At 46.9% G+C, this 922,746-nt stretch carries 899 protein-coding genes, 29 tRNA genes, 9 rRNA genes, 2 pseudogenes, 11 riboswitches and 5 other annotated features (2 of these 955 running past the window's edge); of the genes and pseudogenes, 669 read left to right on the top strand and 270 right to left on the bottom strand.

Going from position 1 to position 922,746, the window contains the following annotated elements; translation table 11 throughout:
• The 63 genes from clpC to rpsI form a co-directional block, all read left to right on the top strand.
• Positions 1-1,841, top strand: partial view of an ATP-dependent protease ATP-binding subunit ClpC gene (gene clpC / locus ACP26N_RS00535; RefSeq protein WP_131504426.1) — the 3' portion only. Its footprint begins 607 nt before the window's first position; only the last 1,841 of its 2,448 coding nucleotides appear in the window; the start codon falls outside the window, past its left edge; it ends in the stop codon at positions 1,839-1,841.
• A 79-nt stretch (positions 1,842-1,920) separates the two neighbouring features.
• Positions 1,921-3,297 (top strand): DNA repair protein RadA, encoded by a 1,377-nt coding sequence (radA, locus tag ACP26N_RS00540; RefSeq protein WP_255508409.1) that lies wholly within the window; start codon positions 1,921-1,923, stop codon positions 3,295-3,297.
• Positions 3,298-3,428: 131 nt separating this feature from the next.
• On the top strand, positions 3,429-4,517 hold the full coding sequence (locus tag ACP26N_RS00545; protein WP_114597357.1) for a PIN/TRAM domain-containing protein: 1,089 nt from the start codon (positions 3,429-3,431) through the stop codon (positions 4,515-4,517).
• Between the two features lie 58 nt (positions 4,518-4,575).
• Positions 4,576-5,259 (top strand): 2-C-methyl-D-erythritol 4-phosphate cytidylyltransferase, encoded by a 684-nt coding sequence (ispD, locus tag ACP26N_RS00550; RefSeq protein WP_131973667.1) that lies wholly within the window; start codon positions 4,576-4,578, stop codon positions 5,257-5,259.
• 2 nt (positions 5,260-5,261) lie between these two features.
• Positions 5,262-5,744, top strand: coding sequence for a 2-C-methyl-D-erythritol 2,4-cyclodiphosphate synthase (gene ispF / locus ACP26N_RS00555; protein WP_041261398.1), 483 nt, complete (start codon positions 5,262-5,264; stop codon positions 5,742-5,744).
• A gap of 45 nt (positions 5,745-5,789) precedes the next feature.
• Complete coding sequence (gltX, locus tag ACP26N_RS00560) at positions 5,790-7,235, top strand: glutamate--tRNA ligase (RefSeq protein WP_026826903.1); 1,446 nt, start codon at positions 5,790-5,792, stop codon at positions 7,233-7,235.
• Positions 7,236-7,454: a binding site (T-box leader), on the top strand.
• 45 nt (positions 7,455-7,499) lie between these two features.
• Positions 7,500-8,183 carry a serine O-acetyltransferase gene (cysE, locus tag ACP26N_RS00565; protein WP_034769411.1) on the top strand — a complete coding sequence of 228 codons (684 nt, stop codon included), beginning with the start codon at positions 7,500-7,502 and terminating at the stop codon, positions 8,181-8,183.
• On the top strand, positions 8,137-9,534 hold the full coding sequence (gene cysS / locus ACP26N_RS00570; protein ID WP_426354429.1) for a cysteine--tRNA ligase: 1,398 nt from the start codon (positions 8,137-8,139) through the stop codon (positions 9,532-9,534). Before cysE ends, cysS begins: the two co-directional genes overlap by 47 nt.
• The gene (locus tag ACP26N_RS00575; protein ID WP_131504431.1) at positions 9,531-9,935 is read left to right on the top strand and encodes a Mini-ribonuclease 3; all 405 of its coding nucleotides are present in this window, start codon (positions 9,531-9,533) and stop codon (positions 9,933-9,935) included. Before cysS ends, ACP26N_RS00575 begins: the two co-directional genes overlap by 4 nt.
• Before the next feature lie 91 nt (positions 9,936-10,026).
• Positions 10,027-10,791 carry a 23S rRNA (guanosine(2251)-2'-O)-methyltransferase RlmB gene (gene rlmB, locus ACP26N_RS00580; RefSeq protein WP_026826906.1) on the top strand — a complete coding sequence of 255 codons (765 nt, stop codon included), beginning with the start codon at positions 10,027-10,029 and terminating at the stop codon, positions 10,789-10,791.
• On the top strand, positions 10,788-11,318 hold the full coding sequence (locus tag ACP26N_RS00585; RefSeq protein ID WP_131504432.1) for an NYN domain-containing protein: 531 nt from the start codon (positions 10,788-10,790) through the stop codon (positions 11,316-11,318). The genes rlmB and ACP26N_RS00585 overlap by 4 nt, the downstream gene beginning before the upstream one ends.
• A 191-nt stretch (positions 11,319-11,509) precedes the next feature.
• Positions 11,510-12,151: an RNA polymerase sporulation sigma factor SigH gene (sigH, locus tag ACP26N_RS00590; RefSeq protein WP_012368992.1), complete on the top strand. Its 642-nt coding sequence runs from the start codon at positions 11,510-11,512 to the stop codon at positions 12,149-12,151.
• A 155-nt stretch (positions 12,152-12,306) separates the two neighbouring features.
• Positions 12,307-12,453 (top strand): 50S ribosomal protein L33, encoded by a 147-nt coding sequence (rpmG, locus tag ACP26N_RS00595; protein ID WP_012368993.1) that lies wholly within the window; start codon positions 12,307-12,309, stop codon positions 12,451-12,453.
• Positions 12,454-12,497: 44 nt separating this feature from the next.
• Positions 12,498-12,668, top strand: coding sequence for a preprotein translocase subunit SecE (gene secE / locus ACP26N_RS00600; protein WP_014969138.1), 171 nt, complete (start codon positions 12,498-12,500; stop codon positions 12,666-12,668).
• Positions 12,669-12,687: 19 nt separating this feature from the next.
• Entirely contained in the window at positions 12,688-13,239 is a 552-nt protein-coding gene (gene nusG / locus ACP26N_RS00605; protein WP_026826909.1) for a transcription termination/antitermination protein NusG, read from the top strand.
• A gap of 149 nt (positions 13,240-13,388) precedes the next feature.
• Complete coding sequence (rplK, locus tag ACP26N_RS00610; RefSeq protein ID WP_012368996.1) at positions 13,389-13,814, top strand: 50S ribosomal protein L11; 426 nt, start codon at positions 13,389-13,391, stop codon at positions 13,812-13,814.
• Between the two features lie 116 nt (positions 13,815-13,930).
• Positions 13,931-14,617 carry a 50S ribosomal protein L1 gene (rplA, locus tag ACP26N_RS00615; RefSeq protein WP_034769418.1) on the top strand — a complete coding sequence of 229 codons (687 nt, stop codon included), beginning with the start codon at positions 13,931-13,933 and terminating at the stop codon, positions 14,615-14,617.
• A 54-nt stretch (positions 14,618-14,671) separates the two neighbouring features.
• Positions 14,672-14,826 (top strand) — a sequence feature (ribosomal protein L10 leader region).
• 50 nt (positions 14,827-14,876) lie between these two features.
• Positions 14,877-15,383 carry a 50S ribosomal protein L10 gene (gene rplJ / locus ACP26N_RS00620; RefSeq protein ID WP_131504434.1) on the top strand — a complete coding sequence of 169 codons (507 nt, stop codon included), beginning with the start codon at positions 14,877-14,879 and terminating at the stop codon, positions 15,381-15,383.
• A 76-nt stretch (positions 15,384-15,459) separates the two neighbouring features.
• Positions 15,460-15,825, top strand: a complete 366-nt coding sequence (gene rplL / locus ACP26N_RS00625; protein ID WP_012368999.1) for a 50S ribosomal protein L7/L12 — start codon at positions 15,460-15,462, stop codon at positions 15,823-15,825.
• Positions 15,826-15,908: 83 nt separating this feature from the next.
• Entirely contained in the window at positions 15,909-16,505 is a 597-nt protein-coding gene (locus ACP26N_RS00630) for a class I SAM-dependent methyltransferase (RefSeq protein WP_131504435.1), read from the top strand.
• Positions 16,506-16,735: 230 nt separating this feature from the next.
• On the top strand, positions 16,736-20,293 hold the full coding sequence (rpoB, locus tag ACP26N_RS00635; RefSeq protein ID WP_131504436.1) for a DNA-directed RNA polymerase subunit beta: 3,558 nt from the start codon (positions 16,736-16,738) through the stop codon (positions 20,291-20,293).
• A 20-nt stretch (positions 20,294-20,313) separates the two neighbouring features.
• Complete coding sequence (rpoC, locus tag ACP26N_RS00640) at positions 20,314-23,913, top strand: DNA-directed RNA polymerase subunit beta' (RefSeq protein ID WP_114597365.1); 3,600 nt, start codon at positions 20,314-20,316, stop codon at positions 23,911-23,913.
• Between the two features lie 80 nt (positions 23,914-23,993).
• Positions 23,994-24,245 (top strand): ribosomal L7Ae/L30e/S12e/Gadd45 family protein, encoded by a 252-nt coding sequence (locus tag ACP26N_RS00645; RefSeq protein WP_012369003.1) that lies wholly within the window; start codon positions 23,994-23,996, stop codon positions 24,243-24,245.
• Positions 24,246-24,370: 125 nt separating this feature from the next.
• The gene (gene rpsL / locus ACP26N_RS00650; protein ID WP_012369004.1) at positions 24,371-24,793 is read left to right on the top strand and encodes a 30S ribosomal protein S12; all 423 of its coding nucleotides are present in this window, start codon (positions 24,371-24,373) and stop codon (positions 24,791-24,793) included.
• Between the two features lie 49 nt (positions 24,794-24,842).
• Positions 24,843-25,313 (top strand): 30S ribosomal protein S7, encoded by a 471-nt coding sequence (gene rpsG, locus ACP26N_RS00655; protein WP_012369005.1) that lies wholly within the window; start codon positions 24,843-24,845, stop codon positions 25,311-25,313.
• Between the two features lie 124 nt (positions 25,314-25,437).
• Positions 25,438-27,516, top strand: coding sequence for an elongation factor G (gene fusA, locus ACP26N_RS00660; RefSeq protein ID WP_114597366.1), 2,079 nt, complete (start codon positions 25,438-25,440; stop codon positions 27,514-27,516).
• A gap of 117 nt (positions 27,517-27,633) precedes the next feature.
• Positions 27,634-28,821 (top strand): elongation factor Tu, encoded by a 1,188-nt coding sequence (gene tuf, locus ACP26N_RS00665; RefSeq protein WP_026834301.1) that lies wholly within the window; start codon positions 27,634-27,636, stop codon positions 28,819-28,821.
• Positions 28,822-29,138: 317 nt separating this feature from the next.
• Positions 29,139-29,447 (top strand): 30S ribosomal protein S10, encoded by a 309-nt coding sequence (rpsJ, locus tag ACP26N_RS00670; RefSeq protein WP_012369008.1) that lies wholly within the window; start codon positions 29,139-29,141, stop codon positions 29,445-29,447.
• 68 nt (positions 29,448-29,515) lie between these two features.
• Entirely contained in the window at positions 29,516-30,142 is a 627-nt protein-coding gene (gene rplC, locus ACP26N_RS00675; protein ID WP_012369009.1) for a 50S ribosomal protein L3, read from the top strand.
• Positions 30,143-30,171: 29 nt separating this feature from the next.
• A complete protein-coding gene (rplD, locus tag ACP26N_RS00680; RefSeq protein WP_012369010.1) occupies positions 30,172-30,795 on the top strand; it encodes a 50S ribosomal protein L4 in 624 nt (207 codons plus the stop codon).
• A complete protein-coding gene (gene rplW / locus ACP26N_RS00685) occupies positions 30,795-31,079 on the top strand; it encodes a 50S ribosomal protein L23 (RefSeq protein WP_014969151.1) in 285 nt (94 codons plus the stop codon). Before rplD ends, rplW begins: the two co-directional genes overlap by 1 nt.
• Positions 31,080-31,111: 32 nt before the next feature.
• Positions 31,112-31,942: a 50S ribosomal protein L2 gene (gene rplB, locus ACP26N_RS00690; RefSeq protein WP_012369012.1), complete on the top strand. Its 831-nt coding sequence runs from the start codon at positions 31,112-31,114 to the stop codon at positions 31,940-31,942.
• 63 nt (positions 31,943-32,005) lie between these two features.
• Positions 32,006-32,284 carry a 30S ribosomal protein S19 gene (gene rpsS / locus ACP26N_RS00695; protein ID WP_012369013.1) on the top strand — a complete coding sequence of 93 codons (279 nt, stop codon included), beginning with the start codon at positions 32,006-32,008 and terminating at the stop codon, positions 32,282-32,284.
• Positions 32,285-32,304: 20 nt separating this feature from the next.
• Positions 32,305-32,637: a 50S ribosomal protein L22 gene (gene rplV, locus ACP26N_RS00700; protein ID WP_012369014.1), complete on the top strand. Its 333-nt coding sequence runs from the start codon at positions 32,305-32,307 to the stop codon at positions 32,635-32,637.
• Between the two features lie 12 nt (positions 32,638-32,649).
• On the top strand, positions 32,650-33,306 hold the full coding sequence (gene rpsC / locus ACP26N_RS00705; RefSeq protein ID WP_012369015.1) for a 30S ribosomal protein S3: 657 nt from the start codon (positions 32,650-32,652) through the stop codon (positions 33,304-33,306).
• Positions 33,307-33,339: 33 nt separating this feature from the next.
• Complete coding sequence (gene rplP / locus ACP26N_RS00710) at positions 33,340-33,777, top strand: 50S ribosomal protein L16 (protein ID WP_012369016.1); 438 nt, start codon at positions 33,340-33,342, stop codon at positions 33,775-33,777.
• The gene (gene rpmC, locus ACP26N_RS00715; RefSeq protein ID WP_012369017.1) at positions 33,764-33,967 is read left to right on the top strand and encodes a 50S ribosomal protein L29; all 204 of its coding nucleotides are present in this window, start codon (positions 33,764-33,766) and stop codon (positions 33,965-33,967) included. The genes rplP and rpmC overlap by 14 nt, the downstream gene beginning before the upstream one ends.
• A gap of 31 nt (positions 33,968-33,998) precedes the next feature.
• Positions 33,999-34,262, top strand: coding sequence for a 30S ribosomal protein S17 (gene rpsQ, locus ACP26N_RS00720; protein WP_026826917.1), 264 nt, complete (start codon positions 33,999-34,001; stop codon positions 34,260-34,262).
• Positions 34,263-34,310: 48 nt separating this feature from the next.
• The gene (gene rplN / locus ACP26N_RS00725) at positions 34,311-34,679 is read left to right on the top strand and encodes a 50S ribosomal protein L14 (RefSeq protein WP_012369019.1); all 369 of its coding nucleotides are present in this window, start codon (positions 34,311-34,313) and stop codon (positions 34,677-34,679) included.
• Between the two features lie 34 nt (positions 34,680-34,713).
• A complete protein-coding gene (gene rplX / locus ACP26N_RS00730) occupies positions 34,714-35,025 on the top strand; it encodes a 50S ribosomal protein L24 (RefSeq protein ID WP_014969156.1) in 312 nt (103 codons plus the stop codon).
• Positions 35,026-35,056: 31 nt separating this feature from the next.
• A complete protein-coding gene (rplE, locus tag ACP26N_RS00735; protein ID WP_012369021.1) occupies positions 35,057-35,596 on the top strand; it encodes a 50S ribosomal protein L5 in 540 nt (179 codons plus the stop codon).
• A 14-nt stretch (positions 35,597-35,610) separates the two neighbouring features.
• Entirely contained in the window at positions 35,611-35,880 is a 270-nt protein-coding gene (gene rpsN / locus ACP26N_RS00740) for a 30S ribosomal protein S14 (RefSeq protein WP_012369022.1), read from the top strand.
• A gap of 31 nt (positions 35,881-35,911) precedes the next feature.
• Positions 35,912-36,310, top strand: coding sequence for a 30S ribosomal protein S8 (gene rpsH, locus ACP26N_RS00745; protein ID WP_012369023.1), 399 nt, complete (start codon positions 35,912-35,914; stop codon positions 36,308-36,310).
• 31 nt (positions 36,311-36,341) lie between these two features.
• Complete coding sequence (gene rplF / locus ACP26N_RS00750; RefSeq protein WP_026826919.1) at positions 36,342-36,878, top strand: 50S ribosomal protein L6; 537 nt, start codon at positions 36,342-36,344, stop codon at positions 36,876-36,878.
• Positions 36,879-36,915: 37 nt separating this feature from the next.
• On the top strand, positions 36,916-37,266 hold the full coding sequence (gene rplR, locus ACP26N_RS00755; protein WP_012369025.1) for a 50S ribosomal protein L18: 351 nt from the start codon (positions 36,916-36,918) through the stop codon (positions 37,264-37,266).
• Between the two features lie 22 nt (positions 37,267-37,288).
• Positions 37,289-37,789: a 30S ribosomal protein S5 gene (gene rpsE / locus ACP26N_RS00760; protein WP_012369026.1), complete on the top strand. Its 501-nt coding sequence runs from the start codon at positions 37,289-37,291 to the stop codon at positions 37,787-37,789.
• A gap of 18 nt (positions 37,790-37,807) precedes the next feature.
• Positions 37,808-37,993 carry a 50S ribosomal protein L30 gene (rpmD, locus tag ACP26N_RS00765; RefSeq protein ID WP_012369027.1) on the top strand — a complete coding sequence of 62 codons (186 nt, stop codon included), beginning with the start codon at positions 37,808-37,810 and terminating at the stop codon, positions 37,991-37,993.
• 36 nt (positions 37,994-38,029) lie between these two features.
• Positions 38,030-38,470 (top strand): 50S ribosomal protein L15, encoded by a 441-nt coding sequence (gene rplO / locus ACP26N_RS00770; RefSeq protein ID WP_012369028.1) that lies wholly within the window; start codon positions 38,030-38,032, stop codon positions 38,468-38,470.
• Positions 38,470-39,759: a preprotein translocase subunit SecY gene (gene secY, locus ACP26N_RS00775; RefSeq protein ID WP_012369029.1), complete on the top strand. Its 1,290-nt coding sequence runs from the start codon at positions 38,470-38,472 to the stop codon at positions 39,757-39,759. The genes rplO and secY overlap by 1 nt, the downstream gene beginning before the upstream one ends.
• A gap of 72 nt (positions 39,760-39,831) precedes the next feature.
• Entirely contained in the window at positions 39,832-40,479 is a 648-nt protein-coding gene (locus ACP26N_RS00780) for an adenylate kinase (protein WP_026826920.1), read from the top strand.
• A complete protein-coding gene (gene map / locus ACP26N_RS00785; RefSeq protein WP_114597367.1) occupies positions 40,479-41,231 on the top strand; it encodes a type I methionyl aminopeptidase in 753 nt (250 codons plus the stop codon). The genes ACP26N_RS00780 and map (ACP26N_RS00785) overlap by 1 nt, the downstream gene beginning before the upstream one ends.
• 150 nt (positions 41,232-41,381) lie before the next feature.
• Complete coding sequence (gene infA, locus ACP26N_RS00790; RefSeq protein ID WP_012369032.1) at positions 41,382-41,600, top strand: translation initiation factor IF-1; 219 nt, start codon at positions 41,382-41,384, stop codon at positions 41,598-41,600.
• A 33-nt stretch (positions 41,601-41,633) separates the two neighbouring features.
• The gene (gene rpmJ / locus ACP26N_RS00795; RefSeq protein WP_003156543.1) at positions 41,634-41,747 is read left to right on the top strand and encodes a 50S ribosomal protein L36; all 114 of its coding nucleotides are present in this window, start codon (positions 41,634-41,636) and stop codon (positions 41,745-41,747) included.
• A 19-nt stretch (positions 41,748-41,766) separates the two neighbouring features.
• A complete protein-coding gene (rpsM, locus tag ACP26N_RS00800) occupies positions 41,767-42,132 on the top strand; it encodes a 30S ribosomal protein S13 (protein ID WP_012369033.1) in 366 nt (121 codons plus the stop codon).
• Between the two features lie 16 nt (positions 42,133-42,148).
• Complete coding sequence (rpsK, locus tag ACP26N_RS00805) at positions 42,149-42,544, top strand: 30S ribosomal protein S11 (RefSeq protein ID WP_012369034.1); 396 nt, start codon at positions 42,149-42,151, stop codon at positions 42,542-42,544.
• 137 nt (positions 42,545-42,681) lie between these two features.
• Positions 42,682-43,626, top strand: a complete 945-nt coding sequence (locus tag ACP26N_RS00810) for a DNA-directed RNA polymerase subunit alpha (protein ID WP_012369035.1) — start codon at positions 42,682-42,684, stop codon at positions 43,624-43,626.
• A gap of 33 nt (positions 43,627-43,659) precedes the next feature.
• Positions 43,660-44,031, top strand: a complete 372-nt coding sequence (gene rplQ / locus ACP26N_RS00815) for a 50S ribosomal protein L17 (RefSeq protein WP_012369036.1) — start codon at positions 43,660-43,662, stop codon at positions 44,029-44,031.
• A 95-nt stretch (positions 44,032-44,126) separates the two neighbouring features.
• Entirely contained in the window at positions 44,127-44,957 is an 831-nt protein-coding gene (locus ACP26N_RS00820) for an energy-coupling factor ABC transporter ATP-binding protein (protein WP_026826922.1), read from the top strand.
• A complete protein-coding gene (locus tag ACP26N_RS00825; RefSeq protein WP_214855941.1) occupies positions 44,945-45,802 on the top strand; it encodes an energy-coupling factor transporter ATPase in 858 nt (285 codons plus the stop codon). Before ACP26N_RS00820 ends, ACP26N_RS00825 begins: the two co-directional genes overlap by 13 nt.
• Positions 45,799-46,590, top strand: a complete 792-nt coding sequence (locus tag ACP26N_RS00830; RefSeq protein WP_214855944.1) for an energy-coupling factor transporter transmembrane component T family protein — start codon at positions 45,799-45,801, stop codon at positions 46,588-46,590. Before ACP26N_RS00825 ends, ACP26N_RS00830 begins: the two co-directional genes overlap by 4 nt.
• Positions 46,590-47,339, top strand: a complete 750-nt coding sequence (gene truA, locus ACP26N_RS00835) for a tRNA pseudouridine(38-40) synthase TruA (RefSeq protein ID WP_214855947.1) — start codon at positions 46,590-46,592, stop codon at positions 47,337-47,339. Before ACP26N_RS00830 ends, truA begins: the two co-directional genes overlap by 1 nt.
• A gap of 155 nt (positions 47,340-47,494) precedes the next feature.
• The gene (gene rplM / locus ACP26N_RS00840; protein ID WP_012369041.1) at positions 47,495-47,932 is read left to right on the top strand and encodes a 50S ribosomal protein L13; all 438 of its coding nucleotides are present in this window, start codon (positions 47,495-47,497) and stop codon (positions 47,930-47,932) included.
• Between the two features lie 24 nt (positions 47,933-47,956).
• Positions 47,957-48,349 (top strand): 30S ribosomal protein S9, encoded by a 393-nt coding sequence (gene rpsI, locus ACP26N_RS00845; RefSeq protein ID WP_012369042.1) that lies wholly within the window; start codon positions 47,957-47,959, stop codon positions 48,347-48,349.
• Positions 48,350-48,437: 88 nt separating this feature from the next.
• Here rpsI and ACP26N_RS00850 read toward each other — a convergent pair whose 3' ends face one another.
• Entirely contained in the window at positions 48,438-48,728 is a 291-nt protein-coding gene (locus ACP26N_RS00850; RefSeq protein ID WP_131973664.1) for a hypothetical protein, read from the bottom strand.
• 98 nt (positions 48,729-48,826) lie between these two features.
• Between ACP26N_RS00850 and ACP26N_RS00855 the strand changes: the two genes are divergently transcribed.
• The 28 genes from ACP26N_RS00855 to ACP26N_RS00990 all read left to right on the top strand — a co-directional run bounded on the left by ACP26N_RS00855 (position 48,827) and on the right by ACP26N_RS00990 (position 70,501).
• Positions 48,827-49,459 (top strand): M15 family metallopeptidase, encoded by a 633-nt coding sequence (locus ACP26N_RS00855; RefSeq protein WP_426354443.1) that lies wholly within the window; start codon positions 48,827-48,829, stop codon positions 49,457-49,459.
• A gap of 181 nt (positions 49,460-49,640) precedes the next feature.
• Positions 49,641-50,672 (top strand): P-loop NTPase, encoded by a 1,032-nt coding sequence (locus ACP26N_RS00860; RefSeq protein WP_131504442.1) that lies wholly within the window; start codon positions 49,641-49,643, stop codon positions 50,670-50,672.
• 3 nt (positions 50,673-50,675) lie between these two features.
• Complete coding sequence (locus ACP26N_RS00865) at positions 50,676-51,281, top strand: KinB-signaling pathway activation protein (RefSeq protein WP_026826929.1); 606 nt, start codon at positions 50,676-50,678, stop codon at positions 51,279-51,281.
• 341 nt (positions 51,282-51,622) lie between these two features.
• Positions 51,623-53,184 (top strand): 16S ribosomal RNA (locus tag ACP26N_RS00870).
• Between the two features lie 82 nt (positions 53,185-53,266).
• Positions 53,267-53,343 (top strand) — tRNA-Ile (locus ACP26N_RS00875).
• A gap of 19 nt (positions 53,344-53,362) precedes the next feature.
• Positions 53,363-53,435: transfer RNA gene (locus ACP26N_RS00880), tRNA-Ala, on the top strand.
• Between the two features lie 117 nt (positions 53,436-53,552).
• Positions 53,553-56,467, top strand: a 23S ribosomal RNA gene (locus ACP26N_RS00885).
• 47 nt (positions 56,468-56,514) lie between these two features.
• A 5S ribosomal RNA gene (gene rrf, locus ACP26N_RS00890) occupies positions 56,515-56,630 on the top strand.
• The 16S, 23S and 5S rRNA genes sit together here with 9 tRNA genes alongside, the layout of an rRNA operon.
• A 16-nt stretch (positions 56,631-56,646) precedes the next feature.
• A tRNA-Asn gene (locus tag ACP26N_RS00895) sits at positions 56,647-56,721 on the top strand.
• A gap of 2 nt (positions 56,722-56,723) precedes the next feature.
• Positions 56,724-56,798 (top strand) — tRNA-Glu (locus ACP26N_RS00900).
• A gap of 13 nt (positions 56,799-56,811) precedes the next feature.
• Positions 56,812-56,884 (top strand) — tRNA-Thr (locus ACP26N_RS00905).
• 34 nt (positions 56,885-56,918) lie between these two features.
• Positions 56,919-57,002 (top strand) — tRNA-Tyr (locus ACP26N_RS00910).
• Positions 57,003-57,006: 4 nt separating this feature from the next.
• Positions 57,007-57,079 (top strand) — tRNA-Lys (locus tag ACP26N_RS00915).
• A gap of 6 nt (positions 57,080-57,085) precedes the next feature.
• Positions 57,086-57,157 (top strand) — tRNA-Gly (locus ACP26N_RS00920).
• Between the two features lie 12 nt (positions 57,158-57,169).
• Positions 57,170-57,245 (top strand) — tRNA-Ala (locus tag ACP26N_RS00925).
• A gap of 221 nt (positions 57,246-57,466) precedes the next feature.
• Positions 57,467-58,375, top strand: coding sequence for an arginase (gene rocF / locus ACP26N_RS00930; RefSeq protein WP_131503189.1), 909 nt, complete (start codon positions 57,467-57,469; stop codon positions 58,373-58,375).
• 125 nt (positions 58,376-58,500) lie between these two features.
• Positions 58,501-59,064 (top strand): RNA polymerase sigma factor SigW, encoded by a 564-nt coding sequence (sigW, locus tag ACP26N_RS00935; RefSeq protein WP_026829608.1) that lies wholly within the window; start codon positions 58,501-58,503, stop codon positions 59,062-59,064.
• Between the two features lie 21 nt (positions 59,065-59,085).
• Entirely contained in the window at positions 59,086-59,700 is a 615-nt protein-coding gene (locus tag ACP26N_RS00940; RefSeq protein ID WP_114597232.1) for an anti-sigma factor, read from the top strand.
• An 80-nt stretch (positions 59,701-59,780) separates the two neighbouring features.
• The gene (cdaA, locus tag ACP26N_RS00945) at positions 59,781-60,641 is read left to right on the top strand and encodes a diadenylate cyclase CdaA (RefSeq protein WP_119923844.1); all 861 of its coding nucleotides are present in this window, start codon (positions 59,781-59,783) and stop codon (positions 60,639-60,641) included.
• On the top strand, positions 60,641-61,927 hold the full coding sequence (locus ACP26N_RS00950) for a CdaR family protein (protein ID WP_426354448.1): 1,287 nt from the start codon (positions 60,641-60,643) through the stop codon (positions 61,925-61,927). The genes cdaA and ACP26N_RS00950 overlap by 1 nt, the downstream gene beginning before the upstream one ends.
• Positions 61,928-61,956: 29 nt before the next feature.
• On the top strand, positions 61,957-63,312 hold the full coding sequence (gene glmM, locus ACP26N_RS00955; RefSeq protein WP_131503192.1) for a phosphoglucosamine mutase: 1,356 nt from the start codon (positions 61,957-61,959) through the stop codon (positions 63,310-63,312).
• A gap of 670 nt (positions 63,313-63,982) precedes the next feature.
• The gene (gene glmS / locus ACP26N_RS00960) at positions 63,983-65,779 is read left to right on the top strand and encodes a glutamine--fructose-6-phosphate transaminase (isomerizing) (RefSeq protein WP_426354449.1); all 1,797 of its coding nucleotides are present in this window, start codon (positions 63,983-63,985) and stop codon (positions 65,777-65,779) included.
• 91 nt (positions 65,780-65,870) lie between these two features.
• Complete coding sequence (locus tag ACP26N_RS00965; protein ID WP_426354451.1) at positions 65,871-66,461, top strand: hypothetical protein; 591 nt, start codon at positions 65,871-65,873, stop codon at positions 66,459-66,461.
• Positions 66,462-66,521: 60 nt separating this feature from the next.
• Positions 66,522-67,121 carry a short chain dehydrogenase gene (locus tag ACP26N_RS00970; protein WP_426354453.1) on the top strand — a complete coding sequence of 200 codons (600 nt, stop codon included), beginning with the start codon at positions 66,522-66,524 and terminating at the stop codon, positions 67,119-67,121.
• A 372-nt stretch (positions 67,122-67,493) separates the two neighbouring features.
• Positions 67,494-68,054 (top strand): isochorismatase family protein, encoded by a 561-nt coding sequence (locus tag ACP26N_RS00975; RefSeq protein WP_426355376.1) that lies wholly within the window; start codon positions 67,494-67,496, stop codon positions 68,052-68,054.
• Positions 68,055-68,067: 13 nt separating this feature from the next.
• Positions 68,068-68,550 carry a GNAT family N-acetyltransferase gene (locus ACP26N_RS00980; RefSeq protein WP_426354455.1) on the top strand — a complete coding sequence of 161 codons (483 nt, stop codon included), beginning with the start codon at positions 68,068-68,070 and terminating at the stop codon, positions 68,548-68,550.
• Complete coding sequence (locus ACP26N_RS00985; RefSeq protein ID WP_426354456.1) at positions 68,547-69,443, top strand: phosphotransferase enzyme family protein; 897 nt, start codon at positions 68,547-68,549, stop codon at positions 69,441-69,443. The genes ACP26N_RS00980 and ACP26N_RS00985 overlap by 4 nt, the downstream gene beginning before the upstream one ends.
• A gap of 65 nt (positions 69,444-69,508) precedes the next feature.
• Positions 69,509-70,501 carry an NAD(P)/FAD-dependent oxidoreductase gene (locus ACP26N_RS00990; protein WP_426354457.1) on the top strand — a complete coding sequence of 331 codons (993 nt, stop codon included), beginning with the start codon at positions 69,509-69,511 and terminating at the stop codon, positions 70,499-70,501.
• 48 nt (positions 70,502-70,549) lie between these two features.
• On the opposite strand, the gene ACP26N_RS00995 is transcribed toward ACP26N_RS00990, so the two are convergent.
• Positions 70,550-70,903, bottom strand: a complete 354-nt coding sequence (locus ACP26N_RS00995; protein ID WP_426354459.1) for a winged helix-turn-helix transcriptional regulator — start codon at positions 70,901-70,903, stop codon at positions 70,550-70,552.
• A 125-nt stretch (positions 70,904-71,028) separates the two neighbouring features.
• On the opposite strand from ACP26N_RS00995, the gene ACP26N_RS01000 reads away from it, so the two are divergent.
• From ACP26N_RS01000 to ACP26N_RS01055, 12 genes are all read left to right on the top strand, one after another.
• A complete protein-coding gene (locus ACP26N_RS01000) occupies positions 71,029-71,886 on the top strand; it encodes an SDR family oxidoreductase (protein WP_426354461.1) in 858 nt (285 codons plus the stop codon).
• A 73-nt stretch (positions 71,887-71,959) separates the two neighbouring features.
• Positions 71,960-72,811, top strand: coding sequence for a PPK2 family polyphosphate kinase (locus tag ACP26N_RS01005; protein WP_131503198.1), 852 nt, complete (start codon positions 71,960-71,962; stop codon positions 72,809-72,811).
• Between the two features lie 149 nt (positions 72,812-72,960).
• On the top strand, positions 72,961-73,299 hold the full coding sequence (locus tag ACP26N_RS01010) for a zinc ribbon domain-containing protein YjdM (RefSeq protein WP_131973445.1): 339 nt from the start codon (positions 72,961-72,963) through the stop codon (positions 73,297-73,299).
• A gap of 139 nt (positions 73,300-73,438) precedes the next feature.
• A complete protein-coding gene (locus ACP26N_RS01015) occupies positions 73,439-73,864 on the top strand; it encodes a DMT family transporter (protein WP_131973444.1) in 426 nt (141 codons plus the stop codon).
• Positions 73,865-73,876: 12 nt separating this feature from the next.
• Positions 73,877-74,545, top strand: a complete 669-nt coding sequence (locus ACP26N_RS01020; RefSeq protein WP_188004993.1) for a Crp/Fnr family transcriptional regulator — start codon at positions 73,877-73,879, stop codon at positions 74,543-74,545.
• A gap of 12 nt (positions 74,546-74,557) precedes the next feature.
• Positions 74,558-75,028 (top strand): DMT family transporter, encoded by a 471-nt coding sequence (locus ACP26N_RS01025; RefSeq protein ID WP_131503202.1) that lies wholly within the window; start codon positions 74,558-74,560, stop codon positions 75,026-75,028.
• 3 nt (positions 75,029-75,031) lie between these two features.
• Positions 75,032-75,733 carry a YjjG family noncanonical pyrimidine nucleotidase gene (locus ACP26N_RS01030; protein WP_426354463.1) on the top strand — a complete coding sequence of 234 codons (702 nt, stop codon included), beginning with the start codon at positions 75,032-75,034 and terminating at the stop codon, positions 75,731-75,733.
• On the top strand, positions 75,730-76,701 hold the full coding sequence (locus ACP26N_RS01035) for a Gfo/Idh/MocA family protein (protein ID WP_426354465.1): 972 nt from the start codon (positions 75,730-75,732) through the stop codon (positions 76,699-76,701). Before ACP26N_RS01030 ends, ACP26N_RS01035 begins: the two co-directional genes overlap by 4 nt.
• A 109-nt stretch (positions 76,702-76,810) precedes the next feature.
• Complete coding sequence (locus ACP26N_RS01040) at positions 76,811-77,251, top strand: GNAT family N-acetyltransferase (RefSeq protein WP_131503204.1); 441 nt, start codon at positions 76,811-76,813, stop codon at positions 77,249-77,251.
• A gap of 104 nt (positions 77,252-77,355) precedes the next feature.
• Positions 77,356-77,895 (top strand): sigma-70 family RNA polymerase sigma factor, encoded by a 540-nt coding sequence (locus ACP26N_RS01045; protein ID WP_426354467.1) that lies wholly within the window; start codon positions 77,356-77,358, stop codon positions 77,893-77,895.
• A complete protein-coding gene (locus ACP26N_RS01050; protein ID WP_426354468.1) occupies positions 77,870-79,231 on the top strand; it encodes a DUF4179 domain-containing protein in 1,362 nt (453 codons plus the stop codon). The genes ACP26N_RS01045 and ACP26N_RS01050 overlap by 26 nt, the downstream gene beginning before the upstream one ends.
• Before the next feature lie 63 nt (positions 79,232-79,294).
• Positions 79,295-79,774 (top strand): GNAT family N-acetyltransferase, encoded by a 480-nt coding sequence (locus tag ACP26N_RS01055; RefSeq protein WP_426354470.1) that lies wholly within the window; start codon positions 79,295-79,297, stop codon positions 79,772-79,774.
• 115 nt (positions 79,775-79,889) lie between these two features.
• Here ACP26N_RS01055 and ACP26N_RS01060 read toward each other — a convergent pair whose 3' ends face one another.
• Positions 79,890-80,492, bottom strand: a complete 603-nt coding sequence (locus tag ACP26N_RS01060; RefSeq protein WP_426354472.1) for a hypothetical protein — start codon at positions 80,490-80,492, stop codon at positions 79,890-79,892.
• A gap of 124 nt (positions 80,493-80,616) precedes the next feature.
• Between ACP26N_RS01060 and ACP26N_RS01065 the strand changes: the two genes are divergently transcribed.
• Both ACP26N_RS01065 and ACP26N_RS01070 read left to right on the top strand, forming a co-directional pair.
• The gene (locus ACP26N_RS01065; RefSeq protein WP_131503209.1) at positions 80,617-81,669 is read left to right on the top strand and encodes a YcjF family protein; all 1,053 of its coding nucleotides are present in this window, start codon (positions 80,617-80,619) and stop codon (positions 81,667-81,669) included.
• A gap of 57 nt (positions 81,670-81,726) precedes the next feature.
• Complete coding sequence (locus ACP26N_RS01070; protein WP_131503210.1) at positions 81,727-82,362, top strand: peroxiredoxin-like family protein; 636 nt, start codon at positions 81,727-81,729, stop codon at positions 82,360-82,362.
• On the opposite strand, the gene ACP26N_RS01075 is transcribed toward ACP26N_RS01070, so the two are convergent.
• Both ACP26N_RS01075 and ACP26N_RS01080 read right to left on the bottom strand, forming a co-directional pair.
• Complete coding sequence (locus tag ACP26N_RS01075; RefSeq protein WP_426354474.1) at positions 82,346-83,383, bottom strand: glycosyltransferase family 4 protein; 1,038 nt, start codon at positions 83,381-83,383, stop codon at positions 82,346-82,348. The two genes, ACP26N_RS01070 and ACP26N_RS01075, sit on opposite strands and share 17 nt — an antisense overlap.
• Before the next feature lie 112 nt (positions 83,384-83,495).
• On the bottom strand, positions 83,496-85,022 hold the full coding sequence (locus ACP26N_RS01080; RefSeq protein WP_165871675.1) for a methyl-accepting chemotaxis protein: 1,527 nt from the start codon (positions 85,020-85,022) through the stop codon (positions 83,496-83,498).
• Between the two features lie 205 nt (positions 85,023-85,227).
• On the opposite strand from ACP26N_RS01080, the gene ypfJ reads away from it, so the two are divergent.
• A complete protein-coding gene (gene ypfJ / locus ACP26N_RS01085; protein ID WP_012369084.1) occupies positions 85,228-86,073 on the top strand; it encodes a KPN_02809 family neutral zinc metallopeptidase in 846 nt (281 codons plus the stop codon).
• A gap of 48 nt (positions 86,074-86,121) precedes the next feature.
• On the opposite strand, the gene ACP26N_RS01090 is transcribed toward ypfJ, so the two are convergent.
• Positions 86,122-86,514 carry a nuclear transport factor 2 family protein gene (locus ACP26N_RS01090; protein WP_131503213.1) on the bottom strand — a complete coding sequence of 131 codons (393 nt, stop codon included), beginning with the start codon at positions 86,512-86,514 and terminating at the stop codon, positions 86,122-86,124.
• An 11-nt stretch (positions 86,515-86,525) separates the two neighbouring features.
• Positions 86,526-87,008, bottom strand: a complete 483-nt coding sequence (locus ACP26N_RS01095; RefSeq protein WP_012369086.1) for an RrF2 family transcriptional regulator — start codon at positions 87,006-87,008, stop codon at positions 86,526-86,528.
• Positions 87,009-87,219: 211 nt separating this feature from the next.
• Between ACP26N_RS01095 and cydD the strand changes: the two genes are divergently transcribed.
• The 3 genes from cydD to ACP26N_RS01110 all read left to right on the top strand — a co-directional run bounded on the left by cydD (position 87,220) and on the right by ACP26N_RS01110 (position 91,481).
• Complete coding sequence (gene cydD / locus ACP26N_RS01100; protein WP_426354475.1) at positions 87,220-88,950, top strand: thiol reductant ABC exporter subunit CydD; 1,731 nt, start codon at positions 87,220-87,222, stop codon at positions 88,948-88,950.
• On the top strand, positions 88,947-90,665 hold the full coding sequence (gene cydC, locus ACP26N_RS01105; RefSeq protein ID WP_426354477.1) for a thiol reductant ABC exporter subunit CydC: 1,719 nt from the start codon (positions 88,947-88,949) through the stop codon (positions 90,663-90,665). Before cydD ends, cydC begins: the two co-directional genes overlap by 4 nt.
• A gap of 165 nt (positions 90,666-90,830) precedes the next feature.
• The gene (locus ACP26N_RS01110) at positions 90,831-91,481 is read left to right on the top strand and encodes a cyclase (RefSeq protein ID WP_426354479.1); all 651 of its coding nucleotides are present in this window, start codon (positions 90,831-90,833) and stop codon (positions 91,479-91,481) included.
• Between the two features lie 46 nt (positions 91,482-91,527).
• On the opposite strand, the gene kynB is transcribed toward ACP26N_RS01110, so the two are convergent.
• The 4 genes from kynB to kynU are packed head-to-tail and all read right to left on the bottom strand — an operon-like array spanning position 91,528 to position 95,694.
• Positions 91,528-92,151: an arylformamidase gene (gene kynB, locus ACP26N_RS01115; protein WP_131503217.1), complete on the bottom strand. Its 624-nt coding sequence runs from the start codon at positions 92,149-92,151 to the stop codon at positions 91,528-91,530.
• 13 nt (positions 92,152-92,164) lie between these two features.
• Positions 92,165-93,004, bottom strand: a complete 840-nt coding sequence (gene kynA, locus ACP26N_RS01120; RefSeq protein WP_426354481.1) for a tryptophan 2,3-dioxygenase — start codon at positions 93,002-93,004, stop codon at positions 92,165-92,167.
• 20 nt (positions 93,005-93,024) lie between these two features.
• Positions 93,025-94,407, bottom strand: a complete 1,383-nt coding sequence (locus ACP26N_RS01125; protein ID WP_426354483.1) for an amino acid permease — start codon at positions 94,405-94,407, stop codon at positions 93,025-93,027.
• Positions 94,408-94,416: 9 nt separating this feature from the next.
• Complete coding sequence (gene kynU / locus ACP26N_RS01130) at positions 94,417-95,694, bottom strand: kynureninase (protein ID WP_426354485.1); 1,278 nt, start codon at positions 95,692-95,694, stop codon at positions 94,417-94,419.
• Between the two features lie 111 nt (positions 95,695-95,805).
• On the opposite strand from kynU, the gene ACP26N_RS01135 reads away from it, so the two are divergent.
• From ACP26N_RS01135 to ACP26N_RS01145, 3 genes are all read left to right on the top strand, one after another.
• On the top strand, positions 95,806-96,429 hold the full coding sequence (locus tag ACP26N_RS01135) for a TetR/AcrR family transcriptional regulator (protein WP_426355377.1): 624 nt from the start codon (positions 95,806-95,808) through the stop codon (positions 96,427-96,429).
• Between the two features lie 45 nt (positions 96,430-96,474).
• Complete coding sequence (locus ACP26N_RS01140) at positions 96,475-96,927, top strand: DUF4385 domain-containing protein (RefSeq protein ID WP_131503221.1); 453 nt, start codon at positions 96,475-96,477, stop codon at positions 96,925-96,927.
• Between the two features lie 92 nt (positions 96,928-97,019).
• Complete coding sequence (locus ACP26N_RS01145) at positions 97,020-97,340, top strand: hypothetical protein (RefSeq protein ID WP_426354486.1); 321 nt, start codon at positions 97,020-97,022, stop codon at positions 97,338-97,340.
• Positions 97,341-97,422: 82 nt separating this feature from the next.
• On the opposite strand, the gene ACP26N_RS01150 is transcribed toward ACP26N_RS01145, so the two are convergent.
• The 3 genes from ACP26N_RS01150 to ACP26N_RS01160 all read right to left on the bottom strand — a co-directional run bounded on the left by ACP26N_RS01150 (position 97,423) and on the right by ACP26N_RS01160 (position 101,609).
• Positions 97,423-98,619: an MFS transporter gene (locus ACP26N_RS01150; RefSeq protein WP_131973428.1), complete on the bottom strand. Its 1,197-nt coding sequence runs from the start codon at positions 98,617-98,619 to the stop codon at positions 97,423-97,425.
• Between the two features lie 168 nt (positions 98,620-98,787).
• A complete protein-coding gene (locus tag ACP26N_RS01155) occupies positions 98,788-99,846 on the bottom strand; it encodes an acyltransferase family protein (RefSeq protein ID WP_426354488.1) in 1,059 nt (352 codons plus the stop codon).
• On the bottom strand, positions 99,843-101,609 hold the full coding sequence (locus tag ACP26N_RS01160; protein ID WP_426354490.1) for a CDP-glycerol glycerophosphotransferase family protein: 1,767 nt from the start codon (positions 101,607-101,609) through the stop codon (positions 99,843-99,845). The genes ACP26N_RS01155 and ACP26N_RS01160 overlap by 4 nt, the downstream gene beginning before the upstream one ends.
• Positions 101,610-101,917: 308 nt before the next feature.
• Between ACP26N_RS01160 and ACP26N_RS01165 the strand changes: the two genes are divergently transcribed.
• The 3 genes from ACP26N_RS01165 to ACP26N_RS01175 are packed head-to-tail and all read left to right on the top strand — an operon-like array spanning position 101,918 to position 104,890.
• The gene (locus ACP26N_RS01165) at positions 101,918-102,631 is read left to right on the top strand and encodes an IspD/TarI family cytidylyltransferase (protein ID WP_026829555.1); all 714 of its coding nucleotides are present in this window, start codon (positions 101,918-101,920) and stop codon (positions 102,629-102,631) included.
• Positions 102,628-103,653: a ribitol-5-phosphate dehydrogenase gene (locus ACP26N_RS01170; RefSeq protein ID WP_131503225.1), complete on the top strand. Its 1,026-nt coding sequence runs from the start codon at positions 102,628-102,630 to the stop codon at positions 103,651-103,653. The genes ACP26N_RS01165 and ACP26N_RS01170 overlap by 4 nt, the downstream gene beginning before the upstream one ends.
• 28 nt (positions 103,654-103,681) lie before the next feature.
• A complete protein-coding gene (locus ACP26N_RS01175; RefSeq protein ID WP_426354492.1) occupies positions 103,682-104,890 on the top strand; it encodes a CDP-glycerol glycerophosphotransferase family protein in 1,209 nt (402 codons plus the stop codon).
• Between the two features lie 205 nt (positions 104,891-105,095).
• Here ACP26N_RS01175 and ACP26N_RS01180 read toward each other — a convergent pair whose 3' ends face one another.
• From ACP26N_RS01180 to ACP26N_RS01195, 4 genes are all read right to left on the bottom strand, one after another.
• Positions 105,096-105,653, bottom strand: a complete 558-nt coding sequence (locus tag ACP26N_RS01180; protein ID WP_131503227.1) for a nitroreductase family protein — start codon at positions 105,651-105,653, stop codon at positions 105,096-105,098.
• A gap of 89 nt (positions 105,654-105,742) precedes the next feature.
• Entirely contained in the window at positions 105,743-106,279 is a 537-nt protein-coding gene (locus ACP26N_RS01185) for a hypothetical protein (RefSeq protein ID WP_131503228.1), read from the bottom strand.
• A 122-nt stretch (positions 106,280-106,401) separates the two neighbouring features.
• A complete protein-coding gene (locus ACP26N_RS01190; protein WP_131973424.1) occupies positions 106,402-108,084 on the bottom strand; it encodes a DHA2 family efflux MFS transporter permease subunit in 1,683 nt (560 codons plus the stop codon).
• A 12-nt stretch (positions 108,085-108,096) separates the two neighbouring features.
• Positions 108,097-108,753 (bottom strand): HlyD family secretion protein, encoded by a 657-nt coding sequence (locus tag ACP26N_RS01195; protein ID WP_131503230.1) that lies wholly within the window; start codon positions 108,751-108,753, stop codon positions 108,097-108,099.
• A gap of 195 nt (positions 108,754-108,948) precedes the next feature.
• Between ACP26N_RS01195 and ACP26N_RS01200 the strand changes: the two genes are divergently transcribed.
• Positions 108,949-109,578 carry a TetR/AcrR family transcriptional regulator gene (locus tag ACP26N_RS01200; RefSeq protein WP_426354495.1) on the top strand — a complete coding sequence of 210 codons (630 nt, stop codon included), beginning with the start codon at positions 108,949-108,951 and terminating at the stop codon, positions 109,576-109,578.
• Positions 109,579-109,619: 41 nt separating this feature from the next.
• On the opposite strand, the gene ACP26N_RS01205 is transcribed toward ACP26N_RS01200, so the two are convergent.
• Together ACP26N_RS01205 and ACP26N_RS01210 are read right to left on the bottom strand one after the other, a co-directional pair.
• The gene (locus ACP26N_RS01205) at positions 109,620-110,711 is read right to left on the bottom strand and encodes a GGDEF domain-containing protein (protein WP_255508411.1); all 1,092 of its coding nucleotides are present in this window, start codon (positions 110,709-110,711) and stop codon (positions 109,620-109,622) included.
• 189 nt (positions 110,712-110,900) lie between these two features.
• Entirely contained in the window at positions 110,901-111,350 is a 450-nt protein-coding gene (locus tag ACP26N_RS01210; protein ID WP_131973423.1) for a MarR family winged helix-turn-helix transcriptional regulator, read from the bottom strand.
• A gap of 174 nt (positions 111,351-111,524) precedes the next feature.
• Positions 111,525-111,709: riboswitch (Lysine riboswitch) on the top strand.
• Between the two features lie 134 nt (positions 111,710-111,843).
• Here ACP26N_RS01210 and ACP26N_RS01215 point away from each other — a divergent pair.
• The 5 genes from ACP26N_RS01215 to ACP26N_RS01235 all read left to right on the top strand — a co-directional run bounded on the left by ACP26N_RS01215 (position 111,844) and on the right by ACP26N_RS01235 (position 117,673).
• A complete protein-coding gene (locus tag ACP26N_RS01215) occupies positions 111,844-113,322 on the top strand; it encodes an amino acid permease (RefSeq protein WP_426354498.1) in 1,479 nt (492 codons plus the stop codon).
• A 128-nt stretch (positions 113,323-113,450) separates the two neighbouring features.
• Positions 113,451-113,633 (top strand): hypothetical protein, encoded by a 183-nt coding sequence (locus tag ACP26N_RS01220; RefSeq protein WP_131503235.1) that lies wholly within the window; start codon positions 113,451-113,453, stop codon positions 113,631-113,633.
• A gap of 69 nt (positions 113,634-113,702) precedes the next feature.
• Positions 113,703-114,650 (top strand): peptide-methionine (S)-S-oxide reductase MsrA, encoded by a 948-nt coding sequence (msrA, locus tag ACP26N_RS01225; protein ID WP_131503236.1) that lies wholly within the window; start codon positions 113,703-113,705, stop codon positions 114,648-114,650.
• Positions 114,651-114,717: 67 nt separating this feature from the next.
• Positions 114,718-116,007, top strand: a complete 1,290-nt coding sequence (locus tag ACP26N_RS01230; protein ID WP_131503237.1) for a DUF2252 domain-containing protein — start codon at positions 114,718-114,720, stop codon at positions 116,005-116,007.
• Positions 116,008-116,239: 232 nt separating this feature from the next.
• The gene (locus ACP26N_RS01235) at positions 116,240-117,673 is read left to right on the top strand and encodes an amino acid permease (RefSeq protein WP_131503238.1); all 1,434 of its coding nucleotides are present in this window, start codon (positions 116,240-116,242) and stop codon (positions 117,671-117,673) included.
• 59 nt (positions 117,674-117,732) lie between these two features.
• On the opposite strand, the gene ACP26N_RS01240 is transcribed toward ACP26N_RS01235, so the two are convergent.
• Both ACP26N_RS01240 and ACP26N_RS01245 read right to left on the bottom strand, forming a co-directional pair.
• The gene (locus ACP26N_RS01240; protein ID WP_131503239.1) at positions 117,733-119,391 is read right to left on the bottom strand and encodes a glycerol-3-phosphate dehydrogenase/oxidase; all 1,659 of its coding nucleotides are present in this window, start codon (positions 119,389-119,391) and stop codon (positions 117,733-117,735) included.
• Positions 119,392-119,425: 34 nt separating this feature from the next.
• Entirely contained in the window at positions 119,426-120,394 is a 969-nt protein-coding gene (locus tag ACP26N_RS01245) for a Gfo/Idh/MocA family oxidoreductase (protein WP_426354500.1), read from the bottom strand.
• Positions 120,395-120,449: 55 nt separating this feature from the next.
• Here ACP26N_RS01245 and ACP26N_RS01250 point away from each other — a divergent pair, with 55 nt between their 5' ends.
• From ACP26N_RS01250 to ACP26N_RS01260, 3 genes are all read left to right on the top strand, one after another.
• A complete protein-coding gene (locus ACP26N_RS01250) occupies positions 120,450-120,719 on the top strand; it encodes a DUF5327 family protein (RefSeq protein WP_131973421.1) in 270 nt (89 codons plus the stop codon).
• Positions 120,720-120,776: 57 nt separating this feature from the next.
• A complete protein-coding gene (locus tag ACP26N_RS01255; RefSeq protein WP_426354503.1) occupies positions 120,777-121,427 on the top strand; it encodes an SDR family NAD(P)-dependent oxidoreductase in 651 nt (216 codons plus the stop codon).
• 122 nt (positions 121,428-121,549) lie between these two features.
• Positions 121,550-122,287, top strand: a complete 738-nt coding sequence (locus ACP26N_RS01260; RefSeq protein WP_426354505.1) for a thermonuclease family protein — start codon at positions 121,550-121,552, stop codon at positions 122,285-122,287.
• 48 nt (positions 122,288-122,335) lie between these two features.
• Here the strand turns inward: ACP26N_RS01260 and ACP26N_RS01265 are convergent, their stop codons facing one another.
• The 4 genes from ACP26N_RS01265 to ACP26N_RS01280 form a co-directional block, all read right to left on the bottom strand.
• Positions 122,336-123,307 carry a cation diffusion facilitator family transporter gene (locus tag ACP26N_RS01265; protein WP_131503244.1) on the bottom strand — a complete coding sequence of 324 codons (972 nt, stop codon included), beginning with the start codon at positions 123,305-123,307 and terminating at the stop codon, positions 122,336-122,338.
• 36 nt (positions 123,308-123,343) lie between these two features.
• Entirely contained in the window at positions 123,344-124,129 is a 786-nt protein-coding gene (locus tag ACP26N_RS01270; protein ID WP_131503245.1) for an SDR family oxidoreductase, read from the bottom strand.
• 18 nt (positions 124,130-124,147) lie between these two features.
• A complete protein-coding gene (locus ACP26N_RS01275; protein WP_188005401.1) occupies positions 124,148-124,999 on the bottom strand; it encodes a GRP family sugar transporter in 852 nt (283 codons plus the stop codon).
• Positions 125,000-125,135: 136 nt separating this feature from the next.
• Positions 125,136-126,764 carry an AarF/UbiB family protein gene (locus ACP26N_RS01280; RefSeq protein WP_131503247.1) on the bottom strand — a complete coding sequence of 543 codons (1,629 nt, stop codon included), beginning with the start codon at positions 126,762-126,764 and terminating at the stop codon, positions 125,136-125,138.
• A 165-nt stretch (positions 126,765-126,929) separates the two neighbouring features.
• On the opposite strand from ACP26N_RS01280, the gene ACP26N_RS01285 reads away from it, so the two are divergent.
• Complete coding sequence (locus ACP26N_RS01285; RefSeq protein ID WP_012369125.1) at positions 126,930-127,541, top strand: trimeric intracellular cation channel family protein; 612 nt, start codon at positions 126,930-126,932, stop codon at positions 127,539-127,541.
• Entirely contained in the window at positions 127,538-127,906 is a 369-nt protein-coding gene (locus ACP26N_RS01290) for a DUF423 domain-containing protein (RefSeq protein WP_012369126.1), read from the top strand. Before ACP26N_RS01285 ends, ACP26N_RS01290 begins: the two co-directional genes overlap by 4 nt.
• Before the next feature lie 153 nt (positions 127,907-128,059).
• Here ACP26N_RS01290 and ACP26N_RS01295 read toward each other — a convergent pair whose 3' ends face one another.
• Positions 128,060-128,209, bottom strand: coding sequence for a hypothetical protein (locus tag ACP26N_RS01295; RefSeq protein WP_012369127.1), 150 nt, complete (start codon positions 128,207-128,209; stop codon positions 128,060-128,062).
• 93 nt (positions 128,210-128,302) lie between these two features.
• Complete coding sequence (gene hemQ / locus ACP26N_RS01300; RefSeq protein ID WP_131503248.1) at positions 128,303-129,079, bottom strand: hydrogen peroxide-dependent heme synthase; 777 nt, start codon at positions 129,077-129,079, stop codon at positions 128,303-128,305.
• A 344-nt stretch (positions 129,080-129,423) separates the two neighbouring features.
• Here hemQ and pta point away from each other — a divergent pair, with 344 nt between their 5' ends.
• The 8 genes from pta to ACP26N_RS01340 all read left to right on the top strand — a co-directional run bounded on the left by pta (position 129,424) and on the right by ACP26N_RS01340 (position 138,425).
• On the top strand, positions 129,424-130,410 hold the full coding sequence (gene pta, locus ACP26N_RS01305; protein WP_114597171.1) for a phosphate acetyltransferase: 987 nt from the start codon (positions 129,424-129,426) through the stop codon (positions 130,408-130,410).
• Positions 130,411-130,476: 66 nt separating this feature from the next.
• A riboswitch (purine riboswitch) is annotated at positions 130,477-130,576 on the top strand.
• Between the two features lie 74 nt (positions 130,577-130,650).
• On the top strand, positions 130,651-131,235 hold the full coding sequence (locus ACP26N_RS01310; protein WP_131973417.1) for a xanthine phosphoribosyltransferase: 585 nt from the start codon (positions 130,651-130,653) through the stop codon (positions 131,233-131,235).
• A complete protein-coding gene (locus tag ACP26N_RS01315) occupies positions 131,232-132,539 on the top strand; it encodes a nucleobase:cation symporter-2 family protein (protein WP_131973416.1) in 1,308 nt (435 codons plus the stop codon). Before ACP26N_RS01310 ends, ACP26N_RS01315 begins: the two co-directional genes overlap by 4 nt.
• 223 nt (positions 132,540-132,762) lie before the next feature.
• Positions 132,763-134,139, top strand: a complete 1,377-nt coding sequence (locus ACP26N_RS01320; RefSeq protein ID WP_131973415.1) for an amino acid permease — start codon at positions 132,763-132,765, stop codon at positions 134,137-134,139.
• Between the two features lie 92 nt (positions 134,140-134,231).
• Positions 134,232-134,531 (top strand): rhodanese-like domain-containing protein, encoded by a 300-nt coding sequence (locus ACP26N_RS01325; protein ID WP_131973414.1) that lies wholly within the window; start codon positions 134,232-134,234, stop codon positions 134,529-134,531.
• A 130-nt stretch (positions 134,532-134,661) separates the two neighbouring features.
• A complete protein-coding gene (locus ACP26N_RS01330; protein WP_426354509.1) occupies positions 134,662-136,641 on the top strand; it encodes a methyl-accepting chemotaxis protein in 1,980 nt (659 codons plus the stop codon).
• A gap of 150 nt (positions 136,642-136,791) precedes the next feature.
• Positions 136,792-137,985 carry a DUF2157 domain-containing protein gene (locus tag ACP26N_RS01335; RefSeq protein WP_426354511.1) on the top strand — a complete coding sequence of 398 codons (1,194 nt, stop codon included), beginning with the start codon at positions 136,792-136,794 and terminating at the stop codon, positions 137,983-137,985.
• A complete protein-coding gene (locus tag ACP26N_RS01340; RefSeq protein ID WP_426354513.1) occupies positions 137,982-138,425 on the top strand; it encodes a GDYXXLXY domain-containing protein in 444 nt (147 codons plus the stop codon). The genes ACP26N_RS01335 and ACP26N_RS01340 overlap by 4 nt, the downstream gene beginning before the upstream one ends.
• A gap of 53 nt (positions 138,426-138,478) precedes the next feature.
• Here the strand turns inward: ACP26N_RS01340 and ACP26N_RS01345 are convergent, their stop codons facing one another.
• The 4 genes from ACP26N_RS01345 to folE2 form a co-directional block, all read right to left on the bottom strand.
• Entirely contained in the window at positions 138,479-140,272 is a 1,794-nt protein-coding gene (locus tag ACP26N_RS01345; protein ID WP_131973410.1) for a carbon starvation CstA family protein, read from the bottom strand.
• Between the two features lie 135 nt (positions 140,273-140,407).
• Positions 140,408-141,103, bottom strand: a complete 696-nt coding sequence (locus ACP26N_RS01350) for a LytR/AlgR family response regulator transcription factor (RefSeq protein WP_131973409.1) — start codon at positions 141,101-141,103, stop codon at positions 140,408-140,410.
• On the bottom strand, positions 141,084-142,850 hold the full coding sequence (locus ACP26N_RS01355) for a LytS/YhcK type 5TM receptor domain-containing protein (protein ID WP_214855762.1): 1,767 nt from the start codon (positions 142,848-142,850) through the stop codon (positions 141,084-141,086). The genes ACP26N_RS01350 and ACP26N_RS01355 overlap by 20 nt, the downstream gene beginning before the upstream one ends.
• Positions 142,851-142,949: 99 nt before the next feature.
• On the bottom strand, positions 142,950-143,855 hold the full coding sequence (folE2, locus tag ACP26N_RS01360; protein ID WP_131503258.1) for a GTP cyclohydrolase FolE2: 906 nt from the start codon (positions 143,853-143,855) through the stop codon (positions 142,950-142,952).
• Positions 143,856-144,167: 312 nt separating this feature from the next.
• Here folE2 and ACP26N_RS01365 point away from each other — a divergent pair, with 312 nt between their 5' ends.
• The 8 genes from ACP26N_RS01365 to ACP26N_RS01400 all read left to right on the top strand — a co-directional run bounded on the left by ACP26N_RS01365 (position 144,168) and on the right by ACP26N_RS01400 (position 151,199).
• Complete coding sequence (locus tag ACP26N_RS01365; RefSeq protein WP_131503259.1) at positions 144,168-145,025, top strand: TerC family protein; 858 nt, start codon at positions 144,168-144,170, stop codon at positions 145,023-145,025.
• A 153-nt stretch (positions 145,026-145,178) separates the two neighbouring features.
• On the top strand, positions 145,179-145,934 hold the full coding sequence (locus ACP26N_RS01370; protein ID WP_131503260.1) for a TerC family protein: 756 nt from the start codon (positions 145,179-145,181) through the stop codon (positions 145,932-145,934).
• Positions 145,935-145,993: 59 nt separating this feature from the next.
• Entirely contained in the window at positions 145,994-147,127 is a 1,134-nt protein-coding gene (locus tag ACP26N_RS01375; RefSeq protein WP_131503261.1) for a YfbR-like 5'-deoxynucleotidase, read from the top strand.
• Positions 147,128-147,144: 17 nt separating this feature from the next.
• A complete protein-coding gene (locus ACP26N_RS01380; RefSeq protein ID WP_188005018.1) occupies positions 147,145-148,344 on the top strand; it encodes a Bcr/CflA family multidrug efflux MFS transporter in 1,200 nt (399 codons plus the stop codon).
• A 165-nt stretch (positions 148,345-148,509) separates the two neighbouring features.
• Positions 148,510-148,761 (top strand): hypothetical protein, encoded by a 252-nt coding sequence (locus tag ACP26N_RS01385; protein WP_131503263.1) that lies wholly within the window; start codon positions 148,510-148,512, stop codon positions 148,759-148,761.
• Positions 148,751-149,272 carry an NfeD family protein gene (locus tag ACP26N_RS01390; protein ID WP_131503264.1) on the top strand — a complete coding sequence of 174 codons (522 nt, stop codon included), beginning with the start codon at positions 148,751-148,753 and terminating at the stop codon, positions 149,270-149,272. The genes ACP26N_RS01385 and ACP26N_RS01390 overlap by 11 nt, the downstream gene beginning before the upstream one ends.
• Positions 149,269-150,792, top strand: a complete 1,524-nt coding sequence (locus ACP26N_RS01395; RefSeq protein ID WP_131973404.1) for a flotillin family protein — start codon at positions 149,269-149,271, stop codon at positions 150,790-150,792. Before ACP26N_RS01390 ends, ACP26N_RS01395 begins: the two co-directional genes overlap by 4 nt.
• On the top strand, positions 150,789-151,199 hold the full coding sequence (locus ACP26N_RS01400) for a hypothetical protein (protein ID WP_131973403.1): 411 nt from the start codon (positions 150,789-150,791) through the stop codon (positions 151,197-151,199). Before ACP26N_RS01395 ends, ACP26N_RS01400 begins: the two co-directional genes overlap by 4 nt.
• Positions 151,200-151,289: 90 nt before the next feature.
• Here the strand turns inward: ACP26N_RS01400 and ACP26N_RS01405 are convergent, their stop codons facing one another.
• Entirely contained in the window at positions 151,290-152,138 is an 849-nt protein-coding gene (locus tag ACP26N_RS01405) for a DegV family protein (RefSeq protein WP_426354519.1), read from the bottom strand.
• A gap of 17 nt (positions 152,139-152,155) precedes the next feature.
• A complete protein-coding gene (locus ACP26N_RS01410; RefSeq protein WP_426354521.1) occupies positions 152,156-152,977 on the bottom strand; it encodes a lipoate--protein ligase family protein in 822 nt (273 codons plus the stop codon).
• Between the two features lie 155 nt (positions 152,978-153,132).
• Between ACP26N_RS01410 and ACP26N_RS01415 the strand changes: the two genes are divergently transcribed.
• From ACP26N_RS01415 to ACP26N_RS01425, 3 genes are all read left to right on the top strand, one after another.
• The gene (locus tag ACP26N_RS01415) at positions 153,133-154,437 is read left to right on the top strand and encodes an HD domain-containing protein (protein WP_214855771.1); all 1,305 of its coding nucleotides are present in this window, start codon (positions 153,133-153,135) and stop codon (positions 154,435-154,437) included.
• A complete protein-coding gene (locus ACP26N_RS01420; RefSeq protein ID WP_426354523.1) occupies positions 154,434-155,285 on the top strand; it encodes an aminoglycoside phosphotransferase family protein in 852 nt (283 codons plus the stop codon). The genes ACP26N_RS01415 and ACP26N_RS01420 overlap by 4 nt, the downstream gene beginning before the upstream one ends.
• Before the next feature lie 124 nt (positions 155,286-155,409).
• Positions 155,410-156,588 carry a NupC/NupG family nucleoside CNT transporter gene (locus ACP26N_RS01425; protein ID WP_114597149.1) on the top strand — a complete coding sequence of 393 codons (1,179 nt, stop codon included), beginning with the start codon at positions 155,410-155,412 and terminating at the stop codon, positions 156,586-156,588.
• Positions 156,589-156,676: 88 nt separating this feature from the next.
• Here the strand turns inward: ACP26N_RS01425 and ACP26N_RS01430 are convergent, their stop codons facing one another.
• Positions 156,677-157,306, bottom strand: a complete 630-nt coding sequence (locus ACP26N_RS01430; protein WP_426354525.1) for an NAD(P)-dependent oxidoreductase — start codon at positions 157,304-157,306, stop codon at positions 156,677-156,679.
• 75 nt (positions 157,307-157,381) lie between these two features.
• Positions 157,382-157,567 (bottom strand): 2-hydroxymuconate tautomerase, encoded by a 186-nt coding sequence (locus tag ACP26N_RS01435; RefSeq protein ID WP_114597147.1) that lies wholly within the window; start codon positions 157,565-157,567, stop codon positions 157,382-157,384.
• A gap of 167 nt (positions 157,568-157,734) precedes the next feature.
• Here ACP26N_RS01435 and ACP26N_RS01440 point away from each other — a divergent pair, with 167 nt between their 5' ends.
• Complete coding sequence (locus tag ACP26N_RS01440; protein WP_114597146.1) at positions 157,735-158,262, top strand: hypothetical protein; 528 nt, start codon at positions 157,735-157,737, stop codon at positions 158,260-158,262.
• A gap of 70 nt (positions 158,263-158,332) precedes the next feature.
• Positions 158,333-158,827, top strand: a complete 495-nt coding sequence (locus ACP26N_RS01445) for a YwhD family protein (RefSeq protein WP_131503271.1) — start codon at positions 158,333-158,335, stop codon at positions 158,825-158,827.
• Between the two features lie 47 nt (positions 158,828-158,874).
• On the opposite strand, the gene ACP26N_RS01450 is transcribed toward ACP26N_RS01445, so the two are convergent.
• Positions 158,875-159,717 (bottom strand): metallophosphoesterase, encoded by an 843-nt coding sequence (locus ACP26N_RS01450; protein WP_131503272.1) that lies wholly within the window; start codon positions 159,715-159,717, stop codon positions 158,875-158,877.
• Positions 159,718-159,796: 79 nt separating this feature from the next.
• On the bottom strand, positions 159,797-161,353 hold the full coding sequence (locus ACP26N_RS01455; RefSeq protein WP_426354528.1) for a BCCT family transporter: 1,557 nt from the start codon (positions 161,351-161,353) through the stop codon (positions 159,797-159,799).
• A gap of 389 nt (positions 161,354-161,742) precedes the next feature.
• On the opposite strand from ACP26N_RS01455, the gene ACP26N_RS01460 reads away from it, so the two are divergent.
• The 5 genes from ACP26N_RS01460 (at position 161,743) to ACP26N_RS01480 (ending at position 166,026) form a co-directional block, all read left to right on the top strand.
• Positions 161,743-162,417, top strand: coding sequence for an NAD(P)H-dependent oxidoreductase (locus tag ACP26N_RS01460; RefSeq protein ID WP_131503274.1), 675 nt, complete (start codon positions 161,743-161,745; stop codon positions 162,415-162,417).
• A 143-nt stretch (positions 162,418-162,560) separates the two neighbouring features.
• Positions 162,561-163,400, top strand: coding sequence for a polyamine aminopropyltransferase (speE, locus tag ACP26N_RS01465; protein WP_026829494.1), 840 nt, complete (start codon positions 162,561-162,563; stop codon positions 163,398-163,400).
• Between the two features lie 60 nt (positions 163,401-163,460).
• Complete coding sequence (gene speB, locus ACP26N_RS01470) at positions 163,461-164,333, top strand: agmatinase (protein WP_012369162.1); 873 nt, start codon at positions 163,461-163,463, stop codon at positions 164,331-164,333.
• Positions 164,334-164,651: 318 nt separating this feature from the next.
• Positions 164,652-165,446 carry a DUF4397 domain-containing protein gene (locus ACP26N_RS01475; protein ID WP_131973399.1) on the top strand — a complete coding sequence of 265 codons (795 nt, stop codon included), beginning with the start codon at positions 164,652-164,654 and terminating at the stop codon, positions 165,444-165,446.
• Positions 165,406-166,026: a class F sortase gene (locus ACP26N_RS01480; RefSeq protein WP_426354532.1), complete on the top strand. Its 621-nt coding sequence runs from the start codon at positions 165,406-165,408 to the stop codon at positions 166,024-166,026. The genes ACP26N_RS01475 and ACP26N_RS01480 overlap by 41 nt, the downstream gene beginning before the upstream one ends.
• Before the next feature lie 51 nt (positions 166,027-166,077).
• Here ACP26N_RS01480 and ACP26N_RS01485 read toward each other — a convergent pair whose 3' ends face one another.
• From ACP26N_RS01485 to ACP26N_RS01525, 9 genes are all read right to left on the bottom strand, one after another.
• The gene (locus tag ACP26N_RS01485) at positions 166,078-167,385 is read right to left on the bottom strand and encodes a protoglobin domain-containing protein (protein WP_426354534.1); all 1,308 of its coding nucleotides are present in this window, start codon (positions 167,383-167,385) and stop codon (positions 166,078-166,080) included.
• Between the two features lie 207 nt (positions 167,386-167,592).
• Positions 167,593-167,817, bottom strand: a complete 225-nt coding sequence (locus ACP26N_RS01490; protein WP_131503277.1) for a hypothetical protein — start codon at positions 167,815-167,817, stop codon at positions 167,593-167,595.
• Positions 167,818-167,901: 84 nt separating this feature from the next.
• On the bottom strand, positions 167,902-168,108 hold the full coding sequence (locus ACP26N_RS01495) for a cation transporter (RefSeq protein ID WP_114597139.1): 207 nt from the start codon (positions 168,106-168,108) through the stop codon (positions 167,902-167,904).
• Complete coding sequence (locus ACP26N_RS01500) at positions 168,105-170,237, bottom strand: heavy metal translocating P-type ATPase (protein ID WP_426354537.1); 2,133 nt, start codon at positions 170,235-170,237, stop codon at positions 168,105-168,107. Before ACP26N_RS01500 ends, ACP26N_RS01495 begins: the two co-directional genes overlap by 4 nt.
• 12 nt (positions 170,238-170,249) lie before the next feature.
• Positions 170,250-170,546, bottom strand: coding sequence for a metal-sensitive transcriptional regulator (locus ACP26N_RS01505; RefSeq protein ID WP_131503279.1), 297 nt, complete (start codon positions 170,544-170,546; stop codon positions 170,250-170,252).
• A gap of 292 nt (positions 170,547-170,838) precedes the next feature.
• Entirely contained in the window at positions 170,839-172,371 is a 1,533-nt protein-coding gene (locus ACP26N_RS01510; RefSeq protein WP_131973395.1) for a DHA2 family efflux MFS transporter permease subunit, read from the bottom strand.
• Between the two features lie 230 nt (positions 172,372-172,601).
• Positions 172,602-172,928 carry a bacillithiol system redox-active protein YtxJ gene (ytxJ, locus tag ACP26N_RS01515; protein ID WP_131503281.1) on the bottom strand — a complete coding sequence of 109 codons (327 nt, stop codon included), beginning with the start codon at positions 172,926-172,928 and terminating at the stop codon, positions 172,602-172,604.
• A 5-nt stretch (positions 172,929-172,933) separates the two neighbouring features.
• Positions 172,934-174,559 carry an acetolactate synthase large subunit gene (locus tag ACP26N_RS01520; protein ID WP_131503282.1) on the bottom strand — a complete coding sequence of 542 codons (1,626 nt, stop codon included), beginning with the start codon at positions 174,557-174,559 and terminating at the stop codon, positions 172,934-172,936.
• Positions 174,556-175,995 (bottom strand): NAD-dependent succinate-semialdehyde dehydrogenase, encoded by a 1,440-nt coding sequence (locus ACP26N_RS01525; protein ID WP_426354540.1) that lies wholly within the window; start codon positions 175,993-175,995, stop codon positions 174,556-174,558. Before ACP26N_RS01525 ends, ACP26N_RS01520 begins: the two co-directional genes overlap by 4 nt.
• A 366-nt stretch (positions 175,996-176,361) precedes the next feature.
• On the opposite strand from ACP26N_RS01525, the gene ACP26N_RS01530 reads away from it, so the two are divergent.
• From ACP26N_RS01530 to ACP26N_RS01550, 5 genes are all read left to right on the top strand, one after another.
• On the top strand, positions 176,362-178,062 hold the full coding sequence (locus tag ACP26N_RS01530; RefSeq protein WP_012369176.1) for a glycoside hydrolase family 13 protein: 1,701 nt from the start codon (positions 176,362-176,364) through the stop codon (positions 178,060-178,062).
• Between the two features lie 113 nt (positions 178,063-178,175).
• Complete coding sequence (locus ACP26N_RS01535; protein WP_255508413.1) at positions 178,176-178,598, top strand: DUF1934 domain-containing protein; 423 nt, start codon at positions 178,176-178,178, stop codon at positions 178,596-178,598.
• Entirely contained in the window at positions 178,588-179,007 is a 420-nt protein-coding gene (locus ACP26N_RS01540; RefSeq protein WP_014969289.1) for a hypothetical protein, read from the top strand. Before ACP26N_RS01535 ends, ACP26N_RS01540 begins: the two co-directional genes overlap by 11 nt.
• Before the next feature lie 80 nt (positions 179,008-179,087).
• A complete protein-coding gene (locus tag ACP26N_RS01545; RefSeq protein WP_131503286.1) occupies positions 179,088-179,528 on the top strand; it encodes an NUDIX domain-containing protein in 441 nt (146 codons plus the stop codon).
• Between the two features lie 79 nt (positions 179,529-179,607).
• Complete coding sequence (locus ACP26N_RS01550) at positions 179,608-180,558, top strand: zinc-binding dehydrogenase (protein ID WP_426354543.1); 951 nt, start codon at positions 179,608-179,610, stop codon at positions 180,556-180,558.
• A 154-nt stretch (positions 180,559-180,712) separates the two neighbouring features.
• Here the strand turns inward: ACP26N_RS01550 and ACP26N_RS01555 are convergent, their stop codons facing one another.
• Positions 180,713-181,057, bottom strand: a complete 345-nt coding sequence (locus ACP26N_RS01555) for a hypothetical protein (RefSeq protein ID WP_012369181.1) — start codon at positions 181,055-181,057, stop codon at positions 180,713-180,715.
• A gap of 202 nt (positions 181,058-181,259) precedes the next feature.
• Between ACP26N_RS01555 and ACP26N_RS01560 the strand changes: the two genes are divergently transcribed.
• From ACP26N_RS01560 to ACP26N_RS01585, 6 genes are all read left to right on the top strand, one after another.
• Positions 181,260-183,392 (top strand): (Fe-S)-binding protein, encoded by a 2,133-nt coding sequence (locus ACP26N_RS01560; protein ID WP_426354545.1) that lies wholly within the window; start codon positions 181,260-181,262, stop codon positions 183,390-183,392.
• A gap of 137 nt (positions 183,393-183,529) precedes the next feature.
• Positions 183,530-183,928 (top strand): MerR family transcriptional regulator, encoded by a 399-nt coding sequence (locus tag ACP26N_RS01565; protein WP_012369183.1) that lies wholly within the window; start codon positions 183,530-183,532, stop codon positions 183,926-183,928.
• Between the two features lie 34 nt (positions 183,929-183,962).
• Positions 183,963-185,276 (top strand): hemolysin family protein, encoded by a 1,314-nt coding sequence (locus ACP26N_RS01570; RefSeq protein WP_131503289.1) that lies wholly within the window; start codon positions 183,963-183,965, stop codon positions 185,274-185,276.
• 176 nt (positions 185,277-185,452) lie between these two features.
• Positions 185,453-187,135 carry a LytS/YhcK type 5TM receptor domain-containing protein gene (locus ACP26N_RS01575; protein ID WP_426354547.1) on the top strand — a complete coding sequence of 561 codons (1,683 nt, stop codon included), beginning with the start codon at positions 185,453-185,455 and terminating at the stop codon, positions 187,133-187,135.
• A gap of 101 nt (positions 187,136-187,236) precedes the next feature.
• Positions 187,237-188,265, top strand: coding sequence for an aldose epimerase family protein (locus ACP26N_RS01580; protein WP_131503291.1), 1,029 nt, complete (start codon positions 187,237-187,239; stop codon positions 188,263-188,265).
• Between the two features lie 71 nt (positions 188,266-188,336).
• On the top strand, positions 188,337-189,191 hold the full coding sequence (locus ACP26N_RS01585; protein WP_131503292.1) for a DegV family protein: 855 nt from the start codon (positions 188,337-188,339) through the stop codon (positions 189,189-189,191).
• 62 nt (positions 189,192-189,253) lie between these two features.
• Here ACP26N_RS01585 and crcB (ACP26N_RS01590) read toward each other — a convergent pair whose 3' ends face one another.
• Both crcB (ACP26N_RS01590) and crcB (ACP26N_RS01595) read right to left on the bottom strand, forming a co-directional pair.
• Positions 189,254-189,610, bottom strand: a complete 357-nt coding sequence (crcB, locus tag ACP26N_RS01590) for a fluoride efflux transporter CrcB (RefSeq protein WP_131503293.1) — start codon at positions 189,608-189,610, stop codon at positions 189,254-189,256.
• Positions 189,607-190,008 carry a fluoride efflux transporter CrcB gene (crcB, locus tag ACP26N_RS01595; protein WP_131973387.1) on the bottom strand — a complete coding sequence of 134 codons (402 nt, stop codon included), beginning with the start codon at positions 190,006-190,008 and terminating at the stop codon, positions 189,607-189,609. The genes crcB (ACP26N_RS01590) and crcB (ACP26N_RS01595) overlap by 4 nt, the downstream gene beginning before the upstream one ends.
• 261 nt (positions 190,009-190,269) lie before the next feature.
• Between crcB (ACP26N_RS01595) and ACP26N_RS01600 the strand changes: the two genes are divergently transcribed.
• Both ACP26N_RS01600 and ACP26N_RS01605 read left to right on the top strand, forming a co-directional pair.
• Positions 190,270-191,628 carry a methyl-accepting chemotaxis protein gene (locus ACP26N_RS01600; RefSeq protein WP_426354549.1) on the top strand — a complete coding sequence of 453 codons (1,359 nt, stop codon included), beginning with the start codon at positions 190,270-190,272 and terminating at the stop codon, positions 191,626-191,628.
• 101 nt (positions 191,629-191,729) lie between these two features.
• On the top strand, positions 191,730-192,659 hold the full coding sequence (locus ACP26N_RS01605) for an NADP-dependent oxidoreductase (protein ID WP_131503296.1): 930 nt from the start codon (positions 191,730-191,732) through the stop codon (positions 192,657-192,659).
• A gap of 52 nt (positions 192,660-192,711) precedes the next feature.
• On the opposite strand, the gene ACP26N_RS01610 is transcribed toward ACP26N_RS01605, so the two are convergent.
• Both ACP26N_RS01610 and ACP26N_RS01615 read right to left on the bottom strand, forming a co-directional pair.
• On the bottom strand, positions 192,712-193,482 hold the full coding sequence (locus ACP26N_RS01610; RefSeq protein WP_131503297.1) for a nucleotidyltransferase domain-containing protein: 771 nt from the start codon (positions 193,480-193,482) through the stop codon (positions 192,712-192,714).
• Between the two features lie 80 nt (positions 193,483-193,562).
• Positions 193,563-193,934 (bottom strand): winged helix-turn-helix transcriptional regulator, encoded by a 372-nt coding sequence (locus tag ACP26N_RS01615; protein WP_188005033.1) that lies wholly within the window; start codon positions 193,932-193,934, stop codon positions 193,563-193,565.
• A 120-nt stretch (positions 193,935-194,054) separates the two neighbouring features.
• Between ACP26N_RS01615 and ACP26N_RS01620 the strand changes: the two genes are divergently transcribed.
• A complete protein-coding gene (locus ACP26N_RS01620) occupies positions 194,055-194,909 on the top strand; it encodes a VOC family protein (protein WP_426354550.1) in 855 nt (284 codons plus the stop codon).
• Between the two features lie 53 nt (positions 194,910-194,962).
• Here the strand turns inward: ACP26N_RS01620 and ACP26N_RS01625 are convergent, their stop codons facing one another.
• Positions 194,963-195,757 carry an NUDIX domain-containing protein gene (locus ACP26N_RS01625; protein WP_188005035.1) on the bottom strand — a complete coding sequence of 265 codons (795 nt, stop codon included), beginning with the start codon at positions 195,755-195,757 and terminating at the stop codon, positions 194,963-194,965.
• A gap of 251 nt (positions 195,758-196,008) precedes the next feature.
• On the opposite strand from ACP26N_RS01625, the gene ACP26N_RS01630 reads away from it, so the two are divergent.
• A complete protein-coding gene (locus tag ACP26N_RS01630; RefSeq protein ID WP_131973382.1) occupies positions 196,009-196,599 on the top strand; it encodes a VTT domain-containing protein in 591 nt (196 codons plus the stop codon).
• 58 nt (positions 196,600-196,657) lie between these two features.
• Here the strand turns inward: ACP26N_RS01630 and ACP26N_RS01635 are convergent, their stop codons facing one another.
• Positions 196,658-198,028 (bottom strand): copper amine oxidase, encoded by a 1,371-nt coding sequence (locus tag ACP26N_RS01635; protein ID WP_131972101.1) that lies wholly within the window; start codon positions 198,026-198,028, stop codon positions 196,658-196,660.
• A gap of 488 nt (positions 198,029-198,516) precedes the next feature.
• Between ACP26N_RS01635 and ACP26N_RS01640 the strand changes: the two genes are divergently transcribed.
• Both ACP26N_RS01640 and ACP26N_RS01645 read left to right on the top strand, forming a co-directional pair.
• Positions 198,517-199,896: a PepSY-associated TM helix domain-containing protein gene (locus tag ACP26N_RS01640; protein WP_426354552.1), complete on the top strand. Its 1,380-nt coding sequence runs from the start codon at positions 198,517-198,519 to the stop codon at positions 199,894-199,896.
• Positions 199,889-200,374: a FixH family protein gene (locus tag ACP26N_RS01645; RefSeq protein WP_131503303.1), complete on the top strand. Its 486-nt coding sequence runs from the start codon at positions 199,889-199,891 to the stop codon at positions 200,372-200,374. The genes ACP26N_RS01640 and ACP26N_RS01645 overlap by 8 nt, the downstream gene beginning before the upstream one ends.
• A 69-nt stretch (positions 200,375-200,443) precedes the next feature.
• Here the strand turns inward: ACP26N_RS01645 and ACP26N_RS01650 are convergent, their stop codons facing one another.
• Complete coding sequence (locus ACP26N_RS01650) at positions 200,444-201,454, bottom strand: hypothetical protein (protein WP_131503304.1); 1,011 nt, start codon at positions 201,452-201,454, stop codon at positions 200,444-200,446.
• 258 nt (positions 201,455-201,712) lie between these two features.
• Here ACP26N_RS01650 and ACP26N_RS01655 point away from each other — a divergent pair, with 258 nt between their 5' ends.
• The 6 genes from ACP26N_RS01655 (at position 201,713) to ACP26N_RS01680 (ending at position 207,341) form a co-directional block, all read left to right on the top strand.
• Positions 201,713-203,092 carry a copper amine oxidase gene (locus tag ACP26N_RS01655; protein ID WP_426354555.1) on the top strand — a complete coding sequence of 460 codons (1,380 nt, stop codon included), beginning with the start codon at positions 201,713-201,715 and terminating at the stop codon, positions 203,090-203,092.
• Between the two features lie 71 nt (positions 203,093-203,163).
• Positions 203,164-203,721, top strand: coding sequence for a copper resistance protein CopC (locus ACP26N_RS01660; protein WP_131973378.1), 558 nt, complete (start codon positions 203,164-203,166; stop codon positions 203,719-203,721).
• Complete coding sequence (locus ACP26N_RS01665) at positions 203,718-204,737, top strand: copper resistance D family protein (protein WP_426354556.1); 1,020 nt, start codon at positions 203,718-203,720, stop codon at positions 204,735-204,737. The genes ACP26N_RS01660 and ACP26N_RS01665 overlap by 4 nt, the downstream gene beginning before the upstream one ends.
• Positions 204,738-204,910: 173 nt before the next feature.
• Positions 204,911-205,966 (top strand): bifunctional transcriptional activator/DNA repair enzyme AdaA, encoded by a 1,056-nt coding sequence (locus ACP26N_RS01670; RefSeq protein WP_426354558.1) that lies wholly within the window; start codon positions 204,911-204,913, stop codon positions 205,964-205,966.
• Positions 205,963-207,018, top strand: a complete 1,056-nt coding sequence (locus ACP26N_RS01675; protein WP_426354560.1) for a DNA alkylation repair protein — start codon at positions 205,963-205,965, stop codon at positions 207,016-207,018. Before ACP26N_RS01670 ends, ACP26N_RS01675 begins: the two co-directional genes overlap by 4 nt.
• Positions 207,015-207,341, top strand: a complete 327-nt coding sequence (locus ACP26N_RS01680; protein ID WP_131973374.1) for a hypothetical protein — start codon at positions 207,015-207,017, stop codon at positions 207,339-207,341. Before ACP26N_RS01675 ends, ACP26N_RS01680 begins: the two co-directional genes overlap by 4 nt.
• Before the next feature lie 238 nt (positions 207,342-207,579).
• Here the strand turns inward: ACP26N_RS01680 and ACP26N_RS01685 are convergent, their stop codons facing one another.
• Both ACP26N_RS01685 and ACP26N_RS01690 read right to left on the bottom strand, forming a co-directional pair.
• Positions 207,580-207,915 (bottom strand): hypothetical protein, encoded by a 336-nt coding sequence (locus ACP26N_RS01685; protein WP_255508415.1) that lies wholly within the window; start codon positions 207,913-207,915, stop codon positions 207,580-207,582.
• On the bottom strand, positions 207,873-208,457 hold the full coding sequence (locus tag ACP26N_RS01690; RefSeq protein WP_214767194.1) for an AAA family ATPase: 585 nt from the start codon (positions 208,455-208,457) through the stop codon (positions 207,873-207,875). Before ACP26N_RS01690 ends, ACP26N_RS01685 begins: the two co-directional genes overlap by 43 nt.
• Before the next feature lie 138 nt (positions 208,458-208,595).
• On the opposite strand from ACP26N_RS01690, the gene ACP26N_RS01695 reads away from it, so the two are divergent.
• Entirely contained in the window at positions 208,596-209,120 is a 525-nt protein-coding gene (locus ACP26N_RS01695) for an NUMOD4 domain-containing protein (protein ID WP_188005045.1), read from the top strand.
• 44 nt (positions 209,121-209,164) lie between these two features.
• Here ACP26N_RS01695 and ACP26N_RS01700 read toward each other — a convergent pair whose 3' ends face one another.
• Both ACP26N_RS01700 and ACP26N_RS01705 read right to left on the bottom strand, forming a co-directional pair.
• A complete protein-coding gene (locus tag ACP26N_RS01700; protein WP_426354561.1) occupies positions 209,165-210,820 on the bottom strand; it encodes a methyl-accepting chemotaxis protein in 1,656 nt (551 codons plus the stop codon).
• A gap of 118 nt (positions 210,821-210,938) precedes the next feature.
• Positions 210,939-211,124 (bottom strand): hypothetical protein, encoded by a 186-nt coding sequence (locus tag ACP26N_RS01705; RefSeq protein WP_426354562.1) that lies wholly within the window; start codon positions 211,122-211,124, stop codon positions 210,939-210,941.
• A gap of 157 nt (positions 211,125-211,281) precedes the next feature.
• Between ACP26N_RS01705 and ACP26N_RS01710 the strand changes: the two genes are divergently transcribed.
• The gene (locus ACP26N_RS01710; protein ID WP_214767188.1) at positions 211,282-212,370 is read left to right on the top strand and encodes a GGDEF domain-containing protein; all 1,089 of its coding nucleotides are present in this window, start codon (positions 211,282-211,284) and stop codon (positions 212,368-212,370) included.
• Positions 212,371-212,419: 49 nt separating this feature from the next.
• Here ACP26N_RS01710 and ACP26N_RS01715 read toward each other — a convergent pair whose 3' ends face one another.
• The 6 genes from ACP26N_RS01715 to ACP26N_RS01740 all read right to left on the bottom strand — a co-directional run bounded on the left by ACP26N_RS01715 (position 212,420) and on the right by ACP26N_RS01740 (position 216,049).
• On the bottom strand, positions 212,420-213,412 hold the full coding sequence (locus tag ACP26N_RS01715; protein ID WP_426354563.1) for a DNA/RNA non-specific endonuclease: 993 nt from the start codon (positions 213,410-213,412) through the stop codon (positions 212,420-212,422).
• A 231-nt stretch (positions 213,413-213,643) separates the two neighbouring features.
• Positions 213,644-214,054 carry an NUDIX hydrolase gene (locus ACP26N_RS01720; protein ID WP_426354564.1) on the bottom strand — a complete coding sequence of 137 codons (411 nt, stop codon included), beginning with the start codon at positions 214,052-214,054 and terminating at the stop codon, positions 213,644-213,646.
• Positions 214,051-214,713: a Type 1 glutamine amidotransferase-like domain-containing protein gene (locus tag ACP26N_RS01725; RefSeq protein ID WP_426354565.1), complete on the bottom strand. Its 663-nt coding sequence runs from the start codon at positions 214,711-214,713 to the stop codon at positions 214,051-214,053. Before ACP26N_RS01725 ends, ACP26N_RS01720 begins: the two co-directional genes overlap by 4 nt.
• Before the next feature lie 16 nt (positions 214,714-214,729).
• Positions 214,730-215,239 (bottom strand): permease, encoded by a 510-nt coding sequence (locus ACP26N_RS01730; protein WP_426354566.1) that lies wholly within the window; start codon positions 215,237-215,239, stop codon positions 214,730-214,732.
• Positions 215,236-215,718, bottom strand: a complete 483-nt coding sequence (locus ACP26N_RS01735; protein WP_426354567.1) for a hypothetical protein — start codon at positions 215,716-215,718, stop codon at positions 215,236-215,238. The genes ACP26N_RS01730 and ACP26N_RS01735 overlap by 4 nt, the downstream gene beginning before the upstream one ends.
• Complete coding sequence (locus ACP26N_RS01740) at positions 215,711-216,049, bottom strand: PadR family transcriptional regulator (protein ID WP_426354568.1); 339 nt, start codon at positions 216,047-216,049, stop codon at positions 215,711-215,713. The genes ACP26N_RS01735 and ACP26N_RS01740 overlap by 8 nt, the downstream gene beginning before the upstream one ends.
• Positions 216,050-216,248: 199 nt before the next feature.
• Here ACP26N_RS01740 and ACP26N_RS01745 point away from each other — a divergent pair, with 199 nt between their 5' ends.
• On the top strand, positions 216,249-216,620 hold the full coding sequence (locus ACP26N_RS01745; protein ID WP_426354569.1) for a hypothetical protein: 372 nt from the start codon (positions 216,249-216,251) through the stop codon (positions 216,618-216,620).
• Positions 216,617-216,997, top strand: a complete 381-nt coding sequence (locus ACP26N_RS01750; RefSeq protein WP_426354570.1) for a hypothetical protein — start codon at positions 216,617-216,619, stop codon at positions 216,995-216,997. The genes ACP26N_RS01745 and ACP26N_RS01750 overlap by 4 nt, the downstream gene beginning before the upstream one ends.
• A gap of 38 nt (positions 216,998-217,035) precedes the next feature.
• Here ACP26N_RS01750 and ACP26N_RS01755 read toward each other — a convergent pair whose 3' ends face one another.
• A complete protein-coding gene (locus ACP26N_RS01755) occupies positions 217,036-217,425 on the bottom strand; it encodes a RidA family protein (RefSeq protein WP_426354571.1) in 390 nt (129 codons plus the stop codon).
• A 237-nt stretch (positions 217,426-217,662) separates the two neighbouring features.
• On the opposite strand from ACP26N_RS01755, the gene dndD (ACP26N_RS01760) reads away from it, so the two are divergent.
• The 7 genes from dndD (ACP26N_RS01760) to ACP26N_RS01790 all read left to right on the top strand — a co-directional run bounded on the left by dndD (ACP26N_RS01760) (position 217,663) and on the right by ACP26N_RS01790 (position 226,687).
• Entirely contained in the window at positions 217,663-219,918 is a 2,256-nt protein-coding gene (gene dndD, locus ACP26N_RS01760) for a DNA sulfur modification protein DndD (protein ID WP_426354572.1), read from the top strand.
• A complete protein-coding gene (locus ACP26N_RS01765) occupies positions 219,918-220,322 on the top strand; it encodes a hypothetical protein (RefSeq protein WP_426354573.1) in 405 nt (134 codons plus the stop codon). The genes dndD (ACP26N_RS01760) and ACP26N_RS01765 overlap by 1 nt, the downstream gene beginning before the upstream one ends.
• 126 nt (positions 220,323-220,448) lie before the next feature.
• On the top strand, positions 220,449-221,552 hold the full coding sequence (gene dndB / locus ACP26N_RS01770) for a DNA sulfur modification protein DndB (RefSeq protein ID WP_426354574.1): 1,104 nt from the start codon (positions 220,449-220,451) through the stop codon (positions 221,550-221,552).
• Positions 221,553-223,202: a DNA phosphorothioation system sulfurtransferase DndC gene (gene dndC / locus ACP26N_RS01775; protein WP_426354575.1), complete on the top strand. Its 1,650-nt coding sequence runs from the start codon at positions 221,553-221,555 to the stop codon at positions 223,200-223,202.
• The gene (gene dndD, locus ACP26N_RS01780) at positions 223,177-225,183 is read left to right on the top strand and encodes a DNA sulfur modification protein DndD (RefSeq protein ID WP_426354576.1); all 2,007 of its coding nucleotides are present in this window, start codon (positions 223,177-223,179) and stop codon (positions 225,181-225,183) included. Before dndC ends, dndD (ACP26N_RS01780) begins: the two co-directional genes overlap by 26 nt.
• On the top strand, positions 225,180-225,551 hold the full coding sequence (locus ACP26N_RS01785; protein ID WP_426354577.1) for a DndE family protein: 372 nt from the start codon (positions 225,180-225,182) through the stop codon (positions 225,549-225,551). Before dndD (ACP26N_RS01780) ends, ACP26N_RS01785 begins: the two co-directional genes overlap by 4 nt.
• A gap of 14 nt (positions 225,552-225,565) precedes the next feature.
• On the top strand, positions 225,566-226,687 hold the full coding sequence (locus tag ACP26N_RS01790; RefSeq protein ID WP_426354578.1) for a cysteine desulfurase family protein: 1,122 nt from the start codon (positions 225,566-225,568) through the stop codon (positions 226,685-226,687).
• A gap of 35 nt (positions 226,688-226,722) precedes the next feature.
• On the opposite strand, the gene dptH is transcribed toward ACP26N_RS01790, so the two are convergent.
• Genes dptH through dptF form a run of 3 tightly spaced genes read right to left on the bottom strand, consistent with a single transcriptional unit; the run spans position 226,723 to position 234,353 of the window.
• Positions 226,723-230,724: a DNA phosphorothioation-dependent restriction protein DptH gene (dptH, locus tag ACP26N_RS01795; RefSeq protein WP_426354579.1), complete on the bottom strand. Its 4,002-nt coding sequence runs from the start codon at positions 230,722-230,724 to the stop codon at positions 226,723-226,725.
• Complete coding sequence (gene dptG / locus ACP26N_RS01800) at positions 230,705-232,078, bottom strand: DNA phosphorothioation-dependent restriction protein DptG (protein ID WP_426354581.1); 1,374 nt, start codon at positions 232,076-232,078, stop codon at positions 230,705-230,707. The genes dptH and dptG overlap by 20 nt, the downstream gene beginning before the upstream one ends.
• Before the next feature lies 1 nt (position 232,079).
• The gene (dptF, locus tag ACP26N_RS01805; RefSeq protein ID WP_426354583.1) at positions 232,080-234,353 is read right to left on the bottom strand and encodes a DNA phosphorothioation-dependent restriction protein DptF; all 2,274 of its coding nucleotides are present in this window, start codon (positions 234,351-234,353) and stop codon (positions 232,080-232,082) included.
• A 136-nt stretch (positions 234,354-234,489) separates the two neighbouring features.
• Between dptF and ACP26N_RS01810 the strand changes: the two genes are divergently transcribed.
• The 5 genes from ACP26N_RS01810 to ACP26N_RS01830 are packed head-to-tail and all read left to right on the top strand — an operon-like array spanning position 234,490 to position 238,772.
• On the top strand, positions 234,490-235,869 hold the full coding sequence (locus ACP26N_RS01810; RefSeq protein ID WP_426354584.1) for a DEAD/DEAH box helicase family protein: 1,380 nt from the start codon (positions 234,490-234,492) through the stop codon (positions 235,867-235,869).
• 17 nt (positions 235,870-235,886) lie between these two features.
• A complete protein-coding gene (locus tag ACP26N_RS01815) occupies positions 235,887-236,069 on the top strand; it encodes a hypothetical protein (protein WP_426354586.1) in 183 nt (60 codons plus the stop codon).
• Positions 236,069-238,051, top strand: a complete 1,983-nt coding sequence (locus ACP26N_RS01820) for a hypothetical protein (RefSeq protein WP_426354588.1) — start codon at positions 236,069-236,071, stop codon at positions 238,049-238,051. The genes ACP26N_RS01815 and ACP26N_RS01820 overlap by 1 nt, the downstream gene beginning before the upstream one ends.
• A 1-nt stretch (position 238,052) precedes the next feature.
• Entirely contained in the window at positions 238,053-238,499 is a 447-nt protein-coding gene (locus ACP26N_RS01825) for a hypothetical protein (protein WP_426354590.1), read from the top strand.
• A gap of 30 nt (positions 238,500-238,529) precedes the next feature.
• Positions 238,530-238,772, top strand: a complete 243-nt coding sequence (locus ACP26N_RS01830) for a hypothetical protein (RefSeq protein WP_426354591.1) — start codon at positions 238,530-238,532, stop codon at positions 238,770-238,772.
• A gap of 87 nt (positions 238,773-238,859) precedes the next feature.
• Here the strand turns inward: ACP26N_RS01830 and ACP26N_RS01835 are convergent, their stop codons facing one another.
• The 5 genes from ACP26N_RS01835 to ACP26N_RS01855 all read right to left on the bottom strand — a co-directional run bounded on the left by ACP26N_RS01835 (position 238,860) and on the right by ACP26N_RS01855 (position 246,179).
• The gene (locus ACP26N_RS01835; protein WP_426354593.1) at positions 238,860-243,044 is read right to left on the bottom strand and encodes an AAA domain-containing protein; all 4,185 of its coding nucleotides are present in this window, start codon (positions 243,042-243,044) and stop codon (positions 238,860-238,862) included.
• 172 nt (positions 243,045-243,216) lie between these two features.
• The gene (locus ACP26N_RS01840; protein ID WP_426354594.1) at positions 243,217-244,431 is read right to left on the bottom strand and encodes a hypothetical protein; all 1,215 of its coding nucleotides are present in this window, start codon (positions 244,429-244,431) and stop codon (positions 243,217-243,219) included.
• A gap of 415 nt (positions 244,432-244,846) precedes the next feature.
• Complete coding sequence (gene hepT, locus ACP26N_RS01845) at positions 244,847-245,254, bottom strand: type VII toxin-antitoxin system HepT family RNase toxin (RefSeq protein ID WP_071499451.1); 408 nt, start codon at positions 245,252-245,254, stop codon at positions 244,847-244,849.
• Position 245,255: 1 nt separating this feature from the next.
• Positions 245,256-245,657: a type VII toxin-antitoxin system MntA family adenylyltransferase antitoxin gene (gene mntA / locus ACP26N_RS01850; protein WP_426354596.1), complete on the bottom strand. Its 402-nt coding sequence runs from the start codon at positions 245,655-245,657 to the stop codon at positions 245,256-245,258.
• Positions 245,658-245,750: 93 nt separating this feature from the next.
• Positions 245,751-246,179, bottom strand: coding sequence for a VOC family protein (locus ACP26N_RS01855; protein ID WP_426354597.1), 429 nt, complete (start codon positions 246,177-246,179; stop codon positions 245,751-245,753).
• Positions 246,180-246,391: 212 nt separating this feature from the next.
• Here ACP26N_RS01855 and ACP26N_RS01860 point away from each other — a divergent pair, with 212 nt between their 5' ends.
• The 3 genes from ACP26N_RS01860 (at position 246,392) to ACP26N_RS01870 (ending at position 247,962) form a co-directional block, all read left to right on the top strand.
• The gene (locus ACP26N_RS01860) at positions 246,392-247,405 is read left to right on the top strand and encodes a LacI family DNA-binding transcriptional regulator (protein WP_131973356.1); all 1,014 of its coding nucleotides are present in this window, start codon (positions 246,392-246,394) and stop codon (positions 247,403-247,405) included.
• A gap of 204 nt (positions 247,406-247,609) precedes the next feature.
• Positions 247,610-247,732 carry a hypothetical protein gene (locus tag ACP26N_RS01865; protein ID WP_426354599.1) on the top strand — a complete coding sequence of 41 codons (123 nt, stop codon included), beginning with the start codon at positions 247,610-247,612 and terminating at the stop codon, positions 247,730-247,732.
• A gap of 80 nt (positions 247,733-247,812) precedes the next feature.
• Entirely contained in the window at positions 247,813-247,962 is a 150-nt protein-coding gene (locus ACP26N_RS01870; protein WP_312846456.1) for a hypothetical protein, read from the top strand.
• 71 nt (positions 247,963-248,033) lie between these two features.
• Here the strand turns inward: ACP26N_RS01870 and tnpB are convergent, their stop codons facing one another.
• Positions 248,034-249,206, bottom strand: a complete 1,173-nt coding sequence (tnpB, locus tag ACP26N_RS01875) for an IS200/IS605 family element RNA-guided endonuclease TnpB (RefSeq protein WP_426354600.1) — start codon at positions 249,204-249,206, stop codon at positions 248,034-248,036.
• Positions 249,207-249,297: 91 nt separating this feature from the next.
• Here tnpB and ACP26N_RS01880 point away from each other — a divergent pair, with 91 nt between their 5' ends.
• The 4 genes from ACP26N_RS01880 to ACP26N_RS01895 all read left to right on the top strand — a co-directional run bounded on the left by ACP26N_RS01880 (position 249,298) and on the right by ACP26N_RS01895 (position 251,189).
• On the top strand, positions 249,298-249,624 hold the full coding sequence (locus ACP26N_RS01880) for a hypothetical protein (RefSeq protein ID WP_426354602.1): 327 nt from the start codon (positions 249,298-249,300) through the stop codon (positions 249,622-249,624).
• Positions 249,625-249,647: 23 nt separating this feature from the next.
• Entirely contained in the window at positions 249,648-250,049 is a 402-nt protein-coding gene (locus ACP26N_RS01885) for a carbohydrate binding domain-containing protein (RefSeq protein WP_426355380.1), read from the top strand.
• A 155-nt stretch (positions 250,050-250,204) separates the two neighbouring features.
• On the top strand, positions 250,205-250,678 hold the full coding sequence (locus ACP26N_RS01890; protein ID WP_426354604.1) for a hypothetical protein: 474 nt from the start codon (positions 250,205-250,207) through the stop codon (positions 250,676-250,678).
• Between the two features lie 211 nt (positions 250,679-250,889).
• Positions 250,890-251,189 carry an excalibur calcium-binding domain-containing protein gene (locus tag ACP26N_RS01895; RefSeq protein ID WP_114597016.1) on the top strand — a complete coding sequence of 100 codons (300 nt, stop codon included), beginning with the start codon at positions 250,890-250,892 and terminating at the stop codon, positions 251,187-251,189.
• A gap of 46 nt (positions 251,190-251,235) precedes the next feature.
• Here ACP26N_RS01895 and ACP26N_RS01900 read toward each other — a convergent pair whose 3' ends face one another.
• Positions 251,236-251,559 carry a thioredoxin family protein gene (locus tag ACP26N_RS01900; protein WP_012369239.1) on the bottom strand — a complete coding sequence of 108 codons (324 nt, stop codon included), beginning with the start codon at positions 251,557-251,559 and terminating at the stop codon, positions 251,236-251,238.
• Between the two features lie 301 nt (positions 251,560-251,860).
• Here ACP26N_RS01900 and ACP26N_RS01905 point away from each other — a divergent pair, with 301 nt between their 5' ends.
• Positions 251,861-252,730, top strand: coding sequence for a cation diffusion facilitator family transporter (locus ACP26N_RS01905; RefSeq protein WP_214855556.1), 870 nt, complete (start codon positions 251,861-251,863; stop codon positions 252,728-252,730).
• A 44-nt stretch (positions 252,731-252,774) separates the two neighbouring features.
• Here the strand turns inward: ACP26N_RS01905 and ACP26N_RS01910 are convergent, their stop codons facing one another.
• Complete coding sequence (locus ACP26N_RS01910) at positions 252,775-253,422, bottom strand: class I SAM-dependent methyltransferase (RefSeq protein WP_426354607.1); 648 nt, start codon at positions 253,420-253,422, stop codon at positions 252,775-252,777.
• A gap of 177 nt (positions 253,423-253,599) precedes the next feature.
• Between ACP26N_RS01910 and ACP26N_RS01915 the strand changes: the two genes are divergently transcribed.
• The 6 genes from ACP26N_RS01915 to ACP26N_RS01940 all read left to right on the top strand — a co-directional run bounded on the left by ACP26N_RS01915 (position 253,600) and on the right by ACP26N_RS01940 (position 262,209).
• Positions 253,600-254,088 carry a MarR family winged helix-turn-helix transcriptional regulator gene (locus tag ACP26N_RS01915; protein ID WP_426354609.1) on the top strand — a complete coding sequence of 163 codons (489 nt, stop codon included), beginning with the start codon at positions 253,600-253,602 and terminating at the stop codon, positions 254,086-254,088.
• Positions 254,081-255,805 (top strand): ABC transporter ATP-binding protein, encoded by a 1,725-nt coding sequence (locus ACP26N_RS01920; RefSeq protein ID WP_426354610.1) that lies wholly within the window; start codon positions 254,081-254,083, stop codon positions 255,803-255,805. Before ACP26N_RS01915 ends, ACP26N_RS01920 begins: the two co-directional genes overlap by 8 nt.
• Positions 255,802-257,673 (top strand): ABC transporter ATP-binding protein, encoded by a 1,872-nt coding sequence (locus ACP26N_RS01925; RefSeq protein ID WP_131973350.1) that lies wholly within the window; start codon positions 255,802-255,804, stop codon positions 257,671-257,673. Before ACP26N_RS01920 ends, ACP26N_RS01925 begins: the two co-directional genes overlap by 4 nt.
• A 229-nt stretch (positions 257,674-257,902) precedes the next feature.
• On the top strand, positions 257,903-259,708 hold the full coding sequence (locus tag ACP26N_RS01930; protein ID WP_426354611.1) for a mechanosensitive ion channel: 1,806 nt from the start codon (positions 257,903-257,905) through the stop codon (positions 259,706-259,708).
• Positions 259,709-259,931: 223 nt separating this feature from the next.
• Positions 259,932-261,317 (top strand): amino acid permease, encoded by a 1,386-nt coding sequence (locus ACP26N_RS01935; protein WP_426354612.1) that lies wholly within the window; start codon positions 259,932-259,934, stop codon positions 261,315-261,317.
• A 106-nt stretch (positions 261,318-261,423) separates the two neighbouring features.
• Positions 261,424-262,209, top strand: a complete 786-nt coding sequence (locus tag ACP26N_RS01940; RefSeq protein WP_214855564.1) for a GNAT family N-acetyltransferase — start codon at positions 261,424-261,426, stop codon at positions 262,207-262,209.
• Positions 262,210-262,483: 274 nt separating this feature from the next.
• Here the strand turns inward: ACP26N_RS01940 and ACP26N_RS01945 are convergent, their stop codons facing one another.
• Both ACP26N_RS01945 and ACP26N_RS01950 read right to left on the bottom strand, forming a co-directional pair.
• Positions 262,484-262,930 (bottom strand): NUDIX hydrolase, encoded by a 447-nt coding sequence (locus tag ACP26N_RS01945; RefSeq protein ID WP_214855567.1) that lies wholly within the window; start codon positions 262,928-262,930, stop codon positions 262,484-262,486.
• Complete coding sequence (locus tag ACP26N_RS01950) at positions 262,927-264,027, bottom strand: nitric oxide synthase oxygenase (RefSeq protein ID WP_426354614.1); 1,101 nt, start codon at positions 264,025-264,027, stop codon at positions 262,927-262,929. The genes ACP26N_RS01945 and ACP26N_RS01950 overlap by 4 nt, the downstream gene beginning before the upstream one ends.
• 183 nt (positions 264,028-264,210) lie before the next feature.
• Between ACP26N_RS01950 and ACP26N_RS01955 the strand changes: the two genes are divergently transcribed.
• Entirely contained in the window at positions 264,211-265,068 is an 858-nt protein-coding gene (locus tag ACP26N_RS01955) for a YihY/virulence factor BrkB family protein (RefSeq protein WP_114597028.1), read from the top strand.
• On the opposite strand, the gene ACP26N_RS01960 is transcribed toward ACP26N_RS01955, so the two are convergent.
• On the bottom strand, positions 265,065-265,931 hold the full coding sequence (locus tag ACP26N_RS01960) for a sulfite exporter TauE/SafE family protein (RefSeq protein WP_426354617.1): 867 nt from the start codon (positions 265,929-265,931) through the stop codon (positions 265,065-265,067). The genes ACP26N_RS01955 and ACP26N_RS01960 overlap by 4 nt on opposite strands.
• A 111-nt stretch (positions 265,932-266,042) precedes the next feature.
• Between ACP26N_RS01960 and ACP26N_RS01965 the strand changes: the two genes are divergently transcribed.
• From ACP26N_RS01965 to ACP26N_RS02005, 9 genes and pseudogenes are all read left to right on the top strand, one after another.
• Positions 266,043-266,891 carry a LysR family transcriptional regulator gene (locus ACP26N_RS01965; protein ID WP_131503354.1) on the top strand — a complete coding sequence of 283 codons (849 nt, stop codon included), beginning with the start codon at positions 266,043-266,045 and terminating at the stop codon, positions 266,889-266,891.
• Between the two features lie 99 nt (positions 266,892-266,990).
• Positions 266,991-267,254 (top strand): metal-sensitive transcriptional regulator, encoded by a 264-nt coding sequence (locus ACP26N_RS01970; protein ID WP_012369256.1) that lies wholly within the window; start codon positions 266,991-266,993, stop codon positions 267,252-267,254.
• Positions 267,255-267,310: 56 nt separating this feature from the next.
• Positions 267,311-267,790: a DsrE/DsrF/DrsH-like family protein gene (locus ACP26N_RS01975; protein WP_426354618.1), complete on the top strand. Its 480-nt coding sequence runs from the start codon at positions 267,311-267,313 to the stop codon at positions 267,788-267,790.
• A gap of 15 nt (positions 267,791-267,805) precedes the next feature.
• Positions 267,806-268,171 carry a rhodanese-like domain-containing protein gene (locus tag ACP26N_RS01980; RefSeq protein WP_131503356.1) on the top strand — a complete coding sequence of 122 codons (366 nt, stop codon included), beginning with the start codon at positions 267,806-267,808 and terminating at the stop codon, positions 268,169-268,171.
• A gap of 22 nt (positions 268,172-268,193) precedes the next feature.
• Positions 268,194-268,490, top strand: coding sequence for a rhodanese-like domain-containing protein (locus ACP26N_RS01985; protein ID WP_426354620.1), 297 nt, complete (start codon positions 268,194-268,196; stop codon positions 268,488-268,490).
• Positions 268,491-268,538: 48 nt separating this feature from the next.
• Positions 268,539-269,020 (top strand): annotated as a pseudogene (locus ACP26N_RS01990) (sulfurtransferase TusA family protein).
• Between the two features lie 32 nt (positions 269,021-269,052).
• On the top strand, positions 269,053-270,189 hold the full coding sequence (locus ACP26N_RS01995; protein WP_426354621.1) for an MBL fold metallo-hydrolase: 1,137 nt from the start codon (positions 269,053-269,055) through the stop codon (positions 270,187-270,189).
• Between the two features lie 33 nt (positions 270,190-270,222).
• Positions 270,223-270,450 (top strand): sulfurtransferase TusA family protein, encoded by a 228-nt coding sequence (locus tag ACP26N_RS02000; RefSeq protein WP_426354623.1) that lies wholly within the window; start codon positions 270,223-270,225, stop codon positions 270,448-270,450.
• 55 nt (positions 270,451-270,505) lie between these two features.
• The gene (locus tag ACP26N_RS02005; RefSeq protein WP_131503361.1) at positions 270,506-271,282 is read left to right on the top strand and encodes a sulfite exporter TauE/SafE family protein; all 777 of its coding nucleotides are present in this window, start codon (positions 270,506-270,508) and stop codon (positions 271,280-271,282) included.
• Between the two features lie 62 nt (positions 271,283-271,344).
• Here the strand turns inward: ACP26N_RS02005 and ACP26N_RS02010 are convergent, their stop codons facing one another.
• Entirely contained in the window at positions 271,345-271,731 is a 387-nt protein-coding gene (locus tag ACP26N_RS02010) for a DUF302 domain-containing protein (RefSeq protein ID WP_131973338.1), read from the bottom strand.
• Positions 271,732-271,918: 187 nt separating this feature from the next.
• Between ACP26N_RS02010 and msrB the strand changes: the two genes are divergently transcribed.
• The 4 genes from msrB to ACP26N_RS02030 all read left to right on the top strand — a co-directional run bounded on the left by msrB (position 271,919) and on the right by ACP26N_RS02030 (position 280,493).
• The gene (gene msrB / locus ACP26N_RS02015) at positions 271,919-273,019 is read left to right on the top strand and encodes a peptide-methionine (R)-S-oxide reductase MsrB (RefSeq protein ID WP_354020766.1); all 1,101 of its coding nucleotides are present in this window, start codon (positions 271,919-271,921) and stop codon (positions 273,017-273,019) included.
• A gap of 146 nt (positions 273,020-273,165) precedes the next feature.
• The gene (locus ACP26N_RS02020) at positions 273,166-276,081 is read left to right on the top strand and encodes a S8 family serine peptidase (protein ID WP_426354625.1); all 2,916 of its coding nucleotides are present in this window, start codon (positions 273,166-273,168) and stop codon (positions 276,079-276,081) included.
• Positions 276,082-276,243: 162 nt separating this feature from the next.
• Positions 276,244-278,781, top strand: a complete 2,538-nt coding sequence (locus ACP26N_RS02025) for an ATP-binding protein (protein WP_131973335.1) — start codon at positions 276,244-276,246, stop codon at positions 278,779-278,781.
• A 191-nt stretch (positions 278,782-278,972) separates the two neighbouring features.
• Positions 278,973-280,493 (top strand): diguanylate cyclase domain-containing protein, encoded by a 1,521-nt coding sequence (locus ACP26N_RS02030; RefSeq protein WP_426354627.1) that lies wholly within the window; start codon positions 278,973-278,975, stop codon positions 280,491-280,493.
• Positions 280,494-280,537: 44 nt separating this feature from the next.
• Here the strand turns inward: ACP26N_RS02030 and ACP26N_RS02035 are convergent, their stop codons facing one another.
• Positions 280,538-281,170 (bottom strand): FusB/FusC family EF-G-binding protein, encoded by a 633-nt coding sequence (locus ACP26N_RS02035; protein ID WP_426354629.1) that lies wholly within the window; start codon positions 281,168-281,170, stop codon positions 280,538-280,540.
• A gap of 115 nt (positions 281,171-281,285) precedes the next feature.
• On the opposite strand from ACP26N_RS02035, the gene ACP26N_RS02040 reads away from it, so the two are divergent.
• From ACP26N_RS02040 to ACP26N_RS02050, 3 genes are all read left to right on the top strand, one after another.
• The gene (locus ACP26N_RS02040) at positions 281,286-282,014 is read left to right on the top strand and encodes a hypothetical protein (RefSeq protein ID WP_214855591.1); all 729 of its coding nucleotides are present in this window, start codon (positions 281,286-281,288) and stop codon (positions 282,012-282,014) included.
• A 78-nt stretch (positions 282,015-282,092) separates the two neighbouring features.
• On the top strand, positions 282,093-282,542 hold the full coding sequence (locus ACP26N_RS02045; RefSeq protein ID WP_131503369.1) for a general stress protein: 450 nt from the start codon (positions 282,093-282,095) through the stop codon (positions 282,540-282,542).
• A 29-nt stretch (positions 282,543-282,571) separates the two neighbouring features.
• Positions 282,572-283,021, top strand: a complete 450-nt coding sequence (locus tag ACP26N_RS02050) for a universal stress protein (RefSeq protein WP_114597045.1) — start codon at positions 282,572-282,574, stop codon at positions 283,019-283,021.
• A 65-nt stretch (positions 283,022-283,086) separates the two neighbouring features.
• Here the strand turns inward: ACP26N_RS02050 and ACP26N_RS02055 are convergent, their stop codons facing one another.
• Positions 283,087-283,278, bottom strand: coding sequence for a hypothetical protein (locus ACP26N_RS02055; protein WP_012369273.1), 192 nt, complete (start codon positions 283,276-283,278; stop codon positions 283,087-283,089).
• Between the two features lie 147 nt (positions 283,279-283,425).
• Between ACP26N_RS02055 and ACP26N_RS02060 the strand changes: the two genes are divergently transcribed.
• The 16 genes from ACP26N_RS02060 (at position 283,426) to ACP26N_RS02135 (ending at position 302,602) form a co-directional block, all read left to right on the top strand.
• A complete protein-coding gene (locus tag ACP26N_RS02060) occupies positions 283,426-283,869 on the top strand; it encodes a MarR family winged helix-turn-helix transcriptional regulator (RefSeq protein ID WP_426354631.1) in 444 nt (147 codons plus the stop codon).
• A 35-nt stretch (positions 283,870-283,904) separates the two neighbouring features.
• The gene (locus ACP26N_RS02065) at positions 283,905-286,574 is read left to right on the top strand and encodes an MMPL family transporter (RefSeq protein WP_426354632.1); all 2,670 of its coding nucleotides are present in this window, start codon (positions 283,905-283,907) and stop codon (positions 286,572-286,574) included.
• 74 nt (positions 286,575-286,648) lie between these two features.
• Positions 286,649-287,500 carry an MBL fold metallo-hydrolase gene (locus ACP26N_RS02070; RefSeq protein WP_426354633.1) on the top strand — a complete coding sequence of 284 codons (852 nt, stop codon included), beginning with the start codon at positions 286,649-286,651 and terminating at the stop codon, positions 287,498-287,500.
• A gap of 88 nt (positions 287,501-287,588) precedes the next feature.
• Positions 287,589-287,717, top strand: coding sequence for a hypothetical protein (locus ACP26N_RS02075; RefSeq protein ID WP_426354634.1), 129 nt, complete (start codon positions 287,589-287,591; stop codon positions 287,715-287,717).
• A gap of 121 nt (positions 287,718-287,838) precedes the next feature.
• Positions 287,839-288,543, top strand: coding sequence for a hypothetical protein (locus tag ACP26N_RS02080; protein WP_426354635.1), 705 nt, complete (start codon positions 287,839-287,841; stop codon positions 288,541-288,543).
• Between the two features lie 132 nt (positions 288,544-288,675).
• Positions 288,676-289,836: an ROK family transcriptional regulator gene (locus ACP26N_RS02085; protein WP_131973329.1), complete on the top strand. Its 1,161-nt coding sequence runs from the start codon at positions 288,676-288,678 to the stop codon at positions 289,834-289,836.
• A gap of 235 nt (positions 289,837-290,071) precedes the next feature.
• Entirely contained in the window at positions 290,072-290,554 is a 483-nt protein-coding gene (locus ACP26N_RS02090; protein WP_131503375.1) for a hypothetical protein, read from the top strand.
• A 28-nt stretch (positions 290,555-290,582) separates the two neighbouring features.
• Entirely contained in the window at positions 290,583-291,893 is a 1,311-nt protein-coding gene (locus ACP26N_RS02095) for an ABC transporter substrate-binding protein (RefSeq protein WP_131503376.1), read from the top strand.
• Between the two features lie 74 nt (positions 291,894-291,967).
• Positions 291,968-292,933, top strand: coding sequence for a carbohydrate ABC transporter permease (locus ACP26N_RS02100; RefSeq protein ID WP_114597049.1), 966 nt, complete (start codon positions 291,968-291,970; stop codon positions 292,931-292,933).
• 13 nt (positions 292,934-292,946) lie between these two features.
• Positions 292,947-293,732 (top strand): carbohydrate ABC transporter permease, encoded by a 786-nt coding sequence (locus ACP26N_RS02105; RefSeq protein ID WP_026829378.1) that lies wholly within the window; start codon positions 292,947-292,949, stop codon positions 293,730-293,732.
• A gap of 25 nt (positions 293,733-293,757) precedes the next feature.
• Positions 293,758-295,752, top strand: coding sequence for a beta-galactosidase (locus ACP26N_RS02110; protein ID WP_426354637.1), 1,995 nt, complete (start codon positions 293,758-293,760; stop codon positions 295,750-295,752).
• A gap of 14 nt (positions 295,753-295,766) precedes the next feature.
• Positions 295,767-297,899 (top strand): alpha-galactosidase, encoded by a 2,133-nt coding sequence (locus ACP26N_RS02115; protein WP_426354638.1) that lies wholly within the window; start codon positions 295,767-295,769, stop codon positions 297,897-297,899.
• Positions 297,896-299,068, top strand: a complete 1,173-nt coding sequence (locus tag ACP26N_RS02120; protein ID WP_131503379.1) for a galactokinase — start codon at positions 297,896-297,898, stop codon at positions 299,066-299,068. Before ACP26N_RS02115 ends, ACP26N_RS02120 begins: the two co-directional genes overlap by 4 nt.
• Positions 299,069-300,067, top strand: coding sequence for a UDP-glucose 4-epimerase GalE (gene galE, locus ACP26N_RS02125; protein WP_114597053.1), 999 nt, complete (start codon positions 299,069-299,071; stop codon positions 300,065-300,067). It begins immediately after the preceding gene.
• Between the two features lie 25 nt (positions 300,068-300,092).
• Complete coding sequence (locus ACP26N_RS02130) at positions 300,093-301,586, top strand: UDP-glucose--hexose-1-phosphate uridylyltransferase (RefSeq protein WP_426354640.1); 1,494 nt, start codon at positions 300,093-300,095, stop codon at positions 301,584-301,586.
• Positions 301,583-302,602, top strand: coding sequence for an aldose epimerase family protein (locus tag ACP26N_RS02135; protein WP_426354641.1), 1,020 nt, complete (start codon positions 301,583-301,585; stop codon positions 302,600-302,602). The genes ACP26N_RS02130 and ACP26N_RS02135 overlap by 4 nt, the downstream gene beginning before the upstream one ends.
• Positions 302,603-302,651: 49 nt before the next feature.
• On the opposite strand, the gene ACP26N_RS02140 is transcribed toward ACP26N_RS02135, so the two are convergent.
• The 7 genes from ACP26N_RS02140 to ACP26N_RS02170 all read right to left on the bottom strand — a co-directional run bounded on the left by ACP26N_RS02140 (position 302,652) and on the right by ACP26N_RS02170 (position 309,528).
• Positions 302,652-303,167 (bottom strand): methylated-DNA--[protein]-cysteine S-methyltransferase, encoded by a 516-nt coding sequence (locus ACP26N_RS02140; RefSeq protein WP_426354643.1) that lies wholly within the window; start codon positions 303,165-303,167, stop codon positions 302,652-302,654.
• An 82-nt stretch (positions 303,168-303,249) separates the two neighbouring features.
• On the bottom strand, positions 303,250-304,650 hold the full coding sequence (locus ACP26N_RS02145) for a dihydrolipoyl dehydrogenase family protein (RefSeq protein ID WP_426354644.1): 1,401 nt from the start codon (positions 304,648-304,650) through the stop codon (positions 303,250-303,252).
• Positions 304,651-305,865, bottom strand: a complete 1,215-nt coding sequence (locus tag ACP26N_RS02150) for a dihydrolipoamide acetyltransferase family protein (protein WP_426354646.1) — start codon at positions 305,863-305,865, stop codon at positions 304,651-304,653. It lies immediately after the preceding gene.
• A gap of 12 nt (positions 305,866-305,877) precedes the next feature.
• Positions 305,878-306,876 carry an alpha-ketoacid dehydrogenase subunit beta gene (locus ACP26N_RS02155; RefSeq protein WP_426354647.1) on the bottom strand — a complete coding sequence of 333 codons (999 nt, stop codon included), beginning with the start codon at positions 306,874-306,876 and terminating at the stop codon, positions 305,878-305,880.
• 1 nt (position 306,877) lies between these two features.
• Complete coding sequence (pdhA, locus tag ACP26N_RS02160) at positions 306,878-307,930, bottom strand: pyruvate dehydrogenase (acetyl-transferring) E1 component subunit alpha (protein WP_131973319.1); 1,053 nt, start codon at positions 307,928-307,930, stop codon at positions 306,878-306,880.
• A 15-nt stretch (positions 307,931-307,945) separates the two neighbouring features.
• Positions 307,946-309,088 carry a Glu/Leu/Phe/Val family dehydrogenase gene (locus tag ACP26N_RS02165; protein WP_188005115.1) on the bottom strand — a complete coding sequence of 381 codons (1,143 nt, stop codon included), beginning with the start codon at positions 309,086-309,088 and terminating at the stop codon, positions 307,946-307,948.
• A 44-nt stretch (positions 309,089-309,132) separates the two neighbouring features.
• Positions 309,133-309,528 carry a thioesterase family protein gene (locus tag ACP26N_RS02170; protein ID WP_131503388.1) on the bottom strand — a complete coding sequence of 132 codons (396 nt, stop codon included), beginning with the start codon at positions 309,526-309,528 and terminating at the stop codon, positions 309,133-309,135.
• A gap of 325 nt (positions 309,529-309,853) precedes the next feature.
• Here ACP26N_RS02170 and ACP26N_RS02175 point away from each other — a divergent pair, with 325 nt between their 5' ends.
• From ACP26N_RS02175 to paaX, 12 genes are all read left to right on the top strand, one after another.
• Positions 309,854-311,149, top strand: coding sequence for a phenylacetate--CoA ligase family protein (locus ACP26N_RS02175; protein ID WP_426354650.1), 1,296 nt, complete (start codon positions 309,854-309,856; stop codon positions 311,147-311,149).
• A 17-nt stretch (positions 311,150-311,166) separates the two neighbouring features.
• On the top strand, positions 311,167-312,138 hold the full coding sequence (paaA, locus tag ACP26N_RS02180) for a 1,2-phenylacetyl-CoA epoxidase subunit PaaA (protein WP_071499513.1): 972 nt from the start codon (positions 311,167-311,169) through the stop codon (positions 312,136-312,138).
• A 13-nt stretch (positions 312,139-312,151) separates the two neighbouring features.
• On the top strand, positions 312,152-312,496 hold the full coding sequence (paaB, locus tag ACP26N_RS02185) for a 1,2-phenylacetyl-CoA epoxidase subunit PaaB (RefSeq protein WP_131503389.1): 345 nt from the start codon (positions 312,152-312,154) through the stop codon (positions 312,494-312,496).
• Positions 312,493-313,278: a 1,2-phenylacetyl-CoA epoxidase subunit PaaC gene (gene paaC, locus ACP26N_RS02190; RefSeq protein WP_131503390.1), complete on the top strand. Its 786-nt coding sequence runs from the start codon at positions 312,493-312,495 to the stop codon at positions 313,276-313,278. The genes paaB and paaC overlap by 4 nt, the downstream gene beginning before the upstream one ends.
• Before the next feature lie 14 nt (positions 313,279-313,292).
• Positions 313,293-313,787, top strand: a complete 495-nt coding sequence (gene paaD, locus ACP26N_RS02195; RefSeq protein ID WP_426354652.1) for a 1,2-phenylacetyl-CoA epoxidase subunit PaaD — start codon at positions 313,293-313,295, stop codon at positions 313,785-313,787.
• Between the two features lie 15 nt (positions 313,788-313,802).
• Positions 313,803-314,126, top strand: a complete 324-nt coding sequence (locus tag ACP26N_RS02200; RefSeq protein WP_012369301.1) for an EthD family reductase — start codon at positions 313,803-313,805, stop codon at positions 314,124-314,126.
• Positions 314,104-314,880: an enoyl-CoA hydratase/isomerase family protein gene (locus tag ACP26N_RS02205; protein ID WP_426354654.1), complete on the top strand. Its 777-nt coding sequence runs from the start codon at positions 314,104-314,106 to the stop codon at positions 314,878-314,880. The genes ACP26N_RS02200 and ACP26N_RS02205 overlap by 23 nt, the downstream gene beginning before the upstream one ends.
• Before the next feature lie 14 nt (positions 314,881-314,894).
• Positions 314,895-316,403 carry an aldehyde dehydrogenase family protein gene (locus tag ACP26N_RS02210; protein WP_426354655.1) on the top strand — a complete coding sequence of 503 codons (1,509 nt, stop codon included), beginning with the start codon at positions 314,895-314,897 and terminating at the stop codon, positions 316,401-316,403.
• Positions 316,404-316,457: 54 nt separating this feature from the next.
• The gene (locus tag ACP26N_RS02215; protein ID WP_426355381.1) at positions 316,458-317,327 is read left to right on the top strand and encodes a 3-hydroxyacyl-CoA dehydrogenase; all 870 of its coding nucleotides are present in this window, start codon (positions 316,458-316,460) and stop codon (positions 317,325-317,327) included.
• Positions 317,324-318,532: an acetyl-CoA C-acyltransferase gene (locus tag ACP26N_RS02220; RefSeq protein WP_426354656.1), complete on the top strand. Its 1,209-nt coding sequence runs from the start codon at positions 317,324-317,326 to the stop codon at positions 318,530-318,532. Before ACP26N_RS02215 ends, ACP26N_RS02220 begins: the two co-directional genes overlap by 4 nt.
• Entirely contained in the window at positions 318,529-319,299 is a 771-nt protein-coding gene (locus tag ACP26N_RS02225; RefSeq protein WP_131503396.1) for an enoyl-CoA hydratase-related protein, read from the top strand. Before ACP26N_RS02220 ends, ACP26N_RS02225 begins: the two co-directional genes overlap by 4 nt.
• 76 nt (positions 319,300-319,375) lie before the next feature.
• Positions 319,376-320,260, top strand: coding sequence for a phenylacetic acid degradation operon negative regulatory protein PaaX (gene paaX / locus ACP26N_RS02230; protein WP_026829354.1), 885 nt, complete (start codon positions 319,376-319,378; stop codon positions 320,258-320,260).
• Positions 320,261-320,311: 51 nt separating this feature from the next.
• Here the strand turns inward: paaX and ACP26N_RS02235 are convergent, their stop codons facing one another.
• Positions 320,312-320,830, bottom strand: a complete 519-nt coding sequence (locus tag ACP26N_RS02235) for a gamma carbonic anhydrase family protein (RefSeq protein WP_426354657.1) — start codon at positions 320,828-320,830, stop codon at positions 320,312-320,314.
• A gap of 82 nt (positions 320,831-320,912) precedes the next feature.
• On the opposite strand from ACP26N_RS02235, the gene ACP26N_RS02240 reads away from it, so the two are divergent.
• The 3 genes from ACP26N_RS02240 to ACP26N_RS02250 all read left to right on the top strand — a co-directional run bounded on the left by ACP26N_RS02240 (position 320,913) and on the right by ACP26N_RS02250 (position 322,891).
• Complete coding sequence (locus ACP26N_RS02240; RefSeq protein WP_426354659.1) at positions 320,913-321,848, top strand: NAD(P)H-dependent flavin oxidoreductase; 936 nt, start codon at positions 320,913-320,915, stop codon at positions 321,846-321,848.
• Positions 321,849-321,966: 118 nt separating this feature from the next.
• Positions 321,967-322,395, top strand: a complete 429-nt coding sequence (locus ACP26N_RS02245; protein WP_131503399.1) for a DMT family transporter — start codon at positions 321,967-321,969, stop codon at positions 322,393-322,395.
• 16 nt (positions 322,396-322,411) lie between these two features.
• Entirely contained in the window at positions 322,412-322,891 is a 480-nt protein-coding gene (locus tag ACP26N_RS02250) for a DMT family transporter (protein WP_131973311.1), read from the top strand.
• Positions 322,892-322,990: 99 nt separating this feature from the next.
• Here ACP26N_RS02250 and msrA (ACP26N_RS02255) read toward each other — a convergent pair whose 3' ends face one another.
• The gene (gene msrA / locus ACP26N_RS02255; protein WP_426354661.1) at positions 322,991-323,521 is read right to left on the bottom strand and encodes a peptide-methionine (S)-S-oxide reductase MsrA; all 531 of its coding nucleotides are present in this window, start codon (positions 323,519-323,521) and stop codon (positions 322,991-322,993) included.
• Between the two features lie 104 nt (positions 323,522-323,625).
• Positions 323,626-323,729, bottom strand: a riboswitch (SAM riboswitch).
• 71 nt (positions 323,730-323,800) lie between these two features.
• The gene (locus ACP26N_RS02260) at positions 323,801-324,973 is read right to left on the bottom strand and encodes an amidohydrolase (RefSeq protein WP_131503402.1); all 1,173 of its coding nucleotides are present in this window, start codon (positions 324,971-324,973) and stop codon (positions 323,801-323,803) included.
• Between the two features lie 77 nt (positions 324,974-325,050).
• Here ACP26N_RS02260 and ACP26N_RS02265 point away from each other — a divergent pair, with 77 nt between their 5' ends.
• The gene (locus tag ACP26N_RS02265; RefSeq protein WP_426354663.1) at positions 325,051-325,344 is read left to right on the top strand and encodes a putative quinol monooxygenase; all 294 of its coding nucleotides are present in this window, start codon (positions 325,051-325,053) and stop codon (positions 325,342-325,344) included.
• 54 nt (positions 325,345-325,398) lie between these two features.
• Here the strand turns inward: ACP26N_RS02265 and ACP26N_RS02270 are convergent, their stop codons facing one another.
• Both ACP26N_RS02270 and ACP26N_RS02275 read right to left on the bottom strand, forming a co-directional pair.
• Complete coding sequence (locus ACP26N_RS02270; RefSeq protein ID WP_426354665.1) at positions 325,399-327,951, bottom strand: NlpC/P60 family protein; 2,553 nt, start codon at positions 327,949-327,951, stop codon at positions 325,399-325,401.
• 179 nt (positions 327,952-328,130) lie between these two features.
• A complete protein-coding gene (locus tag ACP26N_RS02275) occupies positions 328,131-328,682 on the bottom strand; it encodes a GNAT family N-acetyltransferase (RefSeq protein WP_131503403.1) in 552 nt (183 codons plus the stop codon).
• A gap of 263 nt (positions 328,683-328,945) precedes the next feature.
• On the opposite strand from ACP26N_RS02275, the gene ACP26N_RS02280 reads away from it, so the two are divergent.
• The 3 genes from ACP26N_RS02280 (at position 328,946) to ACP26N_RS02290 (ending at position 330,471) form a co-directional block, all read left to right on the top strand.
• A complete protein-coding gene (locus tag ACP26N_RS02280) occupies positions 328,946-329,275 on the top strand; it encodes a DMT family transporter (protein WP_114597081.1) in 330 nt (109 codons plus the stop codon).
• A complete protein-coding gene (locus ACP26N_RS02285; protein ID WP_114597082.1) occupies positions 329,272-329,589 on the top strand; it encodes a DMT family transporter in 318 nt (105 codons plus the stop codon). The genes ACP26N_RS02280 and ACP26N_RS02285 overlap by 4 nt, the downstream gene beginning before the upstream one ends.
• A 123-nt stretch (positions 329,590-329,712) precedes the next feature.
• Positions 329,713-330,471, top strand: a complete 759-nt coding sequence (locus ACP26N_RS02290; protein ID WP_426354667.1) for a general stress protein — start codon at positions 329,713-329,715, stop codon at positions 330,469-330,471.
• 73 nt (positions 330,472-330,544) lie between these two features.
• On the opposite strand, the gene ACP26N_RS02295 is transcribed toward ACP26N_RS02290, so the two are convergent.
• Positions 330,545-331,369 (bottom strand): aldo/keto reductase, encoded by an 825-nt coding sequence (locus ACP26N_RS02295; RefSeq protein ID WP_426354668.1) that lies wholly within the window; start codon positions 331,367-331,369, stop codon positions 330,545-330,547.
• A gap of 138 nt (positions 331,370-331,507) precedes the next feature.
• On the opposite strand from ACP26N_RS02295, the gene ACP26N_RS02300 reads away from it, so the two are divergent.
• A complete protein-coding gene (locus ACP26N_RS02300; protein ID WP_131973309.1) occupies positions 331,508-332,533 on the top strand; it encodes an iron-containing alcohol dehydrogenase family protein in 1,026 nt (341 codons plus the stop codon).
• A gap of 54 nt (positions 332,534-332,587) precedes the next feature.
• Here the strand turns inward: ACP26N_RS02300 and ACP26N_RS02305 are convergent, their stop codons facing one another.
• The 5 genes from ACP26N_RS02305 to ACP26N_RS02325 form a co-directional block, all read right to left on the bottom strand.
• Positions 332,588-333,550 (bottom strand): EAL domain-containing protein, encoded by a 963-nt coding sequence (locus ACP26N_RS02305; RefSeq protein ID WP_131503407.1) that lies wholly within the window; start codon positions 333,548-333,550, stop codon positions 332,588-332,590.
• A gap of 213 nt (positions 333,551-333,763) precedes the next feature.
• Positions 333,764-334,036 (bottom strand): DUF1294 domain-containing protein, encoded by a 273-nt coding sequence (locus tag ACP26N_RS02310; protein WP_131503408.1) that lies wholly within the window; start codon positions 334,034-334,036, stop codon positions 333,764-333,766.
• A gap of 8 nt (positions 334,037-334,044) precedes the next feature.
• Positions 334,045-334,782 (bottom strand): TPM domain-containing protein, encoded by a 738-nt coding sequence (locus tag ACP26N_RS02315; protein WP_426354671.1) that lies wholly within the window; start codon positions 334,780-334,782, stop codon positions 334,045-334,047.
• Entirely contained in the window at positions 334,779-335,372 is a 594-nt protein-coding gene (locus tag ACP26N_RS02320; RefSeq protein WP_114597089.1) for a LemA family protein, read from the bottom strand. Before ACP26N_RS02320 ends, ACP26N_RS02315 begins: the two co-directional genes overlap by 4 nt.
• 108 nt (positions 335,373-335,480) lie before the next feature.
• Positions 335,481-336,317 (bottom strand): undecaprenyl-diphosphate phosphatase, encoded by an 837-nt coding sequence (locus ACP26N_RS02325; protein ID WP_426354673.1) that lies wholly within the window; start codon positions 336,315-336,317, stop codon positions 335,481-335,483.
• Positions 336,318-336,488: 171 nt separating this feature from the next.
• Here ACP26N_RS02325 and ACP26N_RS02330 point away from each other — a divergent pair, with 171 nt between their 5' ends.
• On the top strand, positions 336,489-338,612 hold the full coding sequence (locus ACP26N_RS02330; protein WP_426354675.1) for a heavy metal translocating P-type ATPase: 2,124 nt from the start codon (positions 336,489-336,491) through the stop codon (positions 338,610-338,612).
• A gap of 63 nt (positions 338,613-338,675) precedes the next feature.
• On the opposite strand, the gene ACP26N_RS02335 is transcribed toward ACP26N_RS02330, so the two are convergent.
• The 3 genes from ACP26N_RS02335 to ACP26N_RS02345 form a co-directional block, all read right to left on the bottom strand.
• Positions 338,676-339,488 (bottom strand): ZIP family metal transporter, encoded by an 813-nt coding sequence (locus ACP26N_RS02335; protein WP_012369327.1) that lies wholly within the window; start codon positions 339,486-339,488, stop codon positions 338,676-338,678.
• A 69-nt stretch (positions 339,489-339,557) separates the two neighbouring features.
• Positions 339,558-339,887, bottom strand: coding sequence for a YolD-like family protein (locus ACP26N_RS02340; RefSeq protein WP_131973304.1), 330 nt, complete (start codon positions 339,885-339,887; stop codon positions 339,558-339,560).
• Entirely contained in the window at positions 339,871-341,196 is a 1,326-nt protein-coding gene (locus ACP26N_RS02345) for a DNA polymerase thumb domain-containing protein (protein WP_426354677.1), read from the bottom strand. Before ACP26N_RS02345 ends, ACP26N_RS02340 begins: the two co-directional genes overlap by 17 nt.
• Positions 341,197-341,353: 157 nt before the next feature.
• Here ACP26N_RS02345 and ACP26N_RS02350 point away from each other — a divergent pair, with 157 nt between their 5' ends.
• Positions 341,354-342,001 carry a pentapeptide repeat-containing protein gene (locus ACP26N_RS02350; protein WP_131973302.1) on the top strand — a complete coding sequence of 216 codons (648 nt, stop codon included), beginning with the start codon at positions 341,354-341,356 and terminating at the stop codon, positions 341,999-342,001.
• Between the two features lie 60 nt (positions 342,002-342,061).
• Here the strand turns inward: ACP26N_RS02350 and ACP26N_RS02355 are convergent, their stop codons facing one another.
• The 6 genes from ACP26N_RS02355 to ACP26N_RS02380 form a co-directional block, all read right to left on the bottom strand.
• Complete coding sequence (locus ACP26N_RS02355; RefSeq protein WP_426354680.1) at positions 342,062-342,817, bottom strand: MBL fold metallo-hydrolase; 756 nt, start codon at positions 342,815-342,817, stop codon at positions 342,062-342,064.
• Between the two features lie 68 nt (positions 342,818-342,885).
• Positions 342,886-343,395 carry an arsinothricin resistance N-acetyltransferase ArsN1 family A gene (locus tag ACP26N_RS02360; RefSeq protein ID WP_131973300.1) on the bottom strand — a complete coding sequence of 170 codons (510 nt, stop codon included), beginning with the start codon at positions 343,393-343,395 and terminating at the stop codon, positions 342,886-342,888.
• 142 nt (positions 343,396-343,537) lie between these two features.
• Positions 343,538-344,077 carry a 1,2-dihydroxy-3-keto-5-methylthiopentene dioxygenase gene (locus tag ACP26N_RS02365; protein WP_214855636.1) on the bottom strand — a complete coding sequence of 180 codons (540 nt, stop codon included), beginning with the start codon at positions 344,075-344,077 and terminating at the stop codon, positions 343,538-343,540.
• Positions 344,078-344,092: 15 nt separating this feature from the next.
• Positions 344,093-344,713: a methylthioribulose 1-phosphate dehydratase gene (locus ACP26N_RS02370; protein WP_214855638.1), complete on the bottom strand. Its 621-nt coding sequence runs from the start codon at positions 344,711-344,713 to the stop codon at positions 344,093-344,095.
• Positions 344,710-345,369 (bottom strand): 2-hydroxy-3-keto-5-methylthiopentenyl-1-phosphate phosphatase, encoded by a 660-nt coding sequence (locus tag ACP26N_RS02375; RefSeq protein ID WP_131503419.1) that lies wholly within the window; start codon positions 345,367-345,369, stop codon positions 344,710-344,712. The genes ACP26N_RS02370 and ACP26N_RS02375 overlap by 4 nt, the downstream gene beginning before the upstream one ends.
• Entirely contained in the window at positions 345,366-346,556 is a 1,191-nt protein-coding gene (locus tag ACP26N_RS02380; RefSeq protein WP_426354683.1) for a 2,3-diketo-5-methylthiopentyl-1-phosphate enolase, read from the bottom strand. Before ACP26N_RS02380 ends, ACP26N_RS02375 begins: the two co-directional genes overlap by 4 nt.
• Positions 346,557-346,636: 80 nt before the next feature.
• Positions 346,637-346,738, bottom strand: a riboswitch (SAM riboswitch).
• 208 nt (positions 346,739-346,946) lie between these two features.
• A riboswitch (SAM riboswitch) is annotated at positions 346,947-347,049 on the top strand.
• A gap of 78 nt (positions 347,050-347,127) precedes the next feature.
• On the opposite strand from ACP26N_RS02380, the gene mtnK reads away from it, so the two are divergent.
• The 36 genes from mtnK to ligA all read left to right on the top strand — a co-directional run bounded on the left by mtnK (position 347,128) and on the right by ligA (position 391,787).
• Positions 347,128-348,297 carry an S-methyl-5-thioribose kinase gene (mtnK, locus tag ACP26N_RS02385; RefSeq protein ID WP_131503421.1) on the top strand — a complete coding sequence of 390 codons (1,170 nt, stop codon included), beginning with the start codon at positions 347,128-347,130 and terminating at the stop codon, positions 348,295-348,297.
• Positions 348,294-349,343 carry an S-methyl-5-thioribose-1-phosphate isomerase gene (gene mtnA / locus ACP26N_RS02390; RefSeq protein WP_188005122.1) on the top strand — a complete coding sequence of 350 codons (1,050 nt, stop codon included), beginning with the start codon at positions 348,294-348,296 and terminating at the stop codon, positions 349,341-349,343. Before mtnK ends, mtnA begins: the two co-directional genes overlap by 4 nt.
• A 19-nt stretch (positions 349,344-349,362) precedes the next feature.
• Positions 349,363-350,445, top strand: a complete 1,083-nt coding sequence (locus tag ACP26N_RS02395) for a sugar ABC transporter substrate-binding protein (RefSeq protein ID WP_426354686.1) — start codon at positions 349,363-349,365, stop codon at positions 350,443-350,445.
• Positions 350,442-351,965 (top strand): sugar ABC transporter ATP-binding protein, encoded by a 1,524-nt coding sequence (locus tag ACP26N_RS02400; RefSeq protein ID WP_426354688.1) that lies wholly within the window; start codon positions 350,442-350,444, stop codon positions 351,963-351,965. The genes ACP26N_RS02395 and ACP26N_RS02400 overlap by 4 nt, the downstream gene beginning before the upstream one ends.
• On the top strand, positions 351,958-352,977 hold the full coding sequence (locus ACP26N_RS02405; RefSeq protein WP_426354689.1) for an ABC transporter permease: 1,020 nt from the start codon (positions 351,958-351,960) through the stop codon (positions 352,975-352,977). Before ACP26N_RS02400 ends, ACP26N_RS02405 begins: the two co-directional genes overlap by 8 nt.
• A gap of 365 nt (positions 352,978-353,342) precedes the next feature.
• A complete protein-coding gene (locus tag ACP26N_RS02410; RefSeq protein ID WP_214855650.1) occupies positions 353,343-354,299 on the top strand; it encodes an AAA family ATPase in 957 nt (318 codons plus the stop codon).
• The gene (locus ACP26N_RS02415; RefSeq protein ID WP_131973291.1) at positions 354,296-355,378 is read left to right on the top strand and encodes a DUF58 domain-containing protein; all 1,083 of its coding nucleotides are present in this window, start codon (positions 354,296-354,298) and stop codon (positions 355,376-355,378) included. Before ACP26N_RS02410 ends, ACP26N_RS02415 begins: the two co-directional genes overlap by 4 nt.
• Complete coding sequence (locus tag ACP26N_RS02420; protein WP_426354692.1) at positions 355,375-357,447, top strand: transglutaminase TgpA family protein; 2,073 nt, start codon at positions 355,375-355,377, stop codon at positions 357,445-357,447. Before ACP26N_RS02415 ends, ACP26N_RS02420 begins: the two co-directional genes overlap by 4 nt.
• 37 nt (positions 357,448-357,484) lie before the next feature.
• Positions 357,485-357,586: riboswitch (purine riboswitch) on the top strand.
• A 129-nt stretch (positions 357,587-357,715) separates the two neighbouring features.
• Positions 357,716-359,236, top strand: coding sequence for a glutamine-hydrolyzing GMP synthase (gene guaA / locus ACP26N_RS02425; RefSeq protein WP_041261800.1), 1,521 nt, complete (start codon positions 357,716-357,718; stop codon positions 359,234-359,236).
• Between the two features lie 299 nt (positions 359,237-359,535).
• Entirely contained in the window at positions 359,536-360,075 is a 540-nt protein-coding gene (locus tag ACP26N_RS02430) for a hypothetical protein (protein ID WP_426354693.1), read from the top strand.
• Between the two features lie 312 nt (positions 360,076-360,387).
• Positions 360,388-361,356, top strand: a complete 969-nt coding sequence (locus tag ACP26N_RS02435) for a YsnF/AvaK domain-containing protein (protein WP_426354694.1) — start codon at positions 360,388-360,390, stop codon at positions 361,354-361,356.
• A gap of 411 nt (positions 361,357-361,767) precedes the next feature.
• Positions 361,768-361,869, top strand: a riboswitch (purine riboswitch).
• An 86-nt stretch (positions 361,870-361,955) separates the two neighbouring features.
• Positions 361,956-363,308 (top strand): NCS2 family permease, encoded by a 1,353-nt coding sequence (locus ACP26N_RS02440; protein ID WP_131503431.1) that lies wholly within the window; start codon positions 361,956-361,958, stop codon positions 363,306-363,308.
• Between the two features lie 91 nt (positions 363,309-363,399).
• Positions 363,400-364,311 carry a proline dehydrogenase family protein gene (locus tag ACP26N_RS02445; RefSeq protein WP_426354696.1) on the top strand — a complete coding sequence of 304 codons (912 nt, stop codon included), beginning with the start codon at positions 363,400-363,402 and terminating at the stop codon, positions 364,309-364,311.
• Positions 364,312-364,639: 328 nt separating this feature from the next.
• Positions 364,640-366,201: ribosomal RNA gene (locus ACP26N_RS02450) — 16S ribosomal RNA — on the top strand.
• 166 nt (positions 366,202-366,367) lie between these two features.
• Positions 366,368-369,283 (top strand): 23S ribosomal RNA (locus ACP26N_RS02455).
• 47 nt (positions 369,284-369,330) lie between these two features.
• A 5S ribosomal RNA gene (gene rrf / locus ACP26N_RS02460) occupies positions 369,331-369,446 on the top strand.
• 97 nt (positions 369,447-369,543) lie between these two features.
• Positions 369,544-369,750 carry an NETI motif-containing protein gene (locus ACP26N_RS02465; RefSeq protein WP_426354698.1) on the top strand — a complete coding sequence of 69 codons (207 nt, stop codon included), beginning with the start codon at positions 369,544-369,546 and terminating at the stop codon, positions 369,748-369,750.
• A 224-nt stretch (positions 369,751-369,974) separates the two neighbouring features.
• Positions 369,975-370,076: riboswitch (purine riboswitch) on the top strand.
• A 91-nt stretch (positions 370,077-370,167) separates the two neighbouring features.
• Positions 370,168-370,659, top strand: a complete 492-nt coding sequence (purE, locus tag ACP26N_RS02470; protein ID WP_114596963.1) for a 5-(carboxyamino)imidazole ribonucleotide mutase — start codon at positions 370,168-370,170, stop codon at positions 370,657-370,659.
• A complete protein-coding gene (purK, locus tag ACP26N_RS02475) occupies positions 370,656-371,759 on the top strand; it encodes a 5-(carboxyamino)imidazole ribonucleotide synthase (RefSeq protein ID WP_131504443.1) in 1,104 nt (367 codons plus the stop codon). Before purE ends, purK begins: the two co-directional genes overlap by 4 nt.
• The gene (gene purB / locus ACP26N_RS02480; protein WP_012369355.1) at positions 371,756-373,051 is read left to right on the top strand and encodes an adenylosuccinate lyase; all 1,296 of its coding nucleotides are present in this window, start codon (positions 371,756-371,758) and stop codon (positions 373,049-373,051) included. The genes purK and purB overlap by 4 nt, the downstream gene beginning before the upstream one ends.
• 60 nt (positions 373,052-373,111) lie before the next feature.
• Positions 373,112-373,819: a phosphoribosylaminoimidazolesuccinocarboxamide synthase gene (purC, locus tag ACP26N_RS02485; RefSeq protein ID WP_131504444.1), complete on the top strand. Its 708-nt coding sequence runs from the start codon at positions 373,112-373,114 to the stop codon at positions 373,817-373,819.
• Positions 373,816-374,064 (top strand): phosphoribosylformylglycinamidine synthase subunit PurS, encoded by a 249-nt coding sequence (gene purS, locus ACP26N_RS02490; RefSeq protein WP_131504445.1) that lies wholly within the window; start codon positions 373,816-373,818, stop codon positions 374,062-374,064. The genes purC and purS overlap by 4 nt, the downstream gene beginning before the upstream one ends.
• On the top strand, positions 374,061-374,744 hold the full coding sequence (gene purQ, locus ACP26N_RS02495) for a phosphoribosylformylglycinamidine synthase subunit PurQ (RefSeq protein ID WP_131504446.1): 684 nt from the start codon (positions 374,061-374,063) through the stop codon (positions 374,742-374,744). The genes purS and purQ overlap by 4 nt, the downstream gene beginning before the upstream one ends.
• Positions 374,725-376,944: a phosphoribosylformylglycinamidine synthase subunit PurL gene (purL, locus tag ACP26N_RS02500; RefSeq protein ID WP_426354699.1), complete on the top strand. Its 2,220-nt coding sequence runs from the start codon at positions 374,725-374,727 to the stop codon at positions 376,942-376,944. The genes purQ and purL overlap by 20 nt, the downstream gene beginning before the upstream one ends.
• Positions 376,920-378,329 carry an amidophosphoribosyltransferase gene (gene purF, locus ACP26N_RS02505; protein ID WP_131973685.1) on the top strand — a complete coding sequence of 470 codons (1,410 nt, stop codon included), beginning with the start codon at positions 376,920-376,922 and terminating at the stop codon, positions 378,327-378,329. Before purL ends, purF begins: the two co-directional genes overlap by 25 nt.
• Positions 378,330-378,348: 19 nt before the next feature.
• Positions 378,349-379,383, top strand: a complete 1,035-nt coding sequence (gene purM, locus ACP26N_RS02510) for a phosphoribosylformylglycinamidine cyclo-ligase (RefSeq protein WP_131504448.1) — start codon at positions 378,349-378,351, stop codon at positions 379,381-379,383.
• Positions 379,380-379,955: a phosphoribosylglycinamide formyltransferase gene (purN, locus tag ACP26N_RS02515; protein ID WP_131504449.1), complete on the top strand. Its 576-nt coding sequence runs from the start codon at positions 379,380-379,382 to the stop codon at positions 379,953-379,955. The genes purM and purN overlap by 4 nt, the downstream gene beginning before the upstream one ends.
• A complete protein-coding gene (gene purH, locus ACP26N_RS02520) occupies positions 379,952-381,472 on the top strand; it encodes a bifunctional phosphoribosylaminoimidazolecarboxamide formyltransferase/IMP cyclohydrolase (protein ID WP_426354701.1) in 1,521 nt (506 codons plus the stop codon). The genes purN and purH overlap by 4 nt, the downstream gene beginning before the upstream one ends.
• A 15-nt stretch (positions 381,473-381,487) precedes the next feature.
• Positions 381,488-382,744 carry a phosphoribosylamine--glycine ligase gene (gene purD, locus ACP26N_RS02525; protein ID WP_426354702.1) on the top strand — a complete coding sequence of 419 codons (1,257 nt, stop codon included), beginning with the start codon at positions 381,488-381,490 and terminating at the stop codon, positions 382,742-382,744.
• 218 nt (positions 382,745-382,962) lie between these two features.
• A complete protein-coding gene (locus ACP26N_RS02530; protein ID WP_426354703.1) occupies positions 382,963-384,702 on the top strand; it encodes an adenine deaminase C-terminal domain-containing protein in 1,740 nt (579 codons plus the stop codon).
• Between the two features lie 67 nt (positions 384,703-384,769).
• Positions 384,770-385,084, top strand: a complete 315-nt coding sequence (locus ACP26N_RS02535; RefSeq protein WP_012369366.1) for a YerC/YecD family TrpR-related protein — start codon at positions 384,770-384,772, stop codon at positions 385,082-385,084.
• 39 nt (positions 385,085-385,123) lie between these two features.
• Positions 385,124-386,503 carry a TrkH family potassium uptake protein gene (locus ACP26N_RS02540; protein WP_131504453.1) on the top strand — a complete coding sequence of 460 codons (1,380 nt, stop codon included), beginning with the start codon at positions 385,124-385,126 and terminating at the stop codon, positions 386,501-386,503.
• Between the two features lie 12 nt (positions 386,504-386,515).
• The gene (locus ACP26N_RS02545) at positions 386,516-386,740 is read left to right on the top strand and encodes a hypothetical protein (protein WP_131504454.1); all 225 of its coding nucleotides are present in this window, start codon (positions 386,516-386,518) and stop codon (positions 386,738-386,740) included.
• 84 nt (positions 386,741-386,824) lie between these two features.
• Positions 386,825-387,508, top strand: a complete 684-nt coding sequence (locus ACP26N_RS02550) for a heptaprenylglyceryl phosphate synthase (protein WP_426354706.1) — start codon at positions 386,825-386,827, stop codon at positions 387,506-387,508.
• A gap of 44 nt (positions 387,509-387,552) precedes the next feature.
• Entirely contained in the window at positions 387,553-389,778 is a 2,226-nt protein-coding gene (gene pcrA, locus ACP26N_RS02555) for a DNA helicase PcrA (protein ID WP_426354707.1), read from the top strand.
• Positions 389,779-389,792: 14 nt separating this feature from the next.
• Complete coding sequence (gene ligA / locus ACP26N_RS02560) at positions 389,793-391,787, top strand: NAD-dependent DNA ligase LigA (protein ID WP_131504457.1); 1,995 nt, start codon at positions 389,793-389,795, stop codon at positions 391,785-391,787.
• Positions 391,788-391,880: 93 nt separating this feature from the next.
• Here ligA and ACP26N_RS02565 read toward each other — a convergent pair whose 3' ends face one another.
• Positions 391,881-392,453: a class D sortase gene (locus ACP26N_RS02565; RefSeq protein ID WP_114596947.1), complete on the bottom strand. Its 573-nt coding sequence runs from the start codon at positions 392,451-392,453 to the stop codon at positions 391,881-391,883.
• A gap of 134 nt (positions 392,454-392,587) precedes the next feature.
• Here ACP26N_RS02565 and ACP26N_RS02570 point away from each other — a divergent pair, with 134 nt between their 5' ends.
• The 3 genes from ACP26N_RS02570 (at position 392,588) to ACP26N_RS02580 (ending at position 396,027) form a co-directional block, all read left to right on the top strand.
• On the top strand, positions 392,588-393,766 hold the full coding sequence (locus ACP26N_RS02570) for a CamS family sex pheromone protein (RefSeq protein ID WP_026829293.1): 1,179 nt from the start codon (positions 392,588-392,590) through the stop codon (positions 393,764-393,766).
• A 218-nt stretch (positions 393,767-393,984) separates the two neighbouring features.
• Entirely contained in the window at positions 393,985-394,839 is an 855-nt protein-coding gene (locus ACP26N_RS02575; protein WP_131504460.1) for a MurR/RpiR family transcriptional regulator, read from the top strand.
• Between the two features lie 12 nt (positions 394,840-394,851).
• Entirely contained in the window at positions 394,852-396,027 is a 1,176-nt protein-coding gene (locus tag ACP26N_RS02580; protein WP_131504461.1) for a M20 metallopeptidase family protein, read from the top strand.
• A 64-nt stretch (positions 396,028-396,091) separates the two neighbouring features.
• Here ACP26N_RS02580 and ACP26N_RS02585 read toward each other — a convergent pair whose 3' ends face one another.
• Positions 396,092-396,283 (bottom strand): YwbE family protein, encoded by a 192-nt coding sequence (locus tag ACP26N_RS02585; RefSeq protein ID WP_012369376.1) that lies wholly within the window; start codon positions 396,281-396,283, stop codon positions 396,092-396,094.
• Positions 396,284-396,475: 192 nt separating this feature from the next.
• Here ACP26N_RS02585 and ACP26N_RS02590 point away from each other — a divergent pair, with 192 nt between their 5' ends.
• The 3 genes from ACP26N_RS02590 to glsA all read left to right on the top strand — a co-directional run bounded on the left by ACP26N_RS02590 (position 396,476) and on the right by glsA (position 401,003).
• Positions 396,476-397,342 (top strand): DnaJ C-terminal domain-containing protein, encoded by an 867-nt coding sequence (locus tag ACP26N_RS02590; protein ID WP_012369377.1) that lies wholly within the window; start codon positions 396,476-396,478, stop codon positions 397,340-397,342.
• A 7-nt stretch (positions 397,343-397,349) separates the two neighbouring features.
• A complete protein-coding gene (clpB, locus tag ACP26N_RS02595; RefSeq protein WP_188005142.1) occupies positions 397,350-399,923 on the top strand; it encodes an ATP-dependent chaperone ClpB in 2,574 nt (857 codons plus the stop codon).
• Between the two features lie 147 nt (positions 399,924-400,070).
• Positions 400,071-401,003 (top strand): glutaminase A, encoded by a 933-nt coding sequence (glsA, locus tag ACP26N_RS02600; RefSeq protein WP_012369379.1) that lies wholly within the window; start codon positions 400,071-400,073, stop codon positions 401,001-401,003.
• On the opposite strand, the gene ACP26N_RS02605 is transcribed toward glsA, so the two are convergent.
• A complete protein-coding gene (locus tag ACP26N_RS02605) occupies positions 401,000-401,782 on the bottom strand; it encodes a CHAD domain-containing protein (RefSeq protein ID WP_426354711.1) in 783 nt (260 codons plus the stop codon). The two genes, glsA and ACP26N_RS02605, sit on opposite strands and share 4 nt — an antisense overlap.
• A 96-nt stretch (positions 401,783-401,878) precedes the next feature.
• Between ACP26N_RS02605 and ACP26N_RS02610 the strand changes: the two genes are divergently transcribed.
• From ACP26N_RS02610 to ACP26N_RS02630, 5 genes are all read left to right on the top strand, one after another.
• On the top strand, positions 401,879-403,234 hold the full coding sequence (locus tag ACP26N_RS02610) for an MATE family efflux transporter (RefSeq protein ID WP_426354713.1): 1,356 nt from the start codon (positions 401,879-401,881) through the stop codon (positions 403,232-403,234).
• Entirely contained in the window at positions 403,231-405,789 is a 2,559-nt protein-coding gene (mprF, locus tag ACP26N_RS02615; protein WP_131504465.1) for a bifunctional lysylphosphatidylglycerol flippase/synthetase MprF, read from the top strand. The genes ACP26N_RS02610 and mprF overlap by 4 nt, the downstream gene beginning before the upstream one ends.
• A 148-nt stretch (positions 405,790-405,937) precedes the next feature.
• Positions 405,938-407,083: an N-acetylglucosamine-6-phosphate deacetylase gene (gene nagA, locus ACP26N_RS02620; RefSeq protein WP_426354715.1), complete on the top strand. Its 1,146-nt coding sequence runs from the start codon at positions 405,938-405,940 to the stop codon at positions 407,081-407,083.
• A 6-nt stretch (positions 407,084-407,089) separates the two neighbouring features.
• Positions 407,090-407,848, top strand: coding sequence for a glucosamine-6-phosphate deaminase (gene nagB / locus ACP26N_RS02625; protein WP_131504467.1), 759 nt, complete (start codon positions 407,090-407,092; stop codon positions 407,846-407,848).
• Positions 407,849-408,060: 212 nt separating this feature from the next.
• Positions 408,061-409,158 carry an LCP family protein gene (locus ACP26N_RS02630; RefSeq protein ID WP_214855962.1) on the top strand — a complete coding sequence of 366 codons (1,098 nt, stop codon included), beginning with the start codon at positions 408,061-408,063 and terminating at the stop codon, positions 409,156-409,158.
• 123 nt (positions 409,159-409,281) lie between these two features.
• On the opposite strand, the gene phnF is transcribed toward ACP26N_RS02630, so the two are convergent.
• Positions 409,282-410,016 carry a phosphonate metabolism transcriptional regulator PhnF gene (phnF, locus tag ACP26N_RS02635; RefSeq protein ID WP_012369386.1) on the bottom strand — a complete coding sequence of 245 codons (735 nt, stop codon included), beginning with the start codon at positions 410,014-410,016 and terminating at the stop codon, positions 409,282-409,284.
• A 128-nt stretch (positions 410,017-410,144) separates the two neighbouring features.
• Here phnF and ACP26N_RS02640 point away from each other — a divergent pair, with 128 nt between their 5' ends.
• The 12 genes from ACP26N_RS02640 (at position 410,145) to lysA (ending at position 422,660) form a co-directional block, all read left to right on the top strand.
• Positions 410,145-411,296: an alanyl-tRNA editing protein gene (locus tag ACP26N_RS02640; RefSeq protein ID WP_214855960.1), complete on the top strand. Its 1,152-nt coding sequence runs from the start codon at positions 410,145-410,147 to the stop codon at positions 411,294-411,296.
• Positions 411,293-411,721 (top strand): GNAT family N-acetyltransferase, encoded by a 429-nt coding sequence (locus tag ACP26N_RS02645; protein ID WP_114596935.1) that lies wholly within the window; start codon positions 411,293-411,295, stop codon positions 411,719-411,721. Before ACP26N_RS02640 ends, ACP26N_RS02645 begins: the two co-directional genes overlap by 4 nt.
• Before the next feature lie 120 nt (positions 411,722-411,841).
• Positions 411,842-413,047 carry an argininosuccinate synthase gene (locus ACP26N_RS02650; protein WP_426354717.1) on the top strand — a complete coding sequence of 402 codons (1,206 nt, stop codon included), beginning with the start codon at positions 411,842-411,844 and terminating at the stop codon, positions 413,045-413,047.
• Entirely contained in the window at positions 413,044-414,414 is a 1,371-nt protein-coding gene (argH, locus tag ACP26N_RS02655) for an argininosuccinate lyase (protein WP_131504470.1), read from the top strand. Before ACP26N_RS02650 ends, argH begins: the two co-directional genes overlap by 4 nt.
• 70 nt (positions 414,415-414,484) lie before the next feature.
• Positions 414,485-414,662, top strand: a riboswitch (Lysine riboswitch).
• 113 nt (positions 414,663-414,775) lie between these two features.
• Entirely contained in the window at positions 414,776-415,975 is a 1,200-nt protein-coding gene (locus ACP26N_RS02660) for an aspartate kinase (protein ID WP_026829277.1), read from the top strand.
• Positions 415,976-415,987: 12 nt separating this feature from the next.
• Positions 415,988-416,980, top strand: a complete 993-nt coding sequence (locus tag ACP26N_RS02665; RefSeq protein ID WP_131973671.1) for an aspartate-semialdehyde dehydrogenase — start codon at positions 415,988-415,990, stop codon at positions 416,978-416,980.
• Positions 416,981-416,999: 19 nt separating this feature from the next.
• Positions 417,000-417,881 carry a 4-hydroxy-tetrahydrodipicolinate synthase gene (dapA, locus tag ACP26N_RS02670; RefSeq protein ID WP_131973670.1) on the top strand — a complete coding sequence of 294 codons (882 nt, stop codon included), beginning with the start codon at positions 417,000-417,002 and terminating at the stop codon, positions 417,879-417,881.
• Positions 417,878-418,624: a 4-hydroxy-tetrahydrodipicolinate reductase gene (gene dapB / locus ACP26N_RS02675; RefSeq protein WP_131973669.1), complete on the top strand. Its 747-nt coding sequence runs from the start codon at positions 417,878-417,880 to the stop codon at positions 418,622-418,624. The genes dapA and dapB overlap by 4 nt, the downstream gene beginning before the upstream one ends.
• Positions 418,611-419,318 carry a 2,3,4,5-tetrahydropyridine-2,6-dicarboxylate N-acetyltransferase gene (dapD, locus tag ACP26N_RS02680; protein WP_026829273.1) on the top strand — a complete coding sequence of 236 codons (708 nt, stop codon included), beginning with the start codon at positions 418,611-418,613 and terminating at the stop codon, positions 419,316-419,318. Before dapB ends, dapD begins: the two co-directional genes overlap by 14 nt.
• Positions 419,319-419,343: 25 nt before the next feature.
• Entirely contained in the window at positions 419,344-420,276 is a 933-nt protein-coding gene (locus ACP26N_RS02685) for a branched-chain amino acid transaminase (RefSeq protein WP_131504474.1), read from the top strand.
• Positions 420,276-421,334: an alanine racemase gene (gene alr / locus ACP26N_RS02690; RefSeq protein ID WP_131973668.1), complete on the top strand. Its 1,059-nt coding sequence runs from the start codon at positions 420,276-420,278 to the stop codon at positions 421,332-421,334. The genes ACP26N_RS02685 and alr overlap by 1 nt, the downstream gene beginning before the upstream one ends.
• Positions 421,335-421,346: 12 nt before the next feature.
• Positions 421,347-422,660, top strand: a complete 1,314-nt coding sequence (gene lysA / locus ACP26N_RS02695) for a diaminopimelate decarboxylase (protein ID WP_426354720.1) — start codon at positions 421,347-421,349, stop codon at positions 422,658-422,660.
• A 72-nt stretch (positions 422,661-422,732) separates the two neighbouring features.
• Here lysA and ACP26N_RS02700 read toward each other — a convergent pair whose 3' ends face one another.
• From ACP26N_RS02700 to ACP26N_RS02710, 3 genes are all read right to left on the bottom strand, one after another.
• Complete coding sequence (locus tag ACP26N_RS02700; protein WP_426354721.1) at positions 422,733-423,575, bottom strand: IS3 family transposase; 843 nt, start codon at positions 423,573-423,575, stop codon at positions 422,733-422,735.
• Positions 423,572-424,078: a helix-turn-helix domain-containing protein gene (locus tag ACP26N_RS02705; RefSeq protein WP_426354723.1), complete on the bottom strand. Its 507-nt coding sequence runs from the start codon at positions 424,076-424,078 to the stop codon at positions 423,572-423,574. The genes ACP26N_RS02700 and ACP26N_RS02705 overlap by 4 nt, the downstream gene beginning before the upstream one ends.
• Positions 424,079-424,155: 77 nt before the next feature.
• Positions 424,156-425,178, bottom strand: a complete 1,023-nt coding sequence (locus ACP26N_RS02710) for a LysM peptidoglycan-binding domain-containing protein (protein WP_214855487.1) — start codon at positions 425,176-425,178, stop codon at positions 424,156-424,158.
• A gap of 205 nt (positions 425,179-425,383) precedes the next feature.
• On the opposite strand from ACP26N_RS02710, the gene ACP26N_RS02715 reads away from it, so the two are divergent.
• On the top strand, positions 425,384-426,511 hold the full coding sequence (locus ACP26N_RS02715) for an ABC transporter ATP-binding protein (protein ID WP_114596923.1): 1,128 nt from the start codon (positions 425,384-425,386) through the stop codon (positions 426,509-426,511).
• Positions 426,508-428,091, top strand: a complete 1,584-nt coding sequence (locus ACP26N_RS02720) for a glycine betaine ABC transporter substrate-binding protein (RefSeq protein ID WP_131504300.1) — start codon at positions 426,508-426,510, stop codon at positions 428,089-428,091. The genes ACP26N_RS02715 and ACP26N_RS02720 overlap by 4 nt, the downstream gene beginning before the upstream one ends.
• Positions 428,092-428,240: 149 nt before the next feature.
• On the opposite strand, the gene ACP26N_RS02725 is transcribed toward ACP26N_RS02720, so the two are convergent.
• Positions 428,241-428,438 (bottom strand): hypothetical protein, encoded by a 198-nt coding sequence (locus tag ACP26N_RS02725; RefSeq protein WP_012369402.1) that lies wholly within the window; start codon positions 428,436-428,438, stop codon positions 428,241-428,243.
• Positions 428,439-428,546: 108 nt separating this feature from the next.
• Positions 428,547-429,086, bottom strand: a complete 540-nt coding sequence (locus ACP26N_RS02730; protein ID WP_426354725.1) for a gamma carbonic anhydrase family protein — start codon at positions 429,084-429,086, stop codon at positions 428,547-428,549.
• Positions 429,087-429,210: 124 nt separating this feature from the next.
• Here ACP26N_RS02730 and ade point away from each other — a divergent pair, with 124 nt between their 5' ends.
• Together ade and ACP26N_RS02740 are read left to right on the top strand one after the other, a co-directional pair.
• Positions 429,211-430,941, top strand: a complete 1,731-nt coding sequence (ade, locus tag ACP26N_RS02735; RefSeq protein ID WP_426354727.1) for an adenine deaminase — start codon at positions 429,211-429,213, stop codon at positions 430,939-430,941.
• 187 nt (positions 430,942-431,128) lie between these two features.
• Positions 431,129-431,386 (top strand): hypothetical protein, encoded by a 258-nt coding sequence (locus ACP26N_RS02740; RefSeq protein ID WP_131504297.1) that lies wholly within the window; start codon positions 431,129-431,131, stop codon positions 431,384-431,386.
• Positions 431,387-431,473: 87 nt separating this feature from the next.
• Here the strand turns inward: ACP26N_RS02740 and ACP26N_RS02745 are convergent, their stop codons facing one another.
• Together ACP26N_RS02745 and ACP26N_RS02750 are read right to left on the bottom strand one after the other, a co-directional pair.
• Positions 431,474-433,108, bottom strand: coding sequence for a peptide ABC transporter substrate-binding protein (locus tag ACP26N_RS02745; RefSeq protein WP_131504296.1), 1,635 nt, complete (start codon positions 433,106-433,108; stop codon positions 431,474-431,476).
• 108 nt (positions 433,109-433,216) lie between these two features.
• Positions 433,217-433,900 (bottom strand): MgtC/SapB family protein, encoded by a 684-nt coding sequence (locus ACP26N_RS02750; protein WP_131504295.1) that lies wholly within the window; start codon positions 433,898-433,900, stop codon positions 433,217-433,219.
• Positions 433,901-434,018: 118 nt separating this feature from the next.
• Here ACP26N_RS02750 and ACP26N_RS02755 point away from each other — a divergent pair, with 118 nt between their 5' ends.
• On the top strand, positions 434,019-435,413 hold the full coding sequence (locus tag ACP26N_RS02755) for a basic amino acid/polyamine antiporter (RefSeq protein WP_188005148.1): 1,395 nt from the start codon (positions 434,019-434,021) through the stop codon (positions 435,411-435,413).
• Positions 435,414-435,511: 98 nt separating this feature from the next.
• Here ACP26N_RS02755 and ACP26N_RS02760 read toward each other — a convergent pair whose 3' ends face one another.
• Positions 435,512-437,551, bottom strand: a complete 2,040-nt coding sequence (locus tag ACP26N_RS02760; protein ID WP_426354730.1) for an EAL domain-containing protein — start codon at positions 437,549-437,551, stop codon at positions 435,512-435,514.
• Between the two features lie 174 nt (positions 437,552-437,725).
• Between ACP26N_RS02760 and ACP26N_RS02765 the strand changes: the two genes are divergently transcribed.
• From ACP26N_RS02765 to nagE, 3 genes are all read left to right on the top strand, one after another.
• Entirely contained in the window at positions 437,726-438,928 is a 1,203-nt protein-coding gene (locus tag ACP26N_RS02765; RefSeq protein ID WP_131504292.1) for an ornithine--oxo-acid transaminase, read from the top strand.
• A gap of 144 nt (positions 438,929-439,072) precedes the next feature.
• Positions 439,073-439,270 (top strand): CsbD family protein, encoded by a 198-nt coding sequence (locus ACP26N_RS02770; protein WP_114596916.1) that lies wholly within the window; start codon positions 439,073-439,075, stop codon positions 439,268-439,270.
• Between the two features lie 160 nt (positions 439,271-439,430).
• Positions 439,431-440,939: an N-acetylglucosamine-specific PTS transporter subunit IIBC gene (gene nagE, locus ACP26N_RS02775; protein ID WP_131973660.1), complete on the top strand. Its 1,509-nt coding sequence runs from the start codon at positions 439,431-439,433 to the stop codon at positions 440,937-440,939.
• A gap of 28 nt (positions 440,940-440,967) precedes the next feature.
• Here nagE and ACP26N_RS02780 read toward each other — a convergent pair whose 3' ends face one another.
• From ACP26N_RS02780 to yhfH, 4 genes are all read right to left on the bottom strand, one after another.
• On the bottom strand, positions 440,968-441,873 hold the full coding sequence (locus ACP26N_RS02780; protein WP_131504290.1) for an EamA family transporter: 906 nt from the start codon (positions 441,871-441,873) through the stop codon (positions 440,968-440,970).
• A 93-nt stretch (positions 441,874-441,966) separates the two neighbouring features.
• Positions 441,967-442,617, bottom strand: coding sequence for a YkyA family protein (locus ACP26N_RS02785; RefSeq protein ID WP_214855477.1), 651 nt, complete (start codon positions 442,615-442,617; stop codon positions 441,967-441,969).
• A 12-nt stretch (positions 442,618-442,629) separates the two neighbouring features.
• Positions 442,630-443,478: a polysaccharide deacetylase family protein gene (locus tag ACP26N_RS02790; RefSeq protein WP_131973657.1), complete on the bottom strand. Its 849-nt coding sequence runs from the start codon at positions 443,476-443,478 to the stop codon at positions 442,630-442,632.
• Between the two features lie 204 nt (positions 443,479-443,682).
• Positions 443,683-443,829, bottom strand: coding sequence for a protein YhfH (gene yhfH / locus ACP26N_RS02795; protein WP_251135546.1), 147 nt, complete (start codon positions 443,827-443,829; stop codon positions 443,683-443,685).
• A 194-nt stretch (positions 443,830-444,023) separates the two neighbouring features.
• On the opposite strand from yhfH, the gene ACP26N_RS02800 reads away from it, so the two are divergent.
• Complete coding sequence (locus tag ACP26N_RS02800; RefSeq protein ID WP_426354732.1) at positions 444,024-444,650, top strand: nitroreductase family protein; 627 nt, start codon at positions 444,024-444,026, stop codon at positions 444,648-444,650.
• A 142-nt stretch (positions 444,651-444,792) separates the two neighbouring features.
• Positions 444,793-444,865: transfer RNA gene (locus tag ACP26N_RS02805), tRNA-Val, on the top strand.
• 43 nt (positions 444,866-444,908) lie between these two features.
• Here the strand turns inward: ACP26N_RS02805 and ACP26N_RS02810 are convergent.
• On the bottom strand, positions 444,909-445,475 hold the full coding sequence (locus tag ACP26N_RS02810) for a YdhK family protein (RefSeq protein WP_131973656.1): 567 nt from the start codon (positions 445,473-445,475) through the stop codon (positions 444,909-444,911).
• A gap of 152 nt (positions 445,476-445,627) precedes the next feature.
• Here ACP26N_RS02810 and ACP26N_RS02815 point away from each other — a divergent pair, with 152 nt between their 5' ends.
• Genes ACP26N_RS02815 through ACP26N_RS02825 form a run of 3 tightly spaced genes read left to right on the top strand, consistent with a single transcriptional unit; the run spans position 445,628 to position 448,248 of the window.
• A complete protein-coding gene (locus tag ACP26N_RS02815; RefSeq protein ID WP_131504285.1) occupies positions 445,628-446,989 on the top strand; it encodes a sensor histidine kinase in 1,362 nt (453 codons plus the stop codon).
• A 4-nt stretch (positions 446,990-446,993) separates the two neighbouring features.
• Positions 446,994-447,674 (top strand): response regulator transcription factor, encoded by a 681-nt coding sequence (locus ACP26N_RS02820; RefSeq protein ID WP_426354734.1) that lies wholly within the window; start codon positions 446,994-446,996, stop codon positions 447,672-447,674.
• A gap of 13 nt (positions 447,675-447,687) precedes the next feature.
• Positions 447,688-448,248: a histidine phosphatase family protein gene (locus ACP26N_RS02825; RefSeq protein ID WP_426354736.1), complete on the top strand. Its 561-nt coding sequence runs from the start codon at positions 447,688-447,690 to the stop codon at positions 448,246-448,248.
• 47 nt (positions 448,249-448,295) lie between these two features.
• Here ACP26N_RS02825 and ACP26N_RS02830 read toward each other — a convergent pair whose 3' ends face one another.
• Together ACP26N_RS02830 and ACP26N_RS02835 are read right to left on the bottom strand one after the other, a co-directional pair.
• Complete coding sequence (locus tag ACP26N_RS02830) at positions 448,296-449,780, bottom strand: phytoene desaturase family protein (protein WP_131504283.1); 1,485 nt, start codon at positions 449,778-449,780, stop codon at positions 448,296-448,298.
• 22 nt (positions 449,781-449,802) lie between these two features.
• Positions 449,803-450,348, bottom strand: a complete 546-nt coding sequence (locus ACP26N_RS02835; RefSeq protein ID WP_426354737.1) for a methyltransferase family protein — start codon at positions 450,346-450,348, stop codon at positions 449,803-449,805.
• Positions 450,349-450,583: 235 nt separating this feature from the next.
• On the opposite strand from ACP26N_RS02835, the gene ACP26N_RS02840 reads away from it, so the two are divergent.
• The 3 genes from ACP26N_RS02840 to ACP26N_RS02850 all read left to right on the top strand — a co-directional run bounded on the left by ACP26N_RS02840 (position 450,584) and on the right by ACP26N_RS02850 (position 453,389).
• Positions 450,584-451,396: a D-alanyl-D-alanine carboxypeptidase family protein gene (locus ACP26N_RS02840; RefSeq protein ID WP_131504281.1), complete on the top strand. Its 813-nt coding sequence runs from the start codon at positions 450,584-450,586 to the stop codon at positions 451,394-451,396.
• A 90-nt stretch (positions 451,397-451,486) separates the two neighbouring features.
• Positions 451,487-451,963 (top strand): DUF456 domain-containing protein, encoded by a 477-nt coding sequence (locus tag ACP26N_RS02845; protein ID WP_131973652.1) that lies wholly within the window; start codon positions 451,487-451,489, stop codon positions 451,961-451,963.
• Between the two features lie 77 nt (positions 451,964-452,040).
• Positions 452,041-453,389, top strand: a protein-coding gene (locus ACP26N_RS02850) for an IS3 family transposase (RefSeq protein WP_426353953.1) whose coding sequence is annotated in 2 segments (ribosomal slippage) — positions 452,041-452,500 and positions 452,500-453,389 — 1,350 coding nt in all. Because the reading frame shifts where the segments join, the coding sequence is not laid out codon by codon here.
• Positions 453,390-453,449: 60 nt separating this feature from the next.
• On the opposite strand, the gene ACP26N_RS02855 is transcribed toward ACP26N_RS02850, so the two are convergent.
• The gene (locus ACP26N_RS02855) at positions 453,450-456,563 is read right to left on the bottom strand and encodes an efflux RND transporter permease subunit (RefSeq protein ID WP_426354739.1); all 3,114 of its coding nucleotides are present in this window, start codon (positions 456,561-456,563) and stop codon (positions 453,450-453,452) included.
• 176 nt (positions 456,564-456,739) lie between these two features.
• On the opposite strand from ACP26N_RS02855, the gene ACP26N_RS02860 reads away from it, so the two are divergent.
• Positions 456,740-456,812: transfer RNA gene (locus ACP26N_RS02860), tRNA-Val, on the top strand.
• Between the two features lie 92 nt (positions 456,813-456,904).
• On the opposite strand, the gene ACP26N_RS02865 is transcribed toward ACP26N_RS02860, so the two are convergent.
• Positions 456,905-457,927 (bottom strand): PTS transporter subunit IIC, encoded by a 1,023-nt coding sequence (locus ACP26N_RS02865; protein WP_041261459.1) that lies wholly within the window; start codon positions 457,925-457,927, stop codon positions 456,905-456,907.
• Between the two features lie 337 nt (positions 457,928-458,264).
• Between ACP26N_RS02865 and ACP26N_RS02870 the strand changes: the two genes are divergently transcribed.
• The gene (locus ACP26N_RS02870) at positions 458,265-458,999 is read left to right on the top strand and encodes a metallophosphoesterase family protein (protein WP_426354741.1); all 735 of its coding nucleotides are present in this window, start codon (positions 458,265-458,267) and stop codon (positions 458,997-458,999) included.
• Positions 459,000-459,051: 52 nt separating this feature from the next.
• Here the strand turns inward: ACP26N_RS02870 and ACP26N_RS02875 are convergent, their stop codons facing one another.
• From ACP26N_RS02875 to ACP26N_RS02890, 4 genes are all read right to left on the bottom strand, one after another.
• Positions 459,052-459,330, bottom strand: a complete 279-nt coding sequence (locus ACP26N_RS02875; RefSeq protein ID WP_131973649.1) for a hypothetical protein — start codon at positions 459,328-459,330, stop codon at positions 459,052-459,054.
• Between the two features lie 78 nt (positions 459,331-459,408).
• Positions 459,409-459,969 (bottom strand): TetR/AcrR family transcriptional regulator, encoded by a 561-nt coding sequence (locus ACP26N_RS02880; protein WP_012369430.1) that lies wholly within the window; start codon positions 459,967-459,969, stop codon positions 459,409-459,411.
• Positions 459,956-462,313 carry a YhgE/Pip family protein gene (locus ACP26N_RS02885; RefSeq protein WP_426354742.1) on the bottom strand — a complete coding sequence of 786 codons (2,358 nt, stop codon included), beginning with the start codon at positions 462,311-462,313 and terminating at the stop codon, positions 459,956-459,958. The genes ACP26N_RS02880 and ACP26N_RS02885 overlap by 14 nt, the downstream gene beginning before the upstream one ends.
• Positions 462,314-462,503: 190 nt before the next feature.
• Positions 462,504-463,469 (bottom strand): quinone oxidoreductase family protein, encoded by a 966-nt coding sequence (locus ACP26N_RS02890; protein ID WP_426354744.1) that lies wholly within the window; start codon positions 463,467-463,469, stop codon positions 462,504-462,506.
• A gap of 105 nt (positions 463,470-463,574) precedes the next feature.
• On the opposite strand from ACP26N_RS02890, the gene yidD reads away from it, so the two are divergent.
• Positions 463,575-463,841, top strand: coding sequence for a membrane protein insertion efficiency factor YidD (yidD, locus tag ACP26N_RS02895; protein WP_131504273.1), 267 nt, complete (start codon positions 463,575-463,577; stop codon positions 463,839-463,841).
• Between the two features lie 68 nt (positions 463,842-463,909).
• On the opposite strand, the gene ACP26N_RS02900 is transcribed toward yidD, so the two are convergent.
• Together ACP26N_RS02900 and ACP26N_RS02905 are read right to left on the bottom strand one after the other, a co-directional pair.
• Positions 463,910-464,299: a tautomerase family protein gene (locus tag ACP26N_RS02900; protein ID WP_131504272.1), complete on the bottom strand. Its 390-nt coding sequence runs from the start codon at positions 464,297-464,299 to the stop codon at positions 463,910-463,912.
• A gap of 75 nt (positions 464,300-464,374) precedes the next feature.
• Entirely contained in the window at positions 464,375-465,859 is a 1,485-nt protein-coding gene (locus ACP26N_RS02905; protein ID WP_131504271.1) for an aldehyde dehydrogenase family protein, read from the bottom strand.
• Positions 465,860-466,053: 194 nt separating this feature from the next.
• On the opposite strand from ACP26N_RS02905, the gene ACP26N_RS02910 reads away from it, so the two are divergent.
• The 6 genes from ACP26N_RS02910 to ACP26N_RS02935 all read left to right on the top strand — a co-directional run bounded on the left by ACP26N_RS02910 (position 466,054) and on the right by ACP26N_RS02935 (position 470,662).
• Positions 466,054-467,259: a DUF2254 family protein gene (locus ACP26N_RS02910; protein ID WP_131504270.1), complete on the top strand. Its 1,206-nt coding sequence runs from the start codon at positions 466,054-466,056 to the stop codon at positions 467,257-467,259.
• A gap of 63 nt (positions 467,260-467,322) precedes the next feature.
• A complete protein-coding gene (locus ACP26N_RS02915) occupies positions 467,323-467,805 on the top strand; it encodes a DUF456 domain-containing protein (RefSeq protein ID WP_426354745.1) in 483 nt (160 codons plus the stop codon).
• Between the two features lie 165 nt (positions 467,806-467,970).
• Positions 467,971-469,335, top strand: a complete 1,365-nt coding sequence (locus tag ACP26N_RS02920) for a hemolysin family protein (protein ID WP_114596894.1) — start codon at positions 467,971-467,973, stop codon at positions 469,333-469,335.
• A 146-nt stretch (positions 469,336-469,481) separates the two neighbouring features.
• The gene (locus ACP26N_RS02925; protein WP_114596893.1) at positions 469,482-469,922 is read left to right on the top strand and encodes an Ohr family peroxiredoxin; all 441 of its coding nucleotides are present in this window, start codon (positions 469,482-469,484) and stop codon (positions 469,920-469,922) included.
• 27 nt (positions 469,923-469,949) lie between these two features.
• Positions 469,950-470,120 (top strand): hypothetical protein, encoded by a 171-nt coding sequence (locus ACP26N_RS02930; protein ID WP_165871683.1) that lies wholly within the window; start codon positions 469,950-469,952, stop codon positions 470,118-470,120.
• A 29-nt stretch (positions 470,121-470,149) separates the two neighbouring features.
• On the top strand, positions 470,150-470,662 hold the full coding sequence (locus ACP26N_RS02935) for a type 1 glutamine amidotransferase domain-containing protein (RefSeq protein WP_131973643.1): 513 nt from the start codon (positions 470,150-470,152) through the stop codon (positions 470,660-470,662).
• 53 nt (positions 470,663-470,715) lie between these two features.
• On the opposite strand, the gene ACP26N_RS02940 is transcribed toward ACP26N_RS02935, so the two are convergent.
• Positions 470,716-471,123: a VOC family protein gene (locus ACP26N_RS02940; protein ID WP_131504267.1), complete on the bottom strand. Its 408-nt coding sequence runs from the start codon at positions 471,121-471,123 to the stop codon at positions 470,716-470,718.
• Positions 471,124-471,379: 256 nt separating this feature from the next.
• On the opposite strand from ACP26N_RS02940, the gene ACP26N_RS02945 reads away from it, so the two are divergent.
• From ACP26N_RS02945 to ACP26N_RS02975, 7 genes are all read left to right on the top strand, one after another.
• Positions 471,380-472,822, top strand: a complete 1,443-nt coding sequence (locus ACP26N_RS02945) for a murein hydrolase activator EnvC family protein (RefSeq protein WP_426354746.1) — start codon at positions 471,380-471,382, stop codon at positions 472,820-472,822.
• A gap of 206 nt (positions 472,823-473,028) precedes the next feature.
• Entirely contained in the window at positions 473,029-474,306 is a 1,278-nt protein-coding gene (locus tag ACP26N_RS02950; protein ID WP_426354747.1) for a murein hydrolase activator EnvC family protein, read from the top strand.
• A 60-nt stretch (positions 474,307-474,366) separates the two neighbouring features.
• Positions 474,367-474,477: riboswitch (TPP riboswitch) on the top strand.
• A gap of 117 nt (positions 474,478-474,594) precedes the next feature.
• Positions 474,595-475,404, top strand: coding sequence for a bifunctional hydroxymethylpyrimidine kinase/phosphomethylpyrimidine kinase (gene thiD / locus ACP26N_RS02955; protein WP_426354748.1), 810 nt, complete (start codon positions 474,595-474,597; stop codon positions 475,402-475,404).
• Complete coding sequence (thiM, locus tag ACP26N_RS02960; protein ID WP_188005160.1) at positions 475,385-476,140, top strand: hydroxyethylthiazole kinase; 756 nt, start codon at positions 475,385-475,387, stop codon at positions 476,138-476,140. Before thiD ends, thiM begins: the two co-directional genes overlap by 20 nt.
• 4 nt (positions 476,141-476,144) lie before the next feature.
• The gene (gene thiE / locus ACP26N_RS02965; RefSeq protein WP_188005161.1) at positions 476,145-476,783 is read left to right on the top strand and encodes a thiamine phosphate synthase; all 639 of its coding nucleotides are present in this window, start codon (positions 476,145-476,147) and stop codon (positions 476,781-476,783) included.
• A 14-nt stretch (positions 476,784-476,797) separates the two neighbouring features.
• The gene (locus ACP26N_RS02970; protein WP_255508420.1) at positions 476,798-477,241 is read left to right on the top strand and encodes a hypothetical protein; all 444 of its coding nucleotides are present in this window, start codon (positions 476,798-476,800) and stop codon (positions 477,239-477,241) included.
• A gap of 178 nt (positions 477,242-477,419) precedes the next feature.
• A complete protein-coding gene (locus ACP26N_RS02975) occupies positions 477,420-477,785 on the top strand; it encodes an ArsR/SmtB family transcription factor (protein ID WP_114596966.1) in 366 nt (121 codons plus the stop codon).
• Positions 477,786-477,819: 34 nt separating this feature from the next.
• On the opposite strand, the gene ACP26N_RS02980 is transcribed toward ACP26N_RS02975, so the two are convergent.
• Complete coding sequence (locus ACP26N_RS02980; protein ID WP_131973637.1) at positions 477,820-478,452, bottom strand: CHASE3 domain-containing protein; 633 nt, start codon at positions 478,450-478,452, stop codon at positions 477,820-477,822.
• Positions 478,453-478,614: 162 nt separating this feature from the next.
• Positions 478,615-479,484, bottom strand: a complete 870-nt coding sequence (locus ACP26N_RS02985) for a YitT family protein (protein WP_114596883.1) — start codon at positions 479,482-479,484, stop codon at positions 478,615-478,617.
• A 139-nt stretch (positions 479,485-479,623) separates the two neighbouring features.
• On the opposite strand from ACP26N_RS02985, the gene ACP26N_RS02990 reads away from it, so the two are divergent.
• Positions 479,624-480,232, top strand: a complete 609-nt coding sequence (locus tag ACP26N_RS02990) for a hypothetical protein (protein ID WP_214855460.1) — start codon at positions 479,624-479,626, stop codon at positions 480,230-480,232.
• A gap of 183 nt (positions 480,233-480,415) precedes the next feature.
• Positions 480,416-481,252, top strand: coding sequence for a formate/nitrite transporter family protein (locus ACP26N_RS02995; protein WP_026829220.1), 837 nt, complete (start codon positions 480,416-480,418; stop codon positions 481,250-481,252).
• Positions 481,253-481,346: 94 nt separating this feature from the next.
• Here ACP26N_RS02995 and ACP26N_RS03000 read toward each other — a convergent pair whose 3' ends face one another.
• Positions 481,347-481,766 carry a DUF1232 domain-containing protein gene (locus ACP26N_RS03000; protein ID WP_233494596.1) on the bottom strand — a complete coding sequence of 140 codons (420 nt, stop codon included), beginning with the start codon at positions 481,764-481,766 and terminating at the stop codon, positions 481,347-481,349.
• Positions 481,767-481,864: 98 nt separating this feature from the next.
• On the opposite strand from ACP26N_RS03000, the gene ACP26N_RS03005 reads away from it, so the two are divergent.
• The gene (locus ACP26N_RS03005) at positions 481,865-483,088 is read left to right on the top strand and encodes an aminopeptidase (RefSeq protein WP_426354752.1); all 1,224 of its coding nucleotides are present in this window, start codon (positions 481,865-481,867) and stop codon (positions 483,086-483,088) included.
• Positions 483,089-483,185: 97 nt separating this feature from the next.
• Here ACP26N_RS03005 and murB read toward each other — a convergent pair whose 3' ends face one another.
• Entirely contained in the window at positions 483,186-484,100 is a 915-nt protein-coding gene (gene murB / locus ACP26N_RS03010; protein WP_114596878.1) for a UDP-N-acetylmuramate dehydrogenase, read from the bottom strand.
• Between the two features lie 261 nt (positions 484,101-484,361).
• Here murB and ACP26N_RS03015 point away from each other — a divergent pair, with 261 nt between their 5' ends.
• From ACP26N_RS03015 to ACP26N_RS03030, 4 genes are all read left to right on the top strand, one after another.
• Entirely contained in the window at positions 484,362-484,877 is a 516-nt protein-coding gene (locus tag ACP26N_RS03015) for a GNAT family N-acetyltransferase (protein WP_426354754.1), read from the top strand.
• Positions 484,878-484,908: 31 nt separating this feature from the next.
• Positions 484,909-485,376: a GNAT family N-acetyltransferase gene (locus ACP26N_RS03020; RefSeq protein WP_131973633.1), complete on the top strand. Its 468-nt coding sequence runs from the start codon at positions 484,909-484,911 to the stop codon at positions 485,374-485,376.
• 56 nt (positions 485,377-485,432) lie between these two features.
• Positions 485,433-485,792, top strand: coding sequence for a hypothetical protein (locus tag ACP26N_RS03025; protein ID WP_131504253.1), 360 nt, complete (start codon positions 485,433-485,435; stop codon positions 485,790-485,792).
• 115 nt (positions 485,793-485,907) lie between these two features.
• Positions 485,908-486,840 carry a hypothetical protein gene (locus ACP26N_RS03030; RefSeq protein ID WP_214855454.1) on the top strand — a complete coding sequence of 311 codons (933 nt, stop codon included), beginning with the start codon at positions 485,908-485,910 and terminating at the stop codon, positions 486,838-486,840.
• Here ACP26N_RS03030 and ACP26N_RS03035 read toward each other — a convergent pair.
• Positions 486,829-487,671: a GNAT family N-acetyltransferase gene (locus tag ACP26N_RS03035; RefSeq protein WP_131973631.1), complete on the bottom strand. Its 843-nt coding sequence runs from the start codon at positions 487,669-487,671 to the stop codon at positions 486,829-486,831. The two genes, ACP26N_RS03030 and ACP26N_RS03035, sit on opposite strands and share 12 nt — an antisense overlap.
• A 109-nt stretch (positions 487,672-487,780) precedes the next feature.
• On the opposite strand from ACP26N_RS03035, the gene ACP26N_RS03040 reads away from it, so the two are divergent.
• Entirely contained in the window at positions 487,781-488,044 is a 264-nt protein-coding gene (locus ACP26N_RS03040; protein ID WP_131973630.1) for a hypothetical protein, read from the top strand.
• Between the two features lie 70 nt (positions 488,045-488,114).
• Here ACP26N_RS03040 and ACP26N_RS03045 read toward each other — a convergent pair whose 3' ends face one another.
• Positions 488,115-489,026: a hypothetical protein gene (locus ACP26N_RS03045; protein ID WP_131504249.1), complete on the bottom strand. Its 912-nt coding sequence runs from the start codon at positions 489,024-489,026 to the stop codon at positions 488,115-488,117.
• A 185-nt stretch (positions 489,027-489,211) separates the two neighbouring features.
• Here ACP26N_RS03045 and nfsA point away from each other — a divergent pair, with 185 nt between their 5' ends.
• From nfsA to ACP26N_RS03070, 5 genes are all read left to right on the top strand, one after another.
• A complete protein-coding gene (gene nfsA, locus ACP26N_RS03050; RefSeq protein WP_131973629.1) occupies positions 489,212-489,958 on the top strand; it encodes an oxygen-insensitive NADPH nitroreductase in 747 nt (248 codons plus the stop codon).
• A 14-nt stretch (positions 489,959-489,972) separates the two neighbouring features.
• On the top strand, positions 489,973-491,196 hold the full coding sequence (locus ACP26N_RS03055) for an LCP family protein (protein ID WP_426354756.1): 1,224 nt from the start codon (positions 489,973-489,975) through the stop codon (positions 491,194-491,196).
• 79 nt (positions 491,197-491,275) lie between these two features.
• Positions 491,276-491,986: an NAD(P)-binding oxidoreductase gene (locus tag ACP26N_RS03060; RefSeq protein ID WP_131973628.1), complete on the top strand. Its 711-nt coding sequence runs from the start codon at positions 491,276-491,278 to the stop codon at positions 491,984-491,986.
• Between the two features lie 220 nt (positions 491,987-492,206).
• Complete coding sequence (locus tag ACP26N_RS03065) at positions 492,207-492,752, top strand: TlpA family protein disulfide reductase (protein WP_131504246.1); 546 nt, start codon at positions 492,207-492,209, stop codon at positions 492,750-492,752.
• Positions 492,753-492,756: 4 nt separating this feature from the next.
• Positions 492,757-493,206 carry a hypothetical protein gene (locus tag ACP26N_RS03070; RefSeq protein WP_131973627.1) on the top strand — a complete coding sequence of 150 codons (450 nt, stop codon included), beginning with the start codon at positions 492,757-492,759 and terminating at the stop codon, positions 493,204-493,206.
• Between the two features lie 88 nt (positions 493,207-493,294).
• Here ACP26N_RS03070 and ACP26N_RS03075 read toward each other — a convergent pair whose 3' ends face one another.
• Together ACP26N_RS03075 and nhaC are read right to left on the bottom strand one after the other, a co-directional pair.
• A complete protein-coding gene (locus ACP26N_RS03075; protein WP_026829204.1) occupies positions 493,295-493,504 on the bottom strand; it encodes a DUF3006 domain-containing protein in 210 nt (69 codons plus the stop codon).
• Between the two features lie 270 nt (positions 493,505-493,774).
• The gene (gene nhaC, locus ACP26N_RS03080) at positions 493,775-495,148 is read right to left on the bottom strand and encodes a Na+/H+ antiporter NhaC (RefSeq protein ID WP_426354758.1); all 1,374 of its coding nucleotides are present in this window, start codon (positions 495,146-495,148) and stop codon (positions 493,775-493,777) included.
• Positions 495,149-495,653: 505 nt separating this feature from the next.
• On the opposite strand from nhaC, the gene argC reads away from it, so the two are divergent.
• Genes argC through argF form a run of 7 tightly spaced genes read left to right on the top strand, consistent with a single transcriptional unit; the run spans position 495,654 to position 504,801 of the window.
• A complete protein-coding gene (gene argC, locus ACP26N_RS03085) occupies positions 495,654-496,685 on the top strand; it encodes an N-acetyl-gamma-glutamyl-phosphate reductase (protein WP_426354760.1) in 1,032 nt (343 codons plus the stop codon).
• 14 nt (positions 496,686-496,699) lie between these two features.
• Positions 496,700-497,917 carry a bifunctional glutamate N-acetyltransferase/amino-acid acetyltransferase ArgJ gene (gene argJ, locus ACP26N_RS03090; protein WP_426354762.1) on the top strand — a complete coding sequence of 406 codons (1,218 nt, stop codon included), beginning with the start codon at positions 496,700-496,702 and terminating at the stop codon, positions 497,915-497,917.
• On the top strand, positions 497,914-498,687 hold the full coding sequence (gene argB, locus ACP26N_RS03095; RefSeq protein WP_188005171.1) for an acetylglutamate kinase: 774 nt from the start codon (positions 497,914-497,916) through the stop codon (positions 498,685-498,687). The genes argJ and argB overlap by 4 nt, the downstream gene beginning before the upstream one ends.
• Positions 498,653-499,795: an acetylornithine transaminase gene (locus ACP26N_RS03100; RefSeq protein WP_426354764.1), complete on the top strand. Its 1,143-nt coding sequence runs from the start codon at positions 498,653-498,655 to the stop codon at positions 499,793-499,795. The genes argB and ACP26N_RS03100 overlap by 35 nt, the downstream gene beginning before the upstream one ends.
• Entirely contained in the window at positions 499,792-500,847 is a 1,056-nt protein-coding gene (locus tag ACP26N_RS03105) for a carbamoyl phosphate synthase small subunit (protein ID WP_131504238.1), read from the top strand. The genes ACP26N_RS03100 and ACP26N_RS03105 overlap by 4 nt, the downstream gene beginning before the upstream one ends.
• Positions 500,834-503,866 carry a carbamoyl-phosphate synthase (glutamine-hydrolyzing) large subunit gene (gene carB, locus ACP26N_RS03110; protein ID WP_426354765.1) on the top strand — a complete coding sequence of 1,011 codons (3,033 nt, stop codon included), beginning with the start codon at positions 500,834-500,836 and terminating at the stop codon, positions 503,864-503,866. Before ACP26N_RS03105 ends, carB begins: the two co-directional genes overlap by 14 nt.
• Positions 503,863-504,801, top strand: a complete 939-nt coding sequence (gene argF, locus ACP26N_RS03115; RefSeq protein WP_131504236.1) for an ornithine carbamoyltransferase — start codon at positions 503,863-503,865, stop codon at positions 504,799-504,801. The genes carB and argF overlap by 4 nt, the downstream gene beginning before the upstream one ends.
• A 51-nt stretch (positions 504,802-504,852) precedes the next feature.
• Here argF and ACP26N_RS03120 read toward each other — a convergent pair whose 3' ends face one another.
• Together ACP26N_RS03120 and ACP26N_RS03125 are read right to left on the bottom strand one after the other, a co-directional pair.
• Positions 504,853-505,662, bottom strand: a complete 810-nt coding sequence (locus tag ACP26N_RS03120; protein ID WP_131504235.1) for an MBL fold metallo-hydrolase — start codon at positions 505,660-505,662, stop codon at positions 504,853-504,855.
• Between the two features lie 171 nt (positions 505,663-505,833).
• A tRNA-Gly gene (locus ACP26N_RS03125) sits at positions 505,834-505,907 on the bottom strand.
• Between the two features lie 172 nt (positions 505,908-506,079).
• Between ACP26N_RS03125 and ACP26N_RS03130 the strand changes: the two genes are divergently transcribed.
• A complete protein-coding gene (locus tag ACP26N_RS03130) occupies positions 506,080-506,625 on the top strand; it encodes an imm11 family protein (RefSeq protein ID WP_247858179.1) in 546 nt (181 codons plus the stop codon).
• Positions 506,622-507,041, top strand: a complete 420-nt coding sequence (locus ACP26N_RS03135; protein ID WP_131504234.1) for a hypothetical protein — start codon at positions 506,622-506,624, stop codon at positions 507,039-507,041. Before ACP26N_RS03130 ends, ACP26N_RS03135 begins: the two co-directional genes overlap by 4 nt.
• Positions 507,042-507,087: 46 nt before the next feature.
• Here the strand turns inward: ACP26N_RS03135 and ACP26N_RS03140 are convergent, their stop codons facing one another.
• A complete protein-coding gene (locus ACP26N_RS03140; RefSeq protein ID WP_131504233.1) occupies positions 507,088-508,059 on the bottom strand; it encodes an alpha/beta fold hydrolase in 972 nt (323 codons plus the stop codon).
• A gap of 10 nt (positions 508,060-508,069) precedes the next feature.
• On the bottom strand, positions 508,070-509,749 hold the full coding sequence (locus ACP26N_RS03145; protein ID WP_131504232.1) for a formate--tetrahydrofolate ligase: 1,680 nt from the start codon (positions 509,747-509,749) through the stop codon (positions 508,070-508,072).
• Between the two features lie 167 nt (positions 509,750-509,916).
• Between ACP26N_RS03145 and ACP26N_RS03150 the strand changes: the two genes are divergently transcribed.
• The 5 genes from ACP26N_RS03150 to ACP26N_RS03170 all read left to right on the top strand — a co-directional run bounded on the left by ACP26N_RS03150 (position 509,917) and on the right by ACP26N_RS03170 (position 514,142).
• The gene (locus tag ACP26N_RS03150) at positions 509,917-510,807 is read left to right on the top strand and encodes a carbohydrate ABC transporter permease (protein ID WP_026829190.1); all 891 of its coding nucleotides are present in this window, start codon (positions 509,917-509,919) and stop codon (positions 510,805-510,807) included.
• Positions 510,804-511,691 (top strand): carbohydrate ABC transporter permease, encoded by an 888-nt coding sequence (locus tag ACP26N_RS03155; protein ID WP_131504231.1) that lies wholly within the window; start codon positions 510,804-510,806, stop codon positions 511,689-511,691. Before ACP26N_RS03150 ends, ACP26N_RS03155 begins: the two co-directional genes overlap by 4 nt.
• A gap of 143 nt (positions 511,692-511,834) precedes the next feature.
• Positions 511,835-512,094, top strand: a binding site (T-box leader).
• A 67-nt stretch (positions 512,095-512,161) separates the two neighbouring features.
• Positions 512,162-513,136 carry an aspartate--ammonia ligase gene (asnA, locus tag ACP26N_RS03160; protein ID WP_131973621.1) on the top strand — a complete coding sequence of 325 codons (975 nt, stop codon included), beginning with the start codon at positions 512,162-512,164 and terminating at the stop codon, positions 513,134-513,136.
• Positions 513,137-513,309: 173 nt separating this feature from the next.
• On the top strand, positions 513,310-513,531 hold the full coding sequence (locus ACP26N_RS03165; RefSeq protein WP_014969583.1) for a hypothetical protein: 222 nt from the start codon (positions 513,310-513,312) through the stop codon (positions 513,529-513,531).
• A gap of 17 nt (positions 513,532-513,548) precedes the next feature.
• Positions 513,549-514,142 carry a DedA family protein gene (locus ACP26N_RS03170; RefSeq protein WP_131504229.1) on the top strand — a complete coding sequence of 198 codons (594 nt, stop codon included), beginning with the start codon at positions 513,549-513,551 and terminating at the stop codon, positions 514,140-514,142.
• A 31-nt stretch (positions 514,143-514,173) separates the two neighbouring features.
• On the opposite strand, the gene ACP26N_RS03175 is transcribed toward ACP26N_RS03170, so the two are convergent.
• Positions 514,174-515,652, bottom strand: coding sequence for a potassium/proton antiporter (locus ACP26N_RS03175; protein ID WP_131504228.1), 1,479 nt, complete (start codon positions 515,650-515,652; stop codon positions 514,174-514,176).
• A 188-nt stretch (positions 515,653-515,840) separates the two neighbouring features.
• On the opposite strand from ACP26N_RS03175, the gene ACP26N_RS03180 reads away from it, so the two are divergent.
• Positions 515,841-517,127, top strand: coding sequence for an ABC transporter substrate-binding protein (locus ACP26N_RS03180; protein WP_114596851.1), 1,287 nt, complete (start codon positions 515,841-515,843; stop codon positions 517,125-517,127).
• A gap of 65 nt (positions 517,128-517,192) precedes the next feature.
• Here ACP26N_RS03180 and ACP26N_RS03185 read toward each other — a convergent pair whose 3' ends face one another.
• Positions 517,193-518,485, bottom strand: coding sequence for an NCS2 family permease (locus ACP26N_RS03185; RefSeq protein ID WP_131504227.1), 1,293 nt, complete (start codon positions 518,483-518,485; stop codon positions 517,193-517,195).
• Positions 518,486-518,693: 208 nt separating this feature from the next.
• On the opposite strand from ACP26N_RS03185, the gene ACP26N_RS03190 reads away from it, so the two are divergent.
• The 10 genes from ACP26N_RS03190 to ACP26N_RS03235 all read left to right on the top strand — a co-directional run bounded on the left by ACP26N_RS03190 (position 518,694) and on the right by ACP26N_RS03235 (position 529,605).
• The gene (locus tag ACP26N_RS03190) at positions 518,694-520,451 is read left to right on the top strand and encodes a sensor histidine kinase (protein ID WP_131504226.1); all 1,758 of its coding nucleotides are present in this window, start codon (positions 518,694-518,696) and stop codon (positions 520,449-520,451) included.
• On the top strand, positions 520,451-521,155 hold the full coding sequence (locus ACP26N_RS03195) for a response regulator transcription factor (RefSeq protein ID WP_251138797.1): 705 nt from the start codon (positions 520,451-520,453) through the stop codon (positions 521,153-521,155). The genes ACP26N_RS03190 and ACP26N_RS03195 overlap by 1 nt, the downstream gene beginning before the upstream one ends.
• A gap of 25 nt (positions 521,156-521,180) precedes the next feature.
• Positions 521,181-521,888 (top strand): purine-nucleoside phosphorylase, encoded by a 708-nt coding sequence (deoD, locus tag ACP26N_RS03200; RefSeq protein WP_026829180.1) that lies wholly within the window; start codon positions 521,181-521,183, stop codon positions 521,886-521,888.
• A gap of 101 nt (positions 521,889-521,989) precedes the next feature.
• Positions 521,990-523,372 carry an aldehyde dehydrogenase gene (locus ACP26N_RS03205; protein ID WP_426354769.1) on the top strand — a complete coding sequence of 461 codons (1,383 nt, stop codon included), beginning with the start codon at positions 521,990-521,992 and terminating at the stop codon, positions 523,370-523,372.
• Between the two features lie 68 nt (positions 523,373-523,440).
• Positions 523,441-524,658 carry a CDP-glycerol glycerophosphotransferase family protein gene (locus ACP26N_RS03210; protein ID WP_426354771.1) on the top strand — a complete coding sequence of 406 codons (1,218 nt, stop codon included), beginning with the start codon at positions 523,441-523,443 and terminating at the stop codon, positions 524,656-524,658.
• Positions 524,655-525,047 (top strand): glycerol-3-phosphate cytidylyltransferase, encoded by a 393-nt coding sequence (tagD, locus tag ACP26N_RS03215; RefSeq protein ID WP_131504222.1) that lies wholly within the window; start codon positions 524,655-524,657, stop codon positions 525,045-525,047. Before ACP26N_RS03210 ends, tagD begins: the two co-directional genes overlap by 4 nt.
• Positions 525,048-525,102: 55 nt before the next feature.
• On the top strand, positions 525,103-526,245 hold the full coding sequence (locus tag ACP26N_RS03220; protein ID WP_188005179.1) for a CDP-glycerol glycerophosphotransferase family protein: 1,143 nt from the start codon (positions 525,103-525,105) through the stop codon (positions 526,243-526,245).
• A 161-nt stretch (positions 526,246-526,406) separates the two neighbouring features.
• Positions 526,407-527,114 (top strand): Crp/Fnr family transcriptional regulator, encoded by a 708-nt coding sequence (locus ACP26N_RS03225; RefSeq protein ID WP_131504220.1) that lies wholly within the window; start codon positions 526,407-526,409, stop codon positions 527,112-527,114.
• Between the two features lie 328 nt (positions 527,115-527,442).
• Entirely contained in the window at positions 527,443-527,913 is a 471-nt protein-coding gene (locus ACP26N_RS03230) for a cytochrome c oxidase subunit II (protein WP_188005181.1), read from the top strand.
• Positions 527,914-529,605, top strand: coding sequence for a b(o/a)3-type cytochrome-c oxidase subunit 1 (locus tag ACP26N_RS03235; RefSeq protein ID WP_131504219.1), 1,692 nt, complete (start codon positions 527,914-527,916; stop codon positions 529,603-529,605).
• A 105-nt stretch (positions 529,606-529,710) separates the two neighbouring features.
• Here the strand turns inward: ACP26N_RS03235 and ACP26N_RS03240 are convergent, their stop codons facing one another.
• From ACP26N_RS03240 to ACP26N_RS03260, 5 genes are all read right to left on the bottom strand, one after another.
• Positions 529,711-530,340, bottom strand: a complete 630-nt coding sequence (locus ACP26N_RS03240; RefSeq protein WP_131504218.1) for a response regulator — start codon at positions 530,338-530,340, stop codon at positions 529,711-529,713.
• On the bottom strand, positions 530,337-531,362 hold the full coding sequence (locus ACP26N_RS03245; RefSeq protein WP_131504217.1) for a sensor histidine kinase: 1,026 nt from the start codon (positions 531,360-531,362) through the stop codon (positions 530,337-530,339). Before ACP26N_RS03245 ends, ACP26N_RS03240 begins: the two co-directional genes overlap by 4 nt.
• Entirely contained in the window at positions 531,359-532,078 is a 720-nt protein-coding gene (gene liaF / locus ACP26N_RS03250) for a cell wall-active antibiotics response protein LiaF (RefSeq protein WP_426354776.1), read from the bottom strand. Before liaF ends, ACP26N_RS03245 begins: the two co-directional genes overlap by 4 nt.
• A 59-nt stretch (positions 532,079-532,137) precedes the next feature.
• Complete coding sequence (locus tag ACP26N_RS03255) at positions 532,138-532,761, bottom strand: PspA/IM30 family protein (RefSeq protein WP_131504216.1); 624 nt, start codon at positions 532,759-532,761, stop codon at positions 532,138-532,140.
• A 62-nt stretch (positions 532,762-532,823) separates the two neighbouring features.
• The gene (locus tag ACP26N_RS03260) at positions 532,824-533,201 is read right to left on the bottom strand and encodes a hypothetical protein (protein ID WP_426354778.1); all 378 of its coding nucleotides are present in this window, start codon (positions 533,199-533,201) and stop codon (positions 532,824-532,826) included.
• Positions 533,202-533,472: 271 nt separating this feature from the next.
• On the opposite strand from ACP26N_RS03260, the gene rsgA reads away from it, so the two are divergent.
• The gene (rsgA, locus tag ACP26N_RS03265; RefSeq protein WP_131504214.1) at positions 533,473-534,522 is read left to right on the top strand and encodes a ribosome small subunit-dependent GTPase A; all 1,050 of its coding nucleotides are present in this window, start codon (positions 533,473-533,475) and stop codon (positions 534,520-534,522) included.
• 77 nt (positions 534,523-534,599) lie between these two features.
• Here the strand turns inward: rsgA and abc-f (ACP26N_RS03270) are convergent, their stop codons facing one another.
• The 3 genes from abc-f (ACP26N_RS03270) to pflB form a co-directional block, all read right to left on the bottom strand.
• Complete coding sequence (gene abc-f / locus ACP26N_RS03270; RefSeq protein WP_426354781.1) at positions 534,600-536,282, bottom strand: ribosomal protection-like ABC-F family protein; 1,683 nt, start codon at positions 536,280-536,282, stop codon at positions 534,600-534,602.
• 270 nt (positions 536,283-536,552) lie between these two features.
• Positions 536,553-537,275, bottom strand: a complete 723-nt coding sequence (pflA, locus tag ACP26N_RS03275) for a pyruvate formate-lyase-activating protein (protein ID WP_165871685.1) — start codon at positions 537,273-537,275, stop codon at positions 536,553-536,555.
• 24 nt (positions 537,276-537,299) lie between these two features.
• Positions 537,300-539,549 (bottom strand): formate C-acetyltransferase, encoded by a 2,250-nt coding sequence (pflB, locus tag ACP26N_RS03280; protein WP_131504211.1) that lies wholly within the window; start codon positions 539,547-539,549, stop codon positions 537,300-537,302.
• A 347-nt stretch (positions 539,550-539,896) separates the two neighbouring features.
• Here pflB and ACP26N_RS03285 point away from each other — a divergent pair, with 347 nt between their 5' ends.
• Genes ACP26N_RS03285 through ACP26N_RS03295 form a run of 3 tightly spaced genes read left to right on the top strand, consistent with a single transcriptional unit; the run spans position 539,897 to position 542,170 of the window.
• A complete protein-coding gene (locus ACP26N_RS03285; protein ID WP_131504210.1) occupies positions 539,897-540,328 on the top strand; it encodes a hypothetical protein in 432 nt (143 codons plus the stop codon).
• 28 nt (positions 540,329-540,356) lie between these two features.
• Positions 540,357-541,532: a DEAD/DEAH box helicase gene (locus ACP26N_RS03290; RefSeq protein ID WP_131504209.1), complete on the top strand. Its 1,176-nt coding sequence runs from the start codon at positions 540,357-540,359 to the stop codon at positions 541,530-541,532.
• The gene (locus tag ACP26N_RS03295) at positions 541,529-542,170 is read left to right on the top strand and encodes a hypothetical protein (protein WP_131504208.1); all 642 of its coding nucleotides are present in this window, start codon (positions 541,529-541,531) and stop codon (positions 542,168-542,170) included. Before ACP26N_RS03290 ends, ACP26N_RS03295 begins: the two co-directional genes overlap by 4 nt.
• Positions 542,171-542,227: 57 nt before the next feature.
• Here ACP26N_RS03295 and ACP26N_RS03300 read toward each other — a convergent pair whose 3' ends face one another.
• From ACP26N_RS03300 to ACP26N_RS03330, 7 genes are all read right to left on the bottom strand, one after another.
• Complete coding sequence (locus ACP26N_RS03300) at positions 542,228-543,154, bottom strand: diguanylate cyclase domain-containing protein (protein ID WP_426354783.1); 927 nt, start codon at positions 543,152-543,154, stop codon at positions 542,228-542,230.
• The gene (locus ACP26N_RS03305) at positions 543,145-544,020 is read right to left on the bottom strand and encodes a hypothetical protein (protein ID WP_426354784.1); all 876 of its coding nucleotides are present in this window, start codon (positions 544,018-544,020) and stop codon (positions 543,145-543,147) included. Before ACP26N_RS03305 ends, ACP26N_RS03300 begins: the two co-directional genes overlap by 10 nt.
• Before the next feature lie 136 nt (positions 544,021-544,156).
• Entirely contained in the window at positions 544,157-546,058 is a 1,902-nt protein-coding gene (locus ACP26N_RS03310; protein ID WP_426354785.1) for an ABC-F family ATP-binding cassette domain-containing protein, read from the bottom strand.
• 1 nt (position 546,059) lies between these two features.
• Entirely contained in the window at positions 546,060-546,758 is a 699-nt protein-coding gene (locus tag ACP26N_RS03315; protein WP_131504205.1) for a 1-acylglycerol-3-phosphate O-acyltransferase, read from the bottom strand.
• Positions 546,759-546,834: 76 nt separating this feature from the next.
• The gene (locus ACP26N_RS03320) at positions 546,835-547,092 is read right to left on the bottom strand and encodes a hypothetical protein (protein ID WP_131504204.1); all 258 of its coding nucleotides are present in this window, start codon (positions 547,090-547,092) and stop codon (positions 546,835-546,837) included.
• 43 nt (positions 547,093-547,135) lie between these two features.
• On the bottom strand, positions 547,136-547,441 hold the full coding sequence (locus tag ACP26N_RS03325) for a hypothetical protein (protein WP_131504203.1): 306 nt from the start codon (positions 547,439-547,441) through the stop codon (positions 547,136-547,138).
• A 123-nt stretch (positions 547,442-547,564) separates the two neighbouring features.
• Positions 547,565-547,732, bottom strand: a complete 168-nt coding sequence (locus ACP26N_RS03330; protein WP_012369521.1) for a hypothetical protein — start codon at positions 547,730-547,732, stop codon at positions 547,565-547,567.
• Positions 547,733-547,955: 223 nt separating this feature from the next.
• Here ACP26N_RS03330 and ACP26N_RS03335 point away from each other — a divergent pair, with 223 nt between their 5' ends.
• The 5 genes from ACP26N_RS03335 (at position 547,956) to map (ACP26N_RS03355) (ending at position 553,134) form a co-directional block, all read left to right on the top strand.
• Entirely contained in the window at positions 547,956-548,810 is an 855-nt protein-coding gene (locus ACP26N_RS03335) for a S1-like domain-containing RNA-binding protein (RefSeq protein WP_114596826.1), read from the top strand.
• A 338-nt stretch (positions 548,811-549,148) separates the two neighbouring features.
• Entirely contained in the window at positions 549,149-550,747 is a 1,599-nt protein-coding gene (locus tag ACP26N_RS03340; RefSeq protein ID WP_131504202.1) for a DEAD/DEAH box helicase, read from the top strand.
• A gap of 95 nt (positions 550,748-550,842) precedes the next feature.
• A complete protein-coding gene (locus ACP26N_RS03345; RefSeq protein ID WP_131504201.1) occupies positions 550,843-551,109 on the top strand; it encodes a hypothetical protein in 267 nt (88 codons plus the stop codon).
• A 73-nt stretch (positions 551,110-551,182) separates the two neighbouring features.
• Positions 551,183-552,373, top strand: a complete 1,191-nt coding sequence (locus ACP26N_RS03350; protein ID WP_131504200.1) for an EAL-associated domain-containing protein — start codon at positions 551,183-551,185, stop codon at positions 552,371-552,373.
• 14 nt (positions 552,374-552,387) lie between these two features.
• Positions 552,388-553,134: a type I methionyl aminopeptidase gene (gene map, locus ACP26N_RS03355; protein WP_188005415.1), complete on the top strand. Its 747-nt coding sequence runs from the start codon at positions 552,388-552,390 to the stop codon at positions 553,132-553,134.
• Positions 553,135-553,213: 79 nt separating this feature from the next.
• On the opposite strand, the gene menC is transcribed toward map (ACP26N_RS03355), so the two are convergent.
• From menC to ACP26N_RS03385, 6 genes are all read right to left on the bottom strand, one after another.
• Positions 553,214-554,293, bottom strand: a complete 1,080-nt coding sequence (gene menC / locus ACP26N_RS03360; protein ID WP_131504198.1) for an o-succinylbenzoate synthase — start codon at positions 554,291-554,293, stop codon at positions 553,214-553,216.
• A complete protein-coding gene (menE, locus tag ACP26N_RS03365) occupies positions 554,290-555,663 on the bottom strand; it encodes an o-succinylbenzoate--CoA ligase (RefSeq protein WP_131504197.1) in 1,374 nt (457 codons plus the stop codon). Before menE ends, menC begins: the two co-directional genes overlap by 4 nt.
• A 73-nt stretch (positions 555,664-555,736) precedes the next feature.
• Entirely contained in the window at positions 555,737-556,561 is an 825-nt protein-coding gene (menB, locus tag ACP26N_RS03370; protein WP_026829150.1) for a 1,4-dihydroxy-2-naphthoyl-CoA synthase, read from the bottom strand.
• Between the two features lie 14 nt (positions 556,562-556,575).
• Positions 556,576-557,355 carry a 2-succinyl-6-hydroxy-2,4-cyclohexadiene-1-carboxylate synthase gene (gene menH / locus ACP26N_RS03375; RefSeq protein ID WP_188005187.1) on the bottom strand — a complete coding sequence of 260 codons (780 nt, stop codon included), beginning with the start codon at positions 557,353-557,355 and terminating at the stop codon, positions 556,576-556,578.
• A complete protein-coding gene (gene menD, locus ACP26N_RS03380) occupies positions 557,352-558,998 on the bottom strand; it encodes a 2-succinyl-5-enolpyruvyl-6-hydroxy-3-cyclohexene-1-carboxylic-acid synthase (protein ID WP_188005188.1) in 1,647 nt (548 codons plus the stop codon). Before menD ends, menH begins: the two co-directional genes overlap by 4 nt.
• Positions 558,988-560,367, bottom strand: coding sequence for an isochorismate synthase (locus ACP26N_RS03385; RefSeq protein ID WP_131504194.1), 1,380 nt, complete (start codon positions 560,365-560,367; stop codon positions 558,988-558,990). The genes menD and ACP26N_RS03385 overlap by 11 nt, the downstream gene beginning before the upstream one ends.
• 160 nt (positions 560,368-560,527) lie before the next feature.
• Here ACP26N_RS03385 and ACP26N_RS03390 point away from each other — a divergent pair, with 160 nt between their 5' ends.
• The 4 genes from ACP26N_RS03390 (at position 560,528) to ACP26N_RS03405 (ending at position 563,984) form a co-directional block, all read left to right on the top strand.
• Positions 560,528-561,421, top strand: a complete 894-nt coding sequence (locus ACP26N_RS03390; protein ID WP_114596816.1) for a 1,4-dihydroxy-2-naphthoate polyprenyltransferase — start codon at positions 560,528-560,530, stop codon at positions 561,419-561,421.
• A gap of 198 nt (positions 561,422-561,619) precedes the next feature.
• On the top strand, positions 561,620-562,531 hold the full coding sequence (locus ACP26N_RS03395) for a PfkB family carbohydrate kinase (RefSeq protein ID WP_114596815.1): 912 nt from the start codon (positions 561,620-561,622) through the stop codon (positions 562,529-562,531).
• A 31-nt stretch (positions 562,532-562,562) separates the two neighbouring features.
• Positions 562,563-562,988, top strand: a complete 426-nt coding sequence (locus ACP26N_RS03400; protein WP_131504193.1) for an NUDIX hydrolase — start codon at positions 562,563-562,565, stop codon at positions 562,986-562,988.
• Between the two features lie 87 nt (positions 562,989-563,075).
• Entirely contained in the window at positions 563,076-563,984 is a 909-nt protein-coding gene (locus tag ACP26N_RS03405) for a YihY/virulence factor BrkB family protein (protein WP_131504192.1), read from the top strand.
• Positions 563,985-564,067: 83 nt separating this feature from the next.
• Here ACP26N_RS03405 and ACP26N_RS03410 read toward each other — a convergent pair whose 3' ends face one another.
• Entirely contained in the window at positions 564,068-566,017 is a 1,950-nt protein-coding gene (locus ACP26N_RS03410) for a heavy metal translocating P-type ATPase (RefSeq protein WP_426354791.1), read from the bottom strand.
• A gap of 187 nt (positions 566,018-566,204) precedes the next feature.
• Between ACP26N_RS03410 and ACP26N_RS03415 the strand changes: the two genes are divergently transcribed.
• Together ACP26N_RS03415 and ACP26N_RS03420 are read left to right on the top strand one after the other, a co-directional pair.
• Positions 566,205-567,134 (top strand): DMT family transporter, encoded by a 930-nt coding sequence (locus ACP26N_RS03415; RefSeq protein WP_131504190.1) that lies wholly within the window; start codon positions 566,205-566,207, stop codon positions 567,132-567,134.
• A 153-nt stretch (positions 567,135-567,287) separates the two neighbouring features.
• Complete coding sequence (locus tag ACP26N_RS03420) at positions 567,288-567,584, top strand: hypothetical protein (protein WP_426354793.1); 297 nt, start codon at positions 567,288-567,290, stop codon at positions 567,582-567,584.
• 40 nt (positions 567,585-567,624) lie between these two features.
• On the opposite strand, the gene ACP26N_RS03425 is transcribed toward ACP26N_RS03420, so the two are convergent.
• The 3 genes from ACP26N_RS03425 to yfkAB all read right to left on the bottom strand — a co-directional run bounded on the left by ACP26N_RS03425 (position 567,625) and on the right by yfkAB (position 570,234).
• Positions 567,625-568,941, bottom strand: coding sequence for an MFS transporter (locus tag ACP26N_RS03425; RefSeq protein ID WP_370528990.1), 1,317 nt, complete (start codon positions 568,939-568,941; stop codon positions 567,625-567,627).
• Positions 568,850-569,041 (bottom strand): hypothetical protein, encoded by a 192-nt coding sequence (locus ACP26N_RS03430; protein ID WP_114596808.1) that lies wholly within the window; start codon positions 569,039-569,041, stop codon positions 568,850-568,852. The genes ACP26N_RS03425 and ACP26N_RS03430 overlap by 92 nt, the downstream gene beginning before the upstream one ends.
• A gap of 80 nt (positions 569,042-569,121) precedes the next feature.
• Complete coding sequence (gene yfkAB, locus ACP26N_RS03435; protein WP_426354795.1) at positions 569,122-570,234, bottom strand: radical SAM/CxCxxxxC motif protein YfkAB; 1,113 nt, start codon at positions 570,232-570,234, stop codon at positions 569,122-569,124.
• An 87-nt stretch (positions 570,235-570,321) separates the two neighbouring features.
• Between yfkAB and ACP26N_RS03440 the strand changes: the two genes are divergently transcribed.
• Entirely contained in the window at positions 570,322-570,534 is a 213-nt protein-coding gene (locus ACP26N_RS03440; protein WP_012369544.1) for an SE1561 family protein, read from the top strand.
• A gap of 37 nt (positions 570,535-570,571) precedes the next feature.
• Complete coding sequence (gene rlmD / locus ACP26N_RS03445) at positions 570,572-571,957, top strand: 23S rRNA (uracil(1939)-C(5))-methyltransferase RlmD (protein ID WP_131504186.1); 1,386 nt, start codon at positions 570,572-570,574, stop codon at positions 571,955-571,957.
• A gap of 93 nt (positions 571,958-572,050) precedes the next feature.
• Here the strand turns inward: rlmD and ACP26N_RS03450 are convergent, their stop codons facing one another.
• The 7 genes from ACP26N_RS03450 to ACP26N_RS03480 form a co-directional block, all read right to left on the bottom strand.
• A complete protein-coding gene (locus tag ACP26N_RS03450) occupies positions 572,051-572,932 on the bottom strand; it encodes an aldo/keto reductase (RefSeq protein WP_426354796.1) in 882 nt (293 codons plus the stop codon).
• Between the two features lie 52 nt (positions 572,933-572,984).
• Positions 572,985-573,590, bottom strand: a complete 606-nt coding sequence (locus tag ACP26N_RS03455; RefSeq protein ID WP_426354797.1) for a TVP38/TMEM64 family protein — start codon at positions 573,588-573,590, stop codon at positions 572,985-572,987.
• Positions 573,591-573,623: 33 nt separating this feature from the next.
• On the bottom strand, positions 573,624-575,018 hold the full coding sequence (locus tag ACP26N_RS03460) for a sensor histidine kinase (RefSeq protein WP_426354799.1): 1,395 nt from the start codon (positions 575,016-575,018) through the stop codon (positions 573,624-573,626).
• Positions 575,015-575,701, bottom strand: coding sequence for a response regulator transcription factor (locus ACP26N_RS03465; RefSeq protein ID WP_114596803.1), 687 nt, complete (start codon positions 575,699-575,701; stop codon positions 575,015-575,017). Before ACP26N_RS03465 ends, ACP26N_RS03460 begins: the two co-directional genes overlap by 4 nt.
• A gap of 135 nt (positions 575,702-575,836) precedes the next feature.
• Complete coding sequence (locus ACP26N_RS03470) at positions 575,837-576,394, bottom strand: GNAT family N-acetyltransferase (protein WP_114596802.1); 558 nt, start codon at positions 576,392-576,394, stop codon at positions 575,837-575,839.
• 260 nt (positions 576,395-576,654) lie between these two features.
• Positions 576,655-577,800, bottom strand: a complete 1,146-nt coding sequence (locus tag ACP26N_RS03475) for an amidohydrolase family protein (RefSeq protein WP_131504182.1) — start codon at positions 577,798-577,800, stop codon at positions 576,655-576,657.
• 15 nt (positions 577,801-577,815) lie between these two features.
• A complete protein-coding gene (locus ACP26N_RS03480; RefSeq protein ID WP_426354801.1) occupies positions 577,816-578,724 on the bottom strand; it encodes a TIGR01777 family oxidoreductase in 909 nt (302 codons plus the stop codon).
• 125 nt (positions 578,725-578,849) lie between these two features.
• Between ACP26N_RS03480 and ACP26N_RS03485 the strand changes: the two genes are divergently transcribed.
• The 5 genes from ACP26N_RS03485 to ACP26N_RS03505 all read left to right on the top strand — a co-directional run bounded on the left by ACP26N_RS03485 (position 578,850) and on the right by ACP26N_RS03505 (position 584,484).
• Positions 578,850-579,671, top strand: coding sequence for a RecX family transcriptional regulator (locus ACP26N_RS03485; RefSeq protein WP_131504180.1), 822 nt, complete (start codon positions 578,850-578,852; stop codon positions 579,669-579,671).
• 346 nt (positions 579,672-580,017) lie between these two features.
• Complete coding sequence (locus ACP26N_RS03490) at positions 580,018-581,745, top strand: ABC transporter ATP-binding protein (protein WP_131504179.1); 1,728 nt, start codon at positions 580,018-580,020, stop codon at positions 581,743-581,745.
• A 17-nt stretch (positions 581,746-581,762) separates the two neighbouring features.
• Positions 581,763-583,823, top strand: a complete 2,061-nt coding sequence (locus ACP26N_RS03495) for an ABC transporter ATP-binding protein (protein ID WP_426354803.1) — start codon at positions 581,763-581,765, stop codon at positions 583,821-583,823.
• Positions 583,824-583,882: 59 nt separating this feature from the next.
• Positions 583,883-584,197, top strand: coding sequence for a DUF1811 family protein (locus tag ACP26N_RS03500; protein WP_214855392.1), 315 nt, complete (start codon positions 583,883-583,885; stop codon positions 584,195-584,197).
• 2 nt (positions 584,198-584,199) lie between these two features.
• Complete coding sequence (locus tag ACP26N_RS03505) at positions 584,200-584,484, top strand: YfhJ family protein (protein WP_131504176.1); 285 nt, start codon at positions 584,200-584,202, stop codon at positions 584,482-584,484.
• Between the two features lie 52 nt (positions 584,485-584,536).
• Here ACP26N_RS03505 and ACP26N_RS03510 read toward each other — a convergent pair whose 3' ends face one another.
• Positions 584,537-585,520: a metal-dependent hydrolase gene (locus tag ACP26N_RS03510; protein WP_131504175.1), complete on the bottom strand. Its 984-nt coding sequence runs from the start codon at positions 585,518-585,520 to the stop codon at positions 584,537-584,539.
• A gap of 107 nt (positions 585,521-585,627) precedes the next feature.
• Between ACP26N_RS03510 and mutY the strand changes: the two genes are divergently transcribed.
• The 4 genes from mutY (at position 585,628) to ACP26N_RS03530 (ending at position 589,559) form a co-directional block, all read left to right on the top strand.
• On the top strand, positions 585,628-586,644 hold the full coding sequence (gene mutY, locus ACP26N_RS03515) for an A/G-specific adenine glycosylase (protein ID WP_131973594.1): 1,017 nt from the start codon (positions 585,628-585,630) through the stop codon (positions 586,642-586,644).
• Positions 586,644-587,069 (top strand): hypothetical protein, encoded by a 426-nt coding sequence (locus ACP26N_RS03520; protein WP_214855390.1) that lies wholly within the window; start codon positions 586,644-586,646, stop codon positions 587,067-587,069. The genes mutY and ACP26N_RS03520 overlap by 1 nt, the downstream gene beginning before the upstream one ends.
• A 117-nt stretch (positions 587,070-587,186) precedes the next feature.
• Positions 587,187-587,729 (top strand): nucleoside tri-diphosphate phosphatase, encoded by a 543-nt coding sequence (gene ntdP, locus ACP26N_RS03525; protein ID WP_012369561.1) that lies wholly within the window; start codon positions 587,187-587,189, stop codon positions 587,727-587,729.
• A 42-nt stretch (positions 587,730-587,771) separates the two neighbouring features.
• Positions 587,772-589,559, top strand: coding sequence for an ABC transporter ATP-binding protein (locus ACP26N_RS03530; RefSeq protein ID WP_214855388.1), 1,788 nt, complete (start codon positions 587,772-587,774; stop codon positions 589,557-589,559).
• 52 nt (positions 589,560-589,611) lie between these two features.
• On the opposite strand, the gene ACP26N_RS03535 is transcribed toward ACP26N_RS03530, so the two are convergent.
• On the bottom strand, positions 589,612-590,910 hold the full coding sequence (locus ACP26N_RS03535) for a glutamate-1-semialdehyde 2,1-aminomutase (RefSeq protein ID WP_131504171.1): 1,299 nt from the start codon (positions 590,908-590,910) through the stop codon (positions 589,612-589,614).
• 174 nt (positions 590,911-591,084) lie between these two features.
• Here ACP26N_RS03535 and perR point away from each other — a divergent pair, with 174 nt between their 5' ends.
• Positions 591,085-591,507, top strand: a complete 423-nt coding sequence (gene perR / locus ACP26N_RS03540; RefSeq protein WP_251138800.1) for a peroxide-responsive transcriptional repressor PerR — start codon at positions 591,085-591,087, stop codon at positions 591,505-591,507.
• 14 nt (positions 591,508-591,521) lie between these two features.
• Here the strand turns inward: perR and ACP26N_RS03545 are convergent, their stop codons facing one another.
• Positions 591,522-591,884, bottom strand: a complete 363-nt coding sequence (locus ACP26N_RS03545; RefSeq protein WP_012369565.1) for a DUF2614 family zinc ribbon-containing protein — start codon at positions 591,882-591,884, stop codon at positions 591,522-591,524.
• A gap of 134 nt (positions 591,885-592,018) precedes the next feature.
• On the opposite strand from ACP26N_RS03545, the gene ACP26N_RS03550 reads away from it, so the two are divergent.
• From ACP26N_RS03550 to ACP26N_RS03660, 23 genes are all read left to right on the top strand, one after another.
• Positions 592,019-592,888: a nucleotidyltransferase-like protein gene (locus ACP26N_RS03550; RefSeq protein ID WP_131504170.1), complete on the top strand. Its 870-nt coding sequence runs from the start codon at positions 592,019-592,021 to the stop codon at positions 592,886-592,888.
• A 339-nt stretch (positions 592,889-593,227) separates the two neighbouring features.
• A 16S ribosomal RNA gene (locus ACP26N_RS03555) occupies positions 593,228-594,789 on the top strand.
• Between the two features lie 165 nt (positions 594,790-594,954).
• Positions 594,955-597,870: ribosomal RNA gene (locus tag ACP26N_RS03560) — 23S ribosomal RNA — on the top strand.
• A gap of 93 nt (positions 597,871-597,963) precedes the next feature.
• Positions 597,964-598,079 (top strand): 5S ribosomal RNA (rrf, locus tag ACP26N_RS03565).
• Positions 598,080-598,085: 6 nt separating this feature from the next.
• A tRNA-Asn gene (locus tag ACP26N_RS03570) sits at positions 598,086-598,160 on the top strand.
• Between the two features lie 26 nt (positions 598,161-598,186).
• Positions 598,187-598,277: transfer RNA gene (locus ACP26N_RS03575), tRNA-Ser, on the top strand.
• 21 nt (positions 598,278-598,298) lie between these two features.
• Positions 598,299-598,373: transfer RNA gene (locus ACP26N_RS03580), tRNA-Glu, on the top strand.
• Between the two features lie 11 nt (positions 598,374-598,384).
• Positions 598,385-598,458: transfer RNA gene (locus tag ACP26N_RS03585), tRNA-Met, on the top strand.
• 11 nt (positions 598,459-598,469) lie between these two features.
• Positions 598,470-598,545 (top strand) — tRNA-Asp (locus ACP26N_RS03590).
• A 7-nt stretch (positions 598,546-598,552) separates the two neighbouring features.
• Positions 598,553-598,628, top strand: a tRNA-Phe gene (locus ACP26N_RS03595).
• A 27-nt stretch (positions 598,629-598,655) separates the two neighbouring features.
• A tRNA-Tyr gene (locus ACP26N_RS03600) sits at positions 598,656-598,739 on the top strand.
• A gap of 4 nt (positions 598,740-598,743) precedes the next feature.
• A tRNA-Trp gene (locus ACP26N_RS03605) sits at positions 598,744-598,814 on the top strand.
• A 13-nt stretch (positions 598,815-598,827) separates the two neighbouring features.
• Positions 598,828-598,900 (top strand) — tRNA-His (locus ACP26N_RS03610).
• Positions 598,901-598,910: 10 nt separating this feature from the next.
• Positions 598,911-598,982: transfer RNA gene (locus ACP26N_RS03615), tRNA-Gln, on the top strand.
• A gap of 8 nt (positions 598,983-598,990) precedes the next feature.
• Positions 598,991-599,065: transfer RNA gene (locus ACP26N_RS03620), tRNA-Gly, on the top strand.
• Positions 599,066-599,071: 6 nt separating this feature from the next.
• Positions 599,072-599,145 (top strand) — tRNA-Cys (locus ACP26N_RS03625).
• Between the two features lie 35 nt (positions 599,146-599,180).
• A tRNA-Leu gene (locus ACP26N_RS03630) sits at positions 599,181-599,261 on the top strand.
• Between the two features lie 4 nt (positions 599,262-599,265).
• Positions 599,266-599,336: transfer RNA gene (locus tag ACP26N_RS03635), tRNA-Gly, on the top strand.
• Positions 599,337-599,376: 40 nt separating this feature from the next.
• Positions 599,377-599,447: transfer RNA gene (locus ACP26N_RS03640), tRNA-Gly, on the top strand.
• Between the two features lie 87 nt (positions 599,448-599,534).
• Positions 599,535-600,680 (top strand): tRNA epoxyqueuosine(34) reductase QueG, encoded by a 1,146-nt coding sequence (gene queG / locus ACP26N_RS03645; RefSeq protein WP_131973271.1) that lies wholly within the window; start codon positions 599,535-599,537, stop codon positions 600,678-600,680.
• Positions 600,670-601,155: a methylated-DNA--[protein]-cysteine S-methyltransferase gene (locus ACP26N_RS03650; protein WP_426354806.1), complete on the top strand. Its 486-nt coding sequence runs from the start codon at positions 600,670-600,672 to the stop codon at positions 601,153-601,155. Before queG ends, ACP26N_RS03650 begins: the two co-directional genes overlap by 11 nt.
• Positions 601,155-601,628 (top strand): tRNA (uridine(34)/cytosine(34)/5-carboxymethylaminomethyluridine(34)-2'-O)-methyltransferase TrmL, encoded by a 474-nt coding sequence (gene trmL / locus ACP26N_RS03655; protein WP_026829115.1) that lies wholly within the window; start codon positions 601,155-601,157, stop codon positions 601,626-601,628. Before ACP26N_RS03650 ends, trmL begins: the two co-directional genes overlap by 1 nt.
• 243 nt (positions 601,629-601,871) lie before the next feature.
• Positions 601,872-602,438, top strand: coding sequence for a DUF5366 family protein (locus ACP26N_RS03660; protein WP_426354808.1), 567 nt, complete (start codon positions 601,872-601,874; stop codon positions 602,436-602,438).
• A 1-nt stretch (position 602,439) separates the two neighbouring features.
• Here ACP26N_RS03660 and ACP26N_RS03665 read toward each other — a convergent pair whose 3' ends face one another.
• A complete protein-coding gene (locus ACP26N_RS03665; protein ID WP_426354809.1) occupies positions 602,440-604,215 on the bottom strand; it encodes a transglycosylase domain-containing protein in 1,776 nt (591 codons plus the stop codon).
• 205 nt (positions 604,216-604,420) lie between these two features.
• Here ACP26N_RS03665 and ACP26N_RS03670 point away from each other — a divergent pair, with 205 nt between their 5' ends.
• Genes ACP26N_RS03670 through ACP26N_RS03685 form a run of 4 tightly spaced genes read left to right on the top strand, consistent with a single transcriptional unit; the run spans position 604,421 to position 610,616 of the window.
• Positions 604,421-605,581, top strand: coding sequence for a glucose-1-phosphate adenylyltransferase (locus ACP26N_RS03670; protein WP_131503848.1), 1,161 nt, complete (start codon positions 604,421-604,423; stop codon positions 605,579-605,581).
• Positions 605,582-605,594: 13 nt separating this feature from the next.
• Complete coding sequence (gene glgD, locus ACP26N_RS03675; RefSeq protein WP_131973269.1) at positions 605,595-606,695, top strand: glucose-1-phosphate adenylyltransferase subunit GlgD; 1,101 nt, start codon at positions 605,595-605,597, stop codon at positions 606,693-606,695.
• Positions 606,696-606,709: 14 nt separating this feature from the next.
• Entirely contained in the window at positions 606,710-608,161 is a 1,452-nt protein-coding gene (glgA, locus tag ACP26N_RS03680) for a glycogen synthase GlgA (protein ID WP_188005196.1), read from the top strand.
• Between the two features lie 28 nt (positions 608,162-608,189).
• Positions 608,190-610,616: a glycogen/starch/alpha-glucan phosphorylase gene (locus ACP26N_RS03685; RefSeq protein ID WP_114596520.1), complete on the top strand. Its 2,427-nt coding sequence runs from the start codon at positions 608,190-608,192 to the stop codon at positions 610,614-610,616.
• A gap of 34 nt (positions 610,617-610,650) precedes the next feature.
• Here the strand turns inward: ACP26N_RS03685 and ACP26N_RS03690 are convergent, their stop codons facing one another.
• Complete coding sequence (locus ACP26N_RS03690; RefSeq protein WP_251138686.1) at positions 610,651-611,466, bottom strand: sulfurtransferase; 816 nt, start codon at positions 611,464-611,466, stop codon at positions 610,651-610,653.
• A gap of 105 nt (positions 611,467-611,571) precedes the next feature.
• On the opposite strand from ACP26N_RS03690, the gene ACP26N_RS03695 reads away from it, so the two are divergent.
• Both ACP26N_RS03695 and ACP26N_RS03700 read left to right on the top strand, forming a co-directional pair.
• Positions 611,572-613,308 (top strand): phospho-sugar mutase, encoded by a 1,737-nt coding sequence (locus ACP26N_RS03695; RefSeq protein ID WP_426354810.1) that lies wholly within the window; start codon positions 611,572-611,574, stop codon positions 613,306-613,308.
• Between the two features lie 141 nt (positions 613,309-613,449).
• On the top strand, positions 613,450-614,346 hold the full coding sequence (locus ACP26N_RS03700; RefSeq protein ID WP_165871667.1) for an aldo/keto reductase: 897 nt from the start codon (positions 613,450-613,452) through the stop codon (positions 614,344-614,346).
• A gap of 77 nt (positions 614,347-614,423) precedes the next feature.
• Here the strand turns inward: ACP26N_RS03700 and ACP26N_RS03705 are convergent, their stop codons facing one another.
• The 5 genes from ACP26N_RS03705 to ACP26N_RS03725 all read right to left on the bottom strand — a co-directional run bounded on the left by ACP26N_RS03705 (position 614,424) and on the right by ACP26N_RS03725 (position 618,388).
• Positions 614,424-614,612: a hypothetical protein gene (locus tag ACP26N_RS03705; RefSeq protein ID WP_012369580.1), complete on the bottom strand. Its 189-nt coding sequence runs from the start codon at positions 614,610-614,612 to the stop codon at positions 614,424-614,426.
• A 141-nt stretch (positions 614,613-614,753) separates the two neighbouring features.
• Positions 614,754-615,401, bottom strand: coding sequence for an amino acid ABC transporter permease (locus ACP26N_RS03710; protein ID WP_114596516.1), 648 nt, complete (start codon positions 615,399-615,401; stop codon positions 614,754-614,756).
• On the bottom strand, positions 615,401-616,162 hold the full coding sequence (locus tag ACP26N_RS03715) for a transporter substrate-binding domain-containing protein (RefSeq protein ID WP_131973266.1): 762 nt from the start codon (positions 616,160-616,162) through the stop codon (positions 615,401-615,403). Before ACP26N_RS03715 ends, ACP26N_RS03710 begins: the two co-directional genes overlap by 1 nt.
• Positions 616,163-616,325: 163 nt before the next feature.
• Complete coding sequence (locus tag ACP26N_RS03720; protein ID WP_026829104.1) at positions 616,326-617,432, bottom strand: ABC transporter ATP-binding protein; 1,107 nt, start codon at positions 617,430-617,432, stop codon at positions 616,326-616,328.
• A 122-nt stretch (positions 617,433-617,554) separates the two neighbouring features.
• Positions 617,555-618,388: a PucR family transcriptional regulator gene (locus tag ACP26N_RS03725; RefSeq protein ID WP_426354813.1), complete on the bottom strand. Its 834-nt coding sequence runs from the start codon at positions 618,386-618,388 to the stop codon at positions 617,555-617,557.
• A 70-nt stretch (positions 618,389-618,458) separates the two neighbouring features.
• Between ACP26N_RS03725 and ACP26N_RS03730 the strand changes: the two genes are divergently transcribed.
• Positions 618,459-619,595: a DUF445 family protein gene (locus tag ACP26N_RS03730; RefSeq protein ID WP_131503857.1), complete on the top strand. Its 1,137-nt coding sequence runs from the start codon at positions 618,459-618,461 to the stop codon at positions 619,593-619,595.
• Positions 619,596-619,615: 20 nt separating this feature from the next.
• Positions 619,616-619,993, top strand: coding sequence for a YlbF family regulator (locus tag ACP26N_RS03735; protein ID WP_012369586.1), 378 nt, complete (start codon positions 619,616-619,618; stop codon positions 619,991-619,993).
• Between the two features lie 46 nt (positions 619,994-620,039).
• Here the strand turns inward: ACP26N_RS03735 and ACP26N_RS03740 are convergent, their stop codons facing one another.
• The 3 genes from ACP26N_RS03740 to ACP26N_RS03750 form a co-directional block, all read right to left on the bottom strand.
• Entirely contained in the window at positions 620,040-620,258 is a 219-nt protein-coding gene (locus tag ACP26N_RS03740) for a YhzD family protein (RefSeq protein WP_131503858.1), read from the bottom strand.
• 57 nt (positions 620,259-620,315) lie between these two features.
• A complete protein-coding gene (gene dinB / locus ACP26N_RS03745) occupies positions 620,316-621,395 on the bottom strand; it encodes a DNA polymerase IV (protein WP_251135825.1) in 1,080 nt (359 codons plus the stop codon).
• Between the two features lie 69 nt (positions 621,396-621,464).
• Entirely contained in the window at positions 621,465-622,376 is a 912-nt protein-coding gene (locus ACP26N_RS03750) for a magnesium transporter CorA family protein (RefSeq protein WP_131503860.1), read from the bottom strand.
• Between the two features lie 111 nt (positions 622,377-622,487).
• Here ACP26N_RS03750 and ACP26N_RS03755 point away from each other — a divergent pair, with 111 nt between their 5' ends.
• Positions 622,488-623,408 (top strand): HD domain-containing protein, encoded by a 921-nt coding sequence (locus tag ACP26N_RS03755; RefSeq protein WP_131503861.1) that lies wholly within the window; start codon positions 622,488-622,490, stop codon positions 623,406-623,408.
• A gap of 56 nt (positions 623,409-623,464) precedes the next feature.
• A complete protein-coding gene (gene namA, locus ACP26N_RS03760) occupies positions 623,465-624,487 on the top strand; it encodes an NADPH dehydrogenase NamA (protein WP_131973264.1) in 1,023 nt (340 codons plus the stop codon).
• Positions 624,488-624,549: 62 nt separating this feature from the next.
• Here the strand turns inward: namA and ACP26N_RS03765 are convergent, their stop codons facing one another.
• From ACP26N_RS03765 to ACP26N_RS03780, 4 genes are all read right to left on the bottom strand, one after another.
• On the bottom strand, positions 624,550-625,464 hold the full coding sequence (locus ACP26N_RS03765) for a peptidylprolyl isomerase (RefSeq protein WP_131503863.1): 915 nt from the start codon (positions 625,462-625,464) through the stop codon (positions 624,550-624,552).
• A 269-nt stretch (positions 625,465-625,733) separates the two neighbouring features.
• Complete coding sequence (locus ACP26N_RS03770; protein WP_012369593.1) at positions 625,734-626,303, bottom strand: HTH-type transcriptional regulator Hpr; 570 nt, start codon at positions 626,301-626,303, stop codon at positions 625,734-625,736.
• Between the two features lie 84 nt (positions 626,304-626,387).
• The gene (locus ACP26N_RS03775; RefSeq protein WP_131503864.1) at positions 626,388-626,729 is read right to left on the bottom strand and encodes a hypothetical protein; all 342 of its coding nucleotides are present in this window, start codon (positions 626,727-626,729) and stop codon (positions 626,388-626,390) included.
• Positions 626,730-626,852: 123 nt separating this feature from the next.
• Positions 626,853-627,278 carry an HIT family protein gene (locus tag ACP26N_RS03780; protein ID WP_131503865.1) on the bottom strand — a complete coding sequence of 142 codons (426 nt, stop codon included), beginning with the start codon at positions 627,276-627,278 and terminating at the stop codon, positions 626,853-626,855.
• A gap of 129 nt (positions 627,279-627,407) precedes the next feature.
• Between ACP26N_RS03780 and ACP26N_RS03785 the strand changes: the two genes are divergently transcribed.
• A complete protein-coding gene (locus ACP26N_RS03785) occupies positions 627,408-628,478 on the top strand; it encodes a TcaA second domain-containing protein (RefSeq protein ID WP_131973263.1) in 1,071 nt (356 codons plus the stop codon).
• 74 nt (positions 628,479-628,552) lie between these two features.
• Here the strand turns inward: ACP26N_RS03785 and ACP26N_RS03790 are convergent, their stop codons facing one another.
• Genes ACP26N_RS03790 through ACP26N_RS03800 form a run of 3 tightly spaced genes read right to left on the bottom strand, consistent with a single transcriptional unit; the run spans position 628,553 to position 629,392 of the window.
• Positions 628,553-628,804 carry a GlsB/YeaQ/YmgE family stress response membrane protein gene (locus tag ACP26N_RS03790; RefSeq protein ID WP_012369597.1) on the bottom strand — a complete coding sequence of 84 codons (252 nt, stop codon included), beginning with the start codon at positions 628,802-628,804 and terminating at the stop codon, positions 628,553-628,555.
• A gap of 33 nt (positions 628,805-628,837) precedes the next feature.
• Entirely contained in the window at positions 628,838-629,089 is a 252-nt protein-coding gene (locus ACP26N_RS03795; protein ID WP_012369598.1) for a GlsB/YeaQ/YmgE family stress response membrane protein, read from the bottom strand.
• 51 nt (positions 629,090-629,140) lie between these two features.
• Positions 629,141-629,392, bottom strand: a complete 252-nt coding sequence (locus tag ACP26N_RS03800) for a GlsB/YeaQ/YmgE family stress response membrane protein (RefSeq protein WP_026829092.1) — start codon at positions 629,390-629,392, stop codon at positions 629,141-629,143.
• Positions 629,393-629,724: 332 nt separating this feature from the next.
• Here ACP26N_RS03800 and ACP26N_RS03805 point away from each other — a divergent pair, with 332 nt between their 5' ends.
• Entirely contained in the window at positions 629,725-630,465 is a 741-nt protein-coding gene (locus tag ACP26N_RS03805; RefSeq protein WP_114596501.1) for an ABC transporter ATP-binding protein, read from the top strand.
• On the top strand, positions 630,462-631,601 hold the full coding sequence (locus tag ACP26N_RS03810) for an ABC transporter permease (RefSeq protein WP_131503867.1): 1,140 nt from the start codon (positions 630,462-630,464) through the stop codon (positions 631,599-631,601). Before ACP26N_RS03805 ends, ACP26N_RS03810 begins: the two co-directional genes overlap by 4 nt.
• 63 nt (positions 631,602-631,664) lie before the next feature.
• Here the strand turns inward: ACP26N_RS03810 and ACP26N_RS03815 are convergent, their stop codons facing one another.
• On the bottom strand, positions 631,665-632,963 hold the full coding sequence (locus tag ACP26N_RS03815) for an ammonium transporter (RefSeq protein WP_165871663.1): 1,299 nt from the start codon (positions 632,961-632,963) through the stop codon (positions 631,665-631,667).
• 117 nt (positions 632,964-633,080) lie between these two features.
• On the opposite strand from ACP26N_RS03815, the gene ACP26N_RS03820 reads away from it, so the two are divergent.
• The 7 genes from ACP26N_RS03820 (at position 633,081) to mscL (ending at position 639,890) form a co-directional block, all read left to right on the top strand.
• A complete protein-coding gene (locus ACP26N_RS03820) occupies positions 633,081-633,383 on the top strand; it encodes a MerR family transcriptional regulator (protein ID WP_012369603.1) in 303 nt (100 codons plus the stop codon).
• Between the two features lie 143 nt (positions 633,384-633,526).
• Positions 633,527-634,573 carry a uroporphyrinogen decarboxylase gene (gene hemE, locus ACP26N_RS03825; RefSeq protein WP_131503869.1) on the top strand — a complete coding sequence of 349 codons (1,047 nt, stop codon included), beginning with the start codon at positions 633,527-633,529 and terminating at the stop codon, positions 634,571-634,573.
• On the top strand, positions 634,570-635,502 hold the full coding sequence (gene hemH / locus ACP26N_RS03830) for a ferrochelatase (RefSeq protein WP_131503870.1): 933 nt from the start codon (positions 634,570-634,572) through the stop codon (positions 635,500-635,502). Before hemE ends, hemH begins: the two co-directional genes overlap by 4 nt.
• On the top strand, positions 635,492-636,916 hold the full coding sequence (hemG, locus tag ACP26N_RS03835; protein ID WP_131503871.1) for a protoporphyrinogen oxidase: 1,425 nt from the start codon (positions 635,492-635,494) through the stop codon (positions 636,914-636,916). The genes hemH and hemG overlap by 11 nt, the downstream gene beginning before the upstream one ends.
• A gap of 136 nt (positions 636,917-637,052) precedes the next feature.
• Positions 637,053-638,513 (top strand): cardiolipin synthase, encoded by a 1,461-nt coding sequence (gene cls / locus ACP26N_RS03840; RefSeq protein ID WP_371819884.1) that lies wholly within the window; start codon positions 637,053-637,055, stop codon positions 638,511-638,513.
• Between the two features lie 73 nt (positions 638,514-638,586).
• The gene (locus ACP26N_RS03845; RefSeq protein WP_255508424.1) at positions 638,587-639,480 is read left to right on the top strand and encodes a Cof-type HAD-IIB family hydrolase; all 894 of its coding nucleotides are present in this window, start codon (positions 638,587-638,589) and stop codon (positions 639,478-639,480) included.
• Between the two features lie 20 nt (positions 639,481-639,500).
• The gene (gene mscL, locus ACP26N_RS03850; RefSeq protein WP_114596495.1) at positions 639,501-639,890 is read left to right on the top strand and encodes a large-conductance mechanosensitive channel protein MscL; all 390 of its coding nucleotides are present in this window, start codon (positions 639,501-639,503) and stop codon (positions 639,888-639,890) included.
• Between the two features lie 54 nt (positions 639,891-639,944).
• Here mscL and ACP26N_RS03855 read toward each other — a convergent pair whose 3' ends face one another.
• Positions 639,945-642,119 (bottom strand): ATP-dependent helicase, encoded by a 2,175-nt coding sequence (locus tag ACP26N_RS03855; protein ID WP_426354818.1) that lies wholly within the window; start codon positions 642,117-642,119, stop codon positions 639,945-639,947.
• A 226-nt stretch (positions 642,120-642,345) separates the two neighbouring features.
• On the opposite strand from ACP26N_RS03855, the gene ACP26N_RS03860 reads away from it, so the two are divergent.
• Entirely contained in the window at positions 642,346-642,840 is a 495-nt protein-coding gene (locus ACP26N_RS03860; protein ID WP_131503874.1) for a GNAT family N-acetyltransferase, read from the top strand.
• 68 nt (positions 642,841-642,908) lie between these two features.
• On the opposite strand, the gene ACP26N_RS03865 is transcribed toward ACP26N_RS03860, so the two are convergent.
• The 3 genes from ACP26N_RS03865 to ACP26N_RS03875 all read right to left on the bottom strand — a co-directional run bounded on the left by ACP26N_RS03865 (position 642,909) and on the right by ACP26N_RS03875 (position 646,587).
• A complete protein-coding gene (locus tag ACP26N_RS03865; RefSeq protein ID WP_426354819.1) occupies positions 642,909-644,369 on the bottom strand; it encodes a glycoside hydrolase family 32 protein in 1,461 nt (486 codons plus the stop codon).
• An 89-nt stretch (positions 644,370-644,458) separates the two neighbouring features.
• Complete coding sequence (locus ACP26N_RS03870; RefSeq protein ID WP_131503876.1) at positions 644,459-646,057, bottom strand: sensor domain-containing diguanylate cyclase; 1,599 nt, start codon at positions 646,055-646,057, stop codon at positions 644,459-644,461.
• A gap of 44 nt (positions 646,058-646,101) precedes the next feature.
• Complete coding sequence (locus ACP26N_RS03875; RefSeq protein ID WP_214854192.1) at positions 646,102-646,587, bottom strand: GNAT family N-acetyltransferase; 486 nt, start codon at positions 646,585-646,587, stop codon at positions 646,102-646,104.
• Positions 646,588-646,735: 148 nt separating this feature from the next.
• Between ACP26N_RS03875 and ACP26N_RS03880 the strand changes: the two genes are divergently transcribed.
• Together ACP26N_RS03880 and ACP26N_RS03885 are read left to right on the top strand one after the other, a co-directional pair.
• Positions 646,736-647,653, top strand: coding sequence for an ABC transporter ATP-binding protein (locus ACP26N_RS03880; RefSeq protein ID WP_131503878.1), 918 nt, complete (start codon positions 646,736-646,738; stop codon positions 647,651-647,653).
• Positions 647,631-648,374, top strand: coding sequence for an ABC transporter permease (locus tag ACP26N_RS03885; protein ID WP_131973256.1), 744 nt, complete (start codon positions 647,631-647,633; stop codon positions 648,372-648,374). Before ACP26N_RS03880 ends, ACP26N_RS03885 begins: the two co-directional genes overlap by 23 nt.
• A gap of 58 nt (positions 648,375-648,432) precedes the next feature.
• On the opposite strand, the gene ACP26N_RS03890 is transcribed toward ACP26N_RS03885, so the two are convergent.
• Positions 648,433-649,059 carry a YczE/YyaS/YitT family protein gene (locus tag ACP26N_RS03890; RefSeq protein ID WP_131503969.1) on the bottom strand — a complete coding sequence of 209 codons (627 nt, stop codon included), beginning with the start codon at positions 649,057-649,059 and terminating at the stop codon, positions 648,433-648,435.
• Between the two features lie 174 nt (positions 649,060-649,233).
• On the opposite strand from ACP26N_RS03890, the gene ACP26N_RS03895 reads away from it, so the two are divergent.
• From ACP26N_RS03895 to ACP26N_RS03960, 14 genes are all read left to right on the top strand, one after another.
• Positions 649,234-649,797, top strand: a complete 564-nt coding sequence (locus tag ACP26N_RS03895; RefSeq protein WP_026833733.1) for a glycerol-3-phosphate responsive antiterminator — start codon at positions 649,234-649,236, stop codon at positions 649,795-649,797.
• 191 nt (positions 649,798-649,988) lie between these two features.
• The gene (locus tag ACP26N_RS03900; protein ID WP_131503880.1) at positions 649,989-650,813 is read left to right on the top strand and encodes an MIP/aquaporin family protein; all 825 of its coding nucleotides are present in this window, start codon (positions 649,989-649,991) and stop codon (positions 650,811-650,813) included.
• Positions 650,814-650,847: 34 nt separating this feature from the next.
• Entirely contained in the window at positions 650,848-652,338 is a 1,491-nt protein-coding gene (gene glpK / locus ACP26N_RS03905) for a glycerol kinase GlpK (RefSeq protein ID WP_131503881.1), read from the top strand.
• A 133-nt stretch (positions 652,339-652,471) separates the two neighbouring features.
• A complete protein-coding gene (locus tag ACP26N_RS03910) occupies positions 652,472-654,127 on the top strand; it encodes a glycerol-3-phosphate dehydrogenase/oxidase (RefSeq protein ID WP_131503883.1) in 1,656 nt (551 codons plus the stop codon).
• 136 nt (positions 654,128-654,263) lie between these two features.
• Positions 654,264-654,947, top strand: a complete 684-nt coding sequence (locus ACP26N_RS03915) for a DsbA family oxidoreductase (protein ID WP_214854189.1) — start codon at positions 654,264-654,266, stop codon at positions 654,945-654,947.
• 30 nt (positions 654,948-654,977) lie between these two features.
• Positions 654,978-655,967 carry a lipoate--protein ligase gene (locus ACP26N_RS03920; protein WP_131973253.1) on the top strand — a complete coding sequence of 330 codons (990 nt, stop codon included), beginning with the start codon at positions 654,978-654,980 and terminating at the stop codon, positions 655,965-655,967.
• A gap of 51 nt (positions 655,968-656,018) precedes the next feature.
• On the top strand, positions 656,019-656,906 hold the full coding sequence (locus ACP26N_RS03925) for an SDR family oxidoreductase (protein WP_131503886.1): 888 nt from the start codon (positions 656,019-656,021) through the stop codon (positions 656,904-656,906).
• Positions 656,907-657,031: 125 nt separating this feature from the next.
• A complete protein-coding gene (locus ACP26N_RS03930) occupies positions 657,032-658,576 on the top strand; it encodes a fatty acid--CoA ligase family protein (RefSeq protein ID WP_131973285.1) in 1,545 nt (514 codons plus the stop codon).
• A 76-nt stretch (positions 658,577-658,652) separates the two neighbouring features.
• Positions 658,653-659,087, top strand: coding sequence for a methylglyoxal synthase (locus tag ACP26N_RS03935; protein WP_131503887.1), 435 nt, complete (start codon positions 658,653-658,655; stop codon positions 659,085-659,087).
• Between the two features lie 97 nt (positions 659,088-659,184).
• On the top strand, positions 659,185-659,340 hold the full coding sequence (locus tag ACP26N_RS03940) for a hypothetical protein (RefSeq protein WP_188005206.1): 156 nt from the start codon (positions 659,185-659,187) through the stop codon (positions 659,338-659,340).
• 128 nt (positions 659,341-659,468) lie between these two features.
• Positions 659,469-660,131, top strand: coding sequence for a response regulator transcription factor (locus tag ACP26N_RS03945; RefSeq protein ID WP_131503888.1), 663 nt, complete (start codon positions 659,469-659,471; stop codon positions 660,129-660,131).
• The gene (locus tag ACP26N_RS03950; RefSeq protein WP_214854186.1) at positions 660,128-661,501 is read left to right on the top strand and encodes a sensor histidine kinase; all 1,374 of its coding nucleotides are present in this window, start codon (positions 660,128-660,130) and stop codon (positions 661,499-661,501) included. The genes ACP26N_RS03945 and ACP26N_RS03950 overlap by 4 nt, the downstream gene beginning before the upstream one ends.
• Positions 661,502-661,620: 119 nt before the next feature.
• Positions 661,621-662,106, top strand: a complete 486-nt coding sequence (locus ACP26N_RS03955) for a competence protein ComK (protein WP_131503890.1) — start codon at positions 661,621-661,623, stop codon at positions 662,104-662,106.
• Positions 662,107-662,209: 103 nt separating this feature from the next.
• A complete protein-coding gene (locus ACP26N_RS03960; protein ID WP_026829065.1) occupies positions 662,210-662,620 on the top strand; it encodes a hypothetical protein in 411 nt (136 codons plus the stop codon).
• Positions 662,621-662,721: 101 nt separating this feature from the next.
• Here the strand turns inward: ACP26N_RS03960 and ACP26N_RS03965 are convergent, their stop codons facing one another.
• Positions 662,722-663,063, bottom strand: a complete 342-nt coding sequence (locus tag ACP26N_RS03965; protein ID WP_014969716.1) for a hypothetical protein — start codon at positions 663,061-663,063, stop codon at positions 662,722-662,724.
• Positions 663,064-663,122: 59 nt separating this feature from the next.
• Complete coding sequence (locus ACP26N_RS03970; RefSeq protein WP_188005207.1) at positions 663,123-663,503, bottom strand: truncated hemoglobin; 381 nt, start codon at positions 663,501-663,503, stop codon at positions 663,123-663,125.
• 340 nt (positions 663,504-663,843) lie between these two features.
• On the opposite strand from ACP26N_RS03970, the gene addB reads away from it, so the two are divergent.
• The 9 genes from addB (at position 663,844) to ACP26N_RS04015 (ending at position 679,343) form a co-directional block, all read left to right on the top strand.
• Positions 663,844-667,275 (top strand): helicase-exonuclease AddAB subunit AddB, encoded by a 3,432-nt coding sequence (gene addB / locus ACP26N_RS03975; RefSeq protein WP_214854183.1) that lies wholly within the window; start codon positions 663,844-663,846, stop codon positions 667,273-667,275.
• Positions 667,272-670,823: a helicase-exonuclease AddAB subunit AddA gene (gene addA, locus ACP26N_RS03980; protein WP_426354825.1), complete on the top strand. Its 3,552-nt coding sequence runs from the start codon at positions 667,272-667,274 to the stop codon at positions 670,821-670,823. The genes addB and addA overlap by 4 nt, the downstream gene beginning before the upstream one ends.
• Positions 670,824-670,971: 148 nt before the next feature.
• Positions 670,972-671,349 (top strand): response regulator, encoded by a 378-nt coding sequence (locus ACP26N_RS03985; RefSeq protein ID WP_012369636.1) that lies wholly within the window; start codon positions 670,972-670,974, stop codon positions 671,347-671,349.
• On the top strand, positions 671,330-673,894 hold the full coding sequence (locus ACP26N_RS03990) for an ATP-binding protein (RefSeq protein ID WP_426354827.1): 2,565 nt from the start codon (positions 671,330-671,332) through the stop codon (positions 673,892-673,894). The genes ACP26N_RS03985 and ACP26N_RS03990 overlap by 20 nt, the downstream gene beginning before the upstream one ends.
• A 62-nt stretch (positions 673,895-673,956) precedes the next feature.
• Positions 673,957-674,337: a DUF1516 family protein gene (locus ACP26N_RS03995; RefSeq protein WP_131503898.1), complete on the top strand. Its 381-nt coding sequence runs from the start codon at positions 673,957-673,959 to the stop codon at positions 674,335-674,337.
• 150 nt (positions 674,338-674,487) lie between these two features.
• Complete coding sequence (locus ACP26N_RS04000; protein WP_131503899.1) at positions 674,488-675,486, top strand: methyltransferase domain-containing protein; 999 nt, start codon at positions 674,488-674,490, stop codon at positions 675,484-675,486.
• A gap of 104 nt (positions 675,487-675,590) precedes the next feature.
• Positions 675,591-677,081, top strand: a complete 1,491-nt coding sequence (locus tag ACP26N_RS04005; protein WP_426354828.1) for a phytoene desaturase family protein — start codon at positions 675,591-675,593, stop codon at positions 677,079-677,081.
• Entirely contained in the window at positions 677,078-678,550 is a 1,473-nt protein-coding gene (locus tag ACP26N_RS04010; RefSeq protein ID WP_131503901.1) for a phytoene desaturase family protein, read from the top strand. The genes ACP26N_RS04005 and ACP26N_RS04010 overlap by 4 nt, the downstream gene beginning before the upstream one ends.
• Positions 678,516-679,343 carry a phytoene/squalene synthase family protein gene (locus ACP26N_RS04015; protein WP_131503902.1) on the top strand — a complete coding sequence of 276 codons (828 nt, stop codon included), beginning with the start codon at positions 678,516-678,518 and terminating at the stop codon, positions 679,341-679,343. The genes ACP26N_RS04010 and ACP26N_RS04015 overlap by 35 nt, the downstream gene beginning before the upstream one ends.
• Positions 679,344-679,777: 434 nt before the next feature.
• Here the strand turns inward: ACP26N_RS04015 and ACP26N_RS04020 are convergent, their stop codons facing one another.
• The 7 genes from ACP26N_RS04020 to ACP26N_RS04050 all read right to left on the bottom strand — a co-directional run bounded on the left by ACP26N_RS04020 (position 679,778) and on the right by ACP26N_RS04050 (position 686,460).
• Positions 679,778-681,250: a phytoene desaturase family protein gene (locus tag ACP26N_RS04020; RefSeq protein WP_131503903.1), complete on the bottom strand. Its 1,473-nt coding sequence runs from the start codon at positions 681,248-681,250 to the stop codon at positions 679,778-679,780.
• A 15-nt stretch (positions 681,251-681,265) separates the two neighbouring features.
• A complete protein-coding gene (locus tag ACP26N_RS04025; RefSeq protein WP_131973243.1) occupies positions 681,266-682,342 on the bottom strand; it encodes a glycosyltransferase in 1,077 nt (358 codons plus the stop codon).
• Positions 682,339-683,037 carry a lysophospholipid acyltransferase family protein gene (locus ACP26N_RS04030; RefSeq protein WP_426354829.1) on the bottom strand — a complete coding sequence of 233 codons (699 nt, stop codon included), beginning with the start codon at positions 683,035-683,037 and terminating at the stop codon, positions 682,339-682,341. Before ACP26N_RS04030 ends, ACP26N_RS04025 begins: the two co-directional genes overlap by 4 nt.
• On the bottom strand, positions 683,006-683,764 hold the full coding sequence (locus ACP26N_RS04035; RefSeq protein WP_251138685.1) for a carotenoid biosynthesis protein: 759 nt from the start codon (positions 683,762-683,764) through the stop codon (positions 683,006-683,008). Before ACP26N_RS04035 ends, ACP26N_RS04030 begins: the two co-directional genes overlap by 32 nt.
• Before the next feature lie 118 nt (positions 683,765-683,882).
• Positions 683,883-684,629 (bottom strand): CDP-diacylglycerol--serine O-phosphatidyltransferase, encoded by a 747-nt coding sequence (pssA, locus tag ACP26N_RS04040; RefSeq protein WP_012369649.1) that lies wholly within the window; start codon positions 684,627-684,629, stop codon positions 683,883-683,885.
• Positions 684,630-684,650: 21 nt separating this feature from the next.
• The gene (gene ybaK, locus ACP26N_RS04045) at positions 684,651-685,118 is read right to left on the bottom strand and encodes a Cys-tRNA(Pro) deacylase (RefSeq protein WP_426354830.1); all 468 of its coding nucleotides are present in this window, start codon (positions 685,116-685,118) and stop codon (positions 684,651-684,653) included.
• Entirely contained in the window at positions 685,078-686,460 is a 1,383-nt protein-coding gene (locus ACP26N_RS04050) for an MATE family efflux transporter (protein ID WP_131973241.1), read from the bottom strand. Before ACP26N_RS04050 ends, ybaK begins: the two co-directional genes overlap by 41 nt.
• Before the next feature lie 197 nt (positions 686,461-686,657).
• Here ACP26N_RS04050 and ACP26N_RS04055 point away from each other — a divergent pair, with 197 nt between their 5' ends.
• Entirely contained in the window at positions 686,658-687,431 is a 774-nt protein-coding gene (locus ACP26N_RS04055; protein ID WP_426354833.1) for an enoyl-CoA hydratase/isomerase family protein, read from the top strand.
• 59 nt (positions 687,432-687,490) lie between these two features.
• Here the strand turns inward: ACP26N_RS04055 and ACP26N_RS04060 are convergent, their stop codons facing one another.
• The gene (locus ACP26N_RS04060; RefSeq protein WP_131503909.1) at positions 687,491-688,642 is read right to left on the bottom strand and encodes a cation:proton antiporter; all 1,152 of its coding nucleotides are present in this window, start codon (positions 688,640-688,642) and stop codon (positions 687,491-687,493) included.
• 117 nt (positions 688,643-688,759) lie between these two features.
• Positions 688,760-690,547, bottom strand: coding sequence for a glycoside hydrolase family 13 protein (locus tag ACP26N_RS04065; RefSeq protein ID WP_426354835.1), 1,788 nt, complete (start codon positions 690,545-690,547; stop codon positions 688,760-688,762).
• Between the two features lie 457 nt (positions 690,548-691,004).
• Between ACP26N_RS04065 and ACP26N_RS04070 the strand changes: the two genes are divergently transcribed.
• The 7 genes from ACP26N_RS04070 to ACP26N_RS04100 all read left to right on the top strand — a co-directional run bounded on the left by ACP26N_RS04070 (position 691,005) and on the right by ACP26N_RS04100 (position 700,801).
• Positions 691,005-692,264 (top strand): extracellular solute-binding protein, encoded by a 1,260-nt coding sequence (locus ACP26N_RS04070; RefSeq protein WP_426355384.1) that lies wholly within the window; start codon positions 691,005-691,007, stop codon positions 692,262-692,264.
• A gap of 115 nt (positions 692,265-692,379) precedes the next feature.
• Positions 692,380-693,732 (top strand): carbohydrate ABC transporter permease, encoded by a 1,353-nt coding sequence (locus tag ACP26N_RS04075; protein WP_131503911.1) that lies wholly within the window; start codon positions 692,380-692,382, stop codon positions 693,730-693,732.
• The gene (locus ACP26N_RS04080) at positions 693,732-694,565 is read left to right on the top strand and encodes a sugar ABC transporter permease (RefSeq protein ID WP_012369657.1); all 834 of its coding nucleotides are present in this window, start codon (positions 693,732-693,734) and stop codon (positions 694,563-694,565) included. The genes ACP26N_RS04075 and ACP26N_RS04080 overlap by 1 nt, the downstream gene beginning before the upstream one ends.
• 23 nt (positions 694,566-694,588) lie before the next feature.
• A complete protein-coding gene (locus tag ACP26N_RS04085) occupies positions 694,589-696,118 on the top strand; it encodes an alpha-amylase family glycosyl hydrolase (RefSeq protein WP_426354838.1) in 1,530 nt (509 codons plus the stop codon).
• 34 nt (positions 696,119-696,152) lie between these two features.
• The gene (locus ACP26N_RS04090) at positions 696,153-697,181 is read left to right on the top strand and encodes a LacI family DNA-binding transcriptional regulator (RefSeq protein WP_131973239.1); all 1,029 of its coding nucleotides are present in this window, start codon (positions 696,153-696,155) and stop codon (positions 697,179-697,181) included.
• A gap of 246 nt (positions 697,182-697,427) precedes the next feature.
• Positions 697,428-699,728, top strand: coding sequence for a glycoside hydrolase family 65 protein (locus ACP26N_RS04095; protein ID WP_188005216.1), 2,301 nt, complete (start codon positions 697,428-697,430; stop codon positions 699,726-699,728).
• A gap of 221 nt (positions 699,729-699,949) precedes the next feature.
• Entirely contained in the window at positions 699,950-700,801 is an 852-nt protein-coding gene (locus ACP26N_RS04100; RefSeq protein ID WP_012369661.1) for a YitT family protein, read from the top strand.
• A gap of 77 nt (positions 700,802-700,878) precedes the next feature.
• Here ACP26N_RS04100 and ACP26N_RS04105 read toward each other — a convergent pair whose 3' ends face one another.
• Entirely contained in the window at positions 700,879-701,688 is an 810-nt protein-coding gene (locus ACP26N_RS04105; protein ID WP_214854136.1) for a Cof-type HAD-IIB family hydrolase, read from the bottom strand.
• Positions 701,689-701,881: 193 nt separating this feature from the next.
• Here ACP26N_RS04105 and ACP26N_RS04110 point away from each other — a divergent pair, with 193 nt between their 5' ends.
• The 15 genes from ACP26N_RS04110 to ACP26N_RS04180 all read left to right on the top strand — a co-directional run bounded on the left by ACP26N_RS04110 (position 701,882) and on the right by ACP26N_RS04180 (position 714,229).
• A complete protein-coding gene (locus ACP26N_RS04110) occupies positions 701,882-702,076 on the top strand; it encodes a YjzD family protein (protein WP_012369663.1) in 195 nt (64 codons plus the stop codon).
• Between the two features lie 107 nt (positions 702,077-702,183).
• The gene (gene iadA / locus ACP26N_RS04115; protein ID WP_426354841.1) at positions 702,184-703,317 is read left to right on the top strand and encodes a beta-aspartyl-peptidase; all 1,134 of its coding nucleotides are present in this window, start codon (positions 702,184-702,186) and stop codon (positions 703,315-703,317) included.
• A gap of 12 nt (positions 703,318-703,329) precedes the next feature.
• Positions 703,330-703,821 (top strand): thioredoxin family protein, encoded by a 492-nt coding sequence (locus tag ACP26N_RS04120; RefSeq protein WP_131973235.1) that lies wholly within the window; start codon positions 703,330-703,332, stop codon positions 703,819-703,821.
• Positions 703,814-704,593, top strand: a complete 780-nt coding sequence (locus tag ACP26N_RS04125) for a phosphatidylserine decarboxylase (protein WP_131973234.1) — start codon at positions 703,814-703,816, stop codon at positions 704,591-704,593. The genes ACP26N_RS04120 and ACP26N_RS04125 overlap by 8 nt, the downstream gene beginning before the upstream one ends.
• Positions 704,594-704,649: 56 nt before the next feature.
• Entirely contained in the window at positions 704,650-705,999 is a 1,350-nt protein-coding gene (locus ACP26N_RS04130; protein WP_426354843.1) for an ArsB/NhaD family transporter, read from the top strand.
• A gap of 151 nt (positions 706,000-706,150) precedes the next feature.
• Complete coding sequence (locus tag ACP26N_RS04135; RefSeq protein WP_012369668.1) at positions 706,151-706,735, top strand: YqeG family HAD IIIA-type phosphatase; 585 nt, start codon at positions 706,151-706,153, stop codon at positions 706,733-706,735.
• 138 nt (positions 706,736-706,873) lie between these two features.
• On the top strand, positions 706,874-707,980 hold the full coding sequence (gene yqeH, locus ACP26N_RS04140) for a ribosome biogenesis GTPase YqeH (RefSeq protein ID WP_026829033.1): 1,107 nt from the start codon (positions 706,874-706,876) through the stop codon (positions 707,978-707,980).
• The gene (gene aroE, locus ACP26N_RS04145; RefSeq protein ID WP_131973232.1) at positions 707,980-708,765 is read left to right on the top strand and encodes a shikimate dehydrogenase; all 786 of its coding nucleotides are present in this window, start codon (positions 707,980-707,982) and stop codon (positions 708,763-708,765) included. The genes yqeH and aroE overlap by 1 nt, the downstream gene beginning before the upstream one ends.
• 1 nt (position 708,766) lies before the next feature.
• On the top strand, positions 708,767-709,060 hold the full coding sequence (gene yhbY / locus ACP26N_RS04150) for a ribosome assembly RNA-binding protein YhbY (RefSeq protein WP_012369671.1): 294 nt from the start codon (positions 708,767-708,769) through the stop codon (positions 709,058-709,060).
• The gene (gene nadD, locus ACP26N_RS04155; protein ID WP_131503918.1) at positions 709,057-709,626 is read left to right on the top strand and encodes a nicotinate-nucleotide adenylyltransferase; all 570 of its coding nucleotides are present in this window, start codon (positions 709,057-709,059) and stop codon (positions 709,624-709,626) included. The genes yhbY and nadD overlap by 4 nt, the downstream gene beginning before the upstream one ends.
• Positions 709,616-710,191 carry a bis(5'-nucleosyl)-tetraphosphatase (symmetrical) YqeK gene (gene yqeK, locus ACP26N_RS04160; RefSeq protein ID WP_131503919.1) on the top strand — a complete coding sequence of 192 codons (576 nt, stop codon included), beginning with the start codon at positions 709,616-709,618 and terminating at the stop codon, positions 710,189-710,191. Before nadD ends, yqeK begins: the two co-directional genes overlap by 11 nt.
• Entirely contained in the window at positions 710,188-710,535 is a 348-nt protein-coding gene (gene rsfS, locus ACP26N_RS04165; protein WP_131503920.1) for a ribosome silencing factor, read from the top strand. Before yqeK ends, rsfS begins: the two co-directional genes overlap by 4 nt.
• Positions 710,535-711,263 (top strand): class I SAM-dependent DNA methyltransferase, encoded by a 729-nt coding sequence (locus ACP26N_RS04170; RefSeq protein WP_131503921.1) that lies wholly within the window; start codon positions 710,535-710,537, stop codon positions 711,261-711,263. The genes rsfS and ACP26N_RS04170 overlap by 1 nt, the downstream gene beginning before the upstream one ends.
• Before the next feature lie 189 nt (positions 711,264-711,452).
• Positions 711,453-712,070, top strand: coding sequence for a helix-hairpin-helix domain-containing protein (locus tag ACP26N_RS04175; protein ID WP_131503922.1), 618 nt, complete (start codon positions 711,453-711,455; stop codon positions 712,068-712,070).
• Positions 712,070-714,229, top strand: a complete 2,160-nt coding sequence (locus ACP26N_RS04180; protein WP_131973230.1) for a DNA internalization-related competence protein ComEC/Rec2 — start codon at positions 712,070-712,072, stop codon at positions 714,227-714,229. Before ACP26N_RS04175 ends, ACP26N_RS04180 begins: the two co-directional genes overlap by 1 nt.
• Before the next feature lie 35 nt (positions 714,230-714,264).
• Here ACP26N_RS04180 and ACP26N_RS04185 read toward each other — a convergent pair whose 3' ends face one another.
• Positions 714,265-714,426, bottom strand: a complete 162-nt coding sequence (locus ACP26N_RS04185) for a YqzM family protein (protein WP_012369678.1) — start codon at positions 714,424-714,426, stop codon at positions 714,265-714,267.
• Between the two features lie 102 nt (positions 714,427-714,528).
• Here ACP26N_RS04185 and holA point away from each other — a divergent pair, with 102 nt between their 5' ends.
• Complete coding sequence (gene holA, locus ACP26N_RS04190; RefSeq protein WP_131503924.1) at positions 714,529-715,530, top strand: DNA polymerase III subunit delta; 1,002 nt, start codon at positions 714,529-714,531, stop codon at positions 715,528-715,530.
• A gap of 12 nt (positions 715,531-715,542) precedes the next feature.
• Positions 715,543-715,974, top strand: coding sequence for a GNAT family N-acetyltransferase (locus ACP26N_RS04195; RefSeq protein ID WP_214854130.1), 432 nt, complete (start codon positions 715,543-715,545; stop codon positions 715,972-715,974).
• Between the two features lie 109 nt (positions 715,975-716,083).
• On the opposite strand, the gene rpsT is transcribed toward ACP26N_RS04195, so the two are convergent.
• Positions 716,084-716,344, bottom strand: coding sequence for a 30S ribosomal protein S20 (rpsT, locus tag ACP26N_RS04200; RefSeq protein ID WP_012369681.1), 261 nt, complete (start codon positions 716,342-716,344; stop codon positions 716,084-716,086).
• A gap of 233 nt (positions 716,345-716,577) precedes the next feature.
• Here rpsT and lepA point away from each other — a divergent pair, with 233 nt between their 5' ends.
• From lepA to ACP26N_RS04275, 15 genes are all read left to right on the top strand, one after another.
• A complete protein-coding gene (gene lepA / locus ACP26N_RS04205; protein WP_114596442.1) occupies positions 716,578-718,401 on the top strand; it encodes a translation elongation factor 4 in 1,824 nt (607 codons plus the stop codon).
• A gap of 67 nt (positions 718,402-718,468) precedes the next feature.
• Positions 718,469-719,617 (top strand): radical SAM family heme chaperone HemW, encoded by a 1,149-nt coding sequence (hemW, locus tag ACP26N_RS04210; RefSeq protein WP_214854127.1) that lies wholly within the window; start codon positions 718,469-718,471, stop codon positions 719,615-719,617.
• A gap of 317 nt (positions 719,618-719,934) precedes the next feature.
• Positions 719,935-720,972 (top strand): heat-inducible transcriptional repressor HrcA, encoded by a 1,038-nt coding sequence (gene hrcA / locus ACP26N_RS04215; protein WP_131973227.1) that lies wholly within the window; start codon positions 719,935-719,937, stop codon positions 720,970-720,972.
• Between the two features lie 24 nt (positions 720,973-720,996).
• Positions 720,997-721,563 (top strand): nucleotide exchange factor GrpE, encoded by a 567-nt coding sequence (grpE, locus tag ACP26N_RS04220; RefSeq protein WP_131503927.1) that lies wholly within the window; start codon positions 720,997-720,999, stop codon positions 721,561-721,563.
• A gap of 55 nt (positions 721,564-721,618) precedes the next feature.
• Entirely contained in the window at positions 721,619-723,445 is a 1,827-nt protein-coding gene (gene dnaK, locus ACP26N_RS04225; RefSeq protein ID WP_131503928.1) for a molecular chaperone DnaK, read from the top strand.
• A 133-nt stretch (positions 723,446-723,578) separates the two neighbouring features.
• The gene (dnaJ, locus tag ACP26N_RS04230; RefSeq protein ID WP_188005224.1) at positions 723,579-724,685 is read left to right on the top strand and encodes a molecular chaperone DnaJ; all 1,107 of its coding nucleotides are present in this window, start codon (positions 723,579-723,581) and stop codon (positions 724,683-724,685) included.
• Positions 724,686-724,709: 24 nt separating this feature from the next.
• Positions 724,710-725,657 (top strand): 50S ribosomal protein L11 methyltransferase, encoded by a 948-nt coding sequence (gene prmA / locus ACP26N_RS04235; RefSeq protein WP_131503929.1) that lies wholly within the window; start codon positions 724,710-724,712, stop codon positions 725,655-725,657.
• 4 nt (positions 725,658-725,661) lie between these two features.
• On the top strand, positions 725,662-726,408 hold the full coding sequence (locus ACP26N_RS04240; protein ID WP_426354848.1) for a 16S rRNA (uracil(1498)-N(3))-methyltransferase: 747 nt from the start codon (positions 725,662-725,664) through the stop codon (positions 726,406-726,408).
• A gap of 5 nt (positions 726,409-726,413) precedes the next feature.
• Positions 726,414-727,748 (top strand): tRNA (N(6)-L-threonylcarbamoyladenosine(37)-C(2))-methylthiotransferase MtaB, encoded by a 1,335-nt coding sequence (gene mtaB, locus ACP26N_RS04245; RefSeq protein ID WP_131973224.1) that lies wholly within the window; start codon positions 726,414-726,416, stop codon positions 727,746-727,748.
• 125 nt (positions 727,749-727,873) lie between these two features.
• A complete protein-coding gene (rluF, locus tag ACP26N_RS04250; protein WP_131503932.1) occupies positions 727,874-728,569 on the top strand; it encodes a 23S rRNA pseudouridine(2604) synthase RluF in 696 nt (231 codons plus the stop codon).
• Positions 728,570-728,627: 58 nt separating this feature from the next.
• Positions 728,628-729,503 (top strand): EamA family transporter RarD, encoded by an 876-nt coding sequence (gene rarD, locus ACP26N_RS04255; protein ID WP_131503933.1) that lies wholly within the window; start codon positions 728,628-728,630, stop codon positions 729,501-729,503.
• 22 nt (positions 729,504-729,525) lie between these two features.
• Entirely contained in the window at positions 729,526-730,410 is an 885-nt protein-coding gene (rarD, locus tag ACP26N_RS04260; RefSeq protein WP_131503934.1) for an EamA family transporter RarD, read from the top strand.
• Positions 730,411-730,486: 76 nt separating this feature from the next.
• Entirely contained in the window at positions 730,487-731,152 is a 666-nt protein-coding gene (deoC, locus tag ACP26N_RS04265) for a deoxyribose-phosphate aldolase (RefSeq protein ID WP_026829012.1), read from the top strand.
• A 156-nt stretch (positions 731,153-731,308) separates the two neighbouring features.
• Positions 731,309-732,286, top strand: coding sequence for a BMP family lipoprotein (locus ACP26N_RS04270; RefSeq protein ID WP_426354850.1), 978 nt, complete (start codon positions 731,309-731,311; stop codon positions 732,284-732,286).
• Entirely contained in the window at positions 732,283-733,932 is a 1,650-nt protein-coding gene (locus ACP26N_RS04275) for a methyl-accepting chemotaxis protein (protein ID WP_131973221.1), read from the top strand. The genes ACP26N_RS04270 and ACP26N_RS04275 overlap by 4 nt, the downstream gene beginning before the upstream one ends.
• Positions 733,933-733,997: 65 nt before the next feature.
• On the opposite strand, the gene ACP26N_RS04280 is transcribed toward ACP26N_RS04275, so the two are convergent.
• Entirely contained in the window at positions 733,998-735,254 is a 1,257-nt protein-coding gene (locus tag ACP26N_RS04280) for a murein hydrolase activator EnvC family protein (RefSeq protein ID WP_131973220.1), read from the bottom strand.
• Positions 735,255-735,574: 320 nt separating this feature from the next.
• Positions 735,575-736,324 (bottom strand): SDR family NAD(P)-dependent oxidoreductase, encoded by a 750-nt coding sequence (locus ACP26N_RS04285; RefSeq protein WP_131973219.1) that lies wholly within the window; start codon positions 736,322-736,324, stop codon positions 735,575-735,577.
• Between the two features lie 168 nt (positions 736,325-736,492).
• On the opposite strand from ACP26N_RS04285, the gene ACP26N_RS04290 reads away from it, so the two are divergent.
• The 3 genes from ACP26N_RS04290 (at position 736,493) to ACP26N_RS04300 (ending at position 738,295) form a co-directional block, all read left to right on the top strand.
• On the top strand, positions 736,493-736,927 hold the full coding sequence (locus tag ACP26N_RS04290; RefSeq protein ID WP_026829007.1) for a YkvA family protein: 435 nt from the start codon (positions 736,493-736,495) through the stop codon (positions 736,925-736,927).
• A 144-nt stretch (positions 736,928-737,071) separates the two neighbouring features.
• The gene (locus ACP26N_RS04295) at positions 737,072-737,656 is read left to right on the top strand and encodes a DedA family protein (RefSeq protein ID WP_131973218.1); all 585 of its coding nucleotides are present in this window, start codon (positions 737,072-737,074) and stop codon (positions 737,654-737,656) included.
• Positions 737,657-737,668: 12 nt separating this feature from the next.
• Entirely contained in the window at positions 737,669-738,295 is a 627-nt protein-coding gene (locus tag ACP26N_RS04300; RefSeq protein WP_188005230.1) for an HAD family hydrolase, read from the top strand.
• A gap of 49 nt (positions 738,296-738,344) precedes the next feature.
• Here the strand turns inward: ACP26N_RS04300 and ACP26N_RS04305 are convergent, their stop codons facing one another.
• Positions 738,345-739,406, bottom strand: coding sequence for a PTS transporter subunit IIC (locus ACP26N_RS04305; protein ID WP_426354853.1), 1,062 nt, complete (start codon positions 739,404-739,406; stop codon positions 738,345-738,347).
• Between the two features lie 190 nt (positions 739,407-739,596).
• Here ACP26N_RS04305 and ACP26N_RS04310 point away from each other — a divergent pair, with 190 nt between their 5' ends.
• A complete protein-coding gene (locus tag ACP26N_RS04310) occupies positions 739,597-740,589 on the top strand; it encodes an NADP-dependent oxidoreductase (protein WP_131973215.1) in 993 nt (330 codons plus the stop codon).
• Positions 740,590-740,657: 68 nt separating this feature from the next.
• On the opposite strand, the gene ACP26N_RS04315 is transcribed toward ACP26N_RS04310, so the two are convergent.
• On the bottom strand, positions 740,658-740,819 hold the full coding sequence (locus ACP26N_RS04315) for a hypothetical protein (protein ID WP_165871660.1): 162 nt from the start codon (positions 740,817-740,819) through the stop codon (positions 740,658-740,660).
• A gap of 274 nt (positions 740,820-741,093) precedes the next feature.
• On the opposite strand from ACP26N_RS04315, the gene ACP26N_RS04320 reads away from it, so the two are divergent.
• The 13 genes from ACP26N_RS04320 (at position 741,094) to pulA (ending at position 758,635) form a co-directional block, all read left to right on the top strand.
• A complete protein-coding gene (locus ACP26N_RS04320; RefSeq protein ID WP_131503939.1) occupies positions 741,094-743,736 on the top strand; it encodes a glycosyltransferase in 2,643 nt (880 codons plus the stop codon).
• Positions 743,736-744,740: a methyltransferase domain-containing protein gene (locus tag ACP26N_RS04325; protein WP_426354856.1), complete on the top strand. Its 1,005-nt coding sequence runs from the start codon at positions 743,736-743,738 to the stop codon at positions 744,738-744,740. Before ACP26N_RS04320 ends, ACP26N_RS04325 begins: the two co-directional genes overlap by 1 nt.
• Positions 744,632-745,954 (top strand): glycosyltransferase family 4 protein, encoded by a 1,323-nt coding sequence (locus ACP26N_RS04330; protein WP_426354857.1) that lies wholly within the window; start codon positions 744,632-744,634, stop codon positions 745,952-745,954. The genes ACP26N_RS04325 and ACP26N_RS04330 overlap by 109 nt, the downstream gene beginning before the upstream one ends.
• Positions 745,951-747,189 carry a glycosyltransferase gene (locus ACP26N_RS04335; RefSeq protein ID WP_426354859.1) on the top strand — a complete coding sequence of 413 codons (1,239 nt, stop codon included), beginning with the start codon at positions 745,951-745,953 and terminating at the stop codon, positions 747,187-747,189. Before ACP26N_RS04330 ends, ACP26N_RS04335 begins: the two co-directional genes overlap by 4 nt.
• 300 nt (positions 747,190-747,489) lie before the next feature.
• Complete coding sequence (locus tag ACP26N_RS04340; RefSeq protein ID WP_426354861.1) at positions 747,490-748,782, top strand: nucleotide sugar dehydrogenase; 1,293 nt, start codon at positions 747,490-747,492, stop codon at positions 748,780-748,782.
• Positions 748,779-749,579 carry an ABC transporter permease gene (locus ACP26N_RS04345; protein ID WP_214854085.1) on the top strand — a complete coding sequence of 267 codons (801 nt, stop codon included), beginning with the start codon at positions 748,779-748,781 and terminating at the stop codon, positions 749,577-749,579. The genes ACP26N_RS04340 and ACP26N_RS04345 overlap by 4 nt, the downstream gene beginning before the upstream one ends.
• An 11-nt stretch (positions 749,580-749,590) precedes the next feature.
• Positions 749,591-750,421 carry an ABC transporter ATP-binding protein gene (locus ACP26N_RS04350; RefSeq protein WP_214854082.1) on the top strand — a complete coding sequence of 277 codons (831 nt, stop codon included), beginning with the start codon at positions 749,591-749,593 and terminating at the stop codon, positions 750,419-750,421.
• A gap of 23 nt (positions 750,422-750,444) precedes the next feature.
• Positions 750,445-751,545: a non-hydrolyzing UDP-N-acetylglucosamine 2-epimerase gene (gene wecB, locus ACP26N_RS04355; RefSeq protein WP_131973213.1), complete on the top strand. Its 1,101-nt coding sequence runs from the start codon at positions 750,445-750,447 to the stop codon at positions 751,543-751,545.
• Complete coding sequence (locus tag ACP26N_RS04360) at positions 751,542-752,036, top strand: hypothetical protein (RefSeq protein WP_214854079.1); 495 nt, start codon at positions 751,542-751,544, stop codon at positions 752,034-752,036. Before wecB ends, ACP26N_RS04360 begins: the two co-directional genes overlap by 4 nt.
• Positions 752,026-753,414: an MBOAT family O-acyltransferase gene (locus ACP26N_RS04365; protein ID WP_131973211.1), complete on the top strand. Its 1,389-nt coding sequence runs from the start codon at positions 752,026-752,028 to the stop codon at positions 753,412-753,414. Before ACP26N_RS04360 ends, ACP26N_RS04365 begins: the two co-directional genes overlap by 11 nt.
• A gap of 15 nt (positions 753,415-753,429) precedes the next feature.
• Positions 753,430-754,611 (top strand): DHHW family protein, encoded by a 1,182-nt coding sequence (locus ACP26N_RS04370; RefSeq protein ID WP_131973210.1) that lies wholly within the window; start codon positions 753,430-753,432, stop codon positions 754,609-754,611.
• Between the two features lie 11 nt (positions 754,612-754,622).
• Positions 754,623-755,555 (top strand): LCP family protein, encoded by a 933-nt coding sequence (locus ACP26N_RS04375; RefSeq protein ID WP_131973209.1) that lies wholly within the window; start codon positions 754,623-754,625, stop codon positions 755,553-755,555.
• Between the two features lie 167 nt (positions 755,556-755,722).
• A complete protein-coding gene (gene pulA, locus ACP26N_RS04380; RefSeq protein WP_426354865.1) occupies positions 755,723-758,635 on the top strand; it encodes a type I pullulanase in 2,913 nt (970 codons plus the stop codon).
• 68 nt (positions 758,636-758,703) lie between these two features.
• Here pulA and ACP26N_RS04385 read toward each other — a convergent pair whose 3' ends face one another.
• Entirely contained in the window at positions 758,704-759,957 is a 1,254-nt protein-coding gene (locus ACP26N_RS04385; RefSeq protein WP_426354867.1) for a dicarboxylate/amino acid:cation symporter, read from the bottom strand.
• 308 nt (positions 759,958-760,265) lie between these two features.
• Between ACP26N_RS04385 and rpsU the strand changes: the two genes are divergently transcribed.
• The 21 genes from rpsU to ACP26N_RS04490 all read left to right on the top strand — a co-directional run bounded on the left by rpsU (position 760,266) and on the right by ACP26N_RS04490 (position 779,491).
• A complete protein-coding gene (gene rpsU / locus ACP26N_RS04390) occupies positions 760,266-760,439 on the top strand; it encodes a 30S ribosomal protein S21 (protein WP_012369719.1) in 174 nt (57 codons plus the stop codon).
• 21 nt (positions 760,440-760,460) lie between these two features.
• Positions 760,461-760,907, top strand: coding sequence for a GatB/YqeY domain-containing protein (locus ACP26N_RS04395; protein ID WP_026828988.1), 447 nt, complete (start codon positions 760,461-760,463; stop codon positions 760,905-760,907).
• Between the two features lie 189 nt (positions 760,908-761,096).
• On the top strand, positions 761,097-761,606 hold the full coding sequence (locus ACP26N_RS04400; RefSeq protein WP_131973206.1) for an NfeD family protein: 510 nt from the start codon (positions 761,097-761,099) through the stop codon (positions 761,604-761,606).
• Positions 761,603-762,586 carry a flotillin-like protein FloA gene (gene floA / locus ACP26N_RS04405; protein ID WP_131503952.1) on the top strand — a complete coding sequence of 328 codons (984 nt, stop codon included), beginning with the start codon at positions 761,603-761,605 and terminating at the stop codon, positions 762,584-762,586. Before ACP26N_RS04400 ends, floA begins: the two co-directional genes overlap by 4 nt.
• Before the next feature lie 13 nt (positions 762,587-762,599).
• A complete protein-coding gene (locus ACP26N_RS04410; RefSeq protein WP_131973205.1) occupies positions 762,600-763,067 on the top strand; it encodes a hypothetical protein in 468 nt (155 codons plus the stop codon).
• Between the two features lie 227 nt (positions 763,068-763,294).
• Complete coding sequence (locus ACP26N_RS04415; RefSeq protein ID WP_131503954.1) at positions 763,295-764,257, top strand: PhoH family protein; 963 nt, start codon at positions 763,295-763,297, stop codon at positions 764,255-764,257.
• 41 nt (positions 764,258-764,298) lie between these two features.
• Positions 764,299-766,356, top strand: coding sequence for an HD family phosphohydrolase (locus ACP26N_RS04420; RefSeq protein ID WP_131503955.1), 2,058 nt, complete (start codon positions 764,299-764,301; stop codon positions 766,354-766,356).
• Positions 766,353-766,829 (top strand): rRNA maturation RNase YbeY, encoded by a 477-nt coding sequence (ybeY, locus tag ACP26N_RS04425; RefSeq protein ID WP_131503956.1) that lies wholly within the window; start codon positions 766,353-766,355, stop codon positions 766,827-766,829. Before ACP26N_RS04420 ends, ybeY begins: the two co-directional genes overlap by 4 nt.
• A complete protein-coding gene (locus ACP26N_RS04430) occupies positions 766,826-767,176 on the top strand; it encodes a diacylglycerol kinase family protein (protein ID WP_131503957.1) in 351 nt (116 codons plus the stop codon). Before ybeY ends, ACP26N_RS04430 begins: the two co-directional genes overlap by 4 nt.
• 50 nt (positions 767,177-767,226) lie before the next feature.
• Positions 767,227-767,625: a cytidine deaminase gene (locus ACP26N_RS04435; protein ID WP_114596407.1), complete on the top strand. Its 399-nt coding sequence runs from the start codon at positions 767,227-767,229 to the stop codon at positions 767,623-767,625.
• The gene (era, locus tag ACP26N_RS04440) at positions 767,618-768,526 is read left to right on the top strand and encodes a GTPase Era (protein WP_012369729.1); all 909 of its coding nucleotides are present in this window, start codon (positions 767,618-767,620) and stop codon (positions 768,524-768,526) included. The genes ACP26N_RS04435 and era overlap by 8 nt, the downstream gene beginning before the upstream one ends.
• Positions 768,527-768,529: 3 nt before the next feature.
• On the top strand, positions 768,530-769,279 hold the full coding sequence (recO, locus tag ACP26N_RS04445; protein ID WP_131503958.1) for a DNA repair protein RecO: 750 nt from the start codon (positions 768,530-768,532) through the stop codon (positions 769,277-769,279).
• Positions 769,280-769,565: 286 nt separating this feature from the next.
• Positions 769,566-770,456 (top strand): glycine--tRNA ligase subunit alpha, encoded by an 891-nt coding sequence (glyQ, locus tag ACP26N_RS04450; RefSeq protein WP_131973283.1) that lies wholly within the window; start codon positions 769,566-769,568, stop codon positions 770,454-770,456.
• A complete protein-coding gene (gene glyS, locus ACP26N_RS04455; RefSeq protein ID WP_131973204.1) occupies positions 770,449-772,509 on the top strand; it encodes a glycine--tRNA ligase subunit beta in 2,061 nt (686 codons plus the stop codon). Before glyQ ends, glyS begins: the two co-directional genes overlap by 8 nt.
• A 19-nt stretch (positions 772,510-772,528) precedes the next feature.
• Positions 772,529-773,158 (top strand): helix-turn-helix transcriptional regulator, encoded by a 630-nt coding sequence (locus ACP26N_RS04460; protein ID WP_026828978.1) that lies wholly within the window; start codon positions 772,529-772,531, stop codon positions 773,156-773,158.
• Between the two features lie 15 nt (positions 773,159-773,173).
• A complete protein-coding gene (locus ACP26N_RS04465; RefSeq protein WP_026828977.1) occupies positions 773,174-773,983 on the top strand; it encodes a pyruvate, water dikinase regulatory protein in 810 nt (269 codons plus the stop codon).
• A gap of 137 nt (positions 773,984-774,120) precedes the next feature.
• Positions 774,121-775,914 (top strand): DNA primase, encoded by a 1,794-nt coding sequence (dnaG, locus tag ACP26N_RS04470; protein WP_131503960.1) that lies wholly within the window; start codon positions 774,121-774,123, stop codon positions 775,912-775,914.
• Between the two features lie 34 nt (positions 775,915-775,948).
• Positions 775,949-777,034, top strand: a complete 1,086-nt coding sequence (gene rpoD, locus ACP26N_RS04475) for an RNA polymerase sigma factor RpoD (protein WP_012369736.1) — start codon at positions 775,949-775,951, stop codon at positions 777,032-777,034.
• A 153-nt stretch (positions 777,035-777,187) separates the two neighbouring features.
• The gene (cccA, locus tag ACP26N_RS04480) at positions 777,188-777,529 is read left to right on the top strand and encodes a cytochrome c550 (RefSeq protein ID WP_026828975.1); all 342 of its coding nucleotides are present in this window, start codon (positions 777,188-777,190) and stop codon (positions 777,527-777,529) included.
• A 130-nt stretch (positions 777,530-777,659) separates the two neighbouring features.
• Positions 777,660-778,376, top strand: a complete 717-nt coding sequence (locus tag ACP26N_RS04485; RefSeq protein WP_131503961.1) for a tRNA (adenine(22)-N(1))-methyltransferase — start codon at positions 777,660-777,662, stop codon at positions 778,374-778,376.
• Positions 778,376-779,491, top strand: coding sequence for a Nif3-like dinuclear metal center hexameric protein (locus ACP26N_RS04490; protein WP_426354874.1), 1,116 nt, complete (start codon positions 778,376-778,378; stop codon positions 779,489-779,491). The genes ACP26N_RS04485 and ACP26N_RS04490 overlap by 1 nt, the downstream gene beginning before the upstream one ends.
• 43 nt (positions 779,492-779,534) lie before the next feature.
• Here ACP26N_RS04490 and ACP26N_RS04495 read toward each other — a convergent pair whose 3' ends face one another.
• Positions 779,535-780,482, bottom strand: coding sequence for a 4-hydroxy-3-methylbut-2-enyl diphosphate reductase (locus ACP26N_RS04495; RefSeq protein ID WP_114596400.1), 948 nt, complete (start codon positions 780,480-780,482; stop codon positions 779,535-779,537).
• 144 nt (positions 780,483-780,626) lie between these two features.
• Here ACP26N_RS04495 and ACP26N_RS04500 point away from each other — a divergent pair, with 144 nt between their 5' ends.
• The 5 genes from ACP26N_RS04500 (at position 780,627) to ACP26N_RS04520 (ending at position 786,449) form a co-directional block, all read left to right on the top strand.
• The gene (locus ACP26N_RS04500; protein ID WP_131973201.1) at positions 780,627-782,384 is read left to right on the top strand and encodes a sensor histidine kinase; all 1,758 of its coding nucleotides are present in this window, start codon (positions 780,627-780,629) and stop codon (positions 782,382-782,384) included.
• 2 nt (positions 782,385-782,386) lie between these two features.
• Positions 782,387-783,340 (top strand): sugar ABC transporter substrate-binding protein, encoded by a 954-nt coding sequence (locus ACP26N_RS04505; protein WP_188005240.1) that lies wholly within the window; start codon positions 782,387-782,389, stop codon positions 783,338-783,340.
• Between the two features lie 68 nt (positions 783,341-783,408).
• Positions 783,409-784,761, top strand: coding sequence for a DEAD/DEAH box helicase (locus ACP26N_RS04510; protein ID WP_026828969.1), 1,353 nt, complete (start codon positions 783,409-783,411; stop codon positions 784,759-784,761).
• A 141-nt stretch (positions 784,762-784,902) separates the two neighbouring features.
• Positions 784,903-785,802, top strand: coding sequence for a deoxyribonuclease IV (locus ACP26N_RS04515; RefSeq protein ID WP_114596397.1), 900 nt, complete (start codon positions 784,903-784,905; stop codon positions 785,800-785,802).
• 20 nt (positions 785,803-785,822) lie between these two features.
• Entirely contained in the window at positions 785,823-786,449 is a 627-nt protein-coding gene (locus ACP26N_RS04520; RefSeq protein WP_131973199.1) for a hypothetical protein, read from the top strand.
• 365 nt (positions 786,450-786,814) lie between these two features.
• On the opposite strand, the gene ACP26N_RS04525 is transcribed toward ACP26N_RS04520, so the two are convergent.
• The 3 genes from ACP26N_RS04525 to ACP26N_RS04535 form a co-directional block, all read right to left on the bottom strand.
• Positions 786,815-786,988 carry a XapX domain-containing protein gene (locus tag ACP26N_RS04525; protein ID WP_012369749.1) on the bottom strand — a complete coding sequence of 58 codons (174 nt, stop codon included), beginning with the start codon at positions 786,986-786,988 and terminating at the stop codon, positions 786,815-786,817.
• Positions 786,989-787,063: 75 nt separating this feature from the next.
• Positions 787,064-789,223, bottom strand: a complete 2,160-nt coding sequence (locus tag ACP26N_RS04530) for an RNA degradosome polyphosphate kinase (RefSeq protein WP_131973198.1) — start codon at positions 789,221-789,223, stop codon at positions 787,064-787,066.
• Entirely contained in the window at positions 789,220-790,764 is a 1,545-nt protein-coding gene (locus ACP26N_RS04535) for a Ppx/GppA family phosphatase (protein ID WP_426354876.1), read from the bottom strand. Before ACP26N_RS04535 ends, ACP26N_RS04530 begins: the two co-directional genes overlap by 4 nt.
• Before the next feature lie 222 nt (positions 790,765-790,986).
• Here ACP26N_RS04535 and ACP26N_RS04540 point away from each other — a divergent pair, with 222 nt between their 5' ends.
• From ACP26N_RS04540 to ACP26N_RS04560, 5 genes are all read left to right on the top strand, one after another.
• Complete coding sequence (locus tag ACP26N_RS04540; protein WP_131503173.1) at positions 790,987-791,754, top strand: metal ABC transporter ATP-binding protein; 768 nt, start codon at positions 790,987-790,989, stop codon at positions 791,752-791,754.
• A complete protein-coding gene (locus ACP26N_RS04545; RefSeq protein ID WP_131503172.1) occupies positions 791,751-792,620 on the top strand; it encodes a metal ABC transporter permease in 870 nt (289 codons plus the stop codon). The genes ACP26N_RS04540 and ACP26N_RS04545 overlap by 4 nt, the downstream gene beginning before the upstream one ends.
• Complete coding sequence (locus ACP26N_RS04550; RefSeq protein ID WP_114596389.1) at positions 792,592-793,014, top strand: Fur family transcriptional regulator; 423 nt, start codon at positions 792,592-792,594, stop codon at positions 793,012-793,014. Before ACP26N_RS04545 ends, ACP26N_RS04550 begins: the two co-directional genes overlap by 29 nt.
• 157 nt (positions 793,015-793,171) lie before the next feature.
• Entirely contained in the window at positions 793,172-794,614 is a 1,443-nt protein-coding gene (locus ACP26N_RS04555; RefSeq protein ID WP_131503188.1) for an NAD(P)H-hydrate dehydratase, read from the top strand.
• 147 nt (positions 794,615-794,761) lie between these two features.
• A complete protein-coding gene (locus ACP26N_RS04560; protein WP_426354877.1) occupies positions 794,762-796,606 on the top strand; it encodes an EAL domain-containing protein in 1,845 nt (614 codons plus the stop codon).
• 21 nt (positions 796,607-796,627) lie between these two features.
• On the opposite strand, the gene ACP26N_RS04565 is transcribed toward ACP26N_RS04560, so the two are convergent.
• From ACP26N_RS04565 to ACP26N_RS04575, 3 genes are all read right to left on the bottom strand, one after another.
• Complete coding sequence (locus ACP26N_RS04565; protein WP_131503170.1) at positions 796,628-797,197, bottom strand: 5' nucleotidase, NT5C type; 570 nt, start codon at positions 797,195-797,197, stop codon at positions 796,628-796,630.
• 99 nt (positions 797,198-797,296) lie between these two features.
• Positions 797,297-798,406: a flavodoxin-dependent (E)-4-hydroxy-3-methylbut-2-enyl-diphosphate synthase gene (gene ispG, locus ACP26N_RS04570; RefSeq protein WP_026833607.1), complete on the bottom strand. Its 1,110-nt coding sequence runs from the start codon at positions 798,404-798,406 to the stop codon at positions 797,297-797,299.
• 191 nt (positions 798,407-798,597) lie between these two features.
• Positions 798,598-798,951 (bottom strand): autophagy-related protein 27, encoded by a 354-nt coding sequence (locus tag ACP26N_RS04575; RefSeq protein ID WP_251138683.1) that lies wholly within the window; start codon positions 798,949-798,951, stop codon positions 798,598-798,600.
• A 340-nt stretch (positions 798,952-799,291) separates the two neighbouring features.
• Between ACP26N_RS04575 and ACP26N_RS04580 the strand changes: the two genes are divergently transcribed.
• The 22 genes from ACP26N_RS04580 to ACP26N_RS04685 all read left to right on the top strand — a co-directional run bounded on the left by ACP26N_RS04580 (position 799,292) and on the right by ACP26N_RS04685 (position 821,510).
• Positions 799,292-800,932, top strand: a complete 1,641-nt coding sequence (locus ACP26N_RS04580) for a Na/Pi cotransporter family protein (RefSeq protein WP_131503168.1) — start codon at positions 799,292-799,294, stop codon at positions 800,930-800,932.
• 119 nt (positions 800,933-801,051) lie between these two features.
• Positions 801,052-801,125 (top strand) — tRNA-Met (locus ACP26N_RS04585).
• An 11-nt stretch (positions 801,126-801,136) separates the two neighbouring features.
• Positions 801,137-801,210, top strand: a tRNA-Ile gene (locus ACP26N_RS04590).
• Positions 801,211-801,339: 129 nt separating this feature from the next.
• Complete coding sequence (locus tag ACP26N_RS04595) at positions 801,340-802,800, top strand: alpha-amylase (RefSeq protein WP_131503167.1); 1,461 nt, start codon at positions 801,340-801,342, stop codon at positions 802,798-802,800.
• Positions 802,801-802,893: 93 nt separating this feature from the next.
• The gene (locus ACP26N_RS04600) at positions 802,894-803,502 is read left to right on the top strand and encodes a superoxide dismutase (protein WP_131973194.1); all 609 of its coding nucleotides are present in this window, start codon (positions 802,894-802,896) and stop codon (positions 803,500-803,502) included.
• Between the two features lie 137 nt (positions 803,503-803,639).
• A complete protein-coding gene (locus tag ACP26N_RS04605) occupies positions 803,640-805,712 on the top strand; it encodes a peptidoglycan D,D-transpeptidase FtsI family protein (RefSeq protein ID WP_131503165.1) in 2,073 nt (690 codons plus the stop codon).
• A 225-nt stretch (positions 805,713-805,937) separates the two neighbouring features.
• Complete coding sequence (locus tag ACP26N_RS04610) at positions 805,938-806,882, top strand: PstS family phosphate ABC transporter substrate-binding protein (protein WP_131503164.1); 945 nt, start codon at positions 805,938-805,940, stop codon at positions 806,880-806,882.
• Positions 806,883-806,977: 95 nt separating this feature from the next.
• Positions 806,978-807,919, top strand: coding sequence for a phosphate ABC transporter permease subunit PstC (gene pstC, locus ACP26N_RS04615; RefSeq protein WP_131503163.1), 942 nt, complete (start codon positions 806,978-806,980; stop codon positions 807,917-807,919).
• 1 nt (position 807,920) lies between these two features.
• The gene (pstA, locus tag ACP26N_RS04620; RefSeq protein ID WP_426354881.1) at positions 807,921-808,829 is read left to right on the top strand and encodes a phosphate ABC transporter permease PstA; all 909 of its coding nucleotides are present in this window, start codon (positions 807,921-807,923) and stop codon (positions 808,827-808,829) included.
• Positions 808,830-808,929: 100 nt separating this feature from the next.
• The gene (pstB, locus tag ACP26N_RS04625) at positions 808,930-809,706 is read left to right on the top strand and encodes a phosphate ABC transporter ATP-binding protein PstB (protein WP_051524104.1); all 777 of its coding nucleotides are present in this window, start codon (positions 808,930-808,932) and stop codon (positions 809,704-809,706) included.
• A 17-nt stretch (positions 809,707-809,723) separates the two neighbouring features.
• Complete coding sequence (gene phoU, locus ACP26N_RS04630; RefSeq protein WP_114596376.1) at positions 809,724-810,386, top strand: phosphate signaling complex protein PhoU; 663 nt, start codon at positions 809,724-809,726, stop codon at positions 810,384-810,386.
• 107 nt (positions 810,387-810,493) lie between these two features.
• Positions 810,494-811,231, top strand: coding sequence for a DUF4912 domain-containing protein (locus ACP26N_RS04635; RefSeq protein ID WP_188005246.1), 738 nt, complete (start codon positions 810,494-810,496; stop codon positions 811,229-811,231).
• A gap of 39 nt (positions 811,232-811,270) precedes the next feature.
• Positions 811,271-813,454: a glycoside hydrolase family 57 protein gene (locus tag ACP26N_RS04640; protein WP_426354882.1), complete on the top strand. Its 2,184-nt coding sequence runs from the start codon at positions 811,271-811,273 to the stop codon at positions 813,452-813,454.
• Between the two features lie 104 nt (positions 813,455-813,558).
• Positions 813,559-813,708, top strand: coding sequence for a 50S ribosomal protein L33 (gene rpmG / locus ACP26N_RS04645; RefSeq protein ID WP_012369771.1), 150 nt, complete (start codon positions 813,559-813,561; stop codon positions 813,706-813,708).
• A 61-nt stretch (positions 813,709-813,769) separates the two neighbouring features.
• Complete coding sequence (locus tag ACP26N_RS04650; RefSeq protein WP_131973191.1) at positions 813,770-814,318, top strand: 5-formyltetrahydrofolate cyclo-ligase; 549 nt, start codon at positions 813,770-813,772, stop codon at positions 814,316-814,318.
• Entirely contained in the window at positions 814,309-815,088 is a 780-nt protein-coding gene (locus ACP26N_RS04655) for a DUF92 domain-containing protein (protein WP_426354884.1), read from the top strand. Before ACP26N_RS04650 ends, ACP26N_RS04655 begins: the two co-directional genes overlap by 10 nt.
• A 167-nt stretch (positions 815,089-815,255) precedes the next feature.
• The gene (locus ACP26N_RS04660) at positions 815,256-816,209 is read left to right on the top strand and encodes an L-lactate dehydrogenase (protein ID WP_426354886.1); all 954 of its coding nucleotides are present in this window, start codon (positions 815,256-815,258) and stop codon (positions 816,207-816,209) included.
• A 192-nt stretch (positions 816,210-816,401) separates the two neighbouring features.
• Entirely contained in the window at positions 816,402-816,911 is a 510-nt protein-coding gene (locus ACP26N_RS04665; protein ID WP_114596370.1) for a GNAT family N-acetyltransferase, read from the top strand.
• 199 nt (positions 816,912-817,110) lie between these two features.
• The gene (locus tag ACP26N_RS04670) at positions 817,111-818,148 is read left to right on the top strand and encodes a M42 family metallopeptidase (RefSeq protein ID WP_426354889.1); all 1,038 of its coding nucleotides are present in this window, start codon (positions 817,111-817,113) and stop codon (positions 818,146-818,148) included.
• Positions 818,132-818,329 carry a YqgQ family protein gene (locus tag ACP26N_RS04675; protein WP_131503155.1) on the top strand — a complete coding sequence of 66 codons (198 nt, stop codon included), beginning with the start codon at positions 818,132-818,134 and terminating at the stop codon, positions 818,327-818,329. The genes ACP26N_RS04670 and ACP26N_RS04675 overlap by 17 nt, the downstream gene beginning before the upstream one ends.
• Before the next feature lie 77 nt (positions 818,330-818,406).
• Complete coding sequence (locus ACP26N_RS04680; RefSeq protein WP_131503154.1) at positions 818,407-819,363, top strand: ROK family glucokinase; 957 nt, start codon at positions 818,407-818,409, stop codon at positions 819,361-819,363.
• 221 nt (positions 819,364-819,584) lie between these two features.
• Entirely contained in the window at positions 819,585-821,510 is a 1,926-nt protein-coding gene (locus ACP26N_RS04685; protein WP_131503153.1) for an LTA synthase family protein, read from the top strand.
• A gap of 109 nt (positions 821,511-821,619) precedes the next feature.
• Here the strand turns inward: ACP26N_RS04685 and ACP26N_RS04690 are convergent, their stop codons facing one another.
• Positions 821,620-821,799, bottom strand: coding sequence for a DUF2759 domain-containing protein (locus tag ACP26N_RS04690; RefSeq protein ID WP_012369780.1), 180 nt, complete (start codon positions 821,797-821,799; stop codon positions 821,620-821,622).
• A gap of 166 nt (positions 821,800-821,965) precedes the next feature.
• Here ACP26N_RS04690 and ACP26N_RS04695 point away from each other — a divergent pair, with 166 nt between their 5' ends.
• Complete coding sequence (locus ACP26N_RS04695; protein WP_131503152.1) at positions 821,966-822,583, top strand: MBL fold metallo-hydrolase; 618 nt, start codon at positions 821,966-821,968, stop codon at positions 822,581-822,583.
• Positions 822,584-822,636: 53 nt separating this feature from the next.
• Here the strand turns inward: ACP26N_RS04695 and ACP26N_RS04700 are convergent, their stop codons facing one another.
• Positions 822,637-822,900 carry a DUF2626 family protein gene (locus ACP26N_RS04700; RefSeq protein ID WP_012369782.1) on the bottom strand — a complete coding sequence of 88 codons (264 nt, stop codon included), beginning with the start codon at positions 822,898-822,900 and terminating at the stop codon, positions 822,637-822,639.
• A 225-nt stretch (positions 822,901-823,125) separates the two neighbouring features.
• On the opposite strand from ACP26N_RS04700, the gene ACP26N_RS04705 reads away from it, so the two are divergent.
• The 13 genes from ACP26N_RS04705 to gcvPB all read left to right on the top strand — a co-directional run bounded on the left by ACP26N_RS04705 (position 823,126) and on the right by gcvPB (position 831,950).
• Positions 823,126-823,512 carry a Spx/MgsR family RNA polymerase-binding regulatory protein gene (locus ACP26N_RS04705; protein ID WP_131503151.1) on the top strand — a complete coding sequence of 129 codons (387 nt, stop codon included), beginning with the start codon at positions 823,126-823,128 and terminating at the stop codon, positions 823,510-823,512.
• Positions 823,513-823,571: 59 nt separating this feature from the next.
• Positions 823,572-824,414 carry an ATPase, T2SS/T4P/T4SS family gene (locus tag ACP26N_RS04710; protein WP_131503150.1) on the top strand — a complete coding sequence of 281 codons (843 nt, stop codon included), beginning with the start codon at positions 823,572-823,574 and terminating at the stop codon, positions 824,412-824,414.
• Between the two features lie 29 nt (positions 824,415-824,443).
• Positions 824,444-825,370, top strand: coding sequence for a type II secretion system F family protein (locus tag ACP26N_RS04715; RefSeq protein WP_426355387.1), 927 nt, complete (start codon positions 824,444-824,446; stop codon positions 825,368-825,370).
• Between the two features lie 20 nt (positions 825,371-825,390).
• Positions 825,391-825,708 carry a competence type IV pilus major pilin ComGC gene (locus tag ACP26N_RS04720; protein WP_131503148.1) on the top strand — a complete coding sequence of 106 codons (318 nt, stop codon included), beginning with the start codon at positions 825,391-825,393 and terminating at the stop codon, positions 825,706-825,708.
• A complete protein-coding gene (locus tag ACP26N_RS04725; protein ID WP_131503147.1) occupies positions 825,671-826,138 on the top strand; it encodes a prepilin-type N-terminal cleavage/methylation domain-containing protein in 468 nt (155 codons plus the stop codon). The genes ACP26N_RS04720 and ACP26N_RS04725 overlap by 38 nt, the downstream gene beginning before the upstream one ends.
• Before the next feature lie 5 nt (positions 826,139-826,143).
• A complete protein-coding gene (locus ACP26N_RS04730) occupies positions 826,144-826,455 on the top strand; it encodes a PulJ/GspJ family protein (protein WP_131503146.1) in 312 nt (103 codons plus the stop codon).
• Positions 826,448-826,798: a hypothetical protein gene (locus ACP26N_RS04735; RefSeq protein ID WP_426354894.1), complete on the top strand. Its 351-nt coding sequence runs from the start codon at positions 826,448-826,450 to the stop codon at positions 826,796-826,798. The genes ACP26N_RS04730 and ACP26N_RS04735 overlap by 8 nt, the downstream gene beginning before the upstream one ends.
• A gap of 59 nt (positions 826,799-826,857) precedes the next feature.
• Positions 826,858-827,067: a hypothetical protein gene (locus tag ACP26N_RS04740; RefSeq protein ID WP_251138681.1), complete on the top strand. Its 210-nt coding sequence runs from the start codon at positions 826,858-826,860 to the stop codon at positions 827,065-827,067.
• Positions 827,060-827,542 (top strand): shikimate kinase, encoded by a 483-nt coding sequence (locus ACP26N_RS04745; RefSeq protein WP_426354896.1) that lies wholly within the window; start codon positions 827,060-827,062, stop codon positions 827,540-827,542. The genes ACP26N_RS04740 and ACP26N_RS04745 overlap by 8 nt, the downstream gene beginning before the upstream one ends.
• Entirely contained in the window at positions 827,539-827,853 is a 315-nt protein-coding gene (locus ACP26N_RS04750; RefSeq protein ID WP_114596360.1) for a hypothetical protein, read from the top strand. Before ACP26N_RS04745 ends, ACP26N_RS04750 begins: the two co-directional genes overlap by 4 nt.
• A gap of 182 nt (positions 827,854-828,035) precedes the next feature.
• Positions 828,036-829,118 carry a glycine cleavage system aminomethyltransferase GcvT gene (gcvT, locus tag ACP26N_RS04755; protein WP_214854020.1) on the top strand — a complete coding sequence of 361 codons (1,083 nt, stop codon included), beginning with the start codon at positions 828,036-828,038 and terminating at the stop codon, positions 829,116-829,118.
• Between the two features lie 14 nt (positions 829,119-829,132).
• Entirely contained in the window at positions 829,133-830,479 is a 1,347-nt protein-coding gene (gcvPA, locus tag ACP26N_RS04760; RefSeq protein WP_131503142.1) for an aminomethyl-transferring glycine dehydrogenase subunit GcvPA, read from the top strand.
• Positions 830,472-831,950, top strand: coding sequence for an aminomethyl-transferring glycine dehydrogenase subunit GcvPB (gene gcvPB / locus ACP26N_RS04765; RefSeq protein ID WP_131503141.1), 1,479 nt, complete (start codon positions 830,472-830,474; stop codon positions 831,948-831,950). Before gcvPA ends, gcvPB begins: the two co-directional genes overlap by 8 nt.
• A gap of 59 nt (positions 831,951-832,009) precedes the next feature.
• Here gcvPB and ACP26N_RS04770 read toward each other — a convergent pair whose 3' ends face one another.
• A complete protein-coding gene (locus tag ACP26N_RS04770; protein ID WP_114596356.1) occupies positions 832,010-832,390 on the bottom strand; it encodes a rhodanese-like domain-containing protein in 381 nt (126 codons plus the stop codon).
• A 139-nt stretch (positions 832,391-832,529) separates the two neighbouring features.
• Here ACP26N_RS04770 and ACP26N_RS04775 point away from each other — a divergent pair, with 139 nt between their 5' ends.
• The 3 genes from ACP26N_RS04775 to hpt all read left to right on the top strand — a co-directional run bounded on the left by ACP26N_RS04775 (position 832,530) and on the right by hpt (position 834,480).
• Positions 832,530-833,360 (top strand): lipoate--protein ligase family protein, encoded by an 831-nt coding sequence (locus tag ACP26N_RS04775; protein ID WP_131503140.1) that lies wholly within the window; start codon positions 832,530-832,532, stop codon positions 833,358-833,360.
• Positions 833,361-833,384: 24 nt separating this feature from the next.
• Positions 833,385-833,807, top strand: a complete 423-nt coding sequence (gene mntR, locus ACP26N_RS04780; protein WP_034770295.1) for a transcriptional regulator MntR — start codon at positions 833,385-833,387, stop codon at positions 833,805-833,807.
• A 145-nt stretch (positions 833,808-833,952) separates the two neighbouring features.
• Positions 833,953-834,480, top strand: a complete 528-nt coding sequence (hpt, locus tag ACP26N_RS04785) for a hypoxanthine phosphoribosyltransferase (protein WP_426355389.1) — start codon at positions 833,953-833,955, stop codon at positions 834,478-834,480.
• A 52-nt stretch (positions 834,481-834,532) separates the two neighbouring features.
• Here hpt and ACP26N_RS04790 read toward each other — a convergent pair whose 3' ends face one another.
• Both ACP26N_RS04790 and ACP26N_RS04795 read right to left on the bottom strand, forming a co-directional pair.
• Complete coding sequence (locus ACP26N_RS04790; RefSeq protein WP_114596354.1) at positions 834,533-834,934, bottom strand: SA1362 family protein; 402 nt, start codon at positions 834,932-834,934, stop codon at positions 834,533-834,535.
• Between the two features lie 20 nt (positions 834,935-834,954).
• Positions 834,955-835,887 (bottom strand): DUF1385 domain-containing protein, encoded by a 933-nt coding sequence (locus ACP26N_RS04795; RefSeq protein ID WP_131973183.1) that lies wholly within the window; start codon positions 835,885-835,887, stop codon positions 834,955-834,957.
• 157 nt (positions 835,888-836,044) lie between these two features.
• Here ACP26N_RS04795 and aroQ point away from each other — a divergent pair, with 157 nt between their 5' ends.
• From aroQ to spo0A, 15 genes are all read left to right on the top strand, one after another.
• Positions 836,045-836,467: a type II 3-dehydroquinate dehydratase gene (aroQ, locus tag ACP26N_RS04800; protein WP_131503138.1), complete on the top strand. Its 423-nt coding sequence runs from the start codon at positions 836,045-836,047 to the stop codon at positions 836,465-836,467.
• A gap of 18 nt (positions 836,468-836,485) precedes the next feature.
• Entirely contained in the window at positions 836,486-837,550 is a 1,065-nt protein-coding gene (locus ACP26N_RS04805; RefSeq protein WP_131973182.1) for a M24 family metallopeptidase, read from the top strand.
• A gap of 34 nt (positions 837,551-837,584) precedes the next feature.
• Positions 837,585-838,151: an elongation factor P gene (gene efp, locus ACP26N_RS04810; protein ID WP_012369804.1), complete on the top strand. Its 567-nt coding sequence runs from the start codon at positions 837,585-837,587 to the stop codon at positions 838,149-838,151.
• A gap of 179 nt (positions 838,152-838,330) precedes the next feature.
• Positions 838,331-838,786, top strand: coding sequence for an acetyl-CoA carboxylase biotin carboxyl carrier protein (gene accB / locus ACP26N_RS04815; protein WP_426354901.1), 456 nt, complete (start codon positions 838,331-838,333; stop codon positions 838,784-838,786).
• Between the two features lie 14 nt (positions 838,787-838,800).
• Complete coding sequence (gene accC, locus ACP26N_RS04820) at positions 838,801-840,153, top strand: acetyl-CoA carboxylase biotin carboxylase subunit (protein ID WP_131503135.1); 1,353 nt, start codon at positions 838,801-838,803, stop codon at positions 840,151-840,153.
• A gap of 119 nt (positions 840,154-840,272) precedes the next feature.
• Positions 840,273-840,698 (top strand): transcription antitermination factor NusB, encoded by a 426-nt coding sequence (gene nusB / locus ACP26N_RS04825; protein ID WP_131503134.1) that lies wholly within the window; start codon positions 840,273-840,275, stop codon positions 840,696-840,698.
• A gap of 65 nt (positions 840,699-840,763) precedes the next feature.
• Complete coding sequence (gene folD / locus ACP26N_RS04830; protein WP_131503133.1) at positions 840,764-841,597, top strand: bifunctional methylenetetrahydrofolate dehydrogenase/methenyltetrahydrofolate cyclohydrolase FolD; 834 nt, start codon at positions 840,764-840,766, stop codon at positions 841,595-841,597.
• Positions 841,594-842,937, top strand: a complete 1,344-nt coding sequence (xseA, locus tag ACP26N_RS04835; RefSeq protein ID WP_426354904.1) for an exodeoxyribonuclease VII large subunit — start codon at positions 841,594-841,596, stop codon at positions 842,935-842,937. Before folD ends, xseA begins: the two co-directional genes overlap by 4 nt.
• The gene (locus ACP26N_RS04840; protein ID WP_426354906.1) at positions 842,915-843,136 is read left to right on the top strand and encodes an exodeoxyribonuclease VII small subunit; all 222 of its coding nucleotides are present in this window, start codon (positions 842,915-842,917) and stop codon (positions 843,134-843,136) included. Before xseA ends, ACP26N_RS04840 begins: the two co-directional genes overlap by 23 nt.
• The gene (locus tag ACP26N_RS04845; RefSeq protein WP_131973181.1) at positions 843,133-844,002 is read left to right on the top strand and encodes a polyprenyl synthetase family protein; all 870 of its coding nucleotides are present in this window, start codon (positions 843,133-843,135) and stop codon (positions 844,000-844,002) included. Before ACP26N_RS04840 ends, ACP26N_RS04845 begins: the two co-directional genes overlap by 4 nt.
• 120 nt (positions 844,003-844,122) lie before the next feature.
• Complete coding sequence (gene dxs, locus ACP26N_RS04850; protein ID WP_131503130.1) at positions 844,123-846,009, top strand: 1-deoxy-D-xylulose-5-phosphate synthase; 1,887 nt, start codon at positions 844,123-844,125, stop codon at positions 846,007-846,009.
• Positions 846,010-846,015: 6 nt separating this feature from the next.
• Positions 846,016-846,822, top strand: coding sequence for a TlyA family RNA methyltransferase (locus ACP26N_RS04855; protein ID WP_131503129.1), 807 nt, complete (start codon positions 846,016-846,018; stop codon positions 846,820-846,822).
• A 142-nt stretch (positions 846,823-846,964) separates the two neighbouring features.
• On the top strand, positions 846,965-847,414 hold the full coding sequence (ahrC, locus tag ACP26N_RS04860) for a transcriptional regulator AhrC/ArgR (protein WP_131503128.1): 450 nt from the start codon (positions 846,965-846,967) through the stop codon (positions 847,412-847,414).
• Positions 847,415-847,426: 12 nt separating this feature from the next.
• Positions 847,427-849,133 carry a DNA repair protein RecN gene (gene recN / locus ACP26N_RS04865; protein WP_131503127.1) on the top strand — a complete coding sequence of 569 codons (1,707 nt, stop codon included), beginning with the start codon at positions 847,427-847,429 and terminating at the stop codon, positions 849,131-849,133.
• Positions 849,134-849,136: 3 nt separating this feature from the next.
• Positions 849,137-849,850: a sporulation transcription factor Spo0A gene (gene spo0A, locus ACP26N_RS04870; protein WP_131973180.1), complete on the top strand. Its 714-nt coding sequence runs from the start codon at positions 849,137-849,139 to the stop codon at positions 849,848-849,850.
• Between the two features lie 766 nt (positions 849,851-850,616).
• Here spo0A and ACP26N_RS04875 read toward each other — a convergent pair.
• Entirely contained in the window at positions 850,617-850,871 is a 255-nt protein-coding gene (locus ACP26N_RS04875) for a DUF2627 family protein (RefSeq protein ID WP_131503124.1), read from the bottom strand.
• A gap of 121 nt (positions 850,872-850,992) precedes the next feature.
• Here ACP26N_RS04875 and ACP26N_RS04880 point away from each other — a divergent pair, with 121 nt between their 5' ends.
• The 15 genes from ACP26N_RS04880 (at position 850,993) to trpA (ending at position 867,596) form a co-directional block, all read left to right on the top strand.
• Positions 850,993-852,648, top strand: a complete 1,656-nt coding sequence (locus ACP26N_RS04880; RefSeq protein WP_426354910.1) for a sigma 54-interacting transcriptional regulator — start codon at positions 850,993-850,995, stop codon at positions 852,646-852,648.
• Between the two features lie 145 nt (positions 852,649-852,793).
• Positions 852,794-853,714, top strand: coding sequence for a phosphate butyryltransferase (gene yqiS / locus ACP26N_RS04885; protein ID WP_131973178.1), 921 nt, complete (start codon positions 852,794-852,796; stop codon positions 853,712-853,714).
• A gap of 13 nt (positions 853,715-853,727) precedes the next feature.
• Positions 853,728-854,852, top strand: coding sequence for a Glu/Leu/Phe/Val family dehydrogenase (locus ACP26N_RS04890; RefSeq protein WP_114596335.1), 1,125 nt, complete (start codon positions 853,728-853,730; stop codon positions 854,850-854,852).
• 17 nt (positions 854,853-854,869) lie between these two features.
• Positions 854,870-855,973 carry a butyrate kinase gene (buk, locus tag ACP26N_RS04895; protein WP_188005255.1) on the top strand — a complete coding sequence of 368 codons (1,104 nt, stop codon included), beginning with the start codon at positions 854,870-854,872 and terminating at the stop codon, positions 855,971-855,973.
• The gene (lpdA, locus tag ACP26N_RS04900) at positions 855,943-857,364 is read left to right on the top strand and encodes a dihydrolipoyl dehydrogenase (RefSeq protein ID WP_131973176.1); all 1,422 of its coding nucleotides are present in this window, start codon (positions 855,943-855,945) and stop codon (positions 857,362-857,364) included. The genes buk and lpdA overlap by 31 nt, the downstream gene beginning before the upstream one ends.
• A gap of 13 nt (positions 857,365-857,377) precedes the next feature.
• Entirely contained in the window at positions 857,378-858,391 is a 1,014-nt protein-coding gene (locus ACP26N_RS04905) for a thiamine pyrophosphate-dependent dehydrogenase E1 component subunit alpha (protein WP_114596332.1), read from the top strand.
• On the top strand, positions 858,388-859,371 hold the full coding sequence (locus tag ACP26N_RS04910) for an alpha-ketoacid dehydrogenase subunit beta (RefSeq protein WP_131503119.1): 984 nt from the start codon (positions 858,388-858,390) through the stop codon (positions 859,369-859,371). Before ACP26N_RS04905 ends, ACP26N_RS04910 begins: the two co-directional genes overlap by 4 nt.
• Positions 859,372-859,384: 13 nt before the next feature.
• On the top strand, positions 859,385-860,668 hold the full coding sequence (locus ACP26N_RS04915; RefSeq protein WP_426354914.1) for a dihydrolipoamide acetyltransferase family protein: 1,284 nt from the start codon (positions 859,385-859,387) through the stop codon (positions 860,666-860,668).
• A 60-nt stretch (positions 860,669-860,728) separates the two neighbouring features.
• Positions 860,729-860,961, top strand: a binding site (T-box leader).
• A gap of 47 nt (positions 860,962-861,008) precedes the next feature.
• Positions 861,009-861,251 (top strand) — a binding site (T-box leader).
• Between the two features lie 49 nt (positions 861,252-861,300).
• A complete protein-coding gene (trpE, locus tag ACP26N_RS04920; protein ID WP_426354916.1) occupies positions 861,301-862,695 on the top strand; it encodes an anthranilate synthase component I in 1,395 nt (464 codons plus the stop codon).
• The gene (locus tag ACP26N_RS04925) at positions 862,692-863,258 is read left to right on the top strand and encodes an anthranilate synthase component II (protein WP_188005257.1); all 567 of its coding nucleotides are present in this window, start codon (positions 862,692-862,694) and stop codon (positions 863,256-863,258) included. The genes trpE and ACP26N_RS04925 overlap by 4 nt, the downstream gene beginning before the upstream one ends.
• A 5-nt stretch (positions 863,259-863,263) precedes the next feature.
• Complete coding sequence (trpD, locus tag ACP26N_RS04930; RefSeq protein ID WP_131503115.1) at positions 863,264-864,283, top strand: anthranilate phosphoribosyltransferase; 1,020 nt, start codon at positions 863,264-863,266, stop codon at positions 864,281-864,283.
• Entirely contained in the window at positions 864,280-865,056 is a 777-nt protein-coding gene (gene trpC / locus ACP26N_RS04935) for an indole-3-glycerol phosphate synthase TrpC (protein ID WP_131503114.1), read from the top strand. Before trpD ends, trpC begins: the two co-directional genes overlap by 4 nt.
• The gene (locus tag ACP26N_RS04940; RefSeq protein ID WP_426354918.1) at positions 865,043-865,621 is read left to right on the top strand and encodes a phosphoribosylanthranilate isomerase; all 579 of its coding nucleotides are present in this window, start codon (positions 865,043-865,045) and stop codon (positions 865,619-865,621) included. Before trpC ends, ACP26N_RS04940 begins: the two co-directional genes overlap by 14 nt.
• On the top strand, positions 865,618-866,817 hold the full coding sequence (trpB, locus tag ACP26N_RS04945) for a tryptophan synthase subunit beta (protein ID WP_426354920.1): 1,200 nt from the start codon (positions 865,618-865,620) through the stop codon (positions 866,815-866,817). The genes ACP26N_RS04940 and trpB overlap by 4 nt, the downstream gene beginning before the upstream one ends.
• On the top strand, positions 866,817-867,596 hold the full coding sequence (gene trpA / locus ACP26N_RS04950) for a tryptophan synthase subunit alpha (protein ID WP_426354922.1): 780 nt from the start codon (positions 866,817-866,819) through the stop codon (positions 867,594-867,596). Before trpB ends, trpA begins: the two co-directional genes overlap by 1 nt.
• 70 nt (positions 867,597-867,666) lie before the next feature.
• Here trpA and ACP26N_RS04955 read toward each other — a convergent pair whose 3' ends face one another.
• From ACP26N_RS04955 to ACP26N_RS04980, 6 genes and pseudogenes are all read right to left on the bottom strand, one after another.
• The gene (locus tag ACP26N_RS04955) at positions 867,667-869,655 is read right to left on the bottom strand and encodes a penicillin-binding transpeptidase domain-containing protein (protein WP_426354924.1); all 1,989 of its coding nucleotides are present in this window, start codon (positions 869,653-869,655) and stop codon (positions 867,667-867,669) included.
• Between the two features lie 125 nt (positions 869,656-869,780).
• Positions 869,781-870,497 carry a peptidoglycan DD-metalloendopeptidase family protein gene (locus tag ACP26N_RS04960; protein WP_131503109.1) on the bottom strand — a complete coding sequence of 239 codons (717 nt, stop codon included), beginning with the start codon at positions 870,495-870,497 and terminating at the stop codon, positions 869,781-869,783.
• A 326-nt stretch (positions 870,498-870,823) separates the two neighbouring features.
• Complete coding sequence (locus tag ACP26N_RS04965) at positions 870,824-871,714, bottom strand: diacylglycerol/lipid kinase family protein (RefSeq protein WP_426354926.1); 891 nt, start codon at positions 871,712-871,714, stop codon at positions 870,824-870,826.
• A gap of 120 nt (positions 871,715-871,834) precedes the next feature.
• Positions 871,835-873,306: pseudogene (locus ACP26N_RS04970) on the bottom strand (alanine/glycine:cation symporter family protein).
• Positions 873,307-873,522: 216 nt separating this feature from the next.
• The gene (abc-f, locus tag ACP26N_RS04975; RefSeq protein WP_426354928.1) at positions 873,523-875,382 is read right to left on the bottom strand and encodes a ribosomal protection-like ABC-F family protein; all 1,860 of its coding nucleotides are present in this window, start codon (positions 875,380-875,382) and stop codon (positions 873,523-873,525) included.
• Positions 875,383-875,660: 278 nt separating this feature from the next.
• On the bottom strand, positions 875,661-876,542 hold the full coding sequence (locus ACP26N_RS04980) for a DUF1002 domain-containing protein (RefSeq protein ID WP_426354930.1): 882 nt from the start codon (positions 876,540-876,542) through the stop codon (positions 875,661-875,663).
• A gap of 190 nt (positions 876,543-876,732) precedes the next feature.
• Positions 876,733-876,838, top strand: a riboswitch (TPP riboswitch).
• A gap of 73 nt (positions 876,839-876,911) precedes the next feature.
• On the opposite strand from ACP26N_RS04980, the gene tenA reads away from it, so the two are divergent.
• A complete protein-coding gene (tenA, locus tag ACP26N_RS04985) occupies positions 876,912-877,607 on the top strand; it encodes a thiaminase II (RefSeq protein WP_426354931.1) in 696 nt (231 codons plus the stop codon).
• Positions 877,608-877,674: 67 nt separating this feature from the next.
• Here the strand turns inward: tenA and ACP26N_RS04990 are convergent, their stop codons facing one another.
• Positions 877,675-878,448: a sporulation protein gene (locus tag ACP26N_RS04990; protein ID WP_426354932.1), complete on the bottom strand. Its 774-nt coding sequence runs from the start codon at positions 878,446-878,448 to the stop codon at positions 877,675-877,677.
• Positions 878,449-878,566: 118 nt separating this feature from the next.
• Between ACP26N_RS04990 and ACP26N_RS04995 the strand changes: the two genes are divergently transcribed.
• From ACP26N_RS04995 to ACP26N_RS05020, 6 genes are all read left to right on the top strand, one after another.
• Positions 878,567-879,751, top strand: coding sequence for a class I SAM-dependent methyltransferase (locus ACP26N_RS04995; RefSeq protein ID WP_188005264.1), 1,185 nt, complete (start codon positions 878,567-878,569; stop codon positions 879,749-879,751).
• Between the two features lie 34 nt (positions 879,752-879,785).
• The gene (locus ACP26N_RS05000; protein WP_026828877.1) at positions 879,786-880,211 is read left to right on the top strand and encodes a BrxA/BrxB family bacilliredoxin; all 426 of its coding nucleotides are present in this window, start codon (positions 879,786-879,788) and stop codon (positions 880,209-880,211) included.
• A 283-nt stretch (positions 880,212-880,494) separates the two neighbouring features.
• Positions 880,495-881,271 carry a transporter substrate-binding domain-containing protein gene (locus tag ACP26N_RS05005; RefSeq protein WP_131503099.1) on the top strand — a complete coding sequence of 259 codons (777 nt, stop codon included), beginning with the start codon at positions 880,495-880,497 and terminating at the stop codon, positions 881,269-881,271.
• A 60-nt stretch (positions 881,272-881,331) separates the two neighbouring features.
• On the top strand, positions 881,332-881,988 hold the full coding sequence (locus ACP26N_RS05010) for an amino acid ABC transporter permease (protein ID WP_131503098.1): 657 nt from the start codon (positions 881,332-881,334) through the stop codon (positions 881,986-881,988).
• Positions 881,989-882,001: 13 nt separating this feature from the next.
• On the top strand, positions 882,002-882,724 hold the full coding sequence (locus ACP26N_RS05015; protein WP_131503185.1) for an amino acid ABC transporter ATP-binding protein: 723 nt from the start codon (positions 882,002-882,004) through the stop codon (positions 882,722-882,724).
• 56 nt (positions 882,725-882,780) lie between these two features.
• Positions 882,781-883,383: an HD domain-containing protein gene (locus ACP26N_RS05020; RefSeq protein ID WP_188005265.1), complete on the top strand. Its 603-nt coding sequence runs from the start codon at positions 882,781-882,783 to the stop codon at positions 883,381-883,383.
• 47 nt (positions 883,384-883,430) lie between these two features.
• Here the strand turns inward: ACP26N_RS05020 and ACP26N_RS05025 are convergent, their stop codons facing one another.
• From ACP26N_RS05025 to ACP26N_RS05040, 4 genes are all read right to left on the bottom strand, one after another.
• The gene (locus ACP26N_RS05025) at positions 883,431-884,144 is read right to left on the bottom strand and encodes a ZIP family metal transporter (RefSeq protein WP_131503096.1); all 714 of its coding nucleotides are present in this window, start codon (positions 884,142-884,144) and stop codon (positions 883,431-883,433) included.
• A gap of 149 nt (positions 884,145-884,293) precedes the next feature.
• Positions 884,294-885,058 (bottom strand): 2,4-dienoyl-CoA reductase, encoded by a 765-nt coding sequence (fadH, locus tag ACP26N_RS05030; RefSeq protein WP_214853966.1) that lies wholly within the window; start codon positions 885,056-885,058, stop codon positions 884,294-884,296.
• Between the two features lie 88 nt (positions 885,059-885,146).
• Positions 885,147-886,082 carry a manganese-dependent inorganic pyrophosphatase gene (locus ACP26N_RS05035; RefSeq protein WP_131503094.1) on the bottom strand — a complete coding sequence of 312 codons (936 nt, stop codon included), beginning with the start codon at positions 886,080-886,082 and terminating at the stop codon, positions 885,147-885,149.
• 56 nt (positions 886,083-886,138) lie between these two features.
• A complete protein-coding gene (locus ACP26N_RS05040) occupies positions 886,139-887,224 on the bottom strand; it encodes an N-acetylglucosaminidase (protein WP_131973159.1) in 1,086 nt (361 codons plus the stop codon).
• Positions 887,225-887,302: 78 nt separating this feature from the next.
• On the opposite strand from ACP26N_RS05040, the gene ACP26N_RS05045 reads away from it, so the two are divergent.
• Together ACP26N_RS05045 and ACP26N_RS05050 are read left to right on the top strand one after the other, a co-directional pair.
• Positions 887,303-888,256, top strand: a complete 954-nt coding sequence (locus tag ACP26N_RS05045) for an aromatic acid exporter family protein (protein WP_131503092.1) — start codon at positions 887,303-887,305, stop codon at positions 888,254-888,256.
• 228 nt (positions 888,257-888,484) lie between these two features.
• Positions 888,485-889,609: a M20/M25/M40 family metallo-hydrolase gene (locus tag ACP26N_RS05050; RefSeq protein ID WP_131503091.1), complete on the top strand. Its 1,125-nt coding sequence runs from the start codon at positions 888,485-888,487 to the stop codon at positions 889,607-889,609.
• Positions 889,610-889,666: 57 nt separating this feature from the next.
• On the opposite strand, the gene ACP26N_RS05055 is transcribed toward ACP26N_RS05050, so the two are convergent.
• Positions 889,667-889,846: a hypothetical protein gene (locus ACP26N_RS05055; protein WP_131503090.1), complete on the bottom strand. Its 180-nt coding sequence runs from the start codon at positions 889,844-889,846 to the stop codon at positions 889,667-889,669.
• A gap of 107 nt (positions 889,847-889,953) precedes the next feature.
• On the opposite strand from ACP26N_RS05055, the gene rnz reads away from it, so the two are divergent.
• Genes rnz through ACP26N_RS05090 form a run of 7 tightly spaced genes read left to right on the top strand, consistent with a single transcriptional unit; the run spans position 889,954 to position 894,736 of the window.
• A complete protein-coding gene (gene rnz, locus ACP26N_RS05060) occupies positions 889,954-890,859 on the top strand; it encodes a ribonuclease Z (protein ID WP_188005268.1) in 906 nt (301 codons plus the stop codon).
• A gap of 5 nt (positions 890,860-890,864) precedes the next feature.
• A complete protein-coding gene (locus tag ACP26N_RS05065) occupies positions 890,865-891,761 on the top strand; it encodes a hypothetical protein (protein ID WP_131503088.1) in 897 nt (298 codons plus the stop codon).
• Positions 891,758-892,168 (top strand): DUF4430 domain-containing protein, encoded by a 411-nt coding sequence (locus ACP26N_RS05070; RefSeq protein WP_131503087.1) that lies wholly within the window; start codon positions 891,758-891,760, stop codon positions 892,166-892,168. Before ACP26N_RS05065 ends, ACP26N_RS05070 begins: the two co-directional genes overlap by 4 nt.
• Complete coding sequence (locus ACP26N_RS05075) at positions 892,146-892,844, top strand: hypothetical protein (RefSeq protein WP_131503086.1); 699 nt, start codon at positions 892,146-892,148, stop codon at positions 892,842-892,844. Before ACP26N_RS05070 ends, ACP26N_RS05075 begins: the two co-directional genes overlap by 23 nt.
• A complete protein-coding gene (locus tag ACP26N_RS05080) occupies positions 892,807-893,772 on the top strand; it encodes an ATP-binding cassette domain-containing protein (RefSeq protein ID WP_131973157.1) in 966 nt (321 codons plus the stop codon). The genes ACP26N_RS05075 and ACP26N_RS05080 overlap by 38 nt, the downstream gene beginning before the upstream one ends.
• On the top strand, positions 893,763-894,329 hold the full coding sequence (locus ACP26N_RS05085) for an ECF transporter S component (protein WP_131503084.1): 567 nt from the start codon (positions 893,763-893,765) through the stop codon (positions 894,327-894,329). The genes ACP26N_RS05080 and ACP26N_RS05085 overlap by 10 nt, the downstream gene beginning before the upstream one ends.
• A 32-nt stretch (positions 894,330-894,361) precedes the next feature.
• Positions 894,362-894,736: a hypothetical protein gene (locus tag ACP26N_RS05090; RefSeq protein ID WP_131973156.1), complete on the top strand. Its 375-nt coding sequence runs from the start codon at positions 894,362-894,364 to the stop codon at positions 894,734-894,736.
• Positions 894,737-894,798: 62 nt separating this feature from the next.
• On the opposite strand, the gene ACP26N_RS05095 is transcribed toward ACP26N_RS05090, so the two are convergent.
• Complete coding sequence (locus ACP26N_RS05095; RefSeq protein ID WP_114596296.1) at positions 894,799-895,611, bottom strand: SDR family NAD(P)-dependent oxidoreductase; 813 nt, start codon at positions 895,609-895,611, stop codon at positions 894,799-894,801.
• Positions 895,612-895,767: 156 nt separating this feature from the next.
• Between ACP26N_RS05095 and ACP26N_RS05100 the strand changes: the two genes are divergently transcribed.
• Positions 895,768-897,228, top strand: a complete 1,461-nt coding sequence (locus ACP26N_RS05100; protein ID WP_131503082.1) for an MDR family MFS transporter — start codon at positions 895,768-895,770, stop codon at positions 897,226-897,228.
• Positions 897,229-897,282: 54 nt separating this feature from the next.
• Here ACP26N_RS05100 and ACP26N_RS05105 read toward each other — a convergent pair whose 3' ends face one another.
• A complete protein-coding gene (locus ACP26N_RS05105; RefSeq protein WP_131503081.1) occupies positions 897,283-898,176 on the bottom strand; it encodes a DMT family transporter in 894 nt (297 codons plus the stop codon).
• A 43-nt stretch (positions 898,177-898,219) separates the two neighbouring features.
• On the opposite strand from ACP26N_RS05105, the gene ACP26N_RS05110 reads away from it, so the two are divergent.
• The 5 genes from ACP26N_RS05110 (at position 898,220) to ACP26N_RS05130 (ending at position 905,462) form a co-directional block, all read left to right on the top strand.
• Entirely contained in the window at positions 898,220-900,337 is a 2,118-nt protein-coding gene (locus ACP26N_RS05110; RefSeq protein WP_426354939.1) for a DNA topoisomerase III, read from the top strand.
• Positions 900,337-900,753 carry a hypothetical protein gene (locus ACP26N_RS05115; protein WP_131503079.1) on the top strand — a complete coding sequence of 139 codons (417 nt, stop codon included), beginning with the start codon at positions 900,337-900,339 and terminating at the stop codon, positions 900,751-900,753. Before ACP26N_RS05110 ends, ACP26N_RS05115 begins: the two co-directional genes overlap by 1 nt.
• Positions 900,754-900,822: 69 nt before the next feature.
• Positions 900,823-901,356 carry a hypothetical protein gene (locus tag ACP26N_RS05120; protein WP_426354941.1) on the top strand — a complete coding sequence of 178 codons (534 nt, stop codon included), beginning with the start codon at positions 900,823-900,825 and terminating at the stop codon, positions 901,354-901,356.
• 228 nt (positions 901,357-901,584) lie between these two features.
• Entirely contained in the window at positions 901,585-904,155 is a 2,571-nt protein-coding gene (locus tag ACP26N_RS05125; protein WP_131503077.1) for a HAMP domain-containing sensor histidine kinase, read from the top strand.
• 239 nt (positions 904,156-904,394) lie between these two features.
• Positions 904,395-905,462, top strand: coding sequence for an MFS transporter (locus ACP26N_RS05130; protein ID WP_426354944.1), 1,068 nt, complete (start codon positions 904,395-904,397; stop codon positions 905,460-905,462).
• A gap of 60 nt (positions 905,463-905,522) precedes the next feature.
• Here ACP26N_RS05130 and ACP26N_RS05135 read toward each other — a convergent pair whose 3' ends face one another.
• The 9 genes from ACP26N_RS05135 to ACP26N_RS05175 all read right to left on the bottom strand — a co-directional run bounded on the left by ACP26N_RS05135 (position 905,523) and on the right by ACP26N_RS05175 (position 914,639).
• Positions 905,523-906,701, bottom strand: a complete 1,179-nt coding sequence (locus tag ACP26N_RS05135; RefSeq protein WP_131503075.1) for an MFS transporter — start codon at positions 906,699-906,701, stop codon at positions 905,523-905,525.
• A gap of 146 nt (positions 906,702-906,847) precedes the next feature.
• Positions 906,848-907,978, bottom strand: a complete 1,131-nt coding sequence (locus ACP26N_RS05140) for an ABC transporter permease (protein WP_131503073.1) — start codon at positions 907,976-907,978, stop codon at positions 906,848-906,850.
• A complete protein-coding gene (locus ACP26N_RS05145) occupies positions 907,978-908,679 on the bottom strand; it encodes an ATP-binding cassette domain-containing protein (RefSeq protein ID WP_131503072.1) in 702 nt (233 codons plus the stop codon). Before ACP26N_RS05145 ends, ACP26N_RS05140 begins: the two co-directional genes overlap by 1 nt.
• Positions 908,680-908,694: 15 nt before the next feature.
• Positions 908,695-909,291, bottom strand: coding sequence for an MFS transporter (locus ACP26N_RS05150; protein ID WP_426354946.1), 597 nt, complete (start codon positions 909,289-909,291; stop codon positions 908,695-908,697).
• Positions 909,292-909,301: 10 nt separating this feature from the next.
• Positions 909,302-910,729, bottom strand: coding sequence for an FAD-binding protein (locus tag ACP26N_RS05155; protein WP_426354948.1), 1,428 nt, complete (start codon positions 910,727-910,729; stop codon positions 909,302-909,304).
• Positions 910,730-910,737: 8 nt separating this feature from the next.
• Positions 910,738-911,757 (bottom strand): ABC transporter permease, encoded by a 1,020-nt coding sequence (locus ACP26N_RS05160; RefSeq protein ID WP_426354950.1) that lies wholly within the window; start codon positions 911,755-911,757, stop codon positions 910,738-910,740.
• A complete protein-coding gene (locus tag ACP26N_RS05165) occupies positions 911,754-912,620 on the bottom strand; it encodes an ABC transporter permease subunit (RefSeq protein WP_426354951.1) in 867 nt (288 codons plus the stop codon). Before ACP26N_RS05165 ends, ACP26N_RS05160 begins: the two co-directional genes overlap by 4 nt.
• Positions 912,621-912,643: 23 nt before the next feature.
• A complete protein-coding gene (locus ACP26N_RS05170; protein ID WP_426354952.1) occupies positions 912,644-913,711 on the bottom strand; it encodes a DUF58 domain-containing protein in 1,068 nt (355 codons plus the stop codon).
• 4 nt (positions 913,712-913,715) lie between these two features.
• Positions 913,716-914,639 carry an AAA family ATPase gene (locus ACP26N_RS05175; protein WP_131503065.1) on the bottom strand — a complete coding sequence of 308 codons (924 nt, stop codon included), beginning with the start codon at positions 914,637-914,639 and terminating at the stop codon, positions 913,716-913,718.
• A gap of 224 nt (positions 914,640-914,863) precedes the next feature.
• Between ACP26N_RS05175 and ACP26N_RS05180 the strand changes: the two genes are divergently transcribed.
• Positions 914,864-915,478 (top strand): NAD(P)H-binding protein, encoded by a 615-nt coding sequence (locus ACP26N_RS05180; RefSeq protein WP_131503063.1) that lies wholly within the window; start codon positions 914,864-914,866, stop codon positions 915,476-915,478.
• Between the two features lie 60 nt (positions 915,479-915,538).
• Here ACP26N_RS05180 and amyS read toward each other — a convergent pair whose 3' ends face one another.
• Entirely contained in the window at positions 915,539-917,080 is a 1,542-nt protein-coding gene (gene amyS, locus ACP26N_RS05185) for an alpha-amylase (protein WP_131503062.1), read from the bottom strand.
• A 334-nt stretch (positions 917,081-917,414) separates the two neighbouring features.
• Between amyS and ACP26N_RS05190 the strand changes: the two genes are divergently transcribed.
• Together ACP26N_RS05190 and ACP26N_RS05195 are read left to right on the top strand one after the other, a co-directional pair.
• Positions 917,415-918,236, top strand: coding sequence for an endonuclease I family protein (locus ACP26N_RS05190; protein WP_426354954.1), 822 nt, complete (start codon positions 917,415-917,417; stop codon positions 918,234-918,236).
• A 152-nt stretch (positions 918,237-918,388) separates the two neighbouring features.
• Entirely contained in the window at positions 918,389-918,976 is a 588-nt protein-coding gene (locus ACP26N_RS05195; RefSeq protein ID WP_131503059.1) for a YdcF family protein, read from the top strand.
• Between the two features lie 42 nt (positions 918,977-919,018).
• On the opposite strand, the gene ACP26N_RS05200 is transcribed toward ACP26N_RS05195, so the two are convergent.
• Positions 919,019-919,561, bottom strand: a complete 543-nt coding sequence (locus ACP26N_RS05200) for a hypothetical protein (RefSeq protein WP_131973149.1) — start codon at positions 919,559-919,561, stop codon at positions 919,019-919,021.
• Positions 919,562-919,694: 133 nt separating this feature from the next.
• Complete coding sequence (gene ytzI / locus ACP26N_RS05205) at positions 919,695-919,865, bottom strand: YtzI protein (RefSeq protein ID WP_131503056.1); 171 nt, start codon at positions 919,863-919,865, stop codon at positions 919,695-919,697.
• Positions 919,866-919,986: 121 nt separating this feature from the next.
• Here ytzI and ACP26N_RS05210 point away from each other — a divergent pair, with 121 nt between their 5' ends.
• Positions 919,987-921,090 carry a PP2C family protein-serine/threonine phosphatase gene (locus ACP26N_RS05210; protein WP_131973148.1) on the top strand — a complete coding sequence of 368 codons (1,104 nt, stop codon included), beginning with the start codon at positions 919,987-919,989 and terminating at the stop codon, positions 921,088-921,090.
• A 127-nt stretch (positions 921,091-921,217) separates the two neighbouring features.
• Here ACP26N_RS05210 and ACP26N_RS05215 read toward each other — a convergent pair whose 3' ends face one another.
• Positions 921,218-922,153 (bottom strand): magnesium transporter CorA family protein, encoded by a 936-nt coding sequence (locus tag ACP26N_RS05215; RefSeq protein ID WP_131503054.1) that lies wholly within the window; start codon positions 922,151-922,153, stop codon positions 921,218-921,220.
• Between the two features lie 119 nt (positions 922,154-922,272).
• On the opposite strand from ACP26N_RS05215, the gene ACP26N_RS05220 reads away from it, so the two are divergent.
• On the top strand, positions 922,273-922,638 hold the full coding sequence (locus tag ACP26N_RS05220) for an Hpt domain-containing protein (protein WP_188005281.1): 366 nt from the start codon (positions 922,273-922,275) through the stop codon (positions 922,636-922,638).
• Positions 922,639-922,709: 71 nt separating this feature from the next.
• On the opposite strand, the gene ACP26N_RS05225 is transcribed toward ACP26N_RS05220, so the two are convergent.
• Positions 922,710-922,746: the 3' portion of a chemotaxis protein CheV gene (locus ACP26N_RS05225; protein ID WP_131503052.1), read on the bottom strand. Its footprint extends 842 nt past the window's final position; the window shows 37 of its 879 coding nt (coding positions 843-879); its start codon lies off the right edge, out of view — the gene reads right to left on this strand; the stop codon is at positions 922,710-922,712.

A 922,746-nucleotide genomic window follows, 5' to 3' on the forward strand; every position in this document is an offset into this window, starting at 1 on the left:
ATCCGGTCTTGATCGGAGAGCCGGGTGTTGGTAAAACAGCCGTCGTCGAAGGTCTTGCCCAACAAATCATTAACAATGAAGTGCCGGAGACGTTACGGAATAAACGCGTCATGGTTCTCGATATGGGAACACTCGTCGCCGGTACAAAATACCGTGGTGAGTTCGAAGACCGCTTGAAAAAAGTCATGGATGAGATTCGTCAGGCCGGTAATATCATTCTCTTCATCGACGAATTGCACACATTGATCGGTGCCGGCGGAGCAGAAGGGGCAATTGATGCCTCGAACATCCTCAAGCCGTCACTCGCCCGTGGTGAACTCCAGTGTATCGGAGCAACGACACTCGATGAGTACCGGAAATACATCGAAAAAGATGCGGCACTCGAACGTCGTTTCCAACCGATTCAAGTGGCTGAACCTACAACAGATGAAGCGACACAAATCTTGTTTGGTCTTCGTGACCGTTATGAAGCACATCACCGGGTGACGATCACGGATGAAGCAATCCAAGAAGCGGTAACACTCTCGGACCGCTACATCTCGGATCGTTTCCTACCGGATAAAGCGATTGACTTGATTGATGAAGCCGCTTCAAAAGTTCGTTTGCGCTCCTATACAGCACCACCGAACCTAAAAGAAGTCGAAGCGAAGCTTGAAGGTATTCGTAAAGACAAAGATGAAGCCGTTCAAAGTCAAGAATTCGAAAAAGCAGCCAGTCTCCGTGATACAGAACAAAAATTGCGTGATGAATTGGAACGTTTGAAAGAAGAATGGCAGAACAAGCAAGGCAACGAAAAATTAGAAGTGACGAAAGAGGATATCGCACAAGTCGTCGCCAACTGGACAGGTGTTCCGGTCACGAAGATTGCAGAAGAAGAAACCGACCGCTTATTGCGTCTTGAAGAAATCCTTCATGGACGTGTCATCGGTCAAAATGAAGCCGTTAAATCGATTTCCAAAGCAATCCGTCGTGCACGCGCCGGTTTAAAAGATCCAAAACGTCCAATTGGTTCATTTATCTTCCTCGGACCAACCGGTGTCGGTAAAACGGAACTGGCCCGGGCTGTCGCGGAAGCGATGTTCGGTGACGAAGATGCCATCATCCGGATCGATATGTCCGAATACATGGAGAAACATGCGACAAGTCGTCTTGTCGGTTCTCCTCCGGGATACGTCGGGTATGAAGAAGGCGGTCAGTTAACAGAAAAAGTACGCCGGAAACCATACTCTGTCATCTTGCTTGATGAAATCGAAAAAGCACACCCTGAAGTCTTCAACATCTTGCTTCAAGTGCTTGACGACGGTCGCTTGACGGATTCAAAAGGCCGGACAGTCGACTTCCGAAATACGATCATCGTCATGACGTCAAACGTCGGAGCAAGTGCACTCAAACGTAACAAATACGTTGGTTTCGCAGTCTCCGATGATACGGACCGCGAGTACAAAGACATGAAGGGGAAAGTCATGGATGAGCTGAAAAAAGCCTTCCGCCCTGAATTCTTGAACCGGATTGACGAAACAATCGTCTTCCACTCACTCGAGAAAAAACACATCGAAGAAATCGTGAAATTAATGGCGAAAACGCTTGAAAAACGTCTTGCGGAACAACAAGTGCATTTCGAGTTGACGCCAGCCGCGCTTTCGAAAATCGCGGATATCGGATACGATCCGGAATACGGAGCCCGTCCGATCCGTCGTGCTCTTCAACGGGAAGCAGAGGATCGTTTGTCAGAAGCCTTGCTTGCAGGTGATATTCAAAAAGGTGAGCGGGTGGCACTTGATGTCGAAGATGGTGAATTCATCGTCCGCCGTCATCAGGCTGAACCAGCAACGACCGAATAATTGATCAACAGGGTCCAGCTTTCGCAAGTATGTGGCGAAAGCTGGATTTTTTTCTTGATAAAAAGAAAGGATGAATCGCGTGGCTAAAATAAAGACGAAATTTGTCTGCCAGAGTTGTGGTACGGAATCTCCCAAATGGATGGGACGCTGTTCCGGCTGTGGCGAATGGAACACGATGGTCGAAGAAGTCGTTGAAGAGAAAAAAGCACGGCGCGGTTCTGCCTTCGTGCATACGACAACCAAACAATTAAAACCGGAACGCTTATCGAATATCTTGTCACAGGAAGAAAGCCGTGTCTTTACAGGCAGCGGTGAATTTGACCGGGTCCTCGGTGGTGGAATCGTACCGGGCTCGATGGTTCTTGTCGGCGGCGATCCCGGAATCGGGAAGTCGACGATCTTGCTTCAAACCAGTGCCCGTCTTGCGGCGCGTGGAGAAAAAGTCCTGTACATTTCAGGGGAAGAATCGCTGAAACAAACGAAACTGCGGGCGGAACGCCTCGGATTACCGACACAGGACCTGTTTGTCTTGAGTGAGACAGACATGAACATGATCGAACGGGTCGTCGATGAAGAAAACCCGGGCTTTTTGATCATTGACTCCATTCAAACCGTGTATATCGATGAGATTCAGTCGGCTCCGGGCAGTGTCACGCAAGTCCGGGAATGTACAGCGATGCTGATGAAAATCGCTAAGAGTCGTGGTATTGCAATCTTCATCGTCGGTCACGTAACCAAACAAGGATCGATTGCCGGACCGCGTTTACTTGAGCATATGGTAGATGCCGTTCTGTACTTTGAAGGAGAACGCCACCACACGTTCCGGATTTTACGGGCGGTCAAAAACCGGTTCGGTTCGACGAATGAAATCGGTATTTTTGAAATGCGTGAATCCGGTCTTGAAGAAGTCTTGAATCCATCGGAGATTTTCCTCGAAGAACGGACATCCGGTGTATCCGGTTCGACCATCGTCGCCTCGATGGAGGGAACTCGGACAGTTCTTGTGGAACTGCAAGCATTGATTTCTCCGACATCGTTTGGTAACCCGCGTCGTATGGCGACCGGGATTGATCAGAATAAAGTCGCTTTGCTGATGGCTGTTTTAGAAAAACGGTCGGGCTTGTTGCTCCAGACGCAAGATGCGTATCTTAAGGCGGCGGGTGGAGTCAAACTTGATGAACCGGCCATCGATTTAGCAATTTGTGTCGCGGTCGCATCCAGTTTCCGCGATAAGCCGACCCGACCAACAGATGTCGTCATCGGCGAAGTTGGCCTGACGGGCGAAGTCAGACGCGTCTCACGGATCGAACAACGGGTCGCGGAAGCGGCGAAGCTTGGTTTCACCCGTGCCATCATTCCGAAAAACAATCTGGGGGGCTGGACATATCCACCCGGTATCACGGTAATCGGAGTCGAGAGTGTGGATGAAGCATTACGGGAAACGATTCCGTTTTAAGCGGGTTCAACTACGGCAAAAGATGGGGAAGGTGTAACAGACCTGTAAACAGTTTCCCCATCTTAAGGCGTAGGTGATTCAAATAAATACATGTTACAATGAACTTAAAATAATAAAAGGAGGTGGGAAGATTGAAAATCGTCATCAGGATCTTTTTTGCGTTACTAGGTCTTGCGCTTGGTATCTTGTTGCTTCCTCAATTGTTTCAGCTGATTGAAGCGGCGACGAAGATGGCTTTCCCGGAATGGTTGATGACCACATACGTAACAGGAACGATTGGTGCACTCATATTTTTATTAATTGGATTATTCATTACGGATTCTGTGATTCGGCTTCTCCGGTTTTTAGAAGAAAAGTTAGTGAAAGCACCTGTCGCCGATCTATTTTTCGGCACATTCGGCTTATTGGTTGGTCTCGTCATGGCTTTTCTTGTCAGCATGCTGATTGAACTTGTCGGTATTCCTTTACTCAGTAATGTGTTAACCATGATAGTCGCAGTACTGTTCGGTTACCTCGGATTTACGGTCGGCTACCGGAAGCGTCACGAACTGACGAAAGTCTTCTTGCGCAACAGTAACAATCAGACGGAGAAAAAAGCGGCTGAGCCTGTTGTTGTCGCAAAATCAAACAGTAAAGTCCTCGATACGAGTGTCATCATCGATGGTCGGATTACGGATATCGCAAAAACAGGATTTGTCGAAGGCAAACTGATTGTTCCGCAATTCGTCATCGGCGAGTTGCAGTATATTGCGGATTCATCAGATACACTGAAGCGAAACCGCGGACGTCGCGGGCTCGATGTGCTGAAGGAATTGCAATCGATTCCCGGCATGGAAGTCGAGATTTATGACGGGGACTTTGAGGATGTTCCGGAAGTCGACATCAAGTTGATTAAGCTGGCAGAACTGATTAAAGGAATCGTCGTCACGAACGACTACAACTTAAATAAGGTCTGTGAAGTACGGAACGTACCGGTCTTGAACATCAACGATTTGGCGAATGCCGTCAAGCAAGTGGTCATCCCCGGTGAAGAGATGACGGTCCTCGTCATCAAAGAAGGAAAAGAGCAAAAACAAGGAATTGCCTACCTCGAGGATGGAACGATGGTCGTCGTTGAAGAAGGAAAACATTTGATTTCGAAAACGATTGGTGTTGTCGTGACCAGTGTTCTGCAGACGTCTGCCGGACGGATGATTTTCGCGAAACCCCAGGAAAAATAAACAGCAGACTGCCAAATCTCTTTTGGCAGTCTTTACTTATGGGAAAAGAGGGAACTAGATGAAAGAGCACACATACCGGATTGTCATTCCGGCCGCCGGAGCAGGGAAACGGATGGGGGCGGATCGAAACAAATTAATGCTGACGTTACGAAACCGGTCCATCATCGAATGGACACTGGATGTCTTTGAGCAGGACCCGGCTTGTCTTGAAATCATTTTGGCGATCAATCCGGTGGAGCAATCGTGGTTCGAACGTATCACGGCACCATACAAGACGTCGATCCGTCTCGTCCCGGGTGGACGCGAGCGTCAGGAAAGTGTGAAGCGTGGATTAGAAGCGGTGACAGCACCCGGTATCGTCCTGATTCATGACGGAGCCCGACCATTCGTGACCATCGAATCGATTCAGCAGGTCGTCAAAGCAGCTGAACAGACCGGAGCTGCGATTTTAGGTGTGCCGATCAAAGATACCGTCAAACGGATTGACGGCGACGCGATTGTCGAGACGGTTCCCCGGGATCAGCTGATGGCAGCCCAAACACCGCAAGCCTTTGAGTTAGAGCGGATTCGAACTGTTCATGCGAAGGCAGCGACGGAATTTTTAGGTACGGATGACGCAAGTTTGATAGAATGGGACGGAGGAACGGTGACTTGGGTCACCGGACAATACGAGAACATTAAAGTGACGACGCCGGACGATTTATTGTTTGGAGAAGCCATTCTAACGAAACGGGGGAAATGAAGATGATCCGAATTGGACAAGGATTTGATGTACATGCTTTTGCAGAGGACCGCAAACTGATTTTAGGCGGGATTGAGATTCCGCATACGAAAGGGTTGCTCGGTCACTCGGATGCTGACGTCCTGTTACATACGATTGCTGACGCGGCTCTTGGTGCGATCGCAGCGGGCGATATCGGGAAACACTTCCCCGATACGGACCCGGAATTTAAAGACGCCGACTCAGCAAAATTGTTGCAGCACGTTTATGCACTCGTCAAAGCACAAGGTTATGAACTGGGCAATTTAGACGCGACCGTCATTGCACAAGCTCCAAAGTTGCGTCCATACATCGATACGATGCGGGCACGGATCGCGGAACTTCTTGAAGCGGATATCGAACAGATCAACGTCAAGGCGACGACGACGGAATGGCTAGGCTTTACGGGACGTGAAGAAGGAATCGCATGTCAGGCTGTGATTTTGCTGAAACGAATCGAAGAATAAGGTATACTAGGTAAGCGAATTTTAGACTAAAGGAGTGGATCGGTAATGGCAGAAGTACGTGTACGTTATGCACCAAGTCCAACGGGACACCTTCATATTGGAAACGCACGAACAGCATTGTTTAACTACCTGTTTGCACGACACGCAGGCGGCAAGATGATTTTACGTATTGAGGATACGGATCAGAAACGAAACATCGATGGTGGTGTGGAAAGTCAGATGAAGTACCTCGAATGGCTCGGCATCGACTGGGATGAAGGTCCGGGTCGCGGTGGTGACTATGGTCCTTACTTCCAAATGGAACGGCTCGATCTGTACAAAAAATACACAGACGAGTTACTTGAAAAAGGACTGGCTTACCGCTGTTATATGACATCGGAAGAGCTCGAAGCAGAACGGGAAGCGCAAATCGCCCGTGGGGAAGCACCACGTTATTCAGGTGCACACCGCAACCTGACGCAAGAACAAGAAGAGGCGTTCGTTGCAGAAGGCCGGACACCGTCGATTCGGATCCGTGTTCCGGAAAGCGTCACCTACACATGGAACGATATCGTCAAAGAAGACGTCTCGTTCGAATCAAAAGACTTCGGCGATTGGGTCATCGTTAAAAAAGACGGGATTCCGACGTACAACTTTGCTGTCGTCGTTGATGATCACTTGATGGAAATCAGCCACGTCCTGCGTGGAGACGACCATATTTCGAACACACCGAAGCAGATGATGATTTATGATGCGTTCGGTTGGGACTATCCGACATTCGGTCACATGACATTGATTGTCAACGAAGAACACAAAAAACTCTCGAAACGTGATCAGTCGATCATCCAATACATCGAGCAGTATAAAGATCTCGGTTACTTGCCGGAAGCATTACTGAACTTCGTGACGTTACTTGGCTGGTCGCCGGTCGGTGAACAGGAAATCTTCACAAAAGAAGAGTTCATCGAGATTTTCGATGCGTCCCGTCTTTCGAAAAGTCCAGCTGTCTTTGACCAGCAAAAACTGGCTTGGATCAACGGTCAATACATGAAACACCAATCGTTCGAAGAAGTATTCGAAGCAAGTCTGCCGTTCCTGCAAGACGCGGGACGTGTTTCAAGCGAACCGACGGAAGAAGAGCTCGTCTGGGCACAAAACCTGGTCGGATTATACCGGGAACAGATGACACATGGCGCAGAAATCGTCGAGCTTTCAGAGATGTTCTTTGAGGATGAACTGGTGTATGATGAAGAGGCAAACACTGTCTTGGCAGGAGAAACCGTTCCTGCAGTCTTGAGTGAATTCGCGAACCAGTTGCGGACACTTGAAGAATGGACACCGGAAGCCATTAAAGGGGCAATCAAAGCAACCCAAAAAGCAACCGGACAAAAAGGGAAAAATCTGTTCATGCCAATCCGTGTCGCAACGACCGGACAAACACACGGACCGGAGCTTCCGAACACGATTCAATTATTAGGAAAAGACCGCGTACTTGCGCGTCTGGACGCATAAAATAAAGCGTAGATGAGGAAAGTAGGAACGATGTCCGTTGTACAGAGACAAGCTTGAGTGGTGAGAAAGCTTGAACGGACGCGCTTTCGAAATGCCCCTCTGAGTGCTGCCCGAAATCAGTGAGAGTAGGCGTAGACGTATCTCCGGCGTTAACGGACCGGAGAGGGATGATTCAGTTCATCCAAACAGAGTGGGACCGCGCTGATTGGCGTCTCTGTGCAGCGATGCACGGGGGCGCTTTTTCTTATGGAGAGGAGAACGAACATGACACGGATGCGTGAAGATATCCGCAATGTATTTAAACAGGATCCGGCAGCCCGGAGTACGATGGAAGTCGTCTTGACCTATCCGGGATTACATGCCGTCTGGATGCACCGGTTGGCTCATCGTATGTGGAAGATGAATTTGCATCTTGCCGCACGGCTGTTGTCGCAATTCAGCCGGTTCCTGACGGGAATTGAGATTCATCCCGGTGCGACAATCGGCCGGCGTCTCTTCATCGACCATGGTATGGGAGTCGTCATTGGGGAAACGGCGATTATCGGCGACGATGTCACCCTGTTCCAAGGTGTGACACTGGGGGGAACAGGGAAAGAAACGGGCAAACGGCATCCGACACTCGGAAATGGTGTCCTCGTATCAGCCGGAGCACGCGTACTCGGTGATATCACGATTGGTGATTCATCGAAGATTGGCGCAAGCTCCGTTGTTCTAAAAAATGTACCGTCAAATGCGACAGTTGTCGGAATTCCCGGACGTGTCGTGATACAAGACGGAATAAAAGTCGATGCACCGCTTGATCATCAATTACCCGATCCGGTTCGTGAATGCCAGGAACGGGTTGAACTGGAACTTGAACAATTAAAACGTGAGATTGAACGAATAAAAGGAGGACACCGCCATGATACAACTTTACAACAGCATGACCGGAAAAAAGGAACCGTTTAAACCGCTCGAAGAAGGAAAGGTCAAGATGTATGTTTGTGGACCAACCGTCTATAACTACATCCATATCGGGAATGCCCGTCCGGCCATCGTCTTTGATACGGTCCGCCGCTACTTTACGTACCGGGGCTATGACGTTAAATATGTCTCGAACTTCACGGATGTCGACGATAAAATCATCCGGACAGCGAATGAGCTCGGAGAAGATTACCATGCACTGACGAAACGATTCATCGAAGCCTATCACGCGGATACAGGTGCGTTGAATGTCCAAAAAGCGGATATTCATCCGCTCGTCACGGAAACGATGGACGATATCATCGCTTTCATCGAAGTGCTCGTCGAAAAAGGGAATGCCTATGCGTCAAGCGGAGATGTCTACTTCCGGACACGCAGCTTTAAAGATTACGGTCAGCTAAGTCAACAGTCGATTGATGAACTCCGCTCGGGTGCGCGGATCGAAGTCGGCGAGAAAAAAGAAGATCCGCTCGATTTCGTCCTATGGAAAGCAGCGAAACCGGGTGAACCGGCATGGACGAGTCCATGGGGAGAAGGCCGTCCCGGCTGGCACATCGAGTGCTCAGCGATGGCGAAAAAGTATCTCGGGGATACGATTGATATTCATGCAGGCGGACAAGACCTTAAATTCCCGCACCATGAAAATGAGATTGCCCAATCGGAAGCGTGCAACTCACAGAAGTTTGCAAACTACTGGATGCATAACGGGTTCCTTAACATCGAAAATGAAAAGATGTCAAAATCACTGGGCAACTTCCTGACGGTCCACGAAGCGATTCAAGCCGTCGATCCGATGGTCTTACGTTTCTTCATGCTGTCAGTCCAGTACCGTCATCCGATCAACTACAGCCGTGATCTGATCGATCAGGCAGCAAACGGGTTGGCACGGATCCGTGAATCGGTCGCAAACGTCGAACACCGTTTGACGATGACGGCTAATCTTGGAACGGCAACGGACAAATGGCTGAACCGGATCGAAGAAATCAAACAGCATTTCATCACATCGATGGATGATGATTTCAATACAGCGAACGCTGTGACCGATTTGTTTGATCTGTCGAAGGAAGCCAACCTCTATCTTGGGGAAGACCAGGTCGCAACAGAAGTGCTGGAACGATTCCTGGCAGTCTTTGATGAACTATCGACAGTCCTCGGAGTCACGTTGACAATCGAAAAAGGGTTACTCGATGAAGAAGTCGAACAGCTGATTAGTGATCGGGATACGGCACGGAAAGAACGGGACTTCGCCCGTGCGGACGCGATCCGTGATCAACTGCGTGACCAAGGCATCCTGCTTGAGGATACAGCGCAAGGGATGCGGTGGAAGCGCGGATGAAGAACTACAAACAATTAAATGCGCTGGCACTCGCCTACATGGGCGATGTTGTCTATGAAATGCATGTCCGGGAACGGTTGCTTGAAAAAGGATATGTCAAACCGGGTGAACTGCATCAAGCGGCCATCCGCTATGTCCGTGCTCAGGCGCAAGCCTTCGTCGTGACACACTGGTTAAATGAAAATACGTTGACAGAAGAAGAGCAGGCTGTCGTCCGGCGCGGGAAGAACGCTAAATCAGGTTCCGTTCCGAAAAGTACGGACGTCCATACGTACCGGTACGCAACGGCGTTTGAGGCATTGCTCGGATATGTCTATCTTGCAGAAGGAGGGGATCGTCTTGAAGAACTCATCGGACAAGCGCTCGAATTACTCGAAGCCGAAGCAACGGACGGAAAATAAATCGTTCCAATCGGCGCGTAAACAAAAAGACAAGCCGCATGGCGAAAAAACGAAACAGAAGAAAGTTGAGCCCAAACAAGAAGAGACCATCGTGATCGAACCGCTCGAGGAAGGACAGGATTTCTTATACGGACGGAATCCGGTTCTCGAAGCGTTACGGACGGGTCGTGAGATGAACAAGCTCTTCATCCAAGAAGGGCAACAGAAAGGACCGCTTGCCGTCATCCATGCGATGGCGAAAGAGGCAGGTGTCCAGACACAAATCGTTCCACGCTCGAAATTACACGGTTTGACGGGAAGCGACAATCACCAGGGTGTCGTTGCTGCCGTCGCTGCCTATGAGTATGCAGAACTCGACGATATCTTTGCACTGGCAGAAAAGAAAGACGAGACGCCATTGATGATTTTACTCGATGAACTCGAAGATCCGCATAATCTCGGATCGATTCTCCGGACGGCAGATGCCGTCGGTGCCCACGGGATCATTATTCCGAAACGCCGGTCTGTCGGATTGACACAGGTTGTCGCGAAAGCTTCAACGGGGGCGATCGAACATATCCCGGTCGTTCGTGTGACGAACTTGACGCGGACAATGGAAGATTTAAAGAAAAAAGGGATCTGGTTTGTCGGGACGGATGCCCGTGAGAGTGATGACTACCGGACGCTCGACGGAACGATGCCACTTGGAATCGTCATCGGCAGCGAAGGAAAAGGCATGAGCCGGCTTGTCCGTGAAAAATGCGATTTCCTTGTACATCTCCCGATGGCAGGACATGTCACGTCACTCAACGCATCGGTTGCTGCCTCGTTGTTGTTATATGAGGTCTACCGGACAAGAAAGCCGTATTCGCGATGAAATACGACCGTCTGATCGTTGATGGCTACAATATCATTGGCGCATGGCCGGAATTCCGGACATTGCGGGAGCAGGATTTTGAATTAGCACGGGAACGATTGGTCGATGCGATGGCCGAGTACCAGGCCGTGACAGGAATCAATGTGACGATTGTCTTCGATGCCTATCTCCAACCGGGGAGAGAATCCCGGATCAGGAAAAGCGGTATCGAAGTCATCTATACACGGGAAAACGAAACGGCGGATGAATGGATTGAGAAAACAGCGGCGGAATGGTTACAGGATATCCGGGTCAAGCTGACGGTTGCGACAAACGATTTCACCGAACAGTGGGTCATCTTCACGCTCGGTGCCCTTCGGATCTCGGCGCAGGAATTACGACGGGACTGGAAGGCGGCGGTTGCCGTCATCCGTGGACAGACGATTGCGTCGAAGACGAGCAAGAAACCACGTTCGACAATCGATATGCCGGCTGATGTCATTGAACGGCTTGAAGAGATCCGGCGGCGTAAAAATTCAGATTCATGAAGAAAATGAAAAAGCGGATTCACGATAAAGTCGTGAAATTCGCTTTTTTTGATTCTTCGGGTGTCACGTCTCCGCACGATCAACAGAGTAAAAAAAGAGGTCATGCCAATTTTCATTGTCGTAAGACAGGAAATTATTGTATAATTAGAAACAATCGATTAGTTTGTTAGAGAAGCTTGGAGGGATGACGGATGAGTTTGGTTTCGTTCGACCAGTTTGAGTGCATGACCGATGAGGCGCTTGTGGAACAAGCGAAGGTATTTGACAACAGTGATGCGCTCGAATTTCTGATCGAGCGGTATCGGAACTTCGTGCGCGCCAAGGCACGGTCTTACTTTTTAATCGGAGCGGACCGGGAAGACATCATCCAGGAAGGTATGATCGGCCTGTATAAGGCAGTCCGGGATTACCGTACGGATAAGCTGGCTTCGTTCAAAGGCTTTGCTGAGCTGTGTATTACCCGGCAAATGATTACAGCAATCAAAACCGCAACGCGTCAAAAACATATTCCGTTGAATTCCTACATTTCGCTCGATAAACCGATTTACGATGACGAATCGGAACGGACTTTACTCGATATCATCACATCGACAGCCCCGTCAGATCCGCAAGTGTTGATTGTGAACCGGGAAGAGTATGCGGATATTGAAAGTAAGATGGATGAGATCCTTAGTGATCTAGAGCGAAAAGTACTGGCGCTCTATCTCGACGGAAGAACCTATCAGGAAATCTCAGATGATCTCGATCGTCATGTCAAGTCAATCGATAATGCCCTTCAACGTGTGAAGAAAAAGCTGGAACGGTATCTTGAAGCACGAAAACTGACTGTCTGACCGAGAGGTGGATTGACCCCGTTAACCGGGTGTGCTACTGTATAAATAGCGCCTTACTAGCGAGACGCCGCTCATAGGCGTTTTTTTTTACGCTCTTTTTTAGAGAGGATTCTCTTCTTGAAGAGAAGGAGTGGCAAAGAAGGAGGTCGTTTGAGATGGCGAAGAAAGTAGGCCTTGCTTGTGATATTTGCGGTGCCCGCGACTACACGACGATGAAAAAAGAGGATGTCAGCATCCGCTTGGAACTGAAGAAGTTCTGTCGCCGTTGTAACGCGCATACGATTCATAAAGAAGCGAAATAAGGCTTCATCTATCCCCATTTACTACATCCTGGAGGGAAAGTACGATGAAATTTTTGCGTGACGTATGGAATGAACTGAAAAAGACGAGCTGGCCGAAACGAAAAGAACTGACGAAGTATACACTGACTGTAATCGGTATGGTCATTTTTATGGGTGTCTTCATCTTCGGTATCGATTCAGGGCTCAGCGCATTCATGAGTTGGTTGATTAAGTAAAAAGAAGAGGTGACGTACCATGGATAAGCAGTGGTTTGTTGTCCAAACGTACTCTGGATTCGAAAATAACGTCAAGGCAAATCTTGAGCGTCGGATTGAATCCATGAACATGGACGAGAAAATCTTCCGTGTACTCGTTCCAATCGAAACGGTACAGGAAGAAGTAACAAACAAAAAAGGTGAAACGAAAATCAAGGAACGTGAAATCAAGATTTTCCCGGGGTATGTCCTCGTGGAGATGGTCATGACGGATGATTCTTGGTATGTCGTCCGTAACACACCGAACGTCACGGGATTCCTCGGTTCGGTTGGCGGCGGTTCAAAACCGACACCACTTCTTCCAGAAGAAGCGGAAAACATTCTCGGATCAATGGGACTTGTTGACATGAAGAGTCGTTATGACTTTACAATGGGACAAATCGTACGGATCAAAGAAGGTGTCTTTGCGAACCTGGAAGGTACGATCGAAGAACTTGAAACAGAAACAGAGAAAATGAAGGTTTCTGTCGATATGTTCGGTCGTGAAACGAAAGTAGAGCTCGATTTCTCACAAGTTGAGAAAATAGATTAAGTTTCCTATTGCGAAACTTTTATTTTAATGGTACAATTTTTCCTGTTTGATGTTGTGCTTATTTCGATAAATTACTCGTCGAATAGAATGAGTGGGAGGACGCGCAACGTCCAATTAAACCACATTAAAGAATTAAGGAGGTGTGTCTCGTGGCGAAGAAGGTTATGAAACTAGTTAAACTTCAAATTCCTGCGGGCAAAGCAAACCCAGCTCCACCAGTTGGACCGGCACTCGGTCAAGCAGGTGTGAACATCATGGGCTTCTGTAAAGAGTTCAACGCTCGTACACAAGACCAAGCCGGCTTGATTATTCCTGTAGTCATCACGGTTTTTGAAGATCGTTCATTTACGTTTATTACTAAAACTCCACCAGCAGCAGTTCTCTTGAAGAAAGCAGCTGGAATCGAGAGCGGTTCAGGCGAGCCTAACCGTAAGAAAGTAGCGACTGTCAAACGTGACAAAGTTCGCGAAATCGCTGAAACGAAAATGCCAGACCTCAACGCAGCATCTGTTGAAACAGCGATGTTGATGGTTGAAGGTACTGCACGTTCTATGGGTATCGTAATCGAAGACTGAGTCTTTTGATTGCAATGAACAACGATGAGGGTCGCAGGCGGATAGTTACTTGAAGCCTTGCTACCCTTTCATTATGTGGGAGGATTTTCCGCACAACCACAAAGGAGGAACCTAAAATGGGTAAGAAGTATAAAGAAGCTGCTAAACTTATCGATCGTACGGTTTCATACGAACTCGCTGAAGCGGTAGACTTAACTAAAAAGTCTGCAACTGCGAAATTCGATGAAACAATCGAACTTGCTGTTCGTCTCGGAGTCGATCCGAAGAAAGCAGATCAACAAATCCGTGGAGCAGTCGTATTGCCACACGGTACTGGTAAAACACAAAAAGTTCTCGTCTTTGCTAAAGGTGAGAAATTAAAAGAAGCGGAAGCTGCTGGAGCAGACTTCGCTGGTGATTCTGAGTACATCACTAAAATCCAACAAGGATGGTTCGACTTCGATGTTATCGTTGCGACACCTGACATGATGGGTGAAGTTGGTAAACTCGGCCGTGTTCTCGGACCTAAAGGCCTCATGCCTAACCCGAAAACAGGAACAGTTACATTTGACGTCACGAAAGCAATCAACGATATCAAAGCTGGTAAAGTTGAGTACCGTGTCGACAAATCTGGTAACATCCACGTTCCAGTCGGTAAAAAATCATTTGATGACGCTAAATTGGTTGAGAACATCAACACAGTCATCGAAACTCTCGTTAAAGTTAAGCCTGCTACTGCTAAAGGTATCTACCTTAAAAACATCGCGATCGCTTCAACAATGGGTCCTGGTGTAAAAGTATCTTCAGCTGACTTTGCGAAATAATTTCGTCTAAAACGAACTTGACAACGTTCTAAGAACGCTGTTACAGTATAAAACGTTGATATATTCGACATACCGTAGACAGAAGGTGCTCATCGATTGAGCATAAACCCTTCCGAGGTGTTCTTGCTCAGAGAGCCTGTTTGTTCAGGTATCCTTTTTGACGATTACGCCTCCTCTGCCTTGCAGACGGAGGCTTTTTATTTGAAATCGAGCAGCCCCTCGCGCCGGTACATTCCATTTACCAGGAGGTGCAACAGAAATGGCAAACGAAAAAGTTATCGCTGTCAAAGCGGATCTCGTAACTGAGATCGCTGAGAAAATGCAAGCGAGCGCTGGAACAATCGTCGTCGACTACCGTGGTCTCACAGTAGACGAAGTAACAGAACTTCGTAAACAACTCCGCGAAGCGGGTGTTGAATTCAAAGTTTACAAAAACGGTCTCCTCCGCCGTGCTGCAGTTCAAAGCAATCTTGAGGGTCTTGACGAAGTCTTTACAGGTCCTACTGCGATCGCCTTCAGCAATGAAGACGTTATCGCTCCAGCTAAGATTTTAAACAACTTCTCGAAAGACCACAAAGCTCTTGAGCTTAAAGGTGGTATCATCGAAGGCAAAGTCACTTCAGTAGAAGATGTCAAAGCCCTTGCGGAACTTCCATCACGCGAAGGTCTCCTTTCGATGCTTCTCAGCGTGCTTCAAGCGCCAATCCGTGGTCTTGCGGTGGCAACGAACGCAATTGCAGAGCAAAAAGAAGAACAATCTGCTTAATGTCCGCTTAGCGGGATAGGCAAACACACAATTTTTCACACCCCAACGTGGGTTAAATCAAAGGAGGAAAACCATAATGGCTTTCAACAAAGAGCAATTTATCGAAGACCTCAAGGGCATGACTGTTCTTGAACTTAACGAACTCGTAAAAACAATCGAAGAAGAATTCGGCGTATCAGCAGCAGCTCCAGTAGCAGCAGCAGGTGCAGGCGCAGCAGCAGCTGAAGAGCAAACTGAATTCGACGTAATCCTTACTAGCGCAGGTTCTGGTAAAATCAACGTCATCAAAGCAGTTCGCGAATTGACAGGCCTCGGTCTTAAAGAAGCGAAAGCACTCGTTGACGGAACTCCGGCTCCAGTTAAAGAAGGCGTTTCGAAAGAAGACGCTGACGCAATCAAAGCTAAGCTTGAAGAAGCTGGCGCAAGCGTAGAAGTTAAGTAATTTTCTTCTTCACTTAAAACAAAAGAAGCTCGCTTTGCGGGCTTCTTTTGTTTTCAACTTTAATATAGAGAGGGGAAGGAAACATGGCAGATCATTATTACACAAATGATCCCTCCTCGAAACGGGATCCAAAGTCGTGGGAATTCGTCTTACGTGGTGAAACGTTCCGCTTCACTTCGGATCATGGAGTGTTTTCAAAAGGCGGCGTGGATTTCGGTTCGCGTTTACTGATTGAAGCCTTTGTGGAGCCGGATGTACCGGGAGCAATTTTGGATGTCGGGTGCGGATATGGTCCGATGGGCATTTCGCTTGCGAAAACAACCGGACGAGAAGCCGTTTTAGTAGATGTAAACGAGCGGGCTCTTGAGCTTGCGGCTGACAATGCACGTGCGAATGGTGTTTCCGTGACGACCGGTGTAAGTGACGGATATGCTGGCGTGGCTGAACAGACGTTTGCAGCGATCGTGACGAATCCACCGATTCGGGCGGGGAAGCCGGTTGTTCACCGGATTTTGCGGGAAGCGTATGATCATCTTGAAGTGGGCGGTGCCTTATGGGTCGTCATTCAAAAGAAACAAGGTGGTCCATCAGCGAAGAAGTTGATGGAAGAAGTGTTTGGTTCATGTGAGACGGTTACCCGCGATAAAGGGTATTCGATATTTAAATCAATTCGGTCTTGACAAATCGAGTGATTTGTCGTTGACCTTGTCTAATGTCTATGATAGTATTATAAAATGCCATTGGAGTGATTTTTGGATAAGCAGTTTGAAGCAGCTGGCGTTCTCGACTACAGATGATTGAGTAGACAAGACGTCGCTTTTTTGCGCTTATCGGTCAAAAAATGGCTTCAATGTTCGATATTACACCCGTCCTTCTCAAGAAGAAGAACTGGGTCTGAGAGGTGAATCAGTTGACTGGTCAACTTGTTCAGTACGGTCGTCACCGTCAGAGAAGAAGCTATGCACGTATCAGCGAAGTTTTAGAACTTCCAAACCTTATTGAGATTCAAACGAATTCATACGAATGGTTCCTACGGGAAGGTCTTCGTGAGATGTTTCATGATATCTCGCCGATTTCCGACTTCACAGGAAATCTCGTATTAGAATTCATCGACTACTCGCTCGGAGAGCCGAAGTATTCGATTGATGAATCAAAAGAGCGCGATGTGACCTATTCGGCACCACTACGCGTAAAAGTCCGTCTTCAAAACAAAGAGACGGGTGAATTGAAGGAACAAGAAGTCTTTATGGGTGACTTCCCGCTTATGACGGAGTCGGGAACATTCATTATTAATGGTGCGGAACGAGTTATCGTTTCCCAGCTTGTTCGTTCGCCAAGTGTGTATTACAACAATAAGTTAGATAAAAACGGTAAACGTGGATTTTCGGCAACGGTCATCCCGAACCGTGGAGCATGGCTCGAACTTGAGACAGATGCGAAGGATATCGTATACGTCCGAATCGACCGCACGCGTAAGATTCCAGTAACGGTTCTTTTACGTGCTCTTGGTTTCGGTACGGATCAGGAAATCATCGATCTCCTTGGAGATGATGAGTACCTCCGTAACTCCCTTGAAAAAGATAATACAGAAACAACGGAAAAAGCCCTCATTGAAATTTATGAGCGTCTGCGTCCGGGAGAGCCACCGACTGTCGAAAATGCGAAAGCACTTCTCGTGTCACGGTTCTTTGACCCGAAACGTTATGATTTGGCAAACGTTGGTCGTTATAAAATCAACAAAAAACTTCATCTGAAGAATCGTCTGTTCGGGCAGAAACTTGCGGAAACGCTTGTCGATCCGGAAACAGGGGAAGTGATCGCAGAAGAAGGAACGGTTCTTGACCGTCGCATGCTCGACAAAGTCTTGCCATTCCTTGAAGGATCTGTCGGTTACATCGAAGCGACGCCAACTGGCGGCGTAACGCAAGGCGAAGCCTTCAACTTACAGTCGATCAAGGTGTTCGCACCGGACGATGCTGAAGGTGAACGCATCATCAATATCATCGGTAACGGTAACATCGATCGTGACATCAAGCACATCACGCCTGCTGACATGATTGCTGCCATCAACTATTTCTTCAACTTGTTGCATGAAGTAGGAACGACAGACGATATCGACCACCTCGGTAACCGTCGTCTCCGTTCAGTCGGTGAATTGCTCCAAAACCAGTTCCGGATCGGGCTTTCCCGTATGGAACGTGTCGTCAAGGAGCGGATGTCGATTCAAGACCAGAATGCGATCACGCCACAGGCATTGATCAACATTCGTCCTGTTATCGCATCGATTAAAGAGTTCTTCGGTAGCTCGCAGTTATCACAGTTCATGGACCAAACGAACCCGCTTGCGGAATTGACGCACAAACGTCGTCTATCTGCACTTGGACCCGGTGGTCTCACACGTGAGCGTGCCGGCTTTGAAGTCCGAGATGTTCACTACTCGCATTATTCCCGTATGTGTCCGATTGAAACGCCTGAGGGTCCGAACATCGGGCTGATCAACTCACTGTCTTCGTTCGCGAAAGTCAATGAGTATGGTTTCATCGAAGCGCCATACCGTCGTGTCGATCCGGAAACGGGTGTCGTCACGAATGAAATTCACTACATGACGGCCGACGAAGAGGATCTCTACGTCGTCGCACAGGCAAACATGTTGTTGACGGAAGAGAAGACGTTCCAAGATACACACGTCTTGTCACGTTTCCGCGGACAAAACTTGTCTGTCGAACCAGCTCGTGTCGACTACATGGACGTTTCACCGAAACAGGTTGTTTCGGCAGCGACGGCATGTATCCCGTTCTTAGAGAACGATGACTCGAACCGTGCCCTCATGGGAGCGAACATGCAACGTCAGGCCGTACCTCTTCTTGATCCGGAATCACCGATTGTCGGTACCGGAATGGAGTACGTGTCTGCAAAAGACTCAGGTGCTGCTGTTGTTGCAAAACATTCAGGTATCGCTGAGCGTGTAACGGCCCGTGAAATCCTTGTCCGTCGTACGACGGAAGTCGATGGTAACATCGTTCAGGGAGAACTTGACCGTTACAAAATCCAGAAATTCATCCGTTCTAACCAAGGAACGTGCTATAACCAAAAACCAATTATCAAAGTAGGCGATCCTGTCGATAAAGGCGAGATCCTTGCAGATGGTCCATCGATGGACGGTGGGGAACTTGCGCTTGGTCGTAACGTACTCGTCGGTTTCATGACATGGGATGGTTACAACTACGAGGATGCTGTCATCATGAGCGAACGTCTCGTGAAAGACGACGTCTACACGTCGATCCACATTGAAGAATATGAGTGTGAATCACGTGATACAAAACTCGGACCGGAAGAGATCACGCGTGACATTCCAAACGTCGGTGACGACGCCCTGAAAAACCTCGACGACCGCGGAATCATCCGTGTCGGTGCTGAAGTTAAAGACGGGGATATCCTGGTCGGTAAAGTTACACCTAAGGGCGTAACGGAATTGACAGCTGAAGAACGCCTGCTTCATGCAATCTTCGGTGAAAAAGCACGTGAAGTTCGTGATACGTCACTTCGTGTTCCACACGGCGGAGACGGAATCATCCTTGACGTGAAAATCTTCGATCGTGATAACGGCGACGAACTGTCACCTGGTGTCAACCAGTTGATCCGTGCGTACATCGTTCAGAAGCGTAAGATTCACGAAGGAGATAAAATGGCGGGACGTCACGGTAACAAAGGTGTTATCTCACGTATCCTGCCTGAAGAAGACATGCCGTACATGCCAGACGGCACACCAATCGACATCATGTTGAATCCACTTGGTGTACCATCACGGATGAACATCGGGCAGTTGCTCGAACTTCACCTTGGTATGGCTGCACGCCAACTCGGAATCAAAGTTGCATCGCCGGTATTCGATGGTGCACGTGAGGAAGATGTTTGGGCAACGATTGAAGAGGCCGGTATGGACCGCGACGCTAAAACGATCCTTTATGATGGACGTTCTGGTGAAGCCTTCGATAACCGCATCTCGGTTGGTGTCATGTATATGATCAAACTCGCCCACATGGTCGATGATAAACTTCACGCACGTTCGACGGGTCCTTACTCGCTCGTTACGCAGCAGCCGCTCGGTGGTAAAGCCCAGTTCGGTGGACAGCGTTTCGGTGAGATGGAAGTATGGGCACTGGAAGCATACGGTGCCGCTTATACGCTCCAAGAGATCCTGACAATCAAGTCCGATGATACAATCGGTCGTGTTAAAGCATATGAAGCGATCGTTAAAGGCGAAAATGTACCACAACCGGGCGTGCCGGAATCGTTCCGAGTCCTCATTAAAGAGCTTCAATCCCTTGGTATGGATGTTAAGATGATGTCTGCCGAAGATGAAGAGATCGAAATGAAAGACGACGACGACGACAACATCCCGAACGCGACTCCAGCACTCGAAGAAGTTCAAGCGCCTGTCGCACCAGTTGTTACTGAAGAGGAATAAGCGAAAGGGAGGTCCACCCCTTGGTAGATGTTAATAGATTTGAATATATGAAAATCGGCCTCGCTTCCCCTGAAAAGATCCGTTCGTGGTCTTTCGGGGAAGTGAAGAAGCCGGAAACGATCAACTATCGTACGCTCAAGCCAGAGAAAGACGGCTTGTTCTGTGAACGGATTTTTGGTCCAACAAAAGACTGGGAATGTTACTGCGGGAAATACAAACGGATTCGTTATAAAGGAATCATTTGTGACCGTTGTGGTGTTGAAGTAACCAAGTCGAAAGTCCGTCGTGAGCGCATGGGTCACATTGAACTTGCAGCACCGGTTTCGCACATCTGGTACTTTAAAGGAATCCCAAGTCGTATGGGTCTCGTCCTTGATATGTCACCGCGTGCACTCGAAGAGATCATTTACTTCGCGTCGTACGTCGTAACGGATCCGGGCGAATCGACACTCGAGAAGAAACAACTTCTTTCAGAAAAAGAGTACCGCGCCTATCGCGAGAAATTCGGTAGTTCGTTTACCGCTGAAATGGGTGCGGAAGCAGTTCGTAAATTGCTCCGTGACGTTGAACTCGAAAAAGAAGTAGCCGGCTTACGTGAAGATCTTCGAATGATTCAAGGACAACGTCGTACACGTGCGATTAAACGTCTTGAAGTCCTCGATGCTTTCCGCAACTCAGGCAACAATCCGGAGTGGATGGTTCTTGAAGTATTACCGGTCATCCCGCCGGAACTCCGTCCGATGGTCCAGCTTGATGGTGGACGTTTCGCGACATCTGACTTAAACGACTTATACCGTCGTGTCATCAACCGTAACAACCGTCTCAAGCGTCTTCTTGACCTTGGCGCTCCGAACATCATCGTTCAGAATGAAAAACGGATGTTGCAAGAAGCGGTCGATGCCTTGATCGATAACGGTCGTCGCGGTCGTCCGGTTACTGGACCGGGTAACCGTCCATTAAAATCTCTTTCACACATGCTGAAAGGGAAACAAGGACGTTTCCGTCAAAACTTACTCGGTAAACGAGTCGACTATTCTGGTCGTTCGGTTATCGTCGTTGGTCCAAACCTGAAGATGTATCAATGTGGTCTTCCGAAAGAAATGGCCCTTGAACTCTTCAAACCGTTTGTCATGAAAGAGCTTGTCTCACGTGGCATCGCACCAAACATCAAGAGTGCAAAACGGAAAATCGAACGTGTTCAACCTGAAATTTGGGACGTCTTAGAAGAAGTCATCCGTGAGCATCCGGTTCTCTTGAACCGTGCCCCGACACTTCACCGTCTCGGTATCCAGGCGTTCGAACCGACACTCGTCGAAGGTCGCGCGATTCGTCTGCACCCACTCGTATGTACGGCTTACAACGCCGATTTCGATGGTGACCAAATGGCGGTTCACGTACCACTTTCAGCAGAAGCCCAAGCAGAAGCCCGTCTTCTCATGCTCGCTGCACAAAACATCTTGAACCCGAAAGACGGTAAGCCTGTTGTTACACCATCGCAGGATATGGTCCTCGGTAACTACTACCTGACGCTTGAGCGTGAAAACGCGATCGGCGAAGGGAAAACATTCTCGACGGTGAACGAAGCATTGATTGCCTACCAAAACGGGTATGTCCACTTCCACACACGTGTTGCGATTCCGGCCGGCGTTCTGAAGAACCCGACATTTACGGAAGCGCAAAACGAGAAGTTACTGGTTACGACGGTCGGTAAGTTGATCTTCAACGAGATCCTCCCAACGACGTTCCCATACTTGAATGAACCATCGATGAACAATCTGCAGGAAGCAACGCCTGATCAGTACTTCCTTGAAAAAGGAACGGATATCGCGGCTGAAATTAAGAGCCGTCCGATCATCGAACCATTCAAAAAAGGATTCCTCGGAAATGTCATCGCAGAAGTCTTCAAGCGTTTTGAAACGACTGAGACGAGCCGCATGCTTGACCGAATGAAAAACCTTGGTTTCAAACACTCGACACGTGCGGGTATTACGGTTGGTATCGCTGATATCATCGTACTTCCGGATAAACAGGAAATCCTGGTCGAGGCACAAGATAATGTTGACCGCGTTATGAAATCGTATCGCCGTGGTCTCATCACAGAAGAAGAGCGCTATGAGCGTGTCGTTAAATCGTGGAATGACGCGAAGGATGAAATTCAGTCTCGTCTGATGAAATCCCTCAACCGTTTGAACCCGATCTTCATGATGAGTGACTCTGGTGCCCGTGGTAACGCATCAAACTTTACGCAGCTTGCAGGGATGCGTGGACTCATGGCCGCTCCAAGTGGACGGATCATCGAGCTCCCGATCAAATCTTCGTTCCGTGAGGGTCTGACGGTTCAGGAATACTTCATCTCGACGCACGGTGCCCGTAAAGGTCTTGCCGATACAGCCTTGAAGACTGCCGATTCAGGTTACCTGACTCGTCGTCTCGTTGACGTCGCGCAAGATGTTATCATTCGCGAAGATGATTGTGGAACGGATCGTGGTATCCGTGTTACAGCACTCCGCGAAGGAACGGAAGAAATCGAAAACCTCTACGACCGACTCGTTGGCCGTACGGCGTTCGAAAAAGTCGTTCACCCAGAAACAGGAGCAGTCCTCGTTTCAACAAACGAACTCATCGACGAAGATATCGCGCGTGCCATCACGGACGCAGGCATTGACAATGTTGAGATTCGTACAGCCTTCACTTGTAATACAAGTCATGGTGTCTGTAAGAAATGTTACGGACGTAACCTTGCGACTGGTAACGACGTCGAAGTCGGCGAAGCAGTCGGAATCATCGCGGCACAATCAATCGGTGAGCCAGGAACGCAGCTTACAATGCGTACCTTCCACACAGGTGGGGTTGCCGGAGACGATATCACACAAGGTCTCCCGCGTATCCAGGAATTGTTCGAGGCCCGTAACCCGAAAGGTCAAGCGGTCATCTCGGAAATCGACGGACAAGTCATCGACTTTACGGAGTCGCGTGATAAGCGTGAGTTGACGATTCAAGGTCTGAGCGAAACACGGACATACACGATTCCTTTCGGATCACGTCTTCGTGTTCAACTCGGTGAAGAAGTTGTAGCCGGACAAGTGTTCACAGAGGGTTCAATCGACCCGAAAGAACTCTTGAACGTCAAAGGTGTATCAGGCGTACAGAACTATCTTCTTCAAGAAGTTCAAAAAGTATACCGGATGCAAGGGGTTGAGATCGGTGACAAGCACGTCGAGGTCATGGTACGTCAGATGATCCGTCGCGTCCGCGTCATCGAGTCTGGTGAGACATCACTCTTACCAGGTTCGCTAGTCGATATCAGCACATTTAAAGAAGCATGTAAAGAAGCGCTCCGTGCCGGTAAAGCACTCGCTTCGGCTAAACCAGTTCTCCTCGGTATCACTAAAGCGTCGCTTGAGACGGATTCGTTCCTATCAGCTGCTTCGTTCCAGGAAACTACTCGTGTCCTTACGGATGCGGCAATTAAAGGGAAGAGCGACTACCTTCGCGGCTTGAAAGAGAACGTTATTATCGGTAAACTTGTTCCAGCTGGTACAGGAATGACACGTTACCGTCAAATCGGTCTCGAGATTGCAGGCGAAGCACCTGTAGAAGCAGATTCTCCTGTAGAATAAAACGCCTTGACACGCCGGTATGGCGGTGCTACTATGATATAGTGTTGCCAACCGGCTGTGTTATTTTGGAGGATATCTTCATGTCTTACAAAAAAGTAGTCGGCGCAGATTTGAAGTTTGTCGGTCAAAAGCAAACGCTCAAAGCATTGCGATCTGGCAAGGCGTCGGAAGTGATCATCGCAGATGACGCAGATGAACACGTAAAGCAAGCATTGCTCGATGCGGCGAAACAAGCAAACGTTCCAGTCGTGAACGTTCCTTCTAAGCTTGAGCTTGGTAAGGCTTGTGGAATCGACGTTGCAGCAACTGCTGTTGCTATTAAGAAAGTTTGATAATACGTTTTGTGTGGCGATGGAATGCCTGAGCCACGCAAAACGTTTCATTATGACTTTCGATGAACCACCCGGCTCGGTGGTTTTGAAACTTGTCATGAATTCAGGAAGGGAGGATCTCAAAGATGCCTACTATCAACCAATTAGTCCGTAAAGGACGTCAATCAAAAGTTGTGAAATCAGATTCGCCAGCGCTGAACAAAGGGTACAACAGCTTTATCAAAGCTCGTACTGACATCAGCTCACCACAAAAACGTGGTGTTTGTACTCGTGTAGGTACAATGACTCCGAAGAAACCGAACTCGGCTCTTCGTAAGTACGCACGTGTACGTTTAACGAACACAATGGAAGTAACAGCTTACATCCCAGGTATCGGCCACAACTTGCAAGAACACAGTGTTGTTCTTATTCGCGGCGGTCGTGTAAAAGACTTACCAGGGGTACGTTACCACATCGTTCGTGGTGCACTCGATACAGCTGGAGTTGACGGCCGTATGCAAGGTCGTTCGAAATATGGTACTAAACGTCCAAAAGCAGCAAAAAAATAATCTAGATATCAGAAGATATCACCTCACTATATGAAAGGAGGGACTCGGAATGCCACGTAAAGGTCAAGTAGAACGCCGTGATGTAATGGCTGATCCGATCTACAACTCTAAACTCGTTACCCGCCTTATCAACCGTCTTATGTTAGATGGTAAAAAAGGTACTGCTCAACAAATCTTATACAAAGCTTTTGAAGCTATCGCTGAACGTTCAGGTCGCGATGCAATGGAAGTTTTTGAAGAGGCGATGAACAACATCATGCCAGTTCTTGAAGTTAAAGCACGCCGTGTAGGTGGAGCTAACTATCAAGTTCCTGTCGAAGTCCGCCCTGAGCGCCGTACGACACTTGCACTTCGTTACCTCGTGAACTACTCACGTCTCCGTAACGAAAAAACAATGGATGCTCGTCTTGCTAACGAAATCATGGACGCTGCAAACAACACTGGTGCTTCAGTTAAGAAGCGCGAAGATATGCACAAAATGGCGGAAGCGAACAAAGCGTTTGCTCACTACCGCTGGTAAATCCGGGATCAACCACCTCATCTATGCCATTTTGTATGGAAATATGAGGTGGCTTTCGGGTATAGTCATGACGTGTGGCAACACACGGACACTAAACTAAAATGCGAAAGGAGAATGTTTAAAGATGGCAAGAGAATTCTCCCTTAAGAACACCCGTAATATCGGAATCATGGCCCACATCGATGCTGGTAAAACAACAACGACTGAGCGTATCCTCTATTATACGGGTCGTATCCACAAGATTGGTGAAACGCACGAAGGTGCTTCACAGATGGACTGGATGGAGCAAGAGCAAGAACGTGGAATCACGATTACATCTGCAGCAACAACTGCACAATGGAAAGGTAACCGCGTAAACATCATCGATACACCTGGACACGTAGACTTCACTGTTGAAGTTGAACGTTCACTCCGTGTACTTGATGGTGCGGTAGCAGTACTTGATGCTCAGTCTGGTGTTGAGCCACAAACTGAGACAGTATGGCGCCAAGCTACAACTTACGGCGTACCACGTATCGTTTTCGTTAACAAAATGGATAAAATCGGTGCAGACTTCCTGTACTCGGTTGGAACGCTTCGCGACCGCCTTCAAGCTAACGCACACGCAATCCAAATCCCGATCGGCGCAGAAGATGAATTCAAAGGAATCATCGACCTCGTTGAAAAGAAAACATACATGTACGGTAACGACCTCGGTACTGATATCGAAGAAACTGACGGTTTCCCTGCAGAATTCGCAGAAGAAGCTGAAGAACTTCGTGCATCATTAATCGAAGCAGTTGCAGATTACGAAGAAGAAATGATGATGAAATACCTCGAGGGCGAGGAAATCACAATTGAAGAGCTTAAAGCGGGTATCCGTAAAGCGACTCTTACAGTAGATTTCTACCCAGTTCTCGTTGGTTCGGCATTCAAGAACAAAGGTGTTCAGCTTATGCTTGACGCAGTTCTTGATTACCTCCCATCACCAGTCGACGTAAAAGCAATCACAGGGATTAACATGGATACAGAAGAAGAGATCATTCGTGAGTCAACTGACGAAGCGCCATTCTCTGCACTTGCATTCAAAGTTATGACTGACCCGTATGTTGGTAAATTGACGTTCTTCCGTGTGTACTCTGGTACAGCTTCGGCAGGATCTTACGTCAAGAACTCAACAAAAGGGAAACGTGAGCGTCTTGGACGTATCCTTCAAATGCACGCGAACAGCCGTGAGGAGATCCCAATGGTCTTCGCTGGTGACATCGCAGCAGCTGTAGGTCTTAAAGATACTACTACTGGAGATACGCTTTGTGCAGAGAAAGACAACGTCGTTCTCGAATCAATGACATTCCCAGAACCAGTTATCTCGGTCGCAATCGAACCAAAAACGAAAGCTGACCAAGATAAAATGGGTCAAGCACTCGCTAAGCTTGCTGAAGAGGATCCAACATTCCGCACGGAAACAAACCCAGAGACTGGTCAAACGATCATCTCAGGTATGGGTGAGCTTCACCTCGACATCATCGTTGACCGTATGCGTCGCGAATTTAAAGTCGAAGCAAATGTTGGTGCTCCACAAGTAGCTTACCGTGAAACGATTCGCCAAGCGGCGAAAATCGATTCTAAGTTTGCTCGTCAATCAGGTGGTCGTGGTCAGTATGGTCACGTCGTCGTAGAATTCGAGCCAAACGAAGAAGGTGCTGGCTTTGAGTTCAACAACAAAATCGTCGGTGGTGTTGTTCCACGTGAATACATCCCAGCGGTTGAACACGGAATCGAAGAAGCGCTTCAAAACGGTATCCTTGCTGGTTATCCAGTAGTTGACGTTAAAGCGGCACTCGTTTTCGGATCGTACCACGATGTCGACTCAAACGAGATGGCATTTAAAATCGCGGCTTCAATGGCCGTCAAACAACTTAAAGATAAGAGCGGCGCTGTTATCCTTGAGCCAATGATGAAAGTTGAAATCGTTATCCCAGATGAATACATGGGAGATATCATGGGTGATGTTACATCACGCCGTGGACGCGTTGAAGGTATGGAAGCTCGCGGGAACGCTCAAGTCGTTCGTTCGATGATTCCACTTTCAGAGATGTTCGGTTACGCTACTGGTCTTCGTTCACGCACACAAGGTCGCGGAACGTACTCGATGCACTTCGATCACTATGAAGAAGTACCGAAATCAGTTGCTGAAGAAATCATCAAAAAAGCAAACGGCTAATCCTTCACAGGTTGTCACGCTTTTATGATTAGTGTAAGCTAAGGAAGGTGTACGTTATTCGACGATTCACCTTCCTAGTTATAAAATATTATTAGACACATAGAGGAGGAATTCAGAATGGGTAAAGAAAAATTCGACCGTTCTAAACCGCACGTTAACGTTGGTACAATTGGCCACGTCGACCACGGTAAAACAACTTTAACAGCAGCTATCTCAGCTGTACTTGCAAAAGCACAAGGTAAAGCTGCAACTAAGTTTGACCAAATCGATGGTGCTCCAGAAGAGCGCGAGCGCGGTATCACTATCGCAACAGCTCACATCGAGTACGAAACAGAAAAACGCCACTATGCACACGTTGACTGCCCAGGTCACGCTGACTATGTTAAAAACATGATCACTGGTGCTGCACAAATGGACGGCGCGATCCTCGTTGTTTCTGCAACTGATGGTCCAATGCCACAAACACGTGAGCACATCCTGCTTTCACGTCAAGTAGGTGTTCCTTTCATCGTAGTATTCATGAACAAAGTCGACATGGTTGACGACGAAGAGCTTCTTGAACTCGTTGAAATGGAAATCCGCGAACTTCTTTCTGAGTACGACTTCCCAGGCGATGACCTCCCAGTTATCCAAGGATCTGCTCTCGGCGCGCTTAACGGCGAAGCTAAATGGGAAGAAAAAATCATGGAACTCATGACAGCTGTTGATGAGTACATCCCTGAGCCAACTCGTGACACTGAAAAAGACTTCATGATGCCAGTTGAGGATGTTTTCTCAATCACTGGTCGTGGTACAGTAGCTACTGGCCGCGTTGAGCGTGGAGTTCTTAAAGTCAACGACGAAGTTGAAATCGTTGGTCTTCACGAAGAAACTAAAAAATCAGTATGTACTGGTGTAGAGATGTTCCGTAAGCTTCTTGACTATGCTGAAGCTGGCGACAACATCGGAGCACTTCTCCGTGGTGTATCACGTGATGACATCGAGCGTGGACAAGTTCTCGCGAAACCAAACACAATCACACCGCACAAAACTTTCAAAGCGCAAGTTTACATCCTTTCAAAAGAAGAGGGTGGCCGTCACACGCCATTCTTCGGTAACTACCGTCCACAGTTCTACTTCCGTACAACTGACGTAACTGGTATGTGCCAACTTCCTGAAGGAACTGAAATGGTAATGCCTGGGGACAACATCGAATTGACTGTTGAACTCATCGCGCCAATCGCTCTTGAAAAAGAAACTCGTTTCTCAATCCGTGAAGGTGGCCGTACAGTAGGCGCTGGATCAGTAACAGAAATCGTTGAGTAATTTTTAAGACAAAAAGGTCTTCCGTCTCCCGTGACGGAAGGCCTTTTTTCATTTCTTTCAAAACAGTCTTGCAACATGGTCAGACATCTTATATACTGAGGAAAGTGTTTGTGCGAGTGGTGAGAGACTTGAAAACAAATTCTATTTTATTTTACTTGCTTTCTAGCTTGGAATTAAGTAAACTAGTATATGTTGGTCACAAACACAACGCGATGAAGCGGGAGGTTATGACACACCAGGCGGCATTGCCATGGCTAGTGTGGAAATTTCCGCGGAGAATGTCTATTTACAAAATAGGCGAAAAGGAGGGAAACAACATGGCAAATGAAAAAATTCGGATCCGTTTGAAAGCATACGATCACCGCGTGCTTGATCAATCGGCTGAGAAAATTGTCGAAACAGCAAAACGTTCTGGTGCTACTGTATCTGGTCCGATCCCACTCCCAACGGAGAAAGCGATCTACACAGTACTTCGTGCCGTTCACAAGTACAAAGATGCTCGTGAGCAGTTCGAAATGCGTACACACAAACGTTTGATCGACATCGTTAACCCAACACCGAAAACAGTTGATGCGCTTATGCGTCTTGAACTTCCATCGGGCGTTGACATCGAAATCAAACTTTAATTTTTCTTCTATAAATAGTTGATACTAGCCAGAAGATCAAAATCATTCAATATTAGGAGGTGTATCTCATGGCTAAAGGAATCTTAGGAACTAAACTCGGTATGACACAAATCTTCAACGAGTCAGGCGAAGTAGTACCAGTTACTGTTGTTTCAGTAGAGGGTAACGTTGTTCTTCAATTGAAGACAATGGAAGTGGACGGTTACGAAGCAGTCCAACTCGGCTTTGGTGATATCAAAGAAGGTCGTCAAAACAAACCGCAAAAAGGTCACGCAGCGAAAGCTAGTGCGACACCTAAGCGCTTCATTAAAGAAATCCGTACATCTGTAACAGATTTCGAAATCGGTCAAGAGATTAAAGCAGATACTTTCGCTGCAGGCGAAATGGTTGATGTAACAGGTACGTCGAAAGGTAAAGGTTTCGCTGGAGCAATCAAGCGTCACAACCAATCACGTGGTCCAATGGCTCACGGTTCGCGTTACCACCGTCGCCCAGGTTCAATGGGTCCTGTCGCTCCAAACCGTGTATTCAAAGGGAAATTGCTCCCAGGACGCATGGGTGGAGAGCAAGTCACTGTTCAAAACCTTGAAATCGTAAAAGTTGATGTAGAACGCGGCTTACTCCTCGTCAAGGGTGCTATCCCAGGCGCACGTAAGAGCCAAGTTGTCGTCAAAACTGCGGTAAAAGGCAACTAATTTGTTTGCAAGGAAAGGAGGAATAACGAATGCCTAAAGTAGCTTTGCTTAACCAAACAGGTACACAAGTTGGAGACATCGAGTTGGCAGATGCCGTTTTCGGAATCGAGCCAAACGAAGCAGTCGTATACGATGCAATCGTCATGCAACAAGCTTCACGTCGCCAAGGTACACATGATACAAAAGGTCGCTCGGAAGTTCGCGGTGGCGGCCGTAAACCATGGAAACAAAAAGGTACTGGTCGTGCACGCCAAGGTTCGATCCGTTCGCCACAATGGGTTGGCGGTGGAACAGTCTTCGGTCCAACACCACGTTCGTACGCTTATAAACTTCCTAAAAAGGTTCGTCGTCTCGCATTACGTTCAGCACTTTCTTCGAAAGTCGCTAACAACGAGTTCATCGTTCTTGAAGGATTGACAATCGATGCTCCGAAAACGAAAGATATGATTTCGGTCTTCGCTGCTCTTTCAATCGAACGTAAAGTCCTCGTCGTTACTGCTGATTACAACGAGACAGTCGTTCTTTCAACACGCAACATTCCTGGTGTCACAGTCGTTGACGCTGCTGGAGTAAACGTCCTTGATCTTGTCGCACACGACAAAGTCATCTTCACGAAGGATGCTGTTGCGAGAGTAGAGGAGGTGCTTGCATAATGGCAAACGCACACGACATTATCAAACGTCCTGTAATTACTGAACGCTCAGTGAACCAAATGGCTGAGAAAAAGTACACGTTCGAAGTAGACGTAAAGGCATCTAAGCCACAAATCAAAGATGCAGTTGAAGCGATCTTCGGCGTTAAAGTTGAAAAAATCAACACACTTATCTCAAAACCAAAAGCAAAACGCGTAGGTCGTCACGCTGGTTACACAGCACGCCGCAAAAAAGCGGTCGTCACGCTTACTGCAGATAGCAAAGAACTCGATTACCTCGGTTAATCGGTACTCTGTAGAAAAGGAGGGAACTCTCGATGGGAATTAAAAAGTTTAAACCGACCACTAACGGTCGTCGTAATATGACTGCGCTTGACTTTGCTGAGATTACGGCTTCACGTCCTGAAAAATCGTTAACTGAAAAGCTTTCGAAAAAGGGCGGACGTAACAACCAAGGTCGCTTGACAGTACGTCACCAAGGTGGCGGACACAAACGTAAATACCGTATCATCGACTTCAAACGGAACAAGGATGGCATCGCTGGCCGTATCGCTACAATCGAGTACGATCCGAACCGCTCTGCAAACATCGCTCTTGTCCACTACATCGATGGTGAAAAACGCTACATCCTCGCACCTAAAGGATTGAAAGTTGACATGCAAGTCATGTCAGGAGTTGAGGCTGACATTAAAGTCGGTAACGCTCTTCCACTTTCAAACATCCCAGTTGGTACATTGATCCACAACATCGAACTTAAGCCAGGTAAAGGTGGTCAGCTCGTTCGTTCAGCTGGTACTTCTGCTCAGCTTCTCGGTAAAGATGGTAAATACGCGATCGTTCGTCTCCAATCAGGCGAAACACGTATGATCCTTGCTACTTGCCGTGCAACAGTCGGCGCTGTCGGTAATGAAGAGCACGAGCTCGTCAATATCGGTAAAGCTGGTCGTTCACGCTGGCTCGGAAAACGTCCTACAGTTCGTGGTTCTGTAATGAACCCAGTTGATCACCCACACGGTGGTGGTGAAGGACGTGCTCCAATCGGTCGTTCGGGCCCACTTACTCCTTGGGGTAAACCGGCACTCGGATACAAAACTCGTAAGAAAAACAAAGCGAGCGATAAATATATCGTCCGTCGTTCTAAAAAATAATTACGTGATTTTCGAACGGTTCGCAGGAACCGTTCCTGAATCATGCCAAAGGGAGGTACAACTATGGGTCGCAGCTTGAAAAAAGGTCCATTTGCAGATCACCATTTGCTCGCTAAGGTTGATAAAGCCAACGAAGCTGGTGACAAGCATGTTATCAAAACTTGGTCACGCCGTTCTACAATCTTCCCAGAGTTCATCGGTCACACGATCGCTGTCTACGATGGTCGTAAACACGTACCGGTTTACGTGACAGAAGATATGGTCGGTCACAAACTTGGTGAATTCGCGCCAACACGTTCTTACAAAGGACATGCTGGAAACGATAAGAAGACTAAACGTTAATCTGAGGGGAGGTACTCATTATGCAATCAAAAGCATCGGCTAATATGGTTCGCATTGCTCCTCGTAAGGCACGTCTAGTAGTAGACTTAATCCGCGGGAAGCAAATCGGTGAAGCACTTTCGATTCTTGCTTACACGAACAAGGCAGCAACGCCAATCGTTGAGAAAGTATTGAAATCGGCAATCGCGAACGCTGAGCACAACTTCGACATGAACATCGAAAACCTCGTAGTAACAGAGGCTTACGTCAACGAAGGTCCAACGCTCAAACGTTTCCGCCCACGTGCAATGGGTCGCGCAAGCCGCATCAACAAACGTACGAGCCACGTTCACATCGTGGTATCTGAAAAATAAGGAGGGATTACCGTGGGTCAGAAGATTAACCCAACTGGTCTTCGCGTAGGTATCATCAAAGACTGGGAATCACGTTGGTTCGCAGATAAAGACTATGCTGATCTCCTTCATGAAGACTACGTAGTTCGTGAATATATCGAAAAACGTCTTAAAGACGCTAGTGTCTCTAAAGTTGAAATCGAGCGCGCAGCAAACCGCTTGAACATCTCACTTCACACTGCTAAGCCGGGTATGGTTATCGGTAAAGGCGGTTCTGAAATCGAAACACTTCGTACAGACATCACTAACCTTGCAAAAGGCAAACGCGTTCACGTTAACGTCGTTGAAGTGAAAAACCCGGATGCAGTTGCTAAACTTGTCGCTGAGAACATCGCACGCCAACTTGAAGGCCGTGTATCGTTCCGTCGTGCAATGAAGCAATCAATCCAACGCTCGATGCGTTCAGGTATCAAAGGAATCAAGACTGAAGTTTCTGGTCGTCTTGGCGGCGCTGATATCGCTCGTTCAGAGAAGTATTCAGAAGGAACAGTTCCACTTCATACACTCCGTGCAGACATCGATTACGGTACTGCTGAAGCTGATACAACTTACGGCAAAATTGGCGTAAAAGTATGGCTCCACCACGGTGAAGTGCTTCCTACGAAAAAAGCAGCATCTAACGAACAATAATCCACATCCGTCTAGGGAAGGAGGCAACACAACATGTTGTTACCAAAACGTGTAAAATATCGTCGTGTTCACCGCGGCAACATGCGTGGTAAAGCGAAACGTGGTACTACAGTACACTTCGGCGAATTCGGTATCCAAGCTCAAGAAGCTAGCTGGATCACTAGCCGTCAAATCGAATCAGCGCGTATCGCGATGACTCGTTATATGAAACGTGGTGGTAAAGTGTGGATCAAGATTTTCCCACATAAACCATACACTAAAAAACCTCTTGAAGTCCGAATGGGTTCAGGTAAAGGTGCTCCGGAGGGCTGGGTTGCAGTCGTCAAACCGGGGAAAGTAATGTTCGAAATCGCAGGAGTATCGGAAGAGATCGCACGCGAAGCTCTCCGTCTTGCATCACACAAACTTCCAGTAAAATGTAAGTTCGTAAAACGTGAAGAAAATGGTGGTGATACGAATGAAAGCAACTGATCTCCGTCAGCAAACTACAGAAGAGCTCAACGGTAAAGTCGGTTCGTGGAAAGAAGAGTTGTTCAACCTTCGTTTCCAACTTGCGACTGGTCAGCTTGAGAACCCTGCTCGTATCCGTGAAGTGCGCAAGTCGATTGCACGCGCGAAAACCGTTCTTCGTGAACGCGAACTCGGCATCAACAACGCATAATTCACTCGGATTCTGAGAGGAGGAACACTCAATGGAACGCACAAACAACCGCAAAGTGTTAACTGGACGCGTCGTATCTGACAAAATGGATAAAACGATCGTAGTTACAGTTGAGACTAAAGTAAAGCATAAGCTCTACGGCAAACGCGTAAACTACTCTAAGAAGTACAAAACGCATGATGAAAACAACACAGCTAAAGTCGGTGACGTCGTACGCATTCAAGAAACACGTCCACTTTCTAAAGACAAACGTTTCCGTCTCGTAGAAGTCGTCGAAAAAGCAGTAATCATCTAAACTCTAATTAGTTCGGATGAATAAACATCCGGAGGGAGGTACAATCGTATGATTCAACAAGAATCTCGCTTGAAAGTAGCAGACAACTCAGGAGCTCGTGAAGTCTTGACGATCAAAGTCCTCGGTGGATCTGGTCGCAAAACTGCTAACATCGGTGACGTAATTGTTTGCACAGTTAAACAAGCAACACCAGGTGGCGTTGTCAAAAAAGGTGAAGTTGTACGCGCAGTAGTCGTTCGTACTAAACGTGGCGTTCGTCGTAAAGACGGTTCGTACATCCGTTTTGACGAAAATGCAGCAGTCATCATCAAAGATGATAAAAGCCCACGTGGCACACGTATCTTCGGACCAGTCGCACGCGAACTTCGTGAAAAAGACTTCATGAAGATCGTCTCGTTGGCACCGGAAGTACTTTAATTCCAAAGAATTCCTACAAGGAGGTGCTCTAACGATGCATGTCAAAAAAGGTGATAAAGTTCAGGTTATGACTGGTAAAGATAAAGGCAAACAAGGTGTTGTCCTTACTGCTATGCCTAAAAAAGATCGCATTATCGTCGAAGGCGTTAACATGATCAAAAAACACTCAAAACCTTCTCAACTCAACCCGCAAGGCGGAATTGTCGAGAAAGAAGCACCGATTCACGTATCGAACGTTATGCTCATCGACCCTAAGACAGGAAACCCAACACGCGTTGGTTTCACTGTGGTTGACGGCAAGAAAGTACGTATCGCTAAAAAATCGGGCGAAGCTTTAGATAAATAAGAAGATTTAAAGAAAGGAGGTCCACTTTCTGATGAACCGTTTAAAAGCTAAATACCAAGACGAAATCGTCAAAGTAATGATGGAGAAATTCAACTATACTTCTGTAATGCAAGCGCCGAAAGTCGATAAGATCGTAATCAACATGGGTGTTGGTGACGCTGTTACGAACACGAAAGCACTTGACATGGCAGTCGAAGAGCTTCAGCTCCTCACTGGTCAGAAGCCACTCATCACGAAAGCTAAGAAATCAATCGCTGGTTTCAAACTTCGTGAAGGTATGCCAATCGGCGCGAAGGTAACACTTCGTGGAGAGCGCATGTATGAGTTCCTCGACAAGTTGATCAACGTGTCACTTCCACGTGTACGTGACTTCCGTGGTGTATCGAAGAAATCATTCGATGGCCGTGGTAACTACACGCTAGGCGTGAAGGAACAATTGATCTTCCCAGAGATCGACTACGATCGCGTATCTAAAGTCCGTGGTATGGACATCGTTATCGTTACAACTGCTAATACGGATGAAGAGTCACGTGAGCTTCTCACAGCACTCGGCATGCCATTCCAAAAATAAGGGAGGCCGCACACATGGCTAAGAAATCAATGATAGCACGTGAAGTAAAACGCCAAGCACTCGTAGAGCGCTACGCTGAACAACGCGCAGAATTGAAAGCACAAGGCGACTACATCGGCTTGAGCAAACTCCCACGTAACTCTTCAGCGGTTCGTTTACACAACCGTTGCAGTATCACTGGCCGTCCACACGGTTACATTGGTAAATTCGGTATCAGCCGTATTAAGTTCCGTGATCTTGCTCATAAAGGTCAAATCCCTGGTGTTAAAAAAGCAAGCTGGTAATTCATTAAAGTTGTGAAAGGAGGTACATCGCATGGTTATGACAGATCCGATTGCAGATATGCTTACACGCATTCGTAATGCAAACATGGTTCGCCATGAGAAGTTGGAAATGCCAGCTTCTACAATCAAACGTGAAGTCGCTGAAATCCTCAAACGTGAAGGTTTCATCCGCGATGTTGAATATCTCGAGGACAGCAAACAAGGTACGCTCCGCGTATTCCTTAAGTACGGCGCAAGCAACGAACGCGTCATCACTGGACTCAAACGTATCTCGAAACCAGGTCTTCGCGTTTACGCGAAAGCTGATGAAATCCCGAAAGTACTCGGTGGTCTCGGAATCGCTATCGTTTCAACATCTAAAGGTGTTATGACAGACAAAGAAGCTCGCCAACAAAAAGTCGGCGGCGAAGTGATCGCATACATCTGGTAATTCACGCATAAAAAGAACGGAGGTGTCTTAAATGTCACGTATTGGTAAAAAGCCGGTCGTTATCCCAGCAGGCGTTACAGTAACAGTTGAAAACAGCACAGTTACGGTAAAAGGTCCTAAAGGTGAACTCACACGTGAGTTCAACCCGACTATGGCTATCAACGTAGAAGGTAATGAATTGACTGTCACTCGTCCAAACGACGAGAAAGCTAACCGTACAATCCACGGAACGACTCGTGCGCTTATCGCGAACATGGTCGAAGGTGTAAACAACGGTTTCGCTAAGACACTCGATATCCAAGGTGTTGGTTACCGTGCTCAAAAACAAGGTAACAAAATCGTACTCAACCTCGGTTATTCACACCCAATCGAGTACACTCCGGAACAAGGCATTGAAGTCGAAGTTCCTACGAATACGCAAATCATCGTCCGCGGAATCAACAAAGAGCGTGTTGGACACGTTGCTGCATTGATCCGTTCGTACCGTCAGCCTGAGCCGTACAAAGGTAAAGGGATTCGTTACAGTGATGAAGTCGTTCGTCGTAAAGAAGGTAAAACAGGTAAGTAATTCGTTGATACGAATTGACCGGAAAGGAGTGGCATAAATGATCTCAAAGGCAAACAAAAATGCTACGCGTAAAAAGCGTCATGGTCGTGTACGTCGTACAATCATCGGGACTGCAGCTCGTCCACGCTTGAATGTATTCCGTTCGAACAAGAACATTTACGTACAAGTCATTGACGATGCAACACATGCAACACTCGCATCTGCATCATCACTCGACCTTGAAAAAGGCAACACGACTGACGCTGCATCAGCAGTTGGTAAGCTTGCAGCTGAACGCGCTCTTGAAAAAGGTATTGAAACAGTCGTTTTCGACCGTGGAGGATATCTCTATCATGGACGTATCAAAGCAGTAGCTGAAGCAGCTCGTGAAGCTGGTCTCAAATTCTAAAAGAAAAGGAGGGAACCTCTACATGCGCCAGTTAGAAATTAACATGGATCAACTCGAAGAACGCGTTGTTACTGTAAACCGCGTCGCGAAAGTAGTAAAAGGTGGCCGTCGCTTCCGTTTTGCTGCACTCGTCGTCGTAGGTGACAAGAATGGTCACGTAGGTTTCGGTACGGGTAAAGCTCAGGAAGTGCCTGAAGCGATCCGTAAAGCAATCGAAGATGCAAAGAAAAACATGGTTAATGTTCCAATCGTTAACACTACAATTCCACACGAAATCAACGGAATTTTCGGTGCAGGTCACGTCTTCTTGAAACCTGCTTCTGAAGGTACTGGAGTCATCGCTGGTGGCCCAGTTCGTGCGGTTCTCGAATTAGCGGGAATCAACGACATTCTTTCGAAATCACTTGGATCAAGCACTCCAATCAACATGGTTCGTGCGACTGTTAAAGGTCTCACTTCACTTAAACGTGCTGAAGACGTTGCGAAACTCCGCGGTAAAACCGTCGAAGAACTTCGCGGTTAAGAAAGGGAGGGAATACAGATGGCGAAACTCGCAGTTACCCTCACACGCAGCATGATCGGTCGTCCGGAGAACCAACGCGTTACTACTCGTACGCTTGGTCTCCGTAAGATGCACCAAACTGTTGTCGTACCTGACAACGCTGCTATGCGTGGGATGATTAACCACGTGTCACACTTATTGACAGTTAAAGAAATTCAAGAGTAATACGTTTGATATAATTTTATGAGGAGGTGCCCCACTATGAAACTCCATGAATTGAAACCAGCTGCTGGTTCACGTTCAGAACGCAACCGTGTAGGTCGCGGTATGTCTTCTGGTAACGGTAAGACTTCTGGCCGTGGTCACAAAGGTCAAAAAGCTCGTTCAGGCGGTGGTGTTCGTCCAGGTTTCGAAGGTGGACAAAACCCACTTTTCCGTCGTTTACCAAAACGCGGCTTCAACAACCCGACTCGTAAAGAGTTCGCGGTTATCAACCTTGACACACTTAACCGTTTTGAAGATGGAACGGAAGTAACACCAGAACTTCTTATCGAGACTCGCGCAGTCAAAGGTATGAAGGATGGCGTGAAGATCCTTTCTAACGGTAAGATTGAAAAGAAACTGACAGTAAAAGCTCACAAGTTCTCCGAAGCTGCGAAGCAAGCGATCGAAGCTGCCGGCGGTACGGTTGAGGTGATCTAATGTTTCAAGCGATCTCCAATATGTGGCGCGTAGCCGACATTCGTCGGCGCATTCTCTTTACCCTGGCTCTGATTATCGTGTTCCGTATCGGAGCACATATCCCGGTCCCAATGGTAAACACTGAAGTATTCAAGATTGACCAGAATGGTATTCTTGGTTTCTTGAATTCCTTCGGCGGGAATGCTTTGCAGAATTTCTCACTCTTTGCGATGGGAATCATGCCGTATATCACGGCCTCGATCGTTGTCCAACTCTTACAGATGGACGTTGTTCCAAAGTTTGCCGAATGGGCAAAACAAGGAGAGGCGGGCCGTAAGAAGTTAGCAACGGTAACGCGCTATGGAACGATCGTACTCGGCTTAGTCCAAGCGTTTGGAATCGCGCTTGGATTTAACCGTATCTACCCAGGTCTTGTCGATGAGCAATACGGCACCTGGACGTACGTTATGATTGCACTTGTTTTGACGGCGGGTACCGCATTCTTGATGTTCCTCGGTGAACTCATCACGGAGAAGGGCATTGGTAACGGGATATCAATGATCATCTTCGCTGGGATTGTCGCAGGCTTCCCGAACGCGTTCCGTCAGATCTATGAAACAAAGCTCCAAAATGCAGGGGATGCTTTGTTTGTCAATGTGCTTTATATCGTACTGTTGCTTTTAATCATCATCGCGGTCATCGTCGGAGTCATCTATGTGCAGCAAGCTGCCCGTAAGATTCCGATCCAGTACGCTAAGCGTACGGTGAACCGTGCACCAGTAGGCGGTCAATCGACACACTTGCCGATTAAACTGAATGCTGCTGGTGTTATCCCAGTTATCTTCGCTGTATCGTTCATGGTGACGCCACCAACGGTTGCAAGTTTCTTTGCAAGTCCGGAAAATGCGACGAAGATCCGTGACATTTTCGACTATACGAGTCCAATCGGTATGTCGATCTATGTGGCACTGATCATCGCGTTTTCTTACTTCTATACATTTGTTCAGGTTAATCCGGAACAAATGGCAGAGAACCTTCAAAAGCAAGGCGGGTACATTCCTGGTATTCGTCCTGGTAAGCAAACGGAACAGTACATCACGAAGATCCTGTACCGTCTGACATTCTTCGGCTCACTCTTCCTCGCTGTCATCGCGGTGACGCCAACGTTCTTTATTAAGTTCGCTGGTTTACCGAACTCGGTGCAGATTGGTGGAACAAGCTTGTTGATCGTCATCGGTGTAGGTCTTGAGACGATGAAACAGATTGAAAGTCAACTGGTTAAACGACACTACAAAGGCTTTATCCGATAAGGCGGGAGGAAGGGGACCATCCCTTTCCTTTCTGTTGTGTCTATAGAGTCTATAGAAGTGGAGGCTACCGACATGAATCTTGTATTGATGGGCTTGCCGGGTGCTGGAAAAGGGACGCAGGCTGCGAAAATTATCGAAGACTACGCCATTCCACACATCTCGACAGGCGACATGTTCCGCGCGGCGATCAAAGATCAAACACCGCTCGGGCAGGAAGCGAAATCGTACATGGATAAAGGGGAACTCGTTCCGGATGAAGTCACAATCGGCATCGTACGTGAACGTCTCGCCAAAGAAGACTGTGCAAATGGTTTTCTTCTTGACGGTTTCCCACGCACAGTGAAACAAGCGGATGCTCTTGAAGTATTGCTTGCGGATCTAAATAAACAAATCGATCACGTCGTTCACATCGGTGTGAACCCGGAGAAACTTGTCCCTCGTTTGACAGGCCGCCGGATTTGCCCGACATGTGGAGCAACGTATCACGTCATCTATAACCCGCCAAAAGTGGAGGGTGTCTGTGATATCGACGGATCAGCACTTGTTCAACGTGAAGATGATCAAGAAGAAACGGTTCGCCGTCGTCTTGAAGTCAACGTCGCTCAAGCGCAACCTTTGATTGACTTTTACGCTGAAAAAGGGTATCTTCGTAATTTGGACGGTGATCGTCCGATTAATGAAGTTTATTCCGATGTTCAAGCACTTCTTGGTGATCAGTAATGATCATTACGAAAGCGCCGCGTGAAATCGACATCATGCGTCAGGCAGGACAAATCGTCGCCCGGACGCATAAGGAGCTGCAAGCTCATATTCGTCCAGGGATCACAACGGGGCAACTCGATGCGATTGCTGAACGTTATATTCGAAGTCAAGGGGCAACACCATCGTTTAAAGGTTATAATGGGTTTACTGGCAGCATCTGTGCTTCAGTAAATGAAGAACTTGTCCATGGTATTCCGGGTGACCGCGTACTCCACGATGGAGACATCATCTCGATTGATATCGGGGCGGAGTATAACGGATATCACGGAGATTCAGCCTGGACATATCCGGTAGGTACAATCTCTGAAGAGACGAAGCGGTTACTTGACGTAACTGAAGAATCTCTGTATAAAGGATTGGAGCGCGCCAAAGCTGGCGTGCACCTGACAGATATTTCGCATGCGATTCAGTCACATGTTGAAGCAGCGAATTTTTCTGTAGTCCGCGAATATGTGGGCCACGGCGTGGGACAAAATTTGCATGAAGATCCGCAAATTCCACATTATGGACCACCGGGGAAAGGGCCGCGCCTGAAAACCGGCATGACTTTGGCGATTGAGCCAATGGTCAATGTTGGAAAACGCTATGTTCGCACACTATCCGACAATTGGACGGTAGTGACAGTGGACGGTAGCATGTGCGCCCACTTTGAGCACACCATCGCCATCACAGACGAAGGCTACGAGATCTTAACGGTCGATGCAGAGTGAGCTGTGCGCGTTATTGGTGTCACCTTTCTATAAGCCGCTATCCACTCGTGTTTGTGACCGATGATTCTCTCACGGCTACTGTAGAAAGCCCCTAAGCGCTACAAATCGTCTGGGCTCCCAATCAACTTTATAGAGAAAGGGGTATAATTGATGGCGAAACAAGATGTAATCGAAGTGGAAGGTACGGTTATCGAACCGCTTCCAAACGCGATGTTTAAGGTGGAGTTAGAAAACGGCCACACGGTCCTCGCGCACGTCTCAGGAAAAATTCGGATGCACTTCATTCGGATCCTACCAGGAGATAAAGTAACGGTTGAGTTGTCACCATACGACTTGACTCGCGGACGGATCACATACCGTTTCAAATAAAAACTCCGATTTTTTCAGGAGGAGGTATTCACAATGAAAGTAAGACCTTCGGTTAAACCGATCTGTGAAAAATGTAAAGTTATCCGCCGTAAAGGCAAAGTAATGGTTATTTGCGAAAACCCTAAGCATAAACAAAAACAAGGGTAATAAACAAGGAGGTGCACACATGGCACGTATTGCTGGTGTAGATATTCCACGTGAGAAACGCATCGTTATCTCACTCACTTACATCTATGGTGTTGGTAAAACGACTGCTCAGAAAGTCTTGAAAGAAGCTGGTATCTCTGAAGATACTCGTACTCGTGAATTGACTGAAGAACAACTCAACCAACTCCGTGATGGATTAGATAAAGTAAAAGTTGAGGGTGACCTTCGTCGTGAAATCTCACTCAACATCAAACGTTTGATCGAAATCGGTTGCTACCGTGGTGTTCGTCACCGTCGTGGTCTTCCAGTTCGTGGTCAAAACACTAAAAACAACTCGCGTACTCGTAAAGGCCCACGCCGTACAGTAGCGAACAAGAAGAAGTAAGGGAGGGTAAACTAAGATGGCAAAACGTAAACAGAATGTTCGTAGTAAACGTAAAGTCAAAAAGAATATTGAATCTGGTATCGTGCATATCCGTTCAACATTCAACAACACAATCGTTACGATCACTGACATGCAAGGGAATGCAATCTCTTGGGCAACTGCAGGTAACATGGGCTTCAAAGGCTCACGTAAATCAACTCCATTTGCTGCGCAACTCGCTTCTGAAACTGCTGCGAAAACAGCAATGGATAACGGTATGCGTACTGTAGAAGTTAACGTTAAAGGTCCTGGTGCAGGTCGTGAAGCTGCAATCCGTGCGCTCCAAGCAATCGGTCTTGAAGTAACAGCGATCCGTGACGTAACTCCAGTTCCACACAACGGTTGCCGCCCTCCAAAACGTCGTCGCGTGTAACCCGTCTTGTACTGCAAAGCGGGAATTCGAGTAGACTTTCGTTGATCGTTTGACCAAGCAAGGCAGTAGAAACGTACACAAGACGGTTGGCGATTGAACGCGATGGCCAACATGACGATATTCAAGGAGGGGTTCAGATGATCGAAATCGAAAAGCCGAAGATTGAAACGGTCGAATTAAGCGATAACGCTACGTTTGGTAAATTCGTGGTAGAACCGCTTGAACGTGGATTCGGTACAACGCTTGGTAACTCATTGCGTCGTATCCTATTATCTTCACTTCCGGGTGCTGCAGTCACTGCAGTCCAAATCGATGGCGTTCTTCATGAGTTCTCGACGATTGATGGCGTTGTAGAAGACGTTACCCAAATCATCTTGAACCTTAAGAAACTCGCCCTCAAAGTTTACTCGGAAGAAGAGAAAACACTTGAGATCGATATTCAAGGCGCCGGCGTTGTTACTGCTGCGAACATTACGCATGACAGCGACGTCGAAATCCTCAACCCAGAACTCCACATTGCAACACTTGCAGAAGGTGCATCACTTCATATGCGTCTGACAGCTCGTCGTGGCCGTGGTTACGTTCAGGCTGAAGATAACAAACGGGACGATATGCCAATCGGCGTCATTCCAATTGATTCGATTTACACGCCAATTCAACGTGTAAACTATCAAGTTGAAAAAACACGTGTTGGTCAAGATGCGAGCTTCGATAAGTTGACGCTTGATGTTTGGACGGACGGTTCAATCCGCCCGGAAGAAGCAGTGTCACTCGGTGCAAAAATCATGACAGAACACTTAAACATCTTTGTTGGTCTTACAGACGAAGCGCTCCATGCCGAAATCATGGTCGAAAAGGAAGAAGATCAGAAAGAAAAAGTACTTGAAATGACGATCGAAGAACTCGATCTTTCAGTTCGTTCGTACAACTGTTTGAAACGTGCCGGCATCAATACGGTTCAAGAACTCGCGAACAAGAGCGAAGACGAGATGATGAAAGTTCGTAACCTCGGACGTAAATCACTCGAAGAAGTTCAAGCGAAGCTCGATGAACTCGGACTGGGCCTACGTAAAGAAGACTAAAACTATTAATTGCACGAAGGAGGGAATCCATCCATGGCATACTCGAAATTAGGCCGTACAAGCTCACAACGTAAGGCACTTTTGCGTGACCTTGCGACTGATCTCATCATCAATGAGCGTATCCAAACTACAGAACAAAAAGCGAAGGAACTTCGTCCAGTCGTTGAGAAACTCATCACTTTAGGTAAACGCGGTGATCTCCACGCTCGTCGTCAAGTTGCATCGTTCGTTCGTCGCGAAGCTGCTGGTCAAAACGAAGCTGGTAAAACACAAGATGCAATCCAAAAATTGTTTGCTGATGTTGCTCCACGTTTTGCTGAGCGTCAAGGTGGTTACACACGTATCATGAAAATGGGACCACGTCGTGGTGACGGCGCAGAAATGGTCATCATCGAACTCGTTTAATTTTTAAATGATTCGAATAAAAGGGCAGTGCGTAACTCGCTTCTGCCCTTTTGTTACAAATGAAATTATTTTGATTTGATGAAGGAGGAGCAGACATGACAAAGCTGATTGAGTTGGAACAGGTGACATACCGTTACCCGGAACAAGAACAACCAGCCTTACGGAATGTCTCTCTTTCGATTCATTCGCAGGAATGGGTCGCAATCGTTGGACACAACGGCTCCGGAAAATCAACGCTGACGAAGCTGTTTAACGGATTGTTGCTTCCTGAAGAAGGAACGGTCACTGTCAACGAGACATTCTCGAGTGCAGTGCCGGAGCAACTGTGGGAGATGCGCCGCGCAATCGGTATCGTCTTTCAGAATCCGGATAATCAATTCGTTGGCACGACCGTGCGCGACGACGTGGCATTTGCCCTGGAAAACTGGGGTGTGCCACGCGAGGAAATGGTTCGTCGTATCGACGACAGTCTAGCGCGCGTTGGCCTTACGGATTTTGTTGATCGGGAACCCCATCAACTATCCGGCGGACAGAAGCAGCGTGTCGCAATCGCCTCGGCGCTTGCGATGCGCCCTGATGTTCTCGTGCTCGATGAAGCGACATCGATGCTTGATCCGATTGCACGAACTGAGGTTATGTCGACCGTCCAGGAATTATATGAGCAACACCCGATGGCCGTCGTTGCCATTACACATGAACTCGATGAAGTCTTACGGGCCAGTCGTGTCATTGTTATGGATGCAGGGCAAATCGTTTTAGAAGGCACACCGCAAGAGGTGTTTGCACAATCCGCGTTTCTTGAGCAGATTGGACTAGATGTTCCATTTGTCGTCCGGGTGCAGGAGCAACTTTCGGCACGTGGTCTTACTTATGAGGACACGATACTAGATGAAAGAGACTTGGTGAACCGCTTATGCCAATCTTAATCCAGGAATTGAACTATACGTACCAACTCAATAGTCCGTTTGAACGAGTCGCGCTGCGTGATGTGAATCTTGAGATTCCGTCAGGGGCGCTTGTTGCGTTTGTGGGGCATACCGGTTCCGGGAAATCCACGCTCGTCCAACATATCAACGGCTTGTTGAAACCAACTGCCGGTAAGGTACAGGTCGATGACATCATCATCGAACCAAAACGAAAACAAGATTTAAAAGCGCTCCGTAAACGGGTTGGTCTTGTCTTTCAGTATCCGGAATATCAATTGTTCGAAGAAACCGTCTTGAAAGATGTCATGTTTGGTCCGATGAACTTTGGTCACGCACCGGCAGAGGCAGAACGGTTAGCGAAAGACGCCTTACGTACCGTCGGACTCGATGAAGTCTTTTGGTCACGTTCTCCGTTTGACCTGTCTGGTGGGCAAATGAGGCGTGTTGCGATTGCTGGCGTACTCGCTAGTCAACCAGACGTGTTGATCGTCGATGAACCAACAGCAGGACTCGATCCGCAAGGACGAAAGCAGATGCTTTCTCTCTTTGCTGAGTTGCATGCACAATCCGGGATGACCTTGTTGTTGATTACGCATGATATGGACCAGGTGCTTGAGTATACGAACCGGGTCGTCGTCATGGAAGAGGGACAAGTCGCATATGATGGAGAACCAATGGGTCTATTCCGTCAAGAAACGTTACTGCGTCAATTCCATCTCGATCTACCCCACGTTCTGGCGTTTGCCTGGAAGATGGCCGATCAATTAAAGCAACCACGTCCGTCGCTTCAGACGGAAGCGGAATTGATTGAATGGATTTTACGTGTACGGGGGGACGGACGATGATCGTAGGACAACATATACCAGGGACGTCGTATTTACATCGTTCGTCGGCCGTCGCGAAAATCATTTTTGCCTTTTGTTTCATTCCCCTTGTCTTTTTAGCCAATAATGCGGCAACGAATATTTTTTTACTGCTGTTTACGTTTTCGGCGTTAGCTAGTAGTAAATTACCGATCCGTTACGTCTTGAAGGGGCTGCGACCGATCTTATTCTTAATCGTCTTTACGTTTATCATTCAGCTGTTGTTTACGCGTGAAGGGGCCATTTTGTTTGAATTCGGCTGGTTCAAGATTTATGAAGAAGGATTGCGCCTTGCCATCATCGTATCGCTCCGGTTCTTTTATTTGGTATCGATTACGACACTCGTCACGTTGACGACGTCACCGATCGAACTGACGGATGCGATTGAGTTGTTACTAAAACCATTTAAAGTCGTCCGTGTCCCGACGCACGAGATTGCCTTGATGTTGTCCATTTCACTTCGTTTCCTGCCGACATTGGCAGAAGAGACGGAAAAGATCATGAAGGCACAGCAGGCACGCGGTGTCGATTTATCGGCGGGTCCGATCAAAGAACGCCTGCGGGCCATCATTCCTTTGCTGATTCCACTCTTCATCTCGGCGTTTAAACGGGCAGAAGATCTTGCGACGGCAATGGAAGCCCGGGGGTACCGGGGCGGCGAAGGACGGACACGACTCCGTGAGTCGAAATGGACAGGTCGCGATACGGGGCTGATCGTCCTTCTGATCGTCCTCGGACTGCTTCTGGTCTATTTACGGGGAGGCTTTTGATGCGACGCTTTAAATGTACGATTCAGTATGACGGGACGGACTATTCCGGGTATCAAGTACAACCGAACGGTCTGACGATTCAGGAAGTCCTCGAGAAGACGCTTGAACGGATGCATAAGCACCCGGTCAAGGTGATCGGTTCCGGACGTACAGATGCACGTGTGCACGCACAGGGGCAGGTCATTCATTTTGATACGGAGCTGGCGATTGCACCCGCAAGCATGGTGAAGGCCCTAAATACGTTATTACCGGACGATATTCGGGTTCGTGACTGTAAAGAGGTCGCTTCTGACTTCGAAGCAAGGTATGATGTAGTAGGGAAAGAGTATCGGTACTTCGTGCGCCGGACGGAAGATGCGTTTCGACGTCATCAATCCGTCTTGATTCCGTATTCACTCGATGTTGCGCAAATTCGTCTGGGATTAGCGCATTTAGTCGGGACTCATGACTTCAGTTCGTTCTGTGTCGCGAAGACAGAGACGGACAATCGTGTTCGGACGATTTATGAAGCGGAACTGATTGAACAAGGAGCAGAGTTGATTTTCCGTTTTCAGGGAAGCGGTTTTCTCTACAATCAGATTCGGATCATGGTCGGCACGTTGCTTGATGTCGGACGCGGTCGATTTACTCCGGAAGACATCAAACGAATGCTCGAAGCGAAGGATCGAAACGTCGCTGGTGTGACGGCACCACCGCACGGGTTATACCTTTGGGAAGTTTTCTACCCAGAGTCTAAAAAAGGCATTTGACATTAGCCGCTAAAAAACATACAATGTTTATTGGCATTTCATTTATTATGAAACCACAATCTTAGCCCCGTACACCTAAGATTCTGATAGATTCAAACAGTGAATAAATGAAAAATCAAAAAAGAAATTTTTAAATTCCTTAGGAGGTATTTTACATGCGCACAACTTTCATGGCGAAAGCTACTGATGTAGAACGCAAATGGCTCCTTATCGACGCAGAAGGCAAAACACTCGGTCGTCTTTCGAGCGAAGTGGCTTCACTTCTCCGCGGTAAGCACAAACCTACGTTCACACCACACGTTGACTGTGGGGATCACGTTATCCTCATCAACGTTGAGAAAATCGTTTTAACTGGTAACAAACTCGACAAAAAGGTCTACTACCGTCACTCTGGTCATCCAGGCGGCTTGAAGCAGACTGTCGCACGCGACTTACTCGCTAACAAACCTGAGCGTATGCTTGAACTCGCGATCAAAGGGATGCTTCCAAAAGGTAGCCTCGGTCGTCAAATGTTCAACAAACTCCACGTTTACGCTGGAGATACTCATAAGCAAGAAGCACAACAACCAGAAGTTTACGAACTTCGCGGTTAATACGAATTTAGGAGGAACTACACGATGGCAGATGTACGTTACTACGGCACTGGTCGCCGTAAACACGCGGCAGCTCGCGTTTTCCTCGTTGCTGGAGACGGTAAAGTCACAGTTAACGGGCGCGATATCAGCGAATACTTCGGTTATGAAACATTAATCATGACTGCAAAAGAACCACTTGTACTCACAGAAACAGAAGGCAAATACGATATCATGGTAACGGTTAAAGGCGGCGGCTTCACTGGTCAAGCAGGCGCAATCCGTCACGGTATCTCACGTGCTCTTCTTCAAGCGGATCCAGACTTCCGTGGCACACTTAAAGCTAAAGGTTTCCTCACACGCGATGCTCGTATGAAAGAACGTAAAAAATACGGTCTTAAAGCAGCACGTCGTGCACCTCAGTTCTCAAAACGTTAATCGTTTTATCTCTCATCCTTACGGGTGGGAGATTTTTTTTGTTAAAAAACCGCTTCTCGACCGGAAATGGTCAAAAGCGGTCTATTGTTCAAGATGTACGACGTTGTATGTTTTGAATGAAGAATAGAAGTACCATCAAACTAATGAAGGTCAGCGGGATGCTCCACAAGAACAGGTCCTGAAAAAAAGAGCTGGGATCGGACTCTGTTTGTGAACCGACTTTCCCGACGAAGGACGTATCCTGACTTAGCACGGTGCTATTTTTAGGAAGGGTGGGCTGATAAGTCGCGTTCGCTTCATGCACTGTATAAAAGTAGATCGCATAACCGATATGTAAGAGAACGGTCAAGCCGCCCGCGAAGACGAAATTTTTTTTCATCAAAAAACTCCTTTTTCCGAATAATGAGTGAAACAAGCCTTCGTCAAGTATACTGCAATCCGTTTTCGGGAACAGTCTACAAAGGAGTGTGGTGAACGATGACTGTATCAGTCAGTTGGTTAATAGAACGAGCCAACCAGAAACTGAATGTTCCGGGACTTTCACCGGAAGTTGCCCGAAAGACACGACAAGTCATCCGTGAACTTCATGTCAAAGGCATTTATGTCGGGGTGGCGCAAGGATTCCGGTCCTACGCCGAGCAGGAGAAGTTGTATGCACAAGGACGGACAACTCCGGGCGCGATTGTGACGAACGCCCGTGGGGGACAATCGAATCATAACCGGGGGATTGCCGTTGATCTGTTTCAATACTCCATGTACGGGACGGAAGCCATCTTTAATACCGATGCCAACTTTCAGCAAATCGTCCAGGCGATGAAGCGGCAAGGTTTCTCCTGGGGCGGAGACTGGAGTGGATTTAAAGACTACCCGCACTTTGAGCTGAATAAAACGACAACGGATGTCTTAGTACCTTATCCGGGACAACCGCTCTATAAAGGAGCGGTCAATATGAACAGTCGGGACATCGAACGGATTCAGCGGGCAGTCAAGGCAACTGTCACGAAACGTTTTGATGCGGAGACCGTCGATAAAGTACGTGCCTATCAAGCACGTCAAGGATTAGCGGTCGATGGTGTCGTCGGACCCGCAACATGGAATCGGATGTTTTAACCGTGTAGAGGTTCCCTTTTTGCAGTTGTGAAGAGGAGGATCTCTTTTTTTCATCTTTCGGGTATCTTCCTTACGAGTCTTCAAGGAAATGTCATGCTTTCCGAGTCGAAATGTGCAAGCGCTATCTTATTTTTGTTATACTGAAATGGATTAAATCGAACGTTCTCAGGGGGAAGGCACTATGTTGAATGAACAAGAAATTCGCGAGGTGGTCGGGCAATTGATCGATCCGACGATTGAACGCTCGCTTACAGATACGAACGGGATTCGTGATGTCCGAATCAAAGGAGACTATGTCAGTCTCAAAATCGCACTGGCGCAGGCAGGATCCGGCGAACAGCTTGCCTTACAGCAACAGATCGTCAAAGAGTTGAAAGAAAAAGGATTCAAGACGGTCGGCTTACGTTTCGAGGCGCTCGGTGACCACGGGATCCAGGCTGCGACGACACCATCGATTCTTAAACCGGAGTCGGGCACGACATTCATCGCGATTGCTTCCGGTAAAGGCGGCGTCGGAAAATCGACGGTTTCCGTCAACTTGGCAGTTGCGCTCGCCCGGGCAGGAAAAAAAGTCGGATTGATTGACGCGGATATCTACGGATTCAGTGTACCTGACATGATGGGGATCGAAACCCGTCCGACTGTCGTCAACGACCGGATTGTTCCACCTGAACGATTCGGTGTGAAAGTCATCTCGATGGGCTTCTTCGTCGAAGACAATGCACCTGTCATCTGGCGTGGTCCGATGCTCGGAAAGATGTTAAACAACTTCTTCTCTGACGTCGAGTGGGGCGAACTGGATTATTTACTGCTTGATTTACCGCCGGGCACAGGCGACGTAGCACTCGATATTCATTCGATGTTACCGAGCTGTCAGGAACTGATCGTCACGACACCGCATGCAACTGCGGCATTCGTTGCTGCACGTGCAGGGGCAATGGCAATCAAAACAAATCATCGTTTGCTCGGAATCATTGAGAATATGGCCTATTTCGAGAGCAAGGTAACCGGCGAAAAAGAGTATGTGTTTGGTTCAGGCGGCGGAGAGAAGTTGTCAGAAGCGTTAAAAACAGATATTCTAGCTAAGATTCCACTTGGACAGCCGTATGCAAATGACACGGACTTTGCACCGTCGATTTACCGTGACGACCATCCATTTGAAACACACTATAATGAACTCGCAGCGCGTGTCATCGAAAAAGTAGAGGGATAATGAATGAAGACTAGAGGATTTTTGAAGCTGTTTTGGATGACGCTCCTGATCGGAACGCTCGCCGGCTTCGTGTTTAACCTGGTCGCTGAACCAGGATATGTCCGTAACCAATCGATCAGCGGATATGTCACGGCCTTGGCCTACAGCAGTACATGGACAGCCATCAGTTTGATGGGATTCTTTTCGTATCTGATCCTCCACCGGGTCGGACTTGATATTTTCCGGGGAGCTAAGCTATGGGACCGGGTCCAAATCGTCTTAATCGCCTTTGCGTTATTCGACGGGATCTATCTTCGGGGACTTGCTTTCGGATTTGAAAAAACGAACCTCTATATTGGAGAGATGGTTGTCTTATTGCTCATCGCATTTTTTGTCGCTCGGACGAAAGCACGCGAGACAAACTTCACGGCATTCGTGCCGACACTCTTTTTGATGACAGTCATCACGTTGATTGAATGGGTGCCAGCTCTCCAGGCGACACAAGACAAGCGAATGTTGTGGGCAGCGCTTGCCACATTACTTGTTTGTAACGCCTATCAAATTCTGATGTTGCATCGACTGCAAGAAAAACCAAATTCAGCTAATGCTGCGTCTGGCAAAAGAGCGTAAAAGAAAGGGCGCCGTTCTACCGTTTGATCCGGTTAGAGCGGCGTCCGTCTTTTTTTAATATTTTTTTAGAAAAACAGTTGACGAAAAAAACAAGAGTTGATATATTAATACATGTCGCTGAGGCACACGCCACACGGACACGTCGAAAACGAAAAAAACTTACGAAAAAAGTTATTGACACCAGTTAATACTTTACTGTAAGATTTAAAAGTCGTCAAACGACATATCGGACTTTGAAAACTGAACGATGAGGCAAAAAAACGTATCTTCGGATACAAACAATGAATGAAGCGCAAGCTTCGTCAACGTGACTTCGGTCACACAACGAGCAAGTCAAACACTTTATGGAGAGTTTGATCCTGGCTCAGGACGAACGCTGGCGGCGTGCCTAATACATGCAAGTCGAGCGCAGGAAGCTCACGGAACTCTTCGGAGGGAAGTGAAGGGAATGAGCGGCGGACGGGTGAGTAACACGTAAGGAACCTGCCCCAAGGATTGGGATAACTCCGAGAAATCGGAGCTAATACCGAATAGTTCTTCAGACCGCATGGTCTGATGATGAAAGGCGCTCCGGCGTCACCTTGGGATGGCCTTGCGGTGCATTAGCTAGTTGGTGGGGTAATGGCCCACCAAGGCGACGATGCATAGCCGACCTGAGAGGGTGATCGGCCACACTGGGACTGAGACACGGCCCAGACTCCTACGGGAGGCAGCAGTAGGGAATCTTCCACAATGGACGAAAGTCTGATGGAGCAACGCCGCGTGAGTGATGAAGGTTTTCGGATCGTAAAACTCTGTTGTAAGGGAAGAACAAGTACGAGAGGTAATGCTCGTACCTTGACGGTACCTTGCGAGAAAGCCACGGCTAACTACGTGCCAGCAGCCGCGGTAATACGTAGGTGGCAAGCGTTGTCCGGAATTATTGGGCGTAAAGCGCGCGCAGGCGGCCTTTTAAGTCTGATGTGAAAGCCCCCGGCTCAACCGGGGAGGGTCATTGGAAACTGGAAGGCTTGAGTACAGAAGAGAAGAGTGGAATTCCATGTGTAGCGGTGAAATGCGTAGAGATGTGGAGGAACACCAGTGGCGAAGGCGACTCTTTGGTCTGTAACTGACGCTGAGGCGCGAAAGCGTGGGGAGCAAACAGGATTAGATACCCTGGTAGTCCACGCCGTAAACGATGAGTGCTAGGTGTTGGGGGGTTTCCGCCCCTCAGTGCTGAAGCTAACGCATTAAGCACTCCGCCTGGGGAGTACGGCCGCAAGGCTGAAACTCAAAGGAATTGACGGGGACCCGCACAAGCGGTGGAGCATGTGGTTTAATTCGAAGCAACGCGAAGAACCTTACCAACTCTTGACATCCCCTTGACCGCTTGAGAGATCAAGTTTTCCCTTCGGGGACAAGGGTGACAGGTGGTGCATGGTTGTCGTCAGCTCGTGTCGTGAGATGTTGGGTTAAGTCCCGCAACGAGCGCAACCCCTATCCTTAGTTGCCAGCATTTAGTTGGGCACTCTAGGGAGACTGCCGGTGACAAACCGGAGGAAGGTGGGGATGACGTCAAATCATCATGCCCCTTATGAGTTGGGCTACACACGTGCTACAATGGACGGTACAAAGGGCAGCGAGACCGCGAGGTGGAGCCAATCCCAGAAAGCCGTTCCCAGTTCGGATTGCAGGCTGCAACTCGCCTGCATGAAGTCGGAATCGCTAGTAATCGCAGGTCAGCATACTGCGGTGAATACGTTCCCGGGTCTTGTACACACCGCCCGTCACACCACGAGAGTTTGCAACACCCGAAGCCGGTGAGGTAACCGCAAGGAGCCAGCCGTCGAAGGTGGGGTAGATGATTGGGGTGAAGTCGTAACAAGGTAGCCGTATCGGAAGGTGCGGCTGGATCACCTCCTTTCTAAGGAAAACGTCCCTTACGGGACATGCCCATCGTTCAGTTTTGAGAGTCCGATCTCTCAATTGAACAACCCATTTTGAATGGGCCTATAGCTCAGCTGGTTAGAGCGCACGCCTGATAAGCGTGAGGTCGGTGGTTCGAGTCCACTTAGGCCCACCATTCAATTTTATAATCTCATGGGGCCTTAGCTCAGCTGGGAGAGCGCCTGCCTTGCACGCAGGAGGTCAGCGGTTCGATCCCGCTAGGCTCCATTTGTCTTTTCCTGACGGAGAAGGCACTCGCACCTTGAAAACTGAAGACATCAACAAGACATCAAATTTTTTATAACCATGTCATTAGACGTGTGTTCTTAGAATACCAAAATGCTAGATCAAGGTATGAAGGGCGTACGGTGGATGCCTTGGCACTAGGAGCCGATGAAGGACGCGACGAACAGCGATATGCTTCGGGGAGCAGTAAGTATGCTTTGATCCGAGGATTTCCGAATGGGGGAACCCACCATCCGTAATGGGATGGGACATGTTACATGAATACATAGTGTAGCGTGAGGCAGACCCGGGGAACTGAAACATCTAAGTACCCGGAGGAAGAGAAAGCAAATGCGATTCCCTGAGTAGCGGCGAGCGAAACGGGAACAGCCCAAACCGGAGAGCATGCTCTCCGGGGTTGTAGGACACTCTATACGGAGTCAAAAAGGAAGACAGTAGGTGAACGACCTGGAAAGGTCGGCCGAAGAAGGTGACAGCCCTGTAGCTGAAACTGTTTTCCCTCCAGAGTGGATCCTGAGTACGGCGGGACACGTGAAACCCCGTCGGAATCCGGGAGGACCATCTCCCAAGGCTAAATACTCCCTAGTGACCGATAGTGAACCAGTACCGTGAGGGAAAGGTGAAAAGCACCCCGGAAGGGGAGTGAAATAGATCCTGAAACCGTATGCCTACAAGTAGTCAGAGCCCGTTAATGGGTGATGGCGTGCCTTTTGTAGAATGAACCGGCGAGTTACGATAGCGCGCGAGGTTAAGCTGATGAGGCGGAGCCGTAGCGAAAGCGAGTCTGAATAGGGCGCCATAGTGCGTTGTCGTAGACCCGAAACCAGGTGATCTACCCATGTCCAGGATGAAGGTCAGGTAACACTGACTGGAGGTCCGAACCCACGCACGTTGAAAAGTGCGGGGATGAGGTGTGGGTAGCGGTGAAATGCCAATCGAACCTGGAGATAGCTGGTTCTCCCCGAAATAGCTTTAGGGCTAGCCTCGAGGTTGAGAGTTCCGGAGGTAGAGCACTGATTGGACTAGGGGCCCCCACAGGGTTACCGAATTCAGTTAAACTCCGAATGCCGGCAACTTATACTCGGGAGTCAGACTGCGAGTGATAAGATCCGTAGTCAAGAGGGAAACAGCCCAGACCGCCAGCTAAGGTCCCAAAGTGTATGTTAAGTGGAAAAGGATGTGGCGCTGCCTAGACAGCTAGGATGTTGGCTTAGAAGCAGCCACCATTCAAAGAGTGCGTAATAGCTCACTAGTCGAGTGGCGCCGCGCCGAAAATGTAACGGGGCTAAACATACCACCGAAGCTGCGGATTCCGTAAGGAATGGTAGGGGAGCGTTCCAAACCGCTGTGAAGCTGTACCGTAAGGAGCAGTGGAGCGTTTGGAAGTGAGAATGCCGGTGTGAGTAGCGAAAAGAGGGGTGAGAATCCCCTCCGTCGAAAGCCCAAGGTTTCCTGAGGAAGGCTCGTCCGCTCAGGGTTAGTCTGGACCTAAGCCGAGGCCGAAAGGCGTAGGCGATGGATAACAGGTTGATATTCCTGTACCACCGATCCACCGTTTGAACAATGGGGGGACGCAGGAGGATAGTGACGCATGCGGATGGAAGTGCATGTGTAAGTTTCGAGACCGTCTGATTGGCAAATCCGTCAGGCACCAAAGTCGAGGAACGATGCGGAGTCCCGTAGGGACGAAGGTCACGATTTCACACTGCCAAGAAAAGCCTCTAGTGAGGTGGAAGGTGCCAGTACCGTAAACCGACACAGGTAGGCGGGATGAGAATTCTAAGACGCGCGGGATAACTCTCGTTAAGGAACTCGGCAAAATGGTCCCGTAACTTCGGGAGAAGGGACGCTCTACATGAGTAGAGCCGCAGTGAATAGGCCCAAACGACTGTTTAGCAAAAACACAGGTCTCTGCTAAATCGCAAGATGACGTATAGGGGCTGACGCCTGCCCGGTGCTGGAAGGTTAAGGGGATGGGTTAGCGCAAGCGAAGCTTTGAACCGAAGCCCCAGTAAACGGCGGCCGTAACTATAACGGTCCTAAGGTAGCGAAATTCCTTGTCGGGTAAGTTCCGACCCGCACGAAAGGCGTAACGATTTGGGCACTGTCTCAACGAGAGACCCGGTGAAATCATAGTACCTGTGAAGATGCAGGTTACCCGCGACAGGACGGAAAGACCCCATGGAGCTTTACTACAGCCTGATATTGAGGCTTTGTGCATGATGTACAGGATAGGCGGGAGACGTCGAGACCGGAGCGCCAGCTTCGGAGGAGTCACCCTTGGGATACCGCCCTTCATGCATAGAGTCTCTAACTCGCAGCCGTCATCCGGCTGGAGGACCGTGTCAGGCGGGTAGTTTGACTGGGGCGGTCGCCTCCTAAACAGTAACGGAGGCGCCCAAAGGTTCCCTCAGAATGGTTGGAAATCATTCGTAGAGCGCAAAGGCAGAAGGGAGCTTGACTGCGAGACCTACAAGTCGAGCAGGGACGAAAGTCGGGCTTAGTGATCCGGTGGTTCCGCATGGAAGGGCCATCGCTCAACGGATAAAAGCTACCCTGGGGATAACAGGCTGATCTCCCCCAAGAGTCCACATCGACGGGGAGGTTTGGCACCTCGATGTCGGCTCATCGCATCCTGGGGCTGGAGTAGGTCCCAAGGGTTGGGCTGTTCGCCCATTAAAGCGGTACGCGAGCTGGGTTCAGAACGTCGTGAGACAGTTCGGTCCCTATCCGTCGTGGGCGCAGGAAATTTGAGGAGAGCTGTCCTTAGTACGAGAGGACCGGGATGGACGCACCGCTGGTGTACCAGTTGTTCCGCCAGGAGCATCGCTGGGTAGCTACGTGCGGACGGGATAAATGCTGAAAGCATCTAAGCATGAAGCCCCCTCCAAGATGAGATTTCCCTTTGAGTAATCAAGAAAGACCCCTCAGAGACGATGAGGTAGATAGGTCACGGGTGGAAGCATGGCGACATGCGGAGCTGAGTGATACTAATCGGTCGAGGCCTTGTTCTAGCAGATGCATTGTTGATGACTTCAGTTTTGAGGGCGCGAGCCCGTCGTCTGGTGACGATAGCCAAGTGGTCACACCCGTTCCCATGCCGAACACGGAAGTTAAGCACTTGAACGCCGAAAGTAGTTGGGGGCTTCCCCCTGTGAGGATAGGACGTTGCCAGGCAATTCTTTTTATTTATTCCGCAATAGCTCAGTGGTAGAGCAACCGGCTGTTAACCGGTAGGTCGTAGGTTCAAATCCTACTTGCGGAGCCAATGGCCCGTTGGTCAAGCGGTTAAGACACCGCCCTTTCACGGCGGTATCACGGGTTCGATTCCCGTACGGGTCACCATTTTTATTTTTTTGCCGGTGTAGCTCAGCTGGTAGAGCAACTGACTTGTAATCAGTAGGTCGCGGGTTCGACTCCTGTTGCCGGCACTGTTTTTTTAATTGTATAGTTCCTAGACAAACTGGGGGGGTAGCGAAGTGGCTAAACGCGGCGGACTGTAAATCCGCTCCCTCGGGTTCGGCGGTTCGAATCCGCCCCCCCCCACCATGTCGAGCCATTAGCTCAGTTGGTAGAGCATCTGACTTTTAATCAGAGGGTCGCAGGTTCGAATCCTGCATGGCTCATATTTTGCGGAAGTAGTTCAGTGGTAGAATACGACCTTGCCAAGGTCGGGGTCGCGGGTTCGAATCCCGTCTTCCGCTTTTTATGTTTTTGGGGCCTTAGCTCAGCTGGGAGAGCGCCTGCCTTGCACGCAGGAGGTCAGCGGTTCGATCCCGCTAGGCTCCACCAAATTTTGCTTAAAGATCTTAAGCGAGTTTCGTTCGTCTTAAGTTTTTTTATACTTGAAATGCCTGCAATTCATGTACGTACGCGAAAGCACTGTGAGAAACTCTCACAGTGCTTTTTTGTCGTCTGATCTTGTATAATCATGCGTCATCGTGTTGAGTTGAACCACCGTATTGTTACCGCTTACAATTAAGGCAACTTACTAAGTAAAGGGGAACACGTCGATGAACATTGCATATATCAGCGTACCGTATCGTTATGGTCAAGGAAAACCGGGGACAGAGCAAGGACCAGCTGCTGTTGAACAAGCAGGACTACTCGAAACATTGGCAGTACACGGACAAGAAGCAGTTCGCTATGGGGAAGCGGCTGTTTTGTCTGAAGATGCTGTCCGGGAAGAAGATCCGCAGCTGAAACGTCTGGAAGGCGTTGTCCATACGACAAACGATTTGCACTTACTTGTACGTGAGGCGCTGACAGAGCAACGTTTTCCGTTACTCGTCGGAGGGGATCACAGCATGGCAATCGGAACGATCGCCGGTCTGCGGCAAGTCGTACCGCGTCTCGGTGTCATCTGGTTTGATGCACACGGGGACTTGAATACACCTGAGACTTCTCCATCTGGTAACATTCATGGAATGCCGCTTGCTGTCGCGTTAGGGGAAGGACATCAGCGGTTAACGGAGATCGGCGGCAGTGAGGTCAAACTGCAACCGGAACACCTCGTCTTTATCGGTTTACGCGATGTGGATGCAGGAGAACAGGAACTGATTGACCGTCTTGGTATTCGTGTCTATGATATGGAAGCGATTCGGACACGCGGGATGGATGCCATCATGGAAGAAGCAGTTGCCTATTTAAAAGAAACCACGGATGCGTTTTATCTCAGTTTCGACATGGACGGGCTCGATCCAAGCCTTGTCGAAGGAACCGGGACACGGGTCGCAGACGGAATTATGCTCGACGATGCGCAGACGGTCCTACGTCATTGTGCAGAGCAGGACGAGTTCATCGCGGCAGAATTCGTAGAAGTGAATCCATTGCTCGAAGAAGGAAACGGGACAGCGATTCTTGCAAATGAGTTGATTGGAAACTTGCTCCAGTATATGCGGACCCATCGTTTAGTAAAATAATGGATAGAACTTGAACTCTTTTCGTCAGGGTTCAAGTTTTTTTTGTTACAATTCAAATTGAGATGAAACATTTGTTGGTCGACTCCGTATAAGAGATTGACCGCATAGAGCGGGGGGTATTTAAAGTGGAAGAAACAACACTACGCTTGATTGAGCGAGTGAAGCAGGGAGACCGTGATGCATTCGCGGCACTTGTTGATCTATATAAAGAAGGGGCTTTTTTAGTCGCCTTCCGTGTCTTACGGGATCGAATGGAAGCAGAAGATGCTACACAAGAAGCCTTCATCCGCGTCTTTACAAAAATTGAATCGTATAATGCCCAGTGGAAGTTCCGGACTTGGTTATATCGGATCGTGACGAATGTTTCGATTGACCGGCTCCGTAAGAAACGTCCGGATTATTCCCTTGACGCTGAGATGTCAGGGACTGAAGGACTAACGTTGTATTCCCAGCTCGAAAGCAAGGATCAGTTGCCGGAGGATCAAGTCATTGATTCGGAACAACGACAAGATGTGGGAGAGGCGATCGCCGGCTTGCCGGAAAAATACCGGGTTCCACTTGTTTTGAAATACATTGAAGATCTTTCACTCAAAGAAATCAGTGAGATGATCGATTTACCCGTCGCTACAGTTAAAACCAGAATTCATCGGGGACGCGAAGCGCTGAAAAAGCATTTCGGCAAACGATGAGATGAGAAGGAGGCACTCACCATGACACGAGAAAAAGTGTATGAACGGATACAGGATTATTTAGACCAAAACCAACCTCCAGAAGACTTCAAACGACTTGAAGCGGAGTTACGGGAAGCGAATGCGATGGACGAGTTCGAAGAGTATCGGCTCCTCGATGCAGAGTTACGCGCGCTTTCAGCACCCAAGCTTTCGGCGGATTTTACATCCCGCGTGCTGGCACAATTGCCCGAACAGGTGGACCAACCGAATGTGACTCCGCTTAGGAAAACATCCCGTTTTGGCGGGAAAATGAAGCAGTACCCGTTGCTTGCTGCAGCTTCGATTTTCATGTTACTGTCTGTCGGCAGTCTTGGCGGCTACCTGACACAGGAAGAACATGACTTATCGTATACGAATGTACCGGGAATCGTGGCAGAGAACGGCGAAGTCGTTGTACCGGAAGGCGTTACCGTCAACCAGGATCTTTATGTCGAAGGCGGAAATGTCCGGATTGAAGGCAAGGTCAACGGAGACGTGATGACCGTCGACGGAAAAGCATATACCGCGAGTGCCGGGAACGTCACAGGCGAAATCAAACAAATTGATCAACTCTTTGAACGGGTCTGGTACGGAATTAAACGAATCTTTGAATGAGTCAAGTGGGACGAGTCTAACTCGTCCCTTTGTGCTATAATGAAAGCTGTTTAAATCAGATGAGATAGGGGGCACGGTTGGTGAATTACTTCAACTGGCAACCACTTCAATTTCAATTGTTGAAACTGGGAGAAAACGTACATTGGTACGATTATATTAATGATGTGATTGATATCGCGGTCGTGACATTCGTCATTTACCGTCTGATGATCATTGTCAAAGGCACAAAAGCAGTTCAATTGATCAAAGGGATTTCGGTCATTTTGATCAGCTGGTTCTTAAGCGGATTCTTCGGACTGAAGACGTTACAATTTCTGCTGAACCAAATCATCACGTACGGTCTGCTCGGGATTATCATCATTTTCCAGCCAGAGTTACGCCGGGGGCTGGAACATCTCGGTCGAACGAGTAAATTCTTTTCGCGGAGTGCCATCAGTGACGAAGATGAACAAGTCCGGATCGTCGATGCGCTCGTGACATCTGCTCAATACATGTCCAAACGCCGGATTGGAGCACTCGTTACGATTGAGCGGGAAACGGGTCTCAGTGAATATGTTGAGACGGGCATTCCGCTCGGATCACAAATTACGAGCCAGTTATTGATCAATCTTTTTATTCCGAATACACCACTGCATGATGGAGCGGTCATCGTCCAACAAGGGAAACTGGCAGCTGCTGCTTGTTACCTGCCGCTTTCTGAGAGTGCACATATCTCAAAGGATCTCGGGACGCGTCACCGGGCAGCAATCGGTGTCAGCGAAGTGACGGACAGCGTCACACTGGTTGTATCGGAAGAAACAGGTGGTGTTTCCCTTGCCATCAATGGTCGTTTGTACCGGGAGCTTGATGAAGCATCACTCCGGACGAAGTTACTGGAGACGATTGTCAAAGCCGAACCGACGAATACTTCCTTCTTGAATTGGATGGGGGCGAAAAAATAATGTTCGAAAAATGGTTCAATGAACGCTGGTTTCTCCGCATCGTTGCGGTTTTGCTTGCCGTCATGCTCTACCTGATGGTGGCAGGAACCAATTCGACCGTCAAAAGTGATGCGGCGAGCCTGTTGCCGATTGCCGGTCAAGGCTCAGCAAAGTTTGACGTACCGGTATCAGTCAATTATGATGAAACGCAGTGGGTCGCCTATAATATTCCAAAAACCATCGAGACGACGGTTAAAGGACCATCGAGCAGTTTGACGATGCTTCGGCTCGTTAAAGACTTTGGTCTGTCGATTGACTTGACGGGGCTGGATCCAGGGTATCACCGCGTACGACTATCTGCCGACGGGTTTGGTAAAGATGTCGAAGTGACACCAAAACAGGAAACGATTGAAGTGTTCCTTGATAAAAAAGTCACGAAAGAAGTTCCTGTTCAAGTGGCGTTGCTGAACAAAAATAAAATCGCAGAAGGATATGTTGTCGGTGAAGCACAGCCGACCCGTCAAACGGTCTCCGTGACTGGCGGGGCAGAAAAACTTCAGGCGATCACAGCAATCCAAGTTCCGATTGATGTGACGGGCCGGGCTGAGACGTTTACGGAGTCCTTTAACGTCAAGGCAACGGATGCGAACGGAAATGCCATCAGTGCTACTTATGATCCGGAACAACTGGAAGTCACAGTTCCAGTCTATAAAGAAAGTAAAACCGTTCCGATTAACGTCGAAACCAAAGATACTGTCAAGAAAGGCTACAAAGTCGTCAAGATTGTTCCCGTTACGACAGAAGCCCGATTGTATGGAACAAAAGAAGAGTTGTCGCGGATCGGTTCCGTTTCGACGGAACCCGTTTCCTTAAAAGGATTAACGAAGACGGTCGATCGGACGATCAAACTGATTGAGCCTGACAACGTGACAGCAATGGAACCAACTTCGATTACAGTCAGCATCGTCGTCGAGAAGGAAAATGCCAAAGCGACGACAGAAACTGTCGAGGATCGGGCAGAAAAAACAATTTCCGGTGTGATGGTGACATTAAACGGATTCGATGAGTCGAAGTATACGATTGATTACGAACAGACGATTGATCTCGTCGTCCGTGGAAGTGAAGCGGATCTTGAATCGATTGATGCAACAGATATTAAAGCGGTCATTGATGTGACCGGCTTAAAAGAAGGTACACACGGCTTACCGATTTCATATCAGACGTCAAAAGCGTTCGACGTTCTTCGTCCGGATCATATGGATATCACGCTCAAAGCGATTCCCCGGACATCGGTTCAAGCCAATTAAATCAACTTTTTGAAATGAGGAAATAAAACATGGGTAAGTATTTTGGAACTGACGGCGTCCGCGGCGTCGCAAACGTAGAATTGACACCTGAATTGGCATATCGTCTTGGCCGTACAGGCGGTTATGTCTTAACGAAACACGAAAGTACACGTCCGAAAGTATTAATCGGCCGTGATACACGTGTCTCCGGACAAATGCTTGAGAATGCCTTGATTGCCGGACTCCTGTCAATCGGAGCGGAAGTCATGCGTCTTGGTGTCATCTCGACACCGGGTGTCGCGTACTTGACGAAAACAATGGATGCGACAGCGGGCGTCATGATTTCCGCGTCACACAACCCGGTCGAAGACAACGGAATCAAGTTCTTCGGTTCAGACGGCTTTAAGCTCGATGATGCGACAGAACTTGAAATCGAAGGGTTACTGGACGAAGCGGAAGATACGTTGCCGCGTCCGTCCGGCAAAGAACTCGGATTCGTCCACGATTACTATGAAGGTGCACAAAAGTACCTTCACATGTTACGCCAGACATCAGATGAAGATTTCTCAGGCATCCATGTCGCCATCGACGGTGCACACGGTGCAACCTCAAGCCTCGCACCACGACTGTTCGGTGACCTGGAAGCGGAAGTCTCGACAATCGGAACGACACCAAACGGTTTGAACATCAACGAAGGTGTCGGATCAACACACCCGGAACACCTCGCGGCATTCGTCCTTGAAAAGGGCGCACATGTCGGTCTGTCATTTGACGGTGACGGCGACCGCTTGATTGCAATCGATGAGAACGGCGAAATCGTCGACGGCGATAAAATCATGTTCATCTGCGGAAAATACCTCAATGAAATCGGCCGCTTGAAAGACAATACAATCGTTGCAACAGTCATGAGTAACCTCGGCTTCCATAAGACGGTCGCAGAACACGGCATGACAGCATTACAGACAGCAGTCGGTGATCGCTATGTCGTCGAAGAAATGCGTAAAAACAACTACACACTCGGCGGCGAGCAGTCGGGCCACATCATCTTCATGGATTATTCCACAACAGGAGACGGAATGCTTTCAGGCGTTCAACTTCTGCAAATCATGAAGGCGACAGGCAAAAAGTTGTCGGAACTTGCAGCCGAAATGCCGGTCTTCCCGCAACGTCTCGTCAACATCCGCGTGTCGGATAAAAACGGTGCGATGAACGGTCCGGCTGTTCAAGCAATCATTGCCGAAGTGGAAGCGGAAATGGCCGGCAACGGTCGGATCCTCGTCCGCGCGTCAGGGACAGAACCACTTGTCCGTGTCATGGCGGAAGCGCCGACGCAAGAAGCATGTGATATGTATGTAGAGCGGATTGCGAACGTTGTCCGTGAAAACTACGCGTTACAGGAAAACTGAGTGAACGGAAGGAGCAGATGAAAATCTGCTCCTTTTTTTATTGGTACGATTTTCAGGGAGAAGGTGACGAAGTGCTGTTTTCACGTGCTTTTCTCAGGCGGAACGCAAGCTAGCTGTCGTCTTTGACAACCGGGTCTTGCCTTCTCCTGACGGAAGCAGAGCTTCCTCTTCCTGTAGAAGTCGCATGAAAAATGCATTTCTATTGTCGTGTGATAACACAGCATCATCAAACAGACAAAAGACAAAAGACAAAAGACAAAAGACAAAAGACAAAAGACAAAAGACAAAAGATCAAAAAGTAAAGCAAAAAATAAAAAAAGAGTTTTTTACAAAATCTAGGTATTAGAGGTATCGTTTAGAAAAATATCGGGAATAGTTACAAATACGTTACCTTTCTTGCTTTTTCTAAATAAAGTTCGTATGATTGTAAAGTCGGACAGAAACGGGGTCGGACAGAAATGAAAGCGCCAGGGCTGACTATGTGATAGGCAGCTGACGAGGTGGGGGTTTATCGAATCATTCGGCGGATGCCTCCCGGTACCATGTCAGTACCGTAAACTCATCTGAAATCGTTTAAGTGATTAGACGGACAGGCAGATGCGTGATGACAACTCTCGACAAGAGCCGTTTCCTCTTCAGGGAAATACTTGTAAATGGGAGAGAATGTATTATGTGCGGTATCGTAGGTATGATTGGACAGGTTAACACAAAGGAAATTTTATTAAAGGGACTCGAAAAGCTCGAGTACCGCGGTTATGATTCGGCTGGTCTTGCGTTCGTCAACGACGGCGTTCAAGTCCATAAAGAAGTCGGCCGGATTGCTGCGCTACGAGAAGTCGTTCCTGCAGAAGCAGACGGTCTTGTCGGAATCGGTCACACACGTTGGGCGACACACGGTGTCCCGAGTGTACCGAATGCCCACCCGCACCAAAGTGCTTCATCACGTTTCACACTCGTGCATAACGGTGTCATCGAAAACGATGAGCAGTTAAAAGCAGAACTCAATGTTGATTTACTCAGCGACACAGATACAGAAGTCATCGTTCAGATGATTGAAAAGAACTTTGCTGAGACAAATGACGTCGTCGAAGCATTCCGTCAAACACTTCGTGTGCTTCACGGTTCATACGCACTTGCGTTGATCGATGCTGAAAACCCGGACGTCTTATATGTCGCTAAAAACAAATCACCGCTTCTCGTTGGTCTCGGTGACGGTACGTTCAACGTTGTCGCATCTGACGCAATGGCAATGCTTCAAGTAACGGATCAGTTCGTTGAGTTGCATGACGGCGAAATGATCATCTTGACGCGTGACAGTGTCACAATCCAGGACTTAGACGGAAACGTCAAAGAGCGTGAGGCGTATACAGCAGAAATCGATGCATCAGACATCGAAAAAGGCACGTACGCGCACTATATGCTCAAAGAAATGGACGAGCAGCCGGCAGTCATCCGGAACATCGTTCAGAAATACCAAAACGAGTCAGGCGAAATCACACTCGATCAATCGGTCCGTGATTTAGTCCTCGGACGTGACCGTGTCTACATCATCGGTTGCGGAACAAGCTACCATGCAGGATTGATCGGAAAACAATTGATCGAACAAATCGCGGGTATCCCGACAGAAGTGCACATCTCGTCTGAATTCGGCTACAACATGCCGCTTTTGACTGAGAAACCACTCTTCCTCTTCCTTTCACAATCAGGTGAAACAGCGGACAGCCGTGCGGTTCTCGTCGAAGCGAAAAAACTCGGTCACCCGGCACTGACAATCACGAACGTTGCAGGATCTACTCTGTCACGTGAAGCGAACGCAACACTCTTGTTGCATGCAGGTCCTGAAATCGCCGTAGCGTCAACAAAAGCGTATACAGCACAAATCGCTGTTCTCGCAGTCCTTGCGTTTGACCTTGCTCAAGCAAAAGGTGTCGAAGTTAACTTCGATCTCATGAAAGAACTCGGAAAAATCTCAAGCGCAATGGAGTCCGTCATGTCACAAAAAGAACGGTTCCAGGAAATCGCTTCAGAATACTTGTCTGAATCACGCAATGCGTTCTTCATCGGTCGTGGTCAAGATGCGTATGTCGGAATGGAAGGGGCTCTCAAGCTCAAAGAAATTTCGTACATCCAAGCAGAAGGTTATGCCGGCGGCGAATTGAAACACGGTCCAATCGCTTTGATCGAAGACAATACACCGGTCATCGCCCTCGTGACACAACCACACGTTCACCTCAACAACCGAGGCAACGTCAAGGAAGTCGTCGCACGTGGCGCGAACGCGTGTGTCATCGCAGCAGAAGGTCTCGAATTGCCGACGGATGCATTCGTCATCCCGGCAGTCGAGCCGCTCCTGTCACCACTCTTGTCTGTCTTACCGCTTCAGTTGATCTCGTACTATGCGGCACTTGGCCGTGATTGCGACGTCGACAAGCCACGTAACTTGGCAAAGTCAGTAACGGTTGAATAAATAAAACAGTTGATACCCTTTCAGATGTTCGAATCTGAGAGGGTATTTCTTTACATCCGATATTAAAGTTGAGCTAAGGGGAAGATGAATCGTGTTTAACCTCTGTCTACATCATAAGAAATCAATCTGGATTCAAGCCTTTCCAAAAGCCTGTACGAAAGACGTTCAGGCGGTCATCCGTCTTTTACCGCGCCGGTTTTTCAAACCGGTAACTTGGGGGACGATTGACGTCACGTTTTACGGGGAACCATTAACTCTCCCGTCCCGTCTCTATTTAGATGAAGTAACAGAAAAGAAAATCCAAAGACTGTCCGAAACCCAACGCTGGTTGCTGTACTGCATGTACACCCGTCATCACGATGGGTTCATCCGGGAAAAATATGTTCAACGACTAAAACAGGAACAGGCAAAAACCGATTGGGTACTGCTTTATTTAATTGAACTGACAGGCGAATACGTCCGTGAGATTCTCGAACGGATCGAACCGATGCTACAGACCTGGTCCGAAGAACAGCTGAGAACTTTTGCCGCAGCAAACGATCGTTATCTGCAACGAATTGAACGACGCATCATCAGCTATTGGGACCTGCATCAGCGGACAGTCTATCCCGTGTTATGGAATTCCGATTATGTCGGCTTCCGGCTTGCTCAGTTCTATCGCACATATCGTACTCATTCTTGAAAAAAACTGCTGATTTACGGTAGGCTGAACACATAGTTTAGATCAGAAGGGGATAAAGAAATGAGAATTTTAGTAGTCGGAGCGAGTGGAACAATCGGGCAAGCCGTCGTCTCGCAATTAGGGGAGCGGCATGAAATCATCCGGGCCGGACGGACAGGTGTGGATGTCCAAGTCGATATCACGTCGGAAGACAGTATTCGTTCAATGTATGAAACGGTCGGTCCGATTGATGCCGTCATCAGTGCAACCGGCGGAGCGCATTTCGGACCGTTGACGGATTTGACACCTGCATTAAACCAGATTGGAATCGACAGCAAACTGAAAGGGCAGGTTAATCTGGTGTTGCTTGGACTGGACGCAGTCCGCGACAGAGGCAGTTTCACGTTGACAACCGGTATCATGATGGACGATCCGATTCGGCAAGGCGCGTCCGCTGCTCTTGCGAACGGCGGGGTCAAAGCGTTTGTTCATGCCGCGGCGATTGAGATGCCACGGAGGATTCGAATCAACAGTGTCAGTCCAAACGTGTTGATTGAGTCACTCGAGAAGTATGGACCATTTTTCCGTGGTTTCGAAGCGGTTCCGGCATCGCGTGTCGCGACAGCATTTGAGAAAAGCATCGAAGGGTCACAGACCGGGCAAAACTACGAAGTCTATTGAATGAAACAAGACCGTTCACTTGAATCAAGTGGACGGTCTTGTTTTTCAGCTCATCAAAGATTGCAAATAAAAAATATTTATCAGGACCAGTGAAATCAAGAAGCAGATAAAGAGATTATTAAAAAAGACATGTCGTGTCATCTCACGGTTCATGATCATCTTGTCGAGAAATAGATTTACAGCCAAGACGATGGTGAAGGTTACAAAAAAGAGCGGCAACAATTCCATACATAACATCCTTTCCGTCGTCTTATTCAACGCATCAAGCCGATCAAAAGTTTCGTAAAGACTTGAAATTTCTTATGAAAAACAGGATTTTCCAGTAGGGAAGGGAAAGAAGAAAGTAAAGAAACCAAAAGGAGGTACATTCAGATTCGACAAGCGGTACTCGTCATCGATTTTCAACAGGATCTTGTCGAAGGGACACCCGAAGAGTCCGGTGTTTATGCGAAGGAATCTGTCATCGGAGTCATCAATCAAGTGGTGCAAGAAGCGCGCGATCATGATCATACGATTGTCTTCATCCGGGATCTTGATGTCGCGAATGGACAAGGAGCCGGCTTTGCGGTGCACTCCTCGATTCAGATTCCGGATCAGGCGGTCACGTTCGACAAAGCCGCAACCAATTCGTTTCATGGCACGCCATTGCTCAGTCATTTGAAAGAGCAACAGGTCGGACATGTCGTCATCCTCGGCTGTAAGACGGAGCACTGTATCGATACGGCTGTCCGCAGTGCAACCGTCAACGGATTTGATGTGACACTCGTTGCTGACGGACATACGACGAACGGTTCCGATGTCTTATCGGCAGAGCAGATGATTGCCCATCACAATCAAGTCTTGCACGGACACTACAATGTCGAACATTTTGCGGTTGTCCGTCCCTCGACGGAGAAGTTGTTTGAACCTATCCACGATCACTATAGAACGTAAAAGGAGCGACCTCATGATTGAACTACGAAAAATGGAAGAAACGGATTATCCCGCCTACGCGACACTCGTCACCGATGAGCGGGTCATGCGCTATATCACAGAACATCCCTTAATCGAAACAGAAGCCAAACGACGGTTCGCGTCGATCATCGAGCAACAGCGGCATGACCGTCTCGGATCATACCTCGTCTATCAGGACGGAACATGGATTGGCATCGGTCATGTCACGCGGGATACACGGCAACCGTTTGAAGCGGAACTCGGCTACATGTTATTGCCGGAACAGTGGGGTCACGGTTACGGATCATTGCTCGCCACACGGTTGCTCGAACTGGCAACGGAACACGAATTGACCGTCATCACGGCAACGATTGATCCGAATCATCTCGCGTCGCGAAAGATTTTGACGAATCTTGGATTTCACTCGACGTATGTTGGACCGATTGACGGGCTGCCTGGTGAAATTCTCGAAAAACGATTGGGGGAATCCTCATGACGCGGGAAGAGTGGATTCAATCGTTTGATCTCGACGTCGCGGATATCTTTTCCGTCACCGATTCATACAGTTCAGATGTCGACCGGTTAGTACTGAGCGACGGTCGGACCGTCTTTTTGAAACGGCCTTATACCGCTGACAAGTGGTATCGGGAACACGGATGGTTGACGTATTTAGCCGATCGTGTCGCCGTGCCGAAGATTCTTATGGAGGCGCGACCAACCAAACAGACGACGGGTGCATTTGTGCTCGAAGCACTTACCGGTTCGACGATTGAGACGGTCACATCGGCGCTCGCCTCGCAAATCGGACAATTGCATGCAAGACTCCACAACTGTACACGCGACGCGTACGGCGATTTTGAGGAGAACGGCTTCACTGCCTTTAGCTCACAGGACTGGCGTGTCTTCCGAAATGCGAAGATGACCTCATTCGAGCCGGCGATTCGTAAAGCCTTGTCACCCGTGTTGTATCAAGCTGCCTTTACGGAATTGAAGCGGCGTGAACGTGAGTTACCGGAGCCCTCTCGACCTGTCGCGGTCCACCTCGATTTCCGGCTCGGCAACCTGCTCGCGGACGATGGAAGACTGACCGGACTGATTGACTTTGAGACCTCACGTTTCGGGGCGACGGAAATTGATTTTACGAAACTTGACCGCGACGTGTTCCAGAGCGAATCCGGGTTACTTGACGCCTATCAACAAGGGTACGGACAAGTCAGGACACCGGAGCCGATTGAAGTCTACTTGCCGTATTATCGTCTGTTTGAAGCGCTGACGGGAATCGGTTGGTGTGTCCAGCGCGGACTGGAGCATCACCAACAGTTTTTCAATCACAACCATGCCCGTTTGTTGGTGGAACTGGAACGGACGAGCATATTCGAAGAACGTTAAAAGGCGTGGTTTGATAAGCGAACCGCTATACTTGTGGAAATGAAGCAAGTAGAGGGGGAAATTGGATGGAACAACAAAAACGGATTGGGATTATTGGTGGTGGGCTCGCCGGAATTTTTGCGGCACGTCAATTGGTGACGGAAGGTTATGCGGTCGAGGTCATCGAAAAAAGCCAAAGTGTCGGGGGACGGATGGCGACGAGACGGATCGACCAGGGAACAGCGGATCATGGGGCTGTCTTCTTTACGGTCCGGACGGACGAGTTGGCGCAGGAAGTCGACGAATGGCTGGAACAGGGACTAATCCGAAAATGGTTCGGGGATGACTTTCCCCGCTATATTGCGGTCAACGGGATGAATCAGCTCGTCCAATCGATTGCCCGTGGAATTCCGGTGCATCTAAATGAACAGGTCGAACGGATTGTGTCGGATGCACCCGTACTTCAAACCATCGCCTCTGAAGAAACACGGACGTATGATGCCATCCTGCTGACGGCACCGGTGCCACAAGCCTATGACTTACTGGAAGCATCTCCGTTGACGTTAGTTGAATCCGATCACGCCCGTCTCGGGAAAGTGACGTTTGAGCCGACGTTCGTCGGGTTGTTCGAGATTCAGGAAACACTCGAAATTGGTGAGGTCGGTCTACTTGACGAAGGTCTCGCAACCGGGATGTTGAAAATCGTCAACAATGCGCAAAAAGAAGTGTCGGCGACCCCGCTTCTGAGTGTCTATATGGCTGGGGACTGGAGTGAATCGTGGTATGACAAAGGGGAAGACGCGACGCTTGCGGAAATCGAACGGTTGTTGCAGGAGCAGCTCGGACCGGTCACGATTATCTCCCGCCAACTCAAACGTTGGCGGTATGCGCAGGCGCGCGACGTCTTCCGTACGCCTTATCTGAAGCTCGATCAACATCCGCTCTGGCTTGCGGGAGATGCCTTTCTCGATCCGAAAGATACGTCCGGACGGACACGGGTCGAGAGTGCTGTCATTTCCGGTCTGCGTGTTGCAGCGGCAATGGATGCGCACTTCAAAACGGTCGTAACAGAACAATAAGCCGTGAAAAAGGGTGATTTCCAACAACGGAAGTCGCCCTTTTTAGTATCACGATTCGAATTCGGGTGGAAAATGGCGGTTGCTCCAAGCCGCCATTTGATCGAGGATCGGCAGAAAACTGTGTCCGATATCCGTTAACGAGTATTCGACTTTCTGCGGGACTTCCCGATATACTTTTCGGTCGATCATGGAGTTGGCTTCAAGCTCCCGCAATTGGCGCGTCAAAATCCCTTTTGAAATCCCCGGCAACAGGTGTTCCAGTTCGTGAAACCGTTTTGTTCCGGTACTGAGATGCCAAAGCAGGACGATTTTCCACTTGCCGGCCATGATGGTCTGGGCTCGGGTAACGGGGCACGCCGTCCGTTGTGAAAGAGGGGAATCAGTTGTCGAAGCTGGATTCATCGGAAATTCCTCCTATAGTTCGGTTTGTATGACCTGGTATCGAAAAAGTGCCTACTCCTCACAGTGTACCACCTGTAATACAATTGGATACAGGTAGAAACTTATTAAAAAAGGAGCTTACGTCCATGAAATTACTTGTGACCGGTGCAACCGGAAAATTGGGAACTAAAATTGTCGAGCACATCTTAACGAAAATCGAAGCGGAGAATGTAATAATCAGCGTCCGCGATCCGAAAAAAGCATCGGATTTAGCATCGCGCGGTGTTGAAGTGCGTCATGGTGATTTTGATAAACCGGATACGCTGCAAGAAACTTTTGCGGGTGTCGACCGGATCTTGCTCATCTCGACCGACGGCGAAGAAACGACGCGGATCCGTCAACATACGGCAGCCGTCCGGGCAGCTGAAGCAGCCGGAGTCGGCTTGATTGCCTATACGAGTATCGCCAACGCGGAAGCCAGTCAAAATTTCCTGGCCCGGACGCATCAAGTGACGGAACAGTTAATTCGCGAAACAGGGATTCCGTTTTTGTTCTTCCGGAATAACTGGTATCTGGAAAACGAACAGTCGACGATTGATGCCGTTCGTGCCGGTCAGGATTGGTTGACGAGTGCCGGGGACGGCAAAGTCGGCTGGGCATTGCAGGAAGACTATGCGGAAGCAATCGCGACAGTGCTGGTCGATCCGAAACCGGAACAATCCATTTACGAACTGTCAGGTCCTCTGCACACGCAACAAGAGATTGCAGAAGCACTCGGACAGGTCCTCGGTCGTCCGGTGCAGGTGAAGCAAGTCGACAGCGTGACCTATACGGCAATCATGCAGCAAGCGGGAGTTCCAGAGTTTTTACTGCCGATGTTACAGGCGATTCAAGAAGGTATTGCGACCGGAACGCTGGCAGTTGAGAGTCAGGATTTTGAACATATCCTGGGCCGGCCACCGGTTTCACTCGAAGACGGCTTGCGGCAACTTGTCCAAAGATAAGTTCATCTGAACGTTTCTTCTTGAGGTACTTTGGGTAAATATTCCTTAAGTACTTAAAACGAGGGGGATTACTATGGACATAAAAAAATACCGTGTAACACCGGGCGAATCGATTCATTTGTCGGATTACCCGACGTCAGATGAAAACCGGATTGCAGAGGATGAGTTACTGGATCAGCACATCCCGAAAAGTGTCGAGGAACTAAAGGAACTCCACTGGCGTCTGCATGCCGAAGAGAAAAACGGCGTTCTTGTCATCCTGCAAGCGATTGATGCCGGCGGAAAAGATGAAGCCATCAGCTATATCTTCTCGAATCTCAACGCCCAAGGCCTGCGGACACTGTCCGTCAAAAAACCGTCAGATACGGAGAAAAAGCATGATTATCTCTGGCGGATTCACGAAGGCTTGCCGGAAAAAGGGGAAGTCGGTATCCTGAACCGCTCGTATTATGAAGAAGTCATCGCACCGCGGATCCATGATTTACTGGAAGAAGAGGAAGTCCCGGACGATCAGGATGTCTGGAAGATGCGTTACCGTCAAATCAATGATTTTGAACGTTATCTCGTCGAAAACGGCTTCCGCGTCGTCAAGTTTTTGTTTAATGTCTCAAAAGACGAGCAGAAAAAGCGCTTGCTCGAACGGATTAAAGATCCGAAGAAAAACTTTGAGTTTTCGTTCAGTGATGTCGAGGAACGGGAGCATTGGGATGAATATCAGGACATCTTTGCCGAGCTCGTCACGCATACGTCAACGGAGCACGCACCTTGGCATGTCTTACCGGCAGACGATGAATGGTTTACCCGTTACATCGTGACGGAGGTCATGAATGATGTTCTGCGTGAAATCGATCCGCAGTATCCGAAACTGACGGATGAGGATCAGGAAAAACTCGATGAAGCGATTAAAAAGCTGGAAAACGAATAAGAATAAGCGGCTGACAGAACTGTCAGTTCTCAAATGAAGGGGACAGATTTTACGATCTGTCTCCTTTATTGTGCTGAAAAATGGATTCCTTTTTAAACATCGCTGTTATAATCAAGTGGAAGAATCGATCAAGTACTGGAGGAATCAGCATGAATGAATACCCGAATTGTCCGAACTGCGGTTCAGCGTATACATATGAAGACGGGAATGTATTCGTGTGTCCGGAATGCGCCCATGAATGGACGGCGGATGACGCGGCAGCGGCAGAAGAATCCACTGTCATCCGGGATGCAAATGGGAATGTATTGAACGATGGTGATACAATTACGGTCATTAAAGACTTAAAAGTGAAGGGCACGTCGCTTGTCGTCAAACAAGGGACCCGTGTCAAAGGGATCCGTCTCGTCGACGGGGATCATGACATCGATTGCAAGATTGATGGACTCGGTGCGATGAAGTTGAAGTCGGAGTTCGTTAAGAAAATCTAAGCATGTACCGCCTGTCTGACGACGAGGCGGTTTTTTCATGGGAAAAGATATAAGTTTCCTTTCAGGACAAATGTCCTTTATCATTCAGGGAGGCTTCGTTTAAATGGAAGTATGAAAATCAAGAAGAGGAGGGACAACGATGCGTGGCATTCTTTTTGCAATCAGCGGCGGTTTTTTTCTGACCCTGCAAAGCGTCGCCAATGCCCGAATCAGCAACAGCATCGGCACATGGCAAGCAGCGACCCTGACGCAGATGACCGGTTTTGTCGTCGCGTTACTGATTACGTTGATCTTACGCGACCGGACGTTCCGGCAGATGAAAGACGTGAAAGTCCTGTATTTATCCGGCGGGACACTTGCAGCAGCGGTCTTATTCAGTAACATGACAGCTGTTCATTTGATGGGTGTGACGTTGACGATTTCGTTATTCCTGATTGCCCAGCTTGGTCTGGCGCTGGTGATCGATTGGAACGGCTGGTTCGGAATGATGAAACGGCGGTTGCAGTTGCCGCAAGTCATCGGCATTTTGATGATGATCGGCGGCGTGCTGATCTTGAAATGGTAAGGGGGCACTAACGTGGAACAAGCACAACTGGATGAATATTTGGACCGGTTTCAGTTGACGGACGTCTTTGCCGGCGGCTTGCGTGATCATTTACAACCGGTCGCCTTTCAGGCCGGCGACTGGCTGTGCCGTCAAGGCGACGCGGCGGATCGGATGTACTTGTTACTCGAGGGGAAACTGAAGATTACCCATATGTCGGCGACCGGAAAACGGCTTGTCTTATCGTTTAAGCATCCGTTTGATCTGGTCGGCGATATCGAATACGTCCGCCGGACCCCATTGATGAACACAGTCGAAGCGGTCACGCCGGTCAAAGCCGTCAGCATCTCCTATGCGGCACTCGAGCAAAAGGGTGCTGACAATCCGGCACTGCTCCGGTTTTTACTTGAGACGATTACGATGAAGTTTGAGCTGAAATCACACTCGATGAGCTTTAATCTGCTGTATCCGGTCGAGGTCCGGCTTGCCAGTTATCTCTTATCGATGACACCGGAAACACCGACGTTACCAGTCAGTGATTTGGTTGATGCGGCGGATTTAATCGGCACGAGTTATCGCCACCTGAACCGTGTCCTGCGGCAGTTCAGTCAGGACGGCTTGATTGAGCGGACGAACCGGATGATTACGATTATCGACCGGGCGGGTCTGACAGAACGGATCGGCGAAAGTATTTATGAGTGAGGAGGAAACAAGATGACACTTGGAATAGTTCTGGCTTTATTCGGCGGAATGATGGTCTGTATTCAGAATACGTTTAATGCCAAGGTCAAGGAACGGGTCGGGGCATGGGCGACGACGACGCTTGTCCTCGGACTCGGATTCCTGGCCTCGCTGACGATCGGACTGCTTGTTGAAGGCGGCGGTCTCTTTTCGACGAGCGGGATGGAACCGTGGTTTTGGTTCAGCGGCATCATCGGAGTCGGCGTTGTTTTGTGCGTAACGCAAGGGGTGCAGCAGCTTGGACCGAGTTATGCAATCTCAATCGTCATGGTTTCACAAATCCTGTTTGCCTTGCTGTGGGATACGCTCGGCTGGTTCGGTCTTGATCAAGTAGCGTTCACCTGGACGAAAGCTGTCGGCGTTGTTTTGATCGGCGGCGGTGTTTTATTGTTCCAACTCGGCGGCAAGTTAACCGAACGACGGATGTTACGAAAAGGAGCCTAATACATGAATTACACGACTTTATTATTTGATATCGATCATACCTTGCTTGATTTTGATGCGACGGAACGCTCTGCTTTACGACAATTGTTTGAAGACGAGCAGCTCGAGTGGACAGAAGAGCGGGAAGCCCGTTACCGGACAATCAACCGCTGCTTATGGCAGGCACTTGAACGGGGCGAGGTAACACGGCAGGAAGTGATCACGTCACGTTTTGTGGCGTTTTTTGCCGAGCAGGGCCGTACGGTCGACGGCAGTCGAATGGATACGCGCTACCGTGCGTACTTGAGTCAAGGGACGGAACTGATTGCAGGGGCAATCGAGTTGCTCGAATCACTCAAAGGCAAGTATCAGCTGTATGTCGTGACGAACGGTGTTGCGGCGACGCAACGGGATCGGCTCAAAGGATCCGGTTTGGCTCCTTATTTTGACGGAATTTTTGTCTCGGAAGAAACCGGTTATCAAAAACCGATGCCAGCCTTTTTTGATTACGTGTTTGAGCGGATGCCGGACACGACGCGCAATCAGGCGTTGATCATCGGCGACTCGTTGACGGCAGATATTCAGGGCGGCATCTTGGCAGGAATTGCGACATGTTGGTTTAATCCCGGTCATATCGCGGCATCGGCAGAACTGACGCCGACCTATACGATTGAGCGACTTGATCAGCTTGTGACCGTACTTGAAACAAAGGAGGAAGTCCGATGAGAGTAGCGTTGATCGGTGCCGGGTTCCATGCCCGGACGAACTTATTCCCGGCAATGAAGGAAGCCGATTTTGAGATTGTTGCGGTGACGACACGCCGTCTTGAAAGTGCTGAACGGGCGTTACGTGACATCGGCAGTACCGGCCGCGCCTATATAGACTACACGCAGATGCTTGCAGAGGAACAGATGGATGCAGTCCTCATTTGTCTTCAACCGGCGGATCAAGTCGAGGTCGTCCGGTCGTGTCTGGCAACAGGCTGTGCCGTCCACGTCGAAAAACCGCTCGGCTTATCGGTTGGACAGGCGGAAGAGCTGGCTGAACTCGTCACGGATCAGGTGACAAGCGTCGGCTTCATGAAACGGTATGCACCGGTTTATACGAAACTGAAGCAAGTGCTGGTCCAAAACACATACGGTGATCTTCGTTCGTTCGAATTACGGTTTGCATGTGATGCGTCCGGCTTCTGTCACGACCGAGCCGATTTTCTATCCCTCGCCGCGATTCATCAACTCGATTTGATCCGCTTCTTGGCGGGCGAGGTCGAGCAAATCACCGGTGTGTCGCTTGAAGCAGACGGTGAGTTGCACCTGCAGCTGTCACTTCGGATGACAAGCGGCGCAGTCGGACAGGTGACATTGATTAACTCTCCGCTCTATACAAGAGAAGTCGAGGAGCTGACGCTGCGCTTTGAACGGGCCGTGTGCCAAGTCGAGGAAATGGAGCATTTGATCATCGAGGAAAAACAAGCACCGACATCCTGGCAGGAGCTCGAAGAACGGCAGATGTATTACCGGTCCCCGATGTCGACGATGTCCGGTGGGATGAAAGATTTGTATTTGCGCGGATTCGTCGGCGAGATGAAACATTTTCAAGCAGCGGTTCAAGGCGATGTCGTATCCCACTCCGATTTTCGGGACAACGTCAAAACGATGCGATTGATTCAAGATATTCTCGATACCGTCCGATAATAAGTAAAAGATCACGAAAGGGGGCGATCATGGTGAACATGACGCAAACAAAACAGGAAACGGGGCGCGACGCGTAACCCGCTTTTCTTAAAAAAACGGGGGAATGGATATGCAGATTGAATTGCGCCCAGTCACGAACGAGAACTGGGAAGCCTGCTGTGCGCTTGAATTGACGGCGGAACAACAGGGATTTTTAGAACCGAACGTCTACTCGATTGCGCAGGCTGGTTTTGAGCCGACGCTCGTCATGCGGGCGATTTATGCAGCGGATGAGTTGGTCGGATTTTTGATGTACAATTCGGAACGGGAAGAACTGGACGGCTACTGGATTTACCGACTGATGGTCGACCAACGCCACCAAGGGGCAGGAGTCGGCCGGGAAGCGATGCGGTTGTTGCTCGGAGAGATGCAACAGCTTCCGGAAGCGACGTGCATCGTCGTCGGTTACCGTCCGGACAATCAAGCAGCACACCGTCTGTATGCACGACTCGGATTTATCGATCACGGTGACCGGTTCGGAAAAGAGATGGCAGTCCGGTACACGTTTTAAGGAGTAAGACCTTAGCCTCGCTAAGGTCTTTTTTGATGGAATGGATATTTCTTGAAACTTTTTGGACGACCGAGTGCTCTAATCAGTAAAAGGAGGGAACGGAATTGGACTTACGAACGGAGCACACGGAGCTTGTCCGGCGTGCCATCAAACAGGACGAGGAAGCATTTGAACAATTGATTCTTCTACATAGTGAACAGCTCTACCGGACGGCCTACGTCTATGTGGAAAACGAGCAGGATGCGCTCGACGTCGTCCAGGAAACGGTCTACAAAGCCTTCATTTCCATCGGACAGGTCAAAGAACCCAAATATTTCGTGACCTGGTTGACGAAAATTCTGATTCGGAACTGTTACCGTGTCCTGAACCAACAGACCGTGGTAGCGGATCTCATTGAACAGATTCCGGTGAAGGAATCTTCGCGGGAAGAACATCTGGACTTGATTGAAGCGTTGTCGCACCTGCGAAAAGAATACCGGGATGTTTTGGTACTCTTTTATTTTCACGATGTCCCGATGAAGGAGATTGCTTCTTTTATCGGCATCACCTTGAATACGGTCAAGACATATCTCAAACGGGGACGGGCAGAATTGAAGAAACAGTTGGGAGGACTTGATTATGTCGAAGCACGATCTTCAAAATGACTATAACCAGATTCCTGTACCGCAGGCCGCCTTACAGGAGCGGATTCGTCAAGGAATGGAGCAGGGAAAGCGGGAGCAGCAAATCAAACGGCCGAAACGTCTGCGACGCCTGGTTGTTTCGACGGGACTGGCGGCGTCACTGTTGATCACATCGACATTCGTCATCCCGTCCTTTGCGACGGCGATGGCAAAAGTTCCATTACTCGGTCAGATGTATCGACCGTTCCTCGAACAGGAAAACACCGGCACCGCCATTAGTCAGAAACAACTCGCAACGAAAATCGATCAAGTCGCAAGTGACAACGGAATCGACATCCAAGTCATCGATGCCTACTACGACGGGGCAACAATCGGCCTGAATTTGACGGCGACCGGCGTCCCGGATGTGAAGCCGGAAGCGCGGTCAGGATTATATGAACTGTTCAAAGGGGATAAACGGTTTGCCGGGACGGAGACCATGGAACTGGTTCAGTTCAAGCAGGTGAACGGTATTTGGCAAGGACTAATTGAATACACGCTCGGCGAAACCAAACTGCAAGATGCAATCAGGATTCCGATCGTGTTGACGGAGGTATTCGGCGTCAAAGGAAACTGGGCGTTTAACGTCCCGGTCAAACGGCTTCCGGCCGTCGAACAAGTCTACGGGACAACGATCAAAAATCCAATCTATCAAACGGAAGTCACATTGGATAAGTTGATTCAGGGCAAAGGGAGCACGTCGTTCGACTACACAACACGTTCACCGAAAAAAGAATGGGCCCGTGTCGAGATGACATTGCTTGATTCATCCGGCAAGGAAATCATTCACAACTGGACATGGTCGACTCAGTCCGTCAAGCGGACGAGAACCGAAACGGAAGCCATCGAGCAGTCGCGGTTAATCCTCGGGAACTATGTCATCCCAAAAGGGAACTATCTGTTGCAGCCTTCTTTACGTATTGATTTAGAGACACAACCGATTCCGTTAACCGAGCCGTTGCCGTACCGGCAACAGTCGGAAACGCATCCGCTCGAAATGATCATCACGTCAATTGAGACAACACCCGAGCAAGTCGTAGTCGAATTTTCGAGAAATTCCCGCTCATTACAAGTCTATGTGAAACCCGAAATCCGAGATTCCATGTATTTGTTGAAAGGAACAGAACCGCCGGACGGCCGGGAAATTAAACCTAAAGTCACCATTCTCGATGCGGATAAACAGACGTTCCGAGCGACGTTCCAGCTACCGGAACCATCCGAACACACGCGGGAAGAATATTATCTCGAAACCGGCTACAGCAATACCGTGATCAATACATCACTGGCCTTGCAACCGATCCCGTTTACAGTTAAATAAGAGGAAAACCAGACCGGACGTCGAACTCCAAACGGATATCGATTTAACAAGGAGTTGGAGATGATGAATTTACGAGTAATGACCGCAGCCGATTATCCCGAAGTTGGCCGGATTTACAAACAGGGGATAAAGACGCAAAATGCGACGTTTCGAACGGAAGTACCGTCGTTTGACTACTGGGACGCCCATCATCATATACACAGCCGGATTGTGGCGGAAGAAGACGGGAAGGTGCTCGGATGGGTCGCCATTAGTCCCTTTTCGTCGATCCCCGCCTATCAGGGAGTGGCGGAAGTCAGTCTTTATATTGACGAAGACGCTCGCGGCAAAGGCATCGGCACCGCATTGATGCATGCTGTCATTGAAGCGAGTGAAGCGGCGGGCATTTGGACGTTGCACTCACAAATCTTCCCGGAAAACGCTGCGAGTTTAAAGCTTCACCAACGGTTTGGTTTCCGGGAAGTCGGCCGGAGGGAACGGATCGGACAATTGGCGGGCGTCTGGCGGGATACGATTTTACTGGAGCGGAGAAGTCAGATTTAGAAAAAGAAGCATCTGAAAAGGGACGGCAGATTTTAATATCCGCTGTCCCTTTTTTATTTTAAGAAGTGGTTGACGTTAAGAGCGGCTTGTAAGCGAATCACCGATAAATGTTCATTTACTTGTGATTCGATAAGACGATCCCGAAAATCCGTTCACCCTTTTTAAGCGGCACATCAGCCGGACGGGTGACCTCGTTTAAATTAAAGCCGCGAATCCCGTTCTTTTTCGTCATGTGATAGACCATCAACAGATTATACGGGGTAGCGGCAGAAGGACCGGAGCGGAAATCAGCACCACGCACCATGTAATCATCAAGCTGTTTAAAAGTATGGTCCCCTTGGACTGTCGTGTCATCCACGTCGATGCCAAGGTGAATCTTATCGTCGGAGAAAGACTGGGCAAAGCGGACTTGTGTGTCATAGCTTTTGGGTTCGAGCTCGAGTGTAAAGAGAGACCGTTCTTTTTTATTCGGCAGGTATTCGACCCCTTTGAGCCAGTGTGTCTTCGTCAACTTTCCTTTTAACTGGACGCTGCCGATCTGTTGATTGCCAAGCGCCGCAAATTTTTCTTCGCCCTCGGTGATGGAGACGGGAGAAATCGTCAGACTCGATGTGTAGTCAGCCGATGCTGATTTTTTGGGAACGGATTCTTGTGCCTGTTCTTGATTACATCCGGTCAAGACAAGCGCCGCAAGTGGTATGTAAAGCCATTTCTTCATGAAAAACGCCTCATTTCATCTTTTTTTGGTAACATTATCCATAATTAATCGTATCGCTTTTGGGGGATGATTTCAATGGAGAACGGGAAAAGACCGACAGCAGGTATTTTCAGGAGGGATAAAGATGGATGATTTTTTTGGAGAAGGTCTTGAGACCAATGAGCAGAAACGAAAACGAAAACTGGAGGAAGTGTTTGACCAATCGTTTGAGTCGGAACGTCGCGACTTTAACCAGTCACTTGAACAGGAAGTGACCGTTGCGCTGATCGGGGACGTCAACGCGGGCAAGTCCTCGACATTGAATGCGATCCTTGGTCGGGAAGTCGCGACCGTCGGAGCAAAGCCGGGGGAGACGACACGCATTGATCAAATTCGGCAACATCCGGAAGACAAGGTCGTCTTCGTCGATACGCCGGGACTGAACGATGCAAACAGCCTGAACTCGGACACGACGTGGAAGTTTTATCAAAGTGCCGATGTTATTCTTTATTTCTTAAACGCCGCCGGGACCGTCTTATCGGAAACGGAGACCAAAAACTTCAAGAAGATTTATGCCCATAATAAAAATATCGTCATCGTCGTCACGAAAATCGATGCGACGAACGACCTCGCGACGATCCTGTCGCATATCGAGTCGAAGTTACCGGGACCAAAAGTCGTTCCGGTCTCAGCGATGGACGGGACGAACATTGACCGTCTGCGTCGTGAGGTGCTCGACATCCTAAAAAAGTTCAACAAGGATAATCTGTTTGTTCGCGAGATCGATCCGGCGTTGCGGGGGAAAATCGCGAACAACTGGATTGTCGGAGCCGGAACGGCCGCCGGGGCAATTGGAGCGGTACCATTTCCGGGAGCTGACATCATTCCGTTGACATCGATTCAAATCGGACTGATGCTGAAACTGTCGAATTTGTACGAACGGAATCTGTCGAAGGAAAGTGCGAAGGAGTTGCTGGTCGTGACGATTGTCGGGAACTCCGGCAAAACAGCGTTCCGCCAACTGGCGAAGATGGTTCCGGGATACGGAGCGGTCATCGGAGCCGGTGTCGCTTCAACGGCAACACTCGCACTCGGATACGGGACGAAATATGCTTATGAGAACAAATTGGAACTGACACCGGAAAGTCTGATGGGCTTTCTTAAGAAATTCCGCAAGAAGCCGGACGGAGCAAAATGACGGACAGATTATGAAGTCCCTGCTATGCTGTAAGACAAACATAAGGAGGGACACGTCATGTCTACATTGCTTGAAGAAATAAAAGCGTATCAAGAACAGTTTCGTCAAAAGGCACCGCAGGAAAAACAACGGTTGATGGCACAAGCGACAAACGAGTTAGCCGCATCAGACGGCGCCAAAGGATTGACCGTCGGAGACGAAGCACCCCGTTTTACGTTACCGAACGCATCTGGTCAATCCGTGTCTCTTGAAAAACTGTTGCAGGACGGTCCCGTCATCGTGACGTTTTACCGCGGCGGTTGGTGCCCGTACTGTAATCTGGAACTTCGGGCTTACCAACGGGAATTGGGAAAAATTGAGGCAAAAGGAGCGACGCTTGTGGCGATCAGTCCGGAAACACCGGATCACTCGCTCTCGACGCAGGAAAAAAACGACCTGGCATTTCCCGTGTTGAGTGATGTCGATAACGTCGTCGCCCGTCAGTTCGACCTTGTGTTCGATATGCCCGACTATTTAATTGACGTGTACAAGGCATCCGGTCTTGACGTTGCCGGCCATAACGGTAACGAGGACTGGCAGTTACCGAAACCGGCGACGTTCATCATTCAGCCGTCCGGACAGATTACTTTTGCGGACGTACCGGACGACTATACGAAACGGACGGACCCTTTGGCTGTCATCGATCTGCTGTAACATCAGATGTGTTGGTACGCAACCAGTCACGAAAAGTCGGTTCAAGATCATGGAGATGTTTTGTGGTCGAGAATTGCTGCGCGGCATAGCGCAACATATGATAGGTGGTCTCGTCGAGCATACAGGAGCGCATTTCTGCCGCCAAAGCACCGGGATGATTGGCTTTAGCCAAATAACCGGTCATGCCATACTGGACAGCGTCACACAGACCGGGGGTGTCATAGACAATCGCCGGTGTGCCGACGCGTGCTGCTTCATAGACAATCATTCCCCAGTTATCTTCATGGGATGGAACGAGTAAGGCTGTGGCTCGGCTGATATGACGGTTGCGCTCGACAGGTTCGATATCGCCGAGGTAGTGAATGCTTTGTTGTATGGCTGCTGGAATCGACGCATCGAATCGGATCGGACAATGTCCGATAATCCAGAGTTGAACCGCTTGAAATTCTTGTTTCGAGGCGATGAAGGCTTGGCAGACATCAAATAATTCTTTTGATTGAGAGGGACGGCTGACGTAAACAAACGTCGGTCGTTTTTCTTTTTCGAGCCAAGTCGACTCAGGGGAAAGCAAATCGAGTCCTTCCGGAAGACGAACTACTTGATGGTACCCTTGTTTGGTTAACGTCGTCAGGACGGACGGATGGAAAACAAGACATGGATCAGAAAATGACGATTTTGCCTGACAAGTCGGCATATTGACAAGGATTCGGGCAGATGGGATTGTGCTGCGTCGGCACATAAATTCAAGGAATGGAACATTGAACAGGAGAATCAACGCAATGGGATGGGACTTGATATAGTGCAAGGCATGCCAAGAGAAGCTGAGCGCATTACCACGCCGGATGTACGTTACACCGTCGATTGATTCGATGTCACGTCCGCCAAAAAATGCCGGAGCCAAGCATGTCACGTTGTATTCATCCGTGATTCGTTTAAAAAGTTCGTGTAAGAGGTGATGTGAAAAGTTAGCGTCAGGATGCTGAATATCAGATGAAGTCAGAAACAGTAAAGATTTACGCATATGACTCGTCTCCTTTACTGAATTTCTTTTGTATGTCTATTCGAGACGGGGGTAAAGAACTCCTCGGAAGAATCAAAAAAAGTTCCTGCCGATTAAGGGAGGAACTTTTAGTTTAGCGGTCCACATGTTGAGTTAATTCATCAACAAGCTGCTCAAGGGAAACGGTCATTGTACTGAGCGATTCCGTCATCGTTTCAAATTCATGCTGGACGGTCGTTTGTTGTTCGAGTGAAACGGCAGTCGATTCGATACCGTGGCGGACTTCGAGGGAAGCGGTTCGCGTCGTCTCCATCCGCTGTTCGATGTCAAGCATCTGGACACCGACCCCGTGACGGGCGGTTTGAATGGAGCTGATACTTTGTTCGACTTCCTGTACGAGTTGCGTGATATCAGAAAATGTCTGACGGACACGGCTCGTCATTTCCTGATTTTCAGCCAGTGTTTTCGTATAACCGGCGGCGGTCGTTTTGATTTGATCGGTATCGGCAATCAGGGCCTGCAGGACTTCCGTTACTTCGTTTGCATAGCTGCGGGACTGAACAGCGAGATGCCCGACTTCCGTTGCAACGACGGCAAACCCCCGTCCGGCATCCCCGGCACGTGCCGCTTCGATCGCAGCGTTTAATGCCAATAGATTCGTCTGGCCGGCAATGGCTTCCAGACTGGCGAGGATTTTTTGAATCTTATCCGACCGGCTGGCCATTGCCGTGACGGAAGTGTGCAGACCGTTCGTTGATTCGACCATCTCTTCGACGCGGCGGTCCATCAGGTTCATCTCCTCGTTTCCAGTCAACGCGCGTTTCGTCATATGTTCCGTCGTCGTGACGGTTTGTGCCATTTTCGATTGGATCGATGCGATGGACGTATTGACCTGATGCAACTGATCCGTTCCTTGTTGCATCGATTGATGCTGACCGTCAGCGGACTGAACAATCGGTGCAATCGCTGTCGCGATCTGGTTCGTTGCTTCGACGGACTGGACAGCTGCCTGTTGTAAGTGTTTCGTATTCGTTTTTAAATTACCGACAAGTGCTTCGATTTGGTGACTGACATTCGTAATCAGCGTCGTGGCTTCCGTTTCTCGTTTCAAGGAGACGGATCGTTCCTGATTTTGTACGGCAATCTGGATAATCAGAGCCACACTCGTCAAAATCAAGAAAACGGCATGAATCATCAGAATGCTGAACGGATAACCGGTCGTTCCGCAAATCAGGGACGGGGCAAAAAAGAAGCCGGCGAAATGTTGCAAGGCGAAAAGGATGGTGCTGACGAGAATCAAGTTAATCCGGCGGAAATAAGCAATCAACGCCAGGACCATGAAAATTGAAAAATGATACTCGACCAGTCCATTGCCGCCGGCGACGATCGACATACTGGAAAACGTCAGTGTCAACGTCAAGAGAAGCGCAACGATTATACTGTCTGGTCGAATCCGGTAGAGAACGGCAGAAGCAATCCAACAGACAAACGGTAACAAAGCAATCCAGGCAAGTGTCGTGGGTGAAGCGGCTGTTACGTTTCCCCGGATGAGTTGATAACCTTCCGCAAAGTCGGTGAACCGGTGTAAACCATGGACAATGAACGATAAAGTGACGACAAGAAAACTGATCCAAAGCATAAGTTGATTCCGACGTTTCATAAAATAAAATTCCCCCATTTTCTAATAGAAAGTGAAACAAATCACGAGTAAACATGTTAAACGTATACGACTATCGGTCGGGAAAATAAGATTGTTTAGCTTCAAGATACTTAAAACAAAATTAAATTTTAAAATAGAAATTCATGCCTAAACAGACAAGATATGGGGTATAGAAGGGCATTGAGACTTGTAGGAGGAACCGTGTATGAAATGGAAGGGCAGAGAAAGAAGTTCGAACGTCGAAGATCGACGGGGCATGGGTGGAAAAGGAGTCGCCGGGATCGGAGGCGGACTCGGGATCATCATTTTAATCGTCGTCACGTTGATGGGCGGGAATCCGGCCGACATCCTCGGAGGATTGTCCGATTCACAAGGCGACAGTCAAGGCGAGTACCAGGAAACGGCCAAAGAAAAAGAAGCGGCTGATTTTGTATCCGTTGTCTTAGCGGATACGGAAAAAGTCTGGACAAAGGAATTTAAACAGGACGGTATGACATATAAAGAACCGACGCTCGTTTTATATACCGATCAGGTCAGTTCAGCGTGTGGACAAGCTGGAAAGTCAGTCGGACCGTTTTATTGTCCGGGGGATCAGAAATTATACATTGATCTAAGTTTTTATGATGAGTTACAAAATAAATACGGGGCACCGGGAGACTTCGCGATGGCGTATGTCATTGCCCACGAAGTTGGGCACCATGTTCAGACGTTGCTTGGGACATCAGACGAAATCATGCCGCTTCGTCAAAAGATGAGCGAAGAGAAGTTCAACAAATACCTGGTCCGCTTTGAATTGCAGGCGGATTACTATGCGGGTGTCTGGGCCAACCATGCACAAGGACAAAATCTGCTTGAAGAAGGCGATTTGGAAGAGGCACTTGGAGCGGCGAATGCTGTCGGAGATGATACATTGCAGAAAAAAGGGCAAGGATATGTCGTACCGGAAAGCTTTACACACGGTACATCGGCTCAACGCGAACGATGGTTCCAAAAAGGATTTGATAACGGAACGATTGAAGGCGGCGATACCTTCAAAGCGAAGAATTTATAAGCATAATCAACAGGCACCACTTCATAACGAAGTGATGCCTGTTTTCGATTAATCGTTGTATTGGTTAAACATCGCCGTATCATCGGGAACGTTGGCGAGATAGACAATCTTTCCATCCGCATTGAGCCGGGCGATGTCGGTTCCATCCTGGGTGAAGACAGAGCCGTCCGCGCGTTTCCCGCAAACAGCCCAGCGTGTTTCCATCGTATCTCCTGTTTCTGATGGAACCCATCCGGCATACATGTGTTTAATATCCTGATTCGCCGTAAAGACCATCCGGACGAACTGTTTCCAGGCATCGATACCGTGCTGTTCCTGTCCGTTCAGGACGAATGTGATTTCGTCCGAGAACAGGGAAATCAAGTCATCAAAAGCTTTTTCATCGGTCCGGGAAGCATCAAATAAATCAAAATAGCGGTCAAGTGTAGTGGTGTTCATCATATATTCTCCTTTTAGTTACGAATCATTTTTTCTTCAATTAAACTCTGCAGTTTTGTCAGATGATCGGGCGGACAGTTCAAATAAATTTCACGGCGGATCGAGTCGATCGTCTCGCGTTTGAGTATCGATTGCCACGACTGTTCCGCTTCTGCCATCAGGTCGGACAATAAGCAGATGTTCTGATCCTGGATACCCATCAAGTCTTCGAAAACACCGCTTGAGGCATATAAGGATTGTTTGCCCTCGATTGCTTCATAGATATCAAACACACGAATCGTCTCCGGTGACGCTTTGAGCCGGAAGCCGCCTTTTGCACCGGGAACAGAAATCAGCAGATCCGCACTCACGAGCTTCCGGAGCAACTTTTGAAAGTAGGTTGGCGAAGCGCCAAGTTGCTGACTGATGAATTCGCCCGGCAACACACCTTTCTCCGGTAAAAACGTCAATAAGAGCATCGCATACACCGATTGTTCAACACCTGTCTTCATTTGCATGAAACATTCTCCTTTCTGTATAACGTGGATAACTATTGTCTATAATACATCCGGATAAATCAATTGTCCAACAAAAGGTCCCTCACAAAACCGTCACACCTTTTCGACAGCATACCCGTGGCATCAACAGAATGGATTCGGTATACTGAATGTACGATATGTGAAAATATTCACTAAAAGTCGTTCACACTTAGTGAAAGGACGTTTTCTTATGAATCCACTCAAAGGAATTATTACGATTCCGCGTACGATTTTTATACAACTGATGCTGGCCGCCGTCCTGATGGGAGTCGCCGTCATCGGACAATCCTATCTGATTGTCATCATCGTTGACCGGATTTTTCTGCAAGGGGATCCGTTCGCGGCAGTCATTCCGTTGCTCGGTGTCCTATTGGGGATGCTTGTCCTGCGCGTCGGCGTCACGTACTGGAACGGGCGCCTCGGAACGAGTCTTGCGGCACGCGTCAAACAAGATCTGCGTCAGGCGCTCGTCGCGAAATACACACGAAACTCTGTCGAGTCGATGCTTGAAGGACAATCCGGACAAAAGGTCAGTATCCTGATGGATTCCGTCGATGAGATGGACAGCTATTACAGCCAGTACCTGCCGAAGGTCATTCAGACATCGATTGTTCCGATGATGGTCTTGATTGCCGCCTTCAGCTATGACTGGGTCACGGGACTGGTCATGATGATTACCGCCCCGTTCATTCCGTTGTTTTACATCGTCATCGGGATCATGACGCAAAAGCGGGCCGATACGCAGCTTGAGAAGATGAATGCCTTTTCTGGTACGTTCCTCGATACGTTACAAGGATTGACGACGCTCAAGTTATTCGGGCGGGCGAAAGCTCAGCAGGACGTGATTGAACGAAGCAGTCTCGAATTTCGGGATGCGACGTTAACCGTCTTAAAACTCGCGTTCCTGTCGTCGTTGATGCTCGAATTCATCTCGATGCTCAGTATGGGGATGATTGCGCTTGAAGTCAGCTTACGGTTGATTTTGTTCCAAAGCATCACCTTTGTGCCGGCCTTCTTGATGTTGGTTCTGGCACCGGAATACTATCTGGCGTTAAAAGAGATGGGAGCTGCTTTCCATACCGGACGGGGCAGTGTCGCCGCCGCGAAACAGATTGCGGCCGAACTGACGGACGACGACCGGAATGTCGCTTTCGGACGAACGGAACTGCCGGCAGCCCGTCCGCCGCGAATTGAACTGAAAGACGTCGCGTTTTCGTACCGCGATGCCCGGTTTGCGATGGAACAGTTGAATTTGACGATTGAACCGTATCAAAAGGTTGCCTTGATCGGCCGCAGCGGTGCCGGAAAATCGACGGTCCTCCAATTGCTGGCTGGCCTTGCCGATCCGCAGGACGGACAGCTGTTGCTTGACGGTCAAGATCGTCAGACCATCACGGAATCCAGTTGGTTCAGCCAGCTCAGCTACATCTCGCAGCATCCGTATCTCTATGCCGGGACGCTGGCGGATAATATCGCCATCGGTGAATTGCGCGAAGCATCGCGGGCTGCGATTGAACAGGCGGCATCGGACGCCGGTCTGACCGAATTGATCGGACAGTTGCCGAACGGACTCGACACGATAATCGGAGAAGGCGGACGCGGCTTATCCGGCGGCGAAAAGCAGCGCGTTGCGTTAGCACGTGCCTTCCTGAAACGACCGAATGTCATCTTGTTTGATGAACCGACGACCGGTCTTGACGTGAAGACGGAACGGTTGTTGCAGGAAGCGATGACTGTTCTCGGACGTGAAGCGACCGTCATCACGGTCGCCCACCGTCTGCATACGATTGAACTGTCGGATCAAATCGTCGTGCTGGAAGCCGGACGGATCGTCGACCGGGGGACACACGAAGAATTACTTGGACGTGAATCGGAATATGCAATGATGCGTGCCGTTCAACGGGGGGAGGAGACACGATGAAAGAGTTAATGGGAATTTTTCGTTTGATGCTGCACCAGAAACGGGACATCGTGCTCTCGATCGTCTTCGGTGTTTTGGCCGGCATCACGGCAGTCGGCTTGTTCGCAGCAAGCGGTTTTTTGATTTCAAAAGCCGCCCTGTTGCCGCCGATTCAGACACTTGCCGTTTTGATTGCCTTACAGAAAATCTCCAGTCTGACGCGGGCTGTCAGCCGGTACGCCGAACGGTATTACTCACACCGGGCGACGTTTACGATCCTCAGTGACTTGCGGACGACGTTTTATAAACGGCTGGAACCACTCGCACCGGGTATCTTTGCCAAGTACCGGAGCGGGGATTTGCTCGCCCGGATTGTCGGGGACGTCGAAAGTCTGCAAAATACGTTTTTGCGCGTCGTCTATCCACCGATCATTTTAGTGCTCGTCTTTCTGTGTACAATCTTTTTCGTCAGTTTCTTTTCACTCAGTGTCGCGCTTGTCCTCGTGTTTGGTCTGATCTTGACGGGATTCGTCATTCCCGGCTGGTTTGCCTACCGGGAACAACGGTTTGCCCGGTCTGTCCGGGCCCGACGCGGGGAACTGTCGACGGAAGTGACGGAACTGTTCCAAGGTTATCGTGACTTAAAGATCTATCAGCAACTCGGGAACAAGGAAGCGGAGCTGAATGCCGTTGCCGCACGGTACGTGGCGGAAGAAAAACGCAACGGACTGCATGCGGTCTCGAACCTTGCATTGAATACACTGGCGACGTTGGTTATTTCCTGGATTGTCCTCGGACTCGGAGCATATCTGGTCGCTGACGGACAACTCGACGGCGTTTTCCTCGCATTGCTGGTCATGACCTCGTTGACGGTGTTTGAAAATGCCGCACCGATGGCGATTTTACCCGGATTTTTTGAAGACAGCCGTCATGCGGCACGTCGTCTTGATGACGTCGTCGAAGCCACAACGACACCGGAATACCGTCCGTTTGAATTGACGCAGGCTCCGGAACTGAGCACGGAACACGTCACTTTCACGTTTCCGGGTCAGGATCGTCCTGTCTTACGGGACGTCAGCGTGACGTTCCCTGCCGGCAGTAAAACGGCGATTGTCGGAGCGAGCGGTTCCGGAAAATCGACGCTGTTGCAACTGTTGTTGCGGATGTATCCGGTCGACGGGATCCGGATCGAAGGAACATCCGGTCAAGAAATTGATCCGGAAGCATTATGGCGACAGACGAATGTCGTCCTGCAACAAAATCATTTCTTTTACGGCACGATTCGTGACAATCTGAAGCTGGCAAGCGGGGAAGCGACGGATAAGCAGATGATGGAAGCACTCAAACACGTCGGTCTTTCTTTACTTGAACTCGACGACAGGGTGCTTGAAAAAGGGGAAAACCTGTCCGGCGGTGAAAAACAGCGGCTGGCGATTGCCCGGATCTTCTTGCGTCAGACACCACTCTATCTGCTGGATGAGCCGACCTCATCGGTCGATGCGTTGACGGAACAGATGATTTTACGCCACCTGTTTTCCCGTGCAGAGGATTCAACGCTGTTGCTTGTCAGCCACCGGCTGGCTGGTCTTGAGACGATGGACCAAATCGTCGTCATGGAACAGGGCCAAATCATCGAAGTCGGCACGTATGCTGATTTGATGGTCAACCAAGGTGCTTTTTATGCTTTAAAACAAGTCGAACAGTCGGTCTTTGCACCGGATCAACTGGTCCGCTGAACCAACAGCCACATCCACGCTAACAGAGTGTCGGATGTGGCTTTTTTTGAGGAATCACAAATTTTTAAACGGTGGTCTTAAGCTCCGATGACAAGGAAATGGAATTTTAATGGACGGTTTCGTTATCGGATGGTAAAGTAAGGAAAAAATAAAGGGGGAGCATTGATGGAGATTCGCCGTTGTCAGGTACAATTGGACGATCAAACGATTGCCTATAATCACTATTATTCCGAGTCAGATGAGGTCTGCTTTATGTTGTCCGGCGCAGGTTATGCGTATGACCATCCATACTTTTACTTTAGTCGGATGATGTTATTGAAGCGGGGCGTGAACGTGATTGAGATTCAGTATGTCTCGGACGACTTGTTCAGCTTGCCGGACGAACAGGGAGATGCGGAGGTGAGCAGGCGGATTGAAGCGGTCATCGAGGACGTGTTACATTCACGTACATATAAAACGATTCACTTTATTGCCAAATCGCTTGGAATGGTACCGCTTGTATCGATGATGCACCGCGGACTGTTTCCGGAAGCGCGTGTTGTCCTTCTGACGCCACTCTTAAAAGATCCTGCGATTGTCGAAGCGATTGCGAACAGTCAGCATCATGGATTACTCGTCATCGGTGACCACGATCGTCAGTTCAGTCCGGAAGCGTTGGAACGGTGCGGCAGCTCGAACCTCGTACTGAAACAAATAAAAGGGGCTAATCATTCCCTTGATCTCGATTTTGAGGTCGGTCCGTCCCTGCAAGTACTCGGACAGATCATGCAACGGACGGAAGAAGTGTTGTTCCCCGTACCGGTTAAGGAAAACTGAAAAAAACCGACAGAAAACTCTTGGAAGAGCGTTCTGTCGGTTTTTTTTAATACGGTCGCATCAGTGCACGGACGGGACTGCCGTCACCGTCGACGAGTGGAAGCGGAACAGCATTGAGATGATAATCACCCGGAGTGATCGTATCGAGGACTAACCCTTCGAGTATGTGAACTCCATGGGCGGCGAGCGCATGATGGGCCGCCATCTCTTTACTGTCGATCGCGTCAACAGACGGTAAATCGAGTCCGATTAATTCAATCCCGAGTGCTCCAAGGCGTTCGGCAAGACTCGGCGTCAGGACCGGAATCGTTTCCGGGAAAATCGACTTATCGACCCAACCGTCTGTTTTGATGATCAGCCGGCGCACATCGGTTAAATCAAATGCATCAAGGTCGCTTGCGACGAGTTCGGTCCGGCCGGGCAGATAAATGACGCGGACATGACCGATATAGAGATCCGGATCAAGATCGATGACTTTTTGACCGGCATCGTCAAAATGAAACGGAGCATCGATATGAGTACCGGTATGCAGACTCATCGTCACCTGGCCGACGTTGACGGAGCCGGTGTCGGCTTTACTCCAGTTAATCGTGTAGTTAAATTTCGTATCACCCGGCCATGTCGTAACAGACGAGGTTAACGGTTGTGAGACATCTATCCAACGGTTCATATCAGGTTCCCCCTCAAAGTTTTGTCCGGACCGACCAGAGTTCCGGGAAGAACCGGTGGTCGAGCACACGGCGCAGATAACTGACACCGGACGAACCGCCCGTTCCCGGTTTTTGACCGATGATCCGTTCGACGGTGCTCATATGGTTAAAGCGCCACATTTGTTGCTGGCTGCCGATATCGAGTAACTTTTCACCGAGCTCATATAGATCCCAGTACTGTTCGACATCCTGATAGACAGTCGCCCAAGCGGCTTCGACACTCGCGTTCGCTTCCCAGTCCTGGGTGACGTCCCGGTTGAGAATGGTCTCATCAATCTGTAAGCCGCGTCGATGCATCGCCCGGACAGTCTCGTCATAGATACTCGGTGTTTTTAAATCATCGTTCAATTGAGCGTACAACGCCGTTTCGTGTTCGTAGACCCGAAGCATTTGGGCGTTCTTGAAGCCGAGCGCAAACTCGATTTGCCGGTTTTGGTAGGATTGGAATCCGGACGAATGCCCAAGCGAGTCACGGAATTCAAGATACTCAGCCGGTGTCAGTGTCGAGAGGACACTCCATGACTGAATCAACTGTTGTTGGATTTTTGAGATACGGGCCAGCATCTTGAACGACCGTTCGAGCTGATCGTCAGCGACTGCCTGAATGGCAGCGGTCATCTCATGTAAAATCAATTTCATCCACAGTTCGCTTGTCTGATGAATGACGATGAACAGCATTTCGTCATGATGATTCGACAACCGTTGCTGGCTTGTCAAAATGGAGTCGAGCTGTAAATAATCTCCGTAAGACATGTCTTTTTTAAAGTCGGTTTGAATCGTTTCCTCAATCTTCGTCGCATCCGTCTGTTTCATTCCAATCGTTCCCCTTTACGTTAAAGTGATTGTGAACGTTTTGTCTGATCCGCTTGCGGCGGGTTGTTGCGTTTCCAGAACACATAGGCAATCGTCAGGAAAATCAACCACGGAATACCAAACTTCAAGACGATCTGGAAATCGGTAAACCAGGTCGTGATGACCAGTGCAAATAACAAGAGGGCACCGAGCGCCGTCAAATACGGATAGCCCATCATCCGGACCGGCAGTTTCCGTCCACCGTCCCGTTCCCAAGCTTTCCGGAAATAGAGATGAGAGATGAAAATCATGAACCAGGTGAAGATGGCCCCGAACATCGAAATTCCCATCATGAACGGATAGGAGACACTCGATTGACTGCTGATGACGGCAGCAAGGAATATGCCGAGTGTCGACACAGCGAGTGCAAAGAGCGGCACGCCTTTCGCATTCAGACGACTGAAGATCTGGGGGGCGTAAGTTGCTTTCGACAATGAATACATCATTCGCGTTGAAGCGTACAACTGACTGTTCATCGCCGATAACGCAGCTGTCAGGATGATGAAGTTCATGATGCCGGCCGCACCGGGAATCGACAACATTTCCATGACCTTAACGAACGGACTTTCATCGACACCGCCGGCCTGTTGCCACGGAACGATCATGAGCATCAAAGCAATCGTGATGACGTAAAACGTCGACAGCCGGAAGACCGTTGCCTTCAGTGCTTTCGGCACGGCAACATCCGGATCCTTTGCTTCGCCGGCTGTGACAGCGATTAATTCTGTTCCGAGGAAACTGAACAGCGAGATGAAGACGGCAATCCAAAGACCGGAAAAACCGAACGGCATGAAGCCGCCGTCATTCGTGAAGTTTTGGGGACCAATCTCAGGTGAATTGCTTCCGAAGACCAGGTACGCACCGAGAATCATGAACATCAGGATGGCACTGATTTTAATGACAGAAAACCAGTATTCGAACGTCGCAAACGTATTGACGGTCGTGGCATTGATATAAATCAACGCCGCTGCGAAGACGAAAATCCAGATGTAACCGGGGACGTCCGGGAACCAATATTTCATGTAGATGGCGATGGCACTGACTTCGACGCCGATGGCCAAGACATTGGCGACCCAGTAAGAATAGCGGACAAGGAAACCGGCATAGGGACTGATGTACATTTCAGCAATCGTGCCAAATGAGCCGGAGGTCGGATGGGCGACGGTCATTTCCGCAAGACAGCCCATCAACAGCAGGACGATGAAAGCGCCGATTGCATAGCTGACGAGAACACTCGGTCCGGCAAGACTGATCGCGAGACCGCTTCCGAGGAAAAGACCGGTTCCGATCGCACAGCCCATCGCAATCATCGTCAGTTGGCGTGTTTTTAAGTCACGCCGTAATTCAGTAGGATGTTCTTTCATAAAGCCTCCTTACGCGACGACTTCGCGTTCGTTCTTAAATTGTTCGTACTGTTTTTCGTCCATGATCGTTTTCAAAATCGAAACGACCTCATAGACGTCTTCAAAACTATTATACAAGGCAACAGGGGCCAGGCGGACAATATTCGGTGCCCGGAAATCAGGAATGACCTGATGGGCTTTCAGCGCTTTACAAATCCGTGCCGCTTCCGGATGTTCGAGACTCAGGTGAGCGCCGCGTCGTGTGTCGTCACGCGGATTTCCGATTACAAAGCCGTACGGCGTCAATTCCTGATCGACGAGCGCCATCATGTAGTCGGTCAGTGCCAGTGATTTTGTCCGAACGGCATCGATGCCGACTTCTGCAAACAACTCGAGCGCACCGATTTGCGGGGCGAGGCTTAAAACGTGTGGTGTGCCGATTTGGAAGGCAGCGGCGTTTTCGGCAGGTGTCATCGTATGATTCATATCAAATTGTTTGTCTTTACGGGAACCGAACCAACCGGTCAGACCGGGCAATGTTCCGAAATGACGTTCATGGACGAATAATCCACCGACCGCACCGGGACCGCCATTCAAATGTTTGTAGTTGCACCAGTACGCAAAGTCGACGCCCCAGTCATGAAAGGCATGGGGAATCGCGCCGACGGAATGACAGCCGTCAAAGCCGATCAGGATCCCGCGGGCATGGGCTTCGCGGGTCAGCCGTTCCATATCTAAAATTTGTCCGCTCCGGTAAAGAACGGTCGGCAGAACGATCAAGGCAATGTCATCAGTCATTGCGGCGATGATGTCCGCTTCATCAAGAAACCGTCCGTCGCGGCTTTCGACCTGAACGAGGTGTTCCGCCGGATCGAGTCCGCGCAACCGGAGCTGGCTTTGCAGCGCATAAATATCAGACGGGAACGTCAAACTGTCGGCTAAAACTTTCGTCCGTCGTCCGGACGGAGCAAAGAAGGTCGCGACCAGCTGGTGCAGATTGACCGTCGTCGAACCGGTCACCATGACTTCATCCGCACGTCCACCGACAAGCGGTGCGTTCAAGGCAGCCAGTTTTTCCGACAAGTCAAACCAGGGGTGCCGACCTTTCATCCATCCGTCAATCCCGAGTTCCCGCCAATCGGCGAGCGATTCGAGTAACGTGGCTTCCGCCCGTTTCGACAACAGGCCAAGCGAGTTGCCATCCATATAAATCGAACCTTCCTGCAGATAAAATTCGTTCCGGTAAGGGGCCAGTCGATCCTGTTCGTCTCGTTCGATTGCTTCTTCACGCTTAGCGGTCAATGCCATGTCCGTTCCTCCTTAAATGAATCAGTAATCAATTTTGACAAAAGCGTAGCAAACAAATTGACACTATGTCAATATTATCGGATAGAGAATCAGGAGAGGTGGTTGATTATGATGAAATCAAATGAATCCAAAATGGACAAACGGCATTTGCGGACAGTCCGGACCCGGGAAAAACTGCTTGTCGCAGCACGGGCTGTCTTTCTTGAAAATGACTTTCAGACAACGACGATTTCACAAATCATCAAACGGGCGGGTGTCGGCTATGGAACCGCATACGTTCATTTTGAAGGGAAGGATGAACTGCTGATTGTCCTGATGGAAGACGTCATGGATCGTTTTCACCTGGTGGCGGAACAGCCGTTTGAGCCCGGAACAGCTGAAGAGGCCAAAAAGCAAATCGAGCAGCAGGCAACGGCGTTTTTACAGCTTGCTGAACAGGAACGGGAGATGCTCCGGGTCGTCGAGCAGGCAATCGGGGTATCCTATGTCATCCGGACGAAGTGGAAACAGATTCGCGAGCGCTTCATTGAACGGATCAGTCGTGATATTCACTATGCGCAAGCGGCGGGACTGGCGCGTCCGGACTTGAATCCGACACTCGTCGCACGCGGCTGGTTTTTCGCCAATGAAATGTATTTGTTCGAAGTCGTCCGGGAAGAGACGACGGCGACGATTGAAGAAATCGCCGAGACATTGACGGCGGTCTATACGACCGGACTGTATCCACACGATTAAAGCCGGACGTTCCCGGGAATCTTTCAATAGAAGGAGGCGGTGAAAATGGCATTTGATTACGATTTGGACTTCAAGACGACGGATTTTCGGAAGGAACCGGAAAAATACCGGGTCGGGCGGGGCGAACAGGGTGTGTTGCTCGTCGAACCGTATAAAGGGGAAATCCTACCGCACTGGCGGTTCAAGACGCCGGAAATTGCCAAAGAATCTTCCGAAAAGATTTATCAGATGTACCTCGACTATAAAGAGGCCGGAGATTTCGTCGGAATGGACATGGCACGAAAGTTCATCCAAATGGGGCATACGCGGGCACGCCGTTATACGAATTACAAAGGCGGACGCAAATACAAAAATAAAGAGACCGGTGAATTAAACGAACGGGAAATTGATCCGGAAAAAGCAAAATCCGCGGAAATCTTTCAAGAAAAATGGGATTTGATCCGGGCGGATGAAGAGTACTTAAAATTAAAGAAAGCTCATCAAAAACAGTACGGATAAAAGGATTTTCAGTTTTCCGTTCGCCTGTTTCGAGATACTGAAAATCGAGGGTTCAGAATTTGCTATGATGTGATCAATAGGGAGGAACATCTATGCGATACACGTACTGGGTAGCTTTGATCGGATTGATTATAAGTATGTATCTGCTAGTCGATTATACAACGGAAACCGTCCCTGTCAGCATCTTGGTCGGCCTGTTGGTATACAGTATCGTCACGACGTTCGAGGTATCTTCAATTGAGCTGACACGACGTGTCTTCGTGACGACGCTCCTGTTAGGACTAGTCTTGAATCATGTCCTTGATTTACGATTCACGGCATTTTTACTTGTATTGCTCGTCGTCGAAACGTTTGTCAAAACCCTCCGCTTCCTGCAGGCGCTTTGGTGGGACCGGACGACGTTGCATGGCTGATGTTTCCATACCATATGAAAAAAGCAGGAGGTTCTCCGACAATCCAATCGGACGACCTCCTGCTTTTGTTATGACATCTGAATCAAGATGTCTGTTCAATCTTTTTAATCAAACGGGACTGACGGCGTTGCCAAATGACAGATCCGATCAGTGTCACGGCCAGGAAGACAAGTCCAAGCATGAACGGGTAAAGAATGTTGACATCATATAACAGTCCGGCCAGTGTCGGACCGAGGACGTTTCCGATGCTCATGTAGGCGTTGTTCATCCCCATCGCAAATCCTTGTTCGTTTCCGGCCAGTTTTGAAATCATCGTGTTCAAAACAGGACGCAGGATCGACGTCGCAAGGAAGATGACGAGTGTGACGGCGAAGAAGCCGCCGTAACTTGCTGTCAGGAGTGACAACAAGAAGCCAAGCGTCGCGATCAACAGGAAGATGTTCAGGACTTTGCCTTCCCCGAGACTGCGTGATAACTTATCGACGACGAAAATCTGAGCGATGACGCTGATGATGCCGGTCGACGTCACCATGATGGCGATGTCTTTTGGAGAGGCACCAAACTGGTTGTCGACGAACAGGCCGAGGACTGATTCATAGGCCATCAATCCGAAACTCATGACGAGTGTGATGACGAGCGGAACGAAGTACGGCTTATGGAACGATGCGCCAAGCTTTTTCCACATGGAGCCTTCGTCGGGCGCCATCGCCGTCGCGTCATGGACGTCACTTTCTTGAAGAAGAATGACACTGAATAAGACGGCTAGAAGTGAGACGAGTGCCGAAACAAGTAACGGCAACTTCAGATCGAACTCGGCGAGGAAGCCGCCAATCCCGGGACCGATGACGATCCCGAGTGACATCGCAGCAGAGACGAAGCTGTTGCCTTTCGCGCGCTGATCCATCGTCGTGATATCCGCAACATAGGCAAAGATTGCAGGAATCAGAAGCGCCGCACCGACACCGCCGATGGCCCGTGAGATGTAAAGAATCGTAACCGAGTTCGAGAAATAAAAGACGAACATCGATAACGTCAATCCGATCAAACCGTAAATGATCATCTTGCGGCGACCGTACTGGTCAGCCCATTTTCCGGCAACCGGTGACATGACGAGCTGGGCGCCGGCAAAAATCGCGATCATCAGACCGGCAGCTGTACCGCCTTGACCGATTGAAGCTAAGTAAGCGGGCAGAATCGGAATGATGATCCCGAAGCTCCCGACGGCGATGAACATGTTGATCATCAGGACCGTTAATTTTTTACGTTGATCCGCTTGCAAGGGGATCCCTTCTTTCTGCACGCTTGTGTAAGCGTTTATTATAGCAACCTCTACTATCTTAGTTTCAAGGCAAAGATCCTGTCAATTTTATCGTACCGATACAAAAAGGACCAAATCTCAAGAAGCGAGATCTGGTCCTGGCATCAGGTGCTTTTTTTGAAGAAAAGTTTACGATGTTTTCTTGAACAGCCAGTTGACATTTGGTGACAATAACGGTCGAAACAGTCGAACAACCGGACGACTCGATAAAATCCAAACGAAGAACAGGGCGAGCAAGAAGGATGAACCGATCAGGAGCACCGGCGACTCGGCAATCCATGGTGGAACCGAATCCCGAAACAGCCGGACGATGAACGAGTGTAACAGATAGATCACCAACGTCTGAATCCCGATTTGATCAAACCGACCACCGAAGGAACGGTGTGGAATCATCATTAATACAGAAAAAATCATTACGGTACTGACCGCGTACAAAAAGAGCTGAATTAATGCGCCTTTGAGTACCGGGACATCAAATTCACCGTACGTGTCCCGGTAGAACAACCAGACCGTATCGAATCCGTTTTTTGTCCAAATGGCCATAGCGATGGCGATGGAAACAGAAACGAGTAATCCGGTCAAACGACCGATGGGGGACGTCATCCGGTCACGAATCCGTCCGTCCGCGAGCCATCCCCGTTCTTTGACGAGATATCCCATCAAGAAGAACGGATAAAAACTGATGACCTTTTGTAAGGACAGGAAGTTCGTGATCGAACCCGGATTAGCATTAATCAGCAGAGCAAACGCAATGCTGATCAACAACGGATAACGTAAGGTCAGGAATCCCGGTGTCACGATTTGCCAAATAATGATTCCGAGCAGGTACCAGAGTGTCCAGCTCGGAACGAGCGGATGCAGGAGACCATCCACTAATCCATCGACTGTCTTTTCATTAACATAAGCGAGATAGACTTCATGAATCGATTGCCAGATGAAATAAAGGACGACAAACGAAAAGATTCGTTTTGGTCTGACTTCCTTGAAAAAATATCCGCTCATGAAGATGAAGGCCGGCATGTGCAGTAAATAAATGATGTTGTAGACGATTTGGACCGGATCGTTTCCATCAAGATTACGGAACGTTTCAATCAGGTGTCCGAACACGACCATGAAAATCAGTAGCACTTTGTAGTTCCCGAGCCAATGATCATAGGAAAAGGTCATTGGTTTTGGTGTTGGATTCATTTGTTTTCTCCAAGGATGATTTGATCGACGAAACGCTGGCTCGACTTTCCGTCCTGATGCTCGAAGAAGTATTCCGCGAAGGCTTTGACGTTTTGCATCTCGAAATCTTCGTTCTTAATCCGTTCAATCAACTCTTCCGAGGTACGGACGATTGGTCCCGGAACGAATTCTTCAAAGTCATAATAGAAGTCACGTTTTGAGATGTAATCTTCCAAATCATAGGCGAAGAATAACATCGGGCGGTCGAGCAGTGAAAATTCAAAACACGTCGATGAATAATCGGTAATCAAAATATCAGAGACGAACAGTAATTCGTTGATTTCCCGATGATCCGTCAAGTCGAGGAAGAAGTCAGCATAGACTTCCGGAATCTCCATCCGGCGGCGGACAAATGGATGCATCTTCAAAACGAAGACATAGTCTTCATGGAAAGCTTCATACAAAGCATCCAAATCGAGTTGACTGAAATCATAATGGGCACTTTTCGCGCCGTTCCCACGGAAAGTCGGTGCGAACATGATGACTTTTTTTGTTTTAAAGACAGGATATTCTTCGTAAATCCGTTCTTTTGCATCGGCGATGTAGGTTTGGTCAAAGAACATATCTGTCCGGGGAATTCCGGTTGCGATGACCTGATCCTCCCGTAATCCGAATCCTTCCGCATAGTGACGGGCGACGTTATGCGAACTGACGATGGCTTTCGTGTAGTTCCGGTGGCTGAGCGAGTTGGCACTTGGACCACCCGGCTTGCCAAGACGGCTGTATCCGAATGTCTTGAAGGCTCCGACTGCGTGCCAGACTTGAACAAGGTCGCTTCCTTTCCGGATGCTGAGCGGATAAATCATCGGATAAAAATCATCAACTAAAATCGTTTTGGCCGTCGCGAGATGATACGGCAATGTAAATTTGTCACGCCAATCGCGACGGGACTGCAAATTAGGTTTGAAGAACGTTTTAACGTCAAGGTTCAAATCCCGGCGTTCGATTTCGTTTAAGATATAGGCAAAATTCCCGCTGACATCACTTCGGGAATCCGAAGCAAATACCACTTTGTTGTCTTGGATCGGTTGCGTCCATTTCGTGACATTGTAAATACTCTTGAATGTAAAGCGACGGAATTTAAACGCGCGTTTCCGCCAATTCTTCTTCGCTTTGTTGAATTTTTCAATCAAGCGGATAAAACGTTTCGTCTCTCCTTGCTTAAGGGAATGAAAACCTAGGGTATTGCTGTATTCTGAATACTGGACGACCAGTTCATATTCGAGTTTGAGCAAGACATTACTATGTTTTGTTTCAACACGGTAAATGATCGGAATCAAGGAACGTGTATCACCGAATGGAGCTTCATGTAAAATTGATTTTCCTTGGACGATTCCGAAGAACGCATCGAAATAACCCATCGGCAACGGGCGCCCGGTCGGGGTCAGGTGATTGAGATCAAGCTCTCCGCTGAATGTTTCTTCTGTCCAGTCACCTTCAAACGGGAAACGAAGAATGAATGTCCGTTTATTTCGTTTGTTACGGAAAATGATAGCCCGTTCTAAAGGGATCGGTTCCGCCGGCGCCTCGGACTGGATGTATTCATCTTCCGGTTGTGTTTCTTCTGTGACTTCAGGGACAGCAGGATTCTCAAAAAGCAGCTGTTCGGCCTGAAGGAAATCAGTTAATCCGAAAAGACGAGCCTCGAAGCGGAATTTTGTTCCCGCCAGTTCTAGATAGTTAACGTGTGCCTGTAATATCGGCATCTGTGTTTCTTCTGTCAAAACAATCTCTCCTCGCTTAAATGATTACAATGCATTTACACAACAATGACAGATTTTTAAAATCATCACGAACATAGTATAGTGATATTAGAAATCACCCATCATTATATCGTGATGAAGCAAAAAAAATAGAACTTTATCTATTTTTTTTGCTTTAGGTGGATAGAATCGTCGAAAGAAGACATATTGTGAGACATACCCACATCGCTGGTAAGTGGAAACAACAAAAAACTTTTTTTACAAGGGAGGGAAGCGAAGTGACCCATGGCAGCGCCATTGTCTATTGGGTGGGTCCTTTGCGATACAAGATGATTTATGCAGCAATCTTAGCTGGCGGAAAAGGAACAAGAATGGGGAATGTCGATCGTCCTAAACAATTCCTGTCAATCGGAGAACGTCCGATCCTCGTGCATACCGTGGAAAAATTTCTGTTACACGAAGATTTTGATCAAATCATCATTGTGACTCCAACGGCGTGGATCAACTATACACGCGATATCTTGGAGAAATACATTGGGACCGATGAGCGGATCGTCATCACGGCAGGCGGAAGTGACCGCAACGAGTCCATCATGGCAGCTATCAACTGGATTGAAAATAAAAACGGTTTGTCAGACGAGGATGTCATCGTCACACATGATGCAGTCCGTCCGTTCTTGACACACCGGATCATTAAAGAAAACATTTCGACAGCACTCGAATACGGAGCGTGTGACACCGTCATCTCAGCCATTGATACGATTGTCGCTTCGACGGACGGAAAAACGATTTCCGATATTCCGGTCCGTGATCAAATGTATCAGGGACAAACGCCGCAAAGTTTCCAAATTACGAAACTGAAAAATCATTACGAAGCATTATCAACCGATGAGCGGGCAATTTTGACAGACGCATGTAAGATTCTCTTGCTTAAAGGTGAAGCGGTCGCTCTCGTCACAGGTGAATTGTTCAACATTAAAGTAACGACACCGTACGATCTCCGCATCGCCAATGCTATTCTGAAGGAGCGGATTCACCAATGATTAACCAAGTCTATCAACTCGTGGCACCACGCCAAATCGAGGTGACGTATGACGAACGGTCACTCAATTCAGACCGGGTCGTCGTTCGTCCGACTTTCCTATCGATTTGTCACGCGGATCAACGTTACTTCACGGGTAGCCGCAGTGCTGAAGTGTTAGCGAAAAAGTTACCGATGGCGATGATTCATGAAGGCATCGGTAAAGTAGTGCATGATCCGTCAGGCACGTTTAAGATCGGTACGTTGGTCGCGATGGTTCCGAACACACCGTCGGAAACGGATGACATTATCGGAGAAAACTACTTGCGGACAAGCCGTTTCCGCTCGAGCGGTTATGACGGCTACATGCAGGATTATGTCTTCATCAAACCGGATCGTCTCGTCGAAGTGCCGGCTGATCTCGATCCGGAAGTCGCGGCTTTCACGGAGCTTGTCAGTGTCTCCGTTCATGCCATGACACGCTTCGATCAGATTGCTCACAGCCGCCGTGAAACATTTGGCGTCTGGGGAGATGGAAATCTCGGATTCATCACAGCCTTGATGTTACGTAAATTGTATCCGGAAGCAAAATTGCTCGTTTTCGGAAAAACACAATCGAAGTTGGATTATTTCTCGTTTGCGGATGAAACGTATCATATCGATCAAATTCCGGATGATGTCTCGTTTAATCACGGATTCGAATGTGTGGGTGGAATCGGCAGTCAATATGCGATCAATCAGATGATTGATTACATTATTCCTGAAGGAACGATGGCATTGCTTGGCGTTTCGGAAGAACCGGTCGCCGTCAACACGCGGATGATTCTTGAAAAGGGATTACGTGTCTATGGATCAAGTCGGAGTACACCGGCTGATTTCGCACGGACGATGGAATTGTATCAGCAGTATCCAGATATTCCAGCTTATTTGTCCAACCTGGTTTCCGGTGTATTCCAGATTCGACAAATCGAAGATATCCATCAAGCATTTGAAAGTGATTTGACGAACCGTTTCGGTAAAACCGTCATGGAATGGTGCATGTAAGAATGAAAGTGGAAAGAGAAGGGATCTTATGAAACAGAAACTGCGTTTGATTCAGCGACGAACGGTCCATTATTTGCTTGTGGTGACGTATTGGATCTCGAAGTTCTTTCCGGTACAGACAAAAAAAGTCGTCTTCGCGACGTATCGTTCGGATAAGCTCGTCGATAACTTCCGCGCTGTTTATGATGAACTTGAAAGTCGTGAACTCGGATTTCAGTATGTGTTTTTATTGAAACGTTTCCCGCAAAATGTAGTGGGACAAATCAAGTACGTCTTCCACATGATGCGTGCGACATACGAACTGGCGACGGCCCGCTACTTCATTATTGATGACTATTATTATCCCGTCTATGTCTCGACGTTACGTAAAGGAACAGAAGTCATCCAGCTGTGGCACGCCTGTGGGGCATTCAAGAAATTTGGTTACAGTGTCCTCGATAAGTCCTATTCGCCGGATGACGATTATTTGAAAATGGTGGATATACACCGGAACTATTCGAAAGTCTATGTTTCGGGAGAGGCTTGCATCGCACCGTTTGCTGAAGCTTTTGGTATGGATTCAACCCGAATTCATCCGTTTGGCGTTCCCCGGACGGATCAGTTGTTAAACCGGGAGCGGCAAGTGCAGATTGAGCATAAACTGTATGATCAGTATCCCGAATGGCGGTCGAAAAAGCTGATTTTACTGGCGCCGACGTTCCGTGGAAATGGACAAACAACTGCGCATTACGATCAGGAACTCGATTTCCAGCAATTTCGTGAACAACTGGGACCGGATCATATTCTATTGTTACGGATGCATCCGTTTGTCTTGAACCGACCGGTCGTGCCGACAGAGTTTTCGAATCAAATCATCGATATGACGGATTATCCGGACATCAATGACTTGATGCAGGTGGCGGATATTTTAGTGACCGATTATTCTTCCGTTATTTTTGAATTTGCTTTACTGAAAAAACCAATCATCTTCCTCGTGAACGATTTGAATTCGTATAAGGAAGAACGTGATTTTTACTTTTCGTACGAATCATTTGTACCGGGACCGATTGTCTCGTCATTCAATGACGTCATTTCCTGGATCAAGGCGAATCAGTTTGAACCCGAACAGATTGAAAAGTTCGCGGGCCGGTTCTTCACATATCAAGATGGACAGGCGACGAAACGAATCGTCAATCATATTTTGACGGGAGCGCTCCCGGATGCATCGATGCGTCCGGAAGAACTGAAGACCGTTTGATTTATTGAATCGAAACAGATGAAACAGAACAGAGGTGGTGGATACTAAATCCGCCACCTTTATTTGTCGTTCAGAATCAGACATCAAAAAAAGCGTCCATCTTTCACGATTCCGTTTGGGGAGGGAATGAAAAGATGAACGCTTTAACTATTATGATGGGGCTTGATTGGCGCGAGCAGGGGTAGCTCGCAGAATGCGCACCGATTTAGAAGTGCGTTAACTTGTCACGTGCAGCCGTTCGTTTTTTCAGTGGTGGAATCAAGGCAGGCCAGCCGAATTGAATGACTCCTGCGACACGTTCGCTTTCTGAAGCACCGATCATTTCAGCATATTCCTCCGTGAACCAATGTTTTCCGCTTTTCCAACAACAGCCTAAACCCAGTTCAGTCGCGAGGAGTTGAACGTTTTGAATCATGGCGGCGGTCGCGAGCAAATCTTCCATCTGCTGATCTTCTGTTCCTTTTACTTCATACAAAACAGTCAAGTAAACGGGGACCTCAGCAAATTTTTGACGCATCATCTGACGCTGTTCATCTGTTTTTTGATCCAATTGCCCCCGCTGGGCAAGCAAACGCATCAATTGATCGACATACCGGACTTGGCTTTCTTCATTCGCAAGGACAAATCGCCAAGGTTCACGCAATTTATGAGTCGGGGCGTAGATGGCAGCCTCGAGAATTTCTTCAATCATTTCATTTGGAATCGGTTGATCGGTATAAGCACGGACGGACCGTCGTTCTAAAATCAGTTGTCGAGCGTTCATATTGATCATCTCCTGACGTAAGTACTCTTAGAATATAATTGATAACGATTATCATTGTCAACGGTTAATTAAAAAAACGCTGGTTTGAATCAGCGTTTTTCAGATGAAGAAGCTATTTTTTTCTTGAGTTGGCGAATCCGGAATAAAGCAAACAAGTAATGTGCAAAATAGAGTGTGAAGCCGAAGAAAACGGCCATCATCACGTTAATCTGTACGCCGGGTACGACTGTCAAATTCACGTACAGGAGCACACCCATCGAGCATGTATAAAGGGCGGCTTCCAGTAATTGCGGCATCATCCGGTTTTTTTTCAGGAAGAACGAACGGATAATCGGCAGGATGACGAAGCTGACGAGCCGATCGAGCAGACCGATGACAAGTATGCTGATGATGATGGACAAAGGTCCGGCGAAGTATAATAAGTTCGGAAATAAGACGTAAGAAACAAGCAATAACGGTCCAATTAACAGGAAGATGGACACGGACGCCCGGAAAAAGATAAATAGACTATTGATACTGATTAAAAAGGCACGTGTGACCTTTTGAGACCAGGATGAAGGGCGTCCGACTTGCCAGGCAAAACAGCAGGCAAAGATGAACGCATAAAATTGCAGAAAGGCAACCATACAGCATCTCCTTTTAGATATGAAACTCAATGACCCTAGTGTAGCGATTTTAGGAAAGAAGTGCAAAGGCAAACAACTAAAAACCCGTTGACGATGTGCCGTCAACGGGTCCTGGAAAAGTCTTAATCGAGATTCGGTTCTTTTTTTCCATGCATGAAAAGCGACAAAATCAGGGCAACAGCAGATAAGACGGTAGCCACCCAAAAGGCATCCGTGATTCCACTGATTGTGGCTTGTTTCGTCAACTGCGTCATCCAGCTGACAGATGCTGCTTGCGGACTACCGAGCTGTTGTCCAAGCTCATTCAAATGCTGTGAAAGAGTTGGATCAAGTGTCGTAAACTGATTGGCATCATCTGCGAGATGAGCCGTTGTTTGCCGCGTCATGACTGTGACGAGAATCGCTGTCCCGATTGACCCGGCAACCTGGCGCAACGTATTTTGTGTTGCATTCCCATGTGGAATCATCTTCATCGGCAAGGCGTTCATACCGGCGGTCATGATCGGCATCATGATGAAAGCCATTCCGAACGACCGAAGCATATAAATGCCCATGATCGAATTGTAAGAGGTATTCATATCGAGTTGTGTCAATTCCCACGTTCCGTAGGTCATTAACGTCAATCCGAAAATAGCGAGCGGTCGGATGCCGAACCGGTCAAATAGTCGACCGGCAATCGGACCCGTGATTCCCATGATCAATGATCCGGGTAATAACAGGAGACCGGAATCAACCGGTGAGAAACCGCGAATACTTTGCAAGTAAATCGGAAGCAGAAGCATCCCGCCGAACAACGCCATCGTGACGATGATATTGATGAATAGCGTGAACGAAAACTCCGGTACTTTCAACACACGGATATTCAACATCGGATCATCCATTGAAAGTTCGCGAAGGGCGAACGCTGCGATTCCTAAGATACCGATCAGAATCGTGCTGATGACAAGCGGGCTGTCCCACCCGTCATTACCGGCTTCACTGAAGCCGTACAATAGACTTCCAAAACCAATCGTGCTGAAGACAACACCAAGTGCATCGAATTTCGGTTTGGATAAAGGCTGAACGAGTTTAAACCAAGCGACACCCAGTAAGAGTGTCAGAAGACCGAAAAAGGCCATTCCGTAAAACATGACATGCCAATCGTAATTCTGAATGACATAGCCGGTAATCGTCGGACCGATTGCGGGAGCAAGAATCATCGCGATTCCGAGCATGCCCATCGCTGCTCCACGTTTATGCGGCGGAAACAACGTCATGAAGACGTTTGAGCCGAGTGGCATCAAAATACCGGCACCGGCTGCTTGTACGACTCGTCCGATCATCATGACCGGAAAGTTCATCGCCATCGAACAAATGATGGAGCCGAAGAAGAACAATGTCATCGAAACGAGGAACAGTTGACGAAACGTATAACTTCGCATCAAAAAGGCACTGATTGGAATCAAGATACCATTGACGAGCATGAATCCGGTCGTCAACCATTGTGCCGTCGAGGTCGAGACGTTAAAATCATTGATTAAGACAGGTAAAGCGACATTGATCAACGTTTGATTCAAAATCGCGATGAACATCCCGATCAAGAGAACCGTCAAGACTTTTGGAATACTGATATCTGCGGTCGCTAACGGCGTCCGCTCTTGCACTTGCGGTGCAGGCGTTACAGGAACGTTATCGAGATGGTCGGGCACGTCGTCAAGAGGAACATCACCGGCCACGGCTGGACGTGCACGCCGGACAATCAGGTTGACACCGATGATCGTGACAACCATAAAGGCAATGTATCCAAAGAGGAAGGTCGTAGACATAGACGTCCCTCCTTAATCCTTATGAATGCGGACGGTCACATTCATACCAGGTCGAATGTCGAGTGATTTTTCTTGTGAAAGCGAAACTTTTACAGGAATGACTTGCGCAACTTTTGTATAGTTGGCCGTTCCGTTTGAAGACGGCATCATCGAAAATGTTCCAGCCGTCGTCATACCGATTTGTTCGACTTCACCGGATAACGTCGTGTCTGGATAGCTGTCCACGTAAACATCGACGGTTTGTCCGACTTTAACTTCATCGATCTCTGTTTCTTCGACGTTTGCTGTTACCCAAAGCTCATTTAAGTTAAAACCATAAGCAAGTGGTGTTCCTGCACCAACGACGCCGTTTTCTGTCGCCATCGACTGAACGACCGTTGCTTTAGTTGGCATAGAGACAGCCGTGCTGACCGGTTTTTGACCAGCTTGTGCCATCATGACGTGACCTAACGTTGTGTCACTGTCGAGCGTTTGACCTGTTTTTGCTGTCCAGTCCGTCAGTTTACCGGCACCGGGACTTGCGATTGTAATCATTTTTCCGTCGATCTTGGCATTGTCTGTTTTCACATAACTTGTCGCCTGATCGTAGTAGTAATAGCCGATCGCGCCTCCACCGATTAAAACAACCAGTGTCAAAATGTTAATCAATAATACTTTTTTCATGTTCATGATATGAAATGCATCCTTTCTTTCGTGTACTCTGAGTTCCCCAGTCGTAACATAAAAACTACTCCTCTGGGGGAGGAGTAGTTAATATAGTTAATTATATGGAGAAGGAATCAACATACAACCGACAATTTCCGACAAAGTGTTGGAAAAGTCGATGAGAACGGATACAATATCAAAAAAAGGTGGTTCCAGTAGATGAATCCAGGGCAAGATCCACGACCAAAGCGGTCACGTGACCGTATTACAAAAGAATTGTTTCGTTTGCTTGACCATCATCCTTTTTCAACGATCACAGTCAAGATGTTGACGGATGGGGCGGCTGTCAATCGATCGACGTTCTATGCACACTTTACAGATAAATATGATTTGATGAATCAGATTGTAGACGATCATATGCGGCTTCTTGTGGAAGCGATCCGGATTCAAGGAATCACATCACCGGACTATCCATCGCTCGAACGGGTCAGCCGCTATTTCGAACGGCTTTTCATCCATATTGAGCAACATGAACAATTTTACCGGACGATGTTGTTGAATGGTCCGGTAAAAACGTTCATTTCGCGCTTTTTGGATACGTTAAAAGAAAACTATCAACGTGTGTTTGAAGCACATGCCGTCAATGAAACCCAATTGGTTGATCGTGATTTATTATTGAACTACGTGATCGGTGGACAGCTCGGACTATTGATTTCCTGGTTACGAAACGGTCGTCCTTATTCAGGGGCCTATATGGCGGACCAGCTCAGCCGGATGATTGTTTTCGGAACAGTCAAAAGTATCGGTTTTCCGGAACAATCGGCTGGAACAGTAGAAAAGAATACCTAAAAAAGACTGCCCTTTCACCGAGTGACGGGAAAGGGCAGTGATCAGGCTTGTTCGAGTTCCAGTTTTTTGGTGTAATTCGTACTCCGATTCCGTCCGCTGTCTTTCGAATGATACAATGCCTTATCCGCCTGCTGTAAAGCCTCAAGAGACGTATGCGAGCTGCTGGAATGTGCAATACCCAGCGAAATCGTAATCTGTAAGTCAGGGACCGCCGTCGTCGGGAACAGATTTCGTGCGACCGTCGTCCGGGCAAGCTCAGCAATGTTTTTCGCATCGACGAGTGATGTATTCGGGAGAATGATTAAAAATTCTTCGCCCCCGTAACGCCCGACTAAATCATCCGGCCGTGCCAGTGATGCTAATGTCGTACCGAGTTGCCGTAAAACATCGTCTCCGGCATCATGACCGTACGTATCGTTGACGTGCTTAAAGAAATCAATATCAATCAAGACAAGCGAATACCCGTCTTCTGCTGAACCGACAAGGGACAAGGAATCATCCAGCCGGCGCCGGTTAGCGAGGCCCGTCAAGGCATCCGTCATGGCGAGCTTTTGTTGATACTGGATGTTTTCAAAGTGGCGTCGCAACTCTGTCAACAGGTGATAGGTCACAAAACCGGCAATCAGGTTAAAAAATATGTAAGCCAGTGATATTTCGATGAAGGTCGTCCAACTGCTCGTCAATAGATAGATAGCCGGCAACGAATAGAGAATACCGATCCCGATCATCAGTTCGAAGTTCCAGAAGGTCATCCGGATGTAGCGCCGGACGATGGCAATCGTCAGGATGAACAGTGCGATGACGATTGTTGACAGGATGGCAGCATCGATTTGTTCGACAGGCGTCAGGGCAAAACGTGTTGCGATAATCATGGTGCCGGTGACGAGTGCACTAGGTAAGCCGCCGAACATCATGGCAATGACGATGGGGACAATTCGTAAATCAATCCGGGCGACATCGATCTGGATGCTGTTGAACATCAAGAGTACAGAAATCAATCCGGCGATGAAGCCTAACACGAGTCGGATGTTCAGATTCGTGTTCGGTGTAATCCGCGGGTGATTTCGAAAAGGTAGAAACAAAAGAGTGATCGTTGTAAACAGTAGACAAAAATTGATGATGAAATTATTCATGATGGACAACAAATCCTCCCAGCTCCTCGTAAACGCATTTCCAATAAGATAGTTCTAGTATACCCATTTTAATAACGGCAAGAAATGGAAAAATGTTTAGGGAAACATGGCAAGTCGAAAAAAAAGACAAAGTACACAGTCAAGTGAACTTTGTCAGCGAAAAAAATAAATATTTTTTTAAAACAATTTTTAGGAAGAAACAGCCTCTTCATCCATCGTTAAAAGGATCTTATCGAAGACCTGGACCATCGCATGAAGCTCTTCTTCGGTGAGTGTACCAAAACGGTCTTGGAGATATTTCCGGCGGACGATTTCAAGTTCGTGGAAAGCGGCTTCACCTTCGGCCGTCAATGCTAAAACAATCGATCTTCTGTCGTCCGTCGAACGCGTCCGCGTGACGAATCCGGCTTTATACAGACGATCAGTCAAAGCCGTTACCTGACTTGTCGCAAGCTCAAACTGTTCTGCGAGTAGAGTCGGACGTTGGGGACCATTTTCGGACAGGCTGCGCAAAATGAAAAATTCACTCCGCGTCGCGGTTCCTTCAAACAGTCGGTTGAGTTCGCGGCGTAATGTCCGGAGAATGACCCGCATTTGTTCCTCTAATCGATAGGTCAGTTGATCACGTTCTTGTGGCATTCAAGCAACATCCTTTCTCTCGGTTAACTTCTATAATTTAGTGTACTAAAAATTACGGAATTTTACCACGGATAGCGGGAATTTCAAAAAAAGAATTGACAATTTGAAGACGTTTTGTGTAAAATGACGAAGTAATAACGAAATTATAACTAACTTAATTAGTTCTCACTCAACCAGTGGGATGGAGGTTGCAGTTCTTATAAGTACAGTCACAGATGTCGTCAAGCGGCAGATGAGGTGACTGAAAAGGAAGAATTGCCGAAATCAATCATCGCTTTGAAGATGATCGATTGGGATTAGATCGAACAGGTCTAATACTGTCACAGGTCAGATCTGACTTGTGGGGAGCTATCTTTCACGACGGTAGAATGGGGCGCATCCTTTTTACTATGTTGCGTTCTCATCTTCCTTCTGGAAGGTGAGGGCGCTTTTTGTTTTTTTTCGATTCAAAAAGTGTCCTCTCAAAAATTTAAAAAAGAGAGAAGCGAATAAGATGAATACTTTACAACCCCAAAGAAAACTCGATTCAACTGAAGAAGGATTAAAACGCGGTCTGCAAGCCCGTCACATGTCGATGATTGCGATTGGCGGAGCCATCGGAACCGGTTTATTCATTGCCTCCGGTGCGTCCGTTGCAGCTGCCGGTCCGGGCGGTGCCCTGTTATCGTATGCGATCGTCGGATTGATGGTGTACTTTTTAATGACGAGCCTTGGTGAGATGGCCGCTTACATGCCGGTCGCCGGTTCCTTCTCGACCTACGGTGCGAAGTTCGTTGATCCATCGTTTGGTTTTGCACTCGGTTGGAACTACTGGTACAACTGGGCAGTCACGATTGCCGTTGAACTCGTTGCGGCCCAAATCGTCATGACATACTGGTTCCCGGATGTTCCAGGTTTTTATTTCAGTGCCATCTTCTTGTTACTGATGATTGGTTTAAATTACTTCTCCGTTAAAGGATTCGGTGAAGCCGAATACTGGTTCGCGATGATCAAGGTCGTCACAGTCATCATCTTCTTGATTGTCGGAGTCGCGATGATTTTTGGTGTCTTCACATCAGAAGCGCCGGTCGGCTTTAAAAACTTTGCATTAGGTGATGCACCGTTCGTCGGAGGCATTCCAGCCGTTATCGGTATCATCTTGGTCGCCGGTTTCAGCTTCCAGGGAACCGAACTTGTCGGAATCGCGGCAGGCGAATCCGAAGATCCGGAAAAAAACGTCCCGAAAGCTGTTAAACAAGTCTTTTGGCGGATTCTTCTCTTTTATGTATTTGCGATTTTTGTCATCGGCATGTTGATTCCGTATACAAGTCCGAACCTGGTTTCAAACGATATTACCGATGTAGCAGTCAGTCCGTTCACACTTGTTTTTGAAAAAGCCGGTCTCGCGTTCTCGGCAGCATTGATGAACGCCGTCATCCTGACGTCTGTTTTATCAGCCGGGAACTCCGGGATGTACGCATCGACACGGATGCTGTACACATTGGCACGCCAAGGTGACGCGCCGAAAATGTTCGCACAAGTCTCGAAAAACGGTGTTCCCCGTAATGCCTTGCTCGCAACTGGGGCAATCGGCGCACTTTGCTTCCTGACATCGATGTTTGGCGGACAGGTCTACCTCTGGTTGTTGAATGCTTCCGGGATGACCGGTTTCATCGCATGGCTCGGTATCGCGATCAGCCATTACCGTTTCCGTAAAGGATTCCTTGCGCAAGGTCATTCACTCAGTGACTTGCCGTACGTTGCACCTGCTTTCCCGTTTGGACCGCTCTTTGCCTTCGGACTTTGTTTCCTTGTCATCGTCGGTCAAAACTATGCCGCATTCCTCGCGGATCAAATTGATTGGGTTGGAATCGCCGCGACATATGTCGGTATTCCGTTATTCCTTGCTTTCTGGTTAGGTCATAAATTTAAAAACCGGACATCGGTCGTTCCTTATTCAGAAATGGAATTCCCGAAACATCCGCGTTCGTAAGGTAAAAGTCGATTCCGTTTCAAACGGAGTCGGCTTTTTTTGATGGATGTTGAAAAAGAAATAATCTAGAAAAGCATATCAAACAGTAAAAAATCGTATAAGATAAAAGAAAAATGGAGGCGACCTCAGTGAACTATTGGTATCACTTTAAACGGGCATTCATCCCGATTGCGATTTTGCTTGTGACGTTAGCCATCTATCAGATGCTGTACCGTATGAATAACATATGGTATTCACTCGGTGGATTGATTTTAGTATTTGCGGCGATTTATTTTGTCATGCGCCGTCTAAAAGCGAATCCTGAAGAGTGACTGAGCAAGATAGTAGGGTAGTGGCGCGGAACGCGTTAAAATAGACCTATACAGAGGAGGGGAAGCTAGATGGCAAAAGCAATATTCGCAGGTGGCTGTTTTTGGTGCATGGTCAAGCCATTTCATAAATATGATGGCGTCGAACAAGTCATTTCCGGTTATACAGGTGGTCATACAGAAAACCCGACTTATAAAGAGGTCTGTTCTGAAACGACAGGACATTTAGAAGCGGTGGAAGTGACGTATGATCCGTCTGTCATTTCATACGATGAGTTACTTGAAATTTTTTGGCGGCAAATCGATCCGACGGACGGCGGCGGACAGTTCAATGACCGTGGTCAATCGTACGAACCGGCAATTTTTTATGTCGATGAAGAACAAAAGCAAGCCGCAGAACGTTCGAAAGCGGCGCTGGACGCCTCTGGACGTTTTTCACGTCCTGTAGCAGTCGACATCCGTCCGGCAAACCCGTTTTGGCCGGCAGAAGAATACCATCAGGATTATTACAAAAAAAATCCGTTCCGTTATCAGATGTACAGTGTCGGATCGGGACGTGCCAAGTTCGTGAAGGAAGCCTGGAAGGATCAGGGAAAAGAACAGGAACTGAAACAACGTCTGACGCCGATTCAGTATAAAGTTACGCAGGAAAACGGGACGGAACCGGCTTTCCGTAATGAATATTGGGATGAGGAACGACCGGGACTTTATGTTGATATCGTCGACGGGACACCGCTCTTTACGTCAAAAGATAAGTTTAACTCGAACTGCGGATGGCCGAGCTTCGCCAAACCGATTTCCGAGGACAAGATGGAAGTGGAACTCGATACGACACACGGCATGACACGGACAGAAGTCCGTTCCGCGAATGCAGACAGTCATCTTGGTCACATCTTTGATGACGGTCCGACCGAGCTTGGTGGTCTCCGCTACTGCATCAATTCGGCAGCACTCCGGTTTATTCCGGTAGAAGAGCTTGATTCGGCAGGATATGGGGAATATAAAAAACACTTCGAATGAAGTCAACAGGCAGGCAGCAAAGCGGATTCGTTTTGCTGTCTTTTTTCTAGAAAAAGGAGGGTTTTGTATGTTTACACAAGTCTATGAAGAAATTCGACAGCTGACCATCGCGAAAGTACTGGATTTTTACGATCATGAAGTCCGTGGACTGGATGAAGCAGCACGGCAAACGAAGTATCAAAAGATGAGTACCAGCCCGTTTCTCTTTTTCCGCGGCAGTTCACATTTGTTTTATTATGATGTGACACGGATTCCGCTCGGATTTGATACGCCCCCTGAGACACCGACCTGGATTCAAGGTGATCTCCATTTTGAAAACTTCGGGGTTCATGGTAATGCCAAGGGTGAAATCATTTATGACGTCAATGACTTTGACGAAGGGTATCTCGGTTCTTATCTGTACGATTTGATTCGGATGGCGGTCTCCGTCCAATTGTTTGCGGAAGAAGCGGGGTATGATGCAGAGCCGGCCATTGCAGCCTACATTCAACATTACTTAGATGACTTACGCCAATATGCCAAAGGGAAAAATCCAAGCAAGGTCTGCTTTACGATCGACAACACGAAAGGTCCGATCCGTAAACTGATTAAAAAAGCAGAGAAAAAGAAGGCGGAATTACTGGGAGAACGGACGACTGTCGTCGATGGACAACGTCAGTTCACTGATTTACCGGATATGAAGCGGCTGGATGCCTCGACTTATGCAGCAATTGAAGCCGTTTGGCCGGAATATATCGCAACGATTGATCCTGAAGATCGGCAAGAGGACGGATTCTATGACATTAAGGATATCGTCTATAAACTCGACAGCGGAACGGCTTCGATCGGTCTTGAGCGGTATTATATTTTGGTCGAAGGAAAAGGGGGAGAGCATGAAGACTTGATTCTTGAGATGAAGCAAGCCCAGTCTTCTGTGCCGTCCTTGTTTGTCCCGGTGTATTTGCAGGAGGTTGAGACGGTTCACCAAGGTCGCCGGATTATCACGTCACAAAAGGCCATGCAGGCACATGAGGATCCGTATCTCGGTTATGTGACGATGCAAGAGAAAGAATATTATGTAAGGGAACGCTCTCCATACAAAAAAAAGTTGAAAGCAAAACACATTAAAAGCCAGGATGACCTCGAAAACGTCCTTTCGATTCAAGGTCAAATTACCGCCAAAATCCATGCACGGGCCGACATGGATGCAGGAATTGAGATTGATGTCTTAAACCATCATGCGGACGTCGTCATCATCGAATCGATTGGGGTATCGGATACAGAATTCACCCGTCAAATTCAACGGTGGTCGAGTGCCTATGCAGCACGGACAACGCTTGATTTCCAAGTGTTTTTAAGTTGGTTAGCTACTCGTTAAACACTATTTTCGAAGAGCTTTTTTTTAGACAAAGATTCCTTCTGAATACCAGTTCATACTGGGCTGAGAAGGGATTTTTTCATGCATTTAAAAACATGTAAGCGAAACACAATTTACAAATGGGTCTAATGACCTATATCAATTTATCTGAAAACTTCGTAAATTTTGGATTAAGTAATTGCAAAACATTTTTTGTAATTCGAACTAAACACACAACAGGGGGAGTATCATCATGAGTTTGACGCGGAAAAAAGATGTTTCCGCTATGATTGCTGCGAGTCAGCGTAACAATGGACTTGCTCGAAATCTTGGCGCAATGGATTTAACGTTTTTAGGAATTGGCGCCATCATTGGTACGGGAATTTTCGTCCTAACCGGAACAGGAGCATTGACAGCAGGACCTGGTCTTATCGTCTCATTCATTTTATCTGCCATTGCCTGTGGGTTAGCGGCACTCGCTTATGCGGAATTCGCTTCGACGATTCCGGTCAGTGGTTCCGTTTATACGTACACGTATGCAACGATGGGAGAAATCTTTGCCTGGATCATCGGTTGGAACTTAATTCTGGAATATGGACTCGCCTCGAGTGCCGTTGCGGCAGGTTGGTCAGGTTACTTCCAGTCCTTACTCGGTGGATTTGGCATTCATATCCCGACAGCACTCTCAGCAGCTCCCGGCGCGGTAGAAGGCGCAAAAACGTTCTTCAACTTACCGGCTTTCCTGATTTTACTTGCAATTACAGCCCTGTTATCGATGGGGATTAAAGAAACAAAACGTGTCAACAACATCATGGTTGTCATTAAACTGGCAGTTGTTGTCTTGTTCATCGTCGTCGGTGTCGGCTATGTTGAACCAACGAACTGGGCACCATTTACACCTTTCGGATGGGGCGGCGTCTTCTCTGGAGCAGCCATCGTCTTCTTTGCTTACATCGGTTTTGATGCCGTCACATCGGCAGCAGAAGAAGTACGTGAGCCACAAAAGAACTTACCACGTGGTATCATCGGTTCTCTTGCGGTCTGTACAGTCCTTTACGTCATCGTAGCGGCTATCATGACAGGAATCGTCCCGTACCAAAAATTTGCGGGCGTCGATCACCCGGTTTCACTCGCCATTCAAATGGCAGGACAAAACTGGGTCGCCGGTTTCATCGATTTAGGTGCCATCCTCGGGATCACAACCGTTATCCTCGTCATGACATACGGAATGGTACGTTTAGCGTTCGCCATCTCACGTGACGGAATGTTCCCGAAAGTATTCTCGGAAGTACATCCAAAATACAAAACACCGTTCAAAGCAACATGGATGATTGGTCTTGGTAGTGCGACAGTCGCAGGACTCGTTCCACTCGATGTCATCGCAAACCTCGTTAACATGGGGACACTCGCAGCATTCGTCTTAATCTCTGTTGCGGTCTTGATCCTTCGTAAAACACAACCGGATCTTCCTCGTGCATTCAAATGCCCGGGAATGCCTTATGTGCCGATCGCAGCGATCGCTTCTTGTCTCTTCTTAATGTTCAACTTGAAACTCGAAACATGGATTGCTTTCTTCATCTGGCTGGCGATTGGACTTGTCCTGTACTTCGCCTTTGCCCGGAAGAACTCGAATCTGGAACCAGGAAACATGCCGGCTACTGAAATCGCAGCTGCAGACGAAAAATAAAAAAATGCGATCCCGTGAAGGGGTCGCATTTTTTTGTTGTAAGTCAGAAGTATAGTGAATTAAGAAGGCAGAGAGGTCTTGATCCGAACCGCATCGAACTCACGTTGGATGCTGGCATTGGCTTTAGCTTCTTCTTCTGCCGACCATCCAAGTTCGCTTCGCATTAAAGCGAGAACACCGTCGGCATATTTTTCTGCATTCGGGAAATCGAAGAAGACGGCAGAGGCGCGTCGATTCAAGAAATCACCCGGTTGCATGACGAGTTCTGCTTCCATTCCGTATAACAGTCCTCCGAACCAGTGAAGGGGAAGCTGATAACGCTCCGCTTCACTGCCGCGCGAGCGAATTAATTCAAAGACACGTTCGACATCCGTTCCGTAACGTTGAATCAGCCATGTCGCTTCCTTCGGAGACAATCCGAGGGCTTCACCTTTAGGTTGCTGTTCTTTCAAGTAACGGGCAAATCCTTTACTGCCGTCAGGATGACCGCCGCCGAGTAAAATATCGTGTGTCCGGGACGCGAGATAAATCCGGTTCTCCTCCTCCTTGAACTGATCGGCGACCATATCGATGATTCGTTCTGCCATCTTCCGGTACCCCGTCAATTTTCCGCCGGCAATCGACATCAAGCCGGATTTCGAGACGAAGATTTCATCTTTACGCGACAGTTCACTCGGATCTTTGCCGTCTTCGTGAATCAACGGACGTAAGCCGGACCATGTCGATTCGACGTGGTCAGGGTGCAAATCAACGTTGAACATCTGATTTGTCGCATCCAAGATATAGTCCCGGTCTTCTTCTGTCACACCAGGTTCGAGAATGTCACCCTGATAATTCGTGTCCGTCGTGCCAACATACGTTTTTCCTTCGCGCGGAATCGCGAAAATCATCCGTCCGTCCGCCACATCAAAGTAGACGGCTTGTTGCAACGGGAAGTGAGCTTGGTCGATGACGAGATGAATGCCTTTCGTCAGATGAAGCGACTTCCCTGATTTCGAGCCGTCCTTTTCGCGTAATTCATCAACCCACGGACCGGTCGCATTGATGATTTTTTTCGCACGAATCGTATAAGTCTTGCCGGTTAAGACGTCCTGTACTTCAACACCGACGACTTTTCCGTTGTGGTAGACCAGTGACTCAGCCTTCGTATAGTTGACGGCACGTCCACCGTATCCGACCGCCGCTTTTAATACTTCGACCGTCAAGCGGGCGTCATCCGTTTTGTATTCGACATAACGTCCGCCTCCGACAAGGTGTTCCGATCGTAAAAGCGGTTCGTAGCGAAGCGTTTCTTCTTTAGATAACATCGTCCGTCGTTCATGGCGTCGGACGCCTGCCAGTTGATCGTAAACCCGCAGACCGATCGACGTCGAAAAATTGCCGAATGTCCCACCTTCGACAAGCGGTAACATCATCCACTCAGGTGTCGTGACGTGCGGTGCATTTTCATAAACAATCGCCCGTTCTTTCCCGACTTCTGCGACTAACTTGATTTCAAATTGCTTTAAATAACGTAAGCCTCCGTGAACAAGTTTCGTCGAGCGGCTTGATGTGCCTTCTGCGAAATCCTGCATCTCAATCAATCCGGTCCGCATACCCCGGCTTTGAGCATCGAGTAAAATCCCTGCACCTGTAATGCCGCCACCAATGACCAATACATCGAGCAATTCCTGTCCCATCTCTTCTAACCATGCGGTTCGTTCCGTACTTGAAAACATGCATTTTCCCCCTGTTCGTCTGAAGTGGATTATTTTATTCTACTTCTATCCATGTACCCTCTTTTACACTTTTTTGAGCACAATCAATAATTTTCATGACGAGCAGAGCTTGTTCCGTCGTGACGGCAAGAGGGGCCTCATAACGTAAGGCCTGCGCTAAATCATGATAGTAGTCGGCAAAACCAGAAGCGACGAAAGGACGTTCCTCGAGAGGCTGTTCAGGTCTTCCCCATGTGTACGTCGAGCGTTTCGTATCCACACTGTCGACGAAATAACTCGCTTTCGTCCCGTGGACGGCAAGCGAAGGACCGGGAGCCGGAACAAGTGAGCCGATATGCAAAACAGCGCGTCGTGTTCCGAAAGCCAGAATCAGGTGCGTATAGTCTTCGACCGGACCATCCGGCCGCTGAATCGTCTGATCACAAAAGACACGATCCGGTCGTTCGCCAAATAATATCAGGGCTTGATCAATTAAATGAGAGCCTAAATCATAAAGCAGACCGGCACCCGGGACGTCCTGTTCCCGCCAGCGTGCCCGGACGGTCGGACGATAGCGGTCATAGTGGGCTTCGAAGGTCTGAACGACGCCCAGTTCGTCGGCTTGCACCAGTCCGAGCAACGTTTGGAAGTCTTTTGTATAACGGCGGTTATGGTAAACTGTCAGTAATCGATTTTGCTGACGCGCAAGATCCGTCAGCTGTTCGGCTTCCGTCAAGGTGACGGTAAACGGCTTCTCGACAAGGACATGACAGCCGGCAAGTAACGCTGTCTTGGCGAGGGGATAATGTTCAGCATTCGGTGTCGCGATGACGACCAGTTCAATCGTTTCAGCAGCTAACAACGCTTCAAGCGAAGAATACACCGGCACATCCGGATAACGGGCGGCGACTGCTTCCGGACGACTGGACTGAACTGCAACAAGTTGATAATCAGGTGGTGTAAGATACGGGGCATGCAGGTGTTCGCCGGCAAGTCCAAAACCAATTAAAGCAGTACGAATCATGGAGGACACTTCCTTTTCGGTTAATACATTCAATCTATCATATGAGGTGAGCAAGATGATTACAGAACAACAAGTCATTGAAAAAATGCGACAGATGATGTCAAAAATTGAGCAATCGAACAGTTCGTTGCAAATCGAATACGTTGCGGCCATGAAAGCCTATTGTGAGTTGCTGCTCGAACAACCGGCGACAGAACAGACGATCCGCCCGGTCATGACTCCGGCAACCGAACAGCAAAAGCCGGAAGTCGATCCGATGTTGGCCCGTTTTATGGGAGTTGCCCAGGAAAAAGAAGAAAAAGGACCTTCCTTACTCGATTTTTGAGTAAATCAAATCAATTGTGGGAATAGGGTAAAAGGAAAAAATAAGGGGGAACAGATCATGAAAACAGTCATCGTCATTGGCGCCGGCCCAGGAAACGGAGCCGAAATCAGCAAGCGGTTCGGTAAAGAAGGCTTTCAAGTCGTTTGTGCCGCACGGACACAGGAAACATTGGCAGCCGTCATCACAGAACTGAAAGAACAAGGCATCGAAGCCGTTGGGGTTGAATGTGATGCCTCACGCCGCACAGATCTCGAATCACTCGTCGAATGGACAAAAGACCAATACGGACAAATTGATGTCCTTGTCTATAATGCCTCAATCCTGCATCAAGCGTCCGTACTCGAGGTATCGGCTGAACAGATTACAAAAGAATTTGAAATTGATGTCCTTGGAGCGTTGTATGCCGCGCAAGTCGTTGCACCGGATATGGTGGCACGAAAAGACGGAGCCATCTTGATTACCGGCGGCGGAGCAGCACTGAATGCGATTAAATCCTTACCGGGTTTATCGATTGGGAAGGCCGGTGTCCGTCAACTGACGCATATGTTGCACGACACGCTAAAAGACGACAATGTCTACGTCGGGACCGTGACGATTGCCGGAGAAGTCAAACGTGGAACGGCACTTGATCCGAAAAACGTTGCCGAAGCCTTCTATACGCTGTACACGAATCGCACCGATGTCGAAAAAGTGCTCGAAGCAGACTGATCAGCCGTCAGCCTCGGCAGAACGGCATAGGATGAAATGAACTTCAGGCAAGATGGGAATGGGCAAGCGTCGACGCTGATGTCGACGCTTTTTTGAATCGAATGAACGAGGGGGACGAGAATATGAAACGATGGTTCACCCAACTGCTTCTCATCGTCAGCATCATCAGTTTGACCGGATGTGCGCTGGATTCAGAGACAGATGAACAGATTGGCATCAAGCAACCGGATGAAACAAAAGTGACGGAAGCCACCGTCGAGCGTGTCATCGACGGGGATACGGTGAAAGTCCGGCTACAAAACGGTCAAACGGAAGATGTCCGTTTTTTATTGGTCGATACACCGGAAACCGTAAATCCGGAAAAGCCGGTTCAGCCGTATGGTCCGGAAGCCTCCCGTTTTACGAAAGAGGCATTACCGGTAGGGAGCGACATCCTGCTTGAACGGGATCAGTCAAAGACAGACCGCTATGGGCGATTGCTCGCTTATGTCTGGTCAGACGGCAAGATGATCAATCAGGAACTGTTGCGAAAAGGCTTGGCCCGGGTCGCGTATATCTATGAGCCGGATACCCGGTATGTCGAGACTTTTCAAGAAATTGAACAGGAAACAAAAGGGCAACAGGCAGGCATCTGGCAGACAAAAGGGTATGCCACTGATCGGGGATTTGATACCTCGGTCATGAATGGGACATCGGAAGAGTCAGCGGACTGTGCCGACATCAAAGGCAACATTAACCGCCAAGGGAAAAAAATCTACCACATCCAAGGGGGACGTTCATATGATGAGGTGAACCCGGAAGAGATGTTTTGCAGTGAACAGGAAGCAAAAGAGGCCGGATTCGTCCGGGCGGCGAATTGACTAAAAAAGCAGGAACATCCACAAAAGGACGTTCCTGCTTATTTTGTGTTAGGGCTGTGTCGGTGGCTGATAGTGTTGAATCTTATCATCTTCATCAAAAGAAATTGTAACATCCGTGATCCCTTTTAGAATCCGAATCTGCAATTCAAGGCGGTCTTTAATATCGTCTGCTTGAGCAATCGTCAGTTCAGGATCCACTTCAATCTCAATTTCGACGTGGAAGTGATCTCCTTCTTTGATGACTTCAAGTTTTTCGATATCACGTACGTCCGGATCACGCATCAGGATTTCCCCGATTTTTGCGGTTAAGACTTCATCAATCTCACCGAGCGCACCGGCAGCATTTTGAATGAAGACATTATAGACGACATAGAACATCATTAAACCGATCAATATCGAAGCGATTCCTTCTGCCTGATAAAACGACGTATAATGTGAAATCAAGACAGCGATAATGGCGATGACACCACCGAGCGTTGCGACCAAATCTTCCATGAAGACAAGCCGTGTCGCCGGTTTTGCCTGCGATAAGTTAGCAAAACTTTGACCGACCAGCGTCAGGCCACGGGATTTTAATCCGGTCTCATGGGCAATCTCAATCATTGCTTTGTAAAAGACACCGATTTCAAGTACGACACCGATTCCAAGCGCAGTCAGGATGATCCAAAGACCGCTTGTTTTCTCACCCGGTGCATGCAGGATGTGCAGGATACCTTCACGAATCGTTTCGTAGGCAAGAATGGCGACAACAAGAATGGCGGCAAGTAAAACAAGGTTGACGAGTCGACCGAATCCGTTCGGGAACCGTTTGGTCGGTGCTTTTTTACTTAATGCTGATCCGATATAAACAAAAAACTGATTGGCTGCGTCACCGATGGTATGCATCATTTCTGCAAACATGGCGATATTACCCGTCAAGATGTAAGCAACGAATTTTATAATGGCGATAATGGTATTGACGATTGCAGCAGCGAGAGCGGATTTATTTCCGCGCCTGAGCAGAGTAAAAAAATTCGACATGAGGGTTCCTCCCTTTAAAGAGCGGAAACGCGGGAATTACCCGCGTCCAGCTTGGAATGATGGATAAAGTGTCATACCGCCGTCAGCAAACAGAGTAATCCCCGTTACATAACTCGCTTCGTCCGAAGCAAGCCATGCTGCGACTGCAGAAATTTCTTCCGGCTTCCCGATATTACCCATCGGAATCATGCTTTCGACGTCAGCACGTTGTTTCGGATCCTCGAATTTCTCGGCATTGATGGGGGTATTGATTGCACCCGGTCCGATTGCATTGATGCGGATACCTTTTGGTGCATATTCCATTGCAAGCGTCTGAGTCATCAGTTTGACGCCACCTTTACTTGCTGCATAATGGACGAACGTCGGCCATGGAATGATTTCGTGGACGCTCGACATATTGATGATGTTTCCTTTGACGTTATGCTCAACAAAGTATTTGAGTGCTTCGCGGGCACCGAGGAAGGCACCGGTTAAATTGACATCGATGACTTTTTGCCAGTCTTCAAGTGACATTTCATGCGAGGGTGACGGCATTTCAACACCGGCATTGTTGACGAAAACATCGAGCTGTCCGAAGTGATCGACCGTTTCTTTGACGAGGTTGATCATGTCCTCCTCTTTTGATACATCCCCTTGAACGGTGATGGCTTCACCGCCGGCTTGGATGATGTCATCGGCAATTTTCTTGGCTTCTTCCGGATGACTCCGGTAGTTGATGACGACACGCATGCCTTCTTCCGCATAACGGCGAATGATGGCTTCACCGATTCCCATTGATCCACCTGTGACGATAGCGACTTTACCTTTTAGACTGTTATACATAACATGAATTCCTCCTTATTATTGCTTCGTAAATCCAATCATGATCCCACCGACGACGACTAAGATACAGCCGATAACGACGAAGGTCATTTCTTTTTTTGTTTTTGCTTCTTTTAGCAGGACGACACCACCGATTGTCGAGATGACGACACCGGTTTGTGACAGTGAAAAGCTGGTGGCGACACCGACCTTGGCAGTTGCAAACAACAGGGCGATGTTACCGACTGCCCACATGAGACCACCAATTGTATTACCGGCTGTTTTTTTCGTAAACAAGTTTCCTTTTCTTAAAGATAAAAGGATGGCACTGATGACCATACCGATGGCCTGCGGCAAGACCGCTTCCCAACCGTTGATGTTGAACCAACGGGCGATGACGACATAGCCGACGTAACCGACAGTTGAGATCAGGAGTAACAGTAAACCTTTTCCGATATGTTCATCCTGTTTGCTTTTATCTTCTTTATAAGAAGTGAAAGCGGCACCGGCAACGATCAAAACGAGTGCACTGATACCGAGGATCAAGGCGGTTCGGTTTGACCATTCGCCAAAAGCGAGGACACCGAACAATGACGTCCCGACGAGTTGCATCCCGGTTGAAATCGGCATCGTTTTTGAGACACCCATCTGTTTAAAGGCAGCAAACTGATTCATTTGACCAAGTGCCCAAAAAGCACCGGAGAAGAATCCAGCCACCCAGGCAGTCGTCGAAAGTTCAGGACTGACGAAAAAGAACGTAATGATGGCAAACGCTAACGCCCCAAGTGTTGTTCCGATAATTTGTTGTTCCGTCGAACCGCCGATTTTAGAGACGACTAATGGAAGTGTCCCCCACATCAAGGCAGGTACGAGCGCGATTAAGATATCAATCAAGTGTTTCACCTCTTCTAAATTTCTTTCTATCTACTTGAAGATGTACCCCGGGAACAGATCTGAAAAACATAGAAGAATGAAGAAACATTATTTTAAAATAAAAAAACGTCCTCTTACAAGGACGTTTTGGTGATTATTTAAACGGTTCATCAGCAATCCGGACGATTTGTCGTCCGATGCGTCGACCGTTCCATAAAGCAATGATGGCAATGGTCAGTGAAATTCCCATCAAATCGTAGTGGGCGAGAAAATAGCCGGTGTAGCTGACCGGCAGGCTGACGATTCCGACAAGAGAACTGGTCCACTGACGGATTTTCAACGACTCCATGTTAGCGACACGGGAAAACTTCTGTTGTTCAAACAGACGCCATCTTGTCGGTTCACTTAAGGCATCGTTGACGAGACGAGGGAAGGCAAGTAATCGTGCGCCGTAGGAAGCGGCGATTTGCAAGTAACGGTTTTGGTTTTTCCCTTCTTCGTCGAGCCATCTCCGGACCATCGGCTTAGCAAGATCGAGTAAATTGATTTTCGGTGATAAGATTTGTAAGATACCGAGAATCGTCGAGGCCGCACGACCGAAAAAGGCGAATTCTGCCGGAAGTTGGATTGGTTCGTTTCGGACCAGTAATTCAATATCGGATAATACTTTTTCAATCAACTTCGTATCAACGTTCTCCATGTCACTCTCAAGATAGAAGGTAACGGCTTTTTCGATCGCTTGACGGATGTTTTGTTTGTTGGCGTTTGGTAATAAAAAGCGTAAGTCTTCGAGTCCGTCGACAATGGCATCGTAATCGAGCGTCACGAAGGACTGGAGAATACGTTGAATGGCCCGCATATCGTCGGCTGTCGTCGCACCGATCATCCCGAAATCGAGTAAGACGATCCGACCGTCACTTTGGACAAGGACATTACCCGGATGGGGATCGGCATGGAATTTACCTCCGAACAATAACTGTTCTCCGGCATTCAGGAACAGGTTCTGGGCCAGTTCATCGCGGTCGATGTTATGTTCCGCTAAGTAATCAAGATCCGTGATGCGTGTGCCTTCGATCCATTCCATGACAAGAACGCGGTTGGTACAGTGTTCTTCAAAATAATCGGGAATATAGATGACAGGATTCGTTTCGTACATTTTCTTGAAGTACAAACCGTTTTTCAGCTCAGTCCGGTAGTTCAGCTCATCTCCGATGACGAACACCATCTGACGGTACAGACTTTGTAAATCGGTTGATTTATTGAGTGACGTCCGGCGGAGCATCGCAATGACGAGCCGCATCGCCCGGAAATCGGTTTTGATGATTTGATCAATGTTCGGCCGTTGAACTTTGATCGCTACTTTCCGGCCGTTTGATTTAAGAGTTGCGCTGTAGACTTCACCGATTGAAGCAGAGGCAATCGGCCGGGGGGAGATGTTATCGACGATGTCTTCGATCGTCGTTCCCCAGTCTTCTTCGATGATTTTCCGGGATTCGCCGAGTTTACTGGATGGAACTTTGTCGACGAGTTCCGTCAGCTCCATCAAGACGGACGGGGGAAACAGGTCGGCCCGAATCGACAGGAACTGCCCCAGCTTAATGAGGAGTCCTTCGAGACGAAGGGCTTTTTTCTTATAGTCACGCGCAATCGTAATCATGATGCGCTCAAATTCTTCATTATTCGTACCGGGTCGGTTCTTCCGGGTGAATCGATAAATCGTCCAAATGTAACGAGCGAACATCGTTACGATGATGAAAATCCGATAAAGCGCCCAACGTTTCATGCCTTCACCTAGCTTCCTGTACAGTTTGTTTCAGTATAGGTTACTTTACCTAAAAACGTCACTTACAAACGGTTGAATCGGTGACAGAAAAAATAAGCTTGCCGGAATCAAAAAAGAGCGTATAGTAAGTATTGGAATTTCTAATGGGAAAGGTGAAATGTGCGTATGTCCTGGGACTTATTAAATATCATTGGAACGGTTGCGTTTGCGATGAGTGGCGCGATTGTCGCGATGGAAGAAAAGTATGATTTGTTTGGTGTTTGGCTGCTCGCTTTAATCACGGCCTTCGGTGGTGGTGCCATCCGTAACCTGTTGATTGGTGTCCCGGTTTCTGCGCTCTGGTCGCAAGGCGGATTGTTTTTAATCGCGATTTTAGTCGCTTTGTTGATTTTCATTTTGCCGCAATTATTTTTACCGCACTGGACGCGATGGGGCGTGCTTGCTGATGCCCTCGGTTTATCCGCCTTTGCGATTCAAGGAGCTTTGATGGCTTCTGCGAAAGGTCTGCCGTTATCGGCAACCATCTCCGCAGCAGTTTTGACAGGTGTCGGTGGTGGTGTCATCCGCGATTTACTCGCCGGACGTAAACCGCTTGTCCTGCATAAAGAAATCTATGCGATGTGGGCCGTCATGGCAGCACTCGTCATCGATCGGTTCGAACTGACGAATCCACTCCATTTGTTCACATTACTCGGACTGATTACGATTTTACGTATGCTATCCTATTATTATGAATGGAATTTACCAGCACGACGTTTAGGGGGAGACAAAGAATGAAGATTTTCATCATGATTGGAGCATTATCGATGATGCTCGCCGTAGCACTTGGTGCGTTCGGTGCCCATGCCTTAAAAGATATGTTATCGGAGCGGATGCTCGCGAACTGGCAGACGGGTGTGTTATATCAAATGGTTCACTCGCTTGGAATCCTCGCACTTGGCGGGATGTTATTGAAAGTATCAATTTCCCAGTTCTCATTAGCCGGTTGGTTGATGCTTGCCGGAATCGTTTTCTTCTCAGGAAGCCTGTATGTGATGGCGCTGACAGGTGTGACGAAACTCGGTGCTGTGACGCCGATCGGCGGAGTCCTGTTCATCGCAGCATGGATTTTCGTTGCCATCGGGGCGTATAAAGGATTGTAAAGACAATAAGGATCTACTCGCTTCACGTGACTCACACAGAGAAACGTATGAAGCGAATAGGTCTTTTTTTGATATGTGAATGTCTACAAAAAACCGGTGAACAGACAGTAATTGTCTGTTCACCGGTACGATAGAGCGACAAAAGCAAATGCTTTAGCGCTTGGCAGGTTGTGTTTTGTTTAGCTTCGATAATGCTTGCTCATAGCGGTCCAGTACGCGTTCTGCGACTGGCTTTAGCTCTTTTGAAAGCACAGCGAATTGCAATTCACGCGATCGTGTTGATCGGTTCATAGCATTCCCCATGGTAATTCCTCCTTCAGGTACAAATCTGACAGTTTTTGTGGCCGCAAAGAGTATATTCCCGCAGGGTTTTCCTATGAAACGTGATTTAGCAGATTAAAGTGCGAAATGTGCTTCGATATCCGCTGTTTCGAGGCGGTTACCGATAAAGAACTCACCGAACTCACCGTATTTGGCACTGACTTCGTCAAAACGCATTTCGTAGACGATTTTCTTGAACTGCAGAATATCGTTTGCGAACAGCGTGACGCCCCATTCCCAGTCGTCGAATCCGGTTGATCCGCCGATGATTTGCTGGATCTTCCCGGCGTAGCTCCGACCGATCATCCCGTGGCGGTACATCAGTTCTTTTCGTTTCTCCATCGAAAGCGTATACCAGTTGTCCCCGTCGCGGCGTGACTTGCTCATCGGATAGAAACAGATATGCTTCGATTTTGGCAGGATTGGATAGAGACGGTCGCGGACGTATGGATTTTCGTACGGGTTACCTTCTCCGGATCCGCGGTATGTGCCGAGTTCGACAACAGAGACGTACGAATACGTCGGAATCAGGTAGTCATATAAATCAAGTTTTTGCATCTTCACTTCGACGTCTTGAATGTCTTCCATTGTCGGACGAAGGACCATCAGAACGAGATCCGCTTTTTGACCGATGATCGTATAGAGGGCGTGACTGCCTTCTTTTTGTTCTTCGACTTGTGCGAGTTCGCCTAGGAATGCCTGAAACTCCTGTACCATCTTCATCCGGACAGAAGCGTCGACCTGCTTTAGACGGGCCCAGTCAATCCGGCGGAAATCATGAAATGTATACCAGCCGTCGAGTGTTTCGGCGGCTTGTTGTGTAACGGTTGGTTCGGATGATTGATGTTGCATGAGAAAACCTCCTGAATCTGTAGTAGTAACGTGTTAATCCATGTTCAATCTTACCATATCTTTTTGTTTTTCCCGTAAGAAAACGGGTTCGATCTTCAGGCGTCACCGACATAGAAAAACAGAAAGCAGGGTATGAAGTAAAAGGGTGTGAGAAACAGTCTCTCTTTTTTTCTGTACTATATTAAAAAAGATACTGTAATAGTATTCGAAAAGTCAGGCGTCAGAATGAAAAACACACTTTTTTGCAAATTGTTTTAACAACGAAACAGAACTGTGTATAATGAACAATGGAATGGAATAACAACAGAAACCGACACTTATTCGCCACAAAAGGAGCTAATATCATGCAATTATTCGAAATGCTTGAGACAAAAGTCAAAGCCCATCAACCAACGATTGTTTTCCCTGAAGGAATCGATGCCCGTGTTCTTGGTGCAGCTGTACGTTTGAAAAAAGACGGTTTAGTCACACCGATCGTCATCGGACCACGCGGTCAAATCGAAGAGACGGCAGCAGCGAACAACATCGACGTTGCAGATCTCGAAACGATTGATCCTGCTTCATATGAAGGAATCGAAGAACTCGTCGCGTCATTCGTTGAGCGCCGTAAAGGAAAAGCGACGGAAGAGCAGGCACGTGCGCTTATCCTGAAAGACGTCAACACGTTCGGAACGATGCTCGTTCACACAGGAAAAGCAGAAGGTCTTGTTTCGGGTGCGATGCACGCAACAGGTGACACGGTTCGTCCGGCGCTGCAAATCATCAAAATGCAGGAAGGCTATAAAAAGACATCAGGTGTCTTCATCATGGTCCGTGACGATGAGCAGTACGTATTCGCCGACTGTGCAATCAACATCGCACCGGACGCAAACGATTTAGCGGAAAACGCGATTGCTTCTGCGAAAACGGCAAAAACATTCGGCATCGAGCCGAAAGTTGCGTTGCTCAGCTTCTCGACAAAAGGTTCTGCAAAATCACCGGAAACAGAGCGTGTCGTCGAAGCAACACGTCTTGCAAAAGAACGTGCACCGGAACTCGCAATCGACGGAGAATTACAATTTGATGCAGCGTTCGTCCCGAGTGTCGCGAAATCAAAAGCACCAGAATCAGACGTTGCCGGTCAAGCGAACGTCTTCATCTTCCCAAGCCTTGAGTCTGGAAACATCGGCTACAAAATCGCACAACGTCTTGGTGGTTTTGAAGCAATCGGACCGATCCTGCAAGGACTCAACAAACCGGTCAACGATCTGTCACGCGGATGTAACGAAGAAGACGTCTACAAATTGGCGATCATCACGGCAGCGCAAGCGGTTGAAGAACGCCAAGCGTAATCCATTTTCGAAAAAGACTTTACTTTTTCAGTGAACTCCGTAAAATGGAACACATCACGCATCAACGAATAAACGTATAGCAACGCTCGTATAATAGTGGGAATTGGCCCACGAGTCTCTACCGGATCGCCGTAACGATCCGACTACGGGTGGTGAGTTACTGCTCTCTTTTTAGCGTACAGTGGCTGCCCCCGGGTAGCTGGCTGTACGTTTTTTTCGTTCAAAAAGGAGAAATCAGTTATGAAACGTTTGGAAGAAATGATTCAACAAGAAGGGTTAGTCTTATCGGATCAGGTATTAAAAGTCGATTCCTTTTTAAACCACCAGGTCGATCCGACCTTAATGTGGGAAATTGCTTATGAATTCATGGATCGGTTCAAGGATGCCGGAATCACACGGATCTTGACGATTGAAGCGGGCGGAATCGCCCCGGCGATGATGACCGCTCTCCGATTAGGGGTTCCGATGGTCTATGCCCGGAAAACCAAGTCGTTGACGTTAAACGAAGGTACGATTTCAGCAGAAGTCTACTCGTTTACGAAACAGCAGACGAGTACGATTACGGTCGCGGAAAAGTATCTGCAGGCAGGAGAACGCGTTCTGATCATCGATGATTTCCTCGCGAACGGGGAAGCGGCATTTGGTTTAGCGAAACTCGTCGAACAGGCAGGAGCAGAAGTTGCAGGTTTCGGCATCGTCATTGAAAAATCATTCCAACCGGGACGTCAAAAGCTGCTGGATGCCGGATTCCGTGTCGAATCGCTTGCCCGGATTAAAAAGTTAGAAGCCGGAGAGGCGACGTTCGTTGACCCGGTGACGGTATGAAGACGTTATCCAACGCCAAAGCGGCGAGCCTTGGTCTGCAACATGTCCTCGCCATGTATACGGGAGCCGCGATTGTCCCGTTGATTGTCGGCAGCGCAATCGGTTTATCAGGGGAAGAACTGGCTTATCTCGTTGCAATTGATTTGTTCATGTGTGGTGTAGCGACGTTGCTGCAAGTTTTCGTGACGAAGTATACGGGTGTCGGTTTACCTGTCGTCCTCGGCTGTACGTTCACAGCTGTCGGTCCGATGATTGCGATTGGCAGTCTGCAAGGCATTACCGCGATTTATGGAGCGCTGATCGCCAGTGGATTAATCATCTTAGTCATTTCCGGTTGGTTCAGCCGGATTGCGATTTTATTTCCACCGGTCGTGCTCGGTTCTGTCGTGACGATCATCGGGATCTCGTTGATTCCGGCTGCCATTAACGATATCGGCGGCGGACAAGGAGCAAAGGATTTTGGTGACATGCGGTACTTGGCACTTGCCGGACTGACCATCGTTTTGATTTTAGTCTTTAACCGTTACGGAACGGTCTTTTCGAAAGCGGCAGCGGTCTTGATTGCCGTCCTGATCGGAACGCTCGTTGCATTCGGTATGGGGATGATTGATTTCAGCCCGGTTGCCGAGGCGTCGTGGTTCCAAATGGTGACACCGTTTTATTTTGGTGTCCCGACCTTTAATGCAACAGCGATTTTGACGATGACACTGGTCGGACTCGTTTCGATGGTCGAGTCGACCGGAGTCTTCTTGACGCTTGGAGAAATCACCGACAAGAAGTTGACGGATCAGGATTTAGCCCGCGGCTACCGCGCGGAAGGGGCAGCGACCATCATCGGCGGAATTTTCAACAGTTTCCCGTATACGACATACAGTCAGAATGTCGGTCTTGTTCAATTGACAGGTGTGAAAACACGAAAAGTCATCATCTTTGCCGGATTCTTTTTGATTGTGCTCGGTTTCCTGCCGAAAGTCGCAACCTTCACGACGCTGATTCCAAAGCCGGTTCTCGGCGGGGCGATGCTCGTCATGTTCGGAACGGTCGCAGCGAGCGGAATCCGGATTTTATCCCGCGTCGATTTTTCCAAAAATGATCATGTCATCACGGTGGCTCTTGCGCTTGGTGTCGGACTCGGTATCAGCATGAATCCGGCGATTGTCGCGTCACTTCCGGATCAAGTCCGTGTCTTGACGGACAGCCCGATCGTTGCCGGATCAGTAACCGCGTTGCTCTTAAACGGTTTATTCCGATTGACGGAAAAGAAAACCACAATGAAAAAATCATCTTTGGCAAAGGTTGAATAAGTTTTGTAACCCTTATGAAAGGAGCAGTCATGTATACTATTCGGTATAGGTGGTTGCTCCTTTTATGTACCGTTACATAAATCAGAATATTTCGAGTATGTGGGATTCGGAGAAAATATCTCTTGAAAACGTTTACAAAACGGACACAATTTCTTTATACTGACAACGTAGCGGTTAGGGGAACTGCTAAGAATCAAACACAGACGGGAAGGACGTCGTACAGATGAAACAACAGACAGAACTGAATCGGGGATTAGAGGAACGTCACATTACACTGATGTCGCTGGGGGCGGCAATCGGTGTCGGATTGTTCTTGGGATCCGCAAAAGCGATTCAATTAGCTGGACCAGGAATACTGATCGGGTACTTAATCGGTGGTCTTATTATCTTCATTATCATGCGGGCTCTTGGGGAACTCGCAGTCCGTGAACCGGTATCAGGCAGCTTTGCCGAGTATGCCCGAAAATATGTCAGCCCGCTCGCCGGTTTCCTGACAGGATGGAATTATTGGTTGCTCTGGATTTTCACATGTATGGCCGAAATTACGGCCGTCGGGATTTATATGCAGGAATGGTTCCCGAATTCGCCCACTTGGATGTGGGCGCTTGGTGCACTGATTTTGATGACAAGCATCAACTTCATTGCCGTTAAGTTTTACGGGGAATTCGAATTCTGGTTTGCATTGATCAAAATTGTTGCCATCGTCGCAATGATCATCCTCGGAACGCTGACGATCGTCATCGGGTTCGGGAACGGCGGTACGCCGGTCGGGATTTCAAATCTTTGGTCGCATGGCGGATTCCTGCCGAACGGGTTCGGCGGTGTTCTACTTGCGATGCAAATGGTCATGTTTGCCTTCTTAGGGATTGAAGTGATCGGGGTCACAGCAGGAGAAGCAAAAAATCCGAAGAAAACGATCCGTAAAGCGGTCAACAATGTCTTCTTACGAATTTTAGTCTTCTATATCGGTGCTCTGTTCGTCATTCTTTCGATTTATCCATGGGATCAAGTCGGACAGAATAACAGCAGTCCATTCGTTTTATTATTTGATTCACTAGGCATTCCGGCCGCTGCCGGAATCATTAACTTCGTGGTCCTGACGGCGGCTTTATCCTCATGTAACTCAGGGATTTTCTCAACAGCCCGGATGATGATGAACTTGTCACAAAATCAGGAAGCACCGAAGCGTTTTGCGAAGATTTCTAAAAACGGTGTGCCGGCACTTGCAACGATCCTTTCTGGCGTTGCGTTGCTGGTCGGTGTCGCACTCAATTACTTCTTGCCGGACGATGTCTTTGCGATCGTCACAAGCATTGCGACATTCGGAGCTGTCTGGACATGGGCGATGATTTTGATTGCTCAGATGCGGGCACGTAAAGTGCACGGATCAGCTGAATTCGCAGTTCCGTTCTTCCCGATTGCGAACTATCTTGCGTTAGCCGCACTCGCGGGTGTCATCGTCCTGATGGCATTTGATGCCGGAACACGGATTGCACTGATTGTCGGACCGCTCTGGTACGTGATTTTGATTGCTGTGTATTATGCACGGGGAATGCATAAGCAAAAGCGTCAACCACTGGATCAGGCATCCGGAGAATAAGAACTGGAGATCAGCTTTGGCTGGTCTCTTTTGTTCTGTTTCGACGTCAGTTTTGCTACACTGGACACAGATACGTCAAAGGAGGAATAATCATGAAAACGATTCATGTCGATGAACTGCAAGAAAAGCTTGAAGCGGGTGAATCTTTACACGTCGTAGATGTCCGGGAACAGGACGAATACGATGCCGGTCATATTCCGAATGTCCGTTTTCTGCCGATGTCTGAAATCGGTGAACGGTATACAGAGTTGCAGGAAGGCGAAACGTACTATCTGATTTGTAAAGCAGGCGGACGAAGTGAAAACGTCGGACGCTTCCTCGAACAGTACGGATATGACATCGTCAACGTCGAAGGCGGCATGATGAACTGGAAAGGCGATCAAGAAGCGTAAGTCATGAAAATTGGAAGCGGATTCCTAAACGGATCCGCTTCTTTTTTTTAATTTTCTGTGAAAAAGTATACATTTTAACCGATAAAGAAACTAGAACGGCGATTATGTAGCGCGAGAAGGGGAGTTGGATATGGAACAGAAGAAAAAACGCACGTTGAGTATTAAACAGAAGTTGATCCTGACATCGATGCTCTTATTATTGATTCCTTCTTTATTGATCGGTTTTGTTTCTTACAGCCAGGCCAAACAAAAAATCACGAATGAAATTCTGCAGTCGGCGCATGCCGGCGTCGACCGGATGAATGATGAAATCATGAATATCATCGATCCGATGCGCCGCGATGTCGCCTTTTTTGCGGACCGGATTGACGGAACATTATACCAATCAGGCAAACAGAATCTCAACTTAAAAGAAAAGATGACCGAATACTTAGATACGCATCCGCAAGCCACTAATATTTATTATGCAACGACATCCGGCGAGATGACGATTTATCCGGAGCAATCGATGCCGGAAGATTATGATCCGCGTGAACGCCCCTGGTACAAAGCAGCAGAAGGCGCCAGCGGAAAAGTCGTCATCACGGATCCATACGTCGATGCTGCATCGGGCAAGATGATGGTCACACTCTCGCAAACAGGTGGAAACGGACGGGGTGTCATCGCAATCGACGTCGATGTCGACCGGATTTCAGAAATCGCCCAAAAAATCAAAATCGGAAAAGAAGGTTATGTCACGATTTTGGATTCGAAGAAAAAATTCGTCACCCATCCGACACTCAAACCGGGTGAAACGGCATCCGGCAGTTGGGTTGGATCTCTTTATGCAGGAAAAGAAGGACGCTTCTCTTACTTATTTGAAGATGAAGACAAACAAATGGACTTCATGACGAACGGTCTGACCGGCTGGAAAGTTGCCGGGACATTGTACGATTACGAAATCACGGATGAAACAGCAGGTATTTTATGGACGACATTAGGTGTCATTGCCGGTACGTTCATCCTGGCTGCACTCCTGTTATTCTTTATCCTACGTTCGATCATCAGCCCCTTGAACCGATTGACGAAAAGTGCGGAACGAATCCAGGAAGGAGATTTGACGGAGGAAGTCGTCGTCGAGTCGGATGATGAGATCGGCCAAGTCGCCAAGAGCTTTAATACGATGATTCTGTCACTGCGTGGTATCATCTCAAATCTTGATCAATCCATCGGCCAAGTCGCGGCTTCTTCCGAAGAACTGATGGCGAATGCGGCGCAAACGACGGCAGCCTCAGAACAAATTGCCGGTTCGATTCAAGAAATGGCCGCCGGGGCAGGTCAATCGAAACGACAACTCGACGGTAATGCCGTTTCTCTGCAAGCCATCACATCAGGTGTCATGCGGATTGCCGAGAGCTCAACGAATGTCTCGGAACTGTCGCGCGCAACCGCTTCAGAAGCAGAAGACGGGACAGCAGCTGTCACGAAGAACGTGGAACAGATGAAAGCAATCGATGCATCGGTCGAGAACTTTGGTGAGGTCATCCAGTCGCTCGCGCATCGCTCAAATGAGATTGGCAAGATTGTGGATGTCATCAACGGCATTGCGACCCAAACGAATTTACTTGCCTTGAATGCTGCAATTGAAGCGGCACGGGCAGGGGAAAACGGCAAAGGATTTGCTGTCGTTGCCAGTGAAGTCCGGAAACTTGCAGAACAATCGCAGGAATCGACGAAACAAATTTCCCACCTGATTCAAAACATCAAACAGGAAACGGAACGTTCGGTTTTCTTGATGAAAGAAGTGTCGCATCATACGAAAGCAGGACTCGAAACGACGGAAGATTCAGCCGTTCGATTCAAACAAATCATGTTACGGACGCAAGAGATGACACCGCGGATCGAAGATGTCACGGCAACGGTCGAAGAGATTGCTGCCAACGTCCAGGAAGTCTCGGCATCGGCAACGGAAATCGCCCATATCGCAGATGAAAATTCTGCAGCATCAGAGCGCGTCGCAGCGACGACGGAAGAACAGCTCGGCTCGATGGAAGATATTTCGCAATCGGCAAAAACCTTGTCCGATATGGCGGAAGAATTGCAAGTCCTCGTATCGCGATTCAAAGTATAACCTGCAGACGACCGTCCTCTTTCAGGAACGGTCGTTTTTTTGAAAAAGACGTTATCTTCGACCTGATTACTGATGAATGTTGCTTGAATAGAATAAGAAACGGGAAAATACTTATATAGCCTGGCAGCTTGTAATCGGGAGGTGTTGGTGATGGCACGACAGACGAAATTAATGGAATGGCAACAGGCTGGTTTGATTGACGCAGAGACGATTCAACGGATTAAAGAGTATGAAGCCCACCGCCAAAAAAAGAAACGTGTTCCGCTGTTGTTGATTGTCGGATTGACATTTGTCGGTTTAGCACTACTCAGTTTTTTAGCCGCCAACTGGCAAGTGATTCCTGTCCTCATTAAAATCGGTTTAGTTTTGATCATCATGGTCAGTTGTTATGTTTTGGCAGATGTATCGGAACGGCGTACCATTTGGAATCCGGTCGCTTTTCGAATTCTTGGATTAATTGCCTTTGCCGGAGCACTCATCGTTACCGTTCAGAGCTTCCATATGTCCATGCAAGGTTCCTTTATTGGTTGGGCCGTCTTTCTCGCTGCACTGGCTCATTTCTTTACGTGGCGTCATCCGGTCTATGCCATTCTCGCATTCATCTCGGGTTTGAATATATTTACCGGAGTTGGCGGATTCGGAAGTGAGCACGCCACGTTCCTCGACTGGACATCGATTGTCTTCGTCGTGATCGTTTCGCTTGCCTGGTTTTATTTCAGCCAGTCCTTCCCGTCGCTCATTCTTAGTTGGTTATTTCTTTATGTATCGGGACTTGAGTTGTTTGCACTTGTCTCTTACGACGGTGTCCTTTGGCCGATTTGGACCTTGTTCGCGCTTGTCCCGATGTTACTCGTCGTCAAACAGGAAGAGGACCGTCATTTTTTATACAACCTCTATTTAATCGTCGCCGCAATCAATTCACTGATCTATTTAACAGTCCGTGCGGAAACAACGGACTCTGTCATTCCTTTAGGAGAAGCCATCGCACTTGCCGTTTTTGGTCTCGCAGTCGGTTATTTGATTTATCAAAGATTCCGTCCGCTTCTTTGGATTTTGCCGCTCGGTTTGTTCGGATTCCTTTGGTTTGACGAACAAGCCATCTTGATTGCTGCGCTCGTCGAAATCATTGCCTTTGTCTATTTGATTGTGCAGGAGCGCCAAGGTCGTCGCCTGACGATTCCATTCGTTTACTTCATCGCCGTCCAACTGACGATTTATTTCATCTATGCCTGGGATCGCCTCGATATGTCGTTATTCTTCCTTGTCGGTGCATTGCTCGTCTTCCTGATTGCCGGTGTCTTGTGGTGGATTCGAAAACGTCATGAAGGAGGGGTTCCGTCATGAAACGGTATCTGTTTCCAGTCCTGCAAATTATCGTTGTCCTCGGTGTGATCCTCAGTTTTTATTCCATTTCCTGGTTCGGTGACAGCTATCGTTTTCGGGCCGAACCGTATGATCCGTTTAGCCCGGTCTACGGTGAATATGTCATGTTGCAGTATCCTGACTTGAAGCCGGCGGATTCCGTTAAAAAAGGATTGGTCTACGTTACGTTTACGACGGATTCTGATGGTTATGCCAAGATTGACCGTATCTCGAATGAACGCTTTTTTGGTTCAGTTGCCGGAGATTATTATGACAAATACGTCACGATTCCCCAATTGAACCAGTATTATGTGGAGCAGGGAACAGGAAAAGGATACGAAGATGAAAAAAAATTAGTGGTCAAAGCCGATGTCTCGCCATGGGGTACGCTTCGGGCAACTGATTTGGGTGTTCGTAAATAAAAAAACCGCTTGGATGGATACACGAAATCCGTGTACAATCCAAGCGGTTTTGATTAAGCTGATTTTTTCACTTTTTCCCAACGCGGTGAATTGAGCAATTCAATCCATTTCCGCACAGCTGAAATCGTGATGACGATCGCTAAAACGCCCATCGTGACCGACAGGATCGTATTCAGAATACTGAAGCCGGCAGAGGCCGGGTTTGCATAGACATTGGCGACCATCCAGATGTCAGCGAACGTGACCGTTACGAGCAGGTAGACAAGTGGAATGAATGTCGTTAACGCATAGACTTTTTTATCGGCAATTTTCAGGATAATCGTTGTTCCGATGATCAAGCCGATGGAAGCCATCAACTGATTCGAGACACCGAATAAGGCCCAAATCGAACCGATGTCGCCGGAGAAGAGCAGGTACCCCCAGAAGAACGTTCCAAGCGCACTGGCAAAAATGGCACCCGGAATCCAGTCAACACGTTTCAATGGTTTGTAAAATTCACCGAAGAAATCTTGAATCAGGTAGCGGGCTACACGTGTTCCGGCATCGATCGCTGTCAGGATGAAGACTGCTTCGAAGAGAATGACGAATTGGAAGAAGAAGCCGGCAATTTCACGGAACCAGGGGATGGCCCGGAAGATAAACGTCATACCGACGGCCAGCGAAACAGCTCCACCAGTCCGCCCGGCGAGATCGAGACCGATTTCCCGTGACAATTCATCGAGATAGACCGTACTCATCCCGAGTGTTGCAAAGACTTCCGGTGTTGAGTTGATGGCGAAGTAATCACCGACTTCAAGGGAAGTCGCGGCAATCAAAGCCATGACAGCGACGAGACACTCAACAAGCATCGCACCGAAGGCGACCGGTTTGATATCGCTCCACCGATTGATCATCTTTGGTGTCGTTCCGGAACCGACGAAGGCGTGGAAGCCGGAAATCGCACCACAGGCAATCGTGATGGAGATGAACGGCCAGACCGGACCGGCAATGATGGGACCGCCACCGTTGACAAATTTCGTGAAAGCCGGGAAGCGGATGTCCGGGTTGATGATGAAGACACCGACGATCAAGGCCAGGAAGACACCGATTTTCATAAAGCTGGATAAGTAATCACGCGGTGCAAGCAACAACCAGACCGGCAGTGCTGCAGCGAAGAAGGCATAAATCGGTAACGCAATCGCGAGTTGACGTGACGACAGGTCGAACCATGTTCCGATGAACGTGTCAGTCAACTGGGGACCGAAACCAATCGCAGCAAGAATTAATAGGAAACCGACGACTGAAGCCAAGGCGAGGTTGCCGCCTTTTCGTAAGTAGATGCCGACACCCATTGCAATCGGAATGGTCGAGAAGACAGCGAATGTTCCCCATGGATTGTGCTCAAGGGCATGCAGGACGACCATTGATAAGCCGGCCATCGTGATTGTGATGATGAATAGCATCGCAAGACCGGCACAAAAACCGGCGACAGGTCCAAGCTCTTTTTTAGCGACTTCCGATAACGACTGTCCATCTTGACGCATCGAAGCGAACAAGACGACCATATCGTGGACGGCGCCACCGATGACGGCACCAATCAAGAGCCATAACAGTCCCGGTAAGTAGCCGAACTGGGCAGCAAGTACAGGACCGACGAGCGGACCGGCAGCGGCGATTGCTGCGAAGTGGTGACCGAACGACACCCATTTGTTGGTCGGGACATAATCTTTTCCATCCGCAAACTTATGGGCCGGTGTTTCCCGGTCCTCTTTGATTTTTAAGACTTTGACAGCCATGAATGTGCCATAAAGACGATAAACGATCAATAAAATACAAATGACGGCAATAACAATTGGTGTAGCACTCATGTATGAACCTCCTCATAAACTGGTATGAGAAAAGTGTACTTGATTTGGAAGCGCTTTCTTTCGTTAAGCGGATGAACCGTTCGTTTTGACCGATGACATGTCGAAAAAGAAGGATGAACGGAAAAAAGAAAACCCTCAGATACCGAGAGCTTCCTTCAAGACTTTGACATACGTCCGACTGACAGGTACATCAATCTGTTGGATCTTGATCGTATAGGCACCATTGAACCAGGGTTCGATCGCTTCGATGGCAGCCAGGTTGACGAGATAGGAGCGGTGGACCCGCAGAAAACGGTGATCCGATAATTTTCGTTCAAGTTCCTGTAACGTATCATTTGACGGATAGGATTCGGAACGGGTCACGATTTTTGTTTTTCCGCTTTCAGCGACGATATAGTCGACATCCTGCGGGGAAAGCAATTTTAACTGCTCTCCGGATTCGACGGCCAATCGTTCGATCCGCGGTGTTTTCAGCGCCGGTTTTCGCATGATTTTTTCAATCGCCCGAATAATCCGTGACGGATCATACGGTTTTAAGATGTAATCGTAAGCGTTCAGTTCGAACGCTTCGAGGGCATGGGCATCATAAGCCGTCACAAATAAAATCGCCGGCGGATGCGGCATCGATTGCAAACGTTTGGCGACGTCAAGCCCGCTCCCGTCAATCAGTTCGATATCTAAAAACACGAGATCCGGTTGCAACGTCCGAACGAGTTGTTCAGCCTCACCGACGTGTCCTGTCTCGGCGATGACTTCGAGTCCGGCCCGGACGACATGATACCGTAGTTCATCGCGGGCAAGTGGTTCATCTTCAATTAAGATCGTGCGCATGCGGCGCCTCCTTTCCTGTTTCGATCGGCAGATGGATGGTAATGGTCGTACCTTCTCCAGGTTGACTGGTCAATCGGAAAGAACCGTTTTCGGCATACAGGCTTTTGATTCGTTCCGCAGTATTGAACAGGGCGGTCCCGGTGCCACGCGATTCGATGACTTCCCGGCCGAGGCGTGTGAGTTGCTCCGCTTCAATCCCGCGTCCATTATCGACGACTTCCAATACCAATTGATCGGCGGTCAACCAGGCAGTGACACCGACATATCCGGTTTGTCCGGGACTGAACGCATGTTGGAAGGCGTTTTCGATTAACGGTTGGAGAATAAACGGAGGAACGAGTAGTTGTTCTGTGCCTTCCTCTAAATCAATATCAACGAACGGACGGCTGGGAAAACGGGCAGCTTCAAGCGAGATGTAGGCTTCGATATGTTCCAGTTCCTTTTGCAATGGAATTTTCGTCGAGCGGGCGCCTTGCAGATTGCTGCGGAAAAAGGTCGACAGTTCCAGCAGTAATGTCCGGGCCTGTTCAACATCTGTCCGGCACGACGCATAAATCGTATTGATGGCATTAAACAAAAAGTGCGGATGAATTTGCGCTTCGAGTGCGCGGATTTCGGCATCCTTTAATAAACCGGCTTGCCGTTCCGCTTTGCCGAGAGCGAGTTGGGTCGAAAAGAGCTTCGCCAGTCCTTCGATCAATTCGACTTCGACCGCATCGAGTAATTCAGGGTGAGGATAATAAACCTTCAATGTCCCGATCGTCGTTTCACCGATCGTCAACGGCGCGATGATTCCGGCTTGTAACGGGCAGTCTGCTTTCGGACAGCCAATCTCATCCTGATCAGTGACGAGGCGGAGTTGTCCGTCTGTCAGGACATGTTCCGTCGGACGGGTCGTCCAGTGCCCGCCGGATCGATGGTGGTCACTGCCGACGCCGATATGTGCCAAAATAACCGATTGATCGGTCAAGGAGACGGCATCGGCGCGTGTTTGTTGTAACAAGATATCGGCAACGGCTTCAGCCGTTTGGATATTTAAGCCGCGTGTCAAATACGGTAAGGTCAAATCCGCAATATGCAGGGAGCGTTCCGCTTCACGGGCCCGGACATGCTCTTCTTCCCGCGCTGCGAGACGGATGATTGATAAGAACAGCCATACTCCAAGGACATTGACGACGGTCATCGGAAGAAAGATGAACTGGACCAGTTCGAGGGCAGCTGGAAACGGATCGGACAACAGAAGAATTAAAGACATTTCGAAAACCATTAAAAAGCCGGTCAGACAAATCGGTAATAACGCTTGGCTGCCGAGACGATCGCGCCAGTAAGGACGGAGTAAGCCACTGACACCTCCTGCGACGACAGTCGATAAAGCACAAGCAAAGGCGGTAAAACCACCGAGTGTATAACGATGAACACCGACGAGCAGACCGGTGATCGTGCCGCCGAGTGGACCGGCGAGCAATCCACTGATGACGACAATCATCGTCCGTGTATTCGCAATAGCCGATGTACCATCGACCTGTTCGAGCCAGGTGTGCGGTAAAAACTTGGCCAAATCGACTTTGACACCGGTGTAGTTACTCAAAATCCCGTATGTGGCGAAAAACAGAATCAACAACCCGAACTGCCAGCCGGCTTCAGGCTGTTTCAGTAAACGCCTTGTCGGTCCCCACTGGGCGAGGATGAACGCTAAAATGATCATGATTCCGAGTCGTTCCAGTAAAAAGGGTATGAGTTCAAACATGACATCCCTCCATTCGTCCTAAGTGTAAACGTTACCGAAAAGGAGGACAACGAAAAAAACTCCAACCGATCCGAGGATTGGTTGGAGTTTCCTTATAGATTACTGTGCATCTTTATCAAAGGTGATGCGTGCAATCGCATCATGCTGGTGAATCGTTTCTTCGTTGCGGCATTCGACGAAGAACGACGCGATGGCATCCATTTCGTAAAGATCAGCGGCGATTAGGCGCACCATATCTTCGACAAAACGTGGGTTTTCATAGGCCATCTCTGTGACACGTTTTTCATCCGGACGTTTCAGGACCGGGTGCAGAGGTGCCGATGCATTTGATTCTGCTGCATCAAGAAGTTCTTGTTTCCAGTTAAAATCATCCGCTTCATCGCGTAATGAAGCTTCCATTGTCACGTAACCACGTTGGTTATGCGCGCTGTATTCGCTGATTTCCTTTGAACATGGGCAAAGTGTCGTGACGTTAATCGTCAGACCGACAGACAAGGTCGCTTCGTTTGTTTCTGTGTCGACGCTGACTGTTTGCCAGACTTCGGCATTCATCAATCCGCCGAGTCCTGTTGCAGGCGCTTTACGTGTGAAGAACCATGGGTAACGGATGGTCAATTGTCCTTCGGTCTGTTCCATCCGCTCAGCAAGTTCACGTGCGAATTGGATGAGGGATTCATTCGTGATGACCCACCCCTCGTTATGGTACTGATCAAGTTGTTCCGTCAAACGGCTCATGTTGATCCCTTTACGGTCTTGAACAAGCGAAGTAGACAGTTCGAATGTCGCGACAGTTGCTTGTGTCGATTCGCCGTCTTGGATGACGACAGGATGTTTGACGTTTGAAATTCCTACAGCATCGAGTGCGAATAGGAAATTCTTCGGTGTATTTTGCAAGTCGATCATTTTATCTTTTTCAGTCGGCTTTGTCCCTTTAATGGGAGGAACAGAACCAAACAGCTTGTGGCGCTCTTCTTTGGTTGGCAGTGTAACCGGGTAGGTAGACATTCATATCGGCCCCTTTGTCCTTTTGTAGTAATGCAAGTAGTAATAACATGACAGGAATGCTAGAGACGAGCAAGTCTGATGATTCCGTGAATGTGTTGTCGCGACGTATCGTTGCTATGAATTTTATCACGAACCTTCCTAAAAACAAAACTTACAAGGCTCGGAAGAAACAGTTTGCTTATTTTCAGGTATAACTTGCTTGCAATCGGGTATATTATCCTATAGTATATGTTCATATGAACGCATAAACGATGTGTCTAATGAAAACTTGATTTTCAATTTAAAATCATAACTTAGGAAGGAATGAAGTAGATGGATTGGCAGTTAGTACTTCAATATGCCTGGGTTGTCCTCGTCTTAATCGCGTTAGAAGGACTCCTTTCGGCAGATAACGCACTTGTCTTGGCCGTCATGGTAAAACATTTACCGGGCGAGCAGCAGAAAAAGGCTTTATTTTATGGATTAGCAGGAGCATTCGTTCTTCGATTTGCAGCATTGTTCGCAATCTCATTCCTCGTCGATATTTGGCAGATCCAAGCACTTGGTGCCGCCTACCTGTTAATCATGGGACTCCGGCATATTTATAAGACGATCAAAGCCCGGCGAATCGGTGAGAATCATGGGGCGGAAAATGAACTCGACGCAGAACCGAAATCAGATGAGCCGGTTTCTAAAGCCGAGTTCTGGAAAACAGTCGCGAAGATTGAATTCGCCGACCTCGCGTTTGCCGTCGATTCAATTTTGGCAGCCGTCGCACTTGCCGTTGCGCTCCCGAACTGGGGAACAGGTGAAATTGGTGGCTTGAACACCGGTCACTTCGTCGTCATTTTGACAGGTGGACTGATGGGTGTCGTCCTGATGCGTTTTGCAGCCCGCGTCTTCGTTAAGTTACTGGGGGAACGTCCGGGTCTTGAAACAGCAGCATTCGCCATCGTTGCCTGGGTCGGTGTAAAACTTGCGGTCCTCGCACTCGAACACCCTAAATACCATGCATCAATCGAAGGTACGATTTTCGAAGCATGGAAACTTCCGGAAGGATTCGCCCACAGCACACCGTGGCAAATCTTCTTCTGGACAGTCATGGTCGGTCTCGCACTCTGGGGTTGGTTCTCTTCTCCGAAGACGAAATCAAATCCGGATGCTGAAAAGAAAGTCGAAAAAAATCTGTAATTTCAATTAGGCTCTCCTTCAAGGGGCGTCTTTTTTTGTCTACTAATCCGGAAGAGCAGATAAAAAGAACCGTCAGATTTAAGTCTTGAGTCTTTTGCTTTTAGGTAAGCGGCCTTATAATAAACTTACTGAACAAAAAGGGGATTCGTTTTTATGGATATTGGATTAATTACACAGTATGCGACGGTTGGGCTTGTTTTAATCATTTTACAAGGTCTGCTGTCAGCTGATAACGCCATGGTCATGGCTGTTCTCGTGCGTCCGTTGCCGGACGATCAACGAAAAAAGGCATTGTTTTATGGATTGATCGGAGCACTTGTTTTACGCTTCGTTGCGATTTTCTTCGCGTCTTACCTGGCGACGATTTGGGAGCTTCAGGCACTCGGCGCCATTTATTTGTTCTATGTTGCCTTCAAAGGGATTATCGAAGCACGTTCAAACAAACATCAGGTTCCCGATGCAATGGCGTCACAAAAAGCGTCGCCGAACTTTTGGTGGACGGTTGTCAAAGTCGAGTTCTCGGATTTAGCGTTCGCGGTCGACTCGACGCTCGCAGCTGTTGCGATGGCGACGACGTTACCAATGATCGGCGGAACAATCGGCGGCTTGAACACAGGACAATTCTGGGTTGTCTTCTTCAGCGGAATCATTGGACTTGTCATCATGCGTTACTTCGCCAGCTGGTTTGTCGTCTTATTACAAAAACGGCCGGGAATCGAAGAAGCTGCCTTTTGGCTTGTTGCGTGGGTCGGGGTCAAGCTTGTCGTCATGACACTGGCGCATCCGTCGATTCATGTCTTACCGCATGAATTCCCGGAAAGTACGCTTTGGCAATCGATTTTCTGGATTGTACTCGTCTTGATTTTAGTGTTAGGTTGGTTTAGAAGTGGTACGAAAACAGACGAATAATAATTAGAAACGGACAGGGTCATCATTCCTCTGTCCGTTTTTTATGAGGAGAGATGACGATGCAAAACGGTAATTTTATTCGCATGTTGACACGGATGCAGAATGTCCCGCGTTGGGACGAATATGCCCCTCGCTTTCCGGATAATGCGGCGAGTCACAGCTTTCGTGTCGCTTTATTCAGTTTGATGGCGAGTTATATTGAAGAAGAGGTAGCAGATACTAAATACGATCGATTGACGTTGCTTGGAAAATCCTTGTTCCACGATATGAACGAGGTCATCACGGGACCGATTAAACACCGGACAAAAAAAGAACCGACGTTGCATGCCCACATCCAGGCGATGGAGCGCCAGGCGAGTGAAAAACTCGTTGCGTTGCTGTCGAAGTCCCTTCAACCGGATTTCACGAATTATCTGGTGTTTGCAGAAGATGACTCAACAGAAGGAAAGCTGGTCGAAGCAATCGACACGTTTGATGCGATGCTGTTTGCGAAACGGGAAGCAGAAGTGACGGGATCGACGTTTTTCCTCGACAAGGCGAATGAACTCAAAGAGGCACTATCGGTTCATCCGTTGTTTTCAATTCGGACGTTGACGGAGTCAGTTTGGGCAGAGGATGACATGTCACGTTTCATTGACAACGTCTTGATGATGGATACGATTCGGCGCTGGAAAGGACGATTCAATACGATTGACGACAATGATGCGACACATGCGTTCCGTGCGGCATCACTCGGTTTGTTCAACGGATTGATTGAGTCCAAAAAATACGGTGTGAAGATCAATACGGCAGAAGTCGTTTCGCGTCTGTTGTGTCATGACCTGGTCGAAGGGACAACAGGCGATGTCCTCGGACCTGTCAAACATGCGACCCCGGTCACGGCAGCAGCTTTTGAAGCGTATGAACGGACGGAAGGCGAAGCGTTGATCAATTTGTTGCCGTCCTCGATGCGAAAGGAATTTCACCGGTTCGTCGTCGAAGCAAAAGATGATACGTACGAAGGACAGATGGTTGATGTCGTCGATAAGCTCGATGCGTTGATCAAGATGAACATGGAACGAAAATTGAATGGTGTGGAATATGAGACCGGTTACCGGGCCCAGTTGAAGAAAGTCCAAACGGCCTATGAAAATCCATCCGTCGTCTTCTTTTTAGCTTATGTCTTACACGATTTAGACTACGTGACATCTTAATAGGAAGGAGGAAAATCATGACGAACACTTCACCGATTCAAACCAAACGATTGACCCTAATCCTGATTTTAGGATCACTCGCCGCACTCGGTCCACTTTCGATTGACATGTATTTACCGGCATTTCCGGACATGTCACGTTCATTTGGCGCCAGTGCTTCCTCGATTCAACTAAGCTTGACCGCCTGTATGCTCGGGATGGCAATCGGGCAGATCATCGTCGGTCCGCTCAGTGATGTCCGGGGACGAAAACGTCCGTTGATATTGGCCTTATTTGCCTATTTACTGGCATCGCTCGCCTGTGCCTTTGCGCCGACGATTGAAATTTTGATTGCTTTACGTTTCGTTCAAGGAGCAGCCGGTGCATCCGGAATCGTCATCTCGCGGGCGATCGTCCGGGATTTGTTCGAAGGGCCAGAATTGACGAAGTTTTTTGCGGCGTTATCACTGGTCAACGGAACGGCACCGATTTTGGCGCCGATCATCGGGGGCCAAATTTTGCGGTTCGGCGACTGGCGCGTCGTATTTTATCTGCTTGCCATCTTAAGTACGTTGATGCTGATTGCAGTCGCGTTCCGGTTGCCGGAAACCCTGCCGGTTCATCACCGGGTCGAAGGGAATTTGAAGACGACCTTCGGGACGTTTGGACGCTTGCTGTCAGACCGGACCTTCATCGGGTATGCCTTTGCCCAAGCGTTTGCGATGGGTGCGATGTTTGCGTATATCTCCGGTTCCCCGTTCGTTTTACAAAACATCTACGGGGCGAGTCCGCAACAATTCAGTTTTCTGTTCGGTCTGAACGGGATCGGAATCATTCTGGCTGCCCAAACGGCCGGACGGTTGGCCGGGCGCGTCGACAGTGAGAAAATGATGCGGATCGCCTTGACGGTCGTCGCCTTAGCCGGGATCTGTCTGTTTCTTGCGCTGACGTTATCCGACTCCTTGATTCTCGTTATGATTCCGTTGTTCTTCGTCGTTTCGAGTGTCGGGATGATTTCGACGCTCGGTTTTACCTTGGCGATGCAAAACTACGGTTCGACGGCCGGAAGTGCTTCGGCATTGCTTGGTCTGTTGCCGATGCTTGTCGGCTCACTCGTCTCGCCACTCGTTGGCGTGATGGGGGAAGAGTCGGCGTTGCCGATGGGCTTGATCATCATGACACTTGATTGTCTGGCATTGCTCGTGTATACCTTACTGATTGTCCGAAGAAATCAATAAAAAGATGCATTCAATGAAGCCGATTCCTTTTTGAGGAAATCGGTTTTTTTGTTGAAGACTGTATTGGAAGAAATGCTGTCAGAAAAAATCAGTGGATTTTGAAACTATTTCCAAAAATAAACCGTAAATAAAGAGGAGCTCAGCAAAGAAGAGAGGAGCAGGCGGATGAAAAAACGATCTCTTTCGGATACACGGCCGGTATCTGAACCGAAGAATCAGAGGACACTGGAGAGTTTATTGGCGCGGCATTACGCGGCACAAAAAAAGTATGCCCGCAGATGTCAGGAAGCAGACAGTCCACGGGAAAAAGAATTAGCCGAATTGTTATATGAAGAAAATCGTCATGCGTACCTTCAAGCTTACCGGCAACTGTACGGATCGAATCCGTTTATCGAGGTGACCGAAGATGGACGTTAGTACGCTTTATCTGTATGCCCTTGCCGCTGCGGCCTGTGGTGTTTTACTGTCTGTCGTTTTTTCAGACTTGATTCCCGGTATTGATCAAATCTTTCATCCGACGTTAATCCTGTCCTTTGTCATTTTGACATCTGCTTTTGGATTTGGACTCGAGCATCTGACGTCACTTGGTTCGCTCGTTATTTTGCTGATCAGTGCCGGTATCAGTCTCATCTTGACGTCTTTGTTGCATTTATTCATTTTTGTACCGCTTGCGAAAGCGGAGCAATCCATCAGTTTTTCGGAACAGACGCTTGAAGGACGCAGTGCCATCGTCATCCTCCCGATTCCGGAGGACGGCTACGGTGAAATTCTCGTCGATGATGTGTCAGGACGGATTGCCAAATCCGCCGTTCTTTTTGAAGGTCCGGCTCTGGCACAAGGAACAAAAGTCATCATCATTGAAATTAAACAAGGCGTGGCGCATGTCATGACCTATCCTACGCAGTGGAAAGAGGAGATGTTTTCATGAATCCGATTATTATTGTAGCAATCATAGCCGGCGCACTGATTTTAGCGCTGATCGCCTTATTCGTCACAAAGTACCGCACAGTCGGACCGGAAGAAGCGTTGATCGTGTCCGGGAGTTATCTCGGGAACAGTCCGACCGTCAACACTGATGAATCCGGCAACCGGGTCAAAATCATTCGTGGCGGCGGAGCGTTTATCTTACCTGTCTTTCAACAAGCATCCCCGCTCAGTCTGCTGTCGAGCAAGCTCGAAGTGACGACACCGGAAGTCTATACAGAGCAGGGTGTTCCGGTCATGGCAGACGGGACAGCAATCATCAAAATCGGCAGCTCGATTTCTGAAATCGCGACGGCAGCCGAACAATTCCTCGGTAAATCAAAAGAAGACCGGGAAGGCGAAGCACGGGAAGTCCTTGAAGGGCACTTACGGTCAATCCTCGGTTCGATGACAGTCGAAGAAATTTACAAAAACCGTGATAAATTCTCACAGGAAGTGCAACGTGTCGCGTCACAGGATTTAGCGAAAATGGGACTGATCATCGTCTCGTTCACGATCAAAGACGTCCGCGATAAAAACGGTTATTTGGAATCACTCGGGAAACCGCGGATTGCCCAGGTCCGCCGCGATGCCGATATCGCAACAGCCGACGCAGAAAAAGAAACACGGATCAAGCGGGCGGAAGCTTCAAAAGATGCGAAAAAAGCGGAACTCGAACGGGCAACGGAAATTGCGGAAGCGGAAAAAGAAAATCAACTGAAGATGGCCGATTACCGCCGCGAGCAGGATATCGCAAAAGCAAAAGCCGACCAAGCGTATGACCTTGAAAATGCCCGCGCTCAGCAGGAAGTCACGGAACAACAAATGCAGATCAAAATCATCGAACGTCAGAAACAAATCGAGCTCGAAGAACGTGAAATTCTCCGCCGCGAGAAACAATACGATGCGGAAGTCAAAAAACGGGCCGACGCCGATCGTTACTCCATCGAGCAGGCGGCCCAGGCCGACCGGGCGAAACAATATGCGGAAGCCGATGCGACGAAATACCGGATTGAAGCCTCTGCGAAAGCCGACGCCGAACGGATTCGTCTCGATGGTCTGGCGAAAGCGGAAGCCGAACGGGCGCAAGGGGAGACGGAAGCGGATATCATCCGTCTGAAAGGTCTCGCGGAAGCGGAAGCGAAAGAAAAGATCGCGCAAGCATTCGAACAGTTCGGACAAGCGGCGATTCTCGACATGGTCGTCCGGATGATGCCGGAATATGCGAAACAGGTCGCAGCACCACTCGGCAACATCGACAAGATTACAGTCGTTGATACAGGGAGCGGCGAGGGCGGCGGAGCAAACCGGGTGACCGGATATGCCACCGATTTGATGGCTTCGTTGCAGGAAACACTTAAAGCATCATCCGGCATCGACGTGAAAGACTTGATTGAAAACTTCTCGGGTAAAGGAACGGCGAAACCGTTGACGGTCAACTTAAATCAAGGGGAACCGGTGACGTCGGGAACGAAGTCTGAATGAAACCGAACGTTGTCTTGACAGCGTTGCTTTTACTGGTCGCGGTGAATCTTGTTTTCCCGCTTTCGACACTCGTCCTTGTAGCGCTCGGTGTGGCGTTCGGGCTGTATAAAGGCTATACATCAGAGGGCGGGTTTAACTCAATCTTTAATGTAAAACGTGTCTCGTACTCGCTCCGCCATCCGCTGACGCGCGCGGAAGCAGCGGCGGCCGGTCTGTTCGGTCTGTTGACGACAGATATCCCTTACTGGTGGAATGAAATCCGGTCGGGGTTATCGCTTCAAGGCGTTGGTTATTTATTATTTGAATGGGTGACATTGCTCTTGTTTGTGTATGTCATGTTCCGCTTTTTGTTGCTCGGACTTTTTGAGCCGGGAAAAGAACGGACTCCAACAGGACTAACCGAATAAAACGATTGTACCAGGTAACAAAAAATCCGAATGCTCCCATCCCTCTGTCAATAAGAAGAGGTGGGGACATTCGGATTTTTTAATGATGAATCAGGCCGGTAAATCATAACCGATGACGATTAATCCGGGACCGGTGTGAGAACCGATCGCGGCTCCAGCGACTGTGATCAGGATTTCACTCGGTGAGAATTGGGATTCAATCAACTGTTTCAGTTGTTCCGCCCGTTCGATTGAATCGCCATGACCGATGATTATCCGGTGTCCATCAATGGATGGACGTGCTTCTTCCATCCATTCGACAATCCGGTTCATGACTTTTTTCTGACCGCGGATCTTTTCTTTTGGAATCAGTTTCCCGTCTTCGACCGTCAAAAGTGGAAGAATCGACAGTAAACCACCGATGAAAGCACTGGCCCGCGAAACACGGCCGCCCCGCATCAGGTATTCGAGCGATTCGACAGTAAACAAATGACGGACGGTATTGATTTTTTGTTCGGCACACGCTTTTGTTTCCTCAAACGAATGGGTTTTCGCAAATTCAGCGACATCTAACACGAACAGTCCTTGACCGGTCGAGGCTGTTTTCGTGTTGATGATGGCATAGGGGACATCCGGATACGTTTCAGCAAGTTCTGCTGCGAGCATCGTTGCGGTTTGATACGTACCGGATAGTTCGCTTGAGAAAGCCAGATAGATGAACGATTCACCTTGTTTAAAGTGTTCTGTAAAGACTTCGACCATCCGTGACACTTCTACTTGAAACGTCTTTGGTGCCGCCCCGTTCCGCATTTTTTCATATAATTCGACCGGTGAAATCGATTCGCCGTCGAAAAATGTCTCTTCGTCAATCAACACGCCGAACGGCATGACGGTGAAGCCGTAAGCGTCTAGTAATTCTTTAGGTGCATCAGCACCGCTGTCAGTAATAAAACGTACCATGTTCGTTCTCTCCTTTATCAACCTAGGACTTTTTCATTTCGATCCAACATCCGACCCAGGTTTACACCGAAGCGTTCGTTCTCGACCTCGCTCAAGACGGACGGTGTGAGTGTCGCGCCAAGTTCCATCAAGGAGCGGTAAACACGTACCAAGCAGTCTTCGACCGTGAAGGGGAGTTGCAACAGCTCTTCCAAAGAGGCCATTGTTTCGGGAACGACTGTCGGATACACGAACTTGGTCGCTTCTCCTTGTAGGGCGGCAGCATAAAAATCACGGACAAGTTGCGCCCGGGCACTGCCACTGCCGTTCACGCAGAGGTAAATTTGAACCGCGACGCCTCCGCGGACACGCCGCTGTGAAATACCGGCGAACTTTTTGCCGGCAATCGATAAATCATAGGATCCGGGGCAATATGATCCGACGACCTCACCGGCGACGATGGCATCGGTTTCTTCGGCGAACATCTGCCGGACAAGGGCGAGCATTGCTTCATAGCCGCTGTCGATATCGATTCCACCGCGTTCCGGGAGGACAAGCGAGATGTTCAGGACACCGGCATCGATTACGACGGCCAGCCCGCCGGAATTGCGGATGACCGGTTGAAAACCATGGGCGTGTAAGACGTCGATTCCATCATCGAGATGAGGGAGACGCGCATCTTGAATCCCAAGGACAACCGTTTCATGGTGGACCCAGGAGCGGATGGCGGCACCCTCTGTAGCGACGGAGGCGCACAATGTATCGTCCATCGCAAACGATTGTGTGGCATGAAAGGTGTTTCCGAGTGACGTTTGATCAAAAATACGATAATGTTCTTGTTTTAAGAGTTCGATTCCCATAGGCTCGTTCCTTTTTTTCTAGATTTGCGACATTATTATAGCATACGGCAGTGTAAACTTTTTAATAAGAAGCCAGTGAAGCAACAGGAACGGACCGTTTCAAACCGAACTATGAACTATACCGATCGAGAACGAGCTACTAAAGGAGAGAGTGTATGTATCAGTCACTGGGACAGCTAAAAGAAACAAAAGTATTCAAGGATCCCGTTCATCGCTACATCTATGTCAGCGACCAATTGATTTGGCAATTAATCGGAACAAAAGAATTTCAACGTCTCCGCCGGATTAAACAGCTCGGCACATCATTTTTGACGTTCCATGGAGCCGAGCATACCCGTTTTCATCACTCGCTTGGCGTGTACGAGATTACCCGTCAATTGATTGATGTCTTTAATGGTCGCGCCGATTGGGACGATCAGTACCGCGAATTGACACTCGTCGCCGCACTCTTGCACGATGTCGGTCATGGTCCGTTTTCCCATGCCTTTGAAAACGTCTTTGGTGTTGATCATGAAGAATGGACGGAACGGATTATCCTTGGGGATACAGAAATCAAACAGGTCCTCGATCAGGTCGGGGAAGGATTTGCAGAAGAAGTCGCGTCAATCATCAACAAAACCCATCCTAATCAATTGCTTGTGACGATGATCAGTTCCCAGCTCGATGTCGACCGGATGGATTACTTGTTGCGGGATGCACATTTCGCCGGTGTCAGTTACGGAAAGTTTGATCTCGAACGGATGTTGCGTGTCCTGCGTCCGGCACCGAATCAGATGGTCGTCAAGCAGTCCGGGATGCATTCGATCGAAGATTACATCATGCGGCGTTATCAGATGTACTGGCAGGTCTATCTCCATCCCGTGACGCGTTCGAGCGATTACTTATTAAAAGCGATTCTTGAGCGGGCAAAAGAACTGTATACGGGCGGGTATGCCTTCACGATTGATCCGGTCCACTTAAGTCCACTTTTTACACAACAGATGTCGCTGAAGAATTATTTGGCACTGGATGAGACGATCGTCTACTTCTATTTCCAGCAGTGGGCAGAGGAAGAGGACGCCGTATTAAGCGATTTGGCACGCCGGTTCGTCGACCGGAAATTATTTAAATATGTGGATTATCCGGCAGAAAAGCGCGCGCGTGTCCATGAGAAACTGTGTACGTTATTTGAAAAAATCGGGCTTGATCCCACTTATTATCTGCTCGAAGACAAGCTCAGTCGCCTGCCGTACGACTTATATGGAGATAATGGCGAAATCAGTAAACAACCGATCATGCTGCAGATGAAAAATGGTCAGATGAAAGAGATCTCGCAAGTCTCGCCGCTCGTTCAGGCGATTGCCAATTCACGTCAGACGGATGAAAAGCTATTTTTCCCGCAGGAAATCCTGCATGACTTACGGGAATTTGCGAACGAGAAGATGCAAATCGATCAATTGTTACTTGGAGAAGAAATATGAACAATATCATCGCAACCATCTTAAAGTATGCCGGCTTGGAAGGGAAAGCGGTTATCCCCTTAATAGGAGCGACTTCCTCGTACGTGTTTCGAGCGGGGAATAGTGTTTTTCGAATTCATACCAATCCTGCCTGGCTAAAACAGGAACCGGACCTCGTCGCGCACGAGGTCTTTGCGTTACGGGCGACCGGTAGATTAGGGCCGGATGTCGAAAATTATCAATTGACGTGGGAGGGGGAGATTCCCCCATGGATTCAAATGACGTGTTTACCGGGAGAAGTCCGACTCGAACCGTTAAATCGAGCGTACCTCAAACAATTGGCAAAAACGTTAGTTGCGATTCATCAACTGCCGGTTCCAGAAGCCTTGTACCGGTATGCACCATACGTGACAAAGCGAACGGTTCCTTTTTGGGCAGTTCAAAAGGAGATGTGGCAACGGGCTGTGGCAGAACCGCCGGCAACGAGTCAACAAGTTCGATTCATCCACCGCGATTTTCATCCGGTCAATGTGTTATACGAATCAGCTGAAAAGTATAACGTAGTCGATTGGATTAGTGGCTGTGTTGGACCCATTGAAGCAGATGTCGCCTATTGCCGATTAAATCTGGCGTTGCTTGAATCGGTCGAAGCAGCAGATCAATTTTTAGCTGAATATATTGCTTGCAGTGGATTTTCGTACGATCGGAAATGGGATTTAACCGCTGTTTTTGATTTTGAACCGGACACCCTCGATGTTTATCCCGGTTGGAAAGCATATGGGAAGGCAAACATCAGTCAGGGCAATGTTCGGGAACGGATGGAAAACATTGTATTGAAAGTTTATGAAAATGACGAAAGCGGTTACTAAATGAACTTTACCCCTTGCAGTTCTTCCGAATGTTGATTATTGTAGTACTTGGGAAAGAGATTGAACGTCAGACCTCGTACTTATGTACAACTGATAAAATAAACTATGGATTGAGGGATAGTTCGTGAAATATTTAATCGCAATACTGGGACTTGTCATCGTGTTTGGTTTGGCATACCTTGTCAGCAGTAATCGTAAAAGCATCAAATTGAAACCGCTTGCGGTCATGCTAGTGCTTCAGCTTGTCCTGGGATACATTCTGTTGAACACGTCATTCGGCTATATCGTCATTAAAGGGATCGCTCAAGTCTTCGAAAAATTGCTCAGTTATGCCGCGATCGGTATCAACTTTGTCTTCGGTGGATTAGCGAACGAAGGCGCGCAACCATTCTTCATCAACGTCCTGTTGCCAATCGTTTTCATCTCGGCTTTAATCGGAATTTTGCAGTTCACGAAAATCCTGCCGCTCTTAATGCGCGGAGTCGGGTTCGTCCTTTCGAAAATTAACGGAATGGGACGACTTGAGTCATATAACGCCGTAGCGTCAGCAGCGATCGGTCAATCAGAAGTATTCATCACGGTTAAAAAGCAAATTGGTAAATTACCGCCTCACCGTCTGTATACATTATGTGCGTCTGCGATGTCGACAGTTTCGATGTCAATCGTCGGTGCATACATGACGATGGTCGAACCGAAATATGTCGTCACAGCAATCGTCTTGAACCTGTTTGGTGGATTCATGATCGTTTCAATCATCAATCCGTATACAGTTGATCCAAAAGAAGACATCTTGGAAATCGTGGAAGAAAAACAAACGTTCTTCGAAATGCTCGGCGAATACATCATGGATGGATTCAAAGTCGCAATCATCGTCGGCGCGATGTTGATCGGATACAATGCTTTGATCGGAATGGTCAATGATATCTTCTTGATGGTTCTCGGCATCTCGTTCCAGGATATTCTCGGCTACATCTTTGCACCATTCGCTTTCATCATGGGGATTCCATGGGCGGAAGCAGTCAGTGCCGGTAGCATCATGGCAACGAAGTTGATTACAAACGAATTCGTCGCGATGCTCAGCTTGCCTGAATACGCAAAAGAATTCTCGGCACGGACACTTGGAATCGTTTCGGTCTTCTTAATTTCATTCGCTAACTTCTCGTCAATCGGGATCATCGCAGGTGCTGTTAAAGGACTGGACGACCGCCAAGGAAGTGTTGCAGCGAGCTTCGGTCTGAAATTGCTTTACGGAGCAACACTCGTCAGTGTCTTGACGGCAATCGTCGTCAGTATCTTACTCTAAATCGCATACGAATGGCAGATCTGTCATTTCTTAAAACAAAGCAGGACCCGACTAGAAAATCGGGTCCTGCTTTTGGTTTCTACTATTTTTAGCCGCGTGAAGCAATTCCGACCCGTTCGCGATGGAACAGCCCTTCATCGTAAACGTCATAAGCGAAGCGGGCGACATTGATGCGGGGGATTGGACCGGTTTCGTGGGTGAATCGATTGGATTCAATCAAGACGTCCTCGATCGCATCTTCTTCGACGAGTTGTGTCGGACAAATGATGGTATAGTCGACATCTGCGTCTTTTAACGTCAAGTAGGCTTTGAGATGATCTTCAGCTGCAATCGTCGAGCGACGACGGGATTCACTGGATTGGAAACGATATTTTCCCGGTTCTTCCGAAGCATCAAGGATGCCGGCCGTTCCGACGAACACGATTCGTTCGATTTGCTGTTCTTTCATTTTAATGATGAGGTTTGGAACCGCAACAGAAAGAATTTGTTTTTGATCGGTTCCTAAACAGCTGAAGACGGCAGACGTCCCAGCGATGACCCGTTCGAGATCGTCTGCATCCGTCGCATCTCCTTTTATAACCGTCAAGTGGGGATGGTCAGGTAGTCCATGCTGCTCCGATCGGACAAGGACCCGGACGTCATGTCCTTTCTCCAATAGTAAATCCAGTAAAGGCCGTCCTGTACGTCCGGTTGCCCCAAGTAAGCTGACTTTTGCCATGATGATTCATCCTTCCTGTGATAAGTATATGGAACAGGAGGAACGACGGGTTAAATCGTTCCTCCTGAAAAGTGTTTATTTGTCGGCGAACATGACGCCGGCTTGACCGTAATCGGTTTTCTCCATCTCTTCGATGAAAACCGTAATATTTTCTTTTGGCGCATCGACGGATTCAGAAACGGCTGCTGTGACTTTTTCGATCAAAGCACGTTTTTGTTCCACTGTGCGTCCGGATAACATTTTAACAGTAACGTAAGGCATGTCAGATTCCTCCTCTTAGCATAAGTACAATACGCCCTCAGTATACCGTACGCCACCCGGGTTCCGTCAAACCGCACATTGAAATTGAAAAAGATGGGTATAGAACAGGAATAGTCTGTCGGAAGCAAGAAGTAGTACTTAATAAATGATGAGGATGAGGTGAAGGCATGGAGATGGAACCGGTGATTCGTAAAAAAATCCATACGCTACTGATTTTTGACCGCGCTTTACCAGAAGACAACACATACCCGTTATCAGGCGCAAAAGGTCTCGAAGTCGCAGATGTCTTATTTGATCAAAATATTCCGTTTGGACGGCTCGTGACGGATAAGGAATTGGCAGCGCTTGTCGGAAATGAAGAAGCAAAACGCTACGGGATGTTGACGTTGCTTCGGGATGAGGACCGCTTCAAGCCGATTTTTCAAAATCGTAAACCGACACCTGATATTGAAGACGAGTTGGCAGAGCGGATTCGGGAACTGGCCAAGCAATTACGGGCGATTCGTTCGAAATGTTCATCACTGGAGCGGATTGTTCTGTTCGGTCGTGCCTCGCAAACGTTGTATGACCGGGCATTGGTGCAACTGGAAGAGTTGAATCCACCCGCTCATGAAGAACTCACGTCCCTCGAATGTCTGCGGTTACCAACGATCCGTCGTGTCACCCGGGAGCAGCTTGAGACACTCAAGCGGTAAACGAAGGCTTGCACCGACTGTTGGATGCGGTATGATAGAAGCAACAGTAGTAAAAGGGGACAAGTAAACGATGGAAAAGAAAATTAACTTCAATATCATTTCAGATAACTCAACGGACGGGCATGGTGGATTTGGTGTCGGAACACTCAGTCTGAACAGCATGTCACCGGTCATCATCTCGCCGGAAGACGGTGAAGCCTATATTGATATGGGTGCGATGCATGCGAAAGCAGCTATCGAGAAACGGATTAAATTCACGACGGACAAGGCGGATTCACCAAACGGAAAGCTGTACTGGATCGTTTGGGTGACGGTTGGCCGGAAACCGGAAGGATTTTATTACGGTGGCGTCGCAGCGTGTGACCTGTTAGTTGATGTCGAAGCACGACGCGGCTTTAAGATTTTAGCAGATCATGTCAATAAGATGGATAAATCGTTAAAAGGACGGATTGTCGTCGATCATATGGACGATACATCGAAACACTTGTTGCGTGACTTCCTGCAAACACATAAACCGGAGATGTGGGAAAATGCTGAACCTGAGTTGCATGAAGCGCTCACTTAAAAATAAAAGTGCCGACTCTGTGAAAGAGTTGGCACTTTTTTGATTGATTATCTGCGTAACGTCACGACAATTAACTCAGGGTGATTAAAGATTCGGAACGGAAATAAGCTGTTGCCGAGCCCACGGCTGATGATCAACCGTGTGTTCTCCATCGTATGCTGTCCAGCTGTCAGTTCAGGGAAAAAGCCTTGACCGGGAGCATACATGCCGTCCGTGAACGGTAACCGGATTTGTCCGCCATGGGCATGACCCGATAACACCAAATCGACTTTCCGTTCCGCGTACAACGGTAAATATTCCGGACGGTGCGCCATCAATAGTTGAAAAGCACGGGGATCAGCAGTCGACTGGGCTTGATCGAGACTTTGCCGGATGCCATCCGGCTCCTGCAGCCCTTCACTCCAACGGGTCGTCGTCGGATCGTCAATTCCAAGCAACTCAATGAACTGACCGTCTCGTTCAAGCGGAACGGACGTATTTCGAAGGACGGTGACGCCAAGTCGTTCAAGCTTCGGTAAAATCGTCAAATTCAGACGGACTTCATGATTGCCTGTCACGAAATAGACCGGATAGTCCGGTATCAGCTGTTTCATCAGCTGAAGTGCTTCTTCTTCTCCATTACGTCTTGAATCAATCAAGTCACCGGTCATTAAGATGACATCCGGCTGCAGTTTATTCACTTTTTTCAAAAGAACCTTTTGACGGGAACCAAAGGATTTACCATGCAGATCGGCAATCTGTAAAATCTTATAGTCATTAAACGCGGCAGGCAGTTTATCCGATTGGACCGTTACTGCCGTCGTGTCGATTTGATTATTTTCCCGGTACAAAAACCAGCTACTGAGAGCGAGAATGCCGATGGGAATAAACCATTTTTTCTTGACGCGCAAGTCCTCACCCCTTTTCTTGTATTCAGCATACCAAAAAGACCCTGACTTCCGCCTGACGGAAGACAGGGTCTGACTGCAGTTAGGCTTCTTTTTTCAACTCGTCGGCTGATTTCGCAGCATCCGGTTCATTGGACAGATCCATGAACAGGGCAATCACCATCATCCCGACAACGAAGATGAACGGGAAGGCGGCAAGGACAGCTGCGGCCTGCAAGGCGCTGAGTCCGCCTGCGTACAAAAGAACAGCTGCGATTGACGACTGGATGATTCCCCATGTCAATTTGATGCGGAGACTCGGCAACAGACTACCGCCGGAAGATAACATCCCGAGGACGTACGTCGCGGAGTCGGCAGACGTGATGAAGAACGTCGTGATCAAGAAGACAGCAATGATACTGAGGAATGTTTCGAGACCACCGAATGTTTCGAACAAGGCGAACATACCGGTTTCGACTCCTTTTTCGTTGACCGTTGAAATGAGATCAACATTGTTGAACAGTTCGTTCCAAATCGCAGATCCACCGAAAACAGAGAACCAGAGCAGACCGAAAATTGTCGGTACCAGCATGATGCCAAGTACGAACTCACGAATTGTCCGTCCTTTTGAGACACGGGCGATGAACGTTCCGACGAACGGCGACCAGGAAATCCACCATGCCCAGTAGAAGATTGTCCAGTCATTGATCCATCCCCGTTCATCGGGATTGAAGGCTGACGCCCGGAAGCTCATTGTCGGTAGGTTTTGCAAGTAAGCACCTGTCGTTTGAACAAACAGATCCATGATGAAGCTGAACGGTCCGAGGAACAGAACCCCAACCATCAAGAGGATCGCCAAGACAATATTGGCGTTGCTCAAGCGGACGATTCCTTTATCAAGACCGGAAGCGGCACTCATCATATAGAGGACGGATACGACTAAAATGATGATTAATTGGGTCATGAAGGAGTTCGGGATGCCGTCGACAAGGAAGTGAAGTCCACCTGAAATTTGTTGGGCTCCGAGACCGAGTGACGTGGCAACACCAAATGCCGTAGCTACAATGGCAAGTACTTCAACTGTTCCTTTACCGGCCGCTTCGTACTTCGGTTTCATCAGGGAAGCAACGGTATCACCGATTGTGGCCGGACGTCCTTTACGGAACGTCGAGTAAGCGATGGCGAGGGCGACGACCGCGTAGAGTGCCCACGGATGCAGACCCCAGTGGAAAAAGGAATAACGCATGGCGAGTGGAGCAGCTTCTGTTAAATCATTTGTTGCGACCGGGGGGGTATGAAAATGGGTCAGTGGTTCTGAGACACCCCAAAAGACTAAACCAATCCCCATGCCGGCACTGAATAACATCGCGAACCATGAGATAAGACCGTACTCGGGACGATCGGAGTCCTTACCGAGTCGGATTGAACCAAAACGTGAAAAAATTAAAAAGATGGCAATTAATAAAAAGGCACTCATACCAAAAAGATAAAGCCAGCCGAAGCCGTTCGAAACAAAGTTTTGAGCGATGCCTGTGACATTGCCAAGATTTGCGGCACCAATGAGTGATTCAGGCAAGATTCCCCATATGGTAAAGAGCACACAGAAAATGACAGAGGTGATAAAGACATTCGTAATTTTACTTTTTCGTTTATTTTCCATCGTGATCAACACCTTCTTTCGAATTTTACATGTAGTTTTGTAACTCTTTTAGACAACGACATTAGTACTACCCGTGTCATTTGAAAACAAAACCTTATCACGCAAGTTCTAACCGTAACAAAGATGGAGCAGACTGGCAAACCGAAATGGGTAATGATGGGAAGGGGACGGACAGTAGAAAAACTAACGAAATTCAAATAAAGCCTGAAATGACGAGTCTGAATCAAGGGGATAGAAAAGGTTGAAATGATCGAATTATTTATTATTTCCCGCTTCAGATGTTTTGTAACATGCATTTCAGATACATTGATGAAGCAAAAAAACAGACGGAGTGAAACGGGTTTGATATCGTATCAGGTAGTCATCATATTAATCAGGAGGAATCAGTTATGAATCACAATCAGACAAAACAACAGATTATCGATGCTTTTCAGTTCCGTCATGCAACCAAATCATTTGATCCGACTAAAAAAATAACAGAAGAAGATTTTTCATTTATTTTGGAGACAGCGCGTCTTTCACCGAGTTCTTTCGGATACGAACCATGGAATCTGCTTGTCATTCAAAACGAAGCCGTTCGAAATGAGATTCGGGACGTCTCGTGGGGAGCACAAGGTCAATTGCCGACAGCGAGCCACTACGTCATCTTTATGGCCCGGACAGGTGGACAGATGCAACCGGACGGGGAGCACGTGAAACATATGATGGATGTACTCGGTCTGTCGGATGAAGCAAAAGCCGGTCGGACAAAACGGTACGGTCTGTTCCTCGAAGAAGATTTCAAGATTGGGGATAATGAAAAGGCGATGGCCGATTGGTCGGCGAAACAAGCTTATATCGCGCTTGGAAACATGATGTCGACAGCAGCGCAAATCGGCATCGACTCGTGTCCGATTGAAGGATTCGATCAGCAGGCAGTGGAACAGATTCTCGAACGGCACGGTGTGCTCGACCGGTCTGTTTTCACCGTACCGGTCATGGTCGCATTCGGCTACCGGGCGGATGAACCGAAACGGGCGAAGCAGCGTCGGTGCCTGGATGAAATCGTCACGTTCGTCGACTAAAAAAACAGTCGAATCTTTTCGAATTATATAGAAGTTTCTTTCAAAGTCCGGTATACTCGCATTTGTATGATTAAGAAGCGCCGTAAACGCCACTCGCATACGAACAACTTTTGTCTTGATGAAAGAAAGGGGTTCTATCGCAAATGGAACAAAAATTAAAGTTATGGTTCACGGAACACCAAACGGAAGATTACGGTATCACATTCCGTGTCAACCACGTTTATGAGAGCGAACAAACGGAGTTTCAACGCCTGGAGATGGTTGAGACGGACGAGTTCGGTACAATGTTGTTACTTGACGGAATGGTCATGACGACAGATCGTGATGAGTTTGTCTATCACGAAATGGTCGCACACGTTCCACTCTTCACACACCCGAATCCAAAATCTGTTTTGGTCGTTGGTGGAGGAGACGGCGGAGTCATCCGTGAAGTCTTGAAGCATCCATCTGTTGAGAAGGCGGTTCTTGTCGAAATCGACGGAAAAGTCATCGAATACTCGAAAAAATATTTACCAAACATCGCAGGTGGTCTTGATGACGCACGTGTTGAAGTCATCGTCGGAGACGGATTCATGCATATTGCAGAAGCAGTCAACGAATATGATGTCATCATGGTGGATTCAACGGAACCGGTCGGTCCGGCCGTCAACCTGTTCACAAAAGGATTCTACTCAGGAATCTCAAAAGCATTAAAAGAAGACGGTATTTTCGTCGCTCAGTCGGATAACCCGTGGTTCACACCGGACTTAATCCGTGATGTGCAACGCGACGTTAAAGAAATCTTCCCGATCACAAAACTCTACATTGCCAACGTTCCGACGTATCCGAGCGGTCTGTGGACATTTACGATTGGATCGAAAAAACATGATCCCCTCGCTGTCGCACCAGAGCGTTTCCACGATATCGAAACGAAATACTATACACCGGAACTTCATACAGCTGCATTCGCGCTACCGAAGTTCGTCAAAGACTTAACGATCTAATTAAACGTCAGGAGTGTTCCGTTTTCAGGGGCACTCCTTTCTATGACTGGAGGAATAATGATGCGATTTGATGAAGCTTACTCAGGTAAGGTATTTATCGCGAGTCAACCGACTCACGAAGATGCAAAAGGTGTGTTGTACGGTATGCCGATGGACTGGACGGTCAGTTTCCGACCTGGTTCACGGTTTGGCCCGGCCCGGATCCGTGAGGTCTCACTCGGACTTGAAGAATACAGTCCGTATCTTGACGGCGATATCGCCGATGCGAAACTGTTTGACGCTGGAGATATCCCGCTTCCGTTCGGTAATGCGCAAAAATCACTTGATATGATTGAAGAATACGTAGACTCGTTATTGACGGCAGGTAAGTTCCCGCTCGGTATGGGCGGCGAACACCTCGTTACATGGCCGGTCGTCAAAGCTTTTGATAAACATTACGAAGATTTTGTTGTGTTGCACTTTGATGCACATACGGATTTACGCGATTCGTATGAAGGAGAGCCGTTGTCGCACTCGACACCACTCAAAAAAATCGCGAACTTGATTGGACCGGAAAACTGTTATTCATTCGGCATTCGTTCAGGGATGAAAGAAGAGTTTGAATGGGCGAAGACATCCGGTTACAACCTGTTCAAATACGAAATCGTTGAACCGTTGAAAGCAGTTTTACCGAAACTTGCCGGTAAAAAGGTCTACGTGACAATCGATATCGATGTCCTTGATCCGTCAGCGGCACCGGGAACGGGAACACAGGAAATCGGCGGCGTGACGACAAAGGAATTACTTGAAGTCGTCCATATGATTGCACGGGCTGATGTTGATGTCATCGGAGCCGATCTCGTAGAGGTTTGCCCGGCGTATGATCAGTCAGACATGACAGCAATTGCGGCTGCTAAAGTCTTGCGTGAAATGATGATTGGTTTTATAAAGTAAAAGAAAAGGTCAGATCCGTTTTTGCGGAATCTGACCTTTTTGTTGTCAGACAGACAGTTCATACAAACTGCAGTTACCAAAACCGAACAGCAACAGTGCGGGTACACAGTAAAATGAATGTGATCATACGGACGGAAATCATCTCATTTCGTCAGGAAACTTAATGTGTTTTTCCTGACAAAAAAGCACACTCAGACATTTACAGGTTTGAACAATTGCTTTAAGTTTAAGATGTCACCACAAGAATAATATTCTTAATGTAAAACGAAATGTTGGTTTGAGAGCGAAATACATCATGACATGAGAGGTGGAAAAAAGATGAAGAAACTCTTATCTTTCGTCACAGCTGCTCTGCTATTCGCACTATTTGTGCTCCCGGTAGGTGCAGCAGACGATGCAATGGTTCGTGTGATTCACGCTTCACCTGATGCTCCCGCAGTGGACATCGCCGTCGATGGCAAAAAAGCAGTCTCAGGAGCAGAATTTAAAGCCGTTACAGATTATCTCACTCTCCCAGCCGGAGAACATAAAATAGAAGTCTTCGCAGCCGGTACAACAAAAGATCCTGTACTTTCTCAAACACTCAACATCGAAGCCGGAAAATTCTATTCTGTAGCCGCAATCGGTAAATTGGCAGATATCAAACTTGCTGTCATGGAAGATAACGGCAAAGGCGAAGATGGAAAATCAATGGTCCGTGTCGCTCACTTTGCACCGGATGCACCAGCCGTTGATGTCGCACCAAAAGGTGGAGATCCGCTCTTCAGCGACCTCGAGTTCTCGAAAGTCTCTGACTACGGTACACTGGATGCCGGTACGTACGACCTTGAAGTACGACCAGCCGGTGCAACGGATGTCGTTAAAGCACTCGACGGTATCAAACTCGACAGTGGCAAAAACTATACAGCACTCGCAATTGGACTCCTTGAAGGCGAACCGGCCTTTGACGTCCTCCTGATTCCGGACGGCGGTGAAATGGCAGCAATGCCGGACACTGGTCTTGGCGGAACAACTGAAAATTCTTCGATGGCGACAACTTGGGCACTCGTAGCACTTGCTGGAGCTGCACTTGTTGGGACAGCTTATGTCGTCCGTCGTAAACAAAACGCGTAATCTCTTATTATTTCTCACCGTGGTGCTTGCAGGGTGTGGAGGAGCAGAAGAGGCTTCTCCGCCGCGCTCTGAGGAACCGGCACCACCTGTCGTCGAATCACCGGCACCAAAGTCTGACTCAAAAGCAGAAGCCGTCGAAACATTCATACCGAACCGTTTAAAAATCCCGGCGATCGATGTGAATGCAAAGATTGAAGTCGTTGGAAAAGATGATAAGGGACGGATGGATGTTCCGAAGCAGACGGATCAAGTCGGTTGGTACCAATACGGGGCAAAAGCCAATCAGACCGGCAATGTCATTTTGGCAGGACATTTAGATGACACGGATGGTCCGGCTGTCTTTTATGACTTGGCAAAAGTGAAACGGGGACAACGGATTGAAGTAAGTTCTAAAACGGGAGAACAGGTTTCATACGTGGTGACGAACGTAATGCCTTATCCCGTTGACCAGGCACCTGTCGGATCAATTTTTGGTGCGACACTTGCGCAACGTTTAACGTTAATCACCTGTGTCGGAACGTTTACCCAATCAAAAGGATACGATCAGCGATTGGTTGTGACGGCCGAACAGGAAAAATAAACGAAGGGACCTCTCCGTTAGCGGAAAGGTCCCTTCGTTTATTTCGTTTGCTCAAGCATTGACTTCAGAAGCGGCAACGAGATCTGTCGTTAAGGCAGACAATCCTTGGGTCGTCTGACTGATTCCTTGAATCGTTTGAACGATTTGGCTTAAGTCGTTTTTGTTGCGACCGAACATCTCCAGATAGTTTTCCATTTCCTGTTTAACGGTATGGATACCGCTCTTCACTTGTTGAAGTTCGTTACGGGAAGCAGAATTTGACCGGGTGATATCATCCATTTGGGAAACGAGTTCATTGATGTTCCCGTTATTTTTTTGAATCAACGTATTGATACTGCTGCTGAGTAATTTCGCATTTTCCGCCAAGTTACGGACTTCGATTGCGACGACAGAGAATCCTTTACCGTGTTCACCGGCACGAGCCGCTTCAATGGAAGCATTCAAGGCAAGTAAGTTCGTCTGATTGGCAATATCTTCGATGCCTTGTGTCATCTTGACGATTTCGTCTGATGTCGTTTTCAGTTGCTGGATACTTGTCAATGAAGTACTGACCTGTTCCGTTGCCTGTACAAACTGCTGCTCCATTTTATCCATTTTCGTCTCATTTTCTGACGTCAATCCGACCAGATTACGGCTTGTTTTTTCCGTTTGATCCGTTTCGGATAAGATTTGTGTCGCCCGGCGGCTCGTCTCGGAAATCGCTTCTTCCGTCTGTTCGACGGTGCTTGCGACTTCTTGACTGACACGGACGACGTCCTGCAACAGACGGCTCCGTGATTCGTTGGCTGCACTCACTTCATGCAAGCGGGCATCAACATACTGGCTTGTCACGATTTGAGCATCAAGATTCATCGCATGATTCAGCGCCAGAATCGCATTCGTCAATCGTGCCGGATCATGTTGGAAATGTTCGACGATTTTTGGAATCAACAATGTATTGAACGCCGCATAAGAAGCGATGAACCAGGTCACCGGGACGAAGTTACGGTTATGGGTTTTCCCCATTCGTGTCCGCATCGCAAGAAATTTATCATCCATATTTCCTGTCAATAAACTACCGAAGTAGTCGGCAAATACTTTTTTCAGACGTTCGCGTGTGGATGAATTTTGAGCGATTTGAACCATTTCAGGATGAAGAAGTAAATGATCAAGTACTTGCTCGAGCACTTCATCCAAAATGCTGTTGACGACAGGCGCCATGGCTTTCAAAGTTTGCAGATGTTCTTCCGTATAGCCCATGTATTCCAGGCGTCCGGTTAAGGTCGGATCACTGGTTTTAGTGATTAGTCGTTTGCCTGGGAATCCGATTGTCGCCTGATAGGTCGACATCGATGATTTAGCTTTAAATGGATTGCGCACGATATGCCCCCGATTTTCTTGGAATTAAGATTTTTAATGTCTTATTTGTTATCGGCTGTTTTAAGAACTCTGATAATCGTTTTCTGAAGAATTTGTCGGATGTGAATAAAATATTGACCTGAAATCAAAAAACTCATGATCAAGGACCATGAGTGGAATGACCGCTTCTGAAACGAAGGGTACCTGCTATATATGTCAAACGGTGATTTAAACCGGTTGATCTTCTTGGAAGGCTTTTTTGGCATCGACAATCGATCGCATCCGATTCACACAAGTTTGGACGAATTGAATGTCGATGGACGTAAACCGGGTGACAGGTCCTTTGGCTGATTCAGCACTGAATGTGAAGGTTCCGAGATTCCAAAGTTCGATTTTAAATCGTTTTCCTTTGTTGTCATCGAAGTGTTCTACGAATTCGATTTTCGGTACCATACGAACCCCTCCTTGTAGAACCATTCCCGTTTTTTTCAAAATAAAAAAGCCAAACTGCATGTTTCGCGCAGTTTGACTAAAAAATTAGGCAGTCGGAACATCGTATCCAATTTCTTCAATCGCTTCGACGAGACGTTCTGTTGCGACGTCTTCATGTGTCACCGTAACATTGTTGTCTGCAAGTGAGACGGTTGCATTCGTTACACCATTGAGTTCGTTTAACGCCGATTCGACGCTTGCTTTACAGTGATTGCACGTCATTCCGACGACAGTTAAAGTTGTTTCTTTCATGATTGGTTTCCTCCTTTGGATAGTGGAATACGTTTTAAGCGTAACGCATTTGTGACGACAGAGACAGAGCTGAATGCCATCGCGGCACCTGCGACCCAAGGGGCAAGCAGGCCGAGGCAGGCAATCGGAATCCCGATTGCATTATAACCGAGGGCGAAAAACAGATTCTGCCGAATGTTCTTCATCGTTTGTTCGCTGAGCCGGATGGCTGTAAGGACTTGCTGCAGGTCATGTCCAAGTAACGTGACATCTGCCGCTTCGAGTGCGACATCTGTTCCGCTGCCGAGGGCAATCCCGACATTTGCCGTCGCAAGAGCCGGCGCATCATTGATTCCGTCTCCGACCATCGCGACCCGTTGTCCTTTCGATTGAAGGGCTTTGATATGATCAGCTTTTTCAATCGGCAGGACATCGGAAAAGACATGGGTCTGTGGAATCTGAAGTTCCGTTGCGAGTTGTAGGGCGACTTCGCGCCGGTCTCCGGTCAGCAGGTAAACCGCTTTTGTCTGCTGAATCTCCTGAATCACCTGTTTGGTAGTCGGTTTCAGCTCATCCCGGATCGCATAACCCGCTTCAATCGTCCCGTTTACCGTGACATACACAACGGTTGCGCCGACAGATGTCCAGTCGGGCAGGGAGAAGCCGTGTTCCTCCATCATCCGTGCCGACCCGACCATGATGTCCTGATTCATAATCGATCCCCGGACACCGCGTCCCGGATCGACTGTAAAGTGTTCGATGTCAAAGACGACATCGCGCTCTTCGGTAATGGCATGAGCCAGTGGATGTTCCGATTTTTTTTCAAGAGCCGCTGCAAAATCGAGTGCCTGTTCCTGTCCGAACGTCTCGATCACGACCGGGCGGCCAATCGTCAATGTTCCGGTCTTATCAAAGACAACAGCATCCACGTGTTGTAACGACTCGAGTTGTGCTCCTCCTTTAAACAAAACACCGTGTTCTGCCCCTTTACCCGTCCCGACCATGATCGATGTCGGAGTCGCAAGACCGAGGGCACAGGGACAGGCAATAACGAGAACGGCAATTGCCGGACGAATCGCTTCGGCGAATGAACCGGTCGTCCACCACCAGACGGCAAGCGTCACGAGTGCTATGGCGACGACGATCGGGACGAAGATACCGGAAATCCGGTCGGCCTGACGCTGAATAGGGGCTTTTTCCGTTTGCGCTTGTTCGACGACACGGATGATGCTTGCGAGCATCGTCTCCTGACCGACTTTCGTGGCTTGAATCGTCAGGTGACCGTTCGTGTTCAAGGTCCCGCCGATTACAACATCCTCGATTCCTTTATGAGCCGGAAGTGGTTCTCCGGTCAACATCGATTCGTCGAGATAAGCATCACCGGCTGTGATGACACCGTCGACCGGAATTTTTTGACCGGGTTTAACGATCAACTGCATGCCGGGTTGAACCTGATCGAGTGAAACCGTCCGCTCGACGCCTTGCTCCAGGACGATAGCATCTGTCGCCTGCAAGGAAAGGAGGCTTTTGATGGCACCCGTTGTTTGTTGTTTGGCACGATCCTCGAGGACTTTTCCGAGCAGGACGAGCGTAATCAGAACAGCACTGGTCTCAAAGTAGAGATTCGGCATCACCGGGTGAATCATCATTTCGGCAACGGAATAGAAATAGGCTGCGGACGTTCCAAGTACGACCAGGACGTCCATGTTGGCACTCCCGCTCCGAAGACTTTTATAGGCACCGACATAGAAGGGGGCACCGATGATGAACTGGACCGGCGTCGCCAGGGCGAACTGCAGCCAGGGGTTCATGAGCCAAGGTAGATGGATCGGACTGTTCGGAATGTGGGAGACCATACTGAGCAGTAACGGCAGGGACAAGAAAGCGGCAATCCAAAAACGGTAGAGCATCCGGCGGTTTTGCACCTGTTCGTGTGGCGTCGTTTTAATCGTGGCACCATATCCGATTTTTTTAATCTTATCTAAAATCAGTTGTTCATCCATCTCTTCCGGAACATCAATCCGTGCTGTTTCGAGCGGCAGGTTGACGGTGGCTTCGACTCCGTCCATCCGGTTCAAGACCTTTTCTATCCGGGCCGAACAGGCCGCACACGTCATGCCTTCGATATTCAGTTCCATCGTTTTCGACATTGAAATCCCTCCTTACTTCTTAAGACGGGCAATAACGGCCATCAGTTCATCAACGTAGACATCTGTATCCTGTTTGCCGGTCGCCGCATCGTGCATACACATTTTGACGTGGCGTTCGATGACCTGCAACTCGACTTGGCGGAGCGCCGCTTGAATCGATGCGGTCTGGGTCAGGATATCGATACAATACCGGTCTTCTGCGACCATGTTGGCAATGCCGCGGACTTGGCCTTCAATTCGTTTTAAACGTTTCAATAAGGCGTCTTGTTCTTCCGCGGAACGGGGAACAAGAGGATGATCGTGCGTCATGGGGAACACCTCTTTCTTGGTTAGTTGATACATTGAGTATATCATATAGGTATAGGGGGTACTAGTATAAAGATTGATTTTCAAAAAAACCAAATGAAAAAGGCAACGGATTTGGTGTCCGTCGCCTAATCATCAAAGAAAAAGTGTTCGTTTGCTCGAAATCGCTTCCTAGGAAAAAAACAAGCAGGAGCGACCCTGCAGCGAAGCGAAGCGGCGCGATGATTGTTCCAGGAAAACGATTCAAAGCAAACAACAAGAGGTTCTTCCCGATAACGGGAAAAACCTCTTGGCGTTATTGATTGGAAACTTGCGGTTTAATGATTTGTTCATTCAACGACCGGTTACTGATGATGTCTTCCGCTTGGGTCGCCCGTTTAATGAAGAACGACAGAACAAACGCGAGACCTGCGATGAACGTTGAGATGAAGAACGCATAGTTGATGCCGTCAAGCGTTGCCTGCATGATGATTTGTTGTTTCATCGCGGCTGCGGCTTCCGCTGTGGGTTGGCTCGTCATGTTTTTCGCTGCTTCTTGTGCAAGTTCCGTTCCACGCGTTTTTGCGTGCGTAGACATGATTGTAACGAGAAGTGCCGTTCCGATTGCACCGGAAACTTGTTGCAACGTATTATTCATCGCCGTTCCGTGCGGATAGTAACGCGTCGGTAATTGGTTGAGACCGTTCGTCGAGACCGGCATCATGACCATCGACATCCCGAACATCCGGAGTGAGTAGAGAATGATCAAGTGTGTATAGGTCGTATCCATTTTAAGCTGACTGAAATAATAACTCGTGACGACGGTGATGAACAAGCCTGTGATGGCAAGTGGACGACCGCCGATTTTATCAAACAGTTTCCCGTTGATCGGTGACATGACCGCCATGAGGATCGCACCCGGCAGTAACATCAGACCGGCATCGAGCGGAGAAATTCCGCGAATCGTCTGAACGTAAATCGGTAACAGCAACATACCGGAGAACATCGCGATTGTGACGACCATCGAGATGACGGACGATAAAGCAAACATCGGATAACGGTAAATTTTGAAGTTCAGCATCGGACGTTCCATTTTCAACTGACGTGTGATGAACGTGACGAGTGCGACGACTCCGATAATCAACGCTAAAATGACTTGCAGACTGTCCCAACCTTTTGAGCCGGCAGAACTGAAACCATAGAGCAGACCGCCGAATCCGAAGGACGACAAGACGACAGACATAAAGTCGAGTTTAGCGTTAGACCGTTCTTTTACATCACGAAGCAGGACGAATCCGGCAACGAGGACAAGTAAGGCGATTGGTGTAATGAAGTGGAACAACATCCGCCAATCGTAATGTTCGATGATCCAACCGGAAAGAGTTGGACCAATTGCGGGAGCACCCATCATGATGAGTCCGAAGAAGCCCATCGCCGTTCCGCGTTTTTCAATCGGGAAGCTGACGAGCATGACGTTCATCAGAAGCGGCATCATGATTGCGGATCCGGAAGCCTGGACCATCCGTCCGGCAAGCAAGACCGGGAAAGCATCCGCGAAGCCGGCAAGAATCGTACCGGCAGAGAACAACGTCATCGCGAGCAGGAACAGACGACGGACTGAGAATTTTTGAATCAGGAAAGCAGAGGTCGGGATCAAAATCCCGTTGACGAGCATGAAACCGGTCGATAACCACTGGACCGTTGACGTTTCAATTTCAAGATCCTTCATGATGGAAGGTAAAGCAATGTTCAGTAATGTGTTATTTAAAAAAGCGATAAAGGCACCAATCATCAATACGGCAAGGATGCCGTAAGGGGGACGAGCGGTAGCAGATTTTTCGTGTGACATGGTTTTCCTCCTTAATGAACTAACAGTACACAATTCTATACGGTCGTTATATCTGTTGTCTATCTTAATCTGAATTAGCTTGAATTACAAATATTAATAGCTAAGAAAGGTAATTTTATTTGTTATGAAGAAGACGGGCTGTAATGGAATATGAAATCATCAAAAAAACGTGCGCCTTTTCCTGTTAGGAAGCAACAGGAAAAGGCGCACACTTAGAAATGCCGGGACAATCATCCGACGTGCGTGTGTAAGGCATCTGTCGTGATGTCATAATGAGAGGTCGTCCAGACCGCTTTTCCATCTTGAATGAACAAGACTTGCGGTGATTCATGCCGGACGTTGTACTGTTCTGCGATGTGATTCGATAATGTCCGTGCTTCCTGAATCAATAAATAGGCAGTCGGAATTTCTGTCGTATCCGCATACTTCGTATAGGCGGAAAAACCGGCTGAACTAATCGGACAGGTCGTGCTGTGTTTACAAATCACGAATGTTGCATGTTCGGAAACGAATTGATCAAAGTCGGAAATCGATTGTAATTTTCTGAGTTGTGTCATTTTTATCAGCCTCCATAAGTCCGTAAACGGTCACTTAACTTCAGATTTTCCCTGTAATCGACCGGACAGTCAATTAAAACGGGTCCGTCACTCAGAAAAGCTTGTTCAAGACAACTGGACAGGGTGCCATGTTCTCCGACACGCAGACCAAGTGCTCCAAAGGCGACCGCCAGTTTGACGAGATCCGGATTGTCGAATTCGATATAAGGTGCACGACCGTACGCTTGCTGTTGTTTCCATTCAATCAGTCCGTATGTGCCGTCGCGCCAGATGATGACGACGATCGGCAATTTCAACCGAACTGCGGTCTCGAGATCCTGACCGTTCATTAAGAAGGCACCGTCACCTGAAGCGCAGAGGACACGTTGATCCGGGTGCAACAGTTTAGCGGCAATCGCACTCGACAAGCCGTATCCCATCGAAGAAAAACCGTTCGAGATAAACAATTGATTAGGGCGTGTCGTCTGAAAATGCCGTCCGAGCCATACTTTGTGGGCCCCGACGTCTGAAAAAATCATCCCGTCCTCACCGGTTGCCTGTTCGAGCTCACGCACGATGCTTTGGGGATGCAACGGAAGGGCAAGGGAATACGTCGCCCGGATTTCCTGACGTAACCGGTCGCGGTCCTGTTGCCATCCGGTCCAGGACCGGTTCGGAATACTTTCCGAAAGCAGATGCAGAATGTCAGGTAACGAGCCAATTAAATTCGCGACGACAGGATAGAACTGATCGATTTCATGCTGATTCGTATCAATATGCAAAACGGGCGTCTGATTCGGATTCCACTTCGAGGGCGGCAACTCTGTAATATCGTAGCCGACAGCGATAATCAAATCACTTTGATCCAGAATCCGTTGGTTATAATCGGCATTCGGTAAGCCGATCGTATGGGCTGCGAGCTCATGAAAAGACGAGATTGTTCCTTTTCCCATCATCGTCTCGACGACAGGGGCGCCTAACCGCTCGAAGAAAGCATGAAAAGCATCCGTAGCGCCACTCCGGTTGATACCGAATCCGGCAATCACGACCGGCCGTTCTGCTTGTTCGATTTGTAACAGGACATCACTGTCCGTAACCGATGTCGGATGCAGGAAGGTCGGAGTACTGTCGCGTAAAATCGGTGTCTTGGCATCAACATCGGCTTTTGCGATATCTTCCGGGAACGAGAGATGCGTCGCACCGGGTTTTTCGGAAACCGCCTTCGCGAAGGCTTGGCGAACGACTTCTGAAATGATGTCTCCCGACACAATCGATGTACTTGCTTTCGTGATCGGCCGATACATCTCGACTAAATCAAACATTTGATGGGACGCTTTATGTTGGCGCCACGTCGCACCTTGTCCGGTAATGGCGACGACCGGCGAGTGATCCATCGTCGCACTTGCGATTCCCGTCATCATGTTGGTCGCTCCGGGACCAAGCGTCGACAGACAAACGCCGGGGCGCCCGCTCAACCGGCCGAACATCGAAGCCATGAAAGCGGCATTCGTCTCATGACGTGTCGTGATGAACGTGATATCTGATTTGCTGATTGCTTCAAGTAAGGTGATGTTCTCTTCACCGGGAACGCCGAAAATGTGCGTGACTCCCTCGGCCTCCAGACACTGGACAAATCGTTCGGCCGCGTTCATTGGTCGAGTCCGCCAATCGATACATACTTCGTCTCAAGATAGGCTTCAAGACCTTCCGATCCGCCTTCGCGACCGACACCGGATTGTTTCATACCGCCGAACGGGGCCTGAGCGGCTGAAGGCACACCGTCATTCCATCCGACGATGCCGTAGTCGAGATGCTCGATGGCTTTAAAAGCGCGGGCATAATTGTTCGTAAAGACGTAAGAGGCAAGACCAAACGGCGTTTGGTTGGCATAATGGACAGCTTCTTCATCCGAACTGACGCGCTGGACAGGTGCGACCGGACCAAAGGTTTCTTCATTCATGATCAGCATCTGCGGAGTGACATCCGCAAGAACGGTTGCCTCATAATAGTAGACTTCGTTTTCGTCATCCGTTTGTCCTGATCCGCCGGTGACAACGCGGGCACCCGCCGATGTCGCATCATCAACATGTTTTTTGACCTTATCGAAGCCGGCCTTATTGATCATCGGACCGATCTTTGTTTCTTCTTCCAGTCCGTTGCCGGTTTTGAGTTTAGCGGTTTCCTGACCGAGCTTTTCAACGAACGCATCATAGATTGAATCCGATACGTAGATGCGGTTTCCGCAGACACAGGTCTGTCCGCCGTTGCGGAACTTCGATTTGATCGTTTCCCGGACGGCAAGATCGAGGTCGCAATCGTCAAAGACAAGAATCGGGGCGTGTCCGCCAAGTTCGAGTGACATGGCTTTGATGGTCTCTGCGCCTTGCGCCATCAACGTCCGACCGACTTCCGTCGACCCCGTGAACGTGATCTTAGCAACATGTGGATGAGTGGCGAGGAATTCGCCTAAGTCTTTTCCGCTTCCGGTCACCGCATTGACGACGCCGTCCGGAATGCCGACTTCCTGACAAAGTTCAAGCAGCCGGAGTGCAGTCAATGGAGTAGCCGTTGGTGGTTTCAGGACAAATGTACAGCCTGCGACGAGCGCTGGTGCCAATTTCCGGGTAATCATGGCAGCCGGGAAGTTCCATGGGGTAATCGCAGCGACGACCCCGACCGGTTGTTTGATGACGTGGAGACGTTTAGTCGCATCATGCGACGGGATGATCCGGCCATAAGCCCGTTTTCCTTCTTCCGCAAACCACTTGACGAAGTTTGCCGCGTACTCGACTTCACCTTCCGACTCCGCGAGCGGTTTGCCCATCTCGAGTGTCATCAAGCGGGCCAATTCATCTTTTTTCTCAAGCATTTTCGCATACAATTTTTCAAGAAGCGCCGCGCGTTCATAAACCGTCCGTTTCGACCATTCCGGAAAAGCCTTGTGAGCTGCTTCAACCGCTTCATTAACATCGGATTTCGTTCCGTTTGGCACACTGCCGACGATTTCACCTGTCGCCGGATTTTTCACATCCGTCCGTTCACGTCCCTGATCGAGCCACTGCCCATTGATTAAAAACTGCCCCTTCATTTACAAAATCCCCCTTTTTTATTCGCATTGTTAAAGATATACCCGAAGATTGAAAAAAAGATTCGCTTTTCCGAAAAAGGTTGTGCAAATGGCTAGAAATTGACCGATAAACAGTGTAGGATAATTCAGTAAATGTAATGTATTTTTTCAATAACAATTCGTAAAGAATCAAATTTCATACATGTGTGAAGTGATGGAGAATGTCCCGAATCATTGACATTCCAACTGGGTTTGATAAGATAAATATAGGGTATCTGCGCAATCGGTTGCGCTTAATTAGAATGAACCGATGATTACTATAAAATATCAAGAATTAGTATAAAAAAACGGACAACAAAGACTGAAATACGAGAGGATTTATCCATAATGACACAAATGATACCGCGCCCTGAAACGGCACAAAAAACACTTACACGAGCTTGGTGGAAAGAAGCCGTTGCTTACCAAATCTATCCACGCAGCTTTTATGATGCAAACAATGATGGAATCGGCGATATCCCGGGTATCATCGCAAAATTGGATTATCTGAAAGATCTCGGAGTCGATGTACTATGGATTTGCCCCATGTTCAAATCACCGAATGATGACAACGGATATGACATCAGTGATTATGAAGACATCATGGACGAATTCGGAACGATGGCCGATTTTGATTTATTAATGGAAGAAGCACATAAACGTGACATTAAAGTATTACTCGATTTAGTCGTCAACCACACGTCGGATGAACACCCGTGGTTCCTCGAATCCCGTTCGTCAAAAGATAATGACAAACGCGACTGGTACATCTGGAAGGATGCCGTCAACGGCGGTGAACCGAATAACTGGGAAAGTATCTTCGGCGGTTCCGCTTGGGAATACGATGAAAAGACCGAGCAGTATTTCCTGCACGTCTTCTCACGTCGTCAACCTGACTTGAACTGGCGGAATAAAGACATGCGCCAAGCGGTCTACACGATGATCAACTGGTGGCTCGACAAAGGGGTCGATGGTTTCCGGATTGATGCCATCAGCCACATTAATAAAGATCAGTCATACGCAGATCTTCCGAATCCACTCGGCATGCCGCACGTGCCATCGTTTGAGATGCACATGAATGTCGAAGGAATTCACGAATATCTCGAAGAATTGAAAAACGAGACGTTCTCAAAATACGACATCATGACAGTCGGTGAAGCAAACGGTGTAACGCCGGAAGAAGCAGATCTTTGGGTCGGAGAAGAAAACGGCAAGATGAACATGGTCTTCCAGTTTGAACACATGGACCTGTGGCGGGCAGATGCCGAAAAAGGCGTCGACGTTGTTAAACTGAAACAAGTTTTGACGAAATGGCAAAAAGGACTTGAAGAAACAGGCTGGAATGCACTGTATCTTGAAAACCACGATAAGGTCCGCTCCGTCTCCCTTTGGGGTGATGAAGGACAATACTGGAAACAAAGCGCGAAGTCACTTGCGATGATGTATTTCTTCATGCAAGGAACACCGTTCATCTATCAAGGACAAGAAATCGGGATGACGAACGTCCAGTTCCCGGATATCTCCGACTACGATGATGTCGCGACGAAAAACATGTACAACATGCAACTGGCATCAGGGAAAACACACGAAGAGATCATGGAAGTCATCTGGAACTCGTCGCGTGATAACTCCCGGACACCAATGCAGTGGACAAATGAACAAAACGGCGGTTTCTCAGAACAATCCCCATGGTTCGGTGTCAATCCGAACTTTGCCGACATCAACGTGGCGGCGCAGCAAGCCGATGAGGATTCGATCCTGAACTTCTATAAACGGATGATTCAAATCCGGAAGATGGAAGAGACGTTGATTTACGGAGAATACGATCTCATTCTTCCGGAAGATACAAAAGTCTATGGTTACACGCGGACGCTCGGAAACGAACAGTTCCTGATTGTGACGAACCTGAAAGACGAAGTGGCGGAAGTCGACACCGACATCATCCTCCATTCGGATAACATCATGCTTGCGAACTATGAGACAACGTATCATGAAGGAACCGAACTCACGCTTCAACCTTTCGAAGCACGCCTGTACCGCGTACGTTAAAACAAGGCTGGATTTGGCAGATGCCAAATCCAGCCTTTGCTGTCGTGAAAAAAGAAATCAAGAAGATGCAGGACAGAAGAAAATCGTGTACGCTAGACGATGAGGTGATAGAAGTGAAACCAGTACGTTACCCGGTCCGCCTGCGCCAAGTGACATCGATTCAGGATGACGCGGTGCGGGAGTCCGTTGAACTAGAAGCAGAGGGAACCTTGTTTGAAACAAAAGACGGGTTTGCTCTGAAGTTCATGCAAGAAGATGAACAACCGATCGATACGACCATCAAGTGGTCGCACGATCAGGTCGCCTTGAACCGGAAAGGTCCGGTCTCGATGCATCATGTCTTCATTTTAGGTCAGAAGACAAAAAGTGGTTATGAGAGCCAGTTTGGCCAAATGGTGATGGAGACGGAAACAGCTACCATCGAAATGACAGAACAACGTATGCAATTCCAGTACGAGCTGATGATGAACCATCAGCCGGTCGGCCTGTATACGATTGAATTAACTTGGGAACGGAGTGAAACACATGGCATTTGAACAAACAGTAAAAGAGATGGAACAGATGCTCGAAGAAGATTGGTTCGAGTGGTTAGAGAATGACGAACCGAAGTACAACGAGTGGCGCGATCAGCTCGAGGCGCTCGCAGAACAGGTCATGACGGAATACAATTCGAAGGTCGATTCCGATGCGATTGATTCGTTATTATTGATCAACGAAGATTTACCGGTCTTGTACGGAGAAGATACGGTCATGCTCTACACGGCGTTGCTTCATGCACGCAAGGAAGATGATTCGGTCTACGAAAGGTACCTGACGATTTTAGGGGCGTTTTCAGAAGAAAACCATCCGGCCCTCCGCGAAGTCGAACAGGCTGTCGCGAAAAAAGATTACAAAACGGCGTATGCACGTGCCGTTAAATTACCGCAATCGCTTGGATTAGAATAAGTACGTGCCAAAGCAGTTCCATTCAAAGGATATTTGAACGGGCTGCTTTTTTTTATGTTCATGACACAGGGGGAATCAGCATGAGAACGTTATACCGGATTGTCGCTGCGATTGTCAGGCAGGAGCAGCAGTTGCTGTTGGTCAAAAATCAGGCGGATGGAGCGGAAGCGGTTTGGAGTCTGCCGGGCGGTGTGATTGAAGACGGTGAAACTTTAAAAGAAGCATTGCAACGGGAGATGAAAGAAGAGGCCGGGCTGTCCGTCGAAACGTTCGAACTGGCTTACGTCACAGAAAACTTCATCGAACAGTTTGACGCCCATAGTCTTGTCACGTATTTTGAATGTTCGGTGACAGGAGAGCTGTCACTGAACGATCCTGACCGAGAAGTCGTTGCCTGTCAGTGGGTACCGATCGAACAGCTTGGGGACTATCTCCTGAATCGTGATGTGCTTGAACCGTTGCAGGATTATTTGAATGAGACATCCAAATCTTATTATCTGTACGAAAATATGGTCTGGTAATTTCACAGAATAAAGTCTAAAGCTTTTAAAAAGCGGACAAGGGATAAAGAGAAATTGTTTTAGAGATGGAGGAAAACATATGAAAGTTGTCCAAGTCAACGGATACGGCGGTGTCGAGCAACTCGAAGTCATCGAACGTCCAGTCCCGACACCGCGCGCTGGGGAAGTCCTGGTCGAAGTGAAAGCATGCGGCATCAACAACACAGAAATTTGGATGCGAGAAGGCGCCTACGGAACGGATGACAAATCGGGTTGGAAACCGGAGGGCGTTCAGTTTCCGTTTACTTCAAGTGGCGCCGATGGAACGGAACATATCAGTGAAGATATGGCGTTCATCGGATCGGAATATGACGGGGGATACGCCGAGTATGTCGTCTGGCCGGCAACGCTCTGTTACGACATGCCGCTTGACGATTACGTCAAAAGTGCTGTTTTTTCCGTCAGTGGCTTGACGGCATGGCATATGAACGAACAACTCCAGTTACAGCCGGGACAAACCGTCCTCGTAACCGGAGCAAGCGGTGGTGTCGGCTCGTTGAACGTTCAAATCGCCTCGCGGGTGTTTGGAGCAACTGTGATTGCCGTCGTCGGCGACATGAAAATCGAACAGGAATTGAAGCGTCTTGGGGCGAAATACGTCGTGTCTTACCGTTCCGATCAATTGACAGAAGACATCCTAGCTGTTAACAGCGGACCAGTTGACGCAGTACTCGATGTCGTCGGGGATGCGTTATTTAAGACGGCTTTGGCGGTTCTGAAAAACGGCGGTAAATTCTGTATTTCTGGTTCTGCCGGCGGACAACAGACGAGCCTCGATTTTCGGATGCTGTACCTGAAGCACTTAACATTTTACGGCTCAGTGCTTGGAACGCGTGACGAGTTCGGACGGATGCTTGAAGCGATTGCTGACGGTAAACTCGAACCGGTCATTGATCGGACGTTTCCGCTTGAGGAAGCGGCGGCAGCCCAGTCGTATTTTAAAGAGACAGGCAAACTCGGGAAAATCGTGTTGATACTGAAGGCGGATTGAAGCCTATAGTTTTTTTCTGGAGGAGTCTTGGGAAGCGAATAAATTCTCGATAATTCAAAGAGGACACCGGAATTGAAATCCGGTGTCCTCTTTGAATATGAAGAGTGACGCATCCGTCATCCTTATTTTTTAGAGATAGTTACAGGAAAGAGTATTACACTGCTGATTGTGAAGTCGGAGTTTCAGATAACAACTTTGCATGAATTCCACGTTGTTTTAATGCTTGTTGGAATGAATGGTCGATCGGACGATAGCCTTTTTCGATTAAATCATTGATGTAAATTTTATTGTATAAGAAAGAAAAGACGATATTGACAATCCATCCCCCGAAACCGGCAGTCAAAAGTGTAGTGACGATACCGACAATCAATTGAATCAATCCCCATTTAATATCGCCTCGGAAAAATGCTGGAAAGAATCCAAAAAAGAATGTTGTCCATGAGAATCCCGCTTTTACTTCTTTAATTAAGCCGCTTGAATGTTGTAAAATTCCGTTCAAAGCCAATTACCTCCTATAAAATATACATATATTAGAACTTTTTAATTTTAACCTACTTATTTTTCAATTTAAACGGTTTTTTTGTAAGGTATAGTCAATGATTAAGATAGAAGAAAAAACAGTAAAATAATGAATGAATAGTCATTCATTATATGCTATACTCATATCAAATAATGGCTTTAGGGGGAAAGGGGCTTGTTTTATGGGGACATTTTTACTGATTAACTGGATCGCCTTCCTGCTTGTCGCAGGGTACGCGGGCTATTTATTCGTTACGCTCGTCAAGAGTCGGTACGAGGCGATTCGCCGGGGGAAAAAAGCGGAATGGACGCTGACGAACAAAGAACGTCTGAACGCGGTTCTCGTCAATGTCTTTGGGCAAAAGAAACTGCTGAAGGACAAGAAAAGCGGGACGATTCATGTCATGATGTTTTACGGATTTTTACTCGTTCAATTTGGAGCGATTGATTTCATCTGGAAGGGGCTCGCAGTCGGACAACGCTTCCCGCACATCCCGCTCGGTCCACTGTATCCGATTTTTACATTTTTCCAGGAAATCGTTATGCTCGTCATTCTGGTGGCGGTCGTTTGGGGATTCTACCGCCGCTATGTTGAAAAATTGGTCCGTCTGAAACGGAACTTCATGGCCGGTCTTGCCTTGATTTTCATCGGCGGTCTGATGGTCGCTGTTCTGTTCGGAAACGGATTTTTCTTAGTGTATGAAAATCATTCCACGTTCGGTGAACCGGTCGCGTCGGCGATTGCCTCCCTATTCAGCTGGGTGCCGCAACAAGTCGCCTTTGGATTGTTTGTCTTCTTCTGGTGGGCGCACCTGCTGTTCTTACTCAGCTTCATGGTCTATATCCCGCAAGGCAAACACGCCCACCTGATTGCCGGAACAGCCAATGTCTGGCTTGGCCGGACATCAAAAGTCGGACGGATCACACCCATCGATCTGTCAGTCATGGAAGAAGCAGAAGATGACGAGGCGGAGTTCAGTTTCGGTGTTAACCGGATCGAAGATTTTAATCAAAAACAACTCGTCGATTTATATGCCTGTGTCGAATGCGGCCGCTGTACGAATATGTGCCCGGCCAGCGGAACAGGAAAAATGCTGTCACCGATGGACCTGATCGTTAAACTTCGTGATCACCTCAACATGAAAACGGCAGCGATCACGCAAAAGTCGCCGTGGGCACCGGCTTTCGCCTTTGAAGGATCACAAGGCAATCAAATTGCGTCACTTGCCGCAGCCGGACAGATGGATGTCGTCCCGGATTCTTTAATCGGCAACGTTATCACGGAAGAAGAAATTTGGGCGTGTACGACATGCCGGAACTGTGAAGATCAATGTCCGGTCATGAATGAACACGTCGATAAAATCATTGATCTCCGTCGTCACCTCGTGATGATGGAAGGGAAAATGGATCCTGAGATGCAACGGACGATGGCGAATATCGAACGCCAGGGGAATCCATGGGGCATGAACCGGAAGGAACGCGAAAACTGGCGCAAGACGCGCGAAGAGCTGGTCGTGCCGACAGCAAAAGAAAAGAAAAAAGCCGGCGAAACGTTCGAATACCTCTTCTGGGTCGGCGCGATGGGCTCGTACGACAGCCGCAGTCAGAAAATCGCGATGGCGTTTGCACGAATCCTGAATGAAGCGGACATCTCGTTTGCGATTCTCGGAAACGATGAGAAAAACTCAGGCGATACACCACGCCGGATCGGAAACGAAGTTCTGTTCCAGGAACTGGCGGAAGCAAACATCAAATCGTTTGAGAAATATGACGTCAAAAAAATCGTCACGATTGATCCGCATGCGTACAATACATTCAAAAACGAGTATCCTGACTTTGGTCTCAGCCCGGATGTTGAAGTCTATCACCATACCGAGCTGCTCGCGCGGTTGATTGACGACAAAAGGATTACACCAACCCATGAGGTCAGTGAACGGGTCGTCTATCATGATTCGTGTTACCTCGGTCGTTACAATGATATTTATGACGCACCACGCTACATCCTGGAGAAAATTCCGGGCATCACACTGGTCGAAACGGAACGCAACCGCGAAAAAGGTATGTGTTGCGGAGCCGGCGGCGGTATGATGTGGCAGGAAGAAAAAGTCGGCGCCCGGGTGAACGTCGCCCGGACGGAACAGTTGTTGACGGTCCAACCGTCCGTCATCGGATCTGCTTGTCCGTACTGCCTGACGATGCTCAGCGACGGAACGAAGGCGAAAGAAGTCGACGAGCAGGTTGCGACGTATGATGTCGTCGAACTGCTCGAACGGTCAATCGTCGGAACACCGATGAAGGAAGCGGTAACAAACTAAGTTCAAAAAATATCTTGAGCAAACGGAACGTCTCCTCTGAGAAAGAGGAGGCGTTTTTTAAAGGCGCCTAATAAGCATAACGTTGTTGTGTACGGTTTAACCGTGGTATGATAAAAGCATTATTTAATGAGAGGGAGGTGAGGATCTTTGGGAAGGCGTTGCTTAAAATCGGTCAGGTCGCGGAGGCCACCGGCTTATCAAAACGGACCATCGACTACTATACATCGCTCGGTTTATTAACAACAGAGCGGACACCGGCTGGTTATCGTTTGTATACGGAAGATGTCGTCCAGCATATTCAAAAGATTGAGTATTTAAAGACACAACGGCTGTCCCTGCAAGAGATTCTTGCTTTCTTCACCGAGCGTGAAGTCAAAACGGGTGACGCCATTTATCAGGAAGTACAGCAGCTTCAAGAAAGCGTCAACGGGCTCGAACAGCGTTTATTGCAATCGACCGACTATGAGAAACAGGAGATTCGTCTCGAACTGTCTCAACGTCTGACGTTGATTGCTTCCCTGATTGCGCAGCTGTAACAATAAAATGGAGGTGACCCCTGTTTAGGGGATTTTGGATACTATATTATTTATCAATTTATTTTTAGTGGTGTTATTGATCGTGTTGACCGCGTTTTTCGTCGGATCAGAGTTTGCCGTCGTTAAGGTACGGATGTCCCGTCTGGATCAAATGATTCAGGAAGGAAACAAAAGTGCCATCCTGGCGAAAAAGATTGCCGGAGACCTCGATTATTACTTGTCTGCTTGTCAGCTGGGAATCACGGTGACAGCACTTGGTCTTGGGGCACTCGGTGAACCGACCGTCGAAAAAATCCTGCACCCGGTGTTTGATGAATTCGGTGTCTCGGCTGCGGTCTCGACTTTGTTGTCGTTCGGGATTGCCTTTGTTTCCGTGACGTTCCTACACGTCGTCATCGGAGAACTGGCACCGAAGACACTTGCGATTCAATACGCGGAAAAGATGACGTTGTTGTTTGCCCGTCCACTGTACATTTTCGGGAAAATCATGTATCCGTTCATTTGGTTACTCAATGGTTCGGCCCGCTTTTTCCTTGGATTATTCGGTGTCAAACCGGCTGGTCATGAACAAGCCCACTCAGAAGATGAATTGAAAATCATCATGGCACAAAGTTTTCAAAGCGGAGAAATCAATCAGACGGAACTCGCACTGATGCAGAACGTGTTTGCGTTTGACGAGCATGTCGTCAAAGATTTGATGGTGCCGCGGATGCGAATGGCGACGATCTCAGAACGGTTGTCAAAAGACGAGCTGATGGAAATCTTCATGGATAATCCATTTACCCGTTATCCGGTGACGGAAGAAAATGATAAAGACCGGATTCTTGGTTATGTCAACGTCAAGGAGATGTTGACGGACTTCGCCAACGGAAACAATCATCCGGTTACACATTACGTGAAGGATTTACCGGTCGTCTCGGAAGTCACGTCGCTGCAGGACACGTTGCGAAAGATGAAGAAAACACGCTCGCATATCGTATTGGTCGTCGACGAATACGGCGGAACGGCCGGAATCGTCGCGATGGAAGACTTACTCGAAGAAATCGTCGGTGAAATTCGCGACGAGTTTGATACGGATGAAGTCGAAGAAATCCAGGAGTTGCCGAACAATGAATACCTCGTTGCCGGTACCGTGTTGCTTGAAGATCTCGAAGACCGATTCGGTTTGACGTTTACGAACGATGAAGACGTCGATACGATCGGTGGTTGGATTCAGATGCACAACATCGATCTGCAACCGGGAGAACACATTGATACGGAATCCTTCTCGGTCGAAGTGATGGAGATGGAGAACTATCAAATCAACCAGATCAAATTGTGGTTACACCCGCTCGAACGAGCAGAATAATCCGAAGTGTCTTTCGTCTCGTACGAAAGACGCTTTTTTTTTCGGTAAGACGTCAGTCGGAAAATGAAGTTTAAAACGAATGTGCAAAGAATGAACACGTTGGTAGGGAAACGGGGGCGGGAGCGGGAAAGAGTAAGGAGAGGAAAGATTATTTTTTCTGAGAAGGGAGACGTCCAGTGCTCGAGCAAATCCCGTTTTTACTCAGCCGCTTAGGCATGTTAGCCTTATTGGCTTTTTTATTGTCACAATGGCGCATATCACGCCATTTGTTTCAAACGTCGTCGCGCCGCAGTCATCGTTTTATTTTACTGAGTATGTTTGTCGTATCGGGTATTTTGATGAACTATGCCGGAATTGGTCTTTCGGCTGATAAGACGATTGATCCGTTACTCGGGTTAGCCGTTTCACCGGAGCAATGGATTGTCGACACCCGATTGACGATCATCGTCACCAGCGGTCTGCTGGGGGGACCGCTCGTCGGTGGTGTGACCGGTTTGCTGGTCGGATTTCACCGCTATTATCTTGGTGCATCCGGTGCGGAATCAGCCTGGATCATTGCGGTCGGAACCGGATTGTTGAGTGGGATGTACAGCCGCCAGTGGAGCAGGAAAGACGGCTATTCCCTGCTCCAACCGATCGGCATCGTCTTAAGTGCCGTCATCCTCGATATTGGAGTCGCATTGATTTTGGCACCGGACCAGGCGCGTGTGTTGGAGTTGACACGTCAAGCTGTCTTCCCGATGTTATTTACGAATGCAGTCGGAATCAGTGTCTTCATCGCCATCTTACGGACGCAATTAAGGCTCGAGAACGAATTGTTCGTTCGCGAATCCGCACGTTCCTATCGTTTACTGGATGCGATTCGTCCGCTACGTAAAAATGGCATGACGGTTGATGTCGCCCGGCAAATCGGATCGACCATCCTGGAAGAAACGAAAATCAACCGGGTCGTTTTACTTGGACCGGATGGGATTTTAGCCGATGTCCGGACGGGACACGATACAGCCGATTTATTCCAGCATCAGACGATTTTGGACTGGGTGGAGACAGCTGTCGTTTACCGGTCGGAAGATGAGTTGACGCGTCAAATCGTCTCGTTTCATCCACTACTCATCGAGGGCAAGAAAGCGGGCATCGTCTGTTGGTTTCCGGCTCATCTGTTCGATGATACGATGGAGTGGACGATGGAACAGTTGGTGGATCTCCTGGCACGCGAACTCGTCGTTCACCAAGAAGAGCAACTGAATCAATTTCCAAACACCAGCATCAAACCGATTCTGAGTCCGAACTATCTCCTCGGCATCGTCGATGAAATCCATCAGACAGCTGATCCGGATACCCCGGTCAAACACCAACTCGAAGCGTTGCGACAGCTTCTTACGACCGCACGACGACTTGATCTGTATCCTTTGCGTGAAGAATTACTGACCTTAAAATCGTATCTGTCGCTGGAAGGAATCCGCCGACACCATCCATTGACACCGGCTGCGGTCACGATTGATTTGGATATCGAAACGGCCGTTGAAGAGCATTTTGTTTTTCCGTTGCTCGTGACACAGCTTGTCGATAATGCGTTACGGCATGCGTTTCCCGAAAGCGGTCCGTATCACCGGATTGATGTTCGGGCATTTCAGGAAGAAACACACTGGATGCTTGAAGTATCGGACAATGGGGTCGGTGTACCGGCTGAATTCCTGAAACGCTGGAAGCAGGATAAAAAAACGGAAACGAGTAATTTATTTTTATTACGACGTGCTCTTCACCGGAGATACGGGGAACAGGCGAGTTGTACGATTCATTCACGCCCCGGTGGAACACACCTGAAACTGATGTTGCCTCTTACGACCGACCAAGTGTAATGATCGTTCGATTCTGATTGCCGGAATCGGACGATTGTTTTTTTTTAGCCAATCCTGGGTAAAAATGAAAGCAAGAGTAGACGATACAGGAGGATAAGCGCATGATTACAACAAAAGAAGTCGGGTTTTCCGGCGAGCAGCCGATCATCGCTTTTACATTGATGAATCGTAACGGACACAGTGTGGAATTACTCAATTTGGGCGGGAAAATCACGGCAATCCGTGTTCCGGATCAACACGGGACCATCGAGAACGTCGTCCTGGCCTTTGATGATATGGAAGAATATTTAGAGGATCCCCACCACTTGGGGGCAACAATCGGCCGGGTCGGCGGCCGGATTGCCAACGGTGCGTTTGCATTAGAAGGGATGAACTACATCCTGGAACAAAATGAAGGAGAACATCACCTTCACGGAGGAAGCGTCAACTGGTCGAACCGTTTTTTTGATTATGAAATCGACGGTGAACAGTTACATCTGCTCCTGACGAGCCCGGACGGAGAAAACGGTTATCCGGGTCAACTCGATGTCCGGTTGACGATTGACTGGACGGACGACGACGCTTTGATTCTGACGTACCACGCGACGACGACGGCCTCGACACCGTTCAGTCCGACGAACCACACGTATTTTAATTTGACGGGAAATGCGAAAACGACGATTGAGCAGCACCGTCTCCGGATGGATGCCCCGTTTTACGTCCCGTTAAATGCAGAGTCCGTTCCGACAGGCGAGATTTTATCCGTCAACGAGACGGTCTTTGATTTCCGGACAGCCCGCTCGTTGTATGAAGTGACACATGCGAGTGACGAAGCGTTGCGCCAGGCAGGCAGTGGTGTCGACCACCCGTTTTTATTAAAAGAAGGCGGTGAAATCGTCTTGGAGGAACCGGTCAGTGGTCGGATGTTACAGGTGAAAACCGATCAGCCGGGTGTCGTCGTCTATACCGGAAACCATTTGGCCGGTGAGTTTACGATTGCCGGGCGACGGGCGACACCGTATCTCGGAATTTGTCTCGAAACACAAGGATTGCCGGACGCCATCAATCAGCCCGATTTTCCGTCTGTTGTTTTACGTGCCGGCGAGGTCTATGAAAAACGGACGACGTTCCAATTTAGTCGAGTGCAGTAACGTTTTTTTGCTGACATCCGAAGCGAATGTGGTAGGATAAAGCGAGAAGAATCTAACGGAGGCATAGGAAAATGACTAAAATAGCATGGGTGACCGATAGTATGGCCTATTTCAAAAAAGAAGAGGCGGAAGCAATCGGTGTGAATGTCGTACCAATTCAAATCTTGCTTGGTGACACAGCCTACAATGAAGATACGATTACGGTCGAACGGTTGTTTCGGGCACTGGAAGCAGATAAAAAGCTGGTCGCCAAAACGTCACAACCGATTTTCGGGGAATTCGTCGGGACGTATGAACGCTTAAAAGAAGAAGGATACGACTGTGCGATTGCGGTCCACTGTACGAACGGTCTGTCGAGTACGGTCCAAAGTTCCGCTTCAGCAGCGGAAGCAGCAAGCTTCCCGGTCCACATCATCGATTCGCATACGGCGTTTGAAAATCAGCAGGAGTTCATCCGTTACGGGATGGCACTGGAAGCGGAAGGTAAGTCGGTCGAAGAGATTACGGCGGCTTTACAAGCGTTAGCGAAAAAAACGCACTTTTATATGATTGTCGGGAACATGGAGACGATGCGCCGGGGCGGACGTGTCTCGTCCGGTGATTTGTTCCTCGCAAACCTGCTCAGCATTAAACCGATCATCACGACGGATGAATCGGGAAAAATCGTTCCGTTTAAAAAAGCCCGTTCCCTGAAAAAAGCCTACATCGAAATCATCAAACAGGTCGAAGAAGCGATGCGTCAGCATACGTTTTATAAAAACCGGATTTATGTCGCGACGACGATGGCACCTGAGATGGCAGCCGATTTACGGACACAGGTCGCAACAAAATTCCCGGAACTAACGGTGCTCGACGGCACGTTTGGTCCGGCCATCGGAACACACGCCGGTGCAGAAACCGTTGGCTTGTTCTGGCTGAATGACTAAAAAATAAAAACGAACAAGAACCAGGAATTGTTCCCGTGTGCCGGGGCAAGTCCTGGTTCTTTTTAGATATTTAATGAAACAATGATTCCTAAAAATGCGGCACTGATGCCAAGGAGATAACTGAGTCCGAGGTAAAGGGTCAGCGTTTTTCTGTTTTGATTCTGAACGAGTTGCAGTGTCTCGAGCTTAAACGTCGAAAACGTCGTAAAGGAACCGAGAAAACCCGTGCCGAGCAATAACGTCCATGTCGAATCCAAATGCGAACCGATGACGAGACCGAGTAAAAAAGAACCGAGGATGTTGATGACGAATGTCGCGAGTGGAAAATCCTTTTTCCAAAATGTTTTCATCCACTGGCTGACGGCAAACCGGCTGATGGCACCAAAAAAAGCACCGGTCGCAAGAGCAACAAGATTCATGAAGCGTCCTCCTTCTGAAACAGACGTAACCGTCTTGTCCCGAGTGTGTAGCCGAGATAAGACATCAATAATCCGCCGAACAAACTGATGCTGATATAGAGAAGGGCGTAACCGTAAAAACCGCTCCGTAACAGTTCAACGGATTCGACACTGAACGTTGAAAATGTCGTAAAGGAACCGACAAAACCGGTTCCGAGCGCCGTCATCGCGTATTGATGAAGCAACGTCGTCTTAAATAGAAAGTGCGTCGCGTACCCCAAGACGAAACAGCCGATCAGATTAATGCTTAATGTCGCCCACGGAAACGTTCCGACGGCAAAATGAGTGATAAAAAGGCTGAGACCATAACGGGCGGAAGCACCGAGGATACCAGCCAGTCCGACTAATACATATAACATCTGAAGCCGCCTTTCTGTCCATTTTGTATTTACCATACGCTTTTCTGAAATCAAGCGTCAAGTTGTGAAAATGAGCGGGAATACTTCACGTCTTCTTCAAACTGGACGATAAGAAAGGGTACGAATCCAACAGAAGGAGTTTTGCAGATGGTCTCACCCCTTGAAAGACTGAGTACGAAAATTCTCTCTCGTCTCATTGCCTCATTAATTACAATCGCGCATCCTTTGATTTTCATTTTTGTTCAACTGGACTATGTGCCCATGAGTGTATTTTATCAATTTTTGGTCGGAGGTCTGTTACTGACGGTCGCCTTGCTGGGGGGAAATCGTTTTTTTGGCGATCAGCTCAGCGGAAAATATATTCAAATCATATTGACCTATCTGGTACTGGCACTTGTCCTTGTGACCTTGCCAACTCAAAGTATCTGGACGATTGCTTATCTGTATTTAACGATTTCAGTCATCTACCTCATTCCCCATTTAGTCGTAGTGGCAGGTTTGCTCGGATTACTGGAATTGGTACTCTTTACGGTTTTTGGAACGATTCAGTTTTCAAATCTGTTTGATATGATTGTCGCATTCGTCATCTATCTGATGGTTTTTTCAGCAGCCACGTTTGTTGCTGTCTTCGGACGAAATGTCATGCGGGAAGTCAAAAGGCAACAAGAGAAGGCGGAGCATTACGCAGCAAGCTCACAGCTGACGCTTGAGCAATCAGCCGCTACAGCAACCGATGTCACGACGTTCACGGCAGGAATGAGTGAAACCGTCGATACGGCGAAAGTGTCATTTGAAAAAATTGATCAGGCGATGCAGATGTTAGCCGATAACTCGTCGAAAAATGCCCAATCCGTCCGGCAGATTAAACGGATGAACACGGATAACGTTGCGTTGATGACGGATGTCGCGACAGCCGTCGACCGGGCACTTGCCCTCAGTTCTTCGTCGAAGGTGACGGCTGAACAAAGCCGCGAGACCATCAGCGAAGCCGGTGAATCATTACAAGAACTGACCGCGAGCATGGACGAATCCGTCACTGCGTTTGGACAGCTTGCTGGACGTTTTAAAGAAATTGTTACGATTACTTCCAGCATCAATGCGATCGCGACGCAAACGAACTTATTGAGCTTAAACGCATCGATTGAGGCGGCACGCGCCGGAGAGTTCGGAAAAGGATTTACCGTCGTCGCCCAGGAAATCCGTAATTTGTCGGCACAGACGGCGGCCGCCTCGACCGAAATCAATCAAATCATCGAACGGGTCGATCGTGATGTCATGCAGACCGGTAATTCGATTGATGCCAGTACCAGCTTGCTGCGGCAGCAGGAGGCCCGGATGCAAAGAAGTCAAGACGCCTTGCAGACGATTGCGACGGATTCCAATGATTCCGTTCAGGCAATCAGTGGAGCGCAGCAACAATTCGTGACGATCACGAACAGTCTGACGAACATTGCGCAGGCAACGGAACAACTGGATGCTTTCATGGATCTGTTGCTGACGAGCAGTGATCAATTGTCCGGTCTGACACGGTCACAAGTCGAACAAATCGTTGATTTACAGCAGGCAATCCATACGTTAAATGCCACGGCATTAACACTGCAACAGACAGCGCATACCTGACAGGCGTGTACCGATTCGAAAGAGCCGGTACACTTTTTTCGTTTGTCGCAAGTCTTGAAAGGGAACAACTAAAAGGTAAAACAATCAGAGGAGGAAATGACATGAAAGCAGCTTATATTGAACAGTATGGTGGATCGGAACAATTTAAAGTAGGGGAACTCGAACGTCCGGTCGTCGGAGCAGACGATGTCTTGATTGCGGTTCATGCGGCGAGTGTCAATCCTGTTGATTGGAAACTGCGTGAAGGATACTTAAAGGAAATGCTCAGCTATGATATGCCGCTGATTATCGGTTGGGATGTCTCCGGTGTGATCGAAGAAGTGGGGGCGAACGTGACGGATTTAAAAGTCGGCGATGAAGTGTTCAGTCGTCCTGATATTGCCCGTCAAGGGACGTATGCGGAGTATGTCGCGGTGGATGCCCATCTTGTCGTCAAGAAACCGGAGGCCCTGACGTTCGAAGAGGCAGCATCACTGCCGCTCGTCGCCCACACGGCCTGGCAGGTCATGTTTGAAGTGATGGACGCGAAAGCGGGAGATAAAATCTTTATCGGTGCCGGTTCAGGCGGTGTCGGAACGGTTGCGATCCAGCTTGCGAAAGCACACGGTCTTCATGTCATCACATCGACGAGCACGAAAAACGTCGACTGGGTCAAAGCGCTTGGAGCAGACGAAGTCATCGATTACAAACAGCAGGATCCGGCAGAAACTGTCCGCGATCTGGACTTTGTGTTTGATACAATGGGCGGCGACGACCAGGCGAAGCTGTACCAGATGCTCAAACCAAACGGAATGCTCGTTTCCATTTCGACACCACCGGATGAAGAACAGGCAAAACAGGCGGATGCCCGTGTTGCTTACGTCTTCATGCAACCGACAGGCGAGCGGCTTCAACATATCGCGCAAGCCGTAGAACGGGGAGAATTAAAACCGGTCGTCGATCGGATTTTCGATTTGGATCAAATCAAAGAAGCGCATGATTATGGAGAAGAAGGTCATGCGAAAGGGAAAATTGTCATTAAAGTGAAGTAAGCACATGAAAAGCCGGTTTCCTTGCTCAAGGAACCGGCTTTTTCTATGGCGTCTAACAAACTTGTTTTGATTCGAGCAACCGGTCGAGCAACTGTAACGTGTCCGGTTGATCGATCAGCATCTGTTGCAAGTGTGGCAATTCAGCCTGTAACAATTCCCGGTAAAGACGAGCGGCTTCGTGATGGGTGGCCGGAACGAGGACATCATAAATCGCTTCAAGGCGCAGGCGTGGAGCGTCCGGTAAATAATCAGCAACCGTTTTTAAACCGAGTTGTGCCCGGTCGGGAACATACCGATGTAATAGGACTTTGGCAAATTTGATCAGTGCGCTCCGCAACATCTCGACTGCCCATAAGGCATTCCCGCGTCCGGCTGCTTTTTGATACTGGAACAGGAACCAGACGGCATCAATCGCTTCATCCGCAGCTTCCTGTGTCCCGAGTGCCAAAGAGGAGGTCTCGACGTACGCATCGAGTTGTCTTTTCGGATCATACAAGACACGAATCGTATCGGAATGGTTTAACGATTCGCGGGTCACCGTAAACAGATCGACATGCAAAAGATCGTCATATACGACAATCAGTTGCGGGGCGACAATAAAGAGGTCGTCTTTCCAGATGATTGGGCGATAGACGGACAGGTGGGTCAGTCGACGGGTTAAAAATTTCGCCATCCGTTCTTCGGACACAAGACAATAGAGGTCGATATCCGAATAGACATCTTCTTCACCACGTCCAAATGAACCTTTCAAAAAAATGGCTTCGACAGCAGGATCTTGTTTAAAACGTGTTACTAGCTGTTCAATCGCATGAAGTTGATGCATGGGTTTTGCTCCCTTACGTAGTCTATTCAGTCAGTATACGTGAAATAAGGGAGATTATTCCATAAAAAAGAGCGGTTCATTTAAAATGAATCGCTGGTACTAGAAATAGTGACATCTTGAAGCATGTCTTTCTGAGCCAAATGCTCGACATGTTTTTCGCCCCAGGCATTGATGGCATTTAAAACAGGAATCAGTGTTTTTCCGTAATCCGTCAGTGAATATTCGACGCGGGGCGGGACGACCTGATAGATTTCCCGGTGGACGATATCGTTCAGCTCCAGTTCCCGGAGCTGAGCGGTTAACATTTTTTGCGTGATATTCGTGAGATTTCGTTTCAATTCACTGAACCGGAGCGTGTCGTGGGTGATCAGTTCGAGCAAAATCGACGGCTTCCATTTCCCGGTCAGGATTTCGAGTGCCGTCTCGACGCGGCAGCTTGGTGTCTCTTCCATGGCTGTTCCTCCTTCATGGTATCGTTTAGGATACTATACCACTTCTTTGTGCCTACTTCCGTTCTCTTCACTTCTGACTGATAATGAAGATACGAAGCGAACTTATGAGGAGGAAACAAGATGAACATCAATCCAAATATTACACTGGGACCGGTCAGCTTACGGATTACCAATCTGGAACAATCGATTGCGTTTTACCGGGATGCACTGGGGCTAACCGTTTTAACACAAGACGAGAAAACGGCAACACTCGGTGCAAAGACAACACCACTCGTCATTTTGGAGCAACACAGTACGGCAAAACAACTTCCGAAAAATTCGGTGGCGGGGTTGTATCATTTCGCGATTTTATTACCGAACCGGAAAGAACTAGGATTTGTCATCCGGAATCTGATTGCCCAAGGAATTGAACTCGGGCAAGGGGATCATCTCGTCAGCGAAGCTTTTTATTTATCGGATCCGGACGGAAACGGCATTGAGATTTATGCCGACCGTCCGCGTGATACCTGGACGTATGAAGCAAATGGAGACGTCAAAATGACGACAGATCCGGTCGACTGGCAAAGTATGCTCGTCGAGGCGGGAGAGGAAGACTGGTACGGCATGCCTGAAGATACCGTCATGGGACATGTCCATTTCCATGTGAAGTCACTTGAAGCGGCCCGGAAGTTTTATGTCGAGACACTTGGGTTTGATGTCGCAGCGGACGCGTCCCGGATGCGGGCGTTGTTCCTGGCTGCCGGCGGCTATCATCACCATATCGGAACAAACGTCTGGTCAGGCGTTGATGCGCCGAAAACACCGGAGGATGCCGTTGGACTGACTTACTGGACACTGATTTATCCGGACGCGGCTTCGCGCGAAACGGCAGTCGTAGCACTTAATCAATCACCGTATGAAGTGAAGCGACAAGCAGACGCGATTTACGTGACAGATGATGCCGGAATCACTGCCCGATTAATGGCTCAAGCCTGATGAATCCATAGAAAAAAGCGATTTCGTCATCGAAATCGCTTTTTTGACGTTTCTTAATTTTGACCGGATAAAGCCGACGGGGCATTGCCGTCATAACGGCTGATCAGTTCATAGGGCCGGACTTTATATAAGGCATGCGGGAAGTAATGTGGATCCATCGCATCGAGCGTCCGCAACTGGAAGTGTTCCCGTTTGATATAGGTGTCGATGTTCTCCCGGTTCAAGTCGAAGAAGCCGACTTCCGCCGTCTCGCCTTCTTGCGGACGGAGCTCGCCGCCGGTATAGGTACCACGGAAAGCGACACAAAGGACGTGACTTGAGATATTTTGATAGATACCGGTAATGCCTTCAATCGTGACGTCCGCTCCGGTTTCTTCTTTGACTTCCCGTTTAACAGCATCGAGAATCGATTCGTGGTTCTCGACTTGTCCACCCGGCATTTCATACGTGTCACCACGATGGAGATTTCGGACGAGCAGGACTTCGCCGTCTTCATTTGTAATATAAGCGGTGACACTGACGATGGCGCGTGGCGGAGCATAGACGCCGGTTGCCGTCAAAAAGTCTTCCGTTGATTTAATATAAAGGTTTTTTCCGAGACGGGCGCGTTTTTTCATCGCTTCGCGGCGTAACGTACTGCCACGGACGTCCCGGTCGACTTGTTCGTAATGTTCGCGATCACGGTATTCCCAAATCGCAATGACTTCATCTTCTGCTTCATTCACCCAGCGACCAACAAGACGGGCGCCGTGGCTGATTTGTAAAGGGTAGAGATACGTGTGAAAGAACTCGGTAAATTCCTGCAGTCGTTCCGGGCGGATCGTATAGGTCTTCCGGCGATGTAACATGGAAATTCCTCCTCTATCTTTTAAGCAGTTAGGTTCCTTGACTACCTTCTCGCATCAGGGGGAATATCCCTGCTTTTCTGTCGGATTCGATGTGAAAAAAGCGACTTTGCAGGCGTAGGAATCTTTGCGCATGTAAAAGAATATTTTTGTAGCAAGAAGCAGAAAAAGAAAAAAGAAAGAAAAGAAGAGGGCTCAACTCAAGAAAATTCGGGCATACTTTACTTATAGAGAGAAAAAAAGGACGTGAGAGAATGGTAGATGTTATGGCATTGTTCCGATTAGCCGGCGGGATTATGTTTACGCCGCTGTCAGATGACGTCCTGATGATGGGATATGCTGCGTTACGAGTCCGGGAAGGAATTCATCCGGTTTTGATTTGGTTAGCCGCATGGCCTGTCTTTTTTATTGCCTTTGCCTGGTTCTATCTGTTGGCACGCTTTTTCCGTGAAATTCCACTCGTCAAACGGTTGATGAAATCAAAATTCCTGGAGCAGGCTGAATCGATTTTAGAACGCCGTGGACTATGGGCAATCGGGTTGTCGTTCTTTTTACCGGGTGTCCGGCACCCGATTCATTACGTAGCCGGGTTACTTGGTTATCCGTTACCACGGTATTTAGCAATGACATTCTTTGCGGCAGGGCTGTACACCGGATTATGGACGTTCTTGATTGTCCGAATCGGTGAAGCTGTCACATGGTCGGAACTCGGAATATGGTTAAGTGAACATCCAGGTATGGTACTTGTAATTATGGCAGCGTTATTGACAATTATTATTTCAGGTGTCGTGCACGCAAAACGGCGAAATCGTCTAAAAAAAGAAGAAGAATTCGTCACGGAATAAAAACATCCCCTTCAGAAATGATTCCTAAAGGGGATGTTTTTGGTTTAGGTGTAAACTCTTATGCGTTTTGACGTTTGCGTGCGAGGACGATTCCGGCTGCACCGAGTGCAAGACCGAAGAGAGCGATCGCACCAGTTGTACCTGCTGTATTGTTGTCGCTCATGCCGCCGTTACCTGTGTTCGGCATTGAACCTGGTGTACCATCCATGAATTTCTCAGGTGATTGTTTGACGATTGCGCCACCGAGGTTTTCACCGACACCGTACATGTAAGCATATGACTCACGGAACGTATCAACTGATCCTTTGTAGTCGCCTTCGACATACTGCATGAACGTATCTTGGACGTATGTCTCATGACCAGAGATTGCTTCTTGTGCTGCTTTTGTCGGAAGGTTTTCTTCCGTTGCTGCGCCAAGGAACGCACCGAAGTCATTTGAGAACATTTTGAGCATGTCTTGTGCGTCGCCCATCAATTTCTTGTCATCGTTGATTGCTGCTGTGACAAGGTTCGCTTGCGCTTCGATGTGGTTTTTTGTCCAGACTTGCTCGAACTGATCCGCACCCGCTTGACCGTAGACGGATTTCATTGCCGCTTTGAAGTCAGCTGTGTGCATGTCTTCTGCCCAGTTCGCTGCATCGTAGTCTTTCGCTTGATCGACGCCTGCTGTCATGCTGATGTTGGCAAGGGCGACGTGCTCCGCTGCAAGGCTGTTGAGTGTTGACCGGAGGTCAGCTGCTTTTGTGTCGGCTTTCGTGTTGTCGAACTTCTCAGGCATTTGTGTTGTGATCGCGACTGAGAGTGCTTTTGAGATATCATACATGCGGCTGTAGCCTTCACGGAACGTGTTGTACGATCCTTCGTAGTCACCGGCTGCATATTGTTGGAATGTTTTATAGACGTCGGCTTCATGGGCACGGAGGACTTCTTCCGCTGCTGCCTTCGGCAGTTTACCTTCAGTTGCTGTATCGAGGAAGCTCGAGAGATCCTGGACGAACTCTTCTGTTTCCGCTTTTGACGCGTTGATGCCGTCCTGGTCGTCCGCTTTCACGGCTTTGACGAGATCAGTTGTGTATTTGTTGTGATCAACGAAGATTTTTTCGAATTGTTTTGCACCTTCATCGCCATAGACAGAAGCGATTGCCGGTGTCATGTCGAGTGCGTTCTGTTTAAGTGCTGCTTCATAATACTTCGCATCTTTTGATCCGTCATATTGTTTTTTCATGTCCATGACGGCAAGCACGAAGTGCTCAGAGAGTAACTGATCGAGTGTCGCACGGAGGTCAGCGGCTTTTGTTTTGACCGTGACGTTCTTCGCGCTCTCCTCATGTTTCATGTCGTCTCCGCCACCGGAAGCGAATGCTGCCGTTCCGGGTAATACGAGTGCTGCTGCCATTGCTGTTGCTGCGAATTTTTTCGTGTTTTTCATCTTGTCTCATCCTCTCAAATTTGGGTGTTGTTTTTGTATATTTGGTAGTTGTTGTCTGCATCGTTCTGAACAGCATACGCGCCCGGATTGGAATTGGATTTAAAAAAGATTAAAAAATATGAAAAAAATTCAAAATCATTTAACTAACTTGCAAAGAAACTAAGTGTTTTCCTATTATATGTACGAAATCATTGTGTGGAATTTAACGAATCAACTACTTAATTAACACGCAGAGATATCACCGGATTGGCAAAAAATCGCCATAGTGTCAGCGGTCTGGGAATTATGTAACCGCTTATACTTAATGAGCGTTCACAAGCTGGACATATTTTTCGCGGATGTACGGCAAACTGAAATCACTGAAGGAGTGGGGAGAGAAAAGAAAACGTAGAATAAGACAGCAGACTCATGACAACACGTGTGCCATCATAACTCATCCTACATACTGTCATGAGAACATCTACTTAACGAAGAAGCGGGGATTGAACATGAATCAACTCGAGACGAGGGGAACAGAACAAAAAACGGAAAACCGTTCCGCGTCATCATTTTACCGGACGGTTTGGCGCTGGCATTTTTATGCCGGACTGATTTTTGCACCATTTCTCGTCATGCTTGCCGTGACGGGATCGATTTACTTATTCAAACCACAAATCGAGAATGTTTTATATCAGAAGTATTATGAAGTGACACCGCAAGAAAACCGGATTTCAGCGACGGCACAAATCAATGCTGTCAAAGCAAACTATCCGGACGCAAGTATTACGAAGTACCGTCCCGGAGAAACCGATGCGCGGTCGAGTGAAGTGAAGATTGCGACGGCAGAGGCCTCGTCGACGGTCTTCATCAATCCGTATACAGGGAAAATCATCGGTGAACTGGCGGATGATGACCGGATCATGAATAAAATCGAAGAAATCCACGGCGAACTGATGGCCGGGAGGATTGGGGACCGGATTGTCGAACTTGTTGCCTGTTGGGCGATTGTCTTAATCGTAACGGGGCTATTTTTGTGGTTCCCGCGTAAAAAATCAACAGGGTGGTCCGGTGTCTTGATTCCACGACTGCGCCAAGGGAAAAAAATCTTTCGACGTGATTTGCATGCTGTACCGGCATTTTGGATTACAGCCGGGATGTTATTCCTGATTTTGACGGGACTGCCGTGGTCCGGTTTTTGGGGGACGAGTTTTCAATCTGTCGCTACAAACCAAGGGCTTGGTTATCCGCCATCCATTTGGGGAGGCGAGGCACCGGTGTCAGCTGTTCAAACAAAAGATGTCGCAGAAGTCCCATGGGCAGCCGAAACACTCGACGTGCCGAAATCAAACGTCGAAGGGCTTGTACCGGCGTCGATTGACGATATCGTGTCGATTGCGAAACAACAGGGTATGGATCCAAGTTATGCCATCAGTATTCCAAGTGATCCGACAGGCGTCTATACGCTGTCGGCGTATCCTGCAAAAGCAGAAAAGGAAGCCACAATCCATCTTGATCAATATTCCGGAGCCGTCTTGGCAGATTATCGTTTTGATAACTATGGTCTTGTCGGTAAAGCGGTCGCGCTCGGGATTACTTTGCACAAAGGAACGGAATTTGGTCTGATCAATCAATTGATCAGTTTAGCGATTTGTCTCGGAATCATTTTAGTCGCGGTCAGCGGATTCTATTTATGGTTGAAACGGAAACCGGGCAAAGGGATGGGCGCACCAAAAGGACCGCCGGCGAAATCAATCAAGTGGTTTATTCTCGTTTTGATTGTGCTTGGCATACTGTTCCCGCTAGTTGGTCTGTCGTTAATCGTTGTCTGGCTGGCCGATTTCTTCATCATCCGACGGATTCCGGCTGTAAGGAGGTTTTTGAATGCGTAAGTCAATCAAAGGCATTTTACTAAGTGGACTGATTGTGACAAGTAGCGGTCTTGCAGGGTGTGCGGTCACATCGGACGCGGCTCAGCAATACGCTGTTGCCATCCCTTTATCGGTAAAATTTGAAATGCCGAAAGTACTGAAAGCCGATCAGGAGAAACAGTACCGATTCGGAGCGACACTTTGGCAGAATCAAAAAGCAGTTAAAGAAGCGGAGTATGTCCATTTTGAAATCTGGAAAGCAGATGGAACACTTCAGTACAGTATGGAACCGGCAGATGAAACGAAACCGGGAGTTTATTCGATTGAGAAGAAATTGCCAAAGGAAGGTCTGTATTACATCAAGGTTCATGCAAGCAGTAACGGTGCGATGATTATGCCGACACAACAATTCATTGTCGGTCAACTGTCCGCTAACGATTTAAAAATCTTACAGGGCGGTGCCAAACCTGCCGGTGGAAGCAGTGGGCATCATCATTAAAAAATAAGACAGCAAAACAGGACGATGGATAAAAATCCGTCGTCCTGTTTTCATGTGCAATGGATTAAATTAATCATCATCTCCATGAGGTCCGTGGGCATCCCCTTGATCGTCTGAATCATCCGACTCGTCGTCATCTCCAGAATCATCTGATTGTCCATCATCATCCGACGATTCATCTTCTGATTCCATTTCGTGTCCATTCACGAATTTGACTTCGACTTGAAGACTTTTGATGGGCGTCGGAAGCTGTAAGGCTTGAGTGACCTGTACTAAAAGTTCTTCTTTTGTCATCGAGGCAGTAAGCGTTAACCGTTCGCGTAAAGTGGCACTATCTTTGATGCCGATTTCATCCTTGACGCGTAATTCGTTCCGGCGATGTTCACTGCTGTAGCGCCATTCGAATTTTTGTTTGTTCGTATCAGTCAACTTGATCATTATTCGTTTGATTTCCTGACTGTTTTGGACGCCGTCCTGATCTGCGTCTTCCTGACCATCGCGAACACCGTCATGATCACTGTCGGCATGGGTCGGGTCTGATCCCAGTTCGAATTCGTCCTCGTTATTCAGTTGATCTTTGTCTCGATCTTCTTCCCCGTCCTTTAGACCATCCCGATCAGAATCAGCTTGGATCGGTTGTGTGCCGACAATAAATTCTTCTTTCGTCGTCAGGCTGTCAGCATCTTGATCTTCTGCCGCATCGGAAATCCCGTCTTGATCCGTATCTTTTTTCAAGGGATTAAGCTTGGCAAGATACTCCTGTTGATTCGTCACACGATCACGGTCCGCATCTTCTTGCCCGTCAGCCAGCCGGTCATCGTCTGTGTCTTTTTTGGTCGGATTCAACTGCAATTGATACTCTTGGAGATTGGTCAGCCGATCACGGTCATGATCAGCCGTCGCTACGGTTTTTCCATACCCTAAATGATACTTACGCTGCCAGGAATCCGGAATCTTGTTTTGATCCCGATCGACTTGAGTCACTGCCTTTTTCTTTGGTTTTGTCTTGGCGTCGACCGATACGACCGACTGGGAGAGACAGACGGAGGCGAGTAACGCTCCAATGATGATTCGTTTCATACGTTCACTCCTGTTCCTGATGAAAAATAGTTTAAAAAGCGATCTTAAGAAGAGTTTAATCAAATTGTTCTAACATAAGGACGCACTTTCGAAAAACGAGTCAGTAAAAAACAAAATAGTTAAAGAGAGGAGCTGTCAAAACGCCTTACATTTTTCTAGGAAAAATATTTTAAATAAAAAATGTAAAAAAATAAAACTATTTGTGAACTGCTTACGTTATCTATGTGTAGTTCAAAAAAACAAAGGGGTGTTCATAAGATGAAGATGAAAAAGTCGTATCTCGCCGTCCCACTCAGTGCCGCATTATTGATTCCAGCAGCAGGCGTCAGTGCCCATGGTCATGAAGATCATAACAAGATGTCCCACAGCTCGGGCAAAGTATCGCTAGATGTCTCGTCTCCCGCATCGGATTTGCGAGCGACGCTCGATCAACTTTTATCTGAACATGCGTATTTAGCAGTCGTCGCCATGCAAAAAGGCATTGACGGCAAAAAAGATTTTGATCAAGCAGCCGCTGCGTTAAATCAAAATACAGATGATTTATCGGCAGCAGTCGGATCCGTCTACGGAGATGAAGCCGGCGAAGCGTTCAAAAAGATTTGGTCAAGTCATATCGGCTATTTCGTGGATTACGTGAAAGCAACAGGCGCCAAAGATGAGGATGCTAAACAAAAAGCATTAAAAGAACTGGATGAGTACCGCGTTGAACAGGCCGCTTTCCTTGATAAAGCAACAGAAGGACGCTTAAAAGCAGCAGATTTGGAAGCCGGATTAAAAGTCCACATTACGCAATTGTTGACCTCATTCGACAGTTACGTCGCCGGTGATTATGACGCCGCCTACAGCAACATGCGAAAAGCGATCGAGCATATGTACATGGTCGGAGAAGGATTATCGGGTGCCATCGTTACGCAGTATCCGGATAAATTCAAAAATACAAAAGTCGATACACCGGCTGCTGACCTCCGTGCCGGATTGAACCGGAACTTCTCGGAACATGCGGCACTCGCTGTCCTCGCGATGCAAAAAGGAATCGACGGAGCGAAAGACTTTGATGCGGCAGCAGGTGCATTAAATGAAAATACAGAAGATTTATCAGCTTCAATCGGCTCGGTCTACGGCAGTGAAGCCGCGCAACAATTCAAGAAAATCTGGTCGAGTCACATCGGCTACTTTGTAGATTACGTGAAAGCGACAGGTGCGAAAGATGATCAGGCACGTGACATGGCCGTGAAAGAACTGGATGAATACCGTGTCGAACAAGCTGCTTTCCTTGATGCCGCTACAGAAGGGCGTTTGAAATCAAAAGACTTGGAAGAAGGACTGAAGGTCCACATCGATCAATTGTTACTGGCCTTTAACAGCTACAATGAAAAAGACTACGACAAAACGTACCCGGCGATCCGTGAAGCCTACGGTCATATGTACGGAGTCGGTGAAGGAACAGCGACAGCAATCGTCGATCAGTTCCCGGATAAATTTAAAGGCGCACCGGCTGGTATGCCGAACACCGGTCTTGGTGGAACGGCTGAATCACAATCATCCACATCAAACGGCATCCTTTGGTCATTACTTGGAATCGCAGCCGCTTCGATCCTCGGATTCTTCGGACTTCGTGGACGTCGCTCACAACAATAATCGGACAACCGAACCCGCTGGAAACAGCGGGTCTTTTTCTACACATTTTACGCTTGAAGGAGGAGTTTACGATGAAGGTCAAATGGCTTGTACTGTTTATTCTGGTCTTATCCGTCGTTCAGCCGTTTTCGGTCTCGGCTCACACGAGTCTAAAGAATTCAAATCCTGCAGAAGGCGAAGTCATCAAAGGGGACTTATCAAAAATTCGTTTGAATTTCGATACGGCGATCGAGAAAACCAGTACGGTCGAACTGAAAACAGCTCAAGGTGACGTGGTTTTACTTGAGAAACCCCTGATCATCGGCAATGAATGGAGTGCGGTCGTTCAACAAAAACTTGAGAGCGGAACGTATCTCATCCGCTGGAAATTGATTTCGGAAGACGGACATCCGGTCGAAGGCACGATTCGTTTCAACGTAAAAGCAGCCGTTGCGTCAAGCGATGCTACTGAAGATCAAGATGCGGAAGCGGCAAAAGTGGAACCGCAACAAGCAAGCATCGTTCCGACCGAATCGGCCGAAACCGTCGAACCGGGATTGTTCCCGACCTTCTTACCCTGGATTGTGGCAGTCCTTGTACTCGCAATCGTCATCACGTTCTTCCTGCTCCGTCGTCAAAAACGATCATGAGTGGCATCATCAGTGAACTGCTCATTTATATCGGCGGGGCACTTTGGGCAGGGCGGCTGCTGCTTCTGTTTGTGGCGGAAGATAAGAAACCGACAATCGGTCAATTAGACGGTCTTGCGTGTGCCGCTCTCGTCAGCATCGTAGTCGGTTCGGTCCTTCCGTTGTGGCGTGTAGTTTCTTATTTTCAGCAGGAAATGGACTTATCATTCCGTGAAGCATTACGGGCGAGTCTGTTTGATGTCCGGATCGGTACGTATTTTTTACTCGTCTACTTTACGGCATTGTGTGCCGCAATTCTGATTCTGACGGCACGGATTCGTCCGGCGATCCGCTGGTTCCTGCTTCTGCTGACGATTCCGCTATTCCTCGGAATCGCAGGGACGAGTCATGCAGCTGCCAAACAGGGTCTATACGGATTGTTGCTACAGGGCGGTCATTTTAGTTTAATGGCATTTTGGACGGGCATCGTGGTCGTCATCGGTTGGTGTGCCCGGGATTCCAAACACTGGTTATCGTTTTTGCGCTGGTTCAGTCCGTTCGCCCAACTGACATTTTTTGGTGTCATCGTGACCGGATTTTTCCTGATGCGTCAAAGCGTTCCGTTAAGCGAGTACCGCAATGCCTGGAACGTCCCGTATGGCCAGGCCTTGCTGTGGAAACACCTGTTGTTAATTCCTTTGCTTGGTTATGCATTCATTAACGGGACACTCGTAAAACGGTGGTTACAGAAGGAACCGGCCTTTGATCCGCGGCGTGGTCTGCGTTTTGAGAGTCTGATTCTCGGTTGTATCTTTTTTGCGACAGCGACCCTGAGTAATCTGGAACCGCCGGATCTGAACACTCTTGGAGCAGTCAAGCCGATTCTTTGGTCGAACATCGTTCTTCTCTTAACAGGTGGTGGAAGTATCGGACTGTTGCTGTTGACCTATCAAAAACGCCTGCCGTTCCTGCTCGGCAGTCTGTTCAGTCTTCTTGGCGTCAGTCTCATCTATATCGGATTGTTATATACGCTTTAGCACAGTCACCTTCGGAATCCGGAAATGGTGGCTTTGTTGCGTCCGGAGAAGTGACAGAGCGATCATTTTAAAAATTAAAAGATAGTTTTTCTGAAGAAAATATCCGTGCCTGATTTTCGGCGACATGCAGGAGTGGAAACTCGGTATACTGAGGAAAAGAAGGGGAGGGACACGTGATGAATACCTTACCGGAAACGGATTATTATGAAGCGCTCGTCCGTCGTGATGCCTCGTACGAGGGGACATTTTTTGTCGGGGTCAAGACGACGGGAATTTTTTGCCGGCCAACTTGTCCGGCACGGAAACCGAAGCAACAGAACTGCGAATTTTTTGAGACGGCGAAAGAGGCATTACTCGCCTCGTACCGGCCGTGTTTACGCTGTAAACCGCTCGCTTACCCGGGGGACAGTGACGTCATCAGCCGCTTGGTTGCGGCCGTCGAAGACAATCCTGAGAAACGGTTCAAAGATGCCGACTTCCGGGAACTGGGACTTGATGCCTCGACCGCCCGGCGGCAGTTTAAGAAACGGTTCGGGATGACGTTCGTTGAATATGCCCGTTCCCGCCGGATGGGACTGGCGATGAAGGAAATCCGCAAAGGACAACCGGTCATCGAAGCCCAGTTGGCGAGTGGTTATGAATCAAGCAGCGGCTTCCGCGATGCCTTTGCCCGTATTCTAGGGGCAACTCCTAAACGGTGGAGCGGAGCATATCTGCAGGCAAAATGGCTCGACACGCCGCTCGGACCGATGCTGGCGATTGCCGACGAACAAGGACTGCACTTACTCGAGTTTGTCGATCGTCGCGGACTCGAACGTGAAGTGGAACGATTGCGGCTGGCAGCCCGTGCTGTAATCGTTCCCGGTGAAGCGCCAATCTTCGAGCAGGTAACAGTTCAACTGGAAGCATACTTTGCCGGCGAACGTAACCGGTTCGACCTTCCGCTCGTTTTGTACGGGACGCCGTTTCAGAGACAGGTCTGGGAACAGTTGCAACAGATTCCTGCGGGTGAGACGATTTCCTATCAGGAACTTGCCGTCCGCGTCGGGAATCCGGCTGCGGTCCGTGCTGTCGCCCGGGCAAACGGCGCCAATCAACTGGCACTGATCATTCCGTGTCACCGGGTCATCCGCTTGACGGGCGATCTCGGTGGATATGCCGGCGGCTTGGCACGAAAAGCGGCCTTATTAAAATTAGAACGGACGAAGAGAGGATTGAATCACGTATGAGTTTGATTAAAGATGTGTTTACGGATGACTGGCTGAACCGGTTGGGGGAAGCCGTCCGAGCAACAGACTTTAAAAAAGTCGTTCAAGGGGAGGACTGGGAGGAGCTGGCGTTTAAACAACGGGTCCGCCGGATTGCGACTGAGCTTAACCGTTATTTACCGGCTGACTTTGAGCAGGCGGCGACGCACCTCGAAACGATTGCCCCGGAGTTTACGGGGTTGCCGGGCATCGTTTTTCCGGACTATATCGAAGTCTATGCGCCGAGTGATGCCTGGAACCGGGCAATGTTAGCGCTGGAACGGTTGACCCGGCACTCGACATCGGAATTCGCTGTCCGCCGTTTTCTGCTGGCGGATCAAAAACGATTTTTAGAGGTCGCGACGCAATGGAGTCACTCGAATGACGAGCACATCCGGCGCTTGGCGTCAGAAGGAACCCGTCCGCGTTTACCGTGGGGGCAGATGATTCCATCGCTGATTGCGGATCCTCGACCGGTCTTGCCGATTCTCGATGCACTGCTCGAAGACGATGCGTTATATGTCCGGAAAAGTGTTGCCAATCACTTGAATGATATCGCGAAGACCCATCCGGAACTCGTCACTGAACGATTGGAGCGGCTCGGAACGCATCCGCATACGGACTGGATTTTACGCCACGCGTCACGAACTCTGTTGAAACAAGGCCACCGGGATGTCTTAAAAGCCTTTGGACTCGTTACGCGGGGAACCGTGACGGTCGACGAACTGACGGTCACACCGACACTGGCAATTGGCGGAGAACTGGCTTTTTCCTTTCATGTGACGACGACCGAACCGCAAGTGCTGCGGATTGAATATGTGATCGACTACGTCAAAAAACGGGGGACGAGTCAAAAAGTCTTCCGGATCAGCGAACGGCAGATGACGGGACGGGAGACGTTTGCGAAACGGCAGTCGTTCCGGAACTTGACGACGCGCGTTCATTATCCGGGAACACATCAATTAACGATTTTGATTAACGGAGAAGCCTATGCGACGACGGAGTTTGATGTCACGAAGGAGGAAACAACATGAACGGTCGCCATCCGGACTTTACGACATCCCGGTTATCGATTACAGCTACGGATACTGCCGACGGATGTATCTGGGTATTGAAGAAAAGAGAGAACGAACAGGTTGCTCTGATTCAATTAACCGGTCAGCAACTCAGCTATGAGGCAATTGATCCGACCGATCGAGCGGGGTACATCGAAGAAGCATTGACGGTCATCGTCGCGTATCTGGCGCGGACGCTGTTGTTGCCGTTCGTGACCGGACGGGATGGAGAAGCGGAGGTATGGCTCCAAAATGAATTTTATGCGGACGGACCGGTTTTTCGGCGTGACTTGACGCATTAGAAGTGGGGAAAATCATTAAACAAAGTGAGCCAAGAATCATCTTTCCTCCACTCGCTTTTCTCAGGCGGAACGCAAACCGTGGTCGTCCCCTGACGACCGGGTCTCGCCTGTTCCTGACGGAAGCACGCTTCCTTTTCCTGTAGAAGTCGAGTGGAGTCGACGATTCTTTTGAATAGGCAATAATAAAACCGTCTCTTCAGAAAACGTACTTCTGAAGAGACGGTTTTTCGTGTTTGGATTACGGTTCTGAGATGCCGTTTGCGAGCAACAATAAAAAGGTGATGACGGATAACGACAGTAAAAAAGCAATGTTCGCTAAGATGCTAAACCATTTGACGTAGCTGTTCTCCGATCTAAGCCCAAGCATCAGTGAAACGATGTATCCGATTCCGACCAGGAGGTTGAGTCCGATCGGTACCCACAGGCTGAGATTCGGGAAAAACCGTCCACTCAGCAGGTAGGAAGTCAGCATATTGAACAGAAGCAAACCAAGCGTCAAGAAAACCGGCAAATACGTCTGCTTGGACTGGGTCATTGTTCGACCAAACGTGTCGACCAGTTGAAGTGTCGGCAAATGGCGTCGGCACTATCGGCGGCTGATCGTCCCTCGGTATCGAGCCTTAAGTAATTCGGATACGGCAACTCTCCCGGGAGTGAGTGCGTCCGGTATTGTTCAGCTGTTTCGAGCAAGTTCGCTTCCGACGCGGCAATATCCCGTTTCGTAAACTTATGTAGTAAGCGGTTTTCCGTCTGATTCCGGGCAAGACGGGTCGACAGGGCAGCTTCAAGTTCAATGATGAAGACCTCGGCACCGGCTTCTTCAAACAGTTGAACGGTCTTTTCGATGAATTCGATACCTCCGCCTTCGACGCCGAACAGGCACAAAAATGTAAAGATCACCCCTTCGAGATCACTGACGGCCATCTCTTTAAACATCTCCCGCCGGATCAAGTCCTTCAGCTTATGGTGCGCCGGCTTCGTAAAGTCAAAGTACGGATGCAACAGGTCAATCGTCTGATGGTTATGGAATAATTTCATGCTCGTTTTTTGTTCGAGTTCCTGACCAATCGTCATCTTGCCGACGGCTTGCGGACCAAGTAACATCACAAACTTCATCCCTGACACCTCTTCCTTTTTTTGTTAATACTAGCACAGAAATCCGGAGTGTTCCTATTAGAACGTTTGTTCGTAAAATGATATAATGGCAATAGGAAATGTTGCTGTTTTTTCGACCGAATGGAGGTCATTGATTATATGGAACACTGGAAGATGGTAGACGGTTATGAAGGGATGTATCAAGTTTCAACAGCGGGGAATGTCCGCTCGCTCGACCGGATCATCGAGACGAGTCGTGGTGTTAAACAACGGCGACATGGCGTTGTCTTGCGACCGCGGATCAATCAGGAAGGCTACCGGAAAGTGACGTTGTACAAACAAGGACGGGGAGAACGGTTTTATGTTGCCGAGCTTGTCGCCAAGGCGTTTCTCGATTCCGAGGCCGTGCACGACCGGATTATCCGGGCGGACGGTGATCGTCTAAACGATCAGATCGATAATCTGACCGTCAAACCGTCTGTGAGTCAAGCGTATGCGTCGCTCCTCGACGAGTTCGACTTGTTATTGACGCAACATATCGAATTGTCGCCGCGGCAGATTCGGGACATCCGCTACCGCTATCAAGCAGGACAGTCGATTCGCCGGTTAGCGATGGCGTATCAGGTGACGGAAAACCGGATCCGTAACATCATCGATAAGAAGGAAGCCCAGTATATTAGTTAAACAAAAAACAGACCCTGTGCTTTTGGCACGGGGTCTGTTCGTCTTTACTGGGACGGACCGACAATCGTCCTGTTAAGAGACTCAATTTGTTCACCGATGATGTGACCGTGCTGTTTCAGTTCCTGTTGCCGGGTACTGTTGGCCTGAATATTTGCTTCGAGTGATTGGCTGTAGTGGGTCAGCTCAAGCAGAATCGTTTCAATCAGTTGGAAGTGTTGCCGAATCTGCGGCTGTACCGAATAGACGAGCGTACGGTCCGTCTCGACCTGGACGAGCGCGGCTTCAATCTGTTGGGCATGATCAAGGACGGAAGCAATCCGTCGGGTGCTCTGTTCAAGCTGTTCGTGTGTCGTCTCGATTTGGGTCGTCATCTGGACAACATCTTGTTCGATCTGCCCGATGCTGGCCGTCAAATCCCGGTTCGCCTGGTTGATGTGATCGATACTTCGTTTGATGTCGAGCGCAAGTGACTCGACTTCCTTGGCGACGATGACGAAACCGCGCCCTTCTTCGCCTGCTCGTGTTGCTTCGATTAGGGCGTTGAGCGATAAGCGGCGTGTCGCTTCCGCCACCTGTTGGATGTAGCGGATCGAGGCATGCATTTGTTGATTGCGTTCGGTCGCTTCTTCCAGTGACTGTGACGTGTTGACAGACAGGGTCCGTAATAACGTTGTATCCTGTTGCAATGAGTCGAGGATTCGATGACTCGTCGTCGCTTCGTCATTAAAGGAGCTGACCCGTTGATGGCTCGTTTGGATCGACTCGTCCATCGTCGCGAGTGCTTCAATCGAGGTCGTCAACAGTTGCCCGGATTCCGTGATGATTTGTTCCATCTGCGTCGACTGGTCCGTCAACGACGTCGCCACTTGATGGACGTCAACGATAGATTCATCAATCGATGCGAGTTGGGACGAAAAACCGGGTTGAGTTGCCTCCAGTCGTTCGCTCGCAATTGCGATTTCTTGCGTCAAGTTCCCGACTTGCTGCATCAGTTGGTTGTATTGAAACGTCAATTGCTGTAATTCAAACGTCGTCGTTTTGATGCTGATCGGCTGATAGGTCCGCCGTGCATATGCCTCTTCAATCTTTAAGGACAAGACCGATAGCGGAGCCAGTTGTTTTTTGATTCGGGCACGAATCAACAGACTGACAAAAGAGAGGACGACAATTCCGAGAAGTCCGAGCTTCAAGGCCAGTGCCTTGGCAGGTGCGACCAACCGTTCCTGATCGACCGATAAGAATAGGACATCATTTACTTCCGGAATCGACATGGCGAGAACGAACCGGTCGTTGCTCGTAAACGTCGTCACCCGTGTTTGCTTCAATTGTTGCGTCACGTCTTTTTTTTGTTGTGCCGTCAACGCCAACGGTTGGATAGCTACGTTTTTAGTTGCGAGCGACTGAATGGCCGCATCGTACTCGTCCCGTGCCATATCGGCGAGCTGTTGATTTTTTAATCGTTTGATGGCGCGTGTCCGTTCCTGTTCATCTTCCGGATACGCCAAGTAGATGGAGCGGATATTGGCATCAAGCATCGTCATTTCGCGTTCAAGCCGTTCGCTGACGGACTTCGTTGATGCGCGGTAGAGTTCTTCAACGCTTAAAGCACTGATCAGTAACAGTCCCGCCGCGACGATCGGGATCAGCCAGTTGTTTAATTGTTGGGCCAAGAGTCTTTTTTTCTGTGTAGGTTGCTTCATTTGTTTTATCGCCTCCTTTCTTCCTATCGGGAAGAGGAGACGGTAATTTTATGAAGGAATCGTAGTGTTCCTGTAAAGGTTCAGTACACAAAAAAAGGACATCCGAGGATGTCCACTGTCAGCTGGCATGCGGCAGGTAAGTCGAGACGAAACTGGTCGTCATCTGCAGGAGCTGTTGTGTTTCTTCTTTTGGTTCTGACGTGACATAAATAATCAGGGCAGCGGCGACGGCGACAAAAATGATAATGACAAGAACGACGAAGAACGGCATCTTGCTTTTCTTTTTTTCCTCTTTCATATCCATGATGCGATTACCCCCTTATGAAGTAGAAACGGTCTCTTTGAAGTGATTCCCTGATGAAAAAAATGGAAACCTGTTAAGCTACTTGAAACAGGTAAGAAACAGTCCGATAAAGAACTATAACGTATAAGGAATTTGTTTTACGTAAGGAGCGTACAGCATGTTGAGTCAGTTTAATCAGTTTCTGTTAAATTTTTCGTTATTGATCACCTCACTGTTATTTGCCTTTTTACCATTACGCCACGTCAAACGAATTTCACCGGCTTCACCGGTCAAGCTTCGTATTTTGGTCGGATTCATTGCCGGATTTATCAGTGTATTGCTTGTCCTCAACAGCATTACGTATGATGGCGCCAAAATTGATTTACGGCTTGTCGCGCTTGTCACGGCGTTTTATTACGGGGGGTGGGTCAGTGGCGGCATTACGACGCTAGCGATTATTGGCGCCCGGTTTGCCGTTACGCCGCCGGGGGCTTACGAAGGGTTGCTCCTGACCGGTTTAATTTGTATCGCTTTACTTATCACGGCAAGCATTTACCGTCGATTTGCGTCGCATACACTCAAAGATTATTTAGTCTTGATCGGTATTGGGATCGGCTACAGTTTACCTGCTCTTTATCTATTAACGGAGACGTTTAACCGGTTTCTTGAAATCGCCTTGGTCTACATCATTTTCATGTTATTGGGCGGCTACGTGACGTATCGTTTCCTGCAGGAACTACGGAAACATTTCCAGTTCGTTCAGATGCAACAGGAACTTGCTTTGACGGATGGACTGACAAATCTTGCCAACCGGCGGAAACTGGATGAGACACTGTCTCACTATGACAAACATGGATTTGCGTTTTCCGTTCTGATTGTCGACATCGACTTTTTTAAATCGGTGAATGATACGTACGGACATGACGGGGGTGACGTCGTCTTGCGTCAACTGAGTCATCTGTTGCAACACTGTAGTCCCGACGAAGCCGTTGTGGGACGTTACGGCGGCGAAGAGTTTGTTGTACTGTTACCGGACACACCGCTTAAAGAAGCCGTTCGGCTTGGCGAAACAATCCGTTTGGCCTGTGCCGATCAGCATTTTGTCTTCAGTACGTATCCGGCGTTTCATGTCACGTTATCGATTGGTGCAGCATCGTCGGATCAGGCGGACACATCGTTTGAAGTCGTTCAAAAAGCCGATCAGGCATTGTATCAAGCGAAACAGACGGGACGGAATAAGGTCGTCGCGCATAGCGAAGAAAACTAAACAAACAGGCGGGCTCCTCGGAGTCCGCCTGTTTGTGCTGAGCTAAGAATTATTCACCGACCATGCCGTCATGGTCATTGTCCCGCATGTACGGATAGAGCAAATGGTCATCTGTAATCGGCATAGCGAAACCGGCGTCCTTCGCCTCTTGAATTGTAACTTGTCCGTTGCCGTCGGTGTCGACGGTTGAGACGTCACCCGTTGTGTCGGAAGCCGGTTCCGGATCGGCAGGGGCTTGTGTCGGTTCTTCTTTGTCTTCAGTCAGACCGAGTTCGGCATTGACTTCATCTGGATTGACGTTGTCGAAGTCGTCGACGATTTTATTTCCTCGTAGCGTATACGTATAGTGATAATGCGACGGGATTTGTGTCGTCGTATCGGGATACGTAATGGTCGCTTCGAAGTCCGTTACGTCACCGGCTTTGCGGATATTGTTTTCCATATAGGCTTGATCCCCGTGCCGGTTGAGGGTACTGTCCTGCGGGGTGATGTTGTACGCATTTGAGACCCCGCCGAGCGAATCGGCGATGACGTGTCCCTCATCAAGCTGCGGACTCTCGACGCCGGGGACTTTTGCTTCGTCTGAATAATAGCGACCGGATGACGTCGTTTCCTCGGTATCATTTTGTAAAATGATTTTTTTCGCAATCACTTTAACGAGTTGGGCATGTTCGTTCGTAAAGGCCCAATATTTCCGGTCCCCGAATCCGATATTGACGACAGCATTCGGTTCCCGGTCACCCGACAGGTCGCCCCCGTCGACGTTCAGTTTTGTATAGCCCGAAAAAACGGAGTTCTTCGAAGACTTGGCTGTTGCCTCAGCAGTGGCTGTTTCGGTGTTCGCAGGTTTTTTCGTAACGGGTTTCTCAGACGTTTGGTCTGATTTGACCGATTTGGTTTCTGTTTCTGCCTGCTTCGATGAATCCTTCTGAATGGTTGATTGGTCGGTCTTCGGTTCTTGCGAAGCTTTTTCTTCACCGGCACATCCCGTTAAGAGAAGGGCAGCCAGCGGTAAGGCAAAGTAAGTAAAGGATAGTTTCATAGGTAGACTCCTTAAATGGCATGACATACTTGTTCATTTTAGGAATCTTTTATCCTGAATACAAGCTGATTTTAAATATCTAACTAGATGATATAGATAGTGTCAGGTAATTTATCAAAAATAGTGTTTCAAGAGACGATCGTTTCACAACAAAAAAACACGCCACTTAAAAGTGACGTGTCCGGACGGATGACTGGAATGAAATGGTCAGTTCCATAGGAAGAACTGTTTTTAAGAAGAAATCAATTGCGGGAAAATCTGATACCGTTCAAAATCAGCGAGGATATTGGGTGCAATTTGTTGGCGCAGTGTCGATTCATCTGCCCAGATGTAGGCGTCGTGCTCGTCGGACAATTTGACGGTCCGTGTCGTAGCGGTGCAGAAGTAGACCAGCAAAATGACTTGGCGGTCCGGATGCGTCATGAGACTCGAAGCATACGCAATCCGGTCGACGGTGACCGTTAACCCTGTCTCTTCCTGGATTTCCCGAATCAGACTGTCTTCCGGCAGCTCACCGAAATCGATTTTTCCGCCCGGGCATTCCCACGTTCCGCCACCGGAGTCGGCAGCGGCGCGTTGAACGATTAAGATGCGGTTGTCGTATCGAACGATGCCTTTCACAGCGGTCACGATCGTCGTCATGTCATCTCCACCTTTTTTTGTTTGAGTAGGACAGCTTCCGGTCCTTCCTGTTGCATCAGCCGATCATTCTTCAGATAAATGCCGCTTCGTTCCGGTAAGCCGTAGCCGAAAGCACTTGCCGTCTTCATGAACGCCTCGGACAAGTTCGTCTCTTCTTGCCATGTATCGTAATGGACGGAAATTACAGCGTCCGCCAACAGTCCGAGACCTTTCAGGATTAAGGCTTGATTGTCCCGTTGATCGATTGCGGGAATCCGGCATTCGTTTGGTGTCAGTAAGGCGCCGGCTGAAAATCCGGCGACCGGAACACCGTGTTGAAACCGTTCGTGAATGAGAGCGCCGATCGGTGTGCCGACGATAAACTGTTGATACCGTTCCGTTTCCCCGCCCGAGATGATGATCCCGGCACTTCCGGCTAATTGTTTGAGTTGTTCAGGTGTCGGACGCGCAGATAACGGAAAGTGGAAAAAATCTGTCGCACCATTTGCCGTTAACGCGTCCGTATAGATCGGGGCATAATCGTCCCAGTTTGAGCCGGGACGCGGGACATACAGTAAAGCAACCGGTCCCGACTGGTTGAGACAAGAGACGAATTGTTCGCAAAGCATTGGCGTGAACGGCGGACCGCCACCGAAGAGAAACAGCTGTTGATCTCTCATGAAAAACCTCCTGTTTTTAAAATGATTTCATCTGCAAAGCGGTCTGATACCGTTCAAAAAGTTGGGCCGTTATGAAAAAGAACAGCAGACCAAAACCGATGTGAAGCGCTGTATAGACAAGACCAAACGAAGAGATTTCATACAGCAGGACCGGTAACTTGACCGTCGTGAACGCTCCAAGGAAAAAGACGACATATCGGACGCTGGCGCCTTTTTCGAGCAAGAGAACGGCGACGGGAAAAGCGACATAGAGCGGACCGGCTGTGATGGCAGCGAGTAATAAGACATACACATATCCTTGAGCCCTTGCATCCGGTCCCATGTATTTCAGTAAGGTGTCTTTTTGAATCCATTGATCGAGTAAACCGACCAGTACAAGAATCGGTGGCAACAGAAGCAGCATATCGAGCAGACTGTTAAAACTGAGCCTGGCGGCATGCTGACCGCGTACAGGATCAATAAGCAGAAGTCCGAGCAAGAGGACGGACATTGTGAGGAAGAAGCCATATGTTTTGATCCGTTTCATCCAAGCACCTCCATGACGAGTAACGAAAAGAACAGGCACATCATAAGTGCGGATAGGTTGCGCACGTAAGCAAAACGTTTGCCGAACAGGCGGCTCTCGAGCGGAATCGTCATGATTCCGACGGCCATCAGTGAGGCCATTAAAGCCGAGACTTGCGCCAGTCCGGCACCGTTCTCAAGCAAGGTCGCTCCGAGCGGAAAGACGACGAAGCTCGGAATCAGTGCGATTGCCCCGATGACGAGCGACAGTATAATACCAAGAAACCCGGCATCCTGTCCGAGTAAGGCCGAGATTTGAGCAGGCGACAGAATCGATAACGAAAAACCGACGAACAACAGGATGGCCAGGAGATCTGGCAACAGGTTCGTAAAGATTTTCCAGGCTTTCGCAAATGCCGCCTGCGTCTTTTGTTTGTCCTTGTAGAAGGAAAAACTGGACAGAAGAATGACAATTCCGTACAGCACGATGCTGTTAACCATCGGATTTTACCTGTTTTGCATAATGCGTCTGGAAATACAGTAGATTTTGAAGTTTTTGTTCGATGTCCTCATGAAAGCGATCGAGCTGTGCCCGACCGGACGATGTTATCTGATACATTTTCACCATTTTGTTTTGAGGAGACGTCGTGACGATGGAGGTGACAAAATTTTCTTCTTCAAGCTTTTTGAGTGTCCGATAGAGAATCGCACTGTCGATCGGATTAAACGGCAATTCCTGCTCGCAGCGTTGGAGCAGATCCCCGCCATAGGTGGGACCTTTTGCAAGGAATAAGAGTAAAAAAGCGCCTGTGTGGCGACCGGTATGTTTCAACGTAAATCCCTCCTGATTGGTTATACTTTATAACTGTCGATAACACTTCACTGTTATTGACAGTGTAGAATCAGAAAGATGAAAAAGCAACTGTTGATTGGAAATAAGTCCATCAGCAGAACCTAATCATTTTTTGAGATAGGTAGAAAACGGAAAATGAATTATACTGGAAATAACAGGAGTGAACGAGGAAGGACAGATGAAAATGAGCGACAATCACATCCATCAATTCCGCTACCGGGAGTCCGGTATGGGAGAAGAACAACTATTTACGTGGACGGCTGCGACCCGGGAATTGCAGCTGGAAGAGGGGACGGGAGAAGAAACGATCATTCTCTTGTCCGGACGGCAACAGCAGGAGCTGACACGTCGTTTAGAAAAGGCCAAGGTCATCGACTGGCAACCGGAATACACGACGGAATCGCTGATTCTCGACGGGACATATTGGGAAATCAGCTGGACTGGATCAGAGGGAAACGGAGCGTCTCAGGGCAGTAACGCCTATCCGGAACACTGGGAACTGCTTCGGTATTGGCTGTACCGTCAGTTTGAAAAGGAGGAGTTTAGATGAAGAAGTGGTGCATCGGGTTAGCTGTCTTAGCCGGCTATTGTATTCCATTCGTCTACCTGGCGTTGCTCGAAGACTTCAAGGCAGGGACATTACTCGGTTATCTACTGTTACTTGTCGGATTCACGGTTCTCGCTTTCATCGGTCAGCGGTGGGGTCATCTGCTGTTTGTGGTTGCTGGGAATATCGTGTCTTATTTCATATCGATATACTTTGCAGGTCAGATGGACACTTTCGGATGGGACGGTTATTTCAAACCGTTGACGGCGGAACAACTGATTCTGTTCGTCAGTCTCTTGATGCTCATTCCACAATTGATTGCGATAGTGGTAGCAATGTCACTGGAGGCGAAAAAGCGGATGAAGAAAATAATAAAGTAATAAAAAACACGCCACCAAACGTGACGTGTTCCAAAGTATTAGACTAATCCTAAAATCTCAACCTCGACCAAAGCACCTTTCGGCAACTCTTTGACGGCGATACAAGAACGGGCCGGGAAATGGTTGTGCGGAGCAAAGTAATCCGAATAGATATCATTAAACGCAGCGAAATGATCCATGCTTGTTAAGTAGCACGTCGTTTTGACGACACGGTCCGGTGTCAGACCGGCTTCTTTTAAGATGGCATCAACGTTTTTCATGACCTGCTCCGTCTGTTCCGTAATGCCACCAACGACCATTTCACCCGTTGCCGGATTAATCGGGATTTGACCGGATGCATATAACGTACCGTTGGCGATGAAGCCTTGTGAATAGGGACCGATGGCAGCGGGTGCGTTGGTTGTTTCGATCTTTGTAAAGACGTTCATTAATTTAATCTCCTTTGGCTGATAAAGTAATATCAATTAAGTGTGTATTCACTAAACTTAATTGATATTCCACATTATTTCAAACTTATAATTTCAGGAAATACAAGGTACCTATTAACAATTAAAAACACATGATAAAATTAAAATATAAAATTTTCTAAAATACCTGCTTTAATTTTAAAGTTGTGTATTCATTTTTTAAAAAGTATTTTGTGAATGTAACGGAGGTTAGTAATAATGTATGACGATTCATTGAGAAATAAAACTGAAGTCGATATTTTGAAAGAAGCGGCTCTCACTAATAATATTTTTCCAAATACGCTATATAAAATATTACAAAGTGCAAAAATTGATCACTACTCTGAAAAAGGCTCTGACGCAAAAAGAAGAAAACGAATAAGAGAAGAGATTATCTTATATTCAAAAGAGAAAAAAATTTTAACAGATGATTCTGCATTAAAATTACAAGTACAAGCTGTTGATTTTATAGAATTAAAATTAAATAACTATAAAACATATTACGGAAAACAAACCTTGAACTTTAAAATGCCTACACAATCAGAAGAAAATATTATTTTAGTAGGTGGAATGAACGGTGCCGGTAAAACCACTATTTTAAAAGCACTGCGCGTTCTATTGTATGGAAAAAGAAATATGACTGATCTTGAGTATAAGGAACAATTTGCTAATACAATCAACAATCGGTTTTTTTCTGAAGGCGGTCGCGAATCAAGTGCGGAGTTAACACTCTCTGTTGATAACGACTATACCCATACAATAAAGTTAACATGGCAATATGACAACGCCAAAAGAATGATTAGTGAGACAAGAACTTTAATTAAGAAAAGAAATGGTTCGGTTAGACCCGTTAGTAATAACATCATCACTAAGCAAAACATGGATACTTTCAATCGATTGATTGATGGATGGCTTCCTTTAGAATCATCACCTTATTTTATATTCGACGGAGAAGAAATCAGCACACTTGTTGCTTCTAGAAATTCGACTAAATTCAAAGATGCTATTAATCGAATGATTGGATTAATGTTTTATGACAACCTTAAGGGTGACATTGATTCGATCGTAAAAGATTACGAACGATCACTTGCACAAATGGCAGATGCCGCAAAAGTGAATCGGATTAACAAAGTAATCAAAACATTAATAGAAGAATTAGAAGAAGCAGAAACCAAGTTAAATAAAGTAGATATATATTTAAGTGGACGTAATAAAAAACTATCTGAATTACGTAAACAAAAAACTGATATTTTAATGAAAAATAGAGATACGCGTGATGTGATTGTAAAAGAAGTGAGTCAGTTAGAAGAAAGATTAAAAAATGAAAAAAACAACTTAAATATTCTCTATAAAAAAAATATTATTCCAACGATCTTAAAGGACAAAATATATTTGTTATCTAAGCGAATGAACGAAGAACAGCTCTCACAAGAAAAATTAATTCGTTCAACAGCAGCGTTACAACCATATGATGAGTTCATGAAGCAATTATTATCAAAACCTTTGACACCTGCCTTGACTAAAGAACAACTGATTCAAATTCAAGAATTAGGTAAACTAATTTGGATGGAAGACCATAATATTTCAAAAGTTGATGAGATCGAGATTCTTCATGATGTTACAAATGACACGAAAAGAATGTTGTCTAACTTAGCTTCTAATGCAAAAGGCGATCAAATCAAGAATTTGATTCGAAGTATTTCTAAATACGAAAATGACTTAAAAAATCTAAATCGTAGAGTTAGCTTAGCACCCTCCGCGATCGATGTCTCTGAGATAGAACGTGAAATTGAAGTTTTGAACCGAGATGTAGGTGATAAAGAAAAAACTCGACGTGTTAGAAGAAATAAAGTAAATCAAATCAAAGAAGAACTTACAAAATTAGTGAATGAATTAAGACGTCTTGGAGAAAATGCAGAAACAGACTCTGACTTACAGCAAAAATATGAGTTTTCGAAAAAAATTCAAAAAGCAGTTAATCATTACACAGAACAAGTATTAAATTGGAAAGTCGCTCTGATTAGTTTTGAATTCAAAGAAATGTTATCTGCCTTATTTAGAAAGCAAAATGAATTTGGAAATGCTTATTTTGATGAGAAAAGTATGTGTATCAGAATTAAAAACGAAGTAGGAACCGAAATTCCGATTGAAGAGCGTTCTGCAGGTGAAAAACAAATTATTTCTTCAGCATTTATATGGGCAATGACAAAAGCTTCTGATTTAGATTTACCTGTAGTAATTGATACACCGTTAGGGAGATTGGATAGTCACCACCGAAATAATTTGATAACACATTTTTATAGAAAATTAAGTAAACAAGTTGTTATTTTATCGACAGATACAGAAATCACAAAAGAATATATGGAATTGATGGAGAAAAATACAGCGAAACAACTTATGCTGGATTATAACGAGCAAGAGAAGTACACGGTAATCCGTGAAGGATACTTTGAATTTACGAAAGGAGTATCGTGATGGATTCTAAGGGAATAAAGTTATCAAAATTAACTAAAGTAAGGATCGATGATTTAATGGGAGAGTTCGCGGACTCTTTTGATGAAAGCTCAAAAGATGTTCGACCATTCGTTGTAAAATTAGGGCTTTCTACAGGCATCGCTAACAGTAGAGGGCTATATAAAGAATTCCCTTCTGGATGTGCAAGTAGTGATTGGGAAATGGGATCAATAATTTCAGGCGACGATTTTATGATCTTTAAACATTTAATCATTAATGAAGCAGGAACTTCTTTATCAGATTCTGAAATTAAAAAGCATATGAGAATGTTTATAGAACACGGAATCGAATCGTTATATCTCATATGGGAAAATCATCATAACAGTGGAGATTTAGAAGATTTTAAAATAAAGATTTTAAACTAAACAGCTTTAGAATAAATATTGATTAAAGAAAATACAAATAAAGGTTATATTCACTTGAATATTAACCTTTATTTTTTTATACTTGTATCAAAGTTACGTACGTAATGAGAGGAGATTATATACGACATGAATGCTACATTTAATTATAATTTTCCAGCTTTAAAAGGTTATCAAGCAAATAAAGAATATTTTGTAGTAATGTGCCCACTAAAACTAATCCCTAAAATCTTTTTGTTTGATGAGGAAGAAGTACCTGTTGAATATCGTGCTCAGCGAATTATTAATAAAGGACGAATTCCAGAAATAACAGAATATATTGTTCATCATCCAGAGGACTATGTGTTTTCTTCTTTAACAGCATCAGTAGATGGTGAAATGAATTTTGAACCATTCAATGATCATCCTAATTACCAAAACCTTGGTCAACTTTCTATTTCATTAGAGTCAAGATTTTTAATAAACGATGGACAGCATCGAAGAGCAGCGATTGAAGAAGCATTGAAACTTGCACCTGAACTTGGAAATGAAACAATATCAGTTGTGTTTTTCCAAGACGCTGGTTTGAAGCGATCACAACAAATATTCTCAGACTTGAATCGCCATGCCGTCAATACTACATCGTCTATTGGTATACTGTATGATCATCGTGATCAATTATCTATGGTAACTAAAAACTTGTTAAATGAGATTCCACTTTTGGCTAGATATACAGAGAAAGAAAGAACTTCACTTTCAAAAAATTCACCCAAATTACTCTCGATCAACCACATCTATAATGCAAATTTACGACTGATTGAAAAATCAAAAGGTGAACCCATTACTGAACAAGATGTTGAGGTCATTAATTTGTTTTGGAGTACGTTATGTGAGACTATTCCGGAATGGGAAGAAGTACTCAAAAGAAGCATTTCTCCAAGGACATTAAGACTACAGTCGATTACGGCACAAGGTTTATTTATTGAAGCCGTAGCGGAAGTAGGAAGAACATTAATTGCTCAAAGACCGGATTCGTGGTTATTAGGAATTAAAGAATTAGCTGGGATCGATTGGAGCCGGATGAATGAAAAAGACTGGAAAGGAAGAGCTTATGACGATTCGGGAAGAATCATAAAAAATCGTCGAACAATCGCTCTGACATCAATTCGAATCAAACAACTTTTAAATATTGAATTAAATGATAAAGAAAAGTCGATGGAGCAAGAATTTTCTGTAGAGAGGAAGTTGAGTTGAATGGGGATTATTAGTAATCAACTAGCAAAAAAAGAAGACAACCCTTTAGCAAGAGAATCTAAAGAATTAATTAAGCGCGTATATGAACAAGATGAGCGACCATGGGTTATTGGTTACAGTGGAGGAAAAGACTCGACATTAACAGTGCAACTCATCTTTGAAGCATTGTTAGAAATGGCGCCAGAGCAGTGGCACAAAAAAGTCTATGTTATTTCCTCAGATACGATGGTAGAGAATCCACTTGTCGCAGCAATGATTAATGGTTCTTTACAACGTATGCAAGATACTGCACTCAGAGTAGGTTTACCGTTAGAAACACAAAAAGTAAAACCATTAACAGAGAAAACATTTTGGTCAAACATTATTGGTCGAGGATATCCAACACCGAATCAAACATTCAGATGGTGTACAGATCGCTTAAAAATTGATCCTGCAGATCGCTTCATTAAAGATAAAGTAAATCGTTTTGGCGAAGTTATTATGGTTTTAGGTGTGCGCTCTAAAGAAAGTCAGAGTCGAGGAAACTCAATTAAAGAACATGAAATCGAAGGCACAGAATTGTTAAAACATACAACACTAAATAATGCTTTTGTTTTTGCTCCTATAAAGGACTTCGGTTTAGATGATGTGTGGGGTTACCTCTTATCAAATCCATCACCGTGGGGAGAGGACAATGCAAAATTGCAAGAAATGTACTTGAACTCTAGTGGTGAGTGCCCGTTAGTGGTCGATCAATCTATTAAAGAAAGTGCTGGATCATGTGGAAACAGTCGGTTTGGATGTTGGGTTTGTCCAGTAGTATCTGAAGATAAGTCACTTACTGGATTTATTAATAGTGGAGAAGAATGGATGACCCCTTTATTGAAATATAGAAATCGCTTAGTTCATGTGCGGGATGATCGTAATTTAAGAATGCATCGTCGGATGAACGGTAAATTCTATCTAATTAGTATTGAAGATTACGAAAAAGATGGAATCACATACCTTTCGATTAAGAAAAAAGGTGGTAGACAAGCAAAACTTTATTCTACGGAATATGTAGAATCAACTGATATTGAAACTGCTGAAGTTGTCGACGAATATAACTTAAATTCATATATTGTAAATAATCAAATTGACTTAAGTCGGCCAGAAAAACATCGAGACTTTTTTATTCGTCAAACGGATCTTGAAGGAAATGTTACGTATTCACAACTTGGATTAGGACCTTTTACACTTGAAGCGCGACAAATGTTATTAAAAGAACTATTAGAAGTACAACGTGACTTAAATGCACCAACAACACATGATATTCCACTTATTCAAGAAGAAGAGCTTCGTATGATTAGAAGAATGTGGTTACGTGAAGGTGATTGGAAGGATTCACTTCCGCAAATTTATTTGGAAGTATTCGGTACAGAACTAGATTGGGAGCATGATGATCGACCATTGATGACTGCAGATCAAATGTCAGATTTAGAGTTATTGGTTCAAAAACATCAACTTGATTTAAACACTGTAAAAAAATTATTCCATGTTGGAAATGAGTACGTAAGTTTAAAAGTAAAACGTGGATTCCAAAAAGAAGTGACATCTTTGCTCAAGCAGGATTACCTTCAGTTGTATCATGAAGGAGAGACAGAACATGAAACTAAAGTCATTGACGCTTAAGAATATCGGTGCTTATAAACAACAAACTTTTGATTTTTCAAGTAAACGTAGTAAGCAAAATGTGACATTGATTGGTGGGAAAAATGGTGCAGGTAAAACAACATTTTTATCTGCAATGAAGTTAGGACTATTTGGACCACTTGCCTATGATATGAAGACCGCTTCATCAACATATTTTAAAAGAATTAAAAGTTTGATGAATCATGACGAACTAGAAAAAATAGAAGGCCTAAAGATATCAATACCTTGGTTTAAAATCGATTTAACTTTTGAACAGGTAGAATCTTCTGTCAGAGAAGAAATTCGATTTGTGAGAGAGTGGAACTTTACAGAAACAGGTGGAAGAGAGTTTTTTTCAATTTATAAGGATGGTGCAAGTCTTCCGGTTAGTGATGAGAAAAGGGACTTAATCTTTAATCGTTTCTGTGAATCGCTTCCTCCATATCTTTATGATGTATGCCTATTTGATGGAGAAGAAATCAACAGAATCATTCAACAAGATGAGTTATCTAATCACTTAGAAAGACTGATTAAAAGTGCTTTAAAGTTGGAAGTACCTTTTCTATTGGAAGATACAATTAATCGTGTAATTAACGATGAAACTAAAAATGCAGTTGACCCAAACAAGCAAAATAAATTTGAGAAATTGAAATTAGACTTAAATAATTTACTCCAAGAAGATAGCAGATTGCAAAAACAATATGATACGTTGTCTAATAATTTAGAAGAAATCAGCTTGACTATGGCTTCTCAGAAAAATGAACTAAAATCATTTGGTGGTCTTCTAAAAGAAGAAGAAGACCAGTTGAAAAGCGAGTTAAACGAATTAGAACGTGAGAAAAAAGAGAATAAAATGAGTGTGCAAGAACTTATTAATGGTAATTTACCTTTTTTGATGAATCGCAATTTAATCGAAACGGTAAGAGGACAGTTAAAAGAAGAGAAGTTGATTGAAAGTATTGATGATGTAAAAAGAGAAATGCTTGAAGAATTAGCTAGTGAGTTATCACATCGAACTTCAACTAATTCAAAACAATTGGAAGAAGCACTTAGGGACTCCCTAACTGCAATTCAGCCAAAAAGCCAATCAATTATTCATCGTGCATCCTTTGGTGAAAAAGCTCAAATTGAATCTGTATTTGAAGGAATTAAAAATGTCGAGTTTTCTTATTATCGAAAAAAAATAAGTGATCAACAACAGATGGATGAAAAAATAAAATTAATAAAGCAAAAACTTACAGTTCAAAGTGATAGCGTTGAAGACTTTATGGATATGTTGTCTGTCCTTGAGCATTTGCAAGAGCAATATGCTGAAAAAAATCAAGAACTGAAGGTTACGACTAAACAGTGGGATGTTGTTCAAGAAGGACGTATCAAGTTACAGGAAGAATATAATCAAATGAGTGAAGAAATTGATAGAGAAGCTAATCAATCAAGTAGTGTTATGCATAATGCTACAGCAATGCGAGCACTTCTTTTAGAATTTCAAAATCAACAGCAACAAAAAGGTATTCAATTAATTGAAAAACAAGCATTAAAAATGATTAATCGTCTCTTCCGGAAAAGAGGTTATTTAAATCGTCTTGTAATTAATTCGGATACGTATGATGTCACTTTATATTCTCAGGATCAAAAACGGATTCCTCAATCTACATTGTCGGCAGGAGAAAAACAATTGTTACTCATGTCACTTGTCTGGGCAGTATTCGATGTATCTGGAAATAAATTACCCTTTATTTTTGATACACTTTTAGGTCGTTTAGATGTAGAGCATCGTGAAAATCTTTTGACTGAACTTATACCTTCATTTGGCGAGCAAGTATTGATTCTATCAACAGATTCTGAAGTGACAGAAGCAAACTATAAATTATTGAAGCCTGTCATTAATAGAGAATACAGTTTAAATTTTGATACAACAGATCGCTCAATTAAGGTAGTACCAAGCTACTTCCGCTTTAATGAAACGGAGAAAATATCATGAATCATCGTTTGAAATTATCCAAAGCTACACTAGAAATATTTCAACAGTTACAAGCAAGTACAAGTATCACTCCTAACGTGCTGGCTAGAATAGCTGTTGCACTTTCATTAAAAAATGAACAAGTGCCACAAGTGAATACAAAGGAAATTTCAAATTTTGAAATTTCTAGAGCTACACTGACTGGAGAACATGATTTTTCATATAAAGCTATGATTCTACAACATGCAAATCAAGCAATTGAAGAGGAGAACTATTTTCCCGATCTTTTTAACGCTCATATTGATCGTGGAGCCGATGAACTGTTTAAAATCTATCAATATTCAGGGAATCCTCAAAAGTTTTGGATGAAGATTTTAGAAATCGAGTAAAGAAGGAGAATAGCATGCTGTATTTAGACAACAGTGCAACAACACCAACGCATCAAGAAGTGGTGGATGCGATGCTACCTTATTGGACAGATGTCTTTGGTAACCCTTCTAGTAAATATTACTCTCAAGCTGTTGATGCAAAATTAGCGGTAGATCGAGCTAGACAAGCTGTGGCAGAACTAGTAAATAGTAAAGCTGATGAAGTGATTTTTACAAGCGGAGCAACCGAGAGTAACAACTTTTTATTAAAAGGAATTGCAATGTCGCACTCTAATCGCGGTAATCGAATTATATCGAGTACTGTAGAACATCCGTCTGTACTAGAAACACTTCGATATCTTGAGACTCAAGGATTCGATGTCGTATATCTTTCAGTAGATTCATTCGGAAGAATTGATTTGAAGGATTTAAAAGAAGCTCTACTAGAAAAGCCAACCGTACTTGTAACACTTTTATGGGGTAATAATGAACTAGGTTCATTAAATCCGATTAAAGAGGCATCTGAACTCGCAAATCAACATGGCTCTTTTTTTCATACAGATGCTACTCAAGTAATTGGAAAAGTGAGAGTTAATTTAGATGAATTACCATACGTGCAGCTACTATCAGTATCAGCACATAAATTTTATGGACCTAAAGGAATTGGTGCAGCAATCGTTCGGAAAGACGACATGGGTTTGTCTTTGAAGATAACTCCTCTTTTACATGGAGGTGCCCAGGAGAATGGTTATCGTAGTGGAACGCATGCAGTTCCATTAATTGTAGGAATGGGAAAGGCAGCAGAAATAGCTTATTCAAGATTAGATGAAAATCTCCAGCAATTATCAAGACTTGAAGGTAGACTCAGAAGCTTATTAATTCAACAATTTGGTGATGTCATCCATTTTAATAACGATGAAAAAAATAAAATCCCTGGAATTTTAAGCGTTCAATTCAAAGGTTTAAACAATGAGATCCTTTGTAAAGAACTTGCACCAGTTATGGCGGTTTCAACTGGATCTGCATGTAGTTCAAGTAAGCCAAGTCACGTACTTCAAGAAATTGGATGTTCTATGGAACAATTGCGTTCAACTATTCGTTTCTCGCTTTCTCCGTATCAATCAGAAAAAGAGTTAGATGTCTTTTTAGAGTTATAAAAAATCAGCATCGGTTTATCCGATGCTGATTTTTGTTAAAGAGTATGAAGAGATTCGAGTAAGTCCTCTTTTTTTATATCACTTGTAATTTTATCGATTTGCTCTTTGATTTGCTGAATCGGTTGAAGAATACCTCTAATTCCAAAGGCTTCTGGTAAATGAACCAGTGTATAGTCTTCACCTTTAACGAGAGAAGCATTAGGAACATCTTGTTTAAAGGAAATGATAATTCCGTCTCCAAGATGTGATTCAAGTGAATCATCAATTTTAAAGTCTCCTTTGAGCAACGACGTAATGACTGGTTGACGATGTTTTTCAAAATCATAATTATCTCGTTCTGGCCAAAGATCACTTTCATGAATCTTTTTGGCATTTGTCAAAAAGAGTTGCGCAAAAAAGAGACGATAATAATCATTTTCAAAAGTATCATCGGCACGATTATAAAGGTTAGTACGGAATAAATCTTTTGTATGCTGAATTTGCTCAATCGCTTTTTTGATCACACTGTCATTGTTAATACCAATTTTCACTTCAACTGGTAAAAAATGAAGCTTAAGTCCACATATAGATTCTTCAAGACCAATTAGAAGTAAATCGTCAGAATGAGCACCGGATTGATTTAGCGATTTGGCTGAGAACATACTATCACGCGTAAATCCAGCAGCACCTGAAACTCGAAGAACCTCTTCAAGCGAAATAGGAACCCATGTAATGGATGGATGATCAAATAGGGCGAGTGCATATCGAGCAGCTGAGAGAATACTAAATTTTTCTCGACTGAATTGATTACGATTTTCAGGGTTCTCAATTCCTTTTTTTATCATTTTAAGAAGCCACTCACCGTTAATTGTATTAAAGGCTTTAATAGCCTGTACAATGTGTTGATCAGTAGGTTCATGATGAATCATTGGATTCGCCTTAAAAAACTCTTTTACAATCGATTGATATTGACCTGATTTATTGGTAACTGTGATAGCATCGTAACGGAATGATGAAGTGTATTGGTCGCTATAATGAATGACAAGTAAGTCTTGATCTGCATTTTTGTTTCCATGAAAGTATCCTAAATCGACTGTAGGCTCAATAAAGGTTACCCAATGAGATTGTTCATAAATTTCATTAAAAGTATCATCTGGTAAAACTTTCATGGAGGAGACTGCGACAGTTCCTTTTGAGTAAGGATTATTTCCTGCATCACGCATATTGAAATTAAATTCATTCACTGCAAATGCGACCTTTGCGAGTGTCTCTTGCTCTTCAATAGGATACAACTTTGTTCCAAATCCACTCAAATAAGAAGTTTTATTAATTGTGGCGGATAAAGTAGAGTAGAGACCGCCTAAGGCCATTCCAGTCTTCATATTATCTGCTCGATCTGGGTAAATACTTTCCTTTCCACGCATTTTGTAAAAACTGATGTGTGAATATTCAAATTTACTACTTTGATTGAATCGGTAAAACTTTAAGTGAGAACGAACAGTTTGAATTAAGTCCTCAAATAAATATTTACTACTTCTCTTCATTAACGACCGAAGATCATCAAATTGATGTTCAACATCATTGAAGAAATCATACTGCGAAAAATCATCCAAGTCTTTGTGCCCGGGTTCATAATGCTGATTATATAAACGGACTTCTACAGGTATCAAACGATCGATACCGAATTTTTCTATTTGTTTGAACATCCAGGAAACGATGCCTTTTAAAATCGTTTTTCCACTCGATAGCTCGATAACATTTAGCTTCAAAGGAGCTTTTGTTTCGGTATTAAATAAAAAGTTAAAATGGTTAATGAATTGATTCATTTTATCGAATATAACTTTATCCAAAAATTTTTCTGCATCGACAATAGCGAGTTCATCAATTGGTTTATACATAATCCATTCAGGAGCTACATTTTGACTTTCAGGCTTATACCACTGTTGATTTTTTCCGTCAGGCTGATAACTGAGTATTGGTAAAAGAGAATCAGGTCGCAATCGATTAATAATAGAGTAATTTATATGTGTACTCTTTAGCTGTTTATAGAGTTCAATTTGATAGGCAACATTTAATGGATGAAAGGGCGTCAAGAAAACTTGATTTTCATCAATTGAGTAAATAGTTCCTAGACGATCGGCACCCAGTCCGTCTTCCATTAATTTAGTATCTGAGCTGAGACTTTCAACAAAATGAGTGTAGGCGTTTAGATAAGGAATTGCTACGTTTAGATAATTTTCATCAATTTTTTCATAAAAGTGAATTCTGTTGTTTCCTTTAAAATAATTAATAAATCGATTGTATGCTTCTCGTAAAGGAAGATTTTGTACATCGTAATCTTCGCTAGAAAAAAGTTCTCCATTTTGAATAATACCAGTGAACATGCTTTCTTCAATCCAGCGAGTTTCGTAATGAATAAATTGACGGTATTCAGCATGGTCATAAAATTGTTCATTTCCAATGATTAGGCGTTTCCCTGAAACAATAACAGATGATGCTTTCTCTCGTTTCATTTGCCATAGTCGAATACCATTGATTGGATGAGGTTTGTTAGGCAAATCAGAAATTAATAATTCGACCGGATTAAATTCTTCAACTTGCAAATTTACTTTTAAAACTTGATTGCTATCCATTAAGTCAGGATCGAAAGAGAATGCTGCGTTCGTTTCCTTATGCACTTTAATCGTTTCTTTAGAACTCATTATAGTAAGTTCTTCAGGATGTGAAAAATTAGGATTTCCAATACGTATTTGACCTTCTGAATCTTCTAAAGAAACATAAGGACGATCATTTGTCCAACCATTAGAATAAGATGCTTTGTAATTAGAAATTAATTCTTCGTCAAAGGGAAGAATAGTTACATAGAAATTATTTTTTAAACTACCGACATGAGTGTATTCAGTATGAACATGTAAGGGTTGATGTTCTAGGTCATTTAAAAGAATTTTTAATTTTTTGCCACTATGTTCGTAAGATACACTTGCTTTACCTGAGATATTTTTAGATCTAGCTCCAGAAGATTTTACATTTTTAGGCATTTGATGATCCCCGTCAATATTAAATTCTAAAGTAAGAGTAATTTGTTCTAAAGCTTCTGGATTGAAAATAATTATATGGCGATGTTTCCGACCAGCGGCTGAACTATTTTTAGGTAGTTCCCAGAGACTCAATTTTTTATTATTCTGTTTAGCTGATGAATTTATCAGCTCGAATTTTTTCTTTGACTGTTCGATGTATGAATTAACTTGAGAATAGCTAAGATCTTTCCAATCTCTCCCCTTTAATTTTTTTTGACCCTCAAAAGTAAACTTTCGGTCGATAGCTTTTTCTATATTATAGATATGATAGTCTTGAACAATTTGATAAAGCTCTTGGTTTTCTTTAAGTCGTGTTTTAAGATTTTCTGTCCCAACATATTGAGTTAAGTCATCTTTAAAAAAACCTAACTTTTCGTAATCATCCGTTACAACCTTTCCTTTTGCTAAAATATCAAGAATAGATTCAAAGTCCATAAAGTTTACATTGCCAATATCGCCATGGTCTTCTATAAATTGAGTTAAGTAATAAGACATTAATGCTTGATCTGATTCGTTCAACAGTTTATGTTTTACATCGTTTTCTAAAGAATCGATAAGAGATCTTACATGAAGCGGCATTCCTTGTTTTTGTAAATTACGACTTCCACCCTCTACACTATCTAATTGTTGTGGAAGTAACATTAAAAGAGCTGTATGTTGCCAATGATCTCGTTGCTGACTAACTAGATTTCTAAGTGATACTAAATAATCAGCTGTAACAGAACAATCTTGGGCAGCCAAAATTAAATTTACATTTCCATACTTTATAGAATAAGATTGAAAAGTACTTTGATTTTCATTTTTATATTCAAAAGGACTTAAGAAATCTACAGATATTTTATTTTTTATAGATGTTAAAAATTGTGAGACTTCCTCTTGATGGTCAAATTGAATAAAAAATTTATCTCCACTGTTAGGCGGATTTTGAATAAAGTAGTTATTAACATGTATTGATAAATAATCATAAAATTGATTTGACATATTGTGCCTCCCCGCTATCACTCATTTTTATAAGTAAATTCATTTTTTCTAAAGTATTTTCAAACTCAATACGACTATATCGATCTAAGAAAATACCACGTTTTTCGAGTTCAATATACACATCTTGAAGGCGCATTTTTGAAGAACGAATTATTACTACAAGAAACATGGTCAAAATCTCTTGATTAATTGATAATACGTTACCATTTCTACCACGCTGTTTGACAAGACGAACTTTTGCTACTTCAGTAATACCACTTCCATATCGTTGCTGAGCTGAAGTATGAGAAGAAATTTCCATAGCATAAATTAACTGTTTGATTGAGTCTGAAAAGGTTTGACTTTTTTTAATCTTATGTTGGAGTTTAGAACTTTCAATGATGGAGTTTGTCTGCCTATCTATATCTTGAAGCCAATGCACTTTATCTTGGTTTGATAATTGATCAAATAGTGACTTGATAGTTGGAAAGTCCATCATCGTTTGAGACTCAATATTTTCTGTATTACAACTTAATTGAGCCAAAGTAAGCTGCGTGCTAAATAACTTATTAGACATTTCCTCCAGATATTTAAATCCTTTTCGAACAGCATCACGTCTACTGGCAACATTAGATTCCCAATCGAATGTAAAGTAGAGAGATTCAACGTTATTTTTTGTATAATCAGCATGGTCGAGCAAAGAGAGTTTAAGGACATTTTGACTTAATAAAAAGAAGGTATAGTAATAGACGACCAAGTCAGCGTATTTTATAAAAAAATCAGGATGATTTCTTAAAAATAATAAATCATTTGCAAATAAATCACCTATCCAAGGTAACTTATGATCAAAAGAAGAAGATTTTTTATCTGACGGTTCTAGTGTGGGTTTTAACTCAGAGAAAATATTTTGCAGAATATTATTTTGTTCATTTATTTTAAATAAATCTTTAAGTTCAGTATTTTCTTTGCACAAATCGTAAAGATAATCTGAAATTTTGAAAACTCGGCCTTTTATATCAGTACTTTCCAAATAAAGTAACATACTTGGATGTTGAAGTTGTTGTTTTGTTTCTCCAGTGGTTAAAAGCTCCTTTAATAAGGAAGTAAATTCATCGTGATCTCTAACCTCAATATTCATTTCATTTAGAATAGGCTCAAAATCTAATCCTTGATTTTCACCCCAATATTCAGCTTTAAATCCACTTATTAAGCGAGAAAAAGATGCAAATTCACTTATCCAATGTTCTTTAAATACTTCATCAGTTTTCGCTTTATTAACATTGGTATTGAAAGGGAAAATTTGGTGAAAACCTTTAAATTCTCTTTTTTTTCCTATAATAACTTTTTTCTCGATAACACCTCGTAGTAATTCCATATTATTCCTCCGCGGTTCCCATATGTTTAAAACTTCTTGTACCAAATCGATCTTGACTTAATAAATATGCTTGTTTAGAATCTTCCGTTACAATCATTATTTCTGATGGAGATGTACACATTTCGTGAATTTTTTCAGCAAATTCTAGAAATTTAATTGAGCGATGATCGTCATCTTTAGTAGGACGATAACCATCTTGAATATCCATAAATAATTGAAATAGTGGATAATCTATTTCTAGTTTAGCAAGGTTACGTTCATCACCCTTTTTATTAAAGTCTAAAAGTATGATTGAACTAAATTTACTTAGAATGGTTTCTGTACTAGATTTAATGTTTGATGGATTCCCCTCGATTTCCGCTTTAAATGCAATACGATGACGTTTAGTGATTTTTTTTGTATAAACGTAGAATGGTTTTGGAGATCCAAACCACTTATAATAAGCGGAACTACTGATTTCATATAAGGGCTGTAAACGACGCGTATCGCCTTTGTTATATTGGTAGAGAAATTGTAAATAATTTTGATAAACCGAATCCATAATTTTTTTGGAGAATACTGGATTGCTCAAGACCATTAGTCGAATGAGCTGACCCGTCCATTCTTGTATATTGTCTACTTGATCTGGAGAATAAAAAGATTGAGTATTTTCGTCAAGGTGCTCTATAATTTCATCAACTTCTCCTCCGGTATAAAGAGAAAGGAAGAGGTTATCGATTTCACGATGACGTGTTCTCAACGGATCAAGCTTAGCAATTTGATTTAGTAAACTGGAACGTTCTGGACGATTGAATAATTGTTCCGGTAAACCGTATTTAAGCATGCTTAATGGCTTAACAGTTATGTGCTTTAATTCACTCCAATTAATTGGTATTAATAAATCAGAAATTAGATTGAAAAAGTTACGTACTGAGATTAAAACATGATGTTTAACAATCAGCTCAATTAAAACTTGTACAATTTGATCTTGGATATTTTTTTGGCTTAGTAATGCATAATTACGATGCAAAATTGTATCAACTTTATTTTCTCGATCTATTCGATAGGCATCATAAAAAGGATTATTTGGAGTATCAGAACAAATTTTTTCAAGTAATATTGAATAAAAAGTTGACTTTGGACCGTTCTCTGTTAATTCGTAAGGTTGGTAGCTTAAAAAATTAAATAACGTAAATGATTGTGAGGGAACGTTTGAAGTATTTCCTGGTTTAAGTACATTCGTTTGATCTACAAATTTTTTGAGTGATGAATAAGTATATTCAGAGTCTTCATTTGAATAATCAAGAAATTTAGCAAGCATTCCAATATTGATTGCAAGAATCATTTTCGAAGAATTTACATTATCGTGTAAACGTTGATCAGAAAAATCATTAAGGCGTTCTGATAGTGTTTCTACAGCAGTTTTGGTGGGATCAAAACTTTCTGTAGCATCATTATAAATCGTATAATCAGAAAGAAGCTCAGGATATTTTTTCTGAACGTAACTTAATAAATGAGATTTACCATCACCTACATTTCCACATAGTAAAATAAGTTGTTTTTCAGAAGTTTTCTTTAATTTCTCAACAAGTTCTAATTGGATTTTACGATCAACGTGCAAATAATCACTGAGTTCTCCTAAAGGATCATTACCATTCTCTACGGCATCTTTAGATGTTTCTTGTAAACGAGAAATATAGGTATAAAGGTAATTATCTTGAACATCATTATTTAAATAACGAATAGCAGGACGTTTTGCTTCTACAAGAGATGGAATATTTTTGGGAAGTTCTACAGGTGCAACAGTCAAACCATTTTCGTCAAGTAGTTTCATCAAGATATCTTTTATACTTTTCTCATCCATTTGAGGTGATGCCAAAGTAGGGATGGTAGGTAAAGTATAGTGAGGAAGATTAGGTACATCAAAGTGTCGAGTCACATAGTCTACTGCAATATCAAACATTGCTTTATGAACGCGAGTCAAATGAACACTGCTCTCTGTGGAAGAATTATGAGCAGCGTTATTTCCAAGTTTTCTTACATAATGTAAATCATCAATTGATTTACTTGAAAGAACATGTGCGCCTTGAATTAAACGAATCATTTCTATCAAAGAAATAGTACTTTTAGTTAGTTTATCTCTCCACATCATATCCTTCGCAAGTTCTTCAATAAACTTACGTGAGTATGTTAACGCTGCATCGGGGTCAATGTGATACTGTCTCTCCATATCAAGTGCTAATGCAAATGCATCTTCATTGTATTCTTTTAAAAAATCAAAAGTACTTTCACTCATATTACTTACTCCTTATATAAAAATGAATTTATTATTTACAGGGACTAACAATAGAAAAAATAACAATTATTTGCTAAAAAGATTACAATCAAAGTATAACAAAAATTTTCTTTCTGATGATGGAGTTGAGAAAATTATGCAACCTAAGTCTTATGAAATTCCAAAATGGTTAAATCTTCATCCCTATCAAAGTCAAGCCATAAAGAGTTGGGAAGAGAATAATTATAAAGGATTATTTGAAATGGCTACTGGTACAGGAAAAACGCTGACAGCGCTATCAGCTGCTAATAGATTATTTAATAATAAAAAGCGCTTAGCAATTATTATAGTTTGTCCATTAATTGATTTAGTGGATCAGTGGGCGAAAAACGCCATTGAATTTGGTCTACAACCAATACGTATTTATCAAAATCGAAGTCAATGGTTTGATTTAACTAGTAGTGAAATCACTCAATACAATATCGGTAATCAAGACGTGTTGTGTTTCATTACCACCATGCAGACTCTAAAGATGTCAAAAGATGTTCAACTCCAGCTAAAAAGACTTTCAACACAGAGTCTAATTATTGTCGATGAGGCTCATAATATTGGAACATCAAGATCAATTAATTCATTACCAAATCATTTTAAATATCGTCTCGCATTGTCTGCGACGCCCCGTCGATGGAACGATGATGAAGGAACGGAAGCTATTTTTTCGTATTTTGGAGGCGAACCTATTTTTAAATATGAATTGAGTGATGCTATTCAGGCGGGGTATTTAACGCCATATTACTATCATCCACATATTGTAGTGTTAACTGAAAATGAGCGCGAGGAGTACATGGTATTGAGTAAAAAAATCGCGAAATTGTTTGCTGCACAAGGCGATGATCATAAAAATGAATATTTAGAGCAACTTTTAATTAAACGTGCTCGTTTAGTTAATAGTGCTGAGAATAAGGAAGAGTTGCTTGAAAAACTTTTAAAAGAGCAAAAAGATGCAGGAGAATTAAGGCATACTATAGTTTATTGTGGTGACCAAAAGAAAGAAGGAGAACGACAAGTAGATCGACTGATTCAAATGATGGGTAAACGATTAGGGATTTATAGTAGCAGTTATACATCTCAAGAAGATAATAAGCAAAGACGTGAATTGTTGAATCAATTTGATAATGGAGATATCGAAATATTAGTTGCCATTAGATGCTTAGACGAAGGCGTTGATATTCCTAATACTCGAACTGCCTATATTTTAGCTAGTAGCTCAAATCCAAAAGAATTTATCCAACGAAGAGGACGAGTATTGAGAAAAGCAAAAGGTAAAGAGTTTGCTATTTTACATGATTTTATTGTTATTTCTCAGGAAATTTCAGATACAAATCAGTTGTCAGATACAGATTTTAATATTGAACGAGGATTACTAGAAAAGGAATTGAAGAGAGTTCAAGAATTTGCTTCGCTTGCCATTAATGGTCCTAAAGCTTCGCAATCGTTACTAGGATTAAAAAATCTTTATAATTTACAACATTTATAAGAGAAGAGGAAATGTATATGAGAGAATCAAAAACTTTACAGGATGTGTTGGAGGAGGAACTCGAGAGTTTTACAAGGGAAGAAAGAATAGTGTTTTCAAAGATATTAAATCTTGAAGATGCTTTTCAAAGTACTAAAAGTGGAATGAGTAAAGAAATTGTTGAAGAGATCACACGTCTTATGAAAGGATTGTACAGCTAATGATTATAAAGGAATTAATATTAAACAATTTTCGGCAGTATTATGGGCAACAGTCTATAAGTTTTGCAAATGGGAAAGATAATAATGTAACCGTTATTCATGGTGAAAATGGGTCAGGGAAAACAGCTTTAATTAACGCTTTTTTATGGGTGCTATACGGTAAGCCACTAAATTTACCAAATCCTCATGAAGTGATTAATAAAAGGTTTCTTAGAGAATCTTCTTTGGAAGAACTAGCTGAGATAAAGACTTCAGTAAAACTCTATTTTGAAGATGGAAATCATCAGTTTGAAATCGAACGATTTTTAAGTTACAAGTTTGATAATGGTATATATATTTCATCAAAAAAGACAGATGTACTTTTAAAGAAGATTAACGAATTAGGGGAAAGTGAAATAATAAAAAGTGTGTCCGATACAATCGATAAAATCATTCCGCAAAAACTAAGTTCTTTCTTCTTTTTTGATGGAGAAAGAATTGATAACTTAGGTAAACAAAGATCTAAAACTGAAATTAAAGATTCAATTAAATTAATGATGGGCCTTGATTTATTCATGTCTGCACAAAAACATTTTCAAACAGTGAAAAGAAATTTTCAAGATGAGCTAGCTAAAAAAAATGGTGGAGAATATGAAGAACTAATAAATAAAAGAAATGTTCTCCACGAGGATAAAGAAATTCTAGGAAAAAAGCTTTCAGATACTCGAGATAACGTTATAGCATTACAAGAAGAGATTAAAGCGGTCGATGAAAAGCTTCAAGCGGATGCGGAAATTGGTGCATTACAAATTGAATACGATTTAAAGAAAAAAGAGCTTGAACGATTAAAGAAAGCTCTAATTTTAATAGAAAATGAATTAGGAAAATTACTAAGTAATCATGGTCACCTTATTTTAGCGCTCCCGCTTATTAATAAAATTGAAGAAAAGTCTGAGAATGATGATCGAATTGAGTCTTATATTGATAAAGAGTTATTAGAAAGATTAGAAAAAGAAAAATATTGTATTTGCGGTCGACCGATTTCAGAACATGAAAAAGATCATCTTATTCACTTAAGAAAATCAGCTGTTTATTCACAAAATTATGGTATTCAGGTACTGAATAAACAAATGAGTAATATAAAAGAAAAAAGAAAAAGTATATTTGATCAAGTCAGTGCCTATTCAAAGCAAAGAAATCAGCAGTTAAAAGATATCGTGACAGTTCAACAAGAAATTGCTGAACTTAATTTCAATAAAGAATCAAAAAAAAATCCGAAAATAGTAGATTTACAAAATAAATTTACTCAACTTGAAAATTCAATTCAAGAACAAAAAGCGTTAATTATATACTACGAAAAACAACGTGAAGAATTAAATACAAAAGCAGATCTATTTGAAAAACAAATTGTAAAAAAAGAGAGAGAAAACTTAAGAGAGTTAAATCTTCAAAACAGCTTAAATACGACAATTAAATTTGAGAGGGTCATCAACCGTCTTTTAGAATTTCAAGAGGATGATGTGCGTAAGCGCTTAGCTCTTCAAATAAAGGAAGTATTCTCGAAATTTTTACGAAAAAATTATAATGTAACAATGACTGATGATTATGAATTAATTGTTACAGATAATAGTCATGAAGAAGTAGGAATGTCGCAAGGTGAAGGACAGTTGACTAGTCTTGCCTTTATTGGTGCTATTGTCGATATGCAGCGTAAAAAATCTGAAAAGCCAAATGGTGATGTTCAAATAAAAGGTGCAAATATGAGGGCGGTATACCCATTAGTAATGGACTCACCATTTGGAGCATTAGATGACGATCATAGAAATCGAGTGGCAGAAGGTATTCATCAATTGTCAGATCAGGTTATTGTGATCGTTTCGACTTCTCAGTGGAATGGTGAAGTAGAGGGTCAGCTTAATAAGCATGCCGGTAAAGAGTATACATTACGCTATATTGAGGATAATAATTTAGAATTTACTCAGATAGTGGAAGGGAAGATTTGATATGCGGTTATCACGCAATCTAGAGCAACAATATGAATATGATGAGTTACATCGCGAAGGAGAATTTGGTTTCTTTAGTACATTTAAAGATATTTTTATGGCAGGACTAGTAATCGGAATTGAATTGAGAGTAATGATATCTTTCAAAAGAGGAAAAAATGCAGAAGCTTTTAATGAGTCTGTTTTTTCTAATGATGATGAACTACTGATAAATTCGATTTTATATAACGAATTTGGTGAGATTGAAATAGGAAAAGAAGAAATTCAAAAAATTGAGAACTACGCCGCAGGTGGAGTGTCATATTTATTTGATACTTTAGTTAAAAATAGTGGAAGTAACGCGATTGATCAATATATAGAACTATTATTTAACTTTAAAGATGAGGAGTCGTATGAAAAATTTTCGGACCTCTCACTTACGAAAAAAATCCATGTAGACTATTTTTGAAGACCAAATAAAAACTAAAGGGAGAATAAGATGTCTGATATAGGTATGGAAGAACTAGATCAATGTTATGTAATACAAACATCATTTGATTCATCAGTAAGTTTATTTGTAGTAGATGATAGTATTTTTGAAGGGAAAATTTTAGATGGAACTCTTGAAAATGCAACAAGATTTGAAAGCATTCAAGAAGCTGAAGAATTTTTAAATGAAATGAAAAGAAATCACATCACAGGTGAAATAAAAACTGCTCGATTATATATATCTGTTGATTAATGATAAAAAACAAAACCTTTCTAAAGTCGACTGATTACTTAAGTCAGTCTTACAGAAGAAAGGTGTTGTTATGTTTTAGTTTAATTGTCAGACGTATTTTATCAAACCTGGTTTTATCTCCATCTCCTCAAGCGTTGTCCACAACGATTCCATAGATCGATCAGCATCTTGATAGAAGTGACGACCACGGACACGCCAGAAGTTCCAACCCGCTCGCTCCAAGACTTTTTGTCGGAACATGTCTGCTTCATATGCATCTGGTCCGTGCCAACGTTCACCATCACATTCGACAGCAAGTCGGTTGTGTTCCCCTTCGACGACAAGGTCGATCCGGTAGCCGTTGACTTGGACTTGAGGCGTGACGAAGTATCCGCGAGCGACCAGGCGGCGGTAGACGGCTTCTTCAAATGGTGAGTCGAAGCGATGCTTGACGCTCTCGAAGGAAGCTTGGTCACCGAGTGGGTTTTGACAATAACCGAGCAACTTATAGCGCATGCAGTTGCTGTTGCCGATGTCGCTTAATGAGACCGAATGGAACAGAGTCATTTGATCACGAGCCCGGCTCGCGGCAACATTAAAGCGCTGGCTATCGGTTTCTTTTGTCATCGCCATGAAGCGCTTATTCGGAGCGACGACCATCGAGAGTAGCATGACGTCACGCTCGTCTCCTTGGAAAGTGTAGGCATCCCCGAAGCGGACTTGATGCTGCATCAACGTCTCGATCCCGATTTCGGCCGTCGCAATCCGTTCGATCTGATTGGCCTGGGCATTTCCGAGTAAAGAAACGACCCCGAACGTCCGGTTTTGATAAAGCGGATCTTGCATCATGCGTTTCAGTTCAGCGACGATAGCACGTGCTTCCGGTAAGTTCACTTTGTCGATCGTCGTCTCGTCGACATATCCATCACGAACAAAATGATTTTTGACGGCCGGATTTAGTCGTTCAGCACGTTGAGGCAAGCGGAGCGGGACAATCGTTCCGTCGTAGACGTGAGCATTGCTGAAGCCAATGATTTCCGGCACACAGCGGAAGTGTTCTCGTAAGCCGACTTTCGTACTGAACTTGACGGAGGCTAGGGAATAGAGACTACTTGTTCCATCGAACAAGGTCATCGTCGAGTCATCTCCGAAATAGGTTTTCCGTTTTTCTTCGACATTGTCCCGGTTATCGAAACTCGTTGGACTTATCTGTCGGTCATCCCCGACGATGATCGCTTTTCGAGCCCGTGACAGGAGCGAAATCGCATCCATCGTACTTTGCGAACTTTCATCAAAGATGATGACATCGAAAAGATCGCTCGCGGCCTTAAACGATTCAAGGACACGGTTGACCGGCATAATCCAGACGGGAATCGCGTCTTGAGCCTGCATCATTTGTTTGGCGGCTTCTTTCCGGTAACGTGGTGCATGTTTACCCGTTCCTTTTCCGACTTTTCGAATCAAGGTCGCCCAACTATTAAGCTGTTCTTGTTTCGAAGGCGTCATCCGTTTGAGCTGCTCTTTCCAAGCGAGTGTCGCACAGAGACGAGCGACGGTCTGTCCTTCTTCTTGCTCAAGACGATGGAGATGCTCGCGTTCGTCTGCATCACTCAAAGCTTCAAGTCGACTCTTGACGTAGGCAAGGTGCCACGCATCACGAAGTTCAAGCGCATGAAACGTTGGAGCACTGTTCGTTCGTAATGCCGTAACCCAGTTCGGGGCAGCCTGTTCCAAGATCTTACTGAGGGTTTGTAGACGACTTGCTCGGTGCTCATTCGTTTCGAGGAGTCGTAATTCTTCATAAAGTACTGTATAGCGAGTAACATCCCAATCACGAATCGCTTGCTGCAACTGAATGGTGATGGGATGGGTGAGTTCTGCTACATCGAGTAAAGATAACCAGGTTTGCTGTTGCTCATGCAGTTCGTCTAGAAGTTTCAGTTCAAAGAGTGCTTCTAGGGCATTCGTTTGAAGTCCAAGCCACTCTGATTCATACGTGAAGTCATGATTTTCATAACTTGCGTGTAATGGACGGAGGACTTGCGTAAAGTGTTGCATGATACTGTCAAGTTGGCGGAAAACATCGAGCGCTTTTCGGTACGTCGTTAAAGGATCAATCGGAATTTCAATTGAATGGTGTTCAAAACGATGCTTAAACGTCCGCTCGAGTTTCCGAAGTGATTCCGTATACGTCAACTGTTGCAAGAGTAACGTAACATCTGCGGCACTCGCCATCTTCTTCCCGTCAATCGTCACTTCATCTAAAAGAAGGGTGTATTTTTTTCGTTTTGTCCATTTAAAGAACATCCCATCGACCTTGTTTGCTTCAAACAGGGGCAAGAGTTCCGTTGCGAGTACAGATACATCTTGATCCGTTGTCGGAAGAGCGAAATCATGCAACGAAACGGTCCGCTCGAGTTGTTCGATCTCAAGAAGTGTCTGTTCGAACATCAACCGATCTTGCTCGAGCTCATCGAAATCAGAAGGATGCGCCAGCCAATGACGATATAAGGCAAGTGTCCAGTCTTCAAGGTTCGTATATTGCCGAATGGACTGCTGGAGCCAGTCGAGTAGTTGATGTTTGGTCTCATCCGACGCAGATTTCATCCATGCAACTGGTAACGCAGTCGGTTTGATGAGTCGGAGTGCTGTTACTTCAGCGACAAGTTCTTCGAAGATCAGGGGTTCCGCAAACGCCGTCCGTGTTGGTCGGCGACCGAGAATCTTGAGTTCGGCAAGTGCTTCTTGATCCTGCATCAATTCATACAGTTCCTGAATATCGACAGCACTCATCGGTGCTTCTTCAGACAAAAGCGGCGTCGGAATCTGTGTCGAAATCGTGGATTGACTCATCCATTTTGCCCACTCGAGTGGCGTCTTCGTTTCTTGACCAATCGTCAGACCGTCGTGTTCGATAATGGCTTGATCAAGCATCAGCCGACGCGTCGACGCAATTTCGCGACGGATCGTTTCGAGATGATTCCGAATCGTTGTGGCATTTTCTTCTAGTTCTTCAGCTGACGTCTTATTCAAATAGCTTGAGATACCATGTAAAGATGTTTCCGTTTGTTTAATCGTCTTGGAATCAGCGCCTAAAACAGAGACCGCCAGTTCACGGATTTCAGCAGGCAATTTATCGCGAAGGACCGTTAAGGCATGTTCTTTTTCACTTGTGACAAGGACTCGTTTCCCGTGAGCGAGAAGGTGCGAAATCAAGTTGGAAATCGTGTGGCTTTTTCCGGTACCCGGCGGCCCTTGAACGACGACACCTGCATTATTACTTAACTGCTGAAGAATTCGTTTTTGTTCTTCATTGTAAGGAAGCGGGAATAAGATTTCTTCGCCGACAGCCTGCCACTCGGTACGGTCTTGTTGATCCAGGGAAGCAATTGCTGCATCATCTGAAGTAAAGAACTGTTCGAGCGCAGGTGACAACGGTAAGTCTTGCTCGATCGCTTCCGCAAGATGTTCATGCTCTTCGACCCAACTGTGATTGGATTTTGGACGCCGATAAAGGCGGACACCTGGCATGACGTAAACGTCAGCTTCTTGTGCATAAGCATGGTCCGCATGTAACAGCCGAAGGACTTGTTCGCTTCGTTCTTGGAGTTGCATTTCGTCCCAAGGGTTAAAGTCGAAGGCGTGGTCTTCCTTAAAATCGAGCTCGTATTCCGAGAGCTCTGCTTTCATCCAGACACTGTCCCAGTTCAACATATCTAACTCAAGTTTCGGAAGTGTTGGTGTCGTTTCAATACGGAACACACTTTTTTCAGTATCAAACTCAATGACAGCTGGACGGATGAACAGTGGTCGTTGAATGGATTGTGTTGGCCAGTGCAGTTGACCGAAGGACCAAACGATTTCATGGGTATCATTATCAGTCGTTTGGAACTGATACATCCGGTACATCAAGTCATAGAGTGATTGTGCCTTTTCATGTTGACGTTTTTTCTCTTTCCAGTCACGAATAGCTAATTCGTAGGTTGTCCAAACTGATGTTAATTCTTCTGGGAGAGAGGCCTTTGGCGTAACGTCGTCACCGGTCGTCACAGTCCATTCGCTTAATTTACTCGGGAGGGCAGGACGATCCATCGTGAAGGCAGGATGAAACTTCACTTCGACGATGGTTTGCTGACTTTCATCGCTTGTTGAAGTGACGTTCGGAAAGTTCATCGTCGTCTCATCTAAAATCGTTGTATACGTTTTGGTATCTCGTTGTGTTTTCAAACCAAGCTTCTTGACGGAAGCCATGAATTGAAAAAGGTTGATTGCTTTTGAACGGGTAGTGCTCATTGCTAGGTAGCTCCTTATTATGTAAATTTAAAAGTTAGGAAATTAGAGGTGGTTTATTGAAAAACGAAGTGCTTAATTCCTAGTTTTTAGGACACTATTAGTATACAAGGAAACAGGATGAAGAGAATAGTAGGGAGTAGAAAAAAGACTTTCCGAAGTAAAGTTCGAAAAGTCAATCCAGGGAGAGTGTGACTTCAGTATCGGCAGAAGAATCAACAGGGTTACCTGTAGCTGGATCGGTCGGTAAACCAATCAGAAGATCAAATGAATCGAGAGTATCTGCAGCTTCCTCCATGAAAACATAGTAGCTACCTCGATCTTTCGTACCTGAGCGAAGGAGTGGAAGGTCCGTGTTTGGATCGTAGCTTCGATTTAACGTAAACTTTCCGACGGGACTATACTCATTTGTTCTATTGTTGATAAATGTACTAGCAAAAGAATAGTAGTAGTCTTGTGGGGTATCATTTTGAACAGTCACAGATACTTTCAAAACAGAGGTAGGTTCGGCATCAAACATGAATTTCTTTACGAATGGTTCATAGGCAGTGACTTCACCAACTTCAATTTGATTGATTTCATAAAAGAAGTTTGGAGCAAGTTCGATTTTTTCATTAACATTTTGAAGGTTTACCGGGGTATAGGAAGCGTAGTACTTTTTAGTTTGATCATAGACTTTTTCTTCTGGGGCTTCTGCTGTATCGTCTGAAGTTTCTTGTACAGGTTCATCTTCTGTCTCTTCTATGATAGGTTCCTCGACAGGTTCTTCAGAAACTGTTTCATTTTCAGTGTCGGCATCAGTATTGGTAGAAGCGGGAGCTACGGTTGATTCTGAGTTCGTTGCAGGAGGAACAGATGAAATAACTTCATATGAAACTACTATGAATAAGATTCCAAAAGGTAATGCATATTTCCAAATACGAGGTAAATCTTGATAGGAGGGGTGTTTTAATAAAAACAATCCGCCGACAAAAACGCTAATGATACCAATGCAGAGTACGATATAGAATACATTTTCAAAATGAAACAGAGTCGAGAATGCCGTTAGTAAGTACAGAAGAAATAAAATGGCTACAGGGATGACAATCTGTCGGTAGAGACGGCGTTTCGAATATTTATAGAGACAGTAAAAAATCCATAAAGACAAACAGAAAATTGTTAAAAATAAGAAAGGAAGCAGTATGATTTCGAATTGACCGTTTTGACGATAGAGGACATAACTATTCAAGAGTGATGTTAGAAATAGAAGGCTACTTAACCAGACTAAAAGATTCGCGTCAGGCAATTTTTCAGGAGGTCGCTCACTTTTGACGACTTGCAGGCGATAAATGATAGTGGCAACGAGAATCGCTAAAGATATGGAATGCAAAATCTGAACTAGGTACTGCATGCTAATCTCCTTTCTATACGGAAAACAGCGAAGAACCATTAGTAATATTTCCCCGTATTTTACTAAAAACAACCGATTTAATTATAAAAAATAAATCATTTTATAATTAAAAGTGATTATATAAAAACCTTATTGAGCGAAATGGGATGGAAAAGTTCGCTTAATATGGAAGAGAATAAAATTTCTTTCTTTGAAATGGATTTTGAGTGGCCAAAAGAAGAGGCTTAAAATTAAGACTAATATTTTCTAAGCGAAGTCCGGTTGCATTTTTATTGTTACTAAGCTTCTAATAAAGAAGAATGTGGCTTAAGGAATTAATCAATTCCTCTTCGTTCTCAGTGTATCGATCAAAGACTAACGAAAAGGCGATTCCATCATTTGGAGTCGCCTTTTTAATAAAAATATTTGTAAATAGTTAATCTTCTAATTGAATGACGATTCGCGTGAACTTCAGAAAATCGTTGAGATGTTGATCTAAAATCGCTTGAAGGATGTCTAAATTAAGTGATTGATAATCATGGACGGCAATATTACGAAAACCGACCATGTTCATGAGACTAGTTGAGAGTGATGAGTCGATGAGGTGTGCTTCCTCAAGTAGCTGGAAGCCATCACGGCTTGATTTGGGTAATCCGAGTTTTCGTGTTCGTACCAGGTGCATAGCGATATCGATACTTGCTTCACATGCTCGTTGAATGTTTAAAATGATGCTATCTTGTTTTGTATAATCTTTTATATTACCTGGTTCATTCTCGTAGACATCGTGTATCCTTCGTAGGCATCGTTCAATCGTTGTTATTTTATTCAACAACACATCATTCATACTAAAAAACACTCCCTTGATCTTTGATGGCTTTCACGATTGGAGCACGTTCTTCGGCAAAAGCTGCGTACATACTATATGCTCGTATTTGTTGTCGCGTCAGTTCATTTTGATTTTGACAGTCGATGACCTGACCCTCTGTGAAAATCTGCATCGTAAAAATCGTATCGATTTGTTTGATATCCACAAGATCAACTTCACGTCCAGCTATTCTCGCCAATTTTCCAGCCAAGAGAAAGCGATCGTAAGACGAAAGTGTTTTCTCACTCAAATAAGCGATATCTAAATCGCTGTCCTCTGTCATATTGCCTGTAGCACCGGAGCCAAACAAGATAATGAAATGAGCATTGACATGTGCATTAATCGTTTGAACGAGTTGTTGTTTCAACGTCATTGATATCATGAATGTTCGCTCCTTTGAGTCCTTTTGATATCATTGTACCATGAAGAAAACAGACTAAAAATGAACTCCCTGAGGTCTCGGGAGTTCATGGTTTTAAGCCGTCACTTCACTCACCTCGTGATTAAGTTGCCATTGCACACCAAACGGATCTTCGACAATACCGTAGGCTTCACTCCAAAACGTTTTTTGAATCGGCATGATGACGTTGCCGTCTTGCGCGAGCTTATCGAATGTCTCATGAATGATTTGGACGTCCGGCAGATGAAGGGCCAGCGTGACATTCTGTCCGATCGTCACCGGATCATGTGGCATGGCATCAGAAAACATGACTCGTGTGCCGTGAACAATCAATTGCGAATGCAGGACAAGCGACTGGACGTCTTTTTCAAACGGTTGACCGTCGGGACCGTTGCCGGGACCAAACTCCATGATTTCGGGGATGTCCTGGCCGAAGACTTTGGCATAATAATGAATCGCTTCACGAGTATTACCGTTGAAGACCAAATAAGGGGTAATCGGCATAGTAATGCTCCTCTCCATTTTAAACACAGCTAACTGATGTTTATATTATACCAAACGTTTGTTCTTATTTGAAGGTTTCTGAGATAAATAATGAAAGCGATATCATTTATTTTGCGAATTCTAATTAAATTCTAAAAAAATGGTTGTATCTTTCCAAATCGCAGTCTATACTAAATTTATCGAAAGCGCTTTCGTTGAAATGGAGTGGTTACATGGGTACAATTTATGATTTAGCGAAAATAACCGGTTTTTCGATCACGACGGTCTCAAAAGCCTTAAATAACTATTCCGATGTCAGTGAGAAGACAAAAGCAAAAATCGTTCAGGCAGCAGCCGATATGGGCTACTTACCAAACGCCCATGCCCAGTCTCTCTCGACGAAACGGTCCTGGACAATCGGCGTCATGTTCTCGGAAGCACACGGCGTCGGGATGATGCATCCGTTCTTTAACGCAATCATCGAAAGTTTCCGAAAAGCAACAGAGCAACAAGGTTATGACTTAATCTTCGCTTCAAGGAATTTACGCAATCGGGACATGAGTTACCTCGAGCATTTCCGGCACCGGGCGGTCGACGGCATCGTCGTCATCTGTTCCGATCAAATGGATCAACATGTTCAGGAATTGATTCAAAGTACGATTCCAATCGTTGTCGTTGATATGGACAGTACGGATTGCAGTGTCGTCTTCTCGGATAATCTGACCGGCGGCGAACTTGCCGTCAATCACTTACACCAGCTCGGTCATCGACTAATCGCCCATATCGCGGGGGATCCGACGACTGACGCAGGATCGGCACGAATCGAAGGGTACAAACAAGCAATGGGACGTTTAGGATTACCGATTCCTGACGGATATATCGTCAGCGGAGGATTCTTTTCGGTTGAAGAAGGAAAACAGGCGATGCAAGAGTTACTCGCACTGCCGGAACGACCAACGGCTGTTTTTGTTGCAGGTGACCAAATGGCCATCGGTGCAATCGACGCGATTCATGAAGCCGGTTTACGGATTCCGGAAGATCTTTCGATTGTCGGCTATGATGACATCGAACTGGCCAAGTTCATTACACCGAAGCTGACGACGGTCCGGCAAGATACGGATACGATCGGGCAACATGCAGCAAACCTTTTGATTGAACAAATTGTCAACAAAAAGCGGGTCATGACGACGGATATCATTCCGGTCGACTTGATCGTCCGCCAGTCGACGGGACCTGTCAAAGCATAATACTTTTTCGAAATCGCTCTCGCAGGTTGTCTTCGAGAAAACGCGAGAGCGGTTTCGAAATCCATACTATATTTTTTGCACGTTTCCGAAAGGGCTTTCGGAACTTTTTTCAGACCATTTTCGAAAGCGCTTTCGATATTTTTTGAATAATAAATGAGACCGCTTACTTAGGGGGCTACTAAAACCAGACAAGGATGGGATGACATGAAAAAGAAGTTTGTCAGCATATTAACAATCGGCGCATTAACAGCAAACGTTTTAGCAGGATGTTCAGGCGGCGAAGAGGAAAAAACGAGCGGCGGCAATCGCCACAATGTCGATCTTTAAATTCATCGGTTCGTGGAAGAACTACATCATGCCGCTCGTCCTGTTTTTCTCACCGAAAAAAATACACATTACTGGTCTTGATGGGCTTCCTTAAAGAATCACAAGTCGCAGAAAATCTCGGCTCGTTTTATCTTGGGATCGCGATTTTCGCCGTACCGATTATGATGGCTTTCTTGTTTCTATCGAAATACATCGTCAGCAGCATCTCAGCTGGTGCCGTCAAAGATTGAACTACCTCCACCTACGCTGTGCTTAGATGTGGAAGATTCCTGATTTATCCGACCTATCGATCGAAATTTGATCAGGCTAACCCCGTCGTCCCGACGGTTGAAGAAGCCAAGATACGCTCGGCCTCTTGTTTGAGATTCAGTCCTGCGTTCACATCACGGTCGTGATGGACCCCGCAACTCGGGCATGTCCACTCACGCAAACCAAGATGTTTCACGTCTTTGTTTTGATGACCGCAACTGGAGCAGAGTTGGCTCGAGGCGAACGTATTCCCGACCTTCACGACGGTCTTCCCGTACCAATCTGCCTTGTACTCGATCATACGGAAGAACTCCGACCAACTGACCTCAGAGATGGACTTGCTTAACTTGCGGTTCTGCTGCATGTTCTTCACCTGCAAGGTCTCGATGCCGATGATGTAGTGGTTTTTGACGATTTCGGTCGAAACCTTGTGCAGGAAATCGGTCCGCTTGTTTGCAATCTTCTCGTGGATACGGGCGACCTTCCGCTTTTGTTTTTGATAGTTCCTCGCCTCGGAAAGCGTGACTTTCTTGTTCAAAGCGATGAGCTGACGACGGGACAACTTACGTTGTTCACGCACTAGTCTCTTCTCGAGCGTGCGGAAGCAACGGTCGTTCTTGTACACCGTGCCGTCCGACAGGATGGCAAAGTTCTTGAGTCCGACGTCGACTCCGACGGATGAGCCCGTCTTCGGCATTTCGTTGATCTCCTGCTCGACGAGCAGGGAGACGAAGTATTTTCCTGAAGCATTGCGGCGTATGGTGGCGTTCAAAATGCGTCCTTCGACCTGCTTGGAGTGGGCGAAACGAACCCATTTGAGCTTAGGAAGTTTGAGTCTGCTTGCATGAATCGAGATTTCAGGAAGTTGAGACTTTCCTTGGATATTCGTCTTGTAGGATTGAACAGGTTTTCGCTTCGACTTGAATCGAGGTCGTTCGTTCTGTTTCTTGAAGAAGCGATCATACGCATCAGCCAGATGCTTGACGCTAGTTTGCACGGAAGTGCTGTCTACTTCCTTCAACCAGTCGAACGCTTCCTTTAACATCGGAATTTCTTTGGAACAAGAACCATAAGATAGTCCTTTCCCTGTCGCTTTGTAGGTTTCTTCCCACTTCGCTAAGAAGTGGTTGAAGACGAAGCGTGAACAACCAATCGTTTTGGCAATCAGAATTTTTTGCTCTTTTGTCGGGTATATTCTAAATTTGTAAGCCTTGTATTTCAACATGATTTTCACCTCCTTAAAGAGAATATACCCGAAATGAAAGCTGGTGATTCATCTCCCGCTTTCATTTGGGCTTCGCCCTTAACGCTTAGAAGTGAGAGTATCCTTACCTGATTTTAATAAATACACCGGTAAGGACTACCACTTCCCGGACAGCGGACAGCTTGAACAATGGCATACGTATGCTGTCGATTATGTCCGGGTCTATGATTTGACGAACCGCGACTACCGTGAACCGGTCGACCCGGTGACACGTGACTTTACGTTCAAGACCAATCCGGCAAAAGGACAGGCCGCGACTTTGACACAACAAGGTGTCCAGCCAAAAGAAAACCATCAGTATGTCCTGCGTTTTAAAACGAAAGGGGAACGAATCAAAGAACTGCAAGTCAAGCTGACGAAGTCGACCGGTCGCCGCTGAAAAACGGTTCGTTCTCGGACGGACTGAACTTCTGGAGTTCATACGTCCATTATGACGCGCAAGCGGTCGTCTCAACGGTCAATGACGCCGCGAAGCTCGCCATCGCATCAGAAGGACAGGAACCATGGAGCGTTTTGCTTGAGCAAGGCAACTTACAGCTTGTCAAAGGGCAGACGTACCAACTAACGTTTAAGGCATCGTCAACGGTCGCCCGGCCACTTGAAGTGACCGTGGAAAACGCAGCGTATACACGTTACTTCAGTGAAATCGTCGAACTGGGCACGGAAGCAAAAACATATCAGTTTGACTTTACGCTCGGTCAGGATGATACAGCCGGACTGAAATTCCTGCTTGGGAAAGCAGCCGGTTCACCGTTCGCGGCACATGACGTGACGATTGATGATGTGAAGTTAGAACTGAAGTAAGAGAACACGGAATCAAGAATAAAAGCATCCAAGACTACCCTCGTTTTGATGTACAGGGAGAACCTGGATGCTTTGTTTTTTGTATTAAAAGGGATTTAAAACCAATTAAGAGAATATGACACTAATACAATTTCATACTTAGGAGGAACACAACCATGGTTCGTTCGACAAAACAGTATATCGTTTTATTTGTCGTGCTTTTGCTTGCGACGATCGGTATCAATGCCTGGCCGGCGAGTATTCATCCCGACGGTACGATTGGTCTGCTTCAAAGCGTGTCTTCGCTTGTCTGGCTGGTCTTTTTGATTGGTTCGGTAATGCTCGTACGCGAAGAAAAGACGCTTTTGTTTGTGTTCTATTATCTAAGCTTCGGGTTTGTTGCCGGCACCGTGGTCTATTTAGTCACGTTCTTTGAGCGGTACTGGTTAGGGGACCTTTGGTTTGATCTCGTCTCCGGCATTCAATATCCGTTTTACTATTTGTTTACCGTCCCGTTGTTTGGGTTCAATGCCTGGTTTGATGTTCCGTACGGACACTTTGCGATGTTTGCCGGGTTTTCCTATATCGTGCTGGCGATTGGCGTAAGTGTCCGATCCAAAAAATTAGAGGCGAAGCGGTTGTGGTACTGATCGTTATTTATTTTGCATAAACGAGATCATTCAACCGAATCTTTACTTTAAGGGAGGTCTGTCGCGAAGCGATGGATCTTTTTTTGGTTCACAGAAACTGTCTGACAAATCATCCCTGTAAAAATCAAAAATTCAAAACATATTCTAAAAAAATCCTCTATAATCAAATTATCACTAAAATTTGGAATTTTAAAATTGAGGAGGAATAGACATGAACAAAGCAGTAAAACTCATCATGACAGGTGTACTCAGCCTTTCTTTGATCAGCGTGACTTCAGCTGAAAGCCATGCGGCAACAAAAGCGAAGGCATTCAAGAACTGTACAGAGATGCAGAAGAAGTACAAAGGCGGCGTTTCGAAGAAAGCTGGACTTAAAAACCGGACAGGATACGACAAAAAAGGGAAAGCTATCTATAAAGAAACGAAATACAAAGCCTATGTCAGCTTAGCAACGTACAAACTTAATACGAAAAGCGACCGTGACAAAGACGGTATCGCCTGCGAACGTTAAAAAAAGACCCGCTTCCGATTTTTTCGGAAAGCGGGTCTTCGTCTGTTTAGTTGAAGTTTTTCTTGAGGAAGTCTGTGACTTCTTCCGGTGTTTTTGCGTTGGCACTGTGCAAGTGACCCAGTTTCTCGTTATTTTGGAAGACGAGTAAGCTTGGAATACCCATGACGACGTTGTCTGATGCGATTTCCGGGAATTCATCTTTGTCGATTGTATAGATCGGCAGTTCGCTGAATTGTGATTCGACATCCGGCATGAAGTAGTCCATCCGTTTACAGTCTGGGCACCAGTCGGCTTCGAACTTGATGATGACCGGTGTTTCGCTTGCGATTAACTCTTTGAATGTATCTTCACTCTTAATGTAGTTACTCATGTATTAGTTCCCCCTGTTGTTGGTGTGTATCTTTAGTCTACTGATTCCAGACGCAAGATGCACGGATTATGATTGAAGAAGGTCCGGGTTCTGCAAAAATGTTGTAGAAGAAAATACCTAAAGTATGCGCAAATTGCACAAGAAGCACCAATCCACAATAAAATATCATTTGCCTTCAGGAAACACTATTGGTCTTTTGTTAATTAACTAGTTTTAAGCAAAATGATTTCTATAGACCCACTTGATTTTGACCTGTTACGATGAGGTTTGCTAATTGACAGAGCGAGTGGGGGCGACAGAAATGGATCAGCAAAAATATGATAATTTAAAGCTTGGTGAGCGTGGTGCGATCATTAGCATCATTGCCTATATTGTTTTATCAATTGTTAAATTGATTGTCGGCTACACGGCGGATTCAGCGGCCTTACGGGCGGATGGTTTAAACAATACGACCGATATCATCGCGTCGATTGCCGTCTTGATCGGGTTACGAATTTCAAGACGTCCGGCAGATGACAACCATAAATACGGACACTGGAAAAGTGAGACGATTGCCTCGATGGTCGCTTCCTTCATTATGATGGCCGTCGGATTACAGGTCTTGATCGATACCGTTTCGACGTTATTCGAAGGAAAACAGGAGTCACCGGACATCGTCGCGGCTTACGTCGGAATCGGTTCCGCCGTTGTGATGTATTTCGTCTATCGTTACAATCGAAGCCTGTCACGGAAAATTAACAGTAAAGCGGTCATGGCGGCTGCAAAAGATAACTTATCCGATGCCTGGGTCAGTATCGGGACGACGATCGGGATTATCGGTTCCCAGTTCGGGATGCCGTGGCTGGATACGGTGACGGCAATCGTCGTCGGATTCCTGATCTGTAAAACGGCTTGGGATATCTTCTCGGAAGCGTCCCACGAATTGTCGGATGGATTTGATGAACAGAAGCTGAAGATGTATGAAGATGTGATTTTTGATTTAGAGGGTGTCAAAGGAATCAAGTCGATCAAGGGACGGAATTATGGGAATAATGAAGTCGTTGATGTCGTGATTCTCGTCAACTCGCAATTGAACGTCCATCAAGCCCATGATATCGCGACGAAAGTCGAAGATACGCTGACGGATGAATATGGTGTCTACGATATTCATGTCCATGTTGAGCCGGAATGAAACAGATAAAAGGAACGCTCGTCTTCTGACGACCGTTCCTTTTTTTAATTGGAAGGTTTATAACCCCTCACTGCAACGGTATGGAATTGCCTTGAGACGGGACCTTCGACCAATGCGATATCGGAAAATCCGTGCTTTTTTGCCGCGGGCAGGAGTTCGTCTTGGACTAGATCTCTCACGCCCGTCCACATGACATCATTTTTACCGTCACAGAACGTGATGACTAAATGACCCCCTGGTTTTAATGCGTGATAGAGAGCAGCCAAGGTGCCGGAGATGTTTTCCCAAAAATAGAGTGTGTGTATGGTAAATACTTTATCGAACTGTTCCTTTTGAAACGCCAATTGATTTAAATCGCCATACAGCACATCGACCCGATTGGATTGGATCGCCTCTTTGTTTCTTTTTTGTACCGACCGCAACATAGCAGAAGAAGAATCGATACCGGTAATCTGCTTTGCGTCTGTTTGATGTACAAGTCGTTCGATGGCATAACCTGCACCGCAACCTAATTCCAAAATGCTGTCCTCTTTTTGAACAGCCAACAAATTAATCGTCCATTCTGTTTCAGGTTGGTGTTGCCTGACCATCTTTTCCCCGATATAGGTTCCGAACCGTCCTGTCGGATGTGCGTATTGCTGATCAATTAGACGTTTAATGGATGCAATGATAATGATCCGCTCCTTCCTCACGATTCTCTCAATTTTATGTCTCTTTCATTATACGTGAGATGAATCATGTCCTCGTTGTAAATATGTGCAGTTTCACATTGTTTCTGCGTTGACATTCAGTCTAAATGGGCGTAATTTAGTTTACATAGATAATCGTTCGATATGGAACAATTCAAAATGGAACACGGAGGTGGAAGGATGGAAACAGAGCAAAAAGAGCCGGTTCGTTCAACGGCCATGATGCAGTCGTTTTGGAATGTGCAGCGTCATCTTGTCCGCGCGGCGCATCAGACAGCGCAGGAAAATGGACTCAGTTTACCACAATTTCACAGCTTGATGACGATTGCCCCAAGAAGTCCAATCACACAAAAGGAACTTGCCGCGCATACGCACTTACCGAAAAGCACCCTCAGTCAATCGATAGAAGGGTTGGTGCAAGCGGAGTGGGTCATCCGGGAAACGAATCCGGACAACCGACGGGAAGTCGTCTTACGTTTAAGTGATCACGGACGGCAATTCGTCGAGACGATCAAACGGCAGGAAGCCGGTATGCAACAACGGCTCGAGCACGTCCTCGATCAAATCGATCCTGCCGTCTTTGAGCAGATGTTGCAGACGCATGCGCAGATCGCAGAAGGACTAAAAGAAATTTTGGCACCAGGAAACGGAGGCTGTACAGATGATTAAGTTACTCAAAAATCTGACCACCTATAAATGGGCAGTCTTGGCCGTCTTGATCCTGGTCTTCGCCCAGTCGATGTCGGATTTATACTTACCGACTTTGATGGCCGACATCATTGACAAAGGGGTCGTGACAGGGGATACGGCGTACATTTGGAAAATCGGGGCTGTCATGCTCGGGATTACCGGACTTGGCGCACTCGCGGCGATTGCTGCCAGTTATTATTCCTCGAAAGCCGCGATGGGACTTGGACGCGATATCCGCCGAAAAGTCTTTAACCACGTCGAACGCTTTACCTTACAGGAGTTTGATCAAGTCGGAACGGCTTCATTGATCACACGGACGACAAATGATATCACCCAAGTTCAGCAGGTCGTCATCATGATGCTCCGGATGGTCGTCAGTGCGCCGATCATGTTCGTCGGTGGACTGATCATGGCGGTCTCGAAAGATGCTAAATTATCACTTGTCATCGTTGCGGCGATGCCGGTGTTGGTTGTCTCGATTCTGTTGATTCTCTGGAAAGGAGTCCCGTTGTTCGGCCAAGTCCAAAAACGGCTTGACCGCTTGAATCTCGTTTTACGGGAAAACCTGACCGGGATTCGTGTCATCCGGGCCTTTAACCGGGAATCCCAGGAGAAAGTGCGGTTAACAAAAGCGAATGCGGATTTAACGGATGTCTCGATCAAGGTCAATAAAATCATGGCCTTTTTGATGCCGGTCATGATGCTCGTGATGAACTTGACGGTTGTTGGTGTCATCTGGTTCGGTGGTATCCGGATTAACAACGGCGGGATGCAGATCGGAGATTTGATGGCGTTCATTCAATACGTCATGCAAATCATGTTTGCCCTCGTCATGGCGTCCGTCATGTTCGTCATGATTCCCCGGGCGGCGGTCTCGGCGAAACGGATTAATGAAGTCCTCGAGATGGAGCCGACGATGGTCGACGCCGGAACCGCTTCTGCGGATAAAGAACGCGGCACGCTCGTCTTTGACCGGGTGACGTTCAGCTATCCGGGAGCCGAGGCACCGGTCTTATCGGATATCAGTTTTACTGCCCGACCGGGAGAAATTACGGCCGTCATCGGCGGGACCGGTTCCGGGAAATCAACGCTCGTCAATTTGATTCCGCGGTTTTATGACGTGACGGATGGCAGCATCCAAGTTAACGGTGTCGACAGCCAAGCCGTTCCGCAAGAAGAATTACGTTCGAAAATCGGCTTTGTCCCGCAAAAAGCGTTGCTGTTCACGGGAACGATTGCGGATAACATCCGGTTCGGGAAAGAGGACGCGACGGACGAAGAAATCCGGCATGCGGCGCACGTCGCTCAAGCGACAGATTTTATTGAACGGATGCCAGACCGGTATGACTCAATGATTGAACAAGGGGGATCAAACGTATCCGGTGGTCAAAAACAACGTTTGTCGATTGCCCGGGCGCTTGTCCGCAAACCCGACATCTATGTCTTTGACGACAGCTTCTCGGCGCTTGACTTTAAAACGGATGCAACCTTACGCAAAGCCCTAAAGCAGGAAACCGAGGACGCGACCGTTCTGATTGTCGCCCAACGCGTCAGCACAGTCATGGACGCCGATCAAATCATCGTCCTCGAAGAAGGTCGGATTGCCGGCATCGGAACGCATGATGAACTCTATGAAACAAACGAAGTCTATCAGGAAATCGTCAAATCCCAACTGTCAGAGGAGGAAATCGCATGAGTACCAGTAATACGAAACGACCTGCCGGCGGTCCTCCAGGTGGCCCGGGTGGTGGTCCCGGCGGAGGGAACATGATGATGATGGGCGAAAAACCAAAAAACTTTAAAGCGACGTTCCGACGGTTGCTCGGCTATCTGAAACCACGCCGGAACGCTCTCATAGCGGTTTTTGTCGCAGCCATTCTCAGTACGATCTTTATGATTGCCGGACCGAAAATCATGGGAACGGCAATTACGGAACTATTTGAAGGAGCATATGCCAAGTTTCAGGGGGTACCGGGAGCAGCAATCGACTTTACGAAAATCGGACAGATTTTGCTGTTACTCGCCGGACTGTATGTCATCAGCAGTCTGTTCAGTTACCTGCAACAGTATCTGATGTCCGGGATTGCGCAAAAAACCGTCTATGATTTACGGGAAGATGTCAATCAGAAGCTTGAACGTTTACCGCTCAAGTATTATGACGGCCGTCCGAACGGGGAAACACTCAGCCGGGTCACGAATGACATCGATACGATCGGGAGTACGTTACAACAAAGTGTGACGTCATTCATCACGTCAATCGTGACGATTGTCGGGATCTTAATCATGATGCTGACGATCAGTCCGCTGTTGACGTTGATCTCGCTCGTCTCGTTACCGATCTCGATTTTCGCGATTCGTCCGATTTTGAAACGGTCGCAAAAATACTTTGCCGATCAACAACGGACACTCGGACAACTGAATGGTCATGTCGAAGAGATGTATACGGGGCATCCGGTCGTCAAAGCGTTTGGTCATGAACGCAGAGCGGTCGAACAGTTTGATACCGTTAATGAAGAATTATATGAAGCGGGACGAAAAGCGCAGTTCATTTCCGGAATCATCATGCCGATGATGATGTTCATCGGGAACATCAGCTATGTCCTGATCAGTGTCGTCGGCGGGATTTTAGTCACCCAGCGCAGCATCTCGATCGGAGATATTCAAGCGTTCATCACCTATACACGCCAGTTCACACAACCGATCACACAAACGGCCAATATCGCGAACATCGTTCAGTCGACGGTCGCCGCTGCCGAGCGGGTCTTTGAGTTGTTGGATGAAGAAGAGGAAGTCAAGGAAGTAACGACGCATCACTTGACGAAAGCCGACGGAGCCGTTGCGTTCGAGCATGTCGACTTCGGTTACGGCGAACAGCTGTTGATTGAAGACATGAACATCGACGTCAAACCGGGTCAGACGGTTGCGATCGTCGGTCCGACCGGTGCCGGTAAAACGACACTGATCAATCTGTTGATGCGCTTTTACGAGTTGAATCGTGGTGTCATTCGGATTGACGGGATCGATACACGGAAGATGTCACGCGAAGATTTACGGACGACGTTCGGCATGGTCCTGCAGGATACGTGGCTCTTTAACGGTACGATCCGTGACAATCTCGCGTACGGAAAAACCGGGGCAACAGAAGACGACATCGTCGAAGCCGCGAAAACAGCCCATGCGGATCACTTCATCCGGACATTGCCGGACGGCTACGATACCGTCCTGAACGAAGAAGCGTCGAACATCTCGCAAGGGCAAAAGCAACTGTTGACGATTGCCCGGGCGGTCCTCGCCGATCCACCGATCATGATTCTCGATGAAGCCACGTCAAGTGTCGATACGCGGACGGAAATCTTTATTCAACAGGCGATGAAACGTTTGATGGAAGGGCGGACAAGTTTCGTCATCGCCCACCGTCTGTCGACGATTAAAGATGCCGATTTGATTTTGGTCATGGATCAAGGGCGGGTCATTGAACAGGGCACACATGAAGCCTTGCTCGAAGCGAACGGCTTTTATGCCGATCTTTACAACAGTCAGTTCTCGGAAAAAGAAGTCGTTTAAGATGGACGCGGTCAAATTATTTCGGTACGTCGGCGAAACCATGACGGCGGAATACTAAAAAATAAATAGCTTTTCCAAAATGGATGGTTCTGATCAGAATCATCCATTTTTTTAAATACTATTCACAAACTGCCACTTTCAGGTTAAAAGTGGTTTAGTAATTCCTTTAGCCGGGGAAATTAAAGAAGTGTCGGAAATATATTATTTAGAGATGAAGGAGTGTGGCAGGATGAACAACTTTTGGAACACGACGTCATTTGACGTCAACGGGATTCTAGGAACTCTCGGAAACATTTTAGGAGCACTTATCGTCTTCTTGATTGGATGGCTGATTGCGAAACTGATCGCAAACGGTATTCAAAAGGCATTGGAAAAATCGGGTGTCGTCAACAAATTGTCACCACAAAAAGAAGGTACACCACCACAAAAGAAAAAGTGGACGCCTGAAAAAATTATCGGGACAGTCATTTTCTGGGTCTTGATGGTTTTCGTTCTCATCCTCGTCTTTAACATCTTGAACTTGAACATCATCGCAGGACCGCTTGCGGATACGATGAGCACATTGCTCGCAGCGATCCCGAACATCCTGAAAGCAGCATTAATTCTTCTTTTGGCTTACGTCATCGCGGTCGTACTGCGCATGGTTATCGTCAAAGGCGGAACGAAATTGATGTCGAACGAAAAAGTCCGTTCGAACAAAATGCTTCAAGGTCAAACGGATCTTTCGAACTATCCGAAGATTGCAGGCGAAATCGTCTTCTATCTTGTCTTGTTATTGTTCCTACCAGGTGTACTGGGTGCGCTCAACATTGAAAGTGTTTCTGAGCCGTTCAGCCAATTACTCTCGTCGTTCCTTGGATTCATCCCACGTCTGATTGCTGCAGCAGCGATCTTCTTCGTCGGATTCCTCGTTGCGAAAATCGTTCGCGATATCGTCACGAACTTCCTGCATGCAGTCGGTACAGACAAATTTGCTTCACGCTTCAACATCGGTACAAACGAACAAAAAGATACAAAATCACTTTCTTCCATCTTAGGGACAGTCGTCTTCATCCTGATCTTAATCCCGATCACGATTTCGGCACTTGACCAGCTCAACATCAAAGGGATTACAGGACCAGCCATCAACATGTTAAATGATGTTCTTGGTATGATTCCGAACATCATTATCGGTGTCGTCTTGATCCTTGTCGGTCTTTATGTCGGTCGTTTCGTTAAGAAATTCGTCGCAGACCTCTTGTCACGCCTCGGTTTCAATAACTTAACACGCCACTTGAAAATCGGTAACTGGGATGCAAACAATGCCTCGACATCACCATCATCCATCGTTGGATCACTCGTTGAAATCGTCATCGTCGTCTTGTTCGTCGTTGAAGCCTTCAACTTAATCGGTCTCAACTTCATGGTTGATCTTGGTCGCGCGGTTCTTGCTTTCCTTCCAAGCGTCTTGACAGCGATCATCATCTTGGCCATCGGTATCATCATCAGCAACTTGGTGAAACGCACAATGGACAGCCTGTTTGCTAACTCAGATTTAAAAGTTCTTTCAAGCGTCGCAAAATATGCCATCCTTGCTCTTGCTGTCTTCATGGCACTTGATCAACTTGGTGTTGCTGCTACAATCGTTAACTCAGCGTTCATCTTGATCCTCGGTGCTGTTGCTCTTGCTTTCGGACTCGCGTTTGGCTTAGGTGGCCGTGATAATGCATCACGTTACCTCGATCGTCTCCAGAAAAAAGCAGAGAATGCAGATATCGACACATCGAACCTGCCGTCAAACCACACATCGTCTGCTTCGACGAAGCCAAGCTTAAAAGAAGCAGCAAAAGGTGCTGCGTCAAAAGCAGCAGATGACGTCACACCAGATCAAGCACCAAAAGCTTCTAAACCATCATCTTCTACGAACGTGAACCCGACACACGGTACACCAAAAGGGGCACTTCCTGAAAATGATTTAGCACAACAAGACGATTACCCGATCGATTCGGACACGAACCGTGGTCCGAACTTAGATCACCCGAATGATCGTCCGTAACCGAAACGAAAACTCCTTCACCGAGCGGTGGAGGAGTTTTTAGTACATTAATGCATGTCTACATATTTGTATTGTAGTAAAACAACAAAACTGGTTTGACCATTTTGTGAAAAAAAACAGAAACTTTTGCTTATAAAAGCTGACATCCTTTGTTATGATGAAAAGGTCAATTAGAAAAATGATTTGAATATTCAGAAAAAAGAGAAAGTTCGGAGGGTGTTTTATGAGTTTGCTTCGTAAGAAAGATGTCAGTGTGATGATGGATCAAAAGAGCCATTCCAAACTGGCGCGGCATTTATCAGGCTTTGATTTAGTTTTACTTGGGATTGGTGCAATCATCGGGACAGGGATCTTCGTCCTGACCGGAACAGGAGCGTTGTATGCAGGACCCGCATTACCGGTTGCCTTTATTATTTCTGCTATCGTCTGTGCATTAGCAGCTCTCTGTTACGCCGAGTTCTCATCGATGATTCCCGTCTCGGGTAGTGTTTACACGTACACCTATGCCACGATTGGTGAACTGGTTGCCTGGATCATCGGTTGGTGTTTGATCCTGGAATATGGTTTAGCATCGAGTGCCGTTGCAACAGGCTGGTCCGGTTATTTCCAGTCGTTGTTATCCGGATTCGGTGTCAGTCTGCCGACAGCATTAACAGCAGCACCAGGTGCTGTACCAGGCAGCGAAACATTCTTTAACTTACCGGCGTTCCTGATCTTGATGGTCATCACGCTGTTGCTCTCAATGGGAATCAAGGAAACAAAACGCGTCAACAATATCATGGTTCTTGTTAAAGTAGCCGTCGTTGTCTTGTTCATCGTCGTCGGCATCTGGTATGTCGAGCCGGGCAACTACACGCCGTTCGCACCGTTCGGTATCAGTGGTGTCCTGCAGGCTTCAGCCATCGCCTTCTTCGCATACCTCGGTTTTGATGCCGTTACGTCAGCGGCAGAAGAAGTCAAAGATCCGGGCCGTAACTTGCCGATCGGGATCTTGGGATCACTTGCCATCGTTACCGTACTATACGTCGTCGTATCCGCCATCATGGTCGGAATCGTACCATTCAAACAATTTGAAGGGGTCGACAGCCCGGTTTCGTTAGCCTTAAAAGTAGCAGGTCAGGACTGGGTTGCAGGTTTCGTCGACTTAGGTGCCATCGTTGGTATGACAACTGTTATCCTCGTCATGACATTTGGTCTGGTTCGTCTCCTGTTCGCGATGAGCCGTGATGGATTATTGCCGAAAATCTTCTCGGACGTGAATGAAAAATCACATACGCCTGTCAAAGCAACATGGATTCTTGGTACGACTGCCGGTTTGATTGCTGGGTTCGTTCCGCTCGGTACACTGGCAGAATTGATCAATATCGGAACACTCGCAGCATTCGCTCTGATTTCAATTGCCGTCGTCATCTTACGGAAAACGCGTCCTGATCTGAAGCGGGCGTTCAAAGTGCCATGGGTTCCATTCTTACCGATTTTTTCCGTCCTTTCCTGTATCATGTTGATGTTGAACCTTCAAACATTCACATGGATTGCTTTCTTCATCTGGACCGCAATTGGCCTACTTGTCTACTTCGGATATGGAAGAACACGCTCAAAACTGCATTAATAGCACTTATGCCATCCAGGACCGCTTCTGGATGGTTTTTTATTTACTTCTGGCAGGAATGAACATCGGAAAAGGCGAACGGTTGTAGGGAAAGGGGCGATCCGAAATGATTCATATTAAACAGGCACCTGATACAGAAACAGCATATTTAGTCATGAAGGAAGGTTTCAGCGATTACATGATTCCACTAGGTCTTTCACCTGAAGTGTTTCAGGAACGAATCTTAGAACGTGACGGCAACCAACTGGAACATTCGTTCATTGCCTATCACGGGGAACGACCGGTCGCGATTTGGTTGAACGGGCTGAAGACCATCAAGAAAAAAACGGTCATGCGTTGTGGGGGACTGGCGGTCGATCCGCAGTACCGGCGTCTTGGAATTGCCAAAGCCTTGTATGAAGCACAGCTGAGTTATGCCAAATCTTTGAATATCGATTGCTTGATGCTTGAAGTCATTCAAGGAAATGAGCCGGCGATTACCTTATACGAGAGTTTCGGTTATCAAACTGTCAGTGAACTCGGTTATTTTCATAAAGAAGAACAGGGACAGGTTGAACCGCTTGTTGAAATTGATCAAGTGGCTTTTGAACGGCGGTACATACAGCAGGACGAATACATTTGGCAACAGGATCCGGGCGTTATGAAACTGGCGAAAGCCCGTTACTACGAACTCGATGGTGCCTTTATTGCCGCAGTCAATGAATCAATTTTTGCCATTTTGACAGATGAGGAAGAAGTTGCCCGGGTCGCGACCGAAGCAACACGCCGATTGGCAGGTGAACACTATCATCTGCAATCAACGAATCAGCAGGTGTGGGAAGAATTACTCAAAGCCGGTTGGAAACAACGGGACCTCAAACAATTCATCATGCAAAAACCAATCAGTGTCTAAACAAACGGGATCTACAGAACGGCCATTGAGGCGACTCTGTAGATCCCGTCTTTTGTTACATCCATAAGCTGATCATGACGATGACGGCAAAGATCACGAATAAGATACCTGTGCCACCAAGCATGACCAACATGATTTTGTTCATCATAAAACATCCTCAAATCTGTAGAAAACTACGTTTTTGTATGACTGAGCCTTAAAAATAGAAAACCAAAATCAACCTACGTTCGTATACTCCAATAGATTGATCTTCAAGAGACTAGTGAGTACCTGGTTACGATTGGTTCAGATAATCCTCAATCATCACGCGATGCGAGCCGACGATCTGCTCCGGTAAATCGGTCAGAGGGAAATACGTTAACGCAACACTTTCTTCGCTGATGCGCAAGGTTCCGGTCGTTTTGGAAGCGACATAAGCCAGCGTGACGCTTTGAAACACATCACCGTTCGCAAGCGTCGTGACATAGTTTTTTCCGGAATAGACACCGAGTAACGTCAAGTCTTCAGCGACAAGACCTGTTTCTTCCAACAGTTCACGGCGTGCAGTTTCGTCTGTTGACTCCGCCCATTCCATCAAACCGCCCGGTAGTCCGAACCGGGCTTGTGTTTCATTGCGTTGTTCAAGTAAAATTTGGCCGTTCGTGACGACAAGCACGACGGCACCGACTAGAATCAGCGGGGTCTGTCCGATTTGCTTTCGGAGTGTCTCGACATAACTCATCGCGGCACCCCTTGATGAAACGGACAGCCGGTTGGCTTGGTTGTTTTTTCAACAGTCGCAGAACGGGCAAAGAAATTCGGACGCTTGACGGCCGGATCGAAATCTTTGTGGAAGACATGCGTCGCGGCACCGCTCATGGGCGGTACGAGCCAGGACCATTCTCCGGTTACGTCCCGTTCACAGGCCGCTTCATTTTTTTCGAACCGGGCAAATTGTTTCGTCGCCGTATGATGGTCGACAATCGTCACGCCGGCCCGTTCAAACGAATCAAGGACGGCGTAATTGAGTTCGACGAGTGCCCGGTCTTTCCATAATGACCGTTCGCGGGATGTGTTCAGTCCAAGTTGCTCCGCGACCAGCGGCAAGAGGTTATACCGATCAACATCGGCCAAATTTCTTGCGCCGATTTCAGTCCCCATGTACCAGCCGTTAAACGGGGCGCACGGATAGGAGATACCGCCGATTTCAAGACGCATGTCAGAAATCATCGGGACAGCATACCATTTGACGGTATGGTTTGCGAACAAGTTAAAATCAGGATGTTGAATCGTGACTTCAAGCACCAGTTCATCCGGAATCGGATGCAGACTGACTTGTCCGTCGAGTTCGATCAGTAACGGCAGAAGATCAAAGTCGGTTCCTTGTCCACTCCATCCGAACGACTCACAAAGCGAGGTGAATGCAATGGATGCCGGATCACCAATGATACCATCCGGGGTGTCGTAACCGGCATAACGGATTAATTGATGGTTCAAGATGCGGACCCGGTCGGGATCAAAAATCGTAATCGTCGAACGGATCCGTCCATCATTGGTTGCATACTCCATATGATGAAACAAGGTGTCGCGGATCGATTCCACAGTCAGGGCATCCCGGGCGTCAATGACGTGAAGTTGCTCCCAAAAGAGGCGCCCGATACAGCGGTTGCTGTTCCGCCAGGCAAGTTTTGCTCCATAAGTCAGTTCTTGAAGCGTTTGAGTATACGTACCTGTCCGCAAAATTTCTTCGCGGACTTCGTGCAGACGATGTGTTTCTTGCGGGTATTGTTCTATATAGTCATGGAAAAAGCTTTCGGCTTCTGTGAGTAAAGTAGACACGGCGTAAATCCTTTCTTCATCCAACACGACGATTGTTCTTGCTTCAGTGTACCGTTTGCTTGAGCGTTGTGCCAAACGATAATCGCTAAACACTTATTTACAAGTTCAAAAGACGTTAAAAGTTTGAAAGTAGTGTCGAAAGGGGGATAGAGGAAAGAACTATTTGAAAGTGAGGAAATTGTTATGTCATTATTAAAACCTGTATTTGCCCGTTTTTTTGGCGAAGCCTTTTTTGATAAATCGGCTCAACTCGCCTATTATCTGATGTTGTCCTTATTCCCCTTTTTGTTATTTGTAGTTGGATTAGTATCCTTTTTACCGTTCACATCAGGAGACGTTCTTGATTTAATCCGTCCGTTCGCTCCGGCGGAAACATATGAATTGATCCGGAAAAACGTCGTCGGGATTTTTGATGACGGGGGATTGAAACTCGCCTCGATCAGTTTCCTGGCAGCCTTTTGGCTCGCTTCGATGTCGGTGCAGTCATTGGTTCGATCATTGAATGATGCGCTGGAAGTAACGCGGAAAGTGCCGTTTTGGAGAGGGTTACTGCAGGACTTCGGTTTTACGGTCGGCATGATGGTTATTTTACCGATGTCGCTTCTCGTTCCGGTTGCTGAAAAGTTAACGCGGCGTTTCATCACGCATTTTGCCATCGTCAATGATGTCGTCACGAACTACTCCTGGATTTGGTTTTTATTCCGTTGGGGACTCGGATCACTGTTCCTGTTGGTCTTCTTCATTCTGCTGTATCGTGTTCTGCCGAGCGTCCGGTTGACAGTCCGTCAAGTCTTGCCGGGTGCGTTGTTTGCGACAATCGCCTGGCAGGCTGTTTCTGAATTCTTCTCGTATTACGCGGAATTCGGCAGTTACGACCGTCTGTATGGACAACTGGCCGGAATTATCGTCCTGATGACGTGGTTCTATTTGTCATCTGTCGTCCTGATGCTCGGTGGATTGATGAACGCCGAACGGATGCGTCAAAAGAAAGAAGCGAAAGTCTTAAAACCTGAAAAAATCAAACAAGAGACTGTCCGTTAAGGGCAGTCTTTTGTTTGACGTTGAATTACTTTTTGATAGAAGAATACACCGATCAAACCGGTCGTAAACAAGGCGAGCAGAAGTAACGAGAGTTGTTCATAGTGCGTAGTTTTTAAGAACACGCTGGCTGCAACGGCGGCATAAAAACTGCCCAGACTCTTTTTGACGAATTGACTGCTGAAGAGATTGAGGAATGATGCGCCAAGCGGCGAGCCGATGAGTGCTCCGATGATTAAAGCAATCCCTAAAGCAAGCGGAGCCTGTGTACCTGACATGAAGTAACTCGTAACGCCGCCGAGTACAATCAACGTAGCTGCCGCAATACTTGTTCCGATTGCTTGCTTAAGCGGGAAACGAACCCATCCCATCAAGAGTGGTGTCAGTAAAAATCCACCGCTGACCCCCATCAAAGACGACAGGATTCCGGCAGCGGCACCGATTGCGACCAGTTTATAAAACGAGGCGTGCGGCACAGATGTCTCCCGAACCACTTTTTTAGCCGGTTTCAAAAACTGAATGGCAAACAACAGGAGCAGGACGATGTAAAGGGTGGAGATGACCGTATCGGCACCGCTGTGCCGTTCCATCCAAAAGACGACAGGCGTAATCGCAGCGGAGCCGATGATACCGGAAACGCCAATCGTGACAGCATCCCGAAGGTGAAAGTTATTTTGACGGAGATGGGCAAAGGTGCCTGTCACCGTCGAACCGAGTGTCAAAAGCAAACTTAAGACGATTGCGGTGCTCGGGGTGTATCCTAATATCAATAAAAGAGGGGTCAGGATGATGCCCCCGCCGATTCCGAAAAAACCGGATAGAATGCCGATTGCGGCTCCGAGTACAAGAAAAAGTAATAAATCCAAGAGTGTTCCTTCTTTCTATAAAGTGATACAGATGACTCTACGGGGAAAGTAATGATTAGGAAAATGAATTATACTGATCGTAACGATTAGAAAAATAAATGAGGTGAATCTATGAATTTTAATGAACTGAAGACCTTTGTCGCGTTGGTCGAAACAAAACATTTTACGAAAACAGCGGACCGCTTATACATTTCACAGCCGACGGTCAGTCTCCATTTAAAACATTTGGAAGAACATTTTGGACAAAGTTTAATTCATCGCCATACCTTTAATAAAACGATTGAAATCTCGGAAGCGGGATGGATTGTGTACCGGCATGCCAAGGAAATTTTGCACCAAGCGATCCGGCTCGAGCAGGAAATGGATGAGTTGGAAGGCATTACACGCGGGACGCTCAGAATCGCGGCCACACATACGATCTACGAAGCGATGTTAGAAGAGATGATTCACGACTTTTTGCTGGTCTATCCGGATGTTTCCGTCGATGCGCGCGTCATGAATCAGGAACAAGTCGAACAGGCCTTGCTCCATTACGAGATTGATTTAGGTATGGTAGAAGGACTGCATCGCTCGCACCAAATCGAAGCCATTCCTTTTGCGACAGATCGACTGCGCATCATCGGTCATCATCATCTGGTTCCGGAACAGGCAACCTGGATTTACCGGGAAGAGGGATCAGCCGCACGTTTAGCACTGGAAACGTGGTTGCAGACACAAGCAATTGTTCCGAAGCGGATAATCACGGTATATTCCAACCGGTTAATTAAACAGTTAATCAAAAATGGAACGGGGATTTCGATTCTTTCGGAACGTTTGGCGGGAAGCCTGCTCGAATCAGAACGGTTTCAGACATATGATGATTCGCAGATTGATCCAAGGATGTTTCAATTCATTACGCTTAAAGGAGAGACAACCCGTCTGTCCCAAAAATGGATCAATCAACACGGTGGATCCGACTAAAAACTTTTTCGTTGACATATACCCCTGTAGGTATTATTGTATGGAATGTAGCCATTAGGTATGACACAGGTCACACGGAAAAAGGAGAGTGTTCTTCGCATGGAAAAAGTGTATGAAGACAAAATCATTCACCGGATGAACCGGATTGAAGGTCAGCTTCACGGTATTATCCGGATGATGAAAGAAGAAGCGTCCTGTAAAGATGTTGTCACTCAACTCAGTGCGACAAGAAGCGCGATTGATCGTGTCATTGGACTTGTCGTCAGTGAAAATCTAATTGAGTGTGTCACGAATGACGAAACCGACGATAACCATGAACAGGCTGTAGCAGAAGCGGTTCAACTATTACTGAAAAGCAGATAAAAAATTTTACAACGATTAATACCCTTAGGGGTAAAATAGATGGAGGAATTTTTCAGATGTCAGAGATTAAAAAAACAACGATTGTATTGTTCAGTGGAGATTACGATAAGGTCATGGCAGCGTATATCATTGCCAACGGAGCAGCCGCTTACGACCACGAAGTGACGGTTTTCCATACATTCTGGGGATTAAACGCGATGCGTAAAGACGAGCCGATTCAACCGGATAAAACACTACTTGAAAAAATGTTCGGTAAATTCATGCCGCGCGGTGCCGACAAAATGCCGCTCTCAAAAATGAACTTCGGTGGTGCCGGTCAGAAGATGATCAAAAACGTCATGAAAAAACACAATGCGATGCCGCTTCCCGATTTAATCGAACTGGCGAAAGAACAGGATGTAAAACTGGTTGCTTGTACGATGACAATGGATCTGCTCGGTTTAAAGCAGGAAGAACTGCATGATCGGATCGAATATGCCGGTGTCACAGCGTACCTCGCGGATGCTGAAGACGGAACCGTCAACCTGTTCATCTAATTTCGAGGAGGACTGATGCAAGTGGATATCCTGAACATCGTATTTCTAGTGATTGTTGCCTTTCTCGCTTACCGGATGTTTGCACCGACAAAAGGTGTCAACAAACTGTCAGCAACTGAACTGAAACAGCATTTAGGTGACCGTAACCGATTTTATTTGGATGTCCGGACACCGGGTGAGTTCAAAGGAAATCACATTAAAGGATTTAAGAACATTCCGCTTCAAATATTACCGTCTCAACTTGACAAGATTCCGAAAGACAAAGAAGTCATCGTAATCTGTCAAAGCGGAATGCGTAGTAAACAAGCGGTCAAACAATTAAAAAAAGCCGGATACAGCCACGTAACAGAGGTATCAGGCGGAATGAATGTTTGGCGTTAAAAAAAACGAGGAGGAATAACAAATGAAACGATTCACAGCAAAAGAAGTACAGGAAAAGCTAGAGAGCGGAGAACAACTTAACATCATTGATGTCCGGGAAGCGGACGAAGTCAAAGAAGGAAAAATTCCGGAAGCAATTCATATTCCACTCGGACTCGTTGAATTCAAAATGAATGAACTTGATAAGAAAAAACAATACGTCATGGTCTGCCGTTCAGGTGCCCGTAGTGGCCGTGCAGCCACTTATCTTGAGGGACAGGGATTTGATGTCATCAATATGGATGGCGGTATGATGGCATACGAAGGTAAAACCAACTAATTTTTTTAATCTTAATTATACCCCTAGAGGTAAAAGGAGCGAATACTTTTGCAGACAATCAAAACAGATATCGTACTCGACGCACGTGGCTTAGCTTGCCCGATGCCGATCTCTGGGCCTGGGCAAACAGTACAGGCAACCAATACCTCGGAACGATTGAAGACGGCGATGTTCTGCGTCATTACGTCCGGAAAGCTTCCGGTAATGATCAGGAAGTGCCGGCGTTCGAACAAATCGTCAATAACGAGACGGTCGAAGTTGCTCGTCAGAACGCGGATACGCTTGTTCTCGATGTCCGGGAAACGGCAGAATATGCGTTTGCACATATTCCTAGTGCGGTAAACATTCCGCTGGGTGAACTGGAAGAACGTATCGAAGAACTCGATATGTCTAAAACGATTTATGTGGTCTGCCGGACAGGCAGCCGGAGTGACTTGGCTTGCCAACAACTCGATGCTAAAGGATTCAACGTTCAAAATGTCGTTCCCGGTATGAGTGACTGGGCATTTGATACAGAAAAAAACGTTTAATCCGTAAATTACTGTCAGGAGGAAAGACAAAGATGGCACAAGCAATGACAACAAAAGAAGTGACGCAAAAAATCATTCGCCGCGAAAAAATGTTTATCTTGGACGTCCGTAATGAAGACGCATTCCAGGACTGGAAGATTGAAGGCGAACAGTTTTCCTACTTGAACGTTCCTTATTTTGATTTACTTGATGGTGTCGAAGACATTTTAGACCAACTGCCGACCGATCAAGACGTGCTCGTCGTCTGTGCGAAGGAAGGATCGTCCATTTTTGTCGCGGATTTATTGAAAGAAGCAGGACGGACGGTCTCGTATCTTGCAGGCGGGATGAAAGCCTGGAGCGAACATCTCGAGCCGATTTCACTCGGATCATTAAATGAAACCGGGTCAGATCGTGGAGAAGTCGTTCAGTTCGTCCGGATCGGGAAAGGTTGCCTGTCTTACATGATCATCTCGGAAGGCGAAGCCGTCCTCGTGGATGCCACACGTATGACAGATATCTATCTCGACTATGCAAAAGAACGTCAGCTTGAAATCACACATGTATTTGATACACATCTTCATGCCGATCACATTTCCGGCGGACGTGAGATTGCGGAAAAAACAGGCGCAACATATTGGTTGCCACCAAAAGACGCTACAGACGTCACGTTTGATTATGAAGCGCTCGAAGATGGAAGCCACGTTCAGGTAGGAGATACACAAATTGATGTACGGGCCTTTTATTCCCCGGGACATACAATCGGGTCGACTTCGTTCGTCGTCGATAATCGTTATCTCCTGACGGGCGACATTTTGTTTATTGATTCCATCGGACGTCCTGATTTAGCCGGTCTCGCAGAAGACTGGGTCGGTGACTTAAGAGACTCGCTCTACAACACGTATCGTAAACTATCGAAAGACCTGATTGTTCTGCCTGCCCACTTCATGTTAATCGAAGAATTAAACGAAGACGGCAGCATCGCGGAAAAACTGGATGTGTTACTTGCCAACAATCATGGCTTGAACATCGAAGACGAAGAAACATTCCGGAAAATGGTGACAGAAAACTTGCCGCCGCAACCGAATGCGTACCAGGAAATTCGAGAAACAAACATGGGGAAACAGACACCGGATCTCGAAGCACAACGTGAGATGGAAGTCGGTCCAAACCGCTGTGCCGTTCGCTAAACTAAAAAAATTACTTCAGGAGGAATTACAATTATGAAATCAGAACTCGTATTAGATGCAAAAGGACTTGCATGTCCAATGCCAATCGTCAAAACAAAAAAAGCAATCGCCGGACTCGAATCCGGTCAAATCCTTGAAGTCCATGCAACGGACAAAGGGGCAAAAAACGATTTACAAGCATGGGCAAAATCAGGTGGCCATGAGCTTGTGAAACACGAAGAAGAGGCCAGCGTCTTAAAATTTTGGATCCAAAAAGGGTAATTCAAGTTACAGGAGGGCTGGAGACAGTCCTTCTTTTTCAAAAGGAGTGAATCGAATGGAAATCGGATTTATCATTACCATTTTTTTGATTGGATTTGTCGGATCCTATATTTCCGGAATGCTCGGAATCGGCGGTTCAATCATCAAATATCCGATGCTGTTATACATTCCGCCGTTGCTCGGATTCGCTGCCTTTTCGGCCCATGAAGTGGCGGGAATCAGTGCCATTCAAGTCTTTTTTGCGACGATTGGCGGCGTTTGGGCTTACCGGAAAGGCGGTTATCTCAACAAGTCATTAATCGTAAGTATGGGTGGCGCCATTTTAAGCGGAAGTTTCCTCGGTGCCTACGGTTCAAATGTCTTGGCGGAAGATACAATCAATATCGTTTACGGAATACTGGCGTTAACGGCAGCGGTCATGATGTTCGTACCGAAAAAAGGACTGGATGATATTCCGCTTGATCAGGTCCGGTTCAACAAAACAATTGCAGCGAGTAGCGCGTTCATCGTCGGAGTCGGGGCAGGAATCGTCGGTGCGGCAGGAGCATTCTTACTTGTTCCGATTATGCTCGTCGTTTTAAAAATCCCGACCCGGATGACGATTGCTTCGTCGCTCGCGATTACCTTTATTTCGTCAATCGGCGCAACGGTCGGAAAGATTACGACAGGGCAGGTCGACTGGGGACCGGCTGCCATCATGGTCGTCGCCAGTCTGATTGCGGCACCGCTCGGCGCAATCGCCGGAAAAAAGATGAATACAAAAGTCCTGCAAATCATTTTGGCTGTCCTGATTTTAGCGACAGCCGTCAAAATCTGGCTCGATATTTTATGAAAGAGTACAAAAAAGCGATACTTTGCTTGTACATCAGCAAAGTATCGCTTTTTTTGATGAAGCTACAAACGGCTTTTTTCAATGACATCAACAAGTTGCCGTTCGACATCGAGTGCGACTTGTTTTAACTCGTCTTCTTCGACCAGACCAATCAGTGCCGTTGGACGCGGCATTCCGATTTTCGTCTGTCCATCTTCCGTATAAACAGCGAGCTTACACGGTAAAAAGTAGCCGGCCCGACGTTCCGCCGACAAGACACGATGGGCTTCCTTTGGATTACAGACTTCGAGGATATGGTATCGGTCTTCAAACGGTAACTCTTTTTCAGCAAATTTTTTCGCCAAATCAAACTCCCATAAGACGCCAAAGGAAACCTCGGCAAGTGCTGTTTTGAGACGTTCGATTGTTTTCTCCGTTGAATGATTCGAGTTGACTGTGTAGTCAAACATGAATACCCCTCCCGGTTTTTTTGATGTCTTAAATTTATTTCCCTCTTTTGATAGGATGAATCGTTTTTTTTGAATGTGCCGAATGAGAGCAGACCGGGCGACAAACTGTGGGAAATCAAGGTACATTAGAAAAAAGACATCCGTCAGACAATGGACGACGTAAGCTTAAAAAAGGAGGCGGAGGGGGATGAAGAAACGAATGTTGACGATTTTATCGGTCGTAGCATTGATTGCAATCATGATTGGCGGCTACTTTGTCTTTCAGCAACAACAGGCAAAATCGAGTGGGAGTAAAGAACTGACCTATGCCAAAGAAGAAACGGCGATTCTCGCAGGCGGTTGTTTCTGGTGCATGGAGCCGCCGTTTGAAGAGTTAAAAGGGGTCAAATCCGTAATTTCCGGTTATACCGGTGGAGATGTGAAAAATCCGACGTATAATCAAGTATCGGCGGAAACAACCGGACACCGGGAAGCCGTTTTGATTACATTTGATCCGGCTGTTATTTCCTATAAACAGTTACTTGATGTCTACTGGCGCCAAATCGATCCGACCGATCCGAACGGTCAATTCGTCGATCAAGGCGAATCATATACGACGGCAATCTTCTATACAAATGCGGAACAAAAGCAGATTGCGGAACAGTCGAAGAACGAATTAGCCGAGAGCGGAATTTTTGATGAAAAAATTGTCACACCGTTGATTGAAGCGGGTCCGTTTTATGAGGCAGAAGCGTATCATCAAGACTATTACTTGAAGAGCGAAAAGAAATATAAATTTTACCGGGCTGCATCCGGACGTGATGAGTTCATCAATCGATATTGGAAAGATCAACCAAAACTGGACTTACCGAAGTATTCAAAATTGACCGATGAACAAATCAAAGTGAAGTTGACGGATATCCAATATAAAGTCACTCAGGAAGACGGGACAGAACCGGCTTTTGATAATCCGTATCATGATTTAAAAGCGGACGGGATTTATGTGGATCTGATTTCCGGTGAACCGCTGTTTTCTTCTAATGATAAATTTGATTCGAAAACCGGCTGGCCGAGCTTCATTCGACCGTTAGAAAAAGGAAATATCATTGAAAAAAGTGACTTTGCATTAGGGATGAAGCGGATGGAGGTCAGAAGCCGGCACGGAAATGCGCATCTTGGACATGTCTTTAACGATGGCCCTGAACCGACTGGTTTACGTTATTGTATGAATTCAGCTGCTTTACGGTTTGTGCCGAAAGCCGACCTCGAAAAAGAAGGTTACGGTCAGTATGCTTCCGAATTTAAATAATCAGCTAAAAAGGGATTTTTCACTTTCGTGAAAAGTCCCTTTTCTTTCGAAAATGTAAGGTGACCGCATTAAAAATAACTATCCATTTTATCCAAATATTGTTTATACTAGACACAATGTAAGATCATATCTTGAGGAGGAACATTGTGAAAAAGTTAACGATTTGGCTCATGCTGAGCTGTTTGATTCTGACGCTCGGAATCGGACCATCAGCTGTTAAAACAGCAGCGGCAAATGAATTGTCGGAAGCTGTCTTATTAAAGGCAGGACAGGAAACGCTTCTGGAAACAGGAACGAATAAAACGAATACATATTGGTATAAGGTCGATCATCAAGCCGGGATTGAAAAAACGGCGACACATTTTGAATTATCGATTGATACGGATCAGCCGATCGAAGTAACGGCTTACCCTAGTCAAGAGATGGCATCAAAAGATGAGACATTTGACCGTTACCGCGGATATGCAGAACCAAACGATAAGGACGTCACGAAAATCGCTGTTCCGTATGCATGGGACGGACCATATTACGTCAAAGTCGATTATTATCCGGAAATCGAAGAAGATAAGACGGTCAAACCAGCAAACGTCAACTTGACGTACAATAATGTCAAATTGGCTGTCGAATATGAGCCAATCAGCGATATCAGCTGTATGGCGGAAGAAGCACTGAAACAAACATCGGACGAAAAACCGATGCTTGCCTTGATGCATGCGATTCAAAAACAAGTGTTGAGCCAGTCGGAACAAGGACGCAGTTTAACGTCGTTGTACTACAAGGCATCACCATACGTCGTCAAAACCTTGTTGTTCAACAAAGACAAACGGACACAAGCATATGAAGATTTAAAATCACTGAAGCCGGCCATGTCTGCTCTTGTCAACGGTACATCATACACATTGACGAAAACCGATCAAGCAGCGGTCAACCGTTTATACGCGTTGACTCGTGACGCATCACCGGAAGTCATCGCAACGGAAATCAATCAAGTCGCGAAAACGGCGAACATTGAAACAATTGGTGGATCCAATTTGACGGATGCCTTCAAACCATTTGGTATTCAAGTGAAATCAGAAGCTAAAACACGGTTCATCGTTAAGCTGAAACCGGGTCATACAGAGCGGACGATGAAAATCGCCGGTACACAGGCAACAGACGTTGAGAAGTTATCGCTTGGTAAAACAGGTCAGTTTGTCATCGTCACGGAAGATCCGACGGTTAAAAATCAGTCGGCAGCAGTCCTGAAACAATCGTTGAAAAAATCAAGTGCTGTTGAGTATGTCGAAGAAGTTCAGACATACCGAGCAACTGGTGACATCAACTATGACTACCAATGGTCGCTCAACCAAAAATCGAGCGTCGAACAGTTCCCGGATGCGGGAATCGGATTCGAAAAATTCCTGAAAAACAATGCAGGTCAAAAGTTGAAACCAGTCACGATTGCAGTTATTGATACAGGGGTGGATTACCGCCTGAAGGATTTACAAGGGAAAGTTGATATTGCCCAGGAAAAGAACTACGTCGATGTGAACGGGAACGGAAATGCACTCGACGATAACGGTCACGGAACACACGTCTCAGGTGTGATTGCAGCAGCCCTTGAAAATGATTACGGCATTCGCGGCATCCATCAATCGGCGAAAATTCTTCCCGTTAAGGTTTTGAACGCCAACGGTGAAGGGGAAACGGATGCGATCGCACTCGGAATTAAATATGCAGTTGATCACGGGGCAAAAATCATCAATATGAGTCTTGGCGGCGGTGAAAGCCGGACGATGGCATATATGATGAAATATGCGGCAGATCGCGGTGTAACGGTCGTCGCAGCGTCAGGTAACGAATACGATATGTCCGTTGGTTTCCCGGCCAGTTCAGAATACGCCATTTCTGTCGGAGCGACAAATCCGCTCGGTATGGTTGCTGATTATTCGAACTACGGCATCGGACTCGATGTTGTCGCACCAGGTTCAAAAATTGCAAGTCTTGTTCCGGACGGTAATACCGTTTATATGGACGGAACAAGCATGGCGTCACCGCACGTCGCAGCCGTTGCCGGAATTCTTGCGTCACTCGATTCAAAATTGACGCCAAAACAAATCGAGACAATCTTACGGACAAGTGCTGAACCGCTTGCCTTTGAGAATCCGAACGATTGGTACGATGATGAAGACGAAGATATGGAAGATGAGTATCCACCAGGATATGAAAAAGAAATGACACCGGACTTCCCGGCATTCGTCAGCCCGGTATCGGGATATGGAAAAGTCAACATCACACGTGCGATCTCGCAATTGCACCTAAACGGAAAAGTGAACCCGGTCTATGACAACCAGCTTGTTGTCAGCGGACAAGTTAAAACGGGTACAAAAGTTGAAGTTTGGTCGACGAAAAAGTTGACGGATACAAAAGACACGGCAAAAATGTTGGCAAAAACAACAGCAACAGCCGGTAAATACAGTGTGGCGATTCCCCGTCAGGAAAAAACATCTGTCTTGACGATTCGTTATGCGAACGGTCTTGACGTGACATCGGAACGGACGGAAGTTTTGCCAGGGAAAGCGCCGGCTGCACCGAAAGTCAACCGTGTGTTGGCCGGAGCAACGAAAGTAACCGGTACAGCCATCATCAATGGTAAAATTACAATTAAAGATTCAAAAAAGAAAGTAATCGGAAAAGCCGTTGTCGACAGTAAAGGGAAATTCACGGTCAAAGTCGCGAAATTAGCCCCTAATGCCCGTCTTGCGATCACGGTAAAAGATATTGCCAACCGTTCGAGCAAAGCGACCGTCCTTACGGTTCTTGCTCCGCCAGCTGCACCGAAAGTAAAGCCGGTGACAGCCGGTCAAACGAAAGTAACCGGTACAGGTGAGAAAAAAACGCATGTGTATATCCAAAATGCGAAGAAAAAAGTCATCGCCAAAGGAACCGTTACTTCTAAAGGAACGTTTTCTGTGAAGATTACGAAACAAAAAGCAGGAGCGAAGCTGTATGTTTATCTCAAAAATGACTTGAAACAAACGAGTACTAAAACAACAGTTGTCGTCAAAAAAGCGAAGAAATAAGTCTTAAAAGAACCCTTTTTCGGGTAAAACGAAAAAGGGTGCTTTTTTTTTTGATGAGTTATCTTACTTTTAAAGTATTTTTTTTGAAAATATGTTATTTTTAATTGATTCGACTATTTTTTAAAAAGCATCATTCGAAGCGAATGATGAGGAGGATATTTCATGATTAATTGGATTCGGAGACGAATCGGGCGGCAATTATTGGCAGTATTATATGTCTTACTGTTTTTAGTTTCGATGACTTCCTTTATGGTTTATGGTTATATGGAAAATCGAATCGAATCATCACGCGATAACTTAGAAGTCATCAGCGAACAAAATCGTCGCGCAGATCATTTATGGGATAACTGGCAGAACGTCCAGTTTGGTTTGCGGGGATTTGTCATTTTCGGTAACCAGGAACGTTTTGATCAAATCCAGGAGCTACGGACAGAAATCAAAAGTGAAACGGATTGGTTTACCCGTAAAGCCAAAACGGATGAAGAAGAAGAATTCGCTACCCAAATGACGAATATGTACAACTTATATTATGGAGCCTTGTTTCCTTTGACCCAGTCGTACGTAAATGAAAAAAAGGCGAATCAAATCAATGAAGATTTTTTACAGGGTGACAGTCTGTTCTCATTACCGATTGCTAAACGATTGGTGGAACAAGGTCAATTAAAACAAACAGCGGACGGTTCAATTGATGTCGAACCGGATATTGAAAAAGCATCTTCGGCATTAAATGAATACCGGAATAATTTACAACAACAGCAGGATACAGCCGTTGCCAACCTGCGGAGTGAGGTCGCAAAAACGAAATGGGTTTGGATTTCGAGTATCTTTGTCCTGATTATCTTTATTTTACTGTTTGTTCATCCGTTCCTGAAACGAATGACGAAACAGTTATTACGCCTGATTGAGGACAATCGAAAGCTGTCACGAAACGAGCCGATTGAGATGGATGTCATGGAGCGGCGGACAGATGAGATTGGCATGTTGCGCTCATCCTTTAATCAGATGGCTGTGACGACCAATCTACACAAAGAAGAGATGCAGAATAAAAACGAAGAGTTACAGGCACAGAGTGAAGAATTACTGGCCCAACAAGAAGAATTACAATCGCAACAAGAAGAACTCGAAGAGGCATATCAGGCGACGAAACAAAACGAAGAGAAGCTGAAGATGCGCAGCGAATTAACGGAAGCACTCGCTGTCCGGGAAACGGTCGAATCGTACCCGGCGATTGTTCAAAAAATGTTGGATATTACGTCTTCCGAGTATGGCGCTTTATTATTGTATGACAATGGCGTTTACATCGGTGCGACGACGAACGGCATGAAGATACAACAGATTCAATCCTTACTGGATGATGAGAATTCCTTATTGAACCGGATGCGGTTAGGGACGAAAGTCGTTCAGTCGGAAAAGCGGGTCTCACGAACGGACGATACACCGTACAGCTTTAGTACACATGAAGTCGCCTTGCCGATTTACGATCCATCAACAAACCAATTGATGGCTGCTGTCTATATGGTTCGATACCAATCACCGTATCAGTCTCAGCATCTAGCGGACATGCGTGATTTTTCTCAGCAGATGACTTTATCCTTATTACGGACGCGTTCGTATGACGAGATGAAACAGGAAAAACAAAAAACCGAGCAGGTCCTCGACTCAATCCGGGAAGCGATTATCTATCTGGAAGACGGAAATGATGAATTATATGTCAATCGTCCGTTGTTCGAACTGATACCAGAATTGCAAACCGAATTTACGACGGACCGGACTTTATCGTCGGCCAGTTATGTGATTGAAGTGATGCGTAATATCGTCGATGATGTCGAACGATTTAACGATTACTTAGACTTGATACGTTCTGGAGAAGTTTCTCCGGATAAAGTTCAATTTGATGTCCGTGGTAATTCGGCACATCTTGAAGTATATGCAGAACGAATCGATATTGAAGGTGGCTGGAAAGGGGTCATCCTCGTCATCCGTGATATTACCCGGGAAACAGAAGCGGATCGTCTGAAGACAGAACTCGTTTCGACGGTGTCTCACGAATTACGGACTCCCTTGTCTTCGATTTACGGATTCACGGAATTGATGCTCAATCGAGAGATTGATGCGATAAAACAACAGAAATATTTGTCGACGATTCATAATGAAACGGAACGGCTGTCGAATTTGGTGACCGATTTCCTCGATGTTCAACGGATGCAATCCGGTGGACAACGTTACCAAATGGCTCACCTTGATTTGTATTCGATCGTCGATCAAGTAATTGGTGTCTATAAGGCGTCAAACGGACTTCACGATATTCAACTTCACGTGTTGAGTGTAGAACGACCAGCGATTATTGGAGACGAAACACGGATTAAGCAGTTGCTGAACAATTTAGTCAACAACGCCATCAAGTATTCACCGGACGGTGGACAGGTTGACATTACAGTCAGCGCGGATCAAGAAAATGCGACGATTCAGATTACCGATCACGGTATCGGGATTCCACAATATGCCTTTGCCCATCTGTTTGATAAATTTTATCGTGTGGATAATTCAGATACACGACGAATCGGGGGTACGGGACTTGGTCTTTCGATTTGTAAGGAAATCGTCAAAGAACATGACGGTGTGATTCATGTCGAATCGACTGTCGGAAAGGGAAGCACCTTTACGGTCGCCCTGCCGTTGCACGCATTGGAAAATGTCTAATCCAAACAGGTATCGGATTGCTTCGGCAACCGGTACCTGTTTTTGTTTTACAATAATTTTTCAATCGCTGAGAGAAAACACAAGACGTTCAGTGAATATTTAAATATAATGAAAAGATAGTTAAAAAACAGAAAGATTTGCCGATAAACATATAGGACAAACGAACTAGGACAAAAGAAAGGGCGTGGACGATGCATAAACTAATCTATACCATCATCGGCGGATGGGTGATGTCTCATTTGTTATGGTTAGGAATCGTCGGTACATCATCGGACCTTTCGAGAACAGGGAACAGCCTGTTCATGATTCTAGGCGCTGTCCTTTCGACGATCATGTTGGTATTAGCGGCGCGGCGTCATCCGAATCGTCCATTTACGCAACGTCTATTTTTACTGCTCTTATTCGGAAATATGTCGCTGGCGATTGGCGAAACGTTAGAATTGATCGTGTCCCAACAGCACTTGGAACGTTCCGGAATATTTGATGGAATTGATTTAATATTCAGTCTGCAAATCGGATTTTATTTGCTGGCTTTTTGTTATTTTTTAATCAGTCGCCGTTCAGAAGTGAATTTACGATTTTTCCTATTTGATGAACTCATCATTTTGATTGTGACAGGAGCGATTTCCTGGCATTATCTCGTCACGCCGTATTTGGAACAGGCGGAACTGTTCAGCATGGAAACACTGTTATTACTCCGTTATCCATTAGGAGATCTGCTGTTACTGGGTGGGATGTTAATCCTGTTCTTTGGTGTCATGAAACGTGAAAACAGTATCCCGCTTCTGATGATATTGATTGGTTTTCATCTGCAATTAATTGCGGATTTATTATACGTCATTTTGGATCGAACCAATTTTCCGATTTCTTTGATGTGGCTGGATCCGATTTGGATCGCGACCGTCTTATTAATTGGCGGGGCGGGACTGATATTCGACGTTGGTGAACAGCCGATCGGATTTAACGTCAACCGGCGGATTCTAGACGGGATTCGTCTCGTGACACCGTATGTCTTCCTGTTGATTTTGTTTGTGACAATGGCACGTCAAGCCGTCAGTTGGAATGGTTTGACGATTGGTTTAATGATTGCCATTCCTTTATTGATTTCAAGGCAGGTTCGGATCGTGATGGACAATCAACGGTTGCGGGAAAATCTTGAGGCGAAAGTCGAGGAGCGGACGGCAGCACTCGAACAGGCATTGGAAGAGATGGAGCATATGGCCTATCATGACGCACTGACGAATTTACCGAACCGGTATTTGTTTGCCCGCTTGTTCAAAGAGGAACTTCGCCGGGCGGAAATTCATCAACGATTTGTCGGTCTGTTTTTTATCGATATTGATCATTTTAAGCAAGTGAACGATACATACGGCCATCAAATTGGAGATCAGTTGATCATTGATATCGCTAACCGTCTTGAAAAAAAATTGCCGCATAATACGATCATCTCCCGACAAGGCGGGGATGAATTTGTTTTACTGTTATTTGATGTCAAAGACGAATCGGACATCGAAGCATGTGGCCGACAGCTGGTTCAGTTATTCGAACGGTCGTTCATTCTGAAAGACACGCCTGTCTTCATGACGGCAAGTATTGGCGGCGCTGTTTATCCGACGCATGCGACCTCCCGGACAGCTTTGATCGAACAGGCGGATGTCGCGATGTATGAAGCGAAGCGGCGCGGGAAAAATCAATTTCATGTGGAAGTCTGAATCAAGCAAAGAGTCCCTGACAGTTGTCGGGGACTTTTTTTGACTCATTTCATCTTACTCAGTAATTTCTCCAAAGCGGTCGGATTAGTCACCTGCTCATTGCAATGGTCACTGTCGATACAAATATAATTTCCGATTGCCCGGTATTGATCAGCTGATTGATTCGTCCGGGCGGAGACAAGGGTGACATCACTATATTGATTGCAGATTGTACAGATGCCTTTTTGAATCGTCGGAAGATACGTGCCTTCGATTCCAATCCATTCTCCTTTTAAAGGATAGACAAAAAATTTCTTTTTATTCCCGGTGTCGTTCCAACTTAAATAGGTCGTCTTAAGAAAATCGATTGAGTGAAGGGGCGGATGCCGTAACTTTTTCGTTTTTCGAAACAGTTGCTGCAGTTGCTGTTCGGTAATCGACGGGAAAGATTGGACGAACGGTTGGATATCCTCGAGGTACCGGGCGGAATCCGTCTCGGTTTGAACGGTTCGAACCGCCATCAATAACGCCTCCTGTTCGGCAGTCAAAACCGGAAGCAAATCAAAGATTTTTTTAGAGGCACTGTAAATGACGGCGTCCCGGACGTCGGGATCATGGACGGTACCCAATTGCTGAATCATCGCATCGACCTGACCACGGATGAAATTGTACTGAAATGGTTGAATGAAAGGTTCCATAAGATATCGCTCCCTTTGTAATTCTTTATTCACGAAATCGGTTTCGGTGAAACGGTATTTTTTTGTTTTCTTCATGTAACACCCGGGAAATAAATACCTGAGGAGGTGTACAGGAATGCAATCATTGACCGGACTTCGCCTGTTAAATTTAATCAGCTTTTTATTTGTCCTTTTAGCACGTGTCGTCTGGTATGAACCGCCGACGGGAGAGCCTCTTGCCATCGTGCCGGCATCGTTTACGGATGCGGTGTTTGGTGTTGTCTATACGACTTTGCTGATTTGGTGTATCCGGCCTGTCCAAGCGTACCCGGCTGACCGGACATTAATTTTTGATATCAGCGGCTGGTTTATATTGACGATGCTCGGATACGGAGCGAGTAGTATCGTCGGTCCTCCATGGGAACTTGTATTGACAACGATTTCGTTTATCAGTTTATGTATCATCTATATGAAAGTACAACATCATCCGAACCGTTCCCCGTGGATGCGTTCTCCTTTTTCCGTTTTTCTTGCCTGGTCGAGTATCCAGATATTAATTTTACCATTTCGTATTCTGCGTGATTTCCGGTTTGAAGATTTGTTTGGGCTGACGACATCCGAGTGGGTGACCGTCATGTTAATTTTATTTGCCTGCGGCATCGTATTTTTTATTTTCGTGCATACTGACTGGGTATTTGGTCTTGTCATGATTTGGTATTATGTCGGTCTGTTCTTTAATGGACGTTTAACGGACTTTCAACAAGGCGTGACAGTCATGAGCGTCATAGCAGTCCTGGTGGCGGTAGTTCTTGTCTTTCGGAAACGGGACCGGTTGTTTGCGCAAGAAAAAAGACCGGTTTCTTAAGAAAGCGGCAGTTGGTGTCATTGCTTTTGGTTTTTTTGGGTATATCCCTTATAGAAGTATAAAAGGGGGAAATGACCAATGGGGAAAAAGCAGTTGATCGGAACATATGATAATGAGACGGATTTGATTCGTCAGATTGAAGACTTACACTTTGCCGGATATCTGGAAGAAGACTTATACATCGTCCTGCAAGATAAAACCGATATGGCGATGTTACGCGGCCAATCGGCAGCACAGCTTGTTTCAGGGAAACGGACGTTATTCGAACGATTTACTGGAAAGCCGGTAACGGAAGAAGAAACCCGTGAAGCCTTCCAATCGTTAGGGCTGCCGGAAGGCGACATGGAACGACATGTGACAAGCGTCAAACACGGGGCTTATGTTCTGTTGGCGGATGAAGAAGGGGCAAGACGTCCTAAACCAGAACCCCAAAGTATTTTAGAGAGTGAACCGGAAGGCATTGAGGCTGAGCGGAAGCTTGACCATGAAAACCGGGCACTTGAGAACGAAAACGACCGGATGTTGTAACCGTGCTAGAGTGGAAAGGGTGAACGACGATGGATAGCCATTATCACACGATTTTAGTAGCAGTCGACGGCTCCAAAACAGCAGACTTAGCTTTTGAAAAAGCCGTTCAGTTCGCGAAACTCGATCAAGCAAAACTCGTCATCACACATGTCATCGATATTCAAACCTTTGCGAATGTCCGTGCGAACCAGCGCTTCATCGATCAAAATGTCACGGAGTACGCCCAGGAACTCCTTGATAAATATCAAAAACGGGCGGTCGAGGAAGGCGTAGCGGAAGTTGAACTGGTCATCGAAAGCGGATCACCGAAAACATTAATCCCGAAAGTCATCGCACCGCGTGTCGGGGCAGGGCTGATTGTCTGTGGCGCTGTCGGAATGAATGCAATGGAACGAATCATGATCGGGAGTGTCTCTGAAAACATTACCCGTTATGCGAAGTGTGATATCTATATCGTTCGCCCGAAAACACTCAAGTGAATACCACACAAACAGGCTGTTTCGATGAAGAATCGAAGCAGCCTGTTTGATGTTCAGTGATGTTTTTAAGTTAATAAATAATAAAAAATGCCTAAGATGATCAAAATGACCGGCAACAAGACTAGATACATCCAGGACATGTTTTTGGCTGTCTGGCTGTTGCTGTACGTTTCTTCGTTCCGACTCTGTCCGACCATTACTGTAAAAATAAGTCCAAGTACACAGATTACTAAAGCAATCCAAAATAAGACGGTCATGTTTAGCCCTCCTTCAGTAAGATAAATCCTCTCTCCCATCATAACGAAAATTGGATTTACATGTCAGGATAATTGTGACAGTTTGGAGTTGACGCCATCTGGTTTAGGGGCTAAACTACTGATATGAGTTTAGGGGGTAAACTAATCATGAAAGAAAATCTGCGGGATGCCGTTCAATTATTTGAAGAGGTGATGATTCACGGGACAGAACGTGTCCTGAAATCAGTTGATTCACCGGTTTGGCGTCTCTATTCACCAGAACAACTCCATTTGCTGAAGCTGGTCGATAAATATGGACCGATTGCTTCCGGACGGATTGCCGTCATCCAAGGAGTTCATAAAAGTGCGATTTCCAATCGTCTGAAAAAGTTAAATGAACACGGCCTGGTCGAAGTCGAACGTTCGGAAGATGATCACCGGACAAAACGGATTGTTTTGACGGAAGCCGGGAAAGAAGTCGTCGAAGCGTCGGACCAAGCGATTTACAGTTATTTGGAACAATTGATTGATGGCAAGGTCGACGATGATGAGATCAAACAGTTCATCGAGACGTTCCGGAAAGTCAAAGCTATTTTAAAGATTGAAGATTAATTCAGAAAAACAGACACAGAAGAGGTGGAACGGGAATGCGACAAATCGTCAAATGGCGTTGGCCGATCGTAATCGTCTTGTTGCTTGCGACAGTCGGATTATTTTTAGCGGCACCAAACTTATCGAAACAAGCAGAAGATGCGGGTGCCATTCAGCTCGCGAGTGATACGGATTCACAACGGGCAGCGGATATTTTAAAAGCAGCCGGTGCAAGTGAAGAAACGATTTCGCTGGTCATTCCGCTAAAGGAAGCCGTCACGAAAGAAGACCGGATGGAAATCGGTCAAATCGTTAAAGATTTAGAGAAACTGGATAAACCAGTGACTGGAGTCCTGAATCCGTTTGAGAGTAAGGAAACGGAAGGACAACTGATTTCAAAAGACAAAAAAACAGTCCTCGTTCCGATTACCGTTGATGGTTCACAGGAAGAAATCACGGCACTCGCTGAAGATATCCGAAGTGATCTCTTACCGGATGACCGGACGATCTATCTGACGGGTGAATCACTCATCAATGCCGATGTGAACAAAAGCTCACAAGAAGGGTTAAAACGAACGGAATTAATCACAGTCGGTCTGATTTTTGGACTGTTGTTAATTGTTTTCCGTTCGATTGTCACACCATTCGTTCCATTATTTGCGGTGGGTGTCACGTATTTAATGAGTCAATCATTTGTCGCCTTTTTCGTTGATTGGTTCGGATTCCCCGTCTCGAACTTCACGCAGATTTTCCTTGTGGCGATTCTCTTTGGGATCGGGACGGATTACTGTATCCTGCTTCTGAGCCGGTACAAAGAAGAGTTGACTGCCGGACATGATGTCGAGACAGCCATCGTCAACACCTATAAAACAGCGGGACGGACTCTTCTCATCAGTGGTCTTGCCGTCCTCGTCGGCTTCTCGGCAATCGGGTTCGCTGATTTCCCGATCTTTAAATCGTCGGTCGCCGTTGCGGTCGGAATCGCAGTCTTGTTACTGGTTCTCTTTACACTGGTTCCGTTTTTCATGGCGACGTTAAAAGAGAAATTGTTCTGGCCGTCAAAAAATGCGGCGAGTCATCAAGACAGTCGTTTGTGGGCCCGGTACGGTGGATTATCGATTCGTCGTCCATTGCTTGCGATGGCAATCGTCGCTGTGGTGACGATCCCGACCCTGTTCACGTATGATGACGATCTATCGTTCAACACCGTCGATGAGATTGGTGCAAAATATGAAACGGTCAAAGGATTAAATGCCATTTCAGACGGCTTTGGTGCGGGTGAGTCGTTGCCGGTCAATATTATCCTGAAGGACGACCAAAACATCGTGACTGAAAAAACGGTTCCTTATGCAGAACAGTTGAGCCGCGAACTGGTCAAACTGGATGGCGTCAAAACTGTCCGGTCCATCTCACGTCCGACGGGTGATGTCATTGACGATTTATATGTCGATCAACAACTTAAACAAGTTGCATCTGGTCTGACGGATGCAAAAGATGGACTCGGTGAAGTCGGTCAGGGTCTTCAGACTGTAGAAGACAACTTACAGACTATCAGTGGTCAGCTTCCGGCCGGAGATCAAGCGTCGGCAGGAGCAGCACAGCTGCAGCAGGCCGCAGACGGTCTCGGTCAAATCAATCAACAGTTAACGCTTGTTGGTCAAGGGTTACAATCTGCGGAAAACATTCCGCAAACTGTCGGGACATTGACAGCGTTATCCGGTCAATTGATCCAAATTCAAACGGGGATCGCACAAGCGGCAACCGGGATTGAAACACAAGGTGCACAAGCCGGTCAACTCGGTACCGGATTAACCCAACTGGCGGATGGTGTCGGATCTGCCAATGCAGGGCTTGGTAAAATCGAAGACGGATTAACGGAAGCTGCCGATTTCCTGAAAGAGATGGGGAACGCCAAAACGATTCGCGGTACCGGGATGTTCATTCCAAAAGATACCTTAGCGAGTAAAGACTTCGAACCTGTCATTGACCGTTATACGATTGATGATCAAACCGGTCTGAAATTCGAAGTCATCCTGAATGATGATCCGTATTCACCGGAAGCGATCGAAACGGTCGCTGCCATCAAGAAAACGACAGCGAGCACACTGAAAGCTACACCGCTTGAACAGGCACAAGTTGCTTACGGCGGTATCTCAAGCATCAACAGTGATTTAAATGATACGTCAAAAGCCGATTTTTCACGGACGGTCGTCATCATGATCATCAGCTTGTTCATCGTCCTTGCGATCATGTTCCGTTCATTGATCATGCCGCTGTTTATGATCGGTTCGCTCCTGTTGACGTACTATACGTCGGTATCGATTGCTGAACTGATCTTCGTCAACGGTCTTGGTTATGACGGCATCAGCTGGGCCGTTCCGTTCTTCGGATTCGTTATGCTCGTCGCTCTTGGTATCGATTACTCGATCTTCCTGCTCGACCGGTTCCGCGAAGAAACGATCAATGGACTCGAGACGAATGAAGCGATGTATATTTCGATGAAGAAAATGGGATCTGTCATCATCACGGCGGCCATCATCCTTGCCGGAACGTTTGGTGCGATGATGCCGTCGGGTGTCCTGAGTCTGGTTCAGATTGCAACAATCGTTATCACGGGTCTGCTCCTGTACGGATTGATTGTCTTACCGCTCCTGATTCCAGCGATCACGGTATCGTTCGGACCGGGTGTCTGGTGGCCGTTCCGTCAAAAGCAAAATAAGAAGTAAGTCGATTCGACTGGTCCATTCGGAAATCATCCGGATGGACTTTTTCGTTATACTACAAACAGGAGGCGATGAAAATGCAACAGTTTAAACAATTAACGGACCGGATCTGGTATCAAACGCCGGTCAGTGAAACGGATCGGCCGATCGTTGCCGTCATTACGGGAGACGACCGGAGTATTGTAATTGATGCCGGAAACTCAAGTCAGCACGCGATACTCTTTTTGGACGAGATGGAGAAACAGGGGCTAGGACGACCGGATCTCGTCGCATTGACGCATTGGCACTGGGATCATATTTTCGGCATAAAACAGATGGCGGTACCAACGATCGCGACGAACCGGACAGTGGAAGAAATGCAGAAAATGCTGGACTACGAATGGACGGATGAGGCACTGGAAGAACGGATCCGTCAAGGCATTGAAATTCCGTTTTGTGCGGATGCCATCAAACTGGAGTTCGGGAAGGATCGGGAGATCGAAGTCATCTTGCCGACGATTCGTTTCACGGGAGAACTTGGAATCGACCTCGGGGGCGTGACGTGTCTGTTACGGCAAGTCGAGAATGACCACTCACCAGGGAGTGCTCTTGTCTATATTCCGGAAGAACGGGTTTTATTTTTAGGAGATGCCATGTATGCGGATATTTTCTCCGACAAGTGGAATTATACGGTCAATCAAACAACTCGGTTGTTAGATACGATTGCTGAATACGAGGCGGATTATTATGTCTGGTCTCACGGCGGAGCGATGGCAAAAGACGCGTTTGAGCAAGAGGTACACGTCTTACGCCAAATCATCGAAGTGACAAAACAAGCAGAAGGACATGTATCGGAGATGCGCCGGCTGTATCGTGATCTGGTCGGACGGGACTTGACGACAGACGAAGAAGAAACACTCGTATTTTTTGCGAATGGTGCAAAAAAATAATTAAAACAGCAGGTCCTTAACCGTTCATTCGAGAATTCCTATAAGTATAAGATGGAAAAAATCGGATTTTAGCAAAGGGGTTCTCGTAATGGATCGTAAGTCTGAAGATCGGAATGAAACGGCCAATCGTGTATTTTTTGGAACAGCTAACATTTTCACGATCCTTGTAGTGATTGGCTTTGCCTTATATCTGCTGTATCAATTTTTTGTGAAATGACTGATCACCCTGTAGCTCAGGGTGATTTTTTTCGTTTTAGGGGAGTGCAAGCGAACCAGATATTGGGTAATCCTTAACTGAGGGTACAAAGAAAACTCACTTAAAAGGAGGCACTTCAACTATGAAACGCATCCAGATTGCCGACTTTGATCGTCGAATGCCACCACTTGAACTGCGAGAGATGGATGACTATTACGAAGCGGTATTGGTATCAAACTATGATGAATTGTATCCTTCGACCCAAGTACGGACGATACAGTTGGCAGATATTTATGTCAATCTTGTGATGACTTCTGAAGGGGCGCATCTCGTATCCGCGCTCTTTTTAAAACCGGTCGAAGTACCGGATATCGTCGCCTGGATGCAACTCTATACGATAGGTTTTGCGACAGCGGATACAACAGGTTACTACGTGGAACAAGCAGATGAAATTTTAGAAATCGTCTTATATCAAGGAAATCCGATTGTCATTGCGACGAGAGGAACCGATCGATTGTACTATGAGACGGAAGGAGCGATTGAGATGCGGCGGGAATCAAGCGAAGTGATAGGGAAAAAACCGTTGTTGTATTTGAATGGGGAAGCCTGGTTTGAGGTTCCTCATCTTGAATTCAACTCGAATCAGGATGAGGTTCATATCAATGGAACCTTTTTATTTGCAGACTATATGGATACGTATCAGGGACGGGTCGGATTTTTCCGGAAAACGGATTCGAATCTGCCGATTGTCTTACTGGTCGGTAAAGCCATTATCGAAATGGAACTGACAGAAAATCCGGATGGAAGCCGTATCCTTGTCATTGAGCAGCCATACGATGAAGCTTAATTTTCCCGTGAGGATACCGTGGATTTTTTCTGAGAAAAGTTAAAAGGACGAATCTTTAGCTAATCATGAAATCCCTTACAAAATATGCGAGAATAGGAATAGAGACAAAAATGGAAGGGATGCGGGACGAACATGGTGAAAGAGATGCCACGAAATTCTAAGTGGATGCGTTCCTACAATCGGGCACTGGTATTACGTTTGATTCGGATGCATCAACCGATTTCACGGGTCGAACTGGCACAACAAACAAAACTGACGAAACCGACCGTTTCGAATATCGTCGGAGAATTGATTTCGGATCAACTCGTGACAGAGCGTGAACTCGGTGTCTCAAACGGAGGACGAAAGCCAATTTTGCTTGAACTCGTGGCGAAAGAACAATATGTCATCGGGATTGATGCGACAAGTCACCGTTTCATCGGAGTCATCGCGGATTTAAGCGGAAATACGATTCACGAAGTGGAAACGATGGGGAAATTTGATACAAACGAAGAATTAATGGAGGCCGTCGTTCTGTTGTGTGAGGAACTGATTGAGGCAACGGAGCAGGTCGGAACGATTCACGGCATCGGCATATCCGTTCACGGGATGGTCAATCCGGAGACCGGAGTGATTCTGTTTGCTCCTCGTTTTCATCTCCACGATGTCGCCTTAAAGGAACATTTGGAGCAGCATTTTGCGTACCCGGTCTTCATCGAAAACGATGTCCGGGCTCTCGCTTCCTTCGAATTGTTATTCGGAGAAGGTGTCGGAGTCGATCAATTTTTCTATCTGTATGCCGGAGAAGGGATCGGGGGCGCGTATGTCCTGGACGGGAAACTGATTGACGGCGAAAATCACATTACAGGTGAGGTCGGGCATATGCGGCTTGATTTGGACGGTCCGATTTGTTCCTGCGGGAATCGGGGATGTCTCGAAGCGTTGGCTGGGGAAAAAGCGCTGTTGCGTGATTTTGAAGCCATTGACCCGCAAGTCAAAACACTGACGGAACTGAGAAAACGTCTGACGGACGGGGATCCGTATGCGAAAGCCGCGTACCACCGGGCCGGCGAATACATCGGAATCGGTGTCCTGAATACGATTCATCTGATCAATCCGAAACGTATTTTACTCGGGGGCCCGATGTTCGAACTGGCACCATCAATCGTCGATCAAATTAAAGAACGGGTCGAGCACACGGCTTTGACGACCGCTTCACGTGAAACCGACGTCAAGATGGTTCCTTGGAGTGAAAAACAAGGGGCGCTCAGCGCGGCTGCTTTGGCGACCAATAGTATTTTCCGAACGATTTAAAATCAGCTTGTTGGATGACGGTGTTGCTTACCGGATTCAACAGGCTTTTTTTGATGGAAATAAACGTTGAAAAAATATTTTTTGAAACCGTTTACAAAACAAATCAGCATGTGCTATAGTTTTCTTAAAGTTAGATAATAAATTTAATTTACTAAGTTTTCATCAACTAGTGGAGGTGGATGCAGACCGGCAGGGACCGGTTAAGCTGAAACAGAAAGAAGGGGGCGTCGCGCAGATGGAAACAGAGGATTTATGGGTTTCCTACCGTGAAGCTTTCGGGCGTTACGGAGCAATCCGTGGCTTTTACGTGAACCGTTTGACAGGAGATATGACGGAACAACAGCCGGGAGATAAGCGGTCTGCAGATCAGGACGGCGTTCTCGTTCGGCCACGACAAGATGGAGTCTTTCAATTTCGAATGTCGTCCGTACAAGGGGTACTGACGATTCGGTCTTCAGAACTTCATCTTCGAAAAAATGAGAACGGATACATCGAATTACGGGTGTTGATGCAACACATGCGCACAGCCGGTTGTTTGACGCTCGGTGGAGAATTTTATCTGTTCGTGACACCGGAAGTGGACACGCTCGACTATCGTCTGCGACTGATTGCACGGGTCTTGATTCAACTCCAACGGATGCCGATTGGCATGGAAGTCATCGAACAATGGTGTCAACACGCAAAGTTTGAAGGGCAACAGCTTAGAAAGTACGCTTGACCACTCACATACAAAGGGGATCACTCACATGAAATTCAAAAAAACAAAAGTTCTCGCAGCTGCATCAGTTCTGACATTATCGGCACTTCTCGCAGCTTGTGGCGGCGAAGATGAAAAACAAGCCACAACCAAAGACGGAAAAACGATCATTTCCTGGTGGGGTTGGGCACCTCAGCCTGAAGCTGGTAAGGAAGTCGTCGATGCCTTCAATAAATCACAAGACAAATACGTCGTCGAATTCAAACGGTACAGTGAAGATTACGAAAAGCAACTTCAAGTCGCGATGTTATCTGGTAAGGGACCAGACATCATCGGCTTAAAAGAACCAATGATTCAACAATACAAAGACCGTGTCGTACCGGTCGATTCTTACATGGATAAAGCAGCCGGCAAAGGATGGAAAGATAAATTCGTTGAGCTCGGAATTGATCAAACGACGATTGACGGCAAACAATATGCAGTTCCAATCGGCTTTACGGGTCAAGCCTACTTGATGTACAACAAAACGATGCTTGATAAATACGGCGTGACGCCACCGAAAAACTACAAAGAAACAGTCGATGCTGTCAAAAAGATCAAAGCGTCCGGTGATAAAGTCATTCCGTTGATGCTCGGAGCAAAAGATGCCTGGATCGATATCGATGTCTACAACGTCTTAAGCCACCAGGTAGCACCGGGTTACATCCAAAAAGTCTTATCTGGCGAAGCGAAATGGACAGACGACGAGATGGTCAAGACAGCGCAAATCTGGCAAGATCTGTTTGAAAAGAAAGTCTTCCAAGAAGGTGCACTCGGACTTGCGACATACAATGACGGGATGAACCAGTTCTTCGATAAAAAAGCAGCGATGTGGGTCATCGGTTCATGGGAAGCGCACTCGATGACGACAGCTGAGAAAAAAGACAAATGGAAAATCAAAGATGAGCTTGGCTTCACACCACTTCCAAACCTTGCAGGTGGAACAGAACAACCAATCATCGCATCAATCGACATGGCGCTTGCCGTCAACAAAGAATCAAAACAACAAGAAGGTGCAGCTGAGTTCGTTGCCTTCATGAGCCAAGGTGAAGGACAGGAAGTCTACATGGGCGAGTTCGAAATGGCACCGGGAATCAAAGAGGTCAAAATTGATTCAGATGCAGCCTTCACATCCGAAGGGGAAAAAGAGTCGTACAAAATGCTGAACGAAACACTTTCTAAAGCTGTAGCAAGCCGTGGTATCCGTGATACAAAACTTAACGATATCCTCGGTAAGGAACTTCAAAACATCGCGACGGGTCAAAATCCGAAAGAAGCACTCCAACGTGTTCAGGATGCAGCCGATCAATCGAAAAAATAAGAACGATACAGTGAAGTGGTGCGCCCTGCGTGCCACTTCCTGATTTTTAAGATCAAGAAAGTGGGGAAATCGTTATGCAGACAGAGCAACAAGAATTGCCGATCAAACCAAAAGCGGAAACGCTGAAACCAGCACCCCGTTCAAACGTTCCGAAAAAGAAAAGAAAAGGCAAAATGAAGCAAAACATGGTCGGTTGGGCGTTCGTCGGACCCATCGTCCTGTTTGTCGTCGCGTTTATTTATTACGGGATTTTCTATAACGCGTATAACTCCTTCTTCTCATGGGACGGGATTTCGTTCGATAAAGTCTTCGTCGGGTTTGAAAACTACGCGGAAATGTTCCGTGATCCGGATTTCTATCTCTCGCTTAAAAACACGTTCATCTTCACGATTTTAACGGTTACGATTCAAGCCTTTATCGGTCTTGTTCTCGCGTACTTCCTGCACACACAGGGACCGTTACGGACTGCCATGAAATCGGTCTTCTTCTTCCCGGTTGTCCTGAGTCCGGTTGTACTCGGTGCCGCGTTCTCACAAATTTATGACTTCCAATTCGGTTACATCAACGAATTTCTCCGGGCAATCGGTCTCGGCAGCTTAGAACAAAACTGGCTGGGTGATCCGGATATCGCGTTGTACTCGGTCATTGCCATCAACATCTTCCAATGGACAGGTTCATCGATGGTCATGTACTACATGGCGATGCTGACAATTGAAAAAGAAATCTTTGAAGCCGCTAAAATCGATGGTGCCGGATTCTTCCGGACGCTTTGGAGTATCGTCTTCCCGAACTTAAAAGGAACGACGTTCACGTTATCGATTCTCGGTGTAATCGGTGGTCTGAAGACGTTTGACCTGGTCTGGATCACGACGGCCGGTGGCCCCGGTTCTTCAACAGAATTCATCTCGACGTACCTGTTCCGTAAATCGATGCTGCAACAAGAAGTCGGTTTTTCAAGTGCCGTTGCCATCATCTTGCTGACAATCGCTTTACTGATTACGTACATCCAGTTACGTGTTCAAAAGAAAATGGATAACTAAGGAGGAACGTCCCATGAATGTAGAATCTAAAAAAAGCCGTTGGGTAATCAACCTCGTCCTGATGCTTGCTTCGATCGTCTGGCTGTTCCCGATCTTTGTCATGTTCAAGGAGAGCTTACGTGTCAACGGATTTGAAAACTATATCGCAACGCTGCAAAACCCGAACTTCCCGACGTTCGTCTTTAACAGTTTCTTCGTCGCCTTCTTCATGATCATCATCTCGATCACGATTCTCGCGTTTGCAGCATTCGCCTTTTCGAAACTCGAATTCGCCGGGAAACGTCTGCTGTTCAACATGGTACTCGCCGGTCTGATGTTACCGGTCGCTTCGATGATTGTGCCACTGTTCTTCACGTTACGTTCGTTTGACGGTCTCAACAACCACTGGGGTTTGATCGGGGCAGAAGTTGCCTTCTTCCTCCCGTTCGGTTTAATGCTGATCAAAGGATATTTTGACGAATTACCAAACGAATTAATGGAAGCCGCGTACATTGACGGCGCAACGATCTTGGAAGTCTTCTTCAAAGTCATGTTGCCGCTCGCGAAACCGGCTCTTGCGACAGCGTTGATCTATGCGTTCCTCAACTCGTGGAATGAGTATTTGATGGTCCTGACGTTCATGACGGATCCGGCTTATCAAACGGTCACGATGGCACCAAGTTTCTTCAAAGATGCACTCGGCGGTGACCCGGGTAAAATCTATGCGTCACTCGTCTTAATCAGTTTACCGACAATGGTCTTCTATATCTTCTTCCAACGTTTCTTCCAAAAAGGAATGACGGCAGGTGCAGTAAAATAATTTGTTTTCAGTCAGGAGGAGCACAATGTATTTAGGCGTCGATTATTACCCGGAACAAACTCCACGTGCGTTATGGGAGGAAGATTTCCGTTTGATGAAAGAACTTGGTGTCAACGTCGTGCGGTTGGCGGAATTTGCCTGGACGATGATGGAGCCGGAAGAAGGAGTTTACGACTTCCGGTTTTGGGACGATATCATCGAACGCTTAAGTGCCGCCGATTTTGATATCGTACTCGGGACACCGACGGCGACACCGCCGGCATGGATGTGCCACAAGTATCCGGAGATTCTTCCGGCAGACGAGCATGGCGTGACAATCAGCTTCGGAGCCCGTCGTCACTACACGGTTCATAGTGAAACATATCAAAAGTTTTCGGTTGCCATTACGACTGAAATGGCGAAACGGTACGGGAAACATCCGCGTGTGATCGGTTGGCAGACGGACAACGAATACGGTCATGAAAAATCAGATCGTTCTTACAGCGACATCGACCGGGCTGCATTCCAGCTGTGGCTGAAAAACCGCTACGAGACGCTTGACGCGTTAAATGAAACATGGGGAACCGTCTTCTGGAGTCAGACCTATACGGCATGGGAGCAAATCCCGGTGCCGCGGAAAGTCTACCAGGAACATAATCCGTCGTTACTCGTCGACTTTGACCGCTTCTGTGCCGACGGGTATAACCATTACAACAAACTCCAAGTCGATGCACTCCGGGAACATATTCATCCGGACGCCTTCATTACACATAACCTCGTTTACAGTGATATGGCCGTCAATCAACAGCAGATGGCACAGGATCTCGATTATGTCGCCTTTGATAACTATCCGGTCTGGGGTGGTTTGCCGGAACCGAACCGTTTCGAGAAGATGGCCAGCGATCATGACCTTTGCCGCTCCTCAAAACAAGGGAAAAGTTTTTGGGTGATGGAACAGCTCAGTGGAGCGCAAGGCTGGAGCAAAATCGGTTACTTGCCGCGTCCCGGTCATATCCGGTTGTGGACGTATCAGGCTGTCGCGCGCGGCGCCGAAGCGATCGTCTATTTCCGCTTCCGGGCTGCTTTGTTCGGGACGGAAGAGTTTTGCCACGGTATCATCGATCACGATGGAAAACCGAAACGCAAATTCAACGAAGTCAAACAGATCATGACCGAACTCAATACGTTTGGTGACGAGATCAATGCGAGCAGCTATCAAGCGGAAGTCGGCGTCTATTTTGATCAGGAAAATGTCTGGGCCTGGACACATCAGCCGCACAGCGATGCGTTTGATTTCCGGACCGAGTTCGTCCGGTTCTACGGCGGTGCCGTCCGTCGTCAAGCGTCGACGGATATCGTATTCCCGGGTGACAAACTGGATCAATACAAATTAATCATCGTTCCGCTGTATTTCCTGACGAACCCGACATTTGACCAAGCACTGATTGATTACATGGAGCAGGGCGGACACGTCATCTTCACGTACCGGACCGGCGTCAAGGACCCGCATAACAATGTCTTGCCGTTAACGTTACCAGGGAAATTCGCACCGTATGCAGGAATCGAAATCGATGAGTACGAATCGTTGCAGGCTGTACAGGAAAACCGGATTGAAGGCATCGGAGCATTCGCCGGACAAGGTTCACCGGCCCGAATCTGGTGTGACTTGATTACACCGACGTCAGCTGAACCGCTTGCTGTCTACCGGGATACGTTTTATGACGGGGTCGCTGCCGTGACACGTAACGAATACAAAGGAACAATTACCTACATCGGCGCATCGATTGATGATGCGATGATCGATACGATTTACCGGCAAGCGTTTCTCGATGCCGGCGTTCAGACGTTTGAAGCGCCGGATCAAGTCGAAGTCGTCCGCCGTCACGGGGAGACACGTGATTTCCTCTTCCTGATGAACCATGATACGAAAGCAAGCCGGGACGTTGTGCTCGATGCTGCCTATAAAGAGTTGAATACGAACGAGACATATAGTGGAACAGTGACACTCGCCCCGCTCGAGACGCTGATTCTGACAACGTAAGGAGGAGAACGACCATGGCCATTCTTGAACTGCCGAATCAGCGGTTCGTCCTCGAAGGACAACACGTCGCGCATGTCGTGACGATCGGACAGCACGGTAAAGTGTTGCATACGTATTTTGGAGCACGTCTGCCGTATCCATCCGACTATGAAGCATTGCCGAATCCGGTTCTTGCGCACAGCTCATTTGAATCACCGGATGGTGTCGCGGTCTACGACTTCATTCCGTTTGGTGAGATGGTCTACACGGAGCCGACTTTAAAATCAGAACGGGAGGACGGACAACGAATCAGTCAGTTCGCTTTTGAACGCGCCGAGCAATCCGGCAGTGGATTGACGTTATGGTTGTTTGATTCGTTACAAGAACTCCGGGTCGGCATCAAATACGACCTGTACGAAGCGTACGATATGATCGGACGGTCGCTCGTGATTGAAAATACCGGAACACAACCGGTCCGGTTGACGACAGCCCAATCCTTTGCGATGGGAATTCTGCAACGACCGAACTTGAACGTGCACCACTTCGCGGGGACATGGACCGGCGAATTCCAAAAACAGGTGACACCACTAACGCCGGGACGTAAGACGATTGACAGCCGGCGGGGTGTGACAAGTCATCAGGCGAATCCCTGGTTTGCACTTGAACAAGGGGCGACCGAATCAACCGGGGAAGTCATTTACGGACATTTTGCCTATTCCGGTAACTGGTCGATGCACTTCGAGCAGGATGCCTTTGGATTCGTTCAAGTATCCGGCGGGATGAATGAGTTTGATTTCAGTTGGAAACTCGAAGCCGGTCAACAGCTCGTGACACCGGACTTTTATATCGGGTATGCGGCAGACGGCTTTTCCGGGATGAGTGCCCGGGCGCATGATTTCCAGCGTGACATCATCATGCCGGAATCGGACCGGAACAAGGTCCGGCCCGTCCTCTACAATTCCTGGGAAGCGACCTATTTTGACGTGACGGAACACGGACAACGGGCGCTCGTCGACCAGGCTGCTGCGATTGGTTGTGAACTGTTCGTCGTCGATGACGGCTGGTTCGGTGAACGAAACTCTGATCAGGCCGGTCTCGGTGACTGGGTCGTGAATCCGGAAAAATTTCCGGACGGTTTAACCCCGTTGATCGAGTACGTGAAACAACAAAACATGCAGTTTGGTCTATGGGTCGAACCGGAAATGGTGAATCCAGATTCAAACCTTTACCGGACGCATCCCGATTGGATTTACCATAGTCCCGGTGCACACCGGACGACATCACGCAATCAGTTTGTTCTGAACCTTGGTTTACCGCAAGTCGAACAATTTGTGTTTGAGATGATGGATGAGTTGCTTGAGACACACGCGATTGATTACATCAAATGGGACATGAACCGTGCTTTTTCAGAACCGGGCGTTCCGGAAGCAACACCAGCAGCACAACAGGAATTATGGAAGCGTCATGTTGATGCCTTGTACCGGATCTTTGACGAGTTGCGGACACGTCACCCGGAAGTGGATTTTGAAGCCTGTGCCGGAGGCGGCGGAAGAATTGATCTTGGAATTCTCAAACGGACGGAACAGGTCTGGACGAGTGATAACACGGATCCACTGGACCGGTTGACGATCCAACATGATTTCTCGTTTGCCTATAATGCGAAGATGATGAGTTGTTGGGTGACGGATGGTCCGAACTGGCTGAACGGCCGGAACTTACCGCTTGCGACACGTTTCGTCTCATCGATGCAAGGAACACTTGGCATCGGCGGCAACTTAAGCGAATGGACAGCGGAAGAGTTAACGGAAGCAACCGAGTGGATTGCGACGTATAAAACAATTCGGGAAACCGTTCAATTCGGACGTCAGTACAGGTTGTCGGCAGACCGCATGGCGGCTTCCCTCATGCAATATACGTCAAACGATCAAACGGTTGTCCTGGCAGTAGCGCCGATGCGTCAGCACGGCTCAAACCAGTACCACTTCCGTCTGAACGGACTTGAGAAGACAGGTTTGTATCAGGTCGACGGGCGTCAGCTCAGCGGGGCCTACTTGATGCAACAAGGATTGACGATTACTTATACGACAGATTATGAAGCCCGTTGTCTACACATTCAGCCGGTTCACCGCAGCCTTCCTACATCAGAGTCAAAGGAGCCGATCGCATGACAGACCAGACATTAGAACAGATTTTTGAACAACAATTCGGTCAACCGTCGACCCACCGCTTTTTTGCACCGGGTCGTATTAACTTGATCGGAGAACATACAGACTACAATGGTGGACATGTCTTTCCGTGTGCTTTGACGCTTGGAACGCATGCGGTTGCCCGCAAGCGCGATGATGCGGTCTTCCGGTTTTATTCGCTGAACTTTGAAGCTGACGGCATCATCGAAGTCGCAGGGGATGACTTGACACATCAATCTGCCGATGGCTGGGCCAACTATGCCAAGGGCATGATTCATGTCTTACGGGAAGCCGGTTACCGGATTGATACAGGGTGCGACATTTTAATCAAAGGTGATATCCCGAACGGGGCCGGACTGTCTTCGTCCGCTTCTCTTGAACTGGTAATCGGTGTCTTGCTCGACAAACTGTACAATCTGAATGTCGACCGGATTGAACTTGTCAAATACGGTCAACAGGTTGAAAATCACTACATCGGTGTCAACAGCGGCATCATGGACCAATTTGCCATCGGGATGGGCAAAGCGGGATACGGACTCTTACTTGACTGTGAGACACTTGACTATACGTATGCACCACTCGATTTATCCGGTTATACGATCATCATCATGAATACGAATAAGCGCCGTGAGCTGGCCGATTCGAAATACAACGAACGCCGCTCGGAATGTGAAGCAGCACTGACCTATCTGCAACAGTACCGTCCGTATGCATCACTCGGTCAATGGTCGATGGATGAATTCGAAACGATTTCTTTTGAAGATGAACGATTGCAACGACGGGCACGTCACGCGATTTCTGAAAACGAGCGGACGTTGCAGGCGCTCGATGCTCTAAAAGAAGAGAGACTCGAAGCATTCGGTCAACTGATGAATGCCTCACACCGTTCGTTGCGGGTGGATTACGAAGTGACGGGGAAAGAGCTGGATACATTGGTCGAAGCGGCGTGGGCGCAACCGGGAGTCCTTGGTGCCCGAATGACGGGTGCCGGTTTTGGCGGTTGTGCGATTGCCATCGTCGAAGACGAAACGGTCGAGACATTCATGACGGAAGTCGGTCAAGCGTACGAGACGACAATCGGTTATCCGGCATCGTTCTATACGGCAACTGTTGGTGATGGAGCACGAGAAGTCGAACAGGAGGTCATTTAAATGGCAGTACTCGTAGTAGGTGGAGCAGGTTATATCGGATCACATGCAGTCTATCAACTGGTGGATGCCGGTCAGGACGTCGTCGTGGTCGATCATTTAAAGTCGGGTCACCGTGAAGCCGTTCATCCGAAAGCCCGTTTTTACGAAGGGGATATCCGGGATCGTGCCTTCCTTGACACCGTGTTTGAGACGGAAACAATCGATCAGGTCGTTCATTTTGCAGCCTTCTCGTTAGTCGGGGAATCGATGGAGCATCCGCTCGCTTATTTCGACAACAACGTCTACGGCACACAAGTGTTGCTTGAAGCGATGATGGCGCATGATGTGAAGCAGATTGTCTTCTCATCAACCGCGGCCACATACGGCGAGCAGGAACAGATGCCGATTCTCGAGACGGCAACGACGAACCCGACAAACGCCTACGGTGAAACGAAACTGATGATGGAGAAGATGATGCGTTGGTGTGAAACCGCGTACGGTCTCCAGTATGTGGCGCTCCGTTACTTTAACGTCGCCGGCGCACGTGCAACAGGTGAAATCGGAGAAGATCACACACCGGAAACCCATTTGGTTCCGCTCGTCCTCGAAGTCGCCAACGGTCAACGGCCGATGATTTCGATTTACGGCGATGATTATGCGACGGAAGACGGCACGTGTATTCGCGACTATATCCATGTTGAGGATTTAATCGATGCCCATCTGCTTGCGCTGGAGTATCTAAAACAGGGCAACACGAGTGATGTCTTTAATCTCGGTTCAAGCCGCGGCTTTTCGGTCCGGGAAATCATCGAAGCTGCCCGCCGCGTGACGGGACATGCGATTCCGGAACAAGTCGTCGCACGACGTGCCGGAGATCCGAGTACATTGATTGCCGGATCCGATAAAGCCAAAACGATCTTAGGCTGGACACCAAGCCGGACGGAAATCGACACCATCATTCAAGATGCATGGCGTTGGCACGAACAGCGTCCGCAAGGTTACAAAACACCTGTACGGTAAAGAGAGAGTTAGGAGAGTGAAGGCGATGAATGAACTCATCAAACAATTAATAGAGCAGGCGGTCCGTCAACGGTTGATTGAAACGGAAGACACGGTATATGCCCGAAACCGGCTTTTATCCTTGCTCGGGGAAGCTGCATATGTGGATCCGGGAACAGTCGGCACGCGTCCGATTCCTGATCTTTTGGACGAGATGATTGAACACCAGATCACGGCCGGAAAGCTGGCACCGCGTCTCGACGAAAAAGAACGGCTGGCGGCAGAATTGATGGATGTGTTCGTCGATCGCCCGTCTCAGATTACTTCGACTTTCCGTCAGTTGTACGCTGAAAATCCGCAACAGGCGACTGACTATTTTTATCAGCTTAGTCAAGCGAATAATTACATCCAGACGAAACGCATCGCCAAAAACATCCAGTATCAAGCGGACACGGTCTATGGTGAAATCGACATTACGATCAACCTGTCGAAACCGGAAAAAGATCCCCGTGAAATCGCGGCAGCACAAACGGAGGTCGTCGAATCGACCTATCCGACCTGTCTCTTGTGTGTCGAAAACGTTGGATATGCCGGACGGAGTAATCATCCGGCCCGTGCCAATCACCGGATTGTGCCGCTGTCACTCAGCGGTGAACCTTGGGCATTACAATATTCACCGTACGTCTATTACAACGAACACAGTATCATCTTGTCGCAGGAGCACCGGGACATGGTCATTAACCGTCAAGCCTTTGCGCGGTTGCTTGAATTCGTCGCCCAGTTCCCGCATTATTTTGCCGGATCCAATGCAGACCTGCCGATCGTCGGTGGATCGATTTTGACGCATGATCATTATCAGGGCGGACGGTATGAATTTGCGATGGATCGGGCGAAGACGCTCCAAGAGTTCGTCTTACCGGATCATCCGGATGTGGCCGGTGAAACATTACACTGGCCGTTGACGGTCGTTCGGTTGAGCAGCATCGATGCTGACGCATTACTCGATGCGGCGGACGACGTCTACCGGACGTGGCTGACGTACGAAGATGCCGATCATCAGATTCTCGCGGCAACAAATGGTGTCCGTCACAACACGGTGACACCGATTGCCCGGATGCGAGGCGAACGGTTTGAACTGGATCTCGTCTTACGAAACAACCGGACATCGACGGATCATCCGGACGGAATTTTCCATACCCATGCCGATATTCACCATATCAAACGCGAAAACATCGGTTTGATTGAAGTGATGGGACTCGCCGTTTTACCGGCCCGTCTGTTAGGTGAACTCGAGGAAGTCGAACAATTTGTGACAGGAACAGCCGCTTCGACGGCTCCTTCCCACCAAACATGGGCAACCGAATTGAAAGCAGCATACAACGGGCAAGACGTGACGGACTATGTCCGCCAAGCGGTCGCGGCCAAATTTGTCCGCGGTCTTGAAGACTGTGGTGTCTTTAAACAAACGCCGGGCGGGCAGGCGGGACTTGACCGCTTCCTTGAAACGGTCAGCCGCCAAGTGGCAGGTGATCGACGATGACGAAGCAGACACAATTAATTCAGGAAACGAATCTCATTCGTCATACGCTGACGCAACCGGGAATCGAAGTCGAGATTTGGAATTATGGCGGCATCATCAACGATATCCGTGTTGCGGATCGGGACGGCCGGATCGAGAGTGTCGTCCTGGGTTTTGATACGTTAAAGGAATACCAGGATTATTCCCCGTACTTCGGGGCAATTGTCGGACGGGTTGCCGGACGCATCGGACAAGCGCAAATGGAAGTGGAAGGAACCGTCTATCCGCTCGCAGTAAACGATGGAACGCATCATCTGCACGGAGGAATCAAAGGGTTTGATCAAACATTTTTTGACATCGTCGAAGCCACAACGGACCGGCTTCACCTCCGGTTGTTCAGTCCGGACGGAACGGAAGGGTACCCCGGGAACGTCACGCTCGATGCCATCTATCAGCTGGACGGTCTCGCCTTGACGCTGACGATGCACGCGACGACGGATCAGACGACACCGTTGAATCTGACGAATCATACGTACTGGAACCTGTCCGGAAACTTGAAACGGGATATCCTTGATCATCACTTGACGATCCCGAGTAAAACGTATTTACCTGTTGGAGAAGATTTGTTGCCGACCGGTGAGTTGCGGGACGTGAAGGGGACTCCCCTTGATTTTCGAACGGGACGGCAGATTCGAAGCGGTGCGGAATCCGATCATCCGGAAACGGTAGCCGCGGGACATGGATATGATCATCCGTTTCTCTTATCGGGACAGCCGATTCGCTTGGAAGACATGTCAAATGGCCGTTATGTAGAAGTGACGACGAATCAACCGGTCGTCATCCTCTATACGGGGACGCAACTCGAGACGGATTATGAGATCCGCGGTGTCGGTGCTCGTCCTTCGCTCGGTCTGTGTCTCGAAACGCAAGTTCATCCGAATGCGGTGAACGAACCAAACTTCCCGGACATTTTGGTTGAACCGGATCAGACGTACCACTGGGAAACGACGTACCGGTTTGGTGTAAATTCGGTATAAAAAAAGAGAACGGATTCGATTGATGTCGAGTTCGTTCTCTTTTGCTATGTTAGTGCGGTTGAGAAGAGGAAGTCTGTTCGATTGCGAGCAGTTGTCGTTTCATGTTCAGACCACCCCAATAGCCCGTCAGATCCCCTTTTTTTCCGATGATTCGATGACAGGGGACGACGATCAGGACACGATTTTTACTGATGGCGGTTCCGACGGCGCGTGTCGCACCCGGTCGATAAATCCGTTGGGCGATATCTGAATAAGTCACCGTCACACCGTATGGAATATGGCATAAGGCCTGCCAGACTTCCAACTGAAAGGGCGTGCCGATCAAATGAAGCGGGAGAGAAAACCGGGTGCGTGTTCCGTCTAAGTATTCGATGAGTTGTTCCTGGTACGGTTGCATGATCTGCGGATGCTCAATCAGTTTGGCCCGGGGTAACTGTTTTCGGGCCCAGTCGCTTAATAAGTCCCGGGGTTCGTTCAATGCCCCGACATAACACAGGCCATCCGTTGTTGCCGCGATTGGAAACGATGTTTCGTTCCAGCGTAACGTCGTGAAGTATAAGTCCATCATCGTACCTCCTTCAACCAAAAGATTCGCGCAAGAAACCGGTCACCCCTTCTCCAAAAGAGGGCGGGGACCGGTTTTAGGATTACGACTTCGTTAAGACATCTTGTTGGCGGGGCGACAGGTGAATTGCGTGTCCGATTAACGATTCGACGGCTTCTGTCCAGGCTTCGCTCCGGCTCGGATGCGGCATGATTGGGAAGCGGACATCTTCTTCCTTGGCAGCCATCTCAAGAGCTTGTGCAAACGTTCCGGCGAGATCGACGGCGCCTTCGCCCATCATATGAACGCCTAAAAGGAGATTCGTCGTCGCATCGGAGATGACCTTGATGAAACCACTTCCGGCTTCAATCATCGTTGTTCCATTGGCATTAAGGGGAAATTGGCCGGTCCGGATCGAATAACCGGCGTCCGTTGCCGCCTGTTCCGTCAAGCCGATGGAGACGATTGGCGGAAGAGACCGGATGATGGTCGGGTAATAGGGTACCGTCGCATCGGCCAGTTGTCCGGATAAATGTTCGGCCGTCCGTTTCGCTTCATGGATGGCGCGTGTCGCAATCGCAGGACCAGGTGTTACATCTCCGATGGCATAAATATGCGGACGGTTTGTCTGTCCGAATGGATCGACGGGAATCGTTCCGTCTTCTGCTACCGTCACACCAATCCGCTCGAGTCCGAGTTCCAACGTGTGCGGAACGCGAGGCAACGATTGAAACAAAAAAGGAGCGGACCAGGTCGTCTCCTGTCCCTGTTTGACGACCGTAACGGTCACTGCCTCTTCTGCTTCGATGGCTGTGACGGTCCCAGAGACAAGTTGAATCTTTTGTTTTTTTAAGAGGCGTCGGAGTTCTTTGTTTATACTCGAATCCAACTGGAAGTCGTCGGCAATCAACGTGACCGACGTACCAAGAGCTTGAAAACTCATTGCGGCTTCGACAGCGATATAGTCTTGTCCGATGATGACGAGACGTTCAGGTAATTCGGTCAGTTGGTATAACTGTTCGGCATTTAAGATAGAGGGAGAATCTTGTTCGATGCTGTGGCTTCCGGTCGCAATCACGACGTCGGTAAACCGGTACGTATCAAACTGATGCCCCAGCTCGACCCCAATCCGGTCGTCTGCTAAAAATGAAGCGGTTCCGTGCAAGATTTCAATCGCGTTTGCCTGACAGAGCGCTTCGACTCCCGTTCGTAATTGACGGATGGTCCGTTCCCGGTACTCGACCAATTGACTGAAATCGTGGGTCGGGTTGAAAGAAAAACCGAGAGCAGAAATGTGATTCATCTGTTGTTTGATATCTGCGGCATGAGCGACGACCTTGGACGGGATACATCCTTTGTTCAAGCAAAGTCCACCAAGCTGTGCCTGCTCAATCAAGGTGACGTTGCGCCCCAGTTGACTGGCACGGATGGCAGCGGTGTAACCGGCCGGACCACCACCAAGAATCACTAAATCACGTTCTTGTGTCAGTTCACCTACGACCATTTAAATCAGCTCCATTAATAAAGTAGTGGGGTGTTCGATTAAGCCGGCGAACCGGTTCGTAAAAGCAACGGCCGTCGCGCCGTCAGCGACACGGTGATCAAAGGACATCGATAGATTCATCATCGAGCGGATGACGATCTGATCGTGATCATCGACGCAGACCCGTTTTTTTGTTTTGTGGAAGGCAATTAAAGCCGTTTCTGGGTAATTGATGATCGGGGTCGCGCCTGTACTTCCGAGGGGACCGACATTACTCATCGTAAAGGTGCTTGGTTTCAGATCGGCAGCTCGCAAGTCTCCTGTCTTGGCACGGGCGGACAGTTCCGCGACACGCGTGTGCAACTGTTGCATCGTCAGTTTGTCTGCGTCACGAACGACCGGGACAATCAGTCCGTCCGCCGTCTCGGTTGCGACACCGATATGATACTGTTGCTCGAGGATGATCTGTTCGTTGGCTTCATCGAGTTTTGCGTTAAACACCGGGAAGTCCTGGAGTGCGACAATCAAGGCTTTGATGAAAAAGGCGTTGACGCCGATCGGTTTACCGGCCGCCTTTAATTCTTCGCGCAAGGCGAGCAAGCGGGTCATATCCACTTCTTCAAAATGCGTGACGTGCGGAATCGTAAAGAGGGACTGTGTCATTTTTTTCGCAATCTGTTTCCGGATGCCGCGGAACGGAATCGTTTCGAACGGTTTAGCAGAAGGGGTACTTGTTTGTTCGACGACATCTGCCTTCTCGACAGAAGCAGTTGTATCGAGGAACCGCCGGACATCCTCCTCCGTCACGCGACCGGATGGATCGGAAGGTGGAACTTGTTCCAAATCAATCCCGTGTTCGCGCGCGATTTTACGCGTGTAGGGGGTAGCCAAGACACGCCGACTACTCGATGGAACAGCCGGTGTTAGGACAGACGGCCGGACTTTGATTTGTTCCGTCGTCTGCCGGATCGGTTGTTCCGCAGTTACGGCCGTTTCTGTTTCAAGGGCTTCAATCAATAATAGGACCGTACCGACCGAGACGGTTTGACCAACAGGGATGATGAGGTCCGTAACGACACCGGAAACCGGTGCCGGTAATTCAGCGACCATTTTATCGGTCGACACTTCGACGACAGGCTGATCAATTGTGACACGATCCCCGACCCGGACCAGATAGTTCGCAATTTCACCTTCCGTCATCCCTTCACCGACGTCATGCAACTTTACTTCAATCATCACGTTCACTCCTTAAAAATCGACCGTACGCTGGATCGCTTCAAGCACACGCGTCGGCGTCGGGATGTAATGGTCCTCGAGGGCGAATAATGGAACGGGCACGTCGAACCCGGTGACACGGGCTACCGGGGCACGTAAATATAAGAACGAGGTATCATTGATCAGCGCAAGCAAATCGTTGCCAAGACCCCCCATAGCTTGTGCTTCGTGGATGATGACAGCCCGTCCGGTTTTTTGAACGGAGGCCGCAATCGTTTCACGATCAAGCGGATAGAGCGTCCGCAAATCAATCACTTCACAGGAAATACCGCGGGTCGCAGCTTCCGTTGCGGCTTTTTGTGCGACTTGGACCATCGCTCCCCAAGCAATCAGTGTCACGTCCTGACCTTCGGTGACACATTTCGCTTTCCCGATTTCAACCGTATAGGCTTCACTCGGAACCGGCTCCTTAAAGGCCCGGTAACTCCGCATCGACTCGAGGAATAAGACCGGATCCGGATCTTCAATGGCCGCAATCAATAAACCTTTCGCATCATAAGGAGTGGAGGGACAGACGACTTTTAAGCCCGGCATCGAAGTGAAAAGGGCTTCCGTGCTGTCGGAATGAATCTCCGGCGCCCGAATGCCGGCGCCATAAGGGGCACGGATGACCATCGGCACGCCGTAACGTCCCATCGTCCGCATCCGGATCCGCGAGACGTGGGTCATGATTTGTTCGTAAGCAGGATAGATGAAGCCGAGAAATTGGATTTCGACAATCGGCTTAAACCCGTTGACCGCGAGACCGATTGACGTTCCGACGATTCCTGCTTCGCTCAGCGGCGTATCGATGATCCGGTCCTCCCCGAACTCTTCCTGCAGACCGTCCGTTGCACGGAAGACACCCCCGTTTTTCCCGACATCTTCACCTAGTACAAGCGTCGTCTCATCGTCCGTCAGTTTTGTCCGTAAGGCATCGGTAACAGACTGGACGAGCGTCATCTCCGTTTGTCGGTTGATTGGTGTCGCCATATCAATTCCCCCTTGCGGTCAGATAATCTGTTTTTTGACGGACTAAATCGTCCGGTAATGTTGCGTACGTATGATCGAACAAATCGTTGACGTCAGGCGGCGGGAAAGCTTCCATCGTTTTGACGGCGGCTTCGACCTCTTCTTGATGCCGCGTCCGGATGGCTTCGATTTCCTGTTCATCGTAGAAACCTTGTTCTTTCATGAAACCTTCCAAGCGGGTGAGGGGATCGATTCGGTCCCGGGAACGGTCCTGATCCCGGTATTTCGACGGATCATCCGCCGTCGTATGGGCACCGAATCGCCACGTGACCGCTTCAATCAAGGTTGGTCCGCCACCGGAGCGTGCCCGTTCCAGTGCAGTCTGCATCGTGAAATAAACGGCGAAGACATCATTGCCGTCAATCCGGACGCTCGGCATCCCGTAAGCCAAAGCCTTTTGGGCAATCGTTTCCGAATGCATCTGTTTTTGAATCGGGACGGAAATCGCATACCCGTTGTTTTGATTAAACAGGATGACCGGAGCCTGGAAGACGCTGGCGAAGTTCATGCCTTCGTGGAAATCACCTTCCGATGTGGCCCCGTCCCCAAAGTAAGCGACGGCGACCTGGGTTGATCCTTTTCGTTTTTCTGCCCAGGCCGCACCGACCGCATGCGGGATTTGTGTGGCAATCGGAACAGCGGGCGGGAAGATATGCAACTCATCCGTCGGGACACAGCCTTCGACACGTCCGTTCCAATACAAAAATGTCCGGACCATGTCGGCGCCAAACGTCAGCGTCGCTCCGTGATCCCGGTACGTCGGGAAGACCCAGTCCTTGTCCTGCAGTGCATACGCACTGCCGACCTGTGCCGCTTCCTGTCCTTCGAACGGCGCATAGGTCCCGAGCCGTCCTTGACGCTGCAGATTGATGGCTTTCCGGTCGAATGTCCGGATCCGGTTCATATGTGTGAAGAGTGCGAGACTCAAGTCTTTTGTCAGCAAATCATTTTTAGATGTATCAAGGACGTGTCCTGCATCATCAAGTATCCGGTAAATCGGAAATTCGGTTTCCATTCGTGTCACCTCCATTTAGTCGTTCCGGATGTTCCATTTCGGTTTGATCGTATTCGTAAAAATGTTGTTATGGCGTGAGCGGATTTGAATCCGTTTGTTGCACATCCGATTGGCTGCTTCGAGTGTCGTGATCGATTCCGCATGAGACTCGTGGAATACTTCGAGGACCGCATCATAAATATGTTTGGTTTTTAACAGGACACGTTCATGGTTCGCCCCGTATAGTTCGTCGGCAACCTGAATCAGACCGCCGCCGTTGACGATATAATCGGGTGCATATAAAATACCGCGTTGCTGTAATTCGAGCGCAAGGGCATCATCGGCAAGTTGATTGTTGGCCGATCCACAGATTGCCTTACACTGGAGCTGTCCGATGTTCGCTGCTTGGATGACACCGCCATAAGCACAAGGCACAAAGATGTCGGCATCCGTCAGGTGAATTTCATGAGCGGCAATGACACGAACCGTTCCGGGTGTTTTTTCCGCTTGCTCGACGAGAGCAGCGAGAATGGATTCGCTCAAATCGGACACGTACAGGTTAGCACCGGCAGACAATAACTGTTCCGCGACTTTATAGCCGACCTTTCCGAGTCCTTGGACAGCGTAACTGGCCCGGCTTAAATCATCGGATCCGTATAACGTTTCGACCGTTGCCCGTAAGCCGTAAATGACGCCTTCCGCTGTTGGAATCGATGAATCGCCGCTTCCGCCGAAAGCTTCCGGAATCCCGACGATCCGTGACGTTTCCCGGCTGGCATGGACGAAATCTTCCATCGTCGTGCCCATATCCGTTCCGGTGTAGAAACGTCCGCCGAGTGAATCGACGAATCGTCCGAAGGCACGGAACAATTCGGGTGTTTTGTCCGTCGCCGGATTACCGATGATGACGGCTTTCCCGCCGCCGAAATCGACGTCAGCTGCTGCACATTTATACGTCATGCCACGCGACAGCCGCAAGACATCATCGAGTGCTTCATCGACGGTCGAATACGGTGCCATCCGGCAACCACCGAGGGCGGGTCCGAGTGTCGTATCGTGAATGGCAATGATCGCCTGCAGACCGGACACAGGATCGTTACAAAAAACGACCTGTTCGTGACCGGAAATCTTCTCCATGATGGATGGTGATGGATCCGTGGATGGGTTCAACATATTCATAGTAAACATCCTCCTGACTTTAGTAAGCGCTTTCATTTTGCTCTTTAAAAAACACGCGGCGTCAACTTTTCCTGAATCAGCTGCTTATTTAAAATGATTTGTTTGACTTCCCCAAGACCGATGACACGATCACCTTGTCTGACTTCGACTTTGGCTACTACACGGCGGGATGTGAGCTCGCTGACAGTGGCTTCGATGCGGATATTGGATCCGAGTGTCGCCATTCCTAAATGCTTCAAGGAAACAGCACCACCGACTCCTTCTTCCTGTTCTTCCAGGTAGGGGAGGATGAGTTTTCGAGCGGCCCATTCCATATGATAGACCATCGAGACGGTAGAGTAAGCCGGGTGGACGACCACACCTTCGAACTGAGCGAACATTTCTTCTGTGACAATCGCCTCGATGACAGCAGAGTCGCCGAGCGACAAACCGTTTTTCATATCGTTTCCCCCTTGCCTGTGACCACAGCTGGTCTTACCAAAAATAGTATAACACTTGTCACACGATATTTTATCAATCAGTTACGAAATGAGCAAACATTTTCAGGAATATTTTCCAAAAAGAAATATCATTTTTAGTGTTTCTCTATAGGAAAGGTCTTTATTCAGACTTTTAATTGAAAAAAAGACCGGAATCAAGAAAGTTGGGAGCTTTTAACAAAATGAAGGATTGACAACATTGTGAACCTATCGTAGTTTAATGGTATAACCGTTTTAAAACGGACGTTTATTTATTGTGTTATATAGACGCGGGAAGGGGTGCCACTTGTATAACGAAATCCTGGAAACGATGGAAGCGGAAGAACGATCCCGCTTACAGCTTGCAAGTTTACGTGAGACCGTTCGTCATGTGATGGAACATGTCCCGTTTTATCACACCCGCTTCATGGAACGGGGACTTAATCCGGAGGAATTCCAAACGATGGCGGATATTCAAAAGTTACCGTTCACATACAAAAGTGATTTGCGGGAACAGTATCCGTTTGGCTTATTTGCGGTTCCGCCTCAGGAAACGGTCCGGATCCATGCTTCATCCGGAACAAGTGGAAAACCGACCGTCGTTGGTTATACACAAAGCGATTTGGATGATTGGTCGAAAGCTGTCGCACGTGGTCTGGTCGCCATCGGTGCTGAAAAAACCGACTTGTTGCACAATGCTTACGGATACGGTTTATTCACCGGCGGACTCGGTCTGCACAGCGGAGCCGAACAACTCGGGATGACGATTGTTCCCGTGTCCGGCGGTAATACCGACCGGCAAATCACGTTGATTGAAGATTTCCAGCCCCGTGGAATTTGCGGAACACCGTCTTATATGTTGCATCTTGCGGAACGGATGGAAGAAAAGGGGTTTAATCCGAAAGCGAGCAGCCTCCGGTACGGGATTTTTGGAGCCGAGCCATGGTCGGAAGAACTGCGGAAGACCCTCGAAAACAAGTGGGGGATCCGGGCTTTTGATATCTACGGTCTCAGCGAAATCATGGGACCGGGTGTCGCAATGGAGTGTCAGGAACAAAACGGATTGCATCTGATGGATGATTTGTTTATCACGGAAGTCATTGATCCCGCAACGGGCGAACCGCTACCAGAAGGAATGGTCGGGGAACTCGTTTTTACAAGTTTGAAAAAGAAAGCGCTTCCAATAATTCGGTATCGTACCGGAGACTTGGCATCCGTCACGACAAAAATGTGCGGCTGTGGTCGGACGACGACCCGGATGTCGCGGGTCAAAGGGCGGACGGATGACATGATGATCATCCGTGGCGTCAACGTCTTTCCGTCCGAAATTGAACGGATCTTATTACAGCAACCGGGTGTCACACCCCATTATCAAATTCACCGGATTCAACGGGCCGGGCTTGAAGCGCTGGAACTGCACATCGAACTCGAAGCCGGGACAGTTGCTGAAGAACTGAAACGGGTCATCTGTCATGCCATGAAAACCGAATGTCTGATCTCGGTGGATCTGATTTGTCACCCGCCATACGGTCTTCCGCGCTCTGAAGGGAAGGCTGTCCGGATCATCGACCGTCGCGCAATGTCCGAGAAGAAGTTTGTTTAAGCAGAGGAGGAACTGAAATGTACGATGCGACGCATCTTTTTGAACCACCGGTCATGACTGAAGAAGAAAAATTGGAACGGTTTAAAGAACGAATCGAAAACGGGGAAAAAATCGAAGCGGACGACTGGATGCCTGATTTCTACCGCGACACGCTGATCAAGCTGATTTCCATGCACGGCATCAGTGAAATCATGGGGGCTTTACCGGAAAAGGAATGGGTGCCCAAAGCCCCATCGTTACGCCGGAAGCTCGGCATCATGGCAAAAGTCCAGGATGAGATGGGGCACGGTCAACTCCTGCTTCGGGTCGTCGAGGATTTGATGAAGCCGTACGGAAAAACACGGGCCGACTTGATGGACGATTTATTTACGGGACGCCTCAAATTCCACAACGTCTTCCACATGCCGACGCGTTCGTGGGCAGATGCCGGAACAATCGGCTGGCTCGTCGACGGAGCAGCCATCATTACTCAGACGAATATGCTCGGGGCTTCATATGGTCCTTATGCGCGGGCGTTGCAACGGATTTGTGCGGAGGAAGTATTCCATGCCCAGCACGGTGAGTCGATTATCATGGCACTGGCGGAAGGGACACCGGAACAAAAAGCGATGATTCAGGAATCCCTGGATGAATGGTGGGAATCCCTCTTGATGTTCTTCGGTCCGGCGTCGAAAGAGACGACCGGTACGTCCAAACAGGACGTGACGATTGCCTACAAAATCCGGACGAAAACGAACGAAGAGTTGCGTCAAAATTTCTTTACGAAATACGTTCCCCGGATCCGTTCGCTCGGACTCGTCATTCCGGATCCGACATTACGATTCGACGAGGAGACAGGACAGTGGATTTACGCCCAGCCGGACTGGACGGAATTCAAGAAAATCATTCAAGGTGGCGGCCCCCGTTCGAAGGAACGGCTCGCCTTACGTCAAACTTCGTATCAAAACAATGCGTGGGTACGCGAGGCACTTGCTGAGACGATCGGCTGAAGGAGGAGAGACCATGACGGAAACGTTTTATCAGGAGTTCGAGATTTTCAGTAAACGGACGCCGAATGCCGCTTTTACGCATCAGTTCAGTTTACTGGCACCGAATAAAGAGATGGCCCTTTTGATGGCGCAGGAAAACTTCATGCGCCGGGAGCCGGTCGTCGACATCTGGGTCGTCAAACGGGAAGATATCCGGGGAATGACTCCGGATGAAAAGCTGATGCTGCAACGGCTGGATAACAAAGATTACCGGACGACGAAAGGGTACGGCTACCTGAAGAAAAAATGGCGTCATTATGAACAACAGATGCTCGACGAAAAAGAAATCATGTCCTGGCAAGGAGGCGATTCCAAATGACGGAAGCAGAACGTTTGGCCTTGGGCTCACTGCTCTATCAATTAGCAGATGATGACTTTTTATATGCCTACCGCGGATCGGAATGGTTGGGACTCGCCCCGCATATCGAAGAAGATGTCGCGTCGTCCTCGATTGCTCAGGATTCGATGGGGCATGCGGCCATGTACTACCAACTGCTCGAAGAAATCGGCGAAGGAAAGGCTGATGCACTCGCTCACGTGCGGCTTGCGCATGAACGGAAAAACTCGGTCCTCGTCGAACGGGTCAACGGACCGGGATATTATATGGAGAATCCGGAATATGACTGGGCGTATGCCGTCGTGCGCAACTATTGTTATACGCTTGCGAAAAAGGTACGGATCGACTCGTTGAAAAAAAGCAGTTATGCGCCGCTCGCAGCACTCGCCGTCAAGGTCAACATGGAGTTGTACTATCATTTGTTGCACTGGCAAACGTGGTTCACCCAGCTGTATCAATCAACAGAAACAGCCCGTCAGAAGATGGATGCGGCTCTTGAACGGGTACTGGCTGACTTCGGTGACCTGTTTGATTACGGGGAAGCAGCAGAAAGGATTGACGAGATGCGCCTGATTGAGGGGCAGGGGATTTTACTGGATCGTTGGTATCAGGCACTGACACCGGTCCTCGTCGATCTGAACGTCACGTTGCCGGAAATGAACATGACCTACAACGGACGAAACGGTGAACATTCTTCTGATTTGAACGATGCCTTATCGACGCTCGGGGAAGTCTATCTGCTCGATCAGTCAGCGGTATGGTGAAGGAGGAACGGCAGATGGTGACAAGACTAGAACAGGACATCCGGGAAGCCCTGGATACAGTTAAAGATCCGGAAATCGATGCGGTAAGTATTCTCGATCTCGGAATGGTCGAAGCGACGGAATGGACGGAGACCCCGTTCGGATACGATATCCGGATTACGCTTCTCCCGACATTTTTAGGATGTCCGGCGCTTGATATCATCCAAAAGAACACCGAATCCGCTTTGTTACAAGTGCCTCAGGTCAATACGGTCGATGTCGTTTTCCTGTTTGATCCGCCGTGGACCTCGGACCGGATTACAGAACAAGGAATTACCGGTCTGAAGTCCTTTGGAATTGCCCCGCCGCGGGTCGTCGACGGGAAATGGGAAATCGACTGCCCGTACTGCGGATCGACGTTCGTCTCGATTGAAAATCTGTTTGGTCCGACGGCTTGCCGGAGTATTTTATATTGTAAATCATGCAAAAACCCATTCGAGGCGATGAAACCCGTCTCTACTCTCATGTGAAGGAAGGTAATCATTATGGTAAAACTAATCGCGCTTTATACACATCCGGAGAACAAGGAACAGTTTGATGAGCATTATTTCAATGTCCACGGTCCACTGACGGCCAAGATTCCCGGTCTGCAACAGATGACGGTCACGAAAATCGTCGGTTCACCAATGGGCGGAGACGGTAAATACTACTTGATGTGCGAAATGGTCTACGAAAGCCATGAAACGATGAAAGCCGGCATGCGTTCACTCGAAGGAAAAGCGTCTGGTAAAGACTTGATGGGCTTTGCGGGAGATCTTGTGACGCTGATGATTGGTGAAGAAGTCCATGCTGACGCCACAGTACGTTAAGACAAGTATCGAGGGGCGAATCGGCCGGATTCGACTGAATCGCCCGGAACGTTACAATGCCTTGAACCGGACGATGATCCGGGAAATCGTCGAAGCGATGGAACGATTCGATCAGGATGAGGCGGTCGCTGTCATCGTCCTGAACGGAGAAGGAAAATCCTTTTCAGCCGGAGCCGATATCGATGAGATGCTCGACGCGACACCGATTTCCATGGAACTGCTTGATCCGTTTGCCGATTGGGACCGGATCAGTCGTCTGCATAAACCGCTGATTGCCGCGGTTCATGGATTTGTGCTCGGCGGTGGGTTTGAACTGGCACTGGCCTGTGATTTGATTTATGCGACACCGGAGACTCAGTTCGGTTTCCCGGAAGTCGGACTCGGTGTCATGCCGGGCGCCGGCGGGACGCAACGCCTGACGAAACGGATCGGCCGGACCCGGGCCCTTGAATGGTTGTGGACGGGCGACCGGATGCTGGCATCGGAAGCAGAATGTCTTGGAATCATCAACCGGATTGTGGAAGCGGATCAACTCGAAGCAAGTGTTTTGGCCGTTGCCGAACGGATTGCGGCACAACCGGTGATGTCCGTGCGACTGATCAAAGATGCAGTCGATAAGGCAGGCGACCTGTCGTTGCAAGACGGCATGGATCATGAAAGAAGAAATTTCTACTTACTATTCGGGACGAATGATCAGACGGAAGGGATGCAAGCCTTTCTTGACAAACGTCAACCGACATTCAAAGGAAACTAAGGGGAGTGGGAGCTATGTCAACGGTACATGAAAAAACAATCGAGATGAAACGTTCCGTCTATCATCTGGTCATCAACGGCGAGCAAGTCGAAGGGACATCAGGGGAGACCTTCAAGACCTATAATCCGGCAACCGGCGAAGTCATCGCCGAAGTCGCAAAAGCTTCAAAAGAAGATGCCAATCGTGCGGTGCAGGCGGCACGGGAAGCCTTCGATCACGGAAAATGGAAAATGTGGCCGGTTGGTCGCCGGTCGCAAGTCCTGAACAAAATTGCCGGTATCATGCGTTCACGTTTCAACGAATTGGTGGAACTTGAGATTCTCGATACCGGAAAATCCCTCGCGGCAGCGCAAGGGCAAATCACGCAAGCGATTGAAGACTTTGAATTTTATGCCGGAGCCATCGTCGGTCACCGTGGTGCCGTCAATAACGTGCCGGGGCAATTCCATAACTACACGGAAAAAGAACCGGTCGGTGTCTGTGCCCAAATCATTCCATGGAACTATCCATTGATGATGGCGGCCTGGAAAGTCGCACCGGCGATTGCGGTCGGCTGTTCGGTTGTCGTCAAACCGGCGACGCTGACACCGTTGACAGCTATCATCCTCGGCGAGATTTGTCTCGAAGCCGGTGTACCGGCAGGTGTCGTCAACGTCATTCCGGGGTCGGGTCGCGAAATCGGCAACCACTTGGTGGAACACCCGAATGTCGATAAAGTCGCCTTTACCGGTTCGACACCGGTTGGAAAAGATATCATGGGCCGGGCGTCGGAAAGCTTAAAACGCGTCACGTTGGAGCTCGGCGGTAAATCACCGAACCTCGTGTTTGAGGATGCTGACATCACGGCAGCCGTCGACGGGTCACTGTTTGGCATCTTCTACAACAGCGGGCAGTCGTGCGAAGCACGGTCGCGCCTGTATGTCCATGAAGACATTTACGATACGTTCATGGAACAATTCGTCGCCAAAACAAAACAACTGGTGCTCGGTAATCCGTTTGATAAAGGGACACATGTCGGGGCAATCATCGATCAACAACAGCTTGATGTCATCGACGGTTATGTCCAGTCGGCAAAAGCGGACGGAGCTACGATCTTGACTGGAGGTCAAATCGAGAAAGTGGCTGGTTTTGAAGAAGGTTTCTGGTATGCACCGACAATCATTGCCGATGTCACACATGAGATGAAAGTTGTCCAGGAAGAAATCTTTGGACCGGTCGTCGTCGTGATGAAGTTCAAGGATGAAAAAGAAGCCGTTCGTCTGGCAAACGACACAGAGTTCGGACTTGGGTCGGCAATTTGGACAAAAGATGGAGCACGCGCGACGCGGATTGCGAATCAGATCAAAGCCGGTATCGTCATGATCAACTGTCCGTTCTCGGCCTTCCCGGGCACACCGTTCGGCGGCTACAAACAATCTGGTTTCGGACGCGAACTCTGCATCGAGACACTTGATTTATATACGGAAACGAAAAGTATCCTGTCGTATTACGGCAGTCGTCCACTTAATCCGTTCGGACTGTAAAAACCAAGCGTGCGGACGTTCGTCCGCACGCTTTTTAAAGGGGGAAATCAGATGATGGTTCAACAGATGGTGGTCGTAGGGTCAGGTGTGATGGGCAGAGGGATTGCATACGTGGCAGCAGCCAGCGGATTTGACGTGACATTGGTCGATGTCGAGCAACACTTGCTGACATCCGCACAACAGGAATTGGAACAGATTGCCGATAAAGCCATCGTCCGCGGAAAAATGACGACGGAAGAAGTCGGGCAACTGTTTCAACACTTAAGTTATGCAACGGATTTAAAGGAGTCTGTCAGAGACGCAAATCTTGTCATTGAAGCCGTTCTGGAACGGCTTGATATTAAGCGGACCGTGTTTGAGACACTTGACCGCTTTGCACCGGCCGATTGTGTTTTTGCGACGAATACGTCGACGATGAGTCCGACCGAGATTGCTTCGTTTACGAAACGTCCGGAACGGGTCATGGCGATGCATTTCTTTAATCCGGTGCACCGGATGCCGCTCGTCGAACTGGCACGCGGGCTGGAAACATCGGATGAAACGGTCATAATCTGCGAAACCGTTGCGCAACAAATGGGAAAAGAGACCGTCGTCATCCGGGAGTTTCCGGGGTTCGTCACGTCACGAATCAGTGCCCTCGTCGGCAATGAAGCGTTTTATATGCTGCAGGAAGGACTCGGCACACCGGAAGAGATTGATAAAGCAATTAAGCTCGGACTGAATTATCCGATGGGACCGTTTGAACTCGGCGATCTTGTCGGACTCGACACCCGCTTAAACAATCTACGGTATCTGCATGAAAAACTGGGTGAAAAATACCGTCCGGCACCACTCCTCGAACAGTACGTCAAAGCAGGACGTCTCGGACGAAAAACCGGACGCGGCGTCTACGATTATTCGGACAGCGGGGTGAAGAGCCGATGAGACGTGTCGCCATCATAGATGCTGTCCGTACACCAATCGGCCGCTATAACGGAGCACTCAAAGACGTCCGGCCGGATGATTTAGGGGCCTGTGTCATTCAAGCACTCATCAATCGCAATCCGGGGGTGGATCCGGTTCAAATCGAAGAAGTGATTTTCGGAAATGCCAATCAGGCAGGGGAAGACAACCGGAATGTCGCCCGGATGTCCGGCTTGCTCGCAGGTTTGCCGGTTGAAGTAGCTGGAACGACCGTCAACCGGTTGTGCGGTTCCGGACTCGATTCCGTCATCGCCGCAGCCCGGGCGATCGCGATGAACGAAGGGGAAATCTATATTGCCGGTGGAACGGAAAGTATGACCCGGGCTCCACTCGTCATGGGAAAGTCGGAAACAGGGTTCGCCCGCGGGAACACGACGATCTATGACACAACGATCGGTTGGCGGTTCGTCAATGAAAAACTGCAAGGTATGTACGGAACAGACTCGATGCCGGAGACGGCGGAACACGTCGCAACCCGGTACGGGATTTCACGGGAAGCGCAGGATGATTTTGCCTTTTTAAGTCAGCAACGGGCGAAACAGGCGATGGAAACACATCGTTTTCAAACAGAACTTGTTCCGGTGCAGTATACGACACGCAAAGGACAGATCGTCGAAGTGGACACGGATGAACATCCACGTCCCGACACGAGCCGTGAAAAGCTCGGAACGCTCAAAAGCCTGTTTCCGAATGGCACCGTCACGGCAGGGAATGCTTCCGGTATCAACGACGGGGCAGCTGCCTTATTGCTCATGAGTGAAGAAACGGCGGAACGTCTCGGACTGACGCCGCTCGCCTATTACCGGGCCAGTGGTGTCGCCGGCGTCGAACCGGCTGTCATGGGAATCGGACCGGTCGATGCGACACGGAAAGCGCTGGACCGGGCGGGACTGACGGTCGACCAGCTGGATTTGATTGAACTCAACGAAGCGTTTGCCGCACAAAGCGTCGCCTGTATGCAAGAACTCGGATTACCGCCGGAAAAAGTCAACGTCAACGGAGGAGCCATTGCCTTTGGTCATCCGCTCGGTGCAAGCGGAGCACGGATTTTAACGACGTTAATCCACGAGATGTGCCGCACGAATCAGACATATGGTCTGGCGACGATGTGTGTCGGGGTCGGACAAGGCATTGCCCTCGTCGTGGAACGGGAGGGACTCACATGATTCATTTGGAACGACGCGACTACGTCGTCATCATTCGGATTGACCGGCCGGAACGGATGAACTGCTTTGATTATCCGACGCTGGTTGAGCTGCAACAGCTGGTCACGACCGTTCGTCACGATCCGACCATCCGGGTTGTCATCTTTACCGGAACAGGGAAGGCGTTCAGCGCCGGTGCTGACTTGAAGGAACGGGTGACGTTAAACGAAACGGAAGTCCGGCGAAACGTCGAAGCCATTCGTGACGTCTTCACAGATATCGCCCATCTGCCGCAACCGACGATTGCTGCGGTCAACGGTCATGCACTCGGCGGCGGTTTCGAATGGATGCTCGCCTGTGATTTCCGGATCATCGTCGAAGGGGCATTGGTCGGATTGACAGAAACCAGTTTCGGCATCATTCCCGGTGCCGGCGGGACACAACGGTTGCCGCGGTTGATTGGAGAGACCCGGGCGAAAGAACTGATTTTCACAGCCAGGAAAATTGATGCACAGACCGCTGAACAGTACGGGATTGTCTCGCGTGTCGTCGCAACAGGGGAAGAATTGATGGCAGTTTGTCTTTCGTTTGCGGATGAGATGTTACAAAATGGACCGGTTGCCATCCGACAGGCTAAACAGGCGATTGACCAAGGACTCGATCAATCTCTCTCGGAGGGCTTGAAAATTGAAACATCCGCTTACGAAGCGGTCATCCCGACGGAAGATCGGCTGGAAGCGTTACGCGCCTTCGCCGAAAAACGGACGCCACAGTTTCAAGGAAAATGAGGATGGTCGTCCTCTGAAATAACACGTATACTAACGGTACACAAAAAAACGTTATATTAAAGAGAGAGTGAATGACATGAGTGCGAATACCCAATCGATGATTTTTACGGTATACGGAGATTACATCCGCCATTACGGCAATCAAATCTGGGTCGGCAGTCTGATCCGCCTATTGAAAGAATTCGGTCATAATGAACAGGCGGTCCGGGTTGCCGTTTCCCGGATGGTCAAACAAGGCTGGTTGACGTCACAAAAACAAGGGACAAAAAGTTTTTATTCGTTGACCCCGCGCGGTGTTGAGCGGATGGAAGAAGCCGCGCGACGGATATACAAATCGACGCCTCATGTCTGGGACGGGAAATGGCGGACCTTGATGTACACGATTCCGGAGGACAAACGGCAAATTCGGGATGAATTACGAAAAGAGTTGTCCTGGAGCGGTTTCGGGAATTTATCGAACGGGGTCTGGATTTCACCGAACCCGCTCGAAAAAGAAGCGGAGCGGTTGATTGACGCCTACGGTATCACCGAGTACGTCGATTTTTTCGTCGGCGAATATCATGGACCGCAACCGGATCAATCGCTGGTCGAACGCGCTTTCCCACTGGATGAGTTGCAAGAACGGTATGAACGGTTCATTGCGGAATACAGCCGGCGTTATATCGTCCATCAAAGCCGGATTCAGCTTGGCGAGATGGACGAGGAGCAGTGTTTTGTCGAACGGACGACACTTGTCCATGAATACCGGAAGTTTTTGTTTACCGATCCCGGTCTGCCGCAAGAGTTGTTGCCGGATGAGTGGAGCGGTCATCATGCCGCTTTGCTGTTTGAACAATACTACCGGTTACTCGCGGAACCGGCGAGCCGGTTTTTTGAATCGATCTTCCGTGAAACGCATGATGTGACGCAAAAAAGTGCTGACTATGATGCATCGGAACATCCCTTGTTCGCGGAACGATAAAACAAAAACGCTCATCCCGAAGAAGCGAGATGAGCGTTTTCGTGCCGACAATCAATTTTTAGCAAGCTGTTTGCGAAACGCATATCCTTTATCGACATATGAATCAATTGATTCCTGAATCATCTCGAGATCGGCTGCCGTGAGTTCGCGCACGACCTTGCCCGGTGATCCGATGATGAGCGAACGAGGCGGGAATTTTTTGCCGGACGGGATTAAGGTGTTGGCACCGATGATACATTCTTCCCCGATTTCAGCATGATCGAGGACGGTTGCTCCCATTCCGACAATCGAGCGCCGACCGATTTTACAACCATGTAAAATAGCATTGTGTCCGACCGTCACTTCATCTTCGACAATGACCGGTGCTCCCTCGTAAAGGTGGATGGTCGCATTGTCCTGGATACTGCAACGTTTGCCGATCGTAATCGGTCCTTCATCGCCGCGCAGGACGGCATTGAACCAAATCGTCGATTCTTCGCCAACGGTCACGTCACCAATCAAAAAAGCACCGGGGGCGACAAACACATGTGTGGCTAGCTTTGGTGAAACATCGCGGTACGGAATATTCATAAGGACGCCTCTTTTCTAAAAATGAATTAAAATTCAGTCCTACTTAGTATACCATTCTTAACAACGGAAACGGAGGGAGACCATGTCTCGTCTATGTACCACATTACAGATTGATGTGCCGATCATTCAAGGGGGTATGGGGAATATCAGCCATGCCGAACTGACGGCGGCGGTCTCGAATGCCGGAGGTCTCGGAACGATTGGATGCGGAACGATGACGCCTGTCGAGGTCAAACAATTGATTGACGCGACACGAAGCTTGACGTCGCGTCCGTTTGCCTTGAATATCGCCATCCGGGTCTCACCTTATACCGAACAGTTGATTGAGTTAGCAATCGAGGAGCGGATTCCGGTCGTGTCCTTGTCAGCCGGTAATCCGGCTCCTTTTTTATCGAAGTTACGGGAGGCGGGAATCCGGACGATTGGTGTCGTTGCTTCCGTCAAACAGGCAATTAAAGCCGAGCAGTCCGGAGTGGACATATTGGTAGCGGAAGGCGTCGAGGCGGCGGGAATCAATTCACCGCTCGAGTTGACGACGATGACCCTGATTCCGCAAATCACGGATCATGTCACGCTTCCCGTCCTTGCCGCGGGCGGCATCGGCGACGGACGTGGTCTTGCAGCAGCCTGGATGCTCGGAGCAGAAGGCGTGCAGCTCGGAACCCGGTTGATTGCGACACAGGAATCCCGTGTCCATGAGCACTATAAAAAACACCTCGTGCAGGCGGATGATCTCGGGACACGAATCATCGGCCGAGAAGTCGGACAAGTCCGGCGGGTATTGAACGGACCGTACGTCGAGGCGTTGCAGCCGACATCACTCGCTGCCTTTCAAGAACAGACGAACGAATCGTTTCATATCAAAGGGGCACTCGAAGGCGACGAGACGGCAGGATACGTCAATGCCGGTCTCGTTTCCGGTTTGATTGATGATGTTCCGACCGTTGCGGAACTCTTTAACCGGATGATGGATGATGCTTTCGGACGAATCGAACGGACATACCGGGCATTCCAGTAACGTGAATATAAGCGCAGCTGACCGATCAGGTCGGCTTTTTTTGTGTTTCAGGACATTTGTCCTTTAAAAAGATGACAGAATAGGGTCTACTCGTAACTAGAGAAAAAGGAGGATGAAGATGCAAGGAATCGTGTTTGCCTTATTCAGTGGATTGTTTATTGCCTTACAAGGCATCTTTAATGCCCGGCTCGGTGACGCGGTTGGTCCATGGTTATCCGTAACCATCGTCCATTTCGTTGGTCTGATCGGATGTTTATTGATTTACGGCTTTGTTCGGGATCGTAAAATCGGCGGTTTTCGCACGTTACCGCTTATTTATGCGAGCGGCGGATTGCTCGGTGTTTTAGTCGTCGTGACGGAACTGACGTCGATTCAATTACTCGGCATGACATGGGCGATGTCGCTGTTGCTCGTCGCACAGATTCTGTGTGCCTTTGTAATTGATTTGAACGGCTGGTTCGGAGTCATTAAAAAAAGCAGTAACAAAGGGCAGTGGATCGGAGTCGGTTTGATGTTGACCGGCGTCCTGATCTTTTCATTTACCTGAGTAGGAGGAGATAGAAATGGGATTAGGCATGTTTTGTGCCATCGTCGCAGGGATGATGATCAGTTTACAAACAGTTTTGAACGCACGGATGAGTCATGTCTTTGGTGCCTGGGCGACGACGACGTTAGTCTTTTTGGTCGGTCTGATTGGTTCGTTGCTTGCCTTGGTTTTCTTTCGGGGCGGGGAGGTCGCAGCGCTTACGGAGGTCGAACCGCTTTATCTATTTGGCGGTTTCGTCGGTGTCGGTGTCGTATTTTGTGTCATGCGGGGTATTCAACTGCTCGGTCCGTCCATCGCGATTTCCGTCGTCCTGATTTCGCAACTCAGTTTTGCGTTGTGTGTCGACGTTTTTGGCTGGTTTGGTTTACCAAAAGTCGATTTATCGTTTGGGCAGATCATTGGTTTAGTCGTCATGCTGAGCGGCATCTTCGTCTTGAAACGGTATCAGGTCGTGGACGAGTCAAATCAAACAGATGAAATCAAAGCGATTTCTTAAAAACATCGTCAACCACTCAAAAGAGATCACGGCTTTCACGCGACTTTTACAGTAAAGTGCGTGAAAGGGTGATCTCTTTTAAAAGACGCTTCGTTTAAATCAGACGGATACTTCTTCTTTCCAGGCGACGTCGATAAAGGCATCACGGCCGGAGGCTTTCCGGTCTTTTTTGTAGTGGGCCGGATTTTTTTTATGGAAGTCCTGATGGTATTCTTCCGCCGGATAGAAAGAAGCTGCCGGTTCGATCCGTGTAACGATCGGTTGTTTGAAACGGTTTGTTGCAGCCAGTGCATCACGTGACGCAATCGCTGCAAGGCGTTGTTCTTCCGTATGGTAAAAAATCGCCGGGGCATACTGTATGCCACGGTCCTGGAATTGTCCGCCGGCATCGGTCGGATCCGTTTGCGGCCAGTACAGTTCGAGTAACCGTTCGTATGAGAACAGTGCCGGGTCAAATGTAATCTCGACGACTTCGGAATGTCCGGTCGTTCCGGTTTTGACCTGCTCATATGTCGGATTGTCGACGTGTCCTCCTGTATAACCGGACACGATACTGTGAATCCCCGGTAATTCCTCAAATGGTGTCACCATGCACCAGAAACATCCTCCTGCAAATGTTGCTTTTTCCATGTCATCTCTCCCTTTCTCCTGGCCTCTTGAGCCGTAATGCTCTCATTTCTGACAGCGAGAAAACGAAAACGACTCCTTTGCTTGGTTGCAAAAGGAGTCGCCGCTTTTTATCAACCAAAGCTTTCGCTTTGCTGGTCGTAGCACCTTGCTGTGCGCAGGTTGCTGGGACGTCATCGATCCAGATCTCTCGGTCCACTCTTGATAAGTGTTATATGAAGTTGATGTAAGTTCGTTATCATTGGGATGATAATACCATTCATAAAAGTGGAAAGTCAATTCTTATGTTTGCAGGGCACGAAGAACTGTCGCCCCTAACGTTTTCGCCCCGATCAGTAAAGCCCGCTCATCGATTTCGTACTTCGGATGGTGTTGCGGATAAATCGTGCGTCCATCTGTTTTCGCGGAGCCGGTAAAGAAATAACTGCCCGGAACCTGTTCCAGGTAATAGGCAAAATCATCGGCTGCCATCATCGGTTTCATTTCACGGACCTGTGCTTCCGGCAAAAAACCGGCCGCTTCCCGGACGAGCTTCGTTTCATCCGGATGATTCCAAAGGGACGGGTAACCTGTCGTGAAATCAATGGAATAATCAGCGCCGATTCCGGTGCAGGTCGTCCGTGCGACGAGATCCACCTGTTGGCGCAACTGATGCCGGAGTTGTTCGTTGAACGTCCGGATTTCTCCGACAATCCGGGCTTCGCCGGTCACGATGTTCGGTGCGGTTCCGGCATGAAATGAACCGATTGCAACGATGGCCGGCTCAAACGGATCAACGCGCCGGCTGACGAGGTGCTGAAGATTACAGACAAGCTGTGCACCGGCGACAAGTGCGTCCTGCGTCCGGTGTGGCGCTTGGGCATGACCGCCTTGACCATGAACAACGATTTCAAATTCATCGATCGCACATAATGTATGCCCGCTGTGATAACCGATCGTTCCGACCGGAAGATCATTTTCGAGGTGTGTGCCGAAAATCGCATCGACACCGTCGAGACAGCCGTCCTCAATCATTTGAATCGCACCACCCGGAAATACTTCTTCACCGTGTTGGTGGATAAAGACGACAGTACCTGTTAATTCATCCCGGATGGCTTGAAAAGCAGCGGCGAGTCCAAGGACAATCGCCGTGTGTCCGTCGTGTCCGCAAGCATGCATGACACCGGGACGGATTGAGCGGAACGATAATTCCGTTTCTTCCTGGAGCGGTAACGCATCAAAATCGGCCCGGACCGCAATTGTTTTTCCGGGACGGGTGCCGGTCAGTGTCGCGACGATTCCGCTGCCACCGACGTTCGCACGGTAAGGAATACCGAGTGCATCATAAAACGCAGCAATTTTAGCAGGCGTCCGGACTTCCTGGAACGATAATTCCGGATGGCGGTGAAAGTCACGGCGTAAACGAATCATCTCTGATTCATACTCAGTTAAGTAGGTGAATAAATTTTCTTGCATCGAAATCATCCTTTTCGGTATGTCTTGAGTAAAAATGGGTACATATAGAAGTAATCAATTAGAGGAGGAATCAACATATGGGTGAAATCATTGTCAATGCCGTTTTTACAGTCAAAGCAGGATTAGCTGATCAAGTCTTTCCGATTCTAAGTACAGTCTACAAAGCAGCGCAAAACGAGCCGGGCTGCCTACGTTATACGTTACATCAATCGATTGAAAATGAACATCAGTTCATGCTCTATGAAGTCTACCAAGACGAAGCAGCACTTGAGGCTCATATTGCATCGGACCACTATAAAGCATACCGCGAACAAATTGAGTTGTATCTTGAGGATCGTCAAGTGACAAAGTATGTCGAGATGACATTCTAAATCAATGAAAGAAGGGCGTATGGATCCGGAAGGGTCCATACGCCTCTTTTTTTGTTACATCGATTTGAAGCCAAGAAAGTGTTCCCGCCAACGCGGTTCATAGATCGAGTTGATTTGCAGCTGTGAGCCACCCGCATGAATGAAATATTCATTGTCGAGCATGATGCCGATATGCGATGGTCCATCCGTATACGTATTTTCGAAAAAGACGATATCCGATCGTTTCCCGCTACTGATTGTCGTCCGCCGGTTCGTAAAGAAAGCCCCGTACCAGTAACCACTGACGTTCGTCCGGCCGCCGTACTTTCCGGCTTCGTTCGTTGCGTAGTGAATCAGTCCCGAACAATCAAAACCGCCGTTGGCTGCCGTTTGAGAACCCCACGTATACGGCGTTCCCAAGTGTTTCGCGGCTGCTTGGATTAACTTTTCCCCGCGCGATGTATTCTTCTGTGCGATCCGTGCATCCGTCTTGACGGTGACAGCGCTGACCGGCAGATAAACAGGTGACCAGCCGGACTGAATGACATAAAAATTGCCGACCCGATACCGGGGATAGACGCGTTTTCCCTGTTCAATCAATCCGGCACTTTTCGGACTGACGGGTGTTGCAAAATAAGACGTCGTTGTTTTGACTGTATAGATTTTTTGACGGTTGATTGCTTGTTGGGCGTAACGCATATCCGGTTTCGTCGTCCCGATGTATGGATTGATGACGTAACCGGTCGTTCCGTTCGGTAGGCGAACCTTCCAAAAGTCATCGTCAATCGCCTTTAGACCAATCAGTTTCGTGCCTTTGCTTAAATAACCGGCAGGGCGGCTATACGCGACATCGGCTGAAAAGAGTGGGGTCTGATCAAAATGGACATAAAAGACCGTTCCGACTTTCGGACGCGCGACCGGTTTGTTTAAGCCGAGTTTGCTCGAGTCGACAAAACCAAACGTCGTACCGATCTTGACGCGGGTGTAATAGCCGCTTGTGCCGTAAATCGACAGCAGGGTATTTTTCTTCAGTGTACCGATTTTCCCTGTCAGACTGGCTTTCGGATGAACGACTAATTTATCTTCGAGGACGTAACGTGTTCCGGTGACATCATACAAATCCGGTTTTCTCGTCACAAGATCCGTTGTCTTGACGTAGCCGTACACTGACCCGACTTTGACGCGTGTATACACGCCGCTTGTGCCGTAAATATCGATGGATTCCGCCCGTTTTATAGAGCGAAGAACATTTTTGGCTGTCGTATCTTTAAAGATCGATGTGTTTTTGTTCGCATAACGAAGTCCTGTTTTAACGAAGACTTTTGTTGGGGCAAGCGTATTTGTTAAGACGTACGCATATTGTCCGCGGAATAAAATCCGGCTGTATGCACCGCTCGTTCCATAAACCGTCAGCAGGGTATTCGTCTGATGCTGCTTTAAGACGGGACTGGATACATTGGGAGCAGAACGGATTGCTGTCGGTGTCTGAACGTATAAACGATTTGTTTTGGCATAGACTTTTAATGGAGCGAGCGTATTTGTCAAAACGTACGCATATTGTCCGCGGAATAAGATCCGGCTGTACGCACCGCTCGTCCCGTAGACCGTCAGCAGGGTATTCGTCTGGTGTTCTTTTAAGACGGGACTCGATGCGTTGGGTGCTTGGCGGATTGGAGTAGGAGACTGGACATACAAACGGGCTGTTTGTGCAAAAAACTCCAAATCTCCTAACTGAGCCGTCAGGACAAATCCATAGACACCGTTTAAGCGGACTCGTGTATAAGCACCGGATACACCGTAGATGTCGACTAATTGATTTTGTGCCAATGTCCCAAGCAGTTTCCCGGTCGCCGCAGCGGTTGGGTAGACGTTGGCAAGTTGTTGACTGTACTTTTTGCCGGTTGCTTCATACGAGACGACCGGTTTCGTTCCGAGGTGAGCCGTTAAGACAAAAGCATATGTACCGTTCCACTCAATCCGGGTAAAAGTTCCTGACGTCCCGAACGTCTTGATGGAATCGTTTTGTTTCAACGTGGTGAGAGGTGTTCCAACTGCATCGGCTGTTGGATAAACCGACGTTTTTTCCTGAACGAACCGTTCACCGGTCATCGAGTACACAGGGATCGTACTTAAATCCGCTGTCAGGACGAACAGATAGCCGGTATCCTGTTTAATCCGGGTGAAGAGACCGACCTGACCGTATGTATCAAGCTGCTTATTTTGGTCAAATGTTTGTGCTGTCGCCGTTGAAGAATCTGCTGCTGTATAAAGAACTGTGACCTTATTCGTATACCGGCTGTCGATTCTTGGATATATAGGGGTATCCGCTAATTGATCTGTCTTCACGAAACGATAGACGCCATCGAGCAGGATGCGTGTAAACAGACCTTCTGTCCCGAACGTCTCGACTTCAGTTGTGGCAGAAAGGGTAGCGACTGCTTCTGTACTTTCCGGTGTTTCGAAGACGGGGGTATCGGTTTGGGTAAACAGTTTACCGGTTGCAAGTTCCGTTTTCTCGTCGACGACCGTTTGCGAAATGTCTCCTTCTGCCAAGGTACTGATCGGGAATGAACTGAACAGCATGACGGAAGCAGCAAGTGTCGTGAACCATTTTTTTGAAAGAGGCATCGTATGTAAAACTCCATTTCTCTAGAAAATTAATTTTTACTCCAGTTAAAAATAAGTTTACCATGTTCATTTTTAAAGGTGTAAAAAGATATCAAAAAAAGTCAATCATCAACCAAATGCTACACAAGGAAATGAAAAACCGGCCCCTCCTGGATAAGAGGCACCGGTCTGATTTATTTTTAATCGTCTTCATGGTCGACCTGCCACTCCCAATCGAGCATGCCGTAAATGAGGGAATCGCGCCAATGGTCTTCGAGATAAACCGTTTCGCGGAGTTGACCTTCTTTCGTCATCCCGACTTTCTGGAGGACACGTTCTGAAGCGACGTTTCGCGGATCACATGTTGCTGTAATCCGGTGTAACTCCAGTTTCTCGAATCCGAATTCGAGTAAAAATGCGGCAACGGATGTCGCATAGCCGTTTCCCCATTCATCCGGCGACAGAATGTAACCGATCTCCGCCGTTTTGTGTTCGGTATCGGTGATCACCAGTTCACCGGCTCCAATCACACGATCATCCGGGAAGGTGACGGCGAAGACATACCGGCGGCGCGGATTCTCAAGTTCGCTTTCAAGTGCGTCATGAATAAATTGTTTGCTGTCACTTTCGGAGTTGGGTCCCCACGATTGATACTGACTGACGATGGGTTTTGAGGCATAGGCATGGACAGCTTCTAAATCTTCTGGAGTAAAACGACGGATCCGTAGTTGCTCATTGATTTTGTAGCGCATGATGGACTCCTCCTCTATAGTTGACTCTTTATAAGATATTGGCTGTTCAGCCGGATTTTCCTGTTTGACAGGCAAAATCGGGCGTGCTAAAGTCGGGGTATCGAATGAACAGAATAGTAATCCTCTAGGGTTCCGTTCGGCTGGACCAAGGGAGGAACATAAGGGGAACCTTATGCAACGGAGGGATAAAAGCCCGGGAGTAAAGCGTTTAGGCGCTTGCTCCCGGGCTTTTTTGTTTGATTCGAAACAGAGGAGGAAACAACATGGCAAAATATTGGTTAAGCATCATCCTGGCATCCTTTTTTGAAGTCGGTTGGGTCATCGGATTAAAACACGCAGCGACCCCACTCGAGTGGGGAGCGACGATTGTCAGTATCATCGTCAGCTTCACGGTGTTAATCAAGGTCAGTAATCATCTGCCGGTCGGAACGGTCTATGCGGTGTTCGTCGGACTCGGAACAGCGGGTACGGTCGTAACGGATATCGTCTTATTCGGTCAGTCGGCATCCATCATCAAGTTGATGTTGATTGCAGTCCTGTTAGTGGGCGTGATTGGTTTGAAATTAGTCAGTGGGGAGGGGGAACAACAATGAGTTGGTTCTATTTGATTCTGGCAGGACTATTTGAAATGTTAGGTGTCGTCCTGATCAATACGTTTAATCAGCAAAAAAACACCAAAAATCTGTTGTTGATGTTCGCTGGTTTTGGTCTCAGTTTTTTATTCCTCACTTTGGCGATGAATGAGCTGCCGATGGGGACGGCCTATGCGGTGTGGACCGGAATTGGAGCAGCAGGTGGTACGATTCTCAGCATGATTTTTTACAACGAAGCGAAGGATTGGAAACGGATTGTTTGTATCGGTTTAATTCTCAGTGCGACGATCGGTTTGAAGCTGGTCGGAGAATAAACATATCATTTAGATTACTTTTCCTGTTTGAGCCGACTGGGTGGCATATTTTAGCTGAAAAAAGGAAATACTCCTTATAAGACAAGTACGTCATTAAATTCGTGCATAAGGGGATGGATTGGTATGAAAACGAAACAGTATATCGGAACGTTTTATAAAGAAGAAGAACTGATTTCAAAAATGGATGAGTTGCATCAGCAAGGTCATCGCGAAGAAGATTTTTATATCATCGTTAAAGAAAAATCGAATCTTCAACTGGTCCGCAGTCAGATGGACGCGGAAATCGCGACGACGAAACCGTCGTGGATTGACCGGATTCGCGGGAATCAGGGACGTGATCAGGAAGTAAATGATCTGTTTGGTTCACTCGATTTACCGGCGGATCAAGTCGAGGTCCATAAGACGGAAGTCGAAGGCGGTGGATTCGTTCTGTTACTGGAAGTTCAGGACATTCAGTTCGATCCCCACTTAAACACGGACAATACACATCCTGACGTCAAAGTACGTTACGGCAGTTACGAAGAAACGCATACATCGGACGATGCCAATTCAAATGCCCAACTCGGATCGGGAAATCCGCTTGATGTCGATAAAGACTCAAAAGAAGAACACGCGGAGATTGATTTGCACCGTGCGGGTACGGATAAGATGCCGCAAGACGAAGAAGCCATTCATCATGCCAAGTTAAAAGAAGATCGTAAACCGGATATCGCGATGCGCCGGGACGATGATTTTAAGCGTCCGGAGTGGGAAGAACAAAAAGTACGTCACGAAGAACAGCAGCAGGACGGGAAAAAAGACGACATCCACCGTCCGAACCGTTCGGCGGATCATTCCGATGATTTAGCAAAACAAGATCACGGAAATGATTTGGACCGTTAATGCATACAAAAAGGCTGACGCTCATGTCAGCCTTTTTGTATGGGGCGATGTTTACGTTGATGTAAGCCTCGTCTTATTTTTTATGCATGTCGTCCGGATTCGAGCCGGTCCGCTCATTCCGATTGAGCTGATCGATTTGTCGCATGTCATCCGGTGATAACACAAAATCAAAGATGTCCAAGTTTTCCTGAATCCGGCTTGGTGTGACGGATTTCGGGATCGCGATGATGTCATGCTGAAGATGCCAACGGAGAACGACTTGAGCAGGTGTCTTACCGTGACGTGCCGCGATGTCTGTGATGACCGGGTCTGTTAAGGCATCGCGTCCCTTCATCAACGGGCTCCAGGCTTCGACGACAATCCCGTTCTTTTGGCAAAATGCGCGAATCGCTTCCTGACTTAAGAACGGATGCAGTTCGATTTGATTGACGGCAGGGACGACGGTTCCTTCTTCCAATACCCGTGTTAAATGCGGAATGTGGAAATTCGATACTCCGATCGCTTTTGCTTTGCCATCTCGATACAGCTGTTCTAAAGCACGCCACGTATCCATATACAAATCCTCGTCCGGCATCGGCCAATGAATCAAGTATAAATCAACGTAATCAACCCCGAGCTTTTGGAGACTGGTTTCAAACGCGGCCAGTGTCCGTTCATAACCTTGATCCTTATTCCAAACCTTTGTCGTCAAAAAGATATCTTCCCGTGGAATCCCCGAATCCTTTAAGGCGCGACCGACACCGGCCTCGTTTTCATAAATCATTGCCGTATCAATGGAACGGTAGCCGACCCGTAAAGCTTCCCGCACCGCTTCATACACTTCCTGTTCCGGGACTTTAAACACACCGTATCCCAGTTGCGGCATGACCAGCCCATTGTTCAACGTAACGAATTCCATTTGAATTCCCCCTTAAGATAATAATCCTGTCTTACCCAGTTTACGCTTTTCACTTTCGAAAATCGAATCAAAGGAAGGGTTGAATTGGCACAAGGAAATCCGTATACTGAGCGTTAACAAATAATGGGAGGGATCAGGATGATTCGTCAAGCCGTTTTACAATACATACACGAAGAACAAGCCGTCGATCGGCTTTCAGAACTGTTACGGGGGAGAAAAGCGGTGCTGATTCACGGTGAACAGGCATTAAAATCGTCCGAACAGTATTTGCCGGAATTGCCGAAGCTGCTGTTTTCCGGACATTGTACAGATCAGCAGGTAATAGAGCTTACAGAACAATGTGCCACGTACGAAATGATCATCGCTCTTGGCGGCGGGTCCGTCATTGATACGGCCAAACAAGTGGCCGTCAAACGAAATTGCCCGTTGATTGTCATTCCGACGATCGTCTCGAACTGTGCCCCGTGGACACCCCTTAGTGTCATGTATGATGAACGGGGTCGGTACCTTCGTTTTGACACGATTCCTGTCGTCATTGAAGCATTATTGCTCGACCATCGGATTTTAGCAGCCAGTCCATATGATTATTTTGTTGCCGGACTGGTCGATACATTAGCGAAATGGTACGAAGCCCGGGCGCTGAGCGGATCGACTTCTGACCATCCTGTCGTCGAATCGGCCTTACGGATGGCAGAACACTGTAAACGATTAATTTTGCAGACACCGATCAGTCCAAAACAATTTCAGGAGTATTCGTCCCCGATTCAACATCTGGTGGAGACGGTCATTCCGCTTGCCGGAAGTGTCGGTGGATTCGGTGACGAAGCAACACGTGGGGCGATTGGTCACGGTGTTCATAATGCGTTATCTCCGTTCCCGTCGACGAACCGAATTTTACACGGAAGTAAAGTCGGTTACGGCTTGTTGATTCAGGAGTTATTGTTAGGTGAAACAGTGTCCTATACAGAGTTGCGACAGTATTTGATTGAAAACAAACAACCGACGACGAGTACAAATCTAGGATTGACGGAAGCGGAGCGAGCCGACTTGGCGCAACGAATTGGTCAGGAACCGCTCTGTCAACTGATTGCGACGGATTGGTCGAAGGCGACCGTTCTTTCGGCCTTAATGAAAAATGACCGGGAAGCAGTACTCATATCTTGATGGAAATATAAGATAAAGCCCCTCTCCTCGAAGCGGAGGAGAGGGGCTTTACGATTACTGTGCTTTTGCCAGTTCTGAGTACGGTGCGGGACGGCCGAGCAGATAACCTTGTCCGAGATCAAATCCAAGTTCGCGGCAGAGATCGAGTTCTTCCTGACGTTCGATGCCTTCCGCAAGAATCTGAATCCCCATCTCTTTTGTTAAATGACGCGCTTTTCGTAAAAAGGCTTCATTTTCTGTTACAGTGTCACAGTTTGAGATGAAGGCACGATCAATTTTGACATAATCCGGTTGGAGTAACGACAACATATCAAGCGTCGAGAAGCCGGCACCGACATCATCGAGTGCTACTTGGATGCCTTGTTTTTTATATTGTTCGAAGACATGTTTCAAGTGATTGACGTCTTCGATTTTTTCCGTCTCGACGACTTCGAACACGAGCCGGCTTGGATCCACGTTATACCGTTCGACGATTTCGAACGTATGACGCAGGCAGTACTCCGGATTGTAGATGGTCGAAGGGAGGAAGTTAATAAAGGTTTTTTGCGTTCCACCGACCAGATGTGTTGCCCGAATCGCTTCTTCACGCGCCCGTTGATCGAGTCGGGAATGAAGCCCCATTTTGGAAGCGGTCGAAAAGAGCAGACCCGGGGACATCGGAATCGTTTGGTCAGCGGCCCGAAGCAACGCTTCATTCGCAAAAAGTGAGTTGTCTTGAATGTTGAAGATTGGTTGCAGATGACTCGTCATGATGCCGTTTTGAATGAAATCAATGGCTTGTCGGCTCTTCAACTGTTCGAGTAAAACAGAAGCTGCAAGTACAGGTGTCACGAGACGTGATCCGTTCGCCCGGCAGGAAACCGGAAAATCCCCAATCTGTAACGTAGAGCTAAGGATTTGTTCCAACTGCTCAAATGAACTGTAAGAAAATACTTCTGGCGCAGGCGATTGAATATGTAAAGAACCGGCCTCGATAAAACGGATTGTTGTTGTACATTCGGCGCAAGGATGCCACATGAATGGGTGTCCACCTCTCTTGGTAAAATACGTCTGTAAAAGATGTATTTATTAAATTAGTTAAAGTCTTTACCCGAAGATAATCTATAAATAAACCTGATATCAACTATTTGTCCTTCAATTGACCAAAGTAAAAAAAAAGATAGGTACAGTTCATCTTTTGATGAACCATCCTGTCTTTTTTATCGGTTAATCGGTACATAATTTAAAGGATTACGATCGAATCCACAAAATCCAAAGCGTAGCATGCAGTAAAATTGCTAACGGTACAAAGAGTTGGAATTTGGCGGTCCGTGTTTTATGCCGGACGAGTTGCATTGCCAAAAGCGTCCCGAGAGCGCCGCCTAAAAAAGCAATTGTCAACAAGGTGGCTTCCGGCGTCCGCCATTCGTGTTGCTGCGCTTGGCGTTTATCCCGCCACATTGAAACAAATCCAATGACGGTCATGATGCCGTAAAATACAACGATACCTGAAAAAATAGTCATAGCAGTCCTTACCTTTCCGCGCCGCCGCCGCCGGAACTTCCGCCGCCGCCCCGGCTGCCGCCACCGCCTCCACCACCACGCATGATAGCGGAAAAGATGTTGATGATGGCAAAAAAGAACATCCCGCCGGTGAACTTCATATCGAGGAATAACAAGAGAACGAGACCGGCGCCAATCAGGACTTTTGCCCATGTACTCAAACCGCCGTCCGCACTTTTCTTAACCGGATCCTTCGATTCAAGCGACTGTTCTTTCGAAACGACACTGACGACCGCTTTATATGTTTCGGACGCTGCTTTACCATACTCGCCTTGATCACGATAGGGAACAGCGTACTTGTCGAGGATGCGTCCCGCTGTGATGTCGGTCAGAATGCCTTCGAGCTTATAGCCGACTTCGATCCGGAAGTTCCGGTCTTTTTCGTTTGGGGCCACGACAACGAGAATTCCGTTATCTTTTCCGGCCTGTCCAATACCTTGAGCCCGGAACGTTTCATTGGCATACGTGCTTAGATCTTGTCCTTTTAAATCCGGCACAGTCTTGAGCACGACCTGTGCCGTTGTATATTGTTCGAGTTCTTGCCCGAGACGAGCGAGTTCCGCTTCTTCCGACGCGGTCAGCAGCTGTGCATCATCCTGGATGAAGAATGCTGCGCCCGTGCGTTCTGACACGGCTTCGGCAGTCGGAGTCAGAAGGAAGAAGACGAGGAACGCGGTAAAAAGCAGTCGCGTTCGTCGCCAAATCATTTCGAGTCACTATTGAAGTCGACCGTCGGATTTTCACGGTCACTTTCGGAGATTTCATAATATGGTTTTTTCTCGAAACCAAATGCCGAAGCATAAAGCGAAGTTGGGAAACTGCGACGTTTTTTGTTATAGACTGTCACAGCATCATTATAATCTTTACGGGCAATACCCAGACGATTTTCCGTTCCTTCGAGTGTATCCATCAACGATTGGAACCGTTCGCTTGATTTTAAGTCCGGATATGTCGTTTGCAACGCGATTAATCCACGAAGCGAAGATGTGACCTGTTGATCGGCTTCAATCCGTTGTTCTGTTGAAGCAGCACGTGCTAAGCCGGCTTGTGCTTCAGCGATATCACCATACACTTTTTGTTCCTGACCGGCGACACCTTTGACGGTTTCGACGAGATTCGGAATTAAATCCGCCCGGCGTTTGATTTGATTATCGACTTGCGACCACTTATTTGAAACATCTTCTTCCACATTGACGAGACTGTTGTATTGTCCGATTGCTAAAAATGCAATGAGGACGACGACCGCAATCCCGATGATGAGAGGTAACTTGGAACCTCCACGATTTCTACGAGCCATAACGATGACCACTCCTTTTTTCTGTATCTCAACTATATATACCCTAATCGTTCTTAATTAGTTTCATGAAAATGAAAAACTACCAACGATTCGCTGGTAGTTTGAGGATTACATGTAGACGATGACCGCAAGAATGGCTGCCAGGACAAGGCGGTAAATCGCAAACGGAACGAGTTTAATTTTGTTGATCAGTTTCAGGAAGAAACGAATCGACAGTAACGCAAAACCGAACGAAGCGATGAAACCGACGATGTAAAAGCTGAGGTGTGCCATTTCGATGTACTGCCAGTTTTTAACGAGTGACAAGGCACTTGCACCAAACATGATCGGAACAGCCATGATGAACGTAAAGTCTGCTGCCGTCCGGTGATTCATCCCGAGGAACACCCCTCCGGAAATCGTCGAACCGGACCGTGAGAAGCCCGGCCAAAGCGAGATACACTGGAATAGGCCGACAAGAGCTGCCTGGCGGTACGAAATCTGATCAAGCGTCGTTGTTTTCGGTTCTTTTGGTCCGAATTTATCAGCCGCAATCATCAAGATGGCACCGGCTGCAAGACCGATGATGACGGTATCGATGGAGAAGAGGTTTTCATCGATGAAGTCTTCGAACAACAGACCGAGAATGGCTGCCGGAAGTAAACCAATCAGGACGTGACGTAACTTTAATTTGTGTGTACCGGTTGCATCGTGTTCACCTTCAATTTTGTAAAGACCGATTAAACTGAACAACCGTTTCCAAAAGACGACGATGACGGCTAAAATCGAGCCGAGCTGGATGACAATCTTAAATGTATTCGCGGAGTACTGAGTTAAGAACTCTGAAGTCTGCAGCCACATATCATCGACGATGATCATATGTCCTGTCGAGGAGACAGGGGCGAATTCCGTCATTCCTTCGACGAAACCGAGTAAAAGTGCTTTAAGTAATTCAATGATAGTCATGTTATTCTCCTTCTATATTTTTCTATTTAAAAACATATCATGTTTTATTCTTCTGAGATAGAACTAATCAAAATATCGGGCGCAAGTCTGAGACAAATGTGACTTGTTGAAAAAGAAATAAAGGAGTAAGCTATTCTTATAATCAAACAAACGTTTGAATGAGGTGGGAGAATGGAAGCGAAAACAGAACGTCTTCAGATTACAGGAATCGATTGTGCGAACTGTGCTGCGAAAGTGGAGCGGGGTGTTGCGAACGTAACAGGCATTGAACAGGCAGATTTGGATTTTGCCGGTCAGAAACTTTATCTGACGTATGAAAAGGACGTTGCATACGACGAGACGTATCAGGCAGTCATTGAACGGATTCAGCAGCTCGAACCGGATGTACAAGTGATACGGACAGCATCCGCAGAAGCAGTTGATCCGCATCAACAGGTGGGACATGACCATAGTCATCCGCACGATCACGGTCCATTTTTAAATCGTACGAAAAAAATACAATATAGTATCGGGATGATATCCTTCATCGGTGCCTTTTTTGTTCCGGGATCAATTGACCTTCTATTTTTTACGATTGCCTACTTTTTAATCGGTTGGGATGTCCTTCGAACCGCTGTAAGAAATATCCGGCAAGGTCAAGTGTTTGATGAGAACTTTTTAATGGTCATTGCGACGGCTGGTGCTTTTTTAATCGGAGAATATCCGGAAGCCGTCGCTGTGATGCTGTTTTATCAAGTCGGTGAGTTTTTCCAACACCGTGCCGTCGATCAGTCGCGTAAATCGATTGCCGCGTTGATGGACATCCGGCCGGATATCGCGACGCTTGAGGATGGCCGGCGTGTGAGTTCGGAACAGGTGAACATCGGTCAACGGATTATTGTCCGGGCAGGGGAGAAGATTCCACTGGATGGGACTGTTCTTGAAGGGGAAGCGTTCATCGATACGACGGCATTGACCGGTGAATCGATCCCGCGGCGTGTCCGTCCGACCGAGCCGATTTTAGCCGGGACGATTAATACCGATGGTCATCTGTTGATTCAGGTCGATCGACGATACAGTGAGTCGACCGTCGCTAAAATTCTGGATTTAGTCGAAAATGCGTCACGCCATAAAGCACCGACGGAAAAATTCATTACACGATTTGCACGGATTTATACACCGATTGTCGTCGTGATTGCAACACTTCTTGCCATCGTGCCGCCACTCGTTGTGACGGGAGCGGCTTGGAACGACTGGATTTACCGGGCACTTGTGTTCCTTGTCATCAGTTGTCCCTGTGCGCTCGTGATTTCAATCCCGCTCGGCTTCTTTAGTGGAATCGGTGCTGCTTCGAAACGCGGTATTCTTGTCAAAGGCGGAAATCATCTCGAAGCGTTACAACAACTCGATACGGTCGTCTTCGATAAAACGGGAACGTTGACGGAAGGTGTGTTTGAAGTCGTCGAACTGAAAGCCGTGCATGGATCGGAAGACGAACTGCTTCGCGTCGCAGCGACCGTTGAGCAACACTCGAATCATCCAATCGCAAAATCGATTCAACGGATGTATGCCCTGCATGGTTCTATTCCGACCGCTGTTCAAGACTATCAGGAAGTAGCCGGTTCCGGCGTCGCCGGACGGTTCGGCACGGATCAGATTCAGGCGGGAAATGCCCGGTGGTTCAAAGAACTCGGCTTGATGCCGCTCGATCAGACCGAAGACGGGACTTATGTGCATGTTGCCCGAAACGACAGCTACCTTGGATATATCCGGATTGCCGACCGTATTAAAGATACGACGATAGAAGCATTACGCGAACTAAAAACACTCGGGATTCGCCAGACAATCATGTTGACCGGAGACCGGCGGGAAACGGCGGAACGGATCGGGCAGCAAATCGGGATAACGCAAGTAAAGGCAGAACTGTTGCCACATCAAAAAGTGGAACAACTCGAAGCGATCTTAGATCAAGCAAAGGGACAGGTCGCGTTTGTCGGGGACGGAATTAATGATGCTCCCGTATTGACGCGGGCGGATGTCGGGATTGCGATGGGTGGACTTGGAAGTGACGTCGCGATTGAAGCAGCGGATGTCGTCCTGATGACGGATGAACCGAAACAACTGGTCGAAGCGATTCGGATTGCCCGGTCGACACGCCGGATCGTCTATCAGAACATTACGTTTGCATTAGGTATCAAAGGGATTTTCTTATTGCTTGGTGCCTTTGGTGTTGCGACGATGTGGGAAGCCGTTTTTGCCGATGTCGGTGTGACAGTCCTCGCTGTCCTAAATGCGATGCGGATTTTACGAAAATAAGAATTCAATCTACAAATAAAACCTCTCCCATATTTACACGGGAGAGGTTTTATTGATGTTACATCAGCCAAGTGCGACGTCAAGAATCATCATAACAGTGAAACCGACCATCAGACCAAGTGTTGCCAAGTCTGATCCGTTTTCAGCCTGTGATTCGGGAATCAATTCTTCGACGACGACGAAAATCATTGCGCCGGCGGCAAACGCCAAAGCATACGGCAAGAGCGGTTGAATAAAGAAGACGGCAGCAGCACCGACCATTGCAGCAATCGGTTCGACGATCGCCGACAATTGTCCGTAGTTAAAAGCCCGCCGACGTGACATGCCTTCTCCGCGAAGCGGAATCGACAAAGCAGCCCCTTCCGGCATGTTTTGAATCCCGATTCCAAGTGCCAGTGTCAAGGCACCGGCAACGGTCGCACCATCCATGTTCAGTGCGGCGGCACCGAACGCGACACCGATCGCGAGTCCTTCCGGGATATTGTGGAGCGTAATCGCGAGAAACAGCAACGTTGTTTTTTTCAGACCGGTCGAAGGACCTTCAGCGGTTTCGAGCGGAGCGGATAAGTGCAGATGGGGAGTTACAAAATCCAGGAGGCGGACAAAAAAACCGCCTGCGAGGAAACCGATTGCGGCCGGCAACCAGGCAATCCCACCATCTTTTTCCGTAAATTCAATTGCCGGGGCAAGCAAGGACCAAAACGACGCCGCAATCATGACACCGGCTGCAAAGCCGAGCATCATATTCATGACCCGTTTTTCAATCGTCGTAAAGACGAAGACAAGTGCGGCCCCGAGTGCCGTCAATCCCCAGGTCATCATACCGGCAAGCAGGGCTTGCATGACGACCGGAAGTCCGGTAAACCATTCCATCATACCAATCAATCCTTCTTTCAATGACAATTCTTAAAATAAGTGCGTATCGTACAGCAGCTTCTGTCTCTTCTACCCGTTTTCGATCCGGATGATTCGTCCGAGCGGAATTTCAATCCGTGAGGACCCGCGCAAAACAAGGTACGCGCGCTCACGGTGAACCTGCTCGATGAATCCGGATGTCGTGACATAGCCTCTTTCACTATAATACGTGATTTCGAGCTCGGTTCCTTCTATTAATGATTGTTCGAGTAAAAAATGCCAAGGATACTGCAGTTGTTCATCGATGACAGGAAAATCGATGTGATGTTTTTCAAGATAATAGGCTTTAAGCAACTGGATGTGTTCCGGCATCAAAAAGGGAAGCCACTTGAGATTTCCGCGGTCACGGTAACGTGTCATGTAAATCACCTCCCGGATGTCCGCCGACGAATCGGAGGCGGCGTTTCGCGACACTTGTATCGAGGAAAGACACCGCCAGCCGGATCGTTCCTTTTCCGTAACGTAAATTGACATGGTCGATGGCTTTTAATAACCGTTTTCTGCGCCAGACCTTTGTATTGTCTTCAAACAAGGACAATTGAAGTGTTCCCTGATCCGGGGTGAGTTGTCCGAGGGCGACCGATAGAAAGCGAACCGGTTCACCGTCGAGCCAATTCGGTTCGAACAATTGGAGGACGTAACGCAACAACAGCCGTTCATCGGCGGTCGGATAAGGCAGGCGGAGCTGTTTCGAAAAGCCATCCCGGGTGACATGGCGGGAGTAGCGAACGCCGAGATGCACCGTCCAACCGACTTGATTAGAAAAACGGACCCGTGCGGCGACATCACCTGCTAATTCGGAGAGGACTAAACGAATCTGTTCGTACTGGTAATAGTCACGCATCAAGGTCACTCCATGGCCGATCGTTCGTTTGGCATCGGATGTGGTCTGAAATAAAGTCAGGGGATTGATGATCGTCGGAGAACTGTCAATTCCCCAGGCGTGATGCCAAAGTTCTGCCCCGATTACGCCGAACTGTTCGTGCAGATCTTCCACCCGTGCTGCTGCCAGGTCACCAATCGTTTCGATACCAAGCGCCAGCAAATGCTGTTCCATCATCCGTCCGATGCCCCACATTTTACGAATCGGAAAATCGTGCAGCAACCGGGAAACATCCGCATATCCGCATCGTGCGATGCCTTCACGTTTTCCACGTAAATCAAGGACCAGTTTTGCGATGACATTGTTCGGACCAATCCCAATCCGGACCGGAATGCCGGTCTGATGCCAAATCGCCGTCTGGATTTTTTGAGCCGTTTCAACATCTGAGCCAAAAAGCCGTTCCGTTCCGGTCATATCGATAAAGTTTTCGTCAATCGAATAGATCCGGATCGCGTCGGGAGGTGCAAACTGATGCAAGACATCCAGTACTTCGATTGATGTTTTCATGTATGCCAGCATCCGCGGTTCGACGAGCACAATCTGTTTCCGCTCACGAGAAGGCAGCTGCTCAATTTGATAAAGACGACTAGCTGTCTTAATGCCAAGTTGTTTTAAGGCGGGACTGGCCGCAAGAATAACGGATCCGGATCGATGAAGGTCTGATACGACAGCGAGTTTCGTCGTCAAAGGAGGAAGGTTTCGGTAACGGCATTCGCAACTGGCATAGAAGGAGACACTGTCGACACAAAAGATGCGTCGATCGGGAAAAGAGATAGTCGGGTTCATCGGAAACACTCCTTGATACATAAAAGAACGTTTGTTCTTGTTTTTGATTTGACTATATCATGGTCTCAGTCGGTCTCAAATCAAAAAACCAAAAAAAGAGTCAATCTTTGCTACACTAAGAAAGATGAAAGTGAAGTAAAGAAAGAAGGGGAAGTACGTGAAAAAACAAATCATTCAATTACCCGAGTTACCGCATCAATTGACACCAGAAACCTTTGCGGATGTCGAAATCGATGACCCGTATCTGTACCAAACGCTGTATGAAAAAGAGACATTACCGGTCGAGCTGACAGAACGGCTGGACGTCAATCAAGTCTGTTTTCGGAACGTCTCGTTTGCAGGACTGGTTTTTGAACGGGCTTCATTTGAAAATGTCCGGTTTGAACAATGTGACTTGACGGGCTGCCAGTTTCAGGACAGTCGTTTTCACCGGATCGTCTTTGAGGATTGTCGTCTGACCGGGATTCACTTTGAGTCCAATACAATCGATCATGTGACGATCAAAAACTGTCAGGCTAATTATGCTCAAGTTATCCGGACAGCGTTACGTCACGTCGCACTGGAGCAGACGACGATGCGGGAAAGCCATTTCTTTGAAATGAAGCCAACCGATTTCCGTCTGCATGAAGTTGATTTATCGGAAAGCCAATGGGTCGAGACGGCGTTAAAAGGACTCGATCTGCGGCATGCCGATCTGTCCGGAATCACGATTGATCCACGCTTCTTACCGGGTGCCGTCGTTACGGAAAGCCAGGCCATCACATTTGCCCGTTTACTCGGACTCGTCATTCCAAGTCACGATTAACGATAAACAAAATGAAGTCCGCTGTCCCGGTAGTACTCGGGACAGTGGACTTCATTTTGTTTAGAAGGAAATGGTTTCACCGTCATCCGGGATGAGGAAATGTGCGGACAGATGATGAGCGGCCAGAAAGTCGGCAATCATATCGCGGCGCAGGAGACAATGGTTGACGGTCTCGAGATGCGAGACGATGATCGTGGCTTCAGCCGCCGCTTCATGAACAGCAAGCAGATCACGCTGGGACATCGTAATCGGTTCGCCGGTCAGGAATTGTGCAGCACCACTGTTGACGATGATGATATCCGGCGCATGTTGTTCGATTGCCTTCGCGACTTCATCACACCAAATCGTGTCACCGGTGATATAGAGCGTCGGTTCGTCAGGATGTTTCAAGACGAGACCGGACACCGTACCCATCCGTTGACCGATTTCACCGACACCGTGTTGTCCCGACGTATGGGAGACACGGATATCACCGAGCGACAGTCCGTTCTCAAACGAAGATACATTCGTGAACCCGGCTTCGCGGATCGTGGCTGCATCCGACTCATTTTGTGCATAAAGCGGAATTTGTTTCGGTAACACTTCTTTTGCCGTCTCGTCAAAATGGTCGGCATGCAGATGGGTGACGAAAATCGCGTCCGGATCAAGTAACGTCGCGATATCGACCGGTAAGTCGACGAGCGGGTTCGGAACGGCATTAGGTGTGTGACCAAACGGCGGTAAGGTTCCTTTTTCACCGAGAAACGGATCGATTAAAAATACTTGATTGGCATAAGTGACGACGAGTGTCGCATTACGGATCTGTTGAATATCCACAGGCAGTCTTCCTTTCGGGTTGGGAATGTTTCACTGTTCGTTCATTTCCCATTCAGACGCCGGACTAATCATATCTGCTCGTCGATCGTTTTCGGAAGCAATTTTTCCATCGCCAGGACATCGACATAATACCCGTTAAGCATACCCTGTTCCTTAAATGTTCCGACAATCCGGAAACCGGACCGGATGTACAGTTTTTGACCGAGTCTGTTAAACGGAAACGTAAACAGAATCAACTTGTGGAACCCTTGCGTAATCGCGTGTTCTTCAATGACATGGAGCAGTTGACGCCCGATGCCTTGTCCGCGGTGGGTCCGGGTGATGTAGACCGATAGTTCACCGACCGATTGATAGACGGGGCGCGGATTGTAGGGGTCAAGTGAGATGAAGCCAAGGATCGTCGTTCCTTCATACGCTACAAACCCGGCATAGCGGGGTGTCCGTTCCTGATACCAGTCCTGCATGAAAGATAATTCCTTGGTATCCGTTTCAAGCGTCGCGATCCGATCTTCGATGCCTTCGTTATAGATGGCGAGGATGTCTTGTAAATCAGCTTCTTGGACAGGACGAATCATCATACACGTGACCTCCAATTCAAAAGAGTCTTTTCTTCATTATATAGGAGGAAACGAAAACAAGCGGTATGTTTGTAAGATAGGAATGGAGCAGAAAAAAACAGACAGCCGGATGGACCGGGCCGTCTGCTATTCGGATGTTTCCTCAGTTTGTAGTTTCGATCGGATCTTTTTCGTAAATTGGAACCCAACCATCCGTTGTCACGAAAATCCGGACCGCAACGACTTGGCGATCGTCCTGTAGTGTGAAGTAATGACGTGTATTGACGGGAACGGAAATCAAATCTCCGGGGTTCAGTTCAATGTTGTAATAGCCGACTTCGTCGTCCTGGATCGCAAAGACGCCGTGACCGCTGACGATGAACCGGACTTCGTCATCCGTATGGTGGTGCTCTTTTTGGAAGTTGACGAGCAACTCATCTAAGTTCGGTGTCGCATCGGACAGTGAGATGATATCGGCCGTCTGGTAGCCGCGGCGTTCCGAGACGTCCGTAATTTCCGGCTCGAACGTATCGAGAATCGTTTGTTTGTCCGCGTCCGTCAGCGTATAGGTGTCGACCAGTTCTGCCGGGAGTTTCGAGACATCCCATTGTTCATACAGGACACCACGTGAAGAAAGAAAAGCGGAAACCTCGTTTTGATCCGTATACCGTTCGTTTGTCTTTTGGAAAAGTACTGTTGCCATTTTAAATTCCTCCTTTTAATGAATCGCCTGTCGGCACGTTTGCAGTTTTAACGTGTAGCTGAATAAAAATTCAAAGGCTTCCAACTGTTTTTTCGCTTCAAAGGCAGTCGGTGCCCAGACGGTGATCCCGTGATTGCGAATCAGGACGGCACCGCTTTCCGTTTTTACATGCTTGGCAAACACTGCGGCAAGAGTCGGGATATCCGCATGGTTCGCAATAACCGGTACGACGACTTCCGCATCTTCTTCCCAGCGGCCGAGTGCCTTGATGATTTCCTGACCGGTAAACCGGATTTCCCCGCGGTCTCCGTAGAGTTCTGAAATGACATTGTTGTCGACGGTATGGACATGAAGCGAGCAGCCGGCCGTCGTCCGGTTAAAAACTTCGACATGAAGTAACGTCTCCGCGGAAGGACGTCCGTTTTGTTCGCCGATCAATTGACCGGTCGCGTCAACATGGACGAAATCGTCTGGCGTGTCCTGGCGTTTATCTTTGCCGCTTGCCGTCACAAGAAATTCCGTCGGACTGCTGTTCGTTCGAATGGCGAGGTTACCGCTCGTGCCGGGAAACCAGTCGCGTGCGGCGAACTCCTGCTTGATAGCGCGGAGTTCTTCGTATCGTTTCAAGAATGTCATGCATGCACCCCCGTGGTCTGTAAGTGTTTGACGATGTCATAAAACGTTTCAAACGGCGTATAGGGAATACCGTGCTGTTCACAGAGTGTTATCAGATAATCCCGGGCATAGACGTGATCAGCCTTTTTCGCCAGTTCAAAATCCGTCACGGAATCGCCGATTGCGATGATCGTATCGCCGTCCTGCTTCAACTTCCGGGCGATTGACGTTTTACAACAGCCGCATTGATTGTTGCATGCCGCATCGCAAGCGTGTGGCCATTCAATCCGGACCGTCTCTTCACTGAAGTCACTGCCGTTGCAGTAAATCGTTTCATCTGTCAGTAAACAGGCAAGAATCGGTTGGACAAAAAAGTCAATTCCGCCGCTGACAATCGCAAAGTCGATTCCGTTTGATTTGGCAAAGGCGAGTAAGGTGTCGAAGCCGGGACGGATGACTGCCCGATTAATCAAAAAATCGATATACTCCTGTTTTCGATCTGAGGGCAACAATCGGAACATCTGTCCAACCCCGGACCGGATCGACAGCGACCGGTCGAGCACACCTTTTTTTAATGGTTCAAATGCTTCTTGCGGGGCAAACTCTTTCATCAAGGCGATGATGTTGTCGTGTTCCGTCACCGTGCCGTCGAAGTCACATAAAATCCGAGTCGTCATTTCGTGATCCCCCAGGCGTCAAGGGCGACCCGTAATTCTTCCTGCCGCGTTGCGGCACTTGTCAGCGATTCTCCGGTCAGTGCGGCGTCGAGCGCCTGACGAAATGCAAGGACACCGGCCGCTGCCCCTTGCGGATGACCGTGAACGCCGCCTCCGGCATTGATGACCGAATCGGTACCGAAATCACGGACGAGCTGAGCGACGAGGCCGGGATGGATGCCGGCGGACGGAACCGGCAGAATCGTCTTCGTTTCTCCGATTCGCGTCGCTTCAACGGCGATCCCGCGGGCCAAATCTTTGGCGAGTGCAACGTTACCATAGGGAGACGGGAACAATGTCAAGTCAGCACCGGCCAGTCGGGGTAACGTTCCAAGCAGAACAGGAGCCGAAATACCGTATTCAGGACTTGCGATCAAGGCACCGCTTAAGGCCGGGTGATTAAAAATCGGGACGGAAATGTCCGCATCGGCAGCCAACTCGCGCAGGACATCGAGTCCGTATGTAAACGTGTTGAGCAGGAAGGCCGTGGCACCTGCTTCAATCAGGCGTTTTGCCTGTTCCTTCAAGCCGAAGACGGGACCGCTTAACGTAATTGCATAAAGCGCCCGTTTGCCGGTGCGTTCATAATGGGCGTCGAGGACTTCCCGTCCGATCCGTGCCCGGTCGAGTGCCGGCGTCAACGGATTGTCGTATAGAATCTCATCATCTTTAACGAGATCGATGCCGCCCGCGAGCTGTGCTTCGAGTTGTTCCTGTAAAAAGACGAGGTCCCGTCCGATGACTCCTTTAAATATGCTCATCAACAGGGGACGGTCATGGACCTGAATCAATTGACGGACTCCTTCAATCCCGAATTTGGCACCGGGAAAGTCGTTCGTGAATGACGAGGGAAGCTGTAAGTCGGTTAACTTGATTTGTCCATCGAGCGACAGTTTACCGAAGACCGTCGTTAAGATAGCGGAAAAGTCCCGTGAGACGTTGTGTTCCGGATAACGGATCGTAATGTAACCTTTGCCGTCATGTTCTTCTGTATGGACGACCTGTCCTTTAAAGGATTCCAGTTGTTGTTGTTCCAAGTGATTTAAATCGGTCCATGAACCGACCGTCAGACCGAGCGCGATTTGCTCTGCCCGTTTCGGCAACTGATCAGTCGTTCCGAGTTGGTATGTTGCGGTAATGTACGCCATATGAATCGTCTCTCCCTTATTGAAAAATACAAAAATGGTCCCTCGTCAATGACAAGAGACCATGAAAAATTGCGCGTGGACTCTTATCTGTCAGCGTATTAGCTGCAAGAATTAGCACCGTGCCAAGTGGTCGGTTGCTGCGACATCGTAGGGCTCGTCCCTCCGTCTGCTCTTGATAAGAATTGGATGAAATTGTGAAATCTAATTGCAATTTTTACATGAGATCCATCACTTGTCAAACTATATTTTGAAAATTTATTTTTTTGAAAATACTTCTTCTATAGACGGTTCCGTTTTTGAATCCGTTTCACTAAAAATTGGAATTGACAGACGGCCAGCAACGCACGTAGTATTCAAATCAACATCAAATCACATGACAACTACATATGACTCTTATCGTGAGTTGGCAGAGGGAATTGGCCCGAAGACGCCGCAGCAACCGACCATCCGGCACGGTGCTACATCCAACAGACATTCGTCTGAGAGATAAGAGGACGGAGTATTCTGCCGCGCCTCTTTTCTTTGACGAAAAGAGGCGTTTTTTCGTGTGATCAACAAGGAGGAAACCAGAATGGGATACCAAGCATTTACAGTACAGGACGCGATTGAACGGGTCCGGACACTCGGATTAATCGGCAATGAACCGGTGACGGCAGAAGAGATCGGGGACGGGAATTTAAATCTCGTTTTCCGGATTCAGGAAGGAGAAAAACGGCTGATTTTAAAGCAGGCGTTGCCATATGCGAAAGTCGTCGGGGAAAGCTGGCCGCTGTCGCTCGAACGGGCCTGGATTGAACAATCGGCCTTAAAAGAATTCGCAAAAGTCGCTGTTCCTTTCGTTCCGCACGTCTACCATGCGAGCAAGGAAGAAGCGTTTACGGTGATGGAGGATTTGTCGCATTTGACGATCGCCCGGACCGGCTTGCTCGAAGGGGAAAAGTATCCGTTACTCGCGGAACACATCGGTTCGTACCTGGCGCGGACACTGTTTTATACGTCGGATTTTGCGCTTGGACCGGTCGCGAAAAAACAAGTGGCGCGGAACTACTACAATCCGGATCTCTGTGATATCACGGAAAAATTGATCTTCACAGACCCGTTTTATGATGCGGAAACGAATGCGATTGAAGCAGGCCTCGAAGCGGAAGCGGTTCGGTTATGGCAGGATGCAGAACTGAAACGCGAAGTCGCGAAACTGGAAACACTGTTCATCACAAAAGGTGATGCATTATTGCACGGTGACTTACATACCGGAAGTATTTTTGCTTCAGCCGATGAAACGAAAGTCATCGATCCCGAGTTCGCCTTTTACGGACCGTTTGGTTTTGATGTCGGACAATTCATCGCCCATCTCTGCTTTGCCGCGTATCCAAACTATGCCGAGTTACGGGATGGACGGGTGAAGGATATCGATACGTTTTGGCTGACCTTTGCGTCGACGTTCAAAGCATTATGGGAACGCGAAGCGGTAGAGCCGTTCCGTTCGGCGGGCGGACTTGTCGACGATGTCCTCAGTACGATTTTACAGGACGCACTGGGCTTTGCCGGTTGTGAGTTGATTCGGCGGACGATTGGATTGGCACCGGTTGCGGACCTCGAGAACATCACGGACGCGGGGGAACGACTTGAGCGGAAACGTCATGCGTTACGTCTTGGAGTGGCATTGATCAAACGCCGGACCGAATGCAAGACGTTCACCGATTTACGGAACTTCGATTTGACGGAGGAACTCAGCCGATGAGCCAATTCGTCCAAAGCATCATCTATGACAACGGGACGGTGACGATTTTGGATCAGACCCGGCTCCCGGAAGAAGAACGATACGAGGTTATCCATGACTTGGCGCAAGCGATTGACGCCATCAAACAATTACGTGTCCGCGGTGCCCCGGCCATCAGCCTGTTCGGCGGCTTCATCCTTGTGCAGGAAGCATTCCGCCGGACGACAGGGTCACTTTCTGAAGCGAAACAAGAACTGTTGACGGTGTCGGCCCAATTGCTCGCAACCCGGCCGACGGCGGTCAATTTGCGGAACGTGCTTGATGAGCTGAATCAAATTATTGTCTCGAGTACGGCGCTTGCCGAGTTACCAAAACGGTTGGAACAAAAGGCGCTCGAACTGTATGAAACGGATGCCAAGACATCCCGGCAAATCGGGATCCACGCATTGGAATTATTTGAGTCCGGTGACCGGGTTCTGACGATTTGTAATGCCGGATCGATTGCGACAGCGGCTTACGGGACGGCACTCGCCCCGTTTTATCTCGCGAAAGAACAGGAAATTCTGCTCTCCGTTTATGCATCGGAAACGCGGCCGTTACTGCAGGGAGCGCGTCTGACGACATGGGAACTGCAACGGGCCGGTATTGACGTGACCTTGATTACCGATAATATGGTCGCCCATACCATCAAAGAAAAAAACATCACCGCCATCATCGTCGGTGCCGACCGGATTACCCGAAACGGGGATACCGCGAATAAAATCGGGACGTTTCAACTGGCATTACTGGCCCGTGCTTTCGGGATTCCGTTTTATGTCGCGGCACCCCTTTCGACCTTTGATTTGACGAGCTTGTCGGGAGACGAGATTGAGATTGAAGAACGCGATGCCCGTGAAGTGACGCAATTCGCAGGGAAAGCAACGGCGCCGGCCGGTGTGGCCGTCTTTAATCCGGCGTTTGACGTGACACCGCACGAATTGATCACGGCAATCATTACGGAACTGGGAGTCATCAAGCATCCGTCCGTCGAAACGATCGAGCAGACAATCGGACAACAAATACGTTAAACAGACTGGGGAGATCGAAATGAAAAAATTAGCATTTGCGGTACTTGCACCGGCGGTCTTGCTGGCTGCTTGCGCCAATAGCGAAGCGACACCGACGAAAAAAATCAGTGGTGTACCGGAAAGTGTCCAGGGAGACGTCAAAATTGCCGTCATCCGCAATCTGGCATCCGATGACCATACGAAACAGTTTTTGGACGGAGCTCGTTCGGAAGGGGAAGCGCTCGGTTTTCAGGTTAACACGTTCATCTCGGAAGGCAATGACGTCAAATTCAAGGAACTCGTCGCCCAAGCCGTCCAACAGGATTATGACGGACTGATTATCTCGCACGGAAAAGAGGATTATGCCTACGACATGATCAAACCGGCGATCGACAAAGGGATCAAAGTCGTGACGTTCGATACAGTGACAAAGAAAAAGGACCAGACGTTAAAAGGCATCACGGAAACGTTCCAGGATGATCATAAACTGGCACAGCTTTCACTCGATGAAGTAACGAAAGTCAAAGACGATCAGCCGGTCCGGGTCATCAAACTGTGGTTCGGTCCGGGATTTGCCCCGCTTGACCGCCGTCAGGAAATCTACAAGACATACGAAGCAGACGGAAAAATTAAAACGCTTGAAACAGTCGGACCAACGAACTTCCAGGATGTCCAAGGCGATATTGCGGCGAAGATGAACGCGATTCTCGCCAAATATCCGAAAGGAAGTATCGATGCCGTCTGGGGTGCTTGGGATGAAGTCGCCAAAGGAGCCTATAAATCCTTAAAGGATAACAAACGTCAGGAGATTCCGTTGATTTCAATCGACGTTTCGAACCAGGACATCAATCTGATGCGTGAAAAGGGCAGTAACTGGGTGTCGACGAGTGCCGTCGATCCGCATTTGATCGGACAGACGGATATGCGTCTGCTGGCGAAAAAGCTGGCCGGGGAAAACACACCGGACACTTTTGACCTAGACGCTAAACTGGTCGAACAAAAAGCACTGAAAGCCGATACGACGATGTACAATCTCGATACGATCATCAAAGGCTGGAGTACGTCCGAAAAGTTCAATGAACCGTGGATGGAAAAACTGCGGAAAGCGAATGACGGGAAATGACCCGTCCGGTGAAGGAACAACGACTGGAGATGCAGGGAATTTCAATCGAATTCCCCGGCGTCAAGGCGCTGGACGATGTTGATTTTTCCGTGGGCCGCGGGGAAATCCATGCGCTTGTCGGAGCGAACGGAGCCGGTAAATCCACGCTGATGAAAGTGTTGGCCGGGGCGTACGATTCATATGACGGAACGATTTGGTTTGACGGTGTACCTCTGACAATCGATTCACCGGCTGCCGCAAAACGGGCCGGGATTGAAATCGTTTATCAGGAAGTCGATACGGCACTGGTCGGTTATTTGACCGTGGCGGAAAATATTTGTCTCGATGTGCTGACGAACGGACAGCTGAAAGGGTTCATCAGACGGCAGCGATACGAGGAAATAGCCGAACGTGCTTTACGGAAACTGAAAGCATCAATTGATGTCCGGCAGCGGGTCAGCGAGTTGCGTCTGGCCGAAAAACAACTGGTCTTGATTGCCCGCGCCTTGGTCCAGGAGAGCCGGTTCCTGATATTGGATGAGCCGACCGCCCCGCTCAGCGGACGGGAAACGGAGCAACTGTTTCGCATCATTCGTGAGCTGGCAGAGACGGAACAACTGGGCGTCATCTTCATTTCCCACCGGCTGCAAGAACTATTTGAGATTTGTGAATCCATTTCTGTCATGCGGGACGGCAAGCTGGTGTCACGTCAGCTTCTTGCCGGACAAACAAAGGAAACAGTCGTCGAACAGATGCTGGGCCGGCGTCTGCGCCAATCGAAACGGGAAGCGCGTCCGGCGGGTGCACCATCACTTGAACTCGACCGGGTCACAGTCGCCGGACAACTGGATGACATCTCGTTAACCGTCCGTGCCGGAGAAGTGATCGGAATTGCCGGACTCGTCGGTGCCGGTAAGACGGAACTGTGTAAAACGATTTTCGGATCGCTTTCTGTCACTTCGGGATCGATTCGTCTGCATGGAGAAACACACCGCCTTCGTTCGCCGAATGATGCAGTCCGGCTCGGTATTGGGCTGGTGCCGGAAGAACGGCGGAAAGAAGGGATTTTAGTCGCAGATCCGATTGACCAAAACATGACGGCAGCCAGTCTCCAACAATTCGTCAACCGGTTCGGATTTATACAGAAAACAAAGGAGCGGACCGCAGCTCAAAAAATCGTGCAGCAACTGTCGATTAAAGTCAGCAGTACCGAGCAACGTGCCGCCGACTTATCCGGCGGGAACCAGCAAAAAGTCGCCATCGGGAAATGGTTGCTGGCAGACGCGTCCGTCCTGGTATTGGATGAACCGACAAAAGGCGTCGATGTCGGGGCGAAAGCGGAAATCTTCCAAGTGATTGATCAATTGGCTGCAGAACAGAAAGCCGTCATCTATGCGTCGAGCGAACTGGATGAACTGCTGGCTGTGACCGACCGGATTTATGTCATGTATGACGGACGGATCGTGTCTGAAACGACCACTGCGGAAACGACCGAAGAACAATTATTGTGGTATGCAACAGGAGGACAACAGAATGAATGATGTATTGCAAAAACCGACGGCAAAGCCGGACGCACCACGAACCGCACCGGGAAAACCGTTATTACGCTTTTTGAACGACTGGGGCATCGTCCTCGCGATTGTTGCACTTATTCTGTTCTTTGCCATGACGGCGCCGAATTTCTTGCAAGGGACGAACCTGGTCAATATTTTACGAAGCATCTCGATTGTGACCATCATCGCCATCGGATTAACGGTTTCGTTGACGGTCAACGGGTTTGACTTGTCCGTCGGTTCAACCGCAACCTTTGCCAGCTCGCTCGTCGTCTCTTTTTTTGTCTGGTACAGCCTGCCGCTCGGCGTCTCGATTGGTCTGGCCCTCGTAATTGCCTTGGCGGTCGCACTCGTCAACATTTTGTTGATTGTGAAGTTTAAGATTCCGGATCTGTTCGCCACACTTGCGACGATGTTCATTTTTGAAGGCGTCGCGATGACCTATACCGGTGGCGGATCAATCAGTGCCGGGATGCCCCGTCTCGACGGAACACCGACGGTCGGATTGATTCCGGAGTCGTTTTTAAAAATCAGTCAGGCGCCTTGGATCATTCTGATCATGCTTGTCGTCGTCGCCGTGACGCATGTCTTTTTGAACCATACCCGGCATGGACGTTTTTTGTACATCATCGGCGGAAATCCGGAAGCAGCCCATCTGACCGGCATCCGGGTCAACCGGTACCGGGCACTCGCTTATCTGATTGCCGGATTACTGTCGGCTGTCGGCGGGATCTTGCTGGCGTCGCAAGTCGGTTCCTCCCAAATCAATGCCGGATCCGGTTATTTGATGCCGGCTGTTGCAGCAGCGTTCATCGGTTCTTCATTTGCCGGACAAGGGAAGCCGAATGCGCTCGGGACACTGGTCGGTGCTTGTCTCGTCGGAATTCTTGAGAACGGGCTCGTCATGTTGTCGGTACCGTATTATTCACTGAACATCATCAAAGGTGCCGTTTTGGCGCTTGCCTTGGCTTCGACCTATTACCGTTTCAAAAAAAATTAAAAAAAGTGGTTTAACTTCGAATAGAATAGGTAATATTCAGTATATGAAAGGATGGTGATGCACATGAATGATTATCAATGTATAGGGAACGATCGCATGTCGCTTCGAGAAGAAGAGGATCACCGGACTTGACGGACGCAACATGACAATAGACACGAAGTGATTCGTGTTTTACGTGCAGATTGCACGGTTCAAGAACGGTTTACGATATGTGATCGTTCCTGAAAGCAGGAAGGGGGAGTCGCGAACAGCGGCGCCCCCTTTTGTGCGTATTCAGCTATCCCTATGCCTTTAAAAGCATCGACAGATATGAGATGATATAAAAAGTCAGAAAATTCAACTACTAAACAGCAAGGGGCCAGACAATGCGAACATATACGAAGGAGATTCAAGCGATCATCGACAACGTAGAAAAAGTAATCATCGGAAAAGAAAACGTGATTACACAATCTTTAGCAGCATTACTTGCCGGAGGTCACGTGTTACTCGAAGACGTACCGGGTGTCGGAAAGACGATGCTCGTTCGCGCATTCAGCCGTTCGATTGGTTTGACATTTAAACGTGTCCAATTCACACCTGATCTGCTGCCGTCCGATTTGACGGGGGTTTCGATGTATAACCAAAAGACGAGTCAGTTTGAATACCGGCCGGGTCCTTTGATGGGAAACATTGTCCTGGCAGATGAAATCAACCGGACCTCACCAAAAACACAATCTGCATTGCTCGAAGGGATGGCGGAAGCGAATGTCACGGTGGATGGAGAAATTCACACGCTTCCTAATCCCTTTTTTGTCATGGCGACTCAAAATCCGATTGAACATGAAGGGACGTATCCGCTTCCGGAAGCCCAACTCGACCGGTTTTTGATTAAGGTCAAGATGGGTTATCCCGACTTTCAACAAGAAATGAAGCTATTGACGCGGTTCGAACGGGATGAACCGATCGAGACGCTCGAGTCCGTCATCACACGTGACGAATTGTTACGGATGAAAGAGGCCGTGAAGGACGTTCATGTCTCTCAACCGGTTAAAAAATATATCGTTCAACTGGTCCAGGCGACACGGACGCATGCATCCCTTTATCTCGGAGCCAGTCCGCGGTCTTCGATCGCCCTGATGAAAGTGGCACAAGCCTGGGCGTACATGGAAGGACGGTCATTCGTCTTACCGGATGACGTCAAGGAGCTGTTGACGCCTGTGCTCTCGCACCGCCTGATTTTAACAGCGGACGCACGCTATCACGGACAGACGGCAGAACGAATTCTCGAACAAGTGAAAAAAGAAGTCACCGTGCCGATTCAGCAGGATGTGGAGTCCTTATGACGAGATGGCAAATCGGTTGGCGTTACGCCGTCTTGCTGATCACACTCACCGCGTTATGGGTCTATGCCCGGATTGACGGCGGGAATGTCGCATCGCTGTTGGTTTATGTCATGGCAGGATTGACCGTGTACTGGACACTGTTTTTGATTTGGCCCGTCACGCAAGCGTTGGCGACGCGGGAAGTCTCCAATAAGATGTTGATTGCCGGAACCGATATACCGGTCTCGCTTCAAGTACGACGGAAGTTTCCGTTCCTTGTCGGGGCCGTCGACGTGACGGAAGCCGTTCCGGATGCACTCAGTGAAGAACCGCTGAATATCCGGCATCCGCTGCGGGCACATTACCGGAAAGTCGAACACATTGATTATTTGATTCCATCGATCCGTCGTGGACTGTATCAAATTCCCGGTTGTGTACTGGAAATACGCGATCCGTTCGGCTTGTTCATGCGGAAAAAGCTCTATCCGGTCGAAACATATCTGGCAGTCGAACCTGCCCGGTTGGCGGTTCAACTGCCGCACGAAGATGACCGTGGTGACGGCGGGATTTCTCCCGTTTCACTCGATCTCCGGCAATCGTCCTTTACGGTCGTCGGTGTCCGCGAATACGTCAGCGGGGACCGAATGAATCAGATTGACTGGAAATCGACCGCGAAACGGCAGGGATTGATGACGAAAACGTTTGAACGGGAACAGGAACGCGAGACGACGATTGTATTTGACGAAGGAACGGTCAGTGATGAGAACTTTGAAAAAAGTATTTCCATGCTGGCTGCCGCGACGGATCAACTGAACAAACGTCATCTGAATTACCGGATTCACCTCGTCGGGCACGGTGTGCAGTCCTTATCGTTGCCGCTTGAAGGCGCGAAGTTGACCCACTATCTGATGACGGCGCAACCGAGCCGGACCCGGTCATTCATCGAATCCTGGGAATACTCTTCGAAAGCGTTACGACTGAGCGGAAATGTCCTGTTCATCACACCGGATCTCGAATCCAACAATGAAATGTGGATTTCGAAAGTCCGGCAGGAAGCAAGCGTTCATGTCTACACACCAAAGAGGAGGACGACCGGATGATACGACGACTGATTTGGAATCTGCTTGCAGGATTACTGTTTGCGAGCTTCATGCCGCCGTTACTCGAACTGACGACATTTGAGAGTGTCATTCCGTTCTTGCCGCTCCTGTTGACCCCCCTCCTGTTGTCGCATCTGCGGCGCAGCTGGTTTTTACTCGGCAGTCTGCTTGCGTTACTCGTTTCGTTTTACTTTATTTTGATTCCCGGAGAAGCACCGTGGAACTTGTTCCGTGAAATCGCGAGCGACATCAACCGTGTCATCAACGGAGAGTTACCGGGACGTCCGGCATTTGCCTTCTCGATTGGACTGATCAGTTTTTTGATCGGCTATTTGGCGCGGCGGACGTTTCCGAACCGAGGCTTTGTTTTCGGGCTGGCGCTCGGCGTCATCGGCTTCATTGCCTACTGCGACACATGGACGGATTACTCGGGAGAACAGTTCATCATCTATCCGATCGTCCTGGCACTGTTTCTGTTGTATGCGACAGAAGTCAGCGAACGTCCGACGGCGTCTTACGTCCGTCCGCTCAGTGCGTTGCTTATCATCGGAGCGACAGTGGTTGCTGCTGTTCAAAGCCCGGTCATTACGGCGACGTGGCAGGATAGCTGGTATGACTGGACCGATGGTTTCGAGAGTGAGGGCACATCGTCGAGCCGGATTCAAAAAGTTGGCTACGGCAACAACGACGAGCAGCTCGGCGGTCCGTTCCAGATGGACGACCGGGAAGTCTTTCAGGTCGAAAGTGAAGGCAGCCGTTACTGGCGTGTCGAGACAAAAGACGTCTATACCGGAAAAGGCTGGGTCCTGTCGAAATCAGAACCGGAAATTGATTCGCGGGGATTTTTCTCGCACTTCGGAGATGATGTCAAGACACGGGAAGAACGGGCGACATTTGAACTGTCACGGGAGCTGCCGTTTGTGCCGTATAACGGGGACAATGTCCGTTTGAGTGTAGATAAGCAACGGCAAAATCTGTTGATTGATCCGGAAAATCAAAAGGTCTCGTATCTGGATGATGCGGAACGCCAGCAAAATTATCAGATTCAATACACGTATCCGTTGTTTACGGAAGAATTGCTCCAGACGGATGAGCCGATTACATTGTCGGAGATGGAGCAGGACCGGTATTTACAGTTACCGGATACGTTACCGAATCGTGTCCGAGATCTCGCGGAAGAGATCGTCGCGGACGAAGACAGTCCGTGGGACAAAGCGAAGGCGATCGAAAGTTATTTTGAGCAGGAAAACTTCGAATACAATACGGAAGAAGTCGCCGTACCGGAAGAAAATCAGGATTATGTCGATCAATTTTTATTTGAGACGAAACTCGGCTACTGTGATAATTTTTCGACGTCCGCGACCGTGTTATTACGCGCTGCCGGTTTGCCGGCCCGCTGGGTAAAAGGATTTACGGGCGGCGAATCGGATGTCATCGGGGCAGCCGTGACGAGTTATACGGTCCGCAATAAAAATGCCCACTCGTGGGTCGAAGTCTATATCGAAGGACCGGGTTGGGTACCGCTCGAACCGACCGTCAGTTTTGACGGAGCCGGACAATATACGATTGATCAGGAAACGAATAATGAGACCGAACAAGCGAATCCGCAACGCGATACGGAGACCGATACGGAAACCGCAACACCGGAACGTCCGCAGGAGAATCTGCTGGATGAAGAACAAACGACGACAGCAGCGCAGACCGAACAACAATCGTTTCCGATTTGGCCGGTTGTCGGTGTAATCGTCGGACTGGTATTCTTGTATCTGTTCCGGAAACCGTTGACCCGGACCGCGGCGATTTTATTTTTCCGCAACCAGCTTCATAGTCCGGAAGGATTCAAGCGGATGTACCGTTTCTTATTGCGCCGTCTCGACAAACAAGGCTTCCACTACAAGGACGGCCGGACACTGACGGAACTTGCGCATGAGGTTGACGGATATTACGAAACGTATGCGATGCGTCCGTTGACGGATGCCTATGAACGGATGGTCTACGGAGGCGAATCGTTATCGGTTGATAAAAAACGTGAATATTTCGAAAATATCATTCGACGGATAGAGGGTTGATATTTTCGAATTGATACAGTTACAATGGGAACAACGTAAATCATACATGCATCTCCTTTGTATATACTCGCGAATATGGCGTGAGAGTCTCTACCGGGTCACCTTAAACGACCTGACTATGAAGGAGCAGACCCTTCGTATACACTTTTTTGTGAAGCGGCCTGCTCTTTTTCCATTTATCTATGGGGGAAGAGTGGGCTTTTTTCATCGGGGTACGCATGAAATTGGAAAGGCGGGAATAGATTTGGAAGCACATTTGGACCAAGAAATGATCCTCGTCCTCGACTTTGGAGGTCAGTACAATCAATTGATCACACGCCGCATTCGTGATCTCGGAGTTTACAGTGAACTGCATTCGCATAAGATCACTGCAGCGGAAGTAAAAGACATCGCACCAGCCGGTATCATCTTCTCCGGTGGACCACGGAGTGTCTACGCAGAAGACGCGTACCGCTGTGATCCAGAAATCTTTGACCTCGGCATTCCGATTTTCGGAATTTGTTACGGTATGCAATTGATGTCGCAACACTTTGGTGGAACGGTTGAACGCGCCGGACACCGCGAGTACGGAAAAGCGACGTTGACACTCAACGATCCATCGCCGATGTATGCGAACCTCCCGCTCGAACAGACGGTTTGGATGAGCCACAGTGACCTCGTCACATCGGTACCAAACGGTTTCGTCGTCGATGGAACAAATGTCTCGTGCCCAATTGCTTCAATCAAAAACGAAGAGCTGAAGATGTACGGCGTCCAGTATCATCCGGAAGTCAACCATACGATGTTCGGTAAAGAACTCTTGAAAAACTTCCTCTTCGAAGTCTGTCAGTGTACGGGCGACTGGTCGATGGAAAACTTCATCGAAATCGAAATCGCAAAAATTAAAGAAGAAGTCGGCGATAAAAAGGTCCTTTGCGCCCTTTCAGGCGGCGTTGATTCATCCGTCGTCGCGGCACTCATTCACGCAGCAATCGGTGACCAGTTGACATGTATGTTCGTCGACCACGGTCTCTTGCGAAAAGGGGAAGCCGAAAGTGTCATGAAGACATTTGCGGATCACTTCCACATGAACGTCATCAAGATTGACGCGCAGGACCGCTTCCTCAACAAGTTAAAAGGGATCTCGGATCCGGAGCAAAAACGAAAAATCATCGGGAACGAATTCGTTTATGTATTCGACGAAGAAGCGTCGAAGCTGACGGATATGGACTTCCTGGCTCAAGGAACGCTTTATACGGATATCATCGAAAGCGGAACAGATACGGCCCAAACGATTAAATCACACCACAACGTCGGTGGATTGCCGGAAGACATGCAGTTCAAGTTGATCGAACCAATCAATACGTTGTTCAAGGACGAAGTCCGCGAACTCGGAAAAGAACTTGGTTTGTCTGACGAAATCGTCTGGCGTCAGCCGTTCCCGGGACCAGGTCTCGGTATTCGTGTCCTTGGTGAAATCACAGACGAGAAACTCGAAATCGTCCGCGAATCCGATTTCATCCTCCGCGATGAAATCAAAAAAGCCGGTCTCGAACGCGAAATCTGGCAGTACTTCACAGTCTTGCCGCCACTTCGTTCAGTTGGTGTCATGGGTGACGAGCGGACATACGACTATGCCGTCGGAATCCGTGCCGTTACATCAATCGACGGGATGACATCGGACTGGGCACGCATCCCGTGGGACGTGCTCGAGAAGATTTCTGTCCGGATCGTCAACGAAGTTCAGAACGTCAACCGCGTCCTGTACGATGTGACGTCGAAACCACCTTCAACGATTGAGTGGGAATAAGAACTAGACTTGCTGAGGAGATTCGTCTCATGAAGCCTGTCCTACCAACGTGTTAAAGGACACAGGTGAAAGGAAGTCCGTTTCACCTTCAACAACTCTATTTTAAAACGAAGCTCTCTTTTGTTCACACGATTTGTGAATGAAAGGGGCTTTTTTCGCGACTAAAATCATGGAACTGTTGAGTGACGTCAAACTGAACCAACAAATTCTAAGGAGTAAAATAAGACACACCGAGCTGTGTATCGTACAGTTGATATAATATGAAGTCAGTAATGAAATGGAATAGGTGGCGAACCACTATGATTGATTGGACATGGCCTGAAGTTGATCGATTAGAGCATCAAGAGAATTGGAATGAAGCAAAAGAATATCTTATAAAAGCATGGCAACAAAATCCGACGGACTTAAAAACGACTGTACGACTTGGCTTTTTTTGTTGGTATGTCGTAGTCGAACAAGGGCCGCTTGGGATTACAGATGCAGATATAGATACGGATGAATTAGAGTCTTTTTTGACTGAAGTGACAAATTTCGGTTTGGCTCATTTTATAACGCATGAAGATTTTCTCTGGTGTTTTGGTTATATGATTTCCATGTTTCCTTATTACTTTGGAGACTATGAACAGTGGGAAGAAAAAGGGATTTCCATGTTAAAGCATGCTTATGAACTGTATCCTGAGGAACCTATATATAAATATTCTTACTTAGGATCTTTCACGAATACTTATCGAACACGTCGAACACGTAAGAATGAATTAAAGCGGGTAAAAACTGTTTTAGAAGATCGATTTAGAGGAGAAGGCCTACTGTCTGAGTACTTTAAAAGTATATTTAGCTAACATTCCAGATGATTTTTAATCCTCAATTTTTTTGCATGAGATCTGATGTATAAAAAATGTGAAGAAGTATAGAGGGGTTAAGGCGAAATATTAGTTTTTTTGTTGATTAATGCAAAACATGGAATGCCAGAAGAAAGTCTGTTGCTAAACCAGCGCGGACTTTCTTTTAATTAAACATGTGAAAAAAATGTTTAATTAAAAAAGAAGTAGGGGAAATTTAAAATGTTGGTATTTAAAATTACTTGTAAGCGTTTGATATTTGATTTTAACATTGAATTTTAAACGCTGTTTATCCCAAAGGAGGAGAAGGTCATGAGTAGAAAAGAAAATACATTTATCGACGTGTTTAATACCCAAGCGGAAGTATTAAGTAAAGTGAATGAATTAAAGGCACAGGGTTACAATGAAAGCGATATGTATGTCGTCGCACAAGATAAAGATTCGTTTTCTATGTTAAAAGACCAGACAGACGTCCATGTGGATACTACAGGTGAAGAGCAGCATCAAGGGTTCATGGGGAAATTTATGGCCGCCTTCTCTGAAGATTCTTCTGCGGGAGCATTCAGTGGTATGGGATTGGATCGTACTGAATCGGAAGAGTACCGCCGTCAAGTACAAAACGGCAAATTAGTATTGTATGTAGACAGTGAGTATGGGGATTCTTACGAAAAACACAATCAAAGTTATGGTGTTGCTTCAGATATGAACGGGGATCAAGGATACGGTACGACTTCCGGAGTGGACCGGAATCAGGATTATGATAACTCTTCAAAAACGGATCGGACATCTTCTATTGCACCAGATGCTGGAACAGAGGAAGAACGTCTTCGCTTGCATGAAGAACGTTTGAACGTTGATAAAGAAAGAGTTCAAACTGGAGAAGTAAATGTCAGCAAACGTGTTGTCGAAGATCAACAATCCATCGAAGTACCTGTTGAACGCGAAGAAGTATATGTGGAACGTCGACCGGTCAACGAGAGCGAAACAAGAACAGATGCTTTTGTAGATGAAAATGATTCGATTCATGTTCCACTTTCTGAAGAACGCGTTGTCGTTTCAAAACAAGATGTTGTTACTGAAGAAATTGTCGTCGGGAAACGGAAAGTTCAGGATACGGAAACCGTCTCAGAAACAGTTCGCCGTGAAGAAGCAGATATTGATGATAGTGTGAGTACTACTAATAACCTGGACCGAGACAACGATCTTGATCGGGATAACAGACTTGACCGAGATAATGATCTTGATCGAAACAACGGACTTAATCGAGATGACAGAAGATAATTTTTTAGTTAATGGTTAAGAGGGCGTAGCTTATGAGCTACGCTCTTTTTATTTATATGGAATACGATATCTTGGTACAAAGACGCTGACCATCTATATATACATACTTTATAAGTTTGTGGTTAAAAGGCTCATCGCCTCTGCTTATTTTAATGAGCTTACGATAAGAAAAGGATATTGGCGATTGTTCTTGTAGTTGGCTTGGGAAAAATCACGATTCGTTTTCAGTTATCCCCGCTCTTGTTTAAGAACGACAGACGTAATTAGGAAAACTTGGAAGAAGTGAGTTAATTGAGAAAAACGCTTCCAAAACCGAACGTTCGGATTATTTAAACGACTAAATTTCGTTTTTATGGTTGACCCGCGATTTTGAGCATGCTACGATGTGTCTGTTCTTATTTTAATTATCCACTAAAAAACAAAAAATAATGCCGTATAATTCTGGGGATATGGCCCGGAAGTCTCTACAGGAACACCTTAAAGGTTCCTACTACGGCGTGCACTGATTCTGGTGTGCGCTTAAAGAAACGGCTTTTACCGCTTAGGTAACTGCCGTTTTTTTCGTTTCTTGAGACGGCTTATTTGGAAAGAGGGCAATCATGAGCACACAGATGAAACCGCAACAACCAAAACAAAAGGAGAATGCGATTGCGCGTTACTTCGATTTTAATGGACTCGGTACGAATATGCGGACAGAGTTCATCGCCGGTATGACGACGTTCTTCGCGATGGCCTACATCTTGTTCGTCAATCCGAACACACTCGCAGAAGCGGGAATGGATGCGGGAGCGGTCTTCGGTGCAACAGCACTTGTTGCCATCATCGGTTCGGTTACGATGGGCTTACTCGCCAATTACCCAATCGCTCTGGCACCAGGTATGGGATTGAATGCGTTCTTCGCTTACAGTGTCGTCATCGGAATGGGGATCCCATGGCAAACGGCTTTATCCGGTGTTTTAGTATCCGGTCTGGTCTTCATGGTGTTAACAGCGTCTGGTATTCGGGAAACAATCATCAATGCGATTCCAGAACCGCTTAAAATGGCAGTAGCTGCCGGAATCGGTTTATTCATTGCTTTCATCGGCTTAAAAACGGGCGGTATCGTCGTCGCCAATGAAGCAACACTCGTGTCACTCGGTAACCTGGGGCAGGGGACGACATTACTTGCTGTCTTTGGTTTAGTCATCTCAGCTATCTTGATGACACGCGGAATTAAAGGGGCGATCTTCTTCGGAATGATCATCACAGCCATTGCCGGTATGATCTTTGGTTTAATTCCGGTCCCGTCAGGTCTCGGTGAAATCGTCTCAGCACCACCAAGTATCGCACCGACATTCGGTCAAGCATTCTTACACTTTGACGAAATCTTCACAGTCCAGATGGCAGTCGTCATCCTGACATTCTTCTTCGTTGATTTCTTCGATACAGCCGGAACACTTGTTGCGGTCGCAAACCAGGCAGGATTGATTAAAGAAAATAAAGTCCCGCGTGCCGGCCGCGCCTTGATTGCAGATTCGACGGCAACGGTCGCGGGTTCAATTCTCGGAACGTCGACTACGGTCTCTTACATTGAATCAAGTGCGGGTGTCGCAGCAGGCGGTCGTTCAGGAATGACGGCGATCGTTACCGGTTTATTCTTCGGACTTGCATTGTTCTTCTCGCCACTCCTCGCAGTTATCACAGCACCGGTAACAGCACCGGCATTAATCATCGTTGGTGTATTGATGGCTTCATCTCTTCTCCAGATTGACTGGAAGAAGTTCGAGTACGCGGTTCCGGCCTTCTTGACGGTCATCATGATGCCGCTTACGTATTCCATTGCAACCGGAATCGCTTTCGGATTCTTGTTCTATCCGATTACGATGATTGCAAAAGGTCGCGCGAAGGAAGTCCATCCGATCATGTACGCGATGTCACTCGGATTCCTTGCTTACTTCATCTGGTTACACTGAGTTTCCTTTTATAGTTAACGTCTTTCTTCTATATAGAAGAAAGGCGTTTTTTTTATGCAGGAGGGAAAGGGAAATAAGAGGAGGTGTTTCCATGATTGAAAAAATTACAGGTCCTGTCTTTGAATACTTGGCGGAGCATAAAGGGTTGATTGAAACGGCGCGGAAGGTGGGGCTGCCGTTAGGGGGAACATTTTTTGTCGGTGGACAACGGACGGAAGAAACCATCGAGACGGTTCGAACCTTAAATCAGGACGGACGAGCAGTCACAGTGGACTGTCTCGGTGAATTCATCGAAACGGAACAAGATGCAATCGGGATTGCTGATGAATGCATCAAAGTCATTCATCGGATTTCGGAAGAAAAGTTGAATGCGCAAGTCTCATTGAAACTGACTTCAGTCGGATTAAGGTTAAATCCGAAAATTGCAGTTGCGCAGATGACACGGATTTTGGAAACAGCAGAAACGTTTGATTTGCGTGTCACGATTAATATGGAAGAAGAAGCCGTATGTGAAAGCATCATTCAAGTTTTTGAACAATTGCATCGTCGTTTTTCAAATGTCGGAATCGCTTTGCAAGCCAATCTATACCGAACGCGTTTTGATCTTGAACGATTGCATTCGACGGTTCGTGTCGTCAAGGGTGCCTATACGGGTCCGGAAGACATTTATATCGAGCGGAAAGAAACGGTGGATGCGACGTATTTACAACTCGTGAAACAAAATCTTTTGCAAGGCTCTTATACGCAAGTCGCGACACATGACGAAGATATGATTCAAGAAGTCATTCGATTCGTCCACCGACAGGGAATTGGATTCGATCAATTTGAATTCCAGATGCTGCAAGGGATGCGGCCGAAGCGGCAACAGGAATTAGCAGCTGAAGGATATCGTGTCGTCATTTATGTCCCTCATGGTGTCGACTGGTATACGTATCTGATGAAACGTTTGGCGGAACGACCGGCCAACATCGGCTTCACGGCAATGAGCATGTTAAGACTCTAAAGGCTTTACAAAGGGTTTTTAAATCCTTTGTAAAGTTTTTTTGAAATAATGCTTGTGTTTGTCGAATTTTGTTGGTATATTAATAAATGTTCCAGCGAGACGCCTTTTATAAACGGTTTGTTGGGGCTGAAAAATCTTTTCTAAAACGTGGTTGACATAATCGAAAGAACCTGTTAATCTATTGAAGTCGCTAACACGACGCGGAAGAAATGACGAACTTTGAAAACTGAACGATGAGGCAAAAAAACGTATCTTCGGATACAAACAATGAATGAAGCGCAAGCTTCGTCAACGTGACTTCGGTCACAACAACGAGCAAGTCAAACACTTTATGGAGAGTTTGATCCTGGCTCAGGACGAACGCTGGCGGCGTGCCTAATACATGCAAGTCGAGCGCAGGAAGCTCACGGAACTCTTCGGAGGGAAGTGAAGGGAATGAGCGGCGGACGGGTGAGTAACACGTAAGGAACCTGCCCCAAGGATTGGGATAACTCCGAGAAATCGGAGCTAATACCGAATAGTTCTTCAGACCGCATGGTCTGATGATGAAAGGCGCTCCGGCGTCACCTTGGGATGGCCTTGCGGTGCATTAGCTAGTTGGTGGGGTAATGGCCCACCAAGGCGACGATGCATAGCCGACCTGAGAGGGTGATCGGCCACACTGGGACTGAGACACGGCCCAGACTCCTACGGGAGGCAGCAGTAGGGAATCTTCCACAATGGACGAAAGTCTGATGGAGCAACGCCGCGTGAGTGATGAAGGTTTTCGGATCGTAAAACTCTGTTGTAAGGGAAGAACAAGTACGAGAGGTAATGCTCGTACCTTGACGGTACCTTGCGAGAAAGCCACGGCTAACTACGTGCCAGCAGCCGCGGTAATACGTAGGTGGCAAGCGTTGTCCGGAATTATTGGGCGTAAAGCGCGCGCAGGCGGCCTTTTAAGTCTGATGTGAAAGCCCCCGGCTCAACCGGGGAGGGTCATTGGAAACTGGAAGGCTTGAGTACAGAAGAGAAGAGTGGAATTCCATGTGTAGCGGTGAAATGCGTAGAGATGTGGAGGAACACCAGTGGCGAAGGCGACTCTTTGGTCTGTAACTGACGCTGAGGCGCGAAAGCGTGGGGAGCAAACAGGATTAGATACCCTGGTAGTCCACGCCGTAAACGATGAGTGCTAGGTGTTGGGGGGTTTCCGCCCCTCAGTGCTGAAGCTAACGCATTAAGCACTCCGCCTGGGGAGTACGGCCGCAAGGCTGAAACTCAAAGGAATTGACGGGGACCCGCACAAGCGGTGGAGCATGTGGTTTAATTCGAAGCAACGCGAAGAACCTTACCAACTCTTGACATCCCCTTGACCGCTTGAGAGATCAAGTTTTCCCTTCGGGGACAAGGGTGACAGGTGGTGCATGGTTGTCGTCAGCTCGTGTCGTGAGATGTTGGGTTAAGTCCCGCAACGAGCGCAACCCCTATCCTTAGTTGCCAGCATTCAGTTGGGCACTCTAGGGAGACTGCCGGTGACAAACCGGAGGAAGGTGGGGATGACGTCAAATCATCATGCCCCTTATGAGTTGGGCTACACACGTGCTACAATGGACGGTACAAAGGGCAGCGAGACCGCGAGGTGGAGCCAATCCCAGAAAGCCGTTCCCAGTTCGGATTGCAGGCTGCAACTCGCCTGCATGAAGTCGGAATCGCTAGTAATCGCAGGTCAGCATACTGCGGTGAATACGTTCCCGGGTCTTGTACACACCGCCCGTCACACCACGAGAGTTTGCAACACCCGAAGCCGGTGAGGTAACCGCAAGGAGCCAGCCGTCGAAGGTGGGGTAGATGATTGGGGTGAAGTCGTAACAAGGTAGCCGTATCGGAAGGTGCGGCTGGATCACCTCCTTTCTAAGGAAAACGTCCCTTACGGGACATGCCCATCGTTCAGTTTTGAGAGCTCGTCTCTCCGTCTCGCAAGAGACACTCGCACCTTGAAAACTGAAGACATCAACAAGACATCAAATTTTTTATAACCATGTCATTAGACGTGTGTTCTTAGAATACCAAAATGCTAGATCAAGGTATGAAGGGCGTACGGTGGATGCCTTGGCACTAGGAGCCGATGAAGGACGCGACGAACAGCGATATGCTTCGGGGAGCAGTAAGTATGCTTTGATCCGAGGATTTCCGAATGGGGGAACCCACCATCCGTAATGGGATGGGACATGTTACATGAATACATAGTGTAGCGTGAGGCAGACCCGGGGAACTGAAACATCTAAGTACCCGGAGGAAGAGAAAGCAAATGCGATTCCCTGAGTAGCGGCGAGCGAAACGGGAACAGCCCAAACCGGAGAGCATGCTCTCCGGGGTTGTAGGACACTCTATACGGAGTCAAAAAGGAAGACAGTAGGTGAACGACCTGGAAAGGTCGGCCGAAGAAGGTGACAGCCCTGTAGCTGAAACTGTTTTCCCTCCAGAGTGGATCCTGAGTACGGCGGGACACGTGAAACCCCGTCGGAATCCGGGAGGACCATCTCCCAAGGCTAAATACTCCCTAGTGACCGATAGTGAACCAGTACCGTGAGGGAAAGGTGAAAAGCACCCCGGAAGGGGAGTGAAATAGATCCTGAAACCGTATGCCTACAAGTAGTCAGAGCCCGTTAATGGGTGATGGCGTGCCTTTTGTAGAATGAACCGGCGAGTTACGATAGCGCGCGAGGTTAAGCTGATGAGGCGGAGCCGTAGCGAAAGCGAGTCTGAATAGGGCGCCATAGTGCGTTGTCGTAGACCCGAAACCAGGTGATCTACCCATGTCCAGGATGAAGGTCAGGTAACACTGACTGGAGGTCCGAACCCACGCACGTTGAAAAGTGCGGGGATGAGGTGTGGGTAGCGGTGAAATGCCAATCGAACCTGGAGATAGCTGGTTCTCCCCGAAATAGCTTTAGGGCTAGCCTCGAGGTTGAGAGTTCCGGAGGTAGAGCACTGATTGGACTAGGGGCCCCCACAGGGTTACCGAATTCAGTTAAACTCCGAATGCCGGCAACTTATACTCGGGAGTCAGACTGCGAGTGATAAGATCCGTAGTCAAGAGGGAAACAGCCCAGACCGCCAGCTAAGGTCCCAAAGTGTATGTTAAGTGGAAAAGGATGTGGCGCTGCCTAGACAGCTAGGATGTTGGCTTAGAAGCAGCCACCATTCAAAGAGTGCGTAATAGCTCACTAGTCGAGTGGCGCCGCGCCGAAAATGTAACGGGGCTAAACATACCACCGAAGCTGCGGATTCCGTAAGGAATGGTAGGGGAGCGTTCCAAACCGCTGTGAAGCTGTACCGTAAGGAGCAGTGGAGCGTTTGGAAGTGAGAATGCCGGTGTGAGTAGCGAAAAGAGGGGTGAGAATCCCCTCCGTCGAAAGCCCAAGGTTTCCTGAGGAAGGCTCGTCCGCTCAGGGTTAGTCTGGACCTAAGCCGAGGCCGAAAGGCGTAGGCGATGGATAACAGGTTGATATTCCTGTACCACCGATCCACCGTTTGAACAATGGGGGGACGCAGGAGGATAGTGACGCATGCGGATGGAAGTGCATGTGTAAGTTTCGAGACCGTCTGATTGGCAAATCCGTCAGGCACCAAAGTCGAGGAACGATGCGGAGTCCCGTAGGGACGAAGGTCACGATTTCACACTGCCAAGAAAAGCCTCTAGTGAGGTGGAAGGTGCCAGTACCGTAAACCGACACAGGTAGGCGGGATGAGAATTCTAAGACGCGCGGGATAACTCTCGTTAAGGAACTCGGCAAAATGGTCCCGTAACTTCGGGAGAAGGGACGCTCTACATTGAGTAGAGCCGCAGTGAATAGGCCCAAACGACTGTTTAGCAAAAACACAGGTCTCTGCTAAATCGCAAGATGACGTATAGGGGCTGACGCCTGCCCGGTGCTGGAAGGTTAAGGGGATGGGTTAGCGCAAGCGAAGCTTTGAACCGAAGCCCCAGTAAACGGCGGCCGTAACTATAACGGTCCTAAGGTAGCGAAATTCCTTGTCGGGTAAGTTCCGACCCGCACGAAAGGCGTAACGATTTGGGCACTGTCTCAACGAGAGACCCGGTGAAATCATAGTACCTGTGAAGATGCAGGTTACCCGCGACAGGACGGAAAGACCCCATGGAGCTTTACTACAGCCTGATATTGAGGCTTTGTGCATGATGTACAGGATAGGCGGGAGACGTCGAGACCGGAGCGCCAGCTTCGGAGGAGTCACCCTTGGGATACCGCCCTTCATGCATAGAGTCTCTAACTCGCAGCCGTCATCCGGCTGGAGGACCGTGTCAGGCGGGTAGTTTGACTGGGGCGGTCGCCTCCTAAACAGTAACGGAGGCGCCCAAAGGTTCCCTCAGAATGGTTGGAAATCATTCGTAGAGCGCAAAGGCAGAAGGGAGCTTGACTGCGAGACCTACAAGTCGAGCAGGGACGAAAGTCGGGCTTAGTGATCCGGTGGTTCCGCATGGAAGGGCCATCGCTCAACGGATAAAAGCTACCCTGGGGATAACAGGCTGATCTCCCCCAAGAGTCCACATCGACGGGGAGGTTTGGCACCTCGATGTCGGCTCATCGCATCCTGGGGCTGGAGTAGGTCCCAAGGGTTGGGCTGTTCGCCCATTAAAGCGGTACGCGAGCTGGGTTCAGAACGTCGTGAGACAGTTCGGTCCCTATCCGTCGTGGGCGCAGGAAATTTGAGGAGAGCTGTCCTTAGTACGAGAGGACCGGGATGGACGCACCGCTGGTGTACCAGTTGTTCCGCCAGGAGCATCGCTGGGTAGCTACGTGCGGACGGGATAAATGCTGAAAGCATCTAAGCATGAAGCCCCCTCCAAGATGAGATTTCCCTTTGAGTAATCAAGAAAGACCCCTCAGAGACGATGAGGTAGATAGGTCACGGGTGGAAGCATGGCGACATGCGGAGCTGAGTGATACTAATCGGTCGAGGCCTTGTTCTAGCAGATGCATTGTTGATGACTTCAGTTTTGAGGGCGCGAGCCCGTCGTCTGGTGACGATAGCCAAGTGGTCACACCCGTTCCCATGCCGAACACGGAAGTTAAGCACTTGAACGCCGAAAGTAGTTGGGGGCTTCCCCCTGTGAGGATAGGACGTTGCCAGGCAAACGGTGGTTCTGGAGCATACGCTCAAGGGCCGCCGCTTTTTTATGGACTTTTTTTGGTTTTTTCACATATATAATAAGGAAGGAATGTGATACTCATGGCAAAAAAACAAAAAATGCGCGTTGCCGTAGAAGAAAATGAAACGATCAGTGAATGTCTGGATCGGATCGATGCCATGGGTTATCGTCCGACCGTCCGACGGGAAGAACCGATTTTTGGACTGGATGCGAATGATGAACCGTATCCCATCCGTCAGCAAATCATTTTTGACTGCAAACCGAAGCTCGAAGCTGAGAATGTCTGAATCGAGGTCTCTTCTCAAACACACGACTCTTTCGTAAAAGAAAGGGTCGTATTTTTTTGTGGTTTTCTTGTCGTTCGTGTTGAATGCTTTTCAAATTTCCGAATGCTGAACGAAATGAATTCAACAATTTATCCATAAAACCGAACGATGAATTTTCAGATAATTAAATTGTTCGCCTTTGGTTGACGAACGGACCGAAGTCTTGTTAAGATGAAGGCGTGATAGGAAGATTGAATATAACACCTCGTATAATAGCAGGGATATGGCTTGCAAGTTTCTACCCGACGACCCTAAATCGTTGGACTATGGGGTATATGGATGTTCGTCGATAATTCTTTGGCGTACCTTTTTATACCCTAAGCCACCCTTTTAGACGTGGTTTGGGCTTTTTTTATGCAAAAAGAGGAGGAGACGCAGATGAGTAAGGTAGAAATCGGAGTCATCATGGGCAGCCAATCGGATTGGGTGACCATGCAGAAAACGTGTGATGTACTGGATCAATTGGACATTGGTTATGAAAAGAAAGTTGTATCGGCACACCGGACACCTGACTTAATGTTTCGATATGCCGAGTCAGCCCGGGAACGAGGGCTCAAGGTCATCATTGCCGGGGCAGGCGGAGCCGCTCATCTTCCGGGAATGGTTGCTGCGAAGACGACATTACCGGTAATCGGTGTCCCAATTCAAAGCAAAGCACTTCAAGGCATCGATTCCTTACTCTCCATTGTCCAAATGCCCGGTGGTGTTCCAGTCGCGACAGTTGCAATTGGTGACGCCGGAGCCAAAAATGCGGGTTTACTTGCTGCTCAGATTCTTGGAACGGTTGACGAACGGATTGCCCGAGCTCTTGATCATATGCGTGTCGAACTGGAAGGAGACGTCATCGCTTCCGAGGTGCATCTGACATGAAACGGGTTGGTATCTTAGGTGGAGGTCAATTAGGTCGGATGATGGCTTTATCTGCACGCCAAATGGGCTATTCGCTCATCACACTTGATCCAACTGAAAACGCACCGTGTGCGCAAGTAGCGGATCAACAGATTCAAGCACCGTTCACGGATGTCGAGGCCGCAAAGCGACTTGCTGCTGAATCAGACGTCGTGACCTATGAGTTTGAGAATATCTCACACGAAGTAGCGGAAGCAATCGGTTATAAACTGATTCACGGGACAGAGCTTTTGTTTCGGACCCAACACCGGATTCGGGAGAAAGAACTGATTGAACAGCTTGGTTACAAGGTGGCACCGTATCAGGGAGTTCAGACAAGTGAAGATCTCCTTGGAGCCAAACGGCAGTTAGGTCTCCCATTCGTCTTGAAAACAGCCCGCTTTGGTTACGACGGGAAAGGCCAGACGGTCATTCGGACAGAGCTGGATTTACAAACAGCGATGAAGACCTTTGAAGCAACCGAATATGTTGCTGAAAAATGGTTACCGTTTGATCAGGAGATTTCCGTCATCGTCACGCGAAGCGAGCGGGAAACGAAGGTCTTCCCGGTCAGTGAAAATATCCATCAAGACAACATTCTGCATCTGTCAATCGTTCCCGCCCGCATCCCAATCGACTTGGAACAAAAAGCGATTGAACTGGCGACACGTCTCGCAAACGATGTCGATTTGATTGGCACACTGGCAATCGAACTGTTCGTCGTCGGCTCCGAACTGATCGTCAACGAACTGGCGCCGCGCCCGCACAACTCGGGTCATTATTCGATTGATGCGTGCGAGACGTCACAGTTCGAGCAGCACATCCGCGCTATCTGCGGACTGCCGCTTGGCGACACCCGCTTGACGACACCGGTCGTCATGGCGAACATCCTAGGTCAGCATATCACGGCATTAGACGAGGCATTACCGATGTTATCCTCGCGGACGAAAGTCCATTTATACGGAAAACAGGACGCAAAACAGGGGCGGAAGATGGGGCATCTGAACATCTTGGCTGATTCGGTCGAAGAAGCGTTAGCCGAAGTTGAGCGCCTGCAGATATGGAAGGAGACGGTTAGATGATCGAACGCTATACACGTCCTGAAATGAAAGCGATCTGGACAGAACAGAACAAATTCGAAGCCTGGTTGAAAGTTGAGATTTTAGCATGTGAAGCCTGGAGTGAGCTTGGCGTGATTCCAAAAGAAGATGTCCAGTTGCTCTGGGAAAAAGCTTCCTTTGATGTCAACCGCATCAATGAGATTGAACAGGAGACACGACACGACGTCATCGCCTTCACACGTGCCGTATCGGAGACACTTGGCGAAGAACGCAAATGGGTTCATTACGGACTGACGTCAACGGACGTCGTTGATACGGCGTTATCGTATCTGTTGAAACAAGCCAATGATATCTTGGCGGCCGATCTCGATCGTTTCATCGAGATTTTAAAAGTCAAAGCCAACGAACATAAATATACGGTCATGATGGGACGTACACACGGCGTACACGCCGAGCCGACGACGTTTGGTCTGAAGCTGGCCCTTTGGTACGAAGAAATGAAACGCAATAAAGTCCGGTTCGAGGCAGCACGGGAAACAGTCGAATACGGCAAGATGTCGGGAGCGGTCGGAACGTTTGCGAACATCGACCCGTTCATCGAAAAATATGTCTGTGAGAAGCTTGGTACGAAACCGGCACCGGTCTCGACGCAAACCCTGCAACGTGATCGTCATGCCCATTACATGTCGACGATTGCCTTAATCGCGACATCGATTGAAAAGATGGCGACGGAAATTCGCGGTCTGCAAAAAACGGAGACCCGTGAAGTCGAAGAATTCTTCGCTAAAGGTCAAAAAGGATCATCGGCGATGCCGCATAAACGGAATCCGATCGGTTCGGAGAACATGACCGGTCTTGCCCGGGTCATCCGCGGGCATATGGTGACAGCGTACGAAAACGTATCGCTGTGGCATGAACGCGATATCTCCCACTCGTCTGCGGAACGGATCATTTTGCCGGATGCGACGGGATTACTCAACTACATGCTGAACCGGTTCGGTAACATCATTAAAAATCTGACGGTCTTCCCGGAAAATATGAAACGCAACATGGACCGGACGTTTGGTGTCATCTTCTCCGGTCACGTCTTACTCGCCTTGATTGAAAAAGGTTGGTCACGTGAAGCGGCGTACGACTTCGTCCAACCGCGGGCGATGCAGGCATGGGAAGAACAAATCATGTTCCGCGATGTCTTATGGCAGGAAGCGGATATTCAAGAACTCTTTACAGAAGAAGAACTCGATGCTTGTTTTGATCCGACGTATCATACGAGCCGGGTCGATGAAATCTTTGAACGGTGTGGCTTGAACTAATCAACCTGAGACGGGAGTCTGACTCCCGTCTACATCTTAGGATCATGGGGGACGAAATCGATGCAACCACTTTATGAAGGAAAAGCAAAACGATTATACACGACGCAGGATCAGGATGTGCTCCGCATCGTCTACAAAGACGAAGCTACGGCATTTAATGGAGAGAAGAAGGCAGAGTTTGCCGGTAAGGGAGAACTGAACAACCGCTTAACGAGCCACTTTTTTGAGGTCCTCGCAGCGGCAGGAATTCCGACACACTTCATTGAACGGACATCGGAGCGCGAACAGCTCGTACGTCGTGTCACGATCATTCCACTGGAAGTCGTCGTTCGAAACGTCGTCGCCGGCAGCCTGAGTAAACGGCTGGGCATCGAAGAAGGAACGGTTCTCGAAACACCGATCGTCGAGTTTTATTATAAAGATGACAGCTTAGGCGATCCGCTTGTCACACCGGCACACATCAATTTACTGAAGATTGCGACTACAGAGGAGCTTTCCTTGCTTGAACAGGAAGCCAACCGTGTCAACGATGTCTTACGTCCTTACTTTGATGAAAAAGGAATCACATTGATTGATTTTAAACTCGAATACGGTAAAACACCGGCTGGCGAGATTTTACTCGCAGACGAGATCTCACCGGATACATGCCGGTTATGGGATAAGGAAACAGGCGAACATCTCGATAAAGATGTCTTTCGCCGTAATATCGGATCACTCATCGACACGTACCAAACACTATTCAATCGCCTAGGGGGAAACGGACAATGAAAAAGGTTACAGTAGCAGTCGCATTACGGGAAAGTATTTTAGATCCACAAGGTGTTGCGGTTAAAGGCGGTCTTGTTCAGCTTGGTTTTGGGGGTGTCGAAGAAGTGCGGATCGGTAAACGGATCGAGTTGCTCGTTGCGGATGAAACGACAGACGCGATGATTCATGAGATGTGTCAGAAGCTGCTCGTTAATACTGTGATGGAGGATTATCGTTTTGATGTAGAAGAGGTGACGACCGCATGAAGTTTGCCGTTATCGTTTTTCCCGGATCTAACTGTGATCTAGATATGTATCATGCTGTGAAAGATGCGCTTGGTGAAGAAGCGGAATACGTCTTCCATACGGAAACGTCTCTCGAAGGATATGACGGCGTCTTGTTGCCGGGCGGCTTTTCTTACGGGGACTATCTCCGGTGTGGAGCGATTGCTCAATTCTCACCGATCATGGAAGAGGTAAAACGCTTTGCGGCAGAAGGCAAAACGGTTCTCGGCGTCTGCAACGGGTTCCAGATTCTTGTTGAAGCCGGACTTCTCCCGGGTGTCTTACACCGCAACACGGGACTGAAGTTCATGTGCCGCACGGTTGAACTGAAGGTCGAAAACAACGAGACACGCTTTACATCAGACTATGCTGCGCAGGAAACGATAACGATTCCCATCGCACACGGAGAAGGCAACTACTACTGCGATGACGCCACATACGCGATGCTACAGACGAACCGTCAAATTGCCTTTACGTATACGGATAACCCGAACGGATCACGCGGCGACATCGCCGGCATCACGAACAAAGCCGGGAACGTCCTCGGCATGATGCCGCACCCAGAACGGGCAGTCGAGCTGCTGACCGGCGGAACGGATGGACTTAAGTTATTCACTTCACTCGTCAAACAGGGGGCACACCATGTTAAAACAACAGTCTGAACCAACGATGGAGCAAATTCAGGAACAACGGATCTACGCAACAATGGGACTTAGTGACGCAGAATACGAGATGGTCGTCAACTTACTCGGACGCCAACCGAACTATACGGAAATCGGCTTGTTTTCCGTCATGTGGTCGGAACATTGTTCATATAAAACGTCGAAGCCAGTCTTACGCCAGTTTCCGACGACAGGTCCACGCGTCCTGCAAGGTCCCGGTGAAGGAGCAGGTGTCGTCGACATTGGTGACAATCAAGCCGTTGTCTTTAAAATCGAGAGCCACAATCATCCATCAGCCGTTGAACCGTATCAAGGTGCAGCAACCGGTGTCGGTGGCATCATCCGTGATATCTTCTCGATGGGAGCCCGTCCAGTCGCGTTGATGAATTCACTTCGGTTCGGTCATCTCGGGACGCCGCGTGTCAATCAACTGTTTGAACAGGTGGTCGCTGGAATCGCCGGGTACGGGAACTGTGTCGGGATTCCGACCATCGGAGGAGAAGTCGGATTTGATCATTCGTATGAAGGCAACCCGCTCGTTAATGCGATGTGTATCGGCTTGATCAACCACGAAGACATTCAAAAGGGTCTCGCAAAAGGCGCCGGTAACTCGGTCATGTACGTCGGTGCAGCAACCGGTCGTGACGGCATTCACGGAGCGACTTTTGCTTCAGAAGATCTTGGGGAAGATACCGAAGCGAAACGTCCGGCCGTTCAGGTAGGAGATCCGTTCATGGAGAAGTTGTTGATTGAAGCCTGTCTTGAAATCGTCGGTCATCCGGCACTTGTCGGGATGCAGGATATGGGCGCCGCCGGACTGACGTCCTCGTCAGCCGAGATGGCTTCGAAAGCCGGTATGGGCATCGAGATGCATCTTGATGACGTCCCTCAGCGCGAAACCGGGATGACAGCTTATGAAATGATGTTATCGGAATCACAGGAACGGATGTTGCTCGTCGTCGAACGCGGACGCGAAGCAGAGATCGAAGCCATCGTCAGCAAATGGGGACTCCATGCGGTGCATGTCGGAGAAGTTATCGACGAGAAAGTGCTTCGTCTCGTTCACCACGGTAAGATTGTCGCTGAAGTACCGGTCGATGCACTCGCGGAAGAAGCACCGGTTTATAACAAACCATCCCGTGTCCCGGCTTATTATGAAGAGTTCCAAGCAATGGATGAAACGTTACCGGTCGTCGAAGATGCTGTTGAAACATGGCGGGCCTTGCTCAAACAGCCGACGATTGCTTCAAAACGTTGGGTCTACGATCAATACGATCATATGGTTCAGACGTCAACGGTCGTCGCACCGGGGTCTGATGCAGCCGTCATCCGGGTTCGCGGAACGAACAAAGCACTCGCGATGACAACCGACTGCAACAGCCGGTTCGTTTACCTCGATCCGTTTGTCGGCGGACAGATTGCCGTCGCCGAAGCAGCCCGCAACATCGTTGCGAGTGGTGCGACACCACTGGCGATTACCGACTGCCTGAACTTCGGGAATCCGGATAAACCGGAAGGCTTCTGGCAACTTCAGCAAGCGACGGCCGGAATGGCCGAAGCGTGTCGTGTGCTCGAGACGCCGGTCATCGGCGGGAATGTTTCCTTATACAACGAATCTGCCGGAAAAGCAGTTCATCCGACGCCGGTCGTCGGGATGGTCGGTCTCCACGAACAAACGGAGTGGATTACGACACAACACGTCAAGCAAGCAGGCGACGCTGTCTACCTACTCGGAGAGACGACAGCGGAATTCGGCGGCAGTGAACTGCAATACCTGCAATTCGAAAAATCATTCGGCAAAGCACCGCACATTGACTTAGCCGTCGAACAAGAACGGTTACTCGCCTTGCAAGCGGCGGTTCAAGCGGGACTTGTCACGGCGATCCATGACGTGGCAGAAGGTGGTCTCGCCGTTGCCTTAGCCGAGATGACATTCGGGACGACGCTTGGTCTTGACGTGATATTTGACGGACCAGCCCTGCACCTGTTCAGTGAATCGCAATCACGTTTCGTCGTGACGGTGAAGCCGGAACAGGAAGCAGCCTTCGTCAAGCAGACAGGAGCGTATAAATTAGGATACGTTACCAATCAAGATGCTTTGCAAATTAAGACAAACGATACATTCATCGAAGCGACACGTTCAACACTGCAAGCCGACTGGGAAGGGGCGATCGCGTGTTATATGACATCAAAGGATTAAACGAAGAGTGTGGGGTGTTCGGGATTTTCGGACAACCGGAAGCGGCGCAGCTAGCGTACTACGGACTCCACAGCCTCCAACACCGGGGACAGGAAGGAGCAGGAATCGTCGCGAGTGACGGGAAACTGCTTCTGCCGCACCGGGGACAAGGGCTCGTCACGGAAGTTTTTTCGCAGGAGACGCTTGATTCCTTATCAGGGCACCATGCCATTGGACATGTCCGTTATTCGACAGCCGGGGGAAATACGCTCGAGAATACACAACCGCTCCATTTTAAATCACGAACGGGCGACTTGGCGCTGGCGCACAACGGAAACCTCGTCAATGCCGATTCGTTAAAACACTTACTTGAAGCGGAAGGGGCGATTTTCCAAACGACGAGTGATACGGAAGTCGTTGCCCACCTCGTCAAACGGAGTAAGTTACCGACGCTTGAAGACCGGATTGCCGATAGTCTGGCCCGGCTCGTCGGTGCATTCGCCTTCCTGTTCTTAACGGAAGATACATTGTATGTTGCGGTCGATCCACACGGTCTGCGGCCGTTGTCGCTCGGTAAAACACCGGACGGCGGCATCGTCTTTTCATCCGAGACATGTGCCTTTGACATCGTCGGTGCCGAGTTCATCCGTGATATCGAGCCGGGGGAGCTCGTAACGATCACAACGTCCGGCATGTCATCACGTCAGTATATGGAACCACATGAGCGGGCGATGTGTTCGATGGAATACATTTACTTTTCCCGTCCCGATTCGATGATTGATGGGGTCAACGTCCACACGGCACGAAAAGCACTTGGCAAAAAGATGTTCGAAGAAGCACCGGTCGAAGCAGACGTCGTCACCGGTGTGCCGGATTCGAGTATTTCGGCAGCCATCGGGTACGCGGAAGCGAGCGGCATTCCGTATGAAATGGGTTTGATCAAAAACCGTTATGTCGGTCGGACGTTCATTCAACCGTCGCAAGAATTGCGCGAACGCGGTGTCAAAATGAAACTATCGGCGCTGCGGGGAGTCGTTAACGGTAAACGGGTCATCATGGTTGATGATTCCATCGTTCGCGGAACGACGAGCCGTCGCATCGTCGGACTGTTACGGGAAGCAGGGGCAACGGAAGTTCATGTCCGGATCACGGCACCGCCGATCACCAATCCGTGTTATTACGGCATCGATACATCTTCCAAAGATGAATTGATTTCCGCCCGGTTGACACCCGACGAGATTTGCCGGGAAATCGGAGCCGATTCGCTCGAGTTCCTGACAGTCAACGGAATGGTCAATGCGATCGACCGACCATTTGAAGGACCGTTAAAAGGTCAATGTACGGCTTGTTTCACAGGCGAATATCCAACGCCGATCGGTACGTTGGAATTAGAAGCTAAACTTTGAACAGATGGGGGAACAAAGCATGAGTAAACAATACGAAGCAGCAGGTGTCAGCCTGACGGCAGGATACGAATCCGTTTCTCGAATGAAAAAACACGTGGCCCGCTCGATGCGCAAAGAAGTCATGACGGGACTCGGCAGTTTCGGTGCAATGTTCGACCTCAGCCAATTGAATCTGAAAGAACCGGTTCTCGTCAGCGGGACGGATGGCGTCGGCACCAAGCTGAAGCTTGCTTTCGCCCTCGACCAGCACGATACGATCGGGATTGATTGTGTCGCGATGTGTGTCAATGACATCATTGTCCAAGGCGCAGAACCTCTTTATTTCCTCGATTACATCGCCCTCGGGAAAGCTATTCCGGCAAAAATCGAGCGGATTGTCGCCGGTGTTGCGGAAGGCTGTGTCCAATCCGGTTGTACCCTGATCGGCGGGGAAACGGCCGAGATGCCGGGGATGTATGCAGACGGTGAGTATGATATTGCCGGCTTTGCCGTCGGTGCCGTCGAAAAACAAAAATTGATCACAGGAGAACACGTTCAACCGGGAGATGTCATTCTCGGTCTCGCTTCATCCGGTGTCCATTCGAACGGCTTCTCACTCGTTCGAAAAATCGTCGCTGAAAGCGGTCTGCGGTATGAAGATGAGCTGATGATGTTCGGCAGTACGATCGGCAATACATTACTGATGCCGACCCGGATTTACGTCGAAGCGGTCAAAGCGGCCCTTGAGACAGAAAAAATTCAGGCGATGGTCCATATTACGGGCGGCGGTTTTTACGAAAACGTGCCGCGTGTTCTTCCTGAAGGATGCGGTGCGACGTTTGACCCGAAAAAATGGCCGACGTTACCGGTCTTCGATTGGCTCGAACAAGCCGGAAACGTGCCGCGTCACGATATGTACAACGTCTTCAACATGGGAATCGGCTACATGATGATCGTCAAACCGGAAGATGTCGATGCCGTTACGGCACGTCTTGCCCGTGAAAATGAGACGGTCTACACAATCGGGACAGTCACGGGTGAGCCGGGCGTCCGCATCCATGGAGTCGATCAATGAAAATCGCCTGTTTTGCCTCGGGAAGTGGCAGTAATGTCGAAGCATTGTTCGAAGCGATTGAAGAAGGACGTCTGCACGCTACGATTGAACTCGTCGTCTGTGATCAAAAACAAGCGAAAGTGATTGAACGGGCACGCGCACGTAATTGTGATGTGTTTGTGTTTACAGCCAAGGAGTATCCGGATAAACCAACGTTCGAGCGGGAAATCGTTTCTGAGTTACAACGGAGAAATGTGGAGCGGATCATCTTAGCCGGATACATGCGGTTGATTGGAGATGTCCTGCTGTCGCATTATGCCGGACGAATCGTCAACATCCATCCGTCACTGCTCCCGGCGTTTCCGGGAAAAGATGCGATCGGTCAAGCATTTCGTGGCGGAGTCAAAATCACAGGTGTTACAATTCATATAGTCGATGAAGGTATGGATACAGGACCGATCATCGCACAAGAAGCGGTTCGGATCACAGAGGATATGACACGGGAAACGCTCCAACAGGCGATTCAGCAGGTGGAGCACGGATTGTACCCGCAAGTCATCGAAGAGTGGATGAAAGAGGAGGCAAACGTATGAGAGCGTTAATCAGCGTATCAGACAAAACAGGTATCGTCGAACTGGGACAAGCGATGCATGAAGCAGGGATCGAATTGATTTCGACAGGCGGGACACATCAAGCCCTTGAAGCAGCAGGACTTCCGGTCATTGGCATCAGTGAAGTCACACAATTCCCGGAAATGCTCGACGGTCGGGTCAAGACCCTCCATCCGATGGTTCACGGTGGACTGCTCGGACGCCGAGACCTTGAAAGTCATCGCGAACAGATGGCGGAACAACAGATCAAACCGATTGATTTTGTGGTCGTCAACCTCTATCCGTTTAAAGAAACGGTCATGAATGAAGATGTCTCGTATGCCGATGCGATCGAGAACATCGATATCGGTGGACCGAGCATGATCCGTTCGGCTGCCAAAAATCATGCCGCCGTGACGGTTGTCGTCGACCCGGCCGATTATCAGGCGGTCATCGAGGAAATTCATCTGGGCGGAACGACATTCGAAACCCGTCAAAAGCTGGCAGCCAAAGCATTCCGTCACACAGCGGCGTACGATGCGTTGATTGCCGATTACTTCCTGACACAGACGGGTGAAAAGTTCCCCGATCAATTGACGATTACGCTCGAAAAAGTGCAGGACTTACGGTACGGAGAAAACCCGCACCAGGAGGCTGCCTTCTACAAAACCCCGATCTACCGCGGGGCTTCACTCGCATCCGCGAAACAGCTCCATGGGAAAGAATTGTCTTATAACAATATCCAGGATGCCAATGCAGCACTGGAGATTCTTGATGAGTTCCGCGAAGCGGCAGCCGTTGTCGTCAAACACATGAATCCATGCGGCGTCGCCGTCGGTCCGACGATTGATGAAGCGTTCCGTCGTGCGCATGCAGCGGATCCAGTTTCGATTTTCGGCGGAATCGTCGCCTTGAACCGGGAAGTCGATCTCGCGACAGCGGAACAACTGAGCGGTATTTTCCTTGAAATCATTATTGCTCCATCCTTTACGGAAGACGCATTTGCGTTACTGTCGGCGAAGAAAAATCTCCGGTTACTGGAACTGGATGTCAAACGGGTTCAAGCAATCCGCTATACGGCAGTTGCCGGCGGGATGCTTGTTCAGGACAGTGACGATGAGACACTCGATGACGCGTCAGCACGTGTCGTGACAGACCGGAAACCGACAGCCGCTGAATGGGAAGACTTAAAACTCGCTTGGCGTGCCGTCAAACACGTGAAATCGAATGCCATCGTCATCGCGAAAGATGAAGTGACGGTCGGCGTCGGTGCCGGACAGATGAATCGTGTCGGTTCAGCGAATATCGCGATTACGCAAGCCGGCGAGAAAGCGATTGGGGCTGCAATGGGCTCGGATGCGTTCTTCCCGATGGACGATACGGTCGAAGCAGCAGCAGCGGCCGGGATTACAGCCATCATCCAACCGGGCGGATCAATCCGTGATCAGGAATCAATCGATGCCTGCAACAAACACGGCATCACGATGATCTTTACGAACGTGCGTCATTTTAAACACTAAGCGGAGGCGAGCCGAATGAAAGTATTAGTAGTCGGTAAAGGTGGACGCGAGCATGCGCTCGTATGGAAATTGGCACAGGATGTCCGGATCGAGACAGTGTATGCAGCACCCGGCAACGTCGGGATGACGGAAGCGGTCTGTGTGTCGATCCGGGAAGACGCGATTGAAGAATTGGTTCAGTTCGCACGGGAAGAGCAGATCGACTGGACGATTGTCGGACCAGAAGGACCGCTTGTGCTCGGAATCGTCAATGCGTTTCAAGCAGCCGGCCTAAAGATTTTCGGACCGTCCCGCGAAGCAGCAGCGATTGAAGGCAGTAAACAATTTGCGAAAGCTTTGATGGACCGGGCCGGTATCCCGACGGCGGACCATGCCGTCTTTACATCAGCGGCTGAAGCGACTGCTTACATCCGTCGGCAGGGTGCACCGATCGTCGTCAAAGCGGACGGACTGGCAGCAGGGAAAGGTGTCACGGTTGCGACGACGATTGAACAGGCTGTTCAAGCGATTGACGAAATTTTTGGCGGCGATTTCGGTCAGCAGAGCAGTGTCGTGATTGAAGAATGTCTCGTCGGTGAAGAATGTTCGCTGATGGCTTTCGTACATGAAGAAACCGTCATTCCGATGGTCCTGTCGCAAGATCATAAACGGGCTTTTGACGGGGACTCCGGCCCGAATACAGGCGGAATGGGGGCGTACAGTCCCTTGCCGCAATTTGACGAACAGGCCGTGACGGAAGAAGCGATGCAACGTGTCCTCCGTCCGCTTGTCGAGCAGATGGCAAGCGAAGGGATTCCGTTTACCGGCTTCTTATACGCGGGTCTGATGTTAACAAGTCGCGGACCATCCGTCATTGAGTTCAACGCCCGTTTCGGTGATCCGGAAACAGAAGTAATTTTGCCGCGGCTTGAAACGGAGCTGCTTGACGTCATCATGCCATTGATGCAGGGTGACATTCCGGAAGTCGCCTGGTCGGATGAAGCGGTCATTGGTGTCGTCATCGCGGCGAACGGTTATCCGGAACAACCGGTTACGGGTCAGCCTGTCCCAGCAGATACAATCGGGTCAAATCTCCTTGTCTTCCACGCGGGCACGGCCGCAGGGGATGATGATGTGATTCTTTCGGCCGGAGGACGTGTCCTCGTCTGTGTGGCGAAGGCAAAAGACATGAAGCAGGCCGTAGCGAGCGTTTACAGCGGACTTGATTCATTTGACCGGACCGGCTTCTTTTACCGGACGGATATCGCCAAAAAAGCATTTCGCACGACATAATTTCTTGCTTTCCATAAGCCGGTTCTGCTCACATCAGTGTGAGAGGGCCGGCTTTTTTGACGGGTACGGCAGAACATGACTTGTCTTCCATGGCAGTTTTGTGTTATTTTGGCGAAATGACTCGAATTGACGACGAATAAGCTTGAAACTTTTCCGGTAACATTTTAGTATAAGAAATATAAGAAAGCGTTTTCAAATATAAAGGAGGTCGAGCTTTCATGAAAAAAAATTGTGGACGGTCCCCATGGACGAAAACAGAAGTCCGCACGCATCAAGCGGTCATCAACGGAAAGCTTGCACCTACACTCGTGATTGAAAATGCGACGTACTTAAATCAAGGACTCAAAACATGGCGGACAGCCAACATTTGGATCAGCGGCGACCGGATTATCTACGTCGGACCGGACATGCCGGAAACGGCGGATGAAGTCTACGATGCGACGGGAAAATTCATCGTCCCGGGTTACATCGAACCGCATGCCCATCCGTTCCAATTGTATAATCCGGCGACACTTGCAAAATTTGCGGCAGAGCGCGGAACGACGACACTCGTCAACGATAATATGCTGCTTTTATTAGAGCCGACGGAGCAAGCGTTTGCGCAGGTCGACGCACTGGCAGACCTTCCAACATCGATGTACTGGTGGGCGCGACTGGATGCTCAAACAGAACTGGATGCCGACAGCATCACGATTGATAACCGACGGATTCAAGCGTGGCTGAAACATCCACAAGTCATCCAAGCCGGTGAATTAACGGGCTGGCCGCGACTGTCGCAAGGCGACGACGAGCTGTTGCAATGGATGCAGGATGCGATGAAACTCGGCAAGCCGATTGAAGGACATTTTCCCGGTGCTTCCGCCAAGACCCTGACGAAAATGGCATTGTTCGGCGTGACGAGTGATCATGAAGCGATGACGGTCGAAGAAGCCTTGACCCGCCTCGAACTCGGTTATACGACGACCATCCGCTACTCCTCGATTCGCCCGGATCTACCGGATATCTTTGCCGGTCTCGTCGAAGCCGGACTGCAAAATTATGAAAAAGTGCTGGTGACGACGGACGGATCGACACCTTCCTTTTATAAAGCCGGATTGATGGATGAGACGATCCGATTGATGCTTGCTGCAGGGATTGCTCCGGAAGAAGCTTACCGGATTGCGTCTTATAATGCAGCGCGTCACTTTAACCTCGATCATCTGCTCGGCAGTATCGCACCCGGACGAATTGCGCATTTAAACATCCTTGAAGCGAAAGATAAGCCGACACCGGTCGATGTCGTAGCCCGCGGCACCTGGGTCCGGAGAAATGATATTCCGTGTTATCCGGTCGAAGCGCTGGACCGGGCGATGGATTTGATGCCGGCTTCGCAAGTCGGGATTGAGTTAACCGAACAGGACTTTTCCTTCAGCATGCCGGTTGGTCTTGAGATGGTCAATTCGGTCATCATGAAGCTGTATCAGGTCGAACACGATACAAGCATGCAAGTCTTGCCTGCCGGATGCGATGAGTCCTTCTTGATGCTGATTGACCGGGAGGGCAAATGGCGTCTGAATACGGTCTTGAAAAACTTTGCGACACACGTCGGCGGGCTCGTCAGTTCGTATTCGATCAGCGGCGATATCCTGTTGATCGGAAAATCGAAGCGGGACATGCAGATTGCCTTTGACCGGATGAAATCATTCGGCGGTGGTGTCGTCCTTGTCGATGCCGGGGAAGTAATCGCAGAAGTTCCGTTGACCTTAATGGGGCAGACATCCGATTTACCGCTGGAAGATTTGATTGTGCAGGAGACGGCACTGCGGGAAGCGTTATTCGCACGCGGCTATCAGTATGAAGACCCGATTTATACGCTCTTGTTCCTCGCGTCGACCCATTTGCCGTATGTCCGGATTACGCCGCAAGGCATCTATGAAGTGTTACGGAAAAAAGTACTTTTCCCGGCAATTTTACGCTGACGCTTGAAATTTAAAACGTCGCACTTTAAACTGTTAAAGAGCAACACATGGGAAAGGGAGTTAGACGATGCAACTCGATAAATTGCGTGGAAAAGAACTCGATCAATTATTTACAGCCATCATGAAGATGGATTCATTAGAAGATTGTTATACGCTGTTTGAAGACTTAGCGACGGTCAATGAGATCCAGGCATTGGCACAACGTCTTGAAGTCGCCCGTCAGTTACGCGAAGGTAACACGTATCATAAAATCGAAAAGGCGACAGGTGCTTCGACAGCAACGATTTCGCGTGTGAAACGTTGTCTGAATTACGGTTCCGGTGGCTATGACTTAGCACTCGCACGATTAGGTCTCGTAGAAGAGGAAGTAGCGGATAACTAACCGGTTATCCGCTATTTCTGTGAAGGAGGACGAAGCCTGATGGACTTAGCGTATCAACAAAAACTGCAACATTTCATTCGAAAACTGACGCCGATCCAGTCACTCGTCATTATTTATTTTGTAGCCGTCATCATCGGCGTCATTTTACTGGGGTTACCCTGGTCGACACAGGGCAATTACGACTGGGATTTCACGGATCTTGTCTTCATGGCCGTCAGTTGTGTCAGCGTGACCGGATTGACGACAGTCTCCGTCTCGGACACGTTCACGACGTTCGGTTACTTCATGATCATGATTCTCGTACAGGTCAGCGGGATCGGATTGATGTCCCTGCATATCGCGATGTGGGTCATCCTCGGCAAACGGATTGGCTTTCGGGAGCGGCAACTGGTTGTCCGTGACCAGAACCAGACGACGATGCAAGGGGTCGTCAAATACATTCGGGAAGTCATCATCATCATCCTGTCAATTGAAATCATCGGTGCTCTTATTTTAGGTTTGTATTATACGAAATATTTTCCGACGCTCGGCGAAGCGATGCTGCAAGGATTGTTTGGTTCGGTCAGCGCGACGACCAATGCCGGGTTCGACATTACCGGAGAATCCCTCCTTCCGTTTCGGGGAGATTTATTTGTCGTCTTTATGCAGATTTTACTGCTGACGCTTGGTGCGATCGGTTTCCCGGTCCTCGTTGAAGTCCGTCGGTACATCTCGTATCGGGCGACCCGTCAAGCGACCCGTCAACCGTATCACTTTTCATTATTCACGAAATTAACCGCATCGACGTTCTTCATCCTGGTTTTATTCGGAACGGTCAGTCTGCTGCTGTTTGAGTGGAATCAATCGTTTAAAGGATTGCCGGTCAATGAAAAAATGGTCGATGCCTTGTTCCAATCGGTGACGACCCGAAACGGCGGACTGACGACGGTCGATATTACGTCGTTCTCGCAAGCCTCGATTTTTGTCTTGTCAATTCTGATGTTCATCGGAGCGTCGCCGTCCTCCGTTGGGGGAGGGATTCGGACGACGACATTTGCCGTCGCCGTCCTCAGTGTCATCGCCTTTATTCGCGGCGAATACGGCATCAAGATTTTTGGACGCGAGATCGGACAGTCGGACATTTGGAAAGCCTTTGTCGTCATCGTCGTTTCGACCGGTGTAACGATGATTGGACTGATTGTCCTGCTGATCTTTGAAGATGCCCCGTTCCTCGTGCTGTTTTTTGAAGCCTGTTCCGCGTTCGGAACTACCGGATTGTCGCTTGGAATTACAAATGAGTTATCCGATGTCGGCAAATGGACCTTATCCGTCCTGATGTTCATCGGACGGATTGGTGTTATTTCGTTTGTCCTGTTGCTGAAGGCGAATCAACCAAAACGGAATTACAATTATCCGAAAGAATCAGTCATCATCGGTTAAGGAGGTTGTGACGTGAATCGGACATTTTGGATCAACTTTGGTTATATCTTTATGGTGCCGGCTTTACCGTTTTTAGCACTCGTCAACGGACGGGCGCTCTGTTCGCCGGATTCCCCGTTACTGGATATCCCGGTCCTGGGTTTTTTCCTGGCAGAACCGTGGGCGTTTGCCGTCCTTTATGCCTTTTTTGCACTGGGGCTTGCCGCGTTGTTAACGAAACGCCAGGTCCGGACTTGAATGGCTTCTCCCATCCCGCTCTGCGCGAGATGGGATTTTGTTTTATACTGGGTACAGAGAATGAGAAGAGAGGATGGAACGAACATGTTGTTACCCTATAACGAATGGCGTCATGTCTTTAAACTCGATCCGGCAAAAGAGATTGAAGAGGCTGCTCTTCAAGCGATTGCGACTTCGGGAACGGATGCCATCATCGTCGGAGGGACCGATGATATCACCCTCGATGCGACACTGGATTTACTGATGCGCTTGCGGCGGTATCCGGTCGCTGTGGCACTGGAAGTATCGGAGCTTGAGGCCGCGACGATGGGATTTGATGCATATTTGACGCCGAGTGTCCTCAACAGCGGAACGCTTGAGCACGTGATTGACAAGCAAGTCGAAGCGCTGGAAGAAGTCGGACATATGCTCGCGCATCAAGATCTGATCGGGGAAGGGTATATCGTCCTGAACGCTGACGCCAAGGTCGCCCGTGTCACACAAGCAAAACCTCTTAATGATGATCAAGTGGTCGCTTACGCGCAACTGGCGGACAGTGTCTTTCGGATGCCGATCATTTATCTCGAGTACAGCGGTATGTATGGTGATCCGTCACTCGTCGCCTCCGTCAAACGGGTCTTGAAGCAAGGCCGTCTGTTCTACGGCGGTGGTATTGATTCCATCGAACGGGCACAGGAGATGTTGACACATGCCGATACGATCGTCGTCGGCAACATCATCTATGACAATTTAGAAGCGGCACTTGCGACTGTCGCAGCAACACGATAAAATATAAGAACAAAAGTTCGGAATATAGAAATGAGGCTATTTAGATGTTTAATTTAAGTGAACAGCTTGTCAGCGGATTGAACCCGGAACAAGCAAAGGCAGTCAAACACACCGATGGACCGCTCTTGATCATGGCGGGAGCAGGCTCCGGGAAAACCCGTGTCCTGACACACCGCGTTGCCTATTTGATGGCAGCAAAACAGGTCGCTCCGTGGAATATCCTGGCGATTACGTTTACGAATAAAGCGGCACGTGAGATGCGTGACCGGATTTCACGGTTGGTCGGCGGTGTCGCGAATGACATCTGGGTCTCGACCTTCCACTCGATGTGTGTCCGGATGTTACGGCGTGACATCGAAAAAATCGGCTATAACCGAAACTTCACGATTCTTGATTCGAGCGATCAACAGTCAGCACTGAAGCTCGTCTTAAAAGAACAAAACCTCGATCCGAAGAAGTGGGATCCCCGGTCGATGCTGTCGATTATCTCGAGTCAAAAAAATGAACTGCGCAGTGCCGAGTTCTACGCGTCCATCGTCACGAATCCGTATGAAAAAACGGTTGCTGAGATTTATAAAGGATACGAAGCGGTCCTGCGTCGCAACAACGCCCTTGATTTTGATGACTTGATCGGGAAGACGACAGAACTGTTTAAACAAAATCCGGACGTCCTGTCGTTTTATCAACGAAAGTTCCAATACATCCATGTCGATGAGTATCAAGATACGAACAAAGCCCAGTATGATCTCGTCAATCTCCTGGCAGCAGCCCACCAGAACCTATGTGTCGTCGGGGACTCGGATCAGTCGATTTACCGCTGGCGCGGAGCCGATATCGCAAACATCCTGTCGTTTGAGGAAGATTATCCGACAGCGAAAGTCATTCTGCTCGAACAAAACTACCGTTCGTCGAAACGAATTTTGGATGCAGCGAACCATGTCATTCAAAACAACAGTACCCGGAAAGATAAGAAACTGTGGACGGAAAACGCAGAAGGCGAAAAACTGATTGTCCATACAGCGGAAAATGAGCGGGAAGAAGCGTTTTATATCGTCCAGGAAATCCGGAATGCATTGCGTTACGGCATGAAACTAAACGATGTCGCAATTCTGTACCGGACGAATGCCCAATCGCGGGCGATTGAGGAAACGTTGCTGAAATCCAATGTCCCGTACAAGATGATCGGCGGCACGAAGTTCTATGACCGTAAAGAAATCAAGGATGTCCTGGCGTACCTGCGCCTGATTTCAAATCCGAACGAAGACTTATCATTTGCCCGGATTGTCAATGAACCGAAACGCGGTATCGGAGCGACGACGATTGATAAACTGCGTGATTTTGCCGACCTGCAAGGCGTGTCATTGATGGAAGCGATCCGCGACATCGAATTGTCGAGCATTGCCCCGAAAACGGCAGCGAAACTGACGTATTTCCGGACAATGATTCTTGGCTTACAGCAAATGCAGGAATTCATCAGCCTGTCCGAACTGGTGGAAGAAGTCCTTGAGAAAACCGGATACCGCCAAGTCTTAAAAGAAGACAAAACACTCGAAGCACAAAGTCGTCTCGAGAACATCAACGAGTTCATCACAGTCGCACAAAACTTTGAAAAAGAGACCGAAAAAGCCGATCCGGAAGACCAAACGATCATCGCGTTCTTAACGGATTTGACGCTGGTCGCCGATGTCGATTCACTGGATGAGAGTGATCCGGGGGAACAGGTCACCTTGATGACGTTACACTCTGCAAAAGGACTCGAGTTCCCGATCGTCTTCCTGATCGGGATGGAAGAAGGATTGTTCCCGCACAGCCGCTCCCTGCAGGATGAAGACGAAATGGAAGAAGAACGTCGTCTCGCCTATGTCGGAATTACGCGGGCTGAAAAACGATTGTACTTGTCCCACGCGCGGATGCGTTCACTGTATGGCCGGACGAATGCCAATCTCGAATCCCGTTTCCTTGCCGAATTACCGGAGGAAGTATTGGAACGGACCGGTAAAAAACCGAAGCCATTGCCATGGGAAGATCGACCGGTACCGCAAGGAAAAGCCGTCATCGGCCGATCGGTCACGAAACCGACAGCGATGAAGACATCAGGCGCAGAATCACTCGGCTGGAACGTCGGTGACAAAGCGGAACACGGAAAATGGGGACGCGGAACCGTCGTTCAGACACGCGGAGCAGGGGACAGCTTAGAAATCGATATCGCCTTCCCGGAAGTCGGTGTCAAACGGTTGCTTGCGAAATTCGCACCAATCAAAAAGGTATGAGTGGAGGCGTCAAGATGATAGAACAGGCACGAATCGAGGAATTACGCCAAAAGTTGAACCAATACAGTTACGAATATTACGTCCAGGATCAACCGACTGTTCCGGACAGCACCTATGATCAATTGTTACGGGAACTGACGGAACTTGAAACGGCACATCCGGAACTGATCACGCCAGATTCACCGACGCAACGCGTCGGTGCTGCGCCGCTCGATGCCTTCGAGAAGGTGACTCATGATTTACCGATGCTATCGCTCGGCAATGTCTTTGACGAAACAGAAATCCGGGAGTGGGTCGCCCGCATCGAACGCTCACTCGGCCGGTCGACGACGTATGTGGCAGAGTTGAAGTTTGACGGACTTGCGATTTCCTTGAAGTACGAAGACGGACAACTTGTCCGCGGTGCGACGCGGGGCGACGGAACGGTCGGCGAGAATATTACACAAAACCTGCGGACAATCAAAGCCTTACCCCTTCGGTTACGTCGAAATGAGACGGTCGAAGTCCGAGGGGAAGCCTATATGCCGAAACAATCATTTGAACGCTTGAATGCGGACCGGGCAGCACGTGAGGAAGCCTTGTTCGCCAATCCGCGTAATGCAGCAGCAGGGAGCTTACGCCAGCTCGACTCGTCGATTACGGCATCCCGCAATCTGTCCTTATTCGTCTACGGTGTCGGTGTCAATACACTGAGTGCCCGTTCGCACAGCGAAGCGATGCTTCAGCTGGCTGAGCTCGGGTTACCGACGAACAAGGAGATGCAGACGTGTGAGACGGTCGAAGAGATTTTAGCCTACATTGCCCACTGGACGATGGAACGTTCTAATTTACCGTATGAAATCGACGGTATCGTCCTGAAAGTTGACCGGTATGACGATCAGGAAGAACTTGGCTTCACGGCGAAAAGTCCCCGCTTTGCGACGGCGTATAAATTTGCCGCAGAAGAAGTCATGACGACAGTCGAAGAAGTTGATTTCAGTGTCGGACGGACAGGGAAAGTCACGCCGCGCGCCCGGTTTGCGCCGGTCGTCGTCGCTGGATCAACCGTCAGTTATGCAACATTGCACAACGCGGACTTCATCACGGAAAAAGATATTCGACTGCACGATCAAGTCATCATCAAAAAAGCCGGAGACGTCATACCGGCAGTCGTCAGCGTTGTCGTTTCAGAACGGACAGGGAACGAACAACCGATCGAATTTCCGGCTCATTGTCCGGCCTGCGAGTCGGAACTTGTTCGATTGGAAGGCGAAGCGGATATTCGGTGTGTCAGTCCGGAGTGTCCGGCCCAGCTTGTCGAAGGCATCATTCACTTCGTCTCGCGTCAAGCGATGAATATCGACGGTCTCGGCGAAAAAGTCGTGCGTCAATTGTATGAACATGAAGCCATCCGGACGCTCGCCGATTTGTACCGCCTCGACCGGGATGAATTGTTGACGTATGAACGGATGGGTGAAACGTCGGTCGATAATCTTCTGACTGCGATTGAAGCGTCGAAGCAAAATTCTTTGGAACGGTTGATGTTTGGTCTCGGGATTCGATTGGTCGGTCAAAAAGCGGCGTACCTGCTGGCAGAGCGGTTTGATTCACTCGACGGCATCGCACAGGCGGAATATGAAGATATTTTAGCGATTGATGGAATCGGCAGTAAGATTGCCGATTCTGTGACGAAGTATTTTGAACATCCGGAAGCGCAAGCCTTGATCAAGGACTTAGCAGAACTCGGACTGAACCAACAGTTTCTAGGACAACGGGTCGATCAATCGAATGCACCGCTCGCCGGTAAAACGATTGTGTTGACCGGAACGCTCGAATCACTGAAGCGTTCAGAAGCCGGGAAACGGCTCGAGTTGCTTGGTGCGGACGTGACCGGCAGCGTCAGTAAGAAAACGGACATTTTGGTAGCCGGAGAAAAAGCCGGTTCGAAATTAACGAAAGCCGAGTCGCTCGGAATCGAGATTTGGAATGAAACACAATTGCTTGAAGAGTTGGCGAAATACGAAGGGTAACAGAAAATCCGTCAAACAGATGATTTAAATAAAAACAGGGAAGGTGGCATGCATCATGCGCCTTCCCTGTTTCGTATTGAAGTGTACGGAGAATTACAACGATTCGGTTTTGATTAAAATCCCTTGTTTAATCAAACGATTGGTTGCCGTTTCCGGCGGATCACACGTAATCAGTGTAAGGGTTGCTTGTTTGACGTCTTGATTTAAGACGGACAAATCCGTTGGTTTGACAAGTTGTGAGGTCTTCATTTGATAGGTATACCGATGACTTTTTGTCGTCACGATGACATGTGCACCCGTTTTCAACTCGGGCAGACGGTTGAAATGCAGTCCTTTCGTGAAACTGCGGTGTCCCGCTAAGGCGTAATTCCCTTTACCGGGCGCGCCGGTTCCTTTCAGATGACCGATGCTTTGATCAAGAATGGTCGTCGAAGCACCTTCTAAGATGACCTGTTCAAAATCAAGTGATGGAATCGTCAGTAAGCCGCTACCGTTTGTTGCGACCGGTTTCTTCGTTTCCTTGGCATCGACCGCCTTTAAATTTTGTGTCCATTGCTGTTTTAGTTCGTCAGCGGCCTGTTGTTTTTGATGATTGGTATACATCGGCCAAAGAATGAGCAGGATGCCGGCAATCAAAAGAAGAAGACCAAGAAGTCGTCGTTTCATAAAAAAATCCTTTCATCTGCTGAAAAGCAGGATATACTTTTTTGAAAATCAGGGAAAAACTACACCTTCCCCGATGGAAAACTATTCTGTTATGATAGAGAGAACGATTTTGAAAACATGGGGTGCGAAAACAGATGAAATCTAAAAAAATAGTCGCGTTGACGTTGACGAGTACATTATTCCTCGGCGCGTGTTCGTTTGATTTATCACAAAAAAGCGATACAAAAGAAGTCATTACAGAGAGTGAACAAGGAAAAGAAGTCCAGGCTGTCGTCAGTCCGGCGATTGATACGACCGATTCCTATTACCGGACCGTCTTACCGTTCCGGCCGAGTGTCGCTCGCGGGATGACACAAAAACGAGTCAGTTCACGCCTGGAGTTGGATGAAATCGAGACCGGATTGATGCGTCACTCCACTCAATTTTTTGCTCCGGATAAATACTATTATCAAGAAGGACAACTGCTCGAGGCCGATCAAATTGCCCAGTGGTTGTTACGAAAAGGAAAAGCCGGGGATGGTGTCAGTGATCCGAACGGCTTGAACCCTGCCTATACGACCGGAAAGTCTTACAAAGAAAAAAACCAAAAGTCTCCTTTGATTCTATCGCACATTTTGGAACAGGACTACATGTTGGAAGAAGATAAAAAACTCGAACTCGGCGGGACATCCGTCGCTTTAGTCTTAAACAGCGAATATGTTTTCCAGGATGAAAACTACGGTCCGACCTATACCGTGAAACTCGACGAGAAAAAAGTCATCGCAGAAGGAAAACGGATGGCAAATGAATTGGTCAAGAAAATGCGGAAAACGGACGGTATCAAAACGACACCGATCCACGTCGCCTTGTATTTGCAGGAAAGTGAAGGGTCACCGGTTTCCGGACATTATGTATCTTCCGCCTTTATCGGGCGCGGCAATCAGATCAGTTCGAACGACTGGAAGAACTATGATGAAAAATATTATTACTACCCATCGGGTGCCGCGACGAACGATGTCCGTGATGATGCCGCGAAGTTTGATTTGTTCAAGGACCGCCTCGAAGACTATTTCCCGAACTACACCGGTATGATGGGAGAAGGCTTTTATCAGGAAGGTGAACTGAAGAAGTTGGAAATCAAGATTCCGGTTCAGTTTTACGGAAAAGCAGAACTCGTAGCGTTCATTCAATACGTGACCTACTTGCTCGAAAATCGTTGGGAATACAATCGGAATGTCCCGACAACGATTACCGTCACGAACTTGAACGGCGATACGGAAGCGATGTTATTCATCGAGCCGGATACGAAAAAACCGATTGTCAAAATCCGTTGATTTCATTTGAACAGACAGATTCCTTGCGCAAGCAGGAGTCTTTTTTGTTGAGTCTAAGCTGACTTTTAAGCACAACAAAACAACGATTTACTATTGTCAGATTTCTTTAGATTTACGAAAGCCGTCTTGAAGGCGCATAATAGAAAAGAAGCATCATGCGAATCAGCAGAGACACGCTGGATTCGCCTGTTTTAATCCATGGTAAGGGAGCGGGTCGCATGAAAGGTGGTATTTTTTCACAGATTAGCGCCGTCCACGAAGAGTTGCCTTCTTCTTCGCGGAAAGTCGCTGATTTTGTTTTATCGCATATGAATGAAATCGCGGGGATGACGATTCATCATTTAGCCGAGGAATCGGGAACAAGTGCCGCAGCGGTCGTCCGTTTTTGCCGGGCACTCGGTTTAAAAGGATATCCAGAACTGCGGATGCGGATTTCAGCGGATACGGCACGAACCGATTTAAAGGGGTATCATGATATTGAAAAAAATGAACGGCCTGCTGACTTAGTGGAAAAAACGGTCAGCAACAGCATTCAAGCCTTACAAGATACGGCGAAACAATTGAGTGAAGACCGGATTGCCGAAGCGGCGGATGTCTTGGACCAGGCACGCGCCATTTACTTTTACGGAATCGGGGCATCGAACGTCGTCGCGTTGGATGCTGCACAAAAATGGACACGCGTCGGGAAACTGACGATTCAGGAATCGGATCAACATCTCGTCGCGACGATTCTTGCGAACGCCAGTCCGGATGATGTCTTTTTTGCGATTTCTTACAGTGGTGAAACCGAGGAAGTCGTCGAGTTAATCCGGCTTGCCAAGATTCGCGGGCTGAAAGTCATCAGTTTGACGCGGTTCGGGGATAACCGGGTCAGCCAGTTGGCGGATATCGCCTTATGGACGTCACGGGCGCCGGAAGCGCCGTTACGCAGTGCGGCCTTAAGTTCGCGTCTCGCCCAGTTGTTTGCGATTGATGTGTTGTTTTTATCCTATGCTGCCGTCCATTATGACGATACGATCGAACGGCTGCAGTATACACGGGAAAGCGTCAAGATGTTGCACAGTAAAAAATAGGGGGCGTACATAATGAAACAGACAGTGGAAGAGATGGTGGAGCAGTTATTTCCAGTGATGGTCGAACGGCGTCGGTATTTACATCAACATCCTGAGTTGTCGTTTCATGAGGTCGATACCCCGCAATTCATTGCGGATCGATTGACGGAGCTTGGGATTGAAGTCCGGACCGGTGTCGGTGGCCGGGGGGTAGTCGGAACGATTCGCGGAGGAAAACCGGGAAAAACGGTCGCACTGCGGGCAGACTTTGATGCGTTGCCGATTCAGGATGAAAAAACCGTCGATTACCGGTCGACCGTGCCCGGTGTCATGCATGCATGCGGACATGACGGCCATACAGCGACGTTACTTGCCGTCGCCGAAATTCTGGTCCGTCAGAAAGAACAGTTGGCAGGGAACGTCGTCTTGATTCACCAACACGCGGAAGAAGTCGTTCCGGGCGGGGCACGGGACATGGTTGCCGACGGATGCCTCGACGGTGTCGATGTCATCTTCGGAACCCATCTGTGGTCGACGACGAAACTTGGAACGATTGGTTACCGGATCGGTCCTGTCATGGCAGCGGCCGATAAGTTCGAGTTGACGTTGTTCGGGCGCGGGGGACATGGCGCGAAGCCACACGAAACGATTGATGCCGTCGTACTCGGGGCGACGGTCGTCAAAGAGTTGCAAAGTATCGTCAGCCGCCGACTCGATCCCCTTCAGCAAGCGGTCTTGACCATCGGAACACTGCATGCCGGGAATACGTTTAATGTCATTGCCGACAGTGCGGAACTGACCGGGACAATCCGGACATTTGATCCGGAAGTCGCTGAGCAAATCGTCCACGAAATGGAACGGACGATTAAAGGCGTGTGTGACGCGGCAGGGGCGACCTATTCGTTTACGTACGAAAGAGGATATCCGGCGGTCGTCAATCATCCGCAAGAAACGAACCTTTTACGGACCGTTGCGTCTGACATCATGGGTGCGGATCACGTCTTTGAAATTGCTCCGACGATGGGCGGCGAAGACTTCGCGTATTATCTGCAACAAGTACCCGGCACCTTTTTCTTCACGGGAGCAGGGGACGAAACCTTTTATCCCCATCACCACCCGAAGTTTGACTTTGAAGAGCAGGCGATGCAGCATGCAGCCCGTATTTTAATCGAAGTGACCTTACGTTATCTCGAAGAGTCCAGTAATTGACGAAAAGACACCCGTTTTCCGGCCGATGATGACCGGAAGACGGGTGTCTTTTTCATGTGCTCTCTTATAAGATTTCTTGAACCCGACCGACTTGTCCGTCTTCGAGACGGACTTTGATTCCGTGCGGGTGATTCGGCGACTTGGTCAACAGATCCTTGACGATTCCTTCCGTCCGTTTACCTGTCCGCTGGTCTTGTTTTAATACGATACTGACGTGTTGTCCGATTTTAACATCGGCGCGTTTTTTACCATCCATGTCTTGATCGCTCCTTTTTCATAATGCTAGTTGTCAGTATATCATGGTTTCCTGGAGCGAAACTTGTTTGAGGAAAATGCGTAAAGTGAAAAGAACAAAAGAATCGTCAAAAAAAGTTTGACTATATTTGACCAATTGACTGACCAATTCTATAATTAAGATACAGAACAAAAAGTTAAGGGAGTGATCAGCGTGGCGAAAGACTATTATCGAACGCTTGGTGTCGAGAAGACGGCATCGAACCAGGAAATCAAACGGGCATACCGGAAGCTTGCGAAACAATACCATCCGGACGTCAATCAGGAAGCGAGTGCGGATCAGCGCTTCAAAGATATCCAGGAAGCGTTTGATGTCCTCGGGGATGAAGAAAAACGGGCACAGTATGATCAATATGGAAGTAACTATGAACGGATGGCTGGAGCGGGTTATGGACAGTCAGCCGACTATGACGATCTTTTCCGCCAATTCAACGGACGTCAATCCCGGACGGCGGGATCGGCAGGGCAATCGTTTGGATTTGAAGATATGTTCGGTTCGTTTTTTAGTCAAGAACCGGAAGAAACGGACGAAGAACTCGAATTGACGGTTCCGTTAAGTCATCTCAGTCAGAATGACAAGGTGACGATCCGACTGGCGACAGGAGCCATTCAAATGAGTCTGCCGAAAGATTTGTATGACGGGAAAAAAGTCCGGTTACGCGGGAAAAGTTCGAAACGCAACCGTAAAGGAATTGCGGGAGATGTGTACGTGACGATTCACCTGAAGGATGATGATCAATTCCGCCGGCAGGAAACCGATGTCATCTCGACTGTCCGTGTCTATCCGACGGTATTTGTTCTCGGTGGAGAAGTCGTGGCAGATACGTTGGAAGGAAAACGTGTCAAATTAAAAATCAAGCCCGGCACAAAACCGGGAGCCCGTCTTCGGATCCCGAATCGGGGACTCAGTAACCGGGAGGGACACCGCGGTGCCTTGCTGGTTCAACTGGAAGTCAAATTACCGGAAATGGAACCATCGTTTTATGAAGAGTGGGAAAATCGTTTATCTGTGAAGGAGTGACGGGAAAATGGATTTCGAAAAATTAACGGACCGGGCACATGAAGCCATCGTATCGGCACAAGCCATTGCCAAACAGCGTCGACACAGTGAGATTACAGAGTGGCACTTGTTGCTGGCTTTGCTTTCACAAGAAGAAGGCATTGCACGGATTGTTTTTGAGAAACTCGATCAACGGATCGACCAGTTGGAGACGGGCGTCAATGAAGCACTCGGACGGTTACCGGCGCTCGGTCAATCCTCGACGCCGCGAATCAGCAACTCCTTATTGCAGGTGTTGACGGAAGCAGAAACCGAAGCCCGTTTGATGCAAGACGATTACGTTTCTGTCGAGCACTTATTGTTAGGTCTTGTGAAACAATCGAGTCCGGCGACACAATATTTGCGGAGTCAGGGTGTGACCGAACAGGTCTTGCGGGAAGCCATCATCGAGATGCGGGGCAACCGGAAGGTGACGACGAAAAATCCGGAAGCGACCTTTGATGTCCTGAAGAAATACGGGCGGGATCTCGTCGCGGATTTCCGGTCCGGTAAAACGGATCCGGTCATCGGACGGGATGACGAGATTCGCCGGGTCATCCGGATTCTCAGCCGGAAAACAAAAAATAATCCCGTCCTGATTGGCGAACCTGGGGTCGGTAAAACGGCAATCGTCGAAGGACTGGCTCAAAGGATTGTCCGGGGCGATGTACCGGAGAGTCTCAAAAACAAACAGTTGTTCAGCCTCGATATGAGTACGCTTGTCGCGGGTGCCAAATACCGTGGTGAATTCGAAGAACGTCTTCAGGCGGTCTTAAATGAAGTTAAGGAAGCAGAAGGACAAATTCTGTTGTTCATCGACGAATTGCACACGATTGTCGGTGCCGGGAAGACCGAAGGCGCGATGGATGCCGGAAACATGCTGAAACCGATGCTTGCCCGCGGAGAGCTGCACTGTATCGGTGCGACGACTTTAGATGAATACCGGAAGTACATCGAAAAAGATCCTGCACTTGAACGCCGCTTCCAACAAGTGCTGGTCGCGGAACCGGATGTCGAAGATACGATTTCGATTTTACGTGGTCTGAAAGAACGGTTTGAAATCCATCATGGTGTCCGGATTCATGATAATGCCCTGGTTGCGGCAGCCATCCTGTCAGACCGGTACATCACGGACCGTTTCATGCCCGATAAAGCCATTGATTTAGTCGATGAAGCGTGTGCGATGATTCGGACCGATATGGAATCGATGCCGGCGGAACTGGATTCACTCGTCCGCCGTGTCATGCAACTTGAAATCGAAGAAGCCGCACTGAAAAAAGAAACCGATGAAGCATCCCGGAAACGACTCGAGACCCTGCAACAGGAACTCAGTTCTGTCCGGGAAGACGAAAGTGCGCTCCGGACACGATGGGAACGCGAGAAAGACAGTTCCCAAAATGTCCAGCAGTTGCGGGCAGATCTTGAAAAAGCAAAACTGGCTCTTCAGGAAGCTGAAGGACGGTATGATTTGAATACAGCCTCGGAAATCAAATACGGACAGATTCCGGCACTTGAAAATCAGTTGAAAGTGGCGGAAGAATCAGCGGAACACGTCGCGCATGAACTCGTCCGGGAAGCCGTGACGGACGAAGAGATTTCCGATATCGTGTCGAAGTGGACGGGAATTCCCGTCAGCCGTCTCGCACAAGGGGAACGCGAAAAGTTACTGTATTTAGAAGATACGTTGCATGAACGTGTTTTTGGTCAGGATGAAGCAGTCCGGCTGGTCTCGGATGCTGTCATCCGGGCGCGTGCAGGAATCAAAGATCCGAATCGTCCAATCGGTTCGTTCCTGTTCCTTGGACCGACAGGAGTCGGGAAAACGGAACTTGCGAAAGCTCTTGCAGCCGCCATGTTTGACAGTGAAGAACACATCGTCCGGATTGATATGTCCGAGTATATGGAGAAACACAACGTTTCCCGCCTGGTTGGAGCACCTCCCGGTTATGTCGGTTATGAAGAAGGCGGTCAATTAACAGAAGCCGTCCGTCGGAGTCCGTATTCGGTGCTGTTGTTTGACGAAATCGAAAAAGCACACGGGGACGTCTTCAATATCTTACTTCAAGTACTGGACGACGGCCGTTTGACCGATGCGCAAGGACGGGTGGTCGATTTCAAGAACACGATTGTCATCATGACATCGAACATTGGATCGCATATTTTACTCGAAGCAGCAAAAGACGGTGATATTGATGCGGCCGAAGAAGAAGCGGTCCGCCAAGAACTGAAAAAGTATTTCCGGCCGGAATTCCTGAACCGGATTGATGACACGATTCTGTTCCATCCTCTCCACCGGGCGGAAATCGAACGGATCATCGACAAGGCCGTCAGCAAGATGGCAGAACGTCTGTCAGGTCGTGAAATTACGATTGATGTCACAGAAGCGGCGAAAACGTTAATTTTCAATGAAGCGTTTGAACCACAGTACGGTGCCCGTCCGATTAACCGGTATATCCAGCGGACGATTGAAACGAAACTGGCACGGGCTCTGATTAGTGGATCCATCCAGGATGGTTCGCATGTGGCGATCGATACAGATGGTACAGAACTCGTTATCCGCTAAACTATAGTTTAAAAGGTCGTCTCATCCTCTGACAGTCAGGGGAGAGACGACCTTTTGAATGAGAAGGAAAACTAAAAAAGAATAACGGCATACCTCGTGACGAAAAAGCATGATAAGCTAATGAAAACGACAGGAAGAGGGACTCCGATGAACGTAACGCAACAACAACTAGAAGAATTAATCGCTGAATGCCGCCCCTATACGGTGCTCGGGCAGGTGGCGAGTTATATACCAGAACTGGCAAAATCGGAACCGACCCAACTCGGAATCGCTGTTTGTAATGCAGACGGCAGTTTTGTATCCGCGGGAGACGCCGAAACGATGTTCACCTTACAAAGTGTTTCAAAAATCATCACGTTAGCCTTTGTCCTCGAGACATTTGGTGAAGATTACGTGTTCTCGAAGGTCGGTATGGAACCGACGGGAGACGCGTTCAACTCGATTGCGAAGCTTGAAGAGACGATTCCGACGAAACCCCTGAATCCGATGATCAACGCCGGAGCACTCGCTGTGACGAGCATGTTACCGGGGGAAGATGCAGCCGATAAGCTGAACCGGTTACGCCAATTCATTGCCGATCTGCTGGATATCGAACTCGATATGGTCAAATACGATGCAGAGGTCGCGAAGTCCGAATTCGAGACGACCGACTTAAACCGGGCTCTGCTGTACTTCATGCGGTATCATGGAGTCATCGAAGGAAATGTGGAAGAAATCATCGATGTTTATACGAAACAGTGTGCGATTTTGACCAATTGTAAAGGACTCGCGATGATGGGGAAAATTTTAAGTCAATCCGGAAAAACACCATCCGGGAATCAAGTCATCTCCCGCCGGAATGCACGGATCATCCGGGCGATCATGACGACATGCGGCATGTACGATGCGTCCGGTGAATTTTCAGTCCAGGTCGGGTTACCCGGAAAAAGCGGGGTATCGGGTGCCATCGTGGCCTGTGGTCGCAGTGACTTCGACATGGCGGACCTTGGAATCGGTATCTTCGGACCGGCACTTGACCTGAAAGGAAATTCGATTGCCGGAACGAAGATGCTGGAGTTGCTCGTCCAGCGTCATCCTTAATCAAACGACAGTTGATCGAGCAGTTTCGAAAGCTTTTTCTCAAGACGGGTGATTTCTTTTTGTTGTTGCGCAAGCTCGTCGTCAGGAACGCTGAAAAGACGCCAGCGTTCGAGGCGGTTATACGTATCATTGATGTCACCTAATTGGGTTTGAATCCGTTTTAACCGGTCGACGGACGATTTCGGGAAATCGGTATACGGACGTAAATACTCGACCGTATAGCGGTAGAACTTTGTTGCAAGCCGTAACTCATGCATCATCTGAATACGCTTATTCCCTTCCTTATGCTGAACTTTTTCATAATGAAGTTTCTTTTTGTCGAATCGTTTTTCAACTGTCTGAAGAAGATCTTTTTCATCAATCCGTTTTAATTGTTTCGTCAAGCGACCGGCTAAAAATCGACGGACGGAGCGGTCGAGTTCGTCGGAAATCAACAGATGCATCGTTTCGAGTAACGTGGCCCGTTTGCCTTGCAGTTGTAAGGCGAGGTGTTCCGCGAATAACTGCTCAATCGGAGAAGTGACACCTTGTTGACTGAGTTGAACATCAAGATCCCGGACTTGACCGAACGCAGCCATCAATCGTTTCCAGATGAGATAGATTGGTTCCTCCGTTTGATCGACTAACTTCGCGAAGGTGATTAATTTACGTAAACGGATCCGCGCCTGGTGAACGTCTTCCGGGTTTTTAAATGTTTGGGCTTCCTCGGCATAATGATTAAATGTCGACCAGGTCTCGAGTAATTCAAAAGTTAAATTTTCCGCATCACGATGATTCAAATGAATCCCTCCTTAAATAATTTACGTAGAACAAATAGCAAACTTGAATGCTTCAATAAAAATAGGGTGCAGGTTGCCCTGGAATGTGGTGGAACAATGTTAGAGACAACTACGCTATCGGGAAAGATTCAACAGTTCATGAAGATTTTCTTTCCGATTCTGGTCACACAGGTAGCGTTTTACTTAATTAGTTTTTTTGATACGGTCATGGCCGGACGATATGGGTCGGCTGATTTAGCGGGCGTCGGCGTCGGAGCCAGTCTGTGGGCACCGGTTTACACAGGATTGACGGGTATTTTATTAGCCGTGGCACCGCTTGTCTCCCAAGCAATGGGGGCACGAAAAGAGCGGGAAGTGAAGCGGATCGTGATTCAGGCATTGTATGTCTCCGTCGTCATCATCGTTTTGACGGTTCTGCTTGGACTCGTGCTCGTGAATCCGATTTTGAACCAAATGGAATTATCGGATCAGGCACGTTATGTTGCCCGCATCTATCTCGTCATGTTAGGTTTTGGAATCATTCCGATGTTCGTCTTCTTTGTCCTGCGCACCTTAATTGATTCGTTAGGCAAATCGAACATCACAATGACGTTATTATTATTCTCTTTACCCATTAATGTGGCTTTCAATTATCTGTTTATCTTCGGAAAGTTTGGTTTTCCGGAACTGGGCGGGATTGGAGCAGGAGTGGCAACAGCCATCACATACTGGATTTTATGTATCGCGGTTGTTGGTGTCGTCTTGAAAGGTGAACTGTTTCAACGGCTCGGGATTCTCCGTCGTTTTTATAAACCGGATGTAACTCGAATCAAAGAATTGGTATTGCTCGGTGCACCGATTGGATTAGCAATCTTTTCGGAAGTCAGTATCTTTTCAGCCGTGACTTTGCTGCTTGGCGCCTACGGCGATGTCGTCATTGGAGCCTATCAGGCAGCGATTAACTTTGCTTCGTTCGTTTATATGATTCCACTCTCGGCCGCATCAGCCCTGACGATTACGGTCGGGTTCGAGATGGGAGCCAAGCGGGTCAAGGACGCCGTCCAGTACGTGTGGATCGGCTTGTTGCTGTGTCTGGTCGTTTCCTTGTTTTCAGGTGGACTGCTGTACGTTCAAAATGAACGGATTGCGGCACTTTACAGCAACGATCCGGCAGTCATCAAAATGGCGGCTCATTTCATGATTTTAGCGATTTTCTTTCAATTATCCGATGCAGTCGCGGCACCCACTCAAGGGGCACTTCGCGGATTCAAAGATGTCAACGTCACGTTTATTTTGACGATTACCGCGTACTGGGTCATCGGACTACCACTCGGATTTTATTTTGAGCGGTTTACGGAACTTGGACCGGATGGGTATTGGTGGGGATTGATCATCGGACTTGCCGTCGGAGCCAGTCTTCTCTTGCTCCGCCTGATGCATCTTGTCAGAAAATCAAAGGAGGTCGTGAAATGAGATTCAATAAACAACGTGTGTTGACAGTGGCGAAAATCATTTTGCCGATTATCTTGATTGCATTCATTTTTTATCAGGGTCAAAACGAATTAAGAAGTCTGTCGTTAAAGGAATCGATTCGGGCGATTCAGCAAATTCCGTCCTGGAAGTTTATTTTATTGATTGTATCGGGGCTTGCAGCGGTCGCGACGATGTTCTTTTATGATTTCTTTTTATTGCGTTCGCTTCAAGTGAAGGTTCCGATCGGATTGATTTTCCGGGCATCCTGGATTGCCAACTCGTTTAACGGCATCATCGGTTTCGGCGGACTTGCCGGAATGGGGGTCAGAACCGCCCTCTATCGACCGTTCGTCGAAGGAACCCGGTTATTGAAAGCCATCGGTTGGATGGCACCGACACTGATCAGCGGATTATCGATTTTATCGGCATTATCCTTATTAAACGTCTTTCCGGCATTTGAAGTGTTGGATTTAAAGAAATGGTTATGGCCGGTCATCATCGGTGTTGCCTTCTTCTTCCCGGTCTATCTGTTGTTTACTTTCCGACGGGGGAGCAGCAGTATCCGTCCGTCGTCGATCGCCCTCTATTCGCTTGTATCGCTTGCGGAATGGTTCAGTGCGGGAGTCGTCGTCTATTTTATTTTGGCGGCCCTCGGAACGGATGTCAGTTTTTCTAAAGTCATCGGCGTCTTCATCATCGCCGCGACAGCCGGTCTGATTTCGATGGTACCGGGAGGATTCGGTTCGTTTGACTTGGTCTTTTTGATCGGTATGCAGCGTGCCGGCGTCGAAGAAGGTATCGTCCTTACCGGATTGTTGATTTATCGTCTTGTATATTATTTGATTCCTTTTGTGATCGGGGTCATTTTCTCGGCACGTGAGTTCAGCGGTCCGGTCGTCAAAATGATTGAGGATAAACCGATTGTCGGCCCGTCGGTTGAGGTCGGCGGCGTCATCTGGCGGCTTCAGTTACGTTTTTTAAGTAAAGTCCGACATTTTACATTGGCCTTGATTACGTTACTCGCCGGCATCGCGATTTGGGGTCTGGCGATTTTGCCGCCAAACTCGACACAGTATGAATATTTGGAAGCCCGTCTGCCGCATGAATTGTTGTTGCTTGCGAACAGTTTCTTTTTGATGGCCGGCTTGTTGTATGTACTGCTTGCACCGTCTCTGTACCGACGGACTAAACGTTCGCTGTATATGATTTATGGTGTTTCGGCTTTTGCTTTGATCGGGATGGCACTGCGCGGATTTAACTTGATCTCCTTGTCTGTCGTGTTGATCGTGCTGGTTTTAGTGACGATGTCACGGAGTGCCTTTCATCGTGAACGGACGTTGATCACGACGACTCGACTGATTAGGGCCGCTTTTGCCGGTTTTTTATACATCGGTGGATTCATCTTCTTCGGATATGCCTTTTACACACTCGGTTCGGCTGACGGAACAAAGGTTTATCCTGCCCATGAGATCTTCATGTTTGCCGCGAGTGCATCGATTTTTGCACTTGTCTACACACTCGTCTTCATTCGTTTATTCAATACCTTTAATCAGCCGGTCTTGGGTGAAAAGTTAGATCTGCAAAAAGTTAAGGATGTCTTGACGGAAGAAGGGGGAAATTATTTAAGTCACCTGGCTTTTCTCGGAGATAAACGCTTTTTCTTCTCCGAGTCCGGACGTTCATTTATTCAGTTCAGTCAGACCGGAAACCGGATTATGATGCTTGGTGATCCGAGCGGAAATCCGGAAGAGCATTCCCAGTTGATTGCCTGTTTCTTACGGCGTGTTGAGGATTTAGGTTATATCCCGAACATCTATCAGATTCAGGCACAGAACATGTCGTTGTATCATGATTTCGGCTTTAATTTCTTTAAGCTTGGTGAAGAGGCGATTGTCGACATGACGACCTTTACCGTTTCCGGGAAAAAACGGGCCGGCTTACGTTCCATTAAAAATCGTTTTGAACGGGAAGGGATGACGTTTGAAGTCGTATCGCCTCCATTTAGTGAAGCGTTGCTGAATCAATTACGTGACATCTCGGATGAATGGTTAGGAGGGAAATCCGAAAAAGGATTTTCATTAGGCTATTTCAACGAGTCTTATTTGAATCAAGCGCCGATCGGCATCATGCGTGATGCCAATCAGCAGATGCTTGGATTCATGACATTCATGCCGGCGTATCAGGAAGGTGTTCTCTCGATTGATTTGATGCGTTTTCGTCCGGATGGTCCGAACGGGATCATGGATGCCATGTTTATCCGCTTGTTTGACTATGCGACTGAGCAAGGCTACCACACCTTTAATATGGGAATGGCTCCTCTCTCATCCGTTGGTGAGGACGAAACATCATTTTGGCAGGAACGTGTAGCTGCCGACGTATTCAACAACATCCGGTACATGTACAGCTTTACCGGGTTGAGACGCTATAAAGAAAAATATGATCCGAAGTGGGAAGGACGTTACCTCGCATATCGCAAACGTCAATCATTAACAATTGCGATTTTAAAAGTGACACGTCTGATTTCGAAGAAAAAGGACCGGATTTTATTACCGTAATCAAAGAAGATTCTGGACTAGACTCCGGAATCTTCTTTTTCATAATCAGTTAAATGTATAAAGGTCTATACAACTAGAAACAACAGCGGTATACTAATGGTGAAGAACCAACACTTGTCGGAATCAAAAAGAGAAAGGAAGAAACAAGATGCCAAGCATGATTCATGCAGAAATTTATACGGGACATACTGTCATTCAAGACGGATTCATCCGCTTTGAAGAGACCATCCAGGAAATCGGGAAGATGTCAGATTATACACCGCGCGACGAAGTCGTCATCGATCTTAAAGGAAAACGACTGATTCCAGGAATGATTGATGTTCATATCCACGGTGGATATGATGTCGACACGATGGATGCGAACGAGGAAGCGATGCACCGGTTGAGTAAAGCGATGCTTGCGGAAGGTGTCACGTCTTTTTTTGCGACGACGATTACCCAAGACTGGGACCAAATCACGCGGGCACTAGAAGTCACACGGGACGTCATCAATTCCCGGCAGACCACGATTGAAGGGATTCATCTGGAAGGACCGTTCATTAATCCGGACTACGCCGGAGCCCAACCGTTGGAATACATCGTCGAACCGGATGCAAATCAATTTTTAATATGGCAACAGGCATCCGGAAATCAGATCAAACTGGTCACGTACGCTCCGGAACAGCCCGGTGCCCGAAACTTTGAAGCGGTGGTCCGAGAGACGGGTGCGATTCCGTCTGCCGGACATACCGATGCGACATTCGATCAAAATCATTTAGGTAATGTCACCCACGGGACGCATCTCTATAATCAAATGCGCGCCTTGCATCACAGGGAACCAGGGACGGTCGGGTATTGTCTTCTCGAACGATCGGTATACGCGGAAATCATTCCGGACGGGATTCATAGTTCAAAAGAGATGGTCGAATTCGCTTATCGGATGAAAGGGTCAGACCGTTTGACGGTCATCACCGATGCGATGCGAGCGAAGGGATTGTCGGACGGAGAATATGAACTTGGTGGACAGACGGTGCACGTCAAGGACGGAGCCGCGCGTCTTGAAAGCGGGAACTTGGCAGGCAGTGTCCTGACGATGGATCAGGCGTTACGCAATATCATCACTTTTACCGGCTGTTCACTCGAACAAGCGGTACAAATGACTTCGATCAATCAGGCAGAAGAATTTGGCTTAACACATAAAGGGCGACTCGAGCGGGGCAAGGATGCGGACTTTGTTGTATTGACGACAGACTTGGAAGTCGAACAAACCGTTCACCGCGGGAAAGTGCACCGATTTACAAACGGAAAGGGGTAACAACTAATGAAATGGATGATTGTAGAAAAAGCAGAAGAATTGGCAAATGTCTCGTACCAACTGCTCAAACAGGAGATTTTAAGACACCCGGAAGGATTGACGATTGGACTGGCGACCGGCAGTTCTCCGCTCGGTGTGTATGAAGAATGGCGCAAGGATCAAGTGGATTGCCGGCATGTGACGACCGTCAACTTGGACGAATACGTCGGACTGAGCCCGGATCATCCGCACAGTTATCATACGTTCATGCAAGAACATTTGTTTGATGCGGTCGACTTTAAAGAATCCTATGTACCGATTGGAAACACGATCAATCCGAGTCAAGAGAGTGCGCGGTACGAAGAACTGGTTCGGAAATTGGGAATCGACATTCAATTGCTCGGCATCGGTTCGAACGGTCATATCGCATTTAATGAACCCGGTACACCGTTTGATGCGACAACCCATGTGACTGAGCTGACCGAGTCGACCCGGATTGCCAACCAACGTTTTTTCGATCGGTTGGAGGATGTTCCGACTGAAGCGATCACGATGGGAATCGGAACGATCATGGAAGCGAAGAAGATTTTGTTAGTCGCTTCAAGCGAGCGAAAAGCAGAGGCGATTCGCGACATGATGGAAGGTCCGGCAACGACTGCTTGCCCGGCGACGATTTTACAACGTCATGCCGATGTGATGGTTGTTCTTGACGAAGAAGCCGCAAGCTTGTTATCGGACGAAGCAAAACGTACAGGCAGAGCTGCCTATACCAACTTCATGAAATGAAACAACAACTCGTCTTTGATGAGACCGGACTGCTTTAGACCGTTCTTCTCAAGAGGCGAGTTTTGTATTGAATTTCGGTTTAGCTGTTCCATCGCAAAAGCAGTGAAGACACATGATCTTAATCGAATCGTAAATTGACATTTTAATAAAAGTCGGGATAATGGAGAATAGTGAACTTTACAGAAAATTTACATGAAAATGAGGGCTTACAGATGCAGACGAGATCAGCAAGAAAGAGGCAACCGAGTGCTGGCAAGATGTTCATCAAAGTGATTGCCGCCTTGTTATTACTTTTGACCGTCATCGGTTCCGGTTATGCGGGAGCGGTTTTCATAAAAACACAGGAAACACTGGCGAGAACACAAATCAACATTCCGGGTTCGAAAGTCAGTTCGAAATATGATGATGTCCCGTCCGAATCTTTTTTGATTTTAGGAACGGATGAGACGAAAGCCAGTAAAGAACGCAAGGAACCGGCACGATCAGATGTCATGATTGTCGGTGTCTTGAATAAAAAGACGGAGCAATTGGTACTGACCAGTATTCCGCGGGATTCACTCGTCAATATCGATTACTCCAAATATGATGTGCCGTACGGGAAAACGGGTGTCGAGCAGGATAAAATCACCCATGCGCATTATTTTGGTTCGATGGACAAATCGAGTTCATACAACGGAATCAAACTCGCCCGTGAGACAACGGAAAATCTGCTTGGTATTGAAATCAACCATGTCGTTAAAGTCAATTTTCAAGGATTCGTTCAGTTGATCGATGCGCTGGACGGAGTTGATATCGATGTGCGTTATGCGTTCAAAGAACAGGATTCAGCCCGTAAAGCCGGAACGATTACCGTTCCGAAAGGCATGCAACATTTGACTGGGGAACAAGCACTCGCTTATGTCCGGAATCGCCATGATGATCCACTCGGTGATATTGGTCGAGGGCAAAAGCAGATGCAGGTCATTCAGGCTGTTGCGAAAGAAGCCGCAAGCTTCCGTTCGCTTGGTGCGTACCGTGATATCTTAGACGCTGTCGGAGACAATGTCGAAACGAACTTAGGACCAAATGATTATCTTCGTTTAGCTGATTTTACGACGGCTTTACGTAATACGACAGAATACCAGCTCGCAGGTGAAGGATACATCGGCATCAGCGGGAAATGGGAATATCATCTGGACCCGAATCAACTTGATCGTGTCAAAGCCAATTTGACCAAGGCGATGCAAGGACAAGAAGTTTCACCCATAAAAGAAGAGACAAGCACACCGGAGGAAACGGATTCGACGACAGTCGAGCAACCCGTTCAATAACTGTTTCAGACGGATGAGCCTAAAAAAGCACACGTTTCAGATACTTTCTTGAAAAGTATCCTGAAATGTGTGCTTTTTTGCTCGAAAAAAAGAAAGTGGACTTCTCCTGACTTCAAATCAGACTCAGCGTTGCCTTTCCATTTCGACCGTGAACGTATACCGGTCGCCGCGATAAGCAGAGATGACATATTCAAACGGTTGATCGGTGGCAAGGAAAGTCAGCTGCTCGACGGACAACACCGGTGAACTGACCGACAGACCGAGATGTTGCGCTTCTTCTTTTGTCGCGAGGCGTGATTCGAAAGTCTGACTGGCACGGCCAAGGTTGAGTCCACTGGCTTCAGCAAAGGCATAGAGAGACGTGATAGCGACGTCCTGATTCAATCCCGGCAACAACTGTTCCGGGATGTAGACCGTTTCGAGCGCAAGCGGTTGTTCGTTTGCGATCCGTAACCGTTTTAATTCATAGATTTTGGCTCCTTCACGAATACCAAGTTTATTCGCGATTGTCATTTCAGCAGCAATCGTCTGGTAGGACAACAATTCACTTGCCGGTTCCAATCCAAGATGTTCCATCTCTTCAGAAAAACTGGTCAAACCAGACAGTTGCATGACGATTTTTTTATTGGCAACGAATGTACCGCGTCCTTTTTGACGAATCAGATAACCGGCGTTGACGAGGTTCGAGATGGCTTGACGGACAGTCATCCGGCTGATTTGATGGGCCTCGGCGAATTCGCGTTCTGAGGGAATCAAATCGCCCGGTTGTAATAGACCTTCTTCGATTTGTTGCTTTAAGGCAGCCTCAATTTGGTAGTAGATTGGAAGTGGTGAATTTTTATTGATGTGCTGAATCACGGCATTTCGTCCCTTCGCGGTCGATAGTCTTTCATCTAGTGTACTAGGAAATGAAGATGTCGACAAACGATTGTAAGTGATTTGTGTCATAATAGAAGCAAATTCAGTACAAAAAAGGTGGAATGAAGATGCGTTCAGAGCAAATTTATCCGGACGTCCGGACATTCGAATCAATCGTGACGGGTACGAAAGAAGAGCAGGGACACTGGGTGACGCTGCAACAAAGTTACTTTTATCCGGAGAGTGGGGGACAGCCTGCCGATCGGGGCACGCTGAACGGTATTCCCGTATTGGATGTTCAGCTTGAAGACGGACAGGTCTGGCATCGCCTCGAAAGTCCACTTCTTAAATCCGAAGTGCAAGGTGAAGTCGATGATGTCATTCGAACGGACCATGCAGCGCAACATACGGCGCAACACGTCATTTCTGCGATTCTTCAGGACGAGTTCCAAATCAAGACGATCAGCTTTCGGACCGGTACGGAAGAATCGACGCTTGATCTCGATCTTGACGCATGGGACGACGCCCTTCAAAGTCGACTGGAGGAACGGTTGCGGACGGTGATTCAAGCCAACCTCCTAATCACGGCGACAGAGTATACAGAAGAAGCGGCACTCCGGTTACCTTTACGAAAGACCCCTCAAGTAACCGGGAAAATCCGCGTCGTTCAAATCGGTGAACTCGATTACAGTGCCTGCGGAGGGACACATCTGGCCTTGACGTCGGAACTGGAACTGATTTTATTTACAGGACTGGAAAAGGTTCGAGGAAATATCCGCTTGGCATATGTAGCGAAAGACCGGGCATTTGGATTACTGACGACGGAACGACGTGTTTTAGCAGAAACGGCCCGTGCATTATCAGCTAAAAAAGATCAGGTTCATCTCGTCGTCGAGGAACTGAAACAGGAGCAGGTGCGTCTGAACCGTCAAATCGGACAGGCTGAAGATGCTCATGTCAAAGCGGTCTTAAAAGAACTTCTGGCGACGGACGAACCGGTCCTGACTGTGCGACATGATAAGGAAGACATCCGTTTCTCGGAAAAACTGCTGAAAGCCGTAGCCGAAGCAGGACGGACAGGATTCGTCTGGAACGAGACAGCTAAAAAATTATTCATGTGCAGTGCCGGTTCCATTCATCTCGGGCAATTTGCCAAAACTCATCTTAAGCAGTTTAATGGACGTGGCGGCGGAAGTGAAAACAATGCCCAGGCATTATTCCAAACGTATGAAGAGGCACAAGCTTATGTAGAAGCATTAAAGGAGGAATTACATACATGACAGTGATTCAAGTGAAAACAGCCGAACAGCAACAAGCAGTCCGAATGATCCGGGAACGGGTTTTCGTCGAGGAACAAGGGGTTCCCCGCCATTTGGAATATGATACACACGATGAAACAGCGATTCATCTGCTCGTCCTCGATGAGCAGAATCGTCCTGTCGCAACGGGGCGGACGCGTCCGTATGATGAGCAACGGATGAAGGTCGAACGCGTCGCGACACTTGCGGCGACAAGAGGAAAAGGATACGGTGGCGAACTGATGCAGGCGATGGAACGGATTGCCCGCCGTGAAGGGCGGACGATTTTGACACTCGGTGCCCAGGTCCAGGCAATCCCGTTTTATCAAGGGCTTGGTTATGCAATTGTTTCCGATGAATTTGACGATGCCGGCATCCCGCACCGGACGATGGAGAAAAAAATTTAACGCTGATTTTTTAAGAAATCCTGAAAAAAGGGTTTCTTTTTTTGAAAGTCTATGTATATATATAATTCATAGTGAATTTTTATACAGACAGATACAGTCGAATTCAAGGAGGAAATAAGAATGACAAAACAAAAATTGATTTTAGCGTATTCGGGTGGACTCGATACTTCAGTCGCCATCAAATGGTTGAGCAAGGATTATGACGTCGTCGCATTATGCATGGACGTCGGCGAAGGAAAAGATTTGTCAGTCATCAAAGAAAAAGCGTTACTTGTCGGAGCAATCGAATCCATCGTTCTTGATGTCAAAGACGAATTCGCAAATGACTTTGTTTTGCCGGCCCTTCAGTACGGTGCGCATTATGAAGGAGCCTATCCTCTGATTTCCGCCTTATCTCGTCCGTTGATTGCTGAAAAACTGGTCGAAGTGGCTCATGCCCACGGTGCCACAGCAGTCGCCCACGGCTGTACCGGAAAAGGAAACGACCAAGTCCGGTTCGAAGTTTCGGTTGCAGCACTCGATCCGTCACTCGAAGTCATCGCGCCGGTTCGTGAATGGAAATGGTCACGTGAAGAAGAGATCGCTTATGCGAAAGAAAATGATGTACCGATTCCAATCAATCTTGACAGCCCGTATTCAATCGACATGAACTTATGGGGACGCAGTAATGAATGTGGCGTTCTTGAAAATCCATGGACAGAGCCGCCGCAAGATGCCTATGCCCTGACGGTCGCACCGGAAGACGCACCGGATCAAGCGGAAGAAGTCATCATCGGTTTTGAAGCAGGTGTCCCGATTTCAATCAATGGTACAGCGTATCCGCTGGCAAAACTGATTACCGAACTGAATATTATCGCCGGTGCACATGGCGTCGGACGGATTGATCATGTCGAAAACCGTTTGGTCGGAATCAAGTCACGTGAAGTCTATGAGTGCCCGGGTGCAACGGTCTTACTGAAAGCACATGCAGCCCTTGAGACCATCACATTGACGAAAGATGTCGCACACTTTAAACCGATTCTCAGCAAACAATATGCAGAAACGATTTACAACGGATTGTTCCATGCTCCGCTGACGAAAGGGCTCAAGGCCTTCTTGACGGCAACGCAACAGGACGTGACCGGCGAAGTCCGTGTCAAACTCTATAAAGGGAATGCAACCGTTACAGGACGTCAGTCAGCCGTTTCATTGTACGACGAGAAACTCGCGACCTACACAAAAGAAGATGCCTTTGATCACGAAGCAGCGAAAGGATTCATTAAATTGCATGGTCTTGCGATTGCGACACATGCCAGTGTCCATCGTCAGGAAGGCGTGAAAAAATGACGAAACTATGGGGCGGACGTTTTACGGAAAGTGCTTCCGCTCAAGCGGAAGCCTTCGGCGCATCGATTTCATTTGATCAGAAATTAGCCGCCGTTGATTTGCAAGGGAGTCTTGCGCATGCACAGATGTTGTATGAACAAGGGATTCTTGAGAAAACCGAGTGGCAACAAATCGAAGCCGGGCTGAAACAGTTAAAAACGACACTCGATCAGCACGTCTACACGACGGTTGACGAAGATATCCACATGAATCTTGAACGGTTGCTGACGGAACAGATTGGTCCCGTTGCCGGGAAGCTGCACACGGCGCGCAGTCGAAACGATCAGGTCGCGACTGATTTGCATCTCTGGATGGAACAACATGTTCTCGAACTCCTGACCAGCATCCGTAATCTGCAATCCGTCATTACGGAACAAGCGGAGCAACATGTCGAGACGGTCATGCCGGGTTACACCCATCTGCAGCGGGCACAGCCGATTTCACTGGCACATCACTTGCTCGCTTACTTTTGGATGTTTGAACGGGATGCCGATCGGTTGACGGATAACTTAAAGCGGATCCGGATGTCGCCGCTCGGTGCAGGGGCACTGGCGGGAACGACTTTCCCGATTGACCGGTTCAAGTCAGCCGAGCTGCTTGGTTTTGAACAGGTCTATCCGAATAGTCTGGATGCGGTCTCGGACCGGGACTTCGTCATCGAGTATCTCGGTATCGCCTCAACAGTGATGATGCACTTGTCACGCTTTTGCGAAGAAATCATCATCTGGGCTTCACAGGAGTTTTCATTCATCGAATTATCCGACGCGTTTTCAACGGGATCGAGTATGATGCCACAGAAAAAAAATCCGGATTTCGCAGAACTGATTCGCGGTAAAACAGGACGTGTCTATGGTAACCTGATGGGCTTCCTGACGACGATGAAGGCTCTTCCGCTCGCTTACAATAAAGATATGCAAGAAGATAAAGAGGGTGTCTTTGATACCGCTGATACGGTGTTACAATCCGTTCAAATTTTTACAGGCATGATCGAATCCGCTACGTTTAAGACAGAAGCGCTCAAGAAGGCGACGATGCAAGACTTCTCGAATGCAACGGAACTGGCAGATTATCTGGTCACAAAAGGGATTCCGTTCCGGGAAGCGCATGAAATCGTTGGGAAAGCCGTCCTACATTGTGTGCAGAGCGGATGTTTCTTAAAAGATTTGACGCTGTCGACGTATCAGACGTTCCATCCGGTCATTGCGGAAGATGTATATCCGTTGCTCGATCCGGTTCAAGCCGTCGCACGACGGGGAAGTTACGGCGGGACCGGTTTTACAGCCGTCCGGGAACAACTCACATTAGCGAAGAAGTACCTTGAAAAATGATAAAATTCAAAAAAAGTTTGGCAAATCACTGGATTTAACAAAAAATGTTTGCTATAACTGTAACTAACAACCGACAGATAGAGGCGCGGATGACATCAGTAGCAACACTTACAAAGGCAAGCATGCCAAGTGATGTGAAAGGGGAAATCCGCCGAAGTGAACAGGAAAATGCTTTTTCCTGATTGCTGGTACAACGGTTAAGATCCGTTGTACTGCCGAAACCCACGTTTCGGAGCGCTATCTTACGTAAAAGAACGAATGACACTGTCATCGTTTGTCCGATCGTGATAACGACGGGCCGTAGGAACGCTCCTACCGGCCCGTCGTTTTTTTCTGTTTCGGGACAAAAGGAGATAGGATTGTGACAACTGTACTTAAATTTGGTGGTAGTTCGGTTGCGACTGTCGAACAGATTCAGTCAATTGCGAATTATTTGAAGAATCGGACGGATCAAGGGGAGAAATTAGTCGTCGTCGTATCAGCGATGGGGAAAATGACGGATTCATTGATTGCCCAAGCACAAGCGATTACCGACCGGCCGGAACGGCGCGAACTGGATCGTCTGCTTGCAATCGGAGAAGAACAGACGATTTCGTTACTCAGCATCGCGCTGAATTCACTCGGGACAAAAGCCTTGTCGCAAACGGGAGCCCAAGCCGGCATCAGTACGATGGGGCTGCATACGAAAAGTAAAATCAAACAAATCGACGGTGAACTGCTCCGGAAAAAACTTGAAACCTACGATGTGATCATCGTCGCCGGTTTCCAAGGGGTCAATGAACTGGGGGATGTCACGACACTCGGACGCGGCGGATCAGATACGACAGCCGTTGCCTTAGCAGCCGTCCTTGATAAACGTTGTGAGATCTATACGGATGTTGACGGTGTCTATACGGCAGATCCACGGATTCATGCTGCAGCGCAGCCGATTCCGCACATTTCATACGATGAGATGATGGAAATGAGTGCTCTTGGCTCAAAAGTCATGGAGATGCGCAGTGTCGAACTCGGTAAAAAATACGGCGTCCACATCTTCGTCGGAAAAACACTAGAATCGAAAAGAGGGACTTGGATTATGGAGGCAACGGAAACGATGGAACAGAAAGCAGTAACGAGTGTCAGTGTGACGAAAAACGTCCTGACGGTATCAATCAAACACGTTCCACAGACGAATTCAGCGGTCGCGGATATCTTTGAACTGTTGTCAGGTCGCCACGTCAACATTGATATGATCAGTCAGACGACGTTTGACAGTGACATCTTCCTTTCCTTCTCTTGTCCGTTAGACGAAGAAGAGTTTTTGGAAGAGGCCTTGCAGGATATCATCAATCGTTTCCCGACCGTCAAAGTCGATCGTCATAACCAACATGCCAAATTATCGGTCGTCGGAATCGGCATGCGGGACGCAACCGGCGTCGCTTCGAAATTATTTGCGATTTTCCGGGCCGAAAACATCACGTTTTATCAGGTTACAACATCAGAGATCAGCATCTCATATACGATTGCCCAAGCTGACATCGAACGGACCGTCGCAGCAATTGCTCAAGCATTCGACCTGTAAGGAGGAAATCATATGTATCATGTCGCAGTCATTGGCGCAACCGGCGCCGTTGGTCAAAAAATGTTACAAGTCCTGGCGGAACTCGACTTTCCGGTTCGTCAGATTTCAGCGTACGCTTCAGCCCGTTCTGCCGGGAAAACCGTCCAGTTCAAAGGACAGGACGTCACGATTCAAGCATTATCGGAGCAGATTACGGAAGACGGCATCGATGTGGCGCTGTTTGCAGCAGGCGGCACCATCAGTGAGCAGTATGCACCGTTACTGGCTGCAGCAGGCACACTGGTCGTCGACAATTCAAGCGCCTTCCGGATGCAGGCCGATATCCCGCTTGTCGTACCGGAAGTGAATCCGCAAGCAATCGGACCAAATGACCGTTTGATTGCCAACCCGAACTGTTCGACGATTCAATCGGTCGTCGCCCTGGCGCCGCTTCAACAATTTGGTTTGAAACGTGTTAACTATACGACGTATCAAGCCGTGTCCGGTTCCGGTCAAAAAGGAATCGAGGATTTAGCCCGCGGCAGCCGCGGCGAAGAACCGGTCAATTATCCGCATCCGATTCACGATAACATTCTGCCGCATATCGATGTGTTCTTACCAGACGGTTACACGAAAGAAGAACAGAAAATGATTGACGAAACACGAAAAATCTTCCAGCTACCGGAGTTACCGGTCAGTGCGACATGTGTCCGGGTTCCGGTCACGAATTCGCATTCTGTCGCCATCAACGTGACATTCGAGCAGGAGACAAGCGTTGCCGCCATCCGTGCCTCATTAGCGGAAGCACCAGGCGTCATTCTCGTCGATGATGTCAGTCAAAACCAATATCCGATGCCGCTTGATGCAAGCGGAACAGATGACGTCTATGTCGGACGGATTCGTCAGGATAAAAGTCTTGCCAATACATTCCACATCTGGTGTGTCGCCGATAACATCCGTAAAGGGGCCGCTTCGAACGCTGTCCAGGTAGCGCGTCAAGCACTTGAAAGTTCAATCCATTCTTAAAAAACGGGGAGGAATCGATATGTTTAAAGGAGCAGGAACAGCACTGGCTACACCATTTACATCAACCGGTGAGCTGGATTTAGCGGTATTTGAACAACTGATCGAACAACAACTCGCAGCGAATATTCAAGCGTTAGTCGTCGGAGGGACGACCGGAGAAGGGTCAACGTTGACGAATGAAGAGTTTGAAACATTACTGGAAACGGCAGTCCGTGTGACAGCCGGACGTGTACCGGTCATTGCCGGGACCGGAACGAACAATACGGCACAGACGATTGAAAAAACACAGACGGCAGCCCGACTTGGTGCTGATGCGGCAATGCTTGTCACACCTTACTACAATAAGACATCACAAGCAGGACTCGTCGCCCACTTCACGGCGGTTGCGGATGCAGTTGATTTGCCAATCATGCTCTACAATGTTCCGTCACGGACAGGGGTCGCGATTTCCATCGAAACAGCCGTCACACTTGCCAAACATCCGAACATCCAAGCGTTTAAAGAAGCAAGCGGTGACGTCAGTTTCATGGGCGAATTGATGACGGCCTTACCCGCTGACTTTGCGGTCTTCTGTGGCAACGATGATCAAATTCTTCCTTATATGGCATGGGGGGCACAAGGCGTGATTTCCGTCTTGTCGAATCCATACCCGGCAGAAACGCAGGCGCTTGCAGAAGCGTTACTGGCAAACGACTATGTTACGGCACGACGGATTCAAAGTGATTTGATGCCTGTCATCTCCGCGTTGTTCAGCGATGTCAATCCGATTCCCGTCAAAGCAGCGCTCGAAGAAATCGGACTGGCGGTCGGAGCACCGCGTCTGCCGCTCGTCCGTCAGTCGGAAGCGGGACATGCGCATCTGCTTGAGATGATGCGGAGTTACAAAGGAGTGGTTGGATGAAACTCGCCATTCACGGATACGGGGCAACCGGACATTTCGTCCACGAACTGGCACCGGATGATGTCGTCGCCGTCATCGATAAAACGAAAACGGCGGATCAGGTCCCGTCTTACGGTACGCTTGCCGAAATGACGGAGTCGGTCGATGCGATCATTGATTTTTCGCATCCGAGTCTTTTGCCGGACTTGCTTGCTTATGGGATTAAAACGAAGACACCACTCGTCATTGCGACGACGGGTTTCTCGGAAGCGGAACTGCAGACGATTCGCGATGCTTCGACACAAATTCCGATTTTCCAATCGTATAACATGTCGTTTGGAATCGCGATGATGCAACAGCTGTTAAAAACACTCGTTCCGCTCGCCGGAGCATTCGACATCGAACTGCTTGAGAAACACCACAATCAAAAAGTCGATGCACCGAGCGGGACGGCGGAGCTGTTGCTCCGGACCATCCAGGATTTACGAGATGTCCAACCGGTCTACGAACGGGAGTCGACGCGTGAGAAGCGGGAGCCAAACGAAATCGGAATGCACTCGATGCGTGGGGGAACGATTTTCGGCGAACATGAAGTATTGTTTGCGGGCGTCGATGAATTGATTGAAATCAAACACACGGCGTTATCAAAAAAAGTATTCGCTTCAGGTGCCATCAAAGCGGCGGAAGCGCTCATTCAAAAATCAGCGGGACTCTATACACTGGAGACGCTTTACACACAGGAGGATTCACATGTTATTAACTGATGCTTATGAAATTGCAAAATTCATTAAAGATGCTAAAAAACAAACACCGGTTAAACTGTACGTCAATGGTGACTTGGCAGGACTGACGATTGAAGGAGCGACGGCATTCGGAACGGATCAATCAAAAATTTTCTTCGCTGATGCAGGACTTGCTTCAACTTTCTTAGAAGAATATGCAGACCGGATTACTGAAGTGCATGTCGAATATGACCGCCGCAACAGTGCCGTGCCGATGCTTGATACACGTCATTTGAATGCCCGGATCGAACCGGGTTCATGGATTCGCGATCATGTCGTCATCGGCGATAACGCGGTCATCATGATGGGCGCAATCATTAATATCGGTGCATCAATCGGAGATGGTACAATGATTGATATGAACGCTGTTGTCGGAGCACGTGGCACAATCGGCAAAAACGTTCATGTCGGCGCCGGTGCCGTGGTCGCAGGGGTTCTTGAACCACCTTCAAAAACACCGGTCATCATTGAAGATGGTGTCTTAATCGGAGCGAATGCCGTCATCCTAGAAGGTGTTCGTGTCGGAAAAGATGCGGTCGTCGCAGCAGGCAGTGTCGTCACAGAAGACGTTCCTGCAGGCAGCGTAGTGGCTGGTACGCCAGCACGTGTCATCAAACAGAAAGATGCAAAAACAGCAGAGAAGACGCAACTGGTGGATGATTTACGTTCACTCTGATTGACGTCGAAGAGGAGGAAAACACATGGCAGTGGATACACAGTATGGAGAAGCAATTTGGTTAGACGGGGTTTTTCATGATCCAAAAGAGGCAAATACGAGCGTCATGTCCCATGCGATTCATTACGGAAGCGGATTTTTTGAAGGCATCCGTGCGTATGCGACACCGGATGGTCCGGCGATTTTCCAATTGACGGAACACATTGAACGTCTGTTCCGCAGTTGCGCGTTCTATCACGTGACGATTCCTTATACAGTGGAAGAACTTGTTCAAGCGACGATTGATCTGGTCGCCAAAAACGGCTTTGAGTCTTGTTACATCCGCCCGTTTGTTTTCCTCGGTACACCGTGGCAGGCATTGATGGCAAAAGATACGACGGTACACGTCGGGATTTCTTGTTGGGAACTTGGTGAATACTTCGACAAAGGTGCCGGTATCCGGGCAAAAGTTGCTTCGTATCGCCGCGTTTCGTCGACAATGATGCCGATGCAGGCAAAAGCTGCCGCCAACTACATGAACTCGCAACTCTTAAAAGGAGAAGCACTTCGCGACGGATTTGACGAGGCGATTGCTCTTGATATGAACGGAAACGTCAGCGAAGCGAGTGTTGCCAACTTGTTCATGTTGAAAAACGGGACAATCTACACGCCTTCACTCGATTGTTCAGTATTAGACGGAATCACACGCCAAGTCATCATGCGTTTGGCACAGGATCAAGGCTATCCGGTCGTCGAGCGTCATATCGGCCGTGATGAGTTATACGTTGCAGACGAAATCTTCTTAACAGGTACGGCTGCAGAAATCACAAGTGTCGGTGAAATTGATCATATCGTCATCAACGGCGGAACACGGGCTGTCGCAGATGAGTTACTTGATCTTTACCGTCAAGCAGTTTCGGGTCAACTGCCACAATATGCATCGTGGTTGACTTACGTGACACCAGCCATCGCAGAATAATGAGTTCACGAACTATTGTTACCATCGATCGGGAAGCGGTGCGGCATAATGTCGCATCGGTTTTCGCCCGGTCCAATAAGCAGATTTTTGCCGTCGTCAAAAACAATGCTTACAACTTAGGAATGATTGAAATGGTTGCCACATTGATGGAAGCCGGTGTCCGGCATTTCGCAGTGGCAGAAGTCTACGAAGCAATTGAAATCAAAACGAATTTTCCAGACAGTTATGTCCTGGCGATGAATCCGGCATCGCACTTCAAAGAAGTCCGATTGCACGGAGTAGCGCTCGGAATTCCTTCGCTCGACTGGCTGCAACGCCATCAGGCGGATTTATCGGGAATTGAACTTCATCTAAAAATAAATGTCGGGATGAACCGTTTTGGTGTCAGTTCGCTTGAGGAAGCGCTAGCAGTTCTTGAAACCGTACAGGAACAGGAACTGATATTGACGGGTCTCTATACGCATTTCCCGCTAGCCGATGAGCCGGGAGCCGATCATGACGGTCAAGTCGAACGATTCCTCAAAATCGGGAATCCGTTACAGGAGAAACACACATTCACGTACATTCATGCCGAAAACAGCGCGACGATCGTCAAACATGATCCGCGGCTGGCCTGCTGTAATTATGTCCGGCCCGGCATCTTCCTGTTCGGTTACTCACCGATTGAAAAAATGGACTGGCTCGTGCCCTCGCTTCGGATGACGACGGAAGTCGTTGAGATTCGTCAAGTGGAAGCAGGCGAACACGTCGGCTACGGTACGTCGTATACGGCACCGACAGCGATTCGTGTCGCCGTTCTGCCGGTCGGCTACGGGGACGGGGTCGTTCGCGGACGATCTTCACTGCCCGTCATCATCAACGGGAAACGTTATCCGATCATCAGTAAGTTATTCATGAGTCATACGTTCATTGCCGTGGATTCGACGGTTGAAATCGGAGATAAAGTGGTGTTATATGGCGATGGTATTGAAATCGATGATATCACCCGGACCGGGACAGCTAATAATTCGGAGCAGATGTGTGCCCGTTCGTGGCGTTTGACACATCGTTATTTATAAGGGGGAATTCAGATGTACGGAAGCCGATATTTGACGGAACAAAACAATGCACTACAGATTGACGGGATGGAAGCAACAAAGCTTGCCGAACAATACGGGACGCCACTCTATATCATGGCAGAACGTGAATTGACGGACCGTCTGGCGACTGTACGCGATGCCTTTTTAGAAAAATATCCGAATACGTATGCCTCGTTTGCTTCTAAAGCCTTGACGATTGGTGCCGTATATCAGCAAGTCGTCAAACACGGTCTTGGAATCGATGTCGTAACGGGCGGTGAACTGTTTATTGCCCGCAAAGCGGGTGTGCCGGCGGAACGGATTTATTTCCACGGCTCGAACAAGTCGACACAGGATTTACGGTACGCTGTCGAAGAAGGTGTCGGTAAGATTGTCATCGACCATTACGGAGAAATTGCTCAACTCAATCAGATTGCCGCAGAAGCGTGTCAAACGGTCCACGTCCTGATTCGGATCGTGCCGCAAGTCATCGGTGGTGCACATACGAAAATTCAGACGGGCGGTGTCGATACGAAGTTCGGGTTCTCGACGCATGATGATTCGTATTTGGAAGCCGTCGAAGCTGTTTTAGCGGCGGAACATCTAGCGTTACTCGGTATTCATTGCCATGTTGGTTCACAAATCCAAGAAATTGAACTGTTTGAACGGACAGCCCGGACGATGATGGGATTCGTCGAAACGATTCGTGAACGGACATCCTTCATCGCAAGTGAAGTCAATCTTGGCGGCGGATTCGGGATTGCCTATACGCAAGACGATCAACCGCTTGATTTTGAACAAACGATGGAGCGGGTTATGTCGATCATCGATGAAGAGACGACACGTCTTGCGATCGATTGTCCGCGAATCGGGATTGAACCGGGGCGGTGGGTCGTCGCAAATGCCGGGACGACGCTTTATACGGTCGGTGCCATCAAGGAAGTGCAAGGTGTGAGAACGTATCTATCCGTTGACGGCGGAATGGCGGACAATATCCGTCCTGCTTTATACGGGGCGGTGTATGAAACCGTCATCGCGAATCGGATCGAAGGAGAAACACGTCATGTGACCGTTGTCGGTGCAGCGTGCGAATCAGGGGATTTAGTTGCCGAATCGGCTGATCTGGCCGAACCCGTCAGTGGAGATACATTAGCGGTCTTCGGGACAGGAGCTTACAACTATTCGATGGCAAGCAACTATAACCAATTTTTACGACCGGCTGTCGTTTTTGTTAATCAAGGTGAATCGCGCGAAGTCGTCCGTCGCCAGACGTACGACGATTTGATTCAATGTGATCTTGGTCTGAAAAATATTCCGTCGTCTTAAGAACTGAAATCATTCAAAAAGCGTCCTCGTCGTAATGAACTGAACCAAAAAAGTTAGACAATAAATAATTCGTCAGGCGACCTTGAGGACCTGAGTCCGGTATTCCACCGGGCTCAGGTTTTTTAGTCGTCTCTTAATACGACGATGGTTATAGTACTCGATATAACGCTTGAGCTCACATTTGAAGTGGTCCATGTCATCGAACTCCTTGAGATATAGGAGCTCTGACTTGAGCACGGCGAAGAAGCTTTCGATGGCTGCGTTGTCGAGACAGTTTCCCTTACGGGATATACTTTGCGTGATGCCGTGCTCGTGGAGCGTATCGATGAACGCTCGGTATTGATAATGCCAACCTTGGTCGGAATGGAGGATTGGTTGGGCTTCTCCATCGAGCCTTCTGATTGCCTGGTCCAACATTTCGCCGACGAATTGGTATGTGGGACGGTCCGACATGGTATAGGCAATGATCTCACGGTTTCCCAAGTCCATCATCGGCGAGAGGTAGAGCTTCTCCCCGAAGAGGTGAAACTCAGTGACGTCGGTCACCCATTTCTGGTTCAGGCCGGAGGCCTTAAAGTCCCGTTGGAGAAGGTTAGGCGCGACCTTCCCGACTCGCCCCTTATAGGAGCGGTATCGCTTCATGCGGACGAGGCACTTAAGCCCGAGCTCGTTCATGAGACGGCGTATGGTCTTCGGGTCGTGCCGGAAGCCCTGGCGTTCGAGGAGTGCGTGGATGCGACGATAGCCACATCGCCCCTCGTGTTCGTGGAAGAGGGTATGGATGGCTGCCTTCACCTCCGCATACTTGTCTTCGCCCGTCAGGCGCGTCCGCCAGTAGTAGTAGACGCTTCGGGCCATACCGAGCACGCGGAGGAGTCCCGGGACGGGATAGATCGCCTGCAACTCGTCGATCACTTGCGCCTTGATCCGGTTCGTCGCGCGTTCTCTTCTTGAACCAAGGCTCTCAATTTTTTTAACGCAGCGTTCTCCATCTCGAGGTACTCGATTCGCTCCTTGAGCTTCTCAACCTTTGTCATCTCTTCAGGATTCTTTTTGCGTCTCGCCATCGGGGCACGTCTTTTCGGTCTGGCGACCAGACCCTCGACCCCTTCCCGTTCATACGTTGATCGCCAGTTCGAGATCATCCCTGGGGAGGAGATTCGGTATTTTATAGCCGCCTCTATGCGGGACAGCCCGTTGGTCGCCATGTCATTTAATACCTCCAGTTTAAATGTCGGCGAGTGGGTTGTATAGGAAGGATCGAAGATCGTCTCCCCCCAACTTTCATAGAGACGCGACCAGTCACGGATTAGTTGACGCGCTATCCCGAATTCTTTCGCCACACCTTGGTATCCGTCTCGTCCCGTCAGATAACGTTCAGCGACCTGGATTTTAAACGCCTTCGTATATTTGACCATAAAAAACACCCCATAAAAGTTGGATTTTCATGTCCAACTTTTATGGGGCAGTTCATAAAGACCGGGACGCTTTTGTGTTACTTCGGAATGACAAGGACTTGCCCGACGGAAATCAAATTGACGTTAGTGATTTTATTGGCACTGGCAAGAGCGGTGACCGTCACGCCATACTTCGTTGCAATGGAATATAACGTGTCACCGGCTTTGACAGTATAGGTGACGGTAGTGGTTGGAGGCGGGGTTGTCCCCGGGATGACAAGGACTTGTCCGACAGTGATCAGATTGTAGTTCGTGATGTTGTTGGCTTTAGCGAGAGCGGCAACTGTGACATTGTAGAGGTTTGCGATTTTATAAAGCGTATCGCCCGATTTAACCGTATACGTTTTACTGCCGCTTGGAGGCAGCTTCAGTAATTCGGAGATCGTGACGAATTTATATCCTTTGGCTTTGAGTTGCGAAATCATCGATGGAAGTGCAACCGGTGTGCCGGGTGCACCAGCCCCTGTATGCATCAGTACGATGGATCCCGGGACGATGTTTGGGACGACACGTGCCAAAATGGCTGTGGAACTGATACCTTTCCAGTCAGTTGTATCGATGTTCCACTGAATCGTTTTCGTGTATCCGGCATTACCGACGGCGGCAAGGACAGCATTATTGCTTGCGCCAAACGGTGCCCGGAAAATCGGTTTAGTCGTCCGGCCGGTCAATGACTTGATTAAATTTTCCGTTTTTGATAGTTCACTCGTCATTTGTGTGGCGGTCAATTTCGTAAAGTCAGGGTGCGTATAGGAGTGATTTCCAAGCTGGTGCGTCGGTGTGGCAGTTGCAATGTTTTTGATACGTTGCGGATGATTGTTTGCTCCTGTACCGGTCAAGAAAAAGGTCGCTTTGACATTGTTGCTTTTGAGAATGCTGAGGATTTTAGCAATATTGGTTCCGTCAGCTCCATCATCAAACGTCAGTGCGACGACTTTACTCGTCGTCGATCCTTTTGTGACAAACGTCGAACTGGCTGCATCTGCCGTCAAACCGTAACTAAAGAAAGGAAAAAGCGATATCAACACTATCATGATGATCCGAATCCATTTCCCGTGCATGTGTACGTCGCCTCCTTTTTCTAGGATGACTGCGTCTCACTTGTCTCTACTTATCTATTACCCTTTTTGAGCAAAAAAACTAAAAAAGAGGGAAATAATTCCCGAATTATTATCAATTTAAACGGAATTGGTGCAAATAATTGTTTAGCCTCGAAATGAATAGGGAACTTATAGTATATGGAAATAGTAAAAGGAGTGGAAACGGATGATTGAATTTAAAAACGTCGGTAAGCAATTTAAAGACAACGTTGTCTTAAAGGGCTTGACGCTCGAAATCAAAGAGGGCGAGCTGGTTGTATTCATCGGACCGAGTGGATGTGGAAAAACGACATCCTTAAAAATGATCAATCGTTTGATTGAACCCTCGTCGGGGACGATTTTAGTGAATGGAAAAGACATCATGAAGACGGATACGATCGAATTACGCCGGCATATGGGATACGTCATCCAACAGACCGGTCTTTTTCCGCACATGACTGTCCGGGAGAACATCCAATTGATTGCCGGACTTGAAGGGAAAGACCACGATCAGATGGATATTCGAACGGAAGAGTTGCTGCAAATGGTCGGTCTTGATCCAAAACAATTCATTGACCGTTACCCGAGTGAACTCAGTGGTGGACAACAGCAACGCGTCGGGTTTGCCCGAGCCTTAATGAATGACCCGGACGTCATCCTGATGGATGAACCGTTCAGTGCGCTTGACCCCGTCACACGAAATGACCTCCAAGAAGAATTATTCAACCTCCAGGAAGAAGTCAAGAAGACGATTGTTTTCGTCACACATGATATGGATGAGGCGATCAAGCTGGCTGATCGGATTTGTATCATGCGCGATGGGGAAATCGTTCAGTTTGATACACCGGAAGAAATCTTACGTCATCCGAAAGACGAATACGTCGAATCCTTTATTGGGAAAAATAAGATTTGGAGCAGTCCGGCGTTCATTAAAGCAGAGGACATCATGATTGAAGATCCTGTCTCGATCAGTGGGAAACGGACTCTGTTGCAGGGGATTGAAATCATGCGGGGACGTAAAGTCGACAGCCTGTTGATCACAGACCGCGATCGCATCCTCCAGGGAATCGTCAAACTGAAGAACATTCAAACGGCTCCTGATAAAGGTGTCCGGATTGAAGACGTCATGGAAGGGGAGCTGGTTGCTGTTGATGAGCAAGACTCCTTGCTTGATGTACTTGAAGTCATGAACCATGAAGAGACAGGGTATCTGCCGGTAACAAATAAATCAGGACAATTACGTGGATTAATTACAAGAAGTAGCTTGCTTTCCGTCTTGAGTGAGCAGTTCATTCAGGAGGAGGAAGTTCAATGAATGGATTTTTAGATTATGTTCAAAATAATACCGGTCAAATTTTTGACTTATTGCTCGAACACTTACAGTTGACTGTGTTGGCAGTCGTCATTGCCGTTGTACTAGGAATTCCAATCGGTATTCTCATCACGCGGTATCAACGTTTTGCGAAGCCGATCCTTGCATTGACAAGTGTCGTCCAAGCTGTTCCAAGTCTTGCCTTGCTCGGATTCCTGATTCCGTTCATCGGAATCGGTTCAACACCTGCTATTATCATGGTCGTTCTCTACTCACTGCTTCCGATTGTCAAAAACACGTACACCGGGTTATCAAGTATTCCGGGAGACATGCTGGAAGCAGCGAAAGGAATCGGGTTAACGGATCGTCAGATTTTGGGTAAAGTTCAAATTCCACTGGCGTTACCGATCATGATGGCCGGAATTCGGATTTCTGCCGTGACGGCTGTCGGTCTGATGACGATCTCTGCCTTCATCGGTGCAGGTGGACTGGGGTATCTGGTCTTCTCCGGTATTCAAACTGTTGATAACAATCAGATTCTTGCCGGTGCCATTCCTGCAGGCATCTTAGCATTAGCGATTGATTTCATCGTTAGCCGGATTGAGTATTCGGTCGCGCCGAACGGAATTCCGCTTGCGGACGGTCGGGTGAAAAGCAGAGCCCGTAAACGCCGGAAAGCAATGTCGGCCGGAAAGAAAATTGCAATTGCAGCGATTGTTTTCCTATTGATTGGCGGAACCGTTGCCTATTCGTTCTTAAAAACGGATAAAATCGTCATCGGTTCAAAAAACTTTACGGAACAATTGATTTTAGGAAATATGTTAGCCGATTTAATTGAAGATAAAACCGATTTGGAAGTCGAACGCCAGCTCAATCTCGGAGGCACAAAAGTTGCCTATGGAGCGCTTGAAACGGGTGAAATCGATGCCTATGTCGAATATACCGGTACATTATTGATTGATGTCCTGAAACAAAAACTGGAAACCGATCCGGAAGCCGTCTATAAGAAGGTCGGAAAAATGATTCCGGAAAAGAGCCAGGTTGATGTTCTGGAGCCAATCGGCTTTAACAACACGTACGCTCTTGCGATGACAAAAGAAGATATCAAAAAATATGATTTAAAAACGGTCTCTGATATGGCGGGTGTCAGTAATCGCCTCATTTTAGGATCGACGATTGAGTTTGCGAACCGCGAAGATGGATACCTCGGATTGAAAGAGAAATATCCTGATATGAAATTCAAAGATGTTCAGCCTGTCGATGGTGGTCTTCGTTATACTGCATTGACAAATGGAAAAACAAATGTCATCGACAGCTTCTCGACAGACGGCTTATTGAAAAAGTTTGATCTGACAGTTCTTGAAGATGATAAAGAATTTTTCCCACCGTACTATGCAGTCCCGATTGTACGTCAAGAAACGCTCGAAGAACATCCGGAACTAAAAGAAGTCCTGAACCTGTTGAAAGATAAGATTACGGATAAAAAGATGCAGGAATTGAACTTTAAAGCCGATGTTGAAAAAGAACGCCCGGAAGATGTGGCACGTGAATTCTTGATTGAAGAAGGATTAATTAAAAAGTAAAACAAAAGAGAGCCGAGGCGGGAATCCGCTTCGGCTCTTTATCATGCGCGCTGACGCGCTATATCGTTTTGGAAAATAGGTAATCCTGGTGGTAGATCATTATTTTTTGATTCGACTAGCGAGCCAAGCGCGAACTGTATTTTGCTGAATCATACATGTTCTTCCTCTCTTGATTGAATTATTCCTAAACTCAAGGACTTTTGCTCGGCATCGTTAACAATACGTGCTTGTAACTCTTTCGTCAACCCATCTGTTTCATATACGGGTAAAGTCGGCAAACCGTAACTTGGATTATTTGTGGATGAAAACAAGTCAGCCATTAACCGTTCTTCGAACAATGGTGTCATTTTAAATCCTCCTCCGTCGTGATTCCTGCCTTACATCTACAGTGTAAGGGAAAGATGTAAACAGGATAGAAGAGAATTGTTAAAAACAGGTGAACTTTGTAAGCGTTTTCACGTTGTCGTCAAATCTTCTTTTACCGGCTCACAGTCAGTAGCATACTGTTGACCACGTTTGACGTATTTCCGAATGGTCCGTTCCATGATGAACCGGTCATGGTCGTTGATCTCACGAACGATTTTTGCCGGAACACCCATGACCATCGAGTTCGGAGGAACGACCATTTTAGGTGGAACGAGACTTCCTGCTGCAACGAATGCACCTTGTCCAATTTCGGCTTCATCCAAAACCGTCGCCGACATTCCGATCAAGGCACCTTGACGAATGATTCCCCCGTGGATCATCGCCATATGTCCAATCGTGACATCATCTTCAATGATCGTCGGATAGCCTTCATACTGATGAATCATCGATCCGTCCTGGATATTGACACGTTCGCCGATTTTAATCGGTCCCTCATCTCCGCGGATGACAGTGTTGAACCAAACGGTCGAATCCTTACCGATTTCAACTTCCCCGATGACCTTAGCGCCGTCCGCGATATAGACACTTGGGTCGACGTTTGGAACCAATTGACCTACACGATATTTCATATCTGTTCCTCCATTTCATTTTGAACTGTACGTTTTCATCTTGACGGCTTGAAAAATAAATTGCAACTGCTTCCAAACTAATTGTAAGATGGTAAAAATACCGTTCACAACAGGAGGAAACAGGATGAATCAGACAGTTCGGGCACGACTTATTACAATCGCCGCCAAAAAAGAAAAAGCGGCGGTCGTCTACAAGGGGATTCAAGTCATCGATGTGATGACCCGCGAGACGTATCAAGCGGATGTCGCAGTGGATTCCGGTTACATTGCCGCAGTCGGCGACGGATATGAAGGAATCGAAACGATTGACGGAACAGGTAAATTCATTGCGCCGAGCTTCATCGACGGACACGTCCATATCGAGTCATCGATGGTGACACCAAGTGAATACGAGCAAGCGATTTTACCGCTCGGTGTAACGACCGTCATCGCCGACCCACATGAGATTGCAAACGTAAAGGGAGCGGAAGGGCTCCAGTTCATGTTGGACGATGCAGAAGGACTATCGCTTGACGTGCGAATGATGTTACCGAGCTGTGTTCCGGCGACGTCATTTGAACATGCCGGAGCGTCGCTCGATGCAGCGGCACTCGAACCTTTTGTTAATCATCCGGGAGTGCATGGCTTAGGGGAAGTCATGGACTATCCTGCTGTCGAACGGGCTGATCGTGATATGCTGAAAAAAATTGAACAAATCGAGAGTGCTGGTAAACTGGTCGATGGTCATGCCGCAGGACTTGGCGCACGTGAATTGAATATCTATGGTGTAGCAGGTATTCGGACGGATCACGAAGCAGTCAGTAAACAAGAGGCAATTGAGCGGGCACGTCGCGGATTATACGTCGAAGTCCGGGAAGGATCGGCTGCCCGGAATCTCAAGGAAGTGCTCGACGCAGTCACGGAAAGCAATGCCGGTCGATTCCTTTTCTGTACGGACGATAAGCACCTGGACGACACGTTACGTGAAGGAACGATCGACTATAATATCCGCTATGCCATACAGCACGGTATTAAGCGTGAAACGGCCTATGCAATGGCTTCTCTTCATGCAGCTAATGCGTATCAACTAAATGACCGTGGAGCAATCGTACCGGGACGTCGTGCGGACTTTGTCACCTTGCAGGATGCCGATCAAGTGATCATTGATGAAGTGTTTGTCAGTGGAGAGCCGGTCGCCCGAGCCGGTAAAACAATCATCTCATCCCAAAAGATAGCGGTACCGTCGACATTGCGCGGCGAACTGAAAACGAAGCCGATCACGGATCAAGTTTTTGAATTAGTATTAGAAAAACCGAAAGCGCATGTCATCGGAATCATCCCGAAAAGCATTGTCACGGAACATTTGATTTTGGATGTGCCTTTACAGGACGGGAAATTTGTCCCCGTCCCGGAACAGGACTTATTGAAAATCGCCGTCATCGAGCGTCATAATGCGACCAACTTCTCAGCAGTCGGCATCGTTAAAGGGTTTGGCATGAAGCGAGGTGCCATTGCGGCGACGGTCGCCCATGATTCGCATAACCTTGTCATCGTCGGAACATCGGATGCCGAGATGAAACTTGCGGCAGAGCGTCTGATTAAGGCGGGTGGAGGTGTCATTGCGGTCAATGGGACAGAAGTTCTGGCGGAGTTGCCGCTTGAAATCGCTGGATTGATGACGAGTCGTCCTTTCCAGGAAGTCGGAGATACACTCGAAGCGCTCAATGATGCACTTGATGTATTAGAAGCCGACCGTTCCTTTAATCCGTACTTGACGATGTCGTTCCTCTGTTTGCCTGTCATCCCGAATCTGAAGTTAACGGACAGCGGATTGTTTGACGTTAAAACGTTCCAACATATTGCAGTACAAGCTTAAATGAAAAGGTAAAGTCCACGAAAGGTGATGACGTGGACTTTACCTTTTCTTAATAGTTTTCCGGTTGAATCATTATTTGATCCTTGTTATAGTAGGTCTTATATCTTTGTGAAAAGTGTAGCTTAATGAAACTTTTCAGGAGGATACTCCGTAGAAAAGAAGAGAACAATCAGAAAGGACAGATTCAATGGATAAGTCATATTTTGAAGGTCATGAAAAGTTGATTGCTGATGTATACCGTTCGTTTATCGACCAGTTTCATGAGTTACCAAACAACCGGCGTACAAAACGTCAGTTACGAAATCTTGCGTTTTCAGTGATTCGACAGGCTGGTCCGACCTATCAGGAACGAACCATCTTATACGCATTTTTTGCTGAATTTTTCCGTGCTGTCGAAGAAGGACAGCGGGAAGAAATCGAATTTTATAAACAAATCGCACAGTAAAGACCCCGATCGGCTCCGGCAGAAGGGGTCTTTGTTGTATACAAAAACCGGTCACCAAGGGAAGCCTGGTAACCGGTAGGAGGATACTTATTTTACTTCCATCCATTTGAAGCTCATGTCTGCTCCGAATGGGTGACGATATAGTTTGTCGATGTTCGCACGTTGCAAGTATGCTTCACCTTTTTGGTAGATTGGAGCAATCGCATAGTCTTCTGCCAAGAGCATTTTTTCAGCTTCTTGAAGCGTCGACCAACGTTTTGCTTCATCCGGCTCTGCTTTTGCTTCTTTAATCATCTTATCGAACTCTTTGTTCGAGTATTCCATACGGTTAAAGCTTCCGCCTGTTAACCACATATCGAGGAACGTCATTGGATCCTGGTAGTCAGGGCCCCAACCGGCAGCAGAGATGTCGTAATCGCCTTTAGACTCGAGGTCCAGGAAGTTTTTGAACGGTTGTTGCTTGATGTTGACCGTAAGACCCGGTAAGTTTTTCTCGAGATCACCTTTTAAGAATTCAGAAACTTTCTTGAAGGCATCTTCATCACGTGACAACATATCGAGTTCTACTGTTTTGACACCGAGTTCTTTTAGGCCGGCATCCCATGCTTTTTTCGCTTCTGTTGCATCAAAGCTTTGGAGATCTGGATATTTGGCACGGAAATCTTCCCCATCCGGTGTGAATGTAAAGTCTTTTGCGACGATGAAGTTAGCCGGTTTTGAACCGTCATTTAAGATGACGTCTGTAATTCCTTGTTTTTCAAAACCAAGTGCAAGCGCTTTACGGATGTTTTCGTTTTTAAGTGCTTTATTTTTTTGGTTGAATCGGAGGAAGTTGATCCGTGCATCTGGACGTGTCTTGTAGTTGTCGGATTTTTCGTATTGTGAGACGAACTCCGATGTGATAGGTGCGAAGTCGACGTCTTTCGACTCGAACAAGTTGACACCAGTCGAAATTTCTTTAACGACTTTTACATCGATTTTTTCCATTTTGACGTTTGCTTTATCCCAGTAATCCGGGTTTTTCTTATATGTCCAACCGGAATTAGATTGCCACTTATCCAAAATGAATGGTCCGTTGAAGAGCATCGAGTCGACGTTTGTCGCAAACTTGTCGCCTTTTTCTTCGACAAACGATTGCTTGAGTGGTAAGTAAGTAGGGAAACTTGTCAATCCGAGGAAGTATGGAGCCGGAGCTTCCAATTGCACTTCAAGAGTTTGATCGTCTACTTTCTTGACACCGAGCGAATCGAGTTCTGCTTCACCGGCTAAGATTTTGTTAGCATTTTTTAAATCCTGAAGGATGTATGCGTACTCTGCTCCTGTTTTTGGATCGAGTGCACGTTTCCAAGAGTAGATGAAGTCGTCTGCCGTAACAGCTGAACCATCTGACCACTTGGCATCTTTACGGAGTTTAAATGTATATGTTTTCTTATCATCTGATACTTCGACACTTTCTGCGATTCCGGCAGTCGGTTTGTTGTCGCCGTCAAGACGGTAGAGACCTTCAAAGACGTTGTTCGTAACGATGATGGATGTTGAGTCCGTTGTTTTTGTTGGATCAAGTTGTGGCACATCCGTAGTCGAGATGAGTGTCACCTCTTGTTTTTTTTCTTTTGAGGAAGAAGAGTTTCCATCTGATTCATTGCTTTGGCCACAAGCTGCTACTGCGAGCAGCGCCATGCTGGATAGTCCAGCAAAGGCAATTTTAGTTTGTTTCTTCATGTGAAAGATGACCCCCCGATTAGATTGAAATGATTTCAGAAAAGTGTGAACATAATGTAAATTTAAGTGAAAGCGAGTAAAAATGCAACATAAATTTTCTGACAATTCTTATTGATCAAGGTCTATATGCTCAATTCCGAGTGTTTTCAAGTAGTCATAAAGTATGAATATTGTCAGTTTATGAGGGGAATACATCCGTAAAGTTAATTGTCGACCGTTACTATGCAGGCGCATATTAGTGATACGAACTCCTTGTTGTTCCAAAGCTTCTTTTACATATTGAGCGTTTGTTTCACTGGATAGTATCAAATGAGCAACCATGACGTTGGCTTCGAAACGACTATTGTTAAAACGTTTCATTATTCTCGTGATTATTTCTAAAGAAAGAAACAGAAAAATTACTAGAAAAGCGGCTTCATAAATAAATCCCGCCCCGATTGCTATGCCTATCCCGCTTGAACTCCAAATGATGGCAGCTGTTGTCAAGCCGCTGACGATATCATGAGGTCGTCTTAAAATGACACCGGCTCCAATAAAACCGATACCTGCAATGACTTGAGCGACAAGTCGCATTGGGTCCATCTGAATATTTGGCGCAATCTCGCTGTAAAGAAGGACAGACTTAATGGAAACAATGGTTAACAGACAGCTAATCAGGGTAATTACGAGGCTAGTACGTATACCAACAGGTTTGTTTTTGATTTCACGCTCAAATCCTAAAATAATTCCAAAAATAGCAGAAATCATTAATTTTAAAAAATCTTCTAGTTGGAACGAATGGATCCAATTCATGTTTATCAAATCCTTTCTTTACAACGGCTTTGATTTTGTTATAATGAATTTTGTGTCTTTCGAATGAATATACGTTTGATATGAATAGATATACAAGAAATAAAGGACGTGTTAGAGAATGAATCAACAAAAGATCGGCTTTTTTGCTTTAGCCGCAATGGTCATTGGATCGATGGTCGGTGGAGGTGCCTTTAATCTGCCGGGAGCGATGGCTCAAAAAGCAAGTGCAGGTCCAATTTTGATCGGATGGGGAATTACTGGTCTTGGTATGATTATGCTGGCACTGGTATTTCAGCACTTAGCAAACAGTAAACCGGAACTTGAGGGCGGCATTTACGCGTATGCCCGTGAAGGATTCGGACGATTTGTCGGTTTTAACAGCGCCTGGGGATATTGGGTCTCGGCCTGGATCGGGACAGTTGCCAACATAACGTTGGTCTTTAATGCACTCAGTTACTTTTTCCCGATTTTCTCATCAGAAAATCGTGTATTTTTGTTGATAATGAGTATTTTCGTCGTCTGGGGACTTTTTTTCATCGTCTCGAGCGGGATTAAAGAAGCGACACTTGTCAACCTGATTACGACGATCGCCAAGCTCGTTCCGATTTTGATCTTTATTTTACTGGTAGCAATTGCGTTTAATGTGAAGACGTTTAACCTCAATTTTTGGGGAGAAGGAACAGAATTAGGCAGTATCTTTACGCAAGTCAAAGGAACGATGCTTGTAACGCTTTGGGCCTTTGTCGGGATTGAAGGGGCTGTCGTCTTGTCGACACGCGCCAACAAACGGAGTGATGTCGGGAAGGCGACAGTCGTAGGACTTGTCGGAGTACTTGTCATCTACATCCTGATTTCCGTCTTATCGCTCGGTGTTTTGAACCAGGAGCAATTAGCAGGATTACAAGAACCGACAATGGCTTATGTGCTCGAAGCTGCCATTGGTCCGTTTGGAGCCACATTGATTATGATCGGATTGATCATTTCGTTATCAGGAGCATTGCTCGGATGGACGATTCTTGCATCTGAAATTTCCTACCTTGTCGCGAAAGACGGTGCGTTTCCAAAGTTCTTTGCAAAAACGAACCGTAAAGGGGCGCCGGTCGGTGCGTTACTGATCACTCAAATTGCGACCCAGTTCGTTGCGGGTATCGCCTTATTTTCTGCACAGACGTATTTAGTCTTATCCAGTATTGCCGGAATTTGTGCTTTGTTGCCGTATCTGTTGTCTGCCGTATACAGTGTCCGTTTTTCACGAGCAGAACGTAATACGAAGATGTTAATCTTCTCGACGATTGCTGCTGCCTATTCACTGTGGCTCGTCTACGCTTCAGGGATTTGGTATATCGTCATCGCAGCCCTCGTCTATGCACCGGGTATCATTGCCTACCTGATGGCAGAACGGGAACAGAAACGGGGCGGCATGTCGCGTTACGAAATGATTGCAAGCGGAATTTTAATTATCTTAGCTGCCGTTGCGATTTACGGAATGGTCGGAGGTCAAATTCAATTGTAAGACAAAAAAGCAAGAGGGACGTTAATATCCGTCTTGATAGACAAAACAGGAACCGGATCAGCATCCGGCTCCTGTTTTTTTGTTGTCTGGTATCTATCTCAGTCTTCAGAATTTGCTGAGCCGAAGCGGTGTTCCACTGCATCAACAGACAGTGGTTCAGAGAAAATGAATCCTTGCATTTGTTGGCAAGGCGTCTCTTGTAAATAATGTAAGGCGGTTGCCGTTTCGACACCTTCTGCGACGAGGTTCAGCTTTAAGTTTTGACCAAGTTGAATGATTGAGTCGAGCAACCCGTTTTCTCCTAAATCGATGCCGTCAATGAAGACTTTATCGATCTTGAGTTCATCAATCGGAAAAGCACGCAAATATTGTAAGGAAGAATAACCTGTTCCAAAATCATCAATCGATAATCGGAAGCCAAGCGCTTTAATCAGTTGCATCCGTTCAATTGTCCGCTGTGTTTGTAAAATTGCGATGTTCTCCGTCAATTCAAGGGTGACGAATTGCGGATTAATTATTTTCTGGGTCACGACGTGTTGCAGCGTCCGGACGAACGAGTCACTTTGGAACTGGTGCGGTGAAATATTGATGGCCATCGTCAAATCAGCCGCAATCCGTTTCTGCCAAATGGCGAGCCGCTCACAGGCCTCGATGACGACCCAGTTGTTAATGGGTGTGATCAAAGCGGCTTCTTCCGCAAGTGGAATGAATTCATCAGGAGGAATGCTCCCGAGTGCCGTATGATTCCAACGCAACAGCGCTTCAAAACCATCGACATGCTTGGTTTTCAAGTTGATGATTGGTTGATAGACCAAATGAAGGGCTTGATCCTCTAAAGCCGTAAATAATGAGCGTTCGAGCTGTAATTTCCGGGTGAACTGCTCATCCATTTCATGGGTTAAATATTGAATCGTTCCTGTACCGATTGATTTTCCGGCATACAAGGCCATTTCCGAACGGCGGTACAAATCTTCAAGTGATTTGGCTTCCGAAGGATAGACGGTAATTCCGAACGTACAGGAGATGATTAAGGAATGCCCATTAATATAATAGGGACGTTGCAATACTTGTTGCAGTTTCCGGGCATACTGGAACAGGGCATTCCGGTCGGTGACTTTTAGCAATAAACCAAACAAGTCACTCGTCGGATGGAACGTTAACAGCTGTTTTGCATGGTGAGACAAACGTTTGGCTAACGCTTGTAACAGTTGGTCGCCTACATGTGTACCGAAAGAATCGTTGATGACTTTAAAACGATCAATATCAAATAAGATGAGTGAGATCGGGAAATCATCAGATGCTTTGGAGAATAAGACCTGACCTTCACGAAGGAAGCCTCGTTTATTCAGCAGATGGGTCAATTCATTATGATGGACTAAAAAATCAAGTTCCTGTTCGAGATGTTCGGTTTCCGTAATATCGGTACCAATGAAAATATGTTGGAAACGGACACCATTTACGTCATACACTGGAATCAGGGTGGCACGAAGGACTTTTTTAGAATCATCCTGGGTCGAAATCGATAGTTTTCCGGACCAGGCCTTTTTTCTTTTGATTTGGGAGCGGATCGTCGGAAGAACCTCTTCCGACGAATCGAGGAGGATCGTCCAAGCTTGACCAAGCAACGCATTTGGACAAAATCCTGTAACGTCTGTCAAGTTGGCATTGGCATATTGAATCGTTCCCCGTGCGTCGAAGATGGCGACACAAGCGATTTGATCAAACGCATATCGTAAATCCATCAATCCCTGGAATAACGGTTTGCTTGCATTTTGTTGAGTAGAAGAAGGCAACTGACAGAAAAAAGCACCAAACGGCTCATTTTTGTCATCAAAGAGCGGTGAGACGAGTAACGTCGCTGCTGAATGTTCACCTGACTTATGCAGAAATGTTGTATTGGGTAATTGGATCGATTGTCGTTTTTTTAAAAATGAATGCCAGATTTGCCGACTGAACGTAGCATCTTCCGGATCAAGGAGCGGAATCAATTGTCCGATAACTTCTTGTGCCGACCAGCCCCAGCAGGATTCGGCAGCCTCATTCCAGGAATGAACAGTTAAATCGACGTGCAGAATAAATGCAGGTAAGGGAAATCCTTGCATGACAGTTTCATAGGAATTAATGGTCGAACGATCCATTACGGACGCACACTCCTTTTAAATGATCAGAGATGACGGTTCACTTGTCTTGTCTATTCCCAGTATATTCAATTTTCATGCGGATAAATCCTGTATTTCGATTGAAGATTATCTGTTTGAATCTGTTATAATCAGAATGAAAGCGTTTTCTAAGCGAAAAAAGGGGGATTTATCATGAATCAAACAGAGAAAATTATTTCACAGACAGAGAAATTCGGGGCACACAATTATCATCCACTCCCAATCGTCATCTCGGAGGCAGAAGGGGTTTTCGTTAAAGATCCGGAAGGCCGCGAGTATATGGATATGCTTAGTGCCTATTCAGCTGTAAACCAAGGACACCGTCATCCGAAAATCATCGAAGCCTTAAAACGGCAAGCGGATAAAATTACGCTGACATCCCGCGCCTTTCACAATGACCAGCTCGGATTCTTTTATGAAAAGGTCGCGCAATTGACAGGAAAAGATATGGTCCTGCCGATGAATACGGGAGCGGAAGCGGTCGAGACGGCAGTCAAGGCAGCACGTCGCTGGGCGTACGAAGTCAAACAAATTCCGGGAGATGCCGAAATCATCGTCTGCGAAGGAAACTTCCATGGTCGGACGATGACGGCTGTTTCGATGTCAACAGAAGCCGAATATCAACGCGGATTCGGACCACTCTTACCGGGCATCAAAACGATTCCGTACGGGGATTTGGAAGCACTGAAAGGTGCCATCACGGAAAATACAGCTGCCTTCATCGTTGAGCCGATCCAAGGTGAAGCGGGTATCCTGATTCCGTACGAAGGATTCTTGAAAGATGCTCAAGACGTCTGTAAGGAACAAAACGTACTACTCGTCTCGGATGAAATCCAATCAGGACTGGGCCGTTCGGGTAAATGGTTTGCTTCGGACTGGGACAATGTAACACCAGATATGTACATCTTAGGAAAAGCACTGGGTGGCGGCGTGTTCCCGATTTCTTGTGTGGCTGCCAACCACGATATCCTGAGTGTCTTTAATCCGGGATCGCATGGTTCGACATTCGGTGGGAATCCATTGGCCTGTGCGGTATCTGTCGCTTCACTCGAAGTTTTGGAAGAAGAGAAGTTGCCAGAACGTTCACTTGAGCTCGGAACATACTTTATGAACCGTCTAAAAGAAATCGACAATCCGATGATTAAAGAAGTTCGTGGACGTGGACTGTTCATCGGTGTCGAATTGACAGAAGCTGCTCGTCCGTATTGCGAAGCATTAAAAGAAAAAGGATTGCTCTGCAAGGAAACACATGAGACAGTCATTCGTTTTGCACCACCACTCGTCATCACAAAAGAAGAATTAGACTGGGCATTCGAACGGATTGAACAAGTCCTCGGCGTCTCGGTTGCACAGTAATAAACTACTCCCTATCGGAAAGCGATAGGGAGTTTTTTAATCGACTGATTTTTGGATTTAGGACAAATGAGAGCAGAACGATGTTTGAATCTGTTTCAGGTGGGAACATATTATTATGCGTTAAAAAAATAGGGGGTAATGAACATGTCAAACGATAGCGGATTAAGCAAAAAAACGGATGGTTTAGTTGATAAAGTTGCCGGAAAAGCGAAAGAAGCGCTTGGAAAAGCAACAGGAGATAAATCAACAGAACGTGAAGGCAAAAAAGATCAGCTTAAAGGCGATGCTAAAAAAACGGTTGGAAATGTTCAACAGAATCTCGAAGATACAAATCGTCGTTAATCTGTACCCATTAAGGTCCCTTGTGTAGAGGGATCTTTTTTTATGAAAAAATATGTATAAAGGTCTAGTCATTTATATGTGTATGTGGAATAATAATAAATGTTAAAGCGTTTTCATCGTCATGTCATTATTTGTTTTTATTTAAGAAAGGGTGAAGTATATGTTGCAGTTTCTTCAACGAATCGGTAAGGCCTTAATGCTACCGATCGCCGTTTTACCAGCCGCAGGAATTGTCCTTCGACTCGGTTCAGCCGACATGTTGGATGTTCCATTGATGGTGGCAGCAGGTGGTGCGATTTTTGATAATCTTCCACTGATTTTTGCGATTGGTGTCGCGATCGGATTATCGATTGATGCAAGTGGCGCTGCCGGCTTGGCAGGGGCAGTCGGGTATCTGGTCTTAAAAACGGGTGTCGACTCCATGAACAAGGATTATTCGAACGCTCAAATTCAGGCTAAGTACGATGCAATCGCCGCCATTGTCAATGACTCCTCGACGAAAGTGGATGGGGCGACCTTAAGTTCCATTGCCAATCAGGCAACTTTAGGTTCGATGGTCAATATGGCTGTGTTCGGCGGGATCATTGCCGGTATTGTCGCCGGTTTGTTATACAATCGATTTTACAATATTAAATTACCGGATTGGTTAGCGTTCTTCGGTGGACGCCGTTTTGTTCCAATCATCACTTCGGCTGCCATGCTGATCCTGGCATTCATCTTTGGTTACTTATGGCCGTTCATTGAAGATGGCATCAATAATGCGGGAGAATGGATGGTCAGCCTTGGGGCGGGAGGAGCCGCACTGTTTGGATTCTTCAACCGTCTATTGATTCCTGTCGGTCTTCACCATGTCTTGAACAATATTTTCTGGTTCGTCTTCGGTTCATACGAAAAAGCGGATGGAACGATTGCGAATGGCGATATCGCACGGTTCTTCGCAGGAGATCCAACAGCCGGTATTTATCAAGCAGGATTTTTCCCAATCATGATGTTCGCTTTACCGGCAGCGGCCGCAGCGATGGTCATGGCAGCACGCAAAGAAAATCGGAAAGCAGTCGCGGGAGCGATGATCGGTTTGGGATTAACGTCGTTCCTGACGGGAATTACGGAACCGATTGAGTTTTCGTTCATGTTCTTATCTCCGGTATTATATGTTATTCATGCCGTATTGACAGGTGTTTCCATGGCAGTCGTCAACCTGCTCGGTATACTGCACGGATTCTCCTTCTCGGCCGGATTCATCGATTATGTCCTGAACTTCGGAATCGCGACAAAACCGTTACTTTTACTGGTCGTCGGTCTGGTGTTCGCGGTCATCTATTACTTCCTGTTCTACTTCATGATCACGAAATTTGATTTGAAGACGCCAGGGCGTGAAGATGAAACACTTGTGACGGATGCAGGACCGGTCACAGGGGTATCGGACGATAAGTATGAGCAACAAGCAGCCCGGATTTTTGCGGGATTACAAGGAACGGAAAACGTCACATCGATTGATAACTGTGCGACACGTCTCCGTCTCCAAGTGAAAGATTCGACTATCATTGATGAAGCAGCGATTAAAGCGGCAGGCGCAAAAGGTGTCATGAAGATGGGGGCAAAAAATGTCCAAATCATCATTGGGACGGATGTTGAATTTGTCGCTGATGCGATGAAACGTCAAAAATAATGTCAAAAAAACGACCTTTCCTGATTAATCAGGAGAGGTCGTTTTGACGTGGGGCAGAGCTGGTCGACTGTTTCAAACTGCTGACATAAATCGGATAGAAAATCCCAATCAGTATGATGATGATCCCAATCCACTGTGAACCGGAAAGATGCTCACCGAGTATGAGGACCGAACAGATGACCGCAGTCGGCAGTTCTGCTGCACCAAGCAGTGAGACGCTGGCAGGACTTAGGTGTGGAGCTCCTGCTGCGAACAACAGCGGTGGTAAAATTAAGGCAAACAGACCAAGCGGAAGGGCATACCAGATCAGTCCTTGTTCGAAATTCGCTGCAGTCAAGAATGTCGTAGGTGGATACATGATCATGACGAACAGAAGTCCACCCGTCATCATATAAAAACTTTTTTTAATGACAGGTACATGATTTGCGACCCGACCACTGGCAAGCAGGAAGATCGAGAAACTGACGGCTGCTCCAAGTCCAAACAACGTACCGCGCACGTCAAGAGCGCTGGTGTAAGCCGCGCTGGCTAAAATAGCACCACCAATTAACAGGATGGCAGATAAAAAATGGGGGCGTGAAGGCAATCTTCTTGCAAGAATCGAATCAATCACGACACCAATCCATGTGAATTGGAAGAGGAGAATGATGGCGACAGAAGCAGAAACAGTTTGCAGGCTTTGGTAATACAGGTAGCCGGTCGTTCCGCTTGAAATCCCGATTGCCATCAAAGTAAAAGCAGTTTTAGGATGAAGACGAAGATTTTTCGACAGCAGAGCTAAGATGAAAATCATCAGCCACCCGAAGAAGAATTGGCTTCCGGAAACAGCGGCCGAATTAAATCCTGCCTCGTAAGCCAGTTTGACGATTGTCGACAGGACGCCGTAACTAATGGCGCCGATTAAGACGAAAAGTGTTGCTTTTGAACGATTCATACAGATTCCTCCATGTTTTAAAACGCACAAAAAAGGTTGCAACGGGGCCTTGTCCAGGTTTTTTGGACAGGGTTTGGTTGCAACCTGTGTGAGTTATTTAATGTTGAGTCCAGCCTTTTTGTAAAAGGTTGGCTTTAATTCATTGTAGCGGACGGTCAATTGATTAAAGGTTTTGAGTGCCTCTGTTGCTTGACGGGAAGTCCGGTTTAAATCAGCTGTTGCTTCATCAATCTTAACGAAGTTCGGTTTTTCGGTCAAGTAGGAAAGCACTTTCTTTTCTGAAGCAATCGTCGCCGCATAACGTTTCAAAAACGTATCAAAAGCCTTCTCACGCTCTTTAAAGACATCGATAAGGGCTGTGCCGTCTTTTTTAGCGGCAGACAACGAAGATAAGGTACTCGTTAATTCCGCAAGGTCTAACTCATCAAAAGCACGGGTACGGATTGTTTGTTCTTGTTTTAACAATTTGACACGATTTTGATTCAGAGCGGTCAATTCATCCCGTTCATTTTGCGCCCGTTTAATATCATCGGCCCCAGCTTCGAGGACGGCTTGATAGGTATTGACGGAAATTTCATCTTGACGCGTCCGTTGCTCGGCGACGACTGCTGCTTTTTGTTCGGACTTCGCTTGTTCTTCCAACTGCTCGTATATCGAAGCGGCCGGGTCACTCGAGCAGGCACTGAGAACCAAGAGGCCGAGACAGGTCAAACAACTGGTGAGGATCATCCGTTTATTAATCATGAAAGGAACTCCTTATAAATTAGAGAATTTTGCGAAATTATACGGGACATGAAAATCTTCATCATAGATGGAAAACTGATAGCCTTTTTTCTTTAATCCAGCAACAATTGCCGGTAATGCCCGCAATGTTTGTGGTTGTTCATGCAACAGGATGATTTCGACCGGGTCTTCTGCACGGCTGATGACAGTTTTGGCAACTTCCTTGGCACTATCTTTGTAGTACCAGTCCATCGAATCGATCGACCAATCCCACACCCGAAGTTTCGCCTGTTCGATTTCTTTTGCAATCGACTTGTTAATACCAGGTGTTGATCCATAAGGAGGACGTGTCAGCAACGGACTGTGATTCGTCAGTTGTTTGATTTGTTTTTGGACTTGAAGCATCTCGGGAACATACTGTTTTTTCTTATACAGGGTGTCATAATCATGAGTTTCACTGTGTGGTCCGATATAATGTCCAGCCTTTGCTATCGAGCGGACGACATCCGGTTGTTCATCGATGTTACTTCCGATCAAAAAGAAAGTCGCTTTAACTTCTTGGTCTTGTAACGATTTCAAGATGTCCGGAGTCAATGCAGTCGGTCCGTCTTCAAATGTCAGATACGCCACTTTTTTAGTAATCCCGTTCCATTTCTCGACGCGTGCCTTATCCAGGTTCGGAGTCGGAACTTCCCGCAAAGATTGGACGGGTTTTACGCTCGCTTGTTGTTGTGTCGAAGCAAGGTACTGATAAACGATATAACCGCCAATCGGAAGAAGAATCATCGCCAGTACGATCAAAAGCTTAGCGAAATACTTTCGTTTTGGTTTTCGGTGTCTTGGTCCAAGGCCGATTGGATTGCCTGAGTTGTATGAATCCATTGATGTCTGAGCTCCTTTACGGAAAATCTTATGAGTTAAATGTAACATTTTGTCTGTTTCATTTGTAACAAAAATATTACAAAAAGATGACTACAGAACCTATAATTCAAAAAAAGTTGATTAAGATAGAAATAGTGTTATATTTTCAAACAAAAAAGAAGTCCATCCGCTACCGGAGACTTCTTTCTTCAAGCAACTTTACGATTAGTGTTCTGTAACAGCACACTCATCACATTCTGTTTTATACGATTCGCATTGTTCATCCATTTCTTTTCCGCAATGAGAGCAGGTTTTGACCGGAAGTTGACGGTAAAACTCGGGAGAGGTCTCTTGGTAAAGGGGTTGTTCCATGATTGTATTCCTCCTCTTAGTATATGGATGTACCAGCAAATAACACTGAATTTATTTTATTGTACTAGTACAGATTTGATATGTCAATCTTTGTTTTATAACAGAAGAGTCTTTAGCGAGTCTTGTCATATGACAGGTAGCATAGAGGATGATACGATAACAAAGTAAACAGATGTACTTAGAGGGGGATCATTATGAATCAAACACTATCTGACACACTATCAATTTTGACAGAACGCCGGTCAGTTCGTCATTACGATGAGACATTCACGCTTTCACAAGAAGAAGTCCAAGAATTGGTTGAATTGACGACAGCTGCACCAAGTGCCTGGAACTTGCAACATTGGCATTTCGTTGCCTTCCATTCGGAAGAAGCGAAACAACGATTAGCTCCAATCGCTTACAATCAGCCGGCCATCAGTTCTTCTTCCGTCGTCATTGCCGTACTAGGGGATTTACAGGCAAACCGAAACTATAATCCGGTTTATGGACCAGCCGTAGAAGCAGGAGGCATGACGGAAGACTTGTTTGACTCGATCAAAGGACAAGTAGAAGGGGCATATCAAAGCGAGTCTTACGCGAGAGATGCAGCCATGTCAAACGCAAGTTTAGCTGCGATGCAACTGATGCTAGTTGCTGAAGCAAAAGGACTCTCGACACTCGCGATGGGCGGATTCAATCATCAACTCTTTACAGAAACGTTCATTACAGACGAACGTTATGTCCCGGTCATGTTGATTGCTGTCGGGAAAGCAGTCGAAGACGCGAAAAAACGTCCGGCGCTCCGTTTACCGGTCGATCAAGTGACGACCATTCTATAAGTAAAAGGGAGGGGTTGACTTAAAATAAAGTTCAGCCCCTTCATTTTTATTTTTCATATTTTTTTAGAAAAGTACTTGTCAGATGGTTAGTTTCTTGCTATATTAATACATGTCCTAGCAAGTACATAACGTACTGCATCATGATTCTGTAGCTCAGCTGGGAGAGCGCTACCTTGACAGGGTAGAGGTCGCTGGTTCGAGCCCAGTCAGAATCATACCAAAAACCCGTTCATCTTTGGATGAGCGGGTTTTTTTGTTTTAATCATTGGCTTGAAGTTCATCTTCTGTCACCCATTTATGATTTTTAATCGTTTTTCCACCGGTTGTCGGTTTAAAATCGACCATATACACGGTTGTCTGATCTGCTTGATCAATGGTCGCTTTTGCACCATCCATACCTTTCATGTGATCAGCAGCTAAAGTCACCTCATCACCTGCTTGTAACGGTGAAGCCGGAACCGGGTTAAGTTCTTCCTGAATCACCCATTTATGATTGCTGACTTTTTTACCACCGTTCGTTGGTGTATAGCTGACTTCATATACTGTTGTATCAAATGAATCGACGATTGTTGCTTTTGCGCCATCCATCCCTTTCATATGATCAGAGGACAGAAGGACGTCTGATCCGTCTTTAAACTTCGGATTTTCAGCTTGTTTCAGTCCAGCGGGAATTTTCCCGTCACTTGAATGCATCATCCCTGCATGGGAATCGTTCTTATTATCATGCATATCGTGTGAAGTAGAGGAATTGGAATCAGATCCGCAGGCACCTAAACTTAGGACAGCAGAAAGAGCGAGTGATGTAACGAGTAGTTGTTTTTTCATAAAAAAATACCTCCTGTAGTAATTTGGTTATGTGACTACTATACCCGTGTTTCGTGCAGAAACCGTGCAGAAAGAGTGACAATTCAATTACCTGACTGAACGAGTCATTGGAAAAGTGTATCGTAATAGTGAAGAAAAAGGAGGAGCAGGGCATGCGGCATATTTCGTACTACATTGGTCTACTTTTTTTGACTGCCATTCTTTTCATCGGCGGCATTCTGTTCAGTACCCTCTATTTAAACCTTGTGAATCAAAGGACGAATGAAGTGGTCCTCGGTTTGCTGAACCGAGGGAACACGCACCGCGATGTCCTCGAGGAATCATTTCATGCGGAAACATTGGAACATGTCAGTTTGATGGAATCAGCATCCGAATTTACAGTCGTTATCACGGATCAAAAAGGAAAAATTTTAAAGGCTTCGCATCCACTTACTCCTAAAATGAAAGTAGAGCTTATCCATACGGAATTTCAAACACAACGAAAAGATCGGATTTTAAGAGCTCAAGCGGAAACGAAGGATTTTTTAATGACAGATAGTCCAATCACGATTTCAGGTGTTCATCGTGGGCATGTCTTCATGTTTGCTCCGGAAACGTTAATTCAACAAGTCGTTAACCCGTTAAGACAACAATTCATTCAAGTTGGTATCATTGCCGTTCTTCTGTCGCTTGCGACTGTCGTGCTGTGTACACGATTGATTTCAAGACCGCTCATTGAGATGGAGCGTGCGACGGCCAAGTTGAAAGAAGGAAACCTTGACGTGGATTTACCGGTAAACCGCTCGGATGAGCTTGGGGCACTGGCACGCTCCATCACACAGTTGGCAAAAGATCTCGATTTTTTGAATCGTGAACGGACAGAATTTTTAGCAAATATCTCGCACGAACTTCGAACTCCGCTGACCTACATGAAGGGTTATGCGGATATATTACATCGTCCAAACTTGCCGGAATCTGAAAAAACAGCTTATCTGTCGATTATCAAAGAAGAAAGCGATCATTTGAGCACATTGATTGAACAGCTGATGTTACTGGCACGTTCCGATACGAATGCATTCTCAGTCGAACGAGTGCCGCTTGCGCTCGATCAATTGATTGTCTCGACGACAGAGAAAATGCGACCTGCAATTGAAGAAAAAGGGCTGCATTTGCATGTATCAGGGGAACCGGTAGAGATAGCAGGAGATGAAATTCGGCTCAAGCAAGTGCTGATAAATGTATTGGATAACGCAAAAAAATATACAGCAACCGGTGAAATCGTCGTCCGATACGGCAGGAATGAAACAGGACCGTATTTTCAAGTACGTGATACAGGAAGCGGCATCAGCCAAGAAAGTTTACCCCATGTGACAAAACGTCTGTACCGCAGTGAACCGTCACGATCACGAAGCCGGGGCGGATCAGGGCTTGGTTTGACGATTGCCTTGGCAATCGTTCAAGCACACGATGCGACATTAGATATCAAGAGTGAAAAGAATGCCGGGACGAGTGTGATGATTCAATGGAAGGTGTGAAGAAATGGCTCGAATTTTAATCGTTGATGATGAACAACGGATGCTTCAATTAATGAAGTTATATCTGGTACCCTATGGTCATACATGTCATTTAGCCGACACGGCCGAAAAAGCGCTCGGCATCGTCAAGACCGTTCCCATCGATTTGGCTTTACTCGATGTCATGATGCCCGATATGGATGGATGGACGTTGTGTGAAAATATAAGACGAATGGCTGATTTTCCAATCATTATGGTGACAGCGCGGAATCAAATGGAAGATGTGCTACGGGGGCGCAAAGTCGGTGCAGATGATTATGTGGCAAAGCCGATTCATGAAGGAGAATTATTAGGACGAATCGAACTGTTGATTGGTCGAGAAAAGCGGGAGCAGTATGCATTTCATGGACTACAGTATGACGTCGCAGGATATCATTGTACATTCGACGGACAAAAAATCTTACTGACGAAAACAGAGTTTCAACTTTTAGGAAAACTCCTGACGTCCGTGAATGGCGTCTTATCAAGAGAACAATTGGTTTTGTCGCTGTGGGGCGATGATCAATCGATTGAACCACGAACGATTGATTCTCATATGCGTCATCTTCGTGAGAAATTGCGCCGTTCCGGTTTTCCAATCGATGAGTATTTGGAGACTGTCCGAGGTGTGGGTTATCGTTTGCTGGAGCAGACAAAAGACAGCTAAAAGGAGAATTGAAATGACAACGACAATTTATTTGGTCCGTCATGCGCATTCGACCTATTCTACAGACGAACAAGCGCGTCCTTTATCAGAACAAGGGAGATACGATGCGGAACAACTGACGACTCTTTTTGAAGGGATTAAACCGGACCAGATTTACGCGAGTCCGTATCGGCGAGCGATTGAGACGGTCCAGCCTTTAGCAGAACAATACGGATTAGTCATTCAAGAAGCAGCGGCTTTTCAAGAACGGTTATTGGTATCCGGAGAACTGCCGGATTTTCAACAGGCTGTCGGTTATGTATGGGAACATCCGGATGAAAATCCGTATGGAGGTGAATCAAACGTTACGGCACAACGGCGTATCGTGCCTGAGATCAAACGATTACTAGAAAAACATAAAGATCAAACCGTCGTCATCGGAACACACGGGAATATCATGGTGTTATTAATGCAACATTTTGATCCGGCATATGGATATGCGTTCTGGAAAACGCTAAAGATGCCGGCTGTGTATCAAATGACATTTAAAGACGAAACCTTCCTTCAGATTGAAGAAGTTTGTCAGCATAACTAAAAAAACAGGAGATTGTCCCTTCGATAAGGGACCTTCTCCTGTTTTGATTATGCTTTTACCTTTTCATGTTTTTGGATTAAATCAGCTGTCAGCTGACCTGATAAGGTGACCATCGGGACACCACCACCTGGATGTGTGGAACCACCGACGAAATAGAGACCTTCGTAGAGATCACTCTTCGATGGAATCTTAAATCCACCGTTCTTTTTCCGATCGGCTGCCACACCATAAATCGAGCCACCGTTCGGACCATATAGGGATTTCAAGTCTTCTGGTGTAAAGCGGTATTCAAATTCAATCGATTCGCGTAAATCAGTCAGTCCCATCCGTTCCAATTTATCGAGGACGACTTCACGGTACGCATCCCAATCGGTTTTTCCATCTTGTTTCGTCAGTGGTGGCACGTGTGTCAAGACGAACAAATTATCTTTTCCTTCAGGAGCCTGTGACGCATCGGATTTAGAAGAAACACCGACATAAATCGTTGGATCTTCTGGCGGAACACCATCCTTGAACATTTGGGCAAATTCCCGTTCCGGATCATCAGAGAAGAAGAAGTTATGGTGTTTCAAGTCTTTGTATTCACGGTTAACCCCAAGTAACAGAACAAGACCGGAAACGGAAGGCACGAATGACTGATTTAATTTTTTAGCATGTTTTGGTCCTTTTTTCTCTGAAATGAGATGTTGATAGGTCGGAATGACCTCAAGGTTCGAGACGACGACATCAGCCGGATAAAATGTACCGTCTGTCGTTTCCACGCCGATTGCACGCTTGCCTTCTGTGACGACACGTTCGACAGGTGTGTTGACGTGAATGGTCACCCGGAGTTCGTCAAGCACCGTCTTCATGGCACGGGCGATATTGTACATACCACCTTTGACATAATAGATGCCGAGACCCATCTGAACATAAATCATTTGATTGAAGACAGCAGGAGCTTCATATGGGTTGGATCCGACATACATGACCATATAGTTAAACAGTTGCTCCAGGTATTTGTTGTTCAAATGTTTTTTTGTACCGCTTGCTACTGTATTGAGTGGATCCATTTTAAGTAATTCAGACATCGTATGGTATTTTTTTAAGTCCTTCAAATCTTCGAGACTGTATTTATAGAAACTGTCCAAACACAGGTCATACATTTTTTTGGAATAGCTGAACAATTCGACGAAGTCAGCTTGGTCGGAGACTTTTTTAAATTCTTCCAACATACCTGGAAGATCGCCTTTGACGTCAAGTTGTGTACCGTCTTCAAAGAAAGTCCGCCATTGCGGTTCGATCCGCTCGATTTCTAGATAGTCGTCGAGTCGACGGTGAACGCTCGTAAATAATTGCTCGAGTACCCAAGGCATCGTCAAGATCGAGGGGCCGGTATCAAACGTAAATCCTTGACCACTGCGTTGATTTAATTTACCGCCAACGTTTCCGTTTTGTTCAAGCATCGTGACTTCATAACCGTCCCCAGCGAGACGAATTGCGGCTGACATACCTGCTAAACCTGCTCCAATGACGACTGCTTGTTTCTTCAAAAAAATCACATCTCCTTATGTCTTAGTAGATAAACGGAATCAAACGTTTTCTTCTGCGGGCCCAGGCAGTATAAGCAGGACCAAATCCTTCTGTCAACATCCGCTCCTCGATTCGAATGCGGTGAAGCAAGGTGAGAAACATCAGGACGCCGGCGCATAACGTGACAAGTAAGTTCCCGAAGTATAACGGGAAACCTAACGTGATGAAAAACAGACCGGTATAGAGAGGGTGGCGTAAGGACCGATAAGGACCCGTGCTGACAAGCTGATCACCTGGATTGACAGCGACATGGCGGGTGAACTGATGCTTAAGATGATAGATTCCCCAGTACCGTAGCGCGACACCTGCACTTAACAGAAGCAATCCGATTTCGCGATAGAAGGAAAAAGATTTTGAACCACTGAAGAGAATGGAAAAAAGAATGGTGGCGACTAACGTAGCTAAAATCCAATAAAAACTTCGCCGTTCTTCCAGCGGAGAAGGTTCCTTCTTACGGTTTCGGAACAGAAACAATTCGAGCAACCAAAGAAGAGAGACGGCGATGAACACTTTGTCTAAAATGGTCATAAGATTCGCCCCTGACTAATGCCAATCATTATTTAAAGAAAACGCATACAAGAAATGTTTACCCGAAAGAACAAATGTTCAATCCTCATATCTGACCATATGACCTCTTTCGGAAACCGGGCAATTAATTCATTTTGATTACACCTGTACAAAAAATGGTGGCGTTTTGAAATGAATGTTATTCTAAAATTAAAGACTAATTACCCTGTTTTGGAAAAAAGGAGTTTTAAGAGATATGAAAAAAATAAAGCAAACGGTGATCGGGTTACTGGCGATTCTCCTCTCACTCGTCAGTTTTTCACTGGCCGCAGAAGCATCCAGTTACCGCCAGGCGAAAACACCGCTCAATCTGCGAAGCGGAGCTTCGACAACGAAAGCGGTCGTCGCAGTGATCCCGACTACTGTCTATGTCAATGAAATCAGCCGACTTGGGACATGGTCGAAAGTTCGTTATGGAACACAGACAGGGTATGCCAGTACAAAATATTTACTGACGGATCAACAAATCGGCGGATTACGCATCGGCAAGACATTAATCGTTAATCCAAATCTTCCGTTACGTTCGACGTATGCGCCGGGAGAAAGTACGGTTGCGCGAGCCGCATTTGAAAAAATGAAACGGGCTGCCAAAGCGGAAAAGATTACGCTGGTCGCATTCAGTACATACCGTTCGTACGCGTATCAAAAAGCCTTATTTGAAAAATATGTGGCACGGGATGGGTTTGAGAAAGCCAGCACGTACAGTGCCCAACCGGGAAAAAGTGAACATCAAACAGGACTGGGTTTTGATATCGGAGGCGCCGATTCATCAAAATATGCAAAGTTCAGCTTTTCAAGTACAAAAGAAGCAAAATGGCTGGCTGCCAATGCACACCGTTACGGATTCCATCTCCGTTACCCGCTCGGAAAAGAATCATGGACAGGCTACACATATGAAAGCTGGCATTACCGTTATGTCGGAGCAACGCTTGCGGCGCAGCTGAAAATGACCGGATTGACAATGGAAGAATATTATCAATTAGCACCGGGTAAACCAAGTACGCCATAACAGGTTTCGCTTCAAGCTTTAAATGGTAAATAAATGGTGTATTCCTCATCGTCAGCAGCAGTCTGTCTTTTTCGAAAGAGGTGGAAAGTTGTGGCGAAAAAAGAAGATAAGCACCATATCATGACCTTTACATTTGAAGAAGAAGCGACCTCGTATCAGGTATTCAGTGAATTAAAGAAATACCATGCGAATGGTCAAGTCGATTTTGAACAGATCGCTGTCATTAAACGAAATGCAAGCGGAGCCTTTTCCTTTGAAGATGCCGTCGACTTGAGCGGATCCAACAAAGCCTTTAAAGGTTCTTTAATCGGTATGGCAGTCGGGATTCTCGGGGGACCGTTCGGTATTTTATTAGGTTCGATGACCGGGATGCTGATTGGCGGATCGAAAGACTTAAAAGAGAATCAAGCTGTTCAAGAAACATTCAAACGGACACTTGGTGTGATTCCACCCGGCAAGACGGGAATCATTGCAATCGGGGAAGAATTCGAACCATCCGTACTGGATGGACTGGTCGCGAAACATAATGGAACGATTGATCGGACAGATGAATTGCTCGAAAAATAATCAAAAAATCCTTCCCTCATCATGAACTGCCCCATAAAAGTTGGACATAAAAATCCAACTTTTATGGGGTGTTTTTTATGGTCAAATATACAAAGGCGTTTAAAGTCCAGGTCGCTGAGCGTTATCTGACAGGACGAGACGGATACCGAGGTGTGGCGAAAGAATTCGGGATAACGCATAACCTGGTCCGTGAGTGGTCACATCTCTATGAGCGCTGGGGGGAAACGATCTTCGATCCTTCCTATACAACACACTCGCTGGCATTTAAACTGGAGGTATTAAACGACATGGCGACCAATAAGCTGTCCAATAGAGAGACGGCCGTAAAATACCGAATTTCCTCCCCGGGGATGATTTCGACATGGCGATCGACGTATGAACGGGAAGGGACCGCAGGTCTGGTCGCCAAACCGAAAGGACGTGCCCCGATGACGAGACGCAAGAAGAAGGATTTTGAAGAGATGACAGAAGTCGAGAAGCTCAAAGATCGGATCGAGTATCTCGAGATGGAGAACGCTGCGTTAAAAAAATTGAAAGCCTTGGTTCAAGAAGAGAATGCGCGACGAACCGGATCAAGGCACAAGTAATCGACGAATTGCGGTCAATCTATCCCGTTCCGGGACTCCTCCGCGTGCTCGGAATGGCCAGGAGCGTCTATTACTATTGGCGGACGCGCCTGACGGGCGAAGACAAGTATGCGGAGGTGAAGGCAGCCATCCATACCCTCTTCCACGAACACGAGGGACGATGTGGTTATCGTCGCATCCACGCACTTCTCGAACGCCAGGGCTTCCGGCACGATCCGAAGACCGTGCGCCGTCTCATGAACGAGCTCGGTCTCAAATGTCTCGTCCGCATGAAGCGATACCGCTCCTATAAAGGACGGGTCGGAGAGGTCGCACCGAATCTTCTCCAACGGGACTTCAAGGCCACCGGCCTGAACCAGAAATGGGTGACTGACGTCACTGAGTTTCACCTGTTCGGTGAGAAGCTCTACCTGTCGCCGATGATGGACTTGGGAAACCGTGAGATCATTGCCTATACCCTATCGGACCGCCCTACATATCGATTCGTTGGTGAAATGTTAGACAAGGCAATCGGGAAGCTCGACGGGAAAGCCCGACCAATCCTCCATTCCGATCAAGGGTGGCATTATCAATATAGAGCGTTCACTGGTACGCTCCACGAGCACGGCATTACGCAAAGCATGTCCCGTAAGGGCAACTGTCTCGACAACGCAGCCATCGAAAGCTTCTTCGCCGTGCTCAAGTCAGAGCTCCTGTATCTCAAGGAGTTCGATGACATGGACCACTTCAAATGTGAGCTCGAGCGTTACATCGAGTACTATAACCATCGTCGTATCAAGAGACGACTAAAAAACCTGAGCCCGGTGGAATACCGGACTCAGGTCCTCAAGGTCGCCTGACAAATTATTTATTGTCTAACTTTTTTGGTTCAGTTCATCAAGAGGGGAGGATTTTTTAGGTTAAGATTGACGTTCTTTTTTTACTTTTTTGAAGAAGAAGAGTTCGTAGACGACCGGGACGATGATGAGCGTCAAGAGTGTTGACGTCGTCAATCCGCCGATGACAGTCAAGGCGAGACCTTTTGAAATCAGGGTACCGGATGACGTTGTCAGCGCGAGCGGGACAAGCGCCATGATAGTAGCGAATGCCGTCATCAGGATTGGACGAAGTCGTGTCTTACCGGCTTCAATCAAAGATTCCCGAATCGGAAGTCCACGTGTGATATTCTGACCAATCCGGTCAACAAGCACAATCGCGTTGGTCGTGACGATTCCGATCAACATGAGGAATCCGATCATGACACTGACAGACAATGGTTCGTTAGCTAGGAACAGCGTAACGAGCGAACCGATCGGAACGAAGATGAGCGATGATAAGATGATGAACGGAATCCGTGCTTTTCCGAACGTGATTAACATCGTCAAGTAGACGAGACCGATGGCAACGACGATGGCGATTCCAAGAGATTGGAAGATTTCAACCGTGTCATCATTTCCGCCGCCACTTGTTAAGGAAACGCCGTCCGGCAAATCGATTTTTTCGACAGCAGCTTTGACGTCACTTGAGACCGTTTGGACGTTATCGCCTTTGACTTGACCCGAAACGCGAGCGTAGACTTTACCGTCCAGCTTTTGAATCGATGTGAACGTATCGACTTCATTGACGGTTGCGACATCTTTTAAGGCGACAGGACCGGCAGCCGAGAAGAGTTGGACATTTTCAAGGTCTGCTTTCGACGTTAAGTCTTCCTTGTAAGACAATTGAACGTCCTGATCTTTGTCATCGAGATTCAGTGTACCGACCGTGACCGGTTTAGTTTGGTCGTTGACCGTACCAAGAATCTGGAAGCCGGATAAACCACGATCACTGGCTTTTTCAGAATCAATTTCAACGAGGAATTGTTTTTGTTTCTCGCTAAAGTTATTCGTAACATATTTCAAATCGTTGTTTTTGTTCAGATTGTCTTCCACCAGTTTAGCTGCTTTTTGGAGCGCTTCTAAATCAGTCGAGAACAAATCAACATCCACATTATTATTGGATGGTGGACCCCCTGTCGACAACTCGGCAACGCTGATTTTGACGTCGACACCATCTTCTTTTGCGATATCATCCATTTTGGTTTCAAGGGATTTGATCGTTTTTTCGACATCTGCTCCATCTTTTAAGTTCAAGAAGTAGCTGGCTTTGTTATCGAGTCGTAACCCGGTCGTGAAGTCACGTGCTCCGACGGATGTCGTGACATCAGCAATGGCGTTTTCCTGATCGAACATTTTTTCCATGTTGAGCGAAACATCACTCGTTTTCTCAAGCGATGTTGCAGCAGGAAGTTCGAGTGAAGCGGTTAATGTTTTTGAAGCTTCATTCGGAATGAACGTAAAGCCGAGTTGCGGTACGATCGCAAGCGAACCACCGAGTAACAAGAAGGAAACGACTAAGATGATCGCTTTATGTGACAATGATTTTTCAATCAGTTTGCCGTACCAACGTTGTAAGACACCTTCTTTTTCTTCCGCTGGTACCTTTTTAAAGGCGAATTTCGCTAAGATCGGTACAATCGTAATCGCGACAAGCAGGGAAGCGAGTAATGAGAAGATGATGGTCAACGCGAACGGTAAGAAGAATTTACCTGTGATACCGCCGACAAAGCCGATCGGCAAGAAGACGACGACGGTCGTAAGCGTCGAAGACGTGATAGCTTTTAAAATCTCTTTCGTTGATTGTTCGATGATTTCATTTGTCATACCGCCATCTGATTTACGGACCCGCCGGAAAATGTTTTCAATGACGACGATACTGTCATCGACAACCCGACCGACAGCCACTGCCATACCACCGAGTGTCATGATATTTAATGAAATATCCTGCCAGTTCAAGAAGATGGCCGCAATCAAGAGTGACAGCGGAATCGAGACGATTGCGATGATCGTCGCCCGGATATTCCTTAGGAACAGAAGGACAGCCAGTGAAGCGAACAGGGCACCGAGTAATCCTTCTTTGACAAGCGTAGCGACGGATTCTTCGATATCTTTCGCAGAATCAATGCCAATCGTATAATCAATTTGGTCATCATATTTGTTTAAGATTTTTGTGACGCCGTCAGCGATTTCAACCGTATTGGCGTCTTGTTTTTTTGTGATGGCCATCGAGAGAGAATCTTTTAAATCATAACGTGTTTTTTCACTTTGCTTCGAGACGGCTTCAATGGTAGCAATGTCTGAAAGACGAACCGGTTCAGCTGGTTGCGTTTCTTCTGCCGGAACACCGGTAGCACCTGTTGCACCAGCGGGAGGTCCTGATTGAGCAGGTTGACCCTGGTTGCCGGAAGCAGCGCCTGAAACAACATTTGACGTGAGTTGGAGATTTTTTAGTTTATCCAAGTTTTCCAGTTTTTCTTCGACACGGATTGGAATCTTCGAATCACCTTCTGCGAGTTGACCAGACGGGAAGGAAACATACTTGGCATTGATTTGTTCTTTAATGCTTGATAAAGATAAACCGGCAGCTGTCGCTTTTTTATTGTCGACAGTAATTTGGACCAAGTCATCTTTGTAGCCACCAACCGATACACTGTTGATGCCCGGAATTTTATTCAGTTCCGGTTCGATTTCATTTTTTAGAAGGGACTCAATCTCTTTTCCGTCTTTACTAAAGAAGGAAATGTTGTAGATCGGGAACGATCCAAATGAGAAGCGGTTCAACTTCGTTGTTGCTTCTTCCGGAAGGTTAGCATCCTGGATCGCAGCATCGATTTGTTGTTCGACCTTGTCCATATCGGTATCAAATGGGAATTCGATATTGATGATCCCGATACTTTCATAAGCAGAGCTCGTGATTTTTGTCGAGCCCTCGATTCCTTTCAATGCTGTCTCGAGTTTTGAGACGACCTGTTTATCGACATCATCCGGAGATGCGCCCGGATACACAGCTTCTACTGAAATTTGAGGAAATTCAATTTCAGGAAACTGATCCACTTTAAGCTGAGAAAACGAATATACGCCGCCCAAAACTAATAAAATGGCAATAATAAATACAGCGACAGAGTTCTTTAAACTAAACCTTGTTAAAAAATTCAACAGTTACCCCTCCTTTATTTTATATGTGCTTATTTACATAGTAGAGGACGAAACGAAACCCTGCAACTTTGAACTGTAGAGCAGAAAGAAAAAAATATAATGAAAAAATCAGAGAAAAGTCTTTACAGTTTTCAATATGTTGCTATAATAAACATATACCCAGGACACACGATCATGATTCTGTAGCTCAGCTGGGAGAGCGCTACCTTGACAGGGTAGAGGTCGCTGGTTCGAGCCCAGTCAGAATCATACCGAACTCCCGTTCATCACACGATGAACGGGAGTTTTTTCGTATAAAAAAGCTGTTCCTTCATTATATGAGGGAACAGCAACGTGAGCACTTATTGAATTTCTAATCGAAGGTCGCCCATCTTTGTCCAACCGGCCATCGTCGTCATGCGGTAAAAGACGAGCGTCAAGACACCGGGAAGGACGACGCCGGTTGCAAAAAAGATCAGGAACGCATTAAAACCCTGATTAACGAAGATGTTGAGTGGGGCAATCATTGAATTTAATCCGAGACCCGCAAGTTCATAAGGAACTTCAAGTGAAAGAACAAGTGTGGCGATGGGTGCGGAAATCATCGCGGCCAGGAAGGGTGCGACGACAAGGCGCGGATTTTTAACGATATTCGGAAACTGAACCTTTGGTGTGACGAAGAACGAAGCGATCAAACCGCCGGGATCCGTTTGACGATATGCCATCAATGTAAAGCCGACAAACTGAGCCGAACAACCGATTAAAGCAGCGGCACTGGCGACCGGGTCGAGTTGAAGGGCGATTGCGAGTGCAGCCGATGAAGCGGGTGACATCAATAAGACACTAAAGATAAGAGCAATAACAAGTGATGTCGCAATCGGTGAAGACTCGACGGACGCAGTAACCATTGCGCTGAATCGTGTGAGGAGAGGTGTTGTGACGGCAGCGGCACCAAGACCTGTAAAACCGCCGGCGAGAACAGCACTGACCGGGATGACCATCATGTCGAATTTTGTTTTCCCTGTCATTCGTTTTCCGACGAAGACGGCCACAGCAGCTGCGAGTAACGCACTGATTGGTTGCCCCGGTACGAGGACAAGACCGGCATCCGTCGGCTGAAGTGCGGCACCGCCAATCGTAGCAGCAATCATTGCACTGAATAAGACTAATGTGTTTCCGCCAAGCTGATAAGCAATTCCGGCTCCGAGTGCGGGGGCGAGTAAGACTTTGGCGACTCCGCCGATTGTCAGTAACATTTCAATATGTAAGAGGTTTCCGAACGTCTCAATCAATAATCCTACTCCTAACGTCACTAACACTGCATTTGCCATCCCGGCAGATACTTTCACCATTCGATCCATCGCATATTCTTTCAACTCACTCATCCTCTCTCTATTTCGTTTTGCCATTAAAAAAACCTATCCGGTATCGGATAGGCGCCATTATTCCTGCGGGCGCCTCATTCGATGCATCGAAAGGAGGGCCCAAAATCAATTCCGAAAATCAGCGGAAAAGGTTTCAGTCCCTCGAGCATAGAATAATCAGTCGGCCAGCAAGTTGGTGTACATACATAAAGTGATTCCCCTCTCAACGAATTTTTCTAAGCCTAACATGAGTAAGATGAATAATCAATATTTTCTGACAATTTATTTTTCATGATTTTTGAACTTAAAATCAGGGGAAAGGTAAGAATGGCATAAGATGAACATTGGAGGCGGTTTCATGAAATTTGCAGTCATTACGGATATTCACGGCAATGCAACGGCACTTAAAGCAGTTTTAAAAAGAATAACGGAAGAAACAGATGTCTCAGAAATTTTCTGTCTCGGAGATTTGATTGGTATCGGACCACAAACGAATGAAGTCATCGAAATTGTACGATCGATACCACAAATGACGACCATCAGCGGAAATCATGACGAAAATGTCCTGGCGTTGATACACGGTCAAAAATATCCTGATAGTTACCGTCATGCGAAAAACCATCATCAATGGATTGCCGACCAGTTAACACCGGATAATCAACGTTTTTTGGAGCAGCTCCCAAGAACCGTCCGAAAAACATTTTCGGAACAGGAAGCATTGTTTACACATTATGCATATCTAGATGAACAGAAACCAATCGGAGAGGAACCATTGGCGGAAGCGGTTGACGGAACAGAACAATCCTTGCCGAATCTGTTTAAAGGACACCAGGCGAGCCTGATTTGTTTTGGACACCATCATCCGAAACAAGTAATCCGGGCAGAGGGCGTGACGTACTTAAACCCGGGGGCGCTCGGCTGTCAGCCGGAAGCTGTGGCACCATTCGCCTTAGTCGAACAGAACAGCGGAGAATGGAAGGTGAATGTCATTGAAGTGAAGTATGATGACCGCCCGTACTTAGAAGCATTTAATGCGGCACCGATGCCGGAAAAAGAACTGTTGCGTAAACTTTTTTTGGGAGGAAGAACATGAAAAAAACGATCCGGCTATAAAAGTACAGATCATTTAGTGAAAAACGATGTTTTTATAAAAAGCGGCTTAAAAGAGAAAGACCTAAAGGGACGGCAATGAGTAAAATCCCGATGATCCGCTTCGCCCGGCTTCGTTTCCACTGAAAAGCGAGCGACAGGAACGGGGATAAAAGAAATCCGACGAACATCGTGATTAACGTCAGGATAAAAAACAGAAAGTCTGTTTTGGAACTGGTGCGGGTGTACGATTTCCACATATCAACGAGCGATACAATGACGTAGACCAGCAAAGCTAACGTGAAAAGAAAATTGGACAGTAAAAGCTGGGACAAATAAAACACTCCATTCAGGTACGAGTAAGAATCGATAACGCAAAAACAGCCTCTCAATTTATGGAGAGGCTGTTTTCATTATAACAATTTTAACATCGCTTGACTGATTGTTTTTAAATCAAGCGGTTTCCCAATCAGCGGCCATTCAGAAATCAAGGCAATATACGTCTTGAACAGTAAGAACGCAGTTACTTCGACCGGAACTGCCGGAGAACGTTTTTCAAGTTCCAACCGTGTCTCAAGCAGATTCTTTATATATTCGACGATATGCTGCTCGATTCGAATCCGTAGCTCCGACATCTCCTGAAGTTTCAATGTCTGGGTTTCCTGTGTGATTTGTAAGATAAACAAATGCTGCTGTTGATGATTGACAATGGCATCGATCATCGCCTGTTTATTTTCTTCGACCGAAGCCGTTGTCGTATAGGCGTTTTCCGCTTCTGCCTTCATCTCCTGCAATACGCGTGTGACGAGGGATTCAAACAAATCAAGTTTACTTTCAAACAATTGATAGACGGTTGGTTTTCCGACATGAGCCCGTTTGGCAACCCGTTCGATAGTCGTTCCTTTATATCCGAGTTCCGAAAAGCAGGCCATCGCTGCATCTAAAATGAGATGTTCTTTATCAGACAGTGTCATGGCGTTTTCTCGCTTTCGTTGAGAGTAAGATGCGTTTTCCACCTAATGCACCAGCGAAGCTGATAGCGAGAGCAGAAAACAGAATCAAACCAAGAATCTGACCGTTTGTGATGAGTGTATCGGTAACTCCGATTCCAAGTGCCTCACGGAAACCTGTGACCGAATACGTCATCGGCAGGAAGCGGTGAATCGTTTGGAAGAAGCTTGGAGTCATTTCGACCGGGAACGTACCGCCGCTGCCGCCGATTTGAAGCAGCAGAAGTAAGAAGGCACTGAACTGTCCGACACGACCGAAGAGCATTGTTAACGTAAAGAGCAACGTGATGAACGTCATCCCTGTTAAGGCAGCGAAACCATACAGCGCAGGGGTGCTTGCAACATCAGCATCTAGAACATAGACGATGGCGACGGAAGCCGCAATCCCTTGTAAGGCACCAATCGGTAAGATGATGGACAGTTTTCCGACGAGGAACCGCCATGTTAATGTCTCACCATGTTCAGGACGGATCTGGTAAACGGAAGAGAACATCAAGGCACCGGCAAATAAAGCGATGCTGAGGATGTAAGCCGCAAGACCTGATCCGTAGTTGTTAACGGTTGAATAATCATGTTCTTTTAGGACGACCGGCTCAGCGAGCATGTTGTCCCGGGCATTCGATGGTTTGATAGTAGCATCTTTCGCTCCTTTACCCAGTTCCGTTTTCAGCGTGTTGGCGCCGTCAGCGAGTTTCGAGTTCCCGTCTGCTAGACGGGAAGCACCGTCCGTCAGTTGACCGGCACCTGATGAAAGGGCGACAGCACCATCGGATAGTTGACCCAGTCCTGAAGTTAAATCACCCGATGCAGTGCTCAGGTCGTTGGCACCAGTTGCGATTTTTTTGGCACCAGCGGTCAACTGTGTACTACCAGCAGCTGCTTTGTGGACACCATCTGTATAGGTTGTCAAGCCTTGATTGAGCGTATTTTGACCTTGTTCTAAGGTTTTTGCTCCGGCGAGCAGTTGTGTTTGACCTTGCTCCAAACGTTTTGAACCTGCGAGTAACTGGCCTAATCCACCATTAAGTTTCGAAACGGCAGATGCAATATCTTGTCCGGCGACAGCTAACTGATTGATTTTTGCTGTCGCATCATTGGCTTTCGCAAGACTAGCATCAAGTGCTGTCTCTTGTTGCGCTAAATTTTGAACATTTTGTTCCATCGTCGCAATTGATGCCAATAATGCTGCTTTTTCTTCTTCTGTTAATGTCTCAGACGAAGCGATGACCGCTTTGATGTTTGCCACGTTTGCTTCAAGTGCTTCACGACGCGTACTCAAGTCTTGTTTTAACGTGTCAGCAGCATCATTGACGGCTACTAGAGAAGCATTTGCTTCTTGAGCACGGGCATTCAGTTGATCAAGACCAGCCGTAAATTGTGGAAGGTTATTGTCGAGCTTCGATGCTCCGGCAGAGGCCGTCTCAAGACCTTGACGAAGTTCGGTCGTTCCAGCAGAAGCTGTCTCAAGACCTTGACGGAGTTTAGTGGAACCGGCCTGTAAGTCCGTTGATCCTTTAATCAGTTTTCCACTGTTAGCATCCAGTTCATTCAATCCACCTGATAACTGGCCGGACTTTTCTGCCAGTGTCTGCGCCCCTTCGCTCAGCGTATTAAGACCGGTTGAAATTTGTGCAGAACCGTCAGTCGCTTTCGTTAAATTCGTGGACAAATCGTTTGTACCACTCGTCAATTTTCCGAGGTTAGTCGTCAGTGTTTTAGCGCCGTCGGTTGTTTTCTTCGCGCCATCTTCAAGTTTAGCGGAACCTTCGGATGCATCTTCTAGTCCATTGGCAATTTTTTTAAGGGATCCGAAAATCGCACTGCTGTATTGTTTCGTGACGGATTTCCGGATTTTTTCGTTCAATTGCTTAGCGGCAGCGCTGGAAATCTGCGTACCGGAATAGTTTTTGGCTGGATTCAGATAATACTCCAACTCAATTTTTTTCGGGTGATCGTCGAGTAAAGTAGTCGCATTATGAGAAAACTTCTTCGGGATGACGACTGTCATGTAAATATCACCGGCGCGAAGCTTTTTAGCCGCATCTTTGCGTGAGAGATACTGCCAGTCAAAGTCATCATTTTTTTTCAGTTTTTTGACGAACTGATCTCCGATGTCAATTTTTTCTCCTTCGAACTTCGTCGCCTTGTCTTCATTGACGACTGCGACCTTGATGTTTTCTGTCTTACCATACGGATCCCAAAAAGCAGATAAAAAAATCGAGTTGTAAAGAAACGGGACGAGGATAAGTGCAAGAATCACGATGATCATCATCGGGCTTTTTAGTTTTTTCCATTCTGAGCGAAACATAAATCAAATCTCCTTCTTGAAACTAAAAACTAATTTAAGTTTCTGGTTTTGATGAAATTTACTTTACGCCTTTTTATGAAGGAAAGCAACTACTTAAGTCGATGAATTGCTGATAAAAAGAATTGTTTCTCTTTTGTAATCATTCCAGACGAAAAAACACCCAACCAATGAAGGAAGGGTGCATTTCAGATTAAGGGATTAATAAAATTTTTCCGGTGCTCTGACGGCTTTCCAAATAATCATGAGCCCGTTGTCCGTCCGAGAGGGAGAAGGTAGTCGGAGAGGCGATTTGCAGTTGACCGGATTCCAACCAGCTGAACAGTTCACCGGCACGACGAAGACGTTCCTCTCGCGTCGTCAGAACGTTCCATAAGTCACCACCGGTCAGTGTTTTCGAAGTATCCATCAGGAACCGTGGATCGACAGAAACCGGATCACCACCGGCCATGCCGTAAAAGACGACTGTCCCGTGTGTTTTCGTCACTTGAAAACTGTTCATCAACGTCGAGCCGACCGATTCATAGACAACGTCGACACCGCGCTGATCGGTCAATGTTAAAATCTGTTCGACCCAGTCGTCCGAATATAAGAAAACATGTTCAGATCCCACTTGTTTGGCGATGTCTGCTTTTTTCGCCGATGACGTCAAGCCGATGGGAATGGCTCCGTGTAATCGGACGATCTGTGTCAACAATTGACCAATGCCACCGGCTGCTGCATGGATCAACACTAAATCTTTTGGTCGGATCGCATAGCTGTCCCGTGTCAAATAGTGGGCAGTCAAACCTTGTAGCAGGACAGCGGCTGCCGTTTCATACGAAACAAAATCCGGTAAGGGAATCACCTGATCGACAGGTGCAGCGACGAACTCGGCGTTAGCATTTGGGACGTCAGCAAAGGCGACCCGTTGACCGACCTGTAAATCCGATACAGCGTCTCCGAGCCTGGTAATGATACCTGCCCCTTCATACCCTAACAGATAGGGTGGCGTTCCCTCTAAATGATAATTTCCTTTGCGACGGTAGATGTCGGCAAAATTCAAACCGATGGCTTTCATCTCAATCAATACTTCATTCGGTCGAAGTTCAGGCGTTGGATGTTTTTGATAAGTCAGGACACTGGAATCTCCGAAGGAGCAAAACGTAAGAGCCTGCATAGATACACTTCCTTTTTAGTAGTTGTTAGATAGAAGTAGTATAATTCACTCAAACAGAAAATCCTTTTGATATGCGTTACAGTTAGGAAAAGAAGGTGGGGAAAAATGAAAAAAATCATGCTTGGCGGTATTCACTTTTATCAGAAAGTGATTTCACCGATGAAACCGGCGACGTGCCGATTTTATCCGACGTGTTCTCATTACGGCAAAGAAGCAATCGAAAAACATGGCGCCATTAAAGGCGGCTATTTAACGACCCGACGATTGATGAGATGTCAGCCGTTTCATCCGGGTGGTCTTGATTTTGTACCGGAGACCTTTGACTGGAAGGCACCGGTACAACGTGAAAATCCGGCAGAACAGCAAAAATAATTGGAAAAGGAGTCTGAACTCGGCATACACTTGAGTTCAGACTCCTTTTTATAAAAGCGAAAATCGTTTTAAAGATCACCTGTTAAAAATTGCGCTTTTCCTAGTCCGAAACTCCAGTCTGCTGCATCATTCTCGACAATCGAGATCATCAAATCGTCTGGCGAGAGTCCGCATGCCGCTTCCAAGCGTTCAGCCAGCAAACGGTAGAGAGCTTGTTTTTTCTCTTCTGTCCGTGTTTTGCTGGTCACGCTGATGACCACGACCTGATTGGAGCGTGTCAATCCGAGACCTGTATCCTCGATGATCATTTCATTCGCTTTATGCGTGTGAACGATTTGATAGCGATCTCGTTCCGGCACGTCAAAGGCTTCAAGCATCGCCTCATGTGCGGTATCGAGTAATAGTTTCAGTTCTTCATCCGAACGTCCTTCGATTACATCAAAGCGTAGTAATGGCATAGTTATCTTCCTTTCTAATTGTCATCCATATGTAGAAGTACAGGAGAGCCCTGTACTTCATTTGACCGACTTATCTTATTCGAAAAACGGTTTGTATTGACGGCGTTCGTGCATGACAGACAACCATTGGACTGTCGAGAATTCTTCAAGCACCCATTCTCCGTTGAAACGACCGAGACCTGAGTCTTTTTCGCCTCCAAACGGCATATGCGGCTCATCGTTGACGGATTGGTCATTGATGTGGATCATGCCTGTTTCAACCTGAAGTGCAAATTCTGTTGCCCGTTCAATTGAAGAACCGTGAACAGCACCACTTAATCCGTAAGGAAGTGAGTTCGCGAGTTCAAGCGCTTCTGCGTCATCTTTAAACGGAATGATGACAGCGACTGGTCCGAAGATTTCATTTTTAGCAAGCGGCATATCGTTCGTGACGCCTGTGACGACTGTAGGAGCAATAACGTTTCCATCTGCTTCACCACCGACGCGGACTGTTGCACCTGCTGCTTTTGTTTTTTCAATCTCTTCCATGATGCGATCGACTTGTGATTGGTTAATCAATGGACCGACTTGCGTACGTCCATTCGATGGATCACCAAATTGAAGTTCCTTGACACGTGCGACGTATTTTTCAACGAATTCATCGTGAATCGATTGAGCAACTAGGATACGGTTGGTTGACATACAAATTTGACCTTGGTGGTAGAATTTGCTGTAAACCGCTGATTCAACGGCACGATCAAGATCAGCGTCGTCAAGTACGACGAAGACGTTGTTTCCGCCGAGTTCGAGTGCTGTCTTTTTCAAATGTTTCCCTGCGAGTTCGCCGATATGGCGACCTACTTCAGTGGAACCCGTAAACGAAATCAAGCGTGGGACCGGGTGCTCGACGATTGAGTCGCCAATTTCTGATCCGCGACCGACGATGACGTTTAGGACACCTTTCGGTAAGCCGGCTTTTTCAAATAAACTGGCGAAAATCAAGCCACCTGAAACCGGTGTATCGGTTGCCGGTTTAACGACGACAGCGTTTCCGATTGCGATTGCTGTTGCGATGGAACGAACGGCAAGGTGGAACGGGAAGTTCCATGGGCTGATGACACCGATGACACCGAGTGCCTTCCGGTAAATCCGGTTTTCTTTGCCCGGTACGACAGACGGACGAATTTCGCCATGCATCCGTAGTGGGAAAGTAGCAGCTTCTTTAACGATTAGGACAGATGCAAGAAACTCACCTTCTGCTTTGATGCGCGTACTGCCTGATTCTTTGATTAACCACTCGACAATCGTTTCTTTCTCTTCGTACATGACTTTCAAGAATTCTTCGATTAAAGCCTGGCGTTTAAGTGCCGGCACTTTCGCCCATTCTTTTTGAGCGATTTTAGCAGATTGATAGGCATCATCTAAATCGTCGTTATCAGCTGCCGAAATTTCAAACAGTGTTTCGCCTGTAAAAGGATTCGTGTTTGTCATGTTGCTGTCACTTGCGCCTTTGCGCCACTGACCGTTAATAAAAATCTTAGTGAAGTCTGTATTGAGTGTTGATTCAGTATGCTGTTGCATAACTTTTCATCTCCAATTCGTTTTGATAACACTTAAGTTATTCACGTTATGTGAAGAAGTAAAACACAAACCGACACTTTCACAAAGTGAATTGACTCGGCGGATTTTAAAAAGATATGGAGAAGACGTTTTACTAGATGAAGAAACAGGAATTAAAAAAATATATCGATATATTAGAGTGGAGTGGATGAAATGTGCAGAAGTTGAGGTTGGTTTACCGGGAAACAAACTGGTGGTGGCCGCTCCTTTATGGAGTAGGTGGCGCACTATTGACGGCGATCGTCCTGCTGATTGATCTGTATGCAAAAGAACTGTTTCCAAGCAGTTGGAAAACAACGCTTGGTTTAGCTCAAACGATCCATAGCGCAGTCTTTACCGGATTACTGACGATGATGACATTTACGTTCTCGACCATTTTAGTCGTTCTGACAACCTATTCCTCACAATTCTCACCCCGCACCTTACCGAACTTTATTGAAAATCGGCAAGTCCAGCACATTTTCGGGATTTTTATCGGAACCGTCACTTATTCGATTACTATGCTGTTCTTCATGCGACCATCGCTGAAAGACAGTGTCGTCGCCTCTGCCGTCGCAGTCATTGTTGTCTTGATTGCGATCGTTGCGTTTGTCGCATTCGTCCATATCGTCAGTCAATCGATTCGGGTCACGACCTTACTCGATCGTTTACATGAAGAAGGACGTACGCTGATTGACAAGCACGTTGAAGCGATAGAAGAAGGGCACTACCAATTGTTTCCGGACAAGCAGGCAAGTTATCCGTTTAATCTCACCGCTGCGCAAACCGGTTATTTACAAGCAATTGATTACGAATTATTGATGAAGTCAGGCGGACATGTCACGATTGATGTGACAATTGGAAGCTACATCACACAAGGGCAACGGATCGGCAGTGCCGAAAAAGAGGACGCAGAGCAGGGAATCCTCATCGGACCGACACGTTCCGCAGAACAGGATTTTCCGTTTGTGATTCAAAAGCTGTCAGAAGTAGCACTTCGGGCGATTTCACCCGGTATCAATGATCCGAATACGGCGCGTCACGCGATGCGGCAAATCGGTGACTTGTTCAGACGGTATACGATGCTTCCGGACGGCAATCTCCTGGTGAAGGGGGAAGGGGCTGTTACCGTCAAACGGCTCGCGTTTTCTGAACTGTTGTATTTGACGTTTTATCAACTTCGGCATTACGGCGAAGAAGACATTTCAGTTCTAGTGACGATGCTTGAGTCACTTCAAATCATGAAACGGAATGCTTTACCGGAACACAGAGCGAGCATTGACCGGTTCATTCCGTTTGTCTGCTCGGAGGTCGACTGGTCGGCATTAAACGACTGGGACCGTCAACATTTGGAACAGGCTCAAAAAAGGGCACTTTCATGAAACCAGTCGAAGCTTTTTAACGTAATCAAGAAGAGAAAGAACAGCAGAAAGTAGGAGATTGACATGACCATCATATTATGGAGTTTGATTGCAGTTTGTTTTTTAGCTGCTTTCGGAGGACTGGTTTATCCCGTCATTCCAAGCGCACCTTTACTCGTCATTGGATTTTTAATTTATGGATTTGGATTTGGCTTCACTGAGTTAACCGTCAGTTTCTGGATCATTCAGGCCATTTTCATCATTTTGTTGTTTACATTGGATTACCTGGTCAGTTCGTATACCGTCGACCGGCGTGGAGGCTCGCAGGCTGCGAAAATTGCAACGACCGTCGGCTTGATTGCCGGTCCCTTCATCCTGCCGGGTATCGGATTGTTGATTTTTCCGTTCGTCTTTGCGATTTTAACAGAAAAAATCATCAGTAAAAAAACGTGGTCAGACTCTGTTTCGATCGGAATCGGGACCGTACTGGGAATCCTGTCGAGTGCCTTGTTAAAAGGAATCGCGATGTTATTAATGATTGTCGTATTCATCATGTACGTCGTGTGAAGAAAAAGAAAGATTATCTGCAAGTACACATTTTCCGAGAGTTCCGTTATAGTATGAATATGAAAAAGTAGAGAAGCTTGTTCATTAAAAACAAGCTTCTTTTTGATGGAGAAGACCGATAAGAGGATTGTCGGCTTAATTTAAATGGAGGTGAATCCCCTTAGTTTGGGGAAACGATTGGACAGTACACACGCAGTGGAGACATTCGATACAACAACGATTATCATTCGGCTTTTGATTATTGCACTATTAATTGTGTTGACCGCTTTTTTTGTCGCAGCAGAATTTTCAGTTGTCAAAATGAGAATGTCCCGAATCGATCAATTGATCACAGAAGGCAGTAAAACCGCGAAGACGGCTAAGAAATTATTAGACAACCTGGATTATTATTTATCCGCCTGTCAGCTTGGAATTACCGTGACGGCCCTTGGATTGGGATGGTTAGGGGAGTCGACGGTCGGTGCGATTCTTGCAATGGTATTCAAGGAGATTGCGCTTCCGGAATCGGTCTCGACGGTTGTTTCCTTTACGTTAGCTTTTTCCGTCGTGACATTTTTACACGTCGTCCTTGGAGAACTTGCCCCTAAATCGCTGGCTATTCAAAAAACAGAAGCCATTACGATGTTGCTTGCCCCGCCGCTTTACTGGTTCGGGAAAGTCATGAAACCTGTCATTTGGTTGCTGAACGGATCTGCCCGTGTCTTCTTGCGTTTGTTTGGAGTCGAACCGGTTGGTCATGAAGATGCCCACTCGGAAGAAGAAATCAAAATCATCATGACGCAAAGCTACAAGAGCGGTGAAATCAATCAAACAGAACTTTCGTATATGCAGAATATTTTTTCGTTTGATGAGCGGATTGCGAAAGATATCATGCTTCCGCGAACAGACTTGATTACGATTTCGAACGATGCGTCGATGGAAGATATCATCGCCCTTGTCGAAGAGTATCAATTCACGCGATATCCGGTTGCAGAAGAAGGCGACAAAGATAAAATATTAGGTTTTATCAACGCGAAGCAGTTGTTTACGGATCATATGGCGAACAAAGGGAAAGCCTTGAGCTATTATGTACACAACCTTCCAATTGTCTCGGAATACTCGCCCTTGCAGGATGCGATGTTGAAGATGCAGGTCGAACGCACACCGATGGCGCTTGTCATCGATGAATACGGCGGAACGGCCGGTGTCATCACGATGGAAGACATCCTCGAAGAAATCGTCGGTGAAATCCGGGACGAGTTTGACAAAGACGAAAAAGCAGATATTGAACAGATTCATGAGCGCTTGTACCGGATTTCAGGTCGAGTTCTGATTGATGATTTAAACGAACGCTTTAACCTTGGAATTGAAGAAGAAGATATTGACACGATTGGTGGCTGGGTCATGGCGCAGGATACGGAAGTATCGAGTGGTCAGGAATTCCGTTACAAAAACCATACGGTCAAAGTCATGGAAGTCGACAACCATCAAGTTAAATCAATTTACTTGCAGTTACCGGAAAAAGAACCCGTTACAGAAGAAATCGTTTGAATGTAAGGAACAGGACTACACTTCGGTGTGGTCTTTTTTTGTCAGAAAGAATACCTTTGATTGTTTATTCTTCTCCAGACAGTGGTAATACAGTTTATGTGGCCAAAACAAGCTACCAAAATTAGCGGATAAAGGGGTTCTTATTCATGACGAAAACAATTCTTACTTCACGTGCAACTGCAGTAGGGGGACGCGATGGAAAGGTCGCCTCTGACGATAACGTAATCAATTTAGATCTTGTGATGCCGGGTACGAAAGGCAAAGAAAATATTCCTACTTCAAATCCAGAACAATTATTCGCAGCAGGATACGCTGCATGCTTTGACGGGGCATTCAACTTGATGGCCCGCCAAGATAAAAAACGTGTCGAGACACGTACGAATTCCGAAGTCAGCTTACTCGAAGACGAAGAAGCAGGCGGCGTCAAAATTGCTGCTAAGCTTGTTGTTGAAGTAGTTGGCGTAACAGAAGAAGAAGCAAAAGACTTACTCGAAAAAACACACCAATTCTGCCCGTATTCAAAAGCAACACGCGGCAACATTGATGTTGATTTATCGGTCAAAGTAGTAGAATCCTTAGAGAACTGATTTGTTCTGAAGAGGGAGGGAAGTAAGATGTCTCCAAAAGAAACGGATCGACCAAACGAAAAGTTTGAAGATGAACGAAAACGTTTGACAGACAAGGAACTTGAGCTTTCACCCGAACAGCAAAAAGAAGTTTTAAAAGGTAAAGATCAGATGCCGGATGATCCGGTGTCACCAAGAGATCGAGGACTTGATAAGTAATATAAATTTTTATTTGGGGGATGAATGAAATGGGGAAAAAAGTAGCAGTTGTGCTTGCAGATCATTTCGAAGATGTAGAATTTACCGGACCTGTCGATGCGTTAAAAGAAGCGGGTCATGAAGTGACAGTCATCGGAACAGAAAAAGGTGCGGAATTAGTCGGGAAACAAGAAGAAGCAAAAGTGAAAGTCGATGTAACAATTGATGAAACTTCTTCTTCAGACTTTGATGCATTGTTGATTCCGGGCGGTTTTTCACCGGACTTACTTCGTGAAGACGATCGTTTCGTTACATTTACGGAAGAGTTTGATTCATCTAAAAAACCAATCTTTTCCATCTGTCACGGTCCACAATTGATGATCAATGCAAAGATTGTCAAGGGACGTAAAATGACAGGATATAAATCCATTCGAATTGATTTAGAGAATGCGGGTGTGACATATGAAGACAATGAAGTGGTCGTCGATGACAACTTCGTGTCAAGCCGTCAACCGGATGATATCCCGGCATTTAATCGCGAAATGTTAGCAAAATTAGGATAACTGTTTAAAGTAAAAATGAGCGTTCGTTGACTTAGGTCAGCGAACGCTCATTTTTAGTTCTCTGGATAATCACAGAGTTCGGTAATGACACCATGTGAATGCCGGGGATCCATATAGATCAATCGTCGACCGAGCGGAGTTTGGCGGTACGTATCTTCTAAAAATGTAATTCCCCGTTCTTTTGCCTCTTTAATAGCTTGATCCAAATCATCCACACGATAAGCAATATGGTGGACACCTTTTCCCCGTTGTTTTAAAAAACGGGCAATCGGACTTTCCGGACTTGTCGGAGTCAACAACTCAATGTGCGCATCTTCAAATTCGATGACAGCAATATTAGAAGCAACCCCGGGCGTCGGATTACTGTACTCACGGATCAATGTCCCTCCCAAGATAGTCGTATAGAACGTAATCGCTTCTTGCATATCCCGGACAGCGATGCCAGTATGGTCCAAATGCATAAACAGTTCCTCCTTTACTTCGATAGTCATAGTGTGTCAAACTCTTTCCCAACACGCAATGTAGAAGGTTCGATTGAAGGATCTATATAAAGGCGAAAAGAGAACTTATCAAAAATGACATCTCACTGAAATATAATAGAGGGAAAATGAATGCTATAATCAAAAACGTTCTTATAATTTTTAAAAAGTATTATTAAATTTAAATAACATCATTCGATTACTTATATAAACCACACAGAAAAAGAGGGAATACTACATGAAAAAAACGTTCGCGTCGCTCATCGTTTCCGCACTTATTCTTTCATCGACTCCTCACTTCGTAGCAGCAGATGACTTAAGTGAACAAAAAGCTAAAAATGAACAAAAACAACAAGAAAATGCTAATACTCAAAAAAACTTAGAATCGTCTGTGAATCAAGAAGGACAAAAAATTTCGAAGACTCAGCAAGAAGTGAATCGTCTAGACGAAGCATTAAACGAAAAAATATTTGCAGTTGAAACAAAAGATCGTCAAATTAAAGCAACTGAAGCTGAAATCGTTGAACTTGGGAAACAGATTAAAAAGTATAAAGCGAAATTAAAGCGTCAGGAAAAGCTGCTTGGTGACCGCCTTCGTGTCATGCAAGAAAATGATGGGAACTCCATTAAATGGGAAGAAGTCATCTTTGGTTCAAAGGATGTCGGAGATCTTGTCAGCCGTGTGTTAGCAGGGAAATCAATCTCGCAACAAGACGATAAAATGATTACCGACTATCAAAACACACAAAAGAAATTAGCAGCTGCTCAACAAGAACTAAAAGATAAAAAAGCTAAACTTGTGACGGAGAAACAAGAACTAAAACGTCAACAAGCTGAACTTGAGCAACAGCTTAAAGAACGAAACAAACGCTTAAAAGAACTCCGGAAACAAAAAAAGAAATTTGAAACGCAATTGATGGATGCAAAAGAAGTACAACAAATTTTGATTGCACAAGAACAAGCGATTGCAGCTGAAAAAGCAGCACGCGAACGTGAAGCAAGAATCGAAAAAGAGCGTCAAGCACAAGCGGCACGTGAAGCAAAAGCACGTGCAGCAGCACAAGCGGCACAAGCAGCAGCGGCTCAAAAAGCAGCAGCTGAACAACAGGCGGCAGAAGCGGCCGCTGCTAAAGCAGCAGCACAAGCGGAACAAAAATCGTCAGCACCTGCAACTTCAACAAAACAATCTACACCATCTGTGACTGTGCCAAAAGCAGCACCAACACCAGAACCAGAACCAGCGGCACCAACGCCTGCACCATCATCTTCTTCTATGTTTATTCATCCAACAAGTGGATCAATCACACAAGGATATGGTTCAGCAAGCGGTTCGAATGGTTACTCTTTCCACAATGGTATTGATTTCGGCGCTCCAGTCGGTACCCCGATTGTTGCAGCGGCAACAGGGACAGTCATCACTGCATCAAGTGGTGGTCCGTACGGTAATCATGTCATGATTGCACACCAATTAAATGGAAAAACGTATACAACAGTTTACGCGCATATGAGTTCGTTAAATGCACATGCCGGACAACGTGTCAGTCAAGGACAACAAATCGGAGCCCTTGGTAGCACTGGGAACTCAACAGGCCCACACTTACACTTTGAAATTCATGTAGGTGGTTACAGCTACAGTGCTTCAGGACCAGCAAATTCTGTAAATCCAATGTCGATGTTATAATAACGAGAAAAGACGATTGCTGCGGCAGTCGTTTTTTTATGTTTTTATAAAAACATAAAATGTTATATTACAATAAAACGCTTTCAGTTGAAACACAAATGAAATTTTCCTGAAACTATTACGGTGCTATAATCAATCTCAGACAGAAATACTTTGAATTAAATACTTTTTAAATAAGAAATCATACATAAGCGAGGAAACCAAACATGTTTAAAAAATTGTTTGCAACGGTATTGTTAGGGGCGTTACTTGTATCCACTGTGCCGACTTCTGGTCAAGCTGCAACGATTAAAGAAAAGAAATCTCAAAATGCAACAGAGCAACGTCGCTTGGAAAAAGCCATCAAAAAACAGGAAGCTAAAATATCGTTAGAGCAACGCGAAATTAATAAAATTGATGCGGCCATCAACGAAAATATTTTCAGGATTTCGGAAAAAAACAAGCAGATTAAACAATTGAATCTCCAAATTGAAGATCTTGAGGCGGAAATCGCCCGCTACGAAATCATGCTCACCCGGCAAGAAGAATTGCTTGGGGACCGCTTACGTGTCCTTCAAGAAAATGATGGTAATTCTATAAAATGGGAAGAAGTCATTTTTGGTTCGAAAAACTTGGGTGATTTGTTTAGTCGTGTTATGGCAGGTAAAAAAATTGCCGAACAAGACGATAAAATGATTTCTGATTATTTGGAAACACAAGAAAAGCTAGCAGAAATGAAAAAAAATCTTATTGCTAAAAAGGCGGAGCGTGTTCAAGAGAAAGAGTCGTTACTCGTCCAAAAGAAACAGTTAAAACAACAGATGAAAGAACGGAGTGCGACCCTGAATAAATTACGTAAAGGGAAAACAAAGTTCACGACTAAACTGTTAAATGCAAAAGAATTACAAGCGACTTTAGAGGCTCAAGAAAGAGCGATTGCGGCAGCAAAAGCAGCAGCGAAAGCAGCAGCAGAAAAAGCGGCCGCTGAAAAAGAAGCAGCTGAACGTGCTGCAAAAGAGGCGGCAAAATCAACGCGTGAGTCAAGCGAAGCAACGGTTCTTCCGACTCCTGTCAGCAGTGTGCCGACAGGATCGGCGAAGTTTATTCGTCCGGCTTCAGGCGGTGTTTCACAAGGTTTTGGACCGGCTAGTGGAGCGAACGGCTATACGTTCCATAATGGTGTCGACTTCAGTGGACCCGTCGGATCACCGATTCGAGCAGCAGCTTCCGGAACAGTCATTACGGCTGGTAGCGGCGGACCTTATGGGAATCATGTCATGATTTCGCATTTCCTTGACGGTCAGGTGTATACAACAGTGTACGGTCATATGAATTCGTTATCGGTTTCGGCAGGTCAGACGGTAACTCAAGGTCAAACGCTTGGTACTCTTGGCAGTACCGGGAATTCGACAGGACCGCATCTACACTTTGAATTGCATATCGGTGGATACCAATACAGTGCGACAGGACCAGCTAACACGGTCAATCCACTTGGATACCTTTAAAAACGAGCTTCGGCTCGTTTTTTTAATGGTGCTGTGATACAGTGAAAAAGAATTTAAATTACGAGCAACTAGGGGAGCTGGAGGAGTCCGGCTGAGAGGAAAACCATTCTGTTTTCGACCCTGTCACCTGAACTGGATAATACCAGCGTAGGAAAGTTGAGATCGAAGACATGAAGACTTCAATCAGTAGAACTGGTTGTTCATGGCGTCGTCTGCTTTTTTACAGCGGACGGCGCTTTTTGTTGTCCGTTTTCTCCTTATTTGCTCCCAGGAAAGTGAGGAATTGGAATGAAACACGTATTGACGATTGCTGGATCCGACTCCGGAGGTGGAGCTGGAATTCAAGCAGATTTAAAAACGTTTTCGGCACTCGGTGTATACGGAATGAGCGTCATCACGGCGATTACGGCACAAAATACGTTAGGTGTTCAAGCGGTCGAGGACGTATCCCCGGAGCTCGTGGAAGCACAGCTGACATCCATCTTTTCCGATATCCGTGTCGATGCGGTCAAGATTGGAATGGTTTCCAATCAAGACACCATCCGAGTGATTGCACAACAACTGGAAAAACATCAACTTCCGGTTGTTCTCGACCCGGTCATGGTCGCGAAAGGGGGTTATAGCTTATTGCAACCGGATGCAGAACATGCCTTGCTCGAACAGCTGTTACCATTGGCTACACTTGTGACTCCTAATATTCCTGAAATCGAGCGGATGATTGGCGGAACGATTCACTCGCTTGCCGATATGAAACAGGCGACGGAAAAACTGGCTGAAAAACGGACGGGTGCTATTTTGCTCAAGGGCGGACATTTGGAGGGACGGGACGCTACTGACCTTTTATATACAGACGGGCGATATGTCGTCTTTGAACAAGAACGGATCGAGTCCCGTCATACCCATGGTACAGGCTGTACATTATCTGCTGCCATCGCTTCCTATCTTGCACTCGGTCTTTCAGTGGAAGACAGCATCCGTTATGCAAAACGTTATGTGACGGAAGCCATTCGCCACGGCTTTGCGCTCGGACGCGGTGTTGGTCCGACGCATCATTTTCATGAACTCTGGAGGGAGACACATGTTACGACGCATCCATGATAAAAAACCGTTGATTCATCATTTAACGAATACTGTAACCATTAATGACTGCGCCAATATGACACTGGCACTTGGTGGCTCTCCTGTGATGGCAGATGATCTGCTGGAAGTGGAAGAAATGGTCAGGCACGCAGATGCCGTCGTAATCAATACAGGGACAATCAATCCGGACATGCGCCAAGCCCAACTTTTAGCAGGAAAAACAGCTAACCGATTGGGGAAACCGGTCATTTTGGATCCGGTAGGCGCAGGAGCGACGACATTAAGAACAGATTTTATGAAGCAGTTAATGGATGAAATCACCTTTACGGTCATCAAAGGAAATGCATCGGAAATCAAGACATTGCTCGGACAGGCCGCTCGAACGAAAGGAGTGGATGTTGCCGAAGGAGAATCCCTGGATTTTCAAAGTGTCCATACCTTTGCAGGTGAAACGAAACAACTCATCGTCGTAACGGGTCCGATTGATTTTGTGACAGATGGAAATCGCCAGTATCATCTGGATGTCGGGACGAAACGTCTTGGCCAAGTCACGGGAACGGGATGTATGACCGCTTCTTTGATTGCGACGTTTTTAGGAGCAGGATACGATCGTTTTGAGGCAGCCGTATTTGGGACGTATGCTATGGGAAAAGCAGGGGAGTCGGCTGAGGATTCTCCCGGTATCGGAGGTTTTCGAACCGGGCTGTTCGATGCAGTGAGTTTGATGACAGAAAAAAGTTTGCCGGAGGTATAAATTAATGGACACTGAATATTTGATTTATGCCGTGACCGATCGACGCTTGCATCCACATCTTTCCCTGGCAGACGCCGTCGAAGCATCGATTAAAGGAGGCGCAACGGTTGTTCAATTACGGGAAAAAGACAGTTCCGGTAAAACTTTTCTGGAATCAGCCATTGCATTAAAAGATCTCACCGCACGTTACGATATTCCGTTCATTATCAATGATCGGATTGATATCGCTTTGCTGGTCGATGCCGGTTTGCATATCGGTCAAGATGATATTCCCTTAATTGAAGCGCGCCGTTTGTTACCGGAAGCGACGATTGGTGTTTCTGTTTCAACAGTGGAACAAGCTGTTGCAGCAGAACGGGAAGGCGCAGATTATTTAGGGGTCGGTTCACTCTTTCCGACAGCAACGAAACAAGATGCGACATTCATGGCGCGAGCGACGTTGGAACAGATTCGTAAAGCCGTTCATATCCCGTTGGTGGGAATCGGTGGAATTACTGAGACAAACGTTCCGGAACTTGGTTCTCTAGTGGACGGATATGCCGTTGTTTCAGCTTTATTTGCAAGTGAAGACATTGAGCGAACGACGAAAAAGTTTAAGACGACCGTGAAACAAGTGCGTCAGAGCGCCTCAGGCAGGGTATAGTTCACGTAGAGGTGATGGTCGTGAAATGGCAGTCTGTTCGATTTCGAGGACGCTGGATTCGGTATAAAATCGAACCACAAGTCATTCGAATCGATAATCGCGGGAAATATCATTTAGGTGCAGCTCTATTTCCTTTCCCGAATCGTTATTCGTATCAATTAGCTGTGTTATTAAAGAATAAATACCGACAACAGTATAAACGTTCCTTGCTCATCCAAACGAGTTCAATCGCAACTGAAATCTGGGGGCACACACATCTGGATATTTTTTACCGGATGATGTTACCTCTTCCGTTACCATGCTTTTTACGGAACCGCTATAAAGAACGTTTGAAAAGTACAGGCGTGATCGATATCGGTGTGCGTGCTGTCGATTCAAACCGGATTGTCTGGGATATCGGAAATTTTTTAGGTGGCTGGTTCTTTTACGCGATCTCAAGACGAAACCGTGAGAAATGAAAAGATGATTCAAACAGGAATGTCCAATGAAAAAGTCTGCTTTCCGCTCTAAACGACGGGAAACAGACTTTTTTGAGTTTCTGATTTTTGGAATAGCAGGCACTAGTTGAGTCCTGAAGTGATTTTCTTGCAATTCACTTGAAACGATGGTGGAATGAAAGGGAAAGAGGTGATGACGGTGGATGCACCACGTTGTGAAACGATTGCCATTGATCAAGTACGTGCAGAAGAGATTGGACAAGTCGTCGATACGATTCCAACGACAGACATTGGAAAGTTGTTCAAAGTCTTGTCAGATGCCACACGGTTAAGGATTGCTTACGCCTTGACGGTGGAAGAGGAACTTTGTGTCTGTGATGTTTCGGCTTCGGTGGATTGTTCGATTGCAACAGCTTCTCACCATCTCCGTACCTTGTTGAAACAAGGACTGGTGAAATATAGAAAAGAAGGTAAGGTCGTCTACTATTCGCTGGACGATCATCATGTATCGTCGCTCGTTCACTTAGCAATGGAGCATGTAAATGAAGGCAAGGCGTCCTCTTGAGTGTACTGAACAACACAACAAACACGTATCGTTCTCATGGACGATACGTGTTTGTTGTGTTTTTAGATCGGTGAAATAAGATGATAGTCGTTGCAATCAACAAAAAAGCTAAAATCGACAGGCTGAAGGACATACGTTTATACTCTGCCGTCATTTCAGTAGTCAATTCCAATTTTTGTTCAAGATCACGATATAATTTTTCTTTGATTTGTGACAAGTCTTCAAGAATCGTTTGTGTGGTTTGAGTTGTTTGCTTGGCTAATTTTTTAGCACGTTGCGGATGATCTGTTTCGTAAACGGTAAAAACTTCTTGAATCTCTTCCTCCCACACATTGTTACGTAATAGTAAATCTTTAACCGCACCGGGTGTCTGATTGGATGAATTCAGTACACGTCGCAAATCATGAACTTTAGAAGTGGAAAAGTAATATTGTTCAATGTAACGGTCATCTTCATATAATAACAGGCCGCGAACGGCATTTGCCCGATCGCGATTATGTTCGATCAATTGGTCGACTTGTTTAATCATTAGAATATCTTGTGTATGCATCTCTTCCGTCAAATTAGAAATCGTACGATATCCGCTTAAGGCATACAAAAGGGGAATCGAGGCAAACAGACTGACAATCAGGATGAGGATGATACAGTGCCGCCATAGTTGATTCATAAAATCCATCCTTTTTCTACAAAACTTAATGTCATTAGCTTAACCACTATTTCCCAAAAAGTGAAGGATTACTCAAAAAAATATGGAACATTTTCTTTGATTTTGCGTATTATACACAAAAAACCGCTACAACGAGTGTAGCGGCTACAGAATGTTAGACGATTAAAAAGAATAGGAGTGTTCTTTATAGTTCCCGAAGACCGTATGAATTTCAGAAAACGTAACAAAAGCGTTTGATTCGACAGAGGACACAATTTCCTGGAGCTTGAGAATTTCATTATTCTGGACGACGACATAGACCATCTTTTTCGTCCGTTTCGAATAACCGCCACGTGCATCAAGAATTGTTACGCCACGTCCGAGTTCTTTTGTGATTACTTCATTGATTTCATCGGCTTTTTCACAAATGATGATACATTGTTTAGAAGCGGAGTAAAAACTATACACTGTCTGAAGTGCTTTCGCCCGAACGAAACTCATGATTAACGCATACATGACATGCTTCAAATCAAATACGAACCAGACGAGTACATAGATGACTAAATCCTGCATTAAAAAAATACGGGGAAGCGGCCAATTGTGAAAGCGGGCATAAAAGAATTTTCCAAGGATGTCGAGTCCGCCTGTCGAGGCGCCGCCAAAGAAAATTAAAGCCATCGCTAAACCAGAGACGAGGCCGGCAAAGATGGAAGCAACCAGTGGATCATTTAAGGATTCCGGAACGATTTGCGTCGGAATCCAATCAATTAAAAATGATGAAGCCAGGACGATGAGACCGGATAAAAACATAAAACGTTTTCTCAAAAAACGAAATCCAAGTAAAAAAAGTGGAATGTTTAAGACAAGTTGTGTCAAACCAATTGGCGTGTGGAATAATTCCTGAACAATAAGTGTGATTCCCATGATTCCGCCGGATCCGATATCGTTTGGCGACAAGAGAAGACTGATGTACAACGAGTACAGCAATGTCCCAATCAAGAGAAAACCGATTTTCTCTGTACGTTTTTTCTTTGCAGGCTGTTTAGTTTTCATTGTAAGTGATGAGAAATCTCATGCTCCTCCTCCATAAAGTATCTGCCTGCAAGAGTACGCTGATATGAAGATTAATTCAACCCCTGATTTGAAAAAAGAACAATAAGATCAGCTGGTTTTAAGAAAGGAGAGCATTTTTTTGAAAAAAATCATACTGTTCATTCTGTGTATCGGGATCGGGCTGTCGGCAGGTTCGTGGGTCGTCTGGAATCAGCAGCAGCCACCGGAAGAAGAAAGTTTTAAAGATGGTCATGTCATTGCACGTCATGTCGGGACATCAGTGTCCAATACCGCTGCGATTGAAGAATTGGTCAAGCAGTTGCCGTTTTCCGAAGTGCTGACCGGTGTAACAGTGGATGGTACGGCAGTCAAGCTGACATACAAACCTACCGAAAAAGAACAGGCGGACTGGACAGGAAGCAGCGGGAAGATGATCGAATCCGGCAAGGCCTCATTTTTGGAAAGTCGTTTATCCAAGTTGATCATGCATCATACGTTAGCACTTTTTTTGAGTGTATCTGATTTATCCGAACTTCAAATTCATTATCGGGACTCATTTTCTGATGTCACGTTTGATATGGACAGACTACGTATTGAAGACTATACACCCCGGGATATTGAACGTGCCAGTTCTTCCGCAAACCGGTTTAATCGTGTCGTTGTCGAGGACTATGTACTCGTAGATTCCAGGCGGGCGGTATTCTTTGAAAAGTTCCAAGAATCGTTGCGGATCCTTCCTGAAAAGTAGTTGTATTCACCAAGAAAAAGCACTTTTCACAAACTTGACACAATGGTATCGGTTACATCCTTTTCTTTTAATAAAACGCTAAATAGTGTCTATTCATGACTTGAACATCTTATAAGATGGAAGTATGATAATAAATGAACAGACATTGTGAAGTGCTGAACAAAAGAAAGTGGGGTTTCTACAATGAATGAAGTAGAAGCATTAGAAGGATTACGGAAAAAAGCTGTCAAATCGACGCAAATGCTACGGATGCGTCCGCTCGAATATTTGGTTCGAGCGATGTTAGCAGGAGTATTCATTGGTTTTGCCATCATATTTACACTTAAAGCAATCAACGGTTTATATTTAAATGAATCACCGGTTACGACACTGGTCGGTGGGTTAACGTTTGGTGTCGCGCTTGTCTTGATCGTGTACGGGGGAGCAGAATTATTTACCGGAAATACGATGTATTTCACGACGTCGACAATGCGTGGTTTCACTTCGAAAATGGATACGTTTAAAGTATGGACATTATGTTTCATCGGAAACGGTCTCGGTGGACTCGCTTTCGCTTTACTTTTCTCACAAACAGGGATTATTCAGGAACTTGGAATGGAGAACTGGTTGTTTGCTGTTTCCGAGACGAAAATTCATCATACGACATGGGAGATCTTTACACGAGCCATTTTCTGTAACTGGATGGTCTGTCTAGCGATTTTCATTCCGAAAAACATGAAAAATGAACTCGCACAAATCATGATGATGATGATTTTGGTCGCTGTATTCTTTGCATCCGGCTTTGACCATGTCATTGCCAACATGGCATTGTTCTCACTTGCTTTAGTCGTCCCGCATCCGGAAGCGATTTCCTTTGCCGGCGCGATTCATAACCTGGTTCCGGCGTTGTTGGGAAACATTATCGGTGGAGCACTGTTCATGGGAATGGTTTACACATGGCTCAATAAATCGAAGCTTGAAGTAGATCAATCGAACGAACAGGCCGCAACAATCAATATCGCTTCAAAACAAAAAGCGTAAAATGGTAAGTTCTATGCGTTGAAGAGCAAAAAAGAAGGATCCGATGAAAAAATCGGATCCTTCTTTTTTTGATGTTTGCCATTAGTGCCTGTTGTCATTCAAGGTGTTGAAAACGATCAACATCTGCGGCCAGTTCTTCATAAATAGCCTCGACGATTTGGGCATCATCAAACAGTCCTAAAATATTTTCGTCAGGTAAAGCATCGACCGGGGACGTGAAGTAAAGAACAGCGGTCAATAAAAGTTGCTCCTGTTCCGGTTGCATCTCGAAACGTTTGTTGTACAAAGCGCGTAACATGTCGAGCAACTGTTTGAGTTGGAAGTAAAGAACAAGTTCTGCTTCGCGTTCGACATCCGAGCCGTCCTCAGAGGCAAGGTCTGTCGTCAACCGGGCTAATCCGAGTTCTCCTTGGATTAATAAGTCTTCTTGTGCTTTCGCATTTCCGACAGCTGTTAATGCTTGTCGGTGGAAATAGGTATAAGCGGATTTAAAATCTCCTGGTGTAAATTCCATCATCAACACTCCTTCTGTATCTCTAGTTTCGCCTTATTTCTTGCAAAATTGCAACTATTTCGTGAAAATAAGAGTAATAGTTGAAAGGGGATTACATAATGCCGACTCAAGAACAATTAAAAAAGTATGCTGCACTTGCCGTACGTACAGGAATCAACCTGCAAGCCGGTCAACAGCTCGAAATTCGGGCGGGGATTGAAAATGCACCGTTAGTCCGTGAAATCACGCGTGTTGCTTATGAAGTGGGAGCTTCAAATGTCTACGTTCAATGGTCAGATGACGAAATGACGAAAATCCGTTATTTTGATGCACCGGAAGATTCATTTGATGCATTCCCGGAATGGTTAAAAGCCCGTTTTGATCAATTGGCAGAGGAAAAAACAGCCTTCTTGTCCGTTGTCAGTGAAGATCCGGATTTATTGAACGGTGTGGAATCAAGTCGAATTGCACGAGCGAACAAAGCCGCTGGTGTTGCGTTGGCAAATTGGCGCAAGTTCGTCATGAGCGATAACGTCAGTTGGTGCGTCATTGCAGCGCCGTCAGATGCCTGGGCGGCAAAGGTATTCCCAGACTCAGAAAACGCTGTAGAAGACCTATGGGATGCAATCTTGAAAGCGACACGTGTCGACCAGGACAATCCGGTCGTATCTTGGGAGCAACATGATGCCAACTTGCGGACGAAAGCTACCTTCCTGACAGAAAAGAAATACAATAAGTTGCATTATTCAGCACCAGGTACAGAACTGACGATTGAATTGCCGGAGCGTCACGTCTGGCTCGGTGGAGGTGGACCGAATGCGGATGGCGTCGACTTCATCGCCAACCTGCCGACGGAAGAAGTCTTCACGTTACCGAAGAAAACGGGCGTCAACGGTCATGTGTCAAGCACAAAACCACTCAGCTACAGCGGGAACCTGATTGATGAATTCACGTTATGGTTCGAAGACGGAAAAATCGTTAAAGCTGAAGCGAAACAGGGACAAGCAGCGCTTGACGAACTCATCTCATTGGATGAAGGTGCCCGTTATCTCGGAGAAGTGGCCCTCGTGCCTCATCACTCACCGATTTCAGATTCCGGTATTTTGTTCTACAATACGTTGTTTGACGAGAATGCTTCATGTCACTTGGCGATTGGTCGCGCCTATTCCACTTGCCTTGAAAATGGACCAGGTTTGTCCAACGAAGAATTAGCCGCACAAGGTGCGAACGATTCAATGACACACGTCGATTTCATGATTGGTTCAGGTCAGATGTCAATTGACGGCGAATTGTCTGATGGTACACGCGAACCACTGATGCGTGACGGAAACTGGGCAATCTGATAAAGGTTTTTGCGTATTGGAAAGAAAAAAGGGAGCCACCGGACATGATGAACATGTCGGGTGGCTCCCTTTTTTGATCTGATGTGCTTGAAAAGAATTAAGCTTCTTCTCCGATGATTTTCACTTCAGGTTCAAGTAAGATGCCGAACTTTTCTTGAACGGTTTCCTGCACGTGGCGAATAAGCGAAATGTAGTCAGTCGCTGTCGCGTCTTGGATGTTGACGATGAAACCGGCATGTTTTTGAGAAACTTCTGCACCACCGATGCGTGCACCCTGTAATCCGCTATCCTGAATTAATTTACCAGCGAAATATCCTTCCGGTCGTTTAAAGACACTCCCGCAAGAAGGGTATTCAAGTGGTTGTTTTGTCTCACGTTTATGTGTCAAATCATCCATCATTTCTTTGATCAGGGCAGGATCGCCTTCTGTTAGTGAAAAACGTCCTTCTAAAATGATGTACTCTTTTTTCGAAAAACAGCTCGTCCGGTATCCGAGCTCAAGCTCTTCCTGTGAGATATTCAATAACTCGCCTTTACGTGTCAAGACGGTTGCGCTGTGGAGACAGTCTTTTACTTCTCCGCCATATGCTCCGGCATTCATGATCAGGGCTCCGCCAATCGTTCCGGGAATACCGCAGGCGAATTCAAGCCCGCTTAAAGCATGGTCGTAGGCGATACGTGAAGCCTGAATAATCGCAGCACCGCTTTGAGCAATCAGTTCGTGACCTTCAACCGAAATATCCGTTAACTTTTCAAAAGATAAAACGATCCCACGGATACCCCCGTCACGGACGACGAGATTCGAGCCGTTTCCGAGCATCGTCAACGGGAGATCATTTTCGTACGCATAACGGACGGCGAAGGCAGTTTCTTCGTATGTCGACGGGATGAGGAAAAGATCTGCCAATCCACCCATCTTCGTATACGTATGGTTTTTTAAGGGTTCATTAATTAAAACAGCTTCTTTTGCAATACCTTCATATAATCCAGCTAACAATTGCTCAGTCATCATGTCTCAGTCCTTTTTCATAAATTCCATTCAGCCAAAAAAACGCTCAAAATATATTTTACACTAATTCCGTGATTGATGTTTAGCATACTGTTCCCAAAATACAGAGTTGACAGATAAAAAGCAAGCTGTTCGGGAAGAATGTAATCGAATCAACATGTATATGTTGTTTTCTTTTTATAAAAATGAACGGATTAGGAATGAATGAAAGTAAAAAAGGGATAAATAAAGAAAAGACTGTTATTCGGAAAGCGGGGGATTGAAATGGAGAGTGAACGACTGGAAATGCGACCGTTTGTAGAAGAAGATTTTACTTTTTATAAAAGTCTTGTGCAAAATGAACAAGTCATGCGGTATATCAACGGCGGTGTCATGCTGGAAGAAGATGAGGCGCGAAATTGGTTCGAACGTCAATTCGATCGTTATGAGGATGAACGGCAAACAGGTTTTTTACTGTTGATCAAAAAAGAGACGCATGAACCCGTGGGTTTTGCCGGATTAGTTTTACAACAAGTTGATGGAATCGATGAATTAGAAGTCGGCTACTGGTTGACGCCCATTCATTGGAAAGTAGGGTATGGCAGGGAAGCGGCCAAACGATTAATGCGTGAAGCGTTCGAACGGGGACATAATCGTCTGATTTCAATCATGCACCCAAAAAATCATTCTTCGCAAAATGTCGCTCGTGCGAATGGGTTACAATGGGAGAAAGATACGATTTTTAACGGAATTCCAGTTGTCATTTATTCTTGCCGGTTATCCCGGCTGTTCAGAGGTTGATTTTTCAAAAGTACAGAGGAGCGGATCAGGTATGTATCACACGAAGTGGATGGCATTTGATGAGTTGGATGGTGCACGCTTATATCAATTATTAAAATTAAGAACGGATATATTTGTGGTAGAACAGAACTGTCCGTATCCAGAACTCGATAACCGTGACCAAGAGGCGCTGCATGGTCTAGCGTACGACGGGGAACGCTTGATTGGCTGTCTGCGTATCTTACCGAAGAAGCCGTCGGGCGCAGTCGCAATCGGTCGGGTGGCGGTACAAACCGATTACCGGTCAAACGGTGTAGCAAGAAGACTGCTGAATGAAGCGATTGCCCACATTCAAGGACAGAATGAAGCATTGATTGATCTTCAGGCTCAGGCACATTTAAAACAATTTTACAGTTCATTTGGTTTTAAGGAAATATCGGACGTATATTTGGAGGACGGAATTCCCCATCTGGACATGCAGATGAGCGTAAAGGAAGTTTCAAAAAGACTTCAGGAATAAGACGGACAAACCGATGAAGAGAGCAGGAAGAACTTTGTCTGGAGGTGAGTCAGTCATTGAAAAAAGTACTGGTCATTCTCGCGTTAAGTTTGATTGGCGTGTTGTCGTTTGCTGTCGGAATTTCCTACGCTGAACTTCAAAGCAGCCAGCGCAGTGCGGAAGAGCAGTTAGCGAAGATGTTGCAGGCACAACATGACATCGATAAAACGTCACTACTCGAAGTAAAGGCCTCTTTTTCAATTCAACATCGTCAAGTGATTAAAGTACGTCTGCGCGGTGAACCGGCCATCACTTATAAATTCATTCAGCCTAAACAACAGATTGAATACAGCGGTTCGATTGGAACCAGTGTCGAAAAAACCGGAAAACAGGATGAAGCATTCCGGAATTCACATCTTCAGGTCAGTAAAAAATGAAAATCTTGGTCGCTTCCTTTTCCGTAGAAGCCACCAAGATTTTTTTTGAGCCTTTCAAGACGATTCAATATTGCGTACACTACGAAGAGAGACAACATGCAGGAGGACTAAAATTATGAAAAGATTTGTTAAAAACGAAGCAATCGCTCCAGCGATGACTGCTTTTCTTACACTTGAGAGTGAAACCTTTCAGACATACAATCAACTATTGACAGAACAAGAACGAAAAGCTTTGAATTTTATCGGACGAGCCGTTGCGTTGCAATCAGATAAACACCTTACTTTAGCCCTTGAGACGAAACAACCGCTGATCGAGGTGGATCGCCTGTTGATAAAGTTGGCAGAAAGCGGTCAGGGAGCGTCACTCTTTCAACAATTACTTACGAATGGACTGGATTTGAATCAAATCATGACAGTGGAAGGCCACCGGTCGCTTGTCAGACAGCCGTTATCTTTCCCGGTAGGTCTATATACCGTCTATGATCACGTCTTGTTTCAACTTGCCGTCGATTCAGGTTTGTACCTCGATTACACAACGGTTTTGCAACGGAGTGACCGTTTTCTTGAAACGGATGAAATCAACACACTGGATATCGTCTTATTGTTGACGCACGAACAAGCACTGGATGAACAGAGCCTTTCTCTGTTTAAACATCCGGCGACCGTCGGCTTGGTTGAACGTCTTCAACGAGCAAAGTTCGAAAGTGTCCGACCAATCATTGATCATACCCGTTACGAAGTAGCATTTCAGTATGCCAAACATTTTCCGCTCTTTTATGCCATCGTCGGTCGCCAGACTGAACAATTTCCGAAAATGTTAGAGGATGTTTTGACGGAACCAAATCAGCAAGAAATCGTAAAAGATGCATTGTTGGCGTTCCATAATCATCAGCCGGGTCTTGCGGCAAGCATGGGAACGGACTATTACGAAAGTTTATTTGTCATCGGCAGCCAATTAAAACAACAGGCAGGCATTGATTTTAAGGAACTCGACAATCAATATGTACTCGATGAATACGTGGACATCGTTCAGCGGTTACGTGACTAACGAAACCGGTTCAGAGGAGTAACGGTGCCAATTCGAAAAAATTTGAATATCACAAAAAGCAGTCGGCTGATACAGACGAAGCGCTTCTTGATGTGTAGAACAACAATACACTTCAAACGATAAGATATTTTTCTTGTGTAACTTCGTTTGGAAGGTGTCTAAAATCCGGCGCCCGTAGCCTTGATTTTTTAATTGCGGCAAACAGGCAATTTCCAAAAGGCGGACGACTTGTTTATGCTGTTCCATTAAAATGGTTCCAACAATCGTTTTCTTGTCATAGACGAGATAAGGCAAAACACCTTGGTCGATTAAATAATCAAGATGGGCAGCATCGTAAGGAAAAAGAAATTCAGAATAACGGATGGCGTCGTTACGAATCGTCAAGAACAAATGCCGATTACGTGAGGAGAGAGGTTTGAACTGGACGGAGGCAGGTCGATCGTGTGTCAGACCAATCAGCCGAAACTGTTCACTGGATAAACAGTAACCTAAAGCGTTCCAAGTCGTGACAAATCCAAAGTCGTAAGGCGGTATGATTTGGACATCGATGTGACGGGGAGAAAACAAAAGTGCCTGTGAATGGACATAATGTGCGAGACGTTGGAATGCCTGTAAATCGGTGTAGGAAGCATTTAAGAGCTGAACAGAATGTTCGAAAACATGAAATCCGAGCGTAGCCTGCACACACTCTTCATTCCAAATCGTCCATTGCTGATGTTCGGTCGGTGGATAGGAAAATGATGAAGGGGGAGACGGATTGGTGCGGAGTAAATGATGGACCAAACGGCGTTGTGGATGAGATAACTGATCATACGATAAAATGTTCAACACGTGCACGTCCTTTCAGAAAAAATGAAAGCCAGTACATGAAGTATAACAAATAAATGGAATTAAAATGGTTATAATTGAAATTTAAGGTAAATGATTAGGTGGTGATGAGATGGCGAAACTGCTGATGGCGTTAGGCCTTTTTTGGATCTTGATTGGCATGAATCCTGTCCAAGCACAGGAAATCGAAAAAAAAGAAACAATCGTCCGGGAATCCACGACGTACGGTAGCTACGGGACGATGGATGAGATTATCACGGATCAAAAAGAGCCGACTTATGATGGCTTCGACTCACCAAATGACATGGCTTTTTTATTCGCCTGCATTGCGTTACTTGCGACAGTCGGATTAGGAATCGTGAATGCAACAGACTAAAGGAAAACGACGATAGGTTCTCGGGGATTACCGGAGAACCTATCGTCGTTTTTTTACCGGACATTGTCTTTTAAAAATGAATATGTTTTCGACGACCGACCCGTTCGATTCGGTCGTGTTCGTCATTTAATCCGGCCTGTTCAAGCAAATCCAGATAATACCGGAAGGGTGTCGAACGATGTGAAAAATAAGGGATATATTCTGTAAACAGCATTGCTTCAGCACGTTCGAGTTCGCGTAAGGCGATTAGGGCATGCAGTTCAGCAAAACGTATCTCTTGATATAACACGAGAATATCTGCGTCGATTCGAACTTTCATCTGGAGTTTCTTCGCATGTGTGTTCAACAATGCGACATAGGATTCCCGTTCACTCACATTCGTGCAATGGGTGAGGACGGCAAGGAAGAGATCACTTCGCTCCGTGTCGACATCGATTGGCACTTTGACAGCTGTATAGATGGCTCGTTGCATCCAAGACTGGTCTGATGCATCAAGTTTATAATAACCGACAAGTTCCTCGAACAATTCCACTTGCGTCACTTTAATCAACCGGAAGGGATCATTACTTAAGAAAAGCGGTTCTTCTCCGGCAGCTGAGGAGAGTAAAAAAAAGAATTCCTCAAAAGCAACCCGTGTTCCATTTTTCCGACCGATATAATGCCGTAAGTGTTTGAGCAGGCGTTTCGCAGTCACATACCAGTTTTTTTGTTCGCGCATGGAGACGAGCTCATTTGGCTCCAAATAGTGAAAATCATAAGCAAGCTGGATGAATTGTTCCGTTTGTTCGATGGTTTGTTCAACGGTCGGTTGGTCGTGTTCTTTTTGTAGTCCTTTATACTTAGCAAACTGGGATAACATCAAATCAAGGTCTTTTTCTTCGATGACTTGTTTGGGGAGCTGGCGATAGATTTCTACGATGATGTCGCGAAGGGTCGTATCGCCATATTGTTCAAGTAAAAGACGGAGCTTACGAATTCTCATGATCGCCCTCCTTCGACAAAAAGACACAACACTAGTTCTATCCTTTTCCCGATTTTTTTAAGAAGTAACCGACAGCGGGCGGAATTAACAGACGATTGTTTTTGAACATGGATATCTAACATTTGCACTTACTTAAATGTTTGCCTATCGTTAAGAGAATCATTAATCAAAGGGAGCGATTATTCATGAATGAAACAATCGAACAATTACTTAGCCACCGGTCTATCCGTAAATTTAAGCCCCATCAATTAGATCAAGAGACAATTGAGACGCTCGTTCGTTCTGCACAGTCGGCTTCTACGTCTTCTTATCAGCAGGCCTATGCCATCATCGGCATCGAGGACGAAGGACTTAAACAACAGTTGGTAGGTGTGGCGAGCGGTCAATCCTATGTCGCGGAAAACAGTTACTTTTTCGTTTTTTGTATCGATTATCATAAGCATATCTTAGCAGCAGAAATCGCATCAGGTTCCGTCGATCGGACGGTCGAAACGACGGAAGCGCTGATTGTCGGTGCGGTCGATGCCGGCTTAGCCGCCCAAAACTTAGTCATTGCAGCGGAATCATTAGGATACGGGACAGTCTATATCGGTTCGCTACGCAATGATGCTGCCAAAGTGAGTGAACTGTTGGCGTTGCCGAGCCATGTCGTTCCATTATTCGGAGTCGCGGTAGGGATTCCTGATCAACAGCCAGGGAAAAAACCCCGCCTTCCGATGGATGCGGTCTTCCACCGGAATACGTATACTAATGACGACACGATGCGCCGATTGTTGTCACAGTATGAAAATGAAACGTCTGCATACTACGGCGAACGGACGGATGGACGCCGGACAGAAGGCTGGGTCTATCAGATGGCTGCTTCGATGAAGGATCCGAAACGGACGTATATGCGTGACTTTTTACAGGAAAAACATTTAGCCCGAGATTGATACGGAGGTAACCTATGGAAGAATTTCATTCAGGACGTTCTCGTCTAGAACGTAAACGTCAGGAAGAGTTGCGTGAATCAGAAAAAATGGAGCAGGAAAAGGCATCGCGGGAATTCGCGGATGCACCTCGTGAGAGCGGACGATCTGCCAGTCAACGTTATTTAGACGAGCCGTCAAGACGATCGCGCGCGCATGAGGCTGCTCCTGAAAAGGCATCTAATGCAAAACGTCTGCAATCGGGTGCCGGAACCATCGTACGTTCAGGAACCCGATTAATTAGTTTAGCGCTGAATCGTTTTAGCCAACGCCGTGCATCAAGAAGCGGCAGAACGAAAGAACCAGTACGTGAAGCAGGTTCTGAGCAACGATTGAAAAAACAGCCGGTCCCAAAAAAGAAACGCCGATTCAAATCAAAGCTGATTGGTTTCTTATTACTTGTCGTGATTGCGGCCATTATCTTTGGATCACAACCGTTTACGTTTCTTCTAATCGGAAGTGACGCGCGACCGGGAGAGTCCCTGCGCGGTTCGAGATCAGACTCACTGTCCGTCATGCAATTCGTACCGCTCTCGCGGACAATTCAATTGACGTCGATTCCGCGGGATACGTATACGCCGATTGACTGTGAAAACGGGAAAAAAGATAAGATCACCCATGCGTTCGCTTACGGTGGCGAAGACTGTACGACCAGTGCAGTCAGTGGACTTCTGGATCAAGAGATCGACAGTAAGATTGTCATTTCATTTGACAGCTTCATCGGATTAATTGATGAAATCGGAGGGGTTGATTTAGTCTCGACAGGAACCTTCTCGGAACAAGATGCGAGCGGGAAAGCCAATCAGTATTCCTTCCAAAAAGGGAAAGAATATCATATGGACGGAGCGATGGCGTTAGCGTATTCCCGTCACCGTAAAACGGATACAGACGTCGCACGGGCGAATCGTCAATCGGAAGTCATTCAAGCAGTGGCGACGCATTTGATGAAACCGACGGGCTGGTCCAGTATTCCCGGAGCGAACCGCTATATGAAGGAAGAAATGAATTTAGATGTCAGCTTCCGTCAGATGATGTCAGCCGGTTTATCGCTCGCTTTGTTCTCAGAACGGGAACACTTTGAAGTTGAAGGTGTCAGTGAGCGGATGAATGGTATTTTCTATGATTTCCCGAAAGAAAAAGAGCTGAAGGAACTACGTGCGAAGCTCGATACGACATTTTATGGGACACTAAAAAACGATTAATTTTTCAAAACGGGTTTGTTCTTTCTCGAACAGTGGAAATTACTAAAGGTGACTAATCTATCGAGGAGGGACCTATCATATGAAAGTATTAGTTGTAGGTGCATCAGGTACAATCGGAGCTCGTGTCGTCAAGTCGCTCGCAAAAGGTCATCAAGTTACGGTCATCGTCCGCCATCAACACCTGGTGGAACGATTTGAAAAACTTGGTGTCAAGGCGCACTATGTCGATATCGAAACAGAACTCGAAAAAGTCATCGAACAGGGTGTTTCCGGTCAGGATGCTGTCATCTGTGCAGCGACAGCCGGTGTTGACGGGGAACCTACGGAAATCGAGTTACTCGACCGGACGGTTGCTTTAAAAACGATTGATGCTGCGAAAAAGGCGCGTGTTCGTCATTTCGTCCTCCTCAGTGCCTATGGTGCTGATCGTCCCAATCAGTTTAAAAAAGAAATGTATCCGTTTTTCGCTGCAAAAAACGCAGCGGAAGAACAGATTGAACATAGCGGACTCACTTACACCATCATTTGTCCGGTTGACATCGTTGGCGGAGAAGGACGCGGATTAATTGAGGCTGATGAAGACTTGAAGGATGTTAAGGAAGCTACAATTTCGGAAACGGATGTTGCTTCAATCCTGGTCGCTGCTGTCGACAACCGAGCGGTCTTTAATCGCCGCCTGGAAGTTAAAGAAGGTAAAACGGCATTAAACGAAGCGCTTGGTGGAGATGAAGCAGTTGGAAGCGTTAAAGACAACCGCCAAGTGAAAAAGCAATTACCACGTTATAATTAACGAAATGATGTAAAAATCGCTGAACGTATAAAGGTCGAAAGAAAAGTCGGTCTGAATCAGGAAACAGGAGTTGGAGAATATCCAGCTCCTGTTTTTTTGTACGCAAAACAAACTTCATACAAGACGGACAAAAAAGGTGAGCCCACACAGTCTACCTTTTTTGTCACAAAATAAGTGGACGATTCTGCTACACTGAACACATAGAGGAGTGACGAAATCAGTGAAAAAATATGTAATGTACCTGATGGCAGCAGTAATCATTTCAGGGATTGCCTATACGAGTTATAGCGCGTACCAGACCAAACAAAACCAACAACAAATCCAGGCGAAACAACAAGCAGAAGGTGGACTCGAAACAGGAATGAAAGCGCCTGACCTCGAAATAGAACAAGATGGTCAACCGATTCAATTGTCTGATTTGACGAATCAACTCATCGTCATCAATTTTTGGGCGACCTGGTGTCCTCCATGTCAGCAGGAAATACCAGAGTTAAATGCTTTCGCCAAGTCAACATCGATTCCGGTGTATGGGATCAATGTGACGACCGCAGAAAGACGATTGAGCGACGTGGAGCAGTTTTTGAAAAAAAATCCTATTACGTACTCGGTCCTTTACGATACAAAAGGACAATCAGAGAAAACGTATCAACTAGTGGCGATGCCAGCTACTTATATTATTGACGAAAAAGGGGCAATTGTCGGGAAACATGTAGGACCGGTCACGGAAGAAATGTTGAAAGAAATGGTGCGGAAGATCGGAGGATAACCGGATGGAATTATATTGTGAGGTGTGTACGTATCGTCAAGTCATTGAAGTCGGTCAGCAAGAAGAGTGGAAAGGATTTCCGTCCGTGTTGACTTATGGTATGGATAATTACGCATCAGCGTTACCTTTTTTATTCGTTCCGCCGTATCAAGAGCCGTTAGTCAGTCGTCAAAAAATTGATGACCGGATTCGGGCAGATTTGATTCGAACGTACCACGCCCACATCGATGAAATTGAGGACGGGTGGGTACCGCATCAATATGATGTATTTCAGTGTCCGACATGTCAACAAATCTCAACACGATTTTGGTGTGCCTTGTTTTTGAGGTCGTCAATCATTGAACCGATCCATCGGTGTGAACAAGATAAATCGGTGTTGGTTCGACTTTCTTTGGATGAAATCACACAAACGTCCTGTCCCAACTGTGAACAACAGACACTCCATATCCGTTAAACGTACAAAAGCCATCTGTCGCAAGAAACGACTATTCGAGACAATGTGTCTGCTAGTCATTTTAAGCGGTCAGATGGCTTTTTAAATGTCAACCCATTTGCCGAAACGAAAACGTTTGAAAGGAAGACTGAGTAGAACTAGTTGCGTCAATTGAGTAATTTGATCCGTCGAATAATATTGTGTCACCAAGCCTTGCTTCAGTAGGCAAATAGCGACGGGGGATGAAACTTGAACCGTTCTCCCAGAGAAGAACAGCATATTTGCCATCAAGCCGTTCCAGTGTGCCACGTTTGATCATAATCGAACTCCTCCTACAAAATTACATCGAACGCATCCTCAGGGTCAGGTGCAAGTTTCTCTTTTTATAATTCGCTGTAATTTTTTAATCTTATGTTTGGTATATTCCCATTTCCTTTTGAATTTACACATGTTTATTTGCAATTGCTGAATTCTGTACAATATTTGTCAAACAAAATGAAAATGAATATATTTTTAAATAATTTTCCAAGAAAAAAGCAGAACTGAAAAATCAGTTCTACTCTCAATACTATTCGGTGAAAGATATTGTTTAAGCCACCAAGTTTTCGGCAACCTTTTTAGTCGGACGAATAAAGGCAAACACAAATGTGAAGAACGGGGAAAGCAATAAGAAAAAGGCAAATGGTACGTACGCGGTAACGGGAACACCGAGTGTGGATGCGAAGAAGGCACCGGATACGCCCCAAGGAATCAACGGATTCACGAGAGTTCCCCCGTCTTCGAGAGCGCGTGAGAGGAAGCGCGGATCAATCGAACGATCTTTAAAAATCTTTTTAAATGCTTGACCGGGTAACAAAATCGACAGGTATTGCTCACCGGCCATAAAATTGACCCCGATTGAAGCAAGAGCAGCCGATGAGATAATACTGCCATCCCGTTTTAGTTTTGAAACCGTTCTTTCGATGATGACATCAATGACGCCAATCCCGCGAAGAACGCCACCAAAAGCCAGAGCGAGCATGACAAGCGAGACGGACCACATCATCGACTGGAGACCACCTTTACTGACGATACTCGCGACAGTGTTGTTGTCTGTTTCGATCTTTAATCCATTTTGAATGACGCTCATCCATTGTCCGACATTCCAGTTGCCTTGTGTCAATCCCGTCAATAGCAGACCGCTTAGGACGCCGGCGATCAAAGTCGGAACGACAGGAGTTTTTCGTAATGCAAGAATCATCACGAGTAAAGGGGACAGTAGTGTCCAAGGTGAAAGATTGAACAGAAGCGCCAACTCTTGTTGCGTAGACCCGATGGTTTGCGAATCAATTGCGCCATTTCCCTGTCCGAAGATGAAGAAGAGGATGAAAGTGATTGTAATGGCGGGCACTGTCGTTCCCATCATAAAACGAATGTGGTCAAAGACAGAGACATTAACGATTCCGGGTGCAAAATTCGTTGTATCTGATAATGGAGACATCTTATCTCCGAAACAGGCACCGCTGATGATGGCACCGGCGGCAAGGGCAGGATCGACACCAAGTGCTACTGCGATTCCCATCAAAGCAACACCGACCGTTCCGATTGTTGTAAAGGAGCTACCGGTAAACGTGGAAACAATCATCGTAATGATTAAAGCACTTGGTGCAAACCATGTTGCAGAAAGTGTTTCAAGTCCGTAGTGGAGGAGTGTCGGAACAGCTCCGCTCATCATCCAGACAGCAATCGTCATACCGACAAGTAACATGATCAAGATCGGTTTGATTGCTTCACGAATACCATTGATCATATGTTGTTCCAGCTGTTCGTATTTAAAGCCACGAAAAGCGGCATAAGCTACGACAAAAATCAGACTGGATAATATAGCGAGGTGCGGTTCGGCTTTGGCACCGAATATGACAGATAATAATATAATGATACTAACTCCTAGGACAGCTGCGGATTCACGAAAGGATATACGCATGCTTCCACCTCCTTGATTCTATGTTGCGTTTATGCTTGTTTGCTTTTACGTACGAAAGTAAAGAACAGTTGTTATGTTAAAGGATATGAATTCATTCGTCAACTATCTGAATTTCACTCGATATAACTAAAAATCATCGGAATATACGAAAATGTGACGATTTTTTGTCGTAAACGCTTTCTTTTTCACTGAAAATCTTGCACAATAGGAAATAAGAGATGTCGATTTTGTGAACAGGAGGGAATACATATGTTTACTGCAATTTTTTTCGTAGTCATTGCAATAATGGGAGCCAGTGTTTATGGAATTGATCACATGGTCGCTCAGAAAGCAGAAAAAAGATAATTTGATTTTTAGATAAAAAAGGCTTTGATCAGTCACATCTACCACGATGTCATTGATCAAAGCCTTTTTTTATGTTCAAAATAAATAAAAATACATTTGACAGCATAAATATACATATGTTTAAATCGAGTTATCATTTAACGGCAAAGGAGTTTCCATCATGAAATGTACGATTGTAGGTGCGACCGGATATGCTGCGATTGAGCTGATACGACTGATTGAATTACATCCTCATTTAGAAATCGTCTCCTTGATCAGCGATTCGCAGACCGATCAGGAAATGAATCAGTTATACAGTTTTATGAATAAAAAACAGTTTCCGGTACTGACAGCTTTCTCATTGGAACAGATTGAAGCAGTTGAAACCGATCTTTTATTTTTAGCAACGCCAAGTGGAATTTCTACTAAATATCTAAAACAGTTACATGACTGGAAAGGAACAGTCATCGACTTGAGTGGAGACTTACGTCTTGAAAAAGCATTGTATGAAGAATGGTATCCCCATGAAGGAGTCGATTCGGACCTTCAAAAAAAAGCAACCTACGGACTGACGGAATGGAAGCGGGATCAGATTAAGGACAGTCGTTTGATTGCCAATCCCGGTTGTTATGCAACGGCCATCTTACTTGGATTACTCCCATTATTAGAAGAACACGTAATTGATCCGTCGCAAATCATCATTCATGCAAGCTCTGGATTATCAGGTGCAGGAAAAACGTTGACGGAACAAACACACCATGTCCGGTCGAGTGAAAATGTCAGATTGTACAAAATGAATCATCATCAACACATTCCGGAAATTGAATCCATTGCTGAAGAGATTACCGGACACAAAATCACTGTGTCTCTCGCGACTTATCTAGTACCGCTCAATCGCGGGATCATGGCGACGATGACGTTACAGCCTCTTGTCGAAAAAACGGAAGCGCAGTGGCGAACATGGTTCAGTGAAAAATATAAAGAAGAACCATTTATCCGCGTCGGACAAGCCGATCCGGAAATCAAATCGGCAGCCGGAAGCAACTACTGTGATCTTTCGGTTTACCTGGATACGCGTACAGGAAGACTGACGGTCGTATCCGTCCTGGATAACATGCAAAAAGGCGCATCCGGACAAGCAATCCAAAATGCGAACTTGATTAGTGGATATCCAGAAACGCTCGGTCTGACACAACAGCCATTCTTTATATAGAGGGGACCATGACTATGTTGAATATACAACTGACATCACCATTAACCGTGACGACACCAAAAGGATTTAAAGCGACAGGAATCCATGTCGGACTTAGACGTAAACGGAAAGATTTAGCACTTTTAATATGTGAAGCGGGTGCCGATGCTGCAGCGGTCTACACGACCAATCAGGTCCAGGCAGCACCGATTACGGTGACGAAACAGGCGATGGCAACATCAGGCGGAAAGGTACATGCCGTTTTAGTCAACAGCGGGAATGCCAATGCCTGTACAGGTCAACTCGGACTCGAACATGCATATGCTTCGCAACAAGCTGTTGCCGAGCAGTTTCAATTGGCTCAGGAACACGTTGTCATCGCTTCGACCGGTATCATCGGACAACCGCTCGCCATCGATACGTTACTTCAAGGAATCGAACAGTTGCAGCCGGAGAAAGGCGAAGAGAAAGCCGATGATTTTGCACTGGCTATTTTGACGACCGATACAGGTACGAAAACAGCCGGGCGCCAAGTCTGGTTAAATGGAGAACTGGTTTCGGTCTGCGGGGTTGCGAAGGGTTCGGGGATGATTCATCCGAATATGGCAACGATGCTTGGATTTTTAACGACCGATGCCTCAATTCCTTCTCCGTTATTACAGGATACCTTGAAATCTGCAGTCAACCGGACGTTTAACTGTATCACCGTCGATGGTGACAGCTCGACGAATGACATGGTGATGATTCTTGCGAGCGGGGCCGCACAATCACAGTCAATCCAACCGGGAACAGACGAACTGGCACAATTCCAACAAGCAGTTGAGGAAGTATGCCAGGACTTAGCGAAACAAATTGCACGTGATGGTGAAGGTGCGACGAAGCTGATTGAAGTCAACGTCCATGGTACGGCGAATGAATGGACTGCCCGGAAAATTGCCAAACAGATCGTAGGATCTTCACTCGTGAAAACAGCGATTTTTGGTGAAGATGCGAACTGGGGACGTATCATTGCAGCTGTCGGCAGCATTGATGAACCGATTGATGTCGGACAAATTGATATCCGGATCGGTTCTCAGTGGGTCCTGCGTCACAGTATGCCGATTTTATTTGATGAATCGTTAGCGTCGCGAGAACTCGCACAAGAGGTTGTTGAAATCGAAGTACATTTAAATCAAGGACCTGCCAGTGGCTATGCATTTGGTTGTGACTTGACGTATGACTACATCAAAATCAATGCGAGCTACCGGACATGACGAAACGTAAATTAATCAAACTGGGTGGAAGTATCTTTGAACAATTGGATCCGCGTTATTACGAAGAATGGAATCAGTGGCTTGCTAAGAAAAATGAATTGATTATCCTCCATGGCGGTGGTCCGGCTTTATCGGCCTATTGTCAGGACATGAATATCAAAGCCGAATTCAAAAATGGTATTCGGATGACGACAGAAGCAGTTCTTCTGGGAGCGGAACGGGTTCTCGGAGGAGAAGTGCAATCCAAAATCGTCTACACCTTGAATGAAAATGGACTGCCGGCAATCGGTTTGACGGGAATTGACGGAGCCAGTATTCGCGGAAAACAGCAACCGGCGTTCGGAGCAGTCGGAGAAGTGACGCAGATTGATCCGAAGTTGTTTATGACACTGATGGAATCGGGATTCATCCCTGTCGTCACCTCTTTGATTACAGGGATGGAAGGAACGTTGAATTGTAATGGAGACACGTGTGCGGTTGCTTTAGCGGCAGGGCTGGCTGTCGATGAATTCGAATTACTGACAGATGTATCCGGTGTCAGGCTGAATGGAACGTTTCAGACAGAGGTGACAGTTTCAGAACTGGAGGCGGGCATCGGATCGGCGGAAATCGATGGTGGAATGATTCCGAAAGTCGAAGCCGTCATCGAAGCGGTCCGACAAGGGATACATCAGGTCAAGATTCGTTCTGGACACGACGTGACGAGCCGAGGGACACGGATTAAGGAGGAAACCAATGAGCGCTTTACTACCGACGTATTTACGTCATGATATTGAATTAGTCGAAGGGAAGGGATCGTTCGTCAAGGATACGACAGGGAAAACCTACCTGGATTTCATGATGGGAATTGCCGTCTGTAACACCGGTCATCGTCATCCTCATGTGGAACAGGCATTACAGGAACAACTGCAAAAATTATGGCATACGTCTAATTTATTCGTCAGCAGTAAACAGGAACGAGTCGCAGCGATGTTGACCGAAAACAGTCATTTGAGCCATGTCTTCTTTTGCAACAGTGGGACAGAAGCGAATGAAGGGGCATTTAAGCTGATTCGAAAATGGACGCAGAAAAAAGAAATCCTGACGTTTAGTCAGTCCTTCCACGGAAGAACCTTCGCCATGATGGGAGCAACGGGTCAAGACAAAATTAAAGCCGGGTTCGGAGAGATGGTTCCGGATTTTAAGCATCTGACTTTTAACGATTTCGACAGCCTTGAAATGATCACGGACCAAACTGCTGCCGTCTGGCTTGAAGTGATTCAAGGAGAAGGCGGGGTAATCGTAGCGGGAAATGCCTGGTTAGAAGCGTTGATGGAGAGAGTTCGGAAGTTTGATGTGAAAGTAGTCATCGATGAAGTACAGACAGGTATCGGACGCACCGGATCGCGTTTCGCCTTTGAGCAGACGCCGTTAAAGCCGGATATCATTACCGTGGCAAAAGGTCTCGGAAGTGGATTCCCGGTCGGAGCAATCATCACGACACCGGAAGCGACGGCCATTTTCACACCGGGTACCCACGGTTCGACATTCGGAGGGAATCCATTGGCGATGGCGGCGGCAGAAGCGACACTGGATTTATTGTTAAACGATCAGCAAATGAAACAAGTTCAACTAAAAGGGCTTTATTTGATGCAACAACTCGCTCAATTGCCGAAAACGATGGTTCAGGACATCCGCGGACGTGGATTGATGATTGGGGTTGAATTTCATGAACCGGTCTCACCGCTGATCTCGGCGTTGCAACAATCCGGAATGCTCGTCGTCAGTGCGGGATCAAATGTCATTCGATTGTTACCATCTTTGTTCGTTACGGAACAGGAACTCGATACGGCTGTCGAAAAGATCAAGTCAGTATGTCAACAGGAGGTCATGATGTGAAAGCGTTAGGGGCATTAAAATTAGCGGATGGGCAAGTATATCCCGGTGAGTTCATGGGCACTTCGTCCGTTCAAGGAGAGGTCGTATTTTTCACGGGAATGACCGGTTATCAAGAAGTGTTAACCGATCCTTCCTACCGGGGACAAATCATTGTTTTTACGTATCCCCTCATCGGACAATATGGCATTTCAGAGCAGGATTCAGAAAGTTGCCAGATTCAAGTATCGGGCGTAATTGTTCAGACATTGGCGAACAACGGATTACGGTCGGACTTGGCTGATTGGTTGGCAGCATCGGATGTACCGGTTTTGACTCAAGTCGATACGCGGGCACTGGTCCATCATTTGCGCAATCATGGTGATCAAATCGGTACGATCACAAGCGACGCCTCACCTGTTCAGAAACAGTCGAACTTGATTGCGGCCGTCTCGACGAAACAGCCGGAAACTTATCAAACTAGTCACGAAGCCGGACATATCGTCTGTCTCGACTACGGGGTTAAAAAATCGATGATTGAGGCGTTGCAGGTACGTGGGATGAAAGTGACGGTCGTTCCGTTTGATACACCGAAGTCGGTCATCGACGCATTGCAACCCGATGGTCTGCTTTTCTCAAATGGACCGGGAAATCCGAGTCAGCTCGATCATTTGATTCCTGAAATCAAGGAACTGGCGCTTGCCTATCCGACGCTCGGCATCTGTATGGGGCATCAACTGATTGCGAAATCTTTTGGTTGTCAAATCGAAAAACAGCATCACGGTCATCGTGGAGCCAATCATCCTGTCCGTCAGGTAAAGACCGGACGTGTCTTCATGACATCACAAAATCACGGGTATGTTGTCCAGGCGGGCAGTGTCCGGAAATCTGAATTGAATGTCGCATATGAGCATATCAACGATGGTTCAATCGAAGGGCTGTTTCATCCGACACACCCTATCTTGACAGTTCAGTTTCACCCGGAAGCCCATCCCGGTCCACTGGAGGCAATGGTGATATTTGATCAATTCGTGACGAGCATCTTAAAGCAGGAGGTAGCATATGCAGGAACATAAAAAAGTCCTGGTCATCGGATCAGGCCCGATCGTGATTGGTCAAGCAGCAGAATTTGATTACTCGGGTACACAGGCATGTCAAACACTTCGGGAAGCGGGATGCGAGGTCATGTTGATGAATTCGAATCCGGCTACGATCATGACGGATCCATCAACAGCGGATCATATCTATATCGAAGCAATGACGCTTGAAAAAGCGACTGCCATTATCAAACGTGAGCGACCGACCCATTTATTAGCGACAGTTGGGGGACAAACCGCTTTAAATCTTGCTTTATCACTCGAAGAGGCGGGAGTGCTTGAGCAGTATCAAGTCGAACTGCTGGGAACATCACTTGAGACGATCCGGGACGGCGAAGACCGCGAACGGTTTAAACAACGGATGCTGGAACTGAATCAACCGCTCCCGATCAGTCAAACGATTGAGACACTGGAAGAACTGGAAGGATTCATGGAAAAGGCAGGAGTCCCGCTTGTTGTCCGTCCTGCATTTACGCTAGGAGGAACCGGGGGCGGTATTGCTCAAACGAAAGCAGATGCCCGCAAACTTGCAGCGAATGGACTTCAGGCCAGCCCGATTTCACAATGTCTCGTCGAAGCCAGCATTGCCGGTTATAAAGAAGTCGAGTACGAAGTGATGCGGGATGCTTTTGATACGACGATCATCGTCTGCAACATGGAGAATATCGATCCGGTCGGTGTGCACACGGGAGATTCTGTCGTCTTCGCACCCATCCAATCGATATCCGATCAAATGAATCAAACCTTACGGACGGCATCACGGGAAATCGTTTCAGCGCTCGGTGTCGTTGGGGGATGTAATATCCAATTTGCAATCCATCCGACAGAACAGACGTACTATGTCATTGAGGTGAATCCCCGGGTCAGCCGTTCTTCGGCTTTAGCTTCAAAAGCAACGGGTTACCCGATTGCGAAATTAGCGACCCGTCTTGCACTCGGTGAGCGTCTCGATGATTGCATCAATCCGGTGACGAAAGAAACGATGGCCAGTTTCGAACCAGTCCTGGATTATGTCACAGCTAAAGTTCCTTGTTTCCCGTTTGATCTTTTCCCTGTAAGTGACCGCACACTCGGTACGCAGATGAAGGCGACCGGAGAAAGTATGGCGATGGGGAAGACACTCGAGGAAGCCTTACAAAAAGCATGGCGCGGTGCCGGAATCGAACAAGCCCCGTTGTATCCGGGCTGGATGAAAGAGGCCGAAACGGATGTATTATGGCAGGAAGTCAGCCAAATCACGGACCGCCGATTGTTAGCGATGTTGGCATTGCTGGACCGACAGGCGACGACACACAACGAGTTAGCTGAAAAAACACAAATCCAGTCATTGTTCATCACGACGCTCGAGACTTTGATTCTGATGCAGGAAACGTTGGATTTGAATTTAAAAGAATCGCTGCAACAAGCAAAACGCTTCGGATTTACCGACCGGCAGATTGCGCAGATTGCCGATGTATCGGTGGAAGTCGTCCAGCAACAACGCCGTTCCTTTCTAATTCTGCCGAGTTTTCAAATGATTGATACCTGTGGAGCAGAATTTTCAAGTCTGACGCCGTACTTTTACGGCAGTTGGTCCGGCCGGACGGAAGTCACGCCATCCAGCCGGAAGAAAGTTGCTGTCCTCGGGGCCGGACCGATTCGGATCGGACAGGGAATCGAGTTTGACTACTGCTCGGTCCATGCCGTCCGTGCCTTGCAGCAAGCCGGTTATGAAACGATTATGATCAACAATAATCCGGAAACCGTTTCGACCGACTTTGAGGTCGCGGATCGTCTTTACGTCGAACCGTTGACGATTGAAGATGTTGTGCATGTCCTGGAAGCAGAGCAATGTCAGCAGGTGCTTGTCCAGTTCGGCGGACAGACCGCCATCACACTGGCAGCCGGGCTCGAACAGCTGGGTTACCAGCTGTTAGGGACGACGGCAGACACAATTGACGAGATGGAAGACCGTGATCGTTTTTATCAGTTTTTGGACCGGTTACAGATTGACCGCATACCGGGTCAAGAAGTTTCAAACCCTGAAGAGCTGACAGCAGTCGTACAAAAACTTGGTTATCCGTTGATGATTCGTCCATCGTACGTCATTGGCGGAAAAGGAATGCATCGTTTAACGACAGCAAGCGATTTAGAGAAATTATTGCCGGAAATCGCATTTCCGATCCTGGTGGATGCGTACATCGAAGGACAAGAGTTCGAAGTCGACTGCATTTCAGACAAGACAACCACGTACGTACCGGTCATCATGGAACAAATTGAAGCCGCCGGTGTTCATTCGGGTGATTCAACGATGATTTTACCCCCGGTTTCAGCTTCGGCAGACTTACAGGACGAGATTGAACGGATTGCGCAAACAATCGGTCAACACTTGGATTACCAAGGGGCCTTCAATATTCAGTTTGTCGTCAAAGATCAAACGATCTATGTGCTCGAGATTAATCCCCGCGCATCACGGACGTTACCGATCGTCTCGAAGGTGACGGGACAACCGTTGCTTGAATGGGCTGTTCAAGCAGCCATCGGGATGCAAGTCGATGCCTTGCCGACTGCTCGATTGACATTGCCGTTTCATGCCGTCAAGACGCCGGTTTTTTCAACATTGAAGTTACGTGGGGTTGATCCGATGACAGGTCCTGTCATGCGTTCAACCGGAGAAACGTTACAGTGGACGGAAGCGGGATTTGCCAAAGAACGGTTCGTCTTCGATCAGACGACGAAAGCCGCGATGTCGAAACGCACACGTCGTATCTGTGGAGCGGGAACCCACACATGGTCGGACGGAGAGGAACTAGAGCAGGATACCGAGTTTGATACGTGTCTCGTGTTCTTCTCAAAGGCGGAAGAGGAACGGATCCAACGGGAAAAAGCACTTGCTCAGGGAGCGATTGTCATTACTGAAGAACATCTTGCCCACTATTTTGAATCCGTCCAAGCTATACCGATGTGTACCGTGAAACGGTTAGCCGAATGGACGAAACAAAAGGAGCCGATCCAATGACGACAACACAACGATTAAAACATTTGCTGACACTGGAAGAGTTGACCGCAGAAGGACTGACTGAGTTGCTGGAACTGGCGAAGGCCGTCAAAGCCTCTCCTGCGACTTATGCTCAAACACTTGCAGGAAAAAAAGTTGCTTTGCTGTTTGAAAAAGCATCGACGCGCACACGGATTTCTTTTGAAGTCGGTGTCGTCGAATTAGGGGGATATCCGGTCGTCTTAAACGGATCGGATATGCAAATCGGTCGCGGAGAATCTCTCAGCGATACGATTCAAGTCATGAGCCGTTATGTTGACGCCTTGATGATTCGGACCTTTGCCCATGAAACGGTCGAGACGTTAGCGGCACACGGGACAATTCCAATTATCAACGGATTGACTGACCTTCATCATCCGTGTCAGGTGTTAGCTGATTTACTGACGATCGAAGAACATTTTGGTCAACGTCAAGGCAAGATACTCGCTTATGTTGGAGATGGAAACAACATGGCACATTCGCTGCTTTTAGGAGGAGCGTTAAGTGGAATGACAGTTCGAATTTGCAGTCCGGCCGCCTATGCACCGGATCAAACGATTATCGATCAAGCAAAAGTACTGGCACAAAAGTCAGGCGGCCGAATCGAACAATATACGGATCCTGTTCAAGCGGTTGCGGGTGCAGATGTCATCTACAGTGATGTATTTGCCAGCATGGGACAAGAAGAAGAGTCGGCAGATCGTCTGAAAGCATTCCAAGGATATCAAGTCAATCAAGCGTTATTGATGACAGCTGCTGACGATGTGATTTTCCTGCACTGTCTTCCGGCACATCGCGGGGAAGAAGTGACGGCAGAAGTCATTGACGGCAGTCACTCACTTGTATTTGACCAGGCGGAAAACCGGCTCCATGCTCAAAAAGCATTAATGATCGAATTGATTGGAGTAATGGACTAAGCGAAAAGACAGACTGTTGGTTCCGATAAGGAACACAGTCTGTCTTTTGTTTTAATCGTATTGACGCCGGGCGAGCTGCTCAGTCTGTTCTTTTGTAATCTGCCGTTTATTTTTTTCGTGCAACCGCCCCATGAAGGACGTTCGCTGCCATGAGGGCGACCAGTCCGACTCCTTATGTGCACGTAAGGCTAAGATGTAGTCGTAACTCAAATGAAGGCGTTCAATCATTTCCGTGCGAACGTCACAAATATGACCGTGTCCTGGAATAAGTAGCTTTACCTCATACTCATAAATGAACGATTCAAGCAATTCAAGCGTTGTTAAATATTCACCCGAATCGTGTTCAATCAAAGGAATTTCGACGTCGGATGCATAGTCACCACAGACGAGGATATGGAGCGGCATCACCACGAACGATAAGTGAGTAGATTCATGACCGGGAGTCAGGAAAAACATCAGTTTGGTTTTACCGATCGTCAACGTCGTTTCGGACTCCTCGATGACGTGTGTAATATTCGGAAAAAGGACAGGGGACTCGATATAGTATTCGTCATTAAAATTTTGGACTTCTTCCAGTGCTGCCGTCCGGTTCACATCCACAAAGCGGCGAGACGCGATCGCGATCGCATCTTTGAAAGCATAGGCACCTAATATATGATCGAAATGGGCATGTGTATACACAATATAAAGAGGACGGTCGTGTCGGATGATTTCCACATCGCGGCGGATTGTTGCGATTTCATCCGGTAACCAGCCCGGATCAACGACGATCAGACAGTCGGGTGTCTCAATCAAGGTCGAGGTCGTTTTCATTAATGTACTTTGGTAGACCGTGACACCGGGCATTTTCATTTGAATCATGACAGTCCTCCTCTTTTCTTGTAGTAACGTTTTATACCGAACTATACCCGAAAGCAGACGGAATGTATCCTGGAGACAACAAAAAGACGGCTTGCAAATTGCAAGCCGTCCGCCCTCGAGGGCATAAAAGTCGTTGACCTATGTGTCGTTGACCTATGTTATGTCATAAATTGGAGCGGGTGAAGAGAATCGAACTCTCATCATCAGCTTGGAAGGCTGAGGTTTTACCACTAAACTACACCCGCAAAAGTGACTACATGAAATATAGTAGCATAGCAAAGCGTTTATTTCCATAACTTTTATGAAAAAAGGTAATTCTTTCGATTTTATGTGTACAATAATAAGAGCTAAATCGTTTACATGAGCTTCCTGTAACGAGAGTGAGTGGCTGAGGATGGAAAGAGGAGCGAATGACTGGTGAACAAAGTTCGAGTTTGGAGCGAACAGCTGATGGGAAAAGGATGGATGGCCACATGTCACCATCAAATCGATCGTTATCGCTTCACGACAGGAGAGTGGTTTCTTAACGCAAGCTTACTTGCCTTTTCAATCGAACAGGATGCAGATATGCTACCGGACGTGCTTCCGAACGAATTGAGGATCCCCTTAGTATCTGAACGGATGAAACAGATATTGGAGCGGCTGACACCGTTTTCCGTCCAATGTCTTCGTGTCCAGCTGAAGACACGAACGGGACTCATCAATTACTATCTCATCAATATTCTAGCGGTAAGACGGGTGGAACATCTACATAAGACGGAAATTTTCCGCACTCTTCGGAAAAAACAAGTCTACTTCATGACGGAGCGAATCATCAGTACATCGCTTGGTCCCCACCACATCTTGCGGGATGAACGTACGGAACGTATTTTCCTCTCGGATACGCTAGCACGGTGTTTCCAGCAACTAGCCGTGACAGGCATACATTTTGACGAGATAAATCGAATGGAGGAAATTATATGAAACAGTACACGGTCGATAATTGGATTACACTGCAATATCCAAAAACGTTTGAATACCAAGAAGAGGAAACATTCGTTAGTTTTTATTCGACGGAAGAAAATGCGATGGGGACGTTACAGTTATCCATCTACGAGTCGGATGCAGAAGAACTGACACCTTTTGAAGCGGCAGAACAGGAAATCAACTTATTGGTGGAAGAGTTTGGTATTGAACTGACTGGACCACTTGAAGCACGTCGGAATTCTTCCAAAGAAGCACTTCTTGCTGTAGACGGGAAAGAAGAGGAGGTCTTCATCCGGATTTATGCATATTCAGACGGAGAACGACTTGTTCTATTAACGTATTCTGCAGATCGTGAGTCACTGGAATTGGAAGAAATTGAAGCGATGATCTTATCATTGAACTGGATTCACTAATACAAAAGCGAGGTGCCCTCAATTGAGGGCACCTCGCTTTTGTTCATTATGGATGTCCTTGTTTCCGCAGTGAAGAAAGCGGATGTGAGCCGATCTGCTTGTTCAGCCAACCTGCGATATCCGCAAAAACACGGATCCGCTCAAACTCGTGGAATAACTCATGCCGCAATCCACGGTAGACCGTGAGTTGCACCCCTTCGACACGAACCCGGTTGTAGGAATCAAACAGGGCATGAATTCCTTTGCCGTCGAATGCGACCGGGTCATCTTCCCCGGCTATCAGCAGCAACGGTAAATGACGCGGATGTTGATACAGATAAGCCAGTGAGTTGACGGATTTGGTCGCCGACAGTAATTCGTTAAAAAAGCCGAGTGTGACGGTTTGCCCCGATAGAGGATCTTCATCGTAACGTACGACGGATTGAGGATCGGAGGATAACCAGGCATTCGAAGAGAGTGCCGGGAAGAAACGTAAGTTATACCGACCGAAAATTAGCTTACTGAGTCCTTCTGCCGGATGTTGAGAAGAAGTTTGTTCGATCAGTCGTCCGACAATTTTTTGACTGACGGTGCCGAGTAAACCATTGTCTGTCGGAGGACCGCTTGCGATGACCCCTGCCAACTCGTGTCCGAGTGTTTGGCCAAGGCGTCTTGAAATGAGTGAACCAAAACTGTGACCAAACACGAAAATCGGTAAATCCGGATAACGATCTTTGATATCGTAAACCAGTTCTTCAGCATCCTGCATCAATTGCGCAAAACCATGATTTGGCTCCAAATGCCCAAGGGAGTCCAGTTGTTGTGCGCGTGTGCCAAAACAACGCACATCCGGAATGATCGTATGGTAGTGGTGGGCATAGAGGAACTCTGCAAACTCTTGGTAGCGCGCACCGTGCTCCATCATTCCGTGAAAAACAATGACGACCCCTTTCGGAGCGGTAGCTTCTAACAGATGCATCGTCGTCGTGTAGCCGTCTGATGCAATCCAGTGTGTATGGTCGATTGTCACATCTATCATCCTTCCCTGATTAAGAAAGTCCGTATATTGTTCCGTCTTCAGAAATTCCCATCTTATTGGCAGCTGGTGTTTTCGGTAAACCCGGCATGGTTAATACATTCCCGGTCAAGGCGACGATGAACCCCGCACCGATGGATGGTTTGATTTCGCGGACAGTAATCGTAAATCCTTCGACACGTCCGTACTTGCTTGGATCATCCGTCAATGAGAAAGGTGTTTTTGCCATACAGATCGGCAGATGTCCCAGTCCCTGCTCGGTGCAACGCTCAAGCTCACGTAATGCCTTTTCTTCGAAATGCACATCTGCTGCACCATATACTCGTTTAGCAATCCGTTCGATTTTTTGTGTCAGCGGCAGTTCGGCCGGATAAAGCGGAGTAAACTGACTCTCTTCCTCCAAAGCCTCAAAGACCTGCTCCGCCAGTGCTTCTCCACCGGCTCCCCCTTGGCTGAAGACTTCGCTTTCAGCGACGCGGATCTTGCGTTCACGGCACCATTCGAGCACCGTCTCGCGCTCCGTATCGGTATCGCTTGCGAAACGATTCAAGGCGACAACGGCCGGCACGCCGAACAAATCCATTGTTTCAACGTGCTTCTCGAGTAAAGCCAGTCCTTCGACTAAAGCGGATAAATTTTCTTCCGCCAATTGATCCTTTGCAACCCCGCCATGCATTTTCAACGCACGGACAGTCGCAACGACGACAACCGCATCCGGATGCAGATTGCCAATTCTGGATTTAATGTTAAAGAATTTTTCTGCTCCGAGATCTGCTCCGAATCCGGCTTCCGTGACGACATAATCACTCAGCTTCAAGGCAGTACGTGTCGCAATCAGCGAGTTACAACCGTGGGCAATATTTGCAAACGGACCGCCATGGATTAAAGCCGGTGTGCCTTCGACCGTCTGGACAAGATTTGGGCGGAAGGCTTCTTTTAAAAGTAACGTCGCAGCACCGGCAGCTTCGATATCCTGAACTGTAACCGGTTGTTGATCATACGAATAGGCGACGACAATCCGGCTGATCCGTTCTTCTAAATCCGTGATGGAATCGGCGAGGCAGAGAACAGCCATGATTTCCGAAGCGACCGTGATATCAAACCCATCTTGACGCGGAACGCCATGAGCCGGTCCACCCAGTCCGATCGTGATTTGTCGCAAGGCCCGGTCATTGAGATCGAGGACACGTTTCCAAGTGACCCGACGAGGATCAATTCCTAAGTCATTCCCTTGATGAAGATGATTATCGAGCAGGGCACTGATTGTATTGTGGGCTGACGTGATGGCATGCATATCGCCTGTAAAATGAAGGTTAATTTCTTCCATCGGCAAGACTTGGCTGTAACCGCCACCGCACGCTCCGCCTTTCAACCCCATCGTTGGTCCAAGTGATGGTTCGCGTAAACAGATCATCGTCTTATGATTGAGGCGATGCAATGCTTGACCAAGTCCGACCGTCACTGTCGATTTTCCTTCGCCGGCAGCCGTCGGATTGATCGCCGTGACAAGAATCAGTTTTCCATCCGTCTTCGTCGCCAATCGTTTAACTAATCCGTCCGTCAACTTCGCTTTGTATTTTCCGTACGTATCATAATCCGCATCGGTTAATCCAATATGTTTAGCAATTTCGGAGATGGGGCGCAGAATGGTTTGTTGGGCAATTTCTAGATCAGAACGAATCGTTTTTTCCATGGCGTAATCTTCCTCTCAAGATGAATTTCTCTATATTTCCTTAATAGTAGCGTATCTGAAACTGACACGCCAAATAATCGTTCAATATATTCCACCCAACTTGTCAAATGGTTGCGTTTTCATTTTATGGAAAGTTGCGTAGTCTAGGGATAGAGGAGGGATGAGCAATGGCAGTAAGCAATAAGAAAAAAGTAAAGCGCGGACTTGAATTTTGGATGTTTGTCGGACCCGTCTTTTTAGTGTTCGCAGTGATTGTTCTCGTACCTTTTTTTAATGGTGTCATGTATTCATTCACGGATTGGAACGGAATTACGGGTGAATTAAATTGGATTGGATTTGATAACTATGTCCGCCTCTTTACAGTGGACGAACAGTTTCAGCAGTCCTTTTGGCTGACGACAAAATATACCGTCGTTGCCGTAATTTTAACAAACCTGGTCGGATTCATTTTAGCGTTTTTACTCACGCAAAATATTCGGACACGAAACTTCTTACGGACGATTTTCTTCATGCCAAACTTAATTGGTGGATTGATTCTTGGGTTCGTCTGGCAGTTTATTTACGTTAAAGGATTTGCGTCGATTGGAGAATTGACAGGTTGGAGTTTATTCGAACTTCCATGGCTCGGTGACGCCCGAACTGGTTTCTGGGGCATTGTCATCGTCTCGATTTGGCAAGGTGGGGGATATATCATGGTCATCTATATCGCTGCCCTGCAAAATGTACCGCAGGAACTGATTGAAGCAGCCAAAATCGATGGAGCCAACCGATTATCCACGTTGCGAAATATTACGATTCCACTGATCATGCCGTCTGTTACGATTTGTCTGTTCTTGACGATTTCTTGGTCCTTTAAATTATTTGATACGAACTTATCGCTGACAAATGGTGGTCCGTTCAAATCGACAGAAATGCTTGCGCTGAACATCTATAAAGAATCGTTTACAAACAATAACCTGGGTCTTGGTTCTGCCAAAGCGATCATCTTCTTTGTTGTCGTTGCCGCGATTACCGTTACTCAAGTCTACTTGACGAAAAAACGGGAGGTGGAAGCATGAGTACTGCACAACCTTTGCCGAAACCGGAACTGACGCCGGAGAAACCGGCACCGAAAAAGCGTGGTCGTTATTCCGTACGTCTCGGTACCGTTGAGATTGCCGCACTGTTGATGGGCTTACTGTATATGATTCCGTTTTATTATGTCATTTCGAACTCGTTTAAAACGCAAGGAGATATCTTTACAAATACATCGGGGCTTCCGAAAGAATGGATCACCTCAAACTATACAGATGCCTGGGCAGCGATGAATTTTGGAAAAGTGTTTCTGAATTCTGTCATCATTACAGTTGGTGCAAATGCAGTTATTGTTATTTTTTGTTCGATGGCCGCCTGGAAACTTGTTCGGACGAAAACCCGCTTGTCGACCATCATCTTTTTCCTGTTTGTCGCCGCGATGATCATTCCGTTCCAGTCGATCATGATTCCGTTATCGAAGCTGTCGGGTGATCTCGGTCTGCAAAACAGTTATTGGGGTCTGATTTTGATGTATCTCGGCTTTGGTTCCGGCTTGTCGATTTTCTTGTATCATGGATTCATGAAATCGATTCCGGAAGAGATTGAAGAAGCAGCCATCATTGACGGTTGCTCGCAGTGGGGCGTCTTTTGGCGGATTGTGTTCCCGTTGCTTAAACCGATCACGGTAACGATTGTCATTTTGAACACACTTTGGATTTGGAATGATTTCTTGTTGCCGTCCCTGATGTTGCGTGATGTCGAACTGCGGACGATTCCGCTCGCAACGTTCTATTTCTTCGGTCAGTACACGAAGCAGTGGGACTTGGCGCTAGCCGGATTAATTCTCGGGATTATTCCGTTGTTACTCTTCTTCTTTGCGATGCAAAAACAAATTATTCAAGGGATTACGAGTGGTTCAATCAAATAAAGATGTAAGCGCGTTCTCGCTTCTGCGGGAACGTTTTTATATGACATATCTAGTCTGATTAGTCAGATTATTTTATTTTTTTTTGAAAAAAGGGCTTTTCAAATGCTTGCCGGATGGTGTACGATGTTCTCAATTCAATTGTAACAACGACGTTGAAGGGAAGAGTAACATCTTGTAAAACCGGATTAGCGAGCTGGGGGCGGTGAGAGCCCAGTCGGAAACAAGTTGCGAAGAACATCCCGGAGTCGCTACCCGAACACTGAAGTCAGTAGGCGTAGCCGGAGTTGCCTGTCCGTTATCATATGGCCGAAGATTGAGATGATAATTGATCATCAGTCTTTTGAGTGAGCAGCTGAGCTGTTAACATGGGTGGTACCGCGGAACCGAGTCTTTCGTCCCATATTCTTGGGAGAGAAGGGCTCTTTTTTATGGCTTCTTTTTCAAACACACAATTGAGGAGGAAGAATACCATGACAACACTCGTATCTATGAAACAGACACAGGAAGCCATCACACTTGTAAAAAAACGCTTTGAGGAGCAGTTCTCGGCACAACTCGGATTAACACGCGTCGAAGCGCCGTTATTCGTCGAAAGCACACTTGGAGTCAACGATCATCTGAACGGAATCGAACGTGTCATCCGCTTTGATGCAATTGACCATCAGGCAGAACTCGAGATCGTTCAATCTCTTGCGAAGTGGAAACGCCAGGCACTCCACACATACGGATTCTCAAAAGGGGAAGGCTTGTACACATTGATGCATGCCATCCGTCGTGATGAAGTACTGGACGAAACTCATTCGATTCACGTCGACCAGTGGGACTGGGAACGTGTCATTACAAAAGAAGAGCGGACGATTGACTACTTGCAAACGACGGTTCGTGCGATTTACGAGTCGATTCGCCAAGTGGAACGTGAAGTCGAAGAGAAACTTGCGATTGAAGCGATTTTACCGGAGACGATTCATTTCATGACGACACAAGAACTTGAAGATGCATACCCGACACTTTCGACAAAAGAGCGCGAGACCGAAGTGACGAAAGAGTATGGTGCTGTCTTTTTGATGCAGATTGGTGGTGCATTGGCATCCGGAGAAAAACATGACGGTCGAGCAGCAGACTACGATGACTGGACGCTCAACGGTGATATTTTAGTTCACCATCCGGAAATCGGAGCATTTGAACTGTCGTCGATGGGTATCCGGGTCGACCGCGAAACATTGCTGGCGCAGATCGAAACGACGGGCGAACACACGAAACTTGATTTCCCGTTCCACCAAGGTGTATTGGCAGAGAAACTGCCGCTGACAATTGGTGGAGGAATCGGACAATCCCGGATGGCGATGTTCCTCTTGAAGAAACGTCATATCGGTGAAGTTCAAGCATCGGTCTGGTCGGAAGAAACACGCGCGTCGTACCGTGAACAAGGTGTGCACCTGCTGTAAGAACGAGTGATGTACTGATAAATCTGATTCAAAATGTCCTACTGGCCATGATTTCATGGCCAGTAGGACATTTTTTTATAGGGTAAAATAAGTTCATCCGACCTCAGACGGAGGAAAGACGTGTGAAAACACGTTATAATGGGCATATGAACTAATAAGAGAGAGGTGAAGACATGTCAGCGATACTCATTACAGGATTAGTGTTTGCCCTACTTTTCGTCGTGTTTCTTTGGTTTAACATCAAAGGATTACGGACGATGTGGCGTGATTACAAACGCACGGGATCAATGATGGCACTTGGCTTCTTTATCGTCGGAATCATCGGGATCTTTACAGGAGTCTGGACGACGCTCGTCGTCATCATTTATTATCTTCTTCGTCCTGCACGAGGCTGATTTAGAGGAGTGGTTGGATGTTAGAATGGTTGTTCTCAGCCGGAGAGTCGAATCTCTGGCTGTTTTTAGGAATTATGATTCTTGGACTCGGGACGGAATTAATCCCGGCTGAAGTCGGGTTGCCGGTACTCGGTCTTTATGTATCAAACGGGACAATTAGTTGGACCGCAGCCGTCTTGATCGGTTTTCTCGGCAGTCTGATGGGGGCGACATTATTTTATTTTCTCGGTCGTTACGCCGGACGTCCGATTTTGGTTCGTTACGGAAAATGGCTAATGATTAAGGAACGGGAAATCGTTCAAGGGGAACGAATCGTATCGAAATACGGTTCCTGGTCAGCATTGTTTGGCCGCTTCTTCCCGGTCGTTCGTTCTGTTGTTTCCATTCCGTGTGGTTTGTTCAATTTGTCTTTCAAACGATATGTATTGGCCTCAAGCATTGGCTTGTTCCCGGTATCGTTCTTCTATGTGTGGTTAGGAGAAAGGTTTGGGGTGGAACGGGCAGAGTCGATGTTGAAAGGACTCGAACAGGAGTTATGGTGGATTCTTGGTATTATCGTCGTCGGAATCATCGGATACATTGTGTATCGCCGCGTTAAATCAAAGCGTTAAGAGAAATGACCAAAAAGAGCTGACAGCGACGTCAGCTCTTTTTGGTCATCTCTTTTTGCGGGAATAAAAAACGTTTGAGTGTTTTAATCCGATGTTTTGGTGTTAATAGAAGTAATTGATCCCGTCCTTCAAAAATTGTATCGCCGCGTGGTGTCACGATTTGATCGTTACGGATGATGGCCGTAATTAAAAATTCCTGCGGCAGATCAATATCCGAGATGGCTTCCCCGACAAACGGATGAGAGTTCGGAATCGTCAATTCGATGATTTCCGCATTCGGTTTACCGATCGACATGAACTCAATGACCGTTTGAATCGTGGATGAACCGGTCTCGTTTAAATGAAGCCGGTCCGCCAAGAAGGTCAACATACTCCCTTGGATTAACGTCGATAACAAAACAGTGAAAAAGACGATGTTGAAGATCATGCCGGCATTATCGATTCCGGCAACAAGCGGATAAGTTGCGAGAATGATTGGAACAGCTCCTTTTAAACCGGCAAAAGAGACAAATACTTTTTCCTGCCAGGAATAGTTAAAGGGAAGGAGACTGAGCCAAACGGAAACCGGACGAGCGATAAAGATTAAAATCAAAGCGAGGGCAATCGATGATAAAATCACCTGTGGATCAAGCAACTGTTTCGGAAACACAAGTAATCCGAGCACGATGAACATTCCGATTTGCGCCAAGTGCGCCATGCTCATTGTGAAACGGACGAGCGTCTGCCGGTAGACCAACTCATGATTGCTAATATAAATCGCTGTCACGTAAACAGCGAGGAAACCGCTGGCGTGAATCGTGTCCGCAATACCGAACGAAAGAAAAGCGAATGACATTAGCAGAATCGGATAAAAGCTCGAGGAACTGAGATCAATCCGGTTAAGTAATGTTGAAGCAATCCAGCCGATGAATAGACCGAGCAGTAAACCGATCACCATTTCCCAGACTAGCGAAGTTAAGCCGGAAACAAGTGAGGCCTCTTTAGGATTCGTCACGAATTCCAGGAAGAAGACGGTCAGAAAAACAGCCATCGGATCATTCGTACCGGATTCGAGTTCCAGCGTCGATCCTACTTTCCGCCGGACGGATTGTCCGCTGAGTACTGAAAAAATCGCGGCAGCATCCGTCGATCCGACAATGGCACCGAGGAGAAAGGCGTTAGCCCAGCTGAATCCGAGAATATAATGGGACGCAACGGCGACAATCGTCGTTGCGATGAAGACACCAAACGTTGCAAGTGAAAGAGAGGGTGACAATTCCGTCTTCACTTCTTTCCAGGCAGTTTGAAGACCTCCCTCAAATAAGATGATAATCAGTGCCACGGTACCGAGCAATTGCGCCAGTTCCGCATCATCGAACCGGATAAAACCGGTAATATCACTGCCGGCAATCATACCAAGAGCGATGAAAATCAAGAGAGCGGGAATGTTCAAGCGACTGGATAATTTCGTTGTCCAGACTGCGGTAAATAACAATAAACCAATCAATAAAATCGTGAACTGTAGGGACATTGCATCAAACTCCTTCGTTAAATAGTATCTATTTTTATCATACACTAATCCCGACTTTTTTTATCGGATAACGATTGTTCAATATTTTCCACCGCACCGGACAAAATTATCCGTTTTTATTGCAAGCGTTTTCATTTATTGTAAAAGCGTAGCACGATTATCAACTCGAAAATCAGGGAGGTATCCGAATGCGTAAACGTAAATGGGCAGCACTACCAGTTATGACGACCGCAATGGTCGTAGCACTTGCAGCATGTGGTGGCGGTGGGACACTCAATAGTGATGACTCAAAGGACAGTGGCTCTTCTAAGGACGGGAAGACCCTCAACGTATTCCAATTTAAAGCTGAAATCGCAAAAGACATGGAAAAGATGGCAAAGGCCTATGAAAAAGAAACAGGCGTAAAAGTCGTCGTTCAAACGGTTGGTGGCGGATCGGATTACGGCGCAGCCTTGAAATCGCAGTTTGCTTCAGGGAATGAACCGGATGTCTTTAATAACGGTGGATTTACAGAAGCGAAAACATGGCAAGACAAATTGGAAGATCTTTCGGATGAAAAATGGGTCAGTGATTTAACAGACCTTTCAAAAGAACCGATGACAATTGACGGGAAACTTTATGGTATGCCGATGAACCTGGAAGGTTATGGTTTCATCTACAATAAAGAAATCTTCAAGAAAGCCGGTATTACAGAGTTACCAAAAACTTTAACAGAATTAACAGAAGCGTCTAAGAAACTGAAAGCGGATGGTGTTACGCCATTCTCAATCGGATACGGCGAATGGTGGATTCTTGGAAACCACTTAATGAATATCCCGATGGCGCAACAGGATGATCCGGATCAGTTCATTGCCGATTTGAACTCTGGAAAAGGAAAGTTCGAAGACAATAAACAATTTAAAGAGTTTATGAACTTGTTTGATTTGACGATCGAATACGGAAACAAAAATCCGTTGACGACGGATTACAATACACAAGTTTCTCAGTTTGCTGAAGGGAAAACAGCAATGATCCAACAAGGAAACTGGGCGCAACAATTGATCACGGATGTTAATCCGGACATCGAGATGGGCTTCATCCCGATGCCGATCAATGATGATAAAGAAAAAATGGACCGCCTTCCGGTCGGCGTTCCGAATAACTGGGTCGTCAACAAAAACTCGAAAAATAAAGAGGAAGGTAAAAAGTTCCTCGAGTGGATGGCGACATCTGACACAGGAAAAGATTACATGGTCAACAAGTTCAAGTTCATTCCGGCTTTCAAATCAATCGAAGCAGCCGATCTTGGACCACTGGCTGACGATATCATCAAGTACTCTAAAGAAGATAAAACCATCTCATGGAACTGGTTTAAATATCCGGACGGCGCTGTCAATGAATTTGGTGCCATCATGCAGGCATATGTAGGGAAACAAAAAACATCGGAAGAGATGTTACAAGACTTTACGAAGACATGGGAAAAAATGAAGAAATAATAAAAAAAGTGCTGTTTCCAAGAAAAATTGGAAGCAGCACTTTTTTTTGCACGTTTTTTTATTCATTAATGCAGAAAAAACAATTGAATGAAAAACAGAACGGCGAACAGATAAATCAAGAAGTGGACCCGCTGTTTTTGTACAGCCTTCATGATGGGATAGATGATGAATCCGAACGCGATACCTGTTGCGATACTGCCGGATAGCGGCATGATGATGATCACCATGAACGCGGTAAAAGCTTCGCTGAAATCTTCCCACTGGATCTGTTTGATGTTTTGTAGCATCAATGCACCAACAAGGAGTAATGCCGGAGCCGTAATGGCCGGAACGCTTGAAATCGATTGAACGATTGGGCCGAAAACTGCTGACAGCGCAAACAAGATTCCAACTGTGACGGATGTCAAACCGGTTCGTCCGCCGGCTGCGACACCGGAAGCCGATTCGACATAGGCCGTGGTTGGACTTGTTCCGAACATAGCTCCGGCAATCATCGCCGTTGAATCGGATAACAAGGCACGTTCACTGTTTTTCAGGGAACCATCCTCTTCGATCAGTCCAGCCTGTTCACCGACTGCGACCATCGTACCGGTCGTATCAAACATCGTGACGAGCACAAACGAAAGCACACCACTGAAGAGTCCGTATTGAATGACGTCTTGAACGGCAGTGAGCGGATTCGCGACAAGAATGCCTTCCGGTAAAGTCGGCAAAGCAATCAAGGTTTTCGAGAACGTCAACTCACCGGTCAAGAAAGCCAGCAGTCCGGATAAAATCATCGCGTACAAAAGCCCGCCCGGAACACGTTTAACTGTCAGAATAGCTGCTATCAGTAAACCGACTAACGTAATAAGGGCTTCCGGGGATGTTAAGGAGCCGATTGTAATCAAGGTTGCAGGGTCTGCGACAAGGATTCCGGACATTTTCAAACCGAGGGAAGCAATGAACAAACCGATTCCTCCAGTGATAGCCAATTTGAGTGTGGTCGGAATGACTTCAATCAATTTAGTCCGTAAAGGGGACAGGGATAACAAAAGAAAAATAATGCCGGCAACGAAGACGACCGATAAGGCTGTTTGATAAGGTATTTTTTCACCAATTACCAAGGTATACGTAAAATAAGCATTTAATCCCATTCCCGGTGCTACGGCAATCGGTAAGTTAGCATAAAAGCCCATCAATAACGTCCCTATCAGCGTGGCAATAATTGTCGCCGAGAAAGCTTGATCTTGTGGAATTCCTGCTTCGGACAAAATGGTTGGGTTGACGAATAGAATATAGGCCATCGTGATAAACGTGATAAAACCAGCTTGAATTTCACGTTTGACCGTTGTATCGTGTGCGGATAGTTTAAACATGAACCAAAGACCACCTTAATCTTAAAAGTTTGTTAAAAACGAACATTAACGATGTTATATCAATATTCATTCGGAATCAAGTGTTGTTTTTTTAGAAATCCAATTTGAAGAAAATCGTGAGGGGCACAAACAAATAAAACACGTACATGTAAGCGGATACAGCTATGCTATACTACTTATTAGAAGAAAAAGGATGGAGGAGACGGCGATGAAGAGCATCCGAACACGTTTGATCCGACTTGTCGTCTTAGCGATTCTGATTCCGACGACGCTTGCTACATCAGCTTCTTATCTCTATGTACGGAATCAAAATGTGGAGCAGGCGGAACGTTCAAGCTTGAGCGCTTTGAAAAGAGGAAGCAACCAAATCAGTCATTATATGGAAGATATAAGACGATTACCGACAAGTTTGTATGCGAATCGCTCCTTACTCAATATTATGAATGTCGGGGCGGATGCTGAGCTCAGTGAATCGGAGGGTGTGATTTCACGGGCGCTTCTCGGACTCTTTTTATCCAGACAAGATATTGAGCAGCTTCACTTCGTCATCTTAAAAGGAAACTCGGAGTACTCGGTTTATAACATGAAGACATCCAGCCGGGGGAAGTTTGATTGGTTACAGGAGACCGACTACTTTCGTTTGATGAAACAAAAAAACGGCTGGTTGATTGATCCGGCACATCAGATTACTGCCTATAATACACATACGATGATTTTGGATGACAAACAGATCGTCAGCTTCCGTTACCGGATCAATCGTGTGGAAACAGATGAACCGCTTGGATTTCTTTCTGTCGACATTCCAACGAGTGTCTTTGAACAGCAATTAAAGCTGTTTGAAAACTTCCCCGGTGAATCGCTTTGGCTGTTGAATGGAAATCAATTGATTGCCAAGACGGGAAAAGAGCTTCCGGTCACGAATGACCGATTTACAGGTAAAAGTGGCAGCATGCGGGTCGGGGACTCCTTCATCGTTTATGCCAAAACGAAAACACAGGGTGTTCCTATCACACTTGTTAAGACGACGCCATACGCCTCTGTCGTCAAAAGTGCTAATGAAACAGCCCTGATTTTAATTTTGATCGGAATTGGCTCGTTAGTCTTGATGATTATTGCAGCAAGTCTCGTAGCACTTGAAATCACAAAGCCGATTAAACAGCTGACAGCAAACGTGTGGCGTGTCGAACAAGGCGATTTATCGGCTCAATTCATTGCGACAACCAATGATGAGATTGGATTGCTGAATCGGCAGTTCCAGCGGATGATTCAACGAATCGACCGGCTGATCAAACGTGAATACCGTTTGGCACTGGAAAACCGGACGAATGAATTGCGGGCCTTACAATCCCAGTTGAATCCGCATTTTTTGTTTAATGCCTTGCAATCAATCGGGACGACGACGTTACAGGGCGACCGAAAAGTTGCATATCGTTCGATTACAGGACTTTCGCAAATGATGCGTTATTCGATGAATAATGAACAGACAATTGTGACGTTGAAGCAGGAAGTCGATCATCTTCAGTCCTATATGCGTCTTCAGCAGCAACGCTTTCCCGATCGATTCCGCTACATCGTTGATGTGCCGTGGCACATGAATTCGATTGAAGTCCCGAAAATGATTTTACAACCCTTTGCTGAAAATTATTTTAAGCATGCGTTTAATCAACAGGTAGATGCAACCGAAAACTATCTCGCCTATAAAGTCAGAAGTGACGGGGATCAACTGATCATTCAAGTCGAAAACAGCGGGGCAGTCATGGAATCGACGGAACTGAAAAGTATTGATCAAACGATGCGGATGCACCGCCGGCCGGAAGACCGTCAAACATCCGGGATCGGTCTACACAATATCTACGAACGTCTATTAATCTTTTATGGAGAGGAAGCCAGTATGATCCTGCAGTCTCCAACTGAAGGTGGTTTTAGAATCGTCATTCGAATTCCCGTTGAACAGGAGGAACTATGATGAATGTATTGATCGTAGACGACGAAAAACATGTTCGTGATGCCGTTAAATTGCTTGGCGAGTGGGATACATGGCAGGTAGACAACATCTTTGAAGCGGATGACGGAGTCACTGCCAAACGTTTTTTGGAACAGGAAAAAATCGATTTGATGTTAACAGATGTCGAAATGCCCGGACTGGACGGACTAAGTTTACTCGAATGGACAAAAAATCATCATCCAAAGGTCGTCACGATTGTATTGACAGGGTATGATGATTATACGTATATGCGTCGTGCGATTTTGCATCAATCGTTTGATTACTTACTCAAGCCAATCGATCCTGATATTTTAAACGATGCTGTCGGGCGTGCGATGGAATTGATAGGTCCTGTTCCGGAACAAGGAGAAGCGATTGATCAGATTGCGAAGTACATTGCGACACACTATGCGGAAGAACTAACGCTTCAACTCATGAGCGAACGCTTTTACTTAAGCCGGGAATACATTTCAAGACGATTCAAACAACGTTTTTCGGTCAATCTATCGGATTATATTCAAACGATCCGTTTAAATCGGGCGAAGGAATTGTTGGGTGAGACGGATGCTCGAATCTACGAGATCGCGCTTGAAGTCGGATACCATGATGATAAATATTTTCGGAAAGTCTTTAAAAAGCAGTTTGGAATGACTCCAAATGAGTTCCGGGAGTTGTTGTCGGTTTAGTCACTATTTAGAGGAGGAATCGTACATGAGCGTACACATTAACGCAACAGAAGGTCAGATTGCAGAAACCGTATTACTTCCAGGAGATCCACTTCGTGCAAAATACATTGCCGATACATTTTTAGAGGACGTCGTTTTGTATAACGAAGTTCGCGGAATGTATGGTTTTACAGGAACGTATAAAGGTAAAAAAGTTTCTGTTCAAGGAACAGGGATGGGTGTCCCGTCGATGTCGATTTATGCAAACGAATTAATCCAATCATACGGAGCTAAAAACCTGATTCGTGTCGGTACTGCCGGCGGGATCACGCCGGACGTCAAAGTCCGCGACGTCGTCATCGCGATGAGTGCGTCACACGATATGGCACAAAACCGGGTTCGGTTCAACGGACTGGATTATGCGCCGACAGCATCGTTTGACTTATTGCACAAAGCTTATATGACAGCGAAAGAACACGGCATCGATGCAAAAGTCGGTCAAATCTTCACGACCGATCAATTTTACCAAGATGATTTCCACCACTTCAAAAAATGGGCGGACTTCGGTTGCCTCGCAATCGAGATGGAAGCGGCAGGTCTCTACACACTCGCTGCAAAACATAAAGTCAACGCCTTGACGATCTTAACGATTTCCGATCACTTGTTGACGGGTGAAGAGACGACGTCGGAAGAACGTCAAACGACGTTTAACGACATGATGAAAGTCGCACTTGAAACAGCAATCCAACTGTAAACGGAAGGCGGAGAAAAGACTCTCCGCTTTTTTTATTTGCCCTGGCAGCTATGGTAGAATGAGAAGGAAGAAATGAATGAGCTCACAAGGGGGATTTACGGATGGGATTGACGACAACGGGATTAGATGTAGCACGTCAGGTCGAGGTACAACGGACTTTTTTCAAGACAGGCGCAACAAGAAGCATTGCTTTTCGTTTAAGTATGTTGACGTTCTTGAAACAAGCGATTGAAACGCATGAAGCAGCCATTTACGATGCCTTGAAAGTCGACTTGAATAAAGGGCGTCAAGACGCTTTTACGACAGAAATCGGTTTTGTCTACGGCGAAATCAATCGGATGGAAAAACAATTGCGCCGTCTTGCAAAGCCGCGCCGTGTGGGGACGCCATTGTTGCATTTTGGCTCGAAAAGTGAAATCCGTTTCGAACCGTACGGAAACGTTCTTGTCATCGCACCTTGGAATTATCCTTTCCAACTTGCCCTTGCACCTGTCGTAGGCGCGATTGCAGCGGGGGATACCGTCGTTTTGAAACCTTCGGAATTAACGCCAAACGTCTCACGTGTGCTACGCGAAGTCTTTGAGACGGCCTTCCATGAACGTTTTGGTGTCGTAATCGAAGGTGATGCGGAAGTGAGTACAGCAGTGTTAGAAGAAAAGTTTGATTACATCTTTTTTACGGGTTCGACACGCGTCGGAAAAATCGTTCATCAGGCGGCAGCGAAACACCTGACACCGGTCACACTTGAACTCGGCGGTAAGTCTCCGACGATTGTCCACAAGGATGCAGACTTAAGACTCGCGGCGAAACGGATTGCCTGGGGCAAATGGTTAAATGCCGGACAAACATGTATCGCACCGGATTATGTTTTTGTTCATCGGGATGTACAAGAAACATTCCTGCGTTATATTGAGGAAGAAGCATTTTCACAGTATGGAAATGGGGTGGGAGTTGGATCATACGTCAAAATTGTATCCGACAGTCACTTGGAACGCTTGACGGGCTATCTCGATCAGGGAGACATTGAATTCGGCGGACAAGTCAATCCGGAAACAAGAAAAATGGCTCCGACCGTCATGACGAACGTTCCTCTTGATTCGAAATTGATGCAAGAAGAAATTTTCGGTCCGATTTTGCCGGTTCTTGTATATGATGAAATTGAAGATGTCATCACATTTGTCACAGACCGTGATAAACCACTTGCACTCTATTTGTTCACAGAAAATGACTTCGTCAAGGAACGTGTCCTGAACCGGATTTCCTTTGGTGGCGGTTGTGTGAATGATACGCTCATGCATGTCGCACAGCATAACTTACCGTTTGGTGGTGTCGGTGCCAGCGGGATTGGTGGATATCATGGCAAGTACAGCTTTGAAACGTTCAGCCATCAAAAAGGCCTTGTACACAATACGACGAAGTTTGATTTACCATTCCGTTATATGCGTTCAAATACTGATTCCAAATGGATGCGCTTTTTGTTATGATGGTTGAGGTTTGATTAATATGAAGTGTTATAAAAAGTAAATTTTTGTTGAATTAAGGAGTACATGTTTTGAAACGTCAATTACGTCAGTGGATCAAGAAAACTAAACTGGTCGAAACGGGATTGCACCTCGTGATGCGGTTGTTTGCTTGTTTGCCGGTTCACCCAAATCGCTTCCTTTTCGAAAGCTTTTTAGGAAAACAATACAGCGACAATCCACGTGCCATTTATGAAGCGTTAAAACAAGAACATCCGGAACTTGAGTTGATTTTCAGTAAAGATCGACAGAGTGTATTAACGGATCCGACGGTGCAGACAGTCAATCGAATGACGATTCGCTGGATTTATCTGCTCGCTACATCGCGCGTCTGGATTTCTAACAGCAGGCTTCCCTCTTGGTTGTTCAAACGAAAAGGGACCATCTATTTACAGACGTGGCATGGAACGCCGTTAAAGAAGCTGGCACTCGACATGGATGATGTGCAGATGGCCAATACGACGACAAAACGCTATAAGCGTGACTTTGCGCGTGAAGCATCAAAGTGGGATTTTTTGATTTCACCGAATGCCTATTCAAGTCGGATTTTTCGACGGGCCTTTCATTTTTCAGGTGAAATGCTTGAAGTCGGTTATCCACGCAATGATGTGTTTTACCAGACGGAACGGCATCCGGAAATCGTCGAACGGGTTTATTCGCGGTATCAAATTGATCGGACTAAGAAAATCATTCTGTATGCGCCGACCTGGCGAGACAACGAGTACGTGGCACAAGGATCGTATTCCTTTACGTTGCCATTTTCGTTGGAACAGTTCGAAAAACGGTTTGGTGCTGAATATACGTTGCTGATCCGGATGCATTATTTAGTAGCGGATCAAGTGGATACGTCAGCTTATCTATCTGTCCACAACGCTTCGGATTACCCGGATATTTCAGATTTATATATCGCAGCAGATGCTATGATTACAGATTATTCATCCGTCATGTTTGACTATGCTCATCTGAAACGACCGATGATTTTTTACACGTATGATTTAGAACATTATCGGGATCAACTGCGCGGATTCTATTTTGACTTTGAGCAGGAAGCACCGGGTCCGCTCGTTTTACAACAAGCACGATTATTTGAAGAGATTGATCGGTTGCATGAATGGAGTAATCGATATGGCGCAAAATTTGCTGCATTTGAAAAGAGATTTTGTCAATGGGATGACGGAACAGCGTCTTTACAAGCCTATCAACGTCTTTTGCAACCTGTCAGCAATCAGCATAAAGGAGAATTATCATGAAAAAAGTCATCACGTACGGCACATTTGATTTACTGCATTGGGGTCACATCAACATCCTCAAACGCGCAAAGGAAATGGGCGATTATTTAGTCGTCGCGATTTCGACGGACGAGTTCAATCGATTGAAACATAAAGAATCGTATCACAGCTTCGAAAACCGTAAATTGATTTTGGAATCGATTCGTTACGTTGACGAAGTCATTGCGGAAAACAATTGGGATCAGAAAATCACCGATGTACAAGAACATCAAATCGATACATTTGTCATGGGAGATGACTGGGCCGGTGAATTCGATTTCTTGAAAGAATATTGTGAAGTCGTTTATCTCAGTCGGACGGAAGGTATTTCGACAAGCCAGATCAAAACGGAGTTAGGAAAAGGTTCGTGAACAAAAAAGACCACACCCTGCGTGCGGTCTTTCTTCATGGAAGGGAGGGAATAACGTGAGAGAGAGTATCGTGCAAATCTACTTGCTGCTTTTCCGGATTTTCTATCGAATCTTCTGCTTGTTACCTGTGAGACCCGTGACGCTCTTTTGGGTCACTTACGGTGATAATGTGAAACCGATCAATGATGCGCTCCTGACGGAATTTCCGAACGAAAAACGGTATTTGATTTATGATAAAAAATTTGTGAAATATCCGGAAGCATGGTCGGCGGAATATGCATTGCCTTATCGCAGACTGAGTTTTATTCGGCTGGCGTACCTTCTTGCAACATCGAAGCATCATTTCATCGATAACTATATCGGCGAATATAGTGTCGCCCCGATTCGTCAGGGAACAAAACGGATCCAGTTATGGCATGCTGCAGGGACACTAAAGAAATTCGGTTTGACGTCATCAAAGAGTTTGATGGTACCGAAGCATGTCCTGCGACGTTTCAAACGGGTGTACCAGCGTTATGGGGACTTCATCGTACCGGGAGGAGCTTGCGCGAAACAATTCATGGGACCACATGATCTTCCGCGGACAGTCTTCAAAACATTTGGTGTGCCCCGGACAGATTACTGGTTTGACGAACAACATCAACACACCAAAAAAAAACTTCACGATGCTTACGTCAAACAGGAACGTCGTATTCTATTGTATGCGCCAACCTACCGGGAATATAATGGAATGGAAGGACAGACTGTCCGCCAACTCGAACAATTGACCGATCAAGGATGGACAATTCTTGTCAAATTACATCCGACGGTCCGTTCGATGTTCACACATCAAAAAAAACATGTGCACTTCGTTACGGACGAATATTCAATCAATGATTACTTACTCATCACCGATGTATTGATCACCGATTATTCCTCGATTCCTTTTGAAAGTTGTCTGCTGGATGTTCCAACCATTCTTTACACACCAGATATCGACACGTACCGGCAGATTCCGGGTATCATCGATTCCTATCCGGACCCGTTACCGGTTACTTGCACAAATCAATTTGATGTTATATTGAACTGGATTAATTCGGATGCAGCGCTAGAAGAAAGCCGGACAGCGATGGAAAAATTCAAAACAGTCTGGTATACGGAACAACCGGGACAAGCGACACGTCGGATTGTCGATCATTACTACCGGAAAGTACGTTGAAGTAAAAAAATGATCTATGTTTTTAAACGAAACTAGAATCATTTTTTTAAAAAATTTTGTGAAAACATGAACAAAGTTTGACAATCTTTTGAAAAAACGTTTTTTTGACGTGTGATGTTCTATACTAGGAGCAGAAGGAATCAAGGAAAGGAGAATGCGAAATGCTTGCTTGCGGAACAACAGAAGCCAATACGTTTGTCTTATCAGCAGAGACACGAATGATACTGGAAGACTTCATGACAGAGGTGACGTTTAAAAAGGATTCAATCGTTTGTTGGGAAGGTGAGTTAAACGATAAGTTGTTTTATGTGAAGCAAGGCGGTGTCAAACTGTCTAAACTGACGAAAAAAGGCAGCCCTTTAATGATGTTTTTATACTTTAAGGGTGATTTGTTCGGTGAGTTTGATGTCGGCGAAGCATTTCCAAGTTCTTATAGCGTTGAAACAATGGAAGACAGTGTCCTGGGTGTCATTTCGAAAACGAAGCTTGAGGAATTGATGAAGCAGGACGGTGTATTTGCCTTAGAAATCATGCGTTGGCAAGCCTTGATGCGAAAGCAGTCCGAAACGAAACTGCGTGACCTGTTGTTGTTTGGGAAACAAGGTGCACTGGCCTCGACCTTACTCCGGTTGATTGCCATGCATGGAAAACAGGTTGGGGAAGACTATGTCATTTCCAAACGACCATCCGATAGCGAACTCGGTCAGTTGATCGGGGCGCCGCGCGAAACGGTCAATCGCATGTTTTCCCAGTGGAAAAAAGACAAGGTCATTTCATCAACGACGACTAAAATCATCGTCCATGATGCTAACTATTTGAGAGATTTATGCCATTGTGAAGGATGTCCGGTAGGTGTATGCCGGATTTAAAAATAAAACGAATCCTCTTGTCCTTGAGACAAGGGGATTTTTTTGAGAGCTTCTTCTTAAAATGTGAACTTTATGTGTGTTTTTAGAAGGGAAAGCGAGAAATCGTCACAAATGGTGTGACATTTATCACGGTCTCAAGCGGTACGTCTTTTCTAGAATGAAGACAGGACATCAAGTTGAAATGAGAAGGGAGATAGGCATCATGAGCAGTAAACCAGAACCGAATTTATCAGGCACAATCGTCGCCGTTTTTATTGTTGCTTCCGTCATCATCGGGATGTGGGGATCGATTTTTCTATTATTTAGTTCCAGATAAGGAGGAGAGGCAATGCACATTCATCGTTTGGAGAAAATTTGGTTAGTATTTGGTTGTGTGATGTTAGCCGTTTTTTTAGTCATCATTGGTATTTCTGCTTTTGCATCCGGCAATCAACCGCCGTCTGACGCTACATTAATTGATCCGACACAAGTGGATCAGACCAAACCATTTGATAAACCGGGGTTGAAAAAAATTGACGAAAACCGCTATGAAGCAGTCATGGTGTCGCAAGCGTTTCAGTTCACGCCACAAGATATGGTAATTAAAAAAGGGGCAACGGTAGACTTTCTCGTGACGTCAAAAGATGTCGTTCACGGTTTTGAAATCGTAAAGACAAATGTCAACATGATGGTCGTACCCGGTCATATCAATTCAATCGAATATACCTTTAAAAAAGCCGGAGAGTATTTGATTGTCTGTAATGAGTATTGCGGAAGCGGTCACCATATGATGTCGACAAAAATTAAGGTGGTGGAGTAAATGAATGCCATTTCGAGAAAATTAAAAGAATTTGAGATGGAGCGGGGAATGCCGGCGACGGCAATTGGCTTAAAAGAAGCGAAACTGGCTTTTGCCCATGTCAGCTTTTCGCTCGTCGCCTTGTTGATTGGCGGGTTATGCGGGTTACTGCAGACACTCGTGCGGACCGGTGTGATTCCGGAAATTGCAGGCGTCGGCTATTATGAATTATTGACGGCCCACGGGTTGATGCTGGCGATTGTATTTACGACATTATTTATTTTTGGCTTACTATTTTCTTTTTTAGGACAATCGTTTGGGCGTTTCGAAGAATTTCCAAGACGGCTCGGTTGGGTCGGATTTTGGTTTATGATGCTTGGTGTCGTCCTCGTCACATGGATGGTCCTCGCAGGAGAAGCTTCTGTTTTATATACCTTTTATGCACCATTGAAGGCTCACCCGGTGTTTTATATCGGACTTGTCATCTTTGTTGTCGGAACGTGGATTTCTTCCGGTGCGATGTTCCGGATGTACGCGGACTATAAACGGGAGCACAAAGGTGTTCATCCACCGCTTCAGGCATACATGAGTATCATGACGGTATTGTTATGGGTCGTCGCGACACTCGGAGTCGCTGCTACGATTTTGTTTCAACTCTTACCGTTGTCACTCGGTTGGACGGATAAAGTCGGAATTGAGTTGTCACGGACGCTCTTTTGGTACTTTGGTCATCCGCTTGTATATTTTTGGCTGTTGCCGGCATATATCGTCTGGTACACCGTGATTCCGAAAATCGTCGGCGGAAAGATTTTTTCAGATGCATTGGCCCGGATGTCCTTTTTATTATTTTTACTGTTTTCCTTCCCGGTCGGATTCCATCATCAATTGTTGGAACCGGGTATCTCAGCCTTTTGGAAATACATTCAGGTCGTTCTCACGTTTTTGGTCATCATCCCGTCACTCATGACAGCCTTCTCGATGTTTGCGACTTTTGAACTGGCAGGGCGGCGTCAAGGCGCAACCGGACTGTTCGGCTGGATCAAGAAGATGCCGTACCGGGATGTCCGCTTTTTAGCACCGTTTGTCGGAATGTTATTTTTCATTCCGGCGGGAGCAGGTGGAGTCATCAATGCGTCGCATCAATTAAACATTGTTGTCCACAACACACTGTGGGTGACCGGTCATTTTCATATCACGGTCGGAGCTGCCGTTGCCTTAACGTTTTTTGGAACTGCCTATTGGTTGGTCCCCTTGCTCAGAGGACGGACGCTGACGAAACAACTCAACCGGATCGGACTGATCCAAACGATGTTGTGGACGGTCGGTATGCTGTTCATGTCGACAGCGATGCATATTTCAGGGTTACTCGGTAATCCGAGACGAACAGGTCCGGCAGCTTACTTCAAAGATTCGCTTGTTGCCGACTGGATTCCGTATCATGTTGCGATGGCAATTGGCGGAACGATTTTATTCCTTTCCATTCTGTTGTTCTTATTTGCGATGTTCCAACTCGCTTTCCGGGCACCGAAAGGCATGGAAGAGTTCCCGGTTGCTGAAACAGAAAAAGCAGCGATGCAAACACCGCTGTTCTTCGAAAATTGGAAGCTTTGGATTTTCGTGACGTTTGCGTTAATTGCATTTGCCTATACGGTTCCAATTTGGCATATGATTGAGAATGCGCCGCCTGGAGCACCAGGCTGGAAATTGTGGTGACAGAACGAAAACAAATAAATGACCGGGTTCCTCTGAGATACAGGAGGAACCCGGTCATTTTCATTGAGTATGAGAGCAATTGTAAGTATAGAAAAATGCTGAAGATTACTTAACGATGTTGTGTTTAAACGCATAAACGACAGCTTGCGTCCGGTCAACGACATCAAGCTTCGACAAGATGTTCGAAACATGTGTTTTGACAGTCTTCAAAGAGATGAACAGTTCGTCGGCAATTTCCTGGTTCGCCATTCCGCGTGCCATCAGTTGCAATACTTCCTGTTCGCGTTCTGTCAAATCATCATGGAGATGGCTCGTTGGTTTTCGTAAACGTTCCATCATTTTCCCCGTGACTTGGGCCGCCATGACGGATTGACCACTTGCTGTTTTTCGAATCGCTTCCGCAATTTCAAAGGCACTTGCTGTTTTTAAGACATAACTCATTGCACCGGCCTCGATGACAGGGTAGACCTTTTCATCATCTAAAAAGCTGGTGACGACTAGAATTTTGGCATCTGGCCATTCTTTTCGAATCAACCGTGTTCCTTCAACGCCATCGACCGGCTCCATGACTAAATCCATTAAAACGACATCCGGACGATGTTTCAATGCAAGCTCAGCACCTGCTTGTCCGTCCGATGCTTCTGCTACGACCTCGATATCTGGTTGAGTGGACAAAAAAGCAGAAACACCTGCACGGACCATTTCGTGATCATCGACTAATAACACACGTATCATACTTGCACCATCCGATCTTTTCTTAATTTTACTTCAATTTGCGTTCCTTGTCCCGGAACACTGACGAGACGAATCGCTCCACCCATCTCAGCTGTCCGTTCCCGCATCGAATTGATGCCGTAAGAAGCGAGTTTTTTTTCATCGACGATAAAACCAACGCCGTCATCATTCATGCTTAAGATGACTGTATCATTGAATTGACGAAGTTCGATGTCCATATGTGACGCTTTGGCATGGCGCAATGCATTGGTCAGTCCTTCTTGGACAATCCGGAACAATTCGTTCTCAATCGGGCGGGGTAATTCGATGGATTCAAGCTTCCAACTCAGCTCGGTGGACTGCTTTCTTGATAACTCTTCCAACAATTGAGTCAGGCCTTGCTGAAGGGTCATGCCTTCGAGTTCGACCGGGCGTAATTGTAATAACAGGGAACGCATTTCTGACTGTGCCGTCTGGGCCATTGTTTCGACCAAATCGATTTGTTTGGCAGCTGTTTCAGGTTGCGTCAGAATCGTCTGTTTCGCTGCTGTCGTCATCATCGAGATGGCATACAGCTGCTGGGAAACAGAGTCGTGTAAATCACGGGCCAGCCGTTTTCGCTCTTCTGTAATGGCCTGGACACGGACTTGTTCGATGTGTTGGGGACGGGTACTGATTTTTTGAACGGTTTCGACCTGTTCATCAATCCGTTTCCCGATCCGCGACAGACGTGTCAGCGTGTGGAAATAAGGACCGTTGACAATTGTCACTTCTTTTCCTTGCTCCAGTTCAATGATGGCCGTTGTGACTCTCTTGAAATCGCGCCGTAAAAAGAAATAGTGGATACTGCCAACTGCTAACGGTAATAAAAGCGATAAACCGATGACGAGCAGAAAAACAGGAAAGTCCTGTTGACGGACGAAAAGTACATGCCAATTGACTTGGCGTGTACTTAGAAATAATAACGTCGTCATCACAGCCGTCAAAAAACCGGTCATGACCTGGAGTGCGATGACACCAAGCGGAAATTGATCACGTTTCATATCGAGGTCACCTCCACGTTCCCGATTCCAAGCATGACATGAATCCGGACTTTTCGGACAGCCTTGTCATATTCGGGGGCACGGTACTGGATTCGGCGATTAAAGAAAGTCGGAATACGACGGACATCTGTCTTGACGCTCCCGAAACCAATCGATGTATCGAGCGTGTAATCGTAACCGGACGGTAACAGGATTCGGACATCACCGACGACACCACTGACGACGATCAGTGTTTCGCCTTCCGGAACATAAGCATGCGTCAAGTCGATTTCGAGATCACGGACGATGAATTGTTCGCTCAAATCTTTTAAAACGTAGGGAAGTTCCTGTTGTGTCGCAAAAGAATAGGCCGGTTGAATCTTAATGCCTTCCTCCTCATATAAGCTCGATGAAATTTTTGAGAAGAAAAATTCCCGGACAGAGTGACGGGTTACGAGAATGATTCCGAGATACAGCAGAATACCGGCGATGACGAATCCGATCGCTGCCGAACTGAGGACGACACCGGCTAAGATGATTGTACCAACGATGTAAAACAGGATAGCCAGTTTTTCATGATTTCTTTTTCGGAAATGAATCCCGACATAATACAGGAGGAAGGGGAAAAGCACTCCGAATAATACATTTCCCGCGCCTGTCATCAAATCATAGAATAGTCCGAGAGCAAACAGGATCGACACGTAGCCGACTAGTTGTTTTGTACTTAATCGTCGCACGGGCAATCTCCTTCCTGACATGACAAAGGGAGGCAAGAATGCCTCCTTCGTCCGAATACTTATTTTTGGAAACGACGTTCGAGATCGGCAATCCGCGCATCAATATCATCTTCTGCAATCGGCGCTTCCTCTTCTTTCGTTTCAGGTTCGTTTGTTGTGAATGGATGTTGTTCTTGTTTAATAGTAGCATTTGGTTCGCGTTCTAGCACCTGGTTCATCTTCGATTTTAAATTCGAGACGTTTTCACGCATCATCCATTCATACCGTTTGTTTTGTAAGTCTTCCAGCTTCAGTTTCAATTCCAGTGCTTCCCGTTCGAGCTGATTGAGCTCACGTTTCGTTTCGACAATCAGTTCTTCAAAGAAGCGGAACTGTTCCCCGTAATGTTTCGACTCGATGGCCGCCCGTTCTGCAAGTTCTTGTTCGCCTGCTTCTTTGGCGATTTCAACTTGTGTAAAACGTTTATCTGCGAGTTCCTTCGCTTCATCCTGTTTTTGTGTCAGTTCAACAAGCAACGTCCGTTGACGTTCCAGTAAACGGTCGATTTCTTTTAAGTCCGATTCGGTTGTCCGGATGTGGCGGACCAGCTTTTTAGCAGGTGCTTCTCCCTGATCGGCGGCTTTTTTTACTTCTGTCATCATTTGATTGGCAAACTCATTTAATTGATCGAATACGTTTTTCATCAAAAATTCCTCCTTGGATGTTAAATCTACAAAGTATCGGTTCGTGATGTACTGTCCATTTGTTAGCGTTTTTGATCGAGATCTTGCCAATCGGCTTCAAAGTGGGACGATGCGGCCGGACGACGGCGGGCGAACAGTTGATTCAAATCAACACGTTGCAGTTTCATACGCATGTATCCGATGTAGAGTGCAAGTGCGGCAGCGATCCCGACAACAGCCCAGATGTTTGATAGGGCAACACCGATTCCGATTGCTGCGAACAGTCCAAATCCGATTTTCGCGAAAACGCTTGATGTTTGGATAAACTTACTGATGGCGTAAAAAGCGAGTAGCGCGCCGAGCCCGAGTCCGATCATATGCGGTAATGTACCGATGACGACAGCGAGAAGGGCGAGACCGGCAAGTGCCATCAAGACCTGTTTTCCTTTTGATTGCTTCATGATGAAGCCTCCTTTTTCTTGATACTCTTATCTTACCGAAGTGAATCCGCAATCACGACGCCCTTCGGACCGGAATCATCTCCGACTTGAGGCGGAGGAGGGAAGTCTGACTTTAATGAGTCTACTAGGTCAGCTGAATAGAATATGGTAAAATTCGACTATAAGAAACGAGAGGAGTGGTGTTTTTATGTATGCAATCAGCCACATAACAGAAAACCATATCGGAACACAGGGAGGGGTTTCCCTCCCTTAAATCAGAGGAGGAGACCATTTGAACGAATGGGGTAAAGTACCGGCACATGAAGTCGGTATAAATGAACAGTTAGGTCGTGTCACGGCAGTCTTTCAAAAACAGTTCCGTGTGATGACGGCTGACGGGGAAACATTAAGTGAGTTATCCGGAAAGCTGCGATTTGAAGCCATGACGAAATCCGAATTGCCGGCAGTCGGGGACTGGGTGATTCAGAGCGGACGGGAAGCCGGTAAGGGACGGATTGAACGTGTCTTGCCGCGAAGTACGCAATTTTCCAGAAAAGCAGCCGGAACGGAAACCGAGGAACAAGTTATTTGTGCGAATGTCGACATTGCATTGCTCGTCATGGCATTTGGACATGATTTTAACGTGCGTCGCCTGGAACGATATCTGACGGTCGCCTGGGAAGCCGGGGTCACACCACTTATCGTCTTGACGAAAAAAAGTTTAGTGGATTCGGTCGACGAGTTCCTGTCGGAGATGGAAACCGTCGCCTTTGGGACACCGTATTTCGCTGTGGATTCGTTGACGGGTGACGGGGTGACCGAATTAAGAGACGCGTTGCACCCACGGGAGACGATTGTCCTGGTCGGCTCATCCGGCGTCGGGAAATCGACACTCGTCAATGCGTTGGCAGAAGAACAGCTGATGGAAACGGGCGGTGTCCGGGAAGATGATGAACGGGGCCGGCATACGACGACACACCGGGAGTTAAAACGATTGTCGAACGGTCTGTTACTCGTCGATACACCGGGAATGCGGGAACTCGGATTATGGGACGGAACAGAAGGACTGGCAGCGACCTTCTCGGATATTGAGGAGCTGGCGGAATCCTGCCGTTTCCGGGACTGTCAGCACGTAGAAGAACCAGGCTGTGCTGTCCAAGCCGCTTTGGCAGATGGAAAGCTGTCGCGCGAACGGTGGGACAGTTTCCTGAAGCTGAAACGTGAAGTCGCTTATGCAGAACGAAAGCAAAATGCAGCTCTTCAGGCAGCAGAAAAAGAGAAGTGGAAAAAGATTCACAAACAGGCCCAGGCACGGACGAAACTGAAGTATCAAAAACGATGATTTTATTTAAAATCACAAAGGAACGACACCTTTCTGACGAATCAGAGAAGGTGTCGTTCCTTTTGTTGAAAAGATCTTTAATCACGGTCAAAATCGATCGTACCCGTCAAATCTTCAAGACGTTTCAAATCATTTTGAATGACCTCAATGTCACTCGGCTGCTGTTCGCGCAATTGTTTTGTCCCGACCGGATGAACGGTCGCATGTTCATGTGGATCGAGCGAGATGGTCCGGTTCGAAAGACGGTCGTTAAAGTAACGGTCATGTGATACGAACAACAATTCACCCGGAAAGACATCGAGGGCGGCTTCGATTTGTTCGCGGGTCGTCAAATCAAGGTAGTTGGTCGGCTCATCGAGAATCAACAGACGGGCACCGGAAAAGTAAAGGCGTAAGAACGCAATCCGGCACCGTTCACCCATGCTTGCTTCAGTAATTGGTTTATATACCTGATCCCGGCGAAATAGAAAACAAGCGAGCAGCGTCCGGGCATCGGTCTCAGAAATCGTCGTTTCCTGCATCAACGTGTCGAGCAGAGAGCCGGAAGTCGGTAAATCCGCAAGTGCCTGCGAAAAGTAACCGACTGTCAGAGCAGGATGGCGTGTCACCGTTCCTTCCGTCGGGTTGAGCTCCCCTCGAATTAGCCGGAGCAAAGTCGTCTTGCCGGAACCATTCCGACCGATGACGGCAATCCGGTCGCCTTGTTGTATGGAAAAACTCAGTTTTTGAAACAATGTCCGGTCATCGTACGAAAAGGAAACGGCGTCCAGTGCAAGCAACTGCTTGGCGGCAAACGATGCCGCTTCAAAGGCTACATGAACGGAGGACGGGGATTCCGGTTTAGCGACACGGCGGTCGAGCACCTGCTCGAGTTGTTTTTCTTTCGCCTTAAATTTTTTAGCTTGTTTTGCTGCTTTTTTCTTGGCGTAAGGATTCCGTTCACTGGCGTGAGCGACAGCTTGCTGATGCCAATTTTGATACTGGGTAATCATCCGTTTGAGTTCCTTTCGCGTTTTTTCCTGCTTTTCATACTCGCGTTCCTGCGTCAGGCGTTCCTGTTCTTTTTGCTCACAATACGCTTGGTAGTTTCCTTTATACCGCGTTGCCTGACTCGGAGTCAGTTCAAGGACAGCCTCGGCTGTCGCATCGATGAAAGCCCGCTCATGTGACACATACAGGATGGTAAGCGGTGTTTGATGCATCCAGTGAATCAACCAATCCAGCGTATCCGAGTCCAAGTGATTGGTCGGTTCGTCGAGCAGAATGAAATCCGGCTGTTGGACCAACAGGCAGGCGAGTTGAATGCGTGTCTGCTCGCCGCCGCTCAGTGTATTGAATGGGTGTGTCCAGACGTGTTCCGGCAATTGCACTTCTTTTAACGCCCGAGCGGCGTCTGTCTCAAGTGAAAAAGCATCGAGATCGAACGCAGCTTGGTAGTTTTCGAGTGACGATGAGTGGAGAGCCGCTTCCCTTGCTTCGTAACGTACTCGGTCAGCCTGTTCAACAAGCCGAATGGCCGGTGTACTGGAAGTGAGATGTTGGGCGACATGTCCAACGTTCGTATAGCCGCGGAAGATGTTTCCTTCCGTCGGCTGAAGCTGTTTTAAAATCAGCTGGAAGAGTGTCGTTTTACCGACACCATTGGAACCGACCAAAGCAATATGCTCACCGGGACGGATGGAAAATGACACGTGTTGAAACAACGTCTGTTGTGGAAGATCAAAGCGTACATCATGAAAAGATAAGATTTCTGCAGGCATATGTTCAGCTCCTTTTGGGTTCATTTCAGCATTGATGAAATGAAAACACACCATCCGAAAGCGAGCGGATGGTGTGCAGGAGGGCAGATCAAAGAAGGTATATTCCGAATGACGGAAATACCGAAAATGAGCAGACTCGTAGCGTCAGTCATCCGCAACTCATTGCGAAAGTGATGAATTCTTTCATCATTAGACAGTAGCGAGTGAATGCTTCATTTCGGTATTGTACCTCCTATTCATAGACTATGTGTTCAGTGTAGCAACTTGTCGTCAGCAAGACAAGTAAGAATCGAGCAATACTTGAGCCGCAGCAGCTTCCTCTGGATTTGGCGGCAGAACATCCGCTAATGGATAATCGAGACCGAGCGCTTCCCATTTGTAGACGCCAAGCTGATGATAAGGAAGTACTTCGATCCGTTCGACATTACCGAGTGTCCGGATGAATTCACCGGTCTGGCGCAGGAACGTCTCCGTCATCGTCAAACCGGGCACGAGAACGTGGCGGATCCAGACGGGAATGTTCCGTTCTGCCAACCGTTTGGCAAAGGCAAGCGTATTGGCATTACTGCGCCCCGTCAGAATCCGGCAGGTCGCATCATCAATATGCTTAATGTCGAGTAACACGAGATCCGTGTAATCGAGAATCCGGTCGATATTTTTAGGGACGACCGAACCGGCTGTATCGATGACGGTATGCAAGCCTTTTTGTTTTGCTTCCCGAAGTGCTGCTTCCAAAAATTCCGGTTGGGCAAGGGGTTCTCCGCCGGAAAATGTGATACCACCGCCTGTTGCTTCAAAAAATGATCGGTAACTTTCCGCTTCTTCAATGATTTCCGTTGCCGAGACGGAACGACCACATCCGAATTCCCACGTATCCGCATTGTGGCAGTATTGGCAACGTAAAGGACAGCCTTGCGTGAAGACGATGAAGCGAATACCCGGTCCGTCGACCGTGCCGCAGGATTCAACAGAATGAATCGTTCCGATTGTCATAGCCATTTCAGTCCTTTCTTTCAGTTAAAGTGCACCGTGGAACGTCCGGTTGATGACGTCGATTTGCTGTTCGCGGGTCAACTTGATGAAGTTGACGGCGTAACCGGAAACGCGGATCGTCAATTGGGGATAAAGTTCCGGATGTTCCATCGCATCGAGTAATGTCTCCCGGTCGAAGACATTGACGTTTAAGTGATGTCCTTTTGAAGTAGTTCCGCCCATGTAGCCGTCAAGCAGTCCGACTGTATTTCGAATTCGTGTCGGTTCATCTTTCCCCAGTGCTTTCGGGACGATGGAGAACGTGTAGGAAATGCCGTCAAGGGCATGTTCATACGGTAATTTCCCGACGGAAGTCAATGCGGCGACGGCACCCTTCGTATCCCGACCATGCATTGGATTGGCTCCCGGTGCGAATGGTTCACCAGCACGTCGTCCGTCCGGCGTATTGCCGGTTTTTTTGCCGTAGACGACATTTGAAGTAATCGTCAAGACGGATTGAGTCGGTAAAGCATCACGGTACGTCGGATGTTTCCGGATTTTTTCCATAAACAGTTTGACGAGATCAACCGCCATCTGATCGACCCGTTCATCATTATTTCCGAATTTCGGGAAGTCACCTTCGATTTTAAAATCAACCGCAATTCCGTCAGCATCACGAATCGGGGAGACTTTAGCGTAACGAATGGCGGACAGGCTGTCGGCCACGACAGAGAGTCCGGCGATACCGCAAGCCATCGTCCGTAAGATTTCCGGATCGTGCAACGCCATTTCGATGCGTTCGTAACTGTATTTATCATGCATGAAGTGAATGACGTTCAATGTATTGACATAGAGTTCCGCCAACCAGTCAAGCTGACGGTCGTAAGCAGCCATGACCGTTTCATAATCTAAGACATCATCTAAAATCAAGTTCGTCTTTGGAGCAACTTGAATTTTAAGTTTTTCATCCATGCCGCCGTTTAACGTATAGAGCAATGCTTTTGCTAAGTTCGCCCGTGCTCCGAAAAATTGCATTTGCTTCCCAATTTTCATGGCGGAAACACAGCACGCGATGCCGTAGTCGTCGCCATAAATCGGCAACATCAGATCATCATTTTCATACTGGATCGAACTGGAGAGAATCGACATCTTGGCACAAAATTCTTTAAAGCCGCGCGGTAGTTGTGTGGACCAGAGGACCGTCAGATTCGGTTCTGGAGCCGGACCGAGATTGACAAGTGTCTGCAGGAAGCGGAACGAACTTTTTGTCACGTTGGAGCGACCGTCCTCACTCATCCCGCCGATTGATTCCGTGACCCAGGTCGGATCACCGGAGAATAAATCATTGTAGTCCGGTGTCCGGAGGAATTTGACGATTCGCAGCTTCATGACAAAATGATCGACAAGTTCCTGGGCAGTCTGTTCCGTCAAACGTCCTGACTGTAAATCGCGTTCGATATAGATATCAAGGAACGTCGAGACGCGGCCGAGTGACATCGCAGCCCCATTTTGTTCTTTGATTGCAGCGAGGTAAGCAAGGTACACCCATTGGAACGCTTCTTGGGCGGTTTCCGCCGGACGGGATAAGTCGCAGTCATAACGTTGACCGAGCTCGGTCAGTTCTTGTAACGCCCGAATTTGTTCGTTCATCTCTTCACGGTCCCGGATCATCGATTCGGATAAGAAGCCGCCGCGGTCTTTTAAATCTTGTTTCCGTCCTGCAATCAAGAAGGCTGTACCGTACAGCGCAACACGGCGATAGTCTCCGATAATCCGACCGCGTCCATAGGCATCCGGAAGACCTGTGATGATACCCGCTTTACGGGCAGCACGCATTTCAGGCGTATAAGCATCGAACACGCCTTGATTATGTGTTTTACGATATTCACTAAATGTTTTTGTTACGAGGGGATCGGCTTGGAAACCATAGGCTTCTAAAGCATCATTGACCATTCGAATCCCGCCGTTCGGATGAATGGAACGTTTAAATGGTTCGTCGGTTTGCAGACCGACGATTTGTTCGAGTTCGCGGTTGAGGTATCCTGGACCGTGTGACAGAATCGTTGAAGGTATCGAAGCATCGACGGCATAGACGCCACCACGTGAACGTTCTTCACTTGTTAAATTCATGATTTGTTGCCACAGTGTTTCCGTAGCCACGGTTGGTCCTGCAAGAAACTGATCGTCTCCCCGGTATTCTGTCCGGTTTCGACGGATGAAATCAGCTACGTCAATTTGATTGTTCCATGCGCCTGTTTCGAATTGTTGCCATGCTGGTGTTTTTTCAAGTAACATCACGAACACTCCTTTGTTTTTAAGGTGAACAGTCCAAGATACATCCCCTATGTGAATAGTGTAACAAACATTAGGGGGGAAGAGTTTTACATCCCGGTGAAAGCGTAAAGGACTTGAAAAACGTTGGTACATAAGGAATCCGTTAAATGTGTACCAGTGATTGGAATATGCTTAAAAAACAGAAAAAGGGCGAAATAAAGCCATATTTTAAATTCTGTATCACTATTTTTATATGTATCTAAACAAGACAGTTCGAATCGTGATAAAAGTCACACCGGGTTATCTTGTATTTTTATGACGTATCGTTGACAATGAAAAAGGGAATATAGACCGTGGAGGTGCATAAAATGGATTTTTCGATGTTGGAAGACCGTGCCGATTATAGAGCAGGTGATTGGGTGACGTTAAAAGTATCGACTGAAGGAACACCGCGAACGGGAATGATTACGGAGTTTGAGGAAGACGGCTTTTGGATTCGTTTTGAAGATGACTTTGATTTTGAAGACTTCATCGGATATAAAGAAAAATACTTGGTGAAGCTGATTCGTCGCCCGAATGATGTCCGATCCGATTACCCGGTGCTCAGTCAGTTTCCGAAACTGGCGGATGAACTTCAAGACCGGGTCATTCAAGGGTTTGATATTTTGACGGAAGAAATAAAGAATGACCAGGAAGTGGTATATCACATCCGGCTCATCGACGCAGGGAACGAATACACACAAACGTTACGTGGTCTGCGTGACGAAACGACCGATCAATTTGAATATGTCACAGAATGATGCAGAAGAGAGTAGGAGAATACACGTTATGGACTTTATGAAACCTTTTATTACAGAAGCATGGGAACGCGCCCGCTTCGAAAAAATGATGCCGGTTCAAGAACAGGCGATTCCATTATTACGCGAAAGAAAAGATGTTTTGGTCGAAGCACCGACCGGGACCGGGAAAACATTAGCATATGTCATTCCTGCATTAGAATTGATTGATGAAAATGAACCGCATATCCAAGTCGTGATTACAGCACCGACACGTGAACTGGTCATGCAGATCCATCAAGTCATTCAACTGTTTTCGCAAGGAAGCGGCATAAAATCAGGTGCCTTCATTGGTGGCGTCGAACTCAAACGCCAGCATGAACGATTGAAGAAAAAACCGCAAATCATCGTCGGAACCCCGGGACGACTCGTCGAACTGATTGATTCTAAAAAAATGAAGATGCATAAAGTAAAACTGATAGTTTTAGATGAAGCCGATCAAATTTATGAGAGCGGCATGAGCGCGTCGGCAACACGAATTGCCAACAGTGCACTGCGGGATCGTCAGCTGGCCTTTATCTCGGCGACATTGCCGGAACGAACAGCTGAATGGGGAAAAACATTATTTGCGAACGAGCCTGCACGGATTAAAGTAGAACGTGTCATGAGTACGCAAGTGAAATTCGGTTATATCGAAATGTCACGCCGTCTTAAACCGGAATACTTGCGTCGCCTGGCGAACATGCAGGGAGCGAAAGTATTGACGTTCATCAATAACCGCTCATTCCTTGGACCGTTAAACGGCGAACTCAGTAAATTCTCATTAAAATACCGCATTCTTGACGCTGAAAAAGGAAAACGGGAACGGATGGAGACACTCCGTTCGTATAAACGGGGCGAGTTCCCATTGCTCGTGACGACGGGCCTCGCAGCTCGTGGACTCGACATCGAGGCGGTTACCCATGTCGTCCATTATGATTTACCTGAGTCATTCGATGATTTCGTTCACCGTTCTGGACGGACAGGACGCGGGAATGCATCTGGTATGGTTCTTGCCCTTGTCACGGATCACGATTTGAAACACCTGAAGACCCTGACTAAGCAAATGGGTGTGGAAATGGAAGAGATGGAAATTTATCGTGGCGAAGTGATTCCGAAACGGGAACACACGGAACCCGAAACAATCAAACGACCGGCGAACCCACACCGGAAAGGACCGACACGATGAAAAGCGAGCGAAAAATAATCCCTTTTCCAACGACCGTATCGGAAGCGGAGATGAATACGGCGCTTAAGAAGATGTATCAAGAAGCCGCAACGGCCAGAAGTACAGACTGGGTGGCCTTCATCGAAGAAATCGCAACGGAAGGACGTTGGTATTTGAAAGACGCTGAACTGTTCCGTGATTTATTCGTAGATTGGGCAATTTTTTATGAAACCGATGAACAAGGGAAAACGCCGCACGGCCGTTTTTTAGAACAGGTCAAGGAAGACATGTCACCGAGTCTGTACCGTGCGCTGAGAGGTTTGGCGGATCCGGTTCCCTCGTTGTTTCTTGTTGAGGAAGAGCGGGTCGTCGACATCATGTCAAAACAGACGTATCAGACGGAGTTAGCAGAAATTGAAGTCGAGCCCGGTGATTTGTTGGTCGGTAAACTTCTTTATATCTCGGGGAAATGGCGTTTTGCGATTGCTTACATGAAAGTCGCCAAAGCATTAGTTCCGGAAGTCCGGATTCTTTTAGCTGATTTCGTAGACGAAGTAGGAGAAGATGCCTTGTTACGTCAGTATCCCGAATTTTGTGCCGAGTTGATTGATTTATTACTCGATATTGAAGAAGGAAACATCGCACCACGTCCAGAATAATCAAAACCGGCCTTTCCGAATGTTTACGGAAGGGCCGGTTTTTTTGGACAGGTACACTCATTCAATCTCGGAACGATAAATCCCAACCCCATTTTTATCTTGATGTTTCACACGATACATTGCTAAATCGGCATGTTTGAGCCATTGTTCTAAATCAGTTTCCGGATCGTGGCGTGCGACGCCGACACTGGCAGAAACGCGTAGCAGTTCTCCGCGATAATGATAGGGTTTCGACAGCTGATTCAAAAAGACTTTACAGCGTCGTCTTAAGGAAACTTCATCCTTCGCCGAGGTCAGTAAAGCAAATTCATCCCCGCCAAGCCGGTAGACGGATTCGTCGGCGGATAATTCGGACGCAAGACGTCGTGCCACTTCTATCAAGATATAGTCTCCGGTTTCATGGCCGTACGTGTCATTAATTTGTTTGAAGCCGTCCAAGTCAATCAAAGCCAGATAATTCAAGGTAGATGTTTTTTCATTAAACATTTTTTCTAAAGAACGGCGATTGCCGATGTGCGTCAATCCATCATGATAGGCATGGTATTCGATTTGCTGTTGTCGTGCCATTCGCTCTGTCACATCATGGAGAATCAGGAAGTGACCAACGGCAGTATCGGCTATCTTGATAGGAATCAGAATCAATTCGAATTGTTGATTCGCTTCATTTTGATAATGATTTTTTTTCGTTTTCAAGGCAGTCTGAACATGTTTTAATTTATCTGTCAAATGATCAATTGTCATGGCGGGGAGACCCAAAATTCGTTGAGCAGCCCGATTCGCAAAAATGGGTTCTTGAAGCTTATTAAAACGAACGATGGGGTCAGGGTGTCCGAGGAACAATGGGATGACTTGTTGTTCACTTGCTTTAATTTGTTCTGTTCGCCGCTCAACCCGTATCGCCAACTGCTCATTCCGGGTATCTAACTGATGGACGATGGATGTATGTTGCCGTGTGATGAAAATTTGGCGGACAATCAATAACAATAAGATGACAAAGACATCCCGTTTTGTCCGTCTTCATCGAGGAAATAATGAAAGAATAACGGCAAAGATAACAACGGTAGCCAAGCGCGTTGGACGATAGATGATTTGTTAGTCCCTTCAAAGATGTGATCAATGTGCCAAAGGATGGCCGCACTTTGGGCCAAACGGATAAGAATTGGTGAGAAAATCAGATACTGCATCGTGAACGCCGGAAAGTAGACGGATGATATTTCGTAAATTCCACGAATGAAAATTGATAAAAAGAGCAGAAGCAAAGTTGTTCGTGATACCCAATGCGTGTCCTGGATAAAGAAAAAATAAAAGAAGACGAACAAACCGAGTGACGTATTGATGATGACGACAAGTGAGTATGGAAACGGATTGACTGCAGGATTAACCAGTTCATTCAGAATATGAAACGCAACAAGTGCGAAAAAAATGACCAAAATGATGGCATCCATAAAAGCCAAGAGGTGTTGACCAAAACTTTTTTTAGATGCAATCCGGTAAAAAATAGCATATAAAAACAAGTAATGGGACAACGAAAACAAGACCATGCTGTAGAGTCCGGAAAAGCTTTCAGCAGGACTGAATAAATGAATTGTTTCTAAGATCGATCCGATGACGGATAAACATAAAGAGCCAAGAGTGAGCAACCAAAAATTTCGTCTTGGAACGATCAGAAGCTGTTCTTTTTTATAGGCGACCAGGATAAAAAAAGTAATCAATACCAACGATAGGTATTGTAGGATTTGCTCAACGATAAGATTTGGAATCGATTCGTTTGCAGAAGCAATTACCATCAAGACCGTGGAAATGATCAGTAAGAGTGGAAACCATTTTATGAAATAGGGAGATTGCTGCACGAAACTGCCTCCTCACATGAATTGGTCTGTCTTTTTCTCATCATACACTGCTTTTGTCCGGTTCATGTGATTCAAAAAAATAAATCGTATCCGTCCGTCATGTTGACGAAAGGATACGATTTATAAAAAGGCAGGATTACTTTTTGTAGCTTTCGTACGCTTCCACTTTTTCGGACAGGTATGTCCAGTATTCCATCAACTGATCGACTTTTGCTTTCGCCTGTTCGATTTGTTGATAGAGATCGTTGACCTGACCTAAATCACTCCCGGAAGAAGCCAGCTTCTGTTCAAGGGATTCGGCATGAAGTTCGGCTTCTTCAATTTGAGACTCAATCGTTTTCCAGTCGAGTTGTTCTTGATAACTCAATTTCTTAGGAGTCTCGGCAGGCGGTGTCTCGACAGGTGTAGCGTCTTTGACGACAGGCGCAGTTTCGATAGTCGTAGACGGGAGTTCCCGTTGCTCCAAATAATCAGTGTATTGACCATAATAAGACACGATCTCGCCGTTTTCGAATGCCAATAACCGATTCACGACACGGTCGAGGAAATAGCGATCATGACTGACCGTGATGACCGTTCCGGGGAACGAATCGAGGTAATCTTCCAATACGGATAATGTTTCCGTATCCAAATCGTTGGTCGGCTCGTCAAGGAACAGAACATTTGGTTCATCCATCAGGATGGTCAGCAGTTTTAACCGTCGTTTTTCACCACCGGATAATTTACCGATTGGTTTATATTGTGCTTCTGGCTTAAATAAAAATTGTTCCAACATCTGACCGGCTGTGATTTCTTGACCGTCCAACGTCGTGATGACTTGGGCAATCCGTTCGACTTCTTCAATGACGCGCCGGTTAGGGTGACTGAATTCTGCGAACTGGCCGTAGAATCCGACTTTGACGGTTTCGCCATGAATAATGTCACCGCTCGTCGATTCTAGACGTTTGGCAAGGATGGATAATAAAGTGGACTTGCCGCTCCCGTTGCGGCCGACGATTCCGTATCTTTCCTTACGACCGAATAGCCAATTAAAGTCGCTGAACAACGTCCGGTCGCCAAACTGATGCTTGACATCAACAGCCTCGATGACTTTTTTGCCGAGTCGTGTTGAACCGACCTGAACTTCGAGTGATGCTTCGTCTTCTTCGTATGAAAGTTCCTGCAAGGCATCGACACGCTGGATCCGTGCTTTTTGTTTCGTTGTCCGTGCTTTCGCTCCGCGACGTAACCAGGCGAGTTCCCGGCGGAGAATATTTTGACGTTTTTCCTCCATAGAGGCAGTCCGTTCCCGGCGTTCCGCACGCTTTTCTAAGAACGATTCATAATTACCGACATAGAAGTAGGCTGTTCCATTCGCGATTTCCATCATGTGGTTCGTGACACGGTTCAAGAAGTAGCGATCATGGGTGATGAGTAAGATCGCCCCGCGGTATTCCTTGATTTGTGACTCGAGCCAAGTAATCGTCTCGGCATCGAGTTCATTGGTCGGCTCATCGAGTAGCAAGAGATCAGCTTCGTCGAGCAATGCTTCAGCCAGTCCGACACGCTTGCGTTGTCCACCTGACAACGAACCGATAGTCGCTTCAAGATTCGTGATACCGAGTTTGTTTAAAATCATTTTGAGACGGGATTCTGTATCCCAGGCATTGGCAGCATCAATTTCTGTTTGTGCACTGATGAACCGTGTCAATAACGCTTCATTGCTCGGGTCTTGTTCAAGCGCCAGGCGCGCAACCTCATAATGGCGAAGTGCATTGATAGTGGGGGTATTACCGGATAACAAGACTTGCATGACCGTTTGATCTTCCGGATAATCCGTTGACTGGGACAGCAGACGGATCCGGTAATCATTCGGATGTTGAAGCTCACCTGCGTCCGGTGTTTCTTGTCCGGCTAATATATGGAGTAACGTTGATTTTCCTGTACCGTTGACACCGATGATTCCAATCCGGTCACCGGGACTGACGGAAAACGTCACGTCTTCGAATACGATTTTATCGGCAAATTCTTTTTTTAGTTGATCGACTTTAAGTAACATGTCAGACTCCTTCTACAATTTCCTTGATTTGCTGTTCGACGAGAACGACTAATTCTTTTTGCGACATTGATTTAGGATCAATCGGTTTTAGAATCGTAACATCGACGGTCGCCGGACGAATGCGTCCGGTTTCCTCCATGACACGATAACTGCCCGAAATCGCAATCGGAACGACAAGTGCACCACTGGATGTGGCCAGTGTAAAACTCCCTGCCTTGAACTCGGCGACAGGACCGCCTTTAGAACGTGTGCCTTCCGGAAAAATAATCATCGACTGACCATCTTTAATCGTCTCGATTCCGGCCCGGATGGCCTTTAACGATTGTCGTCGATCTTTGCGGTCAATCATGACACATCCCATCAGATTCATCCAGACATTGACGATGGGAATCTTATTAACTTCGATTTTTGAGATGAACGCTTTTGGTTTATCAATTTTCCCGAGTAGAATCGGAACATCAAAATTTCCTTGGTGATTGGCGATAAAAACAACCGGTTGATCGGCCGGAATGTTTTCCTGACCGGTCATCCGGACTTTGACTCCGGCAAGACGGAGCAGTGAGTTTGCCCAGGCATGGGCAACTTTTTGTGTGTATACATATCGTGCAGCGTGTGTTCGACGTTTTGCCCCCGGGAGAAACGGTAATGTAAGGGGTAGAACCAGTCCGAAAAATATGAACCAGATGATTGTGCGTAACATAGTGGCATCAGACTCCTTTTCTGCTTTCATTATTATTGTACAAAAAAAGACCGGGTATCGCACCCAGTCTCCGTCATCATTCCCAATAACGAGGTTCCGACTCTTCTTCGGTCTCTCCAAGTTCAAACGTCAAGCGACGGGTCGTCGGATTAATCGAGAAAGAGGCGTTAGTATTATCAATCTGTTTGATTTCCATCGTTTCCTCGTCAAGGATTAATGTCAGTCGGACCTTATCTTCGTGATCGACAAGCAAGACACCGTCTTCTTTTAACCACAGGTCGATGACAGGCGAGTAACGAAGGGTCCAACCGTTGGATAAGGGAATTTCATTCATAGTGACTCAGTTCCTCCTAGTAATACGAAGTTAAAGCGGTTCTTTATTTATCATGCTGTTCTGTCGCTGATAATGCAAGTGGTGGAATGGATTCCCGTTGCTCGTAAGATAATTGATACGATTGTTCCCGCTTTTTCATCCGTTCATACTGCTTTTTGACTCGACGGTGTTGCACATATTCATGATAAGACTGGTGAGATGTCCGAATGAGTTGTCTGAAAGAAGAGAGCGATAAGCAGATGGCAAGTGTGAAAACGAATACACCGATTGAATCTGTATAATAGCCGGTCGTATAGCTCAAATATGTACTGATGAGACCCGTAAACGTCGTGAAAAGGTAAAACCACATGACATGCCCTCCTTGTTTAGATGATATACATCTTTAAAGGAATTCGTGGTAAAACCAGGATTTCCTGTATCACCCTGTGAAACTTCGGGAAAAATAAAAAAATCCACACGCTTAGTGTAGATTTTATGGAGTATCGATATGTTGGAGTGCAGGTGTCTTTGGAGACAGATCTGTACTGTTCGAACCTTCTGCAAAGACGATTCCGATCGTTGCGAGGAACGCAAAAAAAGCAAATACCAATGTTTTTGTGAAGCGTCTTGCGAAAGAACGCGATTGAATGTTATGAAACATGTTTTTCCCCCATATTTAACTAAACTAAACCTTCTTTTTCCTATTGTTTTATCATATCTCTTTTTTTCAAAAAAATCACTCAAATCAGAACCGTTCACAAAAATGTCATATTTGTTCACTTTTGCTTCATGTCAGAGAGGGGAGGAAAAAGAGTATAGTATGATAGGTGATACGCAGAAACCGGGAAAAAATGATGGAAACGACAGAAGGGAGATGACCACTCATGGCATTACGCGCAGGACAGGTTGTCACATTAAAAGTAGAACGAGAAGCAGAGTTTGGTGTTTTCTTAAGCAACGGGGAAGAGGACATCTTACTTCATAATAATGAACAAACGAAAAAACTGGAACTTGATGAAGAAGTAGAGGTCTTTCTTTATCAGGACAATGAAGGACGACTCGCCTCTTCGATGACGATTCCAGAAGCGTCATTTGAAGATTACGTCAAAACGACGATCAACGGCACGCGTTACAATACAGGTGTATTCGCCAATATCGGAATTCAAAAAGACGTGTTAGTATCACTCGATGATTTGCCACAGCGCCGGACATTCTGGCCGGAAGAAGGAGATCAGCTTTATATCCGCCTGAAGCATGACCAGAAACTTCGTTTACTCGGAGATCCCGCTCCGTATGCTTATTTCAACTTACAGGCAAAACCGGCACCGGAAGAGTGGAATAACATGGACGTTGAAGGGCTTGTTTTTGCTCAACGGGACCCTGGTGTAAACGTCTGGGTCAATGAACAGACGATTGGTTTTCTCCATGAACAAGAGATGGAACGCTGGCCGCGACTTGGAGAAGTTATGAAATTACGGGTGACAAATGTGAAGCCAGATGGTACAGTATTACTTTCAGCAAGACCACGTGCTCACGAGGCAATCGACATCGATGCGGATTTAATCATGAATCATCTGCTTGAACATGACGGTCAGATGGCGTATGGTGATAAGACACCTCCTGAGACGATTGATGAGGTATTTGGCCTAAGTAAGGCTGCCTTCAAACGTGCTTTAGGTCGATTGTTGAAAGACAAAAAAATAGAAAAACATGAAACGGGTATTCGGTTAACGAAATAAGTTGACCAACTTAAGCCTACGTTTCGAATAAATAGTTAGGAATTCATCATTTTGGTGGTTGCGGCTGGTACTTACCGGCGACCATTTCCAAATAAAACCCCATCACTAGTGGGGGCAAGCGGCGCGAATTCGAGCGTTGTACGGTCCGGGCATCATGCCTTTCCCTCGCCCTTATGGCAACGATTATGATGGTGACTTCCCTAAACATTATTATACGCAGAAATAGCCCCTATCTTTAAGGAAGAGGTTCTGCTATAATAGGTAGTCGATTGTATTCGTTACGGTAGCGTCTGTTTAGTGGCAGACGCTTTTCATATGACAAAGGAGAGTATTTAGCATTGACAACATTTCGTGAATTAAATCTTAGTGAGGCACTTATCAAAGGTGTCCTAAAAATGGGCTTTGAAGAAGCAACTCCAATCCAAGCAGAAACAATTCCAGTCGGTCTTAGCGGCGTTGACTTAATCGGTCAAGCGCAAACAGGAACAGGGAAAACAGCTGCATTCGGTATTCCAACAATCGAGCGTCTTGACGCAAAATCGCGCCATATCCAAGCATTAATCCTTGCACCAACTCGTGAACTTGCGATTCAAGTCGCAGAAGAACTAAACCGCATTGGTGAAGTAAAACGCGTTCATGCCTTGCCAGTATACGGTGGTCAGCAAATCGACCGTCAGATTCGTGCGCTTCGTAAGAACCCACAAATCGTCGTCGCGACACCTGGTCGTCTAATGGACCACATGAACCGTAAAACATTAAACCTCGACCACGTCCAAACAGTTATCTTGGATGAGGCAGATGAAATGTTGAACATGGGCTTCGTGGAAGATATCGAAAAAATCTTGGGTACACTTCCGCCGACTCGTCAAACACTTTTATTCTCTGCGACAATGCCGCCACAGATTCGTAAAATCGCAGATCGTTTCATGACGACTCCGACTCACATCAAAGTAAAAGCAAAAGAAATGACTGTCGAAAACATCGACCAATCATTCATCGAATTAAAAGAAAACCAAAAATTCGATGTGCTTTGCCGCTTGATTGATACGGATTCTCCGGAACTCTCAATCATCTTCGGTCGTACGAAAAAACGTGTTGATGAGATGACAGAAGGACTTGTCCAACGTGGATACACGGCTGACGGTTTACACGGTGACTTAACACAAGCAAAACGTGACCAAGTTATCCGTCGTTTCAAAAAAGGAACAATCGATATCCTTGTAGCTACAGACGTAGCGGCACGTGGTCTTGATATTACAGGCGTTACACACGTTTATAACTTTGATGTCCCGCAAGATCCAGAAAGCTATGTTCACCGTATCGGCCGTACTGGTCGTGCTGGTAAAACAGGATCAGCGATTACTTTTGTTACACCACGTGAATTCGGTCAGATCAAAACGATCGAACGTGTTACAAACAAAAAAATGTCGCGTCGTCATGCACCGACACTTGATGAAATCCTAGAAGGTAACTTGAAACTTGCTGCACAAGAATTAATCAAACGTGTAGAAGCGAAAAATGCTCAAGAGTATACAACACTCGCTCAGGAACTTCTTGAAGAGTACGAAGCAGTTGAATTGATTTCAGCAGCACTTAAAGGATTAACGAAAGAGCCGGATGCAACGCCAGTTCAAATTTCGTCAATCGAACCAATCCGTGTGAAACGTTTTGGTAGCAACGGTGGCGGCGGTAACCGTCGTCCTTACGGTAACAAAGGTGGATCAGGTTCTGGTTCTTCTTCTAACCGTAGCAGTGGCGGATACCGTGGCAGTAACCCACGTGGTGGGGAGCGCCGTGAAGGCGGTCGTCCTTCTGAAGGAAACCGTAGCAGCAGCACATCTTCTTCTTCAGATCGTCGTGAAGGTGGATACGCTGGTCGTAACCGCAGTGAAAGTGATCGTAACCGTGGCGGACGTAAACCACGTTTTGAAAAGTAAGAAGTTTGAACCGATTTGTCACAGACAAGTCGGTTCTTTTTTATGAAATCTCGTGCTAAAATGAGCAATGAACGATATAGAGAGGGCGGAATCTTGTGTATATTACCTACGCTTTGGCATTCATTTGTCTGATAGTGCTAGTCGTCGCAACGAAACGAATTAGTGAACAGACGACAAAAGGGCACTTCCGTTATATTCCTTTGGCGACTTTGTTATTTGGCGGAATTATCTTTCTTGTCTTGGCGATTGGCAAGGGCGGGGCGACCGGCATTCAATACGGAGTCCTCAGCATCATTTATCTTACAGCGACATTTGGTGTTTATCTGTACATCGCAATCAGAAAAGATACGACCTTATTTTAAAGACAGGACCTCTCTGATTACAGAGGGGTTCTTTTTTTGATAAGATGGAACAAGAGAAAAGGGGGGCAGAAGAATGGATGCCTTAGATGTCATTGTTCATCCCGAACAAATTGAAGCTTGGTTTCAGCCGATTGTCGGAGCGGCGCCTTTTAAAGTGGAAGGGTATGAAATTCAATCCCATTTCCGGGGAGAACCATTAAAACCGTTTTTTCAAGAAGACGATGTACCGATTGAGTATCAACTCGAAGTGATGAGTCATGTCATTCGACATGCGTTTCAAAAAGTACCGACGGATGCGCATTCGTTTGTTTTAATCCGCTGCCGACCGGCCTGGCTGTTTGAGAACGGAGGGGAAGATTTTTTAAGCATCTTGCGTGATGCACAAATCGATTTTCCGGAAGACCGGTTATATGTCACATTAACGGATGTGCAAGTCGATGATTTTGATCGACTCGGCCGGATCGTCGCCTATTATCAAAACTCCGGTTTGAAGGTCGCATTAGACCGGGCAGAAGCGACCAGTCTGGAACGAGTCTTTTCGATGTCGCCGGATATGTTGATTGTCGATTTGGCATCGATGATTGAGAAAAAGACTGTGTCGGCCAGTTATCCGCATTTACTGCAGACGATGGAACATCTCTGTGATCAACTCGGCGCGCCGTTGTTGTACAAAAATATCAGCCATCTTGGTCAGTTGCGTTATGCCTGGCAGCACGGCGGACGATACTATATGGGAAATTTACTCGGTGAAACAACACCGGACTGGGTAACGACATGTCCGGGAATGGAGATTCTTCTTCACGAGGTCCCGATGTTTTATAAATATGACCGGGAACAGATGAACCGGCTGTTTCAGCTGGAGCAGGATTGGACGATTCGTTTTAACGAATATTGCCAGTCGATCAAAGCAGAGGAAGACCTCGACAGTTGGCTGTTGATGCTTGCGAAAAAGATGGAACCGGAGTTTATCCGCTTTTATATCACGGACGCGAACGGCTTCCAGCAGTCATCGAATATCAGTAAAAAAAGTGGGGACTGGAAACGGTATTCGTTTTACCAAGGGTACAATTGGAGTTTCCGGCCGTACTTCATCCGAACGACGGTCGCAATGGAACGACGGCATACCGGTTACTTATCCGACCGTTACGTCGACTTCAGTTCAGGTGAACAGACACGGACCTTCAGTATGCCGCTGAATAATGGGATGTTCTTATTTGCTGATATTTCAGCAGACTATTTATATCAAGAACGATTGAGTGAATGAGGAGGAAATGAATGATGTTGGATTATGATTACGATGCACTACGTGAAATTGGACGGATTGTCGCGATCGCCCGCGATGAGATGGCAAATGCCGTCAAACCAGGGATTACGACAAAGGAACTGGACGAGATCGGGGCACGTATCCTGAAAGAACAAGGAGCGGAATCCGCACCGATCGTCATGTATGATTTTCCGGGAGCAACTTGCATCAGTGTGAACGAAGTGGCAGCACACGGTATTCCGGGTGCGTATGTCATTCAAGAGGGAGATATCGTGAATGTCGACGTTTCCGCTGTGAAAAACGGTTACTACTCCGACACGGGCAAAACCGTCATCGCAGGACAAGCCCGTCGTCCGGAAGATGTCCGCTTAGTTGAAGTCTCGTTGTCTGCCCTTGAAAAAGGATTAGAGAAAGTGAAAGCCGGGACAAAGGTGAATCAAATCGGCAAAGCGATTTATGCCGAGACACGCAAGAGCGGATTTACCGTCATCCGGAACTTGGCGGGTCACGGGTTAGGGAAGACGTTGCACGGCGAACCGGAGTCGATTTCGAACTACTTCAGCCGTGAGGAAAACGACTTGTTAAAAGAAGGGCAAGTCATTGCCGTTGAAACGTTCATCTCAACAGGCGACGAATTTTGTATGGAAGACGAGAAGGACGGTTGGACATTATACACACCAAATAAAAGTTTGGTTTCTCAATTTGAACATAGCGTCATCGTCTTAAAAGACGGGTATGAAATCTTAACAAAAGTCGATTGAGTCAGGAATCGTCAATCGATTACACCAAACAGGAGTATCAAGTCCCTCGATTCGAGCGGGATGTGATACTCCTGTTTGTTTAGAGCATTTTTGTTGAGACGGCTAATCGTTCAAGGCGTTCGCGGGAAACCGGATGTTCCGCATACCGGATCGAGCCGTTTTCGACGATGTAGTCCTGTTCTAGCAAATCTTCAATGAAGTATTGATCGGTTCCGGACATATCAATCGGATAAGCAAGTCCCGGTAAAGTGGCGAATGCCAACGTTTGGCGTCGGCCAATCCCGCTCTCAAACATGCCGCCTAGCCAGTACGATGGCGCCATGCTTCGGACATCGAGCGCTGCTGTCAAACCGCCGAGACGAGCCGGTTTGATGTTGATGATTTGACCTGCCTGCAGTGTCCGCATCAGCAAGGCATCCTGCGTCGTCTGAATAGATTCATCGAGACAAAGCGGTGTCTTGAGTAACGAGACAGCCTGCTGATGACTTAACCAGTCATCAGCAGGAAACAGCTGTTCCATCATCAGCAAAGAGAACGTATCCCACTCTTGAAGGAGTGGTAAATCCGACAAATCAAAACTTCCGTTGGCATCAAACATCAACGGAGCATCCGGAAAAGTCTTTCGAACCTGTTTAAGAATAGCTGTATCCGTTGGAGCCAGTTTCAATTTAATCCGCTCGAATCCATCAGTCAATGCCTGACCTACAGCTTCAATTGTCTGATCGGCAGAGGAACGTCCGAGTGCTTTTCCACACGGAATTGCCAGCGTCGCATCACCACCCAAATAGGTCGCAAGGGAGATATGTTCCGCTTGTGCAAACAGTTCATGAACGGCCCCGTCAAACATCGCTTTTGCCATCTGATTTCCTTTGATCGGCTGAAAGCGTGCAGGGACGTCAGCGGGTGACGATAAAGGTTGTGCCGCAAGCAAACGGTAAAGGAGCGGTGACAGGGCACGAAGTGAGTCTTGTGTTTCTGCCGTATACCAAGGTGTCTCAAAAGCGACACCTTCTCCGTAGCCGATTCGACCTTCTTGATCGGTCAACCGGAGAATCGTTGTCTGTCGTTTCGACAACGTGGAGATGGCGGTCTGCATCGGCTGACGAAACGTCAAATCCACATCAAATAGTTCCGCGCTGCGAAGGGTGATTGCCGTCATAGTGACTCCTTCAGCTGACGCCGAATCAGTTTACCGTTGGCGTTACGCGGTAATGTATCACGGTAAAAATAAGTGACGGGACATTTGTATTTTGCCAGTAAACGTTCCATTTCTTCGCGGATACCGGTCTCTGGCATCGTACTGACGATGAAAGCGACCGGTACTTGCCCCCAGATCGGGTCAAATCGTCCGACGACACCGGCTTCCGTAATACCTGAAATCGATAATAGGGCAGCTTCGACTTCGGCCGGATAAACATTTTCACCACCGGAAATGATCAAATCACTTCTACGATCCAATACATACAAGTAACCATCGGCATCGATTCGTCCGAGATCTCCTGTCTTCAAATAGCCATCCGCTGTAAAGGCGGCTGCAGTCGCCTCTGGATTAGCAAAATAACCGTTCATGACAGTCGGGCCTTTGACTTCAATTTCCTGGTAACGATTGATGCGGATTTCCGTCGGAGCAATGGCTTTACCGGCAGAACCAATCTTTCGAATCGCTTCTTCCGGCAGGAGTGTCGCGACTTGGGAAGCAGTCTCGGTCATTCCGTACGTTTGCATGACGGGAATATCACGGTCTAACGCGCGGGTCAGAATCGGTAAAGGTACGGGACCGCCACCGGTCAGGACGACACGCAAATCAAACCGGCGCAGTCCGGCTTCAAGCAAACGATCTAACATGACTGAGACGAGAGAAATGTGTGTAATGTGTTCTGTCTTGATCCATGTAATGGTCTTATTCGGTGAAAAATGAGGTTCAAGGATAAGTGGAACACCATAGATGACGGAACGGTAGACGACAGCTAAACCGCTCATATGAAACAACGGTGTGACGACAAGGAAACGGTCATCCGGATAGGAGCCGGTATGACGGGCCGCATTCATGGCGCTCGAAAAGTGATTGAGCATCGTTTGTTCGACCGCTTTTGGCCGTCCGGTCGTTCCGCTCGTAAATAACATCGACTGGATATAATGTTTCGGCATATGACGCACGAGAACATCGGGCGCCGGATCGACTACTTGAAACGGGAGCCGTTTGACCGGTGCATCAATCGGTCGGTCTGAGATGACGAACCGGACATCAGCTTGTTTAAGTTGCATCTGCACTTCCGTTTGACTCAAGCGGATGTTGATTGGAACGATCGTCAATTCAAGCAACTGGGCGGCGTGAACGGCGATGATATAACTGCTGCTGGAAGGACCGTATAACGCGATACGATCACCACGGGAAAGCAGGGGAGCCCAGGAACTTGCCAGTTCATGTGCTTTTGTGTAGAGCGCGGACCAGGTCAAACGTTCGCTGTCCGTGATGAGAGCAAGATCATCCGGTTGTTCTTTAGCACGTGTGTAAATCCAAGGGTACACGGATTACCACTTCCTTTCTGGATGATGATAAGAAAAAGGTTCAAACGTCTTTCGACATTGAACCTTTTTTGTATTATGGGAATCGTGGAAACTGTCCAAAGTCAGGATCACGTTTTTCTTTAAACGCATCGCGTCCTTCTTTTGCTTCGTCTGTCGTGTAATACAGTAATGTTGCATCACCCGCAAGTTGTTGGATACCTGCAAGACCGTCTGAATCGGCATTAAATGCAGCTTTTAAGAAACGAAGTGCTGTTGGTGAGTGCTGAAGGATTTCAGAACACCATTGGATTGTTTCTTGCTCCAGATCAGCCAGTGGAACGACCGTATTGACGAGGCCCATGTCAAGTGCTTGTTGGGCATCGTATTGACGGCAGAGGTACCAGATTTCACGTGCTTTTTTATGACCAACGACGCGAGCGAGGTAACCAGAACCATATCCAGCATCGAATGATCCGACTTTAGGACCCGTTTGACCGAATTTCGCATTGTCAGCTGCAATCGTTAAGTCACAGACAAGGTGAAGAACATGTCCGCCACCAATTGCATATCCTGCAACCATTGCGATGACCGGTTTCGGAATAACACGGATCAGGCGTTGTAAATCAAGAACGTTCAAGCGTGGAATTTCATCCTCACCGACATATCCACCATGCCCGCGGACTTTTTGGTCGCCGCCTGAGCAGAAAGCAAGATCGCCTTCACCAGTCAAGACGATGACACCGACGTTTTGATCGTCACGTGCACGTGAAAAAGCGTCAATCAGTTCGTGGACGGTCTTCGGACGAAAAGCGTTGCGGACTTCGGGACGGTTGATCGTAATTTTAGCGATCCCATTCCATTTTTCATACTTGATGTCTTCGTAGCTACGGGCAGATGCCCATTCTGGAACGTATCTCATTTCAATTCCCCCATTTAATTAATTAAGAGTAGTTTCTCTACTATTGTAACAAACTTTTCCGGTTGGTCGATATGTGGGGCGTGTGATGCACCGTCAATTAAATGAATTTTTTCGGGTAAAGCAGCTTCGATAGCAATTTTTTTAAATTTACTGTCCTCGGTCCCGACAATCCAGTCAATTGAAGAAGGGTCGAGTAAGTGCCAGACCGGAGCCATATTGCCTGTTCCTTGAGCGATCAAAGAAGCGGCCAGTCCTTCCGGTGATTGTGCCAGTCGTCCACGGCGGATCGACTCCCGTATTTCAACCGGTAAATGACGTTGACTTGCAAAAAGCCGGAGCGACTCCCAGTAATCGATGAAAGCTGTCAGACCATCCGTCAATAAACGATCGGCGAGACGGCGATCGGCTTGACGACGTAACCGTCGTTCATGTGCCGAGCGGATGCCTGGTGTCGTACTGATGGCAATCGTCTGTTTCACCTGTTTCGATGTCGCAGCAAGCAGAAGGGCGATTCGACCGCCCATGGAATAGCCTAACACCGACCAGTCTTCGTCACGGGTCGCAAGTAAGGTCTGCAAATCCTTTACCTGTTCCGTCAGGCGCATCCGTTGGTAAGGAGCAGCAGCTGTCCGACCATGTCCGAGCAAATCAATCCGATAGACGGTATAGTCTGATTGCAACCGGCTTTCGAGCAGATCCCATGTGGCACTGCTCCCGGTAAAACCGTGTAATAGCAACAAAGGCGGACCGCTTCCTGTCATCTCGACATGGTATTCCTGATGCCGCAGTTTCATCGGAATGCGTCCTGCAATGCCTGATTCGTCTGTTCCCAAATCAAGCGGTGGAGACGAACGTTTTCCGGACGATCGGTGACGATTTCCAAGACACGTGTCGCAGTCGCTTGTTGCTGCAACGTCGACTTGAGCTGCGTAATCGATGAAATCCGTTCATATTCTACCCCGTAGCCGGCAGCCAAGTGGCTGAAATCAACGTCTTGTGCCGTTCCAAAAAGGGGTTCAAACAAAGCAGGATCAAGATTTTGTTGCGGTAGAAAACTAAAGATACCGCCGCCGGTGTTATTCACTAAAAGTATCGTGATCGGGACAGATCGTGCCATCATCAATCCGTTGATGTCATGTAAGAACGCAAGATCACCGACCAGGAGGTAACGATTGTCGGCTTCATATGTTGCGCCGAGGGCACTTGAAAGAATCCCGTCAATGCCATTGGCTCCTCGATTGGCGAGGATACGCAGCGGCGTACGCGTCGGTAAAAACGTATCGAGGTCGCGGATCGGCATACTGTTCGAAACAAATAGACTGCCTTCCGTTAAATCATTTAATGCCCGGACGACGTTGTATTCCGTCAGCTGGTCTGCATCCAAAGAAGAAAAGACAGTCTGGACGATGTGCTCTGCCCGTTGAAGGGTCTTGAGATAAGATACATCATGCGTTATGACGGGGACAGTCTTCATTTGGCTCGGATGACCACTTAAAAAGTGGGCCTGCAACTGGGGATCACGCCAATTTCCGGGATGCCCGACAACTGTCGTTGGAATACCTTTTGACCAAAGAAGATATGGTTTTGATGTCGGCATCGCACCGAATCGTAAAATATGATCCGGTCGGATATCATCGTGAATCGCTGTTTCTTTTAACCAGGTATCGTAATAGCTGAAAACCGTATCGTTAGAAGAACGGCGGCCTTGACTCAATGGATCGGCTAAAACCGGAATCCGCGCACGGTCGGCATAGTCAAGGATGATTTGTGTATCCGCAAGAGAAAGTTGAGGTCCGATGACAATCAAAAGACGCGGAATTGATAAAATTTCAATCCATTTTTGTGTATGTTTTTCTACTGCCGGTTGATGCGGTTGTCCGACCGGCTGACCCGTTTGCAGTAAATCCAGTTCTGGAATCAATGGTTCCCGAAGTGGAATATTGATATGGACCGGACCAGCAGGCTCTGCCAGGGCGAGAAGAACGGCGCGTTCCGCTACGTGCTGTACGTACGGAAGAGCAGTATCTTCCGGCAGCGGCAGGTCAAAGGCATGCCGTACCTGCTTCCCGTATAGACCGACTTGATCAATCGCTTGGGGGGCACCGACTCCACGTAATTCATGGGGGCGATCCGCCGTCAATACGATTAACGGCAACTCGAAGATGTTTGCTTCCGTCACGGCAGAATAATAATTCGTGGCTGCCGTTCCGCTCGTACAAATCAAAGCGACCGGACGCAATGTATCTTCCGCACGTGTTAAACCAAGGGCAAAAAAACTAGCCGACCGTTCGTCAACGAGGACGTGGGTACGGCTAAAAGGGTGAAGAAAAGCAGCGATGGCAAGGGGGGTCGAACGAGATCCGGGACTGATGACAAAATCCCGGACTCCGCCTTTCACTAAATTATCGATTAATGCATGCATCCATTTAGTCAACATAAATATCATCCTTTTCTATCGTACAAAGATGCGACAGGGCCTGTAACATCGGTGATAGTTTTGTATCGGTTTCTTCCAGTTCACTTTGGAGAACAGATCCTTCGACAATCCCGCAACCCGCATAAAGAACAGCCGAGCGGTCGGTGAACAGACCGGAGCGGATGGCGACGATGAATTCACCATTTTCCTGTCCGTCCATCCAACCGACGGGAGAACCGTACCAGCCACGTTCGAACGTTTCGATTTCGCGGATCGCAGCGACGGCCGCCTCCTTGGGTTCTCCACCCAGTGCAGGTGTAGGGTGAAGCTTCTCGATCAGCTGAAACAGACTGACTTCAGGTGAAAGTGTTGCATTGATCGGCGTATAGAGATGCTGGATATGGCGATTCTTCAGCAACATCGGTTCATCCGGTTTGGTGATCGCTGTCGAGAGTCCTTGAAGTGTATTTTCAATCGAGTCGACGACAATCGCGTGTTCGACACGGTTTTTATCATCCTGTAACAATGACTGTCCCAGTGCGGCATCTGTCGTCTCAATCGCGTGTCGAGGAGCGGATCCGGCAACGGCGGCTGTTTTGAGCTCAAGACCGGATTTTAAAATCAATCGTTCCGGCGTCGCACCAAGGAAAGCTTCATCTGTCGTCGGTTGAAAGAAGAAGATATAACTGCCCGGCTGCGAAGACTCGAGTTCTTCGACGAGTCCTGCCAAATCAATTGGCTGATCGAGCTCATAGACGACCTCACGGGCTAAGACGATTTTTTTAAGTGACGTTTTTAAGAGTTGTGCCGCTTGATGAAACGAGGCTTCAAAAGCATCATTTCCGTCACGCGTCAGACGAATCCGTGTCACGAATGGAGTGGACTTCGGTGTATGCAATTCTGCATATTCTACTGCCAACTGGTTGAGAATCTTTTCTGCGTTAGATTGCGGTTCAACGAACGCAAAAACCGTTACCGTCGTTCGTCCATCCTGTTCCAAGTAAAGATACTTGGGAATGGTCATCGACGCTTCTCCAAAAGAAGACCAACGATATTCAGTATGCTTGAGTTCAGAAAAAGAAAAGCCGCAAAAGGCAAATAAATCGGTGCCGACATGATCCCGATTCAAATTTGACCACATGGACTGCATCCGTAAGAAACGATCGTGTCCTGCCGTCTTTAGTTGTTGCGTAATGCCAAAACCAATGGCACGCATGGACCGATCAGGTGTCGTAAAATAAAAGCGTTCTTCTGTTCCGAATGACAGTGCGCTGACATCCTGCGTCTCGACATTCCACGAATACGCGGCGATAATAGACCGTTGATATGCATTTGCATGACCAACAGCACGTTCAATACATTGTTTAAGCTCATGTTGAGCGTAAGCCATACCGCTCATTGCCCCCTAGTCTAAAGATACTGTGATACGTTTCACTTATTCTCAGTGTAAACTTTTTATCTGAAAAAAAGAAGGAATAAGCTATCTGGGATTGAGCATTGACAGTAAAAAACGAAACCCGATACACTTAGACAGGAAAGGGGTTTATTATATGAATAAATCAATCGCTGTATATTGGCGAATGACACGACCGCATACGTTGACGGCAAGTTTTGTGCCGGTCGTCGTAGGAACGGCTATCGTGGCACCACGGATCGAATCGTTACGGATGGATCTGTTTTTTGCCATGTTGATCGCATCGATGCTGATTCAGATTGCGACGAACTTATTTAATGAATATTATGATTACAAGCGGGGACTCGATACGGAAGAATCGGTGGGGATCGGAGGATCGATTGTCCGCGACGGTTTTAAGCCGGGAACGATTTTAGCATTTGCCTTCTCGTTATACGGCATCTCGGCCCTGCTTGGTATCTATTTGTGCCTTGAAACAACATGGTGGTTGCTTTTGATTGGAATCGTTTCGATGTTCGTTGGTTACATCTACACAGGAGGACCATTACCGATCGCTTATACACCGTTCGGAGAAATCGTCGCCGGTTTTTTCATGGGGTATGTCATCATCGCGATCTCAGCTTATCTGCAAATCGGTTATGTTCCGACAGAAGCAGTCGCAATTTCGATTCCGGTATCCATTTTAATTGGATCGATTCTACTCGCGAACAATATCCGTGATCTCGACAATGACAAAGTCAATGGACGAAAGACGATTGCCTGCTTAGTCGGTCACCAAAAAGCAGTCTATGTGCTGATCGCCTTTTTTGCTGCTGCCGTCCTGTCGCTGTTGATTGCCGTACTGGCCTTTAACGTCACATGGTGGGCACTGCTTGCTCTTTTAAGCATTCCACTGATGATTAAAGCCGTGAAACTGTTCTGGCGTGACCTGCCGCCGCAGGAATTAATGCCGGGTATGGCGCAGACGGGGAAGGTCAATACAATCTTTGGATTATTGCTTGCGATCAGTTTGACCATCGCCAATCTCTGATGGAAACAATAACGCTTTTTTGAATGGAATCCCGAACGATCGACAGACAAAACTGTCATCGTCGGGATTTTTTTGTTGGGATCATGAAGGGTCTGATTGGTTGTAACAGTTTTGAAATTTTACTATAATGGAGGCAATGTGCCTAGAACGCGTATAAATCCTTCGGGTTCATGAAATTTTTTTAGAGGTGGAACAGGAATGAATAAAATTGCGGTAATCGGAAAAGTATTCGTCGACATAAAAGGAACTTCGTTTGCACCCTTGCATAAGGATGCGAAAAACGTCGGGGATATCACCTTCTCGAATGGTGGTACAGGACGGAACGTAGCACAAAATCTCGCTGTTCTCGGAAATGATGTTCGTTTTATCTCGACGGTTACGAACGATCAAATCGGTGTCGGGGTACTCGAAGAGTTAAAATCTTATGGGGCCAACGTCGATCATGTAGAGATGCTCGAAGATCATGGAATGGGGATGTGGCTTGCAGTCATGGACAATGAAGGAGATTTACAGACGTCGATTTCTAAACAACCGGACGCTAAACTCCTGGAAGAAGCCATTCTTCGTCAATCCGTCTATGCGCTTGACGGAGTGGATGCAGTTGCGATCGATTTGGATTTATCGGTGACAGTTCTCGAACGGTTGATTCATATCTGTCGCAAAATGGAGTTACCGCTTTACGGCGTCTGTGGACATTTGAGTGTGATTGAGCGTAATCGCCACCTCTTACAAGGATTTACGGGCTTCATCTGTAGCCGTGAAGAAGCTGAGATTTTATCGGACCTATCGATTGTAACGGTAGAAGACGCCATTCATGTAGCGAACGAACTGGCGAAAAAAGGAGCACCCTTCACGGTTGTCACAATGAGTGAGTTAGGTGCTGTCTATGTGGACCGCCGGACAGCGACTTCTGGTCATGTTGGGACGAAAAAAGTGAAAGTAGTTGACTCAACAGGTGCTGGAGATTCATTCTTTTCTGCCGTGCTTTCCGAATTGACGGAATCCAAGCGGGCAGAAGATGCACTTAAACTTGGAATGAAGGTTGCCGCACAAGTCATTGCATCCACGGAAAATGGATTGATTCCAGAAATGCTTGAGACCATTCGTTGAGTCCTCAGATGATGAGGAGGAGTGAAAATCAATGCCGATTCAAAGAAGTGCCATTATTCTAATCAATGAAGCAGATGAAGTTGCCTTGATTCGTCGGGATAAGCCGGGTGAGACCTACTATGTGTTTCCGGGCGGCGGACGAGAAGCAGGCGCAACATTAGAAGAAACCGCCATCCGGGAAGCGCATGAAGAGCTTGGAGTGGACGTGGAACTTGAGGGAGTTGCCGCGAATGTTCGATTTAACGGATTGGACAATCCGTATTACTGGGCAAAAATGACGGGTGGTATATTTGGAACAGGGACGGGAGAAGAATTCGAGGATCTGTCGTCCGGATATACACCGCTCTGGATCAAACGTGAAGAGCTGATTCATTTACCGGTTCGTCCGACATCGCTTGTACAAAAATTGACGAAGATGACGGAACGTTTTTATGATATCGAGCTTATAGATAATTGAGGTTTTAGTTGAAATAAACAGGGAAAAAGTATAGTAAGACAATGAGGTAGTCCTGGACTGCCTCTTTTTTATGAAGGGGAGATGATGATGGCGCATACACGTGATCCTAAAGGGTTAGCCCTTAATCTAAAGCAACGCATGTCCGATCACAACATTACGGATTACGCAGGAACGTTAGCTTATTATTGGTTCTTATCGATTTTTCCAGGCATTATTTTTGTTATTTCAGTATTATCATTCTTTGATATTGATCAACAGACGCTTGAATCCCAAATTCGTGATTTGGCGCCGGGTGGATCGGTCAATACGTTTACGGATGTCATTTTCCAAGCAATCAAGGAACCGCAAGGCGGTCTCTTGTCAATCGGGGCGATTTTAGCGATCTGGTCGGCTTCCAAAGGCGTCGATCGTCTGATTACGACAGCCAATCATGCCTATGGTGATTTTTCACCCCGTGGATTCGTCGCAGCACGTGGAATCGCATTGATTCTGACCGTTGTGCTCGGAATCGGAATGCTCTTGTTGATTGTCTTGAACGTATTAGGTGGGCCGATCATCAGTTACTTAGCCAACTTTGTCCTGCCGATTGATATGGGGCAAAAAATCCTGTTGACGGTCTTGCGATATGCCATTTCGACTATTTTGCTGATTTTGATTTTGTCGATCTTCTACCGTGTCGCTCCGAAACGTCCGATTTCCTTTAAAGAAGCGATTCCCGGGGCGGTTTTCGGTGTCATCGTATGGCAGTTGTTATCGGTTGGATTCGGATTTTATGTATCGAATTTCTCAAATTACAATCAAACGTACGGTTCGCTCGGAAGTGTCGTCATCGTGTTGTTATGGTTGTATTTTACAGGGTTGATCATTTTACTCGGCTCTGAACTGAATGCGTCGTGGGAACGTTTCATGAAAAAAGCAGATCCGAAAAAGATGGAAGAAAAACGATTAAAAGAGCAAGCGGATCTGGACTCGATTCCAACCAATACATTTGGTTGATTTTAAGCTCCATCTATTCTTTGAACGTCACACCAAAAAAGCATCTACTGTCGGTAATCGACGGTAGATGCTTTTTGATTGGATTACGCTGCTGCTTGTTTTGAAAAAGTTGCAGGAGTTGCCGGGAGAGGCATATCTTTTTGAAGGAGGCGTAATCCGTTCAAAATGACAAGAATGGTCGAACCTTCATGACCGACAACTGCGAACGGCATGATGAGGAACTGTGACAAATTCGAAATGATTAGCAGAAGAATGACACCGATTGCGAGTGTGATGTTTTGTTTGACGACACGATTCATCTTACGCGCTTTGTTGACGGCATAAGCCAGGCGTCCTAAATCATTTTTCATCAAGACGACATCGGCTGTTTCAAGAGCAGCATCTGTTCCTTCACCCATTGCGATACCGACATGTGCAAGTGCAAGAGCGGGAGCATCATTAATTCCGTCCCCGACCATAGCGACTGTTTTTCCTTCAGTCTGGTACTGCTTGATATAACGTACTTTGTCTTCAGGAAGACATTCGGCAACGTAATCTGTCAGGCCCGCTTCCTTCGAAATCGCAGCAGCAGTCACAGGGTTGTCTCCTGTCAACATGATCGTCGTGATCCCAAGTGCATTTAACGACGCGATAGCTGTCTTGGCTTCAGGACGAATCGTATCCCGTAATGCATAGAGCGCAATAATTGACTGTCCGTTACTGACATAGACGATTGTATTTCCTTGTTCTTTTAACGTTTGCTCCATCGATAGGAAAGGATCGGTCAATCCTTCGTGGAACGCATATTTTCCAATCCGGTACGTTTGACCGGAAACTGTAGCTTCGATTCCGTAGCCTGTCACATCCTTGAAAGCGGATGGTTCGATGATATCCGTTTTTAAGTGTGTAACAATCGCTTGTGCCAGCGGATGATTCGATTGTGCTTCAATGGATGCGACCACTTGTTTGACGGCGAATGCATCAATTTCGTCAGCATAATGGCTTTCCGTGACGATAGGTTTCCCGGTCGTTAATGTCCCGGTTTTATCAAAGACGATCGTATCGACTTGTCCAAGTGTCTCGATATGTGCCCCACCTTTAAATAAGACACCGTTTCTAGCAGAAGCGGCGATTGCTGCTAAAGCAGCCGGTGTGATCGAAGCGACCAAAGCACAAGGAGAAGCGACGACGAGTAAAATCATGGCCCGATAGATACTCGTTTCAAATGTCCAACCAATTAAGTAATGGGGGACAACCATCATCAAGGCGACGACGAGTAAGACGATTTTGACGTAACGGCTTTCGAACCGTTCGATGAATTGTGCGGATGGTGATTGTTCGCTTTGAGCGTTTTGAACCATGTGAATGATTTTTTGGAACAGGGACTCGTCTGCGGCTTTTGTCATCTCGATCGTCAACACACCGTTCATGTTGACCGTTGAATTGTAAACGGTATCGCCTACTTGTTTTTCAACCGGAATTGATTCGCCGGTAATCGATGCTTCTTCAATCGCAGCTTGACCACGGATGATGGTTCCGTCGACAGGGATACGTTCCCCCGGGCGGACGTAGACGAGTTCTCCGACGACCAATTGCTCAAGACCAACGACTTCAAGCTTACCATCGGCATTTAATCGCGTGGCTTCTTCCGGCTGTAAGGACATTAAACTTTGCAGTGCCCGTTCGTTTTTATTCATAGTGTAGGTTTCAAGAGCACCGGATAAAGCGAAGATGAAAATCAAGATGGCACCTTCCATCCAGTATCCGATAGCTGCTGCACCGATAGCAGCCAAAATCATCAATAATTCTACATTCAAGGTTTTGTCATGATAGGTTTCCGTTAATCCTTCTTTTGCTTTCGCATAGCCTCCGATTAAGTAAGCGGAGAGATAAAGCGTGACATAGCCTGTGGCTGGAATGTTGATCTTTTCGAGCGTATAGGCAATTAAAATCAATATTCCGCTAAAGAGTGCTAAAATCAATTCGTGATGTTCCTCCCAAGCATGACGGAGAGCGGAACGCTGATGGACATCAGTAGTAGTAGAGGTAGTCATATGGAAAAGCTCCTTTCAAGTCTAAATGAGAAAAGAAATCATTATGTTAAAACAATGAGAATGTTGATTACCAACGTTTTCTCGTGAATGATAATGAGTTTCATTGTCGCTAGATTATAATAATTATTATCTGTAAAACTACTATACCATGTCTATGTCAAAAGGAACAGGAAAGGAATTAGCAAAAATGAAAAAAATATTGACCGATCGATTTGGTATGGTTGTGCTCGCTTTAGTGACGACCTTCCTTTGGGGAAGTGCGTTTCCCTTCATCAAAAAAAGTTATACGCTGCTTGCCATTACTTCAACGGAATACGGAGAACAACTGTTGTTTGCCAGTTACCGCTTTTTTATCGCCGGCGTCTTATTGCTTATTGTCAGCGTCCTGATTTTTAAGCAACCGATTACATTAAAAAAGCGGACACTCGCGTACAGCCGGCTTGGCTTCTTTTTGACGTTTCTTCAATATGTGTTCTTTTATATCGGGCTTTCCTTATCGACCGGGGTTCAAGGATCGATCATTGCCGGATCGACTTCTTTCTTTCAAATGTTGCTCGCCCATTTCCGGTATGAAGATGACCGGTTGAATCGATTCAAAGGACTGGCCTTGTTTTTAGGATTTACGGGCGTGATTTTAGCCAACTGGCCGCAAGGGTCAGCCGGTGTATCGTTTGGGAGTGGTGAAGTCTTACTGATTCTCGCCATGATTTCCGGCGCATTCGGAAATTTAATCGCTAAGGAATATTCGGCAAGTTACCCGGTCGCACCGATGACGGGTTGGGCCATGGTCATCGGATCAATTGGTTTATTCATCGTCGGAGCCGTCTTGAATGGGGACTGGTTCCCGTTTAGCTTCACGAGTACGACGGTCTGGATGCTTGTTTATTTAGCATTTTTGTCAGCGACTGGATTCACGTTATGGAATCTTTTGATGAAATATAATCCGGTCAGCCGCGTGTCACTGTTCATGTTTTTTGTCCCGATTTACGGCGTGACGTTATCTGCGCTCATTCTCGGGGAATCCATTCCACCGCAAGCTTTTATCGGTCTGTTGTTTGTCGTTGCAGGCATTCTTGTATCGACGTACCTTCCGATTTGGTTTCAAAAGCGGAGTTGACGAAGATTCTGAATCATGCAAAAATAGTCTCAATCAATCTGTTATTTTTAATCGTTTGTTGCTGAGCCGACTCGTTCGGCTTTTTCTGTACGGTCATAAAACCACCGATTCGGCCTTGCCATAAAGGCTAGTGCAACCAAAAAACGAAAGGAGATGAGAGAAGTGGAACGGAATGAGATCGTTCGAAAGATCATTGCCAACCGTCGTCCGCGGGATGAGTTTGCTCGCTTTGTCGTCACCAGTGTCAGTCAACAACTAAAAGAGACGCATGGGGATGTCGCGGTGGAAATCGTTGAGGCGGAAAGAGGATACGACTCCGTTTGGTCAATCAACGGTCGAGAGGTCATCGTCTTATTGGAAACGGAAGAATTGAAACGTGCAAAAGAACAGCCGTACGCAATCGACGATAAGCTCTGGCACAGTTTTCGGCAAGAAGGAATCGTAAAATAAAAAGACGGTCGTTCCATATGGGACGACCGTCTTTGCTTATTTACAGCAACCGGGATACAGGCTTTGAACGAAAAAGAAGATAAGCGAGTGTCGCGAGAACCAGTACGAATAAAATGAAATAGAATCCTGGGGGCAACATGACGAATAAACTACCGGAAATCGGACCTAGAATCGAACCGAGGCTAAACGAAATCCCGGCAAGCAGGTTCCCGGTCGGCAGCAGATGATTTGGCAGCTGTTCGGTCATATAAGCGACGCCTAAAGAATACGTCGAACCTAGAGCCATGCCGCTGATTGCAAAAATCAGGAACAATGCACCGTAGCTTTGGAATAAAAAACAGGCTGTCAAAAATGCGAAAGATCCGATGCTGAGGACAGTGATCAGCGTCCGCCGTTTTCCGAAATGATCGGCGAGACGTCCAAGCGGTAATTGCATCAATAAGGAACTGACGACAAAAGTTGTGATCAACGTACTCGTCTGGGATAGCTCATAGCCGTTTCGTGTTGCAAATACAGGAAAGCTGGCGTTCAATGTCGCTTCTAAAAAGCCGTATGTGAAGCCGGGCAACAATGTAAACCAAGCACTCGTCAAGACAAGACGATAACGGGAAGCCGCAGACTGAAGCTCTTCCGGCATGACATCAGACGGCTTCTCGTTCGGTACTCGTCTTAAGGCAATCAGGACGAGGACAGTCAGTGTTCCGGTCAAGACGAACGGCAGCCAACTGATCCAGTCGACGAGTGGTGCGGCAAGTGGTCCAAGGGCAAAACCGAGTCCAAATGCCATGCCGTACAGAGACATCGTCCGGCCAAGCTTATGGTTCGGTGTAATGGAGGTAATCCAAACTTGAGAACCGTAATGGAGAGTCTGATCCCCGAAGCCGACGACGAATCGCAGTACCATCCAAGCGAGAACGCTTGGGATGAGCGGGAAAGCAAAGACGGCAACAGCCACTAAAGCAAGACCGAACGAGATGACAGGAACATACCCATGGCGCCGCAACGGTTTTTCCATCAAGGGTGCTGCGACGATGACACCAATATATAGTACAGCAGCACTCAGTCCATTTATGTAAGCGGGTGTTCCTTGACGTTCGAGCAAAATGGAAAGCAGCGGGATGAGTAATCCTTGGGTGAAACCTGAAATAAATACAATCGAAAGAATCAAAGCAAAGCGACGCGACAAATCAAACAACTGCCTTTCCTTTTTTATATAAGCATAACATGTCCCGGATGTACGTCTGTACATCCGGGACATGTTATGCTTATTGTTCTTTTTGTTCAGTTGGTTCGAACCGTGTTGGACGTGGCATATGCAAAAGATGTTCGTCCCAATCCGTTTGGTCGAACACTTCATCGTGTTCGATACTGTGAGACGCTCGAATGCCAATCATCATGATTCCAAGTACCATACTGAACATTCCGATAATCGCGACAATCCCGACGAGCCATTCCATTTTTGAAACCCCCTTCGAACAAGGAAAGTGTGTCAACTTTGTGACAGACTTTTCCCGTTTTGAAAGAGACTCAAACCTGGTCAGAGGCGGCTGGATTGCTGTAGGAAATCGACTTCCGGATAATAGGCATTTTTGACGAGTGCATTTGGACCGAGACATTGAATGGCGGGACAGTGACAGGACAAACTTTGATTGAGCTCAGTTTTTTGCCACATCGCATACGCATCGTTGAAGGAAGTGTCCTGAATCGTCCCGAGTGAGGCAAGTTCATCCCCGAAATCCGTCACGATGATTTCACCGTCAAAGATATTGACGTTCAGGCGTGATCGGCCGTCAGGGTCATTACGGACGGAAACATTTGGTTCCTGACGTAAACGACGGTGGAGCTCTAAATCTTCTTCTTTCATCGAGCAGGCATAAAATGGCAGGGTACCGAATAACATCCAGACATTTGGATCCCGGACATCAAGAAGACGATGGATGCCGTCACGGATTTCATCCAGACTGGCGGCTTCAATCATCGAGGCGAAATCTGCCGGGTACATTGGATGAACTTCATGGCGGACACATCCCATCTCAACGATTTCCTGGTGGATGGCTTCTAGATGTGGCAGTGTTCGCTTGTTAATCATCGTTTCTGCTGAAACGAGGACGCCACGTGCGTTCAGAATCCGGGCGTTTTCCTTCATCTGTTCAAACAGCTTCGTCCGTGCTTCACGAGAGGGTTTCCGTTCCATCATGGCGAAGCCGCCATCAATAAAGTCGTCCGCAGTTCCCCAGTTATGTGAAATATGTAAGACGTCAAGATACGGGATGATCAGCTCGTACCGCGAAAGGGGAAGTGTTAAATTTGAATTGATTTGGGTTTTAGCTCCCCGTTCGTGGGCATACTTAAGTAAGGGCACGACGTATTCCCGGACCGATTTCATCGACAGCATCGGTTCTCCGCCTGTAATCGAGAAGGCACGCAGATGTTCAATCTCGTCCAGTCGTTTGATGAGCAGTTCGACCGGGATGGTAGGTGTTTCACTGTTCGACAACATATAGCCGACGGCACAATGTTCACAGCGCATGTTACAAAGGGTCGTCGTCGTGACTTCGATGTTCGTCAGTCGGGCTTGTCCGTACTGTTCGATATCACGGTACGCTTCCCACGGATCATTTTTGATGGTGATGGGTGATTTTAATGACATGATACATTTTCCTCCTTTTTAAAGCTTCACTACGTATCGTATGCTAAATGTATACAGGAATAAAGAACAAGAAAGGAAGTCAGAATAATGGGAAAAGCAAGAACTGATAAACTTGGGCAGATGAATGTGCTAAAATCAAGAATGCAGCTTTTATGCCATACGATCGATTCATTGGATGAAACATCAGATATTGAGGATTTGGAACGTTTAGCCGTCTCCTTGGATCAGTTGAAAGCCAAGGTGCTTCGTTATGCAAAAGATATGAAGGAACATGAGGAATCAGAGAGCGGTTCGAAATGACCGCTTTTTGATTTGGATCATGGAAAGGATGAATCAGATGACAACTAAAATTAAACTACAGGTAGGCGAAATTCGTTCCGTAACCTGCTTACGCATGGGAATCAACGGAGAAGGAATCGCGACACTCGAACGACAAATCGTCTTCATTCCAGGTCTGCTTGTCGGGGAAACGGCTCAAATCGAGATTACAGAAATCCATAATAACTTTGCGAATGCAAAAATCTTGAAACGTGATGTCCGTTCACCGGACCGTGTGACACCGTTATGCCCGATCTACAGCCAGTGCGGCGGATGTCAGCTCCAACATATGAGCTACGAAGGGCAACTCCGTTATAAAGAAGACATGGTCCGAAATGCCTTTACGAAATCGACGAAGCTGAATGTCGAGAAATCGGATATTCGTCCGACAATCGGGACGACGGAATGGGAATACCGGAATAAATCACAGTTTGCGGTCGGAAAAGAAGGAACACAAATCGTCAGTGGATTGTACTCAGCGAACTCGAACCGTCTCGTTGCAATCGACGAGTGTATCGTTCAAAACAAAGAGACGTTACGCGTCAACAAAGCCGTGACGAAAATTTTGAATGACTACAACGTTCCGGTCTACAATTCGGCCAAACAAGACGGTGTCATCCGGAACATCGTCGTTCGGACAGGCATCAAGACAGGTGAAATTCAAGTCGTGTTAGTCGCGTTCAAAGACGGCTTTAAGGATCTTGAAGGTTTGTCACGCGATATCTATGATATTCCGGGTGTGATTTCAGTCGCCTTGAACATTAATGATAAATTGACGTCACGTGTCTTCGGTGAACAAACGGAAATTTTGCGCGGTGTGGAACGAATCGAGGAACAGATGGGTGAGTTCACGTATCAATTGTCACCGCGTGCCTTCTTCCAGTTGAATCCGGAACAAGCCGAACGGATGTACGGTGAAATCGTTAAAGCAGCAGCCTTGACGGGCGAAGAACGTGTTGTTGATGCTTATGCAGGTGTCGGCTCGATTGGTCTTTGGATTGCAAAAGGTGCAAAAGAAGTCCGTGGAATGGAAATCGTCGAGGAAGCGGTCGAAGATGCGACGGCACACATGAAACAATACGGATTTAACCACGCACAGTACGTGGTCGGGAAAGCAGAAACTTGGATTCCGCGCTGGGTGAAAGAAGGATGGATTCCAGACGTCTTCATCGTCGATCCGCCTCGTTCAGGATGTGATACGCAACTGTTGAACGCAATGATTTCGTCAAAAGCGAAAAAAATCATTTATGTTTCCTGTAATCCACAAACGTTGGCACGTGACTGCGATCATTTGATGAAAGCCGGCTACAAAGTCAGCTACATCCAGCCGTACGACATGTTCCCGCAAACGGCGCATGTCGAAGCCATCGTTGTACTAGAGAAAAAGAAAAAGAAAAAGTTTTAAACAGATCGAACGGATATATGAAGTGATTTCTATATGAAAAAAAGGAAAACGGCGACTGAAGCCGTTTTCCTTTTTGTTCCGTCTCACGACTTTTTAAGTTTGTTGTAACCAATTTTCATCCTGTTCTTGAAAACACCGTTTGAGATCAGCGACCCGTTCTGCCGGTAAAGGTCCTTTTTCCAACAAGCGGATATTTTGGACCAGATGCTCCGGATTGGCTGTTCCGATGATGGCACTTGTGACACCGGGTTCAAAAACGGTAAACCGGAGTGCGGTTTCAAGCCAAGAAGCTTCTTCAAGCGGGAAATCGAGTTGCTGTGCCCGTTCCCAGTAAGGTTCGACATATTGCCCGGCCGGCCGGGACTCAAACCGCCATGGTGCATTGGCAATCGGACGTTTGGCGATGATACCTTTTTGTTGATGATGAATCAGCGGGATTGAATCATTCAATGCCCGTTGATCATACAGATTAACGGACGTTTGAAAACTGTCGAATCGTCCCGTCGTGATGGCATAGTCGAGATCTTCCCGGTCGCCTGAATAAGCAATCAGTCGGACTTTTCCGGCCTGTTTCGCCCGCTCGAGCGCCTCGATGACGTCATCTTGAGCCAGTATCTCTTTACTGCAGGAATGCAAATGGACGATATCGATAAAGTCTGTTTTCATCGTCAAAAGGGCTTGATCAATCCCGCCGACAACAGCTTGGAATGTCCAGTCTTGCGTACGCGGGACATCATACCCGACCTTCGTCGACAGGACGACATCATGGCGGTGCTGCTTCAAAAAGTCACCGAGCCGTTGTTCGGATAAACCGTAACCGCGGGCGGTATCAAATAGACGGATGCCTGCATCCAACGCTTGATGGAGGATATAGCTTGCTTGCTGATCGGATAAATCATCGGAACCGATATGACCGGCACCAAATCCGAGAGGGGAGACTTGGATGTCAGTGTTGCCAAATGAACGTAATTCCATGCTTGTTCCTCCTTTGTTTACTTCTCTACACTATACGAAGAAAACGGTTGCATCAATCGATATCCCTCGATGGATGCAACCGTTTTTTATAAAGATAAATCAGATAAAACACCAAAAACAGTCCAACAATCAGCCACGGGATCATCGAATCCCGTTCGATCAATTCATTGACGGCGAAAGCTTCGAGGACCAATGCGGGAACTTTTCCAATCGTACTGGCAGTTAAAAAGACAAGTGTCGAGACACCGCTTGTCGCACTTAAAAATGTGACGAGTCCGGATGGCGCAAACGGCAACAGCCGTAAAAAAAGAATTGTCCAAAAGGCATCCCAACCGGTTTGCTTCGTTAACCTGGCGAGCCACTTCAAGACGAACGGGGACTGAATCAGCGGTTCGACACGCCGGAAACCATGACGATAGACATAAAAGGCCACTCCGGCACCTAAAGCTTCGCCAAGAAAAGATAAATGCAGTCCATCCCAAAAACCGAAATAAAGTAAATTCGCTGCCGTGACGAAGGCACTTGGCACAACGCCGAACAGACTGATGACGATACTGACTAAAAGACTGATTGGTACAGCAAACATATCCGCTTGCTGCAACCAACCAAGGAGTGTTGCTTCGATAATAAAACGTCCTTTCAGGCGTAGAGCAATCAATGCTATTCCATTAACCAATCAAAAACCGTGACATTAAGAGAACCCGTCGTCCTCGTCCGGTAACAACGGTAACGTGATCAGGACGGTTGTTCCCTGACCGAGAGCGGATTCGAATGAAATGGTTCCGTCGTGCCGGTCAATGATGTGTTTCGTGATGGCAAGTCCAAGACCTGTTCCGCCATCTTTTCGTGTTCGTGATTTATCGACCCGGTAAAATCGCTTCGTCAAGCGCTCCAAGTGTTCCGGCGGAATGCCTTCTCCTTCGTCCCGGATTGTACAGACGGTATGATCACCTTCTGTTTTCGTCGACAGATAGATATGTCTTGAAGCAGGGGTGTAGCGTAAAGCATTGTCCAACAGGTTTCCGATGACTTGTTCCAAACGGTCATTGTCACCGAGAACGATTTGACTTGGATCAAAATCGGTGACGATGGACACGCCTTTTGCTTTCGCAATCGGTTCCATCCGGTAAACGACATCTTCCAGGACTTGGCTGAAAACAAGCGGTTGCTTCGTCATCGGATACGAGTCTCGTTCAAGTTGGGCGAGATCAAGCAAGTCATTGACGAGGCGTTGCAACCGTTCCGTTTCCCGCTCGATGATCTGATAATATTGATCCCGCGTTTTTTCATCCAATGCTTTGTCTTGCATCATTTCCGTATAACCGCGGATATAGGAGAGTGGTGTCCGTAATTCATGACTGACGTTCGCTAAAAATTCCTTCCGCTGTTCATCCACTTCACCGAGAGATTCGGCCATCTTATTTAAGGTTTCTGCCAGTTCCCCGATTTCGTCATCCGATTGGATCGGAATCCGGTAAGCAAAGTCCCCTTGAGCATAGACGGTGGAAGCCCGTTTCATATCAATCAGTGGACGAATGATCGTATCGATGATTTGACGGCCGAAAATCACAAGATTCAGCACAATCAATCCAATCATAAAGAAGATCATCAGACGAAGCGGGCGGAACGGTTCACTGATTTGACCGAGTTCCAGATACAGAATCAGTGTCCCGACAAGTCGGTTGTTCTCAATGATCGGGAAACCGGTCATTAAGATATCTGTTCCTTCGATCGGATGGGTCCGGCTTGAAACGATGGTTTCACCATTGCGCAACTGTTCGATATCCGCATTCGTCAGGAACCGGAGACCGGTCGGATTTTTCTTCAGAAAATCGATGAAAAACACCTTGGATTCGGTCAGTTCATTCGTATAGGTCATCCCATCGTAAAAGGCACCGGACAATCCCTCTGATTCATAAATGTTAATCAGTTTTTCACCCCGGTTGAGCAACAGGTCTTCCTGCGTTTGAAGGTAAAACCGGTCATACAGATAAAAGGTTAATAAGACGAATAAGACGGCAGAAAAAACGCTTGTGAACCAAATCGTAATCCAAATCCGGCGACGAATGGTATACCGCTTAATCATACTTCCTCGAATTTATATCCGATGCCCCAGACCGTCTGAATCGAGCCGCCGGCTTCACCGAGTTTCAGGCGAAGTGTTTTGATGTGAGTATCGACCGTCCGCAAGTTTCCGATGTAGTCTGCTCCCCAAATCTGATCAAGCAATTGTTCACGGGAAAAGACTTTGTCGTTGTTTTGGACGAACAAATGAAGTAAATCGAATTCCTTGCGTGTTAAACTGATTGGTTTTCCGCTGACATGGACACTGCGGCTTTCTGTATCGAGTTCCAGTTTACCAATCGTCAATGTCGCCGACTGATCGACCGTAAAGCGATGCGACCGACGGAGTGTCGCTTCGATACGGGCCAACAGTTCACGGGGACTGAACGGTTTCGTGATATAGTCATCAGCACCGATTTTCAGACCATGAATCCGGTCGAGTTCGTCAGAACGAGCCGTCAACATGATGATCGGGACATTCGAGAATTCACGAATGCGCATGCAGGCCGTTAAACCATCCATTTCCGGCATCATGACATCCAGCAAGACAAGATGAAACGTATCGCGTTGCATTTGATCAAGCGCTTCTTGACCGTTTGAAGCGGTTGTCGTCTGATAGTTTTCTTTTTGAAGATTCGAGACAAGCAGATCACGCATTTGTGCTTCGTCATCTACGACAAGTATTTTAAAGGATTGTTCTGGCATCAGTAATCACTCCATTTCATATAGGAAGAGGTGACGGCTTCTCCCGACAGGTGAATTTTCCTTATTATCATACCATTTGAAGCTTTCGATCCGCATCAAATGTACGAACAAAAAAGCACAAGAGGCAGGTGCCTCTCATGCTTCGAGTTGTTGTTCGTAGACCGTTTCGAATTCGCGGCCATGGATATACATTTGAAAACTTGATTTCGAGACTTCGTACAACGTGAATTGAGTTTCCCCGGTGTTCAGCTGTTCAAGTAACGCTGGTCGTAATTCATCGGCACAAAAAGCATAAGGCAGTTTTTCCGCTGCTTTTTGTGAACGGATGTTAGTCTTCCGGATTTTCATGAAAACACTTTCGAATTCGAGATCAAAAAATAGTTCTGCAAAGAATGCTTCTTTTGCAAGATTGTTATAACCTTTCCCATGATACGGTTTACCTAACCATGTACCGAGAAACCCATACTGTCCTTCGATATCGAGTAAACTGATTGTACCGATTGGTTGGTCAAATTCGTCTAGGATTGTGCGTGAGACAAGCTCACCGCGTTCTTCCTCTTCGATTGCCTGCTTTGTAGTAAACAGAAATTCATCAAAGTACCGTGTTTTTTGGCGGACGTACGGATATACGTCTTGATGCTGCATCAGTTCGAACAAATCAGCGCAGTCGCTCAGCTCCCGTTGCTTGAGCATACTTCCATTCCTCCTTCTTAAGACCGCTAGAATGATTGTCGAAAGCTACCTGTCTGACTCGTTTGAACCGCGCATGGTATGCCTTCTTCAGTTGTCGGATAAGATAATATTACCTTCTTTTTTTAAAAAAGCAAGCAAATAATTTTTGTGAAAAAACATACGAAAATAAGACATTTCTTGCAAACGAAAAAGCCTCACTTTCATAACAAAAAAAGCCTATGATTTTCAACGGATTTCCGTTAAAATCGTAGGCTTTTTTCTTAAGACATCGATGTCAGATGGGTATGTTCAAAAATAACTTTTCCGTCAATCATGGTCATCAAAGGCTTCGCCAGATAATCGAGCGGGAAGTGACTCCAAAGAACAAGATCGGCATCTTTTCCAACTTCAATGGAACCGACACGATCCGCAACGCCAATCGAACGGGCCGGATTAATCGTGATGGCACGAAGCGCGATATCAACCGGCAGTCCTTCACGGGCGGCAAGACCGGCACATAAATTTAAATATTGAACCGGTGTGTACGGATGATCCGTCGTGATTGATACTTCAAGACCATGTTCATGCAGGACACGATACGTTTCCCATGTTTTATTTTTGAGTTCGATTTTTGACTTTCGTGTAAAGGTCGGACCAACCGTGACATGTTCAATCGGTAATTGTTGCAGTTCTTTGGCAACGAGATGACCTTCTGTACAATGTTCGATTCGGACATCGAGCTCAAACTCTTCTGCAAAACGAATCGCTGATAAAATATCATCGGCTCGATGGGCGTGGACACGGAGCGGCATTTCTTTTTTGAGGACCCGTTCAATCATCCGGTGCGCAAATGTATCTGCGGTCCGTTGCATCTTCACTTCAAGAAACGCTTCCCGCAACATACCCATGATTCCCATGCGCGTCAATTCACCGGCACGACCGGCACTATGGACACGTTTTGGATTTTCACCGAGCGCAATTTTTAATCCGGCATACTTCCGTAAAATCATATCATCGATGAAGCGGCCATATGTCTTGATGACACTTGTGACACCACCGATGATATTCATGCTGCCCGGCATGACTTGTACCGTCGTGACACCATGTTCGATCGCTTCTTTGAATCCTTCGTCGAGTGGATACACGCCGTCGATTGCCCGCAAGTGGGGCGTCATCGCGAAAATGGTTTCATTGGCATCGTTTCCGACTGTACCGGTTCCTTCATCGTACAAACCGAGATGGGTGTGGGCATCGATGAAACCGGGAAGCAGGAAGCGGCCTTCTGCTTCGATGACACGTTCGTTCTCTTTGGCATCCAACAATTCATTGATTTCATGAATCTTTCCATCTTTGATTCGGATATCGCCATAAAAATTATCTGACGTAATCGGAAAAATATGTGCATTACGTATTAAAACATCCAACATTGTTCAACCCCTGTATTAGTTTGTGTGCTCGAGATTCTGAAGTGCATCCTTTAATTCAGCATACCGAAACTTGTAGCCGTTTTCGAGAGCTTTTTTTGGAATGACACGGGCACCCTCGAGTACGATAACACTTTTTTCTCCTAGAGCGAGCTCGAGGGCAAAGCGTGGAGCCGGTAACCAGTGCGGACGGTGCAACACTTTTCCAATCGTTTGACCAAACCGGCGCATCGTTTCCGGATGAGGGGCTGTAATGTTGAGCGGACCGTTGACAGACGGTGTCGTCAGTGCGAACAGGAACAGTTCGACAAGATCGTCGATATGGACCCAGGAAACCCATTGTTTCCCGTCGCCCATCGTGCCGCCGCCGAATAATGTATACGGCAGGCGCATCAATGGATAAGCACCGCCTTCTGTACTGAGGACGACACCAATTCGCGGATGAACGAGACGCACACCGCTGTCGGCAATCGGTTGAGCGAGATTTTCCCATGCGACGCAGACATGGCTGAGGAAGTCGGCAGTCGGGGGGATAGTCGTTTCTTCCGTAAACGTCTGATGGCGGTCCTGACCGTAAATTCCGACGGCAGAAGCCGATAGGACGACATCCGGTTTTGAATCGAGGCCCTGAATAATCCGGACGAGTTCTTTCGTCGAGTCAATCCGGCTCTCCAGGATGACGCGTTTACGTTCTTCTGTCCAGCGCCCTTCATTGATGGAAGCACCTGCTAAATGGATGAAGGCATTTACATCGTTTAAGTGATGTTCGGGTGTTGCTGTATCCGTCAGCCATTCAACGTAAGAGACAGCACCTTCTGTTGCCTTCGGTGAACGGGTTAAAATGACAATCTGGTGGCCTTCGTTAAGTAATCGTTTTGTTAATGCCTGTCCAATCATTCCGGTTCCGCCTGTAATCGCTATTTTCATAACTAGAGTCATCCTTTCGTTCAATCTATATGAATACTTGTACATATGTTCCCGTTTGTCCATTTCACTCAAACCTCATTCAACATGTTATCGTTGCAGGAGAAGATGAAAAAGGAGGAACCGACTTGAAAATCACACGGATTTCAACCCAAAAGAAAAATACGGAACGCTTTAATATCTACATCGAGCGTGAAGGGAAGGAAGAATATGCGTTTGCCGTTGATGCCGATATCCTAATCAAATACAATCTGCAACGGGATAAAGAGCTGGACGATGATTTCGTCAAGGAAGTGCTGACGGCGGAAGAACAACAAAAAGCGTACCGCTTATCACTCAATCATCTGTCATATCGGATGCGGGCGACGAGCGAGGTGGAATCGTATTTGATCGAAAAAGAGACGCCGGAACATGCCGTCAAGCATGCCATCAAACGATTGACCGACCAAAAATATTTGAACGATCAACAATTTGCGGAAGCGTATACCGCGACAAAAAAAGCGACGACACCGCAAGGACCGGGTAAAATCCGCCGGGATTTAGAAATGCTGAAGATTCAAAAGACGTATATTGATCAGGCATTGACAGCATTCACGGAAGAAGAAGAGCTGGAAAAGGTGTTGAAGTTTCTTCGGCAAAAACAAAAAGAACTGGCCCGCCGATCGGTTCGGGAACTAAAGCAGAAACTGCAACAAACCCTGATGCAACGCGGATTTTCATCGGAGGTCTCGAAGCTCGGGATTCAACAAGTGTTCGAAGAGGTGGAAGCTGACACAGAAGAATCTGCCGCTTTGTACCAGGCACGAAAATATTATCCGAAGTATCGGAACCTGGAACCGTTCGCCCGGGTTCAAAAAACACAACAAGCATTGGTTCGAAAAGGATTTCCGTATGCACTCGTTTCGGAAGTGATCGAACAGGTTAAGCAGGAAGAAGCGGACGGAATATAAGTTTTCACTTCATTTTAAAAGATTAGACACAAAATTGACAATTGTTCGATAATTATGCTATTCTACGCTCAGATTAAGAAAAGGAGGAACCGTCAAATGAAACAGCCAATTGTAAACGCACTTATTAAACAGCTGAATATGGCGGAGACTCTCGAACTCGTATAAACACTACTTTCAGTGTGCGATTGACAGGGAATCCGTTCCCCGAGCACGCAGACCATATCGTCGATTCACATCGTCTTTAGAAAGGCAGATGGATTCTCGGACTGCTCCGGAAATCCGTCTGCCTTTTTTGCGTGCTTGGAAACGTGTAACACCATTATGAACGACAAAGGGGGGAGCCATCGTGCGATTATTTCGCCAACTCAGTTGGTTTCTGAAAGAACATAAAAAATCGTATTTGATTGCCGTGTTACTACTGATCGTGACCGGCTTCATTGACTTGACACCACCGTGGTTGATCGGAAAAGTGATTGACGGACTACGTTCCGGATCCATGGACCGGACGACATTGATTCAATATGTGGTAGGTCTGACCGTTATTTCCATTACGTCTTTTATTCTGACGTACTTGTGGCTTGCGAAATTATTCGGGACAGCCTTTTTACTCGAACGGACGTTGCGCAGCCAATTCTTTACGCATTTATTAAAGCTGACGCCAACTTTTTACCAACGCAACCGGACCGGGGATTTAATGGCACTTGCGACCAATGACTTGAAGGCAGTAGAACGGACAGCCGGCTTTGGTGTCCTGACGCTCGTCGACTCGTTAAACATGACGGCCATTACACTTGTCGTCATGGGAGTGGCAATCGATTGGAAACTGACACTTGCGGCATTGTTACCGATGCCGATTCTCGCTTACGCGATGAATAAACTCGGCAGCCAGATTCATGGACGGTTCATGACGGCGCAGGATGCGTTTGGCACGATGAATGACCAAGTCGTGGAATCGATTTCCGGTCTGCGGGTCATTCGTTCATTCGTTCAGGAAGACATCGATGTCAAAAAATTTGATGCTGTGACGAGTGATGTATTTGATAAAAACATGCACGTCGCAAAAATTGATGTCTTATTCGAGCCGATTATCAAATTACTCGTGGGAATCAGTTATCTGATCGGCTTATCGTTCGGGACTTATCTTGTCTTTACGAACGACATCACGCTTGGGCAACTCGTTGCCTTTAATATTTATCTCGGGATGTTGATTTGGCCGATGTATGCATTCGGGGAATTGATTAACGTCATCCAACGCGGAACAGCAAGCCTCGATCGTCTGCAAGCGACGATGCGGGTGAAACCGTTGATTACGTCAACACCGGTCGCAGATGTGGATTTTCCGGAAACAATCGTTTTATCTGATCTAACGTTTACGTATCCGGGAACGAAACAGCCCGCCTTACGCGATATTAACGTGACAATCGAACAAGGCAAGACAATCGGGATCGTCGGTCCGACCGGCGCCGGAAAAACAACATTGTTGCGGCAGTTTTTACGCGAATATCCGCTGGGGCGCGAGATGTTGCAAGTCAACGGGATTCCGTATGAAGACGTCGCCTTGGAAACGGTCCGCGGCTGGACCGGTTATGTCTCGCAGGAACATCTTTTATTCTCGAAAACGGTACGGGACAATATTTTGTTCGGTGCCGGAACGGCAACGGAAGCTGAATTGCAGGAAGCGATTCGTCTCGCTTCGTTCACGACAGATATCACGATGCTCGATCAAGGTCTTGAGACGTTGGTCGGCGAACGTGGTGTCACGTTATCCGGTGGACAAAAACAACGGCTGTCGATCGCCCGGGCAATGTTGAAAAAACCAAAATTATTATTGCTTGACGATTCGTTATCCGCGGTCGATGCGAAAACCGAATCGCACATCATTGAAGCGATTCGAACCAACCGCGAGCAGGCAACGACATTGATTGTCGCACACCGTTTGTCTGCTGTTGCCCATGCGGACGAAATCCTTGTCCTGCAGGATGGTCAAGTGACCGAACGGGGCACGCACGAACAACTGATGAACCATAGAGGATGGTATGCCGAACAGTTCGAACGGCAAAGTGAAGAAACGTAAGGTAGGAGGTGTCGAACGTGAAGGAAGAAGAATTGTATTTATTAGATCCCGTTCGTCGGAAAACGACGATTCGATCGCTTGTCCGTTATGCGATGTATGAAAAACAAGCGATTTTCCTAGGATTATTTCTATTGATTTTAGCAGTCGGAGCAGAACTGACCGGACCTTATATTGCGAAAGTCATCATCGATGAGCATATCGTCGCGATTGAAAAGGACTGGGTGGAAGTGAAAGATGGAGGACGGGTCGAGTATGACGGGCGTCAATTTGCGAAGAAGCAGGACGTCCAGTCCTCTGCCGTCATTCAATCCATTTCGATTGTCCAGTCAAAAGACGGTTATTATTTTGTACCGAAACAAGTCGTGAGCGGTGGAGAACGCAGTGTGGAGGATGGGACGTTGACCGTCACGCGGGGCGATGAGGTATTTCGTTACGCAAACGTCGCGAAGCTCACACAAGGACAAGTGTATGATTTTTATGCTTCCGACTTAAAAGCAGTCGGCTGGCTATCCTTGATGTATATCATCCTGCTGTTAATCGCAGCCGGTCTGAACTGGGTGCAACAAATCCTGCTTCAGCGGTCGGCGCATAAAATCGTTAAACGGATGCGGCTTGATGTCTTTACACATTTACAACGGTTGCCGGTCCGCTATTTTGACCAAACACCGATTGGGAAGATTGTCAGTCGTGTAACGAACGATACGGAAACAATCCGTGATTTGTATTTGGGTGTGTTGGCACGGGTCTTTTCAGGACTGATTACGATGGCTGGAATTTTAGTAGCAATGTTTTTCCTTGATGTCCGTTTGGGATTAGTTTCGTTGCTGATTATTCCGATTGTCTACTTCTGGATTCAGTTGTTCCAGAAGCTCGCGACGGAAAATAACTTCAAAGTCCGGTCGCTTGTTGCTGATATGAATGGTCAATTGAATGAGAATATTCAAACGATGCCAATCATTCAAGCGTATGCGCGGGAAAAAGAAGTGTTGGCGGAATTTGAGCAGAAAAATGAAGAGAACTATCAAACCCGCTCCAAGTTATTGCGGCTCGATGCCTTGATGTCGCATAACTTATCTTATTTCTTAAAAAACCTGACGCTTGCCTTGTTGATCTGGGTCGTCGCCGGAAAAAGTCTGACCGATGGGACGTTTTTATCGCTCGGTATTTTATACGCCTATATCGATTATGTCTCCCGGTTATTTGAACCGGTGACTCAAATCATGAATCAACTATCACCACTGCAACAAGCACTCGTTTCGGCAGACCGCATGTTCCAACTGCTCGATGAAAAAGGCGAAGAAGTCGGAAAAGGACGTTTACCCCGTTTCGCCGGTCGCGTGGAATTCAAACAGGTCGGCTTCAGTTATGATCCGGGCCATCCTGTCTTACAAGAAATCGAGATTGATGCCCGTCCCGGTGCGACCGTCGCTCTCGTCGGACATACCGGAAGCGGGAAAAGTTCGATCATGAATCTTCTGATGCGTTTTTATGATCCGTCATCCGGTCAATTGTTGATTGACGGACAAGATGTTACGTCGCTGCCAAAACAGGCGGTTCGTGACCACATGGGCATCGTCCTGCAGGATCCATTTTTATTCACCGGAACGATTCGGTCGAACATCACGCTCGGAAATCCGGCAATTTCGGAAGAGCGGATCCGGGAAGCGATCGTGGCTGTTGGAGCAGACCGGTTCATTGACCGGCTTCCTCAGGGACTTGATGAACCGGTCATCGAAAAAGGGGCGACCTTATCGGCCGGTGAACGGCAGTTAATCAGCTTTGCCCGGGCACTGGCATTTGATCCGGCCATTTTAGTGCTCGATGAGGCGACAGCGAGTGTCGATTCCGAGACGGAAGCGATGATTCAAGAAGCGTTGTTGACCTTGACGAAAGGGCGGACGACGTTCATCATCGCCCACCGCTTGTCAACGATCAAAGACGCCGACGAAATCATCGTCCTCGACCAAGGACGGATTGCCGAACGCGGTACGCATGACGAGTTACTCAAAAAACAAAAAATCTATGCCAAAATGTATGCGTTACAAAGTAAACGGAATCTCGAACTGAAATCAAGCTAACTCCATCATTTTTCTTCCTCTTTTCGTATATACTAATGACGAAGAGGGGGAGTTTTTTTATGGAGACACGTATGAGTCAGTTATCAAAATATGAATTAGAGATGCTCGTGACGAAATTAAATGAGCAGAAACGTAAAGCCGAGCAACATGGCAACATGAGTGAAGTCGAGGTGATTATCCGTAAGATTGCGATTGCCCAAAGTTATTTAGTCGACGCCAGCCGGTTTGAGACGGGGCGTTTTTACCGGATTGCCGGAGAAGATGCACGATTCGAACTGCATTTCGTCAACGGTGTCATGGGCTGGGGGCATTTTGAAGGGACAGTCAACGAAGTGGCGATTCCACTCGCGTTGATTCAAGAAGAGGAGGAATGACGATGGATCAAAATCGTTCAGAAGCATTAAAAGGATTGTCGGAAGAATTACAAGAAGTCAATGAGACGCTGACACCGCTTGAAGCCTTGACGTGGGTGGAAGTCTTATGGGAAGATTTTGAAGCGACACTTGCACGAGCGGGAGAAAAATACCAAGGTGAGGCAGTTGCCGTCCGTTTCGTTCAGCAACAAATCAAGCAACACGGTTCGATGCTTCACCGTTTCAATACGACAAATGAGAAATTCAAGCATTTGATGATCGGGCGCGACGACCAGTCATTAAATTAAAAAAGGACTCGCGGTTCGGAAGAATGTCTTCCGAGCATGGCGAGTCCTTTATTCATAAAGCGGGAACGAATAATTTTTTTTGCAACGTCCGTTCACTGAAGACCCATCCTGTGTAAGAACTGACGATTTGACGTGACGTCGCATCGACCCTTACGACAGCAACGAACGGATAGACTTCTTTCGTGAAGTAACGTAAATTCGTGAAACGATATTCAACGATTCCGTCTTTTCGGGAAACGGTATACGTATGAATTTTAGAGAACTCAAGGAAAGCCTGTAAATCGGCGTTCTCTTTGACGATGTCGTATAATTCGTCACCGTGCGGTTCATTCTTGATCCGGAAATTGCCGCATTCGACGACGGTCCCGGAATTGATTTTGACGACCGCATATTCATTTCGAAGACGTGCGGCGACATGCCATTCGTCCCATTTCATTCCGGGAGAAATAAACAGTTTGTGGGCACCGCCATAATAACGGGCTGCCGTTGCCAAGGCATCATTTCGCAACTTAAATTGAACCGCGTAATAGATGATGACGATCGCAATCAGAATCGGGAAAATGACGATTGTTGCACGGGTCAATAACCAAATACCGAACGCACCGTAATACATCGTGAACAGATAGGGATCAAACGTATTGATGACGCCCCACCCAATCCAGGTCTTCTTGAACGGATGAAGTGCCTGCGTACCGTAAGCATTAAACAGATCGACGAAGACATGAAGGGCGACAGCAATCTGTGCCATCAGCCATAATGAAGTTGGTGGAACGCCGAACAGGGCGCCGATGACAATCGACAGTAACAACGGCCAGGCAATCAAGGCAATCAAACCATGGGATTTACCACGGTGTTGTCTCAGGTAGGCACTGTTACCTTTAAATTTAAATACAGTATCAAAGTCTGGAGCATGGGAACCGACCAACGCCGTCGTCGTGACAGCCGCAAACAGCGTAGCGCTTGCAGCGACATCCGGTTCAAGTGTAGAAATGGCGGCGAGGCAAAGTCCCATTCCGATATGCGTACCAGTATCCAATGCGAATTCGCTCCTCTATCATAGTATTCAGGATCATAAAAAACGTAAATTGATTTTAAGGTTAATTGAACTTACTATAACGTATCAAATAGAAAAGAGGTAATATTTTGACTCTTGTTACAGAATATTTCACAAACTTTAATAAACGGCATTTTACAACGGAATTGGTTCAGTGGTTTTTACGGGAACAACGACAATTACCGTGGCGTGAAACGAAAAACCCCTATCACATCTGGATCAGTGAGATCATGCTGCAACAAACACGGGTCGATACGGTCATTCCTTATTACCACCGGTTCACGGAACGGTTTCCAACCCCCCATGATTTGGCGGCAGCCGACCAAAGTGAAGTCTTAAAATATTGGGAAGGCTTAGGGTACTATTCCCGGGTTAAGAACCTTCAAATCGCCGTTCAGGAAGTTGTTGAAAAATATGATGGAATCGTACCGGATGAAAAAGAACGGTTTGAAAGTTTACGGGGAGTCGGTCCCTATACGACAGGTGCCGTTCTTTCGATTGCCTACGGCCATCCGGAACCGGCTGTTGACGGGAATGTCATGCGTGTATTATCCCGGGTTCTCGGGATTTATGACGACATTGCGGCGCCGAAAACACGGAAAGTCTTTGAAGCGGCTGTTCATGAATTGATTGATCACGCGGATCCGTCAAGCTTCAATCAAGGTTTGATGGAACTCGGCGCGATGGTCTGTACACCCAAATCACCGATGTGCGGACTTTGTCCCGTCAATGATGTCTGCTTTGCTTACGAACGGTCCGTTCAAGCAGAACTTCCCGTTAAAACCAAAAAAGGCAAAACCCAGACGATCCAGTATGATGCCCTTGTCTATGAGGAAAATGGACAAGTCGCAGTCATGCAACGTCCGGATACAGGACTCTTGGCCGGTATGTGGCAGTACCCTTTGATTGAATCGACGGAAGAACAGCCCGGAATACGCGTTGGCAGTGTCAAACATATCTTTTCGCACCGGATTTGGGATATCACGGTGTACCGTGTTACGACACAACCGGAAGGAACTATTTTAATGGATGAACAGACATATGAAAAACAACCGATTTCCGTTGCTCAGATGAAGATTGATCGTTTATTAAAGGAGGAACTCTAATGGATCATTTTTATACAGAAACGAAAGTGCCGACGACGAAGGAGCAAGCCTGGTCCTTTTTAAGTGATGCCAAAGCCCTGACGGGGATGACGACGTTTCCGAAAGTACAGACGAACGGGGATACACGGACATATGCGGGGAACACGATTCAGCTGAAGGTCGGTGTTCCACCGGTTTTTGTAAAGTGGGATTCGATCATTCCAATGGTCGGGAGCGACTTGTTCGTGGATGTCGGAGTCAAGGTGCCATTTCCTTTTACAGCCTGGTGTCATCTTCACCGTGTTGAGGAACGGGCGGACGGGGTCTACATGATTGATGACTTGGTCTATAAATCGTATTTACCAAAAGGGTTGGTGGACTTATTTATTCTGAAGCCGATGTTTCAGCAGCGGAAACAGGCGATGTTGCATCATTTTTCAAGTTAAATACCAGTCATTTTCCTGAAAAAGTAGCCTTTCGTTTTTCATGTGTTCTGAAAATGGGTATAATAAGCACGAGAGTATAGAAAAAACTGAATAAAAAGCTTCAGAAAGGAGTAGCACATGAGTCGATTCCCAAAAGAAAGTAGCAAGATTGAGATTCAAAGTTTCAAACATAACGGCAGCTTACACAGAGTTTGGGAAGAAACGCTCGTGCTTAAATCGACGGAAGAAGAATTGATTGGATTCAATGACCGGATCATGGTCAGTGAATCGGATGGTCGTCAGTGGCGGACACGAGAACCCGCGATTTGTTATTTTTCGACAGAACTCTGGTTTAATGTAATCTGTATGATTCGTGAAGACGGAATCTACTATTACTGCAACTTAGGGTCACCTTCGACGTTTGATGAAAAGGATCGAGCAGTCAAGTACATTGATTATGATTTAGATATTAAAGTCTATCCGGACATGTCTTACATGATTTTGGATGAGGATGAGTACGAAAAACATCGCCGGGAGATGAACTATCCGAAAGCGATTGATCGTATTCTGAAGGACAACGTTCAGATTTTGATTCAATGGATCCGCAGTCGCAAAGGTCCATTCAATCCAGCTTTCGTGGAAACGTGGTATCGTGAATACGAAACAAGATATCGGAGATGATGGTTCGCCATCGTCTTTTTTTAGTGGAAAGAAGGGAAATACATGGGTAAAGCAAAACAAAAACAGTTAAAAGAGAAGGGTTCCATCCGGCGGTACATGGAATTCGTCAAACCGTATAAAAAACAAATTCTCTTAACGGTGTTCGTCGGGATCATCAAGTTTTCGATTCCGTTAGGATTGCCGCTGCTCTACAAGTACATCATTGACAATTTACTTGATAATCAGACCGTTCCGCTGGCGGAGCGCAGTAAAGAGCTGGCCTACTTGATCGGAGCCGGATTCTTCGTATTCCTTGTCATCAAACCGCCGCTTGAATACATTCGGCAGTATCTGGCCCAGTGGTCGGCGTCAAAAATTTTATTTGATGTCCGGAACCGTCTGTTCGATCATGTTCAGAAATTGTCACTCCGCTTTTATTCAAATACGAAAACCGGTGAAGTCATCTCCCGGATCATCAATGATGTCGAACAGACAAAAGATTTTGTCGTCACCGGACTCATGAATTTATGGCTCGATATGATTACGATTTTGATTGCCATCGCTATCATGTGGACGATTGATCCGAAACTGACACTCGTCGCCATCATTCCGTTGCCGTTTTACGCACTCGCGGTCAAGTTCTTTTACGGACGACTCCGCAGTCTGACACGGGACCGTTCCGCAGCTCTTGCTGAGCTTCAAGGACACTTGACGGAACGGGTCAACGGAATGGCAGTCATTCGCAGTTTTGCGCTTGAACCCCATGAAAACCAGGCGTTCAAAAAACAAAATGACGGATTCTTGACAGCGGCCTTACGCCAAACGAATTGGAATGCCCGGACGTACGTCGTCGTCTCGACGATTACCGATTTTGCACCGATTTTGATTTTCGGAGCAGCAGCCTTCCTCGTTCTGAACGAACAGGAATCACTTGGGACGATGGTCGCCTTTATTGCCTACATTGATCGTCTGTACGCACCGCTCGGTCGTCTCGTGAACTCTTCGACGACACTGACCCAGTCGATTGCCTCGATGGACCGGATGTTTGAATTCCTGGATGAGCCGTATGACATTACGGAAAAAGCCAATGCGAAAAATCCGGTTGCTGTCAAAGGGAACGTCCAGTTTGAAAATATCAGCTTCTCATACGAAGAAGGCGGCGAACGGGCGATTGACCGGTTGACGCTCGATGTTCAGGCGGGAGAACGGATAGCATTTGTCGGGATGTCGGGCGGTGGGAAATCAACACTGGTTAGTCTGATACCCCGTTTTTACGACGTGTCATTAGGGCGAATCACGCTTGACGGCGTCGACATTCGTGATTTGAAGTTACGTGGTCTTCGCGATCAAATCGGTATGGTCATGCAGGAATCGATTCTGTTCAGTGAATCGGTCGAAATGAACATTAAGATGGGAAATCCCGAGGCAACGGATGAAGAGGTGGTCGCGGCAGCGAAAGCGGCCAATGCCCATGAGTTCATTGAACGTTTGGCGGACGGCTATAAAACACCGGTCGGCGAACGGGGTGTCAAATTGTCTGGCGGACAAAAACAACGTCTGGCAATTGCCCGGGTATTCCTCAAAAATCCACCGATTTTGATTTTGGATGAAGCGACGAGTGCACTTGATTTGGAAAGTGAATCGATGATTCAGGATTCGCTTGCCCGTCTCGCGAAAGGACGGACGACGTTTACCGTCGCCCACCGTCTCTCGACCATCACCGATGCCGATAAAATTGTCGTCATTGAAAACGGTCAGATTACAGAAATGGGACGTCATGAAGAATTAATGCGAAAACGTGGCGCCTACTTTGAACTGTATGCGATTCAAAATCTAGAACTCGTTGAATGAAAAAAGGCTGTTCCGAAAAAATCGGAACAGCCTTTTTGTATGAATGGTTGATTTACAGTTGGGCGAAAGCACGGTTGACAGCAACAATTGTTTCGTCAATGTCTGCTTCCGTGTGAGCCGTCGTCAAGAACCAGGCTTCGTATTTAGAAGGAGCGAGGTTGACGCCTTGTTCAAGCATTAACTTGAAGAAACGACCGAACGTTTCACTGTCGGCACGTTCAGCACCTAAATAGTCGATGACTGTTTCGTCCGTGAAGTAAACCGTCAATGCACCTTTAAGACGGTTAATCGTAATCGTGACGTCATGTGTGTCAGCAGCCTCTAGTATTCCTTGTTCGAGTTTTGCACCGAGACGGTCGAACTCTTCGTATACACCGGGCTGTTCGAGCAACTCGAGACAGGCGATTCCAGCTGCCATCGAAGCCGGATTTCCCGCCATCGTACCTGCTTGATAGGCAGGACCAAGTGGCGCAACATGTTCCATGATATCTTGGCGTCCGCCATAAGCCCCGATCGGCAGACCGCCGCCGATGATTTTTCCGAGCGCTGTCATGTCTGGGCGGATGTTCAAGAGTTCTTGTGCACTACCGTACATGAAACGGAAAGCAGTGATGACCTCATCATAGATGACAAGAGCACCGTGTTCATGGGTGATGTCGTTGATCGCTTCGAGGAAACCGGGTTGAGGCTCCACGATTCCGAAGTTTCCGACAATCGGTTCGACAAGCACACAGGCGACTTGATCGCCCCATTCTGCCATGATTTGACGGTAAGATTCGATATCGTTGAACGGTGTCGTAATGACTTCTTTGGCTGTCGCTTTAGTGACGCCGGCCGAATCAGGTGAACCGAGTGTGGCAGGACCGCTACCGGCTGCAATCAGCATTAAGTCCGAGTGACCATGGTAGCAACCGCTGAATTTGACGACAAGTTCACGTCCTGTATAGGCGCGGGCGACGCGGATCGTCGTCATGACGGCCTCTGTTCCGGAGTTTGTGAAACGCACCTTTTCTAAAGAAGGGATCGCTTGTTGGAGTTTGTGCGCAAAGTCGATTTCGAGACGGTGGGGTGTTCCGTATAACAAACCGTTGCGCGAAGCGTTCGTGATCGCTTCCGTAATATGTGGATGACCGTGACCGGTGATAATCGGACCGTAAGCTGCTAAGTAATCGATGTAACGATTGCCGTCGACATCATAAAAGTAAGCTCCTTCTCCACGCTCCATATAAACGGGGGCACCACCTCCGACTGCTTTATAAGAGCGGGATGGGCTGTTCACACCTCCGACGATACATTGTTGTGCTACTTCATATAATGCTTCGGAAGTCGGGCGATTTGCATGAGTTGACATGATGATTCCTCCAATCCTTGATACGTGAAAAATATCACGATATGATTGTATCATGTCCGTCAAACGTGGAGCAGAGCCGTTGACGGAAAGAGAGAATGTAGGTAGACTAATTATAAAGATTACAATCTAATAATCAATGAAAGATAGAAATGAGGGGATGACGTGGCGAACGAAATGCTAGATGATGCAGTACGCTCTTTACGGGAATCAGGCGTTCGGATGACACCACAACGTCATGCGATTTTGGAATATTTAACGACGGGACATACACATCCGACGGCAGATGAGATTTATCGTGCGCTCGAACATCGTTTTCCAAATATGAGTGTGGCGACAGTTTATAATAATCTACGGGTTTTTAGAGAAAAAGGGATCGTAGAAGAGATGAATTATGGAGATGCTTCAAGCCGTTTTGATTTCGTTACGACGCGTCATTACCATATGATTTGCGAAGGATGCGGGAAAATCGTTGACTTCAACTATCCTGTTTTAGATGACGTTGAGACGGTTGCGGCGCATTTAACAGGTTTTAAAGTAGATCGTCATCGTCTTGAGGTTTACGGGACTTGTCCGGAGTGTCAATCAAACGTGCATTAAAAAAACGAGCTTCCTTAACGGGGAGCTCGTTTACTGTGTTTATTGTACTTTTCATCGAATTCTTTTCCTTCAAGGTTACGATCCATCGTCAGAGGTTCGTCGCAGTGCATGCATAAATCGACTCGCCCGAGGACTTTCGTCTCCTTGCCGCAGTTTGGGCAGGTGACGACTGCTGCTTTCGTCGAAGTGAGTCCGATCAAAAAATAGAGAGCCGTACTGGCGAGGACCATTACAAATCCGACAAGCATGAGGATGACCATGATGATTTCGAATTGTTTTAACAAAAGACCGCCATACATGACAAGCATTCCACCAAAGACAAGGAACATTGCCAAGTTACGGGCGCGGTTTATTTTATTCTTGCGTTGTTTTTTCACATGAATTCCCCCTGTAGTCAGTCTAGCATATTGTTGGATCGAGTCAGAAGCAGGAACGATTGATTTTTTGTCGAAAATGGTAACGGACGAATGATCAGAGTAACGAGTATGGAGTAGAGAAGGGTGAGAAGGAAATGGAACAAGCAACACGAACGATTTATTCAGAATATGCGGCTTATCCGGAGACGCAAGGCATTATCTCTGTTGAAAAAAGGCAACCGAGAGACTCTTTGACCGATCAATTTGATGTTTTACTTTTAGTAATTACCCGAGATCCTTCTATCGAGTGGACAGTGAAACATTATCGTTTGGATACACTTCGGGTTTCATTACATCTTGTGCATGAACAAGTCCTTTCCCGTTGGTTGATTTTAAATGCGAATCGCCGCGCTGTCCATTGGGTGTCGGAAGGGACTATCATTTTTGAACGGAATGACTATTTGACAGATTTAAAAAAACAACTGCTCAATTTCCCGGAAACGGAACGCTGTTTACAGATGTCGCTGTCATTCGCAAAACTACTGCGCCGTTTTCAGGACGGAAGAAATCTGTTCAGTCGCGGGAATTATTATGATGCCTATACGCATGTCCATCATGCACTGCATCATTTGGCCCGATTGTCCGTATTGGAAAAAGGAGCGCATCCGGAAGTAGTCGTTTGGGAGCAGGCGCGACTGGACGATCCGGATGTCTACAAATTATATGAACAACTACTGTTAAGTGAAGAAACATTGGAACAACGGATTCATTTAGCGCTGATCGGACTAGAGCATTTACTGCAATCGAAAGTATTGTCCGGTGGCAGATACTTATTCGAAGTCATGCGAGAGCACGACCATCCTTGGACGATGCAAGAATTGATGGAAGAAAGCCGTTTGACAGAATTGAAAGTTGATTTAGGTAGCTTGATTGATTTCTTCATCCGGAAAGGGTTAGTCCGGATTTCGTACCAACGTACGAAAGGACTTGGAGTTGAACTCGTGACATATGAACCGGTCGTTTGACAGACCGGTTTTTTGTTTTTTAAAATTAAATAGAGTAAGCATATATAGAAGAAAAAAATAATAACAAGAAAAATGATTAAAAAGCATTGACGTTATTATCTCGAGATAGTATATTAATACATGTCGACAGGCACACGCCATTGACGCGATGAAAAAAACGAGAAAAAAACGGTTGACGCATAAGCTATTCCGTGATATCTTATTAAAGTCGCTGAAAACGACACGACGAACTTTGAAAACTGAACGATGAGGCAAAAAACGTATCTTCGGATACAAACAATGAATGAAGCGCAAGCTTCGTCAACGTGACTTCGGTCACACAACGAGCAAGTCAAACACTTTATGGAGAGTTTGATCCTGGCTCAGGACGAACGCTGGCGGCGTGCCTAATACATGCAAGTCGAGCGCAGGAAGCTCACGGAACTCTTCGGAGGGAAGTGAAGGGAATGAGCGGCGGACGGGTGAGTAACACGTAAGGAACCTGCCCCAAGGATTGGGATAACTCCGAGAAATCGGAGCTAATACCGAATAGTTCTTCAGACCGCATGGTCTGATGATGAAAGGCGCTCCGGCGTCACCTTGGGATGGCCTTGCGGTGCATTAGCTAGTTGGTGGGGTAATGGCCCACCAAGGCGACGATGCATAGCCGACCTGAGAGGGTGATCGGCCACACTGGGACTGAGACACGGCCCAGACTCCTACGGGAGGCAGCAGTAGGGAATCTTCCACAATGGACGAAAGTCTGATGGAGCAACGCCGCGTGAGTGATGAAGGTTTTCGGATCGTAAAACTCTGTTGTAAGGGAAGAACAAGTACGAGAGGTAATGCTCGTACCTTGACGGTACCTTGCGAGAAAGCCACGGCTAACTACGTGCCAGCAGCCGCGGTAATACGTAGGTGGCAAGCGTTGTCCGGAATTATTGGGCGTAAAGCGCGCGCAGGCGGCCTTTTAAGTCTGATGTGAAAGCCCCCGGCTCAACCGGGGAGGGTCATTGGAAACTGGAAGGCTTGAGTACAGAAGAGAAGAGTGGAATTCCATGTGTAGCGGTGAAATGCGTAGAGATGTGGAGGAACACCAGTGGCGAAGGCGACTCTTTGGTCTGTAACTGACGCTGAGGCGCGAAAGCGTGGGGAGCAAACAGGATTAGATACCCTGGTAGTCCACGCCGTAAACGATGAGTGCTAGGTGTTGGGGGGTTTCCGCCCCTCAGTGCTGAAGCTAACGCATTAAGCACTCCGCCTGGGGAGTACGGCCGCAAGGCTGAAACTCAAAGGAATTGACGGGGACCCGCACAAGCGGTGGAGCATGTGGTTTAATTCGAAGCAACGCGAAGAACCTTACCAACTCTTGACATCCCCTTGACCGCTTGAGAGATCAAGTTTTCCCTTCGGGGACAAGGGTGACAGGTGGTGCATGGTTGTCGTCAGCTCGTGTCGTGAGATGTTGGGTTAAGTCCCGCAACGAGCGCAACCCCTATCCTTAGTTGCCAGCATTCAGTTGGGCACTCTAGGGAGACTGCCGGTGACAAACCGGAGGAAGGTGGGGATGACGTCAAATCATCATGCCCCTTATGAGTTGGGCTACACACGTGCTACAATGGACGGTACAAAGGGCAGCGAGACCGCGAGGTGGAGCCAATCCCAGAAAGCCGTTCCCAGTTCGGATTGCAGGCTGCAACTCGCCTGCATGAAGTCGGAATCGCTAGTAATCGCAGGTCAGCATACTGCGGTGAATACGTTCCCGGGTCTTGTACACACCGCCCGTCACACCACGAGAGTTTGCAACACCCGAAGCCGGTGAGGTAACCGCAAGGAGCCAGCCGTCGAAGGTGGGGTAGATGATTGGGGTGAAGTCGTAACAAGGTAGCCGTATCGGAAGGTGCGGCTGGATCACCTCCTTTCTAAGGAAAACGTCCCTTACGGGACATGCCCATCGTTCAGTTTTGAGAGCTCGTCTCTCCGTCTCGCAAGAGACACTCGCACCTTGAAAACTGAAGACATCAACAAGACATCAAATTTTTATAACCATGTCATTAGACGTGTGTTCTTAGAATACCAAAATGCTAGATCAAGGTATGAAGGGCGTACGGTGGATGCCTTGGCACTAGGAGCCGATGAAGGACGCGACGAACAGCGATATGCTTCGGGGAGCAGTAAGTATGCTTTGATCCGAGGATTTCCGAATGGGGGAACCCACCATCCGTAATGGGATGGGACATGTTACATGAATACATAGTGTAGCGTGAGGCAGACCCGGGGAACTGAAACATCTAAGTACCCGGAGGAAGAGAAAGCAAATGCGATTCCCTGAGTAGCGGCGAGCGAAACGGGAACAGCCCAAACCGGAGAGCATGCTCTCCGGGGTTGTAGGACACTCTATACGGAGTCAAAAAGGAAGACAGTAGGCGAACGACCTGGAAAGGCCGGCCGAAGAAGGTGACAGCCCTGTAGCTGAAACTGTTTTCCCTCCAGAGTGGATCCTGAGTACGGCGGGACACGTGAAACCCCGTCGGAATCCGGGAGGACCATCTCCCAAGGCTAAATACTCCCTAGTGACCGATAGTGAACCAGTACCGTGAGGGAAAGGTGAAAAGCACCCCGGAAGGGGAGTGAAATAGATCCTGAAACCGTATGCCTACAAGTAGTCAGAGCCCGTTAATGGGTGATGGCGTGCCTTTTGTAGAATGAACCGGCGAGTTACGATAGCGCGCGAGGTTAAGCTGATGAGGCGGAGCCGTAGCGAAAGCGAGTCTGAATAGGGCGCCATAGTGCGTTGTCGTAGACCCGAAACCAGGTGATCTACCCATGTCCAGGATGAAGGTCAGGTAACACTGACTGGAGGTCCGAACCCACGCACGTTGAAAAGTGCGGGGATGAGGTGTGGGTAGCGGTGAAATGCCAATCGAACCTGGAGATAGCTGGTTCTCCCCGAAATAGCTTTAGGGCTAGCCTCGAGGTTGAGAGTTCCGGAGGTAGAGCACTGATTGGACTAGGGGCCCCCACAGGGTTACCGAATTCAGTTAAACTCCGAATGCCGGCAACTTATACTCGGGAGTCAGACTGCGAGTGATAAGATCCGTAGTCAAGAGGGAAACAGCCCAGACCGCCAGCTAAGGTCCCAAAGTGTATGTTAAGTGGAAAAGGATGTGGCGCTGCCTAGACAGCTAGGATGTTGGCTTAGAAGCAGCCACCATTCAAAGAGTGCGTAATAGCTCACTAGTCGAGTGGCGCCGCGCCGAAAATGTAACGGGGCTAAACATACCACCGAAGCTGCGGATTCCGTAAGGAATGGTAGGGGAGCGTTCCAAACCGCTGTGAAGCTGTACCGTAAGGAGCAGTGGAGCGTTTGGAAGTGAGAATGCCGGTGTGAGTAGCGAAAAGAGGGGTGAGAATCCCCTCCGTCGAAAGCCCAAGGTTTCCTGAGGAAGGCTCGTCCGCTCAGGGTTAGTCTGGACCTAAGCCGAGGCCGAAAGGCGTAGGCGATGGATAACAGGTTGATATTCCTGTACCACCGATCCACCGTTTGAACAATGGGGGGACGCAGGAGGATAGTGACGCATGCGGATGGAAGTGCATGTGTAAGTTTCGAGACCGTCTGATTGGCAAATCCGTCAGGCACCAAAGTCGAGGAACGATGCGGAGTCCCGTAGGGACGAAGGTCACGATTTCACACTGCCAAGAAAAGCCTCTAGTGAGGTGGAAGGTGCCAGTACCGTAAACCGACACAGGTAGGCGGGATGAGAATTCTAAGACGCGCGGGATAACTCTCGTTAAGGAACTCGGCAAAATGGTCCCGTAACTTCGGGAGAAGGGACGCTCTACATTGAGTAGAGCCGCAGTGAATAGGCCCAAACGACTGTTTAGCAAAAACACAGGTCTCTGCTAAATCGCAAGATGACGTATAGGGGCTGACGCCTGCCCGGTGCTGGAAGGTTAAGGGGATGGGTTAGCGCAAGCGAAGCTTTGAACCGAAGCCCCAGTAAACGGCGGCCGTAACTATAACGGTCCTAAGGTAGCGAAATTCCTTGTCGGGTAAGTTCCGACCCGCACGAAAGGCGTAACGATTTGGGCACTGTCTCAACGAGAGACCCGGTGAAATCATAGTACCTGTGAAGATGCAGGTTACCCGCGACAGGACGGAAAGACCCCATGGAGCTTTACTACAGCCTGATATTGAGGCTTTGTGCATGATGTACAGGATAGGCGGGAGACGTCGAGACCGGAGCGCCAGCTTCGGAGGAGTCACCCTTGGGATACCGCCCTTCATGCATAGAGTCTCTAACTCGCAGCCGTCATCCGGCTGGAGGACCGTGTCAGGCGGGTAGTTTGACTGGGGCGGTCGCCTCCTAAACAGTAACGGAGGCGCCCAAAGGTTCCCTCAGAATGGTTGGAAATCATTCGTAGAGCGCAAAGGCAGAAGGGAGCTTGACTGCGAGACCTACAAGTCGAGCAGGGACGAAAGTCGGGCTTAGTGATCCGGTGGTTCCGCATGGAAGGGCCATCGCTCAACGGATAAAAGCTACCCTGGGGATAACAGGCTGATCTCCCCCAAGAGTCCACATCGACGGGGAGGTTTGGCACCTCGATGTCGGCTCATCGCATCCTGGGGCTGGAGTAGGTCCCAAGGGTTGGGCTGTTCGCCCATTAAAGCGGTACGCGAGCTGGGTTCAGAACGTCGTGAGACAGTTCGGTCCCTATCCGTCGTGGGCGCAGGAAATTTGAGGAGAGCTGTCCTTAGTACGAGAGGACCGGGATGGACGCACCGCTGGTGTACCAGTTGTTCCGCCAGGAGCATCGCTGGGTAGCTACGTGCGGACGGGATAAATGCTGAAAGCATCTAAGCATGAAGCCCCCTCCAAGATGAGATTTCCCTTTGAGTAATCAAGAAAGACCCCTCAGAGACGATGAGGTAGATAGGTCACGGGTGGAAGCATGGCGACATGCGGAGCTGAGTGATACTAATCGGTCGAGGCCTTGTTCTAGCAGATGCATTGTTGATGACTTCAGTTTTGAGGGCGCGAGCCTTTCAAAAAAGCGCTTGACGTTATGGAAACATAATGTTAAGATGATAGATGTCTGGTGGCGATAGCCAAGTGGTCACACCCGTTCCCATGCCGAACACGGAAGTTAAGCACTTGAACGCCGAAAGTAGTTGGGGGCTTCCCCCTGTGAGGATAGGACGCTGCCAGGCGATCGTTCCGCAATAGCTCAGTGGTAGAGCAACCGGCTGTTAACCGGTAGGTCGTAGGTTCAAATCCTACTTGCGGAGCCATTTATTACTTCTTCACCACATGCAATGGAGAGCTGTCCGAGTGGCCGAAGGAGCACGATTGGAAATCGTGTAGGCGTCATAAGCGTCTCAAGGGTTCGAATCCCTTGCTCTCCGCCATAACATTTTCAATTATAAAATGGCCCGTTGGTCAAGCGGTTAAGACACCGCCCTTTCACGGCGGTATCACGGGTTCGATTCCCGTACGGGTCACCATTTTTTATCATCGCGGGGTGGAGCAGTCTGGTAGCTCGTTGGGCTCATAACCCAAAGGTCGTCGGTTCAAATCCGGCCCCCGCAATTATTACATACGGTCCTGTGGTGTAGCGGTTAACATGCCTGCCTGTCACGCAGGAGATCGCGGGTTCGAATCCCGTCAGGACCGCCATTATTAAGGCTTTGTAGCTCAGTCGGTAGAGCAGAGGACTGAAAATCCTCGTGTCGGCGGTTCGATTCCGTCCAAAGCCACCATATGATTTTTAATGTTTTCCCATTTGTGGGGGGGTAGCGAAGTGGCTAAACGCGGCGGACTGTAAATCCGCTCCCTCGGGTTCGGCGGTTCGAATCCGCCCCCCCCCACCACTTTAGGGGCATAGTTTAGCGGTAGAACTACGGTCTCCAAAACCGTCAGCGCGGGTTCGATTCCTGCTGCCCCTGTTTTATTATTATGGCGATTGTGGCGAAGTGGTTAACGCACCGGATTGTGATTCCGGCATTCGTGGGTTCAATTCCCATCAGTCGCCCTTTTATTATTGGGCTGTGGCCAAGTGGTAAGGCACTGGATTTTGATTCCAGCATGCGAAGGTTCGATCCCTTCCAGCCCAGCTTTTTGTGCGGAAGTAGTTCAGTGGTAGAATACGACCTTGCCAAGGTCGGGGTCGCGGGTTCGAATCCCGTCTTCCGCTCCAATAAATGGCGCCATAGCCAAGTGGTAAGGCAGAGGACTGCAACTCCTCTATCGTCAGTTCGATTCTGACTGGCGCCTCCAATAATTCTTAATTGAATAGTTTTGCAAGAGATTGTGCCGGTGTGGCGGAACTGGTAGACGCGCACGACTCAAAATCGTGTTCCTTTGGAGTGTCGGTTCGATTCCGACCACCGGTATCTTGCGGGTGTAGTTTAGTGGTAAAACCTCAGCCTTCCAAGCTGATGATGAGGGTTCGATTCCCTTCACCCGCTTTTACCTTTGTACGATCTCATTTAAGATTCACCTGATTATGCGGGTGTAGTTTAGTGGTAAAACCTCAGCCTTCCAAGCTGATGATGAGGGTTCGATTCCCTTCACCCGCTTACCTGAAAAGAGCAACGTGTCGTTTTTAATTGACACTTTGCTCTTTTTGTTTAGCATGGAGATAAACAAGCGAAAGGAGAGATACGATGCAGGGGGAATTGTTGAAAAAAGAATTGCAGAGGTATGCCAAAGAAATTGGTATCGATGAATTCCGTATTACGACAGCGGATCCTTTTCTGGTGATGAAACAGCGTCTCATTCAACAACAAGAAAAAGGATATGCTTCCGGATTTGAAGAACCCGATCTTGAACGGCGGACGACACCAACGCTGTTACTGGATGATGCCGTCTCCATCATCGCAATCGCCGTCGCTTATCCAAGTAAGCTCAAGGATGCTCCGCGTGGAAAAGAAGGGGAACGGCGCGGAATCTTTGGACGTTCTTCTTGGGGACTGGACTACCATCAGGCTCTGAAGCAGCGATTGACATTGCTGGAAGAAAAAATTCAAGAACTGATCCCCGGAGCTCGATCACGTTCGATGGTCGACACGGGAGAACTGGTCGATCGTGCGGTCGCAGAACGGGCAGGGATCGGATTCAGCGGGAAAAACTGTTCCATCATTAGCGAGGAACATGGTTCTTATCTTTATTTAGGAGAATTGATTACAGATCAATATCTGCCTCCGGATGAGCCGGTCGAAGAGTTGTGCGGTTCCTGCAATAAATGTCTCGATGCTTGTCCAACGGATGCACTGATTGAACCGGGTGTCATCGATGCGAAACGTTGCATCTCGTTCATTACGCAAACGAAGACTCTGATTCCTGAACATTTCCGATATGCCCTCGGAAATCGTTTATACGGTTGTGATACCTGTCAGCAAGTTTGTCCATACAACCGGAAAAAACATGCCACACAACACAGCGAACTGCAACCTGATCCGGAACAGGTCAAACCGTTACTCATTCCGTTGCTTTCTCTTAGTAATCGTGAATTTAAAACACGGTTTGGTTCATTATCGGGTGCATGGCGTGGGAAAAAACCAATTCAACGTAACGCCGTCTGTGCGCTCGTACATTATCAAGACCGGACGGCACTCGAGGCTTTGCGAGTGATGGCTGAAACCGATCAGCGGGAAGATATGCGAGCCCTTGCCGTCTGGGCAATTGGTCGGATTGCCGGTCAAGAAGCAAAAGACTATATCCAAGGGCGTCTGTTGACTGATTCTGCGGAAGATGTTCAAGTGGAAGGGAATCGTTTGCTTGAGGAATGGGGGAGCGGGCATGCCGTATAAAAAATTGACCTATACGTTTGGTGAGTTGGTTATCGGGTGGGAAGAAGATGAAGTCGTCTATCTCGATTTTGGACATGACATGAATCGTCTGAAGCAATATCTTGACGAAGCTGCCTATTATGAGGCACCGTTGCCTGATTTTCTAGCCGATGCACTTGAAGCATATGAACGAGGACAGCCGGGCGCATTGGATGACGTTCCTTGCCGGCTAGAAGTGACCGTCTTCCAGCAGCGTGTCTTGGAAGCGTTGAGATTGATTCCGTTCGACCAGACAGCAAGTTATGGACAACTGGCACGAATGATTGGTTCCGAAAAGGCGGCCCGTGCAGTCGGAGGTTCTTTGAATCGGAATCCAATCGCTTTGATTTATCCCTGTCACCGGATTATTGGGGCATCCGGTAAAATGACGGGTTTTGCCAGTGGCATTGCCCATAAAGAAGCGCTGCTTGCGCATGAGTTAGGAGAGAAGAATTAATGGCCATTCACGTCGTCATGTATCAACCAGAAATTCCACAAAATACAGGTAATATTTCACGGACATGCGCAGCGACGCATTCAGTCTTACATTTAATACGACCGCTTGGGTTTTCAACGGATGATAAACAGTTGAAACGGGCAGGTCTTGATTATTGGGAGTTCGTTGATGTAAGGTATCATGATTCGTTGGAAGAGTTGTGGGATAAACATCCGGATGGGACGTTCTACTATATCACGAAGTATGGCGAAAAATATCCAAGCCAAGTGGATTTATCGAACGTTGAAGAAGACTACTTTTTTGTTTTCGGACGCGAAACAAAAGGATTACCGTTAAACGTCATTGATGAGAATCTGGATCGTTGCATCCGTCTTCCGCAATCGAATCTTGTTCGTTCGCTCAATGTCTCGAACACGGCTGCCATCATCGTGTATGAAGCACTCCGGCAACAAGGATATGCGAATCTACTGTAAAACAACAGATCCCCCTGACCCGAATGAACGGGCAGGGGGATTTGTTTTATTCGTTACCTTCAGGTTTTTTGTTGTAGCCTGCAGTAAAAATCGCTGTCAAGAAAGCGAGGCTAACGCCTACCATTAAAATAAATGCCATTTTTGCTTCCCCCTTTAGTCTCAATAACCGATATAATCTATTATAGTATACTTGTAAGTGTAATTGTGTGCTACATATGAAATTTCTATGAATGGAGATTCGAAATGCGGACGAACGTCTACTTATTGAGTTATGCCCCTCTGATCAGCATCCTGCTGTTCAGTACGTCTCTTGCGATTGCTACGTCTGAGCTTGCACTGACGTGGTTGAATGACGTCGGGGTCTACGACGAGCTACTACAAATACTTAGTGCACGTAACACGAAGTTGCTCGTATGGCTTGGCTTTTTAATCATTTATTTCATGATCTTCAGTTCTTTGAAACTGATTTCCGATACGATTAATCAGCTTGGGTTTGCGTTTTTCATCAAAGAACAGGTGGGAACGACATTGAGTATGTTACGCCCCGGCAGTATTCTCCTGTTAATCGGAGGATGCATCAGTTTTGCATTCATGACATCGTTCCCGTTAGTTTGTCTCGTACTGGCAAGTTCTTTTTTATTCTATTTTTTCTTTTACGTGTTTCAAATCAGTAAAATGACCTCCACTGCAGGAGCCATCGGACTAGTGGTATTTCTTTTTCTGGCATGGGGCATATTACTGGCCGGATTGACCTGGGTCGGACTGAGCTTGTTCAATTCGCTAGGACAAGCCGTTTTGTTTACGAAATAAGTCATTGGACAATCGAAGCCCACGTTCTGACCTGTAATGTACTGTTCGCTTCGCTTGGGAAGGCACGGGGAATATCTGCCCCAAGCCAGATTCCTCCGACATGTTGATTCTTTATGCCGACAAACCACATGTCTTTATTGTCATTTGTCGTACCGGTCTTGCCTCCTGTATAGGCAGGATTAGAATCATAACCCAAGCGTCCTGTTCCATAGGTCATGACGTTGTGGAGCCCTTTGCGCAGTAATTGGTTTGTCCGGCTCGACCAGATCCGGTCCGTTGACATCGTATGCCGGTAAAGTGCTCCCTGATCCGTCGTGATGGTGCGGATCATCGAAGAGGGACTGTAAAGTCCATCATTGACAAAGGTTGTATAGGCACTAGTCAGTTCAAGTGGACTGACGCCATACTTCAACCCGCCTAATGCACTGTTGTAGGAATTATCTTCTTCCGTCCATTGACTGAACCGGAACGGTCGGATCGTCTTCAATCCTTCATTAAACGAAACAGAAAAAGCACGTAAGGCTGGTGTATTGTAGGAGTAAGCAATCGCATCAGCAATCGTCACGCTTCCGAGAATCCGGTTGTTACTGTTTTGCGGACAGTACCCGTCAAAACAAACAGGACTTCCGTCCAATCGACTCGTTAATGTTTTTTTCGTCTTTTCAAGGTAGGGACCATAAACAAGTAATGGTTTCAACGTTGACCCAGGCTGACGGTAAGACTGAACCGCCCGGTTGAGCTGTCCCGGTACATTGGACTTGTTGCCGACAAGTGCTGTTACACCACGTGTATCTCCATCGATTCCGACGTAAGCGCCTTCAATCGGTTGGGGGAGTTGTTGAATCGCTTGTTTGGCCCGCGTCTGTTCTGCCGGATCAAGATAAGTCTGAATGACGGCGCCATGTTGATGTAAATACTGTTCAGCCTGTGACATGCTCAAATTTTTTAAAGCGGCTGTTTGGCGGATTGCTTCTGATACGCTGGCATCAATGTAATCAGGATACCGGATGGTCGGCTTATGAAACGAAAGGTTGACCGACTGCTTCCGGGCTTTGTTTGAAATGTTTTGCGTCTGCTGCAAAGCTTTTAAAATGCGTTGTTGGCGTTTGCTTGTATTTTTCGGAAACCGCAATGGATTGTAAAGAGACGGATTGTTTGGAATCGAAGCCAAATAGCTGACTTCCGCCCAGTTTAAATCTTTTGCATGTTTTCCAAGATAGGATGTTGCTGCGAGTTCGATGCCGTAGATATTATTCGCAAAATAAGCTTGATTGACATACGCCGTTAAAAGCTCTTTTTTTGAATATTTTTGTTCCAATTCGATCGCAATCAAAATTTCTTTTATTTTTCTAGTATAGGTTTTTTCTGTGGAAAGATAAGTCATCCGTGCCAGTTGCTGGGTGATGGTACTCCCGCCTTGACCTTTGTTATCGCCGGATTGATTTTCTGTAAACGCTCGCAAAATACCGGTGATATCATAACCGTCATGTTGATAAAATCGCCGGTCTTCAATTGCAATGAAAGCCTGCTCGACCTTTGGCGGTAAAGCATTTGCTTTCAAATCATTCCGGCGTAACCCGTCATAAAGCTCGAGGCGTTCTTTTTGGTACGTGACAGTAATCGGTTGATACGATGCGAGGGGGCGATCAGTCGTTTTTTGATCTGCCCAACGGAACAAATCCTGGGCAAGATCCAACTGATTACGAACTGAAAAAAGTGTTAGTACTAAACTAAAAGCTAAAGCCAACACTAAGGTGTATCCGGTCGTGATTCTCATGAAAACTCCTTTCAAACGGCATTTCATTCCTATTATCGGTCTTTTATGGAGAAAACAGTAGAGAAATTTAAGAAATTTGTATTTTAATAAACCTATTTTGCAGGAATGTTATATTAAAAAGAGAAAAGGTGGGTATATAAGAGTATCTGTATAAATTAAAACACATGATTGATGGACAAAAAGAGCACAAACTGGAGGGGACGAAATGGCTAAAAAGAATGTCGTCGCGATGTTGCTTGCTGGCGGAGAAGGAAAACGTCTAGGAGCACTTACGAAACACACTGCAAAACCGGCGGTCGCGTTTGGAGGGAAATATCGAATCATTGATTTCCCGTTATCTAACTGTACGAACTCAGGAATCGACACAGTAGGAGTCTTGACGCAATATGAACCACTTGAACTGAACCGCTATCTTGGAATCGGAAGTGCCTGGGATCTTGACCGCCGTAACGGTGGATTAACGATCCTGCCACCATACCAAGCCCAAAACGGGAAAAACTGGTATGAAGGAACGGCGAATGCCATCTACCGGAATATGAGTTACATCAACCAATACGATCCAGATTATGTGCTTGTATTGTCAGGGGATCACATCTACAAAATGGATTACGAAAAAATGATTGAGGAACATCGTCAAGGGGGAGCAGACGTCACGATTTCTGTTCGCGAAGTCCCTTGGGAAGAAGCACCGCGCTTCGGGATCCTGAATACGGACGAAGATCTTCGAATCAATGAATTTGAAGAAAAACCGGAAAATCCGAAATCAAACCTGGCTTCGATGGGAATTTACGTCTTTAACTGGGATGTCTTGAAACGTCACTTGATTCAAGATGCCGGGGATGCAGAATCAAGCTTTGACTTCGGGAAAAACATCATTCCGAACATGCTATTTGAAAACCTAAATATTCGTGCCTATAAATTCAAGGGATACTGGAAAGACGTCGGAACAATCCAATCACTTTGGGAAGCCAACATGGATTTACTTGCAGCGGATCCGGAGTTTGATTTGTATGAACCGTCTTGGAAAGTACACTCCGTCAATCCAAATCAACAACCACAGTACATCGGGAACAATGCTTCAATCGATACTTCGATCATCAACGAAGGATGCCATATCGAAGGCGAAATCAATCATTCGGTTCTCTTTTACGGCGTTGACGTCGCAGAAGGTTCACTTGTGAAGGATTCGGTCATCTTCCCGAACGTTAAGATCGGTAAAGACGTCACGATTCACCGAGCGATTCTCGCAGACGGCGTCGTCGTAGAAGACGGGGCAACAATCGGAACACCGAACGGCGAAGTCTTTGTCATCGAAGCGAACAGTGTCATTCCGAAAAATGAAGTCATCAAAGAAGCGATCCAATAAGGGGGAAGTACCGATGAAAACAGATTTACTAGGAGTCATCAATCTGAGCGGTGAAGAAGGATTCTTTAAAGAATTGACGGAACACCGCAACTTGGCTGCCGTACCATTCGCAGGTCGTTATCGACTCATCGATTTCACATTAACAAACATGGTTCAAAATGAGATTGCGAATATCGGTGTCTTTACACTTGAAAAATACCGGGCCATGATGGATCATCTTGGATCCGGCAAAGAGTGGGACTTGGACCGGTCAAACGGCGGATTATACATCTTCCCGCCGGCTTTATCACAAGATGCCCATGAATTCCGTGGTGATTTATCAAACTTCCATTTACACCGCGACTTCTTTTTACGCAGTAAAGAGAACTACGTCGTGATTACAGGATCAAATATTTTATCCGCTGTTGATTATCGCGATGTGCTGCGTGAACATAAATCATCCAATGCCGATATTACGGTCGTTTATACGAAGCGTGATTTGCCGTGTAACTATTGCCGTCCGATTCGTTTTAGTGAACAGAACCGTGTGACGGCAATCGGTTCACGCGGGTATGAACCATCGGATGAGACGTTCTACATGGAAACAGTTGTCCTGTCAAAAAACTTGTTCGTCCGTCTCGTTGACGAAGCAATCGGTCGCGGGGAATATGATTTGCTTCAAAGCATCATTCGTTCTCAATTAAACCGACTTCATGTCCATGGTTATGAATACACAGGTACATCACAAGTGATTCATTCCCTTCGTTCGTACTACCGTGAAAGCATGCTGTTACTCGAACAGTGGGGAGCAATCAACGACTTCCAACACGTTTACACGAAAATCAAACACGAACCACCGACACGTTACTTACCGGGATCTACAATCAAGAATTCACTTGTTGCGAACGGATGTAAGCTAGAGGGAACGGCAACGGACAGCATCCTCTTCCGTGGTGTCAAAGTCGGAAAACATGCGCGTATTAAAAACTCGATCATCATGCAAAAATCAGTCATCGAAGAAGGCGCAGTCGTTGAATACGCGATCCTTGACAAAGAGGTAACAGTGAAACGCGGACAAGTCATCCGTGGAACGGCTGAAGAACCGATTGTCATCAAGAAACAAACAATCGTTTAAAAGGGGATGTCATTATGAAGGTATGGTTTGCTGCCACAGAAGCGACACCATTCATCAAGACAGGGGGGCTAGCTGACGTCGTCGGCTCGCTCCCTTTAGCGCTTGCTGAAGAGGGTGCGGAAGTTTCGGTCATTTTACCGAACTACGGTCAAATTAAAGAACAATACAAACAAGAGATGGAATTTTTATTTGATTTCATCGTCCCGGTCGGATGGCGTCAACAATTTGGAGCAGTCTTGCGTCTAAAACAAGACGGTGTGACGTTTTATTTCATCGACAATGAATACTACTTCAAGCGCGATGGTGTAATTTATGGTCATTATGACGATGCGGAGCGTTTTGCGTACTTCTCAAGAGCGGTCCTTGAAATGATTCAACGTGTCGATGCAGAGGAAGTACCGGATGTCATCCATTGTCATGATTGGCAAACCGGCGTCTTACCGGCTTTCTTACGGATTCATTATCAGCATCTCAACCGTTATCAGGAAATCAAAACGGTCTTTACCATCCATAACCTGCAATATCAAGGTGTCTTCCCGGAAGAAGTACTGGGTGATCTGCTTGGTCTTAGTCACGAACACTTCACTGCAGACGGAATCGCCCATAACGGTCTCGTCAACTATATGAAGGCTGGTCTTGTCCATGCCAATCAAATTACTACTGTCAGCCCGTCTTACCGTGATGAAATCATGGATCCCTACTACGGGGAAACACTGGAACCGGTCTTACAACACCGTGCCGTCGACGTCCGAGGAATTTTGAACGGAATTGATTACAGACAGTTCAGTCCGGATACGGATGAACATCTGGTAGAAAACTATGATGTGAAGACGGTTGAAGAAGGTAAAGCAGTGAACAAGGCAGCCTTACAACAGGAACTTGGCTTACCGGTCAATCCGGATGTGCCGTTATTTGGCTTTGTCTCACGTCTTGTCGATCAAAAGGGAATCGATTTACTCGCCCATATCCTGCCTGATCTGTTCGAACTCGATGCACAGTTCATCATTCTTGGTTCGGGAGAAGCGGAGTATGAAGGGTTGTTCCAGCATGCGTCAACGATTCGTCCGGACAAGGTAGCTTCCTACATCGGTTTTGATGTCGGACTCGCCCAACGGATTTATGCCGGCAGTGACGCCTTCTTGATGCCGTCACGTTTCGAACCGTGTGGCCTTAGTCAATTGATCTCGATGAAGTACGGTTCGTTGCCGATTGTTCGGGAAACCGGTGGCTTGCGTGACACTGTCCAACCATTTAATCAGTTCACTTTAGAGGGAAATGGCTTCTCGTTCTCGAATTATAATGCGCAAGAGTTCCTGGATGCAATTAAACGGACGATTGAGACGTATCATGATAAACCTGTATTCAAACATCTGATCGAAACAGCGATGCAAGAAGACTTTAGCTGGATTCGCTCCGCTGATGAATATTTGGCGCTCTATCGTTTAATCGCACCGTCTGTTGACTGAAGGGGATTACGGGAAATGGGGTTTTTAGATGTTCCAAGACAAAGAGAAGTTCAAGAAGAGGTTTAATGAGCGGTTTATTTCCATGCATGGTAAAGCATTGGATGATGCAACAGAAAATGACGTTTATCAAACGTTAGCCTATATGGTACGGGAATACGTCACAACGGATTGGATGCGGACGAAAGAAGCTTACATCCATAAAAAAAGTAAACAAGTCTATTATTTTTCACTTGAATTTTTACTTGGTCGATTCCTCTACAATAACTTGTTGAGTCTCGATGTGTTAGAAGAGGTACGAAGCGGTCTTTCAGAACTCGGCTATGATTTGGCTGATTTGACGGAAGAAGAACCGGAACCGGGTCTTGGGAATGGAGGACTCGGTCGTTTAGCAGCCTGTTTCCTTGATTCACTCGCAGCACTCGGCTTACCGGGCCATGGAAACGGCATCCGCTATCAATATGGATTATTTAAGCAAAAAATCATCGACGGCTACCAAGTCGAACTTCCGGATAACTGGTTGAAGAACGGCAACATGTGGGAAATCCGTCGTTCCGACAAAGCGGTCGATATTCCGTTCGGAGGAAACGTGTGGTTGGAGGAAGTGGAAGGCGGCAAGTATCGTGTTCATCATGAACCGGCAGAAATCGTTCGTGCTGTTCCGTATGACATGCCGATCGTCGGTTATCAGAACGGCATCGTCAATAACTTACGTCTATGGAGTGCTGAATCACCGTATGACGACGATGAACTGTTAAGCCAACACCGCGGCAACTACAAAGACTTACTCAGTCACAAACAAGCCATTCAGACGATTTCTGAATTCTTATATCCGGATGATACGACATATGAAGGCAAAGTCTTACGTCTGAAGCAGCAGTATTTCTTCGTCTCGGCAGGACTCCGGAGTATCTTATTGTCACATAAAAAACGAAACACATCGCTGAAGCATTTAGGAAATCAAATTGCGATTCATATCAACGATACGCATCCGGTCGTTGCGATTCCTGAATTGATGCGGATTTTGATTGATGAAGAGGAATATTCTTGGGAGGAATCATGGCGGATTACGAAAAGTGTCATGTCCTTTACAAACCATACATTGCTTTCGGAAGCTTTGGAACGCTGGCCGGTTGATCTGTTCCGCAATCTATTGCCGCGCATTTATCTAATCGTCGAAGAAATCAACCGTCGATTCTGTAAGGATGTCCTTGATAATTATCCACATCTGGAAGCGAATATGCGTGAAATTGCCATTATTGCGGACGGGATGATCAACATGGCGAACTTAGCCGTCGTCGGTACCCACTCGACGAACGGTGTAGCCCAAATCCATACGGAAATCCTCAAGCAACGCGAAATGCGTTTGTTTTATGAGATGTTCCCGCTTCGCTTCAATAATAAAACGAACGGAATCACACATCGACGCTGGTTCCTGTTATCGAATCCGGCACTTGCAAATCGTGTAACGGAAGCAATCGGGGACAGTTGGATCAATCATCCGTCTGATTTACAAAAACTGACGAAATTCGCAGAGGATACCACGCTTCAACAGGATATCCAGGCAATCAAGTTGGCGAGTAAAAAAGAATTGGCAGAGTTGATTGAGAATGAGACGGGAATCGTTGTAGATCCACATTCGATTTTTGATGTGCAAGTCAAACGGCTTCATGCGTATAAACGACAATTACTTAACGCGCTTCATATTCATTCGTTGTACTACCGTCTAAAAGAAGATCAATCGTTCCAAATGACGCCACGGACCTTTATTTTTGGGGCAAAGGCGGCCCCGGGCTATCATTATGCCAAAGAAGTCATCCGTTATATCAATTCTTTAGCGAAACTGATTAACTCGGATCCGGATGTCAGCCCTTATATGAAAGTCGTATTCCTTGAGAATTATCGTGTCTCGCTTGCAGAAAAGATTTTCCCGGCAAGTGATGTCAGTGAACAAATTTCGACAGCGAGCTATGAGGCGTCAGGAACGGGAAACATGAAATTCATGATGAACGGCGCCTTGACGATCGGGACACTGGACGGTGCGAACATTGAGATTCGCGATGAGGTGGAAGATCCAAACATCTTCATTTTTGGACTGACCCCACAAGAAGTCATGAACTATAAAAAATATGGCGGCTACAGTGCGTACGATCAATACAGTGCACAACCTGAACTTCGTCGCGTAATCGACGGACTTGTGGACGGATCGCTTTTCCCGACAGGTGAGTTCCAGGCAATTTATGATTCACTGTTGACGTACAATGATGAATACTTGATTTTAAAAGATTTCTTATCGTACCAACAAGCACAGGAAAGAATCGGGCGTGCCTATCAGGACACTGAAAAATGGTACAAGATGGTCATCATGAATATCGGGAAATCGGGCGTCTTCTCGAGCGACCGGACCATTAAAGAATATGCCAATGCCATTTGGAACATCAAACCGGTACAAATCTAAAAAAAGTCCGATGGAAATCGGACTTTCGTGTACGTTATCGTGCGACTTCATCCGTTTGGCTGATCCAGTCGCTGTACGATCCTGCATAGAGCCGGACATCGGTTTTCCCTAAAGCGTGCAAGGCAAGGACATTGACGCAAGCGGTCACGCCGCTGCCGCAATAAAGAATTGGAGATTCCGCTTCGAGCAGATCAGCGTACAATTCCTTCAAATCTTCCGCATCTTTCAAGCGGCGGTCTGGTGAGATTGCCTTTTCGAAGAAGCAATTCACGGCCCCCGGAATGTGACCGGCGACGGGATCAATCGTTTCGTTTTGACCATGAAATCGATCCGGTGACCGGGAATCCACGAGATAGGTTTCTGCCGGACGATTTTTAACCTCTTCATATTGAATCAGCATGTCGTCTTTAAAGTCGGCTTGATAAGTTGATTTTTTTAAAACAGTTGATTCCGTACTCATGGGGAAGTCAAATGCGAGATAAGATGACAGTCCGCCTTCAAGGACGACGACACGTTCATGCCCGGCCCATTTAAAGAGCCACCAGGCACGTGCTGCGTAAGGGAAGCCATCATCATAAAGGACGATGAAATCATCGCGCTGGACCCCGAGTGACTCCAACGTGTGGATCCATTGCTCCTTTGAAGGCAGTGGATGGCGTCCGCCCGTTTCGGAACGTGGTCCTGATAAATCAGTAGATAAATCTAAATACTGTGCGCCCGCGACATGGCTTTCCCTAAACGCATCACGACCATAATCGGGTTGCTGCAAATCATAGCGACAATCAAACCAGCGAATCTGATCCGTATGGACAAGTTGTTGCAAGTCAGTCATTTGAATGGTTGGAAACATGAACATCACCTTGACCCTTTCTAAAGTAATCATATGAAAGGTACCGTTTTATCGCAAGTCGTAACAAATATCTCGTACAAACAAACTTAAAGGAGTGGACACTACATGTCATGGAAAGAGACGTATCAAAAATGGAATCAGTTCGCAGGATTAGAAACTGAACTAAAAGAAGAAATGACGGCGCTTGCGGCAGACGACAAAGCAGCCGAAGAAGCCTTTTACAAAGAGTTGGAATTCGGGACAGGCGGTATGCGTGGTGAGATCGGTGTCGGGACGAACCGGATGAATGTCTACACGGTGCGTAAAGCCTCACAAGGGTTTGCTGACTTTATCAAGGCAGAAGGAGCGGAAGCAGTCGGGCAGGGAATCGTCATCGCACATGACTCCCGTCATTACTCTCCGGAGTTTGCATTAGAAGCAGCGAAGACGCTTGCCAGTAACGGGATTAAAGCGTACTTGTTCGACGGACTCCGTCCAACACCTGAATTGTCATTTGCCGTGCGCGAACTCCGGGCAGCAGGCGGAATCGTCATTACGGCGAGTCACAATCCACCGGAATATAACGGCTACAAAGTCTACGGGAATGATGGTGGACAGTTGCCGCCAAAAGAAGCGGATGATCTTGTCTCTTACGTCGATCAAGTCGAGGACGAACTTTTAATCGAGCTTGAAGCGGAAGAAATCTTGCGCGCGAACGGATTGATTGTTCGTGTCGGAGAACAGCTGGATGACGCGTACCAGGAACAATTAAAAACAATTCGTGTGTTACCGACGATTCAGGACGAGTTGACAGCACCTTTAAAGATTGTCTTTACTCCGCTTCACGGGACAGGCCTTGTACCGGTCACGGTAGGATTAAAGAATTATGGTTTTGAGCATGTAACGGTCGTCGAAGAACAAGCGAAACCGGATGGCGCCTTCCCGACAGTATCTTCTCCGAATCCGGAAGAGCATGCGGCATTTAAGTTGGCTATCGAGTACGGAGATCGTGTCGATGCGGATGTGTTGCTTGCGACAGACCCGGATGCCGACCGTGTCGGTGTTGCGACACGTGATGCGGAAGGAGAATGGGTCGTCCTCACGGGAAACCAGACAGGTGCGTTACTGCTTGATTACATCTTGTCTCAAAAAGCGGTACAAGGCACATTACCGAAAAATGGTTTTGTCGCGAAAACGATTGTCACATCGGAACTTGGTGCTTTGATTGCAAGACATTACGACTTGCATGTTGAGAATACGTTAACAGGATTTAAATTCATCGGTGAAAAAATCAAACAATACAATGAATCCGGAGAATATGAATATCTGTTTGGTTATGAAGAAAGTTATGGCTACCTGATTGGAGATTTCTGCCGTGACAAGGATGCCGTCCAGGCCTGCCTGCTTGCTGCTGAGATGACAGCGTATCACAAGAAAGAAGGACGGACGCTCTATGAGGCGTTACAAGCCATCTATGAACAGTTCGGTTACTTTGAAGAGTCACTTCGTTCATTGACACTAAAAGGGAAAGACGGTGTAGCACAAATCGGCCGGATCATGGATACATTCCGTGAGCATCCGCCAAAACAAGTGGCCGGTGAAAAAGTCGTCTTATTTGAAGACTATGATGCAAGCATTTCGCATGATTTGGTACAGCATACACCATCACCGATTAACCTTCCAAAATCAAATGTCTTGAAATTTACGTTAGAAGACGGTTCGTGGTTCTGCCTTCGCCCATCCGGGACTGAACCGAAAATTAAATTCTATTTCAGTGTGACATCACCCGATGCTGCAGAGACAACACGTAAACGTCAGATGATTGAAGATGAAGTCATGCAAGAAGTGGAACAGATTCAGTAAGGCCTGCGTTCCAATTAAAAACCGGTAAAGAGGAAACTCTTGCCGGTTTTTTTTATGAGAGGGCGTAACTCGTGCAACCGTTACCAATTTCATGTAAAGTGAACGATGAAGCATCATATAGAGATAGGGAGATGAGTAATGATGGAACGGATACAGTTAACAGAAGATCTTTCATTTTCAAGGGTCATACATGGTTTATGGCGATTAAACGAATGGGAAATGACTGCAGAGCAGCGTCTTGAACTGATTGAACAATGTTTGGCTCTCGGCATCACAACATTCGACCACGCCGACATCTACGGCGATTATACGAACGAAGGGTTGTTCGGTGAAGCACTGGCTCTCAAACCTGAACTCCGCGAACGGATGGAAATCGTCACAAAAACAGGAATCAAGATGAAGGGAAACTACTTCTCGGATCAAAAACTATCATTTTATGATACAACAAAAGAACATATCATTGAACACGCGACACGTTCATTAAAGGAACTGGGTGTCGACTACATTGATACGTTATTAATCCATCGTCCGGATCCATTGATGGATCCTAACGAAATTGCAGAAGCCTTCGTTGAGCTGAAAGAGTCAGGAAAAGTCCGGACGTTTGGTTTGTCAAACCATACACCGGCACAGCAAAGTCTGATTCAATCACGACTGCCGTTCATGCTCGTCACAAATCAGCTTGAACTGTCTGTTGCAGAACTGAAGCACTTCGAAGACGGTTCTGTTGATCTATGCCACGAAAATGAAATGCCGCTCATGGCGTGGAGTCCACTAGCTGGAGGGCGATTATTCAAAGATGAGCAGTTTGCGCCGCTTCGCGACAAGCTCGAGGAAATCGGACATGACATCGGTGCAGAAGCAATCGATGAAGTAGCCTATGCTTGGTTGCTCAAACATCCGGCACGGATCATGCCAATCGTCGGTTCTGGAAAAATTGACCGCATTGAATCAGCTGTTCGGGCGACCCGACTCGAACTGTCACGTGAACAGTGGTTTGAAATCTTAAAAGCTTCCCGTGGACGGGATGTCGATTGAAAAATAGCCTTCGGGCTATTTTTTTTACAAAAAAAGTCCCATCTCAAGGGGGAGTTGAGATGGGAGTATCTATAGGGTTATGCTTCGAGGCGAAGCATTTCCTGACGATATTTATCTAAACGTTCTTTGCTGGCTGTAACAGCTGCTTGATCATGGACCTGGATAGCATCGAAGAGCGTACTGAGCTCATAATCGATTTCGAGGCGTAGCACTGGAATCCGCTGCTCTGCATCTTGTCTACGGAAAGCTTCAATTACTTGTTTCATCTCGGCCACGCTCCTTTTAAAGTTATCAGATAATTCTGATTTTTATTAGTATACTTGATTATTCCCGTGTTGGCTAGTATTAAACCTGAAAAAGATTAAAAAAAACACTTGGAATGTGTAACGATTCCAAGTGTACTTATTCTATTCCGGAATACTGAATCGGGCTTCAAGACGATGTTGCACCGCTTGAATTAATGTCGACATGATCCAATAAATCGCAGCTGAGAACAGTAACAACGGCATGACGAGATAGGTTGTTGCTGAAATCTGATCCGATACATACGTCAGTTCTTCAACGGCTACAATTGTCCCGAGTGAAGTCGATTTGATAATATCAATAACCGAGTTCGACAGGGGAGGAATGGCACGTGAAAGAGCTTGTGGGAGGATAACATCCTTAAACGTCTTCCGGCGTGGAATTCCGAGTGAATCCGCAGCTTCCCATTGTCCGCGATCAACAGACGAAATCGCTGCCCGGAACGATTCCGAGATGTAGGCCGAGAAGTGAAGTGACAGGCCAAATGCTAGCGCTTGGAAGCCGGTCAGTTGAAGGACGACGAGACCATTGTATAAAATCAGAATTTGCAGTAACAGTGGCGTTCCTCGGAAAAATGAAACATACAATCTTGCGAAGCCGCTTAAGACGGCAAAACGACTATCCCGCATGACAGCAAGAATCAGACCAAGAAAAAGCGCAAAGACGATGGCAAATCCACTTGCAAGAAGTGTAGTGCCAATCGCCTTTCCGTAAACGTCCGCATTATCGCGGACGATTGTAAACAATTCCATCACTTACTGATGTCCTCGTTAAAGTATTTTTTCCCAAGATCTGCGAGTGTGCCGTCTTTTTGCATCTCTGCGAGTGCTTTGTTGAAGTCCTCTGCATACTTGCTGTTTTTCGCCATCATCAGACCTGATTCGTTTTTGTCAAACGTCTCACCGACGGCTTTTACTTTGTATCCTGCTTTTTTAAGCTCTGTCAGGACAAACAGACGGTCGTTCATCGCAGCGTCGACACGACCTGCTTCAAGGTCTTTTAAGACTTGGTTTGCACCTTTGTAGTACTTGACTTTCGCACCGGCTTTTTCCGCTGTTTTCGCGTAGAGTGAACCTTGTGTCGAACCGACTGTTTTTCCTTTTAAGTCGTCAAGCGTCTTGATGTCATTTGTTTTGTTGTTAACGATGATTGTTGAACCGGAAACTGTATAGGCATCAGAGAACGCATATTTTTCTTTCCGCTCATCTGTGATTCCCATTTGGTTTGCGATGACGTCGATCCGTTTTGAATCAAGTGCCGGGATCAATCCTTTAAAGTCCATCGCTTTGTACTCGACTTTATAGCCGGCACGTTTTGCGACTTCATTCATGACATCGATATCATAACCTGTCAGTTTGCCTTTTTCTTTATACGTAAATGGTGGGTATGTTGCTTCTGTTCCGACCGTTACGATTTTTTCGTCTTTGTTTGCTTCTTCGTTAGAAGCGCCGCACGCCGCTAACACCCCCGCTGTTGATAGTGCTGCTACTGCTAGCTTTAGTCCGTGTTTCATAGCGCTCTCTCCTTTTAATGAATAAATGATTTCAATTCCTAGTTTTCGAATAGGATTAATTTAAGACTACAAGCAGTATCATACAAAGTTACAGGAACGTCTGTCAATAAAAAAGACTGCCCACGAATGGACAGCCTGACTGCGGTTACTGAACTCTTAAAGATTAACGGATTGTTGCTTCTGTTGCTGCATCGAAGAAATGCGCTTTTGTCATGTCGAAGAAGAGGTCTAAATCTGAACCCATCTCGACGTGTGAACGCGAGTCGACACGTGCTGTGAACGCTTGGTTACCGACTTTTGAATAGAGGTAAGACTCGGCTCCCATGAGCTCAGATACTTCAATGTGTGCCGGGAAACGGTGAGCTGTCTGTGTATCTTGATAGATCAACTCAGCATGAATATCTTCCGGACGGATTCCGAGAACAAGATCTTTACTTGTGTAGCCACGTTCGCGGAGGACTTTCATCTTACCTTCAGGAACTTCAAATTTCTCTTCTGTACCTGTGACATGGAAGAGACCGTCTTCCGCGAGTTTACCTGTCAGGAAGTTCATTGACGGCGAACCGATGAAACCAGCAACGAACATGTTATCCGGGTGGTCGTATACTTCTTTTGGTGTTCCGACTTGTTGAATGAGTCCGGCTTTCATGATGACGATCCGAGTCGCAAGGGTCATCGCTTCCGTCTGATCGTGCGTCACATAAATCGTCGTCGTTTCAAGACGTTTGTGCAACTGGATGATTTCCTTACGCATCTGAACACGTAGTTTAGCATCCAAGTTCGAGAGCGGCTCATCCATCAGGAAGACTTTCGCATCACGGACGATGGCACGGCCGATTGCGACACGCTGACGTTGTCCACCAGAGAGGGCTTTCGGTTTACGCTCCAAATATTCTTCGAGTCCGAGAATACGTGCTGCATTGTCGACACGCTGTTTGATTTCGTCTTTCGGGAACTTCCGAAGTTTCAGACCAAATGCCATGTTGTCATATACGTTCATATGTGGATAAAGGGCATAGTTTTGGAAGACCATTGCGATATCGCGATCTTTAGGTGCTACATCATTCATTCGTTTTCCATCGATGACGAAATCTCCGCCTGAAATTTCTTCGAGACCGGCAATCATCCGTAATGTCGTCGATTTACCGCAACCTGATGGTCCGACGAAAACGATGAATTCTTTATCTTTAATATGAAGGTTAAAATCATCCACTGCTTTTGCTGTTCCTGAATAAACTTTATCAATATGCTCAAGACGAATATCTGCCATGTGTACATCCTCCTGTAAATTAAGTAATCGGTTACTATAACGCTTACAAGACTTAGTATAGGAGAACTGGTACGAAAATCATATGGACAACATGCCTGAATGTAAACGTTATCATTTGGTCACTATGCTACAAGAAGAAGCGTATAAAGAAACATCGCACCCTCGAACGACCGGATATCGATTTCCGTCTGTTCCGTGAGCCGGTCGAGCCGGTACTGAAGACTGTTTCGATGTAAAAAGAGATGTTTAGCCGTCAGTGAAACATTCAAGTTGGCGCGGCAAAAGGCATCAATCGTCTCGCGTGATTCGCGTTCGAGCGGTGTGATGAACCGTTCGATCAAGTCATCGCGGATATCTGTCGACAGTAACGTCAACCGCATCAGGGCAGGCAGGAACCGTTCAATGTGTAATAAGGGAAGTTCACGTAAAGCAGCCTGCTCTAACCGGAATTGAGCTGCCAGGTCTCCGGATTGGCGTTGTTGGCCGATCAAGACCTTGCCGTCCATCAGAAAATCAGACTGGAGAGCTGTAAAAAAATCATGTAAATCATTTTCTGTGACAGACTCTTCCCGTTCAATGACGACAAGACGATTGGATGTTAACGGGATGATCCAACTCGACGGAGGAAAAAAAGAAGTCAGCAGTTGTTGCAAATCTTCGCCGGTCCGGACGTCAAGTTGTTCAAATAAGAAATGAATCATCCGAAACGGGTCTGCTTCTTCACTGTGCTGTTGTTCCAACCGATGACGCCACGTGACAATCTGATCGGAATCAGACGTAACGACCCGTTCTGCAATCAGGTCGAGTAAGTCGAGTTCACGAGGGGTAAGAATCATATTTTCAATCCCGAAACGAAGTCCATCGGCTAACTGATATACGGTATACTTATCGGTACAGTACACGGTAGGATCGGTGGAGAGATGATCCTTAAATAAGACGGTTAATTGATGTAACATACGAGGCGCCTCCCTAAAAAGTTCTACTAAGACTTTACCACAATACCAAAATCGGAAGGAACGAGGATCTATGCAAGTAGAAGTTGATTTGGTCATAAAGATGATTGGAATGATCATCATTGGAGCATTGATTGGAGCAATCACTAATCATCTTGCAATCCGGATGTTATTTCGTCCGCTTGAAGCAAAGTATATCGGCAAGTACCGCATTCCATTTACACCGGGTTTAATTCCAAAACGTCGTGACGAACTAGCGGCGAATCTCGGACGAACAGTCGTCAAACATTTATTGACTCCGGAAGGAATCAGCAAGCGGCTTCAGCAACCGGTCGTATATGAAGCCATTACCCGGATGATTCAGCAGGAGTTACAGAAGTGGACGCGCTCGACGAAAACGATTCGCGAAATTGCTGAACGATTTGTCACGAATCCGGAAGGTAAGTTACAACATCAAATGGAACAGCGGATTGATCAGGAACTAGCAACGATGGCTGTTTCGATTAAAACAGCACGTTTAACAGAAGTCATCGGGGATGGCGGAACGACAAAAATCAAGGCAGCGGTTCCCGGGATTGTTGAAGCATTACTTCACCAGACCGAACAGTACTTTGACAGTCCTGCCGGAAGAATGAAACTGGAAGAAACAGTCGCTCAGTTCATTCAAAGTAAATTAGGCGGAGGCATGTTCGGGATGTTGCTGGCTAATGTCAATCTCGTGGAAATGATTCAACCGGAACTCAAACGGGTAATACAAGGAAAGTCGACACACCAGTTCATCAGTGAAATGGTCGAACAAGAAATCAGTGTGTTACTAGAGCGGCCGGTTGAAGAACTGCTTGGAGCGGAGACGGAACGACAAATCATCGAGCGGATGAAATCAGAGATCTTAACGCGTATTCCATTGACGAAATTATGGGATACGCAATTATATCAACTACTGCAACCGCTTGAAGCCCGGATCAGTCAAGAAATGGTTCCGATGCTTTCTAAACAAGTGGTAGTCCGTCTAGTCGAACAAGTCGAACGAATCATGGCGACACTTGATCTCGAAACGATTGTTCGGGAGGAAGTCGATTTACTCGATACCGCGTATCTGGAAGAAATCGTCTTGTCGATTTCAAGAAGAGAATTCCGGGCTATCACTTGGCTTGGAGGACTATTAGGTGGTTTAATTGGAATGATACAAGCGATACTTCTTATCGTTTAACAAAATTGGAGGGTTCAAAGATGTCTGAAACAAACTTATACGATCATGCTTACACGCTAGAACGTGCACTACGCGAAACATCAGAATACACGACACTGAAGGATTTGTACGCGCAAGTCAATGCGGATCCAATGTCAAATGAGCTATTCGCTTCATTCCGCAACGTGCAACTTGAGTTACAACAAAAACAAATGCAAGGTGAAGAAATCACACCTGAGGATATGGCATCGGCACAAGCGAAGATGCTGGAAGTCCAAAACAATCCATTGATTGGTCAACTGATGCAGGAAGAACAACGTATGCACACGATGTTGACGGAAGTGACACAGATTATCATGAAGCCACTCGAAGAACTATACGCACCGATGATGGAACAAAATCAAGACGACGTTCAGTAACATCATGAGAAAGCCTCGCTTCCGTTTCATCGGAACGAGGCTTTTTTTATAATGTTTTTTCCGTTGGAACCAGGCGTGGGAGGTAAGCCCGTTCAAAATGAATCAGTTGTCCGGCGCGGGTCACACGTGCCCCGCGGTGCTCCAAGTCTGCTTCTTTCAGGCGGCGGATACCTTCTTGACGTGCCTCAGAATCGGAGGGAGCGTCAAAGGTATCATCCAGTAACGTTTGTCCTCGATCTGAAAATGCGGTAATCGTATAAAGCATGGCTGATTCCTCCTTATCCGAAATGACTAACTTAAGTGTAATGAATAGATATTCATTTTACAAGTAGGAATCAATGTCTTGCCACGTTAACTGTTTGGAGAGGGGTGGGGTTTCAAGATGACTGACGCTCATACCAATCAGGCGGATCGGACCTTTAAATTCAATTTCATTAAACAGTTTGGTCGTCACCCGGAGTAACGTTTCTTCATCAGCCGTTTCTTCTAAAAACGTATAACGTTTAGAACGCGACTGGAAATCTTCAGTCTTCCATTTAATCGTGACGGTCCGGCAGACCAGTTCTTTTTGGTTCAGTGTTTTGACGACGGACAGTGCTTCGCGTTTTAGCGTTTCGAAAATGGTATCGATATCTTCTGTATCTTCTTCGAAGGTACTTTCAGAGCCGATGGATTTCCGTTCCCGGTGCGGACGGACCATTCGCTCGTCTTGACCGTGCGCCATCGTATACAGTTCGGTTCCCCGGTCCCGACCGAGCAATCCCCGCAGTTCAGCTATCGGCGATTGTTGAATATCTGCGACCGTTTGGAAACCATGTTTCTGAAGTGTTTGCTCCGTGACTTTTCCGACTCCGTGTAAATCCCCGATCTTTAATCCGGATAAAAAAGGTAAAACATCATCCGGAGGCAACACGGTTAATCCGTTTGGCTTTTGATGGCCGGAAGCAATTTTAGCGACAAGCTTTGAGTTTGATACGCCGGCGGAAGCAGTCAAACCTGTCCGTCGTTTGATTTCAGCCAGGATGTACTGGGCAATATGCGTCGCACTTGTCATCTGCAGGTTGTTTTCTGTGACGTCCAGATAGGCCTCATCTAACGACAGCGGTTCGACAAGAGGTGTGATCTCAAGAAACAACTCCATGATTTGGGCACTGACCGCACGGTACACTTCAAAACGGGGACGCAGAAAAACGGCCCGCGGACAGAGCTGAAACGCTCGCCGTGACGGCATCGCACTGTGAATGCCGTATTTGCGTGCTTCATACGAACAGGTCGCAACGACACCCCGCGCATGAGGAGGACCACCGACGATGACAGGAACACCTTTTAAATGTGGTCGATCGCGCTGTTCGACAGAAGCATAAAACGCGTCCATGTCGACATGAATGATTTTTCGTCCCATCATCGTCTCCTCCTTTCTTTCAATCCGTTAATTCGTTACACTTAGTATAACGAACTTATGTTCTGTTATCTATTTTTTTAGTCGCGATTTTTTATTCGGCATCCGGACGAGCGCTCCTAACCAGCCGCGGCGTTTCATCCAATAAAAGATTCCGCCGGTCGTAAGGAAAATCAAAAAGAGGGCACTGGCATATCCGTATTTCCAGTCAAGTTCGGGCATGTTTTTAAAATTCATTCCCCAAATCGCACCGAGCGCCATCATCGGTGTGGCGACGGCTGTGAAAATCGTCAAAGCTTTCATGATTTCATTTCCTCTGAAGTTCGAAACGGTTGTCGACAGATCGAGCAATACTTCAATATCTTTTTGATAGTGTTCAATCAGCATCAACAGACGTTGCACCCGTTTTTCAGCCAGTTGGTAAGGTAAAGCCTCCGTATACGTATTTTGCCGAACGAAAGCTTCGGGACCTGCTAAAACAAGCTCACGGAACGGGACGACCAAGTCGGACCAGTTTTCGATGGTATCGCGTAAGCCAAAAATGCTATCAAGCGAATTTTCGTCGATGCTTCCCCGAAGCTCATCTTGTCTCAAAAACAGTTCGGTTTCAAAAGCATCGATTCCCGGGAAATAGGTATTCATTTGAAGTGATAACAGGGCATAAAAAGCTTCGAAGGGGGTCGTAGTCTCGAACGGTTCAATTAAGGAAACCGTATGTTCCGATAAGCCGATTGTAATCAGTTCCGTAGGTGAAAGATAATAACAGATGGAGCGGCGGTCACTTTTATCAGCCGGATTTTGCCAGGTTACGATGGAGCCGTACAATAAATCGAGTTCGACACGTGTAAAGTTCATATCTTTTGTCGAGAGTTGATTCAGCCAGTCCAACTTAAAGGCATCGGTTGGTGTTTCAGAATGAAAGTATTCTTCAAATTCAGCAAGTGTTAAAAAACGATGCCATGTAAAGAGTGAGTCGGATTCCATGTTTTGAGCTCCTATATAGTAGAATGGTAGAGTGACGTCTGACAGTCAGAGAACTATGTAACAGTTCCAAATCAAAATGAGTCTAGATAAATAAAAAGGATGTGTTGTGAAATGAAAGGTATCGGTCAGTTAGCAGTTGGAGAAATGCTCGATCAACGGGTCATGATCAAGCAGGCATTAAAAGGAATTGCTGCAAACGGAAAACCTTATCTGACATTGATTTTAGCAGATAAAACGGGAGAAATTGAAACAAAGATGTGGGATACGAGTGATCTTGAAAAATATGCACCGAAGTTTATCGTCCACGCGGCAGGTGAAGTGATGGATTACCGAGGACGAACACAATTGAAACTGAAGCAAATTACTGTCCTGGACGATACGAATGTGGAAGACTACATTCAATCGGCTCCTCTTCCGCGGGAACAGATTGAAACGGAAGTACTTGGCTTCATCGAATCGATGCAACATGCCGAGATGAAGAAGCTGGTCAAGCATCTGGTCATCAAGGACTTCGATGCGTATTTCACACATCCAGCCGCAGTCAAAAACCACCATGCATTTTATTCCGGTTTATCGTATCATGTCCTGTCGATGCTAAAACTGGCTGACCAAATTGCCCGTCTTTATCCTACGTTAAATCGTGATTTGTTGATTGCAGGTGTCGTCCTGCATGACTACGCAAAAATCAAGGAGCTGTCTGATCCTGTGACACCGGAATACACGCTTCCCGGAAAGCTTGTCGGACATATCTCATTAATGGTCGCAGAACTGGAAAAAGTCGGGGCGGAGTTACACATCGATGCAGAAGTATTGACGGTCTTACAACATTTAGTCCTGAGTCACCATGGCCGTCCGGAGTGGGGATCGGCTGTCGCACCACAGATGCGTGAAGCCGAAGTATTATTTTTGATTGATAATCTGGATGCGCGAATGACGATGATGGACCGTTTGCTTGAGTATGTCGAGCCCGGACAATTTTCTGAACGGTCATTTGCGTTAGATAATCGATCGTTTTATCGTCCCAAGCTATGAAGAGATGACTTGAAGTGATTCAAAAGAATTTGAAATTGATCAGAGGAGTGAACTTCATGAAAACCAAACTGTTCGAAGCAATCCAAATCGGGGGACTGTCCTTCCGGAATCGTGTCATCATGGCACCAATGTGTATGTATAGTGCGAAAGACGATGGCCTTGTAACCGATTGGCATGTCACACACTATGCCTCACGTGCTGTTGGGGGCGTTGGAGGTGTCATCTTAGAGGCAACGGCTGTCACACCGGACGGACGAATCTCAGCAGGTGATCTAGGTGTTTGGTCGGATGAACATATCGACGGACTTCGTCGCATTGCAGATCAAGTGAAAGCGGCGGGGGCAAAAGCAGGCATTCAGCTGGCGCACGCCGGGCGGAAAAGTACGACGGCTAAACCGCCTGTCGCACCATCAGCAATCGGATTTGATGATTCATACGACCATCCGCATGAACTGACTGTGGAGGAAATCGATGTCATCAAACAACAATTCGTCGAGGCGGCACTTCGTGTCGAACAAGCGGGTTATGATTTCATCGAATTACATGGAGCGCACGGCTATTTGATTAATACATTCTTATCCCCGTTGTCGAATAAACGCCAAGATCAATACGGTGGATCAATGGAAAATCGGATGCGCTTTTTGCTTGAAATCATTGATGAAGTTCAAGCAAAAACCAACTTGTCATTATGGGTCCGGATTTCAGCAGCAGACCATGCAACAGGCGGGATGACGGCGACGGATTATATTCCGTTAGCCGAGGAACTGTTAAAACGAAAGATCGATTTGCTCGATTGCAGTTCTGGAGCGGTTGTTGCCAATGCAGTTCCGGATGTGTATCCCGGCTATCAAGTGCCGTATGCAGCTGAAATCAAACAAGCCACTGGAATCAAGACAGGAGCCGTCGGTCTGATTACGACGGCGACGCTTGCAGAAGAAATCATTCGCAGTGAACGGGCGGATGTCATCCTGCTTGCCCGTGAACTTTTGCGTCAACCGTACTGGGTCTACCATGCGGCAGCAGAACTCAAAGACGAGGTCAGTTTACCGAAACAATATGAACGGGCTCCGATTCGTTAATAGGAATAAAAGCATAACCAAAAAATCCCTGCCTTCCATGATGGAAGCAGGGATTTTTACGCTTATTGTTGTTGCTGTTGCATCTGTTGTTGCATTTGTTGTTGTTCTTGCTTATCGAGGTCAAACGCATCCTTGAAGTCTTTGTTCTCGATTTTAACGTCGTACTTCTTCATCAATGAACGGTAGATGTCGTTTGGATTGACTTGAGCTGCTTTTTCTTCAGCTAATGCCTTTTTGATTCGATCGGATTCTTTTTCGAGCGTAAAGTCTTTTTTCTCTTTACGGTCTGTTACTTTAATGATGTGATATCCGAATTGTGTTTTGATCGGGTCAGAAATTTTACCTTCAACGCCATCCTTGAACGCATAATTTTCGAATTCCTCGACCATTTTACCTTTTGTGAAGTATCCAAGATCTCCACCTTTTGTTGCGCTACCAGTATCCGTTGATTTAGCTTTAGCGATTTTAGCAAAATCGCCGCCTTCATCAAGTTGTTTCTTGATTGCTTTTGCATCTGCTTCTTTTTCAACAAGAATGTGGCTCGCTTTTACTTCCACTTTTTCCTGATTGAAACGCTCTTCGATTTCTTTATCCGTAACTTTTGATTTTGCTGATTTTGCTTCTGTTAAGAGCATTTGTGTCCGAAGCACTTTTTCGAATTCTTTTTCGCTTTTAATACCGGCTGTTTGAAGTGTCGTATTGAACTGTTCTTTATCTGGGAACTGATCTTTTGTTTTCTTGACTTCAGCTTCTACTTCTTTATCTGTTACTTTTTTACCGTATTCTTTTTCAAGCAGTTTGTTCATCGTTTGTTGGAAAGCAATTTGTGCACCTGCTTTTTGGTACGCCTCGTCTTGGACGTCCGCTTTATTGACTTCTCCACCTTTGTAGTTGATGACAGCTTCGTCATTTGAACCACATGCTGCTAATGTGAATACACTTGCCACTGCTGCTACACTTAAAAGTTTCTTTTTCATACATACACCCCTAATTTACCATTTATTTCAACCGTTCTATCATATCATATCTTCGTTATCTTGACAGCTTTCCGCAAAATCGAAAGTGATTTGCTCTTACACCATGCTATCACATCAAGTACAGGAGGGGAGGACTATTTTTGTGGGAAATTGTGAGGCATCGCAACGTTTTGAGACAGAACGGTAAAGGGAACGTTACTTTCAAAAGACAGAAAAAACGTCCTAGGCCTCAAGGCTTAGAACGTTAACTCGAAGAATTCATGCAAAGGTCATGCTTTTTTGATCGAGTCGATCACCGGGTCTTGTGGACGCCGGTCTGCTTCTTCTGTAATCATTTTTGATGTCTCGGCAAAAATGTCCATGAAGCTGTCGCCGTAAAGACGGCGAACGATTGCTGATATGTCTGTCAGCTCTGGGAATTTACCGTAAAGTTCCTGGAGTGGTAACGAAGCACGGAAAACACCGTTCTCTTCTGGGCGGAATGCTTGAATCGTCTCAAGTAACAGACTTTCGCCTTCCGGGGTCAGTTGGACGTAGGTATTTCGTTTATCCGTCTCCTTTTTTGAAAACGTCAAAAGTCCACGGTCTTCTAATTTTTTAGAGAAGTTGAATGCAGTCGAGACGTGCATCACACCGTATTTGGCGATTTCAGAAATCGAGGCACCACCCAGTGCATGGGAAATCCATAAAATATGGTGTTCATTAATATTTAAATCAAAGGGTTTGATCCAATTTTGCCAATCTTTTTCTACCGTTTTCCATAGTGCTTTGCTCAATTGGACAATTTTATGACTGTATAACAGTGCTTCTTGTCCAGGATATAATTTTTCGTGTTCCATATCTGACTCATCCTTTCGAAAGGTGACAATGGCTCAAACGCGCAAAATGCAAACTATACAAAAACAAATCGAAGCAGCGGACCGTTATTGTTGGGGAGTAAGATGATCGACGTCTTGTTTTGCCTCATCAGCAAATTTCTGAAGACGTGCGAGTGATTCTTGAACCTCTGACTGATACTGGGAGACATCTCTTGTAACTTCCTCTTTAAAAGTCGTACCAGAAAGTTTGGCTGTCTCTATTAGATTCTTTCCCTCTTGCGTCAAATCCTGCACGTTCGTTACGATTGTAGAATAAGAATTTCGACGTTGTTTACCATTCGAAGAGTCACTTTTAGTACCTTGGCGAAGCGCCTTCAAACCGTAAAAAGTCACAAGCGACAGCGTAGCACCAAAAGCGACCCAGTTACGATGGGGACGCTTCGACATAGTTTTACCTCCTTTTGATATTAAAATATTTGTTTCGTATTATTTTACCGAAAATTCGATATTAGAAACCTATTTCGGCAATATTTCTAAAATGAGTCAGTAATTGAACGGTTTTGGGTACCGTCAGAGACGATTTTTAATGGATTCGGCGATTGTTGCCAATTCTTCAGCCGTATACTCTTCATTGTGCACTTCCCATTTCGCACCAAAGCCATCGTGTTTGTCGTGGCGCGGAATGAGATGGAGATGGAAGTGAGAAACAGATTGTCCGGCAACTTTCCCGGTGTTCGATAAAAGGTTCATTCCGGCAGCGCCTGTTTCCTGTTGTAAAGCACGACTGATTTCCGGAATGGTTGCAAAAACAGCCTGTGCACTTTCTGCGGATAAATCGTAGACGTTATCAGCGTGCTGTTTTGGAATGACAAGCGTATGACCTTTCGTTACTTGTGATAAATCGAGAAAAGCCAAAACTTCTTCATTTTCAAAAACTTTATGGCTTGGGATCTCATGGTTGGCAATCTTACAGAAAATACAGTTTTCTTTTTGCAATGGACTCACTCCTTCAGATGGATATAGCTTCAGTATACTCGACTGAATCGGTCTTGCGGGCAATTGACAAGGATATGAAGGGTTTCTAAACTAAAGGAAATCCTAAAAAAGAAGGTAGGGGAAACGAAGATGCCGTCTCGCATCACTGTATATGAAAAAAAGAAAAGACGAAATCAGCGAATCGGACTCATCGTGGGAATTATTGTACTCGCTGGTCTGATTGCTTGGATTGGATGGAGTCAAATCAAACCGGCTGCCGAACGGCAACAGACAGATCAAGTGTTTCAAAAAACGGTACAGGAACAAGACCGGGAAACGTTTCAACAATTAGTGTATCTCAACAACAAACCGTTAAAGCTTGCGGAAACAAATCAGCTCATGAAATGGTTTAAGGCAGACCCGGAACGGCTTGAACGAACTGTAGCCGAAATTAAATCTGATCAAAACAATTATCCGAAAGAAACAAAACGAACTAAGCAACAAGATTTATTTTCATTGAAAAAACAGCCGGGACGATTTTGGTTCGACACGTACACTTTGCATTTGAATAAACAGACATTGGAAGTGAAGGTTGATACGGAAACGGCGTCCATTTCAATCGATGATGCGCCAGCAGGTAATGCGGATCAAGAGGCTCCCTTAACCATTAAACGTTTTCCGGGCGAGTATGAGGTGTCAGCCCGCGTGGAAGCGAACGGAAAGACGGGACAGGCGACTGAGACCGTTCAAATAGGAGATCAGAGAACGACAACGGTTGTCTTTAAACTGGCACAACAGATTGCACCGGATAAGAAGGAACAATACGGTGTCGATATCGAGAAGCTGCTCGAAGCGGAAGTGAAGGCAAGAACCGGTAAGACGGTCGAACAGATGACGGATTATATCGGCCGAAGCCAATCCGAAGTAGAAAAATCATTTGGCCCTCCGACAAACCAGATGGCCAACAAAACGATATATGACGGATTTGAAATGGTGTATGAGAATCATGAAGTCAAAAGTATCTTAATTGATTTGAATAAAACAACGTCTGAGCTCGAAGCAGTCGCCGGCAAGCCGGAATCTAAATCGACGGAATCAGTCGGGACGGTCTGGAAATACCCATCAAGCTTTTTTGACGATTTGTTAGGGTGGTTGAATATCAAGTCAGAAAAACGTGTCATTGAACGATCAGGTAAAATGTGGCTGGAGTTACGTAACTAAAAAAAATCCGCAGATCAAACAAAAAAACCACTAGAGACATGACGTCTTTAGTGGTTTTTTTGCAGTAAATCAGATTATCGTTTGTTGACCGCACGAAGGATGAACGAAACGATTAAGATTAAGATAATTGCACCAAGGATAGCTGGTACGATTGCGAAACCGGCAACTGACGGTCCCCAACTTCCGAAAAGAGCTTGTCCGATCATTGAACCGACAAAACCTGCGATGATGTTACCGATAACTCCACCTGGTACATCTTTACCGAGAATAAGACTTGCTAACCAACCAATAATACCACCAACGATTAAAGCCCATAAGAATCCCATTTAAAACACTCCTTTTAGTTTTAGTAGTTTAAATTATTTACGACGTACTGAACGGAGAATCAACGATACGATGAAGATTAAGATGATTGCACCAAGAATAGCTGGAATGATTGCAAATCCGCCGATAGTAGGTCCCATTGAACCGAAAATAGCTTGTCCGATCATTGAACCAACAAAACCTGCGATAATGTTACCAATGATGCCGCCCGGTACATCTTTACCAATAATTAGACTAGCGATCCAACCGATTAATCCACCGACGATTAAAGCCCATAAGAATCCCATTTAAAAACACTCCTTCAATAAAATTTACATACTAATCATTATTTCAATAAATCATTTACGACGTACTGAACGAAGAATCAATGACACGATGAAGATTAAGATGATAGCACCTAAGATAGCTGGAATAATAGCGAAACCAGCGATATCTGGTCCCATTGTACCGAAGATTGCTTGACCGATCATTGCTCCGACAAAACCAGCAACGATGTTACCGATGATACCACCTGGTACGTCTTTTCCGATGATTAGACTAGCTACCCAACCGATTAATCCACCGACGATTAAAGCCCATAAGAATCCCATTTGGAACCCTCCTTTTCTTACTTTAGATTTACCTGTTTTCAGGCAGTTGTAAACACATTGAAAGATAAAAGCATTTAAAATAATCATTTCAACCAGCGAGGTAAAAACGTTAAAAATAAAATGGCTAGACGATTATACCAGTTACCTCTTAGAGAAACTCGTATTTAAAATGCTACTTTCAATTTTTGTAAGTCGTTTTCATATATTGATGTAACGATTACACTTAGAGTAATTACCGTAAAAAGATGTATTCAAACCTTTTCTTAATAAAAAAATGACTCAAACTAGAAAAGTGAGATTGAATTGTCTAGGATGGTTAATGAAGGGAGTCGATGAGAGTGTTGTTAAAAATAAATGAGTTATCAGGAGGATATGGAGCAAAAAAAGTCCTCCATGATATCAATATATCGGTAAACCAAGGAGAACTGGTCGGCTTAATCGGTCTGAACGGTGCCGGAAAATCAACGACGATTAAACATATCCTCGGTTTGTTGCCGGTCAAGTCAGGAGAAATCTTGATCAACGGTGTCAGTTTAGAACAGGATGAACAAACATACCGGAAACAAGTCGCCTACATTCCAGAGCAACCGATGTTGTATGAACAATTGACTTTACGTGAACATTTGCGCTTGATGGCGCAAGGATATGCAGTTGAGGAAAAAAAAGCTCAGGAACGAATCGATCATTATGCAACCCGGCTTCGAATGACTAAACAGTTAGAGTGGTTTCCGAGTGTTTTTTCCAAAGGGATGAAACAAAAAGCAATGATTCTCTGCGCTTTGGTGACGGGCAGTGAGTTGTTGATCGTCGATGAACCGTTCGTCGGACTGGATCCGCTCGCCATTCGTGAATTGTTAACGATTTTCAGTGAATTAAAAGCAGATGGGAAAGGAATCCTGATGTCGACGCATATCCTGGAGACGGCAGAACGTCATTGCAATCGGTTCATCTTACTGCATGAAGGGCGAATCGCTGCAGAAGGAACAACCGGAGAACTTCGAGACCGGTACGATTTGAAGGACGGCTCCCTTGATGATATCTATGTCGCGGCCATCGAGGAGGCCGAACGATGACAAGTTCCGTTTTATGGAGTACACGATACCAGGCTGCTATGGCGGAAATGACAAAATATACCCGGTATATGGCGAACGGCGGGTTGCTGTTTACCGTCTATTTCGTCGTCTTGTACGGCCTTGTCGTGTACGGACGATTTTTAGATCAACTGGATCCGTCATTCCCCGGAAATCTGGTCATGGGAAGTCTGTTCATCTTCTTAGCCTTTTATCGCTCGACACGAACCTTTTTAACCGAAGCGGACCAAGTCTTTTTGCTTCCGAGTCTGCCACATCTTACCGGTTACATGAAGCGGGTTCGAACCTATAATGCTCTATTTGGCATGATCCGGGCAGTCATCCCGTTTCTCGCTGTCGCAGTCTTATACGTTCGGACAGAAGAAACTTCACCGATCGGATTGTTCAGTTTGTTTGCAGCCCTAAGCATGATTGGTGCCGCAGCTAACTTATCGAAACTCGAAGGGGTCGGTCATCGAATAGTCCTCTTATATGCAACCGGTGCCGGCGTTCTCGTCATGTTGGGAATGGGTTCATTCAGCATCGTGGTGACGAGTTTGTTATTGCTGACACTTCATTTGAAAAAACAGGATCAGTTACCGTTGATGGACTGGATTGCACTGGAACAGGAATCACGTGACCGTTTTTACCGCATCGCAAACTGGTTTGTCGATGTCCCACGATTGTCGACGACATATAAGCGCCGACGTCTCCTAAGTCTTTTGGTAGAAAAAATCGGGTTTGACCGTAACCGGACATTTGACTATCTGTACATGAAACAATTCATTCGAAGCACGGACGGGATCGGTTTGATTGTTCGTTTGACCTTAATCGGAGCCGTCTTTATGTGGCTTGGAAAAGACAATGAATGGTTAGTCGTTCTTGCTGTACCAGCCTTCAGCGGACTGACGAGCTTTCAATTGGCTCCGTTTACACGGGCGATCGACTCGCATCTGTTGACCCGCTTACTGCCGTTTGGAGATGCGACGGCTTCAAAACGGAAAGTTCTTCGGATTATGTCGTTTTTACAAGTGTTGATTTTGACATTGATCGGGTATCTGATCAGCGGTTTTCCGACCGTCGTCGCAGGTGCTGTTTTGGCACTCGTTGTTGCTGAATATTACGCCAGAAAAAAATAACTGTAGTATCAAAGAAAAAATCCCCCTCTGCCATTACGGCAAAGGGGGATTTGAGGATACCTCTCAATTGACTTTTTCGGTCGATTCTTCCTGTTCATACTCAGGGTGCAACTCTTTGTTGACCGGTGCAGGAAGGTCGTAAGAAGCCTGTCCGTGCTCGGCAACATCGAGTCCACGCAGTTCGTCTTCCCGTGTAATCCGGAGACCGATGGTTACGTCGAGCAACTTGAGGAAGGCATAACTTAAGACACTGACTACGACGACTGCGAAGACGACACCAAGGGCTTGAACCCCAAGTTGTGTAAATCCACCGCCGTAAAACAGTCCGGCTTGTCCAATTCCTGTGATTTCAACCAGTCTCGGCGAAGCGAAGAATCCGGTAGCGAGTGTGCCCCAAATTCCGGCCACACCGTGAACAGAGAAAGCACACAATGGATCATCGACACGACGGGCAAGCAGGATGCTTGTTCCGTACGTGATGACTCCGGCCAGGAAGCCAATGACGACGGCTCCCCAGGGCTCGACGAAGGCACAAGCCGCAGTGATGGCAACAAGGGCGGCTAAGACGCCGTTGATGATCGACGGGATATCTGCGACCCGGCGGTGCCAAAAGGAAATGGCGAGCGCACCAAGAGCACCAGCAGCTGTCGCAAGTAATGTCGTCAAGGCGACATAGCTGAAGAATCCGTCAGCGATCGTTAACGTCGAACCGGCATTGAATCCAAACCAACATAACCAAAGAATGAAAGCCCCGACGACGGAGTAGATGACGTTATGACCGAGTAAAGGTGTTTGTTCCGCACCAATCCGTTTTTTCAGGATCAGAGCAGCGACGAGAGCGGCAATCCCACCTTGTAAGTGGACGACGGTCGAACCGGCAAAATCCTGCATTCCGAGAGAACCAAGGAAGCCGCCGGCCCAAACCGAACGGGCGATGATCGGATAGATGATGGCGACGAAGAACGTCCCGAACAACAAGTAGACGGATAGTTTTGCCCGTTCCGCAAAACCACCCCAAGCGATCGCGAGGGATACGGCGACAAATGACAGTTGGAAGAGGAACTTGACATCGATTGTTACATTTGACCAGTCAAGGCTTGAAAACCCTCCTTGAAGGAAGAATCCTTCTGTTCCGATTAAACCTGGACCATCTCCGAACGTCAGTCCGAAGCCGATCGCCCAAAAGGCAAGGGCGGCAACGGAGAAGCTGATTAATTGTTTAACCGCGACATGCCCGGCATTTTTAGCCCGCAACATTCCTGTTTCGAGTAATAAAAATCCAATCTGCATTGTAAAGACGAGTAAGGTAGCGAATAAGACATAAAACGTATCAACCGAAACTAACATTTCTTCTAAATTCATCATCGTTCCTCCTTTATCAATTTAAAGTATGTGTTTACTTTAGACGGAAATCCTTTCCAAGAAACGTCTTGTGTCAGAAAATCTGACATGGTATTTTGAAGGAAAGGAGTGACGAAGATGAATTACCGGGAGAAGAAGGTGATGACGATTGGGATTGTCTGCGAATTAACCGGTTTGTCGGAACGTCAAATTCGTTACTATGAAGAACGAAAATTGATTTTTCCAGAGCGGACGAACGGAAAAACACGAAAGTACTCGTTTACAGACATTGAACGATTGGTAGAAGTTGCGGAAAAGATCGAAGACGGATGGCGGACACACGAAATCCGTGAAAAAGAACGGAAAGTAACGGAACAACAACGTTCGGATTTGATCCGTGGACAGTTGAATGCTGCTTTCGGACTCTATAAGAAACGGTGAACATTTGATGAACGGGTAACAGAACTGTAATTTTGTAAACGATTTATTGGCACACCGTTCTGAATTTCAGATATAATGTTTCTGTGTTCACAAACTTATCGTGCGTTATTTTGGGGCGTTAGAACGAGTATAAAGGGGTAGTTATGATGAAAAAATTTAATGATACATTTTTGCGGGCCATTCGTGGCGAAGAGGTAAGCCATGTACCGGTCTGGTATATGCGACAAGCAGGTCGGTATCAAGCGGAGTATCGTGAAATCAAGAAGACACGGACACTGTTTGAGATTACACATGATCCTGAGTTATGCGCATATGTCACAGAACTACCAGTGAAGCAGTTGGGAGTCGACGCAGCGATTCTCTATAAAGATATTATGACGCCATTGCCTTCGATGGGTGTCGACGTAGAGATTAAAAGCGGCATTGGTCCTGTCATTGCAAATCCGATTCGGACAATGGACGATGTTCAAGCGCTCCAACCATTTAAAAAAGAAGATATTCCCTACATTTTCGAGACGATTAAACTGTTGCGTGAACGTCTCGAAGTTCCGTTAATCGGTTTTTCGGGGGCGCCGTTTACATTGGCCAGCTATATGATCGAGGGTGGTCCGTCAAAAGGCTACCATAAAACGAAAGCATTGATGTATGGTCATCCTGATGTATGGCATGCTTTAATGGAGAAACTCGGAGATATGGTCATCGATTATATCAAAGCACAAGTCGATGCCGGCATCCAGGCATTCCAAATCTTCGATTCGTGGGTTGGTACGACGAGCCGGAATGATTATGTTCTGTATATCAAACCGACGATGGAGCGTATTTTCACGGAATTGAAAGAAACGGGCGTTCCGATGATCATGTTTGGCGTTGGAGCAAGTCATTTGGCGGAAGAGTGGCACGATCTGCCGCTGGATGTCGTCGGACTCGACTGGCGGTTGTCGGTAGATGCAGCACGTGAACGCGGACTGACGAAAACCTTACAGGGAAATCTTGATCCATCTTACCTGCTTGCCCCATGGGAGATTCTCGAAGCAAAAACAAAAGAAATCCTTGATATGGGAATGAAACGTCCCGGTTTCATCTTTAACTTAGGACATGGAATTTTCCCGGAGGTGGATCCGGAAGTCTTAAAACGTCTCACTGCATATATCCATGATTACTCGAAAGAAAAAATGGAGGTAGCGAAATGAAAACATTAGGATTACTCGTCATGGCGTATGGTACGCCGTATAAACCGGAAGACATCGAACGTTATTACACACACATCCGTCGTGGACGCAAACCGTCTCCAGAAGCATTGGCTGAACTGACAGAACGGTATGAAGCAATCGGTGGTGTTTCACCACTGGCGCAAGTCACGATTGATCAAGCGGAAGAATTACACCGCCAATTGTCGGAAAAATATGCGGGTGAAATCGAATTCAAGCTGTATTTGGGTCTGAAGCATATCGAACCATTCGTCGAAGATGCTGTAGAACAAATGGCGAAAGACGGCATCACAGAAGCAGTCACTGTCGTACTTGCACCGCACTACTCGACGTTCAGCATCCGTTCATACAACGGTCGGGCGAAAGAAGTGGCAGATAAACACGGCATTCATTTGGCTTCTGTTGAGTCATGGTACAAAGAAGAAGCGTTCATTGACTGGTGGGGTAAAGAAATCCGGAAAACGTTTGATGCATTACCGGTACCGGAAGAAAAAGCGGTCTTGGTCGTGTCCGCACACAGTTTACCGGAAAAAATCATCGCGAACGGTGATCCGTACCCGGAACAATTAAAAGAGACAGCAGACCTGATTGCGGCACGTGCCGGTGTCAAACATATGATCACAGGCTGGCAATCAGCCGGACAAACGCCAGAACCTTGGCTGGGACCAGATGTACAAGATTTGACGCGTGACGTTTATGAAGCAAAAGGGTATGAAGCATTCGTCTACGTTCCTGTCGGATTCGTTGCCGATCACTTGGAAGTCCTGTTCGATAATGATTATGAGTGTAAAGTCGTCTGTGACGAACTGGGTATTCATTACGCACGTCCGATTATGCCGAATGCAGATCCTGCCTTCATGAGAGCAGTCACCGAGGCTGTTTCGAAACAGGTCGGCAGTTATGTCAAGTAAACGTCTCGTCATCGTCGGCGGTGGTATTACTGGTCTTGCCGCTGCCTATTACGCAGAACGTACTTTTCCTGATTTGAACATCACGTTGCTTGAAGCCGGAGAACGTCTGGGCGGAAAAGTCGCGACGTACCGAGAAGATGGTTTTACGATTGAACGCGGACCGGATTCTTACGTCGCCCGAAAACATATTTTGACGGATTTGATTGAAGCAATCGGACTGGGTGAAAAACTGGTCCGAAATAACACGTCCCAAGCGTTTATTTTGGATACGGGTGGTCTTCACCCGATTCCTAAGGGTGCGGTCATGGGAATTCCGACGGATCTTGATCTGTTTCGGGAAACGACGTTACTGACAGAACAGGAAAAACAGGAAGTCGCTGACTTGTTGTTGCATCCGTCGGAGGAGTTAAGGATTCCTGAACAGGACATTCCGCTCGGAGAGTATTTACGTCCGCGGCTCGGGGATGCACTAGTCGAAAAACTGATTGAACCTTTGTTATCCGGGATTTATGCCGGTAACATCGATCAGATGAGTACGTTTGCGACGTATCCCCAATTCGTCGCGAACGAACAAAAAGCCGGTTCACTGTTTGAAGGGATGCGTTTAATGCGTCCGCTCGATCAATTGCCGCAGACTCCGCAAACAACAATCAAAGCGACGGGACAGTTTTTATCGCTCGAAACAGGACTCGAATCGTTGATTGAACGATTGGAAGAGATGCTCGAACGTTCGGAAGTGCGGCTGGAAACGCCATTGCTTGAGATTTCACGTGAAGACGGACGCTACCGGTTGAAAACGGATCATGGTCCGGAGTATGCAGATTACGTACTCTTGACGATTCCGCATCCTCAAGTCGTCAAATTGTTGCCGGATGCCCACTTGCCGGAGCTTGAACAGTTGACGACGCACTCGACGGCGACGATTACGATGATTTTTGATCAACAAGAGTCGTTACCGATTGAAGGAACAGGTTTTGTCGTCAATCGACGGGCACCATACTCCATCACGGCCTGTACGGCGATCGATCAAAAATGGAATCATTCCGCTCCAAATCATACGGTCCTGCGTGCATTCGTCGGTCGACCGGGCAATGATCATTTGGTTTATGAATCAGATGAAGTTCTGCAACAAGCTGTGTTGCAGGATTTAGAGAAGATTTGTGGACGGGCATTAGAACCGAAACAAGTCATCATCAGCCGGTTGGTAGATGGTCTTCCTGCATATACAGTCGGTCATGCCGATCGAATTCAGCGCGTCCGGGAGGAAGTATTGGCACAATATCCCGGCATTTATCTCGCAGGACTTGCCTATGACGGGGTAGGATTGCCGGATTGTGTAGCCAGTGCAAAAACAATGGTTGAATCAATTGAATTGGAACAATCCCACGCGGATGAATCCGTCAATGAATCATAAAATCTTATCCAGTGCAGGAAACTCCATCTTTTTTAGGAGTTTCCTGCACTTTTTTGTTTTATTTACTTTGAAAATAAGGAATACCTTATACATTGCAGCGGGAAAAGGTGACAGGTAGAACAAAGGAGGAGATCCAGTGCTTGACGTGTTGAGTACGATGCTCGTTATATTGGCTTACGGCTTGATTATCATGAATTTATTGGCGGTCGTCACCGTTATTTTTTTGGAACGACGAGACATTGGCGCAACATGGGCATGGGTTCTGATTTTGTATTTTGTTCCGTTGATCGGGTTTCTGATTTATTTATTTTTTGGACGTCTCTTGAAAAAAACAAATTTTTATCACGTCGAACAAACGGAAAAACAAGAACAATCACGACGCGTGACGCTTCAATTAACCGAATTGGATAAATTCGAGACACAACAGCGTCATCCTGCTATCGTCCGGTATGACCAACTGATCCGGATGAATTTAGTGTCGAACGATGCGTTGCTCAGTTTTAAAAATGAGGTCGTCATTTTATCGGACGGTGAGCAAAAATTTAATCGGATGATGACCGACATCGTAAATGCGGAACACGAAATTAACATCCAGTATTACATCATTCAAAAGGATTCGCTTGGACAAGCGTTAATTGCCGCTTTGACAAATAAAGCGAAACAAGGAATCAAAGTCCGGTTGCTCTATGATGCGGTCGGCTCCCGTGATTTGAAACGGTCCGACTTTAAGGAATTGATGAAATACAACGGGGAAGTGTTCGCTTTTTTTCCGCCGACAATCGGTTTGATCAACTTCCGTCTCAACAACCGAAACCATCGGAAGTCATGTATCGTCGACGGGAAGATTGGTTATATCGGCGGCTTTAACGTCGGAACGGAGTATTTAGGGATCGACGAAAAATTCGGCTACTGGCGCGACACGCATTTCCGGTTAGAAGGAGAAGTCGTCCATGATCAACTGGACCGGTTCATTTTGGACTGGAATCAGGCCAGTGACAGCTATACGGCAAAAAATGCTTTTTATTATGGCGCCCATTCGATTGAACAGGAGCTGCCGATGCAGATTGTGACGTCGGGTCCGGATTCAAAAACGGAATATCTCAAAAATCTGCTGATTAAAATGATTTCATCCGCGAAAGAATCGATCTATATCCAGTCGCCCTATTTCATTCCGGATACCAGTTATATGGACGCCTGCAAAATGGCGTTACTGGCAGGTGTCGAAATCCGAATTATGATTCCGAACAAGCCGGACCATCCGTTCGTCTACTGGGCGACGACAGCGGCAGCAGGGGAACTAATTGATTATGGAGCAAAAATCTATACGTATGAACCTGGATTTCTCCATGCGAAAACGATTGTCGTCGATCAGGAAATCGCATCCGTCGGAACGACGAATATCGATGCCCGGAGCTTCAGATTGAATTTTGAGATGAACTCGATCGTCTACGATCAGCATGTTGCAGAAGAACTGGCCCGTCTGTTTGAAGCAGACTGTCTCGTCTGTGAGCAACTGACGGCTGAAAAATATGCGAAACGATCCCGACTCATTAAGTTTAAAGAGAGTATTTCCCGATTGTTGTCTCCGATCCTTTGAGCGGAATCAAAAGGGTCGGAACAGGAATATCATGCTGAAAATGGTATAGTAAAATGGAAAAAGATAAAGGAGAGTGAACGTTTTGGCAAAAGCAATCAAATTATTGATCTCAGACATGGATGGTACGGTGTTATCCAGTAAACAGAAAATAGAACCGGAAACGATTGCAGCCATTGAAGCTGCAAAAGAACAAGGCATTGATTTTGCGATTGCGACAGGACGAAACTACTTAAATGCAAAAGAATTGACGGATCAGGCAGGGATCACATGTCCGATCATCGCGTCGAACGGAGCGCGCGTTTTGACCGTTGACGGGGAAGAACTGAGTGCGACGACGCTGACAACTGAGCAAGCGCAACAAATTTACGGCATCATCAGCCAATACGAAGTATTTTTTGAGATGTTTTGTGACCAAGGTCTCGTCACGGCACAAGGATCAACGATTGACGCCGCCTATGATTCGCTCAAGGAAATGAGTCAGGAAAGCGACCGGGCAAAGGATGTGCTCGACTTTTTCCACAATCGTTATTACGTCAATGAAGATGTCAAGATGATTGATGGATTCCGCTCATTCATTCGTAACCAAGCAGGGCAGGTCTTTAAGTTCATTTCCTTCTCTTTTGATCAGGAGTTGATGAAAAAGATTTGGAAAGAAATCGAACAAAAAGTGGACGGAATTTATGTGACGTCGTCCGGTCATGACAACATTGAAGTCATGGCACTTGGTGCCGATAAAGGAACAGCGGTCAAAACACTGGCAAAGCACCTTGGAGTGTCAATCGAAGAGGTCGCCGTCATCGGGGACAACTTAAATGATGTTCCGATGTTCAAAGTCGCCGGAATGGCGATAGCGATGGGGAATGGTCATGACGACGCAAAAGCGATTGCGCATCAAGTGACGAAAACAAATAATGAAAATGGGGTCGGCTATGCGATTCGTCAGTTGGCTGATCGGGCATGGACGTAACAAGAGAGGGGTAACAGGCATTGTTCAAAGCGTTTAAGGAGTTTGCGTTTCGCGGAAATGTCATTGATTTGGCAGTAGGGGTCATCCTCGGGGCTGCCTTCAGTGGCATCATCAAATCTTTGGTCGACAGTATCTTCATGCCGTTGATCGGCATTATCATCGGTGGAATTGATGTCAAAGGATTGTCCGTCGAGGTCGGAAATGCTAATTTGTTATACGGTCAATTCCTGCAAGCGAGCATTGAGTTCATCTTGATTGCATTTGCCTTGTTTTTGTTTGTGAAAGGCATCAATGCTTTTCGTCGGAAAGAGGAGACGACGGAAGAAGTCGCAGCTCCGACGACGGAAGAAAAACTGCTTACGGAAATCCGTGATGCACTGGTCCGTCAAAATGATGAACGCATGACATGATCAACAAAAGACTCATTTTCCACTGGAGCTCGTCCGGTGAAAAATGAGTCTTTTTTAAAGAATCGTTATCAGATGATTTTCGGAACAGACTTGGAGGGACAGTTGCTTATCGATGCCCTTATCAAACTGAATCTCGAGAACGTCGTCCATCAAATGAACAATCGTTCCCTCGCCGAAGGATTTATGACGAATTCGCATGTTCTTCTCGACGGCAAGAAGCGGTCCTGCCGGTGTATCGTTCAAACGCGGAGCATAGCGGGCTTCTTTTTGTGCCTTTTGATCCGGATTGAGAATCTGTCGGATATTTGCGATGAATAAGGATTCTTCGACCGGCTTTGACTTATACCGGTAAGACAAAAGATGAAGATCGTGCCGTGCCCGTGTCATACCGACATAAAACAGGCGGACTGCTTCTTCCATTTCTTCGAGTTGTCCGTCTTTGTAAGATTTGATGTTATCAGACGACGGAAGAACACCGTTGATCAGATCAATCATGAAGACACGATCGAACTCAAGTCCCTTGGCACTGTGGAAAGTCGATAAGGTAACGGCATTTTGATGTTTATTGGACTTCGCTTGACGCATTAATTGTTCGAGATGCAAAATCCGTTCTTTAAAGGCAAGGGACGTCGGAAGATCACTTGCAACATTTTCAATCGTATTGAGCATTTCAAGTAAAAAATCAATGCTGAATCCAAGACTGTCACTCATTTTTTTCAGGTTTTTTTCATAGCCCAGTTCATTACGAATCAGTGCCAATGCGGCAGCAGGACGGGCAGTTTGCATGGCAGCAAAGACCGATTTAATGGTTTTGAGTTGTTTTTTTTGATAAAACTTCATCTCGACATGATGAAGCAACAAATCAAACACGTTTTCTCCGTTCCGTAATTCGTACAGACGCTGTAATTGAACTTTTGAGATATACCCTGCAAATTTCGTATGAATTTGCGCCAAAACATCCACATCGGAAGGGTCGTTTGCCAATTCGATGAAATGTAAGATATCCTTTAAAACCCAATGGCTAAAGAATTTATGGTCGACGTCCTTGATATAAAAAGGAATGCCGGCTAGATCAAGAGCATTCATGATGTTTATCGAGGACGAATTATTACGGTATAAAATCGCTACTTCTTTAAAATTCGTTTCCTCACGTAATTGACGAATGACATACCGCGTTTGGTCTTCGTACGCCGGTAACGTTTCAACGGTGATGGCACGGGACGACGGATTTTCCGTATACATTTTCTTCGGGTAACGGACCTTATTACGCTGAATGAATCGATTGGCGGTCTCGACGATTTCTTTAGAGGAACGATAGTTTTGTTCCATGTACAATACGGTCGCATCGGGATACGTATCTTTAAAGTGGATGATTTTTGATACATCCGCACCGCGCCAGCTGTACAGCGTTTGATCATCGTCGGCGACGACACAAAGGTTATTGTGAGGCAGTGCCAGTTTTTCGACAAGTTGATGCTGAACTAAAGACGTATCCTGACTTTCGTCCGTTAAAATATACTCAAAACGCCGTTGGTACGATCTAAGCAGTGCGGCATCTTCTGACAGAATCGTATTGGCATACGTCAACATGTCATCAAAGTCCATCAGCGGATGGAGGGGATCCCGCAGTTTAAATTGTTCATAAGCTGAGTAAATCTCCGGAAAATGTTTAATGGTCGTTTTTAATGTTTCAACATCCTTCGTTACCAATAACCGATTTTTAACGAAAGAAATCATTCGCAGTAATTCATCCATCTGATCTTCCGTAATGACGCTCCGGTTAATTTCTTGGAAAATCCGGCGAAGAATCATTCGTTTATGCAACGGCTGTTCCGGACGATGTGTTGCCGATTTTTCAACGGCTCCTTCGATAATCGTATACTGAAGGCGACGTGTTGCCGCATAATCACGGACGACTTGAAAGGCAAAACTATGGATCGTCGAAAAGGAAGCCGTCGTCCCGATTAAATGATGAAACCAATCATGAAAACGTTCTGCCATCTCATGAGCAGCGGCTTTGCTGAAAGTTAATCCTAAAATAGACCGGGGATTCACCTTTTTTTCGAGAATCAAATAGGCAATTTTAAAGTTCAATGTTGTGGTTTTTCCTGAACCCGGGGAAGCGAGTAATAGGAGCGGACCTCGATCGTGCTCAATCGCTTGGCGCTGGACAGCATTTAGTTTGTTCCCGGTTTCCATCTCCATGCGTTCAAAAAAGTCTGGGGACATCGGTTTATTCACCTCTTACCTTTGTAAACTCAATTTTCTTTTCTTAGTTTAGCATTTTCAGCCGGACAATTGATTAAGTCTACACAAGAAGTGGAATATAAGTAAAGATAAAATCTTTTACAGGAACGTTCCTGAATCATTGGCTAAAACATCTAGAACATGTAAAATGGAAATAGATGTAAGGGGAGTGTTGGGTCTCCTTGACTAATGGAAGGCGGAAAAAAGTATGTCTCAAGTAAAGCTGTTTATGTATACCAATGAACATTATGAACAATGTGATGCGTTTATTCTTCCGGAAGAACAAATCCAATTTACGACATTTCCGACCGAAGTCGTGTCGGAAGCGGTAAGTAATCCGGACAAGTTTCCGGTCGTCATAAAAAAAGAGATGGAAGTCGTCGGATTTTTCATCCTGCATTTAAATCCACCGAAAACATACCGGACAGATGAACGCAGTGTCCTGTTGCGGGCTTTTTCGATTGATGCAAGACATCAGCAACAAGGCTATGCCAAAGAAGCAATGATGCAATTACCTGCATTCGTGAATGAACATTTTCCAGAAGTAACGGCGATTACGTTAGCGGTCAATAAAAAGAATATCGCGGCAAAATCCTTGTACTTTAAAACAGGTTATGTGGACACGTTACAATCTGTCATGGGTCCGATTGGCGAACAACACATATTAGCCTTTGATCTTCAAAAAGAAACAGCTCCTCAATAAAAAGCACATTCCACAGCTGATCTGTGAGGAATGTGCTTTTTTTGCAGGAATAAAAAAGAATCAACGGCTTACAGGCTGTAAATGGCCAGCTGAGCCGTCGCGTCACCTGTCAGAACGATGCCTTGGCTCGTCGTTTTCGGGAAAATCCGGGCGGAAGCAACGGCTTCCCCGTCATTTAGAAATACTTCGATTGACGAACGATCAACGAACACCCGTAAGGTATGCAATGGTTCGGTCAATACGGTAGAACGAGTCGTACCATATTCGAGTGCTGGCACATCTGCCCCTGATTGTCCGCGATCAATGGTAAATCGATTCGTTTGTTGATCGTATCGCAGAACGGTTTCTTCCTGCTCGCTGACCCGAAGCTTCACTTCCAATTGGTCGGAAGAAAGTTGCAACTGGGACAACTCGAGCTCGAAAATTTCTGCTTGTGCAGGCAGGACTTCACGGACCAACTTCAGTTCCTTTTCGTACAACGTTTCTTTACGGAGTGACGTTAGTTCCTGAACGGGTTTTTGACGCAACTGCTGATTTTCGAGTGTCAGTTCTCGCGGCAACGTCAAACCGTGTGCCCAGTTATAACGGTCGCTTGGATACGAGATGTCAGGTAACCCCATCCAGCCGACAAGAATCCGGCGTCCGTCTGCTGCAAGTGTCGTCTGGGGAGCATAAAAATCAAATCCGAAATCAAGTTCCACAAAATCCTCATGTTGGAAAGCAAGCTCGGGAAGGGCGAGTGGTTGTCCCATCAAATATCCCGACTGGAAGATGTTTTGGTAACGATCTCCTGCGGGAGCAATCCCTTGCGGACTGAACAGTAATAGTCCTTTTCCGTCCAGTTCAAAATAATCAGGACATTCCCACATGTAACCGAATTGATCGTAACGGGTGACGAGTTCGCCCATCAAGGTCCAGCTCTCCGCATCTTCGGATTGATACATTACTGTGCAGCCGGTCAGATCGTCACGTTGAGCCCCGATGATGCAATACCATGTACCGTGATGCTGAAACACTTTAGGGTCCCGGAAATGCTCGGTATAGCCATTTGGAACGGTTGGAATGGCAGGGGGCAGATGCTTGTCAATCCGGCCGTCCGAACGAAGGTGACCAACGATTTGACTCGTGTGTCGCTTCCAATCTGCATCCCGTTTGTTTCCTGTATACATGATATGGATCTGATCATTTTTAATGAAACCACTTCCGGAGTAAGCACCGTGTGAATCAGGATCATCGTTTGGAATAAGGGCTGCTCCCTCATCAAACCAGTGCACTAAATCCTTTGAAGTCATGTGGTACCAGTATTTCAATCCGTGAACGGGGCCGAGCGGGAACCATTGGTAAAAAAGATGATACGTGCCGTTGTGATAAACAAATCCGTTCGGATCGTTCAACAAACCGGTTGGGGGTTGAATGTGGAAAGAAAACCGCCAAGGTGAGTTGCGTACTTCTTCTTTCATGAGTTGATACACTTCCGGTGCAAGATCGGAAAGCGGGCGATAGCGTGCTTCGCGTGTCCACTGATTCATGTTGTCAGCTCCTTGTTGTAAGTAGTTGGGGATTGCTTCTTCTATGCGTTCACATTACGGAGAAGCGGTGATCTTGTCAATGAAGCCTCTTAATGATGGAAGGTCAAGCATCCTTTGCCCCGGTGTTTGGAATCATACAAAGCAAGATCCGCACGGTGAATGACTTGTTCGATCGATTCTTCGGTCGAACGAACGGCGACTCCGATGCTGGCTCCAATAAACAAAGTTTGTTGATTCAGAAGATACGGATACGAAAGCGTGTGGATGATGTCCTTGCCGTACCGGTCGATATCTTCCGTCGAAATCTGTTCGTTGAGGATAATCAGAAACTCATCCCCGCCAAGCCGTGCCGTAATCCCTTCATAGCGTAAGGATTTTTGAAGACGGTCGGCAACTTCGATTAACAATAAATCACCCATCGCATGACCATACTGATCATTGATTGCTTTAAATCCGTCTAAATCAAGATACAGGTAAATCTGATCATGCGTTTTACGAGACAGTTCATCCAGATAATCAGATAAACCATTCCGGTTCGGCAGTCCGGTCAAAGCGTCATGAAGGGCGAGTGACTCGTAGGTCGTTCGTTCTTGCTCGGTATGGGTCAATTTCGTCGTCAGTTCGCGTAACGCGACGGACAGTACTTCTATCTCACGAATCCCGGTATGTGACGGAATCGATTTTGATCGATCGTGTTGCATGGCTTCTGCTGCCTGCGTGATTTTCTTTAAGGGGCGAGTCAACAATCGGGCTACGAACCAACCGATGATGGCTGTCAGCAAAGAAGCAATCAATCCGGCAATCAAGATGTAATTTCTCAGAGTGCTTGCATCTGAAAAGGCAACTTGACTCGGTTGGCGGACGAGAACGGTCCAGCCGAGACCGTCGTAGTTTTTATAGCCTTTACTTTTGGCGACACCGGTTAAGTATTCCTGCCCTTTTTCCCAGTCGGAAATCCGGTATCCTTTTTGATTTCCGGCTAACCAGGCAGACGGTAAGTTTTTCCCGCGCCACTGTTTCGGACCGAGAAGGACCGTCCGGTTTTGTTTACTGACGATGAAGAATTCGACATCTTTAATCTGTGCGGTAGAACTTTGGAAGCTTTGTTCGATTTCCTTGGCCCATTCAAAGCTGAGATGTGCGGCGAGGACGCCACTCATTTTTCCGTTTATAAATAGCGGTGTGCTGATATCGACGAACTGTAACGGTTCGCCGCTCGGGTTGGGAAGTAATTTGGCCAGTAAAACAGCATCATGCACATCTCCGATAAACGGTTTTTTTTGTGCTTCCTGAAAGACAGGACGCGCTTTGATTGATTGACCTTCTAGAATTTTCCCGGTCGATGCAACGACTTGTCCATCAGGATCCATGACGCCAATCCATGAAAAGTCAGGGATTTGTTGTTGCAACTGTTCAAGCGTATTGCGTGTTTCAGCCGGATTTTGTTCGTCACGAATCGTCGGTAACGTCCGTAAGACGTTGACTTCAGCGGTACGGGACCACATATAGTGATCCAGTTTATCGGATAACTGATAGGCAGTGGCAGACAAAGTCGTTCCTACTTCATCCTGTAGACGGTCTGTTGCACGATTGCTGATTAAAAACGTCAAGGAAAGTGTCATGACGAAAAAAAGACCGGCAATCAATAAGGCGAGTAAAACATCAAAACGGATAGAAAATTTCTTCATAATAAACTCCAATTCCATTAATGAGATAAACAGGATTCTTCTCATTATTTTAGCATACGATCATCGCATGATTTCATTTTGATGAAAACTTCGACGGGTTGATTGTGATTGGATATTCCATATCGTTCGAAGCGGAAACCGAGATCTTCCCAAAAGCGACGTCCTGATACATTTTCAGGTAGGACGGCTAGACGAATGACAGGACAATCATGTAAATACTGTTCGTGGAAAAGACGGAAAATCATCGAACCGATGCCCTGGCGATGAAGCCGTTCGGGCATTAAAAACAACCCGATCCAGGTGGAATGATCGGTTAGGTGTTCCGGTAAATAATCGATGAGGGCAAGTATATCTTCCCCGTCAAGACAAAGGAGGCTAATCGTATCGTGATTTAAAAATTCTGCTTCTAATTCGTGTTCTGATAAAGGAAGTAATCGACCTTCCAGTTGAACATAGTGCGGGTGTTCAGCATAGATGGATTGAATGGTTGGAAAATCTATTTTTGTCACAGGAACAAATTGAAGTGGCATCAGGGTTCCTACAGTTAAATAGAGTAGTGAACATCTTTTAGTATACGATTTTGAATTGGAAATGGATTACATAATTGTAAGGATAGGAACTTTTTTACGTTGAATCACGTACACTGAAGTAAGAAGAACAGCAAGAGGAGGAAAAAAGATGCTGAAAATTGAACACGTATCAAAACGTTTAGGCAAAGAACAGATTTTAAAGGATGTCAGCTTTGAAGTGTCGCCAGGAGAAGTGTTTGGATTTCTTGGACCAAACGGGGCAGGGAAAACAACGACCATCCGAATCATTACAGGACTAATGGAACAGGATGAGGGGACAGTCACCGTCAATGGTTTTGACGTCGTCCATGAACGCTCAAAAGCATTGACACAAATCGGTGCTATCGTCGAAAATCCGGCATTCTACACCTACATGACGGGCAAGCAAAATCTTGTTCATGCCAAGAATCTGATTCCGGGTCTGACTCAGGTTGACTATGAGGCATTAGCGAAACTCGTTGGTCTTGAAGGAAAACTGTCGAAAAAAGTCGGTGAATATTCACTCGGGATGAAACAACGTCTTGGAATTGCCCGGGCCTTGTTACATAATCCGCGGGTTTTGATTTTGGATGAACCGACGAATGGACTGGATCCGGCCGGGATTGCCGAACTGCGCGAATATCTCCGGGCAATGGCACGCGAGCAGGATATTGCGATTTTGATTTCCAGCCATATGTTAGGTGAGATGGAACAAATCAGTGACCGGTATGCGATCATCGACCAAGGGGTCATCAAATCGGTCGAGTCTGTTCGAAATGAGACGGGAGCCAAAATCATGATTCGTGTTCCGGAAAATAATGTACGCGACGTCATTGAAGCATTGCGGGTTGCCAACTATCCGGCCGAACGCTTGAACGATAAAATCGTCATCACGGCACCTGAAACCGAGACACCGGCTATCGCCCGATTAATCGTCCCGATTGCTGATTTACATGAACTGACTGTAAAACGAATGACACTGGAAGAACAATTCTTGCAAGTGACGAAAAAAGAGGGGGATTCACATGCTTTCGCTCATACAAAATGAATGGATGAAATGGTGGACGATGAAAAAATCAAAAATCGTCTTAGCTCTATACGTCGTTATCGTCGTTGGACTTGTCATTATTACGAAAATGAATGATTTTGACATGACGCGCAGTGATTATTATACGTTGGTTTCGACAATTTTATTCGGCTTGCTTGGCATCATTACGATTGTCTTCACGGCGGAAACCGTTGGGAATGAAGTCCGCTACGATACGATGAAACACCTATTGATGAGTCCGTATTCGCGGATGATGATTTATTTTTCAAAGCTGTTGTTCTCAATTTTAGTCATGCTTGGACAATTCATCTTCATCGCGGTCATTACGTACGCTGCTTCGTTTGCCTTTTCTGAAGCCGGTGACAGCATCCAGTGGCGTGATACCGTGTTGTCGCTCGTTAGTCCGGTTTTCACAATTTTCATGACGTTATTCTTCTCACTTATCTTCCGCTCTGTCGGGATGATTATCGGCTTCACCGTGCTCGCCCAGTTCTTTACGTCGATTGTCGGGAATGTGTTACTCGCCTTCAAACCGGAAATCGCGAAATGGATTGTTTTGATGCATTTGGACTGGTCGATGTACTTCAAAGGCGCCTTGACATATGGAACGGCAGAACCGATGGGAACGACATTGACGTTTTCTGTCATCTTCGTTCTGGCACACATCTTGGTGTTATTCGGCGGATCAATTTTGATTTTCCAAAAAAAATCATATCTTTAAATCTAAAAAAAATCCTGTCTCCACTGTGACATTCACAGCGCGGACAGGATTTTCTGCGTCAGGTGACACGACGGGTGATCGGAAATGTCTTTTGGAAAAATTCAATCAGTGGACCATTTAACAACAGAAAGACGAACGTTCCGACACCGATCCCAATCAATTCGTGTTCGACGAACGACAAGATGCTGGCAATCAAAAATGGAATCGCCAGGCTGACCGTTGCACCAATCGAAGTACTGTTGAATCGGCTGATCAATGATTTCATCAAGTAATCGGGCGGCATCAGGACGAAACCGATTTGCAGATACAGGGCAAGTCCGAGCGAAATCAACGGCATCCCGATGATCATATACAAAATACGCGCCCACAAGGCGACCGGTGTATAAAGGAGCTGGTGAATCGATAAGAAGAAATCAATCGCTGTCCCGAACAGGACGACAAGGGAAAAACTAAGTAAAATCGTCCACCAACTGAAACGGCTGCCAAGGAGTAAAGCACTGATCAGCGCAAAAACATGCAGGACGACGATGGCGAGTCCGACGGTCAACGGCGAAATTCGGGCTAACGCTTCACTGGCAGATGTCCACGGGGCGCTCCCGATGGCGGCCGTGACCATGAAGCTGTTGCCGAGGGCGTTAATAAGGATGGAAAATAAATAAATGATGATTCTTTTTTGTTGACTCATGCGAGGCACAGGGGAAAAGCTTCTCCCTATGCTTCTCACCTCCATTTCAAATCAGTATCGTTAAGCTATACCCTAATTTAATCGTTCTTTTCATTTGTTTTCATAAAAAGAGGATTGCGGAAAACATTGCGGAGACGACATACTAAGAACAAATCAAAGAAATGAGGACGCTATATGACGTACTTTGGTCAAAAGATTCTACCGTCTGTAAGAAAGTTGGAAGACTTTGAAAAAATGTTGAAAAGTCCTTATGAATACGGTGTACTACTCGAGATGCACGTCTCGCGCTTAAAGGCCGTTTATGAATTGGCACACCGGTATGATAAAAAAATGTTTTTGCATATGGATTTAGTCCAAGGGTTAAAAAACGATGAATTTGCGACCGAATATGTCTGCCAGGAATTAAAGCCATATGGGGTCATATCGACAAAAGCGAGTGTCATCTTAAAAGCCCGTCAAAAAAAGGTCAAGACGATGCAACGGATGTTTTTACTTGATTCCAGTTCGCTTGAAAAAAGTTATCATCTGATGGAGCGGACGCAACCTGATTATATCGAAGTATTACCGGGATTGATGCCGAAGTATATCGAAGAGGTCAAACGAAAAACCGGCAAACTGGTATTCGCGGGTGGATTGATTGATACCGTTGAGGAAGTAGAACAGGCAATCGCGGCTGGAGCATCGAGTATTACGACATCCAATAAAGAGTTATGGAAATACTTTGAACCAAACAAATGAAAACGCTATGATAAAGATCACGTAAATCGTTTGACAGCGTTTTCATCGATTGTTATAGTGAAAACAAGTTGATACGAAGTGACGGAGAAATCGGAGATTCACGCTTTCATGCTTTTTGAGAACATTCAAAAAGCCGAGGCGCGAATCTCTTTTTTTTGTTGCTTTTTTCACATACAAAGGGGGAAATACGTATGTCACCGGTACTAGCAGAATTTTTAGGAACAGCGCTTCTCGTAGCATTCGGGAATGGTGTCGGAGCAGGTGTTACATTAACCAAATCCTACGCAAAAGATGCCGGCTGGATCGTCATTACGTTAGCCTGGGGGTTTGCGGTAGCGCTCTCTGCCTATGCGGTGGGTCAATTCAGTGGCGCCCACTTGAATCCGGCCGTAACACTTGGTCTTGCTTTTGACGGATCATTTGCATGGGCGGACGTTCCGGGATACATCGTGGCACAAATATTAGGTGGAATTGCCGGAGCGAGTATCGTATTCGTTCATTACTTACCGCACTGGGCAGAAACGAAAGATCCGGCGGCAAAACTGGGTGTTTTCGCGACATCACCTGCGATTCCACATACATTTGCGAATGTCATGAGTGAATTGATTGCGACATTTTTGCTCGTCATTGGAATTTTATCGATTGGAGCCAATACGTTTTCAGACGGTCTGAATCCATTGGTTGTCGGTGTCTTGATTGTCGGTCTCGGAATGTCATTTGGGGGGACGACAGGATACGCAATGAATCCGGCACGTGATTTAGGTCCGCGAATTGCGCATTTTATTTTGCCGATTGCAGGAAAAGGTTCTTCTAACTGGGGTTATGCCTGGATTCCGGTACTTGGTCCGGTTCTTGGTGGAAGTCTCGGTGGATTGTTTTACCGATCTGTCTTCTCCGGGAAAGATACACCGGCATTTGTGATTGTCGGACTTGTGACAATCATCATATTAGGTTTATGCTATAAATTCGGTGTTCGTCCGAATAAATCAACGTCAGTGAAGTCGAAGTCAGCTTAAGCTTAACTTACTAGATACAAAGGATGGGGAAGAGATGGAGAACTACATTTTGTCATTAGACCAAGGAACAACGAGTACACGGGCGATTTTATTCAACCGTTCTGGAGAAATCGTTCATTCCGCACAACGTGAGTTTACGCAGTACTTTCCAAAACCGGGTTGGGTTGAACACAATGCTAATGAAATTTGGGGAAGTGTCCTTGCAGTTGTTGCAACCTGTCTAACGGAAGCTAACGTTAAGGCGACACAAATCGCCGGAATCGGTATCACGAACCAACGGGAAACAGCAGTCGTCTGGGAGAAAGAGACTGGAAAACCGATTTATAATGCAGTTGTCTGGCAATCGAGACAAACAGCTGAGATTTGTGACGAGTTGCGGAGTGCCGGTCATGCCGAACTATTCCGTGCAAAAACAGGTTTATTGATTGATGCCTATTTCTCCGGAACAAAGGTGAAGTGGATTCTTGATCACGTTGAAGGTTCACGGGAACGGGCTGAACGTGGTGAACTATTGTTTGGAACAATTGATACATGGCTGATTTGGAAGTTGTCAGGCGGTAAAGCCCATGTCACGGATTACTCCAATGCCAGCCGGACGTTGATGTATAACATCCATGAACTGAAATGGGATGACGAATTACTTCAGCTTCTCGATGTTCCAAAAGCGATGCTTCCTGAAGTCCGTCCGTCTTCTGAAGTTTATGCCCATACAGCTGGCTATCATTTCTTCGGTGAATCAGTTCCGATTGCCGGTGCTGCCGGAGATCAGCAGGCTGCTTTATTCGGTCAAGCTTGTTTTGAAAAAGGAATGGCGAAAAACACGTACGGAACGGGCTGTTTTATGCTACTGAACACAGGCGACAAAGCTGTGACATCGGAACACGGTCTCTTGACGACCATTGCGTGGGGAATCGACGGAAAAGTCCAGTATGCGCTCGAAGGCAGTATTTTTGTGGCCGGTTCAGCGATTCAATGGTTACGGGATGGTCTTCGCCTGATTAACGATGCGAAGGAAACAGAAGCTTACGCGACACGTGTGACTTCTTCAGACGGTGTTTACGTTGTTCCTGCCTTCGTCGGTCTCGGGACACCTTACTGGGACAGCGATGTCCGTGGTGCAGTCTTCGGTCTGACGCGCGGAACGGAAAAAGAGCACTTCATCCGGGCGACACTTGAGTCACTCGCCTATCAGACGCGTGATGTCTTGACGGCGATGGAACAGGATTCCGGAATCGAAATGTCTGCCTTACGTGTCGACGGCGGGGCCGTCAAAAATGATTTCCTCATGCAATTCCAGAGTGATATCATTCAGGCACCGGTCGAGCGTCCTGAAATCAATGAGACAACGGCTCTTGGCGCGGCGTATCTCGCTGGTCTGGCTGTCGGATTCTTTGAAAACCAAGAACAGATTTCGGCGCATTGGAAGATGGATCGTCGCTTTGAGATGAACATGGCGGAAGCGGAAAGCGAAGATCTTTACGGTGGATGGAAAAAAGCTGTTCAAGCGACGATGTTGTTTAAATGATGTGACATATGTTATAGTAACAACAAGTTAATAAACCGGTCGGAGAATATGGAGAGACCACAGCAACAGTTGACACCGTCAGTCTGTTTGTTGTGGTCTCTTTTTTTTCGAACCTAAACAGGAGGAACTATTCATGGCAAACCAACAATTTTCAAGCAAAAACCGTGCAGAGGTCTACAATCGATTAACGCGTGAAGAACTCGATCTACTTGTCGTAGGTGGAGGAATCACGGGGGCAGGAATCGCTCTTGATGCTGCGTCACGTGGCATGAAGATTGGACTCGTTGAGATGCAGGACTTTGCAGCGGGAACGTCAAGCCGTTCAACGAAATTGGTACATGGTGGTTTACGTTATTTGAAACAATTCGAAATCCAAATGGTTGCCGAAGTCGGGAAAGAACGGGCAATCGTGTATGAAAACGGACCACACGTTACGACACCGGAATGGATGTTGTTACCGATGCATAAAGGCGGTACATTCGGACCGTTCAGTACGTCAATCGGATTACGTGTTTATGATTTCCTGGCAGGCGTTAAACGTTCAGAATGGCGTTCAATGTTGTCAGCCAAAGAAACATTGGCAAAAGAACCGCTTGTAAAACAAGACGGTCTAAAAGGCGGCGGTTACTACGTCGAGTACCGGACAGATGACGCCCGTTTAACGATCGAAGTCATGAAAGAAGCGGTTGCTCACGGAGCACGTGTCGTCAACTACACGAAAGCGGAAGAAATTCTGTATGAAAACGGAAAAGTCGTCGGAATGCGTGTGACGGATCTTGCGACAGGAGACGTACATGAAATTCGTGCGAAAAAAGTCGTCAACGCAACGGGTCCTTGGGTCGATGAATTGCGTGAAAAAGACGGTTCGAAAGTCGGCAAACAACTGCGTTTGACAAAAGGGGTTCACGTCGTCATCGACCAGTCAAAATTCCCGCTGAAACAAGCTGTCTATTTCGATACACCGGATGGCCGGATGATTTTTGCCATTCCACGTGACGGAAAAGCGTATGTCGGAACAACGGATACGTTCTTTGACAAAGACACATCACATCCGAAATTTACAGTCGAAGACCAGGAATATGTTCTCGATGCAATTCATTACATGTTCCCTGAAGTGAAAGTGACAGCGGAAGATGTGGAATCAAGCTGGGCCGGTGTTCGTCCATTGATTTATGAACAAGGAAAAGACCCGTCTGAAATTTCGCGGAAAGACGAAGTATGGCAGTCTGAATCCGGTTTGATTACGATTGCCGGCGGAAAACTGACAGGCTACCGTAAAATGGGTGAGCACGTCGTTGATCTCGTCGCCAAATTATTAAAACAAGAAACAAACCGTGCCTATACACGTTGTGCGACAAAAAACATGCCGATTTCAGGTGGCCATGTCGGAGGGGCAGCCGGGTACGCGAAGTTCTTGAAATCACAAGCACCGGCAAACGGATTAACATCAGAAGAAGTGTTATTCCTTGCGAAACGATACGGTTCGAACATACCGGTCGTTCTTGAATATGCGGCATCGTATGATGCGGCGGAAACAGAATTACCGCGTGATGTCTATGCACAGCTTCATTACGGAATCAACCACGAAATGGTGGCACGTCCAATCGACTTCTTCATCCGTCGGACCGGCGCCGTCTTCTTCGATATTGCTTGGGCACGTCAGCATAAAGAAGCAGTCATCAAAGAGATGGCCCGTCACTTGAACTGGACAGCTGCACAAACAGCAGAATATACAAAAGAACTTGAGATCGAAATTGAGGACGCAGCTCACGCACTCGTCACAGAATAAATACTTGTTCGACAAAAACTCCTTTGCTTTCGGCGAAGGAGTTTTTACTGTCCTATGAAATCAGATTCATTGCAAGCGAACGCCCGGGCGATTATGCTAAACATACATGATAACTACATGAAGGAGATGGAACACGATGAAAGTTGAAGTCTGGTCAGATTATGCCTGCCCATTTTGTTATATCGGTAAGAAACGTTTGGAAAAAGCGATTCAGGAGAATGGAGCGACAAACGTCGAAGTTGAATTTAAAAGTTTTGAACTCGATCCGTCAGCACCGGAAACACCAACGATGGGATTGTACGAAATTTTAGCATCAAAGTACGGGACATCTGTTGATCAAGCTCGATCGATGTCGCAAGGTGTCGTCGATGCGGCGAAAACCGATGGTCTGTTCTATGAGATGGACCGCGTTGTTCCGGCAAACACATTTAAGGCTCACCGCCTGACTCAACTTGCGAAAAAGCATGATAAAATGGATGAAGTATCAGAAGAGTTATTCCAAGCTTATTTCATGAATGGTGAGAACTTAAACGACGATTCGATTTTGATGCGCATTGCGACTACTGTTGGACTCGATCCAACAACGGTAGAAACCTTCCTCGCATCTGACGAGTCTTCCGATGAAGTGCGTCAGGAAGAAGATATGGCTCGTGAACTCGGTGTGACCGGTGTGCCGTTTTTTGTATTTGACCGGAAATATGCCATTTCAGGAGCGCAGCCTGTTGAAGCATTCAGCCAAGTATTGGACCGGGTGCAACAAGAACAAAAAGTAGAAATCGTAGCTGAAGGTGATGCCTGCGGAGTCGACGGCTGTAACTAAATTTGATTGTTAAAGGAGTACATGAAACTTATGAAATTCATTTTCCATCCAGATATCCACGATGCACGGATCAATCTTGCTGTCGAGGACTTTATTTTGAACAATTTAAATGTCAGCGAAGAAGATTATTTCCTGTTCTACATCAACGGTCCGTCGATTATTGTCGGTAAAAACCAAAACACGAACGAGGAAGTCAACTTAAAATATGTTGAGGAAAACGGCATTCATGTTGTCCGTCGTTTATCAGGCGGTGGTGCCGTTTACCACGACCTCGGAAACCTGAACTTCAGTTTCCTGACAAAAGATGATGGAGATTCGTTCAATAACTATAAAAAATTCACGGAGCCGGTCGTAAAAGCACTGCACAAATTGGGTGTCGAAGCAGAGCTGTCCGGTCGTAATGACATTCATGTCGGAACCCGGAAAATCAGCGGAAACGCCCAGTTTACGACAAAAGGCCGGATGTTCAGCCACGGTACATTGATGCTTGATTCAAACATTGAGGAAGTTGTCAATGCGTTGGTCGTCAGTGAAGAAAAAATGCGTTCAAAAGGAATTAAATCGGTCCGCAGCCGGGTCGCAAACATCTCTGAATTTTTAACAGAGCCGTTGACGATGGATGAGTTCGTCGAACATCTCCTTGAATCGATTTATGAAGGAAAAGAGATGGAACGTTATGTCTTGACGGACGAAGACTGGGCAAAAGTCCATGCGATTTCAGCAGAACGGTACGGGAACTGGGATTGGAATTTCGGTAAATCACCGAAGTTTGATGTGATCCATAAAAAACGTTTCCCGATTGGAACGATTGATTTCCGCTTGAATGTGAAAAAGGGAGTCATCGAAGAAGCGAAAATTTACGGCGATTTCTTCGGAGTCGAGGATGCCGAGGAAATCGCACGGGCATTGGAAGGCAAACGGTATGACCGGTCTTCGTTACGCGAAGTCTTGAGTCAGTACGAATTAAAGAAATATTTTGGTGCCGTGGAGCTGGACGAAGTGCTTGACGTTTTAGCATAAGCTTTTTTGGGAAAACTCTCTCTATCAACTTGCATAGGGGGAGCTTTTTTCATGGGCTACAATAAAGATAACTTTTTAGAGGGTACATTAAACGACTTCATCAATTTTGAAAAAGTTTCGGAAGGCTTACCGAAAACGGAAGATCAACAACCGTTGCCGTATTATGAACGGGACGATTACCGTGCTGCCGGGAAATTAAAAGGCAAAGTGGCTATCGTAACGGGTGGTAATTCAGGAATCGGGCGTGCGATCTCGATTGCCTATACATTAGAAGGTGCTAAAATCGTCATCGCGTTTTATGGTGATCAAGAAGGTGCAGAAGAAACAAAAGCCCGTCTCGAAGAACTTGGTGGCGAAGTGTTACTTTCGCAAGGAGACATCGGAGACGGCGCGTATTGTGAAGAACTCGTCCAAAAAACCATCGACCGTTTTGGTCGTCTTGATATCGTCGTTAACAATGCGAGTATGCAAAAACCGGAAGATTCGTTGCTCGACATTACAGACGAGTCAATGGAAAAAACATTCAAAACAAATATTTTCGGGATGATGCGCTTAGCACGTGCGGCTTTACCTCACTTGACACTCGGCTCGGCCATCATTAATACGACGTCTTCGACAGCATACGAAGGAAACTCCCTCTTAATCGATTATTCGTCGACAAAAGGAGCCATCGTCAGCTTCACACGTAGTCTGTCAATGAATCTTGCGAAACAAGGGATTCGTGTCAATGCCGTTGCTCCAGGTCCAATTTGGACACCATTGATCACAGATACATTCCCGGATGAATCGGTCAAAACGTTTGGTAAAAACACACCGATGGATCGTCCGGGACAACCGGCAGAAATGGCTTCGGCCTACGTCTTCTTAGCTTGTAACGATTCAAGTTATATGACGGGTCAAGTCCTGCATCTAAACGGTGGCGTCATCGTCAACGGTTAAAAAGAAAGAACGTGAAAACGTTTCCATAAAATGCTACACTATCCATACAGGCGGACACGTCATGTATGGATTTTTTTTGCATTAAAAATGAACGGTTATTCATTCGAAGGGGGAAGCTAGTTATGATGGGATTGATTCATTCGGTGGAAGAAACAGCTCGGCAACGTCCGGATAGCATCGCCTACGTATTTGAAGATGTCGCAGTCAGTTATCATGAATTTGTTGAGAAGTTTCACCGGGCCGCCGGAGCACTCGAGTCACATGGAATTCGAAAAGGGGATCACGTTGCTCTAATACTTGGAAATAGTCCGGCTTTTTTGATTGGGTATTATGCTGTCATGAAGCAGGGGGCAGTTGCCATCCCAATCAACCCGACCTATACGCCAGATGAACTCGGTTACATCTTAATGAACGGCGATGTTAAAGGGATTTTAGGAATCGCACCGCTTGTCGAAGCAGCAAAAGAGCGATTGGTTCATTTACCGCATCTTTCTGTCGTCGTCTCCGTTCCGTTTAACGGTCAAGTCGGTCCGGAAGAACGACTTGGAAATGTTCAGTTCACGACGCTTGAGCGGTGGTTAGAGATTGAACATCCGATTCAGGAAGTGACGTATGAAATGGATGAGACCGCTGTTATCCTGTATACGAGCGGAACGACAGGGAAACCAAAAGGAGCGATGTTATCACATCGAAACCTGACTTCCAATGCCCGTTCCATCGGGGAATACTTAAATGTCTCGGAACAGGACCGGACACTCGCTGTGTTACCGATGTTCCATGTCTTTTGTTTGACGGTCGTGGTCAATGCGTCACTGGCACACGGGGCAACGGTTGTCATTGCTGCCCGCTTTTCACCACAGGAGACGTTTGAACTGGCGAAAAAAGAACAGGTCACGATTTTTGCGGGTGTGCCGACGATGTATAACTTCCTGCTACAGACAGTAAAGGCGCATCCGGAATATACGAATGCGTTTGAATCCATCCGTTTATTCGTTTCAGGTGGAGCGAGTTTACCGGTACCGTTGCTTCAATCCTTTGATCAAACCTTTAACTGTCATATCCTTGAAGGATACGGTCTGTCCGAAGCGTCTCCCGTCACATGCTTCAATCCTTTGGACGGAGTACAAAAGCCGGGCTCGATCGGACCTTCGATCATCGATGTCGAAAACAGGGTCGTCGACGAACTCGGGCAGGAAGTACCAATCGGTCAAGTCGGAGAATTAATCGTACGTGGTCCGAACATCATGACCGGTTACTATAAAATGCCGGAAGAAACGCAAGCGACGTTAAAAGAAGGATGGCTCTACACCGGCGACTTAGCAAGACAAGATGAGGATGGATACTTCTATATCGTCGACCGGAAAAAAGATATGATTATCGTTGGCGGATATAATGTCTATCCACGTGAAGTCGAGGAAATCTTATATCAACATCCATCGATTGTCGAAGCCGCCGTCATCGGTGTACCCGACGAAGAAATGGGCGAAGCGGTAAAAACATTTGTTGTCGTACGTGAACCGTTGACGGAAACGGAAGTCCTCGACTTCTGTGCCATCTCACTCGCTAAGTATAAGTGCCCGACACGAATTGAATTTATTGAACAATTGCCACGAAATACAACGGGTAAGATCTTACGGACTGTCTTGAAAAAACAACCAACCAGTTCATGATTTCAATATAGAAAAAAAGAACTTCAGGTTTCTGAAGTTCTTTTTGTGTGCATATAGGTAAGGAGGGGGAGATAAAATGAATATTGCTTTAATTGCGCATGATGAAAAAAAAGACGAGATGATGATGTTTACACGAGCATACGAAGCTTATTTTGCCAAAAATACGTTATATGCCACGGGTACGACAGGGCAACGGATCATGGAGGCGACAGGATTAACGGTCCACCGCTGTAAGTCGGGACCGCTTGGAGGAGATCAGGAAATCGGTGCGATGGTCGCCCGGGGAGAAATTGATATCGTCATTTTTCTGCGTGATCCTCTTACAGCCCAACCCCATGAGCCCGACGTATCGGCCTTGATTCGATTATGTGACGTCTATGATTTACCGCTTGCAACAAATGTCGGAACCGCCGAAATCTTGATTAACGGATTGGAACAGGGCGAGTTTCAATGGCGTGAAATCATTCGGAAACGTCATGAAGAAGAACAACGGAAATTTTTAACCGATTAATTCTCTGAGAATGCTTCTCATTTTCTATCAAGCATGATATAGTCATCTTGAGGATGATACTGATTATCAATTGCGATAGAAAAGGGTGGCGAAAACAATGGAAATTATTTTAATGGCTGGTGTAACCGTCTTACTTGGTGGCGGCGCCACGTTCCTGACACACGTAGTGAAAACGGAACGTCGTCATGTATCGGCAAACACAAAAACACATGTAGAACGTGCGACATATCCGTCGTTGCGCCTTGTAAAATAATTAGTTGGACTGAACGCCGCTCTTTTCTTCAGAAAAGAGCGTTTTTTTGTATAATTTTAGATTCTCCCATAATTCTGCGGAAATCCTTTGTTACACTGAAAAAAAGAACTTAAGCAGGAGTGATGAAGATGCATACGATTTATTTAGTTGACGATGAGGTGAACTTGAACCGCGTTTTGGTCAAGTATTTGGAACAGGAAGGTTGGCAAGTAAAATCGTTTACATCCGGGGAAGCGGCGGCATCTGCCATCATTGAAAAACCTGATTTGTGGATACTTGATATCATGTTGCCGGACTTGGACGGCTTTCAGTTGATCAAACGGATTAAAGCGCACGACGAAACGACGCCGGTCATCTTCATTTCGGCCCGGGATGAAGACATTGATAAAATCATTGGACTGGAGATGGGATCGGACGATTACATCGCTAAACCGTTTTTACCGCGCGAACTGGTTATTCGTGTAAAGAAAATTTTAGCACGTGCGTATGCGACACCGAAAACCGGTCTCATCCGGTACGGGGATTATACGATTTATCCGGAAAAGCGAGTTATCGAAGAGAATGGTCAAGAGATTGATTTGACCTCGAAAGAATATGATTTACTGATTCTGTTTGCTACGCAAATCGGAACACCGATGTCCCGGGAACAAATCTTAGTGAGCGTATGGGGCGACGATTATTTCGGATCAGACCGTGTCGTCGATGATCTCGTACGCCGTGTACGAAAAAAACTTTCCAAACTAGAACTTGAAACGATTTACGGAATCGGATACCGTCTGGTGGCTGCATGAAGAATCGGAGTCTGGGTTTTCAAATCTGGGCGATGTTCCTGTTGGTCATTGCAACACTCTCCATTGTCATATTAGTCGTCATGCGGTCGTCGATTGGTAACTTCATCGATGAGCAAGTCTATGCGACATTAGAAAACAGTGAAGTCTTTTTTTCGGAAGATGCCTCTGTCATCGAGATGTTACAAGACAATCCGATTGAATTCGATCGACGGAAACAGGAGTCACGCTCGGTCAATGTCTTATTGTTATCGAAAAATGGAAAGTTATACTATGGCGGGGCACCGCAACAGCTGGTCAATCAAATGTATCGTGATGCTATCGATCAAGAAAAAGAAATGCAAAAATACACGACCCGTCTTGATAAGGAAGATGTCTACTACAGTATCCTAAAGATGGAGATTAAAGGGGAAACCTATTACCGTGTTTCATACGTTTGGGATGCCTATCGGCAGGAACTCATCACTCAGTTATTTTCGAAAATTGGCTGGGTCGTTGCGATTGTCAGTATCTTGACCTTATTCATTGCCTTTTGGCTAGCCAGACGACTGACCCATCCTTTAATCGAGATTGAGCGGGCGGTCGGTAAGATTGCAGCTCAGAAGTGGGATACACCTCTTCCTTTGGACCGTGGCGATGAAATCGGACGATTGGCCAGGTCAGTTGATGCGATGCGAATGGACTTGGAAAAACAGGATAAAGCTCAAAAATCCTTGCTTCAAAATATCTCACATGATTTAAAAACACCGATCATGGTCATTCGCAGTTATGCCCAGTCGATTTCGGACGGAATTTATCCGGACGGTGATTTGACCGGTTCTGTTTCCGTCATCGAAGAAGAAGCGGAACGATTGGAGAAAAAAGTCGCAGCTTTGTTATATGTAACAAAACTTGATTATTTTGAACTGGATCGTTCAACATGGGATCATGTGGATTTGGACCGCATGGTTCATTTGCTTCAAAAACGGTTTGTCGGCACAAAAGTATTGACATGGAAAATTTCCGGGGAAGCGGGCATTGTGTTAGGCGAAGGGGAACAATTACGTGTGGCATTGGAAAATGTATTGGATAATGCGATTCGTTATGCCGAGTCCACGATTGAGATTCGCCTGTCCGGCACAAGGCAGTCGGCGACAGTCGAAATCCTGAATGACGGTCCGCCGTTAGAAACGTCCTCTCCGCTGTTCCATCAATTTTCTCGTGGAAAAGAAGGCAAGTTTGGTCTTGGGTTATACATCGTTAAACGGATTGTCGAACGGCACGAAGGAGAAGTGACAATTGATAATCTGATTGCGGGAAATGAAGAAAATAAAGTTTGCGTAAAATTTAATTTTCCAAGACATTTTGAGGAAGAAACAGCCGGAAAAAAATAAGATCTTAAAAAACGAGATAGCCGTATCTCGTTTTTTATTTCGGGAAATAATGAGGTCGTTCAGACAAAGTCATTTTGAATTTGATATAACCATACTAATACAAGAAAGGGGAAATCAGGATGCGACATAAAATTACGGAAGAAACATTAGCCCTTGTACCAAAGTATGGTCCATACGGTGAACCGCAAACTTTACTTATTCAAGAACAGTCAGAAGTCGTGTTAGAAGGTCATCCGATCAAGTTGATTGAAGAATCTTGTTTGTATTTTGGTTCGTCGATGCGCGGAAGAATTGAAGCGGCTCGACATATCCTGGGGCCGAATCGGAAAACACCGGTCTTAATCGATTGGAAGGCGCAAACGATTTTCTTCCCGACGACTGCGAAGGAGAAGGCGGAATGTATTTGGATTAATTTCAAGCAGATGAAAACCGTTCAAAAAAAGGGGGATACCGTTCAAGTGGAATTTCAAACAGGACAACGGATTGACACTGATGCTTCGGCTTACAGCATCGAACGGCAACGGATTAAAACACTGGAATTGGCTTACGAAATGCAACGGAGATTTCAAGAAGAACGACCGACGACGTTTAATAAAGCGCGATAAGTGGAACAATCTAACAGGAATCACTACTTAATACAGCGAATAGACAGTAAAGTGCGAGAGAGAGAATTAAAGGGAGGTGAAGCGGTCGAAAGACCGCTACACGATGAATGAATCATATGAATGGTTAAACCGTAGAAAATTACAACCTGGATTTGGTGTGAACGGTGGACGGCGTTTTATCAGTTCACGGATTGTTCGTCCTGAAAATACGCCGGGTAAAAGAGTCAAAGGTGTCAAACGCGCCCGGCAGCTTGTCGTCGACGAGTCAGGAAATCGACGGTGGGTGACGAAACGAATCGTTGTAACGGATGCCGCAAAACACATGACCATCAACCGTCGTGCATCGGTTGCTCAGAAAGAGGTCACGGAATCTCGATTGGAGCAAGTGAAACAAAAACTGACGTCGAAAAAAGTACTATTACCTGTACTGGCAGCAACAGGATTGGCAGTTGCCGGTGGAGTATTGGCGTACGTTATGCGCCGGAAAAAACGAAATACAAAAGAACAGCTATAACCTAAAACAGATGACGAATCGTCTGGATATAGTAAAAGCCGTGCTCTCCCCATGAATGAATGAGGGTAGCACGGCTTTTATGTGAGGAAGACTGCAGTTTCTTATAAAAAACGTTTACGAATCGATGTCGCAAGAGCCTTCTCAGAAATTTCTTCTAGTTCTTTTTGATTGGTTGGATCAAAACTGTCATTGTAGAATCGGCCGACGAATTCGACTCGATCGTAATCGAGTTCTTTGAAAATCAAATGTTTATGATCATCGTAGAAGACAACCCGGTAATAATCAGAGCCACGTTCAAGCGTCACAAGTGCCCGAATATGTTCTAAACGTTTTTGTTCATCTGACTTTTCTTCTTCAACAGGTTCTTCTGTCGTTTTAGCTGCTTCAGCCTGTTCGAGTGCGCTTTTTACCAATTCACTCTTTTTATCTTGTTCTTCAGTCATAGTTATCGCCTCCAGTTCTTATTTTACATTGAAACGTACCGATGAGAAAGGAAAATCCCTCATCCGTTCTGATGGGCATCACAAATGCGTAGCACATTGAAGGCACCGATTCGTAGGCGCTCAATTAAACGCGTGGCTGCCTCTGTGTCCTCGATGGTCTCTTCAATGGTCAGCATCATCAATTCAATCCATCGCACAGCGTGTACTTCTCTGATGGGCAAAAGGCGATGAATCATCGCCAGATTCATCCGTTCATCCTGTCCATCGTATTGTTTTGGACCACCTGTGAGTTGAATCAAAAATCGGATTTGTGCTTGTTCGACACGTTGGCGGTCCGGCGGGAATAACGGACGGAGAACATCATCTGTATACACACGATTATAGAATCGTGTGACAAGTTGTTCGAGTGCGTCTTTTTGACCAAGGTCTTCGTATAGCATACTTGTCCCTCTTTCTGTTCCAGCTGATGAAGACAATCATTATCTCAATCTTTACCCGCTTTTTGCAACTCCACACAAACCGATCGACAAATGATTTAAAATGGACAAGGAAGAGGACGAAAAAGAAAACAAGTTATCTGGATTGAAAAACGGACGTTTGTTCGTATTTATGAGATAATAGTACATATAATCATCCTTATAGATGAGCGCGCTTGTTGTTTTCAATACTCATCTCATATGAGCGGAAAAAAGACAGCATAAAGCTCCTCGATATTAATTAAAGGAGGTGAAGATCAGCCCACCTGATGGTACGAAAACAGGTGTCAGCTGATCTGACACAATGAATTACATGCATTTAGGTCGTGCCGGTACAGGCAAGACGACAACATTAATTGAGCAGGTAATTGACCGGTTAGCTGAGCAACCGCTTGGTCCATCCATCTATTTCATCGTACCGGATCAGATGTCTTTTGAGATGGAACGTCGTATCGCGACGGATCCCCGGCTGTCGGGTCTTGTCCGGATGGAAGTCATGAGTTTACGCCGGTTTGCTTTCCATATCATCCGGGATCATGGAAACCAGGCGATTCCCTTTTTAGACGAGACCGGGACACAGTTGTTACTGCGTCAAGTTGTCGAAGAAGCGGAAGAAGAATTGAAGATTTTTAAACGGACGAAAAATATGCCCGGCTTCTACAAAGGATTGGACGAATTGATTGCCTCGTTTAAACGTTCTTTGGTAAATCCGGATATGTTGCGTCAAATCAGCAGTGCATCTCCCGAACGTTCACCGAAATTAAATGATTTAGCGCTGATTTACGAGCGCTTTACTGAACGAATCTCAAATAAGGCGCTTCATGCGGACGATTATTTCACGACATTGATTGAGCTGTTACCGAAAGCTGATTTAAGTGACGTTTCAGTCTTCGTTGATGGATTTTATGAATTTTCGTTACAGGAACAACAGGTCTTACTGCGATTGATGGAATTGACGAAAGAGATGCATCTTAGTTTTACACTGGATGTCGAAGACGTCTATGCGAAACAGTCTGAGTTTGGTGTGTCACAACGCTGCTATATGCAGTTGATCGAACAGATGAAAAAACGACAGATTGCGCATGAAGACATCTATTACACACAGACCGTTAAATTTCAGACAACAGGGTTACAGATGCTTGAACAAGCGTTACTGTCGCCCGGATACCCGGCGACGGATGACGAAGTGAACGGGTTGACGCTTTCTGCCGCAGTTAATCGTCAAGTTGAAGCAGAAGCGGCTGTCAGAAAGGTGATTCAACTGGTACGCCATGAAGGGTATCGGTTCAAGGACATCGCGTTTCTTGTCCGCCACCTTGAACCGTACGCCGATCATTTAGAACGTGCTTTTCAACTGTATGACATTCCGTACTTCCTGGATCAACGGGAATCGATGGTCCATCATCCGATTGTCGAATTAGTCCATGCCGTCCTTGAAATCGTCATGACGGGATATCGGGAAGAATCTATTTTTCGTCTGCTGAAAACAGAGCTGATTCCACTTCCGGCAGAGGATTCACGATTAGCACTTGATCGTCTGGAAACATTTGTCCTGGAGCGGGGAATCAAAGGTTCGATGTGGAAAAAACCTTGGCAATTGAAGCGACGTCTAGCTGATGAAATCAGTTTAACGGATGCTGAGTTACAAGAAGAACAGGAACTGAACGAATGGCGTCAATTCCTGGTCGAAGCCATTGAACCACTGGAGAAGCGATTCAAAGCATCTAAGACGATGAGTGAATACACACGGGCGTTATACCGTTTCTTGGAAGAACATCATTTGACGGACCGGTTAACGGTTTGGAAGCAACAAGCACTCGAAGTCAATGAACTCAGCCAAGCAAGAGAACATGATCAGGTGTACGAAGCGGTACTGCATCTCTTTGAACAGTTGGAAGCTGCGGCACCGGAAGCCACATTGACGACAGAACTATTCGTCCAGATGGTCGAGACTGGACTTGAAAGTCTCCGCTTCTCCCTTGTTCCGCCTTCGCTCGATCAAGTGATTGCGACGGATTACGTCCGGGGACGTTTACAACAGGTGAAAGTGGTCTTTTTACTCGGGGCCAATGACGGATTGATTCCACTCGTGGAAGACCAGTCTAAATTGCTGTCAGAAGGAGATCATGACTTCCTCCACGATCAAGGCATTCCGGTCGGTAAAGCCTCTTTGGACGTATTTGACGACGAATTGTATTACCTCTATCAAGGGGTGACAGCGCCAAGTGAAGCGTTGCATATCAGTTATGCGCTGGTTGACGAGGACGGCAAAGCCCTTCAGCCGGCATCCATCATCAAGCAGATCAAACATCAACTGTTGCAGGATCGCCCTGTGAAAACATCCTTTGCAGAAGCCGGTGATCATGCACCGGATGATCAACTTCAGTTCGTGACGAGTCCGGAACGGGCGGCAGCGGCAGCGGCAATCGAGTTGAGACGGCTGCAACGTCGTTATCCGATTCAACCGTCCTGGTTTGATGTGTACAATCGTTTGCTCGAAAACGGTCGGGGCCGCGAACGAATGGCGCTGTTTTCCAGTGCCTTGTTTTATCAAAATCATGCAGAGCCGTTACCGGATGATTTGGCGCGTAACCTGTATGGTGACACCATCAAAGCCAGCGTCTCCCGGTTTGAGACGTACAATGCTTGTTCTTATAAACACTTTGCCCGGTATGGATTGCGGTTAAAAGAACGGAAATTATATAAATTCGAAGCGCCGGACATCGGGAACCTATTCCACGGAGCACTCAATGATTTATCGATGAATATCAAAGCCTCGGGAAAACGCTGGCGTGAACTGGATGACCAATCGTGCAGTAATCTCGCGAAAGAAGCCGTCGAGAAGGTGACACCGGAAATTCAAAATGCGATTTTGATGAGTTCGAACCGTTTTGGATACATCAAGAAAAAATTAACGGACGTCGTCGAGCAAACTGCAAAAATGCTCGTCAAACAAGCGGAACGTTCTGAATTCGAACCTGATTTATTTGAAATCAGTTTTGGGAACGCCATGTTTCCACCACTTCGCTTCACATTACCGGATGGTACCGAAATCGAATTCACCGGTCGAATTGACCGGGTGGATCAAGCGACAATTGGCGATCAATTGTACGTCCGGGTCGTCGACTATAAATCGAGTGCTAAAGAGTTGGATTTTGCCGAAATCTATTATGGTTTGGCGATTCAAATGCTGTTGTATCTAAAAACAGTCGTTGAACAGTCGGAAGTTCTGTTTAATCAGCAGGCAAAACCGGCCGGTGCCTTGTATTTCCACGTCAAAAACCCAATGATGCGTGGAGATTTATCGGCGGATGAAATCGAAAGGAACCGGTTGTTGCTCGAATCGTATCAAATGCAAGGCATCATCGTTGAAAATGATGAAGTATTACGGGCAATGGATCAGATTGCGTACGATGAACGTCAAAAGTCACCGCTCGTCAAAGTGACATTCACGAAAACCGGTCTTCATAAGTCGCACACGAAAGGTGTCGTCAAAGAAGAAGAATTGACGGCACTGATGGATCACGCCTGGGATGAATTGAAGACGAGCAGCCAATCGATGTATGCAGGAGATATTGCGATTGATCCGTTTGATTACCAGGAACGGATACCTTGTACATTTTGTGAGTACCGTTCCGTCTGCCAGTTTGATCAATCTCTCGGAAACGACTACCGGCAATTGAAACCGTTGTCGGAAAAAGAAGTCTTGGAACGGTTGAAGGAGGAGACGGAATGAGTGTGCAGTGGACAGATGAACAGCAACGGGCAATTGATGCGAGAGGTGGACATATTTTAGTATCCGCTGCCGCCGGTTCAGGAAAGACAGCCGTACTCGTCGAACGGTTGACGCAACGTGTCATCAATCAGGAAGATCCGTTGACAGCCGACCGGATTCTTGTCGCGACGTTTACGAACGCAGCAGCTAAAGAGATGAAGACACGTGTCATCGAAGCAATCGAAGCAAAAATTAAAGATGCTCCAGATGACCTTTATTTAAAAAAACAACGGCAAATGATGAACCGTGCTCAAATCACGACGATCCATTCCTTTTGTTTATCGATTTTACGCGAAAACTATTACCGGATTGGTCTTGATCCAGCTTTTCGCATTGCGGAAGAAGCAGAGCTGTTGTTGCTGCAGGATGATGTTTTGGAAGAAGTGTTTGAGAACTACTATGCTTTAGCAGATCCGGCGTTTTATGAATTGATTGATAGTTACACATCAGACCGGGACGATCAAGCAATGTTGACCTTAATCTCGAACTTATATCGATTTTCTCGTTCACTCCCGGATCCGGAAGCATTTTATGACCACTTGATTGCGCAGTACGATCAACCGATTGATCCGGATGAGTCCAGTTTGTTGACACGATTATTTGAACTCGAATGGGAACGTGTCGCGCCGGTCATCAACCGGTATATGGAATTATCGTATCGTCTGCGACAAGCCGGATATGACGAGATGGCAGACATGTTGGTGCAGGACGTCGCACCGATCCGGCGGATTAATCCGGAACAGGACCGCTGGACGACCGTCGCCCTTGCTTTTCAGGCCGTCGAATTCGGCCGCTGGAAAGGAATCCGCGGAGACGAGGAAATGAAGAAATTCCAGACCGAACGGACGCGTCTCGTCGGTGATCTCAAAAAGATGCGTGATTTGTTCGTTGAGAAGGACGGGGTTGATTATCTGGAAGATTTACGTTCGCAACTGGGGCATGTCCAGATGATCGTCACGCTCGTTCGAAGTTTCTCGGCAGCCTATCTTGAAGCGAAGCAGCAGCGGGGCATCGTTGATTTTTCCGACCTTGAGCATTTTGCATTAGCCATCTTGGAACAGGACGGAGAGGCAACGGATGTCGCTCGTTTGCTCCAAGAACGCTTCATTGAAGTTTTAGTGGATGAATATCAGGATACAAACGAAGTGCAGGAACGGATTCTGCGGCTTGTTTCAAAATCAGATGAAGCAACCGGAAATCTGTTTATGGTTGGTGACGTAAAACAATCGATTTATAAATTCCGTCATGCCGAGCCCGGATTGTTTTTGAATAAGTTTAAACGATTCCAACAAACAGAAGTCGGGACACGAATTGATTTGACGAAAAATTTCCGAAGCCGTTTAGAAGTCTTGGATGGTACCAATCATATTTTCCGTCAAGTCATGGACGAAGCCGTCGGAGAAATTGATTATGATGAAGCAGCTTATTTGCGGCTAGGGAATCTCGGATATGTCGAATCAACCCAAGTCAATCCTGAATTGCTGTTAGTGGACCAGACAGACACGAATAAAGAAGAATTGGAAGCTCAAGTCATAGCGACACGCATCATCGAGATGGTGAATGATGAAAATCCCTACCTCGTATTTGATGCAAAACAAAAGCGTTTCCGTAAATGTGAATACCGTGATATCGTCGTCCTCGTACGTTCGAGAGGAAAACGGGTCCAGGCATTGGTCGACGTCTTTGAACAATACGAACTTCCTGTCTATGCGGATACGACGGGCGGTTATTTTCAAGCATCCGAGATTCAAATCATGATGGCGCTCTTGAAGACAATCGATAATCCGTTGCAGGATATCCCGTTTGCCAGTGTCTTGCGATCACCGATTTTTGGATTGACGGATCGGGATTTAGGACGGATTCGTGCTAAATCGAAAGACGGGTCATTCTACGAAGCAGCTACTCTTGTGGCGAAAGAACAAACACCGCTTGGTTTGCGTGTCGGTGAAGCGCTCAATCAGTTGCAAAACTGGCGCACGGAAGCACGCGGGAAGTCGCTTGCGAGCTTAATTCGTTCCTTGTTTGATCAAACCGGTTACTTTGAATACGTCGGTTGTCTGAACGGGGGACGGAGCCGGCAAGCGAATTTAAATGCTCTGTACGAACGAGCCCATCAGTATGAGGCCTCCGGTTATCGGGGATTGTATCGCTTCTTACGTTTGATTCATCGTTTAGTCGAACGCGGGGAAGATTTTTCAGAAGCCCGTTCGTTAGGGGAAGACGAAGATGTCGTCCGAATCATGACAATCCACCAATCAAAAGGACTGGAATTCCCGGTAACGATCGTCAGCCAGTTAGGTAAGCAGTTTAATAAACAGGATCAAATCCAAGCGATTCAACTGCATAAGACGTATGGCATTGCGCTGGATGCGATTGATCCCGTTAAACGCCTGCGTTCCGGAACACTTCTGAAAGAAGTCATCCGCCGGGAAATGGACCGTGAAATGAAAGCGGAAGAGATGCGTGTTCTTTATGTTGCAATGACACGGGCGAAAGAAAAGCTGATTCTTGTAGGGGCAATCAAAGGTCTGGAAGATCAGCTTGCCAAATGGCAGGATCAACCGTTCGATGAGCTTTTGTTGCCGGAACTGGATCGCCGAAATGCTAAGACCTATGCGGACTGGGTGGCACCAGCTGTCCTGCGTAATTTCCTACTGAACGAACAGGAACAACGCTGGGCATTCCGGGTCATTGCACATGACGAGATTGCTCCTTATCAAGAACTGACCAAGATGGTCGAGCAACTCGAACACGTCCGTGTCCTTGAGAAAATTGATTATGCGGGTGACGAGACGCTGAATGCGCAGATTGAATCTGCTTTTGCGTATCACTATCCGTATCAAGTCGCGACGGATACCGCTGCGAAACAAACCGTTACGGAGTTGAAGCGGACAGAACAACTCGAACGGGCTGCTTTTGAATCGACCTACCGGCAATCGACCTATTACCGGACACCCCAATTTTTAGGTCCGACATTAACGGGAGCCGAACGCGGAACAGTCTTGCATTTAGCGATGCAGTTGTACGAGTCCGGTCGTCCCCTTGAAGAGCAGATTCTCGACTGGCAACAGGCGGAACGCATTTCAGACTTGGAAGCCCGGACGATGCGGGAAGCTATGCCTGAATTGACGATGTTCTTTGCTTCAGAAATCGGACAATTATTTGAGCAGCGTCTTGTGACGGGAGATGTCTACCGTGAATTGCCGTTCACCTATAAGATTGATTCAGCCCGATTCCGGACAGACTGGCATGGTCCAAGTGATCAGGCCGTCATGCAGGGGATTGTCGACTGTCTGATTCACGACGGCGAAACATATATTCTGCTCGATTATAAATCGGACCAAGTTTTTGAAACGATTGACGGTCAGGATCAAGCAGAGATATTGCGAACACGTTATGCAACACAGTTGAATTTATATCAAGAAGCGTTGGAAGCCATCTTAGACATTCAAATCAGCCGGAAATTAATTTATGCGTTTGCGCTCCAAGAAGTGATTGAAATTTACTGATTACCTCACGTCTGACGAATTGATTCTGTCACCTGTTCAGGGAACGGAATCAATTCGTTAGACGATTTTCATTTCTAAATATGAAAGAACTGTGTAAAATGAAAAGGTATGTAAAAAGAATAACCAGATACCGTAGGAGGTTTTATAGATGGCACGTATTTTATTAGCGGAAGACGAAGATGTGTTACGCATGTTGGTGCTCGATACATTAGAAGATGAAGGGTATACGATTGATGAAGCGACAGATGGTGATGAAGCCTATCAGAAAATCATGAGTCAGCATTATGATCTCGTTTTGCTCGATTATATGATGCCGGGAATGACGGGGATTGAAGTCATCGAAAAGGTACGACGTCATCCGGACAAACAAAATTTAAAAATCATGATGTTAACAGCAAAAAGCCAACAATCTGATCGGGAACGGGCAGAAGAAATTGGAGCGAATTATTTCTTTTCTAAACCGTTTAGTCCACTCGAATTGATTGATGTCGTAGGAGGAATATTGAGTGATCATCCAGTGGATTAATCGAAAAATCGGACGCCAGTTAATGGCCTCCTTTTATATCGTTTTAACGACACTTATGATTTCTTCACTGATTGTCTACAATTATACCGATACGAAATTACAAGAAACCCGATTGAAGCTAGAAGACATAAGAGAACGAAGTGCCCGTGCCGGCGCACTGTGGGAAGAATGGCAGGACCTGCAGTTTAACATGCGGGGCTATGCGCTGATTGGTGATCAGGAAATTTATCAGAAGATGGTCAATCAACGGAAAACCATTGATGAACAAACACGCTGGTTTGAAGAAAATGCAATTTATCAACAAGGAAAAGATTATGCACGTTCTTCACGTGAACTCTATGCGTACTACTTCGAGTCGATTTTGCCGTTGATCCAATCGTATGTGGAAGCGAAGGAATCCGGAACGGTCACGGAATCTTTTTTGGAAGGGAAGACACTAACTTCCTTACCGCTCGGAAAAGAGTTGCAGGCGAATGGACGAATCAAGCTAGACACTTCTGGAAACATTGATGTCTTGTCGGAAATCAATAAAAGTGAGTTAGCACTTGGCGGATATCGAGACTTTTTAGAAGACTGGTCAGAAAAAACAAGCGGACAGTTGGAGCGGGAAATTCAGACGACTCAACTGATTTGGCTGTCGAACATCATCGTATTAGTCGGTGTATTGATCTTCTTCGTTTATCCGTTCATTCGTAAAATTACAGCAGAGTTGTTATCACTCGTCAAAAATAGCCAACGTCTAGCCGGTGGTGAAGACATCAAACATGTCAAAGTTTCTGGACGGAAAGATGAGATTGGAATTTTAGCTTTGTCCTTCAATCAAATGGCGAGCTCGATTTCCGAAAATAAACAACATCTTTTAGCCAAAAACGAAGAATTGCAGGCACAGCAGGAAGAACTGCAGGCGCAACAGGAAGAATTGCAGGCGCAGCAGCAGGAACTGGAGGAAGCACTCGAGTTGACGATGCGCAACGAACAACACCTGCAATACCGTAATGATTTGACTGAAACGCTGGCAGCGAGGGAAGCGTTGACGGCTTATCCGGAAATCATTGAAAAGTTAATTGCCATCACGGATTCGGAAATCGGAGCGCTTGTCTTCGTCGATGAAGGATCTGCCTACTCGATTGTGACACACGGGATGACAGATGAACTTTCGGAGCGGTTGTTAGGAAGCGATCTTTCTTTATTGAAACGGGCTGAGTCATTGAAAAAAGCTGTCCATTCCTCTAAACAGGTCGCAAGTGATCATCCGTTACCGTATCCATACTATATGTATGAGACGGCAGTCCCGATTCTCGATCCGGCGTCGGAAGAAGCAATCGCGTTCATTTATCTGGTTCGTTACCGGGACCAGTTTACGAATGAACAGATGCGTGACATCATGTCATTTTCACGTCAGCTGTCTCTGTCGTTGCTCCGCATGCGGTTATTTGATGAAATGAACCGTGAGAAGACGAAAACAGAACGGATTCTGGACTCAATTCGTGAAGCCGTCATCTATATCGAACCGGGAAAAGACGAAGTATTCGTCAATCGTCCTTTGTATGATCTGTTTCCAGAACTTCAATATGGAGCGACAAAAAACGAAACCCTTCAAGGGTGTCTCGATACCATTCATGCTGTCGTGGATGAACCGGAAGTGTTTGCACGCTATATGGAAGGTATCTTACGAGGCGAAGTTCCAAAAGACAGTCTCCAGTTTTCAATCCATCAACAAGTCGTCTTTATTCAGTTTTATGTAGAAACGATTGAAGTCGAAGGAATTCGAAAAGGAACGATGCTCGTCTTGCGTGATGTGACGAAGGAAACAGAGATGGACCGTCTGAAATCGGAGTTGGTCTCGACTGTCTCCCACGAATTACGGACTCCGTTATCTTCCATCTATGGTTTTACGGAACTGATGTTGAACCGGAAGATGGATCTTTCAAAACAAGACAAGTATTTAAAAACCATCCATTCAGAAACGGAACGTTTATCGAATCTCGTCAATGATTTTCTTGATGTTCAACGGATGGAAGCGAGAATTCAATCCTATCAAAAAGGATTACTTAATCTACAACCGCTTTTAGAAGAAACGACTCAATTCTATGCGGCGTCGACAACAAACCATACGATCACGTTCCATTCCTCAACAGACATTTGTCCGCTGATTGAAGCGGATGAGGAAAAAATGAAGCAGTTGATGAATAATCTATTGAACAATGCCGTCAAGTACTCTCCGTTAGGCGGTAATATCGAAGTCGTATTGGAAGCAAATCGACACCATGTCCAGTTTGCCGTACGAGACGAAGGAATCGGAATTCCGAAATCGGCTTTGGCGAAGTTATTCGACAAATTTTATCGGGTGGATAATTCAGACAGCCGGAAAATTGGCGGGACAGGTCTGGGTCTTGCAATTTGTAAGGAAATTGTCGAAGGACATGACGGAGAGATTACGGTCGAGTCGATTGAAAAGCAGGGCAGCACGTTTACTGTGAAGCTACCGACACACGTCTCGGAGTACGCCGTTATTTCTGACGGAATTGATATGTCAGGAAAATAACACTATATCTGAAGCTTAAAATCAGATACGATGAATGGAGAATGAATAAAGGGGGAATTCAAATGCCGATTACTGCATTTGTACACACACACGTTTTATTATGGGTTTTACTGCTCGTTACATTTTTTGTTGCATTCTCGATGTACAAAAATGGAAAAAGTGCTGCCAAAGGTGTTCACATGGCGTTTCGTCTCTTGTTGCTCTTGACGTTTGCGACCGGACTTTATCTTTACATCAAAATCATGGGTATGTCCGCTAATCCGGATGGTTTGTATCACGCCAAGATTACAGCAGGTCTCCTCGTCTTGATTTTGGGTGAGTTGACACTCGTTCGTTTGAAAAAAGGAAAATCTTATTCTGGTTTCTTACTTGGATTTGGAGTGCTGGTTCTCGTAACAATTTTCCTTGGTTACTCGTTACCATACGGCATGCAATTCTTCTAAATCGATTTTAATCAAAACGACAAAAAAATAATCTGTTTGTTTGGTTTACACACGTTTCTCATGATAGAGAGGAACGTGTGTTTTTTTGTGTTTACAATCTGTTGTTATTTGGGAAAAGGGATATATTACGCAGTCGAGAGGGGAACGCTTGTGGCACAGTTGAAAGAATGGACAAAAGTTTTCCGGGCAAGAAAGTGGATGAAGCGAGCAGAACCGATTTTACCGTTATGGCACGGTTATATTGGATATAAGTATGGTCTGTTTGATGTTTTAGGATCAGGGGCGACACGGGCCGAAGCACAAGTCCGTCTTAAGCAGCCGTTGACGACAGAAGCCTTATCCCGTTGGTTTGAAGTCGGGTTGGCGGTAGGACATTTAAAAAAGAAAGACTTGCGCTATACAGCGACACGTCATGTTTTACCTGAATTATCAAAAACAGATGAGAGAAGCATCGGTTTTATGTTATCCGAGTTGATGGAACTTCATCTGCCTGCCTTGTTCTCTTATCCGCAATTTTTAGAACATGGTCAACAAAAAAAGTTTGATGGCGAAGAACACGGCGACATCGTAGCAGAAACATCTGCGCTGGTGGAAACTGTTGCATTTCCTGCTGTCCGTCACATCATCCGCAGTCAAAATGTGACATCACTACTTGATATCGGCTGTGCCTACGGTGGTTACTTACGTAAAATTCACGAAGCATTGCCTGAACTACGACTGGCAGGAATTGATATCGAGGAATCGGTCATCGCGGAAGCGAAACGACGGGATACGACCGGAGAAATTGATTTTACTGTCGGGGATATTAAAACATACGACGTCAAAGAAACATATGACGGCGTCATGATGAACAACATTTTGTATTATTTCCCGAAAGAAGAACGGCTTCGTCTTTTAGAAGGTGTCCGGCGTTTCGTTAAAGATGACGGGACGGTCATTTTGGTCACACCATTACGCGACAGTGAACATGGTGCACCATTCTCCGCGGCATTCAATGCGTTCATGACGTTACATGAAAATCTTTACCCGTTGCCGGGGAAAGAAGAATTGACAGAACAACTTCATGCTGCCGGTTTTAAAAATGTGGCGATTTCACCATTTTTAAAAGAAGGAGCTTGGTATATCGTAACTGCAAACGCCACTTCCTAAAGGAAGCTTGGCGTTTTTACAGTTTCAGGACAGTTCAGATTTGTGGGGAGTAGTATGTGATTAGTATAATAGTTAAAACGAGTAGAGAAAAGGGAGAGATTCGTGTGAAGCAGCGTGTAGCCGTTATTGGAGCAGGACCTGGAGGGCTCGCTTGTGCGATGTTGCTGGCAGGTAGAGGAATAGATGTCACCGTATATGAAAAACAACCAATCGTTGGGGGACGAACGTCTCGCGTACAGGTCGGAGATTATCAATTTGACCGTGGTCCTACCTTTTTAAATATGCCGCACATTTTAGAAAATTTGTTTACAAGTATCGGTCTGGATATGAAGGACTATTTGGATTTGAAAGCGCTGGATCCGATGTACACCCTCTATTTTAACGGGGGAAAAGATCACTTTACGATGACGACGGATCGTGATCGGATGAAACAAACGATTGAGCAGCATTTCCCTGGAAATGGGGAAGGGTATGACCGTTTTATGGCAGAACAAGCCTTGAAGCTGGCGAAACTGATGCCGATACTGCAGACGAAGCACGATAAACTAACGGATTATCTGTCTCCACGCGTCATTACGGCACTTCCGCGTCTTTCTCTTGGGCGTTCTTTATATGATGTCCTGTCCGATTATTTTACGAGTGAAGAATTGAAATATGCCTTTACGTTCCAAGCTAAATATTTAGGCATGTCAGCTTGGGAGTGCCCGGGTGGCTTTTCTATCTTGTCTTATATGGAACATGCTTACGGTGTCCATCATCCAATCGGTGGAATGAATCAAATCCCAGAAGCGATGAAACGGGCAGTGGAAGAACTCGGGGGAACCGTCCATCTTAATACAGGGATCAGTCAATTGATTTTGGAAGGGACGACCGCGACAGGAGTCATCCTCGAGTCGGGTGAACATGTTCTATACGATGATGTCGTTGTCGGAGCAGACTTTGCGCATGCGATGAATCATCTTGTTCCTGAAGGTGTTTTAAAAAAATGGTCGCGTCCGAAAATTGATCGTAAAAAGTTCTCTTGTTCGACGTTCATGCTGTACTTAGGTGTCAATAAATCATTTGATGCCCCGCACCATACGATTTATTTTGCTGATGATTATGAAAGAAATGTCCGGGAGATGACTCAGACATTGGAATTATCAGATGACTTTTCATTTTATGTCCAAAATCCATCAATCATCGACGGAACACTTGCACCGAAAGGGAAATCATCTTTGTACGTCTTAGTACCCGTTCCGAATAATTATTCCGAACTTGACTGGGCGATTGAAGGACCTAAACTGCGTCGTCGTGTCCTCGATGCACTGGAACACCGTTCTCCATATAAAGGTGTCGAAGCGGCAATTGAAGTGGAAGAGATGTTTACACCAGATGACTGGGAAGCGATGGGCGTGCACCAAGGGGCAACATTTAATTTGGGACATCAATTAACACAAATGATGTACTTTAGACCACACAATCGTTTTGAAGAACTGCATCACGTTTATTTAGTGGGAGGCGGAACACATCCTGGAAGTGGACTTCCGACCATCTTTGAATCAGCTCGGATCACGGCGGACTTAGTGACAAGTGAAGTAGGTGTCGGAAAATGAAGATTGGATTCGTCGGAGCAGGTGTCGGAACTTTACACGCCGCGTTATTGTTAACAAAACGATACCCGGAAGTGGAAATCACAATTTTTGAAAAAGAGTCACGTGCAGGTGGTCGACTCGCATCTGTTGATTTCGAGACAGGCGGAAGAATTGACCAGGGTCCCACAATCGTCTTGATGCCTGGAAAACTCCAGGAACAACTGAAAGAAGCTGGTCTGGAAGGTGTTGAGCTGGAGCGGATTGACCCGTTGTATGATCTGCATTTTGATGACGGAACGATTGTGACAAAACAAGCGGATGTGGTCGATCAAACGATTGCGATTGAGCGTCAATTTGGAGAAGGTCGCGGATTCCAAGAATTTATGCAACAAAAAGCAAAGGATTATGACGTCAGCGTATCGAAATTTTTAGAGCGGACCTATTTCCGTAAACGTGATTTGTTACATCCGGATATGTTAGCACCTTTAGTAAAGATGCATGCGATGGAAACAGCACATGATCATTTAAAACGTTTCTTTAAAAGTAAACACTTGCGAATGGCTTACAGTTTTCCGACTTTTTATATTGGAGGAAATCCTTATACGACACCTTCGATTTATGGACTGATTCCTTATCGGGAACAAGAAGAGGGCGTCTGGTACGTTAAAGGCGGATACTTCTCTTTAGCGGAGCGGATGTACGAAGTATTAGTCGAGCGAGGGGTTACGTTCAAGTTCAATCAACCGGTCGACCGTGTTTTGATACAACAAGGTCAGGCGAAGGGACTTGTCGCTGCAGGGCAAGAATACACGTATGATACCGTTGTCTTGAACGGTGAATTTCCATTGATGGAATACCTGGTAGAAGGTAAGCAACCGAAAAAGTATGTGCCATCCGGCGGAACATTACTGTTGTACTTTAAAATTGACGGGAAAGTCGATTTACCGGTTCATCGTTTTTTAATGCCAAGTGATTTAAAACCGTTGATGACGTCCATCTTCAAAAAAAATGAGTTGCCAGAACATCCTGCTGTCTATTTATTTAATCCAAGCAAGATTGATGACTCGCTGACGGAATCAGGTACAAGTGTCGTCTATGCATTAGTGCCATCACCACGCGGATTTAATCAAGAGAACTATGAAGCGCACGGGTTTATTGATCAGATTTCAGAAAAAATCGAGCAGCATCTACCTGGTTTCCAAAGTAAAGTTACAGAAATGAAAATACGCACACCTCAAGACGCACAAGATTTTGGGTTGTATGAAGGTGGAAGTTTTGGTATTGCACCGACGATTCGTCAATCAGCCGCCTTGAAAACACAAGCCAAACCTTATGCTGATATTGATCGGTTGTATGCAGTAGGCGCATCTGTCCATCCGTGTGGAGGCGTTCCGATCGTCATGATGGGAGCGACATTACTTGTCAATCGAATGGAACAAGAGATGAGGTGGAAAAATGGATACAGTGACGAACGCATATCTAATATGTGAACAAACGATTCAAGATGGATCAAAAACCTTTTATAAAGCCTTCTCTTTATTGCCGAGACAGGATCGAATGGCAGTATACGCCATCTATACGTTTTGTCGTCATCTTGATGATACGGTAGATGAATCAGCGACTCCAAAAGAAAGTTTAGCGGAATTTTTGGAAGAGTTTCGTTTATTTCGATCCGGTCAATCGATTAATAAACCATTATGGATTGCACTCGCAGATGTCTTTAAAAGATATGAGATGGATGAAACGCCATTTTTAGAACTGGCAGAAGGCATGCGGTGGGATATCGAGAAAAACCGATATCAATCACTGGAAGAGACGGAAAAGTACAGTTATTACGTCGCGAGTACAGTTGGTTTGATGTTGTTGCCGATTCTTGCACCCAAACAAAATGATTTACGGGAGTCAGCCATTCAATTAGGAATCGCGATGCAATTAACAAACATTCTTCGCGATGTAGGCGAGGATGCAAAACGAGGACGCGTCTATTTACCGAAAGACTGGATGGATCAGTATGGTGTGACGACGGAATCGTTGCTGACGGGAACCCCTTCCGGTGATTTTGCTGGATTGTGGGAAGCACTGGCGTTAAGAGCCGAACATTTATATGATGCAGCAACGCCTTCGTTTGATCGCTACCCGAAAGAAAGTCGCCGTGCGCTGAAAGTGGCGTCCTTACTTTACCGGGGGATTCTGGACGCGGCACGGGATAATCAATATGATGTGTTCACAAAACGTGCCTATGTCAGCCGGTGGCAAAAGATGAAGTTACTCGCTACGATTTAACGAAAACCCCATAAAAAAAAGACCTTGGCGGGGACCAAGGTCTTTTTTTTTTATGGAGTTTAGACCGGGGAGTCTAAACTGAAATCTGTTTGTACAAAATCAGATACATAGTTCCAACAAGACAGGTCGCGATCCACGGGGATGGATCTGTTAATGATTGAGCCATCTGTAAACTGATTGGGATGAGACGATCTAAGGGGGAACGTCGTAAGTCATGCCAAACAGTTTACGGTGGTGTATCTATTGAACAAGTGGGTCTTGAACAAATGATTGAGACAAAACAGATATGTTAAGTTCCTAAACGCTTTTGACTCGGGGAAGTCACCATGCGCTTGATTGAGGATGTGGGGTCAATCACTACCTCTTGAACTCGAAGTAATCGTATCAAATCTAAGTTGTCCGTACAAGTAATTGATATGCAATTCACATAACGTTCACAGGGTGGAGGCGACAGCGGACACGATTCGTTCGCTTGCCAGTTTTCCTGAAAGCGTTACCATTGGACTACCGCCACCGGGATGCGTCGATCCGCCGGCAAAAAACAAATTGTGAACATTCTTTGAACGGTTGCTTGGACGCATGAAAGCGCCACGTGTGCCGTTTGAAGAAAGACCATACAGCGAACCATGATATGCTGAAAATTTTTGTTCAATGTCTTGCGGAGTGATCCGCTGTTCGAATAAAACATCAGACGTGATATCGATTCCGAACTGTTGCAGACGTTGATTGATAATTTTATCATACGTATCAAAATCAATGGCAGACCCTTTATGAGTAGCTGGAGCATTTACAAGAACAAACAGATTATCGCCGGCTTCTCCCATTTCCGGTGCAGTGACCGAAGAGTTCGAGATGTAAATGGTCGGTTCTTCTGCATAACGATTTTGATTGAACAAAGCCTCGAACTCAGCTTCATAATCAGAAGAGAAAAAGACATTGTGATGTGCGAGTCCATCAATACGGCGTCCAAGTCCGATACACCGGACATAAGCAGAAATCGACGGCTCCATTTGTGAAGGTGTTGGATTTTTGAAGTCAGGCCGGACGGTTTCTGAAATCAATCGTGGATACTGTGTCAGCAAGTCCCCGTTTAAAACGATGAAATCAACAGACAGATAATCTACGTGATTGAGTTCAATTTCTGTTGCCAACTGATTTGTCACTTCAATCTGTGTCACTTCGTCTCCTAACCGGAAAGTAACACCAAGTTCACGGGCACGACGGGCAAATCCTTCGGCGATGGTCGTATTTCCGCCACGGGTGAAATACACACCGTCATTTAACTCGAGATGGGCAATCAAACCGAATGTAGCGGGTGCTTGAAACGGACTGCTTCCAATGTAGGTCGCATAGCGGTCAAGTGCTTGAATCAGCTGGGGATCCTTAAAATATTTTTTGTGCAGTCCATGAAGTGTCTTTAAAGGGTGAACCTTGATCATGTCGCGTAATAAGGAAAAATTGAAATAAGAGTCGATATTGATGAAAAATTGTTGTTTAGCAATGTTGTACAGTTCTCTAACCTCGTCCTGGTAGCCCGTAATGTCATTTTTAGCAAGCTGACCATTCGTGAAGCGGTCGACTTCAGTCCGCATCGCCTCACGACCACTGGCGAACGTTAACGAACGTCCATCCGGAAAGTGATTGACGGTATGACGTGGCAATTTTTCAAACGTAAAGTAGTCATCCGGATCTGCTCCTGACTCTAAAATGACGGATTGAAAGATTTCAGGCATCGTGATGGTATTGGGACCGAAGTCAAACCGGTGTCCCTCAGACGTAATCGGCATCATCTTTCCACCGATGTGTTCGTTGCGTTCAATGACAGTAACGTTAAACCCTTTTGAAGCCAGTGAGATGGCGGCACTCAAACCGCCAAGCCCCGCTCCGATGACTGCGATATGCTTCATAACAATAAAGCCTCCTTAAGAATATGTCCGACCCTTCCAACTGATTTCCCTTTTATTGAATCTTCGAATCATCGCCGTCGCAAGCAGGACGACATAAAGAATGACCGCAAGTGGATGCCAAAGCCAGGCATGAAAAATCATTGCCTTCCGGTCAATGCGGTAACGGGCAATCATGATCAAAAGAAAAGCTCCGAGTGTCCAAATCGACGGGAATATGAACACGAGTGGTAAAGCGGCGGCTTGGACAAGGTAAAACAACAGGAAATAGCTGCCTACTGCATAAGAATCGTTCATACCGCGGAAAACGTTTTTCAGGAAACCTTGCCAGACATCGCGGTTAGTCGCATACATGTCACAGCTAACATAGGGAGCCACATGAACGAGTGTCGTAGTAAAACCATTTTGTTTAAAAGCACGACACAGCTCCAAATCGTCGACGAGTGCCATTTGAATGGCTTGATGTCCACCGACGTGTTCGTAAGCTTGCCTTTCGACGAGCACGACCATACCGTTTGCCGCTGCAAAGGCAGGATGTTTGACCTTCCGAAAGGCAATCGGCAGATGTTGGGCAATCAAGACGTGCTGCATCGGAATCAGACACTTTCCGAGAAAGGTCGGAACGGGGAATGACGGGAAGCCCGACAGGAACACAGCCTGTTCTTTTTGCAATGTCGCATAGAGCCGGGGAATCGTATCTGCTGCCAAAGTAATATCAGCGTCTAAGAACAACAGGTACTCTTCATCCGTCGCACTCGCGAGTTGATGACAAGCATGGACTTTCCCAGCCCAGCCAGATGGTAAATCAAGACCATCGATGATTGTGAACTGGTCCTCTCCGCCGACAAGGCGGACTAGCAAATCACGTGTCTGATCAGTCGAGCGGTCTTCATATAAATAGACATGCATATTCGGATGAAGCGCTTGTCGTAACGAACGAATCAGTTTCTCGACATTCCGTTCTTCATTTCGAAGTGGAATACAGATTGCAAGACTTGGCGGAAGAACAGGTTCACTTAATTTCGGTAAAAAGGACAGATTGATGAACGTGTAGAGACAAACAAAAGTTGCAATGACGAACAGTACTACCATCATGAACGGATCGCCTGTAACCACTGTTCCGTTTTAGCGGGGAGCGGCTCCTTTCTCGTAGTCAATACACGATATGATTCAATCCGTTCTTCGATTGCGTCAGTCCGGACGTCATCATACAGTCGGGTCATCGAATTCGTTAGATAACGTAACTGCTCCGAACTTCGTGAATCGGGCAGCTGGATCGTCCGGGTCCGGATATAGACGTCCGGCTGTTGTTCATGACTGAAGGAATAGTAAAACGAAAACAGGGAGATGGAGCGGGCTGATTTTGCCAGATGTGTTGCTCCGCTGCTGAGCTGAAGCGGCCGTTCTTCCTGATGCCGCTCTTCTCCTTGAGGGAACATCCAGACACTGCTACCGTTTGCGAGTTGATTTTTTGCATACTGCAGGCTTTGTTTGATTTCCGCAAACGAACTCCGATCAATGGAAAAGCCGCCGAGTCGAGTAAAGAAAGGAAAACGTTCCAGTCCCTGCTCATCAATCATGACGTAAGGGTCGTGACGCAAAACCGTTTGATCGAGATGAAACAAAATCATGCCGTCCCACCACGATCCGTGCGTCGCGAGCATCAAGCCGGGGGTCGGTAAATCATCCGCCCGGTAGAGAATCCGGTGGAATTGTTTTCTGATTAAACGTTCTTTGACGTATAGATGAAAAGCGTATTCAGCCAACTTGTTTTTGTTTGCTTTTTGCAAAAGGAACACCTCCTTGTGTAAGCCAATACGTGACACCTGCGAGAAGGCTGATCAACGTGACACCGTAAAGACCGGCGACACCTGCCGTCAGACCGAACAGCGTATGGAGCATTAAAAACAGATACTGGTTGTTTCGTTCAAGTGCCGTAATGGTAACCTGCTGTTCGAACCGGGAAATCAGAAGCGCAAAGAAAAGTGCCGTTCCATACCAGCCCAAAAAGTTTTGGGTTGGTATGTCATAATACAATCCACCATTTTGCCAGATCCAATACGATTTGACGTTAGCTGCTACTGGATCGATCGCTAAATCCAACCAAACGGCAAACAGCGGCACCAGAATCACAGTATTGAAGCGAAATGGAAACCGGCGTGAGAAGGCAAGACTTGCTCCCATGACGGATAACCAGGCGGCACCGATCGTAATGGGTACACCGAGCAGTTGCACACCAAAATCTGCTTCATAGGCGTATGTACCGAACGGCCACCCCGTATGGACGCCGATGGATTCGATAAGAATTGAACCGAAGAAAATCACCGGAATGATGAAGCGTCCTTTTGGCAGGGCATCCCAAAGATAAAGAGCAGCATACAAGCCGGATGCAAATAAAAACACGGCGTTCGCCCACTCAAGCCAAGGGGGCAGTAACGAGAAACCGACTAAAATCAGTCCGATGAAAAACCAAATCGTGAAAAATAACCAAAGTTTTTTTTGAAATCGATCCATCATAAGTGTGTCCTCCATCTTAATTTATTCTGATATTAGTATACCTGTAGGAAAGGGCGCCGAGCCAGAATGGAGGTGGAATTCATAGTATTAAAAAAACAGACCGTATGCAGCGGTCTGCTTAATCGATTTGATGATTTTTTTGTTTTTTCTTTTTGATGAAGGAAAATAATAAAAAAGCGATATACAACGGAACTGCGACGAACCAGAAGGTCGACCACTCGTTGCTGCGGGCAATCATCACATAAGTTACATACAGCAGTGTAAATGTGATGACGAATGTGTGTCTCGGTACCGGAATATCCTTGAAGCTCGGAATCTTGACTCGACTTACCATCAAAAAAGCAAGAGCCGTAAAGACGAGCGGCACCATTAAATCATTCATACGTCCACTGAACAGGGTGACGACAGCTAAAATACCTCCAGCCGCTGTAATCGGGACACCGGAAAAATAAGCTGAAGCTACATTGGTAGCTGAAAGATTGAAACGGGCTAAGCGAAAGGCACCAAATAGAGGGAACAAAGCCGCAATCAGCAAACCGATTTCTCCAAAGTCATAAAAATAAGTGTAATATGCCATCATGGCTGGAGCGACACCAAAGGTCACGACATCAGCAAGCGAGTCCAGTTCTTTTCCGAAGTCACCCGCGACACCAAGCATCCGGGCAATCCGACCATCCAAACTGTCGAGCATCATTGCGATGACGATCAGTAGGGTCGCATTTTGAAAATCTCCCCGCGCCGCCATGACGATGGCAAGAAAACCACAGTATAAATTTCCGAACGTAAAGAGGTTCGGAATAGAGTTACGTACACGTTCTTTCCACAAAATGATTCCTCCTGCCACTTCTTCGATACTATCCATCATATCATAAACAACTGGTAGATATCAGCGGTTCATGAAGACAATTCCATTCGTGAAGCGCAGAAAATCATCAGGAGCGAGTTTGATTTGCAGACCACGTTTTCCAGCCGAAATAATGATGAATTCTTGATTCAGGGCCGAATCCGATAAAAGGACCGGGAAAGGTTTTTTCGCACCAATCGGGGCGACACCTCCTCGGATGTACCCCGTTAGTTGCCTCAAGTCTTTCATTGGTACCAAATGTGTTTTCTTGGCTGACACTGTGCGGGCGACGGCTTTTAAACTGACTTCTTCTTCGCCGGAAATGACAGCAAACACATGTTGATGGGAGTCTGTTTCTAAAACTAATGTTTTAAAAATAGACGAAAGCGGGTAATTAATCTTTCTAGCGACATTTTGAGCGGATAAATCCTGTTCATCGACAGGATAGGAAAGCATATCAAACGGGATGTCAGACTGCTTCAGAAGTCTCGCGACGTTCGTTGTGGTCATGTTGGTCTCCTTTGACGACAGCGTATTGAGCCCATTTCCGACTGTTCCAACGTTTCAAGGCAAAGATGCCACGGAACCATTCGTCTGCAGAAAAGGCGATCCAGATACCGAGTAAACCAAGTCCGTATTGCAAGCCGAGTGTGTAACTAAGAACGACGGCAATTCCCCACATTGAGAGAATACCAATCGCGACAGGGAAACGAACGTCTCCGGCTGATTTCAATGTTCCCATCAGAACGATATTCATCGCACGTCCCGGTTCAAGAATGACACTTGCCCATAATAACGGAATACCGATGGCGATGATTTCCGGGCTAGATGTGAACATCGACAGAATAGATGTGCCGACTGATGCAAGGGCAACGGCAGAGACGAAGCTTGCAAAAACAGCGATTTTCAGCGTTTTTACAGCACGTGTATGCGCTGCTTCAAATTGTTGCGCCCCAACTTGGCGGGCGACTAACAATTGTGTTCCTTGTGCGATAGCTAATGTAAACAAGAAACAAAGCATCGTGATATTCGAGACATAAACACGTGCCGATAGAGCAGACTCTCCGATTGTGGCAATGAAGCCGGTAATGATTAATTGAGAAAATTGATATGAGACACCTTCTCCGGCAGAAGGAATTCCAATATTCATGATGCTTTTAATATCACGTCGGTTGATTTGCACCAAATCTTTTAACTTAAATCGTAAAGACAGTTTTCGGTAAACAACGAAAAAAAGTAAAGCGACGGCGACAGACCGGGCAATGACGATGGACCAGGCGACTCCGGCGACTCCTAGGACAGGAATACCAAATAATCCGAGGACGGCAATGACATTACCGAAAGCACTGACGAAGTTCATCAGTAACGTGACGTACATAGCATTTTTTGTAAAACCGTGACTGCGTAAGATGGCACCGAGTGTAAGAGAGATGGCTTCCAAGAATAAAAAGAGACCAACAATCTTTAAGAACGTTTCGCCATATACGAGTGTTTCTCCTTCTAAAGAGAAGAATCCGAGCAATTGTTTTCCGAACAAGGCAACAAGGACGGAAATGATTAAACCGATATATAAGTTGATGGAAAAAGCAGATCGTGCGGTCTGGCGGGCATCCTGAATCCGTTTCGCCCCTAGATATTGACCGATGATGATCGTTGCTCCAACGGATGTGATGTTAAACAGGATGATGAAAATGTTCAGCACCTGATTGGAAACACCGACAGCTGCTGCTGCACTGTCTGAATAGTAACTAAGAATCAATGTAGCGATGATTCCGAGGCTCATATGAAGCGCGATTTCAATGAATAGCGGCCATGTAATTTGGAATAATGATTGTTGTTTAACTGTTTTCATAAATTTAATTCCCCTTTAAGTTCTTAAAACGTATTGTCTTTCTGTATCTTTTGGAAACTATACGCCTTCAATTTTCATAATGAAAGAGCAAAAGTGGAGCTTTCATAAAAAAAGAAGGTATTTAAAAGGATTTTCATAAAACATCACGAATACATCATAATGAATGGATGTTCATTTTTGAAATGGAGGGGAATGGAATGAAAACTGAAGTCAGTTATACCGTCGAAGAGCAGATTGCGACTATCACGTTATCACGTCCGGAACGATTAAATGCACTTACAGCAACACTTTTAACAGAGCTAGCGGAGTCCATCGAAGAGGCAAATCAAGATGATAGCGTTCGGGTCATTATTTTGACAGGAGCCGGGCGCGGATTTTGTGCGGGACAAGATTTAAAAACCGTTCAACCTGGCATGGATCATGGCGAATACTTAAAACAATATTATCACCCGGTCATTCGAGCACTTGCGACGACGAAGAAACCAACCATCGCAGCTATTAATGGCGTAGCTGCGGGAGCAGGTTTATCGCTGACATTAGCCTGTGACTTCCGAATCGTGCGGGATGACGCAAAATTATCCCTTGGCTTCATCAATATCGGATTGGTTCCGGATGCCGGTGCTCCGTATTTCTTACCCCGGCTGATTGGATCGGCCAAAGCGTTGGAACTGGCTCTGTTAGGTGAAACGATTACGGCACAACAAGCATACGACTATCATTTGGTGACAAAAAATATTGACGCTGAACGGTTTGAACAGGAAGTGGCATCATTTGCCGAGCTTCTTGCCAATCGCCCGACGAAAGTCATCGGGTATATCAAACAGTTACAAACAGCGAGCTCCGAATCAACACTCGAGGATATGCTGGCTCAGGAGATTATTTATCAATCCCGTGCCGGAAAGACAGAAGATCACCAGCAAGCGGTTCAGGCTTTTTTAGAGAAAAAAGCACCCGTTTTCAGCGGTCGCTGATGACAGTGTGAACGATCAATAGGACCTTCCGGCAATCTGCCGGAAGGTCCTATTGTGATTCACTTGATTTTTTGTTTGATCTTTTGAGCGGTCGCATGAGTCCGATTCGTTAGGCCAGTTGAGATTCGAAATAGCATGATTCCAAGAAAGGCGGAAACGAAAATATACAATCCGGTCAACGTGACGAAAGCTCCGCTGGCAAGCGTGATGAAGAGAATCGAGAATTCTCCACGTGGTCCTAAACAAAATCCGGATTCAATCGCATGATAGTTGGAAAGTCCAAAAGCTCGTCCACCGAGAAAGCCGACAAGGAACTTCGACAAAAGTCCCCAGACAACCAGGGCAACGAAAAACCAGTCTAATGGAAGTCCTTCCGTCATTTCAAATGACATCCCGAACGAAATGAAGAATAACGGTAAAAGCAAATCTTGAAATGGTGTGACCAATCTTTTTAAATAACGTGTCTCTTTAATTTCCGTCAATAAAATCCCGACGATGAATGCACCCAGCACTTCGGACAAACCAAACATGATACCGATTCCTGAGAACGTCAAAATTAATCCGATGATACCGATTCCGGCGTCAGGGTGCCGGTAAAGGGAGTCAACAACTCTCGATTTTTGGCGGATGAAGACCGTTAAAAAAATCAGGGCACTGAATAAGAAAATAAAGCCAAGAAAAATCGTTCCGACTTTTACGAAAGTGAACTCCTGTGTTCCGAGAACAAACGGGGCACTTGTCAATAAGAGAGGAGCCGCCAAATCTTCAAAGATAAGTAACGAAAGGACAAACCGATTCACGTCTTTGTGTTTATCCGGTTCGCGGTCGAGCAGGCGGGCCGAAATCGACGAACTTGTCGCATAAAGAACACAACCAATTAAAAATGCCTCAGGTACCGAAAATCCGAAAGCCAAAGTCAAAAGGAAGGTACCGCCAAACGATAACAGAAGATCAATCAGTCCCGCTTTCCAGATGTTGCGAAACTGGATTAACAAATCAGCGACAGAAAACTTTAGACCCAGCAGGAAAAACAAGACGATGATGCCGGCTTCTCCACCGAGCTTTAATTCTTCCGGTAAATCATAATAAAGACCAAGTATGATTCCAATTAGAATAAAGGCAAGAATGCTCGGGAGATGAAACTTTTCACTGAGATAACTGACGACGAACAAGCCGATCAGAATCAATCCCGCATACAGAAATAATTCCATGAGAGAGTATTCCCTCCTTTCTTTTCTCTTTACCCTAATTTAAAAGCCTTAAGGGGCCTGTCACAGAAATGAAAAAAGACAGTCTTTTTGCTTTTGAGCAAAAAGGCTGTCTGAAAATCAAATTACTTGAATGATTGTTCCGGTATACGGAGCGAGCGTCATCTCTAATGAAGGAAGTGGTGTGTTTGAAAAGAGATCCATTCCTTGACCAGACTGAGGAGCGGGGATTGTAGCTTGATGATTGGAGTTATTGAAGTAGACGTAATACGTCCCGTCTTGACTCATCCGGCGCATGACAATGGTATTGGTTTCGTCGTCGGCATGGACGAATGAGATATGACCGTGATTGGCAAGTGTCTTATGCTGCTTTCGCAATTGAAGTAAATGTTTCGTATACATCAGTAGATTTAAATCCTGCTCTTCCGGATTCCACGGCATACATTTTCGGCAACCCGGATCCTGATCACCGTCTAGTCCGATTTCATCGCCATAATAGATGACCGGGCTTCCGGAAAAGGTCAGCATTGATAACAACAGGAGCCGCATCTTATTTTTATCGTTTCCGGCACGCGTCAAGGCACGTGGCGTATCATGTGAGCCAATCAAGTTAAACGTCACTTCGTTAACGTTAATCGTATTCGAGAATAAGACATGCGACATATCATTCGCATAGGCAGAAGCGGATGTTTTGTCGAGTGCAAAGAAATTGAGCGCTGCATTCGTGAACGGATAGTTCATGACGGCATCGAACTGATCTCCGAGCAACCATTCCTGTGAATCATGCCAAATTTCTCCAAGAATATACGTCTCGGAATTCACTTCTTTGACGACAGAACGGAAATCACGCCAGAAAGCATGGTCGACCTCGTTCGCAACATCGAGACGCCAACCGTCGATTCCGAATTCTTCGACCCAGTAACGGGCGACATGGAGTAAGTATGCTTTTACTTCCGGATTTTCCGTATTGAACTTCGGCATTTCGGGAACAAAGGCAAACGTATCGTAGTTTGGCATCGGCTCGGTTACGAGCGGGAAGTTGCGGAGGTGGAACCAATCGCGGTAAGAAGAATTACTACCGTGTTCCCGAATGTCAGCAAATGCTTTATGGTGGAAACCGGCATGGTTAAAGACGGCATCGAGCATGATACGAATTCCGTTTTCATGCAGCAAATCAACCATTTCCTTGAACTTTTCTTTTGTTCCGAATTGGGGATCGATTTCTAAATAATCAATCGTGTCATACTTATGATTGGATTTGGCTTCAAAAATCGGACAGAAGTAGATACCGGTGATTCCAAGATCAACTAAGTAATCGATTTTATCGATGACACCCTGGAAATCGCCCCCAAACAGATTTGTCGTTGTAGGTGCAGTACTGTTCCAAGGAAGAGTACCGGCAGGATCATTGGCTGAATCCCCATTGGCAAAACGGTCGGGGAAGATTTGATACCAAACCGTATCCTTGACCCAGTCCGGAGCATGGAAGACATCGACTTTGTTCAAATAAGGTACACAGAAGTAGTACCCGGTGTCATCTAACGGTTTTTCATCGAACCAACCACGCTCGGTAAACACCTGGCTCGAATGTCCGTCATGGAGTCGGAATCCGTAGCGCAGACGACGAAAAGGAGGAACGACATCGATGAACCAATAATCGAACAACTCGTCTGAACCACTCCGTTTCATAGGTGTTTCGAATGTGTTCCAATAATTCGATTTGGACGGATCAAAATTCCAATCGGCATCGTCCGGGTTTTCGGTATGCCAATCATATGGATCTCCCCAGATAAGATCGACGTGATCCACATCATTTTTTTTTGTCTGCAATCGAACATGAATCGTTTTGTCATCATACTTATAGACGAACGGTGACATCGCGCGATGGAAAACAGCTTCTTTCAGCATTTTGGTCACTCCCTATGTGCAATCGCTTGCATTCTAATATAATTGTCTTCGACCTAAGAATAGTGAAGCGCTTTCTTAAAGTCAATTGGAATTCCAGAAAAAACAAGAGGAGATAAAGAATTCTTCCACATTAGCGCAATCGATTGCACTTAGTTGTGCAAATTGATTAAATGTAAACGTTTTCTTTTTAAAATGATTTAACTAATGCATCCAATCGGTTTTTAAGAATACTTTTCGAAAATCTTTTTTGAATGTAAGGAAATATTTAAAGAAAAGGACTTGTCAAAAGGATTTTAGATTGTATAATAAAAATGTAAAGGTGATGCAAACGTTTTCATAAAACGCTTACAACCGCTCGGTTGTTATCATGAGAAAATGGTTGTGCCTTTATGCAAACGTTGTGCATCAGAACTTATCATTCGTACGTTAACTTGGGGAGGAATTTTCGAACATGGAAATCAAAAAATTAGTAGCAGGTCTTTCAGTATCTGTCATGGCAATCGGTGCTCTTGCAGCATGTGGCGGTGGAACGGATTCAGGTTCTTCTGATACAAGTTCAGAAGGCGGTAAAAAACCAACGAAAATCGTGATTTGGGAAGATACAGAAAAATCGGAAACAACGAAAGCCGCTGCTAAAGCATTTGAAGAAAAAGAAGGCGTCAAAGTTGAAGTCAAAGAAGTTAAAATGACGGATCAACAAAAGAAAGTTGCTCTTGATGGTCCTGCAGGAAAAGGTCCGGACATCATTCTTCTTCCACATGATCAAATCGGAACAGTCGTTGACCAAGGGTTGATTGCTGAACTCAAAGACGGTGAGAAAGCACTCGAACCTTTCATCGATACAGCTAAATCTGCCGTTACATTTGACGGTAAAGTTTACGGCTATCCTAAAGCAGTCGAAACACCAATCCTTCTTTTCAACAAAGATGAGTTAAAAGAAGCACCTGCTTCAATGGACGACTTATACAAAGTCTCAACAGAACAGAAAAAAGACGGAAAGTACGGTTTCCTCGCACTTTGGGATAACTTCTACTTCGCACACGGTCCAATCGGTGGATACGGTGGGTACGTCTTTAAAGAAAACGGTGGAAAACTTGATCCTGCTGACATCGGTCTTAACAACAAAGGTGCAGTTGAAGGAATGGACTACATCGGTAAATGGTACAAAGAAGGTCTCTTCCCGAAAGGTTTAATCGGCGGTGGCGGTGGTCAAGCAATGGACCAATTGTTCGGCGACAAGAAAGCAGTCGCAGTCATGAACGGACCATGGGCAGTCGCAAGTTATAAAGAAAAAGGCATCAACTTAGGTGCTTCAGCACTTCCGAAACTTCCAAACGGGGAAGCAATCAAAACATTCGTAGGTGTTAAGACGTATGCTGTTTCAGCTTACTCTGAAAATCAAGAATGGGCAGAAAAGTTCCTTGCGTCACTGACTGGCGAAGAAAACGCGAAAGCGATGTTTGAGAAATACAATGAAATCCCACCGGTCACTTCACTTCAAGAAGATGCAACAATCAAAGATAACGAAGTGGCAGCAGCTGTCTTCGCACAGTCTAAAGACGGTGTACCAATGCCGAACATCGCTGAGATGGGTCAAGTTTGGGAGCCGATGGCAGCAGCACTTCAACTCGTTGCTACAAACAAACAAGACGCACAAAAATCAGCTGATGACGCTGTAAAACAAATCAAGCAACAAATCGAAGCAAACAATCAATAATCAACTGAATCACTGACACAGAATTAAAGAAAGGGGGATCTTGGATTCCCCCTTATCTTTATGGTTGGAAGAGAAGCCTGAGGTCAGACATGACCTTTGGAAAGGAGAACAGACGATGGCGGCCATTGCGACACCACAACCGACGAAAACACCAAAGCCAAAAACGAATCACCGGACGATTGCAGCAGCGATATCGATCGTTCCAGGGATGGGGCAACTGTACAATAAACAATTTTTAAAAGGTGCGACATTCTTTATCGTCGTTCTGTCATATTTTTTAGTAAATTTCGAGCTGTTTTTTAAAGGTGCCGGGAACGGTCCCGGAGATCGTGGAGCGATCTGGGGATTGATTACACTCGGTGAGGTACCAGGCGTAAGGGGGGATCACTCGATCTTCTTGATGGTCGAGGGAATCATTGCATTGATTCTGCTTGTGTTTGGTATCGCCATTTACGTCTGGAACTTTATCGATGCGTATCGAATCGGTAAACTTCGTGATTTGGAATTAGAAGTACCTTCTTTGAAAATGCAGCTGCGGAACTTCCGGGACAATGGATTCCCGTACGCGATGCTGATTCCATCGTTGGTTCTCCTCGTCTTCACGGTCGTCTTACCGTTGATTTTCACGTTTTTGATTGCCTTTACGAACTATAAGTTCAACAACTCACCGCCTGCAAAGCTTGTCGACTGGATCGGGATTCAAAACTTCCTGAACATCTTTACGGTCGATATCTTCCGTGACACGTTCGTCAGTGTCTTGGGATGGACGCTCGTCTGGACAGTTGCTTCGACAACCGGTGTCATTGCGATTGGAATTGGTCTTGCGGTCTTGTTAAATCAAAAAGGATTAAAAGGAAAACGTTTCTTCCGTTCGATTTTAATCCTGTCATGGGCTGTACCGGCATTCATCACGATTTTGATTTTCCGTTCGATGTTCAATGAGACGTTTGGTGTCTTTAATACGACATTGCTTCCTGCCATCGGCCTTGACAGCGGTGTCGAGTGGATGACGGATCCGACATATACCAAGCTTGCTTTGATCGGAATTCAGTGGTGGCTCGGTTTCCCGTACATCATGACATTGACGACAGGGATTCTGCAGTCGATTCCAGAAGATTTGTATGAAGCAGCAACGATTGACGGTGCGACTTCAGGTGAAAAATTCCGCCTGATCACACTACCGATGATCCTGTTTGCAACAGCACCAATCTTGATCACGCAATATACGTTTAACTTCAACAACTTCAATATCATCTATCTCTTTAACAACGGGGGACCGGCTGTTCCGGGTCAATCGGCCGGCGGAACGGATATCCTGATCTCCTGGATTTACAAACTCTCGCTTGGTTCGAATCCGCAATACGGATTTGCCGCAGCGATTACACTTGTGCTGTCGTTCTTCATCATGACGATTGCCGTCATTCAGTTTAAACGTTCAAAATCATTCAAAGATGAGGATATGATCTAATGAGAAAACAAAACCGAATCAACATGGCGTTGTCATACCTCATTTTGACGATCGCCTCAATAATTATCGTGTATCCACTCTTATGGGTTGTCGGCACATCGCTCAACCCGGGGAAAAGCATCACCTCGGACATCTTCCCAAGCAATCCGACATTAATCCATTACTTTGATTTATTTGATGCGACACAAACGGATTACGGGATGTGGTATTTGAACACCATCAAAATCGCTGTCATTACGATGGTTGTCTCAGTGGCATTGATTACGTTGACGGGTTACATTTTTTCACGGTACCGGTTCGTCGGCCGTAAAAATTCACTGATTTTGTTCCTCGTGCTGCAGATGGTGCCGCAATTCGTTGCCATTATCGCGATTTACGTCCTGTTGAACATGTTGCAATTGTTTGATACGCACTTGGCATTGATTCTTCTGTATGCAGGGGGAGCGATTCCAATGAACACGTATCTTGCAAAAGGATATTTTGATACAATACCAAAAGAACTGGATGAAGCAGCGCGGATGGATGGAGCAGGACATCTACGGATTTTCTGGCAAATCATTCTTCCACTTGCAAAACCAATGGTTGCTGTTATTGCGTTGTTCAACTTCATGGCACCGTTCAACGATTTCATCCTGGCGTCACTTGTTCTCCGTTCGCCGGAAAAACAAACGTTAGCTGTTGGACTGTACAACATGGTTTCAGAGCAATTCGACAACAACTTCACATTGTTTGCGGCAGGTGCTGTATTATCAGCAGTACCAATCGTTCTTCTGTTCTTCGCTTTCCAGCGTTTCTTCGTGTCTGGATTGACGGCAGGTGGAACGAAAGGTTAATCAATCAAGGGGGAATCAGCGGCATGAGACGAGGCGTGATGCTTCTCCTCTTGCCGCTTCTCTTGTCTATCGGAATATTTCCACAGACAAGCGAAGCTGCAGGATGGGAAAAAGAACGAATGTATTTCATTATGGTCGACCGGTTTGAGAACGGTGACAAAAGCAATGATTTAGAGGCCGATCCAAACGATCCGAAAGCTTTTCAGGGCGGTGACCTGGCAGGTGTCACGAAACGTTTGGATTACATCAAGGATGAAGGGTTCACATCGATTTGGCTGACACCAATCTTTAAGAACCGACCAAATGGTTATCATGGGTATTGGACGGACGATTATTACGAAATCGATCCGCACTTCGGAACAAAAGAAGAATTTAAAGCACTGGTCAAAGAAGCACATATACGTGACCTTAAAGTCGTGCTCGATTTAGTCGTCAACCATTTAGGTCCGAACCATCCGCTCGTAAAAGAAAAACCGGACTGGTTCCATGAAGAACAGACGATCATGAACTGGAACAATCAAGCGGAAGTCGAGAACAATTGGCTGTTTGATTTACCGGACTTTAATACAGAAAATAAAGAAGTCGTGAAGTACTTGATTAATGTCGCGAACTACTGGGTGGATGAGACCGGAATCGACGGTTACCGACTCGATACAGTTCGTCATGTGCCATCGGATTTTTGGAAAACCTTCATCCCGGCCGTCAAAAAAGAACATCCGGATCTCTTTTTACTCGGAGAAGTATTTGACGGCGATCCGCGTAAGATTGCGACCTATTCTAAATTAGGATTTGATTCCGTGACGAACTTCCCGTTTTACTACGGGATCAAGGATCAGTTCGCCCGCAAAAATGGTTCAGCGGAAGAACTCGATTCAGTTTATAATCGAGATACTACGTTTAATCCGAAAGCGATGTCATTAGCGAACTTTATTGATAATCATGATTTAAAACGCTTCATTACGGAAGCCAAGATTGGCGGAGCCGCTGATGAGGAACGGCAACTGCGTTTAGCGTTGTTCGCCTTGTATGCAGCACCCGGTATGCCGATCGTCTATCAAGGGACAGAGATCGCGATGCCTGGTGGAGAAGATCCGGGAAATCGAATGATGATGGAATTCGATAAAAACGATAAGATGCAGGAATATGTACAGACGTTAAATAAGATGCGTAATAACTATCCGGCTTTCGAAACAGGGAAACAACGGCTGGTGGCTAAAACCGATCATATGGCCGTCTTCGAACGAAAAACTAAAGATCAGTCTGTCTTATATGCCATCAATTTAGGGGAAAAGAAAACGACGTTGCGTGTGAAAGCAGCAGAAATCGGTGACGATCAACGCCTTCGGGGATTATTGTTCTCTGACGTGGTACGTCAAGACGGAGATGCCTATGAAGTGACGCTCGATGCAGGCAGCGCGAACGGCTATGTCGTGGAACGTTCACAGGTCAACTGGGTCTCGCTCGTTGCGATTGGATCAATCGCTCCAATCCTTGCCTTAATCATTTTATTCGTCCATCGACGACGGATCAATCGGACAAAGGAAACACACTAAAATACATTTGTAGGGAAATGATGAGGTGAAAGGGATGCAAGTAACAATCAAGGATGTCGCAAGAGAAGCGAACGTTGCACCATCAACGGTCTCGCGTGTAATTGCCAACAGTCCGCGCATCAGTCAAAAAACAAAAGAACGTGTCCGCCAGGCAATGGAAGAGTTAGGCTACTATCCGAACGTCCATGCCCGGAGTCTTGCCAATCGAACGACTCAAGCGATCGGTCTTGTCATGCCGAGTGCGGCAACGAAAACACTGCAAAATCCATTTTTCTCGGAAGTTATTCGCGGCATTAGTACGAAAGCACATCAAAACGGTTATTCCTTATATATGACGACGGGGGTTTCGGAAGAAGAAGTTTACGAAGGCGTTGTCTCGATGGTTCAGGGTCGTCGAGTGGATGGCGTCATTGTCTTGTATTCCCGAACAGATGACAAGGTCGTTCAATTTTTACAAGATTCGAAGTTTCCGTTCGTCGTTGTCGGGAAACCATTTAGTGATTCCTCACATGTCACGTACGTTGATACGGACAACTATCTTGCAGGACGAGAAGTCACGAAGTATTTACATCAACTCGGACACGAATGCATCGCGTTTGTCGGAGGATCGCAGGATTTAGCGGTCACGCAAGAACGGGTCGGTGGGTATAAGACAGCTTTAATGGAAGAGGGACTACCTATCCATGAATCTTATATCGTCAGTGCACCATTCATGACGACCGGAGGAGCGGACGCCGTCAAACGGTTGATGTCGCTGGAACACCCGCCGACGGCTGTCGTCGTCAGTGATGACATGATGGCGCTTGGTGTCATGAGTACGCTGAATGAGATGGAAATCAGTGTGCCTGATCAAATGGCCGTCGTCAGTTTCAACAATTTATTCATCGCGGAGTTTTCCAGTCCGCCGTTAACGTCGGTTGAAATCAACATCTTCGGTTTAGGATTTGAAGCAACGAACTGTCTGATTGAACAAATGAACGAAGAGGCGACACCCTATGGCAAACGTGTCATTGTTCCTCATTATTTAGTTGTGCGTCAATCTTGTGGCGGCACGGTAAAATAATTGAATACCATCCTGAAACACCACTTTTCCGTTCAGGAAAAGTGGTGTTTTCTTTTGAAGAAAAAAGAACCGTAAACCAATCAGGAACACGAAATGACCGTGCGAATCGAAAAAGATTTTTATTTTCGTGCAAACGATTGCATTAACGATGATTATGTGTAGAATAAAGAATGTAGAGAAAATAAAAACGCTTACAAAAAAGGTGCTTGAGCATCTATGTGATTAATAATAAAGGAGCGACTTATAATGAAACGATTGTTTGATATTAATGAGTGGAAAATTACGGAGCAGGGTTTTCATCCGGAGGATAACCGCCTTGCTGAATCGATGACGGCGATTGGGAACGGCCATATGGGAATGCGCGGAAACTTTGAAGAAGATTACTCGGGAGACACGCATCAAGGGATGTACGTCGCCGGTGTCTACTACCCAGATAAAACACGGGTCGGCTGGTGGAAAAACGGGTATCCGGAATATTTCGCAAAAGTTTTGAATGCGGTGAACATCATGGGACTTCGTGTTTCGATCAATGGAAAAAATGTCGATCTGAACGAGTGGGAAGTTGTCGACTTCAAACGGGAACTCGATATGCAGCATGGAGTTCTGACACGGACGATGCTGATCAGAAATGGTGTGGAGGAAACAAAAATTGAATCAAAACGTTTCTTCTCGATCGTCGATAAAGAACTGGCTGCACTTCGATATACAGTCACACCCGTCAACTTTGATGCGGAAGTGGTCATCGAATCATACCTGGACGCTGACGTCGAAAACGAAGACTCCAACTATGATGAGAAATTCTGGCTTCCTGTAGAGCACGGAGCGGAAGAACGATTTGCCTATGTTACTTCTAAAACGAAGAAACTGGATTGGCACGTCACAGCGGCCATGATTACCGATGTCGAGGGTGCGAGATGTGAAGTGCTTGAAAGTACATTACAGTATGTCGCGAATCGTTTCACGAAACAGGTACCGGCAGGCGAAGCGGTGACAACTGAAAAATTAGTAGCACTCGTGACGAATCGTGATTATGAAATTGAAGACTTATTGGCGCAGGCGATGAAACGTGTCAACGACGCGTTTGATACCGGATTTGATGGAGTGCTTGCAGCGCATGAAGCGGCCTGGTTGAAGCACTGGGAAGAAGCGGATGTGAAGATCGAAGGCGATGTTGAAGCGCAACAGGGGATTCGTTTTAACATCTTCCATATGTTCCAAACATATACAGGCGAAGATTCCCGCCTGAACATTGGACCAAAAGGATTTACCGGGGAAAAATACGGTGGCGCGACCTATTGGGACACAGAAGCATACTGCCTGAACTTCTATCTTGCGACATCGAAGCCTGACGTGGCTTGGAACTTATTGAAGTATCGTCATAACCAATTGCCGCAAGCGAAAGAAAATGCGGATAAGAATGTTGGCATGAAGGGTGCGTTATACCCGATGGTGACAATGAACGGGGAAGAGTGCCACAATGAGTGGGAAATCACGCATGAAGAAATCCACCGGAATGGTGCGATTGCCCATGCAATCTATAACTATACGAACTACACAGGAGATACATCCTACCTCGGGCAATACGGATTTGAAGTACTTGTTGAAATCGCACGTTATTGGGCGAGTCGCGTCAATTATGTCCCGCATAAAGATGTCTATATGATTCTTGGTGTCACAGGACCGAATGAGTACGAAAATAACGTCAATAACAACTGGTATACGAACTTGATGGCTGCCTGGTGTCTTGAGTACGCTCAGACGGTCTACCGTCATCTTGAGCAAGAGGAACCGGCACGTCTGGAAGAATTGATTCATCAATTGGCTATTACGGATGAAGAATTAGCACACTGGGCCGATATTGATCAGAAAATGTATTATCCGAAAGACGATTCCGTTCCGGATGTGTTCATGCAGCAAGACGGTTTTATGGATAAAGAACAGATTATGGTCGCGGATCTTGATCCAAAACATCTTCCTTTAAATCAAAATTGGTCATGGGACCGTGTCTTGCGTTCTGTCTTCATCAAACAGGCCGATGTCCTGCAAGGACTCTATTTCCTGACAGATCGTTTCTCAATCGAAGAGAAGAAGAAAAACTTTGATTTTTATGAACCACGGACGGTTCATGAGTCATCCCTTTCACCGTGTATCTATTCCATCATCGCGGCAGAAGTCGGTTATGAAGAAAAAGCCATGGAACTTTATCAGCGTTCCGCACGGCTTGACCTTGATAATTATAACAATGATACAGAAGATGGTCTCCATATCACATCGATGGTCGGATCGTGGATGTCGATCGTTCACGGGTTTGCCGGACTTCGTGTCGAGCAGGGAACGCTGTCCTTCAAACCGATGTTGCCGAAGGGCTGGACCAGTTATTCGTTCCGGATGCAATGGCGCGGACATCATATCTTGGTTCAGGTCAAACAGACAGAAGTGTGTATCGAACAAAATGTGGGTGGAGCATTCACGTTACAGCTTCATGGCGAAACAGTTGAAGTCCCGGCAGAAGGTGCGGTTACAATCCCGGCTTCCATGACCGTCTGATAAAATCGAGAAAAGACAAAACCGTAAGTTTTATATGAATCAGGGTGGCAGATTTCATATCTGCCGCCTTTTTTCATTTGAAGAAGAAAGTGTTCAACTTCTGAAAATGAGAGCGTTATCAAAAAAAGAAATATAATTCTTTCTTCATCTTGACTATCCGGACACAATTGTTATGTGCTAAAGTGTTCCAAGATAGTTTACGAATGAGAGGAGAACAAGGTGTGACAGCGGTTGTAAAGGAAAGTATGTTAAAAGTGATTGTCGCCTCGATTGGCGGGTTCGTCATCGCAGTAGCGATGAACTGGTTCTTGATTCCAAGTGGTGTTTACTCGACAGGATTTACAGGACTGGCCCAAATTTTAACGCAGGTCTTGCAAGGAACGGCGTTTGCTTTTGGGGAAAACGTCTGGTTTTTAGTCTTGAACTTGCCCTTGATTGTTTTGGCATGGATTATGCTCGGACGCAGTTTTACCATCATTACATTGATTTCCGTTTTGGCGACAACGATTTTTATCGGACTTATTCCTCAGTATGCTGTCATTCCGGGTGATCAGACACTCAATGCCGTGTTCGGTGGTGTCTTGCTGGCGATCGGAACGGGGATTACGATTAAATTCGGGGCATCGACGGGTGGTTTTGATATCGTTGCGTTGATTTTCGCGCGTTTCTCTGACCGTAGCGTCGGATTATACCTGTTTGTGTTGAACTTCCTGATTGCAATCCTCGCTGGAGCGTTGTTTGGTTGGTCAACGGCACTGTACACGATTGTATTCATTTATGTCACTTCAAAAGTCGTCGATGAAATCCATACAAGCAATCAACGGTTGACGATTTTCATCATTACGAATCATGCCGACGATATTACGACGGCACTTCACCAACACATCATTCGAGGCATCACCCAGATGCCGGCAATCGGTACGTATTCACGGGCTGAGAAGTCGACGCTGATGATGGTCATCGAACGGCACGAGTTGCGCGATATCGAGCGCATTTGCCGCGATGCAGACGAAACGGTGTTCATCAACGTCGTTGCGACAGATTCTGTAGTCGGATACTTCCGCAAAGGATGATTGAAAATTAGGGGGGCACAACAACAAAGCCGGCTTTTCTGTCTGATGGACAGAGAAGCCGGCTTTGTTTAATGACATCAAATCAGACCGAGGACATGTTTCAGGTAGTAGGCAATCCCGTCTTCCTGGTTCGACTTCGTTTTGCCGTTAGCAACCAGTTTTAACGCGCCGATGGCATTGCCCATCGCGACGCCATGCCCGACATACTCGAGCATTTCCAAGTCATTTTCTTCATCACCAAAAGCAATGATCTGTTTTTGTTCAATCCCGAGATGACGCGAGACTTGTTGTAAACCTATGGCTTTACTCGTACCTTTTCGCATGACCTCGACCATATATTCCGGTTTGACCCACTGGCGGTTTAAGACCGTTTCGGCATGAATGCTCGAAAGTTCGGACCGGATTTCCTGGACATGTTCGCCTTTCGCATGAATCAGCAGGGATGTCGGTTCATGTTGCAAGACCTTCCGTAAATCACCTGTCGTCACGGATAAGGCATGATCCGTGTAGAATTCATAAATACCGGTCGGATCGTTCTGGAAGTAAACATGATCCGTCACTTCGCAGACGATATTTTGTGTTTTCGAGTCCGCTACCGATTCCAAGATGTGCTGAACAGTTTTCAGCGGAATCGGATGATGGCTGACTTCAAAATGACGGTCTTGCGGATGGTGAACAAGTCCGCCGTTAAAATTGACGATCGGTGTCGTCAATCCGAGTTCGTCGTAATAGCGTTTGGCGTGCCGGAAAGGACGCCCTGTCGCGATGACGATTTCATGACCGTTGTCGCGTGCAGTTCTTAACGCATGTAAGTTGGCCTGACTGATGGTTTTGTCGTCGCGTAATAATGTCCCGTCCAAATCGACGGCAATCAGATGACGTTGCATAGGATACTCACTCCACTCTGGATTCATTACGCTTACTGTAGCATAATCGGCTGAAAAATATCTGAAATTGCCTGCTTTTTGAATTCAGGAAAGCGTTTAAAAAAATCGGAGAAAAGCTGTCTATGGTCCTAAAAAATGATATACTACGAAACGTAGGACATTAAAAAGTAAGTTAAGAAATGGAGGGGGAAGAATGCGTTTTCTCGTTACATTCTTCTGGTCGTTCTTACTCGTGAACACAGCTGTGTTCATCGTATCAGCGGTCGATGCAGTCACGTATAACTTCGGATTCGCGACAGCTATGTCAGTCGTGACTTCACTTGTCGTCTTCGCACTTGATGCAGTCAACGAAGATCTTGGTCTTGGTCAAGGGACAAAGGCAGAATAAGGTAAAAGCGAGATATCGTCATTCGGACGATAGGCTCGCTTTTTATGATTTAGCTGAGAACACTCGTGACTTTAGTGACGAGTAGTTCAAAGTTTAGGAGGCAAGTGATGATTGTACTTAAAAATGTGACCCTAGCCGGGGGAGTAACGGATGTATGGGTTGGTGGGGGAAAGATTCTCGCAATCGGTTCCTATACAATGGACGAACGGCTGATTACGCAGACGATTGACGGATCAGGCAAACAATTGGTCCCAGGATTACTCGATGGACATGTTCATCCGATCGGCGGAGGCGGGGAAGGTGGTTTTTCGACACGGACGCTGCCACTTTTGGCAACTGATTTTCTGGAAGCCGGCGTCACGACTGTCGTTGGATTACTGGGAACAGATGGATGGACGCGGACTGGAATCGATCTGCTTGCGCACATGCGCGGCTATATGAGTCAAGGTATCCGTTCCTTCCTCTTGTCAGGCAGTTACGCGGTCCCTCCGGTTTCGATTACGCAGTCAATTGCGGAAGATATCCTGTTGATTAACGAAGTCATCGGGATTGGTGAGATTGCCATCAACGACCATCGTTCGACACATCCGACTGTTCCTGAGGTGGCACGACTTGCTTCGCAAGCACGGATTGCCGGTCTTTTAAAGGGGGTCCGGGGGACGATGAATGTTCATATCGGGGACGGAAAACATGCGCTTGACCTGCTCAACGAAGTGGTCGAAACGACCGATATTCCGATTACACAATTTTTACCGACCCATATCAACCGCAGCGAACGGATATTTGACGCCGGTTTACGTTGGGCGAAACAAGGCGGACGGATTGATTTTATGACCTGTACGACGGAAACGTTCATTGAAGAAGGGGAGATACCAGCAGGTCAGGCACTACAGCGTGCTCTTGCTGCCGGTATCCCGTTACGTCAGATTACGATGTCGAGTGACGCCGGGGCCAGCTTACCCGCCTTTGATGAAAGCGGGAAACTGCTTCGTCTTGAGACCGGAAAGCCGACATCGATTTTGGATGCGGTCCGTGATGCGGTGAAACATGGCGTGCAGTTAAAGGACGCGATCCAAACTGTTACATCAAACGTCGCAGAAGCATATGGCATTTCCGGAGGACTCATCCAGGAAGGCGAGCGTGCTGATCTGTTACTGATTGATGACGCTTTGCAAATCGATACGATTCTTGCAGAAGGGCGTGCTATAATGATTCAGAAAAAATGGCTGTTGCCAAAATGACGGAGGGATACTGTGTCAAAGAAATCTAACCGTGTAAAACCAACAAAAAAACCGCAATCGAAAGCCAACTGGATTACAGCTGGTGTGATCGCGCTGATCGTCTTAATCGGGGCGACGATGTTACTGTTTACGGATCGAGAGGATTCTGCATCGAAAAACGGTAATTTAACGGCCGGTCAAGTGGCGGATAAGCTGAAGTCCGGCGATGAATTTTACACGTATTTTTATCAGACGGGATGCGTACACTGTGAGAAAGTAAAACCGTATTTAGTGCCACTCGGTGAGAAACAGGACATTCCATTTGAACAAATTGATCTGGCAGTTGAACAGTCGGCTTGGGATACGTTTGCCATCGAAGGGACGCCAACTGTCGTTCATTTCAAAGATGGGAAAGAAGTCAGCCGGGTATCCGGTGAGCAGACAGAAGACGCCTATAAAGAATTTTTCGCAGGTAAAGCCGTTAAAAATTCTGAAGAAGAGTCGTCAGGTGATTTAAATGATTAAAAAATGGTTCTTTACGCAACTGTTTGAACTGAACGGTCATCCAACCGTCGCGAAACAACTGCGTCGCTTTGCGATGAGTCCGGTCAGTCGACCGCTGATTCAACCGTTCGTTAAGATGTATGATTTACAAATGCATGAGGCCAATCAGCCGCTTGAATCGTATAAGTCGTTACATGAATTGTTCGTTCGAAACTTAAAAGAAACGGTTCGTCCGATTGACGGGTCAGAACAGGCTGTCGTCAGCCCGTGTGATGGCGTTTTATCCGTTGTCGAGGATTTGACGGAAGAAAGTCGTTTTACCGTCAAAGGACAGACGTATTCAGTTTCCGAGTTGCTCGGTTCGCATCACGAAGCCGATCACTACATCGGAGGACGGGTATTGATTTTTTACCTCAGTCCGCAAAATTATCATCGTGTTCATGTACCGGTTGATGGGACAATCCGGACCAGTTACACGCTCGGCCGTGATTCGGCACCGGTCAACGATCTCGGTCTTTCCTATGGGAAACGACCTTTGACGCGGAATTACCGTCGGGTCACACGTATCACACATGGGGAACACGCACTTGAACATGTCATGGTCGGTGCCTTGAACGTGAACACCATCGTCCAAACGAATCAAAACCGAGAAGTCAGACGGGGCGATGAGTTCGGCTATTTTTCATTCGGCTCAACAGTCGTCTTGATTTGCCCGAAAGATGCCATCACATTAGAAACGGACATCAAAGGTCCGGTTTTGATGGGGCAACGCATCGGTTATTGGAATTCATGAATGGAGACGCTCCCGTTACGAAGGGAGCGTTTCGTCATGCTTAGGAGGAAGCTATCATGCAGGTTTTAATGTTTACGGGAGCATCGGGTTCGTCGCTTCAAATTTACGGGGCCTTATTCATTTTTTTAGTGACCTATGCATTTATCATCAGTGAAAAAATCAGTCGGGCAATTGTCGCCCTGTTAGGTGCATTAGCAATGGTGATATTCGGCATCGTCCGGTTGGAATCTGCCTTGTTTGAATACGTTGAATGGGGAACAATCGTCTTATTGATCGGGATGATGATTTTAGTGACGATTGCCAATCAGTCCGGATTGTTTGAATACATTGCCATTCGGGCGGCTAAAAAAACAAAGGGAGATCCGGTAAAAATCTTGATTTTACTATCCGGATTGACGGCACTCGGATCTGCCTTTTTAGACAATGTCACGACGGTCCTGTTGATTGTTCCAATTACGTTTTCGATTACGAAGGTCTTAAAAATCAAGCCGTTTCCATTTTTACTGGCGGAAGTCCTGTTTGCCAACATCGGTGGAACGGCCACATTGATCGGTGACCCTCCGAACATCATGATTGGAGCCGCTAATCCGCATTTGACGTTCAATGCCTTCTTATTGAACCTCGCACCTGTGATTGTGCTGATTACAATCGTGACAATCGGTATTTTGTATATGATTTTCCGCAAACACTTACACGTGGAACCGGAAGACCAACAAAAATTGATGGAGATTGACGAAAACAGCTACATCGTCAGCCGTAAATTAGTCACGCGCAGCAGTATCGTCCTGGTAAGTACGATTACATTGTTCGTCATTCATCCGTTACTGAGTCGAATCGGTCTTCATTTGGAAGCACCTGCCATCGCAATCCTAGGAGCGACTATCTTAATGCTGCTGACGATTGAAAACAACCACCAATTGGAGGAAGTATTCGCCCGGGTAGAGTGGACGACAATCTTTTTCTTCGCGGGACTGTTTATCTTAGTCGGCGGAATTCAGGAAGTGGGCGTCATCCGTTTCTTGGCAGAAAAAACGATCACGTTGACAGGGGGAGACATCCAGACGACAGCAACCGCTGTTCTTTGGTTATCCGGCATTGCCAGTGCGACGATTGATAATATTCCGTTCGTCGCGACGATGATTCCATTGATCAATGATGTGGCGACAGGAATTGGATTGTCACCCGACAGTCAACAAGTCGACGTCTTATGGTGGTCCTTGTCGCTCGGAGCATGTCTTGGAGGGAACGGAACATTGATTGGCGCGTCAGCCAATGTGATTGTCGCGGGATTAGCTACGCGGCAAGGGGAGAAGTTCACCTACGGAAGATTCTTACTTTACGGGGCTCCGATCACCATCGTAACGCTGATTATTTCGCAACTCTATTTATGGATCCGCTATTATTGAAGAAAATTTTTGAAACGGAAGAGACATGTACTCTTTCGTTTTCTTTTGGTCGTCGCTCTATCAAATGGATTGTGCTATAATCGAACGATAAGAACATAACTGTTTCTTAAACTTAACTATAGAGCTAGACCATTATCTGGAGGTTTTATTCTTGTTTAAACGACTTTATCCAAAACATTTTGTGGCGTCGATTTATGATATCGACTTAGAGATGTTAAAACGAAACGGTGTCAAAGCAATTTTGACGGATCTTGATAATACACTTGTTGCTTGGAATATTGCCGATGCTCCAGACGAATTGGTGTCATGGCTCGATATGGTGAATAACCAATACGGATTTGACGTCATCATCGTCTCGAATAATAACGGCGATCGAGTCAAGAAATTTGCGGATCCACTTGGCTTACATTATATTGCACCGGCCCGTAAACCTTTACCGATTGGTTTCAAACGTGCGTTGACGGAATTTGGTTATCACGCGAAGGAAGTTGTCTTCCTTGGAGATCAATTGTTTACAGATGTGTTAGGCGCAAATTCAGTAGGTATCGAAGTAATTCACGTTCAACCCGTCGTCAAGACAGACGGTGTCGTCACAAAATTTAATCGCTTGATGGAACGGTTGATTTTCCGTCGGATGAAACGCAAAGGGATCTACAAATTGACGCAACGTGTCAAAGAAGATCCGGCAGTGTTAAAACACCCGATTGAGACCCTTCGTCAAGATAAGCAGCAATGACCCTGTCATACCGGTAGATGAAAGGATAGGCAGCAGTCGCAACATGTACGGCAAAAGGTCGGAAGTTACGCTCTTGGAGTGGCGTGCAGGGCGCTACGTTGAATAGAGAAGGGAAAGTCCCGATGCGGCTCAACACACATGGAAGAAATCAATTGCGCAGGCTGTGGTGTCGCGATCCAAACAGAGGATCCGAAAGCACCTGGTTATGCGCCTAAATCTGCACTTGACCGGGAAATGGTCATTTGCCAACGTTGTTTTAAACTGAAGCATTACAACCAAATTCAAGACGTCGCATTAACGGACGATGATTTTGTCAAAATCTTAGATGGAATCGGTCAAAAAGATGCATTAGTCGTTAAAATTGTTGATATCTTTGATTTTAATGGAAGTTGGTTACCCGGATTACACCGTTTCGTCGGAAAAAATGATGTTTTGCTCGTCGGAAACAAAGCCGACTTGCTACCAAAATCACTTAATCCGAATCGCTTAATGAACTGGATGCGCCAAACATCAAAAGAGCTGGGCTTACGTCCAGTCGACGTGCATCTGATCAGTGCGAAAAAAGGACACGGTGTGGATGAACTGGCAGAGAAAATCGATTATTACCGCAAAGGACGCGACGTTTACGTCGTCGGCTGTACGAATGTCGGTAAGTCGACATTGATTAACCAAGTCATTAAACGATTCGGGGAAGAAGAAGAGGCGGTCATCACAGTCAGTCACTTCCCGGGAACGACACTTGATTTAATTGATATTCCGTTGGACGATAACTGTAATCTGTACGATACACCAGGAATCATCAATCATCACCAAATGGCACATTACGTGGATGCAAGAGACTTGAAGTTGATTACGCCGAAAAAAGAAATCAAGCCGCAAGTGTTCCAAATTCATCCACAACAAACATTGTTCTTCGGTGGTCTGGCTCGTCTTGACTACATGGAAGGCAACAAACGGTCATTCGTCATCTATATGTCAAATGACTTGAAAGTACACCGGACGAAGCTCGATAAAGCAGACGATCTGTATGCGAATCATAACGGAGAATTGTTATCACCGCCGAATGAGAAGACGCTTGAGATGCTTCCGCCGCTCGTTCGACACGAGTTCAGTCTACGCGACAACATGAAAACGGATATCGTTTTCAGTGGACTCGGTTGGGTGGCAGTTCACGGAAAAGGCGGACGAGTTGCTGCCTACGCACCAAAAGGTGTTGCTGTCTCATTACGTGAGGCGCTTGTCTGATGCAATTTGCTGTCATCGGTCATCCGATTGCCCATTCGCTTTCACCCATGTTGCATGAAACATGGCTGAAGGCGGCTGGGCTTTTCGGTTGTTATACCACGGTAGATGTCGAAGTGAACGGATTGGAAGCGTTCGTTCAGAAGGTAAGAAAACGGCAGTTTGATGGAATCAATGTGACGATTCCGCATAAGTCGGCGATCATTCCTTTTCTTGATCGTCTGGAGCCGGCAGCAGTACGCGCCGGTGCCGTCAATACCGTCTATTGGGACGGGGAGGAACTGGTCGGTGCCAATACGGACGGAACCGGATTTGCCCGCGCCCTTGCGACACGAACGAATGCGAAAAACAGTTTAGTGATTGGAGCAGGCGGAGCGGCCCGCGGCATCATTCCAATGCTTCCCGGTCATGTTACTGTCATGAACCGGACGAATCAGACGGCTGAACAGGTGGCTGCTGAATTCGGGCAATCTGCTGTTCCTTGGTCGAGCACACTGGATTTGATGCCGTATGATGTCATCATCAATACGACTTCTGTCGGAATGGCGCCCGCGATTGATCAGACGCCGATCGAATTGACAGCGACGACGGCTTTGATTTGTGATATTATTTATCGACCGACCCCGACCCGTCTTTTGCGGGAAGCGACCGCAAACGGGCTTGATACACTAGATGGTGTTTTAATGTTTGTACTACAAGCGGCTGAAGCGTTTGAACGCTTCACCGGTCATAAACCTGATCTCGCACTCGGCGAGCAGGTGATTAGAAAGCAATTGGAGGAATCATAATATGTTAACAGGTAAACAAAAACGGTATTTACGCGCGACGGCTCACGACTTAAGCCCGATTTTCCAAGTCGGAAAAAACGGTGTTGGTGAAGCGATGTGTGCAGATTTGATGGATGCACTTGAAAAACGTGAACTCTTGAAAGTTCAAGTTCTTCAAAACTGTGCTGACGCTCCGAAAGATGTCGCGGCTGAGCTCGTTGACGGAACAAATGCCGAACTCGTTCAAGTCATCGGAAAAGTCATCGTTCTCTACAAGGAATCGAAAGAGAATAAGACGCTTCAATTACCACGATGAAGATCGGTTTGATGGGCGGAACATTTGATCCACCCCATATCGGTCATCTGCTGATTGCCGAACAAGCGAAAGAGCAACTTCAACTGGATGCGGTCTGGTTTTTGCCGGCAAAACTGCCGCCGCACAAACAATCGACCGTGACGAGTGCGGCGAAACGGCTGCAACTTGTCCGAGAAGCCGTCCGGGACAATCAGGATTTTTCAGTCTCCGAGATTGAGTTCGAACGGGAAACGAAATCGTACACGTTTGATACAATCCGGGAACTAAAGAGACGTTATCCCGAGCATGCATTCTTTTTCCTGATCGGTGCGGATTCATTAGTCAGTTTAGGGACATGGCACCGGTCGGAAGAATTGTATAAGGAAATCGAATTCGGGGCAGTTGCACGTCCGGGAAGTCGTTATTTGATTCCGGAAGGCGCGCGTGTCACGGCAGTCGACATGCCGTTGCTTGAAGTCTCTTCGACTGACATCCGTCAACGGATGGCGAGAGGACGCAGCATCCGTTATCTTGTTCCGGAACCGGTCCGACAATTAATCGAGGAGTGGAACCTCTATGCGACTTGAAGAAGCGAAACGAATCATTAAGGAAACGTTGCCCGAAAAACGCTACATCCATACACTCGGTGTCGTCGAGACCGCCATTCAAATGGCACGACAATACGGGGTTCAGGAAGATAAAGCTGCTTTGGCAGCCATGTTGCACGATTATGCGAAATATCGGAATGTGTCCGAGATGCAGCGTGTAGCAGTGGAACTTGGACTGGATGAATTACTCAATTATGATGAAGAATTGTTGCATGCACCGGTCGGGGCAGAACTCGTCAAGCGAGAACTCGGCATCGAGGACATGGAGATTTATCAAGCAATTGCTCATCATACGACGGGTGCTCCGGATATGCCGTTGCTCGATCAAATCATTTTTGTCGCAGATGCGATTGAGCCGAATCGTCAGTATCCGGGTGTCGAACAGCTTCGGCAGATTGCGCAGGAAGATTTGACGCAAGCTGTCATTGCGACACTTGTCCAGACGATTTCATTTTTATGCAAAAAACAAACAGTGATTTTTCCGTTGACGATTGAGACGTATAATGCGTTCGTTCCGGAAAAACGAAAGGGGACCGTCCTATGACAGTCGAACAAGAATTAAAATTAATCGTAAATGCAATTGATGATAAACGTGCCGAGGACATCGTCGTACTCGACATGTCGAGTATTTCGCCGATCGCGGATTACTTCGTGATTTGTGAAGGGAACTCGGAAAAACAAGTTCAAGCCATCGCGCGTGAAGTGAAAGAAGTCGCCCACAAAAACGAATTACCAATCAAACGACTAGAAGGAATGGATGCAGCGCGCTGGGTCCTCGCGGATCTTGAGAGCGTCGTCGTACATGTCTTCCACCGTGATGACCGTGATTATTACAACCTTGAGAAACTATGGGCAGATGCTCCTAAAGTCGAAGTCGAGATCGACTAATGGCGTACGAACAGTTTGCGTATGTCTATGACGAACTAATGCAAGATGTCCCGTATCCTGAATGGGTCGCGTGGGTACTTGAACAGGTCGAGCCCGGCAAAAGAATCGCAGATATCGGTTGCGGGACCGGAACGGCAACCTTGTTACTGGCTGACCATTATGAAGTCACCGGCGTCGATTTATCGGAAGAGATGCTTGAAATTGCTCAAGAAAAAGCAATGGAGACCAATCGGCACATTGATTTTTGGGTACAGGACATGCGGGAACTGGAATTGCCGGAACCGGTGGATGCGATAACGATTTTATGTGATTCCTTGAATTACTTGCAGACGGAAGCAGATGTCAAACAGACATTCGACAGTGCAGTACGTTTGTTGACGAACGGTGGAAAGTTGTTGTTTGATGTTCATTCCCCTTATAAAATGGAGACATTATTTAACGGGAAAACGTACGCGACCCATGCTGAGCAAAGTTCGTATATCTGGTTCGCGGATCCCGGTGAAGAACCGTTATCGGTTGTCCATGAACTGACCTTCTTTATTGAAGGCGAGGACGGCCGGTACGATCGTGTCGACGAGACACATCATCAACGGACGTATCCGCCTGAACAATACATTACCTGGTTGCGCGAAGCAGGTTTTCGTGTATGTGCCGTAACCGGTGATTTTACATCCGATGCACCGACTGAAACAGCCGAACGTATTTTTTTCGTTGCTGAAAAAATATAAACGTCTCTAACCATCAACGGATCTCATGTTGATGGTTTTTTTATGTTGTTTTAGGTTAGCAAGGCAATTGGTTGAAGCAAGGAAAACTAAATGAAACGAAAAGAGGGGCATGTCACCGGATAATAAAGAATAGTCCTGTTCAGAAGCGACGGAAAGATTGATACAGTCGATGAGACAGGAGGGATATGGATGACGATTCCACGTTTACAGCAAGTAGCAACGATTGCGGTTGTTCTCTTACTGCTCGTTGTCTTATTTGTTCCGCTGCCTTCATGTTCGAACGAGGCATTGGTTGAAAAACCGGCAGTCGTTGAACGAGAACAGGAAGCACAGGCAGAAGACCGTTCGGCGGATCAGACGCTCGTCCAGAAAAAAATCATGGTTGATATCAAAGGGGCGGTCAAACGGCCCGGTCCATACAGTTTTCGACTCGGTGATCGCGTTCAAGATGCCATTAAACGTGCAGAAGTGACGGCAGAAGCGGATATCAAACAACTTAATCTCGCAGCACGTTTAATTGATGGTCAGGAAGTGATTGTTCCGACTAAGAAACAGGTTAAGACATCCAAGAAGGCAGTACCCGAAACGTCTGAACAAGCGGAAGTGCCAAAAGGATTAGTTGATTTAAATGCAGCGACGGAAGAACAACTGTTGGAAGTACCGGGAATCGGTCCTGCGAAGGCCAGTGCGATTTTACAATACCGGGAAGAAAAAGGCGGCTTTGCAACATATGAGAATCTGGGCGATGTGAAAGGATTTGGACCGAAGACGTTGGAAAATCTGAAAGCTTATCTCATCGTCTACTGATGCCGCTGTTGCCTTTATTTTTTATGATCGGACTCATCGCCTTAAAAGAATCCCTGTGGCTGGTTGCGGTCTGTTCGATGATTCTTGTACTGAAATCCTGGTCGATGTCGAAGTACTCTGTTTTGTCGCTCGTTGGACTGACGATTGTATTTTTAATGAGTATGACGACAGAACAGCTGGCTGCGCCGATTCAGGTCATCGATATTTTGGACGCGAAGCAGAATGGCGACAGAATCCGTTATCTCGCCGAATCCGAAAATCAGCAAATCGTTGTCGCAGCCACGTTGGATGAAAAAACAGACCGTGACTATGAGCGAATCGGGCAACGGTGTGAAGTCGAGTTGGAGGAACGGCCGGTATTGCCTCGAGTGAATCTGGGCGGATTTGATGAAGCCCGTTGGATGCGAATCGAACAGTTACGAGGGAAGTATGAGGTCGTAACGTGGGGGAAATGTACTGAGACACCGGGACTTGGGGCGAATGGACGCCGTATTCGTCAGCAGTGGATGACGCGGATTGAGCAACTTCCGATCAAACAAGCCTTGTACGTGGAAGCCTTAGTATTAGGGGAAGATCGTTTGATGGATCAGACGACGATGGAACGTTTCAAAAAGTTCGGTTTGCTCCATGCGATTGTTATTTCCGGTTCACATATCGCCTTTTTGATTGTGACGATGTTATGGCTTTTAAAAAAACTGCGGTTGACGCGGGAGCGGAGATTTGAATTTCTATTAATGACCCTGCCGTTGTACGGATGGTTGACGGAGTGGAGTGCTCCAGTCACACGTGCAGTGTGTGTCGCCATGGTACTGCTGTTCTGTCACCGGATCAATCGGCGACCGGATCCCTTGGTGGTCATCGGTACAATCGGGGCATTTCAATTGGCAGTCTCGTATACGTATCTGTACGATGTCGGATTTCAACTGACCGTCGGATTGACGATCTTTTTATTACTGTCCCGCAAGATGTGGGAAACGATCAAACGTCCCTGGAACTGGTTGCTGATTAGCTTTTGGGCGCAAATCATGACAAGTCTAGTCCTGCAATTGGCGCAACAGACAGAAGTTTCCTTTTGGTCCCCGCTGTTGAATTTGATTATCGGGGGATGGATTGAATGGGTGATTCTACCGCTGTCTTTCCTTGTCAGTGCAACTGTGCTGATTCCGTCGTCTGATAATCTGATTGGTCTGCATGGTAAGGCTACTTCTTTTTTGGATCAAGCATTGACTTGGGCGGAGAAACTCCCCGTTCCAACCGTTGCGGTTCATCTGTTTTCGCTTCCTGTGTTTCTGATTATGGCAGGAGTGGTCCTCACAGGCTGGTGGTTGGCTGAGCGCAAATGGTTCGGTCATCTTGTCCCGCTGGTCGGGCTGCTCGCAGCGAGCCTTTATATGGATCAGCAAACGCCGGAACGAATCACCTTTCTTGACGTCGGACAGGGAGACAGCACCATCATCGAAAAAGCAGGAGAAACGTTTGTCATTGATACAGGGGGAACGTTTTCCTTATCACTTCGTCCCCCGTTGCGTCCGTTTGATCCGGGAGGGCAAATCGTAGCCCCGTTTTTACATACGCGGGGAGAAACGCGGATTGAAGGGCTGGTCATCACGCATGCAGACCATGATCATATCGGCGGATTGCTAGGGGTTTTGCGAAAAATTCAAGTCGATACGATTTATATGGGTCAGTTCGACAATCAAGATGCGAAACGCCACGCGTTGATCGAACAGATTGAAGCGACAGGAACACGCATTGAATACATTCGTTCAGGACAACGGATTCGTCCCTGGCTCAAGGTATTGGCTCCTGCAGCGAGCGAGGAAGAAGAAAATGACCGGTCGGTCGTTTTACTTGCTGACGTTGCCGGGAAACGTGTCTTATTGACGGGAGATGCGAGTATCAATCAAGAGGAAACATGGTCCGTCCCCAAAGTCGACATTTTAAAAGCGGGGCATCACGGTTCAAAAACGTCAACTGGAGAACAGCTTTTGCAGAAAACGGATCCGGAACTGATCATCATTTCGGCAGGACGAAATAACCGGTATGGTCACCCTCATGCAGAAGTATTGGAGCGGACAAGGAATCGGAATGTCATGCGGACCGATCAATCGGGAATGATAACTTGTTCTGCAACAGGCTGTGAACCTATGCTAAAATAAAAAACAGCAACCCCCCAAGGTTGCTGTTTTACTGATTATAGGCTTAAGAATTTAATGACAACGCCAATGATGAACAAGACTGCGAAAAAGCCGAACGATGCGCCAAAACCGACCGCTGAGTCAAGCGCGTCATTACGTTTTGACTGAATATCGTTTTCAAACGCATTCTCACTTGGTGGACGTACTGAATGTGCCATGCTGCATTCCCCCTAAAAATAGATTCCGCTTCTAGTATAGCGGAATAAAAGAGGATTATCTATGATGAAGTTAAGAACAAACTGTGAAATGTGGTGGGGAAGATGAAAACACCTTGGCTTGTCAACGGAAAACTGGCGAACCTTTATTTATTATATGGAACGGAACGACATCTTTTGGAAGAATGGGAACGTGAAATCGTCAAAGCCGCATTGCCGGACGGCGAACGCTTTGATTACATGAAGATTGATTTAAACGATCAACCGCTCGATGCGGTACTCGATGAAGCGGAAACGGTCCCTTTTTTAAGTGATTACCGTGTCGTCATCGCTAAACCGGCTACTTTTTTGACAGGTGCAAAAGACAAGAAAACACATAACGTGGAGCGGTTGACTGAATACATCGTCCAACCTGCGGATTATGCAGTTGTCGTTTTGATTGTTGAGGCGGAAAAACTGGATGAGCGAAAAACGATTGTCAAACGGTTAAAAGACCGGGCTGTCGTACTCGAAGCAAAAAAACCGACGACGGAAGAACTGTTTCGTTTCGTGATGGATGCGGTCAATGACAAAGGGTACCGGATGGAACGGCCTGCCATCGAACGATTGATTTTCCTGACGGGTGAGATGTGGGCGACACTGACACGTGAACTGGATAAACTCATGCTTTATGCCGGAGATCATCCGACGATTGAACTGGAAGATGTTAATTTACTGGTGCCGCGGACGTTAGAGGATAATGTGTTCCAACTGACGGATTATCTGATGAAACGTCAACTTGAACCGGCGATTCGATTGATTCGCGATCTCGAAAAGCAGGGACAGGAAGTGTTGGCGTTACTTGGACTGATGGCACGACAGTACCGGATGATGTTGTTGTCCAAACGTCTGGCGGAACAAGGGTACGGGGAACGGCAAATCGCGTCCAAAGTCGGGGCGCATCCATATGCGATCAAACTCGCCCTACAGGCTGGTAAACGGTTTACGTTCGCGCAGCTCGAACAGGCATTGGTCGCAATCACGACGACAGACGAGGGTATGAAGACGGGCCGAGGTGACAAACGGATATTGTTTGACGCCCTGATTGTCCGGCTCGCTACATTATAGGAGGCAGAGCAGATGGAGATTCGAATCATTTCAGCAACAGAGGTCATTCCACTTCGAAAAGAAGTATTACGTCCCAACCAGCCGATTGAAATGTGTGTCTATCCGGACGATGATCTCGAATCCACTTTTCATTTAGGAGCCGTCAAAGACGGAAGGATTGTAGCTATCGGTACTTTCTCCAATCGTCCTCATGAGGCGTATCCGGAATTGACCTATCAATTACGCGGAATGGCATCGAGTCCTGCTGTCCGTGGAGAAGGATATGGAAAAGCATTGTTAGAAGAGGCACGAAATCAACTGAAAGCAAAAGGTGCAGACGGTTGGTGGTGTAACGCCCGACTCAATGCCGTTCCTTTTTACGAACGATTGGGTTTGGCAGTTGCAAGTGAGTCATTCGAAATTGAAGGAATCGGTCCGCATCATGTCATGGTAGATCGTTTCTGAGAAAAAAGAAAAAAGGCTGACTCAAAAGTCAGCCTCTTTTAGATACAAAAAAATCACCACCGGAGCGGGCTCCGAGAGGTGATCGATCACTGTATCCTTCAAAGAAGAATTAAAGTGCGTTTACGAGACGAGCGAGACGTGATTTGTCACGACCAGCTTTGTTGCTGTGGATAAGACCTTTAGCAGCAGCTTTGTCGATTTTCTTAGATGCTGTGTTGAAAGCTACGAGCGCTTGCTCTTTGTTGCCTTCAGTAGCGAAAGTTTCGACTGCTTTGATAGCTGAACGCATAGACGATTTACGTTGTACGTTAGCGACGCGGCGTTTTTCAGCTGTTTTAACACGCTTGATTGCTGATTTAATGTTAGCCATGGATGATTCACCTCCAAGAAAACTCATTCGAGATTTATATTCGCATATCTGCATTTATCGTTCAACAGAACAAACACAATTGTAGCAAACGTTTTTCTTAAAAGCAATAACAGCTCTAGGGTTTCTTTCGATTTTTGTTTTTTTGGAAAACAAAACGAGATGGTGCACCCCGTGTGATTTTTGGTATAATGAAGCGTATGTACGTTTGACTATAAGGTAAGGTGACTATAAACATGAATAATGCAGATCGTTTAAAGCGGCAAAAAAGTATTCGTAATTTCTCTATCATCGCTCATATCGACCACGGGAAATCGACACTTGCTGACCGTATTTTAGAAAAAACAGGTGCTTTGACATCACGTGAGATGAAAGATCAGACACTGGATGCGATGGATTTGGAACGTGAACGTGGGATTACCATTAAGTTGAATGCTGTTCAATTGAAGTATACGGCAAAAGATGGTGAGGAATATATCCTCCATCTGATTGATACACCGGGACACGTCGACTTCACATACGAAGTTTCCCGTTCCCTCGCAGCTTGTGAAGGAGCTGTCCTCGTCGTTGATGCGGCGCAAGGCATCGAAGCACAAACACTGGCTAACGTGTATTTGGCACTGGATAACGACTTGGAAATCTTGCCGATCATCAATAAGATTGATTTGCCTTCAGCAGACGTCGAACGTGTTCGTCAAGAGATTGAAGACGTAATTGGACTGGATGCTTCTGAAGCGGTTCCGACATCCGCGAAAGCCGGTATCGGGATTGAAGAGATCCTCGAACAAATCGTTGCGAAAGTTCCGGCACCGACGGGTGACCCGGAAGCACCGCTCGAAGCGTTGATTTTCGATTCGTATTACGATGCCTACCGTGGTGTCGTCGCGTCGATTCGTGTCGTCAACGGGACGGTGAAAGTCGGTGACAAGATTCGGATGATGTCGACCGGAAAAGACTTTGAGGTCTTGGAACTCGCGGTCTCGACACCGAAACCGCTCCGTCAAAAAGAATTGACGGTAGGAGATGTCGGTACGTTATCGGCTTCGATTAAAACAGTTGGTGATGTTCGCGTCGGGGATACGATTACCTTGGCGAAACAACCGGCGACAGAAGCTTTACCGGGATACCGGAAGATGAACCCGATGGTATACTGTGGTCTGTATCCGATTGACGCAGCACGCTATAATGATTTGCGTGAAGCGCTCGAACGTCTTCAATTGAGTGACGCAGCACTTGAATTCGAGCCGGAAACATCACAGGCGCTCGGATTCGGTTTCCGTTGCGGATTCCTTGGTATGCTTCACATGGAAATCATTCAGGAACGGATCGAACGCGAATTCAACATCGATATGATCACGACGGCTCCATCGGTTATCTATCATGTGACGACGACGGCCGGAGAAGTACTCCATGTCGATAACCCGTCGAAGATGCCGGAACAACAAAAAGTCGAGTTCATCGAAGAGCCATACGTTAAAGCAGCCGTTATGACACCAAACGACTATGTCGGTGCTATCATGGAGCTCTGTCAAAAGAAACGCGGAACGTTCATTGATATGGAATACATCGATACGGCACGTGTTAAAATCACGTATGAACTCCCGTTATCGGAAATCGTCTATGATTTCTTTGATCAGTTGAAATCAAGCACAAAAGGATATGCGTCGCTGGATTATGAATTGATCGGCTATCAGCAATCGCGTCTTGTTAAGATGGATATCTTACTCAACAATGAAAACGTCGATGCCTTGAGTTTCATCGTTCACCGTGATTTTGCGTACGAACGTGGGAAAGTCATCGTTGATAAATTAAAAGCACTCATTCCGCGGATGCAGTTCGAAGTACCAATTCAAGCGGCCGTCGGAACGAAGATTGTCGCCCGTTCGACAATCAAAGCGTTACGGAAAAACGTTCTCGCCAAGTGTTATGGCGGAGACATCTCGCGTAAACGTAAATTGCTCGAGAAGCAAAAAGAAGGTAAGAAACGCATGAAGATGGTAGGCTCGGTAGAGGTACCGCAAGAAGCCTTCATGTCGGTTCTGTCGATGGATGAAGATTAAGGAAGACACAAAGGGGGCGTTTCTGGCGCACCCTTTTTCTGTTTAAGTGAAGAAAGGATGAGGCGAAATGACTCCACGCGCCGCATATGTCCACATTCCGTTTTGTGAGCATATTTGTTATTACTGTGACTTTAATAAAGTCTTTTTAAAAAATCAGCCGGTCGACGAGTATCTCGATGCGTTGGAACGGGAAATCGAGCTGACGTTACAACAGTACCCGACTGATCGGCTCGAAACGATCTTTATCGGCGGAGGAACACCGACCGCCTTAAACGAAGATCAGATGCAACGTCTGATGGATATCATCGCGAAGCATCTCCTGCCGCTGACGGATGACGCTCTTGAATATACGGTCGAATCGAATCCGGACGGTGTCTCACCGGAAAAACTCGACATCATGAAAGCGGGCGGCGTCAACCGGGTCAGCTTTGGGGTCCAGTCGTTTGATGACGGATTACTCGAGCGCATCGGCCGGACGCACCGGGAAGCCAAAGTTGCCGAGACGCTCGAACATGCCGCAAAACGGTTTGACAACATTTCGGTTGACTTGATGTTTGGTCTGCCGAATCAAACGCTCGACCAAGTCAAATACGATGTCGAACGGGCGTTACGTTTACCGATTACCCATATCTCGTCGTATTCGTTGATTCTTGAGCCGCATACGGTTTTTGCGATTCAGGAACGAAAAGGGAAGTTGCCGTTACCGACACAGGATTTAGAAGCGGATATGTACCGCTTAATGATTGAAACGATTGAAGCCGGTGGATTGCATCAATATGAGATTTCAAACTTTTCCTTACCGGGTCGGGAAAGCCGGCATAACCGGGTCTACTGGGAAAACGACGAATATTACGGATTTGGTGCCGGTTCACACAGTTACATCAACAAGACACGGCGTGCGAACATTGCACCGATTCCGCACTATATCAAAGCAGAGGGTTTACCGGTCCGAAATGAGACGCCGTTGACGGAAGTCGAACGGATGGAAGAAGAGATGTTCCTCGGATTACGGATGAAAGAAGGGGTGTCGGAACGACACTTCGAAGAAAAATACGGGCATTCGCTTGATCAAGTGTTTGGACAGACGATCGCGAGACTGTTACCACGCGGACTCGTCGAGCGGACAACGACCCATCTTTGTTTAACGGACGCGGGTGTACCGCTCGCTAACGAAGTGTTTGCCGAGTTCATCGGGGAAGCGGAAGTCGAAGGGTAAGAGAATAGTAAGACCGTACGAATGAAAACGGCGTCCATACGAAAGTATGTCGACGCCGTTTTATTTTTTCGATTTTCGTAAAAAATAGGCGGTCGTTCCGATGATCGCGATGAACACCCAAACGAATACACCGGCCATGGCAAACAGTTCGAGCATAGACCTCATCCTTTGCGTCGTTTGTTTCACTGTATCGCAGAATGGGAAAGTCTTCAAAGGGTTCAGCAAATTGGTTGACATCATTTCCAGGATTCCTTATAGTAAAGATGTAATTAGCACTCGTTAAAAGTGAGTGCTAACAAAATAAGGTGGTGAAGAAGGTGCTGACGGATCGCCAATTGTTGATTTTACGTGCAATCGTCGATGATTATATCAAAACCGCTCAACCCGTCGGCTCACGGACGCTCTCAAAACGGAGTGACGTGACGTTCAGTTCCGCGACCATTCGAAATGAGATGGCGGACCTCGAAGAAATGGGATTGATTGAAAAGCCGCATACTTCTGCCGGCCGAATTCCATCCGAGCTCGGATATCGATTTTACGTCGATCATCTGATTCGTCCGGAAAGCATCTCACCGCAAGAGGCGAAAGCGTTAAAATCGTTATTTGCCCATTCCGTGAATGAAAATGATCGGTTAATCCGTCATACAGCGGACTTGTTGAGCGAATTGACACATTATACGACGCTTGTATTAGGTCCAAAAGAAGAAGGACAACGTCTCCATCATTTAGAGCTGATTCCCTTGGCGGAAGGACGTGTCGTCATCGTTCTTGTGACAGAAACCGGTCACGTCGAACATAAGACACTTCAGCTCGCGGAAGCTCTCTCACGTGAGGCGGCCGGTCGCTTGATGGAACGGTTGAACCAGACGTTACGCGGAACGCCGCTCAGTCAGTTGCGTCTCCGTCTGCTTGAAGAAATCAGACGGTTCCGTTCCGAACATTCGGAGCAGACGACGCTGCTGTCAAAAGCACTTGATATCGTCTTGACGGATCAGCATGAGGAACGCCCTTTGATTTATCTCGGGGGGAAAGCGAACATGTTTGATCAACCTGAGTTTCAGGATGTCGCGAAACTGCGTCCGGTCCTCGAATTGATTGAACAACAGGAAGCTTTGTTCGATTTCTTGAGTCCGAGTCTCGATAATCAGATTTTGATTACGATCGGCAGCGAAAATAACGTCGATGCCTTAAAAGACTGCAGTGTGATTCGTGCCCATTATTCCGTTGACGGCGTTTCGCTCGGAACATTGGCTCTGATTGGTCCAAAACGGATGGATTATAATCGAGGCATCAATTCGATCATTCATCTTTTACAAGCATTCCAAACCGAGTTGCGTAAAAACAACTTGGATTGAATATAGAAAGGGGCTCGATTCAGAGTGGAAGAAAATAAACAGAATCAAAACCTCAATACTGAAGAAACAAACGAGCAACAAACAGAAGCAGAAACAGTTGAAGTAACAGAAGAAGAAGTCGTCCAGGCGGATCTCGTCGAAGAGCCGGCGGCACCTGACTTTGAGGCACAACTCGCAGAAGCGAAAGCATCAGAATTACGCCTCCGTGCGGATTTTGACAACTTCAAACGCCGGAACCGGATTGAAGCCGAAAACCGTGCGAAATATTCTTCGCAGACAATCGTCGAGAAGTTGCTCCCATTAGTCGATAATCTTGACCGTGCGCTTCAAATCGAATCGGACAACGAAGAGACAAAATCTGTCCTTGCCGGTGTCGAGATGGTCAAACGCCAATTGGTGGAAACACTTCAAAATGAAGGTGTCATCGAGATTCCAGCAGTCGGGGAAGCCTTTGATCCGAACCTGCATCAGGCAGTCGTTCAGGAGCCGAGTGAAGAACACGAATCAGGTGTCGTCACAGCGGAATTCCAAAAAGGATACAAATTACACGATCGTGTCATTCGTCCAAGTATGGTCAAAGTCGCAGAATAATCTACGTTTCGATCTGATTTAACACTACTAACTATTTGAAGGTGAGGAATTTATCATGGCAAAAATCATTGGTATTGACTTAGGAACAACAAACTCATGTGTCGCAGTAATGGAAGGCGGAGAGCCTGTCGTTATCGCAAACGCTGAAGGAAACCGTACGACGCCATCTGTCGTTGCTTTCAAAAACGGTGAGCGTCAAGTCGGGGAAGTCGCAAAACGTCAAGCCATCACAAACCCGAACACAATCATGTCGATCAAACGTCATATGGGTACAGACTATAAAGTTGAAGTAGAAGGCAAAGACTACACACCACAAGAAGTATCTGCCATCATTCTTCAAAAACTCAAAGCACAAGCGGAAGACTACCTCGGTGAAAAAGTAACGGAAGCGGTCATCACGGTTCCGGCTTACTTCAACGATGCAGAACGCCAAGCAACAAAAGATGCAGGAACAATCGCTGGTCTTGACGTCAAACGGATCATCAACGAGCCGACGGCAGCAGCACTTGCTTACGGTCTTGAAAAAGGCGAAGACCACACAATCCTTATCTATGACTTAGGTGGCGGTACATTCGACGTTTCGATCCTTGAACTTGGAGACGGTGTCTTCGAAGTTGTTTCAACTGCCGGTGACAGCCGTCTTGGTGGCGATGACTTTGACCAAAAAATCATCGATCATCTAGTCGCAGAATTCAAAAAAGACAACGGCATTGATCTTGCACAAGATAAAATGGCGCTTCAACGTTTGAAAGACGCTGCTGAAAAAGCGAAGAAAGACCTCTCAGGCGTCTCTTCCACACAAATCAGTCTTCCGTTCATCACGGCCGGCGCAGCAGGTCCGCTTCACCTTGAAATGACATTGTCACGTGCGAAGTTCGACGATTTGACAGCTGATCTCGTAGAACGGACGATGGCACCAACTCGTCGTGCTCTCAGCGATGCTGGCATGACACCGGACAAAATCGATAAAATCATCCTCGTTGGTGGATCGACTCGTATTCCTGCAGTTCAAAAAGCAGTTCAAGATTTCACAGGCAAAGAATCGTTCAAAGGGGTTAACCCGGATGAAGTCGTTGCCCTCGGAGCAGCAGTCCAAGGTGGCGTATTAACAGGGGATGTCAAAGACGTTGTCCTTCTCGACGTTACACCACTCTCGCTCGGGATCGAAACAATGGGTAGCGTGATGACGAAGCTGATCGACCGTAACACGACGATCCCGACTTCAAAATCACAAGTCTTCTCAACAGCTGCTGATAACCAGCCAGCCGTTGACATCCATGTTCTTCAAGGGGAACGTCCGATGGCGTCAGATAACAAAACGCTTGGTCGTTTCCAATTGACAGACATTCCGCCAGCACAACGCGGTGTGCCGCAAATCGAAGTTAAATTCGATATCGATGCAAACGGAATCGTCAACGTATCAGCGAAAGATCTTGGTACGAACAAAGAACAGTCAATCACAATCCAATCATCAAGCGGCTTGACTGAAGCGGACATCGACCAAATGGTCAAAGATGCGGAAGCGAACGCAGATGCGGATAACAAACGTAAAGAAGAAGTGGAACTTCGCAACGAAGCGGATCAACTCGTCTTCGCAACAGATAAAGCAGTCAAAGATCTCGGTGAGCAAATTGACGCAGCAGATAAAGAAAAAGCGGAAGCAGCAAAAGAAAAAGTTACAGCTGCCCTCGCAGGAACAGACATCGAAGCAATTCGTGCTGCGAAAGACGAATTATCAACAGTCGTTCAAGAATTGACGCAAAAAGTTTACGAAAACATGGCTCAACAACAAGCGGGCGCTGAAGGTGCGCAAGCAGGCGGACAAGACGACAATGTCATGGACGCTGAATTTGAAGAAGTCGACGACAAAGACAACAAATAAGTAACCGACCGATTTTTCGGGCGCTAGAGAGAGCCAAAGCGTAATCCGCGCTTTGGCTCTTTCCATGTCGCCTGAAGTTCGGTAAAATCAAACAGTATGAAATGAATCGGACCTAAAGAGAGGAAGAATGCACGTGGAAAAACGCGATTATTATGAAGTGTTGGGCGTCGCGCGCGATGCCTCAGCAGCAGAAATCAAACGAGCTTACCGGAAACTTGCCCGGACCTACCATCCGGATGTCAATAAAGAGGCAGATGCCGATCAAAAGTTCAAAGAATTATCGGAAGCCTATGAAGTCTTGTCAGACGACAATCAACGTGCCCGTTACGACCAGTTTGGTCACCAGGATCCATCGCAAGGCGGCGGTGGCTTCGGCGGAGCGGAAGGTTTCGGCGACATCTTTGATATGTTCTTCGGCGGCGGACGTCGTCAGGATCCGAATGCCCCACGTAAAGGACAGGATTTACAGTATGTCGAAGAAATCGACTTCATGGAAGCTTTTTCCGGAGTCGAGAAAGTCATTACGATTCCAGTCGAAGAAGACTGCGGAACGTGTCACGGTTCGGGTGCTAAGCCGGGAACGCATCCGGAAACGTGTAAACGTTGTGGTGGATCGGGACACATCAACGTCGAGCAAAATACGATGTTCGGACGTGTCGTCAATCAAACGACGTGTTCGACATGCCAGGGTCGTGGACAAATCGTCAAAGAACCGTGTGAAACATGCCGCGGAGCCGGTCGTGTCCGTAAAAATAAAGATGTCCGCGTCAAGATTCCAGCCGGGATCGACAACGGTCAACAGATTCGTCTGGCAGGTAAAGGGGAAGCCGGTGTGAACGGCGGACCATTCGGTGATTTGTATGTCGTCGTCCGTGTCCGGGAACATGAATTATTTGAGCGTGTGGATGATCATATCGTCATGGATATGCCGCTCACGTTCGCCCAAGCGACGCTAGGAGATGAAATCGAAGTACCGACTGTTCACGGAAAAGTCAGCTTGAAAATTCCAGCCGGCACACAAACCGGGTCACGGTTCCGTCTGCGCGGCAAAGGGATGCCAAACGTCCGCTCAGGCCATCACGGGGATCAGTATGTCAATGTCGTCATCATTACACCAAAAAACCTGACAGACCGTCAAAAAGAACTGCTTCGTGAGTTCAACGAAATCAGTGATGAAAAAGGTGTCGAAGAACAACACGAAGGCGTATTCAGCCGCATCAAAACATTCTTTACAGGGTGATTCACTAAAGGAGCGTGACAGAAAATGAAATGGTCGGAAGTCTGTGTCCATACGACACAAGAAGCAATCGAAGCAGTCTCGAACATCTTACATGAAGCAGGAGCAAGCGGTGTCGTCATCGAGGACGTCGAAGATTTCGAGATGATGTCACACCGTGAAGATAACTTCGGTGAGATTTGGGATGAGAAGAAGCGCGATGAATATCCGGACAGCGGTGTACTCGTCAAAGCGTATCTTGCGGAAAGCAGTGATTTGACGGATACGATCAAAGGAATCGAACGCGACATTCAGATGCTGACGAAATTCGGTCTGACGATTGGTGCAGGAACTGTCACGCTGACACAAGTCGATGAGGAAGACTGGGCCCATTCGTGGAAGCAGTTTTATAAGCCGGTTAAAATCAGCCGTCATTTAACGGTTGTACCGATGTGGGAAGACTACACACCGCAACCCGATGAAAAAATCATCGAACTCGATCCCGGGATGGCATTCGGAACCGGAACACATCCGACGACAGTTCTCTGTATCCAGGCAATCGAAAACTATCTTCAAGAAAATGATCGTGTCGTCGATGTCGGAACCGGTTCCGGTGTGCTTGCGATTGCAGCAGCTAAACTCGGAGCAAAAGACGTCTTTGCCCTTGATTTGGATGAAGTCGCTGTTCGTTCCGCGACGGACAATGTGGCATTGAACCAGGTCAGTCAGCAAGTGACGGTCCGCCAAGGCGATTTAATGAAAGAACTTAAAGAACCGGTTGAGTTGATCGTCGCGAACATCTTAGCCGAAGTCATCTTGCTGTTCGTCAACGATGCTTATGAACTGACTTTGCCGGGAGGTCACTTCATCGCTTCCGGAATCATCGGTCAGAAAAAAGACATGGTGCGTGACGCGATGGTAGCCGCCGGATTTACCATCGTCGAGACGACGAAGCTTGAGGACTGGGTCGCCATTATCGCGAAACGTGAGGCTTAAGCCGATGCAACGATATTTCGTCGAACAGACCGCACGTGCGGGAAATACCTTTACACTGCCCAAAGACGACGCGCATCATATGAAAAATGTCATGCGGATGGATGTCGGGGATGAGATTTTAGTGTTAGACGGCACAGGACTGTTCCGTTGCCGACTCGAGCAACTTGATAAGCAAACTGCCGTCGCAGAAATGCTTGAAGAATTGCCGATTGAGACGGAACTTCCAATTCACGTGACGATTGCTTATGCCTTACCAAAAGGGGATAAAGTCGAACTCGTTGCCCAAAAAGCGACGGAGCTTGGGATCAGCCGTCTGCTTGTGTTCGAATCGGCCCGTTCGGTCTCGAAATGGGATGCGAAAAAAATCCCGAAAAAGCTGGAACGCCTACAAAAAATCAGTAAAGAAGCAGCGGAACAATCCTACCGGGCACACTTGCCGACGATTGAGTATGTGACGTATGATGAAGTCCTACAACGTGCTGCTGATTATACGGCGTGTTTGATCGCTTATGAAGAATCGGCGAAAGAAGGGGAGACGGCAGCTTTCGCTTCTACGCTGTCCCGGCTTCAGTCCGGGGACTCCTTATTGGTTGTGATTGGTCCGGAAGGTGGACTGACGGAAACAGAAGTATCGCGTTTAACCGCTGGCGGTTTCGTGCCGGCAGCCCTCGGACGACGGATTTTACGGACGGAAACTGCACCACTCTATGTCCTGTCCGCCGTATCGTATCATTTTGAATTGAAAGGGTGAGTGAAATGGCAACGGTAGCCTTTCAAACGCTTGGTTGTAAAGTCAATCATTACGAGACAGAAGCCGTCTGGCAACTGTTCAAGGATGCGGGATATGGACGTGTCGACTTTGCAGATCATGCCGACGTCTACGTCGTCAATACATGTACAGTAACGAATACGGGTGATAAAAAGAGCCGGCAAGTCATTCGACGGGCCATCCGTCAAAATCCGGACAGCGTCATCTGTGTCACCGGGTGTTATGCGCAGACGTCACCGGCTGAAATCATGGCGATTCCAGGAGTCGATGTCGTCGTCGGAACACAGGACCGTCATAAGATGATTGGTTATATCGAACAGTTCCGGGAAGAACGGATGCCGATCAATGCCGTCGGTAACATCATGAAAGCGAAAATCTACGAAGAACTCGACGTGCCGGCTTTTACCGACCGGACACGGGCTTCCTTGAAGATTCAAGAAGGATGCAACAACTTCTGCACGTTCTGTATCATTCCCTGGGCACGCGGTCTGATGCGTTCGCGTCAACCGGAAGATGTCCTGAAGCAGGCGCAACAGCTTGTCGACGCAGGATACAAAGAAATTGTCCTGACCGGCATTCATACAGGCGGTTACGGGGAAGATCTCAAAGACTACAACTTGGCGAAATTGTTAAAAGCTTTGGAATCCGTGACAGGTCTCGAACGGCTTCGGATTTCGTCGATTGAAGCGAGCCAAATCACGGATGAAGTATTAGACGTCCTCAAAGAGTCACCGATCGTCGTCCGCCATCTCCATGTTCCGATTCAATCGGCATCAGATACCGTGTTACGCCGGATGCGCCGGAAATACACGATGTCGGAGTTCGGTGAACGGATTACCCGCTTAAAAGAAGTCTTGCCGGATTGTGCAATTACATCAGATGTTATCGTCGGTTTCCCGGGAGAGACGGAAGATGAGTTCATGGAGACGTTTAACTTCATCAACGACCATAAGTTCAGTGAATTGCATGTTTTCCCGTATTCAAAACGTACGGGGACACCGGCTGCGATGATGGATGATCAGGTCGAGGAGCACATCAAAGAACAACGTGTCGCCCGCTTGATTGCCTTGTCGGATCAGCTGGCAAAAGAATATGCATCGAAGTATGAAGGAGAACTGCTTGAAATCATTCCGGAAGAATTTTCGGAAGAAGCAGGTGGCCGTCTCGTCGGTTATACGGATAATTACTTACGTGTCGCCATCGAAGGAGACGAATCATTGATTGGTCAACTCGTTCGCGTCAAAATCATAAAAGCAGGTTACCCGATGAACGATGGGCAATTCGTTCGCGTCATGGAGACGTTAAAAGAGCAAGCCATCTAAAAGGAATTCGCCTTCTGATTACAGGAAGGCGAATTTTGTTTTCCTGCCAATAAATTATTTTGTTTTCAGGTAACGGATACGCTACACTGAGTAAAGATTACAAAAGAGAAAGAGGACATCCACTTATGCGAATCAATAAATTTATTAGTGAAACAGGATTTTGTTCCCGCCGGGCAGCAGATAAGCTCATCGATGCCGGACGTGTGACAATTAACGGAAATGTAGCTGAGCTCGGCTCGCAGGTCGAAAAAACGGACGCCGTCGAAATTGACGGACATCCGCTTCAAGCAAAGCCGGAACTCGAGTATTTGATTTTAAACAAACCGGTCGGCATCACATGTACGACGGAACGTGACATTGAAGGTAATATCATTGATTTCGTCAATCATCCGAAACGGATTTTCCCGATCGGACGACTCGATAAAGACTCGGACGGATTGATTATCCTGACGAATGACGGAGATATCGTCAACCGGATTTTACGGGCAGAAAACAATCACGATAAAGAGTATATCGTGACGGTCGATGCACCGATTACGGAAACATTTATCGAAGGAATGGCAAGCGGCGTCGAGATTCTGGGAACGACGACGAAGGAATGTGTCGTCGAACAGCTCGAGTCGCGGACGTTCCGAATCGTTTTGACACAAGGATTGAACCGACAAATTCGCCGTATGTGTAAAGAGTTCGGTTATCGTGTCAAACGCCTGCAGCGCGTCCGAATCATGAACATCGAACTCGGTGATTTACCAATCGGGGAATGGCGTGATTTGACGGAGTCGGAAATGAAGACATTGTTCCAGATTCTCGATCAACAATAAGCTGAAAAGTCGCCATGATGATGGCGGCTTTACTTGTATACATTGAAGGAGGTTCATCGTGGATAAACGGGGAATGAGTGCGACGTTCGTCGCCTATGTGATTGGAGGATTGTTACCGATCTACAAACTGTTTGCGGATCAAATACCGGCCTGGACGGTCGTCTCGATTCGCATCATCAGTGCTTTTATCTTTGTCACGTTGTTACTGCGACTGACAGGGAAGTTTAAGCACGTCAAGCAACTTTGGCGAAGCAAACGTCAACGGAATACCGTTTTAGCGGCAGGACTCGTCCTTGGGGGAAACTGGACCTTGTATTTATACGCAATCGGCGAAGGGTATCTCGTCGAGTCGTCACTCGGCTATTATATTAATCCACTGGTCAGTGTCTTGTTCGGCTTATTATTTTTCGGTGAACGTCTGAACCGGGCCCAGTTACTAGCGATTGTCAGTGCTGTCACGGGTGTCCTGATTCTAACGTTCGGGTACGGAAAGTTTCCGATCATTGCGTTTTCACTCGCCATCTCATTTGCTTTTTACGGCGTTCTTAAAAAGAAGGCGGCGGCAGAACCGTTATCCGGTCTGTTTCTTGAAACACTGGTCACGCTGCCTTTTGCTTTGTTGACGCTTGGTCTGACCGGAGCGAATCCGCTCGCCTTGCCGACGGAAGCTTTGTTCGCGATCGTCATGTTAGGAGTGGCAACGGCGATTCAATTGATGTTGTTTGGATACGGAATGCCGAAAATCCCGTTCGTCTATGTCGGGATTTTACAATATATCGCTCCGACCTTGACCTTGATTCTCGGAGTCTTTTTATTCAATGACGTCTTTACACCGATTCACTTCATCGCGTTCCTGTTCATTTGGCTGGCCGTCGCTGTCTTTACAATCAGTGGGATATCAAGCGGACGAATGAAAATGAAAAAAGTATCGTGATTGAGAAAAGAGGAAATTATTCATGAATAAATCAGGTTTTATCGCAACATTATCCGCCTATATCATTTGGGGTTTGTTGCCGATCTACTGGAAATTACTTGCGACCGTCTCGAGTGAAGAGATATTAGCCCACCGAATCGTCTGGTCGTTTATTTTCTTACTGTTATTATTATCCCTTCAAAAAGCATTGCCGAAGTTTACGGGGGCATTGAAAAACCCGTTCACCCGTCGTCTTTTTTTCTTGAACGGACTGATCATCAGCATGAACTGGTTTATCTACATCTGGGCGGTCAATCATAATTTTATTGTCGAAGCATCGCTTGGGTATTACATCAATCCGATCGTCAGCATCGTTTTCGGGGTGTTCTTTTTCCGGGAGAAACTGTCACGGATTGAATGGCTCGCGATTCTCCTTGCGACGATCGGCGTCTTGATTCTGACGATCGGTTATGGGAAGTTTCCTTGGATTTCGCTGGCGCTGGCCTTCAGCTTTGGTTTTTACGGTGTCGTCAAAAAACAACGGCCGCTTGAGTCAACGGTCAGTTTGACGATTGAAACACTGGCTCCGTTACCGATTGCCATCCTGTTCTTAGGATACATGGGTATCAGTGGACAAGAGACATTTACGTCGTCTCCCTTTGTGATGATCGGACTCTTTTTGACAGGTATCATTACCGCTGTTCCGTTATTATTGTTCGGATTTGGAGCGCAGCGGATTCCGTTTACGGTCGTCGGTTTTCTGCAATTTGTTGCTCCGACATTGTCGCTTGCCATCGGTGTTCTCCTGTACGATGAACCCTTTACGAGAACGCACTTGATTGCGTTTACATTCATTTGGTCGGCTGCCCTGGTCTTTACCTTGAATGGTTTATTGATTCGGAAAAAACAGTTACGAAAAGTCGCGTAAAAAGATAGAAGTCTGACCTCTTGCGTGATAGAATGAAAACAGAGTCTAAGGGATATCCTTAAGGAGGAAATGAATCATGAATTTAGCAGGAATGATCGACCATACCGCTTTAAAAGCAGAAACGTCACGTGCTCAAATCGAAACACTTTGTAAGGAAGCACTCGAATACAAATTTGCAAGTGTCTGTGTCAATCCGACAAACGTAGCACTCGCGGCAGAACTTTTGAAATCAGATGACGCAGTTAAAGTCTGTACAGTCATCGGCTTCCCACTTGGTGCAAACACACCAGAAGTAAAAGCATTCGAAACGCAAGATGCTATCAAAAACGGTGCAACAGAAATCGATATGGTCTTAAATATCGGCGCATTGAAAGACGGCGATCTTTCACTTGTTGAACGCGACATCCGTGCGGTTGTTGAAGCAGCGAACGGTACACTCGTCAAAGTCATCTTCGAAAACTGTCTTTTAACAAAAGAAGAAATTAAAACAGCTGCTGAGTTATCCGTTAAAGCAGGTGCAGATTTCGTCAAGACATCAACTGGCTTCTCGACAGGCGGCGCAACGGTGGAAGATATCCGTCTTATGCGCGAAACGGTTGGACCTGACATTGGTGTCAAAGCTTCAGGCGGCGTTCGTGATTTCGAAGGAGCAAAAGCAATGATCGATGCTGGCGCCACACGCATCGGTGCTTCTGCCGGAATCGCCATCGTCACAGGCGGTTCTTCAGACAGTGATTATTAATTTAAAGTGATTATCGAGCATGTTCTGTTCTACAACTTTGGTTGTGAACAGGACATGCTTTTTTATTTTGGGATAATTCTGAATTTGATTTTTAGGTTAAGAAGTCAGACAACCTTTCCGATAATCAATTGTAGAACAGTGAAGGGAAGTGGAAATATGTCAAAACGATTCAGTTTGTCCGTACTAGTATTGACAATCGGTCTGGCAGGTTGTGGAAGTATCATCGATGATCCGCAACAAGCAGTGAAGGAGCGTCGAAAAATGGCAGTCGTTTTATCCGATGTCGGATTAGGAGATCAATCGTTCAGTGATGCAGCGATGAGCGGCATGTCCTTACTGCGTGAAAAAGAAGACTGGTTCATTGATTATAGAGAATTAAGTGAAACAAAGTCATATGAAGCGGCATTTGCCACATTAGCCAAACAACAGCCGACCGTTGTCGTCGGTCTCGGTTTCATGGGACAGGCAGACCTGGAGAAAGTCGCCAAACAGTACCCAAAACAGCAGTTTGCACTGATTGATGCCGTGTCGGAACTACCGAATGTATTATCCGTCACATTTAAAGAGGATGAAGGCAGTTATCTGGCGGGAGCAGCGGCAGCGATTCAGTCCGACAGTGAAACGATTGGTTTCATCGGCGGTATGAAATCACCGCTCGTTGAAAAGTTTGAAAAAGGCTACCGGGCCGGTGCAACAGCGATTAATCCGGACATCCGTGTCCTCGTTGATTATGCGGAAGACTTTGCTGCGCCGGACAAAGGACGGGAACTGGCAAACGCTCAAATGAAAAAAGAGGCGGATGTTTTATATGCGGCGGCAGGGCTTACCGGAAGTGGTGTTCTGGAAGCGGCAGAAGAAAAAGGAAATAAGGCCATTGGTGTCGACAGTGATCAAACGGCAATTGCACCGGACGCAGTCATGACGTCGATGTTAAAACAGGTCGATCTTGCGATTACGAAAATTGGCGACAGCGTTAAGGCATCGGGTCTTCAATCCGGTCAAATCGTGTTAGGGGTCAAAGATGGAGCCATTCAATTAGCACCGATTCGTAATGCCAACTTTACAGCAAAAGAACTGCAACGACTCGAACAATTGAAACAAGAAATACTGGAAGGCAAGGTGAAGGTCCAATGACGTTACGAAAACGATTTTTAATTTCGACGCTCGTGACGATTGTCAGTGTCGTCGCCCTGATGGGTTGGACATTATTCGAGCTGCGGCAAATCCAGTCCTACAATGAGGATTATGGAAAACAATTAGTCGAGATTTCAGAACTGGAGACCAAGTTACTGTATGAGCAGGCGGCCTGGAACCGGTTAGCAAGCCAGCCGTCAGAAAACCAAAAAGAACAGGCACTTGCCTTAAGTGAAAAAAATGAAAAAGCTGTTGATTCATTACAAAAAACTTATTTGATTGATCGGTTTAAACCCGATTTGAATCGTGCCAAAATGAAGTATACGGTCTTAGCAGAGAAACGGACGACATTATTAAATGAGCTCAATCCAATCGCGATTCGTTCCCATGCAGCTCAGGTGGAAGGGGTATTAAGCGATTTATACACGTTACATACGAAGAACGGTGAATTTTACGATGTACTGCAACAAGAAGCGAAAGACAAAACGTTGAATCTGACGCGTTCAGTTTTAATCGCGACATTCATCCTTTTGATTGCATTAGCACTCTACAATTGGTACTTTGCTCGGAGCATCACCCGTCCAATCAGCCGGGTCGTTAAAACAGCGGAACAGATTTCACAAGGGGATGTCTCACAACAACTCCAGGTATCAGGACGGACGGATGAAATTGGCCGTCTTGAGTCAGCAATCGCCCAAATGCAAGGGACATTGCATGGCGTCATTGGAACGATTAGCCAAACGTCGACGACCATTAATCAGATGAGCGAACAGGCGACAGCTGAAAATGCCAATATCGTTGAAGTATCTGGAAACATGACACATGCCATCAATGAAATGGCCAGTGGTACGCAAACCGTCTCAGATGACTTACAAACGACCGTCAGTACGATCACGGATATGAGTACATTGTTCGAACAAAGTGAACAACGGGCGCAACAGGCATTGAGTCAAGGACAGCTCGCCGATACAACGATGGGGAAAAGTGCCACCATCATGCAGGAACAAGCGGAATCACTGACGACGGCTACTCTCCAAAATCAGGAACTCGGTCGCAAGTTGGCTGGATTCTTACAACAAACACAGCAAATCGAACAGATGGCACAACTCGTCTCAAGTGTCTCGGCACAAACGAATTTACTATCGTTAAATGCTGCAATCGAAGCAGCACGGGCAGGAGAGGCGGGACGCGGGTTTGCTGTCGTTGCGAGTGAAGTGAAAAAGCTGGCGGATGAAACACATCAAGCAACCCGCTCTATTTTCTCTTTGGTTCGTTCAATTCGGGCAGACGGAGCAATTTTGCAGGAAGCGTTACTTCAATCTGAAAAAGAACAAGCACACCAAGTTCAAAACTTTGCAGAGGTGACAGCAGCATTCGAAGAAACCCGGGGACATGTGACGGATGTAACGGAAGCTGTTCAGTTCATGACAACGCAGCTGCTTCAATCGAAAGACCAGGCCAATCAAGTGGTCAATCAGGTCAGTTCAGTCAGTGGCGTGATGGAAGAATTGGCTGCGGGGAACGAAGAGGTCGCAGCGTCGATGCGTGACCAACAAGCATCATTTGAACAAATCCATCAGTTGATGCTGGAACTGGAACAAACGACGACTTCACTCGATCAACAAACCAGCCAGTTCAAACTGTAATTCAAAAAGAAACATCAAAAAATCCCTCATCGGAGTTATTCCGGTGAGGGATTTTGCATCAACAGTTAAAAGAAGTCACTTGGATTCAGTTCGTTTGTCCGGCCATTGGCATTGTATTGATAACCGCCGTCATGAATCTCAAAATGAAGGTGGGGACCGGTTGAATTTCCGGTACTTCCAAGGTTACCGATTTGTTGTCCTTGTTTCACCTGTTGACCTTGTTTGACGGTCAGGGAATTCATGTGCGCATAAACGGTCGTGTACGTTTTTCCGCCGATACTGTGCGACAGATACACGTGGTTACCGTAAGGACCGCCTGAGCTTGCCAAAATGACAGTTCCACTCGCAGAAGCAACGACTGGCGAATTCAGTGGACCTGCAAAATCAATCCCGTTATGATACGCATAGCCGTTACTTCCGCTGGCAGCACCCATTCCTTGTGAAATGGAACCGGCAGCCGGTTTAATGAACTTTCCAGTTGCTTTGGAGAGGACTTTTGTACTTGCTTTTGTAACAGAAGCAGGTTGCGCCGATTGCGCGGCTGCTTGTTTTTCTGCTAGTCGTGCAGCTCGGGCAGCTGAACGGGCTGCAGCTTCTTGTGCCTTCAATTGAGCGGCTGCATCTTTTAGGCTCAAGATGTTCGTTTCGATGGAACGTTTTTCTGTCTTCAAGCGTTTCAGCAACGTTGTTCGTTTGATTTTTTCTGCCGTTAATTCACGTTGTTTCTTTTTTAGAAGCGTGCGATCATCAATCAAATCGACACGGGTTTGCTTCAATTCTTTTTGAGCAAGTGCCAATTGATGTTTGTTGTGTTCGTAATCTTTTAATAAAGAAGCATCGCTTTCAGCAATCGTATTAAAGGCATTAAACCGGCTGATCATATCGCCGACATCCTTGGCACCGAAAACGGCTTCGAGAAGCGGATCCTCATCTGCTTTCGACTGGCGGACTGCTAACCGGTCTCCTAACATTTTTTCCTGCTTGTTGATCTTTTCGCGCAAGGCATCAATTTTTTGTTCCAATCGTTTGATCTGTTTACGATTGCGATCAATTTTTTGTTGATTTTCAACGACCTGCAATGTCAATCCATTGATTTGTTGATCAAGGGCATAGACTTTTTGCTGGGCTTTTGACAATTGAGCTGTCTTTTTTGAGAGTGCCTGCTTTTGCTTTGACTGTTGTTGCTGGTTTTGCTGCTGTTTTTCTTTATAAGAACTTGCTGCTCCGACCGGATGGGCAAGTGGACTGAAGAGTAATGTCATCGTCATGAGGGACAGACCGAGTGTTTGTTTTAAAGATGATTTCATAGTTGAATCAATCATTCCTTCCTTAATCAGATACATTTTTTAAAATGTTACCTGTTCTACTCTAACAAGAAATAGGTCAAGTCTCCGTTACAGTTTCATTAAAAATATTATATGGAAATTATCAGGGAGTAACATTCCTTTTTGTAAATCATTTTTTGAATTCTTTCAAAAGAAAGAGAAAACTGTTGGCAAAACAGGAAAGAAGAAAAAATAAAAAAAGTGAATACCAGGATTCACTTTTAAAAAAGGCGTGATATGTTTTTGTAATATTAACAAGAAGTGAAAAAAGAAGCGTTTGATGCATCAACAAAAAGGTTATAAAAATTAGTTTTGCTTTATTCTTCGTAAATCATTTTTCGTGTCATTCCGCCGTCGAGAACCAATGTTTCTCCCGTCAGGAAGTCGTTATCAGGATTCGTCAAAAACAGAGCAGCCCGGGCGACATCTTCAGGTTTTCCGACTCGTCCGGCCGGGTGCTGACTATGATCTTCTGGTGAAAGTTCATGATAATTTCCGGTTTCAATCCATCCGGGAGCAATGGCGTTGACCAAAATCCGGTCGGGTCCTAAAGAAACGGCCAAAGCATGCGTCAGTGCTACAATCCCGCCTTTAGTAGCCGCGTAAGATTCCGTATCCGGCTCGGACATAAAGGCACGGGTGGAGGCCAAATTGACAATCCGTCCACCGGCCGGGTTTTTCTTCAGATAAGGGGCGGCGGCTTTTGTCGTTAAAAAGATGCTCCGCAGATTGGTATGTTGAACACGGTCCCATTCATCGATCGATAATTCAAGTAACGGTTTACGAACCATGATGCCGGCATTGTTAATCAGGATATCAACTCGACCGGTATGTTCGATGGCTTTATCAATCAATAGGTTGACGTCTTGTTCATCTTGAACATCCAAATGATAAAAATAAGCGGTTCCGCCGTCGGCTTCGATTTCTGCTGCCAGGTCATCACCCGTCATTTGATCAATGTCGGCAAGAATGACTGATGCGCCTTCCTTGGCATAAGTCTTGGCAAGTGTTGCTCCAATGCCATTGGCGGCACCTGTGATGATGACAGTATGATTGATATGATTCATTGTAAATTCCTCCTGGGGAATGTGTAGTTGGGTAGACTGCTATAATCAGATAGCCGAAAATGAATCGATTAAAACATACTGGATCCTTGAAGAAAGGATTATCCAGATAGGCATTAGGGAACATAAAAGGTAGCTAACGCTACTATTATGTTGAATGGGGGATTTTTGATGGATTTATCAAATCAAAAGCTCGAAACAGAACAAGAAAAATATGCAGATGAAGCTAAAGCGTACATCAATCAACCTAAAAAAACGAATTCGATGCTGAAACGAGCAATTGATAAAATAAATAAAAACTCAAGTTTATCAGTTGTGTTCTCGCCGGTCCGCTTATTTGTCGACATGGTTCGCTCTTACCAATCAGGGGAATATCGAAATATTCGCCGGACGACGATTTTGAAAGTCATCGGTGCTTTGATCTATCTCGTTTCTCCGATTGACCTGGTCCCTGATTTTGTACTTGGATTTGGTTTTGCGGATGATATCGCCATCGTTCTGTTCGTGACAAAAACAGTGTTTGAAGAATTGACACGTTTTAGTGACTGGCAAGATGAGCAACAAAAAGCAAGCACACAACCGCTTCAAAGTGAAGATGCGTATTAATCGGATGGATTGATCCTACCCTGCCGCTGACATGGAGTCAGCGACGGGGTTTTTAGCCGTGAAACCGAACACGATTTCTGTACGCTACCTCAAAAGTTCGTTACACTGGAGTTAGAAGAAAAATCCAGTGAAAGGGGGGGAATCATGGCTTGGCATTCGTGGATTGAATCGTATGGCTATTTCGGAATGATGTTGACGTTAATGTTTCCATTTTTACCGAGTGAAGTACCGTTAGCTTATGCGGGCTACCTGGTACATACGACGCAATTTAATCTCATTATCATGTTGATCGTCGCAGTACTCAGTTTCGTGATTAGTCAAAACATCTTTTTTACGATTGGTCGGCTCGGAAGTGACCGTCTGCTTGCCCGTGTATTTAAATGGTTTCGGATTTCTGAAACGAAGATGAATCAGTTTCAACGTCAAATGGACACACGCGGCCGTTTTATCCTGTTGTTGTCGCCGATGTGGCGGATGGGATTTGCCATCGGGGCCGGATTAACAGGTGTTTCACGGTGGACGTTCACAGTTGCCACGACAATCTCCTTTTTTGCCTGGTCAGTCTTTTTCATTTGGGGCGGGAAAAAACTGGGGCATGGTATGATGGGACGGCATCATGAACTCCATCACTATACACCTTGGTTCATCGGGTTATTCGTATTCGGAGCCGGATATGTCTATTTCCGGAAGAAAACGCTTATGAAAAAACAAAACGCTTTAAAAAAATAGAGGAGTGTTCATATGGCAGTGATTTTATTTGATATCGACGGAACATTGATTGATTCAACCAATCAAATGACGGAGGCAATTCATCTGGCGATGGAAGATATGCCGCATCTTGTCAAACCATCAAAAGAGAGTGTGCAGTCCAGTTATGGTTTGGCAGGGAATGCTTTTTGGAGAAAAGCGATTCCGGATGCTTCAGAAGAAGATATTCGCGCGATTCGAAAAAAACGTCACCATCATCTAGAACAGACGATGGCGGGACAGGATGTTTTGTTTGACGGGATTCGTGAGACGTTAGAAACGTTAACCAAACATGGACACATCGTTTCGACAGCAAGCAATTGTGGCGTTCACTATTTGAATCTAGTGCTCGACAGTCAAAACATTCGCTCGTATTTCACAAGTCCGAAATGTCTGGAGTCGGTTCAAGGGAAACAAAAAGCCGATATTCTAGCAGCCCATCGAGATGAATTCGGAGCGGTCGAATATTTGATGGTGGGAGACCGTTCATCGGATGTCGAAGCAGCACGGATCCAACAGATGCCCGTTGCGATTTGCCGGTTCGGTTTCGGAACGGAACAGGAGTGGAATTCGGCTGATTATCAGTTAGAGACACCGATGGACGTATTGAAATACGTGTAATAAAGATACAAAAAAGAAGCGATGCTGACAGCGTCGCTTCTTTTTTGTATCAATCAAAATCGAGCCGGTATTGTTCATGATTTGTCCATGGACGGAAACGACGGAATAAGTGGTGGAATAAGAGACAAAGAAGAATCGGTAAAATGATGAAGAGTCCGAAGACAACCGAGATATTGCCCCATGTCCAACCGCCGGTCATTAAATGTAACGCATTGATCGGTCCGATCAGGCCTGACATGCCGAAACCGGCACTGAACGGGGTTCCTTGAATCCCAAGAACACCAGCCAGTCCGCCGAGAACTGCTGCACTGCACATGACAGGTAAAATCATGATAGGGTTTCGGATGAAATTTGCCATCTGGATTTTAGGAGATCCTAAAAAATGAGCAATAGAAGTACCCCGTGAATTGGCTTGCCAACCGGCAATCGCAAGTCCGAAACCGGCGGCACAGACACCTAAGTTGGCAGCACCGGCGGCAACACCGGATAAGCTGATTGCAGTTGCGATTCCGACGGTCGACAACGGAGAGACAATCAGGACAGAGAAGATGACGGCTAACGTGATGCCCATCAACACAGGTTGAAGGACCGTAAAATGAGTAATCAACTGACCGATACTGGCAGTGATTTTTGTGACATAAGGATAGGTCAGGACACCGATTCCGCCTGCTCCGACAATAATTAAAGTCGGAATGACGAGGACAGTATACGTTTTAAACCGATTGCCGATCCACATAACGAGAGCCATTGCAATGGCAGCCGTTAGTCCGGCATTGATGACATCCCCCGTGCCGACGAATAAGTAACCTGCTGTATCGGTCCGGCTGGCGACACCTGATCCAACGACAGTCGCGAGACCAATCGATGTAGTCTCGATGGGCGACGTCTTAAACTGCATCGCTACGGCGACACCAATCACCATCGGTAACAAACGCATCGCAAGCGCGGTAGAGTCGATGATATGTTGGGCGGGAGAAAAGTACGGAAGCAAGGCTTTGGCGAGTTCGCCAAGTAAGGCTCCGGGGATAAGTGCAACTAAAATCCCGATACTAAGACCGTTTAACACATGGATTCCGAATTGGCGGTCAAACCGTTTCGAAGTTGTCTTCATAAAAATCACTCCTTATGTATCACTTTTGTGCATAACAGTATAAAAGCGATGAATTGTGTTTAATCATACGAAAGTCTCTGTAGCACGTCAAGGTAAAAATGGAATTTTCTGAAAAAATAAAGGCAAAGTATTCGCACTCACAGGATAGGACTGCTAGAGTGAAAGAGTAAAAATCGGGGAGGGAACAGTTATGTCAGAACAACAAATCGTATTAGCCAACAGACCGGACGGACGTCCGACACGGGAGACGTTCCGGTACGAAAAGATTGAACTGAATGAGTTGCAAACGGATCAAGTCCTGTTAGAGACGCTTTATATCTCAGTTGATCCATACATGCGGGGACGAATGAACGATTCCCGCTCTTACTCTCAGCCATTTGAACTGGATGCACCGATTCAAGGAGGCGTAGTCGCACGTGTCATCGAATCAAAAGCGGATACACTCGAAGTCGGCGACATCGTCGTCGGAATGCTTGATTGGGCAACAAAATTAGTCGTGGATGCCAAACAAGTCCGTAAAATTGATGCATCATTGGCACCTGTCTCAACGGCACTTGGTGTACTTGGGATGACTGGTATGACGGCTTATTTCGGATTACTGGATATCGGGAATCCACAGCCCGGTGAAACGGTTGTCGTCTCGGCAGCAGCCGGAGCAGTCGGCTCGATTGTCGGACAAATTGCTAAAATCAAAGGTGCACGGGTCGTCGGTATTGCGGGAAGTGATGAAAAAATTCAGTATCTCAAAGAAGAACTCGGATTTGATGAAGTCATCAATTACAAAACGGAGCAAATCGGAGAAGCACTCGATCGGACCTGTCCGGACGGCGTCGATGTCTATTTTGAAAATGTCGGCGGGGAAATCGGTGATGCAGTACTCAACCGCTTAAATCCATTTGCCCGTATCCCGGTCTGTGGAGCAATTTCCGGTTACAATGAAAAAGAAGATATTGGGCCACGTGTGCAATCCAAACTGATCATCGCCCGTGCCCGGATGCAAGGTTTCTTAGTCGGAGATTACGGAAAACGTTTTAAAGAGGCAGCGGAACAGCTGGGACAATGGGTCAATAACGGTGAATTAAAGTATGAAGAAACGATTTTTGAAGGGTTTGATCAAGTGCCGGATGCGTTTCTCGGACTGTTTGATGGTTCGAATACAGGAAAATTGTTGGTCAAGTTATAAGAAGACGTCAAAAAAGGTTTTGCTTTCCTTTATGGGAGAGCAAAACCTTTTTTTATGGAAAATCCTATTTATTGATCAGCGGGATCTTTTTTTAATTCTTCCAAGTCTGGATCCGGATGCTGTGTTTCAGCCGGTTTGATACCGGGATCAGATGTTTCCGCGGGTTCCGGATCCGGGTGTAAGCCGACATCTGCTGTTTTGTTTGGCAAGTCTTGTTTTTTATCCGTCATGATTTTGTCATCTCCCTTATCATCAATACTTTTACATTTACCCCAATTGATTGTTCTAAAACGAAAAGCGACAGGTTTGAGTTCATTGTTTTGTGCGAAACACGTTGTGAACCAAATCGACTCCACGCATTTTTGTCCTGATTTCATGACGAATGTCCGGGAAACCGTTAAAGGCTTCACCAAGTCTTTACAAAAACCTTGCAGATCCTTTAAGTCTCCTTTGAACTGGACTCGTAGACTGATAGGGAGATGAAAGAAGGAAGGGTGTATACGCGTGAGTGGACAACAATTTAAAAAAGCAGTCATGAAACAACTTCAATGGGTACGCGAGGAGAAGCAACGGCTTCGATTGGAATCAAAGGCAAGTGTTGCTTCCATTGAACGTTTACAGAAACTCCCGGTACTGACGATGAAGACCGGAATCCGGCCTAATACTTCCGGACGTCCTTCAACAACAACGACTTATCACGAACAAAGTAACAGCGGATTGTTACAGGAGATTGCATATGCAGATATTCCCCTGCACAGCGGAACGCGTTATTTTGAGCAGCGGCCACTGGAAGTCGCCATCGTCTGTTCCGAATTCATGTATGCCTACTATCAAGATGCGCTCCACTTACACTACGTCAATCCGGCAACGTTTGAAGAGGTATTTGAAAAACCGATTGACCTGTTCCTGGTCGTATCCTCATGGAAAGGACTTCAGGGAGATGACTGGAAAGGTGTCGCCACACCGACCTCCAAAAAACGGGCCCGTCTGATGGAAATGATTCGGCAGGTGAAGGGGAAAGAAATACCGGTTGTTTTTCAATCGACAGAGGATCCAAGCAACTTTGACCGTTTTAGTGATGTGGCAAAGGAAGCGGATTATATTTTGACGTCAGACGAAGCGATGATTCCGGAATATCAAGTGTTATGCGGGCATGACCGGATTGAAGCGACGACGTTCGGGGTGAATCCAATCATCCATAATCCGATTGGTGCGACACGCAGTCGAAACAAACACGTGTTGTTTGCCGGCAGCTGGATGGCAAAGTATCCGGAGCGTGTCAAAGACACCGAGATGTTATTTGATGGTGTCTTACGTTCCGATCATACACTCGATATCGTTGACCGCAACTATCAGTTGAACTTACCGGATTATCATTTTCCGCAACGTTACGTCTCGCGCGTCGCACCATCGATTCCTTATGAGACATTGCAACAAGTCAGTAAGTGTTATGACTGGGTGTTGAATTTAAACAGCATTAAATATAGTAAAACGATGTGTGCACGACGAATCTATGAATCCCAAGCACTCGGAAATCTGATTTTGTCGAATTACAGCATCGCCGTCAACAATGATTTTCCGAACGTGTTTACCGTCCATGATCATCAAGAGGCGCAAGCGATTTTAGAACGTACGACCGGGGATGACGTGAAGCGACTCCGGGCAGAAGGCATTCGTTCCGTCATGTCATCCCATACCGTCTATGACCGGATTGATCAGATGGCCCGCTTGCTGAAATTACCTGTCCAGCCGTTGCGACGAAAACTCCTGGTTGTCTTACGAAAAGTGACACCGGAGCTAAACCGGATGCTAGAACACCAAACCGTATCACCGGATTGGATTTACCGCGAAGAAGACCTGACGAAAGAATTATACGAGCAGACCGATTTAGTCGCTGTACTTGATGGGACGGAGTCATACGGAGAGTACTACCTTGAAGATTTAGTGAACGGATTTAAATACAGTGATGCCAGCATTGTCCGTAAAACAGCTCAAGATGAGATACCATTCGTCATTCAGGACGAGCTGGGCCGGACGGGTGGCAGTATGATTTGGCGTGCTGACTTTTCTTATGAACAGTTCAGTGAAGGGAAGATGGCAGGCAAAACATTGCTTCTTGATGCACTCGAGTGGAACGAACAAGGGAAGTCATCTGCTGTTGAAACACCGATACTGTCCGTCGTCGTGCCGATTTTTAATAATGGATATCATCTCACGTATAAATGCTTTGCCAGTTTAAAACGAATGGATCGATTTGCCGAGACGGAAATTATCTTAGTGGATGATGGATCAACAGACCGGATGACGTTACTAGCGATTAATCGTCTCGCGCGACGACACGGCAACGTCGTAACCTACCTGTTCCCGACAGGCGGAAGCGGCAGTGCGTCACGTCCGCGCAATAAGGGTGTTGAACTGGCGCGTGCCGAACGGATTGCGTTCCTGGATCCTGATAACGAAGTGTTGAGTGACCGGTATGCCGAATTGTTGAAGGAACTCGATCAAGACCCGACACTCGATTTTGCAGTCGGACATATGAAAAAGCTGGCCGAAAAAACAAGTATCATCGCTTTACCGAAAGTTCGGAAAGAAGGACGGATGGTTTGCGATCAACCTAAAACGTATTTGCTAGAGAACCGCTTTTCCGTCCAAAGTATTCAAGCGTTAGTCGTCAAGAAAAGCTTTTTGCAGAATCATCAGCTGGAGCAAGTCGTCGGAGCCGTCGGACAAGACTCCTTGTTTTTCCAAGAAATGATGTTGCATGCGGACCGTGTCTTACTCGTCAACCGTGTCATTCATTATTACTACGCCGCAGTAGCAGGTTCGACTGTCAACTCCCTGACCGTTCGCTTCTTTGAACGCAGCGTCGTCCGGGAAAAGGCCCGGGCTGAAAAGTTTGCACGTTATGGTGTCCTCGATGCCTACAAAGAAACCCGCTTCGAACACTTTTTTGAACATTGGTATTTGGTGAAACTTCGTTACTGCAGTGATAAAGATTTTGGTCCGAGCGTCGCGCTCCTCCGAATGATTGTCGCTTTTTATGAACCGGTGACATTGACGAATCCGTTGATCCGCCGATTCGTTGAACTTGCGGATAAAAAACAGACTGATGCTATTCAAGCATTGTTATTAGAGGAGGTACGGTGATGCCAACAAAACAGATGACACGACCAAAAGATGAAATCCGTGCCGCTTATTATGACCAACTCGGAGTCCAGTTCGGAAAAAAAGTCCGCTCACGGATTCACTGGATTATTCGCGAGACAAAGGGCAGTCAGATTCTCGACATCGGTTGTTCAGGAGGACTCGTCCCGATTTTACTCGGTCGTGAAGGGAAACAGGTTGTGGGAATCGATGTCTCACCGGAAGCCATCACAGAGTCAAGACAAGCATTGGAAAAAGAAGCACGTTCGGTCAAAGAGTTGATTCAGTTTGAAGAAGCCAATCTGATGACGTTTTCAAACAGTCAACGTTTTGATACGGTCTTGATGACGGAAGTTCTCGAGCATATCGGCGAACCTGAACGGTTTGTCCAAAAAGCCTGTTCCTTCCTGAAACCGGGTGGACGGCTTGTCGTAACGGTTCCGTTTGGTGTCAATGACTATGCTGACCATAAGCGGACGTATTATTTACATCATTTGTTGGAGCAATTGACACCCTATGGAACGATTGATCGATTGGAGCGGATGGACAAGTGGTTAGGCGTGATTGTGACGCTTCATGAGGAAAAACAACAGGTCCGCAGTATGACGAATCAAGAAATCGACTGGTTGGAAACGGCTTTTGAAGCAATCGAGCGGATGCATTTGACTGAAATCGTTCGATTAAAAAACCAGCAAAAGAAATGGGAGCAGAAACAGCTGAAACAGCAGACCAATGAGCAGGAATATGCGGAGTTATCATCAGAACATGAGCGGCTGTTACAACAAGTGACCGAACAAGAAGAAACGATTGCACTGTTGGCACAACAGTATCAGTTGGTCCTCGAACGGTATGAAGGAGCACTTGTATCGAATCTGGATGTCTTGGAGGCGAATACGCAATGGAAATTAAAATACCAATCACTGGCAAATTCAAAACTTGGAAAAATCGCCGTCCGTTACTGGAAGTTCCGGCGAAAGCTCAAACAAAGACGGGCCCGGAGACGATGAATGTGTTGATGATCTGTCAAAATTTCTATCCGGAAATCGGCAGTGCTGCCAATCGGATGAAAAATATCTTTAAACGGATGGAACAACAAGGAAGTAACGTCCACGTCCTTACATCAGAACCACTGTACCCGACGGCGGAATTGTATACGGACGCGATGTTTTGGGACGAACCAAGTTTGGATGCAGCTAATATTACCCGGATTCAACCACGTGACCTGCGGGCGACGACAAACTTATGGCGACGGCTCCGGTTGTTTTTAGAACAGTTTGTCCTGGCGGTCCGGGAAGTACGGCAGGATCAAAAACAATATAGCTACATCTATGCGACGACGCCTTCCATCTTTATGGGACTGGTCGGAGTCGTTGCCAAGTTCATCAAAAAAGCACCACTCGTGTTAGATGTCCGCGATTTGTGGCCGGAATCACTGGTCGGTGTCGGTATCACGAAGTCACGTGTGTTGCTTGCCCCGCTCTACTGGCTTGAGAAATGGATGTATCATCGGGCCGATCAAATTGTCATCAACAGTGAAGGATTTCGTTCGTATATCGAGAGCAAAGGGATCGCACCGGAGAAAATTCATTACATTCCGAATTCAATCGAAGAAAACGAATGGTTGATTAAACGGAGGAAAGTGTCGGAGCAGGTCCGCGTCGTCTATACGGGCAATATTGGATTGGCACAGGATGTGTTCTTATTACTTGATGTAGCGGAGCAATTACAAGAGGATGGAAACATTGAATTTCACGTCGTCGGATACGGCTACCATAAAGAAAAGTTTGAAGAACATGTCTTAAAACGCGGACTGACGAATATTCATTTCATGAACGCGATGCCGAGATGGGACGCGCTGAAACAACTTGCGAAAAGTGACATCGCCTTTGCGACGTTAGTCGAAAGTACGGCATTCGATACGGTAACGCCTGGGAAAATCATCGACTATATGGCAATGGGATGTGCGATTGTCGGAGCCGTTTCAGGACATGCGGCAAAAGTGATTGAAGAGGCCGGTGCAGGATTCGTCTCACGGGAGCGGTGTCGTGAGACAATCGTCGGAAAAATCCGGTATCTCGCAGAACATCCGGAAGCGCGTGAAGCAATGGGCCAATCGGGTGTAGCGTATGTTCAGACCCATTTTGACTGGGAACAAAATCAAGAACGATTGTTTGAAGCGATTCGTAAAACCAATTTTCAAGTAGTAGGGGTGAGTGAATGAAACGGGTCGGGATGTTTGTTTGGAATACGTTTACGAATGATGCACGTGTATTACGGGAGTGTACGGCACTCGCGGAAGCAGGGTATCACGTCGATTTATATTGTCTAAATGATGGCACATTACCAGCGATGGAGTATCACCCGAGCGGCTTTCAAATCATCCGAATTGAACGGACACCTCCTTTTGAAACAATCCTTCGTCGTCTGAAGAAGCGTAACCCGGTTACGCTTCTGGCTGGCGCAGGATTGTTCTTGTTCGTTCCTTGGCTGATTCCGGTTGCCGTCATTCTGTATATGTTGCAGAAAAGCCGGTTTATCCGCTATGCACTTTATAACAGCTTCGGGATTGTCCGGATGACACGGGCAGCACGTAAGCGGAACTACGATATCATGCATGCCAACGATTTAAATACATTACCGCAAGCGATTTCGGCCGCGAGAGGGGCAAAAATCGTCTACGATTCGCATGAAGTCCAGACGGATCGGACGGGCTACGGAAAAGGACAAGGCGGTTTAGAACGTCATTTATTACGATTTGTGGATCAGACGATGGTCGAAAATGAGACACGTGCCGATTACCACTTAGCCCTTTACGGAGAGCGACCGGCCGTGTTGCACAATTATCCATTTTATCAAGAAACGGTACCGGAAGCACGCCCGCTCCGTCAAGAACTCGGAATGGACGAAAACGAACCGATTTTATTGTACCAAGGCGGTATTCAGGAAGGACGGGGGCTCGGGCGGTTGATTGAAGCGATGCCGTTGATTCGAAACGGCACACTGTTGTTCATTGGCGACGGAAAAATCAAACCGGAGCTTCAACGGCTGGCGGCTACGTCCTCAGAACGAGAACGTATTCATTTTATGGATAAGGTACCGCTTGATCAGTTACCGAGTTATACAGCAGCAGCGACAGTTGGGTTTCAAGTGTTAGAAAACGTTTGTTTTAACCATTATTCGGCCTCTTCGAATAAATTATTTGAATACATGTCAGCCCTTGTCCCGGTCGTGGCAGCAGATTTACCGGAAATCCGTGGTGTCGTCGAGACAGAGGCCGTCGGACTGATTGTTGACGTTGAATCACCTCAATCGATTGCCGCTGCCGTCAATCAAATCGTCGAAGAGGACGGGTTACGTCAGGCGATGAAAGAACGGACAAAGCAGGCACGGCAGAAATACAACTGGGATAAAGAAAAAGACCGATTATTGACTGTCTACTATGAATTAGTGAAGTAAATGAACGAGAACAGAATCGAGAAACAACAAAGATGCAGGTAATTCCACGCTGAAGAACGATGGAATTGACCGGATTGTGTTGTTTCTCTCGCGAATGCAACAAAAGTTCGTTGTTTATTTACAAGCTTTACAAAAAGCATAGGAAAAGGGCGGAATGTAAGGTCTGTGAAGAATGGTTTAAGAGATGGTTAGAAGCATTGGAAACACAAGCAATTGTCGTTATGGTCTAGGTACAGCCACGACACAGTCAGTTTTTCTGACGTGAAGGACTAACTCGTACCTAGATGGAGGAATGACAAAATGAAACTTTGTACAATCGGACTCGGATATATTGGATTACCTTCTTCAGCCATGTTTGCAGATCACGGAACGGACGTCGTCGGGGTCGACATCGACCCGCGCATCGTTAAGATGTTGAATGCGGGAGACATTCATATTGAAGAACCGGGACTTGAAGATGTCATCAAGCGTGTCGTCGCAAACGGAAAGTTTCGGGCAACACTGACACCGGAACCGGCAGATGTCTTTTTAATTGCTGTTCCGACACCGAATTTAAATGACACGTATAAATCTTGTGACTTGAAGTATGTCCTGTCAGCCGTTCAGAATATGTTGCCGCACGTTCAAAAAGGCAACGTCATCATCGTCGAATCAACAATCGCTCCGCGGACGATGGATGATCATGTCCGACCATTAATCGAGGAGGCAGGATTCATCATTGGTCACGACGTATTCGTCGTCCATTGTCCGGAACGTGTCCTTCCGGGACAAATTCTTCATGAACTCATTCATAACAACCGGATCGTCGGCGGCTTGACATCAGCTTGTGCAGATGCCGGAGCAGCGGTCTACGAAACGTTTGTTCAAGGGGAAATCGTTAAGACGGATGCGAAGACGGCAGAAATGTCGAAGCTGATGGAAAATACGTTCCGGGATGTCAACATCGCGTTAGCCAATGAACTGACGCAAGTCTGCCATAAGCTCGAAATCAACGTGCTGGACGTGATTGAGATGGCGAATATGCATCCACGTGTCAACTTGCATCATCCGGGACCAGGTGTCGGGGGACACTGCCTTGCAGTCGATCCTTACTTCATTGTCGCGAAAGCCCCGTCCCTTGCACGAATCATCCATACAGCGCGGGAAACGAATGTCAACATGCCACACTTCGTCGCAGAACAGGCCGAGCGTCTCGTCTCTTCGCGTGTTCGACCGAAAATTGCTGTCTTTGGCGTCACGTATAAAGGAAACGTTGATGATATGCGGGAGAGCCCGGCTGTAGATGTGATTGAACAATTGATTGACCGTGGACTGGATGTCGCAGTTTGCGATCCGCATGTCGAACGTTCGATTTCCTCACGTTTTGAACTAGTAGATGAAATTGAAGCGATTCAGGGAGCGGATCTTGCCCTTGTCTTAGTCGATCATGATGAGTTTAAACGTTTTGATTCACGTCGTCTTGCCAACCAGATGCGGACACCACTCTTATTTGATACGAAAGGAATCGTCCAACCGCTCGAAGACGTTACAGTCTTAAACTTCGGTAACTTGCATACGCATCAAACGACGGAAGTGGACGCAAAAGCGATATGAACGGAATTCATACAATTGGGAAAGAGTTGAAAGATCATTTTTATCTGATCTTTCGTCTTTCACTTTATGAGACAAAAAGTCTATACAGCATGCAATACCTCGGTTGGTTTTGGGAAATCATGACGCCGCTCCTGCAGATTGGTGTCTACTGGGTCGTCTTTGGTTTCGGGATTCGCGGCGGACATCCTGTTGACGGAATTCCATTTGTCTTCTGGTTGGTCAGTGGATTGATTGCCTGGTTTTTCATCGGCAGTACGATTCCGAGCGGTTCACGTTCGATTTACGGTCGGGTCGCTTTAGTCTCGAAAATGCACTTTCCGCTTAGTACAATCCCGGCGTATGTCATCTTGGCGCAGTTCTATCGCCACCTTGCCATGATTGCGTTGACGATTGTTCTGGGGATGGCATTCGGCTATTTCCCGGGCTGGCATACGTTTGAATTGTTGTATATCGTGCCGGCAGGTGTGATTTTCCTGTATGCCGTTTCACTGTTGTTATCGGCCCTTTCGACCATGATCCGTGATGTCCAAAATATGGTGACGTCAGCCATCCGGATGTTGATGTACTTGACCCCAATCATGTGGATCCCGCCGGACCACAGTTTGTTTAAGACGTTGCTGATGATTAATCCTCTCGTCTATTTGATTGAAGGATACCGTTCGGCGTTGATTGGAACCGGTTATTTACTTGATCATGTCTGGTACGGTTTCTACTTCTGGACGGTGACATCCGTGCTGTTGGTAGTCGGAGCAGCGGTCCATTTGAGATTCCGCCGGTACTTCATTGATTACGTCTAGGAGGAGAAAACATGAGTCACGTCGTATTTGAAAATGTTTCAAAACGTTACGTCCTATATTCACGCCCAATCGATAAATTAAAAGAAGTGTTGTTTGGTAAAGTCAGCGGGAAACCCTTTTATGCGTTGAAAAACGTCTCGTTTTCCGTCAAGCAAGGTGAGATTGTTGGAGTGGTCGGAATCAATGGAAGTGGTAAATCGACATTGTCGCACCTGCTTGCGAACGTGACACCGCCGACTTACGGTCGTGTGACGCTCGGTGGTAAATCCGCATTGATTGCGATTTCGAGTGGTCTGAACAACCAATTGACCGGGCGGGACAATATTGAACTGAAAGGCTTGATGATGGGATTGAATAAAAAACAGATTCAAGCCATCACGCCGGAAATTCTCGAGTTCGCAGATATCGGGGATTTCATTGATCAGGCGGTTAAGACATACTCGAGCGGTATGCGGGCAAGGCTTGGTTTTGCAATCTCGATCAACATCAATCCGGACATCTTGATTATCGATGAAGCCTTGTCAGTCGGTGACCAGACGTTTACGGAAAAATGTCTCGATAAGATGCGGGAGTTTCGTGACCAAGGAAAAACAATCTTTTTTGTCAGTCATTCCTTGAATCAAGTCAAAAGTTTTTGTACGAAAGTCCTTTGGCTCGAGTACGGAGAAGTCCGGATGTTTGGTCCGACAACGGAAACGATGGCGGAGTACAATAAGTACCTTTATTGGTACAAACAACTTACAAAAAAACAAGCGGCACATTATGTTACGAAAAAACGAACAGGGCGAAGTGATGAAATCGAGCGTTCAACACGCGGTGAAACGATTGAATTGTCGTCATGAATAACGGATAGGGGATGGAACGAATGAAACGAGTCATGTTAGTGTTCGGAACGAGACCGGAAGCAATCAAGATGGCACCTGTCGTCAAAGCATTGGAAAAACGAGAAGGAGTCGAACCGATTGTCGTCGTGACGGCACAACACCGGGAGATGCTGGATCAAGTCCTAGAACTGTTCCAAATCGTTCCGGATCATGATTTGGATTTGATGCGTCCACGCCAGACACTCGAAGAGATGACGGCACGGATTTTGAATGCGATGCGTCGTGTCCTGGAAAAAGAGCAACCGGATTTGGTGTTGGTCCATGGGGATACGACAACGACATTCGCTGCTTCACTCGCCGCCTTTTACCAACAGATTCCGGTTGGACATGTCGAAGCCGGTTTACGGACGTATCAGAAGTATGCACCGTTTCCAGAAGAAATGAATCGTCAATTGACGGGTGTACTCGCGGATTACCATTTTGCGCCGACAGATCAAGCAGCAGAAAATCTGCGCCTCGAGAATAAAAAAAGTCCGATCATCGTGACCGGTAATACCGTCATTGACGCATTAAAAACAACTGTGTCTGATGATTACACGCATCCCGTTTTAAAAAGTCTTGCAGCAAGCGGTCGCAAGTTGATTCTGTTGACTGTTCACCGTCGGGAAAATCATCTGCAATTATCGCAGATTTTTGATGCCATTGAACGATTAGCAGACAGTCATCCGGATATTGAAATTATCTATCCGGTCCATCCGAATCCGGTTGTACTCGAAGCAGCCGAACAATTGAAGCACCATCCGCGTATCCGATTAATCGAGCCACTCGATGTCTTCGATTTTCATAACTTGGCAGCCCGGGCGACGTTGATTTTGACGGATTCCGGCGGGATTCAGGAAGAAGCTCCTTCGTTAGGTGTCCCGGTTCTCGTATTACGTGAGACGACGGAACGGCCGGAAGGTGTCGAGGCCGGTACGTTGAAACTCGTCGGAACGGATCCGGAACGTATTTATACAGCCGGTCATCACTTGCTGACAGATCCGATGGCATACGACGCGATGGCGCAAGCAGCGAATCCCTACGGAGACGGGCATGCGGCTGAGCGGATCGTCGATGCTATTTTAAGTGAGGTACCGGTATGAGTTCACGACCACTGGAACTGGCGAGTTATCAATTTTTTCCGCAAGGCAACCGGGAAAAGATTTTACTTGAAGAAGATCAGAAAGGGGTCTGGTTTGATTTTCAAGAAGCCGATCCGACTAATAAATTGTACATCCAGTTGTTTGATCAAGGGTTTCAGTATCCTCCGTCAAAATTGTATCGGGCAGATGCTTCCTTTGAACAGGCAGAGACAATCACCCTCACTTGTGAATTAGAAGCAACCGAACCGTGTGATATTCAAATCTTTAAGATGCAGTACGGACAAAAAAAACGGATGCATTCCGAAACGGAATGGTTGACAGTGGACGGTCCGACTACATGTTTCTTTCAACTGAATCGAGTTAAAGGAGCCGACTATTTCAAAATCGCATTCAAATTTTTACTTGAAGGGGACATGCGGGTCCGGTTGACGATGTTACACATCAATCGGCTTGTTCCGCTCAAACAGGAGGAATCCTATCATGTTATTTAGTTCAACGATTTTTCTGTTTTTATTTCTGCCGACGGTACTGATTGTCTATTATCTGTTGCCGAGAAGCTTTCGAAATGGCTGGCTCCTCGTAGCAAGCCTTTTCTTTTATGCGTTTGGTGAACCGCGATTTGCATTATTGATGCTGTTAAGTGTCGGCATTAATTATTTCTTTGCATTATTCGTAGACGTCTACCGCCACCGCATCGGTGTGAAATGGATCATGTTCAGCATGATTGCTGTCAATTTAGGATTACTTGGCTGGTTCAAGTACAGCGGTTTTTTTGTTCAGTCTGTCAATAAGACGTTTCATGCCGATTTTTTTGTTCCGGAAATCGTTTTACCACTCGGAATTTCCTTCTATACATTTCACGCGATGAGTTATGTCATCGATATTTACAAGGAAAAGGAAGCCGTGCAAAAAAATCCGCTTGATTTAGCATTGTATATCGCCTTTTTCCCGCAACTGGTCGCAGGACCGATCGTCCGCTACAACACGATTGCGAGTCAGATTGAATCCCGTCAAGAAACCGTATCGGACTTCTCGAAAGGGGTCCGCCGATTCATCATCGGATTATCAAAAAAGTTGATTTTAGCAAATGGCTGCGGTCAAGTAGCAGATGCCATTTTTGATATGAAGGATTTATCAATGGGGCTCGCATGGATTGGGATCATTGCTTACGCCCTGCAGATCTATTTTGATTTTTCTGGATACAGTGACATGGCAATCGGACTTGCATTAATGTTCGGCTTTCATTTTCTTGAAAACTTCAACTATCCGTATATTTCGAAATCAGTGTCTGAATTTTGGCGTCGCTGGCACATTTCACTTGGATCATGGTTTCGGGATTATGTGTACATTCCGCTTGGAGGGAACCGGGTTTCACCCTGGAGACAATACCGGAACCTCGGAATCGTCTGGATGTTGACCGGACTTTGGCATGGAGCGAGCTGGACGTTCGTCGCCTGGGGCGTCTATTACGGAATCTGGATCATGCTTGAAAAAGCATTTCTCGGGAAGTTATTGGCGCGAGTCCCGGTACTGGCAACGGTCTGGACACTCGTATTGGTTCTGGTCGGTTGGGTCTTTTTCAGATCGGAAACGTTCCCGGAAGCCATCACGTATATTCAAGCAATGTTTATGCCGGACGTACTTTGGGATGACCGTGCGAGTTACCAACTTGTCCAAAACGGTGTCATCTTAGCACTTGCATGTCTTGCCGCAACACCGATTCCAAAACGGATTGGAGAACGATTTGTCCAGTCATCGGGCAAAATCGGACAGACGTTGCAATATGGATATGCGATGGTTTTGTTATTCCTCGCGACATCTGCACTGGTTGCAAGTACATTCAATCCCTTCATTTATTTCCGTTTCTAGAGAGGAGGAACACCAGTGGCGCAACCTATTGAAAAGAATCAGAAACAGACACAACCGGGAACTACGTTTGAGAAAAAGATGATGTGGCTGACGATCATCAGTTTTTTTATCATTTTGCTGACAATCGGAATTGGAACGATTCTTCGCGACGACCGTGTCAGTTCCCAACTTGAAAATCGAACACTTGCACATTCCGTTCAACCGACTATGCAAGGAGTGGCTTCCGGTAAGGATATGCTGAAGATGGAAAGCTATTTTGCGGATCAGTTATTGTTACGTGGTACTTTCGTTGAAATGCAGGCACGTCTATCGAAAAATTTGTTTCAACAGCCGTTTCGAAATGGGATCTACACTGCTGAAAACGGCTATATGATTGAACCGAGTCAAGCGGCACAACCGGTCATTCCGAGTGCTTTTCAACAGTTCACGAAAGATGTTGATCGGCCTGTCTACTTCGCACTTGCACCATCCAAGACCGTTATTGCGGAACGGGATGGAATCATTCCGGACTATGTCGCCTCAAACGCTGAGCAACGGTACAAGACGATGCAAGCCGGCTTTATGAAAGCAGGAATTACATCGATTCCCCTTGATGCGTTAAAGCTGACGGATTACTTTAAGACAGATCATCACTGGAACGTAGATGGTGCCTATCAAGCCTATGGCGAAATTATCCGTACAGTCGCCAAAACAGAACCGACGTTAAAAAAAGTAGAAGTCGATCCTGAATCAAAACGCGCATCGGAACATCCGTATTTTGGTTCACTCGCCCGCAAGACGACACTTGCGTATGCGAGCACAGGAGACAAAATTGAATATTACGATGCCGGCCAATTTAAGGGTATCGACGTCTGCTACGACAAAAAATGCGGTCAGCCGTTGATTGATGAGCAATTTATTAAGGAAGAGGGCGACTATGCCGACCGTTACGAAGTCTTTATGCGCGGTAACCACGGTATTTTATCAATGACGTCAAAAACGAAAGGACCGAAGTTACTTGTCCTCAAAGACTCCTTCGCCAATCCTGTGCTGCCGTTTCTTGCCCGAAGTGCGAATCTCGAAGTCGTTGATATCCGCTATGTCCATAAAGACTTTGATGCCTCTGAATTTGCGAAGCAAAAAAATGTGGATGCCGTCGTCTTTTTACACAATGCGAATATCGCCGGATTAATGAAGACGTATCAGCAGAAATTATAGGAGGTACCGCTGTGGAATCACGTTTGCGAAAGAGGCGACCTTGGATTGGATGGCGTGTAATCAGTGCATTGTTATTGGCATGCATCTTGATTGTCAGCGCTACGACCGGGTATGCTTTTTTAAAGTTGCAACATACGGCGGACGGTTTCATTACTCCGCTAAAAGGGCAAAAAAAGCTTCCGCTTGAAGTGATGCAGCCGGTCAACGTCCTGTTGATTGGTGTGGATGAACGAAAAAACGATCCGGGACGGGCCGATGCCATCATGTTATTGTCGTTTAACCCGAAAACACCAAAAGCGACATCACTGTCGATTCCACGTGATATGCAGGTGACACTGTCAGATGGTACGAAAACGAAAATTAATCATACCTATGCTTACGGTGGAGTGGAAGAGACGATTGAGACGGTTGAGAAGACCTTTGACGTCAAGATTCCGTATTACGCCAAAATCAATATGGAAGGTCTGATCGAGCTGGTCGATGCGGTCGGCGGAGTCACTGTCGATAATCCGTCTGCGTTTAGTTGGAACGACCGGCGTTTACAAAAAGACTACGCTGAAGGAAAAATAAAACTGACCGGACTTGAAGCGAGCGGTTATGCACGCATGCGAAAACAGGATCCGCTCGGGGACATGGGACGGCAAATTCGTCAGCGGCAGGTACTTGAAGCTGTCGGCATGAAGCTTGCCGGACCCGATATCCTGACGAACTTGGAAGATGTCAGTCGGGTCCTGAAAAATAACTTTAGTACAAATGTCACGTTTTCCGAAGCAGCCCAACTCGCACAAGAAAATCAGGCGGGATTCGAGCGGTTAAAACCGTTAAAACTTGAAGGGGAAGGCTATATCGCAAGTGACGGTGTCTGGTATTTCTTTGCATCGGATCACTCGATGAAAGTCACGAAGCAGGCAATTACTGAAGTGACGGATCGTCAATCAAAATGAAAATATAAGAGGGTGACTGGGAAGTCAGCCTCTTTTTTATGGTCATACGTCCGCGTTGGTCCAAAAGTCTTATTTTCTTTAGTGAACTAAAATAAGCTTTGACAGAGCAGCCGAACGAATGGAGAATGAAAATGAAAACGATTACATAAATCCAAGGAGGATACGGCATGAATCGATGGAGATCAGTCTGTGCAGTTGTGCTAACGTTTGCACTGATGTTTAGTTTAGTTCCGGTAAATGGTCTGGCACTGGAAAAAGGAGAATCGACACTGGTCATCATTCACTACAAAGAAGATAAAACGTCAGAAAAAGATTGGAATCTCTGGTTGTGGGCAAATGGGCCGGATTATTTCCCGAACAAGGCACATGCCTTTAACGGTCAAGATGCTTACGGAAAAATTGCCGCTTACGAATTTCCGGTTGATCAACCGGAGAAAATCGGTTTCATCGTCCGCGATGATTCCTGGAACAAAGATGCCGGTTCGGAAAACGACCGCTTCATCACAAAAGACATGATCAAAGACGGTGTTGCCGAAGTTTGGATTGAATCGGGTAGCAAAGAAGTTTCACCGGTTAATCCGACGGGCGGCAATGACGTCGAGTCCGTCAACACGAACATTCATTATTACCGGTATGACAATGACTACGAGAAGTACGGGGTGTGGGCATGGCCAAACGCTCAGGATGGAAAACGGTTTGAATTTGACGGTCAAGACGCATTTGGCGCTGTAGCAAACGTCATACTGGCGAATAAGACGAAGGAACGTCTTGTCGGAATCATTCCTCATATCGAAGGATGGTCTGAAAAAGACGGAGCGGATCGTTTCTATTATGCGGGAGCGAAGGATATTTGGCTGATTGAAGGCGATCAAACGGTTTATTACAGCCAACCGGATATCGATCGGACGCCAAAATTCAAAAGTTTCCTGGCCGATGATTTTAAGACGATGACGTTGAAAACGAACTCGCCGATTACGTCAGAAGATTTAAAAACGCTGACCTTTAAAGGACTCGTCAATCCGCTTGTCACACAAGTGGATGCGAAGACGTTAAAAGTAACCGTCACGACGGACATTGATTTAGCAGATGTCATTACGGTCTCGCACCCGGTGTTCGGGGAAGGGATTTTAGAAGCAGGAAACGTGTTGCGTTCCGATGCTTTTGACAAAAAATATGCGTATGATGGAAAACTCGGCACGTCCTATCAAAAAGGAAAAACGACGTTCCGCGTTTGGGCACCGACTGCGCAAGCCGTCGAACTGGAACTCTACAAATTACCGAAAACACAAGCGGCCACTACAAAGAATATCGTCCGTGAAGTGAAGATGGTCCGTGGCGACCGTGGGGTCTTCAGTGTAACGATCAAAGGCGATCTTGACGGAGCAGGATACACCTATGAAGTCAAACACGCTAAAGAAACGACACGCGCCGTTGATCCTTATGCGACAGCCGTCGCTGTCAACGGAGATCAAGGAGTGGTCGTCGACCTGAAAGAGACGAACCCAAAACGTTGGACAAAATCAAAAATGCCGCTGAAACAAACAACTGATGCCATCATTTACGAAACGCATGTCCGGGATTTGTCGATGTTTGATGTCACAGGAAACACGTACGATTCAGGCATCAAGCAAAAAGGAAAGTATCTCGGTGTTGTCGAGCCGGGAACACGTTTGTTGAAGGATGGTAAAAAAACGAAAACGAAAACAGGACTCGATCATTTGAAAGAGCTTGGCATCACGCATGTCCAGTTCATTCCGGTCTATGATTTCAATACGGCTTCTGTCGACGAAACGAATCCGCTTAAAACATACAACTGGGGCTATGATCCGAAAAACTACAATGCACCGGAAGGCTCTTACGCGACGAATCCGTACGATCCAAAAGTCCGGATTAAAGAAATGAAACAAATGATTCAAGGTTTGCACGATAACGGACTTCGTGCCGTCATGGATGTTGTCTACAATCATATGTTTGACGCGAAAGCATCGAATCTCGATAAAATCGTTCCGGGTTACTACTACCGTTACACGGAAGGCGGCGATCTCGCCAACGGAACAGGTGTCGGAAACGATACGGCTTCCGAACGGAAAATGATGCATAAATTGATTGTTGATTCTGTCGCCTACTGGGCAAAAGAATACTGGTGGGACGGTTTCCGCTTCGATTTGATGGGGATTCATGACGTCAAGACGATGAATGCCGTCAAAAAAACAACAACTAAAATCGATCCGTCGATTCTTGTCTTCGGGGAAGGCTGGAGTCTCGGAACACCGCTTCCGGAAGCAGACAAAGCCAACCAGACGAATGCCAAGCAAATGCCGGGAATCGCTCATTTCAACGATAACTTGCGCGATGCACTTAAAGGAAGTGTCTTTGAAGACACGGATGCCGGTTTCATCAACGGTAAAACAGGTCTTGAAACACGCATTAAACGCGGAATCGTCGGTGAGATTGCGTACAGCAAAGACATCACGGGATTCGCAGCAGAACCGAATCAAGCCATCACGTACGTCGAAGCCCATGATAACCACACATTATGGGATAAGTTGAACTTAACGAATCCGACAGATACGGATGCGACGAAAACAAAGATGCACCGCTTGGCGTCAAGTATTCTGCTGACGTCACAAGGAACAACATTCATCCATGCCGGTCAAGATTTCATGCGGACAAAAGGCGGCGACCACAACTCGTACAAGTCACCGGATTCCGTTAACCAGCTCGACTGGAAACGTAAAATGGACCGTCAAACTGATGTCGACTATATGAAAGGTCTGATTCAAGTCCGGAAAGCAAATCCTGCTCTTCATTTAGGAACAGCAAAAGACATCCGCCGCTACCTGACGTTCACATCGTCACCAGAGCAGGTTGTAGCGTATCAATTATCAGATGATGCGCCTCAGCAAAAAACAGATCTTTATGTCGTTCACAATGCGAAACGTCAAGCCGTCAAGATGACGTTACCAAAAGGAACATGGAATGTGATCGTCGATGGTAAAACCGCCGGAACAAAAACACTGAAGAAAGTATCAGGCAACGTGACGGTTGATCCGCTCAGCTCGTACGTCCTAAAAAAATAATCAACTCAAAAACGCGCCGCCCCTGTGAATGACTCACGAGGGTAGCGCGTTTTTCATCTAAGGAAAAGTTAAGCGTAACGCTCGTCTTCTTCCTCTTCTTCGTTCAGGTTACCTTCTTCTGATTTTGCGACGATAACGGCACAAGCGGCGTCACCTGTGATATTGACGGCTGTCCGCATCATATCAAGCAGACGGTCGACCCCGATAATCAAGGCAATCCCTTCGACAGGCAGATTGACGGACTGGAGAACCATCGTCAGCATGACGAGACCTACACCCGGTACGCCGGCTGTTCCGACAGAAGCGAGAACGGCAGTCAAAACAACTGTCGCGAGTTGAGAAGGCGATAAATCAATTCCATATACCTGAGCGATAAAGACGGTGGCGACCCCTTGCATGATGGCTGTACCGTCCATATTGATCGTCGCTCCGAGCGGTTGAACGAAACTCGATACAGAACGCGGCACTTTCAGTTCACGTTGTGCCGTCTGCATCGCGACCGGTAACGTTGCGTTCGACGACGAAGTCGAGAAGGCAAACAGCATGACCGGAGCAAACTTTTTAAAGAAGAAAAACGGATTCATTTTTCCGAGCAGTGAAACGGTTGATCCGTACGTCAGCAGAGAGTGGACAATCAAGGCCAGGATAACGACTCCCATATAGAGACCCATCGCTTTTAAGGAATCAAATCCTTGTGAGCCGACAGCAGAGGCAATCAAAGCGAATGCGCCGAGTGGTGCCATCTTCATGACGAGCCCAATCAAATACGTCATCAAGTCATTTCCTTGTTCGATGAATGAACGTAATGTCGAGACCTTGCTGCCAAGGAACGTGATGCCGAAACCGATGAAGACGCTGAAGACGATAATTTGTAACATGTTGCCTTCTGCCATCGACGTAATCGGATTGGTCGGGAACATGCCGACAATCGTATTGATTAAACTCGTATCCGGTAAGTTGCCTTGGTCATATTTCAAGTTGTCTGTTGCAAAATTACCGAATGTCCCCGGTTTAATTAACAGTGACAGACCAAGGGCGATGACGATGGCGACGGCTGTCGTCGTCATGAAATACGTGATGGCTTTTCCGCCGACACGGCCAAGCTCTTTTGGATTTCCGAGTCCCATGACTCCAAGGGAAATCGAGAAGAAGACGATCGGGACGACGAGCATCTTAATCAGGTTCAAGAAGATCGTACCGATTGGTTGAAGCGCATACTTATTCAATCCTTCGTAAATAGATTTGTCTGGTAACATGGCGAGAATGATTCCGAGGATAACTCCTAAAATCAATCCCCAAATAATTCGCTTGGCTTCTTTCAAATGAAAACAACTCCTTTTTCAGATAACTGTGTCTATTTTGACACATCATTCACCATTTTGACAAAACATTTCATAAAATTTCAGAAAACGCTTACAAAATATTTCGGTTTTTTTAGTTGAATAACCATGAATTTGTTGTAAATACGGGAGCAACATGAGACTATAGAAAAGAACAAAAAGGAACATCTCAGGAATGAAGCAAAACTGGTTAATCAACTATTGACCATTTTGTATATTCCTACTATAATGTTGTATGACGTGTCTGACACGTTTCCTTTAGTCGGTAATATCGGAGGGAGGGAAAACTAGTGGAAACTCGTGTACGTAAAAATGAATCACTTGAAGACGCACTTCGTCGCTTCAAACGTGGTGTTTCAAAAGATGGTACGCTTGCTGAAGTTCGTAAACGTAAACACTACGAAAAGCCAAGTGTAAAACGTAAGCTTAAATCGGAGGCTGCGCGTAAGCGTAAGAAGTTCTAACGTAAGAGAGGGTGTATCCTCATGAGTCTTCAAGAGCGTTTGACAGTGGATATGAAGGAAGCCATGCGTTCGCGTGAGAAAGATCGTCTTACGACGATTCGGATGGTGAAGTCGTCCCTGCAAAATGAAGCGATTAAACTCGGTAAGCAAGAATTAACTGATGAGGAAGAGCTAACTATACTCTCACGTGAGATGAAACAGCGCAACGACTCCCTCCGAGAATTCGAACGCGCTGATCGTCACGACCTCGTCGAGAAGATTCAAGCAGAGATAATCGTGCTCGAAGCTTATATGCCAAAACAACTTTCGGAAGAAGAAGTTCAGGAAATCGTCAACGCAGCAATTGCGCAGACGGGTGCCTCGGCTCCTTCGGATATGGGGAAAGTAATGGGTGTCGTCATGCCGCAACTTAAGGGTAAAGCGGACGGTGCTTTAATTAATCGCCTTGTTAAACAACAACTACATTAACCCGTTTTGAAAGGTGTCCTCCGGGATGCCTTTTTTTATGCAATAAAATCGGAAAAATTCGAAAATTGATAAAAGTTATGAAACCTTTTCTAAGATGAAAGCGTATATAATAAAAGTAACAATGAGCCATGTTCAGAAAGATGAAACATGTTGTCGTCTGATTCTGATGAAAAAGGGGTGAACGAAGTAATGTCTTTTAGCTTAGGGATGATTTTAGCGGTCTTCATGATCGGTGTCCTCATGTTGCTGGTCGAAATATTCGTGACAGGGTTCGGGATATTCGGCGTACTTGGCATCGGCGCAGTTCTTGCCAGCTTGATTATGGCGGGTGCGACGGTCGGTCAGGTGGGTCTTGCTGTCGGTTTGGCAGTCTTTTTATCGCTTGCTGCCGGATTTTGGGCGTATCGTCGGATCAAATCGAACCAATCGTTATTATGGCGAGGTTTGATTTTAACAGACTCCACATCGTCGGAAAAAGGATATCTCTCTCATCAAGATAAAGAACAACTGCGTGGCAAAATCGGGATTAGTTTGACACAACTTCGCCCGGCAGGAACGATTGAGATTGATGGAAATCGAGTCGATGCTGTCACGGAAGGGAATTTTATTAACGCCGGTGAACAAGTCGTCGTGCAAGACGTCACACACGGACGAGTCATCGTTCGAGTCCAAAAAACGAAGGAGGAGTCACTCATATGACACCCGAACTATTGACCGTTCTACTCGTATCAGGAGGAATACTTATTTTCCTCGCGATTTTCTTTACGCTTGTCCCGATCCCGCTTTGGATCAGTTCACTTGCCGCCGGGGTCCGTGTCTCCATCTTTACATTAGTCGGAATGCGACTCCGTCGTGTTACACCGTCAAAAATCGTGAATCCATTGATCAAGGCAGTGAAAGCAGGAATCAACCTCAATACAAACCAACTGGAAAGTCACTTTCTTGCCGGTGGTAATGTGGACCGTGTCGTCAACGCCTTGATTGCGGCACACCGTGCGAATATTGAACTCAGTTTTGAACGGGCGGCAGCGATTGATTTAGCAGGTCGGAACGTGCTTGAAGCCGTACAGATGTCCGTTAACCCGAAAGTCATCGAAACGCCATTCATTGCCGGTGTTGCAATGAACGGGATTGAAGTTAAAGCAAAAGCTCGGATTACGGTCCGTGCCAATATCGACCGCCTCGTCGGTGGTGCGGGTGAAGAAACCGTCATCGCCCGTGTTGGTGAAGGGGTCATCTCGACGATTGGTTCATGTCAAGATCAAAAAGAAGTTCTTGAAAATCCGGAAATGATTTCCCGGACGGTCCTTGCGAAAGGTCTTGATTCAGGAACAGCATTCGAAATTCTCTCGATTGATATTGCCGATATCGATATCGGTAAAAACATTGGTGCCGTTCTTCAGACGGATCAGGCGGAAGCCGATAAAAACATCGCTCAAGCGAAAGCGGAAGAACGTCGCGCGATGGCGATTGCGAGCGAACAAGAGATGAAATCACGTGTCGAAGAAATGCGTGCGAAAGTCGTGGCGGCAGAAGCGGAAGTCCCGCTTGCGATTGCGGAAGCACTGCGTGACGGAAACTTCAGTGTAATGGATTATGCCAACTACTTGAACGTGACGGCTGATACGAAGATGCGTCAAGCCATCGGTGGTCAATCATCGCCGAACGACACACAATAAAAGGATGATCTAGATGGAAAGCTTAATTTGGGTCGGACTGATGATTGCCTTTGGTGTAATCTCGGTTATCTCAAAAGCAGCCGATCAAAAGAAGACCAGTTCTTCAACACGTGTTCCCTCTAAAGAATTTGGCGACTATGTCAAGAAAATGGTCGATCAAGTGGAAACGAAGCTTCCGGAAAATCGGGAGGTTCCACCTCCGATCAAACGGAAACAACCAAAGCAGACACAACCGGTCAAGCATCAGCGGACCGAATTGCAACAACGCTTGGATGAACGGGATCGTGTGAAAGCTCAGAAACAATCACGATCGAATCTGGGCAAGATCACTGGAAGTATTTCAAGTGATGAGATTGGAAAAAGACGGGATAAGAAAAAAGGGATGCAGACAACGCAAGAGGAAATCCGCCAGGCAATCATCTGGAGCGAAGTCCTTGGACCGCCGGTATCAAAACGGGCGTCAAAATCCCCGCATCGTTAAAAACAGGTCAGCTCTCGTGTAAGTGGAGAGCTGATTTTTTTTTGTGAAGACACGATGGGAAAATCACGGGCTCAGCAAGGATAGAAAACGAAAAGAGTTAAAACAAGGAAACCACATCTTGAGGATGGGTTTTTCTTTCCATCTAATCTTCTTAAATGATAAAGTGGACTAGAACAGATTTATAGAGATGACGTACTGTTATCCATCATTAGGAGGCCAATCATAACGTGATATTCAATGAAAGAATCCCATTCGTATTTTCGAATTCAGAACAGATTCAAGCATTCGTAGGACCGAACGATGCCGTACTAAAAACGATGGAAGCGGAGCTGGAAGTCCAACTTACCCATCGTGGTGATGAATTGCTGGCGCAGGCGGAAGAAGAACGGTCTGTCGTGTTAGCAAAACAGGTCGTCGGTGTCTTAAAGCAACTGGTTGATCGGGGAGCCGTCTTAACGGAACGTGACGCAACAAGCGCAATTCAACTGGCGCGACAAGACCGGGTCGATGAATTACTCGAATTATACGATACGGTCATTCATACGAATCACAAGGGAAAACCGCTCCGGGCAAAAACACTTGGTCAAGCCCGTTACGTCCGGGGAATTGAAAAATGTGATTTAACATTCGGTATCGGACCGGCCGGAACCGGGAAAACGTATTTAGCGGTCGTCATGGCAGCAAAGGCCTTAAAAGAAGGTTATGTCAAACGATTAGTATTAACACGACCTGCAGTTGAAGCAGGGGAAAATCTCGGATTCTTACCGGGGGATCTAAAAGAAAAAGTCGATCCGTATTTACGTCCGCTTTATGATGCGTTACATGACGTGCTTGGTGTGGAACACACAGCCCGTTTGTTGGAACGGGGTGTGATTGAAATTGCACCGCTCGCCTATATGCGGGGGCGGACACTGGAGCATGCTTTCGTCATTTTGGATGAAGCGCAAAATACGACAAGAGAACAAATGAAAATGTTTTTGACACGTCTTGGTTTTCACTCGAAGATGATTGTCACAGGCGATTTAACGCAAGTTGATTTACCTCGGGGAAAAGCATCCGGTTTACAAGAAGCGTTGAATTTACTTGGCAATGTTCGCGGCATTCATTTTGAACACTTTAGTTCGGCTGATGTCGTCCGGCATCCACTTGTTCGGAAAATCATTGATGCGTATAGTCAAGAACTCGATTGAAGCGCAACAGGTGAGTCTTGAAGTGGAAAGGAGACGAACGGATGCGCAAAGTAGGTATGTGGATCAGTCTGCTGACACTCGGCTTTTACATCATCGTTTCGACGATGATGTATGTCAGTGTCCGGCCCGAAGCACTGTCAGCAGATCCATTTTCGATTGCAGAAGAAGATATTCGGTCACCGCTGACGATGGAAGACCGGGAAGCCACCCGGTTACTGAAAGAAAATACGGTAGCCGCAATTGATAGCCAATACACGATTAAACAGGAATATGCTGCACAGCAAATCGATAAAGTCGAGCAACTGTTTGCAAGTCTTAAAGGCATTAAAAAAGCAGAAGACATCGGTCGAATCAAACAGCGGCTCCGGGGAACGGAAGCCGCGGATTTACTGCAAGACGATGAATTGCGGCTTCTTGCCACATCGTCTACAGCAATGCGGACGACGACACGCGACGTTGTGATTACGGCCATTGAGGAAGCGATGCGGCAACGAATTTCTTCTGATGGCGGTGAAGTGGCGGAAGCGCGTGAAAATGCACGACTTGATATTGAACGGTCCGCCTTATCGTTTTCGATGAAGGCTGTCGGAAAAACGCTGACTGATCAATTGATTGTTACGAACTATGTGTACGATCCCGAGAAAACAGAGCAGTTGCGTAAGCAGACCAGCGATAAAGTGGAACCGGTCTTGATTTCTGAGGGAGAAGTCATCGTCAAACGGGGAGAAGTCATCTCCCAGGATGCCTACCGTCAACTGCAGCTCGTCGGTCTGATTTCTGACCGGCAATCCCTTAAACCTTTGTTTGGAACGTTGATTGTCAGTGCTCTGATGACACTGTTGTTGTTCGGATTCATCAGTCGATCCAACTTACGTTATGCAAAGATGGGCAGAGTAAAGCTGTTCAGTTTGGTGTATTTAGTTGTGATATTGCAACTTGTCGTGACGTACGGGATGGCTTTCTTGGCAGACGATATTAATCCGGCTCTGTATTTACTAACGCCGACTGCATTTTCAGCGTTAGTTTTGCGTAATTTATTGAATGAGCGAATCGCTTTATCCAGTACCTTGTTCATGGCTCTAGCAGGTACTTTTTTCTACAGTACGAACCAAAATTTCAGCTTTAATATCGCGATTTACTTATTGGTCGGCGGGTTAGTGGCCACCTATTTCCTACGTTCCAGCTTGTCACGCCGGCGGATTTTCGTCAGCAGTTTGACGATTGCTTTAGCGAACGTAGCGGTTTTCCTCGCTTTCGTACTCATGCGTAGTGGACAGTTGGAAGTGAAAGAGACGTCGATTCTGTTAGGGTTTGCCGTTGTCAGTGGTATCTTCAGTGCGATCTTGGCGATTGGATTATTACCGTTTCTTGAGATGACATTCGGTATTTTAGCCCCGACACGTCTCTTGGAATTGTTAAACCCGACCCATCCCTTGTTAAAAAAACTATTGGTCGAGGCTCCGGGAACGTATCATCACAGTATGATGGTCGCAAATCTTGCCGAGACGGCTTGTGAAGCGATTGGCGCGGACGGGTTGCTTGCCCGCGTTGGTGCGTACTATCATGATTTAGGGAAAACACGGCGTCCGCTCTATTTCATTGAAAATCAGCATGGACTTAATCCGCATGACCGTCTGACACCGGAAGAATCCGCTCGAGTGATTCTTGCCCATACGGATGACGGAGTGGAACTGTTGGAAGAAGAAAAGTTACCGAGTGTCATCGTCGATATCTGCCGGGAGCATCATGGTACGTCATTACTCCGTTATTTTTACGTCAAGGCAACAGAACAAGGTGAAGTCAATGAAGCGGATTTCCGTTACTCGGGTCCGAAACCACAAACGCGCGAAGCGGCAGTCATCATGATTGTCGATTCCATCGAGGCAGCGGTCCGATCCATGAAGTCTCCGACTGAAGAGGGCATTCAGGAACTGGTCAAAAAAATCATTCGCGAAAAATTGTTGGATGATCAATTTTCGGACTGTGAACTGACGACACGTGACATTTACCGGGTCGGTGAAAGCGCCTGCCACACGTTATCCGGGTTATTCCATGAACGGATTGAATATCCTGAATTAAAGAAAGAGGAACTTACATGAATATTTACATGACAGATGAAGGTACATTGTTGACGGAAGAACAACTGAAATTAGTGGAAGCGATTTTGGTCTATACCGCAACAGAAGAAAAGATTGAAGCGAACAGTGAATTATCCGTCACGTTCGTGACAAATGATGAGATTCAGCAAATCAACCGGGAATGGCGTGGGAAGGATCAAGCAACGGACGTCATTTCGTTTGCGATGGATGAACTGGGAGAAGATGAGATTGATTTTGAATTGCTTGAGGATGAACCAGTTGTGCTTGGAGATTTGATCATTTCCGTGGAACGTTGCCGGGAACAGGCGGCGGAATACGGGAATCATTTCGAACGGGAACTTGGGTTCCTGGCCGTTCATGGTTTCCTGCATCTTCTCGGATACGATCATATCGAAAAGGCAGATGAAGAGATCATGACGAAGCGTCAGGAGGAAATCCTGCATCACTTTGAACTGTACCGAGGAAAATTGTGAAGACGTGGTGGTTACCATTCACCCATGCGATGAACGGGATCCGTCAGGCGGTAAAGGAAGAACGGCATATGAAGGTCCATTTTACGATTGGGTTGATTGTCCTGGCGCTTGCCTTGTATTTACCGTTGACATGGATGGAACGGGCGATTTTATGTTTAACAATCGGCGTAGTCATCAGTGCGGAAATGTTCAATACCGCCTTTGAACGGACCGTTGACCTCGTCACGGAAGAATGGCATCCGCTTGCAAAAGCAACAAAGGATATCGCGAGCGGAGCTGTGCTTGTGTTGGCGCTTACATCAATTGCGATTGCACTATGCATCTTCGTTCCATATTTGGTACAATAAGAATCCGGCCTTTTTTTGGCCAATACCGTTCCTAAAAGGGGAAAAATGACATGAAAACAGAACAATTACTCGAACAGGCTAAACTTGCACGCCAAAAAGCGTATGTTCCTTATTCAAAATTCCAAGTCGGAGCTGCCTTGCTCACGAAAGACGGACAGGTTTTCCATGGCTGTAATATCGAAAATGCGGCGTATGGTCTTTGCAACTGTGCTGAGCGGACAGCGATCTTCTCGGCATGGGCACAAGATGCACGTGAATACGCAGCGATGGCTGTCGTAGCAGATACGGAAGGACCTGTCGCACCATGCGGACAATGCCGTCAAGTTCTGTTTGAAATGTGTGACGCGGATATGCCGGTCTACTTGACGAACCTGACGGGTGACGTCACGGAAACGACAGTTGGTGCTCTCTTACCGGGTGCATTCACGAAGGGAGATCTTCATGTTTAAAGAAGGATTTAAATCAGGATTCGTTTCGATTATCGGTCGTCCGAACGTTGGGAAATCAACGTTCTTGAACCGTGTCATCGGACAGAAAATCGCCATTATGTCGGATAAACCACAAACGACACGGAATAAGATTCAAGGTGTCTATACGACAGATGATGTGCAAACGATTTTCATCGATACACCGGGAATCCATAAACCGAAACACAAACTCGGTGACTTCATGATGAAAGTTGCGACAAACGCCTTACGTGAAGTTGATGCAATTCTCTTCATGATTAACGTGACCGAACCAAAAGGTAAAGGTGACGAATTCATCATCGAGAAGTTGAAGGATTTGGATACACCGATCATTCTTGTCATGAATAAGGTCGATTTGATTCATCCGAACGATATCCCGCCAATCATCGAATCGTATCAAAACGAATTGAACTTCGCAGCAGTCGTTCCGATTTCTGCTCTTCAAGGAAATAATGTCGAACCGCTTCTGCAAGAAATCTCGAAAATCTTACCGGAAGGTCCGATGTACTATCCGGCGGATCAAATCACCGATCATCCGGAACGATTCATTATCTCGGAAATGATTCGTGAGAAAGTCCTGCAGAAGACACGTGACGAAGTGCCGCACTCGATTGCTGTCGCCATTGATCAGATTAAGACACGTGAAGACGGAAACATGGTCGATATTCACGCAACGATTTTGATTGAACGTGATTCACAAAAAGGAATCATCATCGGCAAACGTGGTGCCCTGTTAAAAGAAATCGGTTCAGAAGCACGGACGGACATCGAGATGCTGCTTGGAACAAAAGTCTACTTGAACCTTTGGGTGAAGGTTCAAAAAGACTGGCGGAACAAAGCAGGTCAACTGCGTGAACTCGGATTCCGAGACGACGAGTATTAATCGATGATTGATAAGGCGGAAGGGCTTGTCTTACGGACGGTCGTGTATGGTGAATCGAATAAAATCATTACACTGTTGACACGTGAATATGGCAAGCTCGCCGTCATGGCCCGTGGTGCTAAAAAACCCGGCAGCCGTTTCAATGCAGCGAGCCAGCCGTTTATCCGGGCCATTTACGTGTATCCACGTTCGCGTGGTCTCGGTCAATTAAAATCAGCAGACGTCATTACAGGGTATTCGAAAATTCGTCAAGATGTGTTTTTGATGGCTTATGCGATGTATCTTCTTGAACTGGCAGATAAAGCACTTGATGAACGGGTCCCGCAGCCGGCACTCTATGATTTGTTTGTCGATGGTCTTGAAGCGATGGACGAAGGACTCGACCCGGATGTCGTCTCCTTCATCATCGAACTCCGGTTATTACGTCATCTGGGAATCGCCCCGCACTTAAATGGCTGTACGATTTGTGGCAGTGCCGAAGCGCCGTTTGCCTTTTCGTTGAATCACGGTGGTTTACTTTGCAGACGACATCGTCATGAAGATGAACATGCTGTTTCTTTGACGGAATCCGTGGCGAAGATGTTGTATGTCTTTTCCGTTTATGACTTTTCCCGGATTGGTACAGTCGAGGTGAAGCCGGAAACGAAACGTTTATTGCGTCAAATCATGGATGCTTATATGGAACGGTACAGCGGTCTCCGCCTTCGTTCGAAACGGGTTCTCGATCAATTACTGAATCTCGGAGACGATTGACAGATGCGCTCTACGTTCGGTAGAATAGGTGCGGAAGAACTAACTAAACGAACACGATGAGAAAAAGGAGTAACACCTGATGTTCAGTCAAGCGATTTCGGGATAGTGCGAGCCGGAAATGAAGCAGGTGCGAACGGCATTTTTGAGTGTTCCCGGTCAAAGAGTGGCATGCCGACGCATGCAAGTAGGGTGGAACCGCGGGCTCGTCTCGTCCCTATGTACAACCTTGTTGTACATAGGGACGTTTTTGCGTTCCCGCATAAATTTGGAGGTGGAAGTCTTGAAGATGACAGTACAGGAAATGATCTTAACACTGCAAAAATTTTGGGCTGAACAAGGGTGCTTGACGATGCAAGCCTATGACGTGGAAAAAGGCGCCGGAACAATGAATCCGATGACGTTTTTACGAAGTCTTGGACCAGAACCCTGGAACGTTTGTTATACAGAACCATCACGCCGACCAGCGGACGGACGCTACGGCGAAAACCCGAACCGCTTGTATCAACATCATCAGTTCCAAGTCATCATGAAACCGTCACCGGACAACATTCAGGAACTGTACTTACAAAGTCTTGAATTGCTCGGCATCAATCCGCTTGAACATGACATTCGTTTCGTCGAAGATAACTGGGAAAACCCGACATTTGGTGCCGCCGGACTCGGATGGGAAGTCTGGTTGAATGGGATGGAAATCACGCAGTTCACGTACTTCCAACAAGTCGGCGGGATTGAATGTAATCCGATCGCAGTTGAAATCACGTACGGAATCGAACGACTCGCATCATACATCCAAGATGTCGAAAGTGTCTTTGATTTGGTCTGGACAGACGGCTTCAAATACGGCGATATCTTCTACCAGCCGGAGTTCGAACACTCGAAGTATACGTTTGAGACATCTGATGTCAATCTCTTGTTCACATTGTTCGATCAATACGAAAAAGAAGCCAACCGGGCACTCGATGAGAACCTCGTCTTCCCGGCCTATGACTATATCTTGAAATGTTCACATACGTTTAACCTGCTGGATGCCAAAGGGGCGATTTCCGTCACGGAACGAACGGGCTTTATTCACCGTGTCCGAAACATGTCGCGCCGCTGTGCCCAAAGTTTCATCGAAGAACGGGAACGTTTAGGTTTCCCATTGATTAAATCGAAAGCTGGTGAATCGCATGCATGAGTTATTACTTGAAATCGGTCTTGAAGAAATGCCTGCCCGTTTTGTCTTACAATCGGAGACACAATTAAAAGAACGTGTGACGACATTCTTAAATGAAGCACGTATCACGTTCGACGCGATTGAATCATTTTCGACGCCACGTCGCTTGGCCGTTCTCGTAACCGGAATGTCGGAACGTCAGACTGACTTGGAAGAGACGCTTAAAGGACCGGCGAAACGGATTGCAGTGGACGCGGACGGCAACTGGACAAAAGCCGCCCAAGGATTTGCACGCGGTAAAGGTTTGACGACGGATGATCTGTTCCTTCAAGAAGAGAAGGGGATCGAATACATCTTTGCGACGCGCAAAGAATCAGGGCAAGAAACAGCAACACTTTTACCGGGACTCAAACAAATCGTTGAAGCGATGTCGTTCCCGAAAAATATGCGTTGGAGCACGCAGTCATTACGCTACATGCGTCCGATTCGTTGGATGATTGCTTTACTGGATGATCAAGTGATTCCGTTTGAGGTGGCAAATGTTGCGACTGGGCGGACGACACGCGGACACCGTTTCCTTGGACAGGACATTACGATTTTACGACCGAATGCCTATGTTGAGGCACTTGCCGGAGAACATGTCATTGTCAGTTACGAACAGCGTCGCCGGTTGATTGAGGAACAAATTCAAAAACTCAGCACACAAGAAGGTTTTGAAGTGCCGATTGATCCGACGCTACTTGAGGAAGTCACGAATCTGGTCGAATATCCGACTGCGTTATTCGGAGCATTTGACGAAGCGTACCTCGAATTGCCGGAAGAAGTACTGATCACGACGATGAAGGAACACCAACGCTATTTCCCGGTTAAAAAAGACGGAACGTTGCTGCACTACTTCGTCACTGTCCGTAACGGGAATGCGATGCATCTCGAGAACGTAGCCCGCGGAAACGAAAAAGTCATTCGGGCACGTCTTGCCGATGCACAGTTCTTCTATGAAGAAGATAAAAAAGCGGACATCGATGCCCAAGCAGCGCGACTTGATAAAATCGTCTTCCATGAAAAACTTGGAACGACAGGTGAAAAAGTCCGTCGTGTGCGCGGGATGGCGCTGCAGTTGGCGGAACGATTCAATGCGGATAAAGCGAAAGTCGAACGTGCCGGAACGATTTATAAGTTCGATCTTGTGAGCCAGATGGTGTATGAATTCACAGAACTGCAAGGTATGATGGGTGAACGTTACGCCAACATGAAAGGGGAAGACGCTGAAGTCGCAGCAGCGATCCGGGAACATTACTTGCCACGTTTTGCCGGGGATGAAAGTCCAGGCACACCAACCGGTACGGTATTAGCTGTTCTTGACAAGATGGACAGCGTGGCTGGATTCTTCGGTGTTGGTATGATTCCGAGCGGTTCGGCTGATCCATATGCGTTACGACGCCAAGCTCAAGGAATCGTTCAGATTCTTTCAGACCGTCAGATTGAGATGACGTTGTCAGAGCTAATCGATTTCGTCGTGTCTTCTCAATTAAAAGCAGGTCTTTATCAAGCGGATGCAGAAACAGTTAAAGCAGCAATGGAAGACTTCTTCAATCAGCGTCTAAAGTTCCGCTTATCGGAAAAAGGATATCGTCATGATGTCATCGAAGCGGCACTTGAGCCGAAGCTAACAGTCGAAGCAAATGAAAAACGGGCAGCGATGCTTGAACAGGCCACACAACAACCAACCTTTAAGAAGACAGTGGAGCAACTCAGCCGTGTCTTGAACATCTCGAAAAAAGCAGAGACGGTTGTGGCGGTAAATCCAGCGCTCTTTGAAAATGAAGCAGAACGTGCCTTGCATGAACAAATCGAGCAACTGATTCCAAAAGTCGAAGCAGCAGTTCAAGCCTCTGACTATAACGAAGCGATTCAAGTGCTCGAATCGAGTGTTCCGGCCATTACTGCTTATTTTGATGGAACGATGATCATGGCGGATGACAACGCAGTTCGGACGAATCGTCTTAGCGAGATGAAGCGGTTTGCGACGGCGATCGAACAAGTCGCACGATTCAATGCACTCACTTTAGTGTGAATAAAGGACGGATGAGCCGATGAAGTTAAATGAACGGCAGAAAAAAATACTCCAAATCGTTAAAGAAAACGGTCCGATCACAGGAGAGCAGATTGCATCTGAACTCTCCTTGACGCGGGCGACCTTACGTCCGGACTTATCGATTTTGACGATGACCGGCATGCTGGAAGCACGTCCCCGCGTTGGTTATATGTATGTCGGTAAAAAGAATACCTCCATGTTGCATGAAAAACTGGATACGTTGACCGTTGGCGAATTCATGTCTTCTGCGAAAGTGATTCATGAAGGAATGACGGTTTACGATGCGATCGTTCATCTGTTCCTCGAAGACGTCGGTTCGCTGTTCGTTGTCGGCAAAGACCATGCGTTAGTCGGTGTCTTGTCGCGGAAAGACTTTTTACGGGCAGCAATCGGAAATCAGGAACTGGACTCGTTACCGGTCAACATCATCATGACACGGATGCCGAATCTGACGGTTTGTGAGAAATCAGAGACATTGATCGGAGCAGGAATGAAACTCATCGAAAAACAGATCGATTCCATGCCGGTCGTCGAGCAGGTGGACGGAATCTTAAAAGTCGTCGGACGCATGACGAAGACGAACATGACAAAAGTGTTGGTCGCGCTGGCACGAGATGAAGAACTTTAATAGGGGGGTTCGCAGATGAGACAACGTATTTATGTAGTAAGTGACTCGGTTGGTGAAACATGTGAATTGGTCGTGCGGGCAGCAGCGATTCAGTTTCCGGAACAAGCGATTGAAACAGTCCGGATTCCATTCGTCGATGACGATCAAGTCATTTATGATTTAGTGTTACACGCAAAAGAAGAGCAGGCGACAATCGTCTATACCATCGTTCATGCCACCCATCGCCGGCTTCTTGCTGAAACGGCACATGCACACGAAGTCAAGGCGATTGATCTGTTGGGTCCGTTACTGGATACAATGGAGGGACGTCTTGGGATGCAGCCGAAAGAAGAACCGGGACTGATTTACCGGCTGGACGAAGAATATTTCCGGAAAATCGAAGCCGTTGAATTTGCCGTGAAATATGATGACGGTCGCGATCCGCGCGGTATCAAACGGGCGGATATCGTATTGATTGGTGTATCACGTACCTCGAAGACGCCGTTGTCTCAATACTTGGCGTTAAAACGTTACAAAGTTGCGAATGTACCGCTCGTCCCGGAATCGATTCCACCGGAAGAACTGTTTGATATCCCGAAAGAAAAATGTTTTGGATTATTGATTTCTCCCGAGAAGCTGATTGACATCCGGATGGAACGTCTCCGTTCGCTTGGACTGAAACCGGAAGCCGCTTATGCACAGATGGATCGAATCAATCGTGAACTCGATTATGCAAAAAATCTGTATGACCGGATTGGTTGCCAAGTCATCGATGTGACAAATAAAGCGGTCGAGGAAACGGCCAATCTCATCTTGACAGGGATTTCCGGCAAATCACATGACTAGTAAAGTATGCTTTCACGTAGTATACTAATCTAGCTGCTTAATGAGATGATGCAAATTTTCTAATGAAACGGAACGAGTATTCGTTCCGTTTCATTGCGGGTATATGTATATAAACGTTCGAAAGGAGAGGTGACCAATTGAAACGGCTTCCTGACGAATTGGTTGACCAAGTCCGACAAGCAACGGATATCGTTGAATTGATATCAGAACGTGTAGAATTAAAAAAACAAGGGAATCGTTATTCAGGGTTATGTCCTTTTCACTCTGAAAAATCCCCTTCTTTTTCTGTTTCTCCTGATAAAGGCATGTATTACTGCTTTGGATGCGGGGCAGGGGGAAACGCGATTACTTTTGTCATGGAGACGGAAGGGATGAGTTTTCCGGAAGCTGTCGTCAAGCTGGCGGATCGAACAGACATCAAATTACCAGAATTTGAACGGTCTGATCAAACGGAGTCCACACCCGATCAAGAAAAGAAATATCGGATGCGGGAAGCGCACCGGATTGTAGCGGATTTATACCATGAAGTCATGTTGCAGACAGCTGCCGGTGACGCCGGAAGAGAATACCTCGAGCAACGGGGCATCCAGGAACCGGCGATGCGGGAATTTAAGTTGGGATACGCACCGGACCAGGACCGGTTTACGGTAGATTCATTGGCACGGCGTAACTTTGATTTGGATGAGATGGTAGAAGCAGGCCTGATTTCAATAGGCAGAGATGGCGATTATCGCGATCGATTTAATGGACGGGTCGTATTTCCAATTTCAGATCGTGATGGCACGATTGTTGGATTCAGTGGTCGCTCCATTGACGGAAGAGACCCGAAATATGTGAATACAGCGGAAACCCCTCTTTTTAACAAAAGCGAATTGTTGTTTGGTTTTGCCCAGGCACGTGGTGCCATGCGGAAAAATAAGCAGGTTTTACTTGTCGAAGGGAATTTGGATGTTGTACGTGTCGCTCAAGCGGGTATACCCTATACGGTAGCTTCTCTTGGAACGGCACTGACTCCCGTCCATGCTCAAAATTTAGGTAGAATCGTCGATGAAGTCATAGTTTGTTATGACGGAGACAAAGCGGGACGTGCCGCGACCCTTAAAGCATTACGTTTATTGGAGGATGTTGCGGTCGATTGTTCTGTGATTCGTCTTCCGGATGGAGAAGATCCCGATTCTTTTATCGGTACACAGTCGGAAGAGACCTTTCTTCGTTTAATCGAGCAGGAACGGATTTCAAGCCTTGAATTCAAATCTTTTTATTTTCGGCAAGGAAAAAACCTTCGATTAGAAGGAGAACGGGTCCGTTATATTGAAACTATGCTTGAGGAGATTGGTCGAACGGCCAATCCATTGTTACGCGATATCTATTTAGGGAAACTGGCTGAAGAGTTCCACTTGTCGAAAGAATCACTGTTGTCGCAAGTTAAGCCGTTGCAACCGCAACAGGCTAAACCGAAACAAGAGCGACGGCAGGAGACACAAGTCGTAACCTCTTCTCCTCAGGACCGTACTTTCTCGAATTGGAAACGAGCCGAACGTTTTCTTCTCGCTTATATGATCCGTTCAGAGGAAGTAGGTCTTGAGGTACGTGATCAGCTTGGTGTGGCGTTTAACGATCCAGCCCATCAACTGATTGCAGGGAAACTATATGAATTTTACGGAACAAACACCCCAGCGGATCCTGATCGTTTTCTGACGATGCTCCACGATGCATCGCTTCAGCGAATCGTAGCGGATCTGGAGTTTATGTTAATGCCGGAATATGATCCGGATTTATTGAGTCATTATATTCGTGCCGTTCAAAACGAACGGCAACGACGGACGCTGGACGAGGAAAAGTCGCAGTTGAGTCAACAAACAGATATCCGTGCTCAAGCGGAGCTAATGCAGGCGATCATCGAACGGAAACGACGTTTGAAAGATCGATGACCTGCTGCATGATGTGGAAGGAGTGTATGGTTCGATGGCAGAAAAAGCAAGATCAGAAGCGGAAATACTCCGTCTCGCGAAGGATGAACTAATCGCGCTCGGACACAAGAATGGTGAACTATCGCATCAAAAAATCGAGGATAAACTCAGTTCGTTTGAATCGATGGATGCGCAACAATTCGAAGAATTCCTTCAACTGCTCGAAACAGAAGGCATCAAGGTCAATAACGATGGGACGGGTGACGACAAGGAAGAAGCGGATTTAAACGATCTTTCGGTCCCGCCGGGCGTTAAAATCAATGACCCTGTCCGGATGTACTTGAAAGAAATCGGGCGTGTCGATCTATTGAACGCCGAAGATGAAGTCGAACTCGCGAAACGAATTGAGCAGAACGACGAAGAAGCTAAGAAACGTTTAGCGGAAGCTAACTTACGTTTGGTCGTTTCGATTGCGAAGCGTTACGTCGGTCGCGGCATGCTGTTCCTTGATTTGATTCAAGAAGGAAACATGGGACTCATCAAAGCGGTTGAAAAGTTTGACTATACAAAAGGATATAAATTCTCGACTTACGCTACCTGGTGGATTCGTCAGGCCATCACACGTGCAATTGCCGATCAGGCACGGACGATCCGGATTCCGGTTCATATGGTCGAAACGATCAATAAATTGATCCGTGTCCAACGTCAATTACTTCAGGATTTAGGACGTGAACCGACTCCGGAAGAAATTTCGAAAGAAATGGAAATCACACCGGAAAAAGTACGTGAGATTCTGAAGATTGCACAAGAACCGGTATCGCTGGAAACACCGATCGGGGAAGAGGACGATTCACATCTCGGAGACTTCATTGAAGACCAGGATGCGACAGCCCCTCAAGATGCAGCGGCCTACGAGTTATTGAAAGAACAGCTCGAAGATGTCCTCGATACGTTGACGGACCGCGAAGAAAATGTGTTACGTCTTCGTTTTGGTCTAGACGACGGTCGGACACGCACACTTGAAGAAGTCGGGAAAGTATTTGGTGTCACACGTGAACGGATTCGTCAGATTGAGGCGAAAGCGTTACGGAAACTACGTCATCCAAGTCGTTCAAAACGTCTAAAAGATTTCCTCGATTAATTCAAAGTGTGAAGAAAATATGAAATTTTAGTGAGAAGGGAGAAAAAGTTTTGTTTTTTTCTTCCTTCTCTGTTTTTTTTACAGTAGAATAGTAACGGGGAATACCATTCAGTCACCAACTTGGTTGGGTAGAGAATATGGGGGGGAATCCAAATGCGTAATCCGTTAGTACCGTTCGCATCGATTGCGATCATCGCCATCATCGCCATGATTTCATTGTCATACTTTGGGGTCGATCAGGTCAAACAAGCAGAAAAAGGTCCATCAACAGCTGAAATGAAGCCGGAAGATCTGTTTGCATCTAAAGGATGTACAGGATGCCACGGTGGAAATCTTGAAGGTGGAGTCGGTCCGAACTTAACAAAGATCGGCGCGAAGCTGAAAGAAGAAGAAATTAAAGAAATCGCTATGAACGGTAAAGGGCAAATGCCTGGCGGTCTTGCGAATGACGAAGAAGCCGCTGCTTTAGCAAAATGGCTCGCTGCAAAGAAATAAGTCAATCAACATCCGTCTCTTCTCCGAGATGGATGTTTTTTTGTGATGAATTTTAGGGAAACGACTGTTTCTTTTTTACGCCAAGTCCGCTATTTTTAAATGAGAACATGAATCAGGAAGGATGAAATACATGCAAACGAACGTCATACTTGATCAACGCCTACAAAAAGTCGTGTCTTATATTCCACAAGGAGCCGTACTCGCAGATATCGGATCCGATCACGCTTTTGTGCCTTGTTACTGTATCCAGCAAAACTTGATTGAACGCGCGATTGCCGGTGAAGTCAACGTGGGACCAATGGAAGCGGCACAAGGACAGGTTGCGCTTGTTCAATTAGAAGATAAAGTCGATGTCCGGCTCGGGAGTGGCCTGACTGTCTTAACACCGGGTGAAGTGACGGCAGTAACGATTGCCGGAATGGGCGGAACGTTGATTGCTTCGATTTTAGAAGAAGGCAAAAATCACTTATCCGGAGAAGAAAGATTGATTTTACAACCAAACGTCGATGCCGTTGATGTGCGGAAGTGGCTGCTCGCTAACGGCTATGCCTTATTATCAGAAGCGATTGTCAAAGAAAATGAGAAGATTTATGAAATTCTTGTTGCGGAAAAAGGAGAAGAATCATTATATTCCGATGATGTCGAACAACGAGAGTGGGAATTGTATTTTGGTCCGCAATTGACACGGGAAAAGGCACCGGCATTCATTGAAAAATGGCAGACTGAAAAACAAAAACGACAATATATCCTGGAACAAATGCAGCGCGGGAACGATTCGGATGTCTTGCAGGGAAAAATCGCGAACATCGAACGGTTGATTCAAAAAATGGAAGAGGTGACGAACTGATGGCAAACGGTCAACAAGTCATCGAGCAGTTTGAGACATTTGCGCCGAAAAAATTTGCCTTTGAAGGAGATCCGATCGGCTTGCAAATCGGGACACTCAATAAAGAAGTCAAACGGGTCCTTGTCACATTAGATGTATTGGAGTCTGTCGTGGATGAGGCAATTGAAAAACGAATCGATTTAATCATCGCCCACCATCCGCCGATTTTCAGCAAACTTCCAAAAGTGACGGATCAATCGGCTGCGGGACGTATTGTCATGAAATGTATCAAACATGATATTGCCGTCTATGCCGCCCACACGAACTTAGATGTCGCGGAAGGCGGTGTCAATGACTTGATGGCAACGGCATTAGGCATCACGGATACAAAGGTTCTGGTGCCGTCTTTCGAAAACACACTGTATAAACTCGTTGTCTTCGTTCCGGAATCTGCCGTGCAACAGGTCTCGGAAGCGTTAGGGAAAGCAGGAGCGGGGCATATTGGAGCATACAGTGACTGTCAGTTCCACATGACGGGAATCGGGCAATTTAAAGCAACGGCGGAAGCGAATCCGTATGTAGGACAACCTGGACAACTGGAGCATGTTAAAGAAGTGCGAATCGAAACGATGGTCACGGAATTAAACAAAAAACAAATCATTCGGGCGATGATAAAAGCCCATCCGTATGAAGAAGTCGCGTACGACGTGATTCGTCAAGAGATTGAATCGCCGTCACTTGGTCTCGGGCGGATTGGCCGATTAAAAGAAGCCGTTCCCTTAAAAATGTTTGCCGAACAGGTCCGGTCAGCCTTTAGGGTTGAGAACTTACGGTTTGTCGGTGATGAAAACCGATTGATTCAAAAAGTAGCTGTATTAGGCGGAGACGGGAACAAGTATGTTTCGACAGCAGCCTTTGCCGGAGCAGATGTATTAGTGACAGGTGATTTATATTTCCATATCGCACATGATGCGATGGCACTTGGACTTGCCGTAGTTGATCCCGGACATCACGTTGAGTCGGTCATGAAACAGGGTGTCGTCAAACTATTAGCAGAACGATTTGAAAAACAGAACATCAAAGGTGTCGACTTGTTTGTCTCAGAGACGAATACAAATCCGTTTCAATTTCTTTAAAAAAATGATTCCTGACCGTCGAGTACGGTCAGGAATCATTTTTTTAAAGTATTTTAACTTTTGGTAAGATACGGCGCAATTCGAGGAACGGCGTCTTGTCATGCGTACTGATATCAGCAGGATCATACTGTTGTAAGAAGTCGATGACTTTTTTAGTAATGGGTGTTGGCGTTGAAGCACCTGATGTTACACCAACCTGGTTGACACCGTCGAGCCATGATAGATCGAGTTCCGTTAAATCACCAATCCGGTGAGCCGGCGTTGCGGCAATATCAAATGAAACTTGTGCCAGACGGTTCGAGTTGTTTGAACGTGGATCGCCGACGACGATGACTAAGTCGCAATCACCAGCCTGTTCTGCAACAGCTTCCTGGCGGACTTGCGTCGCATTACAAATTTCATTATGCACTTCGACATGCGGATATTTTTCGCGGACATGCCCCATCAACGCTTGGACATCCCATTGGCTCATCGTCGTTTGATTCGTGACGATAATTTTTTTATTAGCGAGATGAGCAGGCAACGCTTCGATGTCTTCGACTTTTTCGATCAAATGAACGTGTTCTGGTGCCACACCTACGGCTCCTTCAGGTTCCGGATGACCGTGTTTACCGACATAGATGACTTCATAGTCATCAGCGACAACAGTCCGGATCAAGTCATGTGTCCGGGTGACGTCTGGGCATGTTGCATCGACGACAGTCAATTTTTTCTCGGCTGCGCGGGCATAGACTGCTGGCGAAATTCCGTGTGCTGTAAAGATGACGGTTCCTTCTTTGATCGTTTCGAGTGCTTCTAAACGGTCAGGACCATCTACGGTCAAGACACCCATCCGTTCGAATTCGCGTGTGACGTGTGCATTATGGACAATCATGCCTAAGATATGGATTGGTCGTGGTAAGTTATCATTTAGTGCAGCTTGTTGAGCAAGTTTCATCGCATCAACAACACCGTAACAATAACCACGGGGACTGATTTTTTTAACAAGCATAGTCTAAATTCTCCTTTTGTATGGAAAGAATGATTATTTAGAGTGTACCATTGATTCAAGTTGAATGAAAATAGAGGAGTCTGCCGAAAGAGAATATCATGATATACTAATTGAGTTGTCTAGAAATGAGGAAGGGGTGAAAAGATGGAGACGAAAAAGATGATGCGGTCCTATTTTTTCCAAATCACGGCTGTTTTGTTCATTCTTATTTGTCTTGTCATCTCGGCACTTGCCTTTACAGCAGACCGCGTCACGATTTCACGAGTCGAACAGCAGACAGAAAAACAGAGTGAAAAAAGTGTCGAAGTCTCAAGTAATGCGCTGCGTGACAGCGTCGGGAACTTACACGAAAAAATCATGAGTCTTCAATTGAATGTCACAAATATGAGTAATCTCGATCGGGCGATCCGGGATTCGAATTTGCTCGATATCGATACCGGATTTAAAAGCTTCTTTTATTATGATCGTAAAACCGATAAGATCACCTGGTTTTCGAGTGAAGATCGTCGTATTTCGGATTCGAAGATTCGTCGCGATGACTCTTTTATACAAGCCTTGACGAGTACGGATTTTCATATGAGTCCACGTTATGATATAACAAATGATTCTTTGACCTATATGTATGTCTCGGTTCGAAATGGCAATGAGCGGGTCGGTGTATTTGGTGGAGGGCTCAGTCTGATGAATTCCGTCGTTTTTCGAAATTCACTGGAATCGTTTGATGATGATACGATGGCCTATTTGTTTAACAGCCAAGGTGAGCCGCTCGCAACCTCGAAAAACCTCGTAACCGATCAAGAACGCCTCTTGAGTCAAAGTGTTGTCGATCGGGCTTTCAAAAGCAGCAAACCGTATGAAATCTTTAGTACAAATAAAGATATGTACTATTTTGCACGTGATTTGAAGGTGACCGATTGGAAAATACTGGTGCGGACACCGCGGAGTGTATTTTACGAACCTGTCTATACGACACGACAACAATATCTGGTCATTGCAGCACTTACACTGGTGCTCAGTCTGATCGTCGGTTATTTGATGTCACGGCAATTGACGGCACCGCTACTGGAGCTTGTTCAAAAAATCGAAAAAAGTACGACGCCGCAACCGATTACCCTGGAACGTTCCGGCTCAAATGAAGTCAAGACCTTGGTCACCGCCTACAATGAATATGCGCAACGGATGGAACATGCACGGGTCGAACAGTTGAGTCAGCAACAGGTAATCTTACATCAGGAAAAACTGGCATCGCTCGGACAACTCGCGGCAGGGATTGCCCATGAAATCCGAAATCCATTGACGCCGGTTAAGATGGCGTTGCAATTGCTGTCAGAAGAAAAACAAAATAATCCGGATATGATGCAGATTGCATTGTCTGAACTGGACCGGGCCAACCAGCTGATTCAGACAATGCTTGATTTATCCAAAAATGATAAAACAACGCTGGCGATGGCACAGATTGACATGAAAAAAATGATGGAGAAGTTAACGTTCATCCTCGAATCGAAATCACATCCTTATGAAGCAGACTGCAAGATTTACACACCGGCACACATGCCGTCGTTGTATGCTTCGGAAAATGGCCTGTTGCAGGTGCTGTCGAATTGTATCGGAAATGCGCTTGACGCTGTCGATTCGAAAGGGTCGGACGGAATTTGTCACGTCCACCTTCATGTCTATCCGGATCAGTTTGTGTTTATCGTTCAAGATAACGGTGTCGGAATGGACGAAAATCAGATTTTAATGCTGGGTCAGGCGTTTAACACATCCAAAATCAACGGCAACGGGTTGGGATTGTTCATGTCCAATCAAATTGTCCGTCAGCATAATGGAAGAATCGAAGTCGACAGTAAAGTCGGTGTCGGCACGACGGTACAACTCTTTTTCCCAAGACGGGAGGAGTAGGCATGAGGTTCAACAAGTCCTGGTTGTTTGTTTTGATCATTTGGATTGCATCCGTCCTCGTCATTTCCAACATGTTTGTCCAAAAGGAAACAAGTCCTAAACGGAATGTCGTGGGGTTTACGATTGTCAATGACAAACATGAATTTGCACAACGGTTGATCAATGCCTTTAAAGCGGAAGCGAAAGCGAATAAATATGAAGCGTTAGTAGCGACGTCACAAAATTCCCGCATCAGTGAACGCGAACAGATTTTAGAATTCGTTCAACTGAAAGTCGATGCCATCTTTATCACGACACTGGATGATGTCTATATCGGCAGTGCCATCGAAGAAGCCAAAAAAGCAGGGATTCCTGTATTTGCGATTGACCGTATGATTCACTCAGATGCTGTCGTGAGTTCGATTACATCTAATAATCAAGTGATTGGGGAACAATTGGCTTCCTATATTAAGAATGAGTTAATCAAGCGTACAGGTCAGTCAACGGGTCGCATCGTCGAGATCACGGGTACGGCAAACGTCTATACGACAAACGAACGGCACCGGGGATTCTTAAAAGGAATCGAAAATGAGCCAACGCTTTCGATTGTCGATTCGGCCAGCGGAAACTATGATCCGGTGACATCCGAACGTGTCATGCGGCAGGTGATTGACTCCGGAATTCCGTTCGATGCAGTCTACTGTCACAATGATGATATTGCGATGGGCGTACTCGAAGCATTGAAAAAAGCGAAGATTTCCGGAAAAATAGTTGTCGGAATCGATGGGAATCGTGCTATATTAGAAGCTGTTGACATGAAATCGATGGACGCGACAGTCGTCCAGTCCGCTGAAGAGATGATGAAAGTTGCCTTCAGCGCGTTGAAGCTTCATACGAAAAACAAAAAAATTCCCGATCGTTTCTATACGTATTCATATTTGTATGACGGTAGTAGACCAATACCCATGTTGAACTGAAGAAATAGATGGTGAAGGCGGACGATTCGCCTTTAATTGTTAAAGAAAGAGAAAGGATGGTGACAAATATGAATGGATTTACCCATTTCGATTTGCACCCGTTCGTCGTCGAAGCACTCGAAGACGCACGTATTAAAAAACCAACCGATATTCAATCCCGGATTATTCCGGCAGCGCTCAAAGGGCGGGATATCATTGGACAATCACAGACAGGGACAGGAAAAACGTTATCGTTCCTCTTGCCGATCGTTCAAAATGTCAATCCGGAACTTCAAGAAATGCAAGCCATCATCGTTGCGCCGACGCGCGAACTGGCTTGGCAGATTCATGAGGAATTGAAATCAATCCTCGTCAAACAACCGGATTACATCAAGACAAGTCTTATCACAGGTGGAATGGATCGCGAACGTCAAATCGGACGTGTCAAAGTCTCACCGCAAATCGTGATCGGAACACCTGGACGTATTTTGGATCTCTTTAAAGAACAAGCATTGAAACCGCATTTCGTGAAACATTACATCATCGATGAAGCGGATCAAATGCTCGACATGGGATTCCTACCGGAAGTCGACCGGATTGCTCAAGCGCTTCCTGAGAAGTTGCAGATGATGGTATTCTCCGCAACGATTCCTGAAAAACTGCAACCATTCTTGAAAAAATACATGAACAATCCACGTTATGCGCATGTGGATCCAAAACAACAGACAGCGAAAAAAATCGTGCACCATACGGTTCCGGTCAAGCACCGCGATCGTTCTGATTTGACGTTGAAACTGGCGAAAGCCCTCAACCCGTATATTTGTCTTGTCTTTACGAATACGAAAACAGAAGCCATCGAACTCGAAGCTCTCTTCCTTGAAGCGGGACTCAATGTCGGTTCGCTTCATGGTGACTTGCCGGCCCGTCGCCGGAAACAAGCCATCAAGGAAATTAATGAAGCCAAATATCAGTATGTCATCGTAACGGATCTTGCTGCACGCGGCATCGATATTTCAGGTGTTTCCCACGTCATCAACCACGGGATTCCGAAAGATCTCGACTTCTATGTTCACCGTGTCGGTCGGACAGGTCGTGTTGATCAGGACGGATTGGCTTACACATTGTTTGAAGATCATGAGAACGGTTCGATCAACCGTCTTGAGGACCGTGGTATCGAATTCATCAACGTGGATGTGAAGAGTGGTCAAGTCAGCGAAGTGAAAGAACGACGCCGTGCAAAACCACACATGAAGACAGCGGTTTCGAAAACAGCTCACAGCCGTTTATCCGGTGAAGCTGCAAAAGCGAAAAAACGTGTCAAACCAGGTTATAAAAAGAAACACCAGTATAAGCTGAAAGAAACAGCAAAACGCGAACGAATCAAAGAACAGCGCGGAATCGGGCGTGCTGAGCGTAAAGCGAACGCCAGTAAAACAAAATAATCAGTCCTCGGCATTTCAGCCGAACGGCTTGAGCAAAGTCTACGAAAGAATTCGTGGACTTTGTTTTTTTTAGTATCGCTAAAGGTTCTTGTTTTTTTTGACATTTGGTACACTAGAAGCAGAAGAAGGGTGGAATTTTTAATGAAAATCGGTTCACATGTGTCTCTGTCAGGCAAAAAAATGTTACTCGGTGCGAGTGAAGAAGCAGCCTCTTATGGTGCAACGACCATGATGGTCTATACAGGAGCACCCCAAAATACAAGACGGAAACCGATTTCGGATTTGCGGATTCCAGAAGCCTTGTTGCATATGGAAGCAAACGGGATTGAAGAAATCGTCGTCCATGCACCTTATATCATCAATTTAGGCAATACGACGAAACCGGAAACGTTTGAATTAGCCGTCTCATTTTTAGGAGAAGAAATCCGGCGGGCGGAAGCTCTCGAAAAAGCAAAACATATCGTCCTGCATCCAGGCGCACATGTCGGTGCCGGGGAAGAAATCGGAATCAAACGAATTATTGAAGGGCTCAATGAAGTATTAACGGGAGATGAAAAAGTAAAAATTGCTCTCGAAACGATGGCCGGAAAGGGGTCGGAAATCGGTAAGACATTTGAAGAGCTGGCAGAAATCATTGCCGGTGTGACGCATAATGACCGCCTGTCCGTCTGTCTCGATACATGTCACGTCCATGATGCCGGCTATGACCTGATTCATGACCTGGACGGAGTATTGGAATCGTTCGATCGTATCGTCGGAATTGACCGTCTTGGCGTGATCCATGTCAATGATTCGAAAAATATTCGCGGTGCCAAAAAAGACCGTCACGAAAATATCGGATTTGGTGAAATCGGTTTTGATCCGTTACATCGAATCGTTCATCATCAGGATCTGGCCCATTTACCAAAAATCCTCGAAACACCGTATATCGGACTGGATCCCAAAAAGAAGGTCGCACCTTATCGTGAAGAAATTGCCATGTTACGCTCAGGAAACTTTGACGCCGAGTGGCGTTTGCCATTGATCGGTACATCCATTTAAATGAGAGAGGTGTCTGTCGCGTGTGCCATCTACTAGTCGTTGAAGAATCAGAATTTGCCTTAAGGCGAGCAGTCGTCTTATATTATGAAACGAAAGAACCGTTTTATTTACCGGCGGAGCTAGCCGAAGGGGAAGAAGTATTTTTGGCGACGAAAGATGGAATCGTTGCGTATGCCGAAGTTTTGTTCAGCGAATACACAACACGACCGGCAGATCCGCATTGGCTGACAGAGGCGGATGAACAGGAACGCACGTATGCCTGCCTGGATTTGATTAGCGTGGATTTACGACACCCGCTGTTAGGGTCACCGTTGTCAGGGTTACAGGTAAATCCCGGACAAACGGATTTGAAAGTCAGACAGTGGTTGGTCGAAGCCTGGCAAGCCGGTCATTTTGAGTCGGATGTGACAACAATCGATCAAGCAAAAAACCGTCGGATGGAACGTTTTCGTGAGCGGAATCATCCCGCGCCGCTAAAAGCGTGTTGCGAAATGTGTGGAAACACGCAGCAATCAATTCTCGAATGGCACGAACATCACGGGCACTTTCAGACACTTTGTCCGACGTGTCATCGAGTCGCACATCAAAGTATCGAAAAAATGGAAGACGTTGCTGCCACGTCGGATCAAACTTCTCCCAAACAGTAAGTGTCTCAGTGGGTTATTCCTGAGTCGCTTACTGTTTTTCAGATGGCGTCTCCATGATATAATCAAGGCTTATAATTATTATCAGTGAAAATGGAGTAACTGGAGTGAAACAGGATGCATATGATTGATATTTTAATTGAACTGCTTATCTTTGGATATGCCGGTTTTTCATTGTTCCGTTTCACCAAAAAGCGAAAAAAGGAAAATGTGCGACATGCTAAGTAGAACCGACTTGTCAAACAGCTTGTGATGACGTCAATTGGGACAAAGTCATTGCGGACGCACTATAGAAATAACAAAAAGCGTTTTTCTTCTCGATAACAGAAGAAAACGCTTTTTATGTGGAATAGGAATATTTCTGTCAATCAAAACGGCCAGCGATCAGCGAGGAATAAAAATACCTTCATCCCAAGGAACACACCGAAAATTCCAACGATGGCCGGAAAGACAGGTGGAGCAGGGATTGGTAATTTAAGAGCAGTAAAGACGACACCACAGATGATACCTGCTAGCAATGATAATAAAATTTGTTGAAGCATGAGGCCCAGTCCTTTCTTCATATGAAAAAACGCTTACAAGCTTATTATATGAAGATGTCTGACGTTAAACAACGATTATTTTTTAGCAGCAGTTGGATCAAAGGTGATCTTTTCTTCAGCCCGTTCAACCGGTGTCCATTTTTGTTCGAGTGGGTGTTCAAAAGACGGTTTTACTTTTAATTTCCCGTTCGTATAGAGCTGAATCAGGATTTGTGATTCACAGGCTTGCTTGCCTTTTGTTACATAATGATAATTTCCTGATTCATCCTGTTCGCGTGCTTTGACGTTATCCGCCATCGTTAAAGCCAAACAATCCTTGATGTAGTTTTTCTGTTCCTCATCAATGATCGGGAAAAGAATTTCAATCCGTTTCCGCATATTACGTGTCATCCAGTCGGCACTGGAACAATAAATCAAATCGTCTCCATTGTGGTGGAAGTAAAAAATCCGGGAATGCTCCAAATAACGATCGACGACGGACGTGACACGGATATTTTCCGAGATACCTTTGATTTGAGGGCGAAGGCAACAGACGCCGCGAACAATCAATTCAATTCTGACTCCTGCGCGTGACGCTTGATACAGTTTCACGATAATGTCTTTTTCCGTCAAACTGTTCATTTTAGCGACGATTCGACCATTACCATGTTTTTTATGATATTTGATTTCTTCATCAATCAATGATAAAAATTTCTCGAGCATCGAGTTCGGGGAGGTGTGAAGGGCATTCCATTTAGGTTGCTCCCCATAACCGGACAACCAGTTGAAGAAGTTCGTTGCATCTTCTGCAATTTGTTCCCGTGCCGTCAAAAGACCGATATCGGTATATAATTTAGCTGTGGAATCATTATAATTACCTGTTCCGAGATGGACAAACCGTTGAATCCGGCCTTCCTGTAACCGGACAATCAATGTAATTTTTGAGTGTGTCTTTAAATCGCTGTAACCGTAAATGACGTGAGCACCTACTTTTTCCAACTGTTTGGCCCATTCGATATTTTTCGCTTCGTCAAAACGTGCTTTTAATTCAACGAGCACCGTAACCTGTTTCCCGTTCTCTGCAGCAGTCTTCAATGCTTTGATGATCGGAGAGTCGCCGGACACGCGGTATAACGTTTGTTTAATCGCCAGGACGTTCGGGTCGTTAGCAGCCTGCACAATCAGACGGACGATCGGATCAAACGTATGATACGGGTGATGCAGCAAATAATCCTGTTGCAGAATTTGATCAAACAAATTCTTCGATTTTTCAAGTGCCGGCGGTTCGACAGGCATGATCGTCTGATAAATCAAATGGTCGTATTCGACCCCGATCTGGCTGTAAAACGCAAAAGCGAATGTCAAATCAATTGGACCATCGACGGCATAAATATCCCGGTCTTGTAAGTCGAGCACATCGCGTAACATATTGAGTAAGTTCGTGTTGATGGCATTCTTCTGAATTTCAAGTCGAATGCCGACTCCCCACCGCCGTTTTTTCAGTTCTTTTTCAATCAATTTTAATAAGTCGTGTGTTCCTTCTTCATGGAACGGTAAATCTGCGTTTCGTGTAATCCGAAACGGCATCGCTGATAAGACACGATAGCCTTTAAACAAAGAGTCAATGAAGGAAATGATGACATCTTCCAGTAAAATTACAGCAGTCGTTTCCTCATCCTCTACCGGTAAATCAACGAAACGCGGCAGGACGGCCGGCACTTGAACAAGTGCCAGGTTCCGTTTTGAACCGTCTTCCGCTTCAAGGGCCGTCGCAATGTTCAACGATTTAGACGAAAGCATCGGGAACGGACGGTACGCATCGACCGCAACAGGTGTCAGAACCGGAAAAACTTGTTCTCTGAAGAATGCTTTCACATATTCTGCTTGCATTTCATTTAACTCGTCATTCTTCAGGAAAGAAATTCCTTCTGCTTTTAGCGCCTGGGTGACGTCTTTAAACGCTTCGTATTGTTGATCGACAAGCTCTTTTGTTTTCGTAGCGATGGCACGTAACTGTTGTTTCGGTGTGAGTTGCTGTTTGTTTTCGGGTTTATTGAATCCAGCCAGTACTTCATCCTTTAATCCACCGACACGAACCATATAAAACTCATCTAGGTTGGAACTGAAGATACCTAAAAACTTAAATCGTTCCATCAATGGATTTCGTGTATCCGTCACTTCTCCTAAGACACGTTCGTTGAATTGTAACCAGCTGATTTCCCGGTTATTAAAAAACTCTGGGGAGTCAATCTTCACGTAAGGCCGCCTCCTTTATTGTCAAACTGAATGGACCGATCAATAATACGTTCTAGGTGTTTTTTTTGTTTCTCTGCTTTTTCGACTTCAAAACCGTAATCATGATCACCGGTATCGAGAATGATCCGGATATCTTTTTTATCTTTTTCAAGAGTAACTTCAAGACTGTCGACGGCACGACGTTCTGTCACATCAAGTGCTTCCGTCAATTTCAGAATGGATCCGAGTAAATCAAACCGCTCGATCGATTTATCCGTGAACCAATCCTTAAACGGTTTTAAGAGCTGTTGCATCCGTTTCGAAGACGAATATGAACTGACGAGTGCCAAAGCTAAACGGTCTTTATGCGTCATTCCTTTTAAATCGGTATTCGTCAAAAGATAAAACGTTTGATTCGACCGGGTATCCGGATTGATGTACTGCCCACAATAAAGTAAGCGACTGGCGGAATCCAGTAATCGTAAGTCAGCGGCCCGTTCCGGAATAATTTCGAGCGTCACCAATTGGCGGTAAATTGATTTGGCAATCGTGCCGAGATAGTTCATCCGGTCACGGTTGACTTTGTAATCACTTTCCAGTTGATAAAGACTTTCTTCGCGTACATTCTCGATACGCCGCTGTTCCTGTTCGTGTAAATCATATTCGTAGACAAGACCTTCCCGTAACCCGTAATTACTCATCACGAACTGGTCTGCCTCGATATGTAGTGCCAGTTCATGAATTGCGATTAACGCTGGTAAGAAGATATCGACCCGGTCCTTGGATAACCCTTCGACTTTCATCAACTGTTTAGGCGCTTTGTCTTCCAGTTCGTCAATCAGTTTCCCTAACTCTTTCGACCGGACTTGGTATTGATGGATCCCATGCAATGGATAGTCGAGTGTACACTGATGAATGCGGACGAAGTTTCGTGCGGATCCGCCGACACCGATTAATGGAAGTTTTTTATTTTTCATCCAAGGAATCTCGTCGAATTGTTCACGCAGGAATTTAATCAGTTTCTTTTGTTCACCTGACGTCATGGTTTCTCCAGAGAGAAATTGACGAGTCAACGTGACAGCACCGAAAGGAAAACTATGATAAGCAATCATTTCCCGGTTCTCAATCAACGTGACTTCCATGGATCCGCCGCCGATATCAACGGAATATCCATCGGTCAGGAAAGTGGAATTGATAATCGCGAAATAGCCGTAGTAAGCTTCTTGTTCATCAGACAGGACCTGCATCGTAAAGGGCGTTTCCTGTTCGACAGCTTGGACGATGTCCTGCCGATTACTCGCATTTCGAATGGCCGCTGTCGCCACGCAAATGGTTTCTTCGACGTGGTGGGTAATGCCGATTTCGTGAAACCGTTGTAGCGTTTCGCACAGTAACCGGATACCGACTGAGTCGAGGGCACCATTCTCATCAATATGAGCGGAGAGGCGAGCGACGACCTTAACATTAATTTTTTCGATATATCGACCGGAATCGATTGGATGGAAAACGACATACCGGATCGAGTTGGACCCGATATCGATGACTGCTAATTCATTCTTCAAAACAAATCCGCCCCCTTTGAGTACTCAATCCATCTTTTCCCGAATCAGGGATTCTGAAAACGACAGCTTGTATCCTTTTATTGTACCTTGTGCCTCTCCCTAAAAGCGTCTATTCACAAAAAAGTTACATCGGTTGCAACGAATGAAGGCTGGCGCTATAATAAGACAGTTGATAAGACGTAACTATTCCGTTTTAACATGAGACGGAAGGAGAGAATAAACATGACAGAACCCATTATTGAAATTAAACAACTGACATATGATTATCCGGATCGACGTGTCTTGAATGAAGTGACGTTTAATGTACAACAGGGACAATTCCTGGCCATCGTCGGAGAAAATGGATCCGGCAAATCGACGTTAATCAAATGTATGCTCGGTTTATTAAAACCTAAAGGTTCGATTCGTTTGTTCGGACAGGATCAAGCAGCCTTCAGTGACTGGTGGCGGATCAGTTACGTATCTCAAAAAGCGGCATCGTTCAATTCAGGATTTCCGGTCACGGTCGCTGAAGTCGTCGAGATGGGGTTGTATGCGAAAAAAGGATTATTTCGGCGTGTGACGAAGCAGGACCGTGAAAAAGTAAAGACGGCGCTTGAAACAGTCGGCATGTGGGATCGACGCGATTCGAAAGTCGGTGACTTGTCAGGCGGTCAGCAACAGCGGGTCTTTATCGCCCGGGCGCTCGTCAACGATCCGGATTTGATGATTTTAGATGAACCAACGGTCGGAGTCGATCAACGGTACGTCAAAGAGTTTTATGAAATCTTGGAAGAATTGCGACGTGATAAAAAACGGACTTTCGTCCTTGTGACACATGATATCCACTTCGTCAGCAAGCTCGTGACGGATGTGATTCATCTCGTTGACGGGCGACTCGGTTGTAATTGCGGTATTAAAGAATACTGGGAACTGGACGAGCAGACGATTCGTTCCTTGTATCCTGTTCCGGGACGTGTTCTTGTCCACCAAGGGGAGGTCGTCCAGTGATTGAAGCGTTCATGACATTAAAGTTTTTACAATATGCGCTTGTTGCGGCGGTATTGATCGGTTTTACGGCTCCGTTGATCGGTTCATTCGTCGTCGTCCGGCGAATGAGTTTGATTGCGGATGCGTTATCACACGTCACACTAGCCGGAATTGCCCTCAGCCTGTTGATATCCGGTATGGTTGCGAGTCTGGTCGATTTAAATCCGCTTTATCTCGGAATCGTGACATCGGTCATGGCAGCGTTGACGATTGATTGGCTGCGCGCGAAGTACAAACATTTTCAAGAGCTTGCCATACCGATCATCATGGCGACGGGAATGGGGCTAGGTGCTATTTTCATCAGTCTGGCGAACGGCTTTTCAATGGATCTTGTATCCTTTTTATTTGGAACGGTCTCGGCTGTGACTTTGACAGATGTTTATACGATTTTGATTGTTACAGGTGTCGTCATTTTATTTGTGATTTCGTTTTATAAAGAGTTGTTATTTTTATCGTTTGACGAGGAACAGGCGCGCGTGTCCGGAATTCGTCTTCGGCTGGTGCACATTTTGTTCATGATCGTTGTTGCCCTGGTGATTGCGATTAGTATGCGTGTCGTCGGGATTTTACTGGTATCGAGTCTAATCACCTTGCCTGTCGCAGCAGCGCTTCGACTTGCCAAAAGTTTTAAGGCGACGATTTTTTATGCCATCGTGTTTGGCGAAGTGGCGACGATTAGCGGTTTGATTTTGGCGTATCAATTTGATTTAGCGCCCGGCGGCATGATTGTCATGCTGGCGGTCGCAGAGCTTATTCTCGTGATGCTGATTGAACGTTTTTGGATCGGAGGGAAAATGCATGAAAAAAAACATCGAACAAGCGCGTGAACGGATGAAAGCATCCGGATTCAAAATGACACCGAAGCGTCTTGATTTATTGGCGTATCTGTTTGAAGCCAATCGGTATGTCAGTGCGCGGGAAGTCGCGGAAGAGTTGCGCCCATCACATCCTTCGCTCAGTTACGATACGATTTACCGGAATTTAAATGATTTTGCGGAAATCGATATTTTAGAGACAACTGAACTGGACGGGGAAATGAAATTCCGGGCCGCCTGTCAGTCTGGTCATCACCATCATCATTTGATTTGCCGGACGTGTGGAAAGACGGAAACACTGGATGTTTGTCCGATGGAATGGGTGTCACCGATTAAAGATTCAGGATTTGAGGTCGAAGATCATAAATTTGAGATTTATGGCCGTTGTGCCGCCTGTCAGAAATAAGGAGTTATCCGGTGTATTCCAAGTGAAAGCATCATTCAACGCAAGAGAGGGAGGACGGAGATTTATATCCGTTCCCCTTTTTTTGGGTTGACCCCTCTCGATTTGTTCTGGCTTGAAATGAAACAAAACGGGAATAGGACGAACAGAGGTGATAAAAATGATTTATGATGCACAGGAAGCACGCCAAATTGATGAATGGGCCAAGACATCCGGTCTGCCGCTGGAAGTTTTGATGGAACGAGCAGGTAGTGAAATCGCGAAGCGAATCAAGAGCATGCATACGAAAAAAGAACGGATTCTGATCATTTGTGGGACGGGGAACAATGGGGGAGACGGTTATGTGATTGGCCGTGAACTCGTTCGTGATGGATACGATATTACGATACATGCGCCATTCGGTAAGACGAAGACTACGACGGCTCAACTTCATCAGCATTATGCGGAAAACTTCGGACTCGTGACGGAGGCGGTCTGCGGGCAATACGATTTGATTGTAGATGGTGTCTTTGGAACCGGATTTGACGGAACCCGACTGACGGAAACAATACATGATTTATTTGAATGGGTCAGTGAACAACAACAGCAAGGGGCGAAATTGTATGCGATTGACATACCAAGCGGCGTGCCGTCCGACCAAACGACCGATTTTTCCGGACAAGCACTAAAAGCAGATGTTACGTTTTTACTTCATGCCTTTAAACGGTCTGCCTTCTTGTTGAAGACAGCCTCATTTTTTGGAAAACCGGAACAGATTGATTTGGGTTTGCCGGCCTTTGGCGGATGGCAATTAGTGACCGAATCGATTGCTCCGTTGTTGACCCGCGATCCTTACGGGCACAAAGGAACCTACGGAACGGCATTACTGATTGGTGGAAGCGAGACGATGCCGGGATCGATTCAACTGGCTGCGCGTGCAGCACTTCGGTCAGGAGTGGGGAAATTACAAGTTGCGACGGTACCGGCAGCTCAGATCGGACTCATCGTTAACGCGCCGGAAGCGATGGTTCTCGAACAGACGATGACAGCAATCCAAGAAATGATGAAGCAGGTGGATGTCGTTGGAATCGGACCAGGACTTACCTCGGATTCGACCGCTGACTGGGTGGAGTTCCTGCTCGCACAAGACGTTCCGGTAATCCTCGATGCAGGTGCCTTGATTCGCGACAGCTATCCGGAACGGAAGGAAGCGATTGTTGTTACACCACACATCGGTGAATTCGCACGAATGACAAATCAAACTGTCGAAGAGGTTCAGGATGATTTATTTGGACAAGCAAGCGAATATGCTGTCTTACATCAAGTGATTGTTGTCTTGAAAGCCCACGTGATTCTTGTCGCGACGCCGGAGGGTGGCGGTTATGTCATCAACGGGGCATCGAGTGGATTAGCGAAAGGAGGCAGTGGTGATACATTGTTTGGTATCCTCACGAGTCTGATTGGTCAAAAAGATTATTTTAAACATATTTCGGTCGAACAATTGATTGCACTTGGTGCTTCTTGGTATGCTCAAGCATCCAAACAGGTGGAACAACAGCTTCATCCCAGTAGTATTGTCGCGACTGATGTGATTAATCAGCTCGGACAGGTAAAGCATCAGTAAAAGCGTCAAGAATAGGTATGTTTCTTCAGCACAGAAGAAAGATGCCTATTTTCAAGGAAATAATTGCTAGTAGTGGAAGAGCAGGAGTATGATGAAGTGGCGCCGAATGGCTATGACAGCCTGAATTTTTAAGAAAGGAGGAAACAGATGCCTGTTAAACCAGTAGATGAGATTGTCCGCAATCAGCAGCGGTGGATTGGGAATTTTGCGTTGTTCTTAATGAGTGTCGGAGCACTGATTTTTTTAGGGACGACAGATCAAACGATTCAAAACGCGTACTTAAATCAATCGACGACTGTGGCCGTTTTATTTTGTGTTGGGATAGCGACATTTTTGATTAGCCGGAGTCAGTTGTCCACTCACTATAAATCACATTTTTTGTCCATCATGTTACTGAGCATCCCGTTCGTATCTATCAGTATGTTGCCCTATGCGGCAGTCACCGTCTGGGCCAACTGTTTTTTATTTTTAATGATTGCCTTGATTGCCTATGACCGGATTATGATTTGGTACGCCATTGTCATCATCGTCGCGACTAACATATTTATCATGGTTCGATCGAATACGATACTTGTTGAAATTGATCCGACAGATCATTATGCCCGACTAGGGATGATTGGGATTGCAATCTGTATCGCCTTAATCATCAATCATCTGCACCTTCGTAATCTCAGTCGTCTTCAGCAATTGGCTGATCAATTACATGAGTCCGCTCGTCATGATCTACAGACACAATTACTGAATGTCCGGGGACTCGAAGAACGATTTATGAACACAAATCAAACAGATCTTATCTTAGTCGGTGTTCATTTGGAAAACTATCATGAACTCGTGCGGTATTTTGGAGAGGAAATTCAGCAACAGGTCTTATTTGATTGTATCGAACGATTAAAGACATTGTTACCGCCTTATTTGACGATGGTTCGAGTCGAGGGAGGAACACTGGTGGTCGTCATGAAAAAGCCGCCTGGAGTATCGTGCCGGGAAGAAATGACACGTCTCAGTCAGCGGATGTCCACTCCATATCAAATCGAACACCATCAGATTTATGTGAACCTGTATATGGTCATCGATGATGGAGAAGTGGATCAAACTAGTATGACGAAACGGATTCATCAAATCACGTCCGCCTTCCCGGAGAGTATCCGGGATTCAGAAAAAGTGATGTGCTTGAATCAAGAATGGCGGCACGAACAGTCACTTCGCATAGCAGCAGCAAAAGCCTTATCAAGAGCCGATGTGAATCGCGATTTTTACCTCGTTTACCAATTACAGTATGATTCGAATCAGGACCGCTTCATTGGATTAGAGGCTTTGATTCGCTGGAATACGATGATTCCGGGAGCCGGACGTCCGACGGTATTCATTCCAATCGCAGAAAAAAGTGACCTGATCATCCGTCTAGGCGAGTGGATTTTTGAAGAGGGATGTAAAACAAGAAAACGACTGATTAGTCTGGTTCCAGACGATTTTAGTCTGTCCGTCAACGTATCTCGCCGGCAATTGACACATGATTCTTTTATGCCGTTTATTGAACGGATGTTGTTAAAGTACAGCTTAAAACCAAAACAAATTAAGATTGAAATTACAGAAAGTCAGTCTTTGGATTTTGAAAGCCAACCGATTCTCCGGGCTTTGCGCCGGATTAAGACATTGGATTTCCCGGTATCACTGGATGATTTTGGAACGGGACATGCCTCTTATCATGTTCTCGAACGTTTATTACCGCTTCGTCAGCTTAAGGTACCGAAGCAATTCATTGAACAAGTCGAAGAGTCTGAAAAGCGACAGTCCATCTTGGAATCGATTTTTCAACTGAGTCAGTCGATGCATGTGGAATGTATCGTCGAAGGAGTTGAGACAGGAGAAGAGGTTCAAATTGCAAAGGACATCGGTATTCATTTATTCCAAGGTTATTTTTTTGCAAAACCTGTTCTGCTGGAAGAAATCATTTGTTTGCTGGAAACGAAACAAACGGAAACGACAGAGTGACGTCGTTTCCGTTTTTGTTGTTTAACGAATGGGAGCAAACTTATGGATTTGTTGCACGGCCTCGTTCCAAGATGAGACACGGACGATATTGTCAGGGACAGGACGACGATTGTAAGGTGCATCAAATAAAATAACGGGAATCGAGGTGTCTTCCGCAATTTGAATCGCATTTTCGAGACGATCCTCCATGAAGAGGTCAAGGGACAAATCACGGACGACTTGTACTTTATCGTGTGAGCCGGTCATGATCAGAGAATCAAGCGGTAATTCATGTTGTTTAATCCATTCTTCGGTTACGGGACGGACGATTTCTGACCGTGCCGTCACGTAATGGAGATCGTATTGTTTTCTTAAGTCCCAAAGGTGTTGTTTGACAAGTTCTTGGGGGATGGATTCACGATAGATGCCGAGTTCATGACCTGATTTGACCATGAATTCCCAAAACTCGATTTGCTCCATGTCCGTATAGGTGTGAAGCTCGTATTCAGAGGCCATCTCAAAATCAATCGATGTCCCGAGATATTTGTTCATATAATTAAAGCACGAAGAAGGATGAGTGATTGTTCCATCAATATCAATTCCGATTTTCACTTACATCACCAACATTCTATAAATTTTCTGCCACTAGTATAACACAGTCGAAAAGCGGAAACGAAAAAAAGAGTCGCTCCCGAGGAGGACTCTTTTTTATTAGGCTTGACTGGCTTTAGCGGCTTCTTTTTCCGCTTCTTTTTCAAGAACGATCGCATCGATTTCTTTTTTCAATTCTTCGACCATCGTTGCTTCCGGTACTTTACGGATGATTTCTCCGTGACGGAATAACAATCCTTCGTTACGTGCACCGGCAATTCCGATATCGGCTTCGCGGGCTTCACCAGGACCGTTAACGGCACAACCAAGAACAGCAACTTTGATGTTGACTTGAATTTTATCAATGTAATCTTCGATTTCTGCAGCAATGGCCATTAAATCGATTTCAATCCGTCCGCATGTCGGGCAAGAAATCAACGTTGCAGCGTTTGCCGCAAGACCAAATGATTTCAAGACTTCTTTTGCGACTTTTACTTCTTCTACCGGATCGGCAGAAAGGGAAACCCGGACCGTGTTACCGATACCACGTGATAGAATCGCACCGAGACCGGCGGCTGATTTTAGTGAACCTGTACGTAAAGGACCAGATTCCGTGATACCGACGTGCAATGGATAATCAAACGACTCAGAAGCGAGCTGATATGCTTCAAGTGCCAATTGAACATCAGAAGCTTTTAAAGAAACGATGATATCGTGGAAATCGAGATCCTCGAGAATCTTGATGTGATGTAATGCGCTTTCAACCATCCCACGAGCAGTTGGATAACCGTATTTTTCGAGAATATGTTTCTCGAGTGAACCGGCATTAACACCAATGCGAATCGGGATATTTTTGGCTTTTGCAGCCGTCACGACCGCTTCAACTTTTTCGCGACGTCCGATATTACCCGGATTGATCCGGATTTTATCAACACCCGCCTCGATGGCCATGAGAGCGAGTTTATAATTAAAGTGAATGTCTACGACAAGTGGAATGTTAATCCGGCTCTTGATTTCTGCAAGAGCAAGCGCATCACGTTCTTCCGGACAAGCGACACGGACGATTTGGCATCCCGCTTCTTCAAGACGTAAAATTTCAGCGACAGTCGCTTCGACGTCGTGTGTTTTTGTTGTCGTCATACTTTGAATGATGACTTCATTACTTCCACCAATGACAAGGTCCCCAACACGAACGGGACGAGTCTTAGAGCGATGGACCATTTTCGGCATATCGAAAATCTCCTTTTGCGGCATAACGCCAGATTGTTTATGACTACTTGTACTATCATATCGAACTATTCCCTAAAAATCGAGAAACAAGAACGAAAATTGAACATTTACAATTGTTTAACACGAATAAGGGAAAGTCAATCCGTCGTCGGACGGACGTTTTTTCCTTAAATGCAAGGATACATCTAATTTCAAGAAGACGGGCGGGACGTTTTTTTCTTCAGGCGAACAAGCAGGAGTGGTGTCAGCGAATAAATGACATGACCGATTATAATGAATGTCACTCCTGAAGTCTGATATCCGAATTGGTACAGGAAAACACCAATCGGGAAGGTCCAGACGTTTGCGGCGACGGTATAAGGAAACACTTGGCGAAACGCCCAGGGTCTTGGCAAAATCCACTGAATGAACCATCGATTCAGATAAGAGACGAATAAGAGATATAACAAGATGGCAATCGCAATGAAGATGAAATGCAGGGTGAACCAAATGATAAACGGAATCGACTGTTTCAGAAAAATGCTATCAATAATTGTCGACCACAAGGAAATCCATGCTAATCCACAAAAATAAAGGGAGACATCGGCAAGTCGAGTCTTTAAAAATCCACGGTTTGGAATTAAGGTAGTTTGTAAGTAATTAAGCAGTTGACTTAAAAAATGCAATGAAATCACTCTTTCTTCTGTTTTATAACAAGATTTAAATTTTTGAAAAACCTTTTGTTTAAAGGGGTATTCTGTATTGGTACAGATTAATAAAACCTTAACAATTGAATATGTGAAAATCTATTTACAAGTTCACCAGACCTTTAAATAATAGGGGAGGTTGAAACAATGAATTCTTAACAACAAATCAATTCCACTTTTTATATGAGGAGATGACAAGATGAACTATGATTTACAGGAAATGATCTTCACCTTTATCGGTGGACTGGGTATTTTCCTATTCGGTATTAAGTATATGGGAGATGGTCTGCAAAAAACAGCGGGAGACCGTCTACGGTACATTTTAGATAAATATACCTCCAATCCGTTTCTCGGAATTTTGGCCGGTATCGTCGTTACGGTCTTGATTCAGTCGTCATCGGGAACGACCGTCATCGTCGTTGGTCTGGTCAGTGCCGGTTTGATGAACTTACGTCAAGCAATCGGTGTTGTCATGGGGGCAAACATCGGAACGACGATTACGGCCTTCATCATCGGCTTTAACGTTAAGGAAGCTGCACTTCCGGCGATTGCGCTGGGAGCGTTCCTGATTTTCTTCTTCAATAAAGAACGGATTCAATACATCGGTCAAATTTTCTTCGGGTTTGGAGCGCTCTTCTATGGGTTGACGCTCATGGGAGACGGAATGGCACCGCTTGAATCAAGCGAATGGTTCCGAGAACTGACAGTATCGATGTCAGATAGTCCTTTGCTGGGTGTATTTGTTGGAACCATTTTCACAATGTTAGTTCAATCCTCATCTGCGACAATCGGGATTTTGCAAGAATTATATGATGGCGGAATGATCGATATTAAGGCTGCGCTACCCGTCTTGTTCGGTGATAATATCGGAACAACGATTACGGCTGTTCTCGCGGCTCTCGGCGCTTCGATTGCGGCAAAACGGACAGCTGCGGCGCACGTCATCTTTAATATCGTCGGAACGATTTTGTTCTTGATTGCCTTACCTGTATTCTCGAGTTTCATCACCTGGATTACAGGAGCGCTTGATCTTGAACCGAAAATGCAAATTGCTTTTGCTCATGGTACATTTAATGTCGTCAACACGTTGATTCAATGCTGGTTCATCGCGCAAATCGCATGGCTTGTTCAAAAAGTCGTGCCGGGAACGGATACGACCGTCGATTCGAAACCACGCCACTTGGATCAAAACATCTTAAACCAGTCGTCGTCACTCGCATTGAATCAAGCAAAACTTGAAGTGTTACGAATGGGTGAATTCTCAAAAGAAGGGCTTGGGAAAGCGCACCGTTATACGCAATCACATGATAAAAAAGACGTCTCGGACGCCGGACAGATCGAATATGCAATTAACCATTTGAACACTGAAGTCACAAGTTATCTTGTTAAGGTCGCGGCACATGATTTATCCGAACGGGAATCAAACGATCACTCACTTCTCATGCACGCCGTCAACGATTTTGAACGGATTGGTGATCACGTCGAAAATGTCATCGAACTGGTTGACTTCCAAATCGTCAATCGGATTACGTTTACCGATAAGGCTAAAAAAGAATTGGATGAAATGTACATCTTGACGCAAAAAATCGTCGAAACAGCCATTAAAGCCGTTGAACTCGATGATGTTTCACTGGCACGTCAAGTGCTTGAGTTAGAAGGGAAACTGGATTCCCTTGAACGTTCATTCCGCAAACACCATGTCTTGCGTGTTAATGCAGGGGAGTGTACCGGTCAGGCCGGAATGATCTTCGTGGATCTGCTGTCGAACCTGGAACGGATCGGTGACCACGCCGTCAATATTACGGACCTGGTACTCGAGCAACGTTCAGGAACAGCCTGAATAGGTGAATGAAGCAAGAGGAATTTCTGAAAAGAAATTCCTCTTTGTTTTTGTGAGATAGTTTATTGACATTCGAGTTTGATTTTAGTAACCTTATATTAGTTGTTTCAAACCATCATGGCGGTGTAGCTCAGCTGGCTAGAGCGTACGGTTCATACCCGTGAGGTCGTGGGTTCGACTCCCTCCGCCGCTACTATTACTTAAGGACCCTTAGCTCAGCTGGTTAGAGCTGACGGCTCATAACCGTCCGGTCGCAGGTTCGAGTCCTGCAGGGTCCATTTTAGAACGCACACTCTTTTTTAAGAGTGTGCGTTTATTTTTGGTTGCTTGGGGAATATTAAAGATATTGTAATAATGTTCATACAATACTATTCATACTATGGCAATTTAAGGGAGAGCGAAGAGAGATGGAACGTAACCATACAATGATGCAGTTTTTTGAGTGGCATGTAGAAAATGATGGGAAGCATTGGCAGCGCTTAAAAGAGAGAGCGCCGGAACTGCGTGCTGCAGGCATCACATCTGTTTGGATTCCGCCAGCGTCAAAGGGACAATCAGATGAAGACACAGGGTATGGCATTTACGATGTCTATGATTTAGGAGAGTTTGATCAAAAAGGGACGGTCCGCACGAAGTACGGGACAAAAGACGAGCTAATCGAAGCCATTCAAGTCGCACACGAAAATGATATCGCGATTTATGCCGATGTCGTCATGAACCATAAAGCAGCAGCAGATGAACTCGAGACGATTAAAGTCGTTGAGGTCCATCCGGAAGACCGTTCGCAAGAAATTTCAGAAGAATTTGAAATTGATGCCTGGACGAAGTTTACGTTCCCCGGTCGAAACGGTAAATATTCGGATTTCATCTGGACACATGAATTTTTCAACGGTACGGATTTTGATGCCCGGGAAGAGAAAACGGGTGTCTTTAAGATTTCCGGTAAAAATAAAGACTGGAACGATCAAGTAGACAATGAATTCGGAAACTATGACTATTTGATGTTCGCTAACATTGATTACAACCATCCTGAAGTGCGTGAAGAGATGATTAACTGGGGAAACTGGTTTAAAGAGACAATCAATTGCCAAGGTTTCCGTTTGGACGCCATCAAACATATCAACTACGAATTCGTCAACGAGTTCGCAAAATCGATGATCGGAGATAATCCGGACGGTTTCTATATGGTCGGTGAGTTCTGGAAATCGGATTTAGATGATTGCCGTCAATTTTTAGACAGTGTTGATTATACAATCGATTTATTTGATGTGCCGCTCCATTATAAATTCCATGAAGCGTCGCAACAGGGACAAGAATTTGATTTAACGACATTATTTGCGGATACACTGGTTGAATCCCACCCGACGAACGCGGTGACATTCGTTGATAATCATGACTCGCAACCAGGTGAATCGCTCGAGTCGTGGATTGATGACTGGTTCAAACAACATGCCTATGCATCGGTACTCCTTCGTAAAGATGGTTATCCATGTGTCTTCTACGGTGATTATTATGGTATCCAAGGACCTCACCCGGTCGAAGGCAAAAAAGAAATGATCAATGCTTTACTGTATGCCCGTTACCATAAAGCATATGGCGAACAAGAAGATTACCTTGACGATCCACATTGTATCGGTTGGGTCCGTCGTGGTGTCGAAGAATTCCCGAACTCGGGATGCGCTGTTTTACTTTCGAATGCGGACATGTGCGAAAAACGAATGTTCGTCGGTGAGACGCGTGCCGGAGAAGAGTGGTTTGATTATACGAACCACCAAGAAGAACCGGTTGTGATCGATGAAGAGGGCTTCGGCGTTTTCCCGGTTCCAGGCGGCGGTGTCTCTGTATTTGCTCCGCGTGACGAACAGTAATTTTCGAGGGTCATTGCTTGCGCCTGACCAACTATTTTTGCTAGTCTTAAAGAGTACTTAAATTCCGAAAATAGGATAAAGGGGGACATGAAAATGTCAAAATTTGAATTACCAGAACTCGGCTACGCTTATGATGCGCTAGAGCCACATATCGATGCTCGTACGATGGAGATTCACCACTCTAAACACCACAACACGTATGTCACGAACGTCAATGCAGCACTTGAAGGGTCAGAGCACGAAGGAAAATCACTTGAAGAATTACTTCAAAACCTGGATTCACTTCCTGCAAACATTCAAACAGCTGTCCGTAACAACGGTGGCGGTCATTGGAACCATTCGTTCTTCTGGAAACTCTTGAAAAAGAACGATGGTGCAGCACCAACTGGTGAACTTGCTTCAGCAATCGACGAGTCATTCGGTTCGTTTGATGCGTTCAAAGATGAGTTCGCAAAAGCAGCTACAACACGTTTTGGTTCAGGTTGGGCTTGGCTCATCGTTGACGGCGGGAAATTATCAGTCGTTTCAACACCAAACCAAGACACACCAGTCATGGAAGGGAAAACGCCGATTCTCGGACTTGATGTTTGGGAACATGCGTATTACCTCAACTATCAAAACCGTCGTCCTGATTACATCAACGCCTTCTTTAATGTCGTTGACTGGGATCATGTGGCAAAACTTTACGCTGACGCAAAATAATTAGTATATCAAAACATCGATTTCCATTTCGGGAATCGATGTTTTTTAATGCGGAAAATGATGGGATAGGTTGTTATGGAAAGTTTCCTTCTATATAATGAAACAAGATGACTTTTTGAACGATAGGGGAGTACGCCATGGCGAAACGAATCACGGTGAAGGGAAAACGGCGGAATCATCTGCCACTTCGCCTTAACTTAATGTTTTTTGTAGTATTTTTATTGTTTGCGATTTTAATTTTCCGCTTAGGTGTCGTCCAGATTGTGAATGGTGAAAAGATTTCACGTGAAGTTCAAAAAACGGAAATGATTGCTTCGAAATACGAAGTTCCGCGTGGGAAGATTTATGACCGCGATGGCCGGTTGTTAGTCGATACGATCTCGAAATACTCGATTGTCTATCGTCGTTCCCAGAATACGAAAGTCGACGAACGGATTGAAATCGCTTCGCGTCTTGCGGCAATCATCAATCTTCCGAAAGACGATTGGAAAGTCACGGAACGTGACATGAAAGATTACTGGGTAGCTGTCAACAGTGAAGAATCAGATCGACGGTATAAGAAGGCAGTGGAAAAGCGTTATCCAAACGCTGAAGAACAGAACAAATTGTCAATTTCGGAGCAGGATCAAATTCGCCTCGATACGATTACGAAAAAAGATATCGATTTTGATGATAAGACGATGGAAATCATCGCCATCAAACACAACATGGAAGTCGGTTATGCCCTGGACCCGCAGCTCGTTAAATTAGGAGCGAATGCTAAAGAAATGGCGATTATCGATGAAAACCTTGAAGATCTAAAAGGAGTATCGGTTGAGCCGTTTTATGAACGCTCATATCCATATGAAGGAACGTTACGAAATATCTTCGGGAAGTACTCGAAAATTCCTGCAGAACAACAAGCGGAATTCAAGGCAAAAGGATACAGCCTGAACGACCGGGTCGGAACATCATTCCTCGAGCAACAGTATGAAGATCTGTTGCGCGGAAAACCGGCTTACGATGTCTATGAAACGTTTAACGGTGAACCGGTCGGTGAACCGAATCGTGAAGAAGGCGAATCCGGGAAAGATCTCGTCTTGACGGTTGATGCAGAATACAACAAACAAGTTGACCAGATCTTGCAGCAAGCCATCAAGATGGGGCGCGGCATGGGAAGCGGTTATCTTAAAGAAGGATACGCTGTTGTCATGAATCCGAAAACCGGAGAAATTTTGGCAATGTCCGGTCAGAAGCTTGACACTGCGACGAATAAATTCAGTGATGTTGCCATCAATAACGTGTTGACTTCTCTGCAAATCGGTTCAACGATTAAAGGGGCAACAGTTGCGATGGGGCTCGAAGAAGGAGTCATTCGTCAAAACGAGGTCATCAATGATGCGCCGATCACAATTGGTGGGACGAAAAAAGGATCGTACGTCAACATGGGACCGATTACGGACCTGACGGCACTCGAACGTTCGTCAAACGTCTACATGTTTAACATCGCGATGCGGATGGCGAAATACCCGAGTAACGGTGTCGCTGGCGCGAGCGTCGATGCGGCTGCAGCGATCATGCAGAATTATTACAGTCAATTTGGTCTCGGTGTAACAACAGGAATTGATCTTCCGTATGAAGCAAAAGGGGTACAAGGTACACCGGACCGCGTCACGCTCTTGATGGACCGCGTGATTGGTCAATATGATGCCTTTACACCACTTCAAGTTGCGCAGTATGTTTCGACACTCGCGAATGGCGGGTACCGTGTACAACCGCACTTCTTAAAAGAAGTGTTGGCTTCAAACTCGATTGAAGACGAAACGAAGAAAGTTGATTACAGTTTTAAAACAAACTATTTAAACCGGATTGAAGTCAGTCAAGCGAATATTGATCATGTCCGTGAAGGATTCCATCGTGTTGTCAAAGGAGAACGCGGGACTGCGAAAATCATTGCCCAAACCGGCATCGATGCGGCAGCGAAAACAGGAACGGCGCAGGTCAGTGTTTACGGCGAAGACGGAATTGCACTTCGGGATGGAAGTGGACAACCGGTTCGCTCGTTGAACTCGAACTTAGTCGGCTGGGCGCCATACGACAATCCAGAGATGGCATGGGCCGTGTTCCTTCCATATATGGAGCAGGAAACCGTCAACTCGAAAATTGGTCATGATTTAGTGAAGGCATACTTTAATGTGAAAGATGTTCCATGGCAAACTAAGCCAAATTAACTAGTAAAGCGAAGATGAGGAAACTCATCTTCGCTTTTTTTTGTATGGATTGACCTGTTTTTCTAATGAAGTTGAGTTTGTAAACGCAGAAACACACGCCTTTACAATTCTTTTACGTTGGATTCATTTTGGTTTAATAGTTCATCGGTAGTATAAGTCTTGTAAGGAAAACGGATATAAAGTCGTAGCGTTACCAGCGACATACTTCGAGGAGGAAAATTAATCATGTCTTGGATGAAAAAAACAGCTCTTATCACAACGGTAGCGTCAATCGCAGTAGTCGGTGCGGCATGCGGAAATGACAAAGGCGGCTCTTCAAGTTCTTCAGATCTTTCAGGAAAGATCGCAATTGATGGATCTTCAACAGTCTTCCCAATCATGGAAGCAGTCGGTGAAGAGTATTCAATCGAACAACCAGACGTCGATGTCACGGTCGGAGTATCAGGTACAGGCGGCGGATTCAAACGTTTTGTTGTTGGTGAAACAGACCTTTCAAATGCATCACGTGAAATTAAAGAAGAAGAAGCAGCGGAAGCTGAAAAAAATAGTGTGGAATATACGAAATTAGCGCTTGCTTACGACGGATTAACAGTCGCAATCAGCAAAGAGAACACATGGGTCAAAGAAATGACACTCGACCAGTTAGAAAAAATTTGGTTAGACCCGAATGTGAAGACATGGAAAGACGTGGATGCTTCTTATCCAGCAGAACCAATCAAATTCTTCAGCCCGGGTAAAGATTCAGGAACATTTGATTTCTTCTCAGAAAAAGTTCTTGAGAAAAAAGATATGCGTAAAGATGTTCAACTTTCAGAAGATGATAACGTCCTCGTTAAAGGGGTCGAAGGAACAAAAGGTGCGATTGGTTACTTCGGTTATGCCTACTACGCGGAAAACAAAGATAAGTTAAAAGAAGTGCCGCTTGTAGCTGAAGGAAAAGACGCAGTTGATCCGACACCGGAAACAATCAAAGATCTTTCTTATCCGCTTTCACGTGAGATCTACACGTACGTCAACAACAAATCATTAAAAGACAAAAAACAAGTGGCGGACTTCGTTAAATTCACAAATGAAAATGCAGGTGACTTATCAGAAGAAGTCGGTTATATCAAAATGCCGCAAGATCGTTACGATGAAAATACAAAAGCCATTGAAGATGCAATGAAATAACCATCATTACACAAGGACGGCCCGAAAAAAGGGAGATTTCCCTTTTTTGGGGTCCCGTTCTTATGTAGGTATGATGAAGTAGGGAGCGAAGAAGGGTGAATCCATCATCAAACAAATCGGTTCGCGAGCTGATCCAAAAGAACCGACAACAAAAATTCAGTATGAAAAACATCATGGAACGTTTTATGCCGATCGTACTATTTCTCTGTGCGTTCGTTTCAGTCGTTACGACCATCGGCATCATTCTCACGTTAGTTATTGAAACAGAACACTTCTTTGAAGTCGTCTCGTTCAAAGAATTCTTCGGCAGTACAAGCTGGTACCCGCTGAACTCTCAACCGGAGTATGGAATTTGGCCGCTGGTCGTCGGAACCCTTGAAATTACCGTGATTGCGATGCTGGTTGCCGTGCCGATCGGACTCACTTCTGCGATTTATTTAAGTGAGTATGCATCAGAACGCGCCCGTCGTGTTCTCAAACCGATTCTTGAAGTATTAGCCGGCGTTCCGACAATCGTTTTCGGATTTTTCGCCTTAACGTTTGTTACACCGTTACTTGTTAAATTAATTCCGGGTCTTGCGATTTATAATGCGTTAAGTCCGGGGATTGTTGTCGGAATCATGATCATTCCGATGATTGCCTCGATTTCAGAGGATGCAATGAGCTCAGTTCCGAAAAAAATTCGGGACGGCGCATTGGCACTGGGTTCAACACGTCTTGAAGTCGCTTTAAAAGTGGTTGTTCCGGCTGCACTTTCCGGAATCATCGCTTCCATCGTTCTTGGTATGTCACGCGCAATCGGTGAAACAATGATCGTGACGATTGCCGGGGGATCAAACCCTACGGCTGCAGTTAATCCGTTGGAGCCGGTTCAGACGATGACGGCTTATATCGTTCAGGTTGCCCTTGGTGACGCAGGATATGGAACGATTGAATATTACAGTATCTACGCTGTCGGTACGTTGTTGTTCGTCTTTACTCTTTTGATGAACTTACTCGCGAACTGGATCACGCGTCGTTTCAGAGAGGAGTATTAAGATGGCCTTACCAGAAAAACAACCTGTACAAAAAAAAATTATTGATCCTGTTGCTGTGAAAAAATCAATCAGCCAACGTCTTGTCGTCAATAATGTCACGAAAATCATTTTCCTGATCGGACTGTTATTCGGTTTAGTCGTGCTTGGTATTCTTCTGTTTGGCGTCGTTCGCGACGGGGCAGCCTGGTTATCACTCGACTTTCTTCAAAATTCACCTTCACGCCGACCGGATCGTGCCGGGATTTATCCTGCGTTGATGGGCTCAATCTTCTTAATGCTCTTGATTATTCCGATGATTTTCATCCTGGGTGTCGGAGCTGCGATCTATTTAGAAGAGTATGCGAAAAAAGGACGGATGACTTCTTTCATCGAAGTCAACATCTCAAACTTAGCCGGTGTTCCGTCAATCGTTTTCGGATTACTCGGACTTACGTTTTTTGTTCGTAACATGGGCTTCGGATCGACCTTGATTGCCGGAGCACTCACGCTTGCGCTGATGAGTTTACCGGTCGTCATCGTGTCATCGCAAGAAGCGATTCGCGCCGTACCACAGGCAATGCGTCATGCCTCTCTAGCACTGGGTGCTTCGAAATGGCAGACGACATTCAAAGTTGTCTTACCCGCATCCCTTCCAGGGGTCATCACAGGAATCATCCTTGCCGTTTCACGGGCAATTGGAGAAACAGCACCGCTCATCATGGTCGGAGCAGCTATCTTCATCGCACGGGCGCCGGAAGGTATTTTCTCAGAGTTTACGGCCTTACCGATTCAAATCTACAACTGGACAAGCCGTCCGCAAGCTGACTTCCAAGGTCTTGCTGCTGCCGGAATCATCGTCCTGATGGTCATCCTCTTAACGATGAACTCACTTGCGATTTGGATTCGAAACCGTTTTTCAAAACGATACTAATCAACTGGATATAACGAATTACGTTCTGAATCACTAAGGAGGAACACAGATGATGGATACGAAGCTGACGACGAAACCAGCCAAAGAAGGGGTAAAAACAATGAATCAACCAGTAGCTGCGCGACAAAGTGTATACCGTGTAAATGATTTGAACCTATGGTACGGTGATGATCATGCTTTAAAAGATGTCAATCTTGATATTAAACAAAATGAAGTAACGGCAATCATCGGACCGTCAGGATGCGGAAAGTCGACATTCATCAAGACCTTGAACCGAATGGTCGAACTCGTTCCGATCGTACGGACGAATGGTGTCATTGAATACCATGGTCGTAATATCTTCGATAAGGATTATGAAGTCGAAGAATTACGGACATCGGTTGGAATGGTCTTTCAGCAACCAAACCCATTCCCGAAATCGATTTATGATAATATCGCTTATGGACCACGTGTTCATGGGGTGAAGAACAAAAAAATCTTGGATGAAATCGTTGAACGAAGCCTACGCGGAGCAGCGATTTGGGACGAAGTCAAGGACCGTTTGAACGAGAACGCTTACGGACTGTCAGGCGGACAACAACAACGTCTCTGCATCGCCCGTTGCCTGGCAATCGAGCCGGACGTCATCCTGATGGATGAACCGACATCCGCTCTCGACCCAATCTCGACGCTAAAAGTTGAAGAATTGGTACAGGAATTAAAAAAAGATTACTCGATCATCATCGTGACGCATAACATGCAACAAGCAGCACGTGTCTCTGATAAAACAGCTTTCTTCTTGAACGGTGAAGTCGTTGAATTCGATCAGACGGATCGAATTTTCTCAAATCCGAGTGACAAACGGACAGAAGACTATATCTCAGGACGATTCGGATAACGAGGAGGAACTTTTCAATGGCAGCAAATCGGACGATTTTTGGAGAAAACCTGGCAGTACTCGATCAAAAAGTATTTTTGTTAGCCCGGAAGACAATGCAACAGATTGCAACAACAGCGGAAGCACTCGAAAAGTATGACCGTGAGATTGCTCTTAAAGTCATCGAAAATGATAATGAGCTCGATGCACTCGAACTTGAAATCAACGACGATGCGATTTTACTGATCGCGAAACAACAACCGGTCGCGACTGATTTACGACGGTTGGTGACGGCAATGAAGATTGCGACGGATTTAGAGCGGATTGCTGACTACGCGGGAAATATCTCGAAAGCCGTTTTACGTGTCGAGACGTTCCCTTACGTGATTGACATCTCGTTATTAAAAGAAGCATTCGAAACATTACTGGATATGACGGAGACGGCAATCGTCGCGTATCGTGATGGCGATATTGAAAAAGCGAAGGCGCTGTCTGATCTCGATAACATCATTGATGACACGACCTATAAAGCGTTGCGCCAGTATATGCGGCATATGTCCCTGCAACCGGTTGTAGTGGATGAAATCATGCAATTCACAAATATTTGCCGGTATATCGAACGAATGGGCGACCATTTAACGAACGTAGGTGAGCATTTGATTTACATGGCAAAAGGAAAACACTATGATTTAAATAGCTAAGTACAGTAGGCTAGAGGGAAATCCTCAGCCTACTTTTTTTGTAAAGGATTTTGAAACAAGTTTGTAGAATAAGAAAGAAGTGAATAAAGAGAAAGAGGTGATAGGTAATGCTTGAAAAAATCATAAAATTAAAAGAACAAGGACTAACCATTAAACAAATTGCAGAAAAAGTGGAATCGACAGAAGGTAAGGTTAAATATGCCTGGAGTAAATACCGAAAGTCGCTAACGGAAAATAAAACAGTTTCAACGGAATCAGCTGCGGTCACCAAACCTAATAAGAAGAAGGCAGGCGTAACCGTGAGTGCTCCGAAACAAAACGAAATCGTACCGGCATTGACAGCAATCCCTTCATTGGAGCGAGATGCATTTGGAATGGCGACTCATTACGAAGACGACATCATCCATGCGATCGTCCAATCTCCGACATCTGTCTATGTTTACTGGGAATTGTCTGAATTGTCTCGAAAGATGCTTGAGACACATTACCACGCATCATTCGATTCATTCCGAAAAGAAATGCGGATCATTGATGTGACGTTACGTGATTACGAAAAAGGTGAAGCGAATCGTACGTATCAATTTGAATTGCCGGAAATGACGAATACATGGTTTGTCCGTCCGTTGATGCCGAACACTACATACATCATCGAATGGGGTATTCAAACCATCGACGGAGATTTTCTTCCTGTCCTCCGCTCAAAACCAATCGAGACACCACGAGACGAGCCTGTCGTAGATGGACGTTTTGCAGAGGTTGTTGCTCATTGGCAATATGGAGAACTGGAACAACCGGAATGGGTCGAAGTCTTGCGTCCGTATTCCTATTTTGATCGCGTTCGCTGAAGATAACAGATAGAAAGCAGAAGGAGAGGAAGAACAGACATGCGCAAAGGTTATTTTTCATTAGTGTTACATGCCCATTTACCATATATCCGACATCGGGAAGCCCATCGTCTAGAAGAAAGATGGATGTACGAAGCCATCTCCGAAACGTATATTCCATTATTGTGGGAAATCGATCGCTTGGAGCGTCCGCTTGGTTGGACGATCAGTATCTCGCCACCCGTCATTGAGATGTTAGCAGATTCACTCATCCAAGATCGTTACGTGGAGCACCTGGACGATACGTTACGATTGATTGAACAGGAGTTACAACGCGATTTAGGGAACGAGGAACGTGATGCCTTGCTTTTCTATAAAGAACGGTACCACGACTTAAAAGTAACGTTTGAGCATTGGGGCCGGAACTTAAACAGCGCCTTCCGTCATTATAAAGAACAAGGGTATCTTGAGTTGATGACGTGTACCGCGACACACGGATTCAGTCCGCACATGTTGTCGGAACAAGCAGCACGGTCTGAAATCCAAACCGGATTAAACTGTTTCGAACGCCATTACGGCTATCGTCCGACGGGTCTGTGGATGCCGGAATGTGCGTATACGCCAGGTCTTGATAAAATCATGTACGAAGAAGGAATCCGGTATACGTTCGTTGACGAACATTCTATCCTGAATGCGGATCCTGCCCCGAAACACGGGATTGGTGCACCTGTCTATTCGCCGCATGGTGTTGCATTGTTCCCGCGTGATCAAATCATCTCGGGCCGGATTTGGAGTTCGGTCATCGGTTATCCTGGGCATCCGGATTACCGTGAGTTTTACCGCGACCTTGCATATGACCGCGAATGGGATCAAATCGCCGAATTCATGCATCCAGAAGGACTTCGTTACGATACAGGATTAAAACTTCACCGGGTGACGGGCGAGTCGGATCAAAAAGAATATTATGTCCGGGATTGGGCTTGGAAAAGGACAGATGTCCATGCGACTGATTTTGCGGAAGCACTTGCCAACCATTTAGATGAGCAGAGCGCACAAGATTTTCCACCATTCCTCGTGACGGCACCGTTCGATGCTGAGTTATTTGGACATTGGTGGTTCGAAGGGCCGGACTTCCTCGGAAAAACGATGGAACGATTCGAAGATTACGGGATTGAGTCGATTTCTCCGGCGATGTTTTTGGAACGTCACTTCCAGGATATCGAAACGGTTCACATTGCGATGGGAACGTGGGGACGCAAAGGTTATGCGGATGTCTGGATCAATGAACGCAACGATTGGATGATCCGTCACTTGCACCAACTTGAAAAACGTTTGGCAGGCGTCGTTGCCCGGAATCGTCATCAGGATGAATTGACGGTGAAAGCCAAACGTCAGTTGATTCGCGAATATCTGCTTGCCGTCTCGAGTGACTGGCCGTTTATTCTCGATGGACAGACAACGGCACAATATGCAGCGAACCGGTTCCGTGAACATATTAAACGATTTGAAGAAACGGAACGTCGTCTCGATGCGCAGGAGCTGACGCTTGATTGGCTAGAAGAGCGGTATGCAGAATATCCGTTCCTCGCTGATACCGACATTGAACCGGATGTCTTCCTGACTCCGCATGATTATTATGTGGCCGTTCAACGTGAGGTATCGTGGAACAGCGAAGCTATTTTACTTGTGACGACGCAATACGATGATTCAAACCGTCCCGTTGCGGAATATGCGAAACGATTAGCCGCATCAGGTGAAAATGTTTATGTCATTACATCAGGGACAGCCGGTTATCAGCATCAAGACGGTGTGCATGTCTATCAGGTCGAGGTCAATGGTCTACCGCTCGTTCAGACGTATAATCAATTGGCCGGCTTAAATCTGGCAGTCTTGCGTCAAGCACAGGCATTGAATAAAATCGTCGAGTTCCGACTTGTTCATAACTTTAATATGGAGACGGCTTCAGCGTCTCAATCCTTTGCTGAAATGAACGGCTTACCACTTGTCAGCAACGTGTATGACTTGGAAAGCGAACGTTCTCCGTCAGGAACAGGTGGGCTTGTCGTAGCAATCAAGCGACTCGAAGGAGAAGCATTACGTCATTCAGACGTCATTTATCTCGAGCGAGAAGAAGCAAGAAACGGGATCGAACATGATTATCATGTCGCAAAAGAACTGCGTACATTCCAGGTGGACCTTGAAAATCCATACCAGCATGTAATGAATCCAAAAAAGAACGGATGAACAGTTGCAATTCACTTCCTTTCTTGGTACGATACTTGAGTATGCTTAACCTTATGTAAAGCAAAAATACTTGATACATCGAGAGCTAGATAGGAGGGAATCCCATGCGCGTTAAAATTACTTTGGCTTGCACTGAAACTGGTGACCGTACTTATATCACTAAGAAGAACAAGCGTAACAACCCAGAGCGTCTTGAGTTGAAGAAATACAACCCACGTCTCCGTAAGCACACACTTCACCGTGAAGTAAAATAATTGAGATGGAAGCCGTCACCTTGTGTGATGGCTTTTTTGTTGAATAAGGGGGATTCGCAAGATGGAAAAACGGGAAATTCGGCGATTTATTACAGATCAGTTAAATCAGTTAGAGCATCGTGAACAAAAAGAACAGCAGATTTATGATCATTTGTTTGCTTTACCGGAGTGGAAAAATGCTCAATCCATTGCCATCACACTTTCCTTTCGCAACGAATGTGCGACAGAGCCGATTATTTTGAAGGCCTGGGAACTGGGGAAACAGGTTGTCATTCCGAAAGTCATGCACCAGGAGATGCGATTTTTTGAATACTTACCGAACAGCCCATTGATAGAAACAAAGATGGGCATTCGGGAACCGGATGACCAGGCGGTAGAGAGGTCTTTGAGTGCAGTGGACCTTTGCATCGTTCCGGGACGGGCGTTCACACGTCAAGGCTACCGTGTAGGGTGGGGAGGCGGTTTTTATGATCGGGTATTAGCTGATTATCATGGCCATACGTTAGCGGTTGCGTTTGAGCGTCAACTGGTTTCTGCGTTCGAAGTGGAACCCTTCGATCAACCGGTTCAGCAGATTGTAACCGAGTCTGAGGTCGTTGTATGCCAGTAATCTACGGTATTTTATTTTGTTTTTTCCTCGGCTATATCGGATACCGGCTGCGTTTTCTGACCATCAGCGGCAGTATTTGGACGCTTGTCGTCGGGGCGCTTGTCCTGTCCGGATTCGGTTACCCCGGGCTTCTGATGTTATTGCTTTTTTTCGGCAGTTCCAGTCTGTTGTCGAAACTTGGGAAACGAAGAAAACAGTCGGTGAATCAAATCGTCGAAAAAGACGGACCGCGTGACGGCTGGCAGGTTCTTGCGAACGGAGGGATCGCAGCGTTGGCTTCGATGGGATTTCTCTGGACAGAACACACATCGTTTCTTGTCTTATTTTTGATCGTGCTGGCTGCGTCAAATGCCGACACATGGGCTTCTGAAATTGGTCCTTTGTCAAAAAAAAATCCTTTTCTCTTAACGGGACGGCGTGTACCGGCTGGAACGAGCGGCGCAATTTCAATCCTTGGGACGACCGCAACGATTGTCGGCGCCTTGTTCATAGCGACAGCAGGCGATCTACTGTTCGACTTATCGACGGACATCTGGTTGTTGGTGACGTTAGGCGGCATCATAGGAAGTTTGTTTGATACATTGTTCGGCGGGACGGTCCAGCGGAAATTTCGATGTGTGGTTTGCCTCAAAGAAACAGAAAAACGTCTTCACCACAATCAACCGACTCTTTATGTAAAGGGATGGAAATGGCTTGGGAATGACGGAGTCAACTTTTTGTCGAGTACGTTAGCCGGAATGTTTGGTTTTATTGTGTATCGAATGTGGTAAGTGGAAATGGAAGATGTCGCTTTTCCTTATGTTAGGATATTATTGACACAAATTAGACAAGATGTGAACGGTTTCATAAATACCCAAACTTTGTGAAAGATGTTACAATCTATTTGTGAGATAGTTAACAAACTTTTAAATTACCTTCAGAAGGGTGGATATAAAGGATGGAATTACATGCGAAAGTGACACGTGTAGCGTTAATTGGTGCGGGGGCTGTTGGTTCAAGCTTTGCCTATCAGATGTCGACGGCGGGATTGTGTGAAGAATTGGTGATCATCGATGTGAATAAAGCCAAAGCAGAGGGCGAAGCGATGGATTTAAATCACGGGACACCTTTCAGTTCTTCCCCGATGCGCATCTGGGCAGGGGATTACTCAGACTGTAAGGATGCGGAAGTGATTGTTATCACGGCAGGGGCGCCACAAAAACCGGGCGAAACCCGACTCGATCTTGTTGCTAAAAATGCGTTGATCATGAAAGAAATGATACGCCAAATCATGGAATCTGGTTTTGATGGCATCATCGTCGTTGCATCTAACCCGGTTGACATCATGGCTCATCTGGCATGGAAATATTCCGGTCTTCCAAAATCCCGTGTCTTTGGATCAGGTACGGTTCTTGATACGGCCCGTTTGCGTCAAATGCTCGGTGAATACTTCCATATCGATTCCCGTAATGCGCATGCCTACATTCTTGGAGAGCACGGGGACACGGAATTTGCAGCCTGGAGCAACTCACGGATCTATGGTAAAACGATTGATGAATTGTTAGCGGAAAATGATCGTTACTCTCAAGCGGATCTTGATCAAATTTATATCAATGTCCGGGATGCAGCGTATCACATCATCGAACGAAAAGGGGCGACCTATTATGCGATTGGTCTTGGACTTGTTCGAATCGTCCGGGCGATTCTCGGAAATGAGAACTGTCTCTTAACGGTCGGAGCACATGTCGACGGACAGTATGGGATTTTCGGTATCCATATCGGTGTACCCGCAATCATCAACCGGCAAGGTGTTCGGGAAATCATCGAAGTTTCTTTAACGGAAGAAGAACTTAAAAAATTCCATCACTCAGCAGAAGTGTTGCGTCAAACGATGGAACCTGTTCTCCGTTAATATTGAGCCGACCGCCTAAAGCGAAAAAATCATTCTTTTTCGACAAATCGAAAAGGAGTGATTTTTTTTGTGCTGAAAATTCCGGATTAAACTAGGTTTTATTTTACTAGAAAAAGGTTATGTAAAGGATAGAAGAGTTTCTCATGTCATATTGTCTAATAGTAAAAACGCATAAAGGGGAGAAAGACAGTCATGTATACATTTCGGAAGTTAACGAAAGAAGATGCAGAACAGTATTGGAGTCTTCGACTGGAAGGATTAAAAAATCATCCAGATGCGTTTGGTCATTCGTTTGATGATGAACAACAAACACCAATTAAAGATGTTCAAGAAGGGCTGGAAGGCGATCCGGATTCGGATGAAGTATGGCTCGGAATATTTGACGGTGAAAAGTTATTTGGATTTGGTCAGGTCAAGCCGTACGAATTATCACGCGAGTCGCATAAAGCGATGATTTCTGGTGTGTATGTGTCACCGGATTATCGTGGCGGAACAGGACGTGCTCTAATGGAAGCGTTGATTGAAGAGGCAAAGCAACTTCCTGATGTCGAACAAGTCATCCTGGCAGTGCTTTCCGGCAATGAGGCCGCTCAGAACCTGTATGAATCACTGGGCTTTGAAGTATACGCGGAAGATCCGGACTCCGTTAAACTGGAAGATGGAACATACCGCGATGATATCTGGATGAAAAAATACGTCTAATGGAGGATGAATCAATTCCTTTTTAAAATTGGTTCGAAGGGAAGATTAGACGTATGAAAAGTCGTAGAGTCAATGTAAATTGAATCTACGACTTTTTTTATTCAGCAGGAAGGCAATCGAAGCAGTGAATGAGTACCCGCCTGTTCCATCTTTTGGTATCATATAAAGGGAAAAACATTCGAAAAAAGGAGTGAAACACATGCAGGCAGTTGTTCAGACGATTCGTGACTTAGTGGAGATTCCTAGTCCGACGGGATTCACCGTTCATGCACTTACATATGTAGAAAACCGGTTCAAAGAAGAAGAGATTACATATAAAAAATTAGAAAAAGGGGCTTTGCTTGCCATGTTGCCGGGGCAGTCGTCGCGGATTCGGTTACTGACAGCACATGTCGATACGTTAGGGGCGATGGTGAAGGAAATCTTACCAACCGGTCGTCTCAGTCTATCGCAGCTTGGCGGCTATGCGTGGACAGCTATTGAGGGAGAAAACTGTTTAGTTCATAAAATGGATGGACAAACCGTTTCCGGAACGATTGTCTTCCATCATTCAAGTGTCCACACGTCACGTGTGACGAATACGGAAGAACGGAGTGCGACGAATATCGAGGTCCGACTCGACATCCGTTCGACAACGGCAGAAGAAACAAGGGTTGCCGGAATCGAAGTAGGTGACGTCGTAACGTTTGATCCACGGTTCGTTCATACGGAAACGGGATTCGTAAAATCACGTCACCTTGATGACAAGGCGTCTGTTGCTTTATTGTTGGAGCTCGTCAAGAAATGGAAAACGCTGACGTTACCGCATCCTGTCCACATTCTCATCTCCAATTATGAAGAAGTGGGCTTTGGAGGAAATGCCGGTTTTTCAGAAGATGTCGCGGAATACATCGCAGTCGACATGGGAGCGCTTGGAGAAGGACAACATTCGGATGAGTATACGGTTTCGATTTGTGCAAAAGACGGTTCCGGTCCGTATGATCTTGCGTTACGTCATCAGTTCACACGTTTAGCGCAACAGCATACGATTCCATACAAAGTGGATATCTATCCCTATTACAGTTCGGATGCTTCAGCGGCCGTCCATGCCGGACATGATGTCCGGCACGGATTACTCGGTCCCGGGATTGAATCGAGTCATTCTTACGAACGGACACACGAGACATCCCTTAAAGCCACATACGATTTACTCGATGTATTTGTAAAGGAGCCGATGAACGATGAAAACACTTTATGATGTTCAGCAATTGCTCAAATCATATGGAACGATTGTGTACCTCGGTGACCGGGAATCGGATATTGCGATGATGATGCTTGAACTGGACGAACTTGAGCAGGCCGGTGTGCTGGAAAAAAAACAATATGATTCCGCAAAAGTGATTTTAGCATACGAACTACAACAATCGAGAAAAGCATGAAAAGCTTGTGCAACCCTTTGCACAAGCAGATGAATCGGCTAAAATAAAAGGGAAGAATTTTTTATCATGAGGGAGTTATGACGATGAAGTGGTTACTGGGTGTGGATATCGGTGGAACGACGGTCAAGATGGCGATTCTGGATTTACAAGGAATCATCGTAGAAAAATGGGAAATTGAAACGGTCATCTTAAATGATGGCGGACAAATTCCGGGAGACATCGCCCGTTCTTTCTTTGAAAAATGTCAGCAAAGCAACAAGCGGGTCGAAGACTTTGTCGGCGCTGGAATCGGTGCGCCGGGATTCATCGACTTTAATACGGGTGTCGTCGAAAAAGCGGTCAATATCGGTTGGAACAATTTTGAACTCGTCGGAGAGTTTGAACGTTTAACAGGATTGCCCGCTGTGATTGAGAACGATGCGAATGCAGCGGCGATCGGTGAGATGTGGAAAGGGGCAGGGAGCGGAGCGACAGAGCTGCTTGCCGTCACACTGGGGACAGGTGTTGGTGGTGGTTTAATCACCAACGGACAAATCGTTCACGGAACAGTCGGTATGGCCGGTGAAATCGGTCATATCACGATGTTGCCGGAAGGTGGCGTCATGTGTGGTTGCGGCCGTAAAGGTTGTTTGGAAACAATTGCTTCTGCAACGGGTGTCGCCCGACTGGGTCTTGAAAAACGAAAAGGACAAATTACTTCTTTGAATAATATTAAAGCGGTTACGGCAAAAGATGTATTTGAAGCCTATTCGCAAGGGGATGCGGTAGCGACGGAAGTTGTCGAAGAAGTGACATTCCATCTTGGACTTGCTATTTCGAATTTGGCAAACAGTTTTAATCCTGAGATCATTGTCATCGGCGGTGGTGTTTCAAAAGCCGGCGATGCGTTGATGACTCCTTTAAAGGAATCGTTCGAACGATTTGCTTTACCTCGTGTCTTTGGATCAACGACCTTCAAAATCGCGGAACTCGGTAACGATGCCGGGGTCATTGGCTGCGCTTGGCTAGCCAAACAAATGTTTTTAAAAAAGTAATCATATGATTTATTTTTAAGAAGATTCGAGAAATCGAATCTTTTTTTGTTTACATACGTAATAAAAGTATGTGATTGTAAAGTATCGACCGGATTCCGGTTGCATTTTTGTAAAAGTAAGCGTAAAATTTTCACGTGATACGGGTATAAATAGAATATGACATGTAAGACGTGTAAAAGTTCGATTAAAAAGGACACACGTATATTAGGAGGCAGGTTTTTATGCAGCAAGACTCAAGCATCTGGTCGCGTATGCGGCTAAAGGTGGGTCAAGGTGTGCGCAGCACGTATAAGGAGCACAAGCTCTTTTGGATTGCGACACTTCTGATTTGGTTAAAAACATATTTAGCGTATACGCTCTTTTTCAATGTGCCGGTCACCAATTCGGCACAGGCATTCATCTTACTGATTAACCCAATCAGTTCGGCACTGTTTATGTTTGGATTCAGTTTCTTCTTCCGTGGGAACGTTCAAAAATGGTTCATCTACGGGACCCTTGTCGTGGCGACATTCGTCCTGTATGCGGATATCATTTTCTTCCGTTTCTTTAATGATTACCTGACATTACCGGTTCTGTTCCAAACATCGAATGCAGAGACGGTTTCAGCGTCGCTCGGTTCATTGTTATCATGGGCGGATCTTCTGATTGTCGGGGACTTATTGATTCTTCCGTTTTTCTTACGGAAAATGGATATGTCGAAAAATATCGCGTCGCGTGGACGTGCGATTCTCGCTTTCGTTGCAGCGACAGCCGTTTTCCTAGGCAACCTGGCACTTGCGGAAACAGAACGCCCAGAATTACTAACACGTGCGTTTGACCGCGAACTGCTCGTCAAAAATATCGGAACGTTTAACTTCCATATGTACGATGCGTTGATTCAATCGAAAACATCAGCGCAAAAGGCAATGGCCGACAGTTCTGAGCTTTCTGAAGTTCAAAACTTTGCAGATTCAAAGTATGCTACACCAAATCCGGCAATGTTTGGGAAGTACAAAGGGAAAAACGTCATCGTCGTTTCATTTGAGTCGGCTCAATCGTTTGCTGTCGGTTTAAAAGCACCGAATGGGCAGGAAGTCACACCGAACCTTAATAAACTGATCAAAGACTCGCACTATTGGGATAATTTCTATCACAATACAGGACAAGGGAAAACATCGGATGCCGAGTTTATCTTGGAAAACTCGATTTATCCACTTGGTCGCGGATCAGCATTCTTTACAAACGGCGAAAATGAATTCCGTGCCACACCTGAAATGTTAAAAGAAGACGGCTATTATTCAGCTGTATTCCATGCAAACAACAAATCATTCTGGAACCGCGATATCGTGTACAACAGTTTCGGAGTCGATCGTTTCTTCTCGGAAACCGATTACGATTTAGGTAATCCAGAAGATTTAACAGAATGGGGACTACTGGACGACAAGTTTTTTGAGCAATCGTTACCGATGCTAAAAGATCTTCCGCGCCCGTTCTACTCGAAATTCATTACGTTGACGAACCATTATCCGTTCGAAATGCCGAAACCGGAAGATGAGCTCGTGCCACCACTTGAAACGAGTTCGACGACATTAAATCATTATGTTCAAGCACTCGCATACCAAGATATGGCGCTCGGTAAGTTCATCGAAGGATTAAAGAAAGACGGCACATGGGATGATACGATTTTCATGCTGTACGGCGATCATTACGGAATCTCGACGAATCACAATGCTGCGATGGCAGAATTGTTGAAAAAAGATGAGTTAACACCGTATGATGTTGCTCAATTGCAACGTGTACCATTTGTCATCCACTTGCCTGGGCAAGACAAAGGCGTCAAACATGATGATGTTGCAAGTCAAATTGACATCAAGCCGACGTTGTTAAATCTGCTTGGTTACAATTTCAAGGATGAAGTATTGTTCGGAACGGATCTGTTCTCAAAAGAACATAAAGATTATGCGTTGTTCCGAGACGGTTCTGTCGTAACTGATAAGACAGTCTACACACAAGAGACATGTTATGACCGTAAAACCGGTGAAGAAGTCACGGATGAGAAAGACAGCGCAATCTGTAAAGAGTCTGTCAAACAATCTGAGAAAGAACTAGGTTTATCGGATAAAGTCATTTATGGCGATTTGTTGCGTTTCTTACAAACGTCTAAATAATCAAAAAGACGGGAGCGATGTTAAATCGTTCCCGTCTTTTTTGAGAGAGTAGACAAAAAAAGATCAGCTTTCCGTTGTGGAAAGCTGACCTTTTTTTTGTAAAACATGATTATGACGGAATTCCGCCGAAAATCAATGTCGCAATACCAAACCAACCGAATAAGATTACAGTCAGTCCAGCAAATACGAGTGGAAACATTTGACGTTTCTTGAGTGAACGCAAGACGGCCCAAACACCGACGAGTGCAACGATAAAGAAAAGCCAACCGATTGGTTGATCCAAATGCATGACGTACTCCCCCTTAAAAAATCACGTTATGAAGTTCACGAAGATTTCACTTAAATCTCACTTTTTAGTTTAGCCGACTGAGCGAATAAAGTCGAGAGGGCGGGCGACGAACTTTCGACAATTTCGTGTATAGTAGAGAAGAATATCAACAAAGGAGTTTGATGAGATGGAAATCGTAAGTATTACTTCAGGTATGGCTTCGGAAAACGGCTATCTTCTTTTTAAAGACGGGAAATGTCTCGTCATTGATCCGGGAACCGAAGATATACGTTTTTTTGACGAAATTGAAAAGCGCGGAGCAAAGGTCGAAGCAATCCTTTTGACGCATGCTCATTTTGATCATATTGGTGGTGTGGATATGTTGCGACGTTTTACGTCTGCACCTGCCTATATTCATCCAAAGGAAATGAAATGGTTATCGAATCCGAACCTCAACGGGTCCATCAAGTTCAATATGCCGCCTTTAAAAGTGAAACCGGCCGAACAGTTACTGGCAAGCGGTCTGTTGGAAATTGGACCATTCCAGTTTCATGTCATGGAAACACCGGGGCATTCACCGGGCAGTGTCACGTTTTATTTTAAAAAAGAGCAGGTCGCCTTTGCAGGTGATTTGATTTTCAAGCGCAGTGTCGGTCGAACCGATCTCGAAGGCGGCGATCAAGAAGTACTGACGCGGTCCGTCGATCGTGTCATTGCAGAGATTCCACACGATACGATGTTTTATCCGGGGCACGGACCGGAAACGACGTTACGGCAGGAAATCAAACACAATCCATTTTTTTAAGGAAATATAAAAAAAGCCCCTCGTCTTCATTCGAAGGCGAGGGGCTTTTTTGTTCACATTTGGAAATTGGACCAATACGTGAAGACGATAAAGAATACTGTTAAGTACGCTGCAAAAATGTAGACATACGTTTTTTCAGTTAGGCGAAGATAGCCTAATGCTGCAAAGAATACTGTTTGTGCCAAGAAGACGAAGCCCATAACTAAAAATGAATCCGTATGTTCACTTGAGCTAGCATCTCCACCTAGAGCGCCGATAAATGCCATGACTGCAATAATTCCAGTCCAAAATCCGAGTACGCGGTACATTCTCCCCATTCATATAACCCCCTAAATCCGACAGATAGTCAATATACGTACTTATTTTACCAAGCAAACAATCATCCGTCCATCATGTTCTAGTGTTTGTTAAGGAATAACTGTGAACAAAAGATGAAGTTTGAAAAAAACTTGTACAATAGTTGTACAAAAGGTGTACAAAACGAAAAAGGCATGGTATAGTTTCTGTAATGAGAAGCGTAGATTTTGAGAGGAGGAGCAATAATGGCGAATGAGTTGATATTTTTCACATATCCAAGCTGTACATCTTGTCGTAAAACGAAATCATGGTTAAAAGAGGAACATGTTGATGTAGAGGAACGTCATCTGTTCAGAAATGCTCCAACCGTAGATGAATTGATGGAATTACTAAAACTTTCAACGGATGGAATCGAAAGTTTACTGGCAACACGCAGTCAGGCTTTTAAAGATTTAGGGATCAATGTTGATGACATGAAACTAAGCGAACTACTTCGTTTGATGAGTGACAATCCTAAATTATTGCGTCGCCCAATCATTACTGACGGGAAACAACTTGTAATCGGGTATGATAAACCAGGACTCGAAACACTTGCGAAACGTAAGAACCGAATTATTGCTCAAGTATCTTAAAGAAGCCGATTTGTTTCGGCTTCTTTTTTTTTGTATTTTTTGAATAAGGAGGTGTTGGATTGAGAAAAGAGATCAGTCGATTGATTCATCAATTTGAAGCAGTCGGTGCGACCGATGTCCACTTTATTCCGGGTGACCGGTCGGCCCAAGTCATTTGTCGGGCGAATGGAGGGTTGGAAGAACAATCCTCGGTATCAATTGAACAGTATCGGACGATTGTCAGTCACATTCGTTATGAAGCCAACTTAAAGGAGCAAAATGAACGAATCCCTCAAAGTGGCCTCTATCCTCTTGAAGAGAGCGGAATGCGTGTCTCCATCTTACCGAGTCGATATGGTGATGCCATGTCCTGGCGTTTTTACCGTGCGGTTGTTTCGGATGAGGTTGCGGCAAGTTTGCTTGATCCCGAACAGGATTTGATCTGGTTAAAACAGCAAACACATGGATGCATCATCATTTCTGGAACGACAGGCGCAGGAAAGACAACGATGTTGTACTCGTTAATGGCCTCAATGGACGGGAAAAGGATCATCTCGGTCGAGGATCCAATCGAATGTAGCGTACCGGGGATTTTACAACTGGAGTTAAATGCAAAGGCTGGTTTTGACGCAACCCGGTGTTTTGAAGAAATTCTCCGGGCCGATCCAGACTGGATTGCTTTCGGCGAAGTGAGAACAGCTGAGGCAGCACGGTTGACGATCAATGCGGCACTGAGCGGTCATGTCGTTTTGTTTACCTTGCATGCAGGATCGATTGAAGAGGCCTTGTTGCGATTAAGAACGTTAGGAGTAACAAATGAAGAATTGTCCGTCTGTAAAAAAATCATCCACTTGTACCGGGAGGAGGGAGACGTTCGCTGTACCGTCGAAAACTTACAAGCGCTAGTAAATGTCGGTTCTTAAATCGATTTCATCGTCTCTTATCTAAAGGAATCTCGACAAAAGAGGCACTGGATATATTGGTCCGTTTTGAAGATCCGTTGCTCATTCCGGTGATTCATGAGATTCAAGTCCGACTGCAACAAGGCAATCGACTCTCCTTTTCCCTTGAACCGTTAAAACTGCCGACAGCTTTACAACAATTACTTACAGTAGGAGATCAGACGGAACGTCCGCTGATGATTTTACGACAAGTCATTCGGTTACTGGAGCTTGAAAGTCAGATGAAAAAGAAATTTTGGAAGATGGCCCGTTATCCGATTGTCTTGGCAGCCAGTCTGTTGCTACTGTTCATGTTTTATGCTCTTTATGTGTTTCCTTCCTTATTGGAGATGGCGAATCCGGCTACCTTACCTCCATTCGTTCGTCCCCTCCTTCATTCTTCAGCAAAATATGTCATGGCGTTTGCTCCTGTCACGACGGTGATCGGACTTGTTCTCCTGATTCGGCATATTCCGATGAAGCGTTTGCTTCGTATGAAGATGATTCAAAAAATGCTGCGTTTGTATTACAGCTACTTGTTTACAATCGAGGTCGGTTCTTTTATCGATGCCGGATTTTCATTAGAAGAAGCTTTTCATGCTTTGGAACAAGGGCAAACCGGAAAAAAGAAACAGATGTATCAGGTGCTGCACCACCGCCAAAAAAGTGGTCAACCGTTATCGGAGGCAATGCAGGATGAAAATATCATTGATGTCGAAACTGTCGGATTGGTTCATATTGCGCGGGAAAGTGGTGATTTAGGTCCTTTATTACTGGAGCAAGCGGCATTATTGCATGAATCAATTGAGGAAGAAGTCGAAAAGAAACTGTTATTGATTGAACCGGCATTGTACGGAGGATTAACCGTTATGACAGGAACACTGTTTTTAATCCTCTACTATCCGATTCAACTCGCTATTCAGCAACTTCCATTTTAAAGAGATGAGGAGTCAATCAAATGAAACGTTTTATTCAAAATCAACGAGGATTCACTTTACTTGAAATGGCAGCCGTCCTGCTGATCATTTCCTTACTTTTACTCGTTTTGATTCCGACCATGACGAGCGGGAAAGACCAGGCGAAAGGAGTCAGTTGCGAAGCAAACATCCGTGTCATCCGCTCCGAGGTAAATCTTTATTATGCGAAAGAAAAAACGTATCCGGAATCACTGCAAACCATCAATCGGGGGACAGCGGAAAAACCAAACGAACTTGCTTGCGATCAGGAGACCTATACGTATGATGCGAAGACTGGAGAACTTACGAAAGTTAAATGACGGATTTACGTTAATTGAAATGACCGTTGTACTGGTGATGATCGGATGTCTTTTGATATTTTTATTACCAACCGTCATCGATCGAAGACCGGCCCTGTATACGCTGGAACAAGACATTGGAATCCTCAAACAGGATGTTCAGACCCTACGATTGATTCAATATTCTAAAACGGGTGACCAAAATCAGATGCAGCTCCGCTGGAAAAATGACGGCAAAGGATATTTCATCATGGCGAACGATCGCCTGTTATGGCAACGGACATTTCAACCGGGTCACGCCTGTATCGTTCCTTCGAACGGACGGATCATTTACTTTAAAAGTTATCATTCGACGTATGCGTCGACCTGGGTGTGTCAATCGACGACACAAGCGTTTGAAATCAAATTTTTACTCGGCAATTATCAAATGGTGATTCAAAAAACGAGGTAAATACCGTGGGGAATAAAAACATTCAGCAACAGGGATTCACGCTTCTGGAAGTCGTTTTATCGATGGTTGCCATCGCTTGTTTCCTGATGCTCGCAATCGATCCTCTGTTGTCTTTTCAAAAGCAAAAAAATCAATTGATGGTCGAAACACGCCGTCTCGATCAAATGGCGTCTGATCAAATCGCAGAAAGAAGAACAGGCTACGACATTACAGAAGGGATGTGGTGTAGTGAAGAGGTCTGTTTGGCGAGCTCAATCCGGAACGACACTCCTCGAAATTTCATTGGTCCTTTGGCTGAGCCCGCTGCTGTTGATTAGTCTGATTGCGATGACACAAATCGTCAGTACCGTGCATCACGAGCAACCGATGGAAGAAGAATTATTTTTTCATACGATTGAGCGACTGATGTGGCGGAGTATTTCGTGTGAAAAAAATGGTGATGAAGTTCGCGGCGTAGACGTTGATCCGGAAGAGGATCCGGTCAAATGGCGGCTCGTCCGTGTACAAAATCAAATCCGATTAAAAAAAGAATTTGGAGGCGAACTGACGTATGCCCACGATGTAACGCATTACCAAGTCCGCCAGGAAGGACAGACGCTCATTTTCGAACTCAATCAGCGTCAACGAACCGTTCAGTGCAAGAAGGCGGCTTCATCCTGATCCAAACCCTGTTGTTGCTGCTTGGAATAGGCGTGGCCATCCTGCTAGGGTGTCATCAGATGGATGAAGCGGTGAAACAGGTTCAGTTGGAGAAAGAAGCGCTACAACTCGAGTCGCTCGTGCGAGCCGCAACAAAGGACTGTCGTCAAGATGAAACCGTCCAGTATCCGATTGGTCAAGTTATCTGTACACGGACAGATAAAGGCTTTAAAATGGAAGCGATACTAGATAATGGACAGAGAATCGAGGCGGTTGTTTCGAATGGATAAGGTTTATTTGATTGGTTTTATGGGAACTGGTAAAACAGCGATTGGACGTAATCTTCAAGTGCATTATCATGTCGAAGAACTGGATGAGCGCTTTGTCCAGGAGTATGGTTCGATTACGGAGTTCTTCGCAAAACACGGTGAAACAGGATTCCGGGATCGGGAAGTCGAATTGTTCCGAAGTAGTGAAGCGGAAATTGTCGTCACGGGAGGCGGAATCATCGAACGTTTGGAAAACCGGACGTTCATGAAAGAAACCGGAATCGTCATCTGGATTGATACGCCGTTCCATTTGGTCTGGAATCGAATCAGGACAGACCCATCCCGTCCGCTTGTCAAATCTCGGATGACAGTCGAAAAGTTATTTCGGAGACGTCGACCCATCTATGCGCGGTTGGCAGATATCCGCTTAGATGGTAAGAAGTCTGTCCGGGAACTGGCAAAAGAAATCGAAACGATATTGGAGGAGAACGTATGATTTGGATCAATCTCGGAATTATCGTCTTAGCAATCATCGGTTTGGTGATTTATGGGCTAAGCCTATACAAAAAGAAGATTTCAAAAGATGTGACAGTGATCAAGCAACTACTGGAACGTTTTTCCATTCGTCAACAAACGTTGCAGACGAATATTGATCATACGACGAGCCGGATCAATCAAATCAAAGGAAACGTCGATCATTTGGTCGCGGAGGGGAAACGAGTGGAGCAAGGAGGACGTCAACTCATTGCTGAAGGACAACGTCTTAAAACAGAGGTTGAACATACTGCAGGGCTTAAACCATTTTGAAATGGCTTTCATCGGCTGAATATGAAACAATAGGAGAGAAGGGACTTTGTCCTTTCTCTCTTTCCTTTTGTTCAATTTCCGAATAAACCTAGAATAAAAGATTTTAAATTGGTAGAATGTAATTGAAAGTTGAACAATAAAGAGAAAAGGAACTAAAAATGTTCGTAATTAGGGGGAAAAGTATGAGTCAGACGACATTGAAGAGAACGCCATTGTTCGACATCATTGCACCAACGGGGAAAATGGTCGATTTTGCAGGGTTTGAAATGCCAGTTCTGTTTTCATCCATCAAGGAAGAGCATACAGCGGTGCGGGAACGTGTCGGAATGTTTGATGTATCCCATATGGGCGAGTTGTTTGTTTCCGGATCAGATGCGTTAGCATTTCTTCAACAGACGTTGTCCAATGACATCTCGAAGATTGCGATCGGGCAGGCGCAATACAATGTTTTGTGCCAGGAAAATGGTGGGACAGTAGACGATCTATTGGTTTATCGTTTAACAGAACAGGACTATCTGCTTGTCGTCAATGCATCCAACATTGAAAAAGATGAAGCGCACTTACGTCAGTATTTAAAAGGGGACGTGTTGCTTGAAAATCAATCGGATGCCTATGGGCAAATTGCCGTTCAAGGTCCAAAAGCGGTTGAAGTGTTGCAGGGACTGACGACGCTCAATCTCGAAGACATCAAATTTTTCCGTTTTGCGCAAGGAGAGTTGGCCGGAGTCGATATGCTGGTATCACGCAGCGGGTATACAGGAGAAGACGGGTTCGAACTGTACATGCCGTCTGCAGACGCCTCGACAGTCTGGAAAGTGTTATTAGAAGCGGGTGTCGTACCGTGTGGGCTGGGTGCCCGGGATACGTTACGATTTGAAGCATGTTTGCCTTTATACGGCCACGAGTTATCGGCGACGATTTCACCGATTGAAGCAGGAATGGGGTTTGCCGTCAAACCACAAGTGAAGTCGTTTGTCGGATCGGAAGCTTTGTTGAAACAGAAAGAAGACAGTCCGCGCCGCCGATTAATCGGTCTTGAACTTCTTGATAAGGGGATTGCTCGTCAAGACGCTTCGGTTCTAGTGAACGGAGAACCCGTCGGATTCGTTACGACCGGTACATTACCACCGACAATCGGTAAAGCCATTGCGTTAGCACTTGTACCTACGGAATATGCGACTGAGGAAACGTTCGAAGTCGAAGTACGCGGAAAAAAACTGGCGGCAAAACGAATCGACACACCATTCTATCGCCGGAGCAAATAAGGGGGACATAAAAGATGGATTTTCGTTATTTACCGATGACACAAGAAGATGAAAAAGAAATGTTACAGACGATTGGTGCGGACTCGATTGAAGACTTGCTTGCCGATATCCCGGCGAGTGTACGCGATCAAGGAACTTTGGAAGAAGTGGGCATTCCCTTACCGGAAACCGATTTGATTCGAACGCTCTCAAAACTTGCTGATCAAAACATGAACACGAAGCAGTATCCGTCTTTCCTTGGTGCTGGTATCTATGACCACTATGCACCTGCTGTCGTGAACCATATGTTACTCCGCTCTGAGTTCTACACGGCCTATACGCCGTATCAACCTGAAATTTCACAAGGGGAGCTGCAGGCGATTTTTGAATACCAAACGATGATTTGTGAATTGACGGGAATGGATGTCGCCAACTCTTCGATGTACGACGGGATTACAGCACTGGCTGAAGCGGCAATGCTTGCCTGTGCCCATAAGAAAAAGAAGACAATCGTTCTTTCAGATGGTGTGCATCCGGAAGCACACGATGTCGTGCGGACCTACGCAAACGGTCCCGGACTTGAAGTACAGACATTACCGCTCGTGAATGGTGAAACGGCGATCGCGAACCTGGATGCACTCGATGATGTCGCGTGTGTCATCGTGCAATATCCGAACTTCTATGGACGTGTCGAAGATTTACAAGCATTAGCAGACGCGACGCATGCAAAAGGCGGGTTATTCATCGTCTCGGCCAACCCACTTGCACTCGGCTTATTAGAAGCACCGGGTAAGCTTGGGGCGGATATTACAATTGGGGATTGCCAACCGTTCGGAATTCCACAGAGCTTTGGTGGACCGACATGCGGGTATTTCACGACGACAAAAGCGTTAATGCGAAAAATCCCTGGACGTCTTGTCGGTCAGACGGTCGACGAAGACGGAAAACGTGGTTTCGTCCTGACATTACAAGCGCGTGAACAACACATTCGCCGCGATAAAGCGACTTCGAATATCTGTTCGAACCAGGCACTGAATGCTTTAGCGGCCTCCATCGCGATGAGCGCACTAGGAAAGCGCGGGATTCGTGAACTGGCAACCCGCAACCTTCAGACGGCCTACGCCTTGAAAAAATCATTGATTCAAGCAGGTTTCCACATCGTGGACGACGGTCCGAGCTTCAATGAATTTGTGGTTGAATTGCCAATCGATGCGACAGAAGCCGGCAAACAGTTGTTGCAAGCCGGAATCATCGGTGGTCTGCCACTTGGTACGTTTGACGACAGTCGGAACAAACAAATGCTTGTTTGTGCGACGGAATTACGGACGAAAGAAGAATTGGATCAATTCGTGACTGCGTTAGGAGGACTGACTCATGCATAAAACTAGTGAACAGACATTGATTTTTGAAATCTCAAAAGCTGGTCGTGTCGCCTACAGTTTACCGCTTCCGACGGTCGACGAAGTAGCGGCGGAAGATTTATTGCCTGCGCATTTGCTACGCCAAGAGGACGTGGAGTTGCCGGAAGTATCTGAACTGGATCTTGTCCGTCATTATACCGCCCTTTCGAACCGAAATCACGGGGTCGATTCCGGTTTCTATCCGCTTGGTTCATGTACGATGAAATACAATCCGAAAATCAATGAAGATATGGCACGTCTCCCGGGATTCGCTCATATCCATCCATTGCAACCGGTTGAGAGCGTACAAGGTGCTCTTGAACTGATGTACGACTTACAAGAGAAACTGGCAGTCATTACCGGTATGGATGAAGTGACGTTGCAACCGGCAGCAGGAGCCCACGGTGAGTGGACAGGACTGATGTTGATCAAAGCATACCATCATGCGCGGGGAGATTTTAAACGGACGAAAGTTCTCGTTCCGGACTCAGCTCACGGAACGAATCCGGCATCGGCTTCTGTTGCTGGTTTTGATACGGTGACGGTCTTATCTGACGAGCGCGGATTAGTCGATTTAGCTGATTTAAAGAGTAAAGTCGGAGAAGATACGGCAGCGTTGATGCTGACGAATCCGAATACACTCGGCCTGTTCGAATCGGATATCGTCGAGATTGCGAAAGCTGTCCACGAAGCCGGCGGAAAACTGTATTACGATGGTGCGAACTCTAACGCGATCATGGGAATTGCGCGTCCCGGGGACATGGGCTTTGATGTTGTCCACTTGAATCTCCACAAGACGTTTACAGGTCCTCACGGCGGCGGTGGTCCTGGTTCAGGTCCGGTCGGTGTCAAACATGACTTGATTCCATATCTGCCAAAACCGATCGTGGCGAAAACGGCAGATGGTTTTGTACTCGATTACGACCGTCCGGAATCAATCGGCCGCGTCAAACCGTTTTATGGAAACTTCGGAATCAACGTCCGGGCCTACAGTTATATCCGGACGATGGGAGGCGCAGGGCTTGCCCGCGTTTCGAAAGAAGCCGTCTTGAATGCCAATTACATGTTGGCACGTCTGAAGGGTGCATATGATGCTCCTTATGATGTCTATTGCAAACACGAATTTGTTCTGTCGGGACGTCGTCAAAAAGCACTGGGTGTCCGGACGCTCGATATCGCCAAACGCCTGCTTGACTTCGGATATCACCCGCCAACGATTTACTTCCCGTTGAATGTCGAAGAATGTATCATGATCGAACCGACGGAAACAGAATCGAAGGAGACGCTTGATGCATTTTGCGATGCGATGCTCCAAATTGCGAAAGAAGTCGAAGAGACGCCGGACGTCGTCTTGAACGCACCGCATACGACGGTCGTCAAACGTATGGACGAGACATTAGCAGCACGTAAGCCGATTTTACGTTACCAGCCGAAACAGGAAGTTCACGTCTAAATAAAAAACCATCCCGCGTCTTAATTGACAGGGATGGTTTTGTTATGAAGTAAAAGGAATCAGCTGCGTTTGACTTTTCCGGTCCATTGCTTGAATCCGCCTTTAAGTTGATACAAGTTCGTATAACCGGCTTTTTTCAAGACTTTGGCCGCTTGCGATGAACGCATGTTGCCTTGGCAATACAAATAAATCGGCATATCCTTACGTAATTCTTTCGAACGCATTTTCATCTGACTGACCGGTATGTTACGCGCTCCGATGATGTGACCGCCTTTAAATTCCTGTGTCTCGCGGACGTCTACGATTTGTGCTTTCCGGTAGTTTGCCCGGAATTCCTCTTGTGAGAGCTTCGTGATTCCTTTGACCGGCATGAAGCGCCAGACGATATAAGCAATCAAGGCTACCCATAAGACGATCGTGATGATTGTACTGATTTCCATATCTAAGTTCCAACCCCTTCGTTCATATAACATCTTTACCATTATAGTAAACGAAATCGATTTCGGCAATCGACTCGTCGTTGCGCAGGATAGAAAGGGTCTGATACACTAATACGGAAACGTTTCTGGGGGTGTTCACTTGATCAGAGAGTGGCAAGTATTGACGACGGAAAGAATGGAACCGGCATTGAACATGGCGATTGACGAAGCCTTAATCGGTTTTGTCGGCCGAGGCGAAGTCGCACCGACGCTTCGTTTTTATTCGTGGGAACCAAGGGGATTAAGTGTCGGTCATTTTCAACGGGCGACAAAAGATATTGATCGCAAACGGATCGAAGCACTGGGTATTCCAATCGTTCGCCGGATGACCGGGGGACGAGCTGTCTTACACGCCGACGAATTGACATACAGTGTGATTCTTCCTGAACAGATGGAAGGCGTCCCGAAAACCGTCATTGAAAGTTACCGGATGCTGACAGAAGGAATCCGTAAAGGGTATCATCATTTAGGGATTCCTGTTGAATTTTCGGTTCCGATGACAGAAGAAGAAAAAGACGAATTGCGAAAACCGAAGTCTGCTGTCTGTTTTGATGCCGCATCGTATTATGAACTGGCAGTCGGAAAACGGAAAGTGGCCGGAAGTGCGCAAGTCCGTCATCAAGGCGTCGTGTTGCAACACGGTTCTGTGCCGCTGTCTGTCGATGAAGGGGAATTGTTTGACTGTTTTATGTACGAAGATGAAACGATGCGTGAACGGATGAAAGCACGTTTTGCCGGAAAAGCGGTTGCCTTGAATGAGCTTGCTGGACGTTCTGTCTCATTCGAAGAAGTTCGTCTTGCTTTTGTAAAGGGATTTGAAGATGCACTTCAATTGACCTTCACCCCGCTAGAGTTCACAACGCATCAATGGCAGGAAATTGAGCGGTTGGCAGAGAAGTACCGTAGTGAAGAATGGAACTGGAAGCGCTAAAGAGATGGATTGGAAGGTGATGTCGTGCCGACTCCGAGCATGGAAGATTATTTAGAACAAATCTATATTTTGATTGAAGAAAAAGGATATGCCCGTGTATCCGATATTGCAGAACTGTTAGGTGTTCATCCGTCCTCTGTGACAAAGATGGTCCAGAAGTTGGACCGGGAAGAATATCTCGTGTATGAGAAATACCGTGGATTGATGTTAACGGCAAAAGGACGGAAAATCGGGAAGCGCCTTGTCGAACGTCATGCGTTGTTAGAAGATTTTCTGCGCCTCGTCGGAGTGGATGAATCTTTGATTTACAAAGATGTGGAAGGAATCGAGCATCATATCAGTATTGAAGCACTCGATAAAATCAACGGAATGATTCAGTTTTTTGCCGAACGTCCGGAATTACAAGCGGAATTTCAAAAACATCAGCAAGTACACCCAGAAGAATGAGTGTACTTGTTTTTTTGTCTCATTCTTCTTAAAAGACGAACGATTTTTAATTAAATGTCATTATAGTACGGTTAATGGGGAGGCGGATATGCTATACTGACCGTGAAATCATCGAAGGGGGTGACGGATGGATCTCCATCCGGTTATGGAAATCGTGATTAAAGAGAAGTTAGTATCGGAATCAGAACTTGCGTCAAAAGTAAAAGATCTTGCTGCTGAAATTGAACGTGACGCGGCAGGTCGACAAATTGTTTTAGTCGTCGTATTAAAAGGTTCAATGGTCTTTGCTGCCGATTTGATGCGCGAAATCAAAGGTAGTGTCCAAATCGATACAGTCGCCTGTTCTTCTTATGGCGCCAAAACGGTTTCGTCCGGACGCGTCCAGTTGAAAAAGGACTTGGATCTTGATGTCGAAGGGAAATACGTCGTCGTCGTCGAGGATATCATCGATACCGGGCATACCTTAAGTTTCTTGTGTGAACACATGAAGCTGCATAAACCGGGTGTCTTGAAAATTTGTACGTTACTCGACAAGCCGGCACGACGGGAAGTACCGCTCGATGCCGATTATGTCGGATTTGAGATTCCCGATTATTTTGTAGTCGGTTATGGTATTGATTGTGCCGAGGAATACCGGAACCTGCCGTACGTCGGTTGGGTCGAGACGGATTAAAAAAAACAGTAGCTGTGTAGCCTTATCGGCACACAGCTACTGTTGATTTTGTTTAAAAAGCACGTTTTTTCTTTTTACCCTTTTTTCCTTCAATGACAGTCAAGTGTGGTGCTTTTGACCGGTCACGAAGGGGACGCACTTTATTAGATGTGGCCGTTTTCGTCGTTTTGACCGGTTTCTTCTTAAAATCTGTCCGGCGGGGAGAGGGGTTGTTCTTGGCATGCATTTTTTTAGACTGCGCAACAGATTTTCGATATTGAGAGTTCGTTCCGCTGCTGACGCTATTTCGTGTTAAAAATTTAAACAGCAAGAAGATGATTCCAGCTGTAATCGCAAAAAACAGTAATTGTGAAAACAGACTACCGGGATCATTAGCAAGCTTATATCCAAAGCCGACGAACGCAAACAGTAACACGACAAGTGCGAATGTAGAGCCAATCCGTTGTCTAATCATATTATCACCCCTGTTATCAATTAACCAAGTGCATTCTCATGTAGGTTATGTTCCTGTTTTTCAAGTGCTTCAAACGCGTAAATCGCAACCTCGATTTGAGAATCATCCGGTTCTTTCGTCGTCAAGTACTGTAACCACAGGCCGGGTAAGGCGATGACGCGTAACCCTCTAATGTTTTGCGCTTTATTTGTTAATTGTAAAACTTCAAACGAAAGACCGATGACGACAGGCAACAAGGCAATCCGACAAACAAGACGTAACCATAATGGATCGGTCGGTACGATTAAATACACGAAAAATCCGACGATGACAGTGAAAATCAAGAAACTCGAACCACACCGGTAATGCAAACGGCTGCTTGTCCGGACATTTTCGACCGTCAATGTCTGGCCGCTCTCGACACAGTTGATGACTTTATGTTCCGCACCATGATATTGAAACAGTCGTTTGACGAGCGGGGTCAAGGAAATCAGATAGAGGTAACTGAACAGCAAGGTCAACTTGATCAAGGCTTCCAGTACGTTTTGAATCAAATGTCCTGATAACGCCGGGAAGTAGCTGAAAAGTGAGGCTAGAAACGCAGGTAATAACGTAAACATCAATTTTCCGAAAAAGAACGACAAAACACCGAGTACAGCGACGCCGAGCCATTTCGTCAACTGGCCTTGGGAAGCGTCTTCCGGCTCTTCTTCACCCGGATTGACACCGTAACGGTCACTGGCGAAGTTCATATGGCTTGCTCCGTTTGCTGAAGACTCGACTAAAGCGAACAATCCGCGGATCAAAGGGATTTTTTTACCGACGGCAATCCGTGGTCGACTTGGTTTTTTTTGTTCGAATGTTTCAATCGTATCGTCATTTCGGCGAATGGCTGAGACGGCATGTGTAGCATTTTGGAACATGACACCCTCGACGATGGCTTGTCCACCAACGGGCGCTTGAGCAGTTTTCATAGAGAAACGCATCCCATCTTCAAATAAAATATCGTGTACCGTCATTTTACTCGATTTATAGAAAAAACACTATGTTCAGCTGTCGATGCTAGTCGAAAATTTAGGAGACGGAAAACGACTTATGATACAATGACAGGGACAATCTGGAGGTGATGAAATGCGGATATTCGTCTTGAATGGACCGAACTTGAATTTGCTTGGGACACGGGAACCGGATACATATGGGACGCAAACTTTATCGGATTTGGAAGATCTGATAAAACACCGTTTTAAGGATATTGATTTTCAGTTCGCCCAATCGAACCACGAGGGGGAATTGGTCGATTATTTACATGGAGCGCGCGGATATGACGGAATCGTTTTGAATGCGGCAGCTTACACGCATACGAGTATTGCGTTGCGGGATGCGATTGCGGCAATCGGCGTACCGACGATTGAAGTTCATTTATCAAACGTTCATGCGCGCGAAGCATTTCGGCATCAGTCGATGCTTGCACCGGTTTGCCGAGGTGTCATCAGCGGTTTAGGGATGACGGGGTATCTGCTCGCAGTAGAAGCGTTGATCCAACCGTCTACATAATAAAAGGGGGAAACAGACATGAAACATCGTATCGAAGCACTCCAAACGGCTCTTAAAGAACGTGATTTACCAGGTCTTCTCGTCACGAAGGCGGAAAATATCCGGTATATTTCCGGATTTACCGGCTCGAGCGGTGCGTGTCTCGTGACGTCAGAACAAGCTTACTTCGTGACGGATTTCCGTTACACGGAACAAGCGGCTGATCAAGTAAAAGGAATGGAAATCGTTCAGATTGAACGGTCGATTCCGGAAACGATGGGTGAATTGATGGCGGGAGCCCGCGTGCGTGCAGTCGGTGTCGAAAAAGATGCGATGACACTTGGCTCATTCGAAGCATTCGATCAGGCATCAGCTGTGGAATTGGTTCCGACGACTGGAATCGTTGAAAACCTACGCTTGATTAAGGATTCATCAGAGATTAAGATGATTAAGGAAGCGGTGGATTTAGCAGATGCGACGTTCCACCACATCTTGACGTATATTCAAGCTGGTCGAACAGAACTTGAAGTCTCGAACGAACTTGAATTCTTTATGCGTAAACAAGGTGCGACGTCTTCGTCGTTCGATACGATTGTTGCGTCTGGTTATCGTTCTGCGTTACCGCATGGTGTTGCCAGTTCGAAAGTCATTCAGTCAGGTGAACTCGTGACGCTTGATTTTGGTGCGCTTCTGAACGGATACGTCTCGGACATCACGCGTACTGTTGCCATCGGACCAATCAGTCCGGAGTTACAGAAGATTTACGATACCGTCCTTCAAGCGCAACTCGCAGGCGTTGACGGATTACGTCCGGGAATCACTGGAATTGAAGCAGACGCTTTGACACGTGACATCATCAAGGATGCAGGATATGGGGAATATTTTGGTCATTCGACGGGTCATGGAATTGGGTTAGAAGTACATGAAGGACCAGGATTATCGTTCCGTTCTGAAACGAAACTGCAACCTGGTATGATTGTTACGGTTGAACCGGGAATTTACGTACCACAAGTCGGAGGATGTCGGATTGAAGATGACGTCTTGATCACCGAATCAGGGCGTGAAATTCTTTCGTCTTCACCAAAAGAACTTATTACACTGTAAAAATGGCAAGATCAACATTTAGGAGGAACTTTTCATGGTATCAGTAAACGATTTAAAAACAGGACTTACAATTAAAACATCAGACGGAATGATTTGGCAGGTCCTTGAATTCCAACACGTTAAACCGGGTAAAGGTGCAGCATTCGTCCGGACGAAAATGCGTAACATCCGTAACGGAAACATTCAAGAGATGACGTTCCGTGGTGGTGAACGTGTCGAGCGTGCCCACATCGAACGGAACAAAATGCAATACTTGTATCCGATGGGTGAAACGTATGTCTTCATGGATACAGAATCATATGAGCAATTGGAACTCACAACGGCTCAAGTCGAAGCGGCACTCCCGTTCCTTCTTGAAAACATGGAAGTTCAGATTGCGATCTACAACGGCGAAGTCCTCGGAATCGAACTTCCGAATACAATCGTCATGACGATCGTTGAGGCAGAGCCTGGTGTCAAAGGCGATACAGCATCAAACGTCAAGAAAAATGCGACGGTCGAGACGGGACATATCATCCATGTACCACTCTTCATCGAAGCAGGAGAAAAAGTAACAGTTGATACACGTACTGGTGATTTCACAGGGCGTTACAACGGATAATCCAGCTTTCGAAGCGCCTATTCATCCTCGTCTTGGATGGACAGGCGTTTTTTCCTCTTGTCTTGACTTGCGTCCTTTGGTATGACCAGTTAATATTAGTATTTGAGTAGGCATTAGCACCTGGTATAATATTAAAGTATAATAATAAAGGTGAATGTTGAGATAGGGGATGAAGAAAAATGAAAATCGATCAGTTGAAGCAAGTACTCGAAATGTTGGACCAATCGAGTGTCAATGAACTTTCTCTTGAAACCGATACGTATAAGTTAAAATTAAAAAAACAAAATGATAACATCGTTGTTTCCCATCAAGCACCGGCACCGGCCGCAACACCGGCAGCGCAAGCTCCAGTAGCCGTCACGGAATCAGCAACGGAAGAATCAAATGCTGAAGCAGATACGGTAACGATCAATGCGTTGATGGTCGGAACGTTTTATTCGCGTCCGAATCCGGACAAACCGTCTTTCGTCAAAGTCGGCGATCAAATCGAAGTCGGTCAAGTCGTCTGCGTCTTAGAAGCCATGAAACTATTTAATAATCTGAACTCGGAAGTAGCCGGAACAGTCGTCGAAATTCTCGTCGCAGATGGAGACCTTGTTGAATTCGGACAACCTCTCTTCCGGATTCGTCCTTGAGCGGGGTGATGGCAATGGAAAAACTTTTAATAGCGAACCGGGGCGAGATTGCGGTCCGAATCATTCGTGCGGCAAAAGAACTCGGCATTCAGACGGTTGCCGTTTATTCGACAGCGGACCGGGATGCCCTGCACGTCCGTTTAGCAGATGAAGCATATTGTATTGGAGATGTCAGTTCGACGGCTTCTTACTTGAATGTCACGAATATCCTGGCTGTTGCGACCAATCGGAACGTCACGATGATTCATCCGGGATACGGGTTCCTCGCGGAGAACGTTGATTTTGCCGAGATGTGTGAAGCCTGTGGCATCAAGTTCGTCGGACCGACATCCGCTGCCATCCGTCAGATGGGGATCAAGGATGTCGCGAAACAAACGATGATTGCCTGCGGTGTACCTGTCGTACCGGGTTCTGACGGGACGGTCACGGATGACGAGGCGTTACAACTAGCGGATGAAATCGGCTATCCTGTTATCATCAAGGCAACTGCCGGCGGAGGTGGACGAGGCATTCGTGTCGCCCGTTCACAGGAAGAACTTGTGACCGGTCTGGATGAAACGCGCCGTGAAGCGAAACAAGCATTCGGCAACAGCGAAGTGTATCTCGAACGTTTTATCGAAGAGTTTCGTCATGTCGAAGTCCAGGTACTCGCCGATCGTCACGGAAACGTGATTCATCTCGGGGAACGGGATTGTACCGTTCAACGACGGATGCAAAAACTGATTGAGGAAGCCCCGTCGCCGGCCGTTAGTCCTGAAACACGTTTGAAGATGGGGGAAGCGGCAGTCAAGGCAGCGAAAGCGATTGACTATACGGGAGCCGGGACGATCGAGTTCATCTTTGTTGAAGAGACGGAAGAATTCTTCTTCATGGAAATGAATACGCGAATCCAGGTCGAACATCCGGTGACGGAAATGATCACGGGATTTGATCTTGTGCAGGCGCAGCTCCAGGTGGCGCTCGATCATCCACTGGCTGTTCAGCAACAGGATATTGAATTCCGGGGGCATTCGATTGAATGCCGGATTAATGCGGAAGACCCGGATCACGATTTCCGTCCCCACGCTGGACGGGTCACACAATACGTCGCACCGGGCGGAATGGGCGTCCGGATCGATAGTGCAGTCTATCCGGGGTATATGATTCCTCCGTACTATGATTCAATGGTCGCAAAACTGATTGTTCATGCCGAAACACGTGAAGAAGCATGTGCGAAAATGGAACGGGCTTTATCTGAATTTTGGATCGAGGGTGTCAAAACGACGATTCCGTTCCATCAAAAAGTCTTGGCACATCCGGTATTCCGTCGTGGAACATTTACGACGAAATTTACAGAACGTGAACTAAAAGCAGAAATCGTGAAGTAATCGTGGGCGGGAGTCGATTGTATTTAACTCCCGTCTTTTTGCCGTTCTCTATGTTTTTTGAAAAAAGAATGTGCTAAACTAATTGATTGAGAACGATAAAAAAAGGAGCACGTAAAATCATGATGAAAAGACATATGGCACGCGAACTGGCAGTACAGTCTTTGTTCCAAATGGAACTCTCGGATCTGTCTGCACAAGAAGCCATTGAATTCGCAGTAGAAGGTAAAGAATATGATACGTTTGTTACACGATTGGTCGAGGGTGTCGAAGCCAATAAACCGGAAATTGATCAAAAGTTGCGTGCCGCGCTCGTGAACTGGTCATTTGAACGTCTCGGAAACATTGAACGGACGATTCTTCGTCTTGCGGTGTATGAACTGTTGTTTGAAACTAAAATTCCAGTCCGGGTAACGATCAACGAAGCGATTGAATTGACAAAAGCTTTTGCCGACGAAGAAGCAACAAAAATCGTCAACGGTGTGTTAGGAAAAGTAGCACAAGAAGTGGAACAAAACGGTTTGAAAGAAAATCCGCAAAGCAACTAACTTAAACAGAGAAGTTTGATCAGGCAAAGAGTGAAGTGAATATTTTTTGGGGAGTGGACAAAATCATGGCAGTCGTAATCGATGGGAAACAAGTCGCACAATCGTATCGTTTGAAACTGAAAGAAGAAGTCGCACGTCTGAAAGAACAACGTATTCAACCGAAGCTGACCGTCATCTTAATTGGGGAAGATCCAGCCAGCCAATCGTATGTCCGTGGTAAAGAAAAAGCGGCACAAGAGATTGGTATGGAGTCTGATTTAATTCGACTACCGGAAGAGACGGGGGAATCGGAATTACTTCACTTGATTGAACGTTTGAATGCCGATGCAAGCGTACACGGTATTCTCGTTCAATTACCTTTGCCAAAACATATTGATGAAAGTAAGGTCATCTTCGCCATCGCGCCGGAAAAAGATGTCGACGGATTCCATCCGGTCTCAGTCGGAAAAATGATGATCGGAGAACCAACCTTCTTACCGTGTACACCAAACGGCATTCTTCACCTCATCAAGGAAATGAATGTACCGATTGCCGGTCGTCATGTCGTTGTCGTCGGCCGAAGTCAAATCGTCGGAAAGCCTGTCGGTATGCTGTTCTTGAATGAATCAGCGACAGTGACCTATTGTCACTCGAAAACTGCAGATCTCGGTGCGATGACCCGTCAGGCGGACATTTTGATCGTCGCTGTCGGTGTACCGAAACTGATTACAGCCGATATGGTCAAGCCGGATGCCGTTGTCATCGATGTCGGTGTCAACCGGGTAGACGGGAAGTTGGTCGGAGATGTCGAATTTGAAGCTGTGAAAGATGTCGCTTCGATGATTACACCTGTTCCTGGTGGGGTCGGACCGATGACGATTACGATGTTGCTTCATAACACGATTGAGGCGGCGAAATGACGAATCCTCTTCAGGTTTCCGAACTCGTCCATTACGTGAAGCGGGAACTCGAGAATGACTCGTTGCTCCAACAAGTTCAGGTGGTGGGAGAAGTGTCGAACTTTAAACGACACTCTTCCGGTCACCTTTATTTTACGTTGAAAGACGAACAGTCGCGGATGAAAGCCGTTATGTTTGCCCGCGATGCCGGTCGTGTCAAAACGGACATCCGGGACGGTGCCCGTGTTATCATAACGGCACGCATTTCGGTATATGTCGCGTCGGGTGAGATGCAGCTCTACGTCGAACGGATGATGGAGGACGGTGTAGGTGTCCTTTACGAAGCATATATCCGATTGAAAGAGGATGTCGAAGCCCGAGGGTGGTTTGAAGCGGAACAGAAACTGCCGTTGCCGGCATTCCCGCAAAGAATCGGAATCGTAACATCTCCGAAGGGTGCAGCCTTGCATGATATTGCGACGACGTTACGGCGGCGTTATCCACAAGCTGCCATCGTCTTTGCACCTGTTTTGGTCCAAGGAAAAGACGCAGCACCCCAAATCGTCCGTGCCATTGAAGCGATGAACGAACATCAGGCATGTGATGTGATGATCATCGGTCGGGGGGGCGGATCAATCGAGGAGCTGTGGGCGTTCAACGAAATGTCGGTTGTGACGGCGATTCATCAATCACGAATTCCGATTGTGTCAGCGGTCGGTCACGAAACAGATTTTACGATTTCTGATTTTGTGGCGGATGTCCGCGCGGCGACGCCGACAGCCGCGGCAGAACTTGTGACGCCTGAAGCAGTAGAACTCGAGAAGCGTCTCAATGAGCTGAATCGAAGGTTGACACGACACTACGCTCAGTACATCAACGAACGTAAAGAGCGAGTCAACCGACTGGCAACCAGTTACGGATTGAAATCTCCTCGGGTCTTGTTAGGTTTAAAACAGGAAAGATTGGACCGGGCAGAGATGGGACTTCACCGAATCGGGAAGCAAGTACTTCAGACGAAACAACAAGCGTTGACCAATCAGGTAAATCGATTTGCCCGGATTGCGATGCAGGAACGTCTTGCGGAGCAAGGGAGCCAATTGATTCGGACGCGAAAGCAGCTGGAACGGATTCACACCATCATGCGTTCGAAGCAGGATCGGCTATATCAAATGATTGCCCGACTCGACTCGGTCAGTCCGACGCAAGTCATGCTTCGTGGATATACATACGTCGAGCAGGATGGACGACTTGTCCGCTCCGTAACAGAATTGTCAGATCAGACCTTCCGGGTTCAGTTTCATGACGGGAGTATCCTAGCGAAACGAGAGGATGAAGAAGATGGAAACAGAACAATCCTTTGAAGCGGCTTTAGAGCGATTGGAAGAGATCGTCGAATTACTGGAAGCGGGTGAAGCACCGCTTGAGCAGGCGATGAATTTGTACGAGGAAGGCGTCAAATTGACGGTACTCTGTCAAGGGAAACTGTCGACGGCAGAACAACGGTTGGATCAAATCTTGGAGCAAGATGGCACGTTACGTGAAAAAGGGGGATCACAATGATTGTCTTAACAGAGTGGAAAACGCAAGTGGAACAAGCGCTGGAAACATTCATGAATCGTCTCGAAGCACCGGATCGTCTGCGGGAAGCAATGCGTTATTCGCTTGATGCAGGTGGCAAGCGTGTCCGACCGGCGCTGATTTATGCTGTCCTCGATTCGTATGGGATCGACCGCAAGATGGGTGACGCAGCAGCGGCAGCGCTTGAGATGATTCATACATATTCGTTGATCCATGATGACTTACCGGCGATGGACGATGATGATATGCGACGCGGACGTCCGACAAATCATATTCAATTTGACGAAGCGACGGCGATTCTCGCTGGTGATGCGTTACTGACGAATGCCTTTACCTGTTTACTCGAGACGACGGCCACGGCAGAAGTCAAAGTGAAATTGCTCGAGCGACTTGCAATGGCGGCAGGTGCAGCCGGAATGGTCGGCGGTCAATTAGACGATATGCTGGGGGAGCGCGGCGGAATCAATGACGCGGAAGAACTCGAGTCGATTCACCGTCGAAAAACAGGAGCATTGTTGATTTTTGCAGTCGAAGCAGGTGGTATTTTAGCCGGCGTTACAGAAGCGGATCTCAAACATTTGAAGCGATACGGCCGTCATCTCGGGATCGCGTTTCAGATTCAAGACGACATTTTGGACGTAACCGGAGACGCTGACAAAATTGGAAAACCGGTTGGCAGTGATGAAGGAAATGACAAAGCAACGTATCCGAAACTACTAGGTCTTGACGGAGCGGAACGGGCACTTGCAGCCCAGGTGACGGCAGCAAATGAAGCAATCGAAGCACTTTCCGCCGAAGCGGCACCGCTTAAAGATTTGCTTGACTTCGTCGTCAAGCGTGACCATTAAGAGAGGCGGCGTAGTATGCCGTCTTTTTTTATGCGCCGGGAATGTGGCGTTCGCAAGATTGTTCTAGTACAATGTAGGGTACAAACCATATAAGAATGCAAGGGAAAGAGGCGGTAAGGTATGAAGTTGACAGAGATACAGGATCCGTCATTTTTAAAGCGTATGTCAGTCTCGGAATTAGAACTGTTCGCAGGCGACATCCGACGCTTTTTGATTGAAGAACTAGCAACAACAGGTGGACATCTAGCACCGAATTTAGGTGTCGTTGAACTGACGTTAGCGCTTCACCGTGAATTTGACAGTCCAAACGATAAATTCGTCTGGGATGTCGGACACCAAGCGTACGTGCATAAAATTCTGACAGGACGGGCAGGTCAGTTTGATACGTTACGTCAACACAAAGGGTTGTGCGGGTTCCCGAAACGCAATGAGAGTATCCATGATGTCTGGGAAACCGGACACAGCTCGACTTCACTTTCGGCAGCGATGGGGATTGCTGTGTCGAATGAGTTAAAAGGAAACGATGACCGGGCAATTGCTATCATCGGAGATGGTGCGTTGACAGGCGGAATGGCACTTGAAGCCTTAAACCATATCGGAGCCGAACAACAAAACGTCATCGTCATCTTAAACGACAACGAGATGTCCATTGCACCGAATGTCGGAGCAATGCACCAAATGTTAGGAAGAATCCGTTCTTCCCGCAAAGTCCGTTATGCGCAAGATGAACTGGAAACGTTGATTAAAAAAATTCCTTTGATCGGCGGGAAGCTAGAAAAAGGCGGAGAGAAAATCAAGGAAGCTGTCAAAGGGGCACTTGTTCCCGGCATGTTCTTTGAAGAACTCGGTTTCAATTATTACGGACCGGTCGATGGTCATGATCTGAACGATTTAATTGAACAGCTGAACTACGTGAAGAAAGAAGAAGGACCTGTCCTGCTTCATGTCATCACGAAAAAAGGAAAAGGATACCGTCCTGCTGAATACGACGGCATCGGCACATGGCACGGCCTTGGACCGTACAAGATTGAGTCGGGTGAAGTCATTAAAGGGAAATCAAAAGCACCAAGCTATTCGTTTACAGTAGCAGATACATTGACGAAGATGGCCCGTGAGGACGACAAATTGACACTGATCACGCCGGCCATGAGCGTCGGATCAAAACTCGATTGTTTTGAGAAAGAATTCCCGGAGCGGATGTTTGATGTCGGTATCGCGGAACAACATGCCGTCACGTTCGCTGCCGGTCAGGCAACACAAGGAATGAAACCGGTCGTCTCGATTTACTCGACATTCTTCCAGCGCGCATACGACCAGCTCGTTCATGACGTTGCACGTCAGAACCTCGATGTTACGTTTACGATTGACCGTTCTGGTCTCGTAGGTGCTGATGGCGAGACACACCAAGGTGTCTTTGATATCGCCTTTATGCGCCACGTGCCAAATATTCGGATTGTCATGGCGAAGGATGAGAATGAACTGCAACACCTTCTTTATTCGGCTGTTAAACACGAAGGACCGATTGCTGTCCGTTTCCCGCGTGGAGAAGGAATCGGTGTGCCGATGGATGAGACACTTCATGAGATTTCGCTTGATACATGGGACGTGGAGCGTGAAGGAACGGATGTCGCCATCATGGCGTTTGGTCCACAAGTGCAAGACGCCCTGAAAATCGCGGAACTTCTTGAAGGAGAGTTATCGGTACGGGTCATCAATGCCCGGACGATTAAACCACTGGACGAAAAAATGTTGACGGCTTTATATGCAGAAGGCATTCCACTCGTGACGCTTGAAGAAGCGGTGCTTAAAGGCGGATTCGGTTCAGCTGTTCTCGAACATGCCAATGAACAGGAAGCTTTCCCGCGCGTCAAACGATTTGGTATTCCGGACTGGTATATCGAACACGGCGGCGTCAACGAATTGTTAGAAGAAATCGGATTATTGCCTGGACAAATTGCGGAAGAAGTTCGTTCGTTTGTCAATCAAGGAAAGAAACAGAGTGTGTAACGATTCATGGAAACTGTAAAAAAAATCCGCCTCGACGTCTTACTCGTCGAGCGCGGTTTATGTGAAACACGTGAAAAAGCAAAACGGACCATCATGGCAGGTCTTGTATTCAGTGGAACGGAACGACTCGAAAAAGCCGGTGAAAAAGTGAAATCAGACATCGATTTGACGGTTAAAGGTCAAGTCATGCCATATGTCGGTCGTGGCGGATATAAGATGGAGAAAGCACTTGCTGTATTCGATATCGATGTATCCGGACGGATTGGTCTTGATATCGGCTCTTCAACAGGCGGTTTCACGGATTGTGCCTTACAAAACGGAGCTGCACATATGTATGCGCTGGATGTCGGTTCAAATCAACTGGATTGGAAGTTACGGTCGGACGATCGTGTGACGGCGATGGAGAAAACAAATTTCCGTCATGCGACGCCAGACATGTTTTCGATTCAGCCAAGCTTTGCGACGATTGATGTCTCCTTCATTTCGCTCCGATTAATTCTTCCGCCCTTAAAAGCCATTCTAGCTCAGGGTGGGGATGTCATCGCGCTCGTCAAACCGCAGTTTGAAGCAGGACGGGATGATGTCGGTAAAAAAGGAATCGTTCGGGATGAACGGATTCATGAACGGGTACTCAAAGAGATGGTGGATTTCTTCGTTCGCGAAGGATTTTATGTCAAACAATTAGATTTCTCACCGATTACCGGTGGTGAAGGCAACATTGAGTTTCTCTTGCACGCCGAGCTCAAGACACCGGGAATGGAAGAGTCGGTTGATCCACTTGAAACCGTCCACCTGGCACATGCCGCGTTATAAGTCCAATCGATTTTTGAACAGACTCCGTCAAAGATGATGGAGTCTGTTTTTGATTTGTCAGGAATGAATAGGGCAAGCATGGACTTTTATCGAATTATTGGATTACAATAGTATCAGTGAAGAAAAACTGTGAGGTGCAAGGATGACAAAGGGGCAACGGTTAATCAAGATTCGGGAAATCATTACGCAGTCAGAAATCGAAACACAAGATGAGTTGGTCGAGGAACTTCGAAATGCAGGGTATAAAGTAACGCAGGCTACCGTCTCTCGGGACATTAAAGAACTCCATCTCGTAAAAGTACCGTTAAATGATGGACGATATAAATACAGTTTACCTGCCGATCAGCGGTTCAATCCACTTGGAAAGTTACGCCGGTTACTCGGAGATAGCTTCATCTCGATTGATTCTGCTCAAAATTTGATTGTCATGCATGTCTTACCGGGGAATGCCAACGCATTAGGTGTCCTCTTTGATCATTTAAACTGGCCGGAGTTGCTCGGTACGGTCTGTGGAGACGATACGATACTGATGATTACGCGAAACGAAGAAGCAGCAACGGAAGTGACTGAACGTATTTTAGGAATGTTGTAAGGAGTTGACAAGATGTTAGCTGAACTATCGATAAAACAATTTGCAATCATTGACCAGCTACAGATTGATTTTAAAAAAGGTATGACGGTCTTGACCGGAGAGACAGGAGCCGGCAAATCGATCGTGCTGGATGCGATTGGATTACTGATCGGTGGTCGCGGGTCTGCTGAATTTGTTCGGTACGGTGAGGACAAGGCTGAATTAGAGGGTCTTTTCATGATTGAAGACGGTCATATGGCGTATTCGTTAGCCGAAGAGTACGGGATCGACATGGAAGACGGCATGATTATTTTACGACGTGATTTGTTTGCTTCCGGAAAAAGTGTCTGTCGCGTCAATCATAAATTAGTCACGTTGACGATTTTGCGGGAATTCGGACGGGCGCTTGTCGATCTGCATGGTCAGCACGAACATCAACATTTGATGGAAAGTACGTATCATCAAACGATTTTGGATGATTTCGGACATGCGACGATTGCTCCGATTCTCGAACGGTATCAAGAACGTTTTCAGCAGTATGAAGAAAAACGTGATGCCTTACAAGCGTTGGCGCAAAGCGAGCAGGAATTAGCGCAACGCATCGATTTGCTGTCCTTTCAAACGGAAGAAATCGATAGTGCGAAACTCCGAAAAGGAGAAGAAGAAGAGTTGTTGAGCGAACGAAACCGGTTAGCGAACTTCGAAAAGCTTCATGCTTCTCTCAGTGCGGCTTACGATGCGTTGCATGATGAACGACGCGGTATCGATTCCGTAGGAGACGCGATGCGTGAATTGCAGCAGGCTTCAAGTATCGATGACGAGTTTTCAGGTCAAAGTGATACCCTGGCGAATGCATTTTATGCGATGGAGGAAGTCGGGTATGCGGTCCGTGATCAACTGGAGACATTAGAGTTTGATTCGAATCGGCTTGATGAAATCGAACTCCGTCTATCCGTATTCCAACAGTTGAAACGGAAATACGGGGCGACGATTGAAGAAGTCATCGCCTACGGGAAAAAAATCGGTGTGGAACTGGATGCGATGACAAACCGGGATGAGCGGATTGAGAAACTGAAAACAGAAGTGGAACAGTTGGAAACGGAACTGTTCGAGATCGGTGGCGAGTTGTCCCAAGTCCGGAGAAAAGAAGCTCATCTTTTAGGTGAGGCGATTCATCTCGAGCTGCGTCAGTTGTATATGGAAAAAGCCCGGTTTGAAATTCGTTTCCTACAGGACGGAAAGGTACCGACTTTACGTAGAAACGGAATCGATTTCGTTGAGTTCTATATCATGACGAATGCTGGAGAACCGTTTAAATCACTTGGAAAAGTTGCTTCAGGCGGCGAATTGTCACGTATCATGCTTGGTCTGAAATCGATTTTCTCGCGTTCAGTCGGTGTAGCATCCATCATTTTTGATGAGGTGGATACAGGCGTATCAGGACGTGTCGCTCAAGCGATGGCGGAAAAGATTTATCGTCTGTCGATCGACAGTCAAGTGTTGTGTATCACTCACTTGCCTCAAGTCGCTTCCATTGCGGATCAACATCTGTATATCCGGAAAATCGAAGAGACGGACCGGACGACGACACAGGTCAACGTTCTGACGGATTCGGAGCGCGGAAATGAACTGGGACGGATGATTTCCGGTACACATATGACGGATTTGACGTTGCGTCATGCGGAAGAACTGATGGAACAGGCAATGCATATGAAGGAATCGCTTAAAAATGGGGTGTAACAATTGATTAGAGTGGGGATTGCAGATGATAACCGTGAGATGGTCGAATTGATTCGGCAACATCTATCTGCCCAAGAAGACATGGAAGTGGTATGTGTCGCCTATAATGGCGAGAGTTGCCTCGAGAAATTGGAACATGTCGAGACGGACGTCCTGTTATTAGATATCATCATGCCTCATCTCGACGGGTTAGGTGTCTTGGAAGCATTGATGAATCAAAAGAACAGTCCGGCTGTCATCATGTTAAGTGCGTTCGGAAAAGATGAAGTATCGCAACAAGCGGTTTCACTGGGCGCTGCCTACTTTTTATTAAAACCGTTTAGTCTGGATCAACTCGTCAATAAAATCCGCCTGGTCGTTCACGGTGTTCAGACGAACCAAGCAGAACCGGTTGAAACGAAAGTCGGAACCACGCTACGGGAAATTGGGATCGCTCCGCATATCAAAGGGTTCACGTACTTAAAAGATGCCGTCTTGATGGTACTCGAACGAGAAGATTTATTGGGGTTGATCACAAAAGAGTTATACCCGATGATTGCTAAAAAACATGAAACAACTTCTTCTCGTGTCGAACGGGCGATGCGTCATGCGATTAAGTCGGCCTGGAAAGAAGGTATGAGTGAACATACCTTATTCAACGGACGGATTGAACAACAGAAAAGTCCAAAAAATTCCGAGTTCATTTCTTATGTGTCAAACCATATGAATGGATCTTGAACAGAGAAAAATCAGGTTTGTGCGGATGAACGTATCCGTATAATCCTGATTTTTTTTACTAGATAAATAAAAACTGAATATTCATTAAATAAATGTTGCATAAACTGAAATGTTTGTTATAATAAAGGTACCAAATGATTTGGAAAGACGTCAGATGAACGTCGAGTTGAATTGGTTCCCGGAAAACCGTTCAACACATTTCATCTCAGGTCGCCACCTGTAAACGGCTCAAGAATGATGGACGACATTCTCTTGGTAGAGTTTTTACCAAGGCATTTCATATCTTTTTTGGAAGATTTATTTCAAACAGGTATGAAACTTCACGATTTCGAAGCAAGGAAAAAGTGGAGGGTAACGTAAAATAAACGTCCAAAGCAAGACCAAGCAAGACCAAGCAAGACCAAGCAAGACCAAGCAAGACCAAGCAAGACCAAGCAAGACCCGTAACAAGTACAGTTCGTGAAAAGGAGTGTTGTCTAGCAGTGAATGTTAGCAACCGAATGATCGACTGCGTTAAGCGGATGACATTATGCTTCACCTAGGTCCAAGTAAAGTCAGATGATGGAGTAGCTATATCTTTCTATCGATCGCCCGATAGCCAAATCTGATTTCTTTCAACCTCTTCATTAAGAGGACAACCTATGGTTTTGAAGTACACGAATAGTTCTACTATGAGAGGAGTTCATCCGTAAGTGAAACCAACTTTATATGAATAAAAGGTCCCGCGCTTGAAATGAGTTCAAGAGATGGGGACCTTTTTGTGTGCTTATTTTTTTTGATAACGATCCGATACTTTGCCACGTTTACGATCGCGGTAAAAAACATAACCTGCGACGAAACCGATGCCACCAATAGCTAACGCTAAACCGGTGAACCCTTGTAAAACATATACATAGGCAGAATCCCCTAGATACCGGAAGGGAAACTGAGCTTTTAAGAAAACACTGTCCCGCATCAACTTGATGCCAATGGCACCGATGATGCCCGGGATGAATAAAGATAATAGACCGATGATTCGCATGATTGTGACCCCTTTCCAAGCGTATTGTATCAGAAAATCCAGATGACTGCGAATTCGATTTGCCCTCCTGTTTTAATACAGGTAGGATAAAGATGTAAGCAGTTTCAAAGGGGGAATCAGAATGCATCATCTCTTGATTGTTGGTGCGGGGCGCGGTGGAACAGAAGTATTACATGCTTTTCAACGTTCGCCTTTGTTGACGGTTATCGGGGTCGTCGATTCAGACGAACACGCGACAGGCGTTCAACTCGCAAAACGGGGACAAATCCGGGTAGAAAAAACTTGGGCGGCTTTTCAGGGAACAGCCATTGATTTTATTATTGACGCGACCGGAGAACACGGTGTGCTTGAACAATTGATTCATTATTTTCCGGACGCCGCCGTTTTACCGGGAGAATTCGTTCGTGTGTTACTGGAACGGCTGGCAGAAAAGGAGCGGATGCTCGAAGCGATCATTCATTGTACGAGCGAAGCGATTTCAGTCGCTGATCAGGCGGGTGAGACGATGCTGATCAATCCGGCATATACGCGAATGACCGGTTATACAGAGGATGACGTCATCGGTAAACCGGCAAGTGCTGATATCGGGATGCAGGAATCTGTCCATTTACGGGTACTCGAAACGGGGGAAAGTGTCCGCGATGCCCGGATGAAGATTGGTCAAGACAGACGGGATATTATCGTGAATGCAGCTCCTGTCGTCGTTGATGGTCAAGTACGGGGATCCGTTGGTGTCATTCGGGATATCTCGGAAATGAAGGCATTAACGAAAGAACTGAAAGCTGCCAAACAAAAAATCCGGACGCTTGAAGCGAAATACACGTTTGATGACATCATCGCCGAAAGTGAATCGATGCGTTTTGTCGTCGATCAGGCGAAGCTTGCAGCGACGATGCCGGTCAATGTCTTAATCCGGGGAGAATCCGGTACCGGAAAGGAATTGTTTGCACATGCGATTCATGCTGCAAGTGATCGTCGGTATGAACAATTCGTCCGGGTCAATTGTGCAGCGATTGCACCGAGCCTGCTTGAAAGCGAGTTGTTTGGTTATGAAGACGGAGCGTTCTCGGGAGCCCGTCGTGGCGGGAAACGAGGGTATTTCGAAGAAGCGCATGGCGGCTCTCTGTTTTTAGATGAGATTGGTGAACTGCCGCTTGATGTCCAGGCGAAGTTGTTACGGGTGTTGCAAGAAAATGAAGTCGTTCGAGTCGGCGGAGCTAAAGCGGTCCCGGTCGATGTCCGAATCATTGCAGCGACGAATGCCAATCTCGAGCAAAAAATCATCACCGGGGAATTCCGGGAAGATTTATATTACCGCATCAACCGGTTACCGATTCATATTCCGGCTCTCCGTGAACGACCTGACGATCTTGCGCCATTGACGACACATCTGTTGCGTAAATTAAATCAAAGTTACGGACGATCCGTCGAACGGGTTTCCGAAGACGCTTTGGATGCCATTCGAAAACAGACGTGGAAAGGAAACGTCCGTGAACTCGAAAATGTCATCGGACGTGCACTGATTTTTACGGATAAAACGGAGCAGGTCTTACGAAAAGGTCATTTGCAACTGGTAGTTTCGACGCCACCTAAACGATCGGAACGTCCGAAAAAAGAAATCAAACACCTGTCGGATGAGATGTCGCACGTGGAAGAACAATTGATTCGGGAGGCGCTTGATGTTGTAAATGGAAACAAGACTGAAGCGGCTAAACAATTAGGCATCTCTTTACGAGCTCTTTATTACAAAGTGGAGCGGTTTAATATCCGATGTTGATTTGCAGTTTATTGCATGCAACATATTGCAAATAAATGCAATTCCATGCAAAAATAAAGGAGTGAATGTTGGTATATCGTCGTTTTAAAATTGGCATGAAAATTGCTATTAAATAAAGAGAATGACAGGTAAGGGGGGAAATGGCTTGAGGTTTGAACAGATGGTTCAGCAGGCAGCAGATCTTGAAGATGCAGTCGTTGCGATTGCATCAGCAGATGATGAAGAAGTAATGGATGCCGTGGCGTTGGCAATTGAGAACGATTTAGCCCGTTTTCATTTGTTTGGGGATGCGACACGTATTCAAAAAATGATCCATGATCGGCAGCTGAGTGAGGCGCAATTCGTCATCACGCATACGGCCACGGCACAAGAAGCAGCCGAGCGTGCCGCTTATGCCGTCCGCAAAGGGGATGCGGATGTCTTGATGAAAGGACTCGTTCCGACGGCAACGTTCATGAAAGCCGTCTTAAATAAGGAAACGGGTTTACGGTCAGGAAATGTGTTGTCCCATGTTGCGTTGTTTGAAGTACCGGGACGGGAGACAGCTATCGGATTGACCGATGCTGCGATTCATATCGCACCGACACTGGAAGATAAAGTCCACATCATTGAAAACGGAGTGACCGCACTTCGGGCAGTCGGATACTCCTTGCCGAAAGTGGCGGTGTTAGCGGCTGTCGAAGTCGTTAATCCGACGATGCCGGCAACGATTGATGCTGCCTTACTGACACAAATGAATCGACGCGGACAAATCAAGGATTGCCTTGTTGACGGTCCACTCGCTCTCGATAATGCTGTCAATTTAGAAGCGGCGAAACAAAAGGGATTGACAGGAGACGTTGCGGGGGCAGCCGATCTACTCGTCGTTCCGCAAATTGAGGTCGGAAACGTGATTTATAAATCACTGATGTATTTTGCGCACGCTTCGGTCGCCGCTATCTTGGTCGGAGCTAAAGCACCGGTCGTCTTGACGAGTCGGGCCGATACGGCGGAAGCGAAACTGTATTCATTGGCCTTTGCTTTACTTAATGCGCAGCCTACCAAAAAAATCAAGCAAACAATCTAAGGGGGAACTAACGATGGTTGAAACAAACGTAGAAGCACGATTCAGTATTTTTGAAACAATGGCAATGGAAGATTACGAACAGGTCGTTTTTTGTCACGATAAAGTCTCAGGGTTAAAAGCCATCATCGCGATTCATGATACGACACTCGGACCGGCACTCGGCGGACTCCGGATGTGGAACTATGCGTCGGATGAGGAAGCCTTGATTGATGCGTTACGATTGGCAAAAGGCATGACATATAAAAATGCCGCAGCCGGTCTTAACCTTGGTGGCGGGAAAGCCGTGATCATCGGTGATGCGAAGACTCAAAAATCAGAAGCGTTGTTCCGTGCATTCGGTCGTTACGTACAGTCGTTAAACGGACGTTACATCACAGCGGAAGACGTCAATACGACAGTAGCCGATATGGATTACATTCATATGGAAACGGACTTCGTAACAGGCGTCAGCCCGGCATTCGGATCAAGTGGTAATCCGTCACCTGTCACGGCGTACGGTGTTTACCGCGGGATGAAAGCTGCAGCCAAAGAAGTGTACGGTACAGATTCACTCGGCGGAAAAACAATCGCGATTCAAGGCGTTGGTAACGTTGCCTTTAACTTATGCCGTCATCTGCACGAAGAAGGCGCAAAATTGATTGTCACGGATATCAATCAAGATGCGTTACGCCGTGCGGAAGAAGCGTTTGGTGCTTTGGTCGTCGGACCGGATGAAATTTATAGTGTCGATGCTGATATCTTTGCACCGTGTGCCCTGGGTGCGACATTAAATGATGAGACGATTCCACAACTAAAAGTCAAGATCATTGCCGGTGCCGCGAACAACCAACTTAAAGAAGACCGTCATGGGGACATGCTTCAGGAACGCGGTATTCTCTATACACCAGACTTCGTCATCAACGCAGGCGGCGTCATCAATGTGGCGGACGAACTCGACGGGTATAACCGGGAACGTGCGATGAAAAAAGTGGAACTGGTCTATGATGCAGTAGCGAAAGTCATCGAGATTGCAAAACGTGATCATCTGCCGACTTACCGGGCAGCGGAAAAAATGGCGGAAGAACGGATTGCGACAATGGGCAGTGCCCGCAGCCAGTTTTTACGTCGCGATAAAAACATTCTGGGATCACGCGGTTAAATCAGAGGAGGATTTCAATGAGCGAACGTATTTTAACCATCAATCCGGGGTCAACCTCAACGAAAATCGGAATCTTTGATGGGACAGAGCAAGTGTTTACAAAAACGTTGCGCCATTCAGCTGAAGCGGTCGGAGGACCGCTTTCAGATCAGCTGAAGATCAGACGACAAGTCGTCCTTGATGTGTTGGCACAAGAACGAATTGAATTGAAAGCGCTTACGGCTATCGTCGGTCGTGGTGGTCTGCTTCGTCCACTCGTCAGCGGGACATACAGGGTCAATCAAGAAATGCGTGATGATTTGTTAAGCGGAACGTTTGGCGTTCATGCTTCGAATCTTGGCGGACTGCTTGCGGATGAGATTGGTCAAATGCTCTCGATTCCCGCCTTCATCGTCGACCCGGTCGTCGTAGATGAACTGGAACCGATTGCCCGCCTTACAGGCTTACCTGAACTCGAACGGAAAAGTATTTTCCATGCCTTGAATCAAAAAGCAGTCGCGAAACGGTATGCGAAAGAGATTGGCACACCATACGAGCAGTTACGGCTGATTGTAGCCCATATGGGTGGCGGAATCACAGTCGGTGCTCATCTGAACGGACGTGTGATTGACGTGAACAATGGACTTGACGGAGAAGGTGCTTTTTCACCGGAACGAAGCGGGTCCCTGCCTGTTGGTCAACTAGTAGAACTATGTTATAGTACCAAGTATAAACTCGAGGAAATGAAGCGTCTGGTCGTTGGGTCAGGCGGACTTGTCGCGCACTTAGGCACGTATGATGCGGTCGAAATCGAACGTCGGATTGACGACGGCGATGAAAAAGCCGCTCTGCTGTATGAGGCGATGGCCTACCGAGTTGCAAAAGAGATCGCGGCCCAAAGTGCTGTTTTATATGGTCAAGTCGATGCTGTCATTTTAACGGGCGGACTCGCATACAGTGACCGGTTAACAAAAGCGATTGAAGAACGGATCGCACACATCGGATCTGTCATCCGGATACCGGGTGAAGATGAGTTACGTGCGCTCGCAGAAGGCGTTTTACGTGTACTGCGTCAAGAGGAACAAGTGAAGGAATATGGAGGCGAACTAACATGGCTAGAGAATTCGACGTCGTTGTCCTAGGTGGTGGACCCGGTGGATATGTCGCAGCGATTCGTGCTGCACAAGCCGGGAAAACGGTAGCAATCGTAGAACAAGGAAAACTCGGGGGAACCTGTCTGCATCGTGGATGTATCCCGTCCAAAGCATTTTTAAAGTCGGCAGCCGTCTATCAGACAGTAAAACACGCCGCTACATACGGCGTCGACGTACCGGAATCGTTTTTACGGTTCGAACAGGTCAAACAACGGAAACAAGAGATCATCGATGGTCTCGAATCCGGCATCCAGCATCTGATGAAAAAAGGAAAAATCGAAGTCTTTCACGGCCGCGGTTCGATTCTTGGACCAAGCATCTTTTCACCAATGCCGGGAACAATCAGCGTCGAGCCGGAAGAGGGCGACGGCGAGTTGATCTTACCGCGTCAATTGATTGTCGCGACAGGCTCGCGTCCACGTCCATTGAACGGTCTGGCCTTTGATTCCGAGTATGTGCTTAGTTCGGATGAGGCGCTCGACATGAACGCCTTACCGAAATCGATCGTCATTATCGGTGGGGGTGTCATCGGGATTGAATGGGCGTCGATGTTGACGGACTTTGACGTAGAGGTCACGGTCGTCGAGTTCAGCGACCGGATTTTACCGACAGAAGATCAAGCTGTCAGCCGGGAAGTAGCCCGTCAGCTCAAAAAGCGCGGCGTCAAAATCATGACGAGTGCTGCAGCACAAAGTGACAGTTTCCAGTTAACCGAGTCCGGCGTGACGATTGATGTCGACCGTAACGGCGACAAAACGACGCTTGCGGCAGATAAGTTGTTGGTCGCGATCGGTCGGATGGCGAATGTCGAGGGCATCGGACTTGAAAATACGAACATCGTCGTTGAGAACGGCTTCATCCAGGTGGATGATGAGTTCCGGACGAAGGATAATCACATCTTTGCGATTGGTGATGTCATCGGACGTCTGCAACTCGCTCATGTCGCATCGGCAGAAGGTGCAAAAGCGGTCGAGACGATTGTCAACGGTTCGACGACACCACTGAACTATGCGTTTGTTCCACGTTGTATTTACAGTGTGCCGGAAGCAGCCTCGGTCGGCTTGACGGAAGCTGAGGCTGTCGCAGCGGGACTGGACGTCAAAACGGGGATGTTCTCTTTTAACGGTCTCGGAAAAGCCCGGATTGAAGGGGAAGCGGCAGGATTTATTAAACTCGTTTCCGATGCGAAAACAGATGATTTGGTCGGCGTCCATATCGTTGGACCAAAAGCAACTGAATTAATCAGTGAAGGCGGTCTTGCCCTTGTCCTGAATGCAACGGCATGGGAAGTCGGACAACTCGTCCACCCACACCCTGCACTTTCAGAAGCATTCGGTGAAGCAGCACTTGCAGTTGACGGATTAGCGGTTCACGCCTAAGGAGGAAAAACAGATGGAAAAAATAGAATTCAAAGAGCTCGTCGAACTGGGTTTGACGGAGCAAGATGCGATTCAAATGTTCGAAACGATGGTCCGGGCACGCAAGATTGACGAACGGATGTGGAAGTTGAACCGGGCTGGAAAAATCCCATTCCTCGTTTCCTGTCAAGGGCAGGAAGCGGCCCAAGTCGGCGCCGCTTACGCGCTTGAAAAAGGGACGGACTATATCCTGCCGTACTACCGCGATCTCGGCGTCGTGTTGCATTTCGGTCAGACGTCACGTGACATCATGTTGTCCGCTTTCGCAAAAGCGGAAGATCCGAACTCCGGCGGACGGCAAATGCCGGGTCATTACGGTTCGCGTGCTTTAAACATCGTCACGGGATCTAGCCCGGTGACGACGCAAGTTCCGCATGCCGTCGGGATTGCCCTCGCTGCAAAGATGCGTCAAGAACCGCTTGTCGCGTACGTTTCATTCGGCGAAGGTTCATCGAACCAGGGCGACTTCCATGAAGGGGCGAACTTTGCCGGCATTCATAAATTACCGGTCATCCTGTTTTGTGAAAACAATAAATACGCGATTTCAACGCCGCTTTCGAAACAATTATCGGCGAAACACGTCGCCGACCGGGCAATCGGATACGGGATGCCGGGTGTAACGATTGACGGAATTGACCCGCTTGCGGTCTATAAAGCGGTCAAAGAAGCGCGTGAGCGTGGTCTTCGCGGTGATGGTCCGACGTTGATTGAAGTCGAAGTCGAACGGCTTGTTCCCCATTCATCGGATGATGACGATAAATCGTATCGTTCGGCAGAAGAACTGGCTGAACTGAAAACACGTGACGGAGTTAAACTGTTCCGTGAAAAATTAATTCAGATGGGTGTCTTAACGGAAGAAACGGCACAAGACATCGAAGCGAAACTTGAGCAGGAAGTAGACGAAGCGACGGCTTATGCGGAAGCAGCAGCCTATGATACAGCTGAAAACACACTCCGTTACGTGTACGATGAGGGGGAAACGAAATGACGACATTAAGTTTAATCGAAGCAATCAACAGCGCAATCAAAGAAGAGATGGAACGCGACGAATCGGTCTTCGTCCTCGGAGAAGACGTTGGCGTCCGCGGTGGCGTTTTCCGGGCGACACAAGGATTACTTGAACAGTTCGGGGAAGCACGTGTCATCGACGCACCGCTCGCTGAGAGTGCAATCGCCGGTGTCGGAATAGGGGCTGCGATGTACGGGATGCGACCGATTGCTGAAATGCAGTTTGCTGATTTCATCATGCCGGCCGTCAACCAGATCGTCAGTGAAGCGGCGAAAATCCGTTACCGTTCGAACAATGACTGGTCGTGCCCGATCGTCATCCGGGCACCGTTCGGCGGCGGAATTCACGGCGCACTTTACCACTCACAATCCGTCGAAGCGATGTTCAATTCGACACCGGGCTTAAAAATCGTCATTCCGTCGAATCCGTACGATGCTAAAGGGCTGCTAAAGGCAGCAATCCGTTCGAATGATCCGGTGTTGTTCTTTGAACATAAGCGCGGATACCGTCTCCTGAAAGGTGAAGTACCGGAAGAGGATTATATCGTTGAAATCGGCAAAGCTGATGTCAAACGGGAAGGCGAAGATTTGACGGTGATCACGTACGGTCTTTGTGTTCAATTCGCCCTTGACGCAGCGGCACGTCTTGAGAAAGACGGCATCGATGTTCATATTCTTGATTTACGGACCGTTTATCCGATTGACCGGGAAGCGGTCGTCGAGGCAGCCCGGAAAACCGGAAAAGTCTTGCTCGTGACAGAGGACAACAAAGAAGGCAGTGTCATGAGTGAAGTATCCGCCATCATCGCAGAAGAAGCGTTGTTTGATCTCGATGCACCGATCGAGCGTCTCTGCGGTCCGGATGTACCGGCGATGCCATACGCTCCGACGATGGAGAAATTCTTTAACGTCTCGAGTGAAAAAATCGAGGACAAAATCCGGACGCTGCACGCGTACTAAGGAGGAAACGTCAATGAAAACCGAAACATTAACGATGCCACAGCTTGGTGAGAGTGTAACGGAAGGGACGATTTCCCTTTGGCTCGTCAAACCAGGTGATACGGTCAAAAAGTATGATCCGATTGCGGAAGTCATTACTGATAAAGTCACGGCAGAAGTACCGTCGTCGTTTGACGGCGTCATCGACAAACTGCTTGCTGAAGAAGGAGATACGCTGCAAGTCGGAGAAGCAATCGTAACCTTGCAAGTCAGCGGCGGATCGACAGAAGTCGCGGCAACGGAAGAAGCTGTTCCGGCGATTGAAGAAACGCCGGTCTCGAGTGATCAGTCGATGAAGAAACGTTATTCACCAGCCGTTTTGAAGTTGTCGGCTGAACACGGCATCGATTTGGAACAGGTTTCGGGGACGGGTGCCGGTGGCCGGATTACCCGGAAAGACTTGTTAAAAATTGTCGAAACCGGACAAATCAAGCAACCGGATACAGTCGAAGCACCGACGATTGAGTCGGTTCCGGCAGCAAAACCGGCTGAGCAACGGGAATCCGCGCAACCGTCACGTCCGCAAGCAGCTAAATCAACTGCAAGCACGACAGAAGACGGAGACATCGAAATTCCGACAGCGGGTGTCCGCCAGGCAATCGCAACGAACATGGTCCGTTCTAAGCACGAAGCACCGCATGCCTGGTTAATGATTGAAGTTGACGTGACAAACTTGGTTGAAGCCCGGAACCGCCATAAAGACGCTTTCTTCAAACAAGAAGGCGTAAAATTGACATTCCTGCCGTTCTTCATGAAAGCCACGGTTGAAGGCCTAAAGAAACATCCGATCATGAACTCGACATGGGCGGGTGACAAGATCATTCAGAAAAAAGCGATCAACCTGTCACTGGCAGTCGCGACACAGGAAGCTTTATTCGTACCGGTCGTCAAAAATGCCGACGAGCTCAGCATTAAAGGACTTGCCCGGTCGATTGATGATTTCGGTAAACGCGCGCAAGCCGGACGCCTGTCATCAAGCGAAATGCAGGGCGGAACGTTTACGGTCAACAATACCGGATCATTCGGATCGATTCAGTCAGCACCGATTCTGAACTTCCCGCAAGCCGCAATCTTATCCGTCGAATCGATCGTTAAACGTCCGGTCTGGGTCAACGGGATGTTCGCAGCACGCGATATGGTCAACCTCTGTATGTCGATTGACCACCGGGTGCTCGATGGACTCGTGGCCGGTCAATTCCTGCAGACAGTCAAACAGTCACTCGAATCAATTGACCCGAATCAACTGTCTTTATATTGATTCAGACAAATCTGTTGACAGAAAACGGTTTCCAACGTAACATAAAAACAATTAAACAATACAGACGCAATGACGAAGAGAAGTAACCTATGAAACGATTCAAGAGAGCTGATGGGTGGTGCGAATCAGTATCGGGAAACAGGTGAATGGACTTCTGAGCATCAGACCGAACTTACAGTAGGCTCTGACGGGTACCTTCCGTTATCAGGGACGACGAATCAGGGTGACCGGTTCGTTCGAGGGGACTAGCACTAGTCAACGAAGGTGGTACCGCGGGTTTTCCCGTCCTTCATGTTTATCATGAATGGATGGGAAAACCCTTTTCGTATTCAATTGAATAAATAAATCGATGAATGAGTTAAGTAATCAGACAAATCGTTGTTTCAGAGAGCGGAAGAATGGTGGGACTTCCGTACAAGGATGTGTGATGAATGGTCTCATGAGAGCAGGACTGAACGGTAAGTAGGTCGTGACGGAAGCCCCCGTTATCTCAGGCTACGATGTCTCGTCAAGACGCATCGGAAAGAGTGGGAACGTTTTTGTTCCAATTGTGAGGTGGCACCGCGAGTCTATCGTCCTCCATACGGCATTTGCTGTATGGAGGACTTTTTTTATATCAGGAGGCGAACAGGATGATCGAGACAGAACAATTGATAATCGAACAAATCGAAATGAACGGCGATGAGTTAACACCGATTTCGATCTTTTTACATCTGGAAGGAGACCGGAAATGTCTGCTTGAAAGTTCGGCGAGCGGCGGGAACGGTCGCTACTCGATCATCGGTGTTAATCCGGTTGAACTGCTTCGGGCGGAAGGCAGTCAAGTGACACGACATCATCTTCAGACGGAAGAAACCGTAACGATGACAGGAAATCCGGTCCAACTTCTGCAACAGTCTGTGACACGGGGAACAACGGATTTCGAGGTTCCATTTTTAAGCGGCGCAATCGGCTATGTCGGCTATGATGCGATTCGGGCCTATGAAAACATCGGACCTGTGCCGGACAGTGATCGGAATTTACCGGACGCACTGCTTGCGGTCTATGACGAAATCATTTTATACGATCATTTGGAACACCGCGTGCATTTGATTCATACGTCACTCGGCGGGCTGACCGACCGGCAGGAGATGGTACGGAAGCTGCATATCCGTAAAACGCAGCTCGAACAAACCGGTCAACAGACGCGGATCGAACGGCCGCTTGAAAATATCGTCTACCAACCGCAGATTGAGAAAGAAACGTTCATTTCGCTCGTAGAGCAGGCAAAACAGCATATTCGGCAGGGTGATGTCTTCCAACTGGTGCTGTCACAACGGTTAGACGCAACATTCGCCGGTGATCCGTTCCACTTTTACCGGAAGTTGCGGCAGGACAATCCGAGCCCGTACCTCTTTTACATTGATTTGGGAGAAGTCATCGTCCTCGGCGCATCCCCGGAAAGCCTGGTTCAAGTCAAAGGCCGTCATGTCACGACGAATCCGATTGCCGGGACACGCCCCCGCGGCAAAACAAAACAGGAAGACATACAACTGGCGGATGAGTTACTGAACGACGAAAAAGAGCAGGCTGAGCACCGGATGCTCGTTGACTTGGGTCGAAACGATCTCGGTCAAGTCTGTCAGATCGGCAGCATTCATGTTTCACGGCAAATGGAAATCGAACGCTTTAAAAATGTCATGCATCTCGTTTCCGTCGTCGAAGGAAGACTTGCGGAAGGACGTACAGGAGCGGACGCATTGATTTCCTGTCTGCCGGCAGGTACCGTCTCGGGAGCCCCGAAGATTCGGGCGATGCAGTTGATCAATCAATATGAGACAAAAAAACGGGAAGTCTATGCCGGAGCGGTCGGGTATTTTGATGTCAGCGGAAATCTTGATTTTGCGCTCGCCATCCGGACGATGGTCATCCAACACGGAAAAGCGTACGTTCAGGCCGGAGCGGGTATAGTCTATGATTCTGATCCGACCTTGGAGTATGAAGAGACGTTGCATAAAGCGAAGTCGTTACTGGAGGTCTGGAAATGATTGTACTGATTGACAACTATGATTCTTTTACCTATAACCTGTATCAATATGCAGCCGTCTACGATGAGATCCGAGTCATCCGAAATGATGCGATTGAAGTGAGCGCGATTGCCGACTTGAATCCGGCTGGAATCATCTTATCGCCGGGACCGGGTCATCCGAGTGATGCCGGTATTTGCCTCGACGTGATTGAGACATACTCCGGAAAGATCCCGATACTCGGTGTCTGTCTCGGACACCAGGCAATCGGTCAAGCATTTGGCGGCCGTGTCATCGAAGCGGATGAGATCCGGCACGGAAAGACATCAACAATCCGGCAAACCGGACGATTGTTTACCGGTCTTCCGGAACAACTCGACGTCATGCGTTACCATTCTTTGATCGTCGAGCGGACGAGCTTACCGGAAGTACTGGAAGTGACCGCCGTGACCGATGACGGAACAATCATGGCACTCGAACACCACACACATCCGACATACGGGATTCAGTTTCACCCGGAATCGATCGGAACCCCGTTTGGACAACAAATGATTCAACGATTTATCGAACTGACGAAGGAGTGACAGGAATGAAGGACGTATTGACGAAATTGACGAATGCCAATCATCTCCGCTTTGATGAAATGCAACAGGCGGCCCGCGCCTTATTTGCGGCAGATGTCACAGACAGTGAAATTGCAGCTTTTCTCGTTGCACTGAAAGCCAAAGGTGAAACGGCGGAAGAACTGGCCGGTCTTGCTTCCATCATGCGGGAAGTCGCACTCGACATTCCGGTGACGGGAACGGATTTTATCGATAACTGCGGAACAGGCGGCGACGGTTCCCAATCCTTTAACATCAGTACGACAGCGGCATTTGTTTTGGCCGGTGCCGGAGCCAAAGTAGCAAAACACGGAAACCGGAGTGTCTCAAGCAAAACGGGCAGTGCCGATGTACTCGAAGCACTCGGTGTCCCGCTCGATGTGACGGCAGAAGACATTGCGAAGTTGCTTGAAGCAAACGGGATTGCGTTTCTGTTCGCCCAACGGATGCACCCGCGTGTCAAACAGATCATGAAAGTCCGCCGCGATTTACGGATTCCGACAATCTTTAATCTGATTGGACCGCTAACGAATCCGGTACCATTAAAAACACAGTTACTCGGAATTTACCGGGAAGATTTGCTTGAGACGATGGCCTTGACCTTACATCGGCTTGGACGAAAACGTGCCATCGTCTTACACGGAGCGTGTGGGATGGATGAAGCATCACTCGCAGGAACAAATCAATTGGTGCTGCTCGATCAAGGCGAGTTGATCCGGTTCAGTCTTCACCCGGAAGAAGTTGGACTGGCGGTCGCGCCACTCGAAGCCATCCGTGGCGGTACGGCTGCAGAAAATGCGGAAATCCTCTTGCGGGTCCTCCGCGGGGAAGCGGGTCCATACCGGGATACCGTCTTACTCAATGCCGGAATCGCTTTGTTTGCGGAAGGGCGGGTCGAGACGATTCGCGAAGGAATCGAACGGTCGGCGGAAAGCATCGATTCCGGTCGGGCACTTGAAAAATTACATTATTTACAACGGATGAAACAACAGGAGGCAATCGGATGAATATATTAGACCGCATCATCGAGACGAAACGACAGGAAGTCGCCCGTCTGAAAATCGACGGGGTCAGAGCGGCGGAACCCCGGAAGCTCAACCAGTCGATTCATCAATCACTTGGAGGGACGGATTTATCCGTCATCGCCGAAATCAAACGGGCTTCACCGTCAAAGGGTGACATTTCATTGCATGTCGATCCTGTTGAACAGGCGAAACGGTATGCGGCAAGTGGGGCAACGGTCATCTCGGTCTTGACCGATCAAACGTACTTTAAAGGAAGCATGGAAGATTTAGCGGCCGTCACGAAAGCAGTCAACGTTCCGGTGCTGTGTAAGGACTTTATGATCGACCGGATCCAGATTGATCTCGCGAAAGCGCATGGTGCCAGTTTGATTCTGTTGATCGTTGCGGCGCTTGACGACGAAACCTTACACGATCTATACGCCTATGCTTATGCGAGTGGCCTCGAAGTATTGGTCGAAGTGCACGATGCGGCGGAGCTGGAACGGGCGGAACGGTTGCAGGCGAAAATCATCGGCATCAACAACCGGAACCTGAAGAAATTCGAAGTCAGTCTCGACACGTCAATCGAGTTACTCAAAACGAAATCAACGGATGTCCGCTATATCAGTGAGAGCGGTATCAAGACCGTTGCTGAAGCGCAGATGCTTCACGCGGCAGGTGCAGACGGAATTTTAATCGGGGAAACGTTAATGCGGGCGGAAGATCCGGCAACCTTCATTCAAGCCGTCAACGGAGTGAAACATGACACGTATTAAGTTCTGTGGGCTGAAGCGGCAAGAAGACGTCCATTTCGCCATCGAACGGGCCGACTACATCGGATTCGTCTTTGCTCCGAGCAAGCGGCAGGTCACATTGACGGAAGCAGCACGGCTTCGGGCAGAAATTCCGGAGACGGTCCAGGTCGTCGGTGTCTTCGTCTCTCCGACGAAACAGGAAGTCGAGGAAGCGATTGAGCAGGTCGGATTGGATTTGATTCAGCTTCACGGGCAGGTCACGGATGAGCTGTACCGGGAGAAGCGGGTGCCGGTCATTCAGGCGCTCGCAGCCGGAACACAGATTACGGTTCATCGGGACGCCGATTATGTGTTATTTGATGCACCGGAAGCGGGAAGCGGTCAAACCTTTGATTGGACAACCGATCTACGGGTCGATCAACCGATGTTCGTCGCCGGTGGTCTGCAGGCAGATAACGTCGGACAAGTGATTGAACGGTATCAGCCGTTTGCTGTTGATGTCTCAAGCGGTATTGAAACGAATGGTCAAAAAGATACGAAAAAAATGCAGGCATTTCATGATGCCGTAAAGGAGACTTTTAAATGACACGTTATTCACAACCTGATGCACTGGGACAATACGGAATCTACGGAGGACGTTACATTCCGGAAACGTTGATGCAAGCCGTTCTTGAGCTCGAACAAGCCTATGCCGAAGTGAAAGAAGATCCGGCGTTTCATGAAAGGATGAATGATTTACTCGAAAATTATGTCGGACGAAAAACACCGCTTTATTACGCGGAACATTTGACGCGGGCGATCGGCGGCGCAAAAATCTACTTGAAACGCGAAGATTTGAACCATACCGGTGCCCATAAAATCAACAATACGATTGGGCAAGCACTACTCGCCGAACGGATGGGGAAACGGAAAATTGTTGCCGAGACCGGTGCCGGACAACACGGTGTCGCGACGGCGACCGTCTGTGCGCTACTTGATCTCGAATGCGTCATCTTTATGGGAGAAGAAGACATCCGGCGCCAGGAATTAAACGTCTTCCGGATGGAGTTGCTCGGCGCGAAAGTCGTTTCGGTAACGCAAGGAAGCCGGACGTTAAAAGATGCTGTCAATGAAGCGTTACGTTACTGGGTCAAACACGTCGACGATACGCATTACTTGATGGGATCGGTCCTCGGCCCCCACCCGTTCCCGGAAATCGTCCGTGATTTCCAAGCGATCATCGGTAAGGAAACACGGGCGCAGATCCTTGAAAAAGAAGGCAAGTTACCGGAAGCCATCGTTGCCTGTGTCGGAGGCGGAAGCAACGCAATTGGCATGTTCCATCCGTTCATCGACGATGAAGAAATCGCATTGTACGGCATCGAAGCAGCCGGAAACGGACTCGAGACGGAGAAACATGCCGCCACGATGTCTAAAGGTGAGGTCGGTGTCCTGCACGGTTCAATGATGTATCTCTTACAGGATGAGCATGGTCAAGTCACGGAAGCACACTCGATTTCAGCCGGACTGGACTATCCGGGAGTCGGACCGGAACACAGCCTGCTAAAAGACATCGGCCGTGTTCAGTACGAAGCAGTAACGGATCAACAGGCACTCGATGCCTTGCAACTGCTCTGTCAAAAAGAAGGCATCATTCCGGCACTGGAGTCGGCTCATGCCGTCGCACAGGCGACGGAACTCGCAAAAGGGATGCAACCGGAAGAAGTTGTCGTCATCTGTCTTTCAGGACGCGGCGATAAAGATGTCATGACCGTCAGAAATGCCTTGAAGGGGGAAGCATGATGCGATTAGAACAAGCGATCCGAACAGTTAACGCACGTGGTGAAAAAGCGTTTATCCCGTATGTCATGGGAGGAGACGGAGGCATCGATCGTCTGCCGGATATTTTAGCGTTTCTTGAACAATCCGGTGCGACGGCGATTGAAGTCGGGGTGCCGTTTTCCGATCCGGTTGCCGATGGTCCGGTCATTCAGGAAGCAGGACTACGGGCACTGGCAGAGAAAATCAGTTTGAAGGATGTCCTTGAGGCGATCCGGATTGCGCGTCAGTCAACTAGCGTGCCAATCGTCGTCATGACGTACTTGAATCCAATCTTCCGCTTCGGTATTGATTCCTTTTTATCGACGTGCCGTGAAGTCGGTGTCGACGGGTTGATCATTCCCGATCTGCCACTCGAACAAAGCGATCAGTTTTTTGCCGGACGCAATAAAACAGACATCGCACTCGTTCAACTGGTCTCGCTGACAAGTCCAATCGAACGAATTGAAAAACTTGCGACGCGCAGCGAAGGGTTCCTTTACGCCGTGACCGTTAACGGGACGACAGGGGGACAAACCAACTTCGGGGATTCACTTGAACAGCATTTGGCGAAAGTGGCGCAACTGAGTCCGGTTCCGGTCATGGCTGGCTTCGGGATCAGTACACCGGAACACGTCCGTCAGCTCAGTACAAGTGTCGCTGGTGTCATCGTTGGCAGTAAAATCGTCGAATTGTTGCAGCAAGGGGATGAAACGGCAATTGAACAATTGATGGCAGCCCGCCTGCCGGACGTGACGGTGTAAAAATAGGAGCATGACAAAACGAGGGTACCGGATTTCATTCCGGCACCCTCGTTTGCTGTAGTATCACTTTTCATTTGTTGGCATGACTTTTTAAAACGTCTGCGACAAGACCCGATACATACGGGCTGCCCCGGTCTTCCTTCTCGACCGATTCAATCATGATCGCAACGAGCAAATCTTTCTTGTCATTATCATAGCCGACGAAAAAGCCGTTTTCCTGACCGTTTTCTTCACCGGACTTCTTTAGTTCAGCTGTGCCGGTTTTGCCGGCAACTTTAATTTCAGGAATATCAGCCGGTAAGGAGTAGCCCGCATGAACGACATCATACAGATCGTCGCGGATCATTGCAGCATCTTTTGCGTCGAGCACGTCTTTTTTCCAAACCTGCTTCGTTTTTTCTTCGGCCAGCAACGTCGGTCGATAAATTGTCCCGTCTGTCAGGAAGATTTCGTACATCGAAGCAAGGTGCAGGATGTTCGTCAGCATCTGTCCTTGTCCGTAAGATGTATCCATCAGCTGACCGTCGGAAGCAATCGAACCGTCGTTTGAAATTTGTGATGCCCGCATCGGATAAGTGAAGGGAATTTTTTCTCCGTACCCGAGTGCTTCAAGACCGGAAGTAAACGTTTTGGTTCCGATTTGTTCGAGTGTTGATTTGGCGAAGTAGATATTATCCGAGTAGACCAAGGCATTATGGAGATTGACCGGATCCGGTGTCTCGTGAATCCGTGTGACGTTGAACCCGTCGACTTTTGTCTTTAACCCGTCAATCGTATACGCTTTTTCCGGATCGAGCGTTTGACTTTTTAAGCCGACCGCTGCCGTCAACGGTTTTTGGGTCGAGCCGGGAGCAAAGGCACTCGTAAACCGGTTTAACAGCGGTTGATCGGGATCGTTCGTCAACGTATCGAGACGGGCCTGTGAAATACCCGTTGTAAATTCCGACGGATCGAATCCGGGAGAACTTAGCAGGACACGGGTCTCACCGGTCCGGGGATCAATCGCGGTCGCAGTCCCCGGATCATCGTTCATCGTCGCATAGGTCGTTTGTTGTAACTTCCCGTCGATCGTCAGCTCGATATCCTGTCCATCCTTTGCTTCCGTCTCGGCGACGGTAACCGTTGTTTTATCCGGCTTAACGATGTTGATTTGGGCACCGGACTTCCCGCGTAATGTTTCGTCGAGTACCTGCTCGAGACCGCGTTTTCCGACTTGTTCGCCTGCTTGGATCGTTTGTTTTGATTGTTTGATGTCATCCGCTGTTGCGGAACCGGTATAGCCGATCAAATGGGAAGTCGCTTTCCCGAACGGATATGTCCGGACTTCCGTTTCCTTGACGCTGATACCGTCGAGTTGCTTGAGGCGGTCGATTTTTGATTTGTCGTTTGCTGTATACGTCTTCAGCGGAACGAATTGTCCGTCCTTGACCCAACTGGCGCCGAGTGCATCTTCGATTGCAGAGACAGGACGATCGAGCAGTTTGGCAAGCGCAGTAAGATCTTTGACTTTACCTGCAACGGCACCGACTTGGTAACCGGTGCCTGTCGTGGCGAGAGGCTGATTTTTGACATCAAGTAAATCACCACGTTTGGCATCGAGCGTAGTCAACTGGACTTGATCCTCTTTCTTGAAATCCTTTAAAACAAACGAAGAATCCCAGTCAATGTACCAGTTTTCCGTATCTTGTTGTTTCTCGAACGTTAACGGGATGTCCTTTTTATAGGAAACCGGTCCGGCCAGTGTCTCAAAAGAAATTTTCACCGGTAAACTTGTCTGTTCCTTCTCTTCGTTTTCTGTGGTTTTCATGCGTTCGACAGAGATCTTTTCAATGGCAAGAGAATTAGCTAATTTTTTTGTCCGATCGACAAACTCTTTTTTACCGTATGTTTTTTGAGTTTCCTTGCTGGCATAATCAGCATACATTTTATCGTAATCTTGTTTTTCCCATAATTTGATATAGGCATCTAATCGTTCTTCAGCTGTCGGTTGATCTTGGCAACCGGCAAGGATGGTCAGTACGAAGCTTGTCGAAAGCAGAAGCGGGAGCGTCTTCTTCAAGGGAAATCCTCCTTTACGGAAAGTTTGTCCTATAACCGTATCATTCTTTGCAAAGGATTTCATCTCGAACGAACGACAAAAAAACTCACGCGAAGACAAACATTCGCGTGAGAGGAGATCAGGTCTTAATTAAAATAGTTCAGCGGGTTGACGCTGTTTGCTGCAGAAGAAGCGCTGTAAACATAGTTTCCACGGTGCATTTCGAAATGAAGGTGTGAGCCGAATGAGTTGCCGGTGTTGCCGATATTACCGATGCGTGAACCCTTGGCAACAGTTTGTCCAACAGAAACAGCTCGACTACTTAAGTGTGCATATACCGTCGTATAGGAAATTCCATTGACGGTATGCTTCATCATGATGTGGTTACCGTAAGCGCCGTAATACCGGGAAGTGATGACTGTACCGGCAGCAGAAGCATAAACTGGTGTACCCGTTGGGGCAGCGATATCAATCCCGTTATGGAACGTGTAACCGTAAGTACCGCTAGCGGCACCATACCCTTGGGCAATCCGTCCGCTGGCTGGTCGTGAAAATCCGCTAGACGCTTTTGTAGATGTCGTAACACTGTATTTTTTAGCATATGTAGAAGAGATGTAACGGGATGTGCCGCCGTAAGAAATTTTTGTCCAAGATCCGGACACGCCTAAATAATTGAAAGTTTGACCAGAATTGACACTACCGACGACTTTGTAAGCAGTCGAAGGACCCGTTCGAACCCGCAACCCGTCTGCGGTTACTTTTACTTTGTACGTTGTTGCTGCTTCAACTTTTTCTATACCCGTTGTAGCGAAACCAGAAACCATCAGTGCTGTCATTGTCATAGTTGTAATCATGCGTTTCATGTAGAAGTTCCTCCTAAAGTGTGAAAGACGACGGACGATTATGTAAGGGAATAAGACCCTTTCAAAGTTGTAAGATGCAAAGCATATGTATTTAATATGTATAAATATTTTCTTGATAGAATGATTATAGCATCGCAAATAACACAAAAATATTTCAGTTTCATTGCAAGATTATAGTTGTATAACATATATTGTAATGGAATATTTTTCATTTATTATCTGAATTTGTTTTTACTAAAATAGAATGTATAGCTCTTTTTATGAAAAAATTTAAAAACCCGTGACGATGCGAGAGACACATCATCACGGGGTATAGGTAAAAAGAATTAGTTGGAAACGGGTGCGAAAACAGTTAAATGCTTGCTTAAGACCTGAACCGTAACGGGAAGATGGCCCGCTGTGTCGCCGTCGGCATTAATTGGGAGACGTTCCTTTGAATCGATATGAACTTCTTTTGTCGTAAAATATTCTACTTGATCAGCGTCAGAAATTTTTCCGGTCAAAAGTTTCGGTAAGGCCTGTAAGGCATCAAAGAAACCGAGCTGTTTGACGATGAAGACATGTAACAGGCCATCGTCGACACGGGCTTCTTTCGCAAACGATTCGAAACCGCCGACGGAATTGGTCAAGGAAATGATCAGGAGAGGCGTTTCACCATCAAACGATTTTTCTTTCGCCGTCAGTTGGATCGGGTAGGGACTGTGGTCTTTAAAGGCTTTTAGTCCTTCAATAAAGTAGGCGACGGAACCAAGTGATGTTTTTTGTTCGACACTTACTTCTTCGACCGCTTCTGCAATCAAACCGACAGCGATGACGTTCATGAAATAATGATCATCATACTTACCGATGTCGAGGGGGCGGGAAGGGGCATCCTCTAAAACGCTGATAGCTTCCTGCGGATCTGTCGGAATGTTTAATGCACGCGCTAAGTCATTGACCGTTCCGAGCGGCACGATGCCAAGCGTCGGTCGATGTTCTTGTTCCGCGATGCCGGTGATGACTTCATTAACCGTTCCATCCCCACCCATAGCGACGACGGCATCATAATGCCCGACTGCAGCTTGTTTGGCAAATTCGGTTGCATCGCGTTCTTTTTCCGTAAAACGGACATTGACTTCCGTAAACCGTTGCGCCAATGTTCCTTCCGCAAATTCAGCGTGTTTCTTTCCAAGTTCTTTACCGGATGACGGATTGATGATGAGCATGACTTTTGACACAAATGATTCCTCCTTTGATTCTACCTGTTCCTATTTTCCCAAGATTCCATAAACATAATCCTGGACAGAAAAAAACCTTGGACATCACGAAGATTCGTCATGTCCAAGGCAACGATGAAATTAGCGGCGGGCGATTGGAGGAGGGGATGCTTCTCCTGCTGGACGAACGGTTTCTTCTTCGTCCCAACACTCTGTATTTTCGATACCGAGTGCTTTCGCCGAGAAGACCGGATCGAGCCCTTTTTCCGTTGTTCCTGGTAATCGTTGATGACTTTTAGGGCGATACCGCCTAAGAGTGAGATGGCCGTCAAGTTGATCAACGTCATACCTGCCATGAAGAGGTCAGCGAAGCTCCAAACCATTCCCAGACTGAGGACGGAACCGATGAAAACAAAGGCCATTGTCGCAATCCGGAATCCGAAGACAGCAGCCGGACTGTTTTTAATGAATTCGATGTTTGTTTCACCGTAGTAGTAACTGCCGACGATTGAACTGAAAGCGAACAAGAAGACACAGATTGCGATGAAGGCAGGAGCGACGGCACCCAGTTGTTCACCTAATGCGTTCTGTAACATCGCGATTCCTTCGCCGTTACCCGAAGCATAGCTGTCACTCAACAAGACGATAGCAGCTGTTGCTGTACAAACGATCAACGTATCAAGGAAAACACCAAGTGTTTGCAGGAATCCTTGTTTCGCAGGATGGGAGACTTCCGCAGCTGCTGCTGCGTTCGGTGCAGAACCCATACCGGCTTCGTTTGAGAACAGACCCCGTTTGACACCAAGCGAAATCGCAGCTCCGACCGATCCGCCGAAAGCTTGCTCGATGCCGAAAGCGCTCTTGAAGATCATGGCGAAGACGCCGGGAAGTTCCGTCAGGTTCGTGACGACGACGAACAGAGCAGCAATCAGGTAAAGACCGGCCATGACAGGGACGACGATGGCTGAGAACTTCGCCACCCGGTGAACACCACCGAAGATGACCAGTCCTGTCAAGACAACGAGTACTCCGCCGACGACAGCTTTATTGACACCGAAGGCATTATCAAATGCGGCCGCAATCGTGTTCGATTGAACGGAATTGAAGATTAAGCCGAACGTGACGGCGATTAAGATGGCGAAGACAACACCGAGCGCACGTTTTTTTAAACCCTTTTCGATGTAGTAGGCGGGACCGCCGCGGTAGGCATTCGTTTTACTGTCGCGGACTTTATAGACTTGAGCAAGCGTACTTTCAATTAAAGCAGTTGCGCCTCCGAGTAATGCAACCATCCACATCCAGAAGACGGCACCGGGTCCGCCGAGCGTAATGGCAATCGTAACACCGGCGAGGTTACCAGTTCCGATTCGTGTAGCGGCACCGATGAAGAAGGACTGTAAAGAGGTAATGCTTTGTCCTTCATCGTCCGTTGTTTTCTCGTTTTTATCGAGTGTGACACGGAACATTTCTTTTAAGTACCGGAACTGAATGAATTTTGTCCGAATCGTAAAGTAGATGCCGACTCCGATCAGTGCCGCGATTAAAACATAAGACCATAATAAGTTGTTGGCAAAATCGACTCCTGATTGTACTGCTTGCTGAAAGGCATCCATCTGAAGAATTCCTCCTAATGTGTTGTAGTAAAAAGGCTATACGCTAAATTATACGAATTTTCAGATAATATGAAAGGTGAATTTTAAAACTTTTTTTCATAAATTAACATGGTTAACTATTTAGAAAGTAGAGAATTTGAACTTTTTTTGAAAAATAAAAGAGACCTGTCGACTAAATCGACAGGTCATACAATCACATAATTTAGGAGGAATGACTCATTCCGAAGCTAAAAATTGTTCGTATTGCGCATCGAGCTGTTGGACAAGTTCTTCACGGATAGAAAAAAGTTTCACCGTCTCTTCATAATCCGTCGTTTCAGCAAGTTGCCGATCAAGCATCTTCAGTTCCTGTTCCAATCGTTCGATCGTCTCTTCTACTTGACGTGTTGTCTGTACTGGAATAGAAGGAGATGGTCGTTTTTTAGCAGAGACGACGTTCTTCGGTATTTTGGCGTCAGGCGGCTGTGTTTGCCGTTTGGTTGACGCATAGGCATACGGACCGGGAAACAGCTCCATCGTCTGATCAAGCCAAAGGGTCTTCGTAAACAGCCGGTTCAAGAAATAGCGGTCGTGCGAAACGGCGATCAACGTTCCGTCAAACGATTCGAGTGCCTCTTCAAGCGCATCACGTGATTCGATGTCGAGATGATTGGTCGGCTCATCCAAAATCAGTACGTTCAAATCGGAGTGGACCAGAACCGCGAGCATCAGCCGCATGCGTTCGCCACCACTTAACGCCTCGACCGGTAAGAAGACCCGGGGGCCAAAAAACAAGAACTGGGCGAGACGCTGCCGCGCCGTTCCTTCATCGAGATCAACGGTCGTGCGAAAAACGTCAATCAAACGTTCACCGGGCGGGAAGTCAACTCGTTGCGACAGGTAGCCGATTTTCACTGACGGTCCACGCGTAATCAGACCGCTTGTCGGTTCGAGATGGCCTAACAGGAGATGCAATAGTGTGGATTTTCCGCTTCCGTTTGCGCCGACGATGGCGATTCGATCTTTTGTCGAAATCTCAAAGTTTAATGAATGAAACAACGGTTGTTTAGAGAAGGCAATACTGACATCCTCGACGCGGTAAACCATCCGGCTCGTTTTTCCATGTGCTGCAAACGCAAGATCGGGGGTCTCGGCGTCAAGCCTTGGGCGTTTGATCCGTTCGATCCGTGCGAGTGCCCGTTCCATCGATTTTGCTTTTCGGAATAGTTTTTCGCTTGGTGGTGACGCTTCGTTTGCCCATTGCCGCAGACGGCGGATCGCTTCCTTCATCTGCTTGATCTTCTTCTGTTGTTCCTGGTAAGCATGGAATTGCTCAAGTAGAAGGCGTTCCTTTTCCTTCACGTAAAACGTGTAATTTCCCTGGTACAGCTGAATCTGCCCCTCCTCCAGTTCAGCGATGCGCGTCACGACCGCATCAAGAAACACACGATCGTGGGAGACGATCAGGACAGCCCCGGCATAATCGGCTAAAAAGGATTCCAGCCACTCGACGGCGTCTAAATCCAGATGGTTCGTCGGTTCGTCGAGGATCAACAACTCCGGCTCGGTCAACAACATCCTTCCGAGGCAGATTTTGGTCTGTTCGCCGCCGCTGAGCTGCTCAAACGGACGGTCCAAAAGGGCATGCAACTGCAAGCCGTTAATCATCCGGTCGATTTTGGAATCCAGCAAATACCCGCCTTGGCGCTCAAAAGCTTCGGTCTCTTGCGTGTAGCGTTCGAGCAACTGATCGATTTGATCCGTTTTTGTCGCCATGTCCCGTTCGATTTGTTGCAGGGAGCGTTGTAAATCGACAAGCGTGGCGAAGGCAGTCCACAGGACATCACGCCCCGTCATTACGTTGTCGAACACGGGAAGTTGTGCCAAATAACCGATGGAGAGCCCGCTTTTTTGATAAATCGTTCCGCTGTCTTCGGAATCAAGACGGGCAATCAAACGTAAGAGCGTCGTTTTACCGCTTCCGTTTCGGCCGATCAAGCCGATGCGGTCTTGGTGCTCGATAAAGAGGGAGACGTCCGTTAAGATATCGTCGCCTCCGAATTGTTTTGTCAGGTGTTGGATGTCGCAGATCATCATATGAAATGTCCTCTCTGGCGCATCAAAAAAAGGAGAGCGCAAACAGCACTCTCCTTGACTCGTGGAAGATGCGCTTTGCTTTATTTTTCAGGTATGAGGTTCGTTAAAAAAGGGCAGACTAGTCCCTTAGAACGCCATTCCATGAAAAATCGCGCGCAACAGATACAGTTGTTCCATCAACCAATGCTTACACGCAGCAAAACCCATGTCTCCACACCACCTTTTCCGATTCAATACATCTATTTTACCATGCCTGACAGAAAAGAAAACGTTAATCTTTATTTAAATAAGCCGGCAATCGAGTTGAAGAATGCACTGAGACCATCAAACAACTTCGCAAAAAATCCTTTTGTCTCTTCTGAGGTCGCGAAGGCCTGGATATCTTGTCCGGCATCTTTTAGACCACTCTCGATTTGACCCCAGTTCAGGTCCGCTTGTTCCATTTGATTAAACAGTCCAGTCAACCGGTCCATCTGAGCATCGGATAAATTGATGTTATTGTTTTGGATGACTTGGACGATGACGTTTTCAATCTCGACCTTCGTTTCCGGCTGTTGTTTCGCGATTTCCGCTTTGATTTCATTCATCAAGTCGGCGACTTTATCCGTCCCGACCGTTTTCCCGACATCGGATGTCACAGAGAGTTCTTGCTGGGCAAGGTCTTTTCGTTCATCCGTCAGTTTGATGCCGGTCTCGGCAGATGTTTGATCATACGCTTTCATGATCCCGGTCAAAGCTGAAGTTCCGGTTACCTTGTACGGGGACGTGATCGTAATGTCCGCATCCGTTACACCCGCTGTGACGAGGGCGTTGAGGTACATGTCTTTTGTGACCCAGGTGATGTTTTCGGTCGCGACAGATAATCCATCACCTTTTTCAGCCAACTCAATTTTAGCGGAAGAGTACATGCCGCCACCCCGTTGTGATTGGGGAATGTTTTTCCCGAGATATTTTTCTTCATCGGCAGATGTTGCAATAATCGGAGTAATGCCTTCCGGTGCATTCAAGCGGGACAAGACCCACGATTTATCCTTTGCCCCAAGTGATTCGCCAAGGGTGACGATTGTTTTGTCGACCACTTGTTCAGCAGATGCGGCCGTCGGTAGCAGTAAGGTAGTAGCGAGTAATGTCGAAGCGGTCCATGTCATGGTTTTATTCATAAAAGTTCCTCCATAAGTTAAGTATCAGGTACTAAATTTAGTCTAATCGACCGGCGACAGAAGAGAATCGGTCTCAAGGACGAGCCGTCATCCACCTTCCGTCATGTTCCATTGTACAAAAAAATGGAGTGAAATGACGAGAATGGGTCAATTCCACATCAAATCATGATAAACTCAAAACAAATCAAATAGCGACCACTAGGGGAGTCAGTAGGCTGACTGAGACGACGGAGACGTTCGGACCCTTTGAACCTGATTAAGTTTGGACTTACGGAGGGAAGTGGCGTGGACGATCCTCTTTTTATGGTCTTTTCACGTCATGCCTGACATCAGGTGTGGCGTTTTTTGATTACAAAAGGGGGAACCAACATGACATTCAGTGAAGAAATCCGGCAAGCGGCAAAACGGTATTGGGACAGCAGCTTTACCCATCCATTCGTGACAGGGATTGCGGATGGAACACTACCAGAAGCAAAATTTCGCCATTACGTCCTACAGGATGCCTATTACTTAAAACATTTCGCGAAAATTCAGGCGCGGGCCGCGTCGAAGGCACAGGACTTCGCGACGATTGCCGAACTCGCGGAACATGCGACGTCGACCTATGCTGCAGAACTCAGTCTGCATCAATCGTTTTTTGAACCGCTTGGGATTTCGGACAAGACACTGGCAGAGTTTGAACCAGCACCGACCGCATATGCGTATATTTCGCATATGCACCATGCAAGTGAAGGGACGCTTGGGGAGACCATCGCTGCGATTTTACCGTGTTACTGGCTTTACTATGAGATTGGACAACAGTTACAGGCAGCGACACCGGCTTCACCGATTTATCAGCAATGGATTGCGACATACAGTTCCGAATGGTTCGAGCGGGTGGTCTTTGAACAGATTGACCGGTTAAATGAGTTGGCAGAGAAGGCGAGTGAACAAGAACGCGTCCGGATGAAACAACATTTCGTCAGAAGCTGTTATTACGAATTGATGTTTTGGCAGATGGGCTGGGCGGAAGAAACGTTTGAACGGCAGTACGAACAGACGATAGAAATGACATCATCCAAGTAAGGAAGGAAATACAAACACCGGATCCGACGATAAGCGGATCCGGTGTTTGTTCTATAGAAAACATCAATCAACTGTGGTGTTCAATCAAATCGGCGAGACGTTGTTTCACGAGTGACGGATTCGTTAAGTCCTGGTTCGATAATGAAAGTTTCGTCATCGTCTCATCGGTTCCTGCCATTTCACTGAACAGCGAACCGAGACTGTGGGCACGGCGGTCGATTTGGACGACGATGTCGATGCCGGACCGGTCTTGCAACAGGATGACTTCGATTTCGTCCAGCTTGTGAGCATAATGAGTACCGCGGGCAGAATACTCAAGTTCCTGCGCGATCGGCAAATCTTTCCGGAAGCGGCCCGGCAATTTCTCTGTATCAGCTTTCTTGAGGCGGAATCCGAGGTTTTCCATCGCTTCAAGGATGACCGATTGGTAGTCATTCGCTTTGACGACGACAGCATCGTGGTCAGAAGGGTCAACCGCCTGCGCGATATCAAGACCCGTCTCGATCCACGACTTCGATTGGCTGACGGAAAGTGGTGTATTAAAAGGGACTTGAAGCGTAAACGGTATTTCCCGTTCGACGTCTGCTTCAATCGTAAACGGGGCTTCATTTAATGCAAACCGGTCCAGTGTGAACGTCGTGAATGCCGTGCTGTCCCCGACTTCTTGTTTGTACTGGGTATTGAAGGCGAGATAAATCCGGGCGATTTCCTGATCGACGTTACCGCCCTTAATATGAACGACTCCTTGAATCGTTCCACCGGGTTCACAGTGATCTTGTTCGAGTCGTGTATCGACCGTTGCGGCACCAATGCCGATTTGTGAAAGAATTTTTTTGAACATGTTGTGTTCCTCCTTTAAATTAAGTATGACGACTAAAAATAAAGCTTGCTTGCTTGTCGAACGCGGGTGAATTTGCTACAGTTTCGAAAGACCAAACAAAAAAAGGACGGGACGATACGTGGAACTAGACCAATTAAAAGACCTGCTCACTGAAAAACTGCAGGCAACTTCACTCATACACGCGACGATTAGTGGTCCGCGCCAAAAATCAAACGATCTGCGTCGAATCAAGTTAAAACCGATTCTACTTAGAGATACGTATGCAATCCAGTTAGAGTTTCAACATGAACGGATCATTAAGCATGAGAATTTAAGTATAGAAGAATTTATTTTGCGAATGGACGACTATTTTAACGAATTTCGTCAATTTTTATTCCGTTTCGAGACGGAAGAAGTCCAGTTCCAACTCTCGAAGAAAATGAAAGTTTCACTGAAGACGACAGGCAAGGAACCGGTAAAGGCCGAACTGTCTCACAATCGAAAGAAAAGCCATTTGTTAGAAGACGGCGTGCCGGTACCGTTTTTGATTCGTCTTGGTGTAATGACGGAAGAAGGACAGGTCAAGCGTCAAAAATATGATAAGTTTAAACAAATCAATCGTTTTCTTGAATTCGTCGAAGACAGTATCGCAGTATTGCCGCAAGGGCGTACGTTACGGATTTTGGATTTTGGATGCGGTAAATCGTATCTGACGTTTGCTCTCTATCATTACTTGAAAATCGTCAAGGGATTTGATTTAAATGTCACCGGTCTTGATCTCAAAAAAGAAGTCATCGAGGATTGTACAGCCATCGCTGCTGATTTAGGGTATGATGATTTATCGTTCCGTGTCGGTGATGTCCATGATTACGACCAGGATACGGAAGTTGATTTAATGGTGACGCTACATGCTTGTGACGTTGCGACGGATGTCGCGCTTGCCCGGGCAGTCGACTGGAATGCATCGGTCATTCTCAGTGTCCCGTGTTGTCAGAAGGAGTTGAACCGTCAGCTGGACTGTTCACCGCTTGACGTCATGCTGCAACATGGATTGATTCAAGAAAAGTTTGCTTCGCTCGCAACGGATTCCATCCGGGCAGAGTTGTTGACATTGGTCGGCTACGATACGCAACTGCTTGAGTTCATTGATTTAGAAAACACGCCGAAAAATATCTTGATTCGGGCTTATAAAAATCCGAAGCAGCCAACGGAAGAAAAAATTGACCGGTATATCGCTTTCCGAGACCTGTTACACGCTAAACCGTATTTAGAACGTGAATTGAGCGGCAGACTTGGACAGATTTCACCGAAACTCGTACAATAAAGAAGACAACGATTTAAAGGGGGAAACAAATACAATGGATTTCCAAATGTATTTTGAAGATGTCGTTCAAACGGCACGTAAAGAAGCAGCAGCTGCTGGTTTTGAAGAATTAACGACGGTCGAGAGCGTCGATGAAGCGATGAAGCGTGACGGTTTGACGCTTGTCCTCGTCAATTCGGTGTGCGGATGTGCCGGTGGGATTGCTCGTCCGGCTGCCGCTTACATCAACCGGATGGAAGGTGTAAAACCGGATCATTTCGTGACGGTATTTGCAGGGCAAGACCGGGAAGCAACAGATCGGGCGCGTGAATACTTCGAAGGATATCCGCCATCATCGCCATCATTCGCATTGATGCAAGATGGAAACATCCTGTCGATGGTCGAACGGTTTGACATCGAATCGTTTACTGCAGAAGAAGTCGTCGAAAAGTTAGAGTCATTGATTGAAATCTACGCGTAACAGTGAAAAAGAGGCTAACGTGAAAACGTTGGTCTTTTTTTGTTTGAACAGAAATAAAACAAAAATAAATGTAAGCGATAACAAAAAAGTATTGATCAAAGAAAGCGAATAAATTCAGGTTTTATGCACTATTTTCATATTTTTATGCTTTACAATGAATAAATATTCGTATATTCTAAAAGCAATAAATCAGGTCGAACTTTTTAGTATTGAATTAGAAAAAAACATAAGTCATACTATTGTTAAAGTTCTGACAATTGAGCGTTGGAAGGGGAATTTATTGATGAAGAAACTAGTAGCAACGGCAATGGCAGGAATTCTCGCAGTCACGATGGCAGCATGTGGGGCCTCGGAGGAATCAAAAGGCGACACGACGAAGAAGAACGATAAAGTATTGACGATGGGAACATCAGCGGATTACTTCCCGTTCGAGTATATCGATACAGCGAAAGGTGATGACATCGTCGGGTTTGATGTAGCAATCGCCAAAGAAGTCACAAAAAATCTCGGTTACGAGTTGAAAATCGAAGACATGGAGTTCGGAAGCCTGCTCGGAGCACTCAGTGCAGGACGTGTTGATTTCGTCATGGCAGGTATGACGCCGACAGACGAGCGGAAGAAAAATGCCGATTTTACGGATATCTACTTCCAGTCAAAAAACCTTGTCATGACGAAGGATAAAGCGATCGCGGCAGATGATGAATTAAAAGGCAAGAAAGTAGGTGTCCAGCTCGGATCAATCCAGGAAGCATTAGCGAAAGACCGGTACAAAGACAGTGAAGCGGTCTCGTTAAACAAGATTCCAGAAATCATTCAAGAATTGAACACAGGCCGGATCGACGCGCTGATCATTGAAGACGCCGTCGCCGTCAAATATATGGATCAAGACGAGTCATTGAAGACATACGAAATCAAGGAAGACGGACCAACCGGTTCTGCTGTCGCCTTCAAAAAAGGAGACAAGATGCGTGACGACTTCAACAAAGAGTTGAAGAAGATGATCGACAACGGAGACATCGACAAACTCGCAGAAGAATGGTTCCAAAAAGAAGCAAAATAAGAGTAGTGCATAGGGGTGGGGGTAACCTCATCCCTTTTGTGCGACGTTAGGAGATTGGTTATGATAGACTTTACAAAGATTCAAGATTCAATCCCATATATTCTGCAAGGAATTCCGGTTCTGTTTCAAGTCGTCATCGTCGCAGCAATTGCCGGGATGCTGATCGGAATCGTAGTCGCAGCGCTGAAGATTACAAAAAGTATGTTTCTTCGATTCCTAGGTCATGCCTATACGGCAGTCTTCCGCGGAACACCATTGATCTTGCAACTGGCGATCATTCATTTTGGATTGCCGCAGTTGACAGGGTATGTAACAACAGGCTATCAATCCGCCATCATCGCCTTTTCCCTAAACTCCGGTGCCTATATCTCGGAGATTATCCGGGCCGGAATTCAAGCGGTCGACCGGGGACAATGGGAAGCTGCGGATGCCCTCGGGATTCCTTACATGAAACAGTTACGGTCGATCATCTTGCCGCAAGCATTTAAAAACATCTTACCGGCCATCATGAATGAATTGATCACCTTAACAAAAGAATCCGCTTTGATTTCGACGGTTGGTGTACTCGATGTCATGCGCCGGGCACAGGTCGTCGGTGGAGAAAAAGCCTTGTATTTTGAACCGTTATTGTTTGCGGGGTTCGTCTATTTCGTACTTGTCATGGGATTGTCCTTGATTGGTCAACAAGTCGAAAAAGCTATGAGAAAGAGTGGTTAATCAGATGGAACCTATGATTCAAGTGACTGATCTGTATAAGCAGTTCGGAAAATTAGAAGTCTTAAAAGGGATCACGACGACGGTCGGACGCGGAGAAGTGGTTGCCGTCATCGGTCCGTCGGGATCCGGTAAATCAACGTTTTTACGTTGTATCAATCTGTTGGAACAGCCTACAAGCGGGACGATTAATGTCGATGGATTTGAACTGACGAAACCAAAAGCGAATATCGCGAAAGCGCGTCAAAACATCGGTATGGTCTTCCAACAGTTTAATCTTTTCCCGCATAAGTCTGTGCTCGATAACCTGATTTACGCACCAATCAACGTGTTAGGTCTTTCAAAAGACGCGGCTGTCAAGCGGGCGGAAGTGTTGCTTGATCGGGTCGGTTTGGCCGAAAAACGGGACAACTTCCCGAACCAGCTGTCAGGCGGTCAAAAACAACGGGTCGCCATTGCCCGGGCGCTGGCGATGGAACCAAATGTCATGCTGTTTGACGAGCCGACATCGGCCCTTGATCCGGAAATGGTCAACGAAGTACTGGATGTCATGAAACAGCTCGCCGAAAGCGGAATGACGATGGTCATCGTTACGCACGAAATGGGCTTCGCAAAAGAAGTCGCAGATCGTGTCCTGTTCCTGGATGAGGGTATTTTGATGGAAGAGGGCAGTCCGGTGGAACTGTTTGACCATCCGAAAACGGATCGGGCAAAAAAATTCCTCGAAAAAGTATTATGATGAAAAGCGTCGACTCGATTAAACGAGTCGGCGTTTTTTGAAAGGGTGATGTTACGTTGTATGAAGAAACCAAAAAATTTGTCGAGAGATTCCATGCAAATGATTTTTCCGGTCATGACTTTGCCCACATCGAACGGGTCCGGACGATGGCGTTACGGATTGCCGAAATCGAAGGAGGCGATGTTCAAATTATTGAACTCGCCGCCCTACTGCACGATGTAGCCGACAGTAAGCTCGGCGGAACGAGTGACAGCGTCGATCAGCATCTACGGCCACTCGTATCGGAACAGGACCGCCTGTATATTCTCGACATCATCAACAGCTTGTCATTTAAAAGGGGTGACCGTCCGCCGATGAAGACGATTGAAGGGAAGATTGTCCAGGATGCAGACCGATTGGATGCGATTGGCGCCATCGGTATCGCCCGGACATTTCAATTTGCCGGTCAATTCAAGGAACCGATGTATGTGCCGGGACTCGTTCCCCGCGAGCCGGGTGACCGGACGGGAAAGACGAGTGCCTTACACCATTTCGATGAAAAATTATTCCGCTTAAAAGAGTTGATGAACACGAAGACGGCGAAAATCATCGCTGAAGATCGTCACCAGTATATGCTGGAATTCGTCGAACGGTTCAAACAGGAATGGGAAGGTCGGTAACTAGAACGAAACAGGGATCCGCTCCAAATGGAACGGATCCCTGTTCGTTAACTTAAGATGACAGCTGTAATCAGACCAAGTGAAGCGAACAGACCTACAATCGCACCGCCCTCTTCATGGGCTTCCGGCATCATCGTCGAAGCGAGCATGGCAATGATACCGCCGCTTGCAAAGGCACCAATCATCGCAAACTGCATATCCGGTAATTCCGCTAAAATGGAATAACCGGCAAGGGAGGCAAGTGCGGAAATCAACCAGACGATTCCCCACATGACAAGAATTTTCTTCTTCGAGAAGCCGTCTTTTTGTAAGCCGGTTGTACTCGACAGACCTTCCGGGATGTTACTGACAAAAATCGCTGCGACAAGAGCGGCGCTGACATTTCCGGATAACAAACTGGCACCGATCATGATCGATTCCGGAATCGCATCCAGAATCGTCCCGAAGAAGATTGCCGTTCCTGTACCTTCGTTACCGCCGGACGATCGTTTTCGTTTACTGGCACCACGGGAGGAAACGAACATGTCAAAACCGGTGAACACGAGTGAACCGACGATAAAGGACACACCGACAACCATCGTCGTGGATTTGTTTAAGGCTTCATCCAATAATTCAAACGTCGCCGCCCCGATTAAAATGCCCGTTCCAAACGACATCACATACCCGATCAACCGTTGTTTAAGAGGGATGAACAAACCGATTAATGCCCCGATGACGACAGCCCCTCCTGCGATTGCCCCCCACATAAAAGCGATTCCCATTTCTATATCCTCCTTACTCATAACTATCTGTATTACTATTTTCCTAAAAAAATGATTGATAAACATAGCTAAATGGAAAAATAAGAAGGGGCGGACAGAAAATAATTTAAAAAGTCTCCCGTCGTGGAGACGGAAGACTGAGAAAAGCATCAAAACGGTTGTTTATTTAACCAATGTCCACCGTCGAGGGCGATACATTCCCCATTTAAGTAGCTCGCCTGATCGGACAGCATCCAAGTCGCAAGACCGGCGATTTCTTCCGGTGTCCCGAATCGTCCGAGCGGGACGTTCCGCCGAATCCGTTCCGCATGTTCCGGAGACATGGCGAGTTTATCGGCTCCACCGGTCCGTTCAATCGGTCCGGGACTGATGGCATTGATCCGGGCCCCGTATTTGTAACCCCATTCGACAGCAAGTGTCCGCGTCAGGTTCAGGACGCCGGCTTTTGCAGCGGCACTCGGTGCGACACTTGGACCTGCCTGCCAAGCATATGAGGCGACGATATTCAAGATTTGTCCGCCTGATACATTGTCCTCCTGCCAGCCTTTGACGAGGGCATGCGAACAGTTGAATGTCCCGTTCAAGACAATATCAATGACTGTTTTCCATCCATTTGGCGAAAGTTCATCAGTCGGACAGATGAAATTGCCGGCAGCGTTATTGATCAGTGCTTCAAGTTGTCCGTATTGTTGCCGGGTTTGATTGACAGCAGCGAGGCAAGCGTCCGGATCCCGAACGTCCATTTGAATGACACTGTGTTTTCCGTCAATCGCCTGTAAGTCCTGATCGGTTTGTTGCAACCGTTCGGCATTCCGTCCGGTCACGACGACATTCCAGCCGGCTTCTTTTAAAGCGATGGCCATCGCTTTCCCCATACCGCTCGTGCCGCCGGTGACAAGTACTGTTTTTGTCATGTATAAAACCCCCTTATAAACTGAATGAATAACCATTCAATATAAGTATTCAAAAAAGAAGGAGTAAACTCCTTCTTTTAAACGGAAATTATTCGACTGCTGCTGCTGTATTCGTCAAGACCGGAACAACTTGTTTTTTCCGTGAAACGACACCTTCAAGATAGAGGAGATGATTTGTTGCATCAAGTCCGAAGGCCCGTTCGACCAGTGATGCTTCAGGTCCGAGAACAAGCGCGACCGAGTTGTTCGTCAAGATATCGGTGACGAGCAACATGTACAAGTCCAATTCTTTTTCAGCAATCAAGGATTCGATCCGTGTTTCGAGTTCTGCTTGACGAAGCAAAACTTCTGCCGTATCAACTGTGTTTGCTTGTGCGATTTCGACTTTGAATGGTCCCATCGAAAACTCTTTTGCATCAAGTGCGATCAACTCATCAACCGTTTTCATTGATAAATCAGCACCGGCTTTTAACATATCGAGACCATAGACGTTGGCATCGACGCCGGCAATCGTCGCGAGTTCACGTGCTGCGATGACGTCTTGCTCCGTACATGTCGGCGACTTGAACAGTAACGAGTCGGAAACGATGGCTGACAACATCAGACCGGCGATTTCCGGTTTAATCGCAACACCGTGTTCTTTGTACATTTTGTTTAGGATCGTCGTCGTACAACCAACCGGTTCTGCCCGGTAATAAAGCGGATCAGACGTCTCGAAGTTGGCAATCCGGTGATGATCGATGACTTCCATCACTTTGACGGCATCGATATCATCGGCACTTTGTTGACGTTCATTGTGGTCAACGAGAATGACGTGTTGTGCTTCTTTTGATACTTCTGTCACGAGGCGGGGACGAGCGACTTTGAAGTAATCGAGCGCAAATTGTGTTTCTCCGTTAATTTCACCAAGACGAACGGCTTCAGCATGAACACCGAGCTCTTTTTTTAATTCGGCATAGGCGATGGCCGATGCAATCGTATCCGTGTCCGGATTTTTATGACCAAATACTAAAACTTTTTCCATGTGTATTCACTCCTAAATGATTGATGTCTCGCCCATTAGTGTACCATAAGTCAGTTTTAGACGGCGTTCATTTTCAAGAGGATTCCGGCGATTTTTTCGCTCCAGTACGGATCGGAGGCATAAAAAACGTTCATTCCGCGTGCCTTGTTTCCAAGAAACGGACCGCGGTAATATTTCCCGTCTTTAGCAAGGTAGTCACGGGCGATGAAGCGACCTGTTTGACGGATCGAGTCTTCAAAGGAAGTATAGGCCGTCGCATTTTGACCGGGAGCGATATCCGTTGCATTGACTCCAAAGAGATTAAACTTATCTTTTGCGATGTCGGACCGTCCGTAATCCGATTCATGAATCGCATGGGCGAGTAAATAGGCCGCATTGATTTGATAGGTACGTTCGACTTGCTTAAACGTCTTGCCCGTACCGATCAAAGGACTGTCGGGAGCATTTTTTTTAATGTAGGCATCCAGTTGCTTTGCTGTCAGGGCGGTCGGTTTCCGTAAATCCTGCGTCAACGTTTTGGATTCGACATACTGCATCGTTCGGTCGTCTAACGATGCCGGTGCTTCACCGGCCGTAATTAAACCACCGAGACCGGCATCGGCGACGATATAATGCAAGAGACGCGCGCCTTGTTTTTCATAATAGGACCGATTACTGGATTGTTCGAGCGGATAAAGAGTCAACCGGTCCGAAGCGACATAACCGGTCAGACCGGCAATCTCGACCCGACTGACCGAATCCGTATAGGCAAGTAAAGCGAGTCGGCTGCCGGGCGCGACATACGTATGTCGTTTTTTCAACGCCCGGTCCGAATAAATACTTAAGGTCTGATTTGAATTGACGATTCCAATCCCGCTTCCGGTCAAATAGAGATACCGTTCATCGGACGTCCGTTTGATGGCGCCACGGCGTCCGTTGATAAATGCTTTCGCTTCGGTGACGGAATCGAATTCTTCTTCCTGGATGACTTTTCCGTCCCGGTAGAGTTCCGCGACGTATGGGGAAGCCGGAGGAAGAATGGTTTGAGGTTTATCCCGTAACAACAGGAACAATCCGCAACCGAGTAAGAAAAAAAAGACAAGCCCCTTGAAGGAGCCCGTTCGACGGACCGGGCGAGTAGGGCGAATCGTACGTTTAGTCAAAAAATCACGTCCTTCAAAAAAATCAATCGACAACCTGGGTAAAGAATAGGTAACCTAACAAAGAATGGGGGGAAGTCTGTGTTTATCGGATATCGAACGTTAAAGACCGCTGTCGCAGCGGCACTGGCGATGTGGATTGCGGAAACGATGCAACTGGATTACTACGTTTTTGCAGCCATCATCGCTATTTTGAGCATTCAGGCGACAAGAAAAAAATCATTCCGTTCGTCTTATGAACGGATTATGGCTTCGGTTCTCGCGATCGGACTTGGTTTTGTGATCTTCGAAGTCATCGGATACCGTCCGATTTCCATTGCACTCTATTTCATTTTATTTCTTCCACTGACACAACGCCTCCGCCTACAGGACGGTTTTATCACAAGTGTCGTCATCCTTACCCATCTGTATGTCGCACGCCAATTAAACCTCAGCATCTTTTTAAACGAATTGTATTTGTTGCTGATTGGTGTCGGGGTCGGATTACTCGTTAATATGTACATGCCGAGTCTCGACCGGACGATTGCCGAGCGGCGACTGCAAATCGATCAACGGATTGCCGCCTTGTTCTTCGAAGTGGCCGCAGCGATCGAGACGGGGCGGATCAATCAACATTCGCTGACGCTACATGAGACGGAACGGCTGTTAAAAGAGGGGAAGGATGCTTCCTTGAAACGGATGGGGAATGCCATCGGTCGGCGAAATGATGATGAAGACTATCTGTATTTCCGAATGCGCGAACAACAGTTTGAATTGTTAAGTGGAATCGTCCGCAACGTCGATGATTTAGTCCTTGTCGTAGAAGAAGGAAAAAAAGTCGCCGACCTGTTCCGGACGATTGGCGACAATGTCCGCCCCGATGCCGACGCGACACTATTTTTGATGGAACTCAAACGTCTACTCGAAGAATTTCGCGAGTCACCGTTACCGAAGACACGCGATGAGTTCGAAGTCCGGTCCGCTCTGTTGCACATGTTGCAGGAAGCGGAACAGTATTTGAAACTGAAGCAACGATTCGTCGATCAGAAGAGGTAGAACATCGTCGACGCAAAAGTACCGAGTAAGAAAATTGCTAAAATCGTAATCGTGGTCCATTTGATGATCCGTTGTTGTTTTGATGGTTTTGCCATAATAAAACGACTCCTTTCATAGAACGATTGATTATAGCCATTGTACAAACAACGCTTGCGAAGTGCAAATCTGCCTATAGATGGTATACTAAAAAAGCGCTAGTCGAACTGAAAAAATGAGGAGGAATGCAACATGGTGAATGAGCAACGTGTACTTGATACCTTTTTAGAACTGGTCCAGATTGACTCGGAATCAAAAGAGGAAGCACAAATCTGTGCCCACTTAAAAGAAACGTTTACGACACTCGGCTGTGACGTATTCGAAGATGACGCTTCATCCAAAACCGAACATAAAGGAAACAACTTGATCATCACGCTTCCGGCAACAAAAGACGGAGTCGATAAGATTTATTTCACTTCCCATATGGATACGGTTTTTCCAGGACAGGGAATCAAACCAATCATCGAAGACGGATATGTTAAAACCGATGGAACAACGATTCTTGGGGCAGATGATAAAGCGGGACTCGCTTCATTAATCGAACTGGTCCATGTCTTGAACGAAACGAATCAACCGCATGGGAAAATTCAATTCGTCATCACGGTCGGCGAAGAGTCCGGTTTAGTGGGTGCGATGGTTTTGGATCCATCGAAGATTGATGCAGACTACGGTTTTGCTTTGGATTCAGACGGTAAAGTCGGCGATATCATTACGGCTGCACCAACTCAAGCGAAAGTAAATGCAAAAATTTACGGCAAAACAGCTCATGCTGGTGTTGCACCTGAAAAAGGAATCTCTGCCATCACGATTGCAGCAAAAGCAATCGCTAAAATGCCGCTCGGCCGGATCGATGAAGAGACAACGGCGAATATCGGACGCTTCAGCGGTGGTGGTCCATCGACCAATATCGTCTGTGACTACGTCGAAATCTTTGCGGAAGCACGCTCACTCGTTGCACCTAAAATGGAAGCCCAAACGGCGAAGATGAAAGCGGCGTTCGAAGACGTTGCTGCTGAATTCGGAGGGCGTGCGGAAGTCGAAGTCAAAGTCATGTATCCTGGTTTCAAATTCGAAGACGGCGATCAAGTCGTCGAAGTGGCAAAAGCCGCGATTACACAACTCGGTCGGACACCACGTCTCTTGCATTCTGGTGGGGGATCAGATGCAAACGTGATTGCCGGTTTCGGGATTCCAACCGTCAATTTGGCTGTTGGTTACGAAGATATTCATACGACAAATGAAAAAATGCCGATTGAAGAACTTGTTAAAACGGCAGAATTATGCGTAACGTTAGTCGATTACATCACAAATAAATGATGACAGACTAAAAAGAGTGTACCGCAACGTTGCGGTACACTCTTTGTCGTTGTACGATTAAGTTAATTGTGGACGTTCGAAATATTCCATCGACTCAAGAACAAGTTCTTCCGTACATAGTAAGGTTGTTGCAATATCTTGAATTTGGATTGATTTCCCATACTGTTGCCGATAGTTCTCGTTTAACATCTGGGCACTTTGTACGATTCGTGCATAAGTCCGTTCGATTTTGGTCATGGAAAAACCACCTTTCGAATCAGTATGGGTACAGTTTATCATGCTTCCACTCGAGAAAGGTGTATTTTGTGTATAAAAATTGCTAATTTTACGAAAAGGGGAAAAAGATGGAATTTTATTTTTTAGGAACAGGTGCCGGGATGCCGTCCAAACAACGGAATGTCTCATCCATCGCACTGTTACATCCGAAGATGACCTGGTTATTTGATTGCGGTGAAGCAACGCAACATCAGATGTTGCACAGTCCGATCAAACCGCGTAAGGTCAGTACGATTTTCATCACACATCTGCACGGTGATCATATCTTTGGACTACCGGGTTTTATCAGTACCCGGGCTGCACTCGAAGGTACGACGTTGTTGACGATCTATGGACCAAAAGGATTAAAGGAGTGGTTGGAGGCGACATTACGGGTCACCGGGACGTATCTGCGTTATCCGCTCGATATCATTGAAGTCGAAGCCGGTCAGACATATGAGCAGGAAGGATTTCAAATTCACGTCGAAGCGTTGGAACATCGCTTTTTGGCGTACGGTTACCGGATTGAAGGTCAGGAAGAAAAGGGGGCCTTACGCGTCGAAGCGTTACAACAACTAGGCATTCCTTCTGGACCACTCTATCGGCAAATCAAACAGCAGGAAACGTTTGTATTTGAGGGGATCGAACACCGGTCGACTGATTTTCTTGGAGACCCGAAGCCGGGCATCAAGTTGGCGGTGTTAGGAGATACGGTGCCGTGCGATGGGAGTATCCGTTTGGCACAAGAAGTAGATGTCCTTGTGCATGAGGCGACATTTGCTGACTCGGAACAAGACCATGCCGGACGCTTCGGTCATTCGACAGCAAGGCAAGCTGCTGAGATCGCCTTGAAAGCACAGGCTAAAAAACTGTTGTTGACGCATATTTCTGCACGGTATGTCGATCAAGAACAACGGTTGGAAGCGGAGGCGCGGGAAGTATTTGAAGAGTCATACCTCATGACGGATCATCAATCTGTCGTGATTAAGGGGTAAACAACATGGACTTTCTCATCCAATGGTCACTGTTTCTGTTAGCAAGTATCATTCTTGGTTTCTTTTTAGAAAAACGGACGGAAAAGGAACAATATCTTTATTTGAAATTCGTTTTTTATGCATGTTTAGGAGCGGTATCGTTCCCTGTCTATGATATTCAGTTGCCGCTGGGAATTATCTTATTTCTAATTGTTCTGCATCCGAAAAAAAATTCCCGGTACAAACGCTATATGGCCTTATTCGGTTTTCTTTTTTTCCTGCTTCAGCTCATCCTGGGACCGTTCGATACGTTTACGCTCCGGGAAGAGACGCAACAAATGGGTCAGGTCACGATTACGGACGAATCTTTTGATACGCTGATGACGCACATCGACCGTCGGATCGGAGACGACTCGCTGCGACTGGAACAAAGTCAATTGTTGTTTGACCAGGGTGGCAACCTGCGGAATGCAACATTTGAGTTGATCGCGAAAAGTCCGAAGCGTTTCATCCGGTACGAAGTGACCTATCAGGAAGTGACCGGTACATTGACGTACCGTCCCCGGGAAGAAGTATTGACCCGTTCGCTCGAGTCCTACTATCAAAAATTGATCGATGCCTCGACCTCGTTTCAAATGTTGAAGACTTTATCCATCAAGCAGATTCTCCATGAATCGAAGACACCGTATGCCGAGATGGATTTGGATGGTCTGTACGAAACGTTCAGCTTACAGGATGCTACGGTCCTGTTGATTAACGATCAAGGCGAATTGATCCCGTATGTCAATACCGGAGAAGATGTGTTAGCCAACGCGATTCGGTTGACATATCTTCGCTCCGATGGACAATCGTTACGGGAGAAAAAAATACTTTTATACAATTACAGTTTTGAGACCTCAAGACGCAAAGGAGTCGTACGATGAAAAAATGGATATTGATGAGTGGCATTTTCCTGCTTGCAGGATGTGCGGAACAACCGACAGACCAAACTGCTGAAACTAAGGCATGTGAACGTTCGGTCGAAGTATCGGTCGTCAATCATGCGAATGATAAGACATTATATGAAAAAGACATGTGTCTCAAAGCATCTGAGACGGCGCTTGATGCGCTAGAAGAAACGGATCTTCCGGTCGTCAAAACCGGTAAGGGTGAAATGGCATACGTAACGGCCGTTGACGGTATCCGTGAAAAATCAGCCGGAGCAAGCAGTGGCTGGGTATTTGGCGTCAATGACAAACCGGCACAAGTCGGGGCAGGGGCGTACGAACTAAAAGACGGCGACCGTCTGGAATGGCGATTTGAAAAAGATGCAATGGCTTATTTTCAGTAAGGCGGAACGGGAGCGACTTCATCCACTGAATGTCGCTCTTTTTTTAGTGGCGATGTTATCGGTCCCGTTCTTTTTACAGACGCATGTCAGCATGCTGATTGTTTTGACCGGACAATTATTGTTTTTTGTATGGATTCGGCAATGGAGCGTCCTGCGTTACCTGACGTTACCTCTGATTTATATCGGAATGATGTATGCCCCTCTGCTCGTCGGTGCGTCCGTTGATCCATACGGGATTTGGCTGACCGGTCTGACGGTTGCCCTATTCGTGACATCGAGTCAACTGACTTTTACCTTGGTCCGGCTCGAGCAAATGGGTCCGTTATTCCGAATTTTACCGCGACTGACGCGCTTAACGGGGATGGTCCTGGCTATCATCCCCTCGTTGCTCCGTACGTGGCCGGAAGTGAAGATGAGCCACGCCAAACAACCAGTGGCAGAAAAGATGGAACGGGTTGCGTTGTATCATCTGTTACCTGTTGAAGCAGTCCCAAGTCCGTTACGTCGCTTGACGCGTTCTGATCTGTTGATCGGACTTGTGATTACAGGCATGTACATCGCATTATGGTCTCCTGTTGCGGTCGTGTCAGCGTTAGTTTTACCCGGATTAGTGATGTTCTCAAAAGGAGGAATACGGGATGCCTACCATCATTACCGACGAAGAAAGTTCACTTGAACGGTTGGAACAACTGGCTCAGGCAGTTGGAGCCGAAGTGATTCATCCGGACCGTCTGTTGCATGGGCGTGTCCGCGATATGTTAGCGACAACCAGTTTATTTGTCGCAGGTGAACTGGCGACATTACTTGGCTTAGAAGCTTTTTTTGACCGGGAGACAAGTGAACTGTCATCGGGAGAACAGCAACTCGTTTCGCTCGGCTATACATTGTCTGGTTTACCGGAACGGATTTTCTTGGCGGAACCATTTTTATTTTTAGATCAAGTCCGTAAAAACCGCTTGATGCTGTTGTTTGAGGAAATCGAGCGCCGTTTTTCCTGTCACATCACTTATTCCATGGTACACCAACCACGACTAAAACAGCAGAGCGGAACGGGACCGGTCAAAGGAAGGGTCATCGACGAGATGTCACGCATCCGGCACCGCTATCCGTTGCAGTCAAAATACGCTTTGCTAGTCGAACAGATGTCGTTTCGGTTAGGAGAACGGGTAGCCTTGATTGGGGCCAACGGAAGTGGGAAATCAACTTTGTTACGTCTGTTACTCGGTGTTGACCGGCCGCTTTACGGCAAGGTCAAGCGAACCGGGGAAAAATGTTATGTTCCGGCACATCCGGCCTTGGCACCTGTCCTCGACAAGCCGGCCGCTACTTTTTCCGAGCAAAAACAACAATTGATGGAACGGCTTGCCTGGACGGAAGAAGCCTGTTATTTTGATGAACCGACGGCGGGTTTAACCAATCAGCAACGCTCTGATTTTATTCAAACCATGCTAAATCATCCGGACAAGTTGATTATTCTTGCTACACACGATCCCGACCTGATTTTTTGTGCGACCCGTGTCGTGTATCTTGTCCAGGGCGAGATTGCCTTTGATGGTCCGGCGTCGCTGTTCATCGAGCAAAGCAGGTTGTACGAATGGAACTAATCGGCGCAGCAGTCCTCCTCATCAGTTTAATTGTACTTTGTTTCGAGAAACGTCCGATTTCAGAGTCGATGCTTCGGTTCATCGCACTGGTCACGGCAGCGGCGATTGTCGGAAGGCTGATTTTTGCAAGTATTCCGAATGTCCAGCCGGCGACTGCACTGATTCTCTTGGTTGCAGCCTGTATAGGACCGATTTCCGGTACAATCGTCGGGATGCTCGTTGTCGTCTTGACGAGTTTATTTTTAGGAAGCGGTCCCTTTGTGTTATTCCAAATCGTGGCGTACATGGTCGTCAGTCTTCTCTGTGTCTTACCGGGTATGCGAACGAGATGGGTCTTAACCATCTATGGACTGGCGGCAGGTTTTTTTTATGGCTGGATCAGCAATTTAGGTTTTCTGATTTTTACCGATTTTTCGCGAGAAGCGTTTTGGACACTGCTCTTGACGGGAGGTCTGTTTGATTTAGTACACGGCGTTTCAAATGCCGTATTCATCTGGTTGTTGTATCCGATTTTTTTGCGGATTTTGCACTCGTTTGTTGGAAATGAGGGTACATGATAAGTAATCCCATTCGATTGGAGTGAAGCGTGATGCTTAGTTCGCCGCTGTCCATAACGTATCTCGTCGGGTTGTTACTTATTGCGGGTTTGGGTCTGGCATTTGGAAGTATCTTATTGTTGAAGGGAACGGTTCGGGGGCGTTATGCAGGATTTTATTTACTGGCAGCAGCCATTTTCCCCGGAGCGATGCTGATTACTTCCGTCGAAGGCGGACTGGTCGGACATCTCTTTTTTGAGAAAGAATTGTTCCTGTCGATTGTCGCCTGGTTGTTAGTCCTGTCGAGTGGTTACCTCGTCATGGTGACGGGCGCTGTCACGCTTCGGTACGTGTACCGTTATACCTCTATTCCGAAAAACGTTCAAAAATGGATGACGGACCATTTTCATCGTCCGAAACCAAATTAAACGAAACAAGACGTCCATCGCTTTCCGGAAAGGAAAGGATGGACGTCTTTTCTGTGTTCGGATTAGTTGGAAACAGCGAATTCTTCGACCGGTGTCTCTTGTTGTTGCTGATCCGGATTTTGAATTCGTCCAGTCACTTCCGTTAGGAGACGGCGGGGCAACAGTTTAGCGAACGTCACCATGGCGCGGTTACTTGCTCCCGGTACGACGACACGTTTTCCTTTTAACGTTCCCCGGTATCCGGCAAAGGCGACGAGGTGAGACGGCATGCTTTTAAAAGGTAATGTGATTTGGGCACGATCAAAGAAGTTCGTATCCGTTGGTCCCGGGCAAAGGCAGGTGACCGTGACACCTGAACCGTCGAGCTCGGAAGCGAGTGCTTCGGACAACGATAAGACATACGCTTTAGTGGCATAGTAGACGCTCATATACGGTCCCGGCATGAAGGCGGCAACAGAGGCAACGTTCAGGATACGGCCGAATCCGCGATCAAGCATGCCCGGTACTAAACGTTTTGTCAGTTCCGTCAAGGCGACGACGTTGACGTGAATCGAATTTAAATCTTCTGACGGATCGATTTCCGCGAAACGGCCTGATGTCGCAAAGCCGGCATTGTTGAACAATAAATCAACCGTCAGTTCATGTTCCTCGAGGAAACTGAGCACACGGGAGACGCTGTCTGCTTGTGAGAGATCGACAGCGAATGTGTACGCCTTGATTTGGTAACGTTTTTCAAGAACATGTTTCAGCTCGGTCAGTTTCTTTTCGTTGCGGGCAATCAACACACAATCAAACCCGTCGCGTGCCGCCAATACGGCCAAATCAAGACCGATCCCACCGGAAGCACCTGTAATCAAAGCAGTTTTTCGTAACATGTCATACTCCTCCATTCAATTGATGACTCATTCTCTAATCTTTATCATTCCCTATTGTTCCCTTGATTCCTGCTTGATAAGCATCTCCTTTTAGAAGTCCGGTCATTCACTGTATGATAAGAGAATGGTACAAACACAGAAAGCGAGCTGAGTGTCTTGAGGAAAAATGTCACGATTGCCTTATTATTAGCTACATTTTTGGCAGCGATTGAAGGAACGATTGTTGCGACGGCAACGCCCGTCATGGCGAGTGAGTTAAACGGTGCTAAACTCGTCAGTTGGATTTTTGCCGGATTCTTACTGTTCATGGCGGTATCGACACCGATTTACGGAAAGATGGCAGATTTGTACGGAAGAAAACGAGTCCTGTTGTTTGGAATCGGAGTTTTCACGGTCGCATCGCTTGCGTGTGGACTGGCGCAAACGATGGAAACGCTGATTCTGTTCCGTGCCGCGCAAGGAATTGGGGCCGGAGCCGTCCTGCCGATTGCGATGACGATCATCGGGGATTTGTATACATACGAGGAACGTGGGAAAATCCAAGGCGTTTTAAGTGCAGTTTGGGGAATCTCCGGTGTTGCCGGTCCGCTGGTCGGCGGGTTTTTAGTCGAGACGTTATCATGGCGCTATATCTTTTTGTTGAATGTTCCGTTTGCTTTGATTTCCTTTATTATGATTGTCCTGTTTTATAAAGAAAATGTTACCGAAACGTCACGTAAGATTGATTACCGGGGAGCGATTTTATTTGCGACCGGGATGAGTGCCTTACTGTACGGGTTACTTTCGGGAAGTGAAACTGAATCCTTTGCCGAACCGCTGATTTTAATCAGTTTTGCGGTCAGTCTGGTCCTGTTGTTTTGGTTTTACCGGGTCGAGAAAAAAGCAGCTGACCCATTATTGCCACCTGCGGTCATCCGTCACCCCGTCATTCTCGTCATCAATCTGGCCGTCTTCTTTTCTGCCTGGGTACTTGTCTCGATGTCGGCATATATCCCGATTTTTGCGCAAGGCGTTCTCGGGAAAAGTCCGACCGAAGCCGGCTTCATGCTGATGCCGTTATCGTTGTTTTGGACACTGACGGCAATCGTTGGCGGACGTACGATTGGCATCGCCTCACCACGCTACCGGACGATGACCGGAATGGGATTACTCGTCATCGGAATGGCAATTTTAATCGGAATCGGACGGGAATCAAGTGACGTTTTCATTTATTTGGCTGTTTCGTTGATTGGAATCGGTTTTGGACTGGCGCAACCGGTCTTCATGGTTGTCTTGCAGACATCGGTCGACTGGTCACTCCGTGGATCGGCGACTGCCGTCAACTCATTTTTGAGTACGACCGGTCAAACGCTTGGTGTGGCGATCTTCGGGACGTTATTTAACGTCTCGATCATCCAGGCCTTTTCCGACTCAAAACTATTGAACGGCTATTCGATTGATCCGTTTTTTCAATCCGGTACCGCATCGCGTTATGGAACGGATGTTCAGACAGCAGCGGAGCAGGCACTGGCAAATGGGTTGCATCTCGTCTTCATTGGCGGACTTATCTGCGCCATCCTCGCCTTTTTCATGACATTCCGTCTGCCGAAAGTCCGTCCGGAAGATCCGACGAATTAAAAAATACCAGTCAGACAATCTTCTAACAGAAGACTGCTGACTGGTATTTATTTTTTATTCCGCCGTCGTCGCGGCATTTTGTTTGGCGAATTGTTCCCGGATATCCCGTTCATTCCGCCGGAGGAACAGACCGATTCCGATGAGAAGTAAGGCGGCACCGGTAATTTGAATCCAAGTCAACGATTCCTGGAACAGGAAATAACCGAAAATCATGCCCCAGACGGCTTCACCGAGAATCGTAATGCTGACGATACTGGCACTGACACGCGACAAGGCCCAGTTAAACAGGTTGTGACCAAGCAGCGTCGGGAAGACAGCGAGTAAAATATAGATGCGCCAATCGATTTGGAAAGAAGCGACCAGATTGACGGACTGAATGAGCGAGAACAGTAACAAGACGACGGAAGACACGGCATAGACACCGAACGAATACGTATTCGTCGAGACACTCGTCCGGACGTGCTGACCGAGCAGCCAGTAACCGGCGACAAGGATCGTCGCGAGCAGGGCCAGTCCGTCTCCGATCAGCGCTCTTGGACCGACCGCGATATCACCATAAGCGACAAGTCCGCCGCCGAGCAACGCGACACCGACGAAAAAGAGGGCTTTTCGTGACGGGTGTTGTTTAAAGAAGACAGCGTTCCCGATCAAAACGAAAATCGGACTCGCGGTTACGAAGAGCGTCGAGCTGGCAACTGTCGTATAATCAAGGGACAGGAACCACAGCCAAAAATGACCGGCTAAGAGAATTCCGCTTAAAATCATATGTCGGATTGTCGTTGAACTGAGACTAAGTAATTCTTTCAGATGAATCAACGGTAACAGCAAGAGCGTCGAAAACAACATCCGGAAAAAAGCGACGGCTTCGATCGGGGTTTCGGCCCATTTAACAAAAATTGCAGATGTCGAGATAAAAAAGAGAGCCATGAATAAAGTGAAATAGGGCATGTTAACCTCCGCGTGTCTGAAGTAAGGAAAAGAGGGTGAATCAATGCAATTAATCATTGCGGAAAAACCGAAACAAGCTGAAAAACTGGCAGCACCGTATCCATCGGTCAAACGGGACGGATATATTGAAATCAAACCATGTGACCGGTTTCCGGCAGGAGCGAAACTGGCGTATGCCGTCGGACATTTATGTGAGCTGCAGGAACCGGCGCATTATGACGCCAAATGGAAACGATGGAACTATGATCATCTTCCGATTATTCCGGAACGGTTTGACTACCGGTTATCCCGCGGAAAAAGCAAAGCGTTCCAAGTCATCAAGAAATTACTGAACGAACGGACGACGACTTCCATCATTATAGCATCGGATGCCGAGCGAGAGGGAGAGGCAATCGTCCGATTGATTCTCCGGCTGGCGAACAATGCGAAACCGATTCAACGTCTTTGGATTTCCAGTCTGACACCGCAGGCCGTCGATCACGGTTTTGCTCATCTACTGGATGGTAAGGAAACCGAAAATCTGTTTCATGAAGCGATGAGCCGTGCCTGTGCCGATTGGTTGATCGGGATGAATGCTTCCCGTGCCTATACGACGCTGCTCAAGAAAAAAGGCATCGTTGACGTCTTTTCACTGGGGCGGGTCCAGACGCCGACATTATCCTTGATCGTCGAACGGGAAAAGCAGATTGAGAATTTCCGTCCGGAAACGTTTTTTGAAGTCGAGGCGGACTTTACCCGGTATAAAGGGAAGTACATCAATGCTAAAAAACAAACGAAGCTTACAGAACGGAGCCTCGCAGAAGCAATTGTCGCCCGAACAACAGGAAACGGTACCGTAGCAGCGGTCGAAAAGACGGAACAAGTCGAAAAACCGCCGTTCTGGTTCAGTTTGTCATTGTTGCAAACGGAAGCGAGCCGGCGTTTCGGACTCGGCGCAAAGGAAACGCTTGATATTGCGCAAAAACTGTATATCCGGGGCTGGATCAGTTATCCGCGGACGGATTCATCCTTTGTCTCAAAAGATGAAGCCGGTCAGTTCCCGACGATTTTAAAACGACTTCTGAAACAGCCGGAGTATACCGAACTGACGGATATCGTGACGAACAACATTACGAACAATAAACGGTACGTCAATTCAGCGAAGGTCAGCGATCATTATGCGATCATCCCGACGGAAGAAGCGGGAGCTGTTGCGAAACTGACAGGACGTGATGCACAAGTCTACGATTTGATCGTCCGTCGTTTCCTGGCGGCGTTTGCCCCGGATGCCCGGTCGGAAAAAACGGAAATCATCACGGAACGGGAACAGGACCGCTTCATCACAAAAGGCAGCCGGTCGCTTGAGTTAGGATTCAAGAAAGTCTTGAAGGTTGAAGCGAAAGAGCAGGAACTGCCGGCACTTGAAATCGGACAAAAGATGCCGATTAAAAGCGCGAAGTTACTCGAGAAACAAACGGAACCGCCAAAACGCTACACGGAAGGAACTTTGATTCTCGGGATGAAAACGGCCGGAAAAGTGCTTGAAAATGAACTTCAAGCCATCATGAAGGAAATCGAGGGACTGGGAACGGAGGCGACCCGAGCCGGTATCATTGACGGGTTGAAACGACGTGAATACATTCAAGTGAAGAAAAAAGAACTGCATCCGACAGCGAAAGGCCGGATTCTGATTGAAGCTGTCAGCGGAAGTATTCTCGCCTCGCCGGAGATGACGGCGAAATGGGAAAGCCGGCTCGACCAAATCGGGAAGGGTGAGGCTTCAGCGGCCCAGTTCGTTGATCAAGCGAAGAAGCTATCGCAACATTTAGTCCAGGATGCGAAAACACGGGTCGAACAATTGGAAGTCGATCCGACCCAGGTACCGGCAAAACGGGCGCGGGGCGCAACGAACCGACCGGTTGGCATCTGTCCGGTCTGTCAGGCAGAGTTGCTCGATCGGGGCAAGTTTTACGGGTGTAGTGCCTATCAGAAGAACAATTGCGGGTTTACCCTGCCGAAGACGATTCTCGGGGCGCGCCTGACACAAACCGAACTGAAAAAAATGCTCGCGAACGGCAAAACAAAGCCGCTTGAGATGAAAAAAAACGGTCGGACCTTCCAGGCGATGCTGTATTTGGAACAACACCAATTGAAATTTGAGTTTGTGAAGGGAGAAGCTTGATGCATTACGATTTGATGGAAAATAGAACCTTTATACCGATGTTTGAACAATTTTTAAAAGAAGGGACAAAACTGACGGTCTGGTTTCCGAACGAAGTGACGATTGGACAAGCGGATGCCTTGATCGAAGAAGCGGAGGAATTATTCGGAGTGACGGCAGAAGTCATCGATGATCCCCAATCGTTTGGGAAATCATTATTGTTACCGTATTTGACGGAACGGGAAACCCGGGAAGACGATTTCGTCCGCTATGAAACGGTCATGACGGAAGAAGTGAAGGCCATCTTACGGGAAATCACCTTACCGATGATGGCGGACGGTGACTTTGCCGTCCTGTATTCTTACCGGATTGATGCCCCGAACGGTTTTTTGTTTGTTGAAGATTGGTTTAATGCGGAAGTTTCCTTAGAAACTTAACAAAAAACGGAAACCCTTCTTGTTCGTGTTGCGTAAAAGTAACTATCACACGAAACGAGGAGGGTTTGTATGTCGTTATCAGGAATCGCTTCATTGCTTAACGGCAACCGACTGTTGCTGTACATCGAAGGTGACGGCTTTTTTTCCGGAATGCCGGTTTTTATGATGCTTTTTTTTGGGATCATCGTATGTATTTTCGTAATCGGTCTGTTTTCGATGATCACACAGGGGGCCTCGACACACAGTCTGACCCAGTCGCTTCGTCACCACGCGTCGGAACTCGTGACACCATCGCAAGACGGTGCCGAACGATATCTTGACTATCTCCGTTCGTTGCCGTCGTTTCCAGTCGAAAAAACGAATCTGGAGCCGTTCCGGTTGGCGAAAGGAATTGCATCGTTGATTCATCAGACGGATCAAGTGCAGGCGACGACGAAACAAGCTGTTTCGGCCCAATATGCGCGGCTTGGCATTTTGGACGGGGATCCACTTGCAGATGAAGAACCTGTCCGGCGTCATTCGAGTATGCATCATCATCATGATCATCATCAGATGTATGTCAATCAACAAAATACAGAGATTACGAACCATTCTAATTTTTAAATGGCTGTCCGTTCCGTCTATCGGAGCGGGCTTTTTTTGTAAAAATCTCCAAATGAACGAAATTTTCTCCTGTTTTGTGACATCTGTTTGTAACATACAACCGTTTAGATTAAAGTTAGATGAAAAGTGGTCTTTTTTGAGCATATTTAGTGGTTTTGCTTAAAAAAGCTTTAGAATGAGGTTTAGAAACGATTAATTTAAGTTTTTACAGTAGAGGGGGATGAATAGATGAAGTCATGGCTTAATCGAACGATTGGACGCCAAATTATGTCTGCCTTCTATATGATTATATTGACACTCGTGCTGACCTCAGCCGGCGTTTATTTTTATACGAAAAGTCAGGTTCAGACATCACGTCAGGAACTGCTGACATTAAACGATCATCGGACACGCGCGACGAACTTATATGAATCATGGCAAAGTCTTCAGTATGAAATGCGCGGATTCGTCTTATTAGGCGATGAAGCAATGCTGGAAGAAATTGAACGTAAAAAAACGAACATCAATCAACAAACAACGTGGTTTGAGAAAAATGCCCGTTTTAAAGAAGAAAAACAGTATGCAAAAGATGCCCGATCGCTTTATACGGCGTATACGCAACGCGTCATGCCGAGTCTGACGAACTACGTCGCTGCTAAAAAAGACGGGGACGTAACCGAACCGTTCTTGCAGATGGCAACGCTCGGAAAAGTCACGAAAGCACCGACACTCGATCCAAAACGGAAGTTCAATATCAAAACGAAAAGTGCAGCGGATATGAGTTCAAGCATCGTCGATATGGAAACAGTATTCACGAAGTACCGCAACTCATTAAACAAACAAGAGCTCGCGGCGCAAGAAAAGCTGGGAAAACAGGTTAACGCTTCACAGGTGCTGGGGTTCATTAATTTGGCTGTTCTCCTGCTGATCATTGCGTTGCTTGTCCGTCCATTTGTCTCGCGTTTGACCGGACAATTGCGTCAGTTGAATCGGGAAAGCAGCCGTCTCGCACAAGGCGAGGATGCGACACCAATCAAAGTTGTGAATCCACAGGATGAAGTCGGTGAATTAACGACAACTTTCAATCAGATGGCAGCATCGATTTCTTCCCAAAAGATGCAACTCGTTTCAAGTAACGATGAGTTGCAAAGTCAGCAGGAAGAACTCGTCGCGCAGCAAGAAGAATTACAGATGCAGCAAGAAGAACTCGAGGAAGCACTTGATATTACATTGCGGAACGAAACCCATCTGCGATACCGCAATGAATTGACGGAAACACTCGCTTCCCGTGAAACATTGACGGCTTACCCCGCAATCATTGAAAAATTAATTACGATCACCGATGCCGAGCTTGGTGCCATCGTCTTCCTTGACGACGACCGTTATACGGATATCGTGTCGTATGGGATGACACCGGATCAGGAACATCAGTTGTTACACTCTTCGATTTCGTTACTTGAACGGGCACGGATGCACAAACATGCCGTACGTTCGACGAAACAAGTGACGAGTGATCATCCGCTGCCTTACCCGTACAGCATGTATGAAACGGTGGTTCCTGTCATGGATCCGTCAACTAACACGATGATTGCCAGCATTTATCTAGTCCGTTATCGGGATCAGTTCAATGAAGATCAAACGGAAGAAATCTGGTCGTTCTCGCGTCAACTGGCCTTGTCATTGCTTCGGATGCGGGTCTTTGATGAGATTGAGCGGGAACGCGAGAAAACATCGAAACTGTTGCATTCGATCCGTGAAGCTGTCATTTATATCGAAGGCGACAAGATTTTTGCCAATAAACCATTGCTTGCTTTGTTCCATCATCCGTCTCACGATCAATTTGATGAGGGATTGATGACGCTCGATGTCAAGATTGAAGAATTGGCCGTCCAGGTCGATCAACATGAAGCGTTCCTCGAATATATGAGTCGGGTCTGTCGTCATGAGATTCCGACTGAAGGCTTGTCCTTATCCTTAAACAAAGAGGAACGGTTCGTTCAAGTGTACGCGGAAGGAATTCAGTACGGCGGCCGTTTCCGCGGAACGATGCTCGTACTGCGGGATGTGACGATTGAGACCGGTATCGACCGGATGAAGTCGGAGTTCGTCTCGACGGTGTCTCATGAGTTGCGGACGCCGCTTGCGTCAATCTTCGGGTATACCGAGCTGATGCTGGCGAAAGACTTACCGGTCGATCGTCAACAGCGGTATTTGACGACGATTCATTCGGAGACACAGCGTCTGACGAGTCTCGTCAACGACTTCCTGGATGTTCAGCGGATGGAATCGAGTCAGCAACACTATCAGTTCGAAAAACTCGATCTTGGAAACTTGATTCAGGAAGTCGCGGAATTTCATGCCGGTTCAACGAGCAACCATCAACTGACGCTTGAAACCGGGGATCAGCCGCTTCGTTGGATTGAAGCGGACGAACCGAAAATGCGGCAGTTGTTTGGGAATTTAATTAATAATGCCATCAAGTATTCACCGGATGGCGGGGAGATTGAGCTTAAGCTCGAAGCATTGGATGACCGGTTACGGATTCAGGTTATCGATGAAGGAATCGGGATTCCGCAACACGCGTTGCCTGAACTGTTTAGTAAGTTTTACCGGGTCGATAATTCAGACAGTCGGAAAATTGGCGGTACCGGTCTCGGCCTCGCGATTTGTCAGGAAATCGTCCGTGCCCACGAGGGTTTGATCCATGTGGAATCAACAGAAGGACGCGGCTCGATCTTTACGATCGAATTGCCGTTCGTGCAGGTGAGTTCACTTGAAACAATTACTGGAATGGAACATGCGAAAGACCATAAAAGATAAGCAGACTGAAACAGAAGCAGACAACGGACTATCCGTCGTCTGCTTTTTTGTGTAATCCGATTCGGAAGAAACAGAAACGGGAAAAGTAAAAAACAGGGTGCGTGATATCATTCAAAAAGGAGGAATTCACCATGAAAAATATACGGCCGCCTTGTTAAGTTCGACTTCGCCGGAATATCCGTCTGCTGTACCTGATTCGCTTTTTGACAGCCTGTCTGCCCGCGTATGTCATCGAGCGCTTGTTTTGGGAACAACGTGGAATGACGGTGGAGGACGTCGTGTATGCTGAAATCGTATTTGCGTTGACGATGGTTGTTCTCGAAGTGCCGTTTGGTCTGGTCGCTGACCGGTTGGGACGAAAAATCAGCTTCGTAACGGGTGTGCTGTTTGAAACATTATCGTTTTGGATATTGCTTCAGGCATATGAACTGTCGTCCTTTTTACTTGCCATGGTGCTGGCCGGAATCGGAAGTGCTGCTGTCAGCGGAGCGGAAGAGGCCTTGATTTACGAAACGATGAAGCAACTTTTACAAAAGGAACGTTTTGAGAAAACGATTAGCCGTCTGAATGCGACAAGTCTTGCAGCAGCCGGTGTTGCAGCGCTGATTGGAGCTTGGCTTGCGACATCGTATGAGCTGACAGTGCATTATGAACTCTCTCTTGGCTGTTTGATGCTGGCTTTCTTCGCCAGTTGCCTGTTGATTGAACCGGACACGTCCGGACGAACAGTGGTTCCTGTTACGCGTCGCGACCGGTGTCGGTGGCAGGTATTTCCTTCTTTTGCCCGGATTACGTTGCTCAGCATTTCATTTGGTACGACGATCACTTTCTTGGATGAGTTTTGGCAATTGTATGTCCGGGATCGAGAAATTGCGGTCTCCTGGTTTGGCACGATTTTGATTGGACTGATGGTTGCCCAAGCACTCGGTAATCTTTTGCCGAAACCGAACCGTCCGTTTGTTCCTCTCAGCGTTCTCTTGCTCGTGTATGCTGGCGGATTCATATTACTTTCCCTGATCGATAGTCCATGGTCGGTGCTTGTCTTATTTGGTTTGTTTCTAATTTATGGCTGGTCCGAACCGGTCCTGACAACGTGGTTGCAGGGCAATTTGACAGATGACTCGCGGGCGACAGGGAGCTCGATGGTCTCGATGCTTGAGAGCCTTGTGACAATCGGCGTTGGACTGGGTTTCGGACAAATTAGTCAAGACGCCGGTCTCGACGGAGCCTATTTCTATCTCGGACTCGTCTGTGGAGCAATCGGGGCAGGACTCTTGATACGATATCGAAAAAGTCGAAATGTGTAAGGAAAAAGAAGTATTTCCGGTATGAAGTTCGGAAATACTTCTTTTTGGTTATGTCTTGTCTTATGAAACACGCTGTTTATCCTGCACTGAAACAGTATGGCGCAAACGTCGGGCGGAAGGGAACATCAGCAGGGCGACCGCGGCCGCAATCCAGTAGACCGTCTCGATGCTTAACCGGTCTGCAAGCAGTCCGAATAACAAACTGCCGAGACAAAAGCTGAGCGTATATACTGTTTGTTGCATGCTGTAGACATACGGCAAACGGGCGGAAGGCGTCGCTTCCTGTAAACGTGTATTGAGCTCGATTGCCCGTAGTTGGCTCGAGGCCCCTTGCAACACACAGGCGACAATCGCAAAGACCACATGCGGTGCGAACGCAAACAAGACGGTTGCTCCGACCGATAATGCGACACTAAGCGTTAACAGGGAGGCGGACTTGGTCCGGCGGAGCATGTAATAACTACCACCGATCATGCTGAGCAGATAAAACGCATTTAAGATGCCCCACCAGCTGTCAGACACATGAAGATGCGTGTCGATATAGACGAGGAACAACGCTGAAATCCAAGCCGTACTGGCAAAGGCATCGATGCCGAGCAACGTTGTATTCAAGCGGGCCGGCTCAGTCGTCCACGTATAGCGGAAGCTAGAGCGGAACGACGGTGTTTCCTGCGTTTCTTGGACAGGATCCGCGAGTTCACGGACTTGATGACGAAACAAAGCAGTCCAAATGCTCGCTAGGACAAACAGGAAAAACGAAATCGTCAGGACCAGATCGGGGGAACCGAGACTGACAAAAATCGCGCCAAGCGGCCACATGACGAGTTGGACGACTTGATTTGTTCCCTGGACCAGACTGTTAGCTTTTTGAAGGTTGTCTGTGATCCGCGGCAGGAAAGCACTCTCAAGCGGCCGGGCAAACCCGTCTAGAAAGGCAATCCAGACGACGCATCCTAACAGATAACCGAACGGTAAATCAAGAAACACAATCAGACCGAGGCTGATCGTTTTTAAAAGCTGACCGTATAACAAGAGCGAAGCATGACGAAACCGTCTTGCGACATCGGCAAAGAAAAATCCACTGAGCGTCATGCCTGCCGTCACGGCAACCGGGAATAGGGCGGCAGTACTTGCTTGTCCGGTCTGAGCGTACAGGGTAGCAATGAGAGCGACGATGTAGAGCGCGTCTCCCGCATTTGCTACCCACTGGCTGACCAGTAAAGTTGTAAATCGGTTCATCTATAAAACCTCCACATCGTTCGTATTTAGTTAGTGGGTAGGTAATCTAGATGGATTTACATTGGTCGGCCTCATTTCGCTTTTTTTTGATTGTATAAGGAAAAAAATGGATTGTCAATGGAGTCCGGGAAATGAAGTCGATGTTCTTAGACCGGGCGTTGTTTTTTGAGAGCCCGCATATTGAGTGCGACGAACAGGAGGACAAAACCTGCCAATACGACAAGATCGAGCCAAATGTCTTGAAGCCCGTAGCCCCGAGTCATGATATTTTGCAGAGCATGCGCGGCATAAGTCAATGGCATCAACCGGTTAATGATTTCGACCCATACGGGCGCATCACCCAAATCAAACAACCCGCTGAAGAAAATCTGGGGCACGATTGCTAACGGAATGAACTGGATCAGTTGAAATTCAGTCCGGGAAAAACTCGACAGCAGTAAACCAAGCGACAAGGCGACACTTGCCGTCAGGAGATTGACGAACAAAAGTAAGAAGTAGTTTCCCTGTTGCGTCACGTCAAGCACGTTGACGATGAATAACTGAATAAGAATCGTCTGGATCGTGACGAATAAAAAGAAACCGACAAAATAACCGAAGACGATACTCGAGCGTTTGAGCGGCGTCGCAAGCGTCCGTTCGAGTGTACCGCTCGACCGCTCCCGTAAAAAGCTGACACCGGCAATGATGAAGACAAATAGGAAGATGAAAAAGCCCATTAAGGCAGGAGCGATTTGATCAAATAATTCAGCATCCGGATTGCCGTATAAAAATTGGATGTCGGGTTTGGTAAGAGTGGGTGATGCAGGCTGCGGCGTATCGAATGTTTGATTCGTTAATTGCGTCAATTGTTGTTGCAACTGTTGAACGGTTGCCGAGAGTTTCGTGTTGGCTGTGAGTGCTTGTTTTCCTTGAATCGTGATCAAGGTTTCTTGAATGAGTTGGAGCGCTGCTGCGTTTTTTGAAATGTCGCCGCCTTCAATTAAAATTTTCGGCTGATTCTTTTGAAAGGTGATCAAGGCATCAATCTGTCGATCCTTCATGGCAGTGATACCAGCCGCTTTGCTTGAAAAGGTGCGGATGTCTGTTTTGGTTTTCAGTGTATCTTGAAAGGTCACCGGTAAATCGACCGTACCGATTGTCACATCGTCCGAGCTCGAACCGAGAATCGTCGACAGTAAGAACAGAACAAATAAGGGAGCGAGAAACATCATGGCAATCGTCCGTTTATCCCGAAAAATTTGTGAAATGACACGTTCCGCTACCGTCAGAATTTGCATTATACTCGCTCCTTTTGAATGAAAGCTTCATCGATGGAACCAAAACGTTGAATCAAATCATTGGGGGTACCGGCTTCGATTAGACGACCATGTTGGATCAACAATAACCGGTCGCACCGCTCAGCTTCATCCATGACATGTGTCGTGACGAGTACCGTTACACCGGACTGGCGCAGTTGTTCAAACTCATGCCAAAATGTTTTCTTAAGCGCGGGATCAATCCCGACCGTCGGTTCATCGAGCAACAGAAGACTCGGTTCGTGGATCAAGGCGATGGCCAGACTGAGTCGTCGTTTCATTCCACCGGAAAATTGATGGATCGGACGATCGGCATCTTTCTTCAAATCGACGAATTCAAGGACGGTTTCGATACGCGCTCGAAGACGTGCTTTTTTTAAACCGTATAGTTTTCCGAAATATCGCAGATTTCCGCGCGCCGTTAAGTCTTCATAAAGCGCATCCGACTGTGCCATGTAGCCGATGTTCTCCGCTTGGGCGAGCGAGGGTTGTTTGGTGCCGAGAACCATGATCGTCCCGGTCGTTGGTTGTTGCAGACCAATCAACGACTTGATTAAAGTCGTTTTTCCGGAACCGCTCGGACCAATTAAACCGACAATTTCACCTTGACCAATTGAAAACTGGACATCGGTCAAGACCGTGCGTTTCCCGAACGTTTGGGAGTAATGGGTTACGTCAATCATACGATCACATCCCTTCTACTTCTTTATACCCGCTTCGACACCCGATGATGAATCTTCCGTATGTTTTTTTCCTGAACGTGGACGGTCCCACAGTAAACGCAACGTTACATAAAAATAGACGGCAGAGATGATGTAAAACAGACTGCCGATCGTTAAAAAATCAATCAGATAACCGGCAGCTATGATTCCAAGTGCCGACCATAAGGACGTATTGAAATGATAGCGGCCGATTGTCCGGCCAACCGTCGTTAAGGCAAGTTCCTGCCGGGCAAGGATTGTTTTTTCCGTGTTCTTTTGCAACGCACCAAGTATCCCCATGATGATTTGAATCAGGTAGACGTGGCTAATGGACGTCACAATCGGTACGTACAATAAAACCAGTGCCATGCCAAACGTGTGGGTGACAAGCAATGAGCGGTCGCCGAACCGGTCACTCAGACGACCGATTCCGAGGTAAGCGAACGCTGAAGTCAGCGTGAAAAGACCGTAGGCAAGACCGAACTGGGCATAGGAATCTCCAATTTGCCGGACAAGCAATAAATAAAACGGGAAAATGATACTGCTGCTCATTAAAATCATGCTTTGAATACGAACAAAAAGTGAATAGTTCATCATCGTCTCCTTACTTAAAATAGTCGAGATAAAATTGGTTCATGAAAAGGCCATCGGGATCCTGCTTTTGTTTGGCTTCTTTAAAAGTAGCAGCATTCGGATAGGCGTCATGGAACTGCTTGCGTGTTGCGAACGGATAGTACGGCAGGTAGTAACTGCCCTGATGTGCGAGTGTCGCATCAATCAACTTTTGGACAATCCGTTTCGTTTCGTTGATTGATATCGGATCCGTTTCCGTATTGATCAGCCAGACGAGGGCAAACATATCCTGTTTCGCATAGGACAAGGCAGCTGTTTCATCCTGCTCGACATACCGGATCGTGATATTCAAGACATTCAGTTCCTCGGCTGTCAAAATCGACCGCAATTGATCGATGTAGGAAACAAACGAATCAACCGGCACGAAGTATTCCTGGAGTAATTCGGTTCGACCGGGACTCGTATATTCCATAAACGCACTGTCGGAACGCATGACATTGTTACGGGATTCGAACGTTCCACTCTGCTTCAGGAAATACGATTTCTGAAATGACCAAAGCTGATTTTTTCCGAAGTCGCTGTACCGGGAGATGCCGAGTAATGCTTTCGGCAAAGCGATGATGGTTTCTTGCTTGAGCGGTTCCTCTTCAATCGGAGTTGTCCGCTCTGTTTTACGATAGTTCGTGACATACATGTCTTTGAAAAATCCGTCCGGCGCGACAGAAATACGTCCGATGTGCATACGGACGTCATCGTCACCGAGGACATGTTGCCGGAAATAAGCCGGATAATCCTGATAATTCAAGGCGACAGTCTGCTCGGCGTACCATTCATCGTTTGTCAGTTTCAAAGTAACGTCCAAAATGATACCGAAGAGACCATATCCGCCGGGGACCAGGCGGAATAAATCCGCATGTTCCGTCCGGCTGACGTTGACGACGGAACCGTCCGCTTGCAACAGCCGAAACGAATCGACCGTATCAAACAGGGAACCGTAACGGATATCCCGGCCGTGGACATTGACGCTGAGTGCGCCGCCTACTGTAAAGATATTCTGCGACTGCATGACTTGAATTGCTAGACCGTCCGGCTGAATCCGGTCTTGAATTTCACCCCAGGTGGCGCCGCTTTGGACGGTAATCCGTTTCGTTCTGGGAGTATAATCTAGAATCTGATCGTACTTGGTCATATCAAGGACTGTCGTGTCCGGCAGGTATGTCTGCCCGCCTTGACTGTGTTGCATACCGGCAATCGACACCGTCTCCTGGCGTTGTTTTGCTTGCTCAATCCAGGACTTCAGGTCATCCGTCGAAGTTGCCGACCGAATCTGTTTGACACGGGTCGGGAGTAAGTTTGACTGATCGGAACTGTTCAGGACCGGGTGTTGATAAGTCCAAATGGAAAAACTAAAAACCGTCACATAAATTACAATGACGGCACCAATGATTATTCGCTTCATACATCCTCCTAGGATTTGATTGAAATGTCGACCGGATCAAACGGGTGAGACAAATGGGCTGTCGCTGCTTCCGCTTCAGAAAGGGATTGAGTTGAACTACTTATTTGTTGGCGGCGCAAGAGGTAAGCACGCTCGAGGCGGCTGGTCAGTAAGTTGGCAAAGAACACGAGCAAAGCTAAAGCAATCGCCGGAACTAAAAACAGATGGTTGATCCACGAAACGGCTGAGAATTGCAGGAAATAGTAGCCGAACTGGGATGCCCATTCAAAAATGATCGGGGCCGCGCCACCTTCGAATAAGACGAGTGTTCCGCCAAAAAACAAGCCGAACAACGAGAGATGGATCAGGACCATTAATGTCTGAACGAACTGTTGCATGAAGACAATCGTTAGCGTCGGCAACAGATGCGGCCAAATATGTACCCGAAACTGATGTCCAGGACGTCCGCCGAGTGTGCGGGCGACAAGCATGAATTCTTGTGCAAGCAGTTGCCGGGTCTCACCGATTAAATACAGCACCAATGCCGGTAAACCGAGTACCGTTAAGACACTGACTTCGAGGAAGACACGCGAGAACGCGGACGGAACCGAGGCGGGATCTATAAATAGGAAAGCCGGCAATAAAATAAACAAGGCGAGCAACGAAATCGGAATGATCAAGAAACCGTCCAGCAGGAGACGTAATGCCGTATACAGCCGTTTTCCCCGGAAAGCGAGCGGGACACCGATCAGCAAGGCGAGAACGATTCGGGCGAAGGCGACGCTGACACAAACACCAATCGTCCACTTGGCCCCTTCAATCATCACCTGAAACAAATCGTTTCCGGAACGGTCCGTCCCAAACCAACGATCCGTGGAGGGTTCGAGTGGTGAGGTGGCGATAAATGTTCCGTCTTTCGAATAGAGATTTTGAATTTGATCGACCTGTCCGTCACGAAACACGGCATTACCGAAACTGAGTAACAACAATGTTCCAAAGAACAACAGGCACATCCAAAAGATGAAGTCATATCTCAAAACACGTCTCATGAAATCTCTCCTTTCCACGAGCGGGGGATACAAAGTTCTGCCACCGTATCTAATATGAAAAAGGGCAGATAGATTAAAAGCAATAAAACAAGCAGTATCGAAAAATCCTGATTGATTAAGATAAAACGAAACAGTCCCTGGACGTTAAAAGTATACTCGATGACGACCAGACTCGAAAGAATCGTAATGATGTTCGTCCGGAAAAACAGATAAAAACGATAAAACAGATTTGGCATCAAATGTTGCCAAAACAGCCGGGACGAGTGGATACCTTTTGCGCGGGCCAACTCCAGGTAGCTTGCATGCTGTTCTTCCTGAATCCGACCGGTCAGCCATTTGATGAAGAAAAAAACGGTCGTTAAGGATAATGTCAAAATCGGCAGGAACCGGATTGAATCGCTAAATCCCCCAGCAACCTCGATTTGATCAAATCCGGTCGTCTTGAATAAAATGACGATGATGAATTGTGAAAAAATGATCCAAAATAAATCAGGAATCATTTCCAGGAGTCGGGCAGTTTGCGTCAAGACGGAACGGATTTTTGCTCCGGCCCGGTAAAATAAAAACGCATAAAGTAAAGCCGCAATCGATGAACAAAGCAGAGCGCTGCTGAAGATGACGAGCGTCTCCTGAATGAACGGCTGAAGATCCGGAAATAACAGTCTGTTTTCTCCAGCCGTTGCATTGTAATACGTTAATGGATGTGAAGACGTCAACAGACTGAGCTGTTGTTGCACTGCGTTGAAATACTTCGGGAAATCCGGTCGCATCTGAACAATCAGATGCGGTAAAGCACTGATGACGACCAGAACAAAGAAGGCGAACACGAGTTGAGTGGTTTTACGGATGAGAAATGACGGCATATTGTCCCTCCTGCAAGTACGGTTTAACCGATAGCTTGAATATGATCATTACCAATTTGAATCAATTGGCTATTTCGGTGTTTTCGACGTGTGACGTACCGTTCGAATTGACCGGTTGGAATATAGGTGTCCCGCGTCGACAGGGTCGATAACGTCAACAGGATTTGTTTCAGTTGAGGCTGCCCTTCCTGAAGCTTTAAATGGGTCATCCGGTTGTTTGCGTCGAGATGGTTTAAAAACAGTTCAACTTTACAGCCTTCTTTAATCAGCTCACTTGCGAGAAACGCTGTCTGATCAATGAACGTCTCAAAGTTCGTATGCAGTCCGTAACCGCTTGGTCCGGACAGATTCAAGGCGAGGCTGAACGTATCCTGATTGCTCGTCTCAAAGACCTTGGTCTGCAGACGGCCGGTCTTGGCTGTCGCATACCAGTCGATTTCTTTCGACGGCTCAGCCGTATACGGTTTTGCCCCCAGTTGAACGAGCTTATTTTTCAGTGGAGAGTACCGGTCGGCACGATCCCCGATCCGAAGCCGATGCAACAGGAGTGGTGTCGCCTGTGCCGTCAGCGAAGGTAAGACCGTGAAATGAGGAAATGCATCAAAGGTAAACAGATACACGCCCATCCGCCACGGCAGCCGGATTGTCAGGGTGAGTTCGTCAAAATGCGCCGGTCCCCGCCGCATCGCCTGAATCGGGATTTCAATTTGTTCGTCCGATCCGATGACGGCATGATACGTATGCGGGTGGAGCGGATCCATGTCAGGGAAAATGAGACCGTTATCCGTGTGCAGCCGAAGGGTGGTCTTCAGTCCTAATTTTTCAAGGGCTTCAAGACCGAACAGCTGCAAACGCAACGCAGTCGACTCCTGATTAAACATCAGCGGTTCGTAATGTTTCCATTCCAAGGCAATGTCGCGCTTCAATTGTTTTTCAGTCTGCCCGACAACGTAGTGAACGGTGGCGATTGCTGCGAATAAAAAACCGAGTAAGGACAATCCCGGGATGAATAAGAAAACGAACGTTAAAATGACATAAACGGAAAAGAGCCGGCGTTCCAGCCAAAATGGAACCGAACGTTCGATGTGCATGACATCACCCCATTTCAACCGGGACCGGAATGTCATCAAGCAGATGCAGTAATAAATCGGCTTTCGTCGTTTTGATGCCGCCTTCAAGCGTTAACATTAAACGATGGGACAAGACATGTTTCGCCAAGTATTTGATGTCTTCCGGAATGATAAAATCGCGTCCGTTGAGGAAGGCATAACTTTGTGATGCCCGAAGTAAAGCAATCGCACCACGGGGACTGACGCCGACTTCGACGAGAGCATGGTGACGGGTTGCCTGGACGATCGACAATAGATAATCGAGTACATCCTGAGACGCATGAACGCGCCGTGCTTCTTCCTGCCATGTAATCAAGTCGCCGCCTGTCGCGATACCGATGGCTTGTTTCCGGACGTTCGCCAATACTTCGTTCAACAGTTGGCGTTCATGTTCCAGATCAGGATATCCGACTTCAATCGCCACCATGAAGCGGTCGAGCTGGGCATCCGGAAGCGGGAAGGTTCCGGCGGATTCAATTGGATTTTGCGTGGCGATGACAAAAAACGGAGCCGGCATCTGGTACGTTGTCCCGCCGATTGAGACTTGACGCTCTTCCATCGCTTCGAGCAAAGCAGACTGGGTCCGCGGAACAGCCCGGTTGATTTCGTCAATCAAAACGATGTTCGCAAACAGAGGACCGCGCTTATTCTCAAACTCCTGGGTTTTCATGTTGAAGAAGTCGGAACCGATGACGTCAGACGGCAGCAGGTCGGCCGTGAACTGAATCCGGGAGAAGGCACTGTCGAAACTGTTGGCCAGGGCTTTAGCGAGCATCGTTTTTCCGGTACCCGGTACATCTTCAAGGAGGATATGACCTTCGGCGATCAATGCCGTTAAACACAAATCGATGACATCAGACTTTCCGAGATAGATCGTATTGAGCTGGTCTTTTAATTGTTGTAATTTCAATATGTACGCCTCCGTCTAGTGGAATGAACTTCAAACAGCCGTTTTGAAAAGGATTTAAGAAATAAAGCAACTTAAGGAAAAAATACCCAATAATATTAACTGAATTTTAGCACAAATCGAAAACAAGAAGAAACTATTTCTGATTCACTATAAAATGCCAGACGATTACTGACTGAAAGGGAAGGGTACATGAGTAAAAGAACAGATAAAGGGAGGCCATTTTTATGAAACTGATTATTTTCGGAGCAACCGGACAAACCGGGCAGGAGTTGGTCAAACAGGCGATTGCCCATGGACATACGGTGACGGCATTCGTCCGTAATGCAAACAAACTCGAGTTGACGGACGAGAAACTGCGTGTCATGGAAGGAGACGTACTTAACCAGGACGCAGTGAATCAAGCGATGCAGGGACAAGAGGCAGTATTGACGGCCTTAGGGACCGAGAGTCTCGCATACAGTGGATTTTTAGAACGGAGCCTCTTGCGAATCGTGAATGCGATGAAGGTGAACGGGGTCGAACGGATCGGATACGTCGCTTCTGCGGGAGTCGACCAGGAACTGCCCGGTGCTCAGGGGTTACTTGCTCAACAGATTCTAAAAAATCCTTTAAAGGATCACCGGCAGGCGATTGAACTGTTGAAACAGGCGGACGTCGCCTATACGGTCGCCCGGCCGCTTCGTCTGATGAACGGTCCGTTGACCGGCTTGTATCGCCAAACAGAGAGCGGGGTCCCGGAGCAGGCAAAACAAATCAACCGGGCAGATGTCGCTCACTTTTTACTGGAAGCAATCGAACAGGACGAACATGTCCGCAGCAGCATCGGACTCGCCGAATAAAAAGAAACCGGTTGTTCAGTGGACGGAAACGTCCTGTGAACAACCGGTTTTTTTTTGAACTTATTGCTGGCGGTAGACAGAAACCGAGCCGCCGTTCACGAAGAATTGACCGTAACCGTCCTGATTGATCGTGACGGAAGCCGTGTTGTTGCCGGTGATGTCCGTCCAGACTTCGCCTTTGTTTTGTGTCCCGACGTACATCCATTTACTGCCGCCCGGACCGTCCGACAAAATCGTCGCAAGACCTGATTTTGTACGATCCGTCACACCTTCACGGGTCCAGCCGATGACGTCGGCGTTATCGAGATAATCGTTTTGTTTTCCGAAGGCAAAGTCTTTTCGCGCTTTTAACAGCGGATCGATTTTTGAGGCAAGCGCCGGGATTTCACGGTTCGACGTGCCCTTTGTTCCGTAGTAATCGCCGTAGAAGACCGACGGATATCCTTGTTCACGCGTCAAAATCATGGCGTAAGCAAGCGGTTTGAACCACGATTGTACGGTCGACTCAAGTGATTGCCCCGGCTGGGAATCATGATTCTCAACAAGTGTGACGGCTTGAACCGGATTCGTCTTGACGAGTGTGCCGTCGAAAATTGTCCGCATGTCATAGTAGCCGCCGCCTTTACTCGCCTGCTCGAACTTATAGTGGAGCGGAGCATCAAAGACCGATTGCTGATAGTTCGTTCGGCTCAAATAGTTTTGCAAAGTGCCGAGATCATTTTGCCAGTATTCAGCAACCGTGAATAACGGCTTTCCGGTCGTCTGACGGACGTTCGCGAGCCAGTCTGCGAGATAACCGTGTTTGATGTGTTTGACGGCATCAAGGCGGAATCCGTCGAGACCCAGTTCATTGACGTACCATTTGCCCCAGTTCTTCATTTCCTGCTGAACTTCCGGATGATCGAAATCGATATCCGCATACATCAAGTAGTCATAGTTTCCATTTTCGGTCGAGACGTCAGTATCCCATGCTTTTCCGGTCCCGCGGAATTTGTAGATGGCACTTTTCGAACGGGATTGATCCCAGTCCGTTCCGTCAAAGTGATACCATTTCCACTTAAAGTTCGAATACGTATTGTTTCGCGCCGCGAAATCAAAACCGGTCCAGGCTTGAATCTGGTAATCCCCCGAGATTTCCTGATTGCGGTTGCTGCCACTCACTTCGACCGCTGTCACGGCTTCTGTGAAATCGGCGCCGCCTTTATGATTCATGACGACATCGCCATATACATCGATGCCGGCTGTATGTAGTTGGCTGATTGCTGTTTTCAGTTGAGCTTTCGTTCCATATTTCGTCCGGACGGTTCCTTTTTGATTAAATTCCCCGAGATCGTATAAATCATAAGCGCCGTATCCGACATCGTTTTGGGTCGTTCCTTTGTAAGCGGGGGGTATCCAGACGGAGGTGATCCCGAGTTGATCGAGTTTTGTTGAATCACTGCCGAGGCGGTTCCAGTGGTTGCCGTCATTCGGAACATACCATTCAAAATACTGCATCATCGTTCCGTTATCTGCCGTCGCCCCTACTGCAATCGGTTGCACAAGTGGCGCTAAAAAAGTAGCGGTCGCGAGTGTAGCGACAATCAAGCGTTTTTGTTTCATGAAAAGACCTCCTATAATTTTATGAAAGCGTTTGCATTTATAGTATATCAAGTCTTGAAAGTTGCTGTATCAACCGTGGCGTTTATTTCTGAACATCTTGTTTTCGTGACTTTTGAACCTGGAATATTTTTTGTGGAGAAGAATAATCAGCCGGTTGACCTGTTCTCAAGAAAAAAACAGGACCATCGGACTCTTGAATAACTGAATGAATTTTGATTCAGTTTAGTTCGAGGGATTTTAAGGTCTTTTGTCCAGCTTCTCAGATGCGAAAGGAGGTGTAAAAATGAGGAGGTAAGACGAGCACATACATATGTAACCAAGGGGGAAACACAGTATGAATTGGAAGTCGAAAATCAGCGGGGCGCTTGTCGCTGCACTTGCACTCGGGTCAATTTCGTTTACACCAGTCATCGCTAAAACAGAACCAACGAAAATCGTTGCCGGACCTCAGATGGTCACGTCACAATCGACAATCGACGCGTACTACCTACCAGCGTCGAGTAAGACAGGAGCAGCATTAAAAGCCTCACTGCACGATATCATCGATAACCATACGCAAGTATCATACGATACGGTTTGGACTGCTCTGAAGGAAACGGATCAAGATCCGAACAATGCAAATAATGTCATCGAACTTTACACGGGTAAATCGATTGCCAAGAGCAGTAATGGTGGGAACGTCGGTCAATGGAACCGGGAGCATGTCTGGGCAAAGTCGCACGGTGATTTTGGAACAAGCAACGGACCGGGAACAGATCTGCATCATCTTCGGGCAGAAGACGTCGTCGTCAACAGCGCACGGGGGAATCTTGATTTTGATAACGGCGGAACGAAGTATGCCGGGTGTGACTGCTACCGCGACAGCGATTCATGGGAACCACCGACACGTGTCAAAGGCGATATCGCACGCATGATCTTCTACATGGCAGTACGCTATGAAGGCGGCGGTGAAATTGATTTAGAAGCATCAGAAAACGTCAGCAACGGCACGAATCCACTTCATGGCAAATTGTCGACGCTAAAAGCATGGAACAAACTTGATCCGGTCGATGCGACGGAAATCAGACGAAACGATATCATCTTTGAGAAGTGGCAGAAAAACCGGAATCCGTTTATCGATCACCCGGAATACGTGACATCAATTTGGGGAAATTAATGTCAGGCAGATAAGGAAGAGCGACACACCGATTTTTTGCGGAAGTGTCGCTCTTTTTGCTGAGAAAACGAGTTGAAACCTTTTGAGTGGTGAGGCGTATAGAAAGAGGTGATAAAAAGACAGCAGGATCTTACCACTGAGGGGACATAATTATGAAGAATACAGTTAAACATATCATACGCCGTTTTTATAAAACCGGTCTTGGATTACTCTTATTGCTCACCGTATTCTGGTTCAGTATCGGTTGGTTCGTCGCAAAGGGGGAACGACCGCTTGCGAACGGAAAACATCCTTACGTCATCGTGCTTGGAGCCGGTGTCAAAGGGGAGAAACCCTCGTTGATTTTAAGCAACCGGATTGAGGCAGCTGTCCGGTACGGAAAACAATTTCCGGATACAACATTCATCTTAAGCGGAGGACAAGGGGACGGAGAAGCGATTTCGGAAGCGGAAGCGATGCGACGGGGAATGCTTCAAGGTGGAATCAGTGAAGAACGGTTGTTGCTGGAAGATCAATCGACATCGACGACTGAAAATCTGACGTTTTCAAAACGACTGTTACCGGAATCGGAAAACCGTGTCTCGATCGTGACGTCGGACTTCCATTTGTACCGTGCCCGAAAAGAGGCGGAACAGATGGACTTAAAGACCGACGCTGTTCCGGCTGAGACACCACTGTCTGGCGTCTTGCGTTACGGAATGCGGGAACGTGTTGCGATTGTCGTAAAATACTTCCAATGAAAAAAAAACCTTCCCGGATTGTCCCGGAAAGGTTTCATTAAATTATTTATTTTGCTGTGACTGATCTTGTTTCGAATCATCGTGTTGCGTGTTGTTCGGTTGGTGCTCAGGAGGCGCCTCCTCTTTTCCGAGTGCCACATCTTTCGCTTCAACGACTTTACTGCTGATCGAGTTGAGATCTCCTTTAGCTTCAGTGACCGTATCTTTGACGGACGACGCATCAGTCTTGACGGTATCAAGCTCCGTGTTGACTTTGTCATACACGTTTTGGACGTCGGATGCGACTTCCTGGATGATGCTTGAAGCGCTTTTCACTTGGTTGATGACTTGTGATGCTTTGCCTGACGGATCTTCTTTAATCGATGAAGCGAGCGTTGAGACAGAGTCTTTAGCACCGCGCAGGCTTTGTTTCGTATTTTGACGGCTAGATGAGCTGAGTAACGTCAGAAGACCGCCGACGACTGCACCTAGCAGCATTCCTGTAAGTAAACTGACTTGACGACCAGATGAAGTTTCCTGATCGAACTGGCGATTCGGATTTTCGGCATGTACAGCATGAGGATCGTTTGGTAAGTTTGGTTGCATGATTGACACTCCCTTAAAGTATGATTTGACACCATGATAGGAATATACCCTTATCTCACAACTAAAAACATGCATTTGTAATACAACAAAAAGACCATCCAATGATATGATGGTCTGAGACGATTTGATGGTGTTACGGCCGGTGCTTGTCATCGTGCTTTTCAGTTAATTTACGGTTGATTTCATCGTAATCGATTTCGATGTCATCCTTGTTGCCTTTATAGCCGTAACCCTTTGAAATCACGAGGATTGAAGCGACTAAGACGAAGACAATGATTAGAATGGAGACGACATAAAGCCACATGATCCATTCCCCCTTTCATTCTTCTATAGTATGACGGAAAAAGCAGCTTTCGTCTAAACGAAAATGTAAATTGTATGCTAAACTATTTTCAATGAATATGTGGATAGAGCGAGGTGACGACATGAGTATACTGGTCGTAGATGATGAGTTTACGAATTTGATGATTTTAGAACGATTGCTTGAAAATGAAGGATACGATGTGGTCAAGGCGATGAGCGGGGAAGAAGCGCTAGAGCTGATGGAAGATCCGTTGTTCATTGAAACACTGGACGTTGTATTACTTGACGTCGAAATGCCTGGAATCAGTGGCATTGATGCGACACGTCTGATTCGTAAACGGTTTGGCCTGGATGAGTTACCGATCGTCATCGTATCAGGTCGATCGAATGAGGAAGATATTGCAGACGGACTTGATGCCGGTGCTTCCGATTACACGACGAAACCGATTCGGAAAACGGAACTGCTCGCCCGTGTCCGAAATGCGATGTCGCTCAAACAGGCGATTGACGCCCGAAAGCGCTACGAAAAAGTCTTGCAGGAAGACTTTGATTTAGCACAAAAGCTTCAGCAAAGCGTGTTAAGTGCAAACATCGAGGACGAAGACATCCGCATCATGGCGACATACATTCCGTCGAAAAAGCTGGCAGGCGATATGTATGCCTGGTACCGGATTTCGCCGAAAAAATACGGAATCATCTTATTTGATGTCATGGGACACGGTGTATCGTCTGCGTTGATTACGATGGGAATGAGTTCGATTTTATTTGAACTCGTGCACCGCATCGGAGATCCGGCGAAAGTTCTCGAGGAATTAAACAAACAGATGAGCCGCCTGTTCCCGGGCGATGAAACAGAAATTTACTTTACGGCCGTGTACTTGTACATCGAACTGGATGAGATGAAACTCAGTTATGCAAATGCCGGGCATCCACCGGGCTTGCTGCGGATGGGGAATCAAATCATTCCGCTTGAAAATACGGGATTACCAGTCGGGATGTTCGAAGATTCTGAGTATACGAGCCAGACGATTGACCTCGTTTCGCCAGGTTGTGTCTACTTGTATACAGATGGCTTCATGGAATTGTACAGTAAGGGAATCGATGAAGGAATCAGTGCGATTCGTGAATTGATTCAGGAACAGGGACCGGCGATTCATCAATTGATTCAACCGGATCAAAGTGATGATGCGGACGATTTATGTCTCGTGACCATCGAAATCAACTAATCTGCAAAAAAACCACTTTCCTTTTGATGGACTTAGGTAGAGGGCCGAAGAGACAGTCGTCTCAACACGCGTTTCTAGGCTAAGGCATTCAAAAGTAAGTGGTTTTTTGTCCATCCATTCATACGCACTAAAAGAAACGGCGGCGCCATAAAATAAAGGCGGCTAAGCCAGAGAAGAAAATCATCATGCCGAAGACAATCCAAAAGCCCATGACTTCGCCTTCCCACGGCACATGAACGTTCATCCCGAACATTCCGGAAATCATGGTCGGGATCGAGATGACAATCGTGATCGACGCGAGAAACTTCATGACGAAGTTGACATTGTTTGAGATGACGGAACCAAACGTATCCATCGTTGAGCTGATAATATCTTTATAGATTTGGGCCATTTCCATGGCCTGGCGGTGTTCAACGAACACATCTTCGAGCAGGTCTTCATCGTCTTCGTGTTTTTCAAGACTCGGTGTTTTGATGATCCGGTCGAGTACTCCGTCGTTTGACTTCAAGGAAGTCATGAAATACACAAGTGATTTTTGTAAATTCATTAATTGGAAAATTTCTTGATTTCGCATCGAACGTTGTAATTCTTCCTCGAGCTCATCCATCCGGCGGTCGATTTGCCGCAGGAACCGGAGATACGAAGAACTGACTTTATATAAGATTTGAAAGACGAATCGGGAACGGTAATTCGTCCGGAACGCGCGGAGTTTTCCGCTTGAGAATAACGTCAGGACATCCAACTGTTGCGAACAGACGGTGATGAAGTGTCTTGACGTCACGATGATACCGAGTGGAATCGTATTGTAACGGCGTCCGGATGATTCTTCTTCAATGTAAGGAACGTCGACAATCATCAACAAACCTTCATCATCTTTCTCGAAACGAGGTTTTTCCTCGACATCAAGTGGGTCATAAATAAAATCCTCAGGAATTTTCGTAGCAGCGATGACTTGATCGGCTTCGTCTTTTGTCGGATTGACAAGATGAATCCAGGAACCTTTCGTAAACTCCTGAATTTCGTTGACTGCCCCCGTCACATCACTTCGATAAATCGTCAACATTGTCTATCCCTCCTGCTCTTCACTTTTTTATTATAGGAATACTATATCGACCGTGTAAATGATTCTCAGATTTTTTTTTAAAACGAATAGTGATAATATAGAAAAGAGGAGGGGAAAAGATGCCTTTTTTTAATGAAAAGAAGTTAGAAGAACTACGTCTGATTGCAGGCGGTGATGATGTATTCTTGCAAAAAATCGGTGAGACGTATATTGCCCAGTTTGATCGGAAGTTTCCGGAATTGAAGGATGCGGTCGAAGCAAACGATGCCGAACAGACGGAAAAATTAGCTCATTTACTTAAGGGTGCCTCCTATTCCGTTGCGGCGGATGACTTAGCGGATGACTTTGAATTGCTGGAAAAAGAGGCGGAGACAGGCTCAGTCGAGAATGCGGCCGGTGTTTTGACCCGGATTGAAGACTGCATGGTAGATTTCAGAAAAATTTGGCTGAATGTATTTCTCGGAAAAAACAGTGATTTCGTTTAATAAAATACGTCTAAACAAATAACCGTTTCCTGATTAGTCAGGAGACGGTTATTTGTTTAGGAAACTATTAGTCAGAGCACGTATGTATCGACGGTTTCAATCAGTCGA

The sequence above is a fragment of the Exiguobacterium sp. R-39 genome (genome assembly GCF_049942815.1).
Lineage (GTDB): Bacteria > Bacillota > Bacilli > Exiguobacteriales > Exiguobacteriaceae > Exiguobacterium_A.

Bases quoted from the DNA above. Each gene is read 5' to 3' on its own strand.
- ispD (WP_131973667.1), top strand. From the start codon at position 4,576: ATGAAAGAGCACACATACCGGATTGTCATTCCGGCCGCCGGAGCAGGG.
- ispF (WP_041261398.1), top strand. From the start codon at position 5,262: ATGATCCGAATTGGACAAGGATTTGATGTACATGCTTTTGCAGAGGAC.
- gltX (WP_026826903.1), top strand. From the start codon at position 5,790: ATGGCAGAAGTACGTGTACGTTATGCACCAAGTCCAACGGGACACCTT.
- cysE (WP_034769411.1), top strand. From the start codon at position 7,500: ATGACACGGATGCGTGAAGATATCCGCAATGTATTTAAACAGGATCCG.
- cysS (WP_426354429.1), top strand. From the start codon at position 8,137: ATGATACAACTTTACAACAGCATGACCGGAAAAAAGGAACCGTTTAAA.
- ACP26N_RS00575 (WP_131504431.1), top strand. From the start codon at position 9,531: ATGAAGAACTACAAACAATTAAATGCGCTGGCACTCGCCTACATGGGC.
- ACP26N_RS00585 (WP_131504432.1), top strand. From the start codon at position 10,788: ATGAAATACGACCGTCTGATCGTTGATGGCTACAATATCATTGGCGCA.
- sigH (WP_012368992.1), top strand. From the start codon at position 11,510: ATGAGTTTGGTTTCGTTCGACCAGTTTGAGTGCATGACCGATGAGGCG.
- rpmG (WP_012368993.1), top strand. From the start codon at position 12,307: ATGGCGAAGAAAGTAGGCCTTGCTTGTGATATTTGCGGTGCCCGCGAC.
- secE (WP_014969138.1), top strand. From the start codon at position 12,498: ATGAAATTTTTGCGTGACGTATGGAATGAACTGAAAAAGACGAGCTGG.
- nusG (WP_026826909.1), top strand. From the start codon at position 12,688: ATGGATAAGCAGTGGTTTGTTGTCCAAACGTACTCTGGATTCGAAAAT.
- rplA (WP_034769418.1), top strand. From the start codon at position 13,931: ATGGGTAAGAAGTATAAAGAAGCTGCTAAACTTATCGATCGTACGGTT.
- rplJ (WP_131504434.1), top strand. From the start codon at position 14,877: ATGGCAAACGAAAAAGTTATCGCTGTCAAAGCGGATCTCGTAACTGAG.
- rplL (WP_012368999.1), top strand. From the start codon at position 15,460: ATGGCTTTCAACAAAGAGCAATTTATCGAAGACCTCAAGGGCATGACT.
- ACP26N_RS00630 (WP_131504435.1), top strand. From the start codon at position 15,909: ATGGCAGATCATTATTACACAAATGATCCCTCCTCGAAACGGGATCCA.
- ACP26N_RS00645 (WP_012369003.1), top strand. From the start codon at position 23,994: ATGTCTTACAAAAAAGTAGTCGGCGCAGATTTGAAGTTTGTCGGTCAA.
- rpsL (WP_012369004.1), top strand. From the start codon at position 24,371: ATGCCTACTATCAACCAATTAGTCCGTAAAGGACGTCAATCAAAAGTT.
- rpsG (WP_012369005.1), top strand. From the start codon at position 24,843: ATGCCACGTAAAGGTCAAGTAGAACGCCGTGATGTAATGGCTGATCCG.
- fusA (WP_114597366.1), top strand. From the start codon at position 25,438: ATGGCAAGAGAATTCTCCCTTAAGAACACCCGTAATATCGGAATCATG.
- tuf (WP_026834301.1), top strand. From the start codon at position 27,634: ATGGGTAAAGAAAAATTCGACCGTTCTAAACCGCACGTTAACGTTGGT.
- rpsJ (WP_012369008.1), top strand. From the start codon at position 29,139: ATGGCAAATGAAAAAATTCGGATCCGTTTGAAAGCATACGATCACCGC.
- rplC (WP_012369009.1), top strand. From the start codon at position 29,516: ATGGCTAAAGGAATCTTAGGAACTAAACTCGGTATGACACAAATCTTC.
- rplD (WP_012369010.1), top strand. From the start codon at position 30,172: ATGCCTAAAGTAGCTTTGCTTAACCAAACAGGTACACAAGTTGGAGAC.
- rplW (WP_014969151.1), top strand. From the start codon at position 30,795: ATGGCAAACGCACACGACATTATCAAACGTCCTGTAATTACTGAACGC.
- rplB (WP_012369012.1), top strand. From the start codon at position 31,112: ATGGGAATTAAAAAGTTTAAACCGACCACTAACGGTCGTCGTAATATG.
- rpsS (WP_012369013.1), top strand. From the start codon at position 32,006: ATGGGTCGCAGCTTGAAAAAAGGTCCATTTGCAGATCACCATTTGCTC.
- rplV (WP_012369014.1), top strand. From the start codon at position 32,305: ATGCAATCAAAAGCATCGGCTAATATGGTTCGCATTGCTCCTCGTAAG.
- rplP (WP_012369016.1), top strand. From the start codon at position 33,340: ATGTTGTTACCAAAACGTGTAAAATATCGTCGTGTTCACCGCGGCAAC.
- rpmC (WP_012369017.1), top strand. From the start codon at position 33,764: ATGAAAGCAACTGATCTCCGTCAGCAAACTACAGAAGAGCTCAACGGT.
- rpsQ (WP_026826917.1), top strand. From the start codon at position 33,999: ATGGAACGCACAAACAACCGCAAAGTGTTAACTGGACGCGTCGTATCT.
- rplN (WP_012369019.1), top strand. From the start codon at position 34,311: ATGATTCAACAAGAATCTCGCTTGAAAGTAGCAGACAACTCAGGAGCT.
- rplX (WP_014969156.1), top strand. From the start codon at position 34,714: ATGCATGTCAAAAAAGGTGATAAAGTTCAGGTTATGACTGGTAAAGAT.
- rplE (WP_012369021.1), top strand. From the start codon at position 35,057: ATGAACCGTTTAAAAGCTAAATACCAAGACGAAATCGTCAAAGTAATG.
- rpsN (WP_012369022.1), top strand. From the start codon at position 35,611: ATGGCTAAGAAATCAATGATAGCACGTGAAGTAAAACGCCAAGCACTC.
- rpsH (WP_012369023.1), top strand. From the start codon at position 35,912: ATGGTTATGACAGATCCGATTGCAGATATGCTTACACGCATTCGTAAT.
- rplF (WP_026826919.1), top strand. From the start codon at position 36,342: ATGTCACGTATTGGTAAAAAGCCGGTCGTTATCCCAGCAGGCGTTACA.
- rplR (WP_012369025.1), top strand. From the start codon at position 36,916: ATGATCTCAAAGGCAAACAAAAATGCTACGCGTAAAAAGCGTCATGGT.
- rpsE (WP_012369026.1), top strand. From the start codon at position 37,289: ATGCGCCAGTTAGAAATTAACATGGATCAACTCGAAGAACGCGTTGTT.
- rpmD (WP_012369027.1), top strand. From the start codon at position 37,808: ATGGCGAAACTCGCAGTTACCCTCACACGCAGCATGATCGGTCGTCCG.
- rplO (WP_012369028.1), top strand. From the start codon at position 38,030: ATGAAACTCCATGAATTGAAACCAGCTGCTGGTTCACGTTCAGAACGC.
- secY (WP_012369029.1), top strand. From the start codon at position 38,470: ATGTTTCAAGCGATCTCCAATATGTGGCGCGTAGCCGACATTCGTCGG.
- ACP26N_RS00780 (WP_026826920.1), top strand. From the start codon at position 39,832: ATGAATCTTGTATTGATGGGCTTGCCGGGTGCTGGAAAAGGGACGCAG.
- map (WP_114597367.1), top strand. From the start codon at position 40,479: ATGATCATTACGAAAGCGCCGCGTGAAATCGACATCATGCGTCAGGCA.
- infA (WP_012369032.1), top strand. From the start codon at position 41,382: ATGGCGAAACAAGATGTAATCGAAGTGGAAGGTACGGTTATCGAACCG.
- rpmJ (WP_003156543.1), top strand. From the start codon at position 41,634: ATGAAAGTAAGACCTTCGGTTAAACCGATCTGTGAAAAATGTAAAGTT.
- rpsM (WP_012369033.1), top strand. From the start codon at position 41,767: ATGGCACGTATTGCTGGTGTAGATATTCCACGTGAGAAACGCATCGTT.
- rpsK (WP_012369034.1), top strand. From the start codon at position 42,149: ATGGCAAAACGTAAACAGAATGTTCGTAGTAAACGTAAAGTCAAAAAG.
- ACP26N_RS00810 (WP_012369035.1), top strand. From the start codon at position 42,682: ATGATCGAAATCGAAAAGCCGAAGATTGAAACGGTCGAATTAAGCGAT.
- rplQ (WP_012369036.1), top strand. From the start codon at position 43,660: ATGGCATACTCGAAATTAGGCCGTACAAGCTCACAACGTAAGGCACTT.
- ACP26N_RS00820 (WP_026826922.1), top strand. From the start codon at position 44,127: ATGACAAAGCTGATTGAGTTGGAACAGGTGACATACCGTTACCCGGAA.
- ACP26N_RS00825 (WP_214855941.1), top strand. From the start codon at position 44,945: ATGCCAATCTTAATCCAGGAATTGAACTATACGTACCAACTCAATAGT.
- ACP26N_RS00830 (WP_214855944.1), top strand. From the start codon at position 45,799: ATGATCGTAGGACAACATATACCAGGGACGTCGTATTTACATCGTTCG.
- truA (WP_214855947.1), top strand. From the start codon at position 46,590: ATGCGACGCTTTAAATGTACGATTCAGTATGACGGGACGGACTATTCC.
- rplM (WP_012369041.1), top strand. From the start codon at position 47,495: ATGCGCACAACTTTCATGGCGAAAGCTACTGATGTAGAACGCAAATGG.
- rpsI (WP_012369042.1), top strand. From the start codon at position 47,957: ATGGCAGATGTACGTTACTACGGCACTGGTCGCCGTAAACACGCGGCA.
- ACP26N_RS00850 (WP_131973664.1), bottom strand. From the start codon at position 48,728: ATGAAAAAAAATTTCGTCTTCGCGGGCGGCTTGACCGTTCTCTTACAT.
- ACP26N_RS00855 (WP_426354443.1), top strand. From the start codon at position 48,827: ATGACTGTATCAGTCAGTTGGTTAATAGAACGAGCCAACCAGAAACTG.
- ACP26N_RS00860 (WP_131504442.1), top strand. From the start codon at position 49,641: ATGTTGAATGAACAAGAAATTCGCGAGGTGGTCGGGCAATTGATCGAT.
- ACP26N_RS00865 (WP_026826929.1), top strand. From the start codon at position 50,676: ATGAAGACTAGAGGATTTTTGAAGCTGTTTTGGATGACGCTCCTGATC.
- rocF (WP_131503189.1), top strand. From the start codon at position 57,467: ATGAACATTGCATATATCAGCGTACCGTATCGTTATGGTCAAGGAAAA.
- ACP26N_RS00940 (WP_114597232.1), top strand. From the start codon at position 59,086: ATGACACGAGAAAAAGTGTATGAACGGATACAGGATTATTTAGACCAA.
- ACP26N_RS00950 (WP_426354448.1), top strand. From the start codon at position 60,641: ATGTTCGAAAAATGGTTCAATGAACGCTGGTTTCTCCGCATCGTTGCG.
- glmM (WP_131503192.1), top strand. From the start codon at position 61,957: ATGGGTAAGTATTTTGGAACTGACGGCGTCCGCGGCGTCGCAAACGTA.
- glmS (WP_426354449.1), top strand. From the start codon at position 63,983: ATGTGCGGTATCGTAGGTATGATTGGACAGGTTAACACAAAGGAAATT.
- ACP26N_RS00970 (WP_426354453.1), top strand. From the start codon at position 66,522: ATGAGAATTTTAGTAGTCGGAGCGAGTGGAACAATCGGGCAAGCCGTC.
- ACP26N_RS00980 (WP_426354455.1), top strand. From the start codon at position 68,068: ATGATTGAACTACGAAAAATGGAAGAAACGGATTATCCCGCCTACGCG.
- ACP26N_RS00985 (WP_426354456.1), top strand. From the start codon at position 68,547: ATGACGCGGGAAGAGTGGATTCAATCGTTTGATCTCGACGTCGCGGAT.
- ACP26N_RS00990 (WP_426354457.1), top strand. From the start codon at position 69,509: ATGGAACAACAAAAACGGATTGGGATTATTGGTGGTGGGCTCGCCGGA.
- ACP26N_RS00995 (WP_426354459.1), bottom strand. From the start codon at position 70,903: ATGAATCCAGCTTCGACAACTGATTCCCCTCTTTCACAACGGACGGCG.
- ACP26N_RS01000 (WP_426354461.1), top strand. From the start codon at position 71,029: ATGAAATTACTTGTGACCGGTGCAACCGGAAAATTGGGAACTAAAATT.
- ACP26N_RS01005 (WP_131503198.1), top strand. From the start codon at position 71,960: ATGGACATAAAAAAATACCGTGTAACACCGGGCGAATCGATTCATTTG.
- ACP26N_RS01010 (WP_131973445.1), top strand. From the start codon at position 72,961: ATGAATGAATACCCGAATTGTCCGAACTGCGGTTCAGCGTATACATAT.
- ACP26N_RS01015 (WP_131973444.1), top strand. From the start codon at position 73,439: ATGCGTGGCATTCTTTTTGCAATCAGCGGCGGTTTTTTTCTGACCCTG.
- ACP26N_RS01025 (WP_131503202.1), top strand. From the start codon at position 74,558: ATGACACTTGGAATAGTTCTGGCTTTATTCGGCGGAATGATGGTCTGT.
- ACP26N_RS01030 (WP_426354463.1), top strand. From the start codon at position 75,032: ATGAATTACACGACTTTATTATTTGATATCGATCATACCTTGCTTGAT.
- ACP26N_RS01035 (WP_426354465.1), top strand. From the start codon at position 75,730: ATGAGAGTAGCGTTGATCGGTGCCGGGTTCCATGCCCGGACGAACTTA.
- ACP26N_RS01040 (WP_131503204.1), top strand. From the start codon at position 76,811: ATGCAGATTGAATTGCGCCCAGTCACGAACGAGAACTGGGAAGCCTGC.
- ACP26N_RS01050 (WP_426354468.1), top strand. From the start codon at position 77,870: ATGTCGAAGCACGATCTTCAAAATGACTATAACCAGATTCCTGTACCG.
- ACP26N_RS01055 (WP_426354470.1), top strand. From the start codon at position 79,295: ATGAATTTACGAGTAATGACCGCAGCCGATTATCCCGAAGTTGGCCGG.
- ACP26N_RS01060 (WP_426354472.1), bottom strand. From the start codon at position 80,492: ATGAAGAAATGGCTTTACATACCACTTGCGGCGCTTGTCTTGACCGGA.
- ACP26N_RS01065 (WP_131503209.1), top strand. From the start codon at position 80,617: ATGGATGATTTTTTTGGAGAAGGTCTTGAGACCAATGAGCAGAAACGA.
- ACP26N_RS01070 (WP_131503210.1), top strand. From the start codon at position 81,727: ATGTCTACATTGCTTGAAGAAATAAAAGCGTATCAAGAACAGTTTCGT.
- ACP26N_RS01075 (WP_426354474.1), bottom strand. From the start codon at position 83,383: ATGCGTAAATCTTTACTGTTTCTGACTTCATCTGATATTCAGCATCCT.
- ACP26N_RS01080 (WP_165871675.1), bottom strand. From the start codon at position 85,022: ATGAAACGTCGGAATCAACTTATGCTTTGGATCAGTTTTCTTGTCGTC.
- ypfJ (WP_012369084.1), top strand. From the start codon at position 85,228: ATGAAATGGAAGGGCAGAGAAAGAAGTTCGAACGTCGAAGATCGACGG.
- ACP26N_RS01090 (WP_131503213.1), bottom strand. From the start codon at position 86,514: ATGATGAACACCACTACACTTGACCGCTATTTTGATTTATTTGATGCT.
- ACP26N_RS01095 (WP_012369086.1), bottom strand. From the start codon at position 87,008: ATGCAAATGAAGACAGGTGTTGAACAATCGGTGTATGCGATGCTCTTA.
- cydD (WP_426354475.1), top strand. From the start codon at position 87,220: ATGAATCCACTCAAAGGAATTATTACGATTCCGCGTACGATTTTTATA.
- cydC (WP_426354477.1), top strand. From the start codon at position 88,947: ATGAAAGAGTTAATGGGAATTTTTCGTTTGATGCTGCACCAGAAACGG.
- ACP26N_RS01110 (WP_426354479.1), top strand. From the start codon at position 90,831: ATGGAGATTCGCCGTTGTCAGGTACAATTGGACGATCAAACGATTGCC.
- kynB (WP_131503217.1), bottom strand. From the start codon at position 92,151: ATGAACCGTTGGATAGATGTCTCACAACCGTTAACCTCGTCTGTTACG.
- kynA (WP_426354481.1), bottom strand. From the start codon at position 93,004: ATGAAACAGACGGATGCGACGAAGATTGAGGAAACGATTCAAACCGAC.
- ACP26N_RS01125 (WP_426354483.1), bottom strand. From the start codon at position 94,407: ATGAAAGAACATCCTACTGAATTACGGCGTGACTTAAAAACACGCCAA.
- kynU (WP_426354485.1), bottom strand. From the start codon at position 95,694: ATGGCATTGACCGCTAAGCGTGAAGAAGCAATCGAACGAGACGAACAG.
- ACP26N_RS01135 (WP_426355377.1), top strand. From the start codon at position 95,806: ATGAAATCAAATGAATCCAAAATGGACAAACGGCATTTGCGGACAGTC.
- ACP26N_RS01140 (WP_131503221.1), top strand. From the start codon at position 96,475: ATGGCATTTGATTACGATTTGGACTTCAAGACGACGGATTTTCGGAAG.
- ACP26N_RS01145 (WP_426354486.1), top strand. From the start codon at position 97,020: ATGCGATACACGTACTGGGTAGCTTTGATCGGATTGATTATAAGTATG.
- ACP26N_RS01155 (WP_426354488.1), bottom strand. From the start codon at position 99,846: ATGAATCCAACACCAAAACCAATGACCTTTTCCTATGATCATTGGCTC.
- ACP26N_RS01165 (WP_026829555.1), top strand. From the start codon at position 101,918: ATGATTTATGCAGCAATCTTAGCTGGCGGAAAAGGAACAAGAATGGGG.
- ACP26N_RS01170 (WP_131503225.1), top strand. From the start codon at position 102,628: ATGATTAACCAAGTCTATCAACTCGTGGCACCACGCCAAATCGAGGTG.
- ACP26N_RS01175 (WP_426354492.1), top strand. From the start codon at position 103,682: ATGAAACAGAAACTGCGTTTGATTCAGCGACGAACGGTCCATTATTTG.
- ACP26N_RS01180 (WP_131503227.1), bottom strand. From the start codon at position 105,653: ATGAACGCTCGACAACTGATTTTAGAACGACGGTCCGTCCGTGCTTAT.
- ACP26N_RS01185 (WP_131503228.1), bottom strand. From the start codon at position 106,279: ATGGTTGCCTTTCTGCAATTTTATGCGTTCATCTTTGCCTGCTGTTTT.
- ACP26N_RS01190 (WP_131973424.1), bottom strand. From the start codon at position 108,084: ATGTCTACGACCTTCCTCTTTGGATACATTGCCTTTATGGTTGTCACG.
- ACP26N_RS01195 (WP_131503230.1), bottom strand. From the start codon at position 108,753: ATGAACATGAAAAAAGTATTATTGATTAACATTTTGACACTGGTTGTT.
- ACP26N_RS01200 (WP_426354495.1), top strand. From the start codon at position 108,949: ATGAATCCAGGGCAAGATCCACGACCAAAGCGGTCACGTGACCGTATT.
- ACP26N_RS01205 (WP_255508411.1), bottom strand. From the start codon at position 110,711: ATGAATAATTTCATCATCAATTTTTGTCTACTGTTTACAACGATCACT.
- ACP26N_RS01210 (WP_131973423.1), bottom strand. From the start codon at position 111,350: ATGCCACAAGAACGTGATCAACTGACCTATCGATTAGAGGAACAAATG.
- ACP26N_RS01215 (WP_426354498.1), top strand. From the start codon at position 111,844: ATGAATACTTTACAACCCCAAAGAAAACTCGATTCAACTGAAGAAGGA.
- msrA (WP_131503236.1), top strand. From the start codon at position 113,703: ATGGCAAAAGCAATATTCGCAGGTGGCTGTTTTTGGTGCATGGTCAAG.
- ACP26N_RS01230 (WP_131503237.1), top strand. From the start codon at position 114,718: ATGTTTACACAAGTCTATGAAGAAATTCGACAGCTGACCATCGCGAAA.
- ACP26N_RS01235 (WP_131503238.1), top strand. From the start codon at position 116,240: ATGAGTTTGACGCGGAAAAAAGATGTTTCCGCTATGATTGCTGCGAGT.
- ACP26N_RS01240 (WP_131503239.1), bottom strand. From the start codon at position 119,391: ATGTTTTCAAGTACGGAACGAACCGCATGGTTAGAAGAGATGGGACAG.
- ACP26N_RS01245 (WP_426354500.1), bottom strand. From the start codon at position 120,394: ATGATTCGTACTGCTTTAATTGGTTTTGGACTTGCCGGCGAACACCTG.
- ACP26N_RS01250 (WP_131973421.1), top strand. From the start codon at position 120,450: ATGATTACAGAACAACAAGTCATTGAAAAAATGCGACAGATGATGTCA.
- ACP26N_RS01255 (WP_426354503.1), top strand. From the start codon at position 120,777: ATGAAAACAGTCATCGTCATTGGCGCCGGCCCAGGAAACGGAGCCGAA.
- ACP26N_RS01260 (WP_426354505.1), top strand. From the start codon at position 121,550: ATGAAACGATGGTTCACCCAACTGCTTCTCATCGTCAGCATCATCAGT.
- ACP26N_RS01265 (WP_131503244.1), bottom strand. From the start codon at position 123,307: ATGTCGAATTTTTTTACTCTGCTCAGGCGCGGAAATAAATCCGCTCTC.
- ACP26N_RS01270 (WP_131503245.1), bottom strand. From the start codon at position 124,129: ATGTATAACAGTCTAAAAGGTAAAGTCGCTATCGTCACAGGTGGATCA.
- ACP26N_RS01280 (WP_131503247.1), bottom strand. From the start codon at position 126,764: ATGAAACGTTGGGCGCTTTATCGGATTTTCATCATCGTAACGATGTTC.
- ACP26N_RS01285 (WP_012369125.1), top strand. From the start codon at position 126,930: ATGTCCTGGGACTTATTAAATATCATTGGAACGGTTGCGTTTGCGATG.
- ACP26N_RS01290 (WP_012369126.1), top strand. From the start codon at position 127,538: ATGAAGATTTTCATCATGATTGGAGCATTATCGATGATGCTCGCCGTA.
- ACP26N_RS01295 (WP_012369127.1), bottom strand. From the start codon at position 128,209: ATGGGGAATGCTATGAACCGATCAACACGATCGCGTGAATTGCAATTC.
- hemQ (WP_131503248.1), bottom strand. From the start codon at position 129,079: ATGCAACATCAATCATCCGAACCAACCGTTACACAACAAGCCGCCGAA.
- pta (WP_114597171.1), top strand. From the start codon at position 129,424: ATGCAATTATTCGAAATGCTTGAGACAAAAGTCAAAGCCCATCAACCA.
- ACP26N_RS01310 (WP_131973417.1), top strand. From the start codon at position 130,651: ATGAAACGTTTGGAAGAAATGATTCAACAAGAAGGGTTAGTCTTATCG.
- ACP26N_RS01315 (WP_131973416.1), top strand. From the start codon at position 131,232: ATGAAGACGTTATCCAACGCCAAAGCGGCGAGCCTTGGTCTGCAACAT.
- ACP26N_RS01320 (WP_131973415.1), top strand. From the start codon at position 132,763: ATGAAACAACAGACAGAACTGAATCGGGGATTAGAGGAACGTCACATT.
- ACP26N_RS01325 (WP_131973414.1), top strand. From the start codon at position 134,232: ATGAAAACGATTCATGTCGATGAACTGCAAGAAAAGCTTGAAGCGGGT.
- ACP26N_RS01330 (WP_426354509.1), top strand. From the start codon at position 134,662: ATGGAACAGAAGAAAAAACGCACGTTGAGTATTAAACAGAAGTTGATC.
- ACP26N_RS01335 (WP_426354511.1), top strand. From the start codon at position 136,792: ATGGCACGACAGACGAAATTAATGGAATGGCAACAGGCTGGTTTGATT.
- ACP26N_RS01340 (WP_426354513.1), top strand. From the start codon at position 137,982: ATGAAACGGTATCTGTTTCCAGTCCTGCAAATTATCGTTGTCCTCGGT.
- ACP26N_RS01345 (WP_131973410.1), bottom strand. From the start codon at position 140,272: ATGAGTGCTACACCAATTGTTATTGCCGTCATTTGTATTTTATTGATC.
- ACP26N_RS01350 (WP_131973409.1), bottom strand. From the start codon at position 141,103: ATGCGCACGATCTTAATTGAAGATGAACCACTTGCCCGCGATGAACTA.
- ACP26N_RS01355 (WP_214855762.1), bottom strand. From the start codon at position 142,850: ATGTTTGAACTCATACCCTTTTTACTGGAACGACTCGGAATCATGATC.
- folE2 (WP_131503258.1), bottom strand. From the start codon at position 143,855: ATGTCTACCTACCCGGTTACACTGCCAACCAAAGAAGAGCGCCACAAG.
- ACP26N_RS01365 (WP_131503259.1), top strand. From the start codon at position 144,168: ATGGATTGGCAGTTAGTACTTCAATATGCCTGGGTTGTCCTCGTCTTA.
- ACP26N_RS01370 (WP_131503260.1), top strand. From the start codon at position 145,179: ATGGATATTGGATTAATTACACAGTATGCGACGGTTGGGCTTGTTTTA.
- ACP26N_RS01375 (WP_131503261.1), top strand. From the start codon at position 145,994: ATGCAAAACGGTAATTTTATTCGCATGTTGACACGGATGCAGAATGTC.
- ACP26N_RS01380 (WP_188005018.1), top strand. From the start codon at position 147,145: ATGACGAACACTTCACCGATTCAAACCAAACGATTGACCCTAATCCTG.
- ACP26N_RS01385 (WP_131503263.1), top strand. From the start codon at position 148,510: ATGAAAAAACGATCTCTTTCGGATACACGGCCGGTATCTGAACCGAAG.
- ACP26N_RS01390 (WP_131503264.1), top strand. From the start codon at position 148,751: ATGGACGTTAGTACGCTTTATCTGTATGCCCTTGCCGCTGCGGCCTGT.
- ACP26N_RS01395 (WP_131973404.1), top strand. From the start codon at position 149,269: ATGAATCCGATTATTATTGTAGCAATCATAGCCGGCGCACTGATTTTA.
- ACP26N_RS01400 (WP_131973403.1), top strand. From the start codon at position 150,789: ATGAAACCGAACGTTGTCTTGACAGCGTTGCTTTTACTGGTCGCGGTG.
- ACP26N_RS01405 (WP_426354519.1), bottom strand. From the start codon at position 152,138: ATGGTACGTTTTATTACTGACAGCGGTGCTGATGCACCTAAAGAATTA.
- ACP26N_RS01410 (WP_426354521.1), bottom strand. From the start codon at position 152,977: ATGGGAATCGAACTCTTAAAACAAGAACATTATCGTATTTTTGATCAA.
- ACP26N_RS01415 (WP_214855771.1), top strand. From the start codon at position 153,133: ATGTATCAGTCACTGGGACAGCTAAAAGAAACAAAAGTATTCAAGGAT.
- ACP26N_RS01420 (WP_426354523.1), top strand. From the start codon at position 154,434: ATGAACAATATCATCGCAACCATCTTAAAGTATGCCGGCTTGGAAGGG.
- ACP26N_RS01430 (WP_426354525.1), bottom strand. From the start codon at position 157,306: ATGGCAAAAGTCAGCTTACTTGGGGCAACCGGACGTACAGGACGGCCT.
- ACP26N_RS01435 (WP_114597147.1), bottom strand. From the start codon at position 157,567: ATGCCTTACGTTACTGTTAAAATGTTATCCGGACGCACAGTGGAACAA.
- ACP26N_RS01440 (WP_114597146.1), top strand. From the start codon at position 157,735: ATGGAGATGGAACCGGTGATTCGTAAAAAAATCCATACGCTACTGATT.
- ACP26N_RS01445 (WP_131503271.1), top strand. From the start codon at position 158,333: ATGGAAAAGAAAATTAACTTCAATATCATTTCAGATAACTCAACGGAC.
- ACP26N_RS01455 (WP_426354528.1), bottom strand. From the start codon at position 161,353: ATGGAAAATAAACGAAAAAGTAAAATTACGAATGTCTTTATCACCTCT.
- ACP26N_RS01460 (WP_131503274.1), top strand. From the start codon at position 161,743: ATGAATCACAATCAGACAAAACAACAGATTATCGATGCTTTTCAGTTC.
- speE (WP_026829494.1), top strand. From the start codon at position 162,561: ATGGAACAAAAATTAAAGTTATGGTTCACGGAACACCAAACGGAAGAT.
- speB (WP_012369162.1), top strand. From the start codon at position 163,461: ATGCGATTTGATGAAGCTTACTCAGGTAAGGTATTTATCGCGAGTCAA.
- ACP26N_RS01475 (WP_131973399.1), top strand. From the start codon at position 164,652: ATGAAGAAACTCTTATCTTTCGTCACAGCTGCTCTGCTATTCGCACTA.
- ACP26N_RS01490 (WP_131503277.1), bottom strand. From the start codon at position 167,817: ATGGTACCGAAAATCGAATTCGTAGAACACTTCGATGACAACAAAGGA.
- ACP26N_RS01495 (WP_114597139.1), bottom strand. From the start codon at position 168,108: ATGAAAGAAACAACTTTAACTGTCGTCGGAATGACGTGCAATCACTGT.
- ACP26N_RS01500 (WP_426354537.1), bottom strand. From the start codon at position 170,237: ATGTCGAAAACGATGGAACTGAATATCGAAGGCATGACGTGTGCGGCC.
- ACP26N_RS01505 (WP_131503279.1), bottom strand. From the start codon at position 170,546: ATGACGCACGATCATCCTCTTGTTCCCCGTTCCGCGGAAGAACAAGAC.
- ACP26N_RS01510 (WP_131973395.1), bottom strand. From the start codon at position 172,371: ATGTCACACGAAAAATCTGCTACCGCTCGTCCCCCTTACGGCATCCTT.
- ytxJ (WP_131503281.1), bottom strand. From the start codon at position 172,928: ATGACACAACTCAGAAAATTACAATCGATTTCCGACTTTGATCAATTC.
- ACP26N_RS01520 (WP_131503282.1), bottom strand. From the start codon at position 174,559: ATGAACGCGGCCGAACGATTTGTCCAGTGTCTGGAGGCCGAGGGAGTC.
- ACP26N_RS01525 (WP_426354540.1), bottom strand. From the start codon at position 175,995: ATGAAGGGGCAGTTTTTAATCAATGGGCAGTGGCTCGATCAGGGACGT.
- ACP26N_RS01530 (WP_012369176.1), top strand. From the start codon at position 176,362: ATGACACAAATGATACCGCGCCCTGAAACGGCACAAAAAACACTTACA.
- ACP26N_RS01540 (WP_014969289.1), top strand. From the start codon at position 178,588: ATGGCATTTGAACAAACAGTAAAAGAGATGGAACAGATGCTCGAAGAA.
- ACP26N_RS01545 (WP_131503286.1), top strand. From the start codon at position 179,088: ATGAGAACGTTATACCGGATTGTCGCTGCGATTGTCAGGCAGGAGCAG.
- ACP26N_RS01550 (WP_426354543.1), top strand. From the start codon at position 179,608: ATGAAAGTTGTCCAAGTCAACGGATACGGCGGTGTCGAGCAACTCGAA.
- ACP26N_RS01560 (WP_426354545.1), top strand. From the start codon at position 181,260: ATGGGGACATTTTTACTGATTAACTGGATCGCCTTCCTGCTTGTCGCA.
- ACP26N_RS01580 (WP_131503291.1), top strand. From the start codon at position 187,237: ATGATTACAACAAAAGAAGTCGGGTTTTCCGGCGAGCAGCCGATCATC.
- ACP26N_RS01585 (WP_131503292.1), top strand. From the start codon at position 188,337: ATGACTAAAATAGCATGGGTGACCGATAGTATGGCCTATTTCAAAAAA.
- crcB (WP_131503293.1), bottom strand. From the start codon at position 189,610: ATGAATCTTGTTGCTCTTGCGACCGGTGCTTTTTTTGGTGCCATCAGC.
- crcB (WP_131973387.1), bottom strand. From the start codon at position 190,008: ATGTTATATGTATTAGTCGGACTGGCTGGTATCCTCGGTGCTTCCGCC.
- ACP26N_RS01600 (WP_426354549.1), top strand. From the start codon at position 190,270: ATGAGTGTATTTTATCAATTTTTGGTCGGAGGTCTGTTACTGACGGTC.
- ACP26N_RS01605 (WP_131503296.1), top strand. From the start codon at position 191,730: ATGAAAGCAGCTTATATTGAACAGTATGGTGGATCGGAACAATTTAAA.
- ACP26N_RS01610 (WP_131503297.1), bottom strand. From the start codon at position 193,482: ATGCATCAACTTCATGCGATTGAACAGCTAGTAACACGTTTTAAACAA.
- ACP26N_RS01615 (WP_188005033.1), bottom strand. From the start codon at position 193,934: ATGGAAGAGACACCAAGCTGCCGCGTCGAGACGGCACTCGAAATCCTG.
- ACP26N_RS01620 (WP_426354550.1), top strand. From the start codon at position 194,055: ATGAACATCAATCCAAATATTACACTGGGACCGGTCAGCTTACGGATT.
- ACP26N_RS01625 (WP_188005035.1), bottom strand. From the start codon at position 195,757: ATGTTACATCGCCGGAAGACCTATACGATCCGCCCGGAACGACTGCAG.
- ACP26N_RS01630 (WP_131973382.1), top strand. From the start codon at position 196,009: ATGGTAGATGTTATGGCATTGTTCCGATTAGCCGGCGGGATTATGTTT.
- ACP26N_RS01635 (WP_131972101.1), bottom strand. From the start codon at position 198,028: ATGAAAAACACGAAAAAATTCGCAGCAACAGCAATGGCAGCAGCACTC.
- ACP26N_RS01640 (WP_426354552.1), top strand. From the start codon at position 198,517: ATGAATCAACTCGAGACGAGGGGAACAGAACAAAAAACGGAAAACCGT.
- ACP26N_RS01645 (WP_131503303.1), top strand. From the start codon at position 199,889: ATGCGTAAGTCAATCAAAGGCATTTTACTAAGTGGACTGATTGTGACA.
- ACP26N_RS01650 (WP_131503304.1), bottom strand. From the start codon at position 201,454: ATGAAACGAATCATCATTGGAGCGTTACTCGCCTCCGTCTGTCTCTCC.
- ACP26N_RS01655 (WP_426354555.1), top strand. From the start codon at position 201,713: ATGAAGATGAAAAAGTCGTATCTCGCCGTCCCACTCAGTGCCGCATTA.
- ACP26N_RS01660 (WP_131973378.1), top strand. From the start codon at position 203,164: ATGAAGGTCAAATGGCTTGTACTGTTTATTCTGGTCTTATCCGTCGTT.
- ACP26N_RS01665 (WP_426354556.1), top strand. From the start codon at position 203,718: ATGAGTGGCATCATCAGTGAACTGCTCATTTATATCGGCGGGGCACTT.
- ACP26N_RS01675 (WP_426354560.1), top strand. From the start codon at position 205,963: ATGAGTTTGATTAAAGATGTGTTTACGGATGACTGGCTGAACCGGTTG.
- ACP26N_RS01680 (WP_131973374.1), top strand. From the start codon at position 207,015: ATGAACGGTCGCCATCCGGACTTTACGACATCCCGGTTATCGATTACA.
- ACP26N_RS01690 (WP_214767194.1), bottom strand. From the start codon at position 208,457: ATGAAGTTTGTGATGTTACTTGGTCCGCAAGCCGTCGGCAAGATGACG.
- ACP26N_RS01695 (WP_188005045.1), top strand. From the start codon at position 208,596: ATGGAACACTGGAAGATGGTAGACGGTTATGAAGGGATGTATCAAGTT.
- ACP26N_RS01700 (WP_426354561.1), bottom strand. From the start codon at position 210,820: ATGAAGCAACCTACACAGAAAAAAAGACTCTTGGCCCAACAATTAAAC.
- ACP26N_RS01705 (WP_426354562.1), bottom strand. From the start codon at position 211,124: ATGGATATGAAAGAGGAAAAAAAGAAAAGCAAGATGCCGTTCTTCGTC.
- ACP26N_RS01710 (WP_214767188.1), top strand. From the start codon at position 211,282: ATGTTGAGTCAGTTTAATCAGTTTCTGTTAAATTTTTCGTTATTGATC.
- ACP26N_RS01715 (WP_426354563.1), bottom strand. From the start codon at position 213,412: ATGAAACTATCCTTTACTTACTTTGCCTTACCGCTGGCTGCCCTTCTC.
- ACP26N_RS01720 (WP_426354564.1), bottom strand. From the start codon at position 214,054: ATGACGACGATCGTGACCGCTGTGAAAGGCATCGTTCGATACGACAAC.
- ACP26N_RS01725 (WP_426354565.1), bottom strand. From the start codon at position 214,713: ATGAGAGATCAACAGCTGTTTCTCTTCGGTGGCGGTCCGCCGTTCACG.
- ACP26N_RS01730 (WP_426354566.1), bottom strand. From the start codon at position 215,239: ATGAAACGGATCAAAACATATGGCTTCTTCCTCACAATGTCCGTCCTC.
- ACP26N_RS01735 (WP_426354567.1), bottom strand. From the start codon at position 215,718: ATGGTTAACAGCATCGTGCTGTACGGAATTGTCATTCTTCTGTCCAGT.
- ACP26N_RS01745 (WP_426354569.1), top strand. From the start codon at position 216,249: ATGAAAATGAGCGACAATCACATCCATCAATTCCGCTACCGGGAGTCC.
- ACP26N_RS01750 (WP_426354570.1), top strand. From the start codon at position 216,617: ATGAAGAAGTGGTGCATCGGGTTAGCTGTCTTAGCCGGCTATTGTATT.
- ACP26N_RS01755 (WP_426354571.1), bottom strand. From the start codon at position 217,425: ATGAACGTCTTTACAAAGATCGAAACAACCAACGCACCCGCTGCCATC.
- dndD (WP_426354572.1), top strand. From the start codon at position 217,663: ATGTATGACGATTCATTGAGAAATAAAACTGAAGTCGATATTTTGAAA.
- ACP26N_RS01765 (WP_426354573.1), top strand. From the start codon at position 219,918: ATGGATTCTAAGGGAATAAAGTTATCAAAATTAACTAAAGTAAGGATC.
- dndB (WP_426354574.1), top strand. From the start codon at position 220,449: ATGAATGCTACATTTAATTATAATTTTCCAGCTTTAAAAGGTTATCAA.
- dndC (WP_426354575.1), top strand. From the start codon at position 221,553: ATGGGGATTATTAGTAATCAACTAGCAAAAAAAGAAGACAACCCTTTA.
- dndD (WP_426354576.1), top strand. From the start codon at position 223,177: ATGAAACTAAAGTCATTGACGCTTAAGAATATCGGTGCTTATAAACAA.
- ACP26N_RS01785 (WP_426354577.1), top strand. From the start codon at position 225,180: ATGAATCATCGTTTGAAATTATCCAAAGCTACACTAGAAATATTTCAA.
- ACP26N_RS01790 (WP_426354578.1), top strand. From the start codon at position 225,566: ATGCTGTATTTAGACAACAGTGCAACAACACCAACGCATCAAGAAGTG.
- dptH (WP_426354579.1), bottom strand. From the start codon at position 230,724: ATGTCAAATCAATTTTATGATTATTTATCAATACATGTTAATAACTAC.
- dptG (WP_426354581.1), bottom strand. From the start codon at position 232,078: ATGGAATTACTACGAGGTGTTATCGAGAAAAAAGTTATTATAGGAAAA.
- dptF (WP_426354583.1), bottom strand. From the start codon at position 234,353: ATGAGTGAAAGTACTTTTGATTTTTTAAAAGAATACAATGAAGATGCA.
- ACP26N_RS01810 (WP_426354584.1), top strand. From the start codon at position 234,490: ATGCAACCTAAGTCTTATGAAATTCCAAAATGGTTAAATCTTCATCCC.
- ACP26N_RS01815 (WP_426354586.1), top strand. From the start codon at position 235,887: ATGAGAGAATCAAAAACTTTACAGGATGTGTTGGAGGAGGAACTCGAG.
- ACP26N_RS01820 (WP_426354588.1), top strand. From the start codon at position 236,069: ATGATTATAAAGGAATTAATATTAAACAATTTTCGGCAGTATTATGGG.
- ACP26N_RS01825 (WP_426354590.1), top strand. From the start codon at position 238,053: ATGCGGTTATCACGCAATCTAGAGCAACAATATGAATATGATGAGTTA.
- ACP26N_RS01830 (WP_426354591.1), top strand. From the start codon at position 238,530: ATGTCTGATATAGGTATGGAAGAACTAGATCAATGTTATGTAATACAA.
- ACP26N_RS01835 (WP_426354593.1), bottom strand. From the start codon at position 243,044: ATGAGCACTACCCGTTCAAAAGCAATCAACCTTTTTCAATTCATGGCT.
- ACP26N_RS01840 (WP_426354594.1), bottom strand. From the start codon at position 244,431: ATGCAGTACCTAGTTCAGATTTTGCATTCCATATCTTTAGCGATTCTC.
- hepT (WP_071499451.1), bottom strand. From the start codon at position 245,254: ATGAATGATGTGTTGTTGAATAAAATAACAACGATTGAACGATGCCTA.
- mntA (WP_426354596.1), bottom strand. From the start codon at position 245,657: ATGATATCAATGACGTTGAAACAACAACTCGTTCAAACGATTAATGCA.
- ACP26N_RS01855 (WP_426354597.1), bottom strand. From the start codon at position 246,179: ATGCCGATTACCCCTTATTTGGTCTTCAACGGTAATACTCGTGAAGCG.
- ACP26N_RS01860 (WP_131973356.1), top strand. From the start codon at position 246,392: ATGGGTACAATTTATGATTTAGCGAAAATAACCGGTTTTTCGATCACG.
- ACP26N_RS01865 (WP_426354599.1), top strand. From the start codon at position 247,610: ATGAAAAAGAAGTTTGTCAGCATATTAACAATCGGCGCATTAACAGCA.
- ACP26N_RS01870 (WP_312846456.1), top strand. From the start codon at position 247,813: ATGGGCTTCCTTAAAGAATCACAAGTCGCAGAAAATCTCGGCTCGTTT.
- tnpB (WP_426354600.1), bottom strand. From the start codon at position 249,206: ATGTTGAAATACAAGGCTTACAAATTTAGAATATACCCGACAAAAGAG.
- ACP26N_RS01890 (WP_426354604.1), top strand. From the start codon at position 250,205: ATGGTTCGTTCGACAAAACAGTATATCGTTTTATTTGTCGTGCTTTTG.
- ACP26N_RS01895 (WP_114597016.1), top strand. From the start codon at position 250,890: ATGAACAAAGCAGTAAAACTCATCATGACAGGTGTACTCAGCCTTTCT.
- ACP26N_RS01900 (WP_012369239.1), bottom strand. From the start codon at position 251,559: ATGAGTAACTACATTAAGAGTGAAGATACATTCAAAGAGTTAATCGCA.
- ACP26N_RS01905 (WP_214855556.1), top strand. From the start codon at position 251,861: ATGGATCAGCAAAAATATGATAATTTAAAGCTTGGTGAGCGTGGTGCG.
- ACP26N_RS01915 (WP_426354609.1), top strand. From the start codon at position 253,600: ATGGAAACAGAGCAAAAAGAGCCGGTTCGTTCAACGGCCATGATGCAG.
- ACP26N_RS01920 (WP_426354610.1), top strand. From the start codon at position 254,081: ATGATTAAGTTACTCAAAAATCTGACCACCTATAAATGGGCAGTCTTG.
- ACP26N_RS01925 (WP_131973350.1), top strand. From the start codon at position 255,802: ATGAGTACCAGTAATACGAAACGACCTGCCGGCGGTCCTCCAGGTGGC.
- ACP26N_RS01930 (WP_426354611.1), top strand. From the start codon at position 257,903: ATGAACAACTTTTGGAACACGACGTCATTTGACGTCAACGGGATTCTA.
- ACP26N_RS01935 (WP_426354612.1), top strand. From the start codon at position 259,932: ATGAGTTTGCTTCGTAAGAAAGATGTCAGTGTGATGATGGATCAAAAG.
- ACP26N_RS01940 (WP_214855564.1), top strand. From the start codon at position 261,424: ATGATTCATATTAAACAGGCACCTGATACAGAAACAGCATATTTAGTC.
- ACP26N_RS01945 (WP_214855567.1), bottom strand. From the start codon at position 262,930: ATGAGTTATGTCGAGACACTCCGAAAGCAAATCGGACAGACCCCGCTG.
- ACP26N_RS01955 (WP_114597028.1), top strand. From the start codon at position 264,211: ATGTCATTATTAAAACCTGTATTTGCCCGTTTTTTTGGCGAAGCCTTT.
- ACP26N_RS01965 (WP_131503354.1), top strand. From the start codon at position 266,043: ATGAATTTTAATGAACTGAAGACCTTTGTCGCGTTGGTCGAAACAAAA.
- ACP26N_RS01970 (WP_012369256.1), top strand. From the start codon at position 266,991: ATGGAAAAAGTGTATGAAGACAAAATCATTCACCGGATGAACCGGATT.
- ACP26N_RS01975 (WP_426354618.1), top strand. From the start codon at position 267,311: ATGTCAGAGATTAAAAAAACAACGATTGTATTGTTCAGTGGAGATTAC.
- ACP26N_RS01980 (WP_131503356.1), top strand. From the start codon at position 267,806: ATGCAAGTGGATATCCTGAACATCGTATTTCTAGTGATTGTTGCCTTT.
- ACP26N_RS01985 (WP_426354620.1), top strand. From the start codon at position 268,194: ATGAAACGATTCACAGCAAAAGAAGTACAGGAAAAGCTAGAGAGCGGA.
- ACP26N_RS01995 (WP_426354621.1), top strand. From the start codon at position 269,053: ATGGCACAAGCAATGACAACAAAAGAAGTGACGCAAAAAATCATTCGC.
- ACP26N_RS02000 (WP_426354623.1), top strand. From the start codon at position 270,223: ATGAAATCAGAACTCGTATTAGATGCAAAAGGACTTGCATGTCCAATG.
- ACP26N_RS02005 (WP_131503361.1), top strand. From the start codon at position 270,506: ATGGAAATCGGATTTATCATTACCATTTTTTTGATTGGATTTGTCGGA.
- ACP26N_RS02010 (WP_131973338.1), bottom strand. From the start codon at position 271,731: ATGTTTGACTACACAGTCAACTCGAATCATTCAACGGAGAAAACAATC.
- msrB (WP_354020766.1), top strand. From the start codon at position 271,919: ATGAAGAAACGAATGTTGACGATTTTATCGGTCGTAGCATTGATTGCA.
- ACP26N_RS02025 (WP_131973335.1), top strand. From the start codon at position 276,244: ATGATTAATTGGATTCGGAGACGAATCGGGCGGCAATTATTGGCAGTA.
- ACP26N_RS02030 (WP_426354627.1), top strand. From the start codon at position 278,973: ATGCATAAACTAATCTATACCATCATCGGCGGATGGGTGATGTCTCAT.
- ACP26N_RS02035 (WP_426354629.1), bottom strand. From the start codon at position 281,170: ATGGAACCTTTCATTCAACCATTTCAGTACAATTTCATCCGTGGTCAG.
- ACP26N_RS02040 (WP_214855591.1), top strand. From the start codon at position 281,286: ATGCAATCATTGACCGGACTTCGCCTGTTAAATTTAATCAGCTTTTTA.
- ACP26N_RS02045 (WP_131503369.1), top strand. From the start codon at position 282,093: ATGGGGAAAAAGCAGTTGATCGGAACATATGATAATGAGACGGATTTG.
- ACP26N_RS02050 (WP_114597045.1), top strand. From the start codon at position 282,572: ATGGATAGCCATTATCACACGATTTTAGTAGCAGTCGACGGCTCCAAA.
- ACP26N_RS02055 (WP_012369273.1), bottom strand. From the start codon at position 283,278: ATGACCGTCTTATTTTGGATTGCTTTAGTAATCTGTGTACTTGGACTT.
- ACP26N_RS02060 (WP_426354631.1), top strand. From the start codon at position 283,426: ATGAAAGAAAATCTGCGGGATGCCGTTCAATTATTTGAAGAGGTGATG.
- ACP26N_RS02065 (WP_426354632.1), top strand. From the start codon at position 283,905: ATGCGACAAATCGTCAAATGGCGTTGGCCGATCGTAATCGTCTTGTTG.
- ACP26N_RS02070 (WP_426354633.1), top strand. From the start codon at position 286,649: ATGCAACAGTTTAAACAATTAACGGACCGGATCTGGTATCAAACGCCG.
- ACP26N_RS02075 (WP_426354634.1), top strand. From the start codon at position 287,589: ATGGATCGTAAGTCTGAAGATCGGAATGAAACGGCCAATCGTGTATTT.
- ACP26N_RS02080 (WP_426354635.1), top strand. From the start codon at position 287,839: ATGAAACGCATCCAGATTGCCGACTTTGATCGTCGAATGCCACCACTT.
- ACP26N_RS02085 (WP_131973329.1), top strand. From the start codon at position 288,676: ATGGTGAAAGAGATGCCACGAAATTCTAAGTGGATGCGTTCCTACAAT.
- ACP26N_RS02090 (WP_131503375.1), top strand. From the start codon at position 290,072: ATGGAAACAGAGGATTTATGGGTTTCCTACCGTGAAGCTTTCGGGCGT.
- ACP26N_RS02095 (WP_131503376.1), top strand. From the start codon at position 290,583: ATGAAATTCAAAAAAACAAAAGTTCTCGCAGCTGCATCAGTTCTGACA.
- ACP26N_RS02100 (WP_114597049.1), top strand. From the start codon at position 291,968: ATGCAGACAGAGCAACAAGAATTGCCGATCAAACCAAAAGCGGAAACG.
- ACP26N_RS02105 (WP_026829378.1), top strand. From the start codon at position 292,947: ATGAATGTAGAATCTAAAAAAAGCCGTTGGGTAATCAACCTCGTCCTG.
- ACP26N_RS02110 (WP_426354637.1), top strand. From the start codon at position 293,758: ATGTATTTAGGCGTCGATTATTACCCGGAACAAACTCCACGTGCGTTA.
- ACP26N_RS02115 (WP_426354638.1), top strand. From the start codon at position 295,767: ATGGCCATTCTTGAACTGCCGAATCAGCGGTTCGTCCTCGAAGGACAA.
- ACP26N_RS02120 (WP_131503379.1), top strand. From the start codon at position 297,896: ATGACAGACCAGACATTAGAACAGATTTTTGAACAACAATTCGGTCAA.
- galE (WP_114597053.1), top strand. From the start codon at position 299,069: ATGGCAGTACTCGTAGTAGGTGGAGCAGGTTATATCGGATCACATGCA.
- ACP26N_RS02130 (WP_426354640.1), top strand. From the start codon at position 300,093: ATGAATGAACTCATCAAACAATTAATAGAGCAGGCGGTCCGTCAACGG.
- ACP26N_RS02135 (WP_426354641.1), top strand. From the start codon at position 301,583: ATGACGAAGCAGACACAATTAATTCAGGAAACGAATCTCATTCGTCAT.
- ACP26N_RS02140 (WP_426354643.1), bottom strand. From the start codon at position 303,167: ATGGACTTATACTTCACGACGTTACGCTGGAACGAAACATCGTTTCCA.
- ACP26N_RS02145 (WP_426354644.1), bottom strand. From the start codon at position 304,650: ATGGTCGTAGGTGAACTGACACAAGAACGTGATTTAGTGATTCTTGGT.
- ACP26N_RS02150 (WP_426354646.1), bottom strand. From the start codon at position 305,865: ATGATTGAAGTAAAGTTGCATGACGTCGGTGAAGGGATGACGGAAGGT.
- ACP26N_RS02155 (WP_426354647.1), bottom strand. From the start codon at position 306,876: ATGGCGACACCAATCAACCGACAAACGGAGATGACGCTCGTCCAGTCT.
- pdhA (WP_131973319.1), bottom strand. From the start codon at position 307,930: ATGGAAACCGAATTTCCGATTTACCGGATACTTGATGATGCAGGACAC.
- ACP26N_RS02165 (WP_188005115.1), bottom strand. From the start codon at position 309,088: ATGAATATGTTGAACCCATCCACGGATCCATCACCATCCATCATGGAG.
- ACP26N_RS02170 (WP_131503388.1), bottom strand. From the start codon at position 309,528: ATGAAAAACGGTTTGTCGCTCGGCGACTCTGCTGTCATCGAGGCGATT.
- paaA (WP_071499513.1), top strand. From the start codon at position 311,167: ATGTACGATGCGACGCATCTTTTTGAACCACCGGTCATGACTGAAGAA.
- paaB (WP_131503389.1), top strand. From the start codon at position 312,152: ATGACGGAAACGTTTTATCAGGAGTTCGAGATTTTCAGTAAACGGACG.
- paaC (WP_131503390.1), top strand. From the start codon at position 312,493: ATGACGGAAGCAGAACGTTTGGCCTTGGGCTCACTGCTCTATCAATTA.
- paaD (WP_426354652.1), top strand. From the start codon at position 313,293: ATGGTGACAAGACTAGAACAGGACATCCGGGAAGCCCTGGATACAGTT.
- ACP26N_RS02200 (WP_012369301.1), top strand. From the start codon at position 313,803: ATGGTAAAACTAATCGCGCTTTATACACATCCGGAGAACAAGGAACAG.
- ACP26N_RS02205 (WP_426354654.1), top strand. From the start codon at position 314,104: ATGCTGACGCCACAGTACGTTAAGACAAGTATCGAGGGGCGAATCGGC.
- ACP26N_RS02210 (WP_426354655.1), top strand. From the start codon at position 314,895: ATGTCAACGGTACATGAAAAAACAATCGAGATGAAACGTTCCGTCTAT.
- ACP26N_RS02215 (WP_426355381.1), top strand. From the start codon at position 316,458: ATGGTTCAACAGATGGTGGTCGTAGGGTCAGGTGTGATGGGCAGAGGG.
- ACP26N_RS02220 (WP_426354656.1), top strand. From the start codon at position 317,324: ATGAGACGTGTCGCCATCATAGATGCTGTCCGTACACCAATCGGCCGC.
- ACP26N_RS02225 (WP_131503396.1), top strand. From the start codon at position 318,529: ATGATTCATTTGGAACGACGCGACTACGTCGTCATCATTCGGATTGAC.
- paaX (WP_026829354.1), top strand. From the start codon at position 319,376: ATGAGTGCGAATACCCAATCGATGATTTTTACGGTATACGGAGATTAC.
- ACP26N_RS02235 (WP_426354657.1), bottom strand. From the start codon at position 320,830: ATGAATATTCCGTACCGCGATGTTTCACCAAAGCTAGCCACACATGTG.
- ACP26N_RS02240 (WP_426354659.1), top strand. From the start codon at position 320,913: ATGTCTCGTCTATGTACCACATTACAGATTGATGTGCCGATCATTCAA.
- ACP26N_RS02245 (WP_131503399.1), top strand. From the start codon at position 321,967: ATGCAAGGAATCGTGTTTGCCTTATTCAGTGGATTGTTTATTGCCTTA.
- ACP26N_RS02250 (WP_131973311.1), top strand. From the start codon at position 322,412: ATGGGATTAGGCATGTTTTGTGCCATCGTCGCAGGGATGATGATCAGT.
- msrA (WP_426354661.1), bottom strand. From the start codon at position 323,521: ATGGAAAAAGCAACATTTGCAGGAGGATGTTTCTGGTGCATGGTGACA.
- ACP26N_RS02260 (WP_131503402.1), bottom strand. From the start codon at position 324,973: ATGCAAGAAAATTTATTCACCTACTTAACTGAGTATGAATCAGAGATG.
- ACP26N_RS02265 (WP_426354663.1), top strand. From the start codon at position 325,051: ATGGGTGAAATCATTGTCAATGCCGTTTTTACAGTCAAAGCAGGATTA.
- ACP26N_RS02270 (WP_426354665.1), bottom strand. From the start codon at position 327,951: ATGCCTCTTTCAAAAAAATGGTTCACGACACTTGCTGCTTCCGTCATG.
- ACP26N_RS02275 (WP_131503403.1), bottom strand. From the start codon at position 328,682: ATGCGCTACAAAATCAATGAGCAACTACGGATCCGTCGTTTTACTCCA.
- ACP26N_RS02280 (WP_114597081.1), top strand. From the start codon at position 328,946: ATGGCAAAATATTGGTTAAGCATCATCCTGGCATCCTTTTTTGAAGTC.
- ACP26N_RS02285 (WP_114597082.1), top strand. From the start codon at position 329,272: ATGAGTTGGTTCTATTTGATTCTGGCAGGACTATTTGAAATGTTAGGT.
- ACP26N_RS02290 (WP_426354667.1), top strand. From the start codon at position 329,713: ATGAAAACGAAACAGTATATCGGAACGTTTTATAAAGAAGAAGAACTG.
- ACP26N_RS02295 (WP_426354668.1), bottom strand. From the start codon at position 331,369: ATGGAATTCGTTACGTTGAACAATGGGCTGGTCATGCCGCAACTGGGA.
- ACP26N_RS02300 (WP_131973309.1), top strand. From the start codon at position 331,508: ATGATTCGTCAAGCCGTTTTACAATACATACACGAAGAACAAGCCGTC.
- ACP26N_RS02305 (WP_131503407.1), bottom strand. From the start codon at position 333,550: ATGTGGCATCCTTGCGCCGAATGTACAACAACAATCCGTTTTATCGAG.
- ACP26N_RS02310 (WP_131503408.1), bottom strand. From the start codon at position 334,036: ATGACTATTTTTTCAGGTATCGTTGTATTTTACGGCATCATGACCGTC.
- ACP26N_RS02315 (WP_426354671.1), bottom strand. From the start codon at position 334,782: ATGATTTGGCGACGAACGCGACTGCTTTTTACCGCGTTCCTCGTCTTC.
- ACP26N_RS02320 (WP_114597089.1), bottom strand. From the start codon at position 335,372: ATGGCTCGTAGAAATCGTGGAGGTTCCAAGTTACCTCTCATCATCGGG.
- ACP26N_RS02325 (WP_426354673.1), bottom strand. From the start codon at position 336,317: ATGACTATCATTGAATTACTTAAAGCACTTTTACTCGGTTTCGTCGAA.
- ACP26N_RS02330 (WP_426354675.1), top strand. From the start codon at position 336,489: ATGGAAGCGAAAACAGAACGTCTTCAGATTACAGGAATCGATTGTGCG.
- ACP26N_RS02335 (WP_012369327.1), bottom strand. From the start codon at position 339,488: ATGATGGAATGGTTTACCGGACTTCCGGTCGTCATGCAAGCCCTGCTT.
- ACP26N_RS02340 (WP_131973304.1), bottom strand. From the start codon at position 339,887: ATGACACGTTACCGTGACCGCGGAAATCTCAAGTGGCTTCCCTTTTTG.
- ACP26N_RS02345 (WP_426354677.1), bottom strand. From the start codon at position 341,196: ATGAACCCGACTATCTCTTTTCCCGATCGACGCATCTTTTGTGTCGAC.
- ACP26N_RS02360 (WP_131973300.1), bottom strand. From the start codon at position 343,395: ATGATGATTCGTCCTGTCCAAGAAGCTGATTTACAAGACATCCTCGCC.
- ACP26N_RS02365 (WP_214855636.1), bottom strand. From the start codon at position 344,077: ATGGCAACAGTACTTTTCCAAAAGACAAACGAACGGTATACGGATCAA.
- ACP26N_RS02370 (WP_214855638.1), bottom strand. From the start codon at position 344,713: ATGACATTCTTGAAACGATACGAAGAACTCCGCGCTATCAAGCAGGAG.
- ACP26N_RS02375 (WP_131503419.1), bottom strand. From the start codon at position 345,369: ATGACGACTCGGATTTTATGTGACTTCGACGGCACGGTGACGGAACAC.
- ACP26N_RS02380 (WP_426354683.1), bottom strand. From the start codon at position 346,556: ATGGCGTACATTACCGCAACATACCAACTCGGAACGACTGATCAGTTG.
- mtnK (WP_131503421.1), top strand. From the start codon at position 347,128: ATGGGATACCAAGCATTTACAGTACAGGACGCGATTGAACGGGTCCGG.
- mtnA (WP_188005122.1), top strand. From the start codon at position 348,294: ATGAGCCAATTCGTCCAAAGCATCATCTATGACAACGGGACGGTGACG.
- ACP26N_RS02395 (WP_426354686.1), top strand. From the start codon at position 349,363: ATGAAAAAATTAGCATTTGCGGTACTTGCACCGGCGGTCTTGCTGGCT.
- ACP26N_RS02400 (WP_426354688.1), top strand. From the start codon at position 350,442: ATGACCCGTCCGGTGAAGGAACAACGACTGGAGATGCAGGGAATTTCA.
- ACP26N_RS02405 (WP_426354689.1), top strand. From the start codon at position 351,958: ATGAATGATGTATTGCAAAAACCGACGGCAAAGCCGGACGCACCACGA.
- ACP26N_RS02410 (WP_214855650.1), top strand. From the start codon at position 353,343: ATGCGAACATATACGAAGGAGATTCAAGCGATCATCGACAACGTAGAA.
- ACP26N_RS02415 (WP_131973291.1), top strand. From the start codon at position 354,296: ATGACGAGATGGCAAATCGGTTGGCGTTACGCCGTCTTGCTGATCACA.
- ACP26N_RS02420 (WP_426354692.1), top strand. From the start codon at position 355,375: ATGATACGACGACTGATTTGGAATCTGCTTGCAGGATTACTGTTTGCG.
- guaA (WP_041261800.1), top strand. From the start codon at position 357,716: ATGATCCTCGTCCTCGACTTTGGAGGTCAGTACAATCAATTGATCACA.
- ACP26N_RS02430 (WP_426354693.1), top strand. From the start codon at position 359,536: ATGATTGATTGGACATGGCCTGAAGTTGATCGATTAGAGCATCAAGAG.
- ACP26N_RS02435 (WP_426354694.1), top strand. From the start codon at position 360,388: ATGAGTAGAAAAGAAAATACATTTATCGACGTGTTTAATACCCAAGCG.
- ACP26N_RS02440 (WP_131503431.1), top strand. From the start codon at position 361,956: ATGAGCACACAGATGAAACCGCAACAACCAAAACAAAAGGAGAATGCG.
- ACP26N_RS02445 (WP_426354696.1), top strand. From the start codon at position 363,400: ATGATTGAAAAAATTACAGGTCCTGTCTTTGAATACTTGGCGGAGCAT.
- ACP26N_RS02465 (WP_426354698.1), top strand. From the start codon at position 369,544: ATGGCAAAAAAACAAAAAATGCGCGTTGCCGTAGAAGAAAATGAAACG.
- purE (WP_114596963.1), top strand. From the start codon at position 370,168: ATGAGTAAGGTAGAAATCGGAGTCATCATGGGCAGCCAATCGGATTGG.
- purK (WP_131504443.1), top strand. From the start codon at position 370,656: ATGAAACGGGTTGGTATCTTAGGTGGAGGTCAATTAGGTCGGATGATG.
- purB (WP_012369355.1), top strand. From the start codon at position 371,756: ATGATCGAACGCTATACACGTCCTGAAATGAAAGCGATCTGGACAGAA.
- purC (WP_131504444.1), top strand. From the start codon at position 373,112: ATGCAACCACTTTATGAAGGAAAAGCAAAACGATTATACACGACGCAG.
- purS (WP_131504445.1), top strand. From the start codon at position 373,816: ATGAAAAAGGTTACAGTAGCAGTCGCATTACGGGAAAGTATTTTAGAT.
- purQ (WP_131504446.1), top strand. From the start codon at position 374,061: ATGAAGTTTGCCGTTATCGTTTTTCCCGGATCTAACTGTGATCTAGAT.
- purL (WP_426354699.1), top strand. From the start codon at position 374,725: ATGTTAAAACAACAGTCTGAACCAACGATGGAGCAAATTCAGGAACAA.
- purM (WP_131504448.1), top strand. From the start codon at position 378,349: ATGAGTAAACAATACGAAGCAGCAGGTGTCAGCCTGACGGCAGGATAC.
- purN (WP_131504449.1), top strand. From the start codon at position 379,380: ATGAAAATCGCCTGTTTTGCCTCGGGAAGTGGCAGTAATGTCGAAGCA.
- purH (WP_426354701.1), top strand. From the start codon at position 379,952: ATGAGAGCGTTAATCAGCGTATCAGACAAAACAGGTATCGTCGAACTG.
- purD (WP_426354702.1), top strand. From the start codon at position 381,488: ATGAAAGTATTAGTAGTCGGTAAAGGTGGACGCGAGCATGCGCTCGTA.
- ACP26N_RS02530 (WP_426354703.1), top strand. From the start codon at position 382,963: ATGAAAAAAAATTGTGGACGGTCCCCATGGACGAAAACAGAAGTCCGC.
- ACP26N_RS02535 (WP_012369366.1), top strand. From the start codon at position 384,770: ATGCAACTCGATAAATTGCGTGGAAAAGAACTCGATCAATTATTTACA.
- ACP26N_RS02540 (WP_131504453.1), top strand. From the start codon at position 385,124: ATGGACTTAGCGTATCAACAAAAACTGCAACATTTCATTCGAAAACTG.
- ACP26N_RS02550 (WP_426354706.1), top strand. From the start codon at position 386,825: ATGTTGTTACCCTATAACGAATGGCGTCATGTCTTTAAACTCGATCCG.
- pcrA (WP_426354707.1), top strand. From the start codon at position 387,553: ATGTTTAATTTAAGTGAACAGCTTGTCAGCGGATTGAACCCGGAACAA.
- ligA (WP_131504457.1), top strand. From the start codon at position 389,793: ATGATAGAACAGGCACGAATCGAGGAATTACGCCAAAAGTTGAACCAA.
- ACP26N_RS02565 (WP_114596947.1), bottom strand. From the start codon at position 392,453: ATGAAACGACGACTTCTTGGTCTTCTTCTTTTGATTGCCGGCATCCTG.
- ACP26N_RS02570 (WP_026829293.1), top strand. From the start codon at position 392,588: ATGAAATCTAAAAAAATAGTCGCGTTGACGTTGACGAGTACATTATTC.
- ACP26N_RS02575 (WP_131504460.1), top strand. From the start codon at position 393,985: ATGAAAGGTGGTATTTTTTCACAGATTAGCGCCGTCCACGAAGAGTTG.
- ACP26N_RS02580 (WP_131504461.1), top strand. From the start codon at position 394,852: ATGAAACAGACAGTGGAAGAGATGGTGGAGCAGTTATTTCCAGTGATG.
- ACP26N_RS02585 (WP_012369376.1), bottom strand. From the start codon at position 396,283: ATGGATGGTAAAAAACGCGCCGATGTTAAAATCGGACAACACGTCAGT.
- clpB (WP_188005142.1), top strand. From the start codon at position 397,350: ATGGATTTCGAAAAATTAACGGACCGGGCACATGAAGCCATCGTATCG.
- glsA (WP_012369379.1), top strand. From the start codon at position 400,071: ATGAACGTAACGCAACAACAACTAGAAGAATTAATCGCTGAATGCCGC.
- ACP26N_RS02610 (WP_426354713.1), top strand. From the start codon at position 401,879: ATGTTAGAGACAACTACGCTATCGGGAAAGATTCAACAGTTCATGAAG.
- mprF (WP_131504465.1), top strand. From the start codon at position 403,231: ATGAGATTCAATAAACAACGTGTGTTGACAGTGGCGAAAATCATTTTG.
- nagA (WP_426354715.1), top strand. From the start codon at position 405,938: ATGCCAAGCATGATTCATGCAGAAATTTATACGGGACATACTGTCATT.
- nagB (WP_131504467.1), top strand. From the start codon at position 407,090: ATGAAATGGATGATTGTAGAAAAAGCAGAAGAATTGGCAAATGTCTCG.
- ACP26N_RS02630 (WP_214855962.1), top strand. From the start codon at position 408,061: ATGCAGACGAGATCAGCAAGAAAGAGGCAACCGAGTGCTGGCAAGATG.
- ACP26N_RS02640 (WP_214855960.1), top strand. From the start codon at position 410,145: ATGCGTTCAGAGCAAATTTATCCGGACGTCCGGACATTCGAATCAATC.
- ACP26N_RS02645 (WP_114596935.1), top strand. From the start codon at position 411,293: ATGACAGTGATTCAAGTGAAAACAGCCGAACAGCAACAAGCAGTCCGA.
- ACP26N_RS02650 (WP_426354717.1), top strand. From the start codon at position 411,842: ATGACAAAACAAAAATTGATTTTAGCGTATTCGGGTGGACTCGATACT.
- argH (WP_131504470.1), top strand. From the start codon at position 413,044: ATGACGAAACTATGGGGCGGACGTTTTACGGAAAGTGCTTCCGCTCAA.
- ACP26N_RS02665 (WP_131973671.1), top strand. From the start codon at position 415,988: ATGTATCATGTCGCAGTCATTGGCGCAACCGGCGCCGTTGGTCAAAAA.
- dapA (WP_131973670.1), top strand. From the start codon at position 417,000: ATGTTTAAAGGAGCAGGAACAGCACTGGCTACACCATTTACATCAACC.
- dapB (WP_131973669.1), top strand. From the start codon at position 417,878: ATGAAACTCGCCATTCACGGATACGGGGCAACCGGACATTTCGTCCAC.
- dapD (WP_026829273.1), top strand. From the start codon at position 418,611: ATGTTATTAACTGATGCTTATGAAATTGCAAAATTCATTAAAGATGCT.
- ACP26N_RS02685 (WP_131504474.1), top strand. From the start codon at position 419,344: ATGGCAGTGGATACACAGTATGGAGAAGCAATTTGGTTAGACGGGGTT.
- alr (WP_131973668.1), top strand. From the start codon at position 420,276: ATGAGTTCACGAACTATTGTTACCATCGATCGGGAAGCGGTGCGGCAT.
- lysA (WP_426354720.1), top strand. From the start codon at position 421,347: ATGTACGGAAGCCGATATTTGACGGAACAAAACAATGCACTACAGATT.
- ACP26N_RS02705 (WP_426354723.1), bottom strand. From the start codon at position 424,078: ATGGTCAAATATACGAAGGCGTTTAAAATCCAGGTCGCTGAACGTTAT.
- ACP26N_RS02710 (WP_214855487.1), bottom strand. From the start codon at position 425,178: ATGCACGGGAAATGGATTCGGATCATCATGATAGTGTTGATATCGCTT.
- ACP26N_RS02715 (WP_114596923.1), top strand. From the start codon at position 425,384: ATGATTGAATTTAAAAACGTCGGTAAGCAATTTAAAGACAACGTTGTC.
- ACP26N_RS02720 (WP_131504300.1), top strand. From the start codon at position 426,508: ATGAATGGATTTTTAGATTATGTTCAAAATAATACCGGTCAAATTTTT.
- ACP26N_RS02725 (WP_012369402.1), bottom strand. From the start codon at position 428,438: ATGACACCATTGTTCGAAGAACGGTTAATGGCTGACTTGTTTTCATCC.
- ACP26N_RS02730 (WP_426354725.1), bottom strand. From the start codon at position 429,086: ATGAAATATCGTGTAGGTCAATTGGTTCCAAACGTCGACCCAAGTGTC.
- ade (WP_426354727.1), top strand. From the start codon at position 429,211: ATGAATCAGACAGTTCGGGCACGACTTATTACAATCGCCGCCAAAAAA.
- ACP26N_RS02740 (WP_131504297.1), top strand. From the start codon at position 431,129: ATGGATAAGTCATATTTTGAAGGTCATGAAAAGTTGATTGCTGATGTA.
- ACP26N_RS02745 (WP_131504296.1), bottom strand. From the start codon at position 433,108: ATGAAGAAACAAACTAAAATTGCCTTTGCTGGACTATCCAGCATGGCG.
- ACP26N_RS02750 (WP_131504295.1), bottom strand. From the start codon at position 433,900: ATGAATTGGATCCATTCGTTCCAACTAGAAGATTTTTTAAAATTAATG.
- ACP26N_RS02755 (WP_188005148.1), top strand. From the start codon at position 434,019: ATGAATCAACAAAAGATCGGCTTTTTTGCTTTAGCCGCAATGGTCATT.
- ACP26N_RS02760 (WP_426354730.1), bottom strand. From the start codon at position 437,551: ATGGATCGTTCGACCATTAATTCCTATGAAACTGTCATGCAAGGATTT.
- ACP26N_RS02765 (WP_131504292.1), top strand. From the start codon at position 437,726: ATGAATCAAACAGAGAAAATTATTTCACAGACAGAGAAATTCGGGGCA.
- ACP26N_RS02770 (WP_114596916.1), top strand. From the start codon at position 439,073: ATGTCAAACGATAGCGGATTAAGCAAAAAAACGGATGGTTTAGTTGAT.
- nagE (WP_131973660.1), top strand. From the start codon at position 439,431: ATGTTGCAGTTTCTTCAACGAATCGGTAAGGCCTTAATGCTACCGATC.
- ACP26N_RS02780 (WP_131504290.1), bottom strand. From the start codon at position 441,873: ATGAATCGTTCAAAAGCAACACTTTTCGTCTTAATCGGCGCCATTAGT.
- ACP26N_RS02785 (WP_214855477.1), bottom strand. From the start codon at position 442,617: ATGATTAATAAACGGATGATCCTCACCAGTTGTTTGACCTGTCTCGGC.
- ACP26N_RS02790 (WP_131973657.1), bottom strand. From the start codon at position 443,478: ATGGATTCATACAACTCAGGCAATCCAATCGGCCTTGGACCAAGACAC.
- yhfH (WP_251135546.1), bottom strand. From the start codon at position 443,829: ATGGAACAACCCCTTTACCAAGAGACCTCTCCCGAGTTTTACCGTCAA.
- ACP26N_RS02800 (WP_426354732.1), top strand. From the start codon at position 444,024: ATGAATCAAACACTATCTGACACACTATCAATTTTGACAGAACGCCGG.
- ACP26N_RS02810 (WP_131973656.1), bottom strand. From the start codon at position 445,475: ATGAAAAAACAACTACTCGTTACATCACTCGCTCTTTCTGCTGTCCTA.
- ACP26N_RS02815 (WP_131504285.1), top strand. From the start codon at position 445,628: ATGCGGCATATTTCGTACTACATTGGTCTACTTTTTTTGACTGCCATT.
- ACP26N_RS02820 (WP_426354734.1), top strand. From the start codon at position 446,994: ATGGCTCGAATTTTAATCGTTGATGATGAACAACGGATGCTTCAATTA.
- ACP26N_RS02825 (WP_426354736.1), top strand. From the start codon at position 447,688: ATGACAACGACAATTTATTTGGTCCGTCATGCGCATTCGACCTATTCT.
- ACP26N_RS02835 (WP_426354737.1), bottom strand. From the start codon at position 450,348: ATGACCATTTTAGACAAAGTGTTCATCGCCGTCTCTCTTCTTTGGTTG.
- ACP26N_RS02840 (WP_131504281.1), top strand. From the start codon at position 450,584: ATGAAAAAAATAAAGCAAACGGTGATCGGGTTACTGGCGATTCTCCTC.
- ACP26N_RS02865 (WP_041261459.1), bottom strand. From the start codon at position 457,927: ATGAGTGAGTTGAAAGAATATGCGATGGATCGAATGGTGAAAGTATCT.
- ACP26N_RS02870 (WP_426354741.1), top strand. From the start codon at position 458,265: ATGAAATTTGCAGTCATTACGGATATTCACGGCAATGCAACGGCACTT.
- ACP26N_RS02880 (WP_012369430.1), bottom strand. From the start codon at position 459,969: ATGACACTGTCTGATAAAGAACATCTCATTTTAGATGCAGCGATGGCC.
- ACP26N_RS02885 (WP_426354742.1), bottom strand. From the start codon at position 462,313: ATGTTTCGCTCAGAATGGAAAAAACTAAAAAGCCCGATGATGATCATC.
- ACP26N_RS02890 (WP_426354744.1), bottom strand. From the start codon at position 463,469: ATGCAGGCTCTTACGTTTTGCTCCTTCGGAGATTCCAGTGTCCTGACT.
- yidD (WP_131504273.1), top strand. From the start codon at position 463,575: ATGAAAAAAATCATGCTTGGCGGTATTCACTTTTATCAGAAAGTGATT.
- ACP26N_RS02900 (WP_131504272.1), bottom strand. From the start codon at position 464,299: ATGCCATTACTACGCTTTGATGTAATCGAAGGACGTTCGGATGAAGAA.
- ACP26N_RS02905 (WP_131504271.1), bottom strand. From the start codon at position 465,859: ATGCAACAGCATACTGAATCAACACTCAATACAGACTTCACTAAGATT.
- ACP26N_RS02915 (WP_426354745.1), top strand. From the start codon at position 467,323: ATGACCATCATATTATGGAGTTTGATTGCAGTTTGTTTTTTAGCTGCT.
- ACP26N_RS02925 (WP_114596893.1), top strand. From the start codon at position 469,482: ATGACGAAAACAATTCTTACTTCACGTGCAACTGCAGTAGGGGGACGC.
- ACP26N_RS02930 (WP_165871683.1), top strand. From the start codon at position 469,950: ATGTCTCCAAAAGAAACGGATCGACCAAACGAAAAGTTTGAAGATGAA.
- ACP26N_RS02935 (WP_131973643.1), top strand. From the start codon at position 470,150: ATGGGGAAAAAAGTAGCAGTTGTGCTTGCAGATCATTTCGAAGATGTA.
- ACP26N_RS02940 (WP_131504267.1), bottom strand. From the start codon at position 471,123: ATGCATTTGGACCATACTGGCATCGCTGTCCGGGATATGCAAGAAGCG.
- ACP26N_RS02945 (WP_426354746.1), top strand. From the start codon at position 471,380: ATGAAAAAAACGTTCGCGTCGCTCATCGTTTCCGCACTTATTCTTTCA.
- ACP26N_RS02950 (WP_426354747.1), top strand. From the start codon at position 473,029: ATGTTTAAAAAATTGTTTGCAACGGTATTGTTAGGGGCGTTACTTGTA.
- thiD (WP_426354748.1), top strand. From the start codon at position 474,595: ATGAAACACGTATTGACGATTGCTGGATCCGACTCCGGAGGTGGAGCT.
- thiM (WP_188005160.1), top strand. From the start codon at position 475,385: ATGTTACGACGCATCCATGATAAAAAACCGTTGATTCATCATTTAACG.
- thiE (WP_188005161.1), top strand. From the start codon at position 476,145: ATGGACACTGAATATTTGATTTATGCCGTGACCGATCGACGCTTGCAT.
- ACP26N_RS02970 (WP_255508420.1), top strand. From the start codon at position 476,798: ATGGTCGTGAAATGGCAGTCTGTTCGATTTCGAGGACGCTGGATTCGG.
- ACP26N_RS02980 (WP_131973637.1), bottom strand. From the start codon at position 478,452: ATGAATCAACTATGGCGGCACTGTATCATCCTCATCCTGATTGTCAGT.
- ACP26N_RS02985 (WP_114596883.1), bottom strand. From the start codon at position 479,484: ATGAAAACTAAACAGCCTGCAAAGAAAAAACGTACAGAGAAAATCGGT.
- ACP26N_RS02995 (WP_026829220.1), top strand. From the start codon at position 480,416: ATGAATGAAGTAGAAGCATTAGAAGGATTACGGAAAAAAGCTGTCAAA.
- ACP26N_RS03000 (WP_233494596.1), bottom strand. From the start codon at position 481,766: ATGGAATTTACACCAGGAGATTTTAAATCCGCTTATACCTATTTCCAC.
- ACP26N_RS03005 (WP_426354752.1), top strand. From the start codon at position 481,865: ATGCCGACTCAAGAACAATTAAAAAAGTATGCTGCACTTGCCGTACGT.
- murB (WP_114596878.1), bottom strand. From the start codon at position 484,100: ATGATGACTGAGCAATTGTTAGCTGGATTATATGAAGGTATTGCAAAA.
- ACP26N_RS03015 (WP_426354754.1), top strand. From the start codon at position 484,362: ATGGAGAGTGAACGACTGGAAATGCGACCGTTTGTAGAAGAAGATTTT.
- ACP26N_RS03020 (WP_131973633.1), top strand. From the start codon at position 484,909: ATGTATCACACGAAGTGGATGGCATTTGATGAGTTGGATGGTGCACGC.
- ACP26N_RS03030 (WP_214855454.1), top strand. From the start codon at position 485,908: ATGAAAAGATTTGTTAAAAACGAAGCAATCGCTCCAGCGATGACTGCT.
- ACP26N_RS03040 (WP_131973630.1), top strand. From the start codon at position 487,781: ATGGCGAAACTGCTGATGGCGTTAGGCCTTTTTTGGATCTTGATTGGC.
- ACP26N_RS03045 (WP_131504249.1), bottom strand. From the start codon at position 489,026: ATGAGAATTCGTAAGCTCCGTCTTTTACTTGAACAATATGGCGATACG.
- nfsA (WP_131973629.1), top strand. From the start codon at position 489,212: ATGAATGAAACAATCGAACAATTACTTAGCCACCGGTCTATCCGTAAA.
- ACP26N_RS03055 (WP_426354756.1), top strand. From the start codon at position 489,973: ATGGAAGAATTTCATTCAGGACGTTCTCGTCTAGAACGTAAACGTCAG.
- ACP26N_RS03060 (WP_131973628.1), top strand. From the start codon at position 491,276: ATGAAAGTATTAGTTGTAGGTGCATCAGGTACAATCGGAGCTCGTGTC.
- ACP26N_RS03070 (WP_131973627.1), top strand. From the start codon at position 492,757: ATGGAATTATATTGTGAGGTGTGTACGTATCGTCAAGTCATTGAAGTC.
- ACP26N_RS03075 (WP_026829204.1), bottom strand. From the start codon at position 493,504: ATGATCAAACGTGGCACACTGGAACGGCTTGATGGCAAATATGCTGTT.
- nhaC (WP_426354758.1), bottom strand. From the start codon at position 495,148: ATGCGTATATCCTTTCGTGAATCCGCAGCTGTCCTAGGAGTTAGTATC.
- argC (WP_426354760.1), top strand. From the start codon at position 495,654: ATGAAATGTACGATTGTAGGTGCGACCGGATATGCTGCGATTGAGCTG.
- argJ (WP_426354762.1), top strand. From the start codon at position 496,700: ATGTTGAATATACAACTGACATCACCATTAACCGTGACGACACCAAAA.
- argB (WP_188005171.1), top strand. From the start codon at position 497,914: ATGACGAAACGTAAATTAATCAAACTGGGTGGAAGTATCTTTGAACAA.
- ACP26N_RS03100 (WP_426354764.1), top strand. From the start codon at position 498,653: ATGAGCGCTTTACTACCGACGTATTTACGTCATGATATTGAATTAGTC.
- carB (WP_426354765.1), top strand. From the start codon at position 500,834: ATGCAGGAACATAAAAAAGTCCTGGTCATCGGATCAGGCCCGATCGTG.
- argF (WP_131504236.1), top strand. From the start codon at position 503,863: ATGACGACAACACAACGATTAAAACATTTGCTGACACTGGAAGAGTTG.
- ACP26N_RS03120 (WP_131504235.1), bottom strand. From the start codon at position 505,662: ATGATTCAAATGAAAATGCCCGGTGTCACGGTCTACCAAAGTACATTA.
- ACP26N_RS03135 (WP_131504234.1), top strand. From the start codon at position 506,622: ATGAAACAGTACACGGTCGATAATTGGATTACACTGCAATATCCAAAA.
- ACP26N_RS03140 (WP_131504233.1), bottom strand. From the start codon at position 508,059: ATGATAGATGTGACAATCGACCATACACACTGGATTGCATCAGACGGC.
- ACP26N_RS03145 (WP_131504232.1), bottom strand. From the start codon at position 509,749: ATGGAAAAAACGATTCGTTCTGATCTAGAAATTGCCCAACAAACCATT.
- ACP26N_RS03150 (WP_026829190.1), top strand. From the start codon at position 509,917: ATGGCAGTAAGCAATAAGAAAAAAGTAAAGCGCGGACTTGAATTTTGG.
- ACP26N_RS03155 (WP_131504231.1), top strand. From the start codon at position 510,804: ATGAGTACTGCACAACCTTTGCCGAAACCGGAACTGACGCCGGAGAAA.
- asnA (WP_131973621.1), top strand. From the start codon at position 512,162: ATGACAACACTCGTATCTATGAAACAGACACAGGAAGCCATCACACTT.
- ACP26N_RS03165 (WP_014969583.1), top strand. From the start codon at position 513,310: ATGTCAGCGATACTCATTACAGGATTAGTGTTTGCCCTACTTTTCGTC.
- ACP26N_RS03170 (WP_131504229.1), top strand. From the start codon at position 513,549: ATGTTAGAATGGTTGTTCTCAGCCGGAGAGTCGAATCTCTGGCTGTTT.
- ACP26N_RS03175 (WP_131504228.1), bottom strand. From the start codon at position 515,652: ATGTCCCTACAGTTCACGATTTTATTGATTGGTTTATTGTTATTTACC.
- ACP26N_RS03180 (WP_114596851.1), top strand. From the start codon at position 515,841: ATGCGTAAACGTAAATGGGCAGCACTACCAGTTATGACGACCGCAATG.
- ACP26N_RS03185 (WP_131504227.1), bottom strand. From the start codon at position 518,485: ATGTTTAAACTATCCGCACACGATACAACGGTCAAACGTGAAATTCAA.
- ACP26N_RS03190 (WP_131504226.1), top strand. From the start codon at position 518,694: ATGAAGAGCATCCGAACACGTTTGATCCGACTTGTCGTCTTAGCGATT.
- ACP26N_RS03195 (WP_251138797.1), top strand. From the start codon at position 520,451: ATGAATGTATTGATCGTAGACGACGAAAAACATGTTCGTGATGCCGTT.
- deoD (WP_026829180.1), top strand. From the start codon at position 521,181: ATGAGCGTACACATTAACGCAACAGAAGGTCAGATTGCAGAAACCGTA.
- ACP26N_RS03205 (WP_426354769.1), top strand. From the start codon at position 521,990: ATGGGATTGACGACAACGGGATTAGATGTAGCACGTCAGGTCGAGGTA.
- tagD (WP_131504222.1), top strand. From the start codon at position 524,655: ATGAAAAAAGTCATCACGTACGGCACATTTGATTTACTGCATTGGGGT.
- ACP26N_RS03225 (WP_131504220.1), top strand. From the start codon at position 526,407: ATGCTTGCTTGCGGAACAACAGAAGCCAATACGTTTGTCTTATCAGCA.
- ACP26N_RS03230 (WP_188005181.1), top strand. From the start codon at position 527,443: ATGCACATTCATCGTTTGGAGAAAATTTGGTTAGTATTTGGTTGTGTG.
- ACP26N_RS03235 (WP_131504219.1), top strand. From the start codon at position 527,914: ATGAATGCCATTTCGAGAAAATTAAAAGAATTTGAGATGGAGCGGGGA.
- ACP26N_RS03240 (WP_131504218.1), bottom strand. From the start codon at position 530,340: ATGATACGTGTGTTATTAGTCGATGATCACGAAATGGTCCGTGCAGGT.
- ACP26N_RS03245 (WP_131504217.1), bottom strand. From the start codon at position 531,362: ATGAAACGTGATCAATTTCCGCTTGGTGTCATCGCACTCCAGGTCATG.
- ACP26N_RS03255 (WP_131504216.1), bottom strand. From the start codon at position 532,761: ATGAAAAACGTATTCGATCAATTAAATGAGTTTGCCAATCAAATGATG.
- ACP26N_RS03260 (WP_426354778.1), bottom strand. From the start codon at position 533,201: ATGAAGCAATCAAAAGGAAAACAGGTCTTGATGGCACTTGCCGGTCTC.
- abc-f (WP_426354781.1), bottom strand. From the start codon at position 536,282: ATGCCTGCAGAAATCTTATCTTTTCATGATGTACGCTTTGATCTTCCA.
- pflA (WP_165871685.1), bottom strand. From the start codon at position 537,275: ATGACAATCGGAACGATTCATTCTGTTGAATCCTGCGGCACGGTCGAC.
- pflB (WP_131504211.1), bottom strand. From the start codon at position 539,549: ATGTTACTTGAAAAAACACCAGCATGGCAACAATTCGAAACAGGCGCA.
- ACP26N_RS03285 (WP_131504210.1), top strand. From the start codon at position 539,897: ATGGATTTTTCGATGTTGGAAGACCGTGCCGATTATAGAGCAGGTGAT.
- ACP26N_RS03290 (WP_131504209.1), top strand. From the start codon at position 540,357: ATGGACTTTATGAAACCTTTTATTACAGAAGCATGGGAACGCGCCCGC.
- ACP26N_RS03295 (WP_131504208.1), top strand. From the start codon at position 541,529: ATGAAAAGCGAGCGAAAAATAATCCCTTTTCCAACGACCGTATCGGAA.
- ACP26N_RS03310 (WP_426354785.1), bottom strand. From the start codon at position 546,058: ATGTTACTTAAAGTCGATCAACTAAAAAAAGAATTTGCCGATAAAATC.
- ACP26N_RS03315 (WP_131504205.1), bottom strand. From the start codon at position 546,758: ATGTTACGCACAATCATCTGGTTCATATTTTTCGGACTGGTTCTACCC.
- ACP26N_RS03320 (WP_131504204.1), bottom strand. From the start codon at position 547,092: ATGAATGAAATTCCCTTATCCAACGGTTGGACCCTTCGTTACTCGCCT.
- ACP26N_RS03325 (WP_131504203.1), bottom strand. From the start codon at position 547,441: ATGTGGTTTTACCTTTTCACGACGTTTACGGGTCTCATCAGTACATAT.
- ACP26N_RS03330 (WP_012369521.1), bottom strand. From the start codon at position 547,732: ATGTTTCATAACATTCAATCGCGTTCTTTCGCAAGACGCTTCACAAAA.
- ACP26N_RS03335 (WP_114596826.1), top strand. From the start codon at position 547,956: ATGGCATTACGCGCAGGACAGGTTGTCACATTAAAAGTAGAACGAGAA.
- ACP26N_RS03350 (WP_131504200.1), top strand. From the start codon at position 551,183: ATGGATGCCTTAGATGTCATTGTTCATCCCGAACAAATTGAAGCTTGG.
- map (WP_188005415.1), top strand. From the start codon at position 552,388: ATGTTGGATTATGATTACGATGCACTACGTGAAATTGGACGGATTGTC.
- menC (WP_131504198.1), bottom strand. From the start codon at position 554,293: ATGACGGCAATCACCCTTCGCAGCGCGGAACTATTTGATGTGGATTTG.
- menB (WP_026829150.1), bottom strand. From the start codon at position 556,561: ATGAGATACGTTCCAGAATGGGCATCTGCCCGTAGCTACGAAGACATC.
- menH (WP_188005187.1), bottom strand. From the start codon at position 557,355: ATGAAACTGCGGCATCAGGAATACCATGTCGAGATGACAGGAAGCGGT.
- menD (WP_188005188.1), bottom strand. From the start codon at position 558,998: ATGTTGACTAAATGGATGCATGCATTAATCGATAATTTAGTGAAAGGC.
- ACP26N_RS03385 (WP_131504194.1), bottom strand. From the start codon at position 560,367: ATGGCTTACGCTCAACATGAGCTTAAACAATGTATTGAACGTGCTGTT.
- ACP26N_RS03390 (WP_114596816.1), top strand. From the start codon at position 560,528: ATGAATAAATCAATCGCTGTATATTGGCGAATGACACGACCGCATACG.
- ACP26N_RS03395 (WP_114596815.1), top strand. From the start codon at position 561,620: ATGAATAAAATTGCGGTAATCGGAAAAGTATTCGTCGACATAAAAGGA.
- ACP26N_RS03400 (WP_131504193.1), top strand. From the start codon at position 562,563: ATGCCGATTCAAAGAAGTGCCATTATTCTAATCAATGAAGCAGATGAA.
- ACP26N_RS03405 (WP_131504192.1), top strand. From the start codon at position 563,076: ATGGCGCATACACGTGATCCTAAAGGGTTAGCCCTTAATCTAAAGCAA.
- ACP26N_RS03410 (WP_426354791.1), bottom strand. From the start codon at position 566,017: ATGACTACCTCTACTACTACTGATGTCCATCAGCGTTCCGCTCTCCGT.
- ACP26N_RS03415 (WP_131504190.1), top strand. From the start codon at position 566,205: ATGAAAAAAATATTGACCGATCGATTTGGTATGGTTGTGCTCGCTTTA.
- ACP26N_RS03420 (WP_426354793.1), top strand. From the start codon at position 567,288: ATGAGAGAAGTGGAACGGAATGAGATCGTTCGAAAGATCATTGCCAAC.
- ACP26N_RS03425 (WP_370528990.1), bottom strand. From the start codon at position 568,941: ATGAAGTGTTCGACCAAACGGATTGGGACGAACATCTTTTGCATATGC.
- ACP26N_RS03430 (WP_114596808.1), bottom strand. From the start codon at position 569,041: ATGGAATGGCTCGTCGGGATTGTCGCGATTATCGGAATGTTCAGTATG.
- yfkAB (WP_426354795.1), bottom strand. From the start codon at position 570,234: ATGTCATTAAAATCACCCATCACCATCAAAAATGATCCGTGGGAAGCG.
- ACP26N_RS03440 (WP_012369544.1), top strand. From the start codon at position 570,322: ATGGGAAAAGCAAGAACTGATAAACTTGGGCAGATGAATGTGCTAAAA.
- rlmD (WP_131504186.1), top strand. From the start codon at position 570,572: ATGACAACTAAAATTAAACTACAGGTAGGCGAAATTCGTTCCGTAACC.
- ACP26N_RS03450 (WP_426354796.1), bottom strand. From the start codon at position 572,932: ATGGAATTACGTTCATTTGGCAACACTGACATCCAAGTCTCCCCTCTC.
- ACP26N_RS03460 (WP_426354799.1), bottom strand. From the start codon at position 575,018: ATGATTAAGCGGTATACCATTCGTCGCCGGATTTGGATTACGATTTGG.
- ACP26N_RS03465 (WP_114596803.1), bottom strand. From the start codon at position 575,701: ATGCCAGAACAATCCTTTAAAATACTTGTCGTAGATGACGAAGCACAA.
- ACP26N_RS03470 (WP_114596802.1), bottom strand. From the start codon at position 576,394: ATGCTCAAGCAACGGGAGCTGAGCGACTGCGCTGATTTGTTCGAACTG.
- ACP26N_RS03475 (WP_131504182.1), bottom strand. From the start codon at position 577,800: ATGTTGGATGTTTTAATACGTAATGCACATATTTTTCCGATTACGTCA.
- ACP26N_RS03480 (WP_426354801.1), bottom strand. From the start codon at position 578,724: ATGAAAATAGCGATTACAGGCGGAACCGGAATGATTGGACAGGCATTA.
- ACP26N_RS03500 (WP_214855392.1), top strand. From the start codon at position 583,883: ATGGAGACACGTATGAGTCAGTTATCAAAATATGAATTAGAGATGCTC.
- ACP26N_RS03505 (WP_131504176.1), top strand. From the start codon at position 584,200: ATGGATCAAAATCGTTCAGAAGCATTAAAAGGATTGTCGGAAGAATTA.
- ACP26N_RS03520 (WP_214855390.1), top strand. From the start codon at position 586,644: ATGGATCATTTTTATACAGAAACGAAAGTGCCGACGACGAAGGAGCAA.
- ntdP (WP_012369561.1), top strand. From the start codon at position 587,187: ATGAGTCGATTCCCAAAAGAAAGTAGCAAGATTGAGATTCAAAGTTTC.
- ACP26N_RS03530 (WP_214855388.1), top strand. From the start codon at position 587,772: ATGGGTAAAGCAAAACAAAAACAGTTAAAAGAGAAGGGTTCCATCCGG.
- ACP26N_RS03535 (WP_131504171.1), bottom strand. From the start codon at position 590,910: ATGTCAACTCATGCAAATCGCCCGACTTCCGAAGCATTATATGAAGTA.
- perR (WP_251138800.1), top strand. From the start codon at position 591,085: ATGCTAGATGATGCAGTACGCTCTTTACGGGAATCAGGCGTTCGGATG.
- ACP26N_RS03550 (WP_131504170.1), top strand. From the start codon at position 592,019: ATGGAACAAGCAACACGAACGATTTATTCAGAATATGCGGCTTATCCG.
- queG (WP_131973271.1), top strand. From the start codon at position 599,535: ATGCAGGGGGAATTGTTGAAAAAAGAATTGCAGAGGTATGCCAAAGAA.
- ACP26N_RS03650 (WP_426354806.1), top strand. From the start codon at position 600,670: ATGCCGTATAAAAAATTGACCTATACGTTTGGTGAGTTGGTTATCGGG.
- trmL (WP_026829115.1), top strand. From the start codon at position 601,155: ATGGCCATTCACGTCGTCATGTATCAACCAGAAATTCCACAAAATACA.
- ACP26N_RS03660 (WP_426354808.1), top strand. From the start codon at position 601,872: ATGCGGACGAACGTCTACTTATTGAGTTATGCCCCTCTGATCAGCATC.
- ACP26N_RS03665 (WP_426354809.1), bottom strand. From the start codon at position 604,215: ATGAGAATCACGACCGGATACACCTTAGTGTTGGCTTTAGCTTTTAGT.
- ACP26N_RS03670 (WP_131503848.1), top strand. From the start codon at position 604,421: ATGGCTAAAAAGAATGTCGTCGCGATGTTGCTTGCTGGCGGAGAAGGA.
- glgD (WP_131973269.1), top strand. From the start codon at position 605,595: ATGAAAACAGATTTACTAGGAGTCATCAATCTGAGCGGTGAAGAAGGA.
- glgA (WP_188005196.1), top strand. From the start codon at position 606,710: ATGAAGGTATGGTTTGCTGCCACAGAAGCGACACCATTCATCAAGACA.
- ACP26N_RS03685 (WP_114596520.1), top strand. From the start codon at position 608,190: ATGTTCCAAGACAAAGAGAAGTTCAAGAAGAGGTTTAATGAGCGGTTT.
- ACP26N_RS03690 (WP_251138686.1), bottom strand. From the start codon at position 611,466: ATGTTTCCAACCATTCAAATGACTGACTTGCAACAACTTGTCCATACG.
- ACP26N_RS03695 (WP_426354810.1), top strand. From the start codon at position 611,572: ATGTCATGGAAAGAGACGTATCAAAAATGGAATCAGTTCGCAGGATTA.
- ACP26N_RS03700 (WP_165871667.1), top strand. From the start codon at position 613,450: ATGGAACGGATACAGTTAACAGAAGATCTTTCATTTTCAAGGGTCATA.
- ACP26N_RS03705 (WP_012369580.1), bottom strand. From the start codon at position 614,612: ATGAAACAAGTAATTGAAGCTTTCCGTAGACAAGATGCAGAGCAGCGG.
- ACP26N_RS03710 (WP_114596516.1), bottom strand. From the start codon at position 615,401: ATGGAATTGTTTACAATCGTCCGCGATAATGCGGACGTTTACGGAAAG.
- ACP26N_RS03715 (WP_131973266.1), bottom strand. From the start codon at position 616,162: ATGAAACACGGACTAAAGCTAGCAGTAGCAGCACTATCAACAGCGGGG.
- ACP26N_RS03720 (WP_026829104.1), bottom strand. From the start codon at position 617,432: ATGGCAGATATTCGTCTTGAGCATATTGATAAAGTTTATTCAGGAACA.
- ACP26N_RS03725 (WP_426354813.1), bottom strand. From the start codon at position 618,388: ATGTTACATCAATTAACCGTCTTATTTAAGGATCATCTCTCCACCGAT.
- ACP26N_RS03730 (WP_131503857.1), top strand. From the start codon at position 618,459: ATGCAAGTAGAAGTTGATTTGGTCATAAAGATGATTGGAATGATCATC.
- ACP26N_RS03735 (WP_012369586.1), top strand. From the start codon at position 619,616: ATGTCTGAAACAAACTTATACGATCATGCTTACACGCTAGAACGTGCA.
- ACP26N_RS03740 (WP_131503858.1), bottom strand. From the start codon at position 620,258: ATGCTTTATACGATTACCGCATTTTCAGATCGAGGACAAACGTTACTG.
- dinB (WP_251135825.1), bottom strand. From the start codon at position 621,395: ATGGGACGAAAAATCATTCATGTCGACATGGACGCGTTTTATGCTTCT.
- ACP26N_RS03750 (WP_131503860.1), bottom strand. From the start codon at position 622,376: ATGGAATCCGACTCACTCTTTACATGGCATCGTTTTTTAACACTTGCT.
- ACP26N_RS03755 (WP_131503861.1), top strand. From the start codon at position 622,488: ATGAAAGGTATCGGTCAGTTAGCAGTTGGAGAAATGCTCGATCAACGG.
- namA (WP_131973264.1), top strand. From the start codon at position 623,465: ATGAAAACCAAACTGTTCGAAGCAATCCAAATCGGGGGACTGTCCTTC.
- ACP26N_RS03765 (WP_131503863.1), bottom strand. From the start codon at position 625,464: ATGAAAAAGAAACTTTTAAGTGTAGCAGCAGTGGCAAGTGTATTCACA.
- ACP26N_RS03770 (WP_012369593.1), bottom strand. From the start codon at position 626,303: ATGGAACACGAAAAATTATATCCTGGACAAGAAGCACTGTTATACAGT.
- ACP26N_RS03775 (WP_131503864.1), bottom strand. From the start codon at position 626,729: ATGTCGAAGCGTCCCCATCGTAACTGGGTCGCTTTTGGTGCTACGCTG.
- ACP26N_RS03785 (WP_131973263.1), top strand. From the start codon at position 627,408: ATGCCGTCTCGCATCACTGTATATGAAAAAAAGAAAAGACGAAATCAG.
- ACP26N_RS03790 (WP_012369597.1), bottom strand. From the start codon at position 628,804: ATGGGATTCTTATGGGCTTTAATCGTTGGTGGTATTATTGGTTGGTTA.
- ACP26N_RS03795 (WP_012369598.1), bottom strand. From the start codon at position 629,089: ATGGGATTCTTATGGGCTTTAATCGTCGGTGGATTAATCGGTTGGATC.
- ACP26N_RS03800 (WP_026829092.1), bottom strand. From the start codon at position 629,392: ATGGGATTCTTATGGGCTTTAATCGTCGGTGGATTAATCGGTTGGGTA.
- ACP26N_RS03805 (WP_114596501.1), top strand. From the start codon at position 629,725: ATGAGAGTGTTGTTAAAAATAAATGAGTTATCAGGAGGATATGGAGCA.
- ACP26N_RS03810 (WP_131503867.1), top strand. From the start codon at position 630,462: ATGACAAGTTCCGTTTTATGGAGTACACGATACCAGGCTGCTATGGCG.
- ACP26N_RS03815 (WP_165871663.1), bottom strand. From the start codon at position 632,963: ATGAATTTAGAAGAAATGTTAGTTTCGGTTGATACGTTTTATGTCTTA.
- ACP26N_RS03820 (WP_012369603.1), top strand. From the start codon at position 633,081: ATGAATTACCGGGAGAAGAAGGTGATGACGATTGGGATTGTCTGCGAA.
- hemE (WP_131503869.1), top strand. From the start codon at position 633,527: ATGATGAAAAAATTTAATGATACATTTTTGCGGGCCATTCGTGGCGAA.
- hemH (WP_131503870.1), top strand. From the start codon at position 634,570: ATGAAAACATTAGGATTACTCGTCATGGCGTATGGTACGCCGTATAAA.
- hemG (WP_131503871.1), top strand. From the start codon at position 635,492: ATGTCAAGTAAACGTCTCGTCATCGTCGGCGGTGGTATTACTGGTCTT.
- ACP26N_RS03855 (WP_426354818.1), bottom strand. From the start codon at position 642,119: ATGTCCCCAGACTTTTTTGAACGCATGGAGATGGAAACCGGGAACAAA.
- ACP26N_RS03860 (WP_131503874.1), top strand. From the start codon at position 642,346: ATGTCTCAAGTAAAGCTGTTTATGTATACCAATGAACATTATGAACAA.
- ACP26N_RS03865 (WP_426354819.1), bottom strand. From the start codon at position 644,369: ATGAATCAGTGGACACGCGAAGCACGCTATCGCCCGCTTTCCGATCTT.
- ACP26N_RS03870 (WP_131503876.1), bottom strand. From the start codon at position 646,057: ATGAAGAAATTTTCTATCCGTTTTGATGTTTTACTCGCCTTATTGATT.
- ACP26N_RS03875 (WP_214854192.1), bottom strand. From the start codon at position 646,587: ATGCCACTTCAATTTGTTCCTGTGACAAAAATAGATTTTCCAACCATT.
- ACP26N_RS03880 (WP_131503878.1), top strand. From the start codon at position 646,736: ATGCTGAAAATTGAACACGTATCAAAACGTTTAGGCAAAGAACAGATT.
- ACP26N_RS03885 (WP_131973256.1), top strand. From the start codon at position 647,631: ATGCTTTCGCTCATACAAAATGAATGGATGAAATGGTGGACGATGAAA.
- ACP26N_RS03890 (WP_131503969.1), bottom strand. From the start codon at position 649,059: ATGAGTCAACAAAAAAGAATCATCATTTATTTATTTTCCATCCTTATT.
- ACP26N_RS03895 (WP_026833733.1), top strand. From the start codon at position 649,234: ATGACGTACTTTGGTCAAAAGATTCTACCGTCTGTAAGAAAGTTGGAA.
- ACP26N_RS03900 (WP_131503880.1), top strand. From the start codon at position 649,989: ATGTCACCGGTACTAGCAGAATTTTTAGGAACAGCGCTTCTCGTAGCA.
- glpK (WP_131503881.1), top strand. From the start codon at position 650,848: ATGGAGAACTACATTTTGTCATTAGACCAAGGAACAACGAGTACACGG.
- ACP26N_RS03910 (WP_131503883.1), top strand. From the start codon at position 652,472: ATGGCAAACCAACAATTTTCAAGCAAAAACCGTGCAGAGGTCTACAAT.
- ACP26N_RS03915 (WP_214854189.1), top strand. From the start codon at position 654,264: ATGAAAGTTGAAGTCTGGTCAGATTATGCCTGCCCATTTTGTTATATC.
- ACP26N_RS03920 (WP_131973253.1), top strand. From the start codon at position 654,978: ATGAAATTCATTTTCCATCCAGATATCCACGATGCACGGATCAATCTT.
- ACP26N_RS03925 (WP_131503886.1), top strand. From the start codon at position 656,019: ATGGGCTACAATAAAGATAACTTTTTAGAGGGTACATTAAACGACTTC.
- ACP26N_RS03930 (WP_131973285.1), top strand. From the start codon at position 657,032: ATGGGATTGATTCATTCGGTGGAAGAAACAGCTCGGCAACGTCCGGAT.
- ACP26N_RS03935 (WP_131503887.1), top strand. From the start codon at position 658,653: ATGAATATTGCTTTAATTGCGCATGATGAAAAAAAAGACGAGATGATG.
- ACP26N_RS03940 (WP_188005206.1), top strand. From the start codon at position 659,185: ATGGAAATTATTTTAATGGCTGGTGTAACCGTCTTACTTGGTGGCGGC.
- ACP26N_RS03945 (WP_131503888.1), top strand. From the start codon at position 659,469: ATGCATACGATTTATTTAGTTGACGATGAGGTGAACTTGAACCGCGTT.
- ACP26N_RS03950 (WP_214854186.1), top strand. From the start codon at position 660,128: ATGAAGAATCGGAGTCTGGGTTTTCAAATCTGGGCGATGTTCCTGTTG.
- ACP26N_RS03955 (WP_131503890.1), top strand. From the start codon at position 661,621: ATGCGACATAAAATTACGGAAGAAACATTAGCCCTTGTACCAAAGTAT.
- ACP26N_RS03960 (WP_026829065.1), top strand. From the start codon at position 662,210: ATGAATGAATCATATGAATGGTTAAACCGTAGAAAATTACAACCTGGA.
- ACP26N_RS03965 (WP_014969716.1), bottom strand. From the start codon at position 663,063: ATGACTGAAGAACAAGATAAAAAGAGTGAATTGGTAAAAAGCGCACTC.
- ACP26N_RS03970 (WP_188005207.1), bottom strand. From the start codon at position 663,503: ATGCTATACGAAGACCTTGGTCAAAAAGACGCACTCGAACAACTTGTC.
- addB (WP_214854183.1), top strand. From the start codon at position 663,844: ATGAATTACATGCATTTAGGTCGTGCCGGTACAGGCAAGACGACAACA.
- addA (WP_426354825.1), top strand. From the start codon at position 667,272: ATGAGTGTGCAGTGGACAGATGAACAGCAACGGGCAATTGATGCGAGA.
- ACP26N_RS03985 (WP_012369636.1), top strand. From the start codon at position 670,972: ATGGCACGTATTTTATTAGCGGAAGACGAAGATGTGTTACGCATGTTG.
- ACP26N_RS03995 (WP_131503898.1), top strand. From the start codon at position 673,957: ATGCCGATTACTGCATTTGTACACACACACGTTTTATTATGGGTTTTA.
- ACP26N_RS04010 (WP_131503901.1), top strand. From the start codon at position 677,078: ATGAAGATTGGATTCGTCGGAGCAGGTGTCGGAACTTTACACGCCGCG.
- ACP26N_RS04015 (WP_131503902.1), top strand. From the start codon at position 678,516: ATGGATACAGTGACGAACGCATATCTAATATGTGAACAAACGATTCAA.
- ACP26N_RS04020 (WP_131503903.1), bottom strand. From the start codon at position 681,250: ATGAAGCATATCGCAGTCATCGGAGCGGGGCTTGGCGGTTTGAGTGCC.
- ACP26N_RS04025 (WP_131973243.1), bottom strand. From the start codon at position 682,342: ATGATGGTAGTACTGTTCGTCATTGCAACTTTTGTTTGTCTCTACACG.
- ACP26N_RS04035 (WP_251138685.1), bottom strand. From the start codon at position 683,764: ATGATGGATCGATTTCAAAAAAAACTTTGGTTATTTTTCACGATTTGG.
- pssA (WP_012369649.1), bottom strand. From the start codon at position 684,629: ATGATGGATAGTATCGAAGAAGTGGCAGGAGGAATCATTTTGTGGAAA.
- ybaK (WP_426354830.1), bottom strand. From the start codon at position 685,118: ATGACCACAACGAACGTCGCGAGACTTCTGAAGCAGTCTGACATCCCG.
- ACP26N_RS04050 (WP_131973241.1), bottom strand. From the start codon at position 686,460: ATGAAAACAGTTAAACAACAATCATTATTCCAAATTACATGGCCGCTA.
- ACP26N_RS04055 (WP_426354833.1), top strand. From the start codon at position 686,658: ATGAAAACTGAAGTCAGTTATACCGTCGAAGAGCAGATTGCGACTATC.
- ACP26N_RS04060 (WP_131503909.1), bottom strand. From the start codon at position 688,642: ATGGAATTATTTCTGTATGCGGGATTGATTCTGATCGGCTTGTTCGTC.
- ACP26N_RS04065 (WP_426354835.1), bottom strand. From the start codon at position 690,547: ATGCTGAAAGAAGCTGTTTTCCATCGCGCGATGTCACCGTTCGTCTAT.
- ACP26N_RS04075 (WP_131503911.1), top strand. From the start codon at position 692,380: ATGGCGGCCATTGCGACACCACAACCGACGAAAACACCAAAGCCAAAA.
- ACP26N_RS04080 (WP_012369657.1), top strand. From the start codon at position 693,732: ATGAGAAAACAAAACCGAATCAACATGGCGTTGTCATACCTCATTTTG.
- ACP26N_RS04085 (WP_426354838.1), top strand. From the start codon at position 694,589: ATGAGACGAGGCGTGATGCTTCTCCTCTTGCCGCTTCTCTTGTCTATC.
- ACP26N_RS04090 (WP_131973239.1), top strand. From the start codon at position 696,153: ATGCAAGTAACAATCAAGGATGTCGCAAGAGAAGCGAACGTTGCACCA.
- ACP26N_RS04095 (WP_188005216.1), top strand. From the start codon at position 697,428: ATGAAACGATTGTTTGATATTAATGAGTGGAAAATTACGGAGCAGGGT.
- ACP26N_RS04105 (WP_214854136.1), bottom strand. From the start codon at position 701,688: ATGCAACGTCATCTGATTGCCGTCGATTTGGACGGGACATTATTACGC.
- ACP26N_RS04110 (WP_012369663.1), top strand. From the start codon at position 701,882: ATGCGTTTTCTCGTTACATTCTTCTGGTCGTTCTTACTCGTGAACACA.
- iadA (WP_426354841.1), top strand. From the start codon at position 702,184: ATGATTGTACTTAAAAATGTGACCCTAGCCGGGGGAGTAACGGATGTA.
- ACP26N_RS04125 (WP_131973234.1), top strand. From the start codon at position 703,814: ATGATTAAAAAATGGTTCTTTACGCAACTGTTTGAACTGAACGGTCAT.
- ACP26N_RS04130 (WP_426354843.1), top strand. From the start codon at position 704,650: ATGCAGGTTTTAATGTTTACGGGAGCATCGGGTTCGTCGCTTCAAATT.
- yqeH (WP_026829033.1), top strand. From the start codon at position 706,874: ATGGAAGAAATCAATTGCGCAGGCTGTGGTGTCGCGATCCAAACAGAG.
- aroE (WP_131973232.1), top strand. From the start codon at position 707,980: ATGCAATTTGCTGTCATCGGTCATCCGATTGCCCATTCGCTTTCACCC.
- yhbY (WP_012369671.1), top strand. From the start codon at position 708,767: ATGTTAACAGGTAAACAAAAACGGTATTTACGCGCGACGGCTCACGAC.
- nadD (WP_131503918.1), top strand. From the start codon at position 709,057: ATGAAGATCGGTTTGATGGGCGGAACATTTGATCCACCCCATATCGGT.
- yqeK (WP_131503919.1), top strand. From the start codon at position 709,616: ATGCGACTTGAAGAAGCGAAACGAATCATTAAGGAAACGTTGCCCGAA.
- rsfS (WP_131503920.1), top strand. From the start codon at position 710,188: ATGACAGTCGAACAAGAATTAAAATTAATCGTAAATGCAATTGATGAT.
- ACP26N_RS04170 (WP_131503921.1), top strand. From the start codon at position 710,535: ATGGCGTACGAACAGTTTGCGTATGTCTATGACGAACTAATGCAAGAT.
- ACP26N_RS04175 (WP_131503922.1), top strand. From the start codon at position 711,453: ATGACGATTCCACGTTTACAGCAAGTAGCAACGATTGCGGTTGTTCTC.
- ACP26N_RS04180 (WP_131973230.1), top strand. From the start codon at position 712,070: ATGCCGCTGTTGCCTTTATTTTTTATGATCGGACTCATCGCCTTAAAA.
- ACP26N_RS04185 (WP_012369678.1), bottom strand. From the start codon at position 714,426: ATGGCACATTCAGTACGTCCACCAAGTGAGAATGCGTTTGAAAACGAT.
- holA (WP_131503924.1), top strand. From the start codon at position 714,529: ATGAAAACACCTTGGCTTGTCAACGGAAAACTGGCGAACCTTTATTTA.
- ACP26N_RS04195 (WP_214854130.1), top strand. From the start codon at position 715,543: ATGGAGATTCGAATCATTTCAGCAACAGAGGTCATTCCACTTCGAAAA.
- rpsT (WP_012369681.1), bottom strand. From the start codon at position 716,344: ATGGCTAACATTAAATCAGCAATCAAGCGTGTTAAAACAGCTGAAAAA.
- lepA (WP_114596442.1), top strand. From the start codon at position 716,578: ATGAATAATGCAGATCGTTTAAAGCGGCAAAAAAGTATTCGTAATTTC.
- hemW (WP_214854127.1), top strand. From the start codon at position 718,469: ATGACTCCACGCGCCGCATATGTCCACATTCCGTTTTGTGAGCATATT.
- dnaK (WP_131503928.1), top strand. From the start codon at position 721,619: ATGGCAAAAATCATTGGTATTGACTTAGGAACAACAAACTCATGTGTC.
- prmA (WP_131503929.1), top strand. From the start codon at position 724,710: ATGAAATGGTCGGAAGTCTGTGTCCATACGACACAAGAAGCAATCGAA.
- ACP26N_RS04240 (WP_426354848.1), top strand. From the start codon at position 725,662: ATGCAACGATATTTCGTCGAACAGACCGCACGTGCGGGAAATACCTTT.
- mtaB (WP_131973224.1), top strand. From the start codon at position 726,414: ATGGCAACGGTAGCCTTTCAAACGCTTGGTTGTAAAGTCAATCATTAC.
- rluF (WP_131503932.1), top strand. From the start codon at position 727,874: ATGCGAATCAATAAATTTATTAGTGAAACAGGATTTTGTTCCCGCCGG.
- rarD (WP_131503934.1), top strand. From the start codon at position 729,526: ATGAATAAATCAGGTTTTATCGCAACATTATCCGCCTATATCATTTGG.
- deoC (WP_026829012.1), top strand. From the start codon at position 730,487: ATGAATTTAGCAGGAATGATCGACCATACCGCTTTAAAAGCAGAAACG.
- ACP26N_RS04270 (WP_426354850.1), top strand. From the start codon at position 731,309: ATGTCAAAACGATTCAGTTTGTCCGTACTAGTATTGACAATCGGTCTG.
- ACP26N_RS04275 (WP_131973221.1), top strand. From the start codon at position 732,283: ATGACGTTACGAAAACGATTTTTAATTTCGACGCTCGTGACGATTGTC.
- ACP26N_RS04280 (WP_131973220.1), bottom strand. From the start codon at position 735,254: ATGATTGATTCAACTATGAAATCATCTTTAAAACAAACACTCGGTCTG.
- ACP26N_RS04285 (WP_131973219.1), bottom strand. From the start codon at position 736,324: ATGAATCATATCAATCATACTGTCATCATCACAGGTGCCGCCAATGGC.
- ACP26N_RS04290 (WP_026829007.1), top strand. From the start codon at position 736,493: ATGGATTTATCAAATCAAAAGCTCGAAACAGAACAAGAAAAATATGCA.
- ACP26N_RS04295 (WP_131973218.1), top strand. From the start codon at position 737,072: ATGGCTTGGCATTCGTGGATTGAATCGTATGGCTATTTCGGAATGATG.
- ACP26N_RS04300 (WP_188005230.1), top strand. From the start codon at position 737,669: ATGGCAGTGATTTTATTTGATATCGACGGAACATTGATTGATTCAACC.
- ACP26N_RS04305 (WP_426354853.1), bottom strand. From the start codon at position 739,406: ATGAAGACAACTTCGAAACGGTTTGACCGCCAATTCGGAATCCATGTG.
- ACP26N_RS04310 (WP_131973215.1), top strand. From the start codon at position 739,597: ATGTCAGAACAACAAATCGTATTAGCCAACAGACCGGACGGACGTCCG.
- ACP26N_RS04315 (WP_165871660.1), bottom strand. From the start codon at position 740,819: ATGACGGATAAAAAACAAGACTTGCCAAACAAAACAGCAGATGTCGGC.
- ACP26N_RS04325 (WP_426354856.1), top strand. From the start codon at position 743,736: ATGCCAACAAAACAGATGACACGACCAAAAGATGAAATCCGTGCCGCT.
- ACP26N_RS04330 (WP_426354857.1), top strand. From the start codon at position 744,632: ATGGAAATTAAAATACCAATCACTGGCAAATTCAAAACTTGGAAAAAT.
- ACP26N_RS04335 (WP_426354859.1), top strand. From the start codon at position 745,951: ATGAAACGGGTCGGGATGTTTGTTTGGAATACGTTTACGAATGATGCA.
- ACP26N_RS04340 (WP_426354861.1), top strand. From the start codon at position 747,490: ATGAAACTTTGTACAATCGGACTCGGATATATTGGATTACCTTCTTCA.
- ACP26N_RS04345 (WP_214854085.1), top strand. From the start codon at position 748,779: ATGAACGGAATTCATACAATTGGGAAAGAGTTGAAAGATCATTTTTAT.
- ACP26N_RS04350 (WP_214854082.1), top strand. From the start codon at position 749,591: ATGAGTCACGTCGTATTTGAAAATGTTTCAAAACGTTACGTCCTATAT.
- wecB (WP_131973213.1), top strand. From the start codon at position 750,445: ATGAAACGAGTCATGTTAGTGTTCGGAACGAGACCGGAAGCAATCAAG.
- ACP26N_RS04360 (WP_214854079.1), top strand. From the start codon at position 751,542: ATGAGTTCACGACCACTGGAACTGGCGAGTTATCAATTTTTTCCGCAA.
- ACP26N_RS04365 (WP_131973211.1), top strand. From the start codon at position 752,026: ATGTTATTTAGTTCAACGATTTTTCTGTTTTTATTTCTGCCGACGGTA.
- pulA (WP_426354865.1), top strand. From the start codon at position 755,723: ATGAATCGATGGAGATCAGTCTGTGCAGTTGTGCTAACGTTTGCACTG.
- ACP26N_RS04395 (WP_026828988.1), top strand. From the start codon at position 760,461: ATGAGTCTTCAAGAGCGTTTGACAGTGGATATGAAGGAAGCCATGCGT.
- ACP26N_RS04400 (WP_131973206.1), top strand. From the start codon at position 761,097: ATGTCTTTTAGCTTAGGGATGATTTTAGCGGTCTTCATGATCGGTGTC.
- floA (WP_131503952.1), top strand. From the start codon at position 761,603: ATGACACCCGAACTATTGACCGTTCTACTCGTATCAGGAGGAATACTT.
- ACP26N_RS04410 (WP_131973205.1), top strand. From the start codon at position 762,600: ATGGAAAGCTTAATTTGGGTCGGACTGATGATTGCCTTTGGTGTAATC.
- ACP26N_RS04420 (WP_131503955.1), top strand. From the start codon at position 764,299: ATGCGCAAAGTAGGTATGTGGATCAGTCTGCTGACACTCGGCTTTTAC.
- ybeY (WP_131503956.1), top strand. From the start codon at position 766,353: ATGAATATTTACATGACAGATGAAGGTACATTGTTGACGGAAGAACAA.
- ACP26N_RS04435 (WP_114596407.1), top strand. From the start codon at position 767,227: ATGAAAACAGAACAATTACTCGAACAGGCTAAACTTGCACGCCAAAAA.
- era (WP_012369729.1), top strand. From the start codon at position 767,618: ATGTTTAAAGAAGGATTTAAATCAGGATTCGTTTCGATTATCGGTCGT.
- recO (WP_131503958.1), top strand. From the start codon at position 768,530: ATGATTGATAAGGCGGAAGGGCTTGTCTTACGGACGGTCGTGTATGGT.
- glyQ (WP_131973283.1), top strand. From the start codon at position 769,566: ATGACAGTACAGGAAATGATCTTAACACTGCAAAAATTTTGGGCTGAA.
- glyS (WP_131973204.1), top strand. From the start codon at position 770,449: ATGCATGAGTTATTACTTGAAATCGGTCTTGAAGAAATGCCTGCCCGT.
- ACP26N_RS04460 (WP_026828978.1), top strand. From the start codon at position 772,529: ATGAAGTTAAATGAACGGCAGAAAAAAATACTCCAAATCGTTAAAGAA.
- ACP26N_RS04465 (WP_026828977.1), top strand. From the start codon at position 773,174: ATGAGACAACGTATTTATGTAGTAAGTGACTCGGTTGGTGAAACATGT.
- rpoD (WP_012369736.1), top strand. From the start codon at position 775,949: ATGGCAGAAAAAGCAAGATCAGAAGCGGAAATACTCCGTCTCGCGAAG.
- cccA (WP_026828975.1), top strand. From the start codon at position 777,188: ATGCGTAATCCGTTAGTACCGTTCGCATCGATTGCGATCATCGCCATC.
- ACP26N_RS04485 (WP_131503961.1), top strand. From the start codon at position 777,660: ATGCAAACGAACGTCATACTTGATCAACGCCTACAAAAAGTCGTGTCT.
- ACP26N_RS04490 (WP_426354874.1), top strand. From the start codon at position 778,376: ATGGCAAACGGTCAACAAGTCATCGAGCAGTTTGAGACATTTGCGCCG.
- ACP26N_RS04495 (WP_114596400.1), bottom strand. From the start codon at position 780,482: ATGCTTGTTAAAAAAATCAGTCCCCGTGGTTATTGTTACGGTGTTGTT.
- ACP26N_RS04500 (WP_131973201.1), top strand. From the start codon at position 780,627: ATGGAGACGAAAAAGATGATGCGGTCCTATTTTTTCCAAATCACGGCT.
- ACP26N_RS04505 (WP_188005240.1), top strand. From the start codon at position 782,387: ATGAGGTTCAACAAGTCCTGGTTGTTTGTTTTGATCATTTGGATTGCA.
- ACP26N_RS04510 (WP_026828969.1), top strand. From the start codon at position 783,409: ATGAATGGATTTACCCATTTCGATTTGCACCCGTTCGTCGTCGAAGCA.
- ACP26N_RS04515 (WP_114596397.1), top strand. From the start codon at position 784,903: ATGAAAATCGGTTCACATGTGTCTCTGTCAGGCAAAAAAATGTTACTC.
- ACP26N_RS04525 (WP_012369749.1), bottom strand. From the start codon at position 786,988: ATGCTTCAACAAATTTTATTATCATTGCTAGCAGGTATCATCTGTGGT.
- ACP26N_RS04540 (WP_131503173.1), top strand. From the start codon at position 790,987: ATGACAGAACCCATTATTGAAATTAAACAACTGACATATGATTATCCG.
- ACP26N_RS04550 (WP_114596389.1), top strand. From the start codon at position 792,592: ATGAAAAAAAACATCGAACAAGCGCGTGAACGGATGAAAGCATCCGGA.
- ACP26N_RS04555 (WP_131503188.1), top strand. From the start codon at position 793,172: ATGATTTATGATGCACAGGAAGCACGCCAAATTGATGAATGGGCCAAG.
- ACP26N_RS04560 (WP_426354877.1), top strand. From the start codon at position 794,762: ATGCCTGTTAAACCAGTAGATGAGATTGTCCGCAATCAGCAGCGGTGG.
- ispG (WP_026833607.1), bottom strand. From the start codon at position 798,406: ATGCCGAAAATGGTCCATCGCTCTAAGACTCGTCCCGTTCGTGTTGGG.
- ACP26N_RS04580 (WP_131503168.1), top strand. From the start codon at position 799,292: ATGAACTATGATTTACAGGAAATGATCTTCACCTTTATCGGTGGACTG.
- ACP26N_RS04595 (WP_131503167.1), top strand. From the start codon at position 801,340: ATGGAACGTAACCATACAATGATGCAGTTTTTTGAGTGGCATGTAGAA.
- ACP26N_RS04600 (WP_131973194.1), top strand. From the start codon at position 802,894: ATGTCAAAATTTGAATTACCAGAACTCGGCTACGCTTATGATGCGCTA.
- ACP26N_RS04605 (WP_131503165.1), top strand. From the start codon at position 803,640: ATGGCGAAACGAATCACGGTGAAGGGAAAACGGCGGAATCATCTGCCA.
- ACP26N_RS04610 (WP_131503164.1), top strand. From the start codon at position 805,938: ATGTCTTGGATGAAAAAAACAGCTCTTATCACAACGGTAGCGTCAATC.
- pstA (WP_426354881.1), top strand. From the start codon at position 807,921: ATGGCCTTACCAGAAAAACAACCTGTACAAAAAAAAATTATTGATCCT.
- pstB (WP_051524104.1), top strand. From the start codon at position 808,930: ATGAATCAACCAGTAGCTGCGCGACAAAGTGTATACCGTGTAAATGAT.
- phoU (WP_114596376.1), top strand. From the start codon at position 809,724: ATGGCAGCAAATCGGACGATTTTTGGAGAAAACCTGGCAGTACTCGAT.
- ACP26N_RS04635 (WP_188005246.1), top strand. From the start codon at position 810,494: ATGCTTGAAAAAATCATAAAATTAAAAGAACAAGGACTAACCATTAAA.
- ACP26N_RS04640 (WP_426354882.1), top strand. From the start codon at position 811,271: ATGCGCAAAGGTTATTTTTCATTAGTGTTACATGCCCATTTACCATAT.
- rpmG (WP_012369771.1), top strand. From the start codon at position 813,559: ATGCGCGTTAAAATTACTTTGGCTTGCACTGAAACTGGTGACCGTACT.
- ACP26N_RS04650 (WP_131973191.1), top strand. From the start codon at position 813,770: ATGGAAAAACGGGAAATTCGGCGATTTATTACAGATCAGTTAAATCAG.
- ACP26N_RS04655 (WP_426354884.1), top strand. From the start codon at position 814,309: ATGCCAGTAATCTACGGTATTTTATTTTGTTTTTTCCTCGGCTATATC.
- ACP26N_RS04660 (WP_426354886.1), top strand. From the start codon at position 815,256: ATGGAATTACATGCGAAAGTGACACGTGTAGCGTTAATTGGTGCGGGG.
- ACP26N_RS04665 (WP_114596370.1), top strand. From the start codon at position 816,402: ATGTATACATTTCGGAAGTTAACGAAAGAAGATGCAGAACAGTATTGG.
- ACP26N_RS04670 (WP_426354889.1), top strand. From the start codon at position 817,111: ATGCAGGCAGTTGTTCAGACGATTCGTGACTTAGTGGAGATTCCTAGT.
- ACP26N_RS04675 (WP_131503155.1), top strand. From the start codon at position 818,132: ATGAAAACACTTTATGATGTTCAGCAATTGCTCAAATCATATGGAACG.
- ACP26N_RS04680 (WP_131503154.1), top strand. From the start codon at position 818,407: ATGACGATGAAGTGGTTACTGGGTGTGGATATCGGTGGAACGACGGTC.
- ACP26N_RS04685 (WP_131503153.1), top strand. From the start codon at position 819,585: ATGCAGCAAGACTCAAGCATCTGGTCGCGTATGCGGCTAAAGGTGGGT.
- ACP26N_RS04690 (WP_012369780.1), bottom strand. From the start codon at position 821,799: ATGCATTTGGATCAACCAATCGGTTGGCTTTTCTTTATCGTTGCACTC.
- ACP26N_RS04695 (WP_131503152.1), top strand. From the start codon at position 821,966: ATGGAAATCGTAAGTATTACTTCAGGTATGGCTTCGGAAAACGGCTAT.
- ACP26N_RS04700 (WP_012369782.1), bottom strand. From the start codon at position 822,900: ATGGGGAGAATGTACCGCGTACTCGGATTTTGGACTGGAATTATTGCA.
- ACP26N_RS04705 (WP_131503151.1), top strand. From the start codon at position 823,126: ATGGCGAATGAGTTGATATTTTTCACATATCCAAGCTGTACATCTTGT.
- ACP26N_RS04720 (WP_131503148.1), top strand. From the start codon at position 825,391: ATGAAACGTTTTATTCAAAATCAACGAGGATTCACTTTACTTGAAATG.
- ACP26N_RS04725 (WP_131503147.1), top strand. From the start codon at position 825,671: ATGATGCGAAGACTGGAGAACTTACGAAAGTTAAATGACGGATTTACG.
- ACP26N_RS04740 (WP_251138681.1), top strand. From the start codon at position 826,858: ATGGATGAAGCGGTGAAACAGGTTCAGTTGGAGAAAGAAGCGCTACAA.
- ACP26N_RS04745 (WP_426354896.1), top strand. From the start codon at position 827,060: ATGGATAAGGTTTATTTGATTGGTTTTATGGGAACTGGTAAAACAGCG.
- ACP26N_RS04750 (WP_114596360.1), top strand. From the start codon at position 827,539: ATGATTTGGATCAATCTCGGAATTATCGTCTTAGCAATCATCGGTTTG.
- gcvT (WP_214854020.1), top strand. From the start codon at position 828,036: ATGAGTCAGACGACATTGAAGAGAACGCCATTGTTCGACATCATTGCA.
- gcvPA (WP_131503142.1), top strand. From the start codon at position 829,133: ATGGATTTTCGTTATTTACCGATGACACAAGAAGATGAAAAAGAAATG.
- gcvPB (WP_131503141.1), top strand. From the start codon at position 830,472: ATGCATAAAACTAGTGAACAGACATTGATTTTTGAAATCTCAAAAGCT.
- ACP26N_RS04770 (WP_114596356.1), bottom strand. From the start codon at position 832,390: ATGGAAATCAGTACAATCATCACGATCGTCTTATGGGTAGCCTTGATT.
- hpt (WP_426355389.1), top strand. From the start codon at position 833,953: ATGGAAATCGTGATTAAAGAGAAGTTAGTATCGGAATCAGAACTTGCG.
- ACP26N_RS04790 (WP_114596354.1), bottom strand. From the start codon at position 834,934: ATGATTAGACAACGGATTGGCTCTACATTCGCACTTGTCGTGTTACTG.
- ACP26N_RS04795 (WP_131973183.1), bottom strand. From the start codon at position 835,887: ATGAAAACTGCTCAAGCGCCCGTTGGTGGACAAGCCATCGTCGAGGGT.
- aroQ (WP_131503138.1), top strand. From the start codon at position 836,045: ATGCGGATATTCGTCTTGAATGGACCGAACTTGAATTTGCTTGGGACA.
- ACP26N_RS04805 (WP_131973182.1), top strand. From the start codon at position 836,486: ATGAAACATCGTATCGAAGCACTCCAAACGGCTCTTAAAGAACGTGAT.
- efp (WP_012369804.1), top strand. From the start codon at position 837,585: ATGGTATCAGTAAACGATTTAAAAACAGGACTTACAATTAAAACATCA.
- accB (WP_426354901.1), top strand. From the start codon at position 838,331: ATGAAAATCGATCAGTTGAAGCAAGTACTCGAAATGTTGGACCAATCG.
- accC (WP_131503135.1), top strand. From the start codon at position 838,801: ATGGAAAAACTTTTAATAGCGAACCGGGGCGAGATTGCGGTCCGAATC.
- nusB (WP_131503134.1), top strand. From the start codon at position 840,273: ATGATGAAAAGACATATGGCACGCGAACTGGCAGTACAGTCTTTGTTC.
- folD (WP_131503133.1), top strand. From the start codon at position 840,764: ATGGCAGTCGTAATCGATGGGAAACAAGTCGCACAATCGTATCGTTTG.
- xseA (WP_426354904.1), top strand. From the start codon at position 841,594: ATGACGAATCCTCTTCAGGTTTCCGAACTCGTCCATTACGTGAAGCGG.
- ACP26N_RS04840 (WP_426354906.1), top strand. From the start codon at position 842,915: ATGGAAACAGAACAATCCTTTGAAGCGGCTTTAGAGCGATTGGAAGAG.
- ACP26N_RS04845 (WP_131973181.1), top strand. From the start codon at position 843,133: ATGATTGTCTTAACAGAGTGGAAAACGCAAGTGGAACAAGCGCTGGAA.
- dxs (WP_131503130.1), top strand. From the start codon at position 844,123: ATGAAGTTGACAGAGATACAGGATCCGTCATTTTTAAAGCGTATGTCA.
- ACP26N_RS04855 (WP_131503129.1), top strand. From the start codon at position 846,016: ATGGAAACTGTAAAAAAAATCCGCCTCGACGTCTTACTCGTCGAGCGC.
- ahrC (WP_131503128.1), top strand. From the start codon at position 846,965: ATGACAAAGGGGCAACGGTTAATCAAGATTCGGGAAATCATTACGCAG.
- recN (WP_131503127.1), top strand. From the start codon at position 847,427: ATGTTAGCTGAACTATCGATAAAACAATTTGCAATCATTGACCAGCTA.
- ACP26N_RS04875 (WP_131503124.1), bottom strand. From the start codon at position 850,871: ATGCGAATCATCGGTCTATTATCTTTATTCATCCCGGGCATCATCGGT.
- ACP26N_RS04880 (WP_426354910.1), top strand. From the start codon at position 850,993: ATGCATCATCTCTTGATTGTTGGTGCGGGGCGCGGTGGAACAGAAGTA.
- ACP26N_RS04890 (WP_114596335.1), top strand. From the start codon at position 853,728: ATGGTTGAAACAAACGTAGAAGCACGATTCAGTATTTTTGAAACAATG.
- buk (WP_188005255.1), top strand. From the start codon at position 854,870: ATGAGCGAACGTATTTTAACCATCAATCCGGGGTCAACCTCAACGAAA.
- lpdA (WP_131973176.1), top strand. From the start codon at position 855,943: ATGGCTAGAGAATTCGACGTCGTTGTCCTAGGTGGTGGACCCGGTGGA.
- ACP26N_RS04905 (WP_114596332.1), top strand. From the start codon at position 857,378: ATGGAAAAAATAGAATTCAAAGAGCTCGTCGAACTGGGTTTGACGGAG.
- ACP26N_RS04910 (WP_131503119.1), top strand. From the start codon at position 858,388: ATGACGACATTAAGTTTAATCGAAGCAATCAACAGCGCAATCAAAGAA.
- ACP26N_RS04915 (WP_426354914.1), top strand. From the start codon at position 859,385: ATGAAAACCGAAACATTAACGATGCCACAGCTTGGTGAGAGTGTAACG.
- trpE (WP_426354916.1), top strand. From the start codon at position 861,301: ATGATCGAGACAGAACAATTGATAATCGAACAAATCGAAATGAACGGC.
- ACP26N_RS04925 (WP_188005257.1), top strand. From the start codon at position 862,692: ATGATTGTACTGATTGACAACTATGATTCTTTTACCTATAACCTGTAT.
- trpD (WP_131503115.1), top strand. From the start codon at position 863,264: ATGAAGGACGTATTGACGAAATTGACGAATGCCAATCATCTCCGCTTT.
- trpC (WP_131503114.1), top strand. From the start codon at position 864,280: ATGAATATATTAGACCGCATCATCGAGACGAAACGACAGGAAGTCGCC.
- ACP26N_RS04940 (WP_426354918.1), top strand. From the start codon at position 865,043: ATGACACGTATTAAGTTCTGTGGGCTGAAGCGGCAAGAAGACGTCCAT.
- trpB (WP_426354920.1), top strand. From the start codon at position 865,618: ATGACACGTTATTCACAACCTGATGCACTGGGACAATACGGAATCTAC.
- trpA (WP_426354922.1), top strand. From the start codon at position 866,817: ATGCGATTAGAACAAGCGATCCGAACAGTTAACGCACGTGGTGAAAAA.
- ACP26N_RS04960 (WP_131503109.1), bottom strand. From the start codon at position 870,497: ATGAAACGCATGATTACAACTATGACAATGACAGCACTGATGGTTTCT.
- abc-f (WP_426354928.1), bottom strand. From the start codon at position 875,382: ATGATGATCTGCGACATCCAACACCTGACAAAACAATTCGGAGGCGAC.
- ACP26N_RS04980 (WP_426354930.1), bottom strand. From the start codon at position 876,542: ATGAATAAAACCATGACATGGACCGCTTCGACATTACTCGCTACTACC.
- tenA (WP_426354931.1), top strand. From the start codon at position 876,912: ATGACATTCAGTGAAGAAATCCGGCAAGCGGCAAAACGGTATTGGGAC.
- ACP26N_RS04990 (WP_426354932.1), bottom strand. From the start codon at position 878,448: ATGTTCAAAAAAATTCTTTCACAAATCGGCATTGGTGCCGCAACGGTC.
- ACP26N_RS05000 (WP_026828877.1), top strand. From the start codon at position 879,786: ATGGATTTCCAAATGTATTTTGAAGATGTCGTTCAAACGGCACGTAAA.
- ACP26N_RS05005 (WP_131503099.1), top strand. From the start codon at position 880,495: ATGAAGAAACTAGTAGCAACGGCAATGGCAGGAATTCTCGCAGTCACG.
- ACP26N_RS05010 (WP_131503098.1), top strand. From the start codon at position 881,332: ATGATAGACTTTACAAAGATTCAAGATTCAATCCCATATATTCTGCAA.
- ACP26N_RS05015 (WP_131503185.1), top strand. From the start codon at position 882,002: ATGATTCAAGTGACTGATCTGTATAAGCAGTTCGGAAAATTAGAAGTC.
- ACP26N_RS05025 (WP_131503096.1), bottom strand. From the start codon at position 884,144: ATGGGAATCGCTTTTATGTGGGGGGCAATCGCAGGAGGGGCTGTCGTC.
- fadH (WP_214853966.1), bottom strand. From the start codon at position 885,058: ATGACAAAAACAGTACTTGTCACCGGCGGCACGAGCGGTATGGGGAAA.
- ACP26N_RS05035 (WP_131503094.1), bottom strand. From the start codon at position 886,082: ATGGAAAAAGTTTTAGTATTTGGTCATAAAAATCCGGACACGGATACG.
- ACP26N_RS05050 (WP_131503091.1), top strand. From the start codon at position 888,485: ATGGTGAATGAGCAACGTGTACTTGATACCTTTTTAGAACTGGTCCAG.
- ACP26N_RS05055 (WP_131503090.1), bottom strand. From the start codon at position 889,846: ATGACCAAAATCGAACGGACTTATGCACGAATCGTACAAAGTGCCCAG.
- rnz (WP_188005268.1), top strand. From the start codon at position 889,954: ATGGAATTTTATTTTTTAGGAACAGGTGCCGGGATGCCGTCCAAACAA.
- ACP26N_RS05065 (WP_131503088.1), top strand. From the start codon at position 890,865: ATGGACTTTCTCATCCAATGGTCACTGTTTCTGTTAGCAAGTATCATT.
- ACP26N_RS05070 (WP_131503087.1), top strand. From the start codon at position 891,758: ATGAAAAAATGGATATTGATGAGTGGCATTTTCCTGCTTGCAGGATGT.
- ACP26N_RS05075 (WP_131503086.1), top strand. From the start codon at position 892,146: ATGCAATGGCTTATTTTCAGTAAGGCGGAACGGGAGCGACTTCATCCA.
- ACP26N_RS05080 (WP_131973157.1), top strand. From the start codon at position 892,807: ATGCCTACCATCATTACCGACGAAGAAAGTTCACTTGAACGGTTGGAA.
- ACP26N_RS05085 (WP_131503084.1), top strand. From the start codon at position 893,763: ATGGAACTAATCGGCGCAGCAGTCCTCCTCATCAGTTTAATTGTACTT.
- ACP26N_RS05090 (WP_131973156.1), top strand. From the start codon at position 894,362: ATGCTTAGTTCGCCGCTGTCCATAACGTATCTCGTCGGGTTGTTACTT.
- ACP26N_RS05095 (WP_114596296.1), bottom strand. From the start codon at position 895,611: ATGTTACGAAAAACTGCTTTGATTACAGGTGCTTCCGGTGGGATCGGT.
- ACP26N_RS05105 (WP_131503081.1), bottom strand. From the start codon at position 898,176: ATGCCCTATTTCACTTTATTCATGGCTCTCTTTTTTATCTCGACATCT.
- ACP26N_RS05110 (WP_426354939.1), top strand. From the start codon at position 898,220: ATGCAATTAATCATTGCGGAAAAACCGAAACAAGCTGAAAAACTGGCA.
- ACP26N_RS05115 (WP_131503079.1), top strand. From the start codon at position 900,337: ATGCATTACGATTTGATGGAAAATAGAACCTTTATACCGATGTTTGAA.
- ACP26N_RS05120 (WP_426354941.1), top strand. From the start codon at position 900,823: ATGTCGTTATCAGGAATCGCTTCATTGCTTAACGGCAACCGACTGTTG.
- ACP26N_RS05125 (WP_131503077.1), top strand. From the start codon at position 901,585: ATGAAGTCATGGCTTAATCGAACGATTGGACGCCAAATTATGTCTGCC.
- ACP26N_RS05135 (WP_131503075.1), bottom strand. From the start codon at position 906,701: ATGAACCGATTTACAACTTTACTGGTCAGCCAGTGGGTAGCAAATGCG.
- ACP26N_RS05140 (WP_131503073.1), bottom strand. From the start codon at position 907,978: ATGCAAATTCTGACGGTAGCGGAACGTGTCATTTCACAAATTTTTCGG.
- ACP26N_RS05145 (WP_131503072.1), bottom strand. From the start codon at position 908,679: ATGATTGACGTAACCCATTACTCCCAAACGTTCGGGAAACGCACGGTC.
- ACP26N_RS05150 (WP_426354946.1), bottom strand. From the start codon at position 909,291: ATGAACTATTCACTTTTTGTTCGTATTCAAAGCATGATTTTAATGAGC.
- ACP26N_RS05155 (WP_426354948.1), bottom strand. From the start codon at position 910,729: ATGAAGCGAATAATCATTGGTGCCGTCATTGTAATTTATGTGACGGTT.
- ACP26N_RS05160 (WP_426354950.1), bottom strand. From the start codon at position 911,757: ATGAGACGTGTTTTGAGATATGACTTCATCTTTTGGATGTGCCTGTTG.
- ACP26N_RS05165 (WP_426354951.1), bottom strand. From the start codon at position 912,620: ATGCCGTCATTTCTCATCCGTAAAACCACTCAACTCGTGTTCGCCTTC.
- ACP26N_RS05170 (WP_426354952.1), bottom strand. From the start codon at position 913,711: ATGCACATCGAACGTTCGGTTCCATTTTGGCTGGAACGCCGGCTCTTT.
- ACP26N_RS05180 (WP_131503063.1), top strand. From the start codon at position 914,864: ATGAAACTGATTATTTTCGGAGCAACCGGACAAACCGGGCAGGAGTTG.
- amyS (WP_131503062.1), bottom strand. From the start codon at position 917,080: ATGAAACAAAAACGCTTGATTGTCGCTACACTCGCGACCGCTACTTTT.
- ACP26N_RS05190 (WP_426354954.1), top strand. From the start codon at position 917,415: ATGAATTGGAAGTCGAAAATCAGCGGGGCGCTTGTCGCTGCACTTGCA.
- ACP26N_RS05195 (WP_131503059.1), top strand. From the start codon at position 918,389: ATGAAGAATACAGTTAAACATATCATACGCCGTTTTTATAAAACCGGT.
- ACP26N_RS05200 (WP_131973149.1), bottom strand. From the start codon at position 919,561: ATGCAACCAAACTTACCAAACGATCCTCATGCTGTACATGCCGAAAAT.
- ytzI (WP_131503056.1), bottom strand. From the start codon at position 919,865: ATGTGGCTTTATGTCGTCTCCATTCTAATCATTGTCTTCGTCTTAGTC.
- ACP26N_RS05210 (WP_131973148.1), top strand. From the start codon at position 919,987: ATGAGTATACTGGTCGTAGATGATGAGTTTACGAATTTGATGATTTTA.
- ACP26N_RS05215 (WP_131503054.1), bottom strand. From the start codon at position 922,153: ATGTTGACGATTTATCGAAGTGATGTGACGGGGGCAGTCAACGAAATT.
- ACP26N_RS05220 (WP_188005281.1), top strand. From the start codon at position 922,273: ATGCCTTTTTTTAATGAAAAGAAGTTAGAAGAACTACGTCTGATTGCA.